General features: G+C 63.8%; 774 protein-coding genes, 7 tRNA genes, 2 other RNA genes, 7 pseudogenes and 1 riboswitch (2 of these 791 only partly in view). Of the genes and pseudogenes, 403 read left to right on the top strand and 387 right to left on the bottom strand.

Going from position 1 to position 819,829, the window contains the following annotated elements; translation table 11 throughout:
* The 6 genes from GNH96_RS04220 to GNH96_RS04195 all read left to right on the top strand — a co-directional run.
* Nucleotides 1–1,770 carry the 3' portion of an NAD(P)H-dependent oxidoreductase subunit E gene (locus tag GNH96_RS04220; RefSeq protein WP_169602543.1) on the top strand. The gene continues 63 nt to the left of window position 1, outside the view, so 1,770 of the gene's 1,833 nt are visible here — the last part of the coding sequence; its start codon lies off the left edge, out of view; it ends in the stop codon at nt 1,768–1,770.
* A 39-nt stretch (nt 1,771–1,809) separates the two neighbouring features.
* Nucleotides 1,810–2,541, top strand: a complete 732-nt coding sequence (locus tag GNH96_RS04215) for a 2Fe-2S iron-sulfur cluster-binding protein (protein ID WP_169602542.1) — start codon at nt 1,810–1,812, stop codon at nt 2,539–2,541.
* Nucleotides 2,534–3,076 (top strand): NADH-quinone oxidoreductase subunit B family protein, encoded by a 543-nt coding sequence (locus GNH96_RS04210; protein ID WP_169602541.1) that lies wholly within the window; start codon nt 2,534–2,536, stop codon nt 3,074–3,076. The genes GNH96_RS04215 and GNH96_RS04210 overlap by 8 nt, the downstream gene beginning before the upstream one ends.
* Nucleotides 3,077–3,138: 62 nt before the next feature.
* Nucleotides 3,139–3,927 carry a prolipoprotein diacylglyceryl transferase gene (gene lgt / locus GNH96_RS04205; protein WP_169602540.1) on the top strand — a complete coding sequence of 263 codons (789 nt, stop codon included), beginning with the start codon at nt 3,139–3,141 and terminating at the stop codon, nt 3,925–3,927.
* The gene (locus GNH96_RS04200) at nt 3,928–4,722 is read left to right on the top strand and encodes a thymidylate synthase (protein WP_169602539.1); all 795 of its coding nucleotides are present in this window, start codon (nt 3,928–3,930) and stop codon (nt 4,720–4,722) included.
* Nucleotides 4,723–4,754: 32 nt separating this feature from the next.
* A complete protein-coding gene (locus GNH96_RS04195; protein WP_407658845.1) occupies nt 4,755–5,237 on the top strand; it encodes a dihydrofolate reductase in 483 nt (160 codons plus the stop codon).
* Here the strand turns inward: GNH96_RS04195 and moaC are convergent.
* Nucleotides 5,192–5,695, bottom strand: a complete 504-nt coding sequence (gene moaC / locus GNH96_RS04190; protein ID WP_169602537.1) for a cyclic pyranopterin monophosphate synthase MoaC — start codon at nt 5,693–5,695, stop codon at nt 5,192–5,194. The two genes, GNH96_RS04195 and moaC, sit on opposite strands and share 46 nt — an antisense overlap.
* Nucleotides 5,696–5,761: 66 nt before the next feature.
* Between moaC and GNH96_RS04185 the strand changes: the two genes are divergently transcribed.
* The 6 genes from GNH96_RS04185 (at nt 5,762) to GNH96_RS04160 (ending at nt 10,997) form a co-directional block, all read left to right on the top strand.
* Nucleotides 5,762–6,256 carry a flavin reductase family protein gene (locus tag GNH96_RS04185; protein WP_169602536.1) on the top strand — a complete coding sequence of 165 codons (495 nt, stop codon included), beginning with the start codon at nt 5,762–5,764 and terminating at the stop codon, nt 6,254–6,256.
* Nucleotides 6,246–7,202, top strand: coding sequence for a nucleotidyltransferase domain-containing protein (locus tag GNH96_RS04180; protein WP_169602535.1), 957 nt, complete (start codon nt 6,246–6,248; stop codon nt 7,200–7,202). Before GNH96_RS04185 ends, GNH96_RS04180 begins: the two co-directional genes overlap by 11 nt.
* Nucleotides 7,189–7,908 carry an HAD family hydrolase gene (locus GNH96_RS04175; protein ID WP_169602534.1) on the top strand — a complete coding sequence of 240 codons (720 nt, stop codon included), beginning with the start codon at nt 7,189–7,191 and terminating at the stop codon, nt 7,906–7,908. The genes GNH96_RS04180 and GNH96_RS04175 overlap by 14 nt, the downstream gene beginning before the upstream one ends.
* A 38-nt stretch (nt 7,909–7,946) precedes the next feature.
* The gene (locus GNH96_RS04170) at nt 7,947–8,246 is read left to right on the top strand and encodes a hypothetical protein (protein ID WP_169602533.1); all 300 of its coding nucleotides are present in this window, start codon (nt 7,947–7,949) and stop codon (nt 8,244–8,246) included.
* Between the two features lie 128 nt (nt 8,247–8,374).
* Nucleotides 8,375–9,856: a sodium:proton antiporter NhaD gene (nhaD, locus tag GNH96_RS04165; RefSeq protein ID WP_169602532.1), complete on the top strand. Its 1,482-nt coding sequence runs from the start codon at nt 8,375–8,377 to the stop codon at nt 9,854–9,856.
* A 487-nt stretch (nt 9,857–10,343) separates the two neighbouring features.
* Complete coding sequence (locus GNH96_RS04160) at nt 10,344–10,997, top strand: hypothetical protein (RefSeq protein WP_169602531.1); 654 nt, start codon at nt 10,344–10,346, stop codon at nt 10,995–10,997.
* Here the strand turns inward: GNH96_RS04160 and GNH96_RS04155 are convergent.
* The 6 genes from GNH96_RS04155 to GNH96_RS04130 all read right to left on the bottom strand — a co-directional run bounded on the left by GNH96_RS04155 (nt 10,990) and on the right by GNH96_RS04130 (nt 16,807).
* Nucleotides 10,990–12,108: a ribonuclease Z gene (locus tag GNH96_RS04155; protein WP_169602530.1), complete on the bottom strand. Its 1,119-nt coding sequence runs from the start codon at nt 12,106–12,108 to the stop codon at nt 10,990–10,992. The genes GNH96_RS04160 and GNH96_RS04155 overlap by 8 nt on opposite strands.
* Before the next feature lie 76 nt (nt 12,109–12,184).
* Complete coding sequence (locus GNH96_RS04150; RefSeq protein ID WP_169602529.1) at nt 12,185–12,661, bottom strand: DUF6763 family protein; 477 nt, start codon at nt 12,659–12,661, stop codon at nt 12,185–12,187.
* A gap of 139 nt (nt 12,662–12,800) precedes the next feature.
* Nucleotides 12,801–13,970, bottom strand: coding sequence for a bifunctional 3-hexulose-6-phosphate synthase/6-phospho-3-hexuloisomerase (gene hxlAB, locus GNH96_RS04145; RefSeq protein ID WP_169602528.1), 1,170 nt, complete (start codon nt 13,968–13,970; stop codon nt 12,801–12,803).
* A 130-nt stretch (nt 13,971–14,100) separates the two neighbouring features.
* The gene (locus GNH96_RS04140) at nt 14,101–15,132 is read right to left on the bottom strand and encodes a DUF4124 domain-containing protein (RefSeq protein WP_169602527.1); all 1,032 of its coding nucleotides are present in this window, start codon (nt 15,130–15,132) and stop codon (nt 14,101–14,103) included.
* Nucleotides 15,133–15,136: 4 nt separating this feature from the next.
* Complete coding sequence (pyrE, locus tag GNH96_RS04135) at nt 15,137–15,778, bottom strand: orotate phosphoribosyltransferase (RefSeq protein ID WP_169602526.1); 642 nt, start codon at nt 15,776–15,778, stop codon at nt 15,137–15,139.
* 24 nt (nt 15,779–15,802) lie between these two features.
* The gene (locus GNH96_RS04130; RefSeq protein WP_228720004.1) at nt 15,803–16,807 is read right to left on the bottom strand and encodes an AAA family ATPase; all 1,005 of its coding nucleotides are present in this window, start codon (nt 16,805–16,807) and stop codon (nt 15,803–15,805) included.
* Between the two features lie 144 nt (nt 16,808–16,951).
* Here GNH96_RS04130 and GNH96_RS04125 point away from each other — a divergent pair, with 144 nt between their 5' ends.
* From GNH96_RS04125 to GNH96_RS04085, 9 genes are all read left to right on the top strand, one after another.
* Nucleotides 16,952–17,536 (top strand): DedA family protein, encoded by a 585-nt coding sequence (locus tag GNH96_RS04125; protein WP_169602524.1) that lies wholly within the window; start codon nt 16,952–16,954, stop codon nt 17,534–17,536.
* Nucleotides 17,537–17,809: 273 nt separating this feature from the next.
* Nucleotides 17,810–19,231 (top strand): form I ribulose bisphosphate carboxylase large subunit, encoded by a 1,422-nt coding sequence (locus GNH96_RS04120; protein WP_169602523.1) that lies wholly within the window; start codon nt 17,810–17,812, stop codon nt 19,229–19,231.
* 24 nt (nt 19,232–19,255) lie between these two features.
* Nucleotides 19,256–19,612: a ribulose bisphosphate carboxylase small subunit gene (locus GNH96_RS04115; protein ID WP_169602522.1), complete on the top strand. Its 357-nt coding sequence runs from the start codon at nt 19,256–19,258 to the stop codon at nt 19,610–19,612.
* Between the two features lie 89 nt (nt 19,613–19,701).
* The gene (locus GNH96_RS04110; RefSeq protein WP_169602521.1) at nt 19,702–20,502 is read left to right on the top strand and encodes a CbbQ/NirQ/NorQ/GpvN family protein; all 801 of its coding nucleotides are present in this window, start codon (nt 19,702–19,704) and stop codon (nt 20,500–20,502) included.
* A 314-nt stretch (nt 20,503–20,816) separates the two neighbouring features.
* Entirely contained in the window at nt 20,817–22,190 is a 1,374-nt protein-coding gene (locus GNH96_RS04105; protein ID WP_169602520.1) for a (Fe-S)-binding protein, read from the top strand.
* A 422-nt stretch (nt 22,191–22,612) separates the two neighbouring features.
* Nucleotides 22,613–26,647: a class II glutamine amidotransferase domain-containing protein gene (locus tag GNH96_RS04100; protein WP_169602519.1), complete on the top strand. Its 4,035-nt coding sequence runs from the start codon at nt 22,613–22,615 to the stop codon at nt 26,645–26,647.
* Between the two features lie 31 nt (nt 26,648–26,678).
* Nucleotides 26,679–29,138, top strand: a complete 2,460-nt coding sequence (locus GNH96_RS04095) for a HEAT repeat domain-containing protein (protein ID WP_169602518.1) — start codon at nt 26,679–26,681, stop codon at nt 29,136–29,138.
* A gap of 37 nt (nt 29,139–29,175) precedes the next feature.
* On the top strand, nt 29,176–30,732 hold the full coding sequence (locus tag GNH96_RS04090; protein ID WP_169602517.1) for an efflux transporter outer membrane subunit: 1,557 nt from the start codon (nt 29,176–29,178) through the stop codon (nt 30,730–30,732).
* Nucleotides 30,733–30,788: 56 nt separating this feature from the next.
* Complete coding sequence (locus tag GNH96_RS04085; protein ID WP_228720003.1) at nt 30,789–31,106, top strand: P-II family nitrogen regulator; 318 nt, start codon at nt 30,789–30,791, stop codon at nt 31,104–31,106.
* 48 nt (nt 31,107–31,154) lie between these two features.
* Here the strand turns inward: GNH96_RS04085 and GNH96_RS04080 are convergent, their stop codons facing one another.
* From GNH96_RS04080 to nifH, 37 genes are all read right to left on the bottom strand, one after another.
* Nucleotides 31,155–32,450, bottom strand: a complete 1,296-nt coding sequence (locus tag GNH96_RS04080; protein ID WP_169604583.1) for an ammonium transporter — start codon at nt 32,448–32,450, stop codon at nt 31,155–31,157.
* A 201-nt stretch (nt 32,451–32,651) separates the two neighbouring features.
* Nucleotides 32,652–32,816, bottom strand: a complete 165-nt coding sequence (locus tag GNH96_RS04075) for a hypothetical protein (RefSeq protein ID WP_169602516.1) — start codon at nt 32,814–32,816, stop codon at nt 32,652–32,654.
* Nucleotides 32,817–32,832: 16 nt separating this feature from the next.
* Nucleotides 32,833–33,315: a hypothetical protein gene (locus GNH96_RS04070; protein WP_169602515.1), complete on the bottom strand. Its 483-nt coding sequence runs from the start codon at nt 33,313–33,315 to the stop codon at nt 32,833–32,835.
* Between the two features lie 40 nt (nt 33,316–33,355).
* Nucleotides 33,356–33,676 carry a hypothetical protein gene (locus GNH96_RS04065; RefSeq protein WP_169602514.1) on the bottom strand — a complete coding sequence of 107 codons (321 nt, stop codon included), beginning with the start codon at nt 33,674–33,676 and terminating at the stop codon, nt 33,356–33,358.
* A gap of 33 nt (nt 33,677–33,709) precedes the next feature.
* Nucleotides 33,710–33,949, bottom strand: a complete 240-nt coding sequence (locus GNH96_RS04060) for a hypothetical protein (protein WP_169602513.1) — start codon at nt 33,947–33,949, stop codon at nt 33,710–33,712.
* Between the two features lie 11 nt (nt 33,950–33,960).
* A complete protein-coding gene (locus GNH96_RS04055; protein WP_169602512.1) occupies nt 33,961–34,638 on the bottom strand; it encodes a fumarylacetoacetate hydrolase family protein in 678 nt (225 codons plus the stop codon).
* Between the two features lie 144 nt (nt 34,639–34,782).
* Complete coding sequence (locus GNH96_RS04050; RefSeq protein ID WP_169602511.1) at nt 34,783–36,495, bottom strand: AAA family ATPase; 1,713 nt, start codon at nt 36,493–36,495, stop codon at nt 34,783–34,785.
* Nucleotides 36,496–36,528: 33 nt separating this feature from the next.
* The gene (locus GNH96_RS04045; RefSeq protein WP_169602510.1) at nt 36,529–36,762 is read right to left on the bottom strand and encodes an FmdB family zinc ribbon protein; all 234 of its coding nucleotides are present in this window, start codon (nt 36,760–36,762) and stop codon (nt 36,529–36,531) included.
* A gap of 19 nt (nt 36,763–36,781) precedes the next feature.
* Nucleotides 36,782–37,030: a BolA family protein gene (locus GNH96_RS04040; RefSeq protein ID WP_169602509.1), complete on the bottom strand. Its 249-nt coding sequence runs from the start codon at nt 37,028–37,030 to the stop codon at nt 36,782–36,784.
* A gap of 3 nt (nt 37,031–37,033) precedes the next feature.
* Nucleotides 37,034–37,366 carry a Grx4 family monothiol glutaredoxin gene (gene grxD, locus GNH96_RS04035; protein WP_169602508.1) on the bottom strand — a complete coding sequence of 111 codons (333 nt, stop codon included), beginning with the start codon at nt 37,364–37,366 and terminating at the stop codon, nt 37,034–37,036.
* A gap of 243 nt (nt 37,367–37,609) precedes the next feature.
* Nucleotides 37,610–37,918 (bottom strand): 2Fe-2S iron-sulfur cluster-binding protein, encoded by a 309-nt coding sequence (locus GNH96_RS04030; RefSeq protein WP_169602507.1) that lies wholly within the window; start codon nt 37,916–37,918, stop codon nt 37,610–37,612.
* Nucleotides 37,919–37,976: 58 nt separating this feature from the next.
* Nucleotides 37,977–38,465, bottom strand: coding sequence for a hypothetical protein (locus tag GNH96_RS04025; protein WP_169602505.1), 489 nt, complete (start codon nt 38,463–38,465; stop codon nt 37,977–37,979).
* A 13-nt stretch (nt 38,466–38,478) separates the two neighbouring features.
* Nucleotides 38,479–38,805, bottom strand: coding sequence for a (2Fe-2S) ferredoxin domain-containing protein (locus GNH96_RS04020; RefSeq protein ID WP_169602503.1), 327 nt, complete (start codon nt 38,803–38,805; stop codon nt 38,479–38,481).
* Nucleotides 38,806–39,002: 197 nt separating this feature from the next.
* The gene (gene nifW, locus GNH96_RS04015; RefSeq protein WP_169602501.1) at nt 39,003–39,341 is read right to left on the bottom strand and encodes a nitrogenase-stabilizing/protective protein NifW; all 339 of its coding nucleotides are present in this window, start codon (nt 39,339–39,341) and stop codon (nt 39,003–39,005) included.
* Between the two features lie 45 nt (nt 39,342–39,386).
* Complete coding sequence (gene nifV, locus GNH96_RS04010; RefSeq protein ID WP_169602499.1) at nt 39,387–40,541, bottom strand: homocitrate synthase; 1,155 nt, start codon at nt 40,539–40,541, stop codon at nt 39,387–39,389.
* A gap of 8 nt (nt 40,542–40,549) precedes the next feature.
* A complete protein-coding gene (fdx, locus tag GNH96_RS04005) occupies nt 40,550–40,888 on the bottom strand; it encodes an ISC system 2Fe-2S type ferredoxin (RefSeq protein WP_169602497.1) in 339 nt (112 codons plus the stop codon).
* 2 nt (nt 40,889–40,890) lie between these two features.
* Nucleotides 40,891–42,750, bottom strand: coding sequence for a Fe-S protein assembly chaperone HscA (hscA, locus tag GNH96_RS04000; RefSeq protein WP_169602495.1), 1,860 nt, complete (start codon nt 42,748–42,750; stop codon nt 40,891–40,893).
* Nucleotides 42,750–43,283: a Fe-S protein assembly co-chaperone HscB gene (hscB, locus tag GNH96_RS03995; protein WP_169602493.1), complete on the bottom strand. Its 534-nt coding sequence runs from the start codon at nt 43,281–43,283 to the stop codon at nt 42,750–42,752. The genes hscA and hscB overlap by 1 nt, the downstream gene beginning before the upstream one ends.
* Nucleotides 43,284–43,294: 11 nt before the next feature.
* Nucleotides 43,295–43,618, bottom strand: coding sequence for an iron-sulfur cluster assembly protein IscA (iscA, locus tag GNH96_RS03990; protein WP_169602491.1), 324 nt, complete (start codon nt 43,616–43,618; stop codon nt 43,295–43,297).
* Between the two features lie 26 nt (nt 43,619–43,644).
* Nucleotides 43,645–44,037 carry an iron-sulfur cluster insertion protein ErpA gene (erpA, locus tag GNH96_RS03985; RefSeq protein ID WP_223163491.1) on the bottom strand — a complete coding sequence of 131 codons (393 nt, stop codon included), beginning with the start codon at nt 44,035–44,037 and terminating at the stop codon, nt 43,645–43,647.
* Nucleotides 44,038–44,062: 25 nt separating this feature from the next.
* Entirely contained in the window at nt 44,063–44,482 is a 420-nt protein-coding gene (gene iscU, locus GNH96_RS03980) for a Fe-S cluster assembly scaffold IscU (protein ID WP_169602487.1), read from the bottom strand.
* Between the two features lie 40 nt (nt 44,483–44,522).
* A complete protein-coding gene (locus GNH96_RS03975) occupies nt 44,523–45,734 on the bottom strand; it encodes an IscS subfamily cysteine desulfurase (protein ID WP_169602485.1) in 1,212 nt (403 codons plus the stop codon).
* Nucleotides 45,735–46,127: 393 nt separating this feature from the next.
* A complete protein-coding gene (gene clpX / locus GNH96_RS03970; RefSeq protein WP_169602483.1) occupies nt 46,128–47,396 on the bottom strand; it encodes an ATP-dependent Clp protease ATP-binding subunit ClpX in 1,269 nt (422 codons plus the stop codon).
* Between the two features lie 87 nt (nt 47,397–47,483).
* Nucleotides 47,484–48,104: an ATP-dependent Clp endopeptidase proteolytic subunit ClpP gene (gene clpP / locus GNH96_RS03965; RefSeq protein ID WP_169604582.1), complete on the bottom strand. Its 621-nt coding sequence runs from the start codon at nt 48,102–48,104 to the stop codon at nt 47,484–47,486.
* A 60-nt stretch (nt 48,105–48,164) separates the two neighbouring features.
* On the bottom strand, nt 48,165–48,545 hold the full coding sequence (gene apaG / locus GNH96_RS03960; protein ID WP_169602481.1) for a Co2+/Mg2+ efflux protein ApaG: 381 nt from the start codon (nt 48,543–48,545) through the stop codon (nt 48,165–48,167).
* A gap of 34 nt (nt 48,546–48,579) precedes the next feature.
* Nucleotides 48,580–49,650, bottom strand: coding sequence for a CAF17-like 4Fe-4S cluster assembly/insertion protein YgfZ (gene ygfZ / locus GNH96_RS03955; protein ID WP_169602479.1), 1,071 nt, complete (start codon nt 49,648–49,650; stop codon nt 48,580–48,582).
* Nucleotides 49,629–50,234, bottom strand: coding sequence for a nitrogen fixation protein NifQ (locus tag GNH96_RS03950; protein ID WP_169602477.1), 606 nt, complete (start codon nt 50,232–50,234; stop codon nt 49,629–49,631). The genes ygfZ and GNH96_RS03950 overlap by 22 nt, the downstream gene beginning before the upstream one ends.
* 49 nt (nt 50,235–50,283) lie before the next feature.
* The gene (fdxB, locus tag GNH96_RS03945; RefSeq protein WP_169602475.1) at nt 50,284–50,595 is read right to left on the bottom strand and encodes a ferredoxin III, nif-specific; all 312 of its coding nucleotides are present in this window, start codon (nt 50,593–50,595) and stop codon (nt 50,284–50,286) included.
* A 9-nt stretch (nt 50,596–50,604) separates the two neighbouring features.
* A complete protein-coding gene (locus GNH96_RS03940) occupies nt 50,605–50,796 on the bottom strand; it encodes a CCE_0567 family metalloprotein (RefSeq protein ID WP_169602473.1) in 192 nt (63 codons plus the stop codon).
* Nucleotides 50,797–50,809: 13 nt separating this feature from the next.
* Nucleotides 50,810–51,289: a NifX-associated nitrogen fixation protein gene (locus GNH96_RS03935; RefSeq protein ID WP_188114788.1), complete on the bottom strand. Its 480-nt coding sequence runs from the start codon at nt 51,287–51,289 to the stop codon at nt 50,810–50,812.
* On the bottom strand, nt 51,282–51,707 hold the full coding sequence (gene nifX, locus GNH96_RS03930; protein WP_169602471.1) for a nitrogen fixation protein NifX: 426 nt from the start codon (nt 51,705–51,707) through the stop codon (nt 51,282–51,284). The genes GNH96_RS03935 and nifX overlap by 8 nt, the downstream gene beginning before the upstream one ends.
* Nucleotides 51,708–51,750: 43 nt before the next feature.
* A complete protein-coding gene (nifN, locus tag GNH96_RS03925; RefSeq protein WP_169602470.1) occupies nt 51,751–53,124 on the bottom strand; it encodes a nitrogenase iron-molybdenum cofactor biosynthesis protein NifN in 1,374 nt (457 codons plus the stop codon).
* Between the two features lie 9 nt (nt 53,125–53,133).
* Nucleotides 53,134–54,816 (bottom strand): nitrogenase iron-molybdenum cofactor biosynthesis protein NifE, encoded by a 1,683-nt coding sequence (nifE, locus tag GNH96_RS03920; protein ID WP_169602469.1) that lies wholly within the window; start codon nt 54,814–54,816, stop codon nt 53,134–53,136.
* 475 nt (nt 54,817–55,291) lie between these two features.
* On the bottom strand, nt 55,292–55,660 hold the full coding sequence (locus GNH96_RS03915) for a 2Fe-2S iron-sulfur cluster-binding protein (protein WP_169602468.1): 369 nt from the start codon (nt 55,658–55,660) through the stop codon (nt 55,292–55,294).
* A 249-nt stretch (nt 55,661–55,909) separates the two neighbouring features.
* Nucleotides 55,910–57,469, bottom strand: a complete 1,560-nt coding sequence (gene nifK, locus GNH96_RS03910; RefSeq protein ID WP_169602467.1) for a nitrogenase molybdenum-iron protein subunit beta — start codon at nt 57,467–57,469, stop codon at nt 55,910–55,912.
* A 110-nt stretch (nt 57,470–57,579) separates the two neighbouring features.
* The gene (gene nifD / locus GNH96_RS03905; RefSeq protein ID WP_169602465.1) at nt 57,580–59,040 is read right to left on the bottom strand and encodes a nitrogenase molybdenum-iron protein alpha chain; all 1,461 of its coding nucleotides are present in this window, start codon (nt 59,038–59,040) and stop codon (nt 57,580–57,582) included.
* A 93-nt stretch (nt 59,041–59,133) separates the two neighbouring features.
* Nucleotides 59,134–60,015: a nitrogenase iron protein gene (gene nifH / locus GNH96_RS03900; RefSeq protein WP_169602463.1), complete on the bottom strand. Its 882-nt coding sequence runs from the start codon at nt 60,013–60,015 to the stop codon at nt 59,134–59,136.
* Between the two features lie 526 nt (nt 60,016–60,541).
* Here nifH and GNH96_RS03895 point away from each other — a divergent pair.
* From GNH96_RS03895 to GNH96_RS03870, 6 genes are all read left to right on the top strand, one after another.
* Nucleotides 60,542–60,967, top strand: coding sequence for a response regulator (locus tag GNH96_RS03895; protein WP_169602461.1), 426 nt, complete (start codon nt 60,542–60,544; stop codon nt 60,965–60,967).
* Between the two features lie 113 nt (nt 60,968–61,080).
* On the top strand, nt 61,081–61,668 hold the full coding sequence (locus GNH96_RS03890) for a hypothetical protein (RefSeq protein WP_169602459.1): 588 nt from the start codon (nt 61,081–61,083) through the stop codon (nt 61,666–61,668).
* A 57-nt stretch (nt 61,669–61,725) separates the two neighbouring features.
* The gene (locus tag GNH96_RS03885) at nt 61,726–62,058 is read left to right on the top strand and encodes a Rieske 2Fe-2S domain-containing protein (RefSeq protein ID WP_169602457.1); all 333 of its coding nucleotides are present in this window, start codon (nt 61,726–61,728) and stop codon (nt 62,056–62,058) included.
* A gap of 63 nt (nt 62,059–62,121) precedes the next feature.
* Entirely contained in the window at nt 62,122–62,373 is a 252-nt protein-coding gene (locus GNH96_RS03880) for a hypothetical protein (RefSeq protein ID WP_169602454.1), read from the top strand.
* A gap of 7 nt (nt 62,374–62,380) precedes the next feature.
* Entirely contained in the window at nt 62,381–62,815 is a 435-nt protein-coding gene (locus tag GNH96_RS03875; protein WP_169602453.1) for an ArsC/Spx/MgsR family protein, read from the top strand.
* Nucleotides 62,815–64,413 carry a SagB/ThcOx family dehydrogenase gene (locus GNH96_RS03870; RefSeq protein ID WP_169602451.1) on the top strand — a complete coding sequence of 533 codons (1,599 nt, stop codon included), beginning with the start codon at nt 62,815–62,817 and terminating at the stop codon, nt 64,411–64,413. Before GNH96_RS03875 ends, GNH96_RS03870 begins: the two co-directional genes overlap by 1 nt.
* A gap of 93 nt (nt 64,414–64,506) precedes the next feature.
* Here GNH96_RS03870 and GNH96_RS03865 read toward each other — a convergent pair whose 3' ends face one another.
* Both GNH96_RS03865 and GNH96_RS03860 read right to left on the bottom strand, forming a co-directional pair.
* Nucleotides 64,507–66,138, bottom strand: coding sequence for an alkaline phosphatase D family protein (locus tag GNH96_RS03865; RefSeq protein WP_169602450.1), 1,632 nt, complete (start codon nt 66,136–66,138; stop codon nt 64,507–64,509).
* 297 nt (nt 66,139–66,435) lie between these two features.
* Nucleotides 66,436–66,738, bottom strand: a complete 303-nt coding sequence (locus tag GNH96_RS03860) for a hypothetical protein (protein WP_169602447.1) — start codon at nt 66,736–66,738, stop codon at nt 66,436–66,438.
* A 151-nt stretch (nt 66,739–66,889) separates the two neighbouring features.
* On the opposite strand from GNH96_RS03860, the gene GNH96_RS03855 reads away from it, so the two are divergent.
* The gene (locus tag GNH96_RS03855; RefSeq protein WP_169602445.1) at nt 66,890–67,639 is read left to right on the top strand and encodes a YkgJ family cysteine cluster protein; all 750 of its coding nucleotides are present in this window, start codon (nt 66,890–66,892) and stop codon (nt 67,637–67,639) included.
* A 274-nt stretch (nt 67,640–67,913) separates the two neighbouring features.
* Here GNH96_RS03855 and asnB read toward each other — a convergent pair whose 3' ends face one another.
* The 3 genes from asnB to GNH96_RS03840 form a co-directional block, all read right to left on the bottom strand.
* Complete coding sequence (gene asnB / locus GNH96_RS03850) at nt 67,914–69,761, bottom strand: asparagine synthase (glutamine-hydrolyzing) (RefSeq protein ID WP_169602443.1); 1,848 nt, start codon at nt 69,759–69,761, stop codon at nt 67,914–67,916.
* A 1-nt stretch (nt 69,762) separates the two neighbouring features.
* A complete protein-coding gene (locus GNH96_RS03845) occupies nt 69,763–71,514 on the bottom strand; it encodes an ArnT family glycosyltransferase (RefSeq protein WP_169602441.1) in 1,752 nt (583 codons plus the stop codon).
* Nucleotides 71,515–71,642: 128 nt separating this feature from the next.
* Nucleotides 71,643–72,062 (bottom strand): Rap1a/Tai family immunity protein, encoded by a 420-nt coding sequence (locus GNH96_RS03840; RefSeq protein ID WP_169602439.1) that lies wholly within the window; start codon nt 72,060–72,062, stop codon nt 71,643–71,645.
* Between the two features lie 201 nt (nt 72,063–72,263).
* Here GNH96_RS03840 and GNH96_RS03835 point away from each other — a divergent pair, with 201 nt between their 5' ends.
* From GNH96_RS03835 to GNH96_RS03815, 5 genes are all read left to right on the top strand, one after another.
* Complete coding sequence (locus GNH96_RS03835; protein ID WP_169602437.1) at nt 72,264–72,785, top strand: DUF4136 domain-containing protein; 522 nt, start codon at nt 72,264–72,266, stop codon at nt 72,783–72,785.
* Nucleotides 72,786–72,869: 84 nt separating this feature from the next.
* Entirely contained in the window at nt 72,870–73,781 is a 912-nt protein-coding gene (locus GNH96_RS03830; RefSeq protein WP_169602435.1) for an AAA family ATPase, read from the top strand.
* Between the two features lie 13 nt (nt 73,782–73,794).
* The gene (locus tag GNH96_RS03825) at nt 73,795–74,760 is read left to right on the top strand and encodes a DUF58 domain-containing protein (protein WP_169602433.1); all 966 of its coding nucleotides are present in this window, start codon (nt 73,795–73,797) and stop codon (nt 74,758–74,760) included.
* Entirely contained in the window at nt 74,757–76,742 is a 1,986-nt protein-coding gene (locus tag GNH96_RS03820) for a transglutaminase TgpA family protein (protein WP_169602431.1), read from the top strand. Before GNH96_RS03825 ends, GNH96_RS03820 begins: the two co-directional genes overlap by 4 nt.
* Nucleotides 76,743–76,943: 201 nt before the next feature.
* Nucleotides 76,944–77,240, top strand: coding sequence for a group II intron maturase-specific domain-containing protein (locus tag GNH96_RS03815; protein WP_169602429.1), 297 nt, complete (start codon nt 76,944–76,946; stop codon nt 77,238–77,240).
* 190 nt (nt 77,241–77,430) lie between these two features.
* Here GNH96_RS03815 and GNH96_RS03810 read toward each other — a convergent pair whose 3' ends face one another.
* Complete coding sequence (locus GNH96_RS03810; RefSeq protein WP_169602426.1) at nt 77,431–78,258, bottom strand: hypothetical protein; 828 nt, start codon at nt 78,256–78,258, stop codon at nt 77,431–77,433.
* Nucleotides 78,259–78,432: 174 nt separating this feature from the next.
* Between GNH96_RS03810 and GNH96_RS03805 the strand changes: the two genes are divergently transcribed.
* Nucleotides 78,433–79,773 (top strand): IS1380 family transposase, encoded by a 1,341-nt coding sequence (locus GNH96_RS03805; protein ID WP_169602424.1) that lies wholly within the window; start codon nt 78,433–78,435, stop codon nt 79,771–79,773.
* Between the two features lie 513 nt (nt 79,774–80,286).
* Here GNH96_RS03805 and GNH96_RS03800 read toward each other — a convergent pair.
* From GNH96_RS03800 to GNH96_RS03765, 7 genes are all read right to left on the bottom strand, one after another.
* Entirely contained in the window at nt 80,287–81,033 is a 747-nt protein-coding gene (locus GNH96_RS03800; protein WP_169602422.1) for an adenosylcobinamide-GDP ribazoletransferase, read from the bottom strand.
* Nucleotides 81,030–81,623 carry an alpha-ribazole phosphatase family protein gene (gene cobC / locus GNH96_RS03795; protein WP_169602419.1) on the bottom strand — a complete coding sequence of 198 codons (594 nt, stop codon included), beginning with the start codon at nt 81,621–81,623 and terminating at the stop codon, nt 81,030–81,032. The genes GNH96_RS03800 and cobC overlap by 4 nt, the downstream gene beginning before the upstream one ends.
* Complete coding sequence (gene cobT, locus GNH96_RS03790) at nt 81,620–82,660, bottom strand: nicotinate-nucleotide--dimethylbenzimidazole phosphoribosyltransferase (RefSeq protein ID WP_169602417.1); 1,041 nt, start codon at nt 82,658–82,660, stop codon at nt 81,620–81,622. The genes cobC and cobT overlap by 4 nt, the downstream gene beginning before the upstream one ends.
* Nucleotides 82,657–83,511, bottom strand: coding sequence for a bifunctional adenosylcobinamide kinase/adenosylcobinamide-phosphate guanylyltransferase (cobU, locus tag GNH96_RS15965; RefSeq protein ID WP_228720001.1), 855 nt, complete (start codon nt 83,509–83,511; stop codon nt 82,657–82,659). The genes cobT and cobU overlap by 4 nt, the downstream gene beginning before the upstream one ends.
* A complete protein-coding gene (locus GNH96_RS03775; RefSeq protein WP_169602415.1) occupies nt 83,511–83,711 on the bottom strand; it encodes a hypothetical protein in 201 nt (66 codons plus the stop codon). The genes cobU and GNH96_RS03775 overlap by 1 nt, the downstream gene beginning before the upstream one ends.
* Before the next feature lie 97 nt (nt 83,712–83,808).
* A complete protein-coding gene (locus tag GNH96_RS03770) occupies nt 83,809–84,072 on the bottom strand; it encodes a YfhL family 4Fe-4S dicluster ferredoxin (RefSeq protein WP_169602413.1) in 264 nt (87 codons plus the stop codon).
* A gap of 27 nt (nt 84,073–84,099) precedes the next feature.
* Nucleotides 84,100–84,387, bottom strand: a complete 288-nt coding sequence (locus tag GNH96_RS03765) for a hypothetical protein (protein WP_169602411.1) — start codon at nt 84,385–84,387, stop codon at nt 84,100–84,102.
* Nucleotides 84,388–84,627: 240 nt separating this feature from the next.
* On the opposite strand from GNH96_RS03765, the gene GNH96_RS03760 reads away from it, so the two are divergent.
* A complete protein-coding gene (locus tag GNH96_RS03760) occupies nt 84,628–85,050 on the top strand; it encodes a cysteine rich repeat-containing protein (protein WP_169602409.1) in 423 nt (140 codons plus the stop codon).
* Between the two features lie 17 nt (nt 85,051–85,067).
* Complete coding sequence (locus GNH96_RS03755) at nt 85,068–85,427, top strand: hypothetical protein (RefSeq protein WP_169602407.1); 360 nt, start codon at nt 85,068–85,070, stop codon at nt 85,425–85,427.
* A 340-nt stretch (nt 85,428–85,767) separates the two neighbouring features.
* On the opposite strand, the gene metK (GNH96_RS03745) is transcribed toward GNH96_RS03755, so the two are convergent.
* Together metK (GNH96_RS03745) and GNH96_RS03740 are read right to left on the bottom strand one after the other, a co-directional pair.
* On the bottom strand, nt 85,768–86,961 hold the full coding sequence (metK, locus tag GNH96_RS03745) for a methionine adenosyltransferase (RefSeq protein WP_169602405.1): 1,194 nt from the start codon (nt 86,959–86,961) through the stop codon (nt 85,768–85,770).
* Nucleotides 86,958–90,065, bottom strand: coding sequence for a cation-translocating P-type ATPase (locus tag GNH96_RS03740; RefSeq protein ID WP_228720080.1), 3,108 nt, complete (start codon nt 90,063–90,065; stop codon nt 86,958–86,960). Before GNH96_RS03740 ends, metK (GNH96_RS03745) begins: the two co-directional genes overlap by 4 nt.
* 238 nt (nt 90,066–90,303) lie before the next feature.
* Here GNH96_RS03740 and GNH96_RS03735 point away from each other — a divergent pair, with 238 nt between their 5' ends.
* Nucleotides 90,304–92,061 carry a bifunctional metallophosphatase/5'-nucleotidase gene (locus tag GNH96_RS03735; protein WP_169602404.1) on the top strand — a complete coding sequence of 586 codons (1,758 nt, stop codon included), beginning with the start codon at nt 90,304–90,306 and terminating at the stop codon, nt 92,059–92,061.
* Between the two features lie 16 nt (nt 92,062–92,077).
* Here GNH96_RS03735 and GNH96_RS03730 read toward each other — a convergent pair whose 3' ends face one another.
* Entirely contained in the window at nt 92,078–93,019 is a 942-nt protein-coding gene (locus tag GNH96_RS03730; RefSeq protein ID WP_169602403.1) for a sigma-54 interaction domain-containing protein, read from the bottom strand.
* A 331-nt stretch (nt 93,020–93,350) separates the two neighbouring features.
* On the opposite strand from GNH96_RS03730, the gene GNH96_RS03725 reads away from it, so the two are divergent.
* The 3 genes from GNH96_RS03725 (at nt 93,351) to GNH96_RS03715 (ending at nt 97,297) form a co-directional block, all read left to right on the top strand.
* Complete coding sequence (locus GNH96_RS03725; RefSeq protein ID WP_169602402.1) at nt 93,351–94,091, top strand: hypothetical protein; 741 nt, start codon at nt 93,351–93,353, stop codon at nt 94,089–94,091.
* 68 nt (nt 94,092–94,159) lie between these two features.
* Nucleotides 94,160–95,035, top strand: a complete 876-nt coding sequence (locus GNH96_RS03720; RefSeq protein WP_169602401.1) for a hypothetical protein — start codon at nt 94,160–94,162, stop codon at nt 95,033–95,035.
* A 288-nt stretch (nt 95,036–95,323) separates the two neighbouring features.
* Nucleotides 95,324–97,297, top strand: coding sequence for a hypothetical protein (locus GNH96_RS03715; RefSeq protein ID WP_228720000.1), 1,974 nt, complete (start codon nt 95,324–95,326; stop codon nt 97,295–97,297).
* A gap of 171 nt (nt 97,298–97,468) precedes the next feature.
* Here GNH96_RS03715 and GNH96_RS03710 read toward each other — a convergent pair whose 3' ends face one another.
* The 15 genes from GNH96_RS03710 to GNH96_RS03640 all read right to left on the bottom strand — a co-directional run bounded on the left by GNH96_RS03710 (nt 97,469) and on the right by GNH96_RS03640 (nt 114,947).
* Nucleotides 97,469–97,687, bottom strand: a complete 219-nt coding sequence (locus GNH96_RS03710) for a SlyX family protein (protein ID WP_169602399.1) — start codon at nt 97,685–97,687, stop codon at nt 97,469–97,471.
* Nucleotides 97,688–97,690: 3 nt separating this feature from the next.
* Nucleotides 97,691–98,074: a YajD family HNH nuclease gene (locus GNH96_RS03705; RefSeq protein ID WP_169602397.1), complete on the bottom strand. Its 384-nt coding sequence runs from the start codon at nt 98,072–98,074 to the stop codon at nt 97,691–97,693.
* An 88-nt stretch (nt 98,075–98,162) separates the two neighbouring features.
* Nucleotides 98,163–99,455: an APC family permease gene (locus GNH96_RS03700; protein ID WP_169604578.1), complete on the bottom strand. Its 1,293-nt coding sequence runs from the start codon at nt 99,453–99,455 to the stop codon at nt 98,163–98,165.
* Between the two features lie 21 nt (nt 99,456–99,476).
* Nucleotides 99,477–100,244 (bottom strand): protein-L-isoaspartate(D-aspartate) O-methyltransferase, encoded by a 768-nt coding sequence (locus GNH96_RS03695; protein WP_169602394.1) that lies wholly within the window; start codon nt 100,242–100,244, stop codon nt 99,477–99,479.
* Nucleotides 100,245–100,382: 138 nt separating this feature from the next.
* Nucleotides 100,383–103,787, bottom strand: a complete 3,405-nt coding sequence (locus GNH96_RS03690; RefSeq protein WP_169602392.1) for a DUF748 domain-containing protein — start codon at nt 103,785–103,787, stop codon at nt 100,383–100,385.
* Nucleotides 103,788–103,950: 163 nt separating this feature from the next.
* Nucleotides 103,951–104,943 (bottom strand): hypothetical protein, encoded by a 993-nt coding sequence (locus GNH96_RS03685; RefSeq protein ID WP_169602390.1) that lies wholly within the window; start codon nt 104,941–104,943, stop codon nt 103,951–103,953.
* Nucleotides 104,944–105,053: 110 nt separating this feature from the next.
* On the bottom strand, nt 105,054–106,049 hold the full coding sequence (locus tag GNH96_RS03680; protein WP_169602388.1) for a DUF364 domain-containing protein: 996 nt from the start codon (nt 106,047–106,049) through the stop codon (nt 105,054–105,056).
* A 17-nt stretch (nt 106,050–106,066) separates the two neighbouring features.
* The gene (locus tag GNH96_RS03675; RefSeq protein ID WP_169602387.1) at nt 106,067–106,378 is read right to left on the bottom strand and encodes a hypothetical protein; all 312 of its coding nucleotides are present in this window, start codon (nt 106,376–106,378) and stop codon (nt 106,067–106,069) included.
* A 29-nt stretch (nt 106,379–106,407) separates the two neighbouring features.
* The gene (locus GNH96_RS03670) at nt 106,408–107,529 is read right to left on the bottom strand and encodes a molybdenum ABC transporter ATP-binding protein (protein ID WP_169602385.1); all 1,122 of its coding nucleotides are present in this window, start codon (nt 107,527–107,529) and stop codon (nt 106,408–106,410) included.
* Between the two features lie 28 nt (nt 107,530–107,557).
* Nucleotides 107,558–109,129, bottom strand: a complete 1,572-nt coding sequence (locus tag GNH96_RS03665; RefSeq protein ID WP_169602383.1) for a flavin monoamine oxidase family protein — start codon at nt 109,127–109,129, stop codon at nt 107,558–107,560.
* A gap of 216 nt (nt 109,130–109,345) precedes the next feature.
* Nucleotides 109,346–109,906: an L-threonylcarbamoyladenylate synthase gene (locus GNH96_RS03660; RefSeq protein ID WP_169602380.1), complete on the bottom strand. Its 561-nt coding sequence runs from the start codon at nt 109,904–109,906 to the stop codon at nt 109,346–109,348.
* 16 nt (nt 109,907–109,922) lie between these two features.
* A complete protein-coding gene (topA, locus tag GNH96_RS03655; RefSeq protein ID WP_169602378.1) occupies nt 109,923–112,229 on the bottom strand; it encodes a type I DNA topoisomerase in 2,307 nt (768 codons plus the stop codon).
* Between the two features lie 84 nt (nt 112,230–112,313).
* Nucleotides 112,314–112,781 (bottom strand): DUF494 family protein, encoded by a 468-nt coding sequence (locus tag GNH96_RS03650; protein ID WP_169602376.1) that lies wholly within the window; start codon nt 112,779–112,781, stop codon nt 112,314–112,316.
* Between the two features lie 35 nt (nt 112,782–112,816).
* A complete protein-coding gene (dprA, locus tag GNH96_RS03645) occupies nt 112,817–113,911 on the bottom strand; it encodes a DNA-processing protein DprA (protein ID WP_169602374.1) in 1,095 nt (364 codons plus the stop codon).
* A 10-nt stretch (nt 113,912–113,921) separates the two neighbouring features.
* Nucleotides 113,922–114,947, bottom strand: coding sequence for a LysM peptidoglycan-binding domain-containing protein (locus GNH96_RS03640; protein ID WP_169602372.1), 1,026 nt, complete (start codon nt 114,945–114,947; stop codon nt 113,922–113,924).
* Nucleotides 114,948–115,118: 171 nt separating this feature from the next.
* Between GNH96_RS03640 and def the strand changes: the two genes are divergently transcribed.
* From def to typA, 10 genes are all read left to right on the top strand, one after another.
* Nucleotides 115,119–115,655 carry a peptide deformylase gene (gene def, locus GNH96_RS03635; protein WP_188114787.1) on the top strand — a complete coding sequence of 179 codons (537 nt, stop codon included), beginning with the start codon at nt 115,119–115,121 and terminating at the stop codon, nt 115,653–115,655.
* An 80-nt stretch (nt 115,656–115,735) separates the two neighbouring features.
* A complete protein-coding gene (gene fmt / locus GNH96_RS03630) occupies nt 115,736–116,662 on the top strand; it encodes a methionyl-tRNA formyltransferase (protein ID WP_169602368.1) in 927 nt (308 codons plus the stop codon).
* Complete coding sequence (rsmB, locus tag GNH96_RS03625) at nt 116,659–117,954, top strand: 16S rRNA (cytosine(967)-C(5))-methyltransferase RsmB (RefSeq protein WP_169602366.1); 1,296 nt, start codon at nt 116,659–116,661, stop codon at nt 117,952–117,954. Before fmt ends, rsmB begins: the two co-directional genes overlap by 4 nt.
* Complete coding sequence (locus GNH96_RS03620) at nt 117,951–118,508, top strand: DUF4390 domain-containing protein (RefSeq protein ID WP_169602364.1); 558 nt, start codon at nt 117,951–117,953, stop codon at nt 118,506–118,508. Before rsmB ends, GNH96_RS03620 begins: the two co-directional genes overlap by 4 nt.
* Nucleotides 118,490–120,694, top strand: a complete 2,205-nt coding sequence (locus GNH96_RS03615) for a sensor histidine kinase (protein ID WP_169602362.1) — start codon at nt 118,490–118,492, stop codon at nt 120,692–120,694. The genes GNH96_RS03620 and GNH96_RS03615 overlap by 19 nt, the downstream gene beginning before the upstream one ends.
* Nucleotides 120,691–122,055, top strand: coding sequence for a sigma-54-dependent transcriptional regulator (locus GNH96_RS03610; RefSeq protein WP_169602360.1), 1,365 nt, complete (start codon nt 120,691–120,693; stop codon nt 122,053–122,055). Before GNH96_RS03615 ends, GNH96_RS03610 begins: the two co-directional genes overlap by 4 nt.
* A 23-nt stretch (nt 122,056–122,078) precedes the next feature.
* Complete coding sequence (gene trkA / locus GNH96_RS03605) at nt 122,079–123,452, top strand: Trk system potassium transporter TrkA (protein WP_169602358.1); 1,374 nt, start codon at nt 122,079–122,081, stop codon at nt 123,450–123,452.
* 2 nt (nt 123,453–123,454) lie between these two features.
* The gene (locus GNH96_RS03600) at nt 123,455–124,045 is read left to right on the top strand and encodes a class I SAM-dependent methyltransferase (RefSeq protein ID WP_169602356.1); all 591 of its coding nucleotides are present in this window, start codon (nt 123,455–123,457) and stop codon (nt 124,043–124,045) included.
* Nucleotides 124,042–124,434 (top strand): rhodanese-like domain-containing protein, encoded by a 393-nt coding sequence (locus GNH96_RS03595; RefSeq protein WP_169602354.1) that lies wholly within the window; start codon nt 124,042–124,044, stop codon nt 124,432–124,434. Before GNH96_RS03600 ends, GNH96_RS03595 begins: the two co-directional genes overlap by 4 nt.
* Before the next feature lie 117 nt (nt 124,435–124,551).
* Nucleotides 124,552–126,366 (top strand): translational GTPase TypA, encoded by a 1,815-nt coding sequence (typA, locus tag GNH96_RS03590; protein WP_169604577.1) that lies wholly within the window; start codon nt 124,552–124,554, stop codon nt 126,364–126,366.
* A 172-nt stretch (nt 126,367–126,538) separates the two neighbouring features.
* On the opposite strand, the gene amoB is transcribed toward typA, so the two are convergent.
* The 7 genes from amoB to GNH96_RS03555 all read right to left on the bottom strand — a co-directional run bounded on the left by amoB (nt 126,539) and on the right by GNH96_RS03555 (nt 134,677).
* The gene (gene amoB / locus GNH96_RS03585) at nt 126,539–127,783 is read right to left on the bottom strand and encodes a bacterial ammonia monooxygenase, subunit AmoB (protein WP_169602352.1); all 1,245 of its coding nucleotides are present in this window, start codon (nt 127,781–127,783) and stop codon (nt 126,539–126,541) included.
* A gap of 104 nt (nt 127,784–127,887) precedes the next feature.
* Nucleotides 127,888–128,631, bottom strand: coding sequence for a bacterial ammonia monooxygenase, subunit AmoA (gene amoA / locus GNH96_RS03580; protein ID WP_169602350.1), 744 nt, complete (start codon nt 128,629–128,631; stop codon nt 127,888–127,890).
* A 149-nt stretch (nt 128,632–128,780) separates the two neighbouring features.
* Nucleotides 128,781–129,563 carry a bacterial ammonia monooxygenase, subunit AmoC gene (gene amoC / locus GNH96_RS03575; protein ID WP_169602347.1) on the bottom strand — a complete coding sequence of 261 codons (783 nt, stop codon included), beginning with the start codon at nt 129,561–129,563 and terminating at the stop codon, nt 128,781–128,783.
* 407 nt (nt 129,564–129,970) lie between these two features.
* On the bottom strand, nt 129,971–130,783 hold the full coding sequence (locus GNH96_RS03570; RefSeq protein ID WP_169602345.1) for a formylmethanofuran dehydrogenase subunit C: 813 nt from the start codon (nt 130,781–130,783) through the stop codon (nt 129,971–129,973).
* A gap of 33 nt (nt 130,784–130,816) precedes the next feature.
* Nucleotides 130,817–131,713 carry a formylmethanofuran--tetrahydromethanopterin N-formyltransferase gene (fhcD, locus tag GNH96_RS03565; protein WP_169602344.1) on the bottom strand — a complete coding sequence of 299 codons (897 nt, stop codon included), beginning with the start codon at nt 131,711–131,713 and terminating at the stop codon, nt 130,817–130,819.
* Nucleotides 131,710–133,377, bottom strand: a complete 1,668-nt coding sequence (locus GNH96_RS03560; protein ID WP_169602342.1) for a formylmethanofuran dehydrogenase subunit A — start codon at nt 133,375–133,377, stop codon at nt 131,710–131,712. Before GNH96_RS03560 ends, fhcD begins: the two co-directional genes overlap by 4 nt.
* 28 nt (nt 133,378–133,405) lie before the next feature.
* Nucleotides 133,406–134,677: a formylmethanofuran dehydrogenase subunit B gene (locus GNH96_RS03555; RefSeq protein WP_169602340.1), complete on the bottom strand. Its 1,272-nt coding sequence runs from the start codon at nt 134,675–134,677 to the stop codon at nt 133,406–133,408.
* Between the two features lie 277 nt (nt 134,678–134,954).
* On the opposite strand from GNH96_RS03555, the gene GNH96_RS03550 reads away from it, so the two are divergent.
* The 6 genes and pseudogenes from GNH96_RS03550 to fae (GNH96_RS03525) all read left to right on the top strand — a co-directional run bounded on the left by GNH96_RS03550 (nt 134,955) and on the right by fae (GNH96_RS03525) (nt 140,560).
* Nucleotides 134,955–135,947, top strand: a complete 993-nt coding sequence (locus GNH96_RS03550) for a beta-ribofuranosylaminobenzene 5'-phosphate synthase family protein (protein ID WP_169602337.1) — start codon at nt 134,955–134,957, stop codon at nt 135,945–135,947.
* A gap of 7 nt (nt 135,948–135,954) precedes the next feature.
* A pseudogene (locus GNH96_RS16220) lies at nt 135,955–136,737 on the top strand (ATP-grasp domain-containing protein); the annotation flags it as partial.
* 408 nt (nt 136,738–137,145) lie between these two features.
* Nucleotides 137,146–138,141: a methenyltetrahydromethanopterin cyclohydrolase gene (mch, locus tag GNH96_RS16215; protein ID WP_169604575.1), complete on the top strand. Its 996-nt coding sequence runs from the start codon at nt 137,146–137,148 to the stop codon at nt 138,139–138,141.
* Nucleotides 138,092–139,060, top strand: coding sequence for an ATP-grasp domain-containing protein (locus GNH96_RS03535; RefSeq protein ID WP_228719998.1), 969 nt, complete (start codon nt 138,092–138,094; stop codon nt 139,058–139,060). The genes mch and GNH96_RS03535 overlap by 50 nt, the downstream gene beginning before the upstream one ends.
* Nucleotides 139,057–139,920 (top strand): triphosphoribosyl-dephospho-CoA synthase, encoded by an 864-nt coding sequence (locus tag GNH96_RS03530; protein WP_169602335.1) that lies wholly within the window; start codon nt 139,057–139,059, stop codon nt 139,918–139,920. The genes GNH96_RS03535 and GNH96_RS03530 overlap by 4 nt, the downstream gene beginning before the upstream one ends.
* 127 nt (nt 139,921–140,047) lie before the next feature.
* A complete protein-coding gene (fae, locus tag GNH96_RS03525; protein ID WP_169604574.1) occupies nt 140,048–140,560 on the top strand; it encodes a formaldehyde-activating enzyme in 513 nt (170 codons plus the stop codon).
* A gap of 82 nt (nt 140,561–140,642) precedes the next feature.
* Here the strand turns inward: fae (GNH96_RS03525) and GNH96_RS03520 are convergent, their stop codons facing one another.
* Nucleotides 140,643–141,326, bottom strand: a complete 684-nt coding sequence (locus tag GNH96_RS03520; RefSeq protein ID WP_169602333.1) for a HisA/HisF-related TIM barrel protein — start codon at nt 141,324–141,326, stop codon at nt 140,643–140,645.
* 41 nt (nt 141,327–141,367) lie between these two features.
* Between GNH96_RS03520 and GNH96_RS03515 the strand changes: the two genes are divergently transcribed.
* From GNH96_RS03515 to GNH96_RS03500, 4 genes are read left to right on the top strand one after another with little or no spacing between them, the layout of a single operon-like run.
* Nucleotides 141,368–142,360 (top strand): ATP-grasp domain-containing protein, encoded by a 993-nt coding sequence (locus GNH96_RS03515; RefSeq protein ID WP_169602331.1) that lies wholly within the window; start codon nt 141,368–141,370, stop codon nt 142,358–142,360.
* Entirely contained in the window at nt 142,350–143,411 is a 1,062-nt protein-coding gene (locus GNH96_RS03510; protein ID WP_169602330.1) for a hydantoinase/oxoprolinase family protein, read from the top strand. Before GNH96_RS03515 ends, GNH96_RS03510 begins: the two co-directional genes overlap by 11 nt.
* A complete protein-coding gene (pabB, locus tag GNH96_RS03505; RefSeq protein WP_169602328.1) occupies nt 143,408–144,811 on the top strand; it encodes an aminodeoxychorismate synthase component I in 1,404 nt (467 codons plus the stop codon). The genes GNH96_RS03510 and pabB overlap by 4 nt, the downstream gene beginning before the upstream one ends.
* A complete protein-coding gene (locus tag GNH96_RS03500; protein WP_169602326.1) occupies nt 144,798–145,391 on the top strand; it encodes an amino acid kinase family protein in 594 nt (197 codons plus the stop codon). Before pabB ends, GNH96_RS03500 begins: the two co-directional genes overlap by 14 nt.
* Before the next feature lie 29 nt (nt 145,392–145,420).
* On the opposite strand, the gene GNH96_RS03495 is transcribed toward GNH96_RS03500, so the two are convergent.
* Nucleotides 145,421–146,770, bottom strand: a complete 1,350-nt coding sequence (locus GNH96_RS03495; protein WP_169602324.1) for a squalene monooxygenase — start codon at nt 146,768–146,770, stop codon at nt 145,421–145,423.
* A 70-nt stretch (nt 146,771–146,840) separates the two neighbouring features.
* Nucleotides 146,841–148,874: a 2,3-oxidosqualene cyclase gene (locus GNH96_RS03490; RefSeq protein WP_228719997.1), complete on the bottom strand. Its 2,034-nt coding sequence runs from the start codon at nt 148,872–148,874 to the stop codon at nt 146,841–146,843.
* Nucleotides 148,875–149,169: 295 nt separating this feature from the next.
* Between GNH96_RS03490 and GNH96_RS03485 the strand changes: the two genes are divergently transcribed.
* The 7 genes from GNH96_RS03485 (at nt 149,170) to GNH96_RS03455 (ending at nt 154,664) form a co-directional block, all read left to right on the top strand.
* Nucleotides 149,170–149,439 (top strand): hypothetical protein, encoded by a 270-nt coding sequence (locus tag GNH96_RS03485; protein WP_169602322.1) that lies wholly within the window; start codon nt 149,170–149,172, stop codon nt 149,437–149,439.
* 11 nt (nt 149,440–149,450) lie between these two features.
* Nucleotides 149,451–150,023 carry a DOMON-like domain-containing protein gene (locus GNH96_RS03480; RefSeq protein ID WP_228719996.1) on the top strand — a complete coding sequence of 191 codons (573 nt, stop codon included), beginning with the start codon at nt 149,451–149,453 and terminating at the stop codon, nt 150,021–150,023.
* 16 nt (nt 150,024–150,039) lie between these two features.
* On the top strand, nt 150,040–151,245 hold the full coding sequence (locus GNH96_RS03475; protein WP_169602320.1) for an exo-beta-N-acetylmuramidase NamZ family protein: 1,206 nt from the start codon (nt 150,040–150,042) through the stop codon (nt 151,243–151,245).
* Nucleotides 151,246–151,352: 107 nt separating this feature from the next.
* A complete protein-coding gene (fabA, locus tag GNH96_RS03470) occupies nt 151,353–151,868 on the top strand; it encodes a 3-hydroxyacyl-[acyl-carrier-protein] dehydratase FabA (protein WP_169602317.1) in 516 nt (171 codons plus the stop codon).
* Between the two features lie 11 nt (nt 151,869–151,879).
* Nucleotides 151,880–153,100, top strand: coding sequence for a beta-ketoacyl-ACP synthase I (gene fabB, locus GNH96_RS03465; RefSeq protein WP_169602315.1), 1,221 nt, complete (start codon nt 151,880–151,882; stop codon nt 153,098–153,100).
* Nucleotides 153,090–153,959, top strand: a complete 870-nt coding sequence (ttcA, locus tag GNH96_RS03460; RefSeq protein ID WP_169602313.1) for a tRNA 2-thiocytidine(32) synthetase TtcA — start codon at nt 153,090–153,092, stop codon at nt 153,957–153,959. Before fabB ends, ttcA begins: the two co-directional genes overlap by 11 nt.
* A 3-nt stretch (nt 153,960–153,962) precedes the next feature.
* On the top strand, nt 153,963–154,664 hold the full coding sequence (locus GNH96_RS03455; protein ID WP_169602311.1) for a hypothetical protein: 702 nt from the start codon (nt 153,963–153,965) through the stop codon (nt 154,662–154,664).
* An 8-nt stretch (nt 154,665–154,672) separates the two neighbouring features.
* On the opposite strand, the gene GNH96_RS03450 is transcribed toward GNH96_RS03455, so the two are convergent.
* Entirely contained in the window at nt 154,673–155,251 is a 579-nt protein-coding gene (locus tag GNH96_RS03450) for a hypothetical protein (protein WP_169602309.1), read from the bottom strand.
* 291 nt (nt 155,252–155,542) lie between these two features.
* On the opposite strand from GNH96_RS03450, the gene iscR reads away from it, so the two are divergent.
* The 19 genes from iscR to GNH96_RS03355 all read left to right on the top strand — a co-directional run bounded on the left by iscR (nt 155,543) and on the right by GNH96_RS03355 (nt 171,802).
* Nucleotides 155,543–156,031, top strand: coding sequence for a Fe-S cluster assembly transcriptional regulator IscR (gene iscR / locus GNH96_RS03445; protein WP_169602307.1), 489 nt, complete (start codon nt 155,543–155,545; stop codon nt 156,029–156,031).
* Nucleotides 156,028–157,155, top strand: coding sequence for a cysteine desulfurase family protein (locus tag GNH96_RS03440; RefSeq protein ID WP_169602305.1), 1,128 nt, complete (start codon nt 156,028–156,030; stop codon nt 157,153–157,155). Before iscR ends, GNH96_RS03440 begins: the two co-directional genes overlap by 4 nt.
* Before the next feature lie 30 nt (nt 157,156–157,185).
* Nucleotides 157,186–157,509, top strand: coding sequence for a HesB/IscA family protein (locus GNH96_RS03435; RefSeq protein WP_169602303.1), 324 nt, complete (start codon nt 157,186–157,188; stop codon nt 157,507–157,509).
* 150 nt (nt 157,510–157,659) lie between these two features.
* Nucleotides 157,660–158,091: a nucleoside-diphosphate kinase gene (gene ndk, locus GNH96_RS03430; protein ID WP_169602301.1), complete on the top strand. Its 432-nt coding sequence runs from the start codon at nt 157,660–157,662 to the stop codon at nt 158,089–158,091.
* Nucleotides 158,066–159,166 (top strand): 23S rRNA (adenine(2503)-C(2))-methyltransferase RlmN, encoded by a 1,101-nt coding sequence (gene rlmN, locus GNH96_RS03425; RefSeq protein WP_169602299.1) that lies wholly within the window; start codon nt 158,066–158,068, stop codon nt 159,164–159,166. Before ndk ends, rlmN begins: the two co-directional genes overlap by 26 nt.
* 2 nt (nt 159,167–159,168) lie before the next feature.
* A complete protein-coding gene (gene pilW / locus GNH96_RS03420; protein WP_169602297.1) occupies nt 159,169–159,936 on the top strand; it encodes a type IV pilus biogenesis/stability protein PilW in 768 nt (255 codons plus the stop codon).
* 33 nt (nt 159,937–159,969) lie between these two features.
* Complete coding sequence (hisS, locus tag GNH96_RS03415) at nt 159,970–161,238, top strand: histidine--tRNA ligase (RefSeq protein ID WP_169602295.1); 1,269 nt, start codon at nt 159,970–159,972, stop codon at nt 161,236–161,238.
* Nucleotides 161,239–161,249: 11 nt separating this feature from the next.
* A complete protein-coding gene (locus GNH96_RS03410; RefSeq protein WP_169602293.1) occupies nt 161,250–161,888 on the top strand; it encodes a YfgM family protein in 639 nt (212 codons plus the stop codon).
* Nucleotides 161,885–163,072 (top strand): outer membrane protein assembly factor BamB, encoded by a 1,188-nt coding sequence (gene bamB / locus GNH96_RS03405; protein ID WP_169602291.1) that lies wholly within the window; start codon nt 161,885–161,887, stop codon nt 163,070–163,072. Before GNH96_RS03410 ends, bamB begins: the two co-directional genes overlap by 4 nt.
* A 2-nt stretch (nt 163,073–163,074) precedes the next feature.
* Nucleotides 163,075–164,466 (top strand): ribosome biogenesis GTPase Der, encoded by a 1,392-nt coding sequence (gene der, locus GNH96_RS03400; RefSeq protein ID WP_169602289.1) that lies wholly within the window; start codon nt 163,075–163,077, stop codon nt 164,464–164,466.
* Nucleotides 164,467–164,539: 73 nt separating this feature from the next.
* Nucleotides 164,540–165,121: an electron transport complex subunit RsxA gene (gene rsxA / locus GNH96_RS03395; protein ID WP_169602287.1), complete on the top strand. Its 582-nt coding sequence runs from the start codon at nt 164,540–164,542 to the stop codon at nt 165,119–165,121.
* 12 nt (nt 165,122–165,133) lie between these two features.
* Nucleotides 165,134–165,670: an electron transport complex subunit RsxB gene (rsxB, locus tag GNH96_RS03390; RefSeq protein WP_169602285.1), complete on the top strand. Its 537-nt coding sequence runs from the start codon at nt 165,134–165,136 to the stop codon at nt 165,668–165,670.
* Nucleotides 165,667–167,241, top strand: a complete 1,575-nt coding sequence (gene rsxC, locus GNH96_RS03385) for an electron transport complex subunit RsxC (RefSeq protein WP_228719995.1) — start codon at nt 165,667–165,669, stop codon at nt 167,239–167,241. The genes rsxB and rsxC (GNH96_RS03385) overlap by 4 nt, the downstream gene beginning before the upstream one ends.
* Before the next feature lie 3 nt (nt 167,242–167,244).
* On the top strand, nt 167,245–168,276 hold the full coding sequence (gene rsxD, locus GNH96_RS03380) for an electron transport complex subunit RsxD (protein ID WP_169602283.1): 1,032 nt from the start codon (nt 167,245–167,247) through the stop codon (nt 168,274–168,276).
* Nucleotides 168,273–168,914, top strand: a complete 642-nt coding sequence (rsxG, locus tag GNH96_RS03375; RefSeq protein WP_169602281.1) for an electron transport complex subunit RsxG — start codon at nt 168,273–168,275, stop codon at nt 168,912–168,914. Before rsxD ends, rsxG (GNH96_RS03375) begins: the two co-directional genes overlap by 4 nt.
* A complete protein-coding gene (locus GNH96_RS03370) occupies nt 168,911–169,615 on the top strand; it encodes an electron transport complex subunit E (protein WP_169602279.1) in 705 nt (234 codons plus the stop codon). Before rsxG (GNH96_RS03375) ends, GNH96_RS03370 begins: the two co-directional genes overlap by 4 nt.
* Complete coding sequence (nth, locus tag GNH96_RS03365) at nt 169,612–170,253, top strand: endonuclease III (protein ID WP_169602277.1); 642 nt, start codon at nt 169,612–169,614, stop codon at nt 170,251–170,253. The genes GNH96_RS03370 and nth overlap by 4 nt, the downstream gene beginning before the upstream one ends.
* Before the next feature lie 106 nt (nt 170,254–170,359).
* Nucleotides 170,360–170,435: transfer RNA gene (locus tag GNH96_RS03360), tRNA-Thr, on the top strand.
* 308 nt (nt 170,436–170,743) lie between these two features.
* Nucleotides 170,744–171,802 (top strand): AraC family transcriptional regulator, encoded by a 1,059-nt coding sequence (locus GNH96_RS03355; RefSeq protein ID WP_169602275.1) that lies wholly within the window; start codon nt 170,744–170,746, stop codon nt 171,800–171,802.
* A gap of 114 nt (nt 171,803–171,916) precedes the next feature.
* On the opposite strand, the gene GNH96_RS03350 is transcribed toward GNH96_RS03355, so the two are convergent.
* Both GNH96_RS03350 and GNH96_RS03345 read right to left on the bottom strand, forming a co-directional pair.
* Nucleotides 171,917–172,726 carry a GlcG/HbpS family heme-binding protein gene (locus GNH96_RS03350; protein ID WP_169602273.1) on the bottom strand — a complete coding sequence of 270 codons (810 nt, stop codon included), beginning with the start codon at nt 172,724–172,726 and terminating at the stop codon, nt 171,917–171,919.
* Between the two features lie 239 nt (nt 172,727–172,965).
* Nucleotides 172,966–173,337, bottom strand: a complete 372-nt coding sequence (locus tag GNH96_RS03345) for a hypothetical protein (protein WP_169602272.1) — start codon at nt 173,335–173,337, stop codon at nt 172,966–172,968.
* Nucleotides 173,338–173,449: 112 nt separating this feature from the next.
* Here GNH96_RS03345 and GNH96_RS03340 point away from each other — a divergent pair, with 112 nt between their 5' ends.
* The 4 genes from GNH96_RS03340 (at nt 173,450) to GNH96_RS03325 (ending at nt 176,898) form a co-directional block, all read left to right on the top strand.
* Nucleotides 173,450–174,160 carry a urate hydroxylase PuuD gene (locus tag GNH96_RS03340; RefSeq protein WP_169602270.1) on the top strand — a complete coding sequence of 237 codons (711 nt, stop codon included), beginning with the start codon at nt 173,450–173,452 and terminating at the stop codon, nt 174,158–174,160.
* A 243-nt stretch (nt 174,161–174,403) separates the two neighbouring features.
* Nucleotides 174,404–175,282 (top strand): DMT family transporter, encoded by an 879-nt coding sequence (locus GNH96_RS03335; RefSeq protein WP_169602268.1) that lies wholly within the window; start codon nt 174,404–174,406, stop codon nt 175,280–175,282.
* A 14-nt stretch (nt 175,283–175,296) separates the two neighbouring features.
* Nucleotides 175,297–176,265 carry a 2-hydroxyacid dehydrogenase gene (locus tag GNH96_RS03330; protein ID WP_169602266.1) on the top strand — a complete coding sequence of 323 codons (969 nt, stop codon included), beginning with the start codon at nt 175,297–175,299 and terminating at the stop codon, nt 176,263–176,265.
* Between the two features lie 30 nt (nt 176,266–176,295).
* A complete protein-coding gene (locus GNH96_RS03325; RefSeq protein WP_169602264.1) occupies nt 176,296–176,898 on the top strand; it encodes an IMPACT family protein in 603 nt (200 codons plus the stop codon).
* A gap of 2 nt (nt 176,899–176,900) precedes the next feature.
* On the opposite strand, the gene pgl (GNH96_RS03320) is transcribed toward GNH96_RS03325, so the two are convergent.
* The 3 genes from pgl (GNH96_RS03320) to GNH96_RS03310 all read right to left on the bottom strand — a co-directional run bounded on the left by pgl (GNH96_RS03320) (nt 176,901) and on the right by GNH96_RS03310 (nt 179,969).
* Nucleotides 176,901–177,608, bottom strand: a complete 708-nt coding sequence (pgl, locus tag GNH96_RS03320) for a 6-phosphogluconolactonase (protein WP_169602262.1) — start codon at nt 177,606–177,608, stop codon at nt 176,901–176,903.
* An 11-nt stretch (nt 177,609–177,619) separates the two neighbouring features.
* Nucleotides 177,620–179,104 (bottom strand): glucose-6-phosphate dehydrogenase, encoded by a 1,485-nt coding sequence (zwf, locus tag GNH96_RS03315; RefSeq protein ID WP_169602260.1) that lies wholly within the window; start codon nt 179,102–179,104, stop codon nt 177,620–177,622.
* A 277-nt stretch (nt 179,105–179,381) separates the two neighbouring features.
* Entirely contained in the window at nt 179,382–179,969 is a 588-nt protein-coding gene (locus GNH96_RS03310; protein ID WP_228719994.1) for a septal ring lytic transglycosylase RlpA family protein, read from the bottom strand.
* Between the two features lie 421 nt (nt 179,970–180,390).
* Here GNH96_RS03310 and GNH96_RS03305 point away from each other — a divergent pair, with 421 nt between their 5' ends.
* Nucleotides 180,391–181,695, top strand: a complete 1,305-nt coding sequence (locus GNH96_RS03305; RefSeq protein WP_223163462.1) for an ISNCY family transposase — start codon at nt 180,391–180,393, stop codon at nt 181,693–181,695.
* Nucleotides 181,696–181,812: 117 nt separating this feature from the next.
* Here the strand turns inward: GNH96_RS03305 and GNH96_RS03300 are convergent, their stop codons facing one another.
* The gene (locus GNH96_RS03300) at nt 181,813–182,661 is read right to left on the bottom strand and encodes a PKD domain-containing protein (RefSeq protein WP_228719993.1); all 849 of its coding nucleotides are present in this window, start codon (nt 182,659–182,661) and stop codon (nt 181,813–181,815) included.
* Nucleotides 182,662–182,775: 114 nt separating this feature from the next.
* Between GNH96_RS03300 and GNH96_RS03295 the strand changes: the two are divergent.
* The 3 genes and pseudogenes from GNH96_RS03295 to gmk form a co-directional block, all read left to right on the top strand.
* Nucleotides 182,776–183,012, top strand: a pseudogene (locus GNH96_RS03295) (transposase); the annotation flags it as partial.
* A gap of 226 nt (nt 183,013–183,238) precedes the next feature.
* On the top strand, nt 183,239–183,742 hold the full coding sequence (locus GNH96_RS03290; RefSeq protein WP_169602257.1) for an IS3 family transposase: 504 nt from the start codon (nt 183,239–183,241) through the stop codon (nt 183,740–183,742).
* A gap of 240 nt (nt 183,743–183,982) precedes the next feature.
* Nucleotides 183,983–184,597 carry a guanylate kinase gene (gene gmk, locus GNH96_RS03285; RefSeq protein WP_169602256.1) on the top strand — a complete coding sequence of 205 codons (615 nt, stop codon included), beginning with the start codon at nt 183,983–183,985 and terminating at the stop codon, nt 184,595–184,597.
* Here gmk and GNH96_RS03280 read toward each other — a convergent pair whose 3' ends face one another.
* The 4 genes from GNH96_RS03280 to msrA form a co-directional block, all read right to left on the bottom strand.
* Complete coding sequence (locus GNH96_RS03280; protein WP_169602255.1) at nt 184,598–185,152, bottom strand: response regulator transcription factor; 555 nt, start codon at nt 185,150–185,152, stop codon at nt 184,598–184,600.
* Nucleotides 185,149–186,498 carry an ATP-binding protein gene (locus GNH96_RS03275; protein WP_169602253.1) on the bottom strand — a complete coding sequence of 450 codons (1,350 nt, stop codon included), beginning with the start codon at nt 186,496–186,498 and terminating at the stop codon, nt 185,149–185,151. Before GNH96_RS03275 ends, GNH96_RS03280 begins: the two co-directional genes overlap by 4 nt.
* A gap of 362 nt (nt 186,499–186,860) precedes the next feature.
* The gene (locus tag GNH96_RS03270; RefSeq protein ID WP_169602251.1) at nt 186,861–187,658 is read right to left on the bottom strand and encodes a M48 family metallopeptidase; all 798 of its coding nucleotides are present in this window, start codon (nt 187,656–187,658) and stop codon (nt 186,861–186,863) included.
* Nucleotides 187,659–187,716: 58 nt separating this feature from the next.
* Entirely contained in the window at nt 187,717–188,361 is a 645-nt protein-coding gene (gene msrA, locus GNH96_RS03265) for a peptide-methionine (S)-S-oxide reductase MsrA (RefSeq protein ID WP_169602249.1), read from the bottom strand.
* An 84-nt stretch (nt 188,362–188,445) separates the two neighbouring features.
* Between msrA and hslO the strand changes: the two genes are divergently transcribed.
* Together hslO and GNH96_RS03255 are read left to right on the top strand one after the other, a co-directional pair.
* Nucleotides 188,446–189,315 (top strand): Hsp33 family molecular chaperone HslO, encoded by an 870-nt coding sequence (hslO, locus tag GNH96_RS03260; RefSeq protein WP_169602247.1) that lies wholly within the window; start codon nt 188,446–188,448, stop codon nt 189,313–189,315.
* Nucleotides 189,316–189,920: 605 nt separating this feature from the next.
* Complete coding sequence (locus tag GNH96_RS03255) at nt 189,921–190,142, top strand: hypothetical protein (RefSeq protein ID WP_169602245.1); 222 nt, start codon at nt 189,921–189,923, stop codon at nt 190,140–190,142.
* 21 nt (nt 190,143–190,163) lie between these two features.
* Here GNH96_RS03255 and yrfG read toward each other — a convergent pair whose 3' ends face one another.
* Nucleotides 190,164–190,841, bottom strand: a complete 678-nt coding sequence (gene yrfG / locus GNH96_RS03250; protein WP_169602243.1) for a GMP/IMP nucleotidase — start codon at nt 190,839–190,841, stop codon at nt 190,164–190,166.
* 65 nt (nt 190,842–190,906) lie between these two features.
* Here yrfG and cysQ point away from each other — a divergent pair, with 65 nt between their 5' ends.
* Complete coding sequence (gene cysQ, locus GNH96_RS03245) at nt 190,907–191,725, top strand: 3'(2'),5'-bisphosphate nucleotidase CysQ (protein ID WP_169602241.1); 819 nt, start codon at nt 190,907–190,909, stop codon at nt 191,723–191,725.
* Here the strand turns inward: cysQ and GNH96_RS03240 are convergent.
* Both GNH96_RS03240 and GNH96_RS03235 read right to left on the bottom strand, forming a co-directional pair.
* A complete protein-coding gene (locus tag GNH96_RS03240; protein WP_169602239.1) occupies nt 191,722–192,786 on the bottom strand; it encodes an MJ1255/VC2487 family glycosyltransferase in 1,065 nt (354 codons plus the stop codon). The genes cysQ and GNH96_RS03240 overlap by 4 nt on opposite strands.
* Complete coding sequence (locus GNH96_RS03235; protein WP_169602237.1) at nt 192,783–193,310, bottom strand: phosphatase PAP2 family protein; 528 nt, start codon at nt 193,308–193,310, stop codon at nt 192,783–192,785. The genes GNH96_RS03240 and GNH96_RS03235 overlap by 4 nt, the downstream gene beginning before the upstream one ends.
* An 82-nt stretch (nt 193,311–193,392) precedes the next feature.
* On the opposite strand from GNH96_RS03235, the gene GNH96_RS03230 reads away from it, so the two are divergent.
* Entirely contained in the window at nt 193,393–194,148 is a 756-nt protein-coding gene (locus tag GNH96_RS03230) for a pteridine reductase (protein ID WP_169602235.1), read from the top strand.
* Here GNH96_RS03230 and folK read toward each other — a convergent pair.
* Nucleotides 194,145–194,639, bottom strand: coding sequence for a 2-amino-4-hydroxy-6-hydroxymethyldihydropteridine diphosphokinase (gene folK / locus GNH96_RS03225; protein WP_169602233.1), 495 nt, complete (start codon nt 194,637–194,639; stop codon nt 194,145–194,147). The genes GNH96_RS03230 and folK overlap by 4 nt on opposite strands.
* Nucleotides 194,632–194,997 (bottom strand): dihydroneopterin aldolase, encoded by a 366-nt coding sequence (gene folB, locus GNH96_RS03220; RefSeq protein WP_169602231.1) that lies wholly within the window; start codon nt 194,995–194,997, stop codon nt 194,632–194,634. The genes folK and folB overlap by 8 nt, the downstream gene beginning before the upstream one ends.
* Nucleotides 194,998–195,075: 78 nt before the next feature.
* Between folB and plsY the strand changes: the two genes are divergently transcribed.
* Nucleotides 195,076–195,672, top strand: coding sequence for a glycerol-3-phosphate 1-O-acyltransferase PlsY (gene plsY / locus GNH96_RS03215; protein WP_169602229.1), 597 nt, complete (start codon nt 195,076–195,078; stop codon nt 195,670–195,672).
* Here plsY and tsaD read toward each other — a convergent pair.
* Nucleotides 195,659–196,672: a tRNA (adenosine(37)-N6)-threonylcarbamoyltransferase complex transferase subunit TsaD gene (gene tsaD / locus GNH96_RS03210; protein WP_169602227.1), complete on the bottom strand. Its 1,014-nt coding sequence runs from the start codon at nt 196,670–196,672 to the stop codon at nt 195,659–195,661. The two genes, plsY and tsaD, sit on opposite strands and share 14 nt — an antisense overlap.
* A gap of 110 nt (nt 196,673–196,782) precedes the next feature.
* Here tsaD and rpsU point away from each other — a divergent pair, with 110 nt between their 5' ends.
* The 5 genes from rpsU to GNH96_RS03185 all read left to right on the top strand — a co-directional run bounded on the left by rpsU (nt 196,783) and on the right by GNH96_RS03185 (nt 201,241).
* Nucleotides 196,783–197,016: a 30S ribosomal protein S21 gene (gene rpsU / locus GNH96_RS03205; RefSeq protein ID WP_010962181.1), complete on the top strand. Its 234-nt coding sequence runs from the start codon at nt 196,783–196,785 to the stop codon at nt 197,014–197,016.
* A 21-nt stretch (nt 197,017–197,037) separates the two neighbouring features.
* A complete protein-coding gene (locus GNH96_RS03200) occupies nt 197,038–197,496 on the top strand; it encodes a GatB/YqeY domain-containing protein (protein ID WP_169602225.1) in 459 nt (152 codons plus the stop codon).
* A gap of 58 nt (nt 197,497–197,554) precedes the next feature.
* The gene (gene dnaG / locus GNH96_RS03195) at nt 197,555–199,270 is read left to right on the top strand and encodes a DNA primase (RefSeq protein ID WP_169602223.1); all 1,716 of its coding nucleotides are present in this window, start codon (nt 197,555–197,557) and stop codon (nt 199,268–199,270) included.
* A gap of 79 nt (nt 199,271–199,349) precedes the next feature.
* Complete coding sequence (gene rpoD / locus GNH96_RS03190) at nt 199,350–201,149, top strand: RNA polymerase sigma factor RpoD (protein WP_169602221.1); 1,800 nt, start codon at nt 199,350–199,352, stop codon at nt 201,147–201,149.
* A 15-nt stretch (nt 201,150–201,164) separates the two neighbouring features.
* Nucleotides 201,165–201,241 (top strand) — tRNA-Ile (locus tag GNH96_RS03185).
* 133 nt (nt 201,242–201,374) lie between these two features.
* Here GNH96_RS03185 and GNH96_RS03180 read toward each other — a convergent pair.
* The gene (locus GNH96_RS03180) at nt 201,375–202,085 is read right to left on the bottom strand and encodes a DUF4410 domain-containing protein (protein WP_169602219.1); all 711 of its coding nucleotides are present in this window, start codon (nt 202,083–202,085) and stop codon (nt 201,375–201,377) included.
* Between the two features lie 562 nt (nt 202,086–202,647).
* On the opposite strand from GNH96_RS03180, the gene GNH96_RS03170 reads away from it, so the two are divergent.
* The 7 genes from GNH96_RS03170 (at nt 202,648) to GNH96_RS03140 (ending at nt 212,401) form a co-directional block, all read left to right on the top strand.
* Complete coding sequence (locus tag GNH96_RS03170) at nt 202,648–205,038, top strand: type I restriction-modification system subunit M (RefSeq protein WP_169602217.1); 2,391 nt, start codon at nt 202,648–202,650, stop codon at nt 205,036–205,038.
* Entirely contained in the window at nt 205,038–206,369 is a 1,332-nt protein-coding gene (locus GNH96_RS03165; protein WP_223163461.1) for a restriction endonuclease subunit S, read from the top strand. Before GNH96_RS03170 ends, GNH96_RS03165 begins: the two co-directional genes overlap by 1 nt.
* Nucleotides 206,370–206,423: 54 nt before the next feature.
* Nucleotides 206,424–206,753, top strand: a complete 330-nt coding sequence (locus GNH96_RS03160) for a type II toxin-antitoxin system RelE/ParE family toxin (protein ID WP_169602215.1) — start codon at nt 206,424–206,426, stop codon at nt 206,751–206,753.
* On the top strand, nt 206,746–207,897 hold the full coding sequence (locus GNH96_RS03155) for a helix-turn-helix domain-containing protein (protein WP_169602213.1): 1,152 nt from the start codon (nt 206,746–206,748) through the stop codon (nt 207,895–207,897). Before GNH96_RS03160 ends, GNH96_RS03155 begins: the two co-directional genes overlap by 8 nt.
* Nucleotides 207,884–210,988 carry a type I restriction endonuclease subunit R gene (locus GNH96_RS03150; protein WP_169602212.1) on the top strand — a complete coding sequence of 1,035 codons (3,105 nt, stop codon included), beginning with the start codon at nt 207,884–207,886 and terminating at the stop codon, nt 210,986–210,988. The genes GNH96_RS03155 and GNH96_RS03150 overlap by 14 nt, the downstream gene beginning before the upstream one ends.
* Before the next feature lie 13 nt (nt 210,989–211,001).
* Nucleotides 211,002–211,949, top strand: a complete 948-nt coding sequence (locus tag GNH96_RS03145) for a COG2958 family protein (protein WP_223163460.1) — start codon at nt 211,002–211,004, stop codon at nt 211,947–211,949.
* 251 nt (nt 211,950–212,200) lie between these two features.
* The gene (locus GNH96_RS03140; RefSeq protein WP_169602209.1) at nt 212,201–212,401 is read left to right on the top strand and encodes a DUF2188 domain-containing protein; all 201 of its coding nucleotides are present in this window, start codon (nt 212,201–212,203) and stop codon (nt 212,399–212,401) included.
* Between the two features lie 307 nt (nt 212,402–212,708).
* On the opposite strand, the gene GNH96_RS03135 is transcribed toward GNH96_RS03140, so the two are convergent.
* Together GNH96_RS03135 and GNH96_RS03130 are read right to left on the bottom strand one after the other, a co-directional pair.
* Nucleotides 212,709–212,784, bottom strand: a tRNA-Phe gene (locus GNH96_RS03135).
* Between the two features lie 47 nt (nt 212,785–212,831).
* Complete coding sequence (locus GNH96_RS03130) at nt 212,832–214,025, bottom strand: PQQ-dependent sugar dehydrogenase (protein WP_169602207.1); 1,194 nt, start codon at nt 214,023–214,025, stop codon at nt 212,832–212,834.
* A 223-nt stretch (nt 214,026–214,248) separates the two neighbouring features.
* Here GNH96_RS03130 and GNH96_RS03125 point away from each other — a divergent pair, with 223 nt between their 5' ends.
* Together GNH96_RS03125 and GNH96_RS03120 are read left to right on the top strand one after the other, a co-directional pair.
* Complete coding sequence (locus GNH96_RS03125) at nt 214,249–214,671, top strand: YeeE/YedE family protein (protein ID WP_169602205.1); 423 nt, start codon at nt 214,249–214,251, stop codon at nt 214,669–214,671.
* A gap of 6 nt (nt 214,672–214,677) precedes the next feature.
* Entirely contained in the window at nt 214,678–215,163 is a 486-nt protein-coding gene (locus GNH96_RS03120) for a DUF6691 family protein (RefSeq protein ID WP_169602203.1), read from the top strand.
* Nucleotides 215,164–215,245: 82 nt separating this feature from the next.
* Here GNH96_RS03120 and GNH96_RS03115 read toward each other — a convergent pair whose 3' ends face one another.
* The 7 genes from GNH96_RS03115 to rph all read right to left on the bottom strand — a co-directional run bounded on the left by GNH96_RS03115 (nt 215,246) and on the right by rph (nt 222,691).
* Nucleotides 215,246–216,151 carry an NAD(P)-dependent methylenetetrahydromethanopterin dehydrogenase gene (locus GNH96_RS03115; protein ID WP_169602201.1) on the bottom strand — a complete coding sequence of 302 codons (906 nt, stop codon included), beginning with the start codon at nt 216,149–216,151 and terminating at the stop codon, nt 215,246–215,248.
* A gap of 89 nt (nt 216,152–216,240) precedes the next feature.
* Entirely contained in the window at nt 216,241–217,146 is a 906-nt protein-coding gene (locus GNH96_RS03110) for an NADP-dependent methylenetetrahydromethanopterin/methylenetetrahydrofolate dehydrogenase (protein WP_169602199.1), read from the bottom strand.
* A gap of 124 nt (nt 217,147–217,270) precedes the next feature.
* Nucleotides 217,271–219,997: a pyruvate, phosphate dikinase gene (gene ppdK / locus GNH96_RS03105; RefSeq protein WP_169602197.1), complete on the bottom strand. Its 2,727-nt coding sequence runs from the start codon at nt 219,995–219,997 to the stop codon at nt 217,271–217,273.
* Between the two features lie 46 nt (nt 219,998–220,043).
* Nucleotides 220,044–220,505: a F0F1 ATP synthase subunit epsilon gene (locus GNH96_RS03100; RefSeq protein WP_169602195.1), complete on the bottom strand. Its 462-nt coding sequence runs from the start codon at nt 220,503–220,505 to the stop codon at nt 220,044–220,046.
* Nucleotides 220,492–221,226, bottom strand: a complete 735-nt coding sequence (locus tag GNH96_RS03095; RefSeq protein WP_228719992.1) for a cytidylate kinase-like family protein — start codon at nt 221,224–221,226, stop codon at nt 220,492–220,494. The genes GNH96_RS03100 and GNH96_RS03095 overlap by 14 nt, the downstream gene beginning before the upstream one ends.
* 120 nt (nt 221,227–221,346) lie before the next feature.
* Nucleotides 221,347–221,952 carry an RdgB/HAM1 family non-canonical purine NTP pyrophosphatase gene (rdgB, locus tag GNH96_RS03090; protein WP_169602193.1) on the bottom strand — a complete coding sequence of 202 codons (606 nt, stop codon included), beginning with the start codon at nt 221,950–221,952 and terminating at the stop codon, nt 221,347–221,349.
* 7 nt (nt 221,953–221,959) lie between these two features.
* Nucleotides 221,960–222,691 (bottom strand): ribonuclease PH, encoded by a 732-nt coding sequence (rph, locus tag GNH96_RS03085; protein ID WP_169602191.1) that lies wholly within the window; start codon nt 222,689–222,691, stop codon nt 221,960–221,962.
* Nucleotides 222,692–222,764: 73 nt separating this feature from the next.
* Here rph and GNH96_RS03080 point away from each other — a divergent pair, with 73 nt between their 5' ends.
* The gene (locus GNH96_RS03080) at nt 222,765–225,128 is read left to right on the top strand and encodes a penicillin acylase family protein (protein WP_169602188.1); all 2,364 of its coding nucleotides are present in this window, start codon (nt 222,765–222,767) and stop codon (nt 225,126–225,128) included.
* Nucleotides 225,129–225,199: 71 nt separating this feature from the next.
* On the opposite strand, the gene GNH96_RS03075 is transcribed toward GNH96_RS03080, so the two are convergent.
* Entirely contained in the window at nt 225,200–226,453 is a 1,254-nt protein-coding gene (locus GNH96_RS03075; RefSeq protein ID WP_169602186.1) for an integrase, read from the bottom strand.
* Nucleotides 226,454–226,607: 154 nt separating this feature from the next.
* Here GNH96_RS03075 and guaB point away from each other — a divergent pair, with 154 nt between their 5' ends.
* From guaB to tadA, 3 genes are read left to right on the top strand one after another with little or no spacing between them, the layout of a single operon-like run.
* Complete coding sequence (gene guaB / locus GNH96_RS03070) at nt 226,608–228,071, top strand: IMP dehydrogenase (protein ID WP_169602184.1); 1,464 nt, start codon at nt 226,608–226,610, stop codon at nt 228,069–228,071.
* A 23-nt stretch (nt 228,072–228,094) separates the two neighbouring features.
* Nucleotides 228,095–229,669: a glutamine-hydrolyzing GMP synthase gene (guaA, locus tag GNH96_RS03065; protein WP_169602182.1), complete on the top strand. Its 1,575-nt coding sequence runs from the start codon at nt 228,095–228,097 to the stop codon at nt 229,667–229,669.
* Complete coding sequence (gene tadA / locus GNH96_RS03060; RefSeq protein WP_169602180.1) at nt 229,666–230,124, top strand: tRNA adenosine(34) deaminase TadA; 459 nt, start codon at nt 229,666–229,668, stop codon at nt 230,122–230,124. Before guaA ends, tadA begins: the two co-directional genes overlap by 4 nt.
* On the opposite strand, the gene GNH96_RS03055 is transcribed toward tadA, so the two are convergent.
* A complete protein-coding gene (locus tag GNH96_RS03055) occupies nt 230,121–231,491 on the bottom strand; it encodes a transglycosylase SLT domain-containing protein (RefSeq protein WP_169602177.1) in 1,371 nt (456 codons plus the stop codon). The genes tadA and GNH96_RS03055 overlap by 4 nt on opposite strands.
* 56 nt (nt 231,492–231,547) lie before the next feature.
* Between GNH96_RS03055 and GNH96_RS03050 the strand changes: the two genes are divergently transcribed.
* Nucleotides 231,548–231,640: transfer RNA gene (locus tag GNH96_RS03050), tRNA-Ser, on the top strand.
* 281 nt (nt 231,641–231,921) lie between these two features.
* On the opposite strand, the gene GNH96_RS03045 is transcribed toward GNH96_RS03050, so the two are convergent.
* From GNH96_RS03045 to GNH96_RS03015, 7 genes are all read right to left on the bottom strand, one after another.
* A tRNA-Pro gene (locus GNH96_RS03045) sits at nt 231,922–231,998 on the bottom strand.
* A gap of 21 nt (nt 231,999–232,019) precedes the next feature.
* The gene (locus tag GNH96_RS03040; RefSeq protein ID WP_169602175.1) at nt 232,020–233,042 is read right to left on the bottom strand and encodes a polyprenyl synthetase family protein; all 1,023 of its coding nucleotides are present in this window, start codon (nt 233,040–233,042) and stop codon (nt 232,020–232,022) included.
* Between the two features lie 93 nt (nt 233,043–233,135).
* Nucleotides 233,136–234,134, bottom strand: a complete 999-nt coding sequence (gene ftsX, locus GNH96_RS03035) for a permease-like cell division protein FtsX (RefSeq protein WP_228719991.1) — start codon at nt 234,132–234,134, stop codon at nt 233,136–233,138.
* The gene (gene ftsE, locus GNH96_RS03030) at nt 234,131–234,793 is read right to left on the bottom strand and encodes a cell division ATP-binding protein FtsE (RefSeq protein WP_169602173.1); all 663 of its coding nucleotides are present in this window, start codon (nt 234,791–234,793) and stop codon (nt 234,131–234,133) included. The genes ftsX and ftsE overlap by 4 nt, the downstream gene beginning before the upstream one ends.
* A 4-nt stretch (nt 234,794–234,797) precedes the next feature.
* Complete coding sequence (gene ftsY, locus GNH96_RS03025; protein ID WP_169602171.1) at nt 234,798–236,786, bottom strand: signal recognition particle-docking protein FtsY; 1,989 nt, start codon at nt 236,784–236,786, stop codon at nt 234,798–234,800.
* A 34-nt stretch (nt 236,787–236,820) separates the two neighbouring features.
* Nucleotides 236,821–237,423, bottom strand: a complete 603-nt coding sequence (locus GNH96_RS03020; RefSeq protein WP_169602169.1) for an SCO family protein — start codon at nt 237,421–237,423, stop codon at nt 236,821–236,823.
* An 18-nt stretch (nt 237,424–237,441) separates the two neighbouring features.
* On the bottom strand, nt 237,442–238,185 hold the full coding sequence (locus GNH96_RS03015) for an SURF1 family protein (protein ID WP_228719990.1): 744 nt from the start codon (nt 238,183–238,185) through the stop codon (nt 237,442–237,444).
* A gap of 50 nt (nt 238,186–238,235) precedes the next feature.
* On the opposite strand from GNH96_RS03015, the gene GNH96_RS03010 reads away from it, so the two are divergent.
* Together GNH96_RS03010 and GNH96_RS03005 are read left to right on the top strand one after the other, a co-directional pair.
* Nucleotides 238,236–238,493: a twin transmembrane helix small protein gene (locus tag GNH96_RS03010; RefSeq protein WP_169602165.1), complete on the top strand. Its 258-nt coding sequence runs from the start codon at nt 238,236–238,238 to the stop codon at nt 238,491–238,493.
* A gap of 101 nt (nt 238,494–238,594) precedes the next feature.
* On the top strand, nt 238,595–239,653 hold the full coding sequence (locus tag GNH96_RS03005; protein ID WP_169602163.1) for an FAD:protein FMN transferase: 1,059 nt from the start codon (nt 238,595–238,597) through the stop codon (nt 239,651–239,653).
* A 15-nt stretch (nt 239,654–239,668) separates the two neighbouring features.
* Here the strand turns inward: GNH96_RS03005 and arfB are convergent, their stop codons facing one another.
* Together arfB and GNH96_RS02995 are read right to left on the bottom strand one after the other, a co-directional pair.
* Complete coding sequence (gene arfB / locus GNH96_RS03000; protein ID WP_169602161.1) at nt 239,669–240,088, bottom strand: alternative ribosome rescue aminoacyl-tRNA hydrolase ArfB; 420 nt, start codon at nt 240,086–240,088, stop codon at nt 239,669–239,671.
* Nucleotides 240,089–240,102: 14 nt separating this feature from the next.
* Nucleotides 240,103–241,671: an ABC-F family ATPase gene (locus GNH96_RS02995; protein ID WP_407658836.1), complete on the bottom strand. Its 1,569-nt coding sequence runs from the start codon at nt 241,669–241,671 to the stop codon at nt 240,103–240,105.
* Between the two features lie 306 nt (nt 241,672–241,977).
* Between GNH96_RS02995 and GNH96_RS02990 the strand changes: the two genes are divergently transcribed.
* From GNH96_RS02990 to GNH96_RS02950, 8 genes are all read left to right on the top strand, one after another.
* Nucleotides 241,978–242,475 (top strand): hypothetical protein, encoded by a 498-nt coding sequence (locus GNH96_RS02990; protein ID WP_169602157.1) that lies wholly within the window; start codon nt 241,978–241,980, stop codon nt 242,473–242,475.
* Nucleotides 242,466–243,332: a hypothetical protein gene (locus tag GNH96_RS02985; protein WP_169602155.1), complete on the top strand. Its 867-nt coding sequence runs from the start codon at nt 242,466–242,468 to the stop codon at nt 243,330–243,332. The genes GNH96_RS02990 and GNH96_RS02985 overlap by 10 nt, the downstream gene beginning before the upstream one ends.
* A 76-nt stretch (nt 243,333–243,408) precedes the next feature.
* On the top strand, nt 243,409–244,473 hold the full coding sequence (locus GNH96_RS15955) for an McrB family protein (protein WP_169602153.1): 1,065 nt from the start codon (nt 243,409–243,411) through the stop codon (nt 244,471–244,473).
* A 568-nt stretch (nt 244,474–245,041) separates the two neighbouring features.
* Nucleotides 245,042–246,022 carry a helix-turn-helix transcriptional regulator gene (locus tag GNH96_RS02970; RefSeq protein ID WP_169602149.1) on the top strand — a complete coding sequence of 327 codons (981 nt, stop codon included), beginning with the start codon at nt 245,042–245,044 and terminating at the stop codon, nt 246,020–246,022.
* Complete coding sequence (locus GNH96_RS02965) at nt 246,015–247,655, top strand: DUF2357 domain-containing protein (protein ID WP_169602148.1); 1,641 nt, start codon at nt 246,015–246,017, stop codon at nt 247,653–247,655. Before GNH96_RS02970 ends, GNH96_RS02965 begins: the two co-directional genes overlap by 8 nt.
* Before the next feature lie 687 nt (nt 247,656–248,342).
* Nucleotides 248,343–249,113 carry a hypothetical protein gene (locus GNH96_RS02960; protein WP_169602146.1) on the top strand — a complete coding sequence of 257 codons (771 nt, stop codon included), beginning with the start codon at nt 248,343–248,345 and terminating at the stop codon, nt 249,111–249,113.
* Between the two features lie 467 nt (nt 249,114–249,580).
* Nucleotides 249,581–250,282: a hypothetical protein gene (locus GNH96_RS02955; protein ID WP_169602144.1), complete on the top strand. Its 702-nt coding sequence runs from the start codon at nt 249,581–249,583 to the stop codon at nt 250,280–250,282.
* 289 nt (nt 250,283–250,571) lie between these two features.
* Nucleotides 250,572–252,833: a hypothetical protein gene (locus GNH96_RS02950; RefSeq protein WP_169602142.1), complete on the top strand. Its 2,262-nt coding sequence runs from the start codon at nt 250,572–250,574 to the stop codon at nt 252,831–252,833.
* 155 nt (nt 252,834–252,988) lie between these two features.
* Here GNH96_RS02950 and GNH96_RS02945 read toward each other — a convergent pair whose 3' ends face one another.
* From GNH96_RS02945 to GNH96_RS02940, 3 genes are read right to left on the bottom strand one after another with little or no spacing between them, the layout of a single operon-like run.
* Entirely contained in the window at nt 252,989–253,270 is a 282-nt protein-coding gene (locus tag GNH96_RS02945; RefSeq protein ID WP_169602141.1) for a WGR domain-containing protein, read from the bottom strand.
* 21 nt (nt 253,271–253,291) lie between these two features.
* A complete protein-coding gene (locus GNH96_RS16160) occupies nt 253,292–253,420 on the bottom strand; it encodes a ribbon-helix-helix domain-containing protein (RefSeq protein WP_267313390.1) in 129 nt (42 codons plus the stop codon).
* Nucleotides 253,421–253,465: 45 nt separating this feature from the next.
* Nucleotides 253,466–254,557: an AI-2E family transporter gene (locus GNH96_RS02940; protein ID WP_228719989.1), complete on the bottom strand. Its 1,092-nt coding sequence runs from the start codon at nt 254,555–254,557 to the stop codon at nt 253,466–253,468.
* A gap of 159 nt (nt 254,558–254,716) precedes the next feature.
* Here GNH96_RS02940 and GNH96_RS02935 point away from each other — a divergent pair, with 159 nt between their 5' ends.
* Together GNH96_RS02935 and GNH96_RS02930 are read left to right on the top strand one after the other, a co-directional pair.
* On the top strand, nt 254,717–255,175 hold the full coding sequence (locus tag GNH96_RS02935) for a GNAT family N-acetyltransferase (protein WP_169602139.1): 459 nt from the start codon (nt 254,717–254,719) through the stop codon (nt 255,173–255,175).
* Between the two features lie 68 nt (nt 255,176–255,243).
* Nucleotides 255,244–256,389: a glycosyltransferase gene (locus GNH96_RS02930; protein WP_169602137.1), complete on the top strand. Its 1,146-nt coding sequence runs from the start codon at nt 255,244–255,246 to the stop codon at nt 256,387–256,389.
* Here the strand turns inward: GNH96_RS02930 and GNH96_RS02925 are convergent.
* Together GNH96_RS02925 and GNH96_RS02920 are read right to left on the bottom strand one after the other, a co-directional pair.
* Nucleotides 256,362–256,847, bottom strand: a complete 486-nt coding sequence (locus GNH96_RS02925) for a DUF2127 domain-containing protein (protein WP_228719988.1) — start codon at nt 256,845–256,847, stop codon at nt 256,362–256,364. The genes GNH96_RS02930 and GNH96_RS02925 overlap by 28 nt on opposite strands.
* The gene (locus tag GNH96_RS02920; protein ID WP_169602135.1) at nt 256,844–257,287 is read right to left on the bottom strand and encodes a YkvA family protein; all 444 of its coding nucleotides are present in this window, start codon (nt 257,285–257,287) and stop codon (nt 256,844–256,846) included. The genes GNH96_RS02925 and GNH96_RS02920 overlap by 4 nt, the downstream gene beginning before the upstream one ends.
* Before the next feature lie 95 nt (nt 257,288–257,382).
* Here GNH96_RS02920 and hemN point away from each other — a divergent pair, with 95 nt between their 5' ends.
* The 3 genes from hemN (at nt 257,383) to GNH96_RS02905 (ending at nt 260,847) form a co-directional block, all read left to right on the top strand.
* Nucleotides 257,383–258,780 carry an oxygen-independent coproporphyrinogen III oxidase gene (hemN, locus tag GNH96_RS02915; protein ID WP_169602133.1) on the top strand — a complete coding sequence of 466 codons (1,398 nt, stop codon included), beginning with the start codon at nt 257,383–257,385 and terminating at the stop codon, nt 258,778–258,780.
* Nucleotides 258,781–258,845: 65 nt separating this feature from the next.
* Nucleotides 258,846–260,330: a Ni/Fe hydrogenase subunit alpha gene (locus tag GNH96_RS02910; protein WP_169602131.1), complete on the top strand. Its 1,485-nt coding sequence runs from the start codon at nt 258,846–258,848 to the stop codon at nt 260,328–260,330.
* Nucleotide 260,331: 1 nt separating this feature from the next.
* Nucleotides 260,332–260,847, top strand: coding sequence for a hydrogenase maturation protease (locus tag GNH96_RS02905; RefSeq protein ID WP_169602128.1), 516 nt, complete (start codon nt 260,332–260,334; stop codon nt 260,845–260,847).
* Here the strand turns inward: GNH96_RS02905 and ppa are convergent.
* A complete protein-coding gene (ppa, locus tag GNH96_RS02900) occupies nt 260,820–261,368 on the bottom strand; it encodes an inorganic diphosphatase (RefSeq protein ID WP_169602126.1) in 549 nt (182 codons plus the stop codon). The two genes, GNH96_RS02905 and ppa, sit on opposite strands and share 28 nt — an antisense overlap.
* Nucleotides 261,369–261,597: 229 nt before the next feature.
* On the opposite strand from ppa, the gene GNH96_RS02895 reads away from it, so the two are divergent.
* On the top strand, nt 261,598–263,514 hold the full coding sequence (locus GNH96_RS02895) for a glycoside hydrolase family 5 protein (protein WP_169602124.1): 1,917 nt from the start codon (nt 261,598–261,600) through the stop codon (nt 263,512–263,514).
* Nucleotides 263,515–263,640: 126 nt separating this feature from the next.
* Here GNH96_RS02895 and GNH96_RS02890 read toward each other — a convergent pair whose 3' ends face one another.
* From GNH96_RS02890 to GNH96_RS02830, 13 genes are all read right to left on the bottom strand, one after another.
* Complete coding sequence (locus GNH96_RS02890; RefSeq protein WP_169602122.1) at nt 263,641–264,243, bottom strand: Cif family virulence factor; 603 nt, start codon at nt 264,241–264,243, stop codon at nt 263,641–263,643.
* Nucleotides 264,244–264,337: 94 nt separating this feature from the next.
* The gene (lipA, locus tag GNH96_RS02885) at nt 264,338–265,309 is read right to left on the bottom strand and encodes a lipoyl synthase (protein ID WP_169602120.1); all 972 of its coding nucleotides are present in this window, start codon (nt 265,307–265,309) and stop codon (nt 264,338–264,340) included.
* Nucleotides 265,306–265,929 (bottom strand): lipoyl(octanoyl) transferase LipB, encoded by a 624-nt coding sequence (gene lipB, locus GNH96_RS02880; RefSeq protein ID WP_169602118.1) that lies wholly within the window; start codon nt 265,927–265,929, stop codon nt 265,306–265,308. The genes lipA and lipB overlap by 4 nt, the downstream gene beginning before the upstream one ends.
* Before the next feature lie 6 nt (nt 265,930–265,935).
* Nucleotides 265,936–267,381: a magnesium transporter gene (gene mgtE, locus GNH96_RS02875; protein WP_169602116.1), complete on the bottom strand. Its 1,446-nt coding sequence runs from the start codon at nt 267,379–267,381 to the stop codon at nt 265,936–265,938.
* A gap of 95 nt (nt 267,382–267,476) precedes the next feature.
* Nucleotides 267,477–267,740: a YbeD family protein gene (locus tag GNH96_RS02870; RefSeq protein ID WP_169602114.1), complete on the bottom strand. Its 264-nt coding sequence runs from the start codon at nt 267,738–267,740 to the stop codon at nt 267,477–267,479.
* The gene (locus tag GNH96_RS02865) at nt 267,737–268,588 is read right to left on the bottom strand and encodes a D-amino acid aminotransferase (protein ID WP_169602112.1); all 852 of its coding nucleotides are present in this window, start codon (nt 268,586–268,588) and stop codon (nt 267,737–267,739) included. The genes GNH96_RS02870 and GNH96_RS02865 overlap by 4 nt, the downstream gene beginning before the upstream one ends.
* A gap of 16 nt (nt 268,589–268,604) precedes the next feature.
* Nucleotides 268,605–269,780, bottom strand: coding sequence for a D-alanyl-D-alanine carboxypeptidase family protein (locus GNH96_RS02860; RefSeq protein ID WP_169602110.1), 1,176 nt, complete (start codon nt 269,778–269,780; stop codon nt 268,605–268,607).
* 69 nt (nt 269,781–269,849) lie between these two features.
* Entirely contained in the window at nt 269,850–270,824 is a 975-nt protein-coding gene (gene mltB / locus GNH96_RS02855; RefSeq protein ID WP_169602108.1) for a lytic murein transglycosylase B, read from the bottom strand.
* A 4-nt stretch (nt 270,825–270,828) separates the two neighbouring features.
* The gene (gene rodA / locus GNH96_RS02850; protein WP_169602106.1) at nt 270,829–271,962 is read right to left on the bottom strand and encodes a rod shape-determining protein RodA; all 1,134 of its coding nucleotides are present in this window, start codon (nt 271,960–271,962) and stop codon (nt 270,829–270,831) included.
* Nucleotides 271,959–273,794 (bottom strand): penicillin-binding protein 2, encoded by a 1,836-nt coding sequence (gene mrdA, locus GNH96_RS02845; RefSeq protein WP_169602104.1) that lies wholly within the window; start codon nt 273,792–273,794, stop codon nt 271,959–271,961. The genes rodA and mrdA overlap by 4 nt, the downstream gene beginning before the upstream one ends.
* Before the next feature lie 30 nt (nt 273,795–273,824).
* Nucleotides 273,825–274,256, bottom strand: a complete 432-nt coding sequence (mreD, locus tag GNH96_RS02840) for a rod shape-determining protein MreD (RefSeq protein WP_267313389.1) — start codon at nt 274,254–274,256, stop codon at nt 273,825–273,827.
* A 46-nt stretch (nt 274,257–274,302) separates the two neighbouring features.
* Complete coding sequence (gene mreC, locus GNH96_RS02835) at nt 274,303–275,220, bottom strand: rod shape-determining protein MreC (RefSeq protein WP_169602100.1); 918 nt, start codon at nt 275,218–275,220, stop codon at nt 274,303–274,305.
* A gap of 18 nt (nt 275,221–275,238) precedes the next feature.
* A complete protein-coding gene (locus tag GNH96_RS02830) occupies nt 275,239–276,282 on the bottom strand; it encodes a rod shape-determining protein (RefSeq protein ID WP_169602098.1) in 1,044 nt (347 codons plus the stop codon).
* Between the two features lie 105 nt (nt 276,283–276,387).
* Between GNH96_RS02830 and gatC the strand changes: the two genes are divergently transcribed.
* The 4 genes from gatC to GNH96_RS02810 all read left to right on the top strand — a co-directional run bounded on the left by gatC (nt 276,388) and on the right by GNH96_RS02810 (nt 282,453).
* Complete coding sequence (gene gatC, locus GNH96_RS02825) at nt 276,388–276,675, top strand: Asp-tRNA(Asn)/Glu-tRNA(Gln) amidotransferase subunit GatC (protein ID WP_169602096.1); 288 nt, start codon at nt 276,388–276,390, stop codon at nt 276,673–276,675.
* A 65-nt stretch (nt 276,676–276,740) separates the two neighbouring features.
* On the top strand, nt 276,741–278,198 hold the full coding sequence (gene gatA / locus GNH96_RS02820) for an Asp-tRNA(Asn)/Glu-tRNA(Gln) amidotransferase subunit GatA (protein ID WP_169602094.1): 1,458 nt from the start codon (nt 276,741–276,743) through the stop codon (nt 278,196–278,198).
* A gap of 26 nt (nt 278,199–278,224) precedes the next feature.
* A complete protein-coding gene (gatB, locus tag GNH96_RS02815; protein ID WP_169602092.1) occupies nt 278,225–279,655 on the top strand; it encodes an Asp-tRNA(Asn)/Glu-tRNA(Gln) amidotransferase subunit GatB in 1,431 nt (476 codons plus the stop codon).
* A 143-nt stretch (nt 279,656–279,798) separates the two neighbouring features.
* Complete coding sequence (locus GNH96_RS02810; protein WP_169602090.1) at nt 279,799–282,453, top strand: cation-translocating P-type ATPase; 2,655 nt, start codon at nt 279,799–279,801, stop codon at nt 282,451–282,453.
* Between the two features lie 4 nt (nt 282,454–282,457).
* On the opposite strand, the gene GNH96_RS02805 is transcribed toward GNH96_RS02810, so the two are convergent.
* Nucleotides 282,458–282,880, bottom strand: coding sequence for a M67 family metallopeptidase (locus GNH96_RS02805; RefSeq protein WP_169602088.1), 423 nt, complete (start codon nt 282,878–282,880; stop codon nt 282,458–282,460).
* Between the two features lie 25 nt (nt 282,881–282,905).
* Nucleotides 282,906–283,964, bottom strand: a pseudogene (locus GNH96_RS02800) (ABC transporter ATP-binding protein); the annotation flags it as partial.
* Nucleotides 283,965–284,206: 242 nt separating this feature from the next.
* On the opposite strand from GNH96_RS02800, the gene rlmM reads away from it, so the two are divergent.
* The 7 genes from rlmM to GNH96_RS02765 all read left to right on the top strand — a co-directional run bounded on the left by rlmM (nt 284,207) and on the right by GNH96_RS02765 (nt 292,444).
* Nucleotides 284,207–285,271 carry a 23S rRNA (cytidine(2498)-2'-O)-methyltransferase RlmM gene (gene rlmM, locus GNH96_RS02795; protein ID WP_169602084.1) on the top strand — a complete coding sequence of 355 codons (1,065 nt, stop codon included), beginning with the start codon at nt 284,207–284,209 and terminating at the stop codon, nt 285,269–285,271.
* Between the two features lie 275 nt (nt 285,272–285,546).
* Nucleotides 285,547–286,092: a GspH/FimT family pseudopilin gene (locus GNH96_RS02790; protein ID WP_228719987.1), complete on the top strand. Its 546-nt coding sequence runs from the start codon at nt 285,547–285,549 to the stop codon at nt 286,090–286,092.
* Nucleotides 286,058–286,696 carry a type IV pilus modification protein PilV gene (gene pilV / locus GNH96_RS02785; protein WP_228719986.1) on the top strand — a complete coding sequence of 213 codons (639 nt, stop codon included), beginning with the start codon at nt 286,058–286,060 and terminating at the stop codon, nt 286,694–286,696. The genes GNH96_RS02790 and pilV overlap by 35 nt, the downstream gene beginning before the upstream one ends.
* Nucleotide 286,697: 1 nt before the next feature.
* The gene (locus GNH96_RS02780; protein ID WP_169602079.1) at nt 286,698–287,768 is read left to right on the top strand and encodes a PilW family protein; all 1,071 of its coding nucleotides are present in this window, start codon (nt 286,698–286,700) and stop codon (nt 287,766–287,768) included.
* A gap of 43 nt (nt 287,769–287,811) precedes the next feature.
* A complete protein-coding gene (locus GNH96_RS02775; protein WP_228719985.1) occupies nt 287,812–288,468 on the top strand; it encodes a pilus assembly PilX family protein in 657 nt (218 codons plus the stop codon).
* A 59-nt stretch (nt 288,469–288,527) separates the two neighbouring features.
* Nucleotides 288,528–291,962 carry a pilus assembly protein gene (locus GNH96_RS02770; RefSeq protein WP_169602075.1) on the top strand — a complete coding sequence of 1,145 codons (3,435 nt, stop codon included), beginning with the start codon at nt 288,528–288,530 and terminating at the stop codon, nt 291,960–291,962.
* 5 nt (nt 291,963–291,967) lie between these two features.
* Nucleotides 291,968–292,444, top strand: coding sequence for a type IV pilin protein (locus GNH96_RS02765; RefSeq protein ID WP_169602073.1), 477 nt, complete (start codon nt 291,968–291,970; stop codon nt 292,442–292,444).
* 44 nt (nt 292,445–292,488) lie between these two features.
* Here the strand turns inward: GNH96_RS02765 and GNH96_RS02760 are convergent, their stop codons facing one another.
* The 3 genes from GNH96_RS02760 to GNH96_RS02750 form a co-directional block, all read right to left on the bottom strand.
* Nucleotides 292,489–292,842, bottom strand: coding sequence for a hypothetical protein (locus GNH96_RS02760; RefSeq protein WP_169602071.1), 354 nt, complete (start codon nt 292,840–292,842; stop codon nt 292,489–292,491).
* Between the two features lie 40 nt (nt 292,843–292,882).
* Nucleotides 292,883–293,929 (bottom strand): hypothetical protein, encoded by a 1,047-nt coding sequence (locus GNH96_RS02755; protein ID WP_169602069.1) that lies wholly within the window; start codon nt 293,927–293,929, stop codon nt 292,883–292,885.
* Nucleotides 293,930–293,997: 68 nt separating this feature from the next.
* On the bottom strand, nt 293,998–294,996 hold the full coding sequence (locus GNH96_RS02750) for a methyltransferase domain-containing protein (RefSeq protein WP_323848040.1): 999 nt from the start codon (nt 294,994–294,996) through the stop codon (nt 293,998–294,000).
* 93 nt (nt 294,997–295,089) lie between these two features.
* Between GNH96_RS02750 and rimO the strand changes: the two genes are divergently transcribed.
* Nucleotides 295,090–296,397 (top strand): 30S ribosomal protein S12 methylthiotransferase RimO, encoded by a 1,308-nt coding sequence (gene rimO, locus GNH96_RS02745; protein ID WP_169602067.1) that lies wholly within the window; start codon nt 295,090–295,092, stop codon nt 296,395–296,397.
* A gap of 55 nt (nt 296,398–296,452) precedes the next feature.
* Here rimO and GNH96_RS02740 read toward each other — a convergent pair whose 3' ends face one another.
* Nucleotides 296,453–296,935 (bottom strand): FKBP-type peptidyl-prolyl cis-trans isomerase, encoded by a 483-nt coding sequence (locus GNH96_RS02740; protein ID WP_169602065.1) that lies wholly within the window; start codon nt 296,933–296,935, stop codon nt 296,453–296,455.
* 152 nt (nt 296,936–297,087) lie between these two features.
* On the opposite strand from GNH96_RS02740, the gene GNH96_RS02735 reads away from it, so the two are divergent.
* The 3 genes from GNH96_RS02735 to GNH96_RS02725 are packed head-to-tail and all read left to right on the top strand — an operon-like array spanning nt 297,088 to nt 301,978.
* A complete protein-coding gene (locus tag GNH96_RS02735; protein ID WP_169602063.1) occupies nt 297,088–298,116 on the top strand; it encodes an efflux RND transporter periplasmic adaptor subunit in 1,029 nt (342 codons plus the stop codon).
* Nucleotides 298,116–301,202, top strand: coding sequence for an efflux RND transporter permease subunit (locus GNH96_RS02730; RefSeq protein ID WP_169602061.1), 3,087 nt, complete (start codon nt 298,116–298,118; stop codon nt 301,200–301,202). Before GNH96_RS02735 ends, GNH96_RS02730 begins: the two co-directional genes overlap by 1 nt.
* Before the next feature lie 53 nt (nt 301,203–301,255).
* A complete protein-coding gene (locus GNH96_RS02725) occupies nt 301,256–301,978 on the top strand; it encodes a DUF4403 family protein (RefSeq protein ID WP_169602059.1) in 723 nt (240 codons plus the stop codon).
* A 7-nt stretch (nt 301,979–301,985) separates the two neighbouring features.
* Here GNH96_RS02725 and GNH96_RS02720 read toward each other — a convergent pair whose 3' ends face one another.
* The 3 genes from GNH96_RS02720 to amrS are packed head-to-tail and all read right to left on the bottom strand — an operon-like array spanning nt 301,986 to nt 304,089.
* Nucleotides 301,986–302,330: a DUF1840 domain-containing protein gene (locus GNH96_RS02720; RefSeq protein WP_169602057.1), complete on the bottom strand. Its 345-nt coding sequence runs from the start codon at nt 302,328–302,330 to the stop codon at nt 301,986–301,988.
* An 11-nt stretch (nt 302,331–302,341) separates the two neighbouring features.
* Nucleotides 302,342–302,953, bottom strand: a complete 612-nt coding sequence (gene gstA, locus GNH96_RS02715) for a glutathione transferase GstA (protein WP_169602055.1) — start codon at nt 302,951–302,953, stop codon at nt 302,342–302,344.
* Between the two features lie 38 nt (nt 302,954–302,991).
* Nucleotides 302,992–304,089, bottom strand: coding sequence for an AmmeMemoRadiSam system radical SAM enzyme (amrS, locus tag GNH96_RS02710; RefSeq protein ID WP_169602053.1), 1,098 nt, complete (start codon nt 304,087–304,089; stop codon nt 302,992–302,994).
* A 101-nt stretch (nt 304,090–304,190) separates the two neighbouring features.
* Here amrS and amrB point away from each other — a divergent pair, with 101 nt between their 5' ends.
* The 3 genes from amrB (at nt 304,191) to GNH96_RS02695 (ending at nt 306,558) form a co-directional block, all read left to right on the top strand.
* Complete coding sequence (gene amrB / locus GNH96_RS02705) at nt 304,191–304,994, top strand: AmmeMemoRadiSam system protein B (protein ID WP_169602051.1); 804 nt, start codon at nt 304,191–304,193, stop codon at nt 304,992–304,994.
* Nucleotides 304,963–305,547, top strand: coding sequence for an AmmeMemoRadiSam system protein A (gene amrA / locus GNH96_RS02700; RefSeq protein WP_169602048.1), 585 nt, complete (start codon nt 304,963–304,965; stop codon nt 305,545–305,547). The genes amrB and amrA overlap by 32 nt, the downstream gene beginning before the upstream one ends.
* A 96-nt stretch (nt 305,548–305,643) precedes the next feature.
* The gene (locus tag GNH96_RS02695; RefSeq protein ID WP_169602046.1) at nt 305,644–306,558 is read left to right on the top strand and encodes a cell envelope biogenesis protein OmpA; all 915 of its coding nucleotides are present in this window, start codon (nt 305,644–305,646) and stop codon (nt 306,556–306,558) included.
* On the opposite strand, the gene GNH96_RS02690 is transcribed toward GNH96_RS02695, so the two are convergent.
* Nucleotides 306,550–308,166 carry a Na/Pi symporter gene (locus tag GNH96_RS02690; RefSeq protein ID WP_169602044.1) on the bottom strand — a complete coding sequence of 539 codons (1,617 nt, stop codon included), beginning with the start codon at nt 308,164–308,166 and terminating at the stop codon, nt 306,550–306,552. The genes GNH96_RS02695 and GNH96_RS02690 overlap by 9 nt on opposite strands.
* Before the next feature lie 398 nt (nt 308,167–308,564).
* Between GNH96_RS02690 and GNH96_RS02685 the strand changes: the two genes are divergently transcribed.
* Nucleotides 308,565–311,063, top strand: a complete 2,499-nt coding sequence (locus GNH96_RS02685; protein ID WP_169602042.1) for a glycogen/starch/alpha-glucan phosphorylase — start codon at nt 308,565–308,567, stop codon at nt 311,061–311,063.
* 23 nt (nt 311,064–311,086) lie between these two features.
* Here the strand turns inward: GNH96_RS02685 and coaD are convergent, their stop codons facing one another.
* Genes coaD through GNH96_RS02665 form a run of 4 tightly spaced genes read right to left on the bottom strand, consistent with a single transcriptional unit; the run spans nt 311,087 to nt 314,821 of the window.
* Nucleotides 311,087–311,572: a pantetheine-phosphate adenylyltransferase gene (coaD, locus tag GNH96_RS02680; protein WP_169602040.1), complete on the bottom strand. Its 486-nt coding sequence runs from the start codon at nt 311,570–311,572 to the stop codon at nt 311,087–311,089.
* A gap of 4 nt (nt 311,573–311,576) precedes the next feature.
* Nucleotides 311,577–312,137: a 16S rRNA (guanine(966)-N(2))-methyltransferase RsmD gene (gene rsmD / locus GNH96_RS02675; protein ID WP_169604563.1), complete on the bottom strand. Its 561-nt coding sequence runs from the start codon at nt 312,135–312,137 to the stop codon at nt 311,577–311,579.
* Nucleotides 312,127–313,452 carry a M16 family metallopeptidase gene (locus GNH96_RS02670; protein WP_169602038.1) on the bottom strand — a complete coding sequence of 442 codons (1,326 nt, stop codon included), beginning with the start codon at nt 313,450–313,452 and terminating at the stop codon, nt 312,127–312,129. Before GNH96_RS02670 ends, rsmD begins: the two co-directional genes overlap by 11 nt.
* Nucleotides 313,442–314,821 (bottom strand): M16 family metallopeptidase, encoded by a 1,380-nt coding sequence (locus GNH96_RS02665; protein WP_169602035.1) that lies wholly within the window; start codon nt 314,819–314,821, stop codon nt 313,442–313,444. Before GNH96_RS02665 ends, GNH96_RS02670 begins: the two co-directional genes overlap by 11 nt.
* Before the next feature lie 79 nt (nt 314,822–314,900).
* On the opposite strand from GNH96_RS02665, the gene cyoE reads away from it, so the two are divergent.
* A complete protein-coding gene (gene cyoE, locus GNH96_RS02660) occupies nt 314,901–315,797 on the top strand; it encodes a heme o synthase (protein WP_169602033.1) in 897 nt (298 codons plus the stop codon).
* Nucleotides 315,798–315,801: 4 nt separating this feature from the next.
* Here cyoE and GNH96_RS02655 read toward each other — a convergent pair whose 3' ends face one another.
* Nucleotides 315,802–316,839, bottom strand: a complete 1,038-nt coding sequence (locus GNH96_RS02655) for an AI-2E family transporter (RefSeq protein WP_169602031.1) — start codon at nt 316,837–316,839, stop codon at nt 315,802–315,804.
* A 99-nt stretch (nt 316,840–316,938) separates the two neighbouring features.
* Here GNH96_RS02655 and GNH96_RS02650 point away from each other — a divergent pair, with 99 nt between their 5' ends.
* The 6 genes from GNH96_RS02650 to rho all read left to right on the top strand — a co-directional run bounded on the left by GNH96_RS02650 (nt 316,939) and on the right by rho (nt 323,220).
* Nucleotides 316,939–318,567: an ExeA family protein gene (locus GNH96_RS02650; protein ID WP_169602030.1), complete on the top strand. Its 1,629-nt coding sequence runs from the start codon at nt 316,939–316,941 to the stop codon at nt 318,565–318,567.
* Between the two features lie 21 nt (nt 318,568–318,588).
* Nucleotides 318,589–319,410 (top strand): general secretion pathway protein GspB, encoded by an 822-nt coding sequence (locus GNH96_RS02645; RefSeq protein ID WP_169602028.1) that lies wholly within the window; start codon nt 318,589–318,591, stop codon nt 319,408–319,410.
* A gap of 423 nt (nt 319,411–319,833) precedes the next feature.
* Nucleotides 319,834–320,541, top strand: a complete 708-nt coding sequence (locus tag GNH96_RS02640) for a GNAT family N-acetyltransferase (RefSeq protein ID WP_228719984.1) — start codon at nt 319,834–319,836, stop codon at nt 320,539–320,541.
* On the top strand, nt 320,516–321,283 hold the full coding sequence (locus tag GNH96_RS02635) for a lysophospholipid acyltransferase family protein (protein WP_169602024.1): 768 nt from the start codon (nt 320,516–320,518) through the stop codon (nt 321,281–321,283). The genes GNH96_RS02640 and GNH96_RS02635 overlap by 26 nt, the downstream gene beginning before the upstream one ends.
* 164 nt (nt 321,284–321,447) lie before the next feature.
* Nucleotides 321,448–321,777: a thioredoxin TrxA gene (gene trxA, locus GNH96_RS02630; protein WP_169602022.1), complete on the top strand. Its 330-nt coding sequence runs from the start codon at nt 321,448–321,450 to the stop codon at nt 321,775–321,777.
* 186 nt (nt 321,778–321,963) lie between these two features.
* On the top strand, nt 321,964–323,220 hold the full coding sequence (gene rho, locus GNH96_RS02625; protein ID WP_169602020.1) for a transcription termination factor Rho: 1,257 nt from the start codon (nt 321,964–321,966) through the stop codon (nt 323,218–323,220).
* Nucleotides 323,221–323,235: 15 nt separating this feature from the next.
* Here the strand turns inward: rho and GNH96_RS02620 are convergent, their stop codons facing one another.
* Genes GNH96_RS02620 through apbC form a run of 4 tightly spaced genes read right to left on the bottom strand, consistent with a single transcriptional unit; the run spans nt 323,236 to nt 328,124 of the window.
* Nucleotides 323,236–325,149: a VTT domain-containing protein gene (locus GNH96_RS02620; protein ID WP_169602019.1), complete on the bottom strand. Its 1,914-nt coding sequence runs from the start codon at nt 325,147–325,149 to the stop codon at nt 323,236–323,238.
* A complete protein-coding gene (hemL, locus tag GNH96_RS02615) occupies nt 325,146–326,426 on the bottom strand; it encodes a glutamate-1-semialdehyde 2,1-aminomutase (RefSeq protein WP_169602017.1) in 1,281 nt (426 codons plus the stop codon). The genes GNH96_RS02620 and hemL overlap by 4 nt, the downstream gene beginning before the upstream one ends.
* Nucleotides 326,427–326,455: 29 nt before the next feature.
* Nucleotides 326,456–327,028: a dCTP deaminase gene (gene dcd, locus GNH96_RS02610; protein WP_169602015.1), complete on the bottom strand. Its 573-nt coding sequence runs from the start codon at nt 327,026–327,028 to the stop codon at nt 326,456–326,458.
* Nucleotides 327,029–327,038: 10 nt separating this feature from the next.
* The gene (gene apbC, locus GNH96_RS02605; protein ID WP_169602013.1) at nt 327,039–328,124 is read right to left on the bottom strand and encodes an iron-sulfur cluster carrier protein ApbC; all 1,086 of its coding nucleotides are present in this window, start codon (nt 328,122–328,124) and stop codon (nt 327,039–327,041) included.
* A 262-nt stretch (nt 328,125–328,386) separates the two neighbouring features.
* On the opposite strand from apbC, the gene gcvH reads away from it, so the two are divergent.
* The gene (gcvH, locus tag GNH96_RS02600; RefSeq protein WP_169602011.1) at nt 328,387–328,770 is read left to right on the top strand and encodes a glycine cleavage system protein GcvH; all 384 of its coding nucleotides are present in this window, start codon (nt 328,387–328,389) and stop codon (nt 328,768–328,770) included.
* A gap of 46 nt (nt 328,771–328,816) precedes the next feature.
* On the opposite strand, the gene GNH96_RS02595 is transcribed toward gcvH, so the two are convergent.
* A complete protein-coding gene (locus GNH96_RS02595) occupies nt 328,817–331,075 on the bottom strand; it encodes a cellulose-binding domain-containing protein (RefSeq protein ID WP_228719983.1) in 2,259 nt (752 codons plus the stop codon).
* A gap of 268 nt (nt 331,076–331,343) precedes the next feature.
* Here GNH96_RS02595 and GNH96_RS02590 point away from each other — a divergent pair, with 268 nt between their 5' ends.
* Genes GNH96_RS02590 through nfi form a run of 4 tightly spaced genes read left to right on the top strand, consistent with a single transcriptional unit; the run spans nt 331,344 to nt 334,157 of the window.
* Complete coding sequence (locus tag GNH96_RS02590; protein ID WP_169602007.1) at nt 331,344–331,706, top strand: diacylglycerol kinase; 363 nt, start codon at nt 331,344–331,346, stop codon at nt 331,704–331,706.
* Between the two features lie 55 nt (nt 331,707–331,761).
* Nucleotides 331,762–332,694 carry a carbohydrate kinase family protein gene (locus tag GNH96_RS02585; protein WP_169602005.1) on the top strand — a complete coding sequence of 311 codons (933 nt, stop codon included), beginning with the start codon at nt 331,762–331,764 and terminating at the stop codon, nt 332,692–332,694.
* 2 nt (nt 332,695–332,696) lie between these two features.
* Nucleotides 332,697–333,485: a nucleoside triphosphate pyrophosphohydrolase gene (mazG, locus tag GNH96_RS02580; protein ID WP_169602003.1), complete on the top strand. Its 789-nt coding sequence runs from the start codon at nt 332,697–332,699 to the stop codon at nt 333,483–333,485.
* A 3-nt stretch (nt 333,486–333,488) separates the two neighbouring features.
* A complete protein-coding gene (nfi, locus tag GNH96_RS02575) occupies nt 333,489–334,157 on the top strand; it encodes a deoxyribonuclease V (protein WP_169602001.1) in 669 nt (222 codons plus the stop codon).
* Nucleotides 334,158–334,166: 9 nt separating this feature from the next.
* On the opposite strand, the gene GNH96_RS02570 is transcribed toward nfi, so the two are convergent.
* From GNH96_RS02570 to GNH96_RS02555, 4 genes are all read right to left on the bottom strand, one after another.
* Complete coding sequence (locus GNH96_RS02570) at nt 334,167–334,388, bottom strand: acetyltransferase (protein WP_169601999.1); 222 nt, start codon at nt 334,386–334,388, stop codon at nt 334,167–334,169.
* A 129-nt stretch (nt 334,389–334,517) separates the two neighbouring features.
* On the bottom strand, nt 334,518–335,321 hold the full coding sequence (locus GNH96_RS02565; protein ID WP_169601998.1) for an SDR family NAD(P)-dependent oxidoreductase: 804 nt from the start codon (nt 335,319–335,321) through the stop codon (nt 334,518–334,520).
* Nucleotides 335,322–335,378: 57 nt separating this feature from the next.
* Nucleotides 335,379–335,807: a ribose 5-phosphate isomerase B gene (gene rpiB / locus GNH96_RS02560; RefSeq protein WP_169601996.1), complete on the bottom strand. Its 429-nt coding sequence runs from the start codon at nt 335,805–335,807 to the stop codon at nt 335,379–335,381.
* Between the two features lie 40 nt (nt 335,808–335,847).
* Nucleotides 335,848–336,354: a peroxiredoxin gene (locus tag GNH96_RS02555; protein WP_169601994.1), complete on the bottom strand. Its 507-nt coding sequence runs from the start codon at nt 336,352–336,354 to the stop codon at nt 335,848–335,850.
* A 181-nt stretch (nt 336,355–336,535) separates the two neighbouring features.
* Here GNH96_RS02555 and GNH96_RS02550 point away from each other — a divergent pair, with 181 nt between their 5' ends.
* Entirely contained in the window at nt 336,536–337,552 is a 1,017-nt protein-coding gene (locus GNH96_RS02550) for a Gfo/Idh/MocA family protein (protein ID WP_169601992.1), read from the top strand.
* Nucleotides 337,553–337,582: 30 nt separating this feature from the next.
* A complete protein-coding gene (dhaK, locus tag GNH96_RS02545; protein ID WP_169601990.1) occupies nt 337,583–338,572 on the top strand; it encodes a dihydroxyacetone kinase subunit DhaK in 990 nt (329 codons plus the stop codon).
* A 130-nt stretch (nt 338,573–338,702) separates the two neighbouring features.
* On the opposite strand, the gene dhaL is transcribed toward dhaK, so the two are convergent.
* The 3 genes from dhaL to edd all read right to left on the bottom strand — a co-directional run bounded on the left by dhaL (nt 338,703) and on the right by edd (nt 341,945).
* Complete coding sequence (dhaL, locus tag GNH96_RS02540) at nt 338,703–339,341, bottom strand: dihydroxyacetone kinase subunit DhaL (protein WP_169601988.1); 639 nt, start codon at nt 339,339–339,341, stop codon at nt 338,703–338,705.
* A gap of 118 nt (nt 339,342–339,459) precedes the next feature.
* Nucleotides 339,460–340,083: a bifunctional 4-hydroxy-2-oxoglutarate aldolase/2-dehydro-3-deoxy-phosphogluconate aldolase gene (locus tag GNH96_RS02535; protein ID WP_169601986.1), complete on the bottom strand. Its 624-nt coding sequence runs from the start codon at nt 340,081–340,083 to the stop codon at nt 339,460–339,462.
* 32 nt (nt 340,084–340,115) lie between these two features.
* Nucleotides 340,116–341,945: a phosphogluconate dehydratase gene (gene edd / locus GNH96_RS02530; RefSeq protein WP_169601985.1), complete on the bottom strand. Its 1,830-nt coding sequence runs from the start codon at nt 341,943–341,945 to the stop codon at nt 340,116–340,118.
* Nucleotides 341,946–342,216: 271 nt separating this feature from the next.
* On the opposite strand from edd, the gene GNH96_RS02525 reads away from it, so the two are divergent.
* From GNH96_RS02525 to GNH96_RS02510, 4 genes are read left to right on the top strand one after another with little or no spacing between them, the layout of a single operon-like run.
* Nucleotides 342,217–342,444 (top strand): helix-turn-helix domain-containing protein, encoded by a 228-nt coding sequence (locus GNH96_RS02525; protein WP_228720079.1) that lies wholly within the window; start codon nt 342,217–342,219, stop codon nt 342,442–342,444.
* Nucleotides 342,441–343,619: a ParB/Srx family N-terminal domain-containing protein gene (locus GNH96_RS02520; protein WP_223163455.1), complete on the top strand. Its 1,179-nt coding sequence runs from the start codon at nt 342,441–342,443 to the stop codon at nt 343,617–343,619. Before GNH96_RS02525 ends, GNH96_RS02520 begins: the two co-directional genes overlap by 4 nt.
* Complete coding sequence (locus tag GNH96_RS02515; RefSeq protein ID WP_169601984.1) at nt 343,609–344,610, top strand: hypothetical protein; 1,002 nt, start codon at nt 343,609–343,611, stop codon at nt 344,608–344,610. The genes GNH96_RS02520 and GNH96_RS02515 overlap by 11 nt, the downstream gene beginning before the upstream one ends.
* On the top strand, nt 344,607–345,698 hold the full coding sequence (locus GNH96_RS02510) for a DNA methyltransferase (protein WP_169601982.1): 1,092 nt from the start codon (nt 344,607–344,609) through the stop codon (nt 345,696–345,698). Before GNH96_RS02515 ends, GNH96_RS02510 begins: the two co-directional genes overlap by 4 nt.
* Before the next feature lie 263 nt (nt 345,699–345,961).
* Here the strand turns inward: GNH96_RS02510 and GNH96_RS02505 are convergent, their stop codons facing one another.
* Nucleotides 345,962–347,212 carry an integrase catalytic domain-containing protein gene (locus GNH96_RS02505; protein ID WP_223163454.1) on the bottom strand — a complete coding sequence of 417 codons (1,251 nt, stop codon included), beginning with the start codon at nt 347,210–347,212 and terminating at the stop codon, nt 345,962–345,964.
* A gap of 221 nt (nt 347,213–347,433) precedes the next feature.
* On the opposite strand from GNH96_RS02505, the gene zwf (GNH96_RS02500) reads away from it, so the two are divergent.
* A complete protein-coding gene (gene zwf / locus GNH96_RS02500) occupies nt 347,434–348,921 on the top strand; it encodes a glucose-6-phosphate dehydrogenase (RefSeq protein WP_169601978.1) in 1,488 nt (495 codons plus the stop codon).
* A gap of 1 nt (nt 348,922) precedes the next feature.
* Nucleotides 348,923–349,630, top strand: a complete 708-nt coding sequence (pgl, locus tag GNH96_RS02495) for a 6-phosphogluconolactonase (protein WP_169601976.1) — start codon at nt 348,923–348,925, stop codon at nt 349,628–349,630.
* Between the two features lie 16 nt (nt 349,631–349,646).
* Here pgl (GNH96_RS02495) and GNH96_RS02490 read toward each other — a convergent pair whose 3' ends face one another.
* Nucleotides 349,647–350,540 (bottom strand): sulfite exporter TauE/SafE family protein, encoded by an 894-nt coding sequence (locus GNH96_RS02490; RefSeq protein WP_323848039.1) that lies wholly within the window; start codon nt 350,538–350,540, stop codon nt 349,647–349,649.
* A 63-nt stretch (nt 350,541–350,603) separates the two neighbouring features.
* On the opposite strand from GNH96_RS02490, the gene GNH96_RS02485 reads away from it, so the two are divergent.
* Nucleotides 350,604–351,887 (top strand): multifunctional CCA addition/repair protein, encoded by a 1,284-nt coding sequence (locus GNH96_RS02485; RefSeq protein WP_169601974.1) that lies wholly within the window; start codon nt 350,604–350,606, stop codon nt 351,885–351,887.
* 17 nt (nt 351,888–351,904) lie between these two features.
* On the opposite strand, the gene GNH96_RS02480 is transcribed toward GNH96_RS02485, so the two are convergent.
* Nucleotides 351,905–352,798, bottom strand: coding sequence for a phosphoribosylaminoimidazolesuccinocarboxamide synthase (locus GNH96_RS02480; protein WP_169601972.1), 894 nt, complete (start codon nt 352,796–352,798; stop codon nt 351,905–351,907).
* An 87-nt stretch (nt 352,799–352,885) separates the two neighbouring features.
* Here GNH96_RS02480 and djlA point away from each other — a divergent pair, with 87 nt between their 5' ends.
* Nucleotides 352,886–353,716, top strand: a complete 831-nt coding sequence (gene djlA / locus GNH96_RS02475; protein WP_169601970.1) for a co-chaperone DjlA — start codon at nt 352,886–352,888, stop codon at nt 353,714–353,716.
* Between the two features lie 3 nt (nt 353,717–353,719).
* On the opposite strand, the gene GNH96_RS02470 is transcribed toward djlA, so the two are convergent.
* The 20 genes from GNH96_RS02470 to pap all read right to left on the bottom strand — a co-directional run bounded on the left by GNH96_RS02470 (nt 353,720) and on the right by pap (nt 374,454).
* Nucleotides 353,720–354,178 (bottom strand): CopD family protein, encoded by a 459-nt coding sequence (locus tag GNH96_RS02470; RefSeq protein ID WP_169601968.1) that lies wholly within the window; start codon nt 354,176–354,178, stop codon nt 353,720–353,722.
* Nucleotides 354,179–354,212: 34 nt separating this feature from the next.
* Nucleotides 354,213–354,944 carry a 16S rRNA (uracil(1498)-N(3))-methyltransferase gene (locus tag GNH96_RS02465; RefSeq protein ID WP_169601966.1) on the bottom strand — a complete coding sequence of 244 codons (732 nt, stop codon included), beginning with the start codon at nt 354,942–354,944 and terminating at the stop codon, nt 354,213–354,215.
* A gap of 6 nt (nt 354,945–354,950) precedes the next feature.
* On the bottom strand, nt 354,951–356,306 hold the full coding sequence (locus GNH96_RS02460; RefSeq protein WP_169601964.1) for an adenosylmethionine--8-amino-7-oxononanoate transaminase: 1,356 nt from the start codon (nt 356,304–356,306) through the stop codon (nt 354,951–354,953).
* A 7-nt stretch (nt 356,307–356,313) separates the two neighbouring features.
* The gene (metG, locus tag GNH96_RS02455) at nt 356,314–358,434 is read right to left on the bottom strand and encodes a methionine--tRNA ligase (RefSeq protein WP_169601962.1); all 2,121 of its coding nucleotides are present in this window, start codon (nt 358,432–358,434) and stop codon (nt 356,314–356,316) included.
* Nucleotides 358,435–358,521: 87 nt separating this feature from the next.
* A complete protein-coding gene (gene glmS / locus GNH96_RS02450; RefSeq protein ID WP_169601959.1) occupies nt 358,522–360,354 on the bottom strand; it encodes a glutamine--fructose-6-phosphate transaminase (isomerizing) in 1,833 nt (610 codons plus the stop codon).
* Nucleotides 360,342–361,727, bottom strand: a complete 1,386-nt coding sequence (gene glmU, locus GNH96_RS02445; RefSeq protein WP_169601957.1) for a bifunctional UDP-N-acetylglucosamine diphosphorylase/glucosamine-1-phosphate N-acetyltransferase GlmU — start codon at nt 361,725–361,727, stop codon at nt 360,342–360,344. The genes glmS and glmU overlap by 13 nt, the downstream gene beginning before the upstream one ends.
* Nucleotides 361,728–361,820: 93 nt before the next feature.
* On the bottom strand, nt 361,821–362,243 hold the full coding sequence (locus GNH96_RS02440; protein WP_169601955.1) for a F0F1 ATP synthase subunit epsilon: 423 nt from the start codon (nt 362,241–362,243) through the stop codon (nt 361,821–361,823).
* 26 nt (nt 362,244–362,269) lie between these two features.
* Nucleotides 362,270–363,652 carry a F0F1 ATP synthase subunit beta gene (gene atpD, locus GNH96_RS02435; RefSeq protein ID WP_169601953.1) on the bottom strand — a complete coding sequence of 461 codons (1,383 nt, stop codon included), beginning with the start codon at nt 363,650–363,652 and terminating at the stop codon, nt 362,270–362,272.
* Nucleotides 363,653–363,687: 35 nt separating this feature from the next.
* Entirely contained in the window at nt 363,688–364,551 is an 864-nt protein-coding gene (atpG, locus tag GNH96_RS02430) for a F0F1 ATP synthase subunit gamma (protein WP_169601951.1), read from the bottom strand.
* Nucleotides 364,552–364,561: 10 nt separating this feature from the next.
* On the bottom strand, nt 364,562–366,103 hold the full coding sequence (atpA, locus tag GNH96_RS02425; RefSeq protein WP_169601949.1) for a F0F1 ATP synthase subunit alpha: 1,542 nt from the start codon (nt 366,101–366,103) through the stop codon (nt 364,562–364,564).
* A 14-nt stretch (nt 366,104–366,117) separates the two neighbouring features.
* The gene (locus tag GNH96_RS02420; protein WP_169601947.1) at nt 366,118–366,654 is read right to left on the bottom strand and encodes a F0F1 ATP synthase subunit delta; all 537 of its coding nucleotides are present in this window, start codon (nt 366,652–366,654) and stop codon (nt 366,118–366,120) included.
* A 6-nt stretch (nt 366,655–366,660) separates the two neighbouring features.
* On the bottom strand, nt 366,661–367,134 hold the full coding sequence (locus GNH96_RS02415) for a F0F1 ATP synthase subunit B (RefSeq protein ID WP_169601945.1): 474 nt from the start codon (nt 367,132–367,134) through the stop codon (nt 366,661–366,663).
* 63 nt (nt 367,135–367,197) lie between these two features.
* Nucleotides 367,198–367,443, bottom strand: a complete 246-nt coding sequence (gene atpE / locus GNH96_RS02410) for a F0F1 ATP synthase subunit C (RefSeq protein ID WP_010959380.1) — start codon at nt 367,441–367,443, stop codon at nt 367,198–367,200.
* A gap of 56 nt (nt 367,444–367,499) precedes the next feature.
* Nucleotides 367,500–368,279, bottom strand: coding sequence for a F0F1 ATP synthase subunit A (gene atpB / locus GNH96_RS02405; RefSeq protein WP_169601943.1), 780 nt, complete (start codon nt 368,277–368,279; stop codon nt 367,500–367,502).
* 21 nt (nt 368,280–368,300) lie between these two features.
* Entirely contained in the window at nt 368,301–368,678 is a 378-nt protein-coding gene (locus GNH96_RS02400; RefSeq protein ID WP_169601941.1) for an ATP synthase subunit I, read from the bottom strand.
* A 55-nt stretch (nt 368,679–368,733) separates the two neighbouring features.
* The gene (locus GNH96_RS02395) at nt 368,734–369,582 is read right to left on the bottom strand and encodes a ParB/RepB/Spo0J family partition protein (RefSeq protein ID WP_169601939.1); all 849 of its coding nucleotides are present in this window, start codon (nt 369,580–369,582) and stop codon (nt 368,734–368,736) included.
* Nucleotides 369,583–369,603: 21 nt separating this feature from the next.
* On the bottom strand, nt 369,604–370,392 hold the full coding sequence (locus tag GNH96_RS02390; RefSeq protein ID WP_169601937.1) for a ParA family protein: 789 nt from the start codon (nt 370,390–370,392) through the stop codon (nt 369,604–369,606).
* Nucleotides 370,393–371,025, bottom strand: coding sequence for a 16S rRNA (guanine(527)-N(7))-methyltransferase RsmG (gene rsmG / locus GNH96_RS02385; RefSeq protein ID WP_169601934.1), 633 nt, complete (start codon nt 371,023–371,025; stop codon nt 370,393–370,395).
* On the bottom strand, nt 371,016–372,902 hold the full coding sequence (mnmG, locus tag GNH96_RS02380; protein WP_169601932.1) for a tRNA uridine-5-carboxymethylaminomethyl(34) synthesis enzyme MnmG: 1,887 nt from the start codon (nt 372,900–372,902) through the stop codon (nt 371,016–371,018). The genes rsmG and mnmG overlap by 10 nt, the downstream gene beginning before the upstream one ends.
* Nucleotides 372,903–372,981: 79 nt before the next feature.
* A complete protein-coding gene (gene pap, locus GNH96_RS02375) occupies nt 372,982–374,454 on the bottom strand; it encodes a polyphosphate:AMP phosphotransferase (RefSeq protein WP_169601930.1) in 1,473 nt (490 codons plus the stop codon).
* A 323-nt stretch (nt 374,455–374,777) separates the two neighbouring features.
* Here pap and GNH96_RS02370 point away from each other — a divergent pair, with 323 nt between their 5' ends.
* The 3 genes from GNH96_RS02370 to GNH96_RS02360 are packed head-to-tail and all read left to right on the top strand — an operon-like array spanning nt 374,778 to nt 379,438.
* Nucleotides 374,778–375,707 carry an SPFH domain-containing protein gene (locus GNH96_RS02370; RefSeq protein WP_169601928.1) on the top strand — a complete coding sequence of 310 codons (930 nt, stop codon included), beginning with the start codon at nt 374,778–374,780 and terminating at the stop codon, nt 375,705–375,707.
* Nucleotides 375,704–376,147 (top strand): NfeD family protein, encoded by a 444-nt coding sequence (locus GNH96_RS02365; protein WP_169601926.1) that lies wholly within the window; start codon nt 375,704–375,706, stop codon nt 376,145–376,147. The genes GNH96_RS02370 and GNH96_RS02365 overlap by 4 nt, the downstream gene beginning before the upstream one ends.
* A gap of 39 nt (nt 376,148–376,186) precedes the next feature.
* Nucleotides 376,187–379,438 (top strand): DUF748 domain-containing protein, encoded by a 3,252-nt coding sequence (locus GNH96_RS02360; protein ID WP_228719982.1) that lies wholly within the window; start codon nt 376,187–376,189, stop codon nt 379,436–379,438.
* 8 nt (nt 379,439–379,446) lie between these two features.
* Here GNH96_RS02360 and GNH96_RS02355 read toward each other — a convergent pair whose 3' ends face one another.
* The 3 genes from GNH96_RS02355 to GNH96_RS02345 are packed head-to-tail and all read right to left on the bottom strand — an operon-like array spanning nt 379,447 to nt 381,415.
* A complete protein-coding gene (locus GNH96_RS02355) occupies nt 379,447–380,205 on the bottom strand; it encodes an HvfC family RiPP maturation protein (protein WP_169601924.1) in 759 nt (252 codons plus the stop codon).
* Nucleotides 380,198–381,049, bottom strand: coding sequence for an HvfB family MNIO-type RiPP peptide maturase (locus GNH96_RS02350; protein ID WP_169601922.1), 852 nt, complete (start codon nt 381,047–381,049; stop codon nt 380,198–380,200). Before GNH96_RS02350 ends, GNH96_RS02355 begins: the two co-directional genes overlap by 8 nt.
* Nucleotides 381,050–381,076: 27 nt before the next feature.
* Nucleotides 381,077–381,415: a hypothetical protein gene (locus GNH96_RS02345; protein WP_169601920.1), complete on the bottom strand. Its 339-nt coding sequence runs from the start codon at nt 381,413–381,415 to the stop codon at nt 381,077–381,079.
* 235 nt (nt 381,416–381,650) lie between these two features.
* Between GNH96_RS02345 and clpB the strand changes: the two genes are divergently transcribed.
* From clpB to nadC, 6 genes are all read left to right on the top strand, one after another.
* Nucleotides 381,651–384,230, top strand: coding sequence for an ATP-dependent chaperone ClpB (gene clpB / locus GNH96_RS02340; RefSeq protein ID WP_169601918.1), 2,580 nt, complete (start codon nt 381,651–381,653; stop codon nt 384,228–384,230).
* A 98-nt stretch (nt 384,231–384,328) separates the two neighbouring features.
* Nucleotides 384,329–385,027 (top strand): phosphate regulon transcriptional regulator PhoB, encoded by a 699-nt coding sequence (gene phoB / locus GNH96_RS02335; RefSeq protein WP_169601916.1) that lies wholly within the window; start codon nt 384,329–384,331, stop codon nt 385,025–385,027.
* A 3-nt stretch (nt 385,028–385,030) separates the two neighbouring features.
* Nucleotides 385,031–386,356 carry a phosphate regulon sensor histidine kinase PhoR gene (gene phoR, locus GNH96_RS02330; protein ID WP_169601914.1) on the top strand — a complete coding sequence of 442 codons (1,326 nt, stop codon included), beginning with the start codon at nt 385,031–385,033 and terminating at the stop codon, nt 386,354–386,356.
* A 195-nt stretch (nt 386,357–386,551) separates the two neighbouring features.
* On the top strand, nt 386,552–387,604 hold the full coding sequence (locus tag GNH96_RS02325) for an OmpA family protein (protein ID WP_169601912.1): 1,053 nt from the start codon (nt 386,552–386,554) through the stop codon (nt 387,602–387,604).
* 171 nt (nt 387,605–387,775) lie between these two features.
* Nucleotides 387,776–388,936: a substrate-binding domain-containing protein gene (locus GNH96_RS02320; RefSeq protein ID WP_169601910.1), complete on the top strand. Its 1,161-nt coding sequence runs from the start codon at nt 387,776–387,778 to the stop codon at nt 388,934–388,936.
* Between the two features lie 3 nt (nt 388,937–388,939).
* Nucleotides 388,940–389,782: a carboxylating nicotinate-nucleotide diphosphorylase gene (gene nadC, locus GNH96_RS02315; RefSeq protein ID WP_169601908.1), complete on the top strand. Its 843-nt coding sequence runs from the start codon at nt 388,940–388,942 to the stop codon at nt 389,780–389,782.
* Nucleotides 389,783–389,790: 8 nt separating this feature from the next.
* On the opposite strand, the gene GNH96_RS02310 is transcribed toward nadC, so the two are convergent.
* Nucleotides 389,791–390,096, bottom strand: coding sequence for a response regulator (locus GNH96_RS02310; protein WP_228719981.1), 306 nt, complete (start codon nt 390,094–390,096; stop codon nt 389,791–389,793).
* Between the two features lie 83 nt (nt 390,097–390,179).
* Between GNH96_RS02310 and GNH96_RS02305 the strand changes: the two genes are divergently transcribed.
* Nucleotides 390,180–390,626, top strand: a complete 447-nt coding sequence (locus tag GNH96_RS02305; protein ID WP_228720078.1) for a hypothetical protein — start codon at nt 390,180–390,182, stop codon at nt 390,624–390,626.
* 13 nt (nt 390,627–390,639) lie between these two features.
* Here the strand turns inward: GNH96_RS02305 and GNH96_RS15950 are convergent, their stop codons facing one another.
* On the bottom strand, nt 390,640–391,461 hold the full coding sequence (locus GNH96_RS15950) for a SixA phosphatase family protein (protein ID WP_228719980.1): 822 nt from the start codon (nt 391,459–391,461) through the stop codon (nt 390,640–390,642).
* 9 nt (nt 391,462–391,470) lie between these two features.
* On the opposite strand from GNH96_RS15950, the gene GNH96_RS02295 reads away from it, so the two are divergent.
* The 5 genes from GNH96_RS02295 to ppnN all read left to right on the top strand — a co-directional run bounded on the left by GNH96_RS02295 (nt 391,471) and on the right by ppnN (nt 397,754).
* Entirely contained in the window at nt 391,471–392,991 is a 1,521-nt protein-coding gene (locus GNH96_RS02295; RefSeq protein ID WP_228719979.1) for a glucan biosynthesis protein, read from the top strand.
* On the top strand, nt 392,988–393,467 hold the full coding sequence (locus GNH96_RS02290) for a hypothetical protein (protein WP_169601904.1): 480 nt from the start codon (nt 392,988–392,990) through the stop codon (nt 393,465–393,467). Before GNH96_RS02295 ends, GNH96_RS02290 begins: the two co-directional genes overlap by 4 nt.
* Before the next feature lie 15 nt (nt 393,468–393,482).
* A complete protein-coding gene (mdoH, locus tag GNH96_RS02285; protein ID WP_169601902.1) occupies nt 393,483–395,522 on the top strand; it encodes a glucans biosynthesis glucosyltransferase MdoH in 2,040 nt (679 codons plus the stop codon).
* Nucleotides 395,523–395,587: 65 nt separating this feature from the next.
* Nucleotides 395,588–396,136 (top strand): uracil-DNA glycosylase family protein, encoded by a 549-nt coding sequence (locus tag GNH96_RS02280; RefSeq protein ID WP_169604555.1) that lies wholly within the window; start codon nt 395,588–395,590, stop codon nt 396,134–396,136.
* 253 nt (nt 396,137–396,389) lie between these two features.
* Nucleotides 396,390–397,754 carry a nucleotide 5'-monophosphate nucleosidase PpnN gene (gene ppnN, locus GNH96_RS02275; protein WP_169601900.1) on the top strand — a complete coding sequence of 455 codons (1,365 nt, stop codon included), beginning with the start codon at nt 396,390–396,392 and terminating at the stop codon, nt 397,752–397,754.
* Nucleotides 397,755–397,767: 13 nt separating this feature from the next.
* On the opposite strand, the gene GNH96_RS02270 is transcribed toward ppnN, so the two are convergent.
* Together GNH96_RS02270 and argS are read right to left on the bottom strand one after the other, a co-directional pair.
* Nucleotides 397,768–398,334 (bottom strand): SPOR domain-containing protein, encoded by a 567-nt coding sequence (locus GNH96_RS02270; protein ID WP_228719978.1) that lies wholly within the window; start codon nt 398,332–398,334, stop codon nt 397,768–397,770.
* Between the two features lie 74 nt (nt 398,335–398,408).
* On the bottom strand, nt 398,409–400,169 hold the full coding sequence (argS, locus tag GNH96_RS02265; RefSeq protein ID WP_169601896.1) for an arginine--tRNA ligase: 1,761 nt from the start codon (nt 400,167–400,169) through the stop codon (nt 398,409–398,411).
* 131 nt (nt 400,170–400,300) lie between these two features.
* Between argS and GNH96_RS02260 the strand changes: the two genes are divergently transcribed.
* Nucleotides 400,301–400,501, top strand: coding sequence for a hypothetical protein (locus GNH96_RS02260; protein ID WP_169601894.1), 201 nt, complete (start codon nt 400,301–400,303; stop codon nt 400,499–400,501).
* Here GNH96_RS02260 and GNH96_RS02255 read toward each other — a convergent pair.
* Genes GNH96_RS02255 through GNH96_RS02235 form a run of 5 tightly spaced genes read right to left on the bottom strand, consistent with a single transcriptional unit; the run spans nt 400,498 to nt 406,475 of the window.
* Entirely contained in the window at nt 400,498–402,249 is a 1,752-nt protein-coding gene (locus tag GNH96_RS02255) for a BatD family protein (RefSeq protein ID WP_169601892.1), read from the bottom strand. The two genes, GNH96_RS02260 and GNH96_RS02255, sit on opposite strands and share 4 nt — an antisense overlap.
* 2 nt (nt 402,250–402,251) lie before the next feature.
* On the bottom strand, nt 402,252–404,057 hold the full coding sequence (locus GNH96_RS02250; protein WP_169601890.1) for a VWA domain-containing protein: 1,806 nt from the start codon (nt 404,055–404,057) through the stop codon (nt 402,252–402,254).
* A complete protein-coding gene (locus GNH96_RS02245) occupies nt 404,054–405,040 on the bottom strand; it encodes a vWA domain-containing protein (protein ID WP_169601888.1) in 987 nt (328 codons plus the stop codon). Before GNH96_RS02245 ends, GNH96_RS02250 begins: the two co-directional genes overlap by 4 nt.
* Before the next feature lie 12 nt (nt 405,041–405,052).
* Complete coding sequence (locus tag GNH96_RS02240; RefSeq protein WP_169601886.1) at nt 405,053–405,529, bottom strand: DUF4381 domain-containing protein; 477 nt, start codon at nt 405,527–405,529, stop codon at nt 405,053–405,055.
* A 4-nt stretch (nt 405,530–405,533) separates the two neighbouring features.
* On the bottom strand, nt 405,534–406,475 hold the full coding sequence (locus GNH96_RS02235) for a DUF58 domain-containing protein (protein WP_169601884.1): 942 nt from the start codon (nt 406,473–406,475) through the stop codon (nt 405,534–405,536).
* A 244-nt stretch (nt 406,476–406,719) separates the two neighbouring features.
* Here GNH96_RS02235 and GNH96_RS02230 point away from each other — a divergent pair, with 244 nt between their 5' ends.
* Nucleotides 406,720–407,064: a phage holin family protein gene (locus GNH96_RS02230; RefSeq protein ID WP_169601882.1), complete on the top strand. Its 345-nt coding sequence runs from the start codon at nt 406,720–406,722 to the stop codon at nt 407,062–407,064.
* Between the two features lie 7 nt (nt 407,065–407,071).
* Here GNH96_RS02230 and hemW read toward each other — a convergent pair whose 3' ends face one another.
* Entirely contained in the window at nt 407,072–408,214 is a 1,143-nt protein-coding gene (hemW, locus tag GNH96_RS02225; RefSeq protein ID WP_169601880.1) for a radical SAM family heme chaperone HemW, read from the bottom strand.
* A gap of 63 nt (nt 408,215–408,277) precedes the next feature.
* Here hemW and GNH96_RS02220 point away from each other — a divergent pair, with 63 nt between their 5' ends.
* From GNH96_RS02220 to mutM, 7 genes are all read left to right on the top strand, one after another.
* Nucleotides 408,278–409,222, top strand: coding sequence for an ABC transporter ATP-binding protein (locus GNH96_RS02220; protein WP_169601878.1), 945 nt, complete (start codon nt 408,278–408,280; stop codon nt 409,220–409,222).
* On the top strand, nt 409,219–409,974 hold the full coding sequence (locus GNH96_RS02215; protein ID WP_169601876.1) for an ABC transporter permease subunit: 756 nt from the start codon (nt 409,219–409,221) through the stop codon (nt 409,972–409,974). The genes GNH96_RS02220 and GNH96_RS02215 overlap by 4 nt, the downstream gene beginning before the upstream one ends.
* Nucleotides 409,971–411,368, top strand: a complete 1,398-nt coding sequence (locus GNH96_RS02210; RefSeq protein ID WP_169601874.1) for a GldG family protein — start codon at nt 409,971–409,973, stop codon at nt 411,366–411,368. The genes GNH96_RS02215 and GNH96_RS02210 overlap by 4 nt, the downstream gene beginning before the upstream one ends.
* Nucleotides 411,369–411,459: 91 nt before the next feature.
* Nucleotides 411,460–412,389 carry a DUF4340 domain-containing protein gene (locus GNH96_RS02205; protein WP_169601872.1) on the top strand — a complete coding sequence of 310 codons (930 nt, stop codon included), beginning with the start codon at nt 411,460–411,462 and terminating at the stop codon, nt 412,387–412,389.
* 156 nt (nt 412,390–412,545) lie between these two features.
* Nucleotides 412,546–414,090 carry an MBOAT family O-acyltransferase gene (locus GNH96_RS02200; protein WP_169601870.1) on the top strand — a complete coding sequence of 515 codons (1,545 nt, stop codon included), beginning with the start codon at nt 412,546–412,548 and terminating at the stop codon, nt 414,088–414,090.
* A 2-nt stretch (nt 414,091–414,092) separates the two neighbouring features.
* Nucleotides 414,093–415,286 (top strand): hypothetical protein, encoded by a 1,194-nt coding sequence (locus GNH96_RS02195; protein WP_169601868.1) that lies wholly within the window; start codon nt 414,093–414,095, stop codon nt 415,284–415,286.
* A gap of 7 nt (nt 415,287–415,293) precedes the next feature.
* Complete coding sequence (gene mutM / locus GNH96_RS02190; RefSeq protein WP_169601867.1) at nt 415,294–416,109, top strand: bifunctional DNA-formamidopyrimidine glycosylase/DNA-(apurinic or apyrimidinic site) lyase; 816 nt, start codon at nt 415,294–415,296, stop codon at nt 416,107–416,109.
* A gap of 38 nt (nt 416,110–416,147) precedes the next feature.
* Here mutM and GNH96_RS02185 read toward each other — a convergent pair whose 3' ends face one another.
* The 7 genes from GNH96_RS02185 to GNH96_RS02155 all read right to left on the bottom strand — a co-directional run bounded on the left by GNH96_RS02185 (nt 416,148) and on the right by GNH96_RS02155 (nt 421,002).
* The gene (locus GNH96_RS02185; protein ID WP_169601866.1) at nt 416,148–417,170 is read right to left on the bottom strand and encodes an isocitrate/isopropylmalate dehydrogenase family protein; all 1,023 of its coding nucleotides are present in this window, start codon (nt 417,168–417,170) and stop codon (nt 416,148–416,150) included.
* Nucleotides 417,171–417,252: 82 nt separating this feature from the next.
* Entirely contained in the window at nt 417,253–417,993 is a 741-nt protein-coding gene (gene xth, locus GNH96_RS02180) for an exodeoxyribonuclease III (RefSeq protein WP_267313388.1), read from the bottom strand.
* Between the two features lie 143 nt (nt 417,994–418,136).
* A complete protein-coding gene (locus GNH96_RS02175; RefSeq protein ID WP_169601864.1) occupies nt 418,137–418,352 on the bottom strand; it encodes a winged helix-turn-helix domain-containing protein in 216 nt (71 codons plus the stop codon).
* 43 nt (nt 418,353–418,395) lie between these two features.
* Complete coding sequence (gene minE, locus GNH96_RS02170; RefSeq protein WP_169601863.1) at nt 418,396–418,677, bottom strand: cell division topological specificity factor MinE; 282 nt, start codon at nt 418,675–418,677, stop codon at nt 418,396–418,398.
* Nucleotides 418,678–418,681: 4 nt separating this feature from the next.
* Nucleotides 418,682–419,491, bottom strand: coding sequence for a septum site-determining protein MinD (gene minD / locus GNH96_RS02165; protein ID WP_169601861.1), 810 nt, complete (start codon nt 419,489–419,491; stop codon nt 418,682–418,684).
* Nucleotides 419,492–419,525: 34 nt separating this feature from the next.
* Nucleotides 419,526–420,266 (bottom strand): septum site-determining protein MinC, encoded by a 741-nt coding sequence (gene minC, locus GNH96_RS02160; RefSeq protein WP_169601859.1) that lies wholly within the window; start codon nt 420,264–420,266, stop codon nt 419,526–419,528.
* Between the two features lie 85 nt (nt 420,267–420,351).
* Nucleotides 420,352–421,002, bottom strand: a complete 651-nt coding sequence (locus GNH96_RS02155; protein WP_169601858.1) for a class I SAM-dependent methyltransferase — start codon at nt 421,000–421,002, stop codon at nt 420,352–420,354.
* Between the two features lie 185 nt (nt 421,003–421,187).
* Here GNH96_RS02155 and GNH96_RS02150 point away from each other — a divergent pair, with 185 nt between their 5' ends.
* Entirely contained in the window at nt 421,188–421,433 is a 246-nt protein-coding gene (locus GNH96_RS02150) for a hypothetical protein (RefSeq protein WP_228719977.1), read from the top strand.
* A gap of 27 nt (nt 421,434–421,460) precedes the next feature.
* Nucleotides 421,461–422,957, top strand: a complete 1,497-nt coding sequence (gene ubiD / locus GNH96_RS02145; protein ID WP_169601853.1) for a 4-hydroxy-3-polyprenylbenzoate decarboxylase — start codon at nt 421,461–421,463, stop codon at nt 422,955–422,957.
* Between the two features lie 25 nt (nt 422,958–422,982).
* On the opposite strand, the gene GNH96_RS02140 is transcribed toward ubiD, so the two are convergent.
* The 10 genes from GNH96_RS02140 to GNH96_RS02095 form a co-directional block, all read right to left on the bottom strand.
* Nucleotides 422,983–424,257 (bottom strand): heme biosynthesis HemY N-terminal domain-containing protein, encoded by a 1,275-nt coding sequence (locus tag GNH96_RS02140; RefSeq protein WP_169601851.1) that lies wholly within the window; start codon nt 424,255–424,257, stop codon nt 422,983–422,985.
* Nucleotides 424,254–426,275: a fused uroporphyrinogen-III synthase HemD/membrane protein HemX gene (hemDX, locus tag GNH96_RS02135; RefSeq protein WP_228719976.1), complete on the bottom strand. Its 2,022-nt coding sequence runs from the start codon at nt 426,273–426,275 to the stop codon at nt 424,254–424,256. Before hemDX ends, GNH96_RS02140 begins: the two co-directional genes overlap by 4 nt.
* 14 nt (nt 426,276–426,289) lie before the next feature.
* Complete coding sequence (hemC, locus tag GNH96_RS02130; protein ID WP_169601847.1) at nt 426,290–427,231, bottom strand: hydroxymethylbilane synthase; 942 nt, start codon at nt 427,229–427,231, stop codon at nt 426,290–426,292.
* Between the two features lie 101 nt (nt 427,232–427,332).
* On the bottom strand, nt 427,333–427,827 hold the full coding sequence (locus GNH96_RS02125) for a disulfide bond formation protein B (RefSeq protein ID WP_169601845.1): 495 nt from the start codon (nt 427,825–427,827) through the stop codon (nt 427,333–427,335).
* A 32-nt stretch (nt 427,828–427,859) separates the two neighbouring features.
* Complete coding sequence (locus tag GNH96_RS02120; RefSeq protein ID WP_169601842.1) at nt 427,860–428,069, bottom strand: dodecin; 210 nt, start codon at nt 428,067–428,069, stop codon at nt 427,860–427,862.
* Between the two features lie 103 nt (nt 428,070–428,172).
* Nucleotides 428,173–429,012 carry a bestrophin family protein gene (locus GNH96_RS02115; RefSeq protein WP_169601840.1) on the bottom strand — a complete coding sequence of 280 codons (840 nt, stop codon included), beginning with the start codon at nt 429,010–429,012 and terminating at the stop codon, nt 428,173–428,175.
* Nucleotides 429,013–429,056: 44 nt separating this feature from the next.
* Nucleotides 429,057–429,368, bottom strand: a complete 312-nt coding sequence (locus GNH96_RS02110) for a DUF2288 domain-containing protein (protein ID WP_169601838.1) — start codon at nt 429,366–429,368, stop codon at nt 429,057–429,059.
* Complete coding sequence (locus GNH96_RS02105) at nt 429,365–429,838, bottom strand: molybdenum cofactor biosynthesis protein MoaE (RefSeq protein ID WP_169601836.1); 474 nt, start codon at nt 429,836–429,838, stop codon at nt 429,365–429,367. The genes GNH96_RS02110 and GNH96_RS02105 overlap by 4 nt, the downstream gene beginning before the upstream one ends.
* Nucleotide 429,839: 1 nt before the next feature.
* Complete coding sequence (gene moaD / locus GNH96_RS02100; RefSeq protein WP_169601834.1) at nt 429,840–430,073, bottom strand: molybdopterin converting factor subunit 1; 234 nt, start codon at nt 430,071–430,073, stop codon at nt 429,840–429,842.
* Nucleotides 430,074–430,104: 31 nt separating this feature from the next.
* Entirely contained in the window at nt 430,105–432,423 is a 2,319-nt protein-coding gene (locus tag GNH96_RS02095) for a DUF1631 domain-containing protein (RefSeq protein ID WP_169601832.1), read from the bottom strand.
* Nucleotides 432,424–432,589: 166 nt separating this feature from the next.
* Between GNH96_RS02095 and ampD the strand changes: the two genes are divergently transcribed.
* On the top strand, nt 432,590–433,150 hold the full coding sequence (gene ampD, locus GNH96_RS02090; RefSeq protein ID WP_223163453.1) for a 1,6-anhydro-N-acetylmuramyl-L-alanine amidase AmpD: 561 nt from the start codon (nt 432,590–432,592) through the stop codon (nt 433,148–433,150).
* Between the two features lie 50 nt (nt 433,151–433,200).
* On the opposite strand, the gene GNH96_RS02085 is transcribed toward ampD, so the two are convergent.
* The 12 genes from GNH96_RS02085 to tkt (GNH96_RS02030) all read right to left on the bottom strand — a co-directional run bounded on the left by GNH96_RS02085 (nt 433,201) and on the right by tkt (GNH96_RS02030) (nt 446,011).
* Complete coding sequence (locus GNH96_RS02085; protein ID WP_169601828.1) at nt 433,201–434,079, bottom strand: phosphoribulokinase; 879 nt, start codon at nt 434,077–434,079, stop codon at nt 433,201–433,203.
* 237 nt (nt 434,080–434,316) lie between these two features.
* On the bottom strand, nt 434,317–434,850 hold the full coding sequence (gene hxlB / locus GNH96_RS02080; RefSeq protein WP_169601819.1) for a 6-phospho-3-hexuloisomerase: 534 nt from the start codon (nt 434,848–434,850) through the stop codon (nt 434,317–434,319).
* Nucleotides 434,851–434,862: 12 nt separating this feature from the next.
* A complete protein-coding gene (gene hxlA / locus GNH96_RS02075) occupies nt 434,863–435,510 on the bottom strand; it encodes a 3-hexulose-6-phosphate synthase (RefSeq protein WP_169601817.1) in 648 nt (215 codons plus the stop codon).
* A 137-nt stretch (nt 435,511–435,647) separates the two neighbouring features.
* A complete protein-coding gene (locus tag GNH96_RS02070; RefSeq protein WP_169601826.1) occupies nt 435,648–436,304 on the bottom strand; it encodes a hypothetical protein in 657 nt (218 codons plus the stop codon).
* Nucleotides 436,305–436,353: 49 nt separating this feature from the next.
* A complete protein-coding gene (fba, locus tag GNH96_RS02065; protein ID WP_169601813.1) occupies nt 436,354–437,418 on the bottom strand; it encodes a class II fructose-bisphosphate aldolase in 1,065 nt (354 codons plus the stop codon).
* Nucleotides 437,419–437,441: 23 nt separating this feature from the next.
* Complete coding sequence (gene tkt, locus GNH96_RS02060) at nt 437,442–439,454, bottom strand: transketolase (RefSeq protein ID WP_169601824.1); 2,013 nt, start codon at nt 439,452–439,454, stop codon at nt 437,442–437,444.
* A 156-nt stretch (nt 439,455–439,610) separates the two neighbouring features.
* Nucleotides 439,611–440,600, bottom strand: coding sequence for a transaldolase (locus GNH96_RS02055; RefSeq protein WP_169601822.1), 990 nt, complete (start codon nt 440,598–440,600; stop codon nt 439,611–439,613).
* A gap of 264 nt (nt 440,601–440,864) precedes the next feature.
* On the bottom strand, nt 440,865–441,398 hold the full coding sequence (hxlB, locus tag GNH96_RS02050; protein ID WP_169601819.1) for a 6-phospho-3-hexuloisomerase: 534 nt from the start codon (nt 441,396–441,398) through the stop codon (nt 440,865–440,867).
* 12 nt (nt 441,399–441,410) lie between these two features.
* The gene (hxlA, locus tag GNH96_RS02045) at nt 441,411–442,058 is read right to left on the bottom strand and encodes a 3-hexulose-6-phosphate synthase (RefSeq protein ID WP_169601817.1); all 648 of its coding nucleotides are present in this window, start codon (nt 442,056–442,058) and stop codon (nt 441,411–441,413) included.
* Between the two features lie 137 nt (nt 442,059–442,195).
* Nucleotides 442,196–442,861, bottom strand: a complete 666-nt coding sequence (locus GNH96_RS02040) for a hypothetical protein (RefSeq protein ID WP_169601815.1) — start codon at nt 442,859–442,861, stop codon at nt 442,196–442,198.
* 49 nt (nt 442,862–442,910) lie between these two features.
* Nucleotides 442,911–443,975 (bottom strand): class II fructose-bisphosphate aldolase, encoded by a 1,065-nt coding sequence (gene fba / locus GNH96_RS02035; RefSeq protein ID WP_169601813.1) that lies wholly within the window; start codon nt 443,973–443,975, stop codon nt 442,911–442,913.
* A gap of 23 nt (nt 443,976–443,998) precedes the next feature.
* The gene (tkt, locus tag GNH96_RS02030) at nt 443,999–446,011 is read right to left on the bottom strand and encodes a transketolase (RefSeq protein WP_169601811.1); all 2,013 of its coding nucleotides are present in this window, start codon (nt 446,009–446,011) and stop codon (nt 443,999–444,001) included.
* A 226-nt stretch (nt 446,012–446,237) separates the two neighbouring features.
* On the opposite strand from tkt (GNH96_RS02030), the gene GNH96_RS02025 reads away from it, so the two are divergent.
* Together GNH96_RS02025 and GNH96_RS02020 are read left to right on the top strand one after the other, a co-directional pair.
* Nucleotides 446,238–447,191 carry a LysR family transcriptional regulator gene (locus tag GNH96_RS02025; RefSeq protein ID WP_169601809.1) on the top strand — a complete coding sequence of 318 codons (954 nt, stop codon included), beginning with the start codon at nt 446,238–446,240 and terminating at the stop codon, nt 447,189–447,191.
* A 353-nt stretch (nt 447,192–447,544) separates the two neighbouring features.
* Nucleotides 447,545–447,964: a hypothetical protein gene (locus GNH96_RS02020; protein ID WP_169601806.1), complete on the top strand. Its 420-nt coding sequence runs from the start codon at nt 447,545–447,547 to the stop codon at nt 447,962–447,964.
* Nucleotides 447,965–448,061: 97 nt separating this feature from the next.
* Here GNH96_RS02020 and GNH96_RS02015 read toward each other — a convergent pair whose 3' ends face one another.
* Nucleotides 448,062–448,295 (bottom strand): hypothetical protein, encoded by a 234-nt coding sequence (locus GNH96_RS02015; RefSeq protein WP_169601804.1) that lies wholly within the window; start codon nt 448,293–448,295, stop codon nt 448,062–448,064.
* Nucleotides 448,296–448,354: 59 nt separating this feature from the next.
* On the opposite strand from GNH96_RS02015, the gene GNH96_RS02010 reads away from it, so the two are divergent.
* Entirely contained in the window at nt 448,355–448,750 is a 396-nt protein-coding gene (locus tag GNH96_RS02010; protein ID WP_169601802.1) for a hypothetical protein, read from the top strand.
* Between the two features lie 8 nt (nt 448,751–448,758).
* Here the strand turns inward: GNH96_RS02010 and GNH96_RS02005 are convergent, their stop codons facing one another.
* On the bottom strand, nt 448,759–448,986 hold the full coding sequence (locus tag GNH96_RS02005) for a hypothetical protein (RefSeq protein WP_169601801.1): 228 nt from the start codon (nt 448,984–448,986) through the stop codon (nt 448,759–448,761).
* A gap of 322 nt (nt 448,987–449,308) precedes the next feature.
* Nucleotides 449,309–449,635, bottom strand: coding sequence for a hypothetical protein (locus tag GNH96_RS02000; RefSeq protein ID WP_169601799.1), 327 nt, complete (start codon nt 449,633–449,635; stop codon nt 449,309–449,311).
* A gap of 131 nt (nt 449,636–449,766) precedes the next feature.
* On the opposite strand from GNH96_RS02000, the gene GNH96_RS01995 reads away from it, so the two are divergent.
* Nucleotides 449,767–450,045, top strand: coding sequence for a type II toxin-antitoxin system RelE/ParE family toxin (locus GNH96_RS01995; RefSeq protein ID WP_169601797.1), 279 nt, complete (start codon nt 449,767–449,769; stop codon nt 450,043–450,045).
* 13 nt (nt 450,046–450,058) lie between these two features.
* Nucleotides 450,059–450,343, top strand: a complete 285-nt coding sequence (locus GNH96_RS01990; protein WP_169601795.1) for a HigA family addiction module antitoxin — start codon at nt 450,059–450,061, stop codon at nt 450,341–450,343.
* 258 nt (nt 450,344–450,601) lie between these two features.
* On the opposite strand, the gene GNH96_RS01985 is transcribed toward GNH96_RS01990, so the two are convergent.
* The 6 genes from GNH96_RS01985 to rpmH form a co-directional block, all read right to left on the bottom strand.
* Nucleotides 450,602–450,838 (bottom strand): Arm DNA-binding domain-containing protein, encoded by a 237-nt coding sequence (locus tag GNH96_RS01985; RefSeq protein WP_223163452.1) that lies wholly within the window; start codon nt 450,836–450,838, stop codon nt 450,602–450,604.
* A gap of 166 nt (nt 450,839–451,004) precedes the next feature.
* The gene (gene mnmE, locus GNH96_RS01980; RefSeq protein WP_169601791.1) at nt 451,005–452,351 is read right to left on the bottom strand and encodes a tRNA uridine-5-carboxymethylaminomethyl(34) synthesis GTPase MnmE; all 1,347 of its coding nucleotides are present in this window, start codon (nt 452,349–452,351) and stop codon (nt 451,005–451,007) included.
* Between the two features lie 14 nt (nt 452,352–452,365).
* The gene (yidC, locus tag GNH96_RS01975; RefSeq protein WP_169601789.1) at nt 452,366–454,009 is read right to left on the bottom strand and encodes a membrane protein insertase YidC; all 1,644 of its coding nucleotides are present in this window, start codon (nt 454,007–454,009) and stop codon (nt 452,366–452,368) included.
* Nucleotides 454,009–454,236, bottom strand: a complete 228-nt coding sequence (gene yidD, locus GNH96_RS01970; protein ID WP_169601787.1) for a membrane protein insertion efficiency factor YidD — start codon at nt 454,234–454,236, stop codon at nt 454,009–454,011. Before yidD ends, yidC begins: the two co-directional genes overlap by 1 nt.
* Nucleotides 454,212–454,598, bottom strand: a complete 387-nt coding sequence (rnpA, locus tag GNH96_RS01965; RefSeq protein WP_169601785.1) for a ribonuclease P protein component — start codon at nt 454,596–454,598, stop codon at nt 454,212–454,214. The genes yidD and rnpA overlap by 25 nt, the downstream gene beginning before the upstream one ends.
* Nucleotides 454,598–454,732 carry a 50S ribosomal protein L34 gene (rpmH, locus tag GNH96_RS01960; RefSeq protein WP_169601783.1) on the bottom strand — a complete coding sequence of 45 codons (135 nt, stop codon included), beginning with the start codon at nt 454,730–454,732 and terminating at the stop codon, nt 454,598–454,600. Before rpmH ends, rnpA begins: the two co-directional genes overlap by 1 nt.
* Nucleotides 454,733–454,896: 164 nt before the next feature.
* On the opposite strand from rpmH, the gene dnaA reads away from it, so the two are divergent.
* The 4 genes from dnaA to gyrB are packed head-to-tail and all read left to right on the top strand — an operon-like array spanning nt 454,897 to nt 460,920.
* Complete coding sequence (gene dnaA, locus GNH96_RS01955; protein ID WP_169601780.1) at nt 454,897–456,225, top strand: chromosomal replication initiator protein DnaA; 1,329 nt, start codon at nt 454,897–454,899, stop codon at nt 456,223–456,225.
* 29 nt (nt 456,226–456,254) lie between these two features.
* Nucleotides 456,255–457,355 (top strand): DNA polymerase III subunit beta, encoded by a 1,101-nt coding sequence (dnaN, locus tag GNH96_RS01950; RefSeq protein ID WP_169601778.1) that lies wholly within the window; start codon nt 456,255–456,257, stop codon nt 457,353–457,355.
* A gap of 52 nt (nt 457,356–457,407) precedes the next feature.
* Complete coding sequence (gene recF / locus GNH96_RS01945; protein ID WP_169601776.1) at nt 457,408–458,484, top strand: DNA replication/repair protein RecF; 1,077 nt, start codon at nt 457,408–457,410, stop codon at nt 458,482–458,484.
* Nucleotides 458,485–458,505: 21 nt separating this feature from the next.
* A complete protein-coding gene (gyrB, locus tag GNH96_RS01940; RefSeq protein WP_169601774.1) occupies nt 458,506–460,920 on the top strand; it encodes a DNA topoisomerase (ATP-hydrolyzing) subunit B in 2,415 nt (804 codons plus the stop codon).
* Nucleotides 460,921–460,966: 46 nt separating this feature from the next.
* On the opposite strand, the gene GNH96_RS01935 is transcribed toward gyrB, so the two are convergent.
* Nucleotides 460,967–461,932 carry a site-specific integrase gene (locus GNH96_RS01935; protein ID WP_228720077.1) on the bottom strand — a complete coding sequence of 322 codons (966 nt, stop codon included), beginning with the start codon at nt 461,930–461,932 and terminating at the stop codon, nt 460,967–460,969.
* Nucleotides 461,933–462,391: 459 nt separating this feature from the next.
* Here GNH96_RS01935 and GNH96_RS01930 point away from each other — a divergent pair, with 459 nt between their 5' ends.
* Nucleotides 462,392–463,423, top strand: a complete 1,032-nt coding sequence (locus GNH96_RS01930; RefSeq protein ID WP_169601772.1) for an AraC family transcriptional regulator — start codon at nt 462,392–462,394, stop codon at nt 463,421–463,423.
* Here GNH96_RS01930 and GNH96_RS01925 read toward each other — a convergent pair whose 3' ends face one another.
* A complete protein-coding gene (locus GNH96_RS01925) occupies nt 463,424–464,293 on the bottom strand; it encodes a YicC/YloC family endoribonuclease (RefSeq protein WP_169601770.1) in 870 nt (289 codons plus the stop codon).
* Between the two features lie 101 nt (nt 464,294–464,394).
* On the opposite strand from GNH96_RS01925, the gene GNH96_RS01920 reads away from it, so the two are divergent.
* A complete protein-coding gene (locus GNH96_RS01920) occupies nt 464,395–465,708 on the top strand; it encodes an IS1380 family transposase (RefSeq protein WP_169601768.1) in 1,314 nt (437 codons plus the stop codon).
* A 194-nt stretch (nt 465,709–465,902) separates the two neighbouring features.
* On the opposite strand, the gene GNH96_RS01915 is transcribed toward GNH96_RS01920, so the two are convergent.
* The 4 genes from GNH96_RS01915 to amoC (GNH96_RS01900) form a co-directional block, all read right to left on the bottom strand.
* The gene (locus GNH96_RS01915) at nt 465,903–466,811 is read right to left on the bottom strand and encodes a hypothetical protein (RefSeq protein ID WP_169601766.1); all 909 of its coding nucleotides are present in this window, start codon (nt 466,809–466,811) and stop codon (nt 465,903–465,905) included.
* A gap of 56 nt (nt 466,812–466,867) precedes the next feature.
* Nucleotides 466,868–469,000, bottom strand: coding sequence for a YgiQ family radical SAM protein (locus tag GNH96_RS01910; protein ID WP_169601765.1), 2,133 nt, complete (start codon nt 468,998–469,000; stop codon nt 466,868–466,870).
* 81 nt (nt 469,001–469,081) lie between these two features.
* Nucleotides 469,082–469,339: a hypothetical protein gene (locus GNH96_RS01905; protein ID WP_169601763.1), complete on the bottom strand. Its 258-nt coding sequence runs from the start codon at nt 469,337–469,339 to the stop codon at nt 469,082–469,084.
* Between the two features lie 257 nt (nt 469,340–469,596).
* A complete protein-coding gene (amoC, locus tag GNH96_RS01900; protein WP_169601761.1) occupies nt 469,597–470,358 on the bottom strand; it encodes a bacterial ammonia monooxygenase, subunit AmoC in 762 nt (253 codons plus the stop codon).
* A gap of 262 nt (nt 470,359–470,620) precedes the next feature.
* On the opposite strand from amoC (GNH96_RS01900), the gene glgX reads away from it, so the two are divergent.
* Entirely contained in the window at nt 470,621–472,669 is a 2,049-nt protein-coding gene (gene glgX / locus GNH96_RS01895) for a glycogen debranching protein GlgX (RefSeq protein WP_267313387.1), read from the top strand.
* Here glgX and GNH96_RS01890 read toward each other — a convergent pair whose 3' ends face one another.
* Both GNH96_RS01890 and GNH96_RS01885 read right to left on the bottom strand, forming a co-directional pair.
* Nucleotides 472,670–473,482 (bottom strand): quinoprotein dehydrogenase-associated SoxYZ-like carrier, encoded by an 813-nt coding sequence (locus GNH96_RS01890; protein WP_169601757.1) that lies wholly within the window; start codon nt 473,480–473,482, stop codon nt 472,670–472,672.
* 47 nt (nt 473,483–473,529) lie between these two features.
* Nucleotides 473,530–474,462 (bottom strand): quinoprotein relay system zinc metallohydrolase 2, encoded by a 933-nt coding sequence (locus tag GNH96_RS01885; RefSeq protein WP_228719975.1) that lies wholly within the window; start codon nt 474,460–474,462, stop codon nt 473,530–473,532.
* A 431-nt stretch (nt 474,463–474,893) separates the two neighbouring features.
* On the opposite strand from GNH96_RS01885, the gene GNH96_RS01880 reads away from it, so the two are divergent.
* Nucleotides 474,894–476,753 (top strand): methanol/ethanol family PQQ-dependent dehydrogenase, encoded by a 1,860-nt coding sequence (locus GNH96_RS01880; protein WP_169601755.1) that lies wholly within the window; start codon nt 474,894–474,896, stop codon nt 476,751–476,753.
* A gap of 163 nt (nt 476,754–476,916) precedes the next feature.
* On the top strand, nt 476,917–477,771 hold the full coding sequence (locus GNH96_RS01875; protein ID WP_169601753.1) for a substrate-binding domain-containing protein: 855 nt from the start codon (nt 476,917–476,919) through the stop codon (nt 477,769–477,771).
* 58 nt (nt 477,772–477,829) lie between these two features.
* On the opposite strand, the gene lysS is transcribed toward GNH96_RS01875, so the two are convergent.
* From lysS to GNH96_RS01845, 6 genes are all read right to left on the bottom strand, one after another.
* Nucleotides 477,830–479,320, bottom strand: coding sequence for a lysine--tRNA ligase (lysS, locus tag GNH96_RS01870; protein WP_169601751.1), 1,491 nt, complete (start codon nt 479,318–479,320; stop codon nt 477,830–477,832).
* A 4-nt stretch (nt 479,321–479,324) separates the two neighbouring features.
* A complete protein-coding gene (gene prfB / locus GNH96_RS01865) occupies nt 479,325–480,368 on the bottom strand; it encodes a peptide chain release factor 2 (protein WP_169601749.1) in 1,044 nt (347 codons plus the stop codon).
* Between the two features lie 141 nt (nt 480,369–480,509).
* Nucleotides 480,510–481,022: a Csu type fimbrial protein gene (locus GNH96_RS01860; protein ID WP_228719974.1), complete on the bottom strand. Its 513-nt coding sequence runs from the start codon at nt 481,020–481,022 to the stop codon at nt 480,510–480,512.
* Nucleotides 481,019–483,445, bottom strand: a complete 2,427-nt coding sequence (locus GNH96_RS01855) for a fimbria/pilus outer membrane usher protein (RefSeq protein ID WP_169601747.1) — start codon at nt 483,443–483,445, stop codon at nt 481,019–481,021. The genes GNH96_RS01860 and GNH96_RS01855 overlap by 4 nt, the downstream gene beginning before the upstream one ends.
* Complete coding sequence (locus GNH96_RS01850; RefSeq protein WP_169601745.1) at nt 483,429–484,160, bottom strand: fimbrial biogenesis chaperone; 732 nt, start codon at nt 484,158–484,160, stop codon at nt 483,429–483,431. The genes GNH96_RS01855 and GNH96_RS01850 overlap by 17 nt, the downstream gene beginning before the upstream one ends.
* A 28-nt stretch (nt 484,161–484,188) precedes the next feature.
* Nucleotides 484,189–484,731, bottom strand: coding sequence for a Csu type fimbrial protein (locus tag GNH96_RS01845; RefSeq protein ID WP_169601743.1), 543 nt, complete (start codon nt 484,729–484,731; stop codon nt 484,189–484,191).
* A 280-nt stretch (nt 484,732–485,011) separates the two neighbouring features.
* Between GNH96_RS01845 and GNH96_RS01840 the strand changes: the two genes are divergently transcribed.
* Both GNH96_RS01840 and GNH96_RS01835 read left to right on the top strand, forming a co-directional pair.
* Nucleotides 485,012–485,284 (top strand): hypothetical protein, encoded by a 273-nt coding sequence (locus GNH96_RS01840; protein WP_169601741.1) that lies wholly within the window; start codon nt 485,012–485,014, stop codon nt 485,282–485,284.
* A 481-nt stretch (nt 485,285–485,765) separates the two neighbouring features.
* Nucleotides 485,766–486,482, top strand: coding sequence for a HugZ family pyridoxamine 5'-phosphate oxidase (locus GNH96_RS01835; RefSeq protein ID WP_169601739.1), 717 nt, complete (start codon nt 485,766–485,768; stop codon nt 486,480–486,482).
* Between the two features lie 6 nt (nt 486,483–486,488).
* On the opposite strand, the gene GNH96_RS01830 is transcribed toward GNH96_RS01835, so the two are convergent.
* Both GNH96_RS01830 and GNH96_RS01825 read right to left on the bottom strand, forming a co-directional pair.
* Nucleotides 486,489–487,199, bottom strand: a complete 711-nt coding sequence (locus tag GNH96_RS01830; RefSeq protein ID WP_169601737.1) for a retropepsin-like aspartic protease family protein — start codon at nt 487,197–487,199, stop codon at nt 486,489–486,491.
* A gap of 179 nt (nt 487,200–487,378) precedes the next feature.
* Nucleotides 487,379–487,651 carry a DUF3862 domain-containing protein gene (locus tag GNH96_RS01825; protein ID WP_169601735.1) on the bottom strand — a complete coding sequence of 91 codons (273 nt, stop codon included), beginning with the start codon at nt 487,649–487,651 and terminating at the stop codon, nt 487,379–487,381.
* 159 nt (nt 487,652–487,810) lie between these two features.
* Here GNH96_RS01825 and GNH96_RS01820 point away from each other — a divergent pair, with 159 nt between their 5' ends.
* From GNH96_RS01820 to hflC, 3 genes are read left to right on the top strand one after another with little or no spacing between them, the layout of a single operon-like run.
* A complete protein-coding gene (locus GNH96_RS01820; protein ID WP_169601733.1) occupies nt 487,811–488,509 on the top strand; it encodes an SIMPL domain-containing protein in 699 nt (232 codons plus the stop codon).
* Nucleotides 488,510–488,551: 42 nt separating this feature from the next.
* Nucleotides 488,552–489,541 carry an FtsH protease activity modulator HflK gene (gene hflK, locus GNH96_RS01815; protein ID WP_169601731.1) on the top strand — a complete coding sequence of 330 codons (990 nt, stop codon included), beginning with the start codon at nt 488,552–488,554 and terminating at the stop codon, nt 489,539–489,541.
* Nucleotides 489,538–490,500, top strand: a complete 963-nt coding sequence (gene hflC, locus GNH96_RS01810) for a protease modulator HflC (protein ID WP_169601729.1) — start codon at nt 489,538–489,540, stop codon at nt 490,498–490,500. The genes hflK and hflC overlap by 4 nt, the downstream gene beginning before the upstream one ends.
* Before the next feature lie 89 nt (nt 490,501–490,589).
* Here the strand turns inward: hflC and GNH96_RS01805 are convergent, their stop codons facing one another.
* A complete protein-coding gene (locus tag GNH96_RS01805) occupies nt 490,590–490,982 on the bottom strand; it encodes a hypothetical protein (protein ID WP_169601727.1) in 393 nt (130 codons plus the stop codon).
* Nucleotides 490,983–491,089: 107 nt separating this feature from the next.
* Between GNH96_RS01805 and GNH96_RS01800 the strand changes: the two genes are divergently transcribed.
* Genes GNH96_RS01800 through GNH96_RS01785 form a run of 4 tightly spaced genes read left to right on the top strand, consistent with a single transcriptional unit; the run spans nt 491,090 to nt 495,304 of the window.
* Nucleotides 491,090–491,686: a TetR/AcrR family transcriptional regulator gene (locus GNH96_RS01800; RefSeq protein ID WP_169601725.1), complete on the top strand. Its 597-nt coding sequence runs from the start codon at nt 491,090–491,092 to the stop codon at nt 491,684–491,686.
* A gap of 60 nt (nt 491,687–491,746) precedes the next feature.
* Nucleotides 491,747–493,126, top strand: a complete 1,380-nt coding sequence (mtoX, locus tag GNH96_RS01795; protein ID WP_169601723.1) for a methanethiol oxidase — start codon at nt 491,747–491,749, stop codon at nt 493,124–493,126.
* Nucleotides 493,127–493,151: 25 nt separating this feature from the next.
* Nucleotides 493,152–495,038 carry a cytochrome c peroxidase gene (locus tag GNH96_RS01790; RefSeq protein WP_169601721.1) on the top strand — a complete coding sequence of 629 codons (1,887 nt, stop codon included), beginning with the start codon at nt 493,152–493,154 and terminating at the stop codon, nt 495,036–495,038.
* Between the two features lie 59 nt (nt 495,039–495,097).
* Nucleotides 495,098–495,304: a hypothetical protein gene (locus GNH96_RS01785; RefSeq protein ID WP_169601719.1), complete on the top strand. Its 207-nt coding sequence runs from the start codon at nt 495,098–495,100 to the stop codon at nt 495,302–495,304.
* A 152-nt stretch (nt 495,305–495,456) separates the two neighbouring features.
* Here the strand turns inward: GNH96_RS01785 and GNH96_RS01780 are convergent, their stop codons facing one another.
* On the bottom strand, nt 495,457–496,638 hold the full coding sequence (locus GNH96_RS01780; protein ID WP_228719972.1) for an AmpG family muropeptide MFS transporter: 1,182 nt from the start codon (nt 496,636–496,638) through the stop codon (nt 495,457–495,459).
* Nucleotides 496,639–496,669: 31 nt separating this feature from the next.
* A complete protein-coding gene (locus GNH96_RS01775; protein WP_169601715.1) occupies nt 496,670–497,443 on the bottom strand; it encodes an exodeoxyribonuclease III in 774 nt (257 codons plus the stop codon).
* Nucleotides 497,444–497,585: 142 nt separating this feature from the next.
* Between GNH96_RS01775 and rpmE the strand changes: the two genes are divergently transcribed.
* The gene (gene rpmE / locus GNH96_RS01770; protein WP_169601713.1) at nt 497,586–497,789 is read left to right on the top strand and encodes a 50S ribosomal protein L31; all 204 of its coding nucleotides are present in this window, start codon (nt 497,586–497,588) and stop codon (nt 497,787–497,789) included.
* A gap of 57 nt (nt 497,790–497,846) precedes the next feature.
* Here rpmE and GNH96_RS01765 read toward each other — a convergent pair whose 3' ends face one another.
* Both GNH96_RS01765 and GNH96_RS01760 read right to left on the bottom strand, forming a co-directional pair.
* The gene (locus tag GNH96_RS01765; protein ID WP_228719971.1) at nt 497,847–498,443 is read right to left on the bottom strand and encodes a hypothetical protein; all 597 of its coding nucleotides are present in this window, start codon (nt 498,441–498,443) and stop codon (nt 497,847–497,849) included.
* A 16-nt stretch (nt 498,444–498,459) separates the two neighbouring features.
* On the bottom strand, nt 498,460–500,910 hold the full coding sequence (locus GNH96_RS01760) for a penicillin-binding protein 1A (protein ID WP_228719970.1): 2,451 nt from the start codon (nt 500,908–500,910) through the stop codon (nt 498,460–498,462).
* A gap of 333 nt (nt 500,911–501,243) precedes the next feature.
* Between GNH96_RS01760 and GNH96_RS01755 the strand changes: the two genes are divergently transcribed.
* The 9 genes from GNH96_RS01755 to GNH96_RS01715 all read left to right on the top strand — a co-directional run bounded on the left by GNH96_RS01755 (nt 501,244) and on the right by GNH96_RS01715 (nt 509,582).
* Nucleotides 501,244–502,305, top strand: a complete 1,062-nt coding sequence (locus GNH96_RS01755; RefSeq protein WP_169601709.1) for a pilus assembly protein PilM — start codon at nt 501,244–501,246, stop codon at nt 502,303–502,305.
* Nucleotides 502,305–502,910 (top strand): PilN domain-containing protein, encoded by a 606-nt coding sequence (locus tag GNH96_RS01750; RefSeq protein WP_169601707.1) that lies wholly within the window; start codon nt 502,305–502,307, stop codon nt 502,908–502,910. Before GNH96_RS01755 ends, GNH96_RS01750 begins: the two co-directional genes overlap by 1 nt.
* The gene (locus tag GNH96_RS01745; protein WP_169601705.1) at nt 502,907–503,551 is read left to right on the top strand and encodes a type IV pilus inner membrane component PilO; all 645 of its coding nucleotides are present in this window, start codon (nt 502,907–502,909) and stop codon (nt 503,549–503,551) included. The genes GNH96_RS01750 and GNH96_RS01745 overlap by 4 nt, the downstream gene beginning before the upstream one ends.
* Nucleotides 503,551–504,102: a pilus assembly protein PilP gene (locus tag GNH96_RS01740; protein ID WP_169601703.1), complete on the top strand. Its 552-nt coding sequence runs from the start codon at nt 503,551–503,553 to the stop codon at nt 504,100–504,102. Before GNH96_RS01745 ends, GNH96_RS01740 begins: the two co-directional genes overlap by 1 nt.
* Nucleotides 504,089–506,275, top strand: a complete 2,187-nt coding sequence (gene pilQ / locus GNH96_RS01735; protein WP_169601701.1) for a type IV pilus secretin PilQ — start codon at nt 504,089–504,091, stop codon at nt 506,273–506,275. Before GNH96_RS01740 ends, pilQ begins: the two co-directional genes overlap by 14 nt.
* Before the next feature lie 64 nt (nt 506,276–506,339).
* Nucleotides 506,340–506,879 (top strand): shikimate kinase AroK, encoded by a 540-nt coding sequence (aroK, locus tag GNH96_RS01730; protein ID WP_169601699.1) that lies wholly within the window; start codon nt 506,340–506,342, stop codon nt 506,877–506,879.
* Nucleotides 506,876–507,955 carry a 3-dehydroquinate synthase gene (aroB, locus tag GNH96_RS01725; protein WP_169601697.1) on the top strand — a complete coding sequence of 360 codons (1,080 nt, stop codon included), beginning with the start codon at nt 506,876–506,878 and terminating at the stop codon, nt 507,953–507,955. Before aroK ends, aroB begins: the two co-directional genes overlap by 4 nt.
* A 27-nt stretch (nt 507,956–507,982) precedes the next feature.
* Nucleotides 507,983–509,035: a uroporphyrinogen decarboxylase gene (hemE, locus tag GNH96_RS01720; protein ID WP_169601695.1), complete on the top strand. Its 1,053-nt coding sequence runs from the start codon at nt 507,983–507,985 to the stop codon at nt 509,033–509,035.
* A gap of 4 nt (nt 509,036–509,039) precedes the next feature.
* Nucleotides 509,040–509,582 carry an NUDIX domain-containing protein gene (locus tag GNH96_RS01715; protein ID WP_169601693.1) on the top strand — a complete coding sequence of 181 codons (543 nt, stop codon included), beginning with the start codon at nt 509,040–509,042 and terminating at the stop codon, nt 509,580–509,582.
* Nucleotides 509,583–509,632: 50 nt separating this feature from the next.
* On the opposite strand, the gene GNH96_RS01710 is transcribed toward GNH96_RS01715, so the two are convergent.
* Both GNH96_RS01710 and GNH96_RS01705 read right to left on the bottom strand, forming a co-directional pair.
* Entirely contained in the window at nt 509,633–510,013 is a 381-nt protein-coding gene (locus tag GNH96_RS01710) for a DUF488 domain-containing protein (protein ID WP_228719969.1), read from the bottom strand.
* Nucleotides 510,010–513,711 carry a pyridine nucleotide-disulfide oxidoreductase gene (locus GNH96_RS01705; RefSeq protein WP_169601691.1) on the bottom strand — a complete coding sequence of 1,234 codons (3,702 nt, stop codon included), beginning with the start codon at nt 513,709–513,711 and terminating at the stop codon, nt 510,010–510,012. The genes GNH96_RS01710 and GNH96_RS01705 overlap by 4 nt, the downstream gene beginning before the upstream one ends.
* A 453-nt stretch (nt 513,712–514,164) precedes the next feature.
* Here GNH96_RS01705 and GNH96_RS01700 point away from each other — a divergent pair, with 453 nt between their 5' ends.
* Together GNH96_RS01700 and GNH96_RS01695 are read left to right on the top strand one after the other, a co-directional pair.
* Nucleotides 514,165–514,506, top strand: coding sequence for a hypothetical protein (locus tag GNH96_RS01700; protein WP_169601689.1), 342 nt, complete (start codon nt 514,165–514,167; stop codon nt 514,504–514,506).
* On the top strand, nt 514,503–516,809 hold the full coding sequence (locus tag GNH96_RS01695; RefSeq protein ID WP_228719968.1) for an EAL domain-containing protein: 2,307 nt from the start codon (nt 514,503–514,505) through the stop codon (nt 516,807–516,809). The genes GNH96_RS01700 and GNH96_RS01695 overlap by 4 nt, the downstream gene beginning before the upstream one ends.
* A 58-nt stretch (nt 516,810–516,867) precedes the next feature.
* Here the strand turns inward: GNH96_RS01695 and GNH96_RS01690 are convergent, their stop codons facing one another.
* Nucleotides 516,868–519,735: a PKD domain-containing protein gene (locus GNH96_RS01690; protein ID WP_228719967.1), complete on the bottom strand. Its 2,868-nt coding sequence runs from the start codon at nt 519,733–519,735 to the stop codon at nt 516,868–516,870.
* A 268-nt stretch (nt 519,736–520,003) separates the two neighbouring features.
* Between GNH96_RS01690 and GNH96_RS01685 the strand changes: the two genes are divergently transcribed.
* Nucleotides 520,004–521,428, top strand: a complete 1,425-nt coding sequence (locus GNH96_RS01685; protein WP_228719966.1) for a DNA recombination protein RmuC — start codon at nt 520,004–520,006, stop codon at nt 521,426–521,428.
* Between the two features lie 4 nt (nt 521,429–521,432).
* On the opposite strand, the gene GNH96_RS01680 is transcribed toward GNH96_RS01685, so the two are convergent.
* Together GNH96_RS01680 and GNH96_RS01675 are read right to left on the bottom strand one after the other, a co-directional pair.
* Entirely contained in the window at nt 521,433–523,343 is a 1,911-nt protein-coding gene (locus GNH96_RS01680) for a DCC1-like thiol-disulfide oxidoreductase family protein (RefSeq protein WP_169601685.1), read from the bottom strand.
* 183 nt (nt 523,344–523,526) lie between these two features.
* Complete coding sequence (locus GNH96_RS01675; protein WP_169601683.1) at nt 523,527–523,739, bottom strand: type II toxin-antitoxin system VapB family antitoxin; 213 nt, start codon at nt 523,737–523,739, stop codon at nt 523,527–523,529.
* Between the two features lie 146 nt (nt 523,740–523,885).
* On the opposite strand from GNH96_RS01675, the gene GNH96_RS01670 reads away from it, so the two are divergent.
* Both GNH96_RS01670 and gloB read left to right on the top strand, forming a co-directional pair.
* The gene (locus GNH96_RS01670) at nt 523,886–525,496 is read left to right on the top strand and encodes a MutS-related protein (RefSeq protein WP_169601681.1); all 1,611 of its coding nucleotides are present in this window, start codon (nt 523,886–523,888) and stop codon (nt 525,494–525,496) included.
* A complete protein-coding gene (gene gloB / locus GNH96_RS01665) occupies nt 525,496–526,266 on the top strand; it encodes a hydroxyacylglutathione hydrolase (RefSeq protein ID WP_169601679.1) in 771 nt (256 codons plus the stop codon). The genes GNH96_RS01670 and gloB overlap by 1 nt, the downstream gene beginning before the upstream one ends.
* Here the strand turns inward: gloB and GNH96_RS01660 are convergent.
* The gene (locus GNH96_RS01660; protein WP_169601677.1) at nt 526,263–527,672 is read right to left on the bottom strand and encodes an amino acid permease; all 1,410 of its coding nucleotides are present in this window, start codon (nt 527,670–527,672) and stop codon (nt 526,263–526,265) included. The genes gloB and GNH96_RS01660 overlap by 4 nt on opposite strands.
* A gap of 170 nt (nt 527,673–527,842) precedes the next feature.
* Between GNH96_RS01660 and GNH96_RS01655 the strand changes: the two genes are divergently transcribed.
* Nucleotides 527,843–528,094: a hypothetical protein gene (locus GNH96_RS01655; RefSeq protein WP_169601675.1), complete on the top strand. Its 252-nt coding sequence runs from the start codon at nt 527,843–527,845 to the stop codon at nt 528,092–528,094.
* Nucleotides 528,095–528,201: 107 nt separating this feature from the next.
* Entirely contained in the window at nt 528,202–529,233 is a 1,032-nt protein-coding gene (locus GNH96_RS01650) for a cytochrome-c peroxidase (RefSeq protein ID WP_169601673.1), read from the top strand.
* 73 nt (nt 529,234–529,306) lie between these two features.
* Here GNH96_RS01650 and GNH96_RS01645 read toward each other — a convergent pair whose 3' ends face one another.
* Nucleotides 529,307–530,551: a hypothetical protein gene (locus GNH96_RS01645; RefSeq protein WP_228719965.1), complete on the bottom strand. Its 1,245-nt coding sequence runs from the start codon at nt 530,549–530,551 to the stop codon at nt 529,307–529,309.
* Nucleotides 530,552–530,923: 372 nt separating this feature from the next.
* On the opposite strand from GNH96_RS01645, the gene GNH96_RS01640 reads away from it, so the two are divergent.
* Nucleotides 530,924–531,667, top strand: coding sequence for a hypothetical protein (locus tag GNH96_RS01640; RefSeq protein WP_169601671.1), 744 nt, complete (start codon nt 530,924–530,926; stop codon nt 531,665–531,667).
* A gap of 75 nt (nt 531,668–531,742) precedes the next feature.
* On the opposite strand, the gene gcvPB is transcribed toward GNH96_RS01640, so the two are convergent.
* From gcvPB to gcvT, 3 genes are all read right to left on the bottom strand, one after another.
* On the bottom strand, nt 531,743–533,212 hold the full coding sequence (gene gcvPB / locus GNH96_RS01635; RefSeq protein WP_169601669.1) for an aminomethyl-transferring glycine dehydrogenase subunit GcvPB: 1,470 nt from the start codon (nt 533,210–533,212) through the stop codon (nt 531,743–531,745).
* Nucleotides 533,206–534,567, bottom strand: coding sequence for an aminomethyl-transferring glycine dehydrogenase subunit GcvPA (gene gcvPA / locus GNH96_RS01630; RefSeq protein WP_169601667.1), 1,362 nt, complete (start codon nt 534,565–534,567; stop codon nt 533,206–533,208). The genes gcvPB and gcvPA overlap by 7 nt, the downstream gene beginning before the upstream one ends.
* 96 nt (nt 534,568–534,663) lie before the next feature.
* Complete coding sequence (gene gcvT, locus GNH96_RS01625) at nt 534,664–535,743, bottom strand: glycine cleavage system aminomethyltransferase GcvT (RefSeq protein ID WP_169601665.1); 1,080 nt, start codon at nt 535,741–535,743, stop codon at nt 534,664–534,666.
* A 132-nt stretch (nt 535,744–535,875) separates the two neighbouring features.
* On the opposite strand from gcvT, the gene GNH96_RS01620 reads away from it, so the two are divergent.
* From GNH96_RS01620 to GNH96_RS01600, 5 genes are all read left to right on the top strand, one after another.
* Nucleotides 535,876–536,208 (top strand): carboxymuconolactone decarboxylase family protein, encoded by a 333-nt coding sequence (locus GNH96_RS01620; protein ID WP_228719964.1) that lies wholly within the window; start codon nt 535,876–535,878, stop codon nt 536,206–536,208.
* A gap of 82 nt (nt 536,209–536,290) precedes the next feature.
* Entirely contained in the window at nt 536,291–536,650 is a 360-nt protein-coding gene (locus GNH96_RS01615) for a DsrE family protein (protein WP_169601663.1), read from the top strand.
* A gap of 305 nt (nt 536,651–536,955) precedes the next feature.
* Nucleotides 536,956–537,414 (top strand): EVE domain-containing protein, encoded by a 459-nt coding sequence (locus GNH96_RS01610; RefSeq protein WP_169601661.1) that lies wholly within the window; start codon nt 536,956–536,958, stop codon nt 537,412–537,414.
* 609 nt (nt 537,415–538,023) lie between these two features.
* The gene (locus GNH96_RS01605; protein ID WP_169601658.1) at nt 538,024–538,617 is read left to right on the top strand and encodes a MarR family winged helix-turn-helix transcriptional regulator; all 594 of its coding nucleotides are present in this window, start codon (nt 538,024–538,026) and stop codon (nt 538,615–538,617) included.
* Nucleotides 538,618–538,682: 65 nt separating this feature from the next.
* Nucleotides 538,683–539,183 carry a cytochrome P460 family protein gene (locus tag GNH96_RS01600; protein WP_169601657.1) on the top strand — a complete coding sequence of 167 codons (501 nt, stop codon included), beginning with the start codon at nt 538,683–538,685 and terminating at the stop codon, nt 539,181–539,183.
* 746 nt (nt 539,184–539,929) lie between these two features.
* Here GNH96_RS01600 and ilvA read toward each other — a convergent pair.
* Entirely contained in the window at nt 539,930–541,459 is a 1,530-nt protein-coding gene (gene ilvA / locus GNH96_RS01595; RefSeq protein ID WP_169601656.1) for a threonine ammonia-lyase, biosynthetic, read from the bottom strand.
* Between the two features lie 90 nt (nt 541,460–541,549).
* Between ilvA and rpiA the strand changes: the two genes are divergently transcribed.
* Nucleotides 541,550–542,206 (top strand): ribose-5-phosphate isomerase RpiA, encoded by a 657-nt coding sequence (gene rpiA / locus GNH96_RS01590; RefSeq protein WP_169601655.1) that lies wholly within the window; start codon nt 541,550–541,552, stop codon nt 542,204–542,206.
* A gap of 2 nt (nt 542,207–542,208) precedes the next feature.
* On the opposite strand, the gene GNH96_RS01585 is transcribed toward rpiA, so the two are convergent.
* From GNH96_RS01585 to GNH96_RS01575, 3 genes are read right to left on the bottom strand one after another with little or no spacing between them, the layout of a single operon-like run.
* Nucleotides 542,209–542,784 carry a DNA-3-methyladenine glycosylase I gene (locus tag GNH96_RS01585; protein WP_169601654.1) on the bottom strand — a complete coding sequence of 192 codons (576 nt, stop codon included), beginning with the start codon at nt 542,782–542,784 and terminating at the stop codon, nt 542,209–542,211.
* Nucleotides 542,781–543,626, bottom strand: coding sequence for a PHP domain-containing protein (locus GNH96_RS01580; RefSeq protein ID WP_228719963.1), 846 nt, complete (start codon nt 543,624–543,626; stop codon nt 542,781–542,783). The genes GNH96_RS01585 and GNH96_RS01580 overlap by 4 nt, the downstream gene beginning before the upstream one ends.
* Nucleotides 543,623–544,174, bottom strand: coding sequence for an NUDIX hydrolase (locus GNH96_RS01575; RefSeq protein WP_169601653.1), 552 nt, complete (start codon nt 544,172–544,174; stop codon nt 543,623–543,625). The genes GNH96_RS01580 and GNH96_RS01575 overlap by 4 nt, the downstream gene beginning before the upstream one ends.
* Before the next feature lie 166 nt (nt 544,175–544,340).
* Here GNH96_RS01575 and purD point away from each other — a divergent pair, with 166 nt between their 5' ends.
* The 5 genes from purD to GNH96_RS01550 are packed head-to-tail and all read left to right on the top strand — an operon-like array spanning nt 544,341 to nt 549,276.
* A complete protein-coding gene (gene purD / locus GNH96_RS01570) occupies nt 544,341–545,624 on the top strand; it encodes a phosphoribosylamine--glycine ligase (protein ID WP_169601651.1) in 1,284 nt (427 codons plus the stop codon).
* Nucleotides 545,625–545,662: 38 nt separating this feature from the next.
* On the top strand, nt 545,663–546,292 hold the full coding sequence (locus GNH96_RS15850) for a paraquat-inducible protein A (protein ID WP_169601649.1): 630 nt from the start codon (nt 545,663–545,665) through the stop codon (nt 546,290–546,292).
* Nucleotides 546,285–546,965: a paraquat-inducible protein A gene (locus GNH96_RS15845; RefSeq protein ID WP_228719961.1), complete on the top strand. Its 681-nt coding sequence runs from the start codon at nt 546,285–546,287 to the stop codon at nt 546,963–546,965. Before GNH96_RS15850 ends, GNH96_RS15845 begins: the two co-directional genes overlap by 8 nt.
* Nucleotides 546,962–548,680, top strand: a complete 1,719-nt coding sequence (locus GNH96_RS01555) for a PqiB family protein (RefSeq protein WP_169601645.1) — start codon at nt 546,962–546,964, stop codon at nt 548,678–548,680. The genes GNH96_RS15845 and GNH96_RS01555 overlap by 4 nt, the downstream gene beginning before the upstream one ends.
* An 11-nt stretch (nt 548,681–548,691) precedes the next feature.
* A complete protein-coding gene (locus GNH96_RS01550; protein ID WP_228719960.1) occupies nt 548,692–549,276 on the top strand; it encodes a PqiC family protein in 585 nt (194 codons plus the stop codon).
* A gap of 63 nt (nt 549,277–549,339) precedes the next feature.
* On the opposite strand, the gene GNH96_RS01545 is transcribed toward GNH96_RS01550, so the two are convergent.
* Together GNH96_RS01545 and GNH96_RS01540 are read right to left on the bottom strand one after the other, a co-directional pair.
* Nucleotides 549,340–549,606 carry a Txe/YoeB family addiction module toxin gene (locus GNH96_RS01545; protein ID WP_228719958.1) on the bottom strand — a complete coding sequence of 89 codons (267 nt, stop codon included), beginning with the start codon at nt 549,604–549,606 and terminating at the stop codon, nt 549,340–549,342.
* Nucleotides 549,600–549,842: a type II toxin-antitoxin system Phd/YefM family antitoxin gene (locus GNH96_RS01540; protein ID WP_169601641.1), complete on the bottom strand. Its 243-nt coding sequence runs from the start codon at nt 549,840–549,842 to the stop codon at nt 549,600–549,602. Before GNH96_RS01540 ends, GNH96_RS01545 begins: the two co-directional genes overlap by 7 nt.
* 365 nt (nt 549,843–550,207) lie before the next feature.
* Here GNH96_RS01540 and GNH96_RS01535 point away from each other — a divergent pair, with 365 nt between their 5' ends.
* On the top strand, nt 550,208–550,372 hold the full coding sequence (locus GNH96_RS01535; protein WP_267313386.1) for an ABC-type transport auxiliary lipoprotein family protein: 165 nt from the start codon (nt 550,208–550,210) through the stop codon (nt 550,370–550,372).
* An 85-nt stretch (nt 550,373–550,457) separates the two neighbouring features.
* On the opposite strand, the gene GNH96_RS01530 is transcribed toward GNH96_RS01535, so the two are convergent.
* Complete coding sequence (locus GNH96_RS01530; protein WP_169601639.1) at nt 550,458–551,861, bottom strand: esterase-like activity of phytase family protein; 1,404 nt, start codon at nt 551,859–551,861, stop codon at nt 550,458–550,460.
* 111 nt (nt 551,862–551,972) lie between these two features.
* Nucleotides 551,973–553,112: a hypothetical protein gene (locus tag GNH96_RS01525; protein ID WP_228719956.1), complete on the bottom strand. Its 1,140-nt coding sequence runs from the start codon at nt 553,110–553,112 to the stop codon at nt 551,973–551,975.
* Between the two features lie 177 nt (nt 553,113–553,289).
* On the opposite strand from GNH96_RS01525, the gene GNH96_RS01520 reads away from it, so the two are divergent.
* The 22 genes from GNH96_RS01520 to GNH96_RS01415 all read left to right on the top strand — a co-directional run bounded on the left by GNH96_RS01520 (nt 553,290) and on the right by GNH96_RS01415 (nt 571,289).
* The gene (locus tag GNH96_RS01520; RefSeq protein ID WP_169601637.1) at nt 553,290–554,381 is read left to right on the top strand and encodes a M14 family zinc carboxypeptidase; all 1,092 of its coding nucleotides are present in this window, start codon (nt 553,290–553,292) and stop codon (nt 554,379–554,381) included.
* The gene (locus tag GNH96_RS01515; protein ID WP_169601635.1) at nt 554,374–555,186 is read left to right on the top strand and encodes an alpha/beta fold hydrolase; all 813 of its coding nucleotides are present in this window, start codon (nt 554,374–554,376) and stop codon (nt 555,184–555,186) included. Before GNH96_RS01520 ends, GNH96_RS01515 begins: the two co-directional genes overlap by 8 nt.
* Before the next feature lie 295 nt (nt 555,187–555,481).
* Nucleotides 555,482–555,964 carry a CinA family protein gene (locus GNH96_RS01510; protein ID WP_169604543.1) on the top strand — a complete coding sequence of 161 codons (483 nt, stop codon included), beginning with the start codon at nt 555,482–555,484 and terminating at the stop codon, nt 555,962–555,964.
* A complete protein-coding gene (gene thpR, locus GNH96_RS01505; RefSeq protein WP_169601633.1) occupies nt 555,942–556,517 on the top strand; it encodes an RNA 2',3'-cyclic phosphodiesterase in 576 nt (191 codons plus the stop codon). The genes GNH96_RS01510 and thpR overlap by 23 nt, the downstream gene beginning before the upstream one ends.
* A gap of 32 nt (nt 556,518–556,549) precedes the next feature.
* Complete coding sequence (gene recA / locus GNH96_RS01500; protein WP_169601631.1) at nt 556,550–557,593, top strand: recombinase RecA; 1,044 nt, start codon at nt 556,550–556,552, stop codon at nt 557,591–557,593.
* Nucleotides 557,590–558,060 carry a regulatory protein RecX gene (locus GNH96_RS01495; RefSeq protein WP_323848043.1) on the top strand — a complete coding sequence of 157 codons (471 nt, stop codon included), beginning with the start codon at nt 557,590–557,592 and terminating at the stop codon, nt 558,058–558,060. The genes recA and GNH96_RS01495 overlap by 4 nt, the downstream gene beginning before the upstream one ends.
* A gap of 19 nt (nt 558,061–558,079) precedes the next feature.
* Nucleotides 558,080–560,683 (top strand): alanine--tRNA ligase, encoded by a 2,604-nt coding sequence (alaS, locus tag GNH96_RS01490; RefSeq protein WP_169601629.1) that lies wholly within the window; start codon nt 558,080–558,082, stop codon nt 560,681–560,683.
* Nucleotides 560,684–560,717: 34 nt separating this feature from the next.
* Entirely contained in the window at nt 560,718–561,947 is a 1,230-nt protein-coding gene (locus GNH96_RS01485; protein ID WP_169601626.1) for an aspartate kinase, read from the top strand.
* A 149-nt stretch (nt 561,948–562,096) separates the two neighbouring features.
* Nucleotides 562,097–562,291 carry a carbon storage regulator CsrA gene (gene csrA / locus GNH96_RS01480; RefSeq protein WP_010959751.1) on the top strand — a complete coding sequence of 65 codons (195 nt, stop codon included), beginning with the start codon at nt 562,097–562,099 and terminating at the stop codon, nt 562,289–562,291.
* A 19-nt stretch (nt 562,292–562,310) separates the two neighbouring features.
* Nucleotides 562,311–562,403: transfer RNA gene (locus GNH96_RS01475), tRNA-Ser, on the top strand.
* Between the two features lie 152 nt (nt 562,404–562,555).
* Nucleotides 562,556–562,810, top strand: a complete 255-nt coding sequence (gene rpsP / locus GNH96_RS01470; protein WP_169601624.1) for a 30S ribosomal protein S16 — start codon at nt 562,556–562,558, stop codon at nt 562,808–562,810.
* Nucleotides 562,810–563,328: a ribosome maturation factor RimM gene (rimM, locus tag GNH96_RS01465; protein WP_169601621.1), complete on the top strand. Its 519-nt coding sequence runs from the start codon at nt 562,810–562,812 to the stop codon at nt 563,326–563,328. Before rpsP ends, rimM begins: the two co-directional genes overlap by 1 nt.
* Before the next feature lie 16 nt (nt 563,329–563,344).
* Entirely contained in the window at nt 563,345–564,100 is a 756-nt protein-coding gene (gene trmD, locus GNH96_RS01460; protein ID WP_169601619.1) for a tRNA (guanosine(37)-N1)-methyltransferase TrmD, read from the top strand.
* A gap of 4 nt (nt 564,101–564,104) precedes the next feature.
* Nucleotides 564,105–564,449 carry a 50S ribosomal protein L19 gene (gene rplS / locus GNH96_RS01455; RefSeq protein ID WP_169601617.1) on the top strand — a complete coding sequence of 115 codons (345 nt, stop codon included), beginning with the start codon at nt 564,105–564,107 and terminating at the stop codon, nt 564,447–564,449.
* A gap of 85 nt (nt 564,450–564,534) precedes the next feature.
* The gene (gene xerD, locus GNH96_RS01450; RefSeq protein ID WP_169601615.1) at nt 564,535–565,464 is read left to right on the top strand and encodes a site-specific tyrosine recombinase XerD; all 930 of its coding nucleotides are present in this window, start codon (nt 564,535–564,537) and stop codon (nt 565,462–565,464) included.
* 14 nt (nt 565,465–565,478) lie between these two features.
* Complete coding sequence (lpxA, locus tag GNH96_RS01445) at nt 565,479–566,261, top strand: acyl-ACP--UDP-N-acetylglucosamine O-acyltransferase (RefSeq protein ID WP_169601613.1); 783 nt, start codon at nt 565,479–565,481, stop codon at nt 566,259–566,261.
* A gap of 22 nt (nt 566,262–566,283) precedes the next feature.
* Nucleotides 566,284–567,219 carry a Gfo/Idh/MocA family protein gene (locus GNH96_RS01440; protein ID WP_169601605.1) on the top strand — a complete coding sequence of 312 codons (936 nt, stop codon included), beginning with the start codon at nt 566,284–566,286 and terminating at the stop codon, nt 567,217–567,219.
* Between the two features lie 22 nt (nt 567,220–567,241).
* Nucleotides 567,242–568,336 (top strand): DegT/DnrJ/EryC1/StrS family aminotransferase, encoded by a 1,095-nt coding sequence (locus tag GNH96_RS01435; RefSeq protein ID WP_169601603.1) that lies wholly within the window; start codon nt 567,242–567,244, stop codon nt 568,334–568,336.
* Entirely contained in the window at nt 568,329–569,483 is a 1,155-nt protein-coding gene (gene lpxB, locus GNH96_RS01430; RefSeq protein ID WP_169601601.1) for a lipid-A-disaccharide synthase, read from the top strand. Before GNH96_RS01435 ends, lpxB begins: the two co-directional genes overlap by 8 nt.
* A gap of 73 nt (nt 569,484–569,556) precedes the next feature.
* Nucleotides 569,557–570,057, top strand: a complete 501-nt coding sequence (locus tag GNH96_RS01425; protein ID WP_169601599.1) for a GreA/GreB family elongation factor — start codon at nt 569,557–569,559, stop codon at nt 570,055–570,057.
* Between the two features lie 9 nt (nt 570,058–570,066).
* A complete protein-coding gene (locus GNH96_RS01420; protein ID WP_169601596.1) occupies nt 570,067–570,801 on the top strand; it encodes a M48 family metallopeptidase in 735 nt (244 codons plus the stop codon).
* The gene (locus GNH96_RS01415; RefSeq protein WP_169601595.1) at nt 570,801–571,289 is read left to right on the top strand and encodes a protein disulfide oxidoreductase; all 489 of its coding nucleotides are present in this window, start codon (nt 570,801–570,803) and stop codon (nt 571,287–571,289) included. Before GNH96_RS01420 ends, GNH96_RS01415 begins: the two co-directional genes overlap by 1 nt.
* A 357-nt stretch (nt 571,290–571,646) precedes the next feature.
* On the opposite strand, the gene GNH96_RS15945 is transcribed toward GNH96_RS01415, so the two are convergent.
* The 6 genes from GNH96_RS15945 to GNH96_RS01370 all read right to left on the bottom strand — a co-directional run bounded on the left by GNH96_RS15945 (nt 571,647) and on the right by GNH96_RS01370 (nt 581,614).
* Nucleotides 571,647–572,069, bottom strand: a complete 423-nt coding sequence (locus tag GNH96_RS15945) for a type II toxin-antitoxin system TacA family antitoxin (protein WP_169601594.1) — start codon at nt 572,067–572,069, stop codon at nt 571,647–571,649.
* Nucleotides 572,070–572,549: 480 nt separating this feature from the next.
* Nucleotides 572,550–574,010, bottom strand: coding sequence for a class I SAM-dependent DNA methyltransferase (locus GNH96_RS01400; protein ID WP_169601591.1), 1,461 nt, complete (start codon nt 574,008–574,010; stop codon nt 572,550–572,552).
* 130 nt (nt 574,011–574,140) lie between these two features.
* Entirely contained in the window at nt 574,141–575,598 is a 1,458-nt protein-coding gene (locus GNH96_RS01395; RefSeq protein WP_169601589.1) for an ATP-binding protein, read from the bottom strand.
* Entirely contained in the window at nt 575,591–577,705 is a 2,115-nt protein-coding gene (locus GNH96_RS15840) for a DUF559 domain-containing protein (protein WP_223163451.1), read from the bottom strand. Before GNH96_RS15840 ends, GNH96_RS01395 begins: the two co-directional genes overlap by 8 nt.
* On the bottom strand, nt 577,702–580,482 hold the full coding sequence (locus tag GNH96_RS01375) for a type I restriction endonuclease subunit R (RefSeq protein ID WP_169601587.1): 2,781 nt from the start codon (nt 580,480–580,482) through the stop codon (nt 577,702–577,704). Before GNH96_RS01375 ends, GNH96_RS15840 begins: the two co-directional genes overlap by 4 nt.
* A 76-nt stretch (nt 580,483–580,558) precedes the next feature.
* Nucleotides 580,559–581,614 carry a Fic family protein gene (locus GNH96_RS01370; RefSeq protein ID WP_169601585.1) on the bottom strand — a complete coding sequence of 352 codons (1,056 nt, stop codon included), beginning with the start codon at nt 581,612–581,614 and terminating at the stop codon, nt 580,559–580,561.
* A 162-nt stretch (nt 581,615–581,776) separates the two neighbouring features.
* On the opposite strand from GNH96_RS01370, the gene GNH96_RS16155 reads away from it, so the two are divergent.
* From GNH96_RS16155 to GNH96_RS01335, 8 genes are all read left to right on the top strand, one after another.
* Entirely contained in the window at nt 581,777–581,902 is a 126-nt protein-coding gene (locus GNH96_RS16155; RefSeq protein WP_267313385.1) for a hypothetical protein, read from the top strand.
* Between the two features lie 190 nt (nt 581,903–582,092).
* Complete coding sequence (locus GNH96_RS01365) at nt 582,093–582,698, top strand: tetratricopeptide repeat protein (RefSeq protein WP_169601583.1); 606 nt, start codon at nt 582,093–582,095, stop codon at nt 582,696–582,698.
* A gap of 69 nt (nt 582,699–582,767) precedes the next feature.
* Nucleotides 582,768–583,484: an ion channel gene (locus tag GNH96_RS01360; protein ID WP_169601581.1), complete on the top strand. Its 717-nt coding sequence runs from the start codon at nt 582,768–582,770 to the stop codon at nt 583,482–583,484.
* 46 nt (nt 583,485–583,530) lie between these two features.
* Complete coding sequence (locus tag GNH96_RS01355; protein ID WP_169601579.1) at nt 583,531–584,043, top strand: DUF4136 domain-containing protein; 513 nt, start codon at nt 583,531–583,533, stop codon at nt 584,041–584,043.
* Nucleotides 584,044–584,299: 256 nt separating this feature from the next.
* On the top strand, nt 584,300–585,139 hold the full coding sequence (locus tag GNH96_RS01350; protein WP_228719954.1) for a DUF2092 domain-containing protein: 840 nt from the start codon (nt 584,300–584,302) through the stop codon (nt 585,137–585,139).
* A 20-nt stretch (nt 585,140–585,159) separates the two neighbouring features.
* On the top strand, nt 585,160–586,230 hold the full coding sequence (locus tag GNH96_RS01345) for a DUF6515 family protein (protein WP_169601577.1): 1,071 nt from the start codon (nt 585,160–585,162) through the stop codon (nt 586,228–586,230).
* Nucleotides 586,231–586,303: 73 nt separating this feature from the next.
* On the top strand, nt 586,304–587,062 hold the full coding sequence (locus tag GNH96_RS01340) for a DUF3313 domain-containing protein (RefSeq protein WP_169601576.1): 759 nt from the start codon (nt 586,304–586,306) through the stop codon (nt 587,060–587,062).
* A 137-nt stretch (nt 587,063–587,199) separates the two neighbouring features.
* Nucleotides 587,200–588,591 carry a L,D-transpeptidase family protein gene (locus GNH96_RS01335; RefSeq protein ID WP_228719953.1) on the top strand — a complete coding sequence of 464 codons (1,392 nt, stop codon included), beginning with the start codon at nt 587,200–587,202 and terminating at the stop codon, nt 588,589–588,591.
* A 7-nt stretch (nt 588,592–588,598) separates the two neighbouring features.
* Here GNH96_RS01335 and GNH96_RS01330 read toward each other — a convergent pair whose 3' ends face one another.
* From GNH96_RS01330 to ccmD, 8 genes are all read right to left on the bottom strand, one after another.
* Nucleotides 588,599–589,225 carry a YqgE/AlgH family protein gene (locus tag GNH96_RS01330; RefSeq protein WP_228719952.1) on the bottom strand — a complete coding sequence of 209 codons (627 nt, stop codon included), beginning with the start codon at nt 589,223–589,225 and terminating at the stop codon, nt 588,599–588,601.
* Nucleotides 589,226–589,256: 31 nt separating this feature from the next.
* Entirely contained in the window at nt 589,257–589,574 is a 318-nt protein-coding gene (locus tag GNH96_RS01325) for a YceK/YidQ family lipoprotein (RefSeq protein ID WP_169601575.1), read from the bottom strand.
* 128 nt (nt 589,575–589,702) lie between these two features.
* Complete coding sequence (gene ccmI, locus GNH96_RS01320) at nt 589,703–590,926, bottom strand: c-type cytochrome biogenesis protein CcmI (RefSeq protein ID WP_169601574.1); 1,224 nt, start codon at nt 590,924–590,926, stop codon at nt 589,703–589,705.
* 4 nt (nt 590,927–590,930) lie between these two features.
* Nucleotides 590,931–591,392 carry a cytochrome c-type biogenesis protein gene (locus GNH96_RS01315; RefSeq protein ID WP_169601573.1) on the bottom strand — a complete coding sequence of 154 codons (462 nt, stop codon included), beginning with the start codon at nt 591,390–591,392 and terminating at the stop codon, nt 590,931–590,933.
* Nucleotides 591,389–591,916, bottom strand: a complete 528-nt coding sequence (locus GNH96_RS01310; protein WP_228719951.1) for a DsbE family thiol:disulfide interchange protein — start codon at nt 591,914–591,916, stop codon at nt 591,389–591,391. The genes GNH96_RS01315 and GNH96_RS01310 overlap by 4 nt, the downstream gene beginning before the upstream one ends.
* 34 nt (nt 591,917–591,950) lie before the next feature.
* Nucleotides 591,951–593,927 carry a heme lyase CcmF/NrfE family subunit gene (locus GNH96_RS01305; protein WP_169601570.1) on the bottom strand — a complete coding sequence of 659 codons (1,977 nt, stop codon included), beginning with the start codon at nt 593,925–593,927 and terminating at the stop codon, nt 591,951–591,953.
* The gene (ccmE, locus tag GNH96_RS01300) at nt 593,924–594,385 is read right to left on the bottom strand and encodes a cytochrome c maturation protein CcmE (protein ID WP_169601568.1); all 462 of its coding nucleotides are present in this window, start codon (nt 594,383–594,385) and stop codon (nt 593,924–593,926) included. Before ccmE ends, GNH96_RS01305 begins: the two co-directional genes overlap by 4 nt.
* Nucleotides 594,382–594,549, bottom strand: a complete 168-nt coding sequence (ccmD, locus tag GNH96_RS01295; protein WP_169601566.1) for a heme exporter protein CcmD — start codon at nt 594,547–594,549, stop codon at nt 594,382–594,384. The genes ccmE and ccmD overlap by 4 nt, the downstream gene beginning before the upstream one ends.
* Before the next feature lie 532 nt (nt 594,550–595,081).
* On the opposite strand from ccmD, the gene GNH96_RS01290 reads away from it, so the two are divergent.
* Nucleotides 595,082–598,324: a cytochrome C gene (locus GNH96_RS01290; protein ID WP_228719950.1), complete on the top strand. Its 3,243-nt coding sequence runs from the start codon at nt 595,082–595,084 to the stop codon at nt 598,322–598,324.
* A 323-nt stretch (nt 598,325–598,647) separates the two neighbouring features.
* On the opposite strand, the gene GNH96_RS01285 is transcribed toward GNH96_RS01290, so the two are convergent.
* Nucleotides 598,648–599,247 carry a Uma2 family endonuclease gene (locus GNH96_RS01285; protein WP_169601564.1) on the bottom strand — a complete coding sequence of 200 codons (600 nt, stop codon included), beginning with the start codon at nt 599,245–599,247 and terminating at the stop codon, nt 598,648–598,650.
* A gap of 467 nt (nt 599,248–599,714) precedes the next feature.
* Here GNH96_RS01285 and GNH96_RS01280 point away from each other — a divergent pair, with 467 nt between their 5' ends.
* The 22 genes from GNH96_RS01280 to GNH96_RS01175 all read left to right on the top strand — a co-directional run bounded on the left by GNH96_RS01280 (nt 599,715) and on the right by GNH96_RS01175 (nt 629,361).
* Nucleotides 599,715–600,065, top strand: a complete 351-nt coding sequence (locus GNH96_RS01280; protein ID WP_169601563.1) for a hypothetical protein — start codon at nt 599,715–599,717, stop codon at nt 600,063–600,065.
* Between the two features lie 561 nt (nt 600,066–600,626).
* A complete protein-coding gene (locus GNH96_RS01275) occupies nt 600,627–604,103 on the top strand; it encodes a PKD domain-containing protein (RefSeq protein ID WP_169601561.1) in 3,477 nt (1,158 codons plus the stop codon).
* Nucleotides 604,104–604,605: 502 nt separating this feature from the next.
* Nucleotides 604,606–607,389, top strand: coding sequence for a cytochrome C (locus GNH96_RS01270; RefSeq protein ID WP_228719949.1), 2,784 nt, complete (start codon nt 604,606–604,608; stop codon nt 607,387–607,389).
* Nucleotides 607,390–607,444: 55 nt separating this feature from the next.
* On the top strand, nt 607,445–607,750 hold the full coding sequence (locus tag GNH96_RS01265; RefSeq protein ID WP_228719948.1) for a hypothetical protein: 306 nt from the start codon (nt 607,445–607,447) through the stop codon (nt 607,748–607,750).
* Between the two features lie 40 nt (nt 607,751–607,790).
* Complete coding sequence (locus GNH96_RS01260) at nt 607,791–610,544, top strand: cytochrome C (RefSeq protein ID WP_169601558.1); 2,754 nt, start codon at nt 607,791–607,793, stop codon at nt 610,542–610,544.
* A 32-nt stretch (nt 610,545–610,576) separates the two neighbouring features.
* Entirely contained in the window at nt 610,577–612,040 is a 1,464-nt protein-coding gene (locus GNH96_RS01255) for a hypothetical protein (RefSeq protein WP_228719947.1), read from the top strand.
* The gene (locus GNH96_RS01250; protein WP_228719946.1) at nt 612,040–612,651 is read left to right on the top strand and encodes a hypothetical protein; all 612 of its coding nucleotides are present in this window, start codon (nt 612,040–612,042) and stop codon (nt 612,649–612,651) included. Before GNH96_RS01255 ends, GNH96_RS01250 begins: the two co-directional genes overlap by 1 nt.
* Nucleotides 612,648–613,646, top strand: a complete 999-nt coding sequence (locus GNH96_RS01245) for a hypothetical protein (RefSeq protein WP_169601557.1) — start codon at nt 612,648–612,650, stop codon at nt 613,644–613,646. The genes GNH96_RS01250 and GNH96_RS01245 overlap by 4 nt, the downstream gene beginning before the upstream one ends.
* Before the next feature lie 38 nt (nt 613,647–613,684).
* A complete protein-coding gene (locus GNH96_RS01240; protein ID WP_169601555.1) occupies nt 613,685–614,575 on the top strand; it encodes a hypothetical protein in 891 nt (296 codons plus the stop codon).
* 28 nt (nt 614,576–614,603) lie between these two features.
* On the top strand, nt 614,604–615,653 hold the full coding sequence (locus GNH96_RS01235) for a 4Fe-4S binding protein (protein ID WP_169601553.1): 1,050 nt from the start codon (nt 614,604–614,606) through the stop codon (nt 615,651–615,653).
* A gap of 40 nt (nt 615,654–615,693) precedes the next feature.
* Nucleotides 615,694–618,630 (top strand): assimilatory sulfite reductase (NADPH) flavoprotein subunit, encoded by a 2,937-nt coding sequence (locus GNH96_RS01230; RefSeq protein ID WP_228719945.1) that lies wholly within the window; start codon nt 615,694–615,696, stop codon nt 618,628–618,630.
* Between the two features lie 46 nt (nt 618,631–618,676).
* Nucleotides 618,677–619,513, top strand: a complete 837-nt coding sequence (locus tag GNH96_RS01225) for a hypothetical protein (RefSeq protein ID WP_228719944.1) — start codon at nt 618,677–618,679, stop codon at nt 619,511–619,513.
* Nucleotides 619,514–619,520: 7 nt separating this feature from the next.
* Nucleotides 619,521–622,316 carry a cytochrome c3 family protein gene (locus tag GNH96_RS01220; RefSeq protein WP_169601549.1) on the top strand — a complete coding sequence of 932 codons (2,796 nt, stop codon included), beginning with the start codon at nt 619,521–619,523 and terminating at the stop codon, nt 622,314–622,316.
* Between the two features lie 210 nt (nt 622,317–622,526).
* Nucleotides 622,527–623,066, top strand: a complete 540-nt coding sequence (locus GNH96_RS01215) for a DsbE family thiol:disulfide interchange protein (RefSeq protein ID WP_169601547.1) — start codon at nt 622,527–622,529, stop codon at nt 623,064–623,066.
* Between the two features lie 242 nt (nt 623,067–623,308).
* Nucleotides 623,309–623,488 (top strand): hypothetical protein, encoded by a 180-nt coding sequence (locus GNH96_RS01210; protein WP_169601545.1) that lies wholly within the window; start codon nt 623,309–623,311, stop codon nt 623,486–623,488.
* Nucleotides 623,485–623,640 (top strand): hypothetical protein, encoded by a 156-nt coding sequence (locus GNH96_RS01205; RefSeq protein WP_169601543.1) that lies wholly within the window; start codon nt 623,485–623,487, stop codon nt 623,638–623,640. Before GNH96_RS01210 ends, GNH96_RS01205 begins: the two co-directional genes overlap by 4 nt.
* A gap of 67 nt (nt 623,641–623,707) precedes the next feature.
* Nucleotides 623,708–624,631: a peptidylprolyl isomerase gene (locus tag GNH96_RS01200; protein ID WP_169601541.1), complete on the top strand. Its 924-nt coding sequence runs from the start codon at nt 623,708–623,710 to the stop codon at nt 624,629–624,631.
* Nucleotides 624,632–625,100: 469 nt separating this feature from the next.
* Complete coding sequence (locus GNH96_RS01195; RefSeq protein WP_228719943.1) at nt 625,101–627,221, top strand: TonB-dependent receptor; 2,121 nt, start codon at nt 625,101–625,103, stop codon at nt 627,219–627,221.
* 23 nt (nt 627,222–627,244) lie between these two features.
* On the top strand, nt 627,245–627,961 hold the full coding sequence (locus GNH96_RS01190) for an energy transducer TonB (RefSeq protein WP_169601537.1): 717 nt from the start codon (nt 627,245–627,247) through the stop codon (nt 627,959–627,961).
* An 18-nt stretch (nt 627,962–627,979) separates the two neighbouring features.
* Entirely contained in the window at nt 627,980–628,660 is a 681-nt protein-coding gene (locus GNH96_RS01185) for a MotA/TolQ/ExbB proton channel family protein (RefSeq protein ID WP_169601535.1), read from the top strand.
* A gap of 11 nt (nt 628,661–628,671) precedes the next feature.
* A complete protein-coding gene (locus tag GNH96_RS01180) occupies nt 628,672–629,082 on the top strand; it encodes an ExbD/TolR family protein (RefSeq protein WP_169601533.1) in 411 nt (136 codons plus the stop codon).
* A 132-nt stretch (nt 629,083–629,214) separates the two neighbouring features.
* Nucleotides 629,215–629,361: a hypothetical protein gene (locus tag GNH96_RS01175; RefSeq protein WP_169601531.1), complete on the top strand. Its 147-nt coding sequence runs from the start codon at nt 629,215–629,217 to the stop codon at nt 629,359–629,361.
* Between the two features lie 191 nt (nt 629,362–629,552).
* Here GNH96_RS01175 and GNH96_RS01170 read toward each other — a convergent pair whose 3' ends face one another.
* The gene (locus GNH96_RS01170) at nt 629,553–630,503 is read right to left on the bottom strand and encodes an IS5 family transposase (RefSeq protein ID WP_169601529.1); all 951 of its coding nucleotides are present in this window, start codon (nt 630,501–630,503) and stop codon (nt 629,553–629,555) included.
* A 387-nt stretch (nt 630,504–630,890) separates the two neighbouring features.
* On the opposite strand from GNH96_RS01170, the gene GNH96_RS01165 reads away from it, so the two are divergent.
* Nucleotides 630,891–632,522, top strand: a complete 1,632-nt coding sequence (locus GNH96_RS01165) for an alkaline phosphatase (protein ID WP_169601527.1) — start codon at nt 630,891–630,893, stop codon at nt 632,520–632,522.
* Between the two features lie 187 nt (nt 632,523–632,709).
* Nucleotides 632,710–633,357, top strand: coding sequence for a hypothetical protein (locus GNH96_RS01160; protein ID WP_169601525.1), 648 nt, complete (start codon nt 632,710–632,712; stop codon nt 633,355–633,357).
* Nucleotides 633,358–634,000: 643 nt separating this feature from the next.
* Here GNH96_RS01160 and lpdA read toward each other — a convergent pair.
* The 4 genes from lpdA to thiE form a co-directional block, all read right to left on the bottom strand.
* Nucleotides 634,001–635,422, bottom strand: coding sequence for a dihydrolipoyl dehydrogenase (lpdA, locus tag GNH96_RS01155; protein WP_169601523.1), 1,422 nt, complete (start codon nt 635,420–635,422; stop codon nt 634,001–634,003).
* A gap of 19 nt (nt 635,423–635,441) precedes the next feature.
* Complete coding sequence (gene aceF / locus GNH96_RS01150; RefSeq protein WP_169601521.1) at nt 635,442–636,746, bottom strand: dihydrolipoyllysine-residue acetyltransferase; 1,305 nt, start codon at nt 636,744–636,746, stop codon at nt 635,442–635,444.
* 18 nt (nt 636,747–636,764) lie between these two features.
* On the bottom strand, nt 636,765–639,452 hold the full coding sequence (gene aceE / locus GNH96_RS01145; RefSeq protein WP_169601518.1) for a pyruvate dehydrogenase (acetyl-transferring), homodimeric type: 2,688 nt from the start codon (nt 639,450–639,452) through the stop codon (nt 636,765–636,767).
* A 114-nt stretch (nt 639,453–639,566) separates the two neighbouring features.
* Nucleotides 639,567–640,214: a thiamine phosphate synthase gene (gene thiE, locus GNH96_RS01140; RefSeq protein WP_169601516.1), complete on the bottom strand. Its 648-nt coding sequence runs from the start codon at nt 640,212–640,214 to the stop codon at nt 639,567–639,569.
* A gap of 193 nt (nt 640,215–640,407) precedes the next feature.
* Here thiE and GNH96_RS01135 point away from each other — a divergent pair, with 193 nt between their 5' ends.
* Nucleotides 640,408–640,698 carry a hypothetical protein gene (locus tag GNH96_RS01135; protein WP_169601514.1) on the top strand — a complete coding sequence of 97 codons (291 nt, stop codon included), beginning with the start codon at nt 640,408–640,410 and terminating at the stop codon, nt 640,696–640,698.
* 100 nt (nt 640,699–640,798) lie between these two features.
* Here GNH96_RS01135 and GNH96_RS01130 read toward each other — a convergent pair whose 3' ends face one another.
* A complete protein-coding gene (locus tag GNH96_RS01130) occupies nt 640,799–641,113 on the bottom strand; it encodes a hypothetical protein (protein ID WP_228719942.1) in 315 nt (104 codons plus the stop codon).
* 509 nt (nt 641,114–641,622) lie between these two features.
* Between GNH96_RS01130 and GNH96_RS01125 the strand changes: the two genes are divergently transcribed.
* Complete coding sequence (locus tag GNH96_RS01125; protein ID WP_169601510.1) at nt 641,623–642,801, top strand: aminotransferase-like domain-containing protein; 1,179 nt, start codon at nt 641,623–641,625, stop codon at nt 642,799–642,801.
* 133 nt (nt 642,802–642,934) lie between these two features.
* Nucleotides 642,935–643,795 (top strand): RNA polymerase sigma factor RpoH, encoded by an 861-nt coding sequence (gene rpoH / locus GNH96_RS01120; RefSeq protein ID WP_169601508.1) that lies wholly within the window; start codon nt 642,935–642,937, stop codon nt 643,793–643,795.
* Between the two features lie 48 nt (nt 643,796–643,843).
* Here the strand turns inward: rpoH and metF are convergent, their stop codons facing one another.
* From metF to metK (GNH96_RS01105), 3 genes are all read right to left on the bottom strand, one after another.
* Nucleotides 643,844–644,701: a methylenetetrahydrofolate reductase [NAD(P)H] gene (metF, locus tag GNH96_RS01115; protein ID WP_169601506.1), complete on the bottom strand. Its 858-nt coding sequence runs from the start codon at nt 644,699–644,701 to the stop codon at nt 643,844–643,846.
* Nucleotides 644,702–644,824: 123 nt separating this feature from the next.
* Nucleotides 644,825–646,240 (bottom strand): adenosylhomocysteinase, encoded by a 1,416-nt coding sequence (gene ahcY, locus GNH96_RS01110; protein WP_169601504.1) that lies wholly within the window; start codon nt 646,238–646,240, stop codon nt 644,825–644,827.
* A 72-nt stretch (nt 646,241–646,312) separates the two neighbouring features.
* Nucleotides 646,313–646,396: riboswitch (S-adenosyl-L-homocysteine riboswitch) on the bottom strand.
* A gap of 45 nt (nt 646,397–646,441) precedes the next feature.
* Nucleotides 646,442–647,614 (bottom strand): methionine adenosyltransferase, encoded by a 1,173-nt coding sequence (metK, locus tag GNH96_RS01105; RefSeq protein ID WP_169601502.1) that lies wholly within the window; start codon nt 647,612–647,614, stop codon nt 646,442–646,444.
* 178 nt (nt 647,615–647,792) lie between these two features.
* Here metK (GNH96_RS01105) and GNH96_RS01100 point away from each other — a divergent pair, with 178 nt between their 5' ends.
* The 4 genes from GNH96_RS01100 (at nt 647,793) to GNH96_RS01085 (ending at nt 652,026) form a co-directional block, all read left to right on the top strand.
* Entirely contained in the window at nt 647,793–648,527 is a 735-nt protein-coding gene (locus GNH96_RS01100) for a glycosyltransferase (protein ID WP_169601500.1), read from the top strand.
* Nucleotides 648,528–648,609: 82 nt separating this feature from the next.
* Nucleotides 648,610–649,203 (top strand): YbhB/YbcL family Raf kinase inhibitor-like protein, encoded by a 594-nt coding sequence (locus tag GNH96_RS01095; RefSeq protein WP_169601498.1) that lies wholly within the window; start codon nt 648,610–648,612, stop codon nt 649,201–649,203.
* A gap of 146 nt (nt 649,204–649,349) precedes the next feature.
* A complete protein-coding gene (cax, locus tag GNH96_RS01090; protein WP_169601496.1) occupies nt 649,350–650,432 on the top strand; it encodes a calcium/proton exchanger in 1,083 nt (360 codons plus the stop codon).
* A 13-nt stretch (nt 650,433–650,445) separates the two neighbouring features.
* The gene (locus GNH96_RS01085) at nt 650,446–652,026 is read left to right on the top strand and encodes a glucan biosynthesis protein (RefSeq protein WP_223163449.1); all 1,581 of its coding nucleotides are present in this window, start codon (nt 650,446–650,448) and stop codon (nt 652,024–652,026) included.
* A gap of 15 nt (nt 652,027–652,041) precedes the next feature.
* Here the strand turns inward: GNH96_RS01085 and GNH96_RS01080 are convergent, their stop codons facing one another.
* The gene (locus GNH96_RS01080) at nt 652,042–652,356 is read right to left on the bottom strand and encodes a DUF6794 domain-containing protein (protein WP_169601494.1); all 315 of its coding nucleotides are present in this window, start codon (nt 652,354–652,356) and stop codon (nt 652,042–652,044) included.
* A 269-nt stretch (nt 652,357–652,625) separates the two neighbouring features.
* Here GNH96_RS01080 and GNH96_RS01075 point away from each other — a divergent pair, with 269 nt between their 5' ends.
* The 13 genes from GNH96_RS01075 (at nt 652,626) to GNH96_RS01015 (ending at nt 667,410) form a co-directional block, all read left to right on the top strand.
* Entirely contained in the window at nt 652,626–653,870 is a 1,245-nt protein-coding gene (locus tag GNH96_RS01075; RefSeq protein WP_169601491.1) for an outer membrane beta-barrel protein, read from the top strand.
* 21 nt (nt 653,871–653,891) lie between these two features.
* Nucleotides 653,892–655,046, top strand: a complete 1,155-nt coding sequence (locus tag GNH96_RS01070; protein WP_169601489.1) for an ATP-grasp domain-containing protein — start codon at nt 653,892–653,894, stop codon at nt 655,044–655,046.
* A 95-nt stretch (nt 655,047–655,141) separates the two neighbouring features.
* Nucleotides 655,142–656,545, top strand: coding sequence for an undecaprenyl-phosphate glucose phosphotransferase (locus GNH96_RS01065; protein WP_169601487.1), 1,404 nt, complete (start codon nt 655,142–655,144; stop codon nt 656,543–656,545).
* Nucleotides 656,491–657,450 (top strand): polysaccharide export protein EpsE, encoded by a 960-nt coding sequence (epsE, locus tag GNH96_RS01060; RefSeq protein ID WP_228719941.1) that lies wholly within the window; start codon nt 656,491–656,493, stop codon nt 657,448–657,450. The genes GNH96_RS01065 and epsE overlap by 55 nt, the downstream gene beginning before the upstream one ends.
* A gap of 3 nt (nt 657,451–657,453) precedes the next feature.
* On the top strand, nt 657,454–658,869 hold the full coding sequence (gene epsF, locus GNH96_RS01055) for a chain length determinant protein EpsF (protein ID WP_169601485.1): 1,416 nt from the start codon (nt 657,454–657,456) through the stop codon (nt 658,867–658,869).
* Between the two features lie 31 nt (nt 658,870–658,900).
* Nucleotides 658,901–659,770: a chain length determinant protein tyrosine kinase EpsG gene (epsG, locus tag GNH96_RS01050; RefSeq protein WP_169601483.1), complete on the top strand. Its 870-nt coding sequence runs from the start codon at nt 658,901–658,903 to the stop codon at nt 659,768–659,770.
* 14 nt (nt 659,771–659,784) lie between these two features.
* Nucleotides 659,785–661,356: a hypothetical protein gene (locus tag GNH96_RS01045; RefSeq protein WP_228719940.1), complete on the top strand. Its 1,572-nt coding sequence runs from the start codon at nt 659,785–659,787 to the stop codon at nt 661,354–661,356.
* On the top strand, nt 661,325–662,536 hold the full coding sequence (locus GNH96_RS01040; RefSeq protein ID WP_169601481.1) for a glycosyltransferase: 1,212 nt from the start codon (nt 661,325–661,327) through the stop codon (nt 662,534–662,536). Before GNH96_RS01045 ends, GNH96_RS01040 begins: the two co-directional genes overlap by 32 nt.
* Entirely contained in the window at nt 662,533–664,086 is a 1,554-nt protein-coding gene (locus tag GNH96_RS01035; RefSeq protein WP_169601478.1) for a lipopolysaccharide biosynthesis protein, read from the top strand. Before GNH96_RS01040 ends, GNH96_RS01035 begins: the two co-directional genes overlap by 4 nt.
* A 26-nt stretch (nt 664,087–664,112) precedes the next feature.
* Nucleotides 664,113–665,189 carry a glycosyltransferase family 4 protein gene (locus tag GNH96_RS01030; RefSeq protein WP_169601476.1) on the top strand — a complete coding sequence of 359 codons (1,077 nt, stop codon included), beginning with the start codon at nt 664,113–664,115 and terminating at the stop codon, nt 665,187–665,189.
* 122 nt (nt 665,190–665,311) lie between these two features.
* Complete coding sequence (locus tag GNH96_RS01025) at nt 665,312–666,406, top strand: hypothetical protein (RefSeq protein ID WP_169601475.1); 1,095 nt, start codon at nt 665,312–665,314, stop codon at nt 666,404–666,406.
* Between the two features lie 42 nt (nt 666,407–666,448).
* Entirely contained in the window at nt 666,449–666,919 is a 471-nt protein-coding gene (locus GNH96_RS01020; RefSeq protein WP_169601473.1) for a UDP-N-acetylglucosamine--LPS N-acetylglucosamine transferase, read from the top strand.
* Complete coding sequence (locus GNH96_RS01015; RefSeq protein WP_323848038.1) at nt 666,853–667,410, top strand: glycosyltransferase; 558 nt, start codon at nt 666,853–666,855, stop codon at nt 667,408–667,410. Before GNH96_RS01020 ends, GNH96_RS01015 begins: the two co-directional genes overlap by 67 nt.
* A 6-nt stretch (nt 667,411–667,416) precedes the next feature.
* Here the strand turns inward: GNH96_RS01015 and GNH96_RS01010 are convergent, their stop codons facing one another.
* Nucleotides 667,417–671,439: a hypothetical protein gene (locus GNH96_RS01010; protein WP_169601469.1), complete on the bottom strand. Its 4,023-nt coding sequence runs from the start codon at nt 671,437–671,439 to the stop codon at nt 667,417–667,419.
* Nucleotides 671,440–671,508: 69 nt separating this feature from the next.
* Nucleotides 671,509–672,873 (bottom strand): UDP-N-acetylmuramate:L-alanyl-gamma-D-glutamyl-meso-diaminopimelate ligase, encoded by a 1,365-nt coding sequence (gene mpl / locus GNH96_RS01005; protein WP_169601467.1) that lies wholly within the window; start codon nt 672,871–672,873, stop codon nt 671,509–671,511.
* 291 nt (nt 672,874–673,164) lie between these two features.
* On the opposite strand from mpl, the gene GNH96_RS01000 reads away from it, so the two are divergent.
* Nucleotides 673,165–674,001, top strand: a complete 837-nt coding sequence (locus GNH96_RS01000) for a symmetrical bis(5'-nucleosyl)-tetraphosphatase (RefSeq protein ID WP_169601465.1) — start codon at nt 673,165–673,167, stop codon at nt 673,999–674,001.
* A 129-nt stretch (nt 674,002–674,130) separates the two neighbouring features.
* Here the strand turns inward: GNH96_RS01000 and GNH96_RS00995 are convergent, their stop codons facing one another.
* From GNH96_RS00995 to GNH96_RS00960, 8 genes are all read right to left on the bottom strand, one after another.
* Nucleotides 674,131–674,301: a hypothetical protein gene (locus GNH96_RS00995; protein ID WP_169601463.1), complete on the bottom strand. Its 171-nt coding sequence runs from the start codon at nt 674,299–674,301 to the stop codon at nt 674,131–674,133.
* A 123-nt stretch (nt 674,302–674,424) separates the two neighbouring features.
* Nucleotides 674,425–675,261, bottom strand: coding sequence for a hydrogenase expression/formation protein (locus GNH96_RS00990; RefSeq protein WP_169601461.1), 837 nt, complete (start codon nt 675,259–675,261; stop codon nt 674,425–674,427).
* 33 nt (nt 675,262–675,294) lie between these two features.
* Nucleotides 675,295–675,900 carry a HyaD/HybD family hydrogenase maturation endopeptidase gene (locus GNH96_RS00985; protein ID WP_169601459.1) on the bottom strand — a complete coding sequence of 202 codons (606 nt, stop codon included), beginning with the start codon at nt 675,898–675,900 and terminating at the stop codon, nt 675,295–675,297.
* Nucleotides 675,901–675,904: 4 nt separating this feature from the next.
* A complete protein-coding gene (gene cybH / locus GNH96_RS00980) occupies nt 675,905–676,591 on the bottom strand; it encodes a Ni/Fe-hydrogenase, b-type cytochrome subunit (protein WP_169601458.1) in 687 nt (228 codons plus the stop codon).
* 11 nt (nt 676,592–676,602) lie between these two features.
* On the bottom strand, nt 676,603–677,181 hold the full coding sequence (locus tag GNH96_RS00975) for a HupE/UreJ family protein (protein WP_169601456.1): 579 nt from the start codon (nt 677,179–677,181) through the stop codon (nt 676,603–676,605).
* A 25-nt stretch (nt 677,182–677,206) separates the two neighbouring features.
* Nucleotides 677,207–679,000: a nickel-dependent hydrogenase large subunit gene (locus GNH96_RS00970; protein ID WP_169601454.1), complete on the bottom strand. Its 1,794-nt coding sequence runs from the start codon at nt 678,998–679,000 to the stop codon at nt 677,207–677,209.
* Nucleotides 679,001–679,015: 15 nt separating this feature from the next.
* Nucleotides 679,016–680,104, bottom strand: a complete 1,089-nt coding sequence (locus GNH96_RS00965; protein WP_169601453.1) for a hydrogenase small subunit — start codon at nt 680,102–680,104, stop codon at nt 679,016–679,018.
* 187 nt (nt 680,105–680,291) lie between these two features.
* A complete protein-coding gene (locus GNH96_RS00960; RefSeq protein ID WP_169601451.1) occupies nt 680,292–680,891 on the bottom strand; it encodes a DUF502 domain-containing protein in 600 nt (199 codons plus the stop codon).
* A 251-nt stretch (nt 680,892–681,142) separates the two neighbouring features.
* Here GNH96_RS00960 and GNH96_RS00955 point away from each other — a divergent pair, with 251 nt between their 5' ends.
* Nucleotides 681,143–681,790 (top strand): ABC transporter ATP-binding protein, encoded by a 648-nt coding sequence (locus tag GNH96_RS00955; protein WP_169601449.1) that lies wholly within the window; start codon nt 681,143–681,145, stop codon nt 681,788–681,790.
* Entirely contained in the window at nt 681,790–682,581 is a 792-nt protein-coding gene (locus tag GNH96_RS00950) for an ABC transporter permease (protein ID WP_169604531.1), read from the top strand. Before GNH96_RS00955 ends, GNH96_RS00950 begins: the two co-directional genes overlap by 1 nt.
* 39 nt (nt 682,582–682,620) lie before the next feature.
* Here GNH96_RS00950 and GNH96_RS00945 read toward each other — a convergent pair whose 3' ends face one another.
* The 5 genes from GNH96_RS00945 to GNH96_RS00925 form a co-directional block, all read right to left on the bottom strand.
* Nucleotides 682,621–683,748, bottom strand: a complete 1,128-nt coding sequence (locus tag GNH96_RS00945; protein WP_267313384.1) for a DesA family fatty acid desaturase — start codon at nt 683,746–683,748, stop codon at nt 682,621–682,623.
* A gap of 253 nt (nt 683,749–684,001) precedes the next feature.
* On the bottom strand, nt 684,002–684,523 hold the full coding sequence (locus GNH96_RS00940; RefSeq protein WP_169601445.1) for an ABC-type transport auxiliary lipoprotein family protein: 522 nt from the start codon (nt 684,521–684,523) through the stop codon (nt 684,002–684,004).
* Nucleotides 684,520–685,434 (bottom strand): MlaD family protein, encoded by a 915-nt coding sequence (locus GNH96_RS00935; RefSeq protein WP_169601443.1) that lies wholly within the window; start codon nt 685,432–685,434, stop codon nt 684,520–684,522. The genes GNH96_RS00940 and GNH96_RS00935 overlap by 4 nt, the downstream gene beginning before the upstream one ends.
* 1 nt (nt 685,435) lies before the next feature.
* A complete protein-coding gene (locus GNH96_RS00930; protein ID WP_169601441.1) occupies nt 685,436–686,206 on the bottom strand; it encodes an ABC transporter ATP-binding protein in 771 nt (256 codons plus the stop codon).
* Nucleotides 686,203–687,402 carry an MlaE family ABC transporter permease gene (locus GNH96_RS00925; protein WP_169601439.1) on the bottom strand — a complete coding sequence of 400 codons (1,200 nt, stop codon included), beginning with the start codon at nt 687,400–687,402 and terminating at the stop codon, nt 686,203–686,205. The genes GNH96_RS00930 and GNH96_RS00925 overlap by 4 nt, the downstream gene beginning before the upstream one ends.
* 29 nt (nt 687,403–687,431) lie before the next feature.
* On the opposite strand from GNH96_RS00925, the gene GNH96_RS00920 reads away from it, so the two are divergent.
* Nucleotides 687,432–687,587 carry a hypothetical protein gene (locus tag GNH96_RS00920; RefSeq protein ID WP_169601437.1) on the top strand — a complete coding sequence of 52 codons (156 nt, stop codon included), beginning with the start codon at nt 687,432–687,434 and terminating at the stop codon, nt 687,585–687,587.
* Between the two features lie 380 nt (nt 687,588–687,967).
* Here GNH96_RS00920 and GNH96_RS00915 read toward each other — a convergent pair whose 3' ends face one another.
* The 6 genes from GNH96_RS00915 to GNH96_RS00890 form a co-directional block, all read right to left on the bottom strand.
* Nucleotides 687,968–689,590: an efflux transporter outer membrane subunit gene (locus GNH96_RS00915; RefSeq protein ID WP_188114785.1), complete on the bottom strand. Its 1,623-nt coding sequence runs from the start codon at nt 689,588–689,590 to the stop codon at nt 687,968–687,970.
* On the bottom strand, nt 689,590–690,816 hold the full coding sequence (locus tag GNH96_RS00910; protein WP_169601435.1) for an efflux RND transporter periplasmic adaptor subunit: 1,227 nt from the start codon (nt 690,814–690,816) through the stop codon (nt 689,590–689,592). Before GNH96_RS00910 ends, GNH96_RS00915 begins: the two co-directional genes overlap by 1 nt.
* Nucleotides 690,816–694,043 carry an efflux RND transporter permease subunit gene (locus GNH96_RS00905; RefSeq protein WP_169601433.1) on the bottom strand — a complete coding sequence of 1,076 codons (3,228 nt, stop codon included), beginning with the start codon at nt 694,041–694,043 and terminating at the stop codon, nt 690,816–690,818. Before GNH96_RS00905 ends, GNH96_RS00910 begins: the two co-directional genes overlap by 1 nt.
* The gene (locus tag GNH96_RS00900; RefSeq protein ID WP_169601431.1) at nt 694,040–694,243 is read right to left on the bottom strand and encodes a hypothetical protein; all 204 of its coding nucleotides are present in this window, start codon (nt 694,241–694,243) and stop codon (nt 694,040–694,042) included. The genes GNH96_RS00905 and GNH96_RS00900 overlap by 4 nt, the downstream gene beginning before the upstream one ends.
* A 659-nt stretch (nt 694,244–694,902) precedes the next feature.
* On the bottom strand, nt 694,903–695,079 hold the full coding sequence (locus tag GNH96_RS00895) for a hypothetical protein (protein WP_169601429.1): 177 nt from the start codon (nt 695,077–695,079) through the stop codon (nt 694,903–694,905).
* Between the two features lie 55 nt (nt 695,080–695,134).
* Entirely contained in the window at nt 695,135–695,899 is a 765-nt protein-coding gene (locus tag GNH96_RS00890) for an elongation factor-1 alpha (RefSeq protein ID WP_169601427.1), read from the bottom strand.
* Nucleotides 695,900–696,129: 230 nt separating this feature from the next.
* Between GNH96_RS00890 and GNH96_RS00885 the strand changes: the two genes are divergently transcribed.
* On the top strand, nt 696,130–696,390 hold the full coding sequence (locus GNH96_RS00885) for a hypothetical protein (protein ID WP_169601425.1): 261 nt from the start codon (nt 696,130–696,132) through the stop codon (nt 696,388–696,390).
* A 7-nt stretch (nt 696,391–696,397) separates the two neighbouring features.
* Here GNH96_RS00885 and GNH96_RS00880 read toward each other — a convergent pair whose 3' ends face one another.
* The 5 genes from GNH96_RS00880 to GNH96_RS00860 are packed head-to-tail and all read right to left on the bottom strand — an operon-like array spanning nt 696,398 to nt 700,834.
* Nucleotides 696,398–696,592 (bottom strand): YbdD/YjiX family protein, encoded by a 195-nt coding sequence (locus GNH96_RS00880; RefSeq protein WP_169601423.1) that lies wholly within the window; start codon nt 696,590–696,592, stop codon nt 696,398–696,400.
* Nucleotides 696,589–697,992, bottom strand: a complete 1,404-nt coding sequence (locus tag GNH96_RS00875) for an FAD-binding oxidoreductase (RefSeq protein ID WP_169601421.1) — start codon at nt 697,990–697,992, stop codon at nt 696,589–696,591. Before GNH96_RS00875 ends, GNH96_RS00880 begins: the two co-directional genes overlap by 4 nt.
* A gap of 17 nt (nt 697,993–698,009) precedes the next feature.
* Nucleotides 698,010–698,597 (bottom strand): phosphoheptose isomerase, encoded by a 588-nt coding sequence (locus tag GNH96_RS00870; protein ID WP_169601419.1) that lies wholly within the window; start codon nt 698,595–698,597, stop codon nt 698,010–698,012.
* Nucleotides 698,594–698,956 carry a YraN family protein gene (locus GNH96_RS00865; protein ID WP_169601417.1) on the bottom strand — a complete coding sequence of 121 codons (363 nt, stop codon included), beginning with the start codon at nt 698,954–698,956 and terminating at the stop codon, nt 698,594–698,596. Before GNH96_RS00865 ends, GNH96_RS00870 begins: the two co-directional genes overlap by 4 nt.
* Nucleotides 698,957–700,834: a penicillin-binding protein activator gene (locus GNH96_RS00860; protein ID WP_169601415.1), complete on the bottom strand. Its 1,878-nt coding sequence runs from the start codon at nt 700,832–700,834 to the stop codon at nt 698,957–698,959. It abuts the gene before it with no gap.
* A 27-nt stretch (nt 700,835–700,861) separates the two neighbouring features.
* Here GNH96_RS00860 and rsmI point away from each other — a divergent pair, with 27 nt between their 5' ends.
* From rsmI to GNH96_RS00840, 4 genes are all read left to right on the top strand, one after another.
* On the top strand, nt 700,862–701,737 hold the full coding sequence (rsmI, locus tag GNH96_RS00855; protein WP_169601413.1) for a 16S rRNA (cytidine(1402)-2'-O)-methyltransferase: 876 nt from the start codon (nt 700,862–700,864) through the stop codon (nt 701,735–701,737).
* Nucleotides 701,738–701,760: 23 nt separating this feature from the next.
* Complete coding sequence (locus tag GNH96_RS00850; protein ID WP_169601411.1) at nt 701,761–702,705, top strand: polysaccharide deacetylase family protein; 945 nt, start codon at nt 701,761–701,763, stop codon at nt 702,703–702,705.
* A 363-nt stretch (nt 702,706–703,068) separates the two neighbouring features.
* A tRNA-Arg gene (locus GNH96_RS00845) sits at nt 703,069–703,145 on the top strand.
* A gap of 783 nt (nt 703,146–703,928) precedes the next feature.
* The gene (locus GNH96_RS00840; protein WP_169601408.1) at nt 703,929–704,633 is read left to right on the top strand and encodes an Nmad3 family putative nucleotide modification protein; all 705 of its coding nucleotides are present in this window, start codon (nt 703,929–703,931) and stop codon (nt 704,631–704,633) included.
* A 931-nt stretch (nt 704,634–705,564) separates the two neighbouring features.
* Here the strand turns inward: GNH96_RS00840 and GNH96_RS00835 are convergent.
* The 3 genes from GNH96_RS00835 to GNH96_RS00825 all read right to left on the bottom strand — a co-directional run bounded on the left by GNH96_RS00835 (nt 705,565) and on the right by GNH96_RS00825 (nt 706,736).
* Nucleotides 705,565–705,843, bottom strand: coding sequence for a hypothetical protein (locus tag GNH96_RS00835; protein WP_169601406.1), 279 nt, complete (start codon nt 705,841–705,843; stop codon nt 705,565–705,567).
* Nucleotides 705,840–706,064, bottom strand: coding sequence for an SIR2 family NAD-dependent protein deacylase (locus GNH96_RS00830; protein ID WP_169601405.1), 225 nt, complete (start codon nt 706,062–706,064; stop codon nt 705,840–705,842). The genes GNH96_RS00835 and GNH96_RS00830 overlap by 4 nt, the downstream gene beginning before the upstream one ends.
* Before the next feature lie 111 nt (nt 706,065–706,175).
* Nucleotides 706,176–706,736, bottom strand: a complete 561-nt coding sequence (locus GNH96_RS00825) for a hypothetical protein (RefSeq protein ID WP_169601403.1) — start codon at nt 706,734–706,736, stop codon at nt 706,176–706,178.
* Between the two features lie 498 nt (nt 706,737–707,234).
* On the opposite strand from GNH96_RS00825, the gene GNH96_RS00820 reads away from it, so the two are divergent.
* The 5 genes and pseudogenes from GNH96_RS00820 (at nt 707,235) to GNH96_RS00800 (ending at nt 710,475) form a co-directional block, all read left to right on the top strand.
* Nucleotides 707,235–707,690 carry a 3'-5' exonuclease gene (locus tag GNH96_RS00820; RefSeq protein WP_169601401.1) on the top strand — a complete coding sequence of 152 codons (456 nt, stop codon included), beginning with the start codon at nt 707,235–707,237 and terminating at the stop codon, nt 707,688–707,690.
* 157 nt (nt 707,691–707,847) lie between these two features.
* Nucleotides 707,848–708,396, top strand: coding sequence for a protein-tyrosine phosphatase family protein (locus GNH96_RS00815; RefSeq protein WP_169601399.1), 549 nt, complete (start codon nt 707,848–707,850; stop codon nt 708,394–708,396).
* Nucleotides 708,397–708,480: 84 nt separating this feature from the next.
* Nucleotides 708,481–708,858: a hypothetical protein gene (locus GNH96_RS00810; RefSeq protein ID WP_169601397.1), complete on the top strand. Its 378-nt coding sequence runs from the start codon at nt 708,481–708,483 to the stop codon at nt 708,856–708,858.
* 387 nt (nt 708,859–709,245) lie between these two features.
* A pseudogene (locus GNH96_RS00805) lies at nt 709,246–710,127 on the top strand (integrase core domain-containing protein); the annotation flags it as partial.
* A gap of 174 nt (nt 710,128–710,301) precedes the next feature.
* Entirely contained in the window at nt 710,302–710,475 is a 174-nt protein-coding gene (locus tag GNH96_RS00800) for a hypothetical protein (protein WP_169601395.1), read from the top strand.
* A gap of 44 nt (nt 710,476–710,519) precedes the next feature.
* Here GNH96_RS00800 and GNH96_RS00795 read toward each other — a convergent pair whose 3' ends face one another.
* The 5 genes from GNH96_RS00795 to GNH96_RS00780 all read right to left on the bottom strand — a co-directional run bounded on the left by GNH96_RS00795 (nt 710,520) and on the right by GNH96_RS00780 (nt 714,838).
* Complete coding sequence (locus GNH96_RS00795) at nt 710,520–711,089, bottom strand: hypothetical protein (RefSeq protein ID WP_169601393.1); 570 nt, start codon at nt 711,087–711,089, stop codon at nt 710,520–710,522.
* Nucleotides 711,090–711,989: 900 nt separating this feature from the next.
* The gene (locus GNH96_RS00790; protein WP_169601391.1) at nt 711,990–712,229 is read right to left on the bottom strand and encodes a hypothetical protein; all 240 of its coding nucleotides are present in this window, start codon (nt 712,227–712,229) and stop codon (nt 711,990–711,992) included.
* A 528-nt stretch (nt 712,230–712,757) separates the two neighbouring features.
* The gene (locus tag GNH96_RS16150) at nt 712,758–712,886 is read right to left on the bottom strand and encodes a hypothetical protein (RefSeq protein WP_267313383.1); all 129 of its coding nucleotides are present in this window, start codon (nt 712,884–712,886) and stop codon (nt 712,758–712,760) included.
* Between the two features lie 75 nt (nt 712,887–712,961).
* Nucleotides 712,962–714,392, bottom strand: a complete 1,431-nt coding sequence (locus GNH96_RS00785; protein ID WP_169601389.1) for an RtcB family protein — start codon at nt 714,390–714,392, stop codon at nt 712,962–712,964.
* 14 nt (nt 714,393–714,406) lie between these two features.
* Nucleotides 714,407–714,838, bottom strand: coding sequence for an archease (locus GNH96_RS00780; protein ID WP_169601387.1), 432 nt, complete (start codon nt 714,836–714,838; stop codon nt 714,407–714,409).
* Between the two features lie 64 nt (nt 714,839–714,902).
* On the opposite strand from GNH96_RS00780, the gene GNH96_RS00775 reads away from it, so the two are divergent.
* Complete coding sequence (locus tag GNH96_RS00775; protein WP_169601385.1) at nt 714,903–715,400, top strand: CDP-archaeol synthase; 498 nt, start codon at nt 714,903–714,905, stop codon at nt 715,398–715,400.
* Here the strand turns inward: GNH96_RS00775 and GNH96_RS00770 are convergent.
* Complete coding sequence (locus GNH96_RS00770) at nt 715,394–716,374, bottom strand: metallophosphoesterase (RefSeq protein WP_228719937.1); 981 nt, start codon at nt 716,372–716,374, stop codon at nt 715,394–715,396. The two genes, GNH96_RS00775 and GNH96_RS00770, sit on opposite strands and share 7 nt — an antisense overlap.
* Nucleotides 716,371–716,685 (bottom strand): hypothetical protein, encoded by a 315-nt coding sequence (locus tag GNH96_RS00765; protein ID WP_169601383.1) that lies wholly within the window; start codon nt 716,683–716,685, stop codon nt 716,371–716,373. Before GNH96_RS00765 ends, GNH96_RS00770 begins: the two co-directional genes overlap by 4 nt.
* A gap of 143 nt (nt 716,686–716,828) precedes the next feature.
* Between GNH96_RS00765 and GNH96_RS00760 the strand changes: the two genes are divergently transcribed.
* Together GNH96_RS00760 and hflD are read left to right on the top strand one after the other, a co-directional pair.
* A complete protein-coding gene (locus GNH96_RS00760) occupies nt 716,829–717,218 on the top strand; it encodes a nucleotide pyrophosphohydrolase (protein ID WP_169601381.1) in 390 nt (129 codons plus the stop codon).
* Complete coding sequence (hflD, locus tag GNH96_RS00755) at nt 717,215–717,835, top strand: high frequency lysogenization protein HflD (RefSeq protein WP_169601379.1); 621 nt, start codon at nt 717,215–717,217, stop codon at nt 717,833–717,835. Before GNH96_RS00760 ends, hflD begins: the two co-directional genes overlap by 4 nt.
* A 141-nt stretch (nt 717,836–717,976) precedes the next feature.
* On the opposite strand, the pseudogene GNH96_RS00750 reads toward hflD, so the two are convergent.
* Nucleotides 717,977–718,199 (bottom strand): annotated as a pseudogene (locus tag GNH96_RS00750) (transposase); the annotation flags it as partial.
* Nucleotides 718,200–718,437: 238 nt separating this feature from the next.
* On the opposite strand from GNH96_RS00750, the gene GNH96_RS00745 reads away from it, so the two are divergent.
* Nucleotides 718,438–719,298, top strand: a complete 861-nt coding sequence (locus GNH96_RS00745) for an isocitrate lyase/PEP mutase family protein (RefSeq protein WP_169601377.1) — start codon at nt 718,438–718,440, stop codon at nt 719,296–719,298.
* 173 nt (nt 719,299–719,471) lie between these two features.
* Nucleotides 719,472–722,231, top strand: a complete 2,760-nt coding sequence (locus GNH96_RS00740) for a cation-translocating P-type ATPase (RefSeq protein ID WP_169601375.1) — start codon at nt 719,472–719,474, stop codon at nt 722,229–722,231.
* Nucleotides 722,232–722,312: 81 nt separating this feature from the next.
* Here the strand turns inward: GNH96_RS00740 and GNH96_RS16280 are convergent.
* From GNH96_RS16280 to iscX, 6 genes and pseudogenes are all read right to left on the bottom strand, one after another.
* A pseudogene (locus GNH96_RS16280) lies at nt 722,313–722,705 on the bottom strand (SRPBCC family protein); the annotation flags it as partial.
* A 6-nt stretch (nt 722,706–722,711) separates the two neighbouring features.
* Nucleotides 722,712–723,614 carry a TIGR01777 family oxidoreductase gene (locus GNH96_RS00730; protein ID WP_169601373.1) on the bottom strand — a complete coding sequence of 301 codons (903 nt, stop codon included), beginning with the start codon at nt 723,612–723,614 and terminating at the stop codon, nt 722,712–722,714.
* A 65-nt stretch (nt 723,615–723,679) separates the two neighbouring features.
* Nucleotides 723,680–724,024 carry a 4a-hydroxytetrahydrobiopterin dehydratase gene (locus tag GNH96_RS00725; RefSeq protein WP_169601371.1) on the bottom strand — a complete coding sequence of 115 codons (345 nt, stop codon included), beginning with the start codon at nt 724,022–724,024 and terminating at the stop codon, nt 723,680–723,682.
* Between the two features lie 127 nt (nt 724,025–724,151).
* Nucleotides 724,152–724,832 (bottom strand): NnrU family protein, encoded by a 681-nt coding sequence (locus GNH96_RS00720; RefSeq protein WP_169601369.1) that lies wholly within the window; start codon nt 724,830–724,832, stop codon nt 724,152–724,154.
* Between the two features lie 206 nt (nt 724,833–725,038).
* Nucleotides 725,039–725,542, bottom strand: coding sequence for a BCAM0308 family protein (locus tag GNH96_RS00715; protein ID WP_169601367.1), 504 nt, complete (start codon nt 725,540–725,542; stop codon nt 725,039–725,041).
* 153 nt (nt 725,543–725,695) lie between these two features.
* Nucleotides 725,696–725,890, bottom strand: a complete 195-nt coding sequence (gene iscX / locus GNH96_RS00710) for a Fe-S cluster assembly protein IscX (protein WP_169601366.1) — start codon at nt 725,888–725,890, stop codon at nt 725,696–725,698.
* 284 nt (nt 725,891–726,174) lie between these two features.
* On the opposite strand from iscX, the gene rsxA (GNH96_RS00705) reads away from it, so the two are divergent.
* Genes rsxA (GNH96_RS00705) through GNH96_RS00670 form a run of 8 tightly spaced genes read left to right on the top strand, consistent with a single transcriptional unit; the run spans nt 726,175 to nt 731,966 of the window.
* On the top strand, nt 726,175–726,756 hold the full coding sequence (gene rsxA / locus GNH96_RS00705) for an electron transport complex subunit RsxA (RefSeq protein ID WP_169601363.1): 582 nt from the start codon (nt 726,175–726,177) through the stop codon (nt 726,754–726,756).
* A 23-nt stretch (nt 726,757–726,779) separates the two neighbouring features.
* Complete coding sequence (locus tag GNH96_RS00700) at nt 726,780–727,328, top strand: RnfABCDGE type electron transport complex subunit B (protein ID WP_169601361.1); 549 nt, start codon at nt 726,780–726,782, stop codon at nt 727,326–727,328.
* 2 nt (nt 727,329–727,330) lie between these two features.
* Complete coding sequence (rsxC, locus tag GNH96_RS00695; RefSeq protein WP_169601359.1) at nt 727,331–728,821, top strand: electron transport complex subunit RsxC; 1,491 nt, start codon at nt 727,331–727,333, stop codon at nt 728,819–728,821.
* Nucleotides 728,818–729,897 carry an RnfABCDGE type electron transport complex subunit D gene (locus GNH96_RS00690; protein ID WP_169601357.1) on the top strand — a complete coding sequence of 360 codons (1,080 nt, stop codon included), beginning with the start codon at nt 728,818–728,820 and terminating at the stop codon, nt 729,895–729,897. The genes rsxC (GNH96_RS00695) and GNH96_RS00690 overlap by 4 nt, the downstream gene beginning before the upstream one ends.
* Complete coding sequence (gene rsxG / locus GNH96_RS00685) at nt 729,894–730,595, top strand: electron transport complex subunit RsxG (protein ID WP_169601354.1); 702 nt, start codon at nt 729,894–729,896, stop codon at nt 730,593–730,595. The genes GNH96_RS00690 and rsxG (GNH96_RS00685) overlap by 4 nt, the downstream gene beginning before the upstream one ends.
* Nucleotides 730,595–731,284, top strand: a complete 690-nt coding sequence (locus GNH96_RS00680; RefSeq protein ID WP_169601352.1) for an electron transport complex subunit E — start codon at nt 730,595–730,597, stop codon at nt 731,282–731,284. Before rsxG (GNH96_RS00685) ends, GNH96_RS00680 begins: the two co-directional genes overlap by 1 nt.
* A gap of 16 nt (nt 731,285–731,300) precedes the next feature.
* Nucleotides 731,301–731,588 (top strand): RnfH family protein, encoded by a 288-nt coding sequence (locus GNH96_RS00675; RefSeq protein WP_169601350.1) that lies wholly within the window; start codon nt 731,301–731,303, stop codon nt 731,586–731,588.
* A gap of 18 nt (nt 731,589–731,606) precedes the next feature.
* On the top strand, nt 731,607–731,966 hold the full coding sequence (locus GNH96_RS00670; protein ID WP_169601348.1) for a hypothetical protein: 360 nt from the start codon (nt 731,607–731,609) through the stop codon (nt 731,964–731,966).
* 59 nt (nt 731,967–732,025) lie between these two features.
* On the opposite strand, the gene GNH96_RS00665 is transcribed toward GNH96_RS00670, so the two are convergent.
* From GNH96_RS00665 to GNH96_RS00630, 8 genes are all read right to left on the bottom strand, one after another.
* Nucleotides 732,026–733,480 carry an efflux transporter outer membrane subunit gene (locus GNH96_RS00665; RefSeq protein WP_169601346.1) on the bottom strand — a complete coding sequence of 485 codons (1,455 nt, stop codon included), beginning with the start codon at nt 733,478–733,480 and terminating at the stop codon, nt 732,026–732,028.
* Between the two features lie 68 nt (nt 733,481–733,548).
* On the bottom strand, nt 733,549–736,611 hold the full coding sequence (locus GNH96_RS00660) for an efflux RND transporter permease subunit (RefSeq protein WP_169601344.1): 3,063 nt from the start codon (nt 736,609–736,611) through the stop codon (nt 733,549–733,551).
* Nucleotides 736,608–737,726, bottom strand: coding sequence for an efflux RND transporter periplasmic adaptor subunit (locus tag GNH96_RS00655; RefSeq protein WP_169601342.1), 1,119 nt, complete (start codon nt 737,724–737,726; stop codon nt 736,608–736,610). The genes GNH96_RS00660 and GNH96_RS00655 overlap by 4 nt, the downstream gene beginning before the upstream one ends.
* 471 nt (nt 737,727–738,197) lie before the next feature.
* The gene (locus GNH96_RS00650; protein WP_228719936.1) at nt 738,198–738,668 is read right to left on the bottom strand and encodes a MarR family winged helix-turn-helix transcriptional regulator; all 471 of its coding nucleotides are present in this window, start codon (nt 738,666–738,668) and stop codon (nt 738,198–738,200) included.
* A gap of 227 nt (nt 738,669–738,895) precedes the next feature.
* The gene (locus GNH96_RS00645) at nt 738,896–739,198 is read right to left on the bottom strand and encodes a hypothetical protein (RefSeq protein ID WP_169601340.1); all 303 of its coding nucleotides are present in this window, start codon (nt 739,196–739,198) and stop codon (nt 738,896–738,898) included.
* 418 nt (nt 739,199–739,616) lie between these two features.
* Nucleotides 739,617–739,829, bottom strand: a complete 213-nt coding sequence (locus GNH96_RS00640; RefSeq protein ID WP_169601338.1) for a thioredoxin domain-containing protein — start codon at nt 739,827–739,829, stop codon at nt 739,617–739,619.
* 10 nt (nt 739,830–739,839) lie between these two features.
* Nucleotides 739,840–740,277: a VOC family protein gene (locus GNH96_RS00635; RefSeq protein ID WP_169601336.1), complete on the bottom strand. Its 438-nt coding sequence runs from the start codon at nt 740,275–740,277 to the stop codon at nt 739,840–739,842.
* Nucleotides 740,278–740,405: 128 nt separating this feature from the next.
* Complete coding sequence (locus tag GNH96_RS00630) at nt 740,406–741,134, bottom strand: class I SAM-dependent methyltransferase (RefSeq protein WP_228719935.1); 729 nt, start codon at nt 741,132–741,134, stop codon at nt 740,406–740,408.
* A gap of 145 nt (nt 741,135–741,279) precedes the next feature.
* On the opposite strand from GNH96_RS00630, the gene GNH96_RS00625 reads away from it, so the two are divergent.
* The 7 genes from GNH96_RS00625 (at nt 741,280) to GNH96_RS00595 (ending at nt 746,579) form a co-directional block, all read left to right on the top strand.
* A complete protein-coding gene (locus GNH96_RS00625; RefSeq protein WP_169601333.1) occupies nt 741,280–742,947 on the top strand; it encodes a pyridoxal phosphate-dependent decarboxylase family protein in 1,668 nt (555 codons plus the stop codon).
* A gap of 95 nt (nt 742,948–743,042) precedes the next feature.
* Nucleotides 743,043–743,636: an imidazoleglycerol-phosphate dehydratase HisB gene (gene hisB / locus GNH96_RS00620; protein ID WP_169601331.1), complete on the top strand. Its 594-nt coding sequence runs from the start codon at nt 743,043–743,045 to the stop codon at nt 743,634–743,636.
* A 48-nt stretch (nt 743,637–743,684) separates the two neighbouring features.
* Entirely contained in the window at nt 743,685–744,326 is a 642-nt protein-coding gene (gene hisH / locus GNH96_RS00615) for an imidazole glycerol phosphate synthase subunit HisH (protein WP_169601329.1), read from the top strand.
* 51 nt (nt 744,327–744,377) lie between these two features.
* Nucleotides 744,378–745,109, top strand: a complete 732-nt coding sequence (gene hisA / locus GNH96_RS00610; protein ID WP_169601327.1) for a 1-(5-phosphoribosyl)-5-[(5-phosphoribosylamino)methylideneamino]imidazole-4-carboxamide isomerase — start codon at nt 744,378–744,380, stop codon at nt 745,107–745,109.
* 1 nt (nt 745,110) lies between these two features.
* Entirely contained in the window at nt 745,111–745,875 is a 765-nt protein-coding gene (gene hisF / locus GNH96_RS00605; protein WP_169601325.1) for an imidazole glycerol phosphate synthase subunit HisF, read from the top strand.
* Nucleotides 745,872–746,258: a phosphoribosyl-AMP cyclohydrolase gene (gene hisI / locus GNH96_RS00600; protein WP_169601323.1), complete on the top strand. Its 387-nt coding sequence runs from the start codon at nt 745,872–745,874 to the stop codon at nt 746,256–746,258. The genes hisF and hisI overlap by 4 nt, the downstream gene beginning before the upstream one ends.
* A gap of 3 nt (nt 746,259–746,261) precedes the next feature.
* On the top strand, nt 746,262–746,579 hold the full coding sequence (locus tag GNH96_RS00595) for a phosphoribosyl-ATP diphosphatase (RefSeq protein ID WP_169601321.1): 318 nt from the start codon (nt 746,262–746,264) through the stop codon (nt 746,577–746,579).
* On the opposite strand, the gene GNH96_RS00590 is transcribed toward GNH96_RS00595, so the two are convergent.
* Complete coding sequence (locus GNH96_RS00590) at nt 746,576–747,502, bottom strand: GIDE domain-containing protein (protein ID WP_169601319.1); 927 nt, start codon at nt 747,500–747,502, stop codon at nt 746,576–746,578. The genes GNH96_RS00595 and GNH96_RS00590 overlap by 4 nt on opposite strands.
* Entirely contained in the window at nt 747,502–748,074 is a 573-nt protein-coding gene (locus GNH96_RS00585; RefSeq protein ID WP_169601317.1) for a LemA family protein, read from the bottom strand. Before GNH96_RS00585 ends, GNH96_RS00590 begins: the two co-directional genes overlap by 1 nt.
* Nucleotides 748,075–748,153: 79 nt before the next feature.
* Between GNH96_RS00585 and GNH96_RS00580 the strand changes: the two genes are divergently transcribed.
* Together GNH96_RS00580 and GNH96_RS00575 are read left to right on the top strand one after the other, a co-directional pair.
* A complete protein-coding gene (locus tag GNH96_RS00580; RefSeq protein ID WP_169601315.1) occupies nt 748,154–748,699 on the top strand; it encodes a gamma carbonic anhydrase family protein in 546 nt (181 codons plus the stop codon).
* Nucleotides 748,700–748,759: 60 nt separating this feature from the next.
* Entirely contained in the window at nt 748,760–749,155 is a 396-nt protein-coding gene (locus GNH96_RS00575) for a phenylpyruvate tautomerase MIF-related protein (protein ID WP_228719934.1), read from the top strand.
* 53 nt (nt 749,156–749,208) lie between these two features.
* On the opposite strand, the gene aroE is transcribed toward GNH96_RS00575, so the two are convergent.
* Complete coding sequence (aroE, locus tag GNH96_RS00570) at nt 749,209–750,048, bottom strand: shikimate dehydrogenase (RefSeq protein ID WP_169604526.1); 840 nt, start codon at nt 750,046–750,048, stop codon at nt 749,209–749,211.
* Nucleotides 750,045–751,049: a porphobilinogen synthase gene (hemB, locus tag GNH96_RS00565; RefSeq protein ID WP_169604525.1), complete on the bottom strand. Its 1,005-nt coding sequence runs from the start codon at nt 751,047–751,049 to the stop codon at nt 750,045–750,047. The genes aroE and hemB overlap by 4 nt, the downstream gene beginning before the upstream one ends.
* Before the next feature lie 113 nt (nt 751,050–751,162).
* Between hemB and GNH96_RS00560 the strand changes: the two genes are divergently transcribed.
* Nucleotides 751,163–751,813 carry an MlaC/ttg2D family ABC transporter substrate-binding protein gene (locus GNH96_RS00560; protein ID WP_169601313.1) on the top strand — a complete coding sequence of 217 codons (651 nt, stop codon included), beginning with the start codon at nt 751,163–751,165 and terminating at the stop codon, nt 751,811–751,813.
* On the opposite strand, the gene hemF is transcribed toward GNH96_RS00560, so the two are convergent.
* Nucleotides 751,808–752,722, bottom strand: a complete 915-nt coding sequence (gene hemF, locus GNH96_RS00555) for an oxygen-dependent coproporphyrinogen oxidase (protein WP_169601311.1) — start codon at nt 752,720–752,722, stop codon at nt 751,808–751,810. The two genes, GNH96_RS00560 and hemF, sit on opposite strands and share 6 nt — an antisense overlap.
* 95 nt (nt 752,723–752,817) lie before the next feature.
* Here hemF and cmoB point away from each other — a divergent pair, with 95 nt between their 5' ends.
* From cmoB to GNH96_RS00535, 4 genes are all read left to right on the top strand, one after another.
* Nucleotides 752,818–753,792, top strand: coding sequence for a tRNA 5-methoxyuridine(34)/uridine 5-oxyacetic acid(34) synthase CmoB (cmoB, locus tag GNH96_RS00550; protein WP_169601309.1), 975 nt, complete (start codon nt 752,818–752,820; stop codon nt 753,790–753,792).
* A gap of 81 nt (nt 753,793–753,873) precedes the next feature.
* Nucleotides 753,874–754,419, top strand: coding sequence for a C40 family peptidase (locus GNH96_RS00545; RefSeq protein WP_169601307.1), 546 nt, complete (start codon nt 753,874–753,876; stop codon nt 754,417–754,419).
* On the top strand, nt 754,416–755,414 hold the full coding sequence (locus GNH96_RS00540) for a zinc-dependent alcohol dehydrogenase family protein (RefSeq protein ID WP_169601305.1): 999 nt from the start codon (nt 754,416–754,418) through the stop codon (nt 755,412–755,414). The genes GNH96_RS00545 and GNH96_RS00540 overlap by 4 nt, the downstream gene beginning before the upstream one ends.
* A gap of 8 nt (nt 755,415–755,422) precedes the next feature.
* A complete protein-coding gene (locus GNH96_RS00535; protein ID WP_169601303.1) occupies nt 755,423–756,640 on the top strand; it encodes a glutaredoxin family protein in 1,218 nt (405 codons plus the stop codon).
* A gap of 33 nt (nt 756,641–756,673) precedes the next feature.
* Here GNH96_RS00535 and GNH96_RS16275 read toward each other — a convergent pair whose 3' ends face one another.
* Together GNH96_RS16275 and radC are read right to left on the bottom strand one after the other, a co-directional pair.
* Nucleotides 756,674–756,742: an SEC-C metal-binding domain-containing protein gene (locus GNH96_RS16275; protein WP_407658842.1), complete on the bottom strand. Its 69-nt coding sequence runs from the start codon at nt 756,740–756,742 to the stop codon at nt 756,674–756,676.
* Nucleotides 756,743–756,746: 4 nt separating this feature from the next.
* Entirely contained in the window at nt 756,747–757,421 is a 675-nt protein-coding gene (gene radC, locus GNH96_RS00525) for a RadC family protein (protein ID WP_169601299.1), read from the bottom strand.
* A gap of 98 nt (nt 757,422–757,519) precedes the next feature.
* Here radC and coaBC point away from each other — a divergent pair, with 98 nt between their 5' ends.
* From coaBC to GNH96_RS00475, 10 genes are all read left to right on the top strand, one after another.
* Nucleotides 757,520–758,743, top strand: a complete 1,224-nt coding sequence (gene coaBC, locus GNH96_RS00520) for a bifunctional phosphopantothenoylcysteine decarboxylase/phosphopantothenate--cysteine ligase CoaBC (RefSeq protein ID WP_169601298.1) — start codon at nt 757,520–757,522, stop codon at nt 758,741–758,743.
* Nucleotides 758,715–759,170 (top strand): dUTP diphosphatase, encoded by a 456-nt coding sequence (gene dut, locus GNH96_RS00515; RefSeq protein WP_169601296.1) that lies wholly within the window; start codon nt 758,715–758,717, stop codon nt 759,168–759,170. Before coaBC ends, dut begins: the two co-directional genes overlap by 29 nt.
* A gap of 2 nt (nt 759,171–759,172) precedes the next feature.
* Nucleotides 759,173–761,605: a phosphomannomutase/phosphoglucomutase gene (locus tag GNH96_RS16210; RefSeq protein ID WP_323848036.1), complete on the top strand. Its 2,433-nt coding sequence runs from the start codon at nt 759,173–759,175 to the stop codon at nt 761,603–761,605.
* 24 nt (nt 761,606–761,629) lie between these two features.
* A complete protein-coding gene (argB, locus tag GNH96_RS00505; protein WP_169601295.1) occupies nt 761,630–762,532 on the top strand; it encodes an acetylglutamate kinase in 903 nt (300 codons plus the stop codon).
* A gap of 325 nt (nt 762,533–762,857) precedes the next feature.
* Nucleotides 762,858–763,376 (top strand): formaldehyde-activating enzyme, encoded by a 519-nt coding sequence (gene fae, locus GNH96_RS00500; protein ID WP_169601294.1) that lies wholly within the window; start codon nt 762,858–762,860, stop codon nt 763,374–763,376.
* 181 nt (nt 763,377–763,557) lie between these two features.
* On the top strand, nt 763,558–763,764 hold the full coding sequence (locus GNH96_RS15935) for a hypothetical protein (protein WP_228719933.1): 207 nt from the start codon (nt 763,558–763,560) through the stop codon (nt 763,762–763,764).
* Between the two features lie 36 nt (nt 763,765–763,800).
* A complete protein-coding gene (locus tag GNH96_RS00490; RefSeq protein ID WP_169601293.1) occupies nt 763,801–764,241 on the top strand; it encodes a peptidase inhibitor family I36 protein in 441 nt (146 codons plus the stop codon).
* 22 nt (nt 764,242–764,263) lie between these two features.
* Nucleotides 764,264–764,668 (top strand): DUF5335 family protein, encoded by a 405-nt coding sequence (locus GNH96_RS00485; protein WP_169601292.1) that lies wholly within the window; start codon nt 764,264–764,266, stop codon nt 764,666–764,668.
* 30 nt (nt 764,669–764,698) lie between these two features.
* Complete coding sequence (locus tag GNH96_RS00480; protein WP_169601291.1) at nt 764,699–765,886, top strand: NAD(P)/FAD-dependent oxidoreductase; 1,188 nt, start codon at nt 764,699–764,701, stop codon at nt 765,884–765,886.
* Nucleotides 765,887–765,962: 76 nt separating this feature from the next.
* Nucleotides 765,963–766,193: a DUF2934 domain-containing protein gene (locus GNH96_RS00475; protein ID WP_169601289.1), complete on the top strand. Its 231-nt coding sequence runs from the start codon at nt 765,963–765,965 to the stop codon at nt 766,191–766,193.
* Between the two features lie 4 nt (nt 766,194–766,197).
* Here GNH96_RS00475 and GNH96_RS00470 read toward each other — a convergent pair whose 3' ends face one another.
* The 4 genes from GNH96_RS00470 to GNH96_RS00455 form a co-directional block, all read right to left on the bottom strand.
* Nucleotides 766,198–766,848, bottom strand: coding sequence for a response regulator transcription factor (locus GNH96_RS00470; RefSeq protein WP_169601287.1), 651 nt, complete (start codon nt 766,846–766,848; stop codon nt 766,198–766,200).
* An 88-nt stretch (nt 766,849–766,936) separates the two neighbouring features.
* Complete coding sequence (locus GNH96_RS00465; RefSeq protein ID WP_169601285.1) at nt 766,937–767,539, bottom strand: 5-formyltetrahydrofolate cyclo-ligase; 603 nt, start codon at nt 767,537–767,539, stop codon at nt 766,937–766,939.
* Nucleotides 767,540–767,558: 19 nt separating this feature from the next.
* A non-coding RNA gene (gene ssrS, locus GNH96_RS00460) (6S RNA) lies at nt 767,559–767,742 on the bottom strand.
* A gap of 76 nt (nt 767,743–767,818) precedes the next feature.
* Nucleotides 767,819–768,112: a cell division protein ZapA gene (locus GNH96_RS00455; RefSeq protein WP_169601283.1), complete on the bottom strand. Its 294-nt coding sequence runs from the start codon at nt 768,110–768,112 to the stop codon at nt 767,819–767,821.
* Nucleotides 768,113–768,241: 129 nt separating this feature from the next.
* Between GNH96_RS00455 and GNH96_RS00450 the strand changes: the two genes are divergently transcribed.
* The 7 genes from GNH96_RS00450 to GNH96_RS00420 all read left to right on the top strand — a co-directional run bounded on the left by GNH96_RS00450 (nt 768,242) and on the right by GNH96_RS00420 (nt 776,128).
* Nucleotides 768,242–768,778, top strand: coding sequence for a UPF0149 family protein (locus GNH96_RS00450; RefSeq protein ID WP_169601281.1), 537 nt, complete (start codon nt 768,242–768,244; stop codon nt 768,776–768,778).
* An 8-nt stretch (nt 768,779–768,786) separates the two neighbouring features.
* The gene (pepP, locus tag GNH96_RS00445; RefSeq protein WP_188114784.1) at nt 768,787–770,097 is read left to right on the top strand and encodes a Xaa-Pro aminopeptidase; all 1,311 of its coding nucleotides are present in this window, start codon (nt 768,787–768,789) and stop codon (nt 770,095–770,097) included.
* Nucleotides 770,094–771,299, top strand: coding sequence for a 2-octaprenyl-6-methoxyphenyl hydroxylase (ubiH, locus tag GNH96_RS00440; protein WP_169601280.1), 1,206 nt, complete (start codon nt 770,094–770,096; stop codon nt 771,297–771,299). Before pepP ends, ubiH begins: the two co-directional genes overlap by 4 nt.
* A gap of 211 nt (nt 771,300–771,510) precedes the next feature.
* Nucleotides 771,511–773,049 (top strand): Re/Si-specific NAD(P)(+) transhydrogenase subunit alpha, encoded by a 1,539-nt coding sequence (locus GNH96_RS00435; RefSeq protein WP_169601277.1) that lies wholly within the window; start codon nt 771,511–771,513, stop codon nt 773,047–773,049.
* Between the two features lie 18 nt (nt 773,050–773,067).
* Complete coding sequence (gene pntB / locus GNH96_RS00430) at nt 773,068–774,465, top strand: Re/Si-specific NAD(P)(+) transhydrogenase subunit beta (RefSeq protein ID WP_169601274.1); 1,398 nt, start codon at nt 773,068–773,070, stop codon at nt 774,463–774,465.
* A gap of 58 nt (nt 774,466–774,523) precedes the next feature.
* Complete coding sequence (locus GNH96_RS00425; protein ID WP_169601272.1) at nt 774,524–774,958, top strand: DUF29 domain-containing protein; 435 nt, start codon at nt 774,524–774,526, stop codon at nt 774,956–774,958.
* A gap of 387 nt (nt 774,959–775,345) precedes the next feature.
* Nucleotides 775,346–776,128 carry a DUF4410 domain-containing protein gene (locus GNH96_RS00420; protein WP_169601270.1) on the top strand — a complete coding sequence of 261 codons (783 nt, stop codon included), beginning with the start codon at nt 775,346–775,348 and terminating at the stop codon, nt 776,126–776,128.
* Nucleotides 776,129–776,144: 16 nt separating this feature from the next.
* Here the strand turns inward: GNH96_RS00420 and GNH96_RS00415 are convergent, their stop codons facing one another.
* A complete protein-coding gene (locus GNH96_RS00415; protein ID WP_169601268.1) occupies nt 776,145–776,405 on the bottom strand; it encodes a zinc ribbon domain-containing protein in 261 nt (86 codons plus the stop codon).
* A gap of 125 nt (nt 776,406–776,530) precedes the next feature.
* Between GNH96_RS00415 and GNH96_RS00410 the strand changes: the two genes are divergently transcribed.
* Nucleotides 776,531–777,127 (top strand): nicotinamidase, encoded by a 597-nt coding sequence (locus tag GNH96_RS00410; protein WP_169601266.1) that lies wholly within the window; start codon nt 776,531–776,533, stop codon nt 777,125–777,127.
* Nucleotides 777,124–778,473: a nicotinate phosphoribosyltransferase gene (locus GNH96_RS00405; protein ID WP_169601264.1), complete on the top strand. Its 1,350-nt coding sequence runs from the start codon at nt 777,124–777,126 to the stop codon at nt 778,471–778,473. The genes GNH96_RS00410 and GNH96_RS00405 overlap by 4 nt, the downstream gene beginning before the upstream one ends.
* A 468-nt stretch (nt 778,474–778,941) precedes the next feature.
* On the opposite strand, the gene GNH96_RS00400 is transcribed toward GNH96_RS00405, so the two are convergent.
* Complete coding sequence (locus tag GNH96_RS00400; RefSeq protein WP_169601262.1) at nt 778,942–781,653, bottom strand: MMPL family transporter; 2,712 nt, start codon at nt 781,651–781,653, stop codon at nt 778,942–778,944.
* A gap of 422 nt (nt 781,654–782,075) precedes the next feature.
* Here GNH96_RS00400 and GNH96_RS15930 point away from each other — a divergent pair.
* Nucleotides 782,076–782,573, top strand: a pseudogene (locus GNH96_RS15930) (bile acid:sodium symporter); the annotation flags it as partial.
* Between the two features lie 135 nt (nt 782,574–782,708).
* Here the strand turns inward: GNH96_RS15930 and GNH96_RS00395 are convergent.
* From GNH96_RS00395 to merT, 5 genes are all read right to left on the bottom strand, one after another.
* Complete coding sequence (locus GNH96_RS00395) at nt 782,709–784,094, bottom strand: sulfotransferase family protein (RefSeq protein ID WP_169601259.1); 1,386 nt, start codon at nt 784,092–784,094, stop codon at nt 782,709–782,711.
* 450 nt (nt 784,095–784,544) lie between these two features.
* Nucleotides 784,545–786,881, bottom strand: a complete 2,337-nt coding sequence (locus tag GNH96_RS00390) for a nitric oxide reductase activation protein NorD (protein WP_169601258.1) — start codon at nt 786,879–786,881, stop codon at nt 784,545–784,547.
* Between the two features lie 564 nt (nt 786,882–787,445).
* On the bottom strand, nt 787,446–789,131 hold the full coding sequence (gene merA / locus GNH96_RS00385; protein ID WP_169601256.1) for a mercury(II) reductase: 1,686 nt from the start codon (nt 789,129–789,131) through the stop codon (nt 787,446–787,448).
* A 44-nt stretch (nt 789,132–789,175) separates the two neighbouring features.
* Entirely contained in the window at nt 789,176–789,454 is a 279-nt protein-coding gene (gene merP, locus GNH96_RS00380; protein ID WP_169601254.1) for a mercury resistance system periplasmic binding protein MerP, read from the bottom strand.
* Between the two features lie 13 nt (nt 789,455–789,467).
* Nucleotides 789,468–789,818, bottom strand: a complete 351-nt coding sequence (merT, locus tag GNH96_RS00375; protein WP_169601252.1) for a mercuric ion transporter MerT — start codon at nt 789,816–789,818, stop codon at nt 789,468–789,470.
* 71 nt (nt 789,819–789,889) lie between these two features.
* Between merT and merR the strand changes: the two genes are divergently transcribed.
* Nucleotides 789,890–790,324, top strand: a complete 435-nt coding sequence (gene merR / locus GNH96_RS00370) for an Hg(II)-responsive transcriptional regulator (protein ID WP_169601250.1) — start codon at nt 789,890–789,892, stop codon at nt 790,322–790,324.
* Here merR and GNH96_RS00365 read toward each other — a convergent pair whose 3' ends face one another.
* The gene (locus GNH96_RS00365) at nt 790,325–790,819 is read right to left on the bottom strand and encodes a peptide deformylase (protein WP_228719932.1); all 495 of its coding nucleotides are present in this window, start codon (nt 790,817–790,819) and stop codon (nt 790,325–790,327) included. It lies immediately after the preceding gene.
* A 95-nt stretch (nt 790,820–790,914) separates the two neighbouring features.
* Complete coding sequence (locus GNH96_RS00360) at nt 790,915–791,736, bottom strand: NADPH-dependent oxidoreductase (protein ID WP_169601248.1); 822 nt, start codon at nt 791,734–791,736, stop codon at nt 790,915–790,917.
* A gap of 545 nt (nt 791,737–792,281) precedes the next feature.
* Between GNH96_RS00360 and GNH96_RS00355 the strand changes: the two genes are divergently transcribed.
* Nucleotides 792,282–793,112, top strand: a complete 831-nt coding sequence (locus GNH96_RS00355; RefSeq protein ID WP_169601247.1) for a class I SAM-dependent methyltransferase — start codon at nt 792,282–792,284, stop codon at nt 793,110–793,112.
* Nucleotides 793,113–793,231: 119 nt separating this feature from the next.
* Nucleotides 793,232–793,807: a DUF1003 domain-containing protein gene (locus GNH96_RS00350; RefSeq protein WP_169601244.1), complete on the top strand. Its 576-nt coding sequence runs from the start codon at nt 793,232–793,234 to the stop codon at nt 793,805–793,807.
* Between the two features lie 554 nt (nt 793,808–794,361).
* Here GNH96_RS00350 and GNH96_RS00345 read toward each other — a convergent pair.
* The 7 genes from GNH96_RS00345 to GNH96_RS00320 all read right to left on the bottom strand — a co-directional run bounded on the left by GNH96_RS00345 (nt 794,362) and on the right by GNH96_RS00320 (nt 804,448).
* Nucleotides 794,362–795,657 carry a DUF3322 domain-containing protein gene (locus GNH96_RS00345; RefSeq protein ID WP_228719931.1) on the bottom strand — a complete coding sequence of 432 codons (1,296 nt, stop codon included), beginning with the start codon at nt 795,655–795,657 and terminating at the stop codon, nt 794,362–794,364.
* The gene (locus GNH96_RS00340) at nt 795,570–798,971 is read right to left on the bottom strand and encodes an ATP-binding protein (protein WP_169601242.1); all 3,402 of its coding nucleotides are present in this window, start codon (nt 798,969–798,971) and stop codon (nt 795,570–795,572) included. Before GNH96_RS00340 ends, GNH96_RS00345 begins: the two co-directional genes overlap by 88 nt.
* On the bottom strand, nt 798,964–799,641 hold the full coding sequence (locus GNH96_RS00335; protein ID WP_169601240.1) for a DUF4194 domain-containing protein: 678 nt from the start codon (nt 799,639–799,641) through the stop codon (nt 798,964–798,966). Before GNH96_RS00335 ends, GNH96_RS00340 begins: the two co-directional genes overlap by 8 nt.
* 30 nt (nt 799,642–799,671) lie before the next feature.
* Nucleotides 799,672–801,144, bottom strand: a complete 1,473-nt coding sequence (locus GNH96_RS00330; protein ID WP_169601238.1) for a DUF3375 domain-containing protein — start codon at nt 801,142–801,144, stop codon at nt 799,672–799,674.
* A 40-nt stretch (nt 801,145–801,184) separates the two neighbouring features.
* Nucleotides 801,185–802,624, bottom strand: coding sequence for an ATP-binding protein (locus GNH96_RS00325; RefSeq protein WP_169601237.1), 1,440 nt, complete (start codon nt 802,622–802,624; stop codon nt 801,185–801,187).
* Between the two features lie 504 nt (nt 802,625–803,128).
* The gene (locus tag GNH96_RS16145) at nt 803,129–803,254 is read right to left on the bottom strand and encodes a hypothetical protein (RefSeq protein WP_267313382.1); all 126 of its coding nucleotides are present in this window, start codon (nt 803,252–803,254) and stop codon (nt 803,129–803,131) included.
* A 64-nt stretch (nt 803,255–803,318) separates the two neighbouring features.
* Nucleotides 803,319–804,448, bottom strand: a protein-coding gene (locus GNH96_RS00320) for an IS3 family transposase (RefSeq protein WP_169601235.1) whose coding sequence is annotated in 2 segments (ribosomal slippage) — nt 803,319–804,190 and nt 804,190–804,448 — 1,131 coding nt in all. Because the reading frame shifts where the segments join, the coding sequence is not laid out codon by codon here.
* Nucleotides 804,449–804,860: 412 nt separating this feature from the next.
* On the opposite strand from GNH96_RS00320, the gene GNH96_RS00315 reads away from it, so the two are divergent.
* The 7 genes from GNH96_RS00315 to GNH96_RS00285 are packed head-to-tail and all read left to right on the top strand — an operon-like array spanning nt 804,861 to nt 816,275.
* Complete coding sequence (locus GNH96_RS00315) at nt 804,861–805,055, top strand: ribbon-helix-helix protein, CopG family (RefSeq protein WP_169601233.1); 195 nt, start codon at nt 804,861–804,863, stop codon at nt 805,053–805,055.
* A complete protein-coding gene (locus tag GNH96_RS00310; RefSeq protein WP_169601231.1) occupies nt 805,052–808,177 on the top strand; it encodes an anti-phage-associated DUF499 domain-containing protein in 3,126 nt (1,041 codons plus the stop codon). The genes GNH96_RS00315 and GNH96_RS00310 overlap by 4 nt, the downstream gene beginning before the upstream one ends.
* 2 nt (nt 808,178–808,179) lie before the next feature.
* On the top strand, nt 808,180–808,806 hold the full coding sequence (locus GNH96_RS00305; protein ID WP_169601229.1) for an anti-phage-associated DUF3780 domain-containing protein: 627 nt from the start codon (nt 808,180–808,182) through the stop codon (nt 808,804–808,806).
* Nucleotides 808,803–809,453, top strand: coding sequence for a type II toxin-antitoxin system toxin DNA ADP-ribosyl transferase DarT (gene darT, locus GNH96_RS00300; protein ID WP_223163448.1), 651 nt, complete (start codon nt 808,803–808,805; stop codon nt 809,451–809,453). Before GNH96_RS00305 ends, darT begins: the two co-directional genes overlap by 4 nt.
* A 21-nt stretch (nt 809,454–809,474) precedes the next feature.
* Nucleotides 809,475–810,533 carry a type II toxin-antitoxin system antitoxin DNA ADP-ribosyl glycohydrolase DarG gene (darG, locus tag GNH96_RS00295; RefSeq protein ID WP_169601227.1) on the top strand — a complete coding sequence of 353 codons (1,059 nt, stop codon included), beginning with the start codon at nt 809,475–809,477 and terminating at the stop codon, nt 810,531–810,533.
* A gap of 13 nt (nt 810,534–810,546) precedes the next feature.
* Nucleotides 810,547–813,525: an anti-phage-associated DUF1156 domain-containing protein gene (locus GNH96_RS00290; RefSeq protein ID WP_169601225.1), complete on the top strand. Its 2,979-nt coding sequence runs from the start codon at nt 810,547–810,549 to the stop codon at nt 813,523–813,525.
* A gap of 11 nt (nt 813,526–813,536) precedes the next feature.
* Nucleotides 813,537–816,275 carry a phospholipase D-like domain-containing anti-phage protein gene (locus tag GNH96_RS00285; RefSeq protein ID WP_169601223.1) on the top strand — a complete coding sequence of 913 codons (2,739 nt, stop codon included), beginning with the start codon at nt 813,537–813,539 and terminating at the stop codon, nt 816,273–816,275.
* Between the two features lie 220 nt (nt 816,276–816,495).
* Here the strand turns inward: GNH96_RS00285 and ssrA are convergent.
* Nucleotides 816,496–816,851, bottom strand: a transfer-messenger RNA (tmRNA) gene (gene ssrA, locus GNH96_RS00280).
* A 119-nt stretch (nt 816,852–816,970) separates the two neighbouring features.
* Nucleotides 816,971–817,438 carry a ferritin family protein gene (locus GNH96_RS00275; RefSeq protein WP_169601221.1) on the bottom strand — a complete coding sequence of 156 codons (468 nt, stop codon included), beginning with the start codon at nt 817,436–817,438 and terminating at the stop codon, nt 816,971–816,973.
* Between the two features lie 238 nt (nt 817,439–817,676).
* On the opposite strand from GNH96_RS00275, the gene cysD reads away from it, so the two are divergent.
* Both cysD and cysN read left to right on the top strand, forming a co-directional pair.
* Complete coding sequence (cysD, locus tag GNH96_RS00270; protein WP_169601219.1) at nt 817,677–818,585, top strand: sulfate adenylyltransferase subunit CysD; 909 nt, start codon at nt 817,677–817,679, stop codon at nt 818,583–818,585.
* Nucleotides 818,586–818,588: 3 nt separating this feature from the next.
* Nucleotides 818,589–819,829: the 5' portion of a sulfate adenylyltransferase subunit CysN gene (cysN, locus tag GNH96_RS00265; RefSeq protein WP_169601217.1), read on the top strand. 409 nt of this gene lie beyond the right edge of the window; 1,241 of the gene's 1,650 nt are visible here — the first part of the coding sequence; the start codon lies at nt 818,589–818,591; its stop codon lies beyond the right edge, outside the window.

Raw genomic sequence — 819,829 nt, 5'->3', positions numbered from 1 at the left:
GCCCATCGCCTTCTTTCCATGCTGCGGGAAGTGCAGCGTGAGCTGAGGCACGTCTCACCGACTGCTCAGCAGACCGTCGCCGAGACACTCGGAGTTTGCGTGACCCGGGTGAGGGCCGTGGTGGAATTCTACAGCTTTTTGTCGGCTGCGCCCCTGGGCAAATTCGACATCCGAATCAGTGACTCCATCACCGATCACATGCTCGGCAGCCGCGACATCGCCGCCTATTTGTGCGACGCGCTCGCCATCCGCCCCGGAGATATCCGACCGGACGGCCGGGTCAGCATGGCCTTCACCTCATGTACGGGCCTGTGTGAACAGGGGCCGGCAGGACTGGTCAACGGTTACGCCATTCCGCGACTCACCCGCGAGCGGGTCGATCGGATCGTCGAACTCGTTAACCACGATACGCCTCTGAGCGATTGGCCCGAGGCACTCTTCGCCGTCGAAGACAACGTCCGGCTCAAGGACAGGCTGCTGGCCAATCCGGTCAAGCCGGGGGCGTCGCTGGAGCGCGTGCTGGCTCAGGGCAGGGAGACGATATTCGAGGAAATCGAAACCTCCCAGCTTCGCGGCCGAGGCGGCGCGGGCTTCAATACCGCCTGGAAGTGGCGCTTCTGCTATGAGGGTCCGGAAGAAGTCGCCGTCTGCCCGCCGGGGCAGCCCGCCGCCCAAGCCGAACGGTACGTGGTCTGCAATGCGGACGAGGGCGAGCCCGGCACATTCAAGGACCGAGTCCTACTGCAAAGCCACGCCGATCAGGTTTTCGAAGGTATGACGGTCTGCGCCTATCTGGTTGGGGCCCGCCAGGGCTTTCTTTATTTGAGAGGCGAATACCTCTATCTGCATCAACGACTCGAAGGCGTGCTGGCGGAACGGCGGCGCCAGGGACTCCTCGGAGAAGGCATTCTGGGTCGGAAAGGCTTCGATTTCGACATCGAGATCCGGCTCGGAGCGGGCGCCTATATCTGCGGCGAAGAATCCGCCCTCATCGAGTCGCTGGAAGGCAAGCGGGGCGTGCCGCGCAACCGGCCACCCTACCCGGTGACCCACGGCTATCTCGGCAAACCCACCGTGGTGAATAATGTGGAGACCTTCTTTGCGGCCGCCGCCATCACCCTGCACGGCGGCGAGTGGTTCGCCTCGGTCGGCACCGAGAAATCCAAGGGCACCAAGCTTCTGAGCATCTGCGGCGACTGTAGCCGGCCCGGAATCTACGAGTATCCATTCGGAGTCACGATTTCGCGGATTCTCGACGACTGCGGCGCAGACGACACCTTAGGGGTCCAAATCGGCGGCCCTTCCGGAATGTTCATCTCCGACAAGGAGTTTGGCCGCAAACTGGCCTTCGAAGACCTCGCCACCGGCGGTTCGTTCATCGTGTTCGACCGGACGCGGGACGTGCTGGAGATCGCCCGCAACTTCACCCACTTTTTCGCCCACGAAAGCTGCGGCTTCTGCACGCCTTGCCGGGTCGGCACCGCGCTTCTGAAAAACCTGCTGGACAAGATCGGCGACGGCCACGGCGCGGCGGGCGATCTGGCTGAACTTTCCCGACTGGGACGGTTCGTGCGGAGCACCAGCCATTGCGGGCTGGGTCAGACTGCCGCCAACCCCATCCTCAGCACCTTGGAACGCTATCCCGAGCTATACCAGAAGCGGCTCAAAACGATCGACTTCGAACCGGGTTTCGATCTGGACGGAGCGCTCGCCATCGCCCGGCGCCTGAGTGGCCGGGACGATGAGAATGCCCACCTGACGCAAACCTAAGGACACTCCGCCCCTCTTAATCCATGTAAAGATCGCGTCATGACGAAACCCTTCCTCCAGATCGACGGCAAACCCATTCCCTACACCGCAGGCCAGACCATCATGGAAGCCGCCACCGCGGCCGGCATCTATATCCCCCACCTCTGCCACAATCCCGAATTCGAGCCGCACGGAAGCTGCAAACTGTGCACGGTGAAGGTCAACGGCCGAAATTGTTCGGCCTGCACCTTTCCGGCGGCGGACGGCCAGGATGTGCTCAACGACACCGCCGAGCTGAACGAACTGCGCCGCACCGTCACTCAATTGCTGTTCGTGGAGGGCAATCATCTGTGCCCGTCCTGCGAGAAGAGCGGCAACTGCCAGTTGCAGGCGGCCGCCTATTTCCTCGGCATGGTCGACGCCCATTTCCCCTTCTTCTATCCCGCGCGGGAGCTGGACGGCTCGCATCCCGACATCCTGCTCGACCGCGACCGCTGCATCTTCTGCGAGCTGTGCGTGCGCGCCAGCCGCGACGTGGACGGCAAGAACGTGTTCGCCATCGGCGGACGCGGCATCGATTCGCGGCTCATCGTCAATTCGCCTTCCGGCAAGCTCGCGGACACACCGATCGCCGCCACCGACAAGGCCGCGCGGGTCTGCCCGGTGGGCGCCATCCTGGTGAAACGGCGCGGCTTCGAAGTGCCGATCGGAGAACGCCTCTACGACAGACACACCCTCGCCGAAGAAAGTCTGGAACGCGAGGAGCCGATCGTGGAGAGCCGCCATGACTGAAAAACTCACCGCCGCCACGACTTCCCTCGCCGGCTGCTTCGGCTGCCACATGTCGCTCCTCGACATCGACGAACGGCTTTTGGCCCTGGCGGAGGTCGCCAGCTTCGACCGCTCGCCATTGACCGACATCAAGCACTGCGGCGACAAAGTCGATCTGGGCCTGGTCGAGGGCGGCTTGTGCAACGCGGAGAACGTCCACACGCTTCGCGAGTTCCGCAAGCATTGCCGAATCCTGGTCGCCGTCGGCGCCTGCGCCATCAACGGCGGCGTGCCTGCGCTGCGCAACCACATCGCGCTCGAGGAGTGCCTGGACGAGTCGTATCTCAACGGCATCGGCATCGAGAATCCGCAAATCCCCAACGACATCGAACTGCCGCTACTCCTGAATAAGGTGCATCCGATCCACGAGGTCGTGAAGGTCGATTATTTCCTGCCCGGCTGCCCGCCTTCGGCCGACACGATCTGGAAGTTCCTCAGCGATCTGGCCGCCGGTCGGGAGCCGTCTCTCCCGCGCGAGCTGATTCACTATGATTGATAGTGGCATAATGGCGAGTCAACGCTGCGCCGCATGCGGCACCTGACAGACCCGAACCCCAGATGCTCACTTACCCCGCCATCGATCCCGTCGCCGTCGCGATCGGCCCACTCAAGGTCCACTGGTATGGACTGATGTACGTCATCGGCATCGCCGCCACCTGGCTGTTGGCGCGGCGGCGGGTGCAGCGGAGCGCGAAACCGCTGTTCACCCCGGCCCAGGTCGAAGACTTGGTATTCTACTCCGCCATCGGCGTGGTCGTCGGCGGACGGGTCGGCTATGCGCTGTTCTACAATTTTTCCGGCTTTCTGCATGACCCGCTGATGCTGTTCCGCATATGGGAAGGCGGCATGGCCTTTCATGGCGGCCTGATCGGCGTGCTGATCGCCATGTATGTCTATGGCCGATCCCAGGGCATCCGGTTTTTCGACGTCGCCGACTTTCTCGCCCCTTACGTGCCCATCGGCCTCTTGGCCGGGCGCATCGGCAACTTCATCAACGGCGAACTCTGGGGCAAGCCCAGCGACGTGCCGTGGGCGATGATCTTCCCCAATGGCGGCAACGTGCCGCGCCATCCGTCTCAGCTTTACGAAGCCTTTCTGGAAGGGCTGGTCCTGTTGGTCATCCTGCAATGGTTCAGCCTGCGCTCACCGCCGCGCATGGCCGTGAGCGGCATGTTCCTGCTGGGCTACGGCGCATTCCGCTTCGCCGTCGAATTCGTCCGGCTGCCGGATGCGCAACTCGGCTATCTCGCCTTCGGCTGGCTGACCATGGGCCAGATCCTGTGCCTGCCGATGATCCTGTTCGGCATCGCTCTGCTGGCCGCCGCCTACGCCCGCCGCTCCGCCTGAATGCGCCCGTATCTCGACCTGCTGCGCGACATCCTCGAGCACGGCAGCGCAAAAGAGGACCGGACCGGCACTGGCACCCTGAGCGTCTTCGGATGCATGATGCGGTTCGATCTCGGCGCCGGGCTGCCCCTCGTCACCACCAAGAAGCTGCACCTGCCCTCGATCATTCATGAACTGCTCTGGTTCGTCTCGGGCAGCACGAATGTCCGCTACCTGCAGCAGAACGGCGTCTCGATCTGGAACGAATGGGCGGACGAAAACGGCGAACTGGGCCCCGTGTACGGGCACCAATGGCGCCACTGGGCCAAGCCGGACGGCAGCGCCATCGACCAGCTCGCGGGGCTGCTGATGCAACTGCGCGGGAATCCCGACTCCCGCCGCCTGCTGGTGAGCGCCTGGAATCCGGCCGACGTCGAAGCCATGGCGCTGCCGCCGTGCCACTATGCTTTCCAGTGCTATGTGACGGACGGAAAGCTGTCGCTGATGTTCCAGATGCGCTCGGTGGACGTGTTCCTGGGACTGCCGTTCAACATCGCCAGCTATGCCCTGCTCGCCTCGATGCTGGCCCAGCAGGTCGGGCTGGAACCGGGCGAACTGATCTGGTGCGGCGGCGACGTGCACCTGTACCGGAACCACCTGGAGCAAGCGCAGCTGCAACTCGAGCGCGAACCCTTCGCGCCGCCGACGCTGAAATTCGCCCGCAAGCCGGACAGCCTGTTCGACTACCGCTACGAGGATTTCATCGTCGAAGGCTACCAGGCCCATCCGCACATCAAGGCCGAGGTGGCCGTGTGACGGGATTACCGGACCTCTCGATCATCGTCGCCATGGCGCAGAATCGGGTCATTGGCGCGAACAACGCCATGCCCTGGCATTTGTCCGCCGATCTCAAGCGCTTCCGCGCCCTGACCCTGGGCAAGCCCATCCTCATGGGGCGCAAGACCCACGAATCCATCGGCCGCCCCTTGCCCGGACGCCAGAACATCGTCCTGACCCGCGCGCCGGATTTTTCCGCCCCCGGCTGCACCATCGTGCACGATCTCGGCGAACTGGCGGCGGTATGCGCCGGAGCCATGGAACTCATGGTCATCGGCGGCAGCGCCGTATATGAAGCCCTGCTGCCGCAGGCCAAGAAACTCTATCTGACCCTGATCCATCACGACTATGCCGGCGACACCTTCTTTCCGGAATTCGCCGCCGAGGACTGGCGTGAAACCAGCCGCGAAGACGTCCGTGACGATCCGGATTTCCCCTGGCCCTACAGCTATCTGGTGCTGGAGCGCGCCTCGCCGGCGTCGCGCTGCCAATGACCGGACTTGCCGCCGATCTTCTCCAACAGACGCACCGATTCGATGCTCATGCCGCGGTCGACCGCCTTGCACATGTCGTAGATGGTCAGCAGGGCGACCTGGGTGGCGGTCAGCGCCTCCATCTCCACGCCGGTCTGGCCGACGGTCTGGACCGTGGTCTGACAGCGAATGCGGCTGGCCTCCGGCTGAGGCTCCAGCGCGAGATCGACATGGGTGATCGGAATGGGGTGGCAAAGGGGAATCAGGTCCGCGGTCCGCTTGGCGCCCATGATGCCGGCGATGCGGGCGATGCCGAGCACATCGCCTTTCTTGTGCCCGCCCGCCATGATGAGCCGCAAGGTCTCGGGCAGCATGGCGATGTACCCCTCGGCCACCGCCGTGCGGGTGGTGCTGGGCTTGCCGCCGACGTCCACCATGTGGGCTTCGCCGGCGGTATTGAAATGAGTCAGCTTAGGCACGCTCGGCTCCGTAGCGGGAAACGAAGCGCGTATTTTAGTGCCTGATCCGCAGGTGGGGCGAACGCAATGAACCTCGAAATGGCCCGGCTGTTCCGAAGCATCAGCCATGGCGTCTACGCGATCGGCGTCGCCGACGCCGAGGGCCCCAACGCCTTCACCGCGGCCTGGGTGATGCAGACCTCGTTCGATCCGCCCATGCTGGCGCTCAGCATCAACCCCATTTGCCTGTCTTACCGGAAACTGATGGCCGGCGGTTTTTTCAGCGTCAACGTGGTGCCGGCGGACCGCCCCGAATGGGCGGGGCTCTTCGCCCGCCCGGCCGACAGCGACAAGCTGGCCGGCATCGCGTGGACAGCCGGCCAGGGCGGCGTTCCTTTGCTGGCGGATGCAGTCGCCTGGTTCCAGTGCCGGCTCGCCGGAACTCTGGCCAGCGGCGATCACGTGGTGGCCGTCGGCCGAGTCTTCGACGGCCGGCTCAACTTTCCCGAGCGCGAGCCGCTGAGCTACCGCGACACCGGCGATCTGGACGGCTCCGCCGCGCTGTATCCCGATGGCTTCTGAACCCGATTTTCTGCCGAAGGACTTCATCCGGACGGCGGAAGGACTTCATTTCGCAATCGTCGACGGCAACCCCGAAGATGGCCGGCTGCTCTGCACCTTGCGCTATGTTCCGACCGACCACGGCCGGCTGCGCAAGCTGAACACGGCGGAAGCCACGGCCTTCCTGCAGGAACACCATCCGGATTATCTGTACCTTTCACGTCGGCTGGACGCCGTGCTGCCGGCGGTGCCGGTCGAATGCGTCGCCCGGCATTTCCGCCCCCGCGACCGGGTCCGAACCCTCTTCACAAGCCAAACCGCTGATCCCATCGAGGCCAAGGCCTGCCGGCTGCTCGGGCTTTTCTTTGCGGAAAGGCTGAACCTGACGGAATTCGGCCTCACCGGCTCGCTCCTGATCGGCGCCCAGACCCCGGCCTCCGACATCGACCTGGTCGTCTACGACCCGAACACCTTCGACGCCGCGCGCGCCATGGTGGCGAAAGCGACGGCGGACGGTCGGCTGAGCGCGCCTGGACAAGCGGACTGGCGGAAAGCTTACGAGCGTCGCGGTTGCACGCTTGGCTTCGAGGACTATCTCTGGCATGAGCGGCGAAAATTCAATGCCGGCTTCATCGAAGCCACCAAGTTCGACCTGACGCTGGTTCTTCCTCGCCCCCTAGACAACATTCCACCCGCCGCCAAGCGCGGCCCCATGATTTTGCGCGCCACGGTGACCGACGGCCGCCGGGCATTCGAATATCCCGCCCGCTACCGAACCGACCACCCGCGCATCGGCGAAATTCTGAGCTTCACCCATACCTATGTCGGACAGGCGCGGACCGGGGAAAGGATCGAGGCCTCCGGCCTGGTCGAAGCGCTTCCCGACGGCACCGAACGCCTGATCGTGGGCAGCAGCCGGGAAGCCCCCGGCGAATACATCCGGGTCCTGCACGATGACACACTCTGATTCCGCCATCACTGGCCTGCGCGCGGCCATCCTGGACATGGACGGCCTCGCGATCGACACCGAAGCGACCTATGTCGCCGCCTGGCGCGGCGCCGCCAACGAGCTGGGGATCGAACTCGACGAGGACTTCTGCCAATCGCTGTTCGGCTGCCATGCCGAGGCGGTCAAGCAGCGGATCAGCGACTACGCCGGCCCGCAATTCGATATCGGCCGCTTCGAGGAAATCGCCACCCGAATCTGGCACCGGCACGTGGAGGCCCATGGCATCGCTCCGATGCCCGGCCTGGAGAATCTGTTGAGGTTTTTCCGCGAACGAAACCTGCCTTATGCGCTGGCGACCAATAGCGAAGCCCGCTTCGCCGGCATCTGCCTGGAGCGGTCGGGGATGGCGAACCTCTTCCCGCTCATCGTCACCCGCGATCAGGTCGCCCAGGGCAAACCCGCGCCGGACCTGTACCTCGAAGCCGCCCGCCGCTTGGGTTTGGCACCCGGCCAATGTCTGGCGCTGGAGGACTCGGAAGCGGGCATCGAATCCGCCGCCCTGGCAGGAACCTTCGCCGTGCTGGTCAACGGCCGGCGGCCCGCCAGCTCCCGCGAACGGCGCTTCGCCCGGCTGCATCTGGCCTCCCTGAATGAGGTGCCGGCGCTGTGGAATCAAGGAACATCGGCCGACAAGGCTTACCCCAAGGCCGCCACTCTGATATAAGATGCAGCGTCCTTTGTCGTGAGAGAGAAGCAACCGACATGATCGGCGCCATCGCCGTCCTTTTCGTTGCCTACTGGTTCTACCGCACCGCCCTGCGGCTGAAGCTGCCCCCGGTCGCTTGGGCCGCCGGCGGCGTCATCGTCTATTACGCCGGCTTCGTCGTCTGGCTCTACCTGGTCCTGAAACCCCTGCTGGGAGACTCCTTCCGCCATCATACCTTCCTATTGGGGCTGGGGATGGACCTCTCCTCGGTGCTGGTCGGAACCCTGCTGGCCGCGCTGTTCCGTGCGAAGGTCATGTCGAAACAGGGCGATGCCCCTTACGAAAAACACTTCTGATGCGGAAAGCAAACGCCAGCCTCGGAGCGGCCGCCGTTCCTGCTTCTCCGCCTCGCGAATTCATCGAAATCCTCTACTGCGCGCGCAGGCCGGTCGGCGTGCACCAGGCCTTTCAAGCAGGAATCCGAATGCTGTCCCTCTCCCTGTCCCAACGGCGCCATCTGCGTGAGCTTTCCCCGACGCGCATACGGTTCCCAGTTCTGGCGGCATGCGCCCTTTTCATCGGCGCGCCGAAGCTTTGTCTTGCGGGCGATCACGGCCCAGTGGGCCCCTTGGACCTGACCCGGCACTGGGCCGGCTACCTTGCCGTGCTGATTTTCTTCCTCGCCTATTTCCTCGCCATGGCCGAGGAGGTGACGGAACTTCGGAAGTCCAAGCCGATGGTGTTCGCCGCCAGCGCGATCTGGGGCCTGGTCGCGGCGGTTTACGTGGGCAGCGGCATGCCGGAGCAGGCCGGCGAGGCGTTCCGCGCTTCGCTGCTGACCTACGCGGAACTCTTGCTGTTCATCCTGGTGTCGATGACCTACCTCAACGCCATGGAAGACCTCGACGTGTTCGAGGCCCTGCGCTGCTGGCTGCTGGGCAAGGGATACAGTTACCGGCAACTGTTCTGGCTGACCGGCATCCTCGCCTTCATGATTTCCTCGGTATGCAACAACCTGACCACGGCCCTCCTGATGGGCGCGGTCGTCATGGCGCTGGGCAAGGACTGTCCGCGCTTCGTCACGCTTTCCTGCATCAACATCGTCGTTGCGGCCAACGCCGGCGGATCGTTCAGCCCCTTCGGCGACATCACCACCCTGCTGATCTGGCAGAAGGGCAAGGTGCCCTTCGTGGATTTCTTCCATCTCCTGATTCCGTCAATCGTCAATTTTGCCTTGCCCGCGGCCTGCATGTTCCCGTTCCTCCCCCGCCAGCGGCCGGCCGCGGTAGATAAAAGGATTCCGATCAAGACCGGCGGGCGCCCCATCATCGTGCTGTTCCTGCTGACCATCGTCACCGCGGTGGGCTTCGAAAACCTCCTGCATCTCCCACCCGCCGCCGGCATGATGGCGGGGCTGACCTACCTGAAGTTCTACAGCTTCTACCTGCAGAAGAAGACCGCGCCCCAAACCCCGGACCCGGACGAACTCGTCGCTCAGGGCGAACCGATCGGGGAGGCGGACGAATTCGACATCTTCAAGAAAGTATCCCGGCTGGAATGGGACACCTTGCTGTTCTTCTACGGTGTGATGTTGAGCATGGGCGGGCTGAGCTTCATCGGCTATCTGGAAGACATCTCCGAATTCCTCTACGCCGATCCGGACCGGACCACCTTTGCCAACATCCTCGTCGGCATCGCCTCGGCATTCATCGACAACGGCACCATCATGCTGGCGGTACTCTCCATGGACCCGCACATCTCGCAGGGCCAATGGCTGCTGGTGACCCTCACAGCCGGCGTGGGAGGCAGCCTCCTCGCCATCGGCTCGGCCGCCGGGGTCGGCTTGCTTGGCCAAACCAAGGGTTACTACTCCTTCGGCGCCCACCTGAAATGGGGACCGGTGATCCTGCTGGGCTATTTCGCCAGCATCGGCGCACACTTCTTGATCAACCGGTCGTACTTCTAGGACGGTGAGCCTCGATTATTTCACCCTCGACCTGCTGCGCCAGAATCAGGCGAGACGGATGACATAACGCCACACCGCAAACGAAATTCGGCGCCGGCCTGCGGCAAAGGGGCAACGGACGTTTTGAAATCTCCCGCTGCCGATAGTCCGAAAAGAAATGGGAGAGCAGCGATGCTAGGCTCTGAAACCACTCTCAGAATCTGGGTTTCGTGCCGGGGAGATACCATCACAGGACGCTCCCAGGATGGCGATCACCAACTCAGCCTTTGGTCCGCACCCTTGAATTCCGCCGGTTCCTGCTTCAGCCAGCGGTCCTTTCGGCGCCCCCAACACCGCTTGACGGCGGCTCATGCCGAGCGCACCATTTGGTTCGAAACAGGCAGCTAACCCTATCGAGTCTCTTGGCTTCGTGACGAAGCTTTACAACATCGCGGGGTTTGTTGCTCTACCGGCCTATGTCCCCTTATACAGGCCAACGAGGCATGCCATGAAAGCTTTTCGGCCAGCATTCCCCTTTTATGCGCTGATAGCTTGCACGGCGCTAATCACTGCTTGCACCAGTCCGGGCTACAACAACAATCCCTCCCAGCAGATTACAAACGCCAGGGTCGGCTGCCTCGGCGCCACGGATTTTTTCTCGGTTTATTTCAGCTTGCACGTCCAACCGTCCGATCAATCAGGGGATGCAAGAATAACAAGGGAGCTGTTTCAGTCTTACTGCAATGACATACCAGCACCAGGCAAGATATTTTTTACAGCCGACCTGGTTGGTAACGAACTCAGAAAATCCCCCATTGCCATCATAGTCACCGAGCAGCAGTCCGCAGACGGCGGTGAAGACGCAGGGAGCCTAAAGGAGCGACGCACGGTGGTGACAGTGCCACCCACCCTTTATTCCAAAGGCGTCATCGAATCGAATTTTGAGCTTGACAAGAACGGGTATTACTCCATTGACTTGATTAGAGGTGGCGCAGACTCAACCTCGGAAGAAGACAAACTGAAAATACCGCTTAACGTAGGCGTCGACTCTGGCGCAAGACTTTCGATCAAACGAATCACGGCCATACTCGGCATCCCATTGAGCCTGGCACTCACTGGCTTCGTGACCTTCCGATATTTAAGAAGGCGCATGGTTATTTAGTCGACCCAGATAGGGTATTGAAGAGCCTGTCGCGGGCAATGTCGCGCTCCTCAGCCGGCTCCGACTCGCCTTGGTCAAGCCAATTGGAGTCCGCCACGGGCTGTGCCGTGTGGAAAGCTTGCCAGAACTCCCGCTCCAGCTCGAACTCCCGCCCCTGGTAGATCGGCGAAAAATGAAACGGCGTGGGGAATTTGACGCCGGCCCTACGTGCGATGGTTCCGGCCTGGCGGGCAGTGAGGTGGTACTTCCGGGCCGCGCGCTCCTTGAGTTCGTCGCCGAACACCGCCTCGATGAAGAACTGGTCGGCACCCGATGCCAGTGCCACTATGCGCCCTGCGTTCTCCTCGTGATAGACGGCGTCGGTGACATAGGCCGCTTTCTGCCCCGCCGAGACATGCACGATGGATCGGGCCAGTTCCCCCAGCCGATAGTCCGCCTCCCCTAAACAACCTCCGTCACGCCTCATCGCCCGGATCGGCGTGTCTTCATGCTGCCCCGTCAGCAAGGCGTGCTTGAGGTCGTGCACCCAGGCGCCCGGCTCCAGGCCGAGTTCCGCCAGGCGGTTTTTCCACACGTTGAGGTGGCGTTTTTCCCGCAAGGCGAACGCGAGGCACGGCGTTGCATGGTCCAGGACCGCAAATTCGACCGCCAGATTGAGCTCGTCCAGCAGCCGGCGATTTTCTATCGGAAGTTCGGTTTCCGCTTCCCGGCGAAAGGCGGTGCGGCAGCGAAACGATGCCCTGCGCCCGAGGGTTTCGGTCAGCACCTCGGTCACCTCGAAGGAGACATCGGTGACGTAGTTTCCCACCAGATTCCAGGTATAAGCCGAGAGTTTGTGCTCGACCTGGGCCAGGAAACCCACCGGCCCGAACATGCGGATGCGGCGATCGCGCCCCAGGCACAGCCGTAGCAGCCGGTCGAATCCGACGAAGTGATCCATGTGGGCATGGGATACGAACACATCGCTCAGGCGCAGAATCTTGCGGACCGGCAACGCGCATATATCGCCGAGATCGAACAGCACCGCGCGCTTCTCGAACAGGAAATCCACGTAGACCGCCGGGTCCCCACGGGGGCCGTTCACCAGGGCGGGATGGAAGACCGGTTTCACGGCGGTGTTTCTCGAGTTCGGTTCCTCTCAGCGCAGGAGCAAGAGCGCGATCGAGCCCAAGGTGGAAAGCCGCAGGCTATTCGTCTTCCGAATAGGCGGTTCCGCCTCCCTTCGCCCGCTCCTCTTCCTCGGTTTTTTCGGGCATTTCCGCCGCCGGCTCGGCCTCCAGCGGTATCATCTCGGGCCCTTCTTCCTCGAACAGGACTTCTTCTTCCCCGGCTTCTTCCGACATCTCTTCCAGCGGCCGCTCTTCCTGTTTGACCACTTCTTCCAGCGGTTCCGACCAGTCCTCGGGGAGCGTGTCGGTAATCTCGGTGCCGCCGAGATCGTCCAGCTCGGCGACGTCCATCGGACCGCTCCAGTTTTCGGGTTCTTCGATGAGTTCGATCGGAAGCAGGTACCAAGTGTCGAGGTCGATCTCTTCCAGGTCGCCGTCGAAATGCTGGATTTCGACGGTGCGGGCGTCGTCGTCGATGGCGACGACAGTAAACGACTGCCCCTTGTCCAGATGCCGGTACCAGTTGCCGACGATCGGATCAGCTTCGGAGTTCATTGCGTACCTCCTATGACCATGCGGTGAAACGCGAAAACACTTGGCTGGCACGTACACGTTAGCACCACCCGAAGGCTATGGCGACACTCGCCCCTGAAGTGCCAAATCAATGGCTGACTTCCTGCTCGAATCCCAAGACCTATTCCAGATTGGCGTGGCGCGTCCGCATCTGCTCTTCCGGGATCTTCTTGGTATGGATGATGTGGGCGATCGTGGCTTCGAGCAGCACCAGGGTGGAAAGCTCGAAGGTGGTGCCCATCGGCATGCCGACGACCTTGCCGTACTGCTCGGGGGTGCCGATCCGGAACACCATGTCCGCCATGTCGCCGATCGTGGACTTGTCGCGGGTGGAAATCAGCGCGATGTTGGCCCCCTGTTCCTTGGCTTTCTTGGTGTAGGCGATCATGGTCTCGGTTTCGCCCGAACCGGAGATCACGATCAGGAGATCGCCTTTCTGGATGCTGGGAGTGACGATTTCACCGACGAGGTAGGCCTGATAGCCCCCGTGCATCAGGCGCATGGCGAAGAACCGGCCGACCAGCCCCGAACGACCGGCGCCGGCGACGAAGATGCGGCGCGAACGTTCGAGCAAGCCGGTCAGGCGAGCCTCGTAGGTCTTGTCGGTCGCGCCGAGCACGCCGCTGATCTTCGACATGATGAATTTGTGGTGGGCGCCGTCCAGCAACTCGCGGATCGTGCGCGCGGCCGTGGCCGGACAAGGCGCGCCGTAAATCGCCGCGCCGACCACGACGATGTCCGCACCCGCCTTGGCGACCCGCGAGGCGGTGTTCTGGTTGATGCCGCCGGCGACGGAGATCCTCACCGGCAGCTTCAGGCGGGCGATGCTCTCGAGATCGGCGAATGGCGTCTGGCCTTGGGCCTGGGCGTCGAGGCCGGTATGCACGCCGATGATCTGCGCGCCGAGCCTGGCAGCCTCGCGCGCGCAAGCGGCCTTGTCCGGCACGTTGATGAGATCGACCTGGACTTCCGCGTTGTGCGCCTGAGCCGCCTTGACCACGCCGGCGATGGTCGCAGGTCCCGACACCCCGAGCACGGTGCAGATGTCTGCGCCCGCGGCATAGAACGGCGCAGCCTCGTATTCGCCGGCGTCCATGGTCTTGAGATCGACCAGGATGAGCCGGTCCGGATGACGACGCTCGAGCTCGCGGACGATTTCGATCCCGTTGTGCTTGATGCAGGGCGTGCCGATCTCGAAGATGTCGACGTAAGGCGCCGTGAGGCGCGCAAGTTCGAGGGTCTGGTTGCGATCCAGCGAATCCAGGGCCAACTGAATGAGTGGTCTTGTCATGAGCGATCCTCCAATAGGCTTTTCGTTGTGAACTGCGGCGATGCCCGGAACGCCGGGATCGAGCCGTCCGCTTGAGGACGGCAAGTGTGCCAAGCGGCCAAAGCCCGGTCCAGAACCGCCGGGTCTCCCCTCAGGGCACGGAGCCCATTCCCGCTTCGACGCTGGAGCGGAAACCGGCACGAATGTCCCGCGCCTTGGGACCTGCGCACAGCTCGCGGCCCAGGCTGGACTGGCGGCAACGGATGTCCAGGAAAACCGTTTCTTCTCCGTGCCCAGCAATGCGGGCCAGAGTCAAGGCCATGTCCTGGTCCGACAGCGGAGTCGAAGTGTACACCAGGCGTTCGGTGTCCATCGCCAGGGGCGTATCGGCCTTACGGAGGACATAGCTGCGCGCCAGAGCCCAGGCCTTGAGGCAGATCGCCTCGCTGGAGCACGCCACCGCGCTGAGTCCCCCGCTATCGTCGTCGGCCGCGAATACTTCGCCGAGGGCGCCATGGCTCGAGCGCACCTGCTCCGCCTTGAGCGCACGGAAACGCTCCATGTCCCGGCTGAATCTATCCTCGATGATCCGTTTCTTGTCCTCGAGGACGCGGATTTTATCTTCGTAATCCGCGATCCGGCGGCGCTCGTCCTCGATGGCCTTCAGGACCTGCGCGGCGACGGCCTGACCCTGGCGTTCCATCTCGGCAGCGCGCTTTTCCTGGGTCCGCAGAATGTCCGCATGCCGCGCCCGATATTTTTTCAGGATAAGGACGGATGCGTCGCTCTGGACGATCTGGTCGTTCAAAGCCAGCCGCATGTCCTCTTCGCTGGCGTAGGTTCGCAGCAACGCCATGTCGCGGTTGCGCTGCTCCTCGATGAGACCCGCCGTTTCCGCTCTGAGGCGCCTCAGCATCTGTTCCCGCTGCAGCATTTCCGGACTCTTGGCGCCCTCGATGACCTCGATCTGGCGTCCCTGCGCATCGAGTCGGAAATGTTTCTGCCGGGTTTGTTCCGGCGGAACGCTGTCCGAATAATGCACATTCCCCTGTTCATCCACCCATTTGTAGGTTGCCGCCATGGCGGCCCCAGGCAGGGCGAGTGCGCCCCACAGCGCCAAGCCCAGCGCCCGCGCGGGAAGCGCGTTCCCGGTGCGGGCGATGGGGTGCGCGCCGCGGACCATGGGTTCAAGCGGTGCCGTATCGGTTGCGGTAGACCTCCAGCGCCCCCAGCTCCTCGGCCCGGCCAGAGCTGCGCAAGTACTCGATGAGGTGGCGGAAACCGACGATGGCATGGACCGGAATCCCAAGGCTGTCCCGCACTTCCTGCACGGCGGACTTGCCCGACTGGCCGATCTCCTCGCGGTCCAGAGCGATCAAGACGCCGCACGGCGTGGCGCCGGCGCCGCGAATGATCTCGATCGACTCGCGCACCGAAGTGCCGGCGGTGATGACGTCGTCGACGATCAGCACGTCGCCGTGCAGCGGTGCGCCGACGAGGGTGCCGCCTTCGCCATGGTCTTTCGCCTCCTTGCGGTTGAAGGCGTAGGGGATTTCTTCTCCGCTGGCCCTGGCCAGGGCGATGGCGGTGGCGGCGACCAGGGGGATGCCTTTGTAGGCCGGGCCATACAGCACGTCGGCGCGGATGCCGCCCGAGGTCAGGGTCTGGGCGTAGAACTCGCCCAGCCTGCCCAGCCGGGCGCCCGTGTCGAACAGTCCGGCGTTGAAGAAATACGGACTCTGCCGGCCGGATTTGAGGGTGAAATCGCCGAAGCGAAGCACCTCACAGCCGAGGACGAAATCGATGAACTCTTTCTGATAGGTTTGCATGAAACGGACACGGAAAATCAGATATCAGGGCACGGCCACCCGCCGCAGCAGGTCCTTGACGACATGGTCGGTGGCGATGCCTTCGGCTTCCGCCTCGTAGCTCAGAATCAGGCGGTGGCGCAGGATGCACGGCGCCAGGGCCTGGATGTCGTCGGGAGTCACGTAGTCGCGGCCGTCGAGCCAGGCGCGGGCGCGGGCGCAGCGGTCCAGGGCCAGCGTCGCGCGCGGGCTGGCACCATAGAGTATCCAGCGCGCCAGGGAATCGCCGTAGCGGGCCGGCTCGCGCGTGGCCAGGATGAGCTGCAACAGGTAATCCTCCAGGGCCTCGGCCATGTAGACGCCGAGCACTTCCTCCCGCGCAGCGAACAGTGTCTGCTGGCTCACCGGCGCCATCGCGTCGGCGGTCTTGCGCTGCGGCTGGCGAGCCTCGCCGCGCACCAGGTGGAGGATGGTCTTTTCCTGGTCCGCGCTGGGATAGCCGATGCGCACGTACATCAGGAAACGGTCGAGCTGCGCCTCCGGCAAGGGATAGGTGCCTTCCTGCTCGATCGGGTTCTGGGTCGCCATCACCAGGAACAGTCCGGGCAGCGGATAGGTCTTGTTGCCCACCGTGATCTGCCGTTCCGCCATGGCTTCGAGCAGGGCCGACTGAACCTTGGCCGGGGAACGGTTGATCTCGTCGGCCAGCACCAGATTGTGGAACAGCGGACCCGGCTGGAAGTGGAACGAACCCTCCTGGGGGCGGTAGATTTCGGTGCCTGTCAGGTCCGCCGGCAGCAGGTCGGGTGTGAACTGGATGCGCTGGAAATCGGCTTCCACGCCGCGGCTCAAGACGTGGATGGCCCGCGTCTTCGCCAGGCCCGGCGCGCCTTCGACCAGCATGTGGCCGTCCGCCAGCAGGGCGATGAGCATGGCGTCGACCAGATCGCTTTGGCCGATGATCTGGGCGTTGAGATAGGTCCGGAGCCGCTGAAGGTCCCTCTGCGCATTGGAAACCGGCGCGGCCGAGGATTGGGGAGTAGCATTCATGCGTTTGGGATTTGCTGGCTGGTCGATCGGGATGGACATTATAAAACGGGTCCGCGGCCTCGCATTCACCCCAGCCGGTTACACGCAGCCTTAACCTTGGCTCTCTAGAATCCGAATGTTTAAGCCACCAGGCGAATGCCCCGTATGTCTTTCGAATCGCTGATAACCGAGTACGGCTTCCCGGCCCTCATCGCCGGGCTGCTCCTGGAGGGCGAAACCGTCCTGTTGATCGCGGGATTTTTGGTGGGACGCGGCTATTTTTCCTTCCACCATATTGTGCTGCTGGCCTTCGTCGTGACGCTCGCGGCGGATCAGGGCTACTTCTGGCTGGGTTACAAGCACGGAGATGCGCTGTTGCGTCGTTTCCCGTCCCTGGCGCCGGCGGTGGAACGGGCATCGACGCTGCTCCATCGCTACCATTCCTACTTCATCTTCGGCTTCCGCTTCTTCTACGGCCTGCGGGTGGTGACGCCCATCCTGATCGGCATGAGCCGGTTCTCGCCGGCCCGCTACGCCACGGTCAACGTGATCGCCGTGGGGGTCTGGGCGGTGGTAACGACGGGGCTGGGACTGGTGTTCGGCAAAGCCATCGCCGGCATGATCGACGATCTGCGCCAGTACGAATCCCTGCTGGTCGGCGGGCTGTTCATCATCGGTTCGGGCCTGGCTCTCTACCGATGGCGGCATATCGGCGACCGCAACGATGTAGACCACCCCCCCGACAGCTGATGCGTCCGGCCCGGGAACACAACGCGTCGGGCGGACCACGAGCCGGGTTTGGAGCGACGGGGCCGCATGGATTATGCTAACGACCCTCTCGCCCGGCGCCGGCATGGCGGGTCTTGTAGTATAACGCACGCTTATTGTCGTGATCATGACAATTTAGTTCCGTTTATGGATATCAGCGCTTATAGTGCCTCGCGAAAAGGGATCGACCCGATGCCGGCTAGGGAACGGCGGTTCATTACCATAGCGCTGTTGCTCAACGAGTAGGAGAAAACCATGGCTGTCAAAACGTACAACGCGGGCGTCAAGGAGTACCGCGAAACCTACTGGGACCCGAACTACACCCCCGCCGACACCGATCTGCTGGCGGTCTTCAAGATCACCCCGCAGCCGGGTGTGCCGCGCGAAGAAGCCGCCGCCGCCGTCGCCGCGGAATCCTCGACCGGCACCTGGACCACCGTCTGGACCGACCTCTTGACCGACCTCGACCATTACAAGGGCCGCGCCTACCGGATCGAGGACGTACCCGGCCAGGACGAACAGTTCTATGCCTTCATCGCCTATCCGATCGATCTGTTCGAGGAAGGCTCCGTCGTCAACGTGTTCACCTCGCTGGTGGGCAATGTGTTCGGCTTCAAGGCCGTGCGCGGCCTGCGCCTGGAAGACATCCGCTTCCCCATCGCCTACGTGATGACCTGCGGCGGCCCGCCCCACGGCATCCAGGTCGAACGCGACATCATGAACAAGTACGGCCGTCCCCTGCTCGGCTGCACCATCAAGCCCAAGCTGGGCCTGTCGGCCAAGAACTACGGCCGCGCCGTGTACGAATGCCTGCGCGGCGGCCTCGATTTCACCAAGGACGACGAGAACGTCAACAGCCAGCCGTTCATGCGCTGGCGCCAGCGCTTCGACTTCGTCATGGAAGCCATCGAGAAAGCCGAGGCCGAAACCGGCGAGCGCAAGGGCCATTATCTGAACGTGACCGCGCCGACCCCGGAAGAAATGTACAAGCGCGCGGAATACGCCAAGGAAATCGGCGCGCCCATCATCATGCACGACTTCATCACCGGCGGCTTCTGCGCCAATACCGGGCTGGCCAACTGGTGCCGCAACAACGGCATGCTGTTGCACATCCACCGCGCCATGCACGCGGTCATGGACCGCAACCCCAACCACGGCATCCATTTCCGCGTCTTCACCAAGCTGCTGCGGCTGTCCGGCGGCGATCATCTGCACACCGGCACCGTCGTCGGCAAGCTGGAAGGCGACCGCCAGGCCACCCTGGGCTGGATCGACCTGCTGCGCGAGCGCACCATCAAGGAAGATCGCTCCAGAGGCATCTTCTTCGACCAGGAATGGGGCTCCATGCCCGGCGTGTTCGCGGTCGCCTCCGGCGGCATCCACGTCTGGCACATGCCGGCGCTGCTTTCGATCTTCGGCGACGACGCGGTATTCCAATTCGGCGGCGGCACCCTGGGCCATCCCTGGGGCAATGCGGCCGGCGCCGCGGCCAACCGCGTGGCGCTGGAGGCCTGTGTCGAGGCGCGCAACGAAGGCCGCCAGCTCGAGAAGGAAGGCAAGGAAATCCTGACCGAAGCCGCCAAGAGCAGCCCGGAACTCAAGGCCGCGATGGAGACCTGGAAGGAAATCAAGTTCGAGTTCGACACGGTCGACAAGCTCGACGTGGCCCACCGGTAAGCTAACGAGGATTCGGGAAAGACCATGAGCGAAATGCAAGACTACAAATCCAGCCTGTCCGATAGCGGCTCGCGCAAGTTCGAGACCTTCTCTTACCTGCCGCCGATGGACGCGGCGAAGATCCGCCGGCAGGTGGAGTACATCGTCAGCCGCGGCTGGAACCCGGCCGTGGAGCACACCGAACCGGAGAACGCGTTCGATCACTACTGGTACATGTGGAAGCTGCCGATGTTCGGCGAGACCGATGTCGACGCCATCCTGGCCGAAGCCGAGGCCTGCCACAAGGCGCACCCACACAACCACGTCCGCCTGGTCGGCTACGACAACCTCAAGCAGAGCCAGGGCGCGGCCATGGTGATCTATCGGGGGTCGGCGGTCTGATTCCCGTGGGTTCGAGAGCGATGCCAGAAGGCCCTTGCCCGCCCTGCGGAGAGGGCCCTTATTTACAAGACACCTAACCGGCATTTTCGATGTCCAACGCGGACCAGTACCTGATCCAGGAACAACCCTATTACCGCCCCACCGCCGACGAGGTGGCACTGTTCGAAGCCGCTTATGCCGCGCGCATGCCGGTGATGCTCAAGGGCCCGACCGGCTGCGGCAAGACCCGGTTCGTGGAATACATGGCCTGGAAGCTGAAGCGCCCGCTGATCACGGTGGCCTGCAACGAGGACATGACGGCCTCGGACCTGGTCGGCCGCTTCCTGCTCGATGCCAGCGGCACCCGCTGGCAGGACGGTCCGCTGACGCTCGCCGCCCGCATCGGCGCCATCTGCTATCTCGACGAAGTCGTGGAGGCCCGCCAGGACACCACCGTGGTCATCCACCCGCTGACCGACCACCGCCGCACCCTGCCGCTGGACAAGAAGGGTGAGCTGGTGCATGCCCACCCGGATTTCCAGTTGGTGATTTCCTACAATCCCGGCTACCAGAACCTGCTGAAGGACCTCAAGCAGTCGACCAAGCAGCGCTTCGGCGCGCTGGATTTCAGCTATCCCGAAACGGCTGTCGAGGTCGATGTGGTGTCGCACGAGACCGGCATCGATCCCAAGATCGCCGAGAAGCTGGTGCAGATCGCCCATCGTGCCCGGAACCTCAAGGGCCACGGCTTGGACGAAGGCATCTCGACCCGGTTGCTGGTCTACGCCGGCCATCTCATCGCCAAGGGCATCGCCCCCCGGGCGGCCTGCATGATGACGCTCGTCCGTCCCCTCACCGACGACCCGGATATGCGCGATACCCTCGACGCCGCCGTGGCGACGTTTTTCTGACCCGCCAAAGGCAGGGCGCCTGCCCTGCCCTCCCATTCCGGCAAGAACCCGCACGGCCGCCCATGCGGCGGATTCGCTTGTCTCTCCCTTCTTTAACTACCTTTCTTCGATGACACGGTAACAAGCAACATCGGGTGCAACCACCTGGCCTGGCGCATGTCATCATGAAATATCCGGCTTAGCCTTGTCGTACTTCGTACAGTCGATGAGTACCATCAGCCCCATATACCCCCCATAAAACCAATGACTTGCATGTATACGCCGGCATGGCATCACTCCTGCTTGGACGGATTTATTTGCAAGGGTTTGAGGCAATGGACACACAACTCGACTGGTCGGCCTACGACAGCTACGGCGCGGGCGATGCCTATGCGGCCGTGCCTTCCGAAGGCGGTGCCTACGGCAAGGCGGCGGCGGTGTGCATCGGCAACCGGCAGTGCCAGCGCAGCGAAAAGGGCGTGATGTGCCCGAGTTTCCGGGTGACCCACGATGCGGCGCACTCCACCCACCACCGGGCCCAATCGCTGAAGGCGGCGCTGAATGGCGAATATGGCCCGAAGCCCTTCGTCGGACCGGAGCTGGAAGCGGCCATGGACCTGTGCGTCGGCTGCAAAGGCTGCAAGCGCGAATGCCCCAATGGCGTGGACATGGCCCTGCTGCGCGTCGAAGCGCTGGCGCAGCGATGGAAACAGCGCGGCGGCGCGCCGTTGCGGGAACGCCTGCTGGCGCACATTCCGCACTGGGCGGGAAAACGGGGCCGGCTGAACTGGCTGGTGAGGCTGCGCGAACGGGTGCCGCTGCTGGCCAAGCTGGGCGAACGCTGGCTGGGCATCGCCGCCGCGCGCTCGCTGCCCCTGAGCGCACCGACCGAGTTCCTCGCCGCCGCCTCGACCCAACCCGCCGGCAACGCCGACGGGCCCGAGGTCGTCTTGCTGGTCGACACCTTCTCCAACCATTTCGAGCCGGAAACCGCGCAGGCGGCGCTCGACGTGCTGACCGCCGCCGGCTACCGGGTCCATGTCGCCCGGCCGCCCGCCGCGGAACGCCCGCTGTGCTGTGGACGCACCTTCCTTTCCCACGGCTTGGTCGAGCAGGCGCGGGCAGAGGCCAAACGCATGGTGGAAACCTTACTGCCTTATGCAGAGCAAGGGCTGCCCGTCATCGGCCTGGAGCCGTCCTGCCTCTTGATGCTGCGTGACGAATACTACTCGCTGGGACTGGGCGATGCCGTGGGCACGATCGCCAAATCGGCGCTGCTGCTGGAGGAATTCCTGGCCCGCGAACACGACGCCAAGCGGCTCGAGCTTCCGCTGCGTCCCCTGCCCCAGACGCAGGCCCTGGTCCACGGACACTGCCACCAGAAAGCCTTCGGCGCGATGAAGTCGATGCGCAAGGTGCTGGGACTGGTGCCGCAGCTGAAGGTGGAATTCATCGAATCGAGCTGCTGCGGGATGGCCGGCGCCTTCGGGCTGGAGGCCGAGCATTTCGAAGTGTCCATGCAGATGGCCGAACTCGCTCTGCTGCCGCGGATACGCGAAGCGGACGAGGACACCTTGCTGATCGCCAATGGCACCAGTTGCCGTCACCAGATCCGCGACGGCGCGGGGCGGGAGGGCGTGCACTTGGCCAGGGTATTGAAGGCGGCGCTGGCGAGCGGAAGCATGGAACCCGGTGAAACGAACGCTTAGCGTTCACGGCCAAACGCCCGTTTTCGATCGTTGACCCCATCCTTCCCCTTGCCACACCCCATGCCGTGAAATCGTGCACGCTCGGGCCGTCTTCCGCGAATGGCACGATTGAACGGCATCGCCTTCCTCCGCATCAGGCCCTCCGTCTTCCAGAGACCGGCCGATCGCACCACGAATAACCACGTTATCGCACTATTATGGTGCGTCGCACTTTTTATGTGCATCACGTGTTGACGTGCCTCCCTCCATGTTCTAACGTAAGCACGCTCGTATTGAATCGACACTGACAAAAATAATTGGCGGTTCGAGCTGCCCGGATCGATGTCCCCGCAATCCGGCATGCCGATACCGCGTGGACTCCCGGCCCTCGCCACAGCGAAAAGCCGCCGGAGGCCCTTGCACCAGACCCGAGGATTGACGCCATGACAGGAAGCATCGTTCCGGCTTCGCCCGCGAAGCCGCGAGTTCTTTTGGAACTCATGCTGGCCCCGTTGCGGTTCACTAATGCCCTGGCCCTGGCGATACACGGCCTGGGCCATGCGCTCGCCTTGTTCGCGCTTACCCGCAATCCGTCCGCTTTCTCCGCCGCGACGATTCTGGAGGGAATCCCGTTCGGAGAACTCGGCAGGAGTCTTCTGCCGTTCGGACCGATACCCCAGATGTCCGCTCATCCGCCCCGCATTCCGGCGTCCCTGTACGAGGGGTGGCGGTGCAGAATGGTGGCGGCGGCCGGCATCCTGGCCAACCTGTCGGCGCTGGCCGCTGCCTCCTGGTGTCTGGAAGCCCATGGCGGAGATTTGGCGGTGCTCGCCTGGAGCTGCTTCTGCGCCAGTTCGATCCTTGCGATGCTTTCAGTACCGGACCTCCTGGCCCTGGTCCATGGCGCCGCGCCCTACTGGGCCTGCGGCCCGGCATTCGCCGTGCGCTACGGCCTGGACGGGGAAGAAAGTTCGCCCCTGCTGGTCTCGGACCGTTTGCGGGAGATGGCGAAAATCCTGGCGCGGGAGGCTTCGACCCGGGGCGGTCAGTCGGCGGGATTTTCGGTGCTGGTGGACAAAGGCGGCGCCCAGTCGGTGATCTTCGACAAGGTCGTCAAAGGCAAGCGGGAAGACATCGTGGGCGTGCTTTCCGAACGGCTGGACGGCCTGCTCGGCAAGGCCAACCGCGAAGGTTACCGGCGTCCCCAAGACTTCGAAGCGATCCTCCTCCACCTGCGTTACGCCACCGGCGGCGCGACCCATTGGCACAACGCCCAGCCGCACTGGTACGAATACTACGACGCGATGATGCACCATCGGGTGGAAGACCAGGCCCTGGTTTCCCAACCCGGGGAAGTCTTCAACATGATCGCCCACAACGGCGACATGGACGGCGTATACCTCGAATTTACGCTGGACGGCAAAAAGTGCCGGCATTTCTTCACCCAGCAGGAAGCCCGCGGGGTATTCCTGAGCATGATGCCCAGGACCAGCTCGAAAGGCGACTCGGATTCCCGCAGCGTCGCCGAATGGGTGGATTTCATCTATACCCAGGGGCTGTCCTACAAGGCGCTGCGCTATGCCTATTTCACCGCCGCACTGGACTACAACCGGGACATCGCCAGCGGCAATTTCAACCTCGAACCGCTCCTGCGCTGGGCCGATGCCATCGATCTCGCCCTGCTGAACATCCGCAAGGAACTGGGCCAGAGCGCCTTGGCGGCGCAGGCGCGGTCCCTCGCCGACCTCTCCGCCGAGGCCAGGCACCGCCTGCGCGAAGCGCTTGCACGGGAGGTCGGGGCAACGCTGGATGCAGATGCCGTCGGACGCTTTGTCGCGGCATTCGAGGAAGCCTTCTGCCATCACGACCTGACCTGGGTGATGCGCACCGCCTCGCGCGATCTGGTCGGCGAATTCGCGCTGATGGTCTGCTCCACCCTGGAACCCCGCATGGGGGTGTTTTCGCTGACCCAGGCCTTCTCCCTCGGCCACAACCGTACGCGAGGGGAAATCTTCGGCAGCGCGGAACCCTTGGGTGTCACCTCGACCCTGCACCAAGGCGAGCTAGACGACGATGCGCTGCAAATCTATCTGGAAGACGGCCAGTACGCCACGATCGAGTATCGCGCGGCAAGCCCTTCCGAATTCATCCGCATCTACGATCGGGCCAAGGTGGACGATGATTTTTCGCGGCCACCCCTCCCCGCACCGAAGGCGCTGCAACCCTTCGGCGAAGGACGGGAAACCCGGAGCCGGTCCAACTGGTTCCAGGTCAACAACAACCCCAAGATCAGCCGTATCCACCTGCTTCCGGCACAGGGTAACGCCGTCGAAAAAGACCTCTGCGAAATTCCCTTCGTCCTGAAACGCATCGTGGAATCCTTCGAACGGGGCGGCGAGAACCACGCCGCGATGGACCGCCTGAGCCAACTGCTGTTCCAGAACCTGCTGGATCCCGGCCGGGACCCACGGATGCACGATCTCGTGCTCTATGGCGTGGATTTCAACCAGGACCTCCTCAACGAATTCGCGATCGCCCTGCATTCGGTACTGCCGGGCCTCAGGATTCGGGCGGAAAACTCCGGCAACGTACTGAAGGAAATGAAGCGCACCGAGCGGGAGGGCATCGGCTGCTACGGTCCCTCGACCGTGTTCTTGGGCGTCAGCAATTCCGCCCAGACCCAGTCGACCCTGGCCGTGGTGCGCAAGGCGCGCGACCTGGTCGGCGCGGAGCGCTGCTTCGTCCTCTCCCAGTCCTTCCTCAACTCCATGACCGAGGCCCTGGGCCAGGGTTATCACCCCGACGATCCGATCCTGCCCAATACCTTCGTGAACCTGAGCCACCTCTCCCCCGATGGCACCAGCGGTCGGCGCCGGGCCGAAGCGGCGACCATCGTGCCGGTGGCGACCCAGGCGGTGCTCACCGAGATCCTGATCAACCTGACCCAAAAAGCCATCGAGGCCTACAGCACGCTGAACCGGGAGGTCCTGACCGGGCAAGGCGGCGACTTCGACCTCCGCAGCGATCTGCAAATGTCCGACATCAAGGCCTTCCGGGAATTCCAGGCCGCGGTGTATGGCGTCGACATCCCCAACCGGGTCGGCTGCAACGCCGCCGGCGAACCCATCGATTCGCCGGATGCGGACGCCCTGGACAGCGAGGCCGCTTCGCGTGCGGAAAACCAGGTGGAATTCGTCCGCTCCTATGCCATCTTCGCGGCCTACATCGTCATCGCCACGGTCTTCGGGGTGCCGGTGTTCGGCCTTCTGTTCTCCCCGCTCGCCTTCCTGGCCGGCGTCGGCCTGCTAGCCCACGTGCTGGATGCGGCGCTGTTCCTTACCGCGCTCTGGCTGATCCATCTGGGCATCCGCCGCTGGCAAGGGCGGCCGGTGTTCGAGAGGATCGGCGCGCGAGCGGAAGTCTATATCGACCGCAAGTACATCGCCCGCATCGTCGAGCGCTACAACGCCACCCTGTTTTCCAACATGCCGGCGTTCCTGACCCCTTTCTTCTACTGGGCCGATACGGTGCGCGATGCCTTGCACCGCTATGGCATCCGGGCACACCGCGGGGTGGTGACCATCCACCGCCTGCCCGACGAACGCATGGGCATCGAGGAAGCCAACAACGCCGCCGAGGAGAACATGGTCTATGCCCAGCTCGGCGGCATCCGCTTCAATGGCGGCCAGCCTCAGTCGCGGGACAAGGTGCGCCAGGGTTCGTGTTATGCCAGCGCGTCACGGCCCTACCAGACCGTGCTGTCCGACAGCCTGGCGGGACTGCGGGCGAAATATGACGGGAAGCTGTCCCCGGAGGTGTTTCGCCTGATCAACCGCCGGCTCATCGACCTCTGCGACGGCCTGATCACGGAGTTCGTGATCGGCTTCCGGCGCAAGGAAATCGTCAACCGCGCATTGTGGGACGTGATCCGCTGGATACCTGGCGCAAGCCTGGTGCACGAGATGCTGCTGCGCAACGGACTGGACTTGACGAACCTGGCCGGCGAAGCCGATACCGCCAACCAGGCGCAGATCCAGTCCACCAAACATCCGGTCTCGCCGGTGGACATCCACACCCGGACCATGGTCCCCAGATCGACTTTCGACGCGCTGCGCACGGAAGAACAGGCACCCGACGATTCGTTCGCCGTCCTGGTGTTTTCAGAACACCATCTCGCCCTCCACCTGAACCGCCATGCCGTGCTGGAACAACCGCAAGGACGGGTGCAGGAGGTGGTGCTGAAACCTGGCCGGGGCGCCGACCGCGGCAAACTGGTCAGTGACTCCGGCGACGCGCCATGCGGCCGTTTCGTCGGGGCGCTCGAGCGCGTGGACGGGGAACCCTGCCTGGTGATCGACAACAGGGGCTCGGACCTGCGGATGGCGGTCCCGCTGAGCAGCCTGAGTTCGGAACAGCAGCATTACCTGGCTCATCATTACCGCATCGGCTCGCCGAGCCTCTTGGAGGCGGCCGCATGACGGGCCGACATGCAGACCGGAGGTGTTTGCCATGCTGATGACCGCTGCTGCGGGATTTCTCGCCGCGATACTGCTCAATGTGTTCCTTTACCGGCTGATGCACAGCCGCGGAAACGCCATCGTCCGGCTGTACCGGACCGCCCTGCTGCTGCTCGCCGGTTTGGGGCTGGTGGCGCAGGCGCTGGGTTGGGAGCTCAATCCTTATCTGGTGATGCTCTGTTTCACCTTCGGTCTGGCGTTTCTTATGCTCGAAACCCTGGTTTCGGGATTCTGGGGCAAGATCGGCTACGGGAGCCTGACCGTCGCCCATCTGTTCCTGGGCGGGTATCTGTACACCATGACCCAGGTGCCCTACGGTGACCGCCCCTTCTCCGCCCTCTCGGCCAATCAGCCCAAACCGCTCTCTGACAGCGATCTGCGGGAGGAATGGATCGCCGGCCTGCCCATCCTCACCCCTGGAACGTCTCCCGCAGCAGCTGCGTCCACCCTTGCCGGAACGCGCGCCGCGGCGGCCGTAAAACCCGCAGGCCACATCAAGCCGGGCCTGAGCTGGAACGATGTCGAACCGCTGATGGCGCACGATTCCCATGTCCGCGACGTACTGATCGCGCTGCGGGAGAAGCAGGAGCGCGACCTCTCCGAAGTCCTCGCCAGCCTGAACCAGATCGCGGTGAGCAGCACCGGCATGCGCCGCCACGCCATCGTCCGCGACAATGTAGAAAACCTGTTGCGCGACGGGGCGATTTCGGAGGCGCGCTACCATACGATCCTGGAAACCTGGCGGCTGACCGACCGGGACGAAGAAGCCTTCCTCTCGAAACAGGCCGAAGAGCTGTTTCATGTGATGCTTCGATTGCTGGAGGATGGCGACGTCGACGAGACCCACAAGGTCGAACTGATCGACTTCATGGTGGACCGTTTCTCCAGCGACGTCAGACTGGTCAAGCCCTTGATCAATCTCTACGAGGCGCTGGACAGCGAATATCCCCGGCAAAAACGCCTGAACCATGAATTCCTCGGCCTCTATCTGCAAAAGAGGAACGCCATTCTCAGGGGATTCGAGCGCATCGGGCGGCCCGGCTTGCAGCCTCTGCTCGACTACCGCAAGAAGACCGTTTCCGAGATCCATTACTCTCAGGCGAGGCTCGACCGGTTTCTGGAAGATACGTTCCAGCAGCGCGTGCGCCCCCTCTATGGCACGGTCGAACCCATCGCGGTCAAGGACTTCCTGAACCGGGAGAAATATCCCCCGTTGGGGAAGCTGTCGGGAGCTGCCTACGAACAGGATTACCTGCGGCACAGCCTCATCCGCATCGGTCTCGAAAACCGGGTTCCCGCGGCCGGGCAGCCGGTCATGGGCCTCGCCATGGGGGACTACGGAAAAATCGTCCAGGCTTTCGAAGAAGGCTTACCCGATGCCGTCGATGCGATGGTGATCGACGAGAATCCCGCCGTGCGCGGCAATCTGGCCTGGTATCTCGCCGAGCGCAAGGACCCTTACACCCTGCCGCTGATCTTCGAACTCATGCAGGACTCCCATCCGGAGGTCAGGCGGCTGGCGGCAATCGCCGTGGGCAATTTCAGAATACTCGACATGCAGAGCGCCAATGACCGCAAGTTCACCGAGATCGTCCGGATGCTGGTGAATTACCGGACCAACGCGGATACCTTCGCCCGGGTTTTCGCCATTTACGCACTGGCGACGGTCGGCGACCGGCAGAAGGCCCTTTACGTCCTCGACCTGATTTTCAATGACGGCGCCGCGCTGCACTCCGTCATGGGGCAGGCCGCGCCGGCGTGGAAGAGCGAGGACGAGAAAGCAGCAGTGCAAAGCCTCGTCGACATACTGGTCGAAACCCCCGAGGAGCCCTATGTCAAAACCCAGGCGCTGAAAGTCCTGCTCGCCATGGAATCGCAGGAATCCATCGGCATCCTGCTGCATTACCTGAACCATATCTACGAATCCACTCACAGCCGCCCGGGCCTGCTGCGTTACGTGGTACCGCACATGAGCCTGCCGCAGGAAGCGGAAAATGTGGAGGACGTGATCGACTATCTGGCCGCGCGCTACCGCGCCAATCCCGAACGCCTGCAACAGCCTTTGAAGGCCTTGCGCGCCTACCTCGGATCGGCCTACGGCAACCATCGCAGCGGGGAATTCTTCCAATTCCTCAAGTTTCTCGAGGAATACGACAGCCGGGAATACGAGGAATACCTGAAACAAACCCGGGAACACGTCCTGCTCATGCGCATGCTGGAGTATGTCAAATCCACTTACGGCTTCTGGCTGGTTTTCTGGCCTGTCTCCCTGCTGATCCTGATGGTGACGCAATACGGCTTCGGACTGTCTCCCCGCTTCGCCCGCGCCGACGGCGGCGCGGCTTCGGCCAAACCCAACCGCCGCGCCAATCCAGCGGCAGACATCCGCAACCGGCGCCAGGCGCCCGCCGCGGCCGTGGTCCCCATCAAGATCACCTCCGGCAAATCCTGAGAGGTCTCGACCCGGAACCGGCTCGGGAGATCACACCATGTGCAAGACCTTGTTCGATTCGGCTCGCGCCCTTTTGCTGCGCCTGGCCCTTGCTGCCGGCGCGGGGCTCCTGCTTGGCGGCTGCAACAAAATCGGCCCGGATTTCCACCGGCCGGAAATCAAACTCACCGACACTTGGCTGGATGTGCCGAAGAAAACCGCCAAAGCCGCTGACTTCCGCAACTGGTGGAAACTGTTCAACGATCCGGTACTGGATCGCCTCATCGAAAAGGCCTACCAGCAAAATCTGGATGTCCAGAAAGCGGCGATCCGCATCTATCAGGCGCGCGCCCAGCTCGGCATCGCCAAAGGTTATCTGTTCCCGCAAAAACAGAATGTGGGAATGGACACGTTCTATGAGCGCATCAGCGAATTCTCTCCCTATTACCAGGGAAGCGATTTCCACACGTTCACCTATTTCCAGACCGGATTCGACGCCATGTGGGAGCTCGACATCTGGGGCCGGTTCCGCCGGGGCATCGATGCCGCCGGCGCGGAACTGGCCGCTTCGACGCTGGAATACGACGACATGGTGGTGACGCTGACCGCCGAAGTCGCCGCCGCCTACGTGCAGATCCGCACTTTCCACCAACGCCTCGTGCTCGCCAGGGGTAATGCGGACCTACAGGAACGCAGCTTCCGCATCGCCGAATCGCAGTTCCGCAACGGCCTGAGCACCGAACTCGATATGCAGCAGGCCAAGGCACTGCGGCAGGCGACCCTGGCGGAAATCGCCAGCCTCGAAGTGGGGCTGCGCCAGTCGAAGAACGCCCTGAGCGTCCTCCTAGGGATGCAACCCAGCCACCTGGAAAAGGAACTGGGCCCGAACAGCGACATTCCCGCGGCCCGATCGGAGATCGCCATGGGCATCCCCACCGACATCCTGCGCCGCCGCCCCGACGTGCGCGCCCAGGAATACAAGGCCGCCTCCCAATGCGCCCAGATCGGCATCGCCGCAAGCGAACTCCTGCCCCGGCTTTCCCTGGTCGGCACCGTCAGCTTCAATTCCGGCAGCATCGACGGACTCGACGTCGCCAACGCCCTCAGCCCTTCCGGGCTGGCGGGCAAATTCGGACCGACCGTCACCTGGCCGATATTTCAGTACGGACGGCTGACCAACAATGTCCGCGTCCAGGACGCCAAATTCCAGGAACTCCTGACCGACTACCGGAGCACCGTATTGCGCGCCCTGCGCGAGGTGGAAGACGCGATCATCTCCCTCAAGAAGGCCGAGGAACGGGTAGTCAGTCTGGCGGACGGCGTCCGAGCCTCACAGCGCGCAGCCGAACTGGCGGTGAGGCAATACCAGAACGGGCTCGAAGACTACACGCGGGTCCTCAATTCCGAGCTGTTCCTGGTGCAGCAGCAGGACCGGCTGACCGCGAGCCGGGGCGACGTCGCCCGCAGCGTCATTGCCATGTACAAGGCGCTGGGCGGCGGGTGGGAACTTCGGGAAGGCCGGGAACTGCTGCCGCCCGGCGTGAAGAAGGAAATGCGGGAGCGAACCGACTGGAACGACCTGCTCGAGGAACCGGTCGGCAGCGAAATCAACTAAAAGCGAATCGGGACCGGCGAGCGTACGTCGCCGCCGGTCTTGCAAGAGGAGGCCGGATGATGAAACTGGTGACTGCGATCATATCCTCGCACAAGCTGGATGAAGCCCGCGAGGCCCTGCTGGACATCGGCGCAACCGGCCTCACCGTCAGCCGGATTCTCGGCGATGGGTTCGAAAGGCACGGGCCCCGCACCGACGACTGCCTGCTCAAGCTGGAGATCCTCGCCGCCGAGCGCCTGGCGGACACCGTCGTGGCATCGATCATCGGCATCCTGGGCACGGAGGCGGCCGACGATGCCCGGATCTTGGTCTTCGAACCGGAACAAGCCGTCCGCATCCGCACGCTGGAAATCGGCGACGAAGCCATCGGCTGACCTCCCATCCCAATGCGGATGGGCCCTTGCCGAACCGGTTCTTACCATTCAGAAGTAATAGCCCTTGCCGTTGTGCGAGCTCAAATCCAGACCCTCGGTTTCATCGTCGGGGCCGACGCGCAGTCCCAGCCAGCGGTCCAGCCCTTTGAGGATGAAATAGCTGACGGTGCCGCTCCAGAGTCCCGCGGCGGCGATTGCGGCGAGCTGAACGCCGATCTGCTGACCCACCCCTAAATCGCCCGGAAATCCCGAACCGCCCCAGGCCCCGCCGGCGAACAGCGGGGTGAGGAGCACGCCCAGCAGGGCGCCGGCCGCATGTACCGGGAATACGTCCAGGGCATCGTCGATTTCCAGCTTGCGCCGGATCCAGGGAATCGCGAAGAAGCAGGCCAGCCCGCCCGCGCCTCCCACGATGACGGCGCCCTGCGGCCCCACATAACCCGCCGCCGGCGACAGCGCGACCAGCCCGGCAATCATGCCGGTCACCAGGCCGAGCAGGGTTGGACGGCCGAAGCGCACCCACTCGGTGCCCATCCAGGCCATCGCGCCGGCGGCAGCCGCCAGGTGGGTGTTCAACATGGAAAGCCCCGCCGCGCCATTCGTCATCAAGGCACTGCCGGCGCTGAAGCCGTGCCAGCCGATCCACAGCATGCCGGCGCCGGCCGCAGTCAGGGTCAGATTGTGCGGGGGCATGAGCGCATCCGGAAACCCCCGCCGCGGCCCGACCCGCCAGGCTACGGTGAGAGCGGAGACGCCGGCGGTGGCATGCACCACCACGCCGCCGCTGAAGTCCGCGGCGCCGAGGCGTGCCAGCCAGCCGCCGCCCCACAGCCAGTGGCAGACCGGCGCATAGACCAACAGTGTCCAGAGGGTGGTGAACCACAGCACGGCCGAGAACCTCATGCGCTCGGCGAAGCCGCCGACCATGAGTGTCGGCGCGAGCACGGCGAAGCTGAGGTGGTAGATGCAATACGCCGCTTCGGACACCCGCCCGACCGCCGATTCGGCCGTCAGGCCGTGCAGGAACAGCCGGGACGAGCCGCCGATCCACATCGACCATGCCTGGCTGCCCGCCAGGGCGAGGCTGTAACCGGCGCCCATCCAGACCAGGGACACCAGGGCGGCGATGGCAAAACACTGGGCCAGGATGGAGAGGACGTTCTTGGTGCGAACCAGCCCCGCGTAAAGCAAGGCCAGCCCCGGCACGGTCATGAACCATGCGAATCCGGTGGACGTGAGAATCCACGCGGTATCCGCGGAATTAAGCTCATCCGCCCGCAGCGGCAGCGCCATGATCAGGAATCCAATCAAGCTGAAAGCACGGTATTTCGGCCCTTGCCCCATCGCTTCCTCCGTCAGCGTATCCAAGCGCGGCCAGCGCAACCCCGAAGCCGTTCCTGTCCGGTTTTCCCCGGCCGGAAAGACGGCTTGCACAAAACCGGTGCAATGAAACCATGATTACACCGATGTGCCAAGGCTTGAAGACGGTTTGGGCGGAATGGCGGCGGATGCAAAAGGCATCGAACTCCGCATGTGGAGTGACCTTCACTCGTTCATATCGGGAAACAGGATCACCTCGTCCGGAACACCGTTTCCGTTCCGTTGCAGGTTGAGGCCCCCCACCAGCGCATAGCCGGCATCGCCCTCGTAGAGGACCACGGCCTCCGGCGGCATCCCGCGGAGGGCTTCGATCAGTTGCTCGACGGTCATCGCTGTATCCGAAGGCTCACATGTCGTCCGAAATGACTTCCAGCGCGATCAACTGGTCCCGCAGGGCCCTGTGCGCCGCGAAGCCTTCCCGCCCCTGATAGAACGGATCGCCGTAGAGGGCATTCGTCGCCGATTCGTCCGACAGATAGATCCTGCAAGCCTCCAGCCCTTCCGCCAAGGCGGCGACGCAGGCTTCGAACTCGGAGACCGGTTCGGACTCGTAGACGCCCTCTCCCAGCAGCTCGTCGGCCCGGTACAGCTCGGTGTCCCAGCCGTGCTTGTCGGCCAGCTCGAATATCGTGGCGTGGCTGGCCCGGGCTGCAGGCGATTCCGGGGTGAGGCCGGCCGCTTCGAGCAGCTTGCGCGGCGTCGCCACGGCGAAGATCACGCATCCGTCGCGTTCCTTGGCGACACGGACCTTGCGGGAAAAATCCTCCCGGTCGAATGCGAACCAGGCGTTCGCTTTACCGGGGCTTGTAACCTCGACGACATAGATCATGAGTTTTCCCGCATGGGTTCGAGAATGAGCGGATAAGGCTTCAGTGCGTCAGGCGCGCGGCAAGTGCCTCCGCGCCGGCCTCGGCGCGCACGGCGATCTTGATGTCGACGCTGCGGCTCAGCCAGCCCAGGGTCACCGCGCGGAACGCGGCTTCCTCGGCCTCGTCCCAGATCAGGCACAGCAGCGCCTCTTCCCTGTTGAGCAGTTCGTCTTTCTCCATTTTCTCTACCGCGAGCTGGCAGGCCAGCGGGTCAGCCTCGTTGCGCGCGAACACTTCGCGCGCCGCCGCGATGCCGGCGGCGACTTCGTCTTCCGATGCCAGGCTGGCATGCTCGCCTTCGATGCTGATGATGAACGACATGGGTCTCTCCGATGAAATCAAGTGAACTACGGCCTATAAAGGCACACCGAAAAACCATTCCTCGCTGCCGCCCCAGGCGAGATGCAACTGGTAGGCGGAGCGCCAGCGCGCCGCCTCGGCTTCGTCGGCGGGACGGTGGCTCAGCTCCGCGTCCGGCGCATCGCCGGTGAGATAGCTGCGGCCGTTGCGCAGGAAGCGGGCCAGATCCTTGCGGTCGTTGGGCCGGATCACGACCTTGGGGACATCGTTGACCAGGATCGTCGTGACCTGCATGGCAGCCTCCGCTATCCGACCGTGATGACCAGGGGCTCCAGTCCCGCCACCGTGGCTTCGATCACGTCGCCCTGGACCACGGGGCTGGCCGGGCCCGGCGTGCCGGTGTAAATGAGATCGCCGGGGAACAGCTCCATCCGGGTGGAAAGATAATGTACCGTCTCGGGGATTTTCCACAGCATGTCGGCCACGTTGCCGCTCTGCCGCAGCTCGCCATTGACCTTGAGTTCGATCTTGCCGCTGGCGATGTTGCCGGCATAGAACTCCGGCGTGATCGCCGAGCACGGGGAGGAATGGTCGAAGACCTTGGCCTTGTCCCACGGCAGCCCCTGCGCGATGGCGGCATCGAGCGCGTCGCGCCGGGTCATGTCGAGGCCCACGGCATAGCCGAACACATAGTCGTAATCGACCTTGTCCGCCGGAATGTTGCGGCCGCCCTTATGCAGCGCCACCACCATTTCCACCTCGGGAGACAGCGCGCCGGTGCCGGGCGGATACGGCAGCACGGAATTGTTCTGCAGGATGGTACCGGGCGGCTTCAGGAAGAAGCTCGGCTCGGCGGGCTTCACCGCTTCCTGGCCGGATTCCGGATAATTGCGGGCGAGGCAAAAAATGCGGCGCACCGGAAACGGGTTGCTCGACATGGCGTCGAGGGTAATGATGGGGGCGGGTGGGAAAGCGTAGTTCATACTTGATCCTAAAAAACTCGGTTGATTCTCTCGGGATGACATCAAAGCCACGCCAACCGTGGCTTTCCCACCCTTAAGTCCCTCGCCTCAAGAGACAATATCGTCACGAAGTGATGCGTGTTCATTTCCGTGACGACGAAGCGCTCACTCATCTCGAGTTCCTTCCGCCGGTCCCAGGTCCATGCCGCGGAAGATGGAGCAGCGCTTGAACACCTCCAGGCTGGGCGCGACCTGCTTGTGCGAGCAATACTTGGCCACCAGCTTGGCCAGGCCCTTGATGTCGCGCCCGGTGGCGGTGGGGAAGACGTCCGCCAATCGGCCGATCAGCGTCTCGTCCACCGCCAGCGCGAACTGGTCCGTCATCACCCGCCAGATCTTGCAACGGTCGTCGCGGTCGGGCGGATAGAACTTGATCAGGGCGATACAGCGGGAAACGATGGCCTCGTCGATGTCGTCGACCCGGTTGGTGGTCAGGAACAGCAGGCCGTTGAAATACTCCAGCACCCGCAGGAACACGCCGACCACGGCGTTCATGGTGATGTCGTCGTCGCGGCGCTTGATGTAGACGTCGGCCTCGTCGATCAGCATCACGGCGCCCCAGCGCTGGGCGCGGGTCAGCACGTCCTTCAGCGCGGTTTCCATCGCCGCCACGTTGAGGCCGAGCTGGCTGGAATGCACCCGGTAGAGCGGACGCCGGATGATCTCGGAATAGACCTCGGCGGTCAGGGTCTTGCCGACGCCTGGCGGGCCGGCGCAGAGCACCGTGGTGCCGCCGGACTTGCCGGCCACGATGTCGTCCATCAGCACGTCCATCTCGGCGGTGAGGATGTCGATCAGGTCGGTCTGCTCCGCCGGCAGCACCAGCTTGCGCTTGAGTTCCGGCTGGTATTCGTAGAGACGGATGTCGCCGACATGCACCCACAGGTAATGGTGCAGTTCCAGATGGAACATCAGGATGTAGGGATGCACCGGGAGCTGGGTGAACAGCCCCTCCGGCATCGCATCCTGCAATGCCTGGACCTCGTCCTCGGCGTCGTAACGGTTGCTCTTGGCGGCCTTGCGCAGGTACGGCCCGAGGATGTCGCCGGTGGCGTCCAGCGTCAGTGCGCGGTGGGTGAGGATGCCTTCGTCATTCACCAGACGGGCGCTGCCGCCACCGGACGACAGGACCACCACGTCCTTGCGCGACCAGTCGGTGTCACGGTGGGTGGCGGCCGGGTCCTCGGCATAGAAGCCGATGCCTTGCCCTGCGAACTGGGTACCGTAGCGGGCGCGCCAGTCGAAATAGCGGGCTACGGTCCGGTCGTAGGACTCGATCAGCTCGGGCGTCTCCTTGAGAAATCCCTTGGCCGCGAAGATCTCGCCCACGGTCCTGCCGGCGACATCGCTGGCGGTGATGCGCAGGGCGACGGTGGCGAGATTGCCCTTGGCATTGGCCTTCAGCTCGATGATGATCTTGCCGATCTCGTCGTTCGATTCCGGGATGTAATCGAGCCGGGTGATGAGGTAGGGCAAGGGCCGGTTGGTGACGTTCGCCGTGAACACCCAGCCGCGGATGGCGCCGGTCGCCAGATACCGGGCGATGGCGGGCACGGCCTGCTCCAGCTCGTGAGCCTCGAAGCGTATGCCGTCGTCGTTGAGCGCCTTCTGCAGCACGGCGAGCTGCACCGCCCGCTGTTTGAGGTCCGGACCGGCTTCCTCGTAGAGATGGCGCAGGAAGTTGACCTCGGCGTTCTCCAGCTGGACGAAGGCGATCTCCGCCCTGTTCCCGAACCGCAACTGGTCCTGCAACACCGCCAGGCGCGGGAACTCGGTCACCATGGCCTCGACGTAAGGTTTTTCGATCTGAAGCTTCACGGCATTCCCATCGCCCGTTCGGGGTTCAAAAGATCATTTCAAGCGCGGACGCTCGGACGGTTTGTAATTGCTGAAATGCCCTTCCTTGGCGGCCTGCGCGCGGGCGCTCTGAAGGATGCCCGGCGTCTTCAGGTGCGGCGCGATCTGCACCACCTGCTTTTCCATGTTGCTGCCGCCGCAGTGCGGGCAAACCGGCGTATCGCTGAGCTTGATCAGCAACTCCGACATCTGGCCGCAGTCGCGGCAGTGGAAATCGTATAGCGGCATGACTGGCTCCAGGTTTGACTCAAGCGGAATCGGCCAGACGGCTCCATTCCGCCGGCGTATAAACTTTCATGCTGATGGCGTGCAAGGCGCCGGTGGACAAAGGCTCGGTAACGGTCGCCAGGACCTGCTGCTGGCGCTTGACCGGATTCAGGCCCTCGAACGCGTCGCCAATGACCACTACGGAAAAATTGCAGCCCTCACCTTCCACCCGGACTTCGCAGCCCGGAATGCCCGATTCGATCAGGGCGCGGACTTCGGCGATTTCCATGGTTCAGCCTGCTGCCCGTCCGGTCACGGCGGCATCGAGCAGGGTCTTCAGCTCGCCGCTCGCCGACAGTTCGCTGACGATGTCGCTGCCGCCGATCAGTTCGCCGCCGATGAAAAGCTGCGGAAACGTGGGCCATTGCGAAATGCTCGGCAGCTTCTCGCGGATGGAAGGGGCCGCGAGGATGTTCACGTAAGCGAACGGCACGCCGGCAGCCTGCAAGCAGGACACGGCCTTGGCGGAAAAGCCGCACTGCGGCATCTCCGGCACGCCCTTCATGTAAAGGATGACCGGATGTTTTGCGATCTGGTCGCGGATGGTGTCTTCGATATTGCTCATGGCGGTGCCTCACGAATGGGAAGAAACTGCGCCCTCATCCCCCTCTCCTTCATGGACCATGCCGTCGAATAAAGGGCGGCTCGTCACCCCGGCAGGGGAATGCCGGGGTCCGGAGGCCACGGATGGCTGCGCCCCTCGCACGTCCCTGTGAACCGGCTTCATGCCGGGCAATCCATGCCGGAATGACGGCTTCAATTGATCGGCTTACCCAACGAGGATAAGGGCGAGAGCGAAACGCGCTAACTACAAGCCGGAAGCGAAGCCCAGCAGCTCGACGGTGATGTCTTCCTCGCCGGTGACTTTCGCTTGGCAAGCCAGGCGCGACTTGGAACCGACGCCGACGATCGTGTCCAGCTTGGCATTCTCTTCCGCGCCGATTTTCGACACGCTCTTGCGGCCGGCCTGCAGGAAGATGTGGCAGGAACCGCACTGGGCGTTGCCGTCGCATTTGTGCATGATGGCCTCGCCGGCTTCCATGATGAGTTCGAGCAGGGAGGCGCCCTCCCGAGTCTCGATGGTTTTTCCGGATGGCTGGATGGTCAGGATAGACATGTAGCGTCCTCTTATATCGTGTGTGTCGTAGGTGGTGTGGAAAAATGGCCTGAGTGGATCAGGCGGCGCTCCCTTCCGCAAAGGCCCGGATCACGGAGGCGCCCACGCTGTCGTTTCGGTCCAGTTCTCCCAGCTTGGCCAGGAGGCGTTCGCACTCGTCCCTGTCGCCCCGACGCAGACGGATGAAGGCCAGCGCCTTGAGCGAGAACAGGTAGAAATGCTGGGGCGCGTCGTAGCGCTGCCAATCGACGGTGGCGGGCGTCAATGCCTCGATGTCGTTCGGAAAGCCGCCCTGCCGGGCCGCCGCTTCCAGCGCCATACGCACCACCCGCTCGGCATCGGCCAAGCGCCCCTTGTAGAAGTAGAACTTGTACATCGAGAAATAGACCGACAAGGCTTCGGGCGCCTCCGTATGCGCCCGCCTCAAATAGGCTTCGGCCTGTTCGGTGTCGGCGTATGCGCTCATCGCCTGCTCCAAGAGCCCACCCACCTGGGCGGGCACCTCGCCGGCGTAGAACGAACGCAAGGGATCGGCGCCTCTATCCATCGTCGCGCTCCCGTCAGCCCCACAGTGCCGCCGGAGCGAGCAGCCGCTCGACCGGCCGGTCGTTCTTCAGATGCTCCTCGATGATTTCGGCCACGTCTGCCGGGCTCACCTTGGAATACATCACGCCCTCCGGATAAACCAGGACCGTGGGGCCGAGATCGCAGGTGCCGAGGCAGCCCGTGCTGGTCAGCGCGAACTGGCCGTAGAGCTGGCCGGTCTCGAACTGCTGCATGAAGGTCTGGAACACCGCGGTGGAACCGAGCTGGCCGCAGGAACCGCGCGGATGGCCGGGCGGCCGGGTTTGGGCGCAGACGAAGACGTGCTTACTGGGCTTGGGCATGAAAAGACCTCTCCTTATGTTGAACAATCGTTGGCTCCTTCACCAGGAACCTGCGGCAGTGGGCCGCCCATTTTCCCTTCTCCCTTGGTGACAAGGGGGCCCGAAGGGCCGGATGCGGGACTGCGGTGCCGGCCAGCGATGCGAGGCTCGACCAGCCTCTCTCACCCCCGACCTCTCCCAGAGGGAGGGGAGAAATCTCAAGCCCGCTGGCCGCGTGTGGCCAGGCTCGCCTTGATGCTGTCCAGCGATATGCTCTTGCCGTCCTGATCCTGGAACACCTTGAACACCTTTTCCTGAGCCGCGCTGGACTTCACGAAGTCGTCGTGGGCCTGGCTCAGCAGCGACTTGCAGGTCGCCATGGCGGTGGCTTCATCCATGTCGTCCGTGATCGGCGTGCGGTTCAGATACTGGTTGAATCGCTTGAGGATATGCAGCCGATTGACATGCACCACCGACGGTTCGTAATCGACGCCGAAGAAGTCGAGGAACTCTTCGGCCGCGGAAAACTGCTGTATGCGCTGTAAAACCGGATTCATGATGGGTCCTTCGATTGAGTGGGGTTTCGAGTCGTCGCGTGGACCTCAGCCGAACAGGCCCGGGCGCGGCTGCGCCGACAGCGAGGTTTCGGCGTAGAACAGCTTCAGCTCGGTCTCGCTGGGCGGGCGCTTGGTCCGGCTGGCGTGGATGCGGATGCGCTTGAGCACCCGGCCGGCGTCCACCTCGCTCAGGTCGATCCCGAGCAGGCTGAAACTCCGCATCACGGCGTGGGTGCCGGAATGTTTGCCCAGCACCAGGCGGTGCTCGCGACCGAGCTCCTTGGGGTCCACGCCCTGGTAGTTGATGACGTTCTTGAGCAGGCCGTCGACATGGATGCCCGCCTCGTGGGTGAATACCGCCTCGCCGACGATACTCTTGTTGGCCGCCACCGGCCGGCCGGAAGCGGACGCCACCAGCCCGGAAATCTCCGGGAAATGATCGACCGCGATGCCGGTATCCAAGCCGTACAACTGGTGCAGGGCCATCACGGTTTCCTCGATGGCCGCATTCCCGGCCCGCTCGCCCAGGCCGTTGACCGTGGTGTTCACATGGCTCGCCCCGGCCTGCACCGCCATCAGGGTATTGGCCGTCGCCAGCCCGAAGTCGTTATGGGCGTGCATTTCGATTTCCAGGTCCGAGCCCTCGGCCAGCTTGCGGATACGCTCGAAGGTGGACATCGGTTCCAGCAACCCCAAGGTATCGGCGAAGCGGATACGCCTGGCCCCGGCCCGCTGCGCCGCCTGGGCGACCTGCAACAGGAAGTCGGCATCGGCGCGGGAGGCATCCTCGCAGCCGACGCAGACCTCCATGCCGTTATCCAGCCCCTGCTTCACGAAGCGGTCGATGCTGGCCAGCACCCATTCGCGGGTCCGGTGCACCTTGTGGCGGAGATGGATGTCCGACACCGGGATCGACAGGTTCACCAGATCGGCCCCGCAGCCCTCGGCCGCGGCCAGGTCCTGTTCGCACATCCGGCCCCAGACCATCAACCGGGACGGCAGGCCTAACCCAGCGATCGCCCGGATCACTTCCTGCTCCTCGGCGCCCATGACGGGTATGCCCACTTCCATTTCCGGCACGCCGGCCCGAGCCAGGGCATGGGCGATGGAGAGCTTTTCCTCGGCGGTGAAAGCGACCCCCGCGGTCTGCTCGCCGTCGCGAAGGGTGGTGTCGTTGATGGTGACCTTGCGTGCGTTCATGGGTCGCCTCACTTGAGTTCTTTCGCCAGGTTACGGCTGTAGCGCGGCAGTTCGATGACCAGGTCGGCCTTGCTCACCACCGCCTGGCAGGCCAGCCGGGAATGCGGCTCCAGCCCCCAAGCCCGGTCGAGCATGTCGTCCTCGGCATCGTCGGCCGGATTCAGCGAGTCGTAGCCTTCGCGCACGATGACATGGCAGGTGGAGCAGGCGCAGGCCATTTCGCAGGCATGCTCGACTTCGATACCGCCGTGCAGCAGGGCGTCGCAGATGCTCTGGCCGTAGCTCGCCTTGATGACGGCGCCTTCCGGGCAGAGTTCGGCATGGGGCAACACCTTGATTTGCGGCATGCTCAGACTCCCAGGCTGTCCAGCTTCTGGCCGGTGAGCGCGACCTTGATGCTGTAGTCCATTCGGCGCCCGGCGAATTCGGTGCTGGCCTCGTTCAACGCGTCGGCGGCATTCTTGATCGCCTGCCAGTCCGAGCCCTCCATCGCGCCTTTCAGGACCTGCACGCCTTTCACCAGGACCTCGAGTTCTTCCTCGCTGAGCAGCCCGCCGTCCTCGGCCAATGCCGACTCGGTGGCTTCGATCAGGCGGGAGGCTTCGACCTTCTGCTCCTGCAGCCGCCGCGCTTCCAGGTCGTCGCGGGCATGCAGATAGGAATCCTCGATCATCCGCGCGACTTCCGCGTCGCTCAGGCCGTAGGACGGCTTGACCTCGATCCTGGCCTCGACCCCGCTGGTCTGCTCGGCGGCGGTCACGTTCAGGAGACCGTCGGCATCGACCTGGTAGGTCACCCGGATGCGCGCCGCGCCCGCCGCCATCGGCGGGATGCCGCGCAGCTCGAAGCGCGCCAGCGAGCGGCATTCGCTCACCAGTTCGCGCTCGCCCTGCACCACATGGATGCTCATGGCGGTCTGGCCGTCTTTCCAGGTGGTGAATTCCTGGGCCCGCGCCACCGGTATGGTGGTGTTGCGCGGAACGATCTTTTCGCACAAACCGCCCAGGGTTTCGATGCCCAGCGACAGCGGAATGACGTCGAGCAGCAGCCAGTCGCCGCCGGCGCGGTTGCCGGCCAAAAGGTTGGCCTGCATGGCGGCGCCCAGCGCCACCACCTTGTCCGGATCGAGGTCGGTGAGCGGCGATTGCTGGAACAATTCGGCCACCGCCTCGCGGATGCAGGGCATGCGGGTCGCGCCGCCGACCAGGACCACGCCCTTGATCTCGTCGATGGCGAGTCCGGCATCGCGCAGCGCCTTCCGGACCGGGACGAGCGTTTTCTTCACCAAACCGGCGGTCAGCTCCGCGAAGGTATCGCGGCTCAGAGTCAGCGCAATCCGGGAACCGTCCGACAGCGCCGTGTCGATGATCGCCTCGGCGCGGTCGGAAAGCTGCTCCTTGGCGACGCGGGAGGCGGCCATCAGCAGCCGCGCATCGCCGCTGGACAGCCCGCTGATGCCGCTCTGTGCGAGCAGCCAGTCGTAGACCGCCCGGTCGAAATCGTCGCCGCCCAGAGCCGGATCGCCGTTGGTGGCCAGCACCTCGAACACGCCGCGGGTGAGCTTCAGCACCGAGATGTCGAAGGTGCCTCCCCCTAAGTCATAGACGGCGTACACGCCTTCCGCCGCATGGTCGAGCCCATAGGCCACGGCGGCCGCGGTCGGCTCGTTGAGCAAGCGGAAGACTTCCAGGCCCGCCAGCTTGGCGGCGTCCTTGGTGGCCTGGCGCTGGGCCTCGTCGAAATAGGCCGGCACCGTGATCACGGCACCGGCGAGTGGACCGCCCATTTCCGCGACCGCCCGGTCGCGCAGAACCTTGAGAATCTCGGCCGACACCTGGACCGGACTGATCCGGCCGGCGCGGGTGTCGAACTGCACCATGCCCTCGCCATCGACGAACTTGTAGGGCGCGCCGTGGTGCTCGGCGATGTCGTTCAGGCCCCGGCCCATGTAGCGCTTGACCGAAACGAAGGTGTTCTCGGGGTCTTCGCTCTGCCGGGCCTTGGCCTCGTAGCCGACCTCGACCGCCCCGCCGTCCAGGTAGCGCACCACCGAAGGCAGCAGGGTGCGGCCTTGCGTGTCGCCAAACACCACCGGCACCTCGTCCCTGACGGCTGCGACCAGCGAATTGGTCGTACCCAGGTCGATCCCCACCGCGAGCCGCTGCTGCGGCTTGGCGCTGACGCCAGGTTCGGAAATTTGTAACAGCATCAGTCCTCCAGCAGGGCGTGCGCCTGATCGAGATCACGTTTGAGTTTTTCCAGGAAGGCGAGCTGGCGTACCAGCACGGCGGCCTCCGGATGCGTTTGCTCGACGTCGAGCATGGCGCCGAGCGATTCGATCAGATGATCCATTTCTTTCTTCAGCCGAAAGCCGAGCCGGTCGAGCGCCGCTTCGCTGCGGGCGGTGACTGCGTCCTGCATTTCTTCCCGCCATTCGATCTGCTCCAGCAGGAATTCCGCCGGCATCGCCGTATTGTCTTCCTCCCGGGTGTCGACCCCGTGGATCCTGAGCAGGTAACGCGCCCGGTCCAAGGGGCGTTTCAGCGTGTGATAAGCCTCGTTGGCGAAGGTCGCCCATTGCAGGGACAAGCGTTTTTCCACGTCGCTAAGATGGGCGGCCTTGTCCGGATGGATGCGGGCCTGCAGCTCCAGGTAATGGCTGTCCAGCATGCCCAAGTCCAGCCGGAAGATGGCGGGCAGCTGGAAGAATTCGAAATAATTACGGGGCGCCATTTCGCTCATGGCCATCGCTCCTAGACGTTGAAACTCTCGCCGCAGCCGCATTCGTTCTTGACGTTGGGATTGTTGAACTTGAAGCCCTCGTTCAAGCCTTCCCGCACGAAATCCAGCTCGGTGCCTTCCAGGTAGACCAGGCTTTTCGGATCGACCAGCACGGTGACGCCATGGCTTTCGAAGAGCTGGTCTTCCGGCGCCGGTTCGTCCACGAACTCCAGGGCGTAGGCGAGGCCGGAACAGCCCGAAGTCTTGACGGCGAGCCGCAGCCCGATGCCCGCACCGCGCGCGCTCAAATGCTTCTGCACCTGTGCCGCCGCTTTTTCTGTCAGGGTTACTGCCATCGTTGCCCTCCATTCCAAAAACAGTCTCAGTGAGACGAGCAGCTCGAACCGCCGCTACCTTCGACCGAGAAGGAGCTGCCGCAACTGCAGGAAGAGGTCGCATTCGGGTTCTTGATGACGAAACGCGAACCTTCCAGCCCTTCCTGGTAATCGATTTCGGCGCCCTGCAGATATTGCAGGCTGGTGGGGTCGACCAGCAGGGTCACGCCGTCCTTCTCCACCGCCGTATCGTCCTCGTTCATGGTCTCCTCGAACGAGAAGCCGTACTGGAACCCCGAGCAGCCGCCGCCGGAGACATAGACCCGGAGCTTGAGCGCCGGATTGCCTTCCTCGGCGATTAACTCGTTGACCTTGGCGGCCGCATTGCCGGTGAAAATCAAAGCGGGGCCGGCCGGCGTCAGATCGACAATGCTGGTCATGGCTGTCATAACGGTTTCCTCGTCTTCAGGCCGCCGATTTGCAGATTTCGTAGCCTTCGTCGGCCACACCCGTTTTGGCCTTGTAGTCCGAGACCGCGGCCTTGATCGCATCCTCGGCCAGCACCGAGCAGTGGATCTTCACCGGCGGCAGCGCCAGCGCCTCGGCGATGTCGGCGTTCTTGATGGCCAGGGCCTCGTCGACGGTCTTGCCCTTGACCCATTCGGTCACCAGCGAACTGGAGGCGATCGCCGAGCCGCAGCCGTAGGTCTTGAACTTGGCATCCTCGATCACGCCTTTGTCGTTGATCTTGATCTGCAGCTTCATCACGTCGCCGCAGGCCGGAGCGCCCACCACCCCTGTGCCCACGCCGTCTTCGTCCTTGTCGAAGGAACCGACGTTGCGGGGATTTTCGTAGTGGTCGATGACTTTGTCGCTGTATGCCATTGTTGTTCTCCTGATTGGATGGTGAAGGGCTTCGGGCGCGTTAGTGCGCTGCCGCCCACTGAACGGTGTTGAGATCGATCCCGTCCTTGTACATCTCCCACAGGGGCGAGATCTCGCGCAGGCGAGCGACCTTGTCCTTGATCAGGGAGATGGCGAAATCCACGTCCTCCGCCGTGGTATAGCGGCCCAGGGTGAAGCGGATCGAGCTGTGGGCCAGCTCGTCGCTGCGCCCCAGGGCGCGCAAGACATAGGAAGGCTCGAGGCTGGCCGAGGTGCAGGCCGAGCCGCTGGACACCGCCAGATCCTTGATGGCCATCATCAAGGACTCGCCCTCCACGTAGTTGAAGCTGATGTTCAGGTTGTGCGGCACCCGCTGTACCAGATCGCCGTTGACGAACACCTCTTCCATGTCCTCGAGGCCGGCCAGCAACTTGTCGCGCAGCCCGCGGATGCGCGCGTTCTCCGCCGCCATTTCTTCGCGGGCGATGCGAAAGGCTTCACCCATGCCGACGATCTGGTGCGTGGCCAGGGTGCCGGAACGCAAGCCCCGCTCGTGGCCCCCGCCGTGCATCTGCGCCTTGAGGCGGATACGCGGCTTGCGGCGCACGTACAAGGCGCCGATGCCCTTGGGCCCGTAGGTCTTGTGGGCGGAAAAGGACATGAGGTCGACCGGCAGCTTCTCCAGGTCGATCTCCACCTTGCCGGTGGACTGCGCGGCATCGACGTGGAAGATCACGCCGCGCTCCCGGCAGATCTGGCCGATCGCCGCGATGTCCTGGATCACCCCGATCTCGTTGTTGACGTGCATGACGGACACCAGCGAGGTATCGGGCCGGATCGCGGCCTTGAACGCCTCCAGGTCCAGCAGGCCGTTCGCCATCGGCTCGAGGTAGGTCACCTCGAAGCCGGCGGATTCCAGCTCGCGCATGGTATCGAGCACGGCCTTGTGTTCGGTCTTCACCGTGATGAGATGGCGGCCCTTGGTCTGGTAGAACTCGGCCGCGCCCTTGATCGCCAGGTTGTCCGATTCGGTCGCGCCGGAGGTCCAGACGATTTCCCGGGGATCGGCGTTGACCAGCTTCGCCACTTCCTCCCGCGCATTCTCCACTGCCTGCTCGGCGGTCCAGCCGAAGCTGTGGGAGCGGCTGGCCGGGTTGCCGAAGTTTTCCGTCAGGAACGGAATCATCTTCTCGGCAACACGTGGGTCGACCGGCGTCGTTGCCGAGTAATCGAAATAGACCGGTAGCTTCATTGCATGTTCTCCGAGTTCGCCAGAGGGTTGGGCGGTTTGCCTTGATCTCTATCTTGCAAACACCGGGCCACCCCAAATTAACATGCTATCGCATTGATTTTCTTTGGCTTTATTCGAGAGTGACGAAAAACGGGATTGTCTCGTTGTCGACAACGGTCCGGGGACCCTGCCCTGTCCAGGGAACGTCCGTCCGGTAAAGAGGACCTGTATGGTACGGATTGAGAAGGGTTGGGAGGCGCAGACGGGCGGATGCCCGTCCGTTTGTCGGATTTGCGACAAATCGACACGATGCACCGAAAGAGTGAACGCGAGGCGACGAAGCCCATCGCGCTGGAAACAAGAAAGGCCGGGTCACCCCGGCCTTGTCTTGGGCTTGTTTGGCCTCATCGTCTCCTAGGCCGAGGCACACTGCTTGTCTTCGCTCCGGTAAACCAGATAAGGCTCGGTTTCGCCGCGGATGACCTTCTCGTCGACTATGACCTTGACGACATCCCCGGCGGAAGGCAATTCGTACATGGTGTCGAGCAGGGCATGCTCGATGATGGTCCGCAAGCCGCGCGCGCCGGTCTTGCGTTCCATCGCGCGCCGTGCGATGGCCCCCAGGGCAGCCGGCAGGATATCCAGCTCGCAGCCCTCCATTTCGAACAGCCGGGCGTACTGTTTGACCAGCGCGTTCTTCGGCTCGGTGAGGATGCTGATGAGGGCCGCCTCGTCCAGTTCTTCCAGCGTGGCCACGACCGGCAGGCGCCCGATGAATTCCGGGATCAGGCCGTAACGGATCAGATCCTCGGCCTCGACGCCCGCCAGAATCTCCCCGACGTTGGTGTTTTCGTCCTTGCTTTTTACCTCGGCGGAAAAGCCGATTCCGCTCTTTTCCGAACGGGAGCGTATGGTCTTTTCCAGGCCGGCGAAGGCTCCGCCGCAGATGAACAGGATGTTGGCGGTGTTGACCTGCAGGAATTCCTGCTGCGGATGCTTGCGCCCGCCATGCGGCGGCACGGAAGCCACGGTGCCTTCCATCAGCTTGAGCAAGGCCTGCTGCACGCCTTCCCCGGAAACGTCGCGGGTGATGGAGGGGCTGTCGGCCTTGCGCGAGATCTTGTCGATCTCGTCGATGTAGACGATCCCCTGCTCCGCCTTTTCGACATCGTAATCACAGTTCTGCAGGAGCTTCTGGATGATGTTCTCGACGTCCTCGCCCACGTAGCCCGCTTCGGTGAGCGTCGTGGCATCGGCGATGGCGAAAGGGACGTCCAGCACCCGCGCCAGGGTCTCCGCCAGCAGCGTCTTGCCCGAGCCGGTGGGGCCGATCAGCAGGATGTTGCTCTTGGCCAGCTCGACGCCGTTCTTGAAGGTCTTGGCCTTGAGTCGCTTGTAGTGGTTGTAGACGGCGACCGAGAGGATGCGCTTGGCCTTGTCCTGTCCGATGACATACTCGTCCAGAATGGCCTTCATCTCCTTCGGCTTGGGCAGATCGGCAGCGGCGCCGGCCTCCCCGCCCTGCAATTCCTCGCGGATGATGTCGTTGCACAGTTCGACGCATTCGTCACAAACGAACACGGCGGGGCCTGCGATGAGTTTTCTGACTTCGTGCTGGCTCTTGCCGCAGAAGGAGCAATACAACAACTTGCCGGACTCCTTGTTTTTCTTTTCTTCACTCATGGCGCTTACTCCCCTGGTTAGGAATGGTGTTTGGCTGTCACTCTCCTTTTGACTGGCAAGTTGTGGGCCAATATGCGTGCTGATGGCTCAAGCCGCGCCGGCCGCGCGATTCACGAGCACTTTGTCGATCAGGCCGTAGTCCACCGCGTCATTCCCGCTCATGAAATTGTCGCGATCGGTATCGATCTGGATCTTTTCCATGGGCTGGCCGGTGTGGTGGGCGAGAATCTTGTTGAGACGGTCGCGGACCGCCAGAATCTCCCGCGCATGGATGTCGATGTCGGACGCCTGGCCCTGAAAACCGCCCAGCGGCTGGTGGATCATGATCCGCGAATGCGGCAGGCAGTAACGCTTGCCGGCGGCGCCGCCGGCCAGCAGCAGCGCACCCATGCTGGCGGCCTGCCCGACGCACAGGGTACTGACGTCCGGCTTGATGAACTGCATGGTGTCGTAGATGGCCAGGCCCGCCGTCACCAGCCCGCCGGGCGAGTTGATGTAGAGATGGATGTCCTTGTCGGGATTCTCGGACTCCAGGAACAGCAGCTGGGCGATCACCAGGTTGGCCATGTAGTCCTCGACCTGGCCGACCAGGAAGATGACCCGCTCCTTCAGCAGCCGCGAATAGATGTCGAAGGCCCGCTCCCCCCGCGCCGACTGCTCCACCACCACCGGAACCAATCCGCCGGCGGCCCGGGTTTCATTGCCCATGCTGTACCTGTCCTTCATGAAGTTCATCGGATTTTCTCTCATTCCTGGCGTCTGGACCGCTTAATGCAGCCGGCGCGGGATGGCGAGGCTGAAGGCGGCGATGGGCGCCTCGAACGGCATCCCGTCGTCGGCGATCAACTGGTAGCTGCCGTGCATGCTGCCGACCGGGGTCGCGATGGTCGCGGCACTGGTGTATTCGAAAGCCTCGCCGGGCCGCAGGTAGGGATGCTCTCCCACCACGCCCTCGCCCACCACCTCCACCGTCTTGCCGTTGGCGTCGGTGATGATCCAGCGCCGGCCCAGGAGCTTGGCCGGAACGGTGCCGGTATTCTCCATCGTCACGGTGTAGGCGAAGGTGTATTGGTCGGCGTCGGGCTGGGAGTGTTCTCGCAGATAGACGGCCTTGACGTCGACCTTGAGTTCATAGGGCTTACGTCTCATGGCATTCTCCTTGTGTTCACGATTCGCAAAAGCTTCAGCAGCCGGCGTCCGACGTCGGCACCAGCTCGTCCTGGTCGGCGAAGACCAGCGCGGGACCCTCGGCACTCCCAAGGCGGATCTCGCCCAGCGGCTTCTGTTCGATCACGACCACGGCCAGTAAGGCGAAGCCATGCTCGCGCCCGTCCTTCGCCGCCGACACCACGAGGCCGACGCTCTCGTCGAAACCCGGGCGGTACAGCTTGGTGCCGGGCGCGGGGAGCTCGGGCCCGTCGGCGTAAGCCAGATAGGCCTTGCGCTTGAGCTGGCCGCGGTAATGCAGGCGGGCGATGACCTCCTGACCTGGGTAGCAGCCTTTCTTGTAGCTCAAGCCGCCGAGGGCTTCGAGGTCCAGCATCTGCGGGATGAACTCGCCGGCGGTCTCGGTGGCGACATGGGGAATACCGGCCAAAACGTCCAGCAGGGCCCAGGCCCCAGTCCCGGCCGGCGTGACCGCGGGTTCGAGTTTTTCCCACAGCGCAATCACGGCTTCCGGGCTGCCGACCGCCAGCCAGCGCGGCCGGGGCTCGTCTCCCAAGGCCACGAGTGTGCAGTCGCCGATCACGGCCGTCTCGCCCCGCTGCGCCGGCAGGGCCGAGCCCAATGCTTCCGCGATCCCGGCGCCGGACAGGCCGATCCGCGCCAGTGCAGCGCTGGCGTCGCCGATGCTCGCCTTGGTGCGCAACAGGAACATCTTCAGGCGCGCGATCACGCCGGGCAGCAGCTCTTCCGGCAACAGCAGGTAATAGGCACCGTCCCGCATGAACAGCCAGAACGTGGCCTGGATCCGGCCCTTGCCGTCGCACCAACTGGTGAACTGGCCCTGGCTCGGCGACACCAGGCGCACGTCGCCGGTCAGCATGCTGCCCAGGAACTTGCCCGCCTCCTCGCCCTTGACCTCGATCAGGCCGAACCGGGACAGATCGGCCATGACGTTCCCCCGCAGCGCGATTTCCGCGCCGTCACCGGCGGGAGGACCGGCCCGGTCCAGAAAATCCAACCATTCGGCGGGAGCGGCCGGGGCAGCACTCCCGGCCATCCGTACTTTCAGCGCTTCACCGGCTGCCATGCGTCATCCTCCTCGGGTCCGAAACAGTTCGCGTATTCGTCGCATTCCGCGCAGGTCGGCGAACGGCAGACGAAAGCGCCTTCCCGTTCGCAGAGCTGCTTGTAAAAGAATTTTTTCCAGCGCATGCCGCCGGTATTGCGGGCGAACAGCGCTGGGAAATGGCACGCCAGAAGCTCTGACAGCGCCTTCCGGTCCGCCAGCCCCATGTCCTGCCAAAGATGGTCGTCGCCCATGCAGCAGGCGGCGATGGCATGCGCGAGCCAGCGGGATTCCACGGCATCGCCGCGACAATGTTCGAGCAGCAGGCCCAGCAGGGAGTCGAACTCGTCGGCCGGCGCACGCCGCGCGGCGTCCGTGACGGCGGGCGCCGGCTTGATGTAGACGCCGCGCGCGCCGGGAAAATAGCGGTCGAGCAGGGCACAGAACTCGGCAGGCTCGAGTCCGAAGCCCTCGCGGCCCGCCAGCCGGGAGGAACTGCGCGCCAGCTCGATGGCCGAGGCGAAAGCGAGAATCAGCGGCTCCCGCGGATCCCGCGCATGAGCCAGCAAGGGGTCATAGCTGAAAACATCGTTTCTGGCCAGCATGGTTCGCCCTCCCCGGCATGAAGAAAAACCGTATCCCGGAAGGCCTGGATCAAGCCGCCACGGGCACGTGAGTGTAGCACTGCTTGGGGCAGATCTTGGCGCAGGACTCGCAGCCTATGCAGTTGTCGACATTGGCGATCGACATGACCTTCTTGTCGTATTCGTCGTCATCATCCTCGTCGGCATCGGCACCGATGCGCACCATCTCGCCGTCTTCGTTGACGCCGACCATTTCCAGCACTTCGCGCCCGCAGACCTTGTAGCAGCGCCCGCAGCCGATGCATTTGTCCTGGTCGATCTCGCCGACGAATTTCGGCACCCAGACCTTCCCGCTGGGTAGGGTCACGGAAAATTCACTCATGGTTAGCTCCTAACTGGCCGTGCTCTTGCGGAATTCGTCGAGCTGGCGGTACGCCTCATAGGTCTTTTCGGCGACTTCCATGATCTTCGGCCAGCCGGTGGGCAGGTCTTCGGCCAGATCATGCAAGTCCATCTTCAACGCCGTCGCCTGGGCGTTGAGCTTTTTCAGCTTCGCCTTCAGTTCTTCTGCTTCATCGCTCATCGGACACCTCGAATCAGCTGTAGTTCGCTACATCGGGATAGCGGGTGATCATCTCCACCCCGGCGCTCACCAGCTTCTCGCCCTCCTCGGCCAGCTTCTCCATGGAAGGGAAGCCGAAGCGGTGCACGTCGCGCAACTGCTTGTTGACCACGATCAGCCGGCCGGCGATCAGCACCATGCGGCCGAAACCCTCGTGGGACATCTTCATCATCGGCGTGACCATGACTTTGGTGGCACGCTCGATCGACAGGCCCACGGCGTTGTAGAACAGTTCCAGCCGCCACAGGGTCTCCGGATCGGGATCGCCGATGATGGGGATTTCGGCGCGCTTGACCTTGTCGAGGATGTACGGTTCGAGCAACTGCTCGTCGCTCTTGCCTTCCCAGGTCCCGTAGGAATCCTGGGCCCGCCACTGTTTGACCAGCTCCTTGATGAACGCCGAGTCCATCGGCGAGGCGGGGGTTTCCGCCATTACTGCGGCTGCTTCAGCCATGTTGCACCTCTTCGTCGTCTTCAAAATCGAATGAGCGTTCCCGGCCCTTGCCTTCCTTCGCCAGCACCTTGCGCAGCCAGGGCGGCGGGTTGCCTCTCAGGACGTCGCGCAGCTTGTCCAGCAGCTCGGCGATGGGCTCCGGTTGGGGTACCTTGATGGGATGGATGCCCTGGGCCACGACCCGCGCCGCTCCGGAACCGCCGATGGCGGCCACGTAGAGAATGGCGCAGTCCTTGATGGCGTCCAGCTTGGGCGCCAGTTTGTCCTCGTTGCCGTCTTCCTGCAGATCGCCCTCGAACTGGATCGCCTCGATGAACTCGCCGCCCTCGGTCGAGAGTTCATAGATGGCGATGTTCTTGGCCCAGCCGAAATGGGCGTCGACGCGCTTGAGATCCTGGGTAGCGAATGCGACTTTCATGCTTCCTCCGCGATTAAACGATTCGTCCGATACCTCTTGGGGCTTAATGAGCCGCAAGCGCCTTCTCGCCAACATGTCCCGTTTCCTCCGGTAGAGACCAAGTCTCAGGGTTAGGCTCGTGGCCGCTGGCGATGAACATGTTGCCGATCTCGAAGATGAGATTGCGGGTGCCCCGATAGCCGACGATGGTCTGGTGCGCCGCGCCCAGCCGGTCGAACATCGGGATGCCGATGCGGTAGAACGGGATCGCCAGCCGTTCCGCCGCCTGCCGGCCGTGGGAATGCGTCACCAGCAGATCGCAGTCGGCGGCGCGCTTTTCCAGGTCTTCCAGGTCGCCGATCAGCACTTCCGCCGTGGCGATGCGCTCCAGCAGCGGCGATTCGGTGGTGGTCACCGCCGCGGCGACCTCGGCGCCGAGTTCGCGGAACCAGCTGCTCAGCGTCCACAAGAGATCCGGCTCGGCGCCGATGGCGACGCGCTTGCCGCCGAAATGGAAATGCCCGTCGAGCATGGCGTCCACCAACTGGCTGCGCTGGCGCTTGATCTTGTTCGGCACCGGCCGGCCGCTCAAACCCGCCAGCAGGGCGATGAAATCGTCGTTGACTTCCAGCCCCGTGAGCCGGTCGAACAGGGTGTACGGGATGCCGGTCTTCTTCTCCATCGCCTCGGCCGCCGGCCGCATCTGCTCGCCCACTGCGATGGTGTGCTGCGCGCGCCCCATGGCGGCGATTTCTTCCAATCCGATCCCGCCGATGGTGGTCGGGGTGAAATCGTCGGGCACGTGGCCATCCAGCGAACCCGAAAGATCGGGCAGGATCACCGGCTCCAGGCCGAAGGCCTCGATCAGGTCGCGCAGCTCGTCCAGATCGCCCGGCGTGACGTGGGCGCCCGGCAACAGGTTGACCTTGGCCGGATCGCGCGCCGCGTCCGCCGGCACCGGATCGACCAGTTGCTCGATCATCCGCGTCACGGTCTTGGCCCAGCCGTCCTGGAACGCGTCCTTGAAATCCGGAGTCGAGACGTAGACCAGGGCGATGTGATCCAGCTCGGGATGCTTTTCGCGGATCAGCTTGAGGTAGCCGTCGACATCGTCGCCCTTGGTCTCGGTCACCCCGGTGGAGGAGATGCCGATGATCGAAGGCTTCTGCCGGTTGGCGATGGTGACGATCGCCTGCTCCACGTTCTCCAGCCCGCCCAGCACGGTGGCGACCTCGCTCATGGCGGTGGTCTGCAGCGGTATGGCCTCCTTGAAATGCCGCACGAACAGCACCAGACCGAACGAGGTGCAGCCCTGGGAGCCGTGGAACAGCGGCATGCAGTTCTTGATGCCCATGAAGGCCAGCGCGCTGCCGATCGGCTGGCTCATCTTCAGCGGGTTGACCGTGCAAGCCTTTTGCGAATGGGTGACTTTAGCCATGGAACCGCCTCAAGCCGCCTGCTTGGCCGGTTCGTCGACCGAGCCCGGGCGCCAGTCTTCGATGCTGTCGAGGATGCCGGCGATCGTTCCGGTGCAACCGGTACAGCCGCTGCCGGCATGGGTGCGCTCGGTGACCGCCTCGACGCTGTCCAGTCCGTGTTCGAGGATGGCATCCTCGATGGTGCCGCGATCCACCGCCTTGCACTTGCAGATGCGGGCGGAGCGGCGCTGCGCCTTGGCCAGCGCCGGATCGGCGGCCAGGGCGGCGGCTTCGGCGGCGATGGCCGCATCGGCCCGCTCTTCCCAGGTGGTTTCCTCCCAGGGCGCGCGCTTCCTCACCTGCTCCCACACGGGATTGGACAGGGCCTTGTCGATTTCCTTGACCAGTTCGACCATGCCGACATAGCCCATGTAGGCATGATGGCGTTCCTGGTTGATGTCCAGCCAGGGCATCTTGGCCTTGAGCGCCACGAATTGGGAGCGCCCGCCGGACAGCATGATGTCCGCCTTGGCTTCCTTCAGCATCTTGTACATTTCCCGCGGGCTCATGTCGTCGATCATGTGCGCGTCCTCGCCCATGAGTTCCTTGATGCGATCCTTGTCCTCCTTGGTCGATTTCTTGACGCTGGTGCCGACCACTTCGAGCCCCGCCTCCTGCAGCGCGGCGACCACCGACCAGGACTTCACGCCGCCGGTGATCAGCAGCACCTTCTTGCCCGCCAGGCGCTGCTTGTAGGGTTCGATGCCGGCCCAGGCGCGCGCCTCTTCGCGGGCGATCAAGGCCTCGGTACGCTCCATCAGTTCGGCCGGCGCGCCGCGCTCGATCAGGAGCCGGGAGATTTCCCGCAAGGCCTCGCTGGTATCCTCGATGCCGTAGAACGAGCCTTCGAAGAAGGGAATGCCGTAGCGCTCCTCCATCTTGCGGGCGATGTTGATCATGGACTTGGAGCACACCATCATCGCCGCCTTGGCGCGATGCGAACAGGCCACGTCGTGGTATTTGGCGTCGCCCGAGATGCAGCACAGGATACGGATGCCCAACTCATCCAGCAGCGGCTTGACCTGCCACAACTCCCCCGACAGGTTGTATTCGCCGATGATGTTGATGTCGTAGGGCGTGGTGTATTCGGGCTCCTCGGTGCCGATGACGTGGTCGAGGATGGCCTCGCCGGCCAGCTTGTTGCCGAGATTCTTGGGGCCCACGAAACCGGGCGAATTGACCGGAATCACCGGCTTGCCGAATTTTTTCGACGCCGCCTTGCAGACCGCGTCGATGTCGTCGCCGATCATCGCCGGCACGCAGGTCTGGTAGACGAAGACCGCGGGCGGATCGTATTTTTCGATGATTTCCTTCACCGACTTGTACAGCCGCTTCTCGCCGCCGAACACCACGTCGGTTTCGTTGATATCGGTGGTGAAGCCGGTGCGCCACAGGTTGGAGCCGGACGATTTGGAGCCGCGGTTGTCCCAGGAGTTGCCCTCGCAGGCGATGGGGCCGTGCACCAGATGGGCCACGTCGGTGATCGGCTGCAGCGCGATCTTGGCGCCGTCGAAGGCGCAACCGCCGGCCGCACCCCCCGGCTGGAGTTGCTTGGTACAGCCCTTCTTGCGCTCCTTCTCGGACTTGCCCTGATTCTTGCCGCAACCGGGCTCGTTGAAAACGTCCTGAATCTTGCTCGATAAGCTGCTCATACCCAACCTCCGCGACTATGCATATCCCGGTCATGCAGAGGACGTGCCACAATCGCATCCGATTGATTTGGTGTTTATTTCCGAACCTCGGCCGCGACTGTCGCTGTTGCCTTATGAACAAACCGATCGGGCAATGTAAGAAAACGCACAACTCAAGGAGCCCAAATTCCATTGAAGCGCCGGAGGCCGTCGCGGCATGCGCTGGGAGACAAGGAAAAGCCTAAACGGGCGGATTCGATGCCTGCTGCTCGGGGGAAGTACATCAGGAAAACGCGGGGAGAGGCCAAGCGCGGGCGGGGAATGTCGGGTCACGTTCCCCCGCTCAAAGAAAGGAAACCCATGGTGGCTGGGCAACCAAGGTTTTTTTTTACCCTGGAGAAACGGTCTTGTCCGAAACCGTCCGCGGGCCTCGGCTCAGACACTGAACACGCCGGCGGGAAAACCACCGGCGTGAGTTCCGAATGACCTTGGGTCCTCAGACGACGCCGGGCTCGCCGCTGAATCTGACCAGGACGTCCTCGTCGCGAACGATGTACTGGCAGGCCAGGCGATAGCGCGGCGGCTTGTCGTTGACCACTGCTTCTTCGATATCCGCCTTGGAGAGCTTGCCGGCCGCCACCAGGGTGGCGCGCTCCTTTTCGGTGAGATCCTGCGCCATGAAGGGCTTGTCGGACAGCGACAGCACTTCTATCACGCAGGAGCCGCAGCTCCCGTCCTCACACTCGAAGGGCAGCGGAATCTTGTTCTTCTGCGCCACCTTCAGGAGCGTGTCGGTGTCGCCGGCCACCGCGTACACGGTGACGTCTTTCGGCAGCAGCGGGGAGGAAAATGTCACGTTAGCCATGGTGTTGTCCTTGATTGACCAGTTTGAAGGGAAACCGAGCCACCGCCCTCGAGACGGCGCTCGTGAACCAGTGTATCGAAAATAACCATACATTTAGTGACGTAATTGCGTTGACACGCCGCAGCCATTGCCTTGTCCTGCGCATGAACCCAGGACAGGGCAATGGCTCCTAACCAACCTTTTCCGGCCTGCCGCGCTGATGAAGGGGGCACCAGCGCGGACAGGAGGAAAAGACCTACGTGCCGCGAATCAGCGAATGATGTCGAAGCTGTAGTCGGTTTTGGCGGGAATGTTGGTGTTGGCATCGATCGCTTCGAACATGCGATCGAGGATCCAGACCAGGACATTCAGACCGCCCTGATAGCCCCACACCGGGTAGCGGTGCTTGTGGTGCCGGTCGAAGATCGGGAAGCCGATGCGGATCAGCGGGGTGCCGGTGTCGCGCTCCAGGTACTTGCCGTAAGTGTTGCCGATCAGGAAGTCGACCGGATCGGTGAACAGGAGCGAGCGCATGTGCCAAAGATCCTTGCCCGGATAGACCTTGCAGTTCTTCCCGAATGGCGAGGAATCGAACAAGGCCTGCATCTTCGTCTCCCATGCCTTGCCGCCGTTGGTGGCCAGCACGTGGGTCGGTTCCGCGCCCAGTTCCAGCAGGAATTCCGCCAGGCCGTAGCACAAGTCGGGATCGCCATAGATGGCGAATTTCTGGCCGTGGATATGGGCGGTGGAGTCGGCGATGGCGTCGACCAGGCGGCCGCGCTCCTTCTCCAGCTCGGCCGGGATCGGCTTGCCGGTCAGGCGCGAGATTTCCATCAGGAACTTGTCGGTGCCCTTCACCCCGATCGGGTGATTGAGAGCGACCACTTCCTGGCCATGCTCGGCGATGAACGACAGCGTCTTCTCCGTGCAGAATTCCTGCATGGAGATGGTGGCCTTGGCATGCAGCGAGTTGGCCGCCTGCTCCAGGGTGGTGCCGCCGTCGTACATGCGGAACTCGCCGTCGGTCGGGGTATCCCACACATCGCTGTTGTCGCCGATGATGGTGTAATCGATGCCGAACAGGCCGAAGATGCGCTTGATTTCGCGCAGGTTGCCCACGGTGTAGCCATCGAAACCGCCGAGGAAGTTGATCGACTCGTTCGGCTGGCGCACCAGCGGTTCGACGGTGCCGGCCTTGCCGTCCCAGAAGTGCTGGAGGATACCCTTCATGACATTGTCGTAGCCGGTGATGTGGCTGCCGACGAAGGCCGGGGTGTGAGCGAAAGGCACATCGTATTCCGCCGGGATGGAGCCCTTTTCCTTGGCCGTCTTGATGAAGGCGTTGAGGTCGTCGCCGATCACCTCCGCCATGCAGGTGGTGGAGACCGCGATCATCTTCGGCTTGTACATGTTGTAGGTGTTGGCCAGGCCGTCGATCATGTTGTTCAGGCCGCCGAACACCGCCGCGTCTTCGGTCATGGACGAAGACACGCAGGAAGTCGGCTCCTTGAAGTGGCGGCTGAAGTGCGAGCGGTAGTAAGCCACGCAACCCTGCGAGCCATGGACGAAGGGAATGGTGCCTTCGAAACCGACGGCCGCGAAGACGGCGCCCAGCGGCTGGCAAGCCTTGGCGGGATTGACCACCAGAGCTTCACGGGCGAAGTTCTTTTCCTTGTATTCCTCGGTCTTGGCCCACTCGCGAACCTCCTCGACCTGGGCGTCGGGGGGCATGAATTCAAACTCTTTTCTCTTGCTCTCGAACAGATTGATGTATTCCGGTTCGCGGAACAGGTTGAAATGATCGAGAACCTTTTCTGCATTCTGACTCATGGCTTAACTCCTAAAAACGTCGGTTGGTAGGGTGCGCCCGACGAGCGCACCTTTGGAGCCTCTGACACGGTGCGCCAGGCGCACCCTACTGACCTCTTTCCGGCTGCGGTTTAGGCAGCGCTCTTCCACGGGGCCTTGGTCATCCCCCAAACCGGGTTGTTGATGGCCATATCCATGTCCCTGGCGAAAATGGCGAAGCCGTCATAACCGTGGTAAGGGCCGGAATAGTCCCAGGAGTGCATCTGGCGGAACGGCACGCCCATCTTCTGGAACACGTACTTTTCCTTGATGCCCGAGCCCACCAGGTCCGGCTGGATCGCTTCGACGAATTTCTCGAATTCGAAACCGGTGACGTCGTCGTAGATCAGCGTGCCGTCCTTGACGTAGTGCGTGGTGCGCTGGTAGTCGTCGTTGTGGCCGAACTCGTAGCCGGTACCGACGATTTCCATGCCCAGGTCCTCATAGGCGCCGATCACGTGACGCGGACGCAAGCCCCCCACGAACAGCATGACCTTCTTGCCTTCCAGGCGCGGACGGTACTTGTCGATCACGGCCTGCATCAGGGGCTGATACTTGGCGATGACGCGCTCGGCGCCTTCCTTGATCGTGTCGTCGAAGAAGCTGGCGATCTTGCGCAGCGATTCGGCGATCTTGGTGGGGCCGAAGAAGTTGTACTCCACCCAAGGCACGCCGTACTTCTCTTCCAGGTGGCGCGAGATGTAGTTCATCGAACGGTAGCAGTGCAGCACGTTCAGCTTGGCCTTCGGAGTGTTCTCCAGCTCGGCCAGGGTGCCGTCGCCGGACCACTGGGCGATCACGCGCAACCCCATTTCCTCCAGCAGGATGCGGGAAGACCATGCATCGCCGCCGATGTTGTAGTCGCCGATGATGGCGACGTCGTACGGCGTGGACTGGAACTCGGGATGCTTGTCGCCGGCCTTGTCGAACACCCAGTCGCGCACCGAGTCGTTGGCGATGTGATGACCCAGCGACTGCGAGACGCCGCGGAAGCCTTCGCAACGGACGGGAACGATGGTCTTGCCTGCGTATTCCTTCGACTTCTTCTTGGACACGGCTTCGATGTCGTCGCCGATGAGGCCGATCGGGCACTCGGACTGGACGGTGATGCCGTGGTTCAGCGGGAACAGCTCCTCGATTTCATCGATGATCTTCTCCAGCTTCTTGTCACCGCCGAAGACGATGTCCTTCTCCTGGAAGTCGGAGGTGAACTGCATCGTGACGAAGGTGTCGATGCCGGTGGTGCCGATGTAATAGTTGCGGCGCGACGCCCAGGAATACTGGCCGCAGCCGACCGGACCGTGGCTGATGTGGATCATGTCCTTGATGGGACCCCAGACCACGCCCTTGGAACCTGCGTAAGCGCAGCCGCGGATGGTCATCACGCCGGGAATCGACTTGATGTTGGATTTGACCCCGCAGTCAGGCTTGCCTTCTTCGAAGGTGCCAAGGTGCTTGGCACGGCGCTTGGCCGTCTTGTCGGGATAAACCTCAAGCACCTCTTTGATGAGGTCCTTGTTTCTCTGTTTGACTTGCTCAACTGTGAGGCTCATTTTAAGCTCCTGATTGAGTTGGTGAAAAACGACTGGAAGGCCAAGAGGCGGTGTGCCGGGCCAGGCCCGCACACCGCCGTGCCGCCAATCTCCTTACGCCGCCAATTCGGCTGCGGTCTTGCCGACCTGCGACTCGTCGATCTGAGCCATCACGCCGTGCTCCATCAGCAGATCCTCGAGCTCGTCCATGGTGATCGGGGTCGGGATGATGCCGTTGCCGGAGTTGGCGTGGATCTTCTGCGCCAACTGACGGTACTCGTTGGCCTGCTTGGAATCCGGGGCATACTCCATGACGGTCATGCGGCGCAGCTCGGCGTGTTGCACGATGTTGTCGCGCGGCACGAAGTGGATCAGCTTGGTGCCGAGCTTGCCGGCCAGGGCTTCCGCCAGCTCCAGCTCCTTGTCGGTCTGACGCTCGTTGCACACCAGCCCACCCAGGCGCACGCCGCCTGAGTTGGCGTATTTCAGAATGCCCTTGGAGATGTTGTTGGCGGCATACATGGCCATCATCTCGCCGGACATGACGATGTAGATTTCCTGCGCCTTGTTCTCGCGGATGGGCATGGCGAAACCGCCGCAGACCACGTCGCCCAGCACGTCATAGGACACGTAGTCGATGTCCTCGTAGGCGCCTTCCTCTTCCAGGAAGTTGATCGAGGTGATGACGCCGCGGCCGGCGCAGCCGACGCCCGGCTCCGGACCGCCGGATTCCACGCAGCGGATGTCGCGGTAGCCGACCTTCATCACGTCTTCCAGCTCCAGGTCCTCGACACTGCCGGCATCGGCGGCCAGGGACAGGATGGTGTCCTGAGCCTTCGCGTGCAGGATCAGGCGGGTCGAGTCGGCCTTCGGGTCGCAGCCAACGATCAGGATGCGCTGCCCCATTTCGGCCAGAGCGGCCAGGGTGTTCTGGGAAGTGGTGGACTTGCCGATGCCACCTTTGCCGTAGAACGCGATTTGTCTCAAGTTTGACATGGTGTTTCTCCAAACTAATCATGGGATGATCGATGCTTCATGGCCAGCAGCATTCCGCCGATGTAGGAACTTCCGACCCGCCGCGGAGCATGGCGCTTTCTTCTTGTTATTCTTGTCGCCACCACTCTTGCGGCGGTGAACACTGCACGCCTATCTCCGATGCAACCGGTGTGCCACATCCTTGTCCAGCCACATAACCAACTGAAATCCTTATAGACATTCCCCATAAACGAGGGTCCTGGGCTTCTTGCCGGCATGTTCGCAACACTACAAAACCTCACTGTTTGTAGGGAACGACACAAGCGGCGATTCCCTTTCCCGGCTTCCGTCAACATCCTCAAGCCCTTGAAAGAAAGGGCGGCTCCCTGAGCCTCACAAACCGCATAAAGAACGGCACACCCATTGCTAGTTTCTGCATGAAGGTCTCCATACTCCATCGGGGCGTCGACGGCTCCGGTGGAGTTTCCATGGAACCTCGAGGCGCAACCGATTCAACCGGACCGGAAAACCCCCATAGGAGAAGCCCATGCAGATAGGCGTCGATACCGAAAGAGCAGTGGACGACAGGCGTGTCTTCGTCGTCGACGACGATGAGATCACTCGTGCCGCGTTGCAATTCATGCTGCACGACGAAATCGAAACCCATGAACTGAACAGTCTGGAGGCGGCCTATGCCAAGGCCGTGGACTGGAAACCCGCGGTATTGCTGCTGGGGCTGGGCGTGGTCAGGAGCCGGGGCATCGGCGTGCTGGAGGAAATCCGTTCGCGGCTGGAGGACATCAAGATCATCGTGGTCGCCGACACCGCCACCGATCCCCTGGCACAGGATTGCCTCAAGCAGGGGGCGAACTCCCTGCTCACCAAACCCCTCACCATCGAAAAGGCCCGCCAGAAGGTGGACATGCAACTGGGACGCAAGGTCAAGCTGGCCATCCCGGTCGTGGTCACCTGAGCGGAATACGCAGAACCGAAGTTCTGCACGGTTCCGGGCAGTTCGGCTCGTTACGCGCCCCGTTTCAACGCAACACCGTCGATTTTCTCGTCAACCACGACTAAAGGAGCGTCATGACCACCCTTAGCGAAACTCCCCTCGCGTCCCTGGAAAACGAAAACCGGCTGTTGAGTCCGGTCTTCAAAGGCGCTACCGCCCAGCCGGGTGTCTTCGGCTTCCGCGGCATGATCGCCTTGAAATTCGCCCAGCAGGTGAGCGACGAGGCTCGCCCCCCTGAAATCAAGTTCGATCAGGTGATAACCGTCGCGAAAGCCGGCGAGTCCACTCTTCCCTTCCTGGCAGGGGTAGCGCTGTCGCTGGAATATATGGACCTGCTGATGGACGTGCTGGGCGACAAGCTGTCCCCCACCGGCAAGTATTTCTTCTTCGCCGGAAACCTGGATATTTCCAAGCGCTACCAGATCACCCATCGGGGCGCGACGTTCTGGGTGCTGCCGCTCGATGAAGCGACGGTCTACAACGAGCTGCTGGAGCTGTTCCGCATCGAAAAGAACGATCTGAAGAAGCTCGACACCGCCGGCAAGCTGGTTGCCGTCGCCGAGGCGGCGGCGAACTTCGACGAGAAGTTCGAGGTGATCAGCTTCGAAGAGGGTCTGAAGATCATGGGCCCGATCCGTATCCCGGACAACCGCCCGGTCTAAACCTTGACGCGGGCGCTGCCGACCGGCGGCGCTCGCCCAACCTGCGACGAATCAACCATGTACACCAAAGCCTGTGACGAAAGCGAACTCCGGGAAGGCAAGTACGAGGTCGTGGCGGTCAACCGCACCCTGATGCTGGTGGTGTGGCCGACCGGCGCCCAGCCCCGCGCCTTCCAAGGCATGTGCCCCCATGCCCGCGAACCGCTGGCGGATGCCCGTTTCGACGGCAAGACGTTGACCTGCGCGCACCACGATTGGGAGTTCGACAGCAACGGCAACTGCATCAAGGGCAAGCACTGCACCCTGGCCGAATACCCGCTGAAGATCGAAAACGGCGAGGTCCTGATCGATACCGACGGGGTCTCCGCCAACTATTTGAATTTGAATTAGACGAAAGCAGCCTCGGCACGACTTTCGCGCATCGACCACACCTCACCCCTTAAGGAGTCAACCATGACCTACCAAGCCATCAAATCGGCACTGAAATTATGCACCGGCGCGCGCAAGAGCAGCGGCGAACCCTGCAACGGCACGCTCTACACCTGCAAGGCTTGCGGCGCCACCGGATGCAAACAGTCACGCGACGATCTGTGTTCGGACCAGGTCTTCAACGTGCTCGAACACTGCCTGAAGTGCGGTGCGATCGGTCAAGCCGAGCCCGTCTCCGCCGGCGACTACCGGCCGCACCAATCCTGGGCGAGCTGAAGGCACCGTGGCTCTCGTCCACTTCTACGAAAAGCCCGGCTGCGCCAACAACGCACGCCAGAAGCAGATGCTCCGGGAGGCCGGGCACGAGCTGATCGTGCACGACCTCCTGGAAACGCCTTGGCGCGCCGAGGAATTGCGTTTATTTTTTGAAGGCCGCCCGGTGGCCGAATGGTTCAACCGGGCTGCGCCGCGCATCAAGTGCGGGGACATCGTCCCGGAACATCTGGACGGCGAAAAGGCGCTCGCCCTCATGCTGGACGATCATCTGCTGATCCGGCGGCCGCTCATGCAGGTCGGAGAGCGACGCGAGGTCGGATTCGACGCCGACAGGGTGCATGCCTGGATCGGCCTGAATCCCAACCGAGAAACGCCCCAAACCGACCTGGAAAGCTGCCGCCGAACCCACCATTGCCCACCGCCGCAGGATTCCGCCGATTGATGAACGACAGCGCCGAGGCCGATCTGCAATGCGTTCTGGCCTATCACGAACGCACCAAACACCGGCTGGAACGCTACGCCGCGGGGCCTGAAACGCTGGACTGGAGCGCCCAGCCCGACCCCTTCCGGACGTTCGCCGGCGCCGAACGCATCCTGCTTCCGCTGCTGGCCGACGGCCTCACGACTCCCTATTCGGACCTGCACCTGCCCGGCGCCGTGGCACCCCATGCGATGACACTGGATACCGTCGCGCTCCTGCTCGAACTTTCCCTGGCCTTGTCGGCCTGGAAGGAATATGGCCCCGACCGCTGGTCGCTGCGCTGCAATCCTTCCAGCGGCAACCTGCACCCCACCGAAGGCTACCTCGTCTGCGAAAACGTCCAGGGGCTGGCCGACGGCGTCTACCACTACCTCAGCCGCGACCATGCGCTGGAGCGCCGGGCCCGGCCTGGAGACGACATCGTAAGCGGTCCACCGCGGCTGCTCATCGGCCTCAGCTCGATCCACTGGCGGGAAGCCTGGAAATACGGCGAGCGGGCCTTCCGCTATTGCCAGCTCGACACCGGCCATGCCATCGGTGCCCTACGCTATTCCGCGGCCGCCTTGGGCTGGGGCCTGCGCCAGGTGGATACGGCGAGCTATGCTGCCGTCGCCGGACTGCTGGGGCTCGATCGCTCCGCCGATTTTTCCGGCGCGGAGCCGGAAGAAGCGGAACTCTTGCTGGAAGTCATCGTCGATTCGGCAGAACCCCCCGCCCTCCCCGCGTTCGCCGACCTGGACTGGACCGGCAAGGCGAACGTCCTCGACCCGCACCCGATGTACCACTGGCCGGTGATCGACCAGGTGGCCGAAGCCAGCCGTAGCCCCGGCGAAAAAATTCCGGCGCGGCCCCCGACGGATTATCCGCTCCGTTCCGGTTTGCCAGCCGTCGCCGCCGCGACGGTGATCCGCCAGCGCCGCAGCGCCCAGCGCTTCGACCGCCACTTCGAACTGGCCGGGGAAGCGTTCTACGCCTTGCTGGACGCGCTGCTGGCCCGGCCCTGCGCCCCTTGGGATGCGTGGAACTTCGCGCCGGCGCTGCACCCGGTGCTGTTCATCCACCGGGTCGAGGGATTGGCGCCGGGGCTTTATGCCCTGCCGCGCAGCGCAACGGGCGAGAGGAAGCTGCGCGCAGCCCTGCGGCAGGATTTCGCCTGGTCCAGGCCCGAAGGCTGTCCCGAACACCTGCCGCTGTTCCAGCTGGCCGAAGGCGGCTGCGGCCCCGCGGCCCGTACCATCGCTTGCCATCAGGCCATCGCCGCCGACAGCGCCTTCGCTCTGGGAATGCTGGCGGAATTCGAAGACACGCTGAACGCCGCACCCTGGCGCTACCGGCAGCTCTACTGGGAGGCCGGACTCCTGGGGCAGGCGCTCTATCTGGAAGCCGAAGCCCGCGGCCTGCGCGGCACCGGCATCGGCTGTTATTTCGACGACGCCTTCCACGAACTGCTGGGGCTGTCCGGGAAGGCTTTCCAGTCGCTGTACCACTTCACCGTAGGCAGCCCGCTGGACGATCCGCGGATAACGACCGAGGCGCCCTACGCCCGAACCCGGACATGAGCGTTCAGGGACGTCCCGGTCACAGCCGGAGGACGGCGGTGGCCGGCTGGCCCCGCCGCCCGACCATGACTTTGGAGTTCCCTCCCCAGCGGATCAATTCGACTGCATCATAGCGCCGAAATCGAAGATCGATTCCGGACGCAGGGTCTTGCTGAATATCGAAGCGCCGTAGAGGTCCTTGAAATCCACCGTGAGGGTCTGATCCACCCGGTGGATGTTGACCTCGCCGAAGAACTGCAGGCCGGCATAGGGTGACAGGTTGGCCTGCCCTGCCGGAGGGGCTTTATAGAACATCACCTGGGGACCGAAGGTGCCGTCGGTGGTATTGGGGCCGAAGGTACCCGCGTTGAGAGGGCCGGCGACGAACTCCCAGAACGGCGCGAAATCCTTGCTGGCGGCACGTTCCGGGTCGTAATGATGCGCCGCGGCGTAATGCACGTCGGCGGTCAGCCACACGATGTTCTTGATGCGATGCTTCTTGATGAAACCGAGCAGACGGGCGATTTCCAGTTCGCGCCCGGCGGCGGGGCCGTCGTTACCGTTGGCGATGGCTTCCCACCTGGGCCGGCCCTGAGCGTCGCTACCGTCCCCGATGTTCAATCCGATCGGCATATCGGCCGCGATGATTTTCCATGTCGCCTTCGAATTCTTCAGCCCCTGTTCCAGCCATTGGACCTGGGCGTCGCCCAGGAATGCCGTCTCTGGCCCTTCCTCCTTCTGCAGATTATAGGTATTCGGGCCCCGATAACTGCGCATGTCGAGGACGAACACATCCAGCAGCGGACCGTAGGACAACTGGCGGTAAATCCGGCCAGACTCCTCCGCCGAGTAGGGGCGCATCGGCGCATACTCGTGGAAAGCCTCCGACGCCCGGGCCACCAGGAGCGGAACATCTTTCACCGTATATCGGGCATCGGCGCTCAGATCCTTGGCGTCGGACCAGTTGTTGACGACTTCGTGGTCGTCCCATTGCCAGATCTGCGGAACCTCGGCATTGAACCGGCGAACATTGTCGTCGAGCAGATTGTATTTGTAGCGGCCGCGGAATTCGTCCAGGGTTTCGGCAACCTTGGCGACTTCGGGCGTGACGATATTGGTCCAGACCTGGCCGTTTTCGGCGCTCACCTCGGGCTTGATGATGCCGTCGGAATAGACGTTGTCACCGCTATGAATGAAGAAATGCGGCTTGACCTGGCGCATGGCCTCGTAGATTTTCATCCCGCCGAACGATGGGTTGATGCCCCATCCCTGGCCGGCGGTATCGCCGCCCCACACGAAACGGATGTCGTCACGCTTGCCGATGGTATGGAAATGGCCGATCACGGGTTCGCTCTGACCGCGGGCATTGGTCAGATCTTCGAACCACACTTTCACATGGACGTCCTTACCGGCAGGCAGCCCGACCAGATCCTGGCGAGCGGTATAGTCGGTACTTTCCAGGGCATAGGGACCGCGAATGACTTTTGCATCGGAAAAGTCGGGGCTGAAGGCGTATTCGACCATCATGCGCGCAGGACGGTCCGACCGGCTCCAGATCACCGCCTTGCCAGGGGCCGGATCGCCGATCTGAATGCCCTGCTCCACTTGCGGAACGGTGTTCTCGGCGTTGACGGAGGCGCAGGCGGCCAGCGCCAGAATCAGGCCGGGAATGAGCGCCAAACCGTAATTCCTCCCGCGGCCGGCTCGAAAAGCGGTATGCGGAAGAGTCGTAGGGGCGGTCGTCATGGTGAGTCCTCACTGCAATCAATGGAAGTGAGAAACCCTAAGGCCGAATTAAGTCAGGACGATGGCCGCCCAATGACGTTACGATGACGAGCCAGCATCCGGAAAACCTTTGGACCCGGCCGTTCCGGGCCGGTGCCTTGATCTGAAAACCGAGGCATAGGGAAAAGCGGACGGACAGCTATAGGGCGGCGCACTTCCAAGATGCCGTCCGGTGGGACCTGCCGATCGCCCCCCGCATCGGCGCGGCCGTCATGCTGAAACAGCCCCGAACGGCATCGCCGTCCGGGGCCCGACCCCTCAATGGGCCTGAACGCCGCTATGCACGTTGACTCCTGTCTTCGGCTGCACCCAGGCGAATTCCGCGTCCGGATTGGAAGCCACAATCGACTGCTCCTGCATCAGCTTGTCCGCCAGCATCGCCAGGCACTGTTCCAGGCTCTGGTTCGGATCGTTGTCCGGATCCTCGAAGCGGTCCAGGGAAATTTCCGGACCTTCCTCATCGTCTTCCAGCATGTAGATCAGGAACAGCTCTTCCTTGCCCGTGCGCCCATGAATCGTCGCCCTGAATCTTTCCCCGCGATACCAAAATTCGCCAACCATGTTTTTTCCTCGCTCCTCAGCATGTGTCAGTTGCTCCGGACACCCGGACCGGATGCCCTCGGCCTCATTTTACTACGATTTGTATGGTTATTAGAACCCTGGCCCGCTATCATATGGATTTCGTGAACAATTTTGCGGGGCGAAGACGCCGATGGCAGGCCAACACAGCAGCGATTCCGGACCCTTGTCCTTCTTCAAGGCCCAACAAGAAGCATTCGCCGAAACGCTGAAGCAACGCCAAGGCGCGGAAAACCTCGTCGACGGCCTGTTGCTGCAAGCCTGGAGCAGCTTCGACCGCAACGTCGAAATCCAAGCGGAAGGGATGCCACCTCTGGCTTGCCACAAGGGCTGTGCGACCTGCTGTACGCTGCGGGTCACCGCCACGGCGCCCGAGGTGCTGATGATCGAGCGCTATGTGCGCTGGAGCGACGACAGATTCAAATCCATCGGCATCGACCTCCCCGCGCGCATCGACGCCGCCGATGCCCGGACACGGGACCTGGACGAAGCCGGCCGAGTCGCGCTGAGGCTGCGCTGTCCCTATATCGAGGACGGCGTCTGCCTGATCTACCAAGTCCGCCCCTTGGCCTGCCGAGGCCATGCCTCCTACGACGTGCGCGCCTGCGTCGAAGCCGCCGCCGGCCTTACCGGCGAGATTCCCTATTCGGCCCCTCACAGGGTCGTGCGCAGCCTGGTCCAGAACGCCATGCAGTCTTCGCTGCGGGACGCCGGCCTGGCGTTCGGGCTCTACGAACTCAATCACGCCGTCTGCATCGCCCTGCAGAACGACACCTGCTGCGAGCAATGGCTGGCCGGGGCCGATGTGTTCGCGGCGGCGGCCATCAACGAACCGAGCGCCGAGGAAATGGCGCGCACCTTCGACGCGATCCGGGCAAGCTGAGAAAGGCAAATCCGCGCCCGACACGCGGCTCATCCGCCGGGCGCGGATTCCCTGAGAGCCTGTTCACGATCTTCCATCTCATTGAAAATGAGGGCTATGCGGAAGAAGAGTGACCCAAGCGCCATCAGCCGGGAACAGTTCGGACAGATCAGGGGTTTGCTGGAGGGTGTGCGCAAGCAGGCCAAGCCCCGTGGGGCGGACGAGCAGGTGCCGCAAATCCAAGCGCAACGCTCTCCATCAGACCGCGGGAAAACGGTGAACGCCTCCGGGTCTCTCAAGCCCCGGCCTTCCACTCCAGCCATTCGCTCACGACGATCAAAGTCCACAGCGCTCTGGCGTGGTCGGCGGTGCGGCGGTCGTGCTCGCGCAGCAGCGCCCGGGCGGCGGCTGTGCCGATGCCGATTTCCTCCAGGCGCGGACTGGAAATCCTGGCTTCGGCCCAGTCGTGCAGCGGGCCGCGCAGCCAGGCGCTCAGCGGCACGGACAGGCCGCGCTTCTTGCGGTAGACGATGTCCTTCGGCAGATAGCGCAGGGCCATGCGCTTGAGGAACACCTTGGTCTCCAAGCCTTGCACGCGGTCACGCTCGGGCAGGGTGGCGGCGAATTCGATCACATCCTTGTCCAGGAACGGTGCCCGCAACTCCAGCGCGGAGCGCATGCTGGCGCGGTCGGCCTTGGTCAGCAGGCCCTCGGCCAGGGAGGTTTCCAGGTCGTGCAGTTGCAGCCGGTCGAGCATGGTTTCGCGGGGGCCGGCGACGCGCGCCACGTCGGGCGGGGTCACCCCCAGCCGCCGCAGCAGTGCGGGCGAAATGCTGGACGTCCACAAGACGTGGCGGGCCAGGAAATCCAGCTCGTCGCCCTGGACGAAGCGCTTGAGCAGGAACGACACCGTCACCTTCTTGTCGCTCACCGGCCAGGCTTCCACCGCCTTGCGGATCAACGCCCGCAGTCCGCCGGGCAGGCGGCTGTAGCGTTCGGCCAGGCGGGCGCCGAAATAGGTGGGATAGCCGCCGAACAGCTCGTCGGCGCCTTCCCCCACCAGCGCCACCCGCACCTCGTCGGAGGCGCGACGGGCCAGCAGGGCGGTGGGTACCCAGGCCGGATCGGCCAGCGGCTCGCCGGACTGGCGGACCAGATCGGCGAGGGTCCCGGGAAAATCCTCGGGCCGCACCCATACCGGCGTGTAGTCCACGCCCAGCATGTCGGCCACACGCGCCGCATACTCGCCCTCGTCGTAGGAACCTTCGCTGAAGCGCAGGCCGAAGGCCTTGAGCTTGCGGTCGGGGTGGACGCTGCGCATCACCGCCGTGACCAGGGAGGAATCGACCCCGCCGCTCAAGAAAGCGCCGAAATCGACCTCGACCTCGCTCTGGCGGCGCACCGCCTCGCGGAACACTGCGTCGAATTCGTCCTGCGGATTCTTGCGCGCCGGCCCGCGGGTGAAGTTCAGGCGCCAGTAGCGGGTGCTCTCGACGCCCTTGACGTCGATGGCGATCCGCTCGCCCGGCAGCACTTTCCGCATGCCTTCGAAGGGACTGCTGGGGGCCTCGAAATAACCGGCCTTGAGGAAGGCATGAACCGATGACCGGTCGACCGGATACGGCACGGCACTGCCGGCCACCAGCGCCGCCGCCTGGGAGGCGAAACTGACCTGGCCGCCGCGGCAGGCATAGAACAGCGGGCGCTCGCCGGCGCGGTCGCGAGCGAGCAACAGCCGGCCTTGGCGCGGATCCCAGACGGCGAGGGCGAAGGCGCCGACCAGCCGCTCGACGAAGGCATCGCCCAGCTCCAGGTAGAGCCCCGGAATCACGGCCACGTCCGTCGCGTGCTCGACCGCCCTCCCGCGCTCCGCCAGCCAGCCGCGCAGCTCGGCGTGGTTGTCGATCTCGCCGTTGCAGACCATCATCACCCCGGTCTCGGCATCCGCCATCGGCTGCTTGCCGTCGTGGCAGCCGCGGATCGCCAGCCGGGCCATGCCGAACACCGCCGAACCGTCGCCGGCCACGCCGGAGTCGTCGGGGCCGCGGTGGGCCAGCGCCTGGACCATGGCTTCCACGCTGCGCCGCATCGCGCTCGTGTCGGCCGCGCCTTCCAGTTGCACCAAGCCGCTGATTCCGCACATCTCACTGTCCTTCTTTGTTCGGAGGCGCCAGCAAGGCGCCCCAATAGCCGAACCCCAGTTCGATCTGACTGGCGCCGTACTTGTCCGCGATGGTGTCGAGCTGCTCCACGTCGTCCCCCCGCGCCATCAGAAACACCGGATGATCGCGGCCGGCCAGCCAGGCGTCCCGCTGCGCCAGCGGCACCACCCGCTCCGGCCAGGGTTTGCCGCTGTTGAGGCTGAACAGCACGTAGTTGCTGGTGAACTCCCGCCCTTCGTCGCTGATGACGGTGATCAGCCGCTTGAGATAAAACGGCAGGCCGTTGGGGAGGCAATCCAGGCAGGCGATTTCGACTTCGGCGGGCAGCTCCGGCATGTGCGCCGCCAGCCGGCGTCCGGAGCGGCTGTCGGCGTAATCCGCGAGCAGACCGAAATTCAGCGGGATGACCAGTGCCGGCAGGCTGAGAAAGGCGGCGAACGCCACCCTGGAATCGCGCCGCCGCCAGGCGAACGCCGCCAGCGCGGTCACCACGCCCAAGGACACGACCATTGCCAACAAACCGGGCTGGAGAAATTCCGCCGTCTTGCGCTTCAGCCCCAGCACCCGCTCCAGCCAGAGAGCGTCGGAAGCGGCGGTGGCGAAGATGACGGCCGTCGGCGCGGCCAAGGCGAACAGCGCGACGGTGGCACGATGCACGATGGCAGCGGCCCGCCCCTCGCCGTTCGCCAGCGCGAGGGCGAAAACGCGGGCGGCGAGCACTCCGAGGGCGACGACGGCGGTCAGGATGTAGCCGGGCAGCTTGGATTGCGACACCGAGAAGAATGCGACCACCACGATCGCCCAGACGATGAACAGCCGGTCCGGCCGCGACCAGCGCCGCCGCGTCCGCCACGCCGCCACGATCGATTCCGGCAGCAGCAGGCTCCAGGCGAAGAAGCAGCTCGCGATGATGAGGGCGTAGAAATAGAACGGCTGGGTGCGGCGGAATTCGGTGGTGGTGAAGCGCGACACCGACTCCTTCATGATCCCGTAATAGGGGAAATCCGGGCATTGCAGCGACACGCCGACGAACCACGGCAGCACCACCGCCAGGAAGATCAGCCAGTTCGGCCAGGCGAAGCAGCGCCGCAAGGCGCCCTCGCGCCCTTCGAACTTGTTGAACGCCGCGACGACGAGGCTGGGTATGATGAAGCCGACCGGCCCCTTCACCAGGGTCGCGAGTCCCGCCGCCAGGGCGCCGAGCCGGTACCAGCGTTCCCGCTGCCTGCCCTCGTGTTCTTCGGCCAGATAGCAGGCAAAGAGGGTGACGCACACGAAGAACGCCAGCGTCATGTCGAAGATGACGATGCGGGCGAAGGCCCAGTACAAGGGCGTCGCCGCCACCACCAACACCGCGAGGCTGGCCGTGCGCGTGTCATAGGCCCGGCGGCAGAACAGGAACAGCGCGGCCAGCAGCGACAGGGCGAACAGCGTCGAAGAAAGGCGCGCCACCGCCTCGGATTCGCCGAACAGCGCGAACGACAGGGCCACCGTCTTGAAATAGAAGGCCGGCTTGTCCAGATAGGTCAGACCGTCATAGGTCGGCACCAGCCAGGCGCCGCTCTCGCCCATCTCCCGCGCCACCTCGGCGTTGCGCCCCTCGTCCGGGCTCAGCAGCGGCGCATCGCCCAGGTGCACGAACAACAGGAAAGCGGCGAAAAGAAAGGCGAACGCCGGCAGCCAGCGCTCTAAGCTCCGCGCCGGAGCGCCGGTACTCGTTGCAGGTATCGACATATGCTTAGGAATGGTGTCTCAGTCGAACATGGAAAAGGTATAGCCTACCGGACCGTTGCCCAAACCCGGATCGGCCATGGGCGACGGGGCAGGGGGATGCGCCCCGGCCAAAGCGATGGGGGGTTACTTTAGGATTTGGGCTCGGACGTCGCGGCCTCTTTCTTCTCCGGACAAGGCCACTTGTCCGCGCCGAACTGGAACAGCACTTCGACGGCCGCTTCCCTGTGGTGTCCCGGATGCGCCTTGAGCCAGGCGATGAACAGCCGGGCGACTGCCTCGCGGGAAGGCTCCGGCTGGGGCAGACAGACAAAGTGCTCGACGTCGGGCCCTTTGCGCTCGGCCAGGTAATAGTCGTAGGCACCCTGCATGTAGCCGTAGCAGAACTGAAGAGCGGCGACATGGGCCGGATCGGAAGGCGGCGTCGCGCATAGATCGGCCAGATCCTTGGCGTCGTGGATGACGAAATCGTCCACTGTCACCGCGCCGGCCGGCGTTGCCGCCATCGTGGCCGCCCATATCACCCCTGCCGCAATCGCCTTGATGTTCATGTTGTTCCGCCCCTCGAGCCGGAAGGATGAGACCCGCCCCGGACGCCTCCGGGACACGTTTTTTGCCGTGACATTCTAGCCGCTACGGCCATGGAAGGAAGCTTCGGCACGGGAGCGAAATCCATCCGATGTTCTTCAAAACGATATGATAACCTCAGATCAACCCCGAACCGGGGAAATGCCACGCCTTGAGGAGACAAGATGAACATTCGAGGAACACTGCTCGGCGCCGCCCTGGCGATGACCGCCGCCTGCGCCGACCTGGACATCAGGGTGCACACCGACTACGACCCGGCCGCCGATTTTTCGAAATACAAGACCTATTCCTGGATCAAGACGCCGCAGACCGGCAATCCCCTGATGCAGGAAAGGATCGTCCAGGCGGTGGACGCCCAGCTTTCCGCCAAAGGCTGGCGCAAGATAGCCGCAGGCCCCAGCGACGTGGCGCTGGGGGTCCAGGTGACGGCTCGGGAACAGGATCGGGTGGATACGTTCTACAGCGGCTGGGGCGGCTACGGCCATATGGGTATGGCGCAGTCCGAAGTCATCAAAGACACCGTCGGCACGATCATCGTGGACATGTTCGATACCCGGACCAAACAGCCGATCTGGCGCGGCACCGCCACCGACACCGTCTCCGACGATCCGCAGAAGAACACCGCGCTGATGCAGGAGGCGATGGACAAACTGTTCAAGGGCTTCCCGCCCGGACGGTCACCGTAACACCCATCCATTGGCAACGCTCTTGAAGCTTTTGGGGCCGCTGTCAGCACGGGCCGCGGCCCTTTCTCCCGGAATCGACGATACATGGACCCCGTTTTCTCCCGCCTGCTCGACACCGCCAATGCCGTCATCCTCGGCAAGGAACAGCCCATCCGGCTTTGCCTCTGCTGCCTGCTGGCACGTGGCCATCTGCTGATCGAGGACGTGCCGGGGGTCGGCAAGACCACCCTGGCCCGCACCCTGGCGGCGCTGCTGGGACTGAAATATCAGCGCATCCAGTTCACCAGCGACCTGCTGCCAGCCGACGTGCTGGGCTCTTCGATCTACGACGCCGCCACCCACAGCTTCCGCTTCCATCCCGGCCCGGTGTTCAATCCTATGGTGCTGGCGGACGAGATCAACCGCTCCACGCCCAGGGCGCAGAGTGCGCTACTGGAGGCCATGGAGGAGCGGCAGGTGACGGTGGAAGGTGAGACCCGGCCGCTGCCCGAGCCGTTCTTCGTGATCGCCACCCAGAATCCCAACACCCAGATCGGCACGTTCCCCTTGCCGGAATCCCAGCTCGACCGCTTCCTGATGCGGATCGAGCTGGGCTATCCCGACCCCCGTGCCGAACGCGAGCTGCTGATGGGGGAAGAACGCCATGCCTTGCTGCCGCAGCTGCCGGTCTGCCTGCCGGCGGAGGAACTCCTGGCGTTGCAGGAGCGGGTGCGCGGTATCCACGTCTCTTCGGCCTTGCTGGACTATGTCCAGGCGCTGCTCCATTTCAGCCGGGAGTCGCCGCTCTATCAGAACGGGCTGTCGCCGCGGGCAGGGCTGGCCCTGCTGCACGCCGCCAAGGCCTGGGCGCTGATGGAGGGACGGGCGGCGGTGCTGCCCGAGGACGTCCAGGCCGTCCTTCTCCCGGTCGCCGGCCACCGGCTGAAACCCGCGTCGGGCGGAGGCGGCGTGGCCGAAGCCGTCGCGCCGCTGCTGCAGGACGTCGCCATTCCCTGAGGAGGAGCGCGCGATGATTTCCGTGCCGATGGAGTGGAAGGAACGCTTCGACCTCCGCCGCTTCTTCAGCGGCGAGAAGGCGGTGGACGGGCCGATCCGCCTCACCCACCGCCGCGTGTTCATCGTCCCCAACCGGCGCGGTTTCGGGCTAGCCCTGCTGCTGGCCATCCAGTTCCTGGCCGCCGTCAATTACAGCAACAACCTGGCCTTCATCCTGACCTTCCTGCTGGCCGGCATCGCCATGCAGTCCACGCTGTACGCATTCCGCAACCTGGCGGGGCTCAGCGTGCGCCGCGGCAAGGCGCCGCCGGTGTTCGCCGGCGAACCGGCGCGCTTCGAGCTGCATCTGGACAACCCTTCTGGCATCCACCGGCTTGGCCTCGGCGCCCGGCTTGCCGGCTCTGCAACGACGATCCGCTTCGACGTGGCCCCCGGGGCCACGGCAACCCTGGTGCTCCATGCCGAAACCGGCAAGCGCGGGTGGCTGCCGCTGCCGACGGTAACCTTCGACACCTGCTTCCCGCTGGGATTGTTCCGCGCCTGGTCGCCGATCAACCTGCGCCAGCGGGCACTGGTCTATCCCCGCCCCGCCCCCGCGGGGATCGAACCGCCGGTGATTCCCGAGCTCAGCGCGGGCACCCGGCCGAGCCACGGCGAGGAGGAGGATTTTTACGGCTTCGCCGGCTACCGGCCCGGCGATCCGTTGAAGCGCATCCACTGGAAAGGCGTCGCGAAAGGCCAGGGCGTACACGTCAAACAGTATGCCGGCGGCGAGACGGCGGAGCTGGCGCTGGACTGGCAATACACGCCCGGCGCCGACATCGAGGCGCGGCTGTCCCGCCTGTGCCGCTGGGTGCTGGACGCCGAGGCGGCGGGCACACCCTACAGCCTGCGACTGCCCGGCATCGCCATCCCACGGGGGCTGGGCGAAACCCATCGCGCCCGCTGCCTGGAAGCGCTGGCGCTGTTCGGCCCATGACCCACCCGCCCCTGCCACCCGAGCTCCTCCGGCGCAATCTGCCGCTGCTGTGCGCGGCCCTGGCGCTGGTGGTGACGCCGCACGCGGCCGACCTGCCGCTCGACATCCCCGGTTTCGTCTGGCTGGCCTGCGGCTGGCGCCTGGCGGCGCTTGACCGTAAGGCGCCCATCCCTTCGCGCATCAGCCTGCTCCTGCTGACCCTGGCCGGGGCGGGGCTGGTCTATCTGCACTTCCACAAGTTCTACGGACGGGAGGGCGGCACCGCCCTGTTCCTGGTCGGGCTGGGTCTCAAGCTCCTGGAGATGCGCAGCCTGCGCGACCTGTACCTGGTGGTCTATTTGGCACTGTTCGTCGCCGTCACCGAATACCTGTTCTCCCAGAGCATTCCGATCGCCGTTTATACCTTGGGAGTCGTCACGCTGCTGATGAGCTGCCTGATCGGCTTGAACGGCGGGGAGAGCCTCAGCCTCGCCGGCCGGCTGCGCCTCGGCGCGAAAATGGTGATGCAGGCCATTCCGGTCATGGTGGTGCTGTTCCTGCTCCTGCCGCGCATCGCCGGCCCCTTGTGGAAGCTGCCGGAGGACGAGCCGGCCGGCAAGACCGGCCTGAGCGATTCCATGGAACCCGGCGAGATCAGCCGGCTCGGACTGTCCCGCGAAACCGCCTTCCGCGTCGATTTCGAAGGCGCCCTGCCGCCGCCGCGGGAGCGCTACTGGCGCGGCCCGGTGTTCTGGCGGTTCGACGGCCGCCGCTGGACCGCCGGCTACGACGAACCGCTCCCCGCCCGGCAACCGCCGCAAACGGCCGGAGCAACCTACCGCTACGCCGTGACCCTGGAACCGCACCGGCGGCGCTGGGTGTTTCCGCTGGAGACGGTGGAAACCTTCCCCGCCGAGCTGACGCGCGCCGAGGACGGCTTCCTCCTGGCCGCGGAACCGGTCCGCGAACGTCGGCGCTATGTCCTGTCTTCGCGCCCGGCGGCAACCTTCGACACATTGAGCGAGGGCGAACGACGGCGCGCCTTACAGATTCCGGGCATGCCCGACGAACGGGTAAGGGATCTGGTCAATGGCTGGCTGCTGGAGAACCCTTCCGCCGAAGCCATGGCCCACAGGGCGCTGCGCCATTTCCGCGAGGAACCGTTCATCTATTCCCTGCGTCCGCCGGCCATCGCAGGCGATCCGGTCGCCGGTTTCCTGTTCGACACCCGGCGCGGCTTCTGCGAGCACTATGCCGGCGCCTTCGTCTACCTGATGCGGGTCGCCGGCATCCCGGCGCGGGTCGTCACCGGCTACCAAGGCGGACACTGGAACCCGGTGGGACATTTCCTGGAAGTCGCCCAGGCCGACGCCCACGCCTGGGCGGAAATCTGGATCGACGGCAATGGCTGGACACGCTTCGATCCCACCGCCGCGGTCGCGCCGGAGCGTATCGAACGCGAGCTGGAATTCGCGGCCGGCGCCGACGGCGCAGTGGTGTTCGCCAGCCCCGTGGCGCAGGCATGGGGGGACCGTCTGTCCAGCCTGCGCGGCCTGATGCGCGACGCCGGCCTGATGTGGGACGCGGTCGACCACGCCTGGGTGCAGTGGGTGCTGGCCTACGGCCCGGAGAACCAAGGCCGGTTTCTGGAGCGCTTGGGGGTCGTCGACTGGAACCGCCTGGTTTATTGGCTGACCGGCCTGCTCGGGCTCCTCGCCCTGATCTCCTTCGCCCTGCTGTGGCCGCGCAGCCGGCCCGTCGCCGATCCGGCCCTGCGGCTCTATCTGCGGGTCGCCGGAAAGCTCGAACGCCAGGGACTCGTCCGCGCGCCCGCCGAAGGCATGCGCGATTTCGCCGCCCGCGTCGCCCATACCCGGCCCGACCTGGCCGAACCCTTCGGCCGATTCACGGCGCTGTTCCTGGCCATCCGCTACGGCGGCACGGCTCAGGCCGCCGCGCTCGAACGCCTGAAGGCGCTGGGGCGGGACATCCCGTCACGCTAATGTCACATCGCCATCGAAGCCTGGGTCGGGCGCCCGCGCCCATCCCTGGTTTGTCCCCGCCGCGGCGCAAAACATGATCACCGTCCAAACGCGCCTGGCAACATCCCGGACGATCATAGAACCCATAGGGAGGATGACCGCCAGGTCGATCCGCCGTATACGCCCTGGAAGTGGCGGAACCGCTATCGCGTTCCGCCCTACGTGGGCTTTGGCATCTCGGACTACTATCGCCCGATCCCCGAACTCGACCACTGGCTTCGGCGCCGGGTGCGCATGTGCTACTGGAAACAGTGGCGCTACGTGCGCACCAAGGTCAAGAACCTGTTGGCTCTGGGAACGAGCAAACGCCAGGCGATCCTGACGGCGATCAGCAGCAAGAGCTACTGGCGCCTGTCGCGGACGCTGGCGACCCAGACCGGGATGACCAACGATTGGTTGAAACGCCAAGGGCTCATTTCCGTCCGCGCCCTGTGGATGAAGGCCCATGGCTACGCCTGACATCGTCGTGTGCTCCCTTCTCGTGAACCGCCCGGTGCGGACCCGCACGCCGGGTGGTGTGGGGACCGGGGGTTAGAAGCCCCCGGTCACCCGATTACTAAGAGTTAAGAAAGTAGCCATATACGAGCCTCCCTCACCCCGTCCCTCTCCCAGAGGGAGATGGGTGTACGTGACATTACTTTGTTGAAACTTAGTAGGTCTCGCTCGGCGACGGAGGAAACTGTATTCCAAGCGACCTGCCATATGCCTCTATCGCCCGCGCGGCGGTAAGGCCGAATCGCCAAAGAGTAATGATCGTGTCGTACAACTCGTGAGCCTGCAAGCGAACCCGTTCGCCAATCTTGAAGTGACGCTCGCTGTCAACGAAGTGTAGTTCCAGCATTGAGTCTTCCGTGGTCACTATGCCCGGTCGGTCAATAACAAGTTCCTGGCCGGTCTCTTGGCCGCGAGCAACGAACTTTGCGTGCTGGAAGGTGATCTTTAGAGCCCCCGTTTCATCAACATCGAGAGTGGATACCACGCCAAGTCTGTGGACTACACATGTGCGAGCCTTGTTCAGACTCAAGATGTTCGCGTTGAAGCGAGTGGCTATTCCGAACTGTCGTTCAAGTTTCTCGAGTTTCTGCGGAAAGTGCAGTTTGTGATTCGTGCGGGGAAGGTCGTGGAAGACGCGGTGAAGCTCGGCAGCCTTCGCGCAACCCTTTGCCGCCAATGGGAGTACCTCGCAGACTTGGAGGCACTCATCCAGAAACAGGCCTGCTCCCTCGATCGCGTCTCGAAGGAATCCCCGTAGCAGCCAATCCTGGGCCTCTGTCTTGGCTTCGTCGTGGGTGAGCTGGGCGCCGTTTGCGGGTACGAAAGCGCCAAACTCTCGTTGCTCTGCCACCTGCTCGGCTGTCACTCTCTCGCAGCCGACTTGTAGCACTTTAGTCATGTCGAGCTGATGCTGCAGGCGACGAAAGAAGGTGGCTTGCAGCGCGACTAGGTCGATGTGGATGTTGAGGGGATCGGGCGGCATTTGTGAGGCCTAACAAGTAATTGAATAGTTTCCGTTCATCCCAAATAATCCATTAGCCATTTTTTCCTGATTTTGATGCAAGCTATTGGCGGGCGTATCGGCGTTTGGGCGAGACGGTTTCTAATGGCGGTCATTAGAGAAATCTTTTGTGGATCATTGGGATAGGTGGTGCTCATGGCGGGTTCTGTGCTACAGGGAGAGGGATTTTCGGTCAGTTTCAGCCACCGTGAGGTGACGGCCTGGGGTGGTTTGGCGCTGTTCAAGCAGATGCTTGACAGCATGGGATTTCGGGAAGCAGCGGCGCGCTGGGGATTGCCCGAGCCGAAGTCGAACCGGGGCTATGCGCCGCTGCAACTGATCGAGCAGTTCATCGTCTCGATCTGGTGCGGCGCCTGCCGCTTCGCGCATGCCGAAACGGTGCGCATGGACAGCACGCTGGTGCGGCTGTTTGGCTGGGCACGTGCTGCTGGCCACAAGGCCATCATGCGCCTGTTTGGCCGCTTTGACATGCTCACCAACGAACGGGTGCAGGCCGAGGCCTACCGCTGGTTCTTTGGCAAGATCAGCGCCTTGAAGCAGGTGACGCTCGACGTGGATTCGACGGTCATCACCCGCAACGGCGAGCAGGAAGGGGCGGCGCGTGGCTACAATCCCAACCGGCACGGTCGGGCCAGCCATCACCCGCTGCTGGCCTTTGTTGCCGAAGCGCGCATGGTGGCCAACTTCTGGCTGCGGCCGGGCAATGCGCACAGCGCCAACAACATCCTGCCATTTCTCGAATCGACCCTGCACCATCTGGGCGACAAGGCCGTTGGCCTGCTGCGTGCCGATAGCGGCTTCTTCGACGAGGCCATCCTGTCGGCCCTGGAAGGCAAACGGATTCCCTACATCATCGCAGCCCGGCTGACCCAGCCGCTGCAACGGACGATCTATCAGGCCACCGGCTGGTGGGCGCTGGAAACTGGGCTGGAACTGACCGAACTGCGCTACCACGCGGCAGGCTGGCAGAGTGAACGGCGCTTGATCGTGGTGCGTCAATCGGTCAAGCGCAAAACGGCGCCGGGCAAGACGCTGTCGTTGTTCGCCGACGATCCGGACATTCAGGGCTGGCGCTATGGAGCCTTCGTGACCACGCTTGATCTGCCGATGGTGGAGGTCTGGCGCACCTATCGGGGACGAGCGGACTGTGAGAACCGGATCAAGGAACTGAAAGCCGACTTCGGACTTGATGCGTTCAACATGCGCGACTTCTGGGCCACGGAAGCCGCACTGGGCTTTGCCATGCTCGCCTACAACCTGATGAGCCTGTTTCGGCAGGCCGTCTTGCGCTCCCGGATTCAGCATACGCTGTCCACCCTGCACGGCCTGGTGCTCGCCATCGGTGGCGCGTGGCATCAAGATACCAGCCAGCATCGTTTGATGCTGTCCGTGCCACGTAAAAAACGCGCCTGGTTCGCCGGCCTCTGGGCCAATGCCTCCGCTCCCCCCTTCATCCCGGGGCTGCAAAATGGCTAATGGACAATTTGGGTTCATCTTTCCCGGCTTTCTATCATGCCGCCTGGAGCTTGCCAACGTGCCTCGGCATTCTTGGTCCATCCTTCGGTCTATCATCCCTTCCCGCCAAGATAGACGGATCCGGATTGCATCACAGGCTGGCCCCTCCCACCGAACCGATCCGTCTGCGAGACCCTGGCGGCACGCCACGGCGCCTTGGCGCCAAAGCAGCCCGTCCTCTCCGAGGGCCGCGCTTCTCTTGGCGTAACGTCACCCACGAAGCTTTCGTCATCGACGTTCGGAGGCCGGTGAGTTCCGGGCGCAACCTCCGGTCCCAAGGCTTTTGCCGGGAATGGCCCGTCGAGAGGCGGCTTTGACGCTCGGGGCGCTCGCGGCAGTCGGGCGGCTTTTTCTTTGGTTACGCTGTGGCGCGGCCTTGCTGCCGCAAACCCTTCTGGCGCGGGAACCCGATTCAAGTGTTCATCGCCGTGGCGACGCTTCGCCGATCTTCCTGCCTCCCGCCATCAACGCCGCTCAGAAAGTCGGGCAATGGGGGGGCTGTGATCCCAGCGCGGCGGCCACCATCACCGCGGCTTCGGCGATCTCGATGCTGGCGCCGAGGGTATCGCCGGTGCAGCCGCCGAGGCGCCGCTGCATCATGGCCCGCAGTATCCAGGCGACCGCCGCGACCACGAGTAGCGGCCAGGGCCCGAGCGCGGCCAGCGTCGCCGCCGCCGCGAACAGCACGGCGAAGAGGGCCGGCCGCCGCGGCAGATGCTCCGCCAAGGGGCTGCCCAACCCGCCTTTGCGCACATAGGGTGTGGTGATCAGGAGGGCCGGAACCAGGCCGCGCGCGGCCAGCGGGGCGATGAGCAGCGGCAGTCCGCCGGCAAGCTCGGCGATGGCGCCGAATTTCACCAGCAGCAGCAGGACGACGGCGGCGACGGCGATCGGCCCGGAGCGCGGGTCCTTCATGATTTCCAGGCTGCGCTCCGCATCGCCGTGGCCGCCCGCCCAGGCGTCGGCGCTGTCGGCAAGGCCATCGATATGCAGCCCGCCAGTGACGAGCACCCAGACCAGCAATACCAAGGCCGAAGCCAGCGCGGGCCCGGCATCCTCCAGCAGCAGCCGGACGGCCAGCAGCATCGTGCCGATCAAGAGCCCCACCGCGGGATAGAACACGACCGACCGGCCCACAGCGCGCGGGGAGAAATCCACAGCGCGAGGCACCGGCAGACGGGTCAGGAACTGCACCGCCAGCCAGAAAGCCGAGAGGTTCAAGGCTGGCCACCGTGGAACACCAGCCGCGGCGCATCCTCGCCGTCGCGGACGATGCGGCTCAGACAGGCATGGGGGACGTCGATCCCGAACAGGCGGCTCGCGGGGAATTCCAGCACCCGGCGCAGGATGGCGCGGATGGGGCCGGCGTGGGTCACCACCAGCCAGTGCCGCTCGCCGGGCAGGCCCAGCAAGTCCTCCCAGGCCGCGGCCACGCGGGACTCGAAATCGGGGTAATGCTCGCCGCCGGGCGCAGGATTGCAGTCCGGACGGCGCTGGAAGTCCAACAATGGCTCGCCGTGCCGCTCGTACAATTCCGACCAGGGCCGCCCTTCCCATTCGCCGAAGCCCAGTTCGCTGAAGCGCTCGTCGATCCGGAGCTCCAGGCCGAGCCGCCCGGCCAGCTCGCCGGCGAATTCGGCACACCGCAGGAGGGGTGATGTGGCGATGCCGGTCCAGGGCGGACGCTCCGGCAGCATCGCCCGCAGCTGCGACCAGCCCCGGGCATCGAGGGGAACGTCGCATCCCCGGCCCAGGCACAGGCCGCCATCGACCTCGCCGTGGCGCAGCAGATCGATGGTGACGCGGCTCATCCGCCCGACACCCCGGCCTCGGCGAAGGTGGCCATCTCGTTGTGCAGGGCACAGGCCGCCCGCAAGAGCGGCACGGCCACCGCCGCCCCGCTGCCTTCGCCCAGCCGCATGCCCAGATCGATCAGCGGCTCCCCGCCCAGCGCTTCCAGCACCAGCCGATGGCCCGGCTCGGCCGAACGGTGGGCATAGAGGAACCAGTCCGCGCAGGCCGGCTGCATGCGGACCGCCAACAGGGCGGCGACCGTCGCGATGAAACCGTCCACCAGCACCGGAATCGAGGCCGCGGCGGCGGTCAGATAGGCGCCGGTCAGCGCGGCGATCTCGAATCCCCCCAGGCGGCGGAGGATATCCGCCGGATCGCACAGGGCTTCCCCATGCAGCCGCAAGGCCGTTTCGATCACCTCGCATTTGTGGCGGATGCCGGCGCCGTCGAGCCCGGTGCCGGGACCGGCCAGCCGGTCCGGCCCGACGCCGAGCAGGGCGCAGGCCAACGCCGCGGCGGAGGTGGTATTGGCGATGCCCATTTCGCCGCCGATGAAAAGCTGCGCGCCGTAGCGCCTTGCGCGCATGACCGCTTCCGCGCCAGCCGCCAGCGCCCGGTCGCGCTGGGATGCCGACATGGCGGCGGCGCGGGTGAAGTTGGCGGTGCCGCTGCCGGCGCGGGCGTCGATGATGCCGGGGCTGGCGAGCGGCTCGGCCACGCCGGCGTCGACCACCTCCAGCACCGCGCCGATCTGCCGCGCCAATACGCTGATGGCGGCGCCTCCCGCCACGAACACACGGCCCATCTCCCGGGTGACCGACGGGGGATAGGCGGAAACGCCCTCCTCGGCGACGCCATGGTCGGCGGCGAACACGCTGATCCAGACCCGGTCCAGCGACGGACGCCAGCTCGCCTGCATGGCTGCAAGGCGCGCCGCCAGCTGCTCCAGTCGTCCCAGCGATCCCGGCGGTTTGGTGAGTTCGGCCTGGCGCTGCAAGGCTCGGCGGAAGGCTTCGGCGCAGGGCGGCGCGATAGCGGGGACGATCCAGCTCATGAGGCCCCCTTCAGCAGGAGGGGCAGGCCGGCGGCCATCCACACCACCCGGTCGCAGAGGGCGGCGAGTTCCTGATGCAGCCAGCCCGCCTCGTCGACGAAGCGGCGCGCCAGCGGATTGGCGGGCACGATGCCGTGGCCGACTTCGTTGCTTACGAGGCAGACCGGGCCCGCCAACCCCGGCAGCACCTGCAGCAGCGCCTGCCGTTCGCGCCGGAACACGTCCTCGCCCTCGGCCAGCAGATTGCCGAGCCAGAGCGTCAGGCAGTCCACCAGGACGAAGCGGCCGGGGCCGGCGTTGTCTTCCAGGCGGGCGGCCAGTGCCAGCGGCTCCTCCACGGTCAGCCAGGATTCGGGACGCCTCGCCCGGTGGCCGCCGATACGCGCCGCCATTTCGGCATCGCCCGCCACGGCGGTCGCGACATACACGACATCCAGCCCCGACAACACGGCGCGCTGCTCGGCGTGGCGGCTTTTCCCCGAGCGCGCGCCTCCCAGTATCAATTCCTTCATGCGTTCGTCTTTTTTCCGATCCGGCGGCCATGCCCGCCGCATGGCCCATTGTAAGCGCTCCGCCAGGCCGGGACCGCGGACGAAGTTCGGCGGAGGCACCACCCCCAGCGCGGGACTGATCCAGCGCAGCAGCACCTGAACCCCGACGATGCGGTTGTCCGCCGTCGCCATCTGGGGCTGGAAATGGCAGTCGAACGCTCCCTTTTCCCGCGCCGTATTCAGACATGACTCGCGCGTGACACGCTCGACCCCGGTCGAATTCATCGCCTCCGTGAACAGCGCGAGCCGGTTATGCCCTTCGCGCTTGGCGTGGTCCATGGCCGCGTCGGCCTTGCGCATCAGGCCTTCGGCCGTCGTATCGTGTTCGGGGAACAGGACGCCGCCGCCAGCGCGGGATCGCGCAGAAAGCGGTCGAGGATGGCGAGGCAGGGAGAATCGCGATGATAGGGCGGGAAGCGCCGGGCGAGCACCCGAACCCGGGCGTCGAGATCGGGATGGCCGTGGCCTGCTCCCGCCTCGATGGCGCTGGAATCCGACATGGCAGAGAGGCTCCCTGCTTCGATTCGCTTGGGAAGCCCCCCATAGCGGCCGACCGTTACCACCATGTGAAAGGCCGGGCCTTGCCGGGGGAGACGGCTAGGCGCGTTCGGTAGGGCCGGCGTTCAGTTCGATGAATTTCCGGTAAAGGGTGTCGTGATCTTCCCGGTAATCGGGATCGGGGTGAATGCATTCCACCGGACACACTTCGACGCACTGGGGCCGTTCGAAGTGCCCCACGCATTCGGTGCAGCGGGCGGGATCGATCATGTAGATGTCCTCCCCCTGCGAGATGGCCCCATTGGGGCACTCCGGCTCGCAAACGTCGCAGTTGATGCATTCGTCGGTGATGATCAGCGCCATCTCGCTTCCACAGTCGATGAGAGTTGGTCAGCCCTTACGATAGAGCGTACGGATTTTGGGTTTGCCGCATTCGGCGGCGTGCCGGTTGATGTGTTCGGCCACCTGGATCAGATGGGCGTTCAGGGCGATGATGTCTTCCAGCAGCATGCGCGCGGTCTTGTGATCGAACAGCGTCAGAACGTCATTGTTCCGCTCCATGCTGTGGCTGAGCATCCGGCACAACTCGCCGGAAAGGCGATGGCGCTTGGACGAGAGTTCGTTGAACGTCTCCAGGCTCGCGTAATAGCGGCCAAGCGCTTCATAATCCGGTTCCATCAACATACCCTCCACGCTTCGGCTGAGGTGATTTTATGGCCCGATGCCCGGCGGATGTCAACGTACACCGTACTTGCCGAGGCGGGGGAACGAGGCGCATAGTGGGGTTTTTGGGCGCCGCGCGTCGCCCATCTACGACATGATATGGTCACACAGGGATTGTAGCGTCTTTCCGGAGCAGCGGCCGGCGGCATCCCTGTTTTCAACATCTGGACCCGCACTTTAAGGAGACGGAACACCATGCGTACGATCGCAAGCAAAACCGGCCTCGGCAGGCTGAAGTACGTCGCATTGCTTATCGTTCTGGCAAGCGCTTGGGCAAACCCGGGCAACGCGGCGCCACATCCGCTGCCCTGCTCGGATGAAATCGCCAAATACTGCAAAAACCTCCGCATCGGCGGCGGACGCATACAGAATTGCCTGAAGGAGCACAAGGCGCAGCTCTCGCCGGCATGCCAGTCGGGCCTGGAAGCCTCTCTCGCCAGGCATCGGGAGATACAGGCCGCCTGCGGGGCCGATGTCGAGCGCCTGTGCAAGGACGTTCGGCCGGGCAAGGGGCGGGTGGCGAACTGCCTGAAAGAGCATCACCGCCAGGTTTCCTCCGCCTGCAAGGACGTGCTGGCTGCCGCGCGCAAGGCTGGCGGCCGGTCGAAACCCCACTGAATCCAAGGAGTCAGCGCATGAACGTGGAGAATTCGACCCAATCGCGCCGTGCCGGCACCGCGGGTTTTCTGCTTCGCCTGGGCATGGCGGTCGTGCTCGCGCTGGGTGCCGCTTCCAGCGTCCAGGCCTGGGAAGAATGGGAAGACGAAGCGGACAACCCCATCCAGGTGCAGTGCTACCGGGTGGAGCGCTGGGGCGACGGCTACAACCTCGAGCAGATCGGGAACGTCACCGTGCACAGCAATCAGCAGGCGGCCCTGATCTGCAACAACATGGAATATGCCTGTCGGGGTCGCTGCATCGCCTGCGCCCACGACTACGATTACTACGAAGACATCTGCATGGACCTGTCCGGACGGCAATTCGTCAAGCCGTGACCCGTTCCCTCGGCGCACAAAGGGCTGCCGTGCCCGCTGCCGGAGGATTGAACAGAGGCGGAACAGAGTACGTCCTCCCTACCGTGCGGCACGGTTTTTTCGCCCCCGGGGACGGGAGCTGAAGCCGTGCTGGCCGACTGCTTCGCCCGTCCGCGGTTGGTAGCGGCATTCGCCGCCGTCATATTTCTACTCCTCGCGGCATTCGGCGAGTACGTCGTCAGGATCGAGGCGGAACGGCTGCGGGTCATCTCGCAAAGCCAGGTCCTTGCCGAAGCTTCGGCGATACGGGCGCGGCCGAGACAGCGCCCTCTCGGCGTGGGGCGGGCGTGGGGCGGCATGTTCACTCGCCCGCCAGAAGATCCGCCTTGTCCGTCCGTTCCCAAGGCAGCGCCGTGAACGAAGCCCCGAAATGGCCATGGCCCGGCAGCATGCGGTAGAAGCTGCCCCGGTACTCGGCGGGCAGCCGCCGCAGATTGAAATCGCGGACGATGGCGCCGAGCCGGAAATCGAAACGCTTCTCCAGCCTCTGCTTGATGATGTCCTCGCCGATGCTGCCGGTCCCGAAAGTCGACACCTGCACACTGACCGGGCGCGCCTGGCCGATGGTGTAGCTGAGCTGGACCTCGCACTCCTCGGCCAGCCCCGCCGCGACCACGTTCTTCGCCGCATGGCGGGCCGCATAGGCGGCCACCCGGTCGATCCGCAGCGGCCCCTTGCCGCTCAGGGCCGACCCGGCATGGCGGGCATAGCCACCGTAGGTGTCGCTCGCGCTCTTGCGTCCGGTCATTCCTGAATGCGCCGCGGGTCCGCTGCGGTGCAGCATGCCGCGCGGGTTGACGAAGATTTCGGTCTTCTTGTCGGGCCGCACCGCTTCGCCTTCGAACGCCGGCGCGATCACCCATTTGTCGAGATCGCCACGCAGCGCCTCCAGACTCAGATTCGGTACGCCGTGGGTGCCGGCGATCAGGGTGATGCTGTGGATGCGCGCCGGCTTGCCCTGGTCGAATTCGACACCGACCTGGGTCGTGCAATCCGGGGAAAGATAGGGCACCTCGCCGCGCCGCCGCGCCCCGGTCAACTGCCGCGCCAGGCGGCGGGCCAGCACGATGGGCAGCGGCAGCAGCTCGGGCGTCTGGCTGCAGGCAAAGCCGAACTGGGTCACCTGGTTCTTGACGGTGAGCTTATCCAGTTCCTTGTCGGTCATTTCCGCTTCGTCGCGCTGAGCGCGGCTTTCCAGCGACTGCACGATGAAGCTGGTCACCACGGTGGACTCGGGCGCGGAGAATTCTTCCGGATGGTAGCCGATGTCCTCGATGGTGCGCCGCGCCAGCTCGGGGATGTCGACCACCGCGGTCGAAGCGAAGCGCGCCGCCAGGAAGATGACGCTCTTCGACAAGGCGCACTCGGTCACGACCCGGGCGTAAGGATCCTGCTGCAGGAACCGGTCGACCACCGCATCGGCGATGATGTCGCACACGCAATCGGGATGGCCTTCGGTCACCGCCTCGGAAGTGAACAGGAATGTCTTTTTCATGCGCGGTTCTCGCTTTCGGGTTCCTTGGAAGGGAGCAGTTTGATGGCTTCATTGGCCACGAACGGGAGCACCGAGCCGGCTGCGATCGCCGCCCAGTCCGCCGGGCTGATCGGCGTCAGCCGCAACAAGCCCCGCAACGGCGGGAACACCCCCGCGAATGCCTGCAGCGCCACGGTCGCGGCGACGCCGGACACCAGCACCGGGTTGCCCGGCCGCGCATCCAGCACCGTCGTCCGCTCGGAACGGCAACTGATCGCGTGGAACATCTGGCCTACGGTCAGCGTCATGAAAGCGTGGGTGGAGGCCGCAGGCCCCAGCCCGTAGCGCGCCAGGCTGTAGCCGTAGACGCCGAGGGTACCGGCCGAGATCACCAGGGACTGGCGGAGCAGCCGGAGCAGGTCTTCGCGCCGGAAGATCTTTTCCTTCGGATCGCGCGGCTTCTCCTTGAGCACGTCGCTTTCCGGCGGCTCCAGGGACAGGCCGACGGCCGGCAGGATGTCGGTGACGAGATTGATCCACAAGAGCTGCATCGGATTCAGCGCTTCACCTGCTCCGATCGCGGTCGCGATCACCATGATCTCGATCTCGGCGAGATTGCCGCTCAGCAGATACGCCAGGCTCTTGCGGATGTTGCGGTAGATCGTCCGGCCCTGCTGCACCGCGATGATCATGGTGTGCAGGTTATCATCCTCCAGCACCACATCGGCCACGGATCGCGCCACGTCGCTGCCGTTGCCGAGCGCGACGCCGACGTCGGCCGCCTTCAACGCCGGGCCGTCATTGATGCCGTCGCCGGTCATGGCGACCACCCGCCCGTTGGCCTGCAAAGCCTGGACGATGCGCAGCTTCTGCGCCGGAGCGACTCGCGCGAACACCGTGGTGTCGCGCACGATGCCCTTCAGCACGTCCGGATCGAGTTCGTCCAGGTTGGTCGAATCGACGATTTCCAGCGGCTTCTTGCCGTTGAGATTGAGCCGCGAGCCGAACGCGAAGGCGGTGGCGCTCTGATCACCGGTGATCATCACGGTATCGATGCCGGCATCGTGGAACTGGGCCATCAGCTCGGCCATACCCGGCCGCATGGTGTCCTCCATGCCCACCAAGCCCAGCCAGATGAGCTTGTCGGAAATCGCCGCGGTCGAGGTGTCCTTGGAGTAACCGTAGGCCATGCCCAATACCCGGAGCGCCTGGCCGGCCATGAATTCGTTCTGCTCCACGATGGCCGCCCGCAGGTCCTCGTCGAGGGCCACCAGTTCCGTTCCCTCCATGCACCGGTCGCACAGCGCCAATACATGAGGGGGGCTGCCCTTGATGGCGATGAGATGTTCCTCGCCGCCGGTGTCGTGGACGGTCAGCATGTACGGCCGCCCCTCGGCCCGATGTACGGTCTTGACCAGCGGCAGGCTTTGACGCAGCACCGCGACGTCCTCGCCGGCATGCATCGCCATTTCCACCAGCGCCATTTCGGTCGGCGAGCCGTCCAGACCCGGCCGGCCGCCATTGCCATTCAGCTGCACCTCACTGCACAAGGCCACGACCTGCATCAGGCGCCGTAAATCTTCCGCCTCGGCCGGCACGACCACCTGCCCGTTCGAGCGGAATTCGCCCGAGCCGGACACGGTGATGTCGCGCGTCAGCGTCTTGAGGCTGACGACCCGCATACGGTTCTCGGTCAGCGTGCCGGTCTTGTCCAGGCACAGGGTCTGCACCGACCCCAAGCTTTCCACCGATGGCAGCTGGCGGATCAGGACGTGGCTCTTCTTCATTTCCCGGATGCCCAGCGCCAGTGTGGACGTCGCGACCGTGGGCAGGCCTTCGGGAACGGCGGCGACCGCCAGCGAAATCGCGGTCTTCAGCATTTGCAGGGCGGGCGCTCCGCGCAACACCCCGAGTCCGAACACGAACACGCAGATGCCGCTGGACGCCAGTGCCAGCTGCTTGCCCATGTCGTCGAGCTGGCGCTGCAAGGGGGTTTCCGGCGTTTTCACCTCGCCGACCAGCGACTGGATCAGACCGATCTCGGTGTGGCGGCCGGTCGCCACCACGATCGCCCGGCCGCTGCCGCCGGTCACGATGGTGCCCATGTGCAGCATGTTCTTGCGGTCGCCCAGGGGCGTGTCCTTGGCGCCGACGAAGGCATGGCGTTTGCTGACCGGCAGGCTCTCGCCGGTCAGTGCCGATTCGTCGACGGTGAGCTGGTTGCTGCTCAGCAGGCGGGCGTCCGCCGCAACGTAGGAGCCGGGCGAGAGCACCAGGATGTCGCCCGGCACCACCTCTTCGAGGGCGACCGAAAGCTTGACGCCGTCGCGCATGACGACGGCCTGGGTCGGTCCGATCTTGCCGAGGGCGTCGATCGTCTTCTGCGCCTGGGACTCGGTGACATAGCCGATCACGGCATTGATCAACACCACGCCGACGATCACCACGGCGTCGGCCATGCCGCCGGTGGCGAGGGAGACGGCAGCCGAAAGCCCCAGCAGGGCCACGGGAGGACTGGCGAACTGTTCCAGGAACATCGCCACCGACGAGCGCTGCTTGATCTCGGTCAGTACATTGCGTCCGTACTGCGCCAGCCTGTCCATGGCGACGGTGGAACTCAGGCCGTCCCGGTTCGCCGAGAGGCGGGACAGCACATCTTCGGCATCCAGGGCATGCCAGCTCGGTTTGTTTCGGGCAACCTCCCCGCCGCTGACGACGGCCCATTGCGGCCGGGGATCGGCCGCCGGACGCTTGCGCCGGCCCCTTTTCTGCTCCGCTGCTCTTCGACTCGGTTTCGGCGCAGGCGCGTAAGCCGAGAACGGCGCTCCGTGAATGCGGGCGCACCGTTCCAACTCGACGAGCACCTCGGCCACCGGCCGCTGCGGGTCGAACACGACCAGGGCATTGCCGGTGACCGGATTGGCGCTGACGATGCGCAGCGCATCGGCTTCGGCCGGCAAGGCTTCGAGCGCCCGTTGCATTTCGTCGCAGCGGTAAAGTCCCAGCACCTTGACGCGCAGCCGGCCGGGGGCGGGCGCCCGCAGCACGCTGACCCGGCCCCCGCCGGAAAGCGGCGCAGCCACGATCGTATCGGCCGCATAGAGGTTCTTTTCCATTGTGTTCATTTCCACACCAAGGTCCTGGCGGTCATCGCTCATGCTGGCCGGGAAAAGCAGATTGTTCGACGAGCGGAAGGAGGGAGTCATCCGGAGGCATCCATCTGCCCGGAAGATTAAAGAGGGTTCATTACACTTTCGTGACTCGCCGGCGACCGCCACCGGCAAAGCGGAAGCGCCCATTGCCCGGCCATACTGTGCCAAAGCACAATGCCGTTCCACAAGGTTTCGCCGCCCGGAGCATGCCGTGAATTCCCACATCATCGTACGGACATTGGCGGCCTCCGCCCTGTCCGGTCTCTCCGTCATTCATGCCGCCCGTCCCTATGCGGCGCCCGGTCCCGCGGTTGCACCAGACCACGGGCAAACCATCGAAGTCAAGATCATCGCGGTCAACGACTTCCACGGCCATCTGCGGCCGCCCGGAAACCTGATGCTGAACGATGCCGCCGTGGCCGCCGGCGGTGTCGCTCATCTCGCGGGGTACCTCCGCAAACTCAGGGCCGCCCATCCGGACAACGTCCTGGTTTCCGCCGGCGACCTGATCGGCGCCAGCCCGCTCATTTCCGCCAACTTCCAGGACGAGCCCACGATCGAGGCGATGAATCTTCTCGGCCTGGACTTCAACGCCGTGGGAAACCACGAATTCGACGAAGGCCGCGACGAGCTTCTGCGCATGCAGAGCGGCGGGTGCCATCCCGTCCTGCAACGCGCGGGCCGGTCCTGCCGCGAAAGGGGACTCAGCCCCACCATCCGATCACGGGTGGGCAGGAAATTCAAGGGCGCGGACTTCCGCTTCCTGGCCGCCAACGTCTTCGACCGAAAGAGCGGCGGAACGCTGTTCCCGCCCTACGGCATCAAGCAGTTCCACGGCCGGGACATCGGCTTCATCGGCCTGACCCTGAAAACCACGCCGAACCTGGTCAAGCCGAGCGGCGTCAAGGACCTCGAATTTCGCGACGAAGCGGAAACCGTCAATGCCCTGGTTCCCGTCCTCCGCTCCAAGGGGATCGAAGCCGTCGTCGTGCTGATCCACGAAGGCGGACATCCCGGCGGCGGCCCGGACGGCTGCGGCGGCATCGCCGGACCGATCGTGGACATCGTGCGCCGGCTCGATCCGGAAGTCGACCTGGTCGTCAGCGGCCATACCCATGAGACCTATGCCTGCCGCCTGCCCAACGCCGCCGGCGAGCCGGTGCTCGTCACCAGCGCTCACGACTACGGCCGCCTGGTCAGCGACATCGACCTGGTGCTGGACGCGAAGTCCGGCGAGGTGGTTTCGACGGCGGCGCGCAATCTCGTGGTAAGCCGGGAAATCACGCCGGAGCCGCTGCTCGCCCGGCTGGTCGAAGATTACGGCCGGCTTTCCCGGCCGATCGAGGAACGGATCATCGGCCGCATCACCGCGAGCTTCACCCGGGCGCCCAACGCAGCCGGCGAATCCGCCCTGGGCGACCTGATCGCCGATGCTCAACTGGAAGCCACGCGCGGCCGCAAAGACGGCGGCGCCACCGTCGCCTTCATGAACAGCGGCGGCATCCGGGCCGATTTTTCCTACGCCCTGGAAACGAAAGGAAGGGTACGCTACCGTGAAGCATTCGACACTCAACCGTTCGGCGGAACGCTGGTCACGATGAGCCTGACGGGAGCGCAGATCGAACAGCTCCTGGAACAGCAGTTCCCCGGCTGTCCGAACGGCCAGCCGGGGAACCGGATTCTGCAGGTCTCCGCCGGCTTCGAATACACCTGGCGCGCCAGCGGGCAAGCCTGCGACAAGGTCGATCCGGCCTCCATCAGGCTCGGCGGCAAATCCCTCGACCCCGGCAAAACCTACCGGATCGCCACCAACAATTTCCTGGCCGACGGCGGCGACGGCTTCAGCCTGTTCACCCAGGGCACCGACCGCCTCGCCGGCATCCCGGAGTTGTCGGCGCTTGAGCGCTATTTCCGCCGGCACTCGCCGCTGACGCCGGGGACGCCCGGACGGATCAGGCGCCTGCCTTGACCCGCCGTTGGGGGAGTCAGTCTATGCCGTATTTCTGGATGCGGTAGTTGAGCTGGTCGCGGGTGAGGCCGAGCAGCTTGGCGGCGCGGGTCCGGTTACCGTTGGTCCGCTGCAGCGCCTGGCGGATGAAGTCGACTTCCATCCGCTCCAGCTCGAATCCTTCGTCCGGAAGCGTGAACAAGGGCATCGCCCGAGCCCCGGAGCGGAGGGTTTCTTCCGGCAGGTCTTTCTCTTCGATCACCCGGCCGGCCATCAATATGGCGAGGCGCTCGCAGAAGTTCCGCAGTTCCCGGATGTTTCCCGGCCAGGGATAAGCGCTCAGGCGCCGGATCGCCCCCCGATCGAACACCGCCGGCGGGATGCCGTGGGCTTGCGCGAAATGACGCATGAAGTGGTGCAGAAGCAGTTCCACGTCGCTGCCCCGGTCGCGCAGCGGCGGTATCTCGAGCGGAACGACGCTCAGCCGGTAATAGAGGTCGCGGCGAAAGTCGCCCGACTCGATCTTGTCGTGCAAATTCGCGTTGGTTGCGGCGATGATGCGGACATCCACCCGCTGCGGCGAACGCGCACCGATCGGCTGGATTTCCCCGGAATCCAGGAATCGCAGAAGCTTGGCCTGCACGGGTACCGGCAGCGAATTGATTTCGTCCAGGAACAGGGTGCCGCCGTCCGCGGTTTCCAGCCGTCCCGAAAAATCCGAGACCGCACCGGTGAAAGCCCCCCGCCGATGCCCGAACAGTTCGGATTCCGCGACCGAGGCCGGGAGCGCGGCGCAGTTGAGTGTGACGAACGGCTTTGCGGCCCGCAAGCTGCACTGCTGCAGGGCCTGGGCCAGGAGTTCCTTGCCGGTGCCGGTTTCGCCCACGATGAGGACGGTCACATCGGTCGCGGCCACCAGACGGGCGCTGCGGATGAGCGCCTCGAAACCGGGCGACTGGCCGATCAGCACTTCAAACATGGACGCTTTCCCTTATTCTTTTCCGGCCGACGATCAAGCCCGTCTCGACCGCGCTCGCCGCGCACTTCGAAGCATCAGGCGTGCCATGGAGGGGGCATTCGAACATCCGCCTTCGAAACCGGCAAGTCACAGTCTCTCCACCGCGCCCCCGGCAATCGCTCCCCTGCGGCGGAAGCCAACTGAGCGATTAGACACATGACATGCGTCATTTCACACACACACGGGCGTCCTCCACCGCCGAACGCCGGCATTCCGGCACCCGGCCGTTGGCCTGCATATTGCGTATCGGGATCGGACACTATTTCCCGATCACTCTCATCATGAGGTAACGATGACCTACCGTAAGCTCCTGACTTCGATGACGGTCGCCGCCGGCATCGCCGGCAACGCCGTGGCCGGCGACGTCTACCCAAGCTATGGCATCCAGTATGCCGCCAAGCTGATCTTCGACAAGAAGGACACCAAGAACGGCGCGGCTGCGGCCTCCCTTCACTCGGGTCAGACGTTCAACACCCCGAACGACGGCGGCAATGCGACGATGATTCCGCAAACCAAGTCGATGGCCTGGTGCGATCCCGCCGTCACCCCCGCCGGCTACGAGACCAACGGCTGTTACGGCTGGGGCGTGAACGCCAACTGGTATCTGATCGACCTGAGCAAACTCAAGAGCCAGGGCCTGACCGCCGTCTGGGTGACGATCAATGTTGAGCGCTATCAGGGGGCCAAACCGGAAGAGAACGACATCATCCCCGCTCTCACCGTCTACCGCGGCAACCAGACGCTGGGACCGCAAAAGCACTGGTTTCCGAGCGAACTCCAGGGCCAGCCGGAATTCTGGGGCTGGCTGCTGCAGCGGGACACCTTCGTCAAGGGGGATGTATTCAGCTACAACAGCGCCTATGCGACCCCCTCGCAGAATCTCGCTTCCGTCATGGGGAAGTTCAAGCTCAAGGGCGGTACTCAGGATTACCTGACGGTCGCGGTGGGTGGCGACGCCAAGGACCCCAACACCAAACACACCGTCAATTACCAGCTGACCGTCGACGTAAAACAGAAGCAGCCGGTGCAGTAAGACCGCTCGCGCCGCGAATTCGGCCGTTCGCCACCTTCATTTTTAGTCCGACCCGTTTAGGATTCACCATGAAAAGAATTTTCACCGCCCTTGCCCTGGGGCTCGTCTACGCCGCGAACCCGGCGGAAGCCGTCGACATCGTCCCCGCCGACGGCATCACCTATGCCGCGAAATTCGTCTTCCAGAAAAAGGACACCACGTCCGGTGCGCCGGCGCTCTCGGTCTATTCCGGGCAGACCATCGGCACCCCCGGCGATGGCGGCTCCCCCGCCAGCATTCCGACCACCAAATCCATGGCCTGGTGCGATCCGGCCACGAATCCGCCGGCCGGCACCGTTCCTGGCACATGCTACGGCTGGGCCCTGCACTCCAAGTGGTTCCTCATCGACCTCAGCGGCCTGAAGGCCCAAGGCTTGACCAAGCTCAACGTCACCATCAACGCCAAGCGCTACATCGGCGCGGAGACGGCAAAAAGCGACCTGATCCCGGCGCTTACCGTCTGGCGCGGCAATCAGACCCAGGGGCCGCACCTGCATTGGTATCCGAGCCAGTTCCAGACGACACCTGCTTTTTGGGGCTGGCTGCTGAGCCCGTGGACCGACCAATCGAACCCGGGCTACATGTCGGCCTCCGGGGTCGGTCCGCAAACCGTGGCCAGCGTCAGCGGCGTTTTCAAACTCAAGGGGAAAAAAGAAGACTGGCTGACCGTGGCCGTGGGCGGCGATGCCAAGCACGACGATCCCGCCCAGAAGCACGACGTCTATTTCCAGCTCGAGGTCGACGTCAAGCAGGCCAGTAGTGGCGGGGGCGGCGGTGGCGACGTCTTCGACCCCAATGGCTGCGTCGTCGGCAAAACCTGCTGGCATTCAGGGACGATGAACCATTGCATGTCGGTGGACCTGTGCAACCTGCCGCAGTATCAGGGGCAGTGCCAGTGCTACTGAGGCCATGAGTTTTCGGGATACACGGACGTATCCCGCCTTGAGAAGCGGCCCGCCGCCTCCTCCAGACAGGCAGGAATAAGCCTGAACCCCACCTCCCGGACCAACCGGCCCGATCCGGGCCTTCCCGGCCGCCAGCGGGGCATCGAGCCCGCCGGACGGTCTGTCCGTCGCCGATGGTACAACGCCATGCTTTTATCTTCTCGACACCTTGCCTCACTCGCGGTCGCCCTTGCGCTGGCAGCGGCCCTGAACACGGCCTTTTTCGATGAACTCGGGTCGGATTCCCCGATGCTCGGCAATGGGAACGTTGCCGCCCTCCGTTCCGTCCTGGACCGATGGAAAGCCCGGCACGAGCAGCGGGGCGAGGCGGAGATACTGAAGGTTTCTCTGGTCCATTCCCCCGCGCTCTCGGCGGCCACGACGCAGGGCCGCGGCGAGCTGCGCCTCAACTTGCTGACGGGTGCCCTGGAGGTGAAGGCGCGCGGCTTGCCGGCGGAGGGCCATTACGAGGTCTGGCTGGCGGACAACCGCGGCGGCGCCAGCCGGGCGGTGAAACCCGAGGAAGGCGATCGTCTGATCAGGCTCGGCATGCTGACGCGGACGGATGATGGATGGGCGACGCTGCGCACCACTCTCGAACGGGCCTCCCTTGCCGGCTTCGAGCTGGACCAGGCCATCATCGCCCGCCGCGGCGAACCCCTGGAGCAGGGCGGCCTGCTGTTCGGCGCCCCCAACCTCATGCAGCGCGCCTATTTTTCCGCCCAGCCCTGGAGCCTGACGGCTTCCGACGACGAGCCGCGGAAATCCGCCGGCCCTGCCCTGCCCTTCGCTTTCCTGCTGCCGAAGGCCGCGGTCGCGCAGACCCCGTCGGCGGACGCCGCCAGCCTGGAACAACTCATCGCCCGAGGCCGGCAAATCTTCGTCGAGGAAACCTTCGACGGCAACGGCCGCACCTGCGCCACCTGCCACCGGCCGGACAACAACCACACCATCGATCCGCGCTACATCGCGAAACTGCCTGCCTCCGACCCGCTGTTCGTCGCCGAATACAATCCGGATCTCAAGGAGCTGGAGAAACCCACCCTGCTGCGGCAGATGGGCCTGATCCTGGCCAACGTCGACGGTTTCGACAAACCGGGCGTGATGCGCAGCGTGCCCCATCTCCTCGCCTTGCCTACGTCCATCGATGTCGAGGTCTGCGCCGAACACGGCGGCAAGGGCGATTTCTGCGAGGACGAGGCGTTCGCGAACGCCCTGGGCTGGTCCGGCGACGGCTCGCCGGGCACCGGTTCGCTGCGGGAGTTCGCCCTGGGCGCCATCACCCAGCACATGCCCAAGACCCTCGGCCGCGTTCCGCAGGTCGATTTCCGGCTTCCCACGGACGAGGAACTGACGGCGCTGGAAGCCTACATGCTGTCCTTGGGACGCAGCGAGGACATCGACCTTTCCAAGCTCAGCTTCAACTCCCCCTTGGTGCAGCAAGGCAAGCTTCTGTTCGACGTCAAGGAGAACCCGGTGCGGAACGGCGAAGTGGTGCTGGGAGAAACGGCGAACTGCAACGGCTGCCACCAGAACGCCGGGGCCAACAGTTCCACCACCCAGGCCAATCCCACCCGGAACACCGGGGTGGAAAACATGCGTAACCCGCCCGCCTTCCTGCTCGATCCGAAACTGGCCGTGGACGGCGGTTTCGGCAAGGACGAGCAGGTCAGTTGCGGCTTCAGCCAGGACCAGACCTGTTACGGCAACGGCCGCTTCAACACCCCGCCGCTGATCGAGGCCGCCGACACCGCGCCGTTCTTCCACAACAACAGCGTGAACACGCTGGAAGAGGCGATCGCGTCATACAACGGCGATTCCTTCAACCTCTCGCCCGGCGCGAAGACCTCGTCCGGCAAGGACCGGCGGGTCAAGCTCGAATCGTCGCAGGTGACCGCCATCGCGCTGTTCCTGCGAACCTTGAACGCCATTGAAAACATCCGCAGTTCGAACAGTCTTTCCAGGAAATCCATGGACTTGCGCGGCAAGAACGCCAAGGAAACGCTGAAACTCGCCATGGCCGACACGGAGGATGCCATCGAAGTGCTCCAGGGCGGGATGCTGCTCCCCTACCCCGAAGCCCTGGCCCGGCTGGAACAGGCCCTGGCCCTGGAAAGGAAGGCGCTGCACACGGAAATCGGCCCGATACGGAACCTGCGCCTGCACAAGGCGATCGCGCTCAAGCTGCAGGCCAAGGCGTTGATGGTGACGGAGCAGCCTTGAGGATTGTCTTGATCAGCCACACCGTCCAGAGCCCGCCGCGAGAACGGCCTTGGGCAACGCAAGAGGTTTATGACGGAAACCTGGAGCGGCCGGTCGATCGGCCGCTTCTTCGCCGGTCCCGAGCCGCAGCGCCTGGGTGCTCCGCCCTCACGATCATGGGCCCTGGCTCAATCAATAATGAGGCGGCTTTTCGTTCGCCGCCGGGGCAGCCGTCTCGGCCAGCGTCGCTATTTGCTGCACGCGCTCGACCAGTCGCCGGATCTTGGTTTCGAGCTGGTCGATCTGTTTCTGCTGCTGAGTGACCACGTCGTTCAAGGCAAGAACCGTGTCTTCCAGGTAGGCGAGCTTGGTTTCGATGTCGACCAGCCGCGCCTCGCTTTCCGCCGCCATGGTTTACTTTTTTGCCTTCAGCAGATCGGCCAGGCCGGCGAAGGCATTGTGGGTCAGCGTCGAACCCTGCCGCGCCCCCGCCTCCACTTTGCCGGTCAGATCCGCGGTGAGGTAGCGTTGATGTTCGTTGTCGTGACAGTAAAGGCACAGCAACTCCCAATTGCTGCCATCGGCGGGATTGTTGTCGTGGTTGTGGTCACGATGGTGAACCGTGAGTTCACGCAGATTCTTGTGGTTGAATTCGCGGGCGCAACGTCCGCACACCCAGGGATACAGTTTGAGTGCCCGTTCACGGTAACCTTGCTCCCGGTCCTCTCGGCTGCGGCGAGCCTCGGAGACGACACGGTCGAGCCTGTTCAGATCGGGATGGGATTTCTTGGTTGGCATCTCTATTACCGTGGCATTGAATGAATGGGAGTTCCGGCACCTTATTTTACTCTCGAACGCCATCGATCGAGCGTCGGACCGGCTGGGGTTATCGGACTGCCGACCGTTTCTTCCCCATCCCTCTCGCCCCGATGCGCCAAAGCAGCCAAACCGCCGGGATGGTGGCGAGCCCCCAAGAGGCGGCCTGCGGCTGTCGAATCGAGGCGGCAACCGTCATGGCGATGACGGCCAGCAGGTAGAGCAGCGGCGCCCAGGGCCAGCCGATGACGGGGCAGGCTCCCCCTTCCTTGAGACGCAGGCGGATCAGCCCGCATACCGTCGCCGCCGTGCTCAAACCGAGGGTAAAGCCGGTGTAGGTCAGCAGTGCCTTGAAACCCGCGCTCCACAGCAGCGCCAAGGACAGCGCGCATTGCAGAAAGGTAGCCCTCCGCGGCGCGCCGCTTTCATGGACCGAAAACCAGCGGGGAAGAAAACCGTCCCTTGCCATGCATGCATAGACGCGGGGCCCGGCCATCATCATGGCCGAGACCGAGAGGGAAAGCGCCAACCCCACCAACAGGGTCAGAAAATCCGCCCAGACGATTCCGCCCAGGGCGAACGCCGCGACGCGCCCTATATCCGCCTTGCCCGCCAGGGTATCGACCTCGGCGGAAAACATGAAGGCGGTATTCAGCGCCAGATAAAGCGCAGTGACCAAGCCGGTGCCCAACAGCAGAGCCAGCGGCAAGGCACGCTCGGGATCGCGCACTTCGCCACCCAGGTAAACGGCGGCATTCCAGCCGGAATAGCTGAACGAAACCCAGATGAGCGATGAAAAGAAGGCGCCGAAGCCGACCCCCTCGCTCTGCCCGGCAGGGAACGTTTCGATGGCCAGTCGCGGCCAAGCCAGCAGAACGAAGCCCGCCATGAGCGCGAGCTTGAACACGACGGCGAAGTTCTGGACCCAGGCGCCAGCCGGCCCGTGCACGCCGTGCAGCAGGGCGAACGCGCCCAGCAGCAGCGTTCCGGTCAGTTGGGGCGTATGCCAGGGCGTCCAAGGCGCCAGATACTCGCCGAAACCGTAGGCGGCGGCGGCCATGGGCGCGGAAAAACCGACGAGGAGGGAAATCCATCCGGCGACATTGCCGGCGGCGGGATGCAGGGTGCGTGACAGGAAAAGATATTCTCCCCCCGACTCCGGAAAACGCCGCGCCAGCGCGCCGTAACTCAGGGCGCCGCAGGCGGCGATCGCTCCGCCGCACAGCCAGGCCAGCAAGACCAGCCAGGGCGATTTCAGCGCCTCCAGCAGGAATCCGCCGGTGGTGAAAACACCGGAACCGACCATGCTGGCCACGACCAGCAAGGTCGCGGACGGCAGCCCGAATCGCCGGGCCTCCTGCATCACGGGCCGCTCAATGACATGTCACGGCCCTGCCCCCTCCAAGGCTTCGCCGGTCATGGGGACGAACCGGACGGGAAGGACCGCCCGCCGTTCCAGTTTTCCGCCCTGCTTTTTCAGCAGGTACAGGTCTTGCCGATACGACGGCCCCAGCGGCGCGATCATCCGGCCGCCGTCCTTGAGCTGGTCGATGAGAGGCTGCGGCACCTCTCTCGCGGCGCTGGTGACGATGATTGCATCGAAAGGCGCGGCTTCCGGCCAGCCTCGATAGCCGTCCCCGATCCGGACGTGAACATTGCCGTAGCCCAGACGCTGCAGGTCGGCCCTGGCCCTTTGCCCCAGCGGTTCGACGATCTCGATGGTGTAGACCTCCGCCACCAGCTTCGACAGCACGGCCGCTTGATAACCCGAGCCGGTGCCGATTTCCAATACCTTGTCGGTGGGCTTGGGATCGAGTTGCTCGGTCATGAAAGCGACGATGTAGGGCTGAGAAATCGTCTGCCCCAAGCCGATAGGCAGCGCGTTGTCGTTATAGGCGTATTCCCGCAGCTGCCGCGGCACGAATTCATGCCGCGGCACCTCGGCCATCGCCTGGAGCACGCGGGAATCGTTAATGTCGCGCCCGGCGCCCTTGAGCTGCTGTTCGACCATGCGCCTGCGGGCGGCAGCGTAGTCGTCCGGCTGGGCAAGAGCACACCTTACCGGATCCAATCCGGCCCCCAGGCCGAAAAGCAGAGCCGCGGCGACGAACGCCTTGGTCCAAGGTGTCGACGGAACCCTTGGAATCGTCATGGGACGCTCCCTCCTCGAGGTCTCCGCCGGGGCGCAGCCCGGCGAAGGAAATCAGGTCTTCCGCAGAGTATCCAAATTTCGCCGGCGATTCCATCGGCATGCCACCTTAAGCGGCATTTTGCCGGCACGCGAGGCGAATCAGCCGCCCGCCACGTTCAGGTCCAGCTTGGTGACGATACGTTGGTCGCTGACATCGCCGGACACCGTTTTGCCTACCTCGACGCGGTTGCCATCCACCCTGCCTTGCTTCGTCAACTCGCTAGCCACCGCCTGGGCGCGGCGAGCGGCCAAATCCTCCAGAGCCTGGGGCGACAGCGACGCGGTTTCGACCAGGTGGTCGAACAACGCCCGATAGAACCCCTGATCCGCGCTGGGGCGCCCCATCAGGGCGGACACGCGGCCGACGCGGTCGACTTTCTTGCCTCCGGCTTTTTCGTAGGCCGCCTGAACCTGGTCCGCGGCACCCGGACCGCCGCGTTCGTCGGCCAAGTCTTCGAGCGCCAGTTGGGTGGCGGCGCTGTCGAATGGAATCGGCCCCGCCTCCTCACCCGGCGACAGCCGAAAATCCAGCTTCGCAGCGAGCGCCCGCCGCACCTGCAAGGACTTCAGCGCACGCCCGTCCCGTTCCGGATCGACGCCGCCATGCACCTCCAGGCTGAGTTGCGGGCGCTGGGCCAAAGCGACCATGACCTTGTTGAGTTTCTCCAGCTCGGGGGGCTCGATGACCGCGCTGCCCGGCTCGAACAGCACCCTCCCGATTTCTTCGCCGTTGCCGCCGACCAGACGTCCCAGGGCCCTGAACGGCGCGGCCACCGCCTTGGTGACGACGTTGACGAAAGCGTCCCAGATCACGTGCCCGTAATCGAATTGGGGATTGCCGAGATCGCCTTCGACGGGAACCGACACGTCGATCTTGCCCTCGCCGTCGGTCAGCAAGGCGATTGCCAGGTCGAGCGGAAGCGAGACCGCCTTGGGACTCTCGACCCGTTCGCCCAGCACCAACCGTTCCAGAACGATCCTGTTGTCGTTCTTGAGCCGGCCATTGTCGATCTGGTAACGGATGTCCAGGTTGAGCTTGCCCGAGGTCATTTCCCGGCCGGCAAAGGTCGCGCTATAGGGCGACAGCGACGGCATATCGACGTTGCGGAACGCCACGCTGACATCGCCGAAGTTTTTCGGCGCCAGCGGGCTCAACTGACCGTAGACGTTGACCACGCCGTAGCGGTCGACCTGCCCGTGGAACTGGAGCATCGTCCGGGCCGCGGCCTTGGTCGATATGCCGGTCGCCGCGCCGACGAAATCATGGATATGGGTGGCGAAGGGCAGCACCAGCGACATGTCGCCGAAGTCGATGTCGCCCTTGTCGACGCGAATGCTCTCCACCGTCACGAGCCACGGTTTGGGCTTTTCCGGCCGGCGCGGGGCCTTCACGGCCTTCGGCACCGTGCCGCGAGCCGCGCCGCCCAAGATCTTGTCGATATTGGTCGAGCGGTCCTCGAAGATTTCCAAATGCCAGCCCGGCTCGGCGATCCGCACCTCTTTGACCGCAAGCCGTCTGTGCGCCAGGCTGAAGTCGACACCGACCGCGGACAGGTTCTTCCACGACAGGAAGCGCTTGCCGCTCGCGGTCTCCTTCAGAAGCAGCTCGCCCACGCTCACGTCGCCTTTGGCCTTGAGGACAGTGTCGGCCTCCTGCCGGTAGCCGAGTTGCAACTGCGCCGACACATCCGCACGTTCGAGCCGCAGACCGGCGAAGCGGGCGACCAGGGGATGCAGGTGTTGCATATCGATCCGGTCGATCCGGACCTCCGCATCGGCGCGGTCCAGGCTTTGGGACACGGTGCCCGACGCCTTGAAGCTCCCGCCCTGTTTGACCGCGAACGCCGCATCGAACGCGATGGGCAGGCCGGCATCGCTGGCGATCGGCCCCAAGGTCAGCCGCATCCCGTCCAGCGTGTAAGCAATCTCCGGGGTATAGGTCTGGTCGGCCACGGTCACCCCGAAATCCTGCAGGACGAACTGCTGCACCGCGTAGCGCCATCCGCCGGCCTTCGGCGGTTGAGGAGAAGGATCGCCCTGGGACTTCGACACCAGCGCCTCCGCCAAGCGGATTCCGCCTCCGGCATCGCGGACGACGGCGGTGCCGCCGCCTTGCAAGGCGATCCGCCCGACGGCGATTTCGCGCTTGGACAGATCGAGACGCCCGCCCTCCACCGTGGCAAGGTCCAGCGTTGCCAGGCTCTTCCCTTGACCCGACGCAGCCGCCGCGGTCAGCGCGATCCTGTCCAGTCGGGCCGCTAGATCGCTTATCACGATATCAGGGTCGCCGGACCCGGCCTCGATGTCGGCGGCAAACGAGAGCTCGAACGCGCCGACGCCGAGGCCGACGGGCGGATTCCGGCTGGCATCGGCGTAGTCGACGCCGACTTCGGCGATCTCGAATGCATCGATCTCGACCTGCCACGGCGGCCCCGGCTGTCCGCTCGAAGCGGCAGGCCCCGCGCCCGATGAAGCCGGCTTGATCAGCTTCAGCCAGTCGATTTCGCCGTGTTCGTCGACGGCAGCGCGCACGTGGCCTTTCCGTACTTCGAACTTCGGCACACGGACCTTGCGGCTTTCCAGGTCGAATCCGGCATCGCTCGCTACGATGCGGTCGAGAGCCAAGATCGGCGCCGAACCGCGCTCGGGAATCAACTTCAGACCGGCGATTTCCACCGTCATGCCGCTTACGCTCAGACTCAAGCCGCCCTGCCTTTCCGCCAGCTCATAGCGCGCGAAGGCGCCCAACTCCCCTCGAGGTTCGGCGAGGACGATCCGTTCCTTGACAAAGGGCCAGAGGGCCGATAACGGTAACTTTCCGATTGTTACCTCGCCGTCGGAATACAGCGGGTTGATCGAAATCTTGCCTTGCCAATCCAGGACGCCGTGCTCCCGGAATGTCGCGGTCAGATGCTGGGTGCCCTGAACCTCGGGCAAGGTGGAAAGATCGGCGACTTCGACGTCGATGGAATCGACCGTCTCCTCGACAGGTAGCTTTCCCGACCGGTCAGTGAATCTGGCGGAACCGCCGATGATCGCGAGACGTTTGAAAAACAGCGGCAAGGGCTTATCGTCCCGCCGCTCCGATGCCGCCGCTTCGGGCAGGTCATCCGCCACCTTCGCCAGATTCAGCCGGCCATCCGGATCGATCACCAAATCAACCGAAGGCTTTTCGACCAGCAGCTCCGAAAACGTCAACGTCTTGCGGGCCAAGCCGACGGGATCGAGATTGAGCGAAAGACGCTCGAGGCTCAGCAGGTTTGCGCCCGAAAGTTCCTTGAGCGCGACCCCCTTCAGCTCGAGAGTGAACCGGAAAGGATTGAAGCCGACTTCGGCGATCGACAGCTGCCGCTTCAGGTACGCGGCAGCCAGCTTCGGCGCGTAATGCTCGGTCAACCGCGGCAACAGCACGAATCCGGCCGCCGCATACAGTCCTATCGCCGCCAGCATCGCCGCGAGCACCTTGAACCACGGCGTACGCACTAACTGCGGAAGGGATTTCATTCTTGTCTGCCCTGCGCCTCGCATGTCCTACGGGCTTTCTACCATAGGTCGGCATCGCAGCCCAATGACGACGGCGCGATCCGGTGCACATCCCTGTGCAGGTCCGGGCATGGCGGATCAGCTCAACGGGCTGCTTCGGCGAGCGGGACTCGGAAAGTACGGCTCACAAACAGTAGGGCTCCGCGGCCCATTGCTTCAGCACGGCAGCGTCGCGGTCGGGGAGATAGGCGTAATCCTTGGAAAGGTCGCGATGGACCGCTTCGCCGACATGGGGCGACACCAAGCCTTTGAGCATGTGGAAATACCAGGCGAACGGGTAACCCGCCTGGGCGTCGAAGCGATTGAGCAGCGTGGCCAAGGCGTTGCCCTTCTTGCCGTCCGGGCCCTCCAGGCGCGGCACTTCGCGAGTGCGGTTGTGGACGATCTCGACGTTCATGATCTGCTCGCCGTGGCGGCCGATGTGCTGGAACAGGCGCAGGCTCCAGTCCTCGCAGAATACTTTCCGCGGGCCGGCGCTGCTGGCGTTCCAGTCGTCCATGAAGCGCTGGGCGGGATGGCGGTCCGGGCGATGCCGGCCCAACTCCCGCATGAACAGGGCGACCTCGGTTTTCCGCCGGTAGGTATAGCGGGCTGCGCCCACCGCGAAGGGCTCGACCCCGACCGGCTCGATGGGATCGATCAGTTCTTCGAGGTCCTCCGGCGGGTTCGCCGCATCGATCAGGTAGCGGTCCGCCGTTTCCTGTGTCCGGTCCACCTCGATCTGGACGAAATCCTCCGCGCGCGGCCCGGTCTGGGCGACGAGGTAGAGCGTGACGCCGGTGTGGTGCGTGGCGAGGAAGCCGCCTTCCTCGCAATGCGCCAGCAGCGTATTGAAATTCTGCCCGCATTCGATGAACGTGCGCTCGGCCCATTCGCCCATGTCCGCCGCAATACGGGCACCGTTCGGCTTGACGATGCCGCCTAGGCGGTACCATTCGTGCCCGAGGCGCGCGAGGTGCAGCGGAGAGCCGGGATAGGCCTGGCGCATCCGTTCCAGCAGAGCCGCGTCGTCGGACGACGCCAGCGTGTCCTTGCAGAGCTTATCGAGCAGGTGGCCGTCGAACCTGACCGGCGTGTCCGCATCGGCTTCGGGCAAAACTCTGACGTCAGCAATCATCGACCCTCTCCAGCAAGACCTGATTTCGATTGCATTTTACTGCCAAGCAATAACCCGTCAAATCACATGGTTTTGAAGCCGCCCGATGCCTCCCGGCCACGAACGCCGGATCAGCGGGCGAGGTTGGGCACACGTCCCGGAACCGGATCGGGAGAGACGTCCCAGAGCCGCTTGAAGCAGGTGTCGAGACGCGACAGGCGACGGTCGACCGCCTCCAGTTGCGCATACTCCGGAAAACGCCCGGAGCCGCCGTGGCCATACCATGCTTCCATGTCCCGCTTGAGGCGCTCCCGCTCCTGAGCCGCCTCGGCGATCATCCGACGCGCCCATTGCTTGCTGGCCTCGATGCCGATGGGCGCAATCCGGTAGCGCACGCCGGCGTCGAAGATCCGTACGCCTCCGCCTTCGCACACCGTGTCCTTCAGGATTCCGGGATCGGCCACCTCCACACCGGCCAGATAGTCGATGCCGAAATGGTGGAGTTCGGGCAGCCAGGGAACGGTCGGCCCCATCAGCACCGTGGTGGCGGCGCTCGCCAGGGCGGCGAGACGCGGAAAGGTCTTGTTCGGAATCGAAGTGGCCGTGATGAAAACCCAATCGGCCTCGGGCAGCAGGTATTCGCAGGCGGAATCCGGCAGGTCTTCGGGGCCGGGCTGACGTTCCAGGACGGTGACTGTCAGGGAGTGCGTTTCGGCGAACCGGTCCAGCCCCGGATAACGGCCGATCACCACGACTCGCTTGCCTCGCAGCTCGGGGAGGAAATGCTCGAAGACGGCGAGGTTGTTGTTCCCTCCCATGACGGGCGAAAGCGTCTCGCCTTCCGGCAGCATGCCGAGCCGGTGGATGCCGGCATTGACGGCCGCCATGCCGACCGTCGAGCGGTACGGGTCGAAGTCCCGCAGCCAAGCCGCCAGTTCGGATAAGGTCTTGCCCCTCAGGGTGCCGGCCCAGGGGAGGGTACGGGTGTGAATGCCGGGGCTCATCGCGAGCCCGATGGCATCGGCTTCGCAAAGGGTCCAGACCAGGCCGATGACCACGGTGCCGACGGGCACCGGTGCGCCGGCATAATCCTGGAGCAGATCGTAGATTTCGTAAGGGTTCGTCATCCGCGAAGGGGGTGGGCTCAGCCGTCGCGGTTCGCCAATGCCTGGTTCTGTACCCAACGGATCCGTTCCGAGATACCTCTGGGGCTCCGCGCATAGGCCTCCCGCCCCGCATCGAGCGCAGCCTGGACGGCAACGGCCTCTTCCGCCGTGAGAGGCAGCCTGCCGGCCATGTGGGTGGCATCGGGCATCACCGCCAGGATGGCGGCCCGGTTGGGGTGTTCGGCGACGGAAACCAGACGGGTGGCTTCTTTGTGGCCGTCGAGGCAAACGGCCAGTCCGATGACTTCGACCTTGCGGCCGTCCTGCGTCGTTTTGATATAGGTGCTCATCGATATCTGCCTCGTAATAGCTGGTTTCTTCAATGCCTGACCGTCATTTCCGCGGCGTCGGTGCGATTCCGCTCCCGAGATGGGCTGCCGACATAGGACAACGCATGCACCTTGATCAGGCAATATACGTTGTCTCCTTCCCGCAAAGCCATCTCGTTGAGCGCTTTCAGGGAAATGCCCGCCAGCAGGGTGATGCCGCAGTCGATTTGTACCACGGCGTGCCCCGGTGTACGGATGACGGCGCACACTCGGCCCTTGATCTGGTTCTGGATCGACGTCCCCTGCAGATGGTGCTTCGACAACGCGATGTCGCTGGAGCGGATGGACACGTGGGCGGATTCGCCCGGCGTCAGATGCGCGGCCATCGGCAGTACCAGCTCGGTGCCGTGGTAGTAGGCGATGGTGCAGCCATTCTCGGCCTCATGGCCCAGCACGGTCACCGGAAGGATGCTCTCTATGCCCTGCAAGGCCGAGGCGGCGGAAAGGATTTTGTCGGTGATGATTTCATGCGGATCCCCGACCCCCAGGATGCGGCCATTGACCATCAACACCATGCGGTTGGTGAGCTGCAAAACCTCGCCCAGCGAATGGCTGACGTAAATGACGGGGACGTTCAACTCATCGCGAACCCGCGTGAGATAGGGCAGCAATCCCGAGTTGGAGACGCCTGAAACTTCGAGCTGATCATCGAGCAGCAACAGGCGTGGCGCAGGGATCAGCGCGTGCGCCAGGGCAACCCGCTGCCTGTGTCCCGGCGTCAAGGCTTGAACGCCGCTCTCGAGCAAGGGCTCCAGCTCCAGCAGCTCGACCACCTCGCCGACGCCGAAAGCACCGGTTCGAGCCGAATTCTGATGGGCGTCCTGGAGCAGCGCGCGTACCGTCTGCCGCGGGTGGCTGGCCGGATCGAAGCGCACGAGGCCGACCCGGCGGCGGGCGGCGGGCACGCGCACGCCCTGGCGGCTGTCGAAAACCGTATCGCCGCCGAGCCTGATCCAGCCGCGATGCGGACTGACGACGCCGGCGATCATGCCCAGCAGGGTGCTCTTGCCGGCGCCAGGCGGCCCGAAACAGGCAGTCATCGGACTGTCTATGGCCAGGCGGGCGGACAGATCGAAATGGCCCCGCCTCAGTCTTACATCCAGTTCAAGCATCGAATGCTCCTCCGAATTTCGCTCTCCATCATGCCGCCGCCCGCACGGCGAGGCGGCCCGCCAGAAGGGCGTTGACGTTGTAGGCGAACTCGCGCCAGGCTGCGGCCAGGTCGCGGGCCGTGGTTTCCAGATAGTCGGGCGACGGCCGATGCTCGGACGGGAAATTGGACAGCGCGCAGGAACCGCCGTTGAACGCGATCGCTTCGTCGAGCAGGAACTTGTTGAAGCCGACGAAGGGTGCCAGCAATGCTTGCGCCAGCGCCGACAGCTCGGTTTCGACGCTGGCGCCGGGGGCATGGAAGGGCAACTCGCCGAGCCTTGCCAAGGCTTCGCTGTAGACCTGCTCCATCACGCCGAGCACGGCCCGCTGCGTAAGCTGCTCGGTGCGCTGGCTCGCCAGATTCTGGTGGAGCAGACGTTTGTAGCGCTCGAGAACGGCCCCGCGCTGAGTGGCCACCCACTCGCCGAACTCGGCGATGCCTTGCTCGTTCTGCCCAATCCCCGGCGCGACCGAGGGCCGCTCCACGACCATCGCCCTTTGGAGCCGGGCAGCCGCCTCAAGGGCGCCTTCAAGGTAACCGCCGCCGTAGCTCGCGGTCTCCGACCCGCCGAAATGCAGCCGGCCGCCCCATAGCGGCTGCCGCAATACCGGATGGCCGTACTCAGGATGATTGTCCGGAGGAACGTGGTCCCTCCGGCTGCAGGTATAGGACTCCGCCGCCCAATCCTGAAAGTGCGCCTCGCCCCGTTCTGCCGCGATGCCGAAGACCTGCACCATCTGGCTGGACACCAACATCGGCAGGCCTTGCCGCAGATTGGCTCGCGCCTCCGGAGGCAGCGCGAAGAAGCCGCCGAGGGCGGCCCGATCGGCATTCGCGTCGCAGGCATCGAAGATTTCGCCGAGCACGACATGTTCGTGCTGGACGAAGGCGTTCCCGGATTGGCCGGCCTCGCGCCAGAAGGGTTTGTCGTATGCGACGACCGTCTTTGCTTGGTCGGCCATCCAGGTGTGGGTCTCGCGCAAGGCGTCGAGTACCTTGCCGTCCAGGGCCGGCTCGAAGCGAACGCGTTCTTCGACCAGGCGCGGCGGCATCGCGAGCACCACGCGGCGCGCGGCGGCGACGACGGTGTCCCCGCCGCAGACGAAGCTCAGCTCTACGTGATCGCCGCGATCGGCCACGGCGGTGAGCACATGGCCGAATCTCAGCGCATCAGCGGGCAGATTCCGCCGCAACGCCTCCACCAGGCTCGCCATTCCGCCTTCGAGACGGTGAGCGCCGCCGTGCAGACCGGGTCGGCTCAGGGTGTCTGGTGCCTTGTCGTGGTCGGTCAGGTACAGGACTTCGCCCGTATCGTGCTGGGGAAAGCTGCGCAACCCCAGATCGTTGACCAGCTTGAGCATGCGCGGCTGGATTTCCGGCCAGAACCAGGTGGGCCCGAGGTCCAGCGCCATGCCGGCTTTTTCACTGGGCACCGACAGGATGCGTCCGCCGAGACGGTCGCGTGCCTCAAACAAGGCGACGTCGCGCTGCCGGGCCTGCAAGCCCTGGGCAAGCGCCAAGCCGCACAGGCCGCCGCCGACGATTGCGATTTCGAGCATGGGGGGCTCTTCCTATCATAACGATTCCCAGCAAACAGCGTTCCATCGCCTGCGCGGGTGGGCGGAGAACCGAAGGGGATGCCTGAAACCCGGGGTTTCAGGGTATGCCGTGCCCGGATGATGCTGCGGGCCGGCGTCTTCCGCCTGGTATTTTTCCAACACCGGCGCGGGCGGATGCCGGTTTTGTCGGATTTATGACACGCGCCTCCCGCAGGATCAGCGGACGCGGCGCCCGCTCATGGCGTCGAGGATCCGGGTGGGACGGTCGGCGCCGCCGAGGCGGCCGGGCAGGAAATGGATCGCCTGCCGGGAAAACTGGCACCACAGCCGCAAGGGAGTTCGAGCGGGCCGATGCCCTGAAAGGTTGGCGCTGGTCGAGACGATCGCGCCGCCGAAGGCGCGGCACAGGGCGGCCGCAATGGGGTGGGCGGTGACCCGGACCGCCAGGGAGTCATGAGCACCGCACAGCCACTCGGGAACGCCGAGGCGGGGGGGAATCAGCCAAGTGGTGGGCCCGGGCCAGCTCGCGCGCACTTCACCGCTGCGCGGGACGCCGGCAAGGTCGACCAGGGCTTCGATGGCCTCCACGTCCGCCGCGATCAGGATCAGACCCTTGGTCTCGCTGCGCTGCTTGAGCGCCAGCAGATGGCGGACGGCATCTTCGTTGAAGGGATCGCATCCCAGACCATAGACGGCCTCGGTGGGGTAGGCCACGATCCGGCCCCGGCGCAGGGCATCCGCGGCGCGGGCGATACGGAACCGGGAAACCCAGCCCACGCGCGCCGGACCGTTGTCAGGCAGCCGAATCGGTCAGCGGTGCGCCCTCGTACGGCGTCGCATAGCCGCATTCCTTGCGCGGACACACTTTCTCGGTACCGCGGCGCTTGGTGGTCTTCAGCGTGAGCACCGGCCACTGGCAGGCCGGGCAAGCCTCGGCAATCGGCGGATTCCATACGGCATAGCTGCATTTGGGGTAGGTCGAGCAGGAATAGAACAGCTTGCCGAAGCGCGATTTGCGCTTGGTCAAGGTACCCTGGTGGCACTCCGGACACGTCACGCCGGTATCGGTGGGCTTCTCCAGCGGCTCGATGTGGCGGCAGGCGGGATAGCCGCTGCAGCCGATGAAGCGGCCGTAGCGCCCCGTCTTGATGACCAGGGGCGAGTTGCATTTCGGGCACTGCCGCCCTTCGACGACTTCGGGTTCGGCCTGCTCCGATTCCTTGCCCGCCAGATTGCGCGTGTATTTGCACTGGGGATAGTTGGTGCAGCCGATGAAGCGCCCGTTGCGCCCCAGCCGGATCGATAGCGGACTCCCGCATTCCGGGCATTTCTCGTCGATCGCCTCATGCGTCACATCGGCCCGTTTCAGGCTTTCGTCCTTTTCGCCGATCAGGGTATGGAATGGCCCCCAGAATTCCCGCATGAGCGGAATCCAGTCCTTTTCCCCACGCGACACGGCGTCCAGATCGTCTTCGAGATTGGCGGTGAAGTTGTAGTCGACGTAACGGTTGAAATGCTCCGTCAGGAACTTGTTCACCACCCGCCCCAGATCGGTGGGATGGAACCGCTTGCTTTCAAGCTCGACGTAATGCCGCTGCTGCAGCGTCGAAATGATGGTCGCGTAGGTCGACGGCCGACCGATGCCATACTCCTCCAGCGCCTTGACCAGACTGGCCTCGGTATAGCGCGGCGGCGGCTCGGTGAAATGCTGCGAAGGGATCACATCGCTCAATCCGACCTCCTGCCCCTCCGCCAGCTTAGGCAGATAGATTTCGTCGCTTTCCTCCGGCACATCGTCCTGACCTTCCCGGTACACCGACATGAAGCCCGGATGGATCACGGTCGAGCCGGTGGCGCGGAACAGGTTGTCGGTGCTGCCGCAGGCGAAGTCCACCGTGACGGTGTTCAAGGTCGCATGGACCATCTGGCAGGCCACGCTGCGCTTCCAGATCAGGCTGTAGAGCTTGAGCTGGTCCGGCGTCAGATGCGCCTTGACCGACTCCGGACTGCGGAACGCCGAGGTCGGACGGATCGCCTCATGGGCCTCCTGGGCATTCTTGCTCTTGGTCTTGTAGAGGCGCGGCTGCTCCGGCAGGTTGTCCTTGCCGTAACGCGACTCGATCAGCGCACGCAATTCCTGGATCGCTTCCTGGGCGAGGTTCACCGAATCGGTGCGCATGTAGGTGATCAAGCCCACCGCCTCGCCGCCGAGGTCGATGCCTTCGTAGAGCTGCTGCGCCACCGTCATGGTTCGCCGAGTGGTGAAGCCGAGCTTCCTGGCGGCTTCCTGCTGCAGGGTCGAAGTGGTGAAGGGCGCTGCCGGGTTGCGCTTGCGCTCCTTCTCCTCGACCTTGGTCACCCGCAATTTGCCCCGGGCCTGATCCAGCAAACTCTGCCGCGCGGCTTGCGCCTGCTCTTCGTTGACGATGCTGAACTGCTCGAGCTTCTTGCCGGCCAGATGGGTCAGCCGGGCCGAAAGCACCTGGTCTTCGAATGGGATCGCCGCCTCGATGGTCCAGTATTCCCGGCTTTCGAAGCGCTCGATTTCGAGCTCGCGTTCCACGATCATCCGCAACGCGGGGCTCTGCACCCGGCCCGCCGACAGGCCGCGGCGGATCTTCTTCCACAACAGGGGCGAAAGCTTGAAGCCGACCAGGTAATCGAGCGCCCGCCGGGCCTGCTGGGCATGGATCAAATCGGCCGACAGCGGCTTAGGGTTAGCCACCGCTTCGGTGATTGCGCGCTTGGTGATCTCATGAAAAACCACCCGGTGTACCGGCTTGCTGTCGAGCACGTGCTGCTCCTTCAGCAGCTCGTACAGATGCCAGGAAATCGCCTCGCCTTCGCGGTCCGGGTCAGTCGCGAGGTAAAGCGCATCGGCCTTTTCCATGGCCTTGGAAATTGCCTGCACATGCTTCTTGTTCTTTTCGATGATTTCGTACTTCATCGAAAAATCGTGGTCCGGATCGACCGCGCCTTCCTTGGGGACCAAATCCCTCACGTGCCCGTAGGAGGCATAGACCTGGAAAGACTTGCCGAGATATTTTTCGATCGTCCGGGCTTTGGCCGGCGATTCGACGATGACGAGATGTTGAGCCATGAATGAAATCTGCCTCAGGCGGTGGCTCTTGGAGCGAACTGCAGCTTCGCGCCTGCTGTCCCGGCCGGAGCCGCCGCCCGGACTTTAGTGGATATAGCCGGGAAAACTTTCATAAACGAGATTTTCCATGCGTGCGAACGCGACTTCCTCGCTGGGCTGGCTGAACAGCACCATCAGCACGACCCATTTCAGATTTTCGAGCGAGATGGGTTCCTCGTTCAAAGCCATCAGGCGATCGATGACCATTTCCCTGCTCGCCGCCGTCAGGATGCCGCTCTGCTCCAGAAACATCAGGAAACCGCGGCATTCCACATCCAGCTTGGCCAATTCTTCCGACGAAAAGATTCGGAAGGCGGGGAGGGAGGCGGCACGCATCGGCTGTTGGGCGCCCAGTGTCTCCAGCCAATCGAACGCCCGATTGATCTCCTGCTGCGGAAAACCCGCCTCCAGCAACTCGGTCCGCATCTCGTCGGGATCCGGCGTCTGCTCGGCGTCGCGGTCCAGATAGTTTTCGAACAGGTAGATCAATACATCAAACACGTTTTCTTTCATTGGCCCTCTCGAGTGGGGGAGCGTCGGTACGCTCCCTACTTTATACGGCGGTATCCGCCGCCCGGCGCAGCCGCCACATGGCCCTCCATCTCGAGCAGGACGAGTTTCGAGGCGATGAGGTTCGCTGTATAACCTGTTGCCGCGACTAGAGTATCCACGGACGTCGGCGCATAGGCAATATGTGCCAGAATCCGCGCGGCTTCCGCGTCCACCGGCTGCGGAGCAGGTGAGTCTCCGTGGAAATCCACGAAACCCGCCAGCGCGCCCAGTTCCTCGAGAATGTCCGGGACCGACTCCACCAGCTTTGCGCCCTCACGGATCAGCGCATTGCAGCCCCGAGCCAGGGGATCGTGGATCGAGCCGGGAATGGCGAAAACCTCGCGCCCCTGTTCCATCGCTTGGCGCGCGGTGATGAGCGAACCCGATTTCAGCGCCGCCTCCACCACCAGCACGCCGAGGCTGAGGCCGCTGATGATCCGGTTGCGGCGCGGAAATCCCTCCCGGCTCGGCGGGGTACCGGGAGGAAACTCGGAAACCAGCGCCCCGCCGCTACCGGCGATGGCATCGGCCAAAGCCTGGTGCCGCGGCGGATAAATGCGGTCCGGCCCGCACCCGAACACGGCGACGGTCGGGGCGCCGGCTTCCAGCGCCCCTTGATGCCCCGCGGCGTCGATCCCCAAGGCCAGGCCACTGGTAACCGCCAGCCCAGCCCGCGATAAAGCCGCGGCGAACTGGCGCGCCGTCCGCTCGCCCGTCGCCGAAGGATTACGGCTGCCGACGATGGCGATCTGTTTGCTCCGCAACAAGGCGGGATCGCCTCTCACGAAAAGCACCACCGGCGGATCGGCGATTTCACGGAGCAAAGACGGATATTCCGGATCGTGCAAAGTGATGCAACTGTGTCCCGGCTGCGACAACCAGGCCAGATCCGCCTCGACGGCGTCCCACGCCGGCCGCGCCAGACGATGCAGCGCGTCCGAGCTCAAACGAAGCCCATCGTAAGCTTCCCGCGGCTGTCCGAACACCGCGCGGGCCGCGCCGAACCGATCCAGCAGGGATGCGGCGCGGCGCGGCCCGACACCGGGTATCCGCGCCAGGGCCAACCAGTAGCGTAACGGGGTAGCGGGCATCGGGCGGACGCTACGGAGACCTGACAATGTCGCCGATGTGCATCGCCCTCACCGCCTTCATGACCAGCGCATAACTGACACGATCGAAGGGCCGGAAGACCACCAGCGAGCCCGACCATTCCGGCGGCGTCTCGACGACGTTGCCGAAGCCGCCGGCGACGTAGTCTTTGATCGTGTCGGCTTCACGGTGGATATCGAGCACGTGGCCGACTTCCAGGCCATCCCTGGTGCCCCGATCCAGGACGATCACCTGGTATTGCCCGATCTGGGTGACACCGTCGAGCACACCGATGATCCTGCCGGCAACCGGTTTCTCCGGCGCGTGAAGGGTGTACGACGTCGCAAGCTCGTGCGGCTCGACGGCCAGCAGACGGTCGCCGATCACCGCTTCCCGTTCGGCCCGGACCAGCAGGAGCTCCGAAGGCTCGCCGGCGATCCGGACCTGCGCGTCCCCGATATACAAGGCTTCGTAGCCGAGCACTTCCTCGGTGGCGCCATCGCGATAGGCAGGGCCCGGTCGCACGACGGTCAGAATGGTGTCCTTGGCCTCTTTGAGCCCTCGCGCATAGATGCCGTAACCGGCGCCGCCGGAGATGTGCTCGTCCGGAAATCCGACGATGTAAGGAAGGGCATCGACATCGGAACTGTCCAGGACCCTGGGCCGGGTCAGAAATGCCCGGATGGCGTCCGCCGGAATGGCCGGAATCTCCCGCACCAGCGGCGTCACCCGAATGACCGGATTCAACGGGACGGCCGCGGCGGTCTCGAGCTCGATGCGCGGGCGGCCGGCCACCCAGCGGAGGACGAGCACATCGCCCGGATAGATCTGGTCGGGATTCCCCAACGCCGGGTTCCGGTACCACACCTCGGACCATTGTGCCGGATTTTTCAGAAACCGGGAGGCAACGTCCCAGATCGTATCGTTCGGCGCGACCAGATAGCGCTCTGGATGGTCCGGATTGAGAGCGATCCCGGCCGCCCATGTCCCGGCGCAGACGAAGAGCAGCGCCAAGCCGACTGCAAACTTGGCGATCATGGCTATTTTTGCGGCATCACCAGGAAACTGGAGTGAAGTTTGCTTGTCTTACCGTTCAGACGTTGCATATCTGGCTGCATCAGGCTTTGGATTCATTCTCTCGACGGAATTCGCTAAAATTCCACGCTTGAGCAGCTATTGTTTCCCGCGCGCCCAGCGGAAGAGGCTACCGTGACCATTCTATCCATTCTCGAATTTCCTGACGAACGTTTGCGCAAGAAGGCCGCGCCGGTCGAAGTGTTCGACGACGCCCTGCGCAGGACCATCGACGACATGTTCGAGACCATGTACGCGGCACCCGGCGTCGGCCTGGCGGCCACTCAGGTCAACGTGCACAAGCGCGTTCTCGTCATCGACGTTTCCGAGGAAAAAAGCGCGCCGCTTTGCCTGATCAATCCGGAACTGCTCGAAAAGAACGGGAGCGGCGAGATGGAGGAAGGCTGCCTGTCGGTTCCGGGTATTTTCGAAAAAGTGAGCCGGGCGGATTCGGTCAGGGTCCGCGCCCAGGACCGCCATGGCGATTTCTTCGAAATGTCGGCGGAGGGGCTGCTGGCGGTCTGCATCCAGCACGAAATGGACCACCTGGAGGGCAAGCTCTTCCTCGATCACCTGTCCGCCCTGAAACGCCAGATGGCCCGCAAGAAACTCCAGAAGGAGCGGCGCATGAAGGAAATCAACAAGGCGCCGCGTGCCGCTGCGGCCGTTTGACCGCCCGAAGCCGGAGCGAAGACGCTGATCACCCCACTGCGGCGGACGCGCCGCGTTCGTCCAACCTGAGCGACGGCTTCATGAACATTGTATTCGCCGGCACGCCCGCATTTGCCGTCCCTGCCCTGCACGCCCTGATCGCATCCGGCCATTCACCCTGCGCCGTCTACACCCAGCCCGACCGGCCCGCCGGCCGCGGCCGCAAGCTCATGGCCAGCCCAGTCAAGCAGCTCGCCGCCGACTACGGCATTCCGGTGCTGCAGCCGGAATCCCTGAAAGGGCCCGAGGAGCTCGGCCGGCTGCGCGAGCTGGCGCCGGATCTGATGGTCGTCGTCGCCTACGGCCTGATCCTGCCGACGCCCATCCTGGCCGTTCCGCGGCTCGGCTGCGTCAACATCCATGCCTCCCTGCTGCCGCGTTGGCGCGGGGCGGCGCCGATCCAGCGGGCCATACTCGCCGGCGACCCGGAGACGGGCGTCACCCTGATGCGCATCGAGCCGCGTCTGGATGCCGGCCCGATGCTGGCCAAGCGGAACTGTCCGATCGCCGGCGACGATACCGCCGCCACCTTGCATGACCGCCTCGCCGGGCTCGGCGCCGAAATGCTGATCGAGCTGCTCCCCGAGCTGGAGGCCGGCGGCCTGCCGGGTGAAACCCAGGACGAAGCCCTGGTCACCTACGCCGAGAAGATCGAAAAATCCGAGGCCCGCATCGACTGGCGGCAAAATGCGGCCCAGATCGACCGCCGGGTGCGGGCGTTCAATCCCTGGCCGGTGGCGGAAACGACGCTGGAGGGGACGGTCCTGCGGATATGGGCGGCGCAGGCACTGGATACCCCATTGGACGCCGCGCCGGGCACGGCGGTCGCGGCTTCGAAAAACTTCGACGTCGCCTGCGGGCAGGGTACGTTACGAATTCTGGAAATTCAGCCCCCGGGGAAGCGGCGGATGAGCGCCGCCGATTTCCTGAACGCTCACCCCATTGACGGAAAGCGGCTGGGCACATGACGGCGAATACCCGCACGCTGGCTGCCGCTGCGCTTTATGACGTCGTCGTCGACCGGCATTCGCTGACCGCGGCGCTGGGGAAGCGTCTTCCTTCGTTGCCGGACGCCCGCGACCGGGCTTTCGTGCAATCGCTGTGCTACGGCGTGCTCCGCGCCTTCGAGCCGCTGGACTTCCTGCTCGGCCGGCTTGCGCTCAAACCCATCCGCGACCAGGAGATCCGGCTGCTCGCGCTGATCGGCCTCCACCAGTTGCGCAGCATGAACGTCAAACCCCACGCCGCGGTTTCGGAGACCGTCGAGGCCGCCGGCCGGAAAAGCTGGGCGAAGCCTTTGCTGAACGCCATTCTGAGGAGCTATCTACGGCGGAAGGAGGAACTGGAAAGCCGGGCCCTGCAGGATCCCGTCGGACGAGATGCCCATCCCGCCTGGTTGCGCGAGCGGCTCGCCGCCGACTGGCCCGAGCATTGGGAGTCCCTCATTCAGCAGAACAACCTGCCGCCGCCGATGACGATCCGTGTCAACCCGCTGCAGGAGGACCGCGCCGGCTATCTCGAACGGCTGGCTGAAGCCGGCATCGGCGCGCTTCCCTGCCGCCATTCGCCCTTAGGGCTGACCCTCGAATCTCCGGTCCCGGTGGAAGCGCTACCCGGCTTTGCCGACGGCCGGGTATCGGTCCAGGACGAAGCCGCCCAACTGGCGGCCACCCTGGTCGCCGCCGAACCGGGCGAGAGGGTTCTGGACATCTGCGCGGCGCCCGGCGGGAAGACGCTGCACATGCTCGAACTCTGCCACGGGAAGCTCGAAGTCGTCGCTGTGGATGTCGATGCCGAACGATGCTCACGCATCCGGGAAAACCTGGAGCGGGAAAGACTCTCCGCCACGGTGGTCGCCGGCGATGCCCGCTCGCCGGAATCCTGGTGGGACGGCCGTCCGTTCGACCGTATCCTGCTCGATGCGCCCTGCTCGGCGACCGGGGTCATTCGGCGCCACCCCGACATCAAACGGCTGCGGGAACCGCGCGATCTCGACGCATTGAGCGGACTGCAGGGGGCCATCTTCGAGGCTGCCTGGCCGCTGCTCAAACCCGGCGGCGTCCTCGTGTATGCCACCTGCTCGGTCATCCGCGCCGAAAACGAACGGCAGGTAGGCCATTTTCTGGAGGCTCACGGCGATGCGGCGGAACTGCTGCTGACCGCGGAGTGGGGCATTCCATTAAGCCACGGACGCCAGATTCTGACAGGGGAATCCGGCATGGACGGGTTCTTTTATGCCCGTTTGCGCAAAGCCGCATGACCCGGTTTGCCGGATGGCTGGCCCTGCTCGCTCTCCTTGCCCCCGTCGCCGGCTGGAACGCCGAACCGGGGTTCACGGTGCGCCGGGCCGAGTTGTTCCGGCACGAGGACCGCTCCTGGGCGCTCGATGCCGACATCGACTACCACTTCAGCGAGACCGCCATCGAGGCCATGCACAATGGCGTCCCCCTCGTCCTGGTCATGCGTCTTCGCGTGAAGCGGGTCAGGCCTTGGTGGTGGGATGAACCCGTGATTGCCGAAAACCACCGGCGGACCATACGGTTTCACCCTCTGGCGCGCGCCTATCAGCTGACGAGGGCGGAATCGGGCATCACCGAGAACTTCGCCAGCTTGCGCGCCTTGCTGGAAGAACTTGGCGAGACCAGAAACCTGCCCGTCGGAGCCATGAAAGCGCTTGCCGGCGGCGAATATCGCGCCGCCCTGTCGGTGACGCTCGACATCGAATCGCTTCCCCTGCCATTGCGCCCCACGGCCTATCTCTCCCCCCAGTGGCATCTCAACAGCCCCTGGTTCCAATGGTCATTCGCAAACTAAGAATCCGCCTCCCGCTCAGTTTGGTCGTGATCGTCCTGTTCACGGCCATCGTCGCCTCGCTGCACCTGATGAGCTCCGCCACGCAGAGCTCGCCGCAGCTCGGCAGCATGTATTCGCTGCTGGTCCTCATCAATTCGGTCGGCTCGATCCTGCTGCTGACGCTGGTCGTCGTGAACGTCTACGGCCTGCTCAGGCAGCTCGCCAAGCGGGCGGCGGGCTCGCACCTGACGGCCCGCATGGCGTTTCTTTTCGTCCTGCTCAGCCTCGCGCCGGCGTCGATCGTCTTCTACTACTCCATGCAGTTCCTCAAACAGAGCATCGACAGTTGGTTCGACGTCCGCATCGACCAAGCCATGGAGGATGCGCTGGAGCTGGGCCAGGCGGCGCTCGACGAGCGGATGCGGACCATGCTGCACCAGACCGAACAGGCGGCTGCCAAGTTGCAACTGGCGCCGATCATGGAGTATCCCCTGCGTCTGACCGAACTCCGGGATGAATTGGGGGAGGGCGAATTCACGGTGTTTTCCAGGCAAGGACGGATCATCGCCGCCGGCGGTTCTCAGCTCGGCTTCATTCTTCCCGACCTGCCTGAAACCGGGGTTCTGCTCCGGGTCAAACAAGGCAAGTCCTATATCCGACTTGAGCCCAACCAAGACGGGAATCTGCAGATCCGTGCCATCGTCGCCGTCCCCTCCGACGATCCCCTGTTCCTGCAAGCCGTGTTTCCCGTCCCGCTGCGGATATCCCAACTTGCCAGCACGGTCGAATCGGCCTATGTGCACTACAAGGAACTCGGCTTCCTCCGCAGCTCCCTCAAGCATACTTTCATTCTCACGCTGTCGCTGGTGCTGTTGCTCAGCCTCCTGGCAGCGATCTGGGTAGCGTTCGTGAGCATCCGCCGCATCGTCGCACCGGTGCGGCGACTGGCCCAGGGTACGCGCGCGGTCGCGGAAGGCCGCTACGGTCAGCGGCTCGCCGTACGAGCGAAGGATGAACTCGGCTTCCTGGTCGAGTCATTCAACACCATGACCGAAAAACTCGCCCAGGCCAGCGAAGAAGCCAGGCTGTCGCGTCTGGAAGTCGAGCGCCAGCGCACCTACCTCGAAACGGTGCTGTCCAACCTGTCGTCCGGCGTGCTCAGTTTCGACAACACCTCCCGACTCCTCACCGCAAACCGGGCGGTGGACGACATCCTGCACGTTCCCGCCCGCGACTACCTGGGACTTCCCATCAGCCGGCTAAAGGCCGAGTATCCCTATCTCGGCGAGCCTCTGGACCGGATCGAACGCTGGCTGGAAAAGGGCGCCGGCACTTGGCAGGGCGAGATTTCTTTCATCGGCCCCGGCGGCCGGCGAGAGCTGTATTGCCACGGCACCCCGCTGTTCAACGGCAGCGGTGAAAAGCTCGGCGCCGTCGTGGTATTCGACGACGTCACGGCGCTGATCGTGGCGCAACGCCAAGCGGCGTGGAGCGAAGTTGCCCGGCGCCTGGCCCATGAAATCAAGAACCCGCTCACGCCCATCCAGCTTTCCGCCGAACGCCTTCATCACAAGCTCGCCAGCCGGCTCGACGCCCGCGATGCGGAAGTCCTGGACCGCTCGACCCGAACGATCGTGCAACAGGTCGAAGCCCTGAAAGCCATGGTCAACGCCTTCGCCGAATATGCCAAGTCCTCGACCATCCAGCTCAAACGGATATCACTGGCCGGCATCGTGGAAGAGGTGGCGGCCTTATACCCGCCGCAGTCCGGCATCCGGTTCGAAATCGATGAAGAGCCGGACCTGCCCGAGATTTCCGCCGACCCGCTTCAGCTCCGGCAAGTCCTGCACAATCTCATCAAGAATTCACAGGAGGCCCTGGCACCCTCCACACAGGGTAAGATGTGCTTCGTCCTTTGCAAAACGGTCGAGCAGGGAGAAGCTTTCCTGCAACTGACGGTTCGGGATAACGGACCCGGCATTCCGAAAGACCAGGTGGATCGCATTTTCGAACCCTATGTCACCACCAAGACCAAGGGCACGGGCTTGGGACTGGCGATCGTCAAGAAAATCATCGAGGAACACGGCGGGACCATCCGCGTGGAAAACGGGCACCAGCAGGGCGCCGGCTTCATCATCCGGTTCCCGATACCTGAAACAGACATAAGAGCCGAAGCGAATGGCGGAAGCTCTGGAGCAAGATCATGAATCAAGGCTGCATCTTGGTCGTCGATGACGAACCCGACATACGCGGACTGGTCCAGGAAATCCTGACCGACGAGGGTTACTCGGTCGTCGGCGCCGAAAACGGGGCCGCCGCTCGCGACGCCGTCCGGGCGCATCGGCCCGACCTGATTCTGCTGGACATCTGGATGCCGGACGAAGACGGCATTTCACTGCTCCGCGAGTGGCTGGAAAGCGGCGCGATCGACTGCCCGGTCATCATGATGTCCGGACACGCCACGGTGGAAACCGCCATAGAGGCCACGCGCCTGGGCGCCTACGACGTGCTGGAAAAACCCATCTCGATGGCGAAACTCCTGATCACTGTGGAGCGCGCCCTGGAATCGGCCAGGCTGAAACACGAAACCGTCGGCGTCAGACGCACCACCGAAACACTCGTGGAACTGGTGGGCAAGAGCGCCTCGATGGAGCTGCTGCGTGAACAGATCAAACGCATCGCCCAGCACGACGCACGGGTCCTGCTGGTCGGCGAATCCGGCAGTGGCAAGGAAACAGCCGCGCGCTATCTCCATGCTCACAGCTCGCGCCGCTCCGGGCCTTTCCTGGAGGTCGCCGCCGGTACCATTTCTCCGGCGGCATCGGCCATCGAATTTTTCGGCAGCGAAAACAACGGAAAAATCCGCCGCGGCCTGCTGGAACAGGCGCACGGAGGCACGCTTTTTCTCGAGGACGTCTCCGATCTCGAACCGGAAACCCAGGTGCGCCTCCTGGGGGCTTTGGAGACAGGCGCGTTTTACCGTGTCGGCGGCACCGAGCCCATTCATACGGACTTCCGTCTTGTCGCATCGACGCATATTCCGCTGGACGATGCGGTTCGTGCCGGACTTTTCCGCCGGGAGCTGTTTTATTTGCTGAACGCCGTAACGCTCAAGATCCCGCCGCTTCGCGAACACAACGAGGATGTCCCCGAACTGCTGCGGTTTTACGTGGACTATTTCGTCAGTCGGGAAAAGCTGCCCTTTCGGCGTTTTCCGGTATCGGTACAGAATTTCTTGCGTCACTACAGCTGGAACGGCAACATCCGGGAACTGAAAAACCTGGTCCAGCGGCTTTTGATTCTCGGCAGCGGGGAAGACGTCTCCCTGGACGAGGTCAAGTCCGTCCTTGGCGGCACGACCGACACGCTGAAAGCGGAAGGCAAATCCGACTTTTTCGAGCTTCCGCTGAAAGAAGCCCGCGAACGCTTCGAGAAAACCTATCTCGAATACCACCTGGACAAATACGGCGGCAGCGTCGCCCGGCTGTCGCAGGCCATCGGCCTGGAACGCACGCATTTATACCGAAAACTCAATGCCTTGGGCATCAAGTTCAAAGACAAGCGCTAAGCAGGCGAGTTCAACAGTTTCACATGAAGATCATCATCCTGGGTGCCGGTCAGGTCGGCACGAGCGTACTGGCCAGCCTTTGCAGCGAAGACAACGACATCGTGGTCGTCGACAAACAAACCAGTGTCCTGCGGGAACTGCACGACCGCTTCGACATCGGCACCGTACAGGGCAATGCCGCCCATCCCACGGTGCTGAAGCGGGCGGGCGCCGACGATACCGACATGCTCATCGCCGTAACCAGCGACGACGAAACCAACATGCTGGCCTGTCAGATCTCGCACACCTTGTTCAATATCCCGAAGAAGATCGCGCGGGTGCGCGCCATCGAATATTTGAGCTATCCGGAGATATTTTCGAAGGAAGGCGTCCCCATAGACGTAGTCATCAGCCCCGAACAGATCGTCACCCAGATGATCGAACGACTGCTGGAATATCCGGGCGCCTCCCAGGTTCTGGACTTCGCCGCGGGGCGGGTTCGCCTGGTGTCGGTCCGGGCGCTGACGGGGGGGCCTTTGGTGGGAAGGGAAATTCGCGAGCTTCATCAGCACATGCCGAACGTCCACGCCCGAATCGCCGCCATTTTCCGTAACGCTCGCCCCATCATTCCCAATGGAAGACAAACGATAGAACACGGTGACGAAGTATTCTTCATGGCCTCGTCGGAAGAAATCAGCGACGTCATGAGTGAATTGCGCGAGCTCGACAAACCTTACAAACGGCTGATGTTCGCGGGGGGCGGGCATATCGGCAAGCGGGTAGCACAAGCCCTGGAGCACCGCTATCAGGTCAAGGTCATCGAGAAAAACGCCGACCGCGCCAAGAAGATCGCCGGAGACCTGACCAATACCGTGGTCTTGCTGGGAGACGCTTCCGACAAGGAGTTGCTGCTGAGCGAGAACATCGAAAACACCGACATTTTCTGCGCCATCACCAATGACGACGAAGCGAACATCCTCTCCGCCATGCTGGCCAAGCGACTGGGCGCCCGTCGCGTCATCAGCCTGGTCAACAAAGCCGCATATGCGGATATCGTCGATCCCAACCAGATCGACCTTGTCATTTCACCACAGCAATCCACCATAGGCGCCTTGCTTCGCCATATCCGCAAAGGCGATGTCGTCCAGGTCCATTCGCTGCGCCACGGCGATGCCGAAGCGCTTGAAGCCGTGGCGCACGGGACGCCGGGCAAGTCGAAGGTGATCGGCATGCCGATCGACCGCATCCCCATCCCGCCGGGCGTAGTCATGGGCGCCCTGGTAAGGGATCGCGAAGTGATACAAGTCCATCACGACACCGTCATCGAGGAGGGAGATCATGTCATCATGTTCCTCCTCGACAAGAAGGTCATTCCGATCATCGAGCAGATGTTCCAAGGCGATGCTCCCAGGCGCTGATCGTGAACGCTGCGGCAATTCGAGAAAAATGGAATCGCATCTATCGGGACTGGAATGGCCCTTTCCCTGCAGCTGCAACAGTCCTGTCCGAGAATGCGCATTTGCTTCCGCTCGCCGGCGGGCAGGCGCTGGACCTGGCCTGCGGGCTTGGCGGCAATGCGGTATTTTTGGCCCGCCGAGGTTTCGAGGTCGACGCCGTCGATATCTCGGAAGCAGGGATCCATGCGTTGGGGAATATCGCTCGCAAGGAAGCGCTGGCCATCCAGGCCCGCGTCGCCGATGTCACGGAGATCCATTGGCCCGCCGAACGTTACGACGTCATCGTCGTCAGCAGGTTCCTGGAACGGGCATTGGCGCCGGCCATCGTGGGCGCGCTCAAACCAGGCGGGTTATTGTTCTATCAAACTTTCGTGGAAACCAAATCCAGCCTGTCCGGCCCCAGCAATCCACGCTTTCTGCTGCGCGACAACGAACTCGTTCGGCTCTTTGGCGGACTGCTGATCCGTTATTACCGCGACGAAACACGCACGGGAAACCCGAACGCCGGCCAACGCGACGAAGCTTTCCTCATTGCCCAGAGACCCTTCTCATGATCGAGCAAATCGCCCCCCCTGCCGCCTGGCAATTCACTCTCGACCATCCGGACCACATCCTCCTCGACGTGCGCGACCCGATCGAGTTCACGATGATCGGGCACCCTCCGGGCGCATGCAACATTCCATGGAAATTCGCCCCTTCCTGGCAGATCAATCCGGATTTCGTTGCTCGGGTCAGACAGCTCGTGCCCGACAGCGCCACCCCGATTCTTCTGTTGTGCAGAAGCGGCCAGCGTTCCCAGGATGCCGCGGAACAGCTTGCAGCCGCCGGCTATTCGAAACTGTACAATATACGCGAAGGTTTCGAAGGTCCCTTGGACGCCGAGCGTCATCGCAGCTCGAAAGGAGGATGGCGTTATCACGGCCTCCCCTGGGAACAAAGCTGAGGTCACCGATTCCCCGTGAAACCGCTACGCTGAATGGCGGTCCAACTTTCCAAGCACCCCGCTTCCTCATCATGAAGCAGGGTGCTTTCTTTTTTCCCACACGACCCCTGTAGACTCATGGTAGACAAGTTACGCAACATAGCGATCATCGCCCATGTCGACCACGGTAAGACCACCCTGGTAGACAAGCTGCTCCAGCAGAGCGGGACTTTTGCCGCTCACGAAAGAGTAGGCGAGCGCGTCATGGACTCCAATGACCTCGAGAAAGAACGAGGCATCACCATCCTGGCGAAGAATACCGCCATCAAATGGCGGGACTACCGCATCAATATCGTCGACACTCCCGGCCACGCCGATTTTGGCGGGGAAGTCGAACGTGTGCTTTCCATGGTCGACTCGGTTTTGCTTCTGGTCGACGCCGTGGACGGCCCCATGCCGCAGACCCGATTCGTCACCCAAAAGGCCTTCGCCATGGGATTGCATCCCATCGTCGTGATCAACAAGATCGACCGGCCAGGCGCCCGCCCCGACTGGGTGCTGGACCAGACCTTCGACCTGTTTGACCGGCTCGGCGCCACCGAAGCCCAGCTCGATTTTCCAGTGATTTACTGCTCAGCGTTGAACGGCTATGCCGGATTGAGTCCGGACATCACCGGCGGTACGCTGGAACCGCTGTTCGAAGCCATCGTGAATCACGTATCCCCACCGGACGTTGATGTCGAGGGACCGTTTCAGATGCAGGTCAGCAGCCTGGATTACAACTCTTACGTCGGAGTCATCGGCATCGGGCGAATCGCCAGAGGGACGGTCAAACGGAACACCCCCGTCACGCTGATCAAACGCGATGGGCGGCAATCCGGGGCCCGCATTCTCCAAGTCCTGGCATTCCACGGGCTGGAACGCATTGAAAGAGACGAAGCGAGCGCTGGCGACATCATCGCGTTCACTGGCATCGAGGGGCTTGAAATATCGGACACCCTTTGTGCCGTGGGTTTTGCCGAACAACTCCCCCCCCTCACCGTCGACGAACCAACCGTCAGCATGACCTTCCAGGTCAATAATTCACCCTTCGCCGGAAGGGAGGGCAAATTCTTGACGTCACGACAGATCCGGGACAGGTTGAACCGGGAGTTGATCCATAACGTCGCCCTTCGCGTCGAAGATACCGCAGATCCGGATAAATTTGCGGTCTCCGGCCGCGGCGAGCTGCATCTTTCCATCCTGATCGAAAACATGCGGCGGGAAGGTTATGAGCTGGCGGTTTCCAGACCCGAAGTCATCATCCGCGAAATCGACGGGGAACCTTGCGAGCCCTATGAATTCGTCACCATCGAGCTGGAAGAGGCACATCAAGGCTCCGTCATGGAAAAGCTCGGCGAGCGTAAGGGCGACCTGCAAAATATGGTGCCGGATGGCCAAGGGCGCGTACGGCTCGAATACATTATTCCCTCCCGCGGCCTCATCGGATTTCAGACGGAATTCCTCACCACCACCTCGGGAACCGGGCTCCTGTATCACGTATTCGATCATTATGGACCGATGAAGAAGGGGGCAATCGGACAGAGAACGAATGGGGCGCTAATTTCCAATACATCGGGCAAAGCACTGGCATTTTCGCTGTTCAATCTTCAGGAGCGGGGACGCCTCTTCGTGGAGCACGGGGACGAGGTGTATGAAGGGATGGTGGTCGGCGTGCATACCCGAGGAAACGACCTGGTGGTCAACCCAACCAAAGCCAAGCAGCTGACCAATATTCGAGCAGCCGGTAGCGACGAGAACATCCTTCTGACACCTGCCATCAAGTTCAGTCTCGAACAGGCTATCGAATTCATCGACGACGATGAACTCGTGGAAGTGACTCCGCAAACCATTCGTATCCGCAAGAAACTTTTGCAGGAACACGAACGCAAAAAGGCCTCTCGAAGCGCCTAAACCTGAAGGTAGCCCGGCGGAAAAGGCCTCGGACACGCCGAGGCCTTTTTTTTGCTCCCACGATTCAATGCCCATCGACTCGAACACAAACAAAAACCCCCGACCGTTGCCGGTCGGGGGTTTTGGCTTTCACCGCCGAGGAGGGAAGCCCCGAAGGACTTCCCCTAAGCGATTACATGAACGACGGGATCAGCGGTGCGTCGATCTGGGTCACCTGACGGTTGCCCTGATCGTCGAAGAAGAACAGCAGACCGGCGAAACGGCTGTCCGGATCGTAGATGATGTCGGACAGACGATACACTTCCCAGGCTGCGTCCGACGCGGTGACGTCGACCGTGCGGGTCTCACCCGGAGCCAGCGGGCTGTTGTCGCTGACGCTCAGGCCGTCTTCTGCCAGCAGGTCTTCCGGATAGCCCGTGGTGTCCTTGTACACGTTGGAATCCAGGAAACGCACCGAGGCGGTGTAGAACTCACCCAACCGGATCGGCCTGTTGCCGTGGTTGGTGATGGTGAGCTTCATCCGCATGGCACGACCCGGCACGCGGTAGGTGGCGTCTTCCACTTTCACCGAGACCGTCGGCGCCGGCATGTCGATCGGCTTCATGCCACGCATGGTGCCGGCCTGCAGCGGGATGGTGATCGGGTACTTGCTGTTGGCGCTGGACATGGCCATGACCACGATCAGGATGGTGGCGGCCAGGAAGCCCATCGCTACCTTGCGGTCGGTGGTGGACACCAGTTCGTCGGCGCGGCCTGCATCCACCATCAGCAGACGGGGGATGAAGATCGGTCGACGCGACCAGTAGCCGATCCAGGCGACACCGATGGCGAACCAGAAGGCATGCCAGAAGTAGGTGTTGCCTTCGTTGTAGTTCTCAAGATCCACCGTCTGACCGGTCAGGGTCGTGACGGGGTTCCTGAATTCGCTCATGGAACCTTCCACGGTGATCCACTTGCCGGGGCCGATGATCGGGCCACCGCCCTGGACGTTCATCATGGTGTGAACGTGCCAGTCACCCGGACGACGGGCTTTGAGGACGACCCGGAAGTCGTAGGTCTTGCCGATTTCCAGACGTACCGAACGCGGCACCAGCTGGCCACCGATGTACGATTCCTTGCGGATGAACACCGGACCCGGCATGCCGACGTTGAGGAACGCGACATCCGGTTCGTCGACCGTTTCCGGCCAGCCTTCGAACACGTGGAATTTGCCTTTGATTTCCACGGTTTCGTTGACTTTGACTTTCTCTTTCGACCAGGTCAGGTCGTACCAGTGGATGGTACGCATACGCATGAACGCGGCCTGCGATTTTTCACCGTGGGCGGAGGCGTTCGGGGCGTAGAAGCTGGTCGCTGCCACGGCGGACAGCAGTCCGATTGCAGACCATTTTGCAATCCGGTCCTTTATTGTTTTCATGATCTCTCCTCTTTCGAGTTCTTTCTGTTGGGTCACCCTCAGGCTTGTCACCAGGCCTTGGGGCGGTCTCTCGCGATGGTCGTGACGACCCCGATCTGTAAGGATCAGGTGCTCTGCAGGAACCGTTCGTTGGAGAACCAGCGACCGATGAAGTGCCACATGAAGTAGATCAGGATCGACATGAACGCGGAGAAGAATGCCGATACCGGGGCGACGTCCTTACCGAAGGTACGCAGGGTGCCCTTTTCGACCATGCGGATGTATTCCGGGGTGCCCGTGCGGACGTAGTTGTAGCCCTGGATGTCGGCAATCGACATCAGCATGCCGTTGTACTCCACGGGAACGTGCAGCGGCGCGATGATCGGCCAGTTGCCCGGATAGAAGATCAGACCCCAACCCATCGCGCCAACAATGGCGGTGAACAGGTAGCTGCCCGACAGCATCAGGACGGTGTCCAGGATGATGGCGCCCGGCACCAGCGAGGCGGGGAAGACGAAGTTGATCGGGAAGTAGGTCCAGCCCCAGAAGTTGAAGTAGCGGTTGATCCACTCACCCAGCAGCAGGCCGAGGACGCAGACCGTGGCACCCCAGGGCAGACGATACCGTTCCCACAGGTAGGATTGGACGGCCGCCGGGAAGGTGACCAGCACGATCGGGGTCACGGTGACCCACAGTCGACGGTCTTTCCAGTCCGCCCAGAAGTCCCAGTCGCCCATGGTGAGCATGGCGTGAATGTGGTACGAGCCCACGATCACGAAGAACACTACGAATAAAGCCATCCAGTCGATCGTACGGGACAACTGGACCGCTTCGGCGTGCGAACGAACCGCAGATTGCGCAGCACTCATTAAAGTTACCTCCAAATTTGTCGTTTTCTTATTTTCGACGGTGCCCGGGAAAGTCCGGACACCCTCGCCGCGAGTCCCTTCCGGCCGCCGGCACCGACGCGAGCCCTGTCACCAGGACCTCGAGCCGGCCCCGACGGCCTTGCCGTTCCTTATTTCGCGATCAAGCCTTCGTCCACGGCTTCACAGAGGGACTGTCCCAGTCCGCCCTGAGCGAAGCTGTAGAAGGTCTGGCTCAGCGTGCCCATGACGGCCAGCGCCAGCCAGCCGAAGATCACGAAGCCATAGTGCAGCGGTGCCACGAACAGCTCTTCCATGAACCAGAAGGTGTGACCCCATTCGTTCAGACCCACGTTCGGCAGAATCATGAACGGACCCACCACCAGCACCAGGTACGGCAGCGAAATGCCCTTCGCGAAGTACGGCAGACGCGTCTTGGCGTAGATGAACGCCGCGAAGCCGGTGATGATGTAGATCGGGTAGCTCAGATAGAACTCGATGATGTGCGACGGGGTGAAGTCGGTGTCGCGCACGATCGTCTGATGCCAGGTGCCGTCCTGCTCGGTGAAGTAGGAGGCGCCCCAGTAGATGGCCCAGGCGTAGGCCACCAGCCACACCAGGTGGGTGAAGTTGCGGCGCAGTTCTTCCCGCGGGCTCAGCGCGGCCAGGTTGCGGTCGCGGGTCTTCCACAGGTAGCCCCACAGGATCGAAGCCGTGACGATTTCCAGGACGATCTCGGTGTACAGGAAGTTCATCCAGTAGGTTTCGAACTCCGGCGCGAACGAGTCCAGGCCGGCGGACCAGCCGTAGACGCCTTCATACCAGCGCACCCACATGTAGAACACGGTGTAGATCGCCAGTGCGAACGTGAGCCACTTCTTGTCCAGCATCGGCGCTTCGGCCGCGGCTGCACCACCCAAAGTTGTTGCTGCCATTGTTACCTCCAAATGTTGTATCGACATAAACATCGGCGCATGGCACCGATGAATCTTCTCTCACTTCCGTGCTTGGTTAACGCATCCCTGCTGCACCGAAGAACCGCTCACCTCAGGCCAGTCGGTCCTTTTGGTGGGTGGCAGTCTATCACCCAACCCCGTGCTGTCAAGAAAAATCTGCGGCATTTTGACGCAGGTCGCCTTACCCCTGCCCGATGCGTCAATCCGCCTGCGAAACGCCCCAAGACGTGGAAAAAGTAAGGAGCTGACGGCGAGCCGGGGGAGCATGGCGCAACGCCCTGCCGCCTCGATGACGAGCAGAACACGGTGCGAAACGAGTTTGCGGGAAACGCGGCGGTACGGCCACGCGCCAAGTACGGCGCGGCCGAAAGCGGATGACAAAATGCTCAAGCGACCAGCAGGATTTCGCCCTTGCCCTGGACCGACAGATCGCCGGCAAGACGCCGCACCCGCGCGCAGCGCGCCTGTGGATCGGAAAAACACGTATTCAGACCTTCATAGCCCTTGAGAAGCAAGGGCAGGAAACCCAAGGTATGCAGGCCACAGTCGTTGAACGTGGCGCCGATGGCCGAAGAGGAGCCGTACAGCAAGAGGGTCCCGCGCTTCATGGCATAACCGGCACAGGGACCGATGTCGCCCCGAACGGCGATCGTGCCCGCCGTCATCCGCGCCCCAAGATAAGCGCCGGCACGGCCCTCGATCAGGATCGAACCGCGGCGCATGTGATCGCCGACACGGTCGCCGGCACTGCCCCGGACGATCACGATGCCTTCCGACATACCTTTCTTGTTACCGGGAAGCGCGGCCCCGAGCAGGTCTCCGGTATCGCCGGCGATTTCGACGAGACCACCTTTGAGCTCGCACGCCGCGTACAGACCGGCCGAGCCGGACACGCACAGCCGCCCACCCTTCATCTGCATGCCGAGATAGGCACCCGCGTCGCCTTCGATCTTCAGTGCTCCTCGGGTCATAGCCCTGCCGGCGAAATCGAGCTTCGGCGAGCCGGAAATGCAGACCGACTCGGCGTCGCTCCCTTCGATATCGAACAGCTCCGCGGCGGCGATCCGGCGATTGCCGTATTGGAGCGGAAGCAAAGCGATCTCCTTTTCCGACTTCCCCAGCAGGACGTCCGGAACGAGAGGAGAAACATCGAGCCGTTGCTGCAGCGGCGACTTCAGCGTAAAGGTCAAAGCAGTCATAGTCGATTCCTAATTGGCGCGGCCGGACGGCATTCAGGCCATGATTTCGCGGAGATGGAACAGGAATGGCCCGAGCTTGCCGCCGTAGTTGCCCGCGCTGATGCGCCGGATGCCGTTGGCCGCACCCAGTCCGCAAGCCGCCTCGATGCCTGCGCGCATCGCCTTGGCGATGTCGGCGTCGCTCAGTCCGTCGATCACGATCTCCATCACCGACTCGATTTCCGGCGACAGCTCCGTCCGCACTTGCCCTTTCAAGGTCGGGCAGAAGGCGTCGTTGGTCGATGCCGGCAGGGCCTTGTACTTGGAGCCAACCTTGGAACCCGAGCGCACGACACCGCCGGGGAATGGCATGATGACGTTGGGAATCTTGCGCATCGCCTCGATCGCCGCTTCGCATCCCGCCAGCGCTTGAGGCTGCGATTCGGCCAGGATGAGGAAATTGCCGCCGCCGACCGCCTTGATCATGCCGGTGGTTTCCTGACAAAGGAATTCGCCGTCCATGACCGGCACGCGCCAATAGCGCTTGCCGCCGATCCGCTTGGAAATCTGGAAGCCGTCACCGAAATAACGCAGATTCTTCCCCAGCGGGATTTGCTCGCCTTCGTCGATCCCCGCGAACAATGCCGACGTCGGCGAGGTCAGCACGCACTGCCCGGCCCGGGTCTCCAGTTGCTTCGCCAGCCCCTTGCCGCCCATGGCGAACAGCAGTGCCGATACGCCCGGCCGGCCATCGGGCGTTTCGGAAGGACCGAGCTCCCGCTCGATGCCGGCTTCGCAACCGCAGGCGATGACCGAAGTCGCGAAACCCGTCATGGCCTGAGCCGCGTGATAAGCCCATTTGAGATTCTGGGCCGTGACGATCACGCGCGTGGCGCGCATCGGAAAGGCCTCGGCGAACGTCTCGTCGATGTGTACGCCATTGATGATCATGACCGCGCCCCCTGATGGCAGGGATGAACGAGGATCTTGCTGCGGCCATCGCCCTCGATTTCCCAATCGTTGATGACGAAATTGTCCAGCTTCATGGTGTGGTAGCGGTCGAAGTAATCGCGCAGCCGCGCCTCGATGCCGCTGTCGAATTCCGGCTGGACGGTATGCAGATTGCCCCACACGACCTTGACGACCTCGCCGTTGCGCACGACCAGTTCGCCGTCCTTGAAGACGTAATCCGGCCGGGTGAACATCTTTTCCTTGTCGGCCTGGTCGGTGTAGACGGTGATATCCGCCGCCGCGCCCGCCCCGAGATGGCCGCGGTCGGTCAGCCCCAGCAGCCTGGCCGCACCGGCCCGGGTCAGGATGGCGATCTCATATAAGGTGTACTCGCGGTCGAGCGTCCCCAGGGTGCTCAGCGCCGCCGCCTCCGGATTGATCGTGGACAGCATGTCGTTGCGGAAACTCTTGTCCATCAGCAGCCGGATCAGGTGCGGATAGGTGGTGAACGGCGCGCCGTTGGGATGATCCGTGGTCAGGAACACGCGCCAGGGATCTTCGATCAGCAGGAAGGTTTCCAGGCCGATACACCACTGCAGCGCGTTGACGAAGTTCTTGTCGCGGTACTTGAACGGCACCACGCCGCAGCCGGCGTCGCATTCGATGTCCATGCAGACCCATTTGTCGGGGTGGGCATGGCCGGCATTGGCATGCTGGCGCATCGAATCGCCCGAAGCCGTCACGGTCTGGCCGAACAGAATCTGCCCGACGTCTATCGTGATGTTCTTGTTGGCGTTGATGGCCTCGGCGATGCGCGCCGCGCCGGAGGAGAACTTGCGGTCGCCCTCGACGCCATAGCTGTGGAACTGGATATGGGTCAGGTGCATGGGCAGGCCTTCGATGCCGCTGATGGTGTTCAGCGTGGTCTCGACATTACCCGGCACCCCGAGGTTGCAGCCATGGACGTGCAACGGATGCGGCACGCCCAGCTCGTGCACGGCGCGCGCCAGCGACTTCAGAATCTGCCGGGGCGTGACGCCGTAGTACGCATGTTTCTCGTCCAGATCCAGCATGCGCTGGTTGAACTTGAAGGCGCTGATGCCGCCGGGATTGACCACCTTGATACCGATCGCCTTGGCGGAACGGATCGTCCAGGCGACGTAGTCGTTGATGAGCTGCTGGTCGCTGCCGGAGGACAAGAGCCGCAGGAAAAAATCGTCGCTCCCCAGCATGACGTAGCCGCCGACATCCAACAACGGGACGTCCGCCATTTCCATGTGCGCCTGGCGCGCGTTGATCGGCAGCACGGCGGGCTCGAAACCGGCGGTGTAACCCATCTCGGCGTAACGGTAACCCGTGGTCAGGGTCGAGGGTGCGGCGTGGCCGCAGCCCGCCCGCATCAGGCCCCGGCGCGGCTCGGGGTCGGCACGATGATCTTCCGGTAGCAGGTTGCGGGCGATGGTCACCTTGCCGCCGCCGATGTGGGTGTGCATGTCGATGGCCCCGGCCATCACCACCTTGCCGCGCAGGTCGTACTCCTGATCCGGCGTTGCACCGTTCAGCGAATAGACGATCCTGCCGTCGCGGATGAAAAGGTTGCGCACCTGGCCGTCGATGCCGTTCGCCGGATCGTAAACGGTGCCGCCCGTAAGCTTGATCAGCATGATTTCGAATCTCCCAAGGAAGCAGGCGCTAGAGCGACTGCTCGATCGCCGCCAGCACGGCGGCAGCACTCGTCAACCCGCAATCGCGCAGCGGATAGAGCGGCATGGCCACGACGTTGTCGCAGCGGTACATGTGGCCGGCATGGTCGATGCCGGGGACGCCGACGGGAATGTACACCGCCGGCTCCTTGTCGAACTGCATGCCGGAACGGCCGATCACCACCGTCGGCAACTCGGCGGCCGGCGGGGGAGCCACCGAGAGGCTGGACACCCAGACCAGCGCATCGGCTTCGCCCTCGCTCAGCAAGCGCGCGGTGTCATTGAGGTAGGGGTCGTATTCGGGGAAGCCGCGGGCGAAACTCACCCGGGTAGGGTAGCCGGTCAGCCAGGCGCAGACTTGGCTGGCGGTCCGGTCGCCGTCCTGTCCGCCCAGAGGCAGGACGGCGGCACGGGTTTCCTTGTTGAGCGCCGTCACCGCCTGGCAAACCTGCTGCACCGTGAGATCGGCGTGCGGAAAGTCCAGCTGCCCCGCCACCCAAGTCACCACGCTGTAGCTCGACCGCTTCAGCCGGTCCACGACGCCCTCCAGCACCGCGACCGGCACACCGCCCGCGGTCTCGGCCTGGAGCGAGGCGCCGCGCACCAGCGCCGACAACACCGCGGCGAGTTCGGGCAGATGCTCGGGAGCGCATTCGATGACCTGCGGGCGCCGCCCATCGGGCGACATCGCCGCATCGCCGCTGGGTGCCCGGCCGAGATAGATGACTTCGCGTTGACCCGGATTCTGCCCGAACAGGGTTTCCTTGTTCCAGACGAAGCGTTCGAAAAAACGCGGAAAGGCGGCTTCGACATCGCTGCCGAAAACCAGGAGGACTTCGACCCGGTTCTTCACCTCGGCCAGCGTCGTCGCAATCCAGCCCGAATCGGCCAGCACCAGCAGGTTGCGGACGCCGCCGCCGGCGCGGGCCTGATCGAACACACCGTGGACCTTGTCGATAAGTGCAAGCGCCGCGCGGGTATCATTGACATCGGTTCCGAAGCCGCTGAACACCGGCAGCCTGGCATCCTTCAGAATCGCCGCCGCCCGCTGCACCGCTTCAGCCAGGGAAACCGGCTTGCCGGCGATACGGGGAGCGGTATCGGTCACGGGCTGCTCGAAACCGGGAATCGTGACGGCGTCGCCATTTGCCAGCACCCGCACGCTCGAACCGGAAACCTCGATTTTCAGGTCGTCGGAGGCGATACCGCAGAACGGACTGGGAACGTTGTCCCAGACCTTGGCCGAGGTGTTGTCGGTCATGCCCTTTCCTTAATATGCTCTGATTTGAGAGTCCGAAGTGGTTCCACGTCCTGCGTCATCAGGGACGGGGGACAGGCAGCCATCCGCGTGGCTGGCAAGAATAGGGAATCCAGACCCGTTTTTCAACTTGCGGCCAGCCATGCCGAACAGGGGCGAACGATCGACAAAACGATCCCCTTCCTCTAGGCTAGAGACCTTATTACCGCGCCGCATCACCGAACGGGCCCCGCTCTTCGGAGCGGCGCCGATATCGCCCCTGCATCACCCTCCGAGCACCATGCCGAAACCGTCCACCCGCGTCTGTGTCCACGCCTCCGCCCGCCTGCATCTCGGGTTTATCGACATCTCCGGCACATTCGGGCGCAGATTCGGCAGCATCGGAGTAGCGATCGAAGAGATATCGACACGCCTGAGCCTTTGCCCGAGCCGAATGCCGCATGCCAGCGGCCCATCGGCGGAAAGGGCTCTGGCCATCTTGGAAAAACTCGAAGCCGCCTTGAGCCTGCCGGGCTCGGCCAGGGTCGAAATCGAATCGGCGATTCCGGAGCACGTCGGCCTCGGATCCGGCACGCAGATGGCTCTGGCCTTGGGTACCGCCCTCATCCATGCCTATGGATTACCGCTCACCCCCAGGGATATCGCGCCGCTCATCGAAAGGGGCGCGAGGTCGGGGATCGGCCTGGCGTCGTTCGAACAGGGCGGACTGATCGTCGACGGCGGGCGCGGCCCGCAAACCGTCAGCCCGCCGGTGATCGCGCGCCTGCCGATACCGGAAGACTGGCGCTTCATCCTGGTGTTCGACTCGCGAGGGCAAGGCCTTCACGGCTCGCAGGAAATCGACGCCTTCCGGGCCTTGCCGCCGTTCCCGGAGCACGAGGCCGCCCGCTTGAGCCACCTGATCCTGATGCAGACACTGCCCGCCCTCGCGGAAAACCGGCTCGAGACCTTCGGTGCCGGCATCGCCGAAATCCAACGATCCGTGGGTGATTATTTCGCGCCCGCGCAAGGCGGCCGCTTCACCAGCCCCGACGTCGCCGCGGCCCTCGCGTGGCTCGCGGCGCAAGGGGCGGTGGGCATGGGCCAGAGCTCGTGGGGACCGACGGGCTTCTGTCTCGCCGCTTCCGAACCAGAAGCGCAGCGGCTGGCAGCGGCGGCGCGCACTTTGGACATTGCAGCCCATCTCGACTTCCTGGTCGCCCGGCCGCGCAACCGGGGTGCCGACGTAACGCTTGCCATACCGGCTGCCGACCCGCACCCCGCCCACGCCTAGCCTACCGATGCGGGAAATCGGCTCCGCCCTGGTGGTCGCGGCATCCGCCTCGAGTCTCAGCCGTTCGCTGAGGCGGGGAGGTTGGTTGCCGTTCGCGCTCGACGGATTCGGGGATATGGACACACGGGAGTACTGCACCGAGTGCCAGGTCGTGCCGCGGGGAAACGGCGGCTTCGACGCCGCCGCCCTGCGATCGGCCATTGACCGGGCCTACCCTACCGATATCGCGCTTTACGGCGGCGGCTTGGATTCGCTGCCCGATGTGATCGAATACCTTGCCGAGCGGCGTCTCCTCCTGGGGAATGCCCCGGAAATCGTTCGGCTCGCAAAAACGCCGCAGCGGTTTTTCGCACTGCTGTCCGGCTTGGGTATACCTTTCCCGGAGACGCACTTCGACCCGCCCCGCGACATCCGCGGCTGGCTGGTCAAGCACGGCCGCAGCGAGGGCGGCGGCGGCGTGCGCCTCGCCGATGCCGCGGGAATGTCGACACCGGACCAATATTTTCAGCGTCGCCTGCACGCCCGCCCCATGTCGGCCCTGTTCCTGGCCGATGGCGCAAAATCGCGAATCATCGGCTTCAATAGCCTGTGGACCTCGGCGACCGATCCGCACCGGCCGTTCCGGTTCGCCGGAGCGATCAACCGAACCTCGCTGAGCGCCGCGCAACGGGGAGCGGTGCATGGCATCGTGACCGGGCTCGTCCCCGCCTTGCGGCTGCGTGGCCTGAACAGCCTGGACTTCATGACCGACGAGGACGGCGGGATCCGGGTGCTCGAACTCAATCCGCGCCCAAGCGCCACCATGGCGCTTTACGACGACGATTTCCCGTCCGGTCTCGCCCAGCTTCATATCGACGCCTGCCGCGGCCGGCTGCCCGAATTCGAAGTGCCCGCAAGCCCGGTCCGCGCCTTCCGAATCCTCTACGCCCCCGATGACGTAAAGCCTCCTGTGACACTAGAATGGCCATCGTGGTGCCGGGACCGCCCCGGCCCCGGATGCCGCATCGAGAAAGGCGCACCGCTGTGCACGATCACAGCCGAAGGAGCGGACGTCAGCGGCGTGCTTCGAAGCCTCGTCGCACGGCAAACTTCCCTCATGCGAACGATGACCGCCGGGCACGATCTCGTGGCCACCTGCCGCCCCCCCCGGCACCCGATCGGCGAAACATCCGTAATTCCTATTTTCAAGAGGACCATCATGCAGAATCGCGTCAGCGTCAACGCTCACAGCCAGCCCATCGTCAAATACCTGATCACCTATGCCGACAAGCTGCGCCTCCAGATCGACCGGCTGCCCAATGGCTGCACCATCATCGACGCCGGCATCAAGGTGCCCGGCAGCCTGGAAGCCGGCCGCCTCATCGGCGAAATCTGTATGGGCGGGCTCGGGCGCGTCACGCTCACCCACACCGACACCTTCACCAAATGGCCGTTGATGGTCAACGTCCACACATCCAATCCCGTGATCGCCTGCCTCGGCAGCCAGTACGCCGGCTGGAGCCTGTCGCACGGCGAAGGCAAGGAAGGCTTCTACGCCCTCGGGTCAGGACCGGCCCGCGCCATGGCCACCAAGACCAAGGACGGCAAGGAGGAGCCCGTCGAAGAGCTGTACAAGGAACTGAATTATCGCGACAAACACACGGAAACGGCGATCGTCATGGAGGTCGACAAGATTCCTCCGGTCGAAGTGACCGACAAGATCGCCCGCGCCTGCAAGCTGGACCCCTCCCATCTCACCGTCATCCTCACCCCCACCAGCAGCCTGGCCGGCGGCATGCAGGTGGTGGCGCGGGTACTGGAGGTCGCTTTGCACAAGGCGCACGCCCTGCACTTCCCGCTCGAAAACATCATCGACGGCACCGGCTGCGCCCCGGTCCCGCCGCCGCACCCGAATTTCATCAAAGCCATGGGCCGGACCAACGACGCCATCCTGTTCGGCGGACGCGTCCATCTTTTCGTCAAGGGTAGCGACGAAGCCGCCGAAACCCTGGCCAACGAGCTGCCGAGCTCGGTCTCGCGCGATTACGGCAAGCCTTTCGCGGAAGTATTCAAGGAATACAAGTACGATTTCTTCAAGGTCGATGCCATGCTGTTCAGCCCGGCCAGCGTCATCGTCACCACGGTCGACTCGGGCCGCAGCTTCCATGCCGGCGAAGTGGACGTGGAGCTTCTGGAGCGTTCGTTCGGTGGGTGAGTCGGGACGCATCGCCATCGTCACGGACGATCCTGGCTGGCACGGGGCACGGCTGAAACAGGCGTTCGCCGCGCGCGGTTTCGACTGCGCCTATGTGTCGCTCACCGCATGCCACCTGGAGCTGGAAGACCCGGCGATGCCAGTCCGCCTGCCGGGCTTTTCCGAACGCTTGCCGGACGGGGTGTTCGTGCGCGGCATTCCCGGCGGCTCGCTGGAGCAGGTGACCTTCTACCTCGACATCCTGCACGGACTCAAGATGCTCGGCATCCCGGTCTACAACGATGCCCGCGCCATCGAACGCACCGTGGACAAAGGCATGACCAGCTTCCTGTTGCAGCGGGCCGGGATTCCCACGCCGCCGACCTGGGTGCTGGGCGATGCCGAAACTGCACGGGAGATCACCCGCCGCGAACTGGCCGCCGGGCACCGCGTCGTCTCCAAACCGCTGTTCGGCTCCCAGGGCACCGGCTTGCAGCGCCATGACAGCCTGGAGGACATGGCAAACCTGGCCCCGACCAACGGCATCTACTATCTCCAGCGTTACGTGTGCAGCGACGAAAACGCCCCGCATGACTGGCGTGTTTTCGTCATACGCGGGCGCACCGTGGCGGCGATGCGCCGCTGCGGGGTGACTTGGCTGAACAACGTGGCGCAAGGCGCTCGCTGCGAGCCTGCCCGGCTCGACGACATCCTGCTGTGCCGCCTGGCCGAGGATGCCGCCAAGACGCTGGACATGGCCTATGCCGGCGTCGACGTCATCCGCGACCAGCACGGGCGCTACACGGTATTGGAAGTCAACAGCGTGCCGGCATGGAAGGGCCTGCAAAGCGTGAGCGACGTGATCATCGCCGACCTGCTCGTCGACGATTTTCTCGGGCACTGCGCAGGCACCGAATCCGCTCGACGCGCTGCGACATGATTCCCGCCGCGGCGCTCGAAGCCGCCTACCGCTGGGCCTGCGAGACCGAGCTGCTGGCCTTCAAACCCGGTAATGTCAGCGTACACTCCGAAGGCCACGGCATGACGGTGGCGCAGTTCCGCAAAAGCGCCGAAGCCAGTGCGCCGGAGCTGTGCCGGGCGGAACTGGGGGGGGGCGAACGCATTTATCGCGCGGTCGAAGCCACCTGGCATGCCGTCGGGTGCAATACCAACCTGGGCATCGTACTGCTGAGCGCACCGCTGATCGCAGCAGCCCAGTCCCGACGGCCGGATGAAACATTGCGGGATAGTCTGCGGCGGACGCTTTACGCCAGCACCGTCGAAGACGCCGAATGGGCCTACCGGGCCATCTGCCTGGCGCAACCCGGCGGTCTGGGCACGGCCGCCGAACATGACGTCCGCAGCCCGCCGTGCATCACGCTGCGCGATGCGATGCGGGAAGCCGCCGACCGGGACCGCATCGCCTATCAATACACCTGCGACTATACGGATGTTTTTGATTTCATGATTCCACGTTATCATACTGCGCTGTCCCGATGGGACAATGAAGGCTGGGCGGCGGTGGCTGCGTTTTCCGGCATGCTTGCGCGCATACCGGACAGCCACATCGAACGCAAATTCGGGCCCCGCTACTCCCCGTGGGTATCGGAGAAGATGGTGCTCATCGAGAAAACGCTGTCCTATACCGCGCGACCTGAATCGGTTTTGGGGCTTCTACGGGACGTGGATGCCGATTTCAAGACGCGCGGGATAAACCCTGGCACGACTGCCGATTTGACGGTCGCCGGTCTGCTTGCCGTGCGCCTGGAGACGATTATTGCCAGGGCATACCGGGGTTAAACCTTCGGACGCGTGGGACCGAGACGGATATATTGAAACATCATCGGTCTCTGATAATTCTCCCGGGGAAATAACCATGTCCTTATTAAAAAAGTTTTTTTCGTTTTTTTCACAAGAGGAAATTCAGATGGGTAAAGTAAACAAGTTGTTGGTCGGCGAAGCACTGTACGGCGATGGTAACGAAATCGCTCACATCGACCTGATCATGGGTCCCCGCGGCAGCGCTGCGGAAGCCGCATTCGCCAACACCCTGACCAACAACAAAGACGGCTTCACCTCATTGCTGGCAGTGGTTGCACCCAACCTGCTGTGCAAGCCGAATACCGTCATGTTCAACAAGGTCACCATCAAGAACGGCAAGCAAGCCACCCAGATGTTCGGACCTGCACAGCGCGGCGTCGCCATGGCCGTTGCCGATTGCGTGGAAGACGGCACCATCCCGGCAGACGAAGCCGACGATCTGTTCATCTGCGTGGGCGTCTTCATTCACTGGCTGGCCGAAGACGACGCGAAGATCCAGGACTACAACTACGAGGCAACCAAGCTGTCCATCAAGCGCGCCGTCGCCGGCGAGCCGAAGGCTGCGGACGTCGTCGCTCGCAAGGGCAGCGAAGCGCATCCGTTCGCAGCTCACAACTAATTGCGATCTGCCTGGACTGCCGGATTCTTGGCAGTCTCGCAGCGGTCAGGGGAAAAGCGCTGTTTCGGCGCTTTTCCTTTTTTCAGGATGCAGCGGGGCTGAGCCGGCTCCCTTCGATCGCTCCGGAATGCAAGGCGCTCGCCACCAGAACGGCATGAACACCCCGGCGCTCGAGGGCCTCCAGATCGCCTCCGTGTCGCACCCCCCCCGCCGCGATCAACGCCCTGTCCGGGGCCAGTCGGCTGACGCGGTCAAGCTGGTCCAGGTCGGGACCGTCGAAACTGCCCACCCGGTTCAGGCTCATGACGATCACCCTGGCCGGCCAGGCTTCCGGCCGCTCCAGAATTTCGGAACACCCGCGCAGCCCGCCATCGAAAAAGTCCAGCGACAGTATCCAGTCGTGAGCTGCCATTCGCTGCAGCCGCTCCATCGTGTCGAGCGATTCGCTGCCGACGACCGGGACGATGGCATCATGAGGAACATCGCCAACCGCTGGCAACCCCTGGTCCAGCCAGAACACGATGCCAGGAAACGCCGTCTGCAGCGCCCCGATGAGCCGATCCTGACGGCCACGGCCCATCAAGGCATCCAAATCGGCAAGGTAAAAGGTATCGAACGGATGGAGAGCCAGATACGCTTCAACCACCGCAACGGGGTCGGCATCCCGGCACAGGGGGCTGTCGAGCGGCCGGTAACTGTCGCGTCGCCCTCCGATGGCATGAACGGCGATCCCCTGCATAAGATCGAGTACCGGGATGATTTTCATTGATTCAATGGCATTGGCCGCCCCTCCCTGAAATCAGGCGCATGGACATACTGGTTTTCGAATTTGTCAACGGCGGTGGACTGCGCCACGAGCCTCTGCCGCCCAGCCTTGCGATGGAAGGCGATCTCATGCTGCGCGCCCTGCTCGAGGACCTGCTCGAAGTGGCGGGCGTCAGACCGATCATCCTCCGTGACGACCGCCGGGATTTCGCATCCCTCCCCCGCGGCGTCACGGCCCTTCCCATCGCCGCCGGGGACGACCTCGACCGTATCTGGCAGGACGCCATCAGGCGGTGCGACGCCATCTGGCCCATCGCCCCTGAAACCGGCGGAGTGCTCGAACGGCTGTGCCGGGACGTAGAGCAGGCGGCGACCCCGCTGCTCAATAGTCCCGCAGACGCCGTCGCGATCGCCGCAAGCAAGCTCGCCACGGCCCGCGCCCTCGACCGCCACCACCTGCCGGTGGTACCGACCCGGCCTTTGGGCGCACCTCAGCCCGATGCCGAGGACTGTGTCGTCGTGAAACCCGATGACGGCGCCGGCTGCGAGGGCGCCCGGATCGTCCGCCGCGGATGCGATTTCGCCCCGGGCTCGGGGCGCTGGGTTGTACAGCCCTTGCTGCAAGGCGATGCCGTGAGTCTCAGCGCCCTGTTCGCCCAAGGCCGTGCCCGGTTGCTGAGCTGCAACCGCCAGCACGTGGAAAACACCGGAGACGGCTTCGCCCTCCGCGGCTGCGCCGTCAATGCCCTGGACGATCCCGACGGTTGCTGGCAAACGCTCGCCTGCGGCGTCGCCGCCGCTCTGCCAGACCTTTGGGGCTACGCAGGATTGGACCTGATCATGACGGCCGATGGCCCGGTCATCCTCGAGGTCAACCCGCGGCTGACCACATCCTACGCCGGCCTGAAGGCAGCCACCGGCGAAAATCCGGCCGCCATGGTGCTCGGACTCCATCGAACCGCCCGGCTGCCGCCACCCCGGACTCACCGGGGGACGCCGGTCACCGTGCAGCTGGAGCACTCCGATGCACGTTGAGGTGATCGGCTGGGATATCGGCGGCGCCCACCTCAAAGCGGTCGCCCTCTCCGAAACCGGCGCCATCCTCGACATCCGCCAGTACCCCTGCCCACTCTGGCTGGGGCTGGACAGGCTGGAGAGCGCCCTGTCCGAAGCCGTGAGCGATTTCGGCATCGCCCCCTCTTGCCGCCATGCCGTCACGATGACCGGCGAACTGGCCGACTATTTCGAAGACCGGGCGGCGGGCGTCAAGGCTCTGATTTCGGCCATGCTGCGGCGTTTCGGCGCAGGTCGAATCCTGGTTTTCGCAGGGCGCGCCGGTTTCCTCCGCGCCGACGGGATGGAACCCGCGCACGCGCTCGATGTCGCTTCGGCCAACTGGCTGGCGAGCGCGTCGCTCGTCGCCCGCCGCCTGCCGCGGCCGGCTCTGCTGGTCGACATCGGCAGCACGACCACCGATCTGATCGTTCTGGTCAACGGTGAGGTCCGCAGCCGAGGCTATACCGATTATGACAGATTGCGATACGATGAACTCATATACACCGGCGTGGTGCGGACCTCTGCCATGACGCTGGCCGACAAGCTTCCCTTCGAAGGAGAATGGGTCAACCTGATGGCGGAACATTTCGCGACCACCGCCGACATCTATCGTCTCACGGGCGAACTCGTGGAGCACACCGACCAGTTGCCCGCGGCGGACGGCGGCGAGAAAAGCATCGCAGGCAGCGAGCGGCGGCTGGCCCGACTGCTGGGGCGAGACCGGCACGATGCCGGCCCCGACCAATGGCGGCAACTGGCCCTCTGCCTGAGGGAGCGCCAGCTTTCACGCATCGGCCGCGCGGTCGAGCGGCAGTTCTCCCGAAACCTGCTCCCGGCCGATAGCCCGCTGGTCGGGGCCGGCGCAGGATGCTTCCTGGCCCGCGTCATTGCCGCACGCTCGAACCGGCCCTATCTCGATGCACGCGACTTGCTTCCTCGTCCGGCCACCGCGACGACGCTGTCGGTTTCCGACTGTCTGCCGGCCGCGGCGGTCGCCTGCCTGTCCTTCCCGCTCCTGACGCACGCATGACTCCCCGGATCGCTGAACTACCGTATTTCCAGGACAGCGCCGCCCTGTTCGGGCCCTGGGCGGACCGGCGCTGGGCGGTGTTCCTCGACAGCGGCTTTCCGCACTGCCGGCACGGCCGCTACGACATCATCGCCGCCGATCCCATGACCACCCTGGTTACCCGCGGCCATATCAGCGAGATCCGCCGGCAGGGCGAGGCCGCCCTTTCGCCGGAGGATCCTTTCTCTCTCCTGCGTCGGGAATTGGGTGCCACCACCAATCCTTTCGGAGAGCTGCCATTCGCCGGCGGCGCCTTAGGCTATTTCGGCTACGACCTGGGCCGACGCCTGGAAAAACTGCCGGAGCAGGCCGCCGACGCCGAAAACATCGCGGACATGGCCGTGGGCATCTACGACTGGGCGGTGATCGTGGACCATCTGCAGGGCCGCACCTGGCTGGTCAGCCAGGGCCGCTCGCCTGCCACCGCGGCCCGCTGGCCCCACCTGGTACGCTCGTTCAGCCAGATACAGACGCTGGGCTGGCAGCGCACCGGCTTCGACGTGCTGGCGCCGGTGCGAGCCAACCTCAGCCGGCGGGAATATCTGGCCGCCTTCGAACGCATCCAGCATTACATCCACGAAGGCGACTGCTATCAGGTCAATCTGGCGCAACGCTTCGCCGCACCCTGCCGCGGCAACGCCTGGACGCTGTACCAGACCCTGCGCCAGACCAATCCGGCACCCTTCAGCGCCTACATCAATGGACCCCAGGCTCGCGTGCTCAGCTCGTCTCCAGAGCGCTTCCTGCGCGTACTCGACGGCAGGGTGGAAACCAAACCCATCAAGGGCACCCGGCCGCGCTCCGCCGATTCGATGGAGGATCGCCGCCTGGCCGAAGCCCTGCAGAGCAGCGAAAAAGACCGGGCAGAGAACCTGATGATCGTGGACCTGCTCCGCAATGACATCGGCAAACACTGTCTTCCCGGCTCAGTGCGGGTCCCCAAGCTGTTCGACGTCGAGAGCTATGCCACCGTGCACCATCTGGTCAGCACCGTCACCGGCATGCTGGCACCCAGCCACGACGCCATCAGCCTGCTGCGCGACAGCTTTCCCGGCGGTTCCATCACCGGCGCCCCCAAGATACGCTCGATGGAAATCATCGAGGAACTCGAACCGAACCGCCGCGGGGTGTATTGCGGTGCCATCGGCTATCTCGGCTTCGACGGCAACATGGACACCAACATCGCCATCCGCACCCTGGTGCAGTCGGACAGCACGATCCGGTTCTGGGCCGGCGGCGGCATCGTGGCGGACTCCTCCGGTGCGTCGGAATACCAGGAGTGTTTCGACAAGGCCGCCGCCCTGCTGAACCTGCTCGAACGTTTCCGCATCGCCCGCACCGGGGACGATGTGGGTCGTTAAGCTCGGCGGCAGCCTCGGCGGCTCCACGGCACTGATCCCCTGGCTGCGCACTCTGAAGGATTCCGGGGTGGCGATCGTCCCCGGCGGCGGAGAGTTCGCCGATACGGTGCGCCGGGCCCAGCAGCGCCAAGCTTTCGGCGACGAGGCGGCCCACGCCATGGCCATCCTGGCGATGGCTCAGTACGGCCTGATGCTGAAGGGCCTGGAGCCGGACCTGGAAATCGCCTGGCATCCGGCTGCGGTGCGGAACACGCTCGAGAAGGGGAAATCCGTGGTCTGGCTCCCCCGCCCCGAAGGCATCGACGTGAACCCGGGATGGGAGGTGACCTCGGACAGCCTGGCCTTGTGGCTCGCCGGGGAAATCGCCGCCGACGACCTCGTCCTGGTCAAGTCGGCGCCGCTGCCGCCCGCTAAAGCCGGCGTCGCTGCGCTGCAGGCATCAGGCCTGATCGATCCAGTCTTCGGTGTCTTTTTGAGAGCGAGGAAAACGCGCGCCTGGCTCTGCCACCGTGACCGCCATGAGGAATTCGCCGCCGCGCTGCCGGCCCCGGCAACCGTGTTTACGCGGGTCACCGCATAACCCCCGGGCCGCGCGCGAAGCCCTCGCCATCATTTCGCCCGCAACGCCTGGCTCAACGCATCCTGCTGGAACTTGAGGCTCTTGGAAACGAGTTGCAGCACCCCACGGGCCCAGCCGCCCGGCATCTTGGCGCTGAGCCAATGCGGCAACAGGCGGAAGGACTGAAGGCCGACCAGGGCATATTGCGAAGCCAGCGAGAAGATGCTGCTGTCGAGGGTGGAAAGCAGGGCCATGGAAGCCTGCCGACCCTTGGGGCTCGTGCGCCAATAGGAAAAAATGCACTGGCTGAGCAATTCGGCTTCCGGCGTCTGCGCCAGAAACGCCTCGCGCAGCTCTTCCGCCAGCGTCCGGCGGGTGAGCTGTAGGCGCCCGCACTGGATCGAGTAGCGCCGCAACGCCGCCTCGACGTTCAGCCCGGCGGACTGCAGGGCATCCCGCATGACGAAGGCATCCTTGACCGCAGCGGTGATGCCGGAGGCGGTCAGGGGATGGCAACAGCCCCGCGCATCCCCGATCAACGCGACATTGGCCTTGACGCTCGCCTCCGGCACGATGCAGTAGTTCGCCGCCGCCAGAGGTTTGCCATGGGCCAGCACCGCCTCGATGTCTTCCCGGAACCGTTCAGGGAACAGACGCAGATGCCCGCGGATCGACTCCTTCGAGTCGGCCCCCTTGAGCACCTCGAACATGACCCGCGCGCGCCCGCCGCCGATGCCGTAGGCATAGGAAACGCCGGCCGGATTCAGGAAGATGTTGCCGTAGCCGGGGTTCGGCAAATGGGTGTCCTCGACCTCGACGCCGATCATGCCGGAGTAGCGCTGGGTTTCATGGGAAATGCCGACCATTTTCCGCAACTGGGACATCGGGCCGTCGGCCCCAATGATCAGGCGCGCCCGCACCCGCGTGTCTTTCCCTTCATGCGTGACGATCGCGACATAGCCCTTGCCGTCCTCACGCTCCATCCCCGTGACCCTGGCATCGAGCCATACCGAAACTCGGTCGAAGCCGCGCACGGTCTGGAGCAGATGGCTTTTGAGCAGACTGTGCTCGATCACGCGGCCGCAGCGCCGGCGCCCGTGAATCTCGCCATACGGCAGTAGCGTCGCTGCGGCGCCTTCGCCATCGTTGAAGGGAAATATGGCAAAGCCGTTGACCACACTTCCCTGAGGCGAATCGTCCCCGATCAATCCCAGCTCCCGCAGGCCGTCGATGCCCGGCGGATGAATCAATTCGCCCGCCAGCCTGCGGCCGGGATCCGGATCGGGCTCGACGATCAGGACGCGCAAACCCAGTCCCGACAACGCTGCGGCAGCCGCGGAACCGGCAACACTGCCGCCTGCGATCAGAACGTCCCACTCCCCCACTTCAATCGAACTCATCTGCGATAACCCGTGTCAAGATGTTCTTCAGCCCCGGCAAGCGCCGGCCCGGCGTTGTTCAAACCCGCGTTCATTGAAACACCGCCCCCTTCAGCCGCGCATAGCGCGCCACCGCCCAGGCCGGGAAATAAATATGGTAAAGCCGGTAATCCAGCATGGCTGCGCCGAAAAATACGCCATTGACCCCTTGCCGGGGCCAGCCACCATCGTCCTGCTGCTGAGCGATCAGCCAGGCGATGCCTCGCTCGATGGACGGGTGCGCAGCGGGATGAACCTCCATGAGCGCAAGCAGGGCCCAAGCGGTCATCACGGCCTGGCTGCGCTCGTTTTCGACGTAGCGCCCCTCGAGGCAGCTCGAATAATGCTCGCCCCAGCCGCCGTCGGGGCGCTGCTTCCCGATCAGCCAGCCAGCCGCCGATTGCAAAACCGGATCCGCAGGATCTGCACCGGCCATGCGCAAGCCCTTGACCGCATGGAACGCCGCATAGGTGTAGTTGATACCCCAAAATCCCGGAAACGACCCGTCGTCCCGTTGCCGGCTCCTCAGGAACCTTTCCGCTTTCCGGATCGCCGTTGCGATCCGCCCACCGGGAAAATCCGGATAATGCCTTGAATAGTGCGCCAAAGCCCCCAAGGAAGAGCCCGTGCACTCGAGGTAGGACAGCTCGGTCATGCATTGGCCGAACATCTCGGAAGGATTGACCAGCTCCAGCAGCCTGCCGCCACGCCGCCGCTCGTAAGTGCCAAAGCCACCGTCCGCGTTCTGGCGGGAGAGGATGAATTCCACGCCAAGCCGCAGGCGTTCGCTTCCCAGAGGCGCAATCGTCCCGATGTCGGGACACTCGTATAGCGCGAACAGAGCGCTCATGGCCTCCGCCGCGCAATCGCTCACAGGCCAGCGATGTTGGCCGTCGGAGAAACACCATCCCCCCAGCGCCGGATCGCGCCATGCTTGGCGATAATCCGCCAATTCTTCGGTCATCTGCGCCGCGCCGAGAAAACCATGAGCCCGATTCAGCGCCTGCACCGCCTCGTCGTCGAGCTGCGGCATCTCGGTCAAAGCCTGCATCGCGAAAGCCGTATCCCAGGAATTCGAACGGGCGCCCACATAGCGGAGCCCCTCCGTTTCATCTTCCCAGCGCCAGGCTTCGACGCCTTCGAGGCTGGGCGCCAGATCGGGGTGTTGCGGATCACGGGCGAAGATCGCCAGGCAGTTCAGCAGGCCGCTGACCGGGGAAATACCCTGGTAACGCGTCGCGCGCTGCTCCCTCAGTATCTGCCCGAAGCAATAGTCCAATGCCTTCTGCCGAAGGCCCCGCCAGGGCCGGCGCTCGTAACGCGCCAGCAGGTCATAAACGATCCGCAGCACCCGGCTGATCGGGACGTAGAGATCGGTCTGGGAGACGGCGTGGCGGAATGCCCCGAAATCGACGGCCTCATAAGGTTTGGTGTACAACTCGCGGCGCAGTTCCTCCCTGAGCGTTTCAGGAAGGGATGCGCCGAATCGGGCGCCGGAGAGATAGGCGATGCCCAGATAGATCAGACGCGTATGGCAATAGAACCGGCTCGGATGAAACGGCAGCCAGCGCGGCAGCAAGAACAGCTCCGGCGGCACGGCATTGACGCCTTCCCGTCCGTACAGCCCGACCAGCATCAGCCAGAACTTGCCCCAGGTGGGGATGGCCTCGACGCCGTCCGGCCGGGCATGAAGCCACTCTCGCGCCTTGACGAGCATCGGCGTATCCGGCCCGAGCCCCAGGAGCCGCAGTGCAACGTAGGCCAAGGCGGTGAAAAACACGTAGCCCGGGCTTTCCGGATGCATGCCCCAGGCGCCGTCGGCAAGCTGGGAGACCTCGAAATGCTTGACGATCTCCGCCCGCTCCCGCTCCGAATAGGGATGCCCGACGACCGTACGCACGATCACCGCCTGGGCGAGGATCATCGTGCACCACACCATCTCCCCTTCCCAGTCACCGGCGGGCCGCTGGAGCGCGAGCAGATGCCTCATGGCCGCGCGGGCGCACTGCTCCGCCGAGCGGAAGCCTGAGACCGCGGCCGCCGCATCGGGCGCATGTCCGGTGCTTTCCTTGTATTGAGCGTTCAAGATAGCGGCATGCCGAACTCGGAACGTTTGACGGACCGGAACGCATCCCGCCCGGCCGAAAGCCTGCGGCAATTCCGGTGCGAATCATTCTGAATCACGGGGGAAAGCGTCGGCTGCAAATCGATCATCAGAGCCTGGCGAACTGGGAAATGCGTCATGTGCGACTATTTTGTGGGAAAACCACCACACCGTCCAGCATCGCAGGACGAACCGGAAAAATATTCACGAGGCCCCTCGACGCGGTACGATTAACGAACCGGCAACAATTCCCCGAACTCCTCGTCAATCAAGCGTAATGAAACTGGTGCTGCAAATCGCGATCGGCGTATTCTTGGGAACTCTGGCGTCACAGCTGGCCGTCGAGACCTGGCGATCCCGGCAGGAGCAAGCCGCCAGGGCAGCATCGGAAAAAATCGAGGCCGAAAAGGCTAGAACCCGGCAAGAGCTGTCCGAACGTATCCGCAGTTTGCTGATGCGTGGCCGCGGGGATGGCCCGAGCCCAACCACGATGCCGCCGGGTTTCATTCCCGATGATGCCGAACCGATACCATCCGGTGAAAACTGACACCCCGCTCGATGAACTCCGATCGCCCCCTTGCCGTGGACCTTGTTTGCCACCACTCCCGGCGCTGCCCGGCCGTGCGCAGGATCGAGGTAAAAGCCCGCCGTCCGGCAGCGACGACCGTCGAACTGAGCTTCGTTCTCCAAGGCGAACTGGCGGCGCTTTCGTTTCCTTCCCGCTCGCATCGGCGCTGGGTCCGCGGCCTGTGGGAACATACCTGCTTCGAGGTGTTCGTCAAACCGGAGAATGGCTCGGTGTATCATGAATTCAATTTTTCGCCATCGGGTGAATGGGCCGCGTTCGCCTTTTCCGACTACCGCGACGGGAAACCCTTCGGGGAGAGACTGCAACCCGCGGTGACCACCCGGCGAACGGAAACCCGGTTCGAGCTCGATGCGATCATAGGCCCCGAACTTCTGCCCGGCGTCGACGTCCGTACCCGTCTGTGGATCGCTTGTGGCGCAGTCGTCGAAGATTCCGGCGGCACCCTCTCCTACTGGGCCCTCCGCCATCCGGCAGATGTTCCCGACTTCCATCATCCGGACGGTTTTACGCTCGAGCTCGCGTCCGAACGACACGCTTACTGACGAACCAGGATATCCCATGAAGCTCGGCATCGAACGCCTGCTGGAGGACCCGGCGCTGCGCGCCCCATTGAAAGGCCGCCGGATCGCCCTGCTGGCGCATCCCGCCTCTGTCACGCGCGACCTGACCCACACGCTGGATGCCCTCGCCGCGGCGGACGGCATCGATCTGAAGGCCGCCTTCGGCCCCCAGCACGGCCTGCGCGGAGACAAGCAGGACAACATGGTCGAATCCCCGGACTTCCTCGACGCCCGCCACGGCATCCCGGTGTTCAGCCTGTACGGGGAAACCCGGCGCCCGACCGAAGCGATGCTGGACAGCTTTGACCTGTTACTGGTCGATTTGCAGGACCTCGGCTGCCGCATTTACACATTCATCACCACCTTGCGCTACGTCTTGGAAGCGGCGGCGGAGCGGGGCATCACGGTATGGATACTCGACCGCCCCAATCCGGCCGGACGGCCGGCGGAAGGATTGCGGCTGCGAGAGGGCTGGGAGAGCTTCGTCGGCGCCGGCCCGCTCCCCATGCGCCATGGCTTGACGATGGGTGAACTCGCCCTGTGGTTCGCGCGGACGCTGCGCCTCGACCTGGAATTAAATGTCGTTACCATGGAAGGATGGCGAGTATCCGACGCCCCCGGCTACGGCTGGCCTCTAGGGGAATACGCTTGGGTGAATCCCAGCCCCAATGCCCCCAATCTTTCGATGGCGCGCTGCTATGCCGGAACCGTGATGATCGAAGGCACCACGCTCTCCGAGGGACGCGGGACCACCCGTCCGCTGGAGATGCTCGGAGCGCCGGACATCGACGCGCGAGAACTCGTGACCACCATGCGCTCGCTAGCACCCCACTGGCTCCAAGGCTGCATCCTGCGGGACTGCTGGTTCGAGCCGACCTTCCACAAGCATGCCGGCCGCCTGTGCTCGGGCATCCATATCCACGCCGAAACCGCCGCCTACGATCATGAAAGCTTCCGCCCCTGGCGGCTCACGGCGCTGGCGCTCAAGGCCCTGCGCCAGCTGCAACCGGACTATCCCATCTGGCGGGACTTTCCCTATGAATACGAATTCGACCGCCTCGCCATCGACCTGATCAACGGCTCGGAACTGCTACGCCTGTGGGTGGACGACCCCGCCGCCACACCGGCCGATCTCGACGCGCTCACCCGCCCGGACGAAACCTCATGGCTGGAGGAACGCGAAGCGGTGCTCCTGTATCGCTAGCCCCGACCGGTTCAGGCAAAACCGCCATTCCCGGGGCCTGCATTTTCTTGATATACTGTAAAAATTTCTCTACTCCCAGACCACCATAACCATAAGAAGAAAAGTCGATGTCAAGACGCAACAGCTATACGTGGGACGAGTTGCTGCAATGCGCCCGAGGTGAAATGTTCGGGCCCGGCAACGCCCAGCTCCCCGCCCCTCCCATGCTGATGTTCGATCGCATCACACACATCGACTCGGTGGGCGGCGCCTTCGACAAAGGGCTGATCGTGGCGGAACTGGACGTCAAACCCGAGCTGTGGTTTTTCGATTGCCATTTCATCTCCGACCCCGTGATGCCGGGGTGCCTGGGGCTGGACGCCATGTGGCAGATGGTCGGATTCTACCTGGGCTGGATCGGCGGCAAGGGGCGGGGGCGAGCACTCGGCGTCGGCGAGGTCAAATTCCGAGGCCAGGTCCTGCCGCACAACAAGCGGGTAACCTACCGCATCAACCTAAAGCGGGTGATTCTGCGCAAACTGGTCATGGGCATTGCCGACGCGGAGATGGAGTGCGACGACAAGGTCATCTACGAGGCCAACGACCTTCGTGTCGGTCTTTTCACGAGCACGGACGACTTCTAAGGAGCACAAACATGAGACGTGTAGTCGTTACCGGCATCGGCATCGTTTCCAGCATCGGCAACAACAAGGCCGAAGTCGTCGAGTCGCTGCGGCTCGGCCGCTCCGGCGTCTGCCGTTCCGAGGAGTATGCCGAGCTCGGCTTCCGCAGCCAGGTCCACGCCCCCATCCGGCTGAATCCCGACGACCTCATCGACCGCAAAATCCGCCGCTTCATGGGCGACGGCGCAGCGTTCAACTATCTTGCCATGCAGGAAGCCATCGCCGACGCGGGACTCGAAACCGGCGAAGTTTCCGACCCGCGCACCGGCCTGATCATGGGCTCCGGCGGCCCGTCGACCTCGAACATGTTGATGGCGTGGAGCACTTTCCGCGAAAAGGGGGTCAAGAAAGTCGGGCCGTACATGGTGCCGCGCTCAATGTCCAACACCAACTCGGCCTGCCTGGCCACGCCTTTCCAGATCAAGGGCGTCAACTACTCGATCAGCTCGGCCTGCGCGACCAGCGCCCACTGTATCGGCAATGCCGCGGAACAGATCCAGCTGGGCAAGCAGGACATCGTGTTCGCCGGGGGCGGCGAAGAGGTCCACTGGACCATGAGCGTGCTGTTCGACGCCATGGGCGCGCTGTCCGCCAAGTACAACGACACACCGGAAACCGCCTCGCGGCCCTACGACGCGGACCGCGACGGCTTCGTCATCTCCGGCGGCGGCGGCGTCCTGGTGATGGAAGAGCTGGAACACGCCAAGGCGCGCGGCGCCCGGATCTATGCCGAACTCACCGGCTACGGCGCCACCTCCGACGGCTACGACATGGTCCAACCCTCGGGCGAAGGCGCGGTGCGCTGCATGCGGCAGGCGATGGCCACCATGTCCGCGGCAAAAGTCGATTACATCAATGCCCACGGCACCAGCACACCGGTGGGGGACATCCGCGAGCTGGAAGCCATGAAGGCAGTCTTCGGCGAATCCGTTCCGCCGGTCAGCTCCACCAAGTCCCTGACCGGTCACGCCCTGGGCGCCGCCGGCGTACACGAGGCGATTTATTCCCTGTTGATGCTGGAGCACGGTTTCATCAGCGCCTCCGCCAACATCCGGAACCTCGACCCTGGCGCAGCAGGAATCCCCATCGCTCGCGAACGAATCGACGGCGTCCTCCTCGACACAGTGATGTCCAACAGCTTCGGCTTCGGGGGCACCAACGCGACCCTGATCTTCCAGCGTTATGCCGGATAACGCGGGGGCCTCCCTTTACGCCAAGGAACGCTACGAGTTCAACAAGCTGCAAAAGCGGCTGCGGAGGCTCGTCGGACAAGCCATCGCCGACTATGGGATGATCCGGGACGGGGACCGCGTCATGGTCTGCCTGTCAGGGGGCAAGGACTCCTTCACCCTGCTGGACATCCTGCTCAAACTGCGGCTCAACGCGCCGGTGAACTTCGACCTCATCGCGGTCAACCTGGACCAGAAGCAGCCGGGATTTCCCGCCGAAGTCCTGCCGAACTACCTGTCGGAACGGGGCATCCCGTTCCACATCATCGAACAGGATACCTACAGCGTGGTCAAGAGCATCATCCCGGAAGGCAAGACCACCTGCGGACTCTGCTCCCGCCTGCGGCGCGGCCTGCTGTACCGCCATGCGGCCGACAACGGCATCACCAAGATCGCCCTCGGACACCACCGCGACGATATTCTGGAAACCTTCTTCCTGAACCTGTTCTACGGCGGCACGCTGAAAGCCATGCCGCCCAAGCTGCTGAGCGACGACCGCCGCCACATCGTGATCCGGCCGCTGGCCTATTGCAAGGAAGAGGACATCGCCGAATATGCCCGAATCCGCGATTTCCCCGTCATCCCTTGCCATCTGTGCGGCTCCCAGGAAAACCTCCAGCGTCAAGCCATGAAAGCCATGCTGCGGGACTGGGAGAAGCGCCATCCGGGGCGGGTGGAAACGATATTCACGGCACTCCAGAACGTCTCCCCATCGCAGCTCGCCGACGCCAAGCTGTTCGACTTCGCGGGCCTGGAATCCTTGCGCAATACCGGCGACGCGACACCCGAGCGCGGCGCTGGCCTGGACATCCTCTCCGTCTGACCCATGGGAGCGTTACGCCGGCGCCACCGCCAACCCTCGCGCCTGCGCGCCGCGCTCGTCCCGGAAGAATGGGCCGACCGCCTGCAAATCTGGCTGTCGCTGGTCCTGCAGGCCTTGATCCTCGGCGTCTTCATCGGCGCCCTGCATGAAGCCCAATGGCTGGTCGCCTTCACTTCGCTCGCGGTGCTCGCTCTGACCTTCCTGCCCGCCTTGATCGCCCGCCAGTTCCAGGTCCAGTTGCCGGTGGAATTCACCTTCATCACCTGCCTGTTCCTGTACGCGGCTTTCGGCCTGGGCGAAGTGGCGATGTTCTACGAGCGCTTCTGGTGGTGGGATATCCTCCTGCACAGCGTTTCCGCGCTGGTCATGGGACTCCTGGGCTTCCTGCTGATCTATGCGTTCCACGCCACCCATCGGGTGAAAATGGCACCGTTCTACGTCGCCATCACCGCGTTCTGTTATTCGATGTCAGTGGGAGCCTTATGGGAAATTTTCGAATTCCTGATGGACCAGGGATTCGGATTCGATATGCAGAAATCTGCGCGCGATACCATGACCGACCTCATCGTCGATGCCGGCGGCGCCTTCCTGGCCGCCTGGATGGGCTACCACTACGTCAAGAACGGCGATTCGCTCATTGCGGACCGGCTGGTACGGCGCTTTGTGGCCCGCAATCCGCGGCTGTTTCCGCCCCGCCGGCGATGAAGTCGTCGCTAGCGACGCTTGAGGGTGAATCTGGACCGGTCCCCCGTCGTGCAACGGAACTCGCCCTGGATGATCCCACCGCCCTGCTTCACCTCGGCCTCGAAGTCGCAGAAATTACCGGGCAGCATCAGCGAATCCGTGCGTCCAGAAAAAACGCCACTGTCCACCGAGCCTTTCAGATTCCCCGCATCGCCGGCGCTGTTGGAATAATTGCCGTAGACCGCCTGCCCGCGCTGATCCAGAGACATCTCCAGCGAAAAACTCATGCCCTCGCTGTAACCAGCGGTGCGGATTTCGCTGCCGGAATAGTTGCCGGTCACGGAAAGGGGAAGCAGCGCTTCATTACCTTCACCGGCCGCTGGCGCTTCCTCGTCCACCCCCACGGACGGCTGCGGCACGGCGCCGGTGTCCCCCGCAGCCTGTTCCTGTTCGACCCCCTCCCCGCCCCCCTCATGGCCAGGGCCAAACACGCCGAATCGATCCAACGCCACGATGAGCGCCGTGATGCCGACAATGAAAACAATCGCAGCCGCCTTCCTCCCGGCTGCGCCGTGCCGCAGCTCGGATGCGTGGTCATGATCGGCCATCGGCATTTTCTCCGCTTCCCTCACTTGGTGAATCCCGGTTCCGATTGTCCAATTAACGGCTGAAACTGTCTACGTGGAAACGCACACGCGACCCCAGAAAAGACGCCCCGCCGATCCGCGCGGCCTTCACAGGACCCTCCCGCGGAAAAAACTTTCGAGCCGACACCCGGATCGGTTGAATTGAGCATGGAAAAACCACAGAATAATTTACTAAATCGCTCGGGCATATCTAGCCACCGTCGTTTGATCGGCTGAATCCTGAAATTTCGTTAACTGGGGAGGAAAAGTGTCGTGCGACTGACGACGAAGGGCCGCTATGCGGTCACCGCCATGCTGGATCTCGCTTATCACAGCGAAACGAATCCGGTCACGCTGACCGATATCGCCAAGCGGCAGAATATATCCTTGTCCTATCTCGAACAACTGTTCGCCCGTCTGCGCCGGGCGGGCATGGTGGAAGGCGTGCGCGGCCCCGGCGGCGGCTACCAGCTCAGCCGCTGCGCGGACGAAATCAACATCGCGGAAATCATCGCCGCCGTGGATGAACCGATCGATTCCACCCGCTGCGGCGGGAAGGCGAACTGCCAGAACAACCAGCCCTGCCTCACCCACGACCTGTGGATGGGCCTGAGCGAGCAGATCCGCGAATACCTGGCTTCCATCAGCCTCGGCGAAGTGCTGAGCCGGCAACCGGTACGGCAGGTCGCCGAGCGCCAGGACCGCCAGAGCCTGCGGCGTGTCGAACTCCTGATGGGGCAGGAGCCGGCCAAGACCGGATGATCTATTTCGATCACAATGCCACCACCCCGCTGGACGGGCGGGTGCTGGAGGCCATGCTGCCCTACCTGAAATCCTGCCACGGCAATCCTTCCAGCCTGCACCGTCCCGGCCGAATCGCCCGCGACGCGGTGGAAACCGCCCGAGCCCAAGTCGCCGCCCTGGCCGGCGCCGCCCCGAGCCAGGTCGTGTTCACCAGCGGCGGCAGCGAAGCCAACAATCTCGCCATCAAGGGCCTGGCCTGGAGTCTGCAACCCGGCCGCCTCCGCATCGGTGCCACCGAGCACCCCTCGGTTGCGGAGCCTGCGCGATTTTTGTGCAGCCAGGGCTGGGAATGCCGAACCTTGCCGGTGGATGCCCAAGGCATGATCGAAGATTTTGCCCTGGCTGAGACCGCGCAAAATCCGCCCGATATCGTCGCGGTCATGCTGGCCAACAACGAGACCGGCGTCATCCAGGACGTCGCCCGCATCGCCGCCGTGGCCCGCGACAACGGCGCCTGGCTCCATTGCGACGCCGTCCAGGCCGCGGGAAAAATCCCGCTCAGCTTCGCGCAAACCGGCGCCCATCTGATGTCGCTGTCGGGACACAAGATTTACGGCCCCAAGGGAACCGGCGCCCTGATCGTCGACCCTTCGGTCCCACTGACGCCGCTCATCCACGGCGGCGAGCAGGAAAAGGGCCTGCGCGGCGGCACCGAAAACGTCGCCGCGATCGTCGGCTTCGGCAAAGCCGCCGAACTCGCCGCCGCCGAACTGGAAGAGTACGGCCGTCGGCTCCGCCGCTTGCGGGATATCCTGGAGCGGGGCATCGAAACCCTGCCCGGCACCATGGTCTTCGCCCGCGCCGCCGAACGGCTGCCCAATACGGTGCAATTCGCCATTGCGGGCTATGACGGCGAAACCCTGGTCATGCTGCTGGACCGCCAAGGTCTGGCGGTGTCCAGCGGCTCCGCCTGCGCCAGCGGAGCGCGCGAACCCAGCCCCGTGCTACTCGCCATGGGCGTCGATCCGGCCCTGGCGGCCGGCGCGGTGCGAATCAGCCTGGGCAGGGACAACACCGAGGCGGAGGCGGAACAATTGCTCGCCTCGCTCGGTCGAATCACCGGGGTCGAGCCGGGCCCCTGAATCTCAAACTCTTCTCTCGAGGACACCACCATGGCCGTTACAGTGACCGAAAACGCCGCCACACAGATCGCCAGACAACTCGAACGCCGCGGGCGCGGCGTGGGCCTGCGGCTGAGCGTCAAGCAGGCGGGATGTTCGGGCTACGCCTATGTCGTAGATTACGCCGAGGAGATCACCGCCGACGATTCGGTATTCGAGCAGCACGGCGTCAAGATCGTGGTCAAGACCACCGATCTGGCCTATCTCGACGGCGTCGAAGTCGACTACGCCCGGGAAGGGCTCAACGACGCCTTCCGCTTCCACAACCCCAAGGCTACCGCGAGCTGCGGCTGCGGCGAGAGCTTCGCGGTGTGAGCCGCCCACGCGAAATCCCGGACAACTTCCAAAAGCTTGCAATAATCCGTTAAAATCAAGGGATTTTTTCCATCCCCGGCGGTATCGCCGGGATGGACGGCCAACAGCCCCTTCAACGATTCAGCCAACACCAAGACGCAAGGAGATTCCATGGCGGTAGAACGCACTTTATCCATCATCAAGCCTGACGCGGTCGCCAAGAACGTCATCGGCGAGATTTATACCCGCTTCGAGAAGGCCGGTCTCAGGATCGTGGCTGCGAAAATGGTCCAGCTCTCCCGCGAGCAGGCCGAAGGCTTCTACGCCGTGCACCGGGAGCGCCCGTTCTTCAACGACCTGGTGTCCTTCATGATCAGCGGCCCGGTCATGATCCAGGTGCTGGAAGGCGAGAACGCCGTCGCCAAGAACCGCGACCTGATGGGCGCCACCAATCCGAAAGATGCGGCTCCCGGCACCATCCGCGCGGACTTCGCCGTCAGCATCGACGAGAACGCGGTCCACGGCTCCGACGCGCCGGAAACCGCGGCCCAGGAGATCGCCTATTTCTTCAAGAGCGATGAAATCTGCCCCCGCATCCGCTGAGGCGGGAGCGCGCATCAATCTGCTCGATCTGGACCGGGAGGGCATGGAAGCCTTCTTTGTCCGCATCGGCGAGAAGCCGTTCCGCGCTTCGCAGCTGCTGCAATGGATCCACCAGCGCGGCGTCACCGATTTTTCGCTGATGACCAACCTGAGCAAGGCGCTGCGCAGCCGGCTCGAAGCCGTGAGCGAAATCCGGCCGCCCGAGCTGGTGCTCGAGCAGCGCTCGGCCGACGGCACCCGCAAGTGGGTGCTGCAGGTGGATGCCGTCAACCGTGTGGAGACCGTGCTGATTCCCGACGAGGGGCGCAATACCCTGTGCGTGTCCTCGCAGGTCGGCTGCTCGCTCGAGTGCTCGTTCTGCTCCACCGCACGCCAGGGATTCAACCGGAACCTGACCACCGCCGAGATCATCGGCCAGCTCTGGGTGGCGCAGCACCGCCTCGGCGAGGAACAGCGCATCAGCAACGTGGTGCTGATGGGCATGGGCGAGCCCTTGCTCAATTTCGGCAACGTCGTCGCCGCGACCCGCTTGATGATGGACGATTTCACCTACGGCCTGTCGAAACGGCGGGTCACGCTCAGCACTTCGGGCATCGTGCCGGCGCTGGACCGGCTGGCCGAGGTCAGCGACATCAGCCTGGCGGTATCGCTGCACGCCCCCCACGACGAGCTGCGCAACGAACTGGTGCCCATCAACCGCAAATATCCGATCAGGGAACTGCTGGCCGCCTGCAAGCGCTATGTCGGCACGGAAAACCGCCGCAAGGTTACCTTCGAATACGTCATGCTGGAGGGGGTGAACGATGCTCCAGAACATGCCCGAGCCCTGGTTCGATTGCTGAGTCATGTACCCTCCAAGGTGAACCTGATCCCGTTCAATCCGTTCCCGAACTCGGCGTACCGCTGCTCGCGCCCGGAAACCATCGCCCGCTTCGCCCAGATCCTCCAGGATGCCGGACTCATCACCACCACCCGCAAGACCCGGGGCGGGGACATCGACGCGGCCTGCGGCCAATTGGTGGGCAGGGTCAACGACCGCAGCCGGCGCCAGTTCCGCCTGCCTACCGCGCTTTGACGATGAAAGGATGGCTGGCTTTGAGCGCGTTGCTGGGAACCGTTGCCGCCTGCACGACGCCGGAACAGAGGCCGCACGCGGCCAACGATCCCTATGGCGAACTCGGCGCCGCTGACCTCTATGTCCAGAAAGGTGTCCGCTACATGGAGCGGGGAGCTCTGGAGGTCGCGCTGGAAGACCTGACGCATGCGGTGGAGCTGGACCCCGCCAACAGCGATGCGCACGATGCGCTGGCCATCCTGTACGAAAAGCTGGGCAAGACCGAGGAAGCCGACAAGCATTTCCGCGAGGCATTGTCCTTGAATCCGGCGAATTACAGCGCCTTCAACAATTATGGGCGGTTTCTCTGCAACACCGGACACCCGCAGGACGCGATGGAGAAGTTCGAAGTCGCGTACTCGACCCCGCTGTATCCTCAGCCGTGGATCCCGCTGTCCAATGCCGGTGCCTGCCTGCGCCGTGCGGGCCGGACCGCGGAAGCCGAGGCCTATTTGCGCCAGGCGCTGGACAAGAATCCGAACTACCCGCCGGCGCTGCTGGAAATGGCCCACGTCAGCCTGGAGGCGCGACAATACCTGTCCACGCGCGCCTTCCTGCAGCGCTACCAGGCCATCGCCGGAGAGACGCCGGAAACCCAGTGGCTCGGCGCCCAGACCGAGCTTGCCCTGGGCAATGTCGGCGAAGCGCGGCGTCTGGCCGACCGGCTCGGCGAGGCATTTCCGGATTCGGCCGAAGCGGTGCAGGCACGTCGGCTGTTCGGCAAGCACTGACGGCGCTCCCCCATCGATAGACAGACCGACTCAATGAGCGAAAAGATCCAAGCCATCCGCGGCATGCACGACATCCTGCCGGAACTCACTCCGCGCTGGCAGCATGTCGAGCACCAGGTACGCAGCGTCATGGCCAGCTACGGCTACCGGGAAATCCGGCTGCCCATCGTGGAGAGGACCGAGCTGTTCAAGCGCTCCATCGGCGAAGTCACCGATATCGTCGAAAAGGAGATGTACGTTTTCGAGGACCGCAATGGCGATTCGCTGACGCTGCGCCCCGAAGGCACCGCGGGGTGCCTCCGCGCCTGCCTCGAGCACGGCCTGCTGCACAACCAGATCCATCGGCTGTGGTATGCCGGCCCCATGTTCCGCCACGAACGCCCGCAAAAGGGGCGTTACCGCCAGTTTCACCAGGTCGGCGTCGAGGTCTTCGGGCTACCCGGACCCGACATCGACGCGGAACTGATTTTCTTGAGCCGCAGGCTCTGGCAGCGTTTAGGTGTCGCCCACAAGCTGCGGCTGGAACTGAATTCCCTAGGTACCCCGGACGAACGGCTGGCCTACCGGCAGATTCTCGTCGATTATCTGCGCGAGCATTACGATGCACTGGACGCCGACAGCATGCGGCGCCTGGAGACCAATCCATTGCGCATCCTCGACAGCAAGAATCCCGAGATGAAGGACCTGCTCGCCGGAGCGCCGGTACTGGCGGACTATCTGGGCGAAGTTTCACGCGCGCACTTCGCGGGGCTGACCGCGCTGCTCGATGCCGCCGAGATACCTTATGTCATCAACCCGCGCCTGGTGCGAGGCCTGGATTATTACTGCAACACGGTGTTCGAATGGGTGACCGAGGAACTGGGCACCCAGGGTACCGTCTGCGCCGGCGGCCGCTATGACGGCCTGGTGGCCCAGCTCGGCGGCCGCGAATCCACCGCCATCGGCTTCGCCTTAGGGCTGGAGCGGCTGATCGAGCTGACCGGCGAAGCGACCGTCGACACCGCCCCGCATATCTATTTCATCGGGGTGGGGCCGGCCGCCGAGCGGCGCAGCGCCGTGCTGGCGGAAATGCTCAGGGACGCGTTTCCCGGCCTCCGACTGGTGCTCAATTGCGGCGGCGGCAGCTTCAAGAACCAGTTCAAGCGCGCCGACAAAAGCGAGGCGGCCTTCGCCCTGATTCTGGGCGAGGACGAAATGCGGGACGACTGCATCAGCCTGAAACCGCTGCGGTCGGACGGTGTCCAGCAAACGGTCGCGCAGGCCGATCTGGTCCGGCTCATCCAATCCTGTGTCCATATCTGATCGAGGTTGCCATGGAAGTTTATCTGACCGAAGAAGAGCGCCTCGAAGCGCTCAAGCGCTGGTGGAAAGCCAATGCCAGTTCCGTCGTCTGGGGCATAGCGCTGGGCATCGCGGTGATCGTCGGCTGGGGCGCATGGAAGCGCGCCCAGGACGAAAAGTCCCTGCTGGCCGGAACGCTGTATCAGCAGCTCCTCGATGCGGTGGCGAACAAGCAGACCGACGCCGCCGTCCAGTTGGGCGAGCGCATCGACAAGCAGTTCCCCGGTTCCGCCTATGCCACTTACGGCAAGCTGTTCCTGGTGCGGCTCAAGGTCGAGGCAGACGACCTCGCCGGCGCCAAGACGCTGCTGCAACAGGTGATCGCGGACAGCAAGGACGAGAAGATCGTGCAGATCGCCCGGCTCCGGCTGGCCGAAGTCCAACTCGGGCTCGGGGAAACCGAGGCAGCGCTCAAGCTGGCGGAGAGCATATCGGGCAAGGGTAGCCCCGAATTCGCCGCGCTCTCCGAGGAGCTGAAGGGCGACATCTACATTGCCATGAACCGCCCGGAGGAAGCCCGCGCCGCCTACCTGAAGGCGCGCCGGGAAAGCCAGCCCTCCCCCTTGCTCGAACTCAAGCTGACCGACCTCGGGACGACCGCCACCCGATGATCCGCCGCGCACTGCTCATCGCCTCGCTCGCCACCCTGTCCGGCTGCGCCGGGCTGGATGCCATCCAGAATGCCTATCAAGGAATCCAGGACTACTTTACCGGCAAGGACAACGCCGAACCGCCCGCGCCGCTGGCCGACATCACGCCGCAGGTTAAGGTGGACAAACTCTGGACGGCAGAAATCGGCGACGGCTACGACGAGCAGAGGATCAACCTGGGACCCGCGGTGGACGACAGCCGGGTCTTCGCCGCGGAGCGGCACGGCACCGTCCAGGCCTTCAGCCGGCTGACAGGCGAGAAACTGTGGTCGGTCGACCATGAAATGGAGCTGTCCGCCGGCCCCGTGTTCGATGACGGCGAGCTGTTCCTGGCCACCGCCGAGGGCGCGATCATCGTGCTGAACGCGGCCGATGGCGCACTGGTCTGGAAATCGACTCTCGCCAGCGAAATCCTCTCTGTCCCTGCCGTCGCGGACGACGTGGTCGTGGTCCGCGGCGCGAACGGCCATCTGACCGGGCTGGACCGGAAATCCGGCGCCACGCTCTGGTATTTCGAGCGCCACGCGCCGCCGCTGGCCGTCCGTAGCCGGGGCGCGCCGATCATCGCCGGCGACCTGGTCATCGACGGCTTCGGTGGCGGCAAGGTGAGCGCCATCCAACTCAAGGAGGGCAAACTGGACTGGGAGGCCAATGTCTCCCTGCCGCACGGCCGCTCCGAAATCGAACGGCTGGTGGACCTCAGCGCAACCGCCGTGGTGCGGGGCGATTCGGTGTTCGTCTCCGGCTACCAGGGCGGTACCGCGTCGCTGGGGCTCAACACTGGCGAGGTGCTCTGGAAGCGCGAAAACATTTCCTCGCCCGCCGGCATGACGGCCGATCGCAAGGAGCTGTACGTCACCGACGCCAATGCCGACCTCTGGCAGCTCGCCATCCGCAACGGCGAAGACCAGTGGAAGCAGACCGAGCTGCACCAGCGCCGCCTGACCGCGCCCGCCCTGGTGAAGGACTACCTGGTGGTCGGCGACTTCGAAGGCTATCTGCACGTCCTGAACAAGGAGGACGGGCGGATCGTCGGACGCGTCCAGATCAGCGACCAGCCCATCGAGTATCCTCCGGTGGTGTACGGCGACATCGTCTACGTCTATGCCACTGACGGCACCCTGGCCGCGGTGACGGTGGAGTGAACATGCTGCCCATCGTCGCCCTGATCGGCCGGACCAATGTCGGCAAATCCACACTGTTCAACTATCTGACCCGGACCCGGGATGCCCTGGTGGCCGACTACCCCGGCCTGACCCGCGATCGCCAGTACGGCCGGGTGCAACGCGGCGAGCGCAACTATTTCGTGGTCGACACCGGAGGCATCATCGAAGCCGCCGAAGGCATCGACGACCAGGCGATGAAGCAGGTGGACCACGTCCTCGACGAAGCCGACGTCATCCTGTTCCTGGTGGACGTCCATGCCGGCATGACCGCCGGGGACGAACTCATCGCCGAGCGCCTGCACCGGATCAGCAAGCCGGTGCTGCTGGTCGCCAACAAGATCGACGGGACCCATGCCCTGATCGCCGGAGCGGAGTTCCATGCCTTCGGACTGGGCGAACCGCAACTCATCTCCGCGGCGCACGGCACCGGCGTGCATACGCTGCTGGAACGGGTCGAGGCGCTGCTGCCGGAACCCGAGCCGGAAGCGGAAACCGACGCCGAAAGCGGCATCCGCATCGCGGTGGTGGGCCGGCCGAACGTCGGCAAATCGACCCTGGTCAACCGCATCCTCGGCGAGGAACGCGTGGTGGTCTACGACCAGCCCGGCACCACGCGGGACAGCATCTATATCCCTTTCGAGCGGCGCGGGGAGCGCTACACCCTGATCGACACCGCCGGCATCCGCCGCCGCGCCCGGGTCAACGAAGGCATCGAAAAATTCAGCGTCCTCAAGAGTTTCCAGGCCATCGAAAAGGCCCATGTGGTGATCTACCTGGTGGATGCCAGCGAGGGGCTCACCGATCAGGACGCCAACCTGTTGGGGATGGTACTGGAAATCGGCCGCGGCCTCTTGATCGGCTTCAACAAATGGGACGGGCTGGACCCGGAGCAGCGCGAACGGGTCAAGCGACAGATCGACATCAAGCTGCCGTTCCTCGAATTCGCCAAGAAATATTTCGTCTCGGCTCTGCACGGCACCGGGGTCGGCGTGCTGATGGATGCGGTCAAGCCGATCTATCAGTCCGCCATGCTGGACCTGTCGGCCTCGCGCCTGACCCAGGTGCTGCAGGACTGTTTGACCGCCCACCAGCCTCCGCTGGTCCGCGGCCGCCGCATCAAGCTCAAATACGCCCACCAGGGCGGCCACAACCCGCCGGTCATCGTGATCCACGGCAACCAGACCGAGGACCTGCCGGCGGCATACAAGCGCTATCTCGGCAACGAGTTCCGCAAGGCCTTCAAACTGCAGGGCGTGCCGCTGAAGCTGGTGTTCAAGAGCGCGGAAAACCCGTTCCAGGGCCGCCGCAACGAGCTCACCGAGCGCCAGATCAAGAAACGCCGGCGGATGATCCGCCACGTGAAAAAACGTTGACGGCCATTTTCCGAGCAATGCAGTCAACTATATAATTTCCTGTTCCCCTGCCGGCGCATCGTCATCCCTTCAGATGAAAGACTATCTGTTGATCCTCGTCAGCACGACCCTGGTGAACAACTTCGTCCTGGTCAAGTTCCTCGGGCTATGCCCGTTCATGGGCGTTTCGCGCAAGTCCGAAACCGCGATCGGCATGGGTCTGGCGACGACCTTCGTACTGACCCTGTCTTCCGTCAGCAGCTACGTGGTCAATCATTTCCTGCTGGAGCCGATGGGACTGGAATACCTGCGCACCATCACCTTCATCGTGGTGATCGCCGTGGTGGTCCAGTTCACCGAGATGGTGGTGAAGAAAACCAGCCCGTTGCTCCACCAGGTACTGGGGATATTCCTGCCATTGATCACCACCAACTGCGCGGTGCTCGGCGTGGCCCTGCTCAACGTCCAGGCCGGCCACGATTTCGTCGAATCCTTCCTGTACGGCTTCGGCGCCGCCGCCGGCTTTACCCTGGTGCTGGTGCTGTTCGCCGGCCTGCGGGAGCGGGTGGACGCGGCCGACGTGCCCGTGCCGTTCCGCGGCCATGCCATCGCCCTCGTCACTGCGGGCCTCATTTCCGTCGCCTTCATGGGCTTCACCGGCTTGGTCAAGGGCTAAACGGGGCCGAAGATGTTGGCGTTTCTCGCGGTCTGCGTAGTGTTCACCCTGTTCGGCGCGCTGCTGGGCTATGCCTCGCGCCGCTTCAAGGTCGAAGGCAACCCACTGGTCGACCAGATCGATGCCGTACTGCCGCAGACCCAGTGCGGCCAGTGCGGCTTCCCCGGCTGCCGCCCTTACGCCGAGGCCATCGCCAAGGGCGAAGCCGACATCAACCAGTGTCCGCCGGGGGGCGAGGACGGCGTCCAGGCGCTGGCCGACCTGCTCGGGGTCGAGCCCAAACCGCTAAGCGGCGAACACAGCGCCGAGAAACCGAAGAGCGTCGCCGTCATCGATGAGACCAAGTGCATCGGCTGCACCCTATGCATCCAGGCCTGCCCGGTCGATGCCATCCTCGGCGCAGCCAAGCTGATGCACACCGTCATCGCCTCGGAGTGCACCGGCTGCGAACTTTGCCTGGCGCCCTGCCCGGTCGACTGCATCGTGATGGAGCCGGTCCGGGACAACCTCGGCACCTGGCGCTGGCCCAAGCCCGACGGGACCCCATGATGTTCACGCTACACCGGTTTCACGGCGGCCTGCACCTGGACGCCCACAAAGAGGACTCCAGCCTCGCCCCACTGGCGACGGCTCCGGTCCCGCCGCGGCTGATCTTCCCGCTGCAGCAGCGCGGCGGGCAGAACGCGGAGGCGGTGGTGCAGGTCGGCGACCACGTCCGCAAAGGCCAGGTCATCGCCCGTGGCGATGGGCCGATGAATCCGCCGATCCATGCCTCCAGCTCAGGGATCGTCAGCGCCATCGAGCCGCGCCCGCTGCCGCACCCTTCCGGCCTCGCCGACTTGGCCATCGTGATCGACACCGATGGGGAAGACCTCGCGCCAGCTCCCGAGGAACGGCGCGATTACCGCCAACTCGCGCCGGACGAACTGCGCCGGATCATCTTCGAGGCCGGCATTGTCGGACTCGGCGGCGCGGCCTTTTCGACCGCGGTCAAGACCGATCCCGGCCACCGCGCGATCGACACCTTGATCCTCAACGGCGCCGAATGCGAACCCTACATCACTTGCGACGACAGCCTGCTGCGGAATTTTCCGCAGGAGGTGCTGGAAGGCGCGCGTATCCTGATGCGGGTAGTGGGCGTGGAGCGATGCCTGCTCGGCATCGAGGACGACATGCCGGAAGCCATCCGCGCCCTGCGGGAAGTCCAACAGACAGGACACTACGCGGGCATCGACATCATCACCGTGCCGGCGATCTATCCCAGCGGTGGCGAGAAGCAGCTCATCCGCATCCTCACCGGCCGCGAAGTGCCGACCCGCGGCATCCCGGCCGATGCCGGCGTGATCTGCCAGAACGTGGGCACGGCGGCGGCGGTGTTCCGGGCGGTGGCCCGGGGCGAACCGCTGATCGAGCGCATCGTCACCGTCACAGGCAAAGGCATCAAGCATCCGGGCAACTGGCTGACCCGCATCGGCACCCCCATCGCCGATCTGGTCCGCTACAGCGGTGGTTATACCGGCACGGCCGAGCGATTGATCCTGGGCGGGCCGATGATGGGAATCTCCCTCCCCTCCGACGCGCTGCCCCTGGTCAAGGCCGCCAACTGCGTGCTGGTGACCGGCCGCAGCGAAACCACCGGCCCGAAACAGGCCCTCCCCTGCATCCGCTGCGGCGCCTGCGCCGATGCCTGCCCGATCAACCTGCTGCCTCAGCAGCTCTACTGGTACAGCCGCGCGGACAATCTGCAGCGGGCCGAGGAATACCATCTGGCCGACTGCATCGAATGCGGCTGCTGCGACTACGTCTGCCCCAGCCATATTCCTCTGGTGCAGTATTTCCGCGCCGCGAAGAGCGAACTCGTGGCCAAGCAGCGCGAACGCTTCAAGGCCGACCATGCCCGCGAGCGCTTCGAGGCCCGGCAAGCCCGCAAGGAGCGCGAGAAGCAGGAACGTGCCGAGGCCGCTCAACGCAAGAAAGCGGCCTTGGCCAAACCGGACGCTTCCGAGATCCAGGACGCCATCGCCCGCGCCAAAGCCCGCAAACGCCCGCCCGAATCCGCGCCAACCGCGGACGCCGCGCCTGACGAATCGCCCCCGGCACGGGAACCGGCCGAGAACTAGACCATGCGCTTCAATACCGCCCCCGCGCCCCACCTCGCGCCAACCGCCAGCACCCGCCGCATCATGCAATGGGTACTGGTGGCGATGGCGCCCGGCATCGCCGCCCAGCTCTGGCAGTTCGGCCCCGGCGTGCTGATCAACCTCGCGCTGGCGATCGCCACTGCCCTGCTGACCGAATCCGCCATGCTGCGCCTGCGCGCCCAGCCCAGCCGCGCCGGCCTGTCCGACTGGAGCGCCGTGCTGACCGCGGCCCTGCTGGCGGTATCGCTGCCGCCCATCGCGCCCTGGTGGATTAGCGTCTTCGGGGCGCTGTTCGCCATCGTCATCGGCAAGCAGCTCTACGGCGGCCTGGGCTACAACCCGTTCAATCCGGCCATGGTCGGCTATGCCGTTTTGCTCATCTCCTTCCCGAAACCAATGACCGCCTGGCTGCCACCGACCGACCTCGCGGCTACCCCCCTGGGCCTGCTGGATGCCTGGAGCGCAATCGCCCATCGCGCGGGGCCGGCAGGCTCGAGTTTCGACGCGCTGGCGATGGCGACGCCGCTGGATACCCTCAAGACCCAGCTCGGCCTGGGCCGGACGATGGATGAAGTCCAGTCCGGCCCGCTGTTCGGCGCTCTCGCCGGCAAGGGCTGGCAATGGGTGAACCTGGGCTATCTCGCCGGCGGCCTTTGGCTGCTGCGCCGCGGGCTGATCGCCTGGCAGATCCCGGCGGGCTTCCTGGCTGCACTGGGCGGATTGAGCCTGGGTTTCTACCTGCTGGAGCCTCAAACCTACCCGACCCCGCTCTTCCATCTCTTCGCCGGCGCGACCATGCTCGGTGCCTTCTTCATCGCCACCGACCCGGTGACGGCCTCGACCACGCCGAAAGGCCGGCTGATCTATGGCGCGCTGATCGGCGGCCTGGTCTTCGTGATCCGCTCCTGGGGCGGTTACCCGGATGGCGTCGCCTTCGCGGTGCTGCTGCTCAACCTGGCCGCGCCGACCATCGACCATTACACCCGCCCCCGGGTTTACGGGCATCCCGGATGAACCTGAAACAGCACCCCGTCATCGTCGCCGCCTTCATCCTCGGCGTATTTTCGGTCGCAGGCACCGGCCTGGTATCCACGGTCTACCGCCATACCGAACCGCTGATCGAAGCCAACGAGCGCGCCACCCTGCTGCATTCCATCGAATCGCTGGTGCCGCCGGAAGCCTTCGACAACGACCCGCTGGCGGATGCCATCGAGATCGCCGATCCGCTGCTCGGCACCCGCCAGGCGGTACCGGTCTACCGAGCCCGCAAGTCCGGGCAGCCGGTCACCGCCGTGTTATCGCCCTTCGCGCCGGACGGCTACAACGGCCCCATCCGCCTGCTGGTCGCCATCCGCTACGACGGCAGCCTGGCCGGCGTGCGGGTGTTGAGCCACAAGGAAACCCCCGGGCTCGGCGACCCCATCGACGAAAACAAATCGGACTGGATCCACCGGTTCGCCGGCCTCTCCTTGCTCGATCCGCCCGAACCGCGCTGGGGCGTGAAGAAGGACGGCGGCGACTTCGACCAGTTCACCGGCGCCACCATCACGCCCCGCGCCGTCGTCAAAGCCGTGCGCAGGACGCTGCAATTCTTCCGCGACCACCGTGAAATACTGTTCGCTCCGGCGCCGCAACAGGAGGACGCCCCATGAACCTCGGCCCCTACCGCAAGATCATCCTGGACGGGCTCTGGCACAACAACCAGGCCCTGGTCGCCCTGCTCGGACTGTGCCCGCTGCTCGCCGTCAGCAGCACCGTGGTCAACAGCTTGGGGCTAGGGCTGGCCACCACCGTCGCCCTGGTATTCTCCAACGGCGTGGTTTCGCTGATCCGCAACCGCATCACCACGGAAGTACGCCTGCCGGTGTTCGTGCTGGTCATCGCCGCCAACGTCACCGTCATCGAGCTGCTGATGAGCGCGTTCTTCCACGACCTGTACAAGATCCTCGGCATCTTCATCCCGCTGATCGTCACCAACTGCGCCATCATCGGCCGCGCCGAAGCCTTCGCCTCCAAGAACACGGTCGACCGCGCCGTCCTGGACGGCTTGTTCATGGGATTGGGATTCACCGCGGCACTGGTCGCGCTCGGCGCCTTCCGCGAAATCGTCGGCACCGGCGCCCTGTTGAACCGGGCCGAACTGATGTTCGGCGAAGCCGCCCGCAACTGGAGCATACGGATCATCGAGAACTACGACGGCTTCCTGCTGGCCATCCTGCCACCCGGCGCCTTCATCGGACTGGGACTCATCATTGCGCTGAAAAACCTGCTCGATGCCCGCGCCAAGGCGCGAATCCAAGTCGCAGCTAGCCAGCCCGTATCGTTCGAACCCACCGCCGCCCGGAAAGCATGAACGCGAACAAGCGAAGGCGGATCTTCGAACGCCTCGCCGCCGCCATCCCTGCGCCGACCACCGAACTGCGCTATAGCACCCCCTTCGAACTGCTTGTCGCCGTCGTCCTCTCCGCCCAAGCCACCGACAAGGGCGTCAACAAGGCCACCGCGAAGCTCTTTCCCGTCGCCAATACGCCGGAGGCCATCCTTGCCCTGGGGGAAGAAGGCTTACGTGAATACATCAAGACCATCGGGCTGTTCAACAGCAAGGCCAAGAACATCATCGGCCTGTGCAAGCGCCTGATCGAACGCCACGGCGGCGAAGTGCCGCGAGACCGCGAAGCGCTGGAAGCCCTGCCCGGCGTGGGCCGCAAGACCGCCAACGTGATTCTCAACACCGCCTTCGGCGAGCACACCATCGCGGTCGACACCCACATCTTCCGCGTCGCCAACCGCACCGGCCTGGCGCCGGGCAAGACGGTGCTTGCAGTGGAAAAAGCGCTGGAGAAGCATACCCCTCGCGAGTTCCTGAAGGATGCCCACCACCTCCTCATCTTGCACGGCCGCTATACCTGCACCGCCCGCAAACCCAAATGCCCGCAATGCCCCATCGCCGACCTGTGCGAGTATCCGGACAAGACCGCGCCACCCGACTGACCGCCCTCCGGCTCGGAGTTTCGCGCCATGCTCCCCGGCGGTATAATTTGCACGCTGCGGGAATCTGTCACCCGGTCTCCGGCAAGGTATCAAGTCCTCATCTCACGCTGGTGTAGCTCAGTCGGTAGAGCAGCTGATTTGTAATCAGCCGGTCGCGGGTTCGAATCCTGTCACCAGCTCCATCAATTCGATCGCTCAAGGCGATTTTCCGCGACTTCCCGATTACTTGCGTCGCCGAATCGTGGCCTTCCACCGCTCGTTTCGGCGGCGGTTGGGTGACTCACCGGGCAATTTCAGAACCGGCATCAAGCGCAACGACCACCAGCGAATCGCCAACTCCCAAAGGCGAGAGCAGACATAACCACATAGGGGAATTGCCCTGGACTGGCACCCTTTTTGATGGACAATCAAGCAATCTGGGCAGCACCATTTCACTACCGTGCGGTTCCATTTTGCTCGGGAGCCGGACATCGTTGGAACAGGAGTCAATGTGGGCAGCCAACTCGTTTTTTGCAGCAACGAACTGCCGGAACGCGATCGCTTCGATCTCTGGCGGGAGACGGCCTCCGGCGGACCGGGGGCGGTCGATGTCGTCCATGTCGACCGGCGCCCTTTTTTCGGAAGAGTCGAATGGCTGCCTTTAGGGTGTATCGACGCCTATAAAGGATCGTTCAGCGCGGCGACTTTTACCCGGTCCCGCCGCTGGATCGAACGGGACGGCTTCGACGGGTTCAGCTTCCACATCAACCTGAGCGGACGCAGCGAAACCTTGCGCCACAAAGAAAGAACGGTGCTGGACGGCTTCAGCGCCACCGGCTTTTCGTACGGCAAGCCGTTTGAAGCCTCGCTCATTCCACCGGCCGGCCGGTATTGCGAGAGTCTGAATCTGGTCATCCCCCGCGAGGCCATGCTGCCTAAGGCGCCCAATGCGGAGCGCTGTATCGGCGCGCTCCATGCGGATCAGGCGCCGCTGCGATTGCTGTCGCAGTATCTGATGCTGCTGGGCAATACCCCGCCGGTTGCCGAGGATTCCCGGCTCTCCCAGCTTGCCGGCAACCACGTCCTGGACCTGCTCGCCTTGCTGCTGGGGCCGACCCGAGAGGCCGAACACGAGGCCAGGCTTTGCGGCTTGCGCGCGGCGCGCTTGGCGACATTGAAAAAATACCTGCTGGACAACCATCACCAGCCCCATCTGTCGGTGACCACGGCGGCGCAAGCCTTGGGCATTTCCGAACGGTATCTCCATGATCTGATTGCAGAAACCGGCGAGAGCTTCACTGAAATGGTCAACCGCCTGCGGCTGGAGCGGGCGCGCCGATTGCTTTGCGACCCGGACCATCGGCACCTTCGCATCGGCGAGATCGCTTTTGCCGCCGGATTCAACGACCTGTCCTATTTCAACCGGCTGTTTCGGCGCCGGTTCGGCGAAACGCCAGGCACCTTCAAGGCGGGGGAACACATGACCGGTTCCGCCGTTGATCCGTTCGACCGGCTGCAGCCATCGGCAACGCCTGGCATCATTGAAGGGGGCGGCGACCGACCGCCATGACCGGGGCTGCTTTCTCCAAGTTTCAAGCGTTTTCTGGAAAAAAAGCAGAAAACACAAAAAACGCCGACACTCGTCGGCGTTTTTTGCGCAGCAAAACCGGCTTTCGCCGTTGGCTTATTGTTGAGCCGGACCATAGATCGAACCGGCGTTCACACCCGGTCCTGGATTGTTGATGCAGGTCGGATGCCCGAATCCGCTTATGCTGGCCTGGTTGCCGATGCCCTTGTCATTGACGATGTCCTGAATCATCGCATCGTTGTTACCGGGAGAAACGCCGGCCGGGACATTCTTGACGGCGAAGGCGCCACCCGCCAGCAATTCACGCACCTTCCAGGCCACGACATGGTCGGTGCAAGACGTGTCGCCCGAAACGCCGATCGCGCCGACCTTCTGCTTGGCGGAATTATAGAGCGCGAGCCCACCGCCGAACACGTTGATGCCACCGATGCGTTTGCCCTTCAGCGGATCGTTCTTGGCGCCGAATTTGAGGGGGTTGCCGCTGTAAGACAAGGTCGCGTCGATCGGATTGCTGGCCTGCAGGCCGTAGAGGCTGCCGCTGGGCTGGGTCGCGGTGTACAGGTTGGCGGTCGACAGAGCGAGGTCGCCGGTGCTGAAAGCGTTGGCGGCATTGGCTTTCTGGGCCGAGATGTTGCGGCTGCCCAGCCAGATGTCGGCCGTCACGTCCTGCGATGCGCTCAGCGAATTGGTGACGTTGCAGATGGTACCGCTGCCGTCGACCAACGTCAGCCACATCGGGAAGCCCAAACCGCCGTTATCGAGCGATACGACGCTGCTGATCGTGGATTTCATGTTGTCGTAGGTCAGCCCCTGCTTTTCCAGGTCGGCGCAAGTCGCGGCCCAGGCGGCACTCGAAGAAAGAAGGAGGCCGGTCATGGCCCCGCAGATTTGTTTGACGTTGAACATGGAATCTCCGTGGTTACCTTTTCTTGGATGGATGAACTGCCGGTCACGGGAGACGAAAACCATGACCAGCACCGGCTTCGACATCCGGCTGCCGAAGCCTAAGCATAAAACGCCTGATTTTCTTGGACAATAGTGCATTCCGATGGAGAAAATTCCGCACACTCCAATCCGCTGCGCTCTCCCTTGCCCCGGAAGGACCTGAAACTTGCGTTGCGGGATGCGAGCGATAGCGGCGGCCGTCAGTGTCCCGCCATGAGCCCGCCGCCGATATCCGCCATATCGGAATTTTCCTCGAGGGATTTCCCGGCCTGCTCGCTAACGGTCTTCCAGGATTTCTGGTCGATGCGGAATGCATCGGCAAGCCTGAGGGGGCGGCTGCGATCCGGCTCCCGGTTGACGGCGTATTCGGACATCCAGGTGTGCCCGGTCGCCCCCTTCGCGTTGCGCACCGTCGCAACGCTTTCGGGCGACCGCCGGAAACCGCTGCCCAAAGGGACCTCGCTTTCACGGCTCTTGCCTCGCGATAACTCAATGAACAACAAGTATGCGCTGGACAGCGCGGCCTCCAAGAAATGCTTCACAGCTTGCAGCGCCTGCAGTACCTTGAGCATGACGGCGACACAGATATTGACAAATCCTGTAGTCCGCGCTTCCGCTTATCCCGGCAGCCACCGTCCACCACACCATACTACAACGCCAATAACAACCCTTGAGGAGGAAAACATGGAAATCATCACGACCAAAGCCGGCATCGAAATGCTGTTGCGTTGGGGGCATTTTCTGGGCGGCATCACCTGGATCGGGCTGCTCTATTATTTCAACTTCGTCCAGACCGAATACATGAAGGAAGCGGACGCCGGCGCCAAGTCGGACGTACTGCGCAAGCTGGCGCCCAGGGCGCTGTGGTGGTTCCGCTGGGGGGCGATGGCGACCTTCCTGACCGGCATCGCCATCATGGGAGTCCGGGGTGGCGGGATGTCCATCGACATCTATGTCGGCGCCCTGCTCGGCACCTTGATGTTCCTGAACGTGTGGCTGGTGATCTGGCCCAACCAGAAGATCGTCATCGCCTCCGCCGAAGGCGTGGCGGCGGGCGGCGAGCCGCTGCCGGGCGCGGCCGACGCGCTGGCGGCGGCGGGGGTGGCCTCGCGCAGCAACGTGATGTTCTCGGTGCCGATGCTGTTTTTCATGGGCGCCTCCGGCCATTATCCGCACGGCGGCTTCGCCGTGGTCGCGTTCCTGGCGATTTTCCTCGCGGTCATGGTGCTGGAATACAACGCCGTCTACAAGGCACTGGTCCGCTGCCCCCAATGCAACAAGTTCAAGCTGCCGCCCGCCGGCATCCTCGGCCCGATGGCCAGTGTGCCCGGCGTGATCGGCTGTGGATTCGGCCTCACGGTGGTTCTGTTCGTCATCCTGGAAGTCCTGACCTGAGCCCATTGGCCAGGGCGCTTGACTTGACCGGCAAGCAACGGCGAGAATCGGACCCATGAAACTTTCGCTGAAACCCTTCGACTTCGTGAGCTTTGCGCATCTTGGGCGCAAGCCGATGCGATGGCTGGCGCTTGCCTGCGGGGTTCCATAGAGAGTCGTCTGATTACAGGCGTTTTCGCAAAAGAGGCCGCAGGTTCCCACGAATCTGCGGCCTTTTGATTTTTTCCGTCCGGGAGGTGTGAAATGAGCGTTCCCGTCGCTTACCTGAGCGTCATCCTGCTCTGGGCCACAACCCCGCTCGCCATCAAATGGAGCGGGGAAGGGCCGGGCTATCTGTTCGGCGTCACCGGCCGCATGGCCATCGGCACGCTGTGCGTGCTGCTGCTCATGCTCGTGCTGCGGCGCCGCATCCCCTGGCACCGGAAAGCGGTCCGCACCTACCTCCTGGCGTCGATCCAGGTTTACGGAGCGATGCTCGCCGTGTACTGGGCCTCCCAGTTCATTCCTTCGGGCTGGATCTCGGTCGTGTTCGGGCTGTCGCCCCTGCTCACGGCGCTGATGGCCGCGGCCCTGCTGGGCGAACGCAGCCTCACCTGGGCCAAGCTGTCCGGCTACCTGCTGGGACTGGCCGGACTTGCGGCCCTCTTCGGTTCTGCCTTGGAGCTGGGGCCGCACGGGGTCTACGGCATCATAGGCGTGCTGCTGTCGGCCTTCCTGCAATGCCTCAGCGCGGTCGGCATCAAGCGCATGGATGCCAAGCTGCCGGCCCTGACGACGGTGGCCGGCGGATTGATGATCGCCTTGCCGGCCTATCTGCTGACCTGGGCGCTGGTCGACGGCCAATGGCCGGAGCTGCTGCCCACCACCAGCATCGCCGCCATCGCCTATCTCGGCGCGGTCGCCACGACGGTCGGGTTCGCGCTCTATTATTATGTGCTGAGCCATTTGTCGGCGACGCGGGTGGCGATGATCAGCCTGATCTCACCGGTGCTGGCCTTGTACCTGGGCCATGTCCTGAACGACGAGCCCTTGTCGCTCAGGATCGTCGGCGGCACCGCCCTGATCCTCGCGGCGCTGTTGCTGCACCAGTGGGCCGAGCGGCGAGTGGCGCAAGAGGCCTGAGAACGGGCGATGGGATGCTGAAAGTTCATCTGAACCACGAAACCGCACCAGAGTCCTGGGCGGACCTGCAAAGTCGCCTCGAACCCGGCATTCGCCTGAGTACGGGCGAATGCCGGTCGAAGCCCGACTTCGACATCCTGGTGACAGGGGAGCCGACGGCCGAGGACCTGGCGGGCCATCCGCGTCTGCGCGCGGTGATCGTACCGTGGGTGGGCGTGCCGCTGGCGACGCTCGATCTCATGCGGAGATTTCCGCGCATCGCCCTGCACAACCTGCCCTACAATATCGGGCCGACCGCGGAAATGGCGGTGGCCCTGCTCCTGGCCGCCGCCAAGCGGATCGTCCCCTACGACCAGCGGTTCCGCCGGGGCTATTGGTCGGGCGAGCCTCCGGACGTGCCCGGCTCGGTGATGCTGGATGGCGGCCTGGCCCTGATCCTGGGCTACGGCCGCATCGGACGGCGTATCGCCTTGGCCTGCCGGGGCCTCGGCATGCGGGTCGTCGGCGTGCGGCGCAGTCCCGGACCGGCCGATGAAGAACACGCCATCGCCGACCTGCCCGCGCTCTTGCCGCAGGCTACGGCCTTCATCGTCTGCCTGCCGCATACCCACGAAACGGAAGGCATGATCGGGGAGCGCGAACTGGAGCTGCTGCCGGCGAATGCCGTCATGGTGAACGTGGCGCGGGGCGCCATCGTCGAGGAAGCGGCGCTTTATCGGACATTGCGGGCCCGGCGCATCTATGCGGCCGGGATCGACGTCTGGTACCGCTACCCTTCTGCCGCCGAGCGTAAGGAGGGTTTGCCGCATCCACCCTCCGCATTCCCCTTCCATGAACTGGACAACGTGGTGATGAGTCCACACCGGGCCGGCTGGTCGGAGGAAAAGGAACCGGCCCGGATCGCCGAGCTGGCGAAAATGCTCAACGCCGCCGCCCATGGGGAACCGATGCCGTACCGGGTCGACCTCCTGCGAGGCTATTGATTTGGCCCCCCGGAAAATGAGGACGAACACATGAGCGGACGGGGTTTCTTTACCCTGAAAAACGCGGCCGAGCATCAGATCGAAGTGAAGGGCTCGCTGTTCCTCGCCTATGGTGCGCGGGCCGATACCCCGGAACAGGGCCTTGCGTTTCTCAAGACCGTGCTGGCCAGGCACCCCGACGCCTCACATCTGTGCTGGGCCTACCGGATCGACGATCAGTACCGCTTCAGCGACGGCGGCGAACCCGGCGGCACCGCCGGCCAGCCCATCCTCCGGGCCATCGAGGGCCAGGGGCTCGATCACGTGGTCGTCGGGGTGATCCGCTATTTCGGCGGCACCAAGCTGGGGGCGGGCGGACTGGTTCGGGCCTACGGCGGTGCGGCTGCGGAGGCGCTGCGCACCGCCGAGCGGCAGGAGGAGCTGCCGCGGACCGAAATCATGGTCGAAGTACCGTTCGAGCACATGGGCTCGCTTTATCGCCTGCTGGATTCGCTCGGCGTGGACGAGCGGAAAGAGACCTACACGGAACAAGGCCTGCGGGTCACATTCAGCCTGCTGGAAAGCGCCGTGGAGCGATTCCGGGGGGATCTGCGGGATGCCACGCGCGGGCAATTCTCCTTGGTCGAACCTTGATCTCAGGCGAAGTCGAACGCATCCAGCGTCAGACAGATGTCCACGCCGCATGCCGGCGTGATCGCCGCTGCCGGCAAGGGTTCCCCGCAGCGCCAGCGCTGAACCGCGCTGAACTTGCCGAAGCCGGTCGCCAGAAAAACCACCTCGCGGCTCCGGCTCAAACGGTTGGCGCTGAGGCTGACGCGCTCGGCGCACGCCCCCGGCGCATCCGTCACCGCCAGAACCTCGGCGCTGTCCGGATCGGCACCCCAGTCGCGGCCCGGAAACAGGCTGGCGGTATGGCCGTCTTCGCCCAAACCGAGCAAGGTAAGATCGAATTCGTCCACGCCCGCGACCACTTCCGCATAGCGCTCGGCGCCGCCTTGAGGTCCGAACTCCGCGGGAATGGGGTGGATCTGGGCGGCCGGAATCGGGCTGTCGTCGAGCCACGCGCGGCGGGCGATGACGGAGTTCCTCGCCGGATCATCCGCGGGGAGACAAAGCTCATCGCCCCAGTAGACATGCCACTTGCTCCATTCCGCTTCCATTCTTGCCGCCGCCAGCCGCCGGTAAATGGGCGCCGGCGTCTTGCCGCCGGCCAGCACGATGCAAAAGGCGCCACGGACCGCTATGGCCTCCCGGGCCATCCGCAATATCCCCCGCACCACCCGAATTTCGAAGTCTTCCGCCGTGGGGTAGACATGCCAGCGCTTCTGTTGTCTCGGGTACATCGGGCTTGCCCTCATAGCTGGTTGCGCCAGGTTTGTTCGAGTTTGTCGAACAGCCGGTCCGCTTCCGGCGGCCCCCACGAACCCGCCGGATACGCGTGGATGAAATCGCGCTGCCGCGTCCAATGCCTGAGGATGGGATCGACCACCCGCCAGGCCCATTCCACTTCGTCGAAGCGGAGAAACAGCGAACGGTCGCCTTCCATGACATCGAGCAGCAGCGTCTCATAGGCCTCGAGCGTCTTCTCGCGGCCGCGGCGGTACGAAGCATCGAGGCGGATGACCCGGGTATCCATGCCGAGTCCTGGCTGCTTGGAGTGCAACTCGATATGCATGCTCTCCGAGGGTTGCAGGGAAAGCAAGACCCAATTGGGTTCGATGAATTCCAGCGGCGTTTCCCGGAACAGTTGCTGGGGCGGATGGCGGAAGCGGATCGCGATGAGCGAAAGCTGCCGCGCAAGGCGCTTGCCGGTGCGCAGATAGAAAGGCACCCCGCGCCAGCGCCAGTTGTCGACATAGAATTTGGCGGTGACGAAGGTCTCCGCAATGGAGCCAGGCGCCACGCCGGGCTCCTCCTGATACCCGGGCACCGCGACGCCGTCGATCGAACCGGCGCCGTACTGCGCCCGGAAGGCATGGGCGTGAATCGATTGTTCGGGTATGGGACGGATCGACCGCAGCACCTTCACCTTTTCGTCGCGCAGGGCATCGGCCTCCAGCGCCGGCGGCGGCTCCATCGCCACCAGTGTGAGCAACTGGAGCAAATGGTTCTGCAGCATGTCCCGCAGCGCACCGGCTTTGTCGTAGTAATCGGCGCGGGTCGCGACGCCCGCCTGTTCCGCCACGGAAATCTGCACGTGGTCGATGTAATTGCGGTTCCATAGTGGTTCGATCAGGGTATTGGCGAACCGGAAAACCAGGAGATTCTGTACGGTTTCCTTGCCCAAATAGTGATCGATCCGATAGATCTGCTCCTCGTCGAAGGACTCGTGCAGCAGGCGGTTCAGCAACCGCGCACTTTCGATGTCCTCGCCGAAGGGCTTTTCCACCACGATCCGGTGCAGGCCCCGCGGGCGGTTCAGCCCGGCCAGCTCGAGCTGCTTGATGACGGCGCCGAAATCCGAGGGCTTGATGGACAGATAGAACACGGTGTCGGCGCAGGTCTGGTCAGCGCAGAGCTTGTCGCTCAGAGCCTGGTACAACGCCGGGTCGTGTAAATCGCCCGCGAGATAGGCGAAACGCTCGGCGAAACGTCGGTAGACGCGGGCATTGAACTGTTCGCCCGTCCGTCTTCGGATGCTGTTCTCCAGATGCCGGTGCCATTCATCCCCGCTCCAGGGCCGCCGACCCAGGGCAATAATGGACATCCCGGCCGGCAAGCGGCCGCCGGCCTCTAAACGATAGAGCGCGGGAAGCAGCTTGAATGCGGACAAATCACCCGTGGCCCCGAAGATGACGAAATGGCAGGGAAGCGCTTGGGGGGGTTGAGGCAAAGTCATGGAACCTCCTTTCCTTGAACCTCAGAGGATGGGAGACAGTTCGGGAGGCATGCGACCGCAGCGGTCACCCCACCGTTTCCGGGCTTGGGGATCGTTTGCGGAAACCGATTTCAGTCAGCCATCTTCGCGTGCCGAAGCCCGCTCACACTGATATTTGGCCCGCGAGTCCTCGGATCCATACCAAGGACTGATCGGCGGTAGGCCCTGGCGGGACCGACACGTGTTATGGAACCATGAAATCGCGGTGAGACTCAAGCGAAGCGGGACCCCGCCAAGCTCAGTCCAATGCCTCAACCTCGACGCGCCCGAGACCGCTCAGGCGGAGCGCCTTTGCGGCGCCGTGCGAGAGGTCGATCAGGCGCCCGCCGACGAAAGGGCCGCGGTCGTTTACGACGAGAACGATGGAGCGCCGGTTGCTGAGATTGGTGACCCTCACCCGCGTGGGTAAGGGCAGCGTGCGGTGGGCAGCGCTCAAGCCATGAGGGTTGAAACGTGTCCCCATGGCGGTTCGGTTACCGGACTCTTCGCCATACCAAGAGGCCGTCCCCCGCTCCCGGTACCCCTTGGCACTGGCCAGAGGGTAATAGGTCCGGCCCTTGACACGGTAGGCCCGATTGTAAGCGGCGCCATGGCGAGGCGTGGCATAGGACGGCGCTTCGGATCGCACCACGGATTTGCCATGATCGATATGAGTCGCGCAACCCGAGAGCAAGATCACCGCCCCCAGGCCCGAACGAACACCCCGTAACAACACCCGTCCGAGCGGGTGCCGGAAATTGCAGAAGTTTCCCTTGACGACCATCGCTATCGATTCGAAACCCAGGACTGACAGGAACGAAATCGGCGTTTCCGCGCCGATTTCCATAATCCCAAGCAAGAATCGTGACCACGCCTCTCCTTCCTATCCCGCTGATCCGCCGCGCCTTCGAGGAAGACGCGATTCGGTCTTGTCGTTCCTGGGCAACGGCCCGCCGGACTCTTGAGCGGCCAGGATTGCTTAACCGATTGATTTGTGGAGGGCTAGAGCAAACGGCCTTGCTGTCGCCAGATGACATCGCCGGCTTCGCCCGAGAATGGCTGAGAGACTAAGCGGAGGGAGACGTCTCGAGGATGGGGCGTTTGGGGATGAGGCCGGCGACCGCCCGTGGATGATCGATGACCGCCAGTGCATGCGGAGGGGAACACAGCCCCTGTAAGAGCAAAGTTGTAATGTCCCCTTTCGGCAAGATAGAGATGTCCCCTTTTGGATTTTGGAGGGGGGCGAGATGACCGAGAGGATGGTGACGATGAGCGCGAAGGAATTGGGCCGCTTGGAATTGGTGCGAGAGGTGGCAGCCAAGCGGATGAAGGTTGCCCAGGCGGCGGGACGGCTTGGGTTGTCGCCCCGTCAGATCAAGCGCCTTGTGCGAGCCTATCGGCAGGCGGGGGCAGAAGGACTGGTCAGCCGGCGCCGGGGCAAACCCTCCAACCACCGCTTCGATGAGGACTTCAAGGCAAAGGTGTTGGCGCGGGTGCGCGAGGACTACCCCGACTTCGGCCCGACGCTGGCGGCAGAGTATTTACGGGCTGAAGGGTTGTCGGTCTCCAAGGAGACCCTACGCCAGTGGATGCATCATGCCGGGCTGTGGCAGGCCAAGTCGGCGCGGGTCAAGCGCAGCCACCCGCCCCGGCTGCGCCGTCCCCGTCTCGGGGAGTTGGTGCAAATCGACGGCAGCCCCCATGACTGGTTCGAAGGACGGGGGCCGCGTTGCACCTTGATCGCCTTCATCGACGACGCCACCAGCCGCGTCATGTATGCCCGCTTCGTGCCCGCCGACTCGAAGAGCAACGGAGTTGAAACCAGCCAAGCCTACCTTGCTGCCCTGCATACCTACGTGGAGGCCTATGGCTGCCCCGCCGCGCTCTACAGTGACCGGCACGGCATCTTCACGAAACACGACCCGGAAGATGCCGAGCCGACGCAATTTCAACGCGCAACAGCCGCGTTGGGGATCGAGACCATCCAGGCCTTGACACCCCAGGCCAAGGGACGGGTGGAGCGGCTGTTTCAGACCCTGCAGGATCGGCTGGTCAAAGCCTTGCGGCTGGCGGGCATTGGCGACATGGAAGCGGCCAACGCCTTCTTGCCGGGCTATCTTGCCCGGCACAACGCCCGTTTTACGGTCGCTCCCCGAGACCCGCAGGATGCGCACCTGCCCTATACCGGAAGCCGTGAAGCCTTATCCCGCACCTGTGCCCTGCATCACCGTCGCCAATTGAGCAAGGACCTGGTGCTCTCGTTCCAGCGCCAGCGCTATGTCGTGCAGACGGGGGGCCAACCGCGCTATGCGCTGCGCAAACAGACGGTGACGGTGGTGGTCTATCCCGACCGGCCCATCGAGCTCGTGCACGGGGAAGAGGTCTTGCCTTACAAGGTGTTCGACCCTGAACAGCACGTGCCACACCCCGTGGATGACAAGACGCTCGATGCGCGGGTCGATGCGATCCTCAAAGCCCGGCCGGCACGCGCAAAGTATCGCCCGGCCCCCAACCACCCCTGGCGCGGTGCGCCGCCTACACCGTCAAACGTCAGCCGATTGACTACGCCTTGAGCACCACCCTAGCCAACCCCAAAGAGGACATTTCTACTTTGCCCAAAGTGGGGACATTTCTATTTTGTTTTGACAGAGGGGAACACAGCCCCCCATGCACTGGCTCGGCCAATCCATTTATCGCTTCAACAGCGAGTTGTAGAGCGCGCCGTCGTCCACACAGCTTTCCTTTTTCTTCAACGGTACGCAGACCTTGACGGTACCTTCGCAGACATTTTGCTGCGCATCGGTCGCGCTGAACCCGATGGTATAGACGCGCCCGTTTCCGTTCTTCTTCTTGCCGGCCCGCTCGGCGCGCAGCCTCAGCTTGTCGCCGGTCGCCTTGTGCACGATGACGGCGTCGGGACTGCTGTCCGAACTGCTGGTGCGGCGAACCGGTTCATCCTGCATGACGGACAGAATCTTGACCGCCATGTCGCTCGCCGCCGAAGATCCGGCTTCGCCAGCCAGCGCCTGGGCACTTTCACCAAGCTCCTTGAGAAGGATCCGCCGCATCTTGTGATCCGGCGCCCAGAGTCGAGCGGGATCGACCACCGCGCGATCACAGACGGGGTTTGGCGCCGGGGACGGCGTCGGCGTAGGTGTGGGAGCTGGCGTGGGGCTCGGACTGGACGTCGGCCCGGGTGTCGGGTTCGGAGACGACGTGGGCGCCGGGCTTGGAGAGGAACCGGCGCTCAAGACCTTGACGTTCATTGACGCGACTGCCGTCAAGAAGCCGTCGCTCACGGTTAACTGGAATACCAGAGTGTCGTTCTCGCCCGTCACTGCCGGAGCGACGAAACTCGGCGCCGCCGTGTCGGCGCCATTCAAGGCTACCGCGGGTCCGCCGATTTGAGCCCAGGCATAAGTCAAAGGGTCGCCGTCCGGGTCGCTGCTGCCATTGCCGTTCAGGTTAACCGTGTCTCCGGTATGCACCGTAAGATTGGCACCTGCGTTCGCCACCGGAGGGTGGTTGGTGTTGTCCACCGTCACATTGACCTGGCTAGACTATCCCGGACACATAACCTGAAATGAGATCATAGATAGAGAGATCGAGGTCGTGTGTTGAGATGAGCGAGAGAAAGCAAGCAAGCAAAGAGTTACACCGCGGAGTTCAAGGAATCGGCGGTGAAGTTGGCCGTGGAGTCGAAGCGCCCGTTGCCCCAGACGGCGCGGGAGTTGGGGGTCGGCAAGGATACGTTGTACGGCTGGGTTCGGCGGTATCACGGCAAGCCTCAGGCCGGTCAGGAGTCGGTGCATTCCGAGCACCTTGACGAAGAGCTGAGGCGGCTGCGCCGAGAGGTATCGATCTTGAAAGAGGAGCGCGACATCTTTTAAAAAAAAGCAGCGGCGTACTTCGCGAAGCATGCCACGTGAAGTACGCCTTGATTCAAGAGCATGAGGCTGTGTTTTCGGTGAGCCGGATGTGTCGTGTGTTCGACGTCTCCCGGAGCGGGTTCTACGAATGGGTGAGCCGGCCCGAGAGTGCCCGCAAGCAAGCCGATCGGCAGTTGACAGAGGACCTCAAACAGATCCTCGAGGACAGTCGCCAAACCTACGGAACATGGCCCGCTGGCGTCGACGTCCTGGCAAGGGCTTACTGGTGCCTTCCGACCGCGGCAGCCCGTACGCATCAGGTCGCTTCCAGACGAGGCTGAAGGACCCTGGCTACCTCTGCAGCATGAGTCGCAACGGCAACGGCTGGGACAACGCTCCGGCCGAGAGCTTCTTTCCTACCCTCAAAACGGAGCTGATCCCTCATCGCCGTTTCGAGACCCGGGAGCAGGCCAAGCAAGAGATCTTCGAATACCTCGAAGTGTTTTATCACCGGCAGCGCAAGCATTCGACACTCGGTGATCGAACGCCTGCCGAGTTCGACCAACTGCACCGACAAAGCTGCCTGATTTTGTGTCCGGAAAACTCTTGCCAGATCAGCGCCTCCTGGCACCCGAACGCCAGCCAGAATCGCCTGATGCTGTCCGTGCCACGACGAAAACGCGCTTGGTTGGCCGGCCTATGGGCCAATGCCTCCGCCCCGCCCTTCATCCCCGGACTGCAAAGTGGCTAATGGACAATCCGGGTTCAAGCAACCCGGATAGGTCCGCCAGATTGGTTTGGAGACGAAACCGCGCCGGTTCGGACAAAAAGCGGATTTTTTACAGTGCGCATTGCCTTCGCGGCAACTCCAGTTGGTCCCCTGCCCGCCAAGAAAGTTCCTTCCCCTGATAGAATACGAATGTACCCGATCGGCCCTCTCACGCGTACCCCTAAAGCGAATGTCAGGCCAACACCCCCCCCGATTCGATCAATGACACAGGGAATGCTTTACGTCATCTCCGCGCCCTCCGGCGCAGGCAAGACCAGTCTGGTCAACGCGCTCTGCGATGGTGCTCCTGGCCTCGCGGTATCGGTCTCCCATACGACGCGCCCTCGGCGCCCCGGTGAAGTGCCGGGGCGCGACTATTATTTCGTCGAAAAGACCGATTTCGAGCAAATGATCGCGGACGAGGCATTTCTGGAATACGCCCGCGTCTTCGACAATTACTACGGTACCGCGAAAGCGACGGTCGAGGAGATGCTGGCAGGCGGGCTGGATGCCATACTCGAAATCGATTGGCAAGGCGCCCGCCAAGTCCGCGAGCTGATGCCCGAATGCGTGTCCATCTTCATCCTGCCACCCTCCCGCGAGGCGCTCGAACAGCGCTTGCGCAGCCGCCGTCAGGATTCCGAAGCGGTGATCGCCCGTCGCATGCAGGCAGCCATTTCCGAAATGTCGCATTATGCGGAATACGATTACCTGGTCGTCAACGACGACTTCAATCTCGCCCTGAGCCAGCTCCGCAGCATCGTCCAGGCTCAGCGACTGACCGTCCGGCGGCAGGTGCCGCAGCTGGAGCACCTGATTGCCGGACTGCTGGCCTGATCATTCTTTGACAGGCCGCTTTTCCAGCTTGCGCTGCAGCGTGCGCCGGTGCATCCCGAGCGCGCGCGCCGCCGCCGAAATATTGCCGTCGTGCTCGACCAGGATCTTCTGTAAATGCTCCCATTCGAGCCGCTTGACCGAAAGCGGCTTTTCCTTGATTTCAACGGAGGTATCGCCCTCGTCCTTGTGGAGTGCGGCCAGGATTTCGTCGGTATCGGCCGGCTTCGTGAGATAGTGGGTAGCCCCCAGTTTGATGGCTTCGACCGCCGTCGCGATGCTGGCAAACCCCGTCAGCACGACGATGCGGGTGTTGGAATCCAGTTCGTGCAGGCGCTTGACCAGGGCCAGACCCGACTCGTGTCCGATCCGTAGATCGACCACTGCGTATTCCGGCTCGATCCGCGCGGCCAGATCGAGGCCGGTTTCCACATCATTGGCGGCATGGACGGTGTAATTCCGCCGGGCAAGAGCCTGCCGCAGCACCTCGCAATAGGTGGGATCGTCATCCACCAACAACAGATGGGGACTCTCGTTTTTCTCTTCTTGCGTGCTCATATCGATGATGGCATCAAAGGGAGAACAATGCGGGTTCGCGTGCCGCCCTGCATGCGGGCGGACATGCTGATGACGCCGCCCAGGCGTTCGATGGTGGAGAAGGCCAGGAACAGTCCGACCCCCAAGCCGTGATCCTTGGTGGTCACCGGCGATTTGCCGAGTTGTTGGCTGAGTTCCGGCGTCACCCCCGGGCCGTGGTCGATGACGTCCAGGGTAACCCGTTCCGCAGTCCAGCGCGCTTCGAACTGTATGCCTTCCGGGGACACATCCGCAGCGTTGTTGATGATGTTGACCAGCGCATGCGTCAGGCTGCGCTCGGCGATGATCGAGGGGATCGGCCGCGTCCCGTTGCGGTAATAGCCGATTGGCGTCGGCAGGCGTTGCTGCTTCCAGTCTTCTATCACGGCATCGAGGTAGTCTGGCAGCGGCATGACGTGGCCGCTTTCCGCCCGCCCTTCGCCCGCGGACGCGGACATCACGGCCAGCGCGTTCTTGCAGCGCTTGACCTGCTCGCGCAGTATCTGCATCTTGCTCTGAAGATCGTCGCGCTGCTCGGCTTCGAATTCCTGCTCCAATTCACTGATCAAGATGGCCATGGTACCCAGCGGCGTCCCCATTTCGTGGGCAGCGCCAGCAGCGAGTGTCCCCAGCGCGATGACGCGCTCGTTTCTCAGGCTCTGTTCGCGGACTTCGGCGAGTTTGCGCTCCCGTTCACGAAGGTTTTCCGCCATTTCGGCGACGAAGTAGGCCACCAGGGCCGCGCTGAACACGAATCCGAACCACATGCCGAAAGCATGGAGCTGCACATGATGCTCCTCGATGACCGCATGCAGATGGGCGTGCTGAGGGTCGATCATGAACGCATGGGCCGGGACGGGGGGCGTCAATGTTTCCGGATTGAGCGCCGGGAGCGGCTGGTAGTAACCGATCAGAATCGTGTAGCAACCGGAAGCCAGGATGACGAGATACCAGGTGAAGGCGCGCGAAAGCACCGTCGCGGCGATGATGAGGGGAAGCAGGAAAAACCAGGCGATGGGGTTGTTGGCGCCGCCGGTAAAGTAGAGGATCAAGGCGATGACGAAGACATCGACCATGAGCTGGATGAACAGATCGATCTGCGTGGTCGGCTCGATATCGGACAGCTTGAGCCAAGTCCACCAGTTGAATACCGACTGGATCGTCACGATTCCCCAAAGCGGCGCTTGGCGCAAGGGAATGTCGAGGCCGTAGACGCTGAACAGGATCATGAAGGCCTGAGCGCCGATCATCAAATTGCGGAGAACGAACAACCATTGAAGATTCTTGCGGTTGGTATTGTCCGAATCCGAAGGGATCGGGATGTTCATGGAATCGCTCATGCGCTTATCTTACTGATGGGGAGGGCGACGAGGGCATCTGCGGCAATTTGCCACAGCGGCCCGAACTTGAGGGCAACCCGCATTCCGCGAGAGGAAGGGAAAACTGGCACGGAGACGGACTTCAACCCGAAGTCCAACGAGAGGGGGCTTGACAAAATGTGCGACATCCTGCCACGCGACAATTTGTCACATTCACGTCACAGGTGTGGCTTGATAACCTATAGCCGTCATCGAGACTACCTCCCTCGAGTTGACCCGCCGCACGGTAGTGCGAGCGACTCCTCCTCTTTCGACGCAGGGCTGATCCCCCTGCGTTTTTTATCATCAGTCCGACCATCCCGGCTGACGCATCAGCCACCACCGCCTTTCCTGAGTCCGTCGCACTGTGGCTGACGGCCGGCTGCATTCGCCTGTCGCTGCAAATCGAGCGCGTGAGGCATCCGCTTTGCCAGGTCCTGCATGCGGGTGGCGTGCGAAGGATGAGTGGATAGAAATTCGATCGGCTGGCCGCTCCCCGAGCTTGCCATGTTGTTCCACAGCTCGATGCTCTGGCGCGGGTCGAAACCGGCACTCGCCATGAGATCCAGCCCGACCAGATCCGCCTCGCTTTCCTGGGTACGGCTATAGGGCATCAGAATGCCGTATTGCGCACCGATCCCCAGCAGCCCCATGACCGTCTTGCCGGACGCGGACGTGGGATCGGCCATGGCCTGCATGGCGTTCAGCCCCTGTTGGACGGCGACCTGCTGAGACAGCCGCTCATTGGCATGACGGGAAAGCACGTGGGCAACCTCATGCGCCAGCACCGTCGCCAGTTGATCCTGGTTCCGGGCGACCCGGAGCATGCCGGTGTGCACGCCGATCTTGCCGCCGGGCAAGGCAAAGGCATTGGGACTATCCTGCTTGAACAGCACGACTTCCCAGCTTCCCCCGACGTCGCGCGTCACCGCATCGGCGACACAGAGCACATAGTCGTTGGCCTGTCGGTCCGGTTCTGTCGGCATTTCCCGCTTCACGGCGGCAAAAGACTGATCGCCCAGCATCGCCATCTGGCTCTCCGGCAACAGCATGAGCTGGCTCCGCCCCAAAGGAGAAGTGGCACAGGCGCTCATGACAATGCCCAGGAGCGGTACGGCTGCTTTCTTCATGGCGGATGACCGCGGCAAAACCAAAGCATCGGATCATATCGGATCGGCCCGCGCCTATTCAATCCGAAAAATCCGGACACTCGACTCCCGTCCCTCGCAACCCGCAGTAACCGTCCGGATTCCTTGCGAGATATTGCTGGTGATAGCTTTCGGCGTAATAAAATTCGGGGGCCATTCGAATTTCCGTGGTAATGGCGCCGCGGCCAGCCCGTTCGAGCGCCCGCTGATAGACCTCGCGCGAATCCAGAGCCCGTGCGAGCTGCTCCGGCGTGACGGCATAGATCGCGGAGCGATACTGAGTCCCCAGATCGTTGCCTTGGCGCATGCCCTGCGTCGGATCATGGGATGTCCAGAAAACCCGCAACAGGGCGTCGAACCGGACTACCTCGGGCTCGAATACGACCAGCACGACCTCGGCATGCCCCGTCCTGCCGGTGCAGACCTCCTCGTAGGTGGGATGGGGCGTCAATCCTCCGGCATACCCTACCGCCGTCGAGTACACACCGGTCAGCGTCCAGAACCGCCGTTCCGCTCCCCAGAAACACCCCATCCCGAAGAACACGGCCTGCGTACCGACGGGAAAAGGCGGCTGGATCCGATGGCCATGGACGAAGTGCGTTTCGGTCACCCGCATGGGCGTGGAGCGGCCCGGCAGGGCATGGCGGGGATCGGGCAGCGCTGATTTGGCGAACTTGAACGACATGGCGAACTCCTCGGTATCGAAGGGAGTGAGAGGGAAATGGAAATCCTATAATGTCGGTCTTCTCATCGGAAACTTGCGAACCTCATGAAAAATTCCGACAGCTTTCAGCGCTTCCTGTTCGAAGACGTCGGCATCCGTGGCGAACTGGTCCGCCTTGATGCAAGCTGGCAAGCCGTGCTTCAGCGACATCCCTATCCCGCGAACGTGAGCCGTCATTTAGGTCAGGCACTCGCCGCCGTGGTGCTGCTTTCCGGAACGATCAAGTTCAAGGGGGCATTGATCGTCCAGATCCAGAGCCAAGGCCCGCTGTACACGCTGGTTGCCCAGGCCACCCACCGGCAGACCATACGCGGCATCGCCCACTGGCGCGATCCGGTGCCCGAAGGTAGCTTGCGCGAGGTTTTCGGCGAGGGAAGACTCGTTCTCACCCTACAGAACGACGGTACGGAACCCTATCAGGGCGTCGTGGCGCTCGAAGGGAAGAGCCTGGCTTCCGCGCTGGAAAGCTATTTCTCCAACTCCGAACAATTGGCGACCCGGCTCTGGCTGTTTGCGGACGGCCAGCGTGCCGCCGGACTGTTCCTGCAGGTTCTGCCGGCGCAGATACGCGCCGAGGACGACTGGACGCGACTGGTCACACTGGCCGAGACGATCACGGAGCACGAAATGCTTCACCTGCCGTTCGAAGATGTCCTTTACCGGCTTTATCACGAAGAGAAGGTGCGAGTGTTCGAAGCCGAGCCGGTGGTGTTCCGCTGCACCTGCTCCCGCCAGCGGATCGAAGCCATGCTGCTCGCCCTCGGTAAGGCGGAGGTCGAGGACATCCTTGAGGAAAAAGGTCGCATCGAAGTCGATTGCGATTTCTGCAACAAGCGGTACCAATTCGACCGGGTCGATATCGGCGCGCTGTTCTCGGACGAAATCAAGAGCGCGCCCTCGTCTACCCGGCATTGACCTGCACCGCCTCTGGCCATTGAGCGAAATCGCTCAGGGGAGAGGCGTATCACACCATCTTCCCCGCCCCGCACCTCCCCTTGAAAGCCGTCCGCGGCAGGGAAGGGAGGGCGCCAACCCCCCGCCCGTGCGGCATGAGGTCGCAGCGCCGGCCGACTCGGCGAAGGCGCGCCGCTAATGTCACGGATAAGCCCATGCGCCTCATCGATCAACGCCCCTCAATCGAATCAACGACTTGAAACAGGCCTTGCCGTCGGCGCGAGCACCAGGAGGAAATCCGGGCCAGCCGGCTTTTCCCTGCCGAAGCCGGTCATCGGCATCGACGCCAACTGTGCCTCCAAAGCCTGATCAATGCCATTGGCACCGTTATTGCGCAACGGTCACACCATAGGAAGTGTCATCTTACCCAGACTGTGGCCAGCTATCGCGCTCCCGGCGTGACGAGGAATCGATATGACGGAAGAAACCACCAAGACCTCGGAATATTTCGATCTGCAATGAGCGTGACGCTGTCCGCTTGGGGATAGCGCGCCTTCGGCGACGCAACTACTTGGCTCCGGGCGAAATACATCAATACGGCCCATATCCATGGCTCCAATCCGACCATGGACAAATCGGCCTACATCGGTAACGGAGCCTGGCTGATGCCCGACGACAACCCGCAGAATGACGGCGGCGACGTCCTCAACATGCTCGTCGGCGGCAGCTACCAGTATCACGGCTACAGCATAGGCGTCGAAGGCGGCATACCTGTCTACCAGAACCTGAACGGCATCCAGTTGCGCAATAGCTGGTATCTGAACGCCGGCTTTCAAGCCATGTTTTGATGCCGGAACGCATCCTTCCGCTCAGGGCGGGTTTCCGGCAGCCGCCCCCACTGGCGCGAGCGACCGAAAATCGTCTATGGCCGGAAACTCGGCGATATCCGCCGCTGCCCGCTTGCTGTCGGCCTTGCGCACGGCCACGAGATGCCGGGGCCCCCATTGCCGTGCCGAGCGCAGCACCGGCAGGCTGTCGTCGACCAGCAGGGTGGCTTCGGGATCGTAGGGCTCGACCTCGTGCAGGCGCCGCCAGAACAGCGGGTCTTCTTTCGGCAGGCCGATGGAATGCGAGCTGATGATGGCGTCGAAGAACACGTTGAGGGCGGTTTTCTCCAGCTTGAGTCCCAGGCTCTTGGGATGGGCATTGGTCACCAGGACCAGCCGTGGCCCCGCCGACCGTACAGCCTCGAGAAACTCGGTCACATGGGGCAGCACGGCGATCAATCCGGCGATTTCGGCTTTCATCGCCGGGATGTCCAGTCCCAGCGCCTGGCTCCAATAGTCCAGGCAATACCACTCCAGCCGGCCTTCCATCGCCCGGAACCGTGGCATCAGCTCCGCTTTGGCTTCCGCCGGGCTCAGGCCATTGCGCTCGGCGTAGCGCAGGGGCACGAACTCGAGCCAGAAGTGGTTATCGAAATTGAGATCCAGCAGCGTGCCGTCCATGTCGAGAAACACGCTGCGGATGCGTTTCCAGGGAATCATCGGTTACCATGTCCCGCTTGATTTATCGAAAGCCCAGCCCCGTGAGTAGCCAAGGAAACCATTCCATGCCCATGATGAAGGAGCCTTCCCGCCTGCTCGAATCCGTGGTCGCGCTGGCCAAGGAAGCCGGCCTGGCCATCCTCGCGATCTACGGCTCGGAGTTCAGCGTGGCACGGAAATCGGACCAGTCGCCGCTGACGGCGGCGGACCTCGCGTCGCACGACGTGATTGTAGCCGGACTCGGCCGGCTCAAGCCTAAGTTTCCGGTGCTCTCGGAAGAGTCCGCCGCCACCGCCTTCGAAGATCGGAAAAACTGGACCTCGTTCTGGCTGGTCGATCCGCTGGATGGCACCAAGGAATTCGTGAAAAGGAACGGGGAGTTCACGGTGAACATCGCCCTGGTGCATGAACACGTCCCGGTCCTGGGCGTCGTTCATGCCCCGGCCTTGGGACTGACGTATTTCGCCGCCGAAGGTTGCGGCGCCTTTCGCCAGCACGACGAGGAAACGCCCCAGCGCATCCGGGCGCGGCCGCGGGCGGCGCGGCCCCCGGTCGTTGTCGGCAGCCGGTCGCATCTGAATGCCGAAATGGAGACGTATCTGAACCGTTTGGGCGACTGTGAGCTGCGACCGATGGGCAGCTCCCTCAAGCTTTGCCTGGTCGCGGAAGGAACCGCCGATCTGTATCCGCGGATCGGCCTGACTTCCGAGTGGGACACGGCGGCGGCGCATTGCGTCGTCACCGAGGCCGGCGGCGCCGTCACCGACCTCAAGGGCGACCCCTTGGTCTACAACGCCCGGGACGGCGTCTTGAACCCGTATTTCCTGGTCTATGGCGACAAGAGCCGTCCCTGGCTCGACTATGCGCGGGGGATCGAAGGCTAGGCCGCGTTGGCCCGACGCTGGGGGGCGGCGCCGTAGTCGTAGCGGACCTCGTCCCATACGCTGCGGACCCAGGCATGGTCGATGTGCCTGTCGCCAGCTTTCAGCCAGCCGACGATGTGGGAAGCCACGTCCGGGTAGACGACCCGCACCGCATGCCCGTTCTTGAGCCAATGCGCCACCGACGCCCGGTCCAGCTCCGGCATCACCGCGCCGAGCTGCGTCTGCTCCAGCCCCAAGGCATTGGAAAGCTGTTCCATTTGCGCTCTCAGGGGCTTCACCAGCAGCTTCTTGCCCATCTGCAGAGCTTCGCTCGCCAGTTCGAAGCCGGCATTGCAGATCACGGAACTGCAATCGCGCAGATCCTGCTGGAAGCCGGTGCGCGACAGTTGCTTGATATGGATGTGCTCCGGCCGGTCCCGGCTGACCGCGGGGCTGTAGACGTGGAATTCGTATTCGCGCAAGGGTTCCAGCAGCGTGACGATTTCGCGGATGTCCTCGAACGGAAGGTAGACCAGCACCTTGTGTTCGAGCACGGTCTCCGGCTCCGGCGGCGTTTCGATGATCGGCGGCAGGATCGGCTGCTCGAAATGGTGCCAGTGAAGACCCAGCCCGACGCTGGCAGGGGCGAAATATTTGAGTACGGTGCGCGCGAGAATGTCGTCCCCGGTCTTGGGGATGGGATAGCCGAACGCGTACTGATGGCCGATGCCGATGACTTCGCGCTTCTGCATCCTGGCGGCCCATGCCGTGACCGGCTCGAAGTCGGTGATGATCAGGTCATAATGCGTGAGGTCCAGCGTCCGGACATCGCGGATGAACCGCATGAGGTCATTGCGAACCGAGGTCTTCAGATAGGACACCCGCCCGGCCTTGGTCGAAAACGTCAGCCCCTTGCGCCACAGGTAGTCGCCGAAAACCTCCATTTCGAACAAATGATCCCAGGGACGGCCGGTAAACAGGTAGGTCACCTCGAACCCGGCCGCCTCGAGCGCGGGCGCCATGACCCGCGCCCGCGTGATGTGTCCGTTGCCCGTGGCCTGGACGCCGTAAAAGATTCTCACGTCAGAAACACTCCCAAACTGAGGAAAGCGACGGTCGTGCCCATGGCGAGACCCACGAGCACGTCGGTGGGGAAGTGGACGCCCAGGAAAATGCGCGATAATCCCACCGCACCGGCCCAGCCGTACCATGCGGGCAAGCAGGCCGGATACGCGGCTGCGATGACCGTCGCCATCAGGAACGCGCCGGAGGTGTGGCCGGAAGGAAAGCTGAACCGGTCGGACGGGATGATAAAGCTGCGGTAATCCCGGATCGCCGCGGCGGGCCGGTCGCGGCGCAAGCTGTTCTTGACGATGAAATAAAGCGGCCGCTCGATCGCAAAAGCCAGCAACGCGGATTTCAGCAACGCCAGATTCAGCTCGTCGCCGCTGGCAAACCAATACAGGCCGAGCAAGGCATAGAGATAACCGTCGCCGGTGCGCGAAACCCAACGGCTGCACCGAGCACAGAACTCGAGGTGCTTGCGATTCATGAACCAGATGAACATGAATACGTCGCAACGGTGGATGGCGTGGATCAGTTTCATGGCAGCGCCCCGGCAGAAACGAATGCTCGGCCCATGTTAGATGACGGACATGACAGAAAGCGCTCGCTATGGTGACGATTCAGTGAAAGAACCCCCCGGGCCGGCCGCAGAAAAAGTGGCGCTGATCACGGGAGCAGCCCGAAGGGTGGGCGCGACTATCGCTGCACATCTGCACGGCCAGGGTTATCGTGTCGTCGTGCACTACCATCGCTCGGAAGCGGATGCCCTGATGCTTTGCGAAAGCCTGAACCAGCGCCGAAGCGATTCCGCCGCGGCGATCGGGGCCAATCTGCTCGACCTCGAAGCCCTGGCCCCTCTGATCGAAACGGCCGCGACGCGTTGGGGCAGGCTGGATGTCCTGATCAACAATGCCTCGGTGTTCTATCCGACGCCACTGGGCTCAGTGACCGGGCGGCAGTGGGACGAACTGCTCGGCAGCAATCTCCGCGCCCCGTTTTTCCTGGTCCAGCACGCCATACCCTGGCTTTCGGCCGCCCGGGGCTGCGTGGTGAACCTGGCGGACATTCATGCGGACCGGCCGCTCAGAAACCATGCGGCGTACAGCATCACCAAGGCCGGATTGGTCGCCATGACAAAAGCCCTGGCCAAGGAACTGGCGCCGGCGATACGGGTGAATGCAGTGGCGCCGGGAGCGATTCTGTGGCCCGAGCAGGGTGCCGATGCGGCGATACAGGCCGAGATACTGAACCGGATCCCGCTGGGAAGGCCCGGCGAGCCGCTGGACATCGCCCGCGCGGTCGCCTATCTCGCGGACCAGGCGCCCTACGTCACGGGGCAGGTGCTCGCCGTGGATGGCGGACGCAGCCTGTTCGGCTAGGACCGCCAGGGCGGAACGATACGTACCTGCTGCAGCCCCTTTTTCTCGTAGCGCTCCCATAGCTCTCGGAAACTCAGCCCCAACACAGGATGCGTCAGGTCCGGCGCGATTTCCGCCAGCGGTTCGAGCATGAAGGCATATTCGGTCAGCTCCTTGCGCGGGAGCTTCAGCTTGCCTTCGCTGACGACCGCATCGCCGTAAAGCAGCAGGTCGAGGTCCAGGGTCCTGGCGCTGAACTTCTTGGATTCCCGCGTACGTCCATGATCCGCCTCGATCCGGGCCAGTTCGTTTGCGACCTCGGCGAGCGGCAGATCCGTTTCGAAGCCGACCACCAGATTGTAGAAGGGATCGCCTTCGAACCCCACGGCGGCCGTTTCGTAGACGCTGGAAACGCGCAGCGGCCCGAAGCTGCCCCGCAACGCCGCAAGCGCGGATGGCATATGCCGATCCCGGTCGACATTGCTGCCGACACTGACGAAGACCTCAGGCATCGGCCGGCTTCGCCCCGCGCTCGATCAGGACGCCGACATCGCTGGCGCCGCGGATGGCGCCGCGCTTGTTCAGGGTAAGGCGCACCCATGGAATCGAGAATTCGTTCAGCAGAATGGCCGCGACCTTCTCGGCCAAGGTTTCCACCAGAAAGAACTGGCTGCCCTCGACGAATTCGATGAGGCGTTTCGACACCGCCTTGTAGTCGAGAGCGTGGACGATGTCGTCGGTAGCGGCCGCCCTGCGGATATCGGTCGCCATTTCGAGATCGAACACCACGGTCTGTCTGATTTCCCGTTCCCAGTCGTAGATGCCTATGATCGTCTCGATCTGCAGGCCCCGCAGAAATATAATGTCCATTCCGGCCTCTGTCGGTCGCGCGTTCAAGACGGCCATTCGTAACATAGAATTCAAATTCATGACAACTCCGGAGCGTTCATGCTGATCGAATGGCTGCTGATTCCCTTTGCCTATCTGCTCGGCTCGGTATCGAGTGCGGTGATCGTCAGCCGCGCCCTGGGGTTACCCGATCCGCGCCAGGAAGGCTCGAAGAATCCCGGGGCCACCAACGTGCTGCGCTTGGGCGGCAAGCAGGCGGCGATCCTGACATTGCTCGGGGACGCCTCGAAGGGGCTGGTCCCCTTGCTGATCGCGAAGAGTGTGGGGGCTTCGCCGCCGCTGATGGCCGCCGTCGGCTTCGCCGCGTTTGTCGGGCATCTCTATCCGGTGTTTTTCCAGTTCAAGGGCGGAAAAGGGGTGGCGACCGCCCTGGGCGTGCTGCTGGGCTTCGCCTGGCCGGTGGGCGTCATGGCGCTTTTGACCTGGCTCGGCGTGGCCGCCCTCTTCCGCTTCTCTTCCCTCGCCGCGCTGGCGGCCGCGGTCCTGGCCCCGGTTTACGTCTGGTTCTGGCTGGGCTCCGCCGAACTGGTGGTCTCGACGATGTTCATGTCGACCCTGCTCGTCTATCGCCACAAGAGCAATATCGAGCGCCTGCTCAAAGGCGAAGAAACCCGGCTCGGCGCTAGGCGCCCGTGAGCGTTTCCATCGGCCAGCGCGCCCTGGCTTCGATCGCGGACGTTTCGCACTGCCCTGCCAGCAGGCGCCGGCAACCGGCGAAGGCGATCATCGCCCCGTTGTCGGTGCAGAATTCCGGCCGCGGGAAGTAAACCCGGCAGCGCTCGCTTTCGGCCATCGCCTGGAGTTTCTTTCGCATGGTCCGGTTGGCGCTCACGCCCCCCGCCACCACCAGGCGCCCCAACCCCGTTTCCCGCAGCGCCCTGCGGCACTTCGACACCAGCGTATCGACGACCGCTTCCTGAAAAGCACAGGCGATGTCCGCCTTGTCCTGCGGCGTGCCCTCCAGGGCGGCAAGCGCGTTCAATGCGTGGGTCTTGAGACCGCTGAAACTGAAATCCAGGCCCGGCCTGTCCGTCATCGGACGGGGAAAGTGGAATCGCCCCGCATCCCCTCCCTCCGCCAGCCGGGCCAAAGCCGGCCCGCCCGGATAGCCCAGCCCCAGCAGCTTAGCGGTTTTGTCGAAAGCCTCGCCCGCGGCATCGTCCAGCGACTCGCCCAGCACATGGTAGGACCCGATTCCGCGCACATCGACCAGGAGCGTGTGGCCGCCCGAGACGAGCAGGGCGACAAAGGGGAATTCGGGGGGCTCCGGCTCGAGCAAGGGAGCAAGCAGATGACCCTCCATGTGATGGACCGCGACCGACGGGATGTTCCAGGCCCAGGCGAGGCTGCGCGCCACGGCGGCACCGACGAGGAGCGCCCCGATCAGACCCGGTCCCGCCGTGTAGGCGATCCCGCCGATCGCGGTCCGCTTAAGGCCCTCGGCATCGAGCACTTCCCGGATCAGCGGCAGGAGTTTGCGCAGATGATCGCGTGACGCGATCTCGGGCACCACGCCGCCGTATTCCGCATGCACGTCGACCTGGCTGTAAAGCCTGTGCCCGAGCAGCCCGCGGTGTGAGTCGTACAGGGCGACGGCGGTTTCGTCACAGGATGTTTCGACACCGAGGACCAGCACGGCGTTTTTTGCGTTACCCTGAGGTCCGGGTATAATGCGCCATTTATTCACGAGGCGGCCGGACGCCGGCCATTTTTCCAAGAATCCATATTGAACTGTTGGGATGCTACATGCCGTCAATCAAGATCCGCGAGAACGAACCGTTTGAAATTGCCATCCGCCGCTTCAAGCGCGCCTGCGAAAAAGCCGGCGTCCTGTCGGAAGTGCGCCGCCGCGAATATTACGAAAAGCCCACCGAAGAACGCAAACGCAAGGCGGCAGCGGCCATCAAACGGCATTTGAAAAAGCTCTCGCGCGAACGGTTCGCCCTTCAGAATCTGCGCAAGGGCCGTCCCCAGCAGTAACCCGTCGGCTGGAATGCGCCCATGGTTGAGCAAAACGCGAGCCTGAAAGAACGACTGCAGGGCGACATGAAGGCGGCGCTCAAGGCGGGCGAGAAGGATCGCCTGAGCACGATCCGCCTGATCCTCGCCGCCGTCAAGCAAAAGGAAGTCGACGAGCGCATCATGCTGGACGATGCGCAAGTCGTGGTGGTGCTCGACAAGATGGCGAAGCAGCGGCGCGAGTCCATCGCCCAGTACGAAGCCGCCGGACGCAACGATCTGGCAGACATCGAGCGGACGGAACTCCTGATCATCCAGGACTACCTCCCCCAGGCGCTGAGCGAAGAAGAGGTCACAGCCATTCTGCAAGCGGCCATCGCCGAAGCCGGCGCCAAGGGCATTGGCGATATGGGCAAGGTCATGGCGCTGGCCAAGCCGAAACTTCAGGGGCGCACGGACATGTCTGCCGCCAGCGCCCGGGTCAAATCGCTGTTGAGCTGAGCTCGAATCTCCCGCCGATCAGGCATGGACGGGCCGGTGGGAACCTTCTCTGTCCCAAATGGCCGGTCGACTACCCCGCGAGTTCATTGACGACCTCATAGCGCGCATCGATATCGTCGATCTCATCGACGCGCGCGTTCCTTTGAAGAAATCGGGTTCCAGCTTCATGGCCCGATGCCCTTTCCATTCCGAAAAGACCCCCAGTTTTTCCGTCAGCAGGGAAAAACAGTTCTACCACTGCTTCGGATGCGGCGCCCATGGCAATGCCATCAGCTTTCTGATGGATTACGAGCGCCAGAGCTTCCCCGAGGCACTGGAAACCCTCGCAGCTCTGGCGGGAATCGATCTGCCCAAGACCGCGCCCGACCCCGGAGCGAACCCCGCCGTCTCGCTCCAGCCGATTTACGACATCCTGGACCGCGCCGCGGGTTTCTATGCCCAGCAGCTTCGCGACCATCCTACCGCGGAGCAGGCGAAAACCTATCTGCTCAAACGCGGCCTGACCGGCGAGATGGCCCATCGCTACCGGATCGGCTACGCCCCGCCAGGCTGGAACAACCTCCCGGCGGACTGGCCCAGAACGCCCTTGATCCAGAGCGGTCTGGTCATCGAAACGGACCGCTCCTCCTACGACCGCTTCCGCCAGCGCATCATGTTCCCCATCCGGGACCGGCGCGGACGCACCATCGGCTTCGGGGGCCGCACCCTGGGCGATGAAACGCCGAAATACCTCAACTCGCCGGAAACGGCCGCGTTCAAGAAAGGCAAGGAGCTTTACGGATTGCACGAGTTGCTGGAAGCCGACTCGAAACCCCGGCGCATCCTGGTGGTCGAGGGCTACATGGACGTCATCGCCCTGGCTCAGCACGGCATGACCGAGGCCGTCGCCACCCTCGGCACCTCCACGTCGACCGAACACGTCCGCGTGCTGTTCCGCTTCACGCGGGAAATCGTGTTCTGTTTCGACGGCGATACCGCCGGTCACAAAGCGGCCTGGCGTGCCCTCGAAGCCAGCCTGCCGCTCTTGCGCGAAGGCCGTGAAATACGCTTCATGCACTTGCCAAGCGGCGAAGATCCCGACTCGCTGATCCGCAAGGAAGGGCGCGATGCATTCGATAGCCGGATCAGGGAAGCCGCGCCATTTTCGGATTATCTGTTTCGAACCCTGCAAACGGATCTGGATTTGCGGAGCGTCGAAGGACGCGCAGCACTGCAAAAACAGGCCCGTGAACTTCTGGATCGTCTCCCGGTCGGAATATTCAAGGAGATGATGGCACAACGCCTGGGCGAGATCACCGGCGTGGTGAACACAGCGCCTCCTCCGAGGCGCACGGAAAACCGGCCGCGCAGCCCGTCCGGGCAACCGCGGCCCCCTTCCGCCTGGCGGGATCTGGTTTCCCTGCTGCTGCACCGCCCGCAGCTTGCCGGATTGATCTCACCGGACGTCCGCGCGCGGCTCACGGCGAACCCGCGCGCGGGCCCGCTCATCGCACGCATTCTGGAATACACCGACCAGCAAGCCGCCCCCCATGCGGGGATGCTGTTCGAATACCTGCGCGAAACACCGGAAGGCACCCTGGCCTCAAATATCCTGAGACGGAGGCTGCTGACGCCGGAGGACGGCATGGAAACGGAGTTCGTCGGTGCTCTCGACAGGGTGCTCGCCCTGCTCCGCGAAGATAGGTTGAACCAATTGATCGACAAATCGAAACACGGCCAACTCACTGATGACGAACGGGAAGAGCTCCGGAAATTGACAGGAGGAAAATCTTGAAACTCGACTAAAGCCGCCCCATCTTCTACAATGAAAAGTTCTTCAATATCATCACCTCCCCTCCAGCGCGAGTTCGTTAATGACGCCAGAACAGCAGCAGCACCAGCTCAAGGAACTTATTGCTAAGGGCAAGATGCAGGGCTACCTCACCTTTTCCGAGGTCAACGATCATCTCCCCAGCGACATCGTCGATCCCGAGCAGATGGAAGACATCATCTGCATGATCAACGACATGGGGATCGAAGTTCATGAAGACGTCCCCGACAACGAAGACCTGATCCAGGACACGGCCGTCGTGGCCGAATCCGACGAGGATGAGGCTGCGGAAGCCGCGGCGGCGCTGGCCTCGTCCGTCGATACCGAACTCGGTCGCACTACCGATCCCGTGCGGATGTACATGCGCGAAATGGGAACCGTGGAACTGCTGACCCGGGAAGGCGAGTTGAACATCGCCAAACGCATCGAGGAAGGGATTAACATCGCCGCCAATGAACTGGTGCGGTTTCCCGCAGCCATGGAGCACTTCCTCAAGGCTTTCGAAACCGTCGACAACGGAGAAATCCGGTTGTCCGATCTGATCTCCGATTTCTTCGATCCTGTCGCAGCGGACGCCGTGGCGGTGGAAGACGACGCCGAAGCGGAAATCATCGATGAAGGCGATAGCGGCCCTGATCCCGAACTGGTCAGGGAAAAGCTGGCAGCTTTCCGCAAACTGCACAAGGCAGCCGTCACCGCGCACCACAAGTATGGGTACGGCCACGAAAAGACCCAGAAGTCTTTCGATACTCTGGCCGCGGCTTTCATGGAGTTCAAGAAAACTCCGCAGTTCTTCAAGGAACTGACCGATACGCTGCGTGACACGGTCGCGAAAATCCGCGAGCAGGAACGCATGCTCATGGACATTTGTGTCACCAAGGGCAAGATGCCCAAGGCAGAATTCGTCGCGACCTACAACGGCAACGAAACCCGTGCGGAGTGGCTGGAAGAGATCTGCGATTCGGCGAAGCCTTATGCGGCAGCAATCAAGCCGCATAAGGAAGAAATCCGCCGGATCCAGACCAAACTCGCTCAAATCGAGAAGGATAACCGGCTCGACATCGCACTCATCAAGGACATTCACCGTCGGGTCTCCGCGGGCGAGAACCAGGCGCGGCTGGCCAAGCGGGAAATGATCGAGGCGAATCTGCGGCTCGTCATCTCCATTGCCAAGAAGTACACCAACCGCGGACTGCAATTCCTGGACCTGATCCAGGAAGGCAACATCGGGCTGATGAAGGCAGTGGACAAGTTCGAATACCGGCGAGGCTACAAGTTTTCGACCTACGCAACCTGGTGGATCCGCCAGGCGATCACTCGCTCCATCGCCGACCAGGCGCGGACGATCCGCATCCCCGTGCACATGATCGAAACGATCAATAAGCTCAACCGCATTTCGCGGCAGATGCTGCAGGAAATGGGACGCGAACCCACGCCGGATGAGCTTGCCGCGCGCATGGACATGCCCGAAGACAAGGTCCGCAAGGTCATGAAGATCGCCAAGGAGCCCATTTCCATGGAAACCCCCATCGGCGATGACGATGATTCGCATCTGGGGGATTTCATCGAGGACTCCCGCGTGCTGTCGCCGGTCGAACACGCCACCGTGGCCAGCTTGCGCGAAACCACCCAGCAGGTGCTTGCCGGGCTGACCGCACGGGAAGCGAAGGTGCTCAGGATGCGTTTCGGCATCGACATGAATACCGACCACACGCTGGAAGAAGTCGGCAAGCAGTTTGACGTTACGCGTGAGCGTATCCGTCAAATCGAAGCCAAAGCCTTGCGCAAGCTACGTCACCCTTCGCGGTCCGAGCAATTGCGCAGCTTTCTCGACATCGAATGACGGACATCGAGTTCGGGGCCCTTAGCTCAGTCGGTTAGAGCGAGCGACTCATAATCGCCAGGTCGTAGGTTCAAGTCCTACAGGGCCCACCATTCAACACCCAACGCATTGATAGCTATAGGCATCTCCAAGGCGTCTGTCGCCATGCCCGGTGGTCCATCAACCGGGCACGACGACGGCAGCCACGATGCCCGAAAATCGCAGACACACAACCGCCCCGCTGGATTAGATCCAGTCCTGTTTCTTGAACGCCGTCCGCATTTCCTCAGCGATGGCGTGTGCCGTCTCTTTCGCCCGACCCTCGACGGTTGACGAGCCTTTCGCCTCCCCGGCCAGTTTTGACGCACCACCTACGATCAGTCCGATGGGATTTCCGGTCGCCGCCAGAGTTGCAACCCCCACGAGCGCACCCGGCGTCTTGCTGCCACCCGATTCCATTTCACCACCTCCCACCCGACGCAGCCCCTGCTTCGTCATCAGGTAACCCTCGACAGCGGTCTTGAGCTCGGACGAGCCGGAACCGAAACCGATCAACACGCGCTCCCCGGCGCTACCCTCGCTGACCGAAACGAAATAGCCCCGGATGACGAGATCACCGACCTTTGGTGCCGGCTGCCCCTCAGCCCGCACCGCCGGAAGCCCCATGGCCTTGATTTCTGCAACCAGCTCATTGGCGACCGCGGTCCCTAGTTTGCGACCAAGTTCGACCTGTTCTGGCGTCTGTGGCGTCCCCTGTCCAGCCACCTGGCCCGCAAAGGGCGACTCTGGCGGAATGTCCGCCGGGGTTGCGGTAAAGTCATGGACGATGATGCGATCCGGGCGGGCTACCTTTGCCGTCCCTGTATACGCTTGACGCGAAGTCACGTGGGTAGATGCGCACCCCATCAAAATCACCAGGACGAATATGGAGCACGTAGCACGGCTGAGCAGTTTCATTGCAGACCTCCCTCATTGGATGGCATGACAGGCTAAGTTTTGGAGCCGCGTTTTCATGGTCGAAGCGTCCCCCTTTCTTTTCTTCAAACGAACCCTAGCCAGGCTTGGCACCGTAGCACAGAGCCAACGCCACCGTAAGACCCCTGCTCCGTCTGGACGGCCGCACATTTCCTGCGCATTCGGTTGACGCGGGGATGTCAATCCCACTGGTGGCAGCTGGATTCGCCGCACGCTATCCTCAGATTTCTCATGTCCCAATCGCCTTGGCGCGTTACAACTTCGATGGCTCCCTAGAATGGAGGCTTGCGCCAGCGCCCATTTTGAGGGGCGTAAACTGGAGGGCCGCCGCCAGCGAGTACGACTTTGCCGAGAAGAAGAACGTGTACTCCAAGAGCAAGGGCACCGCGTCGCCCTTCGTGCTGACGCAGGAAGTCAGAGCAGAAAACGAGTAGTGGACACCCACGCTTCTGGCCGAACGCCAGAAACGCCTTGTGGGCGTCCTCAAAGACCATTGGAATCTCGCCGTCGCCACTGGCACGGCGGCGAGCTGAGGAACGTATCGATGCAGAAGAAACAACAACAAGACCAAAGCCAGATCAAGTGGATCTCCGACTTCATCTGGAACATTGCCGATGACCGCCTGCGCGACGTCTATGTGCGCGGCAAGTACCGCGACGTCATCCTGCCCTTCACCGTGCTGCGGCGGCTCGATGCCGTACTCGAATCCACGAAGGACGCGGTGCTGGAGCGCAAGAAGTTCCTGGACACCCACAAGGTGGCCGAACAGGACGGCGCACTGCGCATGGCGGCAGGCCAGGCGTTTTACAACGTCTCGGAATTCACCCTGGCCAAGCTCAAGGGAAGCAGCCAAGGCCAGCGCCTGCGCGATGACTTCATTGCGTATCTGGACGGCTTTTCGCCCAACGTGCAGGAAATCCTCACCAAGTTCAACTTCCGCAACCAGATTCAGAAGCTGGTGGATTCCCACGTCCTGGGCTACCTGATCGACGACTTCCTCGACCCCGAGGTCAACCTGTCGCCGCTACCCGTGAAGGATGCCGACGGCCGCATCAAGCTGCCCGCGCTGGACAACCACGGCATGGGCACGGTGTTCGAGGAGCTGATCCGCCGCTTCAACGAAGACAACAACGAAGAGGCCGGCGAACACTTCACCCCGCGCGATGTGGTGCAGCTCATGGCCAAGCTGCTGTTCCTGCCGGTGGCCGACAAGATCGAGTCCAGCACCTACTCGCTCTACGACGGCGCCTGCGGCACCGGTGGCATGCTCACCGTGGCCGAGGAAGTGTTGCTCGAACTGGCCGAGCAGCATGGCAAGGAGGTGTCCATTCACCTGTTCGGGCAGGAGATCAGCGACGAAACCTACGCCATCTGCAAGGCCGACCTGCTTTTGAAGGGCGAAGGCGCGGAAGCCGAGAACATCGTCGGTGGCGCGGACAAATCCACCTTGTCCAACGATCAGTTCCGTTCGCGCCAATTCGACTTCATGATCTCCAACCCGCCCTACGGCAAGAGTTGGAAGACCGATCTGGAGCGCATGGGCGGCAAGAATGACTTCAACGACCCGCGCTTCATCGTCAGCCATGCGGGCAACAACGAGTTCAAGCTCATCACCCGTTCCAGCGACGGGCAGCTCATGTTCCAGGTGAACAAGCTGCAGAAGATGAAGCACAACACGCCGTTGGGCAGCCGCATCGCGGTTGTGCACAACGGCTCGGCACTGTTCACCGGCGACGCGGGTCAGGGCGAGAGCAACATCCGACGCTGGGTGCTGGAGAACGACTGGCTCGAAGCCATCATCGCCCTGCCGCTCAACATCTTCTACAACACCGGCATCGCCACCTACATCTGGGTGCTGGCCAACAAGAAAGCAGAGCACCGCAAGGGCAAGGTGCAACTGATCGATGCCAGCGGCTGGTTCCAGCCGCTGCGCCGCAACCTCGGCAAGAAGAACTGCGAACTCTCGGCGGGAGACATCCAGCGCATCCTCGACCTCTACCTCGGCAAGGCACAAGAAACCGCCCAGTCCAAATGGTTCGACACCCAGGACTTCGGCTACTGGAAGATCACCGTCGAGCGCCCGCTGCGCCTGAAAAGCCAGCTCTCCGACGAGCGCATCGAGTCCCTGCGGTTTGCCTCCGGCGATGAGGCGCTGCGCGCCGAGATCTACGCCACTCACGGCGAGGCGCTCTATACCGAGTTCGCCAAGCGCAAACCGGCCATCGAGGCGTGGCTGAAAGGCGAGGGCGAGGACGAGAACGAAGACGACGACGGCGAAGACAGCGACAGCAGCGATGACTTTGATGCCCCCGCCACCCGCAAAGCCGTGCCCGCCAAGCGGCGCAAGAAGCTGCTCGACGCCGCGACCTGGCAGCGTGACAAGGCGCTGATGGAGGTGGCAAAGCGGGTCCAACAGGCATTGGGCAGCGCCGTGTTCGACGACCACAACGTATTTCGCGCCCGCTTCGATGCAGCGCTGAAGTTGCTGGGCGAGAGCTTGAGCGCAGCCGAGAAAAAGACCCTCTACAAGGCGGTGAGTTGGCGTGACGAAACAGCGCCACCAGTCATTGCCCGCCGCACCAAGCTCAAGGCAGGGGAATACTTTGAGCCCGGCTTCGATGGCGCGTACCTCGAAACAGTGGGCAAGGATCGCTTCATGGTCGAGTACGAACCCGACAGCGAGCTACGCGACACCGAGCAGGTGCCGTTGAAAGAGCCGGGCGGCATCGACGCCTTTTTCGAGCGCGAAGTGCTGCCGCACGCGCCGGACGCCTGGATCGCCACGGACAAGACCCAGATCGGCTACGAGATTTCGTTTGCCCGCTACTTCTACAAGCCCACGCCGCTGCGGTCGCTTGAAGAGATCCGCGCCGACATCCTGCGGGTGATGCAGGAGAGCGAAGGGTTGTTACACAAGATTGTGGGGGGCGCGTGATGGCTCGCGCCTACCCGACCTACTTACTTTCCGGGTTGCCGTGGGCTCCACAGCTGCCCGAGGGCTGGCAGGTGCTGCGCAACGGTCGCCTGTTCGGTCATCGCGTCGAAACGGGCTTCCCAGATCTGCCGATTCTGGAAGTGTCGCTGCGCACCGGCGTGCGTGTGCGTGACATGGAAAACCTGAAGCGCAAGCAGGTGATGAGCCAGAAGGAGAAATACAAACGCGCAGTCAAAGGCGACATTGTCTACAACATGATGCGGATGTGGCAAGGCGCGGTCGGACCCGCGCCCGTCGATGGGCTGGTCAGCCCGGCGTATGTCGTGGTGAAACCCTACGACGAGGCCAACAGCAGTTACTACAGCTACCTGTTCCGCACGGCAGCGTACATGCAGGAGGTCAACAAGTTCTCGCGTGGCATCGTGGCGGATCGCAACCGGCTGTATTGGGAATCCTTCAAGCAGATGCCCTCGCTCGTGCCCCCGCGCCCCGAGCAAGACCAGATCGTCGCCTACCTGCGTGCGCAGGATGCGCATATCGCCCGCTTCATCAAGGCCAAGCGCGAGTTGATCAAGCTGCTCACCGAGCAGAAGCTGCGCATCATCGACCACGCCGTCACCCGCGGCCTCGACCCTTCCGTCCCGCTCAAACCGTCCGGTATCGAATGGCTGGGCGAGGTGCCGGAGCATTGGAAGGTAGAACGCCTTAAATGGGTTTGTCGATTCACGTATGGGGGCTCACTTTCAGATGCGAATCGCCGTCAGGGAAATGTTCCGGTGTATGGCTCCAACGGCCAAGTTGGTATGCACGACAAAGCCAATACGTTAAGCCCATGCATAGTAATCGGGCGCAAAGGCTCATTTGGAAAGGTGAACTATTCCGAGAGAGACCTGTTCGCCATCGACACTACATATTTTGTCGACCGAAAATGCACGAATGCCAATATTCGATGGCTTTATTACCTATTGGTTTGGTGCCAGCTAGACCGAATTTCAAAGGATTCGGCGGTTCCAGGATTGGACAGAACTGACGCGCTGAACACGCTTGTGCCGGTACCTGATTACGAAGAGCAGGAGCGAATCGCGAATCAGCTTGATAGCGAGACAGCAGAAGTAAATGATGCCATCGCCCGCACCGAAGACGAAATCAAGCTGATCCGCGAATACCGCGACCGCCTGATTGCCGATGTGGTCACTGGCCAAGTGGACGTGCGCGGCTGGCAACCCGGCCCGGACGACGTGGTGAGCGACGAGGAGCTGGCGGCTCTCAGCGACGAAGGAAGTGAAGGGGACGATGAAAACGATGCCGAGGGCGAGCCGGAAGAGGCTTGAAGGGGAGTGTTGTCTTTACCTATTTGGTAAAGATTTCTAAAATGGAGCCCTGGTTTGGAGATCAGATTTCGCAACAAGAAGGTGCGCGAGCTCTGCGAGTGCGAAGCCGTGGCACGCAAAAAACTGGGGGCGGAATGCGCACGCAAGCTCAGGGCGCGGCTAGGTGACCTGCAGGCGGCGCAGTCGGTGACCGACCTGGTTGCCGGCAACCCCCACCGCCTCACCGGAGATTTGGCCGGCCAGTACGCGGTAAATCTTGCAGGCGGTTGGCGATTGACCTTCACCCCGGCCAACGACCCCGTGCCGTGCCATGCGGACGGCGGCATCGACTGGCGGGTCGTGACTATTGTTTGTATCGAATACATTGGGGATTACCATGACTGATCTGGATGCACCGTTTGCACCCGACTGGGTCTCCCCGCCCGGGGACACCATTGCGGATGTGCTGGAAGAACGCGGCTGGACGCAGGCCGAACTGGCGCGCCGCCTCGGCTACACCGAGAAGCATGTGAGCCAGCTTATCAACGGCAAAGCGCCCGTCACCGAAGAGACGGCTTCCCGTTTGGAGCGGGTGATCGGCAGCACGGCGGGTTTCTGGCTGCGCCGAGAAGCGCTCTATCGTGAGCGGCTGGAGCGCCAAAAGTCTGCGGAACGTTGTGCGGGCTGGACGGACTGGCTTGACAAGCTGCCGCTCAAAGAACTGATGGAATTTGAAGCCATCCCCAAGTTGCGCGTGGTCGAGAAGCACAAACCTGCGCTGGTGGAAGCGTGTCTGCGCTTTTTCGGGGTAGCCTCGCCCGAGGAGTGGAATGTCGTATACCCTGGTATGCAGGCGCATTACCGTCGCAGCCGTGAGGAGCAAAGTGACCTTGGCGCGATTGCGACCTGGCTGCGCCTTGGCGAGAAGCAGGCGGAAGCTTGGGATAGTCCCAAGTTTGACCGTGCGCGCTTCGAGCGTGCCTTGAGAGAGATCCGCAGCCTCACGGTCGAGCCCCCGCAGGTGTTCGAGCCAGGTATGAAACGGCTGCTGCGCGAGGCGGGAGTGGTGTTGGTCTTGGTACCCGCCATTCCGCGTGCACATGTGAGCGGCGTGGCGCGCTGGCTAACACCATCGCGTCCCCTGATCCAGCTCTCCCTTTATGGTAAAACCAACGACCGTTTCTGGTTCACCTTCTTCCACGAGGCGGCGCATCTCCTGTTGCACGGGACATCGGCGGAAGACCGCAAGGCCGTGTTTCTTGACGACCCGGATGGGCCTGCAAGCGACGACGCGCGCGAGCACGAGGCCAACCAGTGGGCGGCAGATTTTCTGATCCCTCGAGAGCATATTGAGGTGCTGCAAGGTCTCACGCGCAAGGCCGACGTGCGTGCCTTTGCCCAAGCGTTGTCCATCCATCCTGGCATCGTCGTGGGCCGTCTGCAGCACGAGAGAATCATTCCGCCTTCGTGGATGAACGGTTTGAAGGTAAGTTTTCGCTGGAGTCATCCCGAGCCTGATGTCAAAAAGGCGAGCCATGGGCGTGACTGACACCAGTGAAAAAGCCCTCGAGGCTTTGATCGTGCGCCATCTGACGGGCATGGGCGAGACCCCGCCCGTGACCGCACAGAGTGCGGCTGAACCTCTGGCGGTATATGCGCCGGGCGGCTACGTTCAGGGCCGCGCCAGCGACTACAACCGCGATGTGGCGCTGGATGTGGCGCAGTTGCTCGCCTTCTTGCAGGCCACCCAACCCGAGGTGGTGGAAACGCTGGAACTGGCGGCGGACGGCATCAAACGCACCCAGTTCCTGCACCGGCTGCAGGGCGAGATCACCAAGCGCGGGGTGGTCGACGTGCTACGCAAAGGCGTCAGCCACGGGCCCGTACACGTCGATCTCTACAAGCTGCTGCCCACGCCGGGCAATGCCGCCGCAGCGGATGCCTTCGGCAAGAACATATTCAGCGTCACCCGGCAGGTGCGCTACAGCAACGATTCCGGCAACGAGCTGGACTTGGTGATCTTCATCAACGGTCTGCCGGTTCTGACGTTCGAGCTGAAAAACTCGCTGACCAAGCAGACCCTGGCCGACGCCATCGTTCAGTACCAAACCACGCGCAGCCCACAGGAGCTGCTGTTCCAGTTGGGGCGTTGCGTGGCGCACATCGCAGTCGATGACGCGGAGGCCGCGTTCTGCACTGAGCTGAAGGGCAAGGCCTCGTGGTTTTTGCCGTTCAATCAGGGCTACAACAGCGGCGCGGGCAACCCGCCCAACCCGAATGGTTTGAAGACCGATTACCTGTGGAAAGAGGTGCTGACCCGCGAGTCGCTGGCCAACATCATCGAGAGCTTCGCCCAGGTGGTGGAGGAGGAAGAAGCGGACGCCAGCGGCAAAAAACGCAAGAAGCGCAAGCAGATCTTCCCGCGCTTTCATCAGTTGCGCACGGTGCGTGCCCTGCTGCGCCGCGCCCGTGAAGATGGCGTGGGCCAGCGTTATCTGATCCAGCATTCGGCAGGCAGCGGCAAGAGCAACACCATTGCCTGGCTGGCGCACCAGTTGGTGGAGCTGCGCCGCAAGGATGATCCGCTGACGGCGCAGTTCGACTCCATCATCGTCATCACCGATCGGCGCGCGCTGGACACACAGATTGCCCGCACCATCAAGGGTTACGACCACGTGGCGGCGATCTTCGGCCACTCCGACAACGCACAGGAGCTGCGCGAGTACCTGCGCCGGGGCAAGAAAATCATCGTCACCACGGTGCAGAAATTCCCGTTCATCCTCGATGAGCTGGGCGACCTATCCGGCAAGCGCTTCGCGCTGTTGATCGACGAGGCGCATTCCAGCCAGGGCGGCAAGACCACGGCGCGGATGCACGAAGCGCTTGGCGGCAAAGCGGCCGCCCCTGACGCCAGCGGCCAGGACGCCGAAGAGGCGTTCGAGGAGGACAGCACGCAGGATGCGGTGAACGCGGAAATCGAGAAGCGCATCGCCTCGCGCAAGCTGCTGGCCAACGCCAGCTACTTCGCATTCACGGCCACACCCAAGAACAAGACGCTGGAGTTGTTCGGCGAGAAGACCGTGGTCGGCGACAAGGTGCAGTTCCGCTCGCCCGAAGAACTGACCTACACCACCAAGCAGGCCATCCAGGAGAAGTTCATCCTCGACGTGGTGGAGAACTACACCCCCTACGACAGCTTCTACCAAGTGGCCAAGACGGTGGAAGACGACCCGGAATTCGACAAGGTGAAGGCTCTGAAGAAAATCCGCCACTACGTCGAATCGCATGACAAGGCCATTCGCCGCAAGGCCGAGATCATGGTCGATCACTTCGTCGCGCAGGTGGCGGGCAAGCAGAAGATCGGCGGCAAGGCGCGGGCGATGATCGTGTGCAACGGCATCGCGCGGGCCATCGACTACTGGCGCGAAGTGTCGGACTACCTCACGCAGATCAAGAGCCCGTACAAGGCCATCGTGGCGTACTCGGGTGATTTCGAGATCGGCGGGCAGAAGAAGACCGAGGCCGATCTCAACGGGTTTCCAAGCAAGGACATTCCGGCCCGGTTCAAGCAAGACCCGTATCGATTCCTGATCGTCGCCAACAAGTTCGTCACCGGCTTTGACGAACCCTTGCTGCACACGATGTACGTGGACAAGCCGCTGGCGGGCGTGCTGGCAGTGCAGACCCTGTCACGCCTGAACCGCGCGCATCCACAGAAGCACGACACCTTCGTGCTCGACTTCGCCGACAACGCCGAGGCGGTGAAGGCGGCGTTCCAGGATTACTACCGCGCCACCATCCAGACCGGCGAAACCGACGCCAACAAGCTGCATGACCTGAAGGCCGAACTCGACGGGCAGCAGGTGTATAGCTGGCAGCAGGTGGAAGACTTGGTGGCGCTTTACTTGAGTGGCGCAGACCGGGACAAACTCGATCCGATCCTCGATGCGTGCGTAGCCGAATACACCGACAAGCTCGGCGAGGACGATCAGGTCAAGTTCAAGGGGAAAGCCAAGGCCTTCGTCCGCAGCTACGGTTTCCTCGCCGCGATTCTGAGCTACGGTCATCCAGCGTGGGAGAAGCTGTCGATCTTCCTGAACTTCCTCATCCCCAAGTTGCCCGCGCCCAAGGAGGAAGACCTCTCCAAGGGGGTGCTGGAGACCATCGATATGGACAGCTACCGGGTGGAAGCCAGAGCCGCGCTGAAGATGGCGATGGACGATGCCGACGCCACCGTCGAGCCGGTGCCCCCGGGCAGCGGTGGCGGCAAGGGGGAGCCAGACATCGACAAACTCTCCGCGATCATCAAGACCTTCAACGACCTGTTCGGCAACATCGAGTGGAAGGACGAGGACAAGATCCGCAAGGTCATCACCGAGGAGATTCCAGCGCGGGTGGCGCAGGACAAGGCCTACCAGAACGCGCAGGCCAACTCCGACAAGCAGAACGCCAAGCTGGAGCACGACAAGGCGCTCAACCGCGTGGTGCTGGAGCTGCTGTCCGACCACACCGAACTGTTCAAGCAGTTCAGCGACAACCCCAACTTCAAGCGCTGGCTGACGGACATGGTGTTCGATGTGACCTACCAGCCAGGTGCGGTTCCGCCGAAAGCTCCGCCACAGGCTGGGGTGGGTCTGTGATGGCATGGGAGACATGCAAATGAAGCTGAATCTTGCAAATACCGTCATCGGCTTCTTGAAAGAGCGGCCCGAGGAGAAATACACGGCACGCCAGATCGCCGAGTGGGTGTTTGCCACGTTCCCCGATGAGTGTCAGGCTAAGAAAAGCAGCAGTCAGGCATTGGAGACTGACGCGGATCTCGTGCAGCAAATCGTCAGGGAAATCAGCTCACAAATGCCACGTCTGCAAAATAAACAGATGGGGTTGAAAACGACCGAGGGACGTCCGCGCAAGTATTACTACTCCGAAAAGTCGGACAGCGCGGAGGTAGCTGCGGTCGAAGGCGCGGCAGCCAGTTCAGCAGCCGACTCTGGGCAGCTCAAGATTGACGAGCACGCTCTGTACCCGCTGCTCTCGCAATACCTGTGGGAGGAGTTTGGCGTTTTCTCCAAGCGCATCGACGAGAAGCGCTCATCGAACAAGCGCGGGCCAAATGGCAACCGCTGGCTGTACCCGGACGTGGTGGGCATGGAGGACTTGGGCAAGGAGTGGCACCGCGAAGTGCGCGACTGCGTGACGCAGTATTCCGACAAACGCACCAAGCTGTGGTCGTTCGAGGCCAAGCTGCTGATCAACCGTTCGAACGTGCGCGAGTGCTTCTTTCAGGCCGTGTCGAACTCGTCGTGGGCCAATTTCGGCTACCTGGTCGCGGCGGAAATCGGTGGCACAGACACGCTCAAGGAGCTGCGGATGCTGTTCGCCGCTCACGGCATCGGTTTCATCAAGCTGGACGTGGACAACCCTGCCGACAGTCAGGTGCTGATTCCGGCCCGAGAGCGTGACGAGATCGATTGGGACATGGCCAATCGGCTGGCCACGGAGAACAGAGATTTCTTGGAATACGTGAAGCTGGTGAAGCAGTTCTACCAGACCGGCGAGGCGCGCCCGGCGGACTGGGACGTTCCGGAACTGGACGATTGACCACCTATTCCAGGTGGCCGATGACGTTGAGACGTTCGTCGCCGCGCTGAAACGCACCGAACCAACCGTCGCGGGAGTCGGCGTGGGTGCGGCTGACCAGCAGCGTGAATCCCTCGCAAGGGTTACTACTGGCTCAAACCTGACTTCGTGATCTAGGAAAGGGGGGCGACTCGACAGCCTATCCCCCGACTTCCAGCATCTACCCAACCTTGAAAGGATTTTGAAATGACCGGTAAAAACACCAACATCCCGTGAAGCGCGATGACGGCTGGATCGTGCGTGGTGCAGGGAACCAGCGAGACACCGCGCACCATCGCACCCAGTCAGAGGCCGAACATATCGCCCGTGACATCGCCATCAACCAGCGCAGCGAGGTGTTGATTCATGGCGAGAACGGTCGCACCCGCGAGCGCAACAGCTACGGCAATGATCCGCACCCGCCCGGGGGCTGAGATTGCTGCCACGCGGGCATCGGGTTCGACTATTGGCGACATGCGCTCCATGCGTCGAACCCGGCGCAGCGCACCGATGGCAAGCGCTTGTCGCGAAAGGGTTTCTGCGTGTGCTTGGCTGACGAGGCTCTGGCCGATTTTTTTTGAGAGCCGAGACCGGAAAAGAGTCAAACGGGGTGGGGCGACAAGCGTTTTATGTTTGGCGCGCTACTGCCTATGGTACACGCAAAATCGGCGGAATCTCCGCACAGCGAGGGGAAAACCGTGATGTGAAAAAGCCCAACCGAGAAGGGTTGGGCTTTGAATCTGGTGGCCAGGGACGGAATCGAACCGCCGACACGGGGATTTTCAGTCCCCTGCTCTACCAACTGAGCTACCTGGCCAGCACAAGAGCTGGTAATTAAACCAGCGAACGCCCCATCAAGTCAAGTCAATCATGCGAATCGTCGGGAGCCGTTTCGTACCGAATACGGTAGATGGTCCCGGCGTAGTCGTCGGACACATAAATGGCGCCGTCGGGCCCTTCAGCGACGTCTACCGGCCGACCGATCACTTCTTCGTCGATATTGAAACCGGTGAGGAAGGGGCGTTCGTCGATCCGTCCGTTGGGACCGAAGTGCAGCGATACGACTTCGTAGCCCTGCTTTTTCGATCGGTTCCAGGAGCCGTGCAAAGCGACCAAGGCGGCGCCGCGGTATGCCTGCGGAAGTTTGCCACCTTTGAGAAACGCCATGCCCAGCGGTGCGACATGCGCCTTGAATTCATGTGCGGGCGGAATGCTTCGCTGGATGTCAACCTCATGCCCCTTGCCGTAATCGGGGTCCGCGATGCGGTTGCCATTGGCATAGGGCCAACCGTAGAAGCCGCCTTTTTCGATGCGGTTGAGTTCGCACGGCGGGAAATCGTCGCCCAGCAGGTCGCGGCCGTTGTCGGTGCCATAAAGCTCGCGGGTGCCGGGGCGCCAGTCGAAACCAACGGTATTGCGCAGGCCGGAGGCATAGATTTCCCGCTTGGTGCCGTCCGGCTCGAAGCGCAACAGGGTGGCGCGAAGCGGATCGTCTTCGATGCAGACGTTGCAGCTCGATCCCACGGAGACGTACATGCCGCCGTCTGGACCGAATTTGAGGGTTCGGCTCCAGTGATTGCCGCCGCCGGGAATGCCGCTGACGACCGTTTCGGGCGCACCGGACGTCTGCCGCTGGGCCGCGTCGTAGCGGATGCGGATGACGCCGTAGGTCTTGGCGACGTAGAGCCATCCGTTCCAGAGATCGAGGCCGTGAGGTCGGCTCAGCCCAGCCAGCAATGGCTGCCGGCCGTCAGGGTGACCGTCGCCGTCGGCATCCTTTTCCAGCAGGACGATGGCACCGGCATTCGGCTGGCTGACCAGCAGATCGCCGGTCCTGGTGAAACGCAGCATCCTGGCACCCGGCAAATCCGCCGCATAAACCGCGAGGCTGAAGCCGGGAGGGAGGCTGAGGCGGTGGCGCAAAGCCTCCTCGGCCGGGGGCGCTGCTCCGCCGAGCACGGATTTGAGAGGGAAGTTGACCGTCAGATGGCCGAACCGCTGCGCCACGACGAGGATCAGCACTGCAGGCAAGACTAGATACCACAAAGCCTTTTTCATGGCTCAAGGCCCTCCGTCGATCGCGGGTTTTCGGCCTTCAAGATAACGCACTTCGCGGCGGAGGGAAAATGAGCGGAGAGGCCGGCGCGAAGGGCATGATGAAACTCGAACGAATATAAGCAAATCAGAAAAAGCTCTTTGCCTAGCCTCCCCGAGATGCCTATAGTGCCTGCGATAGGGAGCCTCCTCATTGACGCAGATTCAAACTTCGATCTCATCCACTATGACTATTCAAACCCTCGTGTCGACCCTCGGCGGCGGCGTACTGATCGGATCGGCCGCCTGTGGCCTCCTCTATTTCAACGGCCGCCTGGCCGGTATCAGCCATCTGCTAACGGGGCTGATGCCGCCCGGTGCCGGCGACATGCCATGGCGATTCGCCTTCGTGCTGGGGCTGTTGGCAGCCGGGATGCTGTTGCTCGGTGTCCACCCGCAGGCTTTCGGAGCCGCTCCGAGGCCGCTGTGGGTACTGGGCTTCGGCGGCTTTCTGGTCGGCTTGGGTGCACAGATCAGCAACGGCTGCACCAGCGGGCATGGCGTCTGTGGGCTGGGCCGGCGGTCCTTGCGCTCTCTGGTCGCGACCCTGACCTTCATGGGCACTGGCATGGCGACCGTGTTCCTTTTCAACCGCCTGAACGGAGGTTGAGCCGGCATGCCGATTGTCAGCGCTTTCCTCTGGGGTTTGGTCTTCGCTTTGGGGCTGGGTCTGGCCGGAATGACCCGGCCCGAGAAAATTCTCGGGTTCCTGGACATCGGCGGAAACTGGGATCCCTCGCTGATGCTGGTGATGGGCGGCGCGGTAGGCCTGACCTTTATCCTGTTTCCGCGGATCCTGCGACGCGGGCGCCCTGTCCTGGAAGACCGCTTCGACCTCCCGGTCCGGAAATACGTCGACGGGCGCCTCGTCGGCGGCGCCGGAATTTTCGGGATGGGCTGGGGGCTGGCCGGCTATTGTCCCGGCCCCGCCGTGGTTTCACTGGTCACTGCCGATGCCGGCGTCTGGGTGTTCGTCGCCTTTATGTTCGGCGGGCTCGCAGCGGGGCGCTGGCTCAATGCACGGCAGGCCGGGCGGCTGGCAACGCTCGACACCGCTGCCATTGAAGCCGTCCAGGTGCCAGGCTCGGCCGACGGCACCTGAGCCCAGCAAGGGCTATTGCGGCAACAAAAAACCCTGCCCGTAAAGGCAGGGTTTTTTAGTTTTCCCCAAAAGAAATCCGCTGTCAGACGATTTCGCGTGCCCGCTCGAACGCGGCCCGGAAATCAAAGAACACCGGGATTTCCGACGCCAATAGCAGGGCAAGCAGATGGTTCTGCAACTGGTATTTGACGTTGCCGACGGCAAGCGCTCCGATGCCGACGGCGCCGGGGCTGTTGACGGCATGAACCAAGGGATCGCCGTTGTGCTTCAGCTTGATGCCCTCGATGCCCAGAGGCGGCACGGCATTGACGTCGCCGGCGACCTTGAGTCGGTGGGCATCGGCCAGAACCGAAGCGTTCAGCACCTCGACGCCGGCCTTGGCGGTGCAGAACACGACGTCCGCATTCGACAGCAGGCGCGCCTTGTCGGCTTCCGAGCCGGCGAAAGTGCCGTGCAGACGCGCGCCGCAGCGCTGATTGTATTCGTCGGCCTTGGCCAGCGCGGTTTCGACGTTGAAGGGGTCGACGAGGGTCACGTCCGCTCCGGCCAGCGATGCAATGACGCCGGTTGCAATGCCGACGGGACCGGTGCCGCCGAACACCATGGCGCGCTGCCCGGCCAGCTCCGCGCCGTGCTTCAGCTTGAGCTGCTTCTCGACCAGCGCCACCAGCGCCGCCGCGGTGGTGAACCCGCCGCTGGGATCGGCCAGCACCGACACTTCGAACGGGGGCACCATCGCGGCCCTGGCGGTTTCCAGCATGGTGAGCGCCACCGCCAGATCGCGTCCGCCGATGAAGATGCCGGTCCGCTTCACCCCGGCAGGGCCGCGCGAGAAAATCGCATCCTGGACCAGGCCATGCACCTCTTCCGCCTTGACGTTGCTATAGGGCACGATGACCTCGAAGCCAGCATCAATCGCCATGTTGATGTCGAACGGACTGACATGCGGCATGGGGTCGAACATGTGGAGGACGGCGCGTTTTTCCATTCTGGGTGGGTCTCGGAAAAAATCAGTAAGAAAGAGGGTGTCGGGCCGCGCCCGGCGAAAATTCCAGCCGGCGCGGCCTCGGGCTGGCCTCAGCCGCCGCGGACAACTTCGCGGGCGATCTCGAATGCCTCGTTGAATGCCAGATAGACCGGCTTGTCGGTGTTGCGCATCCGCAGCAGCAGCCGGTGCTGGGCTTGGTATTTGACGTTGCCGATGGCCAGCGCGCCGATACCGATGGCCCCGCTCGGCGAACCTTCGATCGGCGTGCCCTTGTGATGGGGCCCCAATCCGGCGATGCCGGACGGCGGCACGGCGTTGACGTCGGCGGCCACTTTGAGCCGGGGCGATGCCGCCAGCAGCTCGGCGCTGAGCACCTGGATGCCGGCCGCGGCGGTCGCGAATACCACATCGGCGGTCTTCAGCAGTTCGCCCTTGTTGGCATCGGCGTCGCCCTCGATGGAGGTCTGGCCTTCACCGAATTCCGCATTGCACAGCTCGGCCACTTTCTGGGCCTTTTCGAGCTGGCGTCCGATGATCTTGACCTTGGCGCCGGCGCGGGCCGCCAGCACGGCGGCGATCTGGCCGACCGGGCCCGTGCCGCCAAGTGCCAGCACCGACTTGCCTTCGAGGCCGGTCTGGTGATGCTTCCGCAGCTCGCCCTCGGCCATCGCGACCATCGCCGCGGCAGTGGTGAAGGCGCCGCTCGGATCGGCGAAAGCGGAAATCTCGAACGGCGGCACCATCGATTTCTGGGCGGTGCGCAGCATGCTCATGGCGGTGCCGACGTCGCGTCCGCCGATGAAGATCGCGGTGCGCTTCACCCCGGCGAGGCTGCGCGAGAAGATCGCGTCCTGCACCATGGCGGTGATTTCCCCCAGCTCCAGGTTCGTATATGGCACCAGGGACAACCAGCCGGCATCGAGCGCCATGTTCGCGTCGAACGGGCTCAGATTCTTTTCCGGCGTGAACATGTGCAGGATATAAGGCTTTTCCACGGCGCGCTCCTCGATTCGGCCAGTCGTTACACGGTCGGCGAAGTATACGGACGCGGTGGAACGATGGCAAACCGCGGCCTCCGCGCTTGGCGGGGGCGAATTCCCTCCCCCTCACCGGCGTGCCTCACTCCCCGTTCGTCAAGGCGGCGTGGGCCGCCGCCAGCCGGGCGACCGGTACCCGCGGCGCCGAGCAGGAGACGTAGCTGAGGCCGATGCCGTCGCAGAAGCGGATGGAAGCGGGATGCCCGCCGTGCTCGCCGCAGATGCCGATTTCGAGGTCCGGACGGACGCTGCGCCCCTTTTCCACCGCCATCCGCATCAGAACGCCGACGCCGGCGACGTCGAGCACTTCGAACGGGTTGTCCTTGAGGATGCCGCCGCCGATGTACTGCGGCAGGAACTTGTTTTCCGCATCCTCGCGCGAGAACGACCAGGTCGCCTGGGTCAGGTCGTTGGTGCCGAAGGAGAAGAATTCCGCGGTTCGCGCCAGCCCGTCGGCGTTCACGCAGGCGCGGACGGTTTCCACCATGCTGCCGAATTTGAAATGGAGTCGGACGCCGTGGCTGGCCTCGACTTCAGCCCGCATGCGCTCGACCATCGCCTGGACGCATTCCAGTTCCGCGCCGTCGACGACCTGGGGCACCATGATTTCCGGAGCGGCGGCCACGCCCGCCTTGGCGCACTCGGCCGCGGCCTCGAGCACGGCGCGAATCTGCATTTCGTAGATTTCGGGGAAGGTGATCCCGAGCCGAACCCCGCGGTGCCCCAGCATCGGGTTGATCTCGTGGAGTTCCCGGACTTTGGCCAGCAGCCGCTCCTTGCGGGCGATGACGGCCGCGATGGCGTCTTCGCCGACGCCGTCGGCATCGGCGGCCCGACCGAGCGCGCTCAAGGCCGCCGCCCGACCCTTGGCGACCCATTGGTATTCCCGCAGCGCTTGGATCTCATCCGTCAGCGAATGCTCGCCGGGGAGGAATTCGTGGATGGGCGGGTCCAGCAGGCGGACGGTGACCGGATGCGGCGCCATGAGGCTGAAGATCGCCTGGAAATCGCCGCGCTGCATCGGCAGCAGCTTGTCCAGTGCGGCCTTCCGCTCCTCGGTGCCGGGGGCCAGGATCATTTCCACGACCACCGGCAGCCGGTCGCTGGCGTTGAACATGCGTTCGGTGCGGCACAGACCGATGCCCACGGCGCCATACTCGCGCGCCTGCTTCGCCGCCTCCGGGGTATCGGCGTTGGCCATGACCTTGAGATGCGCAGCCTCGTCGGCCCAGGACAGCAGGGTCTTGAGGTGCTCGGAAAAGGTCGGCGTGATGGTGGGAATCTCACCCAGGTAGACGTTGCCGGTGCTGCCGTCGATGGTGATGATGTCACCCTCGCGCAGCGTGACGTCCCCCACCATGGCCAGCCGCGCGCGGCTGTCCACCTTGATGCCCTCGGCGCCGGCGACGCAGGCCTTGCCCATGCCGCGGGCCACCACGGCGGCATGCGAAGTCTTGCCGCCGCGGCTGGTGAGGATGCCCTGGGAGGCGAAGAAGCCGTGGATGTCTTCCGGCTTGGTCTCCTCGCGCACGAGGATGACCTTTTCGCCGGCCCGCCCCAGCAACTCGGCCTGGTCGGCGTCGAACACGCACCGGCCGCTGGCGGCGCCGGGCGAGGCTGGCAGCCCCTGGGCCAGTGGCACGGGCTTGTGGGAGGTGTCGAGGCAGGGATGGAGCAGCTGTTCCAGATGGCTCGGATTGACCCGCAGCAGGGCCTGCTCCCGTGTGATCAAACCCTCCGTACACATGTCCACCGAGGTGCGCACCATCGCCTGCGCGTTCATCTTGCCGTTGCGTGTCTGCAGGCAGTACAGCACGCCTTTTTCGATGGTGTACTCGAAGTCCTGCACCTCGTGGTAATGGCCTTCGAGCTTGTCGCGCAGTTCCACCAGCTGGGCGTAAAGCTCCGGCATTTCGCTCGCCATCTCCTGCACGGGTTTCGGCGTGCGGATGCCGGCGACCACGTCCTCGCCTTGGGCGTTGACGAGGTACTCGCCGAACATTTCCTTCTCCCCGGTGCTGGGGTTGCGGGTGAAGCCGACCCCGGTGGCGGAATCATCGCCCATGTTGCCGAACACCATGGTCACCACGTTCACCGCGGTACCGTTGGCCTGGTCGGGCGTGATGTGGAATTCGCGGCGGTAATCCACCGCACGCTTGCCCATCCAGGAGTCGAACACCGCCCGGATCGCGATCTCGAGCTGCTCGTAGACGTCCTCGGGAAAAGGCTTGCCGGTATGGCGGCGTACGATGGCGAGGAACCGTTCGCCGATGTCGGCCAAGTGGGCTGCGCTCAAGCCGATGTCCGCGGCAACCCCGGCCTGATGCTTGACGGCCTCGAACTCGGCGTCGAACAGGTGGTCGGGAACGCCCAGCGCCACCTTGCCGAACAACTGGATGAACCGCCGGTAGGCATCGTAGCCAAAGCGCTCGTTGCCGGTCTGCCGGATCAGGCCCTGCAGGGTGTCGTGATTGAGGCCGAGGTTGAGGATGGTATCCATCATCCCCGGCATGGACAGCGCCGAACCGGAACGCACCGAGACCAACAGGGGATTGTCCGGATCGCCGAAGCGCTTGCCGGTCGCCTGTTCGAGCCTGGCCATGTGGCCTCTGACCTCGTCCATCAGCCCTTCCGGCAGGGCCTTGTCGGCCTGGTATTCGAGGCAGGCTTCCGTGGTGATGACGAAACCCGGCGGCACGTTGAGCCCGATCTGCGTCATCTCGCAGAGGTTGGCGCCCTTGCCGCCGAGCAGGCGCTTGTTCTTGCCGTCGCCTTCAGTGAAGGCATAGACACGCTTCTTCATTGTCATGATGGATCTCCTCGAGCTATCGCGTTCGCGGCTTGCCGCCGCAGGATCAGGGCCGGGTCCGGCCCAGTTTTTGCGCACTCAGCCGCTCCAGCAGGCGCAACTGGGCCAGAGCCTTGAGCAATTCCAGATAGGCGCGGTCGCGCTCGCTGGGAATCCGGTTCTCGCGGAGGACGCGCTCCGCGCCGCGCTTGGCCTCCAAGGCGGCCTCGCGGTCGATTTCCTCGGAGCGGAGCACCTGGTCGGCCAGAATGCTGACCTCCCAGTGCTGGACTTCCATGTAGCCGCCGGACAGATAGAAGTACTGCTCTTCGCCGCTCTCGGTCTGGAGCCGTATCTCGCCGGGCCGAAGCTGGGTCAGGAACGGCGTATGCCGGGGCAGAATGCCGACCTCGCCGTCAGCCGCGGGAGCGACCACCCGCCTGCAGGGCCCGGAAAATATATTGCGGCAAACGTCGACGATCTCGACCCGGAGCAAGCGGGAGGCAGCCTGCCCTTCAGCCCGCTTCATGCGCTTCCCGCTGCCGGAAGTCGAAAATTTCGAAGCCGAACTGCTGCGCTGCGACGAGGACGGTCGGCGTGGCGTGTCCGGCCGGCAGGTGATCGGTGTTGAGCACGAGATCGAAATTGGTCGCATTTTCCAGCGAGCATTCGTCGTACAGGTCGCTGAACAAGGTCTGGACCGACTTGTGCCGCTTGTTGTTGGTCTCGAACACCAGGCGCTCGGCCTCGGCTTGGCTGATGCCCAGTTCCGCCGCGACGCGTTCGCCGCAGACGGGACGCGACCCGACTACGCGCAGGCGGAACACCTTGCGGCCCGCCAGGATCAGATGGGCGCCGCGGCCGATGATGATGCAGTCGTTCTTCGCCAGGTCGGTCACCACCTTGATCAGCGCACGCCGGTAATCGTGACGGGTGGCCGCCGTGCCGAACACCAGGTTGTAGAGCACATCGCTGATGCGGTCGGCGCTTTGTTCGTCATGATGCTCGAGATGAATCTTGTCGATCCCGGTCTTCTGGACGACGCGGTCGAGAATCTCCTTGTCGTAGATCGGGAGATCGAGAAAGCGGGCCAGTTCGGCGGCCAGCGCTTCGCCGCCGGCGCCGAAATCGCGGGACAGGGTGATGACGAGCGGCTCGGAACGCTTGCGGGGCTGGCGCCGGTGGTGTTCGGCCTTGAAGTCCTTGGCCAGAAGCGATTCGAGGAATTTGAGTGTGTCGGAACTGGTCATGCGCACCTCTGTTCGTCGCGGGAGCCGGCCGTTCGGAACGCCGGGGCCAGGCTCAATTTTGGTGGCTTTTCCACATGCTGTCGATGTACAGTGGGATGACAGCCCGCGGCGTCTACCCGATCAGCCGGTCGTCAGATCGCGCAGCCGGTTGGCAAGAAGCGTGGCGGCCTGGCCGCGGTGGCTCAAGCGGTTTTTTTCCTCCGGCGGAAGTTCGGCCGCCGAAAGGCCGGTTTGCGGAACGATGAACACGGGGTCGTAGCCGAAGCCGCCATTCCCGCGACAGCTCTCGCCGATCCCGCCGTCCCAGACCCCTTCGGCGATCACCGGCGCCGGGTCATCGGCGCGGCGGACGAACACCATGACGCAGCGAAACCGCGCACTGCGGCGCTCGGCCTCGACGCCGTTCAAGGCGGCCAGCAATTTGTCGATGTTGTCGCGGTCGGAGGCAGACGGGCCGGCATAGCGCGCCGAATACACGCCGGGCGCGCCGCCTAGCGCCTCGACTTCCAGGCCGGAATCGTCGGCAATGGCCGGCAGGCCGCTGTGCTTGGCCGCATGTCGCGCCTTGATGAGCGCATTTTCGAGGAAGCTGGAACCGGTTTCGTCGGCATCCGGAATCCCCAGGGCGCCCTGGGCGACGATCTCGAAACCCAGCGGCGCGAGCAAGACCTGGAGTTCGCGGATTTTGCCCGTGTTGTTGCTGGCGAGGACGCACTTGCCCGACATGGGATGTCTAGCGTGCGATACCGCAACTCTCCAGCGCCTCCTGCTGGTGCAGCAGCAGATCGGCGATGCCGCTCTCGGCGAGCCGCAGCATGGCGTCCAGCTCGTCGCGGCGGAACGCGTGGCCTTCGGCCGTGCCCTGGATTTCGATGAAGGCGCCGGCATCGTTCATGACCACGTTCATGTCGGTTTCGGCGTCGCAGTCCTCGGCATAGTCCAGGTCGAGGACGGGAACCCCCTGGCAGATACCGACCGAGACCGATGCGATCTGGCCATGCACCGGATTGGTCTTGATCTTCCGGCTCTTCAGCAGCCGCTGCACGGCCAACACCAGAGCGACGTAGCCTCCGGTGATCGAGGCGGTGCGGGTGCCGCCGTCGGCCTGGATGACGTCGCAGTCGATGGTGACGGTGCGCTCGCCCAGGGCTTCCAGGTTCAGCGCGGCGCGCAGCGAGCGGCCGATCAGGCGCTGGATCTCCATGGTCCGCCCCCCCTGTTTGCCGCGAGCGGCCTCGCGGCCCGTGCGTTCGTGGGTGGCGCGGGGGAGCATGCCGTACTCGGCGGTGATCCAACCGCTGCCCTTGCCCTTGAGGAAAGGCGGAACCCGCTCTTCCACGCTGGCGGTGCAGATGACCCGGGTATCGCCGAATTCGACGAGCACCGAGCCTTCGGCATGCTTGGTGTAGTTGCAGGTGAAGGCGATACGCCGGAGTTGATCGGGACTGCGTCCGCTGGGTCTCATGTGGGCTTGCTTATCCGATGAAAAGCGCGTCAGTATACTCGAATTGCTGTTGCGGCGCCGAAGCGCTTCCACCATGAAATTCAAGCATATCCTGTATCTGCTCGGGTTTGGCGTACTGGCCCTTGCGACCTATGCCGGCACCCGCCTGGAAAAGGCCGCGGCATCGCTGCCCGCCACGGCGGGCGAGAGCGTCCTGCGCGGCCTCGCCCATCCCGCCACCGTCGAGTTCGACGCGCTCGGCATTCCGCGGGTCGCGGCGGCGAATCGCGAAGACGCCTTGCGCGCGCTGGGTTACCTGCACGCCCGCGACCGCATGTTCCAGATGGACCTGATGCGGCGCAAAGGCGCGGGCCGCTTGGCCGAAATCTTCGGCGAACAGGCGCTGGCCCACGACCGGGCGCAGCGCGTCTATGCCTTCGAGCGTGCGGCGGCGGCCATCGTCGCCGGCTTGCCCGAATCCCAGCGGCGGGCGCTCGAGGCTTACGTCGAGGGCGTCAATGCCCGCATGGCCGAACAGACCGTCCCGCCACCGGAAATGCTGGTCCTCGGTTACGCGCCCAAGCCTTGGCGGGCGGAGGACAGCCTGCTGGTCGGCCTCAACATGTTCCAAACCCTCAACGGCCATCCGGAGGAAGAGCGCATGCTCAGCGTGATGGCCGAAACCTTGCCCGCCGAGGTTGTGGCGTTCCTGACACCGGACGTCGACGCCTACACCTCGGTCATCGCCGGGGGAAACGGATCGCGCCGTCCCGCACAGCCGGTCCCTGCGACCGCGCTGGCGAAACTGCTGGGCGAGGCCCCGCCGCCGGAGCTGGGCGCCAGGGTAGACGCCGAGGCGCTGGCCGCCGGGTCCAACAACTGGGCGGTGGCGGGCAGCCGGACCCGGGACGGCCGGGCGATCGTCGCCAACGACATGCATCTGAACCTGGGCGTGCCCAACATCTGGTACCGGGCCGAACTGCGCTATGGCGAGGCCGTGATGAGCGGCGTGACCCTTCCCGGCCTGCCGCTGCTGGTCGCGGGAAGCAACGGCCGGATCGCCTGGGGCTTCACCAATGTCGACGCGGACGTGCTCGACCTGGTGAAGCTGGAGATGCATGCCTCCGAGCCCGACCGTTACCGCACGCCCGAAGGCTGGGCGACGCTGGACACGCGCACCGAAACCGTGCGCGTGAAGGACGGCGCGGATCAGACGCTGGTGCTGAAATCCAGCCGCTGGGGACCGGTCATGACCGAGCCGCTGGTGGGCCAGCCGGTGGCGCTGCGCTGGACCGCGCTCGAGGCCCAAGGGGTCGATCTCGGATTGCTGGACATGGACGGCGCCGGCGACCTGGAATCGGCCATCAGGGTCATGAACCGCACCGGAAACCCGCCCCAGAACGTGGTGCTGGCCGACCGGGCAGGGCGTATCGCCTGGACCCTCACCGGCCGCTTTCCACTGCGGCGCGGTTTCGACGGTTCGGTGAGCCGGAGCTGGAGCGACGGGGCCGCCGCCTGGGACGGCTTCGTCCCGCCCGAACGGCTGCCGCGGGTCGTCGATCCCGCCTCGGGCTTCCTTGCCACGGCCAACAACCGCACGGTGGGCCGCGATTACCCCTATGTCCTCGGCCACAACTATTCCAACAGCTACCGCGCCTACCGCATCGGCGAAAGCCTGAAGAATGCGCAGGCGCTAACCGAGCGCGAGCTGTTCGGTTTGCAGCTCGATACCCGCAGCGAGTTTTTTGAATTCTACCGCGACCTGGTCCTGGCATGGACGGCGGCCGCCGGCGATCCGGCTCTCGCCGACGCCCGCCGGGCGGTGGAAGCCTGGGATGGCCGGATGGAGGCGGACAGCCGGGGCATCGCGCTGCTGGTCCGCTACCGCCGCAATCTCGCCCGCACCGTGTTCTCCCGCCTCCTGGCGAATTGCAGCCAGGCCGATCCCAGCTTCGTCTATGCCTGGCGCGAGGCGGAGACGCCGCTGCGCGCGCTGATTTCCTCCCGCCTGCCGGGCACCGTCCCGGACCGCAGCGGGTCCTGGGAAGGCTTTCTGCGCGGCGTGCTCAGGCAAAGCGTGGACGAACTCAAGCAGGAATTCAGCGTCGCCGAACTCAAGGATCTGCCCTGGGGCCGGGTCAACCGGGTGGCGGTCCGGCATCCCTTCAGCAGGAACCTGCCCCTGGTGTCGGCGCTGCTGGACATGCCGGAAGTGGACGGCGCCGGCTGTGGCGGCTACTGCGTCCGGGTGCTGACGCCCCATCAGGGGGCCAGCGAACGGCTAGTGGTATCGCCCGGTCATCATGGCGACGGCATCCTGCACATGCCGGCCGGGCAGTCCGGCCATCCGCTATCGCCGCACTACCGCGATCAGCAGGATGCCTGGGCCGCCGGCCGGCCCCTGCCGTTCGAGCCGGGGCCGGCACAGGAGACGCTGCGGCTGCGGCCGGCGCCGTGACGCCTCGCCCTCGAGGGGAGTATTTTCCAATCCAGACATGAGCCTGAACGAAGGGGAGTGAGGGGTGGGAATCAGGCGGCGCGAGGTTGGGATTGGCTGATGGTTTGAAAGAGTGTTGCCCTGGCCTGGTTGAGGTGTTGGGCGGCCTCATTATCGCTGCATGCGAAGGCTATTGTCTCCAGTTTTTCCAGGGTAAGGCCCGGCTTCAGGAAGCGCTGCACCTCGGGCAGCGAGCGCAGCTTCTCATACGGCGTCATCATGTCCTCGTAGCGGTAGCGCTTGCGCATACGCCCCTTCTTGTCCACGTATTCGGTGGGGAAGTGGCAGGGGCGGTGGAAGTTCAGGTAAGGCGAGAGCACCTCCACCGTGAAGGCATTGACGAGACTCGCGCAGTGTTGCGGGATGTGGCTGTAGCCCAGGTACTTGCGCACGGTGGAGGCGTTCTTGCTCTCCACCAGGGCATTGTCCGTCGTCTTGCGCGAGCGTGACTTGGTCTGCTCGTGGCGCATCTCCAAGAGCGCGGCCACCTTGTAGTTGATGAACTCGGCGCCGTTGTCGCTGTGGAAGCCCCGAATCACGAAGGGGAAGGCGTCCATCATGGCGGAGAGCACCGGCAGCAAATAGGCCTCGCTGATGTGCTCCACGGCAAAGACGGCCTGGAACTGGGTCACCTCATCCACCGCGTTGATGAGATACACCCCCTTGATGCCGTCCCAATCGCCCTGGTGGACGCTATCGACGCGCACAAAGCCCGGCTGCCCGGCAGGATGGGGGCGACGCCGCTCACCGATGGCCACCTTCACCGGCCGGGTCTTGTCGAAGACGCCGCGGCGGGCCTCATAGGTCTTGTGCCGGCGCAGGTTGTACAGATGCCCGTTGGAGATGCCCGCCAGCCGCACAAAGCGAACATCGCCATGCACGCGATACGCACGTTCGCACAGCTTGCGCGTGGTCGTCCCGGAGAGCGTGCCATGCAAGGCATCCATCTCGGCCAAAAGACGCACGTCCTCATCCGTATAGCGCCGCACAAAGGGCACGGCGGGAGCACCTCGGCGGTCTTCGATATGGCCGCTCGCCAAAAACTGCCTGATGCAGCGCGCCACCTGCGCACGCGACAGCCCCGTCACCTTGGCCAGATAAAGGCGCAGCACCCCTTTGTCGGCGCGAGAGCAAGAACGGTAGCGAAAACGGGCGAGCATATCGGTCATCCAGGCGTAGGCGCTTTCCCGATCGGTCAGTTGGAAGGAAACCGCCTCAATGCCGGCCACGAAGGCCCGCACCTGGGCGAGGGTTCGAAGGTTTTGGGTCTGTAAGGTCACGATCATGTCTCCATGATCCCAACCCTCGCCCCTTCAGGCTCATCTCACGCTGGAAATACACACCCTCGTTCAGGCTCATGTGTCATTGGACAAGGCTGCCGGTTTACATCGGCAGAAAAAAGGTTAGACTAATCAGTTTTTTACCTGCCGGGAGTATCCCATGCGTATCGATCAAGAAGCGCTGACTTTCGATGACGTCCTGCTGGTTCCTGCGTATTCGAACGTGCTCCCCCGCGACGTTTCCCTGAGCACCCGGCTCACCCGGGGCATCCCGCTGAACATCCCCCTGCTGTCGGCCGCCATGGACACCGTGACCGAGGCCAGACTCGCGATCACCATCGCCCAGGAAGGCGGCATCGGCATCATCCACAAGAACATGACCGCAGAGCGCCAAGCCTATGAGGTTCGCTGCGTCAAGAAATACGAAAGCGGCGTGATCAAGGAGCCGATCACCGTGCCGCCGACCACAACCATCCGCGAGGTCATGGAGCTGACGCGGGCCCGCAACATCTCCGGCGTCCCCGTGGTGGACGGTGACGAACTGGTCGGCATCGTCACCGCCCGCGACTTGCGTTTCGAAACCCGCTACGACGAACCCGTCACCAAGGCGATGACGCCGAAGGAACGCCTGGTCACGGTGCAGGAAGGATCGAGCAAGGAGGAGGCCATCCGACTGCTGCACCAGCACCGCATCGAAAAGATCCTGGTGGTCAACGAAGCCTTCCAGCTCCGCGGCATGATCACGGTGAAAGACATCCAGAAGTCCAAGGACTACCCGCAGGCCTGCAAGGACGAGTTCGAGCGCCTGCGCGTAGGCGCTGCCGTCGGCACCGGCGCCGGCACCGAGGAGCGGGTTGAAGCGCTGGTCGATGCCGGCGTCGACGTGATCGTGGTCGATACCGCTCACGGGCATTCCCAGGGCGTGTTGGACCGGGTGCGCTGGGTCAAGACCCACTTCCCGCAGGTCCAGGTGATCGGCGGCAACATCGCCACCGGCGCCGCCGCCCGCGCACTGGCGGAAGCGGGGGCCGACGCGGTCAAGGTCGGCATCGGCCCCGGCTCGATCTGCACCACCCGCATCATCGCCGGCGTCGGCGTACCGCAGATTAGCGCGGTCTCCAATGTCGCCGAGGCACTGGCCGGCACCGGCATTCCCGTCATCGCCGACGGCGGCATCCGCTACTCGGGCGACGTGGCCAAAGCGATCGCCGCCGGCGCCCACTGCGTGATGATCGGCGGACTGTTCGCCGGCACCGAAGAGTCGCCCGGCGAAGTCGAGCTGTACCAGGGCCGCTCCTACAAGGCCTACCGCGGCATGGGTTCGATGGGCGCCATGGCCCAGCAGCAAGGCTCCAGCGACCGCTATTTCCAGGACAGCACCGAGGCCGAAAAACTGGTGCCGGAAGGCATCGAAGGCCGGGTCCCGCACAAGGGCAGCCTCATCGCCATCCTGCATCAACTGGTCGGCGGCGTCCGCGCCTCCATGGGCTATACCGGTTGCAGGACCATCGAGGAAATGCGCGAGCACGCCAACTTCGTGAGGGTGACCACGGCGGGCATGCGCGAGAGCCATGTTCACGATGTGACCATCACCAAGGAAGCGCCGAACTACCGCCTCGACTGAAACCGGAACCTCGCAAACCCCCGATGACCGACATCCACGCCCAAAAAATCCTGATCCTGGATTTCGGCTCCCAGTACACCCAGCTGATCGCGCGGCGGGTGCGCGAACTCGGGGTCTACAGCGAAATCCATCCCTACGACTGCGGCGACGACTTCATAACCGAATTCGCTCCCCAGGGCATCATCCTGTCTGGCGGTCCCGAGAGCGTCACCGGCGCGGACACGCCCCGCGCCCCGGCCTCGGTGTTCACCCATGGCGTGCCGGTGCTCGGCATCTGCTACGGCATGCAGACCATGGCGGCACAGCTCGGCGGCAAGGTCGAGGCCGTCGAGCACCGCGAATTCGGCTATGCCCAGGTGCGCGCGCACGGCCATTCGCAACTGCTGAACGAGATCGAGGACCACACCACGCCCGAAGGCTATGGGCTGCTCGACGTGTGGATGAGCCACGGCGACCAGGTGGTCGGCCTGCCGCCCGGCTTCAAGCTGATCGCCAGCACCGACAGCGCGCCCATCGCCGGCATGGCGGACGAGGAACGGCGCTTCTACGCACTGCAGTTCCACCCGGAAGTGACCCACACCCGCCAGGGCAAGCGCATCCTGGAGCGCTTCGTGCGCAAGCTGTGCCAGTGCGAAGCCCGCTGGACCACGGGCAACATCATCGAGGACGCCATCGGCAAGGTGCGGACGAAGGTCGGCGCCGAACGCGTGGTACTGGGCCTGTCCGGCGGGGTGGACTCATCCGTGGTCGCCGCCCTGCTCCAGCATGCCATCGGCGAACAGCTGACCTGCGTCTTCGTCGATACCGGCCTCCTCCGCCTCAACGAAGGTGACCAGGTCATGGCGACCTTCGCCGAACACATGGGCGTGCGGGTCATTCGGGTCAATGCCGAAGGCCGCTTCCTGGGCGCCCTCCAGGGAATCGCCGACCCCGAAGCCAAGCGCAAGATCATCGGCCGGCTGTTCGTGGAAATCTTCGACGAAGAAGCAGCGAAGATCGAAGACGCCCGCTGGCTGGCCCAGGGTACCATCTACCCGGACGTGATCGAATCCGCCGGTTCCAAGACCGGCAAGGCACACGTCATCAAGTCACATCACAACGTGGGTGGCCTGCCGGAGACCATGAAGCTGCAGCTGGTCGAGCCGCTGCGGGAGCTGTTCAAGGACGAAGTCCGCCAGATCGGCCTCGAACTCGGCCTGCCGTATGAAATGGTCTACCGCCACCCCTTCCCCGGCCCCGGCCTGGGCGTGCGCATCCTCGGCGAGGTCAGGAAAGAGTACGCCGACCTCCTGCGCCGCGCCGACGCCATCTTCATCGAAGAACTCTACCGCCACGACCTGTACGACAAGGTCAGTCAGGCCTTCGCCGTCTTCCTGCCGGTGAAATCGGTCGGCGTGATGGGCGACGGCCGCCGCTATGACTACGTGGTCGCGCTGCGCGCGGTGGAAACCGTCGACTTCATGACCGCCCGCTGGGCCCACCTGCCCTACGACTTCCTCGACCTCGTCTCGCGCCGCATCATCAACGAAGTCCCTGGTATCTCCCGGGTCACCTACGACATCTCGGGGAAACCGCCGGCGACGATCGAGTGGGAATGAGCGAACCACGCTCTGACGAAACCTGGATGCACCAAGCCCTGGACTTGGCTCGGACCGCCGAATCGGCGGGCGAAGTCCCCATCGGAGCGGTGCTGGTCAAGGACGGCGAAATCCTGGGCGAAGGCTACAACCGGCCCATTTCCACCCACGACCCCTCCGCCCATGCGGAAATCGTCGCCTTGCGCGCCGCCGGCGCGCGCGTGGGCAATTATCGGCTGGTGGATACGACGCTGTACGTCACGCTCGAACCCTGCGCCATGTGCATGGGCGCGATCCTGCACGCCCGCGTTGGCCGGCTGGTGTTCGGCGCCGCCGATCCCAAGCGCGGCGCGGCGGTGAGCGCAGTCCGGCTCAACGATGCCGAGTTCATGAATCACCGGGTCGAGCTGACGGAAGGCGTGCTGGCCGAGGAATGCGGCCAGCTCCTGCGAAACTTCTTCCGGAACCGCCGCTAGCCTTGCTCCGACTGTCCGTTTCGCTTCTTCTCGCTGAGTCGGACCAGCAGGTCGTAGTAGTGTCGCACCCGGTTCACGTAGTGGACCGTCAGCTTCCCGCGTGCCGAAGGACGGCGAGGACGGCCGCCGCTGCGTTTGGCGCCGACCAGCGGCAAGGTCTTCTTGAGCTCGATCCACTTGTTGGGATCGCGCCCCATGCCTTTCGCCAGGCGGCGCGCGCTTTCAACGCGGCCTAAACCCAAGTTGTAGGCGGAAAGCGCAAACCAGGTGCGGTCCGGCTCGGCGATCTCGCCCGGCAAGCGCGACCAGACTTCCTTGAGGTAGCGTGCGCCGCCGTGAATGCTCTGCCCCGCATTGTTGCGGTCGACCCCCAGTTCGCGTGCCGTCGTGCCGGTCAGCATCATCATGCCACGCACGCCTTCGGCCGACACGGCATTGCCATCCCATTTCGATTCCTGGAAAGCCACCGCCGCAAGCAGCCGCCAATCCAGGCCGTGGCGTTCCCCTGCCTCGACGAAAATCCTGCGGTATTTGCCCAACTGACGGCTGTAGGACGTGCGCAGCGTGCGATCGAGGGCGGTATCGATACCCTCGCGATGACCGAAGTGGCGATCGGCCAACTGATCGAGTCCTTTGTGCTCCCGCAGGTCGCGGAAGAAATTCTCGGCCGCCCGCGCCAGATATTCGCCCTCCGGGTCGGCGAACATCAAGGCCAGCGCCCGCGAGCCGCGAACACCGGCGCTTTCAGGGATGGCCCACCTCAACGCACGTACACCGCGATGCGGATATTCCGCAAGGGCGAGCCGTGGATTGAACTTCTGTGCGCTATTCCGCGCCATTCCCCGAAGGCCACCCGCAGCCGCCGCTATCCAGCCGCCGACCCGCGTAACCTCGGCGAACGGTGGAGGCTCGCCATCGGCGACACGCGTCATGCCTCCTTGCGTTGCGTCGCCGATACGGGCCGGCGAATGGGAAGGAATCGCCGCCAGATCAGCGTCGCCGTCGCCCAGCCGTTCCGCTAGGCTTCGGGCCTGGACGGGAATGAACCGGAGCCTGACGCCAAGATATTCGGCAAATTTTTGGAGGAGGTCGCGCTCGAAACCGGCCGGGCCCCAAGCCGTCCGGGACGAGGAGAAACGCTTGTGGCGGATCAGCACCCGGAGCTCTCCGGCGGCCCTGATCCTGTCGAATTGCGGCAGCTTGCGCTGCTCCGGAACCGGATTACCGCAGCCGTAAAGCTGTGACACCAGCAGCGCCGCGACACCCGCGCCGAGACAGCGCTGGCGGGTACGGCGATTGAACTTGCGAAACAAAAGCCTGACTTGTCCGACTTTCAGAACGCCGTTCGCCATGAACTTTGAATTCATGTCACGCACCATTCGTATGTCTGTAACGAGTCGGTTATAATATCATCGCTTGACGCGGAGAGGTACCGAAGCGGTCATAACGGCGCCGACTCGAAATCGGATGGTCGGGGAAACCCGGCACGAGGGTTCGAATCCCTCCCTCTCCGCCATTCACTCGTCTCATGACATCTCAGAACCCGTAAGCTACAAGGCTTAGCGGGTTTTTTGTTGTCTCAGCCCCTAGCACCGATTCAGACGGTGAGCGCATGACTGCGGCATGCCGACATTCGAGTGACTGACCGGGTCCATGCACATCCCTCGCCGGCAACCTTGAGGGATGCGGTGAATGTGCTAAAGGGATTCGAGGTTTCACGCTCCGATTTCACGTTGGCGGAAAAGCCTGGAAACAGGAACGACGTGAACTTGTAAGGGATTGGATTAACGGGATTTTTGGTCGGGGTGAGAGGATTCGAACCTCCGGCCACTGCCTCCCGAAAGCAGTGCTCTACCAGGCTGAGCTACACCCCGAAATCTGTGCTGGGTCATTTGTCAGTAACCGCGATCAACCGCGAACTGCGCAAGAGCGATCAGGGCATCCTTGTAATCACTCTCGGGAAGATGGGAAACCTGTTCGATGGCCCTGTTCGCAGCGTCCCTGGCACGCCGCTCAGTATACGAGATTGCATCGGTCGACTCAATGACCGCATACACTTTTTTGAAATGTTCTCGTTCGCCGTGTTCTACCGCATGCCGCAACATGGCCGCATCCGCCCCTGACGACTGGGACAGCGCATAGATCAATGGCAGGGTAGGCTTGCCCTCGGCGAGATCATCCCCGAGGTTCTTTCCCCACTGTTCGGGATCGGCCATATAGTCCAGCACGTCGTCCTTGAGCTGGAAGGCCATGCCCAGATACGTCCCATAATTTTTCAGGGCCTCCTCGACTTCGGACGATGATCCTGCAAGCACGGCGGCAAGCTGGGCGGCGGCACTGAACAAAATCGCGGTCTTGCGGGAGATGACGTCCAGGTATTGCCGCTCGTCGGTCGACGGATTATTGCAGTTGAGCAACTGCAAGACTTCGCCTTCGGCAATGGCGGTGGTGGTGCGCGACAGAATGTCCATCACCCGCATGCTCTGGACTCGCACCATCAGCTCGAAGGAGCGCGAATACAGATAGTCACCCACCAACACGCTGGCGGAATTGCCCCACAAGGCGTTTGCCGAGTCCTGCCCCCTCCGCAACACGGATTCGTCAACGACGTCATCATGCAGCAATGTCGCGGTATGGATAAATTCGATGACCGCCGCCAGGGTGGTATGGTGGTCTCCCGAATATCCCAACGCCTTGGCCGAAAGCAGGTGAAGCATCGGACGCAGACGTTTGCCCCCGCTGCCGACGATGTACTGCCCGATCTGATTGATGAGCACCACATCGGAATGCAACTCGCGCAGGATCAAGCGATCGACCACCGCGGCCTCGTCGTCGACAAGACGCCGGATACCGGCAAAAACCTCGCGGGAACCGCAAAGGTCAGCGGACCCTGGATCGGAGACAGCTTGATTGTTCATTAGAGTTGTTATCAGCGCACCCGCCAACAAAAAAACCCATCCATGCTAGGCGCCGATGCGCGCCATGTCAAGGCAAAGTCCTGGTGCATCGACTCATCCGGGCCGCACATCTCGCAGATGCTGGATGAGTACCGCAAAGGCGCCGGCGACGCCCAGGAAGCAGGCGATGCCGACAAGCAGCACCGATTCCTGGAAACCGAGGAAAGCCAGGGAAAAATCGCTGCCGTACAGCATGTTGAGCTGATGGATCGGCGCCCTGACGACCAGGAGCATGACGCCGACGACGATCCAGGCGCCGATGCTGCCGAGAAAACCGAACCAGAAACCGGTGTAGAGAAAAGGCCGCCGGATGAAGCGGTCGGTCGCGCCCAGCAGCTTCTGCACGATGATTTCCTCCCGGCGTCCGTACAGCTCCAGGCGAATGGTGTTGCCGATGATGAACACGACCGCCGCCCCCAGCAGCACGCCCAGGACGCCAAAACTGCGTTCGGCGACCTGGAGCATGGCGTGCAGACGGTGCATCCACTGGATGTCGCTCTGCACTAGATCGGCTTCGGGCAGGGCTTTCAGTTCGGCGACCAAGCGCTCCACCTGCTCGGGCTGGGCCAGGGAATCCTTGGGGCGTATGCCGATCACCACGGGGAGCGGGTTGAAATTCAGGGTCGACAAGGCTTCGCCGAAACCGCTGTAGGTCTTCAATTGCTCGATGCCGGCTTCCTTGGTGACGACCCGCGTCTCGGCGATCTGCGCATGGCTTTTCAACCGGTCCGCCAGCTTGCGCCCGGCGTCGTTGGACAGATCGGGCTTGAGGTATAGCGAAATCTCGTTGGTCGCCTCCAGGTCCCCCCCGACCATGCGGAGATTCTTCACCAGCAGGTGAAAACTGGTGGGCAGCGCCAGGGTCACGGCGATGACCAGGAGGGTCAGCGCCATGGCGAAAGGCGTACGCCGCATCCGCCGCAGCGCCTCTTTTGCGGTGTGCACATGCGAAACCAGATAGCTCTGCAACCGGTCGGCCAAGGTAGGTCCGCTGCGCCGCCGGCGCGAAGACGGCGCGGGGTGGCGCTGAACGCGGCGACGCTGGCGCTTCATGCCGCCGACTCCGAAAGAGTCCCGTGCTGGAGGCGCAGCACCCGCCCGCCGGCGCGGGAAATCAGTTGCTCGTCGTGACTGGCGATGAGCAGGGTGACGCCAAGTCCGTTGAAGTCGAGGAAGATGTCCATGACTTCCCGCGCCGCTTCCGGATCGAGGTTGCCGGTGGGCTCGTCGGCAAGGATGAAATCCGGCTTGTGGACGATCGCCCGGGCGATGCCGACGCGCTGCTGCTCGCCCCCCGACAGCGTCTGCGGCAGCCGTTTCTCCTTGGACAACAAGCCCACTTTGCCCAGCGCCGCACGCACCCGTCGGCTGACTTCGCCGGGGTTGAATCCGGCGATGATCAGCGGCAAAGCCACATTTTCGAACACGGAGCGGTCGTACAACAGCTTGTAGTCCTGAAAGATCAGGCCGAGCTTGCGCCGGATGTAAGGAATCTCCCGGTTGGAGGCCCGGGTGATGTTCTGGCCGTCCAGCACGATCTGGCCGCGCGTCGCCCGCTCGATCACGGCGACCAGCTTGAAGAGGGTGCTCTTGCCGGCGCCGGAATGCCCGGTGAGGAATACCCGCTCGCCGCGCCCGATATGGAAGCTGACGTCGTGCAGCGCGTCACCGAACTCGGGATAGCGCTTGTAGACCTCTTTGAATTCCAGCACGGGCTTAATGCAGGCGGGCGGTTCCGCTCGTCTCTTCCTCGGCGAACAAGGCATCGATGAACTGGGTGGCGTCGAAATCGCGCAGATCGTCGATGCCTTCCCCGATGCCGATGTAGCGTATCGGAATCCCGAACTGCTGCGCCAGCGCGAAAATCACCCCGCCCTTGGCCGTGCCGTCCAGCTTGGTCACCGCCAGGCCGGTGAGGCCGACCGCTTCGTTGAACAACCTGGCCTGGGACATGGCGTTCTGGCCCGTACCGGCGTCCAGCACCAGCAGGACCTCGTGCGGTGCGGTCTCGTCGAGGCGGCCGATGATGCGCTTGATCTTGCTCAGTTCCTCCATCAGGTTCGACTTGGTATGCAACCGGCCCGCGGTATCGGCGATCAGCACGTCGACCCCGCGCGCCTTGGCGGCCTCCACGGCATCGTAGATCACCGAGGCCGAATCGGCCCCGCTGTGCTGGGCGATCACCGCGATCTTGTTGCGCTCGCCCCAGGTCTGGAGCTGCTCGACGGCGGCGGCGCGGAAGGTGTCCCCGGCGGCCAGCATGACGCTGTAGCCGTCGTTCTGCAGCCGTTTGGCGAGCTTGCCGATGGTCGTGGTCTTGCCCACGCCGTTGACCCCCACCACCAGGATGACGAAAGGCCGCACCTCCGGCGGGATGACCAGCGGCACGCTGCAGGGGCGGACGATGTCGAGCAGGCGTCCGCGCACTCGGTTGCGCAGGGATTCGCCGTCGGCCAGCTCCTGCTTCTCCAGCCCATGGCCCAGATCGGCGATGATGTCGCGGGTCACGTTGATGCCGACATCGGCCATCAGCAGTCGCTCTTCGATCTCGTCCAGCAGCTCACGATCGATGCGGCCACGGCCCAGGGAGGAAAGAAAACCGGTCAGGCCGCTGCGGGTCTTGCCGAGCTGGCCGCGCAGGCGCTCGAACAGGGTTTCCGGCGCCGGCGGCGGAGGTACCGCTTCGATTGGCGGGCGCACGGGCACCGCTTCGGGCACGGCGGCCGTCTCCGGGAGGCGCCGGCGCAGATAGACGTTGAGATGCACCACGTTGAGCAGCAGCAGCGCCGCCACGGCCTGATGCGCCACCGCCACCGCCACCGGCAGCCGCAGCAGCACATTCAGGATGCCCAGGACGATCTGCAGCAGCAGCAGGAAGCTCAGCAGCACCGCCGGCTTGCTGATCGGGGCGGCGTTGCGGTTGGAGCTGGCGCCCGTGGCCAAGAGGCTCAGCACCAGGAACACCGCCACGGCGCCGAGCCGATGGGCGAAATGGATGGCCGCCCGCGCTTCCGCGGGCAGCACGCCGCCCGAGTAGTCGGCCGCGATGTTGGGCCAGAGCGTGAAACCGTGCCGCCAGTCCACGTCCGGCCAGGGCTGGCCCAGGCAGGTCGGAAAATCCGGGCAGGCGAGGCCGGCGCGCTGGGCCTCGGTCCAGCCGCCCAGCGCAATCTCGGCCAACAGCAGCGCCAGGCCGAGACGGGCCAGGAGGCGCAAACCCGTGGCTCCCCGTACCACCGTCTCGTCCACGCCGGGCTTGACGCCGAGATGGAGCCAGTAAGCGCAGCCGAGGGTCAGAAAACCGGTGAATAGATGGGCGGCGGAAACCAATGGCATCGGGGTGGCGTAGTGCCCCCACAAACCCAGCGCGGCCTGTACTCCCAGCAATATCAGCAGTGCCGCCAACAGCGACGCAGCCCTGGCACGGTGGGCCGGCAGCCGCCAGACCATGGCAACCAGCACCAGCATCAGCACGCCGAAGGCGCCGCCCAGATAAAGGTGAACCCAGCCCAGCCACAGCCATTGCAGGGCCTTGCCGCCGACCGCGGCCAGCATCGCCGCGGACTGCTCGTCGACGATGGGCGCGCCATAACAGCCGGGCCAGGTGGGACAGCCGAGGCCGGCATCGGCAACGCGGAGGAAGGTGCCGATCAGCAGCGCGCTCAGCAGGAGGATCAAACCAAGGAAAGTAAGCTTTCTGAACATGGCGATGTTGTTCTAAGTCATGGGCCCTTCGGCGTCAGCCGATCTGGGAGGCGCGGAGCAGGTGCTTGAGGTCTTTCAGCACGCCGTAGGGATCGAAATCCGCATCGTAATACATCATCAAGTTGCCGAGGGGATCGAGCAGCAGGATCTGGCCCGGCTGCAAGGACCCGCCGGCCGCCTTTTCCAGCTTTTCCCGCAAGGAAGGCGCCAGACCCGCCATGGCCAGGAATTCGTCCTGCTTCAGCCAGTCGGCCAGCGGCCCCGCCGCGCCCGGATCGGTCAGCAGCAGCAGGCGACGCACCCGCGGAATCTCCTTATTCAACATCAGCCGCATCTGGCGCGTCTTGTAGAGGTTTTGCCGGCACGGCTCGACGCAGGGACCGTCGGCGACGCTCAGGACGATCCAGCGCCCCTTGAGCTGCTCCATGGATTCCTGGGAGGTGATCGGCGCCCCGAGCAACTCGCCATAGCTCAGCGGTACGGCGGGAGAGACGAGGTGCCCGACATTGCCCAGCTCACCCGTCACCAGGTGCGGATGGCGTGCGAAATACCAGGCCGCGCCGAACGGCACGATGCAAATCAGGACGATGATGATGATGGTACGCTGGTTGCGCCGTTGGGTCGGAGTGAGTGCCATGGCTGTCGGTTCAGGGAATCAGGGAGAAATCGTCGGGGGTTGCGCGGGGCGCGCCGCCTTGAAGCCGTGCCGGAGAAACAGCCCCAGCGCGACCGCGGCGAAGGAAAACCACTGGAGGGCATAGCCGGTGCTCTTGTCCGGATCGACGCTGGCAGGCTTCCAGTCGCGCACGAAGCCTTGGTCCTCCCGCTCGTCCAGCAACACCTGATAGGACAGCAGACGGTAGCCCAGGCGCTGTTCCAGCGGCTCCCGCTCCAGCACCTGCACCATCGCCGGCCAGCCGGGCTGTGGGATTTCCGCGCCTTCCAGCTTCAAGCCCACGGCCGGGAAGCGCTCCACCATGCCGGTCAGCTCGACCGCCGGCGCCGGGATCGCCAGCTCGGGAAGCCGCTGCCGATCCGGCCCGGCGGGAATCCAGCCGCGGTTGACCAGCACCGCCCGATCCGAACCGTCGAGCCGGAGCGGGGTGAGCACGTGGTAACCGGCCTGCCCGCCGTGAATCTGGTTGTCCAGCAGGAACTGGTGGTCCGCATCGTATCTGCCCTTCGCCGTCACGCGCCGATAGCGCGGCGGCTCGGCTTCCGCCGTCGGCGCGCCCAGCCGCCATGCCGGTTCCGCCGACTGGCTGGCCCATTGCGCCTGCAGCGCCCGTTTCTCGGCGGCCCGGTTCAACTGCCAGACGCCGAGCGCACAAAACAAGGGGAGCGCCAGCGCGACACCGATGACCGCAACCCCGGAGGGTTTGAAGCTATAATGCGCCATTTTTAACATTCGGCCAGCGCCTGCCGCATTCGCCGCCCAGGATTCCGAACATGCTGCCAAAAATTCTCATCGTGCTGGTACTGGTCGTGATCGTTGCCAGCCTGGGTTCCGCCTTGTTCTATCTGGTCAAGGATGGCGACCGCCGCTCGCCCCGCACCGTGCGCGCCCTGACGCTGCGCATCGGGCTGTCGATCGCACTGTTCCTGGCGCTCTTGCTGGGCTACGCGCTCGGCTTCCTGCGTCCGCACGGACTGCGGCCCGGTGCCCCCAGCGCGCCGTCTCAAACCGTCCCGCCCGATCCGCGCTAAGCCGGCACAGGTATGCCAAAGGCGGCATATGATACCCGCTAGCCCGCCCTTTTCCCACGCAAGTGCCCGGCTCGACTTCCGAACCACGCCGAGAGACTGACATGATGCTTCCGATTCTGCGCCGTTTCGGCGGACTCCTGCTCGGCGCCGCGCTCGCCGCCTGCCAGTCCGGCGAGAGCGAAACCCTGCTCTCGGGTGAAGTGCAGGGCACGAGCTATCACATCAAGATGGTGCTCGACGGCCTGCAAGTGAATCAGGCCGAATTGAAGCAAGCGATCGACGCGGCCTACAACGACATCGACCTCAAACTCTCGAACTACCGGGAAGATTCGGAAATCTCCCGAATCAACCGCGAAGCCACCACCGACTGGCTGGCCGTATCGCCCGAAATCGCCGAACTGGTCGATATCGCCCGCCAGGTTCACGACAAGACTGAAGGCTGCTACGACTTGACCATCAAGCCGTTGTTCGACCTTTGGGGTTTCTCCCGCCACCAGAACCGGGTGCCCACCGACGCCGAAATCGCCGCCGTGCTGCCGCATATCGGCATGGACAAGCTCGAAGTCGACGTCCCCGGGCACCGCCTCCGTAAAAAGGATCCGGCGCTGCGCATCGACCTGTCCTCCATCGCCCAGGGCTATACCGTCGGCCGCGTCGCCGGTCTGCTGGAAGCGAAGGGCATCCGGAACTACCTGGTCGAGGTCGGCGGCGAAATGCAGGTCAAGGGCCGCAAGGCCAACGGCAATCCCTGGCGTGTGGCCGTGGAAAAGCCCACGCCCTATACCCGCGAAGTCGAACGGATACTGGATATTCACCAGACCACCGGCACGGCCATCATGACCTCGGGCACCTACCGCAATTTCTTCAAAGACAAGGGCAAGGCCTACTCTCACATCATCGACCCGAAGACCGGACGCCCGGTCGACCATCACCTGCTATCGACTACGTTGCTGCATCCCGACCCCACCTGGGCCGACGCTTGGTCCACGGCCCTATTGTGTCTGGGCGAACAGAAGGGCTACGCCGTCGCCGAGCAGGAAGGGCTCAAGGCATTGCTGATCTACGGAGAAAATGGCGAGTTGAAAGAGCGCTTCACGCCGGCATTCGGTGCGGAAATGGCCTCGCCGCCGCCGGCCGGCCCGGCAATCGAACCGCATTGAGCGGAACCGGCGGCGCTAATCGCCGATCCCGCCCCGCAGTTTCTTGAGCTGCCCGTGCCTGGATTTGTGCTCTAGGCGTTTTTGCTGCGACCCCAAAGTCGGCCGGGTCGCCTTGCGCGGCTTGTTCTGCGCCGTCGCCGCCAGGATCAGTTCGCGCAGCCGGGCCAGCGCGTCTTCGCGGTTCTTTTCCTGAGTGCGGAAGCGCTGGGCCTTGATGACGATGACCCCTTCGGAAGAAATCCGCTGGTCTCGGAACGCCAGCAGCCGCGTCTTGCAGGTTTCCGGCAGGGACGATGCGGCGATGTCGAAGCGCAGATGCGCCGCGGTGGCCAGCTTGTTGACGTTCTGCCCGCCGGCTCCTTGGGCACGGACGAAGCTGATTTCGATCTCGTCCAGCGGGATCGAAACCTGGGCATTGACTCTCAGCCTTTCCACCGCCCCCTGTCCGCCTATTCCACGCCCTGTGACCGCAGGTATTCCTCGTAGGTCCCGCTATAGTTGACCACGCCCCGCGGCGTCAGCTCGATGATGCGGGTCGCCAGGGAGGACACGAACTCGCGGTCGTGGCTGACGAAGATCAGGGTGCCGGGGTAGTTTTCCAGCGCGGTGTTGAGCGACTCGATCGACTCCATGTCCAGATGGTTGGTGGGTTCATCCAGCACCATGACGTTGGGCTGCTGCAATATCAGCTTGCCGAACAGCATGCGTCCCTGCTCGCCCCCCGACAGCACCTTGACCGATTTCTTGATTTCGTCCGCCGAGAACAACAGCCGGCCGAGGGTGCCGCGCACCGTTTGCTCGTCGTCGCCTTCGCGCTTCCATTGCGCCATCCATTCGAACAACGTCATGTCCTCGGCGAAATCGGCGGCATGGTCCTGGGCGAAATAGCCCAGATTGACGTTCTCCGACCATTTCACCGTCCCCTCCAGCGGCGCCAGTTCGCCCACCAGGGTGCGCAACAGGGTGCTCTTGCCGATGCCGTTGGGGCCGATCACCGCCACCCGCTCGCCGGCCTCGACCATCATGCCCAGCCCGCTGAACAGCGCTTTTCCACCGTGACCCTGGCTCAGCTCCTTCACCTCCAGCGCCAGGCGGTACAGCTTCTTGTCCTGGTTGAAGCGGATGAAGGGATTGACCCGGCTCGACGGCTTGATGTCTTCCAGCTTGATCTTCTCGATCTGCTTGGCGCGCGACGTGGCCTGCTTGGCCTTGGAGGCATTGGCCGAGAAGCGGCTGACGAAGGTTTGCAGCTCGGCGATCTGGGCTTTCTTCTTGGCGTTGTCGGCGAGCAGGCGTTCCCGCGCCTGGGTGGAAGCGATCATGTAATCGTCGTAATTGCCCGGATAGATGCGTAGCTCGCCGTAATCCATGTCCGCCACGTGGGTGCAGACGCTGTTCAGGAAATGGCGGTCATGCGAAATGATGATCATCGTGCTGTTGCGTTCGTTCAGCACGTTTTCCAACCAGCGGATGGTGTTGATGTCCAGGTTGTTGGTGGGCTCGTCCAGCAGCAGGATGTCCGGGTTGGAGAACAGCGCCTGGGCCAATAGCACGCGCAGCTTCCAACCCGGCGCCACCGCGCTCATCGGGCCATGGTGCTGCTCCACCGGAATACCCACGCCCAGCAACAGCTCGCCGGCGCGCGACTCGGCGGTATAGCCGTCGTACTCGGCGAACGTGGCCTCCAGCTCCGCCGCCCGCATGTAATCGTCCTCGGTCGCCTCGGGATTGGCGTAGATGGCGTCGCGCTCGGACATCGCCGCCCACATCTCGGTATGCCCCATCATCACCACATCCAGCACCCGCTGGTCCTCGAACGCGAACTGATCCTGGCGCAGCTTGCCCAGGCGCTCGTTGAGGTCGAGCGACACATTACCGGCGGTCGGCTCCAGATCGCCGCCGAGGATTTTCATGAAGGTCGACTTGCCGCAGCCGTTGGCCCCGATCAGGCCATAGCGGTTGCCCTCGCCGAACTTGACGGAGACGTTTTCGAACAGCGGCTTGACGCCGAACTGCATGGTGACATTGGCTGTAGAGATCAAAATGGTTACCGAGAGGTAAGGAGTGATGAATGGATCGTCCCGACCGGTGCCGGCCCTTGGCTTGCGGGTTGCTTCACGTGGAAGCCAGGAACGGGATTTCGAGGCGGCTTGTGCCCTTTTCAAGCAAACAAGGATATCTCAAGTTCGTACTTCCGGGATGGGTGGCTCACTATTTGAGCCATTACGGCCCGTATCGTGTGACCCGGCGCAACCCAGTCCGGAGATGAGTCCGGCTGGCAACTGCGCTTTCACTTTCTTCGGACACACGGGAACCCTACGACCATGAAACGAACTACCCTCTTCCTGACCGCCGCCCTGGCCAGCTTCGGCGCTTCGGGCGCCGACAAGGCCATCGCCACCTTCGCCCTGACCTTCCGCCTGAACACCTCGACCTACACGGACGTGGTCGTCATCAACCAGAACGATGGCGACGGGGAATACAGCGGCTATGATGCCAAATCGGGAAGACAGGTCTGGGCGGTCAAGAACGGACCGATGCTGTGCGCATCGGTCATCAACAAGCCGATATACGGGGTGAGCTACTGCTTCCCTTACGACAAGAAGTTTTCCGCCAAGGCTTTCGTGATCCACACGATTTGCGATGCTGGCGTTATTCTGGATTATTGCACCGGCATTCCTGTGACCGCTTCTGTCACCCGGAGCAAGAACGCCATCAGCGCCGCGCAAGCGCTGAGGGAGGAGGAGGTCGAGAGCGAAGAGCAGCAGAAAGTTTTGGAGTTAAAGGATAAGCTACTTAAAAATGGAAATCCATGGCACTAACGGCAATAACATTGATACCAGAGGAACAAATTTCTTTTTATATAAATTTTAACAGTTTAAGTCGAGCTTATAGCAGAATGAACACAAACAGCAACACAAACACCGCAAAAAATATTAAGTTTCGCCGCGACTTTTACAGCCACATGACGGAGAAAGAAGAAAACAAGATATTAGACATGAAGGAGCCCCCGCTAGCCCATGATAAAGCCAAAATAAAAGAACAATGGTTTTATTTCAATTGCCTCAACAACCCTATGCTTCAGCTAGAGTTCAGGCCATACGCAAAAACGGACAATTCAGATAACGGGGAAGGACCAGAATACCGTCACGGACGCGTTGTCTTCTCAATTAAGAAGCTGAGCATTGATCTTCATAAAAAAACCGAGAATGAGATCAAAGAGCTATTGAAAGGCATCAACATACCCAATACACAAATACACTTTAAGACCCCAAAATCAAAAACACCATCAACGGAAGCAACCCTTATGTTTTGGGTTGAGACTCCCGCACTAGACGCCGATACAGAATTAGACAAACAGAAGGAACAATTGGAAATTGTTGCCTCCACCCTAAGAAAGGTGCACGACTGGTATCGCAAAAACCAAGATCGGCTATCTGAGATAGTGAGCAGAGCCAAGGAGTTAGAAACATCGGAACCGCCTCCATCATTTCGTCTTCCAACAACCGAGCAAGTTAGAATGGCGATCGAACATGCGCCAGAACATAATGTCGTTTCCGTTTGTGAAACCCTGGAGAAGCTTTACCCTTCCACTGATTGGGATGAAGGGTGGCAGCGAATAGTCCGGGAAAAAATTATGCCATCATTGGTCAAAAAATTGGATGCCGAACCTAACTAGCTACGATCCGCATACAGGGTATTTTGTCTTGTCAAAGAGCATGATTGATATTTACGATTATTATGACGAGACAAAATTGCGTCTATCGACCTCGATCATTAGTCGTTACGTTCTCTCCCTCAAGTCCAAGCCCCTCGTCATCCTTTCCGGCATCTCCGGCACCGGCAAAACCAAGATTGCCCAGTTATTCGCCGAGTACATGCTGCAGAACGAAACCGAGGAGGAGAAGGAGAAGCGGCTGGCCTTCGTGTCCGTGCGGCCGGACTGGACGGACAACCGGGGCTTGCTGGGTTATTACAACCTGCTCGATCAGCGCTATTACACCACCAAGGTATTGCGGCTGCTGATCGAGGCCGAGAAGCATCCTGATAAACCGTATTTCATCATCCTCGACGAGATGAATTTGGCCAAGGTCGAGCACTATTTCTCCGACTTCCTCAGCGTGATGGAAAGCCGTACCGCAGGCAACCCCAAGGGAGAACGTATCGAGCTGCATGGCATCCGGAACCACAAGGTTCTCGCCATCGAGTCGACGGAAACCGATCCGATTCCCATTCCGGCTGAAATACACATCCCCAACAACGTGTATTTCACCGGCACGGTCAACGTCGACGAAACCACCTACATGTTCAGCCCCAAGGTGCTGGACCGGGCCAACGTTATCGAATTCAACGAGGTGAGCTTTTCACCCAGCGATCCGATCCTGGGAAATTTCAGGTTGAAATCGGACCAGCAGGAAGTGCTGAACTGGTTCCATGAGGCCGAGACGACGTTTTGTTCGCTGGACGATTTCAGAAAAGCCGCGAAAGAACATCCGCGATTCAGCGAAACGGTCAATGCCCTCAAAAACTTGCTCGAACCGTTTCATCTCCATTTCGGCTACCGTGTCGCCAACGAAATGGCCCGGTTTATCCTGCTTGCGGTAAAACACGTCGGTGCGGAGCATTTGAACGACGCCATCGACATCCAGATCCTCCAGAAAGTGTTGCCGAAATTCCACGGCACCCAGGGAAAACTGGAGGAGCCACTGAAGACACTGAACGCGTTCTGCGAGACCAGTGACTTTGCCCGCAGTGCGAAAAAGCTGCAGCGGATGCTGAAGGACCTGAGCGACCAGGGATATTGCAGCTTCATCGCCTGACGGCGCGCTTGCCGGCCACCGAGAAAATGTTGGGAACCCATTAGAGTGGCTCACTCTATGAGCCTTCACAGCCCGTAACCTGATCGCGGCTTAGAGCATACCTTTAAGCACATGGCGCCATTTGTCTATCCGCTGATTGGAGACACATATGAACAAGACTTGCTGGATTCTGTGCTTCTCCCTTTTGGGAGGGTGTGCCCACCTGCCCAATGGGGAAATAGACTACAAGGGTTCATTTGAAAAGAGCATGGAATATCTTGGAATGGCCGTATGGGCCCCCATCGTCGTTCCATTCGTTCTAGCCGCCTACACCAAGGCCAGCGGCCCGATAAATACGAGCTGCTGGAACAGCGGGGGGCGATTGATCTGCAATTCTCAGGGCTTTATCAACGGACGCTACTATAGTGGGACGCGCACCTATCAGTTCCACAAGTGAGGCACGCTTGGATGGCCGGGAGAATGCGGAAAGCCGCGACGACCAAAACATGCCCGAGTCCGAGACAAAACAGCGCGCCTCACGTCTATACCAAGAATACGCTCACCCGTTGAAATCCAATTCATCAGTGAGATGAACCGCACCGAACGCTTCTACAAGATCGACCAGATGCTGCATGAGCGGAAAGTGGTTCCCATCGGCGCTTTTCTGGAAGCGCTGGGCGTTTCCCTCGCGACCTTCAAGCGCGACATCGAATACATGCGCGACCGTCTGCATGCGCCCATCGTCTGGGACCGCGAGGCGCGCGGCTACCGGTTCGACGCTGTGGATGGCCCGCCCTATGAACTGCCCGGCCTGTGGTTTTCCTCGGCCGAACTTTACGCCTTGCTGGCGGCGCAAAACCTGCTGGAGGACATCGAGCCCGGGGTTCTGGCGGCCCATGTGGCCCCCCTCAAGTCGCGCCTGGCGGCCCTGCTGGAAAGCGGCGGGCATCCGGCGGCGGAGGTTGCCCGGCGCGTGAAACTGGTCTCGCTGGCGCGGCGTCCGGTCGAACCCCGATTCTTCAACGAGGTAACGCAAGCGCTCCTGCAACGGCGCCAAATCGAAATCTCCGCCTGGAACCGCCGCCGGGACGAGTTGAACGTTCGGATCGTTTCCCCCCAGCGGCTGATTCATTACCGGGACAATTGGTATCTCGATGCCTGGTGCCACTGGCGCGAAGGCCTGCGCAGTTTTTCACTCGACACGCTGCGGCAGGTGCGCACCCTGTCAACCTCTGCGCATGAGATCCCGGACGAAGCGCTGGCGCGGCAGTACACGTCGAGCTACGGCATTTTCTCCGGCGAAACCCGGCACTGGGCGGTACTGCGCTTCGTGCCGGAACGCGCCCGCTGGGTGCGGCACGAGTGCTGGCACCGCGATCAGCAGGGTGAACTCCTGCCGGATGGCAGTTACCGCCTGCGCATCCCCTATGCCGAGGAAGCCGAACTGGCGATGGACGTCCTGCGCCACGGCGCCGACGTGATCGTCGAAGCGCCCGAATCTCTGCGCCAATGTGTGCGGGACGAAGCCTGGGCTCTCTGGCAGAACCATCGGGCACCTACCGATGAGTGAGATGTTTTTTTGCCGGGGGACCCGCGCGGTGCTGATTACCGGCGAGGGAAACTTTCCCGGACCCGATGAAAATGGCTGGGAGGCTGTGGAAGACAGGGCCGGCGTCATCGAAATCGATGAGTGGCAAACCGCCTATCTGCGCTTTTACGGTGAAGTACCCGCCCAGTTTTCACGATGCCTGAACTCCGTGGGCGGCAACCGCTTCGAACGACTCCCGCACCATGCCCTGCCGACGTATCGCATCAACTTCCAAAACCATGTCGGCCAATCCAACCTGGCAGGGTTCCGGGTCAAGGTCGTCCACCGGAAAATCACGGAAGAGCACTTCAACGCCATGCTGGATTTCCTGTGCGATCAATACGCAGCACTGATTTTCAGCTTCCGCCAGATCGCCGGGGTAAACTGGCGCAAGGATCGTCCCGGCCGGGATACCCTGTATCTGCAATACCTGCTCATCCGCCACCATCTGCTTCATACGCGCCCCGATCTCGATGGCATCGCCGCGCTGGTGCACCGCGCCATGCATGAGCGCATCGTTTCCACGGTCGAGGAGACGCCCATCGACCGGGTGCGCGAACTGGACGGTGCCGCGGCCATGGCCCTTTTCAGCCGACCCGCCGCATGGGGGCGGCTGGAGCCGAGCCATCCGCTCAACGACACCGCACTGGCCCGCAGCGTGTTCCAACGCACCGGCCGGCGGCTGTTTTCCGAACGGGTTCGAAGCCGGCGGCGCCATGCCACGGTGGATACGCCGGAAAACCGGTTCGTGAAGTTTTTCCTGACCCAGCTCGAACAGCGGCTGGCGCAAATCAAAGCCATGCTGGGCGAGGGCGGCGGCACGTTTCTGCATCCCGAAATGGGCGACGAGATCGGCCGGCTGGAGCGCGGCCTTGACCGCTTTCTGGACGAGCCTCGCTGGCGGGAAGTGGGGGAACTGCGCCACATTCCCACCCAGTCCACCGTGCTCCAACGCCGCGCCGGTTACCGCGAGCTGTTCCGGCTGTTCGCCCTGCTTCAGCAAGCCAGCCGTTATGACCCGAATCTGCTGGACTTCACCGCCCTGGTCGAAATCAAGGACGCACCATTGCTGTACGAGTACTGGTGCTTTTTCCAGGTGAAACAACGGCTCGATGCGCGATTCGGCCCACCCCGGCAAGTCTCGATCATCGCCAAGGCCGAGGCGGAGGAAGACGCCCTGCGGGAAGGGCTGCGGCTGGATTACGGCCAAGGCATCGCTCTGTATTACAACGTCACCTGCGCCGCCCGCTCCCCCGGCAGATTGAGCAGTTATTCCCATGACCTGCGCCCGGACATCATCTTGAGCGACGGGGACCGCCTGTTGATCCTCGACGCCAAATACCGCGGCTTCCGGAGCGGCGATACCGGCATCGAGTCACCGAACCCGGACGACATCGACAAGATGCACGCCTACCGCGAGGCCATCCGTAACGTCTGGGGCGCGTTCGTGCTGTATCCCGGCGAAAAGCAGGAGGTCCATCGGGCCTTCACGGCCCGCAGCGACAGCCCCTATGAAGGTGTCGGCGCACTGGTGTTGGTGCCGGGCAAGGCTGACGGCAGGGATGCGATAGACAGGCTCATCGGCGACTTCCTGACCGCAGGAGCGCTGGCTTGATACCTTCCGATTCCGCGTTGCGTGATATCTGTTCCGCCCGCGCCGAAATGGAACTCCGTCGGTGGAAAGTGAATCCGCAGCCGTGGCCGGAAAACTCCCGCCAGCGGCAGGCACCTTGAAAGGATTGGCACAATGATCTGAAAACAAACAAATCCACAGCATTGACGGCAGATGGCAAGGATATCCAAAGCTCTGGATGTGGGCGGGCGCTACCGATTCGTTGGCTGACGACGGATGCCTTCCGCCCGCGTTTAACGATAACCTGAATCCGTGGTCATCAAAGTTGAAGCCCCTTCTGTGAGCTCTCTGGCGTGAAATATCAGCCTGACAGCCCGGATATTCGGTCTGCCGATGGCCTTGCTTGGGGCGGTGCAGTGCCTTTTGGCGCTGAAAGTCGGCGCTGGCGGGGCGGCGTTACGTCATTTTCATGCGCCAGGACGAGCCCCTGCCTTCCGCCTGCACGGAACCGGGATATGTTGTTCCGCCGTTGTTCAAAAATGCTTGACAGCTAGATTCGTCGCGCCTAAGATTCCGTACGGAACAACAACTGAACAACTGTGGCGATCATGGAAAAGCGATTCTCGGCATCCTTAGTCAGCGCCAGTCCAGCGTAAATTGCGCCATGGTCGTTTGGGTGAGGCCGGAACATGACTTCAGTATCACGAACACGGATTCGGGGAGCAATGAATGGAACAAATAGAGATGTTCGAAAACTTGGTGGACATGATGGGTCTCAATGTGGACGAAGTACCATCAATTCACATTGAGGACAAGCGCGATAACATCCCAGAATGGATCATTAACTTTGTCAGAGATTTGTTTGATTACAGGTTTGACAAAACTGTCCAGGTTGGGTTGCTAGATATTTTGGGAACTTACAGCTCAGAGAAAAAAACTGTCCAGGTTGGGTTGCTAGATATTTTGGGAACTTACAGCTCAGAGAAAAAAATGGTAACTGTATATCCCAAAGTCGTCGAGATGTGCGCTCATAGACTGCAAGTGGATAGCCAGACACTTGGCGATGTAGTGATGGCTCACGAATTGGCTCACGCGGCAACACATCTTGGGATTGATGGGGATGGAAAAATATGGGTTAAATTCGAAACAGCTCGAATAGATGCGAAAGAATACTTTGCTCAATGGTACTCCCACAGGTTCTGGTCTATACTAGGTTTCCAATCTCACGAAGACTTGATGCTTAAACTGGTCGATGTTCAACCGAAAATATACAGCACGTATCATCAAGACATTCGCGTGGACTTAGAGACAACTAATTCGCGTCTATTAGTAGAGCGACACAAGATCATAGAAGGCATGGAGAATAAACTTTGCGAGTTCTGCAAGATCAGGATTGCAACCGAGGAGGTTGCGCGTTGGGATACTTGGCTGAGGAGTGATTGGTCGATACCGGCGTGTTCGGTTTGTGCACCGCATCACCAGCAAACATGGTTTACTTGACAGCACTGCGTAGTGCATGCATTAGCCGTACACGCTTTGCGCAGCATGAGGTTTGCCGCTTGGATACCATTGCCGATTAACCTGGCAATCAATTGGCATGGAAAAAGTTGATACCCTAAAATTACCACGCAAAGCCCAAGACGAAAGGTGTTGCTCCAAAAAGCGAACCGATTCATTGAATTCCTAAGAAAAACACCATAACGGGTGATGGCTTACTTCAATCATTCGGCTGTCCAATATGCAGAATTTCAAGATATTTGATTGCCTGGTTAATAACTTTTCGCTGCACCGGACTCCGCCGCGCTCAGCCGGTGAGCTTTATCGTTAGGCGCGTTTAACTGTATAAACCTAAGGAGTATTTATGAATTATTGACACATGAATCTTCACCCAACCAAATTGTTGGAAGCAACTCTAATGGCTGATTACAAATGTTAATTCCTTAACCCAACAACGCAGGTAACAGAAAATGTTGATTCAGATTGGTAACTTGGACATCACGGGTGAGTACTGCGCAGAGGGGGCAGAGTTTCCCCTGTCAGTTAGCATCATGGGCGAGCCGCCGGCCTATTCCCAGAATGACTTCGAACGTGACCTGAAGGACTTGTTGAAATTGATCTCAAGGCTCGTCCCGAGCCCTCGGCTCATGTTCAATGGGGGCCAGGACGGGCCATATGTACTTCCGGATTGGTTCAAAACAACGTGCAAGTCGCTGGGTATCAAAATAGAGATACAAGGTAGAGAGATACAAGGTCATTATTGGCACATGAATCTTCACCCAACCAATGATCTTTTAACTGATAATGATATAAAAAAAATCGTTTCAAGCGGAACGATTGGAATGGGTATTTGGGAACGAAACGGTGTTATAGACCCTCAAATCACCGATTTTAAAAACCGGGTGCAAATTGGAGACATAGTTGCTGTTGTAAATGGAAAAAAGCCGATTGCGTTAGTAGAAGTCATTGGTGATTGGTACGAATTTGATGACCCAGGATCGATTATTTGGTTTTGTTTAAGAAGGGCGGTAAAAATACTCTGTATTGACGATAACTATATTGCTAATCTCGATGAATTTCCAAGTAGAACGAAGACATTGAAGATTTCTACCGACAAAAACTCGGAAACTTATAAATATATTGATGATTGGTACAAGCATTGTAAAAAATAAAGCCCAACGGAACACGGGAGCGTCGCCATTTTTTGCGAAACCCGACGGGACATCCCAGTCACCCTCGGGAGCAAAAAATTGGCGACGTCTTTCTCTCCGCGACGCACTCCGCCAAGGCTTCCACAATGACTCGACGCCGTGTCGGGTCCCTTATGTTTTGTCTCCACCCGCGATGAAGCCGCGGATTCCGACAAAACATCCGGGCCTACGGCTTCGCGGGGGGGCGTCGCACTCGCTCGCTTCGCTCGACTTCCTTGTGCTCCTTCATAGCTGAACAACTGAGGTGATCATGAAAAAGCGATTCTCGGCAACCCTTAGCCGGTCGCAAGGTAGGAGTGCCTGGGCGGTGATCTTCCGCCATCCAGTTCGGGTCGATCCGAACACCGGGCAGCCCGGATTGCGAGTCCGCCAAGGGCTCGGAACGCATGATGAAGCGGAAGCCAACGATCTGAAGGATCAGCTCAACCAACTACTTGCAGACGAGTCATTCTGGAGCCTGCCCGCCAAGGCTGAGGCCGAAAAGCGGTTCCACCGCCGAGTCGTAGAGATCTTCTATCACGGCATGGAGCCGGAGCAGAACGACTTCGGTGCGATCCGCGAGTCGATCATTCCCCTACCTACGTCCAAGGACTCAGGCTATCGGCGGGCACTGCTTCTCGGAACGACTGGTGCCGGCAAGACGACGTTGCTGCGTCAGTTGATCGGCACGAACCCGGAAACCGAGCGTTTTCCGTCGACATCGACGGCGAAGACCACGGTGCATGAGACCGAGGTCGTGCTTGCACCGGGCCCGTACAAGGCGGTGGTCACCTTCTTCCCTATCGACGAAGTCCGCGAGCATCTGAACGAATGCATCTCGGAAGCTGTCCTCTCTGCGTACCGGGGCGATGGCGATGGTGACGTGCTGCGGAAACTGCTGATGCATGTGAACCAACGATTCCGCTTCAACTACGTACTCGGCAACGGGCCTCAAGCCAACGATGATGAAGATGACGAGGACGAGAACGACGCACCTGAACCGATCGAGGAAACTGCTGCCGACGGCGTGATCGATCTAGACAAGACCAATGAGTTGTTGACGAAGACGTTGAAAGCGTTGCGCGATATTGCGTCCCGCCACGGCGATCAACTGAAAAGCGAACTGGGCGCAATCGACGAAAAAGATCAGCGGGTCGTCGACGAGCTGTTCGAGGAAGAGCTTGATCGCCGACTCCGTGAAGACGATGAGTTCCATCGCATCAGCGACGATCTCATGGACGAGATCGAGCTTCGTTTCTCGCTGCTCACCGATGGCACGGTACGCCGCAACAAGCAAGGTTGGCCGCAGTCGTGGTCATGGGAGACGGACGACCGCGCAACCTTCATCAAGACGGTCACGCGTTTCTCCAGCAACCACTCCCCACGCTTCGGACGCCTGCTGACGCCCCTGGTGAACGGAGTCCGCGTGTCAGGTGCGTTCCTGCCAGCGTGGAACGGTGGGCAGCAGCCCAAGCTCGTGCTTCTCGATGGCGAAGGCCTTGGACACACACCCAAGTCGGTCGCCGCCATCTCGACTTCGCTGACACGGCGTATCGAATCAACGGATGCCATCGTGCTCGTCGATAACGCTGTCCAGCCGATGCAGGCCGCGCCGGTTGCAGCCATGAAGGAGATGATCACCTCGGGCAGTTCGAGCAAGCTGTTGCTCGTGTTCACGCACTTCGACGAGGTCAAGGGCGATAACCTGCGCAACGCGGCGGATCGGGAGCAGCACGTTCTGGCGTCCGCCGAGAACGTCCTTGCCTCGATTGGGGAAGAACTTGGCCCGTTCGCGGAACGTGCGCTTCGCGGCCGCTTGAAGGAAGCCTGCTTCTTCGTCGGCGGGATCGACGAAGACTTGGATGCCTCGAAGAAGGCTCACAAGCGGACTATCGAGCAATTGCAAGCGCTGCTAGCCGCCATAGACGCCATCGTCGAGAAGCCCGAGCCTGTATTGGCCAAGCCCGTATATGACCGCATGAATCTCGTCCTGGCCGTCAAGAACGCGGCCGAGAGTTTCCACGATGCATGGTGGCCGCGTTTGGGTCTCACCTACAAGCCCGGCGTGGGCAAGGAACACTGGAAGCGCATCTGGGCATTGAGCCGGCGCCTCAGTACACCGGGTCTTGGTGACGAGTACGACAACCTCAAACCGGTCGCAGATCTTCGCAAGCAGCTTCAGGATCGACTGTATGTACTACTGCAAAACCCGCTCCGGTGGGACCCCGCAGAGCCGACTGACGACGCACACAAGCAGCAGGTTTTTGATGGTCTGGCCAACGCCCTGTCCGCCAAGATACTGGACCTCGCCACCCGCCGCGTTCGGGCCGAACGGATGCCGGAGTGGCAATCGGCGTTCAACCAATCGGGACGCGCATCGAGTTACACACGCGCTTCAATTATTGGCGAAATCTATGACCGTGCCGCACCGATCCCGGACGTAACCCCCTCGCCAGATCGGAATTCGTTTCTGCACGAGGTAGCTGCAATCGTCGAAGGGGTTTGCCAAGAGATGGGAGCCGCCATGGCCTGATCCAGGCACAAGAGATTGCCAGGGCGTCGCGATCTATTCGGTCGCCACTCTGCCCTGGCAACATCCTATTCATACGACCGGCTAGAAACCCGCGCCAAATGAAGGCGGCGTGGAGATCGAGGTATTCCTTGACTGAATCATAGTGAACAGGGCGCTTAGATATCTGTCCACTCACCCCCAACACTCACCGTTTCATAGCTCACCCCGATCCGCTTGGGTGCGCTTTTCCGCTTATTAAGACATTGCCTCACGTAGTGACGCGCGGCGGTCTCGTCAGCGACCAGGACGGCCTTCGTGCGCCCCTTCGCTCCGATACGGCCATAGGTCAACTCGACCACCCAATCCCCGAACAGGTCTTGTCCGGCGATGATCTGGTAGGAACGCGAAATGTTCCTGGCGGGATCGCGCGCTTCGAGCTGGATGTAGAAGGTCGTCATGCTGGCGGTCTGAGCTTGCTTTTACGCAATCGGCGGCTTGCCGTGCTTCACGAACAGATCGTTGAGCGCCTCCCGTAAAAGCTCCCTCTTATCGATCCCGAGTTCCGCCGCCAGTACCCCGAACTGCCGGTAAGCTGCCGGCTCGAACATCCCACTGATCAAGTGCTTGCCTCGCTTCGGTTTAGCATGTCCCGCTCAATTGTTGTCGCTATACACCCAAGCCATGAACAGCTGATACCCCAACGCCAGCATGACGGACCCCAGAAACAGGCCGATGATGCCGCCGGTCGCCATGCCGCCGAGGGCGCCCAGCAGAATCACCGGCATCGGGGCGTCCACGCCCCGCCCCAGCATGAAGGGCTTGAGTATGTTATCGACAGAACCGGCAACGATCGTATAGATAGCGAACATTATCGCCACGATCGTGGAGTCGTTGGTCATGAAGACATAAATGACCGTCGGCAGCGATATCAAAAGGGCTGGAACTTGCATGATACCCAGCAGCAAAACCAATAATGCCAGAATCCCCGCGGCTGGAACGCCAACCAGGATAAAGCCGGCACCCAGCAACAGCGCCTGAATGCAGGCGATGCCGATCACGCCTTGCGCCACGGCGCGAATGGTCGTCGTCGAAAGCCTGACCAGGGCATCCCCTTGCTCGGGACCCGCCATCCGGTTGGCGATGGCTCTGGCCGCCGCGTGGCCGGACGAGGCATAGGCCATCCAGACGCCCGCAAGCACCAGGGAAACCAGGAACTTCAATACCGCGGAGCCTGCGCTGGCCGCGTAACCCAATATCTCTTTGGTGACGGAGCGAATCTTGGGCTCGAATTTCGCGGCCACGCTGCCGACATCATCGTATGCGGCCGACCAAAGCGCGTACAGCTTGTCTCCCAGCAAAGGCCATTCCGCAACAAAAGCGCGGGGAGCCGGCACTTTGAGGCTGCCGTCCCGGACCTGCCGTACCAGGTCGGTCGCCGAATCCGCGAAGGATATGGCAAGAAGCGCAGTGGGAATCAGCACGCACAGGAGTATCACTAGTACCAGGACAGTCGCGGCACGGCCCTGCTTGTTGCCCATTCTTCGGGCCAACGAGACCTGCATGGGATGAAACGCCACCGCCAGTATGACGGACCACAGCATCAAGCCGATAAATGGCTTGAATATCTGATAGCAATAAATGACCAGAAAACCTATCAGCCCAACCCTGATGAACAGATCTATCAGCTTGTGCGAGATCATCTTTTCCAGCATCCCGTCGGACGCTACGGTTTCACCTGTGTTCATTTGCGAGGCTCCTTTAAGGTTTCGGTTCGAGGCCGCGTCTTTGCAGCCGCCCGTCCTGGCGGTTCGGCCACGCGGCCGGAACTCCCGCCGGCCACGGGCGGGCGGCCCATCCCCGGTCGGCTCGAGCCCCATTTTCTCAAGTTCACTGAAGGTAAAACCATGGACATTATGATCAGGCCCGCCGAGACGCGTGACATTGAAGCGATGGCGGAACTGCTCGGCGCCCTGTTCTCGATCGAGGCGGATTTCGCCTTCGATCGGGACCGCCAGCGCCAGGGGCTCGCGCTGTTGATCGGGAGCGGCGCCGACCGGGTGCTGGTGGCGGAATCCGACGGCCGGGTGGTCGGCATGTGTTCGGTGCAGACGCTGATTTCCACGGCGGAAGGCGGCCGGGTGGGGCTGGTCGAGGACATGGTGGTGGCGCCGGAAGTCCGCGGGAAAGGCATCGGACGGCGGCTGCTGGGCGAAATCGAGCGCTGGGCGGCCGACGCCGGCCTCACCCGCTTGCAGCTCCTGGCGGACCGAACCAATGAACCGGCTCTGACCTTCTACGACCGGCTGGGCTGGGAGCGGACGGCGCTGGTCGGCTTGCGGAAGATGCTGCGCGATGCGGGTTGAAGCCAGGTCGGTTGCGTTTCCCCCGGCATCCATGGAAACTCCCGCGCTTCTTGAACGATTGGGCAAGCATGGACACCGCATATCCGGTTTTCGGGGGACTCGTTTTCATTTCCGCGGCGCTTTGGACCCTCATCCTGGTGCTTCCTTGGTTCCCTTGGCTCAACCGCGAAGTGCTGCGGTTATCGCCTGGCGGGCATGTTCCCGATCTCGGCGATGTCACGGTGGTCATTCCGGCGCGGGACGAGGCCGAGGTGATCGGGCAAACCCTGGCCGCGCTGAAGGAGCAGGGCGCGGGCCTGAGGATCGTGCTGGTCGACGACGGTTCAACCGACGGCACGGAGGATGCGGCTCGCCGTGTCGAGGGACTGGATCTGACGGTGCTACGAAACGACTCGCTGCCACCCGGCTGGAGCGGCAAGCTGTGGGCGCTGGAGCAGGGCGTCGCCAAGGTCGTCACCGAATACACCGTGCTGCTGGATGCGGACATCGTGCTGCGGCCGGGCGTCCTGGGCACGCTGCGCGAAAAGATGCGCAGCGAGGGCATCCCGTTCGCCTCCCTGATGGCCTCGCTGCGGATGGCGAACTTCTGGGAAAAGCTGCTGATGCCGGCCTTCGTCTATTTCTTCAAGATGCTGTATCCCTTCGCCCTCGCCAATTCGCCGGACCGCCGCTTCGCCGCGGCGGCGGGCGGCTGCATCATGCTGGAAACCCGGTTGCTGGAGCGGATCGGCGGCTTTTCCGCCATCCACGGCGCACTCATCGACGACTGCACCCTGGCGAAAAAGGTGAAGGCGACGGGTGCGAGGACCTGGATCGGACTGTCGCGCGCGGTGGTGAGCCTGCGCCGCTACGACACCTTGGCCGACGTCTGGGACATGGTCGCCCGCACCGCCTTCACCCAGTTGCGCTATTCGGCCTGGCTGCTGGCTGTGTGCACGCTGCTGATGCTGATCTTGTTCTGGCTGCCGGCGGCGTGCCTGTTCGCATCCGATCCTGCTGTCATGCTCGCCGCCGTGTGGGCGGTCGTAGCCATGACGGGGAGCTATGCGCCCACCTTGCGCTTTTACGGCAGGAGTCTGGGCTGGGGATTGCTGATGCCGGTCATCGCGGCGGCTTATCTGGCCATGACCTGGAGCTCGGCGCTGCGCTACTGGCACGGCGAGCGCAGCCGCTGGAAAGGGCGGGTCTACCGCAGCGAGGACGATGCCCGCTGACCGCCGGAGCGGATGGTCAGCCACAGCGCATAGCTCATGTAGCCGACGACGGCGAGGTTGATCGCCAGGGTCGCCAGCTTGAGCCAGGATAAGCCTTTGGCCAGTTCGTACAGTTCGAACGGGATGTAGAGGCCCCCGCTGGCCACGGCGAACCATTCCGCCCAACGCCGCTCCCGCCACAGACCGTATGCCTCGATGAAGCGCATGGAGGCATAGCCGAACGCCAGAGCGGCCAGCCCCCACAGCCGCTGGTCCGACAGGTCTTCCAGCAGATCGAGAAAAATCCGGGGATAACGGCTGGCGAAGTTGAGGTGGGTATGCCGCACCAGTTCGTCGATGACCGGTTCGATTCCGTAATGCAGCAGCTCGACCACCCCGAAACCGGCCAGGAGCACGACGATGCCTTTGGCAGCCTCCATCGCGGCGACGACGCGGACGCCGCGCAGCTCTCGCTTCAAGAAGCCTCCGCGGCATCGCTCCCGGCGGACTGGTCTGCGGCTTCCTGCGCCATTTCCCACCGCCGGAAGTCATCGAGATCCGACCTCACCTGCCTGAAGGTCCAGGCCAGCAGGGCGGCATCGTCGGCGAACCCCAGGCTCAGGATGAAATCCGGGATCAGATCGACCGGCATGACGAAATAGACCACGGCGGCGACGATCAGGCTGAGGCTCTGCCAGGGCAGGGAGTAGCGCTTCTGGGCGCAGGCTCTGAGCAGCCGAAGGCAGGCCATGAGCGAATCCCGCACCTCGCTCAGCGGCCCCTTCTTCGCCTCGGCCTTCTTGGAGGCCTTGTCCAGCAGCGACGACAGCTTGCCGGGATCGCCGGCGTATTCGTCCGCCTTGGACCGTGCCCTGGCGAACGCCACACTGTCATGGACGGTTTTTTCGGTGAGTATCATCGGTATGCCCTCTTGCGCGGCGGTTCCGGCTTGACAAGGCCCGAGCCCGGGAGCATCGTTCCCCGCCACTTAGGTTTTTCCAGATTCTACCCCCGATGAACGACCAGAACACCGGCCTGCGCGTGGAATGGGATCCCGCGTTGATCCGAAAGTACGACCGCAGCGGCCCGCGCTACACCTCCTATCCCACCGCCGACCGGTTCGTGCCGAGCTTCAACGCCGCCCTTTACGAAGAATGGCTGCACCGGCGTGCGGCCGAGGTGAATCCTTCGCCGCTGTCGCTGTATTTCCACATCCCCTTCTGCCAGACGGTCTGTTTCTACTGCGCCTGCAACAAGATCGTGACCGCCAACCGCGAACATGCCGGCAAGTACATCGACTACCTGGAAAAGGAAATCGAACTGCAGGCGAGACACCTGGGGCGGCATCGGGAAGTACGCCAACTGCACTGGGGCGGCGGAACGCCGACCTTCCTGAACCACGAACAGATGCGCCGGCTGATGCGGGCCACACGCGAGCATTTCGAGCTGGCCGAAGGCGAATACGCGATCGAAATCGACCCGCGCAAGGTGGACGAGGCCACCATCGCCCTGTTGCGCGAACTCGGCTTCAACCGGATGAGCTTAGGGGTGCAGGACTTCGACCCCGAGGTGCAAAAGGCCGTCAACCGCATCCAGAGCGAGGCGGAAACGCTGCGCGTCCTCGCCGCCGCCCGCGCCGAAGGTTTCAGCTCGGTCAGCATCGACCTGATCTACGGCCTGCCCAAGCAGACGGTGAGCGGCTTCCGCCATACCCTCGATCGCATCCTGGCCGCCGATCCGGACCGGATTTCGCTCTACAACTACGCCCACCTGCCGCATCTGTTCAAGCCGCAGCGCCAGATCCGCGACGAAGACCTGCCCAGCGCCGACGTCAAGCTGGACATCCTGCAAAACGCGATCGCCCACCTGACCGGCGCCGGCTACGTCTACATCGGCATGGATCATTTCGCCAAGGCGGACAACGAGCTGAACCTGGCCCAGCGCGAAGGCCGTCTGCAGCGCAACTTCCAGGGCTACTCGACCCACGCCGACTGCGACATGGTCGCCATGGGCGTCACCGCCATCGGCAAGGTCGGGCCGACCTACAGCCAGAATTTCCGCACCCTGGAGGACTACTACGCCCGGCTCGACCAAGGCGTGCTGCCGGTGATGCGCGGGCTGGAATGCGATGACGACGACCTGCTGCGGCGCGCCGTGATCCAGGCCCTGATGTGCCAGTTCGAACTGGACTTCGCCCGCCTCGGCCGCCAGCACGGCGTGGACTTCGCCCGCTATTTCGCCGCCGAACTCGGCGACCTCGAACCGATGGCCGCGGACGGACTGCTGGAGCTGGGGCCGGGCCGGCTCACGGTCACCCCCAAGGGACGCCTCCTGATCCGCAACATCGCCATGGCGTTCGACCGCTACCTGCGCCAGGACCAGGAGCGGCGGGCCTATTCCAAGGTCATCTGAAGCTCGATGGCGCCACACTTCGGGGTGGTATCATCGGGCCATCCCGAAGCCCGAAGGTGCGAACGATGTACGACCATCTCGAGACCGCCGACCATCCCGAGAACCTGAAACGCGTGGTCATCGACCCGGTGACCCGCGTCGAAGGCCACGGCAAGGTCACCCTGCTGTTGGACGACGACAACCACGTCCGCCAGGCGCGGCTCCACATCGTCGAATTCCGCGGCTTCGAGCGTTTCATCCAGGGCCGCCCCTACTGGGAGCTGCCGGTGCTGGTCCAGCGCCTGTGCGGCATCTGCCCGGTGAGCCATCACCTCGCCGCGGCGAAGGCCATCGACCAGGTCGTCGGCGTCGACCGCCTCACGCCGGCCGCGGAGAAGCTGCGCCGGCTGATGCATTTCGGCCAGTTCCTGCAATCGCATGCCCTGCATTTCTTCCATCTGGCGACGCCGGACCTCCTTTTCGGCTTCGACAGCCCCGCCGGCCGCCGCAACATCTTCGAGGTGCTGAAAGAGTATCCGGACGTGGGGCTGGAAGGCGTCCGCATGCGCAAATACGGCCAGGAGGTGATCCGGCTGATTTCCGGCAAGCGCATCCACGGCAGCGCCGCCATCCCCGGCGGGATGAACAAGGCCTTGACGGTGGAGGAAAGGGATTTCCTGCTCCAGGACATCGACACGGTCCTCGGCTGGTGCCGCAACGCGCTCGCGCTGATCCGCCGAATCTACCTCGCCAACCGCGAGCATCACGAACGCTTCGGCCTGATCCGTTCCAATTTCATGGGGCTGATCCGCGACGACGGCGCTTTCGAGATCTACCACGGCGGCCTGCGGGCCAAGGACGCCTCCGGCCGGACGATCTTCGACAAGCTCGACTACCGGGGCTACACCGGCATCCTGCGCGAAGAGGTCCGCTCCTGGTCCTACATGAAATTTCCGTACCTCGAGGCGCTGGGCAAGGACAACGGCTGGTACCGGGTCGGACCGCTGGCCCGCATCAACAACTGCGACTTCATGCCCACCCCGCTGGCCGAAGCGGCTCGGCAGGACTTCCTGGCCCAGGGCGCCGGCGGACCGGTGCACGGCTCGCTGGCCTACCACTGGGCGAGGATGATCGAGACCCTGCACTGCGCCGAGAGCATCCGCGACCTGCTGCACGACCCGGAGCTGCTGGGCACCGACCTGGTCGTCCACGGCGAGCGCCGGCCGGAAGGCGTCGGCGTGATCGAGGCGCCGCGCGGCACCCTGTTCCACCACTACCAAGTCGATGAGAACGACCTGGTGACCCGCGCCAACCTGATCGTTTCCACCACCCACAACAACCAGGCGATGAACGAGTCGATCCGCCAGGTGGCCGCCGAATATCTCGACGGCCAGACGATCACCGAAGGCCTGCTCAACCACATCGAAGTCGCGATCCGCGCCTACGACCCCTGCCTGTCCTGCGCGACTCACGCCCTGGGCAAGATGCCGCTGGTCGTCGAGCTGATGGACGCCGGCGGCGGGATGCTGGACCGTCTGCAAAAGCGGGCGGACGGAACGGTATCGCGCTGAGGTGGCGGGGCTGCTGATTTTCGGCTACGGCAACCCGAGCCGGGGTGACGACGCGCTCGGGCCGCTGTTCCTCGAAGCGCTGCAAGAACGCTTGGCCAGCTCGCCAAGGGCGGATGTCGAATTCCTGCAGGATTTCCAGCTCCAGATCGAGCATGCGCTCGACCTCGCCGGGCGAGAACGGGTGCTGTTCGTGGACGCCCACCTCGACTGCCCGCCGCCGTTCCGGTTCGAACGGCTCGTTCCCCTGCGCGACGGCAGCTACACCACCCATGCCGTCAGCCCGCAAGCCCTGCTGGAAGTCTACCGGCGCCTCAACCGCGGCGAGCCGCCACCCTCTTATCTCCTGAGCATCCGCGGAGAGCGGTTCGGCCTGGGAGACGCCCTAAGCCGGGAGGCGGAATCGAATCTTCAGTCTGCGCTGCGTTTCGCCGAAGCGCTCATCAGCGAGACGACGGGGACTGGCTGGGATTCCCGTCCCAGCGGACCGGATCAGAAATACGGTTTTTCCTTGGCCTGATTGTAGCGCTCGATGCTGCTGGAAATTTCCAGCCGCGCCTCGTCGATGTCGCCCCAGCCGTTGATCTTCACCCACTTGCCTGGCTCGAGATCCTTGTAATGCTCGAAGAAATGGGCGATCAGCGCCAACTGCGGCTCGGGGATGTCGCGATAGGACTTGACCTTGGCGTACAGCGGCGAAAGCTTGTCGACCGGCACGGCCAGCACCTTGGCGTCGCCGCCGGACTCGTCTTCCATCTTCAGGACGCCGATCGGCCTGCACCGCACCACCGAGCCGCTCAGCAGGCGGCAGGGCGCGATCACCAGGACGTCGACCGGATCGCCGTCCTCCGACAAGGAATGCGGCACATAGCCGTAGTTGCAGGGATACTGCATTGCCGTGCCCATGAAACGGTCGACGAACAGGGCGCCGGTCTCCTTGTCGACCTCGTATTTCACCGGATCGCTGAACGCCGGTATCTCGATGACCACATGGATGTCGTCCGGCACCTGCCTGCCGGAACTGACTTTCATCAACGCCATGACTTCTCTCCAGAAATGAGCAAATAGCCCATTATAACAGTCAGGAAAAGCCGGGATGGCGCCGGAAGATTGACGGTCCGGATCACGTTCTTCCCGGAACCTGTTTCTTTGAAGATGGCATGAACGATGCTGCGGAACATAAGCGCCCCAACAGGCTCCAACATCAGATTGGCGACTTGCTCTGTGATGGCGGCATCGATGACACCAACCCTTTTGAAGAGGACTCCTCATGTCGAGACTTAACAAGAACAACCTCCTGTTGCTCGCCCTGCTCCAAACACCGGGCTGGACTCATGCTTATTCCATAGACCATGGCGACATCTACGACGGCAACGGCCAAGCCGTGCAGTTGCGCGGACTCAACTGGTTCGGCTTCGAAACCGCGGACCACATTGCCCACGGCCTGTGGGCGCGCAACTGGAAGGACATGATCGCCCAGATGAAATCCCTGGGATTCAACGCCGTGCGGCTGCCGGTCTGCCCGGCGACGCTCGACGGCGTCGCCGTCAACAACTTCAATGCGACGCTGAATCCCGATCTCGCCGGCAAGAATTCGCTGCAGATCCTGGATGCCGTCATCGCCGAATTCGATCGCCAAGGGTTTTACATCCTGCTCGATCATCACCGGCTGGACTGCAACGACGGCATAGCGGAACTTTGGTACGGCCCGGCCTACACCGAGCAGCAATGGATCGGCGACTTGAGCTTCATGGCGAACCGCTACAAATCCCTTCCCCATTTCCTGGGCATCGACCTGAAGAACGAACCGCACGGCGCCGCCACCTGGGGCACCGGCAACACCGCCACCGACTGGAACGGCGCGGCGGAGAAGGCCGCCGCGGCGGTGCTCGCCGCCGCACCGGACCTGCTGGTGTTCGTCGAGGGCATCCAGGAAAACCCTTCCTGCAGCGGCAGGATCAACCATTGGTGGGGCGGCAATCTGGAACCCCTGGACTGCCATCCCCTGGCCATCCCGGCGAACCGCTTGGTGCTGTCGCCCCATGTGTACGGGCCGGACGTCTATGCCCAGCCGTATTTCGCCGCACCCGACTTCCCGGCCAACATGCCGGCCATCTGGAACGCCCATTTCGGCCAGTTCAAAGACAAGGGTTACACCATCGCCATCGGGGAAACCGGCGGCAAATACGGCCACGGCGGCGATCCCAAGGACAAGGTGTTCCAGAATGCCCTGGTCGATTACCTCGTCGGCAAAGACATCCGGCATTTGTTCTACTGGGCGTGGAATCCCAACAGCGGGGACACCGGCGGAATCCTCCAGGACGACTGGACCCATGTCTGGCAGGACAAGGTCGACCTGCTGAGCCGCTTGTGGGGAACTGCGACGCCCTCGCCGACGCCGGTGCCGACTTCGACGCCCGCGCCGACTCCCACGCCTGCACCGGCTCCCGCCTGTGCGGACGGAATCGACAATGACGGCGACGGAGCCACCGACTATCCCGCCGATCCCGGCTGTTCCTCTGCCGCCGACACCGACGAATCCAACCCGGTCACGACGCCTGCGGAACAGACTCTCCCGGCTAAGCTGACGATCGGCTCCGACTGGGGCACCGGCTATTGCACCGACGTCGCGGTGACCAACGGCACCTCCACCCCGGTGAAATGGAAGACATCATTCACCGTACAAGGGACGATCAACAACCTGTGGAACGCGGCTTACACTCAGACAGGAAGCCAAGTCGACGCCTCCGGCCTCAACTGGAACGAAACGCTCCAGGCCGGCGCCACCGCCACCTTCGGATTCTGCGCCGACCGGCCCGCCCCCAAGGCGGCATGTGCCGATGGCGTCGACAATGATGGCGATGGCCTTGGCGATTATCCGGCCGATCCGGGGTGCACCTCCACCGCCGACACTGATGAGACCAATCCGGCCGCGGGCGGGCTGCAAACGACGCTGACCGTTCCATCGGATTGGGGCACGGGCTATTGCGCGCAGGTCGACGTCCGCAACTCCGGTTCGGCACCGATCGTCTGGCAAGTCAGCCTCGCCATCGAAGGCACCATCGACAACCTCTGGAATGCCGTCTACACCCAGTCCGGAAACCTGCTGACCGCGAGCGGCCTCGACTGGAACAAGACGGTACCCGCCAACGGCACGGTTCAATTCGGGTTCTGCGCCGTGCGTTGACCCCTAACGAGGCAAGCTCGACGCCGCCGTGAGCACCGCCGTCCGAAGCCTCGCTGCGACCATCTCCCGAGGGTGACCCGGATGTCCCCTCGGGTTTCCCGATACCTCCGTCCTCTCGGGGAAACGCTAGGCGCCGAACAGGACGATGCGGGCCATCGCGTAATACCCCTTGAGCCTGGCGAGCGCGCCCGGCGCCGGATGCAAGGGATAAACCCCGGGCATCGCCTGGCCCTTCGCCAGCCTGGCGATCTTGCGCCTCACCGGTGCGTCGAGCTGGCCGTTGGCCGCCAGTTCCATGAACAGCGCCTTGACGTTGCCCAGGTCGAAGAAATCGCGCTGCCAGCACCATTGGTCATTGCCGCCATAGCGGAACCAGGAACCGCCGAGCCCGGCGACCTCGTAATGGCTGCCGTCCGGCCGTCGGGCCGGCGACACCTGACGCCAGAAACCGATGACCTCGCCCTGCGCCTCGTCGATCAGCACGTGGTCGTAGGGGTAGCGCCATTGCTCGAAACCCTCCATGTGGAAGCCGAGCGCCCAGTCCATGATCTGCTGCCGCCCGCGGGCCAGGAACGCCTGGTCGGGCCCCATGTTCCAGCCGTATTCGGCGTCTTCGGTGTACATCGCGCCGAGTGACTGGATCCAGTCGCCGGCCCGCTCCGCATCGCGGTTGGCGGCCAGCCAGCGCTCGACCATTTGTTCCAGCTCGGCTCGGGGGTAGGCGGGCATGCGAAGTCCTCTTCTGTCGTCGTGGTGGGCCAAAGAGACCCGCCTGGAGCGGGCCCGATCGCGTGAACCGATAGTCTAACCCGTTCCCGGCGCGTCAGCGTCCGATGCTCGCGGCCTGCTGGTCGGCATGGTAAGACGAACGCACCAGGGGGGCGCTGGCGACGCTGGCGAAACCCAGGTCCCGCGCGCAATCGGCGAGTTCGTCGAATTCGGACGGGGGAACGTAGCGCGTCACGGGCAAATGGTCCCGGCTGGGCTGGAGATACTGGCCCAAAGTGAGCATCTCACAACCACGGCCGCGGAGATCGCGCAGCACCTCGCGAACTTCGTCCAAGGTCTCGCCCAGGCCGAGCATCAGCCCCGACTTGGTCGGCACGCCCGGCACCCGCTCGCGGAACCGAGCCAGGAGATCCAGCGACTGGTGGTAGTCGGCGCCGGGCCGCGCCTGGCGGTAGAGGCGGGGCACGGTTTCGATGTTGTGGTTGAACACGTCCGGCGGATCGGCGGCGAGCAGATCGAGCGCCGTTTCGATGCGGCCCCGGAAATCCGGGGTCAGAATCTCGATGGCGAGCCCGGGACAGCCCGAGCGCAAGGCCCGGATACAGGCGGCGAAATGCCCCGCGCCGCCGTCGCGCAGATCGTCCCGGTCGACCGAAGTGATCACCACGTAACGCAGCCCCAGCAGGGCGATGGTTTCCGCGAGATGGCCGGGTTCCGCCGGGTCGGGCGGTGCCGGGCGGCCGTGGGCGACATCGCAGAAGGGGCAGCGGCGGGTACAGATGTCGCCGAGGATCATGAAGGTGGCGGTGCCGTGGCCGAAACATTCCGCCAGATTGGGGCAGGCCGCTTCTTCGCAGACACTGTGCAGGCCGCGCTCCCGCAGCAGCCGCTTCACGCGCTGGACTTCCTCGCCGGTACCGGCGCGTATCCTGATCCAGTCGGGCTTGCGCAAAGGCGTCGCGACGGGTTCGACCTTGATGGGGATGCGCGAGAGCTTTTCCGCTCCCCGTTGATGGGAAGCTGGCGTCTGGCGCGAAGGCGCCTTATTGTCGTCGAAGGTTTTCATGCCGCGATGTCCTCGTCGCCGAGCTGGACCATCAATTCACGCACCAGCGCCGCCGCTGGCTCGAACACCTGCACATCCACGCCCAGATCAGCCAGCCGCGTCACCGGCAAGCCGGCATGGCCGCAGGGATTGATCCGGCCGAAGGCTTCCAGCTCGGGACGGACGTTGAGAGCGACCCCGTGATAGCAGCAGCCGCGCCGCACCCGCAGGCCGAGCGATGCGATCTTGGCCCCCGCCACGTAGACGCCGGGCGCATCGCTGCGTGCCTGCGCACTCAGGCCGTACTGGCGCAACAGCGCGACGACGGATTCTTCCAGCGCACTGACCATCCGTCTCACCCCGAGTTTGCGCCTTTGCAGGTCGACCAGGGCGTAGAGCACGAGCTGGCCGGGGCCGTGATAGGTCACCTGTCCGCCCCGGTCGGTCCGGACCACCGGCACATCCCCGGCATCGAGGATATGGGCGGCATCCCCGTTCATGCCGAGCGTGTAAACCGGCGGATGCTCGACCAGCCACAGTTCGTCGTCCACCTCGCCGCCGCGCTGCTCGGTGAACCCCTGCATGGCGCGCCACACCGGTTCATAGTCGGCTCGCCCCAGCATGCGGACACGGAAGGCCATCGGCGTTCAGTTCAGCAGAAACAGGGTGGCCAGCCCCAGGAAGATGAAGAATCCCATGCCGTCGGTGATGGCGGTGAGCAGCACGCTGGTGCCGATGGCCGGGTCGAGGTCGAGGCGGGCGCGGATCAGCGGGATGAACAAACCCGTCACCGCGGCTACCAACAGGTTGAGGGCCATGGCCGCCGCCATCACGGAAGCCAGTGCCGGGTCGCGGTACAGCGCATACGTCAGGGCACCGATGACACCGCCCCAGACAATCCCGTTGAGGAGGCCGATGCCGATTTCCTTCAGCACCAGGCGGCGCACGTTTGACGAATCGACCAGCCCCAGCGCCAGCGCACGAACGATCAGGGTGCTGGTCTGGGTGCCGGTATTGCCGCCGATGCCGGCGACGATGGGCATGAGCGATGCCAGCGCCACCACCCGCCCGATGGTGTCATCGAACAGACTGATGACACGGGTGCTGGCGAACGCGGTCAGCAGGTTGATGCCCAGCCATACCCAGCGGTTTTTGACGCTTTTCCAGATGCTCGCAAACAGGTCTTCCTCCTGCATCAGGCCAGCCTGCGCAAGCGCTTCTTCGTCGGACTCCTGGCGGATGTAGTCGACGATGGCGTCGATGCTGACCCGGCCTTGCAAACGCTGCTGGTCGTCGACCACCGGCACCGAAAGCAGGCCGTAGCGCTCGAAGGCGCGGGCGGCGACGGAAGCATCATCGTCCAGATGGAACATCACGACATCCCGGGACATGACGTCGCCCACCCGTGCATCCGGGCTCCGCAGCAGGAGGCGCTTGAGCGACAGCACGCCCCGGAGCACGCCCTGCTTGTCGACCACGAACAGCTTGTCGGTGTTCTCGGGCAAGTCGCCGCGCTGGCGCAGGTAACGCAGCACGACGCCGAGCGTGGTGTCCTCCCGGATGGCCACCATGCCGAAGTCCATGAGCGCCGCGACGGTATCCTCCTCGTAGGACAGGACCGATTCGAGCTGGGCGCGAGTCTGGTCGTTGAGCGACTTCAGCAGATCCTGCATGACCTCCTCGGGGAGGTCGGGGGCCAGGTCCGCGATCTCGTCGGTGTCGAGCTGCTCGGTGGCATGGAGCAGCTCCTCCCGGTCCATGTCGGAGATCAACGACTCGCGCACGGCATCCGAGACATGCAGCAGGATTTCGCCGTCCATCTCGGGATCCACCAGCGCCCAGATGGCCAGACGCTGCGCCTGCGGCAGGGCCTCCAGCACGAAGGCGATGTCGGCGGCATGGAGCGAATCGAGCTTCTGCTTGAGCGCGACCTGATGCTGCTTGTGCATCAGGCTTTCGATCAGCTCATGCCGGGACATCGGTTGATGCCGAAGAATCGTTTCCTCCAGTTTCTGCTTGTCCAGCAGGTCCAGCACTTCGCGCACGAGCCGGCGCAGTCTTTCGTCACTGGTTTCGATGAGGGAATCGGACATGGCGGGAAACGGACGTCGGTGATCACGGCGCCGGCGGAGCCGCCGGCGGATGGGAAGTGCGTCCGGGCTTATACCATAGCCGGACGGAGTTATCGTTAAAGAACCATCAGCACGCCGGGCAGGGTGCCGATACGCCCGTAGATCGCCTCGATCTGAGCCTGGCTCGAGGCCGTGATCGTCACCGTCACCGCCACGAACCTGCCGCCGCCGCTGGCCCGGACGGTGACGCTCACCTCTTCCAGCTCGGGCGCGGCGAGACGCACCGCAGCCTCGACCGAAGCGGCGAACCCGCCCTCGGCCGAGCCGAATACCTTGATCGGGAACTCGCAGGGGAAGTCGAGCAGCTCGTCCAGGCTCATGCCATCACGCCGCTCTTGAGTCTGCGCTTGAAATCCTGGTACAGCGCGCTGACCCGCTCCCACACGCGCCCGGGGCTTCCCCGACCGACCGGTCGGCCGTCCAGCTCGACCACCGGCAGCACTTCCCGAGTCGAACTCGTGATCCAGATTTCCTCGGCCCCGGCGAACTCGTCCAGCGGGATCGCTCGCTCCCGTGCCGGCAGGCCCTCCGCCTGAACCAGCTCCAGCACCAGGTCGCGGGTGATGCCCGGAAGCAGTTCCGGCCCCTTGGGCGGGGTGACGATCACGCCCTCGATCACCGCGAACACATTGCTGGCCGTCCCTTCCGTGACGCGGCCATCGCGGACCAGGACCGCCTCGGCGCAGCCCTTATCGGCAGCCTCCTGCCGCAGCAGCACGTTGGGCAACAGCGTGATGGCCTTGATGTTGCACCAGCGCCAGCGGATGTCGTCCAGCGTGATGGCGCGGACCCCGGCCAACGGGACCGGCGCGATCGGCGAACCCATGGCGAAGACCGTGGGCGTGACGCCGGCCGGAATCGCATGGTCGCGGGCGGGGCCTGCCCCACGCGTCACCTGCAGATACACCGACTGGTCGTCCGGCCCGTCGATCAGACGGCCGACGACTTCCGCCCACTCGGCCCGGCTCAGGGGAGAAGTCATGCGGATGCCGCGCAGGCTGCCGTCCAGCCTCGTGAGATGCTCTTCGAGCCGCAGCGGCTGCCCGCCATAGACGGGGATGACCTCGTAGACGCCGTCGCCGAACAGGAATCCCCGGTCCAGGACGGACACGCGGGCCTGTTCCAGCGGCAGAAACTCGCCGTTGAGATAAACCAGGGGACTGTTCATGCCGGAAAGTTCGAATCTAGCCCTGCCGCTTCAGCCAGAGCAGGATGTGATCCAGCGCCCGGCGGAAAATGCCGCCTTCCGCGACCTCCTGCAAAGCCACCAGATCCCGCTGGGCGACCGTTTCGTTGTTGAACGTGACCTGGATGCTGCCCAGCTTGTCGCCTTTCTTGACCGGCGCCATGGCGTTGGCATCGACTTCCATCGCCGTCTTCAGGTTCTGGAACTGCCCGCGCGGAAAGGTCGCATACAAATCCTCGTCCACGCCGACCGGCACCTCGGTCTGCTCGCCTTTCCAGATGCGGGCCTTGGCAAGCTCTTCGTTGCCCTTGTGAATCGGCTTGGTTTCAAAGAAGCGGAAGCCGTAATTGAGCAGGGCCTCATTGGCATTGGCGCGATCGGTATCGCTCTTGGTGCCCAGAACCACCGAAATCAGGCGGTCGCCGTCGCGCAGGGCGGACGTGATCAGGCAATAGCCCGCTCCTTCGGTGTGGCCGGTCTTGACACCGTCCACCGAGGGATCGCGCCACAGCAGCCGGTTGCGGTTCACCTGCTTGATGTCGTTGAACACGAATTCCTTGATGGCGTGCCAGGCATAGTATTGCGGAAACTCCTTGATCATCGCCCGGGTCAGCGTCGCGAGGTCGCGGGCGGTGGTGTAATGGTCCGGGTCGGGCAGTCCCATGCTGTTCTTGAAATGGGTGTTGGTCATCCCCAGACGCTCGGCATTCTGGTTCATCATCTGGGCGAACACCGACTCGTCGCCGGCCACATGCTCGGCCAGGGCGACGCTGGCATCGTTGCCGGACTGGACGATCATGCCCTTGAGCAGGTTTTCCACCGAGATCTGGGCACCGACCTGGGCGAACATCCGCGAGCCCTCGGTGCGCCAGGCCTTTTCGCTGACGGTCACCATGTCCTCCAGCTTGACGTGCCCCTTGGACAGCTCGCGGAACAGGATGTAGGCCGTCATGACCTTGGTCAGGCTGGCGGGCTCGAGGCGCTCGTCGGCGTTGCGCTCCGCCAGCACCCGGCCGCTGAAGAAATCCTGCAGCAAATAGGCCTTGGCCGGCAGCTCGGGCGGCGCGGGAATCAGCGGCGGCTCCGCCCGGAGCGGCAGGCACCACCCGGCCAACAGGACAAGGGAAAGGAAAACATGCCATCGGGCGTGAATCAGGAGGGCTTTCACGTTCATCCGCCGTAGGGTTGGGTTGATTTGCAGTTTCGGTAGTTTAACACGCGGCCCGCCACGGGCGACCCGGCATCACCCGCCCTTCCGGGCGGCGATGGCGCGGCCCAGCTGATAGACCGCCATCGAATAGAGCGGGCTGTGGTTGTAGCGGGAAATGACGAAGAAGTTTTCCAGGCCCAGCCAGTATTCGGGGCCGGCCTCCAGCTCGAACCGCAGCAGCTTGACGGGGGAGGCGTCGGGGAGGGGACGCTCGGGCTCGATGCCGAGGCGGCGCAGTTCGACCAGGGAGCTGGCGGGCTTGAGATCCTTGCCGAGATAGGGAGCATAGTCCCCCTCACGCGCCGTGGCCCGGACCGCGACCTCCTCGCCGGGGCGCCAGCCGAACCGCGCGAAATAGTTGCCGATGCTGCCGATGACGTCGGCCGGATTCGACCAGATGTCGCGCCGGCCGTCGCCGTCGAGGTCGGTCGCATAGTGGCGGAAACTGCTGGGCATGAACTGGGGCCAGCCCATCGCGCCGGCATACGAACCCTTGAGCACGGTGGCGTCCAAGCCTTCCTCGCGGCACAGAAGCAGAAACTGCTCGAGCTCGGAGCGGAAAAAGTCCGCCCGCCGCGGATAGGCGAAGGCGAGGGTGGCCAACGCATCGATCACCCGGAAGCCGCCGGTGTTGCGCCCATAAAGGGTTTCCACCCCGACGATCGCCACGATCGTCTCGGCGGGTACGCCGTAGCGCTGCTGCACCTGCTTCAGGGTCTCGGCATGCTGGCGCCAGAACGCCACTCCGCCCAGGATACGGGCCTCGGTGACGAAAAGCTTGCGGTATTCGTACCAAGGCTTGGCCTCGGCGGGACGGGCCATCGCCGCCAGGATGCGTTGCTGTATCGCCACCCCGGCGAACAGCCGCTCCAGCATGGCGGGATCGAACCGGTGGCGCACCTTCATGTCCTGGATGAAAGCGGCGACCTCGGGCCGCTGGGCGATACCTTCCGCCCCGGCGCCGGCAGCCAGCATGGAGGAAAGGAACAGGGCGTACCGAAGTCTCATGGGCTCAACCCGGCAACAGCTTGCGGTGAGTCTGGATGGACATCAGGATACCGAAGCCGGCGAGCAGGGTCACCATGGACGTCCCGCCGTAGCTCACCAGCGGCAGCGGCACGCCCACGACCGGCAGGATACCGACGACCATGCCGGTGTTGACGAAAACGTACACGAAAAATGTCAGGGTCAAGGCGCCGCTCAGCAATCGGGTGTAGGCATCCTGCGCCTGGATCGAAATGTGGATGCAGCGCCCGATGATGAACAGATAGATCGCCAGCAGCCCCAGACAGCCGATCAGGCCGAACTCCTCGGCCACGACCGCGAAGATGAAATCGGTCGACTTCTCCGGCAGGAACTCCAGCTGGGCCTGGGAGCCCTGCAGCCAGCCCTTGCCATAGAATCCGCCGGAGCCGATGGCGATCTTGGACTGGATGATGTGATAGCCGCGGCCCAGCGCGTCGGCCTCGGGGCTCAGGAACATCAGCACCCGGTCGCGCTGGTAGTCGTGCAGGAAATGCCAGACCACGGGCAGCAAGCCCGCCCCGACGCCGCCCAGCAACAGCAAATAGAGCCAGCGGATGCCGGCGAGGAACACCACCACCGCACCGGCCGCACCGACCAGTATCGCGGTCCCGAGATCGGGTTGTTTGGCGATCAGCCCCACCGGTATCGCGATGAAGACGCCGGCCACGGCGATATGCCGGAACGCCGGAGGAACCGGGCATTCGGACAGATACCAGGCGACCGTCATCGGCACCGCCAGCTTGAGGATTTCCGACGGTTGGAACCTGAGCACGCCGAGATCGAGCCAGCGCTGGGCGCCCTTGCCGATCTCCCCCATGACCAGCACCGCGGCGAGCAGCAGCACCCCCACGCCGTACAGCATCGGGCTGTAGAAACGGAAATGGCGCGGATGGATCTGGGCGATGGCCAGCATGACCGACATCGCCAGCAGCAGGCGGAGCCCCTGGCGCAACAACACATCGAAGCTCTGGGCCGAAGCGGAGTACAGAATCACCAGGGCCACGCCGGACAAGGTGATCAAGCCGGCGAACAGGGGAATGTCGATATGGATCCGCTTCATGATGCGTTCGAAGCGGGTCTGCTCGGCACCGAGACCGGCCAGGCCGTAATCGTATCTCATGGCGCACGCCCGTTCAGATAGCGCTCCATCACCGCCCGGGCGACCGGCGCGGCCACGGAGCCGCCGTGGCCCCCGTGCTCGGCGAGCACGGCCACGGCGATGCGGGGCTGTTCGGCCGGCGCGAAGGCGATGAACAGGGCATGGTCGCGCATCTCCTTGCTCACCTCGGACTCCCGGTATTTTTGACCCTGACCGACGGAAAACACCTGCGCCGTCCCGGTCTTGCCCGCGACATGGTAGGAAAGGCCCGCAGCGATGCTCTTCGCGGTGCCGCGGGCGCTATGCACGACATCGATCATCGCCTGGATCACCGTGTCCCAATGCTCCGGCGCAATGGCCAGATTGTCCCCGACGGCTTCCTCCGGCGCCGCGCCGGCCTCTCCCTGCGCCGCATCCAGCAGTCGCGGTATCACCACGCGGCCGCGGTTGGCCAGGATGGCGGTCGCCCGCGCCAGTTGCACCGGCGTCACCCCCACGTAGCCCTGGCCGATGCCGGTGATGACCGTCTCGCCCGGAAACCAGGGGTATTTGCTGTGTTTCTTCTTCCACTCCTTGGAGGGATAGACCCCCGGCAGCTCGCCCGGAATGTCGATGCCGGTGCGCTTGCCGAAGCCGAACCGCCCCATGAATTCGCTCAGCTTGTCGATGCCCAAGCTCAGTGCCAGCTTGTAGAAGTACACGTCGCAGGACTGGGTGATCGCCGATTTCAGATCGACCGCGCCGTGGCCGCCCTTGCGCCAGTCGCGGTATTGGTGGGACGAGTTGGGCAACTGGAAATAGCCGGGGCAGGACACTTTGCGATCGGCCTGGAGGTCTCCGACTTCGAGCCCCGCCAGCCCTTCGAACGGCTTCACCGTCGACCCAGGCGGATACACGCCGCGCAGGGCCCGATTGTACAAAGGCCGGTCCGGCGATGACTGCAGGCGATCGTAGTCCGCTTTGGGAATGCCGTAGACGAAAGGGTTGGGATCGAAGCTCGGCTTGCTGACGAAGGCCAGCACCCGGCCGGTCGCGGGTTCCATCGCCACCACGGCGCCGTTGTATTCGCCCAGGCCGTCGATCGCGGCCTGCTGCAGCGTGATGTCCAGCGACAGCCGCAGATCGGCGCCAGGCACCGGCGGCACCGTATTCAGCACGCCGATCGAACGCCCCTGCACGTTGGTTTCCAGCTCCTGGTGGCCGGTCTTGCCGTGCAGCAGGGTCTCGTAGGTCTTTTCGATCCCGCTTTTGCCGATGTGGTAAGTGCCGCTGTAGAGCGAAGGATCGAGCATCTTCAGATCGGCCTCGCTGATTCGGCTGACATAGCCCACGGCATGGGCCGTCAGCTCGCCATAAGGGTAGGTGCGGATCATCCGCACGTTGATCTGGACGCCGGGAAAAAACGGCTGCTTGACCGCGAAGCGGGCGATCTGCTCTTCCTCCAGCCGCATCTTGAGCGGAATGCTCTCGAAACTCTTGTGCTGGGATTGGAGCTTGCGGAAGCGCCGGATGTCCTCGTCGCTCAGGCCGAGCAGGGTCTGGAGTTCGGCAAGGGTGGCGTCCAGATCGTCGATGCGCTCCGGCACCAATTCCAGACTGTAGGAGGGGACATTGTCGGCCAGCACCTCGCCGTTGCGGTCATAGACGATGCCGCGGGTGGGCGGCAGCGGCGCGATCTTGACGCGGTTGTCCTGCGACAGCATCGCATAATGCTCGTGGCCGACGATCTGAAGGTAAACCAGGCGCGCCACCAGCGCCGCCACCGCCAGCAGGAGCAGGACGACGCTGAAGGCGATGCGGGCCTGGAACACCCGGACGTCGTTCTGGAGTCTTCGCACTGCGCGGACGCTCATGGGATCGGGATTGCCAGCGAAAACATGCGGCTAGACCGCGCCGAAACGGCGCCGCAGCCCGTCGAGCACGGCACAGGCCAAAGGCCAGACCAGGCCGCCGGACAGCGCCGCGAACCAGTAGCCTTCCAGCGCGCTGCCCGCGCCGCGGATCTGCCGGGTCCACAAGGTGAGCAGGAGCCCGAGCCCGAGGAGAAGCACGACTACGAAAGCCTGCTGGAGCATCGGATAGAGCTGGAAACGCCGGTGAAATCTCACGCCGACATAGACGACCACGCTGTAGGCCAGCGCCTGCTGGCCCAACAGCCGGCCGGTCAGCGCATCCGCCATCAGGCCGGTCAGCCAGGCCGTGCCCACCCCCACGCGATCGGGAGCGGCCACGGCCCAGTAAATCAGCAGCAGCAGGATCCAGTCCGGATTCCACGGCGCCCAGGCCTGAGGCAAGGGCAGGATCCGCATCGCCATCGCGACCGCCAGGCTCGCGAAAATCAGGATGCGGGGGGAAGACCGCCTAGCGGGGGGCATGCTGAACCGATGCGCCGCCGGCACCGTTCGCTGCGGGAGACGGACCCTCCTGCACCTTGTCCTGGACATCGGTCCGGGTCCAGACCAGCAGGACCTCGTGGATGCGGTCCAGCGGAGCGATCGGCTCCGCGGAGACCTTCGCCAGCGAACTGCCGGTGCTGGAAATGTCCACCACCGTCGCCACCGGATAGCCGGCCGGAAACACGCCGCCCATGCCGGAGGTCACCAGCCGGTCGCCCTCCCGGATGTCGGCGCTGCCGCTCAGGTACGGCAGGATCAGCCGGTCGATCCGGCCGGTGCCGACCGCGATCGTCCGCAGGCCGTTGCGCTCGATCTGGACCGGGATGGCATGATTGGGGTCGGTGATCAGCATCACTTCGGCGCTCACGGGCGACACCCGCAATACCTGTCCCACCACGCCGCGGGAATCGAACACCGGCTGACCGACATGAACGCCGATGTTCGAACCCTTGTTGGCCAGGACCAGATGCTCGTAGGGGACCAGGTTGACCGACAGCAGTTCGGCGATGAGGAAATGCTCGCCGATCTTGATCGACGCCCCCAGCAATGCCCGCAGGCGGATGTTTTCCTGCTCCAGCGCGGAGAATTTCGCCAGCCTGGCTTCCAAGCGGATTTGCTCCTCCTTGAGCCTCTGGTTTTCTTCCAGGATGCCGGCATAGCCGGACAGGTTATCCTGCACCCAGCCGGCGAAGCGCACCGGGGCGCTGACGAGCTGCTGCAAGGGGTAGACCGCGGCATCCAGCCCGCTGTGGAGCGCGCCGATCGCGCCGCGGCGGTCGGCCGCGAGAAACACCAGGGACGTGATGGCGAAGACCAGCAGCCGGAAGTTCTGGGCCGGCTTTTTGGTGAATGCGAGTTTGATGGCGTGCCCCTCTCGTCGCAACGCTGGCGGGCTGCAAACCTATTCGAGGAAGAACGGTGTCCCGCCTTTCCGATCCAGCAACTCCAGCACCTTGCCGCCGCCGCGGGCCACACACGTCAGGGGGTCCTCGGCCACCACCACCGGCAGGCCGGTCTCCTCCGCGATGAGCCGGTCGATGTCCTTCAAGAGGGCACCGCCCCCGGTCAGCACGATGCCGCGTTCCGCCACGTCGGCGCCCAGCTCCGGCGGGGTCTGCTCGAGCGCCTGCTTGACCGCCTCCACCACGCCCGCGAGCGGCTCCTGCAAGGCTTCGAGGATCTCGTTGCTGTTCAGGGTGAAGCTGCGCGGGATGCCTTCCGCCAGATTCCGCCCCATGACCGAGATTTCCGTCACTTCGCTGCCGGGATAGGCCGAGCCGATCTCGTGCTTGATGCGCTCGGCCGTGGCCTCGCCGATCAGGGTACCGAAATTGCGCCGGACGTAGTTCATGATCGCCTCGTCCAGCCGGTCGCCGCCGATGCGGACCGACGCCGCGTACACCACGCCGTTGAGCGAGATGATGGCGACTTCCGAGGTGCCGCCGCCGATGTCGATCACCATGGAGCCGCGGGCCTCGCTCACCGGCAGCCCCGCGCCGACCGCGGCGGCGATAGGCTCCTCGATCAGGTGAACCTCGCGCGCGCCGGCGCCCTCGGCGGAATCCTTGATCGCCTTGCGCTCCACCTGGGTGGAGCCGCAGGGCACGCAGATCAGCACCCTGGGACTCGGGCGCAGCAGGCGGTTCGGATGAACCTTGTGGATGAAATACTGAAGCATCTTTTCCGTCAGGGTGAAATCGGCGATGACGCCGTCTTTCATCGGACGGATGGCTGTGATGTTGCCGGGAGTGCGGCCGAGCATGGACTTTGCCGCGGCTCCCACGGCGGCGATGGACTTGGCCCCGCGATTCTTGTCCTCGCGGATCGCCACCACCGAGGGCTCGTTCAGGACGATGCCCTGGCCCCTGATGTAAATCAGGGTGTTGGCCGTGCCCAGATCGATCGACAGATCATTGGAAAAATAACCGCGCAGACGCTTAAACATCGGGAACCGGCCTAGCCAAAAAACCATACTCTAGCAACGGGCTGGGGGGGGCAGCAAGACATGCGTTATCATAGGGATGGTATCGCCCATCAACAGGATGCATTCATGTCGCTCAGCGCAGCAGAAGTCAACAAAATCGCGTGGCTGGCGCGTCTGGCCATCGACGACGACAAGGTCGAGGCCTATGCCCGCGACCTGTCGCAGATTCTCGATTTCGTCGAGCAGCTCGGCAGCGCCGACACCAGCCAGGTCGCGCCGATGGCGCACCCCTTGGACGAGGCCCAGCGCCTGCGCCCCGATGCCGTGACCGAAGCCGATCAGCGCGCCTTGTTCCAGAGTCAGGCGCCCTTGGTCGAGGCCGGCCTTTACCTCGTTCCCAAGGTCATCGAATAGTCCGGTACCGCCCGGCCTCGTTATCATCCTACAGTCGCGACCCGCACATTCCGGAGCCCCATCGCATGCATCACAAGACCATCGCCGAACTGGCCGCCGGTCTCGAACGGAAAGAATTCAGCAGCGTCGAGTTGACGCAAGCCTGCCTCGAACGCATCGAGCGCCTCGATGCCTCGCTCAACTGTTTCATCACGATCACTGCGGAGACCGCCCTGGCCCAGGCCCGGGCCGCGGACCTGCGGATCGCCCAAGGCGATGCCGCTCCCCTCACCGGCATCCCGATCGCCCAGAAGGATATTTTCTGCACCCGGGGCGTGCGGACCAGTTGCGGCTCGCGGATGCTGGACAATTTCATCTCGCCCTACGACGCCTGCGTGGTCGAGCGCTTCAACGCCGCCGGCGCGGTCATGCTGGGCAAGCTGAACATGGACGAGTTCGCCATGGGGTCGTCCAACGAGACCAGCTTCTACGGGGCGGTGAGGAACCCCTGGAACACGTCCACCGTCCCCGGCGGCTCTTCCGGCGGCTCGGCCGCCGCCGTCGCCGCGCGGCTGACGCCGGGCGCGACCGGCACCGACACCGGCGGCTCGATCCGCCAGCCGGCGGCCTTTTGCGGCATCACCGGCATCAAACCGACCTACGGCCGGATTTCGCGCTGGGGCATGATCGCCTTCGCTTCCAGCCTGGACCAGGCCGGCCCGATGGCGCGCACCGCCGAGGACTGCGCCATCATGCTGCAGGCCATGGCCGGTTTCGACGAGCGCGATTCGACCTGCGTCGACCGTCCGGTGCCGGACTACCGCGCGGCCCTCGGCAACAGCCTGGAAGGCCTGCGCATCGGCTTGCCCAAGGAATTTTTCGGCGAAGGCCTCGATCCCGCCATCGCCGGCCTGATCCAGGATGCCGTGGACGAATACAAGCAACTGGGCGCCACCGTCAAGGACGTCTCGCTGCCGCACATGCATTTGTCGGCCCCGGCTTATTACGTGGTCGCCCCGGCGGAATGCTCGTCGAACCTGGCCCGCTTCGACGGCGTCCGCTTCGGCCACCGCTGCGAGAACCCCGCCGATCTGGCCGATCTCTACACCCGTTCGCGCGGCGAAGGCTTCGGTGCCGAGGTCAAGCGCCGCATCCTGATCGGCACCTATGCACTGTCGGCCGGCTATTACGACGCCTATTACCTCAAGGCCCAGAAGATCCGCCGCCTGATCAGCGAAGACTTCCGTCGCGCCTTCGAGGAAGTGGACGTCATCATGGGCCCGACCTCGCCTTCGGTCGCGTTCGAGTTCGGCGCCAAGAGCGCCGATCCGATCGCCATGTATCTGTCGGACATCTACACCATCGCCGTGAACCTGGCCGGCCTGCCCGGCATGTCGATCCCGGTGGGCTTCTCCAACGGCCTGCCCGTCGGCATGCAGATCATCGGCGGCTACTTCAGCGAAGACCGGCTGTTGAACGTGGCCCACCGCTACCAGCAGGCCACCGACTGGCATACGCGCGCGCCGGCCGGCCTTGCCGATTAACACCCAGCTACAGGTGCCTTAAGAACATGCAATGGGAAACCGTCATCGGGCTGGAGATTCACGCCCAGCTCGCCACCCGCTCGAAGATATTCTCCGGCGCGGCTACCGCCTACGGCGCCGAACCCAACACCCAGGCCTGCGCCGTCGACTTGGGGCTACCCGGCGTCCTGCCGGTGCTCAACCGCGAAGCCGTGGCCATGGCGGTCAAGTTCGGCTTGGCCATCGGCGCCGACATCGCGCCGGTGTCGGTGTTCGCCCGCAAGAATTATTTCTATCCCGACCTGCCCAAGGGCTATCAGATCAGCCAGTACGATCTGCCCGTGGTCGCGCGCGGCCAGCTCAACATCAACGTCGACGGGCGGGAGCTGACCATCGGCATCACCCGCGCCCACCTGGAGGAAGACGCCGGCAAATCGCTGCACGAGGACTTCCACGGCTACACCGGGATCGACCTGAACCGGGCCGGCACGCCTCTCTTGGAAATCGTGTCCGAACCGGACCTGCGCTCGGCCAAGGAAGCCGTGGCCTACATGAAGAAACTGCACGCCCTGGTGCGCTATCTGGAAATCTGCGACGGCAACATGCAGGAAGGTTCGTTCCGCTGCGACGCCAACGTCTCGATCCGGCCCAAGGGCCAGAAAAAATTCGGCACCCGCGCGGAAATCAAGAACCTCAACTCGTTCCGCTTCGTGGAAAAGGCGATCAATCACGAGATCGAACGCCAGATCGAGATTCTGGAGTCGGGCGGCCAGGTGATCCAGGAAACCCGTCTGTACGACTCGGTGAAGGACGAAACCCGCTCCATGCGCAGCAAGGAGGAAGCCAACGACTACCGCTACTTCCCCGATCCGGACCTCTTGCCGCTGGAAATCAGCAGCGGCTTCATCGAGGAGGTCAAGGCCACCCTGCCGGAGCTGCCGGACGCCAAGCGCGACCGCTTCAAGGGCCAATACGGCCTGAGCGACTACGATGCAGAGGTGCTGACCGCGACCCGCGAAATGGCCGACTTCTACGAGACGGTGGTCCGCGAGGCCGCCTGCGATCCCAAACTATGCGCCAACTGGGTGATGGTGGAACTGTCGAGCCTGGTGAACAAGGACGGACTGGAAATCACCGAATCGAAGATCGACGCGGCCGGGCTGGCCGGCCTGATCCGCCGCATCGCCGATGACACCATTTCCGGCAAGATCGCCAAGCAGGTCCTGGAGGCGATGTGGCACGAAGGCGGCAGCGCCGACGACATCATCGAGAGACAGGGCCTCAGGCAGATCACCGACGCCGGCGCGATCGAGGCAATCATCGACCAGATCATCGCCGCCAACCCCGAGCAGTTGGCCCAGTACCGCGCCGGCAAGGACAAACTGTTCGGCTTCTTCGTCGGCCAGGCCATGAAAGCGACCCACGGCAAGGCCAACCCGGCCCAGCTCAACGAGCTGCTCAGGAAGAAACTGCAATAACCGCGAAGTTTCCGTGGGGGGAGCATCAAGCCTCCCCCCCACGCCCTCCGCAAGTCTCGGCAGACCTTCCGCCAAAGCAGCGGGCGGGCTACCCTAGGTGAACCATCCCCGCTGCGACGGATGAGACGCCGAGGACCCTCACCATGAAACGCAAGCCCACCGCGACCCGGAAACCCCATCCGCCGGCGCAATGGCATCTGCTCGAACCGTGGCAAACCGTCGCCTGGCTCAGGGTCGACCCGCAAACCGGGCTGTCGCAGCAGGAAGCCGAACAGCGGCTCGCCGCGCAGGGACCGAACCTCCTCCAGGAGCAGCGGCTGCGCAGTCCGCTGGCGATGCTGCTGGGCCAGTTCGCCGACTTCATGATCGTGGTCCTGCTCCTGGCCGGCCTTGTCTCCGGCCTGGTCGGCGAACTCGCCGACACCGTGACCATCATGGTCATCGTCGTCCTGAATGCCGTCATCGGCTTCATCCAGGAATACCGTGCCGAGCGCGCCATCGCTGCGCTCAAGAGCATGGCGGCTCCCACCGCACGGGTCCTCCGGGACGGGCGGCATCACGATCTGCCGGCCCACGAACTGGTTCCCGGCGACCTGGTGCTGCTGGAAGCCGGCAACGTCGTGCCCGCCGACATCCGCCTGCTGGACACGGCCCAATTGCGGGTGGAAGAAGCCATCCTGACCGGCGAGTCCCAGCCGGTCGGCAAGTCCACCGAAGCGATACGGAATCCGGACGCCGCGCTCGGCGACCGCCGCAACATGGCTTTCAAGGGGACGATCGTCACCTATGGCCGGGGCATGGGCAGCGTGATCGCCACCGGCATGGAAACCGAACTCGGCAAGATCGCCCAGCTCCTGCGCGAGGAGAAGGAAAGCCGCACGCCGTTGCAGAACCGTCTGGCCCAGCTCGGCAAGCGGCTGGCTCTGTTGGTGCTGGCGATCTGCGCCATCATCTTCGTGGTCGGCCTGCTGCGCGGCGAACAGCCGATGCTGATGTTCCTCACCGCCGTCAGCCTCGCGGTCGCCGCCATTCCGGAGGCCCTGCCGGCGGTCGCGACGGTCTCCCTGGCGCTGGGCGCGCGCAAAATGATCCGGCAGCACGTGCTGATCCGGCGCCTCCCCGCGGTCGAAACCCTGGGTTCGGTCACCTATATCTGCTCGGACAAGACCGGCACCCTCACCCAGAACCGCATGCAGGCCGAAGCCTTCTTCGTCGACGGCCGCACGGACCCCGACCTGCCGGAACTCTTGCTGCGGGCGATGGCCCTGAACAACGACGTCCGGCTCGACAAGGACGGACGTCCGCTGGGCGACCCTACCGAAACCGCCTTGTATGAAGCCGCCGCCGCCGCCGGCTTTCGAGGCATCGAGCTCGCCGCCGCCTGCCCACGCATCGGAGAAATTCCTTTCGATGCCGAGCGCAAACTGATGACGACGCTCCATCGCGAAGGCGACAAGCTGGTCGCCTACACCAAGGGCGCCCCCGAAAACCTGTTGCCGCAATGCCTGACGGCATGGAGTGCCGAAGGTCCCCGCCCCCTCCCGATCGACGATCTGGGGAAAATCGCCGAACGGATGGCCTCGGAAGGCCTGCGCGTCCTGGCCCTGGCTTTTCGGGAGTGGCCGGAACCGCCGGCGGATTGGTACTCCGAAACCGTCGAAACCGGGCTGTGCTTCCTTGGCTTCGTCGGACTCATGGACCCGCCGCGACCGGAAGCGGCGGAAGCGGTAGCCCTGTGCAAAACGGCGGGGATCAAGCCGGTCATGATCACCGGCGACCATCCCGCCACCGCGCGCACCATCGCCCGCCGCCTCGGCATCGCCGGCGACGGCGACTCGGTCCTGACCGGGGACGAATTGGCCCGGCTGAGCCTGGCGGAATTCGAAAAACAGGTGGAGGAAATCCGGGTCTATGCCCGCGTCGCCCCCGAGCAGAAGATCAAGATCGTCCGGGCCCTGCAGGACAAGGGCGAGTTCGTGGCGATGACCGGCGACGGCGTCAACGACGCGCCCGCCTTGAAATGCGCCAACATCGGCGTGGCCATGGGCAAGATCGGCACCGACGTGGCGCGGGAAGCCTCCCACATGATCCTCCTGGACGACAACTTCGCCTCCATCGTCGCCGCCGTCCGGGAAGGCCGCCGCATCTTCGACAACATCCGCAAGTTCATCAAATACACGATGACGAGCAACTCGGCGGAGATATGGACGCTGTTCCTCGCGCCCTTCCTGATGCTGCCGATCCCGCTGCTGCCGATCCATATCCTGTGGATCAATCTGGTCACCGACGGCCTGCCCGGCCTGGCGCTAGCCGCCGAGCCTCAGGAAAGAGGCATCATGCACCGCCCCCCTCGGCCGCCGCGGGAAAGCATCTTCGCGCATGGCATGTGGCAGCACATCCTGTGGATCGGTCTGCTCATGGGCGGCATTTCGCTATTGTCCCAGGCCTGGGCCTACCATACGGGATCGGCTCACTGGCAAAGCATGGTGTTCACCGTGCTGACCCTGTCGCAAATGGGGCATGTCCTTGCCATCCGCTCGGAAAGGGAGTCGTTCTTCGCACAGGCGTTCTTCTCGAACAAGCCCTTGCTCGGCGCCGTGCTGCTCACGTTCCTGCTGCAGATGGCGGTGCTCTACATCCCGTCTCTGCAGCCCATCTTCAAGACGGAGGCGCTGGAACCGCACGAACTGGCGGTGTGTCTCGTCCTGTCCAGCGTGGTGTTCTGGGCGGTGGAACTGGAGAAGTGGATGCGGCGGCGCGGCTGGATTTATAAGGACCACCGCGAAGCCGGCCAATGACGGATCATTCCGGCGCCAGCAGGAGCTCGACTTCGCTCAATGCCGACGCCGGTCCGATCCGGAAGCCCCGCAGTTCCAGCACCCCCTTGGTATTCAGCGAGACGATGAGGTGCAGCGCTTCCGGGTAGGCGGCGAATTCCAGATCGACCGATGAGGGCACGGCCGGGGCCGTGGGATGCGAATGGAAAATCGCGAACAGCTCTTCTCCCCGCTCCCGCATCGTACGCATGGCCTCGATCTGCCCCTTGGGATCGAGCAGGAAGCGGCATTCGGGACGGTCGGCGACGTTGGGCACCGGATAACAGCGCATCCTCCCCCCGCCGTCAGCGCCGATGAGGCCGCAGACCTCGAGCCCAGGCGATGCCTGGGCCGAATGAAGAATCTGGTTGACCAGATGCCTGGGGATCGCGCATCGCTCCTTAGCCATTTGATGATGTCTCCTGTGGAGGGGGTCAGGAAGGCTTGCCCGGCGGGGCCGTCCGGATATGCGCTTCGATGACGCCGAAGCCGCCCGTCCGATCGCAGGACGACTGCATCACCCGAAGGCGAGCGGCCGCGCCCTTGTACGCCAGGCCGCGTCCGCCGGACGTCGCCGACACGGCAACGTCGTAAATCCCGGCGCTCAGCCCCAGGAAGGGCAGCGCCACCCAAAGGCGCCCTCGTCCTTCGGCCAGACACAAGTGCTCCGCCACCGGCACAAGGGTCGTAGCAGTGAGCAGACCCGCCGTGTTCCAGAATTCGAGCCGCAGTTCGACGGACTCGAACTTCCGCACGGCCCGGTATTCCAGCTCGAACGCAAGCGGCTGGCCGGGGGCCGCCTGCAGGGGCTCGGCCGCCGCGCCGGCGAAATCCAGCCCGGCCGAGAAATCTTGAGGCCTCGCCGGCAGGGCGCCCAGCGACTTCAGATTGCGATTGAAGTAGCCCACGGCCTCGTAGTATTTCCCGAACACCGCTTCCGGACGGCCCTCGGCCACGGTCTGGCCGTCGAACAGCAGCAGGCAGCGGTCGGCCACCTGGAGCACGTTCATCTCGGAATGGGAAACGAACACCAGTGCGCTGCCCTCGCGCTTGAGGGTGTTGAGCCGCTCCAGGCAGCGCAGCTGGAACGCGACATCGCCCACCGCCAGCACTTCGTCGATGAGCAGGACGTCGATCGGCATGCAGGTGGCGATGGCGAACTCCAGCCTGGCGTACATGCCGTCGGAATACTGCTTGACCGGCCGATCCAGCGCCGCCTTCAGTTCCGCGAAGGCGACGATTTCGTCCAGCCTGGCGTCGGTGTCGCGCTTGGACAACCCCAGCTCCGCGCATTTGAGGTAGACGTTTTCCCGGCCGGTGTACATCGGCTGGAGCCCGTAGCCCAAGCGGATCAGCGATTTCACGGCGCCTCGCAGCTCGACCCGCCCGGCGTCCGGCCGGTGTTCGCGGTTGAGCATCCGCAGCAAGGTGCTCTTGCCGGCGCCGTTGGGACCGATCAGGGCAAGACACTCGCCCGGCCCGACGTCGAGGGACACGTCCCGCACTGCCCAGAATTCGCCGGCGCGCAAGGCCGCCGCCGGGCGGCGCCCGATCATCCGGCCACCGAAATCCCGCGCCGAATGGACAAGCGAATGGCCCAGGGAACGGGAGAACTTCTTGCTGACCCGGTCGGCCAGGATACGGGGAAAACTCACGATCGAGACGAAAGATGTCGGTTAGAATGCGCGGTCGCGCATTGTTTCAACTTAAACCAGCACCGGCCACAGGTAAAGCCTTGACATCCCCCTCCTCGATCCTGCTCTACTGCCGCCGCGGCTTCGAAAAGGAATGTGCGGCCGAAATCCAGGCCCACACCTTGGCGGCGGGAATTTCCGGCCATATCAGGGCGAAGGAGAACTCGGCCTATGTGGTCTTCGTGGCGCACGAGCCCGATGCCCTCGGGGCACAAGCCGCCAGGCTGCGGTTCGACGCGCTGATCTTCGCCCGCCAGCGGATTTTCGCCATCGGCCCCCTGTCCGACCTCCCGGTCGACGACCGGATCACCCCGCTCATCGGCGCGGCGGCCGGACTGCAGCGGCGCTATTCAACGCTCTGGCTGGAAACGGCGGACACCAACGAGGCCAAGGAACTCGCGCGATTCACCCGCAAGTTCGAACGCCCGTTCGCTGCCGCCGCGGCCGAGGCCGGACTGCTGGGCGGCAACGGCTCGGCTCCCCGCCTGCATGGGTTTTTTCTCGCATCGACCGCCGCCTACGTCGGTTACACCCCGCCGGACGACTCCTCCCCCTGGCCTTGCGGCATTCCCCGCCTCAAGTTCCCCCGCTCCGCGCCGAGCCGCTCGACGCTCAAGCTCGAAGAAGCCTTCCTGGTATTCGTCGACCGTCCCGAAACCATGCTCCGTCCGGGCATGAGCGCCGTCGACCTGGGCGCCGCCCCCGGCGGTTGGACCTGGCAACTGGTGCGGCGCCACATCCGCACCACCGCCGTCGACAACGGCAGCCTGGATGAAACATTGATGGAATCCGGCCTGGTGACCCATTTGCGCGCCGACGGGTTCCGCTACCGTCCCTCGAAGCCGGTCGACTGGCTGGTCTGCGACATGGTGGAACAGCCCTCGCGGATCGCCCGGCTGGTGGCCGACTGGGCGGCCGATGGCGCCTTCCGCTATGCCGTATTCAATCTAAAATTGCCGATGAACAAGCGCCATGAAGAAGTCGAACGCTGCCGCGGCCTGATCGAGGAACGGCTGGCCGGAAAAGGGGGGTTCCATCGCCTGAGATTCCTCCAGCTCTACCACGACCGGGAAGAAGTCACGGGATTTCTCGATCTGGTTGGCTAGCGTTGCCCCTCTCCCAGAGGGCAACGCTGTCAAGTCAGGAAGAACTCGTCGTTCCGGCATGGATTGCCGGAGCCCGGCCTGGAGGGCAGGCCCCAAGAACGGGACCTGTCAATCGGCTTTCCCGCCGATTTGTGCATTCACCCGACGGGTGCCGGGCAGTCGCATAGGGCGGAACCCGATGAAGCCGGTTCCGAGTTACCTGACGGCTGAACATTCTTGCTAATCAGGTTATCTGATAAGAATTCAAACTTTCGCACAGCCGCCGAGAACCGCCGATGCGTTGCACCGCAGCCTTTACGTTGATCGAACTCATGGTTGGAATCGCGCTGGCGGCCATCCTTATCACCGTGGGCATTCCCGGCTTCCGTGACCTGATCCTGGACAACCGCATGGCCGCCCAGATCAACTCGCTGGTCGCCGACCTGAGCTATGCCCGCAGCGAGGCCGTAAAGCGCAATACCTCCATCACCGTATGCAAGCGGAACACCGGCGGCACTGCCTGCGACGATTCGAGAAGCTGGACGGACGGATGGATCGTCCTGGCTGGCACGACGGTGCTGCGGGTTCATGAATCCGTATCATCGGGCATGGCCATGAACCTCAAATATACGGGGAGCAACAAAGTTGTGTATGACGGTAAAGGCTTCCTCAACGGCGTCACCAATGGCACCTTCATCTTCTGTGACAGCCGCGGCTACACCAAAGCACGAGGTCTGGTGCTGGCAATGACGGGACGCCTGAGGACCACCCGTGACGACAACGGCGACAACATCCAGGAGAAAGGCAGTGGCACCAATATTTCCCAAGACGACTGCCGCTAACCCGGACGCCTGCTGCCCTCCCCGTTCGTGTCAAGGCTTCACTCTCATCGAAGTGCTCATCAGCGTCTTCGTCTTCGCGGTGGCGCTGCTGGGGCTCGCCGCCTTGCAGATCACCGCCCGCAAGACGGCATTCGAATCCGCCCAGCGCAGCCTGGCCGCGGCCATCGGCCAGGACGTGCTGGAGCGGATGCGGCTGAATACCGAAGCCCTGGCCAGCTACACCGCGACCATCAACGCGAACACCACGTTCAGCGACTCGCTGGACTGCATGGGGCCGGCCAACCTCGCGGCCTGCGACCGCCGCGACTTCCAGCGCAGCCTGCTGGGCGCCACCGAAACGACCGGAACCGGTGCGAATGTCTCCACGGTGGGCGGACTGACCAACCCCACGCTGTGCGTCACCAGCAGCAACGCCGGTGGCTCCGGCCGGTACACCGTCACCATCGTCTGGCGCGGCCGCGACTCATCCTTGCCCGAAGCCGGCTCGGAAAACGCATCCGACACCTGCGGCAACGGCCAATATGGGACCAACAACGAATACCGCCGGCTCTTCCGGATCAGCACCTATATCTGCCGGGAAGGCGTTAGCGGAGGATGCATCTGACATGAGGATTCCGACACGGGGCGGCCAGCCGGGATTTTCCACGGTGGGACTGTTGATCTCGATGGTGCTGGGCCTTTTGGTCGTCGGCGCCATCGGCGGCCTGTTCGTCCAGCACAAGATGAACTACCGCCAGAACGAACAATTCGCGCTGATGCAGGAAAACGGGCGCTTCGCCCTCAACTTGCTGGCCAGCGACCTGGCGCTGGCGGGCTTCTGGGGTGGCGCCGATTGCAGCGCCATGACCAACTGCCCCCCCACCTCGGCCATCAGCGTCCAGAACGACTGCGGAACCAACTGGACGACCACGACGACGCCCTCGGCGCCGGTGACGCACTACCTCATGGCTCCGTCGGCGGACTCGGCTCCGGCCGATTGGCCCTGCTTCAACGCCACCGATTACCTCAAGCCCGGCACGAACCTGCTCGCCCTGAAGCACGCCGAAGGCAATCCCGTCTATTGCAAAACCGGATCGGCCAACGACTTCGCTGGACTGGTCTACCTTCAAACCAGCGGCTCCACCGGCAGCCTCATCCAATCTCCCGTCCCGCCCGACTGCCCGGTCACTTCCACCTCCACGGCCTATTGGAGGTATATCGTCCATGTTTATTACATCAGCCGGGGCTACACGGCAACGCGATGCGCCACCCAACCCACCGATCCGCGGTGCGTTCCGCGGCTGGTACGGAAGACCTTGGGGCGGCAAAACGGGAACCCCATCATTTTCGAGCTGGACGACGGCGGGGAACTCGCCGAAGGCATCGAATACTTCCACATCGAATTCGGCATCGACGATGGCGATGGCAGCATGACCGACGATTCCTGCGGCATGGACGGCATCCCCGACAAGTATCTCTCTTCCAGGGAGGATTACAACGCCATCACGCCCGACGAGCTCGACTGCGCCATCAGCGCCAGAATCCACCTCCTGGTCCGTAGCGCGGAGTCCGATTCAAGCTACACTGATGACAAGACTTATACATTCGGCGCGGTGACGCTGGGGCCGTTCCGTGACCACTTCCGGCGAAAGGTGTTCACGACCACGGTCCAGTTGCGCAACCAGCAATACCACTGAGTCTTTCGTGCAAAGGGAGGGCCCGATGGCCCGGAAAAAAACAATGCAGAAGGGCGCCGCCCTGGTCGTCGGCATGCTGTTCACCATCGTGCTGACGGTCCTGGGCATCGCGGCGATCCACTCCAGCGGCACCAGCGTCCGCATGGCGCGCAACGGCGAGGCCCGCATCAACGGCCTGCAGCAGGCCCAGGCGGCGTCCGACTATGTCGCGGGGGAAGCGATCGCTCTCAATCTGGACCGGATGGGGAACAGTTCGCGCTGCACCGCGAACTATCCCTACGGCGGTTGCGGCGGCCCGTCACTGCCCACCCTTCCCTCGCCGCTGCTGACACCGCCGGTTCACGTCCGGGTGCGCAGCAGTGTCGCGCTCGGCTCGTCCAAGAGCGAGGAGAGCAACAAGGTCTTCGAACGCGTCATCGAAAGCGACTATGATGGCTCGACCGCCGAATCGTCCGCCGATGCCACCCACGTCGGGGTGGTATCGGCCGTCCGCGGCACCCTCGTTTCCAGCGGCTCGGTGCGCTACGACAGCGAAACCCCCGAGCCGACGCCCGCCCCGACGCCCGCTCCCACTCCTTCGGATGACGACGATCATGAAGGCGGCGATCATGAAGGCGGCGATCATGAAGGCGGCGATCATGAAGGCGGAGATCATGAGGGAGGGCATGACGATGATGAGCACGAGGGAAACCATGGCTGATTGATTCCGGCCCAAGTCATTCCACGCTCGGGCACGCCTGTCGAATTCGGAGAACAACAATGAAAATCCAACCCGCCATTGTGGTGCTTTCGATCGCCGCCCCCTTCTGCGCCAGCCAGGCGGACGATACCGGCATCTATTTCGCCGGCGGCGGCTCGGTGGGCGGCAAGCCGCTGGTGATGTTCAGCCTGGACTACCGCGCGAACCTGGGCGCACCGGTATGCCAAGGAACCGGTGAAGACGACGACGACCACGAGCACGAGGACGACGATCACGGGCACGACGACCACGAACACGAGGACGACGATCACGAGGATGACGATCACGAACACGGCGACGATTGCCGCTCGCTGAGGACGACGGTGTCCCCCAGTTCGGGAACGACCTATCTGCCCTCGAGCGGCGACGTGACCCATTTCGACCTGATCCGCGCCGCATTGCGCAAGACCATGGACGATCTCGGCACCGAGCTCGCCGGTGTGAAACTGGGGCTCATGATCAACCACAACGATTCCACCACCGGCCAGTGCGGTGCCGGCCCCAGTGGCCAGTGCAGCAACGGCGCCTACGTGCTGAGAGGCTTCGACACCGACAAGGCCCGCTTCCACGATGCCCTGGCCCGGATTCCCGTACCGCAGGGCAACCTGGCCCACGACTTCCAGGGGAAGGAACTTTATTTCGAGCTGTTCCGCTACCTGACGGGCCAAGGCATCTTCAATGGCCACAAGGGCTGGCAGGACTACGGCGACAACAACAAGAACGACAATCTGGACGTCGACAATCCCGGAACGAGCTTCGACGACCGGCTGCTCAAATGGGACAGCGGCATCGAAAACGGCGCCAATTACGTGAGCCCCCTGGTGGACAACTGCTCCAAGGTGTTCATGATCAACTTCATGTTCCAGGTCTCCAACAAGGACAACGACTCCGACAACGCGATCAAACAGGGCAAAGCCTCCGGCGGCATGAACGGCCTCAACCCCGGCACCAGCAACAGCGCCTTCGCCAATGTCATCCGCTGGATGCGCGACGCCGACCTGGCGGATGGCACCTATGGCACCGCCGGCAACCTGGAAGACGTGCAGAACGTCACCTCGTATTTCTTCGTCGCTCCCACGCACATCAACACCACGACCAACGGCTACGCGACCGCCGGCGGAACCAACGCCGCGCTGCCGCTGAGCACCGATCCCACCCTGCTGATCGCATCCCTCAAGGAGGTCTTCAAGGAAGTGCTGAGCGTCAGCACCACCTTCGTCTCGGCCGCCTCGCCGGTCAACGTGTTCAACCGCACGGAGTCGCTGAACCACGTGTTTTTCTCCATCTTCCAGCCCGAGCAGGCCCCCCGCTGGAACGGCAACCTGAAACGGCTCAAGCTGGCGACCGATCCCACGACGCACCGGCTCAAGGTCCTGGATGCCTCCAGTCCGCCGATCGAAGCGATCTCCGGCGTCGACGGCAGGATCAAGCACGAAGCGCTCACCTACTGGACCAGCGCTTCCGGCTTCGACGTGCAGAGCTACGCCGACACGACCAAAGGCGAGGTGGTCGGGAAGGACGGCCGCAGCGTGGGCCGCGGCGGCGGCGGCCAGAAGATTCCCGGATTCCTGACGGGCTCACCCGGCGACGGCAATGCCACCGGCGGAGCCCGAAAGCTCTACACCGAACCCGACAGCCTGAGCAACGGCACCGCGACGGCCCTGCGCCCCCTGAACGCCGATACGACCACCGCGACCGCGGTGTGGGACACACTCCGCCTGAACGGCTCGAAGAGTGGCGACACGTGGAGCGGTGCCGCGACGTACAGCTCAGCCAGCGGCGACGATCAGGCCACGGCCGTGAAGCTGCTCAAGTTCGCGCGGGGACAGGATGCCAATGACGAAGACGGCGACGGCAATTACACCGAAGCCCACCCCTGGGCCTCGCCGGCCAACCAGCCCAAGCGCAAATGGCTGATGGGCGATCCGCTACATTCGGCCGCCGTGCCGATCAACTATGGCGCGCGCACCGGCTACTCGCGGGACGTTCCGGACGTCCGGATCCTGGTCTCCGGCAACGACGGCTTCCTGCACATGTTCCGCAATTCGGCTTCGGGAAGCGCCACCACCGAATCGCCCAGCGGCGTGGAGGACTGGGCCTTCATCCCCCGACGCTTGCTCGGCAACCTCAAGCCGCTCTCGGACAACGGCGCGGCGACGTCTCATGTTTACGGGCTCGACGGCACCGCGGCGGTATACGTCAACGATAGCGACCGTGACGGCACCGTGAACGGCGCCGATCAGGTCATCGCCTTCGTCGGCATGCGCCGGGGCGGCAAGGGCTATTACGCGCTCGACATCACCGATCCCGACACCCCCAAGATGCTCTGGCGGATCGAGAAGGACGACGCCAGCGGGAACTTCAACGAACTCGGCTACAGCTTCTCCGATCCCACCATCGCTCAGCTCGACTGGGGCGAGGGCCGCAAACCCGTGATCATCTTCGGCGGCGGCTACAGCGCGAACAAGGACGAATCCAGCACGGTGAATGCCAAGAATGCAGCGGCCGGAACCGACGATGCCCAGGGCAACGCCATCTACATCGTGAACGCCAAGACCGGTGCGCTGGTCTGGAAGGCGATACAAGGCTCAAGCGCCGCGTCTGCGACGACATTCCAGCATCCCGGACTGGCCGACAGCATTCCCTCCAAGGTCACCGCGGTCGATACCGACGAAAACGGCTCGGTGGATCGGCTGTACGTCGGAGACACCGGCGGCGTAGTCTGGCGCGCCGATTTGGCCTATGTGAAACAGGATGGCACCCCATCCTACAACGAACCCGCCCATTGGACCCTCACGCCCGTGCTCTCGGTCGGCCGCCATGCCGGACAGCCGGACCGGCGCTTCTTCCATCGCCCCGACTTCGTGCCGACGACCGCCGGCTCGGCCCGCTTCGACGCCATTCTGATCGGCTCGGGCGACCGCGAGCACCCGCTCGACACCAACGTCCAGAACCAGTTCTACATGTTCAAGGACACCCATGTCGTCAGCGGATCGCCGCCCACGGGGTCGGCCAAGACCGTGACCGACCTCGACGACCTGACGAGCTCGAACACCGTCCATACCGACAAGTCCGGCTGGTACATCGACATCGGCAGTTCGTCCAGCGGCGAAAAAGTGCTTTCCAGCCCGCTCACCTACAACGGCTCGGTCTACTTCAGCACCTATGCGCCGCAGGGCGGTACTGTCTCCGGGCAGTGCGGCCCCAATGAGGGCCAATCGCTGACCTACGTCATCAGCCTCAAGGACGCCTCGGGCATCTTCAACTTCAATACCGCGACGACGGCCAACGAGCGTTTCGTCGCCACCGGCAGGGGCCTGCCCAGCGATCCCGTCACCGTCGCCGTCAATGGCAAACTCTATGTCACGGCCGGCAACCTGCCGGCGAATCCCGACCTGTCCAAACCGGTCGGCAACTCCGGTATCAACCGGCTCTACTGGTACGAAAAGGAGTGAGCGTCATGGCCAAGCTGAGCGGACAGGCATGCGCTTTCCGCGCTCTCCACGCGGAAAAGGGAAGGGGCGCGAGGGGGCGAAGCCGGCGAGGATTCACGCTGATCGAACTGATGATCACGGTAGCCATCATCGGCATCCTCGCCGCCATCGCCTACCCGTCCTACAAGGAGCACGTCATCCGGACCCGCCGCGCCGACGGCAAAGCCGCCCTGTTGCGGGCCGCCGCGCGCGAGGAGCTTTACTTCATGGACAACAAGACCTATACGAGCGACGTCACCAAACTGGGTTTCGCCGCCAACGGGAAATCGGACGAAGGCCATTACGTCATTTCCGTCACCGCCGCCGACGCCAACACCTTCGCGCTGCAAGCCGCGCCCCAGAGTCCGCACACCGACGCACTCTGCGGCAATCTCACCCTGAATGCGCTGGGCGTGAAAGGGCAATCCGGCTCCGGCTCCGTCGCCGATTGCTGGAACTGGTAAAAGCGGGAAGGGTGGTCAACCCGCCGCAGCGGAAACGGCGAAGCTCAATCCCTGATCCGGGCCAGCGAGTCGATCACCGCTTTGGCCTCTGCCGGCCGCAAGCCGGTCGCATCCCGCAGCCGCTTGACCGCCCCGTCCGGATCCCCGTCCCGAATCAGGCTGCGGACCTCCGCCGCGGTGTCGGAGGGCAGCCGGACCATTTTGCCGTTCACGACGACATCGATGGGCTGCGCATCCCGCGCCATGCGGGTACCGGCGGCATCTTCCTCCGCGGCCCCGCGCGCAGGGCCGCCGATGCGGGCCACCAGCCAGCCGAGAAAGAAGCCGAGGCCTATCCCCAGCAGCAGAAGGGCATATTCCTTGGGGAAGGCGGACAGGTTTGCGGCGGCATCGTTCATGGGCTTCTCATCCTGTTGAAGTTCGAGGGGATTCTTGGGTTCAGCCGTTGACGCTGGCCTTGAGCGCCTGAAACTTCTTGATCATTTCCTTCTCCATCTGCTTGCGTCCGATGGAATGCTTCAAGGCCTCGCCCATGCCGCTGACCTGATCGGTCGACGAGCGCACGGAGTACAGCACCAAGGCACCGTCCCGGTACGGCACGGAGCCGGCGAATATCTGGCTGGAGTTATAGGAATGGCCGACGTAGAAGGCCCGCTGCAACAGCACGGCGCCGTCGTTCCGCGCGTAGATCAACCGGTGGACCAGGATCGGGGTGGGCCGGCCCTGGACGGTGCGGTTGACCCAGCCGAAACCGTCGTCGGCGTCCGCCGGCCTGTCCGCCGGATACCGCAGCAGGGCCTTTTGCAGTTCGGGGAAGTGCTCGGCGAGCAGCTTGCTGGCCTGGGTGGCGTCGGTCAGCTCGGCGGCCGGATCGGCTTTTTCGCCGTCGCCCCGGTCGTAAGCGGCGATACCGGCCAACCCTTTGCGCCGGTAAGCCTGCAGACGGGCGGCGAGCACCGTGCGGTATTGCTTGGAAACGGCTTCGGCGACCGCCTTGTCGTCATCCGTATTCAAGCTCGCCTTCAGCGCGGCGAAGCCGGCGATTTCCTCGGTCGACAAATTGAAGTCCAAGCCCGGCCGGACGTTCAGCAGGTCGCGTGCTTCGTCCGCCTGGGCCTGCGTATAGGCGAATTGGACGAAGGCCTCGGCGCCGGCGCCGGTAGGCACGACTCCTTGAGCCGTCACATCGGGGTCGCGGGCGATCAATTCACGGCGCTTGATGACCTCGACGATCCGGGCGGGCGCCGTCTTGAGATACATGGCGATGCCGGTCGCCAGCGACTTGCTGCCCGTTTCGGAGACCGAATAGGAGACGATTTCTCCGTTCTGCAGCCGCGCCACGTCAGCCGGCGCAATGCCCACCCGGCCGATGAGGTCCTCGGCAGTCAGGCCGGCACGGACCGCGGAGGTGGCCAGCAGCAGAAGGCTCGCAAGCGATGCATTCCGCAAGGCGATCGAGACGGAGGGCGGACGGACGAGGTTCATCGTTTTCACTCCCGGCGCAAAAATTGTGTCCTGCCCGGAACTCGCATCCCCGAGCCACGCGTGCCAGCTTACACCGGTTTTTTCGCCCGGAAAATGCAGTAGCGCACCATGCCTTCGTTGAACACTTTCCACTGCGCCAGAGCCACCTTGTAATTGGCGGTCTGAGCTTTCTTGCGCAGCCCCAGCCAATGCATGGCCCATTGCATGGGCGCGGTCCAGAGGGCGGTGAGGTACATGCGGCGGGACGAGGGCAGGGTTTCCTTGGTGGCCTCGGTGAGGTGGACCTCGCGGAAACCGCATTCTTCCATGCCGGCCTGGAACTCCTCCACGGTGGACAGGTTGGGCACCGCCCAGCCGTTCAGGCAATCCATCACCGCCTGCCATTCGGCCTCGTCGAACTCACGTCTGGTGGCATAGCCGTCGCAGGCGATCAAGGTACCGCCCGGCTTCAGCACCCGGTAGGCCTCGCGGAAGAAATCGCGCTTATCGGTGGCGTAGCAGCTGCTTTCCACCGCCCAGACCACGTCGAAGGAAGCATCCGGAAACGGCGTTTTGCAGAAATCCGCGGCCTGGAAGTGCGTCTTCTCGGACACCCCATGACGGCGGGCATTGCGTTTGGCGTGCTCGACCTGCCGCTCGCTGACGGTGACGCCCGTGGCTTCGCAGCCGATGTGCTTGGCCAGCCAGATGGAGCTGCCGCCGATACCGCAGCCGGCGTCCAGCACGTGGTCGCCCGCCCCGATCCCGGCGATCGCGGCCATGATGCGGTTCTTGTTGAGCAGGGCCTGGCTGTGGGTCTTGATGCCCTCTTCCCAGTAGCCGTAATGCAGCGCCAGGTTTTCGTTGTCGAACCAGGCGGTGCGATAGTCCCAGTAGCAGTCGTCGTAATGCTTGGCGGTGTCGACGCGGATTTCCGCCTCGGAAAACTCCACCCCCTTGCGCAGGGAATCGTTGCGGTAGTCTTTGTTGGGTTCCAGGTAATACATGGGCTGTTCCGGGGTGCTCGCTTCGCCTTCGACGCATTCGAAAACTGCGAAGTTTACCCCGAACTTCGGACACGGGGGCATGAGGCGTGGAGTTCCGGGGACGGTAACCGGTAAAATAAGCGGGTCATCGATCCCCTCTCATCGGCCACTCCGGGCCGCAGATTCCGTCCCGACATGAAAACACCGCAAATCGGCTTCGTCAGCCTCGGCTGTCCCAAAGCGCTCGTGGACAGCGAGCGCATCCTCACCCAACTGCGCGCCGAGGGCTATGGCATCGTACCGTCCTACCAGGACGCCGACCTGGTGGTGGTGAACACCTGCGGCTTCATCGACGCAGCGGTCGAGGAATCGCTGGAGGCGATCGGCGAGGCGCTGGCGGAGAACGGCAAGGTGATCGTCACCGGCTGCCTGGGCGAACGGCCGGAAGAGATCCAGGCGCGCCATCCTTCGGTCTTGAAGGTGACCGGCGCCCATGCTTATGAGGAAGTCATGAGCGCGGTGCACCAGCACCTTCCGCCGCTGCACGATCCCTTCATGGACCTGGTGCCGCCACAAGGCGTCCGGCTGACGCCGCGCCATTACGCCTATCTCAAGATTTCGGAGGGCTGCAATCACCGCTGCAGCTTCTGCATCATCCCGTCCCTGCGCGGCGACCTGGTCAGCCGGCCGATCGGCGAGGTCATGACCGAAGCCGAGCGTCTGGTGGCGGCGGGCGTGAAGGAAATCCTGGTGGTATCGCAGGACACCAGCGCCTACGGCGTCGACCTGGGCTACCGTACCGGCTTCTGGGGCGGGCGGCCGCTACGCTCGCGCTTCCAGGAACTGGCGCGGGCGCTGGGCGATTTGGGCGTGTGGGTCCGGCTGCATTACGTCTATCCCTACCCGCACGTGGACGAAGCGATCCCGCTGATGGCGGAAGGACGCCTTCTGCCCTACCTGGACATCCCGTTTCAGCATGCCAATGCACGGGTCCTGAAGGCGATGAAACGTCCGGCGGCGGCGGCAAACACCCTCGCCGCCATCCGCCGCTGGCGCGAGATCTGCCCGGAACTCACGCTACGCAGCACCTTCATCGTCGGCTTTCCCGGCGAAACCGAGGACGAATTCCGCGAACTGCTCGATTTCCTGGAGGAAGCTCGGCTCGACCGGGTCGGCTGTTTCGAATATTCGCCGGTGAAGGGCGCGGCGGCCAATGCCCTGCCCGATCCGGTGCCGGAGGAGGTCAAGGCCGAGCGCCATGCCCGCTTCATGGAAGTGCAGGAGCGCATCAGCGCGGCACGGTTACAGGCGAGAGTCGGGCGGACCGAAACGGTGCTGGTCGACGAGGTGGTGGAAGAAGGCGCGGTCGCCCGCAGCCGGGCCGACGCCCCGGACATTGACGGCCAGGTGTTCATCGACGGCGCCACTCACCTCAAGGTCGGCGAGTTCGTGGATGCGACTTTCGAGGACGCGGACGAGCATGATTTATGGGCCCGCTTGTAAGGACCAAAACCTTGAGCGCGACCCCGCCCCCGGCGGGGCCGCGAGCCTTGCGACCTCAGTGGTGGTGACCGCCGGGGCCGTGGACGTGGCCGTGTTCGAGCTCTTCCGAGGTGGCGTCGCGGATGCCGGCGACTTCGACGTCGAAATGCAGGGTCATGCCGGCCATGGGATGGTTTCCGTCCAGCACCACCTCCTCTTCCAGCACTTCCAGCACGGTCACGATCTGCATGCCTTCATTGGATTCGGCATGGAACTGCATGCCGGGCAGGATTTCGTCGACGCCCTCGAATGCGTCGCGCGGCACCGCCTGGACCAGGTTTTCGTCATGCAGGCCATAGGCCTCTTCGGGGGGAACGGTGACCTTGAAGCTGTCACCGACGGTCCGGCCGGTCAGCGCTTCTTCGAGGCCGGGAATGATGTTGCCCAGCCCGTGGATGTAGGCCAGCGGCTCGTCCGCGCTGGAGCTGTCGAGGACGTCTCCCTCGTCGTTGGTTAGGGTATAGTGGATGAGAACGACCTTGTGAGGGGAGATGTGCATGGGAGTACCTGCTGAGATTGAAGCCGCCATGATAGTCTTTTTCCCCGAATGCAGACAGATTTTCGATGTCGCAGTGAGTGGCAGCCAGTTTACTCGATCCTCTGCCGCTTGATCGGAATTCAGCCCTCTCGCGAAAACACCCGGCTTACCCGATGCTGTATTTCCGCCTGGCGCCCCGTCCAATGCGCGCGGCCGTCCTGCTCTGTTGTCTGCTCGCCGGCATGGCGCGCGCGGGTGAGAAACCCGAGGCGGCGGCGGGAAACCCGGCCCAGCGGACGGCGCCGGCATCCAGCGTCGTGCTCGATCCGGCGCGGCAGCGGCTCGCCGGCATCGAGACCCGCCGGCTGGAGGCCGTCGAATACCGGCCCGAGACGCGTTCGCTGGGCCGGATCGTGGACATCCAGCCGCTGCTCGATCTGCGCTCGCGCTACCGCGCTGCCCAGGCCGAAGCCAAGATCACGGACGCCGCCCTTCAACTCGCCCGCAAGAACCGCGACCGGCTCGCCAGCCTGCACAGCGAGGCCATCGTCGCCACCCGCGAACTGATCCATGCCGAGTCCCAGCTCGCTGCCGACGAGGCACGGGCCGTGACCGCCCGCCACCGTGTCCGGGAATTGCAGGAGGAGGGTTTGCAACTGTGGGGGGCCGAGTTGTTCAAGGCGGCCGTCGCCGGGGACTCCCGCTTGTTCGAAGACCTGCTGCAACGGCGCCGCGTGCTGATTCTCGTCACCCTGCACCACGATCAGGCTCTGCCGGCGGATGCTTCCCGCATCATGGTGGCGCGCGAGGGCGACCGGCAGGCGGCGCAACCTGCCGAGCTGATCTCGGCGGCGCCGAGAACCGACGACATCGTGCAGGGGGAAACCTGGTTCTTCCACACCGACGCCCGCAAGCTGCGCACCGGCATGCGCATCGAGGCCTGGATTCCGATGTCGGCCGCGACGCTGAGCGGCGTGATCATCCCCCGTTCAGCGCAGATCTGGCATGAGGGCCGGAGCTGGGTCTACCTGCAGACCGGCGAAGACTATTTCGTCCGGCGGCCGGTGGACAGCCATCGGGACTACGGCGACGCTTGGTTCGTGGACGCCGGCATCGCGCCGGGTGAGTCGCTGGTGATTCAGGGTGCGCAACTGCTGCTGTCGGAGGAACAGCGCCACGCGATCCCCGACGAGGACGACTGATGCTGGGGCCGCTGGTCCGCTTCGCGGTCCGCCGCGCCGGCGTCGTCATCGCGCTCGCGGCGCTGCTGGCGGCCTACGGCCTGTATCGCGCGGCGACGGCGAACCTGGACATCTTCCCCGAATTCTCGGCCAAGCGGGTGGTGGTCCAAACCGAGGCCCAGGGCCTCACCACCCGCCAGGTCGAAACCCTGGTGACGCTGCCGATCGAGCGCAAGCTGGCCGGCATCGTCGGGCTCGATACCCTGCGTTCGGAGTCGATCCAGGGCTTGTCGGTGGTGACAGCGGTGTTCGAGGACGACACCGACATCTACCGCGACCGGCAGCTGGTGAGCGAGAGGCTGGCCCTGTTGGCGGGGCAGCTTCCGGAGGGCTCGGGCGCCCCCGTGCTGGTGCCGCTGTCCTCCTCTTCGGCCACGGTGCTCACGCTCGGCCTGACCTCTGAGACGGTCAGCCCGATGGAACTGCGAACGCTGGCGGACTGGGTGGTGACGCCGCGCATCCTCGCCGTCCCGGGCGTCGCCGACGTCAACGTCTTCGGCGGCGCAGTGCAGCAGTTGCAGGTCGAAGTCGACCCCGCGCGGCTCAAGCGCTTCGGCCTGGACCTCAACGCCGTAAGCCTGGCGGTGCGCCAGTCGTTCCGGACCCAGGGCGCCGGCTTCGTCGAAAACGAGAACCAGCGGCTGGCCCTGCAGGTGACCGGCCTGCCGTTCAGTCCGGAAAGCCTCGGCAACGTCATCCTCAACCGTTCGGCCAGCGCGGCGCTCAAGCTGCGGGACGTCGGGACGGTCGCCTTCGGCCCCAAGCCGCCGATCGGCGCGGCCGCGGTCAACGGCGCCCCCGGGATCGTCATGATGGTCATCGGCCAGTACGGCGCCAACACCCTCGAGGTATCACGCGGCATCGAGCGCGGACTGCTGGAACTCGCCCCCCTGCTCGCCGAACAAGGCGTGACGCTGCATCCCCATCTGTTCCGCCCCGCCGACTATATCGAGCGGGCGCTGGACAACCTCGCCGGCCACCTGCTGGCGGGCGGGCTGCTGGTGATGGCGGTGCTCTACGCCTTCCTGTACAACCTCCGCACCGCTCTGATCTCCGCCGTGGCGATCCCGCTCTCGCTGCTGGGCGCCTTCGTGGTGCTCCAAGCCTTCGGCGTCAGCCTGAACATCATGGTGCTGGGAGGACTGGCCATCGCCCTGGGTGAAGTCGTCGACGACGCCATCATCGACACCGAGAACATCTTCCGCCGGCTGCGGGAAAACCGCGCCGCCGCGCCTCCCCGCCCGACGCTCGAAATCGTTTACGAAGCCTCCATGGAAGTCCGCGGCTCGGTGGTCTACGCCAGCTTCATCGTGGCCCTGGTGTTCGTGCCCCTGCTCGGCCTGGGCGGCGTCGCCGGCCGATTGTTCGCGCCCCTGGGCTATGCCTACATCGTCGCCATCCTGATGTCGCTGGCGACCGCGCTTACGGTCACGCCGGCGCTGTGCATCGCCCTGCTCGCACATGCGAAGGCGGTCGCGGGCACCCCGCCGCTGGTCCGCCGCCTGCAAGCCGTCTACGGGCGCTGGCTGAACCGGATCGCCGCCAGGCCCGGACGGATCGCGGCTGCGAGTCTCATGGTTTGCGCGCTGGCGGTAGCCATGGCGCCCGGTCTGGGGGGGGATTTCCTGCCGCATCTGCGCGAAGGGCACTACATCGTGCATACCGCCAGCCTGCCCGGCACTTCGCTGCAGGAATCCCTGCGCGCCGGCGGCCTGATCGTGCGCGACATCCTGCAGATCCCCGGCGTCGAATCGGCCTCGCAATGGGCGGGCCGGGCCGAGCGCGGCGCCGATACCTACGGCAGCCACTACAGCGAATACGAGGTCCGCTTGCGCCCCATGGCCGGCAAAGAACAGCAGGTTGTGCTGGACCGGCTGCGCGGAATGCTGGAACGCTTTCCGGGGATACGGGCCGAGGTGAACACCTTCCTGACCGAGCGGGTCAACGAGACCATTTCGGGCTATACCTCGCCGGTCGCGATCAACCTGTACGGAGAAGACCTGGACTTGCTGGACCGGAAGGCGCGCGAACTGGCCGTCGAAATCGCAAAGGTGGCGGGAGCCGCGGACGTGCAGTTGCGCTCGCCGCCGGGTTCGCCGCAGGCGGACATCCGGCTTCGCCCCGATCAGCTCCAGATCTGGGGGCTGCGTCCGGGAGACGTCATGGATGCCGTCGACACCGCTTTCGGCGGGCGCATCGTCGGGCGCTTCGCGCTCGGCCAGCGCATCTTCGATGCCGCCGTCATCCTCCGCCCGGACTTGCGGCCATCGCTCGACACCCTGCGCGAGCTGCCGCTCAAAGGCCAGGACGGCACCCTGGTGCCGCTGGGCGAAGTGGCCGAGGTGTCCGAGACCGAGGAGCGTTACAACATCCTGCACCGCGGAGGGCGTCGCATCCAGACCGTGACGGCCAACGTCGAGGGACGCGATTTGGCCTCGTTCCTGGAAGAAGCGCGGACGCGGATGGACGCGGCGCTCGGACGCCCCGCCGAGGTCTACGCCGAAATCGCCGGTGCCGCAGTGGAACAGGGCATCGCCCGCCGCGAACTGATCGCCCGTGCGTTCCTGGCGGGCGGCGGCGTGCTGGTGCTGGCTTACCTCGCCATCGGCAGCCTTCGCCACACCGTCATCGCCCTCGCCAACCTGCCGTTCTCGCTGGCCGGCGGGGTGCTGGCGGCAGGATTTTCCGGCGCCAGCCTCACGGTGGGCGCCCTGGTCGGCTTCGTGACCCTGTTCGGCATCACCATCCGCAACACCATCATGCTGCTTTCGCATTACCGCCATCTGGTGGAGCGGGAAGGGCAGAGGTGGAACCTTGACACCGCCATCCGGGGCGCGCAGGAACGCCTGCCGTCGATTCTGATGACGGCGCTGGTGACGGCCTTGGCGATGCTGCCCATCGCCATCGGCAGCGACAATCCCGGGCAGGAGATCATGGGGCCGATGGCCGCCATCATCATCGGCGGACTGCTGTCCTCCACCTGCCTCAACCTGCTGCTGTTGCCGGCGATGCTGCTGCGCTGGGGGCGGTTTTCCGAAAACCGGTAGAATGTCGCCCGTGACGAGAAACCACCCCGTTTTGCCTTGGGTCCACCCCTTAGATGATCAAAAAAATCCTGGCGGCGCTGACCGTTCTGGCCGCCGTATTCGCTTTTTCGTGGCACATGGGCGTTCGCCAACGGCTGGCGAACGAGGCGAAGCTCGCCCGAGCGCGGACGCCGATAACGACGCCGGCCGCCAGCCCGGCGCCCGTTCCCATACCGCTTGCCGCCCCGGCGGAGCAAGCGGCGCCCGAACCCTCGGCCGAACCCCAGCCGCCGGTGGATCTGCTGAAAAAAGCCGCGAAAATTCACGCAAGCGGACAAAAAAAGGTTTGTAAGAAGGTATTCGGCCTCGAGACTTGCGCCGATACCGAATGGAACGTCGACGTCGTGACGGAAGGCCAGCCGTCCGTCACCCGCAACGGCAACCTCTTCCATGTCTCCCTCCCCATCCGGTTCACCGGCGAAGCGGCGGCCGCCAGCGAGGACTTCGAGAGCCTGAAGGTCGACAGCCGGAAATTCACCGGAGCGGTCGATGCCTGGGCCGATGTGGGCATCGATCCCGCCGACGGCTGCACGATCAATGCGGTGTCGACCGGCATCGAATGGCGGGAAGAGCCGGAAATCGAGCTCGTGGGCGGCCTGCAGGTGAAGGTGGGCGATCTCGTGAGGAGCCATTTCGAGAAAGCCCTGCAGGAGACGGTCGACTCGCTGAAACTCCGGGCCACCTGTGACATGGTCAGGCAACAGATCGAACGGCTGCGCCAGGCGGGCGGCAACTGACGCCGCGTCAGAACTTGAGCGGAGCCTCCCCTTCCTGCTCCCACAGCACGTCGCAGTCGTGCTTCAGTGCGTCCTTGAACAGACCGATCAGCGGGAAGGCCCGGACGCGCAGGGAAAGCCTGTCCTCTTTCTCCTCATCGTCGTCTTCGGGCGACGTCGAAGCTTGGGCAGGAGGTCTGGCCGCTTCCGCTTCCGCCAGGGCGGCTTCGAGCCTGTCGAGGGCCTCGGGAATATCCCGGGCCAACAGGGCTCCCGGCACCGTGCCAGAATTCCCCATCATCTTGAGCAGCCGCAGCGCGACGTCGCCGAACAGGGTCACGCGGCCGACTTTGCTTTCGAAAGTGATCAGCATGAGGGCCGCCTTTACCCGATCAGCCCTTCGGCCTTCATGGCCGCCTGCACCGCCGGCCGCGCCCGGTTCCGCTCCAGATAGGCGAGGATGCGCGGCCGGTTCGAGAGGTCGATCTTGAGGTATTCGCACCAGCCCAGCACGGTGCCGAGATAGGCGTCGGCGATGGTATAGCGGTCCCCCATCAGCCAGGGACCACCCGCCGCCAGCTTGTCTTCCACGTAATCCAGCCTTCGCGACAGCAGCGCGAGGGCGATCTGCTTGCTGGCCTCGGGAGATTCCGGATTCCAGAACGGACCGAAGGTCTTGTGGATCTCGGTGGCGATGAAGGCCAGCCATTCCAGCAGCCGGTAGCGCTCCAGCGTGCCGGGCGCCGGCATCAGGCCGGCCTCGGGTTTCAGGTCGGCGAGATATTGCAGGATGACCTGGTCCTCGGTCAGCACCTGGCCATTGTCCAGCTGCAAGGCCGGGACATAGCCCTTGGGATTGACCTGGAGAAAATCCGCGCCGCTTTCGGTTTTCTTGGTGCCGAGGTCGACGTTTTCCAGCTCGAAATCCAGCCCCGTTTCGCGCAGCACGATGTGGGGCGCCAGGGAACAGGCGCCGGGGAAGTAGTAGAGTTTCATGGGACCCTCCTCTTGCGATGTGATTGATCGGGCCACCATCAGGCCCGGCCGGCCATGCTGACGGGCATGCGTTTCGCGCCCCAGTCGCCCGGCTCGGCCTCGAACACGCCGGCGCAACGCGTGCCGCAGCGGTTGCAACGGCCTTCCGGCGTCAGGTTCCATTCCGACAGCTCGTACCAGTCGCGGCCGATCAGCATCTGTCCGCAATGGTGGCAATAGGTGCTGTCGCCTTCCTTGTGGTGGATGTTGCCGACATAGGCATAGCGGACTCCATTCTTCATGGCGATCCGGCGCGCTTCGAGCAAGGTTGCCGGCGGGGTGGAACTCTTGTTCAGCATCTTCCAAGCGGGATGGAAGGCGGAGAAATGCAGCGGCACGTCCGGCCCCAGTTTCTCCACCACCCATTGCGTCAGCGCCTCCAGCTCCTGCTCGGAATCGTTTTCGTCCGGAATCAGCAGGGTGGTGATCTCCAGCCAGACGTTCGTTTCATGCTTGATGTACTGCAAGGTGTCCAGCACCGGCTGGAGATGGCCGCCGCAGATGCGGTGGTAGAAGTCTTCGGTGAACGCCTTCAGGTCGATATTGGCGGCATCCATGTAGCGGTAGAACTCGGCGCGCGGCTCGGCGCATTGGTAGCCGGCGGAGACGGCGACCGACTTGATGCCGAGTTCGCGGCAGGCGCGCGCGGTGTCGATCGTGTATTCGTGGAAGATCACCGGATCGTTGTAGGTGTAGGCGACGCTGCGGCAGCCGAGGTCCCTGGCGGTCTTGGCGATCGCCTCGGGGCTGGCGCGGTCCAGCAGCGAATCCATTTCGCGCGACTTGCTGATGTCCCAGTTCTGGCAGAACTTGCAGGCCAGATTGCAACCGGCGGTGCCGAAGGAAAACACCGGCGTCCCCGGCAGGAAGTGGTTCAGCGGCTTCTTCTCGATGGGATCGACGCAGAACCCGCTGGAGCGGCCGTAGGACAGCAACACCACCTTGCCGCCGACATTGCCGCGCACGAAGCACAGGCCGCGCTGGCCCTCGTGCAGCTTGCAGAAGCGGGGACAGACGTCGCACTGGACGCGGCCATCGTCCAGGGCATGCCAGAAACGGGTGGGAAAGGCTTCTTGAGCATCGATGATCGTGTCCATGGCGCACCCCCGGAACGACGTGAAGGTTGACAGATGCAGTTACAGTATGAATTCTGTATCCGCCAAGCAAGTATATTCTTCTTCCGAAGCAGGAGGCCGCCATGCCATCGGTTCGAGTCCCCGCCGTCGCCGGCCTGTTCTATCCCGCGGACCGGCGCCAGCTCCATGCCATGCTGCAGGGCTTCATCGGCGAAGCGAAAGCTGCCGGCACCCCGCCCAAGGCCCTGATCGTCCCCCATGCCGGCTATGTCTATTCCGGCCCCGTCGCCGCCAGCGCCTATGCCTTGCTGAAGCCCTTGCGGCACAACATCCGCCGCGTCGTGCTGCTGGGCCCTTCGCACCGGGTGGCCTTCCGCGGTCTGGCCTTGAGCAGTGCGCAAAGCTTCTCGACGCCGCTAGGCGACGTCCCATTGGACCTCGACGCCGAGGCGGCCCTGGCCGCGCTGCCTTTCGTGCATGTCATGGATCAGGCCCATGCGCTGGAACACAGCCTGGAAGTCCACCTGCCGTTCCTGCAGGAAGTGCTGGAAGATTTCAAGCTGGTGCCGATCGTGGTGGGCGATGCCGTTCCGGCCCAGGTCGCCGAAGCGATCGACCTGGTGTGGGGCGGGGACGAAACCCTCATCGTCGTCAGCTCGGACTTGAGCCATTATCACGACTACGCCACGGCCCGGCGGATGGACCGGTCGACCTCGGACGCCATCGAGTCGCTGCGCCCCGAGGACATCGGCTTCGACGACGCCTGCGGACGGCTGCCAGTCGCGGGTCTCCTCATCGCCGCGCGCCGCCGCGGCCTCGCGGCGAAAACGGTCGATCTACGCAATTCCGGCGACACCGCCGGTTCCAAGGACAGCGTCGTAGGATACGGAGCCTATGTCATCGAACCAGGACACCCGTCCGCTTGAGCCCGGACTCGGGAAATATCTCATCGATCTGGCCCGTGCCTCGATCCGGCATGGCCTGGAAACCGGAAGGCCCCTTCCGATCGACCTCTCAGGTCTCCCGCCACCGCTCGCGGCCCAGCGTGCAACCTTCGTCACTCTGAAGAAAGGCGGCGAACTGCGCGGTTGCATCGGCTGCCTGGAGGCGGTCAAGCCGCTGGCCGTCGACGTGGCCGACAATGCCTTTTCCGCCGCCTTCCGCGACCCGCGCTTCCCGCCCGTCACGGCGGATGAAATCGACGGCCTGGACATCCACATCTCCCTGCTCACCCCGCCCGAACCCATGAGCTTCGTCTCCGAGGCCGATCTGATCGCGCAACTGAGGCCCGGCATCGACGGCCTGATACTTCAGGAAGGCCTGCGGCGCGGCACATTCCTGCCCACGGTGTGGGAAATCCTGCCAACGCCGAAGGCATTCCTCCGCCAGCTCAAGCTCAAGTCGGGTTTGCCGGAGGACTATTGGTCGGACACGTTGAGGATTTTCCGGTACCGGGCCGAGAGCATCGACCAGTCTTGAATATCGCCCGCCGAGTTTTCTTCCAGAAATTGCGCATGACCGCCGACTGCCATGAAAGAATCCAAGCCAGCCGCCGCTGAACCGGAAACGAGCGGCATGTCGAACCCGCTCGGGCGCACCGGGACCAAGCTGGCCGAACTGGCAAGGCGGGCGGCGTCCTTGGGCGGCAAGGCGGCGAAGATGGTGCGAAATGCCGCGCGATCCGCGGCCAAGACAACGGCGATCACGGTCACTCCGGCGCTCGAGGCGACGAAACAGGTGGCCCAAAGCGTCAGTGAAAAAGTGGACCCTGCCGCGGTGGGCGGAGCCGTCGCCGGCTCGGCCGCAGGGGAGGCGCTCGGCGGCGTGATCGGCGGCGTGCTGGGCTCGGTGGCGGGGCCCGGGGGAACCGTGGTGGGCGCCCAGATCGGCGCCTTCGCCGGCCAGACCGTGGGGGCGAAGATGGGCTACGACCTGACCCACGAGGCCATGCACCCGGAGGCCGCCGATCCGCAGGCCGGCGCCGGAAAGCGCTGGGGAGAGGTCGCCAAGGCCATCACCCGCAAGGCGGGCGAAAAAGCCGGGGAAGCCGCCGGAATCGCCGGGGGGACGGCCGTCGGCGCGGTGCTGGCCGGGCCGGCGGGCGGCCTGGTCGGCGCCGTGATCGGCGAAGCGCTGGCCAGCGAGGCAGGAGGCAAAGCCGCCGCGGAAGTCTGCCGGCAGGTGCAGGACGACGGCTCGGATCACTCGGCGTCCGATGGAGAACCTCCCAAGGCCGGCGTGGGCGAGTGGCTGGGACAGGTCGCTCGCGACTATACCGGCGAAACCGTCACGGCCGCCGTGTTCGGCGCGGTCGGCGGCAGTCTGGCGGGCCCGCCCGGCGCCGCGATCGGCAGGCGGGCCGGCGTCATCGCGGCGACCCGGGTCGACTGGTCCTTCAAGACAGGGGCGCAGGCCGAAAAGCCCTCGAAGTCCAAGCGGACGAGGCGCAAGCGCGGCGGCGGGCAGGCGCGCGGCCCGGAATCAACCTGAGGCGACTCTCGCCGCGGAGCTTGCGGCCAAGCACGGGAGCAGTTTGGCGAGGCGGTGCAGCAGCCATACGCACAGCTCGAAGTCGGTATCCAATGCGCCCGCCTTCATGCGCTGCTCGATCTTCAAGGCAGCAAGCTCGGCCGAAAACGCTTCACGAAGCGCCATTATCGGCTGGCCGTGGCGGCGGGTCTGCGCGTGGAACTCGGCGATCGCCCCCTCGTTCGGAGAGGACACCGCACCCGACGCGATGGCCAGCAGGCGTTCCAGCCTGACACGCAGAGGATCGGCCACGCTCGCGACCGGTTCGGGCAAGCCGCCGAGATGACACGAAAACTCTGCGGCGGCTTCGGCGATGTGGCGCACGATGCCAAGGGCCGCCCGGAACCATTGCAAACGCGCCGTCTCCACCGGCCCGAGCCCGTCGCGCAAGGCCAGCTTCATGCAGAACGTATCGATCGCGAATGCGAGCCGGACGAACTCGGGTTCCAGCAGCGCCTCGGGGTCCGTGTCGGCGGGAAGCGCTCCTTCTTTCGACCGGCGGGGTTCCACGCGCAGCGAGCCGAGCAACCTCCCAAGCTCCTTCGCCAGAAGATCGAGCGCGGTAGGCGGGTCCACGAGCGCATGGCTGGACAGGAAAGCCGCTTCGCCACGCGGTTTTTCCGGCCCCGGCGGCCAAAACCGATCGAGCAGGCGGGCGCAGGCCGGCAGCAGCGGCGAAAGCGCCAGGGCGGGCAACAGGTTCGAGAGCAGGAACGCCACCGCGAGCTGCCCGGAAGATGAAACCGTCAGATGCGCCGACAAGGCACCCACCAGCGGCATGCCGAGGCTTTCGCCGAAGAAAAGCGCCATCATCAGCAAGCCGCTTGCGAGACAAAACAAGTCCTCGGTGCGAACCAGCCGGATGGCATCGCCCTTCATGCCGAGGGCGAGCATTCCGCGCAACGGAATCGCCCCAAGGTTGGTACCATAGATCATCGGCAGCGCGGCGGACGCCGGTATCGACCCGGCCTCGCACAAGGTGATCACCAGCATCGAGGCCCCCGCGTTCGATTGCAGCAGCGCGGCGGCACCGAAGCCGCAGGCGAAGGCGAACCAGGGCGAAGCCAGCGCGGCCTCCAGACCTTGCCGGAACCATGGCTCGTTCTTCAGCGGGGCGGCCCCGGCTCCCATGTTTTCCAGCGCGAACAGCAACAGGCCGACACCGAGCAAGACCCCGGCGACGGTGCTCCAGGGCTTGGCGCGTACGGAACCCAGCGCAATGCCGGTCCCGCCCACGAAATAGGCGACCAGCGGATGGATGTCGACCATGGCGAGAAAGGCCAGGGCGGTGAGACCGACGTTCGACCAGACCACGACGAGGCGGGCCGCCGGCGGCTTGATCAGCCCGCTGCCGAGCATGCTGGCCAAAATGAAGGTCACGGCGGTGGCGCTCTGGGTCAGCGCACCGCTCATGATGCCGAGCACCGACGCCAGCGGCGGGGTGTGGGTGACGAATCTGACCGCATCGCGGAATCCGCCGCCACCCAGTTCGGAAAGGTTCTGGCCGATCAGCCTGAGGCCAAGGAAGAACAGGCCGAGGCCCAGAATGAGGCTGTCGAAGGATTCCATCAGGCAAGTGGCTATGCAGTTCCGCGTTTGCTCCAACTCCGCGCGCGTGTCGAGAGTCTGTTCAGAACTCGCAGAGCGGGGGTCACGAGAACGAACGCCCCCGCTGTCGGCACTCCGGCGGCCCGCTCGCTATGGTTCCAGAAGGAATTCTTATAGCATAGCGAGCGGGGCGAGAGGCTCGACAACTGAAGGGATGGGTCGGAAGCTGGACGCCCCCTACCCCCGAAGCATCACGTGTGGGGGACGCACTCGGCAAGGGCTATGGCGCGAGCGCCTTTCGGCCGTTCCGCCGATAGCTGCTCATGAAATATCCGGGCTAGGCCCGATCCTAGACAGGAACGGGCGTTGGGCCCCTTATCGGGATAAGTCGCCGACACACCCTCGACTCGGAGTTCCCCATGGCGAGCAAGAAATTCGACCCGAAAAAAACCTCGCCGGCGCCGGATGCGCCGGAACACACCCGCACCGGCATGAGCCCGGCGATCCTCAAGGCCGCCATCGTCGACAACCTCAACTTCGCCGTGGGGCGGCCTCTGGAAACGGCCGTGCCCGAAGACTGGTACCAGGCCATCGCGTTGTCGGTGCGCGACCGAGTGATGCAGCGATGGATCCGCCAATACGGAAAGCGGAACGCCCCCGACGTACGCCAGGTCGCCTATCTGTCGGCGGAATTCCTGCCCGGCCCTCATCTGGGCAACAACCTGCTCAATCTCGGCATCACCGACAATGCCCGCGAGGCGCTGGCCGGACGGGACCTCGACCTGTACATCGGGCTGGAGGAGGAGCCTGGCCTCGGCAACGGCGGGCTGGGGCGGCTGGCGGCTTGCTACCTGGATTCCCTGGCGACGCTGAGATATCCCGCGACCGGCTACGGCATCCGCTATGAATTCGGCATCTTCGACCAGGCCATCAAGAACGGCTGGCAGGTGGAGGTCACCGACAAGTGGCTGCTTTACGGCAACGTGTGGGAAATCAAGCGGCCGAGTTTCGCCCAGGTCGTCAAGCTGGGAGGGCATACCGAGAGCTACACCGACGAGCACGGCGGCTTCCGGGTACGCTGGATACCGGACCGCGTGGTGGTCGGCGTGCCTTATGACACCCCCATCGTCGGCTACCGCTCCGACTCCTGTGTCCTGCTCCGGCTGTGGAGCGCGGAAGCCGCCCAGTCGTTCGACTTCGCCGATTTCAACCGGGGCGACTATTACGGCGCGGTGGAGGAGAAGGTCTTTTCCGAGAACATCTCCAAAGTCCTTTATCCCAACGACGAGCAGCTCGAAGGCAAGCGGCTGCGGCTGGAGCAGCAATATTTCTTCGCCGCCTGTTCGATCAAGGACATGATCCGCCTGTGTCTGCAGCGCGGCTCGACCCTGGAGCGCTTCCACGAGATGTACTGCATCCAGCTCAACGACACCCATCCCGCCATCGCCGTGGCGGAGCTGATGCGGCAACTGGTCGACAAGTACGCCCTGTCCTGGGAACAGGCCTGGGACATCACCCGCAAGACCTTCTCCTACACCAACCACACCCTGCTGCCGGAGGCGCTGGAGAAATGGCCGCTGCCGCTGTTCGGCTCGGTACTGCCGCGGCACCTGGAGATCATCTACGAGATCAACCGCCGCTTCCTCGACGAGGTCCGCACCCAATTTCCGGGCGATGACGGCAAGATCGCCCGGCTGTCGATCATCGACGAAAGCGGCGAGAAATACGTGCGCATGGCCCACCTGGCGATGGTCGGGAGCCACACCGTCAACGGCGTTGCGGAATTGCATTCGGAACTGGTGAAGACCCAGCTCTTCCCCGACTTCCACGACCTGGGCGCCAAGCGTTTCCAGAACGTGACCAACGGCGTCACGCCGCGGCGCTTCCTGGGGCTGAGCAATCCGGGGCTGACCCGGCTGATCGACGACCGCATCGGCGACAGCTGGCTGTCGAATCTGGACCGGCTCAGGGAACTGGAAACATTCGCCAACGATGCCGGCTTCCAGCAGGACTGGGCGCGGATCAAGCTGGAAAACAAGACGCGGCTGGCCAAGATCATCCGCGACCGCGCCGGCGTCGTCGTCGACCCGACCTCGCTGTTCGACGTCCAGGTCAAGCGCATCCACGAATACAAGCGCCAGCACCTCAACGTGCTGCACATCATCACGCTGTACCAGCGCCTCAAGCACGATCCCAGGCTCCAGATCACGCCGCGGACTTTCCTGTTCGGGGGCAAGGCCGCGCCCGGCTACTTCATGGCCAAGCTGATCATCAAGCTGATCAACGCCGTCGCCGAAACGGTGAACCAGGACCCGGCCGTGCGCGATCTCATCAAGGTCGTGTTCCTGCCGGACTACAACGTCAAGCACGCGCAGAACATCTATCCGGCGGCCGACCTGTCCGAGCAGATATCGACTGCGGGCAAGGAAGCCTCGGGCACCGGCAACATGAAGCTGTCGCTGAACGGCGCGCTGACCATCGGCACGCTGGACGGCGCCAACGTGGAGATCAGGGAAGAGGTAGGGGCGGAGAATTTCTTCCTGTTCGGCCTGACCTGCGAACAGGCGGCCCGACTCAGGGCCGGGGGCTACAATCCCGGCGACTATTGCCACGGCGATCCGGAACTGCGCGGCGTCATCGAGCTGATCGACAGCGGGCTGTTCTCACACGGCGATACGGAACTGTTCCGGCCGCTCACCGCGCACCTGCTGGAGCGGGACGATTACCTGCTGCTGGCGGATTACCGGCCCTACGTCAACTGCCAGCAGGAAGTGGATCACGCCTACCGCGATACCCGGCACTGGACACGCATGTCCATCCTCAACGTCGCGCGCATGGGCAAGTTCTCCTCGGACCGGGCGGTGCGGGAATACGCGGAGAACATCTGGAAGCTGAAACCGTTCACGCCCGATGAGTGAACGGCTGGAGGGGAGAGAGCGGATCAGTCGGCGGTGAATTTCCGCACCAGCGCCGCTCTCACATGCTCCGGCACGAAAGCGGACACGTCGCCGCCGAATTTGGCGATCTCCCGGATGACCGAGGAGGAAAGAAAGGCATAGCGTTCGCCGGGGGTAAGGAAGATCGTTTCGATTTCCGGGCCGAGCGAGCGGTTCATGCCGGCCATCTGGAACTCGAACTCGAAATCGGATACCGCGCGCAGGCCGCGCAGGATGACCGTGGCACCGTGGGTGCGGGCACAGTCGACCAGCAGCGAATGGAAACCGATCACCTCGACGTTGACCAGATCGGCCACCGCCTCCCGAGCCAAGCCGAGGCGCTCGGCGAAATCGAACAGCGGGGTCTTGGCCTTGCTCTCGGCCACGGCGAGGATGACCCGGTCGAAGATCCGGCTGGCCCGGCACACCAGGTCCACGTGGCCCAGCGTCATCGGATCGAAAGTGCCGGGGTAGATCGCGGTGACGTTCACGTCTTTAAGACTCCTGCGGACGCTGATACAGGCGGTAGGCGACGTCGCCGCTGGTTTTCTCGCGCAGCAGCGTCCAGTTTGCCGGCACCCCTTCGGGTGCGGGCCCTGCCTCGGCTTCCACATAAATCCTGGCGCCGGGCTTCAACCAACCGCCTTGTTCCAGTTTTCGGCAGCACGGACCGACCTGCCCGGCACGGAACGGCGGATCGAGGAACACCAGGTCGAATACCTCCGGCCTGCCTGAGAGGAATTTCAAGGTCTCGGCGCAGATGACCGAAACCCGGCTCGCATCCAGCATCGCACAGGATTGTTTCAAAACCGCGCAGACCCGGGGATTGCGCTCGACCTGGACCACCCGGGCCGCGCCCCGCGAGGCCGCCTCGAAGCCCAGGGCGCCGCTGCCGGCGTAAAGATCGAGGCAGGCCGCGCCGGCGACGGCATTCTGCAGCCAGTTGAAGACGGTTTCCCGCACCCGGTCGGGCGTCGGGCGCAATCCCGGCTCCGGCGCGAACCGAATCCGGCGGCTGCGCCACACCCCGCCGATGATGCGCAGCTCATTGCGCACTGTTGGCGGCGGCATTCGCGCCCACCAGCACCGTCTGCAGCCGGTCCGGATGAATGCGCGCCTGCCAGACCCGGCGGATGTCGTCCTTGGTCACCGCCTCGATTTTCGGGATGTAGGTCGCCAGGTAATCCAGCGGCAGGCCGTAGAACGCCATGGAGGCGATCTGCTCGACCAGCTTCTGGTTGCTGTCCAGCCGCAGCACGAAACCGCCGACGATGTTCCTCTTCGCCGCCTCCAGCTCCTTGTCGCTCGGCCCCTTGGCGATGAAATCCTTCAGGGTCTGCAGCAGGACGTTCAAGGCCTCGTCGGCCTTTTCGTTGCGGGTCTGCAAGCCCATCAGGAACGGCCCTTCGACCCGGAACGGATAGAAGTGGCTGTGCGCGCTGTAGGACAGCCCGCGCTTCTCCCGCACCTCCTCGCTGATCCGCGAGACCAGTCCGCTGCCGCCGAGGATGTGGTTGCCGACGTACAACGGGAAATAGTCCGGATCGTTGATGCGCATGCCGGGCTGGCCGGAATACACGTGGGTCTGCTCCGAGGGGAAGTCCCGCTTGAGCGTCTGTGCCGGCTTGTCCATCGGCACCGGCGGCAAGGCGGGGGGCACTTCGCCCGGCGCGAGGCCCGACACCAGCTCCTCAGCGATCTTTTCCGCCTGGGCCCGTTCGATGTCCCCCACCAGCGCCACCACCGCGTTCCTGGCCACGTAGAACTTGCGGTAGAAGGCTTCCAGGTCGTCCCGGGTCAGCTTCTCCACGGTCGCGATATGGCCGTCCTTGGGGTGAGCGTAAGGGTGATCGCCGTACATCGCCTCGAAAAACGCGATGCCGGCCAGGTCGGCGGGCGATTCCTCACGCTGTTTCAGCGCCAGCAGCACGCGGTTCTTTTCCCGCTCGACATCCTCCGCGGCGAAGCGGGGTTTCGCCAGAATGACCTTGGCCGTCTCCAGCGCCGGCTCCAGCAGGTTCGGCTGGGTCAGGCTGCGCAGCGAGAGCGAGGCGGTGTCGCGGGAAATCCCGGTGCCGAGCACCGCGCCCACGCCGTCCAAACGCTGGGCGATGGCATCGGCGTTCCAGTCGCCGGCACCGGTGTCCAGCACCGAGGCGGTCAGCGAGGCCAAGCCGAATTCCTCGCCGTCGCGGGCGCTGCCGGCGTCGAAGACGACGCGCAGATCCAGCAGCGGCAGGCCCTGGGTCCGGGCGAAATACACCCTGGCCCCGTTGGCCGTGCTCCAGGTCTGGATTTCCGGGAGGGCGAAGACCGTCCCCAACGGCAGCAGGACGAAAAACAGAATGGCGACGAAGCGCTTAGTGGACATGGCCGCCTCCCATGCTGTCAGCACCTTCCTGGATCTTCGCCCCTTCCGGGATCGGCTGCGGATCGAGATGGGCGATGGTGAGCCCGTCGTCGATCAGATATTTCCGGGCCACTTCACGCACTTGCTCGGCCGTCACGGCATTGATCTTGTCCACGTATTCCTCCACTTTGCGCCAGCCCAGGCCCACCGTCTCGACCATGCCGAGCTGCATCGCCTGATAGAACACCGAGTCCCTCTGATACACGTTGCTCGCCAGCACCTGGGCCTTGACCCGGGCCAGCTCGTCCTCGGCGACCGGCTCCTCGCGCAGCCGCCGGACCTCGTCCAGCAACGCCGCTTCCAGCTCCGCCATGCTCTTGCCTTGCGCCGGCGTGCCTTCCAGGGTGAACAGCGACGACAGCCGCGCATAAAGGTCATAGCCCGCGCCCGCGCCCGCGGCGACTTGCTGGCCCCGGACCAGGCGGCTGGAGAAACGCGCGCTGTTGCCGCCATCGAGGATGCCGGCCGCGACTTCCAAAGCGTAGGCCTCCCATTCCGCGCCGGCGGTCTTGAGCGAGGGCACCTTGTAACCCATCTCCAGATGCGGCAGCTTCGCCGGCACCTTGACCACCATCCGGCGCAAACCGAGCTGCGGCACCTCACCCTGCGGCTTCAGCACCGGCAGCTTGCTCGGCTTGAGCGGACCGAAGTGCTTCTTGGCCTGCTCGAACACGGCCTGGGGATCGACGTCGCCCACCACCACCAGCGTGGCGTTGTTGGGCGCGTACCAGCGCTGGTACCAGGTGCTCAGATCGTCCAGGCTCAGGCCGGCCACGTCCTCGGGCCAGCCGATCACGGGATTGCGGTAGGGGCTGTTGGTGAAGGCGACCGCATGGAAATGCTCGTCCATGCGCGCATGGGGCTGGTCCTCGGTGCGCAGCCGCCGTTCCTCGATCACCACCTGCTGCTCCTTGACGAATTCGTCCCGCAGCAGCCTGAGATTGCGCATCCGGTCCGCCTCCAGCTCCAGGCTCACCGGCAAGCGACTCTGCTCCAGGGTCTGGAAATACGCGGTATAGTCCTGGCCGGTGAAGGCGTTTTCACTCCCCCCGTTTGCTGAGATAATGCGGGAAAACTCTCCCGGCGGATGCTTGTTCGTGCCCTTGAACATCATGTGTTCGAGCATGTGCGACACGCCGGTGATGCCGCCGTATTCGTAGCTCGATCCAACCTTGTACCAGACCTGCGACACGGCGACCGGCGCGCGGTGATCCTCCTGAACCAGCACCTTGAGGCCGTTGGCCAGGGTGAATTCGTGCACCTTGGGCGGTGCCGCCGACGCGGCCAGAGGCAGCGCCATGAGCAATAATCCGAATCTCGGCATCGACATTGAATTGAACTCCGTTGATAAAGCGGCCGGCTTGGCCGTCGTGAAGCCGGGGCATTTTAACCCAATAGATTCTTGAGCGATGACGACCAATTCCAGCATCAAACCGGCTGGCGGCATCTCCTGGCGCACCTATCTGGCCCTGTGCAAGCTGAAAGTGGTGGGCCACATCGTGTTCACCGCCATCATCGGCATGTTCCTCGCCGTGCCGGGCGTGCCGCCGCTGGCTACCGCCTTCTGGGCCTCGCTCGGCATCGGCTTCGCGGCGGCCTCGGCGGCGGCGCTCAACCATTTCCTCGACCGCCACGCCGACGCCGAGATGGTCCGGACCCAGAACCGTCCGCTGCCCTCCGGCGACATCCGGCCCGCCCAGGTCGTCGGCTTCGCACTGTTGCTGGGCATCCTCGCCATGGCGATCCTGATCGCCTTCGTGAACCTCCTGACCGCCTTTCTGACCTTCCTGTCCCTGATCGGCTATGCGGTCATCTACACCGTTTATTTGAAGCGCGCGACCCCGCAGAACATCGTGATCGGCGGCGCCGCCGGGGCCGCGCCGCCGGTGCTCGGCTGGTGCGCCATCACCGGAACGGTGCACCCTTATGCGCTGCTGCTGTTCCTGCTGATCTTCGTCTGGACCCCGCCACATTTCTGGGCCTACGCCATCGCCAAGCGCGACGACTACGCCAAGGTCGATATCCCGATGCTGCCGGTCACCCATGGCATCGCCTTCACCCAGCTCCATATCCTGCTGTACACCATCCTGCTGTTCCTGGCCGGCCTCATGCCGTATGTGACCGGCATGAGCGGGGAAATCTACCTGGCCGCCGCGGTAATCTTCGGCGGCATCTTCGTCTATTACGCCATCCGCCTGAAGCGCAAGGCCGATCCCCGCCTCGCCATGCAGACCTTCGCTTATTCGCTGGTTTACCTGGTGGGCATATTCACCGCGCTGCTGGTGGATCATTACGTGGTGCTTTGAACGGTCAATCCGCTTCCACCCACTCCTTGAACAAGGTATAAGCCACGGCCAGCAGGGCCGCGCCGAGGAAGATGCCGATCAGGCCCCAGGCGATCAGGCCGCCGATCACGCCCATGAAGATGACCACGATCGGGAGGCCGCTGCCCTGGCTGATGAGGTAGGGTTTCAGGAAATGGTCCACGACGATGAGCGCGAAGCCCCAGACGCTTAGCGCAATGCCCCAGGCGGCATGATCCTGGTAGCCCAGCCAGAAGGCGGCCGGCAGCCAGACCGGCCAGGAGCCCAGCTGCGCCAGGGCCAGGATGAAGCTGACGAAACCCAGCAGCATGGCGCCGGGAACGCCGGCCACGGCGAGACCAAGCGCGATCAGGACGCCCTGCAGAAAGGCGATGCCCATCACACCCAGCGTCACGCCGCGCACGGTGCGAGTGATGACGTCGATCGTTCGCGCCCCTTTTTCACCGCCGATCTTTTCCGCGGTCCGCCGAATCCAGCGGATCGCCGCATCGGCGTGCAGATAAAGCAGGCCGCTGAGCAGGACTGCGAGCAGCGCCTCGAACGCCGCCGAGGCGAAGTGGGCGCTGCGGCTCACGACCCAGCGGCCGGCCTCGCCGATCCAGGGCCGAATGTGAACGGCGAGATCGCCGCCGTCGCCGATCGCCGTCTGCCAGCCGTCCCGGATCGCGGCGCCGATCAGCGGAATCTGGTCCAGCCAGGCCGGCGGACCGCGAGAAATTCTGGCCGCCAGATCGTCCACCCACCCGATGAGTTCATGGACATGGCTGGCGAAGGAGGAACCCAGAAGCACCACCGGGACCACGAAAATCAGCCCCAGAATCAGCGTCAAGGCCAGAGCGAGATATTTTCGCGGCCATCGCAGCAAGCGCTCGGCCCGATCGAGCAGCCCCCCGATCGAGACGACGATGATCCCGGCCCAGGTCAGCGCCCCGATGAAGGGTTCGGCCACCCGGTAACAGGCCACCAGCATCAGGCCGACACCGAGATAGCCGAGCAGGGTCTCGACGTTTTCACGCTGAATCATGGCACCTTCCCCGAATCGTGCATTTTCGCGTCGCCGCGATTATTGCCCATGCCCCCCCGATCCGGATTACCATTGTCGGATTCCCCCGGTCGAGAAACGATGTACACCCAATTTTTCCGGCTCAACGACGCGCCGTTTTCGATCGCGCCGAATCCCCGATTCCTTTACCCCAGCGCCAAACACCGCGAGGCCCTGGCCCACCTGCTTTACGGCATCAAGGAAGAAGGCGGGGGCTTCGTCGCGCTCACCGGCGAAGTCGGCACCGGCAAGACCACGCTGTGCCGCTGCCTGATCGAGCAGTTGCCGGACAACGTCGACGTCGCCCTGATCCTGAATCCGCGCCTGGACGCCCTGGAGCTGCTGGCCGCGGTCTGCGACGAGCTGCACATCGCCTATCCGCGGACAGGCGCCAGTCTCAAGATTCTGGTCGACGCACTGAACGAACACCTGCTCGCCGCCCATGCCAAGGGAAGGCGGACGGTGCTGGTCATCGACGAGGCGCAGAATCTCAGTTTCGATGTGCTGGAGCAAGTTCGCCTGCTGACCAACCTCGAAACCAGCCAGCACAAGCTGCTGCAGATCATTCTGATCGGCCAGCCGGAGCTGACCCGGCTGCTGGAACAGGAGCGGCTGCGGCAGCTCGCCCAGCGCATCACCGCGCGCTACCATCTGTCGCCCCTGACCCGCGCCGAAACCGTCGACTACATCAGGCACCGCCTCACGGTCAGCGGCTGCCCCGCCCCCTTGTTCACGCCGGGGGCGCTGGCGGCCGTTCACCGGCTTTCCGGCGGAATCCCCAGGCTGATCAACATCATCTGCGACCGCGCGTTGTTGGGCGCCTATGCCCAGGGCAAATTCCAGGCGGACCGCGCCACCGTGCGGCGGGCGGCCCGCGAAGTGCTGCCTTCGGTACTGCTTCCCCGCTTCTGGCGGCCGCTGGCCCTGGGGGCGGCCGTCGCGGTCCTGATTGGCGCCGCGGCCCTGCTCGGCGACCGCTCCCCGGACGGCGATGCAGCCTCATCCGCTCGGCAAGCACCATCGGCCACCCCGGCCCATGCGCCCGCCGCCTCACCGCAAGCCGCTCCGGAAAAAGCCGATGCCAAAGAGACCCTCGTGCCGGCCATATCATCCGACCGCGCGCGCTTCGAAGACCTGCTGAAATCGAAGGGAGTGGACGAAGCCAAGGCCTTCGCCCGCCTGTTCGCGCTCTGGAAGCTCGATGGAGACGCCGGCAAGCCGTGCGAAACCGCCGAACGCCAAGGCTTGCGCTGCCTCAGCGAGAGCGCCGGCTGGCCGGTCTTGCGCCTGCTGAACCACCCGGCGGTCCTGGAATTCGCTCTTCCCGGCGGCGAAAAGCGCTTCGGCACCCTGACCGGTATCGTCGACGGCTCGGCGATGGTGGATTTCGACGGCGAATCGGCGGCCCTGCCGCTGGCGGAAAGCCCGCCGTTCTGGGAAGGCAGGTTCACGCTGCTGTGGCGCCCGCCGGTGACGGACGTCGCGGTGCTGAAACCGGGCCAGTCGTCGCCGGCGGTGAAATGGCTGCGCCAGCGCTTCCCCGCGAAGAAGAAACCCGCCGATCCGCAACGCTTCGACGAAGCCTTGAAAGCCCAGGTCGCGGCCTTCCAGAAACAGCACGGCCTGATTGTCGATGGCGCCGTCGGACCGCATACTTTCATCGTCCTGACCAACGAAATGAAGCGTCCCGACATTCCCCGCCTGGATTGACCGCTTCGCCCAAGGAGATCGATGTCCTATATTCTCGATGCGCTCCGCAAATCGGAGCGGGAACGAAAACTCAGCCAACCCGCCTCGCTGGACAGCATGATCTTCTCGCCGGAACCGGCGCGGAGACACCCTTGGCTGCCGTGGGTTCTGGGCGCGGTGGCCGTGGCCAACGTGGCGGCCCTGGGCTATTTTCTCGGGCTGACCTCGGGCACCCCGACGGAGCCCCAAGCGACCGCAAGCCAGTCGCCGCCGGCCCTGGCCCAGGAACATCCTCCGAAACCGACACCCGCGGTCGTCGCCCAGCCGCCGCCCCTTCCCGCTGCGACGGTTCCGCCCTTCGCGCGGCGGTTTGGGGGCGGCGACGCTCTTCACGGCGGCCCCCATCAGCACGCCCCCGCAGCGCCGGCGGCGAAACCGGCCGTGCCGCCCCCCGCCCCGGTTCAGCCCGCCGGGCGCAAGGGTCCGGAAACCGCGCCCGAAGATGTGGCGGAAGAGGACGCCGAGGAAGAAACGATGGCCGACGAAGCGGGCGAAGCGGAGGAAGACTCGGAAGCAGCCGAACCGGCGCGGAGCACGCCGCCAGCCCCGGCCACACCCGCGCCGCGGCGGAACGCGGTTCCTTTGCTCAGCGAAATGCCGCCTTCCTTCCAGAGCCGCGTTCCTCAGCTCAAGATCAACCTGTACGCCTACGGCGCGCACCCCGACGAGCGCTTCGTCGTCATCAACATGAACCGGCACAGCGCCGGCGACACCGTCGCCGACGGCGTGCGCCTGGAGAGCGTCGACGAAGACAGCCTGACCCTGGTCTTCGAGGGCCAGCGCTTCCGCCTCGAGCGCCCCTGATGCCGCCGCAGCCGGAACGGCTCAGGCGACGAACGCAGCCACCAGCATCATGGCCGCCAGCCAGCCCAGGGCGAGGCTGAAACCGGCGATCAGCCCTTCAAATACCGTGGAAAATAGACGTATGCCGAACATTGAGAGAACCCTCCGAATCGATGAGCAGTTTCTAAGGCTTCCAGGACTGGGCAAAGCCCGGTCCGATGGTAAAAGAGCCGCCTGGTGGCTGTCCAGATGCCGCCAAGTGCCCAGGTTCAAAGCTTAAGTTTTCATCCAAACGTCACCAAGTCTTAGCAAACCTGTCAATTCCGCTCCGTATCTTCTGCCGAACGTCCTTACCAAGTTCACTGGGAGATCTACGTGGGAGCACCGGAATCACGCACGAGCCGGCCGAGCCGGCTACAGGCTTTCGTCGCCCGTGACGAAACAATGATCGTCGCCGCGCAGAAACTGCGCTACCGTGTCTTCGCCGAGGAGATGGGTGCCCGCCTTCACACCCCCGTCGACGGTCTCGACATCGACGAATTCGACGCCTACTGCGATCACCTGGTGGTCGTGGACACCCGCGAGAACCGGGTGATCGGCAGCACCCGCCTGCTGAGCGACAGCCAGGCCAAACGGGCGGGCCGGTTTTATTCGGAGGGCGAGTTCTCGTTGTCCGGCATTCTCGCCCTGGAGGGCCGATTCCTCGAGATCGGCCGCACCTGCGTGGACCCGAGCTACCGCGGCGGCGCCGTCATCGCCTGCCTGTGGGGAGCACTGTCGGACTACGTCACGCAAGGCGGCTTCGACCACCTGATGGGCTGCGCCAGCATCCCGCCGGGGCCCAGCGGCTTCGCGGTGGACGCGGTCTATCGCAACATCGGCGAAGAACGGCTGGGGCCGACGGAACTGGGCGTCAAACCCCGCCATGCGGTCCCCGAATGGAAACGCTGCCGGCGCGATGAGAGCGGGGTCCCGCCTTTGCTGCAGGCCTATCTGCGGCTGGGTGCCTGGGTCTTCGGCGAACCTTGCTGGGACGAGGACTTCGACGTCATGGACGTCTTCGTCCTGCTGAAAATGGATCGTCTGCAAGGACGCTATGAACGCCACTTCGTCGGAGGCGACCGGAATGCCGCGCTTCAGACAGGCCTATAGAGCGTTCCTGGTCGCGCTGGCCTGCCTGGGCGGGATGGCGGCGGTCGTCCTGCTCTTTCCGCCGCTGCGCATCCTCGGCGAAAACCGCGCGCAGGCGCTGAGGGACAGGGTGCAGATGGCCTGGTTCCGCAGTTTCCTGCTCATCCTCGGCGTGCATGTCGAACGCCGAGGCCAATGGAACCCGGATGCGCCGCTGTGGGTCGCCAACCACATTTCCTGGCTGGACATCGTCGTCATCGGCGCCCAGGCGCCGCTGACCTTCATTTCCAAGCAGGACGTCGCCGGCTGGCCGGTCTTCGGTTTCCTGGCCAGCCGCACGGGAACCCTGTTCCTGCGGCGCGGCGACCGCGAAGACACTCAACGGGTGGGTGAGCGGATGACCTGGCTGCTGCGTCAAAGACGCACCCTGCTGCTGTTCCCCGAAGGCACCAGTTCAAGCGGCGAAGGGGTGCTGCGCTTCCATCCCCGCCTGTTCCAGCCGGCGAAGCGGGCATGCGTCGCGGTTCAGCCGATCGCGCTCGCCTATCGCGGCAGCGCGGGCGAGATCGTGCCTTTCGTCGGCGAGGCATCGTTTCTTCCCCACCTGCTGCGGATGCTCATGATGCCGCGGACCGTGGTCGAACTCAGTTTCGGGCCGGCCATCGACAGCGAGCATCTCAACCGCGACGAGCTGGCCCATGCGGCCCGCCGGACCGTGGTCGACTGTCTGGGGAAAACCGAAGTGCGGCGTCAGGTCGCCTGAATCCGCCGCCTCCGCGGAGCCCCGAGGCACCGCCATCTCGAAGAGGGCTTGCATCCATGACGTTTTGGCCCGAAAATGCCGGCCATCTACGCAATCACAGCCCGCTGCAGGCACGCCTTTAGTCCAGGGAGCGGGCCGGTGATAACCGACGAGGAGCCGCCCAAGTGAGCAGTGATAAAATCCTTCATGTTACCGACGCTGAATTCGAAGACAAGGTCCTCAAGGCATCCGGACCGGTGCTGGTCGACTACTGGGCCGAATGGTGCGGCCCCTGTAAGATGATCGCACCGATCCTCGACGAAATCGCAGGTGAATACCAAGGCCGCTTGACCATCGCCAAGCTCAACATCGACGAGAACCCGGCGACGCCTCAGCGTTACGGCGTGCGGGGCATCCCGACCCTGATGGTATTCAAGGGCGGTGAAGTGATCGCCACCAAGGTGGGTGCATTGACCAAATCCCAGCTGGCGGCGTTCCTCGAAGGCCATCTGTAATCTCCCGGGGCATTCGCCGTCATCCCCCGGAGCGCGTGCCCTTTTCGCCCGAAGCATAGAGCACCCCGTTTTTTCCCCTGACCCGGCAGTCTCTGCCGGATTGACCCTGACCCCAAGTCCAGCGGCCTTCCTGGCCAATTCCCCAGGACTTTTTTCATATCCCGATAATTCCTTGAATGGAAACGCATGAACCTCACTGACCTCAAGCGCAAGCCCGTATCCGAACTGATCGAAATCGCCGAATCCCTGGACATCGAAGGCGTCGCCCGAACCCGCAAGCAGGATCTGATCTTTTCCATCCTGAAGAAGCTCGCCAAGAGCGGCGAGGACATCTACGGCGACGGGGTGCTGGAGATTTTGCAGGATGGCTTCGGATTCTTGCGCTCGCCGGACAGCTCCTTCCTGGCCGGACCGGACGACATTTACGTCTCGCCGAGCCAGATCCGGCGCTTCAGCCTGCGCACCGGAGACACCATTTCCGGCAAGATACGGCCGCCCAAGGACAGCGAGCGCTATTTCGCCATGCTCAAGGTCGAGCAGATCAATTACGAGCCGCCGGAAAACGCCAAGCACAAGATCCTGTTCTCGAACCTGACCCCGCTGTTCCCGGTCGAACGCTTCGTGCTGGAACTGGGCAACGGCACCACGGAGGACCTGACCGCCCGGGTCATCGACCTGGTCGCCCCCATCGGCAAGGGCCAGCGCGGACTGATCGTCTCGCCGCCGAAAGCCGGCAAGACGATGATGCTGCAGAACGTCGCCCATTCCATCGCGGAAAAGAGCCCCGAGTGCTATCTCATCGTCCTGCTCATCGACGAGCGGCCGGAGGAAGTGACCGAGATGCAGCGCAGTGTCAAGGGCGAGGTCGTGTCCAGCACCTTCGACGAGCCGCCGGCGCGGCATGTGCAGGTTGCCGAAATGGTCATCGAAAAGGCCAAACGCCTGGTGGAACACAAGCGGGATGTGGTCATCCTGCTCGATTCCATCACTCGCCTGGCTCGCGCCTATAACACCGTGGTGCCGTCCTCGGGCAAGGTGCTGACCGGCGGCGTCGACGCCAATGCCCTGGAACGCCCCAAGCGCTTCTTCGGTGCCGCCCGCAACATCGAGGAAGGCGGCAGCCTGACCATCATCGCCACGGCCCTGATCGACACCGGCTCGCGCATGGACGAAGTGATCTACGAAGAATTCAAGGGCACCGGCAACATGGAGCTGCACCTCGAACGCAAGATCGCGGAGCGGCGCATCTACCCCGCGATCAACATCAACCGCTCCGGCACCCGCCGCGAGGAATACCTGGTCGATCCGGACGAGCTGCAGAAATCCTGGATTCTCCGGAAGATTCTCCAGCCCATGGACGAGATGGCGGCAAACGAATTCCTGCTGGGCAAGCTCAAGGATTCCAAGACCAACCGCGAGTTCTTCGACATGATGAAGCGCTGAAGGGAGGCGCCGCCTTCAGCGCCCGCGGATCAGGACCGTACGGTATCCGGTGTCCCGAATCGCCACGGTGACCAGGAGATCGGGCATGCGCTCCGGCGCCAGCAGTGCCTCGGCGTCGACGCGGTCCGACGCCCTCGCTTCCCTGAAATAGCCTAGAAAACCGAAGCGGCTGGTCGCTTCGAGCAGATCGATCCTCCCCACCCAAAGGGGAACCCCGCCCTCCGTCAGGACGTACCGGCTCGGCCATAGGCGCAGCACCGCCCACCGCCCATCGCCCACGGGATGCAGCATCCGCAAGGCGTCTTCGCTATCCTGGTTGAAGCGCGCCAGCACCGGCCATTCTTCCGGCTTCGCAAGGGGATTGAACCACTGGAGCGCCGAGACCCAGGATAACGGCGTCGCCAGGCGCCAGCCCTGCTTTTCGAGATCCGCCCGGGCGGCAGCCAGGGTGGACGCCCACTGAATCGGCAGGGGCTGATGCGGCCTCCCCAGAGGCTGGATCCGGTAGGCCGGCAACCGTTTCCAGCCGTCCGCCAGCCACTCGGCGGTCGTCACTGACCGAATGCGCTGATCGTGGGCGAAATCGGCCGGACCATGCCGGATCGCTTCGGCCGCAAGGACCACCGCCAGGCTGGCCGCCAGCAACGGCGCGGCGCCGAGCGACGCCGCCTTCGCTTCGCAATGTCTGCGGCAGGCGATCCCGAGCGGAACCAGCCAGGCCAGGCCGATGAGCAGCGCGAACAGGACCGCGGGTATTTCGCTGTGGTCCAGGTAAATCCGGGCGAACCCCAAGGCCGCGACCAGGGCCGCCGCGAACGCATACACCACCCGTCCCCCGATCGTCCGGAAGGCAGGCGCCAGCCAGGTCGCGACGAACCCGAATGCCACGCATCCGCGGAGGAGATAGGCGTCGAAAGGCGGCGCGGCGAACGCATGCTCTCCGATCCAGGCCATCAGCCATGCGAAAGTCACCGCGATCAGCCAGTGGGCAAGGGCGACGAACGAACGCCGGGAGCCCAGCCAAAGAGCCAGGGCGCCAAACTCGATCAGCAAGGACTCGGGACTCCCCAGCGACTCCAGCACCGTAAAGCCATAGTCCGCCTCCGGCGTGCGCCAGGCGTCGAAAGTGACGGGCAGCAGCGGGGGGCCGGCGAATAGCCGCCCCACGGCGAACGACACCGCGATGATGAGGCCGCCGACCAGCGCCAGACCGCCGTAATCGCGCTGCTCGGAGTCGAGCAGCGGCAGGGTGATGCGTCCGAGCAGACGGTGTTCCCCGGCGAGGCGGAACATCATCAGGATCAGGTCGCGAGTTCTGGGCTGAAGGAAAGCGTAAACCCGCGCCGTCAACCAGACCGCGAACCAGAGCAGGGCGATGAGGCCGAGCCCGAGGCCGACCAGCCTGGCCGTCGTTCCAGAGGCCAGTTCCAGCGATGCGCCGAACAGGATGCCGGGGGCCAGGAAGACCGGAACCCACAAGGCTGCCGCCACGGCGCTGTAACCGACGAAGCGGCCGGCCGGCATACCGGCCATGCCGGCCACCAACGGAACGATACCGCGCACGGCGCCGAAAAACCGCCCGAACAGGACGCTATGACCTCCATAGCGCCGGAAGAAGCCGATGCCGCGCTCCAGCACGGCCGGGAAGCGGCTGAACGGCCAAGTGGTGCGGATCCGCTGGCGATGGCTCCAGCCCAGCCAGAAGCTGATGCCGTCGCCCAGCAGCGCCCCGCTCAGCGCCCAGGCGTAAGTGGAGGCGAAATCCATCGAGCCGCCGCCCACCAGCGTCCCGAAGGTGAAGATCAGCAGCGTGCCCGGCAGCAGCAGGCCGACCACCGCGAGCGATTCGGCCAGGACGATGGCGAAGACCGCCAGCCCGGCGAGATGCGGGTGCTGGCCGACCCAGAGATGGACGGTTTCCAGGCTCAAAGCCTGGCGAACACCCGCTCGGCCGCGGTGAGGGTGCGGTCCAGGACGTCATAGTCATGGGCCGCGGACACGAAACCTGCCTCGAAAGCCGAAGGCGCGAGGTAGACGCCCTCTTCGAGCATGCCATGGAAGAACCGGCGGAAACGCTCCTGGTCGCAGGCCATGACCTGCTCGAACCGGCTCACCCTTTGCTGTTCGGTGAAGAACAGGCCGAACATGCCGCCGACCCAGTTGACGCTCAAGGGAACTCCGGCTTGCTCGGCCCGGATCCTCAAGCCTTCGGCCAGATGGCGGGTCTTTTCCGACAGCTCATCGAAAAACTTGGGCCGCGACACCCGTTCCAGCGTCTTCAGCCCCGCCGCCATGGCCACGGGATTGCCCGACAGCGTCCCGGCCTGATACACCGGACCCAGCGGCGCGAGCTGCTCCATGATGTCGAGCCGCCCGCCGAAAGCGCCGACCGGCATGCCGCCGCCGATGACCTTCCCCAAGGTGGTCAGATCCGGGCAGATGCCGTAAAGCGCCTGGGCGCCGCCCAGGGCCACCCGGAATCCGGTCATCACCTCGTCGAAAATCAGCACCGCGCCGCTGGCGTCGCAGACATCGCGCAATGTTTCCAGGAAACCCGGAACCGGCGGCACGCAGTTCATGTTGCCGGCCACCGGTTCCACGATGATGCAGGCGATCTCGTGGCCATGGCGTTCGAAGGCTTCCCGGACCACGGCGGCGTCGTTGTAGGGGAGGGTCAGTGTGTGTTCGGCCAGGCTGGCCGGTACGCCGGGAGAACTCGGCACGCCCAGGGTGAGGGCGCCCGAGCCGGCCTTGACCAGAAGCGAATCGGAATGGCCGTGGTAGCAGCCCTCGAACTTCACGATCTTGTCGCGACCGGTATAGCCGCGCGCCAGCCGGATGGCGCTCATGGTCGCTTCGGTGCCGGAACTCACCATCCGTACCCGGTCCACAGACGGCACCAGCGCACAGACCATCTTGGCCATGGCCGTCTCGGCCACGGTGGGCGCGCCAAAACTCAGACCGCGATCGACGGCGGCATGCACCGCTTGCAGCACGTCCGGGTCGGCATGGCCGAGCACCATGGGTCCCCAGGAACCGACATAGTCGATGTAGGCCTTGCCGTCAGCGCCATAGAGGTAAGGCCCTTCGGCGCGTTCGACGAACACCGGTGTCCCGCCCACGCCGCGGAAGGCGCGGACCGGCGAGTTGACACCGCCGGGGATGAAGCGGTTGGCATCGGCGAAAAGGGTGGTCGAATCGAGCATGAACGACATTCTCCGAAAAATCGTTGAAATCAAGCCTTGGGCAATGTCACGCCGGTCTGGCCCTGATATTTGCCGCAGCGGTCGCGGTAGGAGGTTTCGCAGACGTCGTCGGCGCCGACGAACAGCACCTGGGCGACGCCTTCATTGGCATAAATCTTGGCGGGGAGCGGTGTGGTATTGGAAAACTCGAGGGTGACGTGACCCTCCCATTCCGGTTCCAAGGGCGTGACGTTGACGATGATGCCGCAGCGGGCATAGGTCGACTTGCCCAGGCAGATGGTCAGCACGTCGCGGGGGATGCGGAAGTACTCCACCGTCCGGGCCAGCGCGAACGAATTGGGCGGAATGATGCACACGTCCGACACCAGGTCGACGAAACTGTTCTCGTCGAAGTTCTTGGGATCGACGATGGCCGAGTTGATGTTGGTGAATATCTTGAATTCGTTGGAGCAGCGGACATCGTAGCCGTAGCTCGAGGTGCCGTAGGAGATGACGCCGATGCCGGCGTCCCCGCCATGCCTGACCTGATGCGGCTCGAACGGCTCGATCATGCCCTGCTCCTCGGCCATCTTCCTGATCCAGCGGTCTGATTTGATGCCCATGTCGATCCGCTCAGTTGTTCACGATGGCGATGGTGGGGAAGCGGCTGCTGTAATCCTTGGCCTTGAGCGCCAACCGCGCCGCGATCTTGCGGGCGATGCTCCGGTACATCCGGGCCGGCTCGCTGTCCGGCGCGGCGATCACCGTGGGCCGGCCGCCGTCGGCGCTCTCGCGGATGCTGCGGTCCAGCGGCAACTGGCCGAGCAGTTCGGTGCCGTACTTCTGTGCCATCTTCTCGCCGCCGCCCTCGCCGAAAATCGGCTCGGCATGGCCGCACTGGCTGCACACGTGGACGCTCATGTTTTCGATGATGCCCAGCACGGGGATGCTCACCTTCTCGAACATCTTGAGACCCTTTTGCGCGTCCAGCAGGGCGATGTCCTGCGGGGTGGTGACGATCACCGCCCCGGACACGGGAATCTGCTGCGCCAGCGACAGCTGGATGTCGCCAGTGCCGGGCGGCAGGTCGACGATGAGGTAATCGAGGTCTTCCCACAAGGTGTCGCTCAGGAGCTGCTGCAAGGCGCCGACGACCATGGGACCGCGCCAGATCATCGGGGTGTCTTCATCGATCAGATAACCGATGGACATGGATTGGAGGCCGTGCGCGACGATCGGGTGGATTTTCCTGCCCTCCGTTTCGGGCCGTCCGGACACTCCCAGCATCAGCGGCTGGCTGGGGCCGTGGATATCGGCGTCGAGAATGCCGACCCGCGCACCTTCCGCCGCGAGGGCCAGCGCCAGGTTGACCGCCGTGGTCGACTTGCCCACCCCGCCCTTGCCCGAGGCGACCGCGACGATGTTCCTCACCCCCGGCATCGGCTTCAAGCCCTTCTGCACGGCATGGGAGACGATGTCCGACACGATGTCGATATCGACTTCGGCCGCCCCGGTCGCGGTGCGAATCGCCGCCTTCGCGGCCTGCGCCAGTTCGTCGCGGCAGGAAGCGGCGGGATAGCCCAGCGCGATGCGCAGGCTCACGCGGTCGCCGTTCACATCGATCTTTTTCACCGACTTCGCGGCGAGCCAGTCGACGCCGAGGTTGGGATCGATGAAGTTTTTCAGGGCGGTTTCGACATCCGCCGTTGTAACGCTCATTTCGGGGCTCCTGACTAGGCATGTCTTGGACTGAATGGCGGCTAGTTTACCCGCAAACGGTCGAGGCGGAATCGGATACCTCTCACGGCGGCAGCTCCCGCGCTGCGCCGAACGGCCCGAGGCAGGGAACAGCGCGGACAGGGAGCGGGATCACCCGGCTGAGCAACACGGCGTTCCTGCCGCGCGGCTTTACCTGCCTTCCGATTTCACTTAAGTTGTGGCCACCGCCATTGCACCCACCCGAGGAAGAGGACACGGACTCATGAGCAATTTGCCGGCCGGGCTGAAATATGCCAAGACCCACGAGTGGGCCCGCCAGGAACCCGACGGAACCGTCAAGGTGGGGATTTCCGACCATGCCCAGGAAGCGCTGGGGGATCTGGTGTACCTGGAACTGCCGGCCATCGGCCGCCGAGTCGGCGCCGGGGAGGCGTGCGCCGTGGTCGAATCGGTGAAAGCGGCATCGGACGTCAACAGCCCCTTGAGCGGAGAGATCGTGGCCCGCAACGAGGCTCTGACCGATTCGCCGGAACGGGTCAACCAGTCGCCCTACGAGGCCTGGCTGTTCGCCGTGAAGCCTGACGACATCTCCGAACTGGACCGGCTGCTCGATGCCGAAGGCTACCGCGCCATCGCCGAGAATTGAAAAGAGAGCGGGAAAAACCCGGCCCGCTCCCTCATTCGAATGGCGCTCATGGCGACAGTATGCTTTTCACCGCATCGTACTTGGGCGCCGTCCCCTGGTCGCGGTATTCCAGCAGTCCCCAAGCCCCCCATTTCGAATAGGGCTCCACGCTGTTCCACAGGTTGTAGAGTCCGCCGCCCGCGGCGCTCCAGGCGTTCAGGTGCTGGGCATAGGCCGCGCCCATGCGGCTGTCGCGGTTGGCGGCCAGGAACAGGTCGGTGACGGCATTGTTGTCGACCACCGCACCGACTCCCGCCAGGTGCTGCCCGCCTTCGTAGGCGATCAGCGCCAGGCCGTATTCCGCTGCGACGGCCTTGTTCTGCAACATCTGCTGCCTGGCGTCCTCCAGCGCACCTCCCGCCGGGCCGTTGGCGAACGAGCCTCCCTGCAGGAGTTCGGCGAACAGGCTGGCCAACCCGCCGTCGGCCTGGCCGGTCCACGCATTCACGACCGTCTGATTCTCCGGCAAGCCGATGTAATAGCCGAAATAGGGCGCGATGGCCAACGCCCGGATGTTGTGCTGCACGCACGAGGTTCCGCCGTTTTCCGCCGCCCATAGCGGACAATCCAGCGACTGCCTGGCGGTCCAGGTGTTGGCCGCCTGGGCGCCCATGACGCAGATCACCCGCCCGAACGACGTTCCCCAGACCGCCTTCCAGATGTCGCAGACCTGCGCGGTCCGCATGCCGTACCATTGCAGCCGCTTGCCGAAGGTCGTATCGCCGGCGCTGGGCCAGCGCGTCAGGGCCTGGTTCTCCATCCAGCTGCCGGCGGAAAACGCGCCGTTCCAGGCTTCATTGCTGTATTCGACGTAGACTTTGCGGCTTGCGGCGAGCGTGTTCTTTACCAGGGTGGCGAAATTGCGCACATAGTCGTCGTCCGCATGCGTCGGAACGTTTACCCAGATATCGGCGTTCAACTGATTGCCGAGCGCCACCGCCATTTCCACCGGGCCGCCGTCGCCCTGGTCGGATACCCAGGTCACGTCATCGGGCATGGTGCGGTCGGCCCAGAGTTCGACCCGCGAGTTGTTGGTGTTCTGGAACGCCATGAAGCGGACGGCTTTGAAGCCCGCCAGGTTGCGGAGGAATCTGGGGTCGAACGGCTGGGCGGCATGAACTTGTTCGAACGACTGGCAGGAACCGTAGTTTGGGCAAGTGGGCGATGCCGCCGACGGGTCGCAATACGACGCAGCATCACTGCTGCACACCCCGCCGGCCTGCAACACTCGTATGTTCCTGAGGTAATTGCCGGTCTTGTTGGGATCGGTGGCCTTGATGGAGAGCTGGAACCAGCTCTGGACCCCATCGGTCGAGACGTCGATGACGTCGCGGCCCGGGGAGGACAGCGAGGAATTCCTGCTCGCGCCGCGACCGTAAGCCAAAGTGCCTTCACCGTCATAAAGGACGACGAATCGTCCCGCTGGGGTGGCGGAATTCAGGCCGGTGGGAACCAGGGTCGCGACCGACGTATAGTTGGTGCCAGTGTTCGCGCCCTGGCCAGGGTCGGGCAATGAACGCGGATAGCCGTTCGAATCCAGCACCAGCTTGGCCTGCTCCCGCGTGTTCCAGGCGCTGCCGCCGGGCTCCACGAAAGTACTGCAGTTGGGGTCCTGATAAGGGTCGCACTGGGTCAGCCAGGGCTCCGACAGCTTGAACAGGTTCAGGAATGGCACCTCGGTCCCGTAGTAGGACAGCCCGGTCATGTTGATGCCGATCGGACTCGCCGCCGCGCCCGGCGTCGGCGTCGGCGTCGGCGTCGGCGTCGGCGTCGGCGTCGGCGTCGGCGTCGGCGTCGGCGTCGGCGTCGGCGTCGGCGTCGGGGTCGGGGTCGGGGTCGGGGTCGGGGTCGGGGTCGGGGTCGGGGTCGGGGTCGGGGTCGACGAGCATCGTGTCCCGTTGAGCGTCATGCCGGCGGGAATTCCGTTGACCCCGGCGTAGGTGGCATCGAATCCAAACTCGATGATCCCCCCGCTCGCCACCTCGCGGTTGGAATCCAGGTTGCGCACTTTGACCTCGGATCGCTTTTGCGACCATCGGCCATTCCACAGCCTGGTGATCCTCTGGCCGTTCGGCATGTCCCACGCCACGGTCCATTCGCTCAGCGCGCTGGCCATGTTGGTCACCTTCACCCCGGCGGTAAACGTGGTCGCCGCCTGGCTCGTGATGGTGTACTCAAAGGTGCACGCATTGGCCGCCCAAGCCGGAGCACTGGAAACAGCCCAAACACCCAGGCCCAGGGCCCACGGCCAACCTGGCTTTTTCATGCAACCGCTTCGCTTCGTATCCATGGCTCACTCCACTTCTTGGGCCGGCAGCGGGCGCTCCCTGACGGATGCGCGGCCTGAGACCCGTTCAATGCCGGCCGATTGGCATCATCCTGGCGGTGAAACACGCCGTGACGTCCTCGACAACTAGCATAGCCCTTTTTCGCGTTCCCTTTGAGGATCGCGTCACAACACGGCTGTAATCTCTGTGTGTGATAGTGGCTGATTGCAACTTTGGCTTGTGACAACCGTTTTTGAAGGAAATTGCATGGCTGGACAACATCTCAAGGGCTTTGCCCGCCTCTACGCCGCATTCGTCCATTCTCTCTCCGGCTTCCGCGCCACCTGGCGCCACGAAGAGGCTTTTCGCCAGGAGTGCTGGCTGGCCCTGGCCGGCGTGCCGGTCGGCCTCTGGTTGGGCCAGTCGGGGATCGAGCGGGCATTGCTGGTGGGCGTGCTGATCAACGTCCTGATCGTCGAGCTGCTCAACACCGCCGTCGAGGTGACGATCGACCGCATCGGCATCGAGCGGCACAATCTGTCCGGCCGGGCCAAGGACATCGGCTCCGCGGCGGTGCTGAGTTCGCTGATCCTGGCCGGCGCCGTGTGGCTGCTTGTCTTGATTCGTTGAAACACTCTCGGCACACTAGACCGTTCAATTCCGACGACAGCAGGACGATACCGGCATGAGCGCTCTCATCTGCGGCTCCATGGCCTATGACACCATCATGGTGTTTCAGGACCGTTTCAAACACCACATCCTGCCCGATCAGGTTCATATCCTGAACGTTTCCTTCCTGGTGCCCGAGCTGCGCCGCGAATACGGCGGCTGCGCCGGGAACATCGCCTACAACCTCAAACTGCTGGAACACGACCCGTTGCCGATGGCCACCGTCGGCAAGGATTTCGGGCCGTATGCGCAATGGATGGCCTATTGCGGCATCCGGCGCGACTACATCCGCACGGTCGAGGATAGCTACACCGCGCAGGCGTACATCACCACGGACATGGACGACAACCAGATCACCGCCTTTCATCCGGGAGCGATGTCCTTCTCCCATCTCAACGACGTGCCGACCGATGCCGGCATCCGCCTCGGCATCGTGGCACCCGACGGCAAGGACGGCATGATCCAGCATGCGCGCCAGTTCGCCGATGCCCGCATCCCCTTCATTTTCGACCCGGGCCAGGGCATGCCCATGTTCGACGGCGAGGAGCTGCTGAAGTTCGTGGAACTGGCGAACTGGGTCACGCTGAACGACTACGAGGCGCGTCTGATGCAGGAGCGCACCGGCCTGAATCCGGCCCAACTCGCCGAACGGGTCGATGCCGTGATCGTCACGCGCGGCGCCGGCGGCTCGGTCATCTACGCCGCCGGCACCTGCCATGAAATCCCCGCCGCGCGTCCCACCGCCGTGCTCGATCCCACCGGCTGCGGCGATGCCTACCGGGCCGGGCTGATCTACGGCCTGCTCGAAGACCTGGACTGGGTGACCACCGGCCGCATCGCCTCGCTCATGGGCGCGATCAAGGTGGAAACCGCCGGCACCCAGAATCACAGCTTCTCGCTCGGGGCCTTCCGGGAACGCTTCCGCGAAAACTTCGACTACACCTTCTGACCGTGCAGCAGACCCGCCGGCTCATCGAGATCATGGCCCGCTTGCGGGACCCGGAGACGGGCTGCCCGTGGGACCGCCAGCAGGACTTCGCCAGCCTGATCCCGTACACGCTGGAAGAGGCCTACGAGGTCGCCGATGCCATCGAAAGAGGGGATTTCACCGATCTGCGCGACGAGTTGGGCGATCTGCTCTTGCAGGTCGCGTTCCATTCGCGGATGGCGGAGGAACAGGGGCTGTTCGATTTCGAAGCCGTCGCCGCCGCAATCGCCGACAAGCTGGAGCGGCGCCACCCGCACGTCTTCGCCGGCATCGACTTCGACAGCGACACAGCACGGCTGCGCTACTGGGAGGCGTCCAAGCTCGAAGAAAAATCGGAGAAAACCGGCCAAACCCCCGGCAGCGTTCTCGAAGGCGTCGCCGCCGCGCTGCCGGCCTTGATGGAGGCCCAGAAACTGCAGAAGCGCGCGGCCCGCCACGGCTTCGACTGGGATTCAGCCGAAGCGGTGTTCGGCAAGGTCCGGGAAGAGCTCGGCGAACTGGAACAAGCCGTCGCCTCGGGCGATACGGCGCATGTGCGGGAGGAACTGGGCGATCTGCTGTTCGTGTTGGTCAACCTCGCCCGCCATCTGGACGTGGATGCCGAAACCGCGCTGCGCAACGGCAACCGCAAGTTCCGCCGGCGTTTCCAATTCATCGAGGAATGCGTGAACCGGACCGGCAAGCGGCTGGCCGACTGTAGCCTGGCCGAACTCGATGCCTTCTGGGACGAAGCCAAGCGGGCCGGGCACTGATTCATGGGCTTGGCGCTCTGCCACCAGCACCGCTGGGACTTGAGCCCAAAGGAAGCGGCCAACCTGCAGGCCCAGCTCCGCCCGCTGGTGCTGGTCGAAGACGCGCTTCCTGCCGAAATCCGCGCTGTAGCCGGCGTGGACGTAGGCTTCGAGGACCAGGGCAGAACCACCCGGGCCGCGGTCGCCGTGCTCGAATTTCCCAGCCTCCGCCTGACAGACCAGGCCATCGTTCGCCAGCCGACCCGTTTCCCCTACGTTCCCGGCCTGCTTTCCTTTCGCGAGCTGCCCGCGCTGCTCGAAGCGCTGGAGCGGCTGAATCGCCTGCCCGAACTCATCCTGGTGGACGGCCACGGCTACGCGCACCCGCGGCGTTTCGGCATCGCCTGCCATCTCGGGGTGCTTACGGGAATTCCGACCATCGGCGTCGGCAAGACGCGCCTCGTCGGAACACATGGAGACTTGGGGGAGGAACGGGGACGTTGGATCCCGCTGATCGACCGGGAAGAAACCATCGGCGCGGTCGTGCGGACCCGCAGGGGCGTCCAGCCGGTTTACGTCTCGGTCGGCCACCGGCTGAGCCTGCCGACCGCGGTGGACTGGGTACTGAGCTGCGCCCCCCGCTATCGCCTGCCGGAAACGACCCGGCAGGCGCACCGTCTTGCTTCCGGCTAACGCGGGAAGCTATTTCTTCAGCTCGCTGTCGCGATAATGGGGATCGAGCCAGCAGCGGGGCAGATCCTCGCCGGAGGGAAATACCAACTCCGACTTGGCGAACTTCTCCGGGTCCTGCAGCTCCTCCCCGTAGTGCAGGCGGCCGGGCACCATCTTGTGCATCGGATTGAACAAATCGCCGAGGCCGAGTATTTCGACCAGATGTCCGTTCTGTTTTTTCTTGAGAAACATGGGTCTTCTCCATCTGTGGCTGAAACGGCAACCCGAAGGCGATTCGCATGGCGACGATCGATCCATCGGTCCCGCGCAAAGACTACTCCCACCGTGAAAACATTTTCAACATCGCGGTGCGCTTCGAGATCACCCTCGCGGCCTAAGCAGCATCGCATTGATCGCCAGGGTGAGGCGCCGGGGCGCCATCTGCCCGCCAAACGCGAGAAGTTTCGCGAACAGCCCGGGAACACAGACCATCCGGCCCCGCTGCATTGCGCAATAGCCCGCCTTCGCCACCGACTCGGGCCGACGGGTCATGAAGGAGCGGTATAGCAGGGTCTTGGCGAAATCCCCCGCTTCCTGGAACCGGGTATCGACCGGGCCGGGACATAAGGCAGTGACGCTGACCCCCGACCCTCGCAGCTCGGCGCCGAGCCCTCCGGAAAAAGAAAGCACGAACGCCTTGGAGGCATAATACGCCGCCGCCCCGGGGCCGCCCGGCTGCAGGGCGGCGAGCGAGGCCACGTTCAGAATCCTGCCGGATCGGCGCATCAGCATGGCGGGCAGGAACCGCTTGGTGAGATGAACCACGGCGGCCGTGTTCAACCGCATCATCGCCAGTTCGTCCTCCAGCCGCGTATCCCGGAAACCGCCATGCACTCCGACTCCCGCGTTATTGACCAGATAGTCGACGGTAATCCCCGCCGCAGTCACGGCAGCGTGGACGGAGGCAGGCGCTTCCGGCTCGGACAGATCCGCCGCGATGGTCATCACGTCGATGCCGTGGCGGCTTCTGAGCTGCTCGGCGAGGGCGTCCAGACGATCCCGGTGGCGGGCCACCAGGACCAAGCCAATGCCATCGGCGGCAAACAGCCAGGCGAGTTCGGCGCCGATCCCGGAAGAAGCCCCGGTGATCAGTGCCGTTTTCTTGCCATCGGTCGTCACGTTCATGACAGTATCTCCCTTGCGGTTTCACCCCCTTTCGACATTCCCCGGCCGGCGCTAGAGCTATTCGTCGATCGCCACGATCCGGGGAATGTGCCGGCCGCCCTCGAAGCCGGTCGAAAGAAAGGTCTCCACGATCTTCTTGGCCATGTCCAAAGTGACGATGCGCTGGCCCATGGCGATGCAGTTGGCGTCGTTGTGCCAGCGGGTGAGGTAGGCGGTTTCCTCGTTGAAGCAGTAGCCGCAGCGGCAGCCCTTGACCCGGTTGGCGACGATGGCTTCGCCGTTGCCGCTGCCGCCGAGGACGATGCCGCGCTCGACTTCACCGCGGGCCACGGCCACGGCGCAAGGGCGGATCCAGGTGGGGTAATCGGTGCGCTCGTCGCTGAAGCAGCCGTAGTCGACGACGTCATGGCCGAGCGAGGTCAGCCAGGCGCGGAGCTGTTCCTTGTGGTCGAAACCGGCGTGATCGGATGCGATGCCTATTTTCATGGGCGGATTCCTTACGTAGGGTTGGGGGCGGTCGGCCCGGTCACAGATGCGCCAGCACGGCCTCGGCATTCGAGACTTCGAACTTGCCGGAGGCTTCGACGCCGAGGTATTTGACCACGCCGTCGTCGACGATCATGGCGAAGCGGTGGCAGCGGATGCCCATGCCGTTGGCAGTGAGGTCGCGGTCGAGGCCGAGCTTTTTGACATAGTCGGCGCTGCCGTCGGCCATCATGCGCACCTTGCCGCCGGCCTTTTGCTCCCGGCCCCAGGCGGCCATCACGAAAGCGTCGTTCACGGCCATGCACCAGATTTCATCCACGCCCTTGGCCTTGAGCCGGTCGTAGTTGGCCACGAAGCCGGGCAGATGCTTGACCGAACAGGTGGGGGTGAATGCGCCGGGCACGCCGAAGATCACGAGCTTCTTGCCTTTGGCCTGTTCGCCGACATCGAGCGCCTTGGGATTCATCGGACAGGCGGTGGCCGGATCGAACTCGGTGCATTCGGTGAGCGTGCCGTCGGGCAGGCGATCTCCTACTTGGATGGTCATGGAATATCCTCCGGATGTTTCGTTATAGGATTGGCGAAACGGAGAATGGCCCAAGCGATTGCGGAAGTCAAAACCTGACCGCCGATAAAACCTCATGAGTTTCATGGATTTAGAACGTCGAGCCGGCGCCGCCGTCCTGTGCTAGAGTCCCCGCCTTGAACCTGCGATCAGGAGACCCACCATGGACAAGCCATCGAAACTCCGCTGGGGCATCCTCGGCGCGGCCCGCGTCAACGAGCGCCTGATGCCCGCCATCGTCGAAGCCTCCAATTCCGAACTCATCGCCATCGCCAGCCGGCGCCCCGGCGCCGCCGCGGCAACCCTGGCCAAATATGCCCCGCACGAGCAAGGCGTGCGCACCTACGACCAGCCCGAAGCCTTGCTCGCCGATGCCGAGGTGGAGGCCGTCTATCTCCCCATGGCCAATCACGAGCACGCCGAATGGGCGGTGCGGGCGATCCGGGCCGGCAAGCACGTCCTGTGCGAGAAGCCGATGGCGCTGACAGTGGCGGATATCGAGGCAATCGAAGCCGCCGCCCGCGAGCACGGCGTCACGGTCATGGAAGGCTTCATGTACCGCTTCCATCCCCAGCACGCCCGGGTGCTGGAGATCGTCCGCTCCGGCGCGATCGGCGACGTGCGCTATGCCCGCGCCAGCTATTCGTTCATGATGCGCCCGGCCCGGCGTTACCGTCTGGAGCACGATGTATGGCACGGCGGCGGCGCGATGTGGGACATCGGCCCGTATGCGGTACATTCCTTGCGCCTGTGCTTCGAACAGGACCCGATCGCAGTGGCGGCGATGGCGAAATACGTCGAAAGCGGCGCAGACGTCGCCACCAGCGGCATGATCGAATTCGGCGACGGCCGGCGCGGCCATTTCGACATCAGCTTCGAATGCGCGCGGCGCTCGGAGTACGAGATCACCGGCACCCTGGGCGGCGTGAAATGCCATGCGGCCTGGCAGAATCCGGGCGACGTGCCGGTCATCTCGTGGTGGACCGAGGACGGCCGCCAGTGCGTCGAACAGCTACCGGTGGCCAACCATTTCCGGCTGGAGATCGAGCATTTCGCCGACTGTGTGCTGAACGGCAAGCCGCCGCTGCTGTCGCTGGACGATGCCAAGATGAATTGCCGGACCATCGTGGCCGCGCTGGCATCCGCCGCCAGCGGCGAATCGGTCAAGCTGGCCGGATAGCGCACCCTTCATTGAACCCCAGGGAACCCCATGAAGAAATTCATCGACACGATCGACGGCTTTCTCGACGAAAGCCTGCGCGGCTTCGCCAAGGCCCATGCCGATATCGTCGATTTGAGCCCCGAGCCCCGCTTCGTCTCCCGCAAGGCCCCGGCCAAGCCGGGCAAGGTGGCGCTGGTTTCGGGCGGAGGCTCGGGGCACGAGCCCCTGCATACCGGCTTCGTCGGCCTCGGCATGCTGGATGCGGCCTGCCCCGGCGAGGTGTTCACCTCGCCGACGCCGGATCAGATGCTGGCGGCGGCCCAGGCGGTGGATCATGGCGGCGGCATCCTGTTCATCGTCAAGAACTACGCCGGCGACGTCATGAACTTCGAGATCGCCGCGGAGATGCTGGACGCCCCCCACGACTCGCTGCTGGTGCACGACGACGTCTCGCTCCCCGAAAACCGGGGCATGGGCCGGCGCGGCATCGCCGGCACCACGGTGGTGGAGAAGATCGTCGGCGCGGCGGCGGAAGCCGGCTACGATCTGGCCGCCTGCAAGGCCCTGGGCGAAAGGGTGGTCCATGCCACCGCCTCCATGGGCGTCGCCCTGACCAGTTGCACCGTGCCGGCCTTGGGCAAGCCGATGTTCGACCTCGGCGAACGGGAGATGGAAATGGGGGTCGGCATCCACGGCGAACGCGGCCGGGAGCGCATGGCGCTGGGCAGCGCCGGCGAGATCGTGGACTACATCGCCGCCGTCATCGACGACGAGCTGCAGCCGCAACCCGGCCAGCCCGTGCTGCTGCACGTCAACGGCTTCGGCGGCACCCCGCTGATCGAGCTGCATCTGATGTACGAACTGGCGCACCGCCACTGGAGCGGACGCTCCGTCGACATCGCCCGCTCCCTCGTGGGCAATTTCACCACCTCGCTGGACATGGCCGGCTGCTCCCTCACCCTGACCCGGCTGGACGAGGAAATGCTCCGGCTATGGGACGCGCCGGTGCACACGGCGGCCTTGCGCTGGGGGTGCTGAGGCGGCCGGGGGAGTCAAGACGCGCATCTCGCCCAGATCCCGTAGATTCCGTAGGGCGGATGCCGACAGGCGATCCGCCGACCAAGTGACCCGTTTCGACCCGGCGGAACCCGAAAAAGACGGTTCCGCCCTACCGCGATTTTGCGGCCAAGACCTCGGCGATGGCCGAAATCATCAACTGGCTGCTGCGGGCGCCGGCATCGACGTGACCGATGGCGCGCTCCCCCAGGAATGAAGCGCGGCCCTTGGTGGCGATCATGTCGCGGGTGGATTCCATGCCCGCCTCGGCGGCGCGGCTCACCTCATCCACCCATTGCGGCACAGACAGGGACCGTTCCACGGCGGACCTCAGGGCGTCCGCCACCGGAATCAGCACGTCCAGCATGGTCTTCTCGCCCAAATCGGCCTTGCCGCGCGCCTTCATTGCCTCCACGCCCTGAGCGAACGCCTCGGCCAGATTCGGCCGATTCATCTCCCGATCCTTCAGCGCCTTGCCCATGGCGATGAACAACGTGCCGTACAGCGAGCCCGACGCCCCGCCCACCGACGACATCAGGGTCATGCCGATTTTCTGCAGAGCCGCCGGCCAGTCCAGTGCCGAGATACTTTCGGCCTGCTTCGCCAGGGCGTCCAGCCCACGCTGCAAGTTGAGGACATGATCGCCATCGCCTATCGCCCGATCGAGAGCGGTCACCTCCTCGGCATGGGTCTGGATAGCCGAAGCGGCGCCTTGGACCAGGCTGGGGATGAGATGGGGAGTCGCTGGCATCGGATCACCTTTCATGCAGAGGGTGGAAGCTGAAGCGTGTGGTGACTTCGATCAACGCCTCCAAGGGCGATGAATGTCGAATCGTCTGCTTGCGCAGGGCCGTCCCCACCAGGATGCTTCAGGGCTTGAGCGCGGCCGCTTCTTTCGCCAAGCGGGTGATGTCCGCCCAGTTCCCGGCGGCAACCCGATCCTTGGGCGTCAGCCAGGAGCCGCCGACGCAGACCACGTTGGGGAGCTTGAAGAAATCCGGGGCGTTCTGGGCGTTGATGCCGCCGGTCGGGCAGAACCGCACCTGCGGGAACGGACCGCGGAAGGATTCCAGCATCTTGACGCCGCCGGCGGCCACCGCGGGGAAGAATTTCATCACGGTCAGGCCGCCTTCGAGCACCTGCATCACCTCGGTGGTGGTAGCGACGCCGGGGAAGAACGGCAGCTTGCTGTCGACGATCGCCTTGAGCAGGGTCGGGGTGGTGCCGGGGGAGACGCCGAACTGGGCGCCGGCGGCGATCGAAGCTTCGAGCTGGGCCGGGGTGGCGATGGTGCCGACGCCGACGATGGCGTCCGGGACGTCCCGGCGGATGGCCTTCACGGCGTCGAGGCCGGCGGCGGTGCGGAGGGTGATTTCCAGCACGCGGATGCCGCCCTCGACCAGGGCGCGGGCCAGCGGCACGGCGTCTTCGGGGCGGTCCACCACCATCACGGGCATGACGCTGGTGGCGTCGATGATCTGATCCAGAGTCATAGTTTTTCCTAAGCGGTTAAGGAAGGCGCGCCTCAGCGGCCGCCGTCGTCGAAATGGAAGGTGAAAGCGCCGCGTTCCGGCGTATCCGCCAGGTGGCGGAAGCCGCTGAACAGCTCCCGTCCGCAGCCGAACTGGTTGCCGGACAGATCGTCCGTCACCGGCTCGCGCAGCGACCAGCGGTCGGCCGGCACTTCGGCTTCCAGCTTGCCCTGCACGGCATCGAGCAGGATGGTGTCGCCGGTGCGCAGCAGGGTCAGCGCGCCGCCCATGGCGGCCTCCGGCGAGATGTGGATCGCCGCCGGCACCTTGCCGGAAGCGCCGGACATGCGGCCGTCGGTGATGAGGGCGACCTTGAAGCCGCGGTCCTGCAGCGAGGCCAGGGCCGGCGTGAGCTGGTGCAGCTCGGGCATGCCGTTGGCGCGGGGGCCCTGGAAGCGCAGCACGGCGACGAAATCGCGCTCCAGCTCGCCGCGCTTGAAGGCGTCGATCAGCTCGTCCTGGCTCTCGAACACGATGGCGGGAGCGCGCACCACCCGGTTTTCCGGCGCCACCGCCGAGACCTTGATGACGCCGCGGCCGATGTTGCCGGTGACCAGGCGCAGGCCGCCGTCCGGGCTGAACGGTTCGCTCGCCGGGGCGAGCACCGCCGGGTCGTGACTCTTTTCCGGCGCATCGCGCCAGGCCAGGGTGCCTTGATCCAGCCAGGGCTCTTCCGCCCAGCGGCGCAGGCCGGGGCCGAGAATGGTCTGCACGTCTTCGTGCAGCAGACCGGCATCGAGCAGCTCCCGGATCAGGAAGCCCATGCCGCCGGCAGCGTGGAAGTGGTTCACGTCGGCCTTGCCGTTGGGATAGACCCGGGCCAGCAACGGCACGACGGCGGAGAGGTCGTTGAAGTCGTCCCAGTTGATCTCGATCCCCGCGGCACGGGCGATCGCCACCAGGTGGATGGTGTGGTTGGTCGAACCGCCGGTCGCCAGCAGGCCGACGATGGCGTTGACGACGACGCGCTCGTCGACGATGTGGCAGAGGGCGGGCGCGGTGGCGTCCTGGGCCAGCTCCGCCGCCACCCGGGTGGCGGCGCGGGTCAGGGCGTCGCGCAGCGGCGTGCCGGGGTTGACGAAGGACGAGCCCGGCAGTTGCAGGCCCATGATCTCCAGCAGCATCTGGTTGCTGTTGGCGGTGCCGTAGAAGGTGCAGGTGCCGGCGCTGTGATAGGACCCCATCTCGGATTCGAGCAGCGCGTCGCGGCCGACCTTGCCTTCGGCGAAGGCCTGCCGGACCTTGGCCTTCTCCGAGTTGGGAATGCCGGACACCATCGGGCCGGCCGGCACGAACACGCCGGGCAGATGGCCGAAGCGCAGCGCGGCGATGAGGAGGCCCGGCACGATCTTGTCGCAGACGCCGAGGTAGAGGCCCGCGTCGAACACGTGGTGCGACAGCGCCACCGCAGTGGACAGCGCGATCACGTCGCGCGAAAACAGCGACAGCTCCATCCCGGTCTGACCCTGGGTCACGCCGTCGCACATCGCCGGCACGCCGCCGGCGACCTGGGCGGTGACCCCGGCTCGGCGGGCCTCCGCCTTGATGATCTCCGGGTAGTGCTCGTAGGGCTGGTGCGCCGAGAGCATGTCGTTGTAGGCGGTGACGATGCCGATGTTCGGCGCCGTCGCGGCCTTCAGCACCAGCTTGTCGTTGGTGGGCGTCGCCGCGTAGGCGTGGGCCACGTTGGTGCAGGCGATGTGGGAGCGTTCGACGCCCTTCTGACGGGCGCGGTGCATGAGTTCGAGATAGGCCGCCCGGCGGTCGTGGCTGCGGGCGCGGATGCGGTCGGTGACGTCGACCAGCGTGGGGTGCAGGAACATATCGTCGTTGATGCTCTTCTTCTGTGGAGGCGCTGGGAAGCGCCCATCGCCGGGGATAAATCCTTCGCATTTAAGCCAAGCCGGAAACGAGTGTCAAGAAACGGCAACACACTGTCTTCTTCGGTGAATTTCCCGTTCTGGCACCGTGGCATGAGCGTACATACGCTTTCAGATATTCGGTATACGCGCAGCGTAGACAAATAAATCAACTAACTTCATAGTATTTTTCTAGTCTTGTAGCTTTTTTGTCTTCTGTGGGAGTGGTTTGTACGTGACCATCACGCCAGAGCAGTGCCGTATGGCACGTGCCGGATTGAGCATCAGCCAAGCTGATTTGGCGCGACAAGCAAATGTTGCGCCAGCGACTATCGCGGAATTCGAGAAGAGGAGGAGGACACCTTATGACCGAACCGTGCGCGACATCCAACGTGTTCTCGAGGAAGCAGGGGCAACTTTTGTCGACGGCGGCGTGACGCTCACGTTGGAGCAAGAAAAATGACCAGTACAGCAATCAAGATACCCACCGACGTTCCGTTTGAGGGCACGACAAGGGTCAGTGTCGATTGGCTCAAACTCGACCGGGAGAACCCGCGCCTCGTGGGAGCAAGTGCGCTCACGACAGAGGAAAGCATCGTGGCGCAGCTTTATCGCGGAGAGGAATTGGGTGAGCTGCTTCAGTCGATTGCAGCGAACGGCTATCTGGACATCGAGCCGCTGATTGTCTGGTTTGACCCTGCCGATCAAAAATTCACGTGTCAAAAATTCACGGTACTCGAAGGCAACCGCAGGCTCGCAGCGATCAGGCTCTTTCGCGAACCTGCACTTGTTGAGGCCGTCGCCAAGAGTGAGCGCCTGAGGATCGGCGTGCCCGAGATCAGTCCAAAAGTAGAGGCGACGCTTGCGCAGGTCTCCGTTTATCGCGTTCGAGGCCGGGATGCCGCCCGGTCGTTCATCGGCTTCAAGCACATCAACGGGGCGGCGAAGTGGGAATCCTACGCGAAGGCAAAATTCGCGGCCGAGTGGTACAAATCCGGCAATGTGTCACTGGAGGAAATTTCCGAGAAGATCGGCGACCGACATGACACCATCAAGAGAATGGTGGCCGCGATCTATGTTCTGGAGCAAGCAGAGCGCGCGAATATCTTTTCTCTGTCGGATCGAAATGTCACGAAGTTCAATTTCTCCCACCTGTATACGGCCCTCTCTCGGTCCACTTACATGACCTACTTGGGGTTAGAGACCGCATGGTCACGCTATGACCCCCAACCCGATCCCGTTCCTGCCGACAAGCTGGATCGGCTACGGGAAGTACTGGTGTGGATTTACGGCTCTAAGGAAGACGATAATAAAGAGCCGGTTGTTCGGTCGCAGAATCCTGACATCAAGAACCTTGGTGAGACGCTTGCCAGTGCTGAAGGTCTCCATATCCTGCGTGCAGGCGGCACGCTGGCGGAAGCTCACGCGAGTACCCGGCCTGCCGACGAAACTCTCTCGGCAGCGCTTATTCGAGCCCGCAGCACGCTCCGCGAGGCGGCGAACAGCCTGCGGGGCTATGACGGACGCGACCAATCGCTTTTGAACATCGCGGAGGACGTTTCCGAGACTGCGCAGACTATCTTTGATCGCATGAGGAAAAAATATAAGGATGCCATAGGGGACGGCAGTGGCAATTGAACTTTACTTTCCTCACGATGAAATTGATACCAAGAACCCGAATTTTGATCTAGCGGCCGATTATCTGGAATTGACCGCTTTCTTTTCGGATCAGTCGAGAGCATTCACAAAAGACCTGATTAATGCGACAGAGATAGGTGCCGACGAAGACTATAGCGACGTTGACGAAGAGATGACCGACCGGGAAGAGATCGTATCCGGTGCGATCAGGAGGATCGATGGCAGACTCCGTGCACTTGGTACATCCTATCCGTTCGCGTTGGACGAGAACGGTGATGTCCTGACATATGTTGGCCAGGAACCTTCATATGGGCAGGCGGCCTATATCCTGTCGCTGGTGTTGTCCCATCTGAAGGCTGTTTCTCCAATTCTCGATGGCTCGACTGTGTATCCTACAGACGCAGAAATCGTCGAACTGCGGAAATATTTCCAGTATTTCGCAACAGCGGCGTTGGCGGCTGAAGTGAACGGGCGAGCTTGGTCATTTGGACATCCACGGCCGGACAAGTCCACTTTTCACACGAAGCTTGCCGAGATTTGGAGCGTATTTCGTGACGGGGATATCCAGCCCGCGATTGGCGTCCCCGAAAGTCCTAAGGATGACCAGATCGATGTATTTGCGGCACGTATTCATCCTGACGGTTTGCCGGGTTTCCTTCTTGCCGCTGCGCAAGTAGCGACAGGCAACAACTGGCACGAAAAATCGCTTCGCCATCATCTGGAAAAAGTGTTCCCAAGCCGCTGGTTCGGGCAGCAGCCGGTGACGATGATGCTGTGCTACCACATCATTCCGTTTGCCCGCCCCGATGACAAATTCTTCGATGACTGCCGCAAACTGGGCAATGTTCTTCATCGTCTTCGCGTCCCCTATCGCGTCGCGGAGGCGCAAGGACTCCACGATCAAGGAATCGCTATCGAGGCGTTCGACCAACTCGCCGTAGCGGTGGATTGGGTGAAGGCATATGCGACGAGGGGAGTGGCAGCCGCATGAGGCACCGCTTTCATTCCATCTGCCCCTATTTCGCGATGTTTCCTGAAACCTTCGTGGCGAAGCATCTTGCTGCGACTCGTTTTAATGGCGTGGTATTCGATCCTTTTTGCGGTCGGGGTACCACCATTTTCGAGGCATTGTTGAATGGGAGGGAGGCCGCAGGTTGCGACCTTCACCCAGTGGCTGTCTGCATCACCGGTGCCAAGTGCAACCCACCGAACCGGGGCGAGGCGCTTGCTCGAATAGACGAACTGGAAGCGTCGTTATCGATTCTTCCCCCCCTCCCGCTTAGCGAGGAAATGGCTGAATTTTTCGCTGCCTGTTTCCATACAGATACGTATGAAGAAGTGCGTTTCCTTCGAGCCAATTTGGATTGGCGAAACGACAGGACAGATCGCTTCATTGCTGCTCTTTGTCTGGGGGCACTTCACGGCGAATCTCACCGGAGCCCGAACTATTTCAGCAATCGGATGCCTCGCACGATTAGTACCAAGCCAGCTTATTCGGTGCGCTGGTGGGTCAAACATGGCTACGCCGCTCCGCGCCGTGATGTTTTCGCTATTTTGCGCAATATGGTCGATTTCCGTTTTCGAACGCCGCCGCCAGAAAGCCGTGGTGAAGTCGTTGAGTCAGATGCCCGCAAAGCGAATATGGCTTTTCCGAATTTGGAAGGCAAGGTGACGGACATCATCACGTCCCCCCCTTACCTCGATACGACCAATTATCGCGAAGACCAGTGGCTCCGGCTTTGGTTCTTGGGCGAACCGCCCAAAAGCACCCAAGCTCGGGATGACGGGCGTCATTGCAACAGAACACTCTACTGGAGCTTTTTGAAGGAAGCGTGGGAAGGGGTCGCTCCTCTGTTGGCGCCACAGGCGAGAGTCGTAGTGCGGATCGGCGGACGAAAACTGTCTAAGGAAGAGATGTTCGCTAGCCTGTCGGCAAGCCTCAAAGACGCGACCGGCCGCCTTGTCAAGCCTGTCGACGACGGTGTGACGACACCTGTTAAACGGACGCAGGCTAACAGCTTTCGGGGCGCAAAAGCGTCACCTACTGTCGAACATGACTTTTGCTTCTTGATTAGTTGAAGCTCAACTTTAAGGGCTGTGATTGCAAGGCACCGACTGTGCTGGTGCCACACGATGCGATCAACGAATCGAAACGGTTGTCCAACTTTCTCCGATTCGATATCAAGGGGTAAGTATCCGTCCACTATCCCGGAATGGCTGCTTTCGAGCTCAATGCCCGTTGAAAAAACGCTCTCCGCCAGATTTTCGGCCTGTTGGGTAACCCATTGCAAGTCCTTTCCAATCCAGAGATGAGCCTGAAGGAGGGTTGAGGAAGCAGCGGTTCAGGCGGCGTTGGTTTGGGATTGGTTGATGAGTTGAAAGAGTTCAGCCCGAGCCTGATTCAAGCGTTGGGCGGCTTCATTATCGCTGTATCGGTTGGCGATGGCATCCAGTGGTTGGAAGGTGATGCCGGGCTTGAGGTATTCGGAGGCTTGGGGCAAGGATTTCCATTTCTCGTAGGGCGTCATCATGTCCTGGTAGCGGTAGTGTTTGCGAAGCTTACCTTTGGCATCGACCGATTCGGTGGGGAAGTGGCAGGGCCTGTGGAAGTTGAGATACTCGGTGAGCATGCCGCTGGTGAAGCGATTGACCGCCGCGGCGAAGCGGCCGGGGATATGGCTGTAGCCGAGGTGTTTGCGGAGGGTGGAGCCGTTTTTGGATTCGACCAGGGCATTATCGTTGGTCTTTCGAGCGCGAGACTTGGTCTGTTCGATACGGAGCTTTTCGAGCAGTTTGGCGACTTTCTTGTTGATGTACTCCGAGCCGTTGTCGGTGTGAAACCCCTGGATGGTGAAGGGGAAGCTGTTGAGGAGTTGGGTGAGCACCGGCACCAGGAAGTGCTCGCTGATCTTGGCCGTGGCAAAGACGGCTTGGAACGGGGTGACTTCATCCACCGCGTGGATCAGATACAGCCCCTTGATGCCGTCCAGATCGCCCTGATGGACCGAATCGATGCGCAGATAGCCGGGCTTGCCTTGGGGTGTGGGCTTGCGCCGTTCGCCGATCTGGACATGAACCGGGCGGGTCTTGTCGAAGCTGCCGCGCTGAGTCCGGTAGGTCTTGTGCTGGCGCAGGTTGTAGAGGTGGCCGTTTGAGATTCGCGCCAACCGTTCGAAGCGGGCGTCGCCGAAGACCTGGTGCATGCGCTCGCACAGCTTGCGTATCGCGGGGCCCGAGAGCGTGCCATGCAGCGCATCCGTCTCGGCCAGCAGGCGAACATCCTCCGCCGTGTAGCGCCGCGCCAAGGGCTTGGCGGGAGCTCGGCGGCGATCCTCGATGACACCCGCGCGGCAGAACTGAGTGATGGCGCGGGTCAGCTGGGCTCGGGACAGCCCGGTCACCTTGGCCAGGTAGCGGCGCAGCAGGCCCTTATCGGTCCGTGTGCAGTGCATGTAGCGAAAGCGCTTGAGCGTGTCCGTCATCCACAGATGGGCGGCGGTGCGGTCGGTGAGAGTGAAAGAAACGGGCTCATTGCCCTCCACGAAGGCGCGTACCTGCGCCAGGGTTTGAAGTCCTGCGGTCTGCAAAGTCACGATCACCTCTCCATGATCCCAACTTCGCCGCCTCCAGGCTCACCTCACACTGGAAACACGGCCCTCCCTTCAGGCTCATGTGTCATTGGACAAGGCTATTGCTCGACAGCCCCTATCGCGGCGACTAACATTGACCATTTTTGCCGGGCTTTCTTCGTTGCAGGTCCGGCGCGTCACTCGCACCCTGCCGGCCGCGAATCGGCGGGGGCCATAACAAGAGGATGTCAGCGGTGAGTCAGCTCCCATTTCCCGAATCGTTCAACATGGTGTTCTTCGGCGGCGCCGGCGACCTGGTCACGCGCAAGCTGTTGCCGGCGATGTACCAGTGCCACAAGAACGGCCTGCTGGTCGAAGCCGGCCGTATCGTCTGCGTCGACCGGCAGGACCTGAGCGAGGACGCGTTCCTCGCGCTGGCGGACGAAAAGGCCCGCCAGTTCATTCCCGCCGCCGATTGGGACGAGGCGGTGTGGGCGGCATTCCGCCAGCGTCTGGCTTATCTGCGCATCGACGCCACCCAGCCCGAGCAGTACGCTCCACTGAAAGAACGGCTGAAGAAGTCGCCAGCCGCGGTGACCGTGTTCTACCTGTCCACCGCGCCGTTCCTGTTCGCGACGATCTGTGCCCATCTGACCCGGCAGGGTCTCAACGGCCCCAACAGCCGGGTGGTGCTGGAGAAACCGCTGGGGCATGATCTGGCCTCCGCCAATGCGATCACCGCCGACGTGGACCGCTATTTCCACGAGAACCAGGTCTATCGGATCGACCATTACCTGGGTAAGGAGTCGGTGCAGAACCTGATGGCCCTGCGCTTCGGCAACGCGCTGTTCGAGCCGCTGTGGCGAAGGATGTGGATCCGCGACGTCCAGATCACCATCGCCGAGGACGTCGGCATCGGCACCCGCGCGGGCTTCTACGACAAGGCCGGCGCGCTGCGCGACATGGTGCAGAACCATCTGCTGCAGCTGCTCTGTATCGTGGCGATGGAGCCGCCGGCCAGCCTCGATTCCAACGCCATCCGCAACGAAAAGCTCAAGGTGCTGGAATCGCTGGTGCCGTTCACCGAAGAAGACGTGCATGAAAAGACCGTGCGCGGCCAGTACCGCGCCGGCCTCTGCGGCGGCAAGGCGGTACCGGGCTATCTGGAGGAAGACGGTATTCCGCCCGGCAGCCACACCGAGACCTTCGTCGCCATCAAGGCGGAAATCGCCAACTGGCGCTGGGCCGGGGTGCCGTTCTACCTGTTCACCGGCAAGCGGCTGGCGGAGCGGCTGGCGGAAATCGTCGTCCACTTCCACGACGTCCCGCACCCGATCTTTCCGCTGCCCAAGAGCGGCGCCTGCGCGCCGGCCAAGCTGGTGATCCGGCTGCAGCCGGACGAATTCATCCGGCTCTATCTGTATGCCAAGCAGCCGGGCGATTCGATGGAGCTGCAACCGGTGTCGCTGGACCTGAACTTCGCCGAGCAGTTCAAGGTGCGCCGCGCCGAAGGCGGCTACGAGCGCCTGCTGCTCGATGCCATCCGCGGCAACCAGGCGCTGTTCGTGCGGCAGGACGAACAGGAGCGGGCCTGGCGCTGGGTCGAGCCCATACTCAACACCTGGGCCAACGATCCGAAGGGACCGTTGCCCTACGCCGCAGGCACCTGGGGACCGGCGGCTTCCCTGGATCTGCTCGAACGCGACGGCATTTGCTGGCACGAGGGAAACTGAAATGACCGAGATTCGATGGTTCGATGACAACGCAAGCCTGGCTCCGGCCTTGGCCGCGGCCGTGGCCGAGGATCTGCGCACCGCCTTGGCAACGGCTCCGGCGGCCACCCTGGCCGTTTCGGGCGGCCGCTCGCCGGTGCCGGTGTTCGAAGCCCTGCGCGAAGCCGATCTGGACTGGGCGCGGGTCGTGGTCACCCTGGTCGACGAGCGCTGGGTGCCGGAAACCGACCCCGCCAGCAACGCCGCCCTGGTGAAGACCCATTTGCTGCAGGGCAAGGCGGCGGCGGCGCGCTTCCTTCCCCTGTATACGGGGGATGCTTCCGCGGCGGCGGGCGAGGCGAGCCTGGCCCAAGCCTTCGCCGACCTGCCCCGCCCGTTCGCGGCGCTGATCCTCGGCATGGGCGACGACGGCCATACCGCCTCGCTGTTCCCGGCCAGCCCCAACCTGGACGCCGGTCTGGCACTGGGCGGCACGGTGGACGACACGCCGCCGTGCCTGGCCCAGGTGGGCGCCGTCGCGCCGACCGAGCGCATCAGCCTGACCCTGCCATGGATCCTCGACGCCCGGCGGATCTACCTGCAATTCGGCGGTGCGAGCAAGGTGGACGTATTCAACGCCGCCCAGGCCGGTCCGAACCGGCAGTATCCCGTGAGCTTCGTGCTGGCCCAGACCCAGACGCCGGTCACGGTGTTTGCGGCGCGGAACTGAACGGCCCGCCAGCCTTTCAGGGTTCGAGAAAAGATCTCAGCCCCGGTACTGCCGCAGCGGCGGTTTCCAGCCCCGTGTTCAGCGCGCCGAGCCACGCGGGATCGACGGATTTCCACAGCATGCGGGCGCCCAGCAGGAACAGCACGGAGGCGAACAGCCGCTTGAGACCCTGCATCGGCAGGCGGTGGGCCAGCGCCGCCCCGTACGGCGCGGTCAGCGCGCTGGCGGCGCCGATGCCGAGGAAGGCGGGCCAGTAGATGTAGCCCAGGCTGTGGGCGGGCAGCGATGGATGGTCCCAGCCCAGGACGACATAGCTCAGGGTGCCGACGACGGCGATGGGAAAACCGCAGGCCGAGGAGATGGCGACGGCATGGCGGATGTTCTGGCGGCAGCGGAGCAGGAAAGGCACGGTGAGGCTGCCGCCACCGATGCCGAACAGCGCCGACAGGAGGCCGATCACGAGCCCGCCGCCGGTCAGCACGCCGAGCGAGACGGGCTTTTCGCCCGCCGCTTCTTCGCGCCTGCCCCGGTACACCTGCACCGCGACCAGCATCAGGAACACCGCGAACGACTGCTTGAACCGCTGGGTGGGCAGATGGTCGGCGACGATCGTGCCGGCCACCGTACCCAGGGCGATCCCCGGCACCAGCCGCCACACCAGCGGCCAGACCACCGCGCCGCGGCGGTGGTGGGCGCGGAGCGAAGAGACCGAGGTCACCACGATGGTGGCCAGCGAGGTGGCGACCGCCATGATCATGAGGATGCTTTCCGGCACGCCCTGGCCGGGGAACAGCCCGACCAGGAACGGCACGATGATGGCGCCGCCGCCGATGCCGAACAGGCCGGAAGCGACGCCTGCGATGGCGCCGAAGGCGAGATAGAACACGAGCGTGGTATACATATCGGTCATGCGGCCGTCCCGGCAGGTTCCGCAGGCGCCGGAACGAACCTTGAATCCTTACGAGTCGAATCGATGAAAGCCTTTTTGGTCGGCGGCGCCGTCCGTGACCGCCTGCTCGGCCTGCCGGTCCGGGAACGTGACTGGGTCGTGGTGGGCGAATCGCCGGAAGCCATGATCGCGCGCGGCTTCCGCCCCGTAGGCCGCGACTTTCCGGTGTTCCTGCACCCGGAAACCCACGAGGAGTATGCCCTCGCCCGCACCGAGCGCAAGACCGCGCCCGGCTACCGCGGTTTCGTCGTGCATGCCGAGCCCGACGTCACGCTGGAGCAGGACCTGGAACGGCGCGACCTCACCATCAACGCCATGGCGGAAACGCCGGACGGTCAGCTCGTCGATCCCTTTGGCGGCCGGCGCGACCTGGAAGCTCGGCTGCTGCGGCACGTTTCGCCCGCCTTCGCCGAAGATCCGGTGCGCATCCTGCGCGTTGCCCGCTTCACGGCCCGGCTGACGCCGCTCGGTTTCCGCGTGGCGCCGGAAACCCTGGTGGCAATGCGGCGCATGGTCGAGGCCGGGGAGGTCGACGCCCTGGTGCCGGAACGGGTCTGGGCCGAACTCGCCAAGGCCCTGGCCGAACCGGCGCCCTCGGCCTTCTTCCGGACCCTGCGCGACTGCGGGGCACTGGAACGGCTGTTCCCGGAAATCGAGCGGCTGTTCGGGGTACCCCAGCCGCCGCAGCATCATCCCGAGATCGACACCGGCGTGCACACCCTGATGGTGCTGGATCAGGCCGCGCGGCTGACCGCCGACCCTTCCGCCCGCTTCGCCGCCCTGACCCACGACCTCGGCAAGGCGCTCACGCCGCCGGAACGCTGGCCCAGCCATCGCGGCCACGAGCGCCTCGGCCTCGACGCCCTGAACGCGTTGTGCGACCGCTTCCGCGCGCCCAACGCCTACCGCCGGCTGGCGGAGAAAGTGATGCGCTACCACGGCCTCTGCCACCGCGCGGCGGAACTGCGCACCTCGACCCTGGTGGATCTGCTGGACCGGCTGGGCGCGCTCAAGCGTCACGACGACACCCTGGAACTCTTCCTGCTCGCCTGCGAGGCGGACGCCAGAGGAAGGACCGGCTTCGAGGACCGGCCCTATCCGCAGGCCGACTGGCTGCGGCAGGCGCGCCGCGCGGCCGTCGCGGTCGACAGCCGACCGCTGCTGGAACAACAACTGCAGGGCCCGGCGTTCGGCCAAGCCCTGCGGTATGCGCGCATCGCCGCCGTGCGGCGGCTCCGAGCCGCTCGGTCCACCGAGCCGCCTCGCGACCGCCGCCCCGGCCCTCTCCCCCAGGGAGAGGGAGGGTAAGTCGGCTGCGCGCTATATCAACCGCCGGTCAGCCGCCGCTCCGCCTCCCGGTATTTCTCCGCGGTGCGGGCCAGGATGTCCGGGGGCAGATGCGGCGCCGGGGGCTTCTTGTCCCAGTCCAGCGTTTCCAGGTAATCGCGCACGAACTGCTTGTCGAAGCTCGGCGGGCTGATCCCGGGGCGGTAGCTGTCGGCCGGCCAGAACCGCGAGGAATCCGGAGTCAACGCCTCGTCGATCCAGTGCAGCACGCCGGCCTCGTCCACCCCGAATTCGAACTTGGTGTCGGCGATGATGATGCCGCGTGCCAAGGCATAGGCCGCCGCTTCCCGGTACAGGCCCAAAGCCACCTCGCGCACCTGTTCGGCCAGTTCCCGCCCGACCAGGCCGATCACCTGGTCGAACCCGATGTTTTCGTCGTGAGTGCCCATTTCGGCCTTGGTGGACGGCGTGAACAGCGGTTCCGGCAGCCGCTCGGCCTGCCGCAGCCCCGCCGGCAGCTCGATGCCGCAGACGGCGCCGCTGCGCTGGTAGTCCTTCCAGCCCGAGCCGATGAGATAACCCCGCACCACGGCTTCCACCGGCAACGGCTTGAGGCGTTTGACCACCATGGCCCGGCCCTCGACCTGCTCGCGCTCGCCCGTATCGGGCAGCACCGCCTCCAGCGGCGTCCCGGAAAGGTGGTTGGGCACCCGGTCCTTCAAGCGGTCGAACCAGAATCGCGAGACGTGGGTCAGCACCCGGCCCTTGCCCGGAATCGGGTCGGGTAAAATGACGTCGAAAGCCGACAGTCGGTCCGTCGTGACGATCAGCATCAGATCGTCGCCGGCCTCGTAGATATCGCGCACTTTTCCCCGCGCTTTGAGTCGCAGTGAAGACAGGCTGGATTCGAACAATGTCTCAGGGGCGGTCATCGGGCTGACTCTTCCAGACTTTAAGGACAAACATCAATCATGTAAGGTGCGAGGATTTATGGCAAGTATCAAGGAACGGTTTCTCAAGTGAGCTGGCTCGGCAAACTCTTGGGGGGCACTTTCGGCTTTCTGCTCGGGGGCCCGCTGGGCGCCTTGCTGGGCGCCGCCATCGGCCACAAGCTGGACGGCGACAAGGACAAGTATGCCCAGATCGAGTCGGATCTGTCGCCGGGCGCCCAGCACCGCATCCAGATGGCCTTCTTCACCGCTACGTTCTCCGTGATGGGCCACATCGCCAGGGCCGACGGCCGTGTGTCCGAGGCGGAAATCACCGTGGCGCGGACGGTGATGAACCGCATGGACCTGTCCGAAGGCATGCGCCGCGCCGCCATCGAACTCTTCACCCGCGGCAAGCAACCGGACTTCCCGCTGCGGGAAGCGGTCGAGCAGTTCCGCAAGGAATGCCACCGCCGCTATGCCCTGATCCGGATTTTCCTGGAAATCCAGCTCGAAGCCGCCTTCGCCGACGGCCCCGTCAACCTGGCCGAGGAACGCGTCCTGATCGCCATTTGCGACCAGCTCCACATTTCGCGCTTCGAATATCATGCGATGAAAGGACGCCTGGATGCGGCGATACGCTTCGCCCGCGCCTATCGGAGTTCCTCCTACGGCGGCAACCGGAACATGCCGTCGCGCCGCCGCGAGGATACGCTGCAGGACGCCTACGCCATGCTCGGCATCAAGGCATCGGCCGGCGCCGACGAGATCAAGCGCGCCTACCGCAAGCTCATCAGCCGGCATCATCCGGACAAGCTGGTCGCCAAGGGGATGCCCGAGGAGATGGTGCGCATCGCCAACGAGAAGACCCAGCAGATCCGCAAGGCTTACGAGGTCATCGCGGCGGCGAGAAACCTCTGAGCCTCAAATCGGCAGGAAACTCCCGCCGCTCGCCACCGCCACGGTGATCAATCCGAGCAGTAGATTGATGCCGACCAGACGGCGGATCACGCCCAGGGCTTCCGTCCCCATCGCCCAGTCCTCCGCAGCCACCGCGGCTTTCAACGCCTTGTACGGCCTGGCGTAGATCACCCCGAAAATCACGGTCATGGTGAGGGCGATGAGCAGCATCAGATGCACCGGCCACCCCACCTGCCCGAAGCCGCCATAGGCATGGATCAACCCGAACCCGGTGAGGAACAGCAGCACGATGGCGCCCTTGACCCAGGGAAAGAAGCGCGCGAACACCGCATTCCAGAGCCGGAGCCGTTGCGGCGCGTCCAGCAGGCCGGCGGCGGGGCGCAAAACCTGGTGGGCGAAGAACATGCCGCCGACCCACAGGACGGCGGACAGAACATGCAGTACGAGTGCCAGTAACATCATGGGATTGCCTGCTCGATGTCGAAGGGGGAAGGGGTCAAGCGGCCAGGTCGCCCCACAGGGTCTGGATCGCCGTCAGCGCGGCCAGGGCGGCGGTTTCGGTGCGCAGCACGCGCGGACCGAGCCGGATGGGAGTGAACGACTCCGCCACCGCCGCTTCGCGCTCGGCGTCGCTGAAGCCGCCTTCCGGTCCCGACAGCAGGGTCACCATGCCGACGGGCGGTTCCAGCTCCCGCAGGCCACCGCGGGCATGGGGGTCGAGAAAAATCTTGAGGCCCGCTGCGGCCGGTAGCCAAGCGTCCAGGGAGCGCGGCTCCAGCACTTCCGGCACCCGGTTGCGCCCGCTCTGCTCACAGGCGGCCCAAACCACCCGGCGCCAGTGCTCCAGCCGCTGCGCCTTGCGTTCGCCATCGAGCTGCACCACGCAGCGTTCGGTGAACAGCGGGGTGATCGCGCCGACCCCCAGCTCCACCGCCTTCTGGATGGCCAAGTCCATGCGCTCGCCCCGCGAGATGCCCAGTCCCAGATGGACACCGAGCCGGGATTCCCGGTCGACCGGCCGGTAATCGCCGACCGCCAGCCTGACCTCCTCGCGATGGCAGGCGACGATGCGCGCGGCAAATTCGCCGCCTTCGCCGTTGAACACCGTGAGATCGAAGCCGCGCTTGAGCCGCAGGACCGTGCGCAGATAATGGGCGTGCTCCCCGTCCAGCACGACATCGGCGCCCGATGCCAGTGGCACCGGCAGATAGAGCCTGGAAATGCGCATGGCCTTTCAATCTTCCGTCGCCAGCAGCAGCCCTTCCCAGGCCACTTCCGCCATGAAGCGGATCTGGTCCGGGCTGATCACATAGGGCGGCATGAAGTAGATCACATTGCCCAGGGGGCGCAGCAGCACGCCCCGCTCCAGCGCGCGGCGGTAGACCCGCAGGCCGCGCCGCTCCCGCCAGGGATAGGGTTCGCGGGTCGCCTTGTCCTTCACCATCTCGATCGCCAGGATCATGCCGCGCTGGCGGACCTCGGCGACATGGGGATGCTCCAGGAAACGTTCCGTGGCCTCGGCCATGCAGCACGCCAGTTCGCGGTTGTGCCCCAGCACGTCGGTCCGATCGAACAGCTCCAGCGTCGCCAGAGCCGCCCGGCAGGCCAGCGGGTTGCCGGTGTAGCTGTGGGAATGCAGGAAGGCCCTCAGGGTGCCGTAGTCGTCGTAGAAAGCCGCGTAGATTTCCGGCCGGGTCAACACCGCCGCCAGCGGCAGATAACCGCCGGTCAGACCCTTGGACAGGCACAGGAAATCCGGACTGATCCCGGCCTGCTCGCAGGCGAACAGGCTGCCGGTGCGGCCGAAACCGACCGCGATCTCGTCGGCGATGAGGTGGATGTCGAGCCGGTCGCAAGCCTCGCGCAGCAAACGGAGATAGACCGGGTCGTACATGCGCATGCCGCCGGCGCACTGCACCAGCGGTTCGACGATCACGGCGCAGATGTCAGCGGCGCCACGCTCCAGAATCGCCAGCATGTCGCGGAACCGCCGCTCGGCATAGCCGGCTTCGGTTTCCCCCGGCTCGCGTCCGTAGGCGTCGGGGCTGGGCGCGGCCACGGCTTCCATCAGCAGGGGCCGGTAGGTTTCCTTGTACAGCGGAACGTCGCCCACCGCCAGAGCGCCCAGTGTCTCGCCGTGGTAGCTGTTCTCCAGGGTGACGAAGCGGGTCTTGTCGTGCCGCCCCAGGTTGCGCCAAAAGTGGAAGCTCATCTTCAGCGCCACCTCGACCGCCACCGAGCCGTTGTCGGCGTAGAAACAGCGCTCCAGCCCCGGCGGAGTGACGACCGTCAGCCGCTCGGCCAGCCGGATGCCCGGCTCGTGGCTGAAACCGGCGAAGATGACCTGCTCCAGCCGCCCGAGCTGGTCGGCCAGCGCGGCGTTGATCGCGGGGTGGCAGTGGCCGAACAGGTTGACCCACCAGGAACTGATCGCGTCCAGGTAGCGCTTGCCGTCGAAGTCTTCCAGCCAGACACCCTCGCCGCGCCGGATCGGGATCAGCGGCAGCGACTCGTGGTCCTTCATCTGGCTGCACGGATGCCACAGCACCGCCAGATCGCGGTCCATCCATTCGCGGTTGGCAGATGTCATGCCCTGGCTACTTGACCTTCATGCCGGGCCGGGCGCCTTCGTCCGGCGACAGGATGAAGATGTCGGCGCCGCCCGGCCCCGCCGCCAGCACCATGCCTTCGGACGTACCGAACTTCATCTTGCGCGGCGCCAGGTTGGCGACCATCACGGTCAGCCGCCCGATCAGGGTCTCCGGCGCATAGGCCGACTTGATGCCGGCGAACACCGTGCGGGTCTCGCCGCCCAGGTCCAGCGTCAGCTTCAGCAGCTTGTCCGCGCCCTCGACGTGCTCGGCATTGGCGATACGGGCGATGCGCAGATCGACCTTGGCGAAGTCGTCGATGGAAATGGTTTCGGCGATCGGCTGGACCTCGTGCTGCTGGTGCTCGGCATGGCGTACCTGGGAATGCGGCTCCGGCTGCCCCGCCGTGGCTTGCAGGCTCTGGCGGTTGGCTTCGACCAGGGCATCGATTTGCTTGGGGTCGATGCGGGTCATGAGGTGTTGGTAGGGATTTATTTTATGTCCAACTCTCAGAGGTCGCTGAACGTCGTTCCATTCTGACGACTCAATGTTTAGAAATTGATCGACAGCTTTAGTGAGTTCAGGTAGCACAGGCTTAAGATAAATAGTAAGGATATGAAATAAGTTTAGGGCCAGGCTGCAAACAATCTGAAGTTCTGCATCTTGCCCTGGCGTTTTTGCGAGCTCCCACGGCTTAAATTCCGCAATAAACTGGTTTGCTTCGTCCGCAAGGCGCATTACTTCTCGAATAGCCTTTCCGAATTCACGAGCTTCGTAATTGGTAGCGATACCCTGTGCGCTGTATTGGAAGGCTGCAAGGATATTGTCGATAAAGTACTGTTTTCGAGGTGTAAGGTTCCCATCGTGATGCAGATGATTCAACAGAAGCGGATCGTCGTGCGCAGCCAATTCGCCTTGAAATCGATCAACAATAAATCCGGCCGTTCGTGCCGCGATGTTTACATATTTCCCCACCAGATCGCTATTCACCCGGGCGACGAAATCTTCCAGGCTGAGGTCGATGTCCTCCATGCTGCCGTTCAGCTTGCAGGCGTAGTAATAGCGCAGCCATTCCGGATTGAGGCCCTGGTCGAGATAGCTCTGGGCGGTGATGAAGGTGCCGCGCGACTTGGACATCTTCTCGCCGTTCACGGTCAGGAAGCCGTGGGCGAATATCTTGGTCGGGGTGCGGAAATCGGAATGTTCCAGCATGGCCGGCCAGAACAGGGCGTGGAAATAGAGAATGTCCTTGCCGATGAAATGGTACAGCTCGGCCTCCGAATCCTTTTTCCAATATTCATCGAAATCCAGGCCAAGTCGGTCGCACAGATTCCGGAAACTGCCCATGTAGCCGACCGGCGCATCCAGCCAGACATAGAAATACTTGCCCGGCGCGTCGGGAATCTCGAAGCCGAAATACGGCGCATCGCGCGAGATATCCCAGTCGGACAGCCCCGCCTCGAACCATTCCGCCATCTTGTTGGCGGCCTCGGTCTGCAGGGTGCCGGAACGGGTCCAGGTTTTCAGGAATTCGGCGCATTCGCCCAGCTTGAAGAAATAATGGACCGACTCCTTGCGCACCGGCGTGGCGCCCGACACCGCAGAGTAAGGGTTAATCAGGTCGGTGGGCGAATAGGTGGTGCCGCAGACTTCACAGGCATCCCCGTACTGGTCCTTGGCGTGGCACTTGGGGCATTCCCCCTTGATGAAGCGGTCGGGCAGGAACATTGCCTTGACCGGATCGAAATACTGCTCGATCGCCCGCGATTCGATCAGGCCGCGGGCCTTGAGCCTGCCGTAGATCTCGGCCGCCTGGGCGCGGGTTTCCTCCGAATGGGTCGAATAGTAGTTATCGAACTCGACGTGAAAGCCGGTGAAGTCGCGCAGATGCTCGCGGTGGACGCGGGCGATCAGCTCTTCAGGGCTGATGCCCTCCTTTTCCGCGCGCAGCATGATGGGAGTGCCGTGGGTGTCGTCGGCGCAGACATAGCGGCAGTCGTGGCCCCGCATCTTCTGGAAGCGGACCCAGATGTCGGTCTGGATGTATTCGACCAGATGGCCCAAGTGGACCGGGCCGTTGGCGTAGGGAAGGGCGCTGGTGACGAGGATTTTTCGCTGGCTGGTCATGGAAACGAAAGGCTGGCAAACGGATCGAATGCGCCATTATCCCATAATCGACCGCGGCGGCTCGGGCGAGCGCTCAAGGTCCCCGCCTCACTCCACCGTCACCGACTTGGCCAGATTGCGCGGCTGGTCGACGTCCGTGCCCTTGATCAGGGCGACGTGATAGGCGAGGAGCTGCAGCGGCACGCTATAGACGATGGGCGCGACGACTTCGTCGGTCTCCGCCACCCTGAGAATCCTGACGCCGGGCACGTTTTCGATCGGCGCTTCGGCATCGGCGAACACGTAGAGTTCGCCGCCGCGCGCCTGGACCTCCTGCAGGTTGGATTTGAGCTTTTCCAGCAGCTCGTTGTTGGGCGCCACGGCGACTACCGGCATCTCGTTGTCGATGAGCGCCAGCGGCCCGTGCTTGAGTTCGCCCGCCGGGTAGGCTTCGGCGTGGATGTAGGAGATTTCCTTGAGCTTGAGCGCCCCTTCCATGGCGACCGGGTACTGGGCGCCGCGGCCGAGATAGAGCGCATGGTGCTTCTCGCCGAACAGCTCGGCCCAGGCCGCGATTTCGTCTTCGAGTTGCAGGACGTGCCGGAGCTGCGAGGGCAGGGTCTCCAGCTCGCGGACGATCTTCGCTTCCTGTTCGGCGGACAAGGCGTGGCGCCGGCCCAGCGCCAGCACCAAGAGCAGCAGGGCGGTCAGCTGGGTGGTAAAAGCCTTGGTCGAGGCCACCCCGATCTCGGGGCCGGCCCGCGTCATCAGGCAGGAATCCGATGCACGCACGATCGAGCTTTCCGGTACGTTGCAGATGGCCAGGGTGTGCGCATAGCCGAGCTGTTTGGCGACCTTCAGCGCGGCCAGGGTATCGGCGGTCTCGCCGGACTGGGAAATGGTGACGAACAGGGTACCGGGCTGCACGACCTGCCTGCGGTAGCGGAATTCGCTGGCGACTTCCACGCTACAGGGCAGACCGGCCAATGCCTCGAACCAGTAGCGCGCCACCTTGCCGGCATGGTAGCTGGTGCCGCAGGCGACGATCTGCACAGCCCGGACGTGCTCGAACGCGGCCTCGGCCCGCTCGCCGAAGGCAGACGTGAGCACCCTGCCCTGATGGATGCGGCCGCTCAGGGTCTTTTCGACCGCGACCGGCTGTTCGTGGATCTCCTTCTGCATGTAATGGCGGTATTCACCGCGCTCCACCGAATCCGGCGCCAGCCGGGTCTCGTGGACCGGACGCTCCACCCTCGCGCCGTCGCTGCCGTAAACCCTGACCGACTCGGTGGTCAGTTCGGCGAGGTCGCCTTCTTCCAGGAAGACGAAGCGCTGCGTTTCGCCGACCAGGGCGAAGACGTCGGATGCGATGAAGTTTTCGCTTTCGCCCAAGCCGACCACCAGCGGACTGCCCTTGCGGGCGGCGATCAGCCGGCCCGGATCGCAGGTGCTGACGACGCCGACGGCGTAGGCGCCTTCCAGCACCCTGACGGTGGCGCGCACCGCCTCCAGCAGGGAGAGCCCCTGTTCCAGGAAGTCGTGGATCTGGTTGACGACGACTTCGGTGTCGGTCTCCGACAGGAACTCGTACCCCTTCTGCTGGAGCTGCCGGCGCAGCGCCTCGTGGTTCTCGATGATGCCATTGTGGACCACCGCGACCCGCTCGCGGCAGACATGCGGATGGGCGTTGCGTTCGGACGGCACGCCGTGGGTGGCCCAGCGGGTGTGGGCGATGCCGGTTTCGCCTTCGACCGGGGCGGATTCCAGGGCGGACTCCAGCTCCCGCAGCTTGCCGGAGCGGCGCACCCGCTCCAGCGAACCATCCCCGGCGATCACGGCGAGGCCGGCCGAATCATAGCCGCGGTATTCCAGCCGCCTCAAACCTTCCAGCAGGATCGGGGTGACATTGCGGTGCGCCACCGCGCCGACTATTCCGCACATGGCTCTTTCCTCGCTTTTTCCGGACGTTTCCAGCCTTCGACGGTGAGCTGCTTGGCGCGGCTCAGGGTCAGGCATTCCTCGGGCGTATCCCTGGTGATGGTGGAACCGGCGCCGATGGTGGCGTTGCGCCCCACCCGGACCGGCGCGACGAGCTGGGTGTCGGAGCCGATGAACGCGCCGTCCTCGATGACGGTCCGGTGCTTGTTGACGCCGTCGTAGTTGCAGGTGATCGTGCCCGCCCCGACGTTGACCCCCCGGCCGATGCTCGCATCGCCGATGTAGCTCAGGTGGTTGACCTTGGAGCCCGCGGCAATGTCCGATTTCTTCACTTCCACGAAATTGCCGATATGGACTTCCTCGGCGAGCACGGATTCGGGCCTCAGCCTGGCGAAGGGGCCGACCCTCGAGCCCGCGCCGACGACGGCACCCTCGATGACGCTATGGGCGAGGATTTCCACTTCCGGGCCGATCACGGCGTCCTTCAGATAAACGTTGGGACCGATGCGTGCCTTGTCGCCCAGGCGGATCCTGCCTTCGAGAATCACGTTGACGTCGATTTCCACGTCGCGGCCCAGTTCGACGATCTCGCCTCTCAGGTCGAAGCGCGCCGGATCGCGCAGGGTCACGCCTTGCTCCATCAGCGCACGCGCCTGGCGGCCTTGGTAAATCCGCTCCAGCTCGGCCAGTTGCCGGCGGTCGTTCACGCCGAGGACTTCGTCCGGACTGGCGGGATGCGTCGCATCGACGAAATAGCCCTCCGCCACCGCCATGCCGATGATGTCGGTGAGGTAGTACTCGCCCTGGGCGTTGTCGTTGCGCAAGGCCTTCAGCCAACGCTTCAGCGGAGCCCCTTCGACGGCCAGGATGCCGGTATTGACCTCGCGGACGGCGCGCTCTTCCGGGGTGGCGTCCTTCTCCTCGACGATGCGGAGGACCTTGCCGGCGCCGTCGCGAATGATGCGGCCGTAGCCGGTCGGGTTGTCCAGCTCGACCGTGAGGAGACCCAGGCTCGATTCGCCGACATGGTGCAGCAGGGTCTCGACCGTTTCCCTTTTCAGCAGCGGGACGTCACCGTAAAGGATGAGAACTTTCGAGTCGTCGCCGATCCGGTCCGCCGCCTGCATCACGGCATGCCCGGTCCCCTTGCGCTCCTTCTGCTCGATCCATGTCGCCGGCAAATGGCCCAAGGTGGACGGCGCCTGCTCGCCGCCGTGACCATAGACAATCACCGTCTCGCCGACTTCGAGCGCCGCGGCGAGCCGGTATACATGCTCGAGCAGACAAAGGCCGCCGATCCGGTGGAGAACCTTCGGCAAATCGGAACGCATGCGCGTGCCCTGGCCTGCCGCCAGAATGAGAGCGATGACTTCCACTCAAGTCTCCTTCACGAGGATCAACGAAAAAAACCCGGTAAAGGTGAAGCATAGCATCACCTTTACCGGGCCTTTGACCGCTGGATCGAACGATTACGCCCGGCCCTTCCGGTAATTCTCCAGCGTCCTCAGCTGCGCCACCGCTTCCGCCAACTGCGCCTGGGCCTTGGCGTATTCCAGCCGGCCGGACCGGTCCGACAACGCCTCCTCGGCGGCCCGCTTGGCTTCCTGCGCCGCGGCTTCGTCGATGTCTTTCGCGCGCACCGCGGTTTCCGACAGGATGGTCACCAGGTACGGTTGAACCTCCAGCATTCCGCCGGACACATAGAACGACAACGGCTCCTGGCCTTCGCTCTTGACGCGGACCTCGCCGGGCTTGAGCGGGGACAGGAACGGCGCATGCCGCGCGGCGATGCCGACCTCGCCTTCCTGGCCGGGCGCTACGACCAGCTCGGCTTGCCCCGAGAAGATCTCGCCTTCTGCGCTCACGATGTCCACATGCATCGTCATGGCCATCTTCATTACCTCCTATGGCTTGCCGATCAAGCGGCCAGGCGTTTGGCTTTCTCCAGCGCCTCGTCGATCGAACCGACCATGTAGAATGCCTGCTCCGGCACGTCGTCGTACTCGCCTTCGACGATCCCCTTGAAGCCCGCAATCGTGTCTTTCAGCGAAACGTACTTGCCGGGCGAACCCGTGAACACTTCGGCCACGAAGAACGGCTGCGACAGGAAACGCTGGATCTTGCGGGCGCGCGAAACGATCAGCTTGTCGTTTTCCGAGAGCTCGTCCATGCCGAGGATCGCGATGATGTCACGCAGCTCCTTGTACCGCTGCAGGGTGCTCTGCACCCGACGGGTGGTCTCGTAATGCTCGTGCCCGATCACCAGCGGATCGAGCTGGCGGCTGGTGGAATCCAGCGGATCGACCGCCGGATAGATGCCCAGCTCGGCGATCTGGCGCGACAGCACCACGGTGGCGTCGAGATGCGCGAAGGTCGTTGCCGGAGACGGGTCGGTCAAGTCGTCGGCCGGGACGTAGACGGCCTGGATGGACGTGATGGACCCGGTCTTGGTCGAAGTGATGCGCTCCTGCAGGATGCCCATCTCCTCGGCGAGGTTCGGCTGGTAGCCCACGGCGGACGGCATGCGCCCGAGCAGTGCCGACACTTCCGTACCCGCCAGGGTGTAGCGGTAGATGTTGTCGATGAACAGCAGCACGTCGCGGCCTTCGTCACGGAACTTCTCGGCGATGGTGAGGCCGGTCAACGCCACCCGCAGCCGGTTGCCCGGCGGCTCGTTCATCTGGCCGTACACCAGCGACACCTTGTCGAGAACGTTCGAGTCCTTCATTTCGTGGTAGAAGTCGTTGCCCTCACGGGTACGTTCGCCTACGCCCGCGAAGACCGAGTAGCCGCTGTGTTCGATGGCGATGTTGCGGATCAGCTCCATCATGTTCACGGTCTTGCCCACGCCGGCGCCGCCGAACAGCCCGACCTTGCCGCCCTTGGCGAACGGGCAGATCAGGTCGATCACCTTGATGCCGGTCTCCAGCAATTCGTTGGCGGCCGCCTGGTCCTGATAGGAAGGCGCCTTGCGGTGGATGCCCCAGCGTTCCTTCTCGCCGATCGGACCTTTTTCGTCGATCGGGTCGCCGAGCACGTTCATGATGCGGCCGAGCGTTTCGGTACCCACCGGCACCGAGATCGGTGCGCCCGTGTTGGTCACGGTGACGCCGCGCTTGACGCCGTCGGTGGAACCCATGGCGATACAGCGCACCACGCCATCGCCCAGCTGTTGCTGGACTTCGAGGACGAGGCCGACCTCGTCGACGCGCAGTGCGTCGTAAATCTTCGGTAAGGATTCACGCGGAAATTCCGCGTCGACCACCGCGCCGATGATCTGTACGATTTTCCCAGAACTCATTTCTGCCCTCTTCGGATATCTATTGATTTATTCCGCTAGACCGCAGCCGCGCCGCCGACGATTTCGGCGATTTCCTGCGTGATGGCCGCCTGCCGCGCCTTGTTGTAGATCAGCTGCAACTCCTTGATGAGTTTGCCGGCGTTGTCGGAGGCGCTCTTCATGGCGACCATGCGGGCGGCCTGCTCGCAAGCGTTGTTCTCGACCAGACCCTGGAACACCAGCGACTCGATATAGCGCGTGATCAGCGCATCCAGCACGGTCTTGGCGTCGGGCTCGTAAAGGTAATCCCAATGGCCCTTGAGCTCATCGGAAATCTCTTCCGCCTTGATCGGCGCCAGGCGCTCCAGCTTCGGCTTCTGCGTCATGGTGTTGACGAACTCGTTGTGAGCCACGTAAAGCTCATCGATCTCGCCTTCGCCGAACGCGTCCAGCATGACTTTCAGGACTCCGATGATGCCTTCCAGATGCGGCGTGTCGCCGAGCCGGACAACCTGGCCGGAGATATCCGCTCCCACGCTGCCGAAGAACGATGCACCCTTCTGGCCGATCACGCCCAGCCGAACTTCGACGCCCGCTTCGTCCCATGCCTTCATCTGCCGCAGCATAAGCCGGAACAGATTGGAGTTCAGGCCGCCGCACAGACCGCGGTCCGAAGACACCAGGACCACGCCCACGCGTTTGACGGGACGCTCGATCATGAACGGATTCCGGTACTCCGGATTGGCTTGCGCGAGGTGCTTGATGATCCGGGCGATCTTGCGCGCATACGGGCGGGTCGCCTGCAGCCGGTCCTGGGTGCGGCGCATCTTGCTCGCCGCAACCATTTCCATGGCGCGCGTGATCTTCTGGGTGTTGCGAACGCTCGCGATCTTTAAACGGATTTCTTTGCCGACGGCCATGGTTGCACCTTTACCAGGCGTGAGTCGCTTTGAACTTCTTGATCGCTTCGTGCAAGCCGGCCTGAATCGCGTCGTTGTAGTCGCCGGTGGCGTCGATCGACTTCAGCAGCTCGGCGCACTGCGACTTCATGTATTCCTGCAGGGCATCTTCGAAGTCGCGCACCTTGTCGACCTCGATGTCGTCCAGATAGCCTTCGTTCGCCGCGAAGAGGGAGACGCTCATCTGCGCGATACTCATGGGCGAATACTGGTTCTGCTTCATGAGTTCGGTCACGCGCTGACCGCGCTCGATCTGCTTGCGGGTCGCCTCGTCCAGATCCGATGCGAACTGGGCAAAGGCCGCGAGCTCGCGGTACTGTGCGAGGTCGAGACGAATACCGCCGCCGAGCTTCTTGATGATCTTGGTCTGGGCCGCACCGCCGACGCGGGACACCGACAATCCGGCGTTCACGGCCGGACGGATGCCTGCGTTGAACAGGTTGGTTTCCAGGAAGATCTGGCCGTCGGTGATCGAAATCACGTTGGTCGGTACGAAGGCGGAAACGTCGCCGGCCTGGGTCTCGATGATGGGCAGGGCGGTCAGCGAACCGGTCTTGCCTTTCACCTCACCCTGGGTGAGACGCTCGACCTCTTCTGCGTTGATCCGCGATGCACGTTCCAAGAGGCGTGAATGCAGGTAGAACACGTCGCCCGGATAGGCTTCGCGGCCCGGCGGACGGCGCAGCAGCAGCGAGATCTGGCGGTAGGCCCAGGCCTGCTTGGTCAGGTCGTCGTAGACGATGAGCGCATCCTCGCCGCGATCGCGGAAGTATTCGCCCATGGCGCAACCGGAATAAGGAGCGATGAATTGCAGCGCGGCGGATTCGGAGGCGGATGCCGACACCACGATGGTATGTTCCATCGCGCCGTGCTCCTGCAGCTTGCGCACCACGTTGGCGATCGAGGACTGCTTTTGGCCGACCGCGACGTAGATGCACTTAACGCCGGTGCCCTTCTGGTTGATGATGGCATCGATCGCGATGGCGCTCTTGCCGGTCTGGCGGTCGCCGATGATCAGCTCGCGCTGGCCCCGGCCCACCGGGATCATCGAGTCGATGGCTTTGAGGCCGGTCTGCAGCGGCTGGCTCACCGACTGGCGCGAGATCACGCCCGGCGCGATCTTCTCGATCGGCGAGAAGCGCTTGGCGTCGATCGGGCCCGCGCCGTCGATCGGGTTGCCCAGAGCATCGACCACTCGACCGAGCAGCGCCTCGCCCACCGGCACTTCCAAGATGCGGCCGGTGCACTTCGCGGTGTCGCCTTCGGAGAGATGCTCGTAGGAACCGAGCACCACCGCACCGACCGAATCGCGCTCCAGGTTGAGCGCCATGCCGTAGGTATTGCCGGGGAATTCCACCATTTCGCCCTGCATCACGTCCTGGAGACCGTGGATGCGGACGATGCCGTCGGTCAGGCTGACGATGGTTCCTTCACTGCGTGACTCAACGCCCAGATCGAACTTCCCGATCCTCTGCTTGATGAGATCACTGATTTCAGACGCGTTCAATTGCATGATACTGTCTCATTCTAATTGGAGAGTCGTTTCGCCAATCGCTGGAGCTGGCCACGTATGGAAGCATCGACGACCCGGCCGCTCGCGCGCAAAATCACGCCGGCGATCAGGGATTCATCCACGGTGACGTGAAGGCGCCCCTTACGCGACATCCACTTTTCCACCAACGCATTGAGATTCGTTTCTTCGCTCTCTTCGAGCGGGTAAGCGGTAATGACGTCGACGTCAACGTACCCTTCTTCTTCCGCCCGGAATTCGGCGAACATGTCGGCGATCGTCCCGACCAGTCCCAGACGGCCGTTGTTCGCCAAAAGACGAACGAAATTCTCGCCGTCGGGGGTGAGGTGACCTTTGCAAAGGTCCAGGAAGTTGGCGACGAATTTGTCTTTTCCGACCTTCGGATCGCTGGCGGCCCGCTCGATCAGAGGATCGGCCATGACCTGCTTCAGAAATTCGAGCATATCGGCCCATTCCTGCATCTTGCCGGCCTCCTTGGCCGCCTTGAATACGGCGACGGCGTAGGGCCGAGCCAGGGTGGTCAGTTCGCTCATCGATGTCTAGCCCAACTGCTTGCCGAGGCTGGAAAGGATTTCCTGATGCTTTTTCTGGTCGACCTCGCGCTGCAGGATTTTCTCCGCAGCACTGATCGCCAGCACGGAAACCTGCTTGCGGAGTTCTTCCTTGGCATTTTCCAGCTCGCGGTCGATCTCCGCCCTGGCACTCGCGAGGATGCGTTCGCCCTCGAGCTTGGCGGACTCTTTTGATTCGTCCACCAGCGCGTTGGCGCGTTTTTGAGCCAGGTTCACGATTTCCGCGGCTTGGTCTTTGGCATCCTTCAAGGCGCTGATTGCGCGCTTTTCGGCAAGCTCCATCTCGTGCTTGCCTTTTTCGGCCGCAGCCAGACCTTCGGCGATTTTTTTCTTGCGCTCTTCCAGAGCTTGCAACAGGGGCGGCCAGACGTACTTCATGGTGAACCACACCAGAAGCGCGAATGTGACCATTTGCCCGAATAGCGTGGCATTGATGTTCACGGCGCTGTCCTCACTTTGCTTGAGTGCTTTCGCTTAGGTTTCAACCGTATGCGAATGGTCAGCTTATTTCACGAACGGGTTCGCGAAAGTGAAGAACAGGGCGAGACCGACGCCGATCATGGTCACTGCGTCGAGCAGACCTGCAACGATGAACATCTTGACCTGCAGCATGGGGACCATTTCCGGCTGGCGGGCCGCGCCTTCCAGGAACTTGCCGCCGAGCAGGCCGAAGCCGATGGCCGTGCCCATGGCGCCCAGACCCAGAATGATGCCGACAGCGATCGCGGTCATACCGTATACAGTTTCCATTTTTCCTCCAAAAGGTAAGTTAAAGTGATTTAGAAAAAAGAACTGGAAGCAATGCCTTAGTGACTTTCGTGCGCCAGGCTGAGATAGACGATGGTCAACACCATGAAGATGAACGCTTGCAGCGTGATGATCAGGATGTGGAACACCGCCCACGGGAAACTCAACGCCGGCTGGATCCACCAGGGCAGCAGCGCGATCAGGATGAAGATCAGTTCGCCCGCATACATGTTGCCGAAAAGTCGCAAGCCGAGAGAGACCGGCTTCGCCAGGTACTCAACCGTATTCAGCAGCAGATTGAAGGGCGTCAATGCCCAGTGATCGAACGGATGGAACAGGAATTCCTTCGCGAAATGAACCGGCCCCTTGACCTTCAGGCTGTAGAAAATGATCAGGAAAAACACCGAGATCGACATGCCGAAGGTGGCGTTGAGGTCGGTGCTCGGCACCACGCGCAGATACTCGAGGCCGATCGCCTTGCCCACGTCGGGCAGCAGGTCGACCGGCAGGAGATCCATGGCGTTCATCAGGAACACCCAGGCGAAAATGCTCAGGGCCAGCGGTGCGATCAGGGCGTTGCGGCCGTGGAAGCTGTCCTTGACCTGGGTGTCGACGAATTCGACGATCATCTCGACGAAATTCTGCAAGGGTCCGGGCACACCAGCCGTCGCCTGTTCGGCGGCCTTGCGGAAGAAGAAAAGGAACACCGCGCCCAGCAACACGGAGAAGAACAGCGTGTCCACGTGCAGGGTCCAGAAACCCTCGCCGGAGGAGAGGGGGGTCAGGTGATGGACGATGTAGCCGGTGGCGCCACCGGTATCGTGCGCTTCAGTCGCCATTGTCAGCCTTGCTCTAGTTGTTCAAATTCGTTGCAGCAGGGCGATCCAATACACCCCGAGTGCCACTATAAATCCGGAGAAAAGCGGCAAAAATTCTAGTTCGCGGAATTGAAATGCCAGGAAGAACAGGACGCCGGTCAAGACGAGCTTCATGGACTCGCCGACATAGAAGGCCCGCACGATGTCGCGAGCACTACGGGTCGGGTCGAAGAAGCCGAAACGGAGCGCGAAGAACGCATTCGGTATGAACGCGATCAGCCCCCCTGCAGATGCCGATATTGCTGTTTTCCATCCGCCCGCGATGTAGGCAACCGCTCCGCAGACAACCATCACGATGAGTTGCCAGCGGATGATCCGTCGTACCCCCCCGTACAAACGCCCGCCTAACATTTCAGGCATCCCCGCACAAACGCCGCGGCATCATAGCAGCGGGTTTCTCAAAGATCAAACCGGTTCAGCCTCCGAACCGCGCCAGCAAACCCTCGAGCTGCTCCAGGCTCGCGTAGGAGATGACGAGCTTGCCCGCCCCCTTCCCGCCATGCTGAATCCTGACGCCGGCGCCCAATTGCTCGGCCATGCGCCGTTCCAGCCTGGCGATGTCGGGATCGGTGGAAACCGCCGATTTCGGTCCGGCATCGGTTGTTTTCAACAGACTGTTCACCAGCGACTCCGCTTCCCGCACGCTCAGGCGCTTGTCGGCGATACGCCGGGCGACTTCGCCCTGCTGGCCGGGGGGCAAGGTGAGCAAGGCCCTGGCGTGGCCCATGTCGATTTCGCCGGCGCGCAGCAACGCTTTCACGTCTGCATGCAAGTCATTGAGCCGGTTGAGATTGGTGATGGTGACGCGGGATTTGCCCAGGGCGTCGGCCACCTGCTGGTGCGTCATGCGATGTTCTTCCAGCAGGCGCCGAATCGCCTCGGCCTCCTCCATCGGGTTCAGGTCTTCGCGCTGGATGTTTTCGATGAGCGCGATGGCCAGGGCGGCCTGGTCCGGCACTTCGCGCACCACCACCGGCACCTCGCGGATGCCGGCGAGCTGCGCGGCACGCCAGCGCCGTTCGCCGGCGACGATCTGGTAGCGTCCCTGGTCAGCGGATCGCACCACGATCGGCTGGACGATGCCCTGGGCACTGATGGAGTCGGCGAGTTCGCGCAGCTTGGCCGAATCGAAATCCTTGCGAGGCTGGAACGGGCTCGGTTCCAGGTGCTCGATGGGGAGTTTCCGCAGGGATTCCTGCTTCGAATCCAGCTTGGCTTCTCCCAGCAGGGCTTCCAGGCCTCTGCCCAAGGCGGGTCTCTTCATGCTCGTCGATTCCCTCGTTTTCTACGCGGCGGCGGTCTTTCGCTCATTGCGGCGGACGATTTCGCCGGCCAGCGCCAGATAGGCCAGCGCCCCCTTGGAACTCTTGTCGTGATACATGACCGGCACGCCGTGGCTGGGTGCCTCGGCCAGGCGGATGTTGCGGGGGATGACGGTGCGGAACACCCGGTCCGGGAAATGCTCGAGCAATTGCTCGGAAACCTCGTTGGCCAGCCGGCTGCGGGTGTCGTACATGGTACGCAGCAGTCCTTCCACCGCCAGCCGGGGATTCACGCTCGCGCGGATCTTGCCCAGGGTGTCCATCAGATCCGACAAACCTTCCAGCGCGTAGTACTCGCATTGCATCGGGATCAGCACGCTGTCGGCCGCAACCAGGGCGTTGACCGTCAGCATGTTGAGAGACGGCGGGCAGTCGATCAGGATGAACCGGTAAAGGCCGAGGCAGGGCTCCAAGGCCTCGGCCAGGCAGCGGTCGCGTCCGTCGATTTGCAGCAGATCGACCTGCGCCGCGGCCAGGTCGGAATTGCTGGGCATGAGGTCGAAACCCAGCCCTTCGAGTTCGATGATCGCATCCATAGCCCGGGCATGCCGGATCAGCACCTGGTAACTCGATCGGCGCAGGGTTCGCTTGTCGACGCCGCATCCCATGGTCGCATTGCCTTGCGGATCGAGGTCGATCAGCAGCACCTTGTTTTTCGTCGCCGCCAGGGATGCGGCCAGGTTGACGCCGGTCGTGGTCTTGCCGACCCCCCCTTTCTGGTTCGCGATTGCGATGATCTTTGCCTTGCCCATTTACGAATCCTGCCCTGTCGCCCTGAGTTCTGCAAGATGCCGTTCCGCGTCCACGCCAGGCACCCGCAACCGATGGATGCCGACCGCGATTCCGGCCGGCAATGCGCCGAGTTCGGCTTCGGGCCGGCGCCCCTTGAGGGCCAGCACGGCGCCGCCCGCCTTGAGCAGGGGGCTCGCGTCGGCCCAGATTTCCGCCAGCGCGGCATAGGCCCGCGCCAACACGCAGTCAAAACCGGTCGCATCGCTGAAAGACTCGACCCGCGCCTGCACCGGCGCGACGTTGGAGAGGCCCAGCTCGATCACCACCTGATGGACGAAGCGGATTTTCTTCGCATTGCAGTCGAGCAGCACGAACCGCCGCTCCGGCTGCACGATCGCCAGCGGAATGCCCGGCAGGCCCGCGCCGGTTCCGACGTCCAGGACCCGCTCGCCATGCAGGTAGGGCGCGACCGAAAGGCTGTCGAGGAGATGCAGTTGCACCGACTCCCGTGGATCTTCGATGGCCGTGAGGTTGTAAACCCGGTTCCACTTGCGCAGCAGTTCGACGAAATGCAGCAGACGCCGGCGTTGTCCGGGATCGGCGGACAAGCCCAGTTCGCTCAAGCCCTGCTCGAGCAGTGCGGTCAAGGGCATGGGGTGACGCCGCTTCGGCGCAGATGCACCAGCAGCAGCGAGATCGCCGCCGGCGTCACGCCGGGGATGCGCGCCGCCTGGCCGACGGTGCCTGGCTTGAGCCGGCCCAGCTTTTCCCTCACTTCGTTGGATAGCCCCACGACATGGGTGTAATCCATCGCGTCCGGCAGACACCAGGCCTCATAGCGCCGGATGCGTTCGATCTCCGCCTGCTGGCGTTCGATGTAGCCGGTGTATTTGGCCTGGATTTCCACCTGCTCCCGCACCGCCGCGTCCATGCCCTCGAACAAGTCCGGGGCGCAGCCCGAGATGAGATCGAGGCCGACGTCCGGGCGCCGCAGCAGTTCCAACAGGCTCGACTCGTGCTGCAGCGGTATCGTCGTGAGCGTGCACCAGGCTTCGGCTTCCTCGGTATCGGGACGGATGCGCCGCCCCGCGAGACGCGCGCCCAACGCTTCGATGGCGCCGCGTTTGGCTTCGAAAGCCGCCCAGCGCGCATCGTCCACCAGTCCCAGGGCGCGGCCGGTTTCGGTCAAACGCAGATCGGCATTGTCTTCCCGCAGCACCAGGCGGTATTCGGCGCGGCTGGTGAACATCCGGTAGGGCTCGGACGTGCCGCGGGTGATGAGGTCGTCGACCAGCACGCCGAGGTAGGCCTCGCCCCGGCCCGGCCACCACGATTCCAAGTCCCGCGCCTTGCGCGCCGCGTTGAGGCCCGCCAGCAATCCCTGCGCCGCCGCCTCCTCGTAACCGGTCGTGCCATTGATCTGGCCGGCAAAAAACAGGTTCGCCATGTGGCGCGTTTCCAGTGAGTAATGGAGGTCCTGCGGGTCGAAGAAATCGTATTCGATCGCATAGCCGGGCCGGGTGATTCGTGCGTTCTCGAACCCCTCGATCGAGCGGACCATGGCGATCTGCACGTCGAACGGCAGGCTGGTGGAAATCCCGTTGGGATAGATTTCCAGGCTGTCGAGGCCTTCCGGCTCGACGAAAATCTGGTGCGAACCGCGTTCGGCGAAACGCACCACCTTGTCTTCGATGGACGGACAGTAGCGCGGTCCGACGCCCTCGATGATGCCGGTGAACATCGGCGAGCGGTCGAGGCCGGCGCGGATCAGCTCATGGGTGCGCTCGTTGGTGCGGGTGATGTAGCACGACACCTGCGAAGGATGCTCGTCGCGGCTGCCGATGAAGGAAAACACGGGGGTCGGATCGTCGCCCGGCTGTTCGACCATCCGGCTGAAATCGATGCTGCGGCGGTCGATGCGCGGCGGGGTGCCGGTCTTCAGCCGCGAGACCTTGAACCCCAGATCGCGCAGGCGCCGCGCGAGATCGGTCGCGGGCGGGTCGCCGGCCCGGCCACCGTCGTAGTTTTCCAGGCCAATGTGGATGCGCCCGGCCAGAAATGTCCCGACGGTGAGCACCACGCAGCGGGAACGGAACTTGAGCCCCATCTGGGTCACGACGCCGGCCGCCCTGCCGTCTTCGACGATCAGGTCGACCACGGTCTGCTGGAACAGGCTGAGGTTTTCCTGCGCTCCCAGTCCCTCCCGCACGGCCTTGCGGTAGAGGCTGCGGTCCGCCTGGGCGCGGGTCGCCCGCACCGCCGGGCCCTTGCTCGCGTTCAGGGTACGGAACTGGATGCCCGCGCGGTCCGCCGCACGCGCCATCAGCCCCCCCAGGGCGTCGATTTCCCTCACCAGATGGCCTTTGCCGATGCCGCCGATGGCCGGATTGCAGCTCATCTGGCCCAGGGTTTCCACGTTCTGCGTCAGCAGCAGGGTACGCGCGCCGGTACGCGCTGCGGCCAGGGCGGCCTCGACGCCGGCGTGTCCGCCGCCGACTACGATCACATCGAATTGGTCATGGAAAAACATGGGGCTCCGCCGGTTTCGGCCCGGCTGGGGATGGCTCGAGGGGGGCGAAGTTTATCAGACTTTTCATACCGTTAGATAACTAGAGTTTCAGCGCCCGCTGGTAAGCCTTGCACAGGGTGCGAAACACTTCGATGCGCGCGTGGTACTTGTCGTTGGCGGCGACGATATGCCAAGGCGCATAGCTGGTGCTGGTCTGGGTCACCATGTCGTTCACCGCCTGTTCGTAAGCCTCCCATTTCTCCCGGTTGCGCAAGTCGTCCTCGGTGATCTTGTAGCGCTTGTAGCGTGTCTGCTCGCGCTCCCGGAACCGCTTGGCCTGTTCGTCCTTGGAGATGTGCAGCCAGAACTTGAGCAGGATGATGCCGTGGCCGGTCAGTTCCTCCTCGAAGTCGTTGATTTCGGAATAGGCGCGGCGCCATTCCTCGTCGCTGGCGAAGCCTTCCACCCGCTCCACCAGCACCCTGCCATACCAGCTCCGGTCGTAGATGGTGACGTTGCCATCGCGCGGCAGGTGCCGCCAGAACCGCCAGAGGTAATGATGCGCCCTTTCCTCGTCGGTCGGCGCGGCGATGGGAATGACGCGGTAGTTGCGCGCATCCATCGCCGGCGTGATGCGGCGGATGACTCCGCCTTTGCCGGCCGCGTCCCAACCCTCGAATACCAGCATGGCCGAGCGTTTTTGCTGGCGTGCCAGCCGGGTCAGGCGGCTGATCCTGGACTGGAAGGCGGACTTTTCCTCCTGGTAGGCCTTTTTTCCAAGTTGGGCCTTCAAATCCACCGCGCTTAGGATGCTCGGCCCGGGACTCGAAACCGGGGGTCCGGACTTGGCGCATTTGTTCCGGACACCTTCCAAACGAGCCGTAATGCACTGTGCCAGATGGCGGCCGACCGCGATCCGCCGGTAGTGCGAGTCGTAGCCGTTGACCAGGAACCAGGGCGCTTCCGGCGTATTGGTTTCCCGCAGCGCTTTCTCCGCGATCACGAGAAAATCGTCGTAGAGCTTCAGGTGTTCGTGCTCGATTTCGGTGATCTTCCAGCGCGTCTCGGGATCACTCTCGGTTTTGTCGATGATCTTGCGCTGCTGCTTCTTGCTCAGATGCAGCCAGCATTTGACCACCAGGGCGCCGTCGCTGGCCCAGGCTTTTTCCAGGCGGTTGATGTGGGCCAACTCGGCCAGGAAGGCGGCTTCGTCGATACGCGAATACAGCCGGTCCGCAAGCGGCGGTCCGTACCAGCCGACGGTGAAAATCCCGATCCGGCCGCGCGGCGGCTGAGCCATCCAATAGCGCCAGTGATTGGGGCGCTCCCGTTCGTCCTCCGAAGGCCTGCCGAAGGCATGGGTTCCCATGTAGCGCGGGTCCATCCATTCGTTCAGCGTGTGGATGATGTCACCCTTGCCCGCGCAGTCCAGGCCCGCCACCAGAAAGACGACAGTGATCCCCGCGGTTTCGATCTTCTGTTGTAAATCCAGGAGCTGCATTCGCAGATCCGGTACTTGAGCAGCGTATGAGGTTTTATCCAGCGTGGATTTCAGTTCCGCGACTTCGAACATCCGAGAAGTTCCTGTGGTTTGCGATCCGGTGTGGGAAAAGTCCGCCTTTCCCTGTGCACAACGTGTGCGGTCCTTCGATGCGTACGACCGGAATCAAGTTATCCACAATCCATCTACATGTCAGCCCGAATTTACCAACACCCTCGTCCTCTCTGCAAGACATTGATATCCTTTGAAAAAATTCTTTTCCCACAGATTTGGTCTTGGCTAGTCATAAATCAAATTCCTTTTCTTCAAGAATTTTCTGTAACAGTCCGTGTGGACCGACGAACGATCAAGCTATCCTAAAGGCGTCCCATTCGTTAGCTCTTGCGGAGACGCACATGTCCGGTTTTGCCCTGTTCGTCCTGTTTTTCTTCATTCTTTGCATCGTCATCGTGGTGCTCAGCGTCAAGTTCGTCCCCCAGGGAACCGAATACACGGTGGAACGCTTCGGGAAATACACGAGGACGCTGAGTCCCGGGATCAACTGGATTCGTCCGGTCATCGATCAGATCGGAGCACGCCTGAGCATGATGGAGCAGGTGCTGGATGTACCTTCCCAGGAAGTGATCACCAAGGACAATGCCATGGTCACGGTCAATGGCGTGGTGTTCTACCAGGTCGTGGACGCCGCGAGAGCCGCCTATGAGGTCAGCAATCTCCAGTTCGCCATCATGCAGTTGACCATGACCAACATCCGTACCGTCATGGGATCGATGGATCTGGACGAACTGTTGTCGAAACGGGATGAGATCAATGCGCGCTTGCTCACCGTCGTGGACGATGCGACCACGCCCTGGGGCGTCAAAGTCACCCGCATCGAAATCAAGGACATCGCCCCGCCCCAGGATCTGGTGGACTCGATGGCGAGGCAGATGAAAGCCGAGCGCGACAAGCGTGCCGCGATCCTGGAAGCGGAAGGCCATCGCCAGGCCGAAATCCTGCGTGCCGAGGGCGAAAAGCAGGGCGCGATACTCGAAGCCGAAGGTCGGCGCGAAGCAGCGTTTCGGGACGCCGAAGCCCGAGAGCGGCTGGCGGAAGCGGAAGCACGGGCGACCGCGCTGGTGTCCGAGGCCATTGCCAAGGGCGACATCCAAGCCGTCAACTACTTTGTCGCCCAGAAATACGTCGAAGCCCTGCGGGACATTGCCGCGGCGCCGAATAACAAGCTCATCCTCATGCCGCTGGAGGCCTCGAGCCTCCTCGGCTCCCTGGGAGGCATCGTGGAACTGACTCGGGAAACCTTCGGCAAACCCAAGGACCTCAAATGATCTGGGATACCCTCGTTTTCTGGCATTGGTGGACGCTGGGCACCTTGTTGTTGATTCTGGAACTGCTCGTTCCCGGCATGTATTTTCTCTGGATGGCGGAAGCCGCTCTGGTGACCGGCGCGGTGCTCTGGTTGTTTCCAGAACTGGGCTGGGAAGTTCAGTTGCTGCTGTTTTCGGTGCTTTCGCTGGCGAGTATTTTCGCGTTCGAAAAACTCATCGGGCGCAAGCCCATCGCATCCGACCGGCCCTTGCTCAACCGCCGAGCGGCGCAGTACCTAGGGCGGACACTGACGCTGGAACAACCCATCGTCAACGGGATGGGCAAAATCCATATCGACGACTCGATATGGCGGGTATGTGGCGAGGATTGTCCGGCGGGGACGAAAGTCAAGGTGAGTGACGTCGAAGGCGTCATTCTCAAGGTGGAACGCATCGACTGATACCGCTTCCGCAGATCATCTTTCCATCGGTCGATCGAAATGGTTTTTGCGTCCATTCGGCCAAGGAAGGCCCGTATCCTGATTTTCGGAGCAACGGGCTTCTTAGTCTTCGCTCTCTTCTATATCGCGGTCGGTTTCTTAGTCGTTCCCTATCTCGTTCGGACACGATTGCCAGCGATCGTGGCAGGGGAGTGGCAAGGTTCGTTCCGGATGGATGATGTCCGGTTCAATCCCTTTTCCGGCAAGCTCGAACTCGACGGGGCTGTACTCGATACCCCCGACGGGCAGCCTGCCCTGAGGGCCGAGCATATCGCCCTGAATCTTGCGATCCGGGCTAGCCTCAAGTACCGAAACTTGATTGCTGACGGTATTGCGCACGGGGCCGATATCCGGATCAATCTGGATACGAAAGGTTCCTCCAACTGGACCCAACTCATTGGTGAGGCGGAAGACGTCTCATCCGCGGCGATTCCCTTCGCCATCGGACAATTCTCTATCAAAAACAGTACGTTGGAATTCCATGATGAGGGCAGCAATGTTGTCTTGAATGTGGCCGGCATGGACGCCGATCTTTACGATCTGGGCCCGGATTTGCGTCGGCCCGCGCGGCTCGAATTAAAAGGTTCGAGCGGTGCCCGTGGCAGATTCGAAGGGACGGCGGCGCTGATACTTTCCCCGGTTGACATCAATGCCGACTTCCATACCGAAAACCTGGAGTTGATGCCTATTGCGGCTTACCTCGAGGACGCGGGTATCGTACTGAAGAAAGGGATGTTGAATGGCGATCTAGCGTTCGAATACAAATCGCTCGACGACCGCTCGGTTTTTTCGCTGAAAAAGTCGAAGCTGAGCGGGAAGGATATTCAATGGCGCATGGGGACCGATCGAGCGGTCGACATCCAAGTCGGCGAGGTTCACGTCGATGAGCTGGAATACGACGGGACGAAATCGACACTGAGCATAGGTAAAGCGCATCTCGACGTTGTTTCCGCCGCCGGACCGGAAGGCGTCGGTGTTCGCATCGGCGGTGCCGACATGGGACAGCTGTCGGTCGATTTTTCCGATTTTGCCGTGCAAGCCGATAGTGCCGGTGTGAATTCCACCGAAGTCACCAAAGACGACGAGTCAGGCAGGATCGAGATGGCTATTTCCAATATCCGATCCCATGGCCTCGGGTTTCGTGACGGTCAGGTGTCAGTGGCGGGTTTGGAAGCCGATCGGATCGTGCTTCAAGACTTTTCCGATGCCGACGGTGCACCCCGTGAGCTTAGTTTCGGTAAGGTATCCGTGCAGGGAGGGGTGGGCGATATCGGGAAACGGCTTTTGTCGGCGGAAAAATTCGATTCGTCCGACGCGACAATCCAGGCCTGGATTGCCGCGAAAGGGATAGTCGGGATGCCGGGCTACGCCGGTATCGAAACTGCCGGGTGGCAGTCACGGCCCTCGAAGGAAACCTGGGCGGTCAGTCTGGATGAGGCACTGATACGCAATTACCGGGTTCGTCTCGTCGATCGCAGCATCGATCCGCCGGCAAGTCTCGATTTGGCAGATCTGGATATCCGGCTCACGGGCCTGAATACACGGCAGGGGAAATTCGCGCTCCGCCTCGAATCCAGCGTTGGCAGGCGGGGCAAGATGACGGTGGAGGGCACCGGCAGGGTCGATCCCCCGGAGGCCGATCTGCACTTGCGTATGCAAGGCATCGGCCTGCGGCCGTTCCGGCCCTATCTGAATGGCCTTGCCCGGATCGACCTGGCGAAAGGAAGGCTCAATCTCGAAGGAGACTTGGCGTACCGGCCGGTGAGAGGTGACACCCGGTTCAGCGGGACGGCGGAGATCGCCGGGCTGGTCACCTTCGACAAGAGGGAGGGACGGCATTTCGTCAACTGGCGGTCGCTGCGTGCGGACGAGCTGACGCTGGAAACCGCTGCGAACCGTTTGAGTATCCGCGAGCTGATTGCCGACAAGCCTTATCTGCGTGTCGTCGTGAGCCCTGAGCGTACCCTCAACCTGATCGAAAATCTGTTTCAGCCGGAGCCGAAAACCGATATGCCCAGGCGTGCGGCGGTCGGCGAACGGGACGGCCGGCCGCTCGCCGTGACGGTTGGGTCATTGCTGGTCCGCGAGGGTTCCGCCGATTTTTCCGACCTCAGCCTGCAGCCGAATGTTTCCGTCGATATCCATGGTTTGTCCGGCTTCATCCGGTCGCTGTCTTCCAAGCCGGACGCCAAGGCCGAAGTCTCGATCAGGGGAAGCATCAGTGATGCCTCGCCTGTGACGATCAGCGGGCGGATCAATCCCTTCCAAATCGGCACATTCGCCGACATCCGGATGCGTTTCGCCAACGTCGATCTGACGGAACTCTCCCCCTATTCGGCCAAGTTTGCCGGTTATCGGATCGATCGGGGCAAGCTCGACCTGGACCTGCATTACCAGCTTTCCGACCGGAAATTGGTCGCGGATAACAACATGGTTTTCGACCACCTGACCCTGGGCGAGCGCGTCGAAAGCCCGAACGCAACCTCCTTGCCGGTCAAGCTGGCAGTGTCGCTGATGCGGGGTTTCGACGGAAAGATCGATATCGACCTGCCCATCAGCGGCAACCTCGACGATCCGAATTTCAGCATCGGTGGCCTTCTGGCGAAAGCGGCTGTCGGCGTGATCACCAAAGTGGTCGGCTCACCGTTTTCGGCGGTCGGGATGCTGCTGGATGGCGGCAGCGACGATGCCGGTTCGATCCGGTTTGCCACCGGTTCCTCCTCTCTGGAGGATCCGGAAAAGGCGAAGCTCGACGCGCTCGCGAAAGCGCTTTCGGATCGCTCAGGCCTCAACCTGGAAATCCGCGGAACGGCTCGGACTGGCAAGGACGCAAGCGCGCTGGCCGAGCAGCAATTGCGGCGCCAACTGGAGAACGCCAAAGCCATCGAACTGCGTATCGGCGGCGGGGATCAGGACCGGGGGCCGGCCGGCCCCGTGGTCCTGTCGGACGAGGATTACCACCGTCTGTTCAGCCAGTTCTACCGAATGCGTTATCCCGGAGCGAGCGAATGGGCCGAGCTGCCGAAGGGGGAGCGGGTTCTGAGTCGCGCGCTTTTCGAAAGTGCCCGGCGGAAGGTGCTGAAGGACTGGACCATCGGCGAAATCGACCTGCGCCGCCTGGCGCAGGCGCGCGCCGCCGGCATACGCAGCTATCTCATGCAGAAAGGGATCGAGCCGAACCGGATTTATCTGCTGGATGTGTACCTGTCCGCAGACGATGGCGATACCGTCGCCCTGTTGAGCCTGAGCTGAAGTTGCAGTCAGACGAAGCGGACGATGCCGCGTTCGTCGAGGTCTGCCAGCACGGGCTCCACCTGCTGGCTCAAGACCGCTGCATCACCGCCGGTTTCTTCCGCAAGTTGCTCGATATGCCATTGGGTGGGCCGCGCTTGGGCCTCTTCGAAAAATCGGAACAAGCGATAGAGCAAAGGCGGGCTTTCCAGGAATCTGACCCGGTCTTCCCGGCAGCGATAGACCAGGAGGAAGCTCGGAGTTTCCGGTGGAGACACCGGCATGAAGTCCGGACCGATGCGATGGACCGGATAGCGGTAGGCCAGGTGCCAGGCCAAGGGCGAGATTTCGATGCCCCGCTCCGGCCAGTTTGACGGCAAACCGGGTGACACTGGAAATGCCTCGGCCGGGTGAATCGCCAGGGCGAGTTCGACCCATTCGTAGTGCGCGAGTTCGAACAGGAAAGGCGGGTCCTCCTCGCGCGCGTCCCGTTCTTCTTCCAGATAGACGAGGAATTCCTCGCAGATTTCGGAGAAATACGGTGTCGTGCAGACGTGACGGGCAAAGAAATCCCGTATCAGCGCGCTCCAGCTTGCTTCGCCCAGAAGCCGCTTGATGACCGGGAATCCGTTGCCGACGAAGCTTTCGATGTTGTTGTATAGCAGCTCCCGGTAGATTGCCATGCGTTCGGGGGGAACGCCGGCCGGCGCGGGGTATCGGGCGGGGTCCCGGACATGGGACGCAAACACCCGCTGCAGACGCTGGAAGGCGAGTTCAACTTCAGCCATGGCGTCGTAATGCGGGCTCGGCCACTCGCTGCTGCAAGCTTCGGATGGCGGCGACTTCGTCTAGGAGTTCGGCCAGCGGAGGTATGTTGAAATCGCGTTCCAACAGCGTGGGGAAAGTGCCGAAGGCCTCGTAGGCGGTGTCGAGCAGCTTCCATACCGGATCGATGATTGGCGCGCCATGGGTATCGACCAGGAAATCCGGGGCTTGCACGTAATGGCCGGCCATGTGGGCGTAGACGATGCGCTCGGGCGGGAGGCCCAAGAGGAAGGTCAACGGGTCATAGCCGTGATTGACGCTGTTGACGTAGATGTTGTTGATGTCGAGCAGCAGATCGCAATCAGCTTCCGCGAGCACCGCGTTGAGAAAGTCGAGCTCGTCCATTTCCCGGCCCGGTGCGGCATAGTAGGACACATTCTCGATGGCGATGCGCCGCTCCAGAATGTCCTGGACTCGGCGGATGCGTTCCGCGACGTAGCCCACTGCTTCGGCGGTGAACGGAATGGGCAGCAGATCGTAGAGATGTCCCTGGTCGCTGCAGTAGCTTAGGTGTTCGCTGTACAGCGAGATGCCGTGAAGTTGCAGGAACGCCTTGAGTTCGGTGAGAAACGATTCGTCCAGCGGCGTCGGCCCGCCGAGGGAAAGCGTCAGCCCGTGGCAGACGAAGGGGAGGCGTTCGGTCAAGGAGCGAAACAGGCGGCCATTGCGGCCGCCCATTCGCATCCAATTTTCGGGTGCAACCTCGTAGAAATCCACCGATCCGGGAGGATCGGCGACGACCGATTCGATGAAGCTGCGACGCAGGCCGAGGCCTGCGCCGCGAATGCCGGTAGCTTTCTCGACCATCCCGGCCGGGCCGCCAAACCGAAGATACTAGGGCTTCGGCGTTTCGGCGGGAGCCGGAGCCGGGGATGCGCCATCCTTCTTCATGCCGGCGCACTTGCCTTCCATTGCCTTGGCATCTGCCTTGGCATCGGTGCCTTGCATCATGGAGGCGCCGCATTTCATCTCCGGATTGCTTTTCATCACTTCGGCGCCGCACTTCATTTCCTTTTGATCCTTGCCGGCTTCGGCGAGCTGCATGTAACCGCTCGTCAGTTCCTTGGCGGCGAAAGGATTCTCGGCGGCCACGACGGCACCGGCCGAGAGGGAGGTCGCGAGGGCGGTGCCCACGACGGTCGACAGCGAGGTTTTCTGGAATGTATTGCTCATAGCAGCTCGAATCCTCCAAGGTAAGGAATGACGCATGATCGAAGCATGCGTTTGTTAGACAACGCCGGAACGAAAAGTCATCATGAATCGCCAAGCTGTTGTCCGGGGTGTTTTCCCCTGCGGCTATTGTCACATATGGTCCAAAGCTTGGGTACTCCGGGGACTATGCTTGAAATAGGCGCTACTGCCCTCACAACCTCGGACAATTGAACATAACCTTAGAGGGGTTGAATCGATGCGAATGGACAAACTGACCAGCAAGTTTCAGGCGGCCCTTGCCGATGCCCAGAGCTTGGCGCTCGGGCGCGATCACCAGTTCATCGAAGCCGTGCATGTGATGTCGGCGTTGCTCAATCAGGAGGGGAGCACGGTGCGGCCGCTGCTGGCTCAGGCCGGTGCCAACGTTCCTCAGCTTCAGCAAGCCTTGGGCAGGGCGCTGGAACGCCTGCCTTCGGTGGAGGGCGTCGGCGGCGACGTGCAGATTTCCGCGGACCTCGCGCGCGTGCTCAACCTGACCGACAAGCTCGCCCAGAAGCGCGGCGACCAGTACATCACCAGCGAAATGTTCGTGCTGGCTGCGCTGGAATCCCGCGGCGAGCTTGCCGACCTCCTGCGTCAGGCCGGGTTGACCAAGGACGCCCTGGAGCGGGCGGTGGAAGCGGTGCGCGGCGGCCAGACGGCCGATGATCCGAACGTCGAGGAGCAGCGTCAGGCCTTGCAGAAATACACGATCGATCTGACCGAGCGCGCCGAACGCGGCAAGCTCGATCCGGTGATCGGCCGCGACGACGAAATCCGCCGGACGATCCAGGTGCTGCAGCGGCGCACCAAGAACAACCCGGTGCTGATCGGCGAACCCGGCGTGGGCAAGACGGCCATCGTCGAAGGCCTGGCTCAGCGCATCGTCAACGGCGAAGTGCCGGAAGGCGTCAAGGGCAAGCGCCTCTTGGCGCTGGACATGGCGGGGCTGATCGCCGGGGCGAAATTTCGCGGCGAGTTCGAGGAGCGGCTGAAGGGCGTGCTCAACGACATCGCCAAGCAGGAAGGCCGCGTCATCCTGTTCATCGACGAGTTGCACACCATGGTCGGCGCCGGCAAGGCGGAAGGGGCGATGGATGCGGGCAACATGCTCAAGCCGGCGCTGGCGCGAGGCGAGCTGCACTGCATCGGCGCGACCACGCTGGACGAATACCGCAAATACATCGAGAAGGACGCCGCGCTGGAGCGGCGTTTCCAGAAGGTGTTGGTCGGCGAACCGACCGTGGAAGATACCATCGCCATCCTGCGGGGCTTGAAGGAGCGCTACGAGGTCCATCACGGCGTCACCATCACCGATCCGGCGATCGTGGCCGCGGCCACGCTGTCGCACCGTTACATCACCGACCGCCAGCTTCCGGATAAGGCGATCGACCTGGTCGACGAGGCCGCCAGCCGCATCCGCATGGAAATCGATTCGAAACCGGAGGAGATGGATCGGCTCGACCGCCGCCTGATCCAGCTCCGGATCGAGCGCGAAGCCTTGAAGAAGGAAACCGACGAGGCTTCGAGGAAACGGCTGGAGGCCCTGGAGGGAGAGATCGGCAAGCTGGAGAAGGAATACGCCGATCTGGAAGAAATCTGGAAGAGCGAAAAATCCCGGTTGTCCGGCGCCGCCAGTATCAAGGAGGAATTGGAAAAGGCCCGGCTCGACCTCGACAATGCCAAGCGCGGCGGCGACCTGACCCGCGCCGGCCAGATCCAGTACGAGCGGATTCCGGCGCTGGAAAAGCGCCTGGCCGCAGCCGAAGCCGGCGAAAACGACGAGTTCAAGCTGCTGCGCAACAAGGTCACCGACGAGGAGATCGCCGAGGTCGTCTCCAAATGGACCGGAATTCCGGTGGCGAAGATGCTCGAAGGCGAGCGCGAGAAGCTTTTGCACATGGAACAGAATCTCGCCCAGCGGGTGGTCGGCCAGCAGGAGGCGATCACCGCGGTGGCCAACGCCATACGCCGCGCGCGCGCGGGCCTGGCCGATCCCAATCGGCCGAACGGTTCCTTCCTGTTCTTGGGGCCCACCGGGGTGGGAAAGACCGAATTGTGCAAAGCCCTGGCCGAGTTCCTGTTCGACACCGACGAGGCGATGGTGCGCATCGACATGTCGGAGTTCATGGAGAAGCACTCGGTGGCCCGCCTGATCGGGGCCCCGCCCGGCTACGTCGGCTACGAAGAGGGCGGCTACCTGACCGAGGCCGTGCGCCGCAAGCCCTACTCCGTGATTCTGCTGGACGAAGTCGAGAAGGCGCACCCGGACGTGTTCAACGTGCTGCTGCAGGTGCTGGACGACGGCCGCCTTACCGATGGCCACGGCCGCACCGTGGATTTCCGCAATGCGGTGGTGGTGATGACGTCCAATCTGGGTTCCAATCGCATCCAGGAGTTGGCGGGCGAGGCGCATTACGCCGAGATGAAGGCCGAGGTCATGGAGGTCGTGAGCCAGTATTTCCGGCCGGAGTTCATCAACCGCATCGACGAGGTGGTGGTGTTCCATCCCTTGGGGAAAGATCAGCTCAGAGCCATCGCCCGGATCCAGATCCGTCATCTGCAGGAACGCCTGCAGGCGCGCGACCTGTCCCTGGTGGTATCCGACGCGGCGCTGGATCAGCTCGGCGAGGCCGGTTTCGATCCGGTTTACGGCGCAAGACCACTGAAGCGGGTCATTCAGCAGGAGCTGGAAAATCCGCTGGCGCTGGACATACTCGCTGGCCGTTTCGCATCCGGCGACGTGATCGGCGTGGATGTCGAGGAGGGAAGGCTCAGGTTCTCCAAGATGGGTTGAGCTGCGGTCCGAGCCCGCCGGCCTGACTCGGAGTTGTAACGGTACGGTCATCTTCGGTCATTAGATTAGACGCGGTTTTTTAACGCTGGAATCCGAAGATGTCCGATATCAACGTGCTGGTAGTGGAAGATGAGGAAGCTATCCGGGAGATGCTGGCCCTGGTCCTCGAACAGGCGGATTTTGCCGTCCATACGGCGGGCGATGTTCAGCAGGCCTTGAGCCGTATGGACGAACAGGAACCCGATCTGATCCTGCTGGACTGGATGCTGCCGGGAATCAGCGGGGTCGAATGGGCACGCCGCCTGAAGAAGGACGAGAATTACGGCGATATCCCGCTTATTTTGGTGACGGCCCGCGGGGAGGAGGAGGACAAGATCAAGGGGCTCGACGTAGGGGCGGACGACTACGTGACCAAGCCCTTTTCTCCGCGGGAACTGATCGCGCGCATCCGGGCGGTCCTGCGCCGGAGCAGCCGGCAGGCCAAGCTGGATGGGCGTATCGAGATCGGTGGCATTCTCCTGGAGACCGACGAACACAGGGTCAGCATCGACGATGAGTCGGTGAATCTCAGCCCGACCGAGTACCGATTGATGGAGTTTTTCCTGACCCATCCAAGCAAGGTATACAGCCGTGCCCAGCTGCTCGATCAGGTGTGGGGCCGCAGTGCCTATATCGAAGAGCGCACCGTCGATGTCCATATCCGGAGGTTGCGCAAGATACTTTCGGAACACGGCCGGGAAGACATGATACAGACCGTCCGCGGATTCGGTTACCGTTTTTCGACGCGGCCGGACTGACGCATGCTTCGGGCCTGGGCTTCCGAATTCTTCACGATATTCTGGGTGGTGTTGGTTACGGTCATCGCCGGCCGAATCATCGACGACTTCGGCTTCGCCATGTGGATCGGTACGGCCTTATATCTGGTCCATCATCTGGTCCATGCCAACCGCCTCTATGTCTGGATGCGCGGTGGGCGGAGCGGGCGGATTCCCGCCGGCACCGGGATCTGGGAAGAAATTTATTATCTGATCCATAAGCTGCGCCGCCGCAACAAACGGCGAAAAAAGCAGCTTATCCGGATGCTGGAGCAATTCCGGACCGCGACTTCCGCGCTGCCGGATGCCACCGTCGTGCTGGGCGCGCGCGACGAAATCGACTGGTTCAACGAGTCCGCCTGTCGTCTCCTTGGCCTGCGCAAGAGCGATCTCGGCCAGAATATCGGCAATCTGGTGCGCTATCCGAAGTTTGCCGAGCACCTGAAACATTCGAGGCACAGTGCTACGGTCAGCATCCCCTCGCCGGCGGACGAAGCCCTGCAGCTGGAAATCAGGATCGTCCCCTATGGTGAGGATTCCAGACTGCTGATTGCACAGGACGTGACGCAGCTTCGTTTCATGGAGCGCGTCCGCAGCGATTTTGTAGCGAACGTCTCGCACGAACTCCGCACACCTTTGACGGTACTGAGGGGATACATGGAAACCCTGACCGAGGGGGGGCAGGATCTCCCGGCGTCTTCCTATAAAAAAATGGTCCAGCGCATGGTTGAACAGACCAGCCGCATGCAGAGCCTGGTTGACAATCTGCTGTCGCTGACGCGGCTGGAATCAGGGCCGCCCAAACCGGCGACGGTGGTTCAGGTTCCCCTCCTCCTCGATCGGCTGTGCAAGGAAGCCAACCTGGTGGAGGCTCCCGAGCACGCCCCTGTCCGGCTGGTGCTCGACTCTCAGGTTTCTTTGCTGGGCAACGAGACCGATCTCCATAGCGCTTTCGCCAATCTGATTTCCAACGCGGTCAAGTACAGCAGGCCCTCCGATACGGTGACGGTGCGCTGGTCCCAGGAGGAGGCGGGCGGCGTCCGGCTCGACGTCGAGGATACCGGCCCGGGGATTCCGAAAGAGCATCTTCCCCGTCTGACCGAACGTTTCTATCGCGTCGAAATCGAGGGCTGCCGCAGCAAATCGGGTACCGGGCTGGGGCTCGCGATCGTCAAGCATGTCATGTCGCGGCATGATGCGGAGCTGTTCATCGCCAGTGAACTCGGGCGAGGCAGTCGCTTCACCTGTGTTTTCCCGCCGAGCCGTGTGGTGGCGGGGTCCGACGCGAGCCGGCCGAATTTTCCGATGTAGGCGGCGGTTTCATTCCGGCACCCCGTTCACTATCATTCCTGCTGGAATTTTCTCAATCGACTCCCAATCCACCTGTCAAGAAAATTGTATGGAACCGGTGGGATTGTTGTTGCGCTAGGCTGTAAGCCTGTTTTACTATTGGGCCTGTTGTTTTATCGCGCGTGATTTGTTGCATTTTTGCTAAGGAGACGGGGTATGATTAAACGCACTTTGATAGCGCTGGGCATGGTCGCCGCAGCGACTGTTTCGGTACAGGCAGATGAGACTTTCATGGATGACCGCTGGTACGTCGCGCCGTTCGGCGAGTACTACTACACCGGTAAGAGTCCCGGACTCGTTTCCCAGGGGTGGGGTGCGGGTCTTGGCATCGGCAAGATCATCAACGAATATTTCAACATTGAAACGCGGTTCATCTGGAACCACTTTCAGGGCAACGCCACGAACCGGCCGATTTTTGGGCAGCACGACAATGCTCAGCTGGACCTGCTCGGCGGCACCGTCGATGTCCAATATTATTTCTCGCGCGACACCTTCCAGCCTTATGCCGTTCTGGCGGCTGGCGGTGCAAGCTGGGGTGGGCACGAAAATTATCGTTCGACCCGCTTCATCGGGGAGGCCGGTTTCGGCGCCAACTATGAGCTCAGCGACAACTTCCTTCTGCGCGGCGATCTGCGCTACCGCGCAAACATGGGGACTTGCGACAATTGCGGCAATATCAACGGGTTTGTCGTGAATGTCGGCTTCGAAGTTCCGTTCGGCGAGAAGCCCCACGCGCCCGTGGCTGCTGCTCCGGTTGCCCAGGACACCTGCGAATCGCGTGATTCCGACGGTGACGGGGTGAATGATTGCCTCGACAAATGCCCTGGCACGATGAAAGGCGCGAAGGTCGACAGCGATGGCTGCTTGATCCGCATCGAACTCCACGGTGTCAACTTCAAGTACGATTCGGCGGAGCTGACCGACAGCGCCAAGCGCATCCTGGACGAGACGGCGGAAAACCTGATCGTCTTCCCGGAGAAGCGTGACATCGAAGTCGCCGGTCATACCAGCACCGAGGGCACCAACGAGTACAACATGCGTCTGTCGATTCGCCGTGCGCATTCGGTGGCCGACTACCTGAAGGCCAAGGGTGTGACCAACCAGCTCTATCCGAAGGGCTACGGCGAGGAATACCCGCTGGTTCCGGAGCACAGCGAGGCGGATCGCGAGAAGAACCGCCGCGTGGAACTGATCTGGATGGGCGACTGATAGCGGGCCGGCTTCGGCCGGCCTTTCCCAGTTCAGCTTAGCCTGCAAACCCGCCTTCCGGCGGGTTTGCTTTTTCCGGGGTATGCCGAAGAAGTACAATCGGGTCGCAGACGGCCCGATTCCGGGCAAAATCTCTCTGCTGTCGATTCACCCTACTCATGAGGATGTCAGGTGCTAAATAGATTTCCGGTGTATGCCGCCGCTTCAATCCTGTTTTTTCATGCCGCAACGGCACAAGCGGAATTCGAACGCCCTTACCTGCTGATTGCGGGCTCGTCGACGATTTTCCCCTTGGCCAGTGCAGTGGCGGACCATGTTTCGGCGTCGGGGAAGGTGCGGAAGCCGAAAGTCGAGTCGACCGGCACCGGCGGCGGCATCAAGTTGTTCTGCGAGGGCACGGGTCGAAACTATCCCGATATCGTGCTTGCTTCCCGCATCATGAAGAAGACAGAGCGGGACGAGTGCAGTCTCAACGGCGTGAGTGAAATCACCGAATTGAAGATCGGCTATGACGGCATCGTCGTCGCGCAGTCCCGCAAGGACAAGCCCTTGAGCCTGACCAACCGCGACCTGTACCTGGCCTTGGCCAAGACGGTGCCGGATCCGAAGTGCGGCAGCTCTTGTGACAGATTGGTACCGAATCCCTACAAGAAGTGGAGTGAAGTCAACTCCGCCTTGCCGGATGCGCCCATCATGGTCTGGGGTCCGCCTTTGAGTTCCGGAACCCGCGACACCTTTGCGGAGGATGTGCTCGAAGCCGGCTGCGCGAGTTTTCCGGCGATGAAACAAATGATGCTGGCCAGCGAAGCCAAGTTCAAGAAACTCTGTCAGACCATCCGCGAGGATGGCGTTTACGAGAACGAACCGGAGAGCGGCATCATCGATCATGTCGGGGGAGGCCAGGGCCTGGGCATCGTCGATTTCGGCGTTCTCGCCAAGCACAAGTCCGAGTTGGCCGCGGTTTCCATCGAAGGCATCGAACCGACCTATGAATCGGTCAAGTCGCAGCGCTATCCCGTCGGGCGCCCCCTCTACATGTACGTCAAACAGGCGCATTTGGGGCTTGCGCCGGGCATGGAGGCCTACCTCAAGGAATTCACCAGCGACAAGGCATGGGGTGACGAGGGCTATCTCATTGCGGATGGACTGATCCCGATGCCTTCTGCCGAGCGTACGATCGAGCGGGAGAAGCTCAATGGCGTGGTGGCTCTTGCCGAACCCGCAGCGCCGAAAAGCGGTAAGAAATCCGCAAGCAAGGGAGGCAAGCCGGCTGCCAAGGGGAAATCAGCCAAGACCAAGGAATCCAAGAAATCCAAGAAAACTCAAGGATAATCCGTGATCGAGGCTACCGCGGAACCGAATCTCGGCGACATCGAACTCTATCTTGCCGAAGACATCGGTTCGGGCGATATCACCGCGGACATCGTCCCGGCATCGGCGTCGGCCAGGGCCGAGGTCATGACACGGGAGCCCATGGTCCTGTGCGGGCGCGCTTGGTTCGAAGCCGTTTTCCGGCGACTCGATCCCGCCGTCGGTATAGTCTGGTTCGTGGAGGAAGGCGCGGAAGCGTCCGCCGGCGGCCGCCTGTGCGAAGTCGAGGGAAACGCCAGGGCATTGCTCAGCGGCGAACGCACGGCGCTCAACCTCTTGCAGACCCTGTCCGGAACCGCGACCATGGCCCGGCGCTACGCCCGGGCCGTCGCGGGTACCGGGGTGCGGGTGCTCGACACGCGGAAAACCCTTCCCGGTCTGCGCTCAGCCCAGAAATACGCCGTGCGCTGCGGCGGCTGCCACAATCATCGCATCGGTCTCTACGATGCCGTGCTCATCAAGGAAAACCACATCGCTGCCGCGGGCTCCATCGGCGAGGCGGTGACGATGGCGCGGCGACTGCATCCGGACGTCATGGTCGAGGTCGAAGTGGAAAATTTCGCGGAACTCGAACAGGCCTTGGCGGCAGGGGTCGACCGGATCATGCTGGATAATTTCGAACTGGATGCGTTGGGCGAAGCGGTTGCCGTCGCCGCAGGTCGCGCGGAACTGGAAGTATCCGGCAATATCGATTTGGACAATATTCGCGCTGTGGCGGAAACCGGCGTGGATTTCATTTCGGTGGGCGGATTGACCAAGCACCTCCGCGCCATCGATTTGTCCATGCGTATCGTCCTTCTCGTCTGAGCGCCGCTTCATTGCCGTGCCAGGGCTTTACGCACGACCGACTCGACGCGGTCTAGGCACAGGGGGCGGACCAAATAGTCGATCGCGCCCTGATTCAGGGCGGCGACCGCGCTTTCATCGGAGCCGTAGGCTGTGACTACGATGACGGGGGTCGCGTTGCCCATCACCTTGAGTGCCGCCAGAAGGCCGAGTCCGTCCAGCTCCGGCATGTTGATGTCGGTGACAATCAGGTCGATGGCGTGTTTGCCGATTTGTTCCAGAGCCGATTTGCCATCGATCTGTTCTCCAAGCACGCCACCGGCCTCATGTTGCATGGCAGGTTCCCCGTGTCGGACCGGCGCATGGACCATGCCCCGGACGGTCTGTACGGGTCGTTTGCGGTATTATTTTGATCGCCGTGCGCCGGTTGCTCCTGGTCCTCATCCTCATATCCTGGCAGACGCTTGCCGGGGCGGAGGAGTCCATTGCCGTGGTCACCTCGGCCGGCAGCCGGCTGGACAAGCTGTCGCTCGACACGGTCAAGCTCATCTTCAAACGCAAGAGCATGGTGGACGCGTATGGCGGCCGCTGGGTTCCGGTGAATCTGCCCGCCGCGCATCCGCTGCGGCGGCTTTTTTCCCTCACCGTGTTCGATGCTCTGCCGGAGGAAATGGAGGAATACTGGAACGAGCGGTATTTCCAGGGCATCAATCCGCCCGAGGTGCTGTCGTCCGAGGAGGCCGTGCTTCGCTTCGTCGCTGCCACGCCGGGGGCCGTCGGCTACGGACGGGCGGCTCAGGTCGATGCGCGAGTGAAAATCCTATTGTTGGTCCAGTCGGCGGGCGATCTCGGCGAGCCCCCTTGAGAAACTCGAAGGTTCAGGGCGACAGGTGTTTCTTGGGGTAGTCGAGGAATTTCAGCCGTCCTGCACCCTCCATGACATGCGCCCAGCTGTCGACCGGAAACTCGATCGCTACGATGCCGCAGGTGGGCATCTCGCCCAGATTTTCGCCAGTCAGCCGGGATGCGGCTTCGGATAAGCCCGGATTGTGGCCAACCAGATAAACCCGCTCGTCATCATCACTCAGCGTTTGCACAAGCGCGGCGATGGCCTGGCCGCCGCCGAGATATACCCCCTCTTCGATAACGATGGCGTCTTTGTCATAGCCGACTTCCCCGGCGATCAGGCGCGCGGTTTTCCGGGCGCGTCGCGCAGGGCTGGACACGATGCGATCCGGTTCCAGGCCCCGAAACCGGAGCAGGCTTCCCATGAAAGCGGCATCGCGTTTCCCTCGCCCATTGAGAGGCCGGTCACGGTCGGTGAGCGAGGGATCGTCCCAAGCGGATTTCGCGTGCCGAATCAGTAGCAGTTCCTTCAAAGGCCTTTCCCTCTTCCAAGATCGACTGTCGGTGCTCAAGTTCTGGTTATCGCCGCCCCGTTGTATACTATGAATCGCACGACGTGCCAACGTGCAAGCATTTTTATATCCAACGCCGTCGGCGATGACATGCCGGGCGCTTTGACCGCTGTCGCCGTATCCGTAGCAATCCCCGCCCGGTGGCGCGTCGGTTCTTCCATTGTTTGCCGGCAATCTCAGACTGGTTTTTTTGCAACTCTCTTGGCGAGTACGATTCCATTGAACAGACGCACCGGGATGCTCCTGTATCTGTGCCTGGCATGGGCAGGCGGTTTTGCACATGCGGGCCCCGTGAGACAGCCCGCCCTGGTGCCGGCGCCGAGTGCAACCCCGGTTCCGCCGCCGCAGTCCGCAGAGGAACACAAGCCCTTTGGTTTCGGTGTGGTGGAGCAGCGCGCGCGCGCCTTGGCCGCCCAGCCGTATGTCCGTGACGACGGCGGGGTGCCGGAATTCCTGGGGAAACTGGATTACGATCAGTACCGCGACATTCGCTTCAAGGCCGACAAGGCGCTTTGGCGCGACGAGGGACTGCCCTTCCAGGTTCAGTTGTTCCATCGTGGATTCATGTTCAAGGACCGCGTCGTGATCAATGTGGTCGGCAACGGCGAAGCGACCCGCCTGGCTTATTCGCCCGAGTTGTTCGACTTCGGCAAGAATCCGGTGCCGGGTCCTCTCGATGCCGATCTCGGCTTCGCCGGCGTGCGGTTCCATTACCCGCTGCGGCGCAACGAAGTTTTCGACGAGGCCAGCGTATTCCTGGGCGCCAGCTATTTCCGGGCCGTGGGTTTGGGCCAGACCTATGGTCTCTCGGCCCGCGGGCTCGCCGTCGACACGGGACTGACCAAGGCGGAGGAGTTTCCGATCTTCCGGGAGTTCTGGATCGAGAAGCCGGCGCCGGGGGGGGCCGAACTGGTGATATATGCGCTCATGGACAGTCCGAGCGTCACCGGAGCTTATCGCTTCGTGCTGCGGCCCGGGCTCGACACCGCGATGGATGTGACTCACCATCTCTATTTCCGGCGCAAGGTCGAACGTCTGGGGATCGCTCCGCTGACCAGCATGTTCTTCCACGGCGAGAACACAGACCGCTTCGCCGACGACTTCCGTCCCGAAGTCCATGATTCCGACGGTCTCCTCGTGTCGCGCAGTAACGGCGAGTGGATCTGGCGTCCGCTGAACAACCCGCGCCACCTGCGGATCAGCGTCTTCCGGGACGAGAAGCTCACCGGTTTCGGCCTGCTCCAACGCGACCGCGGATTCGATCATTACCAGGACCTGGAAGCGAACTATCATCGTCGGCCCACGTCCTGGGTCGAGGCCGTGGGCGACTGGGGTCCGGGTGCGATTTACCTCATCGAGATTCCGAGCGATGCGGAAAAATACGACAACATCGTTTCGTTCTGGGTGCCGGATCAGCCCACCGATGCGGGCAAGGAAATGAGTTTCTCGTACCGGCTGCATTTCACTTCCGACGAGCTGATGGCACCGCGTTCCGGCAAGGTTCAGGCGACCCGCATCGGCGCCGGCGGCACCAACGCCCAGGATGGGAGCAGGCGGAAGTTCGTGGTCGATTTCGTCAGCGAAACCCTGAAGCTGTATGGCGAGGACGCCAAGATCGAGGCGGATGTGAGTACCTCCTCTGGAGCCATCCGAGATGCCGTCGTCCACAAGAATACCGAGACTGGCGCCTGGCGTCTGAGTTTCGAGCTGGAGCCCGAGAAGGACAAAGATCCGGTCGAATTGCGCGCGGTGCTGCGCGCCGGCAAGGATGTGCTCACCGAAACCTGGCTGTACCAGTGGAGCGCTCAATGAGCGCGGAGCCCGCAGCCGTTTCCACCTTCATGGCATCGGAATCGACCGGGCATGGAACTTCCGAGATCGGAGAAACCGTCAAGTCGTATCTTCAGCGCTTGCGATTCCGGGACGCGGCTCTCATCGAGCGGCTGGCCGCGGAATGTGTCGAACGTGCGCGTCGGCGCGTCGCCAGGCACGACTCCGCTGAACTGCTGCGGCGAGCCATCGAGGAAGCCCAGCGGCGTCTGGACCAGGCGCTGGCGCGGGCGCTGGGCGTCAATGTCAGCCGCGAGCCCTCGCTGATCGCGGGCGCCCGCGCCGCCTTGCTGCTGGGGGACTTGGGGATCAGCGCCGACGAGCTGTACCAGAATTCCGCAGTCAATCCGGAACTCACCTCCCGCTTGCAGCGGCATTACCCTGTGCCCCAGCCGCCCGAGGCGCCGGGGGCAATGCCTCGGCAGAAGCTTCGCTTCTTTCTTTTCAAGTCCGTCTGATTCGTCAAGATCCACATGGCCGTTCATTCGTCGATGCCCCGCCGGCCCAGGCTGTTCCGTAGAACCGTGTTCCTGACCCTGGTGACGCTGACGACCTTCGCTGCCATGTTCATGATCACCAGCGCTTTCCAGCAGAACGGCCTGACACCCCAGGAGTTGGTGCTGCTGCTACTGTATACCTTGCTGATTCTGTGGATCAGCACATCGTTCTGGACCGCGACGATCGGCTTCCTGGTGCTGCTGTTCGGCGGCGACAGCCAGTCGATCAGCCGCTTGCCGCCGTTGGCATCGCCGGAACCGGAGGCGACGCCCTCGCGTACGGCCATCGTCATGCCGATCTATAACGAGGATCCGCACCGGGTGTTCTCGGGCCTTGCGGCAATCTGGCAATCCCTGCTGGAAACCGGGCGCTCCGAGGGTTTCGAGCTGTTCATCCTCAGCGATACCCGCGATCCGGAGACTTGGCTTCAGGAGGAAACCCACTGGTACCGCCTGTGCGAGGAGTTCGACGGGCACGGCCGCATCTTCTACCGCAACCGCGAAAAGAACGTCGCTCGCAAGAGCGGCAACATCGAAGATTTCTGCCACCGCTGGGGCAACCGTTATCGCTACATGATCGTGCTCGATGCCGACAGCCTGATGAGCGGCGAGACGCTGGTGCGCATGGTGGACCTGATGGAAGCACATCCCAACGTCGCGCTGATCCAGTCCCCCCCCTTGCCGGTCAACCAGAAGTCGCTGTTCGCCCGGATATTGCAGTTCGCCAGCAGCCTGTATTCGGACATCTTCACGGCGGGGTCGTCCTACTGGCAGCTCGCCGACAGCAATTACTGGGGCCATAACGCCATCATCCGTCTCCAGCCCTTCATGAAACACTGCGGACTGCCCAAGCTGCCGGGCCGCGAGCCTTTCGGCGGCGAAATCCTCAGCCACGATTTCGTCGAGGCTGCCTTGCTGCGGGAGGCAGGATGGGAAGTGTGGCTGGCCTATGACCTGAGCGGCAGCTACGAAGAACTGCCGCCTACCCTGATCGACTACGCCAAGCGCGACCGGCGCTGGTGCCAGGGCAATATGCAGCACGTCCGAATGGTTTTCGCTCGGGGCTTGTCCGGCATCAGCCGGCTGCACCTGGTGATGGGCATCATGTCCTACCTCTCGTCCCCGCTGTGGCTGCTGTTCCTGCTCATCACCGGCTTCGATGCCTATATCCGCAGCCAGACCCTGCCAGTGTACTTTTTCGGCGACAACATCTTCCCGGTCTGGCCGGAGTCCTATGCCGTGGAGATGACGACGGTGCTGCTGGTCACACTGGCGATGCTGTTCCTGCCCAAGCTCTGGAGCCTCATCCTGCTCTTCACCCGCAACCGCCGCAAACTCAAGGCCTTCGGCGGCGTAGTCCGGGTGACGTTCAGCGTGTTATTCGAAAGCGTGTTTTCGATCTTCACCGCCCCGGTGCTGATGCTTTATCAGAGCAAATTCGTGATCTCCATTCTGGCCAGGAAGAGCGTGGGCTGGCCGCCGCAACAGCGGGACGCGCACGGCCTGAGCTTCAAGGAAGCGTTCCTCGCCCATGGCGGACAGACGCTGGTCGGGTTGGCCGCCGGCGCAGTCAGCTACTACTACGTTCCCAGCTTCTTCTGGTGGTTCACGCCGGTTCTCGCAGGCCTTGTTTTCGCCATCCCGACTTCCATGATATCCAGCAGCGCCGGCCTGGGCCTCTTTGCCCGCAGGCTGGGGCTGTTTCTGACGCCGGAAGAATCCCGCGCTCCCCGGGTGATCGAGCTTCTGCACCAGAACCTCGAGCGCGAGTCCCGAGCTGAGGAAAGTGGCTACGGCAAAGTCGTCGATCCCGCCACCTGCGCGCTGCACGCGGCATTGCTGCCGCAGCGGCTACCGAAGAAGCGTCTGCGCCATCAACTGCATGCGCTGATGTATCAACTGGTGGAGGAAGGCCCGGAAACGCTCTCGAGCGCAGAGAAGCGCAGCCTGATTTCCGATCCGGACACTCTGATGCGCTTGCACACCTTGGCCTGGAGCCGCGGCGAAACCCATTGATGGCTATTTCGGCGGCGATCGGCGAGCATCAGGCCGCCTTGCGGCGGTGCAGCCGCTGCCCCGGCATGGTGCCGCCGGTGGTCATGGGCGAGCCCGTCGCCTCGCCGGTGTACCTGGTGGGGCAGGCGCCCGGAGCGAAAGAGGGCGTGCTCGGCAAGCCGTTCGCCTGGACCGCGGGGAAGACGATGTTCCGCTGGTTCGCCGGCATCGGCCTCGATGAGGAGGCATTCCGCGAGCGGGTGTACATGGCGGCGGTGTGCCGCTGTTTTCCCGGCAAGAACCCCAAGGGCGGGGACCGTGTTCCCGATACGGACGAGATCGAACAGTGCTCGGTCTGGTTGCGGGCGGAAATCGAACTGCTCCGGCCCGGCCTGATCATCCCGGTGGGCAGGCTTGCGGCAAGCCGGTTTCTGGCGTTCGGGCAGCTCGCCGACATCGTGGGGAAGCAGCACCGTAGCGAAGGCCTGACGGCGGACCTGATTCCCCTGCCGCACCCTTCCGGTGCTTCCACTTGGCACCGCCGCGAGCCGGGCAAGACACTGCTTGAACAAGCTCTGGCCCTGATCGAAAAACATCCCGCGTGGCGCTCGATCCGTGACTGGCGTGCTCGCTGATGGGGCATTTTTTCGAAGTTGTGCACAATGGGCCCGGGCCGCTCGGTTTATTGACGATCTTTACCCATCGGTGGCGATACCTTCTTAAGGTATTGTCTCAAAAGGGAAATTATAAGGATTTTGGATTTGGTGGCGCGATGACTGGGGCAATTGACAAACCGGCTCAGGCATATCCCGCATTTTTCCCACAAAGTTATCCACAGGTTTTCCGCACGTCGCGGCGACACTTCTCACCGTCCTCCGAAGGGGTCCCATGTCCAGCATCACTGTCCAAGTCAGCCCGGAAGGCAGCCTCGAAGTCCTGTCCAAGCTCGAAGTCGGAAAGCTGCTCGACAGCAGCGAAAGCGCTCTCCACGAACTGTTCCGCAATTGTTCGCTGGCGGTGCTGAACTGCGGCGGCCAGGTCGACGACAGCAAGGCGGTGTTCGAGAAGTACCGCAACTTCGACATCCGCGTTCTCCCGACGGCGCGCGGCGTGCGCCTGGAGCTCATCAACCCGCCGCAAAGCGCGTTCGTGGATGGTGAAATGATCCGTGGGATACGCGAGCACCTGTTTTCGGTGCTGCGAGACATCGTCTATACCCGGTTCGAGATCGTCGGCGATCCGAAGTTCGATCTGTCCGAGTCGCGGCATATCACCGACGCGGTGTTTCACATCCTTCGCAACGCCAACGGTCTCGTGCCCGATGTGCCGCCCAACATGGTCGTGTGCTGGGGCGGCCATTCCATCGACCGCGGCGAATACGAGTACACCAAGGAAGTCGGTTACGAACTCGGCCTTCGGGGGCTGGACGTGTGCACCGGCTGCGGACCGGGTGCGATGAAGGGGCCGATGAAGGGTGCCACCATCGCCCACGCCAAGCAGCGTATCAGAAGGCCTCGCTACGTCGGCATCAGCGAGCCCGGCATCATCGCCGCCGAACCGCCCAATCCGATCGTCAACGAGCTGGTCATCATGCCGGACATCGAAAAGCGCCTGGAGGCCTTCGTGCGGGTGGGCCACGGCATCGTGGTATTTCCCGGCGGCGTGGGTACGGCGGAGGAGATCCTGCACCTGCTCGGCATCCTGATGCATCCGGAAAACAAATACCTGCCGTTTCCCCTGGTCTTCACCGGGCCTCGTCAGAGCGCCGGCTATTTCGAGCAGATCGACCGGTTCATCGAGGCGACCTTGGGGCAGGAAGCACGGAAGCGCTACGAGATCGTGATCGGCGATCCGGCGCAGGTGGCCCGGCGGATGCGGGAAGGCGTCGATCTGGTGCGGCAGTTCCGGCGCCATCACGACGATGCCTATTATTACAACTGGCTGCTCCACATCGAGCCGGCATTCCAGACGCCCTTCGTGCCGAGCCACGAAAACATGGCCGGCCTCGCCTTGCACCGGGACCAGCCCGCCCATGCGCTGGCGGCGAACCTGCGGCGGGCGTTCTCCGGCATCGTCGCAGGGAACGTGAAGGCGGAGGGCATTCGCCGGATCGAGCAGGAAGGTTTGTTCGAAATCCGCGGCGATCATTCGATCCTTGATCCGCTGGACGAATTGCTTGCGACCTTCGTGGCGCAGAAGCGGATGAAACTGCCGGGGACGACATATGAGCCGTGCTACAGGCTGGTGGCTTGAAGCGTGGGGGTGCTCAATGCTTGGTAGCGGGGGGGGTGGCGCGGGGAGTCATTTTCTGCACTACGCTGTCGATCCCGTTCTTCTTGAGGAACGAACGCAGGCGGTCGGCGTCGGCCAAGCTGTCGTAGGGACCGACCTTCACGCGGAACCATTCGACGTTTTCTATTCTTACGCTTTCTAGCCGCGCCTTGACCTTGAGCTTGATCAGGTCGGTGCGCATTTTTTCGGCGTCGGCCCGCGAGCGGTAGGAGCCCGCCTGAACGATGTAGCCACCGCCGGGGGGCGACTTGCCCTGTTCTTCCTCGCGCTTGATGGTCCGGATTTCCGCTTCCGGGATGATTTCTTCCTTTTCCGACAATATCTTGTAAAAGGTGAAGCGCGGCGGATTGGTTTTCTTTCCGGGGCTTGGGGCGGGTGTTTCCTGGCTCTTGGCTTCGCTTGTATCCCCGGTTTGTCTCGATTGACCGGGGGCGGGACGGGTTTCCGGCGGCGAGACTTTTACATCTGTCCCGGCTTGTTTGGCAAGGATGAAATAGGTTCCTCCGCCGGCGGCGAGGCACGCCGCGGCGAAACCGGCCACCAGCCAGCCGCGCTTGCGCCGGCGCCGCGCCTGACGGTACCCGGGAACCCTGTGTTTGTAATCCTTTGGCATGTCTACATGGTTTCGGGCGCGGACACGCCCAGCAAGCCGAGACCGTTGGCGATGATCTGCCGCACGGCGTCGATCAGATTCAGACGGGCATCCCTCAGGTTCCCGTCCTCGACCAAGAACTGGCAGCTATTATAGTAGCCGTGGAATTCGGCGGCGAGTTCACGCAGATAATGCACCAAATGGTGCGGCGCGTATTGCAGTGCCGCCTGTTCCACCACCTCGGGATAACGCGACAGGGTGCCCACCAGCGCGAGTTCGTGCGCTTCGTTCAGCCGTTCGAGCTGTTCCATGCCCCGCCCCAGATTCCGCGCCCAGCCCTTTTCGTCGAGCTGCCGGAACACGCTGCACACCCGGGCATGGGCATACTGCACGTAATAGACCGGGTTTTCGTTGGTGCGGGAAGTGGCCAGCTTGAGGTCGAAATCCATGTGCTGGTCGGACTTGCGCATCACGTAGAAGAACCGCGCCGCGTCCTTGCCGACCTCGTTGCGGAGCTGGCGCAGCGTGACGAATTCGCCGGAGCGGGTGGACATCTGCACCCGCTCCTCGCCGCGGTACAGCACAGCGAACTGCACCAGCAGCACTTCCAGTTTGTCGGCATCGCCTCCCAAGGCCTGGATGGCGGCCTTGACGCGCGGGATGTAGCCGTGGTGGTCGGCGCCCCAGATGTTGACGATGCGGTCGAAGCCTCGCTCCAGCTTGTTGAGGTGATAGGCGACGTCGGAGGCGAAATAGGTGGTCTGGCCGTTCTCGCGCACCAGCACCCGGTCCTTTTCGTCGCCCAGCCGGGTGGAGGCGAACCACTGGGCGCCGTCCTTCTCGTAGACGTAGCCCGAGTCCTTGAGCTTCTGCAGGCCGCGCTCGACCGCGCCGGTTTCGGTCAGGCTCCGTTCGGAGAACCATTCCTGGTAATGCGTGCCGAATTCGCCCAGATCGTCGCGGATGTCGTCGAGGATGCTGTCCAGCCCGGCGGCGAACACCTCGCGGTAGCGCTCGGGGCCGAGCGTGTCCTTCGCCTTGCGGACCACCGCGTCGATATAGTCTTCCTTGTCGCCGCCCTGGGGTTCGTCCGGCGGTAGCCCGGCCAGGACGTCATCCGAGGAAATCCGGTAGCGCTCGCCCTGGGCGCGGTGGAGGTCCGCTGCTACGTCGCGCACGTATTCGCCGCGGTAAGCGTTGGCTGGAAACGGCAGGACTTCGCCGCAGTTTTCCAGATAGCGCAGCCAGACGCTGGCGGCCAGGATGTCCATCTGCCGCCCGGCGTCGTTGACGTAGTATTCCCGGTGGACGTCGAAACCGGCCGCTTCGAGCAGGTCGGCGACCACCGCGCCATAGGCGGCGCCGCGGCCGTGGCCGACGTGCAGCGGTCCGGTGGGATTGGCGGAGACGAATTCGACCTGCACCCGCTGCCCCGCGCCAATCTTGCTGCGGCCGAAGCCCGGACCCTGGGCGTGTATCTCGGCGATGATCCGGTACAGGGCGGCCGGGTCGATGAAGAAGTTGATGAAGCCGGGTCCTGCGATTTCGGTGCGGACGACCGCCGGGTCATCCGGCAACGCGGAGCAAATCTTCTCGGCCAGCTGGCGTGGATTGCTGCGCGCGGGTTTCGCCAGCAGCATGGCCGCGTTGGCCGCGAAATCGCCGTGGGCCGGATCGCGGGTGCGTTCGACGATGATCGGGACTTGCGCTTCCGCGGGAATGTCGCCGGCGGCGTGCAGTCGATCCAGTGCGGTGCGGAGCAGGTTTTCCAGACGCTTTTTCATGCGCGTGACAAGGGGAAACGAGGAGTGGTGAAAAAGGATTTATTATCCTATAAAGGACAGCGTTCGGCGTTACCGCGTTCCGGCTTGGGTTCGCCGCAATCGACGATCCTTATCGAAAAATGGAGCGTATCATGACCACTCAGGACATTTTCCACCGGCTCCGCGTGGGGCTCTCGCTGGTCGTCGGCTTCGTGTCGGGCAAGCTGTTGGCCGGACATTTCCAGCACCACCCTTCCGAATTTTTCATCGGCGGCTTTCTGCTCGGCGTCATTTTCACCCAGGGGCTGTACTGGGTCATCGAAACCTTGTCCGGCGACCGGACGTCGGACTAAGGCGTGGCCTTCGCCGCCGGATGCAGGGATGCGAGTTCTGGCAAGCCCCGGTTTTCCTGCCTCGCTTTGCCCAGATCGGTGGTCACGATCGCCGCCCACAGCAGCTCTCCCTTCCATGCTTCCCGTGGATGGCCGTAGAGCGCACGACCCAGAGCCTGGACGGCGGTTTTCAGCTCGCCTTCGGAGTGTGAGGCGATTCCTTCCAAGGAGGCTTCGTGATCCGGCCAGCGCAGCGCGGCCCAGTCGAGCAGGGCTCGGCGGGTCCGTTCGGGATCGTTGGCGGCACAGGCTTCCTTCAGTTCGCGCATGCACTGTCTGTCGGACGGCCTGCCGTTTTCGGGCGTTTTTTTGGCGGGTTCCTCATGCGCCCTAAGGGTCGATCGCCACCACAGGCCCGCCGTGATCAGCCACCCTACCGCCAGAACGATGCTGAGCCAGAACCATACCGGAGAGGCAGCCATAGCGGGTTCCGCCGCCTCGGGGTGGACGGAGGCAGGCGCGGTGCTGCCTGGTTCGGCGGGCATCGACGGCACCGCTGTCGGGACCGGCTGGACTCGTCTCGCGGCGCCGGCGCCGACCTCGATCACACGTTCGGGCAGGCGCGCCACTTCCATTTTTTCGGTGGCGATGTTCCACCACGGCACTTCGATCGCAGGAAGAGCGTAGCGGCCCGGTTTGTCGGGTATCAGCGCGGTTTTTTCCTGGCGGGTGCTGAACAGCCCGCTGCCTTGGCGCTGCTCGTCCAGGGCCGGTTGATCCGGGTAGCTGCGAATTTCCGCCGGCAACCCTGCCGAGCTCAGCTCCGGCAGCACCCCGACTGTCGCGCCTCGCGCCTTGAGCGTGAGGGTCCGGGTGAGGGGCTGGCCCGCCTCGACCTCGGCGGTGTCCGGCGACAAGGTTTCCTCCAGCGTTACGCTTTCCGCGGGCAGCCAATGTTTGCCGGAAAACGCCGCCGGCGCCGGCCGCACCTGCAGTTCGACCGGTTCGGACTGCAGGCTGACGGTTTTCGCCGGGCGCCCGAAGAAGGGGATCATTCCGCCCCGTCCGCCAGCCTGAACTTCGGCATCCAGGGTCAGTGGCGGGATACGCAGGGTGCCGCTTTTCTGCGGAAAAATCGCATAGCGGATTTCGGTGGCCGCGTAGGTGTTGCCGTGACGTTCCGTCGAGAAATTGCGCTTGTCACCCAGTTGCTGGACCAGCGCGTCGGGAACCTCCAGGGGGCTCAACCGGGCGCGCCCCAGATTGGTCCGGTAGAGCACGCGCACGGTGTAGATCGCCTGCGCCTGGACATAAGGGTTTTCCGGCGCGACGTCCACTTCGATCAGAAGCGCATCGTCCCCGCCGCTGCGGGCTTGCCCCTGCACGGCTCGATCCGTGACCGTGACAGTGGCGGACTTGGAGCGGTCGGCGCCGAAAGCGATGGACGGTACCGTCAGTGTGCCGGCGTGTTTGGCGATGACCGATACGGTCCATTCGAGGGTGCGGCTGAGCTTGCCGTCGACCATCGATATCTGGCTGTTCCGGCTTTGGCCCAGCACCCGGAAATCCCGGTTCAGCGGCGTGAAATCCGGTTCGTCGTCGGGCGATTCGTCGGCGCTGAAGGTGAGGTTGAAGGATTCGTCGATGGGTACCGGGTCGCGATCGGCCGTGACGGTGATTTCCACAGCCATGCCGGTGCCGCTCAGGCCCAGGTACAGCAGCAGGCCCAGGATCATCAGGCGCCATGCCTGCCTGCGTCGTTTCGCCATGTTCATTGCCCTCCCGAGCGCTGCTGGCGCTGGCGGTATTGATAGAGGAACTTGCGCCGAAGCAGGCCGCCGGGGTCGTCCGGGATGCGTTTGAGCCATTGCTCGGTGGCCTGTTCCTTTTCGTCTTCGGATCGGGATTCGGCTTGCGGCATCTGCTGCTCCTGGTTCCCGCCTTCCTCGCCGGCCTGTTCCTGCGGCTGGGGCGATGGCGGCGGAGGCTGCTGGTGCCCCTCTGCCGTTTCGTGTTGCTGTTCCCGGTTTGGTTCACCGGCCTGTTCGGCCGCTTTTTCGTCCGGCTTGGGGTGTTCCCGGGACTGATCCTGGTCGGATTTTTGGCCCTGAGGATTCTCCTGGTCCTGGTTGCTCCCGTTCGGGTCCTGTTGGTCCTGCTGCTGGTCCTTCTGTTCCTGATCCCGGTTCTCGGAATCGGATCGCGGCTTCTGCTGTTGTTGCTGTCGTTTCAGGGCTTCTTCGACCGCTTCGCGGTTGTGGCGGGCGTCTTCGTCATTGGGATCGAGCCGGAGGGCTTGATCGTAGGCCTTGAGCGCATCGGACAGTTTGCCGGCCCGGGCCAGGGCGTTGCCCCGATTGTAGGCGGCATCGGCTGTGTCCAGTCCCTCCAAGGACTTGGCCGCTTCCTCATAGTTGCCGGCGCGGTACTCGGCCGCGCTTTGCCAGGCCGGATTCCGGAAGGTCCGGGCGGCCTCGTCGAATTGTCCGGCTTGGAAGGCTTCCGCCGCCTGCTGGTCCGGGGTCTGCCAGAGCCCTTGCCAGTCCAGTGCCTCTGCCGGACGCGGCAACGGCAGGCCGAGCACCAGGACGGCCAGCCAGCCGCGGCGGAAGCCCAGCGCCGCCAAAGGCAGGACCAGCAGCAGCAGCCAGGGGCCGCGGTCTTCCCACAGCGCCAGTTTCATGGCGGCTTCGACGCCTTCGTTGAGGCGGGAGTTCTGCTCGAAGAACGAGGCCAAGGCATCGGTGGCCGTGGCGCCGGCGCTCAGTTCGAGGTAGCGCCCGCCGCCCTGTTCGGCCAGCTGGCGGAGAGCGGATTCGTCCAGACGCGACAGCTCGATCTCGCCATTGGCGGCTTTGCGGAAGCCGCCGTTGCGCAGCGGAATCGGGGCGCCCGCTTCGGTGCCGACACCCAGCACCGAGACCCGGAAACCCTCGCCCCGCAGTCGCGCCGCCGCGGCTTCGGCCGCCGGGTCCGTCTGCACCGCGGCCAGCAGGATGTCGCCCCGGCCGAAACCGCCATCGCGCAGGAGCTGGGCGGCCAGGGTCAGGGCTCGCTCGACGTCGTGGCCTGCGGTCGGCACCAGGTCGGAACTCAAGGCCGGGAGCTGGGCGTCGATGGTGTCGACGTCGTCGGTCAGCGGCGTGACGGTGAAGGCATCGCCGCCGTAGACCAGCAGCGCCGTCTGGCCGTCCTTGCGGTGCTTCAGCAGATCGGTCACGGCATAGCGCAGCCGGGTCAGGCGCGAGGGCTGGAGGTCCGCCGCGTCCATGGCCGGGGAGAGTTCCAGCGCGATCACCAGCGCCGACTGGCTGCGGAATCCCGGCGTCTGCTGGCGCTCCCAGGCGGGGCCGGCCGCGGCCAGCACCGCCAGCGTACCGGCCATCGCGCCGAGCCACCAGGACAGCCTGCCGGTCCGGCCGGCCGTGCCGATCAGCAGATGCGGCAGCAGGCCACCGTCGCAGACTTGGGTCCAGTCGCCCTCGCCCTGCTCGCGGCGGCGCCAGTACCAAAGCGCCAGCACCAGAGGAATCCAGGCCGCCAGCCAGAGCGGACGGAGGAAATGGAACTCGTTCATGCGGCGTTCCTCCCGCGCAGCCACAACGCGCTCACGCCGGCCAGCAGCGCGAGTCCCAGCGGCCAGGGATAGAGTTCGTCCCGGGGGCGGAAATACTGGGCGTCGCGCGAGGAGGGTTCGAGCTGGTCCAACAGGGCATAGATCTGATCCAGTTCCTCGGTGTTGCGGGCGCGGAAATAGCGTCCCCCCGTCTTTTCCGCGATGGCCGTCATCGTGGCCTCGTCCAGGTCCTCGGAAGGGTTGACCCGGCGGGTGCCGAAAAAGTCGCGCACGATCATCTCGTCCGCGCCGACGCCGATGGTGTAGATCTTGAGCCCTTCCCGCGCCGCCAGTTCGGCGGCCTGCAGCGGCTGCACCTGGCCGGCGGTGTTGGCGCCGTCGCTGAGCAGGATCAGCACCCGCTGGTCGGCTGGATTGTCGCGCAGGCGCTTGATCGCCAGGCCGATGGCATCGCCGATCGCGGTCTTGTCGCCGGCCAGGCCGATCACGGCCTCGTCGAGCAGGTTCTGGACGGTCTTGCGGTCGAAGGTGAGTGGCACCTGGAGATAAGCCTGTTCACCGAACAGGATCAGCCCGACCCGGTCGCCGGTGCGCCGCTCGATGAAAGCGGTCGCCACCCGCTTGACCGCCTCGAGCCGGTTGGAGACCTCGCGGTTGACCACGAAATCCTCGATGTCCATGCTGCCGGACAGGTCCACGGCCAGCATCAGATCGCGTCCGCTCACGGTCTGCTCGATCGGCTCGCCCAGCCACTGCGGCCGGGCCGCCGCCGAGACCAGCAGCAGCCAGCCCAGCGCGGCCAACGCCAGCGGGGCACGGCTGCCCGGCGCGGCGGGGCCCGCGGTGCCCAAGTCGGCGAATTCTCCGGCGAAGGCGACGCGCAGCACCCCGCCGCCCCCGCGCGGCGCGGGGCGCCACGCCCAGTAAACGAGGAGGGGTAGAGGCAGGGCGAGAAATAGCAGGGGCCAGGCGAATTCGAACATGGATGCGGGGGATCAGTGAGCGCGGCGTCCCGGCCGGGGCAGTTTGCGGGCCCAGTCCCGGCACAAGGCGAACAGGGCGGCCGGGTCCGCTTCGCTGGCGGGTCTGTAGGGGGCGTCGGCGAGGCAGCGGCCGGGGCCGTCGCGGAAGCGGCGGTCGCCCAGCAAGGAATCCAGCCGGTCCAGCCAGGCCTGGCCGGTCAGCCCCGCCACTTCCTGCCGCGGATAGAGAGTCAGGCAGGCGCGCCGCAACAGGACCGAGACCCGCCGGATTTTTTCGGCCGGATCGAGAGCGTCCAAGGCTTCGATCGCGGCCAGCTCGCGCAGCACTTCGTTTCTGAACGGGTTGCGGATGAGGCGCCTCCACACGAGCCACAGGATCAGGGCCAGCGCGATGGCCAGCAGCGGCGCCAGCCACCAGCCGGGCGCCGGGGGCCACCAGCCAACCGGCGGGGGCAGATGGATGTCGCGGAGATCGAGTTGCGGCTCCATGCCTTCAGCGCGTCTTCGATGAGGCGCGCAGCGCCCGCTGCAGGAATGCCAGCGGATCGTCCGCGGTCGAGCATTCCAGCCAGCGCATGCGGTGGCCGCGGGCGTAGTGTTCCAGTGCGCCGCGGCGCGTTTCGAATTTCTCGCGCCAGCGCTCGGCGCTGCGGCGGCTGGCGTCGAAGGCCGTTTCCCGGATCGTGTCGCTGACCCGGAAATGGCCGGATTTCGGCAATCCCGCCTCCAGTGGATCGTACACGAACACCAGCACCACCGAGGCATGCCGCGCCAGGGCGCTCAGGGCGGTCTGCGCCGCGGCGTCGAAGCCGCGGAAATCGCTGAGCACGAACACCAAAGTCCCCGGCCTCACGTGCTGCTGCAAGCGTTTCATGGCCGCGGCCGGCACGGTCTCGGACGCCGTGGCCGGCAGCGCCGGCCCTTGCGTGTCCGCCAGTTGCCGGAGCAGGCGCAGCACCCCGCGCTGGCCGTGCTCGGGCTTGAACTCGCTGCAGCCGTGCTCGGAAAAGATCTGGCCGCCCACCCGGTCGCCGTGGTGGCTCGCGCTCCAGGCCAGGAGGGAGGCGAGCTGGGCCACCCGTACCGATTTGAACGCCCCGCGGGTGGCGAACCACATTGCCGCGCGGTAGTCCACCGACAGCATCACCGGCCGCTCGCGCTCTTCCCGGAACAGCTTGGTGTGGGTCCGGCCTGTCCGCGCCGTGACCCGCCAGTCCAGGTTGCGCACGTCGTCGCCCGGGGCGTAGGGCCGCGACTCGTCGAACTCCATGCCGCGTGCCTTGAAACGCGACAGGTACCCGCCGCTCTCCACCGCCTTCACCGCGATCCGGTACAGGCCGATGCCGGAGGCCGGATGGTTCAGGCGGATCAGCCCGGCCAGCGAGGGACGGACCAGGTCGGCGGAAGGGCTCGCCGGATGCGGAACACTACTCATCGGAACTCAATGGCAAAGCGGGGGCTGATCGGGAGCGAACGGGGTGTGCTAGGAAATGCGGACCGGAAGCGGCATTTCAATGCGTTTGGAAACGACGATTAAAGCGTTACGCGGCAGCGCGGTCAAATCGAGCCAATCCCGGGGTAGCGTCGGTAGGGATCCGAGGCCATGGTACTTATGGCATCCGCCGCGCTAAACTGCAACGGTCGTCGTCCGATTCGTCGAACAGATACGGAGGCATCGCGTGGTTGCGTTTCTCGTGCATCTCTTTTTCACGGCAGCCTTGCTGCTGCTGGTGGCCCATCTCGTGCGGGGAGTCGAGGTGGAAGGCTGGGGTTCGGCGATTCTCGGCGCCATCATGCTGGGCTTGGTGAACGCCTTCGTGCGGCCGGTCATGGTGCTGCTCACCCTGCCGTTCACGATCCTGAGCTTCGGGCTCTTCCTCCTGGTGATCAACGCTTTCATGCTATGGATGGTGTCCGTCCTGGTTCCAGGCATCCGCATCCATGGTTTTGCTTCGGCCTTGCTGGGGAGCCTCCTCCTCACGCTGCTTAACATGGGCGTCGCCTCCCTCCTGGGACCGGTGTGAAGCCGGCTCAGGCAGACGGAAGGAAGCGCTGCAAGACGTCGTCCAGAAAATTCCAGCCGGTGTCGGTACAGCGGATAAGGCTGCCCGATCGCTCCAGCAGTCTTTCGCTCAGGCATTCCGACAGGGCGGGTTCCAGGGCGCAAGCCTCCAGTCCCGTGCCTTCGGTGAAGTCGCCAAGCTCGAAACCATCCCGCAGCCGCAAGCGGTTCATCAGGAATTCGAAGGGCAGGTTCTCCGGATTGACGCGGTGCTCGCCGCCGATGCCTAAGGTTTCCAGGTATTGCACGGGGTGGCGGGTTTTCCATAGCCGCGTGACCCGTCCGGACGCCGGTTCGGTGATCTTGCCATGAGCACCCGCACCGATGCCTAAATAGTCGCCGAAGCGCCAATAGTTCAGGTTGTGGCGGCAGCGGAAGCCGTCGCGGGCATAGGCCGAGACCTCGTATTGGCGGTAGCCGTGTTCGGCGAGCAGGGCTTGGCCGGCGCGCTGGATGTTCCAGATGTCGTCGTCATCCGGCAGCACGGGCGGAAAACGGTGGAACAGGGTGTTGGGTTCGAGCGTGAGCTGGTAGAAGGAGACATGGGTCGGCCCCAGCGCGATGGCCGTTTCCACATCCCGTTCCACCTCGGCGACGGTCTGGCCCGGCAGGCCGAACATCAGGTCCAGGTTGAAGTTGCCGAATCCGGCTTCGCGCGCCATGGAAGCCGCCTCGACGGCGGCGCGGCCGTCGTGGATGCGACCCAGAGCCGCGAGCTTGGCGTCGTCGAAACTCTGCACACCGATCGACAGGCGGTTGACGCCGGCTTCGCGGAAGCCTTTGAATTTGGCGCTTTCCGCCGTGCCGGGATTGGCTTCGAGAGTGATCTCGGCGTCGGCGGCCAGGGCAATGCGCGCCCTGACGCCGTCCAGTAATAGGCCGATGGCTTCGGGGCTCAGCAGGCTGGGGGTGCCGCCGCCGATGAATACCGATTCCACCGTGCGGCCCGGAACCCTTCTCGCGTCTCGCGACAAATCCTGCAGCAGGGCCGCGATATAATCGCGCTCCGGCAGGATTCCCTCGAAGCGGTGGGAGTTGAAATCGCAATACGGACACTTGCGCACGCACCAGGGCACATGGATGTAGAGTCCCAATGGCGGCGGTTTCAGCATGGACGGGGCCGTGCGTCCCGGCAGACTTGCATTTTGTACAAACTTTCGTATCTTACGCGCAACATGACGAGCCTGATTCAAGTTCAAGAACTCTATAGGTATTACGGCGATCATTGCGCCGTAAACAATGTGAGCTTTACGCTGGAAAAAGGCGAAATTCTCGGATTTCTCGGCCCCAACGGCGCCGGCAAGTCCTCGACCATGCAGATGATCTGCGGGAATCTCGCTCCGACCTCCGGCCAGATCCTGATCAACGGAATCGACATCCTCGACCAGCCGCGCGAGGCCAAGCGAGAACTCGGCTATCTTCCGGAGATTCCGCCGGTCTACCGCGATTTGACCGTGGACGAATACCTGGAGTTCTGCGCCCGGCTCCACCGCATCAGCCGGGAACGTCTGCGGCGGGCGGTCGACACCGCCAAGGAGCGTTGCGGCCTGACCGAGGTGGGACCGCGCCTGATCAACAACCTGTCGAAGGGTTACCAGCAGCGCGTCGGCATCGCCCAGGCCATCGTGCACATGCCGGCGGTGATCGTGCTGGACGAGCCCACGGTGGGGCTGGACCCGATCCAGATCCGCGAAATCCGCGAGCTGATCCGGGAACTGGGCCGCGAACACGGGGTGATCCTGTCGACCCACATTCTGCCGGAAGTGCAGGAATCCTGCACCCACGTCCAGATCATCCACAAGGGCAAGCTGGTGCTCAACGGCACGATCGCGAGCCTGGAGCAGCGTATGCGCGCCTCCAGCCTGTTGGTGGCCACCCGCGACCCGCTCGATCAGCGCCAGCTCTATGGCCTGGAAGGCGTGCAATCCATCGAGGATATGGGGCATAACCGCTACCGCATCTTCCACGACAAGGACAAGGACCCGGCGGTGCGGGTCGCCGAAGTCGTGGTCCGCGCCGGCTGGGGATTGGCCGAACTGGTGCCGGAGCGGCGCAGCATGGAGCAGATCTTCATCGACATCACCCAAACCGATCCGCAGGGCGAGGAGCAGGCGGCATGATGGCCTTCACGATCGCAGCGCGCGAGTTGCGCACCCTATTCCTTTCCCCGCTGGCCTGGTCGGTGCTCGGGGTGATCCAGATCATCCTGGGCTACATGTTCCTGGCTCAGCTCGATTACTTCCTGATGATGCAGCCGCGCATGGCCGGCATGGAGGAAATGCCGGGCGTGACCGATCTGATCGTGGCGCCGCTGTTCGGCAATGCCGGCGTCATCCTGCTGCTGGTGACCCCGCTGCTGACCATGCGCCTGATCAGCGAGGAGCGCCGTAACCGGACTCTGAGCCTGTTGTTCACCGCCCCGGTGTCGATGACCGACATCATCCTGGGCAAATACCTCGGCGTGTTCTTCTTCCTGTTGATCATGGTCGGTATGCTGGCCTTGATGCCGCTCTCGCTCTTGATGGGGGGCGCGCTCGATGTCGGCAAGCTGGCCTCGTGCGTCCTGGCGCTGGTGCTGCTGCTGGCGGGCTTCGCCGCGGTGGGCTTGTACATTTCGGCTTTGTCCAACCAGCCGACCGTGGCGGCGGTGGCGACCTTCGGCGCCCTGCTGCTGCTGTGGATCATCGACTGGACCGGCGGCGCGGAGGGCGATGCCAACGGCGTGCTGCAGTATCTGTCCCTGTTGCGGCATTACGAAGCACTGCTGAAAGGTCTGGTTTCGACCACCGACCTGATCTATTTCCTCCTGTTCATCCTGACGTTCCTGGTTCTGAGCGTCCACCGTCTGGATAACGACCGGCTGCAAAAATGAAGATCAACCGCAAGACTCACATGGAGCTGCGGCTCCAGAACCTGTTGTTCACCCTTCTGTTCCTCGGCGTGGTGGCACTGGTCGCCTGGCTGAGCACCCGCTATTCTGCCCAGTTCGACTGGACCGCCGGGCACCGCCACACCCTGTCGGAAGCCAGCATCAAGGTGCTGGAGATGCTGAAGGAACCGGTGCGGGTGACGGCCTACGCTCGCGAAACCAAGAACCTGCGCGACCAGATCGCCGATCAGGTCGGCCGCTACAGCCGCCGCAAGAAGGACCTGACCCTGAGCTTCGTCAATCCGGATACCCAGCCGGACAAGGTCCGCGAACTGGGTATTTCGGTCGACGGGGAGCTGGTGATCGAATACCAGGGCCGCAGCGAACACGTGCAGGAGGCGAACGAGACCACTCTCACCAACGCCTTGCAGCGCCTGGCCCGGGCCAAGGATCAGCGCATCGTGTTCCTGGAAGGCCACGGCGAGCGCTCCCCCACCGAGCGCGCCAACCACGACCTGGGCCAGTTCGGCGACGAGCTGGGGCGCAAGGGTTTCAGCGTGTCCACGGTGAACCTGGGTGTTACGCCGAAGATTCCCGACAATGCCGATGTCTTGGTGATCGCCAGCCCGAACGCCAACCTGCTGCCGGGCGAGGTGAGCCTGATCGGCGAGTGGGTGAAGCAGGGCGGCAATCTGCTGTGGCTGATGGATTCCGACAACCTCAAGGGCTTGGCGCCCCTGGCGCGGCAGCTCGGCGTGCAGGTGCTGCCGGGGAAGGTGGTGGACGCGTCGACCCAGCTGTTCGGCATCGACGATCCGACGTTCGCCCTGGTCGCCGACTATCCGCCGCATGCGATCACCTACGGCTTCCAGACCATGACCCTGTTCCCTTCCGCGCTGGCGCTGGATGTGGTGCAGGACAATCATGACTTCGAGCGCGAGGCGTTGCTCAACACCCTCGCCCGCTCCTGGACCGAGACCGGCCCCATCGAGGGCAAGATCCAGTTCGATGCCGACAAGGGCGAACGCCAGGGCCCGCTGCACATCGCCTATGTGCTGACCCGCGAGCTCAAGGCCGAGGCGAAGGATGCGGACAAGAAGGAAGGCGCCGAGGCGGCCAAGCCGAGAGAGCAGCGCATCCTGGTGGTCGGCGACGGCGATTTCCTCTCCAATGCCTTCCTCGGCAACGGCGGCAATCTCAATCTCGGCCTCAACATGATCAACTGGCTGAGCCAGAACGACCAATTCATCAACATTCCCGCCAAAACCTCGCCGGACCGCGACCTGCAGCTCACGCCGCTGGCCTCGGGCATCATCGGCTTCGGGTTTTTGATCGTGCTCCCGCTGGCGCTGATCGGCAGCGGCGTGCTGATCTGGTGGCGGCGGCGCCAGCGTTGAGACTCGAAGGCGGGCTGGTGGGGACGGTTCTGATTCGGACGATCCGAGGCGCATCGTCCGCCTTGGCTTCCGGTTATTTGGTGGAGGGACTATGAAATCTCGGATGCTGCTCAATCTTTCGCTGTTGGCCGCCCTGGCCGTGCTCGGCGCCATCGCCTATTTCGAGCCCGGCAAGAAGGAGCCCGCCGAGACGCCGCTGACCCGGGTGGAGATCGACAAGGTCGATACTCTGACCCTGCAGCAGGGCGACAAGACCATCGTCCTGACGAAGAAGGACGGGCATTGGTGGGTGTCGGCGCCGTTTTCCGCACCGGCCAACGACTTCCGGGTTCGGCAGCTGCTGGAGATCGCGAAGGCCACCAGCGACGCCAGCTATCCGCTCAAGCCGGAGGAACTGGCCAAGTTCGAGCTGGACAAGCCCATCGCCAGTCTGACCGTGGGCGACGCGGTGCTGGTCTTCGGCGGCGCCGATCCCATCAACATGCGGCGTTATGTTCGCATCGGGGACACCCTGCACCTGGTGCGCGACGATTTCTCGCGCCATCTGACGGCCCAGGCGACGGACTACGTCGACAAGAAGCTGCTGCCCGAGGACGCGCGCATCCAGGAGATCGCCTTGCCGGAATGGAAAGCGCGGCTGGGGCAGGACGGCAAGTGGGTTTTCGAGCCGCCGCAGGAAGGCGGCGGAACCCACATCGGCGATTTGCTGACGAACTGGCAGTCGGCACGTGCGATCGACGTCAAGCACCTGGACAAGGCGGCCGAAGGGCCAAAACTCCACATCGGGTTGACGAACGGGGAATCGGTGGACTTCGTCATCGTCCAGCGCGAGCCCGAGTTGCTGCTGGCCCGCCCGGATTACGGCCTTCAGTATGAAGTCGTTGGCGAGCCGGCCAGACGCCTGCTCAGCCTGAATCCCAAGCCTGCGGAAACCAAGGCCGAGGAAGCGCCTCAGCAAGCCACGCCGGCTCCCGAGGCTCCGGCGGAAGGCAGCGGGGCCGAGGAAATCGAGGCGGACTGACGGCGAGGCGTCCCCACCGGGCCTGCGGCCGCGGATGCTTGAGCAGAGCCGGGGCGAGGACGGTGCGCAGATCTTGAGCTTTTCGTCGAAGGCAACATCGCCTCCCTTTGTTCGGACCGGTGCCGGTCCCGGTCGCCAACCGCTCGAGCCGGTCCGATGCTGTTCAATTCCTACGAATTCCTGTTTCTCTACCTGCCGGCCGTACTCGCCGGGTTCCACGGCCTGGTACGCTATCGCCGGGATTTCGCGATCGCCTGGCTGGGGCTGGCCTCGCTGTTCTTTTACGGCTGGTGGAATCCAGCTTACGTCCTGTTGTTGCTGGCCTCGATCGGCTTCAATTTCCTCGCCGGCCGCCGGATCAGCCTGATGCCCGAGCGATCAGGGGCGCGAAAGGGGCTGCTGGCCGGCGCCATCGCCGCCGATCTCGCCCTGCTGGGCTACTATAAATACGCCAACTTCTTCGTCCGAGCTGTGAACGATCTCGCCGGTACGCACTGGGGTCTCGAGGAGATCGTGCTGCCGCTGGGCATCTCCTTCTTCACCTTCACCCAGATCGCCTTCCTGGTCGATGCCTACCGCGGCCGGGCGCGGGAATACCGCTTCGCTCCCTACCTCCTGTTCGTTACCTATTTCCCCCATCTGATCGCCGGTCCCATCCTGCATCACGGCGAGATGATGCCGCAATTTTCCAAGGATCAGGGGGGGCGGATCGCCGACGATTTCGCCGCGGGGTTCACGCTGTTCCTGTTCGGCTTGTTCAAGAAGACCGTGCTGGCCGACGGTATCGCGCCCCATGCCCAGCAATTGTTCACGGCGGCGCAGAGCCAGCCGCCGATGTTCCTGGAAAGCTGGATCGGCGCCCTCGCCTATACCTTCCAGCTCTATTTCGACTTTTCCGGCTATTCCGACATGGCGATCGGCCTGTCGCTGCTGTTCGGCATCCGTCTGCCGATCAACTTCGATTCGCCCTACAAGGCGGCGGACATCGCCGATTTCTGGCGGCGCTGGCACATGACGCTGTCCCGCTTCCTGCGCGACTACCTCTACATTCCCCTGGGCGGCAACCGCTGCCCGGCTTGGCGCCACAGCCTGAATCTGTTTCTCACCATGTTGCTGGGCGGGTTTTGGCACGGTGCCAACTGGACCTATCTGGCCTGGGGGGCGTTACACGGCGCCTACCTCGTGATCAATCACGACTGGCGTGTTCTGCGGGTCCGGTTGGGATTCGGCGCCGATCCCGTTTCCCGCCCGGCGCGCTGGGCGGGGAGACTCCTCACCTTCCTCGCCGTGGTGTTCGGCTGGGTGCTGTTCCGCGCCGACAGCCTGGCGACCGCCGGGAACATCCTGCGCGGCATGTTGGGGCTGAACGGGCTGGCGTTGCCGGCGGGACTGAAACACGGCCCGCTGGGTGAGCGTCTGGCGGCGGAGGGCTGGACTTTCAGCGAGTCCCCCTTGCTGCACGGCGCCGGCCCGGCGCTGTGGATCGCCGCCTTACTGCTGGTCTCCATGGGCATGCCCAACACCAACGAAATCTTCGCCCGGTTCCGGCCCAGCCTGAACATGGCGAGGGGCGTCCCTCCCGAAGCGCGGTTCTGGCAATGGCGGCCGGCGCCGGCCTGGGCGCTCCTGAGCGTCGTCGTCGGTGTCGCCGCGGTGTGCTCGATTTCCGAGCTGAGCGAATTCATCTACTTCCAGTTCTGAGGATGGATAGCGGCGCCTACCTCAAGACCGTATGGATCGGCATCTTCGCCCTGCTGGCGGCACTGGCCGGGTTCTGTCGTCTGGTCGATCCGTTCTGGTATTACCGCGAGGTGAGCATCCCCGGCTTCAATGCGGTCAAGCCCGAGTTCAAGCGCTACGAGCGCCACGTCAAGCCGCAGATCGTCCGGCGCGAACGCCCCCAGGCGCTGGTGTTCGGCAATTCCTATGCGGAAATCGGTTTCGATCCGCTGCATCCCGCCCTGACCCGGCCGGACCGGAACGAGCGGGGCTATAACTTCGGCCTGGCGGGCGCCGACTGGGAGCGGGTGTACTGCTCCGCGCGGTTCGCCCTCGAGCACGCCGCGCCGAAGCGGGTGGTCATCGGTTTCCAGCCCGGCCATCCGCTCCGGGCGGTCGATTGCGGGATTTTTTTTGCGGAGATGGAACATCTGCCGGTCGGTGCGCTGCTCCTGTCGGGCAAGGCGATCAAGGCCTCGATCCGCACGGTGAGGGGCCAACGCAAGCAGCCGACTCATACCGCCGAGGGCATGTTCTACTACACCCGCTTCGAGATCGACGAAGTGGAGCGCCGGTTCCGGGCCGATTTCTCCCGCTACCTGGGAAACCTGAAGCCGGACGCGCCCTGCCTGCTCGAGCCCTTGGCCACTGGGGTCCCGCCGGATTTCGATCCGCCCAAAGGGGAAGGTATCCCCGCGGACCTCGCCGGCCTCCATGACTTGGTGGGCCGTCTCGTTCGCGCCGGCGTCGAAACCCGCCTGGTCGCCTATCCGGTGCACGCCTTGCGGGCGGAAGCCGACATCGCCTGCGGTTTCGTCAATCTGCGTTGGGACGCGCTGCTGTCGGTCGCGCGCGCCGTCCGCAAGACCGATCCGGAGGGGCGCTGGGTGGAGGTATGGGATTTCCAGGGCTACGATCCGGATTTGGTCGAGCCCATCCGCGACAACCAGACCCGGTTGTGGCAGGATGTCGGCCATTTCAACTACGAAGTCGGCAACCGGCTGCTGGACCGGATGTTCGGCCGCGGCGAGGAAGGTTTCGGAAGCCGGGTCGAACCGGCGGTGGTTCCGGCGCTGCGCGATGCGTTTTTCCGCGATCGCGCCGCTTTCCTGGCGAGCCATCCCGGTTTCATGAGTGAGTTCGCCGGGCTGATCGATTCCTTCCGTCACACGCGCTGAAGCCGCCATGCCCGAACTTCCCGAAGTCGAAACCACCCGCCGCGGCATCGCCCCGCACATCACCGGGCGGCGAATCGTCGATGTGAGGGTGAGGGAGCCGCGGCTACGCTGGCCGGTTCCCCCTGATTTGTCGGCGACGCTGGCCGCCTGCGCGGTGCTCGGCGTCCGCCGCCGCGGCAAATACCTGTTGCTCGATTTCGAGGGCGGCACATTGATCGCCCATCTCGGCATGTCGGGGAGTTTCCGTATCTGCGAGCCGAACCTCCCGCCGCGCAGGCACGATCATGTCGATCTGGTGTTCGAAGGCGGCATCTGCCTGCGCTACCACGATCCGCGGCGCTTCGGCTGTTTGCTGTGGACTGCAGAACCGCCGGCGCAGCACCCCTTATTGGCCGAACTCGGTCCTGAACCATTGGAGGGCGGATTCGACGGCGCACACTTGCACCGCCTCGCCGCGGGACGGAATACGGCGGTCAAATCCTTCATCATGGACAGCCATGTCGTGGTCGGTGTAGGCAATATCTACGCCAACGAAGCCTTATTCCTCGCCGGCATCCACCCCGGGCGCGCCGCCGGAAAGATCGGCCTCGCACGCTACCGGAACCTGGCGGGCCGCATTTCCGAGGTTCTGGCCGCGTCCATCGAACAGGGCGGCACGACCTTGCGGGACTTCGTCAACGAATCCGGCGCGCCGGGCTATTTCAAGCAGGTCCTGCGGGTCTATGACCGGGGCGGCGAGCCCTGCCTGGCTTGCGGGGTGCCGATTCGATGCATTCGGCTGGGGCAGCGGGCGACTTATTACTGCCCGGGCTGCCAGCATTGAATGACGCAAGGCCCCGTCGGTCCGGGGCCTTTGGTTGCTTAGGCGCTGCGCACCCGCTCGACGATGGCTTCGGCCATTTGCGCGGTGCCGCAGGGCGAGGTCTTGGCCAGGTCCGGCGTGACCGAGCGGCCGTCCTTGATGACCTCGCGCACGGCGCGTTCGATGCGGCGCGCGGCGTCCGGTTCGCCGATGTGTTCCAGCATCATGGCGCCGGCCATGATCATGGCGGTGGGATTGGCGATGCCCTTGTCGGCGATGTCCGGCGCGCTGCCGTGCACGGCTTCGAACAGTGCCGCGTCGCTGCCGATGTTGGCGCCCGCGGTGAGCCCCAGGCCGCCGATCAGGCCGGCCGCCAGGTCCGACAGGATGTCGCCGAACAAATTGGTGGTGACCAGGACGTCGAAGCGTTGGGGCTGCATGACCATCTGCATGGAGCAGGCGTCGACGATGCGGTCGTCGAACTCGATGTCCGGGTAGCCCTTGGCGATCTCGCGGCCGATTTCCAGGAACAGGCCGGAGGTGCATTTGAGGATGTTGGCCTTGTGCACCAGGGTGACCTTCTTGCGTCGGGCGCGGCGGGCGTAGTCGAAGGCGTAACGGATGATGCGCTCGGAGCCCTTGCGGGTGACGACCGCGATGCTTTCCGCCGCGATCTTTTCCTCGTCGACCTTGATGAAATGCTCGATGCCGGCATACAGCCCTTCGGTGTTCTCGCGTACGGTGACCAGGTTGACGTCACTGAAGGCGGTGTCGGTGCCTTCGAAGGAGATGGCTGGACGCACGTTGGCGTAGAGGTTGAAGGCTTGGCGGAGAGTGACGTTGACGCTGCGGTAGCCGCCGCCGACCGGCGTGGTGAGCGGTCCCTTGAAGCAGATGCGGTTGGCGCGGATGGAATCCAGCGTGGCATCCGGCAGCGGATTGCCGAATTTCTCGACCGCCGCCATGCCGGCGGACTGGACGTCCCACTGGACCTGGACGCCGGTGGCCTCGATGACCTTGACGGCGGCGTCGACGATGGAGGGACCGATGCCATCGCCGGGGATGAGGGTGATCTTGTGCATGGGGACTTTCCTTGGAGTTTGAGGTAATCGAGCGATTATCCGCCAGACACCGGCAAAAATTAAGCCGCGGCCGATCGAGGTTTCAAAAGTCGTCGAATTCGGCGACGACCGGCGCGTGGTCCGAGGGACGCTCGAGCTTACGCGGCGCCTTGTCGATGGTGCAGGCGGTGCAGCGTTCGGCGAGCTGCGGGGAGGCGAGGATATGGTCGATCCGAAGCCCCTGGTTGCGGCGGAAGCCGGCGGCGCGGTAGTCCCACCAGGAGAAGCTGGCGTCTGGCTGCTCGAAGCGGCGGAACAGATCGGACAGGCCCAGGCCTGTCAAGGCGCGGAAGGCGTCTCGTTCGGGCGTGCTGCACAGGATCTTTTCGCGCCAGGCTTCGGGATCGTGCACGTCGCGGTCTTCCGGCGCGATGTTGAAGTCGCCCAGCACCACGGTGTGAGGATGCGTCTTCAGTTCGCTTTCGATGAAGTCGCGGATCTTCGCCAGCCAGTCGAGCTTGTAGGCGTATTTGTCCGAGCCGACTTCGCTGCCGTTGGGCACGTACAGGTTGATGACGCGCAAGGGCCCTGCGGTCACCGCCAGAATGCGGCGCTGCGGATCGTCCAGGTTGGGCGGATCGGTCAGCACACCCTCGACCGGCGCCTTGCTGAGTACAGCCACGCCGTTGTAGGTCTTCTGGCCGCTGTAGACGGCGTGGTAGCCCGCTGTGCGCAGTTCGTCGACCGGAAACGCGTCATCCGTCAGCTTGGTTTCCTGGATGGCCAGGAGGTCCGGCTGCGCCGATTCGAGCCAGTCGAGCACCTGCGGCAGTCGGACCCGCAAGGAGTTTACGTTCCAGGTCACTATCTTCATGGCGGGGAGAGATGACTTCGCCGGTGCCTCAGGCGGTTGGATGGTGTTGCCAAAGGAGCCTTGCCGGCGTCGAAGGGGAGCCCCGTCCGCGTGGGGGCGGGGCTCTTTCGGGTCTAGGCGGCGTTCAGCCGAAAAAACTCGTAGCGGCCGCGTTTTTCGGCGACGAGCTTGCCTTCACGCGCCAGCCAGCCGATGGCGCGCTGCACCTCGTTCCTGTCCAGCCCGGTTTCGTCGGCGAGGCGGGTGGCGCTGGCTTCGCCGTTCTGGTCGAGGAAAAGCCATATCTTGCCGGCGGCTTTCCCAATGGTGGTATCGAGGTCGTCGTGCATGTCGGATCTCCTGTTAGGTTCGGCAGGTCGGAAATGAAATGGCTTAGCCGCGCTTCCGCTTCGGACGGGGTTCGATGGTGTCCGGAAGGACGACGTTGAGTTCGAGCACTTCCCGGTTGTCGTCCTTTTCCATGGTGACCGTGATGGCGTCCTGGCCGACGTTGACGTATTTGCGTATGACTTCGAGCAGTTCCTTCTGCAGCATGGGCAGATAGTCGGGCTTGTTCCGCTCGGCCCGTTCATGGGCGACGAGGATCTGCAGCCGCTCCTTGGCGACCGCTGCGCTGTCGGTTCTAGAACCGCGAAAATAATCCAGAAGTCCCATGGTCTTAACCTCTGAAAAGCCGGCTGATGAAGCCTTTCTTTTCCGCCGTGATGAACCGGTGCGGGACGTCCTCGCCCAGATAACGGCGTACGGCGTCATCATACGCCTGTCCCGCATCGCTTTTTTCATCCAGGATCACCGGCGAGCCCGCGTTGGAGGCATTGAGCACGGCGCGGGAGTCCGGGATCACACCCAGAAGGTGCAGGGACAGGATCTCCTGAACGTCATCCACGCTGAGCATTTCGCCGATCTTGGCGCGCTGGGGCGAATAGCGGGTGAGCAGCAGGTACTCCTTGATCGGCTCCTCGCCGGCTTCGGCCCGCCTCGATTTGGAGGCGAGGATGCCCAGCATGCGGTCCGAGTCGCGCACGGAGGAGACCTCGGGGTTGGTGACGACGATGGCATCGTCCGCGAAGTACATGGCCAGGGTGGCGCCACGCTCGATGCCGGCGGGGGAGTCGCATACGATGTAGTCGAAGGTTTCGCCGAGCTCGTTGAGCACCCGCTCGACGCCTTCTTTCGTCAGGCTTTCCTTGTCCCGAGTTTGGGAGGCGGGAAGGATGAACAGGTTGTCGCAGCGCTTGTCCCGGATGAGGGCCTGGTTGAGACTGGCTTCCTGGTTGATGACGTTGACGAAATCGTAAACCACCCGGCGTTCACAACCCATGATGAGATCCAGATTGCGCAAGCCTACGTCGAAATCGATCACTGCGGTGCGAAAACCCTTGAGCGCAAGCCCCGTCGCGAAGGCTGCGCTGGTCGTGGTTTTCCCGACCCCGCCCTTTCCCGAAGTGACAACGATGATTCTGGCCAAATTTCGATCCTCCCAATATTCGTCAAAACGTCATTCATAAATTCTGGATGATCAGCGCATTGTCCCGCAGCATGATCTGTACCGGCCTGCCGCGCACGGCGCCGTCGAGGTTCTCGCTGATCTTGTAGTGGCCGCCGATGGCGATCAGCTCGGCCTGAAGATCCATGCAGAAGATGCGGGCGTCGAGGTCGCCCTTGACGCCCGCCATGGCGCGGCCGCGGAGGGAGCCGTAGACATGGATGTTGCCGTCGGCCATCAGCTCCGCACCCGGGCTTACCGTGGCGATCACCACCAGATCGCCGTCGTTCGCGTAGACCCGCTGTCCCGACCGGATCGGCTGGTCGATGATTTTTGTGCCCGGACGGGCGGGGCGAACCGCCTCGTGGACAGGCTGAGAGTGTTCGACCGCCGGCGCGGCGGGCGCAGCCGGGTGCGATTCGTGATGCTTGCCTTCGGACAGCAGCGCCAGGCCCGCCGCGTCGGCCGCCGCGTTCTGCTCCGCATCGCCGCCGCGGACGCCCACCGGCGTCAGCCCGCTTTCGCGAAGGACTTCCAGCAGGGCGTCAAAGTCGGGGACCTGATCGCGTCCGGCCAATTCGTGCAGATCGAGAATGACCGGTGCATGCCGGAAGAAGTCCGGGGCCTGCCGGACCCGGGCCGCTAGCAGGTCGGCGATGGCATCCGCGTTGTCGCTGATCAGCTTGAGCACGGGCAGATTGAACGAGCCCGCGCGGATTTCGAAAGGTGTGTCGTGGGCTTGCGATGAGTCGAGCATGGTGTGCCGCGGTAGGGGGAGGGGTGCTTGATCAGGTAGCTTTGTCAAATTCTAACATTGCGCTCATCGACCGCCCACGCTTGAGTTACTGGGTCGCTGGAGCAGCCGGCTCCGGGGCGCCTTTCCTAAGATGCAGGAGGGTGAACAGCCCCATCGGCGGCAGTGTCTGCCGGCGGACTTCATGCAGCGAGGTGTGGGCCAGAATCTCGTCCATCGGCATGTCGGGACGCCAGCCGAGTTTGTGGGACAGAGGGGACAGCAGGGCTTCGAAATGCCGGCGGGCGCCCCCCTTGTCCGCCGCGAAGTGGTTGACGATGATGACGTCCCCGCCGGGTTTGCAGACACGCTCGATTTCGCGCAGCACCCGTTGCGGTTCGGGCACCACCGACATCACATAAGCGGCGACGACGGCATCGAAATAGTCGTCGGGGAATGTCATCTCGCGCGCGTCCATGATTTCGAGCCGGGCCACATGATTCAGGTTCTTGCGGTGCACCCGCTTGCGGGCGCGTTCCAACATATGGGGGGAGATGTCGATGCCATGTACCTGGTGTTCCTTGCGGTAGAACGGCAGACTGATGCCGGTGCCTACGCCTACCTCCAGGATGCGACCGGGACGGCGGTTGGTGAGGTGCGCGGCGAGCGAGCGGCCGCGAAAGTTCAAAAGCCAGCCGAAAGTGTGATCGTAGACCGGCGCGTAGCGCGCATAGGACCTCAAGATGTGTTCCAGTTGCACGAGCTTCCTCTCAAATTGGGCTGAACCAAAGCGTGGGAAATGCCGCCCTCGTCCCAGGCGGTTCTTATGGGGTACGGGCGGGAATTATACCCGTGCAACGCGATTGTTGCCGGTTTGCCGTCATCGCCACGTCCCGCCAATTCCGATACCATACCGGCCGATATCCGTCAGCTCCTCACAGGAACATGAGCAAAGTCATCGAGATCAAGATCGGCTCGGAACCCCAGTCTCTCGTCGCGAAGGCGGAGAAAGCGGCGCGCGAGAAAGGCATGGTGTTCTCCGGCGACGAGACCACCGGCAGTTTCAGCGGCAATGGCGTGGAAGGTGTTTACGAATTCAGGGGTGATCTCCTGGCCATCACGATCACGAAGAAGCCGTTCGTATTGCCTTGGGCAGTGATCGAAGCGAGCGTGAAGAGTTTTTTCGCCTGACCGTGCGCCCTTGTCGATAAACGGCCCATGACGCGGAGCGGCGCAAAATACCGGGACCTGCGGGATTTCATCGGCCGGCTCGAGGCGGAGGGGGAGCTCCGGCGCGTCGCTGCGGCGGTGGACCCGAATCTCGAGATCACCGAAATCTGCGACCGCACGCTGAAGGCGGAAGGTCCGGCCCTGCTGTTCGAACATCCCAAAGGTTCTTCGATCCCCTTGTTGGGCAATCTATTCGGCACCCCACGCCGGGTGGCGTTGGGGATGGGGGAAACCTCGGTCGGCGCGCTGCGGGATGTGGGCAGGCTGCTTGCCTCGCTGAAGGAGCCCGAGCCTCCCAAAGGCATGCGGGATGCTTTCGATAAGATGCCGCTGTACCGCCAGGTGCTGCATATGGCGCCGAAAGAAGTCCGCAATGCGCCCTGCCAGCAGGAGGTGGTGCGCGGCAGCGAAGTCGACCTCGGCCGCTATCCGATCCAGACCTGCTGGCCGGGCGACGCCGGGCCGCTGATCACCTGGCCGCTGGTCATCACCCGCGGGCCGCACAAGCCGCGGCAGAACCTCGGCATTTACCGCCAGCAGGTCATCGACCGCAACCAGACCATCATGCGCTGGCTGGCCCACCGCGGGGGAGCCCTGGACTTCCGCGACTGGCAGGAAGCCAGGCCCGGCGAGCCTTTCCCGGTGGCCGTGGCCTTGGGGGCCGATCCCGCCACGATGCTGGGGGCGGTCACGCCGGTGCCGGATGCGCTGTCCGAATATGGCTTCGCCGGACTTTTGCGGGGTGCCAGGACGGAAGTCGCCCGCTGCATCCTGAGCGATCTGCAGGTGCCCGCCAGTGCCGAAATCGTGCTGGAGGGGTTCCTGTATCCCGGCGAGACGGCGCCGGAAGGCCCGTTCGGCGATCACACCGGGTATTACAACGAGGTGGAATCGTTCCCGGTCTTCACCATCGAATGCATCACCCAGAGGCATTCGCCGATCTACCACAGCACCTATACCGGAAGGCCTCCGGATGAACCCGCGGTGCTGGGCGTGGCGCTCAACGAAGTGTTCGTGCCTATCCTGCAGAAGCAGTTTCCCGAGATCGTGGATTTTTACCTGCCGCCGGAAGGCTGTTCCTACCGTCTGGCCGTGGTGAGCATGAGAAAGCAGTATCCCGGCCACGCCAAGCGGGTGATGTTCGGCGTGTGGTCGTTTTTGCGCCAGTTCATGTACACCAAGTTTGTGATGGTGGTCGACGACGATATCGATGCCAGGGACTGGAAGGACGTGGTCTGGGCGATGACGACGCGGATGGACCCTGCCCGGGATATCACGCTGATCGAAAACACTCCCATCGACTACCTGGATTTCGCCTCGCCGGTCTCGGGCCTGGGCTCCAAGGTCGGGTTCGACGCCACCAACAAGTGGCCGGGCGAAACCAGTCGGGAATGGGGACGGCCCATCGTCATGGAGGCGGCGGTACGGCGCCGGGTGGACGAAATCTGGGATTCGCTGGGGATTTTCGCTGGCGGCCGAGGCTGAGACGGTCCCGGCGGGCAGGGTGCTGTCAGTCCAGCGCCTCGGTTTCCAGGCCGGCGGGTTCGGATTCGCCGCTGGGATTCTGTTCGATCTGGGCGACGACTTCGTTCGAGGCCAGCAGCAGCCCGCGGCGGAAACATGTGCAGGCCGCCGCCGTGTCGTTTTGCCGCAGAAGCAGGTCGCCCATGAGCTGGTAGGCTTCGACGCTCGGCTCGATGCTCAGACTCTGTTCCAGATAGCGCAGGGCGGGTTCGATCTGTCCGGCACGCACGGCAAGTTTGCCAAGCACCCGCAGCAGCACGGCGTCGTTGCCATGCCGGCTCAGCCATGTCTCGGCCTGGGCAAGTTGCTGTCCGGCATCGGGGGCCGGGATGCAGCCGTACAGCACCAGCAGGGTCTCGTTCCAGTCGCGGTCCAGGCTGGCGCGCACGGCGGGTTCGATCTCCCACCCGGCGCCGGCCTCGATCATGGCCGCGAAATACAGCGATTCGATACCGGCTGCCTTGCGGATGTGGCCGGGGATGTTTTCCCAAAGCTTCCGCAGGCGGGAGGGATCGCCGGATTTCGCATGCTGCTTCAGCAGGGCGCTGTAGGTCTCGGTCTCCAGCAGCTTGATCTCCGCCTCCATCATGACCTTGTTGGTGTGGAGGCTGGGGATGAGATTGCGCAAGGCTTCCCAGTCTTCCATCTGGGCGTAGGCTTGGTGGAGCAGCCTCAGGACGGCGGCGTGGGTGGGGGCGATCCGGTTGAGCTGCGAGAGCGATTCCAGCGCCTGGTCGAACTGTTTGTCCGAGAGTTGCAGTTCCGCGCGGGTGAGGCCGATGGCGATCTCCGCCTCGGGCATGGCTTCATGGGCCAGTTTGAGATATTCATCGCGCTGCTCGGGCGCGCCGCGCGAATGCGCCGCCCGGGCCGCGGTCAGGTAATTGATCAGCGGAACGCCGCTGTCGGCGGCGTGGCGGATGAGCGTCTTCTCGGCCTTTTCCCAGTTGCCCTCGGCGGTTTCGATCAGGCCCGTGATGAGCGCCTCCTGCGACTGCCGGCTGCGCTTCCTGCCGCCGCGCTGCCTGAGTATCCGCGGCAGCCGCAAGGCATGGATGACCAGGCGGATGATGGCGTAGAACAGGATAAAGGCCAGCGTGAGCGCTCCGGCGAGGATCACCAGCGACGATTCCAGGGTCCACGGTCCGTAACCGATGATCACGTAGCCGGGATCGCCCTTCGCCAGGAAATGGCCGTAAAGGTAATACGCCGCTCCGGCGATCAGCGCCAGAATCGCGATCAGGATGGCGAGTCTTCTCACGGTTTGCTCCCCGGCGCTTCAGTTCCAGGAGGGACGGTGGTGGGAGCCGCGGTTGCCGGCGGGGTGGTGACGGCGTCGGTTTCGAGCCGCAGTTTTTCGATGTTGCGGAGCAGCGCCAGCGACTTGCTGATGTCGGGGAAGGAAGCCTTGAGCTTGACGCCGGCCATGGCCTTGAGATCGCCAGCGATGTCCTTGAACGCGGGGGAGTCGCGGTCGAAGTTTTCATTCAGCCAGGCATTTGCGGATTCCAGGTTGCTGTGGAACAGCGCATCGTCGCCGCGCAACAGGGCGGTGCGGGTCATTTCCAGCTTGAGCAGCAGAATCTCCCTGAGGCCGGCGGCTTCCTGCGGCGTCAGGACGGCATGCAAGGGACGGTCGCTGCGGCGCACGGTGACCAGTTCCTTGAGCTGTTCGAGGGGGGAGTCGACGGCATCGCCCGTTTCCGCCTTGGGGCTTTCACGGGGTTCCTTCGACATGTCCGGATGCGGCAGGAAAAGCGGCAGTTCCCGCGTCTTGGCTTCGATGGCCAGCAGCTTGGCCGACAACCCCACTATATCGGGTGGTTGGAAGGCTTCGAGCTGGTTGATTTCTTCCGCCAGCGCTTCCCGCACCTTGAACACGCTCGGGTCGCCGCTGTCGTGCAGCCGCTGGTCCGCCGCCTGCATGGCTTCGAGCACCGATTTGACGTCTCCGCTCAGGTGCAGCTTCTGATTGGCGATCCCTAGCAGATATTCGGCGTCGGCGATCAGGACGTCGCTGTGGGTCCGGCTCAACTGGCGCTGGATGGCCTGGATGGCTTGTGCCAGTTCCGTGCGCGTGTCCTGGAGTTTCTGGCGGAAATCGGCGGATTGCTCCCCGAGCACGCGCTCCAGCTTGCTGTCTTCGGTGCCGAGCTGCGCCTGCAGCGTGGCGAACTGCGAATGCAGGGTGGCGAGCTGGGTCTGCAGGCTGCTGACTTGGCGGCTCAGTTCGAGCACATGCAGGTCGCCCTTGTTGAGTTCGCCGCCCAGCCCTTCCTGCTTGGAGCGCAGCTCCTGGAGCAGGAAATAGCCCGCGGTCGCCAGTAGCAGAACCGCGGCCAGCATCGAGTAGCCCAACAGGGCGGCCACACGCGACTTGCGCGGCGCAGCCGGGGCGGCAGCCTTCCCCTTGTGGTGTTGCGGGTCTTCCCCGGCTGCCGGTTGTTCCGGCAGGGCTGTCATTTCTTTCTCTTCCTCGGCCAATGGTTTGTCCCCGTCGTTTGGCGCGGGTCGCGAGGATGTCAGATGAGCGGCGACATCCGTCAAGGCTTGCAGCACGGCCGGGTCCGACGCGGTGTCGGCCACGCTCACGTACCGGAAACCCAGCGATCCGGCTTGATTTTTCAATCGTTCGCTGATGACGACCAGCGGCGTTCCGAGCAGGCGCTCCCGGTCTTCCGGTGGAACCAGGGCATACAGATGCTCGAGTGCCTCGCCGCTGGTGACGGTCAGCATATCGAACGCACTCGTCCGCAAACCGTCGACCAGCGTTTCGGTGTCCGTGGACACCGGTACCCGCCGATACAGCTCGGCATACTGGACCAGCGCACCGCGTTCGACAAGTCGCTCCTTGAGTTCCTCCCGCCCGCCTTCACCGCGCACGATCAGTATCCGCCGGCCCGCGACGTCCTGCATGGCGGGCATGGCCAGCAGTCCTTCCGAATTCGATTGCGGCTCGGGGATCAGGTCCACGGTGATTCCGGCTTCCGCCAATGCATCGGCCGTGGCCTTGCCGATGGCGGCGATGCGCGGCGTATCACCATCTGATCGGAGCACGCCGAGTGCTCGGGCTTGGTTTACTGCGTTGGCGCTGATGAAAATCCACCAGTCCCATTCCGAAACCCCTTGCAGGAGGGCCGCTCCTTCCGCCGCACGGGCGCTGGGTCGGACGTCGAGGAGGGGGAAACGCACCGGCCTGCCGCCCGCCGCTTCGACCAGCTCGCACAGCGGTTCGGCCTGATCCTTCGGACGCGTGACGAGGACGCGTAAACCGGACAAGGAGCGCGCCGTACTCATTGCCGTTGAGGTGCCGCGTAAACGCGGCGGAGTATTTCATCCGCGCCGTACCCGAGCAGTTCCTCGGCCACCTGCTCTCCCAGCGCTTCGGCGGCGGACACGTGTCCGGTGGCTTCGGCCTCGATGATGCCCGAGCCGTCCGGATTGCCGACCAGTCCTCTCAGGCGCAGGGTGTCGCCTTCCCGCTGGGCAAAGCCGGCGATCGGCACTTGGCAGCCGCCGTTGAGGCGCCGGTTCATGGCCCGCTCGGCCAGGACGCACCAGGCGGTCGGCTGGTGGTGCAGAGGCTCCAGTAGGGCGTTGGTTCGGGTATCTTCGCTCCGGCACTCCACCCCGATCGCGCCTTGTCCAATGGCGGGAAGGCTGTGTTCCGGCGCCAGCGTTTCTGCGATGCGGCCATGAAGCCCCAGCCGCTTCAGTCCGGCGGCGGCCAGCACGATCGCGTCGAATTCCCCGGCGTCCAGTTTGGCGAGCCGGGTGTTGACGTTGCCGCGCAGATCGTACAGCGTGCAGGCGGGAAGGCGCGATTTGAGCTGGCACTGTCGCCGCAGGCTGGAGGTGCCGATGCGGGCGTCGGCCGGGAGTTCCGCGAAGTTCCGGTAGCGGGTGGAGACCAAGGCGTCGCGCGGGTCATCGCGTTCCAGTATGGCAGCGAGATGGAGCCCTTCGGGGAATTCGACCGGCACATCCTTCATGGAATGGACGGCTATGTCTGCTACGCCCTCCAGCATGCCTTGCTCGAGTTCCTTCACGAACAGACCCTTGCCGCCGACCTTGGCGAGGGGGGCGTCGAGCAGTTTGTCGCCCCGGGTGGTCATCCCGACCAGTTCGACCCGAAGGCCGGGGTGGGCGGCCTGAAGGCGGGATGCGACGTATTCCGCCTGCCACAGAGCCAGCGGGCTCTTGCGGGTCGCTATGCGTAGGAGGTGATTGGTCACGTTTGAAGGGGAACCCGGATAGATGATCCGCGCATTTTAACAGATCGCAATTTGCAGGGCCGAAATCCTGATGTCGACCTTTGCCGTCGGGAGCGGTACGGTCAGCGCTCGGCGTTCCACCATTGCAGCAAACTGAACGCGCCCAGGCCGAGGAAACAAATCAGGACCCAGGCGGGCATGCTCAGACCGAGGAAAGTCCAGTCCACCTTGGCGCAATCGCCGGTGCCGCTCAGCATCGCCTTGAGGGTGTCGCCGAGCGGGAAATTCCGGAGCATGTAGCTCAGGCCAGGACCGCATTCGGGGACCTCCTCCGGCGGGAGATGCATCAGCCAGACATGGCGGGCCGAAACCGAGGCGCCGCCCAAGGCCATGACCGTGCCCAGAACGGCGTACGCCCGGATTCCGGCCGCGCCCGGATGATGGAGCGCCGCGGCCAGAAAAACCAGTGCGACGGCCAGCACCATGATGCGCTGCGAGATGCATAAGGGGCAGGGTTCCAGTCCGCCGGAGAACTGGAAGTAAAGCGCCATGGCCAACAGCAAGGCGCAGAACAGGAAGCCGAGAACGAAGCAGATGCGGGCGCTGGGAATGGTCATGAGGCGTAAAGCGATCAAGGACGGGAGGTCTTTTAATCTTCGATCCGAAAACCCACTTTCAGCGTAACCTGGAAATGGGCGACCTCGCCGTCCACGATATGGCCGCGAGTTTCGACGACTTCGAACCAGTTCATGTGGCGCAGGGTTTTCCCGGCTTTGGCTATGGCCGTGCGGATCGCATCGTCGGTGCTCTCCGTGGACGAACCGACGATTTCGATGACCTTGTAGACGTGATCGGGCATGGCTGTTCTCCAACAGAAAATGGCTGGGCGGGCAACGCGGCGACCGGCTCCCCGGTTTTCGCCGGTATTCTTATATCACACATCGCGGCGATGGGCCGTGCTCTCATCTTCGGTGTCCGGTTTCGCCATGAACCAGGAGTTCGCGCACCCGTATGCGGATGTTCGCGGCGATGTCGTCGGTCGGCAGATCGTTCGCGTCATCGCCGAACGGGTTCTCGATTTCCTCTGCGATCAGTTCGAGGCTGGCCAGCACGTAGAACACCAGAGTCGTGATCAATGCCGTCCAATAGTGGAAATCCGGGACGAAGCAGAAAGGCATGGAAACGATGTAGAGGAAGATGAATTTCTTCAGGAACAGGCTGTAGGAATAGGGAATGGGCGTCTTCTGAATCCGTTCGCAGCCGCCGCAGATGTCGGCGAATGCGCTCAAGTCGGGATTCAGGCACAGCAGCTTGTCGCCGGACAATTCGCCCTTGCTGTTCAGCCGCGCCACCTCCGCGAACAGCTGCGCCGCGATCCGGTTGGGGCGGTGTTCCACCGAGATGGAAACCCGAAGATGATGTTTCAGGTTGTCCGCATAGGCACCGATGAGTTCAGCCAGCAGTCGCCGGGAGGGGTGGCCGTCCGGCAAATACGCATCCAACTTGAGCGCCAGATTGCGCGAGGCGTTGGTCAGGCTGCCCCACAGCCGCCGGCCCTCCCACCAGCGCTCGTACGCGGTGTTGGTGCGGAATACCAGGAGCATCGAGATGACGAAGCCCAGCAGGGCATGCAGCGCCGTCGTGCCCTTGAGCTGATTCGGAAGGAGGTGCTGGTCGGCGTAGGCGATGCCGGCGGAGAACAAGGCGACGGAGAGCATGGCGGGCAGCAGACGCCGGAACGTGTCGCTCTTGTGGAACTTGAAAATCAGTCCCCACCAGGACTTGGGGTTGTAACTGATCATTCTGGGCTGGCGATGTACGTTTTACGGAATGCCTGTTTTCGAGATCATTCTCGGCGGGGAGGAATTTCCTGCACGAGAACCCAGGGGGCGATCACCACGGCCCAGAACAGCGGGCCGCGTTCATTCCAGTCCCGTGCTTCCACTTCGGTCGCGCGCCCTACCCGGCCGTCTCGAATCCAGCGGGACAAGATTTCCGTCTCGTCGGTGGCCATGACGGCGCCGACCTCGATGAGATCCAGTTCGGGAGCCACCCGGATGACCGCTCCGCGTGCGAAGTGCGGCTGCATTTCGGGCCAGGTGAGTTTGCCGGCGTCCTGGTTCAGTTTCGCGTAGAGCGAAGCGTCGTGTTCGATCATCGAGTGCGAGAGGTCGGCGGGATCGGTCGGGGGGTGTAACCGTCGGAATTCGTTTCCACCCAGCGCGCACCTTGTTCCAGGGTTTCCTTTTTCCAGAAGGGGGCTCGGTGCTTGAGTTCTTCCAGAATTTGGCGGCAGGCATCGAAGGCGGTTCCGCGGTGAGAGGACCAGACGGCGACCAGGACGATGGGGTCGGCGGGAAACAGGTCGCCTACCCGGTGAATCACCAGGGCGTCGTCGAACGGCCAGCGGGCCCTGGCTTCGTCGACGATGCATTGCAACTGCCGTTCGGTCATGCCGGGATAGTGCTCAAGCATCATCTTTCGAACCGGTTGTCCCTCGTTGTAGTCGCGCATGGTGCCGATGAATATCGCCGTCGCGCCAAGCCGTTCCGCGGCCGTGGACTCTTCCCGGTAGCGGGAAAGTTCGGCGAGAGGGTCGAAAGCGCCGGTGCGCACTTCGATCCGCATTTCAACCTCCCGTGACCGGCGGAAAAAAGGCCACTTCATCGCCGTCCCTGACCGGCGTATCGGCTTGGGCATATTCCATGTTCACCGCGCACAGAACGTTTTCGGGCAAGGGGCGGCCCTCGTAGACGGCTTTCCACACGTCGGCGACGCAGGACAGGTTTTCAAAGATGAGCCGTTCTTCGGCACGACCCATCCTTTCTCTCAGGCTGGCGAAATATCGGACGCGGATCGTCATGATGCTGGATCGAAGGTGGCGATAAGGGATATCACGGGGTTTCGGACGGCTCGGCCGGTGGTATGGGGACTGGGGCGCCGCACTGTTTCGCCGAGCGCTCGAGGGTATCGACCACGGCACCCAGCGCCCGATCCAGCAAGGGCTCGTTGGCGCCTGTTATCAGCCGGATAGTGTTGCTGGCGAGGCCTTGAGCCAGTTCATGCAGGCCGATCTCGCGAAGCTTCATGCCGCGCCGGTTGACGAAAACATAACGGGATGTGAGTTGGCTTTTCAATAAAAGCTTGCCCCGGAAAGGCAGCGTCAGATTATCGCAAAATTCGACCCAATCACCGACATGGATGTTCCTGGCCTGTTCGAGGCATTTCTCATCCATGGGGTCGGGGGTTGAGGATGGGGGCTGCGTGCCTTCGACGCCATGGATGAGAATTTCTTCGAGGTCGCCCAGCTCCAGCGCTGTCGTCGAAGCTTCTCTTCCGGCTGGCGTGGGCGGGCTGCGGTCGTCGGCATCGGCCAAGTTCTTCGAGTCCATGCCGGCGGAGGAGCCGAGCGTGTGGCGGGCACGATGCCAACGTTCGACATCCTTCAGGAAGGCATGCCTCTGTACGGGGTCGAACGAGATGTTTTCCAGCCGGTTGCGCACGGCCTGAATGATTTCCGGCTCGCCGGATCCGGTGTCCGATAGCGGGAGCGCGCCGTCATGCGAGGCTGCCCAGGCGATGAGCCGGTCCATGAGGGAGACGGCCTCCTCCCAGTCCGCGGGCTCTTTTTCCTTGCGCAGATAGGCGATGACCAGTACGTCCTTCCATGCATTGAGCAGCAATGAAACCAGCGCCGAGGGGAGCGTCCGCCCGTCAACACGGGCCGCGATTTCGACGGCCGCCGCACGCTTGGCCAGGGCCAGGCGCTCCTGGCTGGCGGTTGCCTGTCGGGTGCGTTCTTCCATGGCCTTGATTCCCTTGCCTTCACGGTCGACGAAAGCGGAAAAGTCGTCGAGCAGTACCGCGAACAGGCAAGTGTCTTCGTCGAATTCCGTCAATATGCGATAGACGACTTCCTCAATTTTCTTCAGTACGGTCTGGTCCTTCTTGTCGCCGGAATCCAGGCCCACGCCGGCCTGGGCGAGAGCGTTCAGGAGCTGCCGCAGAGGATGGGTCTTCTTGGCCAGGAAGGAGCGCTCGATGATCGCTACTTTGACGACGGGAATCTGCAAACGTGCGATGAGCGCCTTGACCGGATCGGGAAGGTTGCGGTCTTCCAAAATGAAATCGAAGATCATCGATACCATGTCGATGATGTCTTCCTCGAACTGGCCCAGGCGCCTGTGCTCTCCCTCCGGCAGGAGTCTGGTTAATTGATCGACCAGGGATTGCTTCAGGAGCGGAACCGGACCGCCGAGTTCGCGTTCATCGGATGCCGGCGCACCGGCGTTTTGTTGCAGTAAACTCAGGGCATTGACGACTTCATCGGGATCGAAGCGCTTTCCTCCCGGCTCAGCGGTCGGCTGGGGTGGCGGGTTGCCGGCTTGGGGTCTCCAACGATCGAGCAGAAGCAGGAGGTTCCGTAGCAGAGCCTCGTCGTTACCCTCTTCCGGGGAGGCGGGGGCAGGCGATGGTGAATCGTCGCCCGGTGATGCGGAAGGTCTTGCCTTCGGGGTGTTGGAGGCATCCGGCACTACGCCGTGTTCCGCCAGCAGATCGTTCAGGCGCCGATAGATCGCTCCCATCTTGCACAGGACATGCCGGTCGAAAAGCTTCAATACCACCAGGGTTACCCTGATGTCGATCGGCAGCGTGGCAAGGGAACCGGCGAAGGCGCGACACAGGACCTCGGGCGCGATGGGATTGGTCGCTTCCGGGGGCGGCTCGATGCCCCGCAGGGCCGCGAATCGGAGTTCGAGCTCCCCCAGGGTATCTTGAAACAGGAAATTTCCCTGTTGCACGGCATTGTTTACGGCCAGTTCGATGTCCAGGGCATCGTTTTCGAGAAGGCTCAAGCCGTTACCGGCAGAATATTCCGGCACAGCGGCTTGCGATGGAAGGGGCGGAGTTGCGGTCGGATTCCAGAAGCGGTCATAGGTATCGAGCACTTGATGCAGGCTACCTGTCTGGAGAACATTTTTTTCCCGGCGGATCAGGCGCATCGCATCGAAATACAAGGCCTGCAAACGGCTGTTGTCGGCCTTGTCGGAGAGCTTGAACAATTCGTCGTCGATCTGAGCGAACAAATCCTGCAGCAGTCTCTCGAATCCGGCCTCGAAAATGGCGCGAATTTGCGCCGCCAATGGATGGAAGCCGGGAAATTCCGCAGTGGTGCGTTCGTGATCCGGGCCGGGACGCAGTCCTGATCGCATGGGCTGGACTCTCGGGGGAGAAGGGATTCGACAGCCGATAGTGTAGCCTACAAGCCGGCGCTAGAGCGCCGGGGTTCGGGTGGGGAAGGCGGCACAAAATTCATAAGGTGACTGAGGCAGGCCGTCGGTGGCGGCCAGAAACATGCGAAATAGGAGAGAAAATACGATGGGATGCTGGGACAACGAAAAGATGGGGTCGCCCAATCAGGATGAAAGGCCGGAGGGCGAGACGATTTCCCTGATCGTGATTCACGGAATCACGCTGCCGCCGGGCGAGTTCGGCGGTCCGTGGATCCGGCAGTTGTTCAACAATGAGCTCGACGGCGGGGCTCATCCCTTCTTTGAATCCATCCGGCATCTGCGGGTATCGGCGCATGCGCTGATCCGGCGGGACGGCGAAGTCGAACATTACGTTCCGACGCACCGGCGGGCGTGGCATGCCGGGGTGTCTGAATTCCGGGGGCGGAGCGCCTGCAATGATTTTTCGATCGGAATCGAGCTCGAGGGAACCGACGATCTTCCCTATACGCCGGAGCAGTACCGCAGCCTCGCGGGTCTCGTGGTGGAACAGATGGCCCGATATCCGGCGATTACGGAGGATCGCATCGTTGGCCACAGCGCGATTGCGCCGCATCGAAAAACGGACCCCGGGCCGGCGTTCGACTGGGGGCGTTTCTATCGTGAACTGGCGAAACGGCTGGCGGAGCCCTCGCACTCCGGGGGTTGACCGCCGGCCGAAAAGGCGCCTTGCGCGGAATTCAAGCCGCGAGGACGGCGTCACGCCTTCAGGCGTTCCGCCATCATGCGCTCGAGGATTGGCCGGAAAATGATCTCCATGGCGAGCCCCATTTTCCCACCGGGAATCACGATGGAGTTGTGCCGCGACATGAACGAATTTTGCAACATGGACAGGAGGTAAGGGAAATCCACATTGAATTTGCCCGGCTCCTTGAAGCGGATGATCACGAAGCTCTCGTCGGGCGTGGGAATATCCCGCGCAATGAACGGATTGGATGTGTCGACGGTCGGGACGCGCTGGAAATTGATGTCGGTCTGGGAAAACTGAGGCGTGATGACCTTAACGTAGTCATCCATCCGCCGCAGTATCGTTTCAGTGACGTCCTCGGGTTTGTAGCCGCGTTCGGCGGTATCGCGGTGGATTTTCTGAATCCATTCGAGATTGACGATGGGCACCACACCGACGAGAAGATCGACATATTGTCGTACATTGATGTTTTCGGTTACGACGCCTCCGTGCAGCCCCTCGTAAAACAACAAGTCCTTGCCCGGAGGTACCTCTTCCCAAGGCGTGAATGTTCCCGGCTTGTAGCCGCCCAAGCGCTGGCTTTCCGCCTCGTTATGCACATAAAAACGGCGGTGAGCCGTTCCCGTCTCACCGTAATGGCGAAAGACGTTTTCGAGTTCGTCCAGAATGTTGGCTTCAATCGAAAAGTGGCTGAAGTGCCGGCCTTCGCGACGGGCCTTGTCGATCTGCGCACGCATCTCCACCCGGTCATAGCGATGGAAGCTGTCGCCCTCGATGATGAGCGGATCAAGCCCGAGCCTGAAAAAGATGTGCTCGAAAGCGCATTTTACGGTGGTCGTACCCGCGCCGGACGAACCGGTGATGGCGATGATGGGGTGTTTCTTGGACATTCTAGCCTCCCGTGCCTTTCAATTATACTCAAGATGGTCTCTCGAACATTGGCCGGGGGCCGATGGTAATCCCGCGTCCAAGAAGGACCCGTGACGCAAAAAATGGTTCGGAGCCTCGGGGGAAAGCTACCTGTCGGCGGTTTCGGTGAAATCCGCCGACGGATAGAGAAAATACGCTAGGCAAGCCAAGAGCGAGCGATAGAGAGGGCGTTTGCTCGCTCCGGAGCCTTTTATTCCTTATTCCAGGTTAGCGTGACGAGTTCTCATTTCTTCTTCGGGGATGCCTTTCTCATGGATGATGTGAGAGATGGTGGCTTCGAGGAAGAGGAGGGTTGAGAGCTCGAAGACGGTGCCCATGGGCATGCCGACGACTTTTCCGAAGAGCTCGGGGGAGCCGATGCGGAAGAGGGTGTCGGCGAGGTCGCCGAGGGAGGAGCTGTCGCGGGTGGAGATGAGGGCGATGGATGCGCCCTGCTCCTTGGCTTTCTTGGTGAAGGCGAGCATGGTTTCGGTTTCGCCGGAGCCAGAGATCACGATCAGCAAGTCGCCCTTGCGGATGCTGGGGGTGACGATTTCGCCGACGACGAAGACGTCATAGCCGCCATGCATGAGGCGCATCGCGAAGAACTTGGCGACCAGTCCCGACCGGCCGGCCCCCGCGACGAAGATGCGGGAGGCCTGGTCGAGCATGGCAGTCAGTTTTGCATCATAGCCGGCATCGGTGGCAGCGAGGATGCTGGAGATTTTGTCTATGATCAGTTTCTGATGCATGCGCAAGTCCCGTCAGACGGAAGCGGCGATGACCTGTTCGTAGATCTCGCGCGCGGCATCGGCGGGGGAGGCGGCGCCATAGATGGCGGCGCCGACGACGATGATGTTGGCGCCGGTCTTGACGACCTGCTGGGCGGTGGAAGCCTTGATGCCGCCGGCGACGGAGATGCGGACCGGCAGGCCCAGCTTGGCGATGGCCTGGAGGTCGGCGAACGGCGTCTGGCCTGCGGCCTGGGCGTCGAGGCCGGTGTGGATGCCGACGATGTGGGCGCCGGCGCGGGCGGACTCACGGGCGCAGGCGGCCTTGTCGGGGACGTTGATCAGGTCGACCTGGACTTCGGCGTTGTGCTTGTTGGCGGCATTGATCACGCCCTTGATGGTGGCCAGGCCGGCGACGCCGAGCACGGTGGTGATGTCGGCGCCGGCGGCGAAGAACGGCTCGGCTTCGTACTCACCGGCGTCCATGGTCTTGAGGTCGACCAGCAGCAGCTTGTTGGGGAAGCGCTTCTTGAACTCTTTGACCAAGGCGATGCCGTTGTGCTTGATGCTCGGGGTACCGATCTCGAAGATGTCGATATAAGGCGCGGTAAGGCTTGCGAGCTTCAAGGTCTGCGGGATGTCCAGCGTATCCAGTGCGAGCTGAATCAATGGTCTTGCCATGAGATCTCCTCCGATCAAAAAAAGTAGCGATAAAGAGAGTGGGTCGTGGTTTTTTGAGAGGCGTTTGCTAAACGCACAATTTCCCAACTGTAAAGAGTGAGGGGGCCGCTGTCAATGCGGCCCGCTCCCCCGAGGGCTCAGCCGTTGAGGCTTTTCAGGTATTTGGTGACGCCGGTTTCGCCCGTTGCCACGATGGTGGGCTTGGGCAGGTTCTTGATGTACTTGGCGACACCGGTTTCGACCGCGGCGGCCACTTCGGGCAGCGGCAGGCTCTTGAGGTACTTGGCCACGCCGGTTTCGGCGCCCCGGACGGGCTCCGGCAGCGCCTTGAGGTATTTGGCGACACCGGTTTCGGCGGCCCCGGCCGAGAGGCCCTGGGCCTGCAGGTATTGGGCGACGCCCGTGGCGCCGGCTGGTGCGGCGGCGGCCGGTGCGGCGGCGGCCGGGCGGGCGGGCGCCGGACGGCGGCTGCTCCAGACCACGAAGCCGATCAGGGCCACGACCACGCCGCCGAACAGGTAATAATCCGAGCCGGTGTCCTGGGCGGCGGGTTTCGCGGTGCTGGGTGCGGTTTCGGGGGCTGGCGCCGCCTTGCTGGCGGGGGCGGCCGGTGCCGCCTGGGGCTTGGCCGCCGGCGCGGCGGCTGCGGGAGCCGCGTCGTGCTTGCCGATCAGGCTGGGATCCTGATAGATCACCGACGGCTTGAAGTCGGGCGGATATTCAGCGGCTCCCGCGAGCGGGGCGGCCAGCAGCAGGGCTGCGAACACAGTGTAGGTCGAGAATGTTTTCTTCACGTGGTTTTCCCCCATAAGTCTTGTCAGTGGGTATGAAAGCTCGGCCGCGCTAGCGGACGATCGGGTCCAGTTCGCCCCGGGCATACGCCAAGCTCATGTCCTCCAGGCGCATGGGCTTGAGCTTGGATGCCTGGCCGGCGGCGCCGAAGGCCTCGTAACGGGCCCGGCAGATCGCGGTCATGGCGGTTTGCGCGGCCTTGTAGAGCTTGCGCGGGTCGAAGTTCTTCCTGTCCTCGACCATGAACTTGCGCATGGCGCCATAGGACGCGATGCGCAGATCGGTATCGATGTTGACCTTGCGGACCCCATGGCGGATGCCCTCGACGATTTCCTCGACCGGCACGCCGTAGGTCTGGCCGATCGCGCCGCCGTAGTCGTTGATCATCTGCGCCCAGTCCTCCGGCACCGAAGACGAGCCGTGCATCACCAGATGGATAGTGGGAATCCGCTGATGGATCGCCTTGACCCGGTCGATCCGCAGCACCTGACCGGTGGGTTTCCGGGTGAACTTGTAGGCGCCGTGGCTGGTGCCGATGGCGATCGCCAGGGCGTCGACCTGGGTCTGGCGGACGAAATCCGCCGCCTCGTCCGGATCGGTCAGCAGCATCGAGTGCTCCAGCTCGCCTGCCGCGCCGTGGCCGTCCTCCTCCCCTGCCCGGCCGGTCTCCAGCGAGCCCAGGCAGCCGAGTTCGCCTTCCACCGACACGCCGCAGGCATGCGCCATGTCGACCACCTTGCGGGTGGTCTCAACATTGTACGCATAGCTGGCCGGTGTTTTCATGTCCTCCAGCAAGGAGCCATCCATCATCACCGAACTGAAGCCGGACTGGATGGAACGGATGCACACCGCCGGGGAGGCGCCGTGATCCTGGTGCATGCACACCGGGATGTGCGGATACATGTCGATGGCGGCCAGCACCAGGTGGCGCAGGAACGGCTCGCCGGCATAAGCCCTCGCGCCGGCCGAGCCCTGCAGGATCACCGGGGCGTCCACGGCCGAGGCGGCTTCCATGATGGCCTTGATCTGCTCCATGTTGTTGACGTTGAACGCCGGCAGGCCATAGCCGTGCTCGGCGGCGTGGTCCAACAGTTGACGCAGGCTGATCAATGCCATGGGATGCCCTCTCGAGATGGCGTTTAGAACAAGGCCTCGACCTGGCCGACCACGTTGTCGACGGTGAAGCCGAAAGTCTTGAACAGCAGGGCGGCCGGCGCGGATTCGCCGAAGCGGTCCAGGCCGATGACTTTGCCATGGCTGCCGACGTATTTCCACCAGCCATCGCTGACACCGGCCTCGATGGCGATGCGGCGGGTCACGGCGGGCGGCAGCACGCTGTCGCGGTAGGCCTGATCCTGGGCGTCGAACACGTTGGTGGAGGCCATGGACACCACGCGGACCTGCTTGCCCTTGGCGGTCAGGGCTTCGGCCGCCTTCACCGCCAGCTCGACTTCCGAGCCGGTGGCCAGGAGGATGGCGTCGGGGGTGCCGGCGCAGTCGACCAGGACGTAGCCGCCGTGAGTGATGGCGGCGATCTGTTCCGGCGTCCGGGGCATGTGCGGCAGGTTCTGGCGCGAGAAGATCAGGGCGGAGGGGCCGTCCTTGCGCTCGATGGCGCACTTCCAGGCCACCGCCGATTCCACCGCGTCGCACGGGCGCCAGACCTGCATGTTGGGAATCAGGCGCAGAGTGGCGGTCTGCTCGACCGGCTGGTGGGTGGGGCCGTCCTCGCCCAGGCCGATGGAGTCGTGGGTGTAGACATAGATCACCGGGATCTTCATCAGCGCCGACATGCGTAGCGCATTGCGGGCGTACTCGGAGAACATCAGGAAGGTGGCGCCGTAGGGCTTGAAGCCGCCATGCAGGGCGATGCCGTTCATCATGGCGGACATGCCGAACTCGCGCACGCCGTAGTTGATGTAGTTGCCGTCGTGGCCGGGTGCATTGACGTTCTTGCAGCCGGACCACAGGGTGAGGTTGGAGCCGGCGAGGTCGGCGGAACCGCCCAAGAGTTCCGGCAGCAAGGGCCCGAAGCCGTTGAGGGCGTTCTGGGAGGCTTTGCGGGTGGCGATGGTCTCGGCCTTCTCGTTGACGGAAGCGATGAAGGCGGCGGCTTTCTCGGCCCAGTCCTTGGGCAGTTCGCCCGCCATGCGGCGCTCGAACTCGGCGGCCAGCTCGGGATAGTCGCGGCGGTAGTTCTCGAAGCGGTCGTTCCATTCGCTTTCGGCCTTGGCGCCGCATTCGAGCGCGCTCCAGGCCTCGTAGATGTCGGCCGGAATCTCGAAGGCCGGATGCGGCCAGCCGATGGTTTCGCGTACCAGGGCGACTTCGTCGGTGCCGAGGGGGGCGCCGTGGCAGTCTTCCTTGCCCTGCTTGTTGGGCGAGCCCCAGCCGATGATGGTCTGGCAGCAGATCAAAGACGGCTTGTCGGTGACCGCGCGGGCTGCCTCGATGGCGGCCTTCACGGCCTCCGGATCGTGGCCGTCGACGACCGGGATCACATGCCAGCCATAGGCTTCGAAGCGCTTCGGGGTATCGTCCAGGAACCAGCCCGGCGTGTCGCCGTGGCCGCGGACTTCGCCGTCGATGGAGATGTTGTTGTCGTCGTAGAAGGCGATCAGCTTGCCCAGCTTGAACGAGCCGGCCAGCGAGCAGGCCTCGTGGGAAATGCCTTCCATCAGGCAGCCATCGCCCAGGAACACGTAGGTGTAATGGTCGACGATGGTGTGGCCGGGGCGGTTGAACTGGGCGGCCAGGGTGCGCTCGGCCAGGGCCATGCCCACCGCATTGGTGATGCCCTGCCCCAGGGGACCGGTGGTGGTCTCGACGCCGGGGGTGTAGCCGTATTCGGGATGGCCGGGGGTCTTGGAGTGGAGCTGGCGGAAGTTCTGCAGTTCCTCGAGGGGCAGAGCGTAGCCGGTCAGGTGCAGCAGGGAGTAGATCAGCATCGAGCCGTGGCCGTTGGACAGCACGAAGCGGTCGCGGTTGGGCCACTGGGGATTGGCCGGATTGTGGCGCAGGTAGTCGTTCCACAGCACCTCGGCAATGTCCGCCATCCCCATCGGCGCCCCCGGATGGCCCGAGTTCGCCTTCTGCACGGCATCCATGCTCAAGGCTCGTATGGCATTTGCGAGTTCTCGACGTGGAGGCATGATAGATATCCTCTTATTATTTGGGTGAAAAAACGGAATCAGTGGGCTAATGCCGGATGCGAACGCTTTAGCGGCGATTCAAGGGGCGGCGTAGTGGGATTCGGAAGGGAAACAAGACCGTCGCAACGGGTGTTCCCGTTGCGACGGCCCCTTACCTTATGCCGCTTCCAGATGGACCAAGCGATCGGCCAGCAACTTCTCCAACTGTTCGAGTGCCTTGGTGAAGCCTTGGATACCTTCTTCCAGCTTCTCGTTGGCCATGCGATTTTCCGCATGCATCTTGTCGAAAGTGTATTTGTTGACGTGGATTTTCTCGATCGGGTAGTCCTTCGCCTTGATGGGATCCAGCTTGCGCGGCAATTCACCTTCCGTCGCTTGCAGCTCGGCCAACAGGGAAGGCGCGATGGTCAACAGGTCGCTCCCGGCCAGCTCGGTGATTTCGCCGATATTGCGGAAACTGGCGCCCATGACTTCGGTCTTGTAACCGAACTTCTTATAATAATTATATATCTGGGTCACGGACAGGACGCCTGGATCTTCATGCGGGGCGTAGGATTCGCGTCCGGTCTCCTTCTTGTACCAGTCGAGAATGCGGCCGACGAAAGGTGAAATCAGGGTAATGCCGTTTTCGGCGCAGGCGATGGCCTGGTGGAGACCGAACAACAGAGTCAGGTTGCAGTGGATGCCTTCCTTTTCCAGCACGGCAGCGGCCTCGATACCTTCCCAGGTGGCGGCGATCTTGATCAGGACGCGCTCTTTGGAAACCCCGGCGGCTTCGTATTGCTTGATGATCTCGCGCGCCTTCTCGATGGTGCCCTCGGTGTCGTAGGAGAGGCGGGCATCCACCTCGGTGGACACGCGTCCTTCGATGATCTGCAGGATCTTCAAGCCGAAAGAGACGGCCAGACGGTCGAAAGCGAGATTCGCCACTCGGGCGGCCGAAGCATCAGCCCCCAGAGTTTGACGTGCGCCCTTCAAGGTATCGTCGACGATATCCTGATATTGCGGCATCTGGGCGGCAGCGGTGATCAGCGAGGGATTGGTGGTCGCGTCACGTGGCTTGAATTTCTCGATTGCTTCGATGTCTCCGGTGTCGGCTACGACGACGGTGACTTCGCGGAGTTGGTCAAGCAGGTTTTTCGACATTGTGGACTCCTAAAGATTTCTTAAAGTATCGGGTGCTGCCAGCAATCACGAGAATGTTTCCAAGTCGGGATGTCATCTTCCCACACAGGCTTCACGCAGTGGCATTAGCGACGCTGCGCTCTCGGTGTGTTCTTTGGCCTTCCCGCTGGCGTACTTGCCCGTCTTGGCCGCATGGGCTTGGGTTGAGCCCGGAGCGCCAAGCGTGGGGCGTACCTGAAGGGCAAGAGCCTGAGCAGAAGGGAGGACTGCCACAGGCTTTGCCTTTTATTCCAGGTTAGCGTGACGAGTTCTCATTTCTTCTTCGGGGATGCCTTTCTCATGGATGATGTGAGAGATGGTGGCTTCGAGGAAGAGGAGGGTTGAGAGCTCGAAGACGGTGCCCATGGGCATGCCGACGACTTTTCCGAAGAGCTCGGGGGAGCCGATGCGGAAGAGGGTGTCGGCGAGGTCGCCGAGGGAGGAGCTGTCGCGGGTGGAGATGAGGGCGATGGATGCGCCCTGCTCCTTGGCTTTCTTGGTGAAGGCGAGCATGGTTTCGGTTTCGCCGGAGCCAGAGATCACGATCAGCAAGTCGCCCTTGCGGATGCTGGGGGTGACGATTTCGCCGACGACGAAGACGTCATAGCCGCCATGCATGAGGCGCATCGCGAAGAACTTGGCGACCAGTCCCGACCGGCCGGCCCCCGCGACGAAGATGCGGGAGGCCTGGTCGAGCATGGCAGTCAGTTTTGCATCATAGCCGGCATCGGTGGCAGCGAGGATGCTGGAGATTTTGTCTATGATCAGTTTCTGATGCATGCGCAAGTCCCGTCAGACGGAAGCGGCGATGACCTGTTCGTAGATCTCGCGCGCGGCATCGGCGGGGGAGGCGGCGCCATAGATGGCGGCGCCGACGACGATGATGTTGGCGCCGGTCTTGACGACCTGCTGGGCGGTGGAAGCCTTGATGCCGCCGGCGACGGAGATGCGGACCGGCAGGCCCAGCTTGGCGATGGCCTGGAGGTCGGCGAACGGCGTCTGGCCTGCGGCCTGGGCGTCGAGGCCGGTGTGGATGCCGACGATGTGGGCGCCGGCGCGGGCGGACTCACGGGCGCAGGCGGCCTTGTCGGGGACGTTGATCAGGTCGACCTGGACTTCGGCGTTGTGCTTGTTGGCGGCATTGATCACGCCCTTGATGGTGGCCAGGCCGGCGACGCCGAGCACGGTGGTGATGTCGGCGCCGGCGGCGAAGAACGGCTCGGCTTCGTACTCACCGGCGTCCATGGTCTTGAGGTCGACCAGCAGCAGCTTGTTGGGGAAGCGCTTCTTGAACTCTTTGACCAAGGCGATGCCGTTGTGCTTGATGCTCGGGGTACCGATCTCGAAGATGTCGATATAAGGCGCGGTAAGGCTTGCGAGCTTCAAGGTCTGCGGGATGTCCAGCGTATCCAGTGCGAGCTGAATCAATGGTCTTGCCATGAGATCTCCTCCGATCAAAAAAAGTAGCGATAAAGAGAGTGGGTCGTGGTTTTTTGAGAGGCGTTTGCTAAACGCACAATTTCCCAACTGTAAAGAGTGAGGGGGCCGCTGTCAATGCGGCCCGCTCCCCCGAGGGCTCAGCCGTTGAGGCTTTTCAGGTATTTGGTGACGCCGGTTTCGCCCGTTGCCACGATGGTGGGCTTGGGCAGGTTCTTGATGTACTTGGCGACACCGGTTTCGACCGCGGCGGCCACTTCGGGCAGCGGCAGGCTCTTGAGGTACTTGGCCACGCCGGTTTCGGCGCCCCGGACGGGCTCCGGCAGCGCCTTGAGGTATTTGGCGACACCGGTTTCGGCGGCCCCGGCCGAGAGGCCCTGGGCCTGCAGGTATTGGGCGACGCCCGTGGCGCCGGCTGGTGCTGCGGCGGCCGGTGCGGCGGCGGCCGGGCGGGCGGGCGCCGGACGGCGGCTGCTCCAGACCACGAAGCCGATCAGGGCCACGACCACGCCGCCGAACAGGTAATAATCCGAGCCGGTGTCCTGGGCGGCGGGTTTCGCGGTGCTGGGTGCGGTTTCGGGGGCTGGCGCCGCCTTGCTGGCGGGGGCGGCCGGTGCGGCCGGTGCCGCCTGGGGCTTGGCCGCCGGCGCGGCGGCTGCGGGAGCCGCGTCGTGCTTGCCGATCAGGCTGGGATCCTGATAGATCACCGACGGCTTGAAGTCGGGCGGATATTCAGCGGCTCCCGCGAGCGGGGCGGCCAGCAGCAGGGCTGCGAACACAGTGTAGGTCGAGAATGTTTTCTTCACGTGGTTTTCCCCCATAAGTCTTGTCAGTGGGTATGAAAGCTCGGCCGCGCTAGCGGACGATCGGGTCCAGTTCGCCCCGGGCATACGCCAAGCTCATGTCCTCCAGGCGCATGGGCTTGAGCTTGGATGCCTGGCCGGCGGCGCCGAAGGCCTCGTAACGGGCCCGGCAGATCGCGGTCATGGCGGTTTGCGCGGCCTTGTAGAGCTTGCGCGGGTCGAAGTTCTTCCTGTCCTCGACCATGAACTTGCGCATGGCGCCATAGGACGCGATGCGCAGATCGGTATCGATGTTGACCTTGCGGACCCCATGGCGGATGCCCTCGACGATTTCCTCGACCGGCACGCCGTAGGTCTGGCCGATCGCGCCGCCGTAGTCGTTGATCATCTGCGCCCAGTCCTCCGGCACCGAAGACGAGCCGTGCATCACCAGATGGATAGTGGGAATCCGCTGATGGATCGCCTTGACCCGGTCGATCCGCAGCACCTGACCGGTGGGTTTCCGGGTGAACTTGTAGGCGCCGTGGCTGGTGCCGATGGCGATCGCCAGGGCGTCGACCTGGGTCTGGCGGACGAAATCCGCCGCCTCGTCCGGATCGGTCAGCAGCATCGAGTGCTCCAGCTCGCCTGCCGCGCCGTGGCCGTCCTCCTCCCCTGCCCGGCCGGTCTCCAGCGAGCCCAGGCAGCCGAGTTCGCCTTCCACCGACACGCCGCAGGCATGCGCCATGTCGACCACCTTGCGGGTGGTCTCAACATTGTACGCATAGCTGGCCGGTGTTTTCATGTCCTCCAGCAAGGAGCCATCCATCATCACCGAACTGAAGCCGGACTGGATGGAACGGATGCACACCGCCGGGGAGGCGCCGTGATCCTGGTGCATGCACACCGGGATGTGCGGATACATGTCGATGGCGGCCAGCACCAGGTGGCGCAGGAACGGCTCGCCGGCATAAGCCCTCGCGCCGGCCGAGCCCTGCAGGATCACCGGGGCGTCCACGGCCGAGGCGGCTTCCATGATGGCCTTGATCTGCTCCATGTTGTTGACGTTGAACGCCGGCAGGCCATAGCCGTGCTCGGCGGCGTGGTCCAACAGTTGACGCAGGCTGATCAATGCCATGGGATGCCCTCTCGAGATGGCGTTTAGAACAAGGCCTCGACCTGGCCGACCACGTTGTCGACGGTGAAGCCGAAAGTCTTGAACAGCAGGGCGGCCGGCGCGGATTCGCCGAAGCGGTCCAGGCCGATGACTTTGCCATGGCTGCCGACGTATTTCCACCAGCCATCGCTGACACCGGCCTCGATGGCGATGCGGCGGGTCACGGCGGGCGGCAGCACGCTGTCGCGGTAGGCCTGATCCTGGGCGTCGAACACGTTGGTGGAGGCCATGGACACCACGCGGACCTGCTTGCCCTTGGCGGTCAGGGCTTCGGCCGCCTTCACCGCCAGCTCGACTTCCGAGCCGGTGGCCAGGAGGATGGCGTCGGGGGTGCCGGCGCAGTCGACCAGGACGTAGCCGCCGTGAGTGATGGCGGCGATCTGTTCCGGCGTCCGGGGCATGTGCGGCAGGTTCTGGCGCGAGAAGATCAGGGCGGAGGGGCCGTCCTTGCGCTCGATGGCGCACTTCCAGGCCACCGCCGATTCCACCGCGTCGCACGGGCGCCAGACCTGCATGTTGGGAATCAGGCGCAGAGTGGCGGTCTGCTCGACCGGCTGGTGGGTGGGGCCGTCCTCGCCCAGGCCGATGGAGTCGTGGGTGTAGACATAGATCACCGGGATCTTCATCAGCGCCGACATGCGTAGCGCATTGCGGGCGTACTCGGAGAACATCAGGAAGGTGGCGCCGTAGGGCTTGAAGCCGCCATGCAGGGCGATGCCGTTCATCATGGCGGACATGCCGAACTCGCGCACGCCGTAGTTGATGTAGTTGCCGTCGTGGCCGGGTGCATTGACGTTCTTGCAGCCGGACCACAGGGTGAGGTTGGAGCCGGCGAGGTCGGCGGAACCGCCCAAGAGTTCCGGCAGCAAGGGCCCGAAGCCGTTGAGGGCGTTCTGGGAGGCTTTGCGGGTGGCGATGGTCTCGGCCTTCTCGTTGACGGAAGCGATGAAGGCGGCGGCTTTCTCGGCCCAGTCCTTGGGCAGTTCGCCCGCCATGCGGCGCTCGAACTCGGCGGCCAGCTCGGGATAGTCGCGGCGGTAGTTCTCGAAGCGGTCGTTCCATTCGCTTTCGGCCTTGGCGCCGCATTCGAGCGCGCTCCAGGCCTCGTAGATGTCGGCCGGAATCTCGAAGGCCGGATGCGGCCAGCCGATGGTTTCGCGTACCAGGGCGACTTCGTCGGTGCCGAGGGGGGCGCCGTGGCAGTCTTCCTTGCCCTGCTTGTTGGGCGAGCCCCAGCCGATGATGGTCTGGCAGCAGATCAAAGACGGCTTGTCGGTGACCGCGCGGGCTGCCTCGATGGCGGCCTTCACGGCCTCCGGATCGTGGCCGTCGACGACCGGGATCACATGCCAGCCATAGGCTTCGAAGCGCTTCGGGGTATCGTCCAGGAACCAGCCCGGCGTGTCGCCGTGGCCGCGGACTTCGCCGTCGATGGAGATGTTGTTGTCGTCGTAGAAGGCGATCAGCTTGCCCAGCTTGAACGAGCCGGCCAGCGAGCAGGCCTCGTGGGAAATGCCTTCCATCAGGCAGCCATCGCCCAGGAACACGTAGGTGTAATGGTCGACGATGGTGTGGCCGGGGCGGTTGAACTGGGCGGCCAGGGTGCGCTCGGCCAGGGCCATGCCCACCGCATTGGTGATGCCCTGCCCCAGGGGACCGGTGGTGGTCTCGACGCCGGGGGTGTAGCCGTATTCGGGATGGCCGGGGGTCTTGGAGTGGAGCTGGCGGAAGTTCTGCAGTTCCTCGAGGGGCAGAGCGTAGCCGGTCAGGTGCAGCAGGGAGTAGATCAGCATCGAGCCGTGGCCGTTGGACAGCACGAAGCGGTCGCGGTTGGGCCACTGGGGATTGGCCGGATTGTGGCGCAGGTAGTCGTTCCACAGCACCTCGGCAATGTCCGCCATCCCCATCGGCGCCCCCGGATGGCCCGAGTTCGCCTTCTGCACGGCATCCATGCTCAAGGCTCGTATGGCATTTGCTAACTCTCTTCGCGTCCGCATGTCGGTCTCCTTCTAGTGTTGTCTGCTCGCTGGGATGCGTGGAAAATTCCGAAACAATGTATTATCCCTCAGTAAATTCCATCTTGTCACGCCTGGAAACCGGCGCAGCCTCCAATTGTGTACCGCGGTGAAACGGCCCATGTCGTGCAGGGCCGCCTAATGTATCGGCAATCTATGATAAGAGAAAATCAATCTCTCTTAACAAAAGAATAAATATAAATTATCCATGAACATTACCCTGCGACAGTTGAAGGTGTTCGAGCGTGTCGCGCGGCGGCTGAGTTTCACGCGGGCGGCCGAAGAGCTCTATCTGACTCAGCCCGCCGTATCGATGCAGATCAAGCAGTTTGAGGAAAGCATCGGGCTGCCTCTGTTTGAACGTCTGGGGAAAAAGATCTTTCTGACCCGTGCGGGCGAGGAGCTGTACCGTCTGAGTCGGCAGATTTCGCTGCAGCTCGAAGAGGCCGAGCAGCTCATCGAGGAATTGAAAGGCACCGAAGGGGGGCGGCTCGTCGTCGCAGTAGCGAGCACGGTGCACTATTTCGCGATCAGGTTGTTGGCGGATTTCTGCAAGTCCTATCCGAAAGTACGGGTGAATTTCAAAGTGACCAACCGCCAGGGACTGTTGCGGATGCTCGAGGACAATGAGGTCGATACGGTGCTGATGGGGCGGCCGCCGGAAGAGCTGGATCTGGTGGCCGAAGCGTTCATGGACAATCCATTGGTCATCATTGCGCCGGCCGGTCATCCGCGTGTCGGCGAAAAAGGCATACGCCTAGAAGATTTGCGTAACGAGACGTTTCTCATGCGAGAGCAGGGATCGGGTACCCGAAATTCGGTCGAACGGTTTTTCGCCGAACGAGGCGTGCGGATCGTTGCGAGCATGGAAATGAATACCAATGGTGCGATCAAGCAGGGGGTCGAGGTTGGCTTGGGGCTCGGGCTGGTGTCGATACACACCGTCGAGCGTGAGCTTGCCGACGGACGGGTGGTGATCTTGGACGTGGAAGCTTTTCCCATCATGCGGCAGTGGTACATCGTGCACCGGGCGGGCAAGCGCTTGACGGCGACGGCAACCGCTTTCGAGGACTTCGTGCGGAGTGAGGCCCAGCGGTTCGTGGCGCCGTTCAATGCGATTCTCGGCGCCGGGCAGGAAGCGGCGCTCGGGGCGGTGGAATAATTGATCGCGAAGAGGGCCGACGGATGATGCAAAATCAAGCGAACTTTCGTAACTCAAGGGGCCGCACCTGGGAACACTTTTCAACCATTGCCCGCCCGCGCGGTCATTTCTGTAGCCCCCGCCTACCTGTGCGGGCGCGCGATCGTTCGCGGCTTATGCCAAGGCGATGATGGACGATCTGGGTGAGGCTGCCCGGCCTTATCTGCGGTCGTGGTATGAGGGCGTCAGATATTTCCCGAGCTTCGATGCCGAGGGCATGACGCCTGCCGCCGAGATCGAGGCTTGGGTTTCTTCTGCCACTCGCGAAGCGGGCACGGCGCAGAGTGGCGAACCACACAAGAGGAGTACGGCACATGGGCACGCTGAACCGTTACAAACGGATGGTGGATCAGGCACTGAAGGACAAGAACCCGTCGCTGCGGGAGTCGCTGCGAGCGGCGGGCGATCTGGACGAGTATCTGACGGCGTTCGCCAAAATGATCAACGCGGCGGTGACGGAGAGCTTCGCGGCGGCGAGCGCCAGGCCGGCGTTCCAGCGGCTGAAGGGCATGGAGAAGGTGGGCCGGTTGAACGCGCTGCGGCAGGAGATCGAGGAGATCACGCTGGCGGAGCTGCTGGAGTTTCCGGAGGAGAATTCGGAGGAGAGCCCGGAGGACGAGGAGACCGGGGAACCGTGGTTTCCACCGGAGATAGCGGCGGAGCTGGAGCGGACGCCGACGGACGTGCTAAAGAAAGCTCTGTTCGGCGAGCTGTACGGGCCCATCGACCTGTAGACGTCGTCATCGAAGACGGTGATCTGGCGCGGCGTGGCGGCTGGAAGGCGCGGGCTGCCCGCAGTACTCGCCCTGCGAGTGGCGTGCCCTCAGCCAATCATTCCGTACTCGCTTCGCGATAGGCAAGCCGTTCGATTGCCTCCCGCCAGCGGTTGCGGGAGGCTCGCTTCAGTCGGCCAGCGTCCATGTCCACTGTTGTAGGAATATCGTCTTCAATGTCGAATATGCCGGATAATCCATGCGCGGCGAGGTCACCATCAGCGATGACACGCGCCCCGTCTTGTCTGGCGATCGCCTTCGGATCGACCGCAATCCGGCCATCCCAGCCCACAAGACGCCACTCGCAAGGTGGGTGTTGTGAGTAAGGAGGAGAAGAATGAGGACTGTATCATGAGCCACCACGCACAAAACTTTCTTGGCGGATTGTTCCTGACGCTGGCATTCACGCTCGACCCCTCTCAACCGGCCTGCGCCGGCGAGTTTTTGGACAAATTCGATGACCACGGACAAATGCTTGAAGAGTACAGAGCGAGAGGCGAAGCCATCTCTCGTGACTATATCAAGCAGTTGAACGACATCTCTGAACGGTCACGCCAGCGCATCCAGCCATTGCTGGCGCCACCCATCAGCATTCACCCGACCTACCCAGGCACCTCCGTTCCGGATTACGGGCCGCCGGGCTATGTCCTGAAGCCCAACTTAGGCGGCGGTGCCATCCTGTACCGCACCTACCCAGGCACCAACGTACCCGACATCAGCGCCCCAGGCTATTCCATCGGGCGCTGATCTTCGTATCACAGCGACCAGACCCAGCCGCCCTCGTCCGGCCCGAGGTTCGACTTCACCCGCGCCAGGCAGCGCCCGCCGCCGTCCTCCTCCGACCGCTTGAAGGCCGCGAACACGATCCGGGCCAGCGCCCCGAACGCCAGTGAGCCGGTCACCCGCTCCAGCGGATCACGGCCCGCCGACCCCTTGGAGAAGTGCGAGATGCCCAGCATGGTTGGTGAGCGTAGTCGAACCAAGGCGAGGCATCAGGGTGTCCCTCACGTCGTCCTCGCCGGACCAGATCAGCACGCTGCCCGGCGATGACGTGCAGCTTGCCTTTCGCCAGCCAGCCCGGCCACAGCCAGCGGACCGGCTCAGGCTGCACGCTGGCGCCCTGCAACAGGTTCACCCCCAGCGTCACCCGGCCACACCGCGTCACCGGCGAAGACGGAGCCGTCACTGGCGTGTCCGGTGAGCGCGGCTCGACAGGGCTCGCCGACCGCAGTCGAACCGCGCCCTTGGTAAAGGATGTCATGGTGTTGGCTCCTTGGGTTGCTTGGGAACCGTCACCAGCGGTTGTCACGCCGCAAGGGTGACGGACGATGCGAGGGTGGAAAACCGGCACCAAGGAACCGGCCACGGACGTACCGTGCCCCGCACCGCCCGCCGTAGAGCATCGACGGACACAAAAAAGCGCCGTCGACTGGCGCATGGTGCGCAGCACTTTGCGGCCAGCGCCGCCGGATTGAAGCCGGCCTCGCGTGTGGCTGCTAGCCCGTGCTTGTCCCAGAACGTGAGGATGTCAAAACGTCGTTGGGCATCTTTCGGGATCATCCCCCAAAGTTGTCCCCAAGCAGCTATCCGGTAAAACCCCCGGATGCCGTATCCGATGTGCTTGACTTGCATGACGCTCCTCCACACTCAGAGGATTGCCAAATGTTTCTGAACTTATGCACCCGGCTTGCGGGCCTGCCGCGCGGACGGGCCGCCTCTCCCGCGTTATTGCGGAATGTATCGCCTCACTATACAGTCATACCATGATCAAGAGCTTCCGGCACAAGGGGCTTCAAGCCTTCTTCGAGTCAGGAGCCAAAACCGGCATTCAGGCGGACCATGCGGACAAGCTGGGCCGCCAACTGGCGGTATTGAACGCCGCGAGGACGTCTGACGAAATGAACCTCCCCGGCTGGCGGCTGCACCCCCTCAAGGGCAACAGAACCGGTCTGTGGGCCGTCAAGGTCTCCGGAAACTGGCGTCTGACGTTTGGCTTTGAAGGCGAAGACGCCGTTCTGGTCGACTACCAGGACTATCACTGAGCAAGGCACCACCATGACGATGCACAACCCGCCCCACCCTGGGGCCATCCTGAAAGAAGACGTGCTCCCCGAACTGGACTTGAGCGTCACCGAAGCCGCGCGGCAGCTCGGCGTATCGCGCGTCGCCCTGTCCCGAATCCTGCACGGCAAGGCCGCGATTTCCGCCGGCATGGCACTACGGCTGGAAGCCTGGATCAGCGGCCCCACCGCCGAAACCTGGCTTCGCATGCAGTCCGACTACGACCTCTGGCAAGCCCGCCAGCGTCCCGCCCCCAACATCCAGCGTACAGCCGCATGAGCAAGTAGGGCGGATGCCGAAGGCGATCCGCCACCCCAACCGCCATTCGCTGGGCGAGTACCGCGAGCGCGAGGGTCACCTCATTCCGCTGGCCAGCCCCGATCCCAGCCCGCCGCCCAAGCCAGCCCCCGTCGCGCCGCCTGGTCGAACTGCTTGGATTGTTTGAGCAGCCTGATAGCCTCAATAAGTTCCGTCTTCATGCTCGCCTCGCTATCAAGAACCCCAGCCCGCCGGAGCGGGCGGGGTGGTTGGACAGGATCAACCAGGCCGGGTTGTGCGGGCATGTACTTCGTGCCCGGCTTGATTGAGGACGTAGACCGGCGCCAGGTCAGTGGGATAGTTGCCCAGCGTGACCTTTTCCTGCTTGCTGCCGCGCCCACCCAACCGGTAGCGAAACCGCCACACCTTTGCGCCGCCCGGCATGACTTCCACGAACAGTCCGCCCCCGTCGGCGGACTGGTAAGCCTTGCCAGCAGGTTTAGGGTCAGGGCACACCGCCGCCTCGTCACGGGAGCACCGCTTTCCATCATGGGCGCACCTATGGGTACGCATTTAAGCGGATTTACGCGGAACACACAAACCGACAATGGAACAAAAAGCCCGCATTTTCGCGGGCTCTCAATGGGTTATCGGTATCGTGCGGAACAGGTCGGAAGGCTTGTTATTTTCCGATGCAGAAACTGGCGAATATCCGGCTCAGCAGGTCCTCATTGGTGAATTCGCCGGTGATCTCGCCGAGGGCTTTTTGAGCGGCATGAAGTTCCTCGGCCATGAGTTCGGCAGTTTTCGTCCCCAGGTAAAGGCGAGCGTTGACCAAGGCTGCATGGGCTCGTTGGATCGCGTCCAGGTGCCTGCGGCGGGCGCTGAATAGGCCTTCGGTTCCTCTTTCGTACCCCGCGCGGCGGGCGAGTTCCTGCCTCAGCAGGTCGATACCTTCTCCGGTTTGGGCGGAGAGATGGACGGTGGTGGTGTCTTGGGAGGTGACGAGGGAAGCCTGGTCGCCTGTCAGGTCTATCTTGTTGAATATCCTGATGATCGGGATAGCCTCCGGCAGGCCGGTCAGCAGTTCGTCGCTGGCCTCGGGGTGACGGGCGTCGATGACCAGCAGAATGCAGTCGGCGTTGTCGAGCGCTTCATGCGCGCGCCGGATGCCTTCGCGTTCGATCGGGTCCTCGCTGTCGCGGAGGCCGGCGGTGTCGATGACATGCAAGGGGAGGCCGCCGACCTGGAGCGATTCGCGCAGGATGTCGCGGGTGGTGCCCGGAATCTCGGTCACGATCGCCGAGTCGCGTCCGGACAGTGCGTTGAGCAGGCTCGATTTGCCGGCATTGGGCCGCCCTGCGATCACTGCCGTGAGCCCTTCACGTAGCAACGCGCCTTGGTGTGCCTTGCGTTCGATGGCCTGGAGGTCGTCCAGCGATTCGGCGAGACCGCAGCCGATGGCGGTGTCCTCCAGCCAATCGATGTCTTCGTCGCTGAAGTCGATGGCGGCCTCGACATGGGTGCGCAGCTGGATCAGGCGCTCCAGCAGACGGTGGATATGGGCGGAAAATTCGCCCTGCAGGGAGCGCTGGGCGGCACGCGCGGCTTCGGTCGTACTGCTGTCGATCAGGTCGGCGATGGCTTCGGCTTGGGCAAGATCCAGCTTGCCGTTCAGGTAGGCACGTTCGGAAAACTCTCCCGGACGGGCGAGCCGGCATCCCAGTTGCAGCGCGCGCCTCAGCAAGAGATCCAGAATCACCGGGCCGCCGTGGCCGTGCAGTTCGAGGACGTTTTCGCCGGTGAATGAGCGGGGGGCTGGAAAATACAGCGCGATACCGCTGTCGATGGTGCCGCCGTCGGCGTCGAGGAAGCGGCGAAATTCGGCGCAACGCGGACGCGGCGGGCGGTGGAGCATGGCGCTTAGGATCGGGCCGAGCTCTGCGCCGGAGATTCGGACGATGCCGACGCCGCCCTTACCCGGCGGCGTGGCGATCGCGGCGATGGCGTCGCGTTCGGGAGCGACCATCGCTGAGTCAAAGATCAGGCCCTGGCCGCAGACGGTTTCTCGATCTGGCGGGTGATATACCACTGCTGCATGATCGACAGAATGTTGTTGACCACCCAGTACAGCACCAGACCCGACGGGAAGAACAGGAAGAATACCGTGAAGATCAGCGGGAAGAACTGCATCACACGGGCCTGGATCGGATCGGTCGGTGGCGGATTCAGGCGCTGCTGGATGAACATGGACACGCCCATGATCAGCGGCAGGACGAAGTACGGGTCTTTGGAGGAGAGGTCGTTCAGCCAGAGCAGGAACGGCGCCTGGCGCAGATCCACGCTTTCGACCAGCACCCAGTACAGTGAGATGAATACCGGGATCTGCACCAGGATCGGGAGACAGCCGCCGAGCGGGTTGACCTTCTCTTTGCGGTACAGCTCCATCATGGCCTGGTTGTAGCGCTGGCGGTCCTCGCCGTAGCGCTCTTTCAGCTCCACCAGCTTGGGTTGCAGCTTTCGCATGTTGGCCATGGAGCGGTAGCTGGCTTCGGAGAGCTTGAAGAACAGCGCCTTGATGACCAAGGTCACGAAGATGATGGCCCAGCCCCAGTTGTTGAAATAGCTGTGGAACTTCTCCAGCAGCCAGTAGATGGGTTTGGCGATGACGGTCAGAATCCCGAAGTCCGCGGTCAGTTCGAGGCCGGGCGCGATGCCTTCCAGCACGTGCTGCAGCTTGGGGCCGGCGAACAATCGGGCCTTGAGGGTCTGGCTGCTCCCGGCCGGGACGTCGGTCGCGGGGGAGTAGGCGCCGATCACGAAGACGCGATCGGCCAAGGCCTTGGTGTAGAACGTCGACTCGTCCTCGGCGGGCGGAATCCATGCCGCGAGAAAGTAGTGCTGGATCATCGCGATCCAGCCTTGCCGGGATTTGAGGTCGAGGTTGCCGTCCGCCATGTCCTTGAAGGTGATCTTCTCGTAGCTCTTGTCCGCCGTATGCAAGACGCCGCCGGTGTAGGTGCGGATGAATTGCGAGTCTTCCTGAGCGCCGGTCGGTTCCTTGCGCTGAAGCTGCATGTACTGGCGGCCCGACCAGTTAGAGCCCGAGCGGTTATCGATGGTTTGTTCCATATCGATCAGGTAGGCGCCGCGCCGGAAGATATAGGTCTTGGTGACCGTGACGCCTTGGCCGTCGGTCCACGTGAGGGGGACGCGCAGGACGTCCTGGCCATCCTGCAGCCGGTATTCGCTGGCCTCGGCATGCCAGACGCTGTGATGGGTGGGAGCCTGCTGCGTTGCGCCGATGAAGCCGCTCTGGGCGATGAAGATGTCGCCCTGGTCGGTCAGCAGGCGTACCGGCTGATCCGGCCGGTCCTTGCTGACAGGGTAGTTCAGCAGGTCGAGCTGGCGAAGATCGCCGCCGCGGGTGTCGATTTCCAGACTCATGACGTCGGTGCGGACCTGGATGCGTCGGCTGCCCTCCCGCGTCGGGGGTTCGGCGCGTACCGCTCCGTCGGCCACGTCTTCGCTTGGCCGTTGCGGGAGATCGCCCGCCGGGCCGGGGGTGGCGTTTTCGGTTTGGGCCACGGCTTCGGGTTTCGGGCCATAGTCGATCTGCCACTGCTGCCACAGCAGGAAGCTCAGGAATATGAAAAAGACGAAGAGCACAAACCGTAGGTTATCCATTATTGTTTTCCAAGTTTTTCCGGGACCGGATCGATGCCGCCATGATGCCAGGGGTGGCATTTCAGGAGCCGCCGTATTGTAAGGTATGCTCCGCGCATCGCGCCAAAGCGCTCGATGGCGTCTATGGCATAATTCGAGCATGTAGGGAAGAATCGGCAATGGTGACCGACCCAAGGGCTGAGCAGGTACTGGTAGAGTCGGATCAAGGCGATGAAGAGTCGCTGCATCGTCGGGTCAATCTGAGCCAATGTTTTTCCAGGGCGCGCCGCAGCACGGCGGAATTCACGGCGGTTGCCGGCGTGCGGGCCATGACGACATAATCGAAGGCGCCGAGTTCGGCTTGGCGGCAACGGAACGATTCACGAACCAGCCGCTTGATCCGGTTGCGGTCGACGGCCTTCCGAATCTGTTTCCGGGATAGCGCCAACCCGAGCCGCGCGTGGGCCCGGTCGTTGGGGCGGGCCAGCACCGTGAGCCATGAGTCCGAGGAGCGGAAGGCCTCCTCGAATACGGAACGGAACTCGACGGGGCTGACCAATCGGTGGGATCTGGGGAACCCGTACCCTTGGCCGGGAACGGGCCGTTCCATCAGACCGAAAGCTTTTTGCGCCCTTTCGCGCGGCGGGCGCTGAGGACGGCGCGACCGCCGCGGGTCTTCATGCGGGCGCGGAAGCCGTGGGTGCGCACGCGCTTGATCTTGCTCGGTTGATACGTTCTTTTCATGATCTGTCCTGCTCGGTGCCGGGGGTGGCAAAAAGAAAAAGAGCGCAATCATATGGTGCGGGTCGTTCGGCGTCAAGAATCTGGGCGCGAGTTCATTTTCCGGTAGAATATCCTCCCCCTTCCGGGTTTAGCCCGCCCCTACCCGTTTCCGAGGATATCCCCCGATGAGCATGCTCTGGAGTCACTGCATCAGCAAGCTTGAAGGCGAGCTTCCTCCGCAGCAATTCAATACTTGGATCAGGCCGTTGCAGGCCGTAGAGGAAGGATCCGAGCTGCGTCTGCTGGCGCCGAACCGGTTCGTTCTCGACTGGGTGAAGCAGCACTTCATCGGGAAGATCGAGGAAGTCGTGTCCGAACAGAACCTGGCATCCATTCCCAGCGTGGTGCTGGAGATCGGTTCCCGCTCCGCCGAGGCGGCCCAGGTTCGGCCCGCGAATCCACCCAAGAAGGTTGGCCCGGCGCGCAAGCAGGTGCCGAACAACCTCAACAGCGCCTTTACGTTCGGCAATTTCGTCGAAGGCAAGTCCAACCAGCTGGCCAAGGCGGCATCATTGCAGGTGGCCCAGAGCGTGGGGCGCACCTACAATCCTTTGTTCATCTATGGCGGCGTCGGCTTGGGCAAGACCCATCTGATGCACGCCATCGGCAATGAAATTCTCCGCGGTAATCCGGCCGCCAACATCGTCTACCTGCATTCGGAGCGCTTCGTCTCCGACATGGTCAAGGCGCTGCAGCATAATGCGATCAATGCCTTCAAGGAGTTTTACCGCACCGTCGATGCCCTCCTGATCGACGATATCCAGTTTTTTGCCGGCAAGGAGCGCTCGCAGGAGGAGTTTTTCCACACATTCAATACGCTGCTGGAAAACAAGCACCAGGTGGTGCTGACCTGCGACCGTTATCCGAAAGAGATCAAGGGGCTGGAAGAGCGACTCAAGTCCCGGTTCGGATGGGGCCTGCCAGTGGCCATCGAGCCGCCCGATCTGGAAACCCGGGTTGCCATTCTCATGAGCAAGGCGCAGCAGTCCGGGACCGATTTGTCGCCGGAGGTCGCTTTTTTCATCGGCAAGCGCATCCGCTCCAATATCCGCGAGCTGGAGGGCGCGCTCCGCCGCGTCCTCGCCAATGCGCAATTCACCGGCCGTCCGATTACGCTGGAGTTCGCCAAGGAGGCATTGCGGGATCTGATCGCGTTACAGGATCGGATGATCAACGTGGAAAACATTCAGAAGACCGTCGCGGAGTATTTCAAGATCCGCCAGGCCGATCTGTTGTCGAACAAGCGCACGCGCTCCCTCACCCGGCCGCGCCAGATTGCCATGGCCTTGTCCAAGGAGTTGACGAGCCACAGTCTGCCGGAGATCGGCCAGATGTTCGGCGGGCGGGATCACACCACGGTGCTGCATGCCTGCCGGAAAGTACAGGAACTCAAGGAAAGCGATGCGAGATTCATGGAGGATTTTTCCAATCTTCTGCGTATCCTGTCCAACTGACGCGCTGTTTTTTCGATAAGGGCCAAGCCATGAAGTTCCGTATCTTGCGGGAAGATTTGTTATTGCCGCTGCAACAGATCATCGGCGTCATCGAGCGGCGCCAAACCTTGCCGATTCTTGCGAACGTGCTGATCGAGGTGGGTTCCGGCCGGGTGGAGTTGACCGGAACCGATCTGGAGGTGCAGCTCATCGCCAGCTCGGCCGCCGACGGCGGCGAGGCCGGGCGTTTCACGGTGCCAGCGCGCAAGTTGATGGACATCTGCCGGCTCCTGCCGGAAGGAAGCGAGCTGGGCTTCGAAGTCAAACCGGAGCGGGTGCTGCTCCAATGCGGCAAGAGCCGTTTCGCTTTGGGGGCGCTGCCGGCGGAGAACTACCCGAACTTCGAGCATGGCGATCCAGAGGTGGAGTTCGGGTGCGAGGCCCAGGTCTTGCGGCGCGCCATCGAGAAGACCGCATTCGCCATGGCGCAGCAGGATGTGCGCTACTATCTCAATGGCCTGCTCGTGGAAATCAGGCAAGGCCGGATCCGTACCGTGGCGTCTGACGGCCACCGGCTGGCATTGTTCGAGGAATCCGTCGAAGGAATTCGAGATGTCGCCCGGCAGATCATCATGCCCCGCAAGGGCGTTCTCGAGCTGGGGCGTCTTCTGGCCCACGTCGAAGAGACGGCGCGCGTGCAGATATCCGCAAACAACGTCAGGGTTGCGTTCGCTGCATTCAGCTTCGCGGCGAAGCTGGTCGAAGGGCGTTACCCGGATTACGAGCGCGTGATCCCGAAGGCGGCTTCCCGCATCGTCGTGGTCGATCGCTTCGAGTTGCGCAGCGCGCTGACACGGGTCGCCGTGCTGTCGAATGAGAAATTCAAGGGGGTCAGCCTTGAAGTGGGAGAAGGCGCCGTCAGGTTGAGGGCGCAAAATCCGGAGCATGAGGAGGCGGAGGACGAAGTGTCGGCCGAAGTGTCCGGCGACCCGTTCTCGGTCGGCTTCAATGCCACTTATCTGCTGGATGCGATCAACGCGGTGGCTTCGGATTCGGTGCGGATGTCGTTTACCGACGCCAATGGCAGTTGTCTGATCGAGGACCTGTCCGATGCCAGGCATCGCTTCGTCGTGATGCCGATGCGTCTTTGATGGCGGAATGGCCGGACTCGAAGAGCAACGGCGTTGAAACTGTCGGGACAGCATGGCACTGTTGAGGCTCGATGTTGCCGATGTCCGGAACATTGAATCCGCAAGTCTGAGTCCCGGCGAGGGGCTCAATCTGCTGTTCGGCGCCAACGGCAGCGGCAAGACCTCGTTGCTCGAGGCGATCTATCTGCTCAGCCGGGGTAAATCTTTTCGCTCGTCCCAGCCCCATCGCATCATCCGATTCGATCAGCCGTTTCTTACCGTCGCCGGCCGGATCGGACAACCCGGTGGGGGCACCACCGTAGGCCTTCGTCTCGGGCGCAACGCTAAGGAAGTTCGGGTGGGCGGTCGACACTGCGACTCGAGTGCGCACTTGATCCGGCTATTCCCCGCGGTCTTGACCCAGCCGGCCAGTGTCGCGTTGCTCGATGGTCCGCCTCGATTGAGAAGGCAGATGCTCGACTGGGGAGTGTTCCACGTGGAACAAGAGTACCTCGATCTCTTGCGCCGCTTTTCGAGGGCGCTTGATCAGCGCAACACGGCTCTCCGGACGGATGCTTCCCGGTCGAATCTGGAGGCATGGTCGGGGGAGGTGGCGCGATGGGGTACAATGATCGCTGAAGCGCGGTCGGCGTACGTCGAGCGCATTCGGGGCCAGTTCGCGAAAATATCATCCGCCTTGCTTGGCCCGCTCGATGCCGAGCTGGTCGTCCGGCAGGGCTGGAGAACGGGCTGGTCCTATGCGGAAGCCCTCGCCGCATCCGTCGCGATGGATCGCAGGCGGGGATACACGGAGCCCGGTCCGCACAAGGGGGACTTCACGGTCTTGATCGGCGGACGGCCGGCGAAGGATTTTTTTTCGCGTGGTCAGTTGAAGCTCCTGACATACGCGCTTTTGCTGGCGCAAGCTTGCCGGTTGGAAGAGGATCAGCCGGGGCGAGCCTGCCTGCTGGTCGACGACATCGCCTCGGAACTGGATCCCCGCAATCAAGAGAAGCTGCTGAGCTTGTTGAAATCAACCGGCATTCAGTCCTTTATCACTTTTTCCGGTAACGATCTTGGATGGGTCACGGCCGGACACACCGCCAGAATGTTCCACGTGGAACACGGCCGCATCCTGGCCGACGAATGAGCAAACCAGAGACCCGATCGAATGACTACCAAGCCTAACCAATACGACAGTTCCCACATCAAGATTCTCAAAGGGCTCGATGCGGTGCGCAAGCGCCCGGGGATGTACATCGGCGATACCGACGACGGCACGGGGCTGCATCATATGGTTTTCGAGGTCGTGGACAACGCGGTCGACGAGGCCATGGCTGGCTATTGCAAACGCATCCGCGTGACGGTGCACGAGGACGAATCGGTCACGGTATCCGATGACGGTCGCGGAATTCCGGTCGACATTCATCCCGAAGAGGGGCGCTCGGCGGCCGAAGTCATCATGACGGTACTCCATGCAGGCGGCAAGTTCGACGACAATGCCTACAAGGTATCCGGCGGGTTGCACGGCGTGGGCGTATCCGTGGTCAACGCGCTGTCGGAAAGGCTCTGGCTGGAAATTTGCCGGGGTGGCAAGCGCTATACGCAGGAATACCGGGAAGGCGAGCCGCAGGCACCGCTGGCCGAAGTCGGCCCGGCGGACACCACCGGCACCACGGTGCGGTTCAAGCCCAGCGCCCGGATTTTTTCCAACATCGAGTTCCATTATGACATTCTCGCCAAGCGTCTGCGGGAGTTGTCCTTCCTAAATTCCGGCGTGCGTATCGAGCTCGAGGACAAGCGCAGCGGCAAAGGCGAGGTGTTCGAGTTCGAGGGTGGCATCAAGGCCTTCGTCGAGCATCTGAACAAGAACAAGACGCCGTTGTTCGACAAGGTGTTCTATCTTCAGGCCGAGCGGGATGGCGTCGGTGTCGAGATCGCCATGCAGTGGAACGATTCCTATCAGGAAAACGTCTTCTGCTACACCAACAACATCCCCCAGCGCGACGGCGGTACTCACCTGGCTGGTTTCCGGGCGGCGCTCACCCGCACCGTGAACCAGTACATCGAAGATCAGGGGCTGCTGAAGAAGCAGAAAGTCGCCACGGTGGGCGACGATGCTCGCGAAGGTCTGACCGCCGTGCTGTCGGTGAAGGTGCCCGATCCCAAGTTCTCGTCGCAGACCAAGGAAAAGCTGGTTTCATCCGAGGTGAAATCCGTGGTCGAGTCGGTCATGGCGGAGAAGCTGAACGACTTCCTGCTGGAGAATCCGTCGATTGCGCGCACCATCGCCAATAAGGTCGTCGACGCGGCCCGCGCTCGGGAAGCGGCCCGAAAGGCCAGGGAGATGACGCGCCGCAAGTCCGCGCTGGATATCGCGGGCCTTCCCGGCAAGCTGGCCGATTGCCAGGAGAAGGACCCCGCCCTGTCCGAGCTGTTCATCGTCGAGGGCGATTCCGCCGGCGGCTCCGCCAAGCAAGGGCGCGACCGGCGCAGCCAAGCCATTCTTCCGCTCAAGGGCAAGATCCTGAACGTGGAACGGGCGCGGTTCGACAAGATGCTGTCCTCGGAAGAGGTCGGGACCCTCATTACGGCATTGGGCTGCGGCATCGGCCGGGAGGAATACAACCCGGACAAGCTGCGCTATCACCGTATCATCATCATGACGGACGCCGACATCGACGGCTCTCATATCCGCACTCTGCTCCTGACCTTTTTCTACCGCCAGATGCCGGAATTGGTCGACCGCGGCCATGTGTACATCGCGCAGCCTCCGCTTTACAAGGTCAAGAAGGGACGGCAGGAGCACTATGTCAAGGATGACGCCGAACTCAACGAATATCTGCTGCAATTGGCCATAGACAAGGCGCGGCTCGTGGTCAATGAGGAAACCCCGCCCATTCAGGGACAGGGCCTGGAGAAGCTGGCGCATGCGTACTTGCATGTCAGAAAGCTGATCGACAGGCTCAGCCACCGATATGACGAGGCGTTCCTGGAGGCGTTGACGGTGCACCCGCCTTTGTCCGCCGCGGAGTCGGGCGACTTCGACCGCTGCCGCGAGTGGTTCGCGGAGCTCGAGCAAATTCTGAATGGGGAAGGACCGGCGCGCTATCGCATTGAGGTGCGGGCCGGAGCGTCTTCAGACGACTTCGTCGTGCAAGTGACTCGCCGCTTGCACGGGGTGGAGCGGGCCTTCGAAGTCAGTGCGGGATTCTTTGGCGGTAATGACTATGCCGCTCTGAGCGCCTTCGGCCAGACGGTGGCCGGTTTGTTCGGCGATACCAGTGCGATCTGCTTCGATAACGAGCGCCGGCCGGTGCGTTCGTTCAAGGAGTCGTTCGAATGGATGCTGGGCGAAGCCAAGAAAGGACAGCATATCCAGCGTTACAAGGGGCTGGGGGAGATGAACCCCGAGCAGCTTTGGGAAACGACCCTCGATGCCAACACCCGCCGCTTGTTGCAGGTCCGGATCGAGGACGCCATCGCGGCGGACGAGGTGTTCACCACCTTGATGGGGGATCAGGTGGAGCCGCGGCGCGACTTCATCGAGCGCAACGCGCTGCAGGTGGCGAATCTCGACGTGTAAACCAAGAATCCGCTCCGCCCCTGGAAAGGAAACGGACGGCGGTCGCTCAGTGTTCGGCGGGTACGAGGCCGGCGTATGAGCAGAATTCGATCTCGTAATCCAGCTTTGCGAGCGAATTCAGCAAGGCGTCGGGCTGGGTCGCCCAGAGAGGTTTTCTTGCCGTGCCCGCGGACTTCCTGTCCCTATGGCCGAGTATGGCATTGATATGGAGTTCCGGGACGCCGGCCAATCTCATGTAGTGCTGAAAAGTGGAGCGAAATGCTTCGGTCCGCCGGCCACTCCGTTTCAGCCCGTGTCTTTCCAGATGCCTGCTCAGCCACATCCCCACATTTTGTCCCTTGCTGCCCAGCCGGGGGATGATCAAGCCGGGCCACAGGGTATCGAGGCCCGAGACGCCTTCGATGTAAGCCAATAGACCGAGGTCGATCAGTTTCGGATGTACCGGCACCCTGCGTTCGGACTTCCCCCGAGCGGTCGATGCCACGAACCGGAAAGCCGGAATCCGGTTGTCCAGCAGGGCGATGTCCTTCGGTTCAAGCTGGCAGATTTCTCCAATGCGCGCACCGGTGTGCAGTTGAATCAGAGGAACCCAGTATTTGTAAGGCATGTCGAAATCGGCCCGGGTCTCGTCGCCCTCGAAAAAAGCCCGCAACTGTTCATGCGTGAAAGGCTTTTCCGCGGCCTGCTGGCGTTGCTCCGCGATCACCGCGCCCGCCGGCAGCTTGCAGCCGCTGCAAGGGTTTTCCGCGAGAGCATGGCGCTTTTGAGCGATGGCCCAGTTGAACAAGGCGGAAAGCGAGCTCAGGTGGCCGTTGACTGTGGAAGCGGACAACCGCCGCCGTTCCGACAGCTCGTGTGCGAAGGCGGTCACATCGGGACTGCGGTATTCCGAAAGCGGTCTGTCGCCGGCGATTTCGATGAAGCGCAGCAAATGGTTTTCCGCTTGCCGCAGTCGTTCAAACCGGACTTTGCCATGTTGATCCCGGATGTATTCCCTGATGATCGGGAACATCGTAGGCACGCCGCGTTGCCTGCGCCGATGTCCGTACCTTTCGACCCCTTTGCCGTCCGCGCCGTCCGCTTTTGGAACCTGCGGTTCGCTTGGATGCTCGATGTTCCTTGTTGCGGGCGATGATTTTCGAGGCATGATCGACAGCGTTGTTGATGCATGTGCTTTCGGGGGCAGGATGGCGATGTGCGAAACCTGCCCTCGGAACCCCTGTTCATTTAACCCTACCAAAGCATTCGTCTGAGTTCTTGGACAATCATGTATTCCAATAGGACTATTCTTTACTTGAGAGATGGGAAATGCCGGGAGACTCGGCATCCCTTCGGAAAGAAGACGTCCTTCGGCGGGTATCCGCCGTCATACGTCTTCCGGACGTGTGTGGGCCGGTGAGATGCCAAAACCACCCGCATTGCCTTTTCGCCCGCCTGTCTGTGGGTTGTGTCCGCGACGGAGGCGTCAACCATGAATAGCGAACTATTGTTTGATTCCGCTGCCCTGCCCGAACGTGATCGTTTCGACAGTTGGCGGGAAGTGTTCTGCTCAAAGATGTGGGGTCTCGATATCGTGCCTACCGACCCCTGTCCATTTTTCGCCCGCTGCCGCTTTGTGAGTCTCGGTGCGGTGGGTGTTGGGCGAAACGAGTTGAGCGGCGCGGATTACATCCGCACGCCCGAATCGGTCCGGGCACATGACTCTGACGATTTCGGGTTCCACCTTTGCCTCCGCGGCGGTTCACGTATCGTTCAGGCAGGACGCCACGCCGAGATGGTCGGACTGAGCGGCACCCTGTTGGCCAGTGATCAGCCCGGCATCGTGTCCATCTTGTCGAAATCGGGGATCGATCGCTATCAAGGCTACTGCCTGCACTTGCCCAGGAAGGGATTGTTGCAGCGTGTCCCACGGGCTGAGCGCCATCTGGCCGAGGTCATTTCCGCCCGCCAACCGTTGAGTCTCCTGGTCCAATACCTCGATCTCGTGTTCAGCAATGATGCGGCCTTGCAGCAGCCCGAATTGAACGAACTCGCCGGGGAGCACGTGCTGGACATCATCGCCCTGTTGCTGGAGCCAAGGAGCGACGCGGCGTATCAGTCCGGGCGGGGAGGGCTGCGCGCCGCGAGGCGGACGGCATTGTTGAAATATCTGGAACAGCACTACCGGGATGACCGTCTCTCGGTGAAAACGGCCGCGGCCGCGCTGGGGATTTCCGAAAGCTATCTGCACCGTCTGATGGCGGAGAGCGGGGAGAGTTTCACTGAAACGGTCAACCGCCTGCGCCTGGAGCAGGCAAAGCGCATGCTGGAGGATCCGGGATGCGACCGTTTGCGTATCGGCGAGATCGCATTTGCCACGGGATTCAGCGATTTCACCTATTTCAACCGACTGTTCCGGCGGCGCTTCGGCGATACGCCCGGGGCGTTCCGTGCGGATCGGCCGGAACGTCGCAAGGCGGTCCGGAGCATGGCTATGGGTGCCCGGCCCTGCCGGGAGGAATGATCACTCCACGTTCTGGACCTGTTCGCGCATCTGCTCGATCAGTACCTTGATGTCCACGGCGGCGCGGGTGGTTTCGAGGTCGGCCGACTTGGACGCCAGCGTATTGGCCTCGCGGTTCATTTCCTGCAGCAGGAAGTCGAGCCGGCGTCCCGCCGGCTCACGCTGGGTGAGGATGTGCTGCATTTCGGTGGTATGCGCGGTCAGCCGGTCCAGCTCCTCGGCGACGTCCATCTTCTGCGCGAGGTAGACCAGTTCCTGCTCGAGGCGAGAGGCATCGGGGGTGGCCGTCACCTCGGCCAGACGGGCCATCAGCTTTTCCCTGAGCCCCACCAGAACCGTCGGCAGGCGCGCCTGCACCGCTCGGACCGCGTTCCGGATGTCGGCGCAGCGGTTGTCCAGCAGGGCGGCGATCTGGGCGCCCTCGCGCTCCCGGAACGCCAAGGCTTCGGCCAGGGCTTGGTCCAGCAGGGCGAGAATCCCGGGTCCCAGCGCGGCGATGTCCGGCTCACTCTCCTGCATGACGCCAGGCCAACGCAGCAAATCGATCGCGCTGCAGCGGGCCCAGGCCCTTTCCTCCAGTGCTTCGATGTGACGCAGCGCATCGAGCAGGCCGCGTACCAGTTCCGGATCGACGCGTGTCGGGCCGGCTTCCTGAGCCAAGGGTTTCCAGGCCAGGGTGCATTCCACCCTGCCCCGTTTGAACGACTCGCCGATCCTGTTGCGCACCTCCAGCTCCAGGCCGCGCAGCGGATCCGGCAGGCGCAGGCCGAGGTCGAGATAGCGGTGATTGACGGCGCGCAAGTCCCAGCTCACCCGCCAATTGTCCACCGTCCCTTGCGCGGCCCCGAAAGCCGTCATGCTGCGGATCATGATGTCTCCTTAACCAGGATATTTCACCGTCATAAGGTCGGCACAGTCTTTAACCCCGCATAAAATCAGGGTTCGAAGCAGATTTCTGGGGGACTGTGCCGATGCCAAAGTGTACCGCCGATGAGATGAAGTTTGGGCGCCTCGGGCGGCGCATTGTCGAAGCCAATTTCCAGGGGGGAGCGATCGGCTCCGACGGCGGTCTGATGCTGTTGCGTGAGGTCGATCGCAGAATCGGACTATCGGCTGCGGTGGCAGCCGCGCTTGCCGATCCGCGCGATCCTTCGCTCATCAAGCACAGCCTGCGCAGTCTCATCGCCCAGCGTCTCTACGGCCTGTGCTGCGGCTACGAAGACCTCAACGATCACGCGCAGCTGCGGCGCGATCCTTTGATGCAAACCGCGGTGGACGTGGTCGAAGACCTGGGCAGCAGCCCGACACTGTGCCGCATGGAACGGCGCGCCACGCGCGCCGATGTGCTGGCCCTCAACCGGGTACTCGTCGAGCAGTTCATCGCCAGCCACGAGGTTCCCCCGGAGGAGCTCGTGCTCGACATCGACGCCTCCGATATTCCCTTGCATGGCGAGCAGGAAGGCGCCCAGTTCCACGCCTACTACGACCACTACTGCTACCTGCCGCTGTACGTCTTTGCGGGCAAAGCCCTGCTTGCCTGTGTGCTGCGCAACAGCCGCATTGACGGCGCCAAGCACGCTGCTGCGGTCATCAAGCTGCTGGTGACCCGGCTGCGTCAGGTCTGGCCCGAGGTTCGCATCATCGTGCGAGGTGATTCGGGGTTCTGTCGGCAGCGACTGATTCGCTGGTGTGAGCGAAACACCGTGGGCTACGTCATCGGGGTGGCGAGAAATGCCCGGCTGCACCGCATCGTGGAGGGCTGGGAGCGGGAGATGGAAGCCCAATACCAGGCAACGGGAAGCAAGCAGCGGCTGATTCGCGAGTTTCGTTACGCCGCAGAATCCTGGGACAAAGAACGTCGCATCATCACGCGGCTGGAGTTTGGCGCTCAGGGAACCAACCCCCGGTTCATCGTCACCAACCTCGATCTGCCCGCCCAGTCGCTCTACGACGAGCTCTACTGCCAGCGGGGAGAGGCAGAGAACCGGATCAAGGAGACCCAGCTCGATCTCTTCGGCACGCGCGCCAGCAGCCAGAAGTTCCTGGCCAACTGGCTGCGCGTGCTCCTGGCAGGCCTGGCGTATACCCTGATGCAACGCTTGCGGGAGATGGCGCTATCGGGCACGGAGTTGGCCAACGCCACAGCGGCGACGATCCGGGTGAAGTTGCTCAAGATCGGCGCGGCGGTGATTCGCAATACTCGGCGTATCCGCATCCTGTTCGCCTCCCACCATCCACTGCGCGAAACCTTCCTTCTTGCCGCTCGCGCCTTGGCCTCTCCGTAGCCTTTCCCAAGTGCGTCCCCGACACGCTGACACTTCGGGGGTAGGGGGCAGTGCGTCCATTGCCCGCCAAATTGCTCAATTCTTGAGCAGCTGGGCTCGCATTAGAGCTACTTCTTCCCGTCACGACTCCATTGCCAGGGCATGTCCATGGCCCCCGTCATGGGCTACCTGCGGTGTCGGTGTCCGGTCGGTTGTCACGTTGCCGTCTGGGCGCAGATGTCGGCGAAGGCGGGGAAGTCCCGCGCCAAGACATCGGCAAGTTCGGCGCCGTTCTCGGGGGCGGGGAGCTTCAAGAAGAAGTCGAGCATGGCGGCCAGGGCGATCGCATCCAGAAAAGCCGACTTGATGGTCCAAGCCAGCAGGAAGGCGAACACATAGGGCCAGATGCCCGGATCGAGCGGAAGCCCCGCCAGAATGCTCCGGACGGCCACCAGCATGACCGGGAAGGTCACGAGACATCCTAGCCAGCCGAAGGCGAACAGGTACAGCCGGTTGCGCAGAATTTTCGGGAAATGTGCGGCCAGGATGAGCAGGCCTTCCCTTGCCGACTGGCGAAGGTCGTTTGCCGGATGGGCGAAGTGATAGCCGAGCAGGGTCAGCGTTTCGGTGCTTGCAAGCATGCCCTTCGCCTGGAGCAGCCAGCGTTGCGGTTGGGTTTGCGGTGGCGTTTCCCGCCAGCCGGGCAAGGCGAACAGCACGGCGCGCATGGCGGCGAGGACGGAGTTGAGCTCTTGGGGGGCGGGAAAGCGTTCGGCGACCCGGCTGCGGGCAAATTCGATCTGGCCCTTGCCCTTCGGAATGGGTTGCTTCAGCGCTTCCGCGCCAAGCAGCGCGGCGTTGCGAGCCTGAACCCCGGTCAGGAAGGCGTTACGGAACTTGTACAGGACCCAGCCGACGATGCCCATCCCGACCCAGGCGCCGGCGGCGGCGAATGCGGTCGGATTGGAACTGAGCGAACCGATGCCGATGGTCGTGCCGGCGCCGATGATCGCGCCGAAGATGTAGGCGAGGCCCACGCCGAGATAGATGAGCCAGCGGTGGAGCACGAAGGCCATGCTCTTCTCGAGGGTGCGCGTGGCCGAAAGCAGACTGAAATCCCACATGACGGATGACCTCTTCTTTTTCTTGGCTTGAAATTTAGGCTTGGGGGGGGGCTCGGCTACGCCCCTTTCCGCAATTTGCGGCGCGCCGGCTTCCTGCCTTGCGGCGGCAAGCCGGTGTGCTGGGTTCGGAAGGGAGTGGCTTTCGGGCTCGCCCCGGTTTTGGCCGTGCCCTTCCCTTGCGGCTGCCAGGCCGGGATCAGATGGTGCTTGCCGTTGCCGATCAGGTCGGCGCGGCCCATCCGCTTCAGGGCTTCCCGCAGCAGCGGCCAGTTTTCCGGATCGTGGTAGCGCAGAAAGGCTTTGTGCAGCCGGCGCTGGGTCAGTTTGCGCGGCGTTTCCACCGTTTCGCTGGTGCGAGTGATCCGGTGCAGCGGATTCTTGCGGCTGTGAAACATGGCCGTGGCCACCGCCATGGGCGAGGGCAGGAAGGCCTGCACCTGGTCGGCGCGAAAGCCGTTCTTCTTGAGCCACAGCGCCAAGTTCAGCATGTCCTCGTCGGTGGTGCCGGGATGGGCGGCAATGAAATAGGGGATGAGGTACTGTTCTTTCCCGGCTTCGCGCGAGTAGTTGTCGAACATCGCCTTGAACCGGTCATAGGTGCCGATGCCCGGCTTCATCATCTTGGAAAGCGGCCCCGGCTCGGTGTGTTCGGGGGCGATCTTGAGATAACCGCCCACGTGGTGGGTCACCAGTTCCTTGACGTATTCCGGGGAGGTGACGGCCAGGTCGTAGCGTAGCCCCGAGCCGATCAGGATCTTCTTGATGCCGGGCAGCTGGCGGGCGCGGCGGTAGAGCCGGATCAGCGGGCCGTGGTCGGTGCCGAGGTTCTTGCAGATGCCCGGAAACACGCAGGATGGCCGCCGGCAGCTCGCCTCGATCTCGCGGCTCTTGCAGGCCAGCCGGTACATGTTGGCCGTCGGGCCGCCCAGGTCGGAGATCACGCCGGTGAAGGCCGGGGAGGTGTCGCGGATGGTTTCGACCTCGCGGATGATGGAGTCTTCCGACCGGCTCTGGATGATCCGCCCTTCGTGCTCGGTAATGGAGCAGAAGGTGCAGCCGCCGAAGCAGCCGCGCATGATGGTGACCGAGTGCTGGATCATCTCGAAGGCCGGGATGCGGGCGCCGGCGTAGTGCCGATGCGGCGCCCGGCTGTAGGGTAGGCCGTAGACCCGGTCCATTTCCCTGGTGGTCAACGGCAGGGCGGGAGGATTCAGCCAGACGTCGCTGTCACCATGGCGCTGGACCAAGGCCCGGGCATTGTGCGGGTTGGTCTCCTGGTGCAGCACCCGCGAGGCATGGGCGTAGAGCACCGGATCGTCGCGTACCGAATCGAAATCCGGCAGGCGGATCACCGTGTCGGCGGGGTTGCGGGCATCGCAGGTAAAGCGCGGGTGAGCCCCGGCTACAGCTGCCGGCGAGGCGCAGCCTTTCGGGGTTTCCTGGTAGGGGTCCTGTGGCCGTGATATTGCTCCGGGCCGGTCGATGGTGGTGGAATCGACCTCGCTCCAGTTCTCGGGCAGGTTGCGGCGGACGAAGGCGGTGCCGCGAATATCGGTGAGCCGGGAGACGGTTTCTCCGGCGGCGAGGCGGTGGGCGATTTCGACCACCTGGCGTTCGCCGTTGCCGTAGACCAGGAGGTCCGCTTTGGCGTCGACCAGCACCGAGCGCCGGACTTTGTCGGACCAGTAATCGTAGTGCGCGACCCGGCGCAGGCTCGCTTCGATGCCGCCCAGCACGATGGGCACGTCTTTGTAGGCTTCGCGGCAGCGCTGGGCATAGACCAGCACGCAGCGGTCCGGGCGGCGGTCGGCCGCGCCGTCGGGGGTATAGGCGTCGTTGGAGCGGATGCGGCGGTCCGAGGTATAGCGGTTCACCATGGAATCCATATTGCCGCCGGTCACGCCGAAGAACAGATTGGGGCGTCCGAATGCCTTGAAAGGTTCGGCCGAGTGCCAATCCGGCTGGGCCAGGATACCGACCCGGAAGCCCTGGGCTTCCAGCAGTCGGCCGATCAGCGCCATGCCGAAGCTCGGGTGGTCGACATAGGCATCTCCCGTGACCAGAACGACGTCGCAGGAATCCCAGCCGAGCTGCTCCATCTCGGCGCGCGTCAACGGCAATTGGGGGGCGATGCCGAAGCGGGCGGCCCAGAATTTTCGATACGAGAAGATGTCCCGTGCTTGCTGCATGGTGCCGAGGACCTGAGTGGGGAGGTTAGTCTAGCGGATCGGGCGGGCCCGCCGCCAGCTTGAAAGGCCGATGGCGCGGCGTCAGCGCCGTGGCGGGGCGGATTGGCCGTTGCGGCCCAGTTTCAGATTGGCTCTGGATTCCTTGAAAACCCCGATGCCCCAGATTCCCCAGGACGCGGTTTTCAGCATGATGAGCGGGATGGCGACGGTTTGCAGTCCCCACACGGCCACCGCCATGGCGCTGGCGCCCGAGATGCCCCAGGCGACCATTCCCCAGCGTCCGCCGACCGCGGCTTTTCCCCATCGCAGGGCGGTTTGTTTTTTTTCTTGTTTTGTCATCCCGGTGCGATTTCTGAGCGGGATCGGCAGGCATCGTCGCGCGTTCACGGAGCGATCAGCCGATAAGCGCCGCGGGGCATTGAAATGTGATCGTAACAATGAGGTGGTTGTCATGCAAATGATGTTTGGTGGGCTGTGTGCCTTGTCGGGAACGAAAAAAGCCGCTGCCCGGGCTTATAAGGCCGGACAGCGGCTCCCTTCTTCCAGTTTCGCCGAGACGCTCGAGGGGCGGTTGCCCCGCGAGCCTTACGCCGGCATCAGCGGATGTCCGGGCACAGTTCGTGTTCGAACAGGTGCGAGAAGCTGTAGAAGGTCTGGCTCAGCGTGCCCATGACGGCCAGCGCCAGCCAGCCGAAGATCACGAAGCCATAGTGCAGCGGTGCCACGAACAGCTCTTCCATGAACCAGAAGGTGTGACCCCATTCGTTCAGACCCACGTTCGGCAGAATCATGAACGGACCCACCACCAGCACCAGGTACGGCAGCGAAATGCCCTTCGCGAAGTACGGCAGACGCGTCTTGGCGTAGATGAACGCCGCGAAGCCGGTGATGATGTAGATCGGGTAGCTCAGATAGAACTCGATGATGTGCGACGGGGTGAAGTCGGTGTCGCGCACGATCGTCTGATGCCAGGTGCCGTCCTGCTCGGTGAAGTAGGAGGCGCCCCAGTAGATGGCCCAGGCGTAGGCCACCAGCCAGGTCAGGTGGGTGAAGTTGCGGCGCAGTTCTTCCCGCGGGCTCAGCGCGGCCAGGTTGCGGTCGCGGGTCTTCCACAGGTAGCCCCACAGGATCGAAGCCGTGACGATTTCCAGGACGATCTCGGTGTACAGGAAGTTCATCCAGTAGGTTTCGAACTCCGGCGCGAACGAGTCCAGGCCGGCGGACCAGCCGTAGACGCCTTCGTACCAGCGCACCCACATGTAGAACACGGTGTAGATCGCCAGTGCGAAAACCAGCCACTTCTTGTCCAGTAGCGGCCGGTCGGTAGCGGCGATGCCGCCAACGGTTGTTGTAGCCATCTGATTTCTCCTGAGTTGGTGTTGGTTTGATGCCATCATGCTCACTCATCGGGTGGCTGTGGCAGTAGGTAAGACCTGTGCCGACGGAACAAGTTCCCGATCATTGCTCTAGGGAATTTGCCCGCTGGCCACAGCCGGTGCGCAAGAAGTTAATGATACACTTCCGGCTCGCCGCGTTTCTTTGTCTTTCGAGATCGGTCTTGGTCGAGGTCCGGCTGTGATGACGGTGCCTGCACAATTCGATTATTCAAGGGGGTCCCCCTTGCCCCTCGGCGTTCATTTCCAGGAAACGGACGCCAATTTCTCCCTGTTCAGCCGCCATGGCTCGCGGGTCCGCCTGCTGCTGTTCGCCGATCCGGCCGATGCCCAGCCTCACCAGGTCATCGATCTCGATCCCCACCACCACCGTACCGGCGATATCTGGCACGTGGCGGTGCACGGCGCACACCGCGGCCTGGCATACGCCTTTCAGGTCGACGGACCGCATGAGCCGCATAGGGGCCATCGTTTCGATCCGCAGGCGGTGCTGCTGGACCCTTACGCCACGGCTCTGGTGACCCCCGAGCATTGGGAGTTTTCAGGAGCCGCGGTCGGTGGGCCGGGGGGGGTGGTGGCGAAGGCATTGGTCACGGCGGACCATTTCGACTGGGGCAACGACCGGCCGCTCAAGCACCCTTGGTCGGAGCTGGTCATCTATGAGGCCCATGTGCGGGGTCTGAGCATTCATCCCTCCTCGGCGGTCCGGCATCCCGGCACCTACCTCGGCGTCATCGACAAGATCCCTTATTTCAAGCAGCTCGGGATCACCGCGCTGGAGCTGATGCCGCTGCAGGCTTTCAACCCCTATGAAGTGACCCGCTACAACCCCGTCACCGGGGAGAGGCTGCGGAATTACTGGGGTTACAACACCATCGCTTTCCAGGCCCCGCATGCGGGCTACGGGACCGGCGCCTATCCCGGCTGTCAGGTGGAAGAGTTCAAGCAGATGGTCAAGGCCCTGCACGAGGCCGACATCGAGGTCCTCCTCGACGTGGTGTTCAACCATACCGCGGAAGGGGATGAGACCGGCCCCATCCTGAATTTCCGCGGCCTTGACAACAGCATCTATTACCTGCTGGAAGAAGACCGCCGACGCTACCGCAACTATTCGGGCTGCGGCAATACCGTCAACTGCAATCACCCGGTGGTGCGCAACTATATCCTGGACTGTCTGCGGTACTGGGTGGTCGAGATGCACGTGGACGGTTTCCGGTTCGATCTGGCCTCGATTCTGGGGCGTGACCGCAGTGGGCATCTGGTGCGGAATCCGCCGCTGCTGGAACTGATCGCGGAAGATCCCATCCTGCGCGACGTCAAGCTCATCGCCGAGGCCTGGGATGCCGGCGGTGCCTATCTGGTGGGGCGTTTCCCGGGCGAACGCTGGTGCGAATGGAACGGGGTGTACCGGGACGACGTGCGCCGCTACTGGCGCGGCGATCCGGGCATGGCGGGCGCCTTTGCCAGCCGTCTGTGCGGCAGCGCGGACATCTACGAGCATTCCGGCAAGGCGCCGGTGAACAGCATCAACTTCGTGACCTGTCACGACGGTTTCACGCTCAACGACCTGGTCAGCTATGCGTGCAAGCACAACACCGCGAACGGGGAGGACAACCGAGACGGGTCGGACCATAACTTCAGCGCCAATTACGGCTGCGAAGGGCCGAGCGGCGAACATGAAATCAACGCCATCCGGCGGCGCCAGATGAAGAACTTCATGGCCTCTCTGCTGTTGTCCAGGGGTGTGCCCATGATACTGGGGGGCGACGAATTTTGCCGGACACAGAAGGGCAACAACAACGCCTATTGCCAGGATAACGACATTTCCTGGTTCGACTGGCGCTTGCTGGACGAAAACCGGTCGTTTTTCGAGTTCGTCCGTAAGATGATCGCGTTCCGCACCCGCCATCCGGTGCTGTCGCGGGAGCAGTTCTACCGGCCGGAAGACATCCTCTGGTTCAATCCTGCCGGCGGCCAGCCCGACTGGCAGGCCGATTCGGCCATGGGTTGCTGCATCCGGGCGGTCGGGGCGCAGGAACGGCCGCTCTGCCTGCTGTTCAATCCGACGGAGGGGGGGCTTTGCTTCCGGCTGCCGGACACGCTTCGTGGTGGAGTCTGGCTCAAGGCTGTGGATACCGCCATGGAATCGCCTTGTGACATTGGCGAAACCGAGGAGGGCAGTCCGCTGCCGGACCAGCGGCGCCTGTTCCTCCCCGATCGCACCCTGATCGTGCTGGTGGAAGTGGCCGCGACGATGGCCGCGGCCCGCGCCTGATCAGTCCGTCACGGTCTGGCTGGCGGTGAAGGTTTTGCCCAGGTTGTCGCGGATTTCCGCCTTGAGTTCCCCCGCCTTGTCCGGCACGAAATAGAAACGGAAATGGGGATCGGCGCTGATGGCGATGTCCGTCTTGGCGGTCAGGACCGGCGCCCCGTTGAAGCTCACCTTGACCTCCTCGACATAGTGCGGCGGTTTGATCAGCCGCGAAATCTGGTCCATCTGCAGCCCGGTGATGTTGGGGTGGCTGATGAGGAGCTGGACCGGGTTGGCCTGTCCCAGCGCGAGCTTGTCGCCGTCCGTGCGGAACTTCATTTTCCCAAGCCGCGCCATGGCGGCATCGAGGTCCGAGCCGATGGGCGCGGAGCATCCGCCGCTGGCCTTGACGAAAGCCTTGTTCATATGGAGCTTGCCGTCGCTGGTCTCGGCGATGGCGCGGACATAGGTATAGGAGTTGACGCGAACCCGCATCGCCAAGTCGGCTTTGCCGGTCGCCGGAGTGAGGTCGAAGGATGCGGCGAAGGGCACCGGATTGTTGTCGATGATCAGGGTGATCCGCTTGATGTATTGCTCCGGCTTTTGCGGAATCTTGCCGGTGATCTGGATGGGGACCAGAGCCGGGTCCTCGGCGCGATAAGGGGCCGTCAGTTCGATGACGGTATTGCCTTCTTCCATGGGTTTGTCGCCGAAATACTGAGCCCGCAGCGCGCTCGTCCATGCGCCTTCGTCTTGCGGGTCCGCCGCCTGCGCCCAGGCGGAGACCGTGATTCCGAGCAGCAATATCCAAATACGAGGGACGATTCCAGCTTGCATGTGTTGACCTCCGGGCGGTGTGTTTGTGAGCGAATACTCTTATATATTCAATCGTCTTCCCATTCCAGCGCGGCGAAGGCGGTGGCAACGTTCTTCTTGTTGAATTCACTGAACAATTGCCAGTCGTTCCGCATCGAAATCCCGACCGTTTCCATGGCTTGCTCCATCGTCCGGTGCTGTCTGATCGCCGCGCGGACTTCGTCCGCGAGACCACTGAGGTAGCGTTCCTCGGCGGCGATGGCCGCGGGCCAGTCGCTGACCGCCGGACCATGGCCGGGGACGGCCAGTTTGGCCGGCACGGCTTTCAGCCGCTCGATTTCCTTCAGCCAGCCGGTCAGGCTGCCGTCCACGACCGGCACGTGGCCCATGAACAGGAGATCGGCCGCCCATAACGTCGCCGTCTTGGCATCGTAGACGCTCAGGTCGTTGTCGGTGTGGGCGGGGCCATGCGCGGTGAGGGTGAGGGTCCGGCTGCCCAGATCGAGCTCCATCCTGTCCTGCACCACCAGGTCAGGAGGCACGAAGTCCTCCGCGGTCAGCGCATGGCCCAGATCGCGCGACGCTTTTTCGATGTAATACGGAGCGCGCATCGCCATCGCCCGGGCGAGCTTATGATGGCCGACGAACGACACGCCGGGTGCCTTGAAGGCCCGGTTGCCGTAGATGTGGTCCGGGTGGACGTGGGTGTTGACCACGTAGCACACGGGCACCGTGGTGCGGGCGGCGACCGCGGCTTTCAGCGCCCGGCCCTGTTCGGGGCTCCCTCCGCTGTCGATCACGGCGACGCAGCGCTCGCCCGCGATGAAGCCGATATTGGCGATCTCTCCCCGATTGTGGGTATCGGGCAGTTCGTTCCGCCCCTGATGGACGAAGATGCCTGCCGCGATTTCGCGGAGATCGAGGTCGGGCAGGGCAATGGCCGAGCCCGCCCAGAAGCTGATCAAGGCTGTCCCGGCGGTTCGGAAGAAAGTGGCGAGCACTGGAGTGTCCTCGGAAGGGGCGAGAAGACCTGAGAATTCTGTGCGGGCATTTTCTCCTTAAGGCGCATCGATGTTCAACTGCATCGGCTCGGGCGGGCACATGGCTTCGGAAGGCGCGGCTTCTCCTTTCCCGGAGGTCGGCTCGCAGGCTGTGGGTGTGGCGAATTGACGCGCTTCCGTCCGACCCGGGTGGCACGGTCTCCAGGCAAGGAAAAATGCGGCTTCCGGCTGCATTTCCCGGGGTAGGACTCAGGTTGACTTTTATGGCGAAATCCTTCACCTTACGCGTCCAGACGGGCTGGACGGGGCATTTTCATGCCTTTTACCGGGAAAAATTCCGGCGATACCGGCCGCCGTCCTCCCTAGAGTTTTCGGAAATTTTTTCACTAACAAAACGTATTCTGCGGATGCAGATACCAGGAGGAAACAAGATGAAAAAACCCGTGAAAAGCTGGCTCGTCGCAAGTTCCGTAGCATCGTTGCTGGCAGTACCCGGCGTCTCTTTCGCGAACGCCGAAGTGGAAGCACTCACCAAGGATACGAAGAACTTTGCGACTTGGGGTGGCAACTACGCGGGCACGCGTTACAGCACGCTGGACCAGATCAATTTCAAGAATGCCAAGCACCTGCAGCCGGTATGGACGTTCTCCACCGGCATGCTGCGCGGCCATGAGGGCGGTCCGCTCGTCATCAACGACGTGATCTACATTCACACCGGGTATCCCCATAAGGTCTATGCGCTGGATCAGGCGACCCAATCCGTGCTGTGGGAGTACGTCTACGCGCCCGACAAGGGCACCGACCAATCCCAGGTCATCTCCGTGATGTGTTGCGACGTGGTCAACCGTGGTCTGGCCTACGGTGACGGCAAGCTCTTCCTGGCTCAGGGCGATGCCACCCTGGTGGCCCTCGACGCCAAGACCGGCAAAGTCGTCTGGAAGGTCAAGAATGGCGATCCAAAGACCGGCATGACCGCCACCAACGCGCCCCTGGTCGTCAAGGACAAGGTCCTGACGGGCATCTCCGGCGGCGAATTCGGCGTCCGCGGTTTCCTGGCAGCCTACAACATCAAGGACGGCAGCCTGGCCTGGAAGAAGTTCAGTATGGGGCCGGACGACGAAGTCGGCCTGGATCCGGCAAGCACCATGACCTGGACCGACGGCAAAATGGCGCCGGTCGGCAAGGATTCCTCGCTGAAGACGTGGCAGGGCGACCAGTGGAAGATCGGCGGCGGCACGACCTGGGGCTGGTACAGCTATGATCCGGAGCTGAACCTGGTTTATTACGGCTCCGGCAACCCGAGCACCTGGAACCCGGTGCAGCGCCCCGGCGACAACAAGTGGTCGATGACCATCTGGGCTCGCGACGTCGACACCGGTGAGGCCAAATGGGTCTATCAGATGACCCCCCACGACGAATGGGACTACGACGGCATCAACGAAATGGTGCTGGTCGACCAGGAAATGACCGCGAAGGATGGCTCCAAGCACTCCAAGCTGCTGGTCCACTTCGACCGTAACGGCTTCGGCTATACCCTGGACCGCGTCACCGGCGAGCTGCTGGTGGCCGAGAAGTTCGACAAGGCCGTCAACTGGGCGACCCATGTCGACATGAAGACCGGCCGCCCGCAGGTCAATCCGAAGTACTCCACCCAGCACGGTGGTCAGGATGTCGACACCAAAGGCATCTGCCCCTCGGCCATGGGCGCGAAGAACGAGGCTCCGGTCACCTATTCGCCGAAGACCAAGCTCATCTACATTCCGGGTAACCATACCTGCATGAACTATGAGCCGTTCGAAGTCGAATACACCGCTGGCCAGCCGTATGTCGGCGCGACGCTGAACATCTTCCCGGCGAAGGCCAACGTGAAGACCGGCGAGAAGGAGTCGAGCAACCACATGGGTTCCTTCACCGCCTGGGATCCGGCGACCGGCAGCATCGCCTGGCAGGTGGACGAGCCGTTCTCCCTGTGGAGCGGCATGGTCTCGACCGCTGGCGACATCGTCGTCTACGGCACCCTGGAAGGCTATCTGAAGGTGCGTGACGCCAAGACCGGCGAAGAGCTGTACAGGTTCAAGACGCCGTCTGGCATCATCGGCAACGTCAGCACCTGGACCTACAACGGCAAGCAGTATATCGGCGTCCTGTCCGGCATCGGCGGATGGGCCGGCGTGGGCATGGCCGCTGGCCTGGAAGGCGACACCGAAGGTCTGGGTGCGGTGGGCGCCTACAAGGGCCTGAGCAGCCATACCAAGCTGGGCGGTGTGTTCACCGTGTTCACTCTGCCCTAAGAACCGGTCGGGTTCCGTGAGCTGAGCGCCGGCTTCGGCCGGCAAACGAATACCCCGGATCGGTGACCCGATCCGGGGTATTTTCGTTCGTGCCGGATGCGAATGGTGACACTCTCGCCAATCGGCCGTCCGGTCACGAGCGCTTATTTCGGATCACAGCAACATGATGACAAAAACAGGTTTGATTTCCGCCGGGTTTGCCTGGCTGCTCACTGCGGTCGCAGCCCAGGCGGCTGGCGACGCCTTCAAGGTTTGCGCCGATCCCAACAATCCGCCGTATTCCGATCAGAAGGGCGGCGGGTTCGAGAACAAGATCGCCGAGCTCTTTGCCAAGGAGCTGGACAAGAAGCTCGTCTACACTTGGTTTCCGCAGCGCATGGGGTTCATCCGCAACACGCTGAAGGCCAAGGAGCCGGACTCGGAAGAATACAAGTGCGACGTGGTGATGGGCTTGCCCGCGGGTTACGACCAGGCCGCGACCACCAAGCCGTACTACCGATCCACTTACGCCTTGGTTTACGTCAGGAAGAAGGGTTGGGACGACATTCATTCAGCCGCGCATCTGGATGCGCTGTCTCCGGATCGGAAGGCGAAACTCCGGATCGCGATGTTCGACGGCTCGCCGGCCACGACATGGCTACTCAAGCACAAGCTGGTGGAGCAAGGTGTCCCTTACCAGTCGATGACTGCGGACGCAACGATCAACACTGCCCAGACCCTGGAGAAGGAACTGCTCGCCGGCAAGATCGACATGGCGATCGTCTGGGGGCCGATGGCGGGCTACCTGGTCCATCACAACAAGCCGGGCACCTTCGCCATGATTCCCATGCAATCCGAGGAGGGGGTGCGCTTCGACTTTCCGATGTCGATGGGGGTCCGGATTCCAGACAAGGCGCGGAAAGAGCAGCTCGAAGCGCTCATCGACAAGAAGGCCGCGGATATCGAGGTGCTGCTCAAGAAATACCACGTCCCGCTGCTGGACAAGGACGGAAAGCTTCTCACCCCGGCCGAAGAGTGATCGTCCGCTTGTTGCGGGCCCGCGGGCGGCCCGCAACGGGCTCGTCAAGGCTTCGTGCTCAGCTTTCCGGCCGCATGTGGGGGAACAGGATGACGTCGCGGATGGAGGGCGAGTCGGTGAAGAACATCACCAGGCGGTCGATGCCGATGCCTTCGCCGGCGGTGGGCGGCAGGCCGTATTCCAGGGCGCGGATGTAGTCGGCATCGTAGTGCATGGCCTCCTCGTCGCCGGCGGCCTTGTCCTCCACCTGCTTCCGGAACCGCTCGGCCTGGTCTTCCGGATCGTTGAGCTCGGAAAAGCCGTTGGCCAGCTCGCGTCCGCCCACGAAGAACTCGAAGCGGTCGGTGATGAACGGATTCTCGTCGTTGCGCCGCGCCAAGGGAGACACCTCGGCCGGGTAGGCGGTGATGAAGGTCGGCTCGTCCAGCCGGTCTTCCACGGTCTGCTCGAAGATCTCGGTCTGGATCTTGCCGAGCCCGTCGCCCGCGGCGACCGGGATGCCCAACCGGGCCGCGATCCTGGCGGCGCTTTCGCGCTCGGCCAGCTCTTCCGCCCGGATGTCCGGGTTGTAGTGGAGGATCGATTCCAGCACCGTCATACGCCGGAACGGCTGTCCCAGATCGTAATCCTTGCCCTGATGGGTCACGACGGCGCCGCCCAGCAGGCTCTCCGCAATCCCCCGCATCAGCGCTTCGGTCAGGTCCATCAGGTCCCGGTAATCGGCATAGGCCTGATAGAACTCGATCATCGTGAATTCGGGGTTGTGCCGGGTGGATAGCCCCTCGTTGCGGAAGCTGCGGTTGATCTCGAACACCTTCTCGAAGCCGCCCACCACCAGCCGCTTGAGGTAGAGCTCCGGGGCGATGCGCAGGTACAGGTCCAGCCCCAAGGCGTTGTGATGGGTGACGAACGGCTTGGCGCGGGCGCCGCCGGGGATCACCTGCATCATCGGCGTCTCCGCCTCGATGAAGCCGCGCTCGCTCAGGAATTCGCGGATGTAGCGCACGATGGCGCTGCGCAACTGGAACACCCGGCGCGAGTCCTCGTTCATGATGAGGTCCACGTAGCGCTGGCGGTAGCAGGTCTCGGCATCGGTCAGGCCGTGGAACTTCTCGGGCAGCGGGCGCAGCGACTTGGTGAGGAGGCGGATGTCCGCCGCCTTCACCGACAGTTCGCCGGTCTTGGTGCGGAACACCGTGCCTTCCACGCCGATCACGTCGCCGATGTCCCAGCCCTTGAAATCGTCGTAGACGCCTTCGGCCAGGGCGTCCCGCTGCAGGAATATCTGGATGCGGCCGGACATGTCCTGGATATGGGCGAAGCTGGCCTTGCCCATGATGCGCTTGCCCATCAGCCGCCCGGCCAGCTTGACCGAAGCGGCGATTTCCTCCAGCGCCTCCGCCGTTTCCTCCCCGTAGCGTGCGTGCAGTTCGGCGGCCACGCCGTCGCGGCGGAAATCGTTGGGGAAGGCGATGCCGGCTTGCCGCAGCTCGGCGAGCTTTTCGCGGCGCAGCGCGATCAGTTTGTTTTCGTCTTGCAGTTCGCTCATGTCTTTACAGGCCGCTCTTCAGGCTGGCTTCGATGAACAGGTCCAGGTCGCCGTCGAGCACCGCCTGGGGGTTGCCGGTTTCCACGTTGGTGCGCAGGTCCTTGATGCGCGACTGGTCCAGCACGTAGGAGCGGATCTGGCTGCCCCAGCCGATGTCGGACTTGGAGTCTTCCAGTTTCTGCTTCTCGGTGTTGCGCTTCTGCATCTCCAGCTCGTAGAGCTTGGCGCGCAACTGCTTCATGCACCAGTCGCGGTTGGCGTGCTGGGAGCGCTGGTTCTGACACTGCACCACGATGCCGGTCGGGACATGGGTGATGCGCACCGCCGATTCGGTCCGGTTGACGTGCTGCCCGCCGGCGCCGCTGGCGCGGTAGACGTCGGTGCGCAGATCGGCCGGATTGATGTCGATGTCGATGTTGTCGTCGATCTCGGGCGAGACGAAGACGGAGGAAAAAGAAGTATGCCGGCGGTTGCCCGAGTCGAACGGCGATTTCCGCACCAGCCGGTGGACGCCAGTTTCGGTGCGCAACCAGCCGTAGGCGTATTCGCCTTCGAAGCGGATGGTCGCGCTCTTGATGCCGGCGACTTCGCCCGGCGACTCTTCCACCAGCTCGGTCTTGAAGCCCTTGCGCTCTCCCCAGCGAAGGTACATGCGCTCCAGCATCTGCGCCCAGTCCTGGGCCTCCGTGCCGCCGGAACCGGCCTGGATGTCCAGGAAGGCGCTGTTCGGGTCCATTTCGCCGGAGAACATGCGGCGGAACTCCATTTCGGCGACGACGCTTTCATAGTGCGCCAGATCCGCGGCGACCGATTCGACGCTGTCCTCGTCGTCTTCCTCGACCGCGAGCTGGAGCAGCTCCTCCGCATCGCTGACGCCGGCCGCAATCTCGTTCAGCCGGTTGACCACGCCTTCCAGTTGGGTGCGTTCCTTGCCGAGCGCCTGGGCGCGTTCCGGGTTGTCCCAGATTTTCGGGTCTTCCAGTTCGCGCAGGACTTCGGTCAGGCGTTCCTGCTTGGTTTCGAAGTCAAAGATACCCCCTAAGAGCATCCTGGCGGCTCTTGAGGTCTTTGATCTGATTGTAGAGAGGATTGAGTTCGCGCATGGCGGTAATCCGTTGAAAAACCGCATATCCTACTACAATGGCGAAAACGCCGCAGTAGAAAGCGTTCGGCTTGCGTCCGCGAAGTATCAGTACGTCAGTGTTATGGTGATCGTGTCGGTATAGGTGCCGGCGTAAACGTCCTGGAGCGCCGGGATGAGACCGTAAATGTTGTGGATCACCTGTTGCGCGGGACTGGTAGGGCTCAACAGCATAGTGCCCCGCAGAGGCAGGGTGCCGCCGCTTCCATCGCCCCAGACCGTCACCCTGGCCGCGTCCAGATACAGGTTGTAGCCGAGCGATCCTTTGCCGCCCCGCATCTGCCGGGGGTTGTAGCTGCCGCCGAAGCCACGGCTCAGCGCCACCGTGTATTGGACCCGCTGCGTCTGCTTTTCGTTCTTGAGCTGGCAAGTGATCCCGACGGTGCCCACGCCGCTGCTGTTCGGGTTGGAGTCCGTGGGATCGTAGACCGAGTGCGGGACGCCGATGTTGCCGATGTCGCACTGGTACGGTTCCGCGCCAGACATTCCGGGACACGCCAGCAGGGAGAAAAGCATGGCTGCCGCCCTCCATTGGCGGCCTTTCCAGACATCGCGCTTCATCGGCGGACTCCCGCGCAAACGAATTTTCCCAGATCCGGCAGCATATCTTCGGATTCCGGATAATCGGCCTCGATCGTGCATCGCTCTCCGTTCCAGTCGACCTTCAGCTCGTTCCGCGCGGACAGACCCGTCAGATAGACCTCGCCATCCATGCCGACGGGAAATTCATCCGCGATTCCCTCCACGGTGACCGTCGCCCCGGCGGGGATCGGTTTGCCGTCTTCCAGCAGAATCGTCAGCGTCGCCCCGCGCGAGCGCCGGATCGGGAAGTCCACCACCACGCCGCTGCGGAAATAAGGCGTGACCGGCAAGGAGAGGGTCCCGATCTGCGCATCCATCGGCAGGTCTTCATCATCGACCCGCACGTCGTTGACGTCGTAGGCCCGCAGGCGCGGCAGCACCACGTACCCTTCTTCGTCGGTCCGGCCGATCAACTGATTGTCCGCATAGACCCTGACGTCCTTGTAGCTGCCCACCTTCGCGATGGCAAAGCTGTCCTGGATTCGCCGCGACAGGAACGGATGTCCTTCGATGAGGCCGATGCCGCCGGAGCCGAAGGCGCGTTCGGCGAAATCTCCCTGGAAGTGTGCGACCTCGGCGCTGAACAGTCCGAAATCGGTCTGCGCGGTGAGTTGCGCGGCCTGGCGGTTGTTGGTGCTGGCGTCCAGCCGGTAACCCCACCCCGGTCCCCAGCCGGGAGTATGGATCAACTGGGCATCGAACTCCAACTGCGTGGGCGAGCCTTGCAAGCGGGTTGCCCGGGCGTTGGCCGTGGCGTACGTCCGCTCTCCCAAGGGCAGGGTGAGAATGGCCGCGACCTGGGCGCCCTCGAAGTCCGATTTGGTATAGCTCGCCGCAACGCTCAGGGTCAGGCCTCCCCAGAGGTTCTGGGTGTAGTTCGCGACATAGGTGTCGACATGGGGCCGGTCGAAGTAGTTGGCCGAGCCGTATCGGAGGGAAACGCTCGATCCGCTGGTGACGGTGAGGCCGCAGAACGCATCGCTCAGTTGCTTGGGAGCGAACTGGCCCTGCTCGATGCCGAGCTGGGTGAAGTTCTGGTTGGTGAAATAGGAGCTGGCGCCGTAGCTGAAGGTCTCGCCCTGGTGTGTGAAGCCCAGGCCGCCGAGCCCTCCCCAGCCCTGGCCGCCGCTGACGCCCAGCGCCGCATCGACCACGCCGTAGGTGCCGATCAGGAACGAGCCTCCGGCCGCCACGGCGGCCTGATCGCGGACCACCTGTCCGTGCAGTTCGCCGGTCAGCCAGGAGTTCAAGCCGCGCCGGTAGGTGGCGCTGCCGAACGGCGCGCCGTAGCTCATGCTGTCCGTGCCGTAATAGCGGCGCAGGAAACCGGCTTCGTAGGAAAAATCGGCCAGCCCTTCCCTCAGCATGGACCTGCCGACGTAGAAGGGCTGCGTGATCACCTGTTCGCGCCCGAGCAGATCGCGCGCCACGACGCGGATTTCGCCGCTGCCGTTGGTGGCGGGCAGGTCGCGTATTTGAAACGGGCCGGCGGGCAGGTTCTGCCGGTCCACCAGGGTGGCGTTCAGGAAGATGTCGAGGCTCGATGCTTCGGCCAGACTGCCCATGACGGCCGGCTGCGGATAACGGTAGAAGCGGGGCTGAAGGCCGAAATTGGTGGCGTACTGGATGCCGGCGAAGCGGGCCTGGTGGCCGCGCTGCCAGGGGCGCACGATGTTGTCGCCCAACTGCAGACTGGCCATGTTCGCCGGGTCGTCCATGAGCCATGTGGTGTACAGGCGGGTGAGCTGGAGTTCCGAGCCGGCCTGGCCACTGGTGTGCCGGGCGAGGAAGGCGGAGGTGCCCAGGCCGTAACGGTTCGATATCCCGAGCTCCGCCGCGCCTCCCTGGAGATCGCCCTGGGGTGAATGCATGATGTTGAAATCGTAGTTCAGGAAACCCGCGAAACCGCTCCGCTCAGGCTTAGGTCGAGCCAGGCGGCCGCCGGCCTCGACCACCGTGCCGGCCAGCAGGGACGGTTCGACCTTCAATACCAGCGTCTGCCGGGCATCGTCGATGCGGGCCTCGACGATGCCCGGGTTCGCCAGCAGCAGGTAGTCCTGGCCGTCGTGCGGGACGGTCTTGGCGCGGGGCAGCCGCAGCCGCCAGCTTTCCGCCTCATGTCCCGGCACGTACAGCGCTCCATCCCGCCCGCGCAACACCAGCGCCCCTTCCGATACCTTTTCGCCGTTCAGCTCGACCGCCAGCAGACGCTCCTCCGGGTCCGCGCGAGGTTCGGCCGTGCCGGATGCCTGAGTCTGCGGCTCCGCGGGCTGGGATGATACGGGTTCGGCCGGGGCAGGGGGGGGGGGGCTAGCTTGCTCCCGCGAACGGCCCGTGACGGGCATCAGGAGCAGCAGGACGGCGACGAGAGCCGGGCTGGAACATTCAAGGCATCTCCACATCCACGTCGCTCTCGATGACGCCGGCGTTGGTGGATGCCCGGACATGGGCGGTTTCGGATTCGGCCTCCAGGACCTCGGCGGGGAAAACCCAGCTTTGCCGGCCTCCGGGAAATACCGAAACCGGACCTCGTCCCTGGGGTCTGCCGGCGGTGCCGCGGATGGTCAGTTCGTCGACGGCAAGCAGGGCCGAGCCCTCGTTCCGCGCGGTGATTTCCAGCCCGCCGTCGGGGCGCTTGGCCCCGCTCCACACGATCCGCGGCGGGGCGGGGGCCGCCGGCTGGACCAGTACCGGCAGGCTCAGCCGCAGGGCGATTTGTACCCCGGCGAATCCGGCCTTGGGCGGCGGCGGAACTTCCTGGACGAACAGCCGGTAGGCCAGTCCGCGGTGGGGGTCCACGGGGCGGCGCAGTCCCACGCGGAGCACCTGGGACCCGCCCGGCGCCACCGTGGCGATGGGCGGGGTGACGATCAGATCCTTGGTCGGGGTATAGCGGTCCTCTTTGCCCTCGCGGGTCCAGGCGACGATGGAGTTCTGGATGACGAGCCTGTCTCCGCTTTCATTCTTCAGCGTCACGGCCGCCGTGGGCTTGGCGGCGGTCAGCTCGATGCGGGTGGGGGACACCCCCAACTGGGCCGCAACAAGCTGGGGCGATGGGAAAAGAAGCGCGGCCAGGACCGGCAAGAGCCGCCCGGCCGCCAATGGCAATGAAATCATAGACGATGCAAGGCATCCTTGCGGCGGCCTAGAAGGTTACGGTCGCCACGACGGTATCGTTGTAGGTGCCGGCCGGGACGTCCTGGCCGGCGGGAATCTCACCGTAGATGTCTATAGATGTCCATCCACTGTTAGTCGCCGTGTAATCGTAGTCGTTCGAAGTGTCGCAGCCCCACACGGTGGTGTAGCCGCCCTGATAAAGGTTGTAGGCCAGCGAATCCGCTCCGAGAGTCATCTTCCGTACCGGGGTGCCGGTGCATGTCGCACCCGAACCGGTGCCCGCGCTCAGCGTGATCGGATATGCTGTTGCTGATCTTGTGCATTTCACCCGGATCTGGCCATTGCTGACCTGAACGGGTGCCGTCTCGGTGGGGTCGTAATTGCCGAACGTAACGGGGGCAAGGGTCTCTATCTTGCAGGCGTGCACGACAACCGCGCTTACGCCGACGTTTGCCGTTGCCGTCGCCGCTTCCGCGGTTCCCGCGCCGGCCACGAAAACAACCGAAGCGGCCAGGCTCGCAAAGCCGGCTGTACGGCGGAGGAACGCGTGTTTCGAAACGAGGATGTTCATGACTTGACTCCTTACATTACATTGTCGTTGTTGGTTCACGTGTGGGCTCCGGCCGCTCGGGGGAATTTTTTACCGCGGCGCGAGCGGAGGAGGCGCCTTGTTTATATCAAACAAAGGTAAAAAATTCTCTAATGTGCGTCAATTTTAACCGAATTGAAGGAAAATCTCTCCGCCACGCGGGGAAGGTGACGTAGGTTGGTGGCCGGCGGCGCTTTGGGAAGGCGGGTTGAGGTGTTATCTTTGGGGCCATCCGGGGAAACTGGCCGATTGCGGAGCTGGCATGGCTGAAGTGACTGTGACTCGATGCGACGATTCGACCTTCGAAGTGGTGGTGGAAGGTGTGGCCACGACTTCGCATGCCGTGACGGTCGATCCGTCCTACGCGGCCAGGATCGCGGGGGCCGCGGTACCGGTGGAGACGCTGGTGCGCCGCTCCTTCGATTTTCTGCTGGAACGGGAGCCGAACACCGCCATCCTGCGACGGTTCGATCTTTCCGTGATCGGGCGTTATTTCCCCGAATATGAGCGGGTGATACGGGGCATGTTGCCGTAAGTACCGTCCGCGGTTCCCTCTCCCTCTGGGAGGGATCGACGTGCGCAATGCGCACCGGATTGTTCCCTGGAACCTGTAGGGTGGATAAGCGAAGCGCATCCACCTCCGCGCAGACTCGAAGAGCGGCGGAGCCGACTCGGAGAGCGGCGGAGCTGACTCGGAGAGCGGCGGAGCCGAATTTGGCGGATGCGCTGCCGCTTATCCGCCCTACGGTCTGGGCAATGGCGTTAAGTTAAGAAAAAACTTGTCGTTCCGGCAGGGAGTGCCGGAACCCAGAAGCCACGGATGGCGAAAGCCCTTCACGTCCATGTGACCTGGATTCATGCCGGGCTCTCCTGCCCGGCACCCTGCGGGCCCGTGCCAATCCGCTTCCGGCGGATTGGTCCGGCAATCCCTGCCGGTATGACGGCTTAACTTAACGGCATTGCCCAAAGGAAGACGGGGATGGGCTAGCGGTTGAGATTGAGGAAGGACTTGGATCATGGCGGAATTGGACGAAATCGGAATCGAAGCGCGCGCGCTGCTGAATCAGGCGTATGACGGCGTGCTTTCCACGCATTCGGCGGACATGCCGGGATATCCCTTCGGCTCGGTGATGCCGTACTGCTTGGATCGGGGCGGCGTACCCGTCATCTACATCGCCAACATCGCCCAGCACACCCGGAATGTCCAGGCGAACCCCAAGGTCTCGCTGATCGTGCTCGACCGCAGCGTCGGGGACGTGCAGACCAACGGCCGGCTGACCCTCCTCGCGGACGCGCAGCCCGTGCCGGAGGACGACGTGGATGCCGCCGAGCGTTATTTCTCCTTTTTCCCCGACGCCCGCCGTTTCCACAACACCCATTCCTTCGCCTTCTACCGGCTGATGCCGGTGCGCCTGCGCTACATCGGCGGCTTCGGGCGTATCCATTGGCTGTCGCCGGAACGGGTGCTGCGGCCCAACCCCTTCCGGGCAGAGGAGGAGCGGGCGATGCTGGAGCACATGAACGCCGACCACCGCCAGGCGATGCGCCGGTATTGCGAGGCGGGCGGTGTGGCCCTCGAGGCCGGCTGCGAGCCGGCCCTGGTCGGGATCGACGGGGAGGGATTCCAGCTCCGGGTGGGTTCCAGGGTGGTGCGTTTCGCCTTTCCCGCTCCTGTTTCCACGCAGGCGGAAGTGAGGGCGGCCCTGGTGGCGATGGCGCGCTCCGGCCAGTGAGGCGGGCTATTTCGCCAGGAGCACGATCTCGTCGTGTTCGTCGTCGATGGTGACGCGGAACCGGTTCAGATAGCTCATGCCCAGCAGCATCGCGCCGTTCAGTCGTTTGTCGGCGATGAAGCTGACCGGGACGTTCTCGGCGGAGGCGGGGCCGACGGTGACGGAGGGAAGCACGCCGGTCTGGGTGCGGACCTGGCCGCTCGCGGTCTGGCTGATGCCGGCGGAAAGCCTTTCGGCATCGAATCCCAGGGTGTTGATCATCGAGGTCGGCAGCACCACCGTCGATGCGCCGGTGTCGACCAGGACGGATACGGTCCGTGGAACTCCGTTCGGGCCGACCAGAATGGCCTCCACCTGGTGATGAGCGCCGATGCGGAGGGTGGGGATGGTCGAGCTCGGCGGCGGTTTCCCTCCGCCGCGGGCGGTGCCGGTGATGACCAGCCGCTCGATCCGCCCCGGCCGGCTTTCCGCCAGAATGTAGTTGTAACCCTGCAATAGCGCCTTCAGGCGGTCTTTGATACCGCCTTCGGCGGTGCGGCCCGGTTCGGCGCTCAAGCGGTCGAGCCCTTCGATCGAGAATCCGTGTTCCTGCGCCAGTGCGGCGAGCTGATCCGCCAGCCCGCCCGCTTCAGCGCCAGCCGGCCACAGCCCGAAGATCGCGCATGCCAGCAGATACGGCCGGGCGATTCCCGGCCAGGGGTCTTTGGAGCTAGCCATTCAGAGGCCGGTGTTCGAATAGTCCCGTAGGGCGGATGCCGGCAGGCGATCCGCCGCATCTGGCGGAACCCGAAAAGACGGTTCCGCCCTACCCGCTGGTCGGGCTCCCTCGCTACGCTCTCCCTCACCCCGGCCTTCTCCCAGAGGGAGAAGGGAGCAAAGGTGCGGCGACTTTCACGTTAAAGGCCGGTGTTCGAATAGAACAATATCTTCTCGCCCATGAACTGCACGCTGATGGTCTTGGGGTCCTTGCCCCAGACGCAGCTCTTGACCGAAACCACGGACTGGCAGTTCTCCGGTTGGCCGAGCAGCTCGACGACCTTGGAATATTCCATGCCGATGGCGAGCTTGTCGTAGTTCTCGCGGGTCACCTTGTTTTCGCAGGCGGCCAGGATCAGCCCGAGTGCGGCCGGCAGCAGGGCGCGTGTCATGCCACGCAGGCGTTGCTTCATATCGTCACTTCCGGAAGTGGGAGAGGAATGGGGTTCGATGATCCCTTAAACGGTCCCGGGGAGGCAAGCGGTGCAATCCGCGGTGACTTGCAGCATACTGCCCGTGCCCTATACAGCCGGGGCACCGTGATCGCAACCTGCCAAGAGGGGGAACTTGCCTTGAATGCGCGAATCCGGGTTTTGGGTTTTCTGCTGGCGTCGTCGGCCCTGTCCGCCGTGCAGGCGGACGAGCGAGCGCCATTGACTTACGACCGAATCGATCTATCGTCCGAAGCTCAGGGCGAGGTCCAGAACGACATCCTCGTCGCCATGCTTTCCAGCGAGATGGAGGGCCCCAAGGCCGCGGCCCTGGCCGTCGAGGTCAACAAGACCATTGCCAAGGCGGTCGACCGGATCAAGCAGGTGCCGGAGATCAAGGTACAGACCCTCGGTTACCAGACTTCGCCGGTCTACCAGAAGGAGCGCATCAGCGGCTGGCGGGTGAAGCAGTCGATCCGGCTGGAAAGCCTCGATGCCGGCAAGCTCGGCGGCCTGCTGGGGGAGCTTCAGCAGCAGCTTCATCTCGAATCCGTCGGTTACGAAACCTCGCCGCAGAAACGTAAAGAAGCCGAAGACGGCTTGATCAAAGAAGCGCTGGGGGCGTTCCGCCAGCGTGCCGAATTGGTGACCCGCGAACTGGGCCGCAGCCGCTACCGGATCGTCGCCCTGCGGGTCGATACCGGCGGTCCGCCGGTCCGGCCGATGGCGCTGGGCATGCGCGCCATGGCCGTGGAGGCGGCCGCGCCGGTACCGATCGAAGCCGGCACGCAGAAGGTCGAGGTGAACGTGAGCGGCACCGTCGAGCTCCAGCTAAACTGATCGAGACCCGCTTTTTTCTCAGTTCGTCGACGAGGAGCCGGTATGGAAAATTCGAACTCTCCCTGGGGACGCATCTCCAAGCCACTGCCCGGATCGCTGCCGGCTTCGCCTGCCCGCATCGTCCTGATCGTGTTGGCGGTCATGGCGCTGTGGACCGCCTATTACACGATTCCCGCCGAATCCGAAGGCGTCGTGCGCCGGTTCGGCAAGTACATCCGCAAGGTGCCGCCGGGCCTCCATTTCAAGCTGCCCTACGGCATCGACAGCGTCATCGCCGTGCCGACCCAGCGCCAGCTCAAGCTGGAGTTCGGGTTCGCCACGACGGGCGCGACCAATCCGGACCAGGTGGGTCGTGAACCCGGCAAGGAACGTTCCATGGTCACCGGCGACCTGAATTCGGCATTGGTCGAGTGGATCGTGCAATACCGTATCACCGAGCCGCAAGACTATCTGTTCGCGGTGCGCGATCCCGGCCTCACCCTGCGCGACATTTCCGAGTCCGTCATGCGCACCGTGGTCGGCGATCGGACGGTGGACGAAATCATCACCATCGGGCGGCAGGAGATCGAAGAAACCTCGCTGCAGCGAATGCGCACGCTGGCCGAGCTTTATCACCTGGGCGTCTCCATCAGCCAGGTGCAGCTCAAGAACGTCAATCCGCCGGAGCCGGTCCAGTCCTCATTCAACGAAGTCAACCGGGCCCAGCAGGACCGCGAAAACGTCATCAACCTCGCCAACGGCGAATACAACAAGGCGGTGCCCCGCGCCCGCGGCGAGGCCGACCAGCAGATCCGGGCGGCGGAAGGATACCGCTTCAAGCGGATCAACGAGGCGGAAGGCGACGTCGCGGCCTTCAGCGCCGTGCTGGAGCAGTACGTCAAGGCGCCGGAGGTGACGCGCACCCGGCTCTACCTCGAAACCATGGGCGACGTGCTGCCACAGGCCAAGCAGTCGATCGTGGTCGACGAGACGGTGCAGCAGATATTGCCGATGCTGCCCCTGCCGGCCGCCACGCAGGAGGAAAAGCGATGATCGCCGCAAGACACCTGGTTTCCCTCGTGGCCGCGCTGGTGCTGCTGGCGCTGTATCTGTCCGCTTACACCGTCGACCAGACCCAGCAGGTCATCGTCACCCAGTTCGGCCGTCCGGTGGGCGAGCCGATCACCGACCCCGGACTGCACTTCAAGCTGCCTTTCGTCCAGCAGGTCAACCGTTTCGACAAGCGCTACCTGGCCTGGGACGGCCCCATGGTCGAAATGTCCACCAAGGACAAGACGTACATCCAGGTCGACACCTTCGCCCGCTGGCGCATCACCGACGCCATGCGCTACTACCTGCGGCTGCGGGACGAGCGCAGCGCCCAGTCGCGGCTGGAGGACATTCTCGGCAGCGAGACCCGCACCGCGATCGCGCGGCACGAGCTGATCGAGGTCGTGCGCAGCGACAAGGTGCGTCAGCCTTTGCGGGACGAAGGCCTCGCCGCGCAGTTGCCGGAGGTGGGGCTGCGCCCGACCCGGGTCGGGCGGCAGCAGATCGAGAAAGACGTGTTCGAGAGTGCGGCCCCCAAGCTGGCGGAATTCGGCATCGAGCTGCTCGACGTGCGCTTCAAGCGCCTCAACTACAACCCGGAGGTGCTGGAGCGCATCCACCAGCGCATGATCAGCGAGCGCCTGCAGATCGCCCAGCGCTTCCGTTCGGAAGGGGAGGGCGAGGCGGCCCGCATCGCCGGCAACAAGGAGCGCGACATCAACGAGATCGCGTCCACCGCCTACAAGCGGGTCCAGGAGATCGTGGGCGAAGCCGATGCCAAGGCCACCGGAATCTATGCCAAGGCCTACACCCAGCGCCCCGAGGCCGCCGAGTTCTACCGCTTCCTCAAGAGCATGGAGACCTACCGCAGGATCATCGACCGCGACGCCACCATCGTCCTGTCCACCCGCAGCGACCTGTTTTCCCTGCTCAAGCGCATCGAGACTGAGCGGAAGCCTTGATGCGCAAGCGGCGACGATGAGAGCCGGATGGGCCGGATGACGGGTGTTGTGGAATCGGCACCGGTGGCGAAGCCTTGCCGAAGGGTCGTTCAGTCTTTCAGCAGAACCCGCTTCACCGCCTCGCGCATCTCGTCCTTGGATGAAGCGAAGCGCTCGAACTGATCGGGCGTCAGGATCCGCTGCAGCTCGGCATCCTTGTTTTCCTGGATCGCCTTGGCCTCGAGCATCTTGCCGAGGCCTCCGTCGGCGCTCTTGATCACGGGTTCCATCTGTTCGGCGTATTTTTGATTGATGGCGGCGATCTTGGGCATCTGGGCATCCGTCAAGGCCAGACGGCTCTTCATGTAATCCGTCTGGGCCGCGGCCCGCTGGCTGGGCGTCGTGGCTTTGAGCTGGTCGAAGTCCTCCGCGCGGGCGGGGGTGCTCAATGCAATGGCCAGGAATAGACTGAGTTTGAGGGCGGTCCTGAGAGCTTTGTTCATTTCGTCGGGCTCATGCGAGGTGTTGGGGCGGTAAAGATCACCCAATCCCGGCTCCGGTCGAATCGATGTCCTTGCCGGAATTAGACGACCGGTCGTATCATTCTGGCATGGCGAAAACCGCGACCAAACAACTGACCCGGGAAAGGCTGCTGAACGAAGGCGTGGCTTTGCTCATGGAACAAGGCTATCACGGCACCGGACTGCAGGACATCCTGCACAGCGTGGGCGTGCCGAAGGGTTCGTTCTACAACTACTTCGCCAGCAAGGAGGAATTCGGCGCCGAGGTGATCCGGCATTACATCGAGCCGTTCATCCTGCAGCTCGACGGCCATCTCCGGAATTCCGCGCTGAACGGCGCCCAAGCCCTGCAGGCGTATTTCCGCGAGCTGATCGAAGAGGCCGGCCGCCGTCAATTCAAGGGCGGCTGCCTGCTGGGCAACCTGATGGGGGAGATCGGGGACACCAGCGATGCCTGCCGTGAGGCGCTGCGGGAGGCGCTGCACCGTTATCGGGACAAGCTGGCGCAAGGCATCGCCCGTGCCCAGGACGACGGCCTGTTCCGGTGCGACAAGACCGCCGAAGACCTGGCCGATTTCCTCGTGGACGCCTGGCAGGGGGCCTTGTTGCGGATGAAGATCGAACAGTCGACCCGTCCGCTGGAAGAATGTTGCCGCAACCTGTTGGAGGGGTATTTCCGAGCCTGAAAAATTTTTGAGCAGTTTCGAGACGACCGGTCATATAACACACAAGAATGAGGTTATGCCATGAAGACATCCATCGTTTCAGGACCATCCATGCGTGTCGCTTTGCGGGGCCTGGTTTCGGGCTTGGTTCTGGCGCTCGCGGCGCCGGCCGGCGTGAGGGCCGATGAAACCTGCGCTTCGCCGTACATGAAGAAAATCACCGGCCAGGAGGATTACGTCTACGTCTGGACCTTGGGAGCGGAAGGTGTGGGCGACGAGCAGGACAAGCTGGTCACCGTCGACGCCAACCCGAAATCGCCCCAGTACGGCAAGGTGGTGAACACGCTCTCGGTGGGCGGACGCAACGAGGCCCATCATTCGGACTTCACCGACGACCGCCGGTATCTCTGGGCCGGCGGGCTCGACACCAGCAAGATCTTCGTGTTCGACGTGCACAGCGATCCCGCCAAGCCCGCCCTCTCGAAGACCCTCACCGACTTCGTGGAAAAGAGCGGCGGCGTGGTCGGGCCGCACACCCTTTACGCCCTGCCGGGACGCATGCTCATCACGGGGCTGTCCAACGACAAGGATCACGGCGGCCGCACGGCGCTGGTGGAATATACCAATGCCGGCGAATACGTCGCCACCCACTGGATCCCGACCGACGGCGACCTGCGTGGCGCGGTCAAGACCGGCAAGTATGCCGACGGCTACGATTACGACGTCCGCGCTCTGCCCCGCAGGAACCTGCTGGTGACCTCGTCTTTCACCGGCTGGAACAACTACATGATGGACTTCGGCAAGATGCTGGCGGACCCCGAGGCCATGAAGCATTTCGGCAACACCGTGGTGACCTGGGACCTGCACACCAGGCAGCCGAAGAAGGTCTTCGACGTGCCCGGCGCGCCGCTGGAAATCCGCTGCGCCTGGGGTGAGGCCCACAACTACTGCTTCACCAGCACGGCGCTCACCTCGCAGATCTGGCTGATCTACGAAGACGGCAAGGGCGAGTGGCAGGCCAAGGCCGTGGCCGACATCGGCGAGCCGTCCAAGGTGCCGCTGCCGGTCGACATCTCCATCTCCAACGACGACACCCGGCTGTGGGTGAACACCTTCATGGACGGTAAGACCCGTTTGTTCGACATCAGCGACCCGCACCATCCCAGGCAGGTCTACGAAAAGACCATCGGCGCCCAGGTCAACATGGTGTCCTCGAGCTGGGACGGCAAGCGGCTGTACTACACCTCCTCGCTCCTCGCCAACTGGGACAAGAAGGGCAAGGACAACGAGCAATTCCTGAAGCTCTACCACTGGGACGGCAAGGAGTTGAAGGAACAGTTCGCCATCGACTTCTATGCCGAGAAGCTGGGGCGTCCGCACCAGATGCGGTTCGGGGCGCGGGCGCTTTATGCGGGGCCGGCGGGCGACGGAAACGGTGTGGTGCAGGCCAGGGCGGAATGAGTCTTCGCCACCGGAAGGTGCCGGCGTGAACCTCATCCCCCTTTCGTGCCGGCTCCTGGCCTGTTGGGTGCCGGCGCTGCTGTCGGCGGCGCCGGTTCTCGCCGACGCACTGGCGCCGGGCTACCGCAACCTGCCGTTCCCCGTGCCGGAACCGGGCAGCTACAGCCTGCCGGTTTTGGGTGCGGCGGCGGACGGTTCGGTGCTGGATTCCGACGGGCGGCCGGTCCGGCTCCATGCCTCGTACGACGGCCGCATCGTCCTGCTCGGCTTCATCTATGCCACCTGCGACGACGTCAACGGCTGTCCGTTGGCGACGGCGGTGTTCCAGAAGCTCAAGCGTGCGTTGAAATCGGAGCCGGAGCTGGCCGGCCGGCTCCGACTCCTCACCCTGAGCTTCGATCCGGCGCACGACACGCCCGAGGCCATGCGCGGCTACGGCGAGGGTTTCCGCGACGGCGGGGCGGACTGGCGTTTCCTCACCACCCGTTCCGAAGCCGAACTCCAGCCGATTCTGGAAGCCTACGGCCAGTCGGTGCAGAAGGAATACGACGCGGAAGGGCGTTTCACCGGCAAGTACTCCCATCTGCTGCGGGTGTTCCTGATCGATGGGCAAAAGCGGATTCGCAACGTCTATACGGTTTCGGTGCTGCATCCGGATTTGGTGCTGGCGGATGTGAAGACCCTGCTGCGGGAAACCGCGGCGCCGGTGGCCGGCGGCAGACAGGCGGCATCCCCGCCGCTTCGGGCCGGCGACGACAAGACCGGCTACGCCAGCCCGGCCTATGAGACCCACGCCTTGGCCTTGGACGCGCGCCGTGGCCGGCCGGCCGATCTGTTTCAGCGGGCGCAACGGCCGGTGCTGGGACTGCCGAAACTGCCCGTGCCGGCCGACGACCCGCTGACGCCTGCCCGGATCGCCTTGGGGCGCAAGCTGTTCTACGACCGCCGCCTCTCGCTCAATCAGACCTTCTCCTGCGCCATGTGCCATATCCCCGAGCAGGGATTCACCAGCCAGGAGCAGGCCACGGCGATCGGCATCGAGGGGCGCACGGTCCGGCGCAATGCGCCGACGCTCTACAACGTCGCCTATCTGACGAAACTGTTCCACGACGGCCGCGAATCTTCGCTGGAAAACCAGGTCTGGGGGCCTTTCCTGGCGGCCAACGAGATGGGCAACCCTTCGGTCGGCTTCGTGGTGGACAGGCTCGAGTCGCTGCCGGATTACCGCGGCCTGTTCGAACAAGCCTTCGGCCGCGGTCCGGGCATGGAAACCGTCGGCCAGGCCTTGGCCGGCTACGAGCGCGTCCTGGTATCGGGCGATTCGCCGTTCGACCGCTGGCGCTATGGACACGAAAGCGGGGCGCTGTCGGAAGCCGCACGCAAGGGATTCGAACTGTTCACCGGCAAGGCCGGCTGCGCGGCCTGCCATACTGTGGGAGACCGCTATGCCCTGTTCACCGACGACGCCCTGCACGACACCGGCGTCGGCTACCGCGCCAGCATGAGCAAGGAACCCGCCGGCCGGCGCGTCCAGGTGGCGCCCGGCGTATTCTTCGAGGTGGACGCGAAAACCTTCGCCCAGGTCGCCGAGCCCGTTCCCGGCGATCTCGGGCGCTACGAAATCACCCAGAACCCGGCCGACCGCTGGAAATACCGTACGCCCACCCTGCGCAACGTCGCCCTCACCCCGCCGTACATGCACAACGGCGCATTTTCGAGCCTGAGGGAGGTCGTCGAGTTCTACAACCGGGGCGGCGAGCCCAACGAAAACCTCGACCCGTTGATCCGGCCGCTGGGGCTGTCGGCGCAGGAAGTGGACGCCCTGGTCGAGTTTCTCGCCAGCCTCACCGGCGGCGACAATCAGACCCTGGTCTCGGACGCCTTCGCGGCTTCGGTGGGGAATGGGCGCTGAGAGCTGGGCCGCTTTTTGCCGGCTTTGCCCAAACCTGATTGGCTGATAGACTTCGAGCCATGGGTAAGCATCTGAAAAATCTTCTCGATGGCGCGCGGCAGGTGCTGGTCATGTGGCCGGCGAGCGATTACGTGCGGCCGAGCCGCGGGGATTTCGGCAAGGATAGCGACAACTTGCGTGCGGATGTGCAACGCATCGCCCGCGGTTTGCGCGAAAACGTGAAGAAGAAAAAGCATGGGAAGGCATACGACCGCGAACGTGCGTGAGCGCAGCGGAAAGGAACTCACCCTTCAGCAGCACGACACCGACTCTCCCATCATTCCCGTCGCTCAAATCGAGCGGCTTCTCGGCCGGATTTCCGCCCTGGGGCGGCATGGCCCCTCTGGAGCGGTTCCGGATACGGCCGGGGTAGGCGTTTTCAGTCGGCCAGCCAGGTCCGGAACCGGGGCAGCACCAGCAGTCCGGGGATGGCGAACAGGGCGCAGAGGATGAAGAAATTCTGCCAGCCGACGGTGGCGGCCAGCCAGCCGGAGGGGGCGGCGGCAATCACGCGCGGTACGCCCATCAGGCTGGACAGCAGCGCATATTGGGTGGCGGTGAAGCGGCGGTCGGTCTGGTTGGCCATGAAGGCGACGAAGGCTGCCGTGCCCATGCCCGCGGACAGGTTCTCGAAGCTGACCACCGCGGTCAGGGCCGGCAACTGCGGGCCGGTGTGCACCAGCACGGCGAAGGCGGCGGTGGAAAGGAGCTGCAGCAGGCCGAACTGCCACAAGGTGCGGTAGATGCCATAGCGCAGGATCAGCGCGCCGCCGGCCAGGCCGCCGAGCACCGTGGCCCAGAAGCCGAACAGCTTGACCACCGCGCCGATCTCGGTCTTGCTGAAGCCCATTTCCAGATAGAACGGCGTGGTCATCTGCCCGGCCACGGTATCGCCCAGCTTGTACAGCAGGATGAACAGCAGGATCCACAAGGCTTCGCTGCGCCGGAAGAACTCGACGAAAGGCAGCACCACCGCGTCCTTCAGACTGTTCGGATGCGCTTCCCCCGCGGCGGCTTCCGGCAGCAGGAGCGTGACCAGGATGCCGGAGGCCATGACGATGGCCATCAGGCCGTACATGTCCGGGAAACCGATCCAGTCGGCCAGGATCAGGCCGCCGCCCGAGGCCAACAGCATCCCCAGGCGATAGCCGTTGACGTAGAGCGAGGCGCCCAGCCCCTGCTCGCGGTCGTGCAGGCTCTCCCGCCGGTAGGCATCGATCAGGGTGTCCTGCGAGGCGGAGAAGAAGGCGACGGCCAGCGCCAGTCCCGCCAGCATGAGGGCGGAAGCGCCGGGGCCGTAGACGGCGAGGCCGGCGATCGACACCGCCAGCAGAAGCTGCGTCAGCAGCAGCCAGCCGCGCCGCCGGCCCAGCCGTGGCCAGTGGAACCGGTCGAACACCGGCGCCCATAGGAATTTCAGCGTGTACGGCAGGCCTACCAGGGCGAACAGGCCGATGGTGGTCAGATCGATACCGCGCTCCTTCATCCAGGCCAGCAATACCGAGCCCGTCAGCAGCAAGGGCGCACCGCCGTAGAAGCCCATGGCGAACGCGGCCAGCATGCGGCCGCTCAGGATGCTGCGTATCACTGGTTCAGAAGGCGAGGTCATAATCGATGGTGAGCGGGGCATGGTCGGAGAAACGCTCGTCCTTGTAGATTGCCGCGGAGCGGATCAGGTTTCGCAGGGAGGGGCTGACGACCTGGTAGTCGATGCGCCACCCCACGTTCTTGGCCCAGGCCTGGCCCCGGTTGGACCACCAGGTGTATTGCTCGGGCTCGGGATTGACGGTGCGGAACGCGTCCACCCAGCCGTTGTCGTCGAACACCCGGTCCAGCCAGGCACGCTCTTCCGGCAGGAATCCCGAGTTTTTCTGGTTCGAGCGCCAGTTCTTCAGGTCGATGGGTTTGTGCGCGATGTTCCAGTCGCCGCAGAAGATGTATTGCCGGCCGGAACGGGCGCATTCGTCCAAAAAGGGAAGAAAACGGTCCAGGAAGCTGAACTTGACGGCCTGGCGCTCTTCGCTCGACGAACCGGAAGGGAAGTAGAGGGAGACCACGCTCAGATTGCCGAACCGCGCCTCCAGATAACGGCCTTCCGCATCCATGTCTTCCCAGCCCAGGCCCGGGATCACTTCGTCCGGTTCCTTGCGGGCATACAGAGCCACGCCACTGTAGCCTTTTTTCTCGGCCTCCAGGTAATAGCAGGAATAGTTTGCAGGCCAGAACAGTTCGTCGTTGAGCTGGGCGGTCTGCGCCTTGATTTCCTGCAGGCAGACCACGTCGGCGTGTTGCCGCGGGAGCCAGTCGAAGAAGCCCTTGCGCGCGGCAGAGCGGATGCCGTTCGCATTCAGCGTGATGATTCTCATGGGTTAGGCTTGGGATATCCGGAGGCGAAGGGAGGATCGGCGGGCCGGCTGGCGGTTCGGCGTTTGCGGCTTGCTGCGGTGTCCCGATTACAGTACCATGCAAGATTTCATCCGACCGAGCCCCTTGGAGTAGTCTCGCATCATGAAGCCAGAAATCCATCCCGCATACACGCCGGTGACCGTCAGCTGCAGTTGCGGAAACACCTTTGAAACCAGATCCACGATCGGCAAGGATTTCCACGTGGAAGTCTGCTCGGCCTGCCATCCATTCTATACGGGCAAGCAGAAGATCGTCGATACCGCTGGCCGCGTCGACAAATTCCGCCGCAAGTACGGCCGCGGCTGATCAAGCAGGGCGCCCGGCGAACTGCCGCGCGCCCTGGGGGCCGCCTCGGCCCGTCTCCTAGTCCGTGCCTGCTGTCTTCCCAAGCAGCGCGCGCAGTTCACGTACCGATGCGGTGGCTTCCGTATTGCTGGCGGAAGCCGTTCGCCCGGCTGCCGTGGCCGGGAAGATGCATAGATCCATCGGCGTTTCGTCCACATAGAACGACAGGGCGGGGAAAATCACGTTCTCGCCCCGGAGCCGGCAGCGGTAGGAGGTTTCCCGGAACGGCACGTGGGCATCGAGCAGCTTGCGCATCACTTCTTCAGGTGCTTCCGCAAATACGTGCAGCGTGATCGAGCTATGCCGGCCGGCAGTGCCGTCCAGCGCCGCGCCGGTCAGGTGCGGGTCGAATTCCGCCAGAAATTCCATGGCTTCCAGCGCCAAGGCGCGTTGTCTGTCCAACTCGGCGCTCTGCGTGAGGGGGCGGAACAGCCGGTTGTATTCCAGCAGAGCGGCATCGACTTCCTCCGCTTCCGGCAGGTGCCGCTTGTCTGTGCAGCCAAGCCTTGCGGCGGCCTTGTTCAAGGCCTGACGCGGGCTGTCGATACCTTGCTCGGCCATCAGCCGGGCGGCCTCCCATGCCAGATGGGATCGCGTCTTGTGCCTGGTCTTCACGTTCCGTTTTCGGTTTTCAAAACAACGATTCCATGGGCTTCGGTGGTTCCGCCGGCGGGGGGGCGGACGGCGCATCCTCCGCCTCTTCATCTTCCGGTGGAGCCGATTCTGGCGCCGTCCCGGCCGAAGTCTCGGCCTGGGTGTCCGGCGTCGACGCTTCGGGTTGCTCGATCATCGCGTCGAGGCTGGGTTGCGGCGTAGGCCGGGGCACTATCTCGACGATACCGCCGGGAATGCTGGCGGGGAGCCTGTTGCCTGTGGCCGGGTCCACCCGTGCGGTCATGATCCCGGCCGGCTGGGCGAATTTGCGTTCGGGAACGTCGCGCAGCACCTCCTTCATGAACTCGATCCAGATGGGAAGCGCGGTCTGTCCCCCGGTTTCCTTGTCGCCGAGGGTTTGGTAGGAGTCGAATCCTACCCAGGCCACCGTCACGATGCCGGGCGCATAGCCGTTGAACCAGGCGTCACGGTACTGGTTGGTGGTCCCGGTCTTGCCTGCCAGATCGCTTCGGCCGAGTTCCAGGGCCTTGGTGGCGGTGCCCCGGCGAACCACATCCTGAAGCATGGAATGCATCATGTAATGGACTTCCTCGGAAATCACCCGCTTCGCCTGGTTCGCCGTGGATTTCCCGTCAGCGCAGTCCATACAGGCGATGGCGGGGGTGGCCTGGTACAGCAGGCGGCCGTTCTGGGTTTCGATACGGCTGATCAAAAAGGGATCGACCCGGTAGCCGCCGTTGGCGAAAACGGCGTACACCTGGGCCATCCGCAGCGGCGAGGCGGTGCCGGAGCCCAATGCGAGCGTGAACGAGCGCGGCAATTCCTCCGGGGCGAAGCCGAATTTCTCGGCAAGCTCGATCACCTTGGGCAGGCCGACGGCGCGCAGAAGGCGGATCGATACCATGTTGCGCGACTTGGCCAGCGCCTCCCGCAAGGGGGTGGGGCCGGCATATTTCATCGAGTAATTGTGCGGCCTCCAGATGCCGCCGGGGGAGGCGGGGTCGGGGAACGAAACGGGGGAGTCGTTGACCACGCTGGCGGGGGTGAAGCCTGATTCCAGCGCCGCGGCGTAAACCACCGGCTTGAAACCCGACCCGGGCTGCCGTTGGCCTTGGCTGGCGCGGTTGAACTTGCTCAGGCGATAGTCGAATCCGCCGGCGATGGCGATGATGGCGCCGCTGTCGGCATCCAATTCGACCAGCGCCCCCTGGGCCTTCGGAATCTGGGTCAGCACCCACCGACCTTCGCTGTTTTTGCGGATTCGGATCACGTCGCCGGGCTTGAGCAGCTCCTTGACCGAGCGCGGCGGCGCCCCTTGGGTGTCCACGCTGATGAACGGTTTGGCCCAGCGGATGGCGTCGTAGGACAGCTCCGGCTCGCCGTGATCCGTCGTGTACAGGCTGGCGGCCGTATCGCTGGCGGTGAGCACCAGTGCCGGTACGGTATCGCCGGCGGGACCGGCTTCTTCCAGCTCCCGATTCCATCCCGCCTTGGTCTTGATCTGCTTGAGATCGATCCGGCGCTTGGTGCCGCGGTAGCCGTGCCTTTCGTCGTAGCCGCGCAGGCCCGATCGCAAGGAGGATTCCGCCGCCTGCTGAGCACGGCTGTCGACGGTGGTATAGACCGCGTAGCCGCCTTCGTAAGCATCCTCACCGTACTGCTGGTACATTTCGGCGCGCACCATTTCGGCGACGTAGGGCGCGTCCAGCTCGATGGGGCGGGTGTGGATGCGGGCGGTGATGGGCTCGTTCAGGGCTCGCTGGTAGGCCTCGTCGGTGATGAAGCGCAGCTTGCGCATGCGGCGCAGCACGTAGTTGCGCCGGATCTGCGCCCGCTCGGGGTTGGCGACGGGGTTGAAGGCGGAAGGCGCCTTGGGGAGTCCTGCGATCATCGCCATCTCGCCGAGGGTCAGTTCACCCACATGTTTGCCGTAATACACCTGGGCCGCCGCCTCGATGCCATAGGCGTGCTGGCCGAAGTAGATCTTGTTCAGATAGAGCTCGAGAATCTGGTCTTTGGGCAGTTCCGAATCGATCCGGACCGCCAGCATGATTTCCTTGACCTTGCGGAGAAAGGTTTTCTCGCTGCTCAGGAAGAAGTTGCGCGCGACCTGCATGGTGATCGTGCTGCCGCCCTGGCGTTTTTCGCCGGTCCTGGCAAAGGTGAGCACGGCGCGCAGGATGCCCTGGTAGTCCACTCCGACGTGGTCGTAGAAGCGGTCGTCTTCGGCGGCGATGAACGCGTGGGCCAGATCCGGGGGGACATCGCCGATGGCGACGGGGCTGCGCTTCTTCTCGCCGAACTGGGCGATCAGCTTGCCGTCGCGGCTGTAGACCGACATGGGGATCTGATAGCGCACTTCCTTCAATACCGCGATGTCCGGCAATTGCGGTTCGAGATGGCGGTACAGCCCGAACAGCCCCAGAGCGATGACCAGGGCGGCGACCAGCAGGACTTCGAATGTCACCAGCCAGTAGCGGGGCCTCCTGGGCTTTCGAGATAAAATGGCCACGGTGCTTGGTTCGGAGGTGGTAGCGAACGGCCTGCCGGCGCGCGACGAGCGTTCGTCAGAGAGGATTTTGTATGAAGAATGGTTTTATTTAACGTCCGCATCATACCCCAGTTGTCCGGAACGGGCGAACCGCCTCCGCCGAGCCCTTCCCCGGCGTTCTTCCGCGCGTCGTCACCCCCGGCATCCGGACGGGCTGATTTTAGGGTATCCTTGACTATCAAGAACATTATTTTCCCGTAACATGCCGCGGCCTCCGACCGCCGCTCAATTTTCCGGTGATCGTCTGACATGTGGGGCTTCGGACGGAAGAAACCGCTCCTGCTCGGGATTGACATCAGCGCGGCGGCGGTCAAGCTGCTGGAGCTGAGCAGGAAGGATGGCGGCTACCAGGTGGAAAGCTACGGTGTCGTGCCGCTGCCCCGGAACACCGTGGTCGACAACACGATCGCCGAGCCCGACAACGTATCGGCGGCGGTGCGCGCCGTGGTCAAGCAGTCGGGTACCTCGCTCAAGCACGCGGTGGTCGCGGTGCCGGGATCGGTGGTCATCACCAAGCGCATCACCCTGCCGGCCAACCTGGAAGGCGACGAGCTGGAGGCCCAGATCGAACTGGAGGCGGACCAGTACATTCCTCATGCGAGGGAAGAAGTCAGCCTCGATTTCGAGATGCTGGGGAAAAGCGCGAAAAATCCCGACCTGGTGGAAGTGCTTCTGGTGGCTACGCGCCGGGAAAATGTCGAAGACCGGGTTTCGGTGCTGGAGAACGCGGGCCTCGGTGTCGAGATCGTCGATGTGGAGTCCTATGCCATCGAGCACGCCTTCGAACTGATCAAGGACCAACTCCCGCCGGATGCACGCGACCGGGCGGTGGCCGTGGCCGATGTGGGGGCGATGGTCACCACGCTCAACGTCATTCATGGCGGTTCCATCATTTACACCCGTGAGCAGGGCTTCGGCGGCATGCAACTGACCGACGAGATTCAGCGCCGTTACGGCCTGACCTACGAGGAGGCCGGCCTGGCGAAGAAGGAAGGGAGCCTCCCCGGCAACTATGCCGAGGAAGTGCTGGAGCCGTTCAAGCATGCCCTCGTGCAGCAGATCAGCCGCTCGTTTCAGTTCTATCTGTCGTCCACGGTTCAGCGCGGTTTCGATGCGGTGGTGCTGGCCGGAGGCTGCGCCATGATTCCGGAGATCGATCGTTATGTGGAGGCGGCATTGCGGGTGCCCACCGTGGTCGCGAACCCTTTCCGTAACATGAGTTTTTCCGGGCGAGTGCATCAGGAACGCCTGAACTACGATTCCTCGGCCCTCATGGTGGCCTGCGGTCTGGCCTTGCGGAGTTTCGACTGATGGCGCGCATCAACCTCCTGCCCTGGCGCGCTGCTCTCAGGCGCGAGCGGCAGAAGGAGTTCGCGGTCTGGACGGGGCTGGGTCTTGCTCTCACCGCGGCGACGATGCTGCTGGTCCGGACGCAGGTCGGCGCGGCCATCGACAGCCAGACGCGCCGGAACCAGTTTCTCGAAGGGGAAATCGGCGCGCTGGAGCGGCAGATCGCCGAAATTAGGGACTTGGAAACCAAGAAAAGCCGGCTCGTGGCCAAGATGGAAATCATCCAGCAATTGCAGTCGAGCCGGCCGGAAGAAGTGCACCTGTTCGACGAAATCGCACGCACCGTGCCAGAAGGCGTCTGGTTGCGGGATCTGACCCAGGAGGACCGTGCCATCACGGTCAACGGCGTGGCGCAGTCCAATGCCCGGGTTTCCGCCTACATGCGCAATCTGGAAGGATCGGAGTGGCTGTACGAGCCGGTCCTGGAGGTCATCGAAAACAAGCAGGACGGACAGGCGAGAGGCAAGGAAAGGGACAGGGGCAGCCGGTTCACCCTGCGGATGAAACAGGGCCCCAAGGCCCGGACCGGCGAAGACTCCCTGCCGGCGGACAAGAAGGCGCCGTGAATCTCGCGAAGATCAACTGGGACCTCGAGTATGCCGGTTCCTGGCCGACGCCGGTCAAGCTTGTCGTCATCGCCATGCTGAGCACCGTGCTCGCCGGTGTCTGGTATTACCTCGATACCAGCGCCCAGTTGGCCGAACTGGATGCTCAGCAGCACAGGGAGCAGGAACTCAAGGAGACCTTCGAGATCAAGCAGAAAAAGGCGGTCAATCTCGAAGAATACAAACTGCAGCTTTCCGACATCGAGAAGACCTTCGGCGACCTCCTGCGGCAGCTTCCCGACCGCACCCAGGTGCCCGATCTGCTGGTGGACGTTTCCCAGACCGGCCTGGCGAGCGGCCTCGAGTTCGAGCTGTTCAAACCGGGCGGCGAGGTGTCGAAGGATTTCTACGCCGAGCTTCCGATCGAGATCCGGGTGGTCGGGACCTACATGGAGTTCGGCGCTTTCGTCAGTGGCTTGGCCTCGCTTCCCCGTATCGTCACCGTCCATAACGTGAAGATCACATCGCGTTCGGCCGATGGCGGCGGAGGTACCAAGCCCGCAGACGCGGTGCTGATCATGACCGCGCTGGTGAAGACCTATCGCTATCTGGAAGACGGCGCCGTGCCGCCGTCATCGGCGGCTGAACGCAGGCGGCGTTGATGGCGGATGCAATCGTCCGGGTGAGGTGCCTCGCGGCGCTGGCGGTGGCGAGCCTGTTGTCCGGCTGCGCCGAGGACGAGATGGCCGACCTCAAAATCTATGTGGCGGACGTCAAGGCGCGCCAGAAGGTCAATGTCGAACCGTTGCCGGAAATCAAGACGGTGTCGCCGTTCCTGTTCAACCCGGCCGAGTTGCACGATCCTTTCAAACCGATCGAAAAGCCGGATGAAGCCGGGGCCACCAGCGCGGACAACGGCATTCGACCCGACCTCTCTCGCCCCCGGGAGCAGCTCGAGGACTACGAGCTGGATACCTTGAGAATGGTGGGGACGGTAAAGATGTTCGGGACTTTGTGGGCGCTGGTGCGGGCCGCCGATGGCACGATACACCGGGTTCGGGTCGGCAATCATATGGGTAGGAATTTCGGCAGGATTACGCGGATCAGCGACGATGGCGTCGAGCTGGTCGAAATCGTTCCCGACGCACAGGGCGGTTGGCTGGAGCGCAATGCCACGCTGAGCCTGACCGAAGCCTTGGGTGAGAAAAAATGAAGAGGGCGGCGTGAGAGGGGTGGTCGTTCGAGGTGTGGTGGGATGGAGCATCCCGGTGTGTTGGATCATGGGCATCTTCGCCTTGTGGTGGAGCTGCGGGGTGCCGGCGGCGGGATCGGCTCTGCAGTCCATCGATTTCACGGCGCTGCCCGGCGAAAACTTCCAGCTTCGCCTGAGTTTCGACGGGCCGGTCCCGGAGCCTCGGTCCTTCGCTACCGAGCACCCTGCCCGCATCGCGCTGGATCTGTCCGGTGTCAGAAGCGGCCTGGACAGGAAGCCGATACCGGTGCATCAGGCCGGCGTCGAAACGGTCCAGGCCATCGCTGCCGGCGGCAGGACCCGGGTGATCCTGAATCTCTCGACCGCCGTTCCTTACAGCACGCGTGTCGCCGGGCGCTTCCTTTATGTGACCTTGCAGAGCGGCAAGGCCGGGGCCGGTGGGGACGGCATGGCGTCGACGCCCGTCGTCGTGAGCGAACGGCCGGTGGTCTCGGGGCCGCAGGTCGAGAACGTCGACTTCCGGCGCGGCGAGAAGGGTGAAGGCAGATTGCTGGTCACGTTGAGCGATCCGAATTCCGTCGTGAGCCTCCGCGAAGAAGGGCGCAGCATCATCGCCGACCTCCCCGGCACCCGTTTGCCGGGGCGGCTGGCGCGCAGGCTGGAAGTGCTCGACTTCGCCACCCCGGTGAAATGGATCGAGGCGATGCCGGTTGGCCTGGGTACCAGGCTGGTGATCACGCCGGTATCCGACGAGTATGATTATTCCTCGTACCAGTCCGGAAAGCTGCTCACCGTCGAGCTGCGCCCCTTGAGCCGCGCGGAGAAGGAAGAGGCCACGAAGCGGCGGCGGGTGTTTACCGGCGATCGTCTTTCCTTGAACTTTCAGGACATACCGGTGCGGAATGTCCTGCAAATCCTGGCGGATTTCACCCATCTGAACATCGTGGCTTCGGACTCCGTGCAGGGCAACGTCACCCTGCGGCTCAACGAAGTGCCCTGGGACGAGGCTCTGGACCTGGTGCTCAAGGCCAAGGGCCTGGGCAAGCGGCAGGAAGCGAACAGCAACATCATCCGTGTCGCTCCGATGGACGAGATCAACCGGCTCGAGCGCGACGAGCTGGAGGCGATGAAGGTCGTGGAGGACCTGGAGCCGTTGCGCACCGAAATCATCCAGATCAACTACACCAAGGCGGACGACATCAAGAAAGTCATCATGGGCACGACCGAAAAGGCGGAAAAAGCCATCACCCGGCCGGAATCGCTCACCGGCGGGCCGGGTGTGACGTCCACCGAGGCCTACGACGTCACCCAGTCGATCCTCTCGAGCCGCGGCAACGTGACCACCGATCCTCGCACCAACCAGCTCATCGTCCAGGACACGCCGCGGAACCTCGAACGTATCCGCGAATTGGTGCGGCAACTCGACAAGCCGGTGCGGCAGGTGATGATCGAGTCGCGGGTGGTGATCGCCAACGTGGATTTCCTGCGCGAGTTGGGCGCCAAGCTGGATTTCCGGCCCAAAGACTGGACTTCCAGCAAGCTGCCGCCCACCGGCAGCATGACGGATCTAGGCGTCGATCTGGCGCGGCTGACCACGCTCTCGCCTTACGGTACAGCCCAGTATGTGGTGTCCATGGGCGACTACCTGCTGGATCTCGAACTGTCGGCGGCCCAGAAGGAAGGCCGTGGAGAGATCCTCGCCAATCCGCGGGTGCTCACGGCCGACCAGTCCAAGGCCAAGATCATGCAAGGCGTGGAGCTGCCGTACCAGATCACCCAGCAGGGCACCGGCGGCGGCACGCCGGTGCAGAACGTCTCCTTCAAGCCCGCCGTGCTGGAACTCGACGTGACGCCGCACATCACGCCGGACGACCATATCCTCATGGATCTCATGATCAAGAAGGACGACAAGGGCGAACTCACGCCCAACGGCAATTTCGCCATCGAGAAGCGCGAAATCGATACCGTGGCACAGGTGGCCAACGGCGAAACGGTGGTTCTGGGCGGCGTGTACGAAGGCACGCGACGGAACAACACCGACAAAGTGCCTTTTTTCGGCGATCTTCCCGGGATCGGCTTCATGTTCCGGCGCAATGCGGTCGAGGACAGGAAAAAGGAACTCCTCATTTTCATTACGCCGAAGATCGTCAAGCAGACGACGATGAATCCTTGAAAGCCGCCGGGGATGCTGTCTTGCCGCGTGTTATCATTTCGCGCTTGATTCAGGGCGGGAAACGATGAGGAACCGTCGAAACATCTTTCTGATCGGGCCCATGGGAGCGGGCAAGACCACCGTGGGCCGCCTGCTTGGCAGGGCCCTGGGGCTGGAATTCTGGGACAGCGACAAGGAAATCGAACGCCGGACCGGCGTCACGGTGCCGATGATCTTCGAATACGAGGGCGAGGCCGGATTCCGGCGCCGCGAGTCGGAAGTCATCGCCGACCTGACGGGCAAGGAAGGGATCGTGCTGGCCACCGGCGGCGGTTCGGTGCTGGTGCCGGAAAACCAGGAGTGTCTTGCGGCACGGGGGCTGGTGATTTACTTGCAGTGTTCGGTCCAGAAGCAGTTGGAGCGGACCCACAAGGACATCAACCGGCCCTTGCTGCAGACGGAGAATCCCAGGCAAAGGCTGGAAGAACTCCTGCGGGTGCGGGATCCCATCTACCGCCAGCTCGCCGATTACATCGTCGACACCGGCCAGCATTCGAGCCGCAGCGCCGTCCGTCGCGTCATCAATCTATACGAGAAATCGGGAGCCAGGCTGCGGGCGGAATGAAAACCTTACATGTGGAGCTGGGAGAGCGCGGCTATCCCATTCATATCGGGCGCGGACTGCTGGACCGCGCGGACCTGATCCAGGCGCACCTGCCGGGCAAGCAGGTCATGGTCGTGACCAACGAAGTGGTGGCGCCCCTGTACCTCGAACGCATGCTTGCGTCCCTGGCCGGCAAGGAAACGGGCAGCGTCGTGCTCCCCGACGGCGAGGCCTACAAGACCATGGACTCGGCGATGGCCGTGTTCGATGCGCTGCTGGGCCGGCGCTTCGGCCGCAACGCCGGCATCGTGGCGCTGGGCGGCGGGGTGATCGGCGATCTGGCCGGATTTGCCGCGGCCTGCTATCAGCGCGGCGTGCCTTTCATCCAGGTGCCGACCACCCTGCTGTCCCAGGTCGATTCCTCGGTGGGCGGCAAGACCGCGGTCAACCATCCGCGCGGCAAGAACATGATCGGCGCCTTCTACCAGCCGCGCTGCGTCCTGGCCGACACCGACACCCTGAATACCCTGCCCGACCGCGAGCTGAGCGCGGGGCTGGCCGAGGTCATCAAGTACGGCTTCATTCGCGACCCGGAATTCCTGGCCTGGCTCGAAGCGAACGTCGAACGCTTGCTGCGGCGCGACCCCGAAGCGCTCGCCTACGCCATCGAGCGCTCCTGCATCGACAAGGCGCAAGTCGTGGCGGAGGACGAGACCGAAACCGGCGTGCGGGCGACGCTGAACCTGGGCCATAGCTTCGGCCACGCCATCGAAACCGGCATGGGTTACGGCGTCTATCTGCACGGCGAGGCGGTGGCCATCGGCATGTGCCAGGCGGCCGATCTGTCTCGCCGCCTGGGCTGGATCGGCGACGACGAAGTGGCGAGGGTCATCCGCCTGCTGGAGCGGGCACGCTTGCCGGTCGTCCCCCCGCGCAAGCTGGATGCGGATGCCTTCCTCGAACACATGGCGGTCGACAAGAAAAACGTCGACGGCGGCCTGCGCCTGATTCTGCTCAAGTCTCTGGGCGAGGCGACCCTCCCGGTGGCGGTCGATGCCGGACCGCTGCGGGCCACTCTGGAAAGCTACGGCCGTTGAGGCCATCGAACCGACAAAGGACTATCCATGACTCATTGCTTCATTCGCGCCCTGCTGCGCCAGCCGGTCGAGCGGACCCCGGTCTGGATGATGCGCCAGGCGGGCCGCTACCTGCCGGAATACCGCAAGGTGCGGGAACGGGCCGGCAGCTTCATGAACCTGTGCACCACGCCCGACTTGGCGTGCGAGGTGACCTTGCAGCCGCTGGATCGCTACCGGCTGGATGCGGCGATTTTGTTCTCGGACATTCTGACCATCCCCGATGCCATGGGGCTGGGGCTGGAATTCGTCGAGGGCGAGGGGCCGCAGTTCCGCAACCCGATCCAGGGGGCCGCGGACATCCACCGGCTGGGCGTGCCGGATCCGGAAGCGGAGCTGGCCTATGTGCCGGCCGCGGTGCGGCTGATCAAGCAGTGCCTGGGCGACAGGGCGCCGTTGATCGGCTTTTCGGGCAGCCCCTGGACCTTGGCGACCTACATGGTGGAGGGCGGCAGCAGCCGGGAGTTCCGCAAGGTCAAATGCCTCATGTACGAGGAGCCGGCGTTGACGCACGAGCTGCTGGAAAAGCTCGCCGATGCAATCGCCCTGTACCTGAATGCCCAGATCGCCGCCGGGGTCGACGCGGTGATGGTGTTCGACACCTGGGGCGGCCATCTGGATACGGAGCATTATCTGGAGTTTTCGCTGCGCTACGCCGAGCGCGTGCGCCAGCAGCTCCGGCTGACGGAGCGGGGCCGCATCCCCGCGATCTTCTTCACCAAGGGCGGCGGGCAATGGCTGGAGGCGATGGCGGACGCCGGCTATGACGCGCTCGGTCTGGACTGGACCACGGACATCGGGGCGGCAAGGCAGCGGGTCGGCGATCGGGTGGCCTTGCAGGGCAACCTCGATCCGGTGGCGCTCTATGCCCGGCCCGAAGTCATCCGCGGGGAAGTCCGGAAGATCCTGGAGCGTTACGGCACCGGCAGCGGCCATGTATTCAACCTCGGCCACGGGGTCACGCCGGACATCAAGCCCGACCACGTCGGCGCGATGATCGAGGCGGTGCACGAATTCAGCCCGGCATTCCACCGGATTTGATCCGGTGGCGGAGTCGAATCCCTGGCGTCTGCTGAGCCGGCGGGAAATCTACGACAACCCCTGGATTCACCTCGACGAGGACCAAGTCGTCAATCCCGGCGGCGGCATCAGCCTGTACGGCCGCATCCACTTCAAAAACCAGGCGGTCGGCATCATCCCCCTCGACGGCCAGGGCAACACCTGGCTGGTCGGCCAGTATCGCTATGTGCCCGATGCCTGGTTCTGGGAGATACCGATGGGCGGTTCGCCCGCAGGCGAATCCCTGTGGGAATCGGCCCGGCGCGAGCTGAAGGAGGAAACCGGCCTCTCCGCCGCCTCCTGGCGGCTCCTCATGCGGCTCCACACCTCGAATTCCGTCACCGACGAGGAGGGCTTCGTGTTCGTCGCGGAAGACCTGGAGGAAGGCGAGCCGGCATTCGAGGAAACCGAAGACCTGCGTATCTGGAAACTCCCGCTGGCCGATGCGGTTGGCATGGTCATGTCCGGGGAGATTACCGATGCCATCAGCGTCGCGGGTTTGTTGCGTTTGGCGATAGCGCATTCCTGAGATCCCCCAGCCAAGGCGCGGCTGCGCGGGGGCGGAGGGCGCCCACCGACTCAAGTGTGATCGGAGCCCAATTGCCGTTCCAGGAAGTCGCGCAGAACGACTGCGCTATTGCGTTCGGTATCGCGGGCACTGTAGAGCAGCGTCACGGTGCCGTGAGCGCATGCCTGCAACAGCGACTGAAGTGCCTCCGGCGAGCGGTCGAGCTGGAGGCAGTATCTGTGCCGGAATTCCTCCCATTTCCCAGGATCGTGCCCATACCAGCGCCGCAACTCGGTGGTGGGCGCCAGGTCCTTCAGCCATGCGCTTAGCGCTAGGGATTGGCGTGACATGCCGCGTGGCCACAGCCGTTCCACCAGGAAACGCTCGCCGTCTTCCGGCGATCTCTCCTCGTAGACTCTTTTCAGCCGGATGGCCACGGATGCCTGCCTCAAGGCTGCCGGTTCATGAGCCACTCCAGCCAGAGCGCGGACAGCTTTTCCTGCACCGAATTCTGCCGCAGCCGGGCGTGGAGGTTCGGGAAATCCACGCGATCCAGTTCCTGATCCTGGTTGTAGCAGGAATACACGAAATACTCGCGTCCCGTTTCCGGGTCCACGTGTTTGCACAGGCACTGCGCGCACACGCCTTTCATCATGCACTGCATCGGCGAATTGATGGAGCCGATGGCCGTATGGTGCGGTTTGAGATAGGGCGCCAGCAGTCCGTGGCGGGCATGCTTGACCGCCTCCATCATCCGGTCCGAGCCGATCACGATCATGTGGTCGACGTCGTCGAGATGGATGGGGGTAGGGCCGAGTTCGCCCTTGGCGTAGGCCAGCATGGCTTCGACGATGTTGCCCATGAAGGATTTATCGTCCGGACGGGTCACCGGGATCGGGGTGTTGCCCTCGCGCTTGTCCACGGTCCAGACGAGTAGATCGGAGGCGGCTTCGATGTCGTCGATCTTGAAGACGTCCTCGCTGTTGCGGTAGCCGGCGAAGTAGATCACCTGGTTGCCGGCGCTTCGCAACGCCTTGCCGATCGAGAACAGCACCGCGTTGCCCAAGCCTCCGCCGACGAGGGCGACGGTCTGGCCGGAGGGAATCTCGGTCGGCGTGCCGGTGACACCCATCACCACCAGCGGATCGCCGGGTTTCCATTGGGCGCAGAGCCGCGATGAGCTGCCCATTTCCAGCGCGATCAGCGAGATCAGGCCGTTGTCCTTGTCCACCCAGGCGCCGGTGAGGGCGATGCCCTCGGTGGCGAGCACGGTGCCTTCGACCACGGGGGCCAGCGCCTCGTAGTTCTGCACCCGGTAGAACTGGCCGGGCTGGAAATGCTTGGCCGAGGCGGGGGCGCGGACGATCACTTCGATGATGGTCGGCGTCAGCCGGTTCACCGCGACGATGCGGGCGGTCAGGGCATCGTCGATGACCGCCTGGAATGCCTGGAGGGTCCGGTCGCGGTGAGGCTGTTCCGCGGGGTCGAGCCGGCTCAGCTCCTGTTCGAACAGGCGGACGATGTACGGATACCCGTCCTTGGCGCTGGCCATGGCTTTCACCACGTTGCCGGCGTAGACCGGATGGTTGTCACCGTAGAAGGTGATGAACTTGCCGCCGCGGTGATAGGAGGTGAATGGCGCGGGCTTGCCGATCTTGGGCCAGGCCTCGTCCTGCACCGGCACGAGATCGGGTATCTCGCCGATCCATTCGGGTTCGTGACGCTGGTAGAACTTGTGGTCCATCTCGAAGGTCTCGGGGTGCTCCGATTCGTAGATGGTATTGGGCGAGGTGCCGGCGGCGATGAACAAGCTCCGCAGCGGGACCTCGATTTCTCCGGCGGGCTTCCAGCGGCCTTCCTGTTCCTCCAGCTTTTCGAAGCGCACCGCCTTGAGGTGGCCGTGTTCGTCTTCCAGCGCGACCAGCGGGCTCAAGCCTTCCGCCAGCACGATGCCTTCGTCCATGGCTTCCTTGATTTCCTCATGGTTCTGGCGGTAGGCCGGCGAATCCTTGATGCCCTTGCGGTAGAACAAGGTGGCGCCGCCCCATCGATTCAGCAGCGGCAGGAAGTCCGGGGTCTCGCCCGCGGCCTCGGCGCGCTGCCGCTCGGCCTGGATCGCCCGGCCGTGCGCCAGGAATTCGTCGAGTATCCCGATCTCCTCGGCATCGTAGCGGGCGCGCACGGCCGGCTCGCCATAGGCCGCGCAGAGTTTTTCGTAGCGGTGCAGGATCTTCTCGACCTGGACGGGATAATAGGCCAGCAGTTCGGTGGCGGTGTCGATGGCGGTGAGTCCGCCGCCGATGACGCCCGCCGGCAGCCGGACCTGCAGGTTCGCCAGCGAGGATTCCTTGGCCGCGCCGGTGAGCTGCAAGGCCATCAGGAAGTCGGAAGCCTTGCGGATGCCGCGGATCAGGTTGTGCTTCAGGTCGATCAGGGTCGGTTTGCCGGCGCCCGAAGCGATGGCGATGTGGTGGAAGCCCAGATCCCAGGCCTCGTTGATCGTCATCGCCCCGCCGAAGCGCACCCCGCCGTAGCAGCGGAAATTCCGGCGCCGCAGCAGATTCAGATAGATGACCTTGAGGAAGTTCTTGTCCCAGCGCACCGTGATACCGTATTCGGCGACGCCGCCGAAGCCGAGCATGATGCGCTGGTCCAGCCTTTCGTAGAGCGCGCCGAAGTCGCGGATCGGCTGCGGCGGGCGGTGTTCGTCGCCGACCAGCTCCGGCGGCAGCGGCTCGATCTTGAGTCCGTCGATGCCCACCACGCCGAAGCCCTCGTTCACCAGATAATGCGAGAGGGTGTAGCCTGCCGGACCCATGCCGGCCACCAGCACGTTCCTGCCGTTGTAGGGCAGGGCGTAGGGGCGCTTGACGTTGAGCGGATTCCAGCGCGTCAGCAGGCTGTAGATCTCGAACCCGTAGGGCATGAACAGCACGTTGGTGAGGACGTTGGTCTCGATCTGCGGAATGTTGACCGGCTCGGTCTTCTGGTAGATGCAGCCCTTCATGCAGTCGTTGCAGATGCGGTGGCCGGTGCCGGGGCAGAGCGGATTGTCCACCGTGACCAGCGCCAGGGCGCCGATGTTGTCGCCTTGGCGCTTGAGCCAATGCATCTCGGAGATTTTTTCCTCCAGCGGGCAGCCGGTGATGTGGACGCCCAGCGGATTGCTCTTGAAGCTGCCGTCCTTCCTGTTGCGCATGCCCTTGGAGCAGGAATCGGTGTCCCGGTCGTGGCAATAGATGCAGTGATCGACCTCGTACAGGACCTTGCGCTCCGGGAAGCGCGGGTCGGTCAGGCCGAAACCGTCGCGGCGGCGGTGATGGCCTGGCTCGCTCATCCAGACGTCGTAGCCCTCGCGATGGCCTGTCGCATGGTGTACCAGGTGCTCGAAATCGGTACGGGCCGGCAGCTTGAAGGCGACCCAATCGTTGACTTTCGCTTGCAGGTGGGGAAGCCGCGTGGCGGCGAAGCACCAGCGTTCGAATTCGGCGAACAGGTGGGCGGCGAATTCGGCATCATGGGCTATTTCCAGCGTGTCCTTCCAGGACAGGTAGGCGGGGTGGTGATGGGCGATTTGCGCCCGCAGGGCGGCGATGCGCGCGTCGGCTTCCGGAAAACCTCCCTCCTTGCCCTTGGCCAGGGCCTGGTAATGGGCGTCGAGATCGCGCAGCAGCAGACCCAGCCGGCAGAACGCCGCCTCATGGTCGGCCGGCCATCCTTCCGGCACCACTGCCTCGAGCAAGGTCTCGATGCGGCGATCGAGCAGGGCGTCGTCCCATTCCTCGACCCCCACGTTACGAAAGTGGCTCGCGAGCTTGGCGGTGATTTCCGTGCGAAAACGGAACACGCTGGCGAAGATGTCGCGGGTTTCTGCCATCTGCGCCTCGCGGACGGACTCGACCTGGAACAGGCGGGAAAGGAACGCCCCGACGTGGGAGGCGGCCCGTACCAGGAGGTCGGAGACGGCTTCGGCCGTCATCCCTCGTCCTTCGCTTTCCCGGTATTGCTGGAACGCCGCGGACAATTCGCCGTCGCGCTCACGGAGCCAGGTGTCGAAGGTGGCGAGGAGGTCTTTCAGTCGCTCCGGTTCGTGGAGGTCGCGATAGGTGAAGCCGGGGATGCCAAGCTCGAGCGTGGCCAGATCGTTCATCAGGACACCTTAAAGAGAAATTCGAAGAAGCTTTATCGTCCAAGGCGGCGAAAGGGGGGCCGCAGCGCCGCGGTCTTGCCGAGCCGCCGGGATCACCACCGCTCCTCCTCGGGAGGAAGACAGGAATAGTGTGGGTATGATACCGCAGAAAGGCAGCTTCCGGGGTCGCGGCCTCCGGAGAAGGCAGGCCGGGGCGGGCCTTGCCGACGGAGGGATTCTTGCGCGGTTTCCACGGACTCGCGGCGATGATCCCAAAGTGGCAGGGAAGCCGAACGGCTCGCGAGAAAAACAGGACTTCCACTGTGGTCATTAGGCTTTCGGATCGATTATATTTTTCCCAAGGGCGTCACCATGGAGCGACGACTCGCGGTTTCGGCGGGTGACTCCCCATGCCGAAGCGAACGATAAAAACGATAAATAAGGACCAACCCTCCCCCAGGAGCGCGAGCACCCATGACCAGGAATCATCCCCCGAAGCATTCCCTGCGCGTCGTGATCAAGGAATTCCACATGCCGCCGATCCGTGACGGGGTCATCCTCGGGCGGGAATCGCCGATCGGCTGCGAGGCGTTCCGTCGCGCTCTGGAACTCCTGGTGGTGACCCCCTTCGAGCACATCGAGCTGGAGGACGAGGTGGTGGCCGACATCCTGGTGCGAAGGGCGATCCTTCGCCGCCTGTCGCGGGATTGCCTGACCGCGTTCGTCCTGGATCGCATCAAGCCGCTGATGGGGCCGGAGGAGATCCTCCACCTCGACCTTCACGCCGAACTCCTGATCGAAGAGGAAACCCTGTGAAACCGCTTTGCGTCCGTGACGCCCTCTGTGAGGCGCGTTATGTGACGGAGGTCGACGGCGAGCAGCGGCCGGCGCGCGAGCGCCGCACCTCGATCATCTACGCGGTGTTCCGGACTGCGCCGGAGGGCGGCAGGTGCTTCCTCGGGCTGGTGACGGAGCGCGACATCGCGCTCTTCCCGCAGCGTATCTTCGCCGATCTCGTCGCCCCCCATGCGGCATCGCCGCTGGAGCCGGAGATGCCGCTGGACAAGGCGCTCCCCCGCGACGACGGCGGCAGACTGCTCGATCTCGAAGAGCCTTTGGCCGTCGTCGCCCGGGACGGCACCTTCGTCGGTGTGTTGACGCGCGATAGTGTGCTGCGAGCCCTGCTGCGACGGGAACAGCAATTGTTACGGGAGACACGGAATCTCTATGCCGAACTGGAAGCGGACCGGGCGCAACTGGCCGTCTGGTCACAACGCATGGCGGAATTGCTGGAAGCCAGTCGCACCCTGCTGGGCCTCTTGGTACATTCGACCCTGCCCCGGGATGTGTTGCAGGCCGGGATCGAAGCCCTGGCGAAACTGCTGCAAACGCGCTACGGCGCCATCGGTCTGCTCGACGAGGAAGGCGAGCTGGTCCAGTTCGTCTATTGCGGCATCAGCGCCGAACAGGCCGAAGCCATCGGCCATTTCCCCGAAGGGAAGGGGCTTCTGGGGGTGGTGGTACGGGAGAACCAAACGCTCCGTCTGGAGGACATGAGCCGGGACCCGCGCAGCGCCGGTTTCCCGCCCCAGCATCCCAAGATGAAGAGCCTTCTGGCGGTGCCGATCTCGCATCAAGGGCGGGTTTACGGACGGATCTATCTCAGCGACCGGGAGGACGGCAAGCCTTTTTCGGTGGACGACGAACTCCTGGCGCAGAGCTTCGCCCACTCGCTTTCCCTGGTGCTCGACAATGCCCGTGAGATCGAACAGAACCGCCTGGCGATGCAGCAACTGCATTTCATGGCCCATTACGATGCCCTGACCGGTCTGCCGAACCGTCTCCTGTTCGCCGACCGGGTGCACCAAGCCTGTTTGCGGCAGGCCCGCGAAGGCGGGGTGCTGGCCCTGTTGTTCCTCGACATCGACAACTTCAAGGTCGTCAACGACACGCTCGGGCATCCGTTCGGGGATGCCTTGCTGCAGCAGGCGGCCCGGCGTATCCAGGGGGTCCTGCGCCAGAGCGATACGGTAGCGCGCATGAGCGGGGACGAATTCGCCATCGCGGTGCCCGACTTGCACGAGGGTACCGATGCCGGCCGGGTGGCGCAAAAGATCCTCGAGGCGCTGCAGGCCCCCTATCTCTTGGGCGAACACGAGACCTTCGCCAGTGCCAGTATCGGCATCGCCCTCTACCCGGAAGACGGCGACGGCGTGGATTTGCTCCTGAAGCATGCCGATACGGCCATGTATTACGCCAAGTCGCTGGGCAAGAACAACTTTCAGTTCTTTTCCATGGATCTGAACCGGCGGGCGCAGCGGCGTATGGACTTGGAGCGTCGACTCCGCCATGCCCTGGAGCGGGACGAACTCTCTCTCGACTACCAGCCCATCGTGGTGTTGCCGAGCGGTGCCGTGGAGGCGGTGGAAGCACTGCTGCGCTGGCGGTCGGCCGCCGGCGAAGTCGAACCTGCGGAATTCGTGCCGCTGGCCGAGGAGACCGGTCTCATCGTGCCGATCGGAGCCTGGGTGCTACGCAGCGCGTTGCGGCAACTCCGCCGCTGGCATGATCGGGGCTGGTCGTTGCGGGTGGCGGTGAACCTGTCGGTGCGTCAGTTCCGCGATCCTGGCTTCGCCGACATGGTGGGCCGAGCGCTGTCCGAGGCGGGGCTGTCCGGCGCGATGCTCGATCTCGAAATCACCGAGAGCCTGCTGCTCCAGGAGCCCGATCGGACCGTGCCGCTCATGCGGCGGCTGCGGGAAAGCGGGGTGTCTTTTTCCGTGGACGACTTCGGGACCGGTTACTCCAGTCTGAGTTATCTCAAGAAGCTGCCGATCACGACTCTCAAGATCGATCGCTCCTTCGTGCGTGATCTCGTCTCCGACCCGGACGATGCCGCCATCGTCATGGCCATCCTGGGGCTGGCGCGCGCGCTCAAGCTGCGGGTTGTGGCCGAGGGGGTGGAGACGGTGGAGCAAGAGGCATTCCTGCGCCGGCACGGTTGCCACTACCTCCAGGGTTACCTTTATGGTCGACCCCTGTCCCCGGAAACCTTCGAAGCAGAAGTGCTGCACGGCCGGCTCACCTGCCGGATGGCGGAAGCATCCGGTAAGTCGTGAACATCATCGTTCGCGGCCAGCTCCAGGGCCGACCGCGAGCGTTACCACTCTTCGCGTTCTACTGCTCGAAGCTCTTGCTCAGACTGTGGCAGAGGTTGCAGGCCACCGGCTGGCCGGCTTTGACGCTGATGGTCTTGCCTTTTACCGAGAAGCTCCGGTCGGCCGCCGCGCGCGATAGCACGGTGCCGAGGTGGTCACTGCCATGGCAGGAGCCGCACGTGCCGCCGCCGGGCTGGCCATTCTGGCTTTCCGCCAGATCGCCGTGAGCGTCCGCGTAGAAGCGGCTGTCGTTGACCAGGTGCATGCCGTGGGGGCCGCCCTGGGTGCCGCTCGGCAGGCTGCCGGCGGTGTGGCAGGTGCTGCACTCGGCGATCGCGCCGGTGTGGCCCTGCAACTGCGTGGCGGCCAGGTTGTCGTTGGCGTTTGCCGTGGCGTTCGGCCACTCGGCATGGGTCGCGCCGTGGCAGCCTTCGCACATCACCCCGCCGTGGCCGGTGCTGACCCGGTACAGCTTGGGATTGCCCGCGCCGGGGTTGTTGAAGCCATTGAACTGGGCGGGAACGGCCGGCTCGGCGAAACGCTTGTTGGTGGGCACGATCGGCGTCGCCTTGGCATCGCCCGTGCGGAAGGCCTGGCGCAGGCGGATGCCGTCCTTGTTGCCTTTGCTGTCGACCTTGTTGGCGATCACGTTGGCCGAATTCGCGAGGTTGCCGTTGGCATCGCCGGTATGGCAGGAGCCGCAGCCGGGTTCGTTGGCCCAGGGTACCCTAGGCTGGCTGCTGGCCGGGTCGTAGAAGTTGCCCTGGTTCAGCACGAAGGCGCCGGGGTTGCTGGGGGAGACGCCGGTGGAGAAGTCGGCGCCGACCTGTTTCATATCGCCGTGGCAGTCGCTGCACAGCATGCCGCCGTTGAACATGGCGCCGCGCAGGCACTTGGTCTCCTTGCCCGGATGGCACTGGTAGCAGTTCTGCTCCAGCGCCGTCAGGCGTTCGGCCTGATTCCGGATGGCGCCGGTCGTCGGGTCCTGGTCTGGCGCCGGAATGGCCGTGAACAGGTTGGTGAAAGAGCCATGATGGTTGTGCATCACCCGCGAGTTGCTCTGGTGCGCCACCTGGTTGCGGCCGTTGGCGGGGCTGCCGACGGCGCCGGCCTGCGGGCCGACCTGGGCCAGGTCCAGGGCCGGGGTGTAGTGGCAGCTCTGGCATACCACCGGCTTGTTCTGTACCACCGCCTTGTAGGTCAGGCAGTTGGCGCCGCCGTTGGAATGTCCGGGCAGGCCAGCCTTGATGTCACAAGGCGTTTTGGTACCGGTGGGGGCGACGTAATTCGCGCCCTGGCGGAGGTCATGCAGGCGCAGGATGTTGATGTCGGCGGCATATTCCACGCTGACCCGGTGGGGGTTGTTGGTGTCCGGGTCCTGGACGCTGGTGGCGACTTCCAGGCCGGCTCCCCGCAATGCGTCGGTCGGCCCGCTCGACCGGCTGTTCGTGACGTCGGCGGGATCGGAGTGGCAATTGGTGCAGCTCGCTTCGCTCGATACCGGGAGTACCGCATCCACCGTGGCAAGCACCGTATTGCCGCTCTTCGCTTGCACCCTCACCAGCGGGAACGGGTTCTGCCGGCCGAAGTCGTCGAACGGCGCCATCGGGATACCGGCCGCCTCGAACCAGTTGACGCCGTTCGCCACATAGCCGAAGGGGAAGTTCACGAACATCGGCTTGTTGGTGTAATGCTCTTCGACGCGCTGCGGAACGTTGGCCGCGTACGGGCCGGAGAATCCCGGCATGCCGTGCTGGGCGACGGTGAGCTGCTCGTCGCCGCTGTTGACCTTGCCGTCGCTGCCGATATAGAGCTTTTCCGGGTTCGGCACGGGCAGCCCCTTGTCGGCCGGGACCAGGTCGCTCAGTTTCGTGCCGGCGGGAAGGTTCAGCGGCGGCTGGTCCAGCGGCGGATAGAAGGCATCGTAGGCGCCATGGGCGAGGCTGTCCCAGAAGTTGGTCTTGAAGGTCGTGCCGTCGACGGCGATGCCGTTGAACAGGTCGTTCCGGGACAGGATGGGGTCTTTGGGATTCGACACCGCCGAATAATACAGCTCGATCCCCTGGGGATTGATGACCGGTTTCGCGCCTTTTTGGATGACCTGTCCGAGCATCACCTGGAAGGGCGGCAGGATGTTGACGATGCGGGTGTCGAGATCGACGCAATGCATGCCCAGGTCGTTGACCGCCAGCACGCTGTAGCTGCTGCTGGTGACCTTGGATTGTTCGGGCACCGGGGCGGTGACTTTTGCCAGCGAGCCGACGCTGGTGGAATTGATCGAGCTGCCGGAGGAGGCGGGCGGCGCGGCGACGGTGATCTGCACCGTGTCGGCGGCGCTGGCCGCGCCTTTGTTGTCGGTGACGACGAGGGTGAAGACATACGTGCCCGCGGTCAGGGTGACGCTGGGGCTGACGGTATCGGCGGGATCGGGGTTGCCGGTCCATTGGTAGGCCGCGATGCTGCCGTCCGGATCGGAGGAGCCGCTGCCATTGAGGGTGACGGCGATGCTGCTCTGGCCCTGGGCGAGGGTGACGGACTGATCGGGGCCCGCGTTGGCGATCGGCGGCTGGTTGGGGGTGCTGCCGGAGCAGTCGGCGGGAGCATTTGCCACATCGCGTTCGGCCGCCGAGTCCTTGGACGTCGCGCGAACGCGGCACGGCACGGCCGCCGGTTTCGAGAGCGTCTTGCTCCAGGCGCCCTTCTTGGTGGCCTGTACCGTAGTCAGTTTTGCATTGGTCCTGGCATTGGACAGGGTGACCGTGGCCCGGTCTTCGCTGGTTCCGGCAAGGCTCAGGCTCTTGGTCTTCGCATTCCAGGACGCCGAGGTGATGGTCAGGTCCTTGGCTTGGATCATGCCGGCGAAGGCGGCAATGGAGACGGCAAGCAAACTTGCCGCCCCCTGTCTGAATCGGTGTTTTGTCGTATACATTGTGTGGTCCCCTTGTGTACCCCGTCGGGCGGTGCCCGCTGTTTTGTTGTCGATAACGTTACAAGAATGTCCCGAAACCTGGTTTTCCGGCATTGATTCCGGTCAAGATTGATTCGGAATTCCTCATGGGGTCGAGCGTCCCCGCGCTTGGAAACGGCCTGGCGGGGGAGCACGTACCCTCGCTTTGAAGATTAGACTATTTTTATATTAAAAAAAGATAATGTCCTTGATCGAAGACTTTGGTCCATTCGTCATTGTTGCAGTCCTCGTCGGTATCGTTTTGCCGCTGTGGCTGTGTTTGCTTCTCTGTTTCCGCCAAGGGCGGCGGCTGGCGTCCATCGCATCGGAGCGCGAACACGTGGAGCGGATGCTGCGCGAGGAGCTGAGCCAGCTTAGAGCCGAGATCGGCCGCGCTTCCCGCGACAACCGGGAGGAACTGGGTGGCGCGATCGGCCGGTTCCAGACGGCGCAACAGGAACAGGCCGAGCGGATGCGGCTGCTGATGGACGAAAAGCTGCTGCGGGTTCAGGCCGACGCACGGGAGGGTCGGGAGGAAATGGGGCTGGGGTTGAAGCGTTTTGGCGAGCTGCAGAAGGAACAGCTCGACAGCGTCGGACTGCTGCTGAAAAACCAGCTCGAAGCCCTCGCCGGGGCGAATGAAAAGAGTATCGAACGCTTGCGTCTCACCATCGAGGAGCGGTTACAGGCGCTGCAGAACGACAACGGCCAGAAGCTGGAGCAGATGCGCCAGACCGTCGACGAGAAGCTCCACAATACGCTGGAGCAGCGCCTGGGCGAATCGTTCAAGCTGGTCAGCGAGCGCCTGGAACAGGTACACAAGGGGCTGGGGGAGATGCAGACCCTCGCTTCCGGTGTGGGCGATCTGAAGCGGGTGCTCACCAACGTCAAGACCCGCGGCACCTGGGGCGAGGTGCAGCTCGACGCCTTGCTGGAGCAGATCCTGACGCCCGAACAGTATGGCAAGAATGTGGCGACCCGGCCGAGCGGCGCGGAACGGGTGGAGTTCGCGATCCGGCTGCCGGGGCGCGATTCGACCGATGCGCCGGTGTGGCTGCCGATCGACGCCAAGTTCCCGGTCGAGGATTACCAGAAGCTGCTGGATGCGCAGGACAGCGTGGATCACGCCGGCATCGAGGCGAACGGCAAGGCCCTGGAACAGCGCCTGAAGAATGAAGCCCGCACCATCCGCGACAAATATGTGGAGCCGCCCCACACCACCGACTTCGCCATCCTCTACCTGCCGATCGAGGGTCTGTACGCCGAGGCGCTGCGCCGGCCGGGGCTGGCCGAAACCCTGCAGCGCGACTACCGGGTGACGCTGGCCGGCCCGACCACCCTGGCCGCCATGCTGAACAGTCTGCAGATGGGGTTCCGGACCCTGGCGATCGAGAAGCGCTCCTCCGAGGTCTGGACCATCCTGGGGGCGGTCAAGACCGAATTCGGCAAGTTCGGCGATGCCCTGGCCTATACCCGCAAGAAGCTTGAGGAGGCGACCAGCTCCATCGACAAGGCGGAAACGCGCACCCGCGTGCTGAGCCGCAAGCTCAAGGACGTCGAGGCCATCCCGGCGCAGGAGGCGGGATGGCTGCTGCCTCAGGCCGGCGAGGCGGATGAGGCCGCGGCGGACTGAGCGCTCAGTCGGCGCTCAGTGCCTCGAGATCCCGGTCCAGTTCCAGCCGCATCTCGCCCTTGCGCCACACCGCCCGGCCGACGTCCTGCCAAGGTTGGCTGAGGTTGTAGCGGCGCAGGCCCGGCTCCCAGTCCATCGGCGCCTTGACGGCCTTGAGCTTCAGGATGAACGTGGCCCGGTTCAAGTCCAGTCCGAGCCGGGTGCCCCAGAATGCGGTCACCTTGCGCACGAATTTGTCGAGCCGGCGCTGATCCATGTGCCTGGTCACGGCGACGTTGGCCCACATGGAATGCACCCGTCCCCAGTTCGGCGAAACGATGCGGCCCTCCTCGTCGACGAATGGCAGCCAGTGTTCCTTGCCGTCGGTATCGAGATAGGTGATCCCCAATAGGTGCTCGTAACCCTGGAAATGGTCGTGCAGGTAGAGCGGATGCGGGGTGATGCCCAGGAACGTGTGCGAGACCGAAATCAGCGCGTTGCTGAGCATCGTCAACACTTGTCCGGCTTCATTGGCCTTGGTGTCCACCCCCAGCCGGTAGAGGATGGCGTAGTGCAGGGTGCAGTTGATCTGCAGGATCAGCACGACGACCAGCATCCGGCTGATGCGGTGGGCCCGCTGGCGCAGGCTGCCGCCGACCCACAGGGCGAGTCGCCGGGCCAGGTCGGGCTCCGTCCGGCTTGGCACCGGTGCGCAGGACTCGTCGCAGCCCAGCCGGACGCGGTTGTCGGCGATGCGCCGGTAGACCCGGTTGGCGATCGCATCGAGGCCCGGCAGCAACATCGCCAGTCCCAGCAGCGCCGGATAGCGCATGGCGATCAGGATGCGGGCGTAGGTCGCCACCCCCGAATACCGCCGTCCCTTGCGGTCGACGGCATAGAGATCACCCAGCAAGTCCTGTTCGGGAATGCCCTCGAGGGCCGGCGCGGTCGCGGCATGGGTCTGCAGTCCGCGGAAAGCCACGGCGCGGAACACGTCGAAATGCTCGACGGCGAGGACGGTCTTGAGGCACAGCGGGCAGCGTTCGTCGTAGAACACCTGTAACGCCGGTTCCGCCGGGCGCAGGGTTCGCCCGAGGGTCCGCCACCAGCGGAACGGCACCATCAGGACATAATGCACCAGCATGCCGAAACCGAACGGGTAGATGTTCAGCGACACGATGATACCCGCGTGCAGCGACATGCCGACCAGCATCAGGGGCACGCGGAAGCGGCGGAAATACAGCAGGAACGGGAAGGCGAACTGGAACGCGATGATCGTGTAGCCGATCGCCCGCTGCAGCGGTTCGATCTCCAGCAGCCAGCTCATGTCCAGCGGCGACATGTAATAAGGCAGCGAGGAGGGCAGCCACGGCCCCAGGCCGTTGCGCCAGAACTCGGCGAACAGCTTGTGGATCACCGAATCCAGGTAGATGAAGCCGAGGGATACCGCCAGCGGCAGGAAATAACACAGCACCGGCACCGTCTGCGGCAGGGCGTAGCGCCGATCCACCGTCGAATGGCGCCAGGCCAGGCGCAGCCGGTCCAGCGACCAGGCGCGTTCCGACGGCAGGAAGATCAAGAGGAGGCTCGATCCCAGCATGAGCTGGTCGAAGCCGCCGTCGAAGTCCTTCCACATCGGCGTGAACACCGTGAAGGCCAGCCAGAGCAGGTAGTTGGCGATGGCGGCGAGCCGGGTGTAGAAGCCCAGCGCCAGGCACAGCGCGGCGATCGCCCACAGCACCAGGAACAGATGGACCGAGGGCGATGCGATGTCCAGGTAGGGCACCGGATCGAAGATCAGCTGGCGGAAGTAATACAGGAAGCAGATTTCCTGGAACGCGACCAGGCCGAACGCCAGCCGGAACAGGCCGAGGCCGGTCGCCGGCACCTGCTTTTCCAGGCCGCGCAGGACGAGATTGAACAAGGCTTTTTGCATAGGGGTTCTTCGAGGGTTCGCCGGATCGTCCGGCGCCCGGATACGGGCGGCTCATGGTATGCGCAGGCGGGGGTTGCCTCAAGTTCGGAATCGGCGGGGCAGGAACCTTGATTCGAGGAGCGGATCGCCCGTGCGACGGGGCAAAAGGATTTCCAATGACCCCCCGTGGAGAAAACGCTCGGGTCATGATCGTCGCTTGCCAGGATCACGCCGGTTCCGTTTGGCGGGGGGCTGCAATAGGGGCTCGCCGCCAGCCAGCAGCGCGAGGCGCCGTGCGCTTTCCCGTTCGGCCAGGACTTTGAGCCCCTCCCGGACCAAGACCGATTTTTCCACCGGACCGGTCATACGCCGGGCTTCGGCCAACAAGCGATCGTCGATGTTCGATGGCGTTCGCATCGAATCGCCTCTCATCCCCCGGTGACCCAGCCGATGAAGCATACCCCATCGATGCTTGAATCGATGACAGCCAGGTCGCCGCGTTTTGCTTTCCGTCGCCCAACCGGTACAAAATCGTATTTCATGAGTTGAACGAGGGCGCTTTAATGGAATCCATCGATGTCCGGGGTTACCCGACGATTTTAAGGTCCGACAGCAAGGAACCGCCCACGATCCCTTCGGTCGCGCCGGGGCGGACCGGCGAGGCGGTGCTGGACGAGCAGGCTTTCCGGGTCATCGAGGTCGATAAGCTGTTCGAGGCCGCCGACCATGCCACCACGGCCATCGGGCGAGCCGTCCTGTACCGCTCCCTCGCGCAACCGCCGGTCGATGCCGGGTTGATCCGTGCCAAGCAGGAGGCGGTGCGGGAGCTGGAGCGGAACGGAGAGCTGCGGGCGGGACTCGAAGTCCTGTTGGCCGAAGCCGCCAAGCTGGAAGGGGAGTTCTACCATCTCCTCTACGCCCAGTTTCTGGGGCTGATCAGTTCACCGGCGCATCCCCTGGAAATCGACGGCTACGGCTATGCCACCTATATCAAAGGCACGCGCTTCATGCTCGACCTGGTCGAGCGCGCCAACCGTTTGCCCGAACCGGACAGCGCCTATCTCAAGACCCTGGTGCAGGAAATCCGGGATTTCGCCCGGTCACGGGCCTATGCCCTGATGAAGGGGCCGGTGTACCGGACCGAGAAGCGGGTCTGCACCCGCGCCGAGAAAGGCTGGCTCACGCCGGGCATCCGGTTCCGGCCGTCCTTGTTCAAGCCCGTGGGGCTGACCGTCACGGTCTTGCTGATCCTGGCGGCGCTGGAGTTCCTGCCTTTCGCCCTGGACATCGCCGCCTCCATCGCGCCGGTGTTCTGGCTGTTCCTGCTGCCGATCGGCTTCGTCTATGTGCCGATAGTCGGCGGCATGGACCGCGACGGCATCATCTATCCTCTGCGCGATGTTTTCCGCCGCGCCGAGGAGGTGCAAGCCACGCTGGATAGGCTGGGCCAGCTCGACGAACTGATGAGCTTCATCCGCTTCCGCGAGGCCTTCGGGCATTTCATGACGCTGCCGAGCATCCTGGACGGGGAGCGGCACCGGATGTCTCTGCGCGCGGTGCGTAATCCGGTGCTGGCCAAGAACAATCCGCTCTATGTGCCCAACGACATCGATCTGACGGAGCACCGGCTGACTTTCATCACCGGTCCCAACAGCGGCGGCAAGACCGCGTTCTGCAAGACGCTGGCGCAGGTCCAGATCCTGGCCCAGGCCGGCTGCTACGTGCCGGCGGAGCGGGCCGAACTGACCGTCGCCGACCGGGTGTTCTATCAGGTGCCCGAGATCAGTCATCTGGCCGACGGCGAAGGCCGCTTCGGCACCGAACTCAAACGGACCAAGGACATCTTCCTGGCCTCGACGCCGCGCAGCCTGGTCATCATGGACGAATTGTCGGAGGGGACGACCAACGAGGAAAAGATGGACATCTCCATCGCGATCCTCGACGGGTTCCGGGAGAAGGGCAATACCACGGTTCTCATCACCCACAACCACGAACTGGTCGATGTCTACCAAGGGAGGCAGGTCGGGCAGGCGCGGCAGGTGGAATTCCGCAATGAACAGCCGACTTACCGTCTGGTCGAAGGGGTGTCGCGGGTCAGCCATGCCGACCGCATCGCCAAGAAGATCGGTTTTTCCAAGGAAGACATCGCCAGATACCTGAAAGGCAAGCCCTGATGCTCGAAATCCTTCAGATCCCTGTGCTCGAAGACAACTATGTCTATCTTCTCCACGAGCCCGGCAGCGGCGCCACCGCGGCGGTGGATCCGGCCGTCGCCGGGCCGGTGCTGGAGGCGCTCGATGCCAGGGGCTGGCGGCTCAGCCACGTACTCAACACCCATCACCACGGCGACCATGTCGGCGGCAACCTCGAGCTCAAGGCGGCGACCGGCTGCGTCATCGTCGGCGCGGCCGGGGATCGCCATCGCATCCCGGGAATCGACGTCGTCTTGAAAGATGGCGAGGAATTCCGGATCGGTTCCGCATCAGCCCGGATGCTGGAGGTCCCTGGGCATACCGCCGGCCACATCGCCTTCTGGTTCGAGGACGATGCCGCGCTGTTCTGTGGGGACACGCTGTTCGCGTTGGGCTGCGGCCGACTGTTCGAGGGCAGCGCAGAGCAGATGTGGCGCTCCCTGGAGCGGCTGCGCGCGCTGCCGCCGGAATCGAGGGTTTTCTGCGCCCACGAATACACCCAGGCCAATGCCCGCTTCGCCGCCACGATGGAGCCCGGCAATGCGGCTTTGCGGGAACGCATGAGCCGGGTCGAGGCGCTGCGGCGTGACGGTCTGGCCACGGTGCCTTCGAGCCTGGGTGACGAGTTGGCGACGAACCCCTTCCTGCGGCCGGAAAGTCCGGAAATCAGGCAGCGGCTGGGGCTCGTGCAAGCGCCGGATGTCGAGGTGTTTGCGGAAATCCGGCGCAGGAAGGACGTTTTCCGGGGTTAATCCGCCGGCTGTTCCGCCAACTTGCTATGACGGTAGGAATAGGCGAAATAGATCACGATGCCCACCACCAGCCAGATCACGAAACGCAGCCAGGTCAAGGTCGGCAGAAAGGCCATGAGGGCGCCGCAGGACAAGGCGCCCAGGATCGGAAACCAGGGCACGACCGGCGTCTTGAACGGCCGATCCAGCTCCGGTCGGGTGATGCGGAGCACGATGACCCCAAGGCAGACCAGGACGAAGGCGAACAGGGTGCCGATGTTGACCAGTTCGGCCAGTTCGCCCAAGGGGACGAAGCCGGCCACCGCCGAAATGAAGACCCCGCACAGAACGATGACCCGCACCGGCGTCTGGGTGCGGCGGTTGACCGCGGAAAACCAGGGCGACATCAGCCCGTCGCGGGACATGGCGAAGATGATGCGGGTCAGGGCGTAATAGAGCACCAGCATGACCGTGGTCAATCCCGCGATCACCCCGGTGGCGACCAGCCCGGAAGCCCAGCGGATGCCGAGCAGCTGCAGCGCATGGGCGACCGGCGAGGAAACGTTGAGCTCGGTATAGGGTACGACGGCGGTCAGAAGCCCCGCCACCAGGATGTAGATCAGGGTGCAGAACACCAGCGAGCCGATGATGCCGATCGGCACGTCGCGCATCGGATTGCGCGCTTCCTCCGCGGCGGTGGAGACCGCATCGAATCCCACGTAGGCAAAGAACACGATCGAAGCCCCGGCCATCACGCCGATCGGCTTGCCGTCGACATCGTGGCCGAACCAGCCGAAAGGCATGAACGGGTCCCAATGGGCGGGATCGACATGGCTGCTGGCGACGGCGACGAACACCGCGATGGTCAGCACCTTGATCGAAACCATGACGGTGTTGAGGCGGGCGCTCTCCTTCACGCCGACGATGAGCAGGGCCATCAGCAGGAAGATGATCGCGGAGGCCGGCAAGTTGACGATCCCCCCCTTTTCCGGTGCCTTGGTCAGATAGTCCGGCAATTCCAGACCGACCGCGGTCAGAGCGTTGGCGAAATAGCCCGACCAGCCGTTGGCGACCGCAGCCACCGAGATGGCATACTCCAGGATCAGATCCCAGCCGATGATCCAGGCGATCAGTTCGCCGAAAGCCGCGTAGCTGTAGCCGTAGGCGCTGCCGCAGCCGCCCACGCAGGCCGCCAGCTCGGCGTATGCCAGGGCAGCGAAGGCGCACGCGATGCCGGCGAAGACGAAGGACAGAACCACGGCGGGGCCGGCTTGGGTCGCGGCGGCGATGCCGGTCAGGACGAAGATGCCGGTGCCGATGATGGCGCCGATCCCGAGCAGGGTCAGGTCGAGCGCCCCCAGGCAGCGCTTGAGGCCGCTGCCGGTGCAGTCGTCCGTGGAAACCGCCTTGGTTCGAAAGATTTGCATGTCGCCTCTCCGTATTCTTGGGTGGTTGGGACGATTATGCCTGAACCGCTGCATCCGCCGAACCGCGCTTGCGGTTTACGCCCGGAACGATTGCAAAACGTTGAAATTCTCCGCTCGGGTCCCATGTCCAACCCATGAGGCGCCCGCGATTCCGGGCGAGGAGAATTTCAATGACGATCGAAATCACGATGTATCTGCTGTTTCTGGCGGTCGGCTTCGGCCTGGGCGTCGTGGTGAGCCTGAACGTGTCTGCGCAGCGGCTGGAGAAGAAAATGCAGCGGCTGAGCGAGCCCGTACCGCCGCCACATATCGAGATCAACGTCAGCGAGGAACTGGTGGCGCGCTATCTGGACTCGTTCGATCTGGTCGCGATACCAAAGGATCTGGTCGTGCGGGCGGGACAGGCGCCGACCCGGCACTGACTCGGCTGTGGGGCGGTTGCAAACTGGCGCGTAATTCCCTATAAGAACGTGCTGGACCCGGCGATGCCGCCGTTCGAAAACAACACCACACCGAGGAGGAAGTCACCATGTTCACTCTCCGTTTGCTGACCTGCGCCCTGGCCCTGGCCGGAGCGTCGGCGGCGGTTGCCGACTGGCAGGCGCTGCCCGCAAAGGCCCCCGAGCCCGCGGCCAATCCGAGCACCCCGGCCAAGGTGGAACTGGGCAAGATGCTTTACCTGGACCCGCGTCTGTCCTCCACCGGCACGGTCTCGTGCAACTCCTGCCATAACGTGATGCTGGGCGGCGAAGACAACCGCGGCGGCTCGGTCGGCGTCCATGGCCAGGTCGGCGGCCGCAGCGCGCCGACGGTCTGGAATTCCGCCTTCAACTCCGTGCAGTTCTGGGACGGCCGAGCGCCCAGCCTGGAAGCCCAGGCCAAGGGACCCGTGACCAACCCCATCGAGATGGGCATGAAGAGCTGGGACGACGTCGTGGCCCGGCTCAAGGCCATTCCGGGCTATCCGGAAGCCTTCGCCGCCGCCTTCGGTGGCGGAGACGCAGTGACGGCGGACAATGCCGCCAAGGCCATCGCCGCCTACGAGCGCACCCTGATCACGCCGAACAGCGCCTATGACAAATACGTCAGCGGCGACCAGACCGCCCTGACCGAGCAGCAGGTGCGGGGCATGAACACCTTCGCCGAGACGGGCTGCTCGAACTGCCATAGCGGGCCGGCGTTCAACGGTCCCACCCTGCCGGAAGGAACGCCGTTCTTCATGAAGTTCCCGACCTTCGAGAACGGCATGTTCGAGGCGAAATACGGATTCTCCCAGGACAAGGGTCGCGCCGAAGTCACCAAGAAGGCCGAGGATGAACATTTGTTCAAGGTGCCGACCCTGCGCAACGTCGCCCTGACCGCGCCATATTTCCACAACGGCAAGGTCAAGACGCTGGACGAGGCGGTACGGGTGATGGCCAAGTTGCAGCTCAACAAGGACTTGAGCGAGCAGCAGATTGCCGACGTGGTCGCCTTCCTGAACGCGCTGACCGGTGAATTCCCCAAGCAGCAGATGCCGCAGCTGCCCGGCTTGCCGAACAAGACCTTCGACTACAACTAAAGATCCGCCCGGTTCTCGGCGTAGGAAGCCAGCCCCTCGGGGCTGGCTTTTTTGCGCCGGGCGCATCGGAGAGTCAAGGGGTGGCGTAAAGTGAAAGACGGTCGATACGCTCGTCGATGAGCTGTTTGAGCCGTTCGAACTCCGGGCTGTAGACATCCCGGAACCGCTCGAAAAATTCGGCGCCGCGAAGGCGCTCCGGCAAATCCCCGACATTCGGCATGAAGACCGCGTCGTCGGTGCCGGCGGCCAGAATCCCCTGGATGCGGCGGGCGTAACGCGGCTGGGCCGCGCGCTTGCCGAACACGGTGCCGGCGCGGTCGGCGGCCAGGTCGGTAAAGCTGAACCCGCTGCCGCTGTGCGTGTCGTTCAATTCCTTGGCCAGTCCGATGGCGTCGGCCAGGGTTCGCTGGCCCGCCAGGGCGAAGGCGGCGGAGGTCATGAAATGCCTGCCGAGGTCCTGGCGTCCCTGCAGAAGCACGGACCGTTCCGGCAAGCGGGGAGCATCGCCGCCCGCAGCGCTCATCAGATCGTAGCCATTCACATAGGCCGCCAGCAGCAGAATGACCGCCCGGTTTTCCGCCGCCGGATCGGCTGCCTCGGACCGCTGTTCCGCCAGAGAGAACAGCGGCCGCATCAATATTCCCAGGCGGACGAAGTGCCGGGTGTTGGATTCGCTCAACGCAGTGGCGAGCCGGTCATGGTAGGAGCGAACCCGTTCGGCGCCGGCGGCTTCGATGATCAGCGCGCGAAGGCGCTCGGTCGTCTGCGATTCGCCGGTGAACGTCAGTTCCAGCTTCCCCTCGCGTATATGCGCCGACAGGACGAGGCCGTGGTCGCCCGATACGTTCCGCAGCAGGCCCTTCCTTTCCAGCTGGTGAATCACGAAGGCGTTTGCCAGCTTGGGTGGCAGAGGAAGCGATCCCACGCGCAGGCCGGTCACGGCGGGCAAGGGATCGCCGTTCTCGACGGTCAGCCGGAAGTTCAGAAACAAGTCCGCCAGGTAAGGGAGCCGCAGGGTGAGGGCCGCAGTCAGGCGCCCGTCTTCCATGGCGGTGCGGATGGCGCCGTCGAGTTTCTTTCGGGCCATCAGATCGTTGACCGCGGCTTCGATGTCGCTGGCCGTCAACTGAACCGTTCTTGCTTCTCCTCCGCGCCTGCCTGCCCTCAGCAATTCCTGTCCGTCACGGGCTCGGGAGGCCGGGGTCGGAGCGCTCACCAGCGGTTTCGGCTCCAGGGCGGACCAGAGAGCCGCCACAGGCAGCAGGACGAGAGCGGCCAGAACGACGCGGACGATCGCCGCTCGGCTAGGGCATTTCACGCGGTTTCGTCGGAGGAGGCGAGGATGTCCATGGGGGTGCATAGTCCGTTCGCGGGGATATTATCAGGGCGAGGAGGGTCCAACGGTTGCGACGCACAGCCGGCGAGTCGTCAAGATAGTGCCGGGGCCTGGGAAGCGCAAGCGATGCCGCGGCTCACGGCGTATGTGAAACATCCTGGCGTGGTGTGTGAATTGACGCTGGATTCTGAGCGTAATGACACACCAAGTGTGTGAAATGCCGCATATCGTGTGGACTGAAAATAGGAATGTGGCGTTCTATCATGGAGTTGAAAACTAATGGGCGGTGGCACGCTTAGTGTTTCATTCAGTGCGCACCGCCCTTTTGAGAGTGCCTAGTTGAGAGAGATAACAATGTCCAAGACGAACAAAATCCTGTCGCTGTCCCTGCTGAGTGCAGGTATCGCTTTGAGTGCCGGCCAGGCTTTCGGGCACGCCGGTTTCCAGGCTTTCCCGGACGGCTCGTCGGTGAAGTACATCGAAGGCAAGACCGTCTATCCGACGGTTATCATTCCTCATGACTGCAGCGAAGGCGAGAAGCACTTCCCGGTCGTCGAGGTCGTCGTGATGCCGCCGCAGGGGCACACCTTGAACCGCATCGCCAAGCCGGTTTCGGGCCAGCCCGTCCAGGTCATCGAGAATGCCATGATGTGGGACTGGGGAACCGCGCTTCCCTCGATGACCGCGGGGTTCGGCAAGGTCGAAACCCGTAACGGTCCCATCCATCCGAGCGGAGATGGCACCCGGGCGATGGTTTGGAAGGGCGGGAACCTTCCAGGCACGCAGTACGGTGGCTTCCCGTTCCGGGCCAAAGCCGGCTGGCAGGCGCCGCTGTTCCCGGCCGATGCTTGCGTCAACCAGGCCGTGTACTACATGCCGACGGTCCAGTACTGCACCAAGAAGAAGGTCGAGGCATGGCTGCTGGAGCCGACCACGAGCTTTCCTGTCTCCTCCTTGGGCGATGCCAACGGCGCCTCCCCGTCCGTGACCGTGGTCCGTGATACGGCCAGCAATCCGCTGCCGAACGGCTGCACCTCGCCGGAAACGTGGTACTTCTACCCCTCCGGCAACGACATCGATCAGTTCATGTCTCGCTGATCGCGCTCCACCCGTTCTGAGCGAAGAGCCCTTCCGCCGGCGAGGCGGAAGGGCTTTTGGCTGCCCGTCGGGAAGTCAACGCTGGGGAGCTGCCCCCGGCGCCGGTTTCCAGGCCAGATCCGGATGGCGGGCGGCGCGCACCTCGTCCAGCCGGCGGATGGGGGTGTGGTGGGGCGCTTGTTTGAGCCGTTCCGGCTGCTCCGCGGCTTCCTTCAAAATCGCGGCCATGGCGTCGGCGAACGCGTCCAGGGTCTCCTTGTTCTCGGTCTCGGTAGGCTCGATCATCAGGCACTCGGGAATCAGCAGCGGAAAGTAAACGGTCGGCGCGTGGAAGCCATAGTCGAGCAGGCGCTTGGCGAAATCCAGGGCGGTGACGTGATGCTCCTTTTTCTGCCGCTGCACGCTGAGGATGAATTCGTGGGCGGCGCGGCGGGCCGGAAAAGCGGTGTCGAATCCGGCTTCCACCAGTTTCCTCTGCAAATAGTTGGCATTGAGGGTGGCGTATTCGGCGACTCGCCGCAGGCCCCGATATCCAAGCAGGCGGATGTAAACGTAGGCCCGCAGCAGCACGCCGATATTGCCGGCGAAGGCGGACAGGCGCCCGATGCTTTGCGGGCAGTCGTATTCCGTGAGCCAGCGATAACCGCTCTCGGATTTTGCCACCATCGGCAGCGGCAGGAACGGCTGCAGCCTGGCATTGACGCCGACCGGCCCGGCACCGGGGCCGCCGCCGCCGTGCGGAGTCGAGAAGGTCTTGTGCAGGTTCAGGTGGATGACGTCGAAACCCATGTCGCCGGGGAGGACCTTGCCGAGGATGGCGTTGAGGTTGGCGCCGTCGTAGTAGAGCAGGCCGCCCGCCTCGTGGACCAGCGCGGCGATCTCGGGGATGCGGTGTTCGAACACGCCCAGGGTCGAGGGGTTGGTGAGCATGATGCCGGCGGTCTTCGGTCCCACTGCCTGCTTCAGCGCATCCAGATCGACGTCGCCGTCGGGATTGGTGGGAATCTCCCTGACGTGGTAGCCGCCCATGGCGGCCGAGGCGGGATTGGTGCCATGGGCTGCATCGGGGACCAGGATTTCGTTGCGCTCGTGGTCGTTGCGGGCCTCATGGTAGGCGCGGATCATGGCGACGCCGCAGAATTCGCCCTGGGCGCCGGCGGCGGGGCTGAGGCTGACGGCGGTCATGCCGGTGAGCGTTTTCAGATAGTCCTGCAACTCGTAAAGGCAGCTCAGGGTGCCTTGGCCGAAGCGTTCGGTACCGAGGGGATGGACCGCCGCGAAGCCGGGCTGCCGCGCCAGCGCGTTCGCCACCTTGGGGTTGTATTTCATGGTGCAGGAACCCAAGGGGTAAAAGTGGGTGTCGATGGAAAAATTCTTTTGCGACAAACGGGTGTAGTGCCTCACGACGTCGAGCTCGGTCACTTCCGGCAGCGGCGGGGGCGTCTGGCGCAGCAGATGGCCGGGCAGGCCGTGGCTGTCGTCGGGGAGTCGCGGAAACAGGCTGGCGCAGGCACGGCCTTCGCGGGAACGGTCGAAAATCAGCATGGGAGCACCTCCGCCAGCGTGGCTGCATAGAACTCGATGTCCTCCGGATTGCGGGTTTCGGTGGCGCAAACCAGGAGGGCGTCGCCGAGTTCGGGATAATCGGCCGAAAGAACATGGCCGCCGAGTATCCCTCGTTCGGCCAGTCCCGCCAGCACGCGGTCCGCCGCCCGCGGCAAGCGGATCGCGGCTTCGTGGAAGAACGGGGCCGCGAAGACCGGCTCGACTCCCTCGATGCGGGTCAGCCGCTCGAGCAGCGCCGAGGTGTTGGCGTGACAGGCGGCGGCGACGCCGCGCAGTCCCTTGGGGCCCATCAATGCCATATAGAGGGTTGCCGCCGTGACCATCAGTCCCTGGTTGGTGCAGATATTGGAGGTCGCCTTGCCGCGGCGGATGTGCTGCTCGCGGGGTTGCAGCGCGAGGGTGAAGCCCGCGCGGCCGTCCACGTCGACGGTGCGGCCGACCAGGCGTCCGGGGAGCTGGTGGACGAAGTCCTGGCGGCTGCAGAGGAATCCGACATAGGGGCCCCCGGCGGAAAGCGGAATCCCCAGGGGCTGGCCTTCGCCGCAGGCAAGGTCGGCGCCGTGCTCGCCCCATTCTCCCGGTGGTTTCAGCAGGGCCATGGCGGTCGGATTGACCACGGCGATGCTGCGGGCGCCGTGGCGGTGGGCCCAGTCGGCGAGGATGTCCACCTCTTCGAGCACGCCGAAGTAGTTGGGCTGCGGAATGACCACGGCGGCGAACTCTTCCCCTTCGAAGGCTGCCAGTGCGTTTTCGGCGATCCGTCCCAAGCTCCGGTCGTAGTCCAGATCGACCAGTTCGACCTGCTGGTTGCGGGTGAGGGTCCGGGCGACGCGCTGGTAGGCCGGATTGAGGCTTCGCGGCAGCAGGACCCTGCGCGAACGGGAATCCGGGTTCGTGCGCAGCGCCATCAGGATCGCCTCGCCCAGCGCGGAGGCGCCGTCGTAGAGCGAGGCATTGGAGACGTCCATCGCCATCAGGCCCGCCATCATGGACTGGTACTCGTAGAACACCTGCAGGCTGCCCTGGCTCGCTTCGGCCTGGTAAGGCGTGTAGGCGCTGTAAAACTCGCCCCGCAGGGCGATCTCCCACACCGCCGCCGGAATGTAGTGCTCGTAGGCGCCGGCGCCCGCGAAGCAGAGGGCGCTGCGGTTCTCCGCCGCGCGTTCCTCCATCAGTCGGCAGACCGCCATTTCCGACAGCGCCTCGGGCAGGTTTTTCAGCTCGCCGCAGCGCAGCTCCGGCGGAATTTCGGCGAACAGCTCGTCGATCGATCCGGCGCCGATGGCCGCGAGCATGTCGCGGACTTCCGCTTCGGTGTGGGGGATGAATGGCATGGCGAAGTTACCTCGCTGTTTCAGCAAGCGGTTCCGTACCCGCGTGATGACCGGTCTTGGGGGCTCTTTCGACCGGCATCCCTCGCGGCGATGCTATCAGATATCGATCAGCGATTTGCCGCGGCGGACGAAGCGCGGCTTCACCACCATTGCGCGCTTGAGGCTGCCGCGGATTTCCACCCGGCACTCGCGCCCGGTCGCCGCGGGTACCCGGGCCAAGCCGATCGAGCGCCGTAGGGTGGGAGAGAAGCCGCCGCTGGTCACGACGCCCTCGCCGACATTCGCGACGGCCACTTTCTGCCCGCTGCGAAGGACTCCCGCTTCCGCCAGGATCAATCCGACGAATTTCGAAGGCGAGCCTCCGATGCGCTCCCGCTCCAGGGCGCCGCGGCCGATGAAATCGCGCTCTTCGGGTTCCCAGGCAACCGTCCAGCCGAGGCCGCAGGCGATGGGCGTGACCGCCTCGTCCATGTCCTGCCCGTAGAGGCGCATGCCGGCTTCCAGCCGGAGGGTGTCGCGGGCGCCGAGTCCGCAGGGCTGGACACCGGCCTGCAAAAGCTGGCGCCACAGCGAGCCTGCTTCGGCGTGGGGCAGGATGATTTCGAAACCGTCCTCGCCGGTATAGCCGGTACGGGCGATGAAGCGGTCGCCTCGCTGCATGGCGGTGAAAGGTTTCAGTCCGGAGCTTCCGGCGGCGACGACGGCGTCGGCGAGGCGGGGGGCATCCGGGCCTTGGAGGGCTATCATGGCCAAATCGTCACGGGGAGTGACGGTGGTCGAAAAGGGGGCGGCCTGGCGGCGAAGCCAGCTCAGGTCTCGTTCCCGTCTTCCGGCATTGAGAATGAGGCGGAAGCGCCGATCGTCGACGATGCCCGCGACGAGGTCGTCGATGATGCCGCCTTCTTGGTTGAGCATGCAGCTGTAGAGCATCCGTCCCGGCTCGGCGAGCCGGGCGACGTCGTTGGCGAGGACTCGGCGCAGGAACGGGGCGGCCTGACTCCCCTCGACGTCGACCAGGCCCAGATGGGAGACGTCGAACATACCGACGGCCCGGCGGACGGCGTGGTGTTCGGCGATTTGCGAGCCGTAATGGAGCGGCAATTCCCAGCCCGAAAACTCGGTCATCCGGGCTCCCAGCGCCAGGTGTTCCTCGTGGAGTGCGGTGCGTTTGCCCATGGTGTCGTGTCCTCGCAGCCTCGGGGGTTGGGGGCTCCTTCAGTCAAGCGTAGTATGGGTGCCGGGGTTCCGGCCGGGCAAGGATCGAGCGCCGAAGCGCCCCGAACAAAGTCCGCAAGTCCATAGGGGGAGATGATGATGAACAAAGACAGGCTTCCGAAAAATTATGTGCTGCTGCAAAAGGAATACCCAGGTTTCATGGCGGCCGTGGAGCGGCTGGGAGCGGTCTTGAAGGAGCAAGGTCCCATCGACGACAAGACGGCACACCTCGTCCAGCTTGCGGCAGCCGTCGCGATACATTCGGAGGGCTCGGTTCACAGTCACGTCAGAAGAGCGTTGGCAGCGGGCGCCTCGCACGAGGAAATCAACCATGCCATCATCTTGCTGACCAGTACGATAGGATTTCCGACCGTCAGCGCGGCGCTGAGTTGGGCTCAGGCTATCGTTGGCGAAGGCGCGGACTGAATCCGCTGCTGTCAGGCAGCGGGCGTGCTCGACGCGTTCGGCGGAATGTGAACTCATGTTATCCCAAGATGCAGGAGGAGCTATGAAGACTTTGATCATTTCGGGCAGCCGGGGAACCGACGATCCGACGATGGCGACCCTTCCGTTCATCGCCGCCAAGGCGGCTCATGAACAAGGCCACGACGTGATCCTTTGGCTGTGGAACGAGGCCGTCACGCTGGCCCGCAGAGGAACTGCCGATCACGTCGTCGGCGTCAACCTGACGCCTCTCAAGGACCTGCTGGCCGCCGTTCAAGCGGCGGGAATCCCGATCTGGGTCTGCGGCGCCTGCGCGGTGGCGCGCCAGATAGGCGAAGCCGAGTTGATCGGCGGGGCGGCGATCAAGGGCATGCCCGACTACATCGCGACGGTGCTGGAACGCGACAGGAACATCGCGTTCTGATGTCCCGCTGCCACCGGGGTTTCGCCGATGACGAAACCGGTGGCAAGACGGCGGCTATTCCGCCGCGGCAGGCCGGCAGCCAGTCCCGCAGGGAGCGCGGCGGCGCGCTGGATGGCAGGACTTGGGGAGTCCGGAAAGCCTTGTGTCCCCGGCCAGCAAGCCGTCCTCGAGACGCCCCACCACCTACTCGCTCGTTGCAAGGCTGGGCAGCGCGTTGTCGGGTTTGAAGAAAATACGAGCGGTGTGGAGACGGCTCGGCAAAGTCTTCGAGTCTGCGGAAAATGTTCGTAAGCGACGGAGAAAGCATGCGTTACTGGCTGATGAAAACCGAGCCCGGCGAGTTCGGTATCGACGATCTGGCGGCACGTCCGGGCCAGACCGAACATTGGGACGGGGTCCGCAACTATCAGGCGCGCAACATGATGCGGGACGAAATGAAAGAAGGGGACGGCGTGCTGTTCTACCACTCGAACTGCGACGTGCCGGGCGTGGTCGGCATCGCCGAAATCGCCCGGGAAGCCTATCCGGATTTCACGGCCTTCGACCCCGACGACAAGCACTACGATCCGGCCAGCAAGCCGGAGGATCCGCGCTGGTTCATGGTGGACGTCCGTTTCGTGCGCAAGCTCCGCCGCACCATCGCCCTGAGCGAATTGAGGGACCGACCGGAACTGGCAGGGCTGGCCCTGGTGCGCAAGGGCAACCGGCTATCGGTGATGCCGGTCAGCCCGGACCAGTGGAACTTCATCCTGTCCCTGGAGTGATCTCTGAGGGCGGGTTGCCCTTTAGCGCAGCGTCATCGGACGAATGACCATGCCGGCATCAGACGACAATGCTTACTTACTTCAAGAACGGGAGAAGGACATGCCCAACCATCGACGCGCGTTCGCGCCCGGCGGTACTTGGTTCTTTACGGTCAATCGACTGCAACGATCTGCTGGTCCGCGAAATCGGTTTGTTACGCGAGATAGTGAGGCGGGTACGTTCGCGTCACCGTTTCCGGATCGATGCCTGGGTGGTGTTGCCGGATCACTGGCATTGCGTGTGGACCTTGCCGCCAGAAGACAGCGGTTTCAGCTTCCAGCGTCCAAGACGCCCAACATCCAGTTCATCGGCGGTACGCTTTGGCATCGGCACAGTCCCCCGGAAATCTTCTTCGCACGCTGATTTTATGCGGGTTCAAAGACTGTGCCGACCTCATGACGGTGAAATATCCGGGTTAGCCCGGGCGCACATCGCCATGGGTGCCCGTCGTCCGGGATAGTCTAGCTAGGCCAGCCATCCGCGATCGAGTTGAACGCCCCGAACAAAGCGAAACGGCACTCTGATGCAAGTGCTTGACATCGGCAGGGCTTTGGTTAGGCTTACTAACTATGAATCTGGATCAAATCACCGAGCCCTTAAATCAGCGTCTGGCCCGCGGTCTTGCCCGCATAGCGGCTGTCGCCCGTCAGCTCAACTGGCAGGCCGCGGAAGTGGCGGGCTTGTCGCCGACGCAGGCAGATATCCTGGGATTCATCGCCAATCGCCCGGAGGGCGTCCGGCTCACCAAAGTCGCCGCCCATGCCGGTGTGAGCAAGGCCACCGCTAGCGAGGCGGTGGCAGCCATGGAGCGAAAGGGGCTGGTGCGCAAGTACGCGGATGCCTCCGACGGTCGCGCCCTTGCCCTGACGGCGACCGCCGAGGGCCGCCGGATCATACAGGCGTGGCCGAGCGGCTTTGCACCGATCGTCGCGGGACTCTCCCAGGCCGAACAGGAGGCTCTGTTTGGCCTAGTGGTCAAGATGATCCGGCAATTGCAGCAGCGCCAGATGATCGCACCTCAGCGGGTGTGCGCGACCTGCCGCTATTTTCGGGAGAACGTCGCCCCAGGGACGACGACGCCCCATTTCTGTGCGTTTGTCGGCGCGCCCATGGCCGGGCGACATCTCCGCGTCGACTGCGCAGAGCACGAATCCGCCGCCTGAGGGCGGTATGCCCCGTTCGCAATGATGGGGGTTTTCGTCAACCTGCACTCGGTAGGAGTACTGACATGAAAATGTGGACCATCCAAGCCATCAAGGCATCCGCCCTGCCCCTGCTCGGCATGTCCGTGGTCACGACGACGCTGGCCGCCGCGCCCGATGTTCCTTATCCCAAAGGTTACCGTGACTGGCACCACGTCAAGAGCATGGTGATCGAGGAAGGACATCCTCTGTTCGCTTCCTTCGGCGGCATCCATCACATCTACGCCAACGACAAGGCCATGAAGGGCTACCGCAGCGGCGCGTTCCCCGACGGGGCCGTGATCATCTTCGACCTGTTGGAGGCTGTACGCGCCGATCACGCCATCACCGAGGGACAGCGCAAAGTGCTGGGCGTGATGCACAAGGACGCGAAGAAGTACGCGTCCACTGGCGGCTGGGGCTTCGAGGGTTTCGGTGGCGGCGATCCGGCGAACCGGGTGGTGGGTGATAGTGCAGCCTCGGCCTGCTTTGCTTGCCACCAGCCGCAACAGGCTCAGGACTACACCTTCAGCCGGCTTCGCGACTGAGAGGGTGTAGACGAAACAATCTAGGTTGCATTCTGGTTGCCAGGATACGCGCTTCTGCGAGCCAAACCCAAGCGACAGGGGCCCAGCCGGAGCGATCAAATGACGGGGTCAGGGCTTGCTTTTTGCCATGCTGCACGCTAGCCCGGATATTTCACCGGAATGAGTATTGGTGGCGGAACCCGATGGAGCCGGTTCCGCCCTACGCGAGCTGAAAAAGAAATCTGAGGCAAAAGGAAAGACCTGGCCCCTTTGCTTCCTAGAGTGAAAATTCCGGCGCCATAATGGCCGACACGCTTGACCGCCCCGGTCAGGCGATCGGGCAGGTCCGAGAGATGCCCGACCCCTTTTTCCGCCGCCATTTCGATGACCGTCTTGGGCTTAGCCATGCGAGAACTGATCTATTGGGCCTTGATGCCGAGCGCGCTGCTGTTCGCCTTCCTCATCTTCTTCACGCTCCTGTCAAGCCCGTCCACGCCGTCGACCGTCCGGTTCCCCGCGTGGGAACCTACCGCGACCGCTTCATCACCCTAGCCCGGATATTTCACCGGAATGAGTATTGGTGGCGGAGCCCGATGGAGCCGGTTCCGCCCTACGCGAGCTCCATCTTCTCAAGAGTTGGAGCCTCCACCACATCCGGGGCGGTTCAGTTGGCATGGCCCAGCCGTGGCGCTTCGGGAGGACGGTGAAATATCCGGGGTAGATCCGATTAGCGCAGCGTCATCGGACGGTATTTTGACGCAGGATAATCACCCCCGTTCGCTGCCCCCCGCGAACAGCCGGTAGGCCGGGTTGTGGGTTTCTTCCTTGAAGGCGTAGCCGATGGCTTCGAGGAATTCCCGGAAGGCCTTGCGTTCGGGTTTCGGCACCTGGATGCCCATCAGCACGCGGCCGAAGGCGGCGCCGTGGTTGCGGTAGTGGAACAGGCTGATGTTCCAGCGTCCGCCCATGATGGACAGGAAGCGCAGCAGGGCGCCGGGGCGCTCGGGGAATTCGAAGCTGTAGACCTGTTCGTCCAGCAGTTTCGGCGCGTGGCCGCCGACCATGTAGCGGATGTGTTCGATGGCGAGTTCGTTGCCGGTCAGGTCGAGCACGCCGAAGCCCTGGCGCTCGAATTCGCGGACCAGGCTTTCGCGGTCGATCGCGCCGCTCGCCACGGGGAGGCCGACGAAGACCTGGGCGGCCTTTTCGTCGAAGAAGCGGTAGTTGAATTCGGTGATGTTGCGGCGGCCCAGCACCCGGCAGAATTCGAGGAAGCTGCCGGGCCGCTCGGGGATCGTCACCGCCAGCAGCAGTTCGCGCTTCTCGCCGATCTCGGCGCGCTCGGCGACGTGGCGCAGCCGGTCGAAGTTGATGTTGGCGCCGCTTTCGATCGCCACCAGGCATGCGTTCCGGATGCCGGTTTCCGCCACGTATTTCTTGAGCCCGGCGATGCCCAGCGCGCCCGCCGGCTCGGCGATGGAGCGGGTGTCGTCGAAGATGTCCTTGATGGCGGCGCAGATTTCGTCGGTGTCGACGGTGACCACGTCGTCCACCCACTGGTGGGCGATATGGAAAGGCTCCTTGCCCACCTGCTTCACCGCGACGCCGTCGGCGAACAGCCCCACCTGCTTCAGGATCACCCGCCGCTTGGCTTTCAGCGCCCGGTGCAGGCAGTCGGAGTCTACCGGTTCCACGCCGATGACGCGGATGTCCGGGCGCACGAACTTGACGTAGGCGGCGATGCCGGCGATCAATCCGCCGCCGCCCACCGGCACGAAGATGGCGTGGATGGCGTCCTGGCGCTGGCGCAGGATTTCCATGCCGATGGTGCCTTGCCCGGCGATGACTTCCGGATCGTCGTAAGGGTGGACGAAGCTCAGGCCTTGTTCACGGGCCAGTTCCAGCGCGTGTTCGTAGGCCTCGTCGTAGGCGTCGCCGTGCAGGATGGCTTCGCCGCCGCGGTTGCGCACGGCGTCGACCTTGATCTGCGGGGTGGTGCAGGGCATCACGATCACGGCCCGGATGCCCAGCCGCTGCGCCGCCAGCGCGACGCCCTGGGCGTGGTTGCCGGCAGAAGCGGCGATGACGCCCGCCGCACGCGCCTCGGGCCTGAGCGATGCGATCTTGTTGTAGGCACCGCGCAGTTTGAACGAGAACACCGGCTGCAGGTCCTCGCGCTTGATCAGCACCGTGTTGTCCAGCCGCCGCGACAGGCCGGGCGCCGGTTCCAGCGGAGTTTCCTGGGCCACGTCGTAGACGCGGGCGCGCAGTATCTTCTCTATGTATTTTTGCAGCATGGTTCGGGGCAGGGGGCCATCATGGCAGCGGGGCGGTTTTCCCAGTATCATCCGCCACCGGTTTGATTACACACGATGGCAGATAAGGCAATGACTCAAGACGAACTCAAACGGAAAGTCGCCGAAGCGGCATTGGATTATGTCAAGGATGTCACCATCCTGGGGGTGGGGACCGGCTCGACCGTGAACCATTTTATTGATTTGCTGGCCGATCTCAAAGGCGGGATCGAAGGCGCGGTGTCCAGTTCCGAGGCCAGCTCCGAGCGTCTGAAGAAGATCGGCATCCCGGTGCTCGACCTCAACGCCGCCGGCACCCTGGACGTCTACGTGGACGGCGCCGACGAAGTCAACGCCGCCAAGCAGATGATCAAGGGCGGCGGCGCGGCCCTGACCCGCGAGAAGATCGTGGCGGAGGCCAGCCGCAAGTTCGTCTGCATCGTCGACGAGACCAAGTATGTCGACGTGCTGGGCAAGTTCCCGCTGCCGGTCGAAGTGATTCCGATGGCGCGCAGCCTCGTCGCCCGCCGGCTGGTGGAACTGGGGGGCACGCCGGTGTGGCGGGAAAACTGCGTCACCGACAATGGCAACGTGATCCTCGACGTGTACAACCTCAGCATCACCGATCCAGTCGAGCTGGAACACCGGATCAACGACATTCCCGGCGTGGTCTGCAACGGCGTGTTCGCGTTGCGGCCGGCGGACGTGGTGCTGATCGGTTCGCCCAGCGGCGTGCGCACGCTGCCCTGAGGCTAGCTTCCGCTCACTTCGCTCCAGCGAAAGCAATCGACCAGGTGGTCGTTCACCAGCCCCGCCGCCTGCAGGAAGGCGTAGCAGATGGTGGAGCCCACGAAGTTGCAGCCGCGCTGCTTGAGGTCCCGGCTGAGCGCATCCGATAGCGGCGTGCTTGCCGGGATGTCGCGCGGTTCGCGCCAGGCATTCCGCACCGGCGTGCCGTCGACGAAGCGCCACAGGTAGCCGTCGAAGCTGCCGAATTCTTCCTGGATGCGCAGATAGGCCTTGGCGTTGCGCACGGCGGATTCGATTTTCAGCCGGTTGCGCACGATACCCGGATCGGCCAGCAGGGCGGCGATCTTGGCCTCGTCGTAGCGGGCGACCGCTTCCGGGTCGAAGCCGTCGAAGGCGGCCCGGTAGGCTTCCCGCTTCTTGAGGATGGTGGTCCAGCTCAGTCCGGCCTGCGCCCCGTCCAGCACCAGGTATTCGAACAGTTTCACGTCGTCGTGCAGGGGGACGCCCCATTCCGTGTCGTGATAGACGGTTTCCTCCGGGCTGCGCAGCGCCCAGGCGCAACGGTGGATGGAGTTCATCGTTCGGTCTCCCAGCGGGTCCAGACCGGCGCAAGGCCGTCCGGCAGCGGCGGAATCTTCCCGAGCTTCAGCCAGACCTGTTCGGGACCGTGGTAATCGGAACCCACCGAGGCCAGCAGTTCGAAGCGGCGTGCCAGCGCGGTGTTGGTCTGGATGTCGGAAAGCGCGGCGTTGCCGGAAATCACCTCGACCGCCTGTCCGCCGGCGGCTTTGAAGTCGCCGGTGAGCCGGCGGATCCAGCTTCCGGTCATCTTGTAGCGTTGCGGATGCGCCAGCACCGGCACGCCGCCCGCCCCCACGATCCAGCCGACGGCGGTGGCCATTTCCGCCCAGACGGTGGGGACATGGCCCGGTTTGCCCTGGGCCAGGAACTTGTCGAAGACGTCCCGGACGCTGGCGGCATGGCCCAGTTGTACCAGGGCGCGGGCGAAATGGGTGCGGGTGACCATGCCGGCGCCGGCCAGCGCGGAGGCGATTTCGAAGGTGCCGGGAATGCCTTTTTTCTCCAGCCGATGTCCGATCTCCTCGGCGCGCCGGGCTCGCACGGCCTGGAGCCGGCGCATGCCTTCGTTCAGGTCGGGGTGATCCGGGGCGATATTCAATCCGACCACGTGGATGGTCCGGGATTCCCAGGTGACCGACAGTTCGACGCCGGGAACCAGCCGCAATCCCTGATCCGCTGCTGCGGCGGCGGCTTCCGGCAGGCCCGCCACCGAATCGTGGTCGGTCAGGGCGAGGGTGCGAATGCCGCTGGCGGTAGCGGCGCGAACCAGCTCGGCGGGCGTGAGCGTGCCGTCGGAAGCGGTGGAATGGGCGTGCAGGTCGTACAAGGAGAATCTCAATTCCGGATTCGGCGGCGGTCCGGCTCCAGGGTTTCCACGTGCAGGCCGAAGGTGCCGCTGCGCCGGTCTTCGAAAAACAGGGTGAGCGATCGGTGGACGGTTTCGAAAGCCAGTTGATCCCAAGGGATTTCGTTTTCTTCGAACAGCCGCGTTTCCAGGCTCTCCAGGCCGGCGGCCACGTCCGGGCTGAGCAGTTCGGCGCGGAAGAAGGCGTAGACCTGCGACAGGTGCGGCAGACTGAACAGTGTGTAAAGCTCGCCGATCCTTACCCGGGCGGTGGCTTCCTCGTAGGATTCACGTTCGGCCGCCTGTTCCAGCGTCTCCTCCAGTTCCATGAAGCCGGCGGGCAGGGTCCAGAAGCCATGGCGCGGCTCGATGGCACGCCGGCACAGCAGGACCCGGCCGTTCCAGACCGGGATGCAGCCGGCGATCACCTTGGGATTGCGGTAATGGATGGTTCCGCAGGCATCGCAGATATGGCGCGGCCGGTCGTCTCCCGCCGGAATCCCCAGGCGCAGAGGCGCGCCGCAGTGGCTGCAATACTTCATGCTATCCCGTTCGCCGGCCGGAACGGCTGAGCCAGAGTCGCTTCGTGAGGCATGGGTGTGTCTGTAGGGATTTGAGACCGGATGGCGCACAGTATGCCATGTCCAGGCCGGCCCAGCGCGTATAATTGGCGCCGTTTCCAATCCATCCGGAGTCTCAAGCATCCCCATGAAAATTCTCATCGTCGGCAGTGGCGGACGTGAACACGCGCTGGCCTGGAAGGCCGCGCAGTCCCCCCGCGTGCGCCAAGTGTTCGTGGCGCCCGGCAACGCTGGCACGGCCCTGGAGCCGGGCCTGGAGAACGTGCCCATCGCGGCGGACGATGTGGCGGGCCTGCTGGAGTTTGCGAGGAGGGAGGGCGTGGCGCTCACCATCGTCGGTCCTGAGGCGCCGCTGGTCGCCGGCATCGTCGACGCCTTCCGCGCCGCCGGGCTGGCCTGTTTCGGGCCGACCCGGGCGGCGGCCCAGCTCGAAGGCTCCAAGGCCTTCTGCAAGGATTTTCTCGCCCGCCACCAGATTCCGACGGCGGAATACCAAGTATTCACCGACGCTGGCGAAGCCGAGGACTACATCCGCCACAAGGGCGCACCCATCGTGGTCAAGGCCGATGGCCTGGCCGCCGGCAAGGGCGTGATCGTGGCGCAGAGCGAGGACGAGGCGATCGCCGCCGTGCGCGACATGCTGGCCGGAAATGCCTTCGGCAGCGCCGGGCACCGGGTGGTGGTGGAAGAGTTCCTGCGGGGCGAGGAAGCCAGCTTCATCGTCATGGCCGACGGCGAGCATGCCCTGCCGATGGCGACCTCGCAGGATCACAAGGCGCGGGACGACGGCGATCTGGGGCCGAACACCGGCGGCATGGGGGCCTATACCCCGGCGCCGGTGGTGACGCCGGAAATCCACCGGCGGGTCATGGAGGAGATCATCCAGCCCACGCTCGACGGCATGAAAGCGGACGGCGTGCCGTATACCGGATTTCTCTATGCCGGCCTGATGATCGCGCCGGACGGTGGCTGCAAGGTGCTGGAATTCAACTGCCGTTTCGGCGACCCGGAAACCCAGCCCATCATGATGCGGCTGCGCAGCGACCTGGTGGAGCTCTGCTGTGCGGCAGAGGAGGGCCGGCTCGATGCGGTGACCGCGGAATGGGACCCCCGCGTTGCGCTGGGCGTAGTGATGGCGGCCGGCGGCTATCCGTTCGATTACCGTAAAGATGATGTGATCGAAGGGCTGGGGCTGGCGATAGCGCCCGGCGCCAAGGTCTTCCATGCGGGAACCCGGCTGGACCGCGGCAAGGTGTTGACGGCCGGCGGCCGGGTGCTTTGCGTCACGGCGCTGGGGAAGACCGTCGCGGCGGCCCAGGCCGCCGCCTACCGGCTGGTGGACAAGATTCACTGGCCGGACGCGTATTGCCGCAGGGACATCGGCCACCGCGCCATCCGGCGCGGTGCCTGAGCGGACCGCGTGCGGCGGACATGACGGCAAGATCCGGCATGGCTGAGTACGCGGTCGCCGAGCATGCGCTCATCGCCTGCCACGACTGCGATCTGCTGTTCCGCAAGCCCCGGTTGCAGCCGGGGCAGAAAGCGTGTTGTCCGCGTTGCGGCGCGGTCCTGTTCCGGCGCAAGCGGAGCGGGCTGGACCAATCCCTTGCGCTGGCGTTCACCAGCCTAGTCTTGTTCATGCTGGCCAACGCCTATCCCTTGCTGCGGATGAACATCGCCGGGCGGGTACAGGAGGGTTCGTTGCTCACCGGTATCGAAGAGCTTTATTCGCAGGGCTATTGGGAAATCTCCGCGCTGGTGTTCGTCGTCACTTTTCTGGCGCCGTTGGCCAAGCTATTGTGTCTGTTCTATGTGCTGCTGCCCTTGCGCCTGTTCGGCCGGCGGGCGCCGAAAGCGGTTCTGGTGTTTCGCTGGACGGAGTTGTTGTCGCCCTGGGCCATGACGGAGGTTTTCATGCTGGGCATCCTGGTTGCCGTGGTCAAGCTGGCCGATCTGGCTGCCCTCACCCCGGGCATCGCCCTATATTCCTTCGCTTCCCTGATGGTGTCCATGGCGGCGGGCGATGCCATGCTGGACGAGCACGAGGTCTGGGACCGGCTGGAGGCCGCCGGTGACTAACCAGGCGCCCACCGCCGCAAGCGCCGGCTATCTGCTCTGCCACTGCTGCCATCTGCTCAGCCGGCCGCTGCACGGTGCGACCCATCCCCGCTGCCCGCGCTGCGGCGCCGTCCTGCACCGGCGCAAGCCCAACAGTCTGGCGCGCACCTGGGCGCTGACGCTGACCGCCTACATCCTCTATATCCCGGCCAACCTGCTGCCGATCATGACGTTGACGATGTCGGGCCGGGGCGAGCCCGATACCATCATCAGCGGCGTCAAAGAGCTGATCGTGGGGGGCATGTGGCCGCTGGCCCTCCTGGTGTTCTTCGCCAGCATCACCGTGCCCGTGCTCAAGCTGCTGGTGCTGACTTTTCTGCTGCTGTCGGTCCAGTTGGGCTCGCATTGGCGCCCATGGGAGCGCACCGTGCTTTACCGGCTGACCGAATCGGTCGGGCGCTGGTCCATGATCGACATTTTCGTCATCACGATCCTGGTGGCCGTGGTCGAGCTGGGGGCCTTGGCGACCATCGAGGCCGGCCCCGGCGCCGTGGCCTTCGGCGGCGTGGTCGTGGTCACCATGTTCGCGGCGATGAGTTTCGATCCCCGTTTGATCTGGGATCGCATGGCGCCGAAAGAAGGCGAGGTTCCTTCCCATTCCCGCCCCGAGGGGGCTTACAGGATGCAGCGATGAACGAATCTCCAAAGGAAGGCGCAGGCGACGCTCCGGCGTACGAAGCCTGGGAGGCGGAGGTCAAATCCTCCCGCGGCCTGCCCCTGGTCTGGCTGATTCCCCTGGTGGCGCTGGCCATCGGCATCTGGCTGGCCTACAAGACCCTGAGCGAGCAGGGGCCGACCATCACCCTGCTGTTCAAGGAAGCGCCCGGCCTTGAGGCGGGAAAAAGCAAGGTCAAGTTCAAGGACGTGGAAATCGGCACGGTCGAGTCCATCGTGCTGAACGAGGACCTGACCGGGGTGATCGTCACCGCCAAGATGGAAAAGCACGTCGCCACCCACCTCGGCGAAAACACCGCCTTCTGGGTGGTGAAGCCGGAACTCGGCCTGGGCGGCGTCTCCGGGTTGGACACGTTGATGGCCGGGAATTACATCGCCGTCGAATTCGGCGGCGGCAAGGTGGTCCGCAAGTTCATCGGCCTCGACCAGCCGCCCCGGATCAAGGCGGATACGCCGGGCCGCACTTTCTTCCTGGCTGCGGACAGCGCGGGCCCCTTGAAGTACGGCACGCCGATCTATTTCCGCGACATCGAGGTCGGACAGGTGGTCAACGTCGGGCTGGCCGAGGACAACCAGAGCGTCCAGGTCGAAGTCTTCATCGATGCGCCCTATCACCGCCTGGTGCACAACAGCACCCGCTTCTGGCAGGTCAGCGGTATCGATCTGTCCATGAGCGCTCAGGGCGTCAATCTGAAAGTCGGCTCGATCATGTCCCTGCTCCAGGGCGGCATCACCTTCGAAACGCCGACGCTCAACGATCCGAAGGGGCAGCCCAGCGAGCCCAATACGCATTTCAGACTGCACAAGGATTTCGCCAGCATCGCGGAAGGGACCTACACGCTGCGCCAGCCCTACCTGCTGTTCTTCGACGACTCCGTGAGAGGGCTGAACGTGGGGGCGCCGGTGGAACTCAAGGGCATCCGGGTCGGCACGGTGACCGAGCTGAAGCTTGCGCTCGATTTCGGCGCACACAAGATCAGGATTCCCGTGGTCATCGAGATCGACCCGGAACGCCTGATTCCCTACGGGGCGGACGATGTCATCAAACGTGCAAGGGAAGAATTCAAAGCGGCGATCGAGGCAGGCCGCCGTCCCTTCATGGAAAAACTGGTGGAGCGCGGCCTTCGTGCCCGGCTCAAGACAGGCAACCTCCTGACCGGACAGCTTTATGTCGACCTCGATTTCTACCCGGAAAGCCCGCCGAAAAGCCTGGATTACAGCGGCCAGCACCCCGAGCTGCCGACCCTGCCCTCGGTGGCGGACGAACTGCAACGGAACGTCACCGAGATCGTGGCGAACTTGAAAAAGCTGCCACTGGACAAGATCGGCCAGGAACTGCTCGGCACCGTCCAGGGCAGCAATCGCCTGCTCAATTCGTCGGAACTCAAGGAGGCCGTCGGCTCCATGAATGCCGCCCTGAAGGACCTGCGCCATCTGGCCCAGACCGCGGACCGGGAAATCGTCACCCTCACCTCCGCCACGGAGAAGAGCCTGAGCTCGACGGCCAAGGTGCTGGAGCAGCTCGAACCGGGATCGGCGATGGCGGTGGACATCAGCAATGCGCTGGAAGAACTCGCCGCCTCCGCCCGTTCCATCCGCGCCCTGACCGATTATCTCGAACGCCATCCGGAAGCCCTGCTGCACGGCAAGGGCGGCTCGGGAGGCAAGCCATGAGGGAACCCGTGATGCGATCGACTTTTCTGGCGGCAAGCCTCGCCGCGCTGCTCCTCGGCGGCTGCGGCACCAGCCCCGACACCCGCTTCTACGTGCTGTCCGCCGCCCAGGAACCGGCCCGTCCGCCTGTGGAGCGGGAGATCGCCGTGGGTGTCGGGCCGGTCGAGCTGCCGGAGTATCTGGACCGCCCGCAGATCGTGACGCGGAGCGGCCAGAACGAGCTCCGGCTCGCCGAGTTCGACAAATGGGCGGAATCGCTCAAGGACAGCGTGACCCAGGTGCTCGCGGAAAACCTCGCCGGCTACCTTCCGAGCCGGAAAGTGGTGACCTATCCCTGGAAGCGTTCGGCGCAAGTCGACTATCAGCTCGTGGTGAAGGTGATCCGCTTCGAAGGAGCCGGCGGCGAGAGTGTGCTGAACGTGCGCTGGTCGGTGTCCAGCGGCGACGGCAAGACCGAGCTGCTGGTCCGCGAATCCCGCTACGCCGAGCCTGCCGCCGGTGCGGACTACGGTGCGACCGTGGCCGCCATGAGCCGGGCGCTGGCCCGGTTCAGCCGGGATGCGGCCGAAGCGGTAAGGGGGTTGAGCCGAGGCTGATCACGCACGCCGGACCCGGCCGGGTCCGGCTAAAGGGTGACCCTTTGGTTCCTCTGAACCGCGCTACGCGTAGTGCGTCCACATCCTCAGGACGCGAACGGTTTTCTCCTTCTGAAAGACTTCGTACACCAAACGGTGCTGGATGTTGATGCGGCGGGAGTAGGCGCCGGCGAGATCGCCGACCAGCTTTTCGAACGGCGGCGGATTCTGGAAAGGGTCTTGGGCGAGGATCGCAAGCAGTTCCTGGGTCTTGGGCTTCAGGCCGCTTGCGGCAATCTTCTTCGCATCCTTTATCGCTTGCTTGGCATAGACCACCCGCCAACTCACCACTCAAGCTCGCTGGCGCTCTGATCAAGTGGCTCGGCCATGCCGACCTTGATGGATTCGCGCATGCCAGGCACGGCGAGCAGATACAAGGTCTCCTGAATGGCGTTCCAGTCCTCCGCGGAGATGAGCACGGCGCTGTTGCGCTTTCCGGAAATGACGATCGGCTCGTGCGACTCCGCTGCCTGGTCGATCAGGCGATACAGATTGGCGCGTGCTTCGCTGGCGGTAAGCGTGTTCATTTCCGGCTCCTTCAAGAATGCGAGAATGGTACGCTAACACGTACGCGTGTCAATGGGCCATGCAAATGCCCCAAGAGGCCCGACGTCCATGACAAGCGGCATCCGAAAACCACAGGGTCAGTTTTTGCCATGCCGCACGCTAGCCCGGATATTTGACCGGAATGAGTATTGGTGGCGGAACCCGATGGAGCCGGTTCCGCCCTACGCGAGCTGAAAAAGAAATCTGAGGCAAAAGGAAAGACCTGATCCTGTGGTTTCCGAGCGCGATCCCATCAGTAACCGGATTGGGCACCCAACGGACCTTCACTTCCCCTGAGAACGGAACCAATGTTGTCTGACCCCGTTTTCACGATGTGCAGCGGTCGGTGTCCAGCGGCGACGGCAAGACGGAGCTCCTGGTCCGCGAATCCCGCTACGCCGAGCCTGCCGCCGGTGCGGACTACAGTGCGACCGTGGCCGCCATGAGCCGGGCGTTGGCCCTGTTCAGCCGGGATGCGGCCGAAGCGGTAAGGGGGCTGAGCCGAGGCTGATCACGCACGCCGGACCCGGCCGGGTCCGGACCCACGCCTAGGAGACGCGCCGCCTGGCAGCGGTGCGCCTCCCGATTCCTCGGACTTACCTGAAGGAAGCTTCGAGGATTTTCTGTTTCTGGAACACCGTCGGGTTTCCTTTCGCGTCGGTGCCCAGGTCGGCGTCGTCGAAGGCGAACATGTAGAAGTTGTTCGGATTGGCGACGCCGTTGGGGTGGTTGGAGTCGGTGATGCGGGGCAGGAAATCGTTGTCGTTGGTGACGAACAGCGTATGCCGCTTCCGGCCGTCGATCGTGATATCCGGGCCGAACGCGATGCCTTCGAGCTTGGATGGGACGTCGTAGGCGCTGATGCCGGCGTTGACCAGGGCCGCCTTGACGTCCAGGAACAGGGTCTTGGGGACCGCGTAGGCGGACAGGTCGCCGCTTATCCCGCTCACCTCGGCGGCGCCGGCGAGGTCGATCTTGAACAGCTTCTTGACCTTGGCTGCGCTGTTGTCGCCCAGTCCCTTGCCGTCGCGTTCGTCCACCAGGAATTCGTGATCGTTGATCGCGAGGATTTCGCTGACGCCCGAGCCTTCCGTCAGCAGGTAAGCGTATTCGTGGGTCATGCCGGTCGCGATGCTGATGGTGACGATGCGGACGCTGTTCTTCTTGTCCTGAATCAGGTTGGTCTGCATGATGCCCACCAGGGTCTTGCCGTCCGGCGTGATGGCCAGGCCTTCCATCCCCTTGTTGGCGATGCGGCCGACGGTGTTGGCCGCGATTTCGTCATTCCCTTTCGGACTCAGAGCGGTGGCGGCGAAGTGGTCCGGCAGCGTGAACGACTTGATCCGCTTGCCGCTGAAACGGTCGAACTGGTAGACGTATGGGCCGTATTCGTCGGAGACGAACACGCTGCGGCCGTCATTGGAGAGGCGGATGCCTTCCGGGTCCAGCCTGCCGTTGTCGGGGTCGGTCGAAGGTGCGCCGGCGTCGAAATTGTCCGAACGGCCGCTGAAATAGAAGCTGCGCCTGCCATTCAAGGCCGGTGCGCCGCTGCCGAGGGTATGGCTTTCGTCGGTGCCGAGGGCCCCGGTTCCATAGACGAGCGGCGTGGCGCTGTAGAAGAGGGTGGTCGTAAGGAGTGTCGGTCTCAGGGTGAAGGGGAGGCCCGAGTCCCCGCTGTTGCGCTTGAGCTGGAAATCGAAGGTCTGGAAACGGGGGATGTAGGAGGCGGTATCGTCCACCAGCGGGTTATAGGGGGTGGCGTTCGGGCCGCGGTCGGGCAGCGCGAGGAACATGGAGCCGCCGGCCCAGGCCAAGCCGGAGCCGAGGCCGCCGAGGATGTTCCCGCTGACGCCGTTTTCGAGAGGAGCGTGGGTTCTGGCGGCCCGGTCGGAGGACGCCGGATCGGCGGTGCCGATCGCGAGGAGATCCACGCCGGCGTGGCAGGCGCTCGCGGCGAACAGGGCTGCGGCAAGGGTCGACAACTGCGTTTTCTTGGTCATGGGATGGTCACCTTGGGTGGATGGGACCAGGGAAACTAGCAGCCGACTGTTACATGACGATTGCGGGAGGATGAAAAATGCTTTCTCGCAGCGACAACATTGCGACGTGCGTCATTCCACCTGCGCGAATGCATCCGAAAGCTCGACGTAATGCGGTTTGCCGAGAATCTCTTTGGCGTATTCGATGGCCAGGATGGATTCCATGTCGTTCCGGCTCAGCGTATCGAGGTAGCGCCCGTCGCGGAACAGTGCCTGCACGTCGCCGTCGGCGAGCAGCCCCACTTCCTCGCAGCGTTTCCGTAAACCGTCGAGATAGTCCTGGGCGATACGTTTCAGGCGGGGCTGCGGCAGGCGCGATATTTCCCGGAAACCCCGGGCCAGCGCCGCGGTGTCGTCGGTGCGGGGATGCTCGGCGATCCGCTTGAATGTCTCCCCGAAGCGCCGGAGGCCGCTGAAAATGTGGCCGCTGTTGACCACGTTGAGGTTGGCCCAGCCGGCGCGAATCCATTTCAACACGCCGAAGCGCGTTTTCGGTGCGGGCTGGTCGGTTTCGAGGTAGAACGCCACTGACTGGGAATCGTACATATAGGTGCTGGCCCAGCCGAGCCCCATGCGGTTGAGCCCGGTCTGGTCGGTGTAGAGGTAGTCCCAGTTGTCGTCCGGGCCGACGATGATGCCTTTGCGCCCGACCCGTGATTCGCCGGTCTGGCTCGACAGGCTGACCAGGAGCCTGCGTCCGTGCACTCGGGTCAGGATGAGCGTGCGGTACAGATCGTACTCGTAATAGGCGCCGGAGTGCTGGTCGGGCGAGTTGACCAGATGCTCCATGCCGGTGACGACGACCAGCCTGTCCGGATCGGCCGGTTCGGCCCAGAGTTCCGGCAGCTTTTGGCCGGGCGCGTCGACGGCGGTCCAGCGTTCGGTGCGTACGGTGGACGGTGCGGTGAACACCGAAGGGATGTCGTTGCTGTAGGTGAGCCGGAGCAGGTGGTCCAGGCTGCGCCGGATGTCCGATTGGTAGTAGGCGGAGGCGGCGCCGTCGCGTTCCCCGGCGCGGTAGAGCCTGGCTTCGTCTTTCGGGCTTTCCACGAAATCGAGGAGCCGGCCGATGCGGGTGGCGTCGAACCGGTGGGGATCGAGCCGGTTCTTGCCGACGAAGCCCAGCAGATAGTTCAGTTCTGCGTCGAGGATGTCCGGTAGTGCGGTTTCGCGTAACGCATCTCCCGCGTGTGCCGTCAGCGGCAGTAGCAAGAGGAAGGTCAGGAGGAGGGGGCCTCGCCCCTGTTGGAACAGGGTGTGATACAAGTCTGTCAGGTCAGGGGGGGGTTGATGTATGCCGATTCTAACCGTCCTCCGTTTGGTCTGCCACGAAGCCGGGCTACGCCATCCGGTTGACCCCCGCCCCGAGCCGGCTACAATGCCCGCGCCATGATCGCATCCCAAGAGCACATCTTCCGGGCCGAGGACGAATCCCAGCCACTCACGCGCAACCTGCTGCGGGGACTGCCGGAGCTGCGCGAGATTCTGCTGCTGGTCGAGCATCTGAAGGAGTTCCCCGAACTGGGCCGGGTCGAGACCCTGGCGCGGCTGCGGCATGATGAGGAAACCTTCCCGTTGCTTGCGATAAGCTTCGGGCCGGCCGATCCGACCACGCCGGTGCTGGCGCTGTTCGGCGGCGTGCATGGCCTGGAGCGCATCGGCACCCGCGTGGTGATCGCCTATCTGCGCACCATCCTCGAACTCGCCCGCTGGGACGAGGTGACCCGGGAGATGCTGCGGAAGACCCGGCTGCTGATGGTTCCGCTGGTGAATCCGGTCGGCATGTATCTCAAACGTCGTTCCAACGGCGCGTTCGTGGACCTCATGCGCAACGCGCCGGTGCAGGCGGAGGGCCTTTCGCCCTGGCATCTGTTCGCGGGGCAAAGGCTTTCGCCGAGCCTGCCGTGGTACCAGGGGGCGGCGGATGAACCGATGCAGACCGAGGCGCAGGCGCTGTGCGATTTCGTCCGGCGGGAAATCTTTCCGGCGCGCATCGCCCTGAGCGTGGACGTTCATTCCGGCTACGGCCGGGTCGATCGGCTCTGGTTTCCGTACGCCCGGACCCGGGAGCCGTTCCCGAATCTGCCGGAAGCGGTGGCGCTCAAGCATCTCCTCGACCGCACCCATCCCAATCACATCTACTGCATGGAACCGCAATCGCGCCAATACCTCGCGCACGGCGATCTTTGGGACTACCTGTACGATTGCTACCGTGTGGAACAGCCTGCCGGGCGGTTCATCCCGTTCACGCTGGAACTGGGGTCCTGGGCCTGGATCAGGAAGAACTGGAGCCAGATGTTTTCGATCCTCGGCGTGTTCAATCCCCGGATGCCGCACCGGGTGCGGCGCACCTTGCGCCGCCACCTGTTCCTGTTCGACCTGCTCTACCGTGCCGTGCGTTCGCCGGAACCGTGGACCGGGCTGGACGACGGGGAGCGCCATCGGCTGACGCAGCAGGGCCTGGACTACTGGTATGTCTGACGGGACCGGCCCGTCGGAATGGGTGTTCATCCGCGGGCTGGTCCGGGAAAGCGCGCATTGGGACGAATTTCCGCAAACGTTCGCCCGCGCCGTGCCGGGAGCCCGTGTCCGTGCCATTGACTTGCCCGGCAACGGCCGGCACTGGCGTCTCGACAGCCCGCTTTCCATCCGGGGGATGATGGAGTTCGCCCGCGCCGAACTCGGAACGGAGGCCGGCGTGCCGCGCTATCTTCTTGCCCTGTCCCTCGGAGCGATGGTCGCCCTCGAATGGATCGCGCGCCATCCCCAGGACATTGCCGGTGCCGTCCTGATCAACACCAGCCTGAGCAGCTTGAGCCCGCTGCACCGCCGCCTGAGCTGGCGCGCCTGGCCGGAGGTTGTCGGCGCCCTGCTGACCACCGACATCGCCGACAGGGAGCGGGCGATACTTCGCCTCACCAGCCGCTTTGCCGCGGACGATCCGTCCCGCGTCCAGGCGCGCGTCGACGCTTACCGGGAGCATCCGATCCGGCGGGCCAACGTATTCCGGCAGCTCTGGGCCGCGGCCCGCTACCGCCCGCCCGCGGATGCCCCCGCCATCCCCGTGCTTTTGCTTGGCAGCCGGGGCGACCGGCTGGTCAGCCCGGAGTGTTCCGAAGCCATTGCGCGGTATTGGGGGTTGCCCCTGAACATGCACCCGGCAGCGGGGCACGACCTGCCGCTGGACGATCCTGCCTGGACGATCGAGGCCGTTCTGGCGTGGTTGGCGACCCTGTGTGAAGGGCGGTCGGCAGTCTGCCCGGCGGAATCGCGTAGGGAGACGTAGGTACCGCCAGCTTCCGACGCCGGGGCGCATTTTTTCCTGGCGACGGGGGGCGCAGCCACGAAAGGTTCACGCCGATGTCGATCGCTCTCGAGCCGGGCCCGAGCCCGAACTGGAAGAGCGTTCGCTCTACGGGCACCGTCAGGCGACCGGCGACCATCCGATCGGGGTGTGAGCTCGCGCCCATTCGGCGTAGGCTATGTCGGTGGCCGTTCCTGCGTGGTCGGCAAACGGCCAGGTTTCGGTTACCGTTTGGCGAGGCGGGAGGAACGCGGTGCACACACATGGCAATCGGGAGATGTACGATCTGGCCGGACGTCTGGGCGAGCTGCTGGGGGGCGAAGGCCGCCGTCTGGTCACGGCCGAGTCCTGCACCGGCGGCTGGATCGCCCAGTGCGTAACGTCCGTCCCCGGCAGTTCGGGCTGGTTCGACCGCGGCTTCGTGACCTACAGCAATGAATCCAAGCAGGAACTGCTCGGTGTGCCGCCCGATGTCATCGCCCGGTATGGCGCGGTGAGCGCAGAGACGGTGGCGGCCATGGCCGGCGGGGCGCTGGCGCACAGCCGGGCCGACTGCGCGGTGGCGGTCAGCGGCATCGCCGGCCCCGAAGGCGGCAGCCCGGACAAGCCGGTGGGGACCGTCTGGCTAGCCTGGCAGCTGAAGGGGGCGATGGCCGTCACCCGCCGATTCCGGTTCGATGGCGACCGGCAGGCGGTGCGGCGGCAGGCGGTGATCGCGGCGTTGGAAGGGCTGATCGATGTCTGTTCAGGCACCGATTGAACCGCCCTCCCTGCGCCTGTTCTTCGCGCTCTGGCCGGACGAGGAGGTTCGCGAGACCTTGGGCAAATTGCTCCGGTCATTGCGCCGGACGGTCCGGGGGCGCTGGGTGGAGCCGGACAAGCTCCATCTCACCCTGGCGTTTCTGGGGGCGGTGCCGCCCGGACGCCTGCCGGAGCTGGCCGCGATGGTCGAGTGTTTGGACCCGCCGCGGTTCGATCTGGTGCTGGACCGGCTGGAATGCTGGCGGCACAACCGGGTACTGTGCCTGGGAGCGAGCCAGATGCCTCCGCTCATGCTCGAACTGGTCCGTGTCCTGAATTCGAACCTGCGCGATGCGGGCTTTCCAATCGAGCAGCGCCCCTTCCGCGCGCATTTGACGCTGGCCCGCAAAGCCGACGCAGCCTGGTCCACCATGCCTTTGAAAAGACCCGTGACCTGGCCCGTGGAGTGCGTCACCCTCGTCGAGTCACGCCTTTCCAGTGCCGGTCCGGCCTATGTCGTACTCGCCGAAAAGCGGCTCCGGACTATGCCCGAAATGGTCGCTATGAAATAATGCTTCTTTCCACTTTCGACGCAGTAACCCGGATGGACGAGAACAAACGCAAGGCCTTGGGTGCCGCTCTCTCCCAGATCGAGAAACAGTTCGGCAAGGGATCGGTGATGCGCATGGGCGATGTCGCGGCGGTCCGGGACATCGATGTGGTGTCCACCGGCTCGCTGGCGCTGGACATCGCGCTGGGCTGCGGCGGTTTGCCGCGCGGCCGCATCATCGAGATTTACGGCCCTGAATCCTCGGGCAAGACCACGCTGACCCTGGAGGTCATCGCCCAGGCGCAAAAGACCGGCGGCGTGGCGGCCTTCGTGGACGCCGAGCATGCCCTGGACCCGGTCTACGCCGAAAAGATCGGGGTGAACCTCGACGATCTGCTGGTCTCCCAGCCCGACACCGGCGAGCAGGCGCTGGAGATCGCCGACATGCTGGTGCGTTCCGGCGGCGTGGACGTGGTGGTGATCGACTCGGTGGCGGCGCTGACGCCCAAGGCCGAACTCGAAGGCGAGATGGGCGATTCCCACATGGGCCTGCAGGCCCGGCTGATGTCGCAGGCGTTGCGCAAGCTGACCGCCAACATCAAGCGCTCCAATACGCTGGTGATCTTCATCAACCAGATCCGCATGAAGATCGGCGTGATGTTCGGCAATCCGGAGACCACCACCGGAGGCAACGCGCTCAAGTTCTACGCCTCCGTGCGGCTGGACATCCGCCGTTCCGGCGCGATCAAGAACGGCGACGAGGTGATCGGGAACGAGACCCGCGTCAAAGTGGTCAAGAACAAGGTGGCCCCGCCGTTCCGCACCGCCGATTTCGAGATTCTGTACGGCGAGGGTATCTCGCGCGAGGGCGAGCTGATCGATCTCGGCGTGAACCACGACATCGTGCAGAAATCCGGTTCGTGGTACAGCCATGGTGGCGACCGCATCGGCCAGGGCAAGGACAACGTCCGGATCTATCTCAAGGAGCATCCCGAGGTCGCCGCCGCCATCGAGGCTGCCATTCGGGAAAAGGCGCTGGCGGGGCTCAAGCATGCGGCGCCTCCGGAGCGCGCCGCGGCGGAAGAGAGTGAGTTCTGAACGAAACCGACGACACGCTGGAAGCCGCGCGGGCAGTTTGCCTGCGACTGCTGGCGCGGCGCGAGCACAGCCGGCTGGAGCTCGGGCGCAAGCTCGCCGCCCGTGGTTTTGAACCCCCGACGATAGAAACCATTCTGGCGGAATGCTCGGCGCAAGGATGGCAGAGCGACGAGCGCTTCGCCGAGAGCCTGGTCCGCGCCCGGAAGGCGCGGGGATTCGGTGTCAACAGGATCCGGCAGGAACTGCGTCTGCATGGTGTCGATGCCGGGCTGGCGGACGCGCAAGACTGGATGAACGACATGGACCGTGTCTACACGAAAAAATATCGCGGAAAGCCCCCGATGACCACGCCTCGAGAGCGCGCGTCAAGGGCGAGATTTCTCGCGCAACGCGGTTTCACGCCTTCCCAGATTCAGGATTTTTTCAAGCGTCTGGGATCGGCCGGCGAATACCCGGACAACGATTGAAGACTTTGGTAAACCAAGCATGACCAGTGCGGAATTACGCGCCCGATTCCTGAAATTTTTCCAAGACCGCGGCCACAGCATCGTTGCCTCCAGCCCCCTGGTGCCGGCCAACGATCCCACCCTGCTGTTCACCAACGCCGGCATGGTGCAATTCAAGGACGTGTTCCTCGGCCGCGAGCAACGCCCCTATGTGCGCGCCGCGACGGCGCAGCGTTGCGTGCGCGCCGGCGGCAAGCACAACGACCTGGAGAACGTCGGCTACACCGCCCGCCATCACACCTTCTTCGAGATGCTGGGCAATTTCAGCTTCGGCGATTACTTCAAGCGCGAGGCGATCGGCTACGCCTGGGAGTTCCTCACCGAGGTGCTCATGCTGCCGCCCGAGCGGCTGTGGGTCACGGTGTACGCCGAGGACAAGGAAGCGGAACGGATCTGGCTGGACGAGGTCGGCGTCGACCCGGGGCGTCTCACCCGCATCGCCACGTCCGACAATTTCTGGTCCATGGGCGACACCGGCCCGTGCGGCCCGTGCAGCGAGATCTTCTACGACCACGGTCCCTCCATCGCCGGCGGGCCTCCCGGAACGCCGGAAGAAGACGGCGACCGCTACGTCGAAATCTGGAACCTGGTGTTCATGCAGTACGACCGCGCGGCCGACGGCACGCTGACGCCGTTGCCCAAGCCCTCGGTGGATACCGGCATGGGGCTGGAGCGGCTCGCCGCGGTGATGCAGCGCGTGCATAGCAACTACGACATCGACCTGTTCCGGAACCTGGTCAAGGCGGCGGCCGAGTTGGCCGGCACGGCCGACCTTGCCCAAAGTTCGCTGCGGGTGATCGCCGATCACATCCGTTCCTGCGCCTTCCTGGTCACCGACGGCGTGCTGCCGTCGAATGAAGGGCGCGGTTACGTGCTGCGCCGGATCATCCGCCGGGCGATCCGCCACGGCTACAAGCTCGGCATCCGCGAGCCGTTCTTCCACAAGCTGGTCGGACCGTTGTGCGCCGAAATGGGCCAGGCCTATCCCGAGTTGGTCGCATCCCGCCAGCGGGTCGAACAGGTGCTCCATAAGGAAGAGGAGCGCTTCGCCGAGACCCTGGAACAGGGCATGAAGATTCTCGACGTCGCGATGCGCGATCTGCCGGAACGAGTGATTCCGGGCGAAACCGCGTTCCAGCTCTACGACACTTATGGCTTCCCGGTCGACCTGACCGCGGACGTGGCGCGTGAGCATGGTCTGCAGGTCGACATGGCCGGGTTCGAGCTGGCGATGGAGGCCCAGCGGGAGCGGGCGCGGGCGGCCAGCCATTTCAGCGTGGATTACTCCCAGGAGGTCCATCTCGATGTGGCGTGTGAATTCACCGGCTACCGGAACACCGTCGAGGACACTCGGATCGTGGCGCTGCTGCGCGATGGTCAGGCGGTGGACCGGCTGGAGGCCGGCGAGGACGGCGTGGTGGTACTGGAGAGGACGCCGTTCTATGCCGAAGCCGGCGGCCAGGTGGGGGATCGCGGGGTGATCCGCAGCGATTCGGCAGTGTTCGAGGTGACCGATACCCGCAAGCAGGGCGGCGAGTTGATCCTGCACCGGGGGAAACTGCGCGAAGGCGTGCTGCGCCGGGATGCCGCCTGCCGGGCGGAAGTGGAGGAAGCGCTGCGCCATGCCACCGCCCTGAACCATTCCGCTACGCATCTGCTGCATGCCGCGCTGCGCCGTGTGCTCGGGGAGCATGTGGCGCAGAAGGGCTCCCTGGTCAACCCCGAGCGTCTGCGTTTCGACTTTTCTCACTTCGAGCCCATCAGCCCCGCTCAACTTAGCGAAATCGAGCGCCTGGTCAACCGGGAGATTCGCCGTAATGCCGAGGTCACCGCCGATGTCATGGCCAAGGAGGACGCGATGAAGCTCGGCGCAATGGCCTTGTTCGGCGAAAAATACGGCGACGAGGTGCGGGTGCTGCGGATCGGTGAGTTTTCCACCGAGCTGTGTGGCGGCATCCATGCCCGCCGCGCCGGCGACATCGGCCTGTTCAAGATCGTGAGCGAAACCGGCGTCGCCGCCGGCGTGCGCCGTATCGAAGCCGTCACCGGGGCGGCGGCCGTGGAAGCGGTCGAGGCGACGGAGCGCCTGCTGCAAAGGCTGGCCGACCGCATGAAAGTGGGGCGCGAGATGCTGGAAGAGCGGATCGAGCAGATGTTCGAGAAGAACCGCGCTCTGGAGAAGGAGTTGGAGCGGCTGAAGGCCAAGGCGGCCGGCGCGGCCGGCGCCGACTTGGTGTCCCGTGCGGTCGACATCGCGGGCATCAAGGTGCTGGCCGCACGGGTCGACGATGCCGATGCCAAGGCCTTGCGCGATCTGATGGACCAGCTCAAGGACAAGTTGGGCAGCGCCGCCATCGTGCTGGCGGCGGTCGAAGGCGACAAAGTCGGCCTCATCGCCGGTGTGACCAAGGATCAGACCGGCCGCATCCGCGCCGGCGATCTGGTCAACGCCGTGGCGACCCGCGTCGGCGGCAAGGGTGGCGGTCGTCCCGACCTGGCCCAGGCCGGCGGCAACCGGCCGGAAGGGCTGCAGGCGGCGCTGGACGAGGTGCCGGACTGGGTGCGGCGGGCGCTGGGTGTCTAGCTTCTTCAGGATCCAAACGCAACAGAAATCGATCATGGCTTTATTTGTACACAAGTACGGCGGCACGTCGGTCGGCTCGCCGGAACGCATCAAGAACGTGGCGAGGAACGTCATCCAGGCGCGCAGCCGGGGCGACGACATCATCGTCGTGGTGTCGGCGATGAGCGGCGAAACCAACCGGCTGGTAGCGCTGGCGCACGAAATGCAGGAAAGGCCCAGCACCCGGGAAATGGACGTTCTATTGTCCACCGGGGAGCAGGTCACGATCGCGCTGCTGAGCATGGCGCTGGAGGCGGAGGGTTGCCCGGCCTGTTCCTACACCGGCGGGCAGGTGCGGATCCTCACCGACGACGCCCACACCAAGGCGCGCATTCTCGACATCGATACCGACCGCATCCGCGGCGATCTCGCCGCGGGGCGGGTCGTGGTGGTGGCGGGTTTTCAGGGGACCACCGAGGCCGGCGACATCACGACGCTGGGTCGGGGAGGGTCCGACACCACCGCGGTTGCCCTCGCCGCAGCCCTCAAGGCGGACGAATGCCTGATTTATACCGATGTGGACGGCGTCTACACGACCGATCCGCGGATCGAACCGAAGGCGCGCCGGCTGGACCGCATTACCTTCGAGGAAATGCTCGAAATGGCAAGCTTGGGGTCCAAGGTGCTGCAGATTCGTTCGGTCGAGTTTGCCGGCAAGTACAATGTCCCCTTGAGGGTTTTGTCCAGTTTCGCGGCCGGTCCCGGAACATTGATTACTTACGAGGAAGCAAGTGTGGAAAAACCTTTGATCTCCGGTATCGCCTTCAATCGCGACGAAGCGAAACTGACCATCAAGGGCGTGCCGGACAAGCCGGGCGTGGCTTACCAGATTCTGGGGCCGGTGGCCCGTGCCAATATCGAGGTGGACATGATCGTCCAGAACATCGCGGAAGATGGAACCACGGATTTCACGTTCACGGTGCATCGCAACGATTACCGCAAGGCACTGGATATCCTTGAGGCGACTTGCATGGCCCTGGGCGCGCGCGAAGTGGCCGGCGACGACAAGATCGTGAAAGTTTCGCTGGTGGGCGTGGGGATGCGCTCGCATGCCGGCATCGCCGCTCAGATGTTCGAGGCGCTGGCGCGAGAAGGCATCAACATCCGGATGATCTCGACCTCCGAAATCAAAATCTCCATCGTGGTGGACGAAAAGTACCTCGAACTTGCGGTACGGACCCTGCACGAGGCCTTCAATCTCGACCGCGAGCCGGATGCGGTGTGAGCGGAATCAGCCTGAACCTTTATCCTTTGGCCGAAAACTGCTAACATGGCCCATCTGGTAGATTGATCGCGCCTGATCGGTGGGGGTTGGCAACGTGGCTGCTACGGCTCGTGTCAACTTGGTGTGGGCAATGGACAAAGGAAGGGTTTATGCTGATTTTGACTCGTAGAGTGGGTGAAACCCTGATGATAGGTGATGATGTGACCGTCACTGTTTTGGGTGTAAAGGGAAATCAAGTGCGCATCGGAGTCAATGCGCCCAAGGATGTGTCCGTTCATCGCGAAGAGATTTACGAAAGAATCAAGAAAGAGCAGCAGGCGGGTCCTGAGCACGACAGCGATTGATTCCTTCCCCCGTATTCCTGGAGAGATGGCCGAGAGGCTGAAGGCGCTCCCCTGCTAAGGGAGTATGCGGTCAAAAGCTGCATCGAGGGTTCGAATCCCTCTCTCTCCGCCATTTCAGGATAAGCCCGGTACCGGAAGGTTTCCGGGCTTTTCGCTTTGCGCCCCTCATTTTTTCCATCCGGTCAAGATGCTGGGGCTTCACAATTTTTCAGGATCGCATACAATACCCGCTTTTCTCCGTACGGTTTGACTAGAGGCAAAGGCATGGTAAGCATTCGGTTGGCGCGCGGCGGCGCAAAAAAGCGTCCTTTCTATCACGTGGTGGTGGCGGAAAGCCGTAGCAAGCGTGATGGCCGTTATATCGAGCGCGTGGGGTTCTTCAATCCGATTGCACGGGGTCAGGAAGAGCGGCTGCGCCTGGATCAGGGCCGCATCGAGTACTGGATCGGCACCGGCGCCAAGGCTTCGGATCGCGTGGTTTCCCTGATCAAGGAATTCAAGAAGCAGCAACCGGCTTGATGCCGGGACATGTCGGCAGTGATCCGGCCGTCGTGGTGGGCCGGATCGTCGGCGCTTTCGGCGTAAGAGGCTGGGTCAAGGCTTCGTCTTTCACCGATCCGGTCGGTAATGTGATCCGCTATATCCCGTGGACATTGCGGCAGGGCGATACCGAACGGCGGGTCGATGTGCTGGAAGGGCGCGAGCATGGGGGCTGTGTGATCGTGCGCCTGCAAGGTGTGGATACGCGCGAAGCGGCCGAGGCGCTGAAAGGCTTCGAGGTGACCGTGCGCCGCAGCCAATTGCCTCCGCCGGCGCCGGGAGAGTATTACCGCGTCGATCTGATCGGTCTCAAGGTGACGAACCTGAACGGGGTCGAATTCGGCGAGGTCGTCGATGTGATGGAAACCGGCGCCAACGACGTGCTGGTGGTGCGGGGCGAGCGCGAGCGGCTGATACCGTTCGTGCAGGGCGAGTTCGTCAAGTCCGTGAACCTGGCCGAGTCGCGGATGGTGGTCGATTGGGATCCCGAGTTTTGAAAGACCGGGGGCCCGCATGCGTTTCGACATCGTGACCCTGTTCCCGGAGATGATCCGGGATGCGGCGCGGTACGGCGTGACGGGACGGGCGCTCGCCACCGGCAAGGTGTCGCTGGAAGTCTGGAATCCGCGGGATTTCACCAGCGACCGCCATCGCACGGTGGACGACCGGCCTTACGGCGGCGGCCCCGGCATGGTGATGAAGGTGGAGCCCCTGCGGGATGCCATCCACGCGGCCAAGGCTCAGGCCGCGCCGGGCGCGCGGGTCGTTCTCATGAGCCCGCAAGGCAGCAGGCTCGATCAGGCGGCGGTGCGCAGTTTCGCGACGGTGCCGGGTCTGATCCTGGTGGCCGCGCGTTATGAAGGCGTGGACGAGCGCCTGATCGAGACCGAAATCGATGAGGAATGGTCGATCGGCGATTACGTGCTGAGCGGCGGCGAGCTGCCGGCCTTGGTCATGTTCGACGCGGTGGTGCGTCTCCTGCCGGGCGTACTGGGCGATGCGGAATCGGCGGAGCAGGATTCCTACACCGAAGGGTTGCTGGACCATCCGCATTACACCCGTCCGGAGAGTGTGGCGGGGCTGGAAGTTCCCGACGTATTGCAGAGCGGCAACCATGCCGCGATCGGGCGCTGGCGCTTGAAGCAGGCGCTGGGGAAGACGTGGCTCAAGCGGCCGGACTTGCTGGCCTGCCGTGTGATGACGCCGGAGCAGAAAGAACTCCTGGACGAATTCAAGCAGGAATTTGAAACTCAAAAGAACAGAGGTTAGTTTCATGAACATCATTCAACAGCTCGAAACCGAGTGGATGGGCCAGAAGGTCATTCCGGAATTCGGTCCCGGCGACACCGTCGTGGTACAGGTGAAGGTGAAGGAAGGCGCCCGCGAGCGTTTGCAGGCCTTCGAAGGCGTGGTCATCGCCAAGCGTAACCGCGGTTACAACTCCGCTTTCACCGTGCGCAAGGTTTCCCACGGCGAAGGCGTAGAGCGCGTGTTCCAGACCTACAGCCCGCAGGTCGAGGAAATCCAGGTCAAGCGGCGCGGCGACGTGCGGCGTGCGAAGCTGTACTACCTGCGCGATCGCGCAGGCAAGGCGGCTCGCATCAAGGAAAAGATCTGACGGATCGCGGATCGTTCGCACGGGTCGATCGGTCATCGGGAATGAAGGGCGGTTTTTCCGCCCTTTGTTTTTTCACGGGGCGCGGATGAAGGCAGCACTGCCGGGTGCCGACGAAGTCCGCGAGGCCGACCGCTTGATGATCCAGCGCTTCGTCGAGTCGCTTTGGGTGGAAGAAGGCTTGAGCCGCAACACCCTGAAGGCTTATGGGAGCGATCTCAGCCTGTTCGCGGCGTGGTTGGCGAAGAACCGGCGTTCGACGCTGGACGCGCTAACCGGGGAAGACATCGAATCTTATCTAGGCTGGCGGCACCGTCAGAAAGGCACGGGGCGGACTTCGGCGCGCGTGCTTTCCTGCATCCGGCATTTTTGCGCGTACCGGCTGCGGCGCGGTGAAATCGCCAGTGATCCCTGCGCCTTGATCGATGCGCCGAAGCTGGGCCGTTCCCTGCCCAGTACGTTGACGGAGACCGACGTGGAGGCCCTGTTGGCCGCGCCGGACGCCGATACCCCGCTGGGCTTCCGCGACCGGGCGATGCTGGAAATGCTCTATGCCACCGGCTTGCGCGTCACCGAACTGGTCGGCTTGAGTTTCGGCCAGATCAGCCTGCGTCAGGGCGTGGTACGGGTCAGCGGCAAGGGCGACAAGGACCGGCTGGTGCCGGTCGGCGAGGAAGCCCTGGATTGGCTGGAGCGCTATTTGAACAAGGTGCGGCCGGGCATTCTGAAGGGCAGGCAGAGCGATTTCCTGTTCGTCACCGACCGGGGCGGTCCGATGACGCGCCAGGCCTTTTGGTATCTCATCAAACGCTACGCCTTGCAGGCCGGGATTTCCAAGCCCTTGTCGCCACATACCCTGCGCCACGCCTTCGCCACCCATCTGCTGAACCACGGTGCGGATCTCCGGGTCGTGCAGATGCTGCTCGGACACAGCGATCTGTCGACCACGCAGATCTATACCCATGTGGCGCAGGAGCGGCTCAAGGAATTGCATACCCGCTTTCATCCGCGGGGCTGAGGAGGTAGCGAGAAATGTCCAGTATCCATCCCACCGCCTGTATCGCCGAGACGGCCAAACTCGGCGCCGACGTCAGCGTGGGGCCCTTCGCCGTGATCGAAGACCATGTCGAGATCGGCGACGGCTGCCGCGTCGGCGCGCATGCCGTGATTCATTCCTTTGTCCGCATGGGGCGCGGCAACGTGATCCATCCCCACGCCGTCCTGGGCGGTCTGCCCCAGGACCTGGGATTCGACCCCGCTACCGTCACCCATGTCGGTCTCGGCGATGGCAACGTGCTGCGCGAGGGCGTGACCATCAGCCGCGCCACCCAGGCCGGCGGTTCGACCCGGCTGGGATCGAACAACTACCTCATGAACAACACCCATGTCGGCCACGATTGCGTGCTGGGCGACCACAACATCCTGGCCAGCGGCGCCACCCTGGGTGGTCACTGCCGAGTGGACGACCGGGTGTTCTTCGGCGGCGGGGTGATGGTGCATCAGTTCTGCCGGATCGGCAGCCTCGCCATGCTGCAGGGGCTGGCCGGCATCAACAAGGACGTGATCCCCTATACCATGGTCGGTGGCCGCCCCGGCAAGCATTACCGTCTCAACCTGGTCGGCATGCGCCGAGCCGGGATCGACGGTGACCGGCTGAAGGCCGTGTCGGCCGCTTTCCGCCGCCTGCGCGCCCGCGGCACGTTCGACGATCTGCCCGACACACCCGAACTGGCGTATCTCCGCGCCTGGCTCGGCGCAGGCTCCAAGCGCGGAACCCTGGCGTTCTTCGAGCTGGAAGGGCGCGAAGCGGAATAATTCCAAACTATCGGTCTATCCCATGAGTGCTTTGAAATGTGCCGTGATCGGCGTGGGCTATCTCGGCAAGTTCCACGCGGAAAAATATGCCGCCCTGCCGGGCTGCGAACTGGTCGCCGTGGTCGATGCCGATCCTGCCGCTGCGGCCGAGATCGGCGACCGCCTGGGCGTCGAAGGTCTGACCGACTACCGTGCCCTGCTGGGCAAGGTCGATGCGGTCAGCGTCGTGGTGCCGACCAGCCTGCACCATCGTGTCGCCCGCGATTTTCTCGAAGCCGGCGCGCATGTGTTGGTGGAGAAACCCATCACCGTGACCGTGGAGGAGGCCGACGAGCTGATCCGGATCGCGAAGGAAAAGCAGCGCGTGCTGATGGTCGGCCACTTGGAGCGCTTCAACGCCGCCGTGCTGGGGCTGGACCTGGATCATCACAAGCCGCTGTTCATCGAATCGCACCGGCTGGCGCCGTTCAAGCCCCGCGCCAACGACGTCAGTGTGGTGCTGGACCTGATGATCCACGACATCGACATCATCCTCGACATGGTCGACTCCGAGGTCGAGCGGATCGACGCCAAGGGCGTGGCCGTGCTCACCGGCGACATCGACATCGCCAATGCCCGGCTCCAGTTCAAGAGCGGCTGCGTCGCCAACGTCACCGCCAGCCGGGTCAGCCTGAAGGTCGAGCGCAAGATGCGCATGTTCATGCCCAACGCCTACGTCTCGGTCGACTTCCAGAACCGCGTGCTGGCCCGTCACTGGAAGGGCGAGGGCGAGATGTTCCCCGGCGTGCCGGAAATCCTCAGCGAGGAATCGGTGTTCGAGAACGGCGACGCCCTGATGGAAGAAATCCGCCATTTCCTCGATTGCATCCGCGAAAACCGCGAGCCGCTGGTGTCCGGATCGGCCGGCCGCCGCGCCCTGGCGACCGCCACCGAAATCACCCATCTGCTCAAGTGTTGAAGATATTCAGGAGTTTTGCCGCATGATCCCCATGGTTGACCTCAAGACCCAATACGCCCGCCTCAAGCCGGAAATCGACAAGGGCCTGGCGGATGCGCTGGAATCCTGCGCCTTCGTGCTGGGGCCGAACGTGCAGGCCTTCGAGAAGGAGGCCGCCGAATACCTGGGCGTGAAGCATGCCATCGGGGTGGCCTCGGGCACCGACGCCCTGCATCTGGCCCTGCTCGCCGCCGGCATCGGCGAGGGCGACGAGGTCATCACCTCGCCCTTCACCTTCATCGCCACGGCGGAGGCGATCCGCTACGTCGGCGCCAAGCCGGTGTTCGTCGACATCGACGCCAAGACCTTCAATCTCTGCCCCGCGGCTGTCGAAGCCGCGGTGACGGCCAGGACCCGCGCCATCATGCCGGTGCATCTGTTCGGCCAGCCGGCCGACATGCCGAGGCTCCAGGCCGTCGCCGACCGCCATGGGCTGAAGATCGTCGAAGACTGCGCGCAGTCCTTCGGCGCCACCGTCGGTGGCCGCCAGACCGGAAGTATGGGCATCAGCTCCGGCTTCAGTTTCTTCCCCAGCAAGAACCTGGGCTGCTACGGCGACGGCGGCCTGGTGACGACCGATTCCGACGCGGTGGCGGAGCAGGTCAAGATGCTGCGCAACCATGGCTCGAAGGTGCGCTACTACCACGACGTGATCGGCTACAACAGCCGGCTCGACGAGCTGCAGGCCGTGGTGCTGCGGGTCAAGCTCAAATACATCGACGAATTCAACGCCAACCGCCGCCGCGTCGCCCACCTGTATTCGGAACTCATGGCCGGTGTCGCCGAAGTGCCTTACGAGGATGGCATCGGCGTGCACGTCTACCACCAGTACACCCTGCTGAGCGACCGCCGCGACGCCATCCTGGAGGCGCTGCAGAAAGCCGGCATCGGCTGCGCGATCTACTATCCGGTGCCGCTGCACCGGCAGAACGTGTTCGCGCAGGATTATGCCGACGTCAGCCTGCCCGTATGCGAGGCGGTGGCGGCGCGCTGCGTTTCGCTGCCGATCTTCCCGGAACTGGCGGAAGCGGATGTACGCAAGATCGCGGACGTGGTGCGCCAGGCGGTGAATGGCTGAGCGTGCTCCGCTGGTCATGCTGGTCGCCGGGGAAGCCTCCGGCGACCAGCATGCCGCCGCGATGTTCCGCGAACTCCGGCGGCTGATTCCGGAGGTCCGCGGCACCGGCATGGGCGGCCCCGCGATGAGCGAGGCCGGCATCGACATCCGGGTCGACTCCACCGGCCTCGGCGTCATCGGGCTGGCCGAGATCGCCCGCCATTACGGCGAGATCAGCCGCGCGCTCGAGGCCATGAAGGCGCTGGCCCGCGCCGAGCGGCCCGATCTGCTGATCTGCGTCGACTACAAGGAATTCAATTTCCGCCTGGCCCGCGCCGCCAAGGCGGCCGGCATCAAGGTGCTGTTCTACGTCAGCCCGCAGGTCTGGGCTTGGCGTCCGGGCCGGGTCAAGGACTATGGCCGGGCGATCGACCATATGGCCGTGATCTTTCCGTTCGAAGTGCCCTTCTACGAGCGGCATGGCATTCCGGTGACCTATGTCGGTCACCCCCTGGCCGGGAAGATCGCGCCGGTCGCCGATGCGGGGAGGATGCGGCGAGAGCTGGGGATGGGCGAATCCGGTCCCCTGGTCGGTCTGTTGCCCGGCAGCCGGGGCAATGAAATCCGCCGGTTGCTGCCGATGATGCTGCAGACCGCGGCGCGGATCGCCGGTGAGCGGCCGGACGCCCGTTTCGTGCTGATCCAGGCGCCTTCGGTCACCGACGAGCTGCTGGCCGCCGAACTGGAGGCGGCGCCGGTGCCGGTCCGGCTCGTCAAGGACCGCCGACTCGACGTCCTGGGCTGCTGCGACGCCGTCATGACCACCTCGGGCACCGCGACCCTCGAAGTGGCCCTGCTCGGCGTGCCCATGGCCATCGTCTACAAGCTTGCGCCGCTCAGTTACTGGCTCGGCAGGCTGCTGGTGACGATTCCTTTCATCGGCCTGCCGAACATCCTGGCGGGACGCAAGATCGTGCAGGAGTTCATCCAGCGCGAGGCCAACGCCGAAGCGGTCGGCACCGAGGTTCTCCGGATTCTAAATGAACCCGGCTACGCCTTGCGGATCCGGCGCGATCTGGCCGGAGTCCAGCGGACCCTGGGCGAGGGCGGAGGATCCCGGCGTCTGGCCGAACTGGCGGCGGATCTCCTCGGGGCCTCTTCCCGCTAGCGGCCCATTTGTTTCCCGGCGCTTGCGGGGGTATCCTCGCAGGCTATTTTTTCACTCAACCCGAAACGTCCTCATGAGCCGTGCATTCGTCAAGGAAACCGACGGCGAAGAGCTGGACGACGGTGCGCCGGAGCGCCCCGTCAGCCCGCATCCGAACTATGTAACGCCGGCGGGGCTGGCCCAGCTCCAGGCCAAGGTCGCCGAACTGTCGGCCGAGCGGCAGCGCCTGCTGGGCGATGAGTCGGTCGGCGCCAAGCAGCAGCTCCGCCACGTCGAGCGAGAGCTGCGTTATTACGACGAGCGGGTCGTCAGCGCCATCGTGGTCGATCCCCCGACACAGCCCAGCGGTCGGGTCCATTTCGGGGCGACGGTGGATCTGGAGGACGAGGCCGGCCATGTCCTGCGCTATACCATCGTCGGCGAAGACGAGGCGGATGCGGCGCACGGCAAGATCAGCTGGGTGTCCCCTCTGGCCCAGGCGCTGCTGAACGCCGAAGCTGGCGACACGGTCACCTGGAAACGTCCGGCCGGCGACAAGGAACTCCATATTCTCGCCATCCATCCGGCCGGCTAAGGGCTCTTCATGCATCGCCTGCCGCCCTACCGCCTCCGCCGCAGCGCCCGCGCCAAGTACCTGCGGCTGCTGATCCGTCCCGAAGGCATCGAGGTGGTGGCGCCGGACGGCTTGCCCGAATCCACCGTGCTGGCTTTCGTCCGCCAGCACAGCGGCTGGGCCCAGGCGAAGCTGGCGGAGTTGCAGGCGCGGCTGGCGAAGTTGCGGCAGGGTCAAGCCGAGCGCTTTCCGGCCGAAGGCGGCAGCGTGCCGCTGGAGGGGCGGGAAACACCGCTGTTCATCGAGGAAACCGGCGGCAGCCGGATCCGGGTCTCGCTGGAAGATCGAGGCTTGCGCCTCATCCTCCCCCGGGCCTGCGGCGCCGAGCGGGACCGTTACGTGCGCGATGCCCTGTTCGGCTGGATGAAACGGAGGCTGCCGGGTCGGGTCGCGGAATGCGTCCAGCGCCACGGACCGCAGCATGGGCTCTATCCGCGCCAGTTGCGGATCAAGAGCATGCGCACCCGCTGGGGGAGCTGCGGCCCGGCGAACGACGTCAATCTCAATTGGCTGCTGGGGCTGGCGCCGCCTTCGGTCCTGGAGTACGTGGTCGTGCACGAACTCTGCCACATCCGCCACCGCAACCACTCGCGCGATTTCTGGGAACTGGTGTCGGCCCATCTGCCGGACTGGCGGCAGGAGCGCCAGTGGCTCAAGACCCATGGCGGCGGCCTGATCCAGCGCTTCGATCCGGTTTTTCCGTGATGGCTTTTCGTCGGCGCAGTGTTTTGGGGTGGGGAGTGGCCATCGTCCTGTTCTTCGCGGTGCAGGTCTTTCTGAACCGCGACATGGCGTCGGGGCCCGCTCCCGCCATCGAAGGCCGCTTCCTGGACGGTTCCCCGGCATCGCTGGACAGCTTGCGCGGCCGGCCTGCGCTCGTCTACTTCTGGGCAAGCTGGTGCCCCATCTGCGGGACGATGGAGCACAAGATCGAAAGCCTCGCCCGCGACCATGCGGTCGTCACCGTCGCCTACCAGTCCGGGGATGCGGCGGAGGTGGCGCGTCATGTCGCGGAGCGGCACCTGGACTGGCGGGTCGTACCTGATCCGGACGGCATCAACGGCGAGCGTTACGGTATCCGGGGCGTGCCGGCGTTCTTCATCCTCGGGCCGGACGGCACGATCCGTTCCCGCAGCATGGGTTTCACGCCGGAGTGGCTGCTGCGTCTGCGGCTTTGGCTCGCGGCGGGATAAGCGTCTCGGTTCGGCGAAATCGCACTTTCTGTTGGCGCGGGGGGTTGCGAATCCGATGGCTGATCAAGACTATCGAACACCCGAAGGCCAAGCCCGAAAAACCATCGACAAGCTGCTGACCGCCGCCGGCTGGCGCGTCGTCAATGCCGACCATGTCAACCAAGCAGAGGGGCGCTGGCATGAGAAATTCGTCGGGAACGAATTGGGACAGCCGTCGAGCTGGCCCCCGACATCGTGGCGGCGATCCTCGACGACGCGCTGCCGAAACACGTCACGCTGTTTGATCTGGCGGTCGATCCGTCGGCGCTGTGGGATGAGCAACGGGCGCGGGTCGGGCTCTGAGGTGGAAACGCCACCTCAGCTCAACAAGTTCTTGAGATCCTTGAGCATCAGGAACAGGTGATACGGATCGGTCGGGCTGGGCTCGAATTCCCACGATTCGTACCACTGCCGAGCCGCGTCGTCCTTGGCATGGACCAGCAGGCAGCGAATGCCGGCGATGTCGGCGGCCTGTGCGGTACGCAGCAGCGCATCCTTGAGCAAGCCCTGGCCCAGGCCCTTGTTTTTCAGCTTCGCTGCTCTTCGAGTCAGTCGCGGTTTGCTTTGCACCGGACGGTCCAACGCTTCCTGGAAGGCCTGCCACTGGGCCTCGTCCAGCACGAACTGGCGACGGTCCGCCAGCGTCTGCGCGGCCGCCGTCACGCCAGCGTCGAGCAGGAACTCGCTGACGTTCTTGTGGCAGGCGCGTGCGGCTTCTTGCAGCAGCTGCTTGACGGCCATGCTGGCACGAACGTCAATCTGTTTCCTCCGACATCCGATGCTGTAATCCAACCGATCGATTCGTCCGCGCGTAACGCATTGATCTGTATGGGTCTGAGATGCGACCTCTGCGGACTTCCAGCCACTTCGGAAGAGCGAGGTCGGAGCGAGGAATGGCCAGGAGAGAGTGGAATGTGGCCCGGAAGGGGGCGAGAGGCTGACTGGCGAAGTCCGCAGGCTTCCGCAGGAACCCCCAACAGCACGCGGGAACGGGCGCGATCAGGCAAGACGCGCGCAGCGACGGCCCGAAGGGCGAGCGCCATGGATGGCGCGAATAAAAAACCCCAACCGGGAACGGTCGGGGTTTCAATATTGGTGGCAGACGGTTGACCATGTGCCGACCCGCCTCCCGAGCTTATGAGCACTGGCGCGGGTTGCTGCACGCTGGCGCGAACCCTCCGGCTTTCCGGATCGTGCCCATGGCTGCCTCACCAAGAAAACTCAGCCACTGCGCAGCCCAACCGCCACATCCCGGAACGCGGCCAATGCCGCTTCGAGATGCTCGATGATCTCCTGCTGCAACACCTCCGGCGGCGGCAGATCGTCGAGGTTGTCCAGGCTGTCGTCCTTCAGCCAGAAAATGTCCAGACTGGCCTTGTCGCGCGCGATCAATTCGTCGTAGCCGAAATACCGGAACCGCTCGGTCGCCACCCGCTCGTGGCGGTTGTCCGGGTGGTAGCAGGCGATGAAGTCCTGCAAGTCGTCCCGCTTCAGGGGCCGGGTTTTCAGCGTGAAGTGCTTGTTGGTGCGCAGGTCGTAGAACCAAATGCCCTTGGTGTGGACCTGCCCGTCCTTGGGGGCATTGTCGAAGAACACCACATTGGCCTTCACGCCCTGGGCGTAAAAAATGCCGGTGGGCAGGCGCAAGATGGTGTGCACATCGCAGTTTTCCAGCAGTTTGCGGCGAATCTTCTCGCCCGCGCCGCCCTCGAACAGCACGTTGTCCGGCAACACCACGGCCGCCTTGCCGTCCACCTTCAGCATGCTGACGATGTGCTGCAGGAAGTTGAGCTGCTTGTTCGACGTGGTTTCCCAAAAGTCCTGCCGCTCGTAGGTGAGCGCCTCTTTGTCCTCCTCGCCCTCCTCGTTGGTGATGGTCATGCTGCTCTTTTTGCCAAAGGGCGGGTTGGCCAGCACGTAGTCCACCTTGCGCCGGGGCTCGGCAATCAGCGCATCCGACCGCTCGATAGAGGGCTCGCCGTCCAACTCCCCAATGTTGTGCAGAAACAGGTTCATCAGGCACAGGCGGCGGGTGTTCGGCACGATCTCATTGCCGAAAAAGGTCTGGCTGCGCAGAAACGCCTTCTGACGCTTGTCCAGCCTGGCGCCCGGGCGGGTGAGCCAGTTGTAGGCGCCCAGGAAGAAGCCGCCGGTGCCGCAGGCCGGGTCGGCAATGGTTTTCAGGGGCTCGGGCCGCACGCAGGCCACCATCGCCTCGATCAAGGGGCGCGGCGTGAAGTACTGGCCCGCGCCGCTTTTGGTGTCTTCGGCGTTCTTTTGCAGTAGACCCTCGTACAAATCGCCCTTGGTATCGGCACCCAGGCTGATCCAGTTTTCGGCGTCGATCAACTGCACCAGGCGTGAGAGCTTGGCCGGGTCTTGAATCTTGTTCTGGGCCTTGAAAAAGATCGCGCCCAGCATGCCGCCCTCTTGCCCCAGCTTGTGCAGCGTGGCCAGGTAATGCGCCTCCAGCGGTTCGCCGACCTTGGAAGTCAGGCTGGGCCAGTCATAGCCCTTGGGGATGTGGGTGTCGCGGTTGTAGGGCTCCTGCGCGTATTCGTGCGCCAGCTTCAAAAACAGCAGGTAGGTGAGCTGTTCCAGGTAATCGCCATAGCCCACGCCGTCATCGCGCAAGGTGTTGCAGAAATTCCAGACTTTCTGGACGAGGGTGGATGTGTTCAACGCAGCTCCTGTGGTGTGCCCATCAAGTACCCATCAAGTACGACGACTTATGCAACTCATTGTTTTATATGGTCCAATTTTAAAAATCGTGCTGGGCTTGGGCCTGGCCATCAAGTAGCCATCAAATAGCTCAAGCCCAGTGCGGCACATACCGCCTGAGCTTCGGTGCCGCGTCTCGGTCGTGCAGCTTGACGGCACCTGCTGTCAGTGCCTCCTTGATCAGCCGCGACGCCGTGGCGCTGTTTTTGGGGTCGATGCCGAAGCGCTCCCGCAACGAGGTATTGGTCATGAATTCCCGCTGCACATAACGCAGGCAGGCATGCAGGTACACGGCCCGTACCCGATCATCTTGATCCATCTTGGTCAGGGGCCGCGGAGCGAACAAGGTCGAGCGTGTTGAGTCGCCCACCGTCTCGAACGCGGGGGCTGGAAGTTGGTAGAACTCCGTCTGGAACACGACCTTGTCCACGCCGCTGCCACGCTCCTCGCAGATGCCCATGCGGCGCATCAATGAAGCCAAGCCTTCGTTGCGCGAGCGAGGGGGCGTGTCCAGCATCCGGGCCGTTTCCACCAAGGGGGTGCCCGGATTGGTGATCTCCATCCGGTCATCAAAGATTTCAACCATCGGCCCGCTTCCGGTGACAGAAAAATCTTGATGAATCAGCGCATTGGCCACCAGTTCTCGAATCGCCAATTCGGGGTACACCGGTACCGCCTTGCGCAGTGCCTGGCCAATCACCTCATTGACCGGCAGCAAGCCATTGATAAAGCCGATCAACCCCTCGAATCCAGCCGCATAGCCTCGGCCGTCTGACTGCTCACGCAGGGTTTCGACGCGGCCCTTGCCCTTGTAAACAATCACGCGCACCGCCTTGCGCTGCAGCCGGTCGAAATCCGCCAATCGCTTGGCCAACAGCACGGCGCCAAGGTTCATGACATTCCAGTGGCCACCGCCGACAGGCTCGATCAGTCGGTCTGCGGCCAGCGCTTCCAAAATGGCCGTGCGGCCATCGGGCAACGGCCGGTTGATCAAGTCAAAGTAGCTTGGGTAATCCAGTCGCCTCAGCACCTCATCTGCGCTCAATTTTTCGGCCGCCGGCAAGCGCTCGAACGGCGTGGCGTCCAATACGCGCCACAGCGCGCGCTCCTTCTCCTGGAAGTCCTTCAGGCGCTTTTTGTAAGAACCGATGCGGATGAACGCGGCACCGGCAAACTGCACCGGATGCCGGTAGGCGCAGTCAATTTCAAGCAGCACCAGAGGTTTGCCCTCCACCTCAAGCCGGACAAAATGGAAACCGATCTTGGGGGTCAATTGCCGCAGCATCCAATTTTCCAGCTCTTCATTGCCAATGCGCTTGCGGCCCGGGTCGAAGCTCGTCCCCAACAGCGCGTGGCTTGCGTCATCCACCCCCCACAGCAGATAGGCATGGGCCTTGCCCTCCACGGCCGCCGTGTTGGCCAGGGCCGAGATGTATTCGCCGATTTCCTGCGGCTCGGCATTGTTGAGCTTGAACTCCAGCCAACCGGTTTCCCGCGGCAGGGCGCACAACTCGCGCACGAGGCTGGCCCAATACTGCTCGTCACGCATTCGACGACTCCCTGGCCTTGCGCCCGCGCGGCTTCTTCTGCGTATCTTTCGCCTCACGCTCGGCGCGGATGCGTTCCAGCAACACACTGGCCGGTTCGTCGTTGGGGTCTTGCGGCACCAGTTGGCCGGAGAAGGCGGCGCGCAGGATGTTTTGGCGCTGGGCGGCGGATTGTTTGAGGGCGAGTTCGATGGATCGTCCTTGGCTCTCAATACTGGCTACAGCAACAGAGATGCTCTCAACTATCACTCTTTGTTCGGCCAATGATGGAACGGGTACTTGTAATGCCAGAAAAGATTCTTTTGTTAAGTGATTAATAGTGCTTCCGGTAAATGTCTCGGCTAATCGACCGATCTTCGCAACAAACTCCAAGAAGGCAATCAGCAATTCTGGTTCATACATGCCAAAGAGCCGTACGCGATGCAACGCTTTTTGATACTTGAAACCCTCATGTTCCCTTTTGCAAATAGCCGCTCTACCAGGCTCTCCACCTTCACAAACCAACACATCTCCGGCGCGCAGTCCATATCTTTCAAGTTCATCAGGATCAAAGAACATCTCATAGACGTCGTCAATATCAATACTTCCCCATCGAACATTGACGTTCCTCAGATATGGCAATTTCTTCCCGGATGTATGTTTGGTCTTATCAAGCATTTTTCCTAAAAATACTTCACCAATTTGATCCAAGCTCGCCCACACCCACCCCTCCGGCAATTGTGGCAAGCCGGTGGTGTCGGGCGGCACCGGCTCGGGGTATTTCTTTTGCCAATCCTTGGGCGGGGTTTTGCCTTGGGCGGCGTATTTGGCGAGTTGCTTGGCTTCCCAGCGGGCGCGGCGCTCTTTGAGGATGCGTTCGAGCAGTTGCGCGCCGGTTTCGGTTTCAAGCCCCTCCCCCCTCGCGGGGGAGGGGTTGGGGAGAGGGGGCTTTTGCTGCAACGCCTCATAAATCGCATCCAAAACAGCCTCAGGCTGGGCCCGCCATTGGTTATTCCAGAATCGCAACACACGGAAGCCCTGCGACCGTAACCAGCCATCGCGCGCGGCGTCATAATCTTGTTGGTCGGTGTGCTGGCTGCCATCCAGTTCGATAATCAGCCGTTTGTCAAAGCAGACAAAATCCACAATGTATGGGCCAAGCGGTTGTTGGCGGCGGAATTTACAGCCGGCAAAACGCTTGCCACGCAATTGCTGCCATAAGGCTTGCTCATGCGGTGTCTGATTGCGGCGTAATTCGCGGGCATGTTGTTGTTGCAGGGGGCTGGTGTGTTGATGCGCTTTTGCCCCCTCTCCCCCAGCCCCTCCCCCGCCAGGGGGGAGGGGGGCAAGTGCCGCTTCGTTCGGCTTCAGCGAGTGGAGAGTCGGTGTCACCCCTGCACTTGGATGAGGAGTATGAGCGCATGGAGCCCCTCCCCCTCGATGGGGGAGGGGTTGGGGAGAGGGTGATTTTCTCCGCTCGCGCCACTCGGCAGTGAGCGCGCCTTCCACGGCGGCTTTGAGCAGCGACTGGCGGTACTGCGCGAGCTTCTTCTGCGCGGCCTTGAGCTCGGCCACGCCCGCGTCGAGGTCGGACAGCAGTTCTTCGAGTTTGGCGACGATGCGGGTTTGTTCGGCGGAAGGCGGGATGGGAACTTCAACGGTTCTCAGCCATTTCGTCGGCACTCGCATCTGTCCCGCCGTGCCGGTCATGTTCGCGCGAGCGAGCTTGCGGAATGCTGGTTGCGAGAGATACGAGGCGATCCATGAATTCGCGACTCCCTTCGCTGCACGAAGAACGTGGAACTCGGTCGAACCGTAGCCAACGTGATGCGGCAGTTCGGGCACGAGACCACCCTTTCCGTTTTCCATGCAAGGTGTGATTTTCGCCAGCAGAATATCGCCGGACGCAAACGCGGTATAGCCCTTTCGGACTTCGCCAAGCGGTCGAAGCTGGGTCGTGTCAACGCCGCCAAAGTTCTCGGCTACAGCAGCCATCGGAACGAAATGCACCAGCTGGCTATCGGGAGCATCTTCGACCTTGACGGCCGGAGCGATGTCTGTGACTTCGTCGAGACACGCGACAGCCCATGAAGTGGGCAGCGCACCCGCGCTCACATTTGAATGACTCACGCCACCAACTCCCGATTCATTTCATCCATCAATCCATCCAGTTCCTTGTCAAACAAGGTCCAGGCTTTTTGCAGGCCGCCCTTGTCGGCCAGTTCGGCGTAATCAAAATCGTTGCGGCTGATGCTGCAAGAGCTTGCGATGTGGTCTTTCATCAGGCGCAGCCATTCGGTTTGTTCGGGCGTAAAGGCGGTGCCGCGCTGGGCGTTGTGGCGGAAGATCCAGGTCTGAAAGCGTTTGTCCACTTCGTCGGCAAAGGGTTTGAGCTCAGTCTCCAGCCCCAGCGCAAAGCGCAGCAGGCTGACCAGATCGGTGAGCTGGCGTTTGCGGTCGGCGCCCTTCACCTGGTTGGTCTGAACGCGGGCGTAGGCGCTCCACAGGCGTTCGGTGGTGAGCATCAGCGGCGGTTTGCTCAGGTGTGCGTGCAGGTCTTCGAGCATCTCGAAGGTGAGGGCGCGGCGCTGATAGGGCTGCTGGTAGAAAAAGCCGAGGGCGGCGATTTCGTCTTTGTGCTGGGCGAGGTAGTCGGCAAAGGTCTGGATCAACGCCTTGGCCTGCGTTTCGGCCTGCTCTGAAAAGCCGGAGAAGGTGACCTGATCGAGGTTGATGTGGTCGATGAGCTGCTCGCGCTCGCGGCGACAGCTTTCGATCTCGTCACGCAGTTCGGGTTTGTCGAAAGGTGCGCAGGCGGCGGCCACGCGCTGTTGGCGCGCGGCTTCGATTTCTGCGGGCAGCAGGGTGTCTTCGCTGCGGGTGATGCCCTGGGCTTTGGCGGTGGCCAGCGCGGTTTGCACGATGGCGTCCGGGTCCAGCGCGGCCATCAGGCCCTTGCCGAGTTCGCCCACCGGCACGCCGCCGCTGGCCTTCTCGATGCGCGCCTGCGCTTTGTCGTCCAACTGTTTGGCCAGCCGCACCAGGCGGTTGGCGAGGGAGAGCACGGTGTCGTCGTCGCGGTGGCCCAAGGCGACGGCTTGCAGCAGGTCTTTGAGCGGCACGCCGGGTTTCTTTTCCAGCGGGCGGCTTTCGGTTTTCAGTGACTTTTCCACACCCACGGCGTCGATCAGCACAAAGCGGGTCTTGGGCCCGTCGGCGCTGTTGCTGACGCGCTTGAGGCCGTCGGCATCGAGGCTGCGCACGCCCCGGCCTTTCATCTGCTCGTAGTAGCCGCGCGAACGCACGTCGCGCATGAACAGCAGCACTTCCAGCGGCTTGACGTCGGTGCCGGTGGCGATCATGTCCACGGTGACGGCGATGCGCGGGTGGTAGTCGTTGCGAAAGCTGCTCAAGACACTGTCGGGGTCTTCCTCGGCGCGGTAAGTCACTTTCTTGCAAAAGGCGTTGCCCTGGCCGTAGACCTCACGCACGATCTGGATGATGTCGTCGGCGTGGCTGTCGGTCTTGGCGAAGATCAGCGTCTTGGGCGTTTCCTTGCGGTTCGGGAAGATCTGCGTTTCCACGGCCGTTTTCATGGCCTGAATCACCTGACGGATCTGGCTGGGGTTGACCACGGAGCGGTCCAGCTCCTTGGCCGAGTAGGCGATGTCTTCTTCGGTTTCGGCCCAGCGCTTTTTGCGGGTTTGGCGGTCGCGATGGTCCACCCATTGTTTGGCCTTGAGTTCGGCGCCTTTCTGGGTGATTTCGGTTTCGATCTCGTACACGTCGTAGCCGACGTTGACGCCGTCGGCCACCGATTGCTCGTAGGTGTATTCGGCGACGATGTTTTCATTGAAGAAGCCGAAGGTGCGCTTGTCGGGCGTGGCGGTGAGGCCGATCAGGAAGGCGTCGAAGTAGTCGAGCACCTGCTTCCACAGGTTGTAGATGCTGCGGTGGCACTCGTCGATGATGATGAAGTCGAAGGTTTCCACCGGCACGGCCGGGTTGTGGCGGACCAGCTTTGCCTGCTTGGCCGTTTGCTGCACTTCGTTGAGCGAAATGTCTTCGGCGGATTCGTCCAGCGGCTCGCCCGAGAGGATGGAATACATGCGCTGGATGGTGCTGATGCACACCTGCGAATGCGGGTCGATGCTGGATGAGGCCAGCCGCTGCACGTTGTACAGCTCGGTGAACTTGCGGCCATCGTCCGGCGGGGTGTAGGCCATGAACTCCTGATGCGCCTGTTTGCCCAGGTTGCGGGTATCCACCAGGAACAGGATGCGCTTGGCCCCGCCGAACTTGAGCAGGCGATAGACCGAGGTGATGGCGGTGAAGGTTTTGCCCGCGCCGGTGGCCATGTGGACCAGGGCGCGAGGCTTGTTCAAGGCCAGTGATTTTTCCAACCCGGTGACGGCGCTGATTTGGCAATCGCGCAGGTTTTGGGTGGGCAGCGCGGGCATGTGCTCGGCCAGGCGGCGGCGCAGGGTTTCGCTTTGCGCGAGCCAGGTGGCCAGGGTTTCAGGCTTGAAGAAGTGGAAGATTTCGCGCGAACGCGGCAGCGGGTCGGCGCCATCGGTGAATCTGATGATCTGGCCCGTGGCCTCGAACAGGAAGCGCAGCGGGGTGCTGTCCTTGCGCCACTTGAGCGTGGCATTGGCGTAGCGCTCGGTCTGGTTTTCGGTGACGGTGAGGTTTTCGCCCGCGATGTCCTTCTTGGCTTCGATGACACCCACCGCTTGGCGGCTGACGAACAGCACGTAATCCGCCGGGCCGGTGTCGGTGGGGTATTCGCGCACGGCCACGCCCACGGCAGCGCCGAGGTTGAGCTGCTTCACGTCCTGAATGACCCAGCCCGCCTGCTGCAGCTTCTGGTCGATTTGCTGGCGGGCTTTGGCTTCTGGTGTCATGTGAGCGCCCCTCTTGCTGTAAGCGGGTCTATCGCCCAGCTTTCGCCGATATCGCGCATGTTGTCCGATAGCTTCTTCATGGCTTCACCCCTGTTTGCTCCCACTTCGCAGCGCGGCCTTTGCCCGTGGGCGCGATCAGCCCTTCGGCTTTCATGGCACGCAAGACGACGCGCACCATGTCGCGGCTGATGCCCGGGCAGGCCTCTTCGATCTCCGAGATCGAGAACGGCAGGTTGCGCTTGAGGATCTCGGCGCGCACACGGTCGCCCTTGGCTCCACGGCCTCGCTCGATGGTGCCCACTCGCTCTTCAAATTCCTTGTAGGCCCGCAGCAGCGCACCCCAGAAGTAGTCCAGCCACGGGGCGATGTTGTGCTCACCCTCGTGCCAGCCTTGCGAACTGGCCTCCAGCGTTTGGTAGTAGCTCTCCTTCGATTCTTCGAAGATGCGCTCCAGGCTGATGAAGCGGCCTACCGCGTAGTCGAAGTGATAGAGCAATTGCAGGGTCAGCAGCCGTGCCATGCGGCCGTTGCCATCCGGGAAGGGGTGGATGCAGAGAAAATCGAGGATGACCAGCGGGACCAGCACCAGTGGGTCGGCCAAGTGCTGATCCAGCGCAGAGCGGTAGCGCGCGATCAGGTCCGCCATCGCCATGGGCGTGAGGTGCGCGGGCACTGGCCGGAAGCGAACGCGTGAGCTGCCGTCGGGGTGGCGCTCGATGATGTCGTTGTTGGTGGCTTTCCAGTGCCCGCCCGGCTGCGGAAGGTAGCGATACAGCATGCCGTGCAGTTGCAGGACGGTGCCCTCCGAAAACGGCATTTGCTCGCCGCTTTCGTGGATCAGGCCCAGCGCGTCACGGTAGCCGGCCACCTCTTGCTCGGAGCGGCTCTGCGGTGTGGCGTTCTTGAGCACAAGCGACTTCAGGCGGTGCGCCGCGACCACTACGCCCTCCAGCCGGTTGGATGACTCGGTGGACTCCACCACGGCCACCTGCCGCAAGTCGCTCAGCACCTCGGGCGACTGCGCCACGTAGAGCTGCTGCTTGCCCCGGTACTCGCCCAGCGCGCGCAGCGTCGCCAGTTGCTGGGCATCGAAGCGCAGCCTGACGAGGTAGTCGGGCAAGAGCGAGTGCAAGAAGGATCTCGTGGGCCGTCAATGGGGTCATCGTACCCTGAATTGGGGTAATGCGCTACGCCATTACCCCTATAAATGAATGATTACCCTATTTGGCGGCGCTTGGCTTGCCTGTCGTTCAGCGCATGAATGGTGGCGTCATCCATCACCCCGGAGCCTGCCATGACCACCAAGCCCGCCGCCCTCGACACCTACCTCCTCGAGGCGGCATTGGAGCCATTCCGGCTGATCGGCGCGGATCTCGGGGAGGAAGACGACCGGCTGGAATCGGCATTCGACCGCACGTGAACCGCACGAATGCCGTAAGCTATGCTGTGCGTAGTCGATCTGACTTGATGGAATCCGAATCCTAAAGATGTTTTCCCCACGCAGGCTCCAACGCCAAGTTCCCACTCGCCGCGCATCCATGAGGCATCTCGCGGCATGGTTTCTCACGGCTGTTCTTTGCGGCGCGGCGTACGCCGACGGGGACGCCGGCATGAAGGCCGTCGAGCGCGGCGATTACCCGGCCGCATTGCGGGAGTTCAAGCAGGCGGCCGAACGGGGCGATCCCGCGGCCCAGGTCAATCTCGGCAATCTCTACATGAAGGGGCTGGGCGTCGAACAGGATTACGCCGCCGCCGAGCGCTGGTATCGCCAGGCTGCCGACCATGGCGATCCCATCGGGCAGGGCAAGCTCGGCATCCTCTATTACTACGGTCTCGGCGTGGACAAGAACACCGACGAAGCCGCCCGCTGGTTTGTCAAAGCTGCGGAACAGGGGGAGCCCAGCGCGGCGGCGGTGCTGGGTTCGATGTACGCCGAAGGCGAGGGCGTGATCCGCGACAATGTGAAGGCTTATTACTGGTACACGCTGGCTGCGGACGGGGGGCAGACGGATGCGCTGGAAGCGCGTGCCACCCTCGTCGATGAAATGACGCCTGGCGAGATCGGCGAAGCCTTGCAGCGGGTCGGCGAGTGGCGGGAGGCGCAGCTCAAGGCGGCCAAGGCGTCGGCCAAGGAGGGCAAGGCGGCCGAGCCTGCCAGCGGGAAAGGAAAAAACCGCGCCGGCGGTGGCTGCGCTCGCAAGAAATCCCCGAAATAGCGGGTAAACTTTCCGATAAAGCGCCGCGTCAGAGCGTCATCCGGGATCGACCATGCCGAGTCTTCTTTCATGAGGGAATCCGCACGCGGCAAATCTCCTCTGCCGCGCGTCCTGCCGGGCCACTTTCTCGGCTTCGGACGGGGGCCGCACTATTACGTCTATTTGCTGGCAACGCTGATCGTGCTCCTCATCATCAGCGCCGTGACGGAACGGCTGGTGGTCCGGATCGTGGAGCAGCTGATCATGATCGGCACCCTCATCTCCGGCACCCTGGCCACCGGCAGGACGCCCATCCAGATCGCGCTGACGGTCACGGCGGCCTTCGTCATGTTCGTGGCCGGCTGGGCCCGTCTGTTCGTGCCGGAAACCTACTGGCTCACGGTCGTCTGGCTGACATTCAGCTTCCTGTTTTTCTCCCGCGTCACGCTCGCGCTGGCCTGGGACATCTTCTCCAGCCGGGCGAATGTTTCCCCCAGCCTGCTGTACGGCGCCGTCAGCGTCTATCTGCTGATGGGATTCACTTTCTCCAACGCCCATTTCCTGCTGGAAACCGTGTCGCCCGGGTCTTACCAGTGCGGCGCGCCACAGTGCCACCAGGAACCCGTGTCGCCCGCCTACCTGTATTTCAGCTTCGTCACGCTTGCGACCGTCGGCTACGGCGACATCGTGCCGCTGAGCCGGGTGGCGGGCATGCTGGCCTACATGGAGGCGATCGCCGGCCAGATGTACGTGGCGATCCTGGTGGCTCGGCTGGTCGGCATGCAGTTGTCCCAATCCAGAGATTGAACGCATCGGAGGAGAAACCGTGCATTCCAATACGAAAGGGAGGTGGATGTCGGCAGCGTCCGGCTCGCTCGTTCTTGCGCTGCTTATGGCTTGCGCTGCGATCCAGGTGGATACCGGTTTCGACCGGAACGCCGATTTTTCGCGGTACAAGACCTATTTTTGGCTCGGCCGTCCGGCGTCCGGCAATGCGTCGGTGGACCGGCGCATCGTCGAACTGGTCGACGCCGCGCTACGTTCCAAGGGCTGGCGCAAGGTCGGCGAAGGCAAGGGGGATGCCGCCTTGGACGCGGAGGTCCTGACCGAGGAAGAGGAGCGCAACGACACCTATTATGACGGCTGGACGCTCAATCAGAACCTCGGGCCCGCCGACACGGTGGTGACGACCTTCCGGGAAGGAACACTGATCGTGAATGTCCTCGATGGCCGTTCCATGCGTCCCGTCTGGCGGGGCGTGGCGCATGAAACCATCTCCGAGAATCCGGCCGAGAACGAGGCGCTGGCCGGCCAGGCGATTGCGAAGATGTTCGCGGCTTTTCCGCCGGCGCCGGCGTCCCACTAGGATAAGTGCCCGCTCAGGGTTTGTGCTCTCACTTCGATGTTGTAGGCTTGTTCGCGCGTGTCACCGCGCGGCGTCACTCTCGCGATGGCAGATCTTTGGCCGCATGGGCCTCCGGTACCGAAAAGCCCTAGCTTCGGCGTTTCCGACCGCTCGCCCCCTCCCGGCCCCCGAAGCCGACGATTCGAGGGGGCGGGCGCGGCATGTCGCGGACCGGCGTCGTCGGTGCCTTGTTCCGCTTCGACCAATGGAGGATGTGGTGAAACAGAATCAACGGATACGCCATCCCGGCGCACTGGTGCTCGCCGGACTGCTGATATGCGCTGGCGGCGGCTGGGCCACCGCGGCCGACAAACCGGCGCCGAAGCCAGCCGCTACCGCAGAGAGTACGCAGGAGCAGGTGATCGGCCCGCAGGTAGACCTGTTGCTTCGTCAGATGGGGGACTACCTCAAGTCGGCCAAGGAGTTTTCGGTGCACGTGGATGTGCTGTACGACGATCTTCTCGCCTCCGGTCAGAAAATCCAGCTCGCGGCATACGACGACATCGCGGTCCGGCGTCCCGACCGTTTCCGGGTCCGGTATCGGACCGATACGGGCGGGAAGCGCGCCTGGTACGACGGCAAGACCTTCACCCTGCTGGACGAGGCGCACGGCACCTATGCCACCGAGCAGACGCCGGCGGGCATCGACGCCACGCTGGACTATCTCATCACCCAGCTCGGCTTCACGCCGCCGCTGTCCGACCTTTTGTACAGCGACCCCTATGCGATCCTGAAGCAGCATGCGGTATTCGGCTTTTATGCCGGATTGAGCGAGGTGGAAGGCGCGCCGTGCCATCATCTCGCCTTCGTCGCCAAGAACGTGGACTGGCAGCTCTGGATCGACGACGGCAAATTGCCGCTGCCAAGGAAATTCGTCATCACCTATAAGACGCTTCCCGGCGCGCCGCAGTACATGGCGGTACTGTCGGATTGGGACTTCGCCAGCCGGCTGCCGGATTCCGCGTTCGGTGCGGCGCTCCCGCCCAAGGCCGAGCGCATCGATTTTCTGAAGGCCGTGGCGTCCGGCAAGAAAGAACAGGCGAAGAAAGCGCCTTGAAGCGAGCGGAGGACAAGAGCATGAATCGGGATACCGGAGTTGAGAACCGTCTGGGCATCGCGGTCTTGGGGCTGCTGCTGGCCGGCCTGGGCCACTCACAGATTGCCGGCGCGCATGGCGGTTTCGGTGGTGGTTTCGGGGGAGGCCGTTTCGGCGGCGGATTCGGTGGGGGAGGGTTCGGCGGCCATGTCGGGGGCGGCGGTTTCGGCCAGCGGATGGGCGGCGACCGCGGCGAAGACGGACAGCGTTATGGCGGCACCGGAGTAGGTGGCGGCAGTTTCGGCGGCGGCGGCCTCGGCAGCGTCAGGGCATCCGACGGCGCCGACGGCGCTGGACACGACTGGCGGCAGAACGCCAACCGCGATTTCGGGAATGGAGGCCAGGGCTTCCAGCGCCCGGAAGACCGCCAGGAGGCGACGCCGGCCCAGCGCCAACAGGACCGGGACAATGAAGTCAACACGGCTCAGCAGAATCGCGACAAGGAAATAAACACCGTCCAGCAGAATGCCTACAAGCAGCAGGATGCCATGGCGCAGTACCACTACGAACAGGCGACGCAGCTTCAGAAGAACCGCTACGATTATTACGGCGGCGGCAATTATTACGGGCCGGTGTTTTTCGGCGGCACCTGGGGCGGCTACTACGGCGGCATGGCGATGATGGGCATGATGGAAGGCCTGATGATCGGCGAAATGGTCGCTTCGGTCCCGCGCAATTCGACGCCCGTCGTGGTCGAGAACAACACCTATTACTACTCGAACGGTGCCTATTACCTGCCGCAGGGTTCGGGCTACGTGGTGACTCCGCCGCCGCTGGGGGCGACCGTGACCAGCCTGCCGCCATCCTGCGCCACGGTCTACAGCGGACCGCAGCCTTATTCCGACTGTGGCGGCGCGTTCTACACGCCGTCCAACGGCGGCTACACGGTAGTCATGCCGCCACCGGGCCTGACCGTGAATTCGCTGCCCGGCGGCGCGGCGACCCACACCGTCAACGGCGTCAAGTATTACGAATTCGGCGGGGTCTGGTACCGGCCGTTCTACAGCGGCAGCGACGTGGTCTACCAGGTCGTCAACAGTCCGAACGCTTGACAGCCGGCCGTTTCCGGACGGCCGCCGTGAGGACTTCAACTTCAAACCAAACATGGAACAGGGGAGTGGCGAGATGCCTTTATTTCACGATTCTTCCAGCCGCACCGGCGCCCTGCTTGCCGTTGCGGCAGTCGCATGTCTGTGTGGCTGCAGCGCGACCAAGCAGGCCCGCGATGTCGAGCCATCGGGATTCCTGGGGAGTTATTCCAGTCTGCGCAAGGGCAAGGGAGAGGAGCCCCTGCTCGTCTATGCCAATCCGGCCGCCGACTGCCGGAAATACACCAAGGTGATGATCGACCCGGTGACGCTATGGGCGAAATCGGGCGACTCCTGGCTGCAGAAGCTGGAACCCAAGGATCGCGACATGCTGCGCAAGCTCGGCACCGATACCCTGCTGGACGTGATGAACAAGGCTCGGTTCGAGGTCGTGAGCCGGCCCGGTCCCGACGTGATGCGGGTCCGCTTGGCCCTGACCGAGGCCGAAAAGGCCAATGTGCTGTTGAAGGAAGGCACCGTGCTGGCGCCGTATGTCACCGCCCCCGCTGCGCTCTATTCGGAAACCACCGGGCAGGCCTTGTTCACGGGGGATGCGGCATTCGAGCTGGAGATCCTCGATTCCCTGACGGGACAGCGCATGTATGCCGCCGCGGACAAACGGGTCGGCAAGCTCGACGTCCGGGATTTCCACGAATGGGATGATGTGAAAGAGGCGTTCAAGTCCTGGGGCGAGCGGGGCGCGCGGCGGCTGGTGCAGTGCCGGATGACAGGCTCGTTCGTCTCTAGCCCCAAGGAGCAGAGCTTTGAGGAAAAGATCGACGACAATGTGCCTTGAACCGTACGGGAGTCGCGCCGTGGAGCGAAATTAGAATTCAAGGACCCGCAGGGGGTATTCGTCGTGTTGGCGTCGATAGCGCCGCGGCGGGCGCCGCCATCGGCGCAGTGGCATGCATGCTGCTTGCCGCATTCGGTATGAACACCTCACTTTTCCCGGTCTTTGTTTCGGTTCGCCGCCTGTGCGGCCATTTCTCCCTCCGTCTGCCGCAGCGGTTGCTGTTCGTGGCGGCGGCCAGCGCACTGCTCGGAGGCTGTGCCTTCACGCCGCCGCCACGGGAGGCGCCTCCGAGTCCGCCGCCGCTTCCGGTCGCGGTCGAGAAACACCAGTTCAGCGTGGCCGGAGACGAAAGCGTGGTCGGCCATCTGGCGTCGGTCGAGACCCGCGAGGGCGACACGCTGTCGGACATCGCCCGCCACTATGGCCTGGGGTTTCGGGAACTTACCGAAGCCAATCCCGGCCTCGACCCCTGGGTGCCGGAAGCCGGCCGCCGGCTGGTGCTGCCTCTGCAGTTCACTCTGCCCGATGCCCCGCGCAAGGGAGTGGTCATCAACCTGGCGACGATGCGGCTCTATCATTTCCCGCCCAAATCCGCGGACGGGGCCGTGTCCACCTATCCGGTCGGCATCGGCAAGGAAGGGCGTTCGACGCCGACCGGCTACATGACGGTGGTCCGCAAGACCGAGTTTCCGACCTGGTATCCCACCGAGAACATCCGCAAGGATCACGCGCTCAAGGGCGATCCGCTGCCGGCGGCCGTGTCGCCCGGTCCCGACAATCCGCTCGGCGATTTCGCGATGTATCTCAGCCGGCCGCAGTACCTGATTCACGGCACCAACAAGCCTTACAGCATCGGGTTCCGCGCGAGCAACGGCTGCATCCGGCTGTACCCGGAAGACATCGCCGCGGTGTTCCCCGAGGTGAAGCCGGGGGCCGCCGTCCGCATCGTCAACCAGCCCTACCTGGTGGGCCGCAAGGGCGGGCAGGTCTACCTGGAGGCGCATGAGCCCTACGAGGAACTGAATCAGGCCAGGCTGAAAAGCGAGCTTACCGCCAAGCTGAAGCGTCTGGAGAAAAAGGAAGGCATCGTGCTGGACTGGCCCAAGGTGGAGCAGGTGCTTTCCGAGGCTCGGGGCATTCCCGTGCCGATCCAGGTGAATTCGCCGCCGGCGTCGGCCGCGCTGGCCCAGGCGACGCAGCTGCAGCGGCCTGCCGCCTGGTCGGGCCGGCCGGAGCTGCCGCCTGAAAATGCAAATGGCTGGCTGGTGAGGGCGGCGACCACGCGGGAAGAGCTGAGCGCCCGCCGCGTCGCCGCCGTGCTGAATCATCAGGGACCGCCCATTCCCGCGCGAGCGGTGAAGAGCGGTGACGGCTACGAGGTGCTGGCGGGTCCGTTCAAGGACGGCAAGGAGGCCAAATCGGCGGCGAAGCGCTTGAAGATCGACCTGGAGCTCGATGCCGAAGTGCGGCCGCCGGCCGATGCCGTGCGCGTCGCGGGGGCGAAGCCTTTGCCGCAGACCGGGCAGTGATGCCGGGCTAAAGGGGCAGGCCGGCGTGCTTGAGCGCCTGTTCCCACACGGCGTCCGGCTGGTCGGAGAAGATCAGGGCGGTGTCCGCCGGCGCGAGCAGCCAATCGCCGCGGGCGATCTCGCCGTCCAGTTGGCCCGGCGACCAGCCGGCATAGCCGAACAGCATCCGGACCTGGCGAGGGCCGCGGCCTTGTGCCAGGGCATCCAAGATATCCGGCCCGGTCGATAGCGACAGGCCCTTTTTCAGCACTCGGGTGCTGGCACCGGCGTAATCGTCGGAATGCAGGACGAAGCCCTGCCCGACTCCCACCGGACCGCCCAAGAACAGCTTGATCTCGCGCTGTTCTTTCGAGTGGAGCCCGAAGGCTTCCAGCAATTTCCCCAGGGGACCCGCCCCGGCGAGGCGGTTGACGATGAGGCCCATGGCGCCTCCCTCGTTGTGGCTGACGACATAGATGACGCTGTGCGCGAAGATGTTCGCGGGCATCTTTGGATGAGCGACCAGAAATTGTCCGGACGTATCGGAGCGTCCGCTCGGTATTTCCGGCGCCCGCACGTAGGCCACTGCCGCGGAGCCCAGAGCCAGGACAGCCGACAGGACGAGGAATGTCAGTAAGGAAGGGCGAGACGGCATGGCCGGAGTGTATCCCATGCCGCTCAGGGAATCACTTGCGCTTTCCTTTGGGGAAGTCTTCCGGGTGGTTGATGCGGTAGAGGTCGTAGGGCAGGGCCAGGGTGTCGAAGACGGCGCCCACCGGCAGGTCCAGCACGAACGCGGGGAACAGCAGCACGTGCATCCAGCCGGGATAGGGTAGTTTGCCGTTGACGGCTGCGTCGATGTCCGTCATGCCCTGCCGTGCGCCGGGATAGACGGTCCAGCCCTTCCTGGGCAACACATCGGTGCGGGCGCGGATGCTGGCGCACCCGCTTGCCAGGGTGGCGATCAGGATCAGGGCGACGGCCAGGCGGCGCTTCGTGTTCATGTGGTTGTTCTCTCCCGGCTACGATGTCGGAAAATGCGATGACGGCATGCAAGACGACCGGCGGATGAACCGACCGCCGCCGTAGCCGTCAATATAGCCTATCGGCGGCGCCGATGCTGCCGCCGGCGTCAGTTCACCACCTGTCCGATCTCCACCGCGTAACTGCCGCCGTCTTGCGCCTCCACCGGCGAGGTCAGGCCCTGCAGGTCGCCGGGCGCGGGCATGGCGTTGCCGGTCTTGGAGACGCGGGCACCGATGACGATGCGCGGGAAGGACGACAGCTTCATGCCGGGCGCCATCGCCATGCCGTCGTTCAGGGTGATTTCGGCCGGCAGGTCGCTGACTTTCTTGCGGCTGATGGCCAGGGGCATGGGCGGGCCTTCCGCCGCGCGGGCGAAGACGAAGACGACGTCATTGGGGCTCGCCTGGCCTTTCAGCTTGGCATCGAGGGTGACTTTCACCCGGATGCTCTTGCCCGCTTCGCCTTCGGCGCGAGCCGTGCTTGCCGTCTTGGCCTGGGGCGGGGTCCCGCCTTCCAGTTCGGCGATATAGCCGTCCAGTTGCCGCGTCTGCTCGCCGTCCGCGGGCAGCAGCGACCGGAGCTTCTTCCAGTATTCCACGGCCTTGGCCTTGTCCTCGCGTTCCGCCGCCGCGAGTCCGGCCAGCCAAAGGCCGTGCATGTGGTTCGGATGGCGCTGGAGGATGCCGTCGATGATCTCGGTCGGCCTGCCCTGGAGGCTGCCCTGGTTTGCTTCCCCGAGCGCCTGGGCGTAGAGCGCCTGCACATCGGGATTGTCGGGCGCCAGCTTCATCGCGAATTCGTAGGCCTGCACGGCCTTGTCCATCTGCTGGACCGCCAGCAGCGAACGGCCGAGCAACAGCCAGCCGTCCAGATCGTTGGGCTGCTGCTGGAGGCGCTTGGAGAGCTGCTCGATCCTCGCCTGCAAGTCCCCCGCGGCCATCCCGGGCTCCGCGGCCGCGACCGCGGCCGGCCGGGCGGCGATCAGGTCCATCCGGCCCAGCCCGCCATACAGCGCCAGGATGGCCAGCGGCAAGGCCGTCAGCACGACGATGAGAGCGGTTTTCCCGGCCTCCGGCTCCTGCCGGCGGGGCTTGGCCTCGGTGGCGGCCAGGTCGGCCAGGAGGTCGCGGTCGACGTCGTCGCCGAGCAGCTCGGCGGCCTTGCCGTCGCCCGCCTCGGCCGCAAGTTCTTCCCGCTTCTGCCGATGGATCAGCCAGTTGAGCCTCGCGCGGTCCACGCCGGGGGCGGATTTCTGTCCGAGCAGGGCGGGAAGGAAAAAGCCGTAGCCGGCCAGCAGCAGGGCTGCCGCCAGCACCCAAAACGATGTCATGTGATTACCCCTGGAATCGGTCTTTCAACTGCTGGAGGCGCCGGCGCTCTTCCGCGGAAAGCGCTTCTTCCTGCCGCACCGGATCGGCGCGCCGCTTGGCCTGCTTCCACAGGAAGACGGCGCCGCCGGCCAGCAGCAGGAACGGCCCGAGCCAGAGCAGCAGCGTGACGCTCTTGAACGGCGGGCGGTAGAGCACGAAGTCACCGTAGCGGTCGGTCAGGAACCGGACGGCTTCCTCGCTCGACTTGCCGCTCTGGATGATGTCGTAGACCTCGGTGCGCAGGTCCTTGGCCAGTTCGGCATCGGATTCGGCCAGCGACTGGTTCTGGCACACCAGGCAGCGCAAGTCCTTGATGAGCGTTTCGTAGCGCTCCTCTTTGGCGGGATCGTCGAACTGGCGGACTTCCATGGCATCGGCGGCTGGGCCGGCCAGGCAGGCGCAAAGGCAAAGGATCAGTCGTTTCATGCGGCGCCCTGCAATTCGCGAATCAGCGGCAGTATCTTGTTTTCGAGGTCTTCCGGGGTCACCGGCCCGGTCTGCTTGTAGCGGATCACGCCGTGCTGGTCGACCAGGAAGGTTTCCGGCACGCCGTAGACGCCCCATTCGATCCCCATCTTGCCGTCCTCGTCGAAGGCGCTGGCCTGGTAGGGATCGCCGAAGCGCTTCAGCCAGGCCAGGGCGTCGTCGCGGGTATCCTTGTAGTTGAGGCCGTAGACCGGGACGATGCCGCGCTTGGCGAAGTCCACCAGCACGGGATGCTCCTGGCGGCAGGAGACGCACCAGGACGCCCAGACATTGAGGAGGAACACCTGTCCCTTGAGCCGGTCCAGGCTCAGGGTGCGGTCGGCCGCGGCCACCTCCGGCAGCGAGAACGCCGGGGCCGGTTTGCCGATGAGGGGTGAGGGTACTTCGCGGGGGTCCAGGGTCAGGCCCACGCCCAGCAGGACGACCAGCAGGACGAAGATGACGAGTGGGATGGCGAAGCGCATGCGCGTTGTCTCCATGGCTTGAACTCGCAAAGGGTCAGGTTGCGCGGGCGGCGGCGGTCCGTTCGGGAACGGCGCGGGCTTTGCGCAGCGGCAGGCGGTAGCGCCGGTCACCGACGGACAGCAGGCCCCCGGCGATCATGAACAGGCCGCCGGCCCAGATCCAGCGGATGAAGGGCTTGACGTACAGCCGCACGCTCCAGGCGTTCTTGTCCAGCGGCTCGCCGAGGGCGACGTAGAGATCGCGGAACAGGCCGGGGTCGATGGCCGCCTCGGTCATCATGTTGCGCTGTACCTTGTAATTCCGCTTCTGGGGCCTGAGTTCCAGGCTCTCGCCGTTCCGCGCCACCCGGAACGTGGCTTGCTGGGCCGAGAAGTTGGGGCCTTGGATGGTCTCCGTGCCGAGGAAGTCGAAGGTGTAGCCGGACAGCGTCACGCTGTCGCCCGGTGCCATGCGCACCAGCTTTTCCTGGCTCAGGCGGTCGGACAGCACGGCGCCGACCAGGAACACCGCGGCGCCGAGATGCGCGGCGGTCATGCCATAGACGCTGGGCGACTGGGCGCGCAGGCCGTCGAGCCAGCCATCGCGCAGCCGGACCCGGGTCCACAGGCTCAGGCAGGCGCTCGCCGCCAGCCAGAACGCGCAGCCCAGCCCGGCCATCATCTTGAAATCGGCCTCGTCCCAGGCCAGGGCGGCGAGCGCGATGCCGGCCGCGAAACTCGCCGGGAACAGGTAGCGGACCCGGTGCAGGATTCGCCCGAGGGAGCTCTCCCGCCAGGCGAACATCGGACCGATGCCGGCCAGCAGGAAGATCGGCGCCATCAGCGGAGCGAACACCGTGCCGAAATACGGCGGGCCGACCGAAATCTTGCCCAGCTTCAGCGCGTCCAGGATCAGCGGATAAAGGGTGCCGAGCAGGATGCTGCCCGATGCGGTCACCAGCAGGATGTTGTTGAGCAGCAGCAGGTTCTCCTTGGATACCAGGCTATAGCGCGCCACATCGCGGACCCCCGGGGCCTTCACGGTGTACACCAGCAGCGAACCGCCCACCACGATGGCCAGCAGGATGAGGATGAACAGGCCGCGGGTGGGGTCGGAGGCGAAGGCGTGCACGGACGTCAGCACCCCGGACCGGACCAGGAAGGTGCCGAGGAGGCTCAGGGAAAAGGCGAAGATCGCCAGCAGCACGGTCCAGGCCTTGAAGGCGCCGCGTTTTTCGGTGACCGCCAGCGAGTGGATCAGCGCGGTGGCGACCAGCCAGGGCATGAAGGAGGCGTTTTCCACCGGGTCCCAGAACCACCAGCCGCCCCAGCCCAACTCGTAATAGGCCCACCAGGAACCGAGCGTGATGCCGCCGGTCAGGAACAGCCAGGCCACCAGGGTCCAGGGCCGCGACCAGCGCGCCCAGGCCGAGTCCAGCGAGCCGCCGAGCAGGGCGGCGATGGCGAACGCGAAAGCCACGCTGAGGCCCACGTAGCCCATGTACAGCATGGGCGGATGCACCGTCATGCCGAAATCCTGCAACAGCGGATTCAGGTCGTTGCCGTCGGGCGGCACCGGCACCAGCCGCTCGAACGGGTTCGAGGTGAACAGGATGAACAGCAGGATGCCGACGCTCACCAAGCCCATGACGCCGAGCACGCGGGCCAGGAAGTCTTCGGACAGGCTGCGGCTGAACACCGTCACCGCCGCCGTCCAAAGCCCGAGAATCGTGGCCCACAGCAGCATCGAGCCCTCATGCGAGCCCCAGACCGCGGCGATGCGATAGTACAGCGGCAAGGCCGAGTTCGAGTTGCGCGCGACGTACTCCACGGAAAAATCGTTGTTGATGAAGCAGGCCGTCAGGGCGCCGAACGAAGCCAGCAGAAACAGGAACTGCGCGCGGCCGGCGGGCTTGGCGACGCTCATCCAGAGGTCCACGCCCCGGGATGCGCCCAGGAGCGGGAAACTGCCCTGCAGCAAGGCCATCACGAGGGCCATGACCAGGGCGATGTGGCCGAGTTCGGCGATCATTTCTTCTGGTACTCCGTATAGTCGACGGGAAGTTGGCCGTTCTTTTTCAGTGATTCGGCGACTTCGGGCGGCATGTAGTTCTCGTCGTGCTTGGCCAGTACCTCGGTCGCCTGGAAGGTACCGGTATCGTCGATCTGGCCCACGGCGATGATGCCCTGGCCTTCCCGGAACAAGTCGGGAAGGATGCCGGTATAGAGCACCGGCACGGCGTTGGGGCCGTCGGAGACCTCGAAGCGCACGCTCAGGCTGTCCGGTTCCCGCTTCACGCTTTCCTTGACCACCAGCCCGCCGATGCGGAACGGGTAGCCCTTCGGCGCTTCGCCGGAGGCCACCTGGGAAGGGGTATAGAAATAAAGGAGATTCTTCTGGAAGGCGGTGAGGGCGAAGAAGGCGGCGATGCACACGCCGGCGATCATCAGCGCCACCCACATCATGCGTCTGCGGCGCGGCGTCATCATGGGCGGGACTCCTGCTTCAACTGGCGGCGAAGGCTTTTCAGCATTTCGTTTTTCCGGCGCAGTGGAGCGATCAGGTTGAAGACGAGCACGGCCAAACACAGGCCGTAGGAAGTCCATACGTAGACGGCATAGCCGCCCATATGGAAGAACGCTTGGAAATTCATGTGCTTGGGGAATGCCTCGGATGGAGGGATCATTGGGATCGACACGATATGTTACGGCAATGCCGAGTTCGGCGGCTACCGGGGAAACGGGGCCGCGGCGGAGGCCGTCGGTTTTTCGCCATCGCGCGGCAGCGAGTTGCGTCGGGTAGACCGCGGAATAACCAAGCACTAATCGTGCCTCAAGGGCCGATGGCTGTCCCTCCCGATGGCCCGAACGCGGCGCGGTTCGCTCCCGCGTCATCGTGGGTCTGCGGGAATCGCTCGAGGTCCTTCGGCTGTGTGAGTTGCCGCGATGACTGTGTCAGATGACGCGTTCTGGCGGATTCCGCATGTCCTCCTTGGGGCGGCGATATTGTGCGCGATATCGCTCACCTGATCCGCGAAGTCACGCTATTGCCTGAATGGCCTCGCGCGGCTTCCATTGTTTTTACGGAACTTTTTGTCTGGCTCGTTTGTTGCGCTCCACGTTTGGGCCTCGCGCATTTCCATGGGCGCCGCGCACAACAACACGAATCCAGAGTCAGGAGGAACCATGCATACCCTTCGTCCTTTCACGGAAACACATCCCTTCAGGGGCCTCATCCTCGGAGGCTCTCTGCTTGCCCTGGCTTCATTGCTGGCGCCGCAAGCGGTTCTGGCCGCCGCCAAGATCAAGATTTCCAAGGCGGCCTGGTCGGAGAAGGCCGGCACCTTGACGATCAAGGGCAGCGCCAAGGGCAACAGCGGCCCGGTCGACGTCTACGACATCAACGGCCGGCGGTTGGGCGGCGGCCAGGGCGACGGTTTCGCGTTGACGCTGAGCCGCCAGGACTTGGCGGGTATCCCTTGCGCGGTGCGGGTGCAGTCCGGCGACACCGAGGCGATCAAGCCGGTGAAGGGCGCGCCCAAGTCCTGCTCGGGCGCGCCTGCCTGCAGCATCGTCAGCCCCGGCCAAGGCGCTGCGATCCAAGTCGGGGTCGATACCCATTTCGAAGCCACCGCCACGGCCAAGGACCCGGCGGCGCAGCCGTTCGCCTACCAATGGGACTTCGCCGGCGGCGCCATGGGCGAACTCATCGCCGGCACCAACCCGCCTGCCTACAAGCGGCCGGACACCCTGTCCACCATGGTCGCGTTCGTCCGCAACGACAGCCGTTACCGGGTCAGGTTCATCGCCACCGACGCCAAGGGGCGACGCTGCGAGGACGCGGTGGAGGTGGTTGTCGGCAGTCCCCCGACAGGCTTGCCGGCCAAGGTGTCCGAGCAGCCGGCGCCAAAGCTGGGGGCGGAACTGGACGGCACCAAGGGCGACGTCGTGGTCCTGCCGTTCGAGGAATGGACCTACCAGAACCTGAGCGACATGCGATACGGTTCCAACGGCTATGGCTCCTTTTCACCGACCGTCAACAACATTCGGGCCTATGCTTTCAAGAAGGATCGCCTGCCCGTATTTCTGGATGATAGCGCCGTAGAACTCCGATATTCGGCAGCCTCGAATCCGAACGACCCCGTCGGCGGAGACTCCATCAATTCCACCAGCCACAACTGGCCGACGACGGCCGCCCTACTCGATGCGGCACTGAAAAAAACCGACGTGTGGGAGATACCCACGCGCCCGGATGCGCAAAAGGCCGAAGGCTATTTCGCCTGTTCCTGGATGATGACCGGATACTGGGGGGGCTACGGTTGTGGCGACGCTCAAGGTTTGCCTACGGTCGATGAAGGGTATTTCAAAGCCAAGAAAGACGATGCCGGCGCGATCGTATCGGACGATCCCAATACCGATCAGGGGCATGGTGCTTATATGCCGGGCCGGGAAAATCCCTATTTCGCCAATTCCCCGCAGCCATTCTCCAAATTCGTTGCCAACGAAAAATCCAGGAAGGAGGGCGTGGCCGACAAGCCGGCGGGGTGGTTCGAGGCCAACCTTCTGCCCTACACCGACACCGACGACCAGGGGAGAGTCAATCCGTTCTCGCTGGTGCGCGTCGAAGCTGTGGCCAAGGGAAGCAACGGCGTTCTTGCCAAGACCGACGGCGTGGTCAGCGCCGGGCGCGATTTTCATTGCCGGGAATGCCATGCCAAAGGCAAGGTTGGAGCGAACCCCAACGCGCCCTACACCAAGGCGGCATTTGCTTCCAGCGCTTGGGGCAAATACGGACTGGAGGCGAGCAAGACACTGCCCGGTTATTCCTCGTACGCGATTCCCGATGAAAAAATACCCGAAAGGCCCGAGTTTTTCGACGTATCCGATATCGGCGGTGATCCGGCGAGCATATTTGACCAGGAGTACGCGGCGGCCTTGAATTATTCGAGCCTGCATCAGTATTACGACATCATAACGTTTCTCAACGACATGATGTATGCCGTAAGCAAGACCTACCTTTCGGATGACGAAAAACAGCATCCCGCGAATATAGAAAAGGATACGCCGCGTCCCTGTTACGGATGTCATGCGACCGCTTTGTCTTTTGATCCTTTCAAAAACAGCTGGTGGGATGAAGATGGCTTCAAGGTCGATGATTCCATCTACGCGCCCAATTATTCCATTGCCATGCACCGCTTCCACGGCGAACTCCAGTGGAATGCCAATAAGACCGACATCGTGCGGGATGCCAAAGGCGCTCACGTACGCTGGGATTGGAAGACCAAAGGGCCGAACGATTCCACCAAGACCGGCAGCCTGTTCCCGATCTTCGACGACCAGGGCAAGCAATTGCCGATGGAAGAGAACTGCCTGAGGTGCCATGCGGGTCATCGCGAGCAACTCTACCGCGACCGCATGTACACGGCGGGCGTCACCTGTTACGACTGCCACGGCGACATGCTGGCGGTGGGAGAAGCATTCCCGAAGAATTATCTTGCCAACAAGGACAAGCTGGGTTCGGTCGAACGCGACGATTACCGGGTGCCATGGTTCGACGAACCGGACTGCGGTTCCTGTCATGTCGGTGACGGTAACAAGGGCGCCGACAAGAGCGGTGGCTTCTTCAGCGCTGGCGTGATGAAACGGGCATTTGACGATGCGGATTGGTCGGCGACGACCCGTGCGGTGAATCGCAGCGATCCGGATTCGCGCCGTTTCTCGGCCGCTCCTTTGGCGACCTATCAAGCGGCCATTCCCACGGACTTCTATTACGACGTGGATGAGGCAACGGGATCGTTCCTTACCAAGACGGTGGATACCAAGATCGACGCAGCCGTATTCCGCTTCGGCAAGGATCGCCACGGCAACGTCGCCTGCGCCGCCTGCCACGGTGCCGCCCACTCGGTCTGGCCCAACCGCGATCCGGGTTCGAACGACAACGTCACCGCGCTGCAGCTTCAGGGCCATACCGGCACCATCCTGGAGTGCAACGTCTGCCACACCGCGGACTCGTTCGCCAAGAAGGAAGACCTGGACGGCGGCCAGTACAGCGGCGACGCGCAGACCGGCATCCTGGGCGGACCGCACGACATGCATCCCGTCAACGACCCGTACTGGTGGAAGCAGGCCGACGGTGACACTGCCAACAGCGACGGCAGCACCTACGGCGGCTGGCACAACGACTACGCCAAGCTGCCCGGCGCCAAGGGCGAAGACCAGTGCGCGGCCTGCCATGGCAACGACCACAAGGGCACCCGTCTGTCCAAGACGCCGGTGGACCGGGTGTTCGACTTCCGCGGCTTCGACGGCAAGAAGCTGAAGAAGGCCGGGTTCAAGACCAAGGTCGTGAAAGTGGCCGCCGGCACCCCGATCGGCTGCGACACCTGCCATAGCCTGGAAACCAGCTTCAAGGGGTCGCCGGGGCACTGAGTTCCGCTTTCGTCAGAAGGGGCCAAGGATGGCAAGCGACACGGCGGGGTGCGGCGACGCGCCTCGCCGTTTTTTTATTTATCGCGGGAAAACCCACGGCTTGGCGGGGGGACTCGCAACGTTTGACGAACCCTGGCGTGGGCTTGGGATGCATGGGGACGGTCGGAGGAAGGCGGGAACATGGCCGTTCAACGTGCTTCCCGCCAAGCAGGGACTGTGCCGAGCCTTCGGAGGTCGACGGGTGAGGTGCGGCCGTTTGCCCGGATCGGCATCCGGGCGGAGGATGGGAAGCCATGCCGCTCCCCGCGGGTTCCGGTCTTCGATCAGCCCGTTCCCCGTTCCTCTTCAGCCTGCGGGGCCGGCGCGGATGCCCAAAGATCGGCCAGGGAGAATGCCAGCTCGGCAAAAGGTGGGGCGCGCACCTCGTCGGCTTCCTGCCAGGCGCCTTCCAGCAGCCAATGGCCGTCGAGGAGGCGAAAGACCTCCAGCGTGTGCAGATCCGGCTCCACCAGCCACAGCCACTGCACGCCTTGTCCGGCGTAGATCGGCATCTTGACCACGCGGTCGATGCGGGCGGTGCAGGGGGAGAGCACTTCGCACGCCCAATCCGGCGCCAGGGTGAAATAGGCCTCGTCGGGCAGGGTGGGCATCCGCTCGCGCCGCCAGCCGGCCAGGTCGGGCACCAGGATGTGCGGTCCCAGATGCATTTCGGGTTCGTCGAGGATCCACCAGCCGCCGGGACCACCGCGACCTCTCTGAAACGGGCCGACCAGTTCGTCGCCAAGGATGGATGTGGCGAGCACGTGTTTCGGCGCCGGGCGAGGCTGGGTAATGAGCTGGCCGTTCAGGATTTCGCCGATAACGTGTTCGGGCAGATCGAACAGGTCGCGGTATTCGGCCAGGCGTTCGGCGGGGCGGCTCATGGGAAGACTTCCGGGTTGGGTGATGCCGTCCATCATGGCGATTTTCCGCCGGCGGGTCTATATCTGGCGCGGCTTGCGGAGCAATCCCAGAGGAGGCTGGGATGCCCGCGGTTTCCGCCATCCGGCGCGTCAAATGACGTAGCACCCGGTGAAAACCCGGAGCGGCCCTGTGTCCAGTTTGATAAGGGCCATATCCATCAGTGGGTTAGGTGTTGGCCCGATCTCTGCTTTAATCAGTGGACTCGTCTTGCGCGGCAGCGCGGGACAGTGCGCCATCGGTAGATTGTGCAAACCATTGCGGATCCAGCGCGCCGACCATGGCTATGCATGTAGGCAATATGGGGCAAGCCGCTTGGGGGCGCTTCGGCGCCCCGTTTTTTTGTCCGATCGAAACGCGTGATCCCGGGCGCGGATTTTTCCGCCATGCCCGGCGACGAGCCTCTTCTGATCCATCATTCGGAGTTTCCATGAAATTCGTCATTTTCCTGATCGCCATGACCGCTTCCGCCGCTGGTTTCGCCGCGGCAAAAATGCCCCCCGGTCATCCCCCTGTGAATGCGGACGGCTCGAAGGCGCCGCCTCCATCGGCACAAAAGGCCACGGTGATCGACGTCATCAACGTAGCTCAGTACACCTATCTGGAAGTGGAGCAGGAGCAACAAAGCCTTTGGATCGCGGGGCCGTCCGTCGAAGTCAGGAAGGGCGATGTCGTCCGCTTCGACGGCGGGGTGGCGATGAAGGACTTCCACAGCAAGACGCTGGACCGCACCTTTCCGAGCATCGTGTTCGTCAACCGGGTCGTGGTCGGTGAGAAATAACCGGGCAAGCCGCCACGCCGATCGGCTGCGACACCTGCCCTAGCCTGGAGACCAGCTTCAAGGGCTCGCCCGGACACTGACGGCGTCTCAAGGAATCGGCGCCAGGGAGGGCGGCGATGGGCGGGGCACAGAGTGCCCCGCTTTTTTGCCCGTCCATTTTTCGCGGGGACGTGCTTCCTGCGGTCCAATCGCTTCCGGACGGTCTGTGGGATATGCCTCACAAAGCACGGGATTTCACATGGCGTTCCGGGGGGGATGCCACGGCGCGGCCTTTCGATTTTCCCGATCTCGCGGCCGTCCCGGATTTCCGTGGGCTCCGACCTCCCTTCGCCGTTTATGAAAAAAGGCATCGAAATCAATGGAGTGGCCCCGGCATGGCGTTGTCGGCGCGAGGATGGCGGGAGGAAACCTCGCCTATTGGAACTGCGGAAATGCAGCCGGGTACGGGTCTTGCGTTATGCCTTGGGTCATCGCAAGGGCACCCGTGTTTCGCGGGAGCCGTTCCTGCGTGATGGGAAGAATCGAAAACGAGAACAGCGTGTCATTAGAGGGTAGGTGTCAATGAACTCGAAATATCTTCATCAATCCGGCGGGCCGCTGGGCGTGGCGACAGCCGTCGCCGCGCTGGTGCTCGCCCTTGGCGGCGGAGGGGCCCAGGCCGCTTCCGTCACCGGCTCGGCCAAGGTCGATGCCGGGTTGGGCAAGGTCAACGTCAAAGGCAAGGCCGCTGGCCTTGCGCCGGGCTCGTGGGTATCGATCTACGATGCCGACAGCGACATGCTTCTGTACACCGCCAAGACAGACGGCAAACAGAAGTTCAAGATCACGCTGCAGAACGGCGGTGTGCCCTGCCGGCTGCGCCTGGAAACCGGCGACGGCGGCAAGGTCCTGATTCCGGTGGGCGGAGCCGATGCCTCGTGCAAGAAGGCGGTGGCCTGCGCCATCCAGAGCCCGGCGGGCGACGTGGAAATCAGCGAAGGCCAGTCGGTCGAGTTCGCCGCCGCGGCCAAGGCGAAGAAGAAGGTGACGCTGGATTACCTTTGGACCGTGAGCGACGGTTCGGAACCGTCCAAGACCTCGAACTTCTCGCATCAGTTCCATCACGCCGGCCAGTACCGGGTGAAGCTGAACGTGGCCGATTCCACCGGCAACCAGTGCGCGGACGATGTGGTCGTCCGGGTGGTGCCGCCGAACGCCAACCCGTACCCGAAGGTGTCCGAGCGTCCCGCGCCCGCGACCGCCGAGGCGCTCAACGCGCCGGACGGAGCCTACGTCGTGATGCCGTTCGAGGAAACCGGCATGCAGGGCGGCAGCCAGGTCACGCTGCCGTACAACCCGCTGATCCCGTATAACACGCTGAACGCGCAAGTGTTCAGGAAGGTGAAGCAGAAGCCGGCGCTCGTCGATCCCAGCGAGCTCGACGTCTTCTACTCGGCAGCCTCCAACCCGAAGGACCCGGTGGGGAGCGATTCCATCAACTCGACCAGCCAGAACCGGTTTTCGACCGGGGAAGCCGGCGCCAACTGGGATCCCGCCCAGACCACCGGCAGCCAGACCGTCCTGATCGGCGGCCGCAACTTCGCCGAAGCCACGCTGCGCAAGACGGAGATGTGGGACAAGATCGACCAGCCCAACTCGGACCTTTCCGGCAAGCCCAAGAGCGGCAAGTCGATGGCGGAGCAGCAGAGCACGTTCACGCCCGCCAAGCCCATGATGCAGCTCGACGAGGGCATCCGCGGCAACGCCGACGAGGGGGTATGGGCGCGCAAGATGCCGGGCGCGGCGAATCCGTACCAGGCCAACGACCCGCAGCAGATTTCCGCCTATGACGATCCGTCCAAGACCTTCCTCGCCCAGTTCATCCCGGCGAGCGACGTCGACGACAAGGGACGGGTCAATCCCTATCCGCTGTTCCGGGTGGAAGCCAGGGAGAAAGGCGGCAACGTCGTGGCCAAGACCGACGCGGTATTCTCCACCGCTTCGGAAACCCGTTGCCGCGAGTGTCACGCCAAGGGCAAGGTGGCCGCAGACGAATCCGTGTGGCGGACCCCGGTACGGGAAACCGAGTTGGCCAACGCGGACGGAAGCCCCGGTCCGGCCACCGGCGCGGGAAGCTATCCCGCGGGCAACACCGGCTACAACGGCATCTGGCCGCCGGCGATCCACAACGTGTTCAACGTCAATGCCTACGATCCGTTGCCGCCCAACAAGCCGGCGACCTACCTGTTGCCGGGCGCGGTGCCGGCGGATGCTTCCGGGCTGCGTACCGACCGGGTCGCGGAGTCGCGCATCGGCGCGGACGGCAAGCTCCAGATCCGCCTGAAGTTCAAGGATGCGGCGGAGTACGGCGATCCGGACGACTGGGTCGCCCAGGAAAAGGCGGCGCTGTTCAACGCCCTGGTGCTGCACGACTACATGGTGAAATACAGCCCGACCGGCACCATCTCCTCGCAGATCGCCGATCTCGTCGAGGACAAGCTCAATGGCAGCCGGGGCGCGGCGATGTATTTCTGTAACGGGCATCACACCAGCCAGTTGAAGTTCGACACGGGTGTCGCGGGCCGCTCCTACCCTTCCAACCGTTCCGACTATTCGCGGGCTTTCCACGCCTTTCACGGCAAGATGCAGGTCTATGCCCAGGATGTCTCGTCTTCCGAAAGCGCCGACGGCCTGGAACACAAGAAGGGCGATCTGATCCGCGACCGGCGCGGCCATCCGCTGATGTTCGGCGGCCGCGGCTGGGATTCGCAGCACGACGACAACAACGGGGTTCCGGTCAAGGCGGACGGCTCGACGACCAGCTATGCCTGGGATACGGGCAAGAATGACTGGGCGCCGGACCAATTCCCGATGCATGGGAAGGGCGAGCTGCAGTACCCGTTCGGCGAGAGCGTGGCGCAGGAGGAGAACTGCGTGAAGTGCCACACCGGCCCTACCGAGAAAGCCTACCGCGACATCCACTACGCCTCGGGCCTCAAGTGCGAAAACTGCCACGGCGACATGCTGGCGGTCGGCAACGCGTACTCCAGCCCTCGCTACGATGCGAACCTGAGCGGCGCCGGTGCCTATGTCGGCGATTCCATCCACTTCAGAAGGCCCTGGCTGGACGAGCCGGATTGCGGTTCGTGTCACGTCGGCGACGGCAATCGGAAGGACCCGAACCAGGGATTCTTCAGCGCCGGCGTGAAGAAAGTCGCCTGGCAGGCGAACGATCCGGCCAAGGCCAGCGTGTTCCCGGACGATGCCCGCTTCGCGGTCATGCCCATCGTCGAGACGCGCAAGGAGAAAGCGACCGACAAGGACGGCAACACCGTCTACGTGGACAAGCAGGTATCGGTCGCGCTGTTCCGCAAGAGCAAGGACGTGCACGGCAGCGGATCGGGCGGCGCCATCGCCTGTTCGGCCTGCCACGGCGGCTCCCATGCCATCTGGCCGAACGCCGACCCCGACGCCAACGACAACGTGACGGCCAAGCAGCTGCAAGGCTACGACGGCAACATCGTCGAGTGCTCGGTCTGTCACGTCAAGGACGACTTCAAGGAAGGCCTGGTGGCCACCGACGGCGGCACCAGCAACAAGGGCGTGGCGCAGGGCGTGCGCGATGGCAAGGTGGTCGACGCCACCAGCGCGCGGGCCTACCTGGCCGGGCCGCACGGCATGCATCCGGTCAACGATCCGTACTGGTGGAAGGAAGCCGCGGCTTCCGCGCCCAACGCCAGCGGCACCCGCAAGGGCGGTTGGCACAACGACTTCGCCAAGAAGCCGGGGCCGTTCGGTGAAGACCAGTGCGCCGCCTGTCACGGCAGCGACCACAAGGGTACGCGGTTGTCGAAGACTTTGACGGCCCGCGAGTTCGTGAACGAGAAGGGCAAGGTGGTGAAAGTGGCCGCCAATACCCCGATCGGCTGCAACCTCTGCCACAGCCTGCAGAAGAGCTTCACGGGCGTTCCCACCGGACAGCCGAAGGCCTATCCGCCGCCGATGCCCTCGCCGATCCATGGCGGTGGGGACGGCGGAGGTGGCGGCCACGGCCACTGAGCTTTCCCGTCCCAATCTCCGGGCGGCCCCGTCGGGCCTGCCCGGGACTCCGCAAGCCGGCGCCGGAAATGACGCCGGCTTTTTTACTCAAAAAGCCGGCGGGTTCCGGTTGATCTGAAAAATGAGAATCAATATCATTTGTAGCGATGGCGGTGGGGTTGCGGACGCCGGTTCCGCGGCTTTCTTCCACGGGGGCTCTCGTTTTCCGCCGTTGCGGTTTCGCGGCGGGAAGCGCGACCGTGGCCATCGTGGACGACGATCGAGCTTCGGTCCCCTCGCCAGCGCTTGCGTGATTTCACTCATTGGCGTGTGAAATCACTTATCCGGCCGGCATGGGGTTCCGTCCGAGTCGCCGGGGTGTCTGATTTTGAAACACTGTCTGGAATGGTTCGCATTTTGCTTCCTCTTCTCGCACCCCAGGGAAAACGGCATCGCCGGCATCCCTGGGCGATGGGAAAAGAAGCAGCCGCGCGCCGGCAACGGCGCCCACGGCATTGGACGAATGAGCGAGGCACAACGAATGCGGATTCACCGGCTACAGATCTGCCCATGGCTGTGGGCCGTCTGTCTTCTCGCCGGAATTCATCCGTCGTATGGCGGAGAGGTGCCGGCGGACAACGGTTTCGACCGGGCCGTCCTCCATCCCGCCATCCCGCTCCTGGACGAGAGCGGGCGCCATGTGCTGGAGAGCGGCCTGCCCTACAGTCCCAGGACCAGCTGCGGCAACGGCTCGGGCAGCGGCTGCCACGACTACGCCAGGATCACCCGGGGCTACCACTTCGAGCAGGGCCGCGACGAAACCCGTGATGGCTTCGGCACGAAGCTGGGGCTACCGCAGCTGACAGGCCCCGGCTATTTCGGCGGTTACAACTGCATGTCCGGCAATGCGCCGGGCTGGCTGGCCCGGAAGAGCAATGGCGGCGCGGCGGAATTCGCCGATTTCGGCGCACCCGATCTCGTCAGGTACTGCGGCTCCTGCCATGCCGGCGGCGGCTGGGGCGAGCTCGACCGCAACGGTGTGCGCTATGACGAGCAGTCCGCCGAGGCCGTCAAGGCTTTCGACGGCGACTATTTCAGCCGCCAGTTCCAGGACGCCGGCAAGACGGGGCAGTACGGCGGTTCCGGACCATCCGAGGTGGTGGCATGGGACTGGAAGAAAAGCGGGGTCCGTGAAGCCGACTGCATGCTTTGCCATGCCGACTTCTCCCGCCTGAAGAAATTTTCCGCCAGCCGACTGGGGGCCGCCGACGGGGCGGACGGTTCGGATTCCGCGGCCACACATTACGCCCGTCTGCGCGACGAAAAGTTCATCGCGGGCGGTTTTTTCCGCTATGCCGCATCTGCGATCTGGGAGTTCCTCGACGTGCGGCCCGATTTGGAGGGAGGCGCCGCGCTGCTGGCGGTGGAGCGCAGTCCGAGCGCGGGCACGGCGGCGCCGGATTACCGGCTCGTCCTGGACGATCAGGGCAACCCCAAGCTGCACTGGAACCGGGAGGCTTTCGACGAATCCGGCAAGATCCGGGTTCCCATGCTGCGGTTTCCCGCCAGCGACAACTGCATGTATTGCCACAAGACCGGCAATTCGCGGCGCGGCTTCTACGGCTTCGGGCCGGAAGTCAGGATGAGGACCGGGGCCGATGGCGCCACGATCACCGATTTCCGCACCGACGTGCACAAAGGCTCCGTCTGGACCGAGGACAACGGCCAGGCGCGGTCGATCGAAAACTGCAACGCCTGCCATGCCAAGCAGTACTACAAGCCGCCTTCAGCCAACGTCGACCTGGATGCCGACCACCATTTTCCGAAGGGCAACGGCGACAACGACATCCGCAACGACCTCGACAACATGCCGTCGCCGACGGCTTGCGAGCATTGCCACGACAAGGCGGCGAAGCCGGCATTGCCGTCCGGGCACAAGAACGTGCTGGAGGCCCACCGGGAAATCTGGAAAGCCAACGGCGACATGCGGGGCTATCCGGAAAACACGCTGGACCGGATCACCCAGACGCACCTCGACGTCGTCGCCTGCCAGACCTGCCATATTTCCAAGCTGGCCGACGACGGCAAGGCCTTTCCCATGCGCTACCGCTACCGGGTCGGCTACGGCGGGCGGCTGAAGATCTTCCCCTACAAGCCGGCCTACCGCTATTTCGTCCGGGACCGGACCAGCGGACGGGTGTTGAACCGCTACGAGCGCTTTTCCGTGATCGAGGAGCGGAGCGGTTCGGACGGCGGAAAGTACGGAGCGATCCTCGATCCCGCCAGCGGCAAGGAAATGGGGCGGGTGGCGATGAACGGGGACGAATTCGGGGAGCCGCCGACTTTCGCCGACTACAAGGCGCTGAAACAGGCCTACGACGCCCTGCTGGGGATGAAGGGCTACGCCGCGCCCGACGTCCGCTTCGTCTACGTCGAATCCAACGAATACGCACTGAGCCACGCGACGCGGCCATCGCCCCAGGCCGTGCAGTGCGAGGACTGCCACGCGCGCAAGCAGAGCGGGGCCTTCAGCGCGCTGATATCCGCCGAGGGGCTGCTGGGCCAGGCCAACGTGGCCGAAGTCGCGAAGCTGCCGGACCGCAGGCTGGTGGATGCCGGCATCGTCGAGCTGGGCATGCCGTATTTCCAGGTCCAGGACGACGGACGCATCGTCGAGAACGTGGCCGACGTGCTTTACGCCAGCCGGCTCGACCCGTCCATGTCCATCCTCAAGTCGGAAACGGCCCGGACGGTCGAGAACGAGTTCAAGACTTTGACCAACGCCGAGACGCTGTCCTACGCGGACCTGGACGAGGCGGCGGGGCAAAGGCTGGCGGCGGACCTCGCTTCCGGGGAGGCGCTGCTGTTCAGCTCGAAGGTCGGGCACAGCTCACTGCGAGAATTCGCCCTGATCCAGGCGCGGGGTACGCGCACCGCGGCCTACGGCGGCATCCTGAGGGGGCGGGTGGAGAGCCGCCAGGCGAAGGCAAGGGACCGCGCGAGGATCGTCGGCCAAGGGTTCGGCAACCCGGTCGCGGACATCTATTCGGTGGCCGTCATGGACGCCAGCGGCAAGACGCTGCAGGGGCTCATCGAAGGCACCGCGCTGGTCAAGCTGCCCTATCGCGGCAAGGCGAAGGCCCGCGGCCAGGTGAACGTGTTGATTTCCGGGAACGGCAAGAACTGGCAAAGGGTCGGCGGCAAGAACCTGCTGGTATTCCGGCCGCGCGGGGACGTCGACGGTTACGTGGTGGTCCGGATCAAGCAGCCGGCCCTGTACCTGACCATCGCGGACAAAGCGGGCTGAGCCGCGGTCACTGGACTTGGCCCCGAATTTCAAAGATCGCAAGAGGAGTCGTGACATGCATACCAAGTCTCGCCGGAGTCAGCTCCGCTGCCCTTCGAGTCCGCTGGTCACCGAGAACGCGGCCGAATGGCCGCGGGCATCGGGAATGCTCGGCCATCCGCTGGTGCGGAAGGTCCTGCCCTGGCTCGCCGGGGCGGGCATGGGGCTGGGGCATGCGGCGGTGGCCTCCAACTGCACCGTTCCCCAGCAGGGACGCTGCAGCAGTTGCGGCAGCTGCATCGTGGTGGTCGGCTCGCTGGCCATCTGGGCGTTGTCCAGAAAAAAGGGACAGGGCGCGTTCTACGAGGAGCATGGGCGGTGACGAGCGCTCGTAACATTCGGGCGTACCGGGGAGATCGCGCATGACGGAGCCGACTGGCCGGACGCGGCGGGCTGCCGCGGGGTGCTTGTTGCTGCTGTTCGGAATCGCGTCCAGCGCGGTGGCGGGAGAGGCCGCCAACGCCTTCGACCGCACCCTCATGCACCCGGCCATCCCGCTGGTGGACGAGGACGGCCGGCACGTGCTGGAGAGCGGCAGGCCCTACAGCGTCCGGATGAGCTGCGGCAACGGCAGCGGCGGCGGCTGCCACGACTACGACGCGATGAACCACGCCTACCACTTCGAGCAGGGGCGCGACGAAACCCGCGACGACTACGGCGCCAAGCGTGGCCTGCCACACCTGGTCGGCCCCGGCTATTTCGGCGGCTTCAACTGCATGCAGGGCAATGCCGCCGCCGCGCTCGCCAGGAAAGCGAATCCCAATGAGGCGGAATTCGGCGATTACGGCGCGGCGGGCTACGTCAGGGCCTGCAGCACCTGCCATCTGGGCGGCGGCTGGGAGGAGTCGGACCGCGCCGGCACGCGCTACGACCGGGGCGTCGATGGTTCGATCCCGGCCTGGGACGGCGATTACTACGACCGCAACGGCGACGGCCAGGTGGTCCCGTGGGACTGGAAGAAGAGCGGCGTGCGCGAGGCCGACTGCATGACCTGCCACGCCGATTTCTCGCTCTTGAAAAAATTCCCCGCCAGCGGACTCGGCGGCAACGGCGATGGCACGGCCGGCGCCCTGGATCACTGGGGCCTGCTGCAGGACGGCAAGTTCGTGGCCCAAGGCTTTTTCCGCCATGCGAATTCGGCGATGTTCGAGTTTCTCGACGTCCGCCCCGATCTGGCCGGAGGGGCTCAGCTGCTGACCGTGGAGCGGACCGTCAAGCCGGGGACCGCCAAGCCGGATTACGACCTGGTGCTGAGCGACTCGGGCGAACCCGTGCTGCACTGGAACCGCGATGCCTTCGACGACAACGGCAAGGTCCAGATCCCCATGCGCCGCTTCCCCGGCAACGACAACTGCATGCTGTGTCATCTGGCGGGTGCCGGCATCAACCGCATCAATGCCAAGGTGAAGAGCAGCCGGCGCGGTTTCTACGGCTTCGGCGCGGAGGCGGCGGAGACCCTGGGTGAGGACGGAAAGCCCGTCGACGACTACAAGGACGACGTCCACAAGGGGAAGAGCTGGACCGACGACACTGGCGAGACCCGGATCATCGACAACTGCAATGCCTGCCATGCCAAGCAATACTACAAGCCGGCCTACGCCAACATCGACCTCGACGCCGACCACGATTTCCCCAAGGGCAACGGCGACGCCGACATCCGCAACGACCTCGATTACCAGCCAGGTCCCGCCGATTGCGAGTATTGCCACAGCACGGCGAAAAACCCGGCCCTGCCGTCGGGCCAGCCCACGCTGCTGGACGCCCACCGCGAGCGCTGGAAGTCCTCGGGCTTCATGCGCGGCTATGCCACGAACTCGTACAACCGGGTGGTGCAGGTGCATTTCGACGACCTCGCCTGCCAGGCCTGCCACAACCACAAGGCGGTGTACAACGGCAAGAACCTGCCCATGCACTACCGCTACCGGGCGCGCGCGGACGGGGCGCTGCGGGTCATTCCCTATGTGCCCAACGCCAGGTTCTTCGTCCAGGACCGCAGCAGCGGCCGGGTGCTGTACCGCTACGAAAGGCAGTCGGTGTTCCGCATGAAGAGCGACGGTCAGGCGGCCATCGTCGACCCGCTCAGCGGGCAGGAAATCGGATCGGTCACCGTCACCGGCGGCCAGTTCGACCTGCCGTCCACCTACAACGACTTCAAGGCGCTCAAACAGGCCTACGACGGCCTGCTCGAGGGCAAAGGCTACGTAAGCGCCGATGTGCGCTTCGTCTATGCCGAGAGCAACGAGTACATCTTCACCCACCAGACCCGGCGGGCGGAACAGGCGGTCGCCTGCGAGGAGTGCCATACCCGCAGGGCGGACGGCTCGATCAACGGCGCGGTCGCGGCCAACGGCTTGATGGGCGCCAACCGGGTCATCGAGGTCGCGAGGATCCCGGATTCCCGCCTCGTCGACGAAGGCGTGGTGGCGCTGGCATCGGGCTATCACAAGGTGCAGTCCGACGGCAGGATCACCGAGACGGTATCGGAAGTGCTCGAGGCCACGCACAAGGCGCCGGACATGTCGATCCTCAAGGCCGCGACGAGCCGTGCCGTCGGCGGTCCGCTGAGAAAACTGCCGGCCTCCGAGGCCGTGACGCTGGCTTCGCTGGACGCAGACGCCGCCGGCAAGCTCACGGCGCAGTGGGACAGCAGTCTGTCGCTGACCTTTTCCGCCAAGGTCGGCCACGCCTCCGTCCAGGGGGCCGCGCTGTTCATTCCCGGTTCCCCGCTGAACCAGCTGCTGCTGGACGGCGTCCGGGCGGAACTGAGCAGCAAGGAGCCCACTGCCGCCGAGCGTCGCAAGGTCGGCAAGCTGGGCGGAGGCGCCCTCGCGTCGGACATCTACAGCCTGAGCCTGAGCCGGAGCGGCGGCAACGCGGTGAAGAATTTCGGCAGCGGCAACGGCTGGATCAAACTGCCGTATGCGGGCGCCGCCACCCGGATCAAGGGCGTCAAGGTCGCGTATTCCGAGGATGGGCGGAGCTGGCGCATGCTGCCGCGCGAGCGGATCGCCGCCTTCAAGGCCGGCTCCGGCGGCGAGGCGGGCTATGTGCTGTTGCGCCTGAAGCGCCCGGTGGCATCTCTGGCGTTTACCGGCAAGGCGGGAAGCAAATCCTGATGGTCCGGCGGCGTTGCTGTGTTGGGAAAGAGGTGCGCCTGCGGCCCGCCCGGGCCTTGCGTCGGGGAAGCGCCGTCCTGCCGATGGCTTGCCTGCTGTTTGGCGGGCTGGGTGCCTCCCCAGCCCGCTGCGACAACTGGCATGGTTCGCTGCGCAGCAAGGTCCAGGTCGACAACCGTTATACCCTGCAGAACGCGCACGTGTTCGGCGAGCTGTGGGGCCAGGGGTTTTATGACAATACCCGGGAGGATTTGCACGGCGCCGTGGAATTCGTGACACGCACCGGTTATCAGCCCGACGGCGGCGGCGTGGCGGGGTTGTACCAGGCTTTCGTCGAAAAGGGTTTCGACTCGCTGAACACCCGCGTCAAGCTGGGGCGTTTCCAGCGTACCGACAACCTGGGTTTGTACCTGGTCGACGGTGGCGCCGTGGCCTATGCCTCCGACGGCAACGGCTGGGGCTTCGACGCCTATGCCGGCCATCCCAGCCGTTACGATCACGTGATCAGCGTGGAAGGGAAGTTCGTCGGCGGGCTGGAAGGGCGTGCGCAATGGACGCCGGACTGGGGCTGGGGGAGCGACGGGCCGTCGCTGAGCCGGATCGACGTACGCGGCGGCTACCAGTATTTCTGGCGCGACCTGTCCCAGAGCGCGTTCGATTATTCCCCGTATACCGGCTATGGGGGATACACCAGCGGAAACGTGAATGCCGGGGCGCTGATCGGCGATACCGGCCTGCAAGGCGCGGTCGCCGGCAGCTATTCGGCCTACGGCGGTTCCAAGCCCTGGGGCAGCTCCTTGCAGCGCCTGTATTTCGCCACCACCGGCGCGGGCAGGCTGGGGCTTTGGCGGAACAGCGATTACGAACTGGGGGTGCTGGGGACCTACCGGGCCGACCGGGACGCGTTCGAGAACATCCGCCTGAACGGCCAGCTCGACCTGACCAACGACGTGCGCGTCCGCAGTTCCTACGAATACTTCCAGCCGCGCGATCCCATCCTGACCTTCCGCGAAAAGTTCTACAGCGCCTACGCGCTGGGCGAGCAGACCCTGGCTCGGACCCGCATCCAGCACGAGCCGGTGAAGGGTTTCAACTACTACGTCGGCGGCCTCGCTTCGAGCCGCCAGGGTTACGACGGCTACGGCGGCGAGCTCGGGGCGAATTATGTTTTCAATCCGAATTTCGGCCTGATCGGCGAGTTCGACTACATGTCCCTGGGGCCCGAAAATGCGAGCAGTTTCTACCTCAGCAGCACGCACACCGTGAATTCCCGGCTGCAGATGCGGGTGAACACCGCCCTGCGGTTCGAGGACAAGATCCTGTACGGGTTCAACCGGGCGGTGGGCGCGGAAATCGAGGCTTTCTACATGCTGCGCAACAATCTCGTGCTCAACGTCGCGGGGAGCTACGTCTGGTATACCCGCATCCTCGACGAGTACCTGGGGGCGGTCCAGGTGATCTATTACTTCGACAACTTCAAACCGAAGGGGATGTGATGGCGCGGCTGCTACTGATTCTGCTCTGGGCCGTGGTCCTCGCTCCCCTCGTCGGCGCCGGCGACCTGCCCGACGCGGTCAAGGACCCCAAGTGGTGGGAGAAGCGGGAGAAACGCACGGACATCCGCTATCCGCACAACGCCCATATGGAGGTGATGGACGAGGAGGGCGACAGCTGCATGCTGTGCCATTCCTTCGCCCCCAATGCGATGGCCGACGAAAGCAAGCTCAAGCCGCTCACCACGATTTCCAACGAGCCGCTCAAGGCGGTCTGCCACGACTGCCACGTGACCGAGCAGCGCGGCCCCTGGCGCTGCAACCTGTGCCACGACGACAAGACCAAGATCTGGCCGGAAGACCACCGCTTCGGCTATGTCGACCACCATGGCGAGGCCGCGCGCCGGGACGAGGCCGCCTGCAAGGAGTGCCATCTCGACCTGGCCTACTGCACCAACTGCCACTTCCGCAGGGACACCATGGGCACCGGCTATCATCCGCTGGGATACCGCACCCTGCACGGCCTGGCGGTGCGGGTCGACACGCTGGACTGCGGGCGCTGCCACAACCAGGTCTATTGCGAAACCTGCCACGCGAGGACCCGATTCCAATGAAAACGAATGCGAAGCGCCTGGCGATATGGCTGTGCATGGTCGGGTTCGTGGTCCTCCATCCTGCGATGGCTGGCGCTTACACGGTGTCGACCGTGACCGGCAACCTGCTGCTGACGCCGAAACACGGCGGCGATGGCACCGCCTGGGGAAGGACCAACTGCGTCGGTTGCCATTTTCTCCAGAACATCCACGAGAAGGCCCCCAACATCCGCAACTGGGTGCTCTACAAGGGCACGGCCACCTGCACCGGCTGCCACGGCACCAACGGGACCAACGCACCGCGGCGCTGCGTCATCTGCCACAACGCCACCGACCTGGCCACGTCGCCCCGGCAAGGCGGCGTCCACAAGCACGACTTTTCCGTCAAGAAGGACCGGCCGCTCGGCGACGGCGACTGCCTGACCTGCCACGTCAAGCCGGACATGGACGGCCAGTTCGAGCGCGACGTGGATCTGACCGCGATCCGCGACGCCTCCGGCAGTTTCTCGCCGTATACCAGCGATACCGACTTCTGCCTGCGCTGCCACAACCGCGACCATCAGCCGGCGGGCGTCCGCATCAAGCCGAGGCCGAGCTACGGCCTCAACGATCCGCTGGTGGCCATCGAGGACGACTACACCCTGATCGACCGCCACGGCTGGGTCAACGGCGGTACGGGGCCGTACCCCGGATTGCGCGGCAAGAAGTTCCACTATGCGGACGAGGTCGCCTGCACCGATTGTCACGTCATGCATGGAACCCGCAACCCCAAGCTCATCCTGGACGACACCCGCAAGGGTTCCAACCGGCTGCTGAAGACGCTGCCCAAGCCTTACAAGGCCCGGGTCCACGACGGCAACTACGCCGAATTCTGCGTGCTGTGCCACCGGATGGAGGACCCTTCGGTCGAGGAAGGCGCGTACGACGCGGGCAACGGCTTGTCCGGCGTGCACGACGTCACCTCGGACTGTACCGCGTGCCACACCCATGGGGAGCCGGTGAAGGGGGGATTGTGAGGGGAGCGGGGAGCGCGTGGCGGGGATCGCGCAAGTGGTTGGCGGGCATGCTGCTGGGGCTGCTCGGCACCGGCATCGCGGCTGCGGGCGCCGACGACAGCTATGCGACGACGAAGAAGCTGCCCCCCCTGCACCACGTCGTCGGCGTCGTGCTGCCCGAGGAGATGAAGACGCCGAAACGCCTGCCGCTGCGGGAGGACCGCGAACTGCGCTGTCCGACCTGCCACGGCATCGAGGACATCGACAAGGTGCCGTACCGCCGGATCGACCGCAGCCTGCCGGATTTCCTGCGGGGCGGGCCTTACGACAAGCTGGAGAGCTTCTGTTACGAATGCCACGAGAAAGACAAGTTCAAGCGCCCCAACATCCACATCCTGCTGGACAAGAACGGCAAGCTCCGGGAGGAGCGCTGCACCTACTGCCACGAGGAGGTGCACCGGGAGCGGGACCAGCCGCTGCGCGCGGCGGATTACAAGCTGCGGCTGCCGCCGGAACGCCTCTGCTACGGCTGCCATCTGAAGACGCCGCACTTCAATGCGCTGGAACATCAGGCATCGAAACCCGACGCCCGGATGAAGCTCCACATGAAAGATTCGAAGGAGCGCCACGGCATCATTCTGCCCCTGAGCCGGGAGGGCAAGGTCATGTGCCCGACCTGCCACGCCCCGCATCAGCCGGGCGTCATCGACGCGCTCAACCCGGCCGTCGGGCAGGTGGACAACGCCGATCTGGAAACCGGCGTCAGCTACCGCGAACACCCCTGGGATGCGGTGGTGCGGGAAGACAAGAAGGCGCGCCTGGAGGCCTTGAGCGAACAAAGTGGACAACGATTCGAGCTGGGATACCGGCGGATCGACAAGGAAGTGCTGCTGAGGCTGCCGGCCAAGAACGGAGAGTTGTGCTTGGCCTGCCATCAGTTCGACGAATGACACCAACCCATCCGCGAGGAGCAAGACCATGAACGCCCTGACCGCGAAACTTGTCGAAAAAGTCCGTTCCGTGCCGAAGATCCAGCGCTACCGCTATTTCTGGATCGCCGTGTCCTGCACGATGTTCCTGGGGCCGCTGGCGGTGCTGCCGGGGCTGGCCGGCAACACCGATCTGTGCGGGAAGCTGTGCATGCGCCGCTTCTATCTGTATTTTCCCGGCATGAACTGGGACGACCTGTTCATGCACGTCTCGGTGGCCCTGATCGGCGTGGTGGCCTTCTTCGTGATCATCACGTTCACCTTCTTCTTCGGGCGCATCTGGTGTTCCTTCATCTGTCCGGTCGGCGGGTTCTCGGAGCTGGTCAGCCGCATGCTGAACGACCGCTGGAAGATCGAATACCGCGGCCTGCCCCAGGTCCAGATCCGCTACGGTTACCTCGCGGTCTACATGGGGCTGCTGCCGCTGCTCGGCGTCAGCGCCTGCACCCTGTGCAACTTCATCACCGTGCCGCGCTTCGTCGAGGCTCTCAGCGGAGGCTTCGTCGGCCTGGCCTTCATCTTTTCCACCGTCGGCCTGGTCAACCTGTCCCTCCTGTTCCTGCTCGGCTTCTTCGCCAGCAAGGGGCGCGCCTACTGCCAGTTCCTCTGCCCGATCGGCGCCATCGACGGGCTGGTCAACCGCCTGGGCGCGAAATTCCGTTTCACCCACCACATCCGGGTCGACAAGCAGCGCTGCACCGGCTGCACCGATTGCGCGAAGAAGTGCATGTGCGGCGCCATCAAGATGGTCGACAAGGTCGCGGTCGTCGACCAGTTCTCCTGCATGTCCTGCCACGACTGCGTCGACGCCTGCGACTGGAATGCCATCGAGTGGACCACGGCGCCCAGGAACAAGACGCCCAAGCGGGTCAAGCGCGGCATCCAGATCCATCCGGAACCGCAATGGCAGGCGGTCGTGAGGATGCAGCCGAAGCCGGCGCCGACCGCGCCGGTCATCCACTGGGGGCGGGTGGTCAACGGCGTGATCGTGGCGGCTTTTTCCTTGTTCCTGTTCGCGACCGCGGTGTGGCTGCACTGATCTCAAGGAACTTGAATCCGCACCGATGCGGCGGCGATTTTTGAATTCGAAGATGATGCGCTACGCCTGTTCTCTGTGTCTTGCGTGGCTGGTCCTGGCCGCGGGCGGTTCCGCCCTGGCCGCGGAGCGGCACAGCGATCCCGACGGCTGTTTCTCCTGCCATGGCCTGCCGGGGCTCGAATACCTGGACGACCACGGCGTGCTGCGGGTCGCCACGATCCTCAAGAGCGACTATTACGGCTCACTGCACGGCAGCGTGCCCTGCAAGGACTGCCACCGCAAGATCGAGCGCTATCCGCACAAGCCGGAGGAAGGCTATGTGGACTGCTCCGAATCCTGCCACCTCAATGAGCCATCCAAGGACAAGGCCTTCACCCACAAGCCGGTGGTCGACGAGTTCAAGACATCGGTCCACGGCGCCGGCCATGCGCCGGGAGCGACCAAGGATTTCCACGGCGGCAACCGCCTCGAGGAGGAGACCGGCCAGCAGAATCCCTCCTGCCGGCGCTGCCATTCCAACACCCCCTACATCAAGGACGCCAACCTGGAGCGTTTCAAGCAGGAGCTGCACCACACCGAGACCGAGTGCGGCACCTGCCACCAGGGCGAAACCTGGCGCAACCAGTTCAGCGGCCACATCCTGCGCCGCCTGGTCGGCAAGAACTACAACAAGATGGAAGCCAACGCCATGTGCGTGGACTGCCATGGCAATCATGAAGCCATGGCCAAGGTCGAAATCCAGGACCCGGAAACCAAGGAAAGGAAAAAGGCCAGTTTCCGCTTCGCCCACGCCGCGGACAGTTACGCGAAGACGCTTCATGGCCGGTTGCTCGCGGTCAACGACGAATCCGGCGCGAGCTGCATCGATTGCCATGCGCCCGACGGCTTCCGCCACGGCATCCTGCGGGACGAATCGAAGGCCGCCTCGACCCACCCGGACCGGCTGGGCGAGACCTGCTCGCAGGCCGGCTGCCACGGCTATGCCAGGAGTCCGCTCAATCTCGGATTCCTCAACACCGATCTGCACGACCTGGATTTCCTGCGCATGGAGGGTTTGTCCTTCGCCCTGGATTTCTCCCGCCTGGATTCCGCCTGGTATGCGGCGGCTTGGGTGCTGGGGCCGCTGGGGCTGATCTTCCTGGTATCCAGTTTCCTCTCGCCCTTGTCCAGGTCCAGGCAGGGTCCGGTCACCGAGGTGGTGGGTTACGAGCACTTCCAGCGGGTGATGATCGGCAGCGCCTCCGCCAAGGCCGGTCTGTGGCGGCGCATCCTGCCGCGGCTCGCCGGGCGGAGTTCTGGGTCTAACCCGGCCGCCGCGGCCCCGGTGGTCGAACCCGACGCCCCCATCACTTCGCTGACCCTCCTGTTCGGCTCCCAGACCGGCAACGGCGAAGGCGTCGCCGCCGATCTCGAAGCCCGGCTAAAGGCATGGGGCTACAGCGTCAAGCGGGTCGACATGGCGGACTACGACCCGCAGGACATCGTCAACGAAAGGCTGCTGTTCGTCATCGTCAGCACCCATGGCGAAGGTCAGCCGCCGATCCCCGCGGAGAAGCTGCACGGCTACCTGTATGCCGAAACCGCGCCGCGGCTGGAGCACCTCAAGTTCGCGGTGTTCGCCCTCGGCGACAGCAGCTACAAGTATTTCTGCAAGGCCGGCAAGGATTTCGACGCCTTCCTGCAGCGGCTGGGGGCGAGCCGGGTGCTCGACCGGGTCGACGCCGATGCCGACTTCGAGGAGGCGGCCGCCGCCTGGATCGAGGCGGTGCTCGGCTGCTGCCGCAGCATCATCGGCGACACCGGTATCGAGCCGCCTCGCGAGGCCGAGCCGACCGATCAGGCCGCGGTCAAGGCCGGCTACGGCAAGACCAACCCCTATCCGGCGGCGGTCCGGCGCAACGTCAATCTCAACGGGGACGGCTCCGCCAAGGAAACCCGCCATATCGAGATCGATCTCGGCGACTCCGGCCTGAGCTATGAGCCGGGCGATGCCCTGGGGGTCTATCCGAAGAACAACCCCGCTTACGTCGAGGCCTTGCTGGTGGCCTTGCAGGCCGACGGCTACGCCGAAGTGACCCTGGGCAAGGAGACCCTCACGCTGCGGGAAGCATTCTACAAGCACCTCGACATCACCGGCCTGAGCCGGGTGCTGGTCGAGAAATACGCGGAGCTGAGTGGCAGCCGGGTCCTCGCCGGGCTCCTGGCGGACGCCGACCCCGCCCGACTGGACGGTTACCTCTGGGGCCGGCAGATCATCGACCTGATCGAGGATTTTCCGCTCCAGGGCATTCCGCCCCAGACCTTCGTCGACCTCCTGCGGCGCATGCCGCCCCGGCTGTATTCGATCGCCTCGAGCATGAAAGCCCATCCCGGCCAGGTGCATCTCACCGTCGGCGTGGTGCGCTACCACGCCCATGGCCGGGACCGGGAAGGGGTCTGCTCCACCTACCTTGCCGGCCGTGTCGGCGCGGACGAGCGGCTTGCCATCTTCGTGCAGCCGAACAAGCATTTCCGCCTGCCCAAAGACCCGGCGACGCCGCTGATCATGGTCGGGCCGGGCACCGGCATCGCGCCGTTCCGTGGTTTCGTGGAGGAACGCGAGGCCACCGGGGCGGCGGGGAAAAACTGGCTGTATTTCGGCGACCAGCGCCGTGCCACCGACTACCTCTACCGGGAGGAATGGGAGGACAAGCTCTCGCGCGGCGTGTTGACCCGGCTGGATCTCGCCTTTTCGCGCGACCAGGAGCGGAAGGTTTACGTGCAGACCCGGATGCTGGAAAACGCCAGGGACATGTACGCCTGGCTCGAGGAAGGCGCCTGTTTCTACGTCTGCGGCGACGCCTCGCGCATGGCCCATGACGTCCACCAGGCGCTGCTGACGATCGTGATGCAGGAGGGCGGAAGGACGCGGGAGCAGGCCGAGGACTACCTCGAAGCCATGGCCGCCTCCCAGCGCTATCTGCGCGACGTGTATTGAGCCGGCTTCGCTGGATGGTGCTTTCGGATCGAGGGGGAAGGATAAGGTGAGGTTGCGTTCCGTGAGTCTGGTGATGTCCTGGTTTTTCGAATGCCTGCCCCGGCAGGGGTACGGCGTTTTGCTGTGCCTGTCGTGCTTGGGCGGCGGCGGTTTCGCCACGGCGGGCGAGCCGCTTTTCGTCCAGCGGGTCGAGTCGGCCGTGCCGACGCAGGAAGCGCTGACCAAGGCGGAGGAACAGGTGCGCGAACACAAGGACGTGAAGCTCAGGGAAAAGATGGCCGTGCCTCCGTTCCACAAACGGGTGGAGCCGCCGCTGCGCGAGGGCGAAACCTACTGCCAGGGCTGTCACCGCCCCCAGCCGCACGGCAAGAAACTCCGTACCCGCAGTTTCCTCAACATGCACAGCCGTTATATCGCCTGCGAGACCTGCCATTTCCGGCCCGAGGACGTGCGGCTGGATTACCGCTGGTTCGACTATGCCGCTCGCCGGCCGGCCGCTCCCGATGGCGGCAGGTTCCGGACGGGACGGAACATCGACAATTCGGCGCTGATCGACGGTCAATTCAAGATCGCGCCGTTTTACCACGGCGAGCCCGCGTTCGCCTTGCCCGGAACGGCATTCGCCGAACGGGTCGCCGGGGAATGGAAGGACGGCGACCTGCCCGCCCGGGCGCAGCTCAAGGCCCGTCTGCACACGCCCTTGAGCAAGGAAGGGCCGGCCTGCGCGAAGTGCCATACCGAGGATACCCCCCTGCTGGATCTGGCGGCGCTGGGCGCGGATTCCCGCCAGGCCGCGGCCATCCGCAAACACGTCATCCCGCAGTTCTTCGACCGTTACAAGTCCGATGACGAACGGCTGAAGATCATCGACATCCTGCGCTGAAGCGATCATGGCGATGAATCCAGCGGGAGCACTCGTGCTGCGCTTTGCCGCGATCGCCGCCGGCTTGATCGGGCCGTGGCCGGTTGCCGCCGGCGCGGTCCAAAACGTGTCGGTGTCCGAGCCGGTCGTCTACGGCGCCGGCTTCGAGCAGCCTTCGGCCGTGGCCGCGGATGGCGCGGGCCGGGTCTACGTGCTCGATGGCGCCCATCACCGGATCGTGGCGCTGTCGCCAGACGGTGAAATCCTTCGAGTCCTGGGCGGCGCCGACCTGCTGAAGCTGCCGATGGATTTCGCCGTGTCCGAGGAAGAGCTGGTGGTCGCCGATACCGGCCATCACCGGCTGGTGCTGTTCCGCCCCGACGGCACGGTGCAGAAGGCGCTGGACCTGCCCATCGAACCCATGCCGGAGCCGTCCCCGAAGCCGGACGGATCACCGCAAGCCAGTCCATCGCCGAGGCTGCCGCCGGAGCCGGTGGCCGTCAGCGTGCAGGACGGCATCGCCTTCTGGGCCGACCGGCGCAGCCACCGCGTGTGCCGGACCCGGCTGGCCGACGGCCGGGGGCTCGGCTGCTTCGGCGGGCGCGGCGGGGAGGCGGGGCAGTTCCAGTACCCGTTCCAGATCGCGCAGGACCGCGACGGTTATTTCAACGTCGTGGATATCGTCAACGCCCGCGTCCAGGTGTTCGACAAGAGCGGGCGCGTGTTTTCCCAAGTCGGCCGGTTCGGTCTCGACGAGGGCGAGTTGTTCCGGCCCAACGGCCTCGCCATCGACCGGGAGCAGGACGCCCTTTTCGTCAGCGACAGCTATTTCGGCACCATCTCGGTGTTCCGCAAGGGCGAGTTCCTGGGACTGTTGCGGACGCCGGACGGCCAGCCGGTCAAGCTGGATTCGCCCACCGGCCTGCATTTTCGCGATGGCCGGCTTTACGTCGCCGAAACCGGCGCCAGCCGGGTGTGGCGTTACCGGGTGAGCTACCCCGAGCGTGCCGCCTCGGCCAGGGAAAGCGGCGCGCGCACCGAGCTGTCGCAAAAGGACTGCCTGCTCTGCCACTTGTCCTGGGCCAGCGATGCGCCGCCCGAGGTCCTCGGCGCCGACGCGGAAGGAGCGCTGCCGGAAGCTTCCTACCGCATGTGCTATAGCTGCCACAATGGCGCGGTCATGGATTCCCGTCTATCCATCCACCACGGCGCGCAGCACCCCACGGTCTACGAAAGCCCGAAGGAGAAGAAGCGCCATGCGGAACGTCAGCCGCGCAAGGACAAGCTGCCCGACACGTTCCCGGTCACCAAGAACAAACGGCTGCTCTGCACGTCCTGCCACACCCCGCACACCGACGCGGAAAAGGCACAGACCCTGTACGCCGGCCACGGCAATGCCTGGCTGCGCGTGCCGAACCGGGGCGGGGATCTGTGCGAGCGTTGCCACGAATCCAAGATCAAGGGCGCGCGCGTGGACGCGCCAATCCCTACGGGGACGGCCGAGGGGAGAAAAGGCCATAAAGGACTCAACCATCCCCTAGGGATACGCTTCATGCCGCCGCCGCATCCGGAGGCGAAGGGCTACCCCACCGAGAACGAATTGCGCAAAGGGCTCCCCGAGCGACTGGCCGCCGGAGGCGCCGCGCTCGGCAACGAAAAGGAGCTGATCTGCCAGACCTGCCATCAAGTCCACGGCGGCCACGGCGACGGAAAGACCACGGTGCTGGAAACCGCCAAGGGCGAACTGTGCGCCGCCTGCCACTTGCGGCAGTTCACCAGGAGCAAGGAGGAGGCCCACGAGAAGGGCGTACACCCCGTCAACGTCAAGCGCGAACCGGACGAATCCGGCGCAAGGCCCGTGTTGTGGAAAGGCAAGCCGGAAATCACCGAAGTCGGCTGTCAGACTTGCCACCGCGTCCACGACGGCAGCGCCCAGACCCCGCTGCTGCCGGAAGGCGTGGCGAACGCGGAAAGCCTGTGCAAGAACTGCCACGAGCGCCAGCACGCCGAGGACGAGAAGGACGCCAGGAAGAAGGGCGTGCATCCCGTCAACGTCGAGCTGGACGAGCCCGTCCGGATCGGCGGCAGGGAAATCAAGACGGTGGGCTGCCTCACCTGCCATGCCGTGCACGGCGGAAAACCCCATACCGCCGCGCTGGTGGAGACCGACCGCGACGGCGAGCTGTGCAGCCATTGCCACAAGCAGAAGCAGACCGTCGTGGGCACCGATCACGATCTGCGCATCACCGCCAAGGAGAAGAAGAACGCCCAAGGCAAGCTGCCGTCCGAATCCGGCGTCTGCGGAAGCTGCCATACCCTGCACCGCGGCAAGGGCGACCGCCGCTTCCTGTTCGCGGCGAGGAAGGTGGAGCCGCAGCCCGGCCCGGTGATGGACGAGACGCCATTCAAGCGGGACGGACTGTGCCTGAACTGCCATCAGAAGGGCGGGGTCGGCGAGAAGAAGGTGGTCCACCATTTCAGCCACCCCCAAAAGGATCTGGTGCTGCGCTCCGATCAGAAGATCCTGCCGCTGCTGAGTGCCGAGGAAGAGCCCGAGGACTTCGGCGGCATCGCCTGCATCACCTGCCATGAACCGCATGTCTGGGATGCCGACAAGATTCCGCCGCCGGGCAAGGACGGGACGATCGCACTGTCCGCCAACAGGGAAAACCTGGAGGGCAGCAACCGCGACGCGTTCCTCCGGGCGAAGGATGCCGACAAGGTGTTCTGCGTCGACTGCCACGGGCTCGGAACCCTGGTGAAGTACAAGTACTACCACGATGCCAAGCGCGCCCGTGGCGGGGGTGTGGATTATTTGGAATGAATCGACGCCCGGCGTCTCCAGGAGAGGGCCGCGGTCCACGAATGGCGCCGACTCGTGCCAGACGCCAACGATCATGGCGACCCGCCGCCCTGGATGATGACGAATCGGCAGGAAGCCCGATTGGCACGGAAGGGTGCCGCATGAAATCCGCTCCCGGCGGATTTGTCCCAGAGTCAAGGTGCTGCGACTTTCACGTTTAGGAGCCCGAACATGCCCCGTCTCTTTCTCCTTCTTCCACTGCTGATCTTTTCCATTTTGGGATTCCTGTTTTTCCAGAGCATGAACCTCGATCCCAATACTCTCCCCTCGCCCCTCCTGGGCAAGCCTTTGCCGGCGTTCGAGTTGCCGTCCCTGCGCGACCCGTCCGGGGTGATCCGCGACAAGGACATCAAGGGACCTGCGCTGCTCAACTTCTGGGCGAGTTGGTGCGCCGCATGCCGCGATGAGCACGCGCTGCTGGTGGATCTCGCCCGCAATTCCGGCATCGCGATCTACGGCGTCGACTATGTGGATCAGCGGGAAACGGCGCTGGGCTGGCTGGACCGCCTCGGCGACCCCTACGCCGCGGTTCTGTTCGACGAGCGCGGCAGTCTCGGTTCGGCATTTCGAGTCATGGGTGCGCCCGAGACCTATGCGGTGGACGGCGACCACATCGTCAGGTACCGCCACGTCGGCGCGCTGACCTGGGAGGTATGGACCGCGATGCGAGCCGCGCTGGCTGGTCCGGGATCGCCAGCCGAAAGCCGTTAGCCGTTTGCACCGGGGTGATGGTGGGCTTGCGGTCAGGTGCAAGCTCCAACACCCCTACCGGCATCGCGGAGGCAGTGAAGCAACCCTCCGTTTTCGCCATTGAATTTCCGTTGCGGACGAGACGGATGCTTGTCCTGCCGGAAACAGCCTGTTCCGGGCTTTCCGCCGGCTGGGTCTGCGAAACGCTTTCGTGCTCCGCACAGACAAGCTGGCCGTCCGTACCTTCCGTCCGGAATGGGGTGGTGAGTGAAGACACGCATGGGATGCGTGAAATCACGATGAGCCTATCCGTTCGTCTTGATATAGGTCTCTGGTTTTATAGTGGTTTTCTTCTTGGCGCGATTGTTGCCGGGCTTCGTTTCGCTCGTGTTTTTTCACCCGCGGCGGCGGCCGCATATAACAAGAATCCGGAGGAGCCATGAATTTTCTTTACCCAATCCAGGAGATGCATCCGTTTTGGCGGACGTTTCTCGGTGGTTTGCTGTTTGCCCTGATTTCGGCGCTGGCGGCGGACCTGGCGTCGGCGGTGGCCAGGATCAAAATTCCGAAGTGGTCTGGGGCGCCACAAGGCTGAGGCGGGTTGGCTTCCTGGCCGACTCACGGTTTTTGCGTTTCAACGGGTGTATTTTCAGGAATCAGGAATGATGCGACACACAGCGACCTTGATCGCGGCGATCTGCGCCGGTGCCGTTTTTCTCCAGGGTTGCAACCCTGCGGATGATGCCTCGAACAGCGGTTCCGGCACCTCGCCGGGAACCACCAGAGCCTCCGCGCGGCTCGATGTGAAACCGGCCGATCCGCTGGCGACGGTGAACGGCCGGCCGATTCCCCGCAGTGCGATTCCCCAGCAGCACCGGCCGGGGCCGCCGGGCGCCTCGGACAAGATGCGGGACGAGCTGGTGCAGCGCGAGTTGCTGCGGCAGGAGGCGGAGAAACTGAACCTGCTGGCCGATCCGGAGGTCGCCGAGAAAGTCGACAACGCGTTGCGCATGGCAGTCTCCCAGGCTGCCGCCGAATACTACGTCGAGCACGGGAAGGCCACCGACGAGGAGATCAGAAAGGAGTACGAGGAAAAGTCGGCGCCGTTGAAGAAAACCGAGTACAAGCTGCGCCACATCGTCCTTGCCAGCGAGGCGGCGGCCAGGGATGCCATCGCCAGGCTGCGGAAAGGCGAGAAGTTCGAGGAACTGGCCAAGAAACTTTCCACCGACACGGCCAGCAAGGCGCAGGGCGGGGAGCTGGGCTGGCAGAGCCAGGAAAAGCTGGCGGCTCCGGTGTCCACCGCCTTGGCCGGGTTGAAGAATGGCGAGCTGGCGCCCGCTCCGGTACAGACGGCGGCCGGCTGGGAGGTCATCCAGCGCGAGGATTTCCGGGAGAAGCAGCCCCCCGCGTTCGAGCAGGTGAAGGATCAGATCGCGCGGGGTTTGCAGGTGAAAAGGTTCCAGCAGCACATCGAGACGCTGAAGGCGGCCGCGAAGATCGAAATGCCGGCCCCGCAACCGAGGGCCGTTCCGCCGTCACCGGCCAGCCCGGCTCCCAGTGCGCCGCAGCAGGTAAAACCATAGCATGTCATGGTCTTCCGCTTCCGAAGGCGTATTGTGTGATATCACTCAGTATGTGTGTGATATCACACACTTTTGCGGCTGCGGTAGCCGGGAAAGCGATCCACCTCCCCTCAATCCGGAAGAAAAATAGGGCTGAGGAAATGGGCGGCTTTTGCGCAACCTGATGATTTGTATCCTCCTGCAGGACCCGAAGAACGATGGACCGGGGGCTGAATGCCGATGTTTCCACGTGCCGCATGGAACCCTGAAATTTGAGTGGCGCAGAACTTGTAAAGCATTGAAGCCGATTCGTCACAAGCCCAAGAAATACATGAATACGCATTCAGGTTCAGGTTTGCCGGCAGCCAGCGCGCATTCCGGCGGTATCCGTTCCCGGCGCCGTCGCGGGACGTGGGTACTGGCGCCGCTCCTGCTCGCTTTCAGCTCCGCTGCTCTTCGAGTCGGGTGCGTCGAGGCGGCGGAGGACGTCGTGGAACTCGACAAGATCACCGTTTACGGTGAAGCGGACGAGGTTTCGCCCGAAACCGAAGATTTGCCGGAGGAGCAACTGGAGGAAAAGAAGGCGCAGACCATGGACACCGCCAGCATGTTCAAGGACGTGCCGGGGGTGAGCCTGTACACCGGCGGCGGCGTCTCCAGCCTGCCGGCGATCCATGGCATGGCGGACGACCGTGTCAAGATCCTGGTCAACGGCATGAACATCACTTCCGCCTGCAGCAATCACATGAATCCGGCGCTGTCCTACGTCGCGCCGGCTTCGGTCGGCAAGGCTTCGATCATGGCCGGCGTCACGCCGGTCAGCCAAGGCGGCGACTCCATCGGCGGGACCATCTCGGTCGATCCGGCGGCGCCGGGTTTCGCCAAGGCCGGGCAGATGGCCTACACCGGCAAGCTGGGCGGCATGTTCCGCAGCAACAGCGACACCTTCGGCAACAACTTCAGCGGCTCGATTTCCAGCGACGATTTCGCTTTCGACTACGGTGGTTCCTGGGCCAAGGGCAACAATTACATGGCGGGCAACGGTGGTCCGACGGTGCTGCCGACCCGGTACCTGAGCACCAACATGAACCTGCGGGCTTCGACCAAGCTCGACAACGGCTTCTTCTCGGCGGACGTCACCGGCCAGTACATCCCCTACCAGGGTTTCCCCAACCAGCGCATGGACGTCGCCGAGAACACAGGGCTGCTCGGCGGATTCAGCTACGAGAACGGGTTCGACTGGGGTAAGCTGGATGCGCGGGTCTACTACCACTCGACCTGGCATCTGATGGACACCCTGCAGGAGCGCAACACCGCTCCCATGCCGATGAAGGCCGACGGGTCCGATCTCGGCTACCGGGTGCGGGCGCATCTGCCGGTGGACGACGTCCATACGGTGCGGGTCGGCAGCGAATACTTCCAGCAGGGATTGCAGGACTGGTGGCCCGGCCAGCCGGTCTTTCAGCCGCAGGATTTCTTGAGCATCAACAACGGCCAGCGCAACCGCCTCGGCACTTTCGCCGAATGGGAGGCGAACTGGAACAAGGAATGGCTGACCCAGCTCGGCGTGCGTAACGACATGGTGTGGATGAACACCGGCCGGGTTCAGGGGTATGACAACGGTGCCTTTTATACTTTCTGGGCCACGCCCTTCAACGCCGCCAACCGCTCGCGGGTGGATCACAATTTCGACGCCACCGCCACGACCGCCTTCACCCCGGATGCCAACAGCCGCTACGAGCTGGGCCTCTCGCGCAAACAGCGCTCCCCCAACCTGTACGAGCGTTACGCCTGGGCCGGCCCCAACTCGATGATCACCTGGTTCGGCGACGGCAACTCCTACCTTGGGAATCTGAATCTCAATCCCGAGGCGGCCTACACGGCGACTTTCACCGCCAACTGGCACGACGAGCGGCAGCAGATCTGGAGCGTGAGCCTGACGCCTTATTACACGCGGGTGAACGACTACATCTACGGCCAGAAGGTCGCGCAGTATTCCAACGGCTTCCACGGCATGCAGTTCGTCAATCTCGACCACGCCGACATGTACGGCGGCGACTTCTCGGCCCGCTACGCCTTTCTGCCGGAATCGCCGGCCGGCAGCTTCGCGGCCAAGGTGGTCGCGGCCTACGTGCGCGGTGTGGGCAACGACGGCCAGCGCTCGATGGGCTGCCCCTACGTGGGGACCTCTCTGGCGGGCTTGTGCAATAACAATCAGCAGTTCTGGCCGGTCAACGGCTTTCTGGCGCCGAATTCGGTCAACCTCTACCACATGATGCCGCTGAATGCGACCGTGTCGCTGGAGCACAGCATCCCCGCCGGTTCGGCCGTGGTGGATAGCGCGATTTCGGTGAACCTGGTGGACAGCAAGACCGCGGTGGCCCAGAGCTATGCGGAACCGACCACGCCGGGCTACGTGCTGCTCAATCTTCGCACCAGCTACCAGCGCGAGCACCTGCGGCTGGACGTGGGCGCCGACAATCTGCTGAACAAGCTCTACTACCATCCGCTGGGGGGTGTGGACATCGTCCAAAGCAGCACCGCGAATTCCGTGGTCAGGCTTCCGGCGATAGGCCGGTCGGTGTACATCTCGCTGAACGTGGAGTTCTGATCGAGGGTCTCGCCCTAGCAGCCATGGCCGCAGTTCCCCTTGCTCCGACGGAGTCCCTGTATCGCCCCGGCAGCGTGATTCTGCTGATCGTGTGCTTGGCGCATCTCGGTGTCTGGTGGTCTTACCGGCAATTGAAGTTGCTGGAGCCGGAAGCGCGGCCGGCGCAGCCCATCGAGGTGACCTTGGAAATGATCGCGCCGGCGTCCAAGCCGGCCGAAGCCATCGCTCAGCCGGCGCCGACCGCGCCGCCGAAGCCGGTGACTCCGCCCAAGCCGAAACCCGTCGCCAAGCCCAAACCGGTGGCGAAGACCCTGCCCAAGCCGCTTCCGGTCCAGCCCGAGCGGACGGTGGGCGATAGCGCCGCCAAGGCCGAGCCTGCCGCGCCGCCTCCTGAAACCTCGTCCGCCGCACGCGGCGAAGGCGTGGCAGGCGGCAGCGGTACGCCCATACCCGCGTCGACCCCGGCGAACTTCAACGCCAATTATTTGCACAATCCGCTGCCCGACTACCCGGCATTCGCCAAGAGGCAGCGCTGGCAGGGGAAGGTGACGATGAAGGTTCACGTCATGCCCACGGGACTTCCGGCAGAGGTCGAGCTGCAAGCCAGCAGCGGCCACGACATCCTCGACGAGTCCGCGATGGAAACGGTCCGCCGCTGGCGCTTCGTCCCGGCGACCAAGGGCGGCAAGGCGGTGGCCAGCTGGGTCGTGGTACCGCTCGAATTCTCTCTGACTCATTGACAGCACTCGGCAGGAATCATGGTCACCGATACGTCCACCCTCATCATCAACGTCACCCTCTGGGTACTGATCTCGTTTTCCGTCCTCACCTGGACCGTCATCCTGCTGAAAGGGGGGCAATACTGGCGGCATGCGGTGGGCAACCGCCGGTTCGAGGAGAAATTCTGGAGTGCGGCCACGCTCGACGAGGCGCGGCTGAGGATGGGGGAGGCTGGTGTCTGTCCTTTGTACCGGCTGGCGACGGCGGGGTTCCAGGTGTTCGACAGCGGTAACGGGGACGGCGTCCCCAGCCTGAAGCACCGCGGCGATCTGGTGGCCACCCTGGAGCGCAAGCTCAAGCGGCAACTGGAGCGCGAATCGCGGCTGTCGGACATCGGGCTCACGGTCCTTGCCAGCATCGGGTCGACGGCGCCTTTCGTGGGCCTGTTCGGGACCGTCTGGGGCATCATGCATGCCTTGCAGGACATCAGCAAAAGCGGCAAGGCCAGCCTCGAGGTGGTGGCCGGTCCGATCGGCGAGGCGCTGATCGCCACCGCCATCGGCATCGCCGTCGCGGTGCCCGCCGTGCTGGCCTACAACTTTTTGATGCGGCAATCGCGGCGCCGGCAGCAGGCGCTGGAAATCTTCGCCGAAGACTTCCTGCACCTGGTCAGCGCCGAGACCGCCCACCGCCCCGTCGGCTACGCTCAGGGCGAGTGAAGGAGACCGCCATGGCCATGAAAACCGGGGGCGACAACGACGAAGTGATGAGCGAGATCAACGTCACCCCGCTGGTCGACGTCATGCTGGTGCTGGTGATCGTGTTCCTGGTGACGGCGCCGCTGCTGACCCAGAGCATGAACGTCAACCTGCCCAAGACCGGCGCGGTGGCCGCCTCGGACGACAACAAGTCGACCCCGATCGGCATCGACGCCCAGGGACGCATCGTGCTGGACAAGACCGAGATCGCCGATCTGGCGCAGCTGGAAGCCAGGCTCCGGGAAGCGGTGCAGCAGAATCCGGACGCCCTGTACATCGTCCATGCCGACCAGGCGGTGAGCTATGCCGTCGTCGCCAAGGTGCTGGCCACCGCCCACAAGGCCGGGGTCAACCGGCTGTCCCTGGCGACGGTTCAGGAATAAGCGCTGCTGAAACTGCCCACCGGTCAGCAGGGGGATAAGCGAAGCGCATCCACCGCCCCGCCGACTCGAAGAGCAGCGGAGCCGAATTTGGCGGATGCGCTGCCGCTTGTCCGCCCATGACGGGCTTGCGACATGACGCGCAAGACGGTATCTACCAACGACAAGGGCAAAGAAAATCCTCCCCCCGAGAAGGGGAGGCCGGGAGGGATTTCTCGTGCCGACACCGTGCTCTTCATCGACACCCGCCACATCTACCGCCAAGCGGGTGAGGGCGAGTAAACAGTGACATTATTTTCTTGACTACCAATACCTAGGGAACCTCTGAACAAACCCGATTTGGCCGGTAAAAACACATCCCGCTGATAATCAGGCTTTGAAAATGGGTGAAGGGTACCGAAATTCCTTACTTACCGTGGCGATCCCCCCCCCGGATGCGCCCGTCGGGGCGGATTCCGGGCGCACCTCGCCCGTCAGGTCATCAATGCGTACCGCTTCAGGTAGAGATGGGTCAACCCTATCAGGGTCAACACCTGGGCGGCGTTCTTAGCCAGACCCCGGTAGCGCGTCTTGGTGTAGCCGAACTGCCGCTTCATCACCCGAAAAAGGTGCTCGATGCGGCTGCGCAGCGAGGACATCTTTCGATTGCGGCGTTTCTGTGCCGACCCCAGCCGCCGTTTCGGACGGGCCTTCAGGGCCACGCCCCACACGACCCCGGCCTGCCGCGCCGCGCGCTTATAGGTGTCGTTGACGTAGCCGGCATCGCCGAGGATCAGCCGGTCGTCCTCGCGCAGCAGGTTCGGCAACTGGCTGATGTCCGAGGCGTGGGCCGGTGTGACCGAGACCGTGTGGGCGACACCGGTGTGAACATCCGCTCCCACGTGCACCTTCATGCCGAAGAACCACTGATGGCCCTTCTTGGTCTGATGCATCTCCGGGTCGCGCGCTTTGGCCTTGTTCTTCGTCGATGGCGCGGCATGGATGATCGTCGCATCCACCATCGTGCCCCCCTTGAGCAGCAACCCTCGCGCTTCCAACACGTCATTGATGGCGTTCATCAACTTCGCCGTCAGCTCGTGACGTTCCAGCAGGCGCCGGAAGTTGAGGATCGTGGTTTCATCCGGCAGCGCGTCATCGGCCAACTCCAGACCCGCAAAACGCCGCATCGATTCGATCTCGTACAGGGCGTCTTCCAGGCCCGGGTCGGACAAGGCATACCATTGCTGGAGGAAGTAAAGCCTGAGCATCGTCGCCAACGGGTACGGTTGACGACCGCGCCGACCCGCTTTCGGGTAATGCGGTTCGATCACCGCCAGCAGTTCCGGCCACGGCACCGCCCGCTCCATCTCGGCCAGGAACTTCTCACGCCGGGTCTGCTTCTTCTTCCGGTCAAAGGCTAAGGAGGCGAAGGTGGTCTGTTTCATCGGGGCTCCGCGTTCAGGGGTTCTGGGCAGGAATAGCTTACCCGCAGGGTTTGTTCAGAGGTTCCCTAGGTTTGGCGCAGGGTTCCACGCCACCGCCAGAAGACACGGGATTCCCAAAGGCTTGCTATCGCGCGGGCCTTCTTCATTTGCCTTGCGTGGCTTTTCGTACCCACTTTCCAGGGGGCGCCGGCAATACTCTCGGCTTGGCCGGATGTTGGCGATCAGTGAAGCTTGATCCCCTATCTAAGGGGGTGACGAGCGATTTCTCGGAAGGAGGCAAGACCGCGTTCATTATTCCGACACGTCTTTGTAACCGATAAGACATATGGCCTGGTTAAGCTGGCTCCCTCGTTCCTTACCACCGCCAACGATAACCACGGAGCCGCCATGAAACCTGTATTTCCCATTGTCACGGCACTTGCGAGCGCTATTTCTTTCGGCTTGGTCTCGGTCCCGGCCTTCGCAGCGGACGCCAGCTTTGAGAATTCGCCGGAAGGATGGCAAATGCTCGGCGAACAGACCGTAAAGCAGCTCAGACGCCAAATACCCAACGTACGCTATGCCAAGAACGTCATTCTGTTCGTCGGCGACGGCATGGGCGTTTCCACCGTCACCGCCGCTCGCATCCTGGAAGGCCAAATGCAGGGTCGGGATGGTGAAATCAACCGTCTGGCTTTCGAAACCATGCCAAATCTGGCCCATGCGGTTACGGCCAGCGCCAATCAGCAAACCTCCGATTCTGCGCCCACTGCGACGGCCATGGTCACTGGTGTCAAGGCCAACGAAGGGGCGATCGCCGTCGACCAAAACACCGCTCACGATGAAACGGATGCCGGCGTCGTCGCCGCTCATTCGCTCAAGACAATCTTGGAGCGGGCCGAGGAGCGTGGCATGTCTACCGGCGTCGTGACGACGACCCGGATCACCCATGCGACCCCGGCCGTCAACTACGCTCACATCGGTAATCGGGACTGGGAAGGTAATTATCAGTTACCGGCGGGTGCTACGGTCAAGGACATCGCGGCACAGCTGATCGACTTTCCCTACGGCGACGGCCTCGAAGTCGCGCTGGGTGGTGGACGCACGCAGTTCTACACGAATCAGGAAACAGACCCCGAATACCCCAATCAGAAGGGCCGACGCACCGACGGTCGCAGCCTGTACCAGGAATGGGACAAGGATGGGACCGCGCCCGGTTACGCCTACGTCTGGAACAAGAACCAGTTCGATGCCATCGATCCTGGCTCCACCGACCATCTGTTGGGATTGTTCGAGCGCTCGCACATGCATTACGAGGCCGACCGTGCGCTGGATCCGGCAGGCGAACCTTCTCTCTCAGAGATGACAAAGAAGGCCATCGAAATCCTGAGTAAGAATAAAAAGGGGTACTACCTGATGGTAGAAGGTGGCCGTATCGACCACGCTCACCATGCCTCCAATGCTTACCGCGCATTGACCGACACGATCGCGATGTCGGAGGCGGTCAAGACGGCGCTGGAGATGACCAGCTCGAAAAACACGCTGATTCTGGTGACCGCCGATCACAGCCATGTCTTCACCATCGCGGGCTACCCCAAGCGTGGGAATCCAATTCTGGGTAAAGTCGTTGCGGCCAATGAAACCGAGCCGACCTTGGACCTCCTTGGCCTTCCCTACACCACCGTATCCTATGCCAACGGCCCGGGCTATGTGGGTGCGTCTTTTAGCGATGCAGCAAAGAAGAAGCCGCTCCAGGGCGCAGGCTCGAAAACGTTCACGCCTAATCTGAGCAATGGGGCGGGCAGCGAGGGCCACTCCCCCGTGGCTTACGATCCCGCAACCGGCCGGCCGGATCTGTCCGCCACAGATACCGCCGACCCTTCTTATTTGCAAGAAGGCATGGTTCCCCTGAGCGCGGAAACTCATGCAGGCGAAGATGTGGCGATCTACGCCAGCGGACCGCAGGCGCATCTGGTTCGGGGCACGCTGGAGCAGAATGTCATCTATCATGTCATGGCGGCGGCGCTGAGAATGAAATAACGCAACGGGGCTTTCCATTCTCGAGGCCAGGGACGGCCTTGGCTTTTCGTTCGACGCCGCTTCAGCGCCATATAACTGGCGTTTCGCACCCTTTCACCGCTCGTTAATCTTTGCCATGCGAATCCACGCGCTCTTGTTCTGTCTTGTCCTGGTAGGACTTTCAGGCTGTGCCGGCCATACGTCTCACATGAAGCCCACCATCGATGCCGGCAGATTGCCCCCGATCGCTGCTGAATACGAAACGGTCAGCTCCGACACCGGCGGCAATGCTCACGTCCAGAGCAATCGCTGGCACTTCTGGCGAGATGCGGACTTCGTGGAAACGCGTTCCCTGGATACAGATGAAGGGGAAATCTGGCGACGCAGTGTCAAGGGACTGATCTTCTACGAACGGGTATTTCACCGTGACCGCAAGGTGGTGGAATCCAATCCGGACGATCTACGAGCACGGAGTCGCTATCCGCTGTGGAGCAAGGTTGCCCTGCTGATCGATCCGGGCCTGCTGAACTCAAGGCTGCAGTTCGAGGGGCGCGAAACCCTCGAAGGTCGTCAAGCACTGCGCTACGGCGGACAGGTGGATGGGGTCGGGTACGAGATTTTGTGGCTGGAGCGGGAAAACATTCCCGGAGTGATCCGCCAGCGGTTTCCAGAGCGGGAAGTCACGGTGACGCTGCGAAGCCTTTACTCCCTTCAGGATGCTCCCTGGCCTCACGATGTTTCAGGCAATTACAGTGTCATCGATTACGCCGATCTCGGAGACATGGAAAGCGATCCCTTCGTGAAACGGATCCTGCATGAGACCGATGTCGGAGACGGCCATGATCACGCTCATTAGGCATCCCTGGAGCGCGAAGTTTGTCTTTCCGAATCGTACGTCGGGAGCGTCGGGCCGAGCGTGTGCCTCACTCGTTTCGGGGGCCTGATTCCGCGACGCATCCCACTCCCACCGATTTGGCTCCTTCCTGTGTCCAGAGGGAGGCATGGCGGCAGCGCGGCGTCCGGGCAAGCCGTTTCTCCCCTCATCTGGCATTCGTACCGATCGAAGAGTCTGCATCTCGATGCGGGCGTCGATCCAAACGGGGCTTCCCCGTTTGTCGATGTCTGGCGTTGCGCAAGCTTCGGTGGGTGCAAACCACACCTTGCCCTTCGTCAGATCGACCACGGCTACCTCGAGACAACGGGAGCCGCAGCCCCGGTTGACGCACCGATCATGGCCGTTGACGTTTGGCCCTTGGGCGCTCTGTCGACGCGATTCCGTCCGGTAGCGGCGGGCCTTTGGCGTGTCCAGCCTCGGCTCCATCGCCGCTCCTTTGAGATTGAGATGGGGCTCGCCGGGATAGTCCCCAAACTCCATCGCGGGCAGACGGGGCGTAAAAAAATGATGCCGTTCACGCTGCGAACAGCGCAGCCCCTGGACACGGCATCATTTTCTGCTCACGCGGACGAATCATGGGCGCTGACCCGGGCCGCGGCCGCCGCTAACGTTTGCGGAGATAAAGGTCGGTGATCGTGCCTTCGATCATTTCCGCCGCGAAGGCGAACGTTTCCGACAAAGTCGGGTGGGCGTGGACGGTCAGGCCGATGTCTTCCGCGTCGGCGCCCATTTCCAGGGCCAGCACGGCTTCGGCGATGAGTTCGCCCGCATGGGGACCGACGATGCCCGCGCCGATCACCCGCTTGGTGGCCTTGTCGCACAGCAGCTTGGTGGCGCCTTCCTTGCGGCCGATGCCCAAGGCGCGACCGCTCGCGGCCCAGGGGAACACGGCTTTTTCGTATTCGATGCCCTGGGCTTTCGCCTGGGTTTCGGTGACGCCCATCCAGGCGACTTCCGGATCGGTATAGGCCACCGACGGAATGGTCAGCGCCTGGAACGCCGAAGGATGACCGGCGATGACTTCGGCGGCGACCTTGGCCTCGTGGGTGGCCTTGTGGGCCAGCATGGGGTTGCCGACGATGTCGCCGATGGCATAGATATGCGGGACATTGGTGCGCTGGCGCTCGTCGACCGGAATGAAGCCCTTGGCATCGACGTGGACACCTGCGTTTTCCGCACCGATCAGGCCGCCGTTCGGGGTGCGCCCCACCGCCACCAGCACCCGGTCGAACAGGTCGGATTCGGGTGCGCCTTCGCCTTCGAAGAACACCTTGAGGCCGGCCGCTTCGGGTTCGATGCGGGTGACGCGGGTCTTGAGATGGATGTTCTCATACTGCTTCTTGATGTGCTGATGCAGCGGACGCACCAGGTCGGCATCGCAGCCGGGGATCAACTGGTCCATCAGTTCCACCACGGTGATGCCGGCGCCCAAGGCGTGATACACCGTGGCCATTTCCAGGCCGATGATGCCGCCGCCGACGATCAGGAGGCGCTTGGGGACTTCTTGCAGCGCCAGGGCGTCGGTGGAGTCCATCAGGCGCGGGTCGTCGTTCGGGAAGCCGGGAATCTTCGCCGCCCGCGAACCGGCGGCGATGATGGCCTGGTCGAAACTCACCGTGACCGGGCCATCGGCCGTCGCCACCTGCATGCTGTGGTCGCTGGCGAAATGGCCGGTGCCCTGCACGACCGTCACCTTGCGCTGCTTGGCGAGCGCATCGAGCCCGCCGGTCAGGGTTTTGACCACCTTGTCCTTGAAGTTGCGCACCTGGTCCAGATCGATTTCCGGCGCGCCGAAGCGGACGCCGAATTCGCTGGCCTCCTTGGCTTCATGGATGATCTGCGCCGTGTGCAGCAAGGCCTTGGACGGGATGCAGCCCACGTTGAGACAGACGCCGCCCAGGGTCGGGTAGCGTTCGACCAGGACCACCTGCTTGCCCAGGTCCGCTGCGCGGAAAGCGGCGGTGTAACCGCCCGGCCCGCCGCCCAGCACCAGGACCTCGGCGTGAATCGTCTTGGGTTCAGCCATCGGAGACTCCTTACTTGACTTAGAGCAGGATGCGCCGCATGTCGGCGAGCAGGCTGCTGACATAGGTGACGAAGCGGACGCCATCGGCGCCGTCGATCACGCGGTGGTCATAGGACAACGACAAGGGCAGCATCAGCCGCGGGACGAACTGGCCGTCTTGGAACAGCGGCCGCAGCTGCGCCTTGGAGACGCCCAGGATGGCGACCTCGGGGGCGTTGATGATCGGCGTGAAGGCCGTGCCGCCGATCCCCCCTAAGCTGGAGACGGTGAAGGTGCCGCCCTGCAGGTCGGCGGTGCGCAGCTTCTTGCCGCGGGCCTTGTCGCCGATGGCGGCGAGCTCGGCGGCGATGTCCCAGATGCCCTTAGCATCGGCATCGCGGATCACCGGCACCACCAGGCCGTCCGGCGTGTCCACCGCGAACCCGATATGGTAGTAGCTCTTGAGGATCAGTTCTTCGCCGTTGGGCGCAAGCGATGCGTTGAAGCGCGGGAAGGCTTTCAGGGCGGCGACCACGGCCTTGATGATGAACGGCAGCGGGGTCAGCTTGACGCCGCGCTTGGCGGATTCGGCCTTGAGTGCATGGCGGAAGGCTTCCAGCTCGGTGATGTCGGCCTCGTCGTGCTGGGTGACGTGCGGGACCGTGATCCAGGTCCGGTGGAGATTGGCCGCAGAGAGCTTCTGGATCCGCGAAAGCGGCTGGCGTTCGATCGCTCCGAACTGGGCGAAGTCGATTTCCGGCATCTCCGGCAAGGCGAAACCGCCGGTGCCCGCCCGTTCGGCCTGCGCTATGCGGCTCTTCACGAAGGCTTGAATGTCGGCCTTCAGGATGCGGCCCTTGGGGCCGGTGCCGCGGACTTTCGCCACATCGACGCCGAGTTCGCGGGCGAAGCGGCGGACGGCGGGGCTGGCATGGGCCGGTCCCGTACCTTCTGCCGCAACCGCACTTTCGACCGCAGGCGCTGCGGGCGCCGCGGGAGCCGCTTCGGCGGACTGCGCCGGCGCAACTCGTTCGGCGACAGCCGGGGCGGGTGCCGATGCAGGTTCGGTGGGCGCGGCTACCGCTACGGGCGCTTCCGCCCCCTCATCCGCCCGCAACAGCAGGATCGGTGTCCCCATGCTGACCTTGCTGCCCACGCCTACATACAATTCGGCCACGATGCCGGCGTAGGGCGAGGGAATCTCCATCGCCGCCTTGTCGCTCTCCAGGGTGATGAGCGAGTCGTTCGCCGCGACCTTGTCGCCTGGCTTGACCAGCACCTCGATGATTTCGACGTCCTTGAAGTCGCCGATGTCGGGGACGACGACGGTTTGTTCTTGTGCCATTTTTTCTTATCCTCCTCCTCAGCAGCCGACCGGGTTGGCCTTGTCCGGGTCGATGTTCCAGCGGGCCATCGCATCCGCCAGCTTGGATTTTTCGATGCCGCCTTCGTCGGCCAGGGACTTCAGGGCCGCGAACGCGATGTGGTAGCTATCCACCTCGAAAAACTGGCGCAGCGCCGAACGGCGGTCGCTGCGGCCGAAACCGTCGGTCCCGAGCACGGTGTAGCTCCGGGGCACGAATTCCCGGATCAGGTCCGGATAGGCCTTGACGTAGTCCGTCGCCGCGATGATCGGACCCGTGCTCGCCGCCAGGCACCGTTCGACATAGCTGATTTTCCGCGACTGTTCCGGATGCAGCAGGTTCCAGCGCGAAATCTCCGAGCCATCGCGGCGCAACTGGTTGAAGCTGGTGGCGCTCCAGACGCCGGCCTTGATGCCGTAATCCGCCTCCAGCAGATCGGCCGCTTTCAGCACTTCGCGCAGGATCGTGCCGCTGCCCATCAATTGCACGGCCTCGTCCTTGCCGGCATCGCGGAACTTGTACAGTCCCTTGACGATGCCTTCCTTCGCGCCTTCCGGCAGGGCGGGATGGCTGTAGTTCTCGTTCATCACCGTGATGTAGTAGAAGACGTTCTCGTTTTCCTGGTACATGCGGCGCAGGCCATCGTGCACGATGATCGCCAGTTCGTAGGCGAAGGTCGGGTCGTAGGTGATGCAGTTGGGGATCGCCCCCATGATCAGGTGGCTGTGGCCGTCCTGGTGCTGCAGGCCTTCGCCGGCCAGGGTGGTGCGTCCCGCGGTGCCGCCCATGAGGAAACCACGGGCCTGCATGTCGCCCGCCGCCCACATCAGGTCGCCGACGCGCTGGAAGCCGAACATGGAGTAGTAGATATAGAACGGGATCATCTGCACGTTGTGATTGCTGAACGCCGTGCCGGCGGCGATCCAGTCGCACATGCCGCCCGCTTCGCAGATCCCTTCTTCCAGAATTTGGCCGGATTTGTCCTCGCGGTAGAACATCACGGTGTCGGCGTCCTGGGGCTCGTAGAGCTGGCCGACCGAGGAATAGATGCCGTATTGCCGGAACAGGCCTTCCATGCCGAAGGTGCGAGCTTCGTCGGGCACGATCGGCACCACGTAGCGGCCCAGCGCCTTGTCGCGTAGCAGGGAGGAGAGCAGCCGGACGAAGGCCATCGTCGTGGACATTTCACGGTCTTCCGAGCTCTTCAGCATCGTCTCGAAGATGCTCAGATCGGGAATCTGCAGATGGGGCGCCTCCTTCCGCCTCTGCGGCAGGTAACCGCCCAGCGCCTTGCGGCGCTCCTGCAGGTAGACCATCTCGGGACTGTCCTCAGCCGGCTTGTAGTACGGTGCCTCATGCACCTTGTCGTCCGGAATCGGAATGTTGAAACGGTCGCGGAAAGCCTTGAGCGCTTCGGCGTCCAGCTTCTTCTGCTGGTGCGCGCCCATCTGGCCTTCGCCGGCCCGGCCCATGCCGTAGCCCTTGATGGTCTTGGCCAGGATCACCGTCGGCTGGCCCTTGTGCGCCACCGCGGCGGCGTAGGCGGCATAGACCTTGTGCGGATCGTGGCCGCCCCGGTTCAGGTGCCAGATGTCATCATCGGACATGTTGGCGACCATCTCCAGCAGTTCGGGATATTTGCCGAAGAAATGCTTCCGGACATAGGCACCATCCTTGGCCTTGTAGGTCTGGTATTCGCCATCGACCACCTCTTCCATGCGCTGCTGCAGCAGTCCCTTGGTGTCGCGGGCCAGCAGAGCGTCCCAGTGCGAGCCCCAGATCACCTTGATGACGTTCCAGCCGGCGCCGCGAAATTCTGCCTCCAGGTCCTGGATGATCTTGCCGTCGCCGCGCACCGGCCCATCCAGGCGCTGCAGGTTGCAGTTGACCACGAAAATCAGGTTGTCCAGCTTTTCCCGGCCGGCAAGGCCGATGGCGCCCATGGATTCCGGCTCGTCCATCTCGCCGTCGCCGCAGAAGCACCAGACCTTGCGGCCTTCGGTGTTCAGGAGGATCTTGCGATCGGCCAGGTATTTCATGAACCGCGCCTGATAGATCGCCATCAGCGGCCCGAGGCCCATGGAGACCGTCGGGAACTGCCAAAAATCCGGCATCAGCCAGGGGTGGGGGTAGGATGAAAGCCCGCCGCCGCCGACTTCGGCACGGAACCGGTCCAAGTGCTCTTCCGTCAGCCGCCCTTCCAGGAAGGCCCGGGCATAGATGCCGGGCGCGGAATGGCCCTGGAAAAACACCAGGTCGCCGCCGTGGTCGCGGTCGGGGGCGTGGAAGAAATGGTTGAAGCCGACGTCGTAGAGGGTGGCCGAGGAGGCGAAGCTGGAAATGTGCCCGCCGTACTCGGTGGATTTCTGGTTCGCGCGTACCACCATCGCCATGGCATTCCAGCGCAGATAGCAGCGGATGCGGTGTTCGATGCCGGCATCGCCTGGGCTGCGCGCCTCGGCATGTGGCGGAATGGTATTGATGTAGGCAGTGTGGGCCTTGTAAGGCAGGTTCGCGCCGGAGCGGCGTGCCTTGTCGACGAGCTTTTCTATCAGGAAATGGGCGCGCTCGACGCCTTCCGTTTCGATGACGGCTGCAAGCGCGTCCAGCCACTCCCGGGTTTCCTCCGGATCGGTATCCGTATTGGCCGCGGACTGGGAGTTTGGGGATGGATGGCTTGCGATCATGGCGATTCTCGACCCTTCGGTTGATTAAAGCATTAACCCGTTATGATGCCGCCGTTCGGCGCCGAGGACAATGGGATCATGCAAGGCTTTGTTTCAACCGCCACAGGGGAGCGGCTACCGCTTTGGCGGGGAGGGGAAAAGGCTTCGCAGTGCGAGTGCCGCGCGGGCAACATCCGATGCCCCGAATACCGCTTCGATGACTGCAACCAGGTCTGCGCCGGCGTCGATGGCTTGAGTGGCATTGGTGGCGTCTATGCCCCCGATGGCGACGATCGGGATATTCAGGCGGGTTCTCGCCTCCCGCAAGGTCTCCAGTCGGGCACGGGGGGCGCCGGGTTTGGTGGCGGACGGGAAAAATGCGCCGAAGGCGACGTAATCCGCGCCCTCGGCTTCCGCGCGGAGCGCCCGCTCCAGCGAGTCGTAACAGGAAACGCCGACGATAGCCCGGTGGCCGAGCACGCTTCGCGCCGTCGCCACTGCGCCGTCATCCTTGCCCAGGTGCACGCCGTCGGCACCGATGTTTGCCGCCAGCCGCGCGCTGTCGTTGATGATGAGAGGAACTCCCGCGGCGCGGCAGGATTTACGCAATCGCTCCCCTTCAGCCAGGTGATCCTTCGCCGATCCCGACTTGGGCCGGTATTGCACCACCGCGGCGCCCCCGAAAACGGCGCTTTCGACGGCGGCAAGCAGCGCCTCCCCTCGGAGCCGGTCGGGCGTGATCACATATAGGCCCTTGGGAGGGAAGGGGATGGGCATCGGCATCGAGTTTTCGGCCACAACGTGTTTTCCGAAGGTATAGGGTACTCTCTTCTGTCAGAACCCGGCAGGCACCTGCCCGCTGCCTCGCCATCCATGGTACGCTCATGACCATCCTGGATTCTTCCTCAAGACGATGGTGACCAAGCCTTCCAAATTGACGGTTTCGACTTTTGTTTTCGTCCTGGCCGGCTGCGTTATGGAGCCTGCGACGCCGGACCGGCCGGCTCAGCCCATGGCGTTCCACAATACGCGGCTGACTTACGCGTTGATGGCCGACGACGAGGAGACTCTGCGGAAGGACTTCCAGATGAAAACCCGGCCGAGCTGGGTGGAGCGCACCGTCGCCGGCATCGGGCTGTTGGCCGCGGGTGGCATGGAGACGGTCACCTGGCCGGTATTCGCCGGTTTCCGAGCCTACATGGAGGCCAACCCGGAACCGAGTACGCCTGATTACCTTGCCGGTGCCGGTGTGCGGCACCAGCCGTAAGCGCTCCGAATACTGCCGCGAATGGCATGAAAAAAGGCGGAGCGTATTCCGCCCCGCCTTCGCTTCCCGGCGAGCAAGCCGCCGGTCGATCGCAGCAAGCTTACTTCGTCTCTTTGTTGATCACCGTCATGCGGTTCACGACGTCGGTCAGCTTCTCGATCGCAGCGTCATTGTTGCCGGCCTCGAGGTCGGATGCAGCTTCCTTGGCGGCGGTCATGGCCTTGGACAGGGAAGGCCCGGCGCCGCCGCCGGTGATTTCCTTGGCTTTCTGGCGATAAAGTTTGGCAGAGGCCAAGGCTGCATCCTTTTCGCCGGCTTTAGCCTGCGAAAGCGCTTCCTGGGCCACCTTCAGGGCTTCTGCGGTGACTTGCCTCACACCTTCGGGGCTTTCCGCGGCAAAGGCGCCGAAGCTCAAGGAGCCGGCTACCAGCAAAGCGGCAAATTTGGACAAGGCATTCTGAATTTTCATATCGACTGAGTCTCCTCGGGTATCATAGTTATCGTTGTAATTTTAGAGTCTGGAGCCGGGTGACTGCTGTCGTATCCCTCTGCCCGTCGACTCGCCGGTACCTGCCCGGCTACAACGCGGCGCTAACGAAAGGCGACGCCTGGCGGCTTCATCTTTCGTAATCGGGCGGTAATACTAACCAAATTTTTCGATCAAGACCATGCTTGGTTTCTACGCAGGCAAATAAATTTCGTCGCCTTGCTTCCACACGCTCGGGGTGCGCGGGACGGCCCGCCATGCGTCCGGGGCCTATGCGGGGTGAAGGGATGCGGCCCAAATGTTGTATAGTCAAGACTTTGCGAAAAAGGACGGCCAATGAGCTCTCCTCTTTGGCCGGAAGGGCTTGCCGCGCATTTCTCGCAGATTTTTTCCGAACCATCCAGCCGAATCGGCTCGACCAACCCTGCCGGATTCTCATGACGCATCGACTTTCTCGCCGTACCGAACGCCTTACCAGTTCCCTCATCCGGGACATTTTGCAGATCACTCAGCAACCCGGGGTGATCTCTTTCGCCGGGGGCCTGCCGGCGGAAGAGCTGATGCCGGATCTGGATTTCGACGCTTGTGCCGCCGATTCCCGCCAGTACGGTCCCAGCGAAGGCGAGCCCAGGTTGCGGGCGCTGATCGCACAGGGGCTTTCAGGCCTGGGGCTTCGGTGCCAAGCCGATCAAGTGCTGGTGACGACGGGTTCCCAGCAGGGCATCGATCTGGTGGGCAAGCTGTTCATCGACGAGGGAACGCCGGTGTTGCTGGAGTCGCCGACCTACCTCGCGGCGCTTCAATGTTTCCGGGTTTACGGCGCGGCGTTTCACGGCCTGCCCTTGCAGGTCGAGGGCATCGATCCGGACGCGCTGAAAGCGGCCATCGTCCGTCATCGGCCCGCTTTCGTTTATCTCATTCCCAGTTTTCAGAACCCCTCGGGGTGCTGTTACACTGATGCGGCACGCCGCGCCGTCGCTGCCGTGCTGGATGAAACCGGCACGCCTCTGGTGGAGGATGACCCCTATCGGGATCTGGTCTATTCGCCATGCGATCGAACGCCGGTCTGCGCTTATTTGGAGCGCGCGCCCTGGGTCTATCTCGGCAGTTTTTCCAAGATTACTGCACCGGGACTGCGGGTGGGTTATCTTGCTTCGTCTCCGGCATTGTTTCCGTGGATCGTCCGTCTCAAGCAATCGAGTGATCTTCACACCAGCCGAATCGGACAGGCCTGGTTGACGCATTTCATTGCTTCGGATGACTTCGAAAAACATTTGGCGCACATGAACGGCGTCTATGCCGAGCGCCGAAACACCATGCAGTTCGCCTTAGTCCGGCATTTCAGCGGCCTTGCGGAATGGTCGGCACCTGCCGGCGGGCTGTTTTTCTGGCTGCGCCTGGTCGAGGATGTGGATACGCTGGCCGCACTCAAGGTGGCGCTGACCCATGATGTGGCTTTCATGCCGGGAGAGCCGTTTTTCCCGGTCGCGGACCAGCGTTATCCGGCTTTGCGGCTGAATTTCAGCCACGCGACGCCGGAAAAGATCGAGCAGGGCATCGGCCTGCTATCGGAGGTGTTGAGCCAGTGCTGCGAAACGGCATTCGTCACCGGATGATCCACGTTCGATCAGGCCGCCGCGACGGCGCCAGTGAAGCTGGCAGGACTTGTCGAGGTGAGGAACTTGCGCTAGTTTTAGCACTCGAATGGGTCGAGTGCTAAAATCCATCATCACGAGAACAGGGCATCCCATGACTCAAGAATTGACACTCCCGACCAATCTGCCGCTGGGTTCCATCGACGATTATTTCGCCGCAGTGAACCGCCTGCCGCGTCTGGACGCCGACGAGGAGCGGGAGCTGGCCATCCGCTTCCGTGACGAGCAGGACCTGGAGGCCGCAAGGCGCCTGGTGCTGTCGAACCTGCGGTTCGTGGCCTACATCGCGCGCGGCTATCTCGGCTACGGCCTGCCGCTGGCCGACCTGATCCAGGAGGGTAATATCGGCCTGATGAAAGCGGTGAAGCGCTATGATCCGGACGTCGGCGTGCGGCTGGTCTCGTTCGCAGTGCACTGGATCCGGGCGGAGATCCACGAATTCATCATCCAGAACTGGCGCATCGTGAAGATCGCCACCACCAAGGCACAGCGCAAGCTGTTCTTCAATCTGCGCAAGATGAAGAACCGGCTCGGCTGGCTCAACCCCGAAGAAGCCGCCGCGGTGGCTGCGGAACTGGGCGTGGACGTCGAGGACGTCTACAAGATGGAACACCGGCTGAACAACCCGGACATGGCGCTAGAGGCGCACGGCGACGAGGACGTCGACGACCGCGAAGGCCACGCGCCCATCCATTATCTCCAGCAGGAAGGCGCGGATCCGGCCCAGCTCATCGAGCACAGCGAATGGGACAACCGCCAGCAGGAGAAGCTGCACGAAGCCATCGGCCAACTGGACGACCGCAGCCGGGACATCGTGGCCAGCCGTTGGCTCAGCGAGGATAAGCTGACGCTGCACGATCTGGCGGCGCGCTACAACGTCTCCGCCGAGCGCATTCGCCAGCTCGAAAACAGCGCGATGAAGAAGCTGCGGAACGCTCTCGCGGACGCCGCCTGATTTTCAAAAGGCGGGCAGGCGCCGGCCGGCCGTGTCCGCCGGCGTTCCTCAGGCCGATCCCAGCCCCAGCGCATTCCAGACGTCAAGGCTGGCATCCGCCCGGTTCAGCGTGTAGAAATGCAGCCCCGGCGCACCCCGTTCCAACAGCCGCCGGCAAAGATCCGCCACTACATCCAGTCCGAAGGCCCGGATGGACTTGCGGTCGTCGCCGAAGGCCTCCAGCCGCTTCCGGATCCAGCGCGGAATGTCGGCGCCGCACATGTCGGAAAATCTCGCCAACTGCGAATAATTGGTGATCGGCATGATCCCCGGCACGATGGGGATGTCGATGCCGAGCCGTTCGCAGTCGTCCACGAACCGGAAATAGGCTTCCGGATTGTAGAAATACTGGGTGATGGCGCTGTCGGCGCCGGCATCCACCTTGCGCTTGAAGTTCTTCAAATCGCTCTCGGCGCTGGCCGCCTGCGGGTGGACTTCCGGATAGCAGGCCACGTCGATATGGAAATGATTCCCCGTTTCGGAACGGATGAATGCCACCAGTTCGTTGGCGTAGCGGAACTCCCCCGCCGACAGCATGCCCGAGGGCATGTCCCCGCGCAGCGCCACGATGTGGCGGATGCCATGGGAACGGTAGGCCTCCAGGATCTCGCGGATGCTCTGGCGGGTGGAGGCGATGCAGGACAGGTGCGGCGCGCATTCGATGCCGGTGGTCTGCTGGATTTCCAGCGCCGTTTCGAAGGTTTTCTCGCGGGTCGAACCGCCGGCGCCGAAGGTCACCGAGCAGAAGCGCGGCTTGAGCGGCGCCAGCTTGCCCAAGGTTCGGCGCAGGTTTTCCGCGGCCTCCTCCGTCTTCGGCGGAAAAAATTCGAAGCTGAACACCCGCGGATATTTCTGTTGCGTCTTCATTGCATTCCCTTAAGGAACGCGAAATCCCGCGCAGGGCCGGATTTCGGATTAAGGTGCTCGGCATTTCCGATCGAAACCCGGGAATTCCGGGTTTCGATGCGCACGAAATGGCCCTTTGATCCATCAGTAGCGATAGTGGCCCGGCTTGTATGGCCCTTCCACCGGCACGCCGATATACGCGGCCTGCTCCGGCGTCAGCACCGTCAGCGCCGCGCCGATCTTCTTCAGGTGCAGCCGCGCCACTTTCTCGTCCAGGTGCTTGGGCAGGACGTAGACCTCGTTTTTGTAGCGCTCGCCGTGACAGAACAGCTCGATCTGGGCCAAGGTCTGGTTGGTGAAGGAGTTGGACATCACGAAGGACGGGTGACCGGTGGCGCAGCCCAGGTTCACCAGCCGCCCTTCCGCCAGCAGGATGATGCGGCGGCCGGAGGGGAAGAGAATGTGGTCCACCTGCGGCTTGATGTTCTCCCAGGGGTACTGCTTCAGGCTTGCGACCTCGATTTCCGAATCGAAATGGCCGATGTTGCAGACGATGGCCTGGTCCTTCATCTTCACCATGTGATCGTGGGTGATGACGCCCACATTGCCGGTGGCGGTGACGAAGATGTCGGCCTTGTCGCAGGCCTCATCCATGGTGACCACCCGGTAGCCTTCCATCGCCGCCTGCAGGGCGCAGATCGGGTCGATTTCGGTGATCCACACGGTGGCGCCGAGGCCTCGCAGGGACTGGGCGCAGCCCTTGCCGACGTCGCCGTAGCCCAGCACTACCGCGATCTTGCCGGCGATCATCACGTCGGTGGCGCGTTTGATGCCGTCCACCAGGGATTCGCGGCAGCCGTAGAGGTTGTCGAACTTGGACTTGGTCACCGAGTCGTTGACGTTGATCGCCGGGAACGGCAGCCGTCCTTCCGCCTGCATCTGGTACAGACGGTGCACGCCGGTGGTGGTCTCCTCGGTGACGCCCTGGATGCCGGCTTGCAGCTTGGCGTACCAGCCCGGCCTGGCCGCCAGCGTCTTCCTGATGGCGGCGAACAGTACCTCCTCCTCTTCGCAGGTGGGGTGGGCGATGAGGGAGGCGTCCTTCTCGGCCCTGGCGCCCAAGGTCACCAGCAGCGTGGCATCGCCGCCGTCGTCCAGGATCATGTTGGGGCCCGCATCGCCCGGCCATTCCAGGATGCGGTGGGTGTATTCCCAGTACTCTTCCAGTGATTCGCCCTTGTAGGCAAACACCGGGATGCCTTCGGCGGCGATGGCCGCGGCGGCATGGTCCTGGGTGGAGAAGATGTTGCAGGAGGCCCAGCGGACTTCGGCGCCCAGCGCGACCAGGGTCTCGATCAGCACCGCGGTCTGGATGGTCATGTGCAGGGAGCCGCTGATGCGGGCGCCCTTGAGCGGCTGGGCCGCGCGGTATTCCTCGCGGATCGCCATGAGTCCCGGCATTTCGGTCTCGGCGATGGCGATTTCCTTGCGGCCCCAGCCGGCCAGGGAAAGATCGGCGACCTTGTAGTCGTTGAATGCGGCGTTTGCTACAGCGTTCATAGATACCTCTTCGTCGGTTCTCCACCAGTGCGGAAAGCTCTGATTATCCATCGGCAGCCGCGACCGGTGGAGATAAACAGAGCGCCGTTGGAAAACCAAGTTGCCTCGCCGAGCCTGGCGGCCCCGATGCGGGCCGTCGCAGCGCCCCTCGGCGCGGACAACGCCGCCGGGACCCGGCGGCAGAAATGCTGTTTGCCGGGATCAGGCGACGGCCGGCAGGCCCGCCGCTTCGCGCAGTAGTTCGGCCTTGTCGGTCCGTTCCCAGGTGAAGCTGCCCTCGGTGCGACCGAAGTGGCCGTAGGCGGCGGTCGGACGATAGATCGGCCGCAGCAGGTCCAGCATGGTGATCAGCCCCTTCGGGCGCAGATCGAAGTGCTCGCGCACCAGTTTGACCAGGGTTTCCTCCGGAATCTTGCCGGTGCCGAAGGTTTCGATGCTGATCGAGGTCGGCTCGGCTACGCCGATGGCGTAGGACACCTGGATTTCACAACGGTCGGCCAGGCCGGCGGCCACGATGTTCTTGGCGACGTAGCGGCCCATGTAAGCGGCCGAACGGTCGACCTTGGAGGGGTCCTTGCCGCTGAAGGCGCCGCCGCCGTGGCGCGCCATGCCGCCGTAGGTGTCGACGATGATCTTGCGTCCCGTCAGTCCGCAGTCGCCCACCGGACCGCCGATGACGAAGCTGCCGGTCGGGTTGATGAAATATTTGGTGTCCTTGTGCAGCCACTCTCTCGGCAGGACATGGTAGATGATCTCCTCCATGACCGCCTCGCGGATGTCCTTCTGGTCCACGTCCGGCGCGTGCTGGGTCGAGAGCACCACGGCATCGACCGCGGCCGGCTTGCCGTCTTCGTAGCGGAAGGTGACCTGGCTTTTGGCGTCCGGCCGCAGCCAGGGCAGCACCTTGTGCTTGCGGACTTCGGCCTGCCGCTGCACCAGCCGGTGGGCATAGGTGATCGGGGCCGGCATCAGCACGTCGGTCTCATTGGTGGCATAGCCGAACATCAGGCCCTGGTCGCCTGCGCCCTGCTCGTGGCTGTCGAATTCGTCCACGCCCGCGGCGATGTCGGGCGACTGCTTGCCGATGGCCGTCAGCACGGCGCAGCTTTGCCAGTCGAAGCCGATTTCCGGGTTGTCGTAGCCGATGTCGTGCACGACCTTGCGCACCAGCTCTTCGGTGTCCACCCAGGCCGAGGTGGTGACTTCGCCGGCGAGCACGACCATGCCGGTCTTGACCAAGGTTTCCACGGCCACGCGCGCCTTGGGGTCCTGCGCCAGGATCGCATCCAGCATGGCGTCGGAAACCTGGTCTGCGATCTTGTCCGGGTGACCTTCGGAAACGGATTCCGAAGTGAAGATGAAAGATTTGCTCACTTATGATGCTTCCTACGGTTGAACGGCATGGTTTAAGCTGAGGGCGAATTATAGGCCAGGGGATCGGGTAGACAAAGCCCGCCGTCGAAGTCAGCCGTTTCGTAACATCGGCATGTTATCCAATGAGGTTCGGGTCTTTTCGTGACTTTGGACACTAACTATACCAAGAGGGCGAGCCATGAATCTGGAATCCATCACCGTCGTTCTTCCCACCCGTAACGAGGCCGGTAATATCGGGGCGTTCCTGGCGTCCTTGCCCGAGGCGGTGCATCTGATCGTCGTCGATGCCAGCGAGGACGAAACGCCGGACATCATCCAGCGGCTTCGTCCCGCCCGAACGCAGGTGCTGCGGCGGAAAAGCACGATTACCGAAGCGCGGCAGCTGGGCGCGGAACTGGCCCACACGGATTGGCTGCTGTTCACCGATGCCGACGTGGTGTTTCCGGGCGGTTATTTCGAATCACTGGGCGGCTTGGCCGAGGCCGACGTGGTCTATGGGTCCAAGCTGTCGCGCGACCGTTTCGCGGTCTACTACCGCTGGTTCGGCTATGGCCAGCAGTGTTCGCACTGGCTGGGGATTCCGGCCGCGACCGGTTCCAACATGCTGGTCCGGAAGGAGGCGCTGGTCGCCGTCGGCGGGTTCGATCCGGAGCTGGTGTGCAACGAGGATTCGGAACTGGTGTGGCGGATCAAGCGGGCCGGCTATCGGATCCGGTTCGAGCCGGCGCTGCCGGTCTATGCGCGTGACCATCGTCGCCTGGACAGCGGGCTTTGGCGCAAAACCTGTCATTCCGTGTTCCGGTGCGCGTTGCTGTACTGGGATCTGATTCCTGCCCGCTGGCGCGGATCGGACTGGGGCTACTGGTCGCAGCAGCAGAGCGGAAGGGCGCCGGGCGTATCGCGGGTGGAGTAAGGGTGTGCGGAATCCCCTTGAATCCGCAGTCCCGGTGGTGGGAAGATCGCTGGCGAGAAATGTTCCAAGCGGAGGAGCAAGAATGAAATGCTTCGACCGGAAACGTGCGTTTCGCGGCGGGATGCTCGCGTTGCTCATCCACCATCCGCTGTTCTGGGGCGGCATTGGAAGTGCCGCCGCCGAAGCGGTGCCGGGAGAGACGGCCATGGGGTTCACCCTCAGTTCCGAGGCTTTTCCGCCGAATGGCGAGATACCTCGCAAGTACACCTGCGACGGCGGCGATGTGTCGCCGCCTCTTGCCTGGTCGGGGCTGCCGGCCGGCACCCGGAGTCTGGCGCTCATCGTGGATGATCCCGATGCGCCGGACCCGAAAGCGCCCAAAATGACCTGGGTTCATTGGGTGCTCTACAACCTGCCCGCGGACGCCCCGGGCTTGCCCGAAGCGATGCAGTCGCTGCCGGTCGGGACGCTGCAGGGTATGAACGACTGGAAGCGCACGGGCTACGGCGGGCCCTGCCCTCCGATCGGCCGCCACCGCTATTTCCACAAGCTCTATGCCCTGGATACCGTCTTGCCCGATCTGCACCGGCCGGACAAAGCGAAACTGGAGCAAGCCATGGCCGGGCATGTGCTCGGCCAAGCCGAACTGATCGGGACTTATCAGCGTTCCCGCTGACTTTTCGCCGCCTGCGGCCGGAGCCTTCCGCTCCTCGCTTCCTGAGATGTTCTTGCGGCAACCCCGCCGTTTTATGGGATCATTTGGCATTGTGCGCCAAGATTCCAAGACAGGCGGATTGTTCGGGAGGGCTGAAGCGGGAAGGTATGAGAGTCGGAAAGTTCGAAATCGAACCTATGTCGTTGCTGCTGGTTTTCGTGCCGGTCAGCATGGCGCTGGCGTGGGTCCATGCGGACCCGGTCTGGATTTTCGCGGGGTCCGCGCTTGCGATCGTCCCCCTGGCGGGTCAGATGGGAAAGGCCACCGAATATCTCGCCGAACATCTCGGCGCGGGCCTCGGGGGGTTGCTCAATGCTTCGTTCGGCAACGCGGCGGAACTGATCATCGGCTTCGTGGCGCTGCGGGCAGGCCTGATCGACGTGGTCAAGGCCTCGATCACCGGCTCGATCATCGGCAACATCCTGCTGGTGCTGGGCGCCAGCGTGGTGGTCGGCGGGTTGAAGTACGAAACCCAGTATTTCAACCGTACCGCCGCCGGACTCGGCGTCACCCTGGCCGGCCTCAGCGCGATCGGGCTGGTGGTGCCGGCGATTTTCCACATGGTCGTCCAAGGGCATCCGGAGCCTCACGAACAGGAGCTGAGCCTGGAAATCGCCCTGGTGCTGTTCGTCACCTACATCCTCAGCCTGGTGTTCACCCTGCGCACTCATCGGCATCTTTACGTGGGCGAGTCCTCGGACGAAACCGACGAGGCGCTCGGCGTGGGAACCTGGAGCAAGCGCAAATCGTTGCTTATTCTGCTCGGCGCCACGGTGCTCGTCGCCTGGATGAGCGAGCTGCTGGTGGGCGCGGTGGAGCATGCGGCGCATGATCTGGGCATGACCAACGTCTTCATCGGCGTGATCCTCGTCGCCATCGTCGGCAACGCGGCCGAACACAGCACGGCGGTCATGATGGCGGCCAAGAACCACATGGACCTGGCCATGAACATCGCCATCGGCTCCAGTATCCAGATCGCCCTGTTCGTCGCCCCGCTGCTGGTGTTCGCCGGCTCTCTGATGGGCCAGCCGATGGACCTGGTCTTTTCCACCTTCGAGGTCGTCGCGGTCGCGATTGCGGTCGCTGCCGTGGTTCTGATCGCGATGGACGGCGAGTCGAACTGGATGGAAGGGGTCAACCTGCTGGCGGTTTACGTCATCCTCGCCATTGCCTTCTATTTCTTGCCATAGGGACGAGTCACGCATGATCGGAAAGACGAGTCGGCGCAATTTCGTGCGCCTGAGTGCAATGCTCGGGCTGGGTGCCCCGCTGCTGGCCGCCGTGCCGCGGAGCTGGGCGGAGCCGAAAGGGCTCAAGTTCGGCGCTTCCCTTCCTTTCAGCTACGAGATGCTGGTGAAACGGGCGGAGGCGCTTGCGTCGCGCCCCTACGCTCCGCCGCCGGCGGTCTCCCAGGTCGTTCGCAAACTGGATTACGAAGCCTGGGGTCAGATCCATTTCCGGACCGAGGACGCGTTGTTCGCCGAAGGGCCCTCCGTTTACCCGGTCACGTTTTTTCACCTTGGCCAGTTTTTCCAGAAACCGGTCAAGGTTCATGCCGTCGAGGGCGGAAAATCGCGCCAGATCTACTACAGCGCCGACTACTTCGACATGCCGGGTGACAGTCCAGCCCGGCAAATGCCGGAAAAATCGGGATTTGCCGGCTTCCGCCTGCAGGAGGCCCGGAGCCGCTCCGATTGGCGCACGCAGGACTGGATCGCCTATCTGGGCGCCTCCTATTTCCGTGCCATCGGTGCGCTGAACCAGTACGGCCTTTCGGCCCGCGGCGTCGTCATCGACGCCGCCGAGCCGACTCCCGAGGAGTTCCCGGATTTCACCGAGTTCTACATCGAGGGCGCCGCCGCCGAAACCGACCCGGTCGTCATCTGCGCACTGCTGGACGGCCCCAGCGTCGCCGGAGCCTATCGCTTCCTCACCTGGCGGAAAGAAGGCGTGGTGCAGGAGATCGAGGCGGCGGTGTTCATGCGCCGGGGAGTCAAGCGGCTCGGCCTTGCCCCGCTGACTTCGATGTACTGGTTCAGCGAGTCGGAGAAACGGAAGCTGGAGGACTGGCGGCCCGAGGTCCACGATTCGGACGGCCTCGCCATCTGGACCGGGTCCGGCGAGCGAATCTGGCGGCCGCTGATCAATCAGCCGTACCCGGTGACCTCGAGCTTCGTCGACCACGATCCCAAGGGGTTCGGCCTGCTCCAGCGCGACCGGGTGTTCGAGAACTATCTCGACGGCGTGAACTACGAACGCCGGCCCAGCCTGTGGGTCGAGCCGCTGGACGGCTGGGGGGAGGGGGCGGTGCAACTGGTCGAACTGCCCACGGACGACGAGATTCACGACAACATCGGCGCTTACTGGCGTCCGGCCGAGGCACCCAAGGCCGGTGCATCCTACCGTTTGCGGTATCGCTTGCACTGGCTGGCCGACGAGCCGTATCCGGCCGCCGTCGCCCGTTGCGTCGCGACCCGCATCGGCCGCGGCGGTCAGCCCGGCAAGCCGCGGCCCCGCGGCGTCTACAAATTCGCGGTGGAATTCGCCGGTGCGGCGCTGGAACCGTTGTGGGGCGACACCGTCAAGGCATCGCCGGTCGTCACGGCGTCCAGCGGAGCGATTCAAGGCGCCTTCATCGAGCCGATCCCCAATACCCGGCGCTGGCGCGCGATATTCGACCTGACGCCGGACGGGGCTGGGCCGGTGGAGCTGCGTCTCTACATCCAGGGCAACGGCGACGCCTTGACCGAAACCTGGTTGTATCAGTTCAGGCCGCCGGCCTGAGCGCCGGCATGCTTCTCAACGCCTGGTGTTGAAGTCGCGGTAAGGCTGCAGCCGCTCCCACAGTGCTTCGACGATGACGTCGGATGCTTCGTCCGGGGGTAGGTCGTCGCGACCTAAGGCGCGACTGCAGTCGCGCCGCAACGGGCTGTCTGGCGCCCACAGACCGCACGTTTTGCGGATGTGGCTTCCGAGGCTGAAATGCAGGAGGTAGAGCGCGGTCTTGAACGTCAAGGCGACCTCGGCCTTCTGCCGGTCGTCGAATTCTTCGACAAGCATTTCCACCGCTTCGGCCACGGTGCGGGGACACGGGGTCAATGGGGTTTTGGCCATGTTCATCTGCCGGATCAATCTCGGCGCAAGTCAAAAAATGGAGTTTCACCGCACTCGGGGCTGCTGCGCAAGCATGGTTGCCTATGGGCATGGCTCCGTTGGCTCAACTCAATTACCATACCGCACTATGCGCGTGGTTTCTCCTCCGCATCGGTGCGCGAATACCTTCCGCCGGGGTAGGGGAGAACTGGAACATGGGTTTCGTCGGAGTCGTGCTCACGCTCTTTTGCCGAGAGGACGGTTTCCTTTCAATAGGGATATTCCCGTAAATGGTTTTTGGCACGGCTAGAGCATTCCGGCTGCTCCTGCGATGCTCGCTCGCCTGTATGACGGGGCCGGCCTGGGCAGTGGCGGACAAGACTGATGGGTTTCAGCCGTTTGTATCGAATACTTTCACTTACGATACCAATGTGTTCCGTCTGCCTTCAAGTCTCACTGCGGCCGAGGCTAACGCCTTGATCGACAATGTATCCCCGGGGGGCAGCAAGGCCGACTTCATCAATCGCCTTTCGGCAGGCGCCAAAGTGCGCTGGTATTCAGGCCCTCATCGAGTCAACATGAACCTTGGCGTCGACGACAACATTTTCGTGCGGAACACCGCCCTGCAAAATGTGTCCACCGTCAACGACGCCTCCTGGATCTGGGATGTTTCCAGGGCTTGGTCGACCCAGATCGGGGCCGAATATCAGCAATACCTGAACGCCTTCGGAAACTACGTCATTCCTCGCAAGGACATGCTGACCAACATGGCTTATTTCGGAAAGGTGAAATATCAGTTGTCACCCGATTGGCGAATGGGTGCCGGCGTGCGCTGGGACGAAATCAGCCACAGTGTGCGCAACCGTAGGCAGAATGATGTCCAGGAACTCAGCGAGACAGCGGAAGTGGTATACCAGAATGCCGCAGGCAACTCGGCGGGAATCGAATATCGCCACGGCACGGGGTTTTATCCTCAGAGAAATCCGGCGAAATTCAGCTTCGACGAATACGACGTCAATTCCGTGAAGTTTGTTGGTGGTTATGTGTTTTCCGCCAAGACCCGTTTCGACGGATATGTTGGGTACCTCGCCCAGAGCTTCGCCCAAGCGCCGTGGTTCGACTACTCGGGTTGTATCTGGCGCCTGGGTGTGGAGTGGCTGCCGACGGACAAAGCCAGCATGAAGATTTCCGGCTGGCAAAATCTCGAAGCTTACCAGGATGTCGCGTCGAGCTATTTCGTCGGCAACGGCGTCAAATTGCTGTCAAAATGGGAGGCGAGCCGAAAGGTCGAAATCGCCGGCGAATTTTCATGGGAAAGCCGGAATTACGTCGGGGATGGGGGGGGCAACTCTTCCCAAATCCAGGTATCTCGCCGCGTTGACGATTTCTTTGCGGCGCAAGCCGGTGTCACCTACAGGCCGGTGGAGTATGTTGATGTATTTCTGACGTACCGGTATGAGAAAAGAAAAGTGAATCGGGTGTTTTTTAATTACGAGTACGACGGTATCTCTCTGGGCGTTGCATTGAGGTTCTGAGATTGGCGGGGATCATCGATTATGTGTGTTGAAGCTGGAATAGCTGGCAGTTCATCCGACATCAAGAAGCTTTCGGTACTACTAATAGCCTCGAACACGCCTTTTCAGTACCGCGTGCTGCGGTGTGCTGCCCAAGCTGGCGCACTCATTTTCGTATTGGGAAACAAGCAAGCGAAACCCCTGGCTCTGTCAAGATATTGCGAGGACTTCGTCATGTATTCTGGTGATTTCGGAGAGGAAAGCGCTTCAGGGCTCGTCGAAATCATCAACGATCTGAGCACCAATCTGGGCATAGATTATGTCATCCCCGGCTGTGGTGATACCACGAGGCTGCTAGGATTCATAAAAAGTCGCCTACGATCGAAATGCTTTCCTGTTCCGCCTCCATCGGTCTTCGATATTCTCAACGACAAAGGCAAATTTGCCGGCCTCTGTTGGGGTTTAGGCATGCCTCATCCATCGAGCGTGCTGCTTGCCGATGCCTCCGAGTTAAGGTCGATGTATGATTCAGGACAGCTTCATTTTCCTGTGATTGCAAAGCCTGTCGATGCCTATGGCAGTGACGGGGTGGTGAAGCTAGAGGCGTGTTCTGCAGGTGTTGCTATCGGTAAAATAGATTACAGCCCCATTCTTCTACAAGATTTTATTGAAGGTGAGGACGTTTGCATCAGCCTGTTTTGTGTCGAGGGAGTTTGTACACATCGCGTTGTGTACAAACGAAAGAAGGGGATTTGCTTTTTTGAGCATAACGTGCTTTCTGAGCTGGCGCAGGCCATAGCGCGTCACGTTAAGTTTGACGGCGTTATATGCTTCGATGCCAGAATATCTTCTGGTGGAGAAGCTGTGTGCCTAATTGAGTGCAATCCCAGGTTCTGGTATAACATGGATTTTGCCATGGTGGCAGGGGTCAATTTTGCTGGGCTGGGAATTGGGGGTGTCTGTGAAGCTGGTGGTGGATCTGACGGAATATTCAGCTCCCCTTATTCGTTTGCGTTAAAGCTGTTTACTCCATGGAAGATAACTGTCAATGATATTGCCATGTTGCGGTATTGGTTGGCTGACCCGATTCCATTTTTTTTCATCGAAGTCTGGCTTAATCTCCCAGGCTTGATTGCAGGCAGGGTGGCTCGTGTCTTGGAAAAAGCGAAAGTCCGCTTCAGATTCGTCGGGTGCTAATGTCCCGGCGGCAGGATTGCGGTTACAAGATGTAAGTCAGGCAGCGTTCCGCACAGCGGTTTTTGTTTTGGCGAAATGGGATATGGGTTCAACTTATGAAGCAGGCTGGCGCTCCTTCGGTTTTTGAAAGCCCTCTGGTTTTTCTGCTCAAGACGCTGTTCGCGCCGGTGGTCGCGTCCGGGATATTTCTGGCTAGCCTGAGATTCGAAGGGTATCCACTGGAGGGGGTGAACATCCTGATGTTTTTTCTGGTGTTCATCATCGTCTCCCATACCTTCAAGGTGACGCGCTTGAATGACAGGTTGACCGCGCGTTCTTTTTTCGAGACGGCGTTCGATACCCTGGCGCGATGGATTTTTACGCTGGCGGTGGTCGCTTTGCTGACCTATATCGCCGGCATCGAAGATTTCCTGGACGAGCCCGGCTTTTTGGCATGGGCAGCCGCTACCCCGTTGATCCTGCTGTTCGGACAGTTCGCCGTCGGCCCGATGGTCAGTAGTTATGTTCGGCGGCAAGGCTCCCATCGCAAGGCGGTGATCGTTGGGGTGACGGAAATGGGGGTAAAACTGGCGGAGGCGATCCAGGGCCATACCTTCCTGCGCACGGACGTGCTCGGCTTTTTCGAGGACAGGCCGGCGGACCGTACCGCCGATCCCCGCGATCTGCCAGTGCTCGGCCGGACCGCCGATCTGCCGGAGTTTGTTCGGAATCATGGGGTGCATGCGGTCTACATCACCTTGCCCATCGCCCGCCAGCCCCGGATTCTCGAGTTGCTGGACGGTTTGAAGGATTCGACCGTCTCCGTGTATTTCGTTCCCGATCTGTTCATGACGGACCTGCTCCAGGCCCGCTGGGATACGCTGGCCGGCATCCCGGTGATGGCGGTTTGTGAATCGCCCTTCATCGGGATACGGGGCTTGAGCAAGCGTTTGATGGATATCGTGGGTGCCGCCGTGGCACTGGTGCTTCTTGCGCCGGTCATGCTGCTGATTGCCCTGGCGGTGCGGTTGTCGTCGCCGGGGCCGGTGCTGTTCAAGCAGCGGCGCTACGGCGAGGACGGCGAGGAGATCTTCGTTTACAAGTTCCGCACCATGACGGTTTGCGAGGATGGCGGCACCGTCACCCAGGCGAAGCACGGGGATGCCCGGGTTACGCCGCTGGGAGCGATCTTGAGGCGGACATCTCTGGATGAATTGCCCCAGTTCCTGAACGTACTGCAGGGCACCATGAGTCTGGTGGGGCCGCGGCCCCATGCGGTGGCGCACAACGAGCTGTACCGGGGGCTGATCAAGGGTTACATGGTCCGCCACAAGGTGAAACCCGGCATCACCGGCTGGGCGCAGGTCAATGGTTTGCGCGGCGAGACGGAAACGGTCGAGAAGATGGCTGCGCGCATCAGCTACGATCTGGAGTATCTGCGGAATTGGTCGCTTTGGCTGGACCTGTGGATACTGCTGAAGACCGTGGGCGTGGTTCTGAAGCAAAAGAATGCCTATTGAAGGACGAAGTCTGGCGGATTTGCAGCGAGCGCAATGTGACGAACAGGAGAATCCTGATGCCGAGGAAGATTGGTGCCGCACTGAAAACGGCCGTTCAGTGCTTCGCGCTTGCGATGGGCCTGATGCTCGGCTGGGGGGCCGCGGTCGGGGACGTGGCATCCGGGCCGGCGCCTTTGCACGAGACGGGCGACTACCGGCTCGGGCCGGGAGATGTGATAAGGATCAGCGTGTTCAACTATCCTGAACTAGCCCTTGAAACCCGGATCAGCCAGACGGGGAGCATCACGTTTCCGCTCACCGGTCCGATCAGCATCGGAGATTTGACGGCGGCTGAAGCCGAGGCGCGCATCGCGGGCAAGTTGCGCCAAGGGGGCTATATCAGCGAACCGCATGTCACCGTGGTGGTCTCCCAGTTCAAGGCCAGGGAAGTCGCGGTGTTGGGGCAGGTCAAAAATCCCGGTAAGTACCCGATCGAGAAACAGAGCCGGGTCATGGATATGCTGGCCGCCGCCGGGGGGGTGGTGACGGCCGATGCGGCCGACACGGCGACGCTGCTGCGCGCCAACGGCGAGAAGCTCGTCGTCGATCTCAAAGCCCTCTTCGAGGGAAGCCCCGGCCAGAATCCCGAGGTGGCGGCCGGCGATACCCTCTTCATTCCAAAGGCGCCGCAGTTTTATGTCTACGGGGAAGTTCAGCGGCCCGGCGTCTACCGCCTCCAGCGGGGAATGACGGTCAGCCAGGCGATTTCCGCGGCCGGCGGATTGACGCCGCGGGGGACCGATACCTGGCCCGCGCCGGTCATCAAACGGCGTGACGCAGCGGCAGCCGAACAGGAGATATCGGTCGACGGTTCCTATTCCCTGCAGCCCGATGATGTGCTCTACGTCCGCGAGCGGTGGTTCTGATCCATGGGCGCCAACCGGCTCATCCTGATCCTTCTCGCGCGCTGGCGGGTGTTCGGCTGGACGTTGGTCGTGACCGTGCTGACCACACTGGTGGCCAGTGTCGCGATGCCCAAGACCTATACGGCATCGACCACCGTCGTGATCGATTACAAGGGTGGCGATCCGCTCACCGGCTCGGCGTTTCCGTCCGATCTCATGGCCGGTTACCTCGCGACCCAGGTGGACATCATCGGCAGCCACGCCGTGGCGGCATGCGTCGCGGATGCGCTGAAGCTCTCGGAGGTTCCCGCTTACCGCGAACGCTTCGGGAAAGTCGCCAGGAAGGCGCGCGCGCGCGCGGTATTCCGTGACTGGGCGGCGGACAAGCTGCTGGAAGACCTGGACGTGTCGCCGTCGCGGGAAAGCGATGTCATCACGATCTCTTTCGCCGCGTCCGATCCCTTGTTCGCCACGGATGTGGCGAATGCCTTTGCCCAGACCAGTATCCGTGCCAACGTCGAACTCAAGCTGGAGCCGGTGAGGCGCCAGGCGGCCTGGTTCGACGAGCAGGTGCATGCGCTGCGGGGCGCGCTGGAGAAGGCGCAGGCCGAGCTTTCGAGCTACCAGATCGAGCACGGCGTGCTCGCGGCGGGCGACAAGCTGGACGTCGAAACCGCTCATTTGTCCGATCTTTCCGCACAGCTCGCGGCGGCGAAGGGCCAGATGTATGACAGCGGGGCGCGGGCGCAGCAGATGAGGGACGCGGCAGCCCGTGGGGGGGTGGACGAACTTCCGGATTTGTTGCAGAACCCCGCGCTGCAGGTGCTGAAGGCCGAGCTGGCACGCACCGAGGCCCGGCTCGCCGAAGTCGGTTCGCGCTATGACTGGAACCATCCGCAACGGCAAGCCGTGGCGGCCGAGGTCTCGAGCCTGCGGAAGATGCTCGCCGCCGAGGTGGCGAACGCTATGGGCGCCATCGAGCGTGCCGCCGAACTCGCCCGTCAGCGTGTGGCGGATCTGGAACATGCCGTGGCCGAACAGAGGAAGCGCATCCTCGGTCTGGGCGCGGAGCAGGACAAGCTGAGCGTGTTGAAACGCGAGGTGGAGAACGCCCAGCGCGTCTACGATGCCGCTTTGCAGCGGGCGAGCCAACTGCAGCTGGAGAGCCGGCTGGAGGGGACCAACATCGCCGTGCTGTCCCCCGCGGTGCCGCCGCTCAAGCCCAGCAAGCCGAAGGTGCTGCTGAACTTGGTGCTGTCGGTCATCCTGGGCGGAGGGTTGGGGTTGGCCTTCGTCCTCCTGTTCGAGTTCAAGGACAGGCGCATCCGTTCCGCGGAGGACGTCATCGACGAGCTGGGCCTGCCCCTCCTTGCCGAAATACCGCCGGAAGGGATGGCGCGGCCTCGCCCTTTCCAGCTTGCCGTACGGTCCGCGTTCTAAGGACTGACAAGAAAGTTCCGGGACGAATGCCATGAAAAATCTCGCGTCACCCGATGGCTCGGGTTTGCCCCGCAGCGATGTCCAGTTGGGACAGCTTCTGCTGCATGTCGGGAAGCTGTCGGAAAGGGACATCGAGGCCATCGCGGAAAAGCAGCGGGAGGATGGGTTGAGGTTCGGCGAAGCGGCGCTGAGCCTGGGGCTGATCGGCGAGGACGATCTGCGCCACGCGCTGGCGCGCCAGTTCGCGCACCCTTGCCTGCCCGACTCGGACACCAGCGTCGATGCGGATCTGATCGCGGCCTTTTGCCCGCCGGGGCCGGAAGGCGAAGCGCTGCGGGACCTGCGCAGCGTCCTGATGCTGCGCTGGTTCGGAGGGCATAGGCGGCTGCTCGCTCTGGCCTCGGGGCTGCCGGGCGAAGGATGCGGTCGCTTGGCGGCGAATCTGGCCGTGGTGTTTTCCCAGTTGGGAGAGCGGACCTTGCTGATCGACGCAAACCTGCGGGAGCCGGAGCTGCACCGCCTTTTCAAGCTGCGCGGCGACCCCGGCTTGTCGGGCGTCCTTGCCGGGCGCCACAGTCCGGAGAAGGCGATCCGCGGCATTCCGGCCCTCGGCGATCTGAGCGTGCTGCCGGCCGGTGCGCCGCCACCCAATCCCCAGGAATTGCTGAGCCGGGGGGCTTTCATCCGGCTTCTGGATGAGGCCGCCGAGCGGTACGACATCGTGCTGCTGAATACCTCGCCGGCGCTGCGGAGCGCCGACGCCCAAATCGTGGCGACGCGCGCCGCGGGCTGCGTCATCGTGGTCCGCCGCCATTCGACCCGGCTCGGCGATGCGGTGGCGGTCAAGGACCAGCTTTCTGGCGCGGGCGTCGAGGTGCTGGGCGTGGTTCTGACCTCGTGACGCCGGGCGGCGGCATGCAGTGGCGGTTCGGCGCTTCCGGCGTGCCGCACGGCGCCGGGGATGCCGTGCCGGCGTACCGGCCGTGGGAAATCGGCCTCGTCACGGCCGTTGCCGTTCTGGCGGGCTTGCTTGCCTCGATCAGCCAGCCCATCGTTCTCGCCGTTTTCGTGGGCGGTTTCCTGAGCCTTTTTCTGCTGTCCCGGATCGACTTCGCGGTCTGGCTGTTGCTGGCCGGCACTCTGGTCGTCAATGGCGCGGTGCTCTTGATGTTTCCCCGCATGACCAAGCTTTCCTGGGCATTGTCCATGCTGGGTTTTTTCCTGCTGGCGGCCGGGCTGTTCTCGCTCTTTCTGGGGCGCCGGCGGGAACGGGTTCGGCTGCCCGGCTTTCTCATGCTGTTCCTGGTCCTGGTTGCGTTATCGGCAGGCACATCGCTGCTGGGCAAGGGATCCGTGCTGGAAATCCTGGCGGGCATCAAGCGCTCCTATCAGATGCTGGGACTCGCCTTGGCGTTGGCGGTGGCTCCCGTGACGGGGGCGTGGCGGCGCCATTTCCAAGCTTGGGGTGGGTTTCTTCTGTTCGCCGCAATCCTGCAATTGCCGGTTGCGCTTTACGAAAGAATCGTCCTGGTGCCGCTGCGCGTGGGGATGGGGGGAGGCATCGTCCCCATCGACATCGTTTCAGGGACGTTCGAGCCGAATTTCGAAGGCGGGGGGGAAAATGGAACCATGGTCATTTTCCTGGTCGTTTGCCTTGCCTATGTATTGACCGCGTGGCGGGAGCGGGCGCTGTCGTCCTTGTGGACGTCGGTGTTCGTGGTCGAACTGGGCGTGCCGCTGTTCCTGGGGGAAACCAAGATCGCCCTGGTGCTGCTTCCCATGATGTTCCTCCAGGTGTTTTCCCGGGAAATCCGCCGCAAGCCGCTGGTTGCCGCGGCGGCTTTGACGAGCGGGGCGCTTTTCACGGTCGTGTTGGCCTGGCTGTATTTTTCCGCGTTCGCCATCCAGGGGAAGTCTCCGGAACAGATGGTGCAGAACACCATCGACTACAATTTCGGTTCGGCGGGCTACTATGGAAACAAGGCCAGCCTCAACCGCACCACCGTCCTGACCTTCTGGCTCCATGAACATGGGCTCCATAATCCGGTCGAAACGCTGTTCGGCCACGGAATGGGCGCATCCTACGCGGGGGCTGGCACGCTGGTGGAAGGGCATCTCAACCGAAAATACCCCGCCATGGCCATCAACCTGAATACGGCATCCACCCTGCTTTGGGATTCGGGCGTTGTCGGTGCCACCCTGTTTCTGGGCGTGCTCGCGACCGCCTGGCGCGCTTCGGGAAGGTTGCTTTCCCGGTGCGCGGACGGCGCCGAACGCGGCCGGCTGGTCGCGTTGAGGGTTTGCCTCGCCGCCAACGTATTTTCGCTGTGGTATTCGAACAGCCTCATGAACAGCCCGAGCCACGAACTGCTGTTCGCATTCACTTTGGGTTATCTCGCTTGGCTGGCTCGAGCGGACCTGCCGAAACCGTCGCCGGAGAATTCATCGCAACGCCATGAACATCAGACTGCTCTATCTCACGCGTGAGCCGTTTCCCACCTTCCGGGTCGACGTGGCGACGCTGTTCGGCCATTACCTGCCCAGGTTCGGTGTGTACTCGGACATCGTTGCCGTGCATGAGGGCGACGGCAACGAGTGCGCCTGGGAGGCGGGCAGGGTGTTCACGCGAACCGCCCGCGGCCGATGGGGGCGGATCGGGGCGCGGTTGATGCTTGCACTGGACCTTTTCCGGCTGGCGCGTGCCGATTATGCCGCGGTTCAGGTTCGGGACAGGATTTTCGGGGCGTTGATCGGCCTTTGTGCGGCCCGGCTACGGGGAAAACCGTTCTATTACTGGATGTCCTTCCCTTTCCCCGACTACTGGCTGGAACGCGGCTCGCCCGATCCGTCCGGCCTGGTCGGGACTGGACGGTGCTTGCTGTTCCGGCTACGCGGGCGGCTATCCTCCTGGCTTTTGTATCGCTGCGTCCTGCCGGCTGCGGACCACATTTTCGTGCAAAGCGAGGCCATGCGGACGTTGCTGGAGAGCTATGGCCTGCCTGCCGTACGCATGACGCCGGTGCCGATGGGAGCGACGATTCCCGAAAGGCTCGAGGACATTCCCCCGGCGGACGATCCGCGCCTCGCTGGGCGGCGCGTCATCGTCTATCTGGGCGCATTGGAACGGGCGCGCCGTTCGGAAGTCATGATCGAAGCGATGGCCGCGGTGCGCGAGGAGTTCCCCACAGCCTTGCTGGTTTGCGTGGGGGATGCGGAGGACCCGCGCGAGAGGCTCTGGTTCGACGGCCTGGTGAGCGAGCTCGGGTTGCAGGACCATGTCCTGTTCACGGGTTGGCTGCCGGCGGAAGAGGCCCGTCGCTATTTGCGGAACGCCGAGATCGGACTGTCGCCTTGCGCGCGCACGCCGTCCCTGGAAGTGGCGTCTCCGACCAAGGTCATTGAATACATGGCCTGGGGTATTCCGGTGGTCGCCAACGATCTTCCCGATCAGGCCTACCTGATCGGCGAAACCGGCGGGGGGCTTTGCGTGCCGCTGACTCCGGACGGTTTCGCCGCCGGCATGCTGCGATTGCTGCGGGACCCCGCGGCCGCGCGCCGCATGGGCGAGGCGGGGCGGCGGGCGATACCGGGTCTTAGAAGCTACGAGGTCATCGCGAGGAACCTCGCCGAAAAATACCGGCAGCTGGCCGGCGGGGAGGCGCGATGAGCGGTTCCGGCAATCCGTACGGTGCCGCCGCGCTCCGGCGTAGCGCGCTCGCTTACCTGTCGGGGCGGGCCGTTTCGGCCTTGTTGACATTTTCGGCGTTCGCGCTCGCTGCCCGGGTGTTGCCGCTGGAGGCCTATGGGACCTACATGGCTGCGTTGGCGGCCATGGAAACGGGGCTTGCGCTCTCGACGCCGGGACTGGATTGGGTGGCGGCCCGGATACTTCCGGAGTACCGGCTGCATGCCGCGGGGAGGGCGATCGTAGGCATCATCTCCCAGCTCGCCGGGATGCAAATGGCCTTCTATGCCTGTGCGGGCGCGGTTTTGTCCCTTTATGCCGACCATGTCGCGAACCTGCTGCGTATGGAGACGGCGGCGCCGGTATTGTCCCTGGCCGGCGCTGTCCTGGCCGTGGAGGGATTCGGACGCCTCTATCGCGAGCAGATGCTCGGCACCTTGATGCGCCAGGGTGCCGCCCAATCGGCTCAGGTGGTTCGTTCGGGGATGCTGGCCTTTCTGCTGGGGTCCGATTGGTTTGCGGGGCATGAGATCACTGCCTTGGATGCCGTGCGCTATGAGCTGATGGCGTCCTGCGGGAGTACGGGCTTAGGCGCCGTGCTGCTGCTGCGCGAGATGTGGTCACTGCGTCATCGGGTGGCGCCTTCGGGGGACTGGACACCGCCGCGCCGGAAGCAGCTTCTCAAGTTGGCGGTCAATACCTATATCAGCTACCTCCTCGCCTTCGCCTACGGCTCGCAAATGCTGACCCTCATCGTCGCCCGCATCCTTGGGGCTGACGCTGCCGCGGTTTTCGGTTTCAGCACCAATTTTTCCGACCAGGTGCGCCGTTACCTGCCGACCGATCTCCTGCGCAGCGTCATTCAGCCCACTTTGATCGCCTTTTTCAGCCGGCGCCGGGACTTCGGCGGCTTCACGCTGCGGGTCGGGATCTGGTTCAAATCTTCCATGATCCTGCTCATGCCGGTCGTCGTCTATTTCATCGCCTTCGGCAGGATGGGCGCTACGCTCCTGGGCGGAGAGCGTTTTCGTGAGGCGGGTCCCGTCATTGCGCTGATGCTGGTCGGTACCGCACTGACGATTCTGCGCCGGGTGGTCGAGCTGTCCTGCAATGCGGTGTTGGCCACCGACCTGTATGTCCGATGGGGTTTCTGGCTGCTCGCGGTGCCGGTCATGGCGGTTTTCCTTTTGGCTTCAGGCGGAAGCCTGACTGAACTGATACTGCTCGTCATAGCCTCGGAGGCATTTTTCAATTTCGGCATCATCCTGGCTTTGCGGCGGCGGGGATATCCTTTCAGGCTGGCTTGGGGCGGATTGCTTCGTCTGGCAACCTGGTATGGCGTGGGGGCCTGCGCACTGGTCTGGTCAGGCCCGCTGGTCCGCTTCGATATGCCGACGAGCGTTGCGGCCTGTCTGCTCCTCGGCGCGGTGGGAACGCTGGTGGCGAAGCCATTGAGCGCCGCCGAAGCGGCGCTCGTGTCGGCTTGGAGCCCGCGCGCCGCCAGGCTGTTGTCGCGTATGCCCGCCGAATGATCGATTTTTCCGGGGAAAGAGGAACCATGCGCAGAGTTCTGATGATCGGGCCGGGGACGAATGGCGGCATTGCGGCGGTGATCGAGGCCTATCTTGAGCCGGATTTCGTCTCCCGCTGGAAAATCGAGCGCCTGTGCTCGTATGAGGGGCCAAGTCTTCCGACCCAGCTTCGTGTCATGGCGATGGCGGGGACACGGTTGCTGGGCCGGCTCTTGGCGCGTCGTTTGGCCATCGTGCATGCCCATAGCGCCTCGCGCGGCAGTTTCTGGAGGAAGTCGGTGCTTTGCGCGTTGGCTGACCTGTTCGGCACCCCCTATGTCTTCCATGTCCATAGCGGCGAATTCGGCGTGTTCTACGCCAGCGAGTGCCGTCCCGCGGCAAAATGGTGGGTACGGAGGACGCTGCGGCGTGCCGCCTGCGTGATCGCCCTTACCGAAGCCTGGTCCAAGGTCCTGCTGGCCATCGAGCCGCGGGCGAGCGTTCGGGTCATAGGCAATCCGGTGCGTGTTCCCGATGCCCTGCCGGAGGAGCGCGGCTCGGGGCGGCCGGAGGTGCTGTTCCTGGGTCGCTTGCGCGAGAAGAAAGGCGTCTTCGATCTGGTCCGGGCCATTCCCCTTGTGCTGAAACGTGTCCCGGACGCCGTGTTGACGCTTGCCGGCGACGGCGAAAGGGAGGCTGTCAGGCGGCTTGCGGTGGAGCTGGGAGTCTCCGATGCCGTGCGGCTGCCGGGTTGGATCAGGGAGGCCGAGAAGGACGCCAAGTTGTCTGCGGCCCGGGTGCTGGTCCTTCCCTCCTACTTCGAAGGGCTGCCCGTCTGCATTCTGGAAGCGATGGCGGCTGGCGTTCCGGTCGTGGCCACCCCGGTCGGAGGCATTCCCGAACTCCTCGGCGACGGAGAATGCGGTCTGCTGGTGCCGCCGGGCGACGTCGAAGCGCTGGCCGAGGCGCTGGTTGCTGCCCTGAAGGATACCGGGCTGCGCCAGCGGCTGCGCGAAAGTGCATTTCGCCGTGTGGTGAACTACTATGCAATACAAGGCGTACTGCGCCAGCTCGATGCCGTTTACCGGTGCGTCACTGTTGCCGGGCGAGCGGCAAGCGGGTAGGGCAGGTTGGAATTCTGCCGGGGAAATGTGTTCCAACATGACAATACGGTGACTCGTCTGCTGATCGGGTTGCCGAGGATCGGTTCCGGACGAAAGTCGTTAGACCTGGGTAAGGGGGTATCATGAGCAGGAATTCGGATTCTTTGTTTTCGGACGGCTTCTCATCGCCGCGCCACCGCGTTTTCCGGCGGATCGCCGGCGCACTCGCTTTCATCGTGCTCGCGTCGTCGTTGCAAGCCGCCACGGCGGCGAAAGTCAAATCGTCGAGGGTCAGGGCGACCCCGACCCCGAAACCCACCGCGACGCCAACACCGACCCCCACGCCAACTCCGATTTCTTCGCCGACTCCGTCGCCCACACCGGCGCCGGATGCCACCATTACCGGCACGGTCTTCGTGGCTTCCGATCCGTACGACATCATCGTCGGCAATCAAACCCAGCGTATCGACTTGAGCGGTAAGCCACGCACTTTCGACTTTGGCGGATCGGTCCCCTTCGTCAATCCGAACATCGGCATCGCCGATTTCGACACGATCAACTACTGGGATGCCGCGGCAGGACAAGCCAAAGTCATCAATGGCTGGAATATCACCGATGCCGGTATTCCGGGACGGGTATTCAAGACCAACGGCTACACGGCCATCGGCTACAAGGCCGGGGATGGTGTGGTGGAGGGCACGCTCAGAACCCAGCTCAACAGCTATTATGTTCCCTCCCGGCGGCGCTTCGTCTGGGATCTGAGCGTCAGATTCGGCGGGGCGGACCTGACCAAATCCTGGACATTCATGCCCCGCGACAGCCATCCCGGGCTTATTTGGCAGATAAAACCGGACGGTTCTCCTCCCTCGATCGGAATGGTGGTCGATACCGATCCGACCAACAGCCAGCGACTGGCGATACACATCGACGGAAGCATAGGTCCGGAGCTCAAACACGAGCGGCTCGGAATGATAACGGGATTGCTGCCGCAGCAGGACATTAATATAGTCATCGATGCCTATCTCGATGATCGTCCCATTGCGAGCGGCGGACAAGGCTATTTCAAGACATGGATCAATGGCACTCTGGTGGCCAATGCGGTTGGTGCCACGCTGGTTCCAAACGCCTCGTCTCCACACTACTGGTCTATGGCGATGTACCTGTACAACGATACCACGCCATTGCAGTTCGATTATTTCGGATATTGGAAGCGGGCGCGGATGATCGTACCGAACTGATATCTTCTTTTCAGGGATCATTGAAGGAGCAACAGCCAATTGATGGATAACGGAAGCAAGCGGCCGCGCATCCTTGCGGTTGCTTCCGGCGGCGGGCACTGGATGCAGCTGATGCGGCTCCGGGATGCCCTCCGCGGCGGCGACATGGCATTCGTAGCGACCCATTTTTCGGACTATCGGCAAAGCATCCCGCCGGGTGCGCGGTTTTATCTGGTAACGGATGCCAACAAGAAGGATTGGCTGCGCGGCATACTGCTGATCTGCGAATTGGTCCGGATCATTCTCCGCGAGCGGCCCGATGTCGTGATCTCGACCGGCGCCGCGCCAGGCTATTTCGCTCTGCGTTTGGGCAAGCTGCTGGGGGCGCGCACCATCTGGATCGACAGCATCGCCAACGTGGGCAGAATGTCGCTGTCCGGCCGGCTCGTGCGCCGCTATGCGGATTTGTGGCTGACCCAGTGGGAGCATCTGGCCCGCCCCGACGGGCCCCATTACATCGGGGCCGTGCTTTGATTTTCCTGACCGTGGGCTCCCAGGTGCCGTTCGACCGGCTGTCCCGCTCCGTCGATGCCTGGGCCGCAAGACATCCCCAGACGGAAGTCTTCGGACAGATCGGCCGCACTGCCTGGCGTCCGGCAGCCATGCGATGGGCCGAGGTGATGGAGGCGGGAGAGTATCTCGATCTCCTGAAGCAGGCGAAGGTGATCGTCGCGCATGCCGGCATGGGAACCGTCATCAGCGCGGCCGAGCACGGCAAGCCCTTGATCGTCATGCCACGGCGGGCCGATTTGGGGGAGCACAGGAACGATCATCAGGAGTTTACCGCGAAATGGCTGATGACACGTCCGGGTATCAGCGTTGTTCACGATGAAAACGAACTTCACGCGGCGCTGGATAAAGCGGATACGCTCGTGCCTCCGGATGGTTTGAATTCGGAATCCTGCCAGCGGATGGTCGCAGTGCTACGCGAATTCATCTTCGACGGCGTAAGGCCCTTTCAATAGAGTCGTTCAACGCTGCCAAGGGTCATTCGGAGCAGTCGTATCGGCGGTCCGGGGTGGTGCAACGCCGGCAGCGGGTGCTGTCCCGGGATTCTGCCGCCAAAGTCCCCCCGCGGAAAAACAACCCCAACCCCAACGCAGCCAGTCCAGCAGGGCGTAGGCCAGCCACAAGGCCCAGGCCAGCATGAGCAGCCGGTAGGCAAACAGCGGAACCGAGACGACCCAGGGCCGGGGCAGCAGAGGGCCGCTCCGGTCCGTGTACCAGTTGAGCCGATACGCGCTGGAGTCATAGCCGGTGATTCCCATGTCGGGCAGGCCGAGCAGCCCTTGATGCACAGCCGACAGCAGGATACTCAGCGCGAGGACGGTGAGCAGGGCAAGACCCGACTGAATGAGGTTGAAGTGCCGCGGCTCGGGCGGCATTTCCCCATGGCCGCGCCACTCCAGGGCTCCGATCCAGCCGATGACCACGAGGCTCGCCGCCAGAGGGACTTGACTCAGACCGATCAGCAGCAGCAGCCAATGCCGGATCTTGAGCGGCAAGCGGTCCAGCCGCATCCCCAGTGCGACGGCGGCGATCACGATCACGCCCAGCGTTCCCCAGAACAGTACCGAAGGTCCCAGCGTCGGCCCGCCGACCAGGAGGACCCAGCGGTCCTGGCCGAGTTCGATGCCGATTCGGCTGTTCACACTGGGGGAGCCGATATCCACCCTCGGCGCCGCGGTGCGCAGCCCGATTCCGACCGGCGTGCGCCATGTCAGCCGGACCGTTTGTTCGCCTGGGTGCAGGGGTAGGGTGACGGCGCTCCCATTCAGGCGGATGGGTTGGGCGGTGCCGTCGATCTCGACCGACTGCAGCTCGGCACCCTCGGGCAGGGTCACCCCATGCTGGCCGCCCTTGGCGCTACGGATGCCCAACGCCAGCTCCGTGTCCGTCGCCCGTTGGCCGGGGCGGGTTTCGAGCGCGCTGCTTTCGATGGTGAGCGCGTTACCGGGGACAGCCGGCGGACGGCTGAGGAGCAGGGTGACCGTTTCGCCTGGCCACGGACGCCATTCGGGCAGCCAATGGCCGCCGGCATCCTGGTGATGGGCCACGGGGATGCCGCTCGTTTCGATGTGCCAGACCGGGCTGGCATCGAGGCGCCAAATTTCGGTCCAGTCGCTAGTTTGCGGCGCGCGCAGTTCCAGCCTGCCGGTTCGGTCGAGGGTCGATTCCCAGTTCGCGTCTAGGATGCCCGGCGGCAGATGAATTCGCACGCTTCCGTTTTCGGTCGAGATCCCCGGCGAGATGACCGCTTCTCCGGGCAGCAGCGGAACGTTCAGCGCCACCGGCGCTTCGGCGGGCGATAGCCGTGTCACTCGAGTGGCGACGCGCCAGTCGAGTCCCAGCCGCAGGGTGCGTTCGACCGCAAGGAACACGGGTAATGGAGCGCTTTCCAAGCGTCGTTCCGTGGAAGCGCTGCCGCCTCTGCGCACGAACTGAACCTGCGGTTCGGGTTTTCCATTCGGGTCGATTCCGATGACCTCCCATCCATCGCTTTCGATATCGACCCGATGCGGCCGGAGGGGCAGCGGCAGGTCGATCCGGGGAAGTTTCGGCAAGGGTCCGGAGAGTTCGACCCTGTGGACGCCCGGATCGAGCATCAGCCAGAGTAAGCCCTCGGCATTGGCGTAGGGACCGGTGGCAAGGTCGCCATCGACCCGGATGCGGGATGGGATCCACTGGGCAGCTTGCGCCGGCAGCGGAATGGCGACGCGTTGCTCCGCGTGCGCTTTCAGAGTCATCAGCAGATCGCCGGGTCGGATGCGGAGTTTCATGCGTTCGATCTGGGCGCATTCGGTGCCGCATTCCGGGGCCGCGAGCAGGCGGGTCTCGAGTTCGTCGAGCAGTGCCGGCGGCGGGAACTCGCCGGCGCGGCTGTCGGGCGTGATGACCAGGAGCAAGGGCAGCACCATCAGTCCCGAAACACCGGATTTCCCACGCCAGCCCAGGAGCAGCAGAACGGTCACGGCCAGCAGCGCCACCCTGAGAACGTTCAGGCCGCGGCTGGCCCAGGGCGGGATCAGCAGCAGCCTGAGCTGCTGGTCGTCCAGCACCGGCCCGTTCCAGTTCAGCGTGATCCGGTGCCATTGCCATTGCGGCAGGCCGGGACCGGTCTGGGTGAGGGCGTCCGGGTCGACGGTGCGGCTCGGATCGGCCGGCGGCGGGGTTTCGGCTTCCTCAGGCGAGCCCGATTTTTCCCGCAGCACCATCGCAGGAGCCGCTGGTGCGATGGCCGCCGTTTCCGCCGCCTGACCGCCGTAGTCGAAGGCCATGGCATGCGGCTCCAGCTGCGGATAAAGGCTCAGCCGAAGCTGTTGCACCGCGAATGGCAAGCTGGCGATCGCCAGCGCGGCCAGGACGATCATCCGGACGATGCGCAGCGCCGAGGCGAAGCTGCCGGACGGAATCACCCGGCCCAAGGCGGTGACCCCGAGCAGCCAGAGCCACACGCTTTGCGGCGCATCCGGCTCGTGCCAGGTGAGGGTGAGCGTGAGGAGCGCGATGCTTCCGGCCGGCCAACCCCAGAGCCGCGCGGCTGCGAGCGTGGTGATGAGGACTAGGAACAGATCGAGCAGGGACCAGCGACCGATCCAGGAGTCCGGCACATGGTCGGCGCCCGGTGCGGCGAAGAGGCGCCAGCCTGGCGGCAGGTGGAGTTCGGCGGCCGCGCTTACGAAGTCGGTGTTCCAGCCCGTCGCGGGGAGGGACGATACACCGGCTTCCCAGCGGCTTTCCGCCCGCAGGTGGAGTTCGCCTCTTCGGATTTCCACACCACCCGGACCCGCGTCGAGACGGGTGATGGTCTGGGGCTGGCCATCCACCGTCACCCGTCCCGGCTTCATGGCGGGTGCGGCGTCGAGGCGCCAGTTGCGGGTGATTCGGCCGGAGATGTCGTCCAGGATGGTGAGGCCCTGTCCCGAAAAATCCAGCCAGAGCGACCGGCGGATAGCCAGTGTATCGGGTTCGGGTTCCGGGTCGCCGCGCCGGACCGGATCGAACCGCAATACGGTGTCCGGGGCCATCGCATAGGTCGGCAGCGAGCGGTATTCCTCGGGAAGCCGCGTCAGCCGCGGGTTGACCAGGGGGGCGCCGGAAATTTCGGCCACCCGAATCGACCGGTCGGCGGCGAACGACCACAGCTCTTCCCGCGGCCACGGCGCAGCGAATGCAGGGAGGGCGAGTTCCTGCCCATCCCGGTTGGCCCGGCTGTCGATGCCGATGTTCCAGTGGCCGGGGCGAAGCTGCAGCCGAAGACGTCCGTCCGGCTCGAGGCGGGCGGGGAGCGGGCTGTTCAACGAGAGCGGAATGAAACCCGGCAGTAGGGAGCCTTCCAGCAGAACCTCGCGCGTTTCCCCCGAGACGTCGAGTTCGAGCCGGGTCGAGACTTCCATCGGAACGGCGTCTCTCAGCAGACGGAAGACCTCGAGCTTGAGCGGCGAGGTTTCGGGTGCGGCGCCGTCAGGGGTCTTACGCAGCCACAGTTGTCCCTGGTCGTCGACGGACGGAAACGCTATCGCGCGACCGCCGACGCTGAGCCGGACCAGTCCGATTTCGATGGGAACGCGCAGGGTGTCCGGCATGGTAGTCCACAGGAAGCGTCCGGCGATCGTGTGAGCGCCGGGCGGCAGGCGGACGCCGGGAACCGCGTTGCGGGTCGAGACGGTCGCCGGTCTGCCGTCCAGTTCGACCGCCAGCGGCCAGGATCGCGGGTCGCCCGGGAGAGGCACCCAGGTATCGACGAAGCTTCGCCAGCGGCTGCGGAAATTGCCGCCGCCATCGTGGAGTTCCAGATCGAGTTCCCCGGGCCAGGCGCAGCGGCGTTCGCCGGGCTGTTCGAGGAAATGGGGACAGGCATCGGCCTCGTGGCCATAAAGCGCCCAGGGTATCCAGGGTTTGAGCGCTTCGGGAATGGCGGGCGAGTTCAGCGGGCCGGTCCAGGCGGGGACGGCGCAGGCCAGCAGGACCCACAATGCGATGTGTCGAACCATTGGAGCGATCCTCGCCGATGTTGCCCCGACTTTAGGCGTAGCGGAGGTGTCGGGCAAGAGCGCCGTGCGTCAGCCTTCCCGCAGCACGGCCTCGGTTTTTTCGTGGATGCCGCCGAAACTTCCGTTGCTCATGAAGACCACGTGATCGCCCGCCCGGCATTCCTGCCGCAGGCGCTCGACGATCGCGCCGATGCTGTCGCAGGTGACGATGCGGTCCGAAGCGGAGGTGACTTTCGTCACGTCCCATCCCAGGTCGGGCGCCTGGTAAAGGATGGCGAGGTCGGCGGGGGCGAGGGACGCCGCGAGCGTGTCGGCGTGTACGCCCATGCGCATGGTGTTGGAGCGCGGTTCGACGACCGCGATGAGGCGCGCGCCGTCGACCCGCGCGCGCAGACCTTCGAGCGTCGTGGCGATCGCCGTGGGGTGGTGGGCGAAGTCGTCATAGAGGGTGATGCCGCGGAGCTGGGCGCGCACTTCCAGGCGGCGTTTGACGCTTTGGAACCGGCTCAGGGCCGAGATCGCTGCGGCCGGCTCGATGCCGGCATGATGAGACGCGGCAAGGGCGGACAGGGCGTTGAGCATGTTGTGCCGGCCGGAGAGCTGCCAGTGGATCGTGCCCAGCCACTCGTCCCGGAACACCACATCGAACCGACTGCCGTCTTCCGCCAGCGGGTGCGCCTGCCAGTCGGCGGCATTGTCCGGCCCGAGCGCGGTTTTTTCGATCGGCGTCCAGCATCCCATCCTGAGCACTTCGGCCAGGTTTTCGTCCCGCTCCGGAACCACCAGCAGGCCGTTGCCGGGGACGCTGCGCACGAGGTGGTGAAACTGCCGCTGGATCGAGGCGAGGTCGGGGAAGATGTCGGCGTGGTCGTATTCCAGGTTGTTCAGGATCGTGGTGCGCGGGCGGTAATGGACGAACTTGGAACGCTTGTCGAAAAAGGCGGTGTCATACTCGTCCGCCTCCACCACGAAAAAACGGCCTTCGCCGAGGCGGGCGGAAACGCCGAAATTGAGCGGCACCCCGCCGATCAGGAAGCCCGGTTTGTGCCCATCGTGTTCCAATATCCAGGCCAGCATGCTGGAGGTCGTGGTCTTGCCGTGGGTTCCCGCGACCGCCAGCACCCACCGTCCCTTGAGGACGTAGTTGTAAAGCCACTGCGGGCCGGAGGTGTATGCCAGCCCCATGTTCAGCACTGCCTCCACCTCCGGATTCCCGCGCGAGAGCGCATTGCCGATGATGACGAGATCGGGGATGGGATGGAGATTGTCCGGGCTGTAGCCGTCGCTGAGGTCGATGCCCTGCTGTTCCAGCAGGGTGCTCATCGGAGGATAGACATTCTGGTCCGATCCCGTGACGGTATGGCCGAGCTGGCGGGCCATGATGGCGAGGCCGCCCATGAAGGTGCCGCAGATACCCAGGATGTGAATACGCACTTATCGAGGCCTCGGTTAATTCATCGGATTGGTGGGGACGGATTCGCCTGCGGATGGATACCGCGCATCCGCCAGCGATTTGGAGCAAGGGAAGTCCGATTATATCGCCGTATCGTTTCGCCGGAGGATAAAGGCGAAACGCGCATGGCGCCGGCGGACCGCGGACGTATAAAATGGCCAGCCCATGGTTCCCATATATTTCCTGTTTACAGCACTGGAGAGTTCGCCTGATGTCGTTGTACTGCGGTGAAGTTCGCATCGCTTTGGTCTTTTGGCGGGGCGCCCGCTGACATGGCCGTCTACGCCATCGGCGATGTCCAGGGCTGCTACGCCGAGCTGCAGCGCCTGCTCGACCTGATTCGCTTCGATCCGGCGGGGGACCGTCTGCTGTTTACGGGTGACTTGGTCAACCGCGGGCCCCAGTCGCTGGAAACCCTGCGGTTCATCCGTTCGCTGGGACCGGCGGCCGCCACGGTCCTCGGCAACCATGATCTGCACCTGCTGGCGGTGGCCTATGGCGTTTCCAGGGTCAAGCATAAGGATACCTTCGGCGATGTGCTGGAAGCGAGCGACAGGAACGAATTGCTGGATTGGCTGCGCACCCGGCCGCTGGTCCACCGGGAGAGCGGGTATTGCCTGGTTCATGCCGGGATTCCACCATGCTGGGATGCGGACACGGCTTCGGCCAGGGCTGCAGAGGTCGAGGCGGTCCTGGCTGGCGGGGATATCGCCGAGTTCTGCCGCCAGATGTACGGTGATAAGCCCGATGTCTGGTCCGACGATCTGGCGGGATGGGACCGGCTCCGATTCATCACCAACGCCTTGACCCGCATGCGCTATTGCGATGGGGCGGGGCGGCTGGATTTCAAGCAGAAAGGTGCGCCGGGGCATCAACCCGCTTTTCTGGTTCCCTGGTTTGAGGTGGCCGGCAGGCGACCGTCCGGCGCCACGATCCTGTTCGGGCACTGGTCCACCCTGGGGTATTTTGCCGGCAAGGACTGCTATTGCCTGGATACCGGCTGCCTGTGGGGAGGCGAACTCACGGCGCTGAGGCTGGACGGGACGCTACGGCGCTACGCCGTGGCCTCGTTGCACGGCGGGTATCAGAAGCCTGCCCTGGCTCAATAGCGCAGGCTCGTTCGAGCTTATGAAAAAACGTTAGATGACATCCCTGTCGATTGCATCTCGTGCTCGTCGCAAGGTGCGCCACGCGAGGCGCGCGTTCCGACGCGGAGACGGCGCGTCAGAAGACTTGGATCAAGGAGCGTGTTTGTAGGCGGAGTTGGCGGCGTCTTCCGCGATGGCGTTGGCAGCGGTGACGTACTTGCCATGTTCGCTGCTCTTGACCATTGCGAGCGTCACGACGACTGCGATGATCAGGCCCGCGATGTAAAACCAGAAATAATCTTTCTCTTTGACGTCGTTCATGGTGACTCCTCGTATTGTGTTGATGACGCTGTATTAAGCCAGCGTTGACAATATAGAGGGACCCCGGGGCCCGTTCTTTGACGCCGGTCAAGGTTTCGACGGATGAGGGCAGGCGCACCGGATCTATCCCAGTTGCTCCAGGGCTTCCGCGATGCGTACGCGGGAATCTTCCAGATCTTCCGGCGCGGCCTTGACCACGGCGGGCAGGCGAGTGATCTCCAGGGTATTGAGGATCAGCTGGCCGGGAGAGTTGAAATACTGCACCCACCACACATTCGGCAGGCGGGTGAGGCTCACCCGGCAGTCGCCGTAACCTCTGGACAGGATGGACAGGCCGGCCAGACCCAAGGTCTCGATCAGGAAGTTCGAGTCCTCCGGCGTCAGCGGCAGCAGCGACAGGTTGATGACATGGGGACGATCGGCCCGGCAGTCCGCCGAATGGTCGAAGATCTCGGTCAGCAGCGCAGGGGCATTCATGAGCCCTTCCGGAAAGCGCTGCGGGCGCTGCGGCGGCGCATCGGCCGTCAGGCGCTCCGCCCATTCGTAGACGGTCCCCGGCACGGGGCCGGTTTCCAGATAGTCCAGTCTGGGTTCGTCGTCTTGGTAATGCTGGATGCGCCAGACCCCGGCGAAGACCGATTCGCGGATCATCAGCCGGTCCCGCGGCGCTGCGATGCGTATGATCACTTCGCCTTCGCCGAGCACTTCGTCGACGAAGCGGCGGCTCGGCGTGTCGCAACGGGCCAAGTCGATGGCGCCGGAGTGACCCGCAAGCCGGTCGATCACCTCCTGTAGCACGGCGCGGCCGCCGCCGATTTCAGCCGGGCTCAGCGCATGCAAAGCCGGCGGCGCGAAGGTCGCCATGGTTTCCGGCATGGGCGGATAGGCGCATTCGGGGTCGTCGTGCGGGCGGATGGGCGGCGCGGTTTCGGTTGCGATGAACGCGGAATCGTCTTGCATGAGGGCTTCCGAGGTGTCGGTGGCACCGGGCGCTCAGCGGCGATCGCCCGGCAGGAAGCGGGCGTCGCCGATGCGACAGGCTTCTTCGGCCGAGGGCCGATGGCGTTCGTAGTACGCCATGTCCAGGGCATCCTTTGCGTCTCCCATGCCCTGCCGCGCCTGGGCGGGCAGTCCGAGTTCCATGCAGACGGCGAGTATCCGGGCGATGGCGGGTTCGAGTTGCGCCTTGACCTCCGGGGTCAGGCTGCCGCCGTAGTCCTTCATGTCGACGGGCTGCACGCCCACCAGATGGAGTTGCTCCGGGCCTTGTCCCATCAGTTTGCACAAGGCCAGCACCTCCTGGAAGCTGACTTGGTGCAGGCTGGTCTTGCCCGAATGCAGGTAGGCGGGCACGTCCTCGTCCCGGGCTTCGACCAGCGAGGCCGGAGCCAGCCCGAAATCCACCGCGTCGGCGATGATGAGCACGTCGCATTCCTGGACGTAAGGGATCAGCGCCAGCCCTTGGGTGCCGCCGTCCATCACGGTGACGTTCTCAGGGAAGACGTAGTCCCGCTGCAGCGCCTGGGCGACGCGCACGCCGAAGCCCTCGTCCGCCCACAGCAGGTTGCCTATCCCTAGGATCAGGACGCGAGGCGCCATCGGATCACGGCCGGTCGTCCTTCCACACCCGCCAGCCGTCGATCATGGTCGTGGTGACCGACTGGCGCGACAGGTGTTGTTCCCGCACGGCCACGTAGACGTGGATGAGGGTGAAGACCACCAGGTACCCCATGCCCAGATGATGCAGGCTGTGGACCTGCTGGCTGCCGCCCAGGGCGGGCAGTACCCAGCCGAAGGCATTGGCCGCCCAGCTTCCCGCGCCCAGCCCCTCGCCATACAGGGCGAAGCCCGTCGCGATCATGAAGAGGCTGCCGAGCACGTAGAACAAGAACATGGCCAGTCCTGCGAGTGGGTTGTGGCCCGCGTGCTTGCGGGGTTCCTCGACCAGGAACAGATACCAGCGGACCTCGTGCAGCAGCGCCTGCCACCAGTGGACATCGTGGACGCGCGGCGCGAACAGCTCGCGGGCATACCGGTTGCCCACCAGCGCCCAGTAGGCGCGGCCGATCAGACCGACGGCCAGCACGTAGCCGGCGGAGAAGTGAACGAAGCGGATGTAGCCCATCAGGTAGTGGTCGCTGGCCTCGCCGGAAGTCACCACCGGCGGCCGGGCGATCAGGAAGCCCGTGACCACCAACACGACGATGGCGAGGGCGTTGACCCAGTGCCACAGCCGTACCGGCTTCTCGTAGACGTAGACCGGTTCGCCAAAACTCTCGACGCTCGCCATGGCTGCGGCCCTCACAAGGCTTGCGTCAGCAGCGCCAGGCCCATGGCGCCCATCGCCACGCCGCAGCCGCGGTACCAGAGCGGTTGCGCCAGCAGCCGCCGCCCCAGCATGACGCCGCCCAAGTGAAGCAGCCCGGTCGCGGTGAGGAAGCCGGAGGCATAAGCCCAAGGCTCGATACCTGCGCCGATCTCGGCGCCGTGCGCATGCCCATGGAACAGCGCGAACAGGCCGACGAGGCCGACGGCGGTGAATTGGGATACGCGGACTTGGCCGGTCACCAGCAGTCCCAACAGGACGACCGAGGCGGCGATGCCGGTTTCGGTGTAAGCCAGCGTAAGGCCGGCGGCGCCCAGCCATCCGCCCAGCCCCATGACCGCCATGAACGCCAAGGGTAGCAGCCACACCCGCCGCGGCGCGACGGCCACCGCCCACAGCCCCACGGCGATCATGGCGAGCAGGTGGTCGGCGCCCAAGAAGGGATGGGTGAAACCGGACAGGAAGCCCGCGACGGGGTGAACGCCGGTATGCGCGAGCGCGACGGGGCTCAGCGCCAATAGACTTGTCGTTCCGAACCAACGAACAGGATGCATGATGGTCTCCTTATTTGTTGAACGCTCAGCGCACCTTGAGCCGCGTGACTTCCCGCCCGTCCTTGTCCATGACATGGGTCGAGCAGGCCAGGCAGGGATCGAAGCTGTGCAGGGTGCGCAGGATTTCCAGCGGCTGGTCCGGGTTTTCCACCTTGGTGTTCATCAGAGCGGCCTCGAACGCGCCGATGTTGCCCTTGGGGTCGCGCGGCGAACCGTTCCAGGTGGTGGGCACGATGCACTGGTAGTTGTCGATCTTGCCGTCCTTGATCCTGATCCAGTGCCCCAGCGCGCCGCGCGGTGCCTCCGTGGTGCCCGCGCCCATGGCTTCCTTGGGCCAGGTGGCCGGTTCCCACCGAGCCGTGTTGGCGGTCGCCAGATCGCCTGCCTTGATGTTGCTGACCAGCTTGTCCTGGAAGTGCCTCATCAGACGCGCGCAATACTGGGCTTCCAGACCGCGGGCGGCGGTGCGTCCCAGGGTGGAGAACAGCGCGGTCAGCGGCAGGCCGAGATCGGTGAGCAGCTTGTCGACCGGCTCCTTGATTTCCGGGATGCCCTTGGCATAGCCGACGATGTAGCGGGCCAGCGGGCCGACTTCCATGGCGTGGCCGCGCCAACGCGGCGCCTTGATCCAGGAATACTTGGCGCTCTCGTCCAGGTTCTCGATGTTGGTGCGGGTGCCCTTGGTGTTGCGTCCGAGCGCGAAATTCGGCTGGGTGACGCCGTCGAAGGGATGCAGTCCGCGGTCCTCGTCGTCATACTTGTACCAGGAATGGGTGACGAACTCCTGTATCTGCTCCGGGTCCTTCAGATCGACCTCGTGCACTTCCTTCAGGTTGCCGTTGATGATGGCGCCGTGCGGCAGCAACAGGTTGTTCACCGAGCGGTCGTTGGCCTTTTCCGGAATGTCGCCGTAGGACAGCACGTTGGTGGCCGACAGGCCGCCGCCGTACAGCCAGTCCTTGTAGAAGCTGGCGATCGCCTGCAGGTCGGGCAGATAGACCTGCTCGATGAACTCGATGGTCTGGTCGATGATGGAGGACACCAGGTTGAGCCGCTCCATGTTGACCGCGCCCACCGCGCCGACGCCGTCGACGTTGATGGCGCAAGGCACGCCGCCGACCAGCCAGTTCGGATGCGGGTTCTTGCCGCCGTAGACCGTGTGGATCTTGACGATTTCCTTCTGGAAATCCAGCGCTTCCAGGTAATGCGCCACCGCCATCAGGTTGGCTTCCGGCGGCAAACGGTAGGCCGGATTGCCCCAGTAACCGTTGCCGAACGGCCCGAGCTGGCCGCTCTCGACGAACTTCTTCAGCCGGCTGGCGATGTCGTGGAAATAGCCCGGCGACGACTTGGCCCAGGGTGAAATGCTCTGTGCCAGCTCGGACGTGGCTTTCGGATCGGCCTTGAGCGCGCTGACCACGTCGACCCAGTCCAGCGCGTGCAGATGGTAGAAATGCACCAGATGGTCGTGGGCCTGCAGGGTGAGCTGCATGATGTTGCGGATGGCGTTGGCGTTCTCCGGGATGCTGATCCCCAGCGCGTCCTCCACCGCCCGCACCGAGGTCAGGGCGTGGGTGCCGGTGCAGACGCCGCAGATCCTTTCGGTGAAGGCCCAGGCGTCGCGCGGATCGCGGCCCTTCAGGATGACTTCCAGCCCGCGCCACATGGTGCCGCTGGAGACCGCGTTGCTGATGATGCCGTGTTCGTCCACATTCACTTCGCAGCGCATGTGGCCCTCGATGCGGGTGACCGGATCGACCACGATCCGCTTGCCGGCGTCGTTGAGGGTGAAACCGTTGGGTGTTTGAGTGACGGTCATGACGTTCCCCGATCCTTATTCTTGCGTTTCTTTCTCGTGGTCTTTCTTCTTGGCGATCGAGACGGCGGCATGCGCCGCGATGCCCGCGCCCACGGCGCCGGCGGCAACCAGCCCGACCTCGTCGGCATTGGCCTCGACGCCGAACACCTTGAGTTCGGTGACGCGGTCGTAGAAGGAGCCCTTGTCCCAGAAGTTCTCCTCGGAGCAGCCGATGCAGCCGTGGCCGGACTGGATCGGGAAGGACACCCCGTTGTTCCAGCGTACCGTCGAGCAGGCGTTGTAGGTGGTCGGCCCTTTGCAGCCGACCTTGTACAAACAGTAGCCCTTGCGCGCGGCCTCGTCGTCCCAGTGTTCGACGAACTGGCCGGCGTCGAAGTGGGGGCGGCGGTAGCATTTATCGTGGATGCGCTGGCCGTAGAACATCTTGGGCCGGCCCTGGGCATCGAGTTCGGGAATCTTGTCGAAGGCCAGCATGTAGGTCACAACGCCGGTCATGACCTCGGCGATGGGCGGACAGCCGGGCACCTTGATGATGGGCTTGTCGGTGATGACCTTATGGATCGGCGTGGCCTGGGTCGGATTGGGGCGGGCCGCCTGCACGCAGCCGTTGGAGGCGCAGGACCCCCAGGCGATGATGGCGGCGGCGTCCTTGGCGGCATGGCGCAGCCGCTCGATGAAGGGTTTGCCGCCGACGATGCAGAACATGCCGTCCTCGTTCAGCGGCGGGTTGCCCTCCACCGCGAGGATGTAGCGGCCCTTGTACTTCTGCATGGTGTCTTCCAGCATGGCTTCGGCCTGGAAGCCGGCCGCGGCCATGAGGGTGTCGTCGTAGTCCAGCGAGAGCATCGACAACACCACGTCCTTGGCCAGCGGGTGGGCCGAACGGATGAAGGACTCGGAACAGCAGGTGCATTCCAGGCCATGCAGCCACAGCACCGGGGTGCGCGGCTTGGTCTCCATGGCGTGGGCGATGGTGCCGATGAATTCCGGCCCCAGTGCGAGGGCCGATGCGGTCAAGCCGCAGAACTTGAGAAAACTGCGCCGGGTCACCCCTTGGCGGCGCATCACATCGTAGAACGTTTCCGGGCGTGCGGTCGTAGCCATGCTTCCTCCTCGAAGCCGTTTCGGCCTTTGGATCCGACGCGCCAGCCCTGCCGCGGCTCACTCGCCGGCCTTATTGTTGTCGATGACGGTTAAACCTTACTAGAAACATGGGAAATGCTTTCTACGGGTTTTGGGGCGCGATGTCAATCGTCCAGGCGCGGAAAAAGACGAACGAGCGGGTCGGGATTTATTTGGGGCTCGTCTTGAGTTCCGCCGCCTCGCCCGGCTTGGGCATGTCCACCCCCAGGCTGATCACGAAGCTGGAGGCTTCCTCGATCGTCATGTGGGAGCGCCTGATCCTCGATTCGTGCAGGATCACGGTGAAGCCGGAGGTGGGATTGGGCGAGGTCGGGACATAGACGACGTACTGGTCGCCGACCCGGTTGGTGACGAAGGCGGGAACCCAGAGTCCGTCCTTGGGGTATTCGATGTACACCACTTCCCGCAGCTTGGTCGATCCGTCGCCGCGGAAGATGTTCACCAGCTTCTGCGTCACCCGGTAAAGGGTGCCCAGTAGCGGGATGCGGACGACCAGATTTTCCACGAAATAGAGCAGATGGGCCTTGCCGTGCTTGAGCAGGTAGCCGAAATAAGTGAGGAAAAGCACGGCCGCGGTGAACATCACGCCGGGGATGAGGAGGTTCTGGTATCCGCCGAAGAAATTCACCACGAAGTTTCTCAGCAGGTTTTCCACGTAGATCACGACCTGCAGGACGATGACGATGGGCAACACGCCCAGTACGCCGATCAGAAAGTAGTTGAAAAACTGCTGCAACGAATGCTTCATGGGCGGGTCTCCAGGGGGCGATGGCGACAGAGGATACCAGCGGTTCGCTGGTGGCCGCGAGGATTCTTCCGAGAGGTCTATCCGCTCATCCGCGTATTGCCCGGTGCGACCGGCGGGAAGGCTATAATCCGGCGCGACCGCCGCCTGTTCCCGCGATCTGCGGGCGGCCGGCGGTCGCCTTGCGACGTCGAAAATGGGAGCGCCGATGGTACGTGAACAACGCCGAGGGGCCGGCTAAGAGAGGTGGGCCGGTGACCATCTTAGTCCGGTTCGACCGCGTCTCGGTCGCCGCCGGAGGGCGTACGATCCTCCGCAACCTGAGTTTCGACATCCGCGAAGGCGACAAGGCGGTGTTTCGGGGTCAATCCGGCTCGGGCAAGAGCACGGTGCTCAAGACGCTGCTGGGGGTGTATCCGGTGACCGCAGGCTGCGTCTATTTCTCCGGCAAGCCCCTGGATCGAGACGCGGTTACCGCGATTCGCGCCTGCGCCGCTTATATCGGCCAGGAGCCGGTGCTGGGCGCGGACACGGTGCGGGATGCGCTGCTGCTGCCCTTCGGCTTCAGGGCTCATCGGGGCAAGATGCCTTCCGCCGACGCGCTGGCTGAAACCCTGGCGCGGCTTGGCCTTGCGCCGTCCATCCTGGACCAGGATTGCGTTCGTGTCTCCGGCGGAGAAAAGCAGCGGATCGCCATCGCCCGCGCCCAACTCCTGGGCAAGCGGCTCTATCTGCTGGACGAGGTGACTTCCGCCCTGGACGAGGAGAGCAAGCGGGCAGTGCTGGACTTCTTCGGCGACCCGGCCCTCACCGTGCTGTCGGTGGCGCACGATCCGGCCTGGATCGCCCGTTGCGACACGGTGTTCGAACTGGAGGAGGGCCATTTGGCCGGAGCGGCATGATGGATACGGTCGACATATCCCCTACGGGCATGGCGCTGCTCTATGGCATCGCCATCCTGCCCTGGCTGCTGCTGCGGACCGGCGGGCTGCGGCTGTCGTGCGACCTGTGGCTGAGCATCTTCCGGATGAGCCTGCAACTGGCGCTGGTCGGGCTCTATCTCAAGTACCTGTTCGCGATCAACGACCCCGTGCTCAACCTTGCCTGGATCGCGGTCATGCTGATCGTGGCCGATTTCACCATCGTGCGGCGGGCGGGGCTGCGGAGCCGGCATTTCTTTCTGTCGACCCTGGCGGCGATCACGGTCGGAACGCTGTTCTCCGTGGCCTACCTGCTGCTCTTGGTGATCCGGCCGGAACCGCTTTACGATGCGCGCTATCTGGTGCCGCTGACCGGCATGATCCTGGGCAACTGCCTGCAGGGCAACGTGATCGGCCTGGAACGGTTCTATTCTGCGATCCGGAAGAACGAGAACGAATACCTCACCTACCTTCTGCTGGGCGCGACTCGCCGCGAAGCGGTGCGGCCGTATTTCCGCGAGGCGCTCAAGGCCTCGGTCAGCCCGACCCTGGCCAGCATGGCGACCCTCGGGCTGGTGTCCCTGCCCGGCATGATGACCGGCCAGATCCTCGGCGGCAGCGAACCCTGGGTGGCGGTGAAATACCAGATCGCCATCATGCTCTGCATCTTCGCCAGCATGAGCCTGGCCGCCGTGCTCAACCTCGCGCTCAGCCTGCGCTTCGCCTTCAACGAGTTCGACGTGCTGCGGGAGGTGATTTTCAGGCACCGGTGAAGGGGGCGGGCGCCCCTCACTCTTTCTCGCGGACGGTGGTTAATGGGCGGGCTGCAGCCGGTAACCGCTCAGGGTGTCGGCGAAGTGCTGCAACCAGGGGAGGTCGCTTTGTTTCGCCTGGAGGCACCAGACGCGCAAGCGTTCCAGGCGCTCCTCGTGGCTCGCGAGCGAGTCGGTCCATACCGCCTTGAGCTGTTGCTTGAACTGGTAGATCGTCGCCAAGGCTTGGCTGTTGTCCAGCATCTGACTGAAATTTTGCCAGGCGGCGGGGTCCACCTGGATGTATTCGCGCAGCAGCAACGGACGCATCCGCCGGAGTCGTCGACGATCGGCTCTCGGCGATTTCGCCTGCTCCCACCGCATGACCGGCGCGATGACGCGGCGACCGTACAGGCTCAGGATGTGCGCGCGGTTGCGCAGCACGGCTTTGACGGTGTCCATGTCGACGGACAACGCTTTCGCATGGATGGTGGTCTTGGGAGGCGTATTTCTGATCTTGGCCAGTTTCAAGAGGGCCATCAGCCGGATATACAGCCAGCCGAGATCGATTTCCCATCCCTGGTTCGAAAACCTCGCCGAGGCGGGATAGGCATGGTGGTTGTTGTGCAGCTCCTCGCCGCCGATGATGATGCCGATGGGCCACAGATTGGTGGACGCATCGGGGGTTTCGAAATTGCGGTAGCCCAAGTAATGGCCGAGACCGTTGACGACGCCGGCCGCCCAGAACGGAATCCACAGCATCTGCACCGCCCACACTGCCACGCCCGCGGCGCCGAACAGGAGCAGGTTCAAGGCCAGCATCAGCGCTATTCCCAGGTCGGGAAAGCGGCTGTACAGCTTGCGTTCCAGCCAGTCGTCGGGCGTACCGTTGCCGAACTGGGCCAGGGTCGCGGCGTTTCTCGCTTCCTTGCGATACAGCATCCAACCCCGCAGCAGGACGGTAAATATGCCGAGGACTTGGGGGCTATGCGGGTCTGCCGGGGTTTCGCAGCGCGCGTGATGCTTGCGATGGATGGAAACCCATTCCTTGGTCACGGTCGCCGTCGTCAGCCAGAGCCAGAAACGAAAGAAATGGCTGGCTATGGGATGCAGGGACAGCGCCCGGTGGGCTTGGTGACGGTGCAGGAAGATGGTGACGCTGACGATGGTGACATGTGTCAAAGCCAAGGTCGCGAACAACAATGGCCAAAAGGAAAGATGCGTTAAACCATGTGACATAGGGGAACTGGACCTGTGCGGATCGGTTGCGCTTCCGGACGAAGATACGCCGGCAGGGCGGGGTGGATGGGAGGTACGTTTGCTGCGGCATCCCGGACGCTTCGCGCCGAACGGGGGAAGACGGGGGTCGTATTCAATCAGACAGGAAGCGGCGGGAAACGTTCCCCTCTCCCCAAGAGAGAGAAGGGCCATACGCCCCGCATCAGTTTGACGGCTGCCATGTCCGGAGCTGGGTGACGGCGCGGTCGATCGCCTGCGCGAAGGCTTGTACGGCCCCGGCGGCATCGGGGCTGGCTGTGGGCTGGTCGAGCTGGAAGGTCTTGTCGGCGGTCGGCGTTTCGGCGCGGAAGCGGATCGTGACATGAGAGCTGCCGGGGCGGTCGAACACCTGTTCGAAACTCTGGAGTTCGATGCGGAGGCGGTAGCCGCTGCCGTTGCGTTCAGCCTTCAGCCGCTGCTCCAGCAGCGCCGGCGGCGGGGCGATCCAGCGGTCAAGGGCATAGGCGCGCAGTTCGGTGGGATTGGCGTAGAGGAGGCGGTACTGCAAGCGGTCGGTCTGCAGCCAGTCCGGGGCGTCGACTTCGACCGCCGACCAAGGCGCCGGCGCGGCGGCGGCGGCGATGCCGAAGTCGTGCAGCGCGGCCGGGGGCGGGCGTTCCGGCAACAGGCTGCAGGCGGGCAGGGCGAGCGACAGCATCAGTATCCAGGAAAGGCATCGCGTCATTTCGGCTCCTGAAATCCCGGTTCCCCCGGACCTGGGATGCCCGGCCGCGGTCCCAGCAGCAGGGCTTGCGGATCGGCTTCCAGCGTTTTCGAAAGCCTGCGCAGATTGGCCGCCGTGCGGGCGGCGTCGTCCATCAGCCGGTTCCATTCCGGCAGGCGGTCGCGGACGAGGGTATCGCCCGCGGTTGCTCCGAGCTCCACGACCTTCTTTGCGCTGTTGCTCAACTCCCTGATCTGGCGGGAGGTTTCGCGGACGTCGCGGGCCATGGCGGAATGGTCCGCCAGCGCCTGTTGCAATCTATCGTCCAAGGCCGGAATGCGCTCGATCGCCTCTCCCATGCGCTGCTCCAGGCGGACCAGCTCCGCCGCCGCGGTGTCCAGGCTTTCCAGGGTATGCGCGATGCGGTTGCGGTTGCCGTCGTCGAGGAAGGCGTTCAGGCGGCTGGTGAGTTGCGCGACCTGGGTGAGGATGTCGGTCCCCGAGCCCGCCAGTTTGTCCAGCAACGAGGGGTGCAGCGGGATGTTCGAGGGGTTCCGCGGATGGGTGTGCAGGGGGCGCGGATCGCTGCCGTCGTCGCTGAGGTCGATCTGGGCCAGCCCGGTGAGCGGCTGCACCCGCAGGGTGGCATAGGTGCCGCGGGTGATGGGCAGGCCCTTGTCGACCTCGATCCGGACCAGGATGGTGCGGGGATCATCGGGCGCGAAGCTGATCGAGGTGACCTTGCCGGCCCGGACGCCGCGGAAGATGACCAGCGACTCCGGGTTGAGGCCGGAGACGGCGCCCTGGGTGGAGACGATGTAGACATCGCGTTCCGCACCATAATCGCCCAGGAACAGGGCGATGCCGATGAGGGCACCGCCGAGGATCACGACGAACAGGCCGGTCAGCAGGGCATAGGTTTCCTTGACCATTTCAATCGTGCCTTCCGAGGATTCTCTGGGCGCGTTTGCCGTGGAAGAAGTCGCGGGCGAAAGGATGCGTGCAGGCGATCGCATCGTCCAGTGTGCCGTAGGATACCAGTTGCTGCCCGGCGAGGACCGCCACGCAGGTGCACAGGTCGCTGAGCGTATCGAGGTCGTGGGTGACCATGACCACGGTGAAGCCCAGCTCCCGGTGCAGCTGCCCCAACAGGGTGACGAATTCTTCGCCCAGCACCGGATCGAGGCCGGAGGTGGGTTCGTCCAGGAAGACCACTTCGGGCTCCATGATCAAGGCCCGGGCCAGGGCGGCGCGTTTGACCATGCCGCCGGACAGTTCCGCCGGCATCAGCAGGGCATCGGCCGCCCCCAGGCCGACCATGGCGAGCTTCATGCAGACCAGATGGGCGATGAGTTCCTCGTCCAGCGCCTTGAGTTCGCGCAGCGGGAAGGCGATGTTGTCGAACACGTTCAGCGCGCTGAACAGGGCGCCACCCTGGAACAGCACGCCGCAGCGGTTGCGGAGCTGCTGCCTGCGGCGGGCGTCGGCTTCCGCCAGCGACTCGCCGAGCAGCCAAACCTGCCCTTGGGTGGGTGTCTGCAGGCCGATCATTTCGCGCATCAGCACCGTTTTGCCGCAGCCGGAGGCGCCGACCAGCCCCAGGATCTGCCCGCGCGCAAGACTCAAGCTGATGTCGCGATGGACCAGATTGTCGCCGAAGGCCGTCCAGACGTGCTCCATGCGTATGACTTCGCCGTCCGTCATCGTATGCCCACACCTCGGAACAGGATGGCGAACACGGCGTCGATCAGGATCACCAGGGTGATGGAAACCACGACCGAATTCGTGGTCTCATTGCCGAGGCTTTCGGTATTGGGCTCGATGCGCAGTCCGTAATGGCAGGCGATCAGTGCGACGAACAGGCCGAACACGGCGGCCTTGCCCAGGCCGATGGCGAAGTTGGTGACGGGAACCGCGGCTGGCAGTTTCTGGAAGAACTGGTGGTAGCCGATTTCCAGCTCGAGGTGGGCCGAAACGGCGCCGCCCGCCAGGGCGACCACGTCGGTCCACACCACCAGGAGCGGCAAGGCCACCACCAGCGCGATGACCTTGGGCAGGATCAGCCGCAGCGACTGCGAAATGCCCATGGCCGCGAGGGCGTCCAGTTCCTGGGTCACTCGCATCACGCCGATCCGTGCAGTCATCGACGAGCCGGAGCGGCCCGCTACCAGGATGGCGGCCAGCAGCGGGCCGAGTTCGCGGATGATGCTCATTCCCAGGATGTTGACGATGTAGACCTGTGCGCCGAAGGTTCGCAGTTGCAAGGAGGACAGATAGCTGACCACCACCCCTATCAGAAAGCCCACCAGGGCCGTGATCCCTAAGGCGCGGCCGCCGGTTTCGTGGATCGTGGACGAAATCTCCCGCCAGGGAATTTCACCCGGATGGCGGGCGAGATGAAGCAGGTCCAGGATCAACTGGCCGAGCAGCGCGAGGATCGCCAGCAGGTGGTCACCCAGGCCGGCCAGCGCGGCGATGATCCGTCGGCGCATCGGCACGGGAGGCCGCTGGCCGTCCCGCATCGACGGAATCCCGCCGGCCTGCCAGCGGCGGAATGCGGATTGCTGCTCGGGGCGCAGCAGCACCCGCTCGGGCAGCCGCTCGCCCCAGGCCTGCCACAGGACGAAGGCGCCGGCGCTGTCGAGCAGGGTCACCTCGCGCAAATCCCATTCCAGGTCGCGTTCCCGCGCCGTATTCCGCAGCCGCTCCCGCAGGTCCGGCGCGCCCGCCATCAGGCCGCGCAGGTTCCAATGGCCGCGGACGGCAGCCCTGCCGCGCGCCACGGCGAATTCGGGAGGGGCAAGCATTTGGGACGCGGAGTCGGTCATGTTTACTTTACGGGGACGGAACGGGCGGGGACGCTTTTTCGGTCGTCGATATTGGACGATCATGGAGCGCATCGATCAACAGGACAGCCGAGGCTCAAATCATGAACGCATCCCGCTGGAATTGCATCTTCGTACTGCTGCTGCTCACCCTCCTGGGCGTGGGGCCGATGCCCATCACCAGTCTCGTGGGCATCTACGTCGTGATCGCCCGCCCGCGCTGGTTCCGGGAACTGGTGCGGCGGGTTTATGACGAGTGAGGCCCGAGGGAGAATCTTGCCGGCCCGGTGAGCCGGGACCTTGGCGTGGACGCCCACGCGGGACAGCGCCCTGCCCGCGAAAGGCACATGCACGCTGTCGCGCGCGATGCCGTGCTTGAAAATGCCAGGGTCCTTGGGGAGATCGCCCTGTGCCAGGGGCCTCATGACGCAGCGCGGGCAGGGATCGGTGATTTTCAGCCTGACGCTCTCGCCGATCCGACCGTTTTCGACGAAACCCTTGGCGTCCGCCGTGTCGATCACGATGTTCGGCCGGCACCTGGGTGCGCCGCTGGGTTTTCCCCGCCGGGCGGAAATCGTTCATTTCTCGCCTTATCGCTTTCCTCGGGTGTTTTCCGCCGGGATAGGGAAAACCCCGTTGCTCATGGCTGAACAAGCGGCTTGGTCAGGTCGTTATTCAGCCTGTTATTGTCCGCCGGAACGTCGATTCCACCCGCAGGCGCCGGTTTACCGGCATTGCCATATTCTTCGAACACGCCGAAGGGCTGAATCTGATCGTCGGCGGGCAATTGCTTGCGGTTCCAGCCGCCGCCGAGCGCGCGTACGAGCGCAACCAAGCTTTTCAGCCGTTCGGTCTTGAGCACCACGGCGTCGATGCGCGCCGTCAGCGTGTTGATCTGCGCGTAGATGAGATCAAGACTGGTGATCAGGCCGCCCAGATAAAGCTCCATGGTCAGGTTTTGCGTTTGCAGCGCGGCCTTGACGGCTTCGTCCTGCCGATCGGCCGCTAAGGTCAGCCGATTGGTCAGGCTCAAACCGTTTTCGACTTCGCGAAAGGCGTTGAGCACGGTCGAACGGTACTTGTCTTCGGTTTCGCGATAGGCCGACCAGGACTGCTGCAATTGAGCGCGGCGTAGACCGCCCTGAAACAGCGGCATGGAAACGGAAGCGCCGTAGGACCAGTAGCTGTTGGCAAGCGCGATCAGGTTCATGCTGCCGTTTTCATAGCCGCCACTGGCCTTGAACACCACATTCGGGAAAAAAGCGGCGCGAGCGATGCCGATGGCGCGGTTCGCCTGCGCCATCTGGCGCTCCATCTGGGCGATGTCGGGCCGGCGTTCGAGCAGGGAGGCAGGAATATTCTGCGGAACCGTAAAATTCGGCGATGGCAGCTCGTCAACGGGCGCGATACTGAAAGCGGCCGGCGCCATGTTGACGAGGATGGCGATGGCATGTTCGGCTACCTGACGTTTGCCCTGAATATCGAGCTCTTTCGCCTCGGTGCTGTGCAGCAGGTATTCGGCACGGGCGACGTCGAGTTGCGGCACGATCGCGCCTTTGAACTGGGCATCGACGATTTCCAGCGACTTTTTATAGTAGGCGATCGACTGGGTATAGACCGAATCCTGTGCATCGTAGCCGCGCAGCGTGAAATAGTCCGCCGCGATTTCCGCCTGCAGGCTCAGGCGCGCGAGCCCGTATTCGGCGGCGCGCTGTTCTGCCTGGTAAATCTCCGCCCGCACCCGGTTGCGGATCGCCGACCAGAAGTCGGGCTCCCAGGTTGCGAGTCCCCCGCTGGAGTAGTCCGACTGCTCGATCGGAGCGTTGGGCGCGCGAAACAGCGTATTGACGGACTGCCGATTGTCCGAAGCGCCGAATTCCACACCGAGTTGCGGGATCAGGCGCGAGCGCACCTTCATCATCATGTCGCGCGCCTGGACGAAGCGCTCGGCGGCGGCCTGCAGATCGGGATTGGCCGCCATGGCCTGTTCTTCGAGCCGGTTCAGGATCGGATCGTTAAAAAGCTTCCACCAATCCGGGCGCAACTCGCCATCCGACGGCTTGGCTTCGACAAAGGGGCTCGACCCATGCCAGGCATCGGGGACGACGAATGGGGTGGGCTCATAGTTGGGCGCCAGATCGATGGCCGGGCCATCGATACACGCCGACAAATTGAGCGCCAGCAGTAATAACAGGCCGCTACGCCGCATGCGTGTGCGAAGAATACGTGACATTTCCGGGGTCGTCCGCAGGCGCTTGCCCATTATTCGGCGGGAGCGGGGATTGTTGAGGCGGGTTGCTTGGCCGCAGGAGGCGTTTCCTGGCTGGAAAGATCATAGCCCGGCGCGGGCGTGACGACGCGCACCTTGTCGCCTTCGAGCAAGGCGGCGCTGGGGTTGTTCACGATACGCTCGTCGCGGGAAACGCCTTCGGTGAATTCGACCGTTCCGTCGAGAATTTTGCTCACCTGGATCGGCTTGAAGTGAACGCGATCGTCATCCGACACCACGGCGACTTGGGTGTTGGCTTCCTGAAATACCAGGGCGCTGGCGGGAATGCTCAGAATATGGGTATCAACCGGCACCGTGAGACTGACCGTGGCGTACGATCCTGGCCATAATGCGCCATCTTCATTGTCGATCGTGAATTCGGTAATGATGGTGCGGGTATTCGGGTCGATGCCATTGGCGGCGGTCAGGAAGTTGGCGGTGAAATGACGGTTGGTGAATTGCGGCACGGTGACGTCCGCGGTAAGGCCGGGTTTAAGTATTTCCGCAAAGGTGCTCGGCACGGAAATGAAGAGGCGCATCTTATGGATATCGGCCACGGAAAACAGATTGCTGACCGTATTGCCGTTGGCGCTGCTGATATAGCCGTCCTTATTGATATAATCGCCGACGTTGATATTGCGTTGCGTCACCACGCCGTCATAGGGTGCGACGATGGTTTTGAAGCGCATCTTCGCCAGAAAATTATTGACGTTGTTCTCCGCGGCCTTGACCAGTGCCGCTTCGGATCGCTCATTGGCTTCCTGGACCGAAATCGACTGCTCCGACACTGCATGCGATTCGCGCAGGGCCAGCCAGCGCTTCAGGGACACCAGGGCGAGATTGTATTTGGCGCGCTGCGAGTCCAGATCCGCCTTGGCCTGAGAAAATTCGGCATCGAGCGTCGGCTGGCTGATTTCTGCGAGCACCTCCCCCTGCTTCACGCGCGCGCCGTAATCCTTGTACCACATCTTCACATAGCCCGGGATCTGGGCATAGATCGGCGCCTGATACCAGGCGTCGATATTGCCGGGAAGCGAAATGGTCGCGGTCGGCGCAACCGGTCGGGCATGAGTCACGGCAACGGTCGGCACGGCCTCCCTGAGCGTCTCCTCGCGCAGGGCATCGGCGGCGCGCTTGCGCTCATAGAACTGATAGCCGACATATGCGATGCAAAGCAGGATCGCTAGGGCAACACGCGGTTCGCGCAGAATCTTGGGCATCAGCTTTTCTCCTTTCGGCTGGCGGTTCGCTTGCTGTAAATCATGGCGTAAACGCAGGGCACGAACAGCAGGGTCGCAAAGGTGGCGAGCATCAATCCGCCCATGACGGCGCGGCCCAGCGGCGCGTTCTGGGAGTTGCTCAGCGACATCGGCAGCATGCCGATGACCATGGCCGAGGCGGTCATCAGCACCGGCCGGATGCGCGCGTAGCCCGCCTCGACGGCTGCTTTGAGGGCATCGCCATGCACTTCGAGCCGTTCGCGGGCGTAGGAAACGACCAGGATCGAATTGGCGGTTGCCGTACCCATCGACATGATGGCGCCCGTCAGCGCCGGCACCGAAATATTGGTATGGGTGATGAACAGCGACCAGGCGATGCCCGCCAAGGCGCCGGGCAGGGCGGTAATGATGATGAAGGGATCGAGCCAGGACTGGAAGTTGATGACGAGCAGCAAATAGATCAGCACGATCGCGGCAAGGAGGCCACCCAGCAGCTCAATGTACGCACGGGCCATGGTTTCGGCCTGTCCCTTGATGTCGACCTTCGTGCCGCGGGGCAGCTCGTTCTCCATAGACTTGACGACTCTCTCGACATCGGCCAGCACGCCACCGAGGTCGCGCCCCTCGGCCGATACGTAGATATCGAACACCGGCATGATGTCCATATGCGTGACCACCCCCGGCGTACCGGTCACGGAAAGCGAGGCGACGTTTCCGAGCAACTGCATGTCCTTTCCCGTCGGATTCATGTCGCCCTTGTCGACCGGAATGGTCAAGAGATCATTGATGCTCGCGAGCTGCGGCTGCGGCAGATAGACATTGACCTGGTAGGACAGGCCGGTTTTGTGATCGAGCCAGAACACCTGATCGACCTGCTGGCTGCCGGACGTCGACATCAGCAGATTGTCGGTGATGTCTTTCAAGGTCAGGTCGATGCCCAGCCCGAGGCTGCGATTGCCGTTCACGTTGAGCGTCGGCGTGCGCATGGTCTGCTGGATCGTCACGTCGCTGCTGCCGCTGATCTTGCGTAACTTGCTCGCCAGCTTGCGGGCGTACTCGTAGTTGGCTTCCATCTCCGTGCCGTTGACGCGGACGTCGATCGGCGAGGGCGAACCGAAGTTGAGAATCTTCGCGGTCAGATCGGCCGGCTGGAAAGTGAATTCGGTTCCCGGATAGCGCTCCCGTAAACCCTTGCGGAGGATGCGCCGGAAGTCCCATACCGGCGACGCCTCATTCTTCAGGCTGATCGTCAGATCGCAATCCTGCGAGCCGATGGTCGGGGTGGGAATGAAGGCCAGGTTATGCGGACCGACCGGCAGGCCGCAATTGCTGACGACGCCCTCGACCTGGCCAGGCAGCAGCTTCGCGATGTCGTTCGAAACCAGGGTGGCGATACGTCCGGCCACCTCGATGCGCGTGCCGAGCGGTGCCCGCAGGTGCATCTGGATGGTTCCCGACTTGATTTCGGGGAAGAAGTCGCGTCCATTGAAGTAATACAGGACGAGAGAGCCGACCGCGAATGTCAGAAACATTCCAATGAAGGCGCCGCGATGGGCGATCGCCTGTTCGAGCAGCGCCTTGTAGTTTTCGCGGAAATGATCGAAACCGCGCTCGAATCCCTTCTGGAAACGCCCCAGGAAGCCAGGCGGTTTCGCCGCATGATGAGCGGACCCCGGCGCCGGGCCGTGGACGCTGCCGCCGCCGGCCAATGCCGGTTCTGGCTGGCCTAGCGGTGCGTTGTGATCCACCAGTATGTATTTCGCCATGGTCGGCACCAGCGTGCGCGACAGGATGAAGGAGGCGAGCATGGCGAAGATCACCGCCTCGGCCATCGGCGCGAACAGATAGCCTGACACGCCGCTCAGCTCGAACAACGGGAACCAGACGGTGACGATGCAAAGGGTGGCCACCAGGGTCGGGACGACGATCTGATTGGCGGCGTCGACGATGGCGGTTTCGAGCGGCTTACCCATTTCCAGATGCGTGTCGATGTTCTCGATCATCACGGTCGCGTCGTCGACCAGAATGCCGACCGCCAGCGCCAATCCGCCCAGGGTCATGATATTGATCGACTCATCCATCAGGTGCAGACAGATGATCGAGGTCAGGATGGCGAGCGGGATGGAGGTGGCGATGATGACCGTCGGCCGCCACGAACCGAGAAACAGCAGCACGACCAGACCGGTGAGCAGGGCGGCGGTTCCCATTTCATGCAGAACGTCCTTGATCGAATCCTTCACGAAGATCGAGGCGTCGTTCAGCAGCTTGATATGCACACCCTCGGGCACGATCTGCTCGATGCGCGGAATCATCTTTTTGATTCCGTCGACCACTTCCAGGGTCGACGCATTGCCGCTCTTCATCACCACGACCATCACCGCCTGCTTGCCCTCGACCAGTACCGCGTTGATTTGCGGCGGGCCGGCGATCTGTACGTCGGCGACGTCGCGCAGATAGATCGTGGCGTTGGTCGCGTCGACCCGCTTGATCGGAATGTTGTTGAAATCCTCGACCTGCATCGGCGTGGCATTGGTCTGCACCATCCAATCGGTCTGCTTGATCTTCATGTCGCCCGCCGGCAGCACGATGCTCTGATCGCCGAAGGCGTTGTGGACGTCGGTCGCGGTGATGTTGTGGGCGAGCAGTTTCTGCTTGTCGAGCGAGACCAGCAACTGCTGGGGCTTGCCTCCATAGGGCTGCGGCAGGATCGCTCCCGGTATCGTCACCAGCAGCGTCCGGATGCGTGCATAGGCGAGATTGTAGAGTTCCGACGGCGACAGCGTATCGGAAGTCACCTGCAGCATGGCTACCGGCACCGAAGACGCTTCCAGGCGCATGATCAGTGGCGGCGAAATATCCGGCGGCAACTGTTTGACCACCGTCTGCGAAATCGCGGTGATCTCGGCTTCGGCGCCGGCGAGATTGGTATCGGGCTGAAGGTAGATATTGATGATGCTGATGCCGTAGTAGGAATTGCTTTCGATACGCGCAATACCCTCCACCGTCGAAGTCAAAGCGCGTTCGTAATAATACGTAATACGCCCGGAGACATCCTGCGGCAGCAGCCCTGCATAGGCCCAGACCACGGAGACGACGGGGATCTTGATGGGCGGAAAGACGTCGGTCGCCGATTTGAGTACCGACATGATCCCGAACAATACGATCAGGATTGACAGAACGACAAAGGTATAAGGCCTGCGCAGGGCAATGAGAACGATCTGGTTCATGCGGGAGGACTGCTGAAAACGGTTTGTTTTTCTTTCAGTTGGGCGCAGTTTTCAAAAAAGGCGTCTTCCGGTTGCCAAGAAATATATCGTAACGACTCGGTGATGACCCCGTTGTTTTCAGTCGGGCGATTGAGGCGGAGCAGCTTATTGGCTGCGTCAGTGACTAGCCCGGCATCCCTTCGGCGGATCGTCTCGTGCATGGGTAGGGGCTGAGCTTGGCGGCATCGGCGCGATGCGGGCTGACGTGCCGCTTGGGAGCGAGGCAATGACCAACGGCGGCGGCGTCATCGGACGCAACCTGCCGAAAACGGCGAAAGTTGAGGTTCATGAGTGATTCTTGCGGCTAGAGGGTCCGGAGTCCGTGTCGTGTCCTTGTATCGTCTGAAACGGCAAGCGCAACGTGCGTATCGCAGGGACTGCCGCCGCCTGTAGATGGGCCGAAAGCCGCAGAACGGGGCCATCGTATCGTGCCACAACGTCGATCGGTGTGCCAGGGAGGTTTGCGCATGCGTAGCGTGATGGGCAGGGGGCGTGAATTTTCTGCGTCGCTCGGATTTCCGGCCATGAACGAATCGGTCGCCGGGCCAGCGGATACCGCGCCCGCTGCCTGGTCGGGCATCGCATGAGCCATTCGCCGGACACATTGCACAGCCTCATCGGAGGGTAATAAAGGGGGCGAAACCGGGCCTGAGTGGGGCACGGATTTTCCTGCCGTGATCAACAACCCATACCAGCACACGATTCCCGACGAAATATTCGACGAGATCACGCGCTTCGCATCGATCGCCAATGCGGATGAGATGCAGCCCGGCTAGCAACCGGTGCCGGGGCCACCGGTAACCCTGGAAGGCGGGATCGATCACTCCCGCTGGCGTTTTTTCCTTTCGATGGCCTCGGCCAAGCGCGAGATTTCGGGAAGCACCGACCGTATCAGCTCGGCACCGGACAGCGGCTCCCACCCGTGGCGTTTTTCGGGTACCTCCGGCATCCGGTGCAGCGCTTCGCTGTAGCCCGCTCTGATGATGATGCCATCCACGGATTGGGCGGGAACGGCTTGGCCGCCCGGGCGGCACGGGCGCTGTCTTCTTCGGTCACGGCTGCTCGCCGTCCGCCGGCTGCTCGCAAGTCCAATACGTCAGCCAGTGCTTGCGCGGCAGCCACATCTGCGCCAGCGCGGTGACGATCATCGCCGTCGAGGCCAGACTGTAGCCGATGCCGCCGACCATCGTCAGCCAGGCGAAGATGGAGAAGAACTTGGTCAGCCACCAAGACAGCACGTCGACGATGAGGAAGGCGAAGGGCGTTGCGATGAGGATCAGTTTCCATTTCCGCGGGAATTCGGCCAGGCCGAAGATCCAGCCCACGAACATGAAAATGAACGCGATGCCGAACAGGTGGATGTGCGACACGCGGGTCAGCGAGGTGATGGAGGCGCCCTGGTCGATTTCGGCGACTTTCTGCACGTTCTCCGGCTTGGTGAAGTCCGGCAGGCCGGCATCGGCGTTGTGACAGCTCACGCAATACTGGTCGAGCCGCGGCTTGATCTTGGACGACCACTCGGTCATCGGCGCGCCGTCTTCGGCCCATTTGATCAGTTCGAAACGCACGTCGTCCGGCGCCATGGGTTTCATCTGGCCTTTGAGCATGGTTTCGAGCTTGGAGCCGGTCCGGTTGCCGTAATAGCTGTAGATGATGTCGTTGATGGAGAGGCCCGGTTTGCCATCGGCCTTGCCGTGGGTCAGCATGATCTGCTCCCCGGCCATCAGCAGGCCGATGCCGATGACCAGGAGGAAGCCGGTGAAAAGGATCTTGTAGGCCTCGGGAAGGCGTTCGAGCGTGGTGTGTTGATGGATCATCGCTGTTGTCCTGAATGAAGATAAAAAACTGCGCCCATTAGATATGGGGACCATGCGCCCGCGCAACCGGCCACCGACGGCATGATACGAAATGCACCGTTGCCTTGCGCGGCCGGCGTGGGGTTTGGTGCGGCATACTGGCGGTATTCTGCAATAAGCTGCTATGTTGTCCCCGGCCCGGCACCCCTTCGAAGTGATGTCGGAAGCTTGACTGGACAGGAGTACACACGATGAATCTGAAAGAAGAGATGGAAAAATTCCGCGACGGATTGATACAGCAGCGCGACGAGATCGTCGTGCAACTGGATCTGGCGCGCATGAATATCCGCGACGAGTGGGAAAAGGCTGAGGAGCAGCTCGAGGAGCTGAAAGCGAGAATAGCCGGGGCGGCGGATGAGGCCAAGGAGGCGTCGGAGGACGTGTGGGCCGGCGTACAGATGCTCGGCGAGGAGATCAAGAACGCTTACGAGCGTATCCGGAACAAGCTTTGAGCCGGCCTCAGCAGCAGCGCCGGAAACCGTTCCAGCGGCGCTGCTGCTCGGCCCGATAAAATGCCTTGCGGCTTAGCGGCAGGCCTGCGTCCGCGTGATGTTCGCGCCAGTGCTCCAGGTAGCGTTCGTAGGCATCGTCTCCGGTGACGGTCCGAACCGTCCGCCAAAAGGATGCGAGCCTGGCGCCCAGCTTCGTCGTCATGCCGGAGGCGGTGCCTCTTCCGCCGGAAACGACTTGCCGGGATTGAGGATGCCGCACGGATCGAACTGGCGCTTGATGGCATGCATCAGCGCCAGCGAGGTCCGGTCCAGTTCCTTGCCGACGTAGTCCCGCTTCTCGATCCCGACGCCGTGCTCGCCCGACAGGGTGCCGCGCAGTTCGAGCACCAGGGCGAACATCTCGTGCAGGCAGGCATGGGCGCGCTCGTTCTCGTCCGCCCGGTCCGGGTCGAACAGGAGATTGACGTGGATGTTGCCGTTGCCGGCATGGCCGAAGTTGACGATGGGAATGGCGTGCTTTTGCGATAATTCATCGAGGCCGGCGATCAGGGCCGGCAGTTCGGTCACCGGCACCACCACGTCCTCGTTGAGCTTCTTCGGCGCGACCTTGCGCAGCGAGGGCGAGAGCGCCTTGCGGATGCTCCACAGGGCTTCGACCTCGGTGGCGGTGCGGGCCGCGCGGAACTCCACCAGCCCGTCCAGGGAAGCGGCGGCGCGCAGGGATTCCACGCCGGCGTCCAGGCTCTCGGGCGAGCCGTCCAGCTCGATCATCAAGAGGGCGGCGGCGTCTTCCGGCAGGTCGACGGCGGCGTAGCGCCGCACCAGGGCGATGGCGTTGCCGTCGATGAACTCCAAGGCGCAGGGAATCACCGGCTGCGCCATGATCCGGGCGATGGCGCGGGCGGCGGAAGCCACGTCCGCATAGATCGCCCGCAGGGTGCGCTTGGCCGAAGGCAATGGGGTGAGTTTGAGGGTGGCTTCGGTGATGATGGCCAGCGTGCCCTCGGAGCCGATGATGAGCCGTGTCAGGTCGTAGCCTACCACGCCCTTGGTGGTGTAGACCCCGCAGCGCAGCTCCTCGCCGGCACCGGTCACGGCCCGGAGCCCCAGGGTGTTCTCCCTCGGCGTGCCGTATTTCACGGCGCGTGGACCGGCCGAGTTGTAGGCGAGATTGCCGCCGATGCTGCAGAACTCGGCGCTGGTGGGATCGGGCGGCCAGAAGAAGCCGTGCGGCTTCACCGCGTCCTGCAGCGCCTGGTTGGTGACGCCGGGCTCGACCACGGCGAAGCGGTTGTCGGGCGAGATCTCGATGATCCGGGTCATGCGTTCCAGCGAAGCGACCACGCCGCCTGCGATGGGCACCGTGGCGCCGGTGGTGCCGGTGCCGCGGCCACGGGCGGTGAGCGGGACGCGGTGGCGATTGCATAATCGGACCAGGGTCACGACATCCTCGTGCGAGCGGGGAAACACCACGGCATCGGGCAGCGCTTGGCGCTTGCTGTTGTCATAGCCGTAGGCCCAGCACTGGGCCGGATCGGTATGGCGGCTGCCGGCCGGGAACAGCTTCTCCAGTTCGCGGAGGAATCCTTCGGGCGCGGTCATCGTCTAGCTCCTCTCCGCTATTCGCCGAACAATTGATGGTCCACCAGATCGCACAGGCAATGGGTGATCAGCAGATGGATCTCCTGGATGCGGGCGGTGCTGGGTGCGGTGACGCGGATTTCCACGTCGGTCTCGCGCAGCAGCGGTGCCAGGGTACCGCCGTCGCGGCCATTCAGGGCGATGATGCTCATGTCGCGGTCATGGGCCGCCACCGCGGCCGAGAGCACGCTGGGCGAGATGCCGCTGGTGCTGTAGATGAGGAGGATATCGCCGGCGTGCCCAAGCGCCCGCACCTGCTTGGCGAAAACCTCGTCGAAGTGGTAGTCGTTGGCGATGGAGGTGAGGGTCGAGGTATCCGTGGTCAGGGCCAGGGCCGGCAGGCCCGGCCGCTCCCGTTCGAAACGGTTGAGCATTTCCGAGGAGAAATGCTGGGCCTGGGCGGCCGAGCCGCCGTTGCCGCAGCACAGGATCTTGCCATCGGACAGCAGGCAGTTGGCCAGCCGTGCCGCGGCGACCTCGATCAGCTCCCCGAGCATGGTCAGGGCTTCCTGGGTGGCTTCGACATGCGCGCTGAAATGGCGCTCGATACGTTCGTGTGGGCTCATGGCGCCTCGATTGCGTTCCTGATCCATTCCGCTTCCGGACCGGCGGTGCCGGGGGAAACCGCCACCACGTCCAGCCGGACTGCGCCTCTGACACGGCGTTCGACCATGTAATGCTGCGCCGCGGACAGCAGGCGCCGGCATTTGTGGCGGTCCACGCTTTCCAGCGCGCCGCCGTAGCGGCTGCTGCTGCGGTAGCGGACTTCGACGAAGACCACGGTGCCGCTTTCGGCCATGACCAGATCGATTTCGCCCGAGCGGCAGCGGTAGTTCCGCTCGATCAGGCGCAGGCCGCGCGCCGTGAGATATTCCGCCGCCCAGCTCTCGGCCTGGGGCCCGGTCAGCGCGATGGATCGACTCATTTACCGCGACGGCGCCGGCCCGATCAGGCGCGGCGTGTTGCCCTCGAACTGCGCGCAGCTCAGTTGGCGGCGGATGCGGTTGCCTTCGCCCGCCGTGAGTATACCGGTCGCGCCCTCGAAGCGCCCGCCCGAGCGCAACTCGTCGAGCCGGCCTGCGAGGCGATAGGCGTCGATCCCCATGGCGATCAGCTTGCGATAGTCCGGCGGTGTCTGTGCCACCTTGGCCTCGAGGGCGCGCTCGGACAATGCGTCGCCGGCGGTTTCATCCAGCAGCCAGGGGATGTCGCAGAACACCACGCCGTCCAGCTCGCGGCCCAGGCCCGGGTCGGGTTGTCCCGAATAGAGCGAGGACATCGCGTAAACGGGCAGGTTCACGCCCAGTGATTGGAGATAGGGCTTGATGACGCGCCCGTCGTGCTCGTCGGCCGCGAGGAAAATGAAGTCCGCGACGTTTTCGTAAGGCACCGGCGTCGCCGCTGCGCCTTGTCCCACCAGCAGGGCGACGTCTTCCAGGACCGTCGAGTAATCGTTGCTCCCCGCCACATAGGTTTTCGCCGCCGCGATGCGTCCGCCGGTGCGGCGCCAATAGTCGCTGAAGTGGTTCGCCACCCGTTGGCCGTAAGCCGACGAGGGGGCGATCAGCAGGGCCGTGCGGTGATTGTCCAGCCGGGCGCTCGCCGCGACCTGCTCGACCTCCTGCTCGGGGGTAAGGCCGAACTGGAACAATTGGGCGGCACTGACGCCGGGATTTTCGTTCAGCGCCAGGACCGGCGTCGGCAGCTCGCCGCTGGTGGCGAGGGCGGCGACATCGTCCTTCAGCAACGGGCCGATGACCTGGGTTGCGCCTTCGGCCAGGGCCTTCCGGTACAGGCCCGGTACGTCCCCGGCCTGGGTGTCGTAGAAGCGCAGGGCCGGCTTGTTCTGGGCGATGTCCGCGTCATGGGCGGCGTCGATGCCGGTCCGGATCGCTTCGGCCGGCGCGGCATAGGCCCCGGAGAGCGGCAGCAGGACCGCGACGATGGGCGCCGACCGGCTGCCGCCGGGCTCGGCCAGAGGCGTGATCTGAACGGCGGTTTGGGTTTCCGCGGCCGGTGCGGCCGTGCTCGCCGGTTCGGCTGCCGCCAGATCGCTGCGCCGGGCCAGGGAGTCGGCGAAAGCGCCGTGGGCCGGATGGTTGGGATAGCGTGCATTCCAGTCCGCGATGGCCTTGGCGCGCTGATCCGGCGTGGTTTGGCGGACCAGCCGGGCCAGCGCCACCCAGCCTTCGAACACCCCGGTCGCGGCCTCGGACTGTTGGTTGAGCACCGCATCGGGAACCCGGCTGAGGGCGTCGAAGATCGCTTCGTTGTTCTTCTGCACGGCGTCCGGCGAACTCAGCAGGGGACCGGCGGCGATGCGCTCCCGGGCGCTTTCCACCATGTTCCCCATCTGGTTGTAGGCCGAGGCGCGCAGCGTGTGATAATGCCCCTTCTGGGCCAGGGTCATCTGTGAGTAATCGAGGCCGTCCAGCTTGGACATCGCCTCCCGGGCGCGCCCGGCGTTGAGGTCGATGCGGGCATTGAGCAAGCCGTAAAGAATGTGGTCGTCCTCGTCCAACCGCCGCGGGTCGACCGATCCCAGCAGCCGCCGCGAGGCCGTCGAATCGCCCGCACGCAAGTAGGCGTCGGCGGCGCGCAGGCGGAAGTAGTCCGGCACGTTCGAAATGCCGCCCGCCTTCTCGTAAAGCTGGCCGGCACCGGAGAAATCGCCCGCCCGCAGCCGGGTTTGCGCCTCCGCCGACAGTCTGGCGGCCGGATCGTTCGCCGCGGGCTTCAGGCTGGCGCAGCCGGCCAGCGCGGCGGTTATCGCCAGGGCGGCGACTCGAGTGACTATGCGCATGTCGAACCCTTTGATTCCATTTGGAAAATGCAGGCGTCTGAGCGGATGAACGGAGTACTATACCTAGTTGCCACACCCATCGGCAATCTGGGCGACATCAGCCTTCGGGCCGTGGAAATCCTCAAGTCGGTCGACCTGATCGCCGCGGAGGACACCCGGCACAGCCGGCCTTTGCTGGATCGCTACGGCATCGACCGGCCGCTGTTCGCCCTGCACGAGCACAATGAGCAGCAGGCATCCGATCGCCTGATCGACAGGCTCAAAGCCGGCCAGTGCATCGCGCTGATCAGCGACGCCGGTACGCCGCTGATCAACGATCCGGGTTTCCCGCTGGTGAGCCGCGCCCGTGCGGCCGGCATCATCGTAACACCGGTACCCGGCGCCTGTGCCCTCGTCACCGCTTTGTCCGCCTCGGGCTTGTCCGCGGCGCGCTTCGTTTTCGAGGGTTTTGCGCCGCGCACCGGCGCCGCCAGGCGGCGCTGGTTCGAATCGCTGGTCGCCGAAGAGCGCACCCTGGTGTTCTACGAAGCCAGCCACCGTATCCGCGATTGCATCGCCGACATCGCAACGGTTTTTCCCGAGGACCGCGGGGTCGTGGTGGCGCGCGAGCTGACCAAGCTGCACGAGAACTTCGTGTGCGCCCCTGCCGCGGACATGCCTGCGCTCATGGACCGGGCGCCGGAAAACAGCAAAGGCGAATTCGTGGTGATGATCGAGGGCGCCAAGCCCGAACCGGCCCAAACCGGGCTATCGCCGGAGGCCTTGCGGGTCTTGAAACTGTTGCTGGAAGAATGCTCGCTCAAGAGCGCTGCCGGGCTTGCGGCCAGGATCACCGGCGCGCGCCGGGAGGACCTGTACCGGGCAGCTTTGGAACTCAAGCACGCCGAAGGCGATCGGGTCTGAAACCCTCAGAGACGGAGAACCGCATGCTCAAACGAATCGTAGCCCAAGGTCTGGCCTTGACCGGCGTGAACGCCCTTGCGCGGCGGCATCACCGCGGCGGCGTCACCGTTTTGATGTACCACGGCGTCATGGAGGACGGTTTCGATTCGGCGGAAGGCGACTGGCTTCAGGTTCGGGCCTCCGAATTCAGGAGCCAGATGCAACACCTTGGCCAGTATTACCGCGTCGTTCCCTTGGAACGGGCCTGGGAGGGGGACGATGATGGCCGGCCCAGGGTTGCTCTGACCTTCGACGACGGTTATGCCAACAACTTCCGCGTCGCCTTCCCCATCCTGCGGGAGTTCGGGTTTTCCGCCACCGTTTTTCTGGTCACCGGGGCGATCGGCACCCGGCGCCCGTTCTGGTTCGACCGTTTGCAGATGGCGTTGCGCGGAAGGGTGGCGCCCCCCGAACTCAAGCGCATCAAGGAGAACCTCAAGGCCGGCACGCACCCCCACGACATCGACGATGCCGTGGACACCCTGCTGCGAGGGCATCCCGACGCCGGCGCGATTTCGGAGGACGCGGTCGAAGCTTACCGGCCCTTGAACCGGGAGGAAATCGCCGAGATGGCGGCGAGCGGTCTGGTCCGCTTCGGCTCCCACACCCATCGCCACGAGATTCTCCCCCGCCTGAACCAGGCCGAGGCGGAGCGGACTCTGCTGCAGTCGCAGGAAATCCTCAATACCTTGCCTGGCAACGGAGGCTATTTCTGTTTTCCGAACGGCGGATGGACGCCGGAGCACATCACGCTCTGCCGGAGGCTGGGTTTCGAAGGTGCCGTCCTCACCCGTCCCGGTGTCTGGAAGAACCGCGCCGATCCGTTCACCATCCCCCGGTTCGGGATAGGGCGGGGGGCGGACGCGGCCACCTTCGCGGCGACCGTTTCCGGCGTCCTGCCCAAGATTCAGCAAGCGCTGGGCCGCTGAACCGGCCGGATCACCGGCCCGGACACTGGTGGCGACCCGCGAGTAGGTCACGTTGGGCTGGGGCACGTACCGCCGCCGGAGCCATGGGAAACGCTCATGCTGCCGGTTTCTCCCCCCGGCTGGCTGGTATCTGCACCGTCTTCGCTCCCCGCCGGTGCGCTGGTGACGATGCTGATGCTCCGGGCTTGCGGCAGCAGAGGGTTGGCGGTACGGCCCGCCAGTATCAAGGGACAGATCGAGACGAGCGCGCTTCCGCATCCCTGGCTTCGATTGGAAAACCATGTTTACAAAGGCTAAAATGCGCCGGAAGCCTTCGCTGAGGCGGAAGGCCGCCCGAAACGCGGCAGCCTCCCGCATCTCGACGCCCCGGTAGCTCAGTAGGATAGAGCGTCCCCCTCCTAAGGGGAAGGTCGTACGTTCGAATCGTATCCGGGGCACCACTTCTTTTTGGCGTGTGGGTGCCCCATGCCGCCATGGAATCAACAAAACCTCCCTGCGTCGCATGATGTTGCGCTAGCAACGATAACCCCTTGGTAAGGGGAGGGTGCTTTTTTGCCGTTGAACGGCTGACCCACGCCCAGAGGTGGACGGCCTCTACGGAGATCGCCATTCGATGTCTTGAGGACCAGGACTCGCGCAGCCCTCGCGGGTTACTTTCTTCACAGCGGGTCAGGTGTTACGTCCCGCGTGGGTCGAAGACGCCTCCCACCGGCCGCCTATGCTGCAAACCCATCGCGTCGACTCGACCCAAGACCTGGCGACCACCTTGCTGCGTTATGCCAACCTCTACAATCATCACATGCCGCAGCGAGCGCACAACCATCAAACGCCGGTCCAGGCCCTGAAACAATGGCAAGCATCACACCCCGGTCTCTTTCACAAAAAGGTTGATCACCTCACGGGACTTGACACGTAGGGCGGCGGATGCCGAAAGGCGATCCGCCAAAATCACCGTCCAGTATTGGTGGCGGAACCCAAGGGAGCCGGTTCCGCCCTATGCGAGCTGATCGCTCCCTAATTCCAGCTGGTCGCACGATAGGGACAATCGGGTGGACGGTCAACACACTTGCGACTATCATTGGATCAGCCCCGTGATCAGTATTCGAACCACCCAACGCAAGTGTTGGTGGTCATCATTCGGGTCATACTCAGGGTCTGAATCGTGCCGAATACCCCGCCGCCATTGGAGCGGTGCGCGACGAATTGTGGAAGCGAGAATTGACATGAAAGGCTTACTCGTACGGGTAGGGGCTGATCAAAGCGAAGGTGGTGGCCGTTGGAATGGACCGATCGATGCCTCTACGGGTGATTTTGTCTACGCGCCAATTCCAGAAGCCCGTTCGCTACATCCAGGCCTCCACACACCCTATTCGTTAATTTCCTCGGCCCTCTCGGGATTACACTGCTCCCTCCCCGCGCACTTGACTGGGAAGAACATGCATCTTGACCCCGATTTCGCCTATCTGACCTATGGTGATCAGGGGAAAAAAGGGACCCAAATCAGCTCCAACCTTGACGCCGGTGATTTCCTTGCGTTCTACGCCGGGCTAAAGGATATATCCAGCAAGCGACTAGTCTACGGGCTGATCGGAATCTTCGTCGTCCAGGAAATCGTCGCAGCTGTCAGCATCCCGCAGTCTCGGTGGCACGAGAATGCACACACACGGCGAATTTTGCCGCCAGCCGCCGACGATATCGTGGTACGCGGTCGACCTGAAGTGTCAGGTCGGTTTCAACAGTGCATCGCCATTGGTGATTACCGGAAAGGAGCTTACCGTGTGTTCCCCAATCTGCTGAAAACCTGGGGCGGATTGAACGTCAAGAATGGGTATCTTCAGCGGAGTGCCCAGCTACCAGGGTTTGTAAATGGCGTCAAGTTTTATAAGTGGCTTTGCAAGCAAGCCCCGATACTATTGAAGTCCAATTAGGGTGAGCCTCATGCCAGTTGGGTACATCTATGTCGTTGCCTCTACGAATTCTAATGGGAATCACATGCATGGCCCTTGGGAGGTACCGCAGGGGTCAGGGGGGCCAAGCATAACTCCATACGGACAATATCTACTATTCGGGTTTTGTAAGTTGCACATGAGACGCCGAATCTGTGATAGGCCGAACAAAGGCGTCGGAGATTATATTTTCGGAATCTCGGGAGGGTGCCCAAAGCGAATACTGTTTGCTTCGAAAATAGTTGAGGTACTGACTTGGGCCGCCGCATTTCACCGTTTTCCGCAGCACGTGACAAGACCATGGCCATCCGCGCGACGCGGGATGATCGAGGTCGCACCAATTGTTCCTAACACCCGTGCTCCATTTCCCGATTCTCATTACCGCTTTATAGTAGGTTCGGTTCATGACTGGATTTGGAAAAGGCATTTGTCCAGACCTCAAACAGATGCGTTCTTTGTATGTGAGCCAGCTGATTGTCCCAATGGAAATAAACTTCCTTTATGGTTTGGTCCAAACGGGCCTGTCACTAATGGTGCGATATTGAACTTTCTTGCTACTAATTGCTTTGCATATAATGGGGGATCAAGGGGTATATCGTCCCCGACGCCGACCGCTCCTGTTGGCTACCAGCCTAACCAGGCTGGTGGCGTGATGTATCAAAACGTACATTTAGAGACTCATTATCCAGATAGACTCGTTGACTTAATCTGTCAAAACCTATCGGTAGGTGGCTCGCCGTTTGTGCAACATGACGACATGGGTGGTCATGCTCAATCTGGTTCTAACCTCCGATCGTCAAAAAGAAACCGGGGCTGCTCATGATGCGTCACGAGAGTTATGGGATATCCGGGAAGATTCCGGTCTTTGGGTCCAGGCCGTGAGAGGGTGCGATAGCGAGGATGCCAGCTTCATCTACCACCCCATCCCCGCCAGACACGAGGCGCGCACATCCTTGTCCCGGATGCTATAGCAGCGGGATCGTTCGCCGGTCGTTTCGGCCAGGCAGATGTTGCGGCGGTCGGCGTCCTTGATGGAATAGCAATAGCTCTTCGCGTCGCGGGTTTCGGCGAGACAGGCGTTCCGCCGATCGGCATCGCGGATGGCGTAGCAACGGGCCGAGTCGTCGGCCACGGATGGCGTGGGAAACATGGAAGCCAGGATCAGAATGATGGCCGCGTGTTGTTTGGTCATGTTCGGCTTCTCCAGACAGACTGCATCAGTACGGGAGGAACGTCACCGGCTTTGCCCCTCAGATCGAACTGTGCCCGGTCGCTGAGATTCGTCGGTTCCGGGTCGATCCGAATCACCTGCGCGCCGGCCTCCAGGGCCGCAACGGGTAGCCATGCCGCGGGCTGAACCAGCATCGACGTCCCGACTGCCATGAACACACCCCCGTTTTCGGCGACGTCCATCGCTTCTGCCCAGGGTCGCTGGGGTCGTTCCTCTGATTTGGAATGTCCATCAATGCCAACTCGGGACGATTGTCGATTGCACGGCTTCGAGGCCCGACGGATGGGTTCAGCTCAGATCAGGCGCGTGCAGAGAGAACCCTCACCGATCAGATAAATCGCCAGGGAAGCCTTGTGCTGGATGTATTCCAGTTCGTCGCGCCAGCATTCGAACGCTTCCGGATTCCAGGTATCGGTGATCAGCACCAACTCGCGGGTCTCTCCATAGCATGAGAACATAACATGCTGCAGGAGTTGCCCCAGCATGTAGGCAAACGTAAAGGGCGGTTCATACATAGGATACATAGGATACGGACGCGGCGGATGCCCGTAGCGCCGCTGCAGATACCAGTAGCGTAAGAGATGACGAGTCCACCAGCGGGGCGGCCGGTCGGCCTCCCATTCGGCGTGGGCCAGTTCGAGTTGAAGTTCATGGCCCAATCGCCCCTCCAGCGCGATGAAATAGGCGATCGGATGGCAGGTGTCGGTGGGTTGTCCAGGATAGCAATTCACCGCACCGTGCCGGCTTTCCAGAATCTTGCCGAGCGCTTCGCTGGTCAGTTTACCCTCCCGGGCTGCGCGGGCGATGTCGTGCACCGTCGCTGCATGGTCGTTCATTGGGCGTTCATCGTTCATGAGCTTTGTCCTCTCGTGGCGTCAGTGGCAATCGAGCTGCGCTGCAACTCTCGTATTCGAACGGATGGAGAGAATACGCTCCGTGTGCGACAGAATGCGTCGCATGGTCCTTGCTCCAGGATGCAGTTCGCACCGATACGCTTCGTGGCTGAAGTGCGACGCAAGTTGTCGCACCCTATTGATATTGATAGGCTTCTGTCCCCGAGAGTACGCAGGACTTCCCCACGTCACCGTGTCAGGGGCCTGCATGATGCTTCCATTGATCCGGAGATATCTGCCGTGGAGAGACTTCCGAACCGCAAGCCTGCTGCTCTGATTGGAGGGGTTAAACGAGCACCGATCGACATCATTCGACGGGACCCTTCGCTCGCAACGCCCTACGCCGAGGTGGTCTACTCCGGGAATCAAGGTTGAGGCCAGGAACCCCCGCTACAGACCGCAGATGCCTCCGCCAATCGAGCGTCCGGCCACCGGTCCTCGCGATCTCGAATCGGCGCCATGACGAAATCGGCATGGCTCTTTGCGCAGGGCGTCATCAGCGGCATGGCGCTGCTCGCGATGCTGCTGCTATGCCACCCGAGGGGGTGGGACGCCGTGATGGAAGAGGAGGCCCCGACCGTCGCCGCAAACACGTCGCCGCTGGCTTCGGCACCGAGGCGGCGGCAGGAGTTCGCCTGCACCTTGCTGCTGTCCCGGCGGATTTTCCCGCAGGCACCGAATCACCAGCTTGGCACCTTGGTCCGCCACCTCGATCTCCCGACTGCAGAACGCGCCCATCGCGCCTTGGCCGATGCCGAGATGACGGCCCACCTGCTGGTGTCCCTGCTCGGCAGCATCCAGGACCGATTTGGGGTTGGCTCGGTCAGCCATGCGCTGCTGCGGGCGATCCAGGGTGCTCCGAAGCATCACCTGGCGCGCATCATCGCGGCGCATGAAGCGTCGGAAGCACGGTGAATCGGGAGGGTCGATGGAGTTAAAGTTCGCATGAGAGCAAGCAGGAGCATAAAGTTCGAAACCCCGAATGCGAGCAGGCAGGCGCGCGCCGTTCGTGCCGCTCCGAGCCCCTTCTCGGGTCATCCGACAGTCATCCTCATTAACCTGGAGCCACGCCATGTCCCCTTGGGACCGACCTCACCGGAACACCTACTGGGTCCTTTCGGATCGCCTGCTCGCGGGGGAGTACCCAGGCGCGGACGATCCCGAGGAAACACACGAAAAGCTCGATTCCTTTCTTGCCAGCGGATTCACCCGCTTTTTGGATCTGACGGAGCCGCATGAGAAGCCGCCCTACGATGCGTTACTTCTGGAGTTGGCGTCCAAACGCGCACTCAACGTGATGCATCGGCGCCATCCCATCCCCGATGTCAGTGTCCCAACCGACCGCCAGCACATGACGGCCATCCTGCGTCAGATCGATGAGTGGCTTGGCGACGAGCATCGTGTCTATGTGCATTGCCGGGGCGGTATCGGTCGCACCGGGATGGTCATCGGCTGTTACCTGGTCCAGAGCGGGCACGACGGCGAGGGTGCGTTACGCCGCTTACAGGAACTCTGGGCAACCGTCGGTGAAGCGAAGCGGTGGTGCTTCCCGCGCATTCCCCAAACCGTTGAACAGGAAAACTACATTCGAAACTGGCGTACGGATGGCGTCAGCGGCTAAAGATTATTCCGGGCACGGCGATGAGCCGGCGTCACTCATCGGGCTCGGTTCTGACAACACCCATTTGCGTTGCAGAGGTATCCCATGCATGCCATTGACAGCAGAATGCTCCGTGAGATCGGGCGGCTCCTTGCACTCTCCTTCAGTCTCTTGTTCGTCGACACATCCGCCTGGGCTGACAACTCTCTCATCTACATGATCCCGTCGCTCGTCGGCATGGGCTCGTCCGTGGTTCAGCAACAGCAAACGATGGCGATGCAGAAGCAGCAGATGGAGATGCAACTGGAGATGCAGCGCCGCCAGATGGAGTACAGCCAGCAGTTGCAGACGAACGCGCAACCTGTGTCCTCGTCCGAGATCACCGAATTAAAGGCGATGGTCCAGGCGCAGCAGAAGGAGATCGCCGAGTTGCAACGGCAACTGGCCGAAAGTCGCAGCGGTCAGGTTCAGAGTCACCCGTAAGCGATGCCGACGTGTATGGCCGCGAGCCACGCCAACCAGTCCTCGACGCCAGGGTCGGCCTCGGTACTCCGTATAGTCTATCCAGACAGGCATCAGCGCCTGCTCGTCAATGCGGAGCTCGAGGTCGTCTGGGATGACGAGCGTCGAACACTGAGCGTCGGTTTCGACGAGCACGATCAACCCCGGCGGCTAGTTGTCGGGTCCCGGATGATTGCATAGACCCGAAACGTCGTGCATTGTTTGTCAGCCGCGAGGTGATGCGCGGCCTGATAGACGATCTCCGGAGGGAAGCGACATTGTTACGTCCCGCGTGATCATCTTTCCTCTCGAAGCCTGGAGCCTGCTCCGGGAAGTGTTTGGTCCGTCCTCGAAGAAGGGAGCGTCCCGATGATGATTCGTTTGCATCCCCGTGCCCGTACGACGCCCGCGGTGCGGCGGGAACTTCAGGAGTCCACCCAGGGTTCGCGGGCCTTGGCCCGGCAGTAGGGCCTCGCCCGTGCCACCGTGCAGAAGTGGCGCCGGCGGACGTCGGTCGAAGACGCCTCCCACCGGCCGCCTACGCTGCATACCACGTTGACCCCGGCGCAGGAGGCCATCGTCGTCTACCTGCGGCAACACGTGCTGTTGTCATTGGATGACCTGCTGGCCGTCACGCGGGAATTCGTCAATCCCGGCGTCTCGCGCTCGGGGCTGGATCGCTGCCTGCGGCGGCATGGCGTCGCTCATCTCAAGGCCTTGCAACCGATACCCGCCGCCACACCCCACAAATCCTTCAAGGCTTATGAGCCGGGCTTCGTGCCCATCGATGTGAAATATCTCCCGGCCATCCAGGGCGAAGCCCGCCAGTTTCTGTTTGTCGCCATCGATCGCGCCACGCGGTGGGTCTACGTGGCTCTGAAACCCAACCGCACCGCGCGTTCCGCCAAGGCGTTCTTGAAGGCCGTGATCGAGGCGGCACCGTTCCGCATCCCGACATGCCTGACCGATCACGTCTCGGCATTCACCGACCGCTTCCTGGTCAAGGCCAAGCCACCAACCAACGGCATGGTCGAACGGTTCAATGGCCGCATTGCCGAGGTGCTGCAAACCCATCGCTTCGACTCGACCGAAGACCTGGCGACCACCTTGCTGCGTTATGCCAACCTCTACAATCACCACATGCCGCAGCGAGCCCTCAACCATCAAACGCCGGTCCAGGCCCTGAAACAATGGCAAGCATCACACCCTGATCTCTTTCACAAGAAGGTTTATCACCTCACGGGACTTGACACATACCGAATACATGCATTTGATGGCATGAGTACCTCTGGGTTGTGGTGTCAATTCGTCACAAGTTTTTCTTGATATGGTAACGACGATGTCACGTTTGCATGGGTAGGATATCTCTGCCCCGCAGTCGCTGTGAGGTGTCCCATTCCAAGAAATTTACTTGAGGAGGTTGACATGGAACAGGAAAAAGATAATTTCTGGCTCTATATTGGTGGCTTGATCGTTTTCGTGATCGCTCTTGTATTCATCTTCAAGAATACCCATAAGGAAGCGATTCCTGAAAAGGCTTACATGGAAACTTCCAAGCAAATCGACGAGCAGATCGCGAAAGCCAAGCAGCAGCAGTAATGAGATGCTGTCTTTTTTTCTGAGGTGCAGGGACGTACCTCACTTTAGTGCCAGCCGCCGTAATTTTTCGTTGGATCTCCCCGAAAGCCCGAGGAGGTTTTGTCTTCATCCGGTACGGATGTGCTCAACACGGCGGCAGCCATCAGGTTCTTCCGCGTATAGCCGCCCATGGATTTGGCTTTTTCCGCTATTGCCGTCGTCAGGGGATTGATATTGTAGTTGGTCATCGTCGCTTCGGCGACGGCCAGGGTAAGCGGTTTTCCGGTTTGGGGTTCGGCTTCGGTATGGACCTGTAGCAGAATCGGCAAAAGGGTGCCGGCCGGAATCACTAGGGAATACCGGTTGGTATTTTCCAGCGTGGCGCTGGAAATGATGTTGCCCTTTTCATCGGTGGCGAGGATTCTGCCTTTCGTGACAGGGCCCTTCTGGTCGCTCACGGTTCCGCTGAGCGTCACTTCCTTTTCGTATTTTTGCTCAGTCTCGTTGAGGGCGGCGCCGGTATTCGCCTGTTCTCCGCAACCGGCCAGGAAAGCAGCTGATACCAGGAGGATGGATAAGCCTTTCGCCAATCCTTTCCAGGGCAGGGCTGATATAAAATCGTGGGAAACCGTCATAAACACCTCGCTATCCAATTTTCTTTTCGGTCGGTAAAGCCGATTCTCTTTGAATATTTCCGCAAAGGCCGGATCGGCGTGGTTTTCATGGTGCTGATCCGGCAGCTCGTGGCGGTGTCGAAGGCAAGGTCGGAACTGCCCCCCTTGCGACGACCAGAAAATACTAAACGAGATCGCGCCGCCGGTCGCGTCGATCTACAAGGATGCGCGCCCGAAAGGAGGGATGTCCCGGCTGTCTGTGCGACTGGCGAGAGCGATCAACGAGGCGCGTGAAGTCTGTGTCGGCGGGCGCAGCTGGTAGGTGATGGGGTCGGGCGGCGCACCGGCTGGAGGCGGGGAGAGTTCGAGCCGGATCACGTCCTGGCTGAGTGGGGCGTCGAGGATGTCCGATGCGGTGTGCCTGCGCCGAAACTGCCGCACCAGCCCGACGCGAAGGACTTGCGCTGTTGGGGCTCGCCCACCTTCGGAGGATGAGCAGCGAATGTCGCGAGCCAAGGGTGCCGACCCGTGCAGCGTCAGCAATCAGCGGTCGCCATGGTGGTGTCGCGGAGAACCGTGCTTGGCCTGGCGCAGGGACAGGGACGGCTTGGGGGAATCAAATTGGACGGTTTTCGCGGGCGGGCCGCCGATCGAAGACTGACTGTCGGCAGCCACCCTATCGGCGCAGAAGGCGGAGAGGAGCAGACCGATCAAGACGCCCCGGGTCGATTCGGCCGTAGGTCTGGCAAGCCGTGGCGGCGGCGGTGGAGCGCATGAGCCCGCATCGGCCGGGTACCTCGGGTCGGTTAGGGAGATGTCGATGCGGTATACCAATGCAAAACCAAAATCCGGCTGGTCCGGCCGGATTGAGTACGCGCAAAAGCCGCCGGTAGGGGCGGTTTTGGCGTGAAGGGACGGGCTTTACACGACGCCGAAAATCTTGTTCGCCCATTCCTTCTTGGCGACGCTTTCAATCATGAAATCCACGAATGCTTCGATCCTGCGTTTTTCTTCCCGGCTGAGGGAGGGGTACGCCCGCTTGTACGCCGTGTTGAAGCCTTGGATGTCCTGCAGCGTATACGGGGCGCGGATGCTCGCGATGTAGCTCGAAACATCCTGAAACGCTTGTGAGAACAGCGGGATTGCCTGAACGGTATTCATGTAACGGTACCTCTCGATACAAAGTCAGCCGGCGGAAAACTGGTTCTGAGTCTATACAGTTCTTTTGGGGTGAACAATATCAAAAAATGTCCAAGCTGTGTTTCTTGTTATTGAACACTCAGGGTGGGGCACAAAATAGTTGCGAACAATTCTCATTTTCGCTAAATTGGCCTCGGCGTCGGGGAAATGGAGCATGCTCTGATCCGGGCTTCGCTGACCATCCCGGCGTCGGCGGGTTCCGGCTCTCGTCTCCTTGCCGGAACGTCGTTTCTCTGTGGTGTGTGTCTGGGATAAGGAATGCCCCGCTTTAAACCCTGGCAGCGACGTCTGTTGCCAGGGTCGTTTTTTTCCTGGAGGCGAATCCTCTGGGCCCGCGCTTGATGTTCTCGTAACTCTAGGCGTCCCGAGTCGGCATCATCGCGCCGGCAGCGTGGCCGATGCGGACTGGCCTTGCTCTTCCACTACCCGCACGAGGTCCTCCCCGGCCTTACCGGTCCAGCCCAGCGTTCCGCCTTCGCGACGTAGACATCATCCACGAACCGGAACATCGCAGGGGCTTTCGACGGGCGGCGGCAGGTTGCGGCGTCCACCGGCCAGGCGGAACAGTTCCAGTTCGTCGCCGTCTCCGCCTCCGCCCGGCGCGGACAGCTTCTGCACCAGGGCGTCGTCGGGCGGGATCAGGTCCAGGATAGTGAGGTTGTAGGCATATTCTCTCCCTGGTGGAAATGTCCCTTAGCCCTTGATGCAGACGATGGGCTCCAGCCGGGCGATCAGCCGCGCCAGTCCGGCCCGGTCGGAGGCCCGCACCACGGCGTCGACGTCCTTGTAGGCGCCGGGGGCTTCCTCGGCGACGCCCCGGTACGAGGGGCTGCGGATGAGGATGCCGCGTTCGGCGAGCTGGTCGATCACCTGCCGCCCCTGCCAGGTCCGAGTGGCCTGGTGGCGGCTCATGCTGCGGCCGGCGCCATGGCAGGCGGAGGCGAAGGAGAGCGTCTCGCTCCGCGAGGTGCCGGCCAGGATGTAAGACGCCGTGCCCATGGAGCCGCCGATGAGGACGGGCTGGCCGGTTTCGGCGAATGCTGCCGGCAGGTCCGGATGGTTGGGGCCGAAGGCGCGGGTCGCGCCTTTGCGGTGGACGTACAGCCGGCGGCGCTCGCCGTCCACGAGGTGTTCCTCGAACTTGCAGGTGTTGTGGGAGACATCGTACAGCAGCTCCAGCCGGGCCGCGGGCAGCACGCGGGCGAAAACCTGCCGGGTGAGGTGAGTGAGTATCTGGCGATTGGCGAGGGCGCAGTTGATGGCGGCGCGCATGGCGCCGAGGTAATCCTGGCCGACTTCCGATTCGATGGGCGCGCAGGCCAGTTCCCGGTCGGGCAGGGCGATGCCGTATTGCTTGGCCGCAGCCTGCATGAGGCGCAGGTACTCGGTGCCGATCTGGTGGCCCAGGCCGCGCGAGCCACAGTGGATGCTGACGACCATGTCGCCTTCCGCGATGCCGAAGGACTGAGCGGTCCCGGCGTCGAAAATCTCGGTCACTTCCTGGACTTCCAGGTAGTGGTTGCCCGAGCCGAGGGTGCCCATTTCCGCGCGCTGGCGTTCCTTGGCACGGGCCGAGACGTTTTCCGGCCGGGCGCCCTCCATGCGGCCGTGTTCCTCGATGCGGGCCAAGTCGCGCGCCTCGCCCCAGCCCTGTTCGACCGCCCATTGCGCGCCGCCTTTCAGCATGGCATCGAGGCCCTTGGCGTCCAGCCTTATCTTGCCGTGGCTGCCGAGCCCGACCGGGATGTCGGCATAGAGGGCGTCGGCCAGCAAGGGTTTCACCGGTTCGATGGCGGCGCGCTTCAGGCCGGTGAGCAGGGTGCGCACGCCGCAGGAGACGTCGAAGCCGACGCCGCCGGCCGAAACCACGCCGCCCGCGCCGGCATCGAAAGCCGCCACGCCGCCGATGGGAAAGCCATAGCCCCAGTGGGCGTCGGGCATGGCGTAGCTGGCCTGGACGATGCCGGGCAGCCTGGCGACGTTGGCGGCCTGTTCCAGCACCTTGTCGTCCATGGCGCGGACCAGAGCCTCGTCGCCGTACAGGATGGCGGGCACGTGCATGCCGGTTTCCGGATTCAGGCGCCAAGTGTAGGCGTCGATCTGTTCGAGACGGTCGATGTTCATGGCAATCCTCCCCGTCAAACGTCCACCACGCACTGGGCGCGCCACAGGCCGCCCGCCTCGCGCGCCACCTTGAGCTCGGTATAGGTCGCACCCTTGATCTCCACTGCCGGCCGATGGCGCTGCAGGTCCAACGGCTCGCCCCAAGCGATGCCCTTCAGTCGGTCGTTGGCGATGTCGACCTGGAACCTGCCGAACACCATCCCCCGCACCGCCATTTCGTAGATGAGTGCGTTGAGCCAGTCCGCCAGCGCCAGTTCGAGATCGGCAGCCTCGCATTCGACTTCGACTTTTTCCGTTTCCCGGATCGAGGCCGGATCGCAGACCACCGCCGACAGCGCCAGCGCCGCCTGGGCGAAGGCTTCCGCCGGCGTGGCGCCGAAGCCGCGCACGCCGATGTCGGCCATGTGCTCGAAATGTTCCCAGCGGGCGGAATCGGAGTCGGTCATAGGGATACGCCCAAGGCGGTTCGGATTATGATCGGCATCGTAGCGAATTTAGGGATGCAACGACATGGGTGCCGAAACCACCGGAATGACCGCACGACTGCTCATCCTGCTGATGATGGCGAACGGCACCCCCATCCTGCTGCGGAAGCTTCTGGGCGACCGTTTGGGCTGGCCGGTGGACGGCGGTTGCCGCTTCCCGGACGGGCGTCCGTGGTTCGGTCCGAGCAAAACCTGGCGGGGGCTCGTCTGCGGCATCGGCGCGGCGGCACTCACCGCGCCGTTGCTGGGCCTGCCTTGGGCGATGGGCGCGCTGGTCGGCGCGGCATCGCTGGCCGGAGACCTGCTGTCCAGCTTCCTCAAGCGGCGGCTCGGGATCGGCTCCAGCGGCATGGCGCTGGGGTTGGACCAGGTGCCGGAGTCGCTGCTGCCGCTGCTGGCGGTGCGGGAGCGCTTGGGCCTGGACTGGAGTTATATCGCCTGGTTCGTGATCGTGTTCATCGTCCTCGAACTCGCCCTTTCCGCCGTCCTTTACCGGCTCCGTATCCGCAACCGGCCCTATTGAGCCGGAAGGCGGGAGAGTCGGTGCACGGTGATTTCCGGCGGGCAGTTCAGGCGGACGTCCATGATGGAGACGCCGGAGCCGGCCGAGGTGTAGCCCTGCATGCGGTGATAGCGCCAATAGCCCCGGCCGAACGCGCGCGGACAGCGGGCGTTCAGCGTCAGCGGAATGCCGCCGGGCAGGCAGATCTGGCCGCCGTGGGTATGGCCGCTCAACATGATGTCGAAATCGGCGTAGGCGGCATGACGGTACAATTCGGGCGAGTGGGACAGCAGAATCGACACCGAGCCTGCGGGGATCGGATCGGCGGCTTTTTCGATATTGTCCGCCCGGTAGTAATGCGGATCGTCGACGCCGGCGAGAAATATGGAGGCGCCGTCGCGGCGGATCTCGTGGGCTTCGTTGAGGAGCATGCGCACCCCTAAGTCTTCGATCTCGGGCGCCATGCGGATGGTGTCGTGGTTGCCCAAGATGGCGAACACCGGTTTGTCGATTGAGGGGCGCACGCGGGCGAAGGCGTCGATGGCGCTTCGGTAAGGGCCGAAGGTGCGGACCCGGAAGTCGCCGGTCAGCACGCAGGCGTCGTAATGCCCGGCCTGGGCGATGGCGCGGATCAGGGCATCGGGCAGGTCCGGCGCCATGTCCAGATGCAAATCGCTGATATGCAGCAGGGTGTAGCCTTCGAAGGCTTCCGGCAGGTGCTCCAGCCGGAATTCGTTGCGGCGGATTTCGATGCGGCGGGCGGCGCGCTGACCGGGGCGGTACAAGAGGCTCAGCTTGAGCATGCGCCGCAGCAGGGTGTGCAACCGGTTCCAATTTTCGATGTGGAAAAAATTGCGTCCTTGCCCGAAGATGCGGGCTTCGAAATCGTGCTCGATGCCGAGACGCTGATTCAGGTGGCAGCGGCCGATACGCCGCTCCAGCCGGGCGTACGCGTCGGCCTGGATCGGCGGACAGGCAGGGTGCCGCTCCGTCACGGCGTATGCACGAGCTGATCGAGCAGACGTGCCAGCTTGGCGATGGCGTTTTCCACGGACTTGAAGGTCTCCGCCGCGTCCGCTGGATTCTTGGCCAGCTTCTCGACCTTGCCCGCCGCCGATGAAATGGCTTGTAATGCCTGCTGGTAGGAGGGGGCTTCGGCGTTGAGCGAGGCGGCCACCAAGTCGATTTTCTGCTGGAACAACTGGTCCAGCAGCTCGTCGCTCTGCTCTGCGAGTGCCGGCTTGGTGGTGCTGATGGTTTCGAGCGCCTGGATGGTTTTCTGCAGGTCGGCTATCAGTCGGTCCATAGTCGGTAAGCTCCCGTGCCTTCATTCATTAAATTGGCCCCCATGATGCCATGACGAGGAGGGTCCTGGACGCGGCGGGTCGGAGTTATTTTGACGAGTTGAGCGGAATCAAGCAAAGGCATCGAAGAAGGAGGAAGCCGGTCGTGGACCTGCCCGAGATACAGCAACGCTTGCGCGAATTCGCCGCCGAGCGGCACTGGGAGCCGTTCCATACACCGAAGAATCTGGTTATGGCGCTGGCGGTGGAGAGCGCGGAACTCATGGAACATTTCCATTGGCTGACGCCGGAGCAGTCCCTGGCCGTGGGCGACGATCCCGACCTCCGGCAGGCCGTGGCCGAAGAGGTGGCGGACGTGGCGATCTACTTGATCCGCCTGGCCGACCGGCTGGGGATCGATCTGGAAACCGCCATTCGGGATAAGATGAAGCGCAATGCAGAGAAGTATCCGGTGCATCTTGCCAAAGGCAACGCCGTCAAATACAACCGGCGCAAGATGCCCTGCCGGGAAGAGGATCAGGAAATCGAGTCATGATCAAGACGCTCGCCAACCAGGTGATCGCGCTGGCCGGACTGGCCCAGGCCACCTACCTTGTCAAACAGATCGCCCAGCGGGGCACCGCGGATGCCGGCGACCTGGACGCCGTCGTCCGCAGCGTGTTCGCGATCGATGCCGATGACGTGCCGGCCGTTTACGGCGGGATCGAACGGCTCAAGACGGGTTTGCAGCTTCTGGACCGCCAGCTCGCCGGCTTCGAGCCGCCCGATGCCGAACTGGCCCGCTACGGCGCCGCATTGATCCTGCTGGAGCGCAAGCTCGTCAGCGACCCCCGCATGCTCGAAACCCTCCGCACCGGGATCGAGCAGGTCAAGGAGCAGGCCGAGTATTTCGGCGAGCTCAACGACACCGTCTACGCCAACCTGGCCGATCTCTATCAGCGCACCGTGAGCCAGTTGAGGCCCCGCGTCATGGTGAACGGCCAACCGTCCTATCTCACCAACAGCGCCAACGCCAACCGCATCCGCGCGCTTCTCCTGGCCGGCATCCGCGCCGTGGTCCTGTGGCGTCAGTGCGGCGGCGAGCGCTGGAAGCTCCTGTTCCAGCGCAGCGGCATGCGCAAGGAGGCGCGGAAGCTATTTCAGACGCTGTAGCTCTGTGGCATTGGAAGTCCGGTCGCCGAACGAAATCGAATCGAGATGGTCGGTTTACGGAGCTGCGGTCCAGACCGGCTGCGTTGGGCGGTTGGGGGCGCCCCAGGCCGGCTGCGAAGTAGCGATCCCGCTCCGGGACTTTTGCCGCGCCGCGCGCTTGTAGGCGTCGTTGACCTAAGGCCGCGTCGCCGAGGATCAGCCGGTCGTCCTCGCGCAGCAAGTTCGGCCATTGACGGATGTCCGAGGCATTGGCCGGCGTGACCGACACCGTGTGGGCGACGCCGGTGTGAACATCCGCTCCCACGTGCACCTTCATGCCGAAGTACCGCTGATGGCCCTTCTTGGTCTGGTTCCTCTTCCGGTCAAACGCCAAGGAGGCAAAGGTAGTCTGTTTCATGCGGTTCACGGGTTCTGGGCAGGAATTAGCTTACCCGCAGGGTTTGTTCAGAGGTTCCTTAACGCGGTGGTGAAAAGCAGGCCGCCTTCGTCGCGCCCTTTGTCAATGCCGTTCATGGGGAGAGTGATGGATCATGACGGTCCGCTCTTGCCCTGCTCGGCCCCGGGCGCTATCTTCAGTTTCCTTCCTCATAGGCCCGATGCAGATGACTTCCCCCGCCGCCAAATTACGCCAGCTACTCGCCCGTCCCGGTATCCGCATCATGCCCGGCTGTCATGACGCCATGTCCGCCCGCCTGATCGAACAAGCGGGCTTCGAGATGGGTTTCATGAGCGGGTTCGCCGTTTCGGCCGACCGGGTCGCCCTGCCCGATACCGGTCTTCTGTCCTACGGCGAATTGGTGGACCAGGGGCGAGCCATCTGTGCCGCGGTGTCCATCCCGATATTCGGAGACGGGGACACCGGCTTCGGCAGTGCGCTGAACGTCAAGCGGACGGTGGCGGGTTATGCCAGGGCCGGCTTCGCCTGCATCATGCTGGAGGATCAGATCGCGCCGAAGCGCTGCGGCCATACCCAGGGCAAGGCGGTGGTGGGACGCGACGAGGCCCTGATGCGCATCCGGGCCGCCGTGGATGCCCGCGACGCCGGCGCCGACATCCTGATCATGGCGCGCACGGACGCCCGCGGTCCCGCGGGCATCGACGAAGCCATCGCGCGCTGCCAGGCTTTCCGGGAGCTGGGCGCGGACATCACCTTTCTCGAAGCGCCGCTCGATGTGGACGAGATGAAAAGGTACTGCGCGGAGGTGGAGGGCCCGAAGATGGTCAACATGATCGAGGCGGGCAAGACGCCGGTACTGCCGCCGGCGGAACTCGAGGCCATCGGCTACAAGATCGCGGTCTACCCGCTGACGCTCCTGAACGTCTCCATCCGAGCCATGCGGGAGGCTCTCGAATGCATCCGCCGCGGCGAGCCCGCCAAGGTGCTGGGCTTTGAAGATCTCAAGGCGGCGGTCGGTTTTCCTGAATATTACGCCGAGGAGGCACGCTACAAGCTCCCGCAGTGACGGCTAGGATTCGCCGGATCGCTCCGCTATGATCCCGGAGGGGCACGGCGGCGCCTTCGCTTCCCACGATCGGGGCGATACACTGGCCGGCAGATGCAGCCCGACATCCTGACACCGTTCCCGGCCCGCTCCTCTTTCATGGGTTGCGGTGCCCGTTTCTCCGGGGAGGATCGATGCCTTCCAAGTTGACGCGCCCGGCTTCCCGCCACCCTCTTCCCGCCCGGCCCGCGGCATTCGGTCTTTCCTCGCTGCATACGGCGCACATCGCCGGCCTCTCGGCAGAGAAGGCGCTTGCCAGCCTGAACAGCTCGTTCGACGGCCTGAGCAAGAGCGAGGCGGGCCGGCGCCAGCGCGAATACGGCCCGAACCGGGTCGAGGAGGTCCGGCGCAAGGCTCTGGGGTTGCGCTTTGCCCGCGAATTCACCCATTTCTTCGCCCTCATCCTTTGGTTCGCCGCAGCCCTGGCCTTTCTGGCCGAGCACCTGGACCCCGGCCAAGGCATGGGGCAGCTGGGTGTGGCGATCATCGGCGTCATCTTGATCAACGGCATATTCTCTTTCTGGCAGGAATACCGGGCGGAACGGGCGTTGGAGGCGCTGCGCGAATTATTGCCGCAACAGGTCAAGCTGCTGCGTGATGGCCAGGTGGAGGAGGCGGGCGCGGAATCGCTGGTGCCCGGAGACGTCGTTCTTCTGGAAGAAGGAGACCGGGTGCCGGCGGACTGCCGGCTGATCGAATCCTTCGGCCTGAGGGTGAATACGGCGACGATCAGCGGCGAATCGCTGCCCGCCGCCCGCCATGCCGAACCGGACCGGAATGAAACGCCGCTCACCGCCAGGAACCTCGTGCTCGCCGGTACGACCGTGGTTTCGGGACAAGCGCGGGCCGTCGTATTCGCCACCGGCATGCATACGGAGTTCGGCAAGATCGCTCATCTGACCCAGACTACCAGAGAAGCGACCTCGCCCCTGCAGCGGGAGATCGCCCGGTTGTCGCGCCTGGTCGCTGCGCTGGCGAGCGGGCTGGGGGTGGCATTCTTCCTGATTGGCCAAGCCATCGGCCTGCCGTTCTGGGACAACTTCATGTTCGCCATCGGCATCATCGTCGCCAATGTGCCGGAGGGGTTGCTGCCGACGGTGACCCTGTCGCTGGCGATGGCGACTCAACGTATGGCCAGGCGCAATGCGCTGGTCAGGCACCTGCCTGCGGTGGAAACGCTGGGCTCGACCACGGTGATCTGCTCGGACAAGACCGGCACGCTGACGCAGAACCGTATGACCGTGAAACGGATCTATGCCGATGGCCGTTTCGTCGCCCTGGAACCGGAGGGCGTGGCGGCGCCCGCCGGGGAGAGCATCGCCTGGTTGCTGCGCGCCGCCGCCGTCTGCCACAACGTCACTTTCGGCAGCAGGAACGGAAAGGCCGAGTTCCTCGGCGATCCCATGGAAATCGCCTTGGTGGAATGGGCTCGATGCGCGGGATGGGGAGCCGAAGGCTCCCGGAAAATCGCCGAAATCCCCTTCGACAGCGAGCGCAAGCGCATGTCGATCGTACAACAGGACGATATCCGCCGCACTTTGTATTGCAAGGGTGCGCTGGAATCGCTGCTGGCGGTGTGCGATACGATTCAGCATGACGGCCGGGTGTTGCCCCTGGACGCTTCCGCCCGCCGGCGGCTGTTGGCGGCGCAGGACGAGATGGCGACCGCCGGATTGCGGGTGCTGGCCTTCGCCTACCGCCATCTGGCATCCGGCGAGGAAGGGAGGGAGGAGCGTCTGACCCTGTGCGGAATCGCCGGCTTGGAAGACCCGCCGCGGCCGGAGGTGGCGGCTGCGATCGAGCGCTGCCGCTCGGCCGGCATCAAGGTGGTCATGGTGACCGGCGATCATCCGGTGACCGCGGTCGCCATCGCGCGAGAAATCGGGCTGGTTCGCGGCGAAGCCCCCGTGGTCCTGCGCGGGGACGCCCTGCCGAAGATGACGAGGGCCCAGCTGCAACTGGCCTTGGACGCGCCGGAGATTCTCTTCGCCCGGGTGACTGCAGAGCAGAAAATGCTCATCGTACAGGCCTTGCAGAGCAAGGGCGAGATCGTCGCCGTCACCGGCGACGGCGTGAACGACGCCCCGGCCCTCAAGACCGCGGACATCGGCATCGCCATGGGCATAGCCGGCACCGACGTGGCCAAGGAAGCGGCCGACATGATCCTGCTCGACGACAATTTCGCCAGCATCGTCAGCGCCGTCGAGGAAGGCCGGGCGGTGTTTCAGAATCTCCGCAAGTTCCTCACCTACATCCTGACCTCGAACATCCCCGAGCTGGTGCCCTATCTTGCTTTCGTACTGTTCAAGATTCCGTTGCCGTTGACGGTGATCCAGATTCTCGCCGTCGATCTGGGTACCGACATGTTGCCGGCGCTGGCCCTCGGCGCGGAGCCGCCCCATTCCGGTTTGATGCAGGAACCGCCGCGGCCGCGCAGCGAGCGGCTTCTGCACGGCCCTCTCTTGCTGCGCGCCTATGTGTGGCTGGGCGTGATGGAGGCTGCCATTGCGCTGAGCGTTTTTTTCCACGTGCTGGAAGAGGGCGGCTGGCGCTACGGCCGGATGCTGGAGCGGCACGACCCCCTTTATTTGCAGGCGACTGCCGCCTGTCTCGGCGCCATCGTTCTGGCCCAGGTGGTCAATGTGTTCCTCTGCCGCCATCCCAGCCAATCGGCGTTCTGCTCCGGAGTGCTGGCCAATCCCTTACTGCTGTGGGGCATCGCTCTGGAAGCGGGCATCATCGTCCTCATTACCTATACCCCCTGGGGTAACGAAATGTTCGGTACCGCTCCGCTCCAAGCCGATGTCTGGCTTTACATGATTCCGTTCGTTTGTGCCATGGGAGCGGCGGAGGAAGCGCGCAAATGGTTCTGTCGGCGATTCATGGCGGACTGACGGCGTCGGTCCGGCGCGGGCAAGCCGGGCGGCCAGCTTGGCTTCGCCTTGTCGCATCACCCTGGCATGATTCCAGAGGAAAACGGGGCGGGCGACCGGGGCGAGCCATTTCATCCATGACCGGCGAAGCCTCACGTTCCATTCATAGCGAACGACGGTGCCTCCGTCTTGGCTATGGATGCGGCAAAGCCCGTGTCCGGCGACATCTCCGCTCACTTCCGCTTCCAGCAGCGCAGGGGCCGCGATACGGGTCATGCGGAACTCCAGGTGGAGCTTGTAAGGCAGCATCGTTTTCCAGGTGTAGGCCCAGAGCGAGTTTTCGCCGTCCGTTCCGCCGGGATCGATCCTTTCGACCGCTTCCACGCAGGGCCACCACTCGGGCCATCGTTCCGCATCCGACAGGATTCGCCAGACGTCTTCCGCCGGCGCATCGAGGCGCCACCGAGTCACCAGGTCGAAGTGGTCCGCCGGCATGGGGGCCTAACGCCCGAGGGCGTCGCGCAGTGCATCTTCGAGGTGCTCGTAGCTGAAGCGGAACGGCTCCTGCTGCAGGCGTTTCGGTATCACCCGCTGTCCGCCGAGCAGCAATTCCGCCATTTCGCCCAAGGCCAGCCGGAGCGTGAACGCCGGCACCGGCACCGGCGCCGGCCGGTTGAGGAGGCGCGCGAGGCAGTCGGTGAACTCGCGGTTGGTCACCGGATGGGGTGCGGTCGCATTGAACGCACCCTCCAGCCGTGCATTCCCGATCAGGTATGCGGTGATGGCGATGTGATCGTCGATGTGGATCCAGCTCATCCACTGGCGGCCGTCCCCGATCTGGCCGCCGAGCCCCAGCCTGAACAGGGGCAGCATCCGCTGGAGAAAGCCGCCATTCCGGCCGACGACCAGTCCTGTCCGCAGGACGCAGACCCGCACCCCATGTCCGGCGGCCTGGGATGCCGCCTCCTCCCAGGCCGCGCACAGGCGGTGGCTGAAGTCGTCACCGCCCGTGGATTCCTCATCGAGCAGGGTATCGCCCCGGTTGCCGTAATAGCCGACCGCCGAGCCGCTGACCAGCACTTGGGGTTTGGTCTCGGCCCGTGCGATGTAATCGACCAGTTCCGAGGTCAGTCCGACCCGGCTCTCCCACAGCAGGCGTTTGCGCGCTTCCGTCCAGCGTTTGTCGGCGATGGGTTCGCCAGCCAGGTTGACCACGGCGTCGAAGCCGGCCTGCGGGGAAAGCGAGTCGATGCTGGCGACCGGTGTCACCGCCTCGCCGCACAAGCGCCGGACAGCGTCGGGCGCCTGCCGGCTGAGAACGGTCAATCGGTGGCCGCGCTCCAACAGATGCCGGCACAAGCTTTTGCCGATGAAGCCCGTTCCTCCGGTGACAAGGATTTGCATGGCAGACCTCCCGTGATTTCGGGTGAGCCGGGTTCGGCCAGAAGCGCGCGGAGGGGGCAGGCCCTCTAGGTTGCCCCCGACAGCTCGTCGACCTTGGCGGCCATGATGAAGTCGTTCTCGTGGAGCCCGTTGATCTTGTGGGTCTGGAACTCCACCCTGCAGTAGCCCCACCCGATCCCGATGTCCGGGTGATGGCCCTCCGCTTCGCATAATTCCCCGACCTTCCGGGCGAAGTCCAGCGCTTCCATGAAATTCTTGAACCGGAACGTCCTTTTCAGCTTCGTCGCGGCATCCTTGAGTTCCCACTGGGGGACGTGGACAAGGAGCTTTTCGGCTTCTTCCGCGGTCAAGGGTGGAATGCCGCCCTGGCAAGGGGTGCATTGTTTTGCTGTAAGGGAGCAGGTATCCATGATGACACCTCGTGCTGTTGTACAGGTTCGAGCAAGCCGGCGGAGGCTGCCCGGCGTTCCAAGATTACGTGGACCCGAACCCTGCAGGCAAGGGGCAAGCCGGCCCGTCTTGTGTCTGCCCGCCGGCTCAGAATAGCGCTGAAACGCCGAACATCTTCGCGTGGAAGTGGAGCATGGCGAGATACAAGGCTACCGCGATGCCCAGCCGCTGCCATCCGATCTCGCCGATCTCGAGTCGATTGCGGCCTTCCTTGATGGCCATGAAAGGAACGTTGGAAGTGGCGGCGGCAAAGCGTTTCCAGTGGTCGCCATGGGCTCGCCGGCGCTTGGCATCGATCGAGCGCGTGCCGGCCAGGCACAGCACCAGCAGCGAACCGAACAGCAACAGGGCGGCCACGTCGCCGTTGGCGATCACATGGACCAGCGCCCACAGGGAGAGTCCCCACAGGAAAGGATGGCGGGTGATCCGGAGAATGCCCTCGGCGGCATCGGCATCATTCAGCGCGCTTTCGCCGGACACCGCCATGGGATTCGCGGTGGTGAGCCCGGCGACCACGAAGACGAAGGAGACCAGCATCAGCACCGCGGCGACCGGCTTGAATCCGGCAAGCTGGCCCCAGGTTTCGACATAGGGCGCCTGACGGTACGCGAAAACGACCCACGCGAGCGCCAATAACGACAGCACCGAAAATGCGCCGCGGAAGGCTTTTTCGCCCCGGTAGGCGACGAGCCGGTCGCGCAGGGGGGTGCCGGAAATGACGAAGTGGATGCCGACGAAGAACAGCATGGCCAGGGCAAGGTTCAACATGGATTGATAGGGACGCCTCCCGGTTGCCAAGGACAAAGGGGGCTGGCAGCATCGAAGCTGCTCCACGGCCCGTGGGAGGGTGTCGCCGCCATCATCGACCCGCAGCACCCTGAGGCCGCGGACGTTCGCGGGAGGCGGCGAATGACAACGCGCCTGGGGCTCGACGGTAAGCGGCCATGCGATTCACGGCCGCCGCTCTGGTACCCCTAGCGGTTCCAGGAGACCCGCAGCAGAGCCCCCTCGTCGGTGTAGTGCGAATCCAGTTCACCCTGGTAGGCATGGCGCAGCGCTTCTCCGATGCCATGGGCAAGATGCGTGTCCGTGAACGTGATGACGGTGCGATCCTCCCCTTCCGTGATAGCCATGATCCGTTCGAGCGGATGCTCCGCCCGCGCGGCGGACTCGGTGTTGCGGACGAGGTTCAGTATCTCCGGGCGGTGGTCGGTGAAAAACGGCCCGCTCAGCGTCAGTTCGCCTGCCGGCACCTGATCGCGTATCCGCTGACACGCGGGGCAGAGATGCCGCTCGGCGTCCCGCGCCGCTTCTCCCCACTGCCAGCGTCCTTGATGGAAGGTCGCGCCGCATTCGGGACACACCGTCGGCTCCGGCCATTTGCCCCGGGCGCGGTAGGGATCGTGCACATGCTCTTCGAACATGCTGTCCCTGCGCGGCTGATGGGCGGGGTCGAGTCGTTTGCCGGGTCCGGTCATGGGTCACCTCATAGGGCTTGGGGGCATCGGTCCGAGTCCATCATCTGCCCGCCGTGCTCTTCAGTCAAGGTGCGGTGTTCCGGAGGTGCACTGCCACAGCTCCGGGGCTCTTGCCTTGGATGCAGCGGCGGATGCGTCTTCAGTTCGCGCTTTCTAACTCACTTCATCGATCCACGCCATCTGGATCGCCTCCAGGATTTTTTCATTGCATTTGTCGGCGCTGTCGGCGAAGCCTTCCAGCGCCGTGACCCAGGCTAGCAGGTCGGTGAAGCGGACGTATCGCGGGTCGACCTCCGAGTGCTGGTCGGCGAGCGCGGCGGCGATGTCGTAGGTGTCGTGCCATTTCATGGGTGTGTCAGACGTCTTGCAGAAGCCGATGCCCTTGATCGAGCAAATTCGCGGCCAATCGCTTTCATCGCACGGACATACCGGCGGGCCGCGGGCGCCCTTTGTAGCAAAGATGACAAAGCCCCGCGGAGCGGAGGGTCATGTGCAATTTCCGACAAGCCCGAACCGGGCGGCCGGTGCCCCCGGCGTCGCAATGACACACGGTTGGTGGGGTAGGGCGCGCAGCCCGGCATTGGCATGCGTTATGCCTCAGCCAGGCTAAAACCCCCGAGGAGCCCTCAAGAGTGAACGACTACCTGATGCTGTTGCTCGGCACGGCCCTGGTCAACAACGTGGTGCTGGTCAAGTTCCTGGGACTGTGCCCCTTCATGGGCGTGTCCAAGAAGCTCGATTCGGCCATAGGCATGGGCTTTGCGACGACCTTCGTGCTGACCCTGACCGCGGTGGCGAGCTGGTTCATCGAGCATTTCATCCTGATGCCGCTGGGCATCGGCTTCCTGCGGATTCTTTCGTTCATCCTGGTGATCGCGGCCGTGGTGCAGTTCACCGAGATGGTGGTGAGGAAGACCAGCCCGGTGCTGTACCAGGTGCTGGGTATCTTCCTGCCGCTGATCACCACCAATTGCGCGGTGCTGGGGGTGGCGCTGCTGAACATCCAGCAGGAATACGATTTTCTTCACAGCGCGCTGTTCGGTTTCGGCTCGGCACTGGGGTTCACCCTGGTCATGGTGATTTTCGCCGGCATCCGGGAACGGCTGGCCCTGATGAGCGTGCCCGAGGCTTTCACCGGCCCGCCCATCGCCTTCATCACGGCGGGCATCCTGTCCCTGGCGTTCATGGGGTTCGCGGGTTTGACCGCGCATTGAACCAGATACCTGAAGGAGTGCATATGTACATTCTGTTCGCCATCGTCAGCCTGACCGGCATGGGGCTAGCGCTCGGGTTTCTGCTCGGGGCCGCGGCACGCTACCTGAAAGTGGAAGAGAACCCGCTGATCGACGAGATCGAGGCCATGATGCCGGGATCGCAGTGCGGCCAGTGCGGTTATCCGGGTTGTCGGCCCGCGGCCGAGGCGCTGGTGGCGGGCGAAGCCCCGGCCACCCTCTGCCCGCCCGGCGGACGTGCCCTGGCCGAGCAGCTGGCCAACAAACTGTCGATCGATCTGGATCTGTCCGAGGTGGCGGACCAGGCGCCGATGGTGGCGCGGGTGGACGAATCCACCTGCATCGGCTGCGCCCGCTGCTACAAGGTGTGTCCGACCGATGCCCTGGTCGGCGCGCCCAAGCAGATCCATGCCGTGATTCCCGACGCCTGCACCGCCTGCGGCAAGTGCGTGGATGTCTGCCCGACCGAATGTCTGCGGCTCCATCCGGTCAAGGTCACGCTGCGCAACTGGCGCTGGCCCAGTCCGGAAACGGTTACGGCCAAGGCGGCTTGATCATGGCGGCGTTCAAGTTGTTCTCATTCGGAGCCTCCGGCAAGATCCGCGGCGGCGTTCATCCCGAGCCGCGCAAGCAGGCCACCTCCGACCGGCCCATCGAAACGGCTTTTCCGCTGCCGCCGCTGCTTTATCTGTCGCTGCAGCAGCATGCCGGCCAGCCTGCCGAACCGGTCGTCCGGGTGGGCGAGCGAGTGCTCAAGGGGCAGTTGCTGGCGGCGGGACAGGGAACGATTTCGGCACCGGTGCACGCGCCGACTTCGGGCGTCGTGACGGACATCCTGGATTACCCCGCGGCGCATCCGTCGGCCCTGCCGACCCCGACCCTGCTGCTCGAACCCGATGGAGAGGATCGCTGGATCGAGACGCAAGAGGTGGCCGATCCGTTCAGCCTGCCGCCGGAGGAAATCAGCGCCCGCGTCGGCGCCGCGGGCGTGGTGGGCATGGGCGGGGCGGCGTTCCCGTCGGCGGTCAAGCTGAACCTCGGGCGGAAGACCAAGATCCAGACCCTGCTGATCAACGGCGGCGAGTGCGAGCCTTACCTCACCTGCGACGACCGGCTGATGCGCGAGCGCGCAGCGGATATCGTCGACGGCATCCTCATCATGCTGCACGGTCTGGAATGCAACCAAGCGATCGTCGGCATCGAGGACAACAAGCCCGAAGCCTATGCCGCGATGCGCGAAGCCGCGGCGCCGCACGGCGGCAAGGTGGACGTGCGGCAAGTGCCTTCGCTTTATCCGATGGGCTGGGACAAGCAGCTCATCCGCTATTTCACCGGCAAGGAAGTGCCGGCCGGCGGCCGCTCCGCCGACGTCGGCGTCCTGATGCACAACGTCGCCACGGCCTACGCGGTGCAGCAAGCGGTGCGCTACGGCAAGCCGCTGGTCAGCCGTGTCGTCACGGTCAGCGGTTCGGCGGTGGCCGCACCGCGCAACGTCGAAGCGCCCATCGGGACGCTGCTGGCCGATCTGCTGGCTTTCTGCGGCCATCGGCCGGACGATACCGCGAGCTATGTCATGGGCGGTCCGATGATGGGCGACTCCCTGCCGCATCCCAAGGTGCCTTTGGTCAAGGGCACTTGCGGCATCCTGGCGCTGTCGCCGCAGGAGGTGGCGGTATCCGATGCCAAAGCCTGCATCCGCTGTTCGCGCTGCGTCAGCGCCTGCCCCGCCGGCCTGCTTCCGTTGGAGATGATGGCGCGGATCCGGGCCGGCCAGCTGGAGTCCGCGCTCGGCTATGGCCTGAAGGACTGCATCAGCTGCGGGTCCTGCTCCTATGTCTGCCCCTCGGAAATTCCGCTCGTGCACTATTTCAAATACGCCAGCGGCGAACTGGTGGCGCGGGAACAGATGAAGCACAGGACCGAGCAGACCAAGCGCCTGGCCGAAGAAAGACAGGCGCGGTTCGAGCGCCATAAGCGGGAACAGGCCGCGCTGGCGGCCCAGCGCAAGGCCCAGGCGCAGCAGCGCAAGGCGGAGGAGGCGGCATGAGCATGTCGATGTTGAGCGCGCCGTTCACACGGTCGGACAGCCAGGTCCAGGGCATCATGACGGCGGTGATCCTGGCCCTGGTGCCGGCCACGGCCTTCGGTCTCGTCATCTTCGGCTGGCCGGCCCTGTTTCTGTGGGCGGTGACCCTCCTCTCGGCACTGGCATTCGAAGCCGGCTGCCTGGCGCTGGCGGGCAAGCCGGTGCGGGCGATTCTGCCGGATGGCTCCGCCGTGCTCAGCGGCTGGCTGGTGGCGATGACGCTGCCGCCCTGGGCCCCGTGGTGGATCGGCGTGGTCGGTGCCGGCATCGCGATCGTGGTCGGCAAGCAGGTGTTCGGCGGTCTCGGCCAGAATCCGTTCAATCCGGCGATGCTGGCGCGCGTGGCGCTGCTGGTGGCGTTTCCGCTGGAAATGACCACCTGGGCGGTGCCTTCGCTGCCGTTCTCCTCGTCTGCGCCGGGTCTGTTCGACAGCCTGGCGATCACCTTCGCCGGCGCCCCTGCGGCGGACGGCATGACCGGGCCGACCCTGATCGGCAACTGGAAGACCGAGCTTTCACAGGGGCGGGGATTGAGCGAATCGCTGATGTCCGGCCCTTACGACGTCGTGGCGTCGATTCTCGGCTGGAAAGCAGGCAGCCTGGGCGAGACCTCCTCCCTGCTGGTGGCCTTGGGTGGACTCTGGCTGCTGAAGAAAAAGATCATCACCTGGCACATCCCCGTTTCCCTGCTGACGACGGTGGCGCTGCTGGCCGGCGTCTTCGCCCTGATCGACGGCGAGCGCTATGCCGGACCGATCTTCCATCTCACGTCCGGTGCCGTGATGCTGGCGGCGTTCTTCATCGCCACGGACTACGTCACCTCGCCCAGCAGCCCCGCCGGGCAACTCCTATTCGGCGCGGGTTGCGGCCTGTTCATCTTCGTCATCCGCACCTGGGGGGCCTACCCCGAGGGCGCCGGCTTCTCGGTGCTGCTGATGAACGCACTGACGCCGGTCATCGACCATTACGTGCGGCCGCGCATCTACGGACGGGACCTCAAAGGCAGGCCTCTGGACCTCCCGGGAGGGCGGCGATGAGCAGCATGGCGCCGGAAAACCCGCGGGTGGAGGCCGCCAGCCGGTGGGAGCGGCTGCGGCGGCGGTTCGACGACCTGGAGACTCTCCGCCAGCGGCTGGACTACCAGACCTGGCTGCTGGCCGCCGCCGGCCTGGTGGCCAGCTTGCTCTTGGGTTTGGGCGACCTGGCGACTCAGGGGCCCATCGAGCAGCGCCAGGCCGAGGACATGTTGGCGACGCTGGCGCAGGTGCTGCCACCCGACCTGTATGACAACGATCTGCTGCGCGATGTGAAAACGGTGGCTGACGCCGGCTTGGGCGAGACTCGGGTGTCTATGGCGCGCAAGAACGGCGAGGTCACCGCGGTTGCGTTCAAGCTGTCCGCCACCGGCGGCTATTCCGGCCCGATCGCCCTGGTGATGGGCTTGAAGGCCGACGGTACGGTGCTCGGGGTCCGGGTGGTGGCCCATGCCGAAACGCCGGGGCTGGGCGACAAGATCGAAACCGCCAAGTCGGACTGGATTCTGTCTTTCTCCGGCCGTTCGCTGGACAACACCTCGGAGGAACACTGGCGGGTCAAGAAGGACGGCGGCGATTTCGATCAGTTCGCCGGCGCTACCATCACCCCGCGCGCGGTGGTGGGCGGGGTGTTCAAGGGGCTGCAGTTCTTCCGGCGGCACCGGGCCGAACTGGTGTCGCCCGCAACAGGAGGTCAATGATGAATCCGGCGTTTCGCAAAATCACCCGCGACGGCCTATGGGACAACAACATCGTCTTCAGCCAGAGCATCGGCCTGTGCCCCTTGCTGGCAGTCACAGGCACCGCGACCAACGGCCTCGGCATGGGGCTGGCCACGGCGGCGGTGATGGTAGTGTGCAATGCCCTGGTGTCCTGGGTGCGGGCGCTGATTCCCTCGGAGATCCGCATCCCGGTGTTCGTGGTGCTGATCGCCATGGTGGTGACCCTGGTGGACATGATGATGAACGCTTGGCTGCATGAGATGCACAAGGTGCTGGGCCTGTTCATTCCGCTGATCGTGACCAACTGCGCCATCCTGGGCCGGGCCGAAGCCTATGCCTCCCGCCACCCCGTGGCCCATGCGTCGATGGACGGGTTGATGATGGGGTTGGGCTTCACCCTTGCGCTGGTCGTGCTGGGAGCGGCTCGCGAAGTGGTCGGCGCCGGCACGCTGTTCGCCAGCGCGCGTCTCCTGATGGGCGACTCTTTCGCCTGGCTGGAAACGACGCTCATCCCCGATTACCGGGGATTCCTGCTGATGGCCTTGCCGCCGGGCGGGTTCCTGATGCTGGGTTTCCTCCTGGCGGGGAAAAAGCTGATCGACCGGCGGCTGAAGGCGCATCAAAGCCGGCCGGTGGTCCTCGGCGGTTCCGTGGCGGAAAGTTCCTGAGGGGGGACCACGCGTCATGAACGTAGGCATTTGTTATGCGGATTCCGACCGCCAGTTGTGGCTCAGGATGGAGGTGCCGGATGAAAGCACGGTCGAACAGGCCATCCACCGTTCCGGCATCCTGGAACGGTTTCCGGAAATCGACTTGGGCGTTCAGAAGGTCGGCATCTTCGGCAAGCTGGTGAAGCTGGACACGCCGGTGAAGGAGGGCGACCGCATCGAGATTTACCGGCCGATCACCGCCGATCCCAAGACGGTGCGGCGCCGCAAGATCGCTTCCGACGACGATGACGATGACGATTGATGACAGGAAGGCTCGCCGATGGATGCCGGCATGAAGCAGCGGGGCGAAGCGGTCTGCGCCAGGCTGAGACGCGAAATCGAGAAGTTGGGGATCGCGCCCGACAGGCTTACGCGGCTCCCGGTCTACGATGAGGCCGAGTTCGAAGCCAGCAAGGATCCTTACAGCGGCGAGGAAACCCTCTGCGGACGCTGGCGCGACGCCCGCGGCCACAGCATCGGGCAGATGAAATTCCACGGCGACGGCTCGTTCTACGCGGAATTCGACGTGGTCCTGCCGCATCCCGGCGACCCGCGCTGGTTCGTGGAAGGCGTGACGGCCTGGGGGCGGGGCGATGTCATCAAGAGTGAGGCGAAATTGCTGGAGGCACTGGGGGAGTGAGATTTCGGCGTTGCTACCGAAGGGGAGGGTTCCCGAGGAGTCGACCCTTGGGGCTCCTGTCAGTCCGTTTTGACGGAAACCGGTTCCTCCGCCCATCCCCCCCCGAACGCGCGATACAACGAAACCAGCGAAACCAGGGTAGCGGTCCGGGCTTTGACGTTTTCATCCAGGGCCGACAGCTTCGAACCACGGGCATCCAGCACCGAAAGGTAATCGCCCGCTCCCCGGTCATATAGCGCTTCGGCCGAGCGCCGCGCTTGTTCCGCCGCCGCTTCCGCCTGCAGCAGCCGGCTGCGGCGCTCGCTGGCCGTGCGATGGGCGACGAAGGCGTTTTCGACATCCTCCAGCGCGAGCAGGAAGGTCTTCTCGTAATTCGCGGCGACCTGGTCGAGCCTTGCGTCGGCGGCGGTGATCCGGGAGCGGATGCGCCCGGCATTGAAGATGGGCGCGGTGAGGCCAGACCCCAAGGCATAGACGCTTTCCGCGAGGCTGGGAAAGCCGCCGACCGCCAGCGCGCCGAAGCCTCCGCTGGCCGACAGCACCAGTTTCGGCAGCAGGTCGGCGCGGGCCGCGCCCAGGCTGGCCGCCGCGGCAACGACTTCAGCCTGCACCTGGCGGAGGTCGGGCCTCTGCCCGAGCAGGCTCGACGGCAGCAGTTGGGGAATGGCGGGCGCCGAGCCCGGCAGCGGACGGGGTTCTCTCAACCTGGCTTGCAGCGCCTGCGGCGGCTGGCCGGTCAAGACGCCCAGACGGTGAATCAAACGGACGGCGGTTTCCTTCAGTTTCGGCAGTGTCGCCTCCGCGCTCTGCACCAGCGCGTCCTGGCCGGCGACGGCGGTTTCATTGGCGAGGCCGGCGCGGTAGAACGCCTTCAAAGCCTTCAGCCGCTCGCGCTGCACCTCGAGATTGTCCTCGAATACCGCCGTCTGCTGCTGCACACCGCGCAGCTCCAGGTAGTTCGTCGCCACCTGGGCCAGCAGCCCGACCTGGGCCGCATGCAGGGCTTCCTCCGCGCCCAGCGCCTGCGCTGCTGCCGCCTCGGCTTCCAGATGGCGCTGGCCGAACAGGTCCAGCTCCCAGCGCGCGGCGAGGCCGCCGGTGACCATGTCGGCCGTGGGGGTGATCAATTGATAGCCCTGGGAGCCGGGGACGGCGATGATGCGGTCGATCCTCTTTTCGCGTCCGCCGGAAGTGAAGAAGTCGACGCTGGGATAAAGCGCGGCGTCGGCGGCGACCACCATGGCTGCGGCCTCCCGCACCCGTGCCTGGGTGGCCCGGAGGTCCTGGTTGGCGGCGAGCGCGCGGTCGATCAGGGCGTTCAGCTCCGGGTCATCGAATCCTTTCCACCAGCTCTTCAGGGCTGCGGGGCTCGATGCCATCCGCGTCTCAGGGGCATGGCTCCATTGGTCGGGCACCGCCGGTGTCGCCGGGGGATCGACCCGCGTCGGCGTGCAGGCGGACAACAGGAAGCTTGCAGTCAGTGCGCCGGCCAGCGCCGTAAGGATCGGGTTCATGTGCGCCCTCCTTGGCGCGCCCCCTACGGGTGGCCTCCGGCTGTCCCCATTCGCTCCCGACGAAGGGGTCATGCGGCCCCCTCGCGCCGGGGCCGGCGGCCGACCCTGAACCAGGCCGCGTAGAGCGCCGGCAGGAAGAACACCGTGAGCAGGGTGGCCACGGTGAGCCCGCCCATGATGGCGATCGCCTGCGGGGCGAAGAAGTCGTTGGTGGAGAGCGGGATCATGGCGAGGATCGCCGCGGCGGCCGTGAGCATGATCGGCCGGAAGCGGCGGACCGTGGATTCGATGATGGCGCTGCGGGTGTCGGAACCGGCCTTTTCGTCCTGCTCGATCTGGTCCACCAGGATCACCGAGTTGCGCATGATCATGCCGGCCAGGGCGATGATGCCGAGCAGCGCCACGAAACCGAACGGCGCCCGGAACAGCAGCAGGGCAAAGGCGGCTCCGATCACGCCCAGGGGCGCGGTGACGAAGACCAGGAAGGTGCGGGACAGATTCTGCAATTGCAGCATCAGCAGCAGCAGAGTGACGACGAGCACCAGCGGAATCCAGATCAGGATCGACTTCTGGGCGATCCATGCGTCCTCCTTGGCGGCGCCGGTTTCGACGAAATAGCCGGGCGGCAGCGCGTCTTTGATGGGTTTGAGCGCCGGCTCGATCTGCGCCGCCACATCGGGTGCCAGCATGCCGTCGGCGACATCGGCGCGTACCGAGATCGCCGGGAAGCGGTTGCGGCGCCACCGCACCCCGTCCTCGAACACCGTTTCGAAACGCACCACCTGGGATAGCGGGACCGACTTGCCGTTGCCGGTGGGCACGCTGAGGCTGGGCAGGTCGCCGGCATCCGTCCGCAGCCGCGTTTGGGCGCGCCAGACGATATCGATGAGTTTGTCGTCTTCGCGGAACTGGCCCACGGTCAATCCGGTGTAGTAGGCCCGTAGGGCTTGCGCCAGACCGGCCGTGCTGACGCCCAGCGCGCGTGCCTTGTCCTGGTCCAGCGTCAGGCGCAGCGATGGAATGCGCTCGTGCCAGTCGTCGTTCACATCCACGGCATGGGGGTTGGTACGCACGACTGCCGCCACCTGGTCGGCGATGTGGCGCACCACGGCCGGATCTTCGCCGAAAACCCGGAATACCACCGGATAATCCATCGGCGGGCCGACGTTGAGGCGCATGGCGCGACCGCGCACTTCCGGGAAATCCGCGGCCAGCGCCTCGCGGACTCGCCGCATCACCCGCTCGCGCGCGCCGTTGTCGCCCGTCATCACTACGAATTCGGCCAGGTTGGCATTGGCGAGCTGCTGCACGATGAGCAGGAAAAAGCGCGGGCTGCCGCCGCCGATGTACGAGGCATAACTCACCACATCCGGGTCGTTGGCCAGAACCGCCTCCATTCGTTTGGCCGCGGCTTCGGTCTGGGCGAAACTGCTTCCTTCGGGCAGCCACAGGTCGATCACCACCTCCGGCCGGTTCGACAGCGGGAAAAACTGCTCCGGCACCTCCCTCAAAGTCGCGATGCCGAGGCCGAACAGCGCTATCGTGGCGACGATGACCTTGCCGCGATGCTCGACGCAAGCCGACACCCCGTGCCGCAGGCGGCAATAAAAAGGGCTATCGTAGAGCTTGTGGCCGGAGGCGGCCGCTTGCCTGCCGAGCACCATGAATCCCAGGTAAGGTGTGAAGATCACCGCCCCGAACCAGGACATGAGCAGCGACAGCCCCACCACCTGGAAGATCGCTTGCGTGTACTCGCCGGCCTGCGAACGGGCCAAGCCTACCGGCAGGAAGCCGGCGATGGTGATCAGGGTGCCGGTGAGCATCGGAAAGGCCGTGGCGCGGTAGGCGAAGGTCGCGGCCCGCATCCGGTCCCAGCCTTCCTCGAGCTTCCGGGCCATCATCTCGATGGCGATCATGGCATCGTCCACCAGCAGCCCGAGCGCCAGGATCAGCGCGCCCAGCGAGATGCGGTGCAGGGCGATGCCGGCCAGCAGCATGCCGAGCAGGGTGGCGGCCAGCACCAGCGGCACCGTCAGCGCGACGACCGCGCCTGCGCGCAGTCCCAGGCTCAGGAAGCTGACCAGGAGCACCGCCGCCAAGGCTTCGAAGAACGTGCGCTTGAATTCGCCGATGGAGCGTTCGACGACGCGCGCCTGGTCGGCGACCTTTTCCACCTCGATCCCTACCGGCAGCTCGCTTTCGACGCGCTTCAGCGTGGCGTCCAGAGCCTTCCCCAGCGCCAGCACGTCGCCTTTCTTGTTCATGGCGATGCCAAGCCCGATGACGTCCTTGCCGTTGAAACGCATCCGGAATTCCGGCGGGTCGACGTAGCCGCGTCTCACTTCGGCGAAGTCGACGACCCGGAAAGTCCGGCCATCGACGCGCACCGCGAGATTCGCCACGTTGTCCACCGCGTCGAAACTCCCGCTGATCCGGATCGGAAGATCGCCCTTGGCCGTATACACCGTCCCCGCCGGCGCCATGATATTTTGGCCCTGAAGCGCGGCGGCCACCGAGGCGGCATCCAGACCCAGCTGGGCCAGCTTCTTGTCGGAAAACTCGATGTAGATCTTTTCGTCCTGGACGCCGATGAGATCGGCCTTCTCCACGTCCTTGACCCGCAGGAGCTGCTGGCGGGCCGCCTCGACCTGCGCCTTGAGCCGGGCGTAGTCGAAGCCTTCGCCGGAGAAGGCATAGATGAGGCTGTAGGTGTCGCCGAACTCGTCGTTGAAGAACGGCCCGATGGCGCCCTGCGGCAACGTCGCGCGGATGTCGCCGATTTTCTTGCGGACCTGGTACCAGAGATCGGCAACCTCTTCCGGCGAGGTTTCCTCGCGCGGCACCACGAACACCAGCGACTCCCCCGGCTTGGAATAACTGCGCAGGTAGTCCAGGTCCGGCAGTTCCTGGAGCTTTTTTTCCAGGCGGTCGGTGAGCTGCTGCTCCACTTCCCGTGCCGTCGCGCCCGGATAGAGCGTCTTCACCACCATCAGGCGGAAGGTGAATTCCGGATCTTCCCGCTGTTCCAGACGGAAATAGGCGAAGATGCCGCCCAGCATCACCAGGGCCAGGAGAAACCCGGTGAAGGCGCGGTGTTCCAGAGCCCATTGGCTCAGGTTGAAATCCTTCATGGCCGATGGCCGGCGGAATCGGGCAGAATGCGCACTTTCTGGCCTTCGGCCAGGCGCTGAACGCCGGCGCTGACCACGAGCTGGCCGGGCGCCAGTCCTTCCACGGCGATGCGTTCCCCGCTCAAAGTCCCGCCCAGCCGGACCGGTACCGATTTGACCGTGAGCTTCGCCTCGTCCACCAGCCATACGCGTGGCGAATCGGGCTGTTGCTGGGGGCTGAACACGCACGAGAGCGGAATTGCCACGCCGTCTGTCCCGTTTGCGTCGACCCAGACGTTCGCGGTCATGCCGAGCCGGGCGATATCCTGGCCTTCGAGCAGGGTCGCCCGGACCCGGTAGGTCCGGCTGGCGGGGTCGGCCGCCGCGGCGATCTCGCGGATGCGCGCTTTGAGCCGCCGCTCGTCGGCCCAGAGCGTGACCGCCACGTCCTGTCCCGGACGTATCTGGGCGATGCGATGTTCCGGGATGTCGACGCCGACCTCCTTGTCGTCGAGCCTGGCCAGCGTGACCACCGGCTGGCCGGCGGCGAGCACCTGGCCGGTCTCCGCCGCGACCGCCGTCACCACTCCGTCCCGGTCGGCGCGCAGCTCGGTGTAATCCAGTTGGTTGACCGCCTGGCCGAGCTGGGCTTCGAGCGCGGACACGCGTTCCTTGGCGGCGGTGAGGGCGGTACGGCGGCGATCGAATTCGGGAGGGCTGATGACGCGCTGATCCAGCAGTTCGCGGTATCTACCGAGGTCGGCGCGGGTGAAATCCAGCTCCGCCCGGGCGGAGGCCAGCTGCGCCCGGGCGGTTTGCACGGCCAGCTTGTAATCGGCGGCGTCCAGGCTGCCCAGCAACTGGCCTTTCCGGACCGTATCGCCCAGCTCGACCGGGCGCGACGCCAGCTTCCCGGCGACCCGGAAGGACAAAGCGGTCTCGTGGCGGGCCTTGACTTCGCCGGCGAAGCTCATGCCGATGGGGCTTGGTGCGCCGCCAACCCGAAAGGTCACGACCGGTCGGGTTTGATCCGGCCCCCCCCGGCTGTCCGAGCATGCCGCGAGTGTCGACAGAATCGCGAGGAGGACGATCGAGCTGAAATTCCCCGGTTTCCACGGAATGGTGTCGTATGTCATGGAGAGTTCCCTGGCCCTGGCGGCCGAGGCGAGGATAGATGGGCTCGGCGGGCGTAAAATCCTGAAGATGGTGTGGCGGCGTGACCCGCAAGATAGGCAGTGCACTTCATAACGCTTTTTCCCTGCTCTTGGCAAGGGGAAAATCAAGCGGGAAAACACCGGACAGTCGGCAGTGAGCCGGAAATCGGGCCGGCCGTCGAGTCCTTCCCGAACGCCCAGCGTCCGGTTGCGGATCGATTTCCGGGCGCCCGATGCCGACAAAACCGACGTCATCGGCGCCGGCCTCCAGGGCAATCCGCCTCGGCCAGGCGGCTTCCAGTGCCGCTGTTTCCGTAGCCGGTGCCTGGTCGAGCAGGCGTATGACGGTCGGATGGTTCCGCGGGCCTTTCGTATGGGTGTGGTTCATGGAAAGCGACTCCCGCCGTCGAGCCGGCATGGAAGGTGTAGCTACACATAGTTGGCGAAAAAATTTCAACGCGCCAGGGCGGCCTCGACCAGGGCCGCCATGTTATCCATCAGCGCCTGCAGCCGTTCCGGCCCCAGTTTCGCCATGAGTCGGGCCTGAGCCTGCTTCCATAGCGGGTACGCTTGCCGAAGCACCGCGAGGCCTTCTTCCGTTATCGCGACCCGCCTGGTTCGGCGGTCCGTGCCCACCGTCACCACGACGAGACCCTGCTTCTCCAGTACATTCAGATTGCGGGTCAAGGTGGTCCGATCCATGACGGCCATTTCGGCCAGCCGGCCCACGGTCACCGGCCCGGCCATTTTCGCCGCGACGAGGAGAGAAAACTGCGTGCCGCGGATGCCGGCGGGACGCAAGGCGTCGTCATAGTGCTGACCCACCGCGCGCATGGCCTTGCGCAGGTTGAACCCCGTGCAGTCCATGCACAGCCGGTAGTCGGGTTCGAATTCGGGGGCGGTTTGGGAAGGGAGCAAGGTCACACCTTCATTCCGTCTCTTGATAAAGGGAGTATATGCACGTATTTATTCGCATCAACCCCTGGCCGGCGGACATGGGCGGCGTGTACCTGAAGGGAAGGGGCGTCCGCCATCAAAAAAGACAGGACGGATGAGCCGTCCTGCCCACAAACGATGGGGATTGAGGAAGTCCGTTTCGTAGGCGCGGGATGCCGGCTTGACGGCGTCCCGCGCGTACTCTGGCGCGAGATTTATCGGCCGCAGTCGTAAGCCTTGGCCGTCGCGATGCCGTTGAAGGCGCCGGATGACCGGAGCTCGCCCCAGACGATATGGCTTGCGCCGATCTGAGAGGCTTCTTTTTCGGCGGATGCCTTGGCCTGAGGCTGCCAGCCTCCAAGGTTCTTGCCGTAACCGGAAGATCCCATGACGGTTTTCAAGAACCTGCAGCTTTTGACGTCATCTTCGGTAACGATGTCGGGTTTGGCATGGGCCTGTCCGGCCAGGAGGCCAAAAGTCAGCACGATGCCCATGGTGGTTGTGGTTTTGGTAAGCATGGAGCGTTCCTCGGTAGACGGGGTCTTGGCGTCAACATTGTTGCATCATTATGGTGCGTAAAATGACGATGCACCAATGACGTGCGCAAGATCATATGACGTATCGCCTCAAAACGAAACTACCGGTTTATTCTTTTTTAGGCCTGATGGCGACCTTATTATGCATGGCGCGGGATGGCGAGCCGATTCACCGGCTTTGTGCGAAAGGTTCTGAAGGCGGGTCGATTGCCCCGTTATTGTGCCAAGCCCTAACATGGGGCGATGCGGTCCGAGGATGAGGGCTGGGTTGGGGCGGTTGGGCCATCGGCCTCGGGTCGCGGCGAGTTCCGCATCGAGTGTCCGAACTTTCGCCGTCGCGGGGCTTCGCGCCGTTGGGCGCGGCTCCGAAACAAGCGCCGTAGAACGCCAGCCAGCGCAGCTAGGGCCCGCGCAAGGGATCGCCGATCGGCGGCGCGCGCCCTGATTCCGGGTCAAGATCGGCGAGGAAGCCGGGTTCGTGCTGTTCGCCGGCGGTCAGATTTGAGAACCTGCAGCTCGTAGTCGGCTCCGCGAGTTCTTCGGGCAGCATGAATGTGCCGGTGGAGCGGCTGGAGGACGCATGGAACAGCGTGACGCGGCGATCGGCGGTCATCGGGAGGGGCTCAATGCTTGGAGAAGAAAACTTCGGCGCGTTGCTTGAGCTCCTCGGCCGGCACGTCTTCGATGTGGGTAGCGATCCACCAGAGGTTGCCGGAGGCATCGCGCACGCCGCCGTGGCGGTCGCCATAGAACTGGTTGGCGGGAGGCGAAATCGAAGTCGCCCCGGCGTCCAGGGCGCGCTGGTAAGCGGCGTCGGCATCCGGGACATAGAGATAGATCGCGCCGGGCATCGGCTGCCACTCGCCTCTCGCTTCACTCAGCATGACCACGGAGTCGCCGATTCGCATTTCGGCATGGCCGACGGTGCCGTCGGGTCGCATGATCCGCTCCCACTCCTTTGCGTCGAAGGCCTTTTTCATGAACTCGATCAGGTCGGCGGCGCCGCGTACGACCAAATAGGGGATGACGGTGTGATAGCCGTCGGGAATCGCTTTAGCCATGTCTTGCCTCCTGTGCGCGGGATCTTGAGGTGGCATATGAAGCGGAAGTTGCCTGACAGGCCGGATTCTAAGCTCAATCGCCATTGCTTACCTATAGGCCAATAGCCTTGCCGAAGGCCGACACAGGTTCAATCTTTCGCCACCGCCCGGATCAGCGCGCCGCCCAGCCTTCCCTCGCCCAGGGCCCGCCTGAGCGCGCCGTACCAGCCGGTCACGTAGCCGTACCAGTCCGGCCCGTGGGTCTGGGTGATCCAGTCGCGCTCGCGTTCGAAGCGCTTCAGGAGGTCCTCGTACCAGCCGGCGAATCGATCGCTCCAGTCCTCCTGGGTCTGCAGCTTCCAGCCTGCCGCATCCAGGGTATCGGCCACCGTTTCGGATTCGATCGGATTTCCGATCTCGGGGCCCAGCTCGGGCGGCGGAGGCGATCCGGCGGGGCGGGTGTAGTCGACCAGGAGCAGGAAGGCTCCGGAGCGAGCGGCCAGTCTCATCCGGCGCAGCGCTTCAGGCTGGTCGGGAAAGGCGTACAGGGCGGTGAACAGATAGACCAGGTCGAATCCGCTGAACCGTGCCGGCTCCATCCGGCAGACATCCTGCCGGACGAACCGGATTTCGGGATAGCGCTGGCGGGCCTCGTCGATCGACACGGCATCGATGTCGACACCGGTGACCTCGCCCCAGCCGTGGCGTTGGAACCAGTCGGCGGTGCCGCCGCGCCCGCAGCCGACGTCCAGAAGGCGGCGGATGGCATCGCGCGGCAGTCCTTCGACCGCGGCGAGAATGGCATCCTCTTCGCCGGGATGGGCGTAGTCCCCTTCCCGGGCGTGTGCCAGAATGGCTTTGCCGGCGGGGGAGTTCATTCGGAAATCCATGGGGGGCTTTTTCCGCTGGATGGCGCTTGCCGCGATTATATCGTCTGCTCCGGGTACTGGACCTCGGCGGAGGCTTGGTTTAGTTTGCTCGAATGACGCGGTTCCCAACCGGACGAGCCCAGGGAGGACGAACGTGAACGCGTATCATCGCCACTACAGCGAGATTCTGGAAACCCTCAAGACCTGTTTCCCGTCGCCGGTGTCCAATCCGGTCATGGACGGCTACTTCGTGCATACGCTGTCCTGTTTCCTGGACAGAGTGGACGATCTCAAGTCGGCCTCGCCCATCCTGGGCTCGACGCTGGACGGCGATTATTCCGCCCAGCGGGCCTTGCCGATGCCGGAGCGGATGAGTTCGATCGAGCAGATTACCGCGATGCTGGCGGACTATTGCCGCGGCATGGTGGTATGGGCGCATCCCAACGCCCAGGCCAACGTGATTCCGCCGCCCACCATCGCCAGCATCACCGCCTTCATCGCCAGTGCCATCTACAATCCGAACATCATCTGGGACGAGTACTCGGCGCGCTTTGCCGAGGCCGAAATCGAAGCGGTGGCCATGCTGGCGGATCTGGTCGGCTACGAGCGGGAGCATGCCGGCGGGATATTCACCTTCGGCGGCACCGGCACGATTCTGTATGGGCTCAAGCTGGCTCTGGAGAAGGTTTCCGGCGGCCGCGCGATGCGGGAAGGCGTCCGCAAGCCGTACAAGATACTGGCTTCGGGGGTGTCGCACTATTCCCGGGTGAACGTCGCCGGCTGGTTGGGGCTGGGCAGCGAGAATCTGGTCACCGTGCCCACCACGCTGCAGAACGAGATGTCGCTGACCCACCTGGAAAGCGAGCTGCGGCGGCGGTTCGACGCCGGCGAGGACGTGGCGGCGATCATCGCCACCCTCGGCACCACGGACGCGTTCGGCATCGACGACCTCGCCGCGATCGCCGATCTCCGGGATGCCCTGGCGGAGGAGTACCGCTTGCCGTATCGGCCGCACCTCCATGCCGATGCGGTGATCGGCTGGCCCTGGGCCGTGTTCAAGGACTATGACTTCGAGCTGAATCCCCTCGGATTCCACGCCCGCACCCTGAGTTCGCTGCAGGATTCGGTGGAGCGCATCGGCTTTCTGCACCGCGCCGACAGCATCGGGCTGGATTTCCACAAGACCGGCTACGCGCCCTATGTGTCCAGCGCCGTGTTGGTGAAAAACCGCGACGATCTGGCGCTCTTGAGCCGCGACCCGGCGCAGATGCCTTACCTCTACCAGTTCGGCCATTACCATCCAGGGCTGTTCACGCTGGAATGCTCGCGCTCCGGGGCCGGTGCGCTCGCCGCCCTCGCCAATCTCCGGTTGCTCGGCAAGGAGGGCTACCGGGTCATCCTCGGCCATAGCGTGGAAATGTCGGAACGCCTGCGCGAGCTGCTGGAGGAGCTGGATTTCGTCCATATCCTGAACGGCTGCAATTTCGGGCCGGTCACGCTGTTCCGGCTCTACCCGCCGGGGACCGATGCGGCTGCGGCCTATCATCGCGAGCTGACCGATCCGGCGTTCGCCGGCATGCTGGAGCGCCACAACCGCTTCAACCGCGAAATCTTCGACCGGATGCACGCCAAGGCGGTGAAAGGCGAGGGCGTGCTGCTGTCATGGACCGACGCCTACCGTGATGCCGGGCGCGGCAATGGCCGCATCGCCGCCATCAAATCGTTCATCATGAGCCCCTGGACCGACCGCCGTGCGGTCGACCGGGTGATGGACCAAGTGTGGCGGGCGTGGGAGGCATGCGGGCCCGAATTCTCGGCATAGAGGGCCGGAAAGGGCCTAGGGGCTTATGCGCGTTCCGCGGGCGGTATATCATAGGCACTTCAACCGCCAAGACACGATTCATTCTTCCCTCCCCCATGAACAGGCGAACCGCTGAGGTCGAGCGCTATACCCTGGAAACGCAGATACGGGTCCAGATCGACCTGGATGGTACCGGCAAGGGCAAATTCCGGAGCGGCGTGCCTTTTCTCGACCACATGCTCGACCAGGTGGCGCGGCACGGCTGCATGGACCTGGAGGTCGAAGCGAAGGGCGATCTGCACATCGACGCCCACCATACGGTGGAAGACGTCGGAATCACACTCGGCCAAGCCCTCGCCAAGGCGCTGGGCGACAAGCGAGGCATCCACCGCTACGGCCACGCCTACGTCCCGCTGGACGAGGCACTGTCCCGCGTGGTGATCGATTTCTCCGGACGTCCCGGCCTGTTCTACGAGGTCGATTTTCCCCGCGACCGCATCGGCGATTTCGAGGTGGACCTCTTCGTCGAGTTTTTCCGCGGATTCGTGAACCATGCCCAGGCGACGCTGCACATCGACAACCTCAAGGGGCAGAATGCCCATCATGTCGCCGAAACGATCTTCAAGGCGTTCGGGCGCGCGTTGCGCGCGGCCGTCGAACGCGATGCCAGGACCGCCGGGGTCCTCCCCTCGACCAAAGGCCTGCTCTGAGCCCGATCCCCGATCCATCCTTCCTTACTTTCGACAGAACCTGAGCTTATGTCTTCGGTGGCAGTCATCGATTACGGCATGGGGAATCTCCACTCCATCGCCAAGGCGCTCCAGCATGCGGACGCAAACGCCGCAGTGGCGGTCACCTCCGAGCCGGCCGCGATACTCGCGAGCGATCGCGTGGTGTTCCCCGGCGTGGGGGCCATGCGCGACTGCATGGCGCACATCGCCGAACGCGGACTGGAGCCGGTGATCCGGAGCGCCGCCGCCGACAAGCCTTTCCTCGGCATCTGTCTCGGCATGCAGGCGCTGCTGGAAGAGAGCGAGGAGAACGGCGGCACCCGCAGCCTCGGCCTCATTCCCGGCCGGGTGTTGCGGTTCCCGGCGGGGCTCACCGATGCCGGCGGCGAACCGCTCAAGATTCCGCACATGGGCTGGAACCGGGTGCATTTCAGCAACCCGTCCCATCCGCTCTGGGCCGGCATCCCGGCGGAGAGCTGGTTCTATTTCGTGCACAGCTATTACGCGGCGCCCGCCGATCCGGCCGATGTCGCCGCGACCAGCGACTATCCCGGCCCGTTCGCGGCCGCCGTGGCGCGGGGCAATGTTTTCGCGGTGCAGTTCCACCCCGAAAAAAGCCAGGCCGCCGGCTTGCGCCTGCTGGCCAATTTCCTCCGGTGGGAACCTTAAGGACATCCCGTTGAAAAACCCGTTACTGAGGGCGTTGAGGGCCTTACGTTTATGTTGCTGATACCGGCTATCGACTTGAAAGATGGCAAATGCGTCCGCCTGCGGCAGGGCCGCATGGAAGACGACACGGTGTTTTCCGACGATCCGGTGGCGGTGGCCGGCCGCTGGGTTGCCGCCGGCGCCCGGCGCCTCCATCTGGTGGACCTGGACGGCGCCTTCGCCGGCAGGCCGCGCAATGCCGAGACCATCCATGCCATCCGGGAGACCTACCCCGACATCGAAATCCAGGTCGGCGGCGGCATCCGCGACGAGGAGACCATCCAGGGCTACCTGAACGCCGGGGTCGATTTCGTCATCATCGGCACCAAGGCCGTCAGCGCGCCCCATTTCGTGAGCGATGTCACCGCCGAATTCCCCAACCATATCATCATCGGACTGGACGCCCGCGACGGCAAAGTCGCCATCGACGGCTGGTCCAAGCTCTCGCACCACGACGTGATCGATCTGGCGCAGAAGTTCGAGGAGGATGGGGTGGAGGCGATCATCTATACCGACATCAGCCGCGACGGGATGATGGCCGGCGTGAACATCGAGGCCACCTCCCGGCTGGCGCGCGCGATCCACATCCCCGTGATCGCCTCCGGCGGCATCACGACGATCGACGACATCAGGGCGCTGGGCGGGATCGTCGGCGACGGCGTCATCGGCGCCATCACCGGCCGGGCGATCTACGAAGGCACCCTGGATTTCGCAGAAGGCCTCAAGCTGGCGGAAAGCTTCTAGCATGCTGGCCAAGCGCATCATTCCCTGCCTCGACGTCGACAATGGCCGCGTCGTCAAAGGTGTCCGCTTCGTCGACATCCGCGACGCCGGCGATCCGGTCGAGATCGCCCGCCGCTACGACCGGGAGGGTGCGGACGAACTCGCCTTTCTCGACATCACCGCCAGCGCCGACGACCGCGAGACCATGGTGCACGTGGTCGAGCAGGTGGCCGGCGAGGTGTTCATCCCGCTGACGGTGGGCGGTGGCATCCGTACCCTCGAAGACATCCGCCGCATGCTCAACGCGGGGGCCGACAAGGTCAGCATCAACACCGCCGCGGTGTTCAATCCCGAGTTCGTGCGCGAAGCCGCCGAGCGTTTCGGCTCGCAGTGCATCGTGGTGGCCATCGACGCCAAGCAGGTGAGCGAGAACCCGCCGCGTTGGGAGATTTTCACCCACGGCGGGCGCAAGCCGACCGGGCTGGACGCCGTGCCATGGGCGCGGCGCATGGTCGAGCTGGGCGCCGGCGAAATCCTCCTGACCAGCATGGACCGCGACGGCACTCGCGCCGGTTTCGATCTGGGACTGACCCGGGCGATCAGCGACGCGGTCAGCGTGCCGGTGATCGCCTCCGGCGGCGTGGGCAACCTCCAGCATCTGGCAGACGGCATCCTGCAGGGCCGGGCCGACGCCGTGCTCGCCGCCAGCATCTTCCATTTCGCCGAGTACAGCATCGGCCAGGCCAAGGATTTCATGGCCGCCCAGGGCATCGAGGTGCGGCGGTGAGCGGCTGGCTCGACGAGATACGCTGGACCGCCGACGGCCTGGTGCCGGTGGTGGCGCAGGAGGCCGGCAGCGGACAGGTGCTGATGGTGGCCTGGATGAACCGCGAGGCCTTGGCCCTGACCGCCGAGGAAGGCTATGCCGTGTACTGGTCGCGCTCGCGCGGCCGGCTATGGCGCAAGGGCGAGGCGTCGGGCCACCGCCAGAAGGTGCTGGAAATCCGTCTGGACTGCGACGAGGACGTGGTGCTGCTCAAGGTCGAGCAGGCCGGCGGCATCGCCTGCCACACCGGCCGCCACCATTGCTTCTACCGCGTGCTGAAGGACGGCCGCTGGGAGACGGTCGAGCCGGTGCTGAAGTCGCCCGATTCGATCTACGGGGCCTGAGCGATGGACGTCCTCGACCGGTTGGCGGAAATCCTCGAGCAGCGCAAGTCGGAGGCGCCGGAGAAGAGCTATGCCGCGAGCCTGTACGCCAAGGGGCTCGACACCATCCTCAAGAAGATCGGCGAGGAGGCGACCGAAACCGTGATCGCCGCCAAGGACGGGGAACGCGACAAGATCGTCTACGAAATGGCCGACCTGTGGTTCCACTGCTGCGTGCTGCTCGCCCAGCAGGGACTCGGGCCGGACGACGTGCTGCGGGAACTGGCCCGGCGCTTCGGCATGTCGGGCCTGGAAGAGAAGGCTTCACGCAAACCCGGCTAACCGGTCCACAGTCTGGCCGACACTGCGCCGCCCAGGCCCGCGGCGAGCAGGAAACCCGCCAGCCAGGCCAGCCCTAGCCACAGATGGCGCCGGGCGAGGTGCTCCTGGGGCAGCGCCGAGATCAGGAACCTCGATCCATCGCGGGGCTTCCGCAGCACGTTGAGCTCGATCGGGTGCGCCGCCGTGCCGCGCCGCTGCAAGACCTCGTTACGGGCCGCTTCCCGCGCCGTCTCCCATTCCTCCAGGTCGATGTCGCCGTCCCGGTTCGTGTCGAAGCGCCGCAGCAAAGCCGCTTTGTCCCGTTTCCAGGCCGCCAGCAGGTCTCGGGTTTCTTCCTCCGGGGAGCAGTCGCCGCCGCCGATGCCGGCGAACTGGCCGGAAACGAAAAGCCATTCGCCTTCGGGGATGCGGGACTCGGTATAGCGGTAGGGACCGGCCGGGCACAGGACGTCCCAGAGACTTCGGCGCCCGCGCGGCAGGCCGCCGGGCCGGGGGTAAAGGCCGCGCCAGCTCACACGGATGGGCGCCAGCACCTCGGCGTCCTCCGGATCGACGACGCAGCGGCCGGTTTCGTCCTCGATCTCGAAGATGGCGGTGCTGGCGCCCTCGTCGAGGGTTTGCCAGTCCGAGTCACCGCTTTCCCGGTCTTTGCGTTCCAGGGTGTAGCGGTACCAGACGCAGCGCTTTCCGCTCAGCGGTGCGACGATGGGTTCGCCCGGCATCATTCGGGCACGCCCTTCCAGCTCGACGTAGCCCTGGGCCGCCGAGCGGATGCGCGAAGTCGGACGGTCGGTGATCGCCCGGCCGTGGCTCAGATGGCCGAAGCCCCGCCACAGGCACAAGGCCGCCGCCGCGATACTCAACCACGCCAGCAGCCAGATTTCGCGCTCCGCGGCCGCCGCGAGCCAGTCGGACAGCCCCATCAGCCGAACAGGGCGCGCAGGTCCGGGTTGCTGATGTCGGTATCCGAGAATTCCAGCAGCTCGAATGGCTTGAAGCCGAACAGCCGGGCGATGATGACGTCGGGGAACTGGTCGAGCCGGACGTTGTTGGCGTTGACGTGGTCGTTGTAGAACTCGCGGCGGTCGGCGATCGAGCTTTCCAGCTCGGTGATGCGTCGCTCCAGCGCCCGGAACGACTGGTCCGCCTTGAGCTCCGGGTAGTTCTCCGCCACGGCGAAAAGGCTCATGAGTCCCTGCCGCAATTCGCCTTCGGCGGAGCCCAGGGCCCGGACGTCGTGATGTTCGCGCGCCGCGGACACGCCGCTGCGGGCCTGGATCACCCGTTCCAGGGTCTCCTTCTCGTGCTTCATGTACTGCTTGCAGGTTTCCACCAGCTTCGGCAACTCGTCGTGGCGCTGGGCCAGGAGCACGTCGATGTTGGCCCAGGCTTTTACGGTATCATGCTTGAGTTGCACGAGACGGTTGTAGATCAGGATCACGTACAAGGCGATCAGGATCAGCACCCCGAAAAGTATGAAACCGGCGATGGGCATGGCGACTCTCCTCCTGCGTGGGGCCTAGTATAGCGGCCGGCGGCCCTCGCCAGAACGCCGACCGACAGAGAGGAGAAAAATGGCGATCCAGCGCTACAATGGCATCCACCCCGCACTGGGCCGGAACGTATTCGTCGCGGAAAGCGCCTTCGTCGCGGGCGACGTGAGCCTGGGCGACGACGTGTCGATCTGGCCGATGGTGGTGGCCCGCGGTGACGTGCACCGCATCGAAATCGGCTCCGCCACCAACATCCAGGACGGCAGCGTGCTGCACGTCACCCAGCCCAGCGCCTTCAACGAGGCCGGATTCCCCCTGATCGTCGGCGCCGGCGTCACCGTGGGCCACCGCGCCGTGCTGCACGGCTGCACCATCGGCGATTTATGCCTGATCGGCATCGGCGCCATCGTCATGGACGGCGCGGTCGTCGAGGACCATGTCATGGTCGGCGCCGGCACCCTGGTGCCGCCGGGCAAACGTTTGGAGAGCGGATTCCTCTATGTCGGATCGCCCGCCAAGCAGGCGCGGCCCCTGAAGGACTCCGAACTCGAATTCCTGATTCATTCCCGCGATGGGTATGTCAGGTTGAAGGACCAGTATTTGCATGATAGGGGTATTGGTCCATAGGCTGCGTCAGCGGCACGCATCGCGTGCGCCGAATACGGCGTGTCGGGTGACGATCGGGGCTTGAAGCGGCCGTTCGCGTCCGAGGCGGAAGCCAACTACCAGGAGAACACCATGCCTTACCTGAAAATCCAGATGAGCCGCGGGCTCGAACCCGAGAAGTCGAAAGCGCTGCTGGCCGCGGCTTCCCAAAGAATAGCCAGCGAACTGGGCAAGCCGGAACGCTATGTGATGGTGGAGCTCACCTCGAATCCGGCCATGCTTTTCGCCGGCACGGATGAGCCGGCGGCTTTCCTGGAACTGAAGAGCATCGGCCTCCCCGCTGGCAAGACCAAGGTCTTGTCCCGGGCCTTGTGCTCGCTGCTAGAGGATTTCGCTGGAATAGCGCCGACGCGCGTCTACATCGAGTTCACCGATGCCGCCGGGAGTTTCTGGGGATGGAACAGCTCCACCTTTTGACGGAGTAGTAGGCGTTCCCGGCCGGGTTTTTCTTCGAGTGTCGCTCCGCCAGATCACTTCACGGTTCGCCGCTCGGCTTCGAGGGTTTCGATCACTGGCCGCGTTTCCGGGCGCACGCCGCGCCAGAGCAGGAAGGCCTCGGCCGCCTGCTCCACCAGCATGCCGATGCCGTCGGTGCTGACGCTAGCCTGCTTTTCCCGTCCCCACCGCACGAAGGGCGTGGGTTCGAAGGCGTAAGCCAGGTCGTAGCAACTGCCGCCGGGGGCGAGCGCGTCGGCGGGGAGCGGCGGGAGTTCGCCGCTCAGGCTGGCGGCGGTGGCGTTGAGGATCAGGTCGAAGCGGTGCCCGGCCAGATCGGCGAAGCCGCAGCCTTCGACGGGGCCCAGGTCGCCGAATTCCGCCGCCAGGGTTTCCGCCGTGGCGATGGTGCGGTTGGCGATGACCAGCCGGGCCGGCCGTTCCGCCAGCAGGGGCGCCAGGATTCCCCGCGTCGCCCCGCCAGCGCCGAGCACGAGGACTTTGGCGCCCGCAAGGTCCAGGCCGAGGTTGTCCCGCAGGTCGCGAAGCAGGCCGATGCCGTCGGTGTTGTCGCCGAACACCGAGCCGTCGTCCCGCAATGCCAGCGTATTGACGGCGCCCGCCCGCTCCGCCCGGTCGCTCCGGCTGTCCGCGAGTCGCCAGGCGAGTTCCTTGAGCGGGACGGTGCAGTTGAGGCCGCGGCCGCCGCTGCCGAAGAACTCGCGGACGCGGGATTCGAACCGTTCGGGCGGTACGTCCTCGGCGGCATAGACCAGGTCCTGGCCGGTCTGGGCGGCGAACAGGGCGTGGATGCGGGGCGATTGGCTGTGCTTGATCGGGTGCCCGAACACCGCGTATCGGTCGGGCCGGGTCATTTCAGCCAAGTCGCCACGTCCTTGGCGAAATAGCTGAGGATGCCGTCGGCGCCGGCTCGCTTGAAGGCCAGCAGCGATTCCAGGACGACTGCGCGCTCGTCCAGCCAGCCGTTCTGCGCCGCGGCCTTCAGCATGGCGTACTCGCCGCTGACCTGGTAGGCATAGGTGGGTACGCCGAAGCGCTCCTTCACCCGCCGCACGATGTCCAGGTAAGGCATGCCGGGCTTGACCATGACCATGTCCGCACCTTCCCGCAAGTCCAGTTCGACTTCCCGCAGGGCTTCGTCGCCGTTGGCGGGGTCCATCTGGTAGCTGTATTTGTTGCCGCCGCCGAGATTCGCGGCCGAGCCCACCGCGTCGCGGAACGGGCCGTAGAAGCTGGAGGCATACTTCGCCGAGTAGGCGAGGATGCGGGTGTTGACGAAGCCCTCGGCCTCGAGCGCCTGCCGGATGGCGCCGATGCGGCCGTCCATCATGTCGGAAGGGGCCACCACGTCGGCGCCGGCGGCGGCGTGGGACAGGGCCTGTTTCACCAGGGCGTCCACGGTTTGGTCGTTGATCACGTAGCCGGTATCGTCGATCAGCCCGTCCTGGCCGTGCGAGGTGAAGGGATCCAGGGCGACGTCGGTGATGACGCCGAGTTCGGGCAGCCGCGCCTTCAGGACCCTGACGGCGCGCTGGGCCAAGCCTTCCGGGTTCCAGGCTTCGCTGGCTTCCTGGTCCTTCTTGTCCGGAGCGATCACCGGGAACAGAGCGACGGCCGGAATGCCGAGCTCGAGCGCCGCGGCGGCTTCCTCCAGCAGCAGGTCGACGCTAAGGCGTTCGACGCCGGGCATGGAGGCGACCGGTTCGCGGACCTTGGTGCCTTCCGTGACGAACAGGGGATAAATCAGGTCGTCCACCGTCAGCCGGTTTTCCCGCATCAGGCGGCGGCTGAAATCATCCTTGCGCATGCGGCGTGGGCGGATGGACGGGAATGGTCCGGGGCGGGTGTCGAGCATGTCCATGGAGTGGGTGGTTTCCGAATCGAATGGTATAGTGTACTGAAGGCCCGCACGCTATGATACCGCGTGCTTTTTACCCCCGTTTTCCCTCATTCCCTCAGGAGTCTTTCATGAATGCCAAGGCCGTATTGCGTTACGCGAGTTGCTTGCAATTCGTGCTATTGCTGTGCGGGGCGTCTGCGGCATCGGCCTATGCCGAGCAACTCTCGCCTCCGCAGCAAGTGATCCAGCAGACGTCGAACCAACTCCAGAGTTCGCTGCAGAAGCCCGAGTACAAGGAGGACTTCCGCAAGGCGACCGAACTGGTCGAGCGCATCATCGATCCGCATGTGGATTTCGAGCGGGTTTCCATTCTGGTCCTCGGCAAATACTGGAAGACCGCCACGCCGGATCAGAGAGAGCGGTTCAAGAAGGAGTTCAAAACGCTCTTGGTCAGGACCTACACCACGGCGTTTACCGAGTATTCCAACTGGGATATCCGCTATCTTCCCTCACAGGATGTGTCGGCGGGCAAGATCATGGTCCGGACCGAAGTCCTGCAGGAAGGTGCGCAGCCGATTGCGGTGAACTATCGCATGGTGCAGACCGGCAGCGAGTGGAAGGTCTACGACATCCTGATCGAAGGCATCAGCCTGCTGCAGAACTATCGCACCAGCTTCACCAACCAGGTGGCGCAGACGGGCCTGGAGCCGCTGATCAAGGATCTGGTGCAGCGCAACGCCAATGCGTTCAAGGAGCCATTGGCCCACAAGGAATCATGATTCCAGCCATTCCCGCGGCTTCAGATAGTTGAGGTACAGGTTTTCCTCGGCACTGCCTTGTTGCGGTCGCCAGTTGTAGCGCCAGTGGGCGACGGGAGGCAGTGACATGAGGATGGATTCCGTTCTCCCGCCCGACTGGAGCCCGAACAGGGTTCCGCGATCGTAAACCAAGTTGAATTCGACGTAGCGCCCGCGCCGGTAAAGCTGGAATTCCCGCTCCCTTTCGCCGTAGGGCGTCGCCTTCCGCCGCTGGACGATCGGCAGGTAAGCCTTCAGATAATGGTCGCCTACGCTGCGCAGGAACGCGAAACAGCGTTCGAATCCCCACTCGTTCAGGTCGTCGAAGAACAGGCCGCCCACGCCTCGGGTCTCGTTGCGATGCTTCAGGAAAAAATACTCGTCGCACCAGCGCTTGAACCGCGGATAGACGTCCGTCCCGAACGGCAGGCAGGCGTCCCGGCTCGTCCTGTGCCAGTGGATCACGTCGTCTTCGAACGGGTAGTAAGGCGTCAGGTCGAAGCCGCCGCCGAACCACCAGATCGGTGCCTCGCCTTCCTTCTCGGCGAGGAAGAACCGCACATTGGCATGCGAGGTGGGGACATAGGGATTCAGCGGATGGATGACCAGCGACACGCCGGTCGCCTGGAAGCTGCGGCCGGCCAGTTCCGGACGATGCGCGGTGGCCGAGGCCGGCAGGCTGGCGCCGCGGACATGAGAGAAGTTGACGCCGCCCTGCTCGAAGGTCTCCCCGCCGCTCAGGACGCGGGTCCTGCCCCCGCCGCCGGCGGCGTGCTCCCAGCGGTCCTCCATGAAGCGGGCGCGCGGTTCTTCGGTTTCCAGCGTACTGCAGATGCTCTCCTGAAGAGTCAGCAGATAGGATGTGACGGCTTCGATGTCGGGCCGGCTCATGCCTTGATTCCTCCGTGTCGTGGTGCTGCTCGGCACCGTGCCGAGGCTTCGGCGGATTCTAGCACGGCCGGCCCGGCGGCCGGGGCGGGTGGTGCATGAGCGATCGCGAGCTGTTTGCCGGGCTGCTGGCCCCACGGTGTTTCCCAGGCTGGGCGGAGATCCTGCTGCCCCGGATCGAAGCGGCGCTGGCAGGCAGCCGCCACGGCAATTGGCCGAGGTGGCGCGCGCTATTGCAGGATCTGCCCGAGGTTGCGCCTTCGGCGGTGGATTTTGCGGCGGATACGGTATCGTTGGGCCGGGATGGCGATTGCGACAGGCTTGCCCGGCAAGCCATCGAATCCGCTCTGCGCCGGCTTCACCCCTGGCGCAAGGGGCCGTACGACATTCACGGCATCGTCATCGACACCGAATGGCGCTCCGACCTGAAATGGCGCCGGCTGCAGCACGCGATCGCGCCACTGGCCGGCCGGCGGGTCCTCGACGTCGGCTGCGGCAATGGCTATCACGCCTGGCGCATGCTGGGGGCCGGGGCGAAAGCCGTCATCGGGATCGATCCCACCCTGCTCAGCGTGGCGCAGTTCCTGGCCGTGCGCCATTTCGCCGGAGACTGGCCGGTCGCCGTGCTGCCTTTGGGGATCGAAGACTTTCCGTCCGAGACCCGGGTTTTCGACACCGTGTTCTCGATGGGGGTGCTGTATCACCGCCGCTCGCCGTTCGACCATCTGGCGGAATTGAAGGGTTGTCTTCGGCCGGGCGGGGAATTGGTGCTGGAAACCCTGGTCATCGAAGGCGAGGCGGGCCAGGTATTGGTGCCCGAGGGACGCTATGCCCAGATGCGCAACGTCTGGTTCATTCCATCCCCCCCGACCCTGCTGTCCTGGCTGGCGCGCGCGGGTTACCGCGATGTCCGCCTGGTCGACGTGTCTCCCACCACGATCCAGGAGCAACGCTCGACCGGCTGGATGCAATTCCAGTCGCTGCCGGACTTCCTCGACCCGGAGGATTCCTCCCGCACGGTCGAAGGCCATCCCGCGCCCCGCCGGGCGATCTTTCTGGCCGAGGCTCCTTGAGGCGAGCCGGGCCGCGCCCTTTCTCCCGCCGCGGAATCTCCGGATAATGGCGGTCCGTGACCTAACACGCTTCAACTGCCGATGGCCGTGGTTCCGCTATTGCGCTTCATCCTGCTGATGCTCCCGGCGCTCCTGTCGGGCTGCGCGAGCACGCCCGAGGTGAAGCAAAGCGCGCCGGCCGCCGCCAACGGCCAGGTCGTGCCCTACGCATTGAGTCTGCAAGGGGTGCCGTACGTGTGGGGCGGAGCGTCGCCGGAGAGAGGATTCGACTGCAGCGGCTTCGTCCAGCACGTCTATCAGCGGCACGGCATCGATCTGCCGCGCACCGCCCGCGAGATGGCGAGCAAGCTGCCTGAGGTGCCCAAGAATTGCCGCCTTCCCGGCGATCTCCTGTTTTTCAGGACGGACGGGCGCTCGTATTCCCACGTCGGCATCTACATCGGCAACGAATCCTTCGTCCATGCCTCCAGCAGTCATTCCGGCGTCAAGGTCTCCAGCCTGAGCAAGCCGTATTGGCTGAGCCGCTTCCTGGGCGTGCGGCGGCCAGATTCCCGATACCGGCGGTCGGACGACACCGTGGCCGCCGCCCATCACAGCCATCGAACCCAACGGAGAGGACATCCATGAAAGCCATCGTCATGACCAAGCCCGGCGAGGCCGCCGAGGTGCTGGAGCTGCGCGAACTGCCCGAGCCGGCGCTGGCGGCGCCGACCGACATCAAGGTTCGGCTCAAGGCGGCCGGCGTCAATCCCATCGACACCAAGGTCCGCCGCCGCGGGTTGTTCTACGACGACGCGCTGCCAGCGGTGCTCGGCTGCGACGGCGCCGGCGAAGTCGTCGAAACGGGGGCCGAGGTCAACCGCTTCCGTGTCGGCGACCGGGTGTGGTTCTGCAACGGCGGGCTCGGCGCGGCGCAGGGCAACTATGCCGAATACACCGTGCTGGACCAGCGCTGGGCGGCGCCCATACCGCAGTCGCTGGATTTCATCAGCGCCGCGGCCGGTCCCCTGGTGCTCATCACCGCCTGGGGTGCTTTATACGACCGCGGACGCTTGCAGGCGGGCCAGACCGTCCTGGTGCATGCCGCCGCCGGCGGCGTCGGCCATGTCGCCGTGCAATTGGCCAAACTGCGCGGCGCGCGGGTGATCGCCACCGTGTCTTCCGAAGACAAGGCCGCGCTGGCCAGGGGCTGGGGCGCCGATGAAACCATCGATTACCGGCATCGGGATTTCGTCGCCGAGGTCAACGCCCTGACCGGCGGCCGGGGCGCCGATCTCGTGCTGGACACGGTCGGTCCCGAGGTGTTCCGCCGCAGCATCGAGTGCACCGCCCACTTCGGCGACCTGGTGACCCTGCTCGATACCGGCGGCACGTCCTTGGCCGAGGCGCGGATGCGCAACCTCAGGATAGGCTTCGAACTGATGCTGGTGCCGATGCTGCGCAAGCTGGACGCAGCGCGGGACCATCATGTGGAAATCCTCCGCGCCTGCGGCGAATGGATCGATGCCGGCAAGCTCGAGCTGCATCTCGGCGGCGTCTATCCGCTGGAACAGGCCGCCCGCGTGCACGAGGCCATCGAAGCCGGCCACGCCACCGGCAAGTTGGTTCTGCGCATCGACTGATGCGGCGCATGCGGCCTCGACACGGATGGAAGCGCTGGCCTCTGCTGTTAGCGCTGACCGTCTGCATGGCGCTGCCGGGCGCCGCGGTAGCGGAAGCTTCCGCAGGCGGTGCAGCGGTTCAGTCGGCCCCGGCGGACGTCGAAGCCTTCGTCCGCGAAGGCTGTCCGCATTGCGAGCGGGCCGAAGCTTTTCTCGCAACGCTCGGCCGCGAGCGCCCCGGCCTGCGCATCCTGATTCGGGACGTCGCGAAGGACCAAACCGCTCTGGCCCGGTTGCAAGCGATTGCCGCCGAGCGGCACCAATCCGCCAGGGTCCCGTCGTTCCTGGTGCGCGGGCAATGGATCGTCGGCTATTCGGATGAATCAGGCGATGGGCAGCGGATCGTCGCTGCGCTGGGCGACGCCGGATGGGCCGGACCGGGCGGGGCGGAGAGCTGCGAAGCCGAGGCGTCCCTGACCTGCGGCCCCGGAACCGCGGCTCCGGCAACGCCCGAAACCTTCGCGGTCGAACTGTTCGGGCAACGGATCACCCTCGAACAGGCCGGATTGCCCGCTTTCACCGTCGTCCTGGGACTCCTTGACGGCTTCAATCCGTGTTCGCTGTGGGTGCTGATCCTCATGATCTCACTGCTGGCGCCGATGAAGGACCGGCTGCGCATGCTGGCGATCGCAGGCGCCTTCGTGGCGGTGGAAGGAATCGCCTATTTCGCGTTCATGGCCGCTTGGCTCAATCTGTTCGTGTTGATAGGCATTTCGCGGGTATCGGAACTCGTCGTCGCGGCGATCGCCCTTCTGGCCGGATCGATCCACCTCAAGGATTTCTGGGCTTACGGCCGCGGCGTCTCGCTGTCCATACCGGCGGCCGCCAAGCCAGGCATCTACGCCCGCATGCGGCGCATCCTGCAGGCGGAAAACCTCTGGGGCGCCATGATCGGTGCCGTGGTGCTCGCCGTCCTGGTCCAGTTGGTCGAACTCCTTTGCACCTCGGGGTTTCCGGCCCTGTACACCCGGATCCTGACTCTGCGCCAGTTGGGCGGCGCCGAGTACTACGCGTATCTCCTCTTGTACAATCTCGCCTACATGTTGGACGACGTCATCGTGCTCGGCGTCGGTGTCGTCACCCTGAGCCAGCGCAGGCTCCAGGAGAGCGAAGGCCGCTGGCTCAAGCTGCTCAGCGGCTTGGTGATGGTGGGGTTGGGGATGTACCTGATCGTGGCGTCGAACTGAAACTCGGCGTCGACACCAGGGGAGAGTCGCCCGTCAAGCGGCGCAGCAATGCTTGAAGTTCCTCCCGCTGCCGCAGGGGCGGCTCGATGGGGTGTCGCTCATGGGCTCAGAGCAACCCCCGCTCGGCAAAGGAATAAGGCATGCCGTCGCCGATGATGAAATGGTCGAGCACGCGGATGTCGACCAGTCCCAGCGCCTGCTTCAGCCTTTGCGTGAGCATGCGGTCGGCGTCGCTGGGTTCGCAGATGCCGGAGGGGTGGTTGTGGGCGAAGATCATGGCCGCCGCGTTTTCGGAGAGCGCCTGCTTGACCACTTCCCGAGGGTAGACCGAGGCCCCGTCTATGGTGCCGCGGAACAGTTCCTCCGCGCGGATCACCCGGTGCTGGTTGTCCAGGAACAGCCCGACGAACACCTCATAAGGTTTGCCCTTCAGCCAGTTCGAGAGATATTGCCGCGTCAGCTCGGGGCTGGTGAGCGCATCCTCGCGCTTCAGGCATTCCTCGAAATGGCGCCGCGCGAGTTCGAGCACGGCCTGGATTTGCGTGTACTTTGCCGTGCCGAGCCCGGCCGATCTCACGAAACGCTGGTGGTCCGCCTTGAGCAGGGCGGACAGCGAGCCGAATTCCTGCAGAAGGTCGCGCGCGAGGTCGACCGCGCTTTTGCCGGCGATGCCGGTCCGCAGAAAAATGGCCAGCAATTCGGCGTCGGACAGGGCGGCGGGGCCGAGCTTCAGTAGCCGTTCGCGTGGGCGTTCGTCGGCGGGCCAGTCGGTGATGGGCATGGTCGGGTATCCTTTCGTGTCGGGTCGTTTCAAGCATAGAAGGGCTGGACTAAACTTGCCATAATGTCGCCCCGTGTGACCCTTCCCTGACTTCGTCCTTGGCTGATCTCCACCACAAGCGCATTCTCCTCGGCGTGACCGGCGGCATTGCGGCCTATAAGGCCGCAGAGATCACCCGCCGCCTGCGCCAGGCCGGCGCCGAGGTGCGTGTGGCGATGACGCCGGCGGCCTGTCGGTTCGTCCAGCCTTTGACTTTCGAAGCCCTGTCCGGCCATCCGGTCGCCCACGACATGTTCATGCCCGGTGCCGAGTCGGCGATGGGGCACATCCAGTTGTCCCGCTGGGCGGATGCCATCCTGGTCGCGCCGGCTTCGGCGGATTTCATGGCCCGCATCAGCCTCGGGCTGGCCGACGACCTGCTGGCCACCCTGTGCCTGGCTGCTGAAGTGCCACTGTTTCTGGCGCCGGCAATGAACCGTGCGATGTGGCTGCATCCGGCGACCCGCTCCCACGCCGCCGCTTTGGCCGGCCGGGGAGTTGCCCTGTTGGGGCCGGATGAAGGCGATCAGGCGTGCGGCGAGACGGGGCCGGGCCGGATGCGGGAGCCCGCCCGGCTCGTCCTCGACCTCGCCGATGCGCTGGCGGCGGGCGGCCTGCTTTCGGGCCTCAGGGTGCTGATCAGCGCGGGCCCGACCCGCGAGCCCATCGACCCCGTGCGTTTCATCGGCAACCGCAGTTCCGGAAAAATGGGCTACGCCTTGGCCGCCGCGGCGCGGCGCGCCGGCGCGGACGTCACCTTGATCAGCGGACCGGTCGCGCTCGATGCGCCCGCTGGCGTCGAGACCGTGAGGGTGGAAACCGCCGCCGAAATGCATGAGGCGGTCATGGCGCGGACGGACCGGACGGACATCTACATCGGCACCGCCGCCGTGGCGGATTACACGCCGGCACGGGTGGCGGATGCCAAGATCAAGAAACACGCCGATCGGCTGGAGCTGACCCTGAGCCGGACCCGGGACATCCTCCGTTCCATCGCGGCCTTGCCGGACAAGCCTTTTGTCGTGGGATTCGCCGCCGAGACCGGTGAGGTCGAGGCCCATGCCCGCGCCAAGCTGGAGGCCAAAGGCGCCGACCTGGTGGCCGCCAACGAGGTGGGCGGCGCGGCGCCGGGCGGTTTCGAGCGCGACGAAAATGCCCTGTTCGTGTGCTGGCGCGGTGGAGAATGCCATTTGCCGCTGGCCTCCAAGACCGAAATCGCCCACCGACTGATTCGATTGATAGCCGAACGTTACTATGCCGAAAATACAGATCAGGATCCTTGATCCCCGCCTCGGCAACGAAATCCCGCTGCCGCACTATGCCACGCCGGGTGCCGCCGGGCTCGACCTCCGGGCCTGCCTCGACGCACCGCTGGTGCTGCGCCCGGGCGAGACGCACTTGATCCCGACCGGTTTCGCCATCCACATCGGCGATCCGGCGCTGGCGGCCATGCTGTTGCCGCGCTCGGGACTGGGCCACAAGCACGGCATCGTGCTGGGCAATCTGGTGGGCCTGATCGATTCCGACTACCAGGGCCAGGTGATGGTGTCCTGCTGGAACCGGGGCTCGGAAGCCTTCGAAATCGCCGTCGGCGAGCGCATCGCCCAGATGGTGTTCGTGCCGGTGGCCCAGGTTGCCTTCGAGCAGGTCGAAGCGTTCGCCGAAAGCCGGCGGGCCGAGGGCGGGTTCGGCCATACCGGCCGGCATTAGCCGTGCCCTTGTTGAGCCTTCGCCGGCTGTTATGGTCGGTCGGTCTGGTGTCGATGCTGGCGGTGGCCGCGACGGCGGCTGGGCTCGTCTGGGCCGAGCGGCATCGTGTCGAAGCCTCCAGCCGGGAGGCGATGGCGGCTGCGGCCGACGCCGCGGCGTTCAATGTGCGCGACCGTCTCGGCTGGTCTTTCCGGGCCTTGAGCGGCATGGGCAGCGATGCCCGGCTGGACGAAGCCCTGGCGGCCGGCGATCCCTCTCGGATCGCCGCGGAGGAAAGCCGGCTCACCGGTGCGCTGCCGGGATCGCTCCTCGTGCGTCTGGTGCCCAACCATAGCGACCTGCTGGATACTTCCCGCGTGCCGGCGATGGGTTATGCCGACCTGGAGGCGATTCGGGATGCCCGGCGTGGGGAGTCATTGCCGGCGATGCATGCGGCCAACAGCCCGAACGTCCACGTCGCGCTCGCCGTGCCGCTCGTCGACGGGCGGGGCGTGCTGCTGGCCAGCCTCTCCCCCGATATCCTGCTCGATGCCATGCGCTCGGTTCCGATGCCTTTTGGCGCCGCGCTGGAGCTCAGGCAAGGCGAACTGCCCCTGGTCTTCACCGGCGACCGCGCCCGCCGGGCCGAACCTCCGGACGGTGACGCATCGGTGCTGGGCAGCCGCGGCTGGCGGATCGTCTACTGGCGCCCGGCCCAGGACCCATCCCCGCTGTGGTGGGCTTTCGCCGCAGGCGGAACGGCGCTGCTGCTGATCCTGGCGGCGCTGCTTTGGGCCGGACGTCTGCTGGCGGAGGCGATGAAACATGATGCGGCGCTGATATCAGCGCTGGTCCCGGCGGCACCCTCGAGTCTCCCGCGCCACGCCGGCCGGGCGAGGCTCAAGGAAATGCAGGACGTGGTCGATGGCCTGAGGCCGTTCGGCGCAATACCGTCGGAGGGAGTCCCGGCCCCGTCATTGCCGGGTGACTCGGAAATGCGATTCCCCGTGCCGGAAGAGGCGCCGTTGCCGCCGGCCATGAACGATCAAAAAGAGGAGATTCCCATGGCTATGCGACCCGTTCCGGACATTGCTCCCACCCTGTTCCGGGCTTACGACATTCGCGGCATCGTCGGTGATACCTTGACCGAGGCGGCGGCCCGGGCGATAGGCCGAGCCATCGGCAGCGAAGCGCTGGATCGAGGAGAGCGGCGGGTCGTCGTCGCACGCGACGGGCGGTTGAGCAGTCCCGCGCTCTGCGCCGCCTTGGCGGAAGGATTGCGAACGACCGGCTGCGAGGTCACCGATCTGGGGCTGGCGCCCACGCCCGTCCTGTATTTCGGCACCCATGAGCTGGCGGGTCGTTCCGGCGTCATGGTGACCGGCAGCCACAATCCTGCCAACTACAACGGCTTCAAGATCGTGCTGGGAGGGCAGACCCTGGCCGGCGAGGACATCCAGACCCTCCGGCGCCGCATCGAATCAGGGAATTTTCATAGCGGAGAAGGGCGGGTCGAGCGTCGCGACCTGCTCCCCGATTACCACTTAGCGATCGTGGAAGACGTGCAGGTCGGCCGGCAATTCAAGATCGTGGTCGATTGCGGCAACGGCGTGGCCGCCGTGGTGGCGCCGCAGATCCTCCGCGCCCTGGATTGCGAAGTGGTCGAATTGTATTGCACGGTCGACGGCAATTTCCCCAACCATCACCCCGATCCGAGCAAGCCGGAAAACCTGGCGGTGCTGATCGAAACGGTGAAGCGGGAAGGCGCGGACCTCGGCGTGGCCTTCGACGGCGACGGCGACCGGCTCGGCGTGGTCGACTCGGCCGGGAACATCATCTGGCCGGACCGCCAGATGATGCTGTTCGCCGCCGACGTGCTGTCCCGCGAACCCGGCGCCGACATCATCTACGACGTCAAATGCACTCGCCATCTGGCCGGTTACATCCTGCGCCATGGCGGACGTCCGCTGATGTGGAAGACCGGCCATTCCCTGATCAAGGCCAAGATGAAGGAAACCGGCGCCCTGCTGGCGGGCGAGATGAGCGGCCATTTCTTCTTCAAGGAGCGCTGGTACGGCTTCGACGACGGCATCTACGCCTGCGCCCGGATGGTGGAAATCCTGTCCGCCGATCCGCGTCCCACCGCCGAGGTGTTCGCGGAGCTGCCGGACAGCGTCAACACGCCCGAACTCGGCGTGCGGCTGCAGGAGGGCGAGAACCTCGCCTTCATCGAAAAAATGCGCGCCCTGGCCGACTTCGGCGATGGCCGCACGACCGACATCGACGGCCTGCGGGTCGATTTCGCCGACGGCTGGGGGCTGGTGCGCGCCTCCAACACCACGCCTTCCCTGGTGATCCGCTTCGAAGCCGACACCGCCGAAGGGCTGGCTCGCATTCAGCAGCGCTTCCGGGAGTTGCTGCTGAAGGTGCGGCCCGATCTCGACCTGCCTTTCTAGAACCACTGACGCCTTGGTTTGCCCATGAAACAACAGGAACCCTTGGAAAGCTCCTTCGCCAATCAGATCGCCCACGTCCTGACCGAGGCCTTGCCGTATATCCGGCGCTTCAAGGGCAAGACCCTCGTCGTCAAGTACGGCGGCAACGCCATGATCGACGATCGCCTGAAGAACAGCTTCGCCCGCGACATCGTGCTGCTGAAACTGGTCGGCATCAACCCGGTGGTGGTGCACGGCGGCGGGCCGCAGATCGGCAATCTGCTGCAGCGTTTGGGGAAAACCAGCGAATTCGTGCAGGGGATGCGGGTCACCGACGCCGAGACCATGGACGTGGTGGAGATGGTGCTGGGCGGCTTGGTCAACAAGGACATCGTCAACCTCATCAACCGCCAGGGCGGTGCCGCGGTGGGCTTGAGCGGGAAGGACGGCGATCTGATCCGGGCGCGCAAGATCCGCCTGTCCCAGCCGCAGTCCGATGCCCCGGAAATCATCGACCTCGGCCATGTCGGCGAAGTGTCCAGCATCGATCCTGCGGTGGTGGACATGCTGGTCAACAGCGATTTCATCCCGGTGATCGCCCCGATCGGCGTCGGCGAGGACGGCTGCTCCTACAACATCAACGCCGATCTCGTCGCCGGCAAGATGGCCGAAGTGCTCAAGGCCGAGAAGTTGATCCTCCTGACCAACACCCAGGGCATCCTGGGCAAGGACGGTGCGCTTCTGACCGGCTTGTCGCTCAAGGAGGTCGACGCCCTCATCGAGGACGGCACCATCAGCGGCGGCATGATCCCCAAGGTCCGCTGCGCGATGGATGCGCTGCGCGGCGGCGTCAACAGCGCCCACATCATCGACGGCCGCGTCGACCACGCCGTGCTGCTGGAGCTGTTCACCGACCAGGGCATCGGCACCCTGTTGCTGCGGCGCTGAGCATCCGGACGAGCTTCGTCCGTGCAGACGGAGTTCCGGCGGGATCGCACCGGGCGTTTTCTGTGACCTTTCGTCAGCCTCTCGCCCGCTCTACCTCGTCTCGACTCATTCCGCATGCGCTGACCAGCGCTTGCCAGAGGCTGGTGAAATAGCCGGATGTGAACCACCGTTCGATGCTCCACGCCATACGTAAACCTACTTAGGGAGCGCTTCGTATTGGCGCCGGCCAGCCCCCGGCATTACAAAGCGGGAAGGATGGACAGGTGATCCCACATGTTCGTCGGACCAGCGGTCCGTCCCCCACAGACATACAGGAGAAACCGAGATGAACGGTTTGAAGATCGATCGGGTTCTGGTGGGCGAGGCTCTGGTCGGCGAAGGCAACGAACTGGCGCATATCGATCTCATCATGGGGCCCCGCGGGAGCGCCGCGGAAGTAGCGTTCTGCACGACCCTCACCAATCAGAAGCGCGGCGACAACGCCTTGCTGGCTCTGGTTGCGCCCAATCTGATGGCGAAACCCGCCACGGTGATGTTCAACAAAGTGGAGATCAAGAACGAAAAGCAGGCGACCCAGATGTTCGGGCCGGCGGAACGCGGCGTGGCCAAGGCGGTGGTGGATTCGGTCAAGGAAGGCATCATCCCGCAGGCAGAGGCTGAGCACGTGTTCATTTGTGTCGGAGTGTTCATCCATTGGGACGCCAAGGACAACGCCAAAATCCAGGACTGGAACTATCAGGCGACCAAGCTGGCGATTTCCCGTGCGGTGGAGGGCAAGCCCGATATTGCGGAAGTCATCGCGCAGGAAGACGTCGTTCACCATCCTCTCGCTGCCCATGACTGAAGGGCCGGGGAGCTGCGATGAAGCGCATTGATGTCCTGGTCCCCACGGCCGAGCTGGCGCGCATCGAAAAACGGCGTATTCCTATCCCGGCCAGGGCGTGAACGCCATTGGACGATCGTCCGGAGGTCTTCTATTCTCGACAGAGCGAATTCATTTCCGCGGCGGTGGATCGGGGTTGGCCATGGGAGGCATCGCGCGCGTCGGCGTGATGGGACTGGACGCAGCCGATTCTCTGCTCAAGAATGATCGGTGGGGCGAAAAACGCGATCTCTTGCTGACGGTGGATGTGCCGTGCGAGCGCGTGGAAGAAACGCACCAACGGGTCCAGAAGCATCATCCGGAAGCCGCATTCGAGGTCACCGGTCCGACGATTCCGGCATTCCCTTGACAGAGCCGGCCGGGTTTCCGGCGGCAGGGAGGACGTATGAAAATGACATCGGCTATTCATCCTTGGCTGACGATACTCGTGTTCGTCGCAGGCGGTTCGGCAGCATCGGCCGCCCCGCGTTCCGGCAGTTGCTGGGTGGACGTTTACAACGGTCCGGACTTTACGGGTACCCAGGTGAGGATCTTCGGTCCGACCGAGTTGGCGAGCCTGAAGAATCTTCAAGGGGCCGATTGGAACGATGCGATCGAAAGCCTGGAAGTCGGTCCCGGCGCGGAGGTGAGCGTCTATGGGAACGAAAACTTCGCTCTTCCCTCCGGCCCGGTCTATCATGAGCAGGAAATCCGGAGCTGGGGCAACAAGGATGAGAATTACCGCAGCCAGGTTGCGACTTTCACCGCTGGACACAAGGTGCACCACCTCGGTGAATACGGTCTCCATGACCAGGTCAGTGCGCTCAAGGTCCGATGCATGGACTAGGCGTCGTCAAGGTGCGAACGAAATGAGCACCAAGTCTGTCGCTGCGCCCGAGTGGGCTACCTTCTGCGAGGAATTCAGCCGTCAACACCGGGGCTGGCTGGTGACGACCAGCATCAAGGACAAACTGCTTGCGGCGGAAAACGACATGGCCGATGTCGCGGAAGAACGTTGCGTCGTGCGCGATGTGCGGTTCCGCGGCCTGTCCTTCGAGCCGAAGGACGGCAGCCTTTCCGTGTCGCTGGGGGAAGGGGCGCTGCAGATCACTCAATCGATCGCGGAAGTCACCGCGATCGGCCTGCTGGAAGCGGGACAAGGCGTTCATGCCGGCTTGCGCATCGACAGCACCGGCCATGGCGCCATGATACTGAGGTTCCGCGCGCCGGCCCGGCCGGAACGCCTGGATGGACTCTTCACCCCTTGGCTTTGACAAGGTTCTTGTTATCCACGGAGGACGATCATGCACACCCACAAATACCTGATTGTCGGCGGCGGCATGACTGCGGATGCGGCGATCCGGGGCATACGCGAGGTCGATCCGCAAGGTTCGATCGGTCTCATCGGCGCGGAACCGCACCTGCCCTATAAACGGCCGCTGTTGTCCAAGGGGCTCTGGCTCGGCAAGTCTTTCGACCAGCTATGGTACGGCACCGAAACGTGCGGGATCAGCGCATTCCTGGGGCGGACGGCGACCGGGCTCGATCTGGCCGGCAAATGCGTCACCGACGACGAAGGTACGCTCTACCGCTTCGAAAAGCTGCTCCTCGCCACCGGGGGGCGGCCGCGCCGTTTCCCGTTCGGCGGCGACGATATCCTGTATTTCCGCACCGTCGACGACTACCTTCGGCTGCGGGCGCTGACGGATCGTCGACGGAAGTTCGCCGTCATCGGCGGCGGCTTCATCGGATCGGAAATCGCCGCGGCCCTGGCTTCGATCGGGAAGGAAGTCGTGATGATCTTCCCCGAGGAGTGCATCGGTGCTCGGGTATTTCCGGGGGACCTCTGCCGATTTCTCAACGGCTATTACGGCGACCAAGGCGTTGAACTGCTCAGCGGCCGGACCGTCACCGGCGTCGCGCGGGAGGGAGAAAAATGCCGGCTCGCACTCGGCGAGACCGGCTCACCGGGCGAGCAGGCAATCGTCGTGGACGGCGTCGTCGCCGGCATCGGCATCGAGCCGGAAACTCGGCTTGCCGAATTGGCCGGGCTTCCGGTCGACCGAGGCATCGTCGTCAACGAGATTCTGCAGGCGGGCCATCCCGATGTGTATGCCGCCGGCGATGTCGCCTCCTTTCACAACCCTGCCCTAGACCGCTGGATGCACGTGGAACACGAGGACAACGCCCGCACCATGGGCAGGCTGGCCGGGCGCAACATGGCCGGCGAGGCGAATCCGTACCGGCATCTGCCCTACTTCTATTCCGATCTCTTCGAGCTGGGCTATGAAGCGGTGGGGGAACTGGATTCGCGGCTGGAAACCATCGAGGACTGGTCCGAGCCTTATCGCAAGGGCGTGGTCTACTACCTCGCCCAGGGCCGTGTGCGCGGCGTGCTGTTGTGGAACGTCTGGGACCGGGTCGATGCCGCCCGGGCGCTGATTGAAGAGCCAGGGCCTTTGGGGCCGGAAGATCTGGCCGGAAGGCTGTGACAAGGAGAAATCAAGGAGAAATCGAGGAGGAAAAGAATGATTCCGACCTCATAACTTCTAACGAGGTGAAAACATCATGGTCGCAACCGCATTGTCCCGAACCGTCAAGCCTGTTCCGTACGACGAGGTGGAGACGGTACCGCCGCCGCCCGATCCCGATCTATTGCATGCGCTGATCGCGGAGGCGGCCTATTACCGGGCCGAAAAACGCGGCTTCGCCGGAGGCGGCGAGCTGGAAGACTGGCTGGAGGCCGAGAAGGAAGTGCTGGAAATGCAGGAGAAACTTTCGATTCCCACGCCCGATTGAGGGCTCAATCGGGTTCGAGCAGCAGGGCTATCCGCACCAGTTCCGCCAGGGTTTCGGCCTGCATCTTCCGCATCACGTTGGCGCGATAGATTTCGACGGTCCGATGGCTGATGCCGAGGGATTTGGCCGTATCCTTGGACGAGTAACCCTTGACCGTGCAGTGCAGGACCTGCTTCTCCCGCTTGCTGAGGCGAGCATATTGCGCAAGGGCTTCCGCTTGCCGGCGCCGGTGCTCCGAACTCCTCAGGTCCAGGGCGATGGCTTCCCTGAGGCGGTTCAGGAAGCCCTCATTTTCAAACGGCTTTTCGATGAAATCGAAGGCACCGCCCCGGAAGGCCTCCGCCAGCGCGGGCACGTCGCCCTGGCCGGTGATGAAGATGATAGGCGTCCGTATCCCTTTGCCGGTCAGAGTCTTCTGCAGTTCGAGGCCGGACATTTCCGGCAGGCACAGGTCCAGCACGATGCAGCCGTGGGTGTCGGGGGTGCAGTAATCCAGAAAGGCTTTGCTGGTGGCGAAGCAGCGCGCCGGCAAGCCCTCTGACTCGACCAGAGCTTTCAGCGCGTCCCGCACGGCCGGCTGGTCGTCGACGATGTGGACCAAGGGCTCGGTCCTGCCGTGCGAGAGGGGTTTGCGGACGTTGAGGCTCGTTGGCATACACAGGACTCCGTGTTGGCCGGCAACGATCATTCGACCTGCCGCAAGAGGAAAATACTCCCCATTCCGGCAATTTTCCAGCACGGATTCAGGCTGAAGGGGCTGGAAAGCGGTAGATGCCTGCCTCGGTGACCACGGCGTCCAGCGGGACGTCCCACGGTTGTGCTTCCAGTCGCTCGACCTTCTGGCCTTCGAAAGCGAGGCCGATCAGCCGGGGTTTTGCGGACGCGGGTTCGTCGAGTCGGAACGCGAAGGTCCGGTCGTAATAGCCGCCGCCCATGCCGAGCCGGTTTCCCCGCGGATCGAATGCCACCAGGGGCATGAACACGAGATCGAGTTCCCGGGCGTCGGTGATCGTCCCTTGGTCGACAGGGGGTTCGGGAATGCCGTAGCGGTTGGGACGCATCGAGGCCGTGCCGGCATACGGGCCGAACCAGAGCATGCGCCGGGGCTCCTTCCGCAGGATGGGGACGAAGCCGGTGCGGCCAAGTTCGCGGAGGTATTCGAAGAGGGCTGTGGTTTCCACCTCGCCATCATGGGCAAGATAGGCCGCTATCCTGACCTTGGCGTCGAACCAGCCGGAGCCGATGCACTGCTTGGCGATTTGCAGGCTTTTTCGGCGAGCTTCGGAGGGAGATTGGCTGCGTCGCCACTCGCGGATTCGAGTCCGGATGCCGGTTGGCGCGGTCATGGACATGGGGCGAGAAAGAGTATTCCCCGTTTGCGCCGTAGCATGCTTTCGCCCTTGAACCATATGGTTCAGGTGGGATTTGAGGATGCCGAATCAGGCTTTCCGCTCGGAGCGGACTTGCGCACATCGAACACCCGAAAGTCCCGGGGTTTTAGATTAGGCTCAAAGAGTAACCCAGCACGCTTCGAGCGTTACAGGGAATACTGGGGAGTTATCTTACCCGATAAACGGCGCAGGTGAGAGACTTGACGTGTCTGGGAATTCCCGCTATCGCGGAGGTCAACCGTTCCAGCCGCCGCCGGAACCCAGCGAATTCATGGCATGCTGATTGGCCAGGCCCTGGTTCAGGAGCCGGATCTCGTGCTGGGCCTGGACCAGTTCATGGGCGATGTTCAAGGCCGCCATGATCGCGATGCGTTCGGTGCCGATCACGCGGCCGGTTTCGCGGATCTTGCGCATTCTCTCGTCGAGGAAACGGGCGGCGATCAGCAGGTCGTGCTGCTCATCCTCGGCGCAGCCGATGGGGTATTCCTTGCCGAGAAGCTGCACTTTGATGGGGCGATGTTCGCTCATGGCGCGTATTTCCTGGAGATGGGGACGAAGTCAGGGGTATTGCGGGGCTGGTGGCCATGGCTTTGGGTACCGGCCCTAGCCCAAGGGATGTTAGCATAATGAAATACTCCCAAGTTCGACAAGTCACTCATGCACGAGAGTCCCTCTTACGAGGACATCCAGGCGATATTCCTCAACCATCACGTCCCTGCCAGCGTCGCCGAGGCCCACGGCACATTGGCGGGCCTTTTGTGCGTCGACGGCCGGCTCGATTGCGAGCAGTGGCTGAGTGCCATCTTCGGCGACGACAAGGCCGGGCTGAATGCGGACGAGCAGGCGTGCTGCGAAAGTTTGTGCAACCGCACGCGCGAGCAACTGGATGCCTTCGATTTCAGCTTCGAACTGTGCCTGCCGGACGACGACCATGCGATGAGCGACCGCGCCCGCGCGCTGGGCGAATGGTGTCAGGGATTCCTGTATGGGCTGGGCTACAAGCTGGCCGACAGCGACTGGCCCGGCGAATGCGCCGAGGTGCTCGACGACATCCTACAGCTTTCCCGCCTCGACTCGGAACACGCCGATGAAACCGACGAAGAGGCTTACGCCGAGCTGACCGAATTCGTCCGGGCCGGGGTGCAGCTCGTCCGCAGCGAATTCGAGCAGAACGCCGCTCCCCAGCTTCATTGAGTCATCCGATGTTGCCCTTGTCCGAATTCCAGCAGCGCCGTCGCCGCCTGCTCAAGCGCATGAAGAAAAGGAGCGTCGCGCTCATCGCCGGCGCGCCCGCCGCGGTGCGCAACCGCGACGTCGAGTTCCCCTACCGCCAGGACAGCGACTTCGCCTATCTCACCGGCTTTACCGAGCCCGAGTCGCTGGCGGTGTTCATCCCTGGCCGGAAAGAGGGCGAATTCGTGCTGTTCTGCCGCGAATTCGACGCCAAGATGGCCGTTTGGGTCGGGCGCAGCGCCGGGCTCGAGGGGGCCCGCGAGGTGTTTGGGGCGGACGAGGCGTATCCGATCACCGAACTCGATGCCGTGCTCCCGGGTCTCTTGGAAAACCACGAAACCGTGTATTACCCGATCGGGCATCAGTCCGAATTCGACGATCAGGTGATGCGGGCGATCAACAACATCCGCAGCCGGGCGCGCAGTGGGGTTGGCGTGCCGGAGCAGTTCGTCTCGCTCGACAAGCTCCTGCACGAGGCGCGGCTGTTCAAGTCGGAGCTCGAGATCGGGCTGATGCGGCGGGCCGCCGAAGTCTCCGCCGCGGCGCACAGGCGGGCCATGCGGGCCTGCCGCCCAGGCATGTACGAATACCAGATCGAGGCGGAAATCCTGCACGAATTCATTCGCCACGGCATGCGCTCGCCCGCCTATCCCAGCATCGTCGCCGGTGGCAACAATGCCTGCACGCTGCACTACACCGCCAACGACGCGATACTGCGCGATGGCGACCTGCTGCTGGTCGATGCCGGCGCCGAGCACGATCATTACGCCGCCGACATCACCCGGACCTTCCCGGTCAACGGCCGCTTCAGCGAGGCCCAGCGCGCCCTGTACGAACTGGTGCTGGAGGCGCAAACGGCGGCGATCGGCGAGGTCAGGCCGGGCAAGCACTGGAACGATCCGCACGACGCCGCGGTCCGGGTCCTGACCAAAGGCCTGGTCGCCCTGGGGCTGCTCGAAGGCAAGCCCGCCAGGCTCGTCAAGGACGAGGCCTACAAGAAGTTCTACATGCACCGGACCGGGCACTGGCTGGGCATGGACGTCCATGACGTGGGCGACTACAAGGCCGGCAGCGACTGGCGCAAGCTGGAGCCCGGGATGGTGCTCACGGTCGAGCCGGGGCTCTATGTGCCGGCGGACTGCGAGGACGTCGATCCGCGGTTTCGGGGCATCGGCATCCGCATCGAGGACGACGTCCTCGTCACCCCGGCGGGCTGCGAGGTCCTCACTTCCGGCGTGCCCAAGACGGTCGCCGAGATTGAAGCGCTGATGCGGCCATGAAAACTTTCGATTACGACGTCCTCATCATCGGCGGCGGCCTGGCTGGCGGCAGCCTGGCGCTGGCCCTGGCCGGTTCGCCGCTCAAGGTGGCCGTGGTGGAGAGCCGCACCGAATCCGAACGCCAGACGGCTCCCGCCGGGGCGCGCGCGCTGGCGCTGGCCCGCGGCACAGCCCGGATACTCGAGACGCTGGGCGTTTGGGCCGCGGTCGAGCCGAAAGCCACGCCGATCCGCGACATCCATGTCTCGGACCGCGGCCATTTCGGCAAGACCCGGCTCAGCGCCGAACGCGAGGGTGTCGCGGCCTTGGGGTACGTAGTCACCGCGCGCGATGTCGAGGATGCGGTGGCCGACGCCCTGCATTCCGGAACGGTCGAGCTGATCCAGCCCGCCCGCCTGATCGGGCTGCGGGCCGGGCCGGATTCGGTTCACGTCAGCCTCAAGCGCGGCGAGGAAACCCTGATGCTTTCCGCCCGTCTCGTCGTCGGCGCCGACGGCAGCGATTCCACCGTCCGCCGGTTGCTGGAAATCCCCCAGATCGTCCGCGAATACGGGCAGACCGCCCTGGTGTTCGAAGTCGCCACCGAACTCGACCACCGCAACGTCGCCTACGAACGCTTCACCTCCTCCGGCCCGCTGGCCGTGCTGCCGCTCGGGCGGCGGCGCTGCTCGGTGGTGTGGACGCTGGTCCCGTCCCAAGCCGAAGAGTTGCGTGCCCTATCGGAAGCCGAATTCCTGGCCCGCTTTCAGGAGGCCTTCGGCTACTGGCTGGGAGCGCTGGGTCCGGTCGGTCCGCGCCAGACCTTCCCGCTCAAGCTGATCCGCGCCGGCCGCATGGCCGACGACCGGGTGGTGCTGATCGGCAATGCCATGCACCAGCTCCATCCGGTGGCGGGGCAGGGCTTCAACCTGGGGTTGCGTGATGCCGCCCAACTGGCCGAACGCCTGATCGTGAAGCAGGGCTTCGGCGAAGACATCGGCGATCCGGCTTTTCTCCACAGCTACGCCGATGCCCGCCAGCGCGACCTCCGCAACACCGTCGCCTTTACCGACAGCCTGATCCGGATTTTTTCCAGCGATTTCCTGCCTCTCGCGCTGATTCGCAATATCGGTCTGTTTGCGCTGGATTGCCTGCCGCCGGCCAAACACCTGCTGGCCCGCCACGCCATGGGTCTGGCCGAACGCCTGCCTCGATTTCACTGAGCCGCTCGCCCCTCCTCTTTGGAAAAAAGGTTGACCCGGCTCCGCTTTGCCGGTATTAAAAGCATGGGCGCACGGCGCCCGATTTGCTTTTGTCAATCCAGACTCACGAGATGGGTCGTTTCCTCCGAGTAACGATTTGCCGCGCGCTCCGGCGGGCGGCGTCCATGCGAGGCCCATCTCCCAACCAGAACAGGGATAAGGAGCGGCTTGCATGCGAATTGGAATACCGAAGGAAATCTTTCCCGGGGAGTGCCGGGTAGCGACCACACCGGAAGTGGCCGAGAAAATAAAGAAGCTTGGGTTCGAGGTCGTGGTCGAGTCCGGCGCCGGGGATGGGGCGAGTTTCTCCGATGATGCGTTCAGGGAAGCCGGCGTTGCGGTCATCGAAAACGCCGCCGAGGTTTGGGCCGGTTCCGACATCGTCCTCAAGGTGCGCGCGCCTTCGCTCGCCGAAGTCGATCTGATGCGGCAGGGCGGGTGTCTCGTCAGTTTCATCTGGCCCGCCCAGAACCCCGAACTCATGGACAAGCTGGCCGCCACTGGCGGAACCGTGTTGGCCATGGACAGCGTGCCGCGGATTTCCAGGGCGCAGAAACTCGATGCCCTGAGCTCCATGGCGAACATCGCCGGCTACCGTGCGGTGATCGAAGCGGCCTATCATTTCGGCCGCTTTTTTTGCGGCCAGGTGACGGCGGCCGGCAAGGTGCCGCCGGCCAAGGTCTTCGTCATCGGCGCCGGCGTGGCGGGACTTGCCGCAATCGGCGCCGCCGGCGGGCTGGGCGCCATCGTGCGCGCCACCGATACGCGGCCGGAAGTGAAGGACCAGGTCAAGTCCATGGGCGCCGAGTTCGTCGAGGTGGAATACCAGGAGGAGGGTACGGGCGTCGGCGGCTATGCCAAGATCATGAGCGAAGGCTATCAGAAGGCCCAGGCCGACATGATCGCCCGCCAAGCCATGGACGTCGACGTCATCGTCACCACCGCCCTGATTCCCGGCAAGCCTGCGCCCAAGCTGATCACCGTCGGCATGGTCAAGTCCATGAAGCCGGGCAGCGTGATCGTCGACATGGCCGCCGAACAGGGCGGCAACTGCGAGCTGACCGTCCCCGGCGAGGTCGTGGTGCGCCATGGCGTCACCATCATCGGCTACACCGATCTGCCCAGCCGCCTGGCTCGGCAGTCCAGTACGCTCTATGCCACCAACCTCCTGCGTTTGCTTGAAGAGCTGTGCCCGCAGAAGGATGGCAATATCGTGGTGGACATGGACGACGAAGTGATCCGCGGTGCGACGGTGATCAAGGACGGCATCATTACCTGGCCGCCACCACCACCCAAGATCAGCGCGGCGGCTCCGCAGATGGCCACGGCCGCGCCGCCGGTCGTAGCCGAAAAGAAGCCGCTGCTGCCGGCCTGGGCCCGAACCGGCCTCGGCATCGGTATCGGCGCATTGATCTTCTACCTGATCGGGGTCAACGCCCCGGCCGACTTCATGGAACATTTCACCGTGTTCGTGCTCGCCTGCTTCGTCGGGTACATGGTGATCTGGAACGTGACGCCCGCGCTGCACACACCCTTGATGAGCGTCACCAACGCCATCTCCAGCATCATCGCGATCGGCGCACTGATCCAGATTTCCTCGCCCGGCACGCTGATCCTGGCGCTGGCAGGGTTGGCCATCGCCCTGACGGCGGTCAACATGGCGGGCGGATTCTGGGTGACCCAGCGCATGCTGCGCATGTTCAGAAGATAACAAGGACGGGAGAAGATCATGTCTGAAGGTTTGGTTACGGTCGCGTACATCGGCGCGACCATCCTGTTCATCCTCAGCCTGGGCGGGCTGAGCCATCCGGAAACGGCAAGGCGAGGGAATTTCTACGGCATCGCAGGCATGGCCATCGCCATCCTGGCGACCTTGCTGGGGCCGAAAGTCACCAGCTACGTGCCGATCCTGATCGCCATGCTGGTCGGCGGCAGTGTCGGCGTGTATGCCGCGATCAAGGTCAAGATGACCGAGATGCCGGAACTGGTGGCGCTCATGCACAGCCTGGTCGGTCTCGCGGCAGCCTTGGTCGGTTTCGCCAACTATTTCGACCCGAGCGCGCACTTCAGCGGCGTCGAGAAGACCATCCACGAATCGGAGATCTACATCGGAGTCCTCATCGGCGCCGTGACCTTTTCCGGATCGGTCATCGCTTTCGGCAAGCTGTCCGGCAAGATCAGCGGCAAGCCGATGCTGATACCGGGACGCCACTGGCTCAACCTGGGGCTCCTGATCGCCGTTATCGTGGTCGGCAAGCAGTTTCTCGACGCCGATTCGATCGCGACCGGCATCGTGCCGCTCGGCATCATGACCGGCATCGCCCTGCTGTTCGGCATCCACATGGTCATGGCGATCGGCGGCGCCGACATGCCCGTGGTCGTGTCCATGCTCAACAGCTATTCCGGCTGGGCCGCATCGGCCACGGGCTTCATGCTGTCGAACGATCTCCTGATCGTCACCGGTGCCCTGGTGGGTTCTTCCGGCGCGATCCTGTCCTACATCATGTGCCGGGCCATGAACCGCCATTTTTTTGCGGTGATCGCCGGGGGGTTCGGCACCGAGGGCGGCACTGCCGTGACGGGGGCAAAGCCGGAGGGCGAGGTGCAGCCCATCACCCCCGAGGAGACTGCGGAGCTGTTGCGCAATGCCAGGAACGTCATTCTGGTGCCGGGCTACGGCATGGCCGTGGCGCAGGCTCAGCACACGGTGTATGAAATCACCAAGTACCTGCGGGACAAGGGCGTCAACGTGCGTTTCGCCATCCATCCGGTGGCCGGCCGCATGCCTGGGCACATGAACGTGCTGCTGGCCGAAGCCAAGGTGCCTTACGACATCGTGCTGGAAATGGACGAAATCAACCAGGACTTCCCGGAAACCGACGTGGCGATGGTCATCGGCGCCAACGACATCGTCAATCCGGGCGCCCAGGAAGACCCCAACAGCCCCATCGCCGGCATGCCGGTGTTGGAGGTCTGGAAGGCGGGCACTTCCATCGTCATGAAGCGTTCCATGGCGTCCGGCTATGCCGGCGTCGACAATCCGCTGTTCTACAAGGAGAACAACCGGATGCTGTTCGGCGATGCCAAGAAGATGCTGGACGAAGTCCTGCAGCACCTGAGGGGATAAGCGGAAATCCGCGGGACGGGGGGTCCCGTCCCGCACTCCAGACAACGAGGGTCATTCTGTGAACGCCAGTCTCTACGAACGCGATTTTTTCGGCTGGACCCTGCAACAGTCCGAACTCCTCAAAGCCGGCCGGTTCTCCGAGCTGGATACCGAGCACCTTTGCGAGGAAATCGAGGCCTTGGGCCGCAGTGCGCGGCTGCAGCTGACCCGGCGCCTCGAAGTGCTGCTGACGCATTTGCTGAAATGGGGCCACCAGCCCGAATCTCACGGGCAGCGCTGGGAATCGGCCATACTCGACCAGCGCAGGCGCCTGGCCAAGCTGATGGAAGCCAACCCCAGCCTGAAGCCCGCTCTCCACGTCTGTTTTCTCGAGACCTACGACAACGCCCGCTTCAGCGCCATGATGGAGACAGGGCTGACGCTGGATGCCTTTCCAGCGCAGCCGCCGTTCGATCTGGTCGAAGTGCTGGATCCGGATTATCTGCCCGAGTGAGTTCGCCGAGAGGCTGTGCCATCGGGCCTCGACATATTGCGGCCATCACGTTCTGGGATGTGACACCTACTCACCCCATGAAGAGAGCACGATGCCAAGCTATTTCGTGAGACTTTGGTAACCGGAAACTGCTTTTGAAAACGCCGCCCGCCGATTCGAGAACCCGCCTGAGCGCCACGGTCGACCGCCATGCCCAGCGCCCAGCCGGGCCGCACGGTTCCGGTCAAGTACGATCCGCAGCGGCACGACCGGGTCGCGCTGGATCTATGGGAGTGCGACTGAACGACACCGGACTCCGGCTGCGGGGCGAGCTCGGCGGCTGCTATCATTGGACATCGGTCTCGAAGCCCCCGATGTTCGGCTCCCCCGAAACCTCAAGGAGAGTACATGAAACGCCGGATTTCCCTTTCCCTTCTGGTTTGTCTGGCGGTTGCCGGTATCGCGCTCGGCGGATGCAGCTCGGACCGGTCCCGCAAATTTCTGGGCGGCGTGGAGGTCCGCAACGAACAGCTCGGCGCCGTCAAACCCGGCGAAGGGCCGAGGACGGTGTATGTCGCGGATTTCGCGCTGGATGCCGAAAACATCCAGGGTGATCCCGGCGTCAGAGGCCTGCTGCCCGGCCAGTCGCAATCGCAACGCCCGGGGCTGCTGGGCGGACTCGGCCAACGCCTGAGGAAACCCTTCGGCCCCGGCAGTCCCGGCGACCAAGCCCGGGAAATCGTCGACACCATGGCGGCCGCGCTGGTGAAGAGCCTGTCGGACAAGGGGCTGCCTGCACAGCGCATCGCCTCCACGGCCGGCGCCTTGCCGCGCGACGGCTGGCTGGTGCAGGGCATGTTCACCGAGGTCGACGAAGGCAGCCGGCTCGAGCGCGCGGTGATCGGTTTCGGAGCCGGGGCGACCGCCATGGACGTGCAGGTCGGCGTGAGCGATCTCGCCGGCAAGGACCCGCGCCAGCCCTTCATCGTGTTCGGCACGGTGAAGGACCCCAGCAAGATGCCGGGCGCGGTCGTGACCATGAACCCCTATGTTGCCGCCGCCAAGTTCGTGATGGAGAAAAATGCGACCGGCAAAGACATCGAAAAGACGGCGGAACAAATCGTCGGCGAAATCCTGAAGTACCGGCGGAAGTTCGAAGACGAGGCGCGGGCCAACCGGGCCGCGCGCTGAAAGTCCTTCCTTCCCGTCAGTTGAATCCGCAGGCCCCGGCGCCGCAGCAGGGCGCGCCGCTCTGGCAAGGGGGCGCTTCCGGATTCTTGAGGGCGCCGGAGCGGACGATGCCGCCGCCGGTAATCAGCTTCCTGACCGGCGTATCGAGCGGGGTATCACCCGCCGCCAGCCCGGCGCGCTCGCACACTTCGCCCCAGGTCGCCAGGCGCTCGTGCATGGGGTGGCTGACTTCCACGAGTCGATCGTTCGCTTCGCAAAAATAATCGTATTTCGGCACGGTATTTTCCTTCCTGCATTCTCATAGGATGCGGCATTTATAGGGCCTGATGCCGGAAAACTCAATCCGTTCCCTCCTTGCCCGGCGACGGCGTATCATCCGGCCATCCTGATGGAGTGGCTGATATGAACACCGAGACTGCTGCATTCCTGCCCTCACCGGGCGATGCCTTGATCGTAGTGCATGTGCAGAACGATTTTCTACCGGGCGGCAGCCTCGCCGTGCCGGGAGGCGACGAGGTGATACCGGTCCTGAATCAATACATCGCGCGCTTCGTCCGGGCGGGACTGCCTGTCATCGCGACGCGTGACTGGCATCCGCCGGACCACTGCTCGTTCCACGCCCAAGGTGGGCCCTGGCCGCCGCATTGCGTGGCCGGAAGCCCGGGGGCGGAGTTTGCGCCCGACCTCGCACTGCCCGAGGATGTCCCGATCTTTTCCCAGGCAGTGTGGCCGGAAAAGGAAGCCTATTCCAGTTTCGAAGGCACGGACCTCGCCTATATCCTGCAGGATATAGGCGTTCGCCGTTTGTTTATCGGCGGCCTCGCGACCGACTACTGCGTGCTGCATACGGTGCTCGACGCCCGGCGCCTGGGTTTCGAAGTCGTCGTTCTCGAAGACGCGGTGCGTGCCGTCGACCTAGAGCCGGATGACGGCCGCCGCGCGTTGGCCAGGATGCAAGAGGAAGGCGCCCGCTTCGCCAGCTGTAAGGATTTCGAATGAGCCTGCCGGTCGACAGCGTCCTGCTCACCGATCTGTATCAATTGACGATGTTGCAGGGCTATCAAGCCCAGCGCATGAACGAGACCGCGGTGTTCGAGTTCTTCGTGCGCAAGCTTCCCGGCGGAGCCGAGCCCAAGCGCAACTTCCTGCTTGCGGCCGGACTGGAGCAAGCGCTGGAGTTTCTGGAAGGCATGCGGTTCCGGCCCGACGAGATCGAGTGGCTGCGCGCCACCGGACGATTCGCGCCGGATTTCATCGACGCTCTTGCCGCATTGCGCTTCAGCGGTGACGTGGATGCCATGCCGGAAGGCACGGTGTTCTTTCCCGACGAGCCGATAGTGCGGGTGACGGCGCCCCTTCCCGAGGCGCAACTGGCCGAAACGCGGCTCATCAACCTGCTGCATTTCCAGACCCTCATCGCTTCCAAGGCGGCGCGCATGACCTTGGCCGCGCCGGGCAAACTGCTGGTCGATTTCGGCCTCCGCCGCGCCCACGGCGCCGAAGCGGGGCTCCTGGCGGCCCGCGCCGCCTGCCTCGCGGGGTTCTCCGGCACGTCCGACGTGCTCGCCGGCCGGCTTTGGGGCATCCCGCTGTACGGCACCATGGCCCATTCCTTCATTCAGGCCCACGACGACGAACTCACCGCCTTCGAGCATTTCGCCCTCGCCCAGCCGGACAACCTGGTGCTGCTGATCGACACCTACGACACCGAAGCCGCCGCGGAGAAGCTCATCCCCCTGGCCGAACGCCTGGCCGCCAAAGGCATTCGCATCCAGGGCGTGCGCCTGGACAGCGGCGACCTGGCCGAGCACGCCCGCCGGGTCCGGCGTATCCTCGACCGCGGCGGCCTCGGCCAAGTCAGCATCTTCGCCAGCGGCAGCCTCGACGAAACGCTGCTGGCCAGGCACACCGCGGAAGCCGTGCCGATCGACGGCTACGGCATCGGCACCCGCATGGATACCTCGTCCGACGCCCCCTATCTCGACTGCGCCTACAAGCTCCAGGAATATGCCGGCATCCCCCGGCGCAAGCGTTCGGAAGGCAAGGCGACCTGGCCCGGCCGTAAACAGGTTTACCGCTATTACGACGGCGAAGGGACCATGCAGCGGGACAGCCTGACGCTGGTCGACGACCCGCAGCCCGGTGAACCGCTGCTGCGCCCGGTGATGCGCCACGGCCGGCGGCTCGGAGCGAGCCCGCCGTTGCAGACCCTCCGGTCTTATGCGATCGAACAGCTCGGCCGCCTGCCGGAAGCGTTACGCCGGCTGTCACCGGCGCCGGCTTACCCGGTCGAAATCGCCGGGCGATTGAGGGCTTTGGTTCAAGCGATGGATGGCGGTAGCTGACAGGTCATCTGGACACCTGTTCGTATCGAGCGGGGGCCAGAAATGGAATGATCGAACCCGGTCAGGGCAAACTCGCCCGTCTCCACCGTACACCGCTGTTGTCGGGCCGGTGCGGCAGGGGGTCGCCGGTGTCCAGGTTTTCGTTCGAACTGAGGGTGGAATCGATGCCGCTGCTGAATTGCGCGATCCAGGCCGTCGCGCCTTGCCTTTCCAGGCCCATGATGCGCGGGTGTTGGGGAGGTTTTCCCTGCGGTAGAGACCGATCGGCAGCCGGGCCAGGATGATGAGGTTGCCGAAGCGGCGGTAATCGCCGGTCAGGGAGCGCTGGGTCGAACCGGTGACGTCCCGGTTGAATCCCGCTTGGCCGCTGGGCGAAGTCGCCGTGCGGGCCCTGCCATCGGCGCCTGCGCGCTATCTGCCAAGGATCTCGCGCATGTTTTGCTCTTGTTCGGCAGACTGGCCGTTGGTTCATTCCAAGCCGGGAATCTCCTCACCCCTCCGATCGCAAGGCGATCGTTTCAATCGCCCCCAATCCTCCGTCTGCGCCAGCAGCGCCGGCAGCACGATCATGCTGCACAAGAGCGTGGCGAGGATGCCGATGCTCAGCATGATCCCCATGCTGGCCATGCCGAGATGGGGCGATACCGCGAGGTTGCCGAAGCCGCTGATGTTGGTGAGCGCGCTCAGCACGACGGCCAGGGCAGTGCTGGTGTGCAGGAGGATGCCGTCCTTCGGCGGCGCGGTGCGGAAGCGGTGGACCATGTGGATGCAGTTGTCCACCCCCATGCCGAAGACCAGCGGCAGGGCGATGATGTTGGCGAAGTTGAAGGGTACCTTCGCCAGCGCCATGGCCGCTCCCGTCAGCAGGGAAGCCAGCAGCAGCGGCAGCAGGACCAGCAGCACGTCGATCTTTTTCTCCATGGTCAGGAACAGGATCACGGTGATCGCCACGATGGCGTAGGCAAAGGCCTGCAGGAAGGCCGTCACCACCGCGTCGCTGGATTCGAGGAACAGCACTGGCACCCCGGTGGCGTGCGGCACCACCTGCCGGACCTGGTCCACGAACCGGCGCATGGCTTGCGGATCGTGCAGGTCCTCTTTCGGCCGGATTTCGACCCGCTGGACGCCATCCTTGGTGATCCAGCGGGAGCGGAAGTCGTCCGGCAGGTCGCCGATGCCGACCCGGCGGGCCTTCAGCGCATCCACCAGCCGTGCCAACTGGCTGCCGAGCCCCCCCACCAGGGTGTGCGACACCCGCTCTACGGCTTCGGTGCGGGTCTCGCCCTGCGCGGACTGGATGCGTTCGGCCAGCCGGGCCTGTTCCGCGGCGAGGCGGAAGCCGGCCGGTGCGTCGGCGGCGTCGGGGTGGACCGAGAGGTGGGCCGTGAGGGTCGCCAGGAACCGGCGCACGGCTGCGGCCTCCTCGTCGGGCGCGGGCCGCGGCTTGGTGTCGCCCGATGCCGGCTGCGGCCCCAGGGTCAGCGCCATCTGGTCGATCAGGTCCAGTTTTTCGTCCTGGTCTCCCGGCACGAAATCCTCGAGCGTCAGGACCTTGTCCACCACCGGCAGCCTTTCCAGCCGCTGCTTCATGGCCGCGGCTTCTTCGCCATCCTTGGCCAGCGCCGCCAGGAACCAGGGCGAATGGGAGCCATCGGCCAGCAGTTCGCGGAAGGTCCGGACCGATTCGGCAGAGGGGTCCTGGAGGTTGAGCGGATTCTGGTCGAAGCGCGCCGACTTCAGTTGCACGAAGGCGAGGGCGGCGACGATGGCCGCAGCGACCAGAACGCTTCGCGAATGACGCAGCGGAAAAGTCAGGAAATTCCGCTGCCAGCGCGGCGGCTCGGCATGCCCGGCATGGGGGCCGAGGTAACGGGAAGGGCGTCGGAGGCCGAGGAAGGCGGGGAGGATGGCGAGCGTCACCAGCAGGCTGATGAACATGCCGGCGCCCGAAATGATGCCCAACTCGGCGACTCCCCGGTAGCTGGTGGGCACAAAGCAAAAGAAGCCGATAGCGGTGGTCAGGGTACCGATTTCCAGTGAGCCGCCGACGTGGCGGACGGCACGTTTCAGGGCGCTGCGGTGGCTGTGCGAACGGCAGGCCAGCTCACGGTAGCGCAGGCTCAGATAAATGGCGTAATCGGCGCCGATGCCGATGTACATCACGGAGAAGGCGACCGAAATCAGATTGAGCTGGCCGAGCGCCACGGCGGCGAAGGCGGCGGTGAAGATCAGACCGAGCACCAGGCCGATCTGCACCGCCAGCACCAGCCACAGCGACCGCAACCCGATCAGCATGACCAGGCTGACCCCCAGGAACGAACCGAGGCTCGCCATCTGGGCGCCGATGCTGGCGCTCTTGAGTTCGTCCACGGACAGGGCGGCGGCGCCGGTGAGCCGCATCAAGACGCCGCTTTCTTCCAGGCGCAGCGCCTTGCCGGTCTGGCGGATCGTCGCCATCAGGTTTTCGCCGGGCGCCAGCGAGCTGTATTCGATCCGCGGCATGACCTCCAGCAGCACGCGCCTGTCGGCGGGCTTGGCGTCCTCGCCGGCCATCAGTTCGATCCACGACAGGGGCGTCCCGGAGCCGTCCAGATAACCGCGCAGCGCCGAGGCGATCCGATCGAACACGGTGGCGAAATCGATGTCCTTGTCCTCTCCGGTGCGCAGGGCTCGCTCCAGGAGCGAGAACACGCCGCGGAGGCTCCGGTCGGCGGACACCTCCGCCAGGAACGGCTGCACCTTGGCCAGGTGATCGGACAGTTTTTCCAGGTCCGCGGCGTCGTCGAACAGCAAGCCGTTCTCGCGGAAGAATCCGCTTTCCGGCGGATAGAACACCCATTCGAAGTGGACGGAATCCTCGCGCAGCCGGTGATAGAGTCTGGCCGCCGCATCCCGCGCCTGGTCCGGCGTCGGGGCGTCCAGGACGATGACGATGGCATCGCGGAACTGCGGGAAGGCCCTTTCGTAGGCCAGCTTGTCCTGGCGCCACGGCAGTTCGTCCGACAGCACATTGCCGGGGTAGGTGTTGATGCGGAGGTTGTGGATCGTGTAGTTTACGGCGGCCGTGGCGGCGAGGATCGAAAAAGCGATCACCGCCACGGCGTGGCGCATCGAAAAATAGAACCAGATGGACAACAGGCGGTCGATGCGGGTCCGCAGGCGTATTTTTCGCGTGATCAAAACGTGCCTCCTTATTTGAACCATTCCGTTAGGCCGCGCCGAGCATCGCAGCTTTCGGCGAGAATGGCCCGAAGGGGAGCCGCAGGGGGCTCGTCCGTCGAGGGGCAGGCGCCCCTTCGATGGACCCTCGTCGAAAGCGCCAACTTTGCCTGGAGCCAAGTTGAACAGCCGAAGGCTGGCCCGTAGGGCGAAACCCATGGAGGGGTTTCGCAGCGTAATCCGACCGTGGGTTCGGATACCCACATTCAAAAAGTGCCGCGCAGCGTTTCATATTCAAATTCTTTTGGCGTGCCTGTTCTGCTGTCGATGGACGTCGTATTCCAGCCGCCAGGAAAGCCGGTTCCCGATCCTGCCTCTTCCTCTTGACTTCCGTGTCCTACCATCTTCCGATACAGCCTGAGCTTCTGATCCGCGGCCTGACCATGGCTTCCCTGGGAGGGTTGTTGTTCGCGATCGGCCTTCGGCTCGAACTTGCAGCGGTTGTGGCGGCCATCCGGGACTGCCGTTGGTCCGTCGTACTGCCGCTCAATTTCATCGCGGTTCCGCTGCTGGCTTACGGGCTGGCGCGGTCTTTCGCCCTGCCGCCGGACTATGCGGCAGGGATGCTTTTGCTGGCCGCCGCACCCTTCGCCCCGGTGGTACCGGTCTTCGTGAAAATGGCGCGGGGCGATCTGGCGCTGGCGGCCGGTTTGACCGCGATTTTTCCCGTGTTCGCCATGTTCCTCACGCCGCTGGCTTTCGATGCCGGTTTCGCGGCGCTGGGCGGCGGCGCTACGCTCAGGTTCAGCTATCTGAATCTTCTGGCGGTGCTGTCCTGCACTGTCAGCCTGCCGCTCATCTTGGGCATGGCACTCAGATTCGGACTGCCTCGGCTGGCCGGCCGCCTGGTCCGGCCTCTGGATGTCCTGGCGGAAACGGCGGGAGCCGTGTCCCTGGCGTTCGTGACCTGGGTCGAATCCTCCACACTCCTCGCCACCGGGTGGAAACCCCTCATGGCATTCGTTCTGGCGGGGGAGCTGTCGTTCTGCTTGGGCTATGCCTTCGGCGGGCCGGACTCACAGGGCAGGCGAGTGATCGCATTCGGCACAGCCAACCGCAACATCGCCCTGGCCATCCTCGTCGCCGTGCAAAGTTTCGCCGGCACGAAGGTGGTGGCGGTGGTGGTGGCCGACGGGCTTGCCCTGATCCTCCTCGGACTCCTGCATGCCGCCCATTACCGCTTGCTGGCCGAACGCCGAGGATTGCCGGTACCCGCCTGGAACAAGCGTCTGCCCTAGGCTTTCCACCTGTTGCTTCCGGATGGAAGCCGCCTCGCCGTCCAGGCCGAGGCTTTCGATCACCGGGCCCAGTTCCTGGCGGATCCACTGTTTCGACAGCCCGAATTCTTCCAGCGAATAGCGATGGGTGCTCTGGAAAGTGCGCTGCCGCTCGGTGAATTCCCGCAGCACCGCCCGGTAGGATCCGGTCATGTTCCAGCCGAAATGGCGGTAGAGGGCGGCGATCGTGCGGCCCGGATCGGTCCGGAGATCGCGGTAGTCGATGGAGTAAAAATTGGCGGGTTCCACTCGCGCGCGGAACCGGTGCAGATGCCGGTACCACTCGGCCGCCAGGGCGGCGTAGGCTTTCGACTCGCCCCCGTCCTTTCCGATTTCCGGCGAATGGGCCTGCCAGACCGGAACGAACAGGCTGACGTGGGATGGGATGGCTTCGTCCGGGTGGCGAACGATGGTGATGAAGCGGGCGTCGGGAAACTCCTCCGCGATCGACTCGATGGCGCCCGAAGCATGGGTCGACTTGACCAGCAGGATGCGCCCGCCGCCGTTGGCGTAGACCTGGCGCTGCATGCAGGAGCGGTAGTAGGCCATCAGCTTGCGGCGGGATGCCGGCGGAAGGGCATCGGGAAAACCCACCTCCCAAAGCGGCTCCACGAACGGAAACAGCATGAAGATCGCCTCGGAAGCGAAAGCGTAGAGGAACAGCGCCTGGTCTTCCTCCGGCTGGTCCAGGCGCATCCGATGCATTTCGTCCCAGCCGCCGAACCACTTCCGCTCGCACCATTGCATCAGGCGCCGGATCACGCCGCCGCACTTGACGTCGATCCACGCCAGCCCGTTGAAGACAGCCTGAAAGCAGATGCTCGGAAAGATGGTCTGGTACATCTTCCAGTGCACGAAGCGCTGGTCATCCGCGCAGAGCACACGCTGCAGGAAGGAGGTTCCGCTCCGGGGCGGGGCGATCACGAATACCGGCCGTTCGACGCGGGTTGTTCGGAAGCCGGGAAAGAAGAGGTGGTCGAGCAGGCGGCCGAGCGCCACGAAAGCCACGAAAGCGAGATACAAGGCGGAAAAAAGCAGTACGTAACACCAGCGCCTGAACCGGAATGGCCGCTGGAACAACGCCAGGCGCAGGGCTTTGAGAAAGCCGCGGTAATTGAAGAACATGGGGCTGTCACCGTGAAAGAGGGCATCCTGTGGTCGGGTACGCCTGGATTCGCGGGACAGACCTGTCCCGAGGTGATCCACCCCGATGGGTGCGTCGGCGTCTTTTTCGACAGGGCTTGGGACCGGCTCAGAACCGGCAAGGATTGGAAGCCCCGTGTGGCAAGGCCGGCTTTCGTGGATGAAACCCGTGGCCGTCGCTTCCACGCCGAGCTGCCGCGATCCACGGCCTCGAGCCAAATGAAACCAAAGGGGTATCGGATGGTAGGTGTTCGAGTGATGTCATTATTTTTTTCTTTTTCGGCAAGGTGTTTTTCGGCGGGCGTTCGACTGGCCCGGTCCGCGATCAGCCATGCGTGGCGAGAGTAATTTACTAGAACTTCGATTATTTTTCGCGCTCAACTAAGCTCGATCCGAGCGATGGCGCCGTCGGCTTCGCAGGCCGAGGCTTTTTCAGGCCGTCAAGCTGGCGAACAGCATGGGCAGCCGTTCGGGCAGGCGCTGGACGTGGTCCACCACCGTATAGCGGTTGGGGCCGAAAATCCGGGAGACGTAATCGTCGGCTTCCGGGTCGAGCGTCAGGCAGTAGGTCATGATGCCCGAGGAGGCCAATTCCTCCACTGCCTTCTTGGTGTCGAAGCGGAGATACTGCGGATCGCGCTCGTCGATGTCGGCCGGTTCGCCGTCGCTGACCAGGAGCAGCAGCTTTTTCTGCCGGGGCTGATGTCCAAGATGGTGTGCGGCATGCCGCATGGCGGCGCCCATGCGGGTGGACAGCCCGCCCTTCATCCCGGCGAGGCGGGACTTGGCCTGGTCGTCGAAAGGCTGGTCGAAGTCCTTGAAGCGATAGTACTGCACGTCGTGGCGGCCGTCGGAGGCGAAGCCATGGATGGCGAAGGGATCGCCGATGCCGTCGATGGCCCAGGCCAGCAGCGTGCAGGCCTCGCGCGCCAGCTGGATGATCGGCCGGTCGCTGCCGGGCGGGGTTTCGTTGGTGGATTCCGACAAATCGAGCAGCAGCAGTACCGCGAGGTCGCGAGTCTTGCGGATCGTGCGGATGTTGATGCGGGGGTCGGGCATCTCGCCCATGCGGATGTCGATCATGGCCCGGATCGCGGCGTTCAGGTCGATCTCGTCGCCGTCTTCCCGCCGCCGCTGGCGGATCACGCCCTGCGGCTGCAGGGCGTCGATGATGTGCTTGAGGCGGCTGGCGATGGGTTTGTATTCGAGCAGGATCCGTTCGACGAGCGCCGGGTCGTCCTTGGTTTGGCGACGCTCCAGCACGGTGGCCCAGTTGGGGCGGTGCAACTGGACCTGGTAGTCCCATTCCGGGTAGTGATAGGGGTCGCTGACCGGTTCCTTCCCTTCCAGCTCGTTGATGGTGCAGCCTTCCTGATCGAGATAGAACGGCGTTTCCAGGGTCCAGACTTCCTGGGCGTCGTCCCCGGCCAGTTCGCAGTCCACTTCGTCGATCATCGCCATCAAGGACACTTTCTTGCGCACTTGGCGCTGGCTGGGGGCGACGTAGTCGGCCTCGGCCCATTCGGTTTCGCCGAAGGTCCAGAGGAAGCGGTTGTCGTCCCGGTACGGCACGCCGAAGCTCTCCAGGACGCGCAGCGAGGGCAGGCCCCACCGGTCCTTGATGCGGTTGGAGAGGGTGACGCCCAGGTCCCAGCTCAGCCGGTTGTCGGCCGGATCCTTGGCCAGCGCGGCATGGAAGGATTCGCGCAGTTCCGCCACGATCGGATCGTCGGTCCGTATCCGTTCGTCGAGCAGGGCGTGAGCCAGCCGTTCCAGCCAGAGTACCATCGGGTCGGCGTTGCGGTCGCTGCGGAGGGCGGCTTCGAACAAAGGCGCCCAGAGCTGTTTGAGCCCGGGGAATTCCCGGATCGCCAGCGCCTCGACGCGGGCGTCCTCGAACAGCCCAATCAGGAACATCTGCACCGGCGTCAGCTGCTCCGCGGACAGCGGGCGGGTGGTGTAAACCAGGTGGGCAGCGGCATGGGCCGCGGTCGCCCGGTAGAGTTCCTTGCCCGACAGCGGGCCGAAGTCGTCGTACGCATCGGGTACGAAGATCACCCCGTGTTCGATGTACGGTTTGTAGCCTTCGCGCGTCTCGAAATCGCCGGAGGTCGGGCGCAGGTAGAAGTCACGTCCCCACAGCGCGCGCAGGTAAAAGTTCAGCTTGCGCTGGGTGTCGACGAACAGGGTGCCGCGTCGCTCCTGCTGCAGCACCGCCAGGCTGTCGGCGGTCTCCAGCGCGAAATATTTGGCCAGGGTCTCGAAATCGCGGGCATGGGCCTGGGCGCCCCACAGCGCCCAGCGCCGCAGACCCCCCAGGGTCAGTTTGTCGAACAGCGGGTCGAGGTGGTCCAGCATCGGCCTAAGGCCACGCGGCGCCTTGGCGGAAAGCTGATGGATCAGTCCGAGGTATTGCCGCAGCAGTTCGGCGTCCCCCAGCCGTCTGGCCGCGGTGGGCAGGCTGTCGAACAGTCGCTCGATCACCGCTCCGCTGACCATGGACGCCAGCTTCATCACGCCGGTGACGACGTCCGCGATCACTTCGTCGCCGACTTCCTTGCACACCAGCGGCATTTGCTGGACATAGCCGAGCACCAAGCCGGCGCCGCGCCCGAGTTCGGAAAGCGCCCGCGCGCCTTCGATGTAGTTTTTCAGCGCGCTCGGCGACATGACCCGTGCCGCCTCATGAAAGCTCGCCTCCAGGGTGTCCTTGACGTGGGGATCGAGCCGTTCGAGATGTTCCTGGTAGTCGCTCAAGTTCAAGCTCATGGGTGTGCCTCATGCGTCCGGGAGCTGGGATGTCTGCAAGGTGACCCACCGTTCGGCATGCCGTCGTGGCCTGTCCGGAAAATCGCCTTCATCGACGGGCAATCATACTTGCTTCGTTATCGTCGTAAACATCGCGGAGGCAGCTGGGCGAGGGTCTTCCGCTGAAGCGGTTCAGCGGCATTCGATCAGGCGGCTCAATGAACCCAGCCTTTGGATGGTCTTTCAGGCGGTATCCCCGCAGGCTCTCACCAAGGTGGCCGGGTGTTCGAACATCGAGGAAGACGGCGCGCAGCGGGTAGCGGCGTGGGCCCGTTCCGTGTCGGCCGGCGCGGCGAACAATCTGGCGCGGCTCGCTGGCCAGGAACCTGTGGCAACTGGCGCGACCATGAGGCGGTGTTTTCGGTGAGCCGGATGTGTGGGGTGTGATCAAGCAAGCCTTCGAGGCGCGTCGCGAGAACTTCGGGACGCACCGACGATCAGCCTCGCCCGGCGCTGTCCGGCATTCACCGGACGCCACCCGCCGGAATCGTCACGGCTAAAGGACGCCATGCGTTCTTTCATCGCTCAGCCAGCGCAGCAGGAAAGCTGTTTCACGTCCTTGGCGAAGGTCTGCGCCGCGAGCTTCAGCCCCTCGACCATCGTCAGGTAGGGAAAGAGCTGGTCGGCCAGTGCCTGCACCGTCATGCGGTTGCGAATCGCCAGCGCCGCAGTCTGGATCAGCTCGCCGGCTTCCGGGGCCACCGCCTGCACGCCGATCAGCCGCCCGCTACCGACCTCCATCACCAGCTTGATGAAGCCGCGGGTGTCGAAGTTGGCCAGCGCCCGCGGCACGTTATCCAGCGTGAGCACACGGCTGTCGGTTTCGATGCCGTCATGGTGGGCTTCGGCCTCGCTGTAGCCGACGGTCGCCACCTGCGGATCGGTGAACACCACCGCCGGCATGGCGGTCAGGTCGAGGGCGGCTTCACCGCCGGTCATGTTGATCGCGGCGCGGGTGCCGGCTGCCGCCGCCACATAGACGAACTGCGGCTGGTCGGTGCAATCGCCCGCGGCAAAGATGTGCGGGTTGCTGGTGCGCATGTGGTCGTCGACCACGATGGCGCCGCGTTCGTTCAGCTTCACGCCGGCGGTCTCCAGATTCAGGTCGCGGGTGTTGGGCGCGCGGCCGGTGGCGATCAGCAACCTGTCGGCGCGCACTTCGCCGTGCCCGGTCGTGAGCACGAACTCCCGGCCTGCATAGGCCACCTTGCTGGCCTGCGTGTGTTCCAGCACGTCGATGCCCTCGGCGCGGAAAGCCGCCGTGAGCGCCTCACCGATGGCCGGGTCCTCGCGAAACAACAGCGTCCTGCGCGCCAGGATCGTCACCCGGCTGCCGAGGCGGGCAAAGGCCTGCGCCAATTCGACCGCCACCACGGAGGACCCGATCACCGCGAGCCGCTTCGGAAGGGTATCGCTCGCCAGCGCCTCGGTACTGGTCCAGTACGGCGTGTCGTTCAGACCGGGAATCACCGGAATGGCGGGGCTGGCGCCGGTGGCGATCAGGCAACGGTCGAACGTGACCGTGCGCTCGCCGCCTTCGTTCAGGCTGACGACCAGGGTGTGGCCGTCCTGGAAACGGGCGCTGCCGTGCAGCACGGTGATGGCCGGATTGCCGTCCAGGATGCCTTCGTACTTGGCGTGGCGCAGTTCATCGACGCGCGCCTGCTGCTGCGCGAGCAGCCGGTCGCGGAGGACGGTCGGCGGCATGGCGGACAGTCCCGCATCGAACGGGCTTTCCCGGCGCACATGGGCAATGTGCGCGGCGCGGATCATGATCTTGGACGGCACGCAACCGACATTGACGCAAGTGCCGCCGAGCGTGCCGCGCTCGATCAGGGTGACCCGGGCGCCGCGTTCGACGGCCTTGAGCGCGGCTGCCATCGCCGCCCCGCCGCTGCCGATCACGGCGATATGCAGCCCGTTTTCGGTGCCGTCGGACTTGTCCTTGCCGCCCAGCCATCCCAGCGCCTTGTCGAGCAAGCCAGCCTGCTTTTCAACCGGTGGCGCATCGGCGAGGGTGGCCCGATAGCCGAGTCCGACCACGGCAGCCGTGAGCGCATCCAACGGGGTCCCAGGATCGGCGGCGAGCTGCGCCCAGCCTTGTGGATAGGACACCACCGCCGAGCGCACGCCTGGTACCTTCTCCAAGGCTTCCTTGACGTGCATAGCGCACGAACCGCAGGTCATGCCGTCGATGTTCAAGCGGATCATTGCTTTCCTTCCTCATCTCCAGTCAGGTTTCGATCTTGATGTACTCATTGCATCACTTCGGATGGATAGCCCGCATCGGCTGTCGCTTTGGTCAACGCCTCCACATGGGTCCTGGCATCATCGAAGGTCACGACGGCTTGGCGCTTCTCGAAATTCACGTCGACCTTGCTGACGCCATCGACCTTGGAGAGTGCTTTCTTGACGGTGATCGGGCAGGCGGCGCAGGTCATGCCCGGCACGGACAGCGTGACGGTTTGAATCGCCGCCCATGCCGGCGTGGCCACGAGGCTGGCGAATACGAACGATGCAAGCAGTTTTTTCATGGTGAACCCGTGATCAGTAGAACAAGGGAAGGACGTAGGGAAACACGATCGCGGCCACGACCAGCGTGGCCACAACATAGAAGATGAGCTTGTGGGTATCGCGCACCTGCGGGACCGAACAGACCTCGCCCGGATGGCAGGTTTCCACCGGGCGGAAAATACGTCGCCATGCGAAAAACAGCGCCACCAGTGCCGCTCCAATGAAGATTGGGCGATACGGCTCCAGCACGGTCAAGTTGCCAATCCAGGCCCCACTGAAACCCAGCGCGACCAAGACTAGCGGCCCCAGGCAGCAAGCAGAAGCAAGAAGGGCGGCCAGCCCGCCGGCGAAGAGGGCGCCGCGCCCGTTTTGTGATTCAGTCATGCGGTTGTCCTTTCGAATCTGCAATGGGTAGCGTAACCTTACTCCCGTAGTTGTGTACGGAGTCAAGCGTCATGGAGAAAAATCCGGAAAACCTGACCATCGGCGCCTTCGCCAAGGCGGCCGGAGTCCATGTGGAAACCATCCGGTTCTATCAACGCAGGGGCTTGTTGCCGGAGCCGGACAAGCCTTACGGCAGCATTCGCCGTTATGGCGAGACGGATGTGATGCGGGTGCGGTTCGTGAAGTCAGCTCAACGGCTGGGATTCAGCTTGGACGAGATCGCCGAGCTGCTGCGCCTGGATGATGGCACCCATTGCGAGGAAGCCGCCAGCCTGGCTGAGCACAAGCTCAAGGATGTGCGTGAGAAACAGGCGGACTTGGCGCGCATGGAGGCTGCGCTGTCCGATCTGATAGGGGCCTGCCATGCGTCGAAGGGGAACGTTTCCTGTCCATTGATCGGGGCGCTGCAAGGGGTAAAAGTGCTTCCGGCCGGCGGCGCGGGGTAATCAAGGAGCGCTTGGGCTGGTCTCACCATTTTTTTCGAATTCTGCGACGCCCCATCGGAAGGGCAAAGGTGCTGCTTTGCAAGCATCCTCAGCTCCGGCATCAGCCGGTTTCGCCGTCCCCTTAGCGGGCGTAGTGGCCTGGCTGGTGAAGCTGCTCGGGTCCATGCGGTCGATCTGGGGCTGGAGGATACGGGCTGACCTGCCGCTGGCCTCGATGATCCCCGCTTCGCCCCGCTGGTCCAGGCAGGACACCCGCACCGAGCGCGCTCGCTCGACCCGCGCGCTGAAGCCGGCGAGGCTGAGGCAGCCTTCGTGGAAGACGTCGGTCTCTTCCGAGCGGGCGACGATTTCCGGATTGACGATGACGTGGAAGGGCACCGGTTCGCGTCCTCGCGCGGCCAGTTCCTCGGCCGGCATGCCCTTCTGGTCGTCGGCGCGGTCTTCGATGACGGCCAATTGCAGGCCCAGGCCGATTTGCGGGGCGGCGAGTCCCACGCCCGAGGTCTTCCGGGCTCGAGGGGCGCGCCCGCCGCCGCAGCACCGGTTCGCCGGCCTGGACGATCTTTAGCCTGAGTGCAAGACCGGCCATGTCAGCGCAGCTCGAAGCCGAGGGCGTTCAGGGCCGCCTTGAGCCGGTCGCGGCCGGACAGCTTGGCGGGACTGGAGATACGGGCGGCGGAGTGTTTCGACCAGTCGCCCGAGACCGCCATGTTCTGTTCGGCGTAGAACGCCGACATGGCGGCGTTATAACGGCCAATCGCGTCGTCCTGCGCCTCCAGGGCATAGGTTTCCCGGTGCAGCACCGCCTCCTGCGGCAGGCGCGGCTTGATGGCGGGGAGGACGGCGGGGTCGGGATGGCCGACGCAGAGCCCGAACACGGCGAAAACCCCCGGCGGCAGGCCGAGTTCCGCCGCCACCTGTTCCGGGTGGTTGCGCATCGCGCCGATGTAGACCGTGCCTAATCCCAAGGATTCGGCGGCGACCACGGCGTTCTGCGCAGCCAGGGCGACGTCGACCACGGCCATGGTGTACATCTCCAGGTAATCCAGCCCCTCCGCGGCGATGCCGCGCTGGGCCGCGATCCGCCGCAGACGGGCATGGTCGGCCAGCCAGACCAGGAACAGCGGCGCCTGGACGATGTGGGCCTGGTTGCCGGCCAATTCGGCCAGGCGGGCGCGCCGCTCGCCGTCCTCGACCGCGACCACGCTCCAGAGCTGGAGGTTGGACGAACTGGCGGCGGACTGGGCCGCGGCGACCAAGGCTTCGAGCGTGCCTGGGGCCAAGGGCTCGGCGGTGTAGGCGCGGACCGAGCGGTGGGAAAGCAGGTGTTCCAGGACCTCGTTCGAGGCGATGGCCGGGACGGGTTCGTGCCGGCCGTATCGTGAGGCGAGTAGCGTTCGGATCTGGCTCATGGTTTTCGATCGATGGCTCAGCTTCGCCGCTCTTCGAGTCAGCTTCGCTGCTCTTCGAGTCGGCGGGGAACGGGGTTCGCGCATGCACGGTCGCCTGGTGGTCCCGGAACACGATGTCGCCCACGCGCCAGTGGCGGCGGTGAGCGAAACGCGGCTCCCAGCCGGCGATTTCCACTTCGGTGGCGGCGCTGAGATACGGCCGCTTCCTGCCGCTCTCGGGAGGGGTGCGCACCAGCAGGTAGGGGAAGGTCTCGCTGCTGGGGGACGCGGGCCGCCCGGCTTGCGCTTGGATGGATTGTAGGCGATGAGCCGCAGGCCGTCGATGCGGCGCGGGGTGGCCTCGTCCGGCGTCTCGTAGGCCAGGGCCGGGTTGATCCTGGTGGTGCCGCCCCGGTTTCCGGCACTTCCGGATCAATCGACAGGCGGACCGTCCCGTCGAGAGGCTGAACCCTGCCGAGGATCGCTACCTTCGGCATCGCCGGACGGCGACTCGGGAACTCTTTAGTAAAATCCATCGGCATACGGGGCGAAAACCGATACGGCGTATGGCGAACGAATCGCACTACATCATCCGCGGCGGCGAATCCGGGGCAGAACGGCTGCACGTGCTCGGCCGCGTCATGCGGCCGGCGAGCCTTGCGGTTCTGGGGCGAGCCGGCTTGGCGCCCGGAATGGACGTGCTGGATCTGGGCTGCGGAAGCGGGGACATGACGGTCGAGATTGCGCGGGTCGCCGGCTCCACCGGGCGGGTCGTGGGGATCGACATGGACGCCGGCGTCCTTGCGCACGCGAAACGGGATTCCGACGCTTGTGGCCTCCCGATTGAGTGGCGGCAAGCCCGCATCGAGGACGTCGACGAGACGGACTCGTTCGACCTCGTTTACGCGCGCTTCCTTCTGTCTCACCTCCCCGATCCCCGCGACGCGCTCCGGCGGATGTGCAGGGCCGTCCGGCCGCTGGGCCGAGTCGTGGTCGAGGACATCGACATCTCCGCCCATGTCCACTGGCCGCCGAGCGCGGCGTTCCGGCGCTACGTCGAGCTGTACACCGCCACCGGGCGCGCTCGGGGCGTCGATCCGGGCATCGGTCCGCGTCTTCCTGCCTTACTGATCGACGCCGGCCTGGAAGCCGTGGACGTAGCGGTTTCCATGCCCGTCTTCCGGCAAGGCGAGGGCAAGACGGTCGCGCGGATCACGCTCTCGAATATCGCCGAGTCGGCGATGGCGTCCGGGCTGACTTGCCGCGAGGAAATCGACCGCTTGGCTCGCGAGCTGGCGGGACACGAGGCCGATCCGCGGTCCATCCAGAGTACCGCCCAGGTATTCCAGGTGATCGGACGCCGTCCGCTGAAAGAGCTCGACACAGCGGGTGTGTGACGGTGTTGCTCCGGTTGGGATGGGGTTCGATTTCTGCTGAAGCGGCGGCGCCGTTGGGATACCATCCGGGAAACGCTTCGGCGTTATCCTTCCCGCAGTACCGGCTTCAGGAGGCCCAAATGGCGACGATCGATCCCCAGACTAGGTGCGGTGTGGAATCCAGCCTGACGGACAGCCGGCAATCACCGCCGCAGCCGGGCGGCGGCGTCCTGATCTGTCCGGGATGCGGCACAGCCAACCCGGCCGACACCGTCTTCTGCATCAACCAGGCGTGCCACAAGGCGCTGGGGGAGTTTCGCTATGTCCTGGAGGAACTCAAAGCCCACCGCAGCCGGTTTGAAAAACTGGCGGATCGCGTGACTCGCTTCACCGGACATCCGCACTTCCTCACCATCCACCTGCTATGGTTTGCCGTGTGGATACTGGCCAATTCGGGGATGCTGGCGTTCTTCCACGCCTTCGATGAATATCCCTACGGCTTGCTCGGCATCATCCTGGCGATCGAGGCGATACTGATCGGCAGCTTCGTCCTGATCAGCCAGAACCGGCAGAGTGCCTACGCCGACATGCGTGCCGAGCTGGATTACGAGGTGACGATCCAGACCTACCGCAGAATCGAGGCCATGGAAAAGCGATTGGACGCGCTTGCGTCGGCCCTGGCTCAACCAACACGGAAACGCGAAGACGAGCCTTGAGACCGTGGGACCGTATGCGCTGTCATCCATGTCCATCCTCAGCCGAGCCGAAAGTTTCTGGCAGCATACCGACGCTCTTGCCCCGCCTTTTTTCGAATCTTCCTTAGAATCTTCCTTATGAGTACTAAAGTCCATTTTCTCGAGCACTGACTCGAAGAGCAGCGAAGCTGACTCGAAGAGCAGCGAAGCTGAACTCGGACGGCAGTGGCCTTTGCCGGAACAAGAGGTACTGACACCCGATCCGGCCTGTGCGCTCCCGCCATCGCGACATGCGCAGTATCTCCTGTGGCAGACCATACAACCTTCTGCCGCGGGTTACCATGGCTCGCAAGCGCGTTGTCACCGCTCCATCCGTCCGCGCACACCACCGAACCCGGCTGGAAGGCATTCCACAGGAAAGCACTCGGGCTATTCCCGCTGACATTCGGAATTTGTTGCCCAGCGCGCAAACCGCGCCAGCCGGCCTGCAGACAGGCAAAAAAAGCCAGAGAGAATAGTCTCCGGCTTGGTGTCTGGTGGCGGTTGGTTTACCCAGCGAAAAGCGCCTCCGGAGCTTACGAGCAAGGGGGTGGCACTGAGCGGACTCCCGAGGGGGCACACGCCAGTCGATCGCACAGCCAGCCAAAGCCCACCCGCTCCTGCTCCAGTCTCAGCCGGGGCTGGTGGCGATTGAATTTGAGCTCATCATAGACCGCTGCCTCCTCGGGTGTGAGCCGCGCCAGGTCGTGGCGCACAGGTTTGGGGTCCTCGCCCCAGTGCAGGCGGTGGGCCAGGAGCGTCTCCCGATCCATGAGGAAGGACGCCACGCCCGGAAAGTGACTGCGCAGCTGGTCGAGGATGGCGAACCCGTGGGTGTCGATGTCGCCCCAGTAGTGCAACTGGCAGCGCTGCAGCCACGCGGCGGGTGCCAGAGCCTCCCAGCCGTAGCCCGCGCCGAAGATCACGATGGCGCTGGCTGCGGGCGGGAAGGCGAGGAAGTTGGTCTCGTTCTCGGTGATGAAGACGCGCCGGACGGGGAGCGCCAGCGCCGCGAAACTCGCGGCGTCCAGCGTGATGTCGGGCAGGCCTGCGCACCCCGGCAGGCTGGGTAAGGTGGCATCGAGCAGGCGAAACCGAATCCGCACGGGCTTGTCCAGGAAGCCGAATCGGCGCGTGAACTGCGCGACGCCTGTCGCGTCACGCTCGATGGCTTCGGCTGGCAGAGCCAGGTCCAGCAGTTCGCCCAACACGCCCTGATGGGCCTCGATGAACTTGCTGTCCACGCCGGGCACATCGACCTGGCGCAGGTACACGCCCGGTCGAGGATGGGCCTGCATCCATGTGACGACGGCCAGCAGACGCTGCCAGCGGTCGGCCAGATCCAGCGCCCGGATCGGCCGCCGTGACAGCCACGCCAAAAGCGCCGGCTGCACGGCTGCCGTCTGCTGCCAGAGCGCCGCGAAGCGCTGCGCTGGACGAGCCTTGCCGATGAAGGCCAGCGCATCCTGCAGGGAATCGATCCAGACGGCCGCCGGGAGCCGCTGCAGGCCCTGGACGCGGTGGTTCCATTCGCGCCATTCGATCCGCACCTGCGGCGTCTCTTGGATCAAACCCACCCAGTCGCGCACCGCCTCGAAGCGATTGGACAGGTCCGCCGCGGTGGGGGCCTTCAGGCTCAGGCGCAAAGGCCATGCGAGCGCATCGGTCACCGCCGCCCGCAGCAAGTCGCCCCGGTCCCACAAGCGTTGGACCTGAGCGCGCAGATCTGCCGGCGTGGTCCAGCTCATGGCGCCGCGCCGCCTTCCGCCGCGTCTGTGGCGGCCATCCCTTCCGCCTTTCGAGCCCGGTACTCCTCGATCGACAGGCAGCACAGCCGCGAATCGCGCCCGCCCTCGTTGTGCACGAAGCCGACGCTGGAAACGAAGGGCTCGATGATGGGGATCTTCTGCAGCGGCGTGACGATCAACAGCTGCAGGTTGAGCTGCTGGAACAAGCGCAAGCCGTACTGCGCCGACTCGTCCGACCCGCGCCCGAACGCTTCGTCGATGACGACGAAGCGGAACGACCGCGAACGCACCGCGCCCCATTCCAGCCCGAATTGATAGGCCAGGCTCGCGGCCAGCACGGTGTAGGCGAGCTTTTCCTTCTGGCCGCCCGATTTGCCGCCCGAGTCGGAATAGTGCTCGTGCTCTGCACCGTCGGCGCGCCAGCGCTCGCTGGCCGAGAACAGGAATCCGTTGCGCACGTCGGTGACCTTGGCGGTCCAGCGCCGGTCAGCATCCAACAGCCCTTCGCGGCCGCGGAAGCGGTCGATGATGGCCTTGACCTGCAGGAACTTGGCTTCCGAATACTGTTCGTCGGCCGAGCCCGTCATTGCGCCCTCGGTACACGCCCGCAGAGCCTGCTGGAAGTCGCGGATCTCCGCATCCGGGCTGGGCGACGCCACCAGCTTGATGTAGCGGCCCGGGTTGTAGTCGATGGCCTGCAGCGACTGGTTGATGAGGTCGACGCGCTCCTTGATCTTCTCGCGATTGTGGGCGAGCTGGGCGTTGAAGTTGGCGATCTCGTTGATCGTGTTGACGTTCAGCAGCTCCTTGAAGCGTGCCTCGAAGCGCGGCAGATCGTCGCGCTTCAATCCGGCCAGCATCCGCGCGTACTCCGGCAACGCCGCCAGGCTCACGTCCATCTCGACCGTCTCGGTCTTGAATTCCTCCTTGAAGCCGCGCATGGCGTTGATGATGCGCTCGGTCAGGCGCGCCAGGCGCTTGTCCTCCGTATCGATGCGGTCCTGAAGCCAACCGCGCAGCGCCTGCTCGCGGTTGTCGCAGGACTCGACCGACAGCTTGTGCTCACCCAAGCCTTGTGTACGTAGCACGTCCAGATGCGCGATCTGCGCGTCGGTGAGCGGCATGGCGTTCCAAATGTTGCTTGCCTGATCGCGCAGCGCCTGCGCGGTCTCGCGCTTGTTTTTGAGCTCGCCGCGCTGACCCACGGCCTCGGTGCGTTTGGCCTCCAGCTCGTCGAGCCGGGCCTGCGCGGCCTTGAGCTGCCGCGTCAACTCCTGCAGGGTGTCGGACGCGGCTTCCAGCCGCGCGCGCTCCTCGGTGAGCGTCGCGATCTGCCGGGCCAGGCTCATCCAGTCGATGTCGGCAAAGCGCGTGAACTCCTCCAGCTTGCTCAGGGCTTCCAGCCGGCCCCGCAGTTCGTTGCGCGCCTGCTGGATCTCGCCGATGCGAGCTGCCATCGCTGCCAACCGCGCTTGCAGACGCTCGCGCTGGTCGCACAACGCGCGCAGCTTGTCGGCATTGCTCCAGCCGAGCACATAGCGGCTGCGGTCGTCGATCCGGCTGCGGTCATCCTTCTCGTGGCGACCGCTCGGGTCCTTGATCTGCCCCGCGCGCGTGATGGCGCGCGCCTCGCGACGAAACTGCTCCCCGGTCTCGCAGCAGGCGACGTCGAAGCGCAGGCGAAGCTCCTGTTCCAGCCACTCGTAGTGCGGTGAATCGGTCTTGATGGCGAGCTTGCGCACCAGCGACTGCGGATGCAGAGCGGTGCCTTGCGCCGTCCGTCGCGGCCGCACGTGGAAGTACACGAGACGCGCGCCCAGATGCTGGCGGTCCACCCAGTCCCCAACCGCCTTGTAGTGGGCATCCGGCACCAGCAACGAGAGGCCGAAGCCACGCAGCAGCCGCTCGGCGGCACCCTCCCAATCGCGCTCGTCGTCACGCACCTGGAGGAGCTCGCCCGCGAAAGGCAATTCGTCCTCACCGATCGCCAGCGCCGCACACAGCGCATCGCGGATGCGGACCTGGGCGGCGTCGATGTTGCTCTTGCGCCGCTGGAGACTGTCGATCTCGTCGGACAAGGCGGTGTGCTCTTCACGGCCCTTACGAAAGGCGAAGTCCTCTTCGTGTTCCCGGTTGTCCAGGTCGGCAATGCGCTCGCGCAAGCCTTCGGCACGCTGGGCAATGCTCTGCTGCTGGGCGAGAAAACCTGCCTCATCCGCAGGCGCCGACTCGTCGATGCGGGCCAGCAGCTCCTGGAAGCGGTCGGATTTCTTCTGGCGTTGAGCCTTCTCCCCTTCCAGTCGGCGAATCTCCGCCGCCAGCTCCTCCAGCCGGTCGCCGCCGTTGTCGCGCAGGGCCCGCTCCAGGCGGCCGATCTCCACGCGCTCGGTCTCACGCTGCGCGTCCAGGCGCTCGATCTGTGCATCGAGCCGGGCAGCGTCCTCCGCCAGCAAGTCGAGGCGGCGGTCCAGCAGCTCGCCCTTGAGCCGCGCGAAATACGGTCGAAGCTGATCGCGCGCCTCCCGCCAGCCCTGGATTTCGGCTGTCAGTGTCTGGTGACGCTTGCCGTCATCGACCAGGGGCGTCAGCAAGTCCACCTGCCGCTTGGCCTTGAGCACGGCCTGGTGGGCCCGGTCCAGGTCGTCGAAGTGGCGGATCAGGGCCTCGATGCGTTGCCCTGAGTCGAAGGGCTCCAGCATGTGGCTGCGCACGAAGTCGGTAAGGTTGCCCACCGACTTCATCGAGACCGTCTGGTGGAACAGCTCCAGGGCCTGCTCGTGGTCGATGCCGAAACGCCGTCGGAACCAGGCGCCGTAAGGCGGGAAGCTGTCGCACAGCTCGCAGCCCGCGCCCCGCAGCTTCTTGCGCAGGGCGGTGATGTCGCCGCCGTTGACCCTGAAGTCATCGGCGATGGTCAATGCCCGCTCGGCCGCCACGAACAGGCGCGCGGGTTGGCCTTGCGGGTCCTTCAGCCAGAAGACCTGGGCCAGCGTCACGACCTGGTCATAGCCCTCGTTGTGAAAGACGCCGAGGATGACCGAGTAGCTCGACGCATCGCGCAACGCCACGGGCTTGCTGCTACCCGTGACCTCGTTTCGCTCGCTCTTGTAGTGGCCCAGCACGTAGGACCGCAAGGAGCGCTCGCGGGCATCCGCCCCGGCCGCCTTGTTGTAGGCCACGCGATGCGCCGGCACGAGCAAGGTCGTGATGGCGTCGACCAGCGTGGACTTGCCCGAACCGATGTCGCCCGTGAGCAGGCCATTGCGCCCGTCGAGCTCGTAGCGCCAGACACGCTTGTCGAAGGTGCCCCAGTTCAGCACTTCCAGCCGCTGCATCCGGAAGCCCACGCGGCTGTCGTCGGCCACGAAGTCCAGACCCAGCGTTTGCATTTCACTCATGGTTGCCACCTTGTATCGCCTCGTCCGACTGCGCGGTGCGGTAGACCTCCAGCCGCGCATCGAAATCCGCCAGCCACTGCGCGTCGACGAAGGCCTTCAGGATGCGCCGCACCTCGTAGTTGCCCCTGTCCTGCGCCGCGCCGGCAGCGGCTTTCAGCCGGCGCAGAAAGCCCAGATCGACCACCTTGGTGATGGTCGCGTCCACCTGGTCGATCAGCCGGGCCTCGTTCGTGCCATCCGGCAGAAACACCCGCATCAGCTCGGCGATGTCTTCGCGCGAGAGCACCAGCCGCGTGTCGCCACCGCCGGCGTCGAACTCGGCCATGCGCTTGCGCAGCAGCGCCAGCATCAGGCTCACCGGGTAGGACAGCGGCCGGCGCGCGACGAGCCGCGGCAGGCGCGGCGCACCCTCGGCCTCGTCCGGGTCCGGGCGGCTCTTCAGAAAGGCGTAGCCCTCGGACTCGTCCAGCACCAGGTCGAGCAGCAGCACGGCGGCCTGTTCCCGCACCCGCGCCTGCAGGCGCAGCAGGCTGGCCCACAGCCGCTCGTCGTCGTCGCGGTAGAGCACGCCCTTGAGCAGGTGCACCATCAACTGCGACAACTCCGGCACCGCCGGCGGCGCGTTGGGCGGAATCTCGACTGGATCGTTCTCTTGCAGTGTGTCGTTCATTTGCTTCGTTCCTCTGGCCGCCCCATGCCTTCAGCGTGTGAAGATCACGCGGGGCAGACGTGCCTCGCGCGTCACGGCATCGCCCGCGGCGCTACGGGCCTCCCAGCGGATCGGCTCTTCCACGGCTTCATCGACGAGGGCGCGCACGCCATCCAGCGCGCTGCTGCCATCGCCCGCATGGGCCAGCTCCAGATACGCCACCAGTTCGGCCAGGCCCTGTTGCAGCGGCTCGGCCTCCAGCAGCTCGCGCAGCGTGATCTGCGGCTGGCGGCGCAGTGCCCGTTGGACCGTCGAGCGCAGGCGCGCCTTGTCCACCACGATCTGCTCGAACAGTCGCGCGGTGTCGATGTCGTCCTCGCCAGCCACGAGCGCCAGCTCGGCCAGGCGCGGCTTGACGCTCGGCGTGAACAGCGGCCGCTCCAGCGGCAGTTCGATGTCCGCGCCCATCGCGTCGAGGTGCATCACCGTGCCAGCGGGCGTCGCCCCGCGCAGCGCCAGCGCCTTGCTCTCGATGCCGTGCAGCAAGTCCAGGATGCGGCGGTTCTCCAGAAAGGCCCGGTCGTCCAGGAAGCGGCGCAACTGCTGCGACAGCTGGGCCACGGTGCGCTGCGTGTGTTCGCCGGCCTCCAGCCAGTCGTGGTGCACGCGGCGGGTGCGCGGCTCGGGCTTGAGTGCCGCCACAGCGGGCAGCGCCAGCACCTGATCCAGCCGCTCGGAGAGTTCCTCCTGTCGCCGCGTGGACATCAGGAAGTCCCAGAAGGCGCGGAAGCTGCGGCCCTGGTCGGAGTCGCCAATGGCATCGCGCTCGCCCATGATCTCGTCGAGCAGTGCCCCCTTGCTGCCTTCCCACAGCGCAATCTTCTCGCGCACTTTGCGGTCGAGCTGGCGGAAGTTGTGCTCCACCTCGCGGAAGTCGGCCAGCAGCTCGCGCGCCAGTTGCTGGAACTGCAAAAAGCGGTCCTTGACCGCCGTGTCGTCCAAGAGCGGCACATCCCCGGAGAGTACGCGGGCAATTTCGGCGTCTAACTCGTCGCGCTTTTGGCGTAGATCAGCCACGCGCTTGATCGGGTCGGCCTCGGTGCCGGCGCTGATCTGCTCCAGCAACGCGAACAGCGTGAGCAGGCGCGACTCCGTGCCGACAAAGGGCCGCTCAGTCAGCTGCCCCAGCCAGGCGATGGCCTTCTCGGTAGCCGGCGTCAGGTCGAACTGCGCCTCGTCCGTGCCCGGCTTGTAGAACTTGCGCAGCCAGCCCTTGTCGGGCGCGGCCCAGTCATTGAGGTAGTCCTGAGCGCCCTTGGGGTAAGCCTCGGCTCCGAACTGCTCGCGCAAGGCGAACAGCTCGTCCTCCAGCGCCTCGGCCAGATCGGCCTCGCTCATCACGCGCACATTGGGTGCCACGAACACCCGGTGCAGGAAGCTCGCCACCAGCGGCGCGTGCGGCGAGGCCAGCAGCCGCCAGGCGGGGTGGTGGTCGCGCAGGGCGCTGAGGGTGGCGTGGTCCATGGTCGGGGCTAAGCAGCTTCGTCGTGCGAGGTAGTCATGTTCATGGGGATTCCGATGTCAGTTCCGACTCGCCCATCCAGTAACACAGTAGCGGCGCCGGGATGCGCAGGATGCGGGTGGTGGTGTCGGGCAGATCGGCCATCACGCCGAAGTCGTCCAGCGATTTCGTGACCACGTAGCCGCGCTCGATGGATTTCTGCTGACAAAGTTCGAGCAGGCCCTTGAGATCGCGCAGGCCGGTGTGCTGGGCACGGTATTTCACCTCGAAGGGGATGATCTGTCCGCCGACTTCGGCGACAAGATCGACCCCGCGATCTTTCTTGCCGCGCCAGTAGCTGAAGCGCACGTTCTGTGCGTAGTAGCGGGCGAACAGGTGCTTGAACACGGCGGTTTCCGTCGCCACGCCCAGGGCGGCGGGGTCTTCTAGGATGGACTTGCCCTTGAGCATCACTGCCGGCGCGATGGCGGCATCGGCCAGGTAAATCTTGAAGCGGGCGCGCAGCACGTCCTTGCCATAGCCGAAGGGTGGCAGGCGGTAGATGAGGTGCGTCGCCTCCAGCAGCTCGATGAAGTTCTGCGCCGTCGGCCGTTTGACTTCCAGATGGGCGCAGAGGTCGACCATGTCGAGCAGTCCGCCATCGTGCATGCACAGGTAGAGGAAGGTGTGCTCCAGGTCCAGCACGCGCCGCACGCCGAACAATGCGGTCATGTCGCGTTTCAACACCTTGTCGATGATGTCCTCGCGCAGCAGGCGCTGGGCCTGGGTGATGCTGTCCACTTGGGCCGTTTGCGGGAAACCGCCACGCACCAGGTATTCATGGAAATGCCCGACGTAGGGCGCGGCCGCCTCCGTCACGCGATAGAAATCTGACTGCGGCCAGTCGAACAGATCGCGCAAGGACTTGAGGCGAGGCAGTGCCGGCAGCGACAGATTCTTGATCTGGAGATATTCGTAGAACGAGAGGGTGGTCAGGCGGAGGGTGTGCCAGCGGCCGACACCGGACTCCTGGCCGACCTCGACCAGGGGCATGGCCGAGCCGGTGAAGGCGATGCGCCGATCCTTGCGGAAATCGACCTGATGCTTGACCCAGGTGCCCCAGTCGCGGATGAACTGGGCCTCGTCGAGGAACAGATACTCCGGCCCATCGGCCTTGGGTTCGCGCTCGCGCCAAGCCTCCAGCACGGTGTCGATGCCGGCGAGCTTGAGGATCGGATGGTCGAAGGTGGCGTAGAGAATGTTGGCCGGCGGCACGCCATCGCGCAGCAAGGCGTCGGCCGCCTGCAGCATCAAGGTGGTCTTGCCGATTTGCCGGGCACCGGAAAGCAGGACGGCGCGCGGTGCCGGGGGATGGGTCAGCCAGCCGTGCAGTTCGCGAAAGGCCGCGCGCCGCCACTGGGGCAGGTCGGCAATGGCCTCATCCCGCCACCAGGGGTTGAACTGGGACAGGACGGCGACGAGCTCTTCTTTCGATACCCTCATGGTGGCCAATCTAACAACAATATCATTTCAATGCAACTACACATTAACAAAATGCGACTTATTGCGAAGGCGGCGTGTTTTCGGGGAGGTTTTGTGCTGGTTAGAAATAGCTTGGCTTGCCTGCAAAACAGCGCGTTCATGGCGGCGTCGTCAATCACATCAGGAGCCCGCGATGAACGTCCATATCACCCCCACCCAAGCCGCCATCCTCGAAGCCGCTGCCGCCCGGAAACCCGCATGGTTACAGGGTGTCGCGCCTCGACCGGGCTGGACAAAAACAGAGAAAAGGGAGGAGTTCGGGTGGCCGGCAGGGCGAAAACGATGCCGCCCGGCGCTCATCGAAATTCGCAGCGCCCGCGAAACCCCGCGTGTACTGGCCCTTCGCGGGCGAGAAAAAGGCCAGAGCGACGTCTGGCCTTGGAATGGTGGTGGCGTGCAGTTTACTACCGAACAACTTGCTGTTGGGGCCAATGGGCACTGCTTCGGGTTTCTGCGGCAACGCGCTCACGCTCCCTCGATCACTCGCGCCACGTCACCATGGCATTCGGCACATTTGCCGACCAGCAGCAGGTTTCCACTCTTGATGGTTCCGGTGAAATTGATAATCACCACCTCGCGGTGGCAATGCATGCACACTGCGGTGGCCCCGGTTTTTTAGACAGGATTTTACCGGGCTTAAGTGGGCTTCTGCGGTTTAGGCTGCCTTCTGGAGTGGCAGCGAATTAAAGTACACGCTATCCGGGGTCTTGCCATCAAGCGATGAATGAGGCCGCCGTTCATTGTAAAACTTGAAATAGCTTTGTAAGCCTTGCCTTGCTTGAGAAACTGAGTCGTAAGCATGCAAGTAAACTTCCTCGTATTTCACGCTTTTCCAAAGCCGTTCGACAAATACGTTATCGACCCAGCGGCCCTTGCCGTCCATGCTGACTCGGAGACCTTGACCTTGGAGCAGATCGACAAACTCTGTGCTGGTGAACTGGCTGCCTTGGTCGGTGTTAAAGATCTCCGGCTTGCCATGACGCTGTAGAGCTTCCTCGACGGCCTCGATGCAGAAGTCCGTGGTCAGGCTGTTGGACAGTCGCCAAGACAGCACCCGCCGGGTCGCCCCGTCGAGTACCGCAGCCAGGTACACGAAGCCTTTGCGCATGGGGATGTAGGTGATATCCATGGCCCCTACATGGTTCGCTCTGGTGATCTCCAGACCGCGCAGCAGATAGGGGAAGATCGGGTTCTGCGGATGCTTCCGGCTGGTGTTCGGCCGTCGATACAGCGCCTCGATGCCCATCTTCTTCATCAGCGTGGACACATGCCGGCGGCCCACCTGAATGCCTTCCAGGCGCAGCAGGTCGCGCAGCATGCGGGCGCCAGCAAACGGATGGTTGATGTGCAACTCGTCGATCCGACGCATTAAGGCCAGATCGCTTTCTGAAACTGGCTGGGGCACGTAATACACCGAAGAGCGGGATAGCTCCAGCAACTCACACTGGCGCACCACAGGGAGCTTGTCAGACCGGTCAATCATCGTTTTGCGCTCGCATCGCCGACGCGACCAAGCGCGGCGACTCAAAAATCATTCGCCATCGCCAACTGCCCGATCTTGGCGTGGAGTTCCTTCACGTCTGGCCCGCTCGACTCACTGCGTTCCGCGGCTGTGGCGAACACGTCGCTCGCCCGCTCCTGCAACTGGCTCTTCCACTGCGTGATCTGGTTGACGTGAACTTCAAACTGTTCCGCTAACTCCGCCAACGTCTTATCGCCTTTGAGCGCTGCCAGGGCCACCTTGGCCTTAAAGGCCGCCGAGTGATTTCTTCTCTTTCTCTTCATCTCTGTTCTCCGATTTCAGCCCTTCCTAGGGCCGGTGATTAGAACAGAAACCTCACCTAAGCGGCTGTCCTATTTTCCGGGGCCGGCTCTCAATCCAACCGCTTAATTCGTCCGTGCATAACCAATTGATCTGTAATGGTGTTGTTCGCTGGCTTTGCGGACTTCGGGTCAGTTCCAGGGAGCGAGGCCGGAGAGAGGAATGGCCAGGAGAGAGTGGAATGCGGCCCGGAACGGGCCGAGACACTGAGGCTTGGCGTTGGCGCGCAGCTTTTTCGCCAAGCCAGGGGCGCCACGTTGCAGTTCTTCGCTCCTGCCCGAGCAACCCCAGCACGATTGACGGCAGACGCCGACTTGTTGGGGGATGAGCAATACTGTAAAATGCATTACATTTGCAGTGGAGTCAGGAGAGGCTATGGCCAACAGCAAAACCGCCACACTGACCTTTCGGATCGATCCGAACCTGAAGGAGGCATTGCGCGTCGCAGCTCGCGCGGAGCATCGCTCCATCGCGAACATGATCGAGGTCTTGATTCGGGGCTACTGCGAGCAACGAGGCATTGCCATCCCCGACTCCGAAGCCGAGAACAAGAGTGGAGAGCGTTCATGATCAAGACGGTTAAGCAGGCCTGCCGGTTCAATCCGGTCATTCAAGACTACCGGATGAGTCAGGGCATCGAGAACCTGGCCGATCTGATTCATGACGCGGGTGATGGTCACGAGTTCTTCTCGCGTAACTTCGTCACGCACGGCATGGAGCAACTCTTCCGCGAAGGCCTACTGCGCTTGTCCGGTAAGTCTGATCAGGCCGTCTTCGAACTGACCCAAGCCATGGGTGGCGGTAAGACGCACATGATGATTGCACTCGGTCTGCTGGCGCGTCACCCTCATCTGCGTTCAGAAGTTCTCACGGCTGACTTGAGTGCTCGCGTGGATTTCGGTCAGGCCCGTATCGCCGCCTTCAATGGCCGCAACAATCCTGACAACTACATCTGGGGTGAAATCGCCACCCAGCTCGGTTGTGCTGAAGCCATCAAGCCCTACTGGGTCAACGGGCCGAAGGCCGTCGACCAGCGCGTGTGGAAGGAGATCATCGGCGACGAACCTACGCTCATCCTCCTGGACGAGCTGCCGCCCTATCTGGACAACGCCAGCACGCAGGTGTTCGGGCAAGGCACGCTGGCCAACATGGTGGTCTACAGCCTGAGCAGCCTGATGAGCGCCGCACTGGAGTTGCCCAACTGCGCCATCGTGGTCGCCAACCTCTCGGGCAGTTACAAGGCCCAGACCAAGGCGCTCGCCGATGCCATTTCCAACCTGCAGCAGGAAACCCGCCGTCAAGCGATGACCATCACGCCAGTGCAACTGGCGGGCAACGAAATCTACGAAATCCTCAAGAAGCGCCTTATCGACGAACTGCCGGACGAGCGCGTCGTCTCCGACATCGCGGAGGAATACGCGCAGCAAGTCAAGAAGGCCGAGGATGGCGGCTATATCGTAGCTAGCAGCATCGAGCAGATCGCCGAGCAGGTCAGAGAAACCTACCCCTTCCATCCGTCCTTCAAGCACCTCGTTGCTCTGTTCAAGGAGAACGAAGGTTTCCGCCAGACCCGTGGCCTGATGCAGTTCACCGCGCGCTTGCTCAAAAGCGTCGATGAGCGCACGACGGACGATGTCTTCCTCATCGGCACACAGCACCTCAACCTCAACGACGATCAGGTCAAGGACGAGATCGAGCGCATCGCTCCCAGGCTGATGCCTGCCGTGACGCGAGACATCGCCGACAACGGCAACGCCATTGCCGAGCACATCGATGCCGAGCTGGGGAGCGACGCGGCGCAACAGCTCATGACATTGCTGCTGGCGTCGAGCCTGTCGCGCGCCGTCGGCGGACGCATTGGCTTGTCCGACAGCGAGCTGATCGAGTTTCTCGCCGCCCCTCAGCGCAAACCGGATGAATTTCTGCAAGCGCTGCAGCGCCTGCGGGAATCCGCGTGGTACCTCCACCGCGAGGAGCAGCGCTTCTTCATCAAGGAAACGGAGAACCTGTCGCGCCAGATCGAGCGCAATGCCAAGGAGGTACCACAGCCCAAGGTCGATCAGGCGCTCATCAACCGCCTCACGGGCATTCTCGATCCGGTTCGCAAGATCGCCTATCAGGATGTGCAGGTGCTGCCCAAGCTGGACGAACTCAAGCTCGGCGGCCCGCGTACCCTGATCGTCATCAAGCCCGACGGTAAGTTACCCCCTAGCGAGTTGCAGAACTTCTTCAATTACCAACAGGAGAAGAATAACCTGTTGGTACTGACGGGCCAGGACAGCCATCTGGCCGACGCGGTAGAAGACCGTCTGCGCGAGCTGTACGCGATCGAACAGATTTTCAAACGCCTCAAACCCGGCGACACCTTGTACGAGGAAGCCCGCGACCGCCTGGAAGAAGCCGAGGACCGCTTCAACAAGGCACTATCGGCAGCCTACAACCGCCTTTACTTTCCTGGCAACGATCCGGTGGACGGGCGCGACGCGCTAGCCGGGGTCACCATCGATCAGGGTCTCAAGCTTGGGCAGGGCGACCAGTCCGCCGAAACCCAGATTGAAAACCTCCTGTCAAGTCCGCGCGCCGACTACAAGCTCGTGGCCGAGCTCAACAAAGGCAACCTCGACGAGTACTTCGCGCAGGCCGAGGCCTATCTGTGGCCCTCCGGCAAGGACAACCGCCGTACCCCATGGAAGGATGTTGTCACCCGCGCCAAATGCTCTCCCATTTGGCCTTGGATGCCAGGTGCGAGCGGATTGGACACCCTCAAGACTGAGGCGTTAAAACAAGGCCGCTGGCGGTTGGGCGAGGATGGCTACATCGAAAAAGGCCCGTTCCCCAAAGACAAGGCCACCGTCAACGTCACCGTCGTCAATGCCAAAACGGAAACCGGTGAAACGGCTCTGAGTCTCACGCCGCGCCATGCCGGCGATAGCCCGGTCGTGTACTGGTCCACCAAGCCGGACGTGTCCGACAAGGATCGAAAGGTCGAGGACATCGACAACTTCAGCACCACGGAAGGCACCCTCTACTTCTGGGTCAAGGACACCACCGGGCAACATGAAAGCGCCCCACCCGTGCGTTGGCTGGCGGATCTCAAGATCCGCCACCAGGTGGAATCTATTGCCGACAAGCGCCGCGTAACCCTGGCCGCCACACCGCGCGCCGAGCTCTACTACACGCTCGACGGCTCCAACCCCAAGGACGGCATCCGCTATGAGGGGCCGTTCGAGATCGGTCCTGCAGCCTACCGCCTGCTGGTGTTTGCCTGCGCTGGCGAGGCGAACAAGACGGCGGACTTCCAGATTCCCGCCAGCGGCGACAAGACGGTTCAAATCATCGACAGCAAGCCGGCGCGCCTGCAGGGCAAGCGCGTCGCGCTCGACACCACCGACCGCGTCTTCGGGGTCATCAACCGTTTTCGTGATCAGCCGGGCACGCGCTTCAAAGGTGTGCGCATCGAGATCGGCGAAGGAGAAAATACCGTGACCGTTCGCTTTCAGGAGCGCGAAGTCACGGCGGCCATCATTGAAGGGGTTGTCAACAGCTTGCGCGAGCTGCTGCGGGAGCCGGATGCGCCACTCAACATCGCCATCAGCGAGGGCATTCAATTCGAAACCGGCTTTGCGCTGAAGGAATTCGCCAAGCTCGCCGCGGTCGAATTGAAGCCGGGTGACGTCAGCCAAGAGGACTGAAGATGGCCAAGGCCGCAGCAAACACCGAATCACCCAAGGCGCGTGCGCAGGTGCCCCACACGCTGGGCTTCGGTGTGCCCGCAACCTCCGATCCTCATCACTTCAAGGTCATCATCCCCAGAAGCAGCACCGGCAAAGTTCAGATCAGCGAATATCTGGGCTTACAGGTCGTCAACTCCAACCATGCGATCATCGACCGTGTGGTGCTGGATCGCCCACGCTGGACTGCCATCCGCGCCGAAGTGCAACGCGCCTTCAATGCGCGCCTGTCGGCGCACGGCTTGAAACCCAGCGCATGGAAAGTCGGCGAAAATCCAGTGGACCGCCTGCTGGGCAAAGAGCTGTGCGTGCTGGCCTGGGCCGTCGAGCGCATGGACATGGAAAAGATCCCCGTGGCCGTGCGCAACTGGCTGGCGCTGCGTCCGGAAGAACGCTGGTGGCTGTTCGGCATGACCGTGATGAGCACCGGAGGGGTCATGGATGCGGGCAAGGGCTGGCGCGCAGCCCTGCAGCACGCCCTGGGCGACGTGGTACAGAGCGACCTGCTCGCTCCGCGTTCGCGCCGCGGCATTCGTGATCGGGACGATGGTCGCCCCTTGCTCGATCTGTTCGGGGACGAGACGCCATGAGTGCCGTGCTCGTGCCGCCCCGGCCAAAGATCTATCACATCGCCCATGTGGATCGCCTACCCTCCATCGTGGCTGATGGATGTCTTTGGTGCGACGCGGAAGTTGTGCGGCGCGCGCCTGGGGGCACAACCATCGGCATGAGCAGCATCAAGCAGCGGCGCTTGAACGAGCTGCGTCTAAGCAGCCATCCCGACCTGCACGTCGGCGACTGCGTCCCATTCTATTTCTGTCCGCGCTCGGTGATGCTCTACTTGATCCATCAGGGCAATCATCAGGAGTTGGCCTATCGTGGCGGGCAAGGGCCGATCCTGCACTTCGAGGCGGATCTGCATGCCACGGTCGCCTGGGCCAACGCACAGTCCGTGCGCTGGGCTTTCACGCTCTCGAATGCAGGCTCGAACTATTTCGAGGATCGCAGTGATCTTGCGCATCTGTACGAGATCGACTGGACAGCCGTGCAGGCCCGCGACTGGCGAGCACACAAGGAAGGCAAACAGGCAGAGTTCCTGCTGGAGAACCGCTTCCCTTGGCACCTGATCGAGCGTATCGGCGTGCAGTCGGACACGGTGTATCGACAAGTGGTCAACGCCATTCCCGCACACGGGCACCGGCCCACGGTCGAAGTCCGCCCGGAATGGTATTACTGAGTGAGTGAGAGGAGCACAGCCATGATCGAATACACCTCTGGCGATATCCTTAGGTGCGAGGCAGACGCGCTGGTCAACACCGTCAACTGCGTTGGCGTCATGGGGCGCGGCATCGCCTTGCAGTTCAAGAACACCTTCCCCGAAAACTTCAAGGCTTACGAGGCTGCCTGCAAGCGCGAAACCGTGCAGCCCGGTCGCATGTTCGTCTTCGAGACCGGCCAACTCACGCCGCCACGTTTCATCATCAACTTCCCGACCAAGCGCCACTGGCGCGGCAAAAGCCGTATCGAAGACATCGAGTCGGGCCTTGTCGATCTCGTGAAGGTCATCCGCGACAAGGGCATCCGCTCCATTGCCATCCCCCCGCTGGGCAGTGGCTTGGGTGGGCTGGACTGGAACGAGGTGCGCCCTCGCATCGAGCGAGCCCTGGCGGGTCTTGCCGACGTGCAGGTGCTGGTGTTCGAACCCAACGGCGCTCCCGCCAGCGACAGGATGGCCCACGTCCGGGAAGTGCCCAAGATGACGGCAGGCCGTGCTGCTTTGGTTGAACTCATTCAACGTTACCTTGACGGCCTGCTCGACCCCTTCGTCACTCTGCTGGAAGTCCACAAGCTGATGTACTTCATGCAGGAGGCGGGGGAGCCCCTGCGGCTGAAGTACGTCAAGGGGCCTTATGGCCCTTACGCGGAAAATCTTCGCCACGTGCTGCGCACGGTCGAAGGTCACCTGATCGCGGGTTACGCCGACGGCGGCGACGCCCCCGACAAGCCCTTGAGCCTCGTGCCCGGTGCAGTCGAGGAAGCCAAGGACTTCCTCGACCAGCACGAAATCAGCCGCATCCGCTTCGAGCGCGTCACACGCTTGGTCGAAGGATTCGAATCGCCCTACGGCCTGGAGCTGCTGGCCACCGTGCATTGGGTGATGAGCCGCGAAGGCGCGACCCAACACGACAGCGTGGCGCGTCGGGTCTATGCCTGGAACCCCCGCAAGCAGCAGTTCACGCCCCGCCAGCTCGCCATCGCGGAGGAACGGCTGAAGTCGCAGGGCTGGCTGCCGCCCGCAGGCCTGGCGACCCATTGAAGAAGAACAAGCGATGCATGCAAAGACAACAACGACAACGCTCACGCCGCTGGCACTGAAAGACGCACCCGCGCTGATTGAAACGGTTTTCCCGGCGCAGAAGGTGTCGTTCGAAGCGCAAAGTGAACGCAAGGCCGGTGCTGGTCAAACCCTGACCGGTCTGGGTTCCTATTGGAAGGGCCGCAAGCCGCTGATTCTGGTGCGGGCCATCGTGCTGGGCAGCTTGTTGCCCGCCACCGGCGATGCGGAGGCCGATCTTGCCATCTTCGAGAAATTGATGGCCTTCGACGATGAAGGCCTGGCGCGCCGCGCGCTGGCGGCCAATGCGTTTTCTGCCAGCAAACTGCAAGCGCTGATTCCGATTGCCGACCCGGAACGCTACTTCCGCGGGCGCGGCTGGCGGCGCGACCTCACCGACGACGACAAGCTGGTGCTGTACCGGCAGGCGCTGACCACGCTATCCAGCTACGAAGAGAAGGCCAGCCTGGGCAAGCGTCCGGAAGAAGTGGATCAGGACTGGCTGTACGCCCCGGTGTGGCCGGAGGTCAATCGTCACTACGCCCACCTGGGTGTGAACGCGCAGTCTTTGCCGGAGCTGGTCGAGCAATTGGGCATCCTGCGCTACGGCCACCGCCCGCGCGTGGGCGATACCTTCTGCGGTGGCGGCTCCATTCCTTTCGAGGCCGCGCGCATCGGCTGCGACGCCTACGCCTCCGACCTCAACCCCATCGCCTGCATGCTGACTTGGGGCGCCTTCCACATCGTCGGCGGCTCCAAGGAGGAGCGCGAGCAGCTCAAGCGCGACCAGCAGGCGCTGGTCAAGAAGGTGCTGGCCGAGATCGACCGCCTCGGCATCGAGACCGACGGCCAGGGCTGGCGCGCCAAGGTGTTTCTCTACTGCGTCGAGGTCCGCTGCCCGCAGACCGGCTGGATGGTGCCGCTCTTGCCGACGCTGGTGGTGAGCAAGGGCTACAAGGTGACCGCCGAGCTGGTGCCCGACCCCGGGCGCAAACGCTACGACATCGCCATCCGCTCCGACGTGAGCGACGCGGAGCTCAAGGCCGCGGAGCTCGGCACGGTGCGCTCGGATGGCCGCGGGCAGGACCCCTACATGGTCCACACGGTGGATGGCCGCGAGTACCGCACCAAGATCTCGACGCTACGCGGCGACTACAAGAAGCCCGACGGCACCACCGGCAACCAGCTGCGCCTGTGGGAGAAGCACGACTTCAAGCCCCGGCCCGAGGACATCTTCCAGGAGCGGCTCTACTGCATCCAGTGGATGCGGCCCAGGGATTCGGGCAAGAGCTACGACTACGAGTTCCGGGCGGTGACCGAGGAGGACCTCGAGCGCGAGCGCATCGTCGAGGAGTATGTAGCCAAGCACCTGGCCGAGTGGCAGGAGCAGGGCTGGGTGCCCGACATGCGCATCGAGCCGGGGGACAAGACCGACGAGCCGATCCGCACGCGCGGCTGGACCCACTGGCACCATCTCTTCAACCCGCGGCAGTTGCTGCTGGGGGCGCTGATGCGAAAGCAAGCCTCAGCTTTTCATGCATTCTCTATCTTCGCTACCCTCGATCTGAACAGCAGGCTTTCACGATGGAATGGGAGTGGGAGTAAAGGCGCAGGAGGTAACACCTCGAACACTTTCGATAACCAAGCGCTCAATACGCTTTTCAACTATGGGCATAGGGGGGTTGCTAATTTACAGGGTTACCTGCGGCCGAATTTCCCAATTGACTCGCTTAGCAACGCCATCGAAAAATCGATCAATTGCCGGGCGGCTGATGAGCTATCCAGTGTTCATCCACTCATACCCCTCTTCATCACCGACCCCCCCTACGCCGACGCGGTGAAGTACGAGGAGATCACCGAATTCTTCATCGCCTGGCTGCGCAAGAACCCGCCGCCGGAGTTCGCGCACTGGGTCTGGGACAGCCGCCGCGCGCTTGCCATCAAAGGTGAGGATGAAGATTTCCGGCGCGGCATGGTCGCGGCCTACACCGCGATGGCCGAGCACATGCCGGACAACGGCATGCAATGCGTGATGTTCACGCATCAGGACACCAGCGTCTGGGGCGACCTGATCGGCATCTTCTGGGCGGCGGGCCTGCAAGTGGTGGCCGCGTGGTACATCGCCACCGAAACCACCTCGGAACTCAAGAAAGGCGGCTACGTCCAGGGCACGGTCATCCTGATGCTGAAGAAGCGCGCCGCAGGCGAACGCACCGGCTTCAAGCAGCGCCTGTTGCCCGCCGTGCGGCAGGAAGTAGCGCGCCAGATCGAAACCATGATGCACCTCAATGACACCGTGAAGACGCAGCACGGCGAGCCGGTGTGGAGCGACGCCGACTTGCAGATGGCCGGATACGCGGCGGCGCTGAAGGTGCTGACTGCTTACACCCACATCGGCGGCGAGGATGTCACCCGCTATGCCCTGCGCCCGCGCGTGCGGGGCGAGGTCACCGTGGTGGACGAAATCGTGCAGCAGGCGGCTGAGACCGCGTCGAGTCTGCTGGTGCCCGAAGAATTGTCTGCAGAGACGTGGGCCAAACTCACTGGGATCGAGCGCTTCGTGCTGCGGATGCTGGACATGAAGACCACCGGCTCGACCAAGCTGGACAACTACCAGAACTTCGCCAAGGCGTTCCGGGTGACGGACTACAGCCGCGTGATGGGCGACATGCGCCCCAACCACGCGCGCCTGAAGCGCATCAGCGAATTCGCCTCGCGTGATCTGACCGAGGCCACTGAGATCGGCGCCACCCGGCTGGGGCGGCTGATCATCGCCTTGCAACAACGGCTGAAGGACGCCGAGCCGCAGGTCATCGTCGATCAGTTGCGCGGCGAAATGGCGGACTTCTTGGAGGTGCGCCCGTTGCTGGTGGACATGCTGGCCTTCATCGAGCGCAACTCACCGGAACCGGAGGTGCGCACTGCCGCTGAGGTCTTGGGCGCGCGCCTCAAGAACCTGCGCTTCGGCGAGTGAGGGCTTGAGGCATGGGCATTCGGCGCTTTTCTTCGCGCACGCACCGCCTGGATGCCAGCTTCCTGATGCAGCATCTGGCCGGTGCCAAGAGCTACAAGCGCATTGCGGGCTACTTCACCAGCTCCTTGTTCGAGGTGGCAGGCGAGGCGCTGGAGCACATCCCCGAGGTCAAGATCGTCTGCAATGTGGACATCCACCCTGACGACTTGAAGGTGGCGCAACTGCGCGAGAGCAAGATGCTGGGCCGCTGGAACGAACGTGGCCTGGCAGCTGAAGCCCTGCTGAACCGCGAGCGCTACCGGCGTTTGGACGCCTTCCTTCGTAAGCATGGACAGGCTGTACGCGTCGCGCCTGACGATATCTGCGGCTTCGTGCATGGCAAGGCGGGCGTGATCACGCTGGCCGATGGCCGCAGGCTGGGCTTCATTGGCTCGATGAACGAGACACGCAGCGGCTGGCAGCGCCACTACGAAATCCTGTGGGAAGACGAGTCGCCGGAGGGAGTAGCGTGGATCGAGGAGGAGTTCGACTTTCTCTGGAACGCCGCCAAGCCGCTGCCGCAGGCCGTGATCCGGGAAGTGCGCAGACGCGGTTATCGGCGCGAGATCCAGTTTACCGAAATCGAGGACGAAGAAGACCTGGCACCCGCGGTGCTGATCGAGTCGCCGCTGTACCGCGAGGGACAACAACTCCAGCCGTGGCAGCAAGGCTTTCTGACGGAGTGTTTGCGCCACTACCGACTATACGGTGTCGTGAGGCTGCTGCTCGCCGACGAAGTGGGGCTGGGCAAGACGCTGTCACTCGCCACGGCGGCGCTCACGCTGTGCCTGCTGTCCGACAAGGAAAACGGCCCGCGCCGCCCGGTGGTGATCTTTGCCCCGGCCACGCTTACCGAACAATGGCAGACCGAGATGCTGGACAAGCTGGGCATTCCGACCGCACGTTGGGATACCGTAGGCAAGGTCTGGCTGGACACAGAAGAGCGCGTTATCTCGCCTGCAGGGCGCGAGCAGATCGCCCGCTGCCCGCTGCGCATCGGCATCGTCTCGACGGGCCTGATGATGCGCGATTCGCTGGAAAAGCAGCATCTGCTGGGTCTGCGCTTCGGCGTCGTCATTCTGGACGAGGCGCACAAGGCCAGAACCCGTCAAGGCTTCGGCAAGGAAGCCGGCACGCCGAATGAACTGCTGGCGTTCATGCGCGAGATCGCCGCACGCGCGGACCATGTGTTGTTGGGAACGGCCACCCCGATCCAGACCCAACCCGAGGATTTGTGGGATTTGATCGGCATTCTTCACCAAGGCAAGGGCAACTTTGTCCTCGGCAATGACTTTGCGCCGTGGCACCGGCCTCGTGATGTGCTGCCTATCCTTTCCGGTGAGCAGGAGGTCACGGATGTTGGATTTGCTTGGCAACTTCTGAAATCGCCCTTACCCCTGGTTGACTCCACCCAAGAGCCACGCGCAAGAAGGTTGTTCAGCGCCATTCGCCAGGATTTGGGGGTCGTCAATGGGGAATGGCAAACCGCCAAGACAGTTACAGATTTGACGGAGGACACCCGTGAGATCCTGGAAGATGAGCTGGAGCGCCGAATTTCCGGTGCCACCCTATTCCAGCGAGAGAACCCATTGGTGCGTCACGTCGTACTGCGCAAACGCGTCAGCCTCGAAGAGGCTGGACTGTTGACCAAGGTCGGTGTCGACGTTCATCCAGATCGCCAGCTTGTAGGCGACCCACGGCGGTTCGATGCGCTATTTGAGGCCAAGGCGCTGCGAACCAATGAGAACTTCCGTGAAGCCTATCGAGAGGCGCGCTTGTTTGGTAAGGCACTCGGTAAGCTCGGCCAGGGCGGCGGGTTCATGAAGAACCTCATGGAGCAACGCATTTGCTCCAGCATTCAGGCAGGACTCAGTACCGCCAAGATGCTTTTGGAGGGCCGGACGATCCGCCAAGAGGAAGATGAGCAAGAAGTTGATCTGAAGGTTGAAAGCGGCGAAGAGCGCGAGGTTTTGCTCCGTCTGATCAGTCGCCTAGAGCACATTGAGGAAGACCCAAAACTCAACGCCGTTATCCATTACCTGGAAAGAGAAAAGTGGCGCGAGCTCGGAGTCATTATCTTCAGTCAGTACTACGATACGGCCAAGTGGGTCGCCGACGAGTTGGCTGCGCGGTACCCGGATGAGGCAATTGGCCTGTATGCTGGTGCAGGCCGCAGTCGCTTGTATCAACGTGGCGATAGCGTGACGTGCGAGCGGGAAACGCTCAAAAAAATGGTGGCTGAACACGAGATCCGCATCATGGTTGCTACAGATGCGGCCTGCGAAGGCCTGAACCTTCAAACGCTCGGCACTTTGATCAATATTGATTTGCCGTGGAACCCGACTCGCCTCGAACAGAGGATCGGACGCATCAAGCGCTTCGGCCAGAAGCGCGAAACCGTGGATATGCTCAACCTAGTGAATGAGCAAACCGTGGACGAGAAAATCTACGAACGCCTGTCGGAGCGGATGCGCAATCGCTACGACTTGTTTGGATCGGTTCCAGACACCATCAAGGATGAATGGATCGAGGACATCGAGACCCTCGGGGAAAAGATGGACGAGTTCATCAATGCTCAGAAAGAGGCGACGGGATTTGACCTGCGCTATACGGGCACGATGGAGCCACCGGAGAAAGACTGGCGGGATTGTTCCGAGGTGCTGTCACGGCGAGACTTCGCAGTGCTGATGACTACGGCTTGGGCGGGATGACGATGCTGGACGAGTACTCGATAGAACAGCGCGCGAGTCAAATCTTCGATGCGCGCAGCAGGGAATACTCCTCTGAACCGCCCCGGGTTTGGTGGAGCCAAAAACGCTGACAACATGGCGTTTCGGCAAGTCGCACCCGCCGCACCGGCGACCAGAATCCCGCGTGGTGCAGGATTTCAGGCAAGAAAAAGGGCCCGGAGATTGTCCGAGCCCTTGTGTATGGTGGAGGCGGCGGGAATTGAACCCGCGTCCGCAAATCCTCTGCCATTGGTTCTACATGCGTATCCTCTCTATTGATTTAACCGGACGCTACCCGAGAGGCAGGGAAGACGTACGGCGATTCCGTAAGGTTTTAGCGCTTCGGCTCCGGACAGGCTTCAGCGCGAGCTTACAATTGGGTTACCCCCAACCAGCCGCTTGTAAGCGAGCTGCTGATCAGAGGCCGGCCGGCTTAAGCGGCCAGTGCGTAAACGTCGTCGTTGGCGTTTATTTGGTTTGCAGATTGATTTACGAGGTTATCTGCACCTCGGCATGCACCTCAGGTTTCGCGATCCACGTCGAAGCCATGTCGCCCCCGAGTCGTATGATGAGACCGCGTGTTTCAGAGAAAGTTTCCCTGACGGTCGAGCGAACGGGAATCATACCAGAAATGGCGGCAGCCATGGAGGGCGCCGCGGCGCCCTCCGCCCGCGGCTTCAGATTTCATGAAGCATCTGCTGGGTGTCGCGGATGATGCGCTGCTTCTCCTTTTCGCTCGCCTCGGCCAAGTTGTTGAAGACGTCCCGTGCCTTGGGATCGTCCATTTCGGCGGCGGCCTCCTTGTATAAGGTGACGAGCGCGTCGTCGAAAGCGCAGGCCATCTTCACCACTTCGTCGACAGTCATGTCGGGGCGGGGCGCCGCGTTTGCCAACAGCTCTTCGACGTGGTCGCTGGGGGCGAACTGTAGCCAAGTATCGAGGATTGCGCTACGGGCATTTTCCTCGAATCGCTCCAGCATCTCCTTCTGTTCGTCTTCGTGCCGGCTCAGGTAGTCGAGGGCCATTTTTAGCCGGATTTGTGAGTTATCCGCCTGTTGTTTCAGGGTTTCGTAGTAGTTCCGTATCTGATCGTGGAGTGCCTTGCCATGATCCAGAACATCCTTGACCTGTTCGAAATTTCTCATGATGCCGTCCTCCGTGTTGTAGGTTGCCTTAGCTTTTCTGTTTTGGTCCAAACCCATATCGGGGTGAATGTCCGCGGGGCCGTAGCGGTGAAATCCGGCTCCTTGAGCGGCCATATAGCGCTTCGGCGGTGGGGAGTCAATGGCCTGGTTCGAGCGGAAAGCGCGACCGGTGAGCAGGATGTAGCGTTATGGTATTCTCTGCAAGTTTTATCGAGACCTTATTTGTCCGTTGCACCGCATGAACGCTCATAAACTGACCCACCTAAAGCACCTGGAATCCGAGAGCATCCACATCATCCGCGAAGTGGTGAGCGAGTTCGAGCGGCCGGTGATGCTGTACTCGATCGGCAAGGATTCGGCGGTGATGCTGCACCTGGCGATGAAGGCGTTCCATCCGGGCAAGCCGCCGTTTCCGCTGATGCACGTCGACACCACCTGGAAGTTCCGCGACATGATCGCCTTCCGCGACCGGCGGGCGCGGGAGCTGGGGCTGGACCTCATCATCCACGTCAATGAAGACGGGGTGCGCCAGGGCATCAACCCCTTCGTCCACGGCAGCAAGAAGCACACCGACATCATGAAGACCGAAGGGCTCAAGCAGGCCCTGGACAAGTACGGCTTCGACGCCGCCTTCGGCGGGGCCCGCCGGGACGAAGAGAAATCCCGCGCCAAGGAACGGGTGTACTCGTTCCGCGACAAGAACCACCGCTGGGACCCCAAGAACCAGCGCCCCGAGCTGTGGAACCTGTACAACGGCAAGATCAACAAGGGTGAGAGCATCCGCGTGTTCCCCCTGTCCAACTGGACCGAGCTCGACGTCTGGCAGTACATCTACCTGGAGCACATCCCCATCGTCCCGCTGTATTTCGCCGCCGAGCGGCCGGTGGTCGAGCGCGACGGCATGCTCATCATGGTGGATGATGAGCGCATGCCGCTGGAACCGGGCGAGGTGCCGATGCTGAAGAAAGTGCGGTTCCGCACCCTGGGCTGCTATCCCCTCACCGGCGCCATCGAATCCGACGCCACCACCCTGCCCGAGATCATCCAGGAAATGCTGCTGACCAAGACCTCCGAGCGCCAGGGCCGGCTCATCGACCACGACCAGGCCGGGTCCATGGAAGAAAAGAAGAAGGAAGGGTATTTCTAAGCCATGTCACACCAATCCGACCTCATCGGCACCGACATCCACGCCTACCTGGCCCAGCACGAGAAGAAGGAGCTGCTGCGGCTGCTGACCTGCGGCAGCGTCGACGACGGCAAGAGCACCCTGATCGGGCGGCTGCTGCACGACTCCAAGATGATCTACGAGGACCAGCTCAGCGCGGTGCGGCGCGACAGCCTCAAATCCGGCACCACCGGTGGCGAGCTGGATCTGGCCCTCCTGGTCGACGGCCTGCAGGCCGAGCGCGAGCAGGGCATCACCATCGACGTCGCCTACCGCTATTTTTCGACGGCGCAGCGCAAGTTCATCATCGCCGACACCCCCGGCCACGAGCAGTACACCCGCAACATGGCCACCGGCGCCTCCACCTGCGACCTGGCCATCATCCTGATCGACGCCCGCCACGGGGTGCAGGTGCAGACCCGGCGCCACAGCTACATCGTCTCGCTGCTCGGGATCAAGCACGTCCTGGTCGCCATCAACAAGATGGACCTGATGGACCACGCCCAGGCCGTGTTCGACCGCATCCGCGCCGACTACCTCGCCTTCGCCGACAAGCTCGAGCTGCACGACGTGCGCTTCATTCCCATCTCCGCCCTGAACGGCGACAACGTGGTGCACCCGAGCGCGGCCATGCCCTGGTACGGCGGGCCCTCCCTGCTCGAACTGCTCAACACCCTCGAGATCGCCCAGGACCAGAACTTCGACGACCCGCGCTTCCCGGTGCAGTACGTCAACCGCCCCCACCTCGACTTCCGCGGCTACAGCGGCACCGTCGCCGCCGGGGTGTTCAAGACCGGCGACCCGGTCCTGGTGCTGCCGGCCAAAACCACCAGCCGGATCGAGTCCATCGTGACCTACGATGGCGAACTGGACCAAGCCTTCCCGCCCCAGGCCGTCACCCTCACCCTGGAGGACGAGATCGACGTCAGCCGCGGCGACCTCTTGGTGCGTCCGGACCGGCTGCCGCACCTCGACAGCCGCTTCGAAGCGCATCTGGTGTGGATGACCGAGGCCCCGCTGATCCCCGGGCGGCAGTACCTCCTCAAGCACGCCACCCGGACCCTGACCGGCTCGGTGGCCGCCATCCGCCACCGGATCGACGTCAACACCCTGGACCGGCACCCGGCCGGCCAGCTCAACCTCAACGAGATCGGCCTGTGCGAGCTGGCGCTGAGCGCCCCGCTGGCATTCGACGCCTATGCCCGCTGCAAGGGCACCGGCGCCTT

The sequence above is a fragment of the Methylococcus geothermalis genome, assembly GCF_012769535.1.
GTDB lineage: Bacteria > Pseudomonadota > Gammaproteobacteria > Methylococcales > Methylococcaceae > Methylococcus > Methylococcus geothermalis.
Note: the sequence above shows the minus strand (reverse complement) of the source record. Positions and strands in the feature narration are given on the sequence as shown.

Coding starts and splice junctions, on each gene's coding strand:
- GNH96_RS03155 (WP_169602213.1), top strand. CDS start 206,746: ATGACTGATCTGGATGCACCGTTTGCACCCGACTGGGTCTCCCCGCCC.
- metF (WP_169601506.1), bottom strand. CDS start 644,701: ATGAAGACGCAACAGAAATATCCGCGGGTGTTCAGCTTCGAATTTTTT.
- ttcA (WP_169602313.1), top strand. CDS start 153,090: ATGCCGGATAACGCGGGGGCCTCCCTTTACGCCAAGGAACGCTACGAG.
- nifX (WP_169602471.1), bottom strand. CDS start 51,707: ATGAAAGTCGCATTCGCTACCCAGGATCTCAAGCGCGTCGACGCCCAT.
- GNH96_RS00935 (WP_169601443.1), bottom strand. CDS start 685,434: ATGGTCAAGGAAACCTATGCCCTGCTGACCGGCCTGTTCGTCGTGATC.
- GNH96_RS01440 (WP_169601605.1), top strand. CDS start 566,284: ATGAGTGCTTTGAAATGTGCCGTGATCGGCGTGGGCTATCTCGGCAAG.
- metG (WP_169601962.1), bottom strand. CDS start 358,434: ATGACCAGCCAGCGAAAAATCCTCGTCACCAGCGCCCTTCCCTACGCC.
- GNH96_RS02480 (WP_169601972.1), bottom strand. CDS start 352,798: ATGACCGCCCCTGAGACATTGTTCGAATCCAGCCTGTCTTCACTGCGA.
- GNH96_RS03145 (WP_223163460.1), top strand. CDS start 211,002: ATGCAAATGAAGCTGAATCTTGCAAATACCGTCATCGGCTTCTTGAAA.
- GNH96_RS03115 (WP_169602201.1), bottom strand. CDS start 216,151: ATGGAAAAACGCGCCGTCCTCCACATGTTCGACCCCATGCCGCATGTC.
- GNH96_RS00995 (WP_169601463.1), bottom strand. CDS start 674,301: ATGAACGACGTCAAAGAGAAAGATTATTTCTGGTTTTACATCGCGGGC.
- nth (WP_169602277.1), top strand. CDS start 169,612: ATGAACGCGAACAAGCGAAGGCGGATCTTCGAACGCCTCGCCGCCGCC.
- GNH96_RS00765 (WP_169601383.1), bottom strand. CDS start 716,685: ATGGACCGACTGATAGCCGACCTGCAGAAAACCATCCAGGCGCTCGAA.
- nfi (WP_169602001.1), top strand. CDS start 333,489: ATGGGCTTGGCGCTCTGCCACCAGCACCGCTGGGACTTGAGCCCAAAG.
- GNH96_RS03410 (WP_169602293.1), top strand. CDS start 161,250: ATGGAAGTTTATCTGACCGAAGAAGAGCGCCTCGAAGCGCTCAAGCGC.
- GNH96_RS03435 (WP_169602303.1), top strand. CDS start 157,186: ATGGCCGTTACAGTGACCGAAAACGCCGCCACACAGATCGCCAGACAA.
- GNH96_RS03865 (WP_169602450.1), bottom strand. CDS start 66,138: ATGACGACCGCCCCTACGACTCTTCCGCATACCGCTTTTCGAGCCGGC.
- GNH96_RS01315 (WP_169601573.1), bottom strand. CDS start 591,392: ATGAAACGACTGATCCTTTGCCTTTGCGCCTGCCTGGCCGGCCCAGCC.
- ccmE (WP_169601568.1), bottom strand. CDS start 594,385: ATGATGACGCCGCGCCGCAGACGCATGATGTGGGTGGCGCTGATGATC.
- GNH96_RS02870 (WP_169602114.1), bottom strand. CDS start 267,740: ATGAGCCTGGACGAGCTGCTCGACTTCCCCTGCGAGTTCCCGATCAAG.
- GNH96_RS03330 (WP_169602266.1), top strand. CDS start 175,297: ATGCTGAAAGTTCATCTGAACCACGAAACCGCACCAGAGTCCTGGGCG.
- GNH96_RS00475 (WP_169601289.1), top strand. CDS start 765,963: ATGGTCGCAACCGCATTGTCCCGAACCGTCAAGCCTGTTCCGTACGAC.
- GNH96_RS03275 (WP_169602253.1), bottom strand. CDS start 186,498: ATGAACATCCCGATCCCTTCGGATTCGGACAATACCAACCGCAAGAAT.
- GNH96_RS03310 (WP_228719994.1), bottom strand. CDS start 179,969: ATGGAAATCGGCGCGGAAACGCCGATTTCGTTCCTGTCAGTCCTGGGT.
- rsmB (WP_169602366.1), top strand. CDS start 116,659: ATGACGGCGAATACCCGCACGCTGGCTGCCGCTGCGCTTTATGACGTC.
- GNH96_RS01605 (WP_169601658.1), top strand. CDS start 538,024: ATGAATCTGGATCAAATCACCGAGCCCTTAAATCAGCGTCTGGCCCGC.
- GNH96_RS01160 (WP_169601525.1), top strand. CDS start 632,710: ATGAAGCCCACCATCGATGCCGGCAGATTGCCCCCGATCGCTGCTGAA.
- GNH96_RS02650 (WP_169602030.1), top strand. CDS start 316,939: ATGTACACCCAATTTTTCCGGCTCAACGACGCGCCGTTTTCGATCGCG.
- cax (WP_169601496.1), top strand. CDS start 649,350: ATGAGAGTCGGAAAGTTCGAAATCGAACCTATGTCGTTGCTGCTGGTT.
- fabB (WP_169602315.1), top strand. CDS start 151,880: ATGAGACGTGTAGTCGTTACCGGCATCGGCATCGTTTCCAGCATCGGC.
- GNH96_RS01360 (WP_169601581.1), top strand. CDS start 582,768: ATGAGGGAATCCGCACGCGGCAAATCTCCTCTGCCGCGCGTCCTGCCG.
- GNH96_RS04120 (WP_169602523.1), top strand. CDS start 17,810: ATGGCTGTCAAAACGTACAACGCGGGCGTCAAGGAGTACCGCGAAACC.
- GNH96_RS02670 (WP_169602038.1), bottom strand. CDS start 313,452: ATGTCCACTAAGCGCTTCGTCGCCATTCTGTTTTTCGTCCTGCTGCCG.
- GNH96_RS04070 (WP_169602515.1), bottom strand. CDS start 33,315: ATGATCTATGTCGTCGAGGTTACAAGCCCCGGTAAAGCGAACGCCTGG.
- GNH96_RS01075 (WP_169601491.1), top strand. CDS start 652,626: ATGGTTTTTGGCACGGCTAGAGCATTCCGGCTGCTCCTGCGATGCTCG.
- GNH96_RS03700 (WP_169604578.1), bottom strand. CDS start 99,455: ATGCAGGAGGCCCGGCGATTCGGGCTGCCGTCCGCGACCTTGCTGGTC.
- GNH96_RS01785 (WP_169601719.1), top strand. CDS start 495,098: ATGGGTAAGCATCTGAAAAATCTTCTCGATGGCGCGCGGCAGGTGCTG.
- GNH96_RS02945 (WP_169602141.1), bottom strand. CDS start 253,270: ATGACGACCTTCTACATCCAGCTCGAAGCGCGCGATCCCGCCAGGAAC.
- atpA (WP_169601949.1), bottom strand. CDS start 366,103: ATGCAATTGAACGCGTCTGAAATCAGTGATCTCATCAAGCAGAGGATC.
- GNH96_RS03595 (WP_169602354.1), top strand. CDS start 124,042: ATGATCGAGCAAATCGCCCCCCCTGCCGCCTGGCAATTCACTCTCGAC.
- GNH96_RS03095 (WP_228719992.1), bottom strand. CDS start 221,226: ATGACCAGTTCCGACACACTCAAATTCCTCGAATCGCTTCTGGCCAAG.
- pgl (WP_169602262.1), bottom strand. CDS start 177,608: ATGTACCCGAGACAACAGAAGCGCTGGCATGTCTACCCCACGGCGGAA.
- gatC (WP_169602096.1), top strand. CDS start 276,388: ATGTCGCTCAGCGCAGCAGAAGTCAACAAAATCGCGTGGCTGGCGCGT.
- GNH96_RS03350 (WP_169602273.1), bottom strand. CDS start 172,726: ATGTTCAACGTCAAACAAATCTGCGGGGCCATGACCGGCCTCCTTCTT.
- erpA (WP_223163491.1), bottom strand. CDS start 44,037: ATGACCAGCATTGTCGATCTGACGCCGGCCGGCCCCGCTTTGATTTTC.
- GNH96_RS03755 (WP_169602407.1), top strand. CDS start 85,068: ATGAACGTGGAGAATTCGACCCAATCGCGCCGTGCCGGCACCGCGGGT.
- tadA (WP_169602180.1), top strand. CDS start 229,666: ATGAGCGAACCACGCTCTGACGAAACCTGGATGCACCAAGCCCTGGAC.
- GNH96_RS03695 (WP_169602394.1), bottom strand. CDS start 100,244: ATGACGATTCCAAGGGTTCCGTCGACACCTTGGACCAAGGCGTTCGTC.
- GNH96_RS01920 (WP_169601768.1), top strand. CDS start 464,395: ATGCCAAAGTGTACCGCCGATGAGATGAAGTTTGGGCGCCTCGGGCGG.
- GNH96_RS03170 (WP_169602217.1), top strand. CDS start 202,648: ATGCAGAAGAAACAACAACAAGACCAAAGCCAGATCAAGTGGATCTCC.
- GNH96_RS00990 (WP_169601461.1), bottom strand. CDS start 675,261: ATGCAAGACGATTCCGCGTTCATCGCAACCGAAACCGCGCCGCCCATC.
- GNH96_RS00630 (WP_228719935.1), bottom strand. CDS start 741,134: ATGAACTCCCCCGCCGGCAAAGCCATTCTGGCACACGCCCGGGAAGGG.
- GNH96_RS03165 (WP_223163461.1), top strand. CDS start 205,038: ATGGCTCGCGCCTACCCGACCTACTTACTTTCCGGGTTGCCGTGGGCT.
- xerD (WP_169601615.1), top strand. CDS start 564,535: ATGAAGGCAGCACTGCCGGGTGCCGACGAAGTCCGCGAGGCCGACCGC.
- rph (WP_169602191.1), bottom strand. CDS start 222,691: ATGAGACCCAGCGGACGCAGTCCCGATCAACTCCGGCGTATCGCCTTC.
- GNH96_RS03150 (WP_169602212.1), top strand. CDS start 207,884: ATGGGCGTGACTGACACCAGTGAAAAAGCCCTCGAGGCTTTGATCGTG.
- GNH96_RS03830 (WP_169602435.1), top strand. CDS start 72,870: ATGGACCCCGTTTTCTCCCGCCTGCTCGACACCGCCAATGCCGTCATC.
- GNH96_RS01680 (WP_169601685.1), bottom strand. CDS start 523,343: ATGCAAAAAGCCTTGTTCAATCTCGTCCTGCGCGGCCTGGAAAAGCAG.
- pap (WP_169601930.1), bottom strand. CDS start 374,454: ATGTTCGAAGTCGCGGAACTGAAATCCACGCTGGATAAAACCTCATAC.
- GNH96_RS01085 (WP_223163449.1), top strand. CDS start 650,446: ATGATCGGAAAGACGAGTCGGCGCAATTTCGTGCGCCTGAGTGCAATG.
- GNH96_RS00405 (WP_169601264.1), top strand. CDS start 777,124: ATGAGCCTGCCGGTCGACAGCGTCCTGCTCACCGATCTGTATCAATTG.
- GNH96_RS03880 (WP_169602454.1), top strand. CDS start 62,122: ATGACCTACCAAGCCATCAAATCGGCACTGAAATTATGCACCGGCGCG.
- GNH96_RS03515 (WP_169602331.1), top strand. CDS start 141,368: ATGGACATACTGGTTTTCGAATTTGTCAACGGCGGTGGACTGCGCCAC.
- GNH96_RS02400 (WP_169601941.1), bottom strand. CDS start 368,678: ATGCCTGAAATGTTAGGCGGGCGTTTGTACGGGGGGGTACGACGGATC.
- ndk (WP_169602301.1), top strand. CDS start 157,660: ATGGCGGTAGAACGCACTTTATCCATCATCAAGCCTGACGCGGTCGCC.
- gstA (WP_169602055.1), bottom strand. CDS start 302,953: ATGAAACTCTACTACTTCCCCGGCGCCTGTTCCCTGGCGCCCCACATC.
- GNH96_RS01100 (WP_169601500.1), top strand. CDS start 647,793: ATGAATCTGGAATCCATCACCGTCGTTCTTCCCACCCGTAACGAGGCC.
- GNH96_RS03705 (WP_169602397.1), bottom strand. CDS start 98,074: ATGCCAACCAAGAAATCCCATCCCGATCTGAACAGGCTCGACCGTGTC.
- GNH96_RS02205 (WP_169601872.1), top strand. CDS start 411,460: ATGAAATCTCGGATGCTGCTCAATCTTTCGCTGTTGGCCGCCCTGGCC.
- GNH96_RS02960 (WP_169602146.1), top strand. CDS start 248,343: ATGGAACAAATAGAGATGTTCGAAAACTTGGTGGACATGATGGGTCTC.
- mdoH (WP_169601902.1), top strand. CDS start 393,483: ATGGCCGTTCATTCGTCGATGCCCCGCCGGCCCAGGCTGTTCCGTAGA.
- GNH96_RS00700 (WP_169601361.1), top strand. CDS start 726,780: ATGTACATTCTGTTCGCCATCGTCAGCCTGACCGGCATGGGGCTAGCG.
- hisA (WP_169601327.1), top strand. CDS start 744,378: ATGTTGCTGATACCGGCTATCGACTTGAAAGATGGCAAATGCGTCCGC.
- GNH96_RS03270 (WP_169602251.1), bottom strand. CDS start 187,658: ATGAAGAAAGCAGCCGTACCGCTCCTGGGCATTGTCATGAGCGCCTGT.
- GNH96_RS00335 (WP_169601240.1), bottom strand. CDS start 799,641: ATGAACGACACACTGCAAGAGAACGATCCAGTCGAGATTCCGCCCAAC.
- GNH96_RS03280 (WP_169602255.1), bottom strand. CDS start 185,152: ATGAGCACGCAAGAAGAGAAAAACGAGAGTCCCCATCTGTTGTTGGTG.
- GNH96_RS04025 (WP_169602505.1), bottom strand. CDS start 38,465: ATGGATAGAGGCGCCGATCCCTTGCGTTCGTTCTACGCCGGCGAGGTG.
- GNH96_RS00395 (WP_169601259.1), bottom strand. CDS start 784,094: ATGTTCTTCAATTACCGCGGCTTTCTCAAAGCCCTGCGCCTGGCGTTG.
- GNH96_RS01845 (WP_169601743.1), bottom strand. CDS start 484,731: ATGAACATCCTCGTTTCGAAACACGCGTTCCTCCGCCGTACAGCCGGC.
- GNH96_RS03975 (WP_169602485.1), bottom strand. CDS start 45,734: ATGAAGCTACCGGTCTATTTCGATTACTCGGCAACGACGCCGGTCGAC.
- GNH96_RS02695 (WP_169602046.1), top strand. CDS start 305,644: ATGTCGAACCCGCTCGGGCGCACCGGGACCAAGCTGGCCGAACTGGCA.
- GNH96_RS00905 (WP_169601433.1), bottom strand. CDS start 694,043: ATGAACCAGATCGTTCTCATTGCCCTGCGCAGGCCTTATACCTTTGTC.
- iscA (WP_169602491.1), bottom strand. CDS start 43,618: ATGGCAGTAACCCTGACAGAAAAAGCGGCGGCACAGGTGCAGAAGCAT.
- aroB (WP_169601697.1), top strand. CDS start 506,876: ATGAAAACCTTACATGTGGAGCTGGGAGAGCGCGGCTATCCCATTCAT.
- GNH96_RS00660 (WP_169601344.1), bottom strand. CDS start 736,611: ATGAAGGATTTCAACCTGAGCCAATGGGCTCTGGAACACCGCGCCTTC.
- GNH96_RS03055 (WP_169602177.1), bottom strand. CDS start 231,491: ATGAATTCAAAGTTCATGGCGAACGGCGTTCTGAAAGTCGGACAAGTC.
- GNH96_RS04140 (WP_169602527.1), bottom strand. CDS start 15,132: ATGGTCCGCGGCGCGCACCCCATCGCCCGCACCGGGAACGCGCTTCCC.
- GNH96_RS00675 (WP_169601350.1), top strand. CDS start 731,301: ATGAACGTAGGCATTTGTTATGCGGATTCCGACCGCCAGTTGTGGCTC.
- darG (WP_169601227.1), top strand. CDS start 809,475: ATGATCGAATACACCTCTGGCGATATCCTTAGGTGCGAGGCAGACGCG.
- GNH96_RS03040 (WP_169602175.1), bottom strand. CDS start 233,042: ATGAACAATCAAGCTGTCTCCGATCCAGGGTCCGCTGACCTTTGCGGT.
- fhcD (WP_169602344.1), bottom strand. CDS start 131,713: ATGATCATCAATGGCGTACACATCGACGAGACGTTCGCCGAGGCCTTT.
- GNH96_RS02595 (WP_228719983.1), bottom strand. CDS start 331,075: ATGAAAAAGCCAGGTTGGCCGTGGGCCCTGGGCCTGGGTGTTTGGGCT.
- GNH96_RS01510 (WP_169604543.1), top strand. CDS start 555,482: ATGTACGATCTGGCCGGACGTCTGGGCGAGCTGCTGGGGGGCGAAGGC.
- hemE (WP_169601695.1), top strand. CDS start 507,983: ATGACTCATTGCTTCATTCGCGCCCTGCTGCGCCAGCCGGTCGAGCGG.
- GNH96_RS01530 (WP_169601639.1), bottom strand. CDS start 551,861: ATGACCAAGAAAACGCAGTTGTCGACCCTTGCCGCAGCCCTGTTCGCC.
- GNH96_RS04170 (WP_169602533.1), top strand. CDS start 7,947: ATGATCGGCGCCATCGCCGTCCTTTTCGTTGCCTACTGGTTCTACCGC.
- GNH96_RS01215 (WP_169601547.1), top strand. CDS start 622,527: ATGCCCCGTCTCTTTCTCCTTCTTCCACTGCTGATCTTTTCCATTTTG.
- GNH96_RS03895 (WP_169602461.1), top strand. CDS start 60,542: ATGCAGATAGGCGTCGATACCGAAAGAGCAGTGGACGACAGGCGTGTC.
- rsxG (WP_169602281.1), top strand. CDS start 168,273: ATGAACCTGAAACAGCACCCCGTCATCGTCGCCGCCTTCATCCTCGGC.
- yrfG (WP_169602243.1), bottom strand. CDS start 190,841: ATGATTCCCTGGAAACGCATCCGCAGCGTGTTTCTCGACATGGACGGC.
- GNH96_RS04150 (WP_169602529.1), bottom strand. CDS start 12,661: ATGAACTCCGAAGCTGATCCGATCGTCGGCAACTGGTACCGGCATCTG.
- GNH96_RS03345 (WP_169602272.1), bottom strand. CDS start 173,337: ATGCTCAAGGTACTGCAGGCGCTGCAAGCTGTGAAGCATTTCTTGGAG.
- GNH96_RS02640 (WP_228719984.1), top strand. CDS start 319,834: ATGATCGTCGCCGCGCAGAAACTGCGCTACCGTGTCTTCGCCGAGGAG.
- GNH96_RS03450 (WP_169602309.1), bottom strand. CDS start 155,251: ATGGCCGATCATGACCACGCATCCGAGCTGCGGCACGGCGCAGCCGGG.
- GNH96_RS03915 (WP_169602468.1), bottom strand. CDS start 55,660: ATGGCTAACGTGACATTTTCCTCCCCGCTGCTGCCGAAAGACGTCACC.
- GNH96_RS00455 (WP_169601283.1), bottom strand. CDS start 768,112: ATGAGCGAACATCGCCCCATCAAAGTGCAGCTTCTCGGCAAGGAATAC.
- GNH96_RS01345 (WP_169601577.1), top strand. CDS start 585,160: ATGAATCGGGATACCGGAGTTGAGAACCGTCTGGGCATCGCGGTCTTG.
- GNH96_RS04115 (WP_169602522.1), top strand. CDS start 19,256: ATGAGCGAAATGCAAGACTACAAATCCAGCCTGTCCGATAGCGGCTCG.
- mreD (WP_267313389.1), bottom strand. CDS start 274,256: ATGGCGATGCGGATCCTGCCCTTGCCTCAGGCCTGGGCGCCGTGGAAT.
- GNH96_RS01000 (WP_169601465.1), top strand. CDS start 673,165: ATGGCCGTCTACGCCATCGGCGATGTCCAGGGCTGCTACGCCGAGCTG.
- GNH96_RS02760 (WP_169602071.1), bottom strand. CDS start 292,842: ATGAACGATGCCGCCGCAAACCTGTCCGCCTTCCCCAAGGAATATGCC.
- GNH96_RS00740 (WP_169601375.1), top strand. CDS start 719,472: ATGCCTTCCAAGTTGACGCGCCCGGCTTCCCGCCACCCTCTTCCCGCC.
- GNH96_RS00315 (WP_169601233.1), top strand. CDS start 804,861: ATGGCCAACAGCAAAACCGCCACACTGACCTTTCGGATCGATCCGAAC.
- GNH96_RS01415 (WP_169601595.1), top strand. CDS start 570,801: ATGGCTTTTCGTCGGCGCAGTGTTTTGGGGTGGGGAGTGGCCATCGTC.
- GNH96_RS01835 (WP_169601739.1), top strand. CDS start 485,766: ATGGCGGAATTGGACGAAATCGGAATCGAAGCGCGCGCGCTGCTGAAT.
- GNH96_RS02195 (WP_169601868.1), top strand. CDS start 414,093: ATGGATAGCGGCGCCTACCTCAAGACCGTATGGATCGGCATCTTCGCC.
- GNH96_RS03455 (WP_169602311.1), top strand. CDS start 153,963: ATGGGAGCGTTACGCCGGCGCCACCGCCAACCCTCGCGCCTGCGCGCC.
- GNH96_RS03560 (WP_169602342.1), bottom strand. CDS start 133,377: ATGCTGATCAAGCTTACGGGCGGCACCGTTTACGATCCGGCGAACGGC.
- GNH96_RS01275 (WP_169601561.1), top strand. CDS start 600,627: ATGAACTCGAAATATCTTCATCAATCCGGCGGGCCGCTGGGCGTGGCG.
- GNH96_RS00910 (WP_169601435.1), bottom strand. CDS start 690,816: ATGCCCAAGATTCTGCGCGAACCGCGTGTTGCCCTAGCGATCCTGCTT.
- GNH96_RS01850 (WP_169601745.1), bottom strand. CDS start 484,160: ATGATTTCATTGCCATTGGCGGCCGGGCGGCTCTTGCCGGTCCTGGCC.
- GNH96_RS03685 (WP_169602390.1), bottom strand. CDS start 104,943: ATGATTGCTGACGTCAGAGTTTTGCCCGAAGCCGATGCGGACACGCCG.
- csrA (WP_010959751.1), top strand. CDS start 562,097: ATGCTGATTTTGACTCGTAGAGTGGGTGAAACCCTGATGATAGGTGAT.
- GNH96_RS00825 (WP_169601403.1), bottom strand. CDS start 706,736: ATGAACGATGAACGCCCAATGAACGACCATGCAGCGACGGTGCACGAC.
- rpsP (WP_169601624.1), top strand. CDS start 562,556: ATGGTAAGCATTCGGTTGGCGCGCGGCGGCGCAAAAAAGCGTCCTTTC.
- amrS (WP_169602053.1), bottom strand. CDS start 304,089: ATGGACACGATCATCGATGCTCAAGAAGCCTTTCCCACCCGTTTCTGG.
- GNH96_RS02280 (WP_169604555.1), top strand. CDS start 395,588: ATGGTGCCGCCGGTGGTCATGGGCGAGCCCGTCGCCTCGCCGGTGTAC.
- GNH96_RS02485 (WP_169601974.1), top strand. CDS start 350,604: ATGAAAGCCTTTTTGGTCGGCGGCGCCGTCCGTGACCGCCTGCTCGGC.
- GNH96_RS02365 (WP_169601926.1), top strand. CDS start 375,704: ATGATCTGGGATACCCTCGTTTTCTGGCATTGGTGGACGCTGGGCACC.
- GNH96_RS01340 (WP_169601576.1), top strand. CDS start 586,304: ATGCCTTTATTTCACGATTCTTCCAGCCGCACCGGCGCCCTGCTTGCC.
- GNH96_RS03475 (WP_169602320.1), top strand. CDS start 150,040: ATGAAGCTCGGCATCGAACGCCTGCTGGAGGACCCGGCGCTGCGCGCC.
- apaG (WP_169602481.1), bottom strand. CDS start 48,545: ATGAGACGTAAGCCCTATGAACTCAAGGTCGACGTCAAGGCCGTCTAT.
- GNH96_RS01805 (WP_169601727.1), bottom strand. CDS start 490,982: ATGAACAAAGCTCTCAGGACCGCCCTCAAACTCAGTCTATTCCTGGCC.
- GNH96_RS00865 (WP_169601417.1), bottom strand. CDS start 698,956: ATGAGTCGATCCATCGCGCTGACCGGGCCCCAGGCCGAGAGCTGGGCG.
- rpsU (WP_010962181.1), top strand. CDS start 196,783: ATGCCGTCAATCAAGATCCGCGAGAACGAACCGTTTGAAATTGCCATC.
- GNH96_RS02970 (WP_169602149.1), top strand. CDS start 245,042: ATGAACCGCACCGAACGCTTCTACAAGATCGACCAGATGCTGCATGAG.
- fmt (WP_169602368.1), top strand. CDS start 115,736: ATGAACATTGTATTCGCCGGCACGCCCGCATTTGCCGTCCCTGCCCTG.
- GNH96_RS03010 (WP_169602165.1), top strand. CDS start 238,236: ATGCTGCCAAAAATTCTCATCGTGCTGGTACTGGTCGTGATCGTTGCC.
- GNH96_RS04110 (WP_169602521.1), top strand. CDS start 19,702: ATGTCCAACGCGGACCAGTACCTGATCCAGGAACAACCCTATTACCGC.
- GNH96_RS02350 (WP_169601922.1), bottom strand. CDS start 381,049: ATGGTCGAGAAAGCTACCGGCATTCGCGGCGCAGGCCTCGGCCTGCGT.
- GNH96_RS03530 (WP_169602335.1), top strand. CDS start 139,057: ATGATTCCCGCCGCGGCGCTCGAAGCCGCCTACCGCTGGGCCTGCGAG.
- GNH96_RS03480 (WP_228719996.1), top strand. CDS start 149,451: ATGAACTCCGATCGCCCCCTTGCCGTGGACCTTGTTTGCCACCACTCC.
- GNH96_RS00665 (WP_169601346.1), bottom strand. CDS start 733,480: ATGAACCCGATCCTTACGGCGCTGGCCGGCGCACTGACTGCAAGCTTC.
- GNH96_RS00970 (WP_169601454.1), bottom strand. CDS start 679,000: ATGACCGTCACTCAAACACCCAACGGTTTCACCCTCAACGACGCCGGC.
- GNH96_RS01305 (WP_169601570.1), bottom strand. CDS start 593,927: ATGATCGCCGAACTCGGCCACATCGCCCTGGTCATGGCCCTCGTGATG.
- GNH96_RS01260 (WP_169601558.1), top strand. CDS start 607,791: ATGACGGAGCCGACTGGCCGGACGCGGCGGGCTGCCGCGGGGTGCTTG.
- GNH96_RS03715 (WP_228720000.1), top strand. CDS start 95,324: ATGCTCGGCAATGGGAACGTTGCCGCCCTCCGTTCCGTCCTGGACCGA.
- fdxB (WP_169602475.1), bottom strand. CDS start 50,595: ATGAGTGAATTTTCCGTGACCCTACCCAGCGGGAAGGTCTGGGTGCCG.
- der (WP_169602289.1), top strand. CDS start 163,075: ATGCTGCCCATCGTCGCCCTGATCGGCCGGACCAATGTCGGCAAATCC.
- rplS (WP_169601617.1), top strand. CDS start 564,105: ATGAACATCATTCAACAGCTCGAAACCGAGTGGATGGGCCAGAAGGTC.
- GNH96_RS02115 (WP_169601840.1), bottom strand. CDS start 429,012: ATGATCAGTTACAACCCCAAGTCCTGGTGGGGACTGATTTTCAAGTTC.
- GNH96_RS15850 (WP_169601649.1), top strand. CDS start 545,663: ATGGCTGAGTACGCGGTCGCCGAGCATGCGCTCATCGCCTGCCACGAC.
- GNH96_RS01125 (WP_169601510.1), top strand. CDS start 641,623: ATGACGCATCGACTTTCTCGCCGTACCGAACGCCTTACCAGTTCCCTC.
- GNH96_RS03665 (WP_169602383.1), bottom strand. CDS start 109,129: ATGCTCGAAATCGCAATCGTCGGCGGCGGCCTGTGCGGCTTGGCGCTT.
- GNH96_RS00545 (WP_169601307.1), top strand. CDS start 753,874: ATGGCCGTGGTTCCGCTATTGCGCTTCATCCTGCTGATGCTCCCGGCG.
- GNH96_RS03495 (WP_169602324.1), bottom strand. CDS start 146,770: ATGAGTTCGATTGAAGTGGGGGAGTGGGACGTTCTGATCGCAGGCGGC.
- GNH96_RS00680 (WP_169601352.1), top strand. CDS start 730,595: ATGAATCCGGCGTTTCGCAAAATCACCCGCGACGGCCTATGGGACAAC.
- nifW (WP_169602501.1), bottom strand. CDS start 39,341: ATGAATCCGGTTTTACAGCGCATACAGCAGTTTTCCGCGGCCGAAGAG.
- merR (WP_169601250.1), top strand. CDS start 789,890: ATGGAGAAAAATCCGGAAAACCTGACCATCGGCGCCTTCGCCAAGGCG.
- folK (WP_169602233.1), bottom strand. CDS start 194,639: ATGCCTGAGGTCTTCGTCAGTGTCGGCAGCAATGTCGACCGGGATCGG.
- GNH96_RS02790 (WP_228719987.1), top strand. CDS start 285,547: ATGCGTTGCACCGCAGCCTTTACGTTGATCGAACTCATGGTTGGAATC.
- GNH96_RS03680 (WP_169602388.1), bottom strand. CDS start 106,049: ATGACGAACCCTTACGAAATCTACGATCTGCTCCAGGATTATGCCGGC.
- GNH96_RS00835 (WP_169601406.1), bottom strand. CDS start 705,843: ATGACCAAACAACACGCGGCCATCATTCTGATCCTGGCTTCCATGTTT.
- fae (WP_169601294.1), top strand. CDS start 762,858: ATGAACGGTTTGAAGATCGATCGGGTTCTGGTGGGCGAGGCTCTGGTC.
- GNH96_RS03760 (WP_169602409.1), top strand. CDS start 84,628: ATGCGTACGATCGCAAGCAAAACCGGCCTCGGCAGGCTGAAGTACGTC.
- GNH96_RS02665 (WP_169602035.1), bottom strand. CDS start 314,821: ATGTCGATGCCGAGATTCGGATTATTGCTCATGGCGCTGCCTCTGGCC.
- GNH96_RS00595 (WP_169601321.1), top strand. CDS start 746,262: ATGGACGTCCTCGACCGGTTGGCGGAAATCCTCGAGCAGCGCAAGTCG.
- GNH96_RS02465 (WP_169601966.1), bottom strand. CDS start 354,944: ATGCGCATTTCCAGGCTCTATCTGCCGGTGCCACTGGCATCGGGCGCC.
- GNH96_RS02110 (WP_169601838.1), bottom strand. CDS start 429,368: ATGATCGAACACGACGCTTCGCTCTACGCGAAACTGAACCAGGACGCC.
- GNH96_RS04185 (WP_169602536.1), top strand. CDS start 5,762: ATGAACCTCGAAATGGCCCGGCTGTTCCGAAGCATCAGCCATGGCGTC.
- GNH96_RS03520 (WP_169602333.1), bottom strand. CDS start 141,326: ATGAAAATCATCCCGGTACTCGATCTTATGCAGGGGATCGCCGTTCAT.
- hscB (WP_169602493.1), bottom strand. CDS start 43,283: ATGAGCGAAATGGCGCCCCGTAATTATTTCGAATTCTTCCAGCTGCCC.
- GNH96_RS00795 (WP_169601393.1), bottom strand. CDS start 711,089: ATGACGGTTTCCCACGATTTTATATCAGCCCTGCCCTGGAAAGGATTG.
- hisF (WP_169601325.1), top strand. CDS start 745,111: ATGCTGGCCAAGCGCATCATTCCCTGCCTCGACGTCGACAATGGCCGC.
- GNH96_RS04175 (WP_169602534.1), top strand. CDS start 7,189: ATGACACACTCTGATTCCGCCATCACTGGCCTGCGCGCGGCCATCCTG.
- GNH96_RS00830 (WP_169601405.1), bottom strand. CDS start 706,064: ATGGACGTCGCCGAAAACGGGGGTGTGTTCATGGCAGTCGGGACGTCG.
- GNH96_RS03860 (WP_169602447.1), bottom strand. CDS start 66,738: ATGGTTGGCGAATTTTGGTATCGCGGGGAAAGATTCAGGGCGACGATT.
- GNH96_RS02120 (WP_169601842.1), bottom strand. CDS start 428,069: ATGCCCGATCACGTCTACAAGGTCATCGAAATCGTCGGTTCGTCCACG.
- mltB (WP_169602108.1), bottom strand. CDS start 270,824: ATGAGACTTCGGTACGCCCTGTTCCTTTCCTCCATGCTGGCTGCCGGC.
- GNH96_RS02055 (WP_169601822.1), bottom strand. CDS start 440,600: ATGTCGAAAAACCTGCTTGACCAACTCCGCGAAGTCACCGTCGTCGTA.
- GNH96_RS00810 (WP_169601397.1), top strand. CDS start 708,481: ATGCATGCCATTGACAGCAGAATGCTCCGTGAGATCGGGCGGCTCCTT.
- GNH96_RS01330 (WP_228719952.1), bottom strand. CDS start 589,225: ATGCCGTCTCGCCCTTCCTTACTGACATTCCTCGTCCTGTCGGCTGTC.
- GNH96_RS04060 (WP_169602513.1), bottom strand. CDS start 33,949: ATGCAGGTCACGACGATCCTGGTCAACGATGTCCCCAAGGTCGTGATC.
- hxlA (WP_169601817.1), bottom strand. CDS start 442,058: ATGGCAAGACCATTGATTCAGCTCGCACTGGATACGCTGGACATCCCG.
- GNH96_RS03840 (WP_169602439.1), bottom strand. CDS start 72,062: ATGAACATCAAGGCGATTGCGGCAGGGGTGATATGGGCGGCCACGATG.
- gloB (WP_169601679.1), top strand. CDS start 525,496: ATGCTCGAAATCCTTCAGATCCCTGTGCTCGAAGACAACTATGTCTAT.
- GNH96_RS02520 (WP_223163455.1), top strand. CDS start 342,441: ATGACCAGTACAGCAATCAAGATACCCACCGACGTTCCGTTTGAGGGC.
- GNH96_RS02550 (WP_169601992.1), top strand. CDS start 336,536: ATGGACAAGCCATCGAAACTCCGCTGGGGCATCCTCGGCGCGGCCCGC.
- GNH96_RS01585 (WP_169601654.1), bottom strand. CDS start 542,784: ATGAACTCCATCCACCGTTGCGCCTGGGCGCTGCGCAGCCCGGAGGAA.
- GNH96_RS03890 (WP_169602459.1), top strand. CDS start 61,081: ATGACCACCCTTAGCGAAACTCCCCTCGCGTCCCTGGAAAACGAAAAC.
- GNH96_RS01310 (WP_228719951.1), bottom strand. CDS start 591,916: ATGCGCTTCGCCATCCCACTCGTCATCTTCGTCCTGCTGGTCGTCCTG.
- GNH96_RS02805 (WP_169602088.1), bottom strand. CDS start 282,880: ATGGCTAAGGAGCGATGCGCGATCCCCAGGCATCTGGTCAACCAGATT.
- GNH96_RS03615 (WP_169602362.1), top strand. CDS start 118,490: ATGGTCATTCGCAAACTAAGAATCCGCCTCCCGCTCAGTTTGGTCGTG.
- GNH96_RS03130 (WP_169602207.1), bottom strand. CDS start 214,025: ATGAAAAAGGCTTTGTGGTATCTAGTCTTGCCTGCAGTGCTGATCCTC.
- msrA (WP_169602249.1), bottom strand. CDS start 188,361: ATGTCGTTCAAGTTCGCCAAATCAGCGCTGCCCGATCCCCGCCATGCC.
- GNH96_RS02555 (WP_169601994.1), bottom strand. CDS start 336,354: ATGACCATCCAAGTAGGAGATCGCCTGCCCGACGGCACGCTCACCGAA.
- ampD (WP_223163453.1), top strand. CDS start 432,590: ATGGGATGCTGGGACAACGAAAAGATGGGGTCGCCCAATCAGGATGAA.
- GNH96_RS03940 (WP_169602473.1), bottom strand. CDS start 50,796: ATGAGCGATGAAGCAGAAGAACTGAAGGCGAAGCTGAAAAAGCTCAAC.
- GNH96_RS03290 (WP_169602257.1), top strand. CDS start 183,239: ATGGCCCGCTGGCGTCGACGTCCTGGCAAGGGCTTACTGGTGCCTTCC.
- GNH96_RS00390 (WP_169601258.1), bottom strand. CDS start 786,881: ATGAGCTTGAACTTGAGCGACTACCAGGAACATCTCGAACGGCTCGAT.
- GNH96_RS03650 (WP_169602376.1), bottom strand. CDS start 112,781: ATGAAAGAAAACGTGTTTGATGTATTGATCTACCTGTTCGAAAACTAT.
- hemN (WP_169602133.1), top strand. CDS start 257,383: ATGAACGACCAGAACACCGGCCTGCGCGTGGAATGGGATCCCGCGTTG.
- GNH96_RS03500 (WP_169602326.1), top strand. CDS start 144,798: ATGTGGGTCGTTAAGCTCGGCGGCAGCCTCGGCGGCTCCACGGCACTG.
- GNH96_RS01620 (WP_228719964.1), top strand. CDS start 535,876: ATGATGATGAACAAAGACAGGCTTCCGAAAAATTATGTGCTGCTGCAA.
- GNH96_RS02175 (WP_169601864.1), bottom strand. CDS start 418,352: ATGCACGACGACCTCGATACCACCATTGGGAAAGCCGCCGGCAAGATA.
- GNH96_RS03005 (WP_169602163.1), top strand. CDS start 238,595: ATGATGCTTCCGATTCTGCGCCGTTTCGGCGGACTCCTGCTCGGCGCC.
- GNH96_RS04080 (WP_169604583.1), bottom strand. CDS start 32,450: ATGGGGCAAGGGCCGAAATACCGTGCTTTCAGCTTGATTGGATTCCTG.
- GNH96_RS02865 (WP_169602112.1), bottom strand. CDS start 268,588: ATGAACAGTCCCCTGGTTTATCTCAACGGCGAGTTTCTGCCGCTGGAA.
- guaA (WP_169602182.1), top strand. CDS start 228,095: ATGACCGACATCCACGCCCAAAAAATCCTGATCCTGGATTTCGGCTCC.
- GNH96_RS01070 (WP_169601489.1), top strand. CDS start 653,892: ATGTGTGTTGAAGCTGGAATAGCTGGCAGTTCATCCGACATCAAGAAG.
- GNH96_RS03075 (WP_169602186.1), bottom strand. CDS start 226,453: ATGATCGTGACCTTACAGACCCAAAACCTTCGAACCCTCGCCCAGGTG.
- nifH (WP_169602463.1), bottom strand. CDS start 60,015: ATGTCAAACTTGAGACAAATCGCGTTCTACGGCAAAGGTGGCATCGGC.
- GNH96_RS02750 (WP_323848040.1), bottom strand. CDS start 294,996: ATGCCCCCGTGTCCGAAGTTCGGGGTAAACTTCGCAGTTTTCGAATGC.
- GNH96_RS00350 (WP_169601244.1), top strand. CDS start 793,232: ATGGCGACGATCGATCCCCAGACTAGGTGCGGTGTGGAATCCAGCCTG.
- hemF (WP_169601311.1), bottom strand. CDS start 752,722: ATGAGCCGGCCCGACATCGAAGCCGTCACATCCTATCTGCTGACTCTT.
- GNH96_RS00540 (WP_169601305.1), top strand. CDS start 754,416: ATGAAAGCCATCGTCATGACCAAGCCCGGCGAGGCCGCCGAGGTGCTG.
- GNH96_RS03200 (WP_169602225.1), top strand. CDS start 197,038: ATGGTTGAGCAAAACGCGAGCCTGAAAGAACGACTGCAGGGCGACATG.
- recF (WP_169601776.1), top strand. CDS start 457,408: ATGGCACTGTTGAGGCTCGATGTTGCCGATGTCCGGAACATTGAATCC.
- dut (WP_169601296.1), top strand. CDS start 758,715: ATGCCGAAAATACAGATCAGGATCCTTGATCCCCGCCTCGGCAACGAA.
- GNH96_RS01485 (WP_169601626.1), top strand. CDS start 560,718: ATGGCTTTATTTGTACACAAGTACGGCGGCACGTCGGTCGGCTCGCCG.
- GNH96_RS04130 (WP_228720004.1), bottom strand. CDS start 16,807: ATGAATGCTACTCCCCAATCCTCGGCCGCGCCGGTTTCCAATGCGCAG.
- atpD (WP_169601953.1), bottom strand. CDS start 363,652: ATGAGTTCTGGGAAAATCGTACAGATCATCGGCGCGGTGGTCGACGCG.
- GNH96_RS02215 (WP_169601876.1), top strand. CDS start 409,219: ATGATGGCCTTCACGATCGCAGCGCGCGAGTTGCGCACCCTATTCCTT.
- GNH96_RS01540 (WP_169601641.1), bottom strand. CDS start 549,842: ATGAACACGCTTACCGCCAGCGAAGCACGCGCCAATCTGTATCGCCTG.
- GNH96_RS02570 (WP_169601999.1), bottom strand. CDS start 334,388: ATGTTTCTCAAGAAAAAACAGAACGGACATCTGGTCGAAATACTCGGC.
- GNH96_RS03810 (WP_169602426.1), bottom strand. CDS start 78,258: ATGCCGCCCGATCCCCTCAACATCCACATCGACCTAGTCGCGCTGCAA.
- grxD (WP_169602508.1), bottom strand. CDS start 37,366: ATGAGCAATATCGAAGACACCATCCGCGACCAGATCGCAAAACATCCG.
- GNH96_RS03535 (WP_228719998.1), top strand. CDS start 138,092: ATGCCGGCGAAGTGGACGTGGAGCTTCTGGAGCGTTCGTTCGGTGGGT.
- dprA (WP_169602374.1), bottom strand. CDS start 113,911: ATGCCCGCTACCCCGTTACGCTACTGGTTGGCCCTGGCGCGGATACCC.
- GNH96_RS01030 (WP_169601476.1), top strand. CDS start 664,113: ATGCGCAGAGTTCTGATGATCGGGCCGGGGACGAATGGCGGCATTGCG.
- GNH96_RS00820 (WP_169601401.1), top strand. CDS start 707,235: ATGACGAAATCGGCATGGCTCTTTGCGCAGGGCGTCATCAGCGGCATG.
- GNH96_RS03485 (WP_169602322.1), top strand. CDS start 149,170: ATGAAACTGGTGCTGCAAATCGCGATCGGCGTATTCTTGGGAACTCTG.
- GNH96_RS04095 (WP_169602518.1), top strand. CDS start 26,679: ATGCTGATGACCGCTGCTGCGGGATTTCTCGCCGCGATACTGCTCAAT.
- merP (WP_169601254.1), bottom strand. CDS start 789,454: ATGAAAAAACTGCTTGCATCGTTCGTATTCGCCAGCCTCGTGGCCACG.
- GNH96_RS00725 (WP_169601371.1), bottom strand. CDS start 724,024: ATGGATACCTGCTCCCTTACAGCAAAACAATGCACCCCTTGCCAGGGC.
- GNH96_RS04105 (WP_169602520.1), top strand. CDS start 20,817: ATGGACACACAACTCGACTGGTCGGCCTACGACAGCTACGGCGCGGGC.
- GNH96_RS01185 (WP_169601535.1), top strand. CDS start 627,980: ATGGTCACCGATACGTCCACCCTCATCATCAACGTCACCCTCTGGGTA.
- GNH96_RS01420 (WP_169601596.1), top strand. CDS start 570,067: ATGCATCGCCTGCCGCCCTACCGCCTCCGCCGCAGCGCCCGCGCCAAG.
- GNH96_RS00285 (WP_169601223.1), top strand. CDS start 813,537: ATGGGCATTCGGCGCTTTTCTTCGCGCACGCACCGCCTGGATGCCAGC.
- rsxD (WP_169602283.1), top strand. CDS start 167,245: ATGCGCTTCAATACCGCCCCCGCGCCCCACCTCGCGCCAACCGCCAGC.
- GNH96_RS00330 (WP_169601238.1), bottom strand. CDS start 801,144: ATGGACCACGCCACCCTCAGCGCCCTGCGCGACCACCACCCCGCCTGG.
- GNH96_RS04100 (WP_169602519.1), top strand. CDS start 22,613: ATGACAGGAAGCATCGTTCCGGCTTCGCCCGCGAAGCCGCGAGTTCTT.
- GNH96_RS00470 (WP_169601287.1), bottom strand. CDS start 766,848: ATGCCAACGAGCCTCAACGTCCGCAAACCCCTCTCGCACGGCAGGACC.
- GNH96_RS00960 (WP_169601451.1), bottom strand. CDS start 680,891: ATGAAGCATTCGTTGCAGCAGTTTTTCAACTACTTTCTGATCGGCGTA.
- nifE (WP_169602469.1), bottom strand. CDS start 54,816: ATGAGCAGCTTATCGAGCAAGATTCAGGACGTTTTCAACGAGCCCGGT.
- dhaK (WP_169601990.1), top strand. CDS start 337,583: ATGAAGAAATTCATCGACACGATCGACGGCTTTCTCGACGAAAGCCTG.
- GNH96_RS01740 (WP_169601703.1), top strand. CDS start 503,551: ATGGCGGATGCAATCGTCCGGGTGAGGTGCCTCGCGGCGCTGGCGGTG.
- GNH96_RS01065 (WP_169601487.1), top strand. CDS start 655,142: ATGAAGCAGGCTGGCGCTCCTTCGGTTTTTGAAAGCCCTCTGGTTTTT.
- thpR (WP_169601633.1), top strand. CDS start 555,942: ATGTCTGTTCAGGCACCGATTGAACCGCCCTCCCTGCGCCTGTTCTTC.
- GNH96_RS00535 (WP_169601303.1), top strand. CDS start 755,423: ATGCGGCCTCGACACGGATGGAAGCGCTGGCCTCTGCTGTTAGCGCTG.
- cysD (WP_169601219.1), top strand. CDS start 817,677: ATGAACGCTCATAAACTGACCCACCTAAAGCACCTGGAATCCGAGAGC.
- GNH96_RS01290 (WP_228719950.1), top strand. CDS start 595,082: ATGCATACCCTTCGTCCTTTCACGGAAACACATCCCTTCAGGGGCCTC.
- GNH96_RS01550 (WP_228719960.1), top strand. CDS start 548,692: ATGCGATCGACTTTTCTGGCGGCAAGCCTCGCCGCGCTGCTCCTCGGC.
- GNH96_RS00925 (WP_169601439.1), bottom strand. CDS start 687,402: ATGCGCTCCATGATCGTCCAATATCGACGACCGAAAAAGCGTCCCCGC.
- GNH96_RS03765 (WP_169602411.1), bottom strand. CDS start 84,387: ATGGAACCGGATTATGAAGCGCTTGGCCGCTATTACGCGAGCCTGGAG.
- GNH96_RS03950 (WP_169602477.1), bottom strand. CDS start 50,234: ATGCTGGCCAGAAACGATGTTTTCAGCTATGACCCCTTGCTGGCTCAT.
- pilW (WP_169602297.1), top strand. CDS start 159,169: ATGAAAGGATGGCTGGCTTTGAGCGCGTTGCTGGGAACCGTTGCCGCC.
- GNH96_RS00745 (WP_169601377.1), top strand. CDS start 718,438: ATGACTTCCCCCGCCGCCAAATTACGCCAGCTACTCGCCCGTCCCGGT.
- gyrB (WP_169601774.1), top strand. CDS start 458,506: ATGACTACCAAGCCTAACCAATACGACAGTTCCCACATCAAGATTCTC.
- argS (WP_169601896.1), bottom strand. CDS start 400,169: ATGAAAAAGCGTCTGGAAAACCTGCTCCGCACCGCACTGGATCGACTG.
- GNH96_RS00880 (WP_169601423.1), bottom strand. CDS start 696,592: ATGACGACGAAGCTGGGCGCCAGGCTCGCATCCTTTTGGCGGACGGTT.
- GNH96_RS01435 (WP_169601603.1), top strand. CDS start 567,242: ATGATCCCCATGGTTGACCTCAAGACCCAATACGCCCGCCTCAAGCCG.
- GNH96_RS02895 (WP_169602124.1), top strand. CDS start 261,598: ATGTCGAGACTTAACAAGAACAACCTCCTGTTGCTCGCCCTGCTCCAA.
- GNH96_RS03020 (WP_169602169.1), bottom strand. CDS start 237,423: ATGGCACTCACTCCGACCCAACGGCGCAACCAGCGTACCATCATCATC.
- GNH96_RS02360 (WP_228719982.1), top strand. CDS start 376,187: ATGGTTTTTGCGTCCATTCGGCCAAGGAAGGCCCGTATCCTGATTTTC.
- GNH96_RS02685 (WP_169602042.1), top strand. CDS start 308,565: ATGGCGAGCAAGAAATTCGACCCGAAAAAAACCTCGCCGGCGCCGGAT.
- GNH96_RS02025 (WP_169601809.1), top strand. CDS start 446,238: ATGAACATTACCCTGCGACAGTTGAAGGTGTTCGAGCGTGTCGCGCGG.
- aroE (WP_169604526.1), bottom strand. CDS start 750,048: ATGACCCGGCCCGACCGATACGCGGTGTTCGGGCACCCGATCAAGCAC.
- GNH96_RS02780 (WP_169602079.1), top strand. CDS start 286,698: ATGAGGATTCCGACACGGGGCGGCCAGCCGGGATTTTCCACGGTGGGA.
- GNH96_RS02655 (WP_169602031.1), bottom strand. CDS start 316,839: ATGATTCAGCGTGAAAACGTCGAGACCCTGCTCGGCTATCTCGGTGTC.
- merA (WP_169601256.1), bottom strand. CDS start 789,131: ATGATCCGCTTGAACATCGACGGCATGACCTGCGGTTCGTGCGCTATG.
- GNH96_RS01040 (WP_169601481.1), top strand. CDS start 661,325: ATGAACATCAGACTGCTCTATCTCACGCGTGAGCCGTTTCCCACCTTC.
- topA (WP_169602378.1), bottom strand. CDS start 112,229: ATGGCTCAACATCTCGTCATCGTCGAATCGCCGGCCAAAGCCCGGACG.
- GNH96_RS02250 (WP_169601890.1), bottom strand. CDS start 404,057: ATGAACGAGTTCCATTTCCTCCGTCCGCTCTGGCTGGCGGCCTGGATT.
- GNH96_RS04075 (WP_169602516.1), bottom strand. CDS start 32,816: ATGACCGTCGAGCAACTGATCGAAGCCCTCCGCGGGATGCCGCCGGAG.
- hisS (WP_169602295.1), top strand. CDS start 159,970: ATGAGCGAAAAGATCCAAGCCATCCGCGGCATGCACGACATCCTGCCG.
- apbC (WP_169602013.1), bottom strand. CDS start 328,124: ATGAGCGTTACAACGGCGGATGTCGAAACCGCCCTGAAAAACTTCATC.
- GNH96_RS02955 (WP_169602144.1), top strand. CDS start 249,581: ATGTTGATTCAGATTGGTAACTTGGACATCACGGGTGAGTACTGCGCA.
- GNH96_RS03510 (WP_169602330.1), top strand. CDS start 142,350: ATGCACGTTGAGGTGATCGGCTGGGATATCGGCGGCGCCCACCTCAAA.
- rnpA (WP_169601785.1), bottom strand. CDS start 454,598: ATGGAACGGCCCGTTCCCGGCCAAGGGTACGGGTTCCCCAGATCCCAC.
- nifD (WP_169602465.1), bottom strand. CDS start 59,040: ATGAGCCTCACAGTTGAGCAAGTCAAACAGAGAAACAAGGACCTCATC.
- iscX (WP_169601366.1), bottom strand. CDS start 725,890: ATGAAATGGCACGACACCTACGACATCGCCGCCGCGCTCGCCGACCAG.
- GNH96_RS03015 (WP_228719990.1), bottom strand. CDS start 238,185: ATGGCGCATTATAGCTTCAAACCCTCCGGGGTTGCGGTCATCGGTGTC.
- GNH96_RS01840 (WP_169601741.1), top strand. CDS start 485,012: ATGGCTGAAGTGACTGTGACTCGATGCGACGATTCGACCTTCGAAGTG.
- GNH96_RS03255 (WP_169602245.1), top strand. CDS start 189,921: ATGGACAAATCGGCCTACATCGGTAACGGAGCCTGGCTGATGCCCGAC.
- GNH96_RS00355 (WP_169601247.1), top strand. CDS start 792,282: ATGGCGAACGAATCGCACTACATCATCCGCGGCGGCGAATCCGGGGCA.
- fdx (WP_169602497.1), bottom strand. CDS start 40,888: ATGCCGCAAATCAAGGTGTTGCCCCATGCCGAACTCTGCCCGGAAGGC.
- GNH96_RS02730 (WP_169602061.1), top strand. CDS start 298,116: ATGCTGGGGCCGCTGGTCCGCTTCGCGGTCCGCCGCGCCGGCGTCGTC.
- GNH96_RS02150 (WP_228719977.1), top strand. CDS start 421,188: ATGAGCAAAGTCATCGAGATCAAGATCGGCTCGGAACCCCAGTCTCTC.
- GNH96_RS01655 (WP_169601675.1), top strand. CDS start 527,843: ATGACGATCGAAATCACGATGTATCTGCTGTTTCTGGCGGTCGGCTTC.
- cysQ (WP_169602241.1), top strand. CDS start 190,907: ATGCCCATGATGAAGGAGCCTTCCCGCCTGCTCGAATCCGTGGTCGCG.
- cyoE (WP_169602033.1), top strand. CDS start 314,901: ATGACGACCAATTCCAGCATCAAACCGGCTGGCGGCATCTCCTGGCGC.
- GNH96_RS04215 (WP_169602542.1), top strand. CDS start 1,810: ATGACGAAACCCTTCCTCCAGATCGACGGCAAACCCATTCCCTACACC.
- pabB (WP_169602328.1), top strand. CDS start 143,408: ATGACTCCCCGGATCGCTGAACTACCGTATTTCCAGGACAGCGCCGCC.
- amrA (WP_169602048.1), top strand. CDS start 304,963: ATGTCATCGAACCAGGACACCCGTCCGCTTGAGCCCGGACTCGGGAAA.
- GNH96_RS01335 (WP_228719953.1), top strand. CDS start 587,200: ATGAACACCTCACTTTTCCCGGTCTTTGTTTCGGTTCGCCGCCTGTGC.
- GNH96_RS02725 (WP_169602059.1), top strand. CDS start 301,256: ATGATCAAAAAAATCCTGGCGGCGCTGACCGTTCTGGCCGCCGTATTC.
- GNH96_RS02995 (WP_407658836.1), bottom strand. CDS start 241,671: ATGCAGTTCGGCGTCAAGCCGCTGTTCGAAAACGTCTCCGTCAAGTTC.
- moaD (WP_169601834.1), bottom strand. CDS start 430,073: ATGACGATCCGCGTCCGATATTTCGCCAGCCTGAGAGAAAGGATGGGT.
- GNH96_RS03100 (WP_169602195.1), bottom strand. CDS start 220,505: ATGAAGCGGGCTGAAGGGCAGGCTGCCTCCCGCTTGCTCCGGGTCGAG.
- GNH96_RS00930 (WP_169601441.1), bottom strand. CDS start 686,206: ATGACGGACGGCGAAGTCATACGCATGGAGCACGTCTGGACGGCCTTC.
- GNH96_RS01025 (WP_169601475.1), top strand. CDS start 665,312: ATGAGCAGGAATTCGGATTCTTTGTTTTCGGACGGCTTCTCATCGCCG.
- GNH96_RS01205 (WP_169601543.1), top strand. CDS start 623,485: ATGAATTTTCTTTACCCAATCCAGGAGATGCATCCGTTTTGGCGGACG.
- GNH96_RS02000 (WP_169601799.1), bottom strand. CDS start 449,635: ATGCAAGTCAAGCACATCGGATACGGCATCCGGGGGTTTTACCGGATA.
- GNH96_RS01800 (WP_169601725.1), top strand. CDS start 491,090: ATGGCGAAAACCGCGACCAAACAACTGACCCGGGAAAGGCTGCTGAAC.
- asnB (WP_169602443.1), bottom strand. CDS start 69,761: ATGTGCGGAATCAGCGGCTTGGTGCAACTGGAAGGCGCGGCCGACACG.
- GNH96_RS02290 (WP_169601904.1), top strand. CDS start 392,988: ATGAGCGCGGAGCCCGCAGCCGTTTCCACCTTCATGGCATCGGAATCG.
- GNH96_RS00715 (WP_169601367.1), bottom strand. CDS start 725,542: ATGACCGGACCCGGCAAACGACTCGACCCCGCCCATCAGCCGCGCAGG.
- glmS (WP_169601959.1), bottom strand. CDS start 360,354: ATGTGCGGAATAGTCGGCGCGGTGGCGCACCGCAATGTCACCCCGATC.
- edd (WP_169601985.1), bottom strand. CDS start 341,945: ATGTTCCTGCACCCCACGCTGGTCGACGTCACCGACCGCATCCGCGCC.
- ubiH (WP_169601280.1), top strand. CDS start 770,094: ATGAAAACTTTCGATTACGACGTCCTCATCATCGGCGGCGGCCTGGCT.
- GNH96_RS02210 (WP_169601874.1), top strand. CDS start 409,971: ATGAAGATCAACCGCAAGACTCACATGGAGCTGCGGCTCCAGAACCTG.
- GNH96_RS01190 (WP_169601537.1), top strand. CDS start 627,245: ATGGCCGCAGTTCCCCTTGCTCCGACGGAGTCCCTGTATCGCCCCGGC.
- GNH96_RS03740 (WP_228720080.1), bottom strand. CDS start 90,065: ATGAACACAATGGAAAAGAACCTCTATGCGGCCGATACGATCGTGGCT.
- GNH96_RS00420 (WP_169601270.1), top strand. CDS start 775,346: ATGAAACGCCGGATTTCCCTTTCCCTTCTGGTTTGTCTGGCGGTTGCC.
- GNH96_RS03120 (WP_169602203.1), top strand. CDS start 214,678: ATGCCGATTGTCAGCGCTTTCCTCTGGGGTTTGGTCTTCGCTTTGGGG.
- GNH96_RS03710 (WP_169602399.1), bottom strand. CDS start 97,687: ATGGCGGCGGAAAGCGAGGCGCGGCTGGTCGACATCGAAACCAAGCTC.
- rodA (WP_169602106.1), bottom strand. CDS start 271,962: ATGAGATACGATTACGGCCTGGCCGGTCTCGGTGCCGAGCAGACCCGC.
- GNH96_RS02860 (WP_169602110.1), bottom strand. CDS start 269,780: ATGAACGTGAAAGCCCTCCTGATTCACGCCCGATGGCATGTTTTCCTT.
- zwf (WP_169602260.1), bottom strand. CDS start 179,104: ATGACTTTGCCTCAACCCCCCCAAGCGCTTCCCTGCCATTTCGTCATC.
- yidC (WP_169601789.1), bottom strand. CDS start 454,009: ATGGATAACCTACGGTTTGTGCTCTTCGTCTTTTTCATATTCCTGAGC.
- lgt (WP_169602540.1), top strand. CDS start 3,139: ATGCTCACTTACCCCGCCATCGATCCCGTCGCCGTCGCGATCGGCCCA.
- GNH96_RS02690 (WP_169602044.1), bottom strand. CDS start 308,166: ATGGAATCCTTCGACAGCCTCATTCTGGGCCTCGGCCTGTTCTTCCTT.
- GNH96_RS02965 (WP_169602148.1), top strand. CDS start 246,015: ATGAGTGAGATGTTTTTTTGCCGGGGGACCCGCGCGGTGCTGATTACC.
- epsG (WP_169601483.1), top strand. CDS start 658,901: ATGAAAAATCTCGCGTCACCCGATGGCTCGGGTTTGCCCCGCAGCGAT.
- atpE (WP_010959380.1), bottom strand. CDS start 367,443: ATGGAAACTGTATACGGTATGACCGCGATCGCTGTCGGCATCATTCTG.
- GNH96_RS00890 (WP_169601427.1), bottom strand. CDS start 695,899: ATGATCCATCAACACACCACGCTCGAACGCCTTCCCGAGGCCTACAAG.
- GNH96_RS03870 (WP_169602451.1), top strand. CDS start 62,815: ATGAACGACAGCGCCGAGGCCGATCTGCAATGCGTTCTGGCCTATCAC.
- GNH96_RS03370 (WP_169602279.1), top strand. CDS start 168,911: ATGAACCTCGGCCCCTACCGCAAGATCATCCTGGACGGGCTCTGGCAC.
- ppa (WP_169602126.1), bottom strand. CDS start 261,368: ATGGCGTTGATGAAAGTCAGTTCCGGCAGGCAGGTGCCGGACGACATC.
- GNH96_RS01880 (WP_169601755.1), top strand. CDS start 474,894: ATGAAAAAACCCGTGAAAAGCTGGCTCGTCGCAAGTTCCGTAGCATCG.
- aroK (WP_169601699.1), top strand. CDS start 506,340: ATGAGGAACCGTCGAAACATCTTTCTGATCGGGCCCATGGGAGCGGGC.
- GNH96_RS03770 (WP_169602413.1), bottom strand. CDS start 84,072: ATGGCGCTGATCATCACCGACGAATGCATCAACTGCGACGTTTGCGAG.
- ygfZ (WP_169602479.1), bottom strand. CDS start 49,650: ATGGCAGCCGGTGAAGCGCTGAAAGTACGGATGGCCGGGAGTGCTGCC.
- GNH96_RS00560 (WP_169601313.1), top strand. CDS start 751,163: ATGAATGCCAAGGCCGTATTGCGTTACGCGAGTTGCTTGCAATTCGTG.
- prfB (WP_169601749.1), bottom strand. CDS start 480,368: ATGCTCTTAGGGGGTATCTTTGACTTCGAAACCAAGCAGGAACGCCTG.
- GNH96_RS02095 (WP_169601832.1), bottom strand. CDS start 432,423: ATGCGATCAGGACTGCGTCCCGGCCCGGATCACGAACGCACCACTGCG.
- rsmI (WP_169601413.1), top strand. CDS start 700,862: ATGCAGGCGTCTGAGCGGATGAACGGAGTACTATACCTAGTTGCCACA.
- GNH96_RS02585 (WP_169602005.1), top strand. CDS start 331,762: ATGAGCGCTCTCATCTGCGGCTCCATGGCCTATGACACCATCATGGTG.
- GNH96_RS01660 (WP_169601677.1), bottom strand. CDS start 527,672: ATGCAAATCTTTCGAACCAAGGCGGTTTCCACGGACGACTGCACCGGC.
- GNH96_RS00875 (WP_169601421.1), bottom strand. CDS start 697,992: ATGACCGCGCCCGAAGGATTCCTCCGCGAACTGGAGAAGCTGTTCCCG.
- amrB (WP_169602051.1), top strand. CDS start 304,191: ATGCCATCGGTTCGAGTCCCCGCCGTCGCCGGCCTGTTCTATCCCGCG.
- GNH96_RS02935 (WP_169602139.1), top strand. CDS start 254,717: ATGGACATTATGATCAGGCCCGCCGAGACGCGTGACATTGAAGCGATG.
- GNH96_RS15945 (WP_169601594.1), bottom strand. CDS start 572,069: ATGGCCGTCAAGCAGCTGCTGCAAGAAGCCGCACGCGCCTGCCACAAG.
- GNH96_RS16160 (WP_267313390.1), bottom strand. CDS start 253,420: ATGTTCGAGCCGGCAGCTTACCGGCAGTTCGGGGTACTGGCGGCGGAA.
- mch (WP_169604575.1), top strand. CDS start 137,146: ATGCAGAATCGCGTCAGCGTCAACGCTCACAGCCAGCCCATCGTCAAA.
- GNH96_RS16145 (WP_267313382.1), bottom strand. CDS start 803,254: ATGCATTGCCACCGCGAGGTGGTGATTATCAATTTCACCGGAACCATC.
- GNH96_RS02720 (WP_169602057.1), bottom strand. CDS start 302,330: ATGCTGATCACTTTCGAAAGCAAAGTCGGCCGCGTGACCCTGTTCGGC.
- GNH96_RS00645 (WP_169601340.1), bottom strand. CDS start 739,198: ATGCTTACCAAAACCACAACCACCATGGGCATCGTGCTGACTTTTGGC.
- hemB (WP_169604525.1), bottom strand. CDS start 751,049: ATGCTCGACACCCGCCCCGGACCATTCCCGTCCATCCGCCCACGCCGC.
- hscA (WP_169602495.1), bottom strand. CDS start 42,750: ATGCTGTTACAAATTTCCGAACCTGGCGTCAGCGCCAAGCCGCAGCAG.
- GNH96_RS02245 (WP_169601888.1), bottom strand. CDS start 405,040: ATGTTCGAATTCGCCTGGCCCCTGCTATTTCTCGCCCTGCCTCTACCC.
- GNH96_RS01020 (WP_169601473.1), top strand. CDS start 666,449: ATGGATAACGGAAGCAAGCGGCCGCGCATCCTTGCGGTTGCTTCCGGC.
- yidD (WP_169601787.1), bottom strand. CDS start 454,236: ATGCAGCGACTCTTCATCGCCTTGATCCGACTCTACCAGTACCTGCTC.
- rdgB (WP_169602193.1), bottom strand. CDS start 221,952: ATGTCGGGCAAGTGCGTCCTCGCCAGCAACAACACGGGCAAAATCCGC.
- fba (WP_169601813.1), bottom strand. CDS start 443,975: ATGGCATTGATCAGCCTGCGTCAACTGTTGGACCACGCCGCCGAGCAC.
- GNH96_RS16155 (WP_267313385.1), top strand. CDS start 581,777: ATGACCACCAAGCCCGCCGCCCTCGACACCTACCTCCTCGAGGCGGCA.
- rimM (WP_169601621.1), top strand. CDS start 562,810: ATGCCGGGACATGTCGGCAGTGATCCGGCCGTCGTGGTGGGCCGGATC.
- GNH96_RS02460 (WP_169601964.1), bottom strand. CDS start 356,306: ATGACATCTGCCAACCGCGAATGGATGGACCGCGATCTGGCGGTGCTG.
- GNH96_RS01035 (WP_169601478.1), top strand. CDS start 662,533: ATGAGCGGTTCCGGCAATCCGTACGGTGCCGCCGCGCTCCGGCGTAGC.
- rsxC (WP_228719995.1), top strand. CDS start 165,667: ATGATGTTCACGCTACACCGGTTTCACGGCGGCCTGCACCTGGACGCC.
- GNH96_RS01855 (WP_169601747.1), bottom strand. CDS start 483,445: ATGTGGAGATGCCTTGAATGTTCCAGCCCGGCTCTCGTCGCCGTCCTG.
- GNH96_RS02950 (WP_169602142.1), top strand. CDS start 250,572: ATGAAAAAGCGATTCTCGGCAACCCTTAGCCGGTCGCAAGGTAGGAGT.
- GNH96_RS00410 (WP_169601266.1), top strand. CDS start 776,531: ATGAACACCGAGACTGCTGCATTCCTGCCCTCACCGGGCGATGCCTTG.
- GNH96_RS01875 (WP_169601753.1), top strand. CDS start 476,917: ATGATGACAAAAACAGGTTTGATTTCCGCCGGGTTTGCCTGGCTGCTC.
- GNH96_RS02735 (WP_169602063.1), top strand. CDS start 297,088: ATGCTGTATTTCCGCCTGGCGCCCCGTCCAATGCGCGCGGCCGTCCTG.
- hisB (WP_169601331.1), top strand. CDS start 743,043: ATGAACAGGCGAACCGCTGAGGTCGAGCGCTATACCCTGGAAACGCAG.
- gatA (WP_169602094.1), top strand. CDS start 276,741: ATGCATCACAAGACCATCGCCGAACTGGCCGCCGGTCTCGAACGGAAA.
- hxlA (WP_169601817.1), bottom strand. CDS start 435,510: ATGGCAAGACCATTGATTCAGCTCGCACTGGATACGCTGGACATCCCG.
- GNH96_RS01515 (WP_169601635.1), top strand. CDS start 554,374: ATGTCTGACGGGACCGGCCCGTCGGAATGGGTGTTCATCCGCGGGCTG.
- ubiD (WP_169601853.1), top strand. CDS start 421,461: ATGACGCGGAGCGGCGCAAAATACCGGGACCTGCGGGATTTCATCGGC.
- nifN (WP_169602470.1), bottom strand. CDS start 53,124: ATGGCTAAAGTCACCCATTCGCAAAAGGCTTGCACGGTCAACCCGCTG.
- GNH96_RS01200 (WP_169601541.1), top strand. CDS start 623,708: ATGATGCGACACACAGCGACCTTGATCGCGGCGATCTGCGCCGGTGCC.
- GNH96_RS01575 (WP_169601653.1), bottom strand. CDS start 544,174: ATGAAGTATTGCAGCCACTGCGGCGCGCCTCTGCGCCTGGGGATTCCG.
- GNH96_RS02830 (WP_169602098.1), bottom strand. CDS start 276,282: ATGTTTAAGCGTCTGCGCGGTTATTTTTCCAATGATCTGTCGATCGAT.
- dnaG (WP_169602223.1), top strand. CDS start 197,555: ATGGCCGGTCGACTACCCCGCGAGTTCATTGACGACCTCATAGCGCGC.
- tkt (WP_169601824.1), bottom strand. CDS start 439,454: ATGCCTCCACGTCGAGAACTCGCAAATGCCATACGAGCCTTGAGCATG.
- rpoH (WP_169601508.1), top strand. CDS start 642,935: ATGACTCAAGAATTGACACTCCCGACCAATCTGCCGCTGGGTTCCATC.
- GNH96_RS00635 (WP_169601336.1), bottom strand. CDS start 740,277: ATGGCTAAAGCGATTCCCGACGGCTATCACACCGTCATCCCCTATTTG.
- GNH96_RS01395 (WP_169601589.1), bottom strand. CDS start 575,598: ATGCGTGACGAGCAGTATTGGGCCAGCCTCGTGCGCGAGTTGTGCGCC.
- GNH96_RS02985 (WP_169602155.1), top strand. CDS start 242,466: ATGGCACTAACGGCAATAACATTGATACCAGAGGAACAAATTTCTTTT.
- GNH96_RS02235 (WP_169601884.1), bottom strand. CDS start 406,475: ATGAGTAGTGTTCCGCATCCGGCGAGCCCTTCCGCCGACCTGGTCCGT.
- pepP (WP_188114784.1), top strand. CDS start 768,787: ATGTTGCCCTTGTCCGAATTCCAGCAGCGCCGTCGCCGCCTGCTCAAG.
- lpxA (WP_169601613.1), top strand. CDS start 565,479: ATGTCCAGTATCCATCCCACCGCCTGTATCGCCGAGACGGCCAAACTC.
- GNH96_RS02930 (WP_169602137.1), top strand. CDS start 255,244: ATGGACACCGCATATCCGGTTTTCGGGGGACTCGTTTTCATTTCCGCG.
- GNH96_RS01890 (WP_169601757.1), bottom strand. CDS start 473,482: ATGCAAGCTGGAATCGTCCCTCGTATTTGGATATTGCTGCTCGGAATC.
- ccmD (WP_169601566.1), bottom strand. CDS start 594,549: ATGAATTTCCAAGCGTTCTTCCATATGGGCGGCTATGCCGTCTACGTA.
- GNH96_RS02185 (WP_169601866.1), bottom strand. CDS start 417,170: ATGCACAAGATCACCCTCATCCCCGGCGATGGCATCGGTCCCTCCATC.
- ahcY (WP_169601504.1), bottom strand. CDS start 646,240: ATGAACGCTGTAGCAAACGCCGCATTCAACGACTACAAGGTCGCCGAT.
- argB (WP_169601295.1), top strand. CDS start 761,630: ATGAAACAACAGGAACCCTTGGAAAGCTCCTTCGCCAATCAGATCGCC.
- GNH96_RS01780 (WP_228719972.1), bottom strand. CDS start 496,638: ATGCTGGCCGCGTTCGCCATGGGCTTCTACGGCGGTGCGCCCTTGCTG.
- rho (WP_169602020.1), top strand. CDS start 321,964: ATGAACCTCACTGACCTCAAGCGCAAGCCCGTATCCGAACTGATCGAA.
- GNH96_RS02310 (WP_228719981.1), bottom strand. CDS start 390,096: ATGCAACATGAGGCCGGTGGCGTGCTTGGAGAACAGATCGATGGCAAA.
- GNH96_RS00870 (WP_169601419.1), bottom strand. CDS start 698,597: ATGAGCCCACACGAACGTATCGAGCGCCATTTCAGCGCGCATGTCGAA.
- rpiB (WP_169601996.1), bottom strand. CDS start 335,807: ATGAAAATAGGCATCGCATCCGATCACGCCGGTTTCGACCACAAGGAA.
- phoB (WP_169601916.1), top strand. CDS start 384,329: ATGTCCGATATCAACGTGCTGGTAGTGGAAGATGAGGAAGCTATCCGG.
- hflK (WP_169601731.1), top strand. CDS start 488,552: ATGGAAAATTCGAACTCTCCCTGGGGACGCATCTCCAAGCCACTGCCC.
- GNH96_RS02345 (WP_169601920.1), bottom strand. CDS start 381,415: ATGAGCAATACATTCCAGAAAACCTCGCTGTCGACCGTCGTGGGCACC.
- cobU (WP_228720001.1), bottom strand. CDS start 83,511: ATGCGCAAGGCCGACGCGGCCATGGACCACGCCAAGCGCGAAGGGCAT.
- amoC (WP_169601761.1), bottom strand. CDS start 470,358: ATGGCTACAACAACCGTTGGCGGCATCGCCGCTACCGACCGGCCGCTA.
- GNH96_RS03805 (WP_169602424.1), top strand. CDS start 78,433: ATGGCGGGTTCTGTGCTACAGGGAGAGGGATTTTCGGTCAGTTTCAGC.
- rsxB (WP_169602285.1), top strand. CDS start 165,134: ATGTTGGCGTTTCTCGCGGTCTGCGTAGTGTTCACCCTGTTCGGCGCG.
- GNH96_RS03820 (WP_169602431.1), top strand. CDS start 74,757: ATGACCCACCCGCCCCTGCCACCCGAGCTCCTCCGGCGCAATCTGCCG.
- amoC (WP_169602347.1), bottom strand. CDS start 129,563: ATGGCAGCAACAACTTTGGGTGGTGCAGCCGCGGCCGAAGCGCCGATG.
- mgtE (WP_169602116.1), bottom strand. CDS start 267,381: ATGTCCGATTCCCTCATCGAAACCAGTGACGAAAGACTGCGCCGGCTC.
- GNH96_RS01245 (WP_169601557.1), top strand. CDS start 612,648: ATGAAAACGAATGCGAAGCGCCTGGCGATATGGCTGTGCATGGTCGGG.
- hflC (WP_169601729.1), top strand. CDS start 489,538: ATGATCGCCGCAAGACACCTGGTTTCCCTCGTGGCCGCGCTGGTGCTG.
- GNH96_RS02740 (WP_169602065.1), bottom strand. CDS start 296,935: ATGCACATCTCCCCTCACAAGGTCGTTCTCATCCACTATACCCTAACC.
- GNH96_RS02490 (WP_323848039.1), bottom strand. CDS start 350,540: ATGACCGATATGTATACCACGCTCGTGTTCTATCTCGCCTTCGGCGCC.
- GNH96_RS04210 (WP_169602541.1), top strand. CDS start 2,534: ATGACTGAAAAACTCACCGCCGCCACGACTTCCCTCGCCGGCTGCTTC.
- GNH96_RS04020 (WP_169602503.1), bottom strand. CDS start 38,805: ATGCCCAAGCCCAGTAAGCACGTCTTCGTCTGCGCCCAAACCCGGCCG.
- GNH96_RS00920 (WP_169601437.1), top strand. CDS start 687,432: ATGAACGCATCCCGCTGGAATTGCATCTTCGTACTGCTGCTGCTCACC.
- GNH96_RS04180 (WP_169602535.1), top strand. CDS start 6,246: ATGGCTTCTGAACCCGATTTTCTGCCGAAGGACTTCATCCGGACGGCG.
- GNH96_RS01615 (WP_169601663.1), top strand. CDS start 536,291: ATGAAGACTTTGATCATTTCGGGCAGCCGGGGAACCGACGATCCGACG.
- GNH96_RS00850 (WP_169601411.1), top strand. CDS start 701,761: ATGCTCAAACGAATCGTAGCCCAAGGTCTGGCCTTGACCGGCGTGAAC.
- nifK (WP_169602467.1), bottom strand. CDS start 57,469: ATGAGTCAGAATGCAGAAAAGGTTCTCGATCATTTCAACCTGTTCCGC.
- hxlB (WP_169601819.1), bottom strand. CDS start 434,850: ATGCATCAGAAACTGATCATAGACAAAATCTCCAGCATCCTCGCTGCC.
- cobC (WP_169602419.1), bottom strand. CDS start 81,623: ATGAGCCGCGTCACCATCGATCTGCTGCGCCACGGCGAGGTCGATGGC.
- GNH96_RS02105 (WP_169601836.1), bottom strand. CDS start 429,838: ATGCGGATCGAAGTGCGCACCGGCGCTTTCGACCCTCTCGCCGAACTT.
- GNH96_RS03720 (WP_169602401.1), top strand. CDS start 94,160: ATGAAAAGAATTTTCACCGCCCTTGCCCTGGGGCTCGTCTACGCCGCG.
- GNH96_RS01175 (WP_169601531.1), top strand. CDS start 629,215: ATGACGCGCAAGACGGTATCTACCAACGACAAGGGCAAAGAAAATCCT.
- GNH96_RS01860 (WP_228719974.1), bottom strand. CDS start 481,022: ATGAAGCGCGATGTCTGGAAAGGCCGCCAATGGAGGGCGGCAGCCATG.
- dnaN (WP_169601778.1), top strand. CDS start 456,255: ATGAAGTTCCGTATCTTGCGGGAAGATTTGTTATTGCCGCTGCAACAG.
- GNH96_RS01555 (WP_169601645.1), top strand. CDS start 546,962: ATGAACGAATCTCCAAAGGAAGGCGCAGGCGACGCTCCGGCGTACGAA.
- hslO (WP_169602247.1), top strand. CDS start 188,446: ATGAAAAATTCCGACAGCTTTCAGCGCTTCCTGTTCGAAGACGTCGGC.
- bamB (WP_169602291.1), top strand. CDS start 161,885: ATGATCCGCCGCGCACTGCTCATCGCCTCGCTCGCCACCCTGTCCGGC.
- GNH96_RS02770 (WP_169602075.1), top strand. CDS start 288,528: ATGAAAATCCAACCCGCCATTGTGGTGCTTTCGATCGCCGCCCCCTTC.
- GNH96_RS01220 (WP_169601549.1), top strand. CDS start 619,521: ATGGCGATGAATCCAGCGGGAGCACTCGTGCTGCGCTTTGCCGCGATC.
- GNH96_RS02085 (WP_169601828.1), bottom strand. CDS start 434,079: ATGTCCAAGAAACACCCCATCATCGCCATCACCGGTTCGTCCGGCGCG.
- GNH96_RS00780 (WP_169601387.1), bottom strand. CDS start 714,838: ATGACCGACTCCGATTCCGCCCGCTGGGAACATTTCGAGCACATGGCC.
- pgl (WP_169601976.1), top strand. CDS start 348,923: ATGACCGAGATTCGATGGTTCGATGACAACGCAAGCCTGGCTCCGGCC.
- clpB (WP_169601918.1), top strand. CDS start 381,651: ATGCGAATGGACAAACTGACCAGCAAGTTTCAGGCGGCCCTTGCCGAT.
- cmoB (WP_169601309.1), top strand. CDS start 752,818: ATGAGCGATCGCGAGCTGTTTGCCGGGCTGCTGGCCCCACGGTGTTTC.
- fba (WP_169601813.1), bottom strand. CDS start 437,418: ATGGCATTGATCAGCCTGCGTCAACTGTTGGACCACGCCGCCGAGCAC.
- GNH96_RS03570 (WP_169602345.1), bottom strand. CDS start 130,783: ATGACTGCTTTGACCTTTACGCTGAAGTCGCCGCTGCAGCAACGGCTC.
- lipB (WP_169602118.1), bottom strand. CDS start 265,929: ATGGCCTTCCGTGTCCGCATGCTGGGGCGAGCCGACTATGAACCGGTG.
- GNH96_RS03080 (WP_169602188.1), top strand. CDS start 222,765: ATGAAATTCAAGCATATCCTGTATCTGCTCGGGTTTGGCGTACTGGCC.
- GNH96_RS00915 (WP_188114785.1), bottom strand. CDS start 689,590: ATGGGCAAGCGCCTGCGGACGACCCCGGAAATGTCACGTATTCTTCGC.
- GNH96_RS00360 (WP_169601248.1), bottom strand. CDS start 791,736: ATGAGCCAGATCCGAACGCTACTCGCCTCACGATACGGCCGGCACGAA.
- GNH96_RS04125 (WP_169602524.1), top strand. CDS start 16,952: ATGTCTTTCGAATCGCTGATAACCGAGTACGGCTTCCCGGCCCTCATC.
- lpxB (WP_169601601.1), top strand. CDS start 568,329: ATGGCTGAGCGTGCTCCGCTGGTCATGCTGGTCGCCGGGGAAGCCTCC.
- GNH96_RS04030 (WP_169602507.1), bottom strand. CDS start 37,918: ATGTCTATCCTGACCATCCAGCCATCCGGAAAAACCATCGAGACTCGG.
- GNH96_RS02635 (WP_169602024.1), top strand. CDS start 320,516: ATGCCGCGCTTCAGACAGGCCTATAGAGCGTTCCTGGTCGCGCTGGCC.
- rpoD (WP_169602221.1), top strand. CDS start 199,350: ATGACGCCAGAACAGCAGCAGCACCAGCTCAAGGAACTTATTGCTAAG.
- GNH96_RS02125 (WP_169601845.1), bottom strand. CDS start 427,827: ATGACCATTCCCAGCGCCCGCATCTGCTTCGTTCTCGGCTTCCTGTTC.
- tkt (WP_169601811.1), bottom strand. CDS start 446,011: ATGCGGACGCGAAGAGAGTTAGCAAATGCCATACGAGCCTTGAGCATG.
- rimO (WP_169602067.1), top strand. CDS start 295,090: ATGAAAACACCGCAAATCGGCTTCGTCAGCCTCGGCTGTCCCAAAGCG.
- aceE (WP_169601518.1), bottom strand. CDS start 639,452: ATGATCGCAAGCCATCCATCCCCAAACTCCCAGTCCGCGGCCAATACG.
- fabA (WP_169602317.1), top strand. CDS start 151,353: ATGTCAAGACGCAACAGCTATACGTGGGACGAGTTGCTGCAATGCGCC.
- GNH96_RS01285 (WP_169601564.1), bottom strand. CDS start 599,247: ATGAGCCGCCCCGCCGAACGCCTGGCCGAATACCGCGACCTGTTCGAT.
- hxlB (WP_169601819.1), bottom strand. CDS start 441,398: ATGCATCAGAAACTGATCATAGACAAAATCTCCAGCATCCTCGCTGCC.
- GNH96_RS02255 (WP_169601892.1), bottom strand. CDS start 402,249: ATGGCGAAACGACGCAGGCAGGCATGGCGCCTGATGATCCTGGGCCTG.
- GNH96_RS01825 (WP_169601735.1), bottom strand. CDS start 487,651: ATGAAGCAACGCCTGCGTGGCATGACACGCGCCCTGCTGCCGGCCGCA.
- GNH96_RS00490 (WP_169601293.1), top strand. CDS start 763,801: ATGAAAATGACATCGGCTATTCATCCTTGGCTGACGATACTCGTGTTC.
- purD (WP_169601651.1), top strand. CDS start 544,341: ATGAAAATTCTCATCGTCGGCAGTGGCGGACGTGAACACGCGCTGGCC.
- pyrE (WP_169602526.1), bottom strand. CDS start 15,778: ATGCAAACCTATCAGAAAGAGTTCATCGATTTCGTCCTCGGCTGTGAG.
- plsY (WP_169602229.1), top strand. CDS start 195,076: ATGCTGATCGAATGGCTGCTGATTCCCTTTGCCTATCTGCTCGGCTCG.
- GNH96_RS02440 (WP_169601955.1), bottom strand. CDS start 362,243: ATGGCCATGACGATGCATGTGGACATCGTGAGCGCAGAAGGCGAGATC.
- GNH96_RS00485 (WP_169601292.1), top strand. CDS start 764,264: ATGAGCACCAAGTCTGTCGCTGCGCCCGAGTGGGCTACCTTCTGCGAG.
- mnmE (WP_169601791.1), bottom strand. CDS start 452,351: ATGGTCGCTCCCGAACGCGACGCCATCGCCGCGATCGCCACGCCGCCG.
- GNH96_RS00885 (WP_169601425.1), top strand. CDS start 696,130: ATGAATCTGAAAGAAGAGATGGAAAAATTCCGCGACGGATTGATACAG.
- GNH96_RS01675 (WP_169601683.1), bottom strand. CDS start 523,739: ATGCGAACGCCATCGAACATCGACGATCGCTTGTTGGCCGAAGCCCGG.
- folB (WP_169602231.1), bottom strand. CDS start 194,997: ATGGACATTATATTTCTGCGGGGCCTGCAGATCGAGACGATCATAGGC.
- GNH96_RS02940 (WP_228719989.1), bottom strand. CDS start 254,557: ATGAACACAGGTGAAACCGTAGCGTCCGACGGGATGCTGGAAAAGATG.
- GNH96_RS03550 (WP_169602337.1), top strand. CDS start 134,955: ATGCCGAAACCGTCCACCCGCGTCTGTGTCCACGCCTCCGCCCGCCTG.
- GNH96_RS01915 (WP_169601766.1), bottom strand. CDS start 466,811: ATGTGGGATTTCAGTCTGCTTTCGGCCACGCGCACCCTCGAGAAGAGC.
- hisH (WP_169601329.1), top strand. CDS start 743,685: ATGTCTTCGGTGGCAGTCATCGATTACGGCATGGGGAATCTCCACTCC.
- GNH96_RS00340 (WP_169601242.1), bottom strand. CDS start 798,971: ATGAGTGAAATGCAAACGCTGGGTCTGGACTTCGTGGCCGACGACAGC.
- GNH96_RS00730 (WP_169601373.1), bottom strand. CDS start 723,614: ATGCAAATCCTTGTCACCGGAGGAACGGGCTTCATCGGCAAAAGCTTG.
- mtoX (WP_169601723.1), top strand. CDS start 491,747: ATGAAGACATCCATCGTTTCAGGACCATCCATGCGTGTCGCTTTGCGG.
- GNH96_RS01775 (WP_169601715.1), bottom strand. CDS start 497,443: ATGAGAATCATCACGCTGAATGCGAACGGCATCCGCTCTGCCGCGCGC.
- ccmI (WP_169601574.1), bottom strand. CDS start 590,926: ATGACATCGTTTTGGGTGCTGGCGGCAGCCCTGCTGCTGGCCGGCTAC.
- GNH96_RS03340 (WP_169602270.1), top strand. CDS start 173,450: ATGGAAATCATCACGACCAAAGCCGGCATCGAAATGCTGTTGCGTTGG.
- mnmG (WP_169601932.1), bottom strand. CDS start 372,902: ATGTTTTTCCATGACCAATTCGATGTGATCGTAGTCGGCGGCGGACAC.
- lipA (WP_169602120.1), bottom strand. CDS start 265,309: ATGAAAACCTTCGACGACAATAAGGCGCCTTCGCGCCAGACGCCAGCT.
- gmk (WP_169602256.1), top strand. CDS start 183,983: ATGACACAGGGAATGCTTTACGTCATCTCCGCGCCCTCCGGCGCAGGC.
- GNH96_RS02510 (WP_169601982.1), top strand. CDS start 344,607: ATGAGGCACCGCTTTCATTCCATCTGCCCCTATTTCGCGATGTTTCCT.
- GNH96_RS04065 (WP_169602514.1), bottom strand. CDS start 33,676: ATGTCGTTCATCATCAGCATCGAAGGCGAGCATGCCAGCCTGGCATCG.
- GNH96_RS00785 (WP_169601389.1), bottom strand. CDS start 714,392: ATGAACATCGACCGTCTCGAACAGATCGACGCCTACACTTGGCGCCTG.
- GNH96_RS00275 (WP_169601221.1), bottom strand. CDS start 817,438: ATGAGAAATTTCGAACAGGTCAAGGATGTTCTGGATCATGGCAAGGCA.
- trkA (WP_169602358.1), top strand. CDS start 122,079: ATGAAGATCATCATCCTGGGTGCCGGTCAGGTCGGCACGAGCGTACTG.
- GNH96_RS00860 (WP_169601415.1), bottom strand. CDS start 700,834: ATGCGCATAGTCACTCGAGTCGCCGCCCTGGCGATAACCGCCGCGCTG.
- ftsY (WP_169602171.1), bottom strand. CDS start 236,786: ATGTTCAGAAAGCTTACTTTCCTTGGTTTGATCCTCCTGCTGAGCGCG.
- minC (WP_169601859.1), bottom strand. CDS start 420,266: ATGCTCGACTCATCGCAAGCCCACGACACACCTTTCGAAATCCGCGCG.
- amoA (WP_169602350.1), bottom strand. CDS start 128,631: ATGAGTGCTGCGCAATCTGCGGTTCGTTCGCACGCCGAAGCGGTCCAG.
- lysS (WP_169601751.1), bottom strand. CDS start 479,320: ATGAGCGAACTGCAAGACGAAAACAAACTGATCGCGCTGCGCCGCGAA.
- GNH96_RS00800 (WP_169601395.1), top strand. CDS start 710,302: ATGGAACAGGAAAAAGATAATTTCTGGCTCTATATTGGTGGCTTGATC.
- GNH96_RS03325 (WP_169602264.1), top strand. CDS start 176,296: ATGAGCGGACGGGGTTTCTTTACCCTGAAAAACGCGGCCGAGCATCAG.
- guaB (WP_169602184.1), top strand. CDS start 226,608: ATGCGTATCGATCAAGAAGCGCTGACTTTCGATGACGTCCTGCTGGTT.
- aceF (WP_169601521.1), bottom strand. CDS start 636,746: ATGGCACAAGAACAAACCGTCGTCGTCCCCGACATCGGCGACTTCAAG.
- ppdK (WP_169602197.1), bottom strand. CDS start 219,997: ATGACAATGAAGAAGCGTGTCTATGCCTTCACTGAAGGCGACGGCAAG.
- atpB (WP_169601943.1), bottom strand. CDS start 368,279: ATGGCGACTGAAGCGCACGATACCGGTGGCGCCACCGGCTACATCGTC.
- ppnN (WP_169601900.1), top strand. CDS start 396,390: ATGTCCAGCATCACTGTCCAAGTCAGCCCGGAAGGCAGCCTCGAAGTC.
- GNH96_RS00985 (WP_169601459.1), bottom strand. CDS start 675,900: ATGGCGCCTCGCGTCCTGATCCTAGGGATAGGCAACCTGCTGTGGGCG.
- GNH96_RS03730 (WP_169602403.1), bottom strand. CDS start 93,019: ATGTTTGAAGTGCTGATCGGCCAGTCGCCCGGTTTCGAGGCGCTCATC.
- GNH96_RS01365 (WP_169601583.1), top strand. CDS start 582,093: ATGAAGGCCGTCGAGCGCGGCGATTACCCGGCCGCATTGCGGGAGTTC.
- GNH96_RS01425 (WP_169601599.1), top strand. CDS start 569,557: ATGAGCCGTGCATTCGTCAAGGAAACCGACGGCGAAGAGCTGGACGAC.
- GNH96_RS00670 (WP_169601348.1), top strand. CDS start 731,607: ATGGATGCCGGCATGAAGCAGCGGGGCGAAGCGGTCTGCGCCAGGCTG.
- GNH96_RS02240 (WP_169601886.1), bottom strand. CDS start 405,529: ATGGAGCCGCAACTCGATCTCCGCGACATCCATCTGCCCCCGCCGGTT.
- GNH96_RS02370 (WP_169601928.1), top strand. CDS start 374,778: ATGTCCGGTTTTGCCCTGTTCGTCCTGTTTTTCTTCATTCTTTGCATC.
- dhaL (WP_169601988.1), bottom strand. CDS start 339,341: ATGCCAGCGACTCCCCATCTCATCCCCAGCCTGGTCCAAGGCGCCGCT.
- GNH96_RS01280 (WP_169601563.1), top strand. CDS start 599,715: ATGAAATTCGTCATTTTCCTGATCGCCATGACCGCTTCCGCCGCTGGT.
- trmD (WP_169601619.1), top strand. CDS start 563,345: ATGCGTTTCGACATCGTGACCCTGTTCCCGGAGATGATCCGGGATGCG.
- GNH96_RS01270 (WP_228719949.1), top strand. CDS start 604,606: ATGAGCGAGGCACAACGAATGCGGATTCACCGGCTACAGATCTGCCCA.
- hxlAB (WP_169602528.1), bottom strand. CDS start 13,970: ATGACAAGACCACTCATTCAGTTGGCCCTGGATTCGCTGGATCGCAAC.
- GNH96_RS00465 (WP_169601285.1), bottom strand. CDS start 767,539: ATGACCGCGCCAACCGGCATCCGGACTCGAATCCGCGAGTGGCGACGC.
- GNH96_RS02890 (WP_169602122.1), bottom strand. CDS start 264,243: ATGCCCGCCTACCCCCGAGCCGAGCTGGAACAAATGGTCGAGCGCTGG.
- gatB (WP_169602092.1), top strand. CDS start 278,225: ATGCAATGGGAAACCGTCATCGGGCTGGAGATTCACGCCCAGCTCGCC.
- dcd (WP_169602015.1), bottom strand. CDS start 327,028: ATGGGCATCAAATCAGACCGCTGGATCAGGAAGATGGCCGAGGAGCAG.
- GNH96_RS02325 (WP_169601912.1), top strand. CDS start 386,552: ATGATTAAACGCACTTTGATAGCGCTGGGCATGGTCGCCGCAGCGACT.
- gcvPA (WP_169601667.1), bottom strand. CDS start 534,567: ATGCCATTCATCCCCCACACCGAAGCGGAAGTCCGCGACATGCTCGCG.
- GNH96_RS02565 (WP_169601998.1), bottom strand. CDS start 335,321: ATGAACGTGACGACCGATGGCAAGAAAACGGCACTGATCACCGGGGCT.
- gcvPB (WP_169601669.1), bottom strand. CDS start 533,212: ATGCTGATTTTCGACCGTTCCCGCGAAGGCCGTGCCTGCGCCAGCCTG.
- GNH96_RS02765 (WP_169602073.1), top strand. CDS start 291,968: ATGGCCAAGCTGAGCGGACAGGCATGCGCTTTCCGCGCTCTCCACGCG.
- GNH96_RS03180 (WP_169602219.1), bottom strand. CDS start 202,085: ATGAAACTGCTCAGCCGTGCTACGTGCTCCATATTCGTCCTGGTGATT.
- GNH96_RS00640 (WP_169601338.1), bottom strand. CDS start 739,829: ATGACCGCCGATCGCCGCGTCACGCTGTTCCATGCGTCCTCCAGCCGC.
- GNH96_RS01755 (WP_169601709.1), top strand. CDS start 501,244: ATGTGGGGCTTCGGACGGAAGAAACCGCTCCTGCTCGGGATTGACATC.
- GNH96_RS15935 (WP_228719933.1), top strand. CDS start 763,558: ATGGGAGGCATCGCGCGCGTCGGCGTGATGGGACTGGACGCAGCCGAT.
- GNH96_RS01325 (WP_169601575.1), bottom strand. CDS start 589,574: ATGAACACGAAGCGCCGCCTGGCCGTCGCCCTGATCCTGATCGCCACC.
- GNH96_RS01830 (WP_169601737.1), bottom strand. CDS start 487,199: ATGGCTAGCTCCAAAGACCCCTGGCCGGGAATCGCCCGGCCGTATCTG.
- typA (WP_169604577.1), top strand. CDS start 124,552: ATGGTAGACAAGTTACGCAACATAGCGATCATCGCCCATGTCGACCAC.
- GNH96_RS00975 (WP_169601456.1), bottom strand. CDS start 677,181: ATGCATCCTGTTCGTTGGTTCGGAACGACAAGTCTATTGGCGCTGAGC.
- hflD (WP_169601379.1), top strand. CDS start 717,215: ATGATCAAGACGCTCGCCAACCAGGTGATCGCGCTGGCCGGACTGGCC.
- GNH96_RS02810 (WP_169602090.1), top strand. CDS start 279,799: ATGAAACGCAAGCCCACCGCGACCCGGAAACCCCATCCGCCGGCGCAA.
- GNH96_RS01045 (WP_228719940.1), top strand. CDS start 659,785: ATGCAGTGGCGGTTCGGCGCTTCCGGCGTGCCGCACGGCGCCGGGGAT.
- rsxA (WP_169602287.1), top strand. CDS start 164,540: ATGAAAGACTATCTGTTGATCCTCGTCAGCACGACCCTGGTGAACAAC.
- GNH96_RS03235 (WP_169602237.1), bottom strand. CDS start 193,310: ATGAAACTGATCCACGCCATCCACCGTTGCGACGTATTCATGTTCATC.
- GNH96_RS03305 (WP_223163462.1), top strand. CDS start 180,391: ATGAGCGCGAAGGAATTGGGCCGCTTGGAATTGGTGCGAGAGGTGGCA.
- minE (WP_169601863.1), bottom strand. CDS start 418,677: ATGGGACTTCTGGATTATTTTCGCGGTTCTAGAACCGACAGCGCAGCG.
- atpG (WP_169601951.1), bottom strand. CDS start 364,551: ATGGCCGTCGGCAAAGAAATCCGTTTAAAGATCGCGAGCGTTCGCAAC.
- GNH96_RS04195 (WP_407658845.1), top strand. CDS start 4,755: ATGGCGCAGAATCGGGTCATTGGCGCGAACAACGCCATGCCCTGGCAT.
- GNH96_RS03825 (WP_169602433.1), top strand. CDS start 73,795: ATGATTTCCGTGCCGATGGAGTGGAAGGAACGCTTCGACCTCCGCCGC.
- clpP (WP_169604582.1), bottom strand. CDS start 48,104: ATGGGCAATGAAACCCGGGCCGCCGGCGGATTGGTTCCGGTGGTGGTG.
- GNH96_RS00940 (WP_169601445.1), bottom strand. CDS start 684,523: ATGACGCGATGCCTTTCCTGGATACTGATGCTGTCGCTCGCCCTGCCC.
- GNH96_RS01375 (WP_169601587.1), bottom strand. CDS start 580,482: ATGACACCAGAAGCCAAAGCCCGCCAGCAAATCGACCAGAAGCTGCAG.
- GNH96_RS02920 (WP_169602135.1), bottom strand. CDS start 257,287: ATGATACTCACCGAAAAAACCGTCCATGACAGTGTGGCGTTCGCCAGG.
- GNH96_RS01750 (WP_169601707.1), top strand. CDS start 502,305: ATGGCGCGCATCAACCTCCTGCCCTGGCGCGCTGCTCTCAGGCGCGAG.
- GNH96_RS00775 (WP_169601385.1), top strand. CDS start 714,903: ATGGGTGCCGAAACCACCGGAATGACCGCACGACTGCTCATCCTGCTG.
- GNH96_RS01355 (WP_169601579.1), top strand. CDS start 583,531: ATGTCGGCAGCGTCCGGCTCGCTCGTTCTTGCGCTGCTTATGGCTTGC.
- GNH96_RS00480 (WP_169601291.1), top strand. CDS start 764,699: ATGCACACCCACAAATACCTGATTGTCGGCGGCGGCATGACTGCGGAT.
- GNH96_RS00815 (WP_169601399.1), top strand. CDS start 707,848: ATGTCCCCTTGGGACCGACCTCACCGGAACACCTACTGGGTCCTTTCG.
- GNH96_RS01650 (WP_169601673.1), top strand. CDS start 528,202: ATGTTCACTCTCCGTTTGCTGACCTGCGCCCTGGCCCTGGCCGGAGCG.
- gcvH (WP_169602011.1), top strand. CDS start 328,387: ATGAGCAATTTGCCGGCCGGGCTGAAATATGCCAAGACCCACGAGTGG.
- GNH96_RS03885 (WP_169602457.1), top strand. CDS start 61,726: ATGTACACCAAAGCCTGTGACGAAAGCGAACTCCGGGAAGGCAAGTAC.
- GNH96_RS02590 (WP_169602007.1), top strand. CDS start 331,344: ATGGCTGGACAACATCTCAAGGGCTTTGCCCGCCTCTACGCCGCATTC.
- GNH96_RS01180 (WP_169601533.1), top strand. CDS start 628,672: ATGGCCATGAAAACCGGGGGCGACAACGACGAAGTGATGAGCGAGATC.
- GNH96_RS01610 (WP_169601661.1), top strand. CDS start 536,956: ATGCGTTACTGGCTGATGAAAACCGAGCCCGGCGAGTTCGGTATCGAC.
- GNH96_RS00840 (WP_169601408.1), top strand. CDS start 703,929: ATGAAAGGCTTACTCGTACGGGTAGGGGCTGATCAAAGCGAAGGTGGT.
- rsxG (WP_169601354.1), top strand. CDS start 729,894: ATGAGCAGCATGGCGCCGGAAAACCCGCGGGTGGAGGCCGCCAGCCGG.
- GNH96_RS01640 (WP_169601671.1), top strand. CDS start 530,924: ATGTCCAAGACGAACAAAATCCTGTCGCTGTCCCTGCTGAGTGCAGGT.
- GNH96_RS01705 (WP_169601691.1), bottom strand. CDS start 513,711: ATGAACGATCTGGCCACGCTCGAGCTTGGCATCCCCGGCTTCACCTAT.
- GNH96_RS01935 (WP_228720077.1), bottom strand. CDS start 461,932: ATGTTCCCGATCATCAGGGAATACATCCGGGATCAACATGGCAAAGTC.
- GNH96_RS00435 (WP_169601277.1), top strand. CDS start 771,511: ATGCGAATTGGAATACCGAAGGAAATCTTTCCCGGGGAGTGCCGGGTA.
- GNH96_RS02535 (WP_169601986.1), bottom strand. CDS start 340,083: ATGACTCTGGATCAGATCATCGACGCCACCAGCGTCATGCCCGTGATG.
- GNH96_RS03845 (WP_169602441.1), bottom strand. CDS start 71,514: ATGTCGATACCTGCAACGAGTACCGGCGCTCCGGCGCGGAGCTTAGAG.
- GNH96_RS01135 (WP_169601514.1), top strand. CDS start 640,408: ATGGAGCCTGCGACGCCGGACCGGCCGGCTCAGCCCATGGCGTTCCAC.
- recA (WP_169601631.1), top strand. CDS start 556,550: ATGGACGAGAACAAACGCAAGGCCTTGGGTGCCGCTCTCTCCCAGATC.
- GNH96_RS15950 (WP_228719980.1), bottom strand. CDS start 391,461: ATGTGCAAAACCGCCTGCCCATGCCAGGCACAGATACAGGAGCATCCC.
- GNH96_RS00310 (WP_169601231.1), top strand. CDS start 805,052: ATGATCAAGACGGTTAAGCAGGCCTGCCGGTTCAATCCGGTCATTCAA.
- GNH96_RS03620 (WP_169602364.1), top strand. CDS start 117,951: ATGACCCGGTTTGCCGGATGGCTGGCCCTGCTCGCTCTCCTTGCCCCC.
- GNH96_RS02020 (WP_169601806.1), top strand. CDS start 447,545: ATGGGCACGCTGAACCGTTACAAACGGATGGTGGATCAGGCACTGAAG.
- GNH96_RS00580 (WP_169601315.1), top strand. CDS start 748,154: ATGGCGATCCAGCGCTACAATGGCATCCACCCCGCACTGGGCCGGAAC.
- amoB (WP_169602352.1), bottom strand. CDS start 127,783: ATGAAAACAATAAAGGACCGGATTGCAAAATGGTCTGCAATCGGACTG.
- GNH96_RS03855 (WP_169602445.1), top strand. CDS start 66,890: ATGGCAGGCCAACACAGCAGCGATTCCGGACCCTTGTCCTTCTTCAAG.
- gcvT (WP_169601665.1), bottom strand. CDS start 535,743: ATGGGCAAACGCACCGCACTCCACGAGGAACACCTGGCGCTGGGAGCC.
- dnaA (WP_169601780.1), top strand. CDS start 454,897: ATGAGCATGCTCTGGAGTCACTGCATCAGCAAGCTTGAAGGCGAGCTT.
- GNH96_RS03835 (WP_169602437.1), top strand. CDS start 72,264: ATGAACATTCGAGGAACACTGCTCGGCGCCGCCCTGGCGATGACCGCC.
- GNH96_RS03670 (WP_169602385.1), bottom strand. CDS start 107,529: ATGCTTGAACTGGATGTAAGACTGAGGCGGGGCCATTTCGATCTGTCC.
- ftsX (WP_228719991.1), bottom strand. CDS start 234,134: ATGAAGCGCCAGCGTCGCCGCGTTCAGCGCCACCCCGCGCCGTCTTCG.
- GNH96_RS00290 (WP_169601225.1), top strand. CDS start 810,547: ATGCATGCAAAGACAACAACGACAACGCTCACGCCGCTGGCACTGAAA.
- GNH96_RS04160 (WP_169602531.1), top strand. CDS start 10,344: ATGAAAGCTTTTCGGCCAGCATTCCCCTTTTATGCGCTGATAGCTTGC.
- mrdA (WP_169602104.1), bottom strand. CDS start 273,794: ATGAGCGTCCGCGCAGTGCGAAGACTCCAGAACGACGTCCGGGTGTTC.
- GNH96_RS01925 (WP_169601770.1), bottom strand. CDS start 464,293: ATGATCCGCAGCATGACGGCTTTCGGGGCCGCGCAAGGGACGGTGGAC.
- GNH96_RS02395 (WP_169601939.1), bottom strand. CDS start 369,582: ATGAAGAGACCCGCCTTGGGCAGAGGCCTGGAAGCCCTGCTGGGAGAA.
- GNH96_RS00690 (WP_169601357.1), top strand. CDS start 728,818: ATGAGCATGTCGATGTTGAGCGCGCCGTTCACACGGTCGGACAGCCAG.
- ilvA (WP_169601656.1), bottom strand. CDS start 541,459: ATGCTGCAAAAATACATAGAGAAGATACTGCGCGCCCGCGTCTACGAC.
- alaS (WP_169601629.1), top strand. CDS start 558,080: ATGACCAGTGCGGAATTACGCGCCCGATTCCTGAAATTTTTCCAAGAC.
- GNH96_RS02910 (WP_169602131.1), top strand. CDS start 258,846: ATGTACGACCATCTCGAGACCGCCGACCATCCCGAGAACCTGAAACGC.
- GNH96_RS01520 (WP_169601637.1), top strand. CDS start 553,290: ATGATCGCATCCCAAGAGCACATCTTCCGGGCCGAGGACGAATCCCAG.
- GNH96_RS03555 (WP_169602340.1), bottom strand. CDS start 134,677: ATGACCGACAACACCTCGGCCAAGGTCTGGGACAACGTTCCCAGTCCG.
- GNH96_RS00450 (WP_169601281.1), top strand. CDS start 768,242: ATGCACGAGAGTCCCTCTTACGAGGACATCCAGGCGATATTCCTCAAC.
- GNH96_RS00585 (WP_169601317.1), bottom strand. CDS start 748,074: ATGCCCATCGCCGGTTTCATACTTTTCGGGGTGCTGATCCTGATCGCC.
- GNH96_RS01700 (WP_169601689.1), top strand. CDS start 514,165: ATGACCAGGAATCATCCCCCGAAGCATTCCCTGCGCGTCGTGATCAAG.
- lpdA (WP_169601523.1), bottom strand. CDS start 635,422: ATGGCTGAACCCAAGACGATTCACGCCGAGGTCCTGGTGCTGGGCGGC.
- GNH96_RS01235 (WP_169601553.1), top strand. CDS start 614,604: ATGAACGCCCTGACCGCGAAACTTGTCGAAAAAGTCCGTTCCGTGCCG.
- GNH96_RS02200 (WP_169601870.1), top strand. CDS start 412,546: ATGCTGTTCAATTCCTACGAATTCCTGTTTCTCTACCTGCCGGCCGTA.
- GNH96_RS03775 (WP_169602415.1), bottom strand. CDS start 83,711: ATGTCGGATTCCAGCGCCATCGAGGCGGGAGCAGGCCACGGCCATCCC.
- GNH96_RS04055 (WP_169602512.1), bottom strand. CDS start 34,638: ATGAACTACGCTTTCCCACCCGCCCCCATCATTACCCTCGACGCCATG.
- GNH96_RS01670 (WP_169601681.1), top strand. CDS start 523,886: ATGGAATCCATCGATGTCCGGGGTTACCCGACGATTTTAAGGTCCGAC.
- iscU (WP_169602487.1), bottom strand. CDS start 44,482: ATGGCATACAGCGACAAAGTCATCGACCACTACGAAAATCCCCGCAAC.
- GNH96_RS00655 (WP_169601342.1), bottom strand. CDS start 737,726: ATGACATACGACACCATTCCGTGGAAACCGGGGAATTTCAGCTCGATC.
- GNH96_RS02220 (WP_169601878.1), top strand. CDS start 408,278: ATGACGAGCCTGATTCAAGTTCAAGAACTCTATAGGTATTACGGCGAT.
- GNH96_RS01265 (WP_228719948.1), top strand. CDS start 607,445: ATGCATACCAAGTCTCGCCGGAGTCAGCTCCGCTGCCCTTCGAGTCCG.
- nhaD (WP_169602532.1), top strand. CDS start 8,375: ATGCTGTCCCTCTCCCTGTCCCAACGGCGCCATCTGCGTGAGCTTTCC.
- GNH96_RS00720 (WP_169601369.1), bottom strand. CDS start 724,832: ATGTTGAACCTTGCCCTGGCCATGCTGTTCTTCGTCGGCATCCACTTC.
- GNH96_RS03335 (WP_169602268.1), top strand. CDS start 174,404: ATGAGCGTTCCCGTCGCTTACCTGAGCGTCATCCTGCTCTGGGCCACA.
- GNH96_RS02355 (WP_169601924.1), bottom strand. CDS start 380,205: ATGGCTGAAGTTGAACTCGCCTTCCAGCGTCTGCAGCGGGTGTTTGCG.
- GNH96_RS02755 (WP_169602069.1), bottom strand. CDS start 293,929: ATGAACCTCGTCCGTCCGCCCTCCGTCTCGATCGCCTTGCGGAATGCA.
- darT (WP_223163448.1), top strand. CDS start 808,803: ATGAGTGCCGTGCTCGTGCCGCCCCGGCCAAAGATCTATCACATCGCC.
- epsF (WP_169601485.1), top strand. CDS start 657,454: ATGGGCGCCAACCGGCTCATCCTGATCCTTCTCGCGCGCTGGCGGGTG.
- GNH96_RS00590 (WP_169601319.1), bottom strand. CDS start 747,502: ATGGGGCTGTCCGACTGGCTCGCGGCGGCCGCGGAGCGCGAAATCTGG.
- rlmN (WP_169602299.1), top strand. CDS start 158,066: ATGAAATCTGCCCCCGCATCCGCTGAGGCGGGAGCGCGCATCAATCTG.
- GNH96_RS00305 (WP_169601229.1), top strand. CDS start 808,180: ATGGCCAAGGCCGCAGCAAACACCGAATCACCCAAGGCGCGTGCGCAG.
- phoR (WP_169601914.1), top strand. CDS start 385,031: ATGCTTCGGGCCTGGGCTTCCGAATTCTTCACGATATTCTGGGTGGTG.
- GNH96_RS01990 (WP_169601795.1), top strand. CDS start 450,059: ATGACGATGCACAACCCGCCCCACCCTGGGGCCATCCTGAAAGAAGAC.
- hemL (WP_169602017.1), bottom strand. CDS start 326,426: ATGCTCGATTCGACCACCCTTTTCGCCGATGCCAACCGCTTCATCCCC.
- pntB (WP_169601274.1), top strand. CDS start 773,068: ATGTCTGAAGGTTTGGTTACGGTCGCGTACATCGGCGCGACCATCCTG.
- GNH96_RS02470 (WP_169601968.1), bottom strand. CDS start 354,178: ATGATGTTACTGGCACTCGTACTGCATGTTCTGTCCGCCGTCCTGTGG.
- GNH96_RS01170 (WP_169601529.1), bottom strand. CDS start 630,503: ATGAAACAGACCACCTTCGCCTCCTTAGCCTTTGACCGGAAGAAGAAG.
- GNH96_RS01165 (WP_169601527.1), top strand. CDS start 630,891: ATGAAACCTGTATTTCCCATTGTCACGGCACTTGCGAGCGCTATTTCT.
- GNH96_RS00325 (WP_169601237.1), bottom strand. CDS start 802,624: ATGAGGGTATCGAAAGAAGAGCTCGTCGCCGTCCTGTCCCAGTTCAAC.
- GNH96_RS01600 (WP_169601657.1), top strand. CDS start 538,683: ATGAAAATGTGGACCATCCAAGCCATCAAGGCATCCGCCCTGCCCCTG.
- GNH96_RS03690 (WP_169602392.1), bottom strand. CDS start 103,787: ATGAAATCCCTTCCGCAGTTAGTGCGTACGCCGTGGTTCAAGGTGCTC.
- GNH96_RS00965 (WP_169601453.1), bottom strand. CDS start 680,104: ATGGCTACGACCGCACGCCCGGAAACGTTCTACGATGTGATGCGCCGC.
- GNH96_RS04040 (WP_169602509.1), bottom strand. CDS start 37,030: ATGGAAATCGCCGAAGTCCGCGCCCTGATCGAATCGGGCATTCCGGGC.
- rsmG (WP_169601934.1), bottom strand. CDS start 371,025: ATGCCCTTGACCGCACTGCTCGAGCAGGGCTTGAGCGAACTGGGCTTG.
- metK (WP_169602405.1), bottom strand. CDS start 86,961: ATGAAAAAGACATTCCTGTTCACTTCCGAGGCGGTGACCGAAGGCCAT.
- GNH96_RS01905 (WP_169601763.1), bottom strand. CDS start 469,339: ATGACAAAACAAGAAAAAAAACAAACCGCCCTGCGATGGGGAAAAGCC.
- GNH96_RS03935 (WP_188114788.1), bottom strand. CDS start 51,289: ATGGCTGAAGCAGCCGCAGTAATGGCGGAAACCCCCGCCTCGCCGATG.
- GNH96_RS01095 (WP_169601498.1), top strand. CDS start 648,610: ATGAAATGCTTCGACCGGAAACGTGCGTTTCGCGGCGGGATGCTCGCG.
- GNH96_RS01010 (WP_169601469.1), bottom strand. CDS start 671,439: ATGGTTCGACACATCGCATTGTGGGTCCTGCTGGCCTGCGCCGTCCCC.
- rsxC (WP_169601359.1), top strand. CDS start 727,331: ATGGCGGCGTTCAAGTTGTTCTCATTCGGAGCCTCCGGCAAGATCCGC.
- mutM (WP_169601867.1), top strand. CDS start 415,294: ATGCCCGAACTTCCCGAAGTCGAAACCACCCGCCGCGGCATCGCCCCG.
- GNH96_RS03125 (WP_169602205.1), top strand. CDS start 214,249: ATGACTATTCAAACCCTCGTGTCGACCCTCGGCGGCGGCGTACTGATC.
- rpmE (WP_169601713.1), top strand. CDS start 497,586: ATGAAGCCAGAAATCCATCCCGCATACACGCCGGTGACCGTCAGCTGC.
- GNH96_RS01930 (WP_169601772.1), top strand. CDS start 462,392: ATGAATAGCGAACTATTGTTTGATTCCGCTGCCCTGCCCGAACGTGAT.
- GNH96_RS01250 (WP_228719946.1), top strand. CDS start 612,040: ATGGCGCGGCTGCTACTGATTCTGCTCTGGGCCGTGGTCCTCGCTCCC.
- GNH96_RS04085 (WP_228720003.1), top strand. CDS start 30,789: ATGATGAAACTGGTGACTGCGATCATATCCTCGCACAAGCTGGATGAA.
- clpX (WP_169602483.1), bottom strand. CDS start 47,396: ATGAGTGAAGAAAAGAAAAACAAGGAGTCCGGCAAGTTGTTGTATTGC.
- thiE (WP_169601516.1), bottom strand. CDS start 640,214: ATGCCGATGCCCATCCCCTTCCCTCCCAAGGGCCTATATGTGATCACG.
- radC (WP_169601299.1), bottom strand. CDS start 757,421: ATGCCCATCACCGACTGGCCCGCCGACGAACGCCCACGCGAACGGCTA.
- GNH96_RS03725 (WP_169602402.1), top strand. CDS start 93,351: ATGACCTACCGTAAGCTCCTGACTTCGATGACGGTCGCCGCCGGCATC.
- cybH (WP_169601458.1), bottom strand. CDS start 676,591: ATGGCGAGCGTCGAGAGTTTTGGCGAACCGGTCTACGTCTACGAGAAG.
- GNH96_RS03610 (WP_169602360.1), top strand. CDS start 120,691: ATGAATCAAGGCTGCATCTTGGTCGTCGATGACGAACCCGACATACGC.
- GNH96_RS02990 (WP_169602157.1), top strand. CDS start 241,978: ATGAAACGAACTACCCTCTTCCTGACCGCCGCCCTGGCCAGCTTCGGC.
- GNH96_RS00950 (WP_169604531.1), top strand. CDS start 681,790: ATGGATACGGTCGACATATCCCCTACGGGCATGGCGCTGCTCTATGGC.
- rpmH (WP_169601783.1), bottom strand. CDS start 454,732: ATGAAAAGAACGTATCAACCGAGCAAGATCAAGCGCGTGCGCACCCAC.
- cobT (WP_169602417.1), bottom strand. CDS start 82,660: ATGAGCTGGATCGTCCCCGCTATCGCGCCGCCCTGCGCCGAAGCCTTC.
- GNH96_RS04090 (WP_169602517.1), top strand. CDS start 29,176: ATGTGCAAGACCTTGTTCGATTCGGCTCGCGCCCTTTTGCTGCGCCTG.
- GNH96_RS02390 (WP_169601937.1), bottom strand. CDS start 370,392: ATGGGCAAGGCAAAGATCATCGCAATCGCGAACCAGAAAGGGGGGGTC.
- GNH96_RS02645 (WP_169602028.1), top strand. CDS start 318,589: ATGTCCTATATTCTCGATGCGCTCCGCAAATCGGAGCGGGAACGAAAA.
- fae (WP_169604574.1), top strand. CDS start 140,048: ATGGGTAAAGTAAACAAGTTGTTGGTCGGCGAAGCACTGTACGGCGAT.
- GNH96_RS03640 (WP_169602372.1), bottom strand. CDS start 114,947: ATGATCGCCAAGTTTGCAGTCGGCTTGGCGCTGCTCTTCGTCTGCGCC.
- GNH96_RS01910 (WP_169601765.1), bottom strand. CDS start 469,000: ATGCAGCAAGCACGGGACATCTTCTCGTATCGAAAATTCTGGGCCGCC.
- zwf (WP_169601978.1), top strand. CDS start 347,434: ATGTCAGCGGTGAGTCAGCTCCCATTTCCCGAATCGTTCAACATGGTG.
- rpiA (WP_169601655.1), top strand. CDS start 541,550: ATGACTCAAGACGAACTCAAACGGAAAGTCGCCGAAGCGGCATTGGAT.
- GNH96_RS03675 (WP_169602387.1), bottom strand. CDS start 106,378: ATGAGCACCTATATCAAAACGACGCAGGACGGCCGCAAGGTCGAAGTC.
- GNH96_RS01080 (WP_169601494.1), bottom strand. CDS start 652,356: ATGGCCAAAACCCCATTGACCCCGTGTCCCCGCACCGTGGCCGAAGCG.
- GNH96_RS02420 (WP_169601947.1), bottom strand. CDS start 366,654: ATGAGCGAACTGACCACCCTGGCTCGGCCCTACGCCGTCGCCGTATTC.
- nifV (WP_169602499.1), bottom strand. CDS start 40,541: ATGAACGCACGCAAGGTCACCATCAACGACACCACCCTTCGCGACGGC.
- GNH96_RS02010 (WP_169601802.1), top strand. CDS start 448,355: ATGAGCCACCACGCACAAAACTTTCTTGGCGGATTGTTCCTGACGCTG.
- GNH96_RS00900 (WP_169601431.1), bottom strand. CDS start 694,243: ATGCACGAGACGATCCGCCGAAGGGATGCCGGGCTAGTCACTGACGCA.
- hemW (WP_169601880.1), bottom strand. CDS start 408,214: ATGCTGAAACCGCCGCCATTGGGACTCTACATCCATGTGCCCTGGTGC.
- GNH96_RS04045 (WP_169602510.1), bottom strand. CDS start 36,762: ATGCCGCTATACGATTTCCACTGCCGCGACTGCGGCCAGATGTCGGAG.
- GNH96_RS02260 (WP_169601894.1), top strand. CDS start 400,301: ATGACCACTCAGGACATTTTCCACCGGCTCCGCGTGGGGCTCTCGCTG.
- GNH96_RS02775 (WP_228719985.1), top strand. CDS start 287,812: ATGCAGAAGGGCGCCGCCCTGGTCGTCGGCATGCTGTTCACCATCGTG.
- merT (WP_169601252.1), bottom strand. CDS start 789,818: ATGACTGAATCACAAAACGGGCGCGGCGCCCTCTTCGCCGGCGGGCTG.
- GNH96_RS00790 (WP_169601391.1), bottom strand. CDS start 712,229: ATGAATACCGTTCAGGCAATCCCGCTGTTCTCACAAGCGTTTCAGGAT.
- GNH96_RS03440 (WP_169602305.1), top strand. CDS start 156,028: ATGATCTATTTCGATCACAATGCCACCACCCCGCTGGACGGGCGGGTG.
- GNH96_RS04200 (WP_169602539.1), top strand. CDS start 3,928: ATGCGCCCGTATCTCGACCTGCTGCGCGACATCCTCGAGCACGGCAGC.
- GNH96_RS01995 (WP_169601797.1), top strand. CDS start 449,767: ATGATCAAGAGCTTCCGGCACAAGGGGCTTCAAGCCTTCTTCGAGTCA.